This window comes from Mycobacterium stomatepiae (assembly GCF_010731715.1).
In the GTDB taxonomy this organism is placed as follows: Bacteria; Actinomycetota; Actinomycetes; order Mycobacteriales; family Mycobacteriaceae; genus Mycobacterium; species Mycobacterium stomatepiae.
Window position 1 is genome coordinate 341,309 of sequence record NZ_AP022587.1, and the last position, 922,746, is coordinate 1,264,054.

At 65.9% G+C, this 922,746-nt stretch carries 776 protein-coding genes, 2 tRNA genes, 82 pseudogenes and 3 riboswitches (1 of these 863 running past the window's edge); of the genes and pseudogenes, 386 read left to right on the forward strand and 474 right to left on the reverse strand.

Features of this window, described 5'->3' with window-relative positions; translation table 11 throughout:
• Nucleotides 1–61: 61 nt before the first annotated feature.
• Nucleotides 62–448 carry a PPOX class F420-dependent oxidoreductase gene (locus G6N54_RS01705; protein ID WP_163788322.1) on the forward strand — a complete coding sequence of 129 codons (387 nt, stop codon included), beginning with the start codon at nucleotides 62–64 and terminating at the stop codon, nucleotides 446–448.
• Nucleotides 449–454: 6 nt separating this feature from the next.
• Complete coding sequence (locus tag G6N54_RS01710) at nucleotides 455–1,312, forward strand: type 1 glutamine amidotransferase domain-containing protein (protein ID WP_163788323.1); 858 nt, start codon at nucleotides 455–457, stop codon at nucleotides 1,310–1,312.
• Here the strand turns inward: G6N54_RS01710 and G6N54_RS01715 are convergent.
• Nucleotides 1,301–1,996 (reverse strand): dienelactone hydrolase family protein, encoded by a 696-nt coding sequence (locus G6N54_RS01715; protein WP_163788324.1) that lies wholly within the window; start codon nucleotides 1,994–1,996, stop codon nucleotides 1,301–1,303. The genes G6N54_RS01710 and G6N54_RS01715 overlap by 12 nt on opposite strands.
• Nucleotides 1,997–2,069: 73 nt before the next feature.
• On the opposite strand from G6N54_RS01715, the gene G6N54_RS01720 reads away from it, so the two are divergent.
• From G6N54_RS01720 to lnt, 3 genes and pseudogenes are all read left to right on the forward strand, one after another.
• Nucleotides 2,070–2,627: an FxsA family protein gene (locus G6N54_RS01720; protein WP_163788325.1), complete on the forward strand. Its 558-nt coding sequence runs from the start codon at nucleotides 2,070–2,072 to the stop codon at nucleotides 2,625–2,627.
• Between the two features lie 34 nt (nucleotides 2,628–2,661).
• The gene (locus G6N54_RS01725; protein WP_163788326.1) at nucleotides 2,662–4,266 is read left to right on the forward strand and encodes an amidohydrolase; all 1,605 of its coding nucleotides are present in this window, start codon (nucleotides 2,662–2,664) and stop codon (nucleotides 4,264–4,266) included.
• Nucleotides 4,267–4,378: 112 nt separating this feature from the next.
• Nucleotides 4,379–7,026: pseudogene (gene lnt, locus G6N54_RS01730) on the forward strand (apolipoprotein N-acyltransferase).
• A gap of 16 nt (nucleotides 7,027–7,042) precedes the next feature.
• Here the strand turns inward: lnt and G6N54_RS01740 are convergent.
• On the reverse strand, nucleotides 7,043–7,378 hold the full coding sequence (locus tag G6N54_RS01740; protein WP_036469641.1) for an RNA polymerase-binding protein RbpA: 336 nt from the start codon (nucleotides 7,376–7,378) through the stop codon (nucleotides 7,043–7,045).
• 171 nt (nucleotides 7,379–7,549) lie between these two features.
• Between G6N54_RS01740 and G6N54_RS29645 the strand changes: the two genes are divergently transcribed.
• The 3 genes from G6N54_RS29645 to G6N54_RS01755 all read left to right on the forward strand — a co-directional run bounded on the left by G6N54_RS29645 (nucleotide 7,550) and on the right by G6N54_RS01755 (nucleotide 23,381).
• Nucleotides 7,550–7,900, forward strand: a complete 351-nt coding sequence (locus G6N54_RS29645; RefSeq protein WP_179969147.1) for a hypothetical protein — start codon at nucleotides 7,550–7,552, stop codon at nucleotides 7,898–7,900.
• 330 nt (nucleotides 7,901–8,230) lie between these two features.
• Nucleotides 8,231–20,767 carry a type I polyketide synthase gene (locus G6N54_RS01750; RefSeq protein WP_163788329.1) on the forward strand — a complete coding sequence of 4,179 codons (12,537 nt, stop codon included), beginning with the start codon at nucleotides 8,231–8,233 and terminating at the stop codon, nucleotides 20,765–20,767.
• Nucleotides 20,768–20,786: 19 nt separating this feature from the next.
• On the forward strand, nucleotides 20,787–23,381 hold the full coding sequence (locus G6N54_RS01755; RefSeq protein WP_163788330.1) for a sugar epimerase family protein: 2,595 nt from the start codon (nucleotides 20,787–20,789) through the stop codon (nucleotides 23,379–23,381).
• A gap of 79 nt (nucleotides 23,382–23,460) precedes the next feature.
• On the opposite strand, the gene G6N54_RS01760 is transcribed toward G6N54_RS01755, so the two are convergent.
• From G6N54_RS01760 to G6N54_RS01785, 6 genes and pseudogenes are all read right to left on the reverse strand, one after another.
• Nucleotides 23,461–23,892, reverse strand: a complete 432-nt coding sequence (locus G6N54_RS01760) for a hypothetical protein (RefSeq protein WP_163788331.1) — start codon at nucleotides 23,890–23,892, stop codon at nucleotides 23,461–23,463.
• 32 nt (nucleotides 23,893–23,924) lie between these two features.
• Nucleotides 23,925–24,635, reverse strand: a complete 711-nt coding sequence (locus G6N54_RS01765) for a hypothetical protein (RefSeq protein ID WP_163794417.1) — start codon at nucleotides 24,633–24,635, stop codon at nucleotides 23,925–23,927.
• A gap of 165 nt (nucleotides 24,636–24,800) precedes the next feature.
• A pseudogene (locus G6N54_RS01770) lies at nucleotides 24,801–25,564 on the reverse strand (AAA family ATPase); the annotation flags it as partial.
• A 22-nt stretch (nucleotides 25,565–25,586) separates the two neighbouring features.
• On the reverse strand, nucleotides 25,587–27,116 hold the full coding sequence (locus G6N54_RS01775) for a nitric oxide reductase activation protein NorD (RefSeq protein ID WP_163788332.1): 1,530 nt from the start codon (nucleotides 27,114–27,116) through the stop codon (nucleotides 25,587–25,589).
• Nucleotides 27,117–27,238: 122 nt separating this feature from the next.
• Entirely contained in the window at nucleotides 27,239–27,955 is a 717-nt protein-coding gene (locus G6N54_RS01780) for a hypothetical protein (RefSeq protein WP_232073711.1), read from the reverse strand.
• A 228-nt stretch (nucleotides 27,956–28,183) separates the two neighbouring features.
• Nucleotides 28,184–28,783 carry a TetR/AcrR family transcriptional regulator gene (locus G6N54_RS01785; RefSeq protein ID WP_163788334.1) on the reverse strand — a complete coding sequence of 200 codons (600 nt, stop codon included), beginning with the start codon at nucleotides 28,781–28,783 and terminating at the stop codon, nucleotides 28,184–28,186.
• A gap of 389 nt (nucleotides 28,784–29,172) precedes the next feature.
• Here G6N54_RS01785 and G6N54_RS01790 point away from each other — a divergent pair.
• Nucleotides 29,173–30,254 (forward strand): annotated as a pseudogene (locus G6N54_RS01790) (NAD(P)H-dependent amine dehydrogenase family protein).
• A gap of 196 nt (nucleotides 30,255–30,450) precedes the next feature.
• Here G6N54_RS01790 and G6N54_RS01795 read toward each other — a convergent pair.
• The gene (locus G6N54_RS01795; RefSeq protein ID WP_163788335.1) at nucleotides 30,451–31,077 is read right to left on the reverse strand and encodes a TetR/AcrR family transcriptional regulator; all 627 of its coding nucleotides are present in this window, start codon (nucleotides 31,075–31,077) and stop codon (nucleotides 30,451–30,453) included.
• A gap of 93 nt (nucleotides 31,078–31,170) precedes the next feature.
• Between G6N54_RS01795 and G6N54_RS01800 the strand changes: the two genes are divergently transcribed.
• The 4 genes and pseudogenes from G6N54_RS01800 (at nucleotide 31,171) to G6N54_RS30100 (ending at nucleotide 33,138) form a co-directional block, all read left to right on the forward strand.
• Nucleotides 31,171–31,473 carry a hypothetical protein gene (locus tag G6N54_RS01800; protein WP_179969148.1) on the forward strand — a complete coding sequence of 101 codons (303 nt, stop codon included), beginning with the start codon at nucleotides 31,171–31,173 and terminating at the stop codon, nucleotides 31,471–31,473.
• Nucleotides 31,473–32,684: pseudogene (locus tag G6N54_RS01805) on the forward strand (cytochrome P450). Before G6N54_RS01800 ends, G6N54_RS01805 begins: the two are co-directional and overlap by 1 nt.
• Nucleotides 32,681–32,983 (forward strand): Rossmann-fold NAD(P)-binding domain-containing protein, encoded by a 303-nt coding sequence (locus G6N54_RS30095; protein ID WP_232073226.1) that lies wholly within the window; start codon nucleotides 32,681–32,683, stop codon nucleotides 32,981–32,983. Before G6N54_RS01805 ends, G6N54_RS30095 begins: the two are co-directional and overlap by 4 nt.
• 29 nt (nucleotides 32,984–33,012) lie before the next feature.
• Entirely contained in the window at nucleotides 33,013–33,138 is a 126-nt protein-coding gene (locus G6N54_RS30100) for a hypothetical protein (protein WP_232073712.1), read from the forward strand.
• 224 nt (nucleotides 33,139–33,362) lie between these two features.
• Here G6N54_RS30100 and G6N54_RS01815 read toward each other — a convergent pair whose 3' ends face one another.
• Complete coding sequence (locus G6N54_RS01815) at nucleotides 33,363–34,370, reverse strand: aldo/keto reductase (protein ID WP_163788336.1); 1,008 nt, start codon at nucleotides 34,368–34,370, stop codon at nucleotides 33,363–33,365.
• 58 nt (nucleotides 34,371–34,428) lie between these two features.
• Nucleotides 34,429–35,133, reverse strand: a complete 705-nt coding sequence (locus tag G6N54_RS01820; RefSeq protein ID WP_163788337.1) for a hypothetical protein — start codon at nucleotides 35,131–35,133, stop codon at nucleotides 34,429–34,431.
• Between the two features lie 78 nt (nucleotides 35,134–35,211).
• Between G6N54_RS01820 and G6N54_RS01825 the strand changes: the two genes are divergently transcribed.
• The 3 genes and pseudogenes from G6N54_RS01825 to G6N54_RS01835 all read left to right on the forward strand — a co-directional run bounded on the left by G6N54_RS01825 (nucleotide 35,212) and on the right by G6N54_RS01835 (nucleotide 39,289).
• Nucleotides 35,212–36,717, forward strand: a complete 1,506-nt coding sequence (locus G6N54_RS01825) for a carboxylesterase/lipase family protein (RefSeq protein ID WP_163788338.1) — start codon at nucleotides 35,212–35,214, stop codon at nucleotides 36,715–36,717.
• 43 nt (nucleotides 36,718–36,760) lie between these two features.
• A pseudogene (locus G6N54_RS01830) lies at nucleotides 36,761–38,755 on the forward strand (DUF7064 domain-containing protein).
• A 36-nt stretch (nucleotides 38,756–38,791) separates the two neighbouring features.
• Nucleotides 38,792–39,289 (forward strand): gluconokinase, encoded by a 498-nt coding sequence (locus tag G6N54_RS01835; protein WP_163794419.1) that lies wholly within the window; start codon nucleotides 38,792–38,794, stop codon nucleotides 39,287–39,289.
• Here G6N54_RS01835 and G6N54_RS01840 read toward each other — a convergent pair.
• Nucleotides 39,258–40,104, reverse strand: a pseudogene (locus tag G6N54_RS01840) (DoxX family membrane protein). The gene G6N54_RS01835 and the pseudogene G6N54_RS01840 sit on opposite strands and share 32 nt — an antisense overlap.
• A gap of 78 nt (nucleotides 40,105–40,182) precedes the next feature.
• On the opposite strand from G6N54_RS01840, the gene pncA reads away from it, so the two are divergent.
• From pncA to G6N54_RS01860, 4 genes and pseudogenes are all read left to right on the forward strand, one after another.
• The gene (gene pncA, locus G6N54_RS01845) at nucleotides 40,183–40,734 is read left to right on the forward strand and encodes a pyrazinamidase PncA (protein ID WP_163788339.1); all 552 of its coding nucleotides are present in this window, start codon (nucleotides 40,183–40,185) and stop codon (nucleotides 40,732–40,734) included.
• On the forward strand, nucleotides 40,734–41,534 hold the full coding sequence (locus tag G6N54_RS01850) for a ketosteroid isomerase family protein (RefSeq protein ID WP_163788340.1): 801 nt from the start codon (nucleotides 40,734–40,736) through the stop codon (nucleotides 41,532–41,534). Before pncA ends, G6N54_RS01850 begins: the two co-directional genes overlap by 1 nt.
• Nucleotides 41,535–41,607: 73 nt before the next feature.
• Nucleotides 41,608–42,411 (forward strand): annotated as a pseudogene (locus G6N54_RS30105) (serine/threonine-protein kinase); the annotation flags it as partial.
• A 1,076-nt stretch (nucleotides 42,412–43,487) separates the two neighbouring features.
• Nucleotides 43,488–44,117 (forward strand): hypothetical protein, encoded by a 630-nt coding sequence (locus G6N54_RS01860; RefSeq protein ID WP_163788341.1) that lies wholly within the window; start codon nucleotides 43,488–43,490, stop codon nucleotides 44,115–44,117.
• On the opposite strand, the gene G6N54_RS01865 is transcribed toward G6N54_RS01860, so the two are convergent.
• Nucleotides 44,114–44,470, reverse strand: coding sequence for a DoxX family protein (locus tag G6N54_RS01865; RefSeq protein WP_163794421.1), 357 nt, complete (start codon nucleotides 44,468–44,470; stop codon nucleotides 44,114–44,116). The two genes, G6N54_RS01860 and G6N54_RS01865, sit on opposite strands and share 4 nt — an antisense overlap.
• A gap of 183 nt (nucleotides 44,471–44,653) precedes the next feature.
• On the opposite strand from G6N54_RS01865, the gene G6N54_RS01870 reads away from it, so the two are divergent.
• The 11 genes and pseudogenes from G6N54_RS01870 (at nucleotide 44,654) to G6N54_RS01920 (ending at nucleotide 56,849) form a co-directional block, all read left to right on the forward strand.
• Entirely contained in the window at nucleotides 44,654–45,649 is a 996-nt protein-coding gene (locus tag G6N54_RS01870; RefSeq protein ID WP_163788342.1) for a sigma-70 family RNA polymerase sigma factor, read from the forward strand.
• Entirely contained in the window at nucleotides 45,639–46,964 is a 1,326-nt protein-coding gene (locus tag G6N54_RS01875) for an ABC transporter substrate-binding protein (protein ID WP_163788343.1), read from the forward strand. Before G6N54_RS01870 ends, G6N54_RS01875 begins: the two co-directional genes overlap by 11 nt.
• A 95-nt stretch (nucleotides 46,965–47,059) precedes the next feature.
• A complete protein-coding gene (locus G6N54_RS01880) occupies nucleotides 47,060–47,923 on the forward strand; it encodes a carbohydrate ABC transporter permease (protein ID WP_232073713.1) in 864 nt (287 codons plus the stop codon).
• Complete coding sequence (locus tag G6N54_RS01885; RefSeq protein ID WP_163788345.1) at nucleotides 47,910–48,752, forward strand: carbohydrate ABC transporter permease; 843 nt, start codon at nucleotides 47,910–47,912, stop codon at nucleotides 48,750–48,752. The genes G6N54_RS01880 and G6N54_RS01885 overlap by 14 nt, the downstream gene beginning before the upstream one ends.
• A gap of 3 nt (nucleotides 48,753–48,755) precedes the next feature.
• Nucleotides 48,756–49,829, forward strand: a complete 1,074-nt coding sequence (locus G6N54_RS01890; protein WP_163788346.1) for an ABC transporter ATP-binding protein — start codon at nucleotides 48,756–48,758, stop codon at nucleotides 49,827–49,829.
• Nucleotides 49,830–49,950: 121 nt separating this feature from the next.
• Nucleotides 49,951–51,158 (forward strand): annotated as a pseudogene (locus tag G6N54_RS01895) (DUF6986 family protein).
• Nucleotides 51,155–52,168 carry an allantoicase gene (gene alc, locus G6N54_RS01900; protein ID WP_163788347.1) on the forward strand — a complete coding sequence of 338 codons (1,014 nt, stop codon included), beginning with the start codon at nucleotides 51,155–51,157 and terminating at the stop codon, nucleotides 52,166–52,168. The pseudogene G6N54_RS01895 and the gene alc overlap by 4 nt, the downstream one beginning before the upstream one ends.
• On the forward strand, nucleotides 52,146–53,111 hold the full coding sequence (gene puuE, locus G6N54_RS01905; protein ID WP_308207246.1) for an allantoinase PuuE: 966 nt from the start codon (nucleotides 52,146–52,148) through the stop codon (nucleotides 53,109–53,111). The genes alc and puuE overlap by 23 nt, the downstream gene beginning before the upstream one ends.
• A gap of 31 nt (nucleotides 53,112–53,142) precedes the next feature.
• Entirely contained in the window at nucleotides 53,143–54,678 is a 1,536-nt protein-coding gene (locus G6N54_RS01910) for an NCS1 family nucleobase:cation symporter-1 (RefSeq protein ID WP_163788348.1), read from the forward strand.
• Nucleotides 54,675–55,463 carry an aspartate/glutamate racemase family protein gene (locus G6N54_RS01915; protein ID WP_163788349.1) on the forward strand — a complete coding sequence of 263 codons (789 nt, stop codon included), beginning with the start codon at nucleotides 54,675–54,677 and terminating at the stop codon, nucleotides 55,461–55,463. Before G6N54_RS01910 ends, G6N54_RS01915 begins: the two co-directional genes overlap by 4 nt.
• A gap of 219 nt (nucleotides 55,464–55,682) precedes the next feature.
• Nucleotides 55,683–56,849, forward strand: coding sequence for a PPE family protein (locus G6N54_RS01920; protein WP_163788350.1), 1,167 nt, complete (start codon nucleotides 55,683–55,685; stop codon nucleotides 56,847–56,849).
• Here G6N54_RS01920 and G6N54_RS01925 read toward each other — a convergent pair.
• Nucleotides 56,800–57,087, reverse strand: a complete 288-nt coding sequence (locus G6N54_RS01925; protein ID WP_163788351.1) for a DUF3349 domain-containing protein — start codon at nucleotides 57,085–57,087, stop codon at nucleotides 56,800–56,802. The two genes, G6N54_RS01920 and G6N54_RS01925, sit on opposite strands and share 50 nt — an antisense overlap.
• A gap of 191 nt (nucleotides 57,088–57,278) precedes the next feature.
• Here G6N54_RS01925 and G6N54_RS01930 point away from each other — a divergent pair, with 191 nt between their 5' ends.
• The 10 genes and pseudogenes from G6N54_RS01930 to G6N54_RS01970 all read left to right on the forward strand — a co-directional run bounded on the left by G6N54_RS01930 (nucleotide 57,279) and on the right by G6N54_RS01970 (nucleotide 65,999).
• Nucleotides 57,279–58,109, forward strand: a complete 831-nt coding sequence (locus G6N54_RS01930; protein ID WP_163788352.1) for a DUF3097 domain-containing protein — start codon at nucleotides 57,279–57,281, stop codon at nucleotides 58,107–58,109.
• Nucleotides 58,110–58,258: 149 nt separating this feature from the next.
• Nucleotides 58,259–59,233, forward strand: a complete 975-nt coding sequence (gene efeU / locus G6N54_RS31460; RefSeq protein ID WP_232073236.1) for an iron uptake transporter permease EfeU — start codon at nucleotides 58,259–58,261, stop codon at nucleotides 59,231–59,233.
• Nucleotides 59,169–59,795, forward strand: a complete 627-nt coding sequence (locus tag G6N54_RS31465; RefSeq protein ID WP_232073244.1) for a hypothetical protein — start codon at nucleotides 59,169–59,171, stop codon at nucleotides 59,793–59,795. The genes efeU and G6N54_RS31465 overlap by 65 nt, the downstream gene beginning before the upstream one ends.
• Nucleotides 59,796–59,934: 139 nt before the next feature.
• Nucleotides 59,935–60,947, forward strand: a pseudogene (efeO, locus tag G6N54_RS01940) (iron uptake system protein EfeO).
• Nucleotides 60,948–60,949: 2 nt separating this feature from the next.
• Nucleotides 60,950–62,266, forward strand: a complete 1,317-nt coding sequence (gene efeB, locus G6N54_RS01945) for an iron uptake transporter deferrochelatase/peroxidase subunit (RefSeq protein ID WP_163788353.1) — start codon at nucleotides 60,950–60,952, stop codon at nucleotides 62,264–62,266.
• Nucleotides 62,267–62,429: 163 nt separating this feature from the next.
• Nucleotides 62,430–62,954, forward strand: a complete 525-nt coding sequence (locus G6N54_RS01950) for an OsmC family protein (RefSeq protein ID WP_163788354.1) — start codon at nucleotides 62,430–62,432, stop codon at nucleotides 62,952–62,954.
• Between the two features lie 32 nt (nucleotides 62,955–62,986).
• Nucleotides 62,987–64,054 carry an acyl-CoA dehydrogenase family protein gene (locus G6N54_RS01955; protein ID WP_163788355.1) on the forward strand — a complete coding sequence of 356 codons (1,068 nt, stop codon included), beginning with the start codon at nucleotides 62,987–62,989 and terminating at the stop codon, nucleotides 64,052–64,054.
• Between the two features lie 28 nt (nucleotides 64,055–64,082).
• Nucleotides 64,083–64,679, forward strand: a complete 597-nt coding sequence (locus tag G6N54_RS01960; RefSeq protein ID WP_163794425.1) for an RNA polymerase sigma factor — start codon at nucleotides 64,083–64,085, stop codon at nucleotides 64,677–64,679.
• Nucleotides 64,676–64,945: a hypothetical protein gene (locus tag G6N54_RS01965; protein WP_163788356.1), complete on the forward strand. Its 270-nt coding sequence runs from the start codon at nucleotides 64,676–64,678 to the stop codon at nucleotides 64,943–64,945. The genes G6N54_RS01960 and G6N54_RS01965 overlap by 4 nt, the downstream gene beginning before the upstream one ends.
• A gap of 166 nt (nucleotides 64,946–65,111) precedes the next feature.
• Complete coding sequence (locus tag G6N54_RS01970; RefSeq protein WP_163788357.1) at nucleotides 65,112–65,999, forward strand: universal stress protein; 888 nt, start codon at nucleotides 65,112–65,114, stop codon at nucleotides 65,997–65,999.
• Here G6N54_RS01970 and mhpA read toward each other — a convergent pair.
• The 3 genes from mhpA to G6N54_RS01985 are packed head-to-tail and all read right to left on the reverse strand — an operon-like array spanning nucleotide 65,980 to nucleotide 69,589.
• Nucleotides 65,980–67,530, reverse strand: coding sequence for a bifunctional 3-(3-hydroxy-phenyl)propionate/3-hydroxycinnamic acid hydroxylase MhpA (gene mhpA / locus G6N54_RS01975; protein WP_232073246.1), 1,551 nt, complete (start codon nucleotides 67,528–67,530; stop codon nucleotides 65,980–65,982). The two genes, G6N54_RS01970 and mhpA, sit on opposite strands and share 20 nt — an antisense overlap.
• Nucleotides 67,527–68,462: a fumarylacetoacetate hydrolase family protein gene (locus G6N54_RS01980; protein WP_163788358.1), complete on the reverse strand. Its 936-nt coding sequence runs from the start codon at nucleotides 68,460–68,462 to the stop codon at nucleotides 67,527–67,529. The genes mhpA and G6N54_RS01980 overlap by 4 nt, the downstream gene beginning before the upstream one ends.
• Nucleotides 68,459–69,589 (reverse strand): VOC family protein, encoded by a 1,131-nt coding sequence (locus tag G6N54_RS01985; protein WP_163788359.1) that lies wholly within the window; start codon nucleotides 69,587–69,589, stop codon nucleotides 68,459–68,461. The genes G6N54_RS01980 and G6N54_RS01985 overlap by 4 nt, the downstream gene beginning before the upstream one ends.
• A gap of 83 nt (nucleotides 69,590–69,672) precedes the next feature.
• Between G6N54_RS01985 and G6N54_RS01990 the strand changes: the two genes are divergently transcribed.
• The gene (locus G6N54_RS01990) at nucleotides 69,673–70,323 is read left to right on the forward strand and encodes a TetR/AcrR family transcriptional regulator (RefSeq protein ID WP_163788360.1); all 651 of its coding nucleotides are present in this window, start codon (nucleotides 69,673–69,675) and stop codon (nucleotides 70,321–70,323) included.
• Nucleotides 70,324–70,331: 8 nt separating this feature from the next.
• On the opposite strand, the gene G6N54_RS01995 is transcribed toward G6N54_RS01990, so the two are convergent.
• From G6N54_RS01995 to G6N54_RS02060, 14 genes are all read right to left on the reverse strand, one after another.
• Nucleotides 70,332–70,700 carry a nuclear transport factor 2 family protein gene (locus tag G6N54_RS01995; RefSeq protein WP_163788361.1) on the reverse strand — a complete coding sequence of 123 codons (369 nt, stop codon included), beginning with the start codon at nucleotides 70,698–70,700 and terminating at the stop codon, nucleotides 70,332–70,334.
• A 239-nt stretch (nucleotides 70,701–70,939) separates the two neighbouring features.
• Entirely contained in the window at nucleotides 70,940–72,271 is a 1,332-nt protein-coding gene (locus G6N54_RS02000) for an acyltransferase family protein (RefSeq protein WP_163788362.1), read from the reverse strand.
• Between the two features lie 106 nt (nucleotides 72,272–72,377).
• The gene (locus G6N54_RS02005) at nucleotides 72,378–72,869 is read right to left on the reverse strand and encodes a type II toxin-antitoxin system Phd/YefM family antitoxin (RefSeq protein ID WP_163788363.1); all 492 of its coding nucleotides are present in this window, start codon (nucleotides 72,867–72,869) and stop codon (nucleotides 72,378–72,380) included.
• Nucleotides 72,870–73,070: 201 nt separating this feature from the next.
• Entirely contained in the window at nucleotides 73,071–74,621 is a 1,551-nt protein-coding gene (locus G6N54_RS02010) for an MCE family protein (protein ID WP_163788364.1), read from the reverse strand.
• Nucleotides 74,615–75,799 carry a virulence factor Mce family protein gene (locus G6N54_RS02015; RefSeq protein ID WP_163788365.1) on the reverse strand — a complete coding sequence of 395 codons (1,185 nt, stop codon included), beginning with the start codon at nucleotides 75,797–75,799 and terminating at the stop codon, nucleotides 74,615–74,617. The genes G6N54_RS02010 and G6N54_RS02015 overlap by 7 nt, the downstream gene beginning before the upstream one ends.
• Nucleotides 75,796–77,319 carry a virulence factor Mce family protein gene (locus G6N54_RS02020; protein WP_163788366.1) on the reverse strand — a complete coding sequence of 508 codons (1,524 nt, stop codon included), beginning with the start codon at nucleotides 77,317–77,319 and terminating at the stop codon, nucleotides 75,796–75,798. Before G6N54_RS02020 ends, G6N54_RS02015 begins: the two co-directional genes overlap by 4 nt.
• Entirely contained in the window at nucleotides 77,316–78,833 is a 1,518-nt protein-coding gene (locus tag G6N54_RS02025; protein WP_163788367.1) for a virulence factor Mce family protein, read from the reverse strand. The genes G6N54_RS02020 and G6N54_RS02025 overlap by 4 nt, the downstream gene beginning before the upstream one ends.
• Nucleotides 78,830–79,870 carry a virulence factor Mce family protein gene (locus G6N54_RS02030; RefSeq protein ID WP_163788368.1) on the reverse strand — a complete coding sequence of 347 codons (1,041 nt, stop codon included), beginning with the start codon at nucleotides 79,868–79,870 and terminating at the stop codon, nucleotides 78,830–78,832. The genes G6N54_RS02025 and G6N54_RS02030 overlap by 4 nt, the downstream gene beginning before the upstream one ends.
• Nucleotides 79,867–81,171: an MCE family protein gene (locus tag G6N54_RS02035; protein WP_163788369.1), complete on the reverse strand. Its 1,305-nt coding sequence runs from the start codon at nucleotides 81,169–81,171 to the stop codon at nucleotides 79,867–79,869. Before G6N54_RS02035 ends, G6N54_RS02030 begins: the two co-directional genes overlap by 4 nt.
• A 5-nt stretch (nucleotides 81,172–81,176) precedes the next feature.
• Entirely contained in the window at nucleotides 81,177–82,049 is an 873-nt protein-coding gene (locus G6N54_RS02040; RefSeq protein WP_163788370.1) for an ABC transporter permease, read from the reverse strand.
• Nucleotide 82,050: 1 nt separating this feature from the next.
• Nucleotides 82,051–82,845, reverse strand: a complete 795-nt coding sequence (locus G6N54_RS02045; RefSeq protein WP_163788371.1) for an MlaE family ABC transporter permease — start codon at nucleotides 82,843–82,845, stop codon at nucleotides 82,051–82,053.
• Between the two features lie 372 nt (nucleotides 82,846–83,217).
• Nucleotides 83,218–83,880 carry a TetR/AcrR family transcriptional regulator gene (locus G6N54_RS02050; protein WP_163788372.1) on the reverse strand — a complete coding sequence of 221 codons (663 nt, stop codon included), beginning with the start codon at nucleotides 83,878–83,880 and terminating at the stop codon, nucleotides 83,218–83,220.
• A gap of 86 nt (nucleotides 83,881–83,966) precedes the next feature.
• Nucleotides 83,967–84,284 (reverse strand): hypothetical protein, encoded by a 318-nt coding sequence (locus G6N54_RS02055; RefSeq protein WP_163788373.1) that lies wholly within the window; start codon nucleotides 84,282–84,284, stop codon nucleotides 83,967–83,969.
• Between the two features lie 188 nt (nucleotides 84,285–84,472).
• Nucleotides 84,473–85,468, reverse strand: coding sequence for an Acg family FMN-binding oxidoreductase (locus G6N54_RS02060; RefSeq protein WP_163788374.1), 996 nt, complete (start codon nucleotides 85,466–85,468; stop codon nucleotides 84,473–84,475).
• 92 nt (nucleotides 85,469–85,560) lie between these two features.
• On the opposite strand from G6N54_RS02060, the gene G6N54_RS02065 reads away from it, so the two are divergent.
• Nucleotides 85,561–86,532, forward strand: coding sequence for an aldo/keto reductase (locus G6N54_RS02065; protein WP_163788375.1), 972 nt, complete (start codon nucleotides 85,561–85,563; stop codon nucleotides 86,530–86,532).
• Between the two features lie 7 nt (nucleotides 86,533–86,539).
• On the opposite strand, the gene G6N54_RS02070 is transcribed toward G6N54_RS02065, so the two are convergent.
• Nucleotides 86,540–87,673 (reverse strand): phosphotransferase, encoded by a 1,134-nt coding sequence (locus G6N54_RS02070; RefSeq protein WP_163788376.1) that lies wholly within the window; start codon nucleotides 87,671–87,673, stop codon nucleotides 86,540–86,542.
• A 72-nt stretch (nucleotides 87,674–87,745) separates the two neighbouring features.
• Complete coding sequence (locus G6N54_RS02075; protein WP_163788377.1) at nucleotides 87,746–88,366, reverse strand: TetR/AcrR family transcriptional regulator; 621 nt, start codon at nucleotides 88,364–88,366, stop codon at nucleotides 87,746–87,748.
• Between the two features lie 110 nt (nucleotides 88,367–88,476).
• Between G6N54_RS02075 and G6N54_RS02080 the strand changes: the two genes are divergently transcribed.
• The gene (locus G6N54_RS02080; protein WP_163794429.1) at nucleotides 88,477–89,634 is read left to right on the forward strand and encodes a DUF7064 domain-containing protein; all 1,158 of its coding nucleotides are present in this window, start codon (nucleotides 88,477–88,479) and stop codon (nucleotides 89,632–89,634) included.
• Nucleotides 89,631–90,701, forward strand: a complete 1,071-nt coding sequence (locus G6N54_RS02085) for a phosphotransferase family protein (RefSeq protein WP_163788378.1) — start codon at nucleotides 89,631–89,633, stop codon at nucleotides 90,699–90,701. The genes G6N54_RS02080 and G6N54_RS02085 overlap by 4 nt, the downstream gene beginning before the upstream one ends.
• 11 nt (nucleotides 90,702–90,712) lie before the next feature.
• On the opposite strand, the gene G6N54_RS02090 is transcribed toward G6N54_RS02085, so the two are convergent.
• Nucleotides 90,713–91,825: an NAD-dependent epimerase/dehydratase family protein gene (locus G6N54_RS02090; RefSeq protein WP_163788379.1), complete on the reverse strand. Its 1,113-nt coding sequence runs from the start codon at nucleotides 91,823–91,825 to the stop codon at nucleotides 90,713–90,715.
• A gap of 8 nt (nucleotides 91,826–91,833) precedes the next feature.
• Nucleotides 91,834–92,340, reverse strand: coding sequence for a nuclear transport factor 2 family protein (locus tag G6N54_RS02095; RefSeq protein ID WP_372513283.1), 507 nt, complete (start codon nucleotides 92,338–92,340; stop codon nucleotides 91,834–91,836).
• Nucleotides 92,341–92,537: 197 nt separating this feature from the next.
• Between G6N54_RS02095 and G6N54_RS02100 the strand changes: the two genes are divergently transcribed.
• The 5 genes from G6N54_RS02100 to G6N54_RS02120 all read left to right on the forward strand — a co-directional run bounded on the left by G6N54_RS02100 (nucleotide 92,538) and on the right by G6N54_RS02120 (nucleotide 96,585).
• Complete coding sequence (locus tag G6N54_RS02100) at nucleotides 92,538–92,936, forward strand: nuclear transport factor 2 family protein (protein ID WP_163788381.1); 399 nt, start codon at nucleotides 92,538–92,540, stop codon at nucleotides 92,934–92,936.
• A 108-nt stretch (nucleotides 92,937–93,044) separates the two neighbouring features.
• Nucleotides 93,045–94,340 carry an acyl-CoA dehydrogenase family protein gene (locus tag G6N54_RS02105; RefSeq protein WP_163788382.1) on the forward strand — a complete coding sequence of 432 codons (1,296 nt, stop codon included), beginning with the start codon at nucleotides 93,045–93,047 and terminating at the stop codon, nucleotides 94,338–94,340.
• Nucleotides 94,337–95,356: a zinc-dependent alcohol dehydrogenase family protein gene (locus tag G6N54_RS02110; protein WP_163788383.1), complete on the forward strand. Its 1,020-nt coding sequence runs from the start codon at nucleotides 94,337–94,339 to the stop codon at nucleotides 95,354–95,356. Before G6N54_RS02105 ends, G6N54_RS02110 begins: the two co-directional genes overlap by 4 nt.
• Before the next feature lie 19 nt (nucleotides 95,357–95,375).
• Nucleotides 95,376–95,960 carry a TetR/AcrR family transcriptional regulator gene (locus G6N54_RS02115; protein WP_163788384.1) on the forward strand — a complete coding sequence of 195 codons (585 nt, stop codon included), beginning with the start codon at nucleotides 95,376–95,378 and terminating at the stop codon, nucleotides 95,958–95,960.
• Between the two features lie 40 nt (nucleotides 95,961–96,000).
• Nucleotides 96,001–96,585 carry a TetR/AcrR family transcriptional regulator gene (locus G6N54_RS02120; RefSeq protein WP_163788385.1) on the forward strand — a complete coding sequence of 195 codons (585 nt, stop codon included), beginning with the start codon at nucleotides 96,001–96,003 and terminating at the stop codon, nucleotides 96,583–96,585.
• On the opposite strand, the gene G6N54_RS02125 is transcribed toward G6N54_RS02120, so the two are convergent.
• Nucleotides 96,586–97,350: an SDR family NAD(P)-dependent oxidoreductase gene (locus G6N54_RS02125; RefSeq protein ID WP_163788386.1), complete on the reverse strand. Its 765-nt coding sequence runs from the start codon at nucleotides 97,348–97,350 to the stop codon at nucleotides 96,586–96,588. It lies immediately after the preceding gene.
• Nucleotides 97,347–98,378, reverse strand: a complete 1,032-nt coding sequence (locus G6N54_RS02130) for a phosphotransferase family protein (RefSeq protein WP_163788387.1) — start codon at nucleotides 98,376–98,378, stop codon at nucleotides 97,347–97,349. Before G6N54_RS02130 ends, G6N54_RS02125 begins: the two co-directional genes overlap by 4 nt.
• 333 nt (nucleotides 98,379–98,711) lie before the next feature.
• Between G6N54_RS02130 and G6N54_RS02135 the strand changes: the two are divergent.
• The 10 genes and pseudogenes from G6N54_RS02135 to G6N54_RS02180 form a co-directional block, all read left to right on the forward strand.
• A pseudogene (locus tag G6N54_RS02135) lies at nucleotides 98,712–98,903 on the forward strand (acyl-CoA dehydrogenase family protein); the annotation flags it as partial.
• Between the two features lie 77 nt (nucleotides 98,904–98,980).
• A complete protein-coding gene (locus G6N54_RS02140) occupies nucleotides 98,981–99,847 on the forward strand; it encodes a hypothetical protein (RefSeq protein ID WP_163788388.1) in 867 nt (288 codons plus the stop codon).
• A 21-nt stretch (nucleotides 99,848–99,868) separates the two neighbouring features.
• On the forward strand, nucleotides 99,869–101,035 hold the full coding sequence (locus G6N54_RS02145; RefSeq protein ID WP_163788389.1) for a cation:proton antiporter: 1,167 nt from the start codon (nucleotides 99,869–99,871) through the stop codon (nucleotides 101,033–101,035).
• Nucleotides 101,036–101,598: 563 nt separating this feature from the next.
• Complete coding sequence (locus G6N54_RS02150) at nucleotides 101,599–102,594, forward strand: Acg family FMN-binding oxidoreductase (RefSeq protein WP_163788390.1); 996 nt, start codon at nucleotides 101,599–101,601, stop codon at nucleotides 102,592–102,594.
• A 40-nt stretch (nucleotides 102,595–102,634) separates the two neighbouring features.
• Nucleotides 102,635–103,210: an Rv1733c family protein gene (locus G6N54_RS02155; RefSeq protein ID WP_163788391.1), complete on the forward strand. Its 576-nt coding sequence runs from the start codon at nucleotides 102,635–102,637 to the stop codon at nucleotides 103,208–103,210.
• A 48-nt stretch (nucleotides 103,211–103,258) separates the two neighbouring features.
• The gene (locus G6N54_RS02160; RefSeq protein ID WP_163788392.1) at nucleotides 103,259–104,386 is read left to right on the forward strand and encodes a 4Fe-4S dicluster domain-containing protein; all 1,128 of its coding nucleotides are present in this window, start codon (nucleotides 103,259–103,261) and stop codon (nucleotides 104,384–104,386) included.
• Between the two features lie 43 nt (nucleotides 104,387–104,429).
• Nucleotides 104,430–105,245, forward strand: coding sequence for an FAD/NAD(P)-binding protein (locus G6N54_RS02165; RefSeq protein ID WP_163794431.1), 816 nt, complete (start codon nucleotides 104,430–104,432; stop codon nucleotides 105,243–105,245).
• Entirely contained in the window at nucleotides 105,246–106,004 is a 759-nt protein-coding gene (locus G6N54_RS02170) for an NADH-quinone oxidoreductase subunit B family protein (protein WP_163788393.1), read from the forward strand.
• Complete coding sequence (locus G6N54_RS02175; protein ID WP_163788394.1) at nucleotides 106,001–107,293, forward strand: Ni/Fe hydrogenase subunit alpha; 1,293 nt, start codon at nucleotides 106,001–106,003, stop codon at nucleotides 107,291–107,293. Before G6N54_RS02170 ends, G6N54_RS02175 begins: the two co-directional genes overlap by 4 nt.
• Complete coding sequence (locus G6N54_RS02180) at nucleotides 107,251–107,760, forward strand: hydrogenase maturation protease (protein ID WP_264078332.1); 510 nt, start codon at nucleotides 107,251–107,253, stop codon at nucleotides 107,758–107,760. Before G6N54_RS02175 ends, G6N54_RS02180 begins: the two co-directional genes overlap by 43 nt.
• On the opposite strand, the gene G6N54_RS02185 is transcribed toward G6N54_RS02180, so the two are convergent.
• Nucleotides 107,741–108,148 (reverse strand): DUF302 domain-containing protein, encoded by a 408-nt coding sequence (locus G6N54_RS02185; protein WP_163788395.1) that lies wholly within the window; start codon nucleotides 108,146–108,148, stop codon nucleotides 107,741–107,743. The two genes, G6N54_RS02180 and G6N54_RS02185, sit on opposite strands and share 20 nt — an antisense overlap.
• Nucleotides 108,149–108,329: 181 nt before the next feature.
• Here G6N54_RS02185 and G6N54_RS30120 point away from each other — a divergent pair.
• The 5 genes and pseudogenes from G6N54_RS30120 to G6N54_RS02210 form a co-directional block, all read left to right on the forward strand.
• Nucleotides 108,330–108,530, forward strand: a pseudogene (locus G6N54_RS30120) (DUF5709 domain-containing protein); the annotation flags it as partial.
• 196 nt (nucleotides 108,531–108,726) lie between these two features.
• Nucleotides 108,727–109,344 (forward strand): response regulator, encoded by a 618-nt coding sequence (locus G6N54_RS02195; RefSeq protein ID WP_163788396.1) that lies wholly within the window; start codon nucleotides 108,727–108,729, stop codon nucleotides 109,342–109,344.
• Between the two features lie 170 nt (nucleotides 109,345–109,514).
• Nucleotides 109,515–110,696, forward strand: coding sequence for a site-2 protease family protein (locus tag G6N54_RS02200; protein ID WP_163788397.1), 1,182 nt, complete (start codon nucleotides 109,515–109,517; stop codon nucleotides 110,694–110,696).
• A 36-nt stretch (nucleotides 110,697–110,732) separates the two neighbouring features.
• On the forward strand, nucleotides 110,733–111,527 hold the full coding sequence (locus tag G6N54_RS02205; RefSeq protein ID WP_163788398.1) for a universal stress protein: 795 nt from the start codon (nucleotides 110,733–110,735) through the stop codon (nucleotides 111,525–111,527).
• Complete coding sequence (locus G6N54_RS02210; protein ID WP_232073256.1) at nucleotides 111,524–112,900, forward strand: bifunctional lysylphosphatidylglycerol flippase/synthetase MprF; 1,377 nt, start codon at nucleotides 111,524–111,526, stop codon at nucleotides 112,898–112,900. The genes G6N54_RS02205 and G6N54_RS02210 overlap by 4 nt, the downstream gene beginning before the upstream one ends.
• Here the strand turns inward: G6N54_RS02210 and G6N54_RS02215 are convergent.
• The 7 genes and pseudogenes from G6N54_RS02215 to acsA form a co-directional block, all read right to left on the reverse strand.
• On the reverse strand, nucleotides 112,897–113,322 hold the full coding sequence (locus G6N54_RS02215) for a pyridoxamine 5'-phosphate oxidase family protein (protein WP_163788400.1): 426 nt from the start codon (nucleotides 113,320–113,322) through the stop codon (nucleotides 112,897–112,899). The genes G6N54_RS02210 and G6N54_RS02215 overlap by 4 nt on opposite strands.
• A gap of 93 nt (nucleotides 113,323–113,415) precedes the next feature.
• Entirely contained in the window at nucleotides 113,416–114,393 is a 978-nt protein-coding gene (locus G6N54_RS02220; protein WP_163788401.1) for an Acg family FMN-binding oxidoreductase, read from the reverse strand.
• Between the two features lie 69 nt (nucleotides 114,394–114,462).
• Complete coding sequence (locus G6N54_RS02225) at nucleotides 114,463–114,711, reverse strand: acyl carrier protein (RefSeq protein ID WP_163788402.1); 249 nt, start codon at nucleotides 114,709–114,711, stop codon at nucleotides 114,463–114,465.
• Nucleotides 114,712–114,717: 6 nt separating this feature from the next.
• Nucleotides 114,718–115,913, reverse strand: a pseudogene (locus G6N54_RS02230) (dihydrolipoamide acetyltransferase family protein).
• Entirely contained in the window at nucleotides 115,910–116,887 is a 978-nt protein-coding gene (locus G6N54_RS02235; protein ID WP_163788403.1) for an alpha-ketoacid dehydrogenase subunit beta, read from the reverse strand. Before G6N54_RS02235 ends, G6N54_RS02230 begins: the two are co-directional and overlap by 4 nt.
• Nucleotides 116,884–117,855: a pyruvate dehydrogenase (acetyl-transferring) E1 component subunit alpha gene (gene pdhA / locus G6N54_RS02240; RefSeq protein WP_163788404.1), complete on the reverse strand. Its 972-nt coding sequence runs from the start codon at nucleotides 117,853–117,855 to the stop codon at nucleotides 116,884–116,886. Before pdhA ends, G6N54_RS02235 begins: the two co-directional genes overlap by 4 nt.
• Nucleotides 117,852–119,657, reverse strand: coding sequence for an acetate--CoA ligase (acsA, locus tag G6N54_RS02245; protein WP_163788405.1), 1,806 nt, complete (start codon nucleotides 119,655–119,657; stop codon nucleotides 117,852–117,854). Before acsA ends, pdhA begins: the two co-directional genes overlap by 4 nt.
• A gap of 234 nt (nucleotides 119,658–119,891) precedes the next feature.
• Here acsA and G6N54_RS02250 point away from each other — a divergent pair, with 234 nt between their 5' ends.
• Nucleotides 119,892–120,878 (forward strand): Acg family FMN-binding oxidoreductase, encoded by a 987-nt coding sequence (locus G6N54_RS02250; RefSeq protein ID WP_163788406.1) that lies wholly within the window; start codon nucleotides 119,892–119,894, stop codon nucleotides 120,876–120,878.
• Here G6N54_RS02250 and G6N54_RS02255 read toward each other — a convergent pair.
• The gene (locus G6N54_RS02255) at nucleotides 120,875–121,264 is read right to left on the reverse strand and encodes a nitroreductase family deazaflavin-dependent oxidoreductase (RefSeq protein WP_308207245.1); all 390 of its coding nucleotides are present in this window, start codon (nucleotides 121,262–121,264) and stop codon (nucleotides 120,875–120,877) included. The genes G6N54_RS02250 and G6N54_RS02255 overlap by 4 nt on opposite strands.
• Nucleotides 121,265–121,510: 246 nt before the next feature.
• On the opposite strand from G6N54_RS02255, the gene G6N54_RS30125 reads away from it, so the two are divergent.
• The 10 genes from G6N54_RS30125 (at nucleotide 121,511) to fdxA (ending at nucleotide 130,934) form a co-directional block, all read left to right on the forward strand.
• The gene (locus G6N54_RS30125; protein WP_232073263.1) at nucleotides 121,511–121,681 is read left to right on the forward strand and encodes a hypothetical protein; all 171 of its coding nucleotides are present in this window, start codon (nucleotides 121,511–121,513) and stop codon (nucleotides 121,679–121,681) included.
• Complete coding sequence (locus G6N54_RS02260) at nucleotides 121,681–122,307, forward strand: universal stress protein (RefSeq protein WP_232073265.1); 627 nt, start codon at nucleotides 121,681–121,683, stop codon at nucleotides 122,305–122,307. Before G6N54_RS30125 ends, G6N54_RS02260 begins: the two co-directional genes overlap by 1 nt.
• A 294-nt stretch (nucleotides 122,308–122,601) precedes the next feature.
• Entirely contained in the window at nucleotides 122,602–123,042 is a 441-nt protein-coding gene (locus tag G6N54_RS02265) for an HSP20 family small heat-shock protein (RefSeq protein ID WP_170313082.1), read from the forward strand.
• Nucleotides 123,043–123,052: 10 nt separating this feature from the next.
• Nucleotides 123,053–125,101, forward strand: coding sequence for an erythromycin esterase family protein (locus tag G6N54_RS02270; protein ID WP_179969150.1), 2,049 nt, complete (start codon nucleotides 123,053–123,055; stop codon nucleotides 125,099–125,101).
• A 25-nt stretch (nucleotides 125,102–125,126) separates the two neighbouring features.
• Nucleotides 125,127–126,107: a 1-phosphofructokinase family hexose kinase gene (locus G6N54_RS02275; protein ID WP_179969151.1), complete on the forward strand. Its 981-nt coding sequence runs from the start codon at nucleotides 125,127–125,129 to the stop codon at nucleotides 126,105–126,107.
• 245 nt (nucleotides 126,108–126,352) lie between these two features.
• Nucleotides 126,353–127,009 (forward strand): hypoxia response regulator transcription factor DosR/DevR, encoded by a 657-nt coding sequence (dosR, locus tag G6N54_RS02280; protein ID WP_163788410.1) that lies wholly within the window; start codon nucleotides 126,353–126,355, stop codon nucleotides 127,007–127,009.
• Between the two features lie 244 nt (nucleotides 127,010–127,253).
• Nucleotides 127,254–128,903: a GAF domain-containing sensor histidine kinase gene (locus tag G6N54_RS02285; RefSeq protein ID WP_163794440.1), complete on the forward strand. Its 1,650-nt coding sequence runs from the start codon at nucleotides 127,254–127,256 to the stop codon at nucleotides 128,901–128,903.
• A 124-nt stretch (nucleotides 128,904–129,027) separates the two neighbouring features.
• A complete protein-coding gene (locus tag G6N54_RS02290) occupies nucleotides 129,028–129,585 on the forward strand; it encodes a GNAT family N-acetyltransferase (RefSeq protein ID WP_163788411.1) in 558 nt (185 codons plus the stop codon).
• Nucleotides 129,586–129,598: 13 nt separating this feature from the next.
• A complete protein-coding gene (locus tag G6N54_RS02295) occupies nucleotides 129,599–130,483 on the forward strand; it encodes a universal stress protein (protein WP_163788412.1) in 885 nt (294 codons plus the stop codon).
• 91 nt (nucleotides 130,484–130,574) lie between these two features.
• Nucleotides 130,575–130,934 (forward strand): ferredoxin, encoded by a 360-nt coding sequence (gene fdxA, locus G6N54_RS02300; protein WP_163788413.1) that lies wholly within the window; start codon nucleotides 130,575–130,577, stop codon nucleotides 130,932–130,934.
• A gap of 8 nt (nucleotides 130,935–130,942) precedes the next feature.
• On the opposite strand, the gene G6N54_RS02305 is transcribed toward fdxA, so the two are convergent.
• Both G6N54_RS02305 and otsB read right to left on the reverse strand, forming a co-directional pair.
• A complete protein-coding gene (locus G6N54_RS02305; protein WP_163788414.1) occupies nucleotides 130,943–131,761 on the reverse strand; it encodes a universal stress protein in 819 nt (272 codons plus the stop codon).
• Nucleotides 131,762–131,886: 125 nt separating this feature from the next.
• Nucleotides 131,887–135,480 carry a trehalose-phosphatase gene (gene otsB, locus G6N54_RS02310; protein ID WP_232073274.1) on the reverse strand — a complete coding sequence of 1,198 codons (3,594 nt, stop codon included), beginning with the start codon at nucleotides 135,478–135,480 and terminating at the stop codon, nucleotides 131,887–131,889.
• Between the two features lie 144 nt (nucleotides 135,481–135,624).
• On the opposite strand from otsB, the gene G6N54_RS02315 reads away from it, so the two are divergent.
• From G6N54_RS02315 to G6N54_RS02350, 8 genes are all read left to right on the forward strand, one after another.
• Entirely contained in the window at nucleotides 135,625–136,533 is a 909-nt protein-coding gene (locus tag G6N54_RS02315) for a universal stress protein (protein WP_163788416.1), read from the forward strand.
• 59 nt (nucleotides 136,534–136,592) lie between these two features.
• A complete protein-coding gene (locus G6N54_RS02320; protein WP_163788417.1) occupies nucleotides 136,593–137,480 on the forward strand; it encodes a universal stress protein in 888 nt (295 codons plus the stop codon).
• Nucleotides 137,481–137,517: 37 nt separating this feature from the next.
• Nucleotides 137,518–139,059 carry a bifunctional aminoglycoside phosphotransferase/ATP-binding protein gene (locus tag G6N54_RS02325; protein WP_179969152.1) on the forward strand — a complete coding sequence of 514 codons (1,542 nt, stop codon included), beginning with the start codon at nucleotides 137,518–137,520 and terminating at the stop codon, nucleotides 139,057–139,059.
• Nucleotides 139,060–139,075: 16 nt separating this feature from the next.
• Nucleotides 139,076–141,370 carry a phosphoenolpyruvate synthase gene (gene ppsA / locus G6N54_RS02330; protein ID WP_232073275.1) on the forward strand — a complete coding sequence of 765 codons (2,295 nt, stop codon included), beginning with the start codon at nucleotides 139,076–139,078 and terminating at the stop codon, nucleotides 141,368–141,370.
• A 28-nt stretch (nucleotides 141,371–141,398) separates the two neighbouring features.
• On the forward strand, nucleotides 141,399–142,502 hold the full coding sequence (locus G6N54_RS02335) for a 3-oxoacyl-ACP synthase III family protein (protein ID WP_179969153.1): 1,104 nt from the start codon (nucleotides 141,399–141,401) through the stop codon (nucleotides 142,500–142,502).
• The gene (locus G6N54_RS02340) at nucleotides 142,486–143,388 is read left to right on the forward strand and encodes a 3-oxoacyl-[acyl-carrier-protein] synthase III C-terminal domain-containing protein (protein ID WP_163788418.1); all 903 of its coding nucleotides are present in this window, start codon (nucleotides 142,486–142,488) and stop codon (nucleotides 143,386–143,388) included. The genes G6N54_RS02335 and G6N54_RS02340 overlap by 17 nt, the downstream gene beginning before the upstream one ends.
• Nucleotides 143,388–144,773 carry a WS/DGAT/MGAT family O-acyltransferase gene (locus G6N54_RS02345; RefSeq protein ID WP_163788419.1) on the forward strand — a complete coding sequence of 462 codons (1,386 nt, stop codon included), beginning with the start codon at nucleotides 143,388–143,390 and terminating at the stop codon, nucleotides 144,771–144,773. Before G6N54_RS02340 ends, G6N54_RS02345 begins: the two co-directional genes overlap by 1 nt.
• A gap of 414 nt (nucleotides 144,774–145,187) precedes the next feature.
• Nucleotides 145,188–145,970, forward strand: a complete 783-nt coding sequence (locus tag G6N54_RS02350) for an SDR family oxidoreductase (RefSeq protein WP_163788420.1) — start codon at nucleotides 145,188–145,190, stop codon at nucleotides 145,968–145,970.
• Here G6N54_RS02350 and G6N54_RS29655 read toward each other — a convergent pair.
• Both G6N54_RS29655 and G6N54_RS02365 read right to left on the reverse strand, forming a co-directional pair.
• Nucleotides 145,963–148,820, reverse strand: a pseudogene (locus tag G6N54_RS29655) (MMPL/RND family transporter). The gene G6N54_RS02350 and the pseudogene G6N54_RS29655 sit on opposite strands and share 8 nt — an antisense overlap.
• Nucleotides 148,817–149,233 (reverse strand): MmpS family transport accessory protein, encoded by a 417-nt coding sequence (locus G6N54_RS02365; protein ID WP_163794448.1) that lies wholly within the window; start codon nucleotides 149,231–149,233, stop codon nucleotides 148,817–148,819. Before G6N54_RS02365 ends, G6N54_RS29655 begins: the two are co-directional and overlap by 4 nt.
• Here G6N54_RS02365 and G6N54_RS02370 point away from each other — a divergent pair.
• On the forward strand, nucleotides 149,136–149,546 hold the full coding sequence (locus tag G6N54_RS02370) for a hypothetical protein (protein WP_163787987.1): 411 nt from the start codon (nucleotides 149,136–149,138) through the stop codon (nucleotides 149,544–149,546). The two genes, G6N54_RS02365 and G6N54_RS02370, sit on opposite strands and share 98 nt — an antisense overlap.
• On the opposite strand, the gene G6N54_RS02375 is transcribed toward G6N54_RS02370, so the two are convergent.
• From G6N54_RS02375 to G6N54_RS02395, 5 genes are all read right to left on the reverse strand, one after another.
• On the reverse strand, nucleotides 149,536–150,144 hold the full coding sequence (locus G6N54_RS02375) for a TetR family transcriptional regulator (RefSeq protein ID WP_163794450.1): 609 nt from the start codon (nucleotides 150,142–150,144) through the stop codon (nucleotides 149,536–149,538). The two genes, G6N54_RS02370 and G6N54_RS02375, sit on opposite strands and share 11 nt — an antisense overlap.
• 145 nt (nucleotides 150,145–150,289) lie before the next feature.
• Complete coding sequence (locus tag G6N54_RS02380; RefSeq protein ID WP_163788421.1) at nucleotides 150,290–151,231, reverse strand: alpha/beta hydrolase; 942 nt, start codon at nucleotides 151,229–151,231, stop codon at nucleotides 150,290–150,292.
• Nucleotides 151,232–151,285: 54 nt separating this feature from the next.
• Nucleotides 151,286–151,906 (reverse strand): hypothetical protein, encoded by a 621-nt coding sequence (locus G6N54_RS02385; RefSeq protein ID WP_163788422.1) that lies wholly within the window; start codon nucleotides 151,904–151,906, stop codon nucleotides 151,286–151,288.
• Nucleotides 151,903–152,505, reverse strand: coding sequence for a methylated-DNA--[protein]-cysteine S-methyltransferase (locus tag G6N54_RS02390; RefSeq protein WP_163788423.1), 603 nt, complete (start codon nucleotides 152,503–152,505; stop codon nucleotides 151,903–151,905). The genes G6N54_RS02385 and G6N54_RS02390 overlap by 4 nt, the downstream gene beginning before the upstream one ends.
• The gene (locus G6N54_RS02395) at nucleotides 152,492–153,007 is read right to left on the reverse strand and encodes an RNA polymerase sigma factor (protein ID WP_179969155.1); all 516 of its coding nucleotides are present in this window, start codon (nucleotides 153,005–153,007) and stop codon (nucleotides 152,492–152,494) included. The genes G6N54_RS02390 and G6N54_RS02395 overlap by 14 nt, the downstream gene beginning before the upstream one ends.
• Nucleotides 153,008–153,132: 125 nt before the next feature.
• On the opposite strand from G6N54_RS02395, the gene G6N54_RS02400 reads away from it, so the two are divergent.
• From G6N54_RS02400 to G6N54_RS02410, 3 genes are read left to right on the forward strand one after another with little or no spacing between them, the layout of a single operon-like run.
• Nucleotides 153,133–153,468, forward strand: a complete 336-nt coding sequence (locus G6N54_RS02400; RefSeq protein ID WP_163788424.1) for a methylated-DNA--[protein]-cysteine S-methyltransferase — start codon at nucleotides 153,133–153,135, stop codon at nucleotides 153,466–153,468.
• Nucleotides 153,468–154,181, forward strand: coding sequence for a 2OG-Fe(II) oxygenase (locus tag G6N54_RS02405; RefSeq protein ID WP_163788425.1), 714 nt, complete (start codon nucleotides 153,468–153,470; stop codon nucleotides 154,179–154,181). The genes G6N54_RS02400 and G6N54_RS02405 overlap by 1 nt, the downstream gene beginning before the upstream one ends.
• Nucleotides 154,182–154,214: 33 nt before the next feature.
• Nucleotides 154,215–154,880, forward strand: a complete 666-nt coding sequence (locus G6N54_RS02410) for a nitroreductase family protein (RefSeq protein ID WP_163794454.1) — start codon at nucleotides 154,215–154,217, stop codon at nucleotides 154,878–154,880.
• Between the two features lie 12 nt (nucleotides 154,881–154,892).
• On the opposite strand, the gene G6N54_RS02415 is transcribed toward G6N54_RS02410, so the two are convergent.
• The 7 genes and pseudogenes from G6N54_RS02415 to G6N54_RS02440 form a co-directional block, all read right to left on the reverse strand.
• Nucleotides 154,893–155,321, reverse strand: coding sequence for a cupin domain-containing protein (locus G6N54_RS02415; RefSeq protein ID WP_163788426.1), 429 nt, complete (start codon nucleotides 155,319–155,321; stop codon nucleotides 154,893–154,895).
• A gap of 38 nt (nucleotides 155,322–155,359) precedes the next feature.
• On the reverse strand, nucleotides 155,360–156,040 hold the full coding sequence (locus tag G6N54_RS02420; protein WP_232073277.1) for a sigma-70 family RNA polymerase sigma factor: 681 nt from the start codon (nucleotides 156,038–156,040) through the stop codon (nucleotides 155,360–155,362).
• A 107-nt stretch (nucleotides 156,041–156,147) separates the two neighbouring features.
• The gene (locus G6N54_RS02425) at nucleotides 156,148–157,065 is read right to left on the reverse strand and encodes a LysR family transcriptional regulator (protein WP_163788427.1); all 918 of its coding nucleotides are present in this window, start codon (nucleotides 157,063–157,065) and stop codon (nucleotides 156,148–156,150) included.
• A gap of 445 nt (nucleotides 157,066–157,510) precedes the next feature.
• Complete coding sequence (locus G6N54_RS30965) at nucleotides 157,511–158,176, reverse strand: oxidoreductase (RefSeq protein WP_264078331.1); 666 nt, start codon at nucleotides 158,174–158,176, stop codon at nucleotides 157,511–157,513.
• A 145-nt stretch (nucleotides 158,177–158,321) separates the two neighbouring features.
• Nucleotides 158,322–158,636 (reverse strand): annotated as a pseudogene (locus G6N54_RS30970) (oxidoreductase); the annotation flags it as partial.
• A gap of 139 nt (nucleotides 158,637–158,775) precedes the next feature.
• Nucleotides 158,776–159,813 carry a CobW family GTP-binding protein gene (locus tag G6N54_RS02435; protein ID WP_163788428.1) on the reverse strand — a complete coding sequence of 346 codons (1,038 nt, stop codon included), beginning with the start codon at nucleotides 159,811–159,813 and terminating at the stop codon, nucleotides 158,776–158,778.
• An 810-nt stretch (nucleotides 159,814–160,623) separates the two neighbouring features.
• On the reverse strand, nucleotides 160,624–162,156 hold the full coding sequence (locus G6N54_RS02440; RefSeq protein ID WP_163788429.1) for an FAD-dependent monooxygenase: 1,533 nt from the start codon (nucleotides 162,154–162,156) through the stop codon (nucleotides 160,624–160,626).
• Nucleotides 162,157–162,210: 54 nt separating this feature from the next.
• On the opposite strand from G6N54_RS02440, the gene G6N54_RS02445 reads away from it, so the two are divergent.
• On the forward strand, nucleotides 162,211–163,098 hold the full coding sequence (locus tag G6N54_RS02445; RefSeq protein WP_163794458.1) for a TetR/AcrR family transcriptional regulator: 888 nt from the start codon (nucleotides 162,211–162,213) through the stop codon (nucleotides 163,096–163,098).
• Between the two features lie 477 nt (nucleotides 163,099–163,575).
• Here G6N54_RS02445 and G6N54_RS29825 read toward each other — a convergent pair whose 3' ends face one another.
• Together G6N54_RS29825 and G6N54_RS29830 are read right to left on the reverse strand one after the other, a co-directional pair.
• Nucleotides 163,576–163,962, reverse strand: a complete 387-nt coding sequence (locus tag G6N54_RS29825; RefSeq protein WP_232073281.1) for a CTP synthase — start codon at nucleotides 163,960–163,962, stop codon at nucleotides 163,576–163,578.
• A gap of 23 nt (nucleotides 163,963–163,985) precedes the next feature.
• Nucleotides 163,986–164,291, reverse strand: coding sequence for a CTP synthase (locus G6N54_RS29830; protein ID WP_197939567.1), 306 nt, complete (start codon nucleotides 164,289–164,291; stop codon nucleotides 163,986–163,988).
• Nucleotides 164,292–164,388: 97 nt separating this feature from the next.
• On the opposite strand from G6N54_RS29830, the pseudogene G6N54_RS31470 reads away from it, so the two are divergent.
• Nucleotides 164,389–164,502 (forward strand): annotated as a pseudogene (locus G6N54_RS31470) (nitroreductase family protein); the annotation flags it as partial.
• 2 nt (nucleotides 164,503–164,504) lie between these two features.
• On the opposite strand, the gene lysE reads toward G6N54_RS31470, so the two are convergent.
• Nucleotides 164,505–165,104: an L-lysine exporter gene (gene lysE, locus G6N54_RS02455; protein ID WP_163788430.1), complete on the reverse strand. Its 600-nt coding sequence runs from the start codon at nucleotides 165,102–165,104 to the stop codon at nucleotides 164,505–164,507.
• Between the two features lie 76 nt (nucleotides 165,105–165,180).
• On the opposite strand from lysE, the pseudogene G6N54_RS02460 reads away from it, so the two are divergent.
• The 5 genes and pseudogenes from G6N54_RS02460 to G6N54_RS02480 all read left to right on the forward strand — a co-directional run bounded on the left by G6N54_RS02460 (nucleotide 165,181) and on the right by G6N54_RS02480 (nucleotide 170,169).
• Nucleotides 165,181–166,048, forward strand: a pseudogene (locus tag G6N54_RS02460) (LysR family transcriptional regulator ArgP).
• Between the two features lie 1,382 nt (nucleotides 166,049–167,430).
• On the forward strand, nucleotides 167,431–168,672 hold the full coding sequence (locus G6N54_RS30975) for a PPE family protein (protein ID WP_179969156.1): 1,242 nt from the start codon (nucleotides 167,431–167,433) through the stop codon (nucleotides 168,670–168,672).
• Nucleotides 168,673–169,005: 333 nt separating this feature from the next.
• Nucleotides 169,006–169,305, forward strand: coding sequence for a PE family protein (locus G6N54_RS02470; protein WP_163788431.1), 300 nt, complete (start codon nucleotides 169,006–169,008; stop codon nucleotides 169,303–169,305).
• A 234-nt stretch (nucleotides 169,306–169,539) separates the two neighbouring features.
• The gene (locus tag G6N54_RS02475; protein ID WP_025735564.1) at nucleotides 169,540–169,836 is read left to right on the forward strand and encodes a WXG100 family type VII secretion target; all 297 of its coding nucleotides are present in this window, start codon (nucleotides 169,540–169,542) and stop codon (nucleotides 169,834–169,836) included.
• Between the two features lie 48 nt (nucleotides 169,837–169,884).
• Nucleotides 169,885–170,169, forward strand: a complete 285-nt coding sequence (locus G6N54_RS02480) for a WXG100 family type VII secretion target (protein ID WP_066824871.1) — start codon at nucleotides 169,885–169,887, stop codon at nucleotides 170,167–170,169.
• Nucleotides 170,170–170,380: 211 nt separating this feature from the next.
• Here G6N54_RS02480 and G6N54_RS02485 read toward each other — a convergent pair whose 3' ends face one another.
• Together G6N54_RS02485 and G6N54_RS02490 are read right to left on the reverse strand one after the other, a co-directional pair.
• Nucleotides 170,381–170,626: a hypothetical protein gene (locus G6N54_RS02485; protein WP_163788432.1), complete on the reverse strand. Its 246-nt coding sequence runs from the start codon at nucleotides 170,624–170,626 to the stop codon at nucleotides 170,381–170,383.
• A gap of 224 nt (nucleotides 170,627–170,850) precedes the next feature.
• Nucleotides 170,851–171,446: pseudogene (locus G6N54_RS02490) on the reverse strand (dihydrofolate reductase family protein).
• A 151-nt stretch (nucleotides 171,447–171,597) separates the two neighbouring features.
• Here G6N54_RS02490 and G6N54_RS02495 point away from each other — a divergent pair.
• Together G6N54_RS02495 and G6N54_RS02500 are read left to right on the forward strand one after the other, a co-directional pair.
• A pseudogene (locus G6N54_RS02495) lies at nucleotides 171,598–173,273 on the forward strand (GMC family oxidoreductase).
• 166 nt (nucleotides 173,274–173,439) lie between these two features.
• Nucleotides 173,440–174,267: a DUF1906 domain-containing protein gene (locus tag G6N54_RS02500; protein WP_163788433.1), complete on the forward strand. Its 828-nt coding sequence runs from the start codon at nucleotides 173,440–173,442 to the stop codon at nucleotides 174,265–174,267.
• A gap of 45 nt (nucleotides 174,268–174,312) precedes the next feature.
• Here the strand turns inward: G6N54_RS02500 and G6N54_RS02505 are convergent, their stop codons facing one another.
• Both G6N54_RS02505 and G6N54_RS30135 read right to left on the reverse strand, forming a co-directional pair.
• Entirely contained in the window at nucleotides 174,313–174,855 is a 543-nt protein-coding gene (locus G6N54_RS02505) for an LGFP repeat-containing protein (RefSeq protein ID WP_163788434.1), read from the reverse strand.
• An 83-nt stretch (nucleotides 174,856–174,938) separates the two neighbouring features.
• Complete coding sequence (locus G6N54_RS30135; RefSeq protein WP_232073283.1) at nucleotides 174,939–176,372, reverse strand: putative bifunctional diguanylate cyclase/phosphodiesterase; 1,434 nt, start codon at nucleotides 176,370–176,372, stop codon at nucleotides 174,939–174,941.
• A 1,013-nt stretch (nucleotides 176,373–177,385) separates the two neighbouring features.
• On the opposite strand from G6N54_RS30135, the pseudogene G6N54_RS31245 reads away from it, so the two are divergent.
• Nucleotides 177,386–177,706: pseudogene (locus G6N54_RS31245) on the forward strand (hypothetical protein); the annotation flags it as partial.
• A gap of 133 nt (nucleotides 177,707–177,839) precedes the next feature.
• Here G6N54_RS31245 and G6N54_RS02520 read toward each other — a convergent pair.
• From G6N54_RS02520 to G6N54_RS30140, 4 genes are all read right to left on the reverse strand, one after another.
• On the reverse strand, nucleotides 177,840–179,870 hold the full coding sequence (locus G6N54_RS02520; protein WP_163788435.1) for a serine/threonine-protein kinase: 2,031 nt from the start codon (nucleotides 179,868–179,870) through the stop codon (nucleotides 177,840–177,842).
• 523 nt (nucleotides 179,871–180,393) lie between these two features.
• Entirely contained in the window at nucleotides 180,394–180,765 is a 372-nt protein-coding gene (locus tag G6N54_RS02525; RefSeq protein WP_179969157.1) for a DUF4345 domain-containing protein, read from the reverse strand.
• Between the two features lie 93 nt (nucleotides 180,766–180,858).
• Entirely contained in the window at nucleotides 180,859–181,095 is a 237-nt protein-coding gene (locus G6N54_RS02530) for a DUF167 domain-containing protein (protein ID WP_163788436.1), read from the reverse strand.
• A 292-nt stretch (nucleotides 181,096–181,387) separates the two neighbouring features.
• Nucleotides 181,388–181,753 (reverse strand): PPOX class F420-dependent oxidoreductase, encoded by a 366-nt coding sequence (locus tag G6N54_RS30140; protein WP_232073285.1) that lies wholly within the window; start codon nucleotides 181,751–181,753, stop codon nucleotides 181,388–181,390.
• Nucleotides 181,754–182,377: 624 nt separating this feature from the next.
• On the opposite strand from G6N54_RS30140, the gene G6N54_RS02540 reads away from it, so the two are divergent.
• Complete coding sequence (locus G6N54_RS02540; protein ID WP_163788437.1) at nucleotides 182,378–182,854, forward strand: SRPBCC family protein; 477 nt, start codon at nucleotides 182,378–182,380, stop codon at nucleotides 182,852–182,854.
• Between the two features lie 17 nt (nucleotides 182,855–182,871).
• On the opposite strand, the gene G6N54_RS02545 is transcribed toward G6N54_RS02540, so the two are convergent.
• Together G6N54_RS02545 and G6N54_RS02550 are read right to left on the reverse strand one after the other, a co-directional pair.
• Nucleotides 182,872–183,114 (reverse strand): hypothetical protein, encoded by a 243-nt coding sequence (locus tag G6N54_RS02545; RefSeq protein ID WP_163788438.1) that lies wholly within the window; start codon nucleotides 183,112–183,114, stop codon nucleotides 182,872–182,874.
• A 54-nt stretch (nucleotides 183,115–183,168) separates the two neighbouring features.
• Nucleotides 183,169–183,764, reverse strand: a pseudogene (locus G6N54_RS02550) (rhomboid-like protein).
• Between the two features lie 388 nt (nucleotides 183,765–184,152).
• Between G6N54_RS02550 and G6N54_RS02555 the strand changes: the two are divergent.
• The 5 genes and pseudogenes from G6N54_RS02555 (at nucleotide 184,153) to G6N54_RS02575 (ending at nucleotide 191,956) form a co-directional block, all read left to right on the forward strand.
• Complete coding sequence (locus G6N54_RS02555; RefSeq protein ID WP_163788439.1) at nucleotides 184,153–185,655, forward strand: DUF3375 family protein; 1,503 nt, start codon at nucleotides 184,153–184,155, stop codon at nucleotides 185,653–185,655.
• Nucleotides 185,652–186,374: a DUF4194 domain-containing protein gene (locus G6N54_RS02560; RefSeq protein ID WP_163788440.1), complete on the forward strand. Its 723-nt coding sequence runs from the start codon at nucleotides 185,652–185,654 to the stop codon at nucleotides 186,372–186,374. The genes G6N54_RS02555 and G6N54_RS02560 overlap by 4 nt, the downstream gene beginning before the upstream one ends.
• Nucleotides 186,367–189,730, forward strand: a pseudogene (locus tag G6N54_RS02565) (ATP-binding protein). The gene G6N54_RS02560 and the pseudogene G6N54_RS02565 overlap by 8 nt, the downstream one beginning before the upstream one ends.
• A 529-nt stretch (nucleotides 189,731–190,259) precedes the next feature.
• On the forward strand, nucleotides 190,260–190,562 hold the full coding sequence (locus G6N54_RS02570; RefSeq protein ID WP_179969158.1) for an alpha/beta hydrolase family protein: 303 nt from the start codon (nucleotides 190,260–190,262) through the stop codon (nucleotides 190,560–190,562).
• Between the two features lie 23 nt (nucleotides 190,563–190,585).
• The gene (locus tag G6N54_RS02575; RefSeq protein WP_163788441.1) at nucleotides 190,586–191,956 is read left to right on the forward strand and encodes an APC family permease; all 1,371 of its coding nucleotides are present in this window, start codon (nucleotides 190,586–190,588) and stop codon (nucleotides 191,954–191,956) included.
• An 86-nt stretch (nucleotides 191,957–192,042) separates the two neighbouring features.
• Here the strand turns inward: G6N54_RS02575 and G6N54_RS02580 are convergent, their stop codons facing one another.
• The 3 genes from G6N54_RS02580 to G6N54_RS02590 are packed head-to-tail and all read right to left on the reverse strand — an operon-like array spanning nucleotide 192,043 to nucleotide 195,259.
• Entirely contained in the window at nucleotides 192,043–193,494 is a 1,452-nt protein-coding gene (locus tag G6N54_RS02580) for a flavin-containing monooxygenase (protein WP_163788442.1), read from the reverse strand.
• Nucleotides 193,491–194,363: a patatin-like phospholipase family protein gene (locus G6N54_RS02585; protein WP_232073716.1), complete on the reverse strand. Its 873-nt coding sequence runs from the start codon at nucleotides 194,361–194,363 to the stop codon at nucleotides 193,491–193,493. The genes G6N54_RS02580 and G6N54_RS02585 overlap by 4 nt, the downstream gene beginning before the upstream one ends.
• A 50-nt stretch (nucleotides 194,364–194,413) precedes the next feature.
• Nucleotides 194,414–195,259, reverse strand: coding sequence for an SDR family oxidoreductase (locus G6N54_RS02590; RefSeq protein ID WP_163788443.1), 846 nt, complete (start codon nucleotides 195,257–195,259; stop codon nucleotides 194,414–194,416).
• 97 nt (nucleotides 195,260–195,356) lie between these two features.
• Here G6N54_RS02590 and G6N54_RS02595 point away from each other — a divergent pair, with 97 nt between their 5' ends.
• Together G6N54_RS02595 and G6N54_RS02600 are read left to right on the forward strand one after the other, a co-directional pair.
• Entirely contained in the window at nucleotides 195,357–195,995 is a 639-nt protein-coding gene (locus G6N54_RS02595; RefSeq protein ID WP_163788444.1) for a TetR/AcrR family transcriptional regulator, read from the forward strand.
• A gap of 848 nt (nucleotides 195,996–196,843) precedes the next feature.
• Nucleotides 196,844–197,329 (forward strand): NlpC/P60 family protein, encoded by a 486-nt coding sequence (locus G6N54_RS02600; RefSeq protein ID WP_163788445.1) that lies wholly within the window; start codon nucleotides 196,844–196,846, stop codon nucleotides 197,327–197,329.
• Between the two features lie 9 nt (nucleotides 197,330–197,338).
• Here the strand turns inward: G6N54_RS02600 and G6N54_RS02605 are convergent, their stop codons facing one another.
• Nucleotides 197,339–197,695, reverse strand: a complete 357-nt coding sequence (locus G6N54_RS02605) for a DUF732 domain-containing protein (RefSeq protein ID WP_163788446.1) — start codon at nucleotides 197,693–197,695, stop codon at nucleotides 197,339–197,341.
• A 400-nt stretch (nucleotides 197,696–198,095) separates the two neighbouring features.
• Between G6N54_RS02605 and G6N54_RS02610 the strand changes: the two genes are divergently transcribed.
• Nucleotides 198,096–198,662, forward strand: coding sequence for an FKBP-type peptidyl-prolyl cis-trans isomerase (locus G6N54_RS02610; RefSeq protein WP_163788447.1), 567 nt, complete (start codon nucleotides 198,096–198,098; stop codon nucleotides 198,660–198,662).
• 7 nt (nucleotides 198,663–198,669) lie between these two features.
• Here the strand turns inward: G6N54_RS02610 and G6N54_RS02615 are convergent, their stop codons facing one another.
• Nucleotides 198,670–199,398: a hypothetical protein gene (locus G6N54_RS02615; protein WP_163788448.1), complete on the reverse strand. Its 729-nt coding sequence runs from the start codon at nucleotides 199,396–199,398 to the stop codon at nucleotides 198,670–198,672.
• Between the two features lie 204 nt (nucleotides 199,399–199,602).
• Between G6N54_RS02615 and G6N54_RS02620 the strand changes: the two genes are divergently transcribed.
• The 5 genes from G6N54_RS02620 to G6N54_RS02640 all read left to right on the forward strand — a co-directional run bounded on the left by G6N54_RS02620 (nucleotide 199,603) and on the right by G6N54_RS02640 (nucleotide 205,135).
• Entirely contained in the window at nucleotides 199,603–200,472 is an 870-nt protein-coding gene (locus tag G6N54_RS02620; protein WP_163788449.1) for an alpha/beta fold hydrolase, read from the forward strand.
• Nucleotides 200,473–200,587: 115 nt separating this feature from the next.
• Nucleotides 200,588–201,655, forward strand: a complete 1,068-nt coding sequence (locus G6N54_RS02625) for an MBL fold metallo-hydrolase (RefSeq protein ID WP_163788450.1) — start codon at nucleotides 200,588–200,590, stop codon at nucleotides 201,653–201,655.
• Nucleotides 201,656–201,732: 77 nt separating this feature from the next.
• Nucleotides 201,733–202,200 (forward strand): carboxymuconolactone decarboxylase family protein, encoded by a 468-nt coding sequence (locus tag G6N54_RS02630; RefSeq protein ID WP_163788451.1) that lies wholly within the window; start codon nucleotides 201,733–201,735, stop codon nucleotides 202,198–202,200.
• A gap of 39 nt (nucleotides 202,201–202,239) precedes the next feature.
• Nucleotides 202,240–203,190, forward strand: a complete 951-nt coding sequence (locus tag G6N54_RS02635) for a GGDEF domain-containing protein (protein WP_232073287.1) — start codon at nucleotides 202,240–202,242, stop codon at nucleotides 203,188–203,190.
• Between the two features lie 310 nt (nucleotides 203,191–203,500).
• Nucleotides 203,501–205,135 carry an L-lactate permease gene (locus G6N54_RS02640; RefSeq protein ID WP_163788452.1) on the forward strand — a complete coding sequence of 545 codons (1,635 nt, stop codon included), beginning with the start codon at nucleotides 203,501–203,503 and terminating at the stop codon, nucleotides 205,133–205,135.
• Between the two features lie 7 nt (nucleotides 205,136–205,142).
• Here G6N54_RS02640 and zwf read toward each other — a convergent pair whose 3' ends face one another.
• The gene (gene zwf, locus G6N54_RS02645; RefSeq protein WP_163788453.1) at nucleotides 205,143–206,642 is read right to left on the reverse strand and encodes a glucose-6-phosphate dehydrogenase; all 1,500 of its coding nucleotides are present in this window, start codon (nucleotides 206,640–206,642) and stop codon (nucleotides 205,143–205,145) included.
• A gap of 128 nt (nucleotides 206,643–206,770) precedes the next feature.
• On the reverse strand, nucleotides 206,771–207,625 hold the full coding sequence (locus G6N54_RS02650) for an LLM class F420-dependent oxidoreductase (RefSeq protein WP_232073289.1): 855 nt from the start codon (nucleotides 207,623–207,625) through the stop codon (nucleotides 206,771–206,773).
• A 192-nt stretch (nucleotides 207,626–207,817) separates the two neighbouring features.
• On the opposite strand from G6N54_RS02650, the gene G6N54_RS02655 reads away from it, so the two are divergent.
• Both G6N54_RS02655 and G6N54_RS02660 read left to right on the forward strand, forming a co-directional pair.
• Nucleotides 207,818–208,459, forward strand: coding sequence for a cutinase family protein (locus tag G6N54_RS02655; protein WP_163788454.1), 642 nt, complete (start codon nucleotides 207,818–207,820; stop codon nucleotides 208,457–208,459).
• 79 nt (nucleotides 208,460–208,538) lie between these two features.
• Nucleotides 208,539–209,717 carry a glycosyltransferase gene (locus G6N54_RS02660; RefSeq protein WP_163788455.1) on the forward strand — a complete coding sequence of 393 codons (1,179 nt, stop codon included), beginning with the start codon at nucleotides 208,539–208,541 and terminating at the stop codon, nucleotides 209,715–209,717.
• Nucleotides 209,718–209,723: 6 nt separating this feature from the next.
• Here the strand turns inward: G6N54_RS02660 and G6N54_RS02665 are convergent, their stop codons facing one another.
• Nucleotides 209,724–210,653, reverse strand: coding sequence for a DMT family transporter (locus G6N54_RS02665; RefSeq protein WP_170313025.1), 930 nt, complete (start codon nucleotides 210,651–210,653; stop codon nucleotides 209,724–209,726).
• A gap of 115 nt (nucleotides 210,654–210,768) precedes the next feature.
• On the opposite strand from G6N54_RS02665, the gene G6N54_RS02670 reads away from it, so the two are divergent.
• Both G6N54_RS02670 and G6N54_RS02675 read left to right on the forward strand, forming a co-directional pair.
• Nucleotides 210,769–211,317 carry a thioredoxin family protein gene (locus G6N54_RS02670; RefSeq protein WP_163788456.1) on the forward strand — a complete coding sequence of 183 codons (549 nt, stop codon included), beginning with the start codon at nucleotides 210,769–210,771 and terminating at the stop codon, nucleotides 211,315–211,317.
• A gap of 186 nt (nucleotides 211,318–211,503) precedes the next feature.
• The gene (locus G6N54_RS02675) at nucleotides 211,504–212,262 is read left to right on the forward strand and encodes a cutinase family protein (RefSeq protein WP_163788457.1); all 759 of its coding nucleotides are present in this window, start codon (nucleotides 211,504–211,506) and stop codon (nucleotides 212,260–212,262) included.
• Nucleotides 212,263–212,275: 13 nt separating this feature from the next.
• Here the strand turns inward: G6N54_RS02675 and G6N54_RS02680 are convergent, their stop codons facing one another.
• Together G6N54_RS02680 and G6N54_RS02685 are read right to left on the reverse strand one after the other, a co-directional pair.
• A complete protein-coding gene (locus G6N54_RS02680; RefSeq protein WP_163788458.1) occupies nucleotides 212,276–213,079 on the reverse strand; it encodes an MOSC domain-containing protein in 804 nt (267 codons plus the stop codon).
• 19 nt (nucleotides 213,080–213,098) lie between these two features.
• Entirely contained in the window at nucleotides 213,099–213,536 is a 438-nt protein-coding gene (locus G6N54_RS02685; protein WP_163788459.1) for a PPOX class F420-dependent oxidoreductase, read from the reverse strand.
• 46 nt (nucleotides 213,537–213,582) lie between these two features.
• On the opposite strand from G6N54_RS02685, the gene G6N54_RS02690 reads away from it, so the two are divergent.
• The 5 genes from G6N54_RS02690 to katG all read left to right on the forward strand — a co-directional run bounded on the left by G6N54_RS02690 (nucleotide 213,583) and on the right by katG (nucleotide 219,313).
• A complete protein-coding gene (locus G6N54_RS02690; RefSeq protein ID WP_163788460.1) occupies nucleotides 213,583–214,626 on the forward strand; it encodes a class I SAM-dependent methyltransferase in 1,044 nt (347 codons plus the stop codon).
• 230 nt (nucleotides 214,627–214,856) lie between these two features.
• Nucleotides 214,857–215,192 carry a cupin domain-containing protein gene (locus G6N54_RS02695; RefSeq protein ID WP_163788461.1) on the forward strand — a complete coding sequence of 112 codons (336 nt, stop codon included), beginning with the start codon at nucleotides 214,857–214,859 and terminating at the stop codon, nucleotides 215,190–215,192.
• 74 nt (nucleotides 215,193–215,266) lie between these two features.
• On the forward strand, nucleotides 215,267–216,550 hold the full coding sequence (locus G6N54_RS02700; protein ID WP_163788462.1) for a L,D-transpeptidase: 1,284 nt from the start codon (nucleotides 215,267–215,269) through the stop codon (nucleotides 216,548–216,550).
• 74 nt (nucleotides 216,551–216,624) lie between these two features.
• A complete protein-coding gene (locus G6N54_RS02705; protein WP_163788463.1) occupies nucleotides 216,625–217,071 on the forward strand; it encodes a Fur family transcriptional regulator in 447 nt (148 codons plus the stop codon).
• A 10-nt stretch (nucleotides 217,072–217,081) separates the two neighbouring features.
• On the forward strand, nucleotides 217,082–219,313 hold the full coding sequence (gene katG / locus G6N54_RS02710) for a catalase/peroxidase HPI (RefSeq protein ID WP_163794466.1): 2,232 nt from the start codon (nucleotides 217,082–217,084) through the stop codon (nucleotides 219,311–219,313).
• Nucleotides 219,314–219,370: 57 nt separating this feature from the next.
• On the opposite strand, the gene G6N54_RS02715 is transcribed toward katG, so the two are convergent.
• Nucleotides 219,371–219,934 carry a carboxymuconolactone decarboxylase family protein gene (locus G6N54_RS02715; protein WP_163788464.1) on the reverse strand — a complete coding sequence of 188 codons (564 nt, stop codon included), beginning with the start codon at nucleotides 219,932–219,934 and terminating at the stop codon, nucleotides 219,371–219,373.
• A 38-nt stretch (nucleotides 219,935–219,972) separates the two neighbouring features.
• On the opposite strand from G6N54_RS02715, the gene G6N54_RS02720 reads away from it, so the two are divergent.
• Together G6N54_RS02720 and G6N54_RS02725 are read left to right on the forward strand one after the other, a co-directional pair.
• On the forward strand, nucleotides 219,973–220,308 hold the full coding sequence (locus G6N54_RS02720; protein ID WP_163788465.1) for a winged helix-turn-helix transcriptional regulator: 336 nt from the start codon (nucleotides 219,973–219,975) through the stop codon (nucleotides 220,306–220,308).
• Nucleotides 220,309–220,414: 106 nt separating this feature from the next.
• Nucleotides 220,415–221,308 (forward strand): alpha/beta fold hydrolase, encoded by an 894-nt coding sequence (locus G6N54_RS02725; protein ID WP_163788466.1) that lies wholly within the window; start codon nucleotides 220,415–220,417, stop codon nucleotides 221,306–221,308.
• On the opposite strand, the gene G6N54_RS02730 is transcribed toward G6N54_RS02725, so the two are convergent.
• The 4 genes from G6N54_RS02730 to G6N54_RS02745 form a co-directional block, all read right to left on the reverse strand.
• On the reverse strand, nucleotides 221,298–222,098 hold the full coding sequence (locus G6N54_RS02730) for a DUF1906 domain-containing protein (protein ID WP_163788467.1): 801 nt from the start codon (nucleotides 222,096–222,098) through the stop codon (nucleotides 221,298–221,300). The genes G6N54_RS02725 and G6N54_RS02730 overlap by 11 nt on opposite strands.
• A gap of 22 nt (nucleotides 222,099–222,120) precedes the next feature.
• Nucleotides 222,121–222,912, reverse strand: coding sequence for an alpha/beta hydrolase (locus tag G6N54_RS02735; RefSeq protein ID WP_163788468.1), 792 nt, complete (start codon nucleotides 222,910–222,912; stop codon nucleotides 222,121–222,123).
• Between the two features lie 94 nt (nucleotides 222,913–223,006).
• Complete coding sequence (locus tag G6N54_RS02740; RefSeq protein ID WP_163788469.1) at nucleotides 223,007–224,560, reverse strand: GMC family oxidoreductase; 1,554 nt, start codon at nucleotides 224,558–224,560, stop codon at nucleotides 223,007–223,009.
• Nucleotides 224,561–224,753: 193 nt separating this feature from the next.
• Nucleotides 224,754–225,521, reverse strand: coding sequence for an SDR family NAD(P)-dependent oxidoreductase (locus tag G6N54_RS02745; RefSeq protein ID WP_163788470.1), 768 nt, complete (start codon nucleotides 225,519–225,521; stop codon nucleotides 224,754–224,756).
• A gap of 101 nt (nucleotides 225,522–225,622) precedes the next feature.
• Here G6N54_RS02745 and G6N54_RS02750 point away from each other — a divergent pair, with 101 nt between their 5' ends.
• From G6N54_RS02750 to G6N54_RS02765, 4 genes are all read left to right on the forward strand, one after another.
• Nucleotides 225,623–226,246 carry a TetR/AcrR family transcriptional regulator gene (locus G6N54_RS02750; protein ID WP_163788471.1) on the forward strand — a complete coding sequence of 208 codons (624 nt, stop codon included), beginning with the start codon at nucleotides 225,623–225,625 and terminating at the stop codon, nucleotides 226,244–226,246.
• A 317-nt stretch (nucleotides 226,247–226,563) separates the two neighbouring features.
• Complete coding sequence (locus tag G6N54_RS02755) at nucleotides 226,564–227,820, forward strand: glycosyltransferase family 4 protein (protein WP_163788472.1); 1,257 nt, start codon at nucleotides 226,564–226,566, stop codon at nucleotides 227,818–227,820.
• The gene (locus tag G6N54_RS02760; protein ID WP_163788473.1) at nucleotides 227,814–228,572 is read left to right on the forward strand and encodes a class I SAM-dependent methyltransferase; all 759 of its coding nucleotides are present in this window, start codon (nucleotides 227,814–227,816) and stop codon (nucleotides 228,570–228,572) included. Before G6N54_RS02755 ends, G6N54_RS02760 begins: the two co-directional genes overlap by 7 nt.
• The gene (locus G6N54_RS02765) at nucleotides 228,559–229,629 is read left to right on the forward strand and encodes a prenyltransferase (RefSeq protein ID WP_163788474.1); all 1,071 of its coding nucleotides are present in this window, start codon (nucleotides 228,559–228,561) and stop codon (nucleotides 229,627–229,629) included. The genes G6N54_RS02760 and G6N54_RS02765 overlap by 14 nt, the downstream gene beginning before the upstream one ends.
• On the opposite strand, the gene G6N54_RS02770 is transcribed toward G6N54_RS02765, so the two are convergent.
• Nucleotides 229,616–230,293, reverse strand: a complete 678-nt coding sequence (locus G6N54_RS02770; RefSeq protein ID WP_163788475.1) for a class I SAM-dependent methyltransferase — start codon at nucleotides 230,291–230,293, stop codon at nucleotides 229,616–229,618. The genes G6N54_RS02765 and G6N54_RS02770 overlap by 14 nt on opposite strands.
• A 110-nt stretch (nucleotides 230,294–230,403) precedes the next feature.
• Between G6N54_RS02770 and G6N54_RS02775 the strand changes: the two genes are divergently transcribed.
• Complete coding sequence (locus G6N54_RS02775) at nucleotides 230,404–231,096, forward strand: cutinase family protein (protein ID WP_163788476.1); 693 nt, start codon at nucleotides 230,404–230,406, stop codon at nucleotides 231,094–231,096.
• Here G6N54_RS02775 and G6N54_RS02780 read toward each other — a convergent pair whose 3' ends face one another.
• From G6N54_RS02780 to G6N54_RS30145, 3 genes are all read right to left on the reverse strand, one after another.
• Nucleotides 231,097–231,825, reverse strand: a complete 729-nt coding sequence (locus G6N54_RS02780) for a glycerophosphodiester phosphodiesterase family protein (protein ID WP_163788477.1) — start codon at nucleotides 231,823–231,825, stop codon at nucleotides 231,097–231,099.
• Nucleotides 231,826–232,070: 245 nt separating this feature from the next.
• Complete coding sequence (locus tag G6N54_RS02785) at nucleotides 232,071–232,310, reverse strand: hypothetical protein (RefSeq protein ID WP_163788478.1); 240 nt, start codon at nucleotides 232,308–232,310, stop codon at nucleotides 232,071–232,073.
• On the reverse strand, nucleotides 232,298–232,756 hold the full coding sequence (locus tag G6N54_RS30145; protein ID WP_232073295.1) for a hypothetical protein: 459 nt from the start codon (nucleotides 232,754–232,756) through the stop codon (nucleotides 232,298–232,300). The genes G6N54_RS02785 and G6N54_RS30145 overlap by 13 nt, the downstream gene beginning before the upstream one ends.
• 665 nt (nucleotides 232,757–233,421) lie before the next feature.
• Here G6N54_RS30145 and G6N54_RS02795 point away from each other — a divergent pair.
• Entirely contained in the window at nucleotides 233,422–234,240 is an 819-nt protein-coding gene (locus G6N54_RS02795; protein ID WP_163788479.1) for a glycoside hydrolase family 16 protein, read from the forward strand.
• A 9-nt stretch (nucleotides 234,241–234,249) separates the two neighbouring features.
• Here the strand turns inward: G6N54_RS02795 and G6N54_RS02800 are convergent, their stop codons facing one another.
• Nucleotides 234,250–234,855, reverse strand: a complete 606-nt coding sequence (locus tag G6N54_RS02800; protein ID WP_163788480.1) for a hypothetical protein — start codon at nucleotides 234,853–234,855, stop codon at nucleotides 234,250–234,252.
• A gap of 4 nt (nucleotides 234,856–234,859) precedes the next feature.
• Nucleotides 234,860–235,759, reverse strand: coding sequence for an LLM class flavin-dependent oxidoreductase (locus G6N54_RS02805; RefSeq protein ID WP_163788481.1), 900 nt, complete (start codon nucleotides 235,757–235,759; stop codon nucleotides 234,860–234,862).
• Nucleotides 235,760–236,029: 270 nt separating this feature from the next.
• Between G6N54_RS02805 and G6N54_RS02810 the strand changes: the two genes are divergently transcribed.
• Nucleotides 236,030–237,043, forward strand: coding sequence for an NADP-dependent oxidoreductase (locus G6N54_RS02810; RefSeq protein WP_163788482.1), 1,014 nt, complete (start codon nucleotides 236,030–236,032; stop codon nucleotides 237,041–237,043).
• Between the two features lie 3 nt (nucleotides 237,044–237,046).
• On the opposite strand, the gene G6N54_RS02815 is transcribed toward G6N54_RS02810, so the two are convergent.
• The gene (locus G6N54_RS02815; RefSeq protein WP_163788483.1) at nucleotides 237,047–237,415 is read right to left on the reverse strand and encodes a hypothetical protein; all 369 of its coding nucleotides are present in this window, start codon (nucleotides 237,413–237,415) and stop codon (nucleotides 237,047–237,049) included.
• 129 nt (nucleotides 237,416–237,544) lie between these two features.
• Between G6N54_RS02815 and G6N54_RS02820 the strand changes: the two genes are divergently transcribed.
• Both G6N54_RS02820 and G6N54_RS02825 read left to right on the forward strand, forming a co-directional pair.
• Complete coding sequence (locus G6N54_RS02820; RefSeq protein ID WP_163788484.1) at nucleotides 237,545–239,011, forward strand: amino acid permease; 1,467 nt, start codon at nucleotides 237,545–237,547, stop codon at nucleotides 239,009–239,011.
• 116 nt (nucleotides 239,012–239,127) lie between these two features.
• Complete coding sequence (locus tag G6N54_RS02825; RefSeq protein ID WP_163788485.1) at nucleotides 239,128–239,382, forward strand: hypothetical protein; 255 nt, start codon at nucleotides 239,128–239,130, stop codon at nucleotides 239,380–239,382.
• A 73-nt stretch (nucleotides 239,383–239,455) separates the two neighbouring features.
• Here G6N54_RS02825 and G6N54_RS02830 read toward each other — a convergent pair whose 3' ends face one another.
• Together G6N54_RS02830 and G6N54_RS02835 are read right to left on the reverse strand one after the other, a co-directional pair.
• Nucleotides 239,456–240,910, reverse strand: a complete 1,455-nt coding sequence (locus G6N54_RS02830) for an aldehyde dehydrogenase family protein (RefSeq protein WP_163788486.1) — start codon at nucleotides 240,908–240,910, stop codon at nucleotides 239,456–239,458.
• Between the two features lie 125 nt (nucleotides 240,911–241,035).
• Complete coding sequence (locus tag G6N54_RS02835; RefSeq protein WP_163788487.1) at nucleotides 241,036–241,506, reverse strand: hypothetical protein; 471 nt, start codon at nucleotides 241,504–241,506, stop codon at nucleotides 241,036–241,038.
• 63 nt (nucleotides 241,507–241,569) lie between these two features.
• On the opposite strand from G6N54_RS02835, the gene G6N54_RS02840 reads away from it, so the two are divergent.
• The gene (locus G6N54_RS02840) at nucleotides 241,570–242,877 is read left to right on the forward strand and encodes a hydroxyacid-oxoacid transhydrogenase (RefSeq protein ID WP_163788488.1); all 1,308 of its coding nucleotides are present in this window, start codon (nucleotides 241,570–241,572) and stop codon (nucleotides 242,875–242,877) included.
• Between the two features lie 113 nt (nucleotides 242,878–242,990).
• Here the strand turns inward: G6N54_RS02840 and G6N54_RS02845 are convergent, their stop codons facing one another.
• Nucleotides 242,991–243,893, reverse strand: a complete 903-nt coding sequence (locus G6N54_RS02845; RefSeq protein ID WP_163788489.1) for an NAD-dependent epimerase/dehydratase family protein — start codon at nucleotides 243,891–243,893, stop codon at nucleotides 242,991–242,993.
• Between the two features lie 59 nt (nucleotides 243,894–243,952).
• Here G6N54_RS02845 and G6N54_RS02850 point away from each other — a divergent pair, with 59 nt between their 5' ends.
• On the forward strand, nucleotides 243,953–244,774 hold the full coding sequence (locus G6N54_RS02850) for an alpha/beta fold hydrolase (protein WP_163788490.1): 822 nt from the start codon (nucleotides 243,953–243,955) through the stop codon (nucleotides 244,772–244,774).
• Nucleotides 244,775–244,856: 82 nt separating this feature from the next.
• Entirely contained in the window at nucleotides 244,857–245,540 is a 684-nt protein-coding gene (locus G6N54_RS02855) for a PE domain-containing protein (protein ID WP_163788491.1), read from the forward strand.
• 5 nt (nucleotides 245,541–245,545) lie between these two features.
• On the opposite strand, the gene G6N54_RS02860 is transcribed toward G6N54_RS02855, so the two are convergent.
• Nucleotides 245,546–246,730, reverse strand: coding sequence for an acyl-CoA dehydrogenase family protein (locus G6N54_RS02860; RefSeq protein ID WP_163788492.1), 1,185 nt, complete (start codon nucleotides 246,728–246,730; stop codon nucleotides 245,546–245,548).
• A 113-nt stretch (nucleotides 246,731–246,843) separates the two neighbouring features.
• On the opposite strand from G6N54_RS02860, the gene G6N54_RS02865 reads away from it, so the two are divergent.
• The gene (locus tag G6N54_RS02865) at nucleotides 246,844–247,227 is read left to right on the forward strand and encodes an NYN domain-containing protein (protein WP_163788493.1); all 384 of its coding nucleotides are present in this window, start codon (nucleotides 246,844–246,846) and stop codon (nucleotides 247,225–247,227) included.
• Complete coding sequence (locus G6N54_RS02870) at nucleotides 247,224–248,171, forward strand: NAD(P)H-dependent flavin oxidoreductase (protein WP_163788494.1); 948 nt, start codon at nucleotides 247,224–247,226, stop codon at nucleotides 248,169–248,171. Before G6N54_RS02865 ends, G6N54_RS02870 begins: the two co-directional genes overlap by 4 nt.
• Here G6N54_RS02870 and G6N54_RS02875 read toward each other — a convergent pair.
• From G6N54_RS02875 to G6N54_RS02935, 13 genes and pseudogenes are all read right to left on the reverse strand, one after another.
• A complete protein-coding gene (locus G6N54_RS02875; RefSeq protein ID WP_232073306.1) occupies nucleotides 248,168–248,473 on the reverse strand; it encodes a DUF4333 domain-containing protein in 306 nt (101 codons plus the stop codon). The genes G6N54_RS02870 and G6N54_RS02875 overlap by 4 nt on opposite strands.
• Before the next feature lie 220 nt (nucleotides 248,474–248,693).
• A pseudogene (locus G6N54_RS02880) lies at nucleotides 248,694–249,347 on the reverse strand (CAP domain-containing protein).
• Nucleotides 249,348–249,373: 26 nt separating this feature from the next.
• Entirely contained in the window at nucleotides 249,374–250,834 is a 1,461-nt protein-coding gene (locus G6N54_RS02885; RefSeq protein WP_163788495.1) for an MCE family protein, read from the reverse strand.
• Entirely contained in the window at nucleotides 250,835–251,944 is a 1,110-nt protein-coding gene (locus tag G6N54_RS02890) for a virulence factor Mce family protein (RefSeq protein ID WP_163788496.1), read from the reverse strand.
• Nucleotides 251,945–251,975: 31 nt separating this feature from the next.
• Nucleotides 251,976–253,265 (reverse strand): annotated as a pseudogene (locus G6N54_RS02895) (virulence factor Mce family protein); the annotation flags it as partial.
• Nucleotides 253,262–254,533, reverse strand: a complete 1,272-nt coding sequence (locus G6N54_RS02900) for an MCE family protein (RefSeq protein WP_163788497.1) — start codon at nucleotides 254,531–254,533, stop codon at nucleotides 253,262–253,264. The gene G6N54_RS02900 and the pseudogene G6N54_RS02895, both read right to left, overlap by 4 nt.
• Nucleotides 254,533–255,543 (reverse strand): annotated as a pseudogene (locus G6N54_RS02905) (virulence factor Mce family protein); the annotation flags it as partial. The pseudogene G6N54_RS02905 and the gene G6N54_RS02900, both read right to left, overlap by 1 nt.
• Before the next feature lie 39 nt (nucleotides 255,544–255,582).
• Complete coding sequence (locus G6N54_RS02910; RefSeq protein WP_163788498.1) at nucleotides 255,583–256,944, reverse strand: MCE family protein; 1,362 nt, start codon at nucleotides 256,942–256,944, stop codon at nucleotides 255,583–255,585.
• Between the two features lie 4 nt (nucleotides 256,945–256,948).
• Nucleotides 256,949–257,800, reverse strand: a complete 852-nt coding sequence (locus G6N54_RS02915) for an ABC transporter permease (protein WP_163788499.1) — start codon at nucleotides 257,798–257,800, stop codon at nucleotides 256,949–256,951.
• Between the two features lie 9 nt (nucleotides 257,801–257,809).
• The gene (locus G6N54_RS02920; protein ID WP_163794472.1) at nucleotides 257,810–258,583 is read right to left on the reverse strand and encodes an MlaE family ABC transporter permease; all 774 of its coding nucleotides are present in this window, start codon (nucleotides 258,581–258,583) and stop codon (nucleotides 257,810–257,812) included.
• 316 nt (nucleotides 258,584–258,899) lie between these two features.
• A complete protein-coding gene (locus G6N54_RS02925) occupies nucleotides 258,900–259,103 on the reverse strand; it encodes a ferredoxin (RefSeq protein WP_163788500.1) in 204 nt (67 codons plus the stop codon).
• A complete protein-coding gene (locus G6N54_RS02930; RefSeq protein WP_163788501.1) occupies nucleotides 259,100–259,507 on the reverse strand; it encodes a nuclear transport factor 2 family protein in 408 nt (135 codons plus the stop codon). Before G6N54_RS02930 ends, G6N54_RS02925 begins: the two co-directional genes overlap by 4 nt.
• The gene (locus G6N54_RS02935) at nucleotides 259,504–260,769 is read right to left on the reverse strand and encodes a cytochrome P450 (RefSeq protein ID WP_163788502.1); all 1,266 of its coding nucleotides are present in this window, start codon (nucleotides 260,767–260,769) and stop codon (nucleotides 259,504–259,506) included. The genes G6N54_RS02930 and G6N54_RS02935 overlap by 4 nt, the downstream gene beginning before the upstream one ends.
• Before the next feature lie 160 nt (nucleotides 260,770–260,929).
• Between G6N54_RS02935 and G6N54_RS02940 the strand changes: the two are divergent.
• A pseudogene (locus tag G6N54_RS02940) lies at nucleotides 260,930–262,093 on the forward strand (LuxR C-terminal-related transcriptional regulator); the annotation flags it as partial.
• 9 nt (nucleotides 262,094–262,102) lie between these two features.
• Here G6N54_RS02940 and G6N54_RS02945 read toward each other — a convergent pair.
• Together G6N54_RS02945 and G6N54_RS02950 are read right to left on the reverse strand one after the other, a co-directional pair.
• Nucleotides 262,103–263,627: pseudogene (locus tag G6N54_RS02945) on the reverse strand (aldehyde dehydrogenase family protein).
• A 4-nt stretch (nucleotides 263,628–263,631) separates the two neighbouring features.
• Complete coding sequence (locus G6N54_RS02950; protein ID WP_170313026.1) at nucleotides 263,632–264,033, reverse strand: SCP2 sterol-binding domain-containing protein; 402 nt, start codon at nucleotides 264,031–264,033, stop codon at nucleotides 263,632–263,634.
• 264 nt (nucleotides 264,034–264,297) lie between these two features.
• On the opposite strand from G6N54_RS02950, the gene G6N54_RS02955 reads away from it, so the two are divergent.
• Both G6N54_RS02955 and G6N54_RS02960 read left to right on the forward strand, forming a co-directional pair.
• Nucleotides 264,298–264,690, forward strand: coding sequence for a limonene-1,2-epoxide hydrolase family protein (locus G6N54_RS02955; RefSeq protein ID WP_163788503.1), 393 nt, complete (start codon nucleotides 264,298–264,300; stop codon nucleotides 264,688–264,690).
• A gap of 53 nt (nucleotides 264,691–264,743) precedes the next feature.
• The gene (locus tag G6N54_RS02960) at nucleotides 264,744–265,946 is read left to right on the forward strand and encodes a TetR/AcrR family transcriptional regulator (protein WP_163788504.1); all 1,203 of its coding nucleotides are present in this window, start codon (nucleotides 264,744–264,746) and stop codon (nucleotides 265,944–265,946) included.
• 6 nt (nucleotides 265,947–265,952) lie between these two features.
• On the opposite strand, the gene G6N54_RS02965 is transcribed toward G6N54_RS02960, so the two are convergent.
• From G6N54_RS02965 to G6N54_RS02985, 5 genes and pseudogenes are all read right to left on the reverse strand, one after another.
• On the reverse strand, nucleotides 265,953–266,723 hold the full coding sequence (locus tag G6N54_RS02965) for an SDR family oxidoreductase (RefSeq protein WP_163788505.1): 771 nt from the start codon (nucleotides 266,721–266,723) through the stop codon (nucleotides 265,953–265,955).
• Nucleotides 266,720–267,790 carry a 3,4-dihydroxy-2-butanone-4-phosphate synthase gene (locus tag G6N54_RS02970; protein ID WP_163788506.1) on the reverse strand — a complete coding sequence of 357 codons (1,071 nt, stop codon included), beginning with the start codon at nucleotides 267,788–267,790 and terminating at the stop codon, nucleotides 266,720–266,722. Before G6N54_RS02970 ends, G6N54_RS02965 begins: the two co-directional genes overlap by 4 nt.
• A 19-nt stretch (nucleotides 267,791–267,809) precedes the next feature.
• A complete protein-coding gene (locus G6N54_RS02975) occupies nucleotides 267,810–268,880 on the reverse strand; it encodes an alpha/beta fold hydrolase (RefSeq protein WP_163788507.1) in 1,071 nt (356 codons plus the stop codon).
• A gap of 24 nt (nucleotides 268,881–268,904) precedes the next feature.
• Nucleotides 268,905–271,439 carry an FAD-binding oxidoreductase gene (locus G6N54_RS02980; RefSeq protein ID WP_163788508.1) on the reverse strand — a complete coding sequence of 845 codons (2,535 nt, stop codon included), beginning with the start codon at nucleotides 271,437–271,439 and terminating at the stop codon, nucleotides 268,905–268,907.
• Between the two features lie 23 nt (nucleotides 271,440–271,462).
• Nucleotides 271,463–272,573: pseudogene (locus G6N54_RS02985) on the reverse strand (LLM class flavin-dependent oxidoreductase).
• A 222-nt stretch (nucleotides 272,574–272,795) separates the two neighbouring features.
• On the opposite strand from G6N54_RS02985, the gene G6N54_RS02990 reads away from it, so the two are divergent.
• The 5 genes and pseudogenes from G6N54_RS02990 to G6N54_RS30155 all read left to right on the forward strand — a co-directional run bounded on the left by G6N54_RS02990 (nucleotide 272,796) and on the right by G6N54_RS30155 (nucleotide 279,148).
• Nucleotides 272,796–273,737: an enoyl-CoA hydratase gene (locus G6N54_RS02990; protein ID WP_163788509.1), complete on the forward strand. Its 942-nt coding sequence runs from the start codon at nucleotides 272,796–272,798 to the stop codon at nucleotides 273,735–273,737.
• A gap of 15 nt (nucleotides 273,738–273,752) precedes the next feature.
• Nucleotides 273,753–274,985, forward strand: coding sequence for an acyl-CoA dehydrogenase (locus G6N54_RS02995; protein WP_163788510.1), 1,233 nt, complete (start codon nucleotides 273,753–273,755; stop codon nucleotides 274,983–274,985).
• An 8-nt stretch (nucleotides 274,986–274,993) separates the two neighbouring features.
• Nucleotides 274,994–276,082 (forward strand): acyl-CoA dehydrogenase family protein, encoded by a 1,089-nt coding sequence (locus G6N54_RS03000; RefSeq protein WP_163788511.1) that lies wholly within the window; start codon nucleotides 274,994–274,996, stop codon nucleotides 276,080–276,082.
• A 6-nt stretch (nucleotides 276,083–276,088) separates the two neighbouring features.
• Nucleotides 276,089–277,486 (forward strand): annotated as a pseudogene (locus G6N54_RS30150) (acyl-CoA synthetase); the annotation flags it as partial.
• A 27-nt stretch (nucleotides 277,487–277,513) separates the two neighbouring features.
• Entirely contained in the window at nucleotides 277,514–279,148 is a 1,635-nt protein-coding gene (locus tag G6N54_RS30155; RefSeq protein ID WP_232073718.1) for an AMP-binding protein, read from the forward strand.
• Here G6N54_RS30155 and tpx read toward each other — a convergent pair.
• Complete coding sequence (tpx, locus tag G6N54_RS03010) at nucleotides 279,143–279,637, reverse strand: thiol peroxidase (RefSeq protein WP_163788513.1); 495 nt, start codon at nucleotides 279,635–279,637, stop codon at nucleotides 279,143–279,145. The genes G6N54_RS30155 and tpx overlap by 6 nt on opposite strands.
• A 109-nt stretch (nucleotides 279,638–279,746) precedes the next feature.
• On the opposite strand from tpx, the gene G6N54_RS03015 reads away from it, so the two are divergent.
• Nucleotides 279,747–280,697 carry a GlxA family transcriptional regulator gene (locus G6N54_RS03015; RefSeq protein ID WP_163788514.1) on the forward strand — a complete coding sequence of 317 codons (951 nt, stop codon included), beginning with the start codon at nucleotides 279,747–279,749 and terminating at the stop codon, nucleotides 280,695–280,697.
• A 16-nt stretch (nucleotides 280,698–280,713) separates the two neighbouring features.
• A complete protein-coding gene (locus G6N54_RS03020; protein WP_163788515.1) occupies nucleotides 280,714–281,469 on the forward strand; it encodes a DJ-1/PfpI family protein in 756 nt (251 codons plus the stop codon).
• Here G6N54_RS03020 and G6N54_RS03025 read toward each other — a convergent pair.
• Nucleotides 281,466–281,945, reverse strand: a complete 480-nt coding sequence (locus G6N54_RS03025) for a nuclear transport factor 2 family protein (protein WP_163788516.1) — start codon at nucleotides 281,943–281,945, stop codon at nucleotides 281,466–281,468. The two genes, G6N54_RS03020 and G6N54_RS03025, sit on opposite strands and share 4 nt — an antisense overlap.
• 58 nt (nucleotides 281,946–282,003) lie before the next feature.
• Here G6N54_RS03025 and G6N54_RS03030 point away from each other — a divergent pair, with 58 nt between their 5' ends.
• The gene (locus G6N54_RS03030) at nucleotides 282,004–282,771 is read left to right on the forward strand and encodes an SDR family oxidoreductase (RefSeq protein WP_163788517.1); all 768 of its coding nucleotides are present in this window, start codon (nucleotides 282,004–282,006) and stop codon (nucleotides 282,769–282,771) included.
• A gap of 7 nt (nucleotides 282,772–282,778) precedes the next feature.
• Here the strand turns inward: G6N54_RS03030 and G6N54_RS03035 are convergent, their stop codons facing one another.
• From G6N54_RS03035 to G6N54_RS03045, 3 genes are read right to left on the reverse strand one after another with little or no spacing between them, the layout of a single operon-like run.
• The gene (locus G6N54_RS03035) at nucleotides 282,779–283,531 is read right to left on the reverse strand and encodes a YqjF family protein (protein WP_163788518.1); all 753 of its coding nucleotides are present in this window, start codon (nucleotides 283,529–283,531) and stop codon (nucleotides 282,779–282,781) included.
• Between the two features lie 27 nt (nucleotides 283,532–283,558).
• Nucleotides 283,559–284,215, reverse strand: a complete 657-nt coding sequence (locus tag G6N54_RS03040; protein WP_163788519.1) for a hypothetical protein — start codon at nucleotides 284,213–284,215, stop codon at nucleotides 283,559–283,561.
• A 29-nt stretch (nucleotides 284,216–284,244) separates the two neighbouring features.
• Entirely contained in the window at nucleotides 284,245–286,086 is a 1,842-nt protein-coding gene (locus tag G6N54_RS03045) for a fatty acyl-AMP ligase (protein WP_163788520.1), read from the reverse strand.
• 95 nt (nucleotides 286,087–286,181) lie between these two features.
• Between G6N54_RS03045 and G6N54_RS03050 the strand changes: the two genes are divergently transcribed.
• From G6N54_RS03050 to G6N54_RS03060, 3 genes are all read left to right on the forward strand, one after another.
• A complete protein-coding gene (locus tag G6N54_RS03050) occupies nucleotides 286,182–286,559 on the forward strand; it encodes a hypothetical protein (RefSeq protein WP_163788521.1) in 378 nt (125 codons plus the stop codon).
• Between the two features lie 93 nt (nucleotides 286,560–286,652).
• Nucleotides 286,653–288,062 carry a TIGR00366 family protein gene (locus G6N54_RS03055; protein WP_163788522.1) on the forward strand — a complete coding sequence of 470 codons (1,410 nt, stop codon included), beginning with the start codon at nucleotides 286,653–286,655 and terminating at the stop codon, nucleotides 288,060–288,062.
• Between the two features lie 14 nt (nucleotides 288,063–288,076).
• Nucleotides 288,077–289,588 (forward strand): allophanate hydrolase, encoded by a 1,512-nt coding sequence (locus G6N54_RS03060; protein WP_163788523.1) that lies wholly within the window; start codon nucleotides 288,077–288,079, stop codon nucleotides 289,586–289,588.
• A 26-nt stretch (nucleotides 289,589–289,614) separates the two neighbouring features.
• Here G6N54_RS03060 and G6N54_RS03065 read toward each other — a convergent pair whose 3' ends face one another.
• Together G6N54_RS03065 and G6N54_RS03070 are read right to left on the reverse strand one after the other, a co-directional pair.
• Nucleotides 289,615–290,706, reverse strand: coding sequence for a serine hydrolase domain-containing protein (locus tag G6N54_RS03065; protein ID WP_372513248.1), 1,092 nt, complete (start codon nucleotides 290,704–290,706; stop codon nucleotides 289,615–289,617).
• Nucleotides 290,707–290,730: 24 nt separating this feature from the next.
• A complete protein-coding gene (locus G6N54_RS03070; RefSeq protein ID WP_163788525.1) occupies nucleotides 290,731–291,882 on the reverse strand; it encodes a serine hydrolase domain-containing protein in 1,152 nt (383 codons plus the stop codon).
• 183 nt (nucleotides 291,883–292,065) lie between these two features.
• Here G6N54_RS03070 and G6N54_RS03075 point away from each other — a divergent pair, with 183 nt between their 5' ends.
• Nucleotides 292,066–292,512 carry an SRPBCC family protein gene (locus G6N54_RS03075; protein ID WP_163788526.1) on the forward strand — a complete coding sequence of 149 codons (447 nt, stop codon included), beginning with the start codon at nucleotides 292,066–292,068 and terminating at the stop codon, nucleotides 292,510–292,512.
• Nucleotides 292,513–292,735: 223 nt separating this feature from the next.
• Nucleotides 292,736–294,307 carry an FAD-dependent monooxygenase gene (locus G6N54_RS03080; RefSeq protein WP_163788527.1) on the forward strand — a complete coding sequence of 524 codons (1,572 nt, stop codon included), beginning with the start codon at nucleotides 292,736–292,738 and terminating at the stop codon, nucleotides 294,305–294,307.
• Here G6N54_RS03080 and G6N54_RS03085 read toward each other — a convergent pair.
• From G6N54_RS03085 to aceA, 4 genes are all read right to left on the reverse strand, one after another.
• Complete coding sequence (locus G6N54_RS03085; protein WP_163788528.1) at nucleotides 294,294–295,457, reverse strand: LLM class flavin-dependent oxidoreductase; 1,164 nt, start codon at nucleotides 295,455–295,457, stop codon at nucleotides 294,294–294,296. The genes G6N54_RS03080 and G6N54_RS03085 overlap by 14 nt on opposite strands.
• Nucleotides 295,458–295,576: 119 nt before the next feature.
• On the reverse strand, nucleotides 295,577–295,813 hold the full coding sequence (locus G6N54_RS03090) for a hypothetical protein (protein WP_170313027.1): 237 nt from the start codon (nucleotides 295,811–295,813) through the stop codon (nucleotides 295,577–295,579).
• 156 nt (nucleotides 295,814–295,969) lie between these two features.
• A complete protein-coding gene (locus G6N54_RS03095; protein ID WP_163788530.1) occupies nucleotides 295,970–296,194 on the reverse strand; it encodes a hypothetical protein in 225 nt (74 codons plus the stop codon).
• Nucleotides 296,195–296,435: 241 nt separating this feature from the next.
• Nucleotides 296,436–298,739: an isocitrate lyase ICL2 gene (aceA, locus tag G6N54_RS03100; protein ID WP_163788531.1), complete on the reverse strand. Its 2,304-nt coding sequence runs from the start codon at nucleotides 298,737–298,739 to the stop codon at nucleotides 296,436–296,438.
• 303 nt (nucleotides 298,740–299,042) lie between these two features.
• On the opposite strand from aceA, the gene G6N54_RS03105 reads away from it, so the two are divergent.
• On the forward strand, nucleotides 299,043–299,417 hold the full coding sequence (locus G6N54_RS03105; protein WP_163788532.1) for a hypothetical protein: 375 nt from the start codon (nucleotides 299,043–299,045) through the stop codon (nucleotides 299,415–299,417).
• On the opposite strand, the gene G6N54_RS03110 is transcribed toward G6N54_RS03105, so the two are convergent.
• Nucleotides 299,414–300,124 (reverse strand): MBL fold metallo-hydrolase, encoded by a 711-nt coding sequence (locus tag G6N54_RS03110; protein WP_163788533.1) that lies wholly within the window; start codon nucleotides 300,122–300,124, stop codon nucleotides 299,414–299,416. The genes G6N54_RS03105 and G6N54_RS03110 overlap by 4 nt on opposite strands.
• Nucleotides 300,125–300,196: 72 nt before the next feature.
• On the opposite strand from G6N54_RS03110, the gene G6N54_RS03115 reads away from it, so the two are divergent.
• The 4 genes from G6N54_RS03115 to G6N54_RS03130 are packed head-to-tail and all read left to right on the forward strand — an operon-like array spanning nucleotide 300,197 to nucleotide 302,268.
• Nucleotides 300,197–300,511: an ArsR/SmtB family transcription factor gene (locus tag G6N54_RS03115; RefSeq protein ID WP_163788534.1), complete on the forward strand. Its 315-nt coding sequence runs from the start codon at nucleotides 300,197–300,199 to the stop codon at nucleotides 300,509–300,511.
• A complete protein-coding gene (locus tag G6N54_RS03120; protein ID WP_163788535.1) occupies nucleotides 300,508–300,729 on the forward strand; it encodes a hypothetical protein in 222 nt (73 codons plus the stop codon). Before G6N54_RS03115 ends, G6N54_RS03120 begins: the two co-directional genes overlap by 4 nt.
• A gap of 13 nt (nucleotides 300,730–300,742) precedes the next feature.
• Nucleotides 300,743–301,747, forward strand: a complete 1,005-nt coding sequence (locus tag G6N54_RS03125; protein ID WP_163788536.1) for a synaptic vesicle VAT-1 family membrane protein — start codon at nucleotides 300,743–300,745, stop codon at nucleotides 301,745–301,747.
• A complete protein-coding gene (locus G6N54_RS03130; RefSeq protein ID WP_163788537.1) occupies nucleotides 301,744–302,268 on the forward strand; it encodes a YbhB/YbcL family Raf kinase inhibitor-like protein in 525 nt (174 codons plus the stop codon). Before G6N54_RS03125 ends, G6N54_RS03130 begins: the two co-directional genes overlap by 4 nt.
• A gap of 3 nt (nucleotides 302,269–302,271) precedes the next feature.
• Here G6N54_RS03130 and G6N54_RS03135 read toward each other — a convergent pair whose 3' ends face one another.
• Nucleotides 302,272–303,837, reverse strand: coding sequence for a phytoene desaturase family protein (locus tag G6N54_RS03135; protein ID WP_163788538.1), 1,566 nt, complete (start codon nucleotides 303,835–303,837; stop codon nucleotides 302,272–302,274).
• A gap of 112 nt (nucleotides 303,838–303,949) precedes the next feature.
• Here G6N54_RS03135 and G6N54_RS03140 point away from each other — a divergent pair, with 112 nt between their 5' ends.
• Nucleotides 303,950–304,549 carry a TetR/AcrR family transcriptional regulator gene (locus tag G6N54_RS03140; protein WP_163788539.1) on the forward strand — a complete coding sequence of 200 codons (600 nt, stop codon included), beginning with the start codon at nucleotides 303,950–303,952 and terminating at the stop codon, nucleotides 304,547–304,549.
• A gap of 101 nt (nucleotides 304,550–304,650) precedes the next feature.
• Here G6N54_RS03140 and G6N54_RS30980 read toward each other — a convergent pair whose 3' ends face one another.
• Together G6N54_RS30980 and G6N54_RS30985 are read right to left on the reverse strand one after the other, a co-directional pair.
• Nucleotides 304,651–305,217 carry a substrate-binding domain-containing protein gene (locus G6N54_RS30980; RefSeq protein ID WP_197939568.1) on the reverse strand — a complete coding sequence of 189 codons (567 nt, stop codon included), beginning with the start codon at nucleotides 305,215–305,217 and terminating at the stop codon, nucleotides 304,651–304,653.
• A gap of 3 nt (nucleotides 305,218–305,220) precedes the next feature.
• Nucleotides 305,221–305,526 (reverse strand): LysR family transcriptional regulator, encoded by a 306-nt coding sequence (locus tag G6N54_RS30985; protein WP_197939569.1) that lies wholly within the window; start codon nucleotides 305,524–305,526, stop codon nucleotides 305,221–305,223.
• 94 nt (nucleotides 305,527–305,620) lie between these two features.
• Between G6N54_RS30985 and G6N54_RS03150 the strand changes: the two genes are divergently transcribed.
• Nucleotides 305,621–306,013: a tautomerase family protein gene (locus G6N54_RS03150; RefSeq protein ID WP_163788540.1), complete on the forward strand. Its 393-nt coding sequence runs from the start codon at nucleotides 305,621–305,623 to the stop codon at nucleotides 306,011–306,013.
• Nucleotides 306,010–306,978, forward strand: a complete 969-nt coding sequence (locus G6N54_RS03155) for an NAD(P)H-dependent flavin oxidoreductase (RefSeq protein ID WP_163788541.1) — start codon at nucleotides 306,010–306,012, stop codon at nucleotides 306,976–306,978. Before G6N54_RS03150 ends, G6N54_RS03155 begins: the two co-directional genes overlap by 4 nt.
• A 3-nt stretch (nucleotides 306,979–306,981) precedes the next feature.
• On the opposite strand, the gene G6N54_RS03160 is transcribed toward G6N54_RS03155, so the two are convergent.
• From G6N54_RS03160 to G6N54_RS03170, 3 genes are read right to left on the reverse strand one after another with little or no spacing between them, the layout of a single operon-like run.
• The gene (locus tag G6N54_RS03160; protein WP_232073310.1) at nucleotides 306,982–307,158 is read right to left on the reverse strand and encodes a hypothetical protein; all 177 of its coding nucleotides are present in this window, start codon (nucleotides 307,156–307,158) and stop codon (nucleotides 306,982–306,984) included.
• Nucleotides 307,139–307,327: a long-chain fatty acid--CoA ligase gene (locus G6N54_RS03165; RefSeq protein WP_163788542.1), complete on the reverse strand. Its 189-nt coding sequence runs from the start codon at nucleotides 307,325–307,327 to the stop codon at nucleotides 307,139–307,141. Before G6N54_RS03165 ends, G6N54_RS03160 begins: the two co-directional genes overlap by 20 nt.
• A 16-nt stretch (nucleotides 307,328–307,343) precedes the next feature.
• On the reverse strand, nucleotides 307,344–308,033 hold the full coding sequence (locus tag G6N54_RS03170; protein ID WP_232073720.1) for a hypothetical protein: 690 nt from the start codon (nucleotides 308,031–308,033) through the stop codon (nucleotides 307,344–307,346).
• 191 nt (nucleotides 308,034–308,224) lie between these two features.
• Here G6N54_RS03170 and G6N54_RS03175 point away from each other — a divergent pair, with 191 nt between their 5' ends.
• From G6N54_RS03175 to G6N54_RS03195, 5 genes are all read left to right on the forward strand, one after another.
• Nucleotides 308,225–308,707 (forward strand): carboxymuconolactone decarboxylase family protein, encoded by a 483-nt coding sequence (locus G6N54_RS03175; RefSeq protein ID WP_163788544.1) that lies wholly within the window; start codon nucleotides 308,225–308,227, stop codon nucleotides 308,705–308,707.
• Between the two features lie 29 nt (nucleotides 308,708–308,736).
• The gene (locus G6N54_RS03180; RefSeq protein WP_163788545.1) at nucleotides 308,737–309,366 is read left to right on the forward strand and encodes a nitroreductase family protein; all 630 of its coding nucleotides are present in this window, start codon (nucleotides 308,737–308,739) and stop codon (nucleotides 309,364–309,366) included.
• On the forward strand, nucleotides 309,366–309,860 hold the full coding sequence (locus G6N54_RS03185) for an SRPBCC family protein (RefSeq protein ID WP_163788546.1): 495 nt from the start codon (nucleotides 309,366–309,368) through the stop codon (nucleotides 309,858–309,860). Before G6N54_RS03180 ends, G6N54_RS03185 begins: the two co-directional genes overlap by 1 nt.
• Before the next feature lie 72 nt (nucleotides 309,861–309,932).
• On the forward strand, nucleotides 309,933–310,490 hold the full coding sequence (locus tag G6N54_RS03190; protein ID WP_163788547.1) for a hypothetical protein: 558 nt from the start codon (nucleotides 309,933–309,935) through the stop codon (nucleotides 310,488–310,490).
• A gap of 17 nt (nucleotides 310,491–310,507) precedes the next feature.
• The gene (locus G6N54_RS03195; protein ID WP_163788548.1) at nucleotides 310,508–311,473 is read left to right on the forward strand and encodes an FAD-dependent oxidoreductase; all 966 of its coding nucleotides are present in this window, start codon (nucleotides 310,508–310,510) and stop codon (nucleotides 311,471–311,473) included.
• Here the strand turns inward: G6N54_RS03195 and G6N54_RS03200 are convergent.
• Entirely contained in the window at nucleotides 311,457–311,876 is a 420-nt protein-coding gene (locus tag G6N54_RS03200; RefSeq protein WP_163788549.1) for an anti-sigma factor antagonist, read from the reverse strand. The two genes, G6N54_RS03195 and G6N54_RS03200, sit on opposite strands and share 17 nt — an antisense overlap.
• Before the next feature lie 223 nt (nucleotides 311,877–312,099).
• Here G6N54_RS03200 and G6N54_RS30165 point away from each other — a divergent pair.
• Nucleotides 312,100–312,288: pseudogene (locus tag G6N54_RS30165) on the forward strand (enoyl-CoA hydratase/isomerase family protein); the annotation flags it as partial.
• 287 nt (nucleotides 312,289–312,575) lie between these two features.
• Here G6N54_RS30165 and G6N54_RS03210 read toward each other — a convergent pair.
• Both G6N54_RS03210 and G6N54_RS03215 read right to left on the reverse strand, forming a co-directional pair.
• Nucleotides 312,576–312,977: a phage holin family protein gene (locus tag G6N54_RS03210; RefSeq protein WP_163788550.1), complete on the reverse strand. Its 402-nt coding sequence runs from the start codon at nucleotides 312,975–312,977 to the stop codon at nucleotides 312,576–312,578.
• 47 nt (nucleotides 312,978–313,024) lie between these two features.
• Nucleotides 313,025–314,092, reverse strand: coding sequence for an amidohydrolase family protein (locus G6N54_RS03215; RefSeq protein ID WP_163788551.1), 1,068 nt, complete (start codon nucleotides 314,090–314,092; stop codon nucleotides 313,025–313,027).
• Between the two features lie 50 nt (nucleotides 314,093–314,142).
• Here G6N54_RS03215 and G6N54_RS03220 point away from each other — a divergent pair.
• Nucleotides 314,143–315,433 (forward strand): annotated as a pseudogene (locus G6N54_RS03220) (MFS transporter).
• 1 nt (nucleotide 315,434) lies between these two features.
• On the opposite strand, the gene G6N54_RS03225 reads toward G6N54_RS03220, so the two are convergent.
• Together G6N54_RS03225 and G6N54_RS03230 are read right to left on the reverse strand one after the other, a co-directional pair.
• Nucleotides 315,435–316,721, reverse strand: coding sequence for a competence/damage-inducible protein A (locus G6N54_RS03225; RefSeq protein ID WP_163788552.1), 1,287 nt, complete (start codon nucleotides 316,719–316,721; stop codon nucleotides 315,435–315,437).
• Nucleotides 316,722–316,757: 36 nt separating this feature from the next.
• The gene (locus G6N54_RS03230; RefSeq protein WP_163788553.1) at nucleotides 316,758–317,063 is read right to left on the reverse strand and encodes an MTH1187 family thiamine-binding protein; all 306 of its coding nucleotides are present in this window, start codon (nucleotides 317,061–317,063) and stop codon (nucleotides 316,758–316,760) included.
• Nucleotides 317,064–317,101: 38 nt separating this feature from the next.
• Here G6N54_RS03230 and dtd point away from each other — a divergent pair, with 38 nt between their 5' ends.
• From dtd to G6N54_RS03245, 3 genes are read left to right on the forward strand one after another with little or no spacing between them, the layout of a single operon-like run.
• Nucleotides 317,102–317,533 carry a D-aminoacyl-tRNA deacylase gene (dtd, locus tag G6N54_RS03235; protein ID WP_163788554.1) on the forward strand — a complete coding sequence of 144 codons (432 nt, stop codon included), beginning with the start codon at nucleotides 317,102–317,104 and terminating at the stop codon, nucleotides 317,531–317,533.
• Nucleotides 317,534–317,587: 54 nt separating this feature from the next.
• The gene (locus G6N54_RS03240; RefSeq protein ID WP_163788555.1) at nucleotides 317,588–318,511 is read left to right on the forward strand and encodes a class I SAM-dependent methyltransferase; all 924 of its coding nucleotides are present in this window, start codon (nucleotides 317,588–317,590) and stop codon (nucleotides 318,509–318,511) included.
• Nucleotides 318,512–318,534: 23 nt separating this feature from the next.
• Nucleotides 318,535–319,314, forward strand: a complete 780-nt coding sequence (locus tag G6N54_RS03245; RefSeq protein ID WP_232073721.1) for an HAD-IB family hydrolase — start codon at nucleotides 318,535–318,537, stop codon at nucleotides 319,312–319,314.
• Here the strand turns inward: G6N54_RS03245 and G6N54_RS03250 are convergent.
• The 3 genes and pseudogenes from G6N54_RS03250 to G6N54_RS03260 form a co-directional block, all read right to left on the reverse strand.
• Nucleotides 319,311–320,266 (reverse strand): annotated as a pseudogene (locus G6N54_RS03250) (zinc-binding dehydrogenase). The gene G6N54_RS03245 and the pseudogene G6N54_RS03250 overlap by 4 nt on opposite strands.
• A 26-nt stretch (nucleotides 320,267–320,292) precedes the next feature.
• A complete protein-coding gene (locus tag G6N54_RS03255; RefSeq protein WP_163788556.1) occupies nucleotides 320,293–322,227 on the reverse strand; it encodes a flavin-containing monooxygenase in 1,935 nt (644 codons plus the stop codon).
• A gap of 93 nt (nucleotides 322,228–322,320) precedes the next feature.
• Nucleotides 322,321–323,673, reverse strand: a complete 1,353-nt coding sequence (locus tag G6N54_RS03260) for an HNH endonuclease signature motif containing protein (RefSeq protein ID WP_163788557.1) — start codon at nucleotides 323,671–323,673, stop codon at nucleotides 322,321–322,323.
• 266 nt (nucleotides 323,674–323,939) lie between these two features.
• On the opposite strand from G6N54_RS03260, the gene G6N54_RS03265 reads away from it, so the two are divergent.
• Together G6N54_RS03265 and G6N54_RS03270 are read left to right on the forward strand one after the other, a co-directional pair.
• Nucleotides 323,940–324,404: a hypothetical protein gene (locus tag G6N54_RS03265; RefSeq protein WP_163788558.1), complete on the forward strand. Its 465-nt coding sequence runs from the start codon at nucleotides 323,940–323,942 to the stop codon at nucleotides 324,402–324,404.
• Nucleotides 324,405–324,508: 104 nt separating this feature from the next.
• Nucleotides 324,509–325,639 carry a nitronate monooxygenase gene (locus G6N54_RS03270; protein ID WP_163788559.1) on the forward strand — a complete coding sequence of 377 codons (1,131 nt, stop codon included), beginning with the start codon at nucleotides 324,509–324,511 and terminating at the stop codon, nucleotides 325,637–325,639.
• 26 nt (nucleotides 325,640–325,665) lie between these two features.
• On the opposite strand, the gene G6N54_RS03275 is transcribed toward G6N54_RS03270, so the two are convergent.
• Genes G6N54_RS03275 through G6N54_RS03285 form a run of 3 tightly spaced genes read right to left on the reverse strand, consistent with a single transcriptional unit; the run spans nucleotide 325,666 to nucleotide 326,641 of the window.
• The gene (locus G6N54_RS03275) at nucleotides 325,666–325,890 is read right to left on the reverse strand and encodes an Rv1893 family protein (protein ID WP_163788560.1); all 225 of its coding nucleotides are present in this window, start codon (nucleotides 325,888–325,890) and stop codon (nucleotides 325,666–325,668) included.
• 56 nt (nucleotides 325,891–325,946) lie between these two features.
• A complete protein-coding gene (locus tag G6N54_RS03280) occupies nucleotides 325,947–326,237 on the reverse strand; it encodes a hypothetical protein (RefSeq protein WP_163788561.1) in 291 nt (96 codons plus the stop codon).
• 5 nt (nucleotides 326,238–326,242) lie between these two features.
• Nucleotides 326,243–326,641, reverse strand: coding sequence for a hypothetical protein (locus G6N54_RS03285; RefSeq protein WP_163788562.1), 399 nt, complete (start codon nucleotides 326,639–326,641; stop codon nucleotides 326,243–326,245).
• A 321-nt stretch (nucleotides 326,642–326,962) separates the two neighbouring features.
• On the opposite strand from G6N54_RS03285, the gene G6N54_RS03290 reads away from it, so the two are divergent.
• From G6N54_RS03290 to G6N54_RS03305, 4 genes are all read left to right on the forward strand, one after another.
• Nucleotides 326,963–328,249 carry a cytochrome P450 gene (locus tag G6N54_RS03290; RefSeq protein ID WP_163788563.1) on the forward strand — a complete coding sequence of 429 codons (1,287 nt, stop codon included), beginning with the start codon at nucleotides 326,963–326,965 and terminating at the stop codon, nucleotides 328,247–328,249.
• Between the two features lie 23 nt (nucleotides 328,250–328,272).
• A complete protein-coding gene (locus G6N54_RS03295; RefSeq protein ID WP_163788564.1) occupies nucleotides 328,273–329,286 on the forward strand; it encodes an alcohol dehydrogenase catalytic domain-containing protein in 1,014 nt (337 codons plus the stop codon).
• A gap of 22 nt (nucleotides 329,287–329,308) precedes the next feature.
• On the forward strand, nucleotides 329,309–329,848 hold the full coding sequence (locus G6N54_RS03300) for a YceI family protein (protein ID WP_276056626.1): 540 nt from the start codon (nucleotides 329,309–329,311) through the stop codon (nucleotides 329,846–329,848).
• 85 nt (nucleotides 329,849–329,933) lie between these two features.
• The gene (locus tag G6N54_RS03305; protein WP_163788566.1) at nucleotides 329,934–330,863 is read left to right on the forward strand and encodes an SAM-dependent methyltransferase; all 930 of its coding nucleotides are present in this window, start codon (nucleotides 329,934–329,936) and stop codon (nucleotides 330,861–330,863) included.
• Here the strand turns inward: G6N54_RS03305 and G6N54_RS03310 are convergent.
• Nucleotides 330,860–331,981: a DUF7159 family protein gene (locus tag G6N54_RS03310; protein ID WP_163788567.1), complete on the reverse strand. Its 1,122-nt coding sequence runs from the start codon at nucleotides 331,979–331,981 to the stop codon at nucleotides 330,860–330,862. The genes G6N54_RS03305 and G6N54_RS03310 overlap by 4 nt on opposite strands.
• Nucleotides 331,982–332,617: 636 nt before the next feature.
• On the opposite strand from G6N54_RS03310, the gene G6N54_RS03315 reads away from it, so the two are divergent.
• The 7 genes from G6N54_RS03315 to G6N54_RS03345 all read left to right on the forward strand — a co-directional run bounded on the left by G6N54_RS03315 (nucleotide 332,618) and on the right by G6N54_RS03345 (nucleotide 337,935).
• Nucleotides 332,618–333,607 carry an esterase family protein gene (locus G6N54_RS03315; RefSeq protein ID WP_163788568.1) on the forward strand — a complete coding sequence of 330 codons (990 nt, stop codon included), beginning with the start codon at nucleotides 332,618–332,620 and terminating at the stop codon, nucleotides 333,605–333,607.
• A gap of 15 nt (nucleotides 333,608–333,622) precedes the next feature.
• On the forward strand, nucleotides 333,623–334,210 hold the full coding sequence (locus G6N54_RS03320; RefSeq protein WP_163788569.1) for a chorismate mutase: 588 nt from the start codon (nucleotides 333,623–333,625) through the stop codon (nucleotides 334,208–334,210).
• Between the two features lie 122 nt (nucleotides 334,211–334,332).
• Complete coding sequence (gene rpfC, locus G6N54_RS03325) at nucleotides 334,333–334,743, forward strand: resuscitation-promoting factor RpfC (protein WP_197939570.1); 411 nt, start codon at nucleotides 334,333–334,335, stop codon at nucleotides 334,741–334,743.
• A gap of 36 nt (nucleotides 334,744–334,779) precedes the next feature.
• Entirely contained in the window at nucleotides 334,780–335,253 is a 474-nt protein-coding gene (locus G6N54_RS03330) for an SRPBCC family protein (protein WP_163788571.1), read from the forward strand.
• A 14-nt stretch (nucleotides 335,254–335,267) separates the two neighbouring features.
• A complete protein-coding gene (locus G6N54_RS03335) occupies nucleotides 335,268–336,113 on the forward strand; it encodes an SDR family oxidoreductase (RefSeq protein WP_163788572.1) in 846 nt (281 codons plus the stop codon).
• A gap of 12 nt (nucleotides 336,114–336,125) precedes the next feature.
• The gene (locus G6N54_RS03340; protein ID WP_163794478.1) at nucleotides 336,126–336,539 is read left to right on the forward strand and encodes a lipoprotein LpqH; all 414 of its coding nucleotides are present in this window, start codon (nucleotides 336,126–336,128) and stop codon (nucleotides 336,537–336,539) included.
• A 73-nt stretch (nucleotides 336,540–336,612) separates the two neighbouring features.
• Nucleotides 336,613–337,935, forward strand: coding sequence for a cytochrome P450 (locus G6N54_RS03345; protein WP_163788573.1), 1,323 nt, complete (start codon nucleotides 336,613–336,615; stop codon nucleotides 337,933–337,935).
• Here G6N54_RS03345 and G6N54_RS03350 read toward each other — a convergent pair.
• Nucleotides 337,932–338,846 carry a dienelactone hydrolase family protein gene (locus tag G6N54_RS03350; RefSeq protein ID WP_163794480.1) on the reverse strand — a complete coding sequence of 305 codons (915 nt, stop codon included), beginning with the start codon at nucleotides 338,844–338,846 and terminating at the stop codon, nucleotides 337,932–337,934. The two genes, G6N54_RS03345 and G6N54_RS03350, sit on opposite strands and share 4 nt — an antisense overlap.
• A gap of 80 nt (nucleotides 338,847–338,926) precedes the next feature.
• Between G6N54_RS03350 and G6N54_RS03355 the strand changes: the two genes are divergently transcribed.
• Nucleotides 338,927–339,370, forward strand: a complete 444-nt coding sequence (locus G6N54_RS03355; protein ID WP_163794482.1) for a nuclear transport factor 2 family protein — start codon at nucleotides 338,927–338,929, stop codon at nucleotides 339,368–339,370.
• 129 nt (nucleotides 339,371–339,499) lie between these two features.
• Here the strand turns inward: G6N54_RS03355 and G6N54_RS30170 are convergent.
• The 5 genes and pseudogenes from G6N54_RS30170 to bfr all read right to left on the reverse strand — a co-directional run.
• Nucleotides 339,500–339,628 (reverse strand): annotated as a pseudogene (locus tag G6N54_RS30170) (amidohydrolase family protein); the annotation flags it as partial.
• Nucleotides 339,616–340,972, reverse strand: a pseudogene (locus G6N54_RS03365) (glutamine synthetase family protein). The pseudogenes G6N54_RS03365 and G6N54_RS30170, both read right to left, overlap by 13 nt.
• 19 nt (nucleotides 340,973–340,991) lie before the next feature.
• Nucleotides 340,992–341,486, reverse strand: a complete 495-nt coding sequence (locus G6N54_RS03370; protein WP_163788574.1) for a carboxymuconolactone decarboxylase family protein — start codon at nucleotides 341,484–341,486, stop codon at nucleotides 340,992–340,994.
• A 42-nt stretch (nucleotides 341,487–341,528) separates the two neighbouring features.
• A pseudogene (locus tag G6N54_RS03375) lies at nucleotides 341,529–343,616 on the reverse strand (MDR family MFS transporter).
• A gap of 56 nt (nucleotides 343,617–343,672) precedes the next feature.
• The gene (gene bfr, locus G6N54_RS03380; RefSeq protein WP_163788575.1) at nucleotides 343,673–344,161 is read right to left on the reverse strand and encodes a bacterioferritin; all 489 of its coding nucleotides are present in this window, start codon (nucleotides 344,159–344,161) and stop codon (nucleotides 343,673–343,675) included.
• Nucleotides 344,162–344,403: 242 nt separating this feature from the next.
• On the opposite strand from bfr, the gene G6N54_RS03385 reads away from it, so the two are divergent.
• Nucleotides 344,404–344,601 (forward strand): (2Fe-2S)-binding protein, encoded by a 198-nt coding sequence (locus tag G6N54_RS03385; RefSeq protein ID WP_163788576.1) that lies wholly within the window; start codon nucleotides 344,404–344,406, stop codon nucleotides 344,599–344,601.
• A 39-nt stretch (nucleotides 344,602–344,640) separates the two neighbouring features.
• On the opposite strand, the gene G6N54_RS03390 is transcribed toward G6N54_RS03385, so the two are convergent.
• The 4 genes from G6N54_RS03390 to G6N54_RS03405 all read right to left on the reverse strand — a co-directional run bounded on the left by G6N54_RS03390 (nucleotide 344,641) and on the right by G6N54_RS03405 (nucleotide 347,687).
• Nucleotides 344,641–345,396, reverse strand: coding sequence for an enoyl-CoA hydratase/isomerase family protein (locus G6N54_RS03390; RefSeq protein ID WP_163788577.1), 756 nt, complete (start codon nucleotides 345,394–345,396; stop codon nucleotides 344,641–344,643).
• A gap of 37 nt (nucleotides 345,397–345,433) precedes the next feature.
• Nucleotides 345,434–345,877, reverse strand: coding sequence for a PPOX class F420-dependent oxidoreductase (locus G6N54_RS03395; RefSeq protein ID WP_163788578.1), 444 nt, complete (start codon nucleotides 345,875–345,877; stop codon nucleotides 345,434–345,436).
• A gap of 10 nt (nucleotides 345,878–345,887) precedes the next feature.
• Nucleotides 345,888–346,589, reverse strand: coding sequence for a hypothetical protein (locus G6N54_RS03400; RefSeq protein ID WP_163788579.1), 702 nt, complete (start codon nucleotides 346,587–346,589; stop codon nucleotides 345,888–345,890).
• A gap of 162 nt (nucleotides 346,590–346,751) precedes the next feature.
• The gene (locus G6N54_RS03405; protein ID WP_163788580.1) at nucleotides 346,752–347,687 is read right to left on the reverse strand and encodes a hydrogen peroxide-inducible genes activator; all 936 of its coding nucleotides are present in this window, start codon (nucleotides 347,685–347,687) and stop codon (nucleotides 346,752–346,754) included.
• A 102-nt stretch (nucleotides 347,688–347,789) separates the two neighbouring features.
• Here G6N54_RS03405 and G6N54_RS03410 point away from each other — a divergent pair, with 102 nt between their 5' ends.
• From G6N54_RS03410 to G6N54_RS03420, 3 genes are read left to right on the forward strand one after another with little or no spacing between them, the layout of a single operon-like run.
• A complete protein-coding gene (locus tag G6N54_RS03410) occupies nucleotides 347,790–348,377 on the forward strand; it encodes a peroxiredoxin (protein ID WP_163788581.1) in 588 nt (195 codons plus the stop codon).
• A gap of 14 nt (nucleotides 348,378–348,391) precedes the next feature.
• Nucleotides 348,392–348,928, forward strand: a complete 537-nt coding sequence (locus G6N54_RS03415; RefSeq protein ID WP_163788582.1) for an alkyl hydroperoxide reductase — start codon at nucleotides 348,392–348,394, stop codon at nucleotides 348,926–348,928.
• A 24-nt stretch (nucleotides 348,929–348,952) separates the two neighbouring features.
• A complete protein-coding gene (locus G6N54_RS03420) occupies nucleotides 348,953–350,266 on the forward strand; it encodes an alpha-amylase family glycosyl hydrolase (RefSeq protein ID WP_163788583.1) in 1,314 nt (437 codons plus the stop codon).
• Here G6N54_RS03420 and G6N54_RS03425 read toward each other — a convergent pair.
• Nucleotides 350,263–350,700, reverse strand: coding sequence for a DUF1810 domain-containing protein (locus G6N54_RS03425; protein WP_163788584.1), 438 nt, complete (start codon nucleotides 350,698–350,700; stop codon nucleotides 350,263–350,265). The genes G6N54_RS03420 and G6N54_RS03425 overlap by 4 nt on opposite strands.
• Nucleotides 350,701–350,718: 18 nt before the next feature.
• Between G6N54_RS03425 and G6N54_RS03430 the strand changes: the two genes are divergently transcribed.
• The 9 genes and pseudogenes from G6N54_RS03430 to G6N54_RS03470 all read left to right on the forward strand — a co-directional run.
• Nucleotides 350,719–351,954 (forward strand): alpha-hydroxy acid oxidase, encoded by a 1,236-nt coding sequence (locus G6N54_RS03430; RefSeq protein ID WP_163794484.1) that lies wholly within the window; start codon nucleotides 350,719–350,721, stop codon nucleotides 351,952–351,954.
• Nucleotides 351,955–352,043: 89 nt separating this feature from the next.
• Nucleotides 352,044–352,592: a CGNR zinc finger domain-containing protein gene (locus G6N54_RS03435; protein ID WP_163788585.1), complete on the forward strand. Its 549-nt coding sequence runs from the start codon at nucleotides 352,044–352,046 to the stop codon at nucleotides 352,590–352,592.
• Between the two features lie 112 nt (nucleotides 352,593–352,704).
• On the forward strand, nucleotides 352,705–355,035 hold the full coding sequence (gene lon, locus G6N54_RS03440; protein ID WP_163788586.1) for an endopeptidase La: 2,331 nt from the start codon (nucleotides 352,705–352,707) through the stop codon (nucleotides 355,033–355,035).
• 197 nt (nucleotides 355,036–355,232) lie between these two features.
• Nucleotides 355,233–355,577: a hypothetical protein gene (locus G6N54_RS03445; RefSeq protein WP_170313028.1), complete on the forward strand. Its 345-nt coding sequence runs from the start codon at nucleotides 355,233–355,235 to the stop codon at nucleotides 355,575–355,577.
• A 147-nt stretch (nucleotides 355,578–355,724) separates the two neighbouring features.
• Nucleotides 355,725–356,114 (forward strand): nitroreductase family deazaflavin-dependent oxidoreductase, encoded by a 390-nt coding sequence (locus G6N54_RS03450; RefSeq protein WP_163788587.1) that lies wholly within the window; start codon nucleotides 355,725–355,727, stop codon nucleotides 356,112–356,114.
• A 40-nt stretch (nucleotides 356,115–356,154) separates the two neighbouring features.
• Nucleotides 356,155–356,486, forward strand: a pseudogene (locus G6N54_RS03455) (TfoX/Sxy family protein).
• A 36-nt stretch (nucleotides 356,487–356,522) separates the two neighbouring features.
• Entirely contained in the window at nucleotides 356,523–357,167 is a 645-nt protein-coding gene (locus tag G6N54_RS03460) for an endonuclease (RefSeq protein ID WP_163794488.1), read from the forward strand.
• Entirely contained in the window at nucleotides 357,164–357,898 is a 735-nt protein-coding gene (locus tag G6N54_RS03465) for a DUF72 domain-containing protein (RefSeq protein ID WP_163788588.1), read from the forward strand. The genes G6N54_RS03460 and G6N54_RS03465 overlap by 4 nt, the downstream gene beginning before the upstream one ends.
• Nucleotides 357,899–357,944: 46 nt before the next feature.
• Nucleotides 357,945–358,176: pseudogene (locus tag G6N54_RS03470) on the forward strand (FAD-dependent oxidoreductase); the annotation flags it as partial.
• Nucleotides 358,177–358,313: 137 nt separating this feature from the next.
• Here G6N54_RS03470 and G6N54_RS03475 read toward each other — a convergent pair.
• From G6N54_RS03475 to G6N54_RS03485, 3 genes and pseudogenes are all read right to left on the reverse strand, one after another.
• Nucleotides 358,314–360,426: pseudogene (locus G6N54_RS03475) on the reverse strand (NAD-dependent epimerase/dehydratase family protein).
• A 109-nt stretch (nucleotides 360,427–360,535) separates the two neighbouring features.
• Nucleotides 360,536–362,020, reverse strand: coding sequence for an acetyl-CoA acetyltransferase (locus G6N54_RS03480; RefSeq protein ID WP_163788589.1), 1,485 nt, complete (start codon nucleotides 362,018–362,020; stop codon nucleotides 360,536–360,538).
• A 9-nt stretch (nucleotides 362,021–362,029) separates the two neighbouring features.
• A complete protein-coding gene (locus tag G6N54_RS03485; protein ID WP_163788590.1) occupies nucleotides 362,030–364,411 on the reverse strand; it encodes a CoA transferase in 2,382 nt (793 codons plus the stop codon).
• A 113-nt stretch (nucleotides 364,412–364,524) separates the two neighbouring features.
• Between G6N54_RS03485 and G6N54_RS03490 the strand changes: the two genes are divergently transcribed.
• Nucleotides 364,525–365,421: an undecaprenyl-diphosphate phosphatase gene (locus tag G6N54_RS03490; protein ID WP_163788591.1), complete on the forward strand. Its 897-nt coding sequence runs from the start codon at nucleotides 364,525–364,527 to the stop codon at nucleotides 365,419–365,421.
• Here the strand turns inward: G6N54_RS03490 and G6N54_RS30175 are convergent, their stop codons facing one another.
• A complete protein-coding gene (locus G6N54_RS30175; RefSeq protein ID WP_332107604.1) occupies nucleotides 365,422–365,721 on the reverse strand; it encodes a GNAT family N-acetyltransferase in 300 nt (99 codons plus the stop codon).
• Nucleotides 365,661–365,918 carry a hypothetical protein gene (locus G6N54_RS30180; RefSeq protein ID WP_232073320.1) on the reverse strand — a complete coding sequence of 86 codons (258 nt, stop codon included), beginning with the start codon at nucleotides 365,916–365,918 and terminating at the stop codon, nucleotides 365,661–365,663. The genes G6N54_RS30175 and G6N54_RS30180 overlap by 61 nt, the downstream gene beginning before the upstream one ends.
• An 81-nt stretch (nucleotides 365,919–365,999) precedes the next feature.
• On the opposite strand from G6N54_RS30180, the gene G6N54_RS03500 reads away from it, so the two are divergent.
• The 3 genes from G6N54_RS03500 to G6N54_RS03510 are packed head-to-tail and all read left to right on the forward strand — an operon-like array spanning nucleotide 366,000 to nucleotide 370,078.
• Nucleotides 366,000–366,848 (forward strand): SDR family oxidoreductase, encoded by an 849-nt coding sequence (locus G6N54_RS03500; protein WP_163788592.1) that lies wholly within the window; start codon nucleotides 366,000–366,002, stop codon nucleotides 366,846–366,848.
• 46 nt (nucleotides 366,849–366,894) lie between these two features.
• Complete coding sequence (locus G6N54_RS03505) at nucleotides 366,895–369,273, forward strand: phosphoketolase family protein (RefSeq protein ID WP_163788593.1); 2,379 nt, start codon at nucleotides 366,895–366,897, stop codon at nucleotides 369,271–369,273.
• 37 nt (nucleotides 369,274–369,310) lie between these two features.
• Nucleotides 369,311–370,078: a CPBP family intramembrane glutamic endopeptidase gene (locus tag G6N54_RS03510; protein WP_163788594.1), complete on the forward strand. Its 768-nt coding sequence runs from the start codon at nucleotides 369,311–369,313 to the stop codon at nucleotides 370,076–370,078.
• A 6-nt stretch (nucleotides 370,079–370,084) separates the two neighbouring features.
• On the opposite strand, the gene G6N54_RS03515 is transcribed toward G6N54_RS03510, so the two are convergent.
• From G6N54_RS03515 to modA, 7 genes and pseudogenes are all read right to left on the reverse strand, one after another.
• Entirely contained in the window at nucleotides 370,085–371,101 is a 1,017-nt protein-coding gene (locus G6N54_RS03515; RefSeq protein ID WP_163788595.1) for a zinc-binding alcohol dehydrogenase family protein, read from the reverse strand.
• Between the two features lie 50 nt (nucleotides 371,102–371,151).
• Nucleotides 371,152–371,430 (reverse strand): GlsB/YeaQ/YmgE family stress response membrane protein, encoded by a 279-nt coding sequence (locus tag G6N54_RS03520; protein WP_163788596.1) that lies wholly within the window; start codon nucleotides 371,428–371,430, stop codon nucleotides 371,152–371,154.
• A 71-nt stretch (nucleotides 371,431–371,501) separates the two neighbouring features.
• Nucleotides 371,502–371,744, reverse strand: coding sequence for a GlsB/YeaQ/YmgE family stress response membrane protein (locus G6N54_RS03525; RefSeq protein WP_163788597.1), 243 nt, complete (start codon nucleotides 371,742–371,744; stop codon nucleotides 371,502–371,504).
• Between the two features lie 18 nt (nucleotides 371,745–371,762).
• Nucleotides 371,763–372,761: an alanine and proline-rich secreted protein Apa gene (locus tag G6N54_RS03530; RefSeq protein ID WP_163788598.1), complete on the reverse strand. Its 999-nt coding sequence runs from the start codon at nucleotides 372,759–372,761 to the stop codon at nucleotides 371,763–371,765.
• Nucleotides 372,762–372,869: 108 nt separating this feature from the next.
• Nucleotides 372,870–374,002, reverse strand: a pseudogene (locus G6N54_RS03535) (sulfate/molybdate ABC transporter ATP-binding protein).
• A gap of 9 nt (nucleotides 374,003–374,011) precedes the next feature.
• A pseudogene (locus tag G6N54_RS03540) lies at nucleotides 374,012–374,803 on the reverse strand (ABC transporter permease); the annotation flags it as partial.
• Nucleotides 374,804–374,805: 2 nt separating this feature from the next.
• On the reverse strand, nucleotides 374,806–375,594 hold the full coding sequence (gene modA, locus G6N54_RS03545) for a molybdate ABC transporter substrate-binding protein (protein ID WP_163788599.1): 789 nt from the start codon (nucleotides 375,592–375,594) through the stop codon (nucleotides 374,806–374,808).
• A gap of 212 nt (nucleotides 375,595–375,806) precedes the next feature.
• On the opposite strand from modA, the gene G6N54_RS03550 reads away from it, so the two are divergent.
• Nucleotides 375,807–376,484, forward strand: a complete 678-nt coding sequence (locus G6N54_RS03550) for an SDR family oxidoreductase (RefSeq protein ID WP_163788600.1) — start codon at nucleotides 375,807–375,809, stop codon at nucleotides 376,482–376,484.
• 226 nt (nucleotides 376,485–376,710) lie between these two features.
• A complete protein-coding gene (locus G6N54_RS03555; RefSeq protein WP_163788601.1) occupies nucleotides 376,711–378,099 on the forward strand; it encodes an NAD(P)/FAD-dependent oxidoreductase in 1,389 nt (462 codons plus the stop codon).
• Here the strand turns inward: G6N54_RS03555 and G6N54_RS03560 are convergent.
• The 7 genes from G6N54_RS03560 to G6N54_RS03590 are packed head-to-tail and all read right to left on the reverse strand — an operon-like array spanning nucleotide 378,096 to nucleotide 382,871.
• Entirely contained in the window at nucleotides 378,096–378,737 is a 642-nt protein-coding gene (locus G6N54_RS03560) for an urease accessory protein UreD (RefSeq protein WP_179969160.1), read from the reverse strand. The genes G6N54_RS03555 and G6N54_RS03560 overlap by 4 nt on opposite strands.
• Nucleotides 378,727–379,401: an urease accessory protein UreG gene (gene ureG, locus G6N54_RS03565; RefSeq protein ID WP_163788602.1), complete on the reverse strand. Its 675-nt coding sequence runs from the start codon at nucleotides 379,399–379,401 to the stop codon at nucleotides 378,727–378,729. The genes G6N54_RS03560 and ureG overlap by 11 nt, the downstream gene beginning before the upstream one ends.
• Nucleotides 379,402–379,411: 10 nt before the next feature.
• On the reverse strand, nucleotides 379,412–380,047 hold the full coding sequence (locus G6N54_RS03570; RefSeq protein ID WP_163788603.1) for an urease accessory protein UreF: 636 nt from the start codon (nucleotides 380,045–380,047) through the stop codon (nucleotides 379,412–379,414).
• Between the two features lie 4 nt (nucleotides 380,048–380,051).
• Nucleotides 380,052–381,776, reverse strand: coding sequence for an urease subunit alpha (locus G6N54_RS03575; RefSeq protein WP_163788604.1), 1,725 nt, complete (start codon nucleotides 381,774–381,776; stop codon nucleotides 380,052–380,054).
• Nucleotides 381,776–382,087, reverse strand: coding sequence for an urease subunit beta (locus tag G6N54_RS03580; protein WP_163788605.1), 312 nt, complete (start codon nucleotides 382,085–382,087; stop codon nucleotides 381,776–381,778). The genes G6N54_RS03575 and G6N54_RS03580 overlap by 1 nt, the downstream gene beginning before the upstream one ends.
• Nucleotides 382,084–382,386 (reverse strand): urease subunit gamma, encoded by a 303-nt coding sequence (locus G6N54_RS03585; RefSeq protein ID WP_163788606.1) that lies wholly within the window; start codon nucleotides 382,384–382,386, stop codon nucleotides 382,084–382,086. Before G6N54_RS03585 ends, G6N54_RS03580 begins: the two co-directional genes overlap by 4 nt.
• Nucleotides 382,387–382,445: 59 nt before the next feature.
• Nucleotides 382,446–382,871: a PaaI family thioesterase gene (locus tag G6N54_RS03590; RefSeq protein ID WP_163788607.1), complete on the reverse strand. Its 426-nt coding sequence runs from the start codon at nucleotides 382,869–382,871 to the stop codon at nucleotides 382,446–382,448.
• A 301-nt stretch (nucleotides 382,872–383,172) separates the two neighbouring features.
• Between G6N54_RS03590 and G6N54_RS03595 the strand changes: the two genes are divergently transcribed.
• From G6N54_RS03595 to G6N54_RS03665, 15 genes and pseudogenes are all read left to right on the forward strand, one after another.
• Nucleotides 383,173–383,565, forward strand: a complete 393-nt coding sequence (locus G6N54_RS03595) for a BlaI/MecI/CopY family transcriptional regulator (protein ID WP_163788608.1) — start codon at nucleotides 383,173–383,175, stop codon at nucleotides 383,563–383,565.
• Between the two features lie 38 nt (nucleotides 383,566–383,603).
• Nucleotides 383,604–384,554: a M56 family metallopeptidase gene (locus G6N54_RS03600; protein WP_163788609.1), complete on the forward strand. Its 951-nt coding sequence runs from the start codon at nucleotides 383,604–383,606 to the stop codon at nucleotides 384,552–384,554.
• A 100-nt stretch (nucleotides 384,555–384,654) separates the two neighbouring features.
• Nucleotides 384,655–386,121 carry an NADP-dependent phosphogluconate dehydrogenase gene (gndA, locus tag G6N54_RS03605; RefSeq protein ID WP_163788610.1) on the forward strand — a complete coding sequence of 489 codons (1,467 nt, stop codon included), beginning with the start codon at nucleotides 384,655–384,657 and terminating at the stop codon, nucleotides 386,119–386,121.
• Between the two features lie 27 nt (nucleotides 386,122–386,148).
• On the forward strand, nucleotides 386,149–387,585 hold the full coding sequence (locus G6N54_RS03610; RefSeq protein ID WP_163788611.1) for a GuaB1 family IMP dehydrogenase-related protein: 1,437 nt from the start codon (nucleotides 386,149–386,151) through the stop codon (nucleotides 387,583–387,585).
• 206 nt (nucleotides 387,586–387,791) lie between these two features.
• Nucleotides 387,792–389,162: a hemolysin family protein gene (locus G6N54_RS03615; protein WP_163788612.1), complete on the forward strand. Its 1,371-nt coding sequence runs from the start codon at nucleotides 387,792–387,794 to the stop codon at nucleotides 389,160–389,162.
• Nucleotides 389,159–390,199, forward strand: coding sequence for a hemolysin family protein (locus tag G6N54_RS03620; RefSeq protein WP_163788613.1), 1,041 nt, complete (start codon nucleotides 389,159–389,161; stop codon nucleotides 390,197–390,199). Before G6N54_RS03615 ends, G6N54_RS03620 begins: the two co-directional genes overlap by 4 nt.
• A 295-nt stretch (nucleotides 390,200–390,494) precedes the next feature.
• The gene (locus G6N54_RS03625; RefSeq protein ID WP_163788614.1) at nucleotides 390,495–392,681 is read left to right on the forward strand and encodes a malate synthase G; all 2,187 of its coding nucleotides are present in this window, start codon (nucleotides 390,495–390,497) and stop codon (nucleotides 392,679–392,681) included.
• 14 nt (nucleotides 392,682–392,695) lie between these two features.
• A complete protein-coding gene (locus tag G6N54_RS03630) occupies nucleotides 392,696–394,816 on the forward strand; it encodes a substrate-binding domain-containing protein (protein ID WP_163788615.1) in 2,121 nt (706 codons plus the stop codon).
• 96 nt (nucleotides 394,817–394,912) lie between these two features.
• Nucleotides 394,913–395,389 (forward strand): MarR family winged helix-turn-helix transcriptional regulator, encoded by a 477-nt coding sequence (locus tag G6N54_RS03635; protein WP_163788616.1) that lies wholly within the window; start codon nucleotides 394,913–394,915, stop codon nucleotides 395,387–395,389.
• Between the two features lie 321 nt (nucleotides 395,390–395,710).
• Nucleotides 395,711–396,508, forward strand: coding sequence for a helix-turn-helix transcriptional regulator (locus G6N54_RS03640; protein WP_232073723.1), 798 nt, complete (start codon nucleotides 395,711–395,713; stop codon nucleotides 396,506–396,508).
• A 265-nt stretch (nucleotides 396,509–396,773) separates the two neighbouring features.
• The gene (locus G6N54_RS03645) at nucleotides 396,774–397,634 is read left to right on the forward strand and encodes an alpha/beta fold hydrolase (protein ID WP_163788618.1); all 861 of its coding nucleotides are present in this window, start codon (nucleotides 396,774–396,776) and stop codon (nucleotides 397,632–397,634) included.
• Nucleotides 397,635–397,672: 38 nt separating this feature from the next.
• A pseudogene (locus tag G6N54_RS03650) lies at nucleotides 397,673–398,494 on the forward strand (mycofactocin-coupled SDR family oxidoreductase).
• Nucleotides 398,495–398,529: 35 nt separating this feature from the next.
• On the forward strand, nucleotides 398,530–399,240 hold the full coding sequence (locus tag G6N54_RS03655) for an SDR family oxidoreductase (protein ID WP_163788619.1): 711 nt from the start codon (nucleotides 398,530–398,532) through the stop codon (nucleotides 399,238–399,240).
• A complete protein-coding gene (locus tag G6N54_RS03660) occupies nucleotides 399,233–400,744 on the forward strand; it encodes a flavin-containing monooxygenase (protein WP_163788620.1) in 1,512 nt (503 codons plus the stop codon). Before G6N54_RS03655 ends, G6N54_RS03660 begins: the two co-directional genes overlap by 8 nt.
• A gap of 69 nt (nucleotides 400,745–400,813) precedes the next feature.
• Nucleotides 400,814–401,686 (forward strand): haloalkane dehalogenase, encoded by an 873-nt coding sequence (locus G6N54_RS03665; RefSeq protein ID WP_163788621.1) that lies wholly within the window; start codon nucleotides 400,814–400,816, stop codon nucleotides 401,684–401,686.
• 13 nt (nucleotides 401,687–401,699) lie between these two features.
• On the opposite strand, the pseudogene G6N54_RS03670 reads toward G6N54_RS03665, so the two are convergent.
• The 14 genes and pseudogenes from G6N54_RS03670 to G6N54_RS03735 all read right to left on the reverse strand — a co-directional run bounded on the left by G6N54_RS03670 (nucleotide 401,700) and on the right by G6N54_RS03735 (nucleotide 416,654).
• Nucleotides 401,700–402,971 (reverse strand): annotated as a pseudogene (locus G6N54_RS03670) (HNH endonuclease).
• A gap of 39 nt (nucleotides 402,972–403,010) precedes the next feature.
• Nucleotides 403,011–403,211 carry a hypothetical protein gene (locus G6N54_RS03675; protein WP_163788622.1) on the reverse strand — a complete coding sequence of 67 codons (201 nt, stop codon included), beginning with the start codon at nucleotides 403,209–403,211 and terminating at the stop codon, nucleotides 403,011–403,013.
• Between the two features lie 50 nt (nucleotides 403,212–403,261).
• On the reverse strand, nucleotides 403,262–406,087 hold the full coding sequence (gene gcvP, locus G6N54_RS03680) for an aminomethyl-transferring glycine dehydrogenase (protein ID WP_163788623.1): 2,826 nt from the start codon (nucleotides 406,085–406,087) through the stop codon (nucleotides 403,262–403,264).
• Between the two features lie 34 nt (nucleotides 406,088–406,121).
• A riboswitch (glycine riboswitch) is annotated at nucleotides 406,122–406,245 on the reverse strand.
• Nucleotides 406,246–406,426: 181 nt separating this feature from the next.
• On the reverse strand, nucleotides 406,427–407,053 hold the full coding sequence (locus G6N54_RS03685; RefSeq protein ID WP_163788624.1) for a MerR family transcriptional regulator: 627 nt from the start codon (nucleotides 407,051–407,053) through the stop codon (nucleotides 406,427–406,429).
• Between the two features lie 305 nt (nucleotides 407,054–407,358).
• Nucleotides 407,359–407,853, reverse strand: a complete 495-nt coding sequence (locus G6N54_RS03690) for a bifunctional nuclease family protein (protein ID WP_036469133.1) — start codon at nucleotides 407,851–407,853, stop codon at nucleotides 407,359–407,361.
• Nucleotides 407,854–407,970: 117 nt separating this feature from the next.
• Nucleotides 407,971–408,717 (reverse strand): transcriptional regulator FtsR, encoded by a 747-nt coding sequence (ftsR, locus tag G6N54_RS03695; protein WP_163788625.1) that lies wholly within the window; start codon nucleotides 408,715–408,717, stop codon nucleotides 407,971–407,973.
• On the reverse strand, nucleotides 408,717–409,190 hold the full coding sequence (gene garA / locus G6N54_RS03700; protein WP_276056613.1) for a glycogen accumulation regulator GarA: 474 nt from the start codon (nucleotides 409,188–409,190) through the stop codon (nucleotides 408,717–408,719). The genes ftsR and garA overlap by 1 nt, the downstream gene beginning before the upstream one ends.
• 222 nt (nucleotides 409,191–409,412) lie before the next feature.
• Complete coding sequence (gcvH, locus tag G6N54_RS03705; protein WP_163788627.1) at nucleotides 409,413–409,811, reverse strand: glycine cleavage system protein GcvH; 399 nt, start codon at nucleotides 409,809–409,811, stop codon at nucleotides 409,413–409,415.
• 35 nt (nucleotides 409,812–409,846) lie between these two features.
• Complete coding sequence (locus tag G6N54_RS03710; protein WP_276056612.1) at nucleotides 409,847–410,611, reverse strand: DUF881 domain-containing protein; 765 nt, start codon at nucleotides 410,609–410,611, stop codon at nucleotides 409,847–409,849.
• Nucleotides 410,612–410,738: 127 nt separating this feature from the next.
• Nucleotides 410,739–411,071, reverse strand: a complete 333-nt coding sequence (locus G6N54_RS03715; RefSeq protein WP_036469126.1) for a small basic family protein — start codon at nucleotides 411,069–411,071, stop codon at nucleotides 410,739–410,741.
• A gap of 16 nt (nucleotides 411,072–411,087) precedes the next feature.
• Entirely contained in the window at nucleotides 411,088–412,008 is a 921-nt protein-coding gene (locus G6N54_RS03720) for a DUF881 domain-containing protein (RefSeq protein ID WP_163788629.1), read from the reverse strand.
• Entirely contained in the window at nucleotides 412,001–412,591 is a 591-nt protein-coding gene (locus G6N54_RS03725) for a CDP-alcohol phosphatidyltransferase family protein (protein ID WP_163788630.1), read from the reverse strand. The genes G6N54_RS03720 and G6N54_RS03725 overlap by 8 nt, the downstream gene beginning before the upstream one ends.
• A gap of 54 nt (nucleotides 412,592–412,645) precedes the next feature.
• On the reverse strand, nucleotides 412,646–414,976 hold the full coding sequence (secA2, locus tag G6N54_RS03730; RefSeq protein WP_163788631.1) for an accessory Sec system translocase SecA2: 2,331 nt from the start codon (nucleotides 414,974–414,976) through the stop codon (nucleotides 412,646–412,648).
• 34 nt (nucleotides 414,977–415,010) lie between these two features.
• Nucleotides 415,011–416,654 carry an acetolactate synthase gene (locus G6N54_RS03735; protein ID WP_163788632.1) on the reverse strand — a complete coding sequence of 548 codons (1,644 nt, stop codon included), beginning with the start codon at nucleotides 416,652–416,654 and terminating at the stop codon, nucleotides 415,011–415,013.
• Between the two features lie 94 nt (nucleotides 416,655–416,748).
• Here G6N54_RS03735 and G6N54_RS03740 point away from each other — a divergent pair, with 94 nt between their 5' ends.
• Complete coding sequence (locus G6N54_RS03740; RefSeq protein ID WP_163788633.1) at nucleotides 416,749–418,668, forward strand: ABC transporter ATP-binding protein/permease; 1,920 nt, start codon at nucleotides 416,749–416,751, stop codon at nucleotides 418,666–418,668.
• Here the strand turns inward: G6N54_RS03740 and G6N54_RS03745 are convergent.
• From G6N54_RS03745 to G6N54_RS03755, 3 genes are all read right to left on the reverse strand, one after another.
• Nucleotides 418,665–420,119 (reverse strand): FAD-binding protein, encoded by a 1,455-nt coding sequence (locus G6N54_RS03745; RefSeq protein ID WP_163788634.1) that lies wholly within the window; start codon nucleotides 420,117–420,119, stop codon nucleotides 418,665–418,667. The genes G6N54_RS03740 and G6N54_RS03745 overlap by 4 nt on opposite strands.
• Nucleotides 420,120–420,165: 46 nt before the next feature.
• Nucleotides 420,166–420,666 carry a VOC family protein gene (locus tag G6N54_RS03750; protein WP_163788635.1) on the reverse strand — a complete coding sequence of 167 codons (501 nt, stop codon included), beginning with the start codon at nucleotides 420,664–420,666 and terminating at the stop codon, nucleotides 420,166–420,168.
• Between the two features lie 126 nt (nucleotides 420,667–420,792).
• Entirely contained in the window at nucleotides 420,793–421,476 is a 684-nt protein-coding gene (locus G6N54_RS03755) for a TetR/AcrR family transcriptional regulator (RefSeq protein ID WP_197939571.1), read from the reverse strand.
• A gap of 121 nt (nucleotides 421,477–421,597) precedes the next feature.
• Here G6N54_RS03755 and G6N54_RS03760 point away from each other — a divergent pair, with 121 nt between their 5' ends.
• Nucleotides 421,598–422,041 (forward strand): nitroreductase/quinone reductase family protein, encoded by a 444-nt coding sequence (locus G6N54_RS03760; protein ID WP_163794493.1) that lies wholly within the window; start codon nucleotides 421,598–421,600, stop codon nucleotides 422,039–422,041.
• Nucleotides 422,042–422,047: 6 nt separating this feature from the next.
• Here G6N54_RS03760 and G6N54_RS03765 read toward each other — a convergent pair whose 3' ends face one another.
• Nucleotides 422,048–422,728, reverse strand: a complete 681-nt coding sequence (locus G6N54_RS03765; protein ID WP_163788636.1) for an Rv1815 family serine proteinase — start codon at nucleotides 422,726–422,728, stop codon at nucleotides 422,048–422,050.
• A gap of 95 nt (nucleotides 422,729–422,823) precedes the next feature.
• Nucleotides 422,824–423,714, reverse strand: coding sequence for a sterol desaturase family protein (locus G6N54_RS03770; RefSeq protein WP_163794494.1), 891 nt, complete (start codon nucleotides 423,712–423,714; stop codon nucleotides 422,824–422,826).
• 224 nt (nucleotides 423,715–423,938) lie between these two features.
• On the opposite strand from G6N54_RS03770, the pseudogene G6N54_RS03775 reads away from it, so the two are divergent.
• A pseudogene (locus G6N54_RS03775) lies at nucleotides 423,939–424,160 on the forward strand (NAD(P)/FAD-dependent oxidoreductase); the annotation flags it as partial.
• Nucleotides 424,161–424,175: 15 nt separating this feature from the next.
• On the opposite strand, the gene G6N54_RS03780 reads toward G6N54_RS03775, so the two are convergent.
• The 20 genes from G6N54_RS03780 to G6N54_RS03875 all read right to left on the reverse strand — a co-directional run bounded on the left by G6N54_RS03780 (nucleotide 424,176) and on the right by G6N54_RS03875 (nucleotide 445,899).
• On the reverse strand, nucleotides 424,176–424,886 hold the full coding sequence (locus G6N54_RS03780) for an MgtC/SapB family protein (protein ID WP_163788637.1): 711 nt from the start codon (nucleotides 424,884–424,886) through the stop codon (nucleotides 424,176–424,178).
• A gap of 121 nt (nucleotides 424,887–425,007) precedes the next feature.
• Nucleotides 425,008–425,340, reverse strand: a complete 333-nt coding sequence (locus G6N54_RS03785) for a DUF732 domain-containing protein (RefSeq protein ID WP_163788638.1) — start codon at nucleotides 425,338–425,340, stop codon at nucleotides 425,008–425,010.
• A 19-nt stretch (nucleotides 425,341–425,359) separates the two neighbouring features.
• The gene (locus G6N54_RS03790; protein ID WP_163788639.1) at nucleotides 425,360–425,686 is read right to left on the reverse strand and encodes a DUF732 domain-containing protein; all 327 of its coding nucleotides are present in this window, start codon (nucleotides 425,684–425,686) and stop codon (nucleotides 425,360–425,362) included.
• 45 nt (nucleotides 425,687–425,731) lie between these two features.
• Nucleotides 425,732–427,129, reverse strand: coding sequence for a PPE family protein (locus G6N54_RS03795; RefSeq protein WP_163788640.1), 1,398 nt, complete (start codon nucleotides 427,127–427,129; stop codon nucleotides 425,732–425,734).
• Nucleotides 427,130–427,198: 69 nt separating this feature from the next.
• Nucleotides 427,199–428,443: a PPE family protein gene (locus G6N54_RS03800; RefSeq protein WP_163788641.1), complete on the reverse strand. Its 1,245-nt coding sequence runs from the start codon at nucleotides 428,441–428,443 to the stop codon at nucleotides 427,199–427,201.
• Nucleotides 428,444–429,545: 1,102 nt separating this feature from the next.
• Nucleotides 429,546–429,884 carry a DUF732 domain-containing protein gene (locus G6N54_RS03805; protein WP_163788642.1) on the reverse strand — a complete coding sequence of 113 codons (339 nt, stop codon included), beginning with the start codon at nucleotides 429,882–429,884 and terminating at the stop codon, nucleotides 429,546–429,548.
• A 7-nt stretch (nucleotides 429,885–429,891) separates the two neighbouring features.
• Complete coding sequence (locus G6N54_RS03810; protein WP_163788643.1) at nucleotides 429,892–431,088, reverse strand: PPE family protein; 1,197 nt, start codon at nucleotides 431,086–431,088, stop codon at nucleotides 429,892–429,894.
• A gap of 21 nt (nucleotides 431,089–431,109) precedes the next feature.
• A complete protein-coding gene (locus G6N54_RS03815; protein ID WP_269475876.1) occupies nucleotides 431,110–432,309 on the reverse strand; it encodes a PPE family protein in 1,200 nt (399 codons plus the stop codon).
• Between the two features lie 354 nt (nucleotides 432,310–432,663).
• Nucleotides 432,664–432,837, reverse strand: a riboswitch (M-box (ykoK) riboswitch).
• 130 nt (nucleotides 432,838–432,967) lie between these two features.
• A complete protein-coding gene (gene eccA, locus G6N54_RS03820) occupies nucleotides 432,968–434,800 on the reverse strand; it encodes a type VII secretion AAA-ATPase EccA (protein WP_163788644.1) in 1,833 nt (610 codons plus the stop codon).
• Nucleotides 434,797–435,996 (reverse strand): type VII secretion protein EccE, encoded by a 1,200-nt coding sequence (eccE, locus tag G6N54_RS03825; RefSeq protein ID WP_163788645.1) that lies wholly within the window; start codon nucleotides 435,994–435,996, stop codon nucleotides 434,797–434,799. The genes eccA and eccE overlap by 4 nt, the downstream gene beginning before the upstream one ends.
• Nucleotides 435,997–436,015: 19 nt before the next feature.
• Entirely contained in the window at nucleotides 436,016–437,899 is a 1,884-nt protein-coding gene (locus tag G6N54_RS03830; protein ID WP_163794496.1) for a type VII secretion-associated serine protease mycosin, read from the reverse strand.
• A complete protein-coding gene (eccD, locus tag G6N54_RS03835) occupies nucleotides 437,877–439,388 on the reverse strand; it encodes a type VII secretion integral membrane protein EccD (RefSeq protein WP_163788646.1) in 1,512 nt (503 codons plus the stop codon). Before eccD ends, G6N54_RS03830 begins: the two co-directional genes overlap by 23 nt.
• Nucleotides 439,389–439,648: 260 nt before the next feature.
• A complete protein-coding gene (locus G6N54_RS03840; RefSeq protein ID WP_163788647.1) occupies nucleotides 439,649–440,551 on the reverse strand; it encodes an ESX secretion-associated protein EspG in 903 nt (300 codons plus the stop codon).
• Between the two features lie 91 nt (nucleotides 440,552–440,642).
• On the reverse strand, nucleotides 440,643–440,927 hold the full coding sequence (locus G6N54_RS03845; protein WP_066824871.1) for a WXG100 family type VII secretion target: 285 nt from the start codon (nucleotides 440,925–440,927) through the stop codon (nucleotides 440,643–440,645).
• A 48-nt stretch (nucleotides 440,928–440,975) separates the two neighbouring features.
• A complete protein-coding gene (locus G6N54_RS03850) occupies nucleotides 440,976–441,272 on the reverse strand; it encodes a WXG100 family type VII secretion target (RefSeq protein WP_025735564.1) in 297 nt (98 codons plus the stop codon).
• 234 nt (nucleotides 441,273–441,506) lie between these two features.
• Nucleotides 441,507–441,806, reverse strand: coding sequence for a PE family protein (locus G6N54_RS03855; protein WP_163788431.1), 300 nt, complete (start codon nucleotides 441,804–441,806; stop codon nucleotides 441,507–441,509).
• A gap of 473 nt (nucleotides 441,807–442,279) precedes the next feature.
• The gene (locus tag G6N54_RS03860) at nucleotides 442,280–443,503 is read right to left on the reverse strand and encodes a PPE family protein (protein ID WP_269475877.1); all 1,224 of its coding nucleotides are present in this window, start codon (nucleotides 443,501–443,503) and stop codon (nucleotides 442,280–442,282) included.
• 10 nt (nucleotides 443,504–443,513) lie between these two features.
• On the reverse strand, nucleotides 443,514–443,813 hold the full coding sequence (locus G6N54_RS03865) for a PE family protein (RefSeq protein WP_163788648.1): 300 nt from the start codon (nucleotides 443,811–443,813) through the stop codon (nucleotides 443,514–443,516).
• A gap of 173 nt (nucleotides 443,814–443,986) precedes the next feature.
• On the reverse strand, nucleotides 443,987–445,225 hold the full coding sequence (locus tag G6N54_RS03870; RefSeq protein ID WP_163788649.1) for a PPE family protein: 1,239 nt from the start codon (nucleotides 445,223–445,225) through the stop codon (nucleotides 443,987–443,989).
• 479 nt (nucleotides 445,226–445,704) lie between these two features.
• The gene (locus G6N54_RS03875; protein ID WP_163788650.1) at nucleotides 445,705–445,899 is read right to left on the reverse strand and encodes a ferredoxin; all 195 of its coding nucleotides are present in this window, start codon (nucleotides 445,897–445,899) and stop codon (nucleotides 445,705–445,707) included.
• A 262-nt stretch (nucleotides 445,900–446,161) separates the two neighbouring features.
• Here G6N54_RS03875 and G6N54_RS03880 point away from each other — a divergent pair, with 262 nt between their 5' ends.
• Complete coding sequence (locus tag G6N54_RS03880; RefSeq protein WP_163788651.1) at nucleotides 446,162–447,337, forward strand: cytochrome P450; 1,176 nt, start codon at nucleotides 446,162–446,164, stop codon at nucleotides 447,335–447,337.
• Between the two features lie 42 nt (nucleotides 447,338–447,379).
• Here G6N54_RS03880 and eccCa read toward each other — a convergent pair whose 3' ends face one another.
• Together eccCa and eccB are read right to left on the reverse strand one after the other, a co-directional pair.
• On the reverse strand, nucleotides 447,380–451,549 hold the full coding sequence (gene eccCa / locus G6N54_RS03885) for a type VII secretion protein EccCa (RefSeq protein ID WP_163788652.1): 4,170 nt from the start codon (nucleotides 451,547–451,549) through the stop codon (nucleotides 447,380–447,382).
• Nucleotides 451,546–453,066, reverse strand: a complete 1,521-nt coding sequence (eccB, locus tag G6N54_RS03890; protein ID WP_163788653.1) for a type VII secretion protein EccB — start codon at nucleotides 453,064–453,066, stop codon at nucleotides 451,546–451,548. Before eccB ends, eccCa begins: the two co-directional genes overlap by 4 nt.
• A gap of 406 nt (nucleotides 453,067–453,472) precedes the next feature.
• Here eccB and malQ point away from each other — a divergent pair.
• The 3 genes and pseudogenes from malQ (at nucleotide 453,473) to G6N54_RS03905 (ending at nucleotide 456,479) form a co-directional block, all read left to right on the forward strand.
• A pseudogene (gene malQ, locus G6N54_RS03895) lies at nucleotides 453,473–455,627 on the forward strand (4-alpha-glucanotransferase).
• Between the two features lie 15 nt (nucleotides 455,628–455,642).
• Nucleotides 455,643–456,113, forward strand: a complete 471-nt coding sequence (locus tag G6N54_RS03900; RefSeq protein ID WP_163788654.1) for a nuclear transport factor 2 family protein — start codon at nucleotides 455,643–455,645, stop codon at nucleotides 456,111–456,113.
• Between the two features lie 123 nt (nucleotides 456,114–456,236).
• Nucleotides 456,237–456,479, forward strand: a complete 243-nt coding sequence (locus G6N54_RS03905; protein ID WP_163788655.1) for a LapA family protein — start codon at nucleotides 456,237–456,239, stop codon at nucleotides 456,477–456,479.
• A 9-nt stretch (nucleotides 456,480–456,488) separates the two neighbouring features.
• Here the strand turns inward: G6N54_RS03905 and G6N54_RS03910 are convergent, their stop codons facing one another.
• From G6N54_RS03910 to G6N54_RS03920, 3 genes are all read right to left on the reverse strand, one after another.
• Nucleotides 456,489–456,917, reverse strand: a complete 429-nt coding sequence (locus G6N54_RS03910) for a type II toxin-antitoxin system Rv0910 family toxin (RefSeq protein WP_163788656.1) — start codon at nucleotides 456,915–456,917, stop codon at nucleotides 456,489–456,491.
• Nucleotides 456,918–457,073: 156 nt separating this feature from the next.
• Nucleotides 457,074–457,487, reverse strand: coding sequence for a hypothetical protein (locus G6N54_RS03915; protein ID WP_163788657.1), 414 nt, complete (start codon nucleotides 457,485–457,487; stop codon nucleotides 457,074–457,076).
• Nucleotides 457,488–457,745: 258 nt separating this feature from the next.
• Nucleotides 457,746–458,303, reverse strand: coding sequence for a hypothetical protein (locus tag G6N54_RS03920; protein WP_163788658.1), 558 nt, complete (start codon nucleotides 458,301–458,303; stop codon nucleotides 457,746–457,748).
• Between the two features lie 174 nt (nucleotides 458,304–458,477).
• Between G6N54_RS03920 and G6N54_RS03925 the strand changes: the two genes are divergently transcribed.
• Complete coding sequence (locus G6N54_RS03925; protein ID WP_163788659.1) at nucleotides 458,478–460,283, forward strand: DUF4407 domain-containing protein; 1,806 nt, start codon at nucleotides 458,478–458,480, stop codon at nucleotides 460,281–460,283.
• 21 nt (nucleotides 460,284–460,304) lie between these two features.
• Here G6N54_RS03925 and G6N54_RS03930 read toward each other — a convergent pair whose 3' ends face one another.
• Together G6N54_RS03930 and G6N54_RS03935 are read right to left on the reverse strand one after the other, a co-directional pair.
• Complete coding sequence (locus G6N54_RS03930; RefSeq protein ID WP_163788660.1) at nucleotides 460,305–461,126, reverse strand: DAPG hydrolase family protein; 822 nt, start codon at nucleotides 461,124–461,126, stop codon at nucleotides 460,305–460,307.
• Nucleotides 461,126–461,804: pseudogene (locus G6N54_RS03935) on the reverse strand (FAD-binding protein). Before G6N54_RS03935 ends, G6N54_RS03930 begins: the two are co-directional and overlap by 1 nt.
• 65 nt (nucleotides 461,805–461,869) lie before the next feature.
• Here G6N54_RS03935 and G6N54_RS03940 point away from each other — a divergent pair.
• On the forward strand, nucleotides 461,870–462,616 hold the full coding sequence (locus G6N54_RS03940) for an IclR family transcriptional regulator (protein ID WP_163788661.1): 747 nt from the start codon (nucleotides 461,870–461,872) through the stop codon (nucleotides 462,614–462,616).
• A gap of 57 nt (nucleotides 462,617–462,673) precedes the next feature.
• Here G6N54_RS03940 and G6N54_RS03945 read toward each other — a convergent pair whose 3' ends face one another.
• The 5 genes from G6N54_RS03945 to G6N54_RS03965 are packed head-to-tail and all read right to left on the reverse strand — an operon-like array spanning nucleotide 462,674 to nucleotide 466,086.
• Nucleotides 462,674–463,681 (reverse strand): aromatic/alkene monooxygenase hydroxylase subunit beta, encoded by a 1,008-nt coding sequence (locus G6N54_RS03945; RefSeq protein ID WP_163788662.1) that lies wholly within the window; start codon nucleotides 463,679–463,681, stop codon nucleotides 462,674–462,676.
• Between the two features lie 4 nt (nucleotides 463,682–463,685).
• Entirely contained in the window at nucleotides 463,686–463,997 is a 312-nt protein-coding gene (locus G6N54_RS03950) for an MmoB/DmpM family protein (protein ID WP_163794499.1), read from the reverse strand.
• Nucleotides 463,994–464,347, reverse strand: coding sequence for a Rieske 2Fe-2S domain-containing protein (locus G6N54_RS03955; protein WP_179969162.1), 354 nt, complete (start codon nucleotides 464,345–464,347; stop codon nucleotides 463,994–463,996). The genes G6N54_RS03950 and G6N54_RS03955 overlap by 4 nt, the downstream gene beginning before the upstream one ends.
• Nucleotides 464,340–464,588: a toluene-4-monooxygenase system B family protein gene (locus tag G6N54_RS03960; RefSeq protein WP_163788663.1), complete on the reverse strand. Its 249-nt coding sequence runs from the start codon at nucleotides 464,586–464,588 to the stop codon at nucleotides 464,340–464,342. Before G6N54_RS03960 ends, G6N54_RS03955 begins: the two co-directional genes overlap by 8 nt.
• 10 nt (nucleotides 464,589–464,598) lie before the next feature.
• Complete coding sequence (locus G6N54_RS03965; protein WP_163788664.1) at nucleotides 464,599–466,086, reverse strand: ferritin family protein; 1,488 nt, start codon at nucleotides 466,084–466,086, stop codon at nucleotides 464,599–464,601.
• A gap of 380 nt (nucleotides 466,087–466,466) precedes the next feature.
• Between G6N54_RS03965 and G6N54_RS03970 the strand changes: the two genes are divergently transcribed.
• Nucleotides 466,467–466,961 carry a MarR family winged helix-turn-helix transcriptional regulator gene (locus G6N54_RS03970; RefSeq protein ID WP_232073725.1) on the forward strand — a complete coding sequence of 165 codons (495 nt, stop codon included), beginning with the start codon at nucleotides 466,467–466,469 and terminating at the stop codon, nucleotides 466,959–466,961.
• A gap of 127 nt (nucleotides 466,962–467,088) precedes the next feature.
• Here the strand turns inward: G6N54_RS03970 and G6N54_RS03975 are convergent, their stop codons facing one another.
• Complete coding sequence (locus G6N54_RS03975) at nucleotides 467,089–467,376, reverse strand: ANTAR domain-containing protein (protein ID WP_163788665.1); 288 nt, start codon at nucleotides 467,374–467,376, stop codon at nucleotides 467,089–467,091.
• Between the two features lie 246 nt (nucleotides 467,377–467,622).
• Nucleotides 467,623–468,843 (reverse strand): annotated as a pseudogene (locus G6N54_RS03980) (CaiB/BaiF CoA transferase family protein).
• Nucleotides 468,844–468,984: 141 nt separating this feature from the next.
• On the opposite strand from G6N54_RS03980, the gene G6N54_RS03985 reads away from it, so the two are divergent.
• From G6N54_RS03985 to G6N54_RS04020, 8 genes and pseudogenes are all read left to right on the forward strand, one after another.
• Nucleotides 468,985–469,848: a mycofactocin-coupled SDR family oxidoreductase gene (locus tag G6N54_RS03985; protein ID WP_163788666.1), complete on the forward strand. Its 864-nt coding sequence runs from the start codon at nucleotides 468,985–468,987 to the stop codon at nucleotides 469,846–469,848.
• Nucleotides 469,833–470,766: pseudogene (locus tag G6N54_RS03990) on the forward strand (thiamine pyrophosphate-dependent dehydrogenase E1 component subunit alpha). Before G6N54_RS03985 ends, G6N54_RS03990 begins: the two are co-directional and overlap by 16 nt.
• 20 nt (nucleotides 470,767–470,786) lie before the next feature.
• Nucleotides 470,787–471,781: pseudogene (locus G6N54_RS03995) on the forward strand (alpha-ketoacid dehydrogenase subunit beta).
• Nucleotides 471,774–472,010: a lipoyl domain-containing protein gene (locus tag G6N54_RS04000; protein ID WP_163788667.1), complete on the forward strand. Its 237-nt coding sequence runs from the start codon at nucleotides 471,774–471,776 to the stop codon at nucleotides 472,008–472,010. The pseudogene G6N54_RS03995 and the gene G6N54_RS04000 overlap by 8 nt, the downstream one beginning before the upstream one ends.
• Nucleotides 472,011–472,027: 17 nt before the next feature.
• Nucleotides 472,028–472,900, forward strand: a complete 873-nt coding sequence (locus tag G6N54_RS04005) for an enoyl-CoA hydratase-related protein (protein WP_163788668.1) — start codon at nucleotides 472,028–472,030, stop codon at nucleotides 472,898–472,900.
• An 8-nt stretch (nucleotides 472,901–472,908) separates the two neighbouring features.
• Nucleotides 472,909–474,441: pseudogene (locus tag G6N54_RS04010) on the forward strand (acyl-CoA synthetase).
• 22 nt (nucleotides 474,442–474,463) lie between these two features.
• The gene (locus G6N54_RS04015) at nucleotides 474,464–475,831 is read left to right on the forward strand and encodes an aromatic ring-hydroxylating oxygenase subunit alpha (protein WP_232073324.1); all 1,368 of its coding nucleotides are present in this window, start codon (nucleotides 474,464–474,466) and stop codon (nucleotides 475,829–475,831) included.
• Complete coding sequence (locus G6N54_RS04020; RefSeq protein WP_163788669.1) at nucleotides 475,828–477,522, forward strand: FAD-binding protein; 1,695 nt, start codon at nucleotides 475,828–475,830, stop codon at nucleotides 477,520–477,522. Before G6N54_RS04015 ends, G6N54_RS04020 begins: the two co-directional genes overlap by 4 nt.
• Before the next feature lie 7 nt (nucleotides 477,523–477,529).
• On the opposite strand, the gene G6N54_RS04025 is transcribed toward G6N54_RS04020, so the two are convergent.
• Complete coding sequence (locus G6N54_RS04025) at nucleotides 477,530–478,378, reverse strand: enoyl-CoA hydratase-related protein (protein WP_163788670.1); 849 nt, start codon at nucleotides 478,376–478,378, stop codon at nucleotides 477,530–477,532.
• A gap of 125 nt (nucleotides 478,379–478,503) precedes the next feature.
• Between G6N54_RS04025 and G6N54_RS04030 the strand changes: the two are divergent.
• The 4 genes and pseudogenes from G6N54_RS04030 to G6N54_RS04045 all read left to right on the forward strand — a co-directional run bounded on the left by G6N54_RS04030 (nucleotide 478,504) and on the right by G6N54_RS04045 (nucleotide 482,110).
• A pseudogene (locus G6N54_RS04030) lies at nucleotides 478,504–479,354 on the forward strand (SH3-like domain-containing protein).
• A pseudogene (scnC, locus tag G6N54_RS04035) lies at nucleotides 479,351–480,050 on the forward strand (thiocyanate hydrolase subunit gamma). The pseudogenes G6N54_RS04030 and scnC overlap by 4 nt, the downstream one beginning before the upstream one ends.
• A 105-nt stretch (nucleotides 480,051–480,155) precedes the next feature.
• Nucleotides 480,156–480,437, forward strand: a complete 282-nt coding sequence (locus tag G6N54_RS04040; RefSeq protein ID WP_232073726.1) for a nitrile hydratase subunit beta — start codon at nucleotides 480,156–480,158, stop codon at nucleotides 480,435–480,437.
• Nucleotides 480,438–480,739: 302 nt separating this feature from the next.
• Nucleotides 480,740–482,110 (forward strand): DEAD/DEAH box helicase, encoded by a 1,371-nt coding sequence (locus tag G6N54_RS04045; RefSeq protein WP_163788672.1) that lies wholly within the window; start codon nucleotides 480,740–480,742, stop codon nucleotides 482,108–482,110.
• A 12-nt stretch (nucleotides 482,111–482,122) separates the two neighbouring features.
• Here the strand turns inward: G6N54_RS04045 and G6N54_RS04050 are convergent, their stop codons facing one another.
• On the reverse strand, nucleotides 482,123–482,668 hold the full coding sequence (locus G6N54_RS04050; protein WP_163788673.1) for a class I SAM-dependent methyltransferase: 546 nt from the start codon (nucleotides 482,666–482,668) through the stop codon (nucleotides 482,123–482,125).
• A 104-nt stretch (nucleotides 482,669–482,772) separates the two neighbouring features.
• Nucleotides 482,773–484,359 (reverse strand): benzoylformate decarboxylase, encoded by a 1,587-nt coding sequence (gene mdlC, locus G6N54_RS04055; RefSeq protein WP_163788674.1) that lies wholly within the window; start codon nucleotides 484,357–484,359, stop codon nucleotides 482,773–482,775.
• Between the two features lie 459 nt (nucleotides 484,360–484,818).
• Between mdlC and G6N54_RS04060 the strand changes: the two are divergent.
• From G6N54_RS04060 to G6N54_RS04075, 4 genes and pseudogenes are all read left to right on the forward strand, one after another.
• Nucleotides 484,819–485,417, forward strand: a pseudogene (locus tag G6N54_RS04060) (TetR/AcrR family transcriptional regulator).
• A gap of 68 nt (nucleotides 485,418–485,485) precedes the next feature.
• Nucleotides 485,486–487,171: an acyl-CoA synthetase gene (locus G6N54_RS04065; protein ID WP_163788675.1), complete on the forward strand. Its 1,686-nt coding sequence runs from the start codon at nucleotides 485,486–485,488 to the stop codon at nucleotides 487,169–487,171.
• Nucleotides 487,172–487,397: 226 nt separating this feature from the next.
• A complete protein-coding gene (locus G6N54_RS04070) occupies nucleotides 487,398–488,066 on the forward strand; it encodes a TetR/AcrR family transcriptional regulator (protein WP_163788676.1) in 669 nt (222 codons plus the stop codon).
• Nucleotides 488,067–488,098: 32 nt separating this feature from the next.
• Nucleotides 488,099–488,572 (forward strand): hypothetical protein, encoded by a 474-nt coding sequence (locus tag G6N54_RS04075; protein WP_163788677.1) that lies wholly within the window; start codon nucleotides 488,099–488,101, stop codon nucleotides 488,570–488,572.
• A gap of 166 nt (nucleotides 488,573–488,738) precedes the next feature.
• On the opposite strand, the gene G6N54_RS04080 is transcribed toward G6N54_RS04075, so the two are convergent.
• The 3 genes from G6N54_RS04080 to G6N54_RS04090 all read right to left on the reverse strand — a co-directional run bounded on the left by G6N54_RS04080 (nucleotide 488,739) and on the right by G6N54_RS04090 (nucleotide 491,459).
• Nucleotides 488,739–489,116: a DUF5073 family protein gene (locus tag G6N54_RS04080; RefSeq protein WP_163788678.1), complete on the reverse strand. Its 378-nt coding sequence runs from the start codon at nucleotides 489,114–489,116 to the stop codon at nucleotides 488,739–488,741.
• Nucleotides 489,116–489,901, reverse strand: coding sequence for a heavy metal-binding domain-containing protein (locus G6N54_RS04085; RefSeq protein WP_163788679.1), 786 nt, complete (start codon nucleotides 489,899–489,901; stop codon nucleotides 489,116–489,118). Before G6N54_RS04085 ends, G6N54_RS04080 begins: the two co-directional genes overlap by 1 nt.
• 142 nt (nucleotides 489,902–490,043) lie before the next feature.
• On the reverse strand, nucleotides 490,044–491,459 hold the full coding sequence (locus G6N54_RS04090; RefSeq protein WP_163788680.1) for a WS/DGAT/MGAT family O-acyltransferase: 1,416 nt from the start codon (nucleotides 491,457–491,459) through the stop codon (nucleotides 490,044–490,046).
• A gap of 307 nt (nucleotides 491,460–491,766) precedes the next feature.
• Between G6N54_RS04090 and G6N54_RS04095 the strand changes: the two genes are divergently transcribed.
• Together G6N54_RS04095 and G6N54_RS04100 are read left to right on the forward strand one after the other, a co-directional pair.
• On the forward strand, nucleotides 491,767–492,510 hold the full coding sequence (locus G6N54_RS04095; RefSeq protein ID WP_372513258.1) for an ABC transporter ATP-binding protein: 744 nt from the start codon (nucleotides 491,767–491,769) through the stop codon (nucleotides 492,508–492,510).
• Nucleotides 492,507–495,044: an ABC transporter permease gene (locus tag G6N54_RS04100; protein WP_232073328.1), complete on the forward strand. Its 2,538-nt coding sequence runs from the start codon at nucleotides 492,507–492,509 to the stop codon at nucleotides 495,042–495,044. Before G6N54_RS04095 ends, G6N54_RS04100 begins: the two co-directional genes overlap by 4 nt.
• A gap of 3 nt (nucleotides 495,045–495,047) precedes the next feature.
• On the opposite strand, the gene G6N54_RS04105 is transcribed toward G6N54_RS04100, so the two are convergent.
• The 3 genes from G6N54_RS04105 to G6N54_RS04115 are packed head-to-tail and all read right to left on the reverse strand — an operon-like array spanning nucleotide 495,048 to nucleotide 497,469.
• Complete coding sequence (locus tag G6N54_RS04105) at nucleotides 495,048–495,671, reverse strand: class I SAM-dependent methyltransferase (RefSeq protein WP_163794504.1); 624 nt, start codon at nucleotides 495,669–495,671, stop codon at nucleotides 495,048–495,050.
• On the reverse strand, nucleotides 495,668–496,237 hold the full coding sequence (locus G6N54_RS04110) for a DUF4389 domain-containing protein (protein ID WP_163794505.1): 570 nt from the start codon (nucleotides 496,235–496,237) through the stop codon (nucleotides 495,668–495,670). Before G6N54_RS04110 ends, G6N54_RS04105 begins: the two co-directional genes overlap by 4 nt.
• A 56-nt stretch (nucleotides 496,238–496,293) precedes the next feature.
• The gene (locus tag G6N54_RS04115) at nucleotides 496,294–497,469 is read right to left on the reverse strand and encodes an FAD-dependent oxidoreductase (protein WP_264078275.1); all 1,176 of its coding nucleotides are present in this window, start codon (nucleotides 497,467–497,469) and stop codon (nucleotides 496,294–496,296) included.
• A 54-nt stretch (nucleotides 497,470–497,523) separates the two neighbouring features.
• Between G6N54_RS04115 and G6N54_RS31475 the strand changes: the two are divergent.
• Nucleotides 497,524–498,036, forward strand: a pseudogene (locus tag G6N54_RS31475) (antibiotic biosynthesis monooxygenase); the annotation flags it as partial.
• 134 nt (nucleotides 498,037–498,170) lie between these two features.
• Nucleotides 498,171–498,452, forward strand: coding sequence for a hypothetical protein (locus G6N54_RS04120; protein ID WP_163788682.1), 282 nt, complete (start codon nucleotides 498,171–498,173; stop codon nucleotides 498,450–498,452).
• On the opposite strand, the gene G6N54_RS04125 is transcribed toward G6N54_RS04120, so the two are convergent.
• Nucleotides 498,449–499,342: an SDR family NAD(P)-dependent oxidoreductase gene (locus G6N54_RS04125; protein ID WP_163788683.1), complete on the reverse strand. Its 894-nt coding sequence runs from the start codon at nucleotides 499,340–499,342 to the stop codon at nucleotides 498,449–498,451. The two genes, G6N54_RS04120 and G6N54_RS04125, sit on opposite strands and share 4 nt — an antisense overlap.
• Before the next feature lie 422 nt (nucleotides 499,343–499,764).
• On the opposite strand from G6N54_RS04125, the pseudogene G6N54_RS04130 reads away from it, so the two are divergent.
• From G6N54_RS04130 to G6N54_RS04155, 6 genes and pseudogenes are all read left to right on the forward strand, one after another.
• A pseudogene (locus tag G6N54_RS04130) lies at nucleotides 499,765–500,575 on the forward strand (SigB/SigF/SigG family RNA polymerase sigma factor).
• 106 nt (nucleotides 500,576–500,681) lie between these two features.
• Entirely contained in the window at nucleotides 500,682–501,302 is a 621-nt protein-coding gene (locus tag G6N54_RS04135) for a hypothetical protein (protein ID WP_163788684.1), read from the forward strand.
• A 181-nt stretch (nucleotides 501,303–501,483) separates the two neighbouring features.
• Entirely contained in the window at nucleotides 501,484–502,161 is a 678-nt protein-coding gene (locus G6N54_RS04140) for a TetR/AcrR family transcriptional regulator (RefSeq protein WP_163788685.1), read from the forward strand.
• A gap of 22 nt (nucleotides 502,162–502,183) precedes the next feature.
• Nucleotides 502,184–503,389: a M24 family metallopeptidase gene (locus G6N54_RS04145; protein ID WP_163788686.1), complete on the forward strand. Its 1,206-nt coding sequence runs from the start codon at nucleotides 502,184–502,186 to the stop codon at nucleotides 503,387–503,389.
• Nucleotides 503,379–504,498 (forward strand): annotated as a pseudogene (locus tag G6N54_RS04150) (M24 family metallopeptidase). Before G6N54_RS04145 ends, G6N54_RS04150 begins: the two are co-directional and overlap by 11 nt.
• A gap of 207 nt (nucleotides 504,499–504,705) precedes the next feature.
• Nucleotides 504,706–506,067 carry an HNH endonuclease signature motif containing protein gene (locus G6N54_RS04155; protein WP_163788687.1) on the forward strand — a complete coding sequence of 454 codons (1,362 nt, stop codon included), beginning with the start codon at nucleotides 504,706–504,708 and terminating at the stop codon, nucleotides 506,065–506,067.
• Here G6N54_RS04155 and G6N54_RS04160 read toward each other — a convergent pair.
• From G6N54_RS04160 to G6N54_RS04185, 6 genes and pseudogenes are all read right to left on the reverse strand, one after another.
• Nucleotides 506,064–506,549 (reverse strand): annotated as a pseudogene (locus G6N54_RS04160) (hypothetical protein); the annotation flags it as partial. The gene G6N54_RS04155 and the pseudogene G6N54_RS04160 overlap by 4 nt on opposite strands.
• Before the next feature lie 97 nt (nucleotides 506,550–506,646).
• The gene (locus G6N54_RS04165; RefSeq protein ID WP_163788688.1) at nucleotides 506,647–507,411 is read right to left on the reverse strand and encodes an SDR family NAD(P)-dependent oxidoreductase; all 765 of its coding nucleotides are present in this window, start codon (nucleotides 507,409–507,411) and stop codon (nucleotides 506,647–506,649) included.
• Between the two features lie 67 nt (nucleotides 507,412–507,478).
• A pseudogene (locus tag G6N54_RS04170) lies at nucleotides 507,479–507,781 on the reverse strand (CoA transferase); the annotation flags it as partial.
• Between the two features lie 14 nt (nucleotides 507,782–507,795).
• A pseudogene (locus tag G6N54_RS04175) lies at nucleotides 507,796–508,764 on the reverse strand (enoyl-CoA hydratase/isomerase family protein).
• A 160-nt stretch (nucleotides 508,765–508,924) separates the two neighbouring features.
• On the reverse strand, nucleotides 508,925–510,127 hold the full coding sequence (locus G6N54_RS04180; protein ID WP_163788689.1) for a cytochrome P450: 1,203 nt from the start codon (nucleotides 510,125–510,127) through the stop codon (nucleotides 508,925–508,927).
• Nucleotides 510,128–510,406: 279 nt separating this feature from the next.
• Entirely contained in the window at nucleotides 510,407–511,027 is a 621-nt protein-coding gene (locus G6N54_RS04185) for a TetR/AcrR family transcriptional regulator (RefSeq protein ID WP_232073727.1), read from the reverse strand.
• Nucleotides 511,028–511,283: 256 nt separating this feature from the next.
• Between G6N54_RS04185 and G6N54_RS04190 the strand changes: the two genes are divergently transcribed.
• Together G6N54_RS04190 and G6N54_RS04195 are read left to right on the forward strand one after the other, a co-directional pair.
• Nucleotides 511,284–511,853, forward strand: coding sequence for a SecDF P1 head subdomain-containing protein (locus G6N54_RS04190; protein WP_163788691.1), 570 nt, complete (start codon nucleotides 511,284–511,286; stop codon nucleotides 511,851–511,853).
• On the forward strand, nucleotides 511,850–512,668 hold the full coding sequence (locus G6N54_RS04195) for a sugar phosphate isomerase/epimerase family protein (RefSeq protein ID WP_163788692.1): 819 nt from the start codon (nucleotides 511,850–511,852) through the stop codon (nucleotides 512,666–512,668). Before G6N54_RS04190 ends, G6N54_RS04195 begins: the two co-directional genes overlap by 4 nt.
• Before the next feature lie 4 nt (nucleotides 512,669–512,672).
• On the opposite strand, the gene G6N54_RS04200 is transcribed toward G6N54_RS04195, so the two are convergent.
• The 3 genes and pseudogenes from G6N54_RS04200 to G6N54_RS04210 all read right to left on the reverse strand — a co-directional run bounded on the left by G6N54_RS04200 (nucleotide 512,673) and on the right by G6N54_RS04210 (nucleotide 516,461).
• Nucleotides 512,673–513,680: a Gfo/Idh/MocA family protein gene (locus tag G6N54_RS04200; RefSeq protein ID WP_372513259.1), complete on the reverse strand. Its 1,008-nt coding sequence runs from the start codon at nucleotides 513,678–513,680 to the stop codon at nucleotides 512,673–512,675.
• A gap of 10 nt (nucleotides 513,681–513,690) precedes the next feature.
• Nucleotides 513,691–514,805, reverse strand: a pseudogene (locus G6N54_RS04205) (FAD-dependent oxidoreductase).
• Nucleotides 514,806–514,838: 33 nt separating this feature from the next.
• The gene (locus G6N54_RS04210) at nucleotides 514,839–516,461 is read right to left on the reverse strand and encodes an arylsulfatase (protein ID WP_163788694.1); all 1,623 of its coding nucleotides are present in this window, start codon (nucleotides 516,459–516,461) and stop codon (nucleotides 514,839–514,841) included.
• 104 nt (nucleotides 516,462–516,565) lie between these two features.
• Here G6N54_RS04210 and G6N54_RS04215 point away from each other — a divergent pair, with 104 nt between their 5' ends.
• Nucleotides 516,566–517,585, forward strand: a complete 1,020-nt coding sequence (locus tag G6N54_RS04215; RefSeq protein WP_163788695.1) for a nitronate monooxygenase — start codon at nucleotides 516,566–516,568, stop codon at nucleotides 517,583–517,585.
• 46 nt (nucleotides 517,586–517,631) lie between these two features.
• Here the strand turns inward: G6N54_RS04215 and G6N54_RS04220 are convergent, their stop codons facing one another.
• Nucleotides 517,632–518,450, reverse strand: coding sequence for a class I SAM-dependent methyltransferase (locus tag G6N54_RS04220; protein WP_163788696.1), 819 nt, complete (start codon nucleotides 518,448–518,450; stop codon nucleotides 517,632–517,634).
• Between the two features lie 182 nt (nucleotides 518,451–518,632).
• Here G6N54_RS04220 and G6N54_RS04225 point away from each other — a divergent pair, with 182 nt between their 5' ends.
• Nucleotides 518,633–518,983 (forward strand): hypothetical protein, encoded by a 351-nt coding sequence (locus G6N54_RS04225; RefSeq protein ID WP_163788697.1) that lies wholly within the window; start codon nucleotides 518,633–518,635, stop codon nucleotides 518,981–518,983.
• A 4-nt stretch (nucleotides 518,984–518,987) separates the two neighbouring features.
• Here G6N54_RS04225 and G6N54_RS04230 read toward each other — a convergent pair whose 3' ends face one another.
• The 4 genes and pseudogenes from G6N54_RS04230 to G6N54_RS04245 form a co-directional block, all read right to left on the reverse strand.
• On the reverse strand, nucleotides 518,988–520,256 hold the full coding sequence (locus tag G6N54_RS04230) for an amidohydrolase family protein (protein ID WP_163788698.1): 1,269 nt from the start codon (nucleotides 520,254–520,256) through the stop codon (nucleotides 518,988–518,990).
• Between the two features lie 21 nt (nucleotides 520,257–520,277).
• Nucleotides 520,278–521,050: pseudogene (locus tag G6N54_RS04235) on the reverse strand (class II aldolase/adducin family protein).
• A complete protein-coding gene (locus G6N54_RS04240) occupies nucleotides 521,037–522,659 on the reverse strand; it encodes a class I adenylate-forming enzyme family protein (protein ID WP_163788699.1) in 1,623 nt (540 codons plus the stop codon). The pseudogene G6N54_RS04235 and the gene G6N54_RS04240 overlap by 14 nt, the downstream one beginning before the upstream one ends.
• 60 nt (nucleotides 522,660–522,719) lie before the next feature.
• On the reverse strand, nucleotides 522,720–523,031 hold the full coding sequence (locus G6N54_RS04245) for a hypothetical protein (RefSeq protein ID WP_163788700.1): 312 nt from the start codon (nucleotides 523,029–523,031) through the stop codon (nucleotides 522,720–522,722).
• 289 nt (nucleotides 523,032–523,320) lie between these two features.
• Here G6N54_RS04245 and G6N54_RS04250 point away from each other — a divergent pair, with 289 nt between their 5' ends.
• Complete coding sequence (locus tag G6N54_RS04250; RefSeq protein WP_163788701.1) at nucleotides 523,321–523,863, forward strand: hypothetical protein; 543 nt, start codon at nucleotides 523,321–523,323, stop codon at nucleotides 523,861–523,863.
• Between the two features lie 61 nt (nucleotides 523,864–523,924).
• On the forward strand, nucleotides 523,925–524,683 hold the full coding sequence (locus tag G6N54_RS04255; protein WP_232073341.1) for an alpha/beta fold hydrolase: 759 nt from the start codon (nucleotides 523,925–523,927) through the stop codon (nucleotides 524,681–524,683).
• Between the two features lie 116 nt (nucleotides 524,684–524,799).
• Here G6N54_RS04255 and G6N54_RS04260 read toward each other — a convergent pair whose 3' ends face one another.
• On the reverse strand, nucleotides 524,800–525,540 hold the full coding sequence (locus G6N54_RS04260) for an SDR family oxidoreductase (RefSeq protein WP_163788702.1): 741 nt from the start codon (nucleotides 525,538–525,540) through the stop codon (nucleotides 524,800–524,802).
• A 134-nt stretch (nucleotides 525,541–525,674) separates the two neighbouring features.
• On the opposite strand from G6N54_RS04260, the gene G6N54_RS04265 reads away from it, so the two are divergent.
• The gene (locus tag G6N54_RS04265; RefSeq protein WP_163788703.1) at nucleotides 525,675–526,520 is read left to right on the forward strand and encodes a DMT family transporter; all 846 of its coding nucleotides are present in this window, start codon (nucleotides 525,675–525,677) and stop codon (nucleotides 526,518–526,520) included.
• Between the two features lies 1 nt (nucleotide 526,521).
• Here the strand turns inward: G6N54_RS04265 and fadD1 are convergent, their stop codons facing one another.
• The 9 genes and pseudogenes from fadD1 to G6N54_RS04310 all read right to left on the reverse strand — a co-directional run bounded on the left by fadD1 (nucleotide 526,522) and on the right by G6N54_RS04310 (nucleotide 535,574).
• Nucleotides 526,522–528,120: a fatty-acid--CoA ligase FadD1 gene (gene fadD1 / locus G6N54_RS04270; RefSeq protein WP_163788704.1), complete on the reverse strand. Its 1,599-nt coding sequence runs from the start codon at nucleotides 528,118–528,120 to the stop codon at nucleotides 526,522–526,524.
• A gap of 21 nt (nucleotides 528,121–528,141) precedes the next feature.
• On the reverse strand, nucleotides 528,142–529,737 hold the full coding sequence (locus G6N54_RS04275; protein ID WP_163788705.1) for a flavin-containing monooxygenase: 1,596 nt from the start codon (nucleotides 529,735–529,737) through the stop codon (nucleotides 528,142–528,144).
• Nucleotides 529,734–530,684: an alpha/beta hydrolase gene (locus G6N54_RS04280; RefSeq protein ID WP_163794506.1), complete on the reverse strand. Its 951-nt coding sequence runs from the start codon at nucleotides 530,682–530,684 to the stop codon at nucleotides 529,734–529,736. Before G6N54_RS04280 ends, G6N54_RS04275 begins: the two co-directional genes overlap by 4 nt.
• A gap of 20 nt (nucleotides 530,685–530,704) precedes the next feature.
• Nucleotides 530,705–531,106 carry a Zn-ribbon domain-containing OB-fold protein gene (locus tag G6N54_RS04285; protein WP_163788706.1) on the reverse strand — a complete coding sequence of 134 codons (402 nt, stop codon included), beginning with the start codon at nucleotides 531,104–531,106 and terminating at the stop codon, nucleotides 530,705–530,707.
• 4 nt (nucleotides 531,107–531,110) lie between these two features.
• Nucleotides 531,111–532,303: pseudogene (locus tag G6N54_RS04290) on the reverse strand (thiolase family protein).
• Nucleotides 532,300–532,752 carry a MaoC/PaaZ C-terminal domain-containing protein gene (locus tag G6N54_RS04295; RefSeq protein WP_163788707.1) on the reverse strand — a complete coding sequence of 151 codons (453 nt, stop codon included), beginning with the start codon at nucleotides 532,750–532,752 and terminating at the stop codon, nucleotides 532,300–532,302. The pseudogene G6N54_RS04290 and the gene G6N54_RS04295 overlap by 4 nt, the downstream one beginning before the upstream one ends.
• Before the next feature lie 4 nt (nucleotides 532,753–532,756).
• Nucleotides 532,757–533,263 (reverse strand): FAS1-like dehydratase domain-containing protein, encoded by a 507-nt coding sequence (locus G6N54_RS04300; RefSeq protein WP_163788708.1) that lies wholly within the window; start codon nucleotides 533,261–533,263, stop codon nucleotides 532,757–532,759.
• Nucleotides 533,256–534,380, reverse strand: a complete 1,125-nt coding sequence (locus tag G6N54_RS04305; RefSeq protein WP_163788709.1) for an acyl-CoA dehydrogenase family protein — start codon at nucleotides 534,378–534,380, stop codon at nucleotides 533,256–533,258. Before G6N54_RS04305 ends, G6N54_RS04300 begins: the two co-directional genes overlap by 8 nt.
• Nucleotides 534,381–534,383: 3 nt before the next feature.
• A complete protein-coding gene (locus G6N54_RS04310; RefSeq protein WP_163788710.1) occupies nucleotides 534,384–535,574 on the reverse strand; it encodes an acyl-CoA dehydrogenase family protein in 1,191 nt (396 codons plus the stop codon).
• Nucleotides 535,575–535,745: 171 nt separating this feature from the next.
• Here G6N54_RS04310 and G6N54_RS04315 point away from each other — a divergent pair, with 171 nt between their 5' ends.
• The 3 genes from G6N54_RS04315 (at nucleotide 535,746) to G6N54_RS29410 (ending at nucleotide 537,481) form a co-directional block, all read left to right on the forward strand.
• Entirely contained in the window at nucleotides 535,746–536,363 is a 618-nt protein-coding gene (locus G6N54_RS04315) for a TetR/AcrR family transcriptional regulator (protein WP_163788711.1), read from the forward strand.
• Nucleotides 536,360–537,184, forward strand: coding sequence for a hypothetical protein (locus G6N54_RS04320; protein WP_163788712.1), 825 nt, complete (start codon nucleotides 536,360–536,362; stop codon nucleotides 537,182–537,184). Before G6N54_RS04315 ends, G6N54_RS04320 begins: the two co-directional genes overlap by 4 nt.
• Before the next feature lie 132 nt (nucleotides 537,185–537,316).
• On the forward strand, nucleotides 537,317–537,481 hold the full coding sequence (locus tag G6N54_RS29410; protein WP_170313030.1) for a hypothetical protein: 165 nt from the start codon (nucleotides 537,317–537,319) through the stop codon (nucleotides 537,479–537,481).
• Between the two features lie 40 nt (nucleotides 537,482–537,521).
• Here the strand turns inward: G6N54_RS29410 and G6N54_RS04325 are convergent, their stop codons facing one another.
• Complete coding sequence (locus tag G6N54_RS04325; protein ID WP_179969163.1) at nucleotides 537,522–540,278, reverse strand: FHA domain-containing protein; 2,757 nt, start codon at nucleotides 540,276–540,278, stop codon at nucleotides 537,522–537,524.
• Nucleotides 540,279–540,408: 130 nt separating this feature from the next.
• On the opposite strand from G6N54_RS04325, the gene G6N54_RS04330 reads away from it, so the two are divergent.
• Nucleotides 540,409–540,618 carry a hypothetical protein gene (locus G6N54_RS04330; protein ID WP_163788713.1) on the forward strand — a complete coding sequence of 70 codons (210 nt, stop codon included), beginning with the start codon at nucleotides 540,409–540,411 and terminating at the stop codon, nucleotides 540,616–540,618.
• Nucleotides 540,619–540,650: 32 nt separating this feature from the next.
• Here the strand turns inward: G6N54_RS04330 and G6N54_RS04335 are convergent, their stop codons facing one another.
• Nucleotides 540,651–541,595 carry an alpha/beta hydrolase gene (locus G6N54_RS04335; RefSeq protein WP_232073345.1) on the reverse strand — a complete coding sequence of 315 codons (945 nt, stop codon included), beginning with the start codon at nucleotides 541,593–541,595 and terminating at the stop codon, nucleotides 540,651–540,653.
• A gap of 253 nt (nucleotides 541,596–541,848) precedes the next feature.
• On the opposite strand from G6N54_RS04335, the gene G6N54_RS04340 reads away from it, so the two are divergent.
• A complete protein-coding gene (locus tag G6N54_RS04340; RefSeq protein ID WP_163788714.1) occupies nucleotides 541,849–542,694 on the forward strand; it encodes an SDR family NAD(P)-dependent oxidoreductase in 846 nt (281 codons plus the stop codon).
• 4 nt (nucleotides 542,695–542,698) lie between these two features.
• On the opposite strand, the gene G6N54_RS04345 is transcribed toward G6N54_RS04340, so the two are convergent.
• From G6N54_RS04345 to G6N54_RS04355, 3 genes and pseudogenes are all read right to left on the reverse strand, one after another.
• Nucleotides 542,699–543,202, reverse strand: coding sequence for an isoprenylcysteine carboxyl methyltransferase family protein (locus G6N54_RS04345; protein WP_163788715.1), 504 nt, complete (start codon nucleotides 543,200–543,202; stop codon nucleotides 542,699–542,701).
• A gap of 185 nt (nucleotides 543,203–543,387) precedes the next feature.
• Nucleotides 543,388–545,621: pseudogene (locus G6N54_RS30990) on the reverse strand (molybdopterin-dependent oxidoreductase).
• 51 nt (nucleotides 545,622–545,672) lie between these two features.
• The gene (locus tag G6N54_RS04355) at nucleotides 545,673–546,104 is read right to left on the reverse strand and encodes a PPOX class F420-dependent oxidoreductase (protein WP_163788716.1); all 432 of its coding nucleotides are present in this window, start codon (nucleotides 546,102–546,104) and stop codon (nucleotides 545,673–545,675) included.
• A 184-nt stretch (nucleotides 546,105–546,288) separates the two neighbouring features.
• Between G6N54_RS04355 and G6N54_RS04360 the strand changes: the two genes are divergently transcribed.
• Nucleotides 546,289–546,471 (forward strand): hypothetical protein, encoded by a 183-nt coding sequence (locus tag G6N54_RS04360; protein WP_163788717.1) that lies wholly within the window; start codon nucleotides 546,289–546,291, stop codon nucleotides 546,469–546,471.
• A gap of 18 nt (nucleotides 546,472–546,489) precedes the next feature.
• Here the strand turns inward: G6N54_RS04360 and G6N54_RS29665 are convergent, their stop codons facing one another.
• The gene (locus G6N54_RS29665) at nucleotides 546,490–546,783 is read right to left on the reverse strand and encodes a hypothetical protein (RefSeq protein WP_163788718.1); all 294 of its coding nucleotides are present in this window, start codon (nucleotides 546,781–546,783) and stop codon (nucleotides 546,490–546,492) included.
• A gap of 159 nt (nucleotides 546,784–546,942) precedes the next feature.
• On the opposite strand from G6N54_RS29665, the gene G6N54_RS04370 reads away from it, so the two are divergent.
• Nucleotides 546,943–547,824, forward strand: a complete 882-nt coding sequence (locus G6N54_RS04370) for an alpha/beta fold hydrolase (protein WP_372513260.1) — start codon at nucleotides 546,943–546,945, stop codon at nucleotides 547,822–547,824.
• 72 nt (nucleotides 547,825–547,896) lie between these two features.
• Here G6N54_RS04370 and G6N54_RS30195 read toward each other — a convergent pair.
• Nucleotides 547,897–548,031 (reverse strand): annotated as a pseudogene (locus G6N54_RS30195) (SDR family NAD(P)-dependent oxidoreductase); the annotation flags it as partial.
• Nucleotides 548,028–549,635: a flavin-containing monooxygenase gene (locus tag G6N54_RS04380; protein ID WP_163794509.1), complete on the reverse strand. Its 1,608-nt coding sequence runs from the start codon at nucleotides 549,633–549,635 to the stop codon at nucleotides 548,028–548,030. The pseudogene G6N54_RS30195 and the gene G6N54_RS04380, both read right to left, overlap by 4 nt.
• A 198-nt stretch (nucleotides 549,636–549,833) precedes the next feature.
• On the opposite strand from G6N54_RS04380, the gene G6N54_RS04385 reads away from it, so the two are divergent.
• From G6N54_RS04385 to G6N54_RS04405, 5 genes and pseudogenes are all read left to right on the forward strand, one after another.
• Entirely contained in the window at nucleotides 549,834–551,018 is a 1,185-nt protein-coding gene (locus G6N54_RS04385; protein ID WP_163788720.1) for an acyl-CoA dehydrogenase family protein, read from the forward strand.
• 15 nt (nucleotides 551,019–551,033) lie between these two features.
• Nucleotides 551,034–551,942 (forward strand): biphenyl-2,3-diol 1,2-dioxygenase, encoded by a 909-nt coding sequence (bphC, locus tag G6N54_RS04390; RefSeq protein WP_163788721.1) that lies wholly within the window; start codon nucleotides 551,034–551,036, stop codon nucleotides 551,940–551,942.
• Complete coding sequence (locus tag G6N54_RS04395) at nucleotides 551,939–553,432, forward strand: FAD-dependent oxidoreductase (protein ID WP_163788722.1); 1,494 nt, start codon at nucleotides 551,939–551,941, stop codon at nucleotides 553,430–553,432. Before bphC ends, G6N54_RS04395 begins: the two co-directional genes overlap by 4 nt.
• A gap of 78 nt (nucleotides 553,433–553,510) precedes the next feature.
• A complete protein-coding gene (locus tag G6N54_RS04400) occupies nucleotides 553,511–554,353 on the forward strand; it encodes an IclR family transcriptional regulator (RefSeq protein ID WP_163788723.1) in 843 nt (280 codons plus the stop codon).
• Nucleotides 554,344–555,181: pseudogene (locus G6N54_RS04405) on the forward strand (SDR family NAD(P)-dependent oxidoreductase). Before G6N54_RS04400 ends, G6N54_RS04405 begins: the two are co-directional and overlap by 10 nt.
• On the opposite strand, the gene G6N54_RS04410 reads toward G6N54_RS04405, so the two are convergent.
• From G6N54_RS04410 to G6N54_RS04420, 3 genes are read right to left on the reverse strand one after another with little or no spacing between them, the layout of a single operon-like run.
• Nucleotides 555,093–556,676, reverse strand: coding sequence for a GMC family oxidoreductase (locus G6N54_RS04410; RefSeq protein ID WP_163788724.1), 1,584 nt, complete (start codon nucleotides 556,674–556,676; stop codon nucleotides 555,093–555,095). The pseudogene G6N54_RS04405 and the gene G6N54_RS04410 overlap by 89 nt on opposite strands.
• A 42-nt stretch (nucleotides 556,677–556,718) precedes the next feature.
• The gene (locus G6N54_RS04415; protein WP_163788725.1) at nucleotides 556,719–557,057 is read right to left on the reverse strand and encodes a ferredoxin; all 339 of its coding nucleotides are present in this window, start codon (nucleotides 557,055–557,057) and stop codon (nucleotides 556,719–556,721) included.
• Complete coding sequence (locus G6N54_RS04420) at nucleotides 557,057–558,181, reverse strand: Rieske 2Fe-2S domain-containing protein (protein WP_163788726.1); 1,125 nt, start codon at nucleotides 558,179–558,181, stop codon at nucleotides 557,057–557,059. Before G6N54_RS04420 ends, G6N54_RS04415 begins: the two co-directional genes overlap by 1 nt.
• Before the next feature lie 100 nt (nucleotides 558,182–558,281).
• Here G6N54_RS04420 and G6N54_RS04425 point away from each other — a divergent pair, with 100 nt between their 5' ends.
• Entirely contained in the window at nucleotides 558,282–559,985 is a 1,704-nt protein-coding gene (locus G6N54_RS04425; RefSeq protein ID WP_179969165.1) for a 3-ketosteroid-delta-1-dehydrogenase, read from the forward strand.
• Here the strand turns inward: G6N54_RS04425 and G6N54_RS04430 are convergent.
• Complete coding sequence (locus G6N54_RS04430; RefSeq protein ID WP_163794511.1) at nucleotides 559,982–560,593, reverse strand: PadR family transcriptional regulator; 612 nt, start codon at nucleotides 560,591–560,593, stop codon at nucleotides 559,982–559,984. The two genes, G6N54_RS04425 and G6N54_RS04430, sit on opposite strands and share 4 nt — an antisense overlap.
• Before the next feature lie 201 nt (nucleotides 560,594–560,794).
• Here G6N54_RS04430 and G6N54_RS30200 point away from each other — a divergent pair.
• The 4 genes and pseudogenes from G6N54_RS30200 to G6N54_RS04450 all read left to right on the forward strand — a co-directional run.
• Nucleotides 560,795–561,022 (forward strand): annotated as a pseudogene (locus tag G6N54_RS30200) (hypothetical protein); the annotation flags it as partial.
• Between the two features lie 210 nt (nucleotides 561,023–561,232).
• Nucleotides 561,233–562,279 (forward strand): oxidoreductase, encoded by a 1,047-nt coding sequence (locus G6N54_RS04440; protein WP_197939572.1) that lies wholly within the window; start codon nucleotides 561,233–561,235, stop codon nucleotides 562,277–562,279.
• Between the two features lie 132 nt (nucleotides 562,280–562,411).
• Nucleotides 562,412–565,921: a carboxylic acid reductase gene (gene car / locus G6N54_RS04445; RefSeq protein ID WP_232073730.1), complete on the forward strand. Its 3,510-nt coding sequence runs from the start codon at nucleotides 562,412–562,414 to the stop codon at nucleotides 565,919–565,921.
• 129 nt (nucleotides 565,922–566,050) lie between these two features.
• Nucleotides 566,051–566,880, forward strand: a pseudogene (locus tag G6N54_RS04450) (TIGR03564 family F420-dependent LLM class oxidoreductase).
• Between the two features lie 4 nt (nucleotides 566,881–566,884).
• Here the strand turns inward: G6N54_RS04450 and G6N54_RS04455 are convergent.
• A complete protein-coding gene (locus tag G6N54_RS04455; protein ID WP_179969166.1) occupies nucleotides 566,885–567,736 on the reverse strand; it encodes a hypothetical protein in 852 nt (283 codons plus the stop codon).
• Nucleotides 567,737–567,768: 32 nt separating this feature from the next.
• Nucleotides 567,769–568,263 carry a DUF1003 domain-containing protein gene (locus G6N54_RS04460; RefSeq protein WP_232073349.1) on the reverse strand — a complete coding sequence of 165 codons (495 nt, stop codon included), beginning with the start codon at nucleotides 568,261–568,263 and terminating at the stop codon, nucleotides 567,769–567,771.
• A 343-nt stretch (nucleotides 568,264–568,606) separates the two neighbouring features.
• On the opposite strand from G6N54_RS04460, the gene G6N54_RS04465 reads away from it, so the two are divergent.
• A complete protein-coding gene (locus G6N54_RS04465; protein ID WP_163788729.1) occupies nucleotides 568,607–569,734 on the forward strand; it encodes an FAD-dependent oxidoreductase in 1,128 nt (375 codons plus the stop codon).
• Between the two features lie 22 nt (nucleotides 569,735–569,756).
• Here the strand turns inward: G6N54_RS04465 and G6N54_RS30995 are convergent, their stop codons facing one another.
• Nucleotides 569,757–571,676 carry a serine/threonine-protein kinase gene (locus G6N54_RS30995; RefSeq protein WP_163788730.1) on the reverse strand — a complete coding sequence of 640 codons (1,920 nt, stop codon included), beginning with the start codon at nucleotides 571,674–571,676 and terminating at the stop codon, nucleotides 569,757–569,759.
• Nucleotides 571,677–571,761: 85 nt separating this feature from the next.
• On the opposite strand from G6N54_RS30995, the pseudogene G6N54_RS04475 reads away from it, so the two are divergent.
• From G6N54_RS04475 to G6N54_RS04485, 3 genes and pseudogenes are all read left to right on the forward strand, one after another.
• A pseudogene (locus G6N54_RS04475) lies at nucleotides 571,762–572,537 on the forward strand (putative zinc-binding metallopeptidase).
• A gap of 122 nt (nucleotides 572,538–572,659) precedes the next feature.
• Entirely contained in the window at nucleotides 572,660–573,100 is a 441-nt protein-coding gene (locus G6N54_RS04480) for a flavin reductase family protein (RefSeq protein ID WP_163794513.1), read from the forward strand.
• A gap of 35 nt (nucleotides 573,101–573,135) precedes the next feature.
• Nucleotides 573,136–573,855, forward strand: coding sequence for a pyrimidine reductase family protein (locus G6N54_RS04485; RefSeq protein ID WP_163794514.1), 720 nt, complete (start codon nucleotides 573,136–573,138; stop codon nucleotides 573,853–573,855).
• A gap of 31 nt (nucleotides 573,856–573,886) precedes the next feature.
• Here G6N54_RS04485 and G6N54_RS04490 read toward each other — a convergent pair whose 3' ends face one another.
• A complete protein-coding gene (locus G6N54_RS04490; protein WP_163788731.1) occupies nucleotides 573,887–574,372 on the reverse strand; it encodes an SRPBCC family protein in 486 nt (161 codons plus the stop codon).
• A gap of 250 nt (nucleotides 574,373–574,622) precedes the next feature.
• Here G6N54_RS04490 and G6N54_RS04495 point away from each other — a divergent pair, with 250 nt between their 5' ends.
• Nucleotides 574,623–574,964 (forward strand): hypothetical protein, encoded by a 342-nt coding sequence (locus tag G6N54_RS04495; protein ID WP_163788732.1) that lies wholly within the window; start codon nucleotides 574,623–574,625, stop codon nucleotides 574,962–574,964.
• A 144-nt stretch (nucleotides 574,965–575,108) separates the two neighbouring features.
• Nucleotides 575,109–576,902: a serine/threonine protein kinase PknE gene (locus G6N54_RS04500; RefSeq protein WP_163788733.1), complete on the forward strand. Its 1,794-nt coding sequence runs from the start codon at nucleotides 575,109–575,111 to the stop codon at nucleotides 576,900–576,902.
• 25 nt (nucleotides 576,903–576,927) lie between these two features.
• On the opposite strand, the gene G6N54_RS04505 is transcribed toward G6N54_RS04500, so the two are convergent.
• On the reverse strand, nucleotides 576,928–577,104 hold the full coding sequence (locus G6N54_RS04505; RefSeq protein WP_163788734.1) for a hypothetical protein: 177 nt from the start codon (nucleotides 577,102–577,104) through the stop codon (nucleotides 576,928–576,930).
• A 408-nt stretch (nucleotides 577,105–577,512) separates the two neighbouring features.
• Between G6N54_RS04505 and G6N54_RS04510 the strand changes: the two genes are divergently transcribed.
• Nucleotides 577,513–579,216, forward strand: a complete 1,704-nt coding sequence (locus G6N54_RS04510) for a serine/threonine-protein kinase (RefSeq protein ID WP_163788735.1) — start codon at nucleotides 577,513–577,515, stop codon at nucleotides 579,214–579,216.
• Between the two features lie 1,110 nt (nucleotides 579,217–580,326).
• Here the strand turns inward: G6N54_RS04510 and G6N54_RS04515 are convergent.
• The 4 genes from G6N54_RS04515 to G6N54_RS04530 form a co-directional block, all read right to left on the reverse strand.
• Nucleotides 580,327–582,441 carry a glutamine synthetase III family protein gene (locus tag G6N54_RS04515; RefSeq protein ID WP_163794515.1) on the reverse strand — a complete coding sequence of 705 codons (2,115 nt, stop codon included), beginning with the start codon at nucleotides 582,439–582,441 and terminating at the stop codon, nucleotides 580,327–580,329.
• A 209-nt stretch (nucleotides 582,442–582,650) separates the two neighbouring features.
• A complete protein-coding gene (gene cysW / locus G6N54_RS04520; RefSeq protein WP_232073732.1) occupies nucleotides 582,651–583,457 on the reverse strand; it encodes a sulfate ABC transporter permease subunit CysW in 807 nt (268 codons plus the stop codon).
• Between the two features lie 20 nt (nucleotides 583,458–583,477).
• On the reverse strand, nucleotides 583,478–584,371 hold the full coding sequence (gene cysT / locus G6N54_RS04525; RefSeq protein WP_163788736.1) for a sulfate ABC transporter permease subunit CysT: 894 nt from the start codon (nucleotides 584,369–584,371) through the stop codon (nucleotides 583,478–583,480).
• The gene (locus tag G6N54_RS04530) at nucleotides 584,368–585,405 is read right to left on the reverse strand and encodes a sulfate ABC transporter substrate-binding protein (RefSeq protein WP_163788737.1); all 1,038 of its coding nucleotides are present in this window, start codon (nucleotides 585,403–585,405) and stop codon (nucleotides 584,368–584,370) included. The genes cysT and G6N54_RS04530 overlap by 4 nt, the downstream gene beginning before the upstream one ends.
• A 530-nt stretch (nucleotides 585,406–585,935) precedes the next feature.
• On the opposite strand from G6N54_RS04530, the gene G6N54_RS04535 reads away from it, so the two are divergent.
• Nucleotides 585,936–586,604: a cysteine peptidase family C39 domain-containing protein gene (locus G6N54_RS04535; protein ID WP_163788738.1), complete on the forward strand. Its 669-nt coding sequence runs from the start codon at nucleotides 585,936–585,938 to the stop codon at nucleotides 586,602–586,604.
• A gap of 384 nt (nucleotides 586,605–586,988) precedes the next feature.
• Here G6N54_RS04535 and G6N54_RS04540 read toward each other — a convergent pair whose 3' ends face one another.
• Nucleotides 586,989–587,756 carry a class I SAM-dependent methyltransferase gene (locus tag G6N54_RS04540; RefSeq protein WP_163788739.1) on the reverse strand — a complete coding sequence of 256 codons (768 nt, stop codon included), beginning with the start codon at nucleotides 587,754–587,756 and terminating at the stop codon, nucleotides 586,989–586,991.
• Nucleotides 587,757–587,937: 181 nt separating this feature from the next.
• Here G6N54_RS04540 and G6N54_RS04545 point away from each other — a divergent pair, with 181 nt between their 5' ends.
• The gene (locus G6N54_RS04545) at nucleotides 587,938–588,630 is read left to right on the forward strand and encodes a DUF899 domain-containing protein (RefSeq protein WP_163788740.1); all 693 of its coding nucleotides are present in this window, start codon (nucleotides 587,938–587,940) and stop codon (nucleotides 588,628–588,630) included.
• On the opposite strand, the gene G6N54_RS04550 is transcribed toward G6N54_RS04545, so the two are convergent.
• Both G6N54_RS04550 and G6N54_RS04555 read right to left on the reverse strand, forming a co-directional pair.
• Complete coding sequence (locus tag G6N54_RS04550; RefSeq protein ID WP_163788741.1) at nucleotides 588,627–589,652, reverse strand: epoxyqueuosine reductase; 1,026 nt, start codon at nucleotides 589,650–589,652, stop codon at nucleotides 588,627–588,629. The genes G6N54_RS04545 and G6N54_RS04550 overlap by 4 nt on opposite strands.
• A gap of 67 nt (nucleotides 589,653–589,719) precedes the next feature.
• On the reverse strand, nucleotides 589,720–591,189 hold the full coding sequence (locus tag G6N54_RS04555) for an MFS transporter (protein ID WP_163788742.1): 1,470 nt from the start codon (nucleotides 591,187–591,189) through the stop codon (nucleotides 589,720–589,722).
• Nucleotides 591,190–591,595: 406 nt separating this feature from the next.
• Between G6N54_RS04555 and G6N54_RS04560 the strand changes: the two genes are divergently transcribed.
• On the forward strand, nucleotides 591,596–592,627 hold the full coding sequence (locus tag G6N54_RS04560; protein WP_232073733.1) for a GGDEF domain-containing protein: 1,032 nt from the start codon (nucleotides 591,596–591,598) through the stop codon (nucleotides 592,625–592,627).
• 31 nt (nucleotides 592,628–592,658) lie between these two features.
• Here G6N54_RS04560 and G6N54_RS04565 read toward each other — a convergent pair whose 3' ends face one another.
• The 6 genes and pseudogenes from G6N54_RS04565 to G6N54_RS04590 all read right to left on the reverse strand — a co-directional run bounded on the left by G6N54_RS04565 (nucleotide 592,659) and on the right by G6N54_RS04590 (nucleotide 598,104).
• The gene (locus tag G6N54_RS04565; protein WP_163788744.1) at nucleotides 592,659–593,399 is read right to left on the reverse strand and encodes an SDR family NAD(P)-dependent oxidoreductase; all 741 of its coding nucleotides are present in this window, start codon (nucleotides 593,397–593,399) and stop codon (nucleotides 592,659–592,661) included.
• Between the two features lie 113 nt (nucleotides 593,400–593,512).
• Nucleotides 593,513–593,764 (reverse strand): hypothetical protein, encoded by a 252-nt coding sequence (locus G6N54_RS04570; protein WP_163788745.1) that lies wholly within the window; start codon nucleotides 593,762–593,764, stop codon nucleotides 593,513–593,515.
• 89 nt (nucleotides 593,765–593,853) lie between these two features.
• Nucleotides 593,854–594,237, reverse strand: a complete 384-nt coding sequence (locus G6N54_RS31480) for an SHOCT domain-containing protein (protein WP_264078270.1) — start codon at nucleotides 594,235–594,237, stop codon at nucleotides 593,854–593,856.
• Nucleotides 594,238–594,722: 485 nt separating this feature from the next.
• Nucleotides 594,723–595,154, reverse strand: a pseudogene (locus G6N54_RS31485) (PPE family protein); the annotation flags it as partial.
• Nucleotides 595,155–595,425: 271 nt separating this feature from the next.
• The gene (locus G6N54_RS04585) at nucleotides 595,426–596,436 is read right to left on the reverse strand and encodes an alcohol dehydrogenase catalytic domain-containing protein (protein WP_232073734.1); all 1,011 of its coding nucleotides are present in this window, start codon (nucleotides 596,434–596,436) and stop codon (nucleotides 595,426–595,428) included.
• Nucleotides 596,437–596,462: 26 nt separating this feature from the next.
• Nucleotides 596,463–598,104 (reverse strand): annotated as a pseudogene (locus G6N54_RS04590) (GMC family oxidoreductase).
• A gap of 171 nt (nucleotides 598,105–598,275) precedes the next feature.
• Between G6N54_RS04590 and G6N54_RS04595 the strand changes: the two are divergent.
• Nucleotides 598,276–599,292 carry an AraC family transcriptional regulator gene (locus G6N54_RS04595; protein WP_163788748.1) on the forward strand — a complete coding sequence of 339 codons (1,017 nt, stop codon included), beginning with the start codon at nucleotides 598,276–598,278 and terminating at the stop codon, nucleotides 599,290–599,292.
• Here G6N54_RS04595 and G6N54_RS04600 read toward each other — a convergent pair.
• Nucleotides 599,269–600,468 carry a cytochrome P450 gene (locus tag G6N54_RS04600; RefSeq protein WP_163788749.1) on the reverse strand — a complete coding sequence of 400 codons (1,200 nt, stop codon included), beginning with the start codon at nucleotides 600,466–600,468 and terminating at the stop codon, nucleotides 599,269–599,271. The two genes, G6N54_RS04595 and G6N54_RS04600, sit on opposite strands and share 24 nt — an antisense overlap.
• Nucleotides 600,469–600,633: 165 nt before the next feature.
• Here G6N54_RS04600 and G6N54_RS04605 point away from each other — a divergent pair, with 165 nt between their 5' ends.
• A complete protein-coding gene (locus tag G6N54_RS04605) occupies nucleotides 600,634–601,290 on the forward strand; it encodes a biliverdin-producing heme oxygenase (RefSeq protein ID WP_163788750.1) in 657 nt (218 codons plus the stop codon).
• Between the two features lie 6 nt (nucleotides 601,291–601,296).
• Here the strand turns inward: G6N54_RS04605 and G6N54_RS04610 are convergent, their stop codons facing one another.
• Genes G6N54_RS04610 through G6N54_RS04620 form a run of 3 tightly spaced genes read right to left on the reverse strand, consistent with a single transcriptional unit; the run spans nucleotide 601,297 to nucleotide 602,816 of the window.
• A complete protein-coding gene (locus tag G6N54_RS04610; RefSeq protein ID WP_179969168.1) occupies nucleotides 601,297–601,464 on the reverse strand; it encodes a hypothetical protein in 168 nt (55 codons plus the stop codon).
• Between the two features lie 20 nt (nucleotides 601,465–601,484).
• Nucleotides 601,485–602,246: an SDR family NAD(P)-dependent oxidoreductase gene (locus tag G6N54_RS04615; RefSeq protein WP_163788751.1), complete on the reverse strand. Its 762-nt coding sequence runs from the start codon at nucleotides 602,244–602,246 to the stop codon at nucleotides 601,485–601,487.
• Nucleotides 602,247–602,816, reverse strand: coding sequence for a TetR/AcrR family transcriptional regulator (locus G6N54_RS04620; RefSeq protein WP_163788752.1), 570 nt, complete (start codon nucleotides 602,814–602,816; stop codon nucleotides 602,247–602,249). It lies immediately after the preceding gene.
• A 168-nt stretch (nucleotides 602,817–602,984) separates the two neighbouring features.
• Here G6N54_RS04620 and G6N54_RS04625 point away from each other — a divergent pair, with 168 nt between their 5' ends.
• Both G6N54_RS04625 and G6N54_RS04630 read left to right on the forward strand, forming a co-directional pair.
• The gene (locus G6N54_RS04625) at nucleotides 602,985–604,538 is read left to right on the forward strand and encodes a GMC family oxidoreductase (protein ID WP_163788753.1); all 1,554 of its coding nucleotides are present in this window, start codon (nucleotides 602,985–602,987) and stop codon (nucleotides 604,536–604,538) included.
• A gap of 29 nt (nucleotides 604,539–604,567) precedes the next feature.
• Nucleotides 604,568–605,167 (forward strand): CGNR zinc finger domain-containing protein, encoded by a 600-nt coding sequence (locus G6N54_RS04630; protein ID WP_163788754.1) that lies wholly within the window; start codon nucleotides 604,568–604,570, stop codon nucleotides 605,165–605,167.
• A 7-nt stretch (nucleotides 605,168–605,174) separates the two neighbouring features.
• Here the strand turns inward: G6N54_RS04630 and G6N54_RS04635 are convergent, their stop codons facing one another.
• The 3 genes from G6N54_RS04635 to G6N54_RS04645 form a co-directional block, all read right to left on the reverse strand.
• Entirely contained in the window at nucleotides 605,175–605,474 is a 300-nt protein-coding gene (locus tag G6N54_RS04635) for a hypothetical protein (RefSeq protein WP_163788755.1), read from the reverse strand.
• A gap of 158 nt (nucleotides 605,475–605,632) precedes the next feature.
• Nucleotides 605,633–606,814, reverse strand: coding sequence for a serine hydrolase domain-containing protein (locus G6N54_RS04640; RefSeq protein WP_163788756.1), 1,182 nt, complete (start codon nucleotides 606,812–606,814; stop codon nucleotides 605,633–605,635).
• The gene (locus tag G6N54_RS04645; protein ID WP_163788757.1) at nucleotides 606,811–608,271 is read right to left on the reverse strand and encodes a biotin carboxylase; all 1,461 of its coding nucleotides are present in this window, start codon (nucleotides 608,269–608,271) and stop codon (nucleotides 606,811–606,813) included. Before G6N54_RS04645 ends, G6N54_RS04640 begins: the two co-directional genes overlap by 4 nt.
• Before the next feature lie 700 nt (nucleotides 608,272–608,971).
• Between G6N54_RS04645 and G6N54_RS04650 the strand changes: the two genes are divergently transcribed.
• A complete protein-coding gene (locus tag G6N54_RS04650) occupies nucleotides 608,972–609,340 on the forward strand; it encodes a DUF732 domain-containing protein (RefSeq protein WP_163788758.1) in 369 nt (122 codons plus the stop codon).
• Between the two features lie 55 nt (nucleotides 609,341–609,395).
• Here the strand turns inward: G6N54_RS04650 and G6N54_RS04655 are convergent, their stop codons facing one another.
• The 5 genes from G6N54_RS04655 to G6N54_RS04675 all read right to left on the reverse strand — a co-directional run bounded on the left by G6N54_RS04655 (nucleotide 609,396) and on the right by G6N54_RS04675 (nucleotide 614,016).
• Nucleotides 609,396–610,472: a cytochrome P450 gene (locus G6N54_RS04655; protein ID WP_163788759.1), complete on the reverse strand. Its 1,077-nt coding sequence runs from the start codon at nucleotides 610,470–610,472 to the stop codon at nucleotides 609,396–609,398.
• Between the two features lie 148 nt (nucleotides 610,473–610,620).
• A complete protein-coding gene (locus G6N54_RS04660; protein ID WP_163788760.1) occupies nucleotides 610,621–611,331 on the reverse strand; it encodes a DUF2510 domain-containing protein in 711 nt (236 codons plus the stop codon).
• A 186-nt stretch (nucleotides 611,332–611,517) separates the two neighbouring features.
• Complete coding sequence (locus G6N54_RS04665; protein WP_163788761.1) at nucleotides 611,518–612,543, reverse strand: phosphotransferase; 1,026 nt, start codon at nucleotides 612,541–612,543, stop codon at nucleotides 611,518–611,520.
• Nucleotides 612,543–613,364: a hypothetical protein gene (locus G6N54_RS04670; protein WP_163788762.1), complete on the reverse strand. Its 822-nt coding sequence runs from the start codon at nucleotides 613,362–613,364 to the stop codon at nucleotides 612,543–612,545. The genes G6N54_RS04665 and G6N54_RS04670 overlap by 1 nt, the downstream gene beginning before the upstream one ends.
• Nucleotides 613,365–613,392: 28 nt before the next feature.
• On the reverse strand, nucleotides 613,393–614,016 hold the full coding sequence (locus tag G6N54_RS04675; protein WP_163788763.1) for a TetR/AcrR family transcriptional regulator: 624 nt from the start codon (nucleotides 614,014–614,016) through the stop codon (nucleotides 613,393–613,395).
• Between the two features lie 365 nt (nucleotides 614,017–614,381).
• Here G6N54_RS04675 and G6N54_RS31255 point away from each other — a divergent pair, with 365 nt between their 5' ends.
• Nucleotides 614,382–614,765: a hypothetical protein gene (locus G6N54_RS31255; protein ID WP_232073355.1), complete on the forward strand. Its 384-nt coding sequence runs from the start codon at nucleotides 614,382–614,384 to the stop codon at nucleotides 614,763–614,765.
• 10 nt (nucleotides 614,766–614,775) lie between these two features.
• Entirely contained in the window at nucleotides 614,776–615,588 is an 813-nt protein-coding gene (locus tag G6N54_RS04680; RefSeq protein WP_232073362.1) for a Fic family protein, read from the forward strand.
• A 409-nt stretch (nucleotides 615,589–615,997) separates the two neighbouring features.
• On the opposite strand, the gene G6N54_RS04685 is transcribed toward G6N54_RS04680, so the two are convergent.
• From G6N54_RS04685 to G6N54_RS04705, 5 genes are all read right to left on the reverse strand, one after another.
• Nucleotides 615,998–616,071, reverse strand: a tRNA-Pro gene (locus tag G6N54_RS04685).
• Nucleotides 616,072–616,158: 87 nt separating this feature from the next.
• Nucleotides 616,159–616,932, reverse strand: coding sequence for an IclR family transcriptional regulator (locus tag G6N54_RS04690; RefSeq protein ID WP_163788764.1), 774 nt, complete (start codon nucleotides 616,930–616,932; stop codon nucleotides 616,159–616,161).
• Between the two features lies 1 nt (nucleotide 616,933).
• Nucleotides 616,934–617,758, reverse strand: a complete 825-nt coding sequence (locus G6N54_RS04695; protein WP_163788765.1) for a cyclase family protein — start codon at nucleotides 617,756–617,758, stop codon at nucleotides 616,934–616,936.
• Between the two features lie 19 nt (nucleotides 617,759–617,777).
• Nucleotides 617,778–618,557, reverse strand: coding sequence for an SDR family NAD(P)-dependent oxidoreductase (locus G6N54_RS04700; RefSeq protein WP_163788766.1), 780 nt, complete (start codon nucleotides 618,555–618,557; stop codon nucleotides 617,778–617,780).
• Between the two features lie 71 nt (nucleotides 618,558–618,628).
• Nucleotides 618,629–619,531, reverse strand: coding sequence for a helix-turn-helix transcriptional regulator (locus tag G6N54_RS04705; RefSeq protein ID WP_163788767.1), 903 nt, complete (start codon nucleotides 619,529–619,531; stop codon nucleotides 618,629–618,631).
• Between the two features lie 112 nt (nucleotides 619,532–619,643).
• Here G6N54_RS04705 and G6N54_RS04710 point away from each other — a divergent pair, with 112 nt between their 5' ends.
• Nucleotides 619,644–620,579: an SDR family NAD(P)-dependent oxidoreductase gene (locus tag G6N54_RS04710; protein WP_163788768.1), complete on the forward strand. Its 936-nt coding sequence runs from the start codon at nucleotides 619,644–619,646 to the stop codon at nucleotides 620,577–620,579.
• A gap of 91 nt (nucleotides 620,580–620,670) precedes the next feature.
• On the opposite strand, the gene der is transcribed toward G6N54_RS04710, so the two are convergent.
• The 6 genes from der to G6N54_RS04740 are packed head-to-tail and all read right to left on the reverse strand — an operon-like array spanning nucleotide 620,671 to nucleotide 625,919.
• Nucleotides 620,671–622,071, reverse strand: coding sequence for a ribosome biogenesis GTPase Der (gene der, locus G6N54_RS04715; protein WP_163788769.1), 1,401 nt, complete (start codon nucleotides 622,069–622,071; stop codon nucleotides 620,671–620,673).
• Nucleotides 622,068–622,751, reverse strand: a complete 684-nt coding sequence (gene cmk / locus G6N54_RS04720; protein ID WP_163788770.1) for a (d)CMP kinase — start codon at nucleotides 622,749–622,751, stop codon at nucleotides 622,068–622,070. Before cmk ends, der begins: the two co-directional genes overlap by 4 nt.
• Nucleotides 622,751–623,494 carry a pseudouridine synthase gene (locus tag G6N54_RS04725; RefSeq protein ID WP_163788771.1) on the reverse strand — a complete coding sequence of 248 codons (744 nt, stop codon included), beginning with the start codon at nucleotides 623,492–623,494 and terminating at the stop codon, nucleotides 622,751–622,753. Before G6N54_RS04725 ends, cmk begins: the two co-directional genes overlap by 1 nt.
• On the reverse strand, nucleotides 623,494–624,189 hold the full coding sequence (scpB, locus tag G6N54_RS04730) for an SMC-Scp complex subunit ScpB (RefSeq protein WP_163788772.1): 696 nt from the start codon (nucleotides 624,187–624,189) through the stop codon (nucleotides 623,494–623,496). The genes G6N54_RS04725 and scpB overlap by 1 nt, the downstream gene beginning before the upstream one ends.
• A gap of 51 nt (nucleotides 624,190–624,240) precedes the next feature.
• A complete protein-coding gene (locus tag G6N54_RS04735; protein WP_163788773.1) occupies nucleotides 624,241–625,056 on the reverse strand; it encodes a segregation/condensation protein A in 816 nt (271 codons plus the stop codon).
• The gene (locus G6N54_RS04740) at nucleotides 625,053–625,919 is read right to left on the reverse strand and encodes a ParA family protein (protein WP_163788774.1); all 867 of its coding nucleotides are present in this window, start codon (nucleotides 625,917–625,919) and stop codon (nucleotides 625,053–625,055) included. Before G6N54_RS04740 ends, G6N54_RS04735 begins: the two co-directional genes overlap by 4 nt.
• A 388-nt stretch (nucleotides 625,920–626,307) precedes the next feature.
• Here G6N54_RS04740 and G6N54_RS04745 point away from each other — a divergent pair, with 388 nt between their 5' ends.
• Nucleotides 626,308–627,840, forward strand: a complete 1,533-nt coding sequence (locus G6N54_RS04745; protein ID WP_232073364.1) for a DHA2 family efflux MFS transporter permease subunit — start codon at nucleotides 626,308–626,310, stop codon at nucleotides 627,838–627,840.
• Here the strand turns inward: G6N54_RS04745 and G6N54_RS04750 are convergent.
• From G6N54_RS04750 to G6N54_RS04780, 8 genes and pseudogenes are all read right to left on the reverse strand, one after another.
• Nucleotides 627,837–629,042: a cytochrome P450 gene (locus tag G6N54_RS04750; protein ID WP_163788776.1), complete on the reverse strand. Its 1,206-nt coding sequence runs from the start codon at nucleotides 629,040–629,042 to the stop codon at nucleotides 627,837–627,839. The two genes, G6N54_RS04745 and G6N54_RS04750, sit on opposite strands and share 4 nt — an antisense overlap.
• A 10-nt stretch (nucleotides 629,043–629,052) precedes the next feature.
• Nucleotides 629,053–629,448 carry a hypothetical protein gene (locus tag G6N54_RS30225; RefSeq protein WP_232073372.1) on the reverse strand — a complete coding sequence of 132 codons (396 nt, stop codon included), beginning with the start codon at nucleotides 629,446–629,448 and terminating at the stop codon, nucleotides 629,053–629,055.
• Nucleotides 629,387–630,438: pseudogene (locus tag G6N54_RS31490) on the reverse strand (alkaline phosphatase family protein). Before G6N54_RS31490 ends, G6N54_RS30225 begins: the two are co-directional and overlap by 62 nt.
• Nucleotides 630,435–631,565 carry a metabolite traffic protein EboE gene (gene eboE, locus G6N54_RS04760; RefSeq protein ID WP_163794518.1) on the reverse strand — a complete coding sequence of 377 codons (1,131 nt, stop codon included), beginning with the start codon at nucleotides 631,563–631,565 and terminating at the stop codon, nucleotides 630,435–630,437. The pseudogene G6N54_RS31490 and the gene eboE overlap by 4 nt, the downstream one beginning before the upstream one ends.
• Entirely contained in the window at nucleotides 631,565–632,416 is an 852-nt protein-coding gene (locus tag G6N54_RS04765) for a TatD family hydrolase (RefSeq protein WP_163788777.1), read from the reverse strand. The genes eboE and G6N54_RS04765 overlap by 1 nt, the downstream gene beginning before the upstream one ends.
• A complete protein-coding gene (locus G6N54_RS04770) occupies nucleotides 632,413–633,873 on the reverse strand; it encodes an EboA domain-containing protein (RefSeq protein WP_163788778.1) in 1,461 nt (486 codons plus the stop codon). The genes G6N54_RS04765 and G6N54_RS04770 overlap by 4 nt, the downstream gene beginning before the upstream one ends.
• A complete protein-coding gene (locus G6N54_RS04775; protein WP_163788779.1) occupies nucleotides 633,873–634,739 on the reverse strand; it encodes an SCO3242 family prenyltransferase in 867 nt (288 codons plus the stop codon). Before G6N54_RS04775 ends, G6N54_RS04770 begins: the two co-directional genes overlap by 1 nt.
• Nucleotides 634,729–635,973 (reverse strand): annotated as a pseudogene (locus G6N54_RS04780) (inositol-3-phosphate synthase). The gene G6N54_RS04775 and the pseudogene G6N54_RS04780 overlap by 11 nt, the downstream one beginning before the upstream one ends.
• Before the next feature lie 152 nt (nucleotides 635,974–636,125).
• On the opposite strand from G6N54_RS04780, the gene G6N54_RS04785 reads away from it, so the two are divergent.
• On the forward strand, nucleotides 636,126–636,878 hold the full coding sequence (locus G6N54_RS04785) for an O-methyltransferase (RefSeq protein WP_163788780.1): 753 nt from the start codon (nucleotides 636,126–636,128) through the stop codon (nucleotides 636,876–636,878).
• Between the two features lies 1 nt (nucleotide 636,879).
• Here G6N54_RS04785 and xerD read toward each other — a convergent pair whose 3' ends face one another.
• From xerD to G6N54_RS04855, 14 genes are all read right to left on the reverse strand, one after another.
• Nucleotides 636,880–637,827, reverse strand: coding sequence for a site-specific tyrosine recombinase XerD (gene xerD / locus G6N54_RS04790; RefSeq protein ID WP_163788781.1), 948 nt, complete (start codon nucleotides 637,825–637,827; stop codon nucleotides 636,880–636,882).
• Complete coding sequence (locus G6N54_RS04795; RefSeq protein ID WP_163788782.1) at nucleotides 637,824–638,447, reverse strand: NUDIX domain-containing protein; 624 nt, start codon at nucleotides 638,445–638,447, stop codon at nucleotides 637,824–637,826. Before G6N54_RS04795 ends, xerD begins: the two co-directional genes overlap by 4 nt.
• Nucleotides 638,440–640,191 carry a CTP synthase gene (locus G6N54_RS04800; protein WP_163788783.1) on the reverse strand — a complete coding sequence of 584 codons (1,752 nt, stop codon included), beginning with the start codon at nucleotides 640,189–640,191 and terminating at the stop codon, nucleotides 638,440–638,442. Before G6N54_RS04800 ends, G6N54_RS04795 begins: the two co-directional genes overlap by 8 nt.
• A 149-nt stretch (nucleotides 640,192–640,340) precedes the next feature.
• Nucleotides 640,341–641,285, reverse strand: coding sequence for a copper transporter (locus tag G6N54_RS04805; protein WP_163788784.1), 945 nt, complete (start codon nucleotides 641,283–641,285; stop codon nucleotides 640,341–640,343).
• A 21-nt stretch (nucleotides 641,286–641,306) separates the two neighbouring features.
• On the reverse strand, nucleotides 641,307–642,488 hold the full coding sequence (steA, locus tag G6N54_RS04810) for a putative cytokinetic ring protein SteA (protein WP_163788785.1): 1,182 nt from the start codon (nucleotides 642,486–642,488) through the stop codon (nucleotides 641,307–641,309).
• Nucleotides 642,489–642,612: 124 nt separating this feature from the next.
• The gene (recN, locus tag G6N54_RS04815; protein WP_163788786.1) at nucleotides 642,613–644,358 is read right to left on the reverse strand and encodes a DNA repair protein RecN; all 1,746 of its coding nucleotides are present in this window, start codon (nucleotides 644,356–644,358) and stop codon (nucleotides 642,613–642,615) included.
• A 24-nt stretch (nucleotides 644,359–644,382) separates the two neighbouring features.
• Nucleotides 644,383–645,306, reverse strand: coding sequence for an NAD kinase (locus G6N54_RS04820; protein ID WP_163788787.1), 924 nt, complete (start codon nucleotides 645,304–645,306; stop codon nucleotides 644,383–644,385).
• Complete coding sequence (locus G6N54_RS04825; RefSeq protein ID WP_163788788.1) at nucleotides 645,303–646,112, reverse strand: TlyA family RNA methyltransferase; 810 nt, start codon at nucleotides 646,110–646,112, stop codon at nucleotides 645,303–645,305. Before G6N54_RS04825 ends, G6N54_RS04820 begins: the two co-directional genes overlap by 4 nt.
• A 9-nt stretch (nucleotides 646,113–646,121) precedes the next feature.
• Nucleotides 646,122–646,316, reverse strand: a complete 195-nt coding sequence (locus G6N54_RS04830) for a hypothetical protein (RefSeq protein ID WP_163788789.1) — start codon at nucleotides 646,314–646,316, stop codon at nucleotides 646,122–646,124.
• A 23-nt stretch (nucleotides 646,317–646,339) separates the two neighbouring features.
• Nucleotides 646,340–647,356, reverse strand: a complete 1,017-nt coding sequence (locus tag G6N54_RS04835; protein ID WP_163788790.1) for an HAD-IIA family hydrolase — start codon at nucleotides 647,354–647,356, stop codon at nucleotides 646,340–646,342.
• On the reverse strand, nucleotides 647,353–648,153 hold the full coding sequence (locus G6N54_RS04840; protein WP_163788791.1) for a tetratricopeptide repeat protein: 801 nt from the start codon (nucleotides 648,151–648,153) through the stop codon (nucleotides 647,353–647,355). Before G6N54_RS04840 ends, G6N54_RS04835 begins: the two co-directional genes overlap by 4 nt.
• A 35-nt stretch (nucleotides 648,154–648,188) precedes the next feature.
• Complete coding sequence (locus G6N54_RS04845) at nucleotides 648,189–648,563, reverse strand: DUF732 domain-containing protein (protein WP_372513261.1); 375 nt, start codon at nucleotides 648,561–648,563, stop codon at nucleotides 648,189–648,191.
• A gap of 458 nt (nucleotides 648,564–649,021) precedes the next feature.
• The gene (tyrS, locus tag G6N54_RS04850) at nucleotides 649,022–650,293 is read right to left on the reverse strand and encodes a tyrosine--tRNA ligase (protein ID WP_163788792.1); all 1,272 of its coding nucleotides are present in this window, start codon (nucleotides 650,291–650,293) and stop codon (nucleotides 649,022–649,024) included.
• A gap of 10 nt (nucleotides 650,294–650,303) precedes the next feature.
• Entirely contained in the window at nucleotides 650,304–650,915 is a 612-nt protein-coding gene (locus G6N54_RS04855) for a DNA-3-methyladenine glycosylase (RefSeq protein WP_163788793.1), read from the reverse strand.
• 68 nt (nucleotides 650,916–650,983) lie between these two features.
• Here G6N54_RS04855 and G6N54_RS04860 point away from each other — a divergent pair, with 68 nt between their 5' ends.
• From G6N54_RS04860 to G6N54_RS04875, 4 genes are read left to right on the forward strand one after another with little or no spacing between them, the layout of a single operon-like run.
• Nucleotides 650,984–652,255: an ammonium transporter gene (locus tag G6N54_RS04860; protein WP_163788794.1), complete on the forward strand. Its 1,272-nt coding sequence runs from the start codon at nucleotides 650,984–650,986 to the stop codon at nucleotides 652,253–652,255.
• 11 nt (nucleotides 652,256–652,266) lie between these two features.
• Nucleotides 652,267–653,040 carry an ABC transporter ATP-binding protein gene (locus G6N54_RS04865; protein WP_163794520.1) on the forward strand — a complete coding sequence of 258 codons (774 nt, stop codon included), beginning with the start codon at nucleotides 652,267–652,269 and terminating at the stop codon, nucleotides 653,038–653,040.
• The gene (locus G6N54_RS04870; protein WP_179969169.1) at nucleotides 653,037–653,792 is read left to right on the forward strand and encodes an ABC transporter permease; all 756 of its coding nucleotides are present in this window, start codon (nucleotides 653,037–653,039) and stop codon (nucleotides 653,790–653,792) included. Before G6N54_RS04865 ends, G6N54_RS04870 begins: the two co-directional genes overlap by 4 nt.
• 1 nt (nucleotide 653,793) lies before the next feature.
• On the forward strand, nucleotides 653,794–654,417 hold the full coding sequence (locus G6N54_RS04875; RefSeq protein WP_163788796.1) for a TetR/AcrR family transcriptional regulator: 624 nt from the start codon (nucleotides 653,794–653,796) through the stop codon (nucleotides 654,415–654,417).
• Here the strand turns inward: G6N54_RS04875 and G6N54_RS04880 are convergent.
• The 3 genes from G6N54_RS04880 to G6N54_RS04890 form a co-directional block, all read right to left on the reverse strand.
• The gene (locus G6N54_RS04880; RefSeq protein WP_163788797.1) at nucleotides 654,383–654,610 is read right to left on the reverse strand and encodes a Trm112 family protein; all 228 of its coding nucleotides are present in this window, start codon (nucleotides 654,608–654,610) and stop codon (nucleotides 654,383–654,385) included. The two genes, G6N54_RS04875 and G6N54_RS04880, sit on opposite strands and share 35 nt — an antisense overlap.
• A complete protein-coding gene (locus G6N54_RS04885) occupies nucleotides 654,603–657,599 on the reverse strand; it encodes an acyl-CoA synthetase (RefSeq protein ID WP_163788798.1) in 2,997 nt (998 codons plus the stop codon). Before G6N54_RS04885 ends, G6N54_RS04880 begins: the two co-directional genes overlap by 8 nt.
• Nucleotides 657,600–657,674: 75 nt before the next feature.
• The gene (locus G6N54_RS04890; RefSeq protein ID WP_163788799.1) at nucleotides 657,675–659,090 is read right to left on the reverse strand and encodes an HNH endonuclease signature motif containing protein; all 1,416 of its coding nucleotides are present in this window, start codon (nucleotides 659,088–659,090) and stop codon (nucleotides 657,675–657,677) included.
• Between the two features lie 49 nt (nucleotides 659,091–659,139).
• On the opposite strand from G6N54_RS04890, the gene G6N54_RS04895 reads away from it, so the two are divergent.
• Together G6N54_RS04895 and G6N54_RS04900 are read left to right on the forward strand one after the other, a co-directional pair.
• Nucleotides 659,140–660,912: an ABC-F family ATP-binding cassette domain-containing protein gene (locus G6N54_RS04895; RefSeq protein ID WP_163788800.1), complete on the forward strand. Its 1,773-nt coding sequence runs from the start codon at nucleotides 659,140–659,142 to the stop codon at nucleotides 660,910–660,912.
• A gap of 5 nt (nucleotides 660,913–660,917) precedes the next feature.
• Nucleotides 660,918–662,216 (forward strand): cytochrome P450, encoded by a 1,299-nt coding sequence (locus G6N54_RS04900; protein ID WP_163788801.1) that lies wholly within the window; start codon nucleotides 660,918–660,920, stop codon nucleotides 662,214–662,216.
• On the opposite strand, the gene G6N54_RS04905 is transcribed toward G6N54_RS04900, so the two are convergent.
• From G6N54_RS04905 to G6N54_RS04985, 17 genes and pseudogenes are all read right to left on the reverse strand, one after another.
• Nucleotides 662,199–663,269, reverse strand: a complete 1,071-nt coding sequence (locus tag G6N54_RS04905) for a type III polyketide synthase (protein ID WP_163788802.1) — start codon at nucleotides 663,267–663,269, stop codon at nucleotides 662,199–662,201. The genes G6N54_RS04900 and G6N54_RS04905 overlap by 18 nt on opposite strands.
• Nucleotides 663,270–663,416: 147 nt before the next feature.
• Nucleotides 663,417–666,494: a type I polyketide synthase gene (locus G6N54_RS04910; RefSeq protein WP_163788803.1), complete on the reverse strand. Its 3,078-nt coding sequence runs from the start codon at nucleotides 666,492–666,494 to the stop codon at nucleotides 663,417–663,419.
• Nucleotides 666,494–672,867 (reverse strand): annotated as a pseudogene (locus tag G6N54_RS04915) (SDR family NAD(P)-dependent oxidoreductase). Before G6N54_RS04915 ends, G6N54_RS04910 begins: the two are co-directional and overlap by 1 nt.
• Before the next feature lie 17 nt (nucleotides 672,868–672,884).
• Nucleotides 672,885–679,292 (reverse strand): type I polyketide synthase, encoded by a 6,408-nt coding sequence (locus G6N54_RS04920; RefSeq protein WP_163788804.1) that lies wholly within the window; start codon nucleotides 679,290–679,292, stop codon nucleotides 672,885–672,887.
• 138 nt (nucleotides 679,293–679,430) lie between these two features.
• Nucleotides 679,431–680,492 carry a type III polyketide synthase gene (locus tag G6N54_RS04925; RefSeq protein ID WP_163788805.1) on the reverse strand — a complete coding sequence of 354 codons (1,062 nt, stop codon included), beginning with the start codon at nucleotides 680,490–680,492 and terminating at the stop codon, nucleotides 679,431–679,433.
• A gap of 150 nt (nucleotides 680,493–680,642) precedes the next feature.
• Entirely contained in the window at nucleotides 680,643–682,067 is a 1,425-nt protein-coding gene (gene argH / locus G6N54_RS04930; protein WP_163788806.1) for an argininosuccinate lyase, read from the reverse strand.
• Nucleotides 682,064–683,308 (reverse strand): argininosuccinate synthase, encoded by a 1,245-nt coding sequence (locus tag G6N54_RS04935; protein ID WP_163788807.1) that lies wholly within the window; start codon nucleotides 683,306–683,308, stop codon nucleotides 682,064–682,066. The genes argH and G6N54_RS04935 overlap by 4 nt, the downstream gene beginning before the upstream one ends.
• A gap of 17 nt (nucleotides 683,309–683,325) precedes the next feature.
• Nucleotides 683,326–683,811 (reverse strand): arginine repressor, encoded by a 486-nt coding sequence (locus G6N54_RS04940; protein WP_163794521.1) that lies wholly within the window; start codon nucleotides 683,809–683,811, stop codon nucleotides 683,326–683,328.
• Complete coding sequence (gene argF / locus G6N54_RS04945; RefSeq protein ID WP_163788808.1) at nucleotides 683,808–684,734, reverse strand: ornithine carbamoyltransferase; 927 nt, start codon at nucleotides 684,732–684,734, stop codon at nucleotides 683,808–683,810. Before argF ends, G6N54_RS04940 begins: the two co-directional genes overlap by 4 nt.
• On the reverse strand, nucleotides 684,731–685,900 hold the full coding sequence (locus G6N54_RS04950) for an acetylornithine transaminase (protein ID WP_276057087.1): 1,170 nt from the start codon (nucleotides 685,898–685,900) through the stop codon (nucleotides 684,731–684,733). The genes argF and G6N54_RS04950 overlap by 4 nt, the downstream gene beginning before the upstream one ends.
• 17 nt (nucleotides 685,901–685,917) lie before the next feature.
• On the reverse strand, nucleotides 685,918–686,808 hold the full coding sequence (gene argB, locus G6N54_RS04955) for an acetylglutamate kinase (protein WP_163788810.1): 891 nt from the start codon (nucleotides 686,806–686,808) through the stop codon (nucleotides 685,918–685,920).
• Nucleotides 686,805–688,013 carry a bifunctional glutamate N-acetyltransferase/amino-acid acetyltransferase ArgJ gene (gene argJ, locus G6N54_RS04960; RefSeq protein WP_163788811.1) on the reverse strand — a complete coding sequence of 403 codons (1,209 nt, stop codon included), beginning with the start codon at nucleotides 688,011–688,013 and terminating at the stop codon, nucleotides 686,805–686,807. The genes argB and argJ overlap by 4 nt, the downstream gene beginning before the upstream one ends.
• Nucleotides 688,010–689,069 (reverse strand): annotated as a pseudogene (gene argC / locus G6N54_RS04965) (N-acetyl-gamma-glutamyl-phosphate reductase). The gene argJ and the pseudogene argC overlap by 4 nt, the downstream one beginning before the upstream one ends.
• 44 nt (nucleotides 689,070–689,113) lie before the next feature.
• On the reverse strand, nucleotides 689,114–691,609 hold the full coding sequence (pheT, locus tag G6N54_RS04970; protein ID WP_163788813.1) for a phenylalanine--tRNA ligase subunit beta: 2,496 nt from the start codon (nucleotides 691,607–691,609) through the stop codon (nucleotides 689,114–689,116).
• Nucleotides 691,609–692,652, reverse strand: coding sequence for a phenylalanine--tRNA ligase subunit alpha (gene pheS, locus G6N54_RS04975; protein WP_163788814.1), 1,044 nt, complete (start codon nucleotides 692,650–692,652; stop codon nucleotides 691,609–691,611). The genes pheT and pheS overlap by 1 nt, the downstream gene beginning before the upstream one ends.
• A 143-nt stretch (nucleotides 692,653–692,795) precedes the next feature.
• A complete protein-coding gene (locus G6N54_RS04980; protein WP_163788815.1) occupies nucleotides 692,796–693,617 on the reverse strand; it encodes a rhomboid-like protein in 822 nt (273 codons plus the stop codon).
• A gap of 57 nt (nucleotides 693,618–693,674) precedes the next feature.
• On the reverse strand, nucleotides 693,675–694,562 hold the full coding sequence (locus G6N54_RS04985) for an adenylate/guanylate cyclase domain-containing protein (protein WP_163788816.1): 888 nt from the start codon (nucleotides 694,560–694,562) through the stop codon (nucleotides 693,675–693,677).
• Nucleotides 694,563–694,764: 202 nt separating this feature from the next.
• On the opposite strand from G6N54_RS04985, the gene G6N54_RS04990 reads away from it, so the two are divergent.
• On the forward strand, nucleotides 694,765–695,784 hold the full coding sequence (locus G6N54_RS04990) for an oxygenase MpaB family protein (protein ID WP_163788817.1): 1,020 nt from the start codon (nucleotides 694,765–694,767) through the stop codon (nucleotides 695,782–695,784).
• Here G6N54_RS04990 and G6N54_RS04995 read toward each other — a convergent pair.
• The 4 genes from G6N54_RS04995 to infC form a co-directional block, all read right to left on the reverse strand.
• A complete protein-coding gene (locus G6N54_RS04995) occupies nucleotides 695,781–696,572 on the reverse strand; it encodes a TrmH family RNA methyltransferase (RefSeq protein ID WP_163788818.1) in 792 nt (263 codons plus the stop codon). The two genes, G6N54_RS04990 and G6N54_RS04995, sit on opposite strands and share 4 nt — an antisense overlap.
• Before the next feature lie 5 nt (nucleotides 696,573–696,577).
• On the reverse strand, nucleotides 696,578–696,967 hold the full coding sequence (rplT, locus tag G6N54_RS05000; RefSeq protein WP_036468879.1) for a 50S ribosomal protein L20: 390 nt from the start codon (nucleotides 696,965–696,967) through the stop codon (nucleotides 696,578–696,580).
• A gap of 99 nt (nucleotides 696,968–697,066) precedes the next feature.
• Entirely contained in the window at nucleotides 697,067–697,261 is a 195-nt protein-coding gene (rpmI, locus tag G6N54_RS05005; RefSeq protein ID WP_163788819.1) for a 50S ribosomal protein L35, read from the reverse strand.
• A 42-nt stretch (nucleotides 697,262–697,303) separates the two neighbouring features.
• The gene (gene infC / locus G6N54_RS05010; RefSeq protein ID WP_232073737.1) at nucleotides 697,304–697,924 is read right to left on the reverse strand and encodes a translation initiation factor IF-3; all 621 of its coding nucleotides are present in this window, start codon (nucleotides 697,922–697,924) and stop codon (nucleotides 697,304–697,306) included.
• Between the two features lie 405 nt (nucleotides 697,925–698,329).
• Here infC and lysX point away from each other — a divergent pair, with 405 nt between their 5' ends.
• The 6 genes and pseudogenes from lysX (at nucleotide 698,330) to G6N54_RS05040 (ending at nucleotide 706,743) form a co-directional block, all read left to right on the forward strand.
• A complete protein-coding gene (gene lysX, locus G6N54_RS05015) occupies nucleotides 698,330–701,725 on the forward strand; it encodes a bifunctional lysylphosphatidylglycerol synthetase/lysine--tRNA ligase LysX (RefSeq protein WP_163788820.1) in 3,396 nt (1,131 codons plus the stop codon).
• 146 nt (nucleotides 701,726–701,871) lie between these two features.
• The gene (locus G6N54_RS05020) at nucleotides 701,872–703,296 is read left to right on the forward strand and encodes an alpha/beta hydrolase (protein WP_163794522.1); all 1,425 of its coding nucleotides are present in this window, start codon (nucleotides 701,872–701,874) and stop codon (nucleotides 703,294–703,296) included.
• A gap of 108 nt (nucleotides 703,297–703,404) precedes the next feature.
• Complete coding sequence (locus G6N54_RS05025; protein WP_332107605.1) at nucleotides 703,405–703,740, forward strand: DUF6653 family protein; 336 nt, start codon at nucleotides 703,405–703,407, stop codon at nucleotides 703,738–703,740.
• Nucleotides 703,741–703,750: 10 nt separating this feature from the next.
• Nucleotides 703,751–703,999, forward strand: coding sequence for a PspA/IM30 family protein (locus G6N54_RS05030; RefSeq protein ID WP_163788821.1), 249 nt, complete (start codon nucleotides 703,751–703,753; stop codon nucleotides 703,997–703,999).
• Nucleotides 704,000–704,028: 29 nt separating this feature from the next.
• Nucleotides 704,029–705,733: pseudogene (locus G6N54_RS31260) on the forward strand (serine/threonine-protein kinase PknH/PknJ).
• A gap of 140 nt (nucleotides 705,734–705,873) precedes the next feature.
• Nucleotides 705,874–706,743 (forward strand): NYN domain-containing protein, encoded by an 870-nt coding sequence (locus G6N54_RS05040; RefSeq protein ID WP_163788823.1) that lies wholly within the window; start codon nucleotides 705,874–705,876, stop codon nucleotides 706,741–706,743.
• A 123-nt stretch (nucleotides 706,744–706,866) separates the two neighbouring features.
• Here the strand turns inward: G6N54_RS05040 and uvrA are convergent, their stop codons facing one another.
• Nucleotides 706,867–709,782, reverse strand: coding sequence for an excinuclease ABC subunit UvrA (uvrA, locus tag G6N54_RS05045; RefSeq protein ID WP_163788824.1), 2,916 nt, complete (start codon nucleotides 709,780–709,782; stop codon nucleotides 706,867–706,869).
• Nucleotides 709,783–709,973: 191 nt separating this feature from the next.
• Between uvrA and G6N54_RS05050 the strand changes: the two genes are divergently transcribed.
• Both G6N54_RS05050 and G6N54_RS05055 read left to right on the forward strand, forming a co-directional pair.
• Nucleotides 709,974–710,651, forward strand: a complete 678-nt coding sequence (locus G6N54_RS05050) for an MBL fold metallo-hydrolase (RefSeq protein WP_163788825.1) — start codon at nucleotides 709,974–709,976, stop codon at nucleotides 710,649–710,651.
• A gap of 217 nt (nucleotides 710,652–710,868) precedes the next feature.
• Nucleotides 710,869–712,281 carry a PPE family protein gene (locus G6N54_RS05055; protein ID WP_163788826.1) on the forward strand — a complete coding sequence of 471 codons (1,413 nt, stop codon included), beginning with the start codon at nucleotides 710,869–710,871 and terminating at the stop codon, nucleotides 712,279–712,281.
• 13 nt (nucleotides 712,282–712,294) lie between these two features.
• Here G6N54_RS05055 and G6N54_RS05060 read toward each other — a convergent pair whose 3' ends face one another.
• Nucleotides 712,295–712,738 carry a universal stress protein gene (locus G6N54_RS05060; protein ID WP_163788827.1) on the reverse strand — a complete coding sequence of 148 codons (444 nt, stop codon included), beginning with the start codon at nucleotides 712,736–712,738 and terminating at the stop codon, nucleotides 712,295–712,297.
• Between the two features lie 318 nt (nucleotides 712,739–713,056).
• Here G6N54_RS05060 and G6N54_RS05065 point away from each other — a divergent pair, with 318 nt between their 5' ends.
• Together G6N54_RS05065 and G6N54_RS05070 are read left to right on the forward strand one after the other, a co-directional pair.
• The gene (locus tag G6N54_RS05065) at nucleotides 713,057–714,628 is read left to right on the forward strand and encodes a mannosyltransferase (RefSeq protein WP_163788828.1); all 1,572 of its coding nucleotides are present in this window, start codon (nucleotides 713,057–713,059) and stop codon (nucleotides 714,626–714,628) included.
• 41 nt (nucleotides 714,629–714,669) lie between these two features.
• A pseudogene (locus tag G6N54_RS05070) lies at nucleotides 714,670–715,388 on the forward strand (MgtC/SapB family protein).
• On the opposite strand, the gene G6N54_RS05075 reads toward G6N54_RS05070, so the two are convergent.
• Nucleotides 715,385–716,794, reverse strand: coding sequence for an MFS transporter (locus G6N54_RS05075; protein ID WP_163788829.1), 1,410 nt, complete (start codon nucleotides 716,792–716,794; stop codon nucleotides 715,385–715,387). The pseudogene G6N54_RS05070 and the gene G6N54_RS05075 overlap by 4 nt on opposite strands.
• A gap of 26 nt (nucleotides 716,795–716,820) precedes the next feature.
• Nucleotides 716,821–718,980 carry an excinuclease ABC subunit UvrB gene (gene uvrB, locus G6N54_RS05080; protein WP_179969171.1) on the reverse strand — a complete coding sequence of 720 codons (2,160 nt, stop codon included), beginning with the start codon at nucleotides 718,978–718,980 and terminating at the stop codon, nucleotides 716,821–716,823.
• Between uvrB and G6N54_RS05085 the strand changes: the two genes are divergently transcribed.
• A complete protein-coding gene (locus G6N54_RS05085; protein WP_232073380.1) occupies nucleotides 718,945–719,412 on the forward strand; it encodes a hypothetical protein in 468 nt (155 codons plus the stop codon). The genes uvrB and G6N54_RS05085 overlap by 36 nt on opposite strands.
• A 237-nt stretch (nucleotides 719,413–719,649) precedes the next feature.
• Here G6N54_RS05085 and G6N54_RS05090 read toward each other — a convergent pair whose 3' ends face one another.
• Nucleotides 719,650–721,677, reverse strand: a complete 2,028-nt coding sequence (locus G6N54_RS05090) for a serine/threonine-protein kinase (RefSeq protein ID WP_163788830.1) — start codon at nucleotides 721,675–721,677, stop codon at nucleotides 719,650–719,652.
• A gap of 231 nt (nucleotides 721,678–721,908) precedes the next feature.
• Between G6N54_RS05090 and G6N54_RS05095 the strand changes: the two genes are divergently transcribed.
• The 7 genes from G6N54_RS05095 (at nucleotide 721,909) to G6N54_RS05125 (ending at nucleotide 728,743) form a co-directional block, all read left to right on the forward strand.
• Nucleotides 721,909–724,569: an ATP-binding cassette domain-containing protein gene (locus G6N54_RS05095; protein WP_163788831.1), complete on the forward strand. Its 2,661-nt coding sequence runs from the start codon at nucleotides 721,909–721,911 to the stop codon at nucleotides 724,567–724,569.
• A 93-nt stretch (nucleotides 724,570–724,662) separates the two neighbouring features.
• Nucleotides 724,663–725,130, forward strand: a complete 468-nt coding sequence (locus G6N54_RS05100) for a DUF402 domain-containing protein (RefSeq protein ID WP_163788832.1) — start codon at nucleotides 724,663–724,665, stop codon at nucleotides 725,128–725,130.
• A 9-nt stretch (nucleotides 725,131–725,139) separates the two neighbouring features.
• On the forward strand, nucleotides 725,140–725,655 hold the full coding sequence (locus G6N54_RS05105) for a DNA polymerase ligase N-terminal domain-containing protein (protein WP_163788833.1): 516 nt from the start codon (nucleotides 725,140–725,142) through the stop codon (nucleotides 725,653–725,655).
• On the forward strand, nucleotides 725,652–726,650 hold the full coding sequence (gene ligD, locus G6N54_RS05110) for a non-homologous end-joining DNA ligase (protein ID WP_163788834.1): 999 nt from the start codon (nucleotides 725,652–725,654) through the stop codon (nucleotides 726,648–726,650). The genes G6N54_RS05105 and ligD (G6N54_RS05110) overlap by 4 nt, the downstream gene beginning before the upstream one ends.
• Nucleotides 726,650–727,540, forward strand: a complete 891-nt coding sequence (gene ligD / locus G6N54_RS05115) for a non-homologous end-joining DNA ligase (protein ID WP_163788835.1) — start codon at nucleotides 726,650–726,652, stop codon at nucleotides 727,538–727,540. Before ligD (G6N54_RS05110) ends, ligD (G6N54_RS05115) begins: the two co-directional genes overlap by 1 nt.
• Complete coding sequence (locus G6N54_RS05120) at nucleotides 727,533–728,309, forward strand: Fpg/Nei family DNA glycosylase (protein ID WP_163788836.1); 777 nt, start codon at nucleotides 727,533–727,535, stop codon at nucleotides 728,307–728,309. Before ligD (G6N54_RS05115) ends, G6N54_RS05120 begins: the two co-directional genes overlap by 8 nt.
• Nucleotides 728,310–728,332: 23 nt before the next feature.
• Nucleotides 728,333–728,743 (forward strand): hypothetical protein, encoded by a 411-nt coding sequence (locus tag G6N54_RS05125; protein WP_163788837.1) that lies wholly within the window; start codon nucleotides 728,333–728,335, stop codon nucleotides 728,741–728,743.
• A gap of 4 nt (nucleotides 728,744–728,747) precedes the next feature.
• On the opposite strand, the gene coaE is transcribed toward G6N54_RS05125, so the two are convergent.
• From coaE to polA, 4 genes are all read right to left on the reverse strand, one after another.
• Nucleotides 728,748–729,962 (reverse strand): dephospho-CoA kinase, encoded by a 1,215-nt coding sequence (coaE, locus tag G6N54_RS05130; protein ID WP_163788838.1) that lies wholly within the window; start codon nucleotides 729,960–729,962, stop codon nucleotides 728,748–728,750.
• A 6-nt stretch (nucleotides 729,963–729,968) separates the two neighbouring features.
• Nucleotides 729,969–731,414, reverse strand: coding sequence for a 30S ribosomal protein S1 (gene rpsA, locus G6N54_RS05135; RefSeq protein WP_163788839.1), 1,446 nt, complete (start codon nucleotides 731,412–731,414; stop codon nucleotides 729,969–729,971).
• A gap of 197 nt (nucleotides 731,415–731,611) precedes the next feature.
• Complete coding sequence (locus G6N54_RS05140) at nucleotides 731,612–732,058, reverse strand: DMT family transporter (protein ID WP_163788840.1); 447 nt, start codon at nucleotides 732,056–732,058, stop codon at nucleotides 731,612–731,614.
• Between the two features lie 29 nt (nucleotides 732,059–732,087).
• The gene (gene polA, locus G6N54_RS05145) at nucleotides 732,088–734,802 is read right to left on the reverse strand and encodes a DNA polymerase I (RefSeq protein WP_163788841.1); all 2,715 of its coding nucleotides are present in this window, start codon (nucleotides 734,800–734,802) and stop codon (nucleotides 732,088–732,090) included.
• A gap of 77 nt (nucleotides 734,803–734,879) precedes the next feature.
• Here polA and G6N54_RS05150 point away from each other — a divergent pair, with 77 nt between their 5' ends.
• Both G6N54_RS05150 and G6N54_RS05155 read left to right on the forward strand, forming a co-directional pair.
• Complete coding sequence (locus G6N54_RS05150) at nucleotides 734,880–735,362, forward strand: Zn-ribbon domain-containing OB-fold protein (RefSeq protein ID WP_163788842.1); 483 nt, start codon at nucleotides 734,880–734,882, stop codon at nucleotides 735,360–735,362.
• An 8-nt stretch (nucleotides 735,363–735,370) separates the two neighbouring features.
• The gene (locus tag G6N54_RS05155; protein WP_163794525.1) at nucleotides 735,371–736,573 is read left to right on the forward strand and encodes a lipid-transfer protein; all 1,203 of its coding nucleotides are present in this window, start codon (nucleotides 735,371–735,373) and stop codon (nucleotides 736,571–736,573) included.
• A 256-nt stretch (nucleotides 736,574–736,829) separates the two neighbouring features.
• Here the strand turns inward: G6N54_RS05155 and G6N54_RS05160 are convergent, their stop codons facing one another.
• Nucleotides 736,830–737,456, reverse strand: coding sequence for an ANTAR domain-containing response regulator (locus G6N54_RS05160; RefSeq protein ID WP_163788843.1), 627 nt, complete (start codon nucleotides 737,454–737,456; stop codon nucleotides 736,830–736,832).
• Nucleotides 737,457–737,568: 112 nt separating this feature from the next.
• Here G6N54_RS05160 and G6N54_RS05165 point away from each other — a divergent pair.
• The 8 genes from G6N54_RS05165 to cydC all read left to right on the forward strand — a co-directional run bounded on the left by G6N54_RS05165 (nucleotide 737,569) and on the right by cydC (nucleotide 746,572).
• Nucleotides 737,569–737,645, forward strand: a tRNA-Leu gene (locus tag G6N54_RS05165).
• 382 nt (nucleotides 737,646–738,027) lie between these two features.
• Nucleotides 738,028–738,711, forward strand: a complete 684-nt coding sequence (locus G6N54_RS05170) for a hypothetical protein (RefSeq protein ID WP_163788844.1) — start codon at nucleotides 738,028–738,030, stop codon at nucleotides 738,709–738,711.
• 48 nt (nucleotides 738,712–738,759) lie between these two features.
• On the forward strand, nucleotides 738,760–740,100 hold the full coding sequence (locus G6N54_RS05175) for an adenylate/guanylate cyclase domain-containing protein (protein WP_163788845.1): 1,341 nt from the start codon (nucleotides 738,760–738,762) through the stop codon (nucleotides 740,098–740,100).
• A 41-nt stretch (nucleotides 740,101–740,141) separates the two neighbouring features.
• Nucleotides 740,142–740,717 carry an HdeD family acid-resistance protein gene (locus G6N54_RS05180; RefSeq protein WP_372513307.1) on the forward strand — a complete coding sequence of 192 codons (576 nt, stop codon included), beginning with the start codon at nucleotides 740,142–740,144 and terminating at the stop codon, nucleotides 740,715–740,717.
• A 46-nt stretch (nucleotides 740,718–740,763) separates the two neighbouring features.
• Nucleotides 740,764–742,218, forward strand: coding sequence for a cytochrome ubiquinol oxidase subunit I (locus G6N54_RS05185; RefSeq protein ID WP_163788847.1), 1,455 nt, complete (start codon nucleotides 740,764–740,766; stop codon nucleotides 742,216–742,218).
• 19 nt (nucleotides 742,219–742,237) lie between these two features.
• Nucleotides 742,238–743,278 (forward strand): cytochrome d ubiquinol oxidase subunit II, encoded by a 1,041-nt coding sequence (cydB, locus tag G6N54_RS05190; RefSeq protein WP_163788848.1) that lies wholly within the window; start codon nucleotides 742,238–742,240, stop codon nucleotides 743,276–743,278.
• A 56-nt stretch (nucleotides 743,279–743,334) separates the two neighbouring features.
• Nucleotides 743,335–744,948: a thiol reductant ABC exporter subunit CydD gene (gene cydD, locus G6N54_RS05195; RefSeq protein ID WP_163794526.1), complete on the forward strand. Its 1,614-nt coding sequence runs from the start codon at nucleotides 743,335–743,337 to the stop codon at nucleotides 744,946–744,948.
• Complete coding sequence (gene cydC / locus G6N54_RS05200; RefSeq protein ID WP_163788849.1) at nucleotides 744,935–746,572, forward strand: thiol reductant ABC exporter subunit CydC; 1,638 nt, start codon at nucleotides 744,935–744,937, stop codon at nucleotides 746,570–746,572. Before cydD ends, cydC begins: the two co-directional genes overlap by 14 nt.
• Before the next feature lie 8 nt (nucleotides 746,573–746,580).
• On the opposite strand, the gene G6N54_RS05205 is transcribed toward cydC, so the two are convergent.
• From G6N54_RS05205 to G6N54_RS05255, 11 genes are all read right to left on the reverse strand, one after another.
• Complete coding sequence (locus G6N54_RS05205) at nucleotides 746,581–747,978, reverse strand: bifunctional lysylphosphatidylglycerol flippase/synthetase MprF (RefSeq protein WP_163788850.1); 1,398 nt, start codon at nucleotides 747,976–747,978, stop codon at nucleotides 746,581–746,583.
• A gap of 119 nt (nucleotides 747,979–748,097) precedes the next feature.
• Nucleotides 748,098–749,009, reverse strand: coding sequence for an acyl-CoA thioesterase II (locus G6N54_RS05210; protein WP_163788851.1), 912 nt, complete (start codon nucleotides 749,007–749,009; stop codon nucleotides 748,098–748,100).
• Nucleotides 749,010–749,026: 17 nt separating this feature from the next.
• Complete coding sequence (pyk, locus tag G6N54_RS05215; RefSeq protein ID WP_163788852.1) at nucleotides 749,027–750,445, reverse strand: pyruvate kinase; 1,419 nt, start codon at nucleotides 750,443–750,445, stop codon at nucleotides 749,027–749,029.
• Nucleotides 750,446–750,553: 108 nt separating this feature from the next.
• Nucleotides 750,554–750,982, reverse strand: coding sequence for a DUF2752 domain-containing protein (locus tag G6N54_RS05220; protein ID WP_163788853.1), 429 nt, complete (start codon nucleotides 750,980–750,982; stop codon nucleotides 750,554–750,556).
• Entirely contained in the window at nucleotides 750,972–751,361 is a 390-nt protein-coding gene (locus tag G6N54_RS05225; RefSeq protein WP_163788854.1) for a TM2 domain-containing protein, read from the reverse strand. The genes G6N54_RS05220 and G6N54_RS05225 overlap by 11 nt, the downstream gene beginning before the upstream one ends.
• 48 nt (nucleotides 751,362–751,409) lie before the next feature.
• Entirely contained in the window at nucleotides 751,410–752,804 is a 1,395-nt protein-coding gene (locus G6N54_RS05230) for a prolipoprotein diacylglyceryl transferase (RefSeq protein WP_163788855.1), read from the reverse strand.
• A complete protein-coding gene (gene trpA / locus G6N54_RS05235; RefSeq protein WP_163788856.1) occupies nucleotides 752,801–753,607 on the reverse strand; it encodes a tryptophan synthase subunit alpha in 807 nt (268 codons plus the stop codon). Before trpA ends, G6N54_RS05230 begins: the two co-directional genes overlap by 4 nt.
• Nucleotides 753,604–754,869: a tryptophan synthase subunit beta gene (gene trpB, locus G6N54_RS05240; RefSeq protein ID WP_163788857.1), complete on the reverse strand. Its 1,266-nt coding sequence runs from the start codon at nucleotides 754,867–754,869 to the stop codon at nucleotides 753,604–753,606. The genes trpA and trpB overlap by 4 nt, the downstream gene beginning before the upstream one ends.
• A gap of 38 nt (nucleotides 754,870–754,907) precedes the next feature.
• Nucleotides 754,908–755,726, reverse strand: a complete 819-nt coding sequence (gene trpC / locus G6N54_RS05245) for an indole-3-glycerol phosphate synthase TrpC (protein ID WP_163788858.1) — start codon at nucleotides 755,724–755,726, stop codon at nucleotides 754,908–754,910.
• Nucleotides 755,727–755,829: 103 nt separating this feature from the next.
• Nucleotides 755,830–756,498 carry a TIGR02234 family membrane protein gene (locus G6N54_RS05250; RefSeq protein WP_163788859.1) on the reverse strand — a complete coding sequence of 223 codons (669 nt, stop codon included), beginning with the start codon at nucleotides 756,496–756,498 and terminating at the stop codon, nucleotides 755,830–755,832.
• Entirely contained in the window at nucleotides 756,491–758,029 is a 1,539-nt protein-coding gene (locus G6N54_RS05255; protein ID WP_163788860.1) for an anthranilate synthase component I, read from the reverse strand. Before G6N54_RS05255 ends, G6N54_RS05250 begins: the two co-directional genes overlap by 8 nt.
• Nucleotides 758,030–758,079: 50 nt before the next feature.
• On the opposite strand from G6N54_RS05255, the gene G6N54_RS05260 reads away from it, so the two are divergent.
• Nucleotides 758,080–758,544: a peroxiredoxin gene (locus G6N54_RS05260; RefSeq protein ID WP_163788861.1), complete on the forward strand. Its 465-nt coding sequence runs from the start codon at nucleotides 758,080–758,082 to the stop codon at nucleotides 758,542–758,544.
• A gap of 136 nt (nucleotides 758,545–758,680) precedes the next feature.
• Here G6N54_RS05260 and G6N54_RS05265 read toward each other — a convergent pair whose 3' ends face one another.
• On the reverse strand, nucleotides 758,681–759,775 hold the full coding sequence (locus G6N54_RS05265) for a calcium:proton antiporter (protein ID WP_163788862.1): 1,095 nt from the start codon (nucleotides 759,773–759,775) through the stop codon (nucleotides 758,681–758,683).
• 86 nt (nucleotides 759,776–759,861) lie between these two features.
• Between G6N54_RS05265 and G6N54_RS05270 the strand changes: the two genes are divergently transcribed.
• Together G6N54_RS05270 and G6N54_RS05275 are read left to right on the forward strand one after the other, a co-directional pair.
• On the forward strand, nucleotides 759,862–761,361 hold the full coding sequence (locus G6N54_RS05270; protein WP_163788863.1) for a serine/threonine-protein kinase: 1,500 nt from the start codon (nucleotides 759,862–759,864) through the stop codon (nucleotides 761,359–761,361).
• A 206-nt stretch (nucleotides 761,362–761,567) separates the two neighbouring features.
• Nucleotides 761,568–762,317: an FAD-dependent oxidoreductase gene (locus tag G6N54_RS05275; protein ID WP_163788864.1), complete on the forward strand. Its 750-nt coding sequence runs from the start codon at nucleotides 761,568–761,570 to the stop codon at nucleotides 762,315–762,317.
• A 237-nt stretch (nucleotides 762,318–762,554) separates the two neighbouring features.
• On the opposite strand, the gene hisI is transcribed toward G6N54_RS05275, so the two are convergent.
• The 8 genes from hisI to hisD are packed head-to-tail and all read right to left on the reverse strand — an operon-like array spanning nucleotide 762,555 to nucleotide 768,990.
• Nucleotides 762,555–762,908: a phosphoribosyl-AMP cyclohydrolase gene (gene hisI / locus G6N54_RS05280; RefSeq protein ID WP_163788865.1), complete on the reverse strand. Its 354-nt coding sequence runs from the start codon at nucleotides 762,906–762,908 to the stop codon at nucleotides 762,555–762,557.
• A complete protein-coding gene (gene hisF / locus G6N54_RS05285) occupies nucleotides 762,905–763,690 on the reverse strand; it encodes an imidazole glycerol phosphate synthase subunit HisF (protein WP_163788866.1) in 786 nt (261 codons plus the stop codon). Before hisF ends, hisI begins: the two co-directional genes overlap by 4 nt.
• Nucleotide 763,691: 1 nt before the next feature.
• Nucleotides 763,692–764,492, reverse strand: coding sequence for an inositol monophosphatase family protein (locus G6N54_RS05290; RefSeq protein WP_163788867.1), 801 nt, complete (start codon nucleotides 764,490–764,492; stop codon nucleotides 763,692–763,694).
• A gap of 4 nt (nucleotides 764,493–764,496) precedes the next feature.
• The gene (gene priA, locus G6N54_RS05295) at nucleotides 764,497–765,231 is read right to left on the reverse strand and encodes a bifunctional 1-(5-phosphoribosyl)-5-((5-phosphoribosylamino)methylideneamino)imidazole-4-carboxamide isomerase/phosphoribosylanthranilate isomerase PriA (RefSeq protein ID WP_163788868.1); all 735 of its coding nucleotides are present in this window, start codon (nucleotides 765,229–765,231) and stop codon (nucleotides 764,497–764,499) included.
• Nucleotides 765,232–765,852, reverse strand: coding sequence for an imidazole glycerol phosphate synthase subunit HisH (gene hisH / locus G6N54_RS05300; protein WP_163788869.1), 621 nt, complete (start codon nucleotides 765,850–765,852; stop codon nucleotides 765,232–765,234).
• Entirely contained in the window at nucleotides 765,849–766,469 is a 621-nt protein-coding gene (gene hisB, locus G6N54_RS05305; protein WP_163788870.1) for an imidazoleglycerol-phosphate dehydratase HisB, read from the reverse strand. The genes hisH and hisB overlap by 4 nt, the downstream gene beginning before the upstream one ends.
• On the reverse strand, nucleotides 766,466–767,665 hold the full coding sequence (locus G6N54_RS05310) for a histidinol-phosphate transaminase (protein WP_163788871.1): 1,200 nt from the start codon (nucleotides 767,663–767,665) through the stop codon (nucleotides 766,466–766,468). The genes hisB and G6N54_RS05310 overlap by 4 nt, the downstream gene beginning before the upstream one ends.
• Nucleotides 767,662–768,990, reverse strand: coding sequence for a histidinol dehydrogenase (gene hisD, locus G6N54_RS05315; protein WP_163794527.1), 1,329 nt, complete (start codon nucleotides 768,988–768,990; stop codon nucleotides 767,662–767,664). The genes G6N54_RS05310 and hisD overlap by 4 nt, the downstream gene beginning before the upstream one ends.
• A gap of 110 nt (nucleotides 768,991–769,100) precedes the next feature.
• Here hisD and G6N54_RS05320 point away from each other — a divergent pair, with 110 nt between their 5' ends.
• Complete coding sequence (locus tag G6N54_RS05320) at nucleotides 769,101–769,511, forward strand: nitroreductase family deazaflavin-dependent oxidoreductase (protein WP_163788872.1); 411 nt, start codon at nucleotides 769,101–769,103, stop codon at nucleotides 769,509–769,511.
• Nucleotides 769,512–769,572: 61 nt separating this feature from the next.
• Here G6N54_RS05320 and G6N54_RS05325 read toward each other — a convergent pair whose 3' ends face one another.
• From G6N54_RS05325 to nadA, 4 genes are read right to left on the reverse strand one after another with little or no spacing between them, the layout of a single operon-like run.
• On the reverse strand, nucleotides 769,573–770,601 hold the full coding sequence (locus G6N54_RS05325; protein WP_163788873.1) for an alcohol dehydrogenase catalytic domain-containing protein: 1,029 nt from the start codon (nucleotides 770,599–770,601) through the stop codon (nucleotides 769,573–769,575).
• Between the two features lie 11 nt (nucleotides 770,602–770,612).
• Nucleotides 770,613–771,467 (reverse strand): carboxylating nicotinate-nucleotide diphosphorylase, encoded by an 855-nt coding sequence (gene nadC / locus G6N54_RS05330; RefSeq protein WP_163788874.1) that lies wholly within the window; start codon nucleotides 771,465–771,467, stop codon nucleotides 770,613–770,615.
• Nucleotides 771,467–773,044, reverse strand: a complete 1,578-nt coding sequence (locus G6N54_RS05335) for an L-aspartate oxidase (protein WP_372513308.1) — start codon at nucleotides 773,042–773,044, stop codon at nucleotides 771,467–771,469. Before G6N54_RS05335 ends, nadC begins: the two co-directional genes overlap by 1 nt.
• A complete protein-coding gene (nadA, locus tag G6N54_RS05340) occupies nucleotides 773,044–774,093 on the reverse strand; it encodes a quinolinate synthase NadA (protein ID WP_163788876.1) in 1,050 nt (349 codons plus the stop codon). The genes G6N54_RS05335 and nadA overlap by 1 nt, the downstream gene beginning before the upstream one ends.
• Before the next feature lie 46 nt (nucleotides 774,094–774,139).
• Here nadA and G6N54_RS05345 point away from each other — a divergent pair, with 46 nt between their 5' ends.
• Both G6N54_RS05345 and G6N54_RS05350 read left to right on the forward strand, forming a co-directional pair.
• On the forward strand, nucleotides 774,140–774,862 hold the full coding sequence (locus tag G6N54_RS05345; protein WP_163788877.1) for an NUDIX hydrolase: 723 nt from the start codon (nucleotides 774,140–774,142) through the stop codon (nucleotides 774,860–774,862).
• Nucleotides 774,863–774,973: 111 nt separating this feature from the next.
• Complete coding sequence (locus tag G6N54_RS05350; RefSeq protein ID WP_163794528.1) at nucleotides 774,974–776,314, forward strand: lipase family protein; 1,341 nt, start codon at nucleotides 774,974–774,976, stop codon at nucleotides 776,312–776,314.
• Nucleotides 776,315–776,321: 7 nt separating this feature from the next.
• Here the strand turns inward: G6N54_RS05350 and G6N54_RS05355 are convergent, their stop codons facing one another.
• The 3 genes from G6N54_RS05355 to bioB are packed head-to-tail and all read right to left on the reverse strand — an operon-like array spanning nucleotide 776,322 to nucleotide 778,236.
• Nucleotides 776,322–776,957, reverse strand: a complete 636-nt coding sequence (locus G6N54_RS05355) for a DUF2567 domain-containing protein (protein ID WP_372513309.1) — start codon at nucleotides 776,955–776,957, stop codon at nucleotides 776,322–776,324.
• Nucleotides 776,954–777,181 carry a biotin synthase auxiliary protein BsaP gene (gene bsaP / locus G6N54_RS05360; protein ID WP_096291074.1) on the reverse strand — a complete coding sequence of 76 codons (228 nt, stop codon included), beginning with the start codon at nucleotides 777,179–777,181 and terminating at the stop codon, nucleotides 776,954–776,956. The genes G6N54_RS05355 and bsaP overlap by 4 nt, the downstream gene beginning before the upstream one ends.
• A gap of 17 nt (nucleotides 777,182–777,198) precedes the next feature.
• Entirely contained in the window at nucleotides 777,199–778,236 is a 1,038-nt protein-coding gene (bioB, locus tag G6N54_RS05365) for a biotin synthase BioB (protein WP_163788878.1), read from the reverse strand.
• Nucleotides 778,237–778,373: 137 nt separating this feature from the next.
• On the opposite strand from bioB, the gene G6N54_RS05370 reads away from it, so the two are divergent.
• From G6N54_RS05370 to G6N54_RS05385, 4 genes are all read left to right on the forward strand, one after another.
• Nucleotides 778,374–778,553 carry a hypothetical protein gene (locus G6N54_RS05370; RefSeq protein WP_163788879.1) on the forward strand — a complete coding sequence of 60 codons (180 nt, stop codon included), beginning with the start codon at nucleotides 778,374–778,376 and terminating at the stop codon, nucleotides 778,551–778,553.
• Nucleotides 778,554–778,677: 124 nt separating this feature from the next.
• Nucleotides 778,678–780,507 carry a hypothetical protein gene (locus G6N54_RS05375; protein WP_163794530.1) on the forward strand — a complete coding sequence of 610 codons (1,830 nt, stop codon included), beginning with the start codon at nucleotides 778,678–778,680 and terminating at the stop codon, nucleotides 780,505–780,507.
• Between the two features lie 4 nt (nucleotides 780,508–780,511).
• Nucleotides 780,512–780,874, forward strand: coding sequence for a hypothetical protein (locus G6N54_RS05380; RefSeq protein ID WP_163788880.1), 363 nt, complete (start codon nucleotides 780,512–780,514; stop codon nucleotides 780,872–780,874).
• A complete protein-coding gene (locus tag G6N54_RS05385) occupies nucleotides 780,871–782,223 on the forward strand; it encodes a hypothetical protein (RefSeq protein WP_163788881.1) in 1,353 nt (450 codons plus the stop codon). The genes G6N54_RS05380 and G6N54_RS05385 overlap by 4 nt, the downstream gene beginning before the upstream one ends.
• On the opposite strand, the gene G6N54_RS05390 is transcribed toward G6N54_RS05385, so the two are convergent.
• The 4 genes from G6N54_RS05390 to G6N54_RS05405 are packed head-to-tail and all read right to left on the reverse strand — an operon-like array spanning nucleotide 782,220 to nucleotide 785,862.
• Nucleotides 782,220–782,726 carry a 2'-5' RNA ligase family protein gene (locus G6N54_RS05390; RefSeq protein WP_163788882.1) on the reverse strand — a complete coding sequence of 169 codons (507 nt, stop codon included), beginning with the start codon at nucleotides 782,724–782,726 and terminating at the stop codon, nucleotides 782,220–782,222. The two genes, G6N54_RS05385 and G6N54_RS05390, sit on opposite strands and share 4 nt — an antisense overlap.
• Complete coding sequence (bioD, locus tag G6N54_RS05395; RefSeq protein ID WP_163788883.1) at nucleotides 782,726–783,406, reverse strand: dethiobiotin synthase; 681 nt, start codon at nucleotides 783,404–783,406, stop codon at nucleotides 782,726–782,728. Before bioD ends, G6N54_RS05390 begins: the two co-directional genes overlap by 1 nt.
• Complete coding sequence (locus G6N54_RS05400; RefSeq protein ID WP_163788884.1) at nucleotides 783,403–784,551, reverse strand: 8-amino-7-oxononanoate synthase; 1,149 nt, start codon at nucleotides 784,549–784,551, stop codon at nucleotides 783,403–783,405. The genes bioD and G6N54_RS05400 overlap by 4 nt, the downstream gene beginning before the upstream one ends.
• A 6-nt stretch (nucleotides 784,552–784,557) precedes the next feature.
• Nucleotides 784,558–785,862 (reverse strand): adenosylmethionine--8-amino-7-oxononanoate transaminase, encoded by a 1,305-nt coding sequence (locus tag G6N54_RS05405; protein ID WP_163788885.1) that lies wholly within the window; start codon nucleotides 785,860–785,862, stop codon nucleotides 784,558–784,560.
• 164 nt (nucleotides 785,863–786,026) lie between these two features.
• On the opposite strand from G6N54_RS05405, the gene G6N54_RS05410 reads away from it, so the two are divergent.
• The 7 genes from G6N54_RS05410 to G6N54_RS05440 all read left to right on the forward strand — a co-directional run bounded on the left by G6N54_RS05410 (nucleotide 786,027) and on the right by G6N54_RS05440 (nucleotide 797,340).
• On the forward strand, nucleotides 786,027–786,422 hold the full coding sequence (locus tag G6N54_RS05410; RefSeq protein WP_308207257.1) for a hypothetical protein: 396 nt from the start codon (nucleotides 786,027–786,029) through the stop codon (nucleotides 786,420–786,422).
• A gap of 342 nt (nucleotides 786,423–786,764) precedes the next feature.
• On the forward strand, nucleotides 786,765–787,505 hold the full coding sequence (ripD, locus tag G6N54_RS05415; protein WP_163788887.1) for an NlpC/P60 family peptidoglycan-binding protein RipD: 741 nt from the start codon (nucleotides 786,765–786,767) through the stop codon (nucleotides 787,503–787,505).
• Between the two features lie 100 nt (nucleotides 787,506–787,605).
• Nucleotides 787,606–789,774, forward strand: a complete 2,169-nt coding sequence (locus tag G6N54_RS05420; RefSeq protein WP_163788888.1) for an acyltransferase family protein — start codon at nucleotides 787,606–787,608, stop codon at nucleotides 789,772–789,774.
• 112 nt (nucleotides 789,775–789,886) lie between these two features.
• A complete protein-coding gene (glgX, locus tag G6N54_RS05425) occupies nucleotides 789,887–792,025 on the forward strand; it encodes a glycogen debranching protein GlgX (RefSeq protein ID WP_163794531.1) in 2,139 nt (712 codons plus the stop codon).
• 3 nt (nucleotides 792,026–792,028) lie between these two features.
• Nucleotides 792,029–794,329, forward strand: a complete 2,301-nt coding sequence (treY, locus tag G6N54_RS05430; RefSeq protein WP_163788889.1) for a malto-oligosyltrehalose synthase — start codon at nucleotides 792,029–792,031, stop codon at nucleotides 794,327–794,329.
• Nucleotides 794,322–796,043 carry a malto-oligosyltrehalose trehalohydrolase gene (gene treZ, locus G6N54_RS05435; RefSeq protein WP_163788890.1) on the forward strand — a complete coding sequence of 574 codons (1,722 nt, stop codon included), beginning with the start codon at nucleotides 794,322–794,324 and terminating at the stop codon, nucleotides 796,041–796,043. Before treY ends, treZ begins: the two co-directional genes overlap by 8 nt.
• 67 nt (nucleotides 796,044–796,110) lie before the next feature.
• The gene (locus G6N54_RS05440) at nucleotides 796,111–797,340 is read left to right on the forward strand and encodes a serine hydrolase domain-containing protein (RefSeq protein ID WP_163788891.1); all 1,230 of its coding nucleotides are present in this window, start codon (nucleotides 796,111–796,113) and stop codon (nucleotides 797,338–797,340) included.
• Between the two features lies 1 nt (nucleotide 797,341).
• On the opposite strand, the gene G6N54_RS05445 is transcribed toward G6N54_RS05440, so the two are convergent.
• On the reverse strand, nucleotides 797,342–798,664 hold the full coding sequence (locus G6N54_RS05445) for an aminotransferase class I/II-fold pyridoxal phosphate-dependent enzyme (RefSeq protein ID WP_163788892.1): 1,323 nt from the start codon (nucleotides 798,662–798,664) through the stop codon (nucleotides 797,342–797,344).
• A 40-nt stretch (nucleotides 798,665–798,704) separates the two neighbouring features.
• Between G6N54_RS05445 and G6N54_RS05450 the strand changes: the two genes are divergently transcribed.
• Entirely contained in the window at nucleotides 798,705–799,343 is a 639-nt protein-coding gene (locus G6N54_RS05450) for a pyridoxamine 5'-phosphate oxidase family protein (RefSeq protein WP_163788893.1), read from the forward strand.
• Here the strand turns inward: G6N54_RS05450 and ilvA are convergent, their stop codons facing one another.
• The 3 genes and pseudogenes from ilvA to G6N54_RS05465 all read right to left on the reverse strand — a co-directional run bounded on the left by ilvA (nucleotide 799,344) and on the right by G6N54_RS05465 (nucleotide 803,084).
• Entirely contained in the window at nucleotides 799,344–800,639 is a 1,296-nt protein-coding gene (gene ilvA, locus G6N54_RS05455) for a threonine ammonia-lyase (protein ID WP_163788894.1), read from the reverse strand.
• A 43-nt stretch (nucleotides 800,640–800,682) separates the two neighbouring features.
• Complete coding sequence (locus G6N54_RS05460; protein WP_163788895.1) at nucleotides 800,683–801,120, reverse strand: nitroreductase family deazaflavin-dependent oxidoreductase; 438 nt, start codon at nucleotides 801,118–801,120, stop codon at nucleotides 800,683–800,685.
• A gap of 71 nt (nucleotides 801,121–801,191) precedes the next feature.
• Nucleotides 801,192–803,084: pseudogene (locus G6N54_RS05465) on the reverse strand (lysophospholipid acyltransferase).
• Between the two features lie 187 nt (nucleotides 803,085–803,271).
• On the opposite strand from G6N54_RS05465, the gene G6N54_RS05470 reads away from it, so the two are divergent.
• Entirely contained in the window at nucleotides 803,272–804,117 is an 846-nt protein-coding gene (locus G6N54_RS05470) for a class I SAM-dependent methyltransferase (RefSeq protein WP_163788896.1), read from the forward strand.
• Here G6N54_RS05470 and G6N54_RS05475 read toward each other — a convergent pair.
• On the reverse strand, nucleotides 804,114–804,518 hold the full coding sequence (locus tag G6N54_RS05475) for a MerR family transcriptional regulator (RefSeq protein ID WP_163788897.1): 405 nt from the start codon (nucleotides 804,516–804,518) through the stop codon (nucleotides 804,114–804,116). The two genes, G6N54_RS05470 and G6N54_RS05475, sit on opposite strands and share 4 nt — an antisense overlap.
• Before the next feature lie 60 nt (nucleotides 804,519–804,578).
• On the opposite strand from G6N54_RS05475, the gene G6N54_RS05480 reads away from it, so the two are divergent.
• Complete coding sequence (locus G6N54_RS05480) at nucleotides 804,579–805,013, forward strand: PPOX class F420-dependent oxidoreductase (protein ID WP_163788898.1); 435 nt, start codon at nucleotides 804,579–804,581, stop codon at nucleotides 805,011–805,013.
• Between the two features lie 69 nt (nucleotides 805,014–805,082).
• Here the strand turns inward: G6N54_RS05480 and G6N54_RS05485 are convergent.
• The 6 genes and pseudogenes from G6N54_RS05485 to G6N54_RS05510 form a co-directional block, all read right to left on the reverse strand.
• A pseudogene (locus G6N54_RS05485) lies at nucleotides 805,083–806,340 on the reverse strand (IS30 family transposase).
• Between the two features lie 97 nt (nucleotides 806,341–806,437).
• Complete coding sequence (gene dnaE / locus G6N54_RS05490) at nucleotides 806,438–810,004, reverse strand: DNA polymerase III subunit alpha (protein ID WP_163788899.1); 3,567 nt, start codon at nucleotides 810,002–810,004, stop codon at nucleotides 806,438–806,440.
• Nucleotides 810,001–810,207: an SbtR family transcriptional regulator gene (locus G6N54_RS31495; RefSeq protein ID WP_372513242.1), complete on the reverse strand. Its 207-nt coding sequence runs from the start codon at nucleotides 810,205–810,207 to the stop codon at nucleotides 810,001–810,003. Before G6N54_RS31495 ends, dnaE begins: the two co-directional genes overlap by 4 nt.
• A 143-nt stretch (nucleotides 810,208–810,350) precedes the next feature.
• Nucleotides 810,351–810,782 carry a type II toxin-antitoxin system Rv0910 family toxin gene (locus tag G6N54_RS05500; protein ID WP_163788901.1) on the reverse strand — a complete coding sequence of 144 codons (432 nt, stop codon included), beginning with the start codon at nucleotides 810,780–810,782 and terminating at the stop codon, nucleotides 810,351–810,353.
• A gap of 50 nt (nucleotides 810,783–810,832) precedes the next feature.
• A complete protein-coding gene (locus tag G6N54_RS05505; RefSeq protein WP_163788902.1) occupies nucleotides 810,833–811,636 on the reverse strand; it encodes an SDR family NAD(P)-dependent oxidoreductase in 804 nt (267 codons plus the stop codon).
• Between the two features lie 4 nt (nucleotides 811,637–811,640).
• A complete protein-coding gene (locus G6N54_RS05510) occupies nucleotides 811,641–812,657 on the reverse strand; it encodes an SDR family NAD(P)-dependent oxidoreductase (protein WP_163788903.1) in 1,017 nt (338 codons plus the stop codon).
• 222 nt (nucleotides 812,658–812,879) lie between these two features.
• On the opposite strand from G6N54_RS05510, the pseudogene G6N54_RS05515 reads away from it, so the two are divergent.
• The 3 genes and pseudogenes from G6N54_RS05515 to G6N54_RS05525 all read left to right on the forward strand — a co-directional run bounded on the left by G6N54_RS05515 (nucleotide 812,880) and on the right by G6N54_RS05525 (nucleotide 814,811).
• Nucleotides 812,880–813,289, forward strand: a pseudogene (locus G6N54_RS05515) (group I truncated hemoglobin).
• A gap of 80 nt (nucleotides 813,290–813,369) precedes the next feature.
• The gene (locus G6N54_RS05520) at nucleotides 813,370–814,038 is read left to right on the forward strand and encodes an MliC family protein (RefSeq protein WP_163788904.1); all 669 of its coding nucleotides are present in this window, start codon (nucleotides 813,370–813,372) and stop codon (nucleotides 814,036–814,038) included.
• Between the two features lie 17 nt (nucleotides 814,039–814,055).
• A complete protein-coding gene (locus G6N54_RS05525) occupies nucleotides 814,056–814,811 on the forward strand; it encodes a methyltransferase domain-containing protein (protein WP_163788905.1) in 756 nt (251 codons plus the stop codon).
• Here the strand turns inward: G6N54_RS05525 and G6N54_RS05530 are convergent, their stop codons facing one another.
• Together G6N54_RS05530 and lspA are read right to left on the reverse strand one after the other, a co-directional pair.
• Complete coding sequence (locus G6N54_RS05530; RefSeq protein ID WP_163788906.1) at nucleotides 814,812–815,738, reverse strand: RluA family pseudouridine synthase; 927 nt, start codon at nucleotides 815,736–815,738, stop codon at nucleotides 814,812–814,814. It abuts the gene before it with no gap.
• Nucleotides 815,735–816,367: a signal peptidase II gene (gene lspA, locus G6N54_RS05535; protein WP_163788907.1), complete on the reverse strand. Its 633-nt coding sequence runs from the start codon at nucleotides 816,365–816,367 to the stop codon at nucleotides 815,735–815,737. Before lspA ends, G6N54_RS05530 begins: the two co-directional genes overlap by 4 nt.
• A 75-nt stretch (nucleotides 816,368–816,442) precedes the next feature.
• Between lspA and G6N54_RS05540 the strand changes: the two genes are divergently transcribed.
• Entirely contained in the window at nucleotides 816,443–817,369 is a 927-nt protein-coding gene (locus G6N54_RS05540; protein ID WP_163788908.1) for an asparaginase, read from the forward strand.
• Here G6N54_RS05540 and G6N54_RS05545 read toward each other — a convergent pair.
• Nucleotides 817,334–818,746, reverse strand: a complete 1,413-nt coding sequence (locus G6N54_RS05545) for a DNA polymerase IV (RefSeq protein ID WP_163788909.1) — start codon at nucleotides 818,744–818,746, stop codon at nucleotides 817,334–817,336. The two genes, G6N54_RS05540 and G6N54_RS05545, sit on opposite strands and share 36 nt — an antisense overlap.
• 39 nt (nucleotides 818,747–818,785) lie before the next feature.
• Between G6N54_RS05545 and G6N54_RS05550 the strand changes: the two genes are divergently transcribed.
• Both G6N54_RS05550 and G6N54_RS05555 read left to right on the forward strand, forming a co-directional pair.
• Nucleotides 818,786–819,352: a class I SAM-dependent methyltransferase gene (locus G6N54_RS05550; protein ID WP_163788910.1), complete on the forward strand. Its 567-nt coding sequence runs from the start codon at nucleotides 818,786–818,788 to the stop codon at nucleotides 819,350–819,352.
• Between the two features lie 99 nt (nucleotides 819,353–819,451).
• Entirely contained in the window at nucleotides 819,452–820,255 is an 804-nt protein-coding gene (locus tag G6N54_RS05555) for a class I SAM-dependent methyltransferase (protein ID WP_163788911.1), read from the forward strand.
• On the opposite strand, the gene ileS is transcribed toward G6N54_RS05555, so the two are convergent.
• The 8 genes from ileS to G6N54_RS05595 all read right to left on the reverse strand — a co-directional run bounded on the left by ileS (nucleotide 820,252) and on the right by G6N54_RS05595 (nucleotide 845,045).
• A complete protein-coding gene (gene ileS / locus G6N54_RS05560; RefSeq protein WP_163788912.1) occupies nucleotides 820,252–823,413 on the reverse strand; it encodes an isoleucine--tRNA ligase in 3,162 nt (1,053 codons plus the stop codon). The genes G6N54_RS05555 and ileS overlap by 4 nt on opposite strands.
• Nucleotides 823,414–823,697: 284 nt before the next feature.
• On the reverse strand, nucleotides 823,698–823,937 hold the full coding sequence (locus G6N54_RS05565; RefSeq protein WP_163788913.1) for an Rv1535 family protein: 240 nt from the start codon (nucleotides 823,935–823,937) through the stop codon (nucleotides 823,698–823,700).
• A gap of 272 nt (nucleotides 823,938–824,209) precedes the next feature.
• A riboswitch (M-box (ykoK) riboswitch) is annotated at nucleotides 824,210–824,379 on the reverse strand.
• Between the two features lie 153 nt (nucleotides 824,380–824,532).
• Entirely contained in the window at nucleotides 824,533–825,657 is a 1,125-nt protein-coding gene (locus G6N54_RS05570) for an NAD(P)H-dependent flavin oxidoreductase (protein ID WP_163788914.1), read from the reverse strand.
• Between the two features lie 35 nt (nucleotides 825,658–825,692).
• The gene (locus tag G6N54_RS05575) at nucleotides 825,693–826,262 is read right to left on the reverse strand and encodes a carboxymuconolactone decarboxylase family protein (protein WP_163788915.1); all 570 of its coding nucleotides are present in this window, start codon (nucleotides 826,260–826,262) and stop codon (nucleotides 825,693–825,695) included.
• Between the two features lie 46 nt (nucleotides 826,263–826,308).
• Complete coding sequence (locus G6N54_RS05580; protein WP_232073384.1) at nucleotides 826,309–826,821, reverse strand: NUDIX domain-containing protein; 513 nt, start codon at nucleotides 826,819–826,821, stop codon at nucleotides 826,309–826,311.
• 10 nt (nucleotides 826,822–826,831) lie between these two features.
• Nucleotides 826,832–834,502 (reverse strand): non-ribosomal peptide synthetase, encoded by a 7,671-nt coding sequence (locus G6N54_RS05585; protein WP_163788916.1) that lies wholly within the window; start codon nucleotides 834,500–834,502, stop codon nucleotides 826,832–826,834.
• Entirely contained in the window at nucleotides 834,502–844,770 is a 10,269-nt protein-coding gene (locus G6N54_RS05590) for a non-ribosomal peptide synthetase (RefSeq protein WP_163788917.1), read from the reverse strand. Before G6N54_RS05590 ends, G6N54_RS05585 begins: the two co-directional genes overlap by 1 nt.
• 44 nt (nucleotides 844,771–844,814) lie before the next feature.
• On the reverse strand, nucleotides 844,815–845,045 hold the full coding sequence (locus G6N54_RS05595; protein WP_163788918.1) for an MbtH family protein: 231 nt from the start codon (nucleotides 845,043–845,045) through the stop codon (nucleotides 844,815–844,817).
• A gap of 1,025 nt (nucleotides 845,046–846,070) precedes the next feature.
• On the opposite strand from G6N54_RS05595, the gene G6N54_RS05600 reads away from it, so the two are divergent.
• The 6 genes from G6N54_RS05600 (at nucleotide 846,071) to G6N54_RS05625 (ending at nucleotide 854,970) form a co-directional block, all read left to right on the forward strand.
• A complete protein-coding gene (locus G6N54_RS05600; RefSeq protein ID WP_163794533.1) occupies nucleotides 846,071–846,490 on the forward strand; it encodes an MmpS family protein in 420 nt (139 codons plus the stop codon).
• Nucleotides 846,487–849,381: an MMPL/RND family transporter gene (locus G6N54_RS05605; RefSeq protein WP_163788919.1), complete on the forward strand. Its 2,895-nt coding sequence runs from the start codon at nucleotides 846,487–846,489 to the stop codon at nucleotides 849,379–849,381. The genes G6N54_RS05600 and G6N54_RS05605 overlap by 4 nt, the downstream gene beginning before the upstream one ends.
• A gap of 7 nt (nucleotides 849,382–849,388) precedes the next feature.
• A complete protein-coding gene (locus G6N54_RS05610; protein WP_163788920.1) occupies nucleotides 849,389–852,325 on the forward strand; it encodes an MMPL/RND family transporter in 2,937 nt (978 codons plus the stop codon).
• A 166-nt stretch (nucleotides 852,326–852,491) separates the two neighbouring features.
• Nucleotides 852,492–853,439: an ATP-binding cassette domain-containing protein gene (locus G6N54_RS05615; RefSeq protein WP_163788921.1), complete on the forward strand. Its 948-nt coding sequence runs from the start codon at nucleotides 852,492–852,494 to the stop codon at nucleotides 853,437–853,439.
• On the forward strand, nucleotides 853,436–854,179 hold the full coding sequence (locus tag G6N54_RS05620) for an ABC transporter permease (protein ID WP_163788922.1): 744 nt from the start codon (nucleotides 853,436–853,438) through the stop codon (nucleotides 854,177–854,179). Before G6N54_RS05615 ends, G6N54_RS05620 begins: the two co-directional genes overlap by 4 nt.
• Nucleotides 854,176–854,970: an ABC transporter permease gene (locus G6N54_RS05625; protein WP_163788923.1), complete on the forward strand. Its 795-nt coding sequence runs from the start codon at nucleotides 854,176–854,178 to the stop codon at nucleotides 854,968–854,970. Before G6N54_RS05620 ends, G6N54_RS05625 begins: the two co-directional genes overlap by 4 nt.
• Here the strand turns inward: G6N54_RS05625 and G6N54_RS05630 are convergent, their stop codons facing one another.
• The 5 genes and pseudogenes from G6N54_RS05630 to G6N54_RS05650 form a co-directional block, all read right to left on the reverse strand.
• Nucleotides 854,971–855,765 carry a glycosyltransferase family 2 protein gene (locus G6N54_RS05630; protein ID WP_269475878.1) on the reverse strand — a complete coding sequence of 265 codons (795 nt, stop codon included), beginning with the start codon at nucleotides 855,763–855,765 and terminating at the stop codon, nucleotides 854,971–854,973.
• A 57-nt stretch (nucleotides 855,766–855,822) separates the two neighbouring features.
• Nucleotides 855,823–856,559: pseudogene (locus G6N54_RS05635) on the reverse strand (FkbM family methyltransferase).
• Nucleotides 856,560–856,639: 80 nt separating this feature from the next.
• The gene (locus G6N54_RS05640) at nucleotides 856,640–857,581 is read right to left on the reverse strand and encodes a GDP-L-fucose synthase family protein (RefSeq protein WP_163788925.1); all 942 of its coding nucleotides are present in this window, start codon (nucleotides 857,579–857,581) and stop codon (nucleotides 856,640–856,642) included.
• Nucleotides 857,582–857,588: 7 nt separating this feature from the next.
• Complete coding sequence (locus tag G6N54_RS05645) at nucleotides 857,589–858,578, reverse strand: NAD-dependent epimerase/dehydratase family protein (protein WP_163788926.1); 990 nt, start codon at nucleotides 858,576–858,578, stop codon at nucleotides 857,589–857,591.
• Nucleotides 858,578–859,915 (reverse strand): nucleotide sugar dehydrogenase, encoded by a 1,338-nt coding sequence (locus G6N54_RS05650; protein WP_163788927.1) that lies wholly within the window; start codon nucleotides 859,913–859,915, stop codon nucleotides 858,578–858,580. The genes G6N54_RS05645 and G6N54_RS05650 overlap by 1 nt, the downstream gene beginning before the upstream one ends.
• Before the next feature lie 221 nt (nucleotides 859,916–860,136).
• On the opposite strand from G6N54_RS05650, the gene G6N54_RS05655 reads away from it, so the two are divergent.
• On the forward strand, nucleotides 860,137–861,618 hold the full coding sequence (locus G6N54_RS05655; RefSeq protein WP_163788928.1) for a hypothetical protein: 1,482 nt from the start codon (nucleotides 860,137–860,139) through the stop codon (nucleotides 861,616–861,618).
• A gap of 12 nt (nucleotides 861,619–861,630) precedes the next feature.
• Here G6N54_RS05655 and G6N54_RS30260 read toward each other — a convergent pair whose 3' ends face one another.
• The 4 genes from G6N54_RS30260 to rfbH are packed head-to-tail and all read right to left on the reverse strand — an operon-like array spanning nucleotide 861,631 to nucleotide 864,523.
• A complete protein-coding gene (locus tag G6N54_RS30260; RefSeq protein ID WP_232073386.1) occupies nucleotides 861,631–861,798 on the reverse strand; it encodes a GtrA domain-containing protein in 168 nt (55 codons plus the stop codon).
• Nucleotides 861,799–861,837: 39 nt separating this feature from the next.
• Nucleotides 861,838–862,140: a GtrA family protein gene (locus G6N54_RS30265; RefSeq protein WP_232073388.1), complete on the reverse strand. Its 303-nt coding sequence runs from the start codon at nucleotides 862,138–862,140 to the stop codon at nucleotides 861,838–861,840.
• A complete protein-coding gene (gene rfbG / locus G6N54_RS05665) occupies nucleotides 862,137–863,153 on the reverse strand; it encodes a CDP-glucose 4,6-dehydratase (protein ID WP_163788929.1) in 1,017 nt (338 codons plus the stop codon). The genes G6N54_RS30265 and rfbG overlap by 4 nt, the downstream gene beginning before the upstream one ends.
• 2 nt (nucleotides 863,154–863,155) lie before the next feature.
• A complete protein-coding gene (gene rfbH, locus G6N54_RS05670; RefSeq protein ID WP_264078248.1) occupies nucleotides 863,156–864,523 on the reverse strand; it encodes a lipopolysaccharide biosynthesis protein RfbH in 1,368 nt (455 codons plus the stop codon).
• Between the two features lie 152 nt (nucleotides 864,524–864,675).
• Between rfbH and rfbF the strand changes: the two genes are divergently transcribed.
• The 9 genes from rfbF (at nucleotide 864,676) to G6N54_RS05710 (ending at nucleotide 873,361) form a co-directional block, all read left to right on the forward strand.
• A complete protein-coding gene (gene rfbF / locus G6N54_RS05675; RefSeq protein ID WP_163788930.1) occupies nucleotides 864,676–865,452 on the forward strand; it encodes a glucose-1-phosphate cytidylyltransferase in 777 nt (258 codons plus the stop codon).
• Nucleotides 865,443–866,393 (forward strand): glycosyltransferase family 2 protein, encoded by a 951-nt coding sequence (locus tag G6N54_RS05680; protein ID WP_163794535.1) that lies wholly within the window; start codon nucleotides 865,443–865,445, stop codon nucleotides 866,391–866,393. The genes rfbF and G6N54_RS05680 overlap by 10 nt, the downstream gene beginning before the upstream one ends.
• A complete protein-coding gene (locus tag G6N54_RS05685; protein ID WP_232073398.1) occupies nucleotides 866,390–867,985 on the forward strand; it encodes a thiamine pyrophosphate-binding protein in 1,596 nt (531 codons plus the stop codon). The genes G6N54_RS05680 and G6N54_RS05685 overlap by 4 nt, the downstream gene beginning before the upstream one ends.
• Entirely contained in the window at nucleotides 867,982–868,215 is a 234-nt protein-coding gene (locus tag G6N54_RS30270; protein WP_232073400.1) for a hypothetical protein, read from the forward strand. The genes G6N54_RS05685 and G6N54_RS30270 overlap by 4 nt, the downstream gene beginning before the upstream one ends.
• 95 nt (nucleotides 868,216–868,310) lie before the next feature.
• Entirely contained in the window at nucleotides 868,311–869,111 is an 801-nt protein-coding gene (locus tag G6N54_RS05690) for an aldolase/citrate lyase family protein (RefSeq protein WP_163788931.1), read from the forward strand.
• Nucleotides 869,112–869,244: 133 nt separating this feature from the next.
• Nucleotides 869,245–869,910: an SDR family NAD(P)-dependent oxidoreductase gene (locus G6N54_RS05695; RefSeq protein ID WP_163788932.1), complete on the forward strand. Its 666-nt coding sequence runs from the start codon at nucleotides 869,245–869,247 to the stop codon at nucleotides 869,908–869,910.
• A complete protein-coding gene (locus G6N54_RS05700; protein ID WP_163788933.1) occupies nucleotides 869,907–870,989 on the forward strand; it encodes a 3-dehydroquinate synthase in 1,083 nt (360 codons plus the stop codon). Before G6N54_RS05695 ends, G6N54_RS05700 begins: the two co-directional genes overlap by 4 nt.
• Nucleotides 870,961–872,226: an FGGY family carbohydrate kinase gene (locus tag G6N54_RS05705; protein WP_232073402.1), complete on the forward strand. Its 1,266-nt coding sequence runs from the start codon at nucleotides 870,961–870,963 to the stop codon at nucleotides 872,224–872,226. Before G6N54_RS05700 ends, G6N54_RS05705 begins: the two co-directional genes overlap by 29 nt.
• Nucleotides 872,227–872,578: 352 nt before the next feature.
• Nucleotides 872,579–873,361 (forward strand): class I SAM-dependent methyltransferase, encoded by a 783-nt coding sequence (locus G6N54_RS05710; RefSeq protein ID WP_163788934.1) that lies wholly within the window; start codon nucleotides 872,579–872,581, stop codon nucleotides 873,359–873,361.
• Nucleotides 873,362–873,383: 22 nt separating this feature from the next.
• On the opposite strand, the gene G6N54_RS05715 is transcribed toward G6N54_RS05710, so the two are convergent.
• Nucleotides 873,384–874,304, reverse strand: coding sequence for an NAD-dependent epimerase/dehydratase family protein (locus G6N54_RS05715; protein WP_232073404.1), 921 nt, complete (start codon nucleotides 874,302–874,304; stop codon nucleotides 873,384–873,386).
• A 20-nt stretch (nucleotides 874,305–874,324) separates the two neighbouring features.
• A pseudogene (locus tag G6N54_RS05720) lies at nucleotides 874,325–876,537 on the reverse strand (acyltransferase family protein).
• Nucleotides 876,538–876,748: 211 nt separating this feature from the next.
• Here G6N54_RS05720 and G6N54_RS05725 point away from each other — a divergent pair.
• Nucleotides 876,749–878,017 (forward strand): glycosyltransferase, encoded by a 1,269-nt coding sequence (locus G6N54_RS05725; RefSeq protein WP_163788936.1) that lies wholly within the window; start codon nucleotides 876,749–876,751, stop codon nucleotides 878,015–878,017.
• Nucleotides 878,018–878,022: 5 nt separating this feature from the next.
• Here G6N54_RS05725 and G6N54_RS05730 read toward each other — a convergent pair whose 3' ends face one another.
• The 12 genes from G6N54_RS05730 to mutA form a co-directional block, all read right to left on the reverse strand.
• Nucleotides 878,023–878,811, reverse strand: coding sequence for a class I SAM-dependent methyltransferase (locus tag G6N54_RS05730; protein ID WP_179969172.1), 789 nt, complete (start codon nucleotides 878,809–878,811; stop codon nucleotides 878,023–878,025).
• 186 nt (nucleotides 878,812–878,997) lie between these two features.
• Entirely contained in the window at nucleotides 878,998–879,828 is an 831-nt protein-coding gene (locus tag G6N54_RS05735; protein WP_179969173.1) for a TylF/MycF/NovP-related O-methyltransferase, read from the reverse strand.
• Between the two features lie 190 nt (nucleotides 879,829–880,018).
• A complete protein-coding gene (locus G6N54_RS05740; RefSeq protein WP_163788938.1) occupies nucleotides 880,019–881,296 on the reverse strand; it encodes a glycosyltransferase in 1,278 nt (425 codons plus the stop codon).
• A 303-nt stretch (nucleotides 881,297–881,599) separates the two neighbouring features.
• Nucleotides 881,600–882,868: a glycosyltransferase gene (locus tag G6N54_RS05745; RefSeq protein WP_163788939.1), complete on the reverse strand. Its 1,269-nt coding sequence runs from the start codon at nucleotides 882,866–882,868 to the stop codon at nucleotides 881,600–881,602.
• Nucleotides 882,869–882,890: 22 nt separating this feature from the next.
• Nucleotides 882,891–883,697: a TylF/MycF/NovP-related O-methyltransferase gene (locus tag G6N54_RS05750; RefSeq protein ID WP_163788940.1), complete on the reverse strand. Its 807-nt coding sequence runs from the start codon at nucleotides 883,695–883,697 to the stop codon at nucleotides 882,891–882,893.
• Nucleotides 883,698–883,939: 242 nt separating this feature from the next.
• Nucleotides 883,940–885,040 carry a class I SAM-dependent methyltransferase gene (locus G6N54_RS05755; RefSeq protein ID WP_232073406.1) on the reverse strand — a complete coding sequence of 367 codons (1,101 nt, stop codon included), beginning with the start codon at nucleotides 885,038–885,040 and terminating at the stop codon, nucleotides 883,940–883,942.
• A gap of 216 nt (nucleotides 885,041–885,256) precedes the next feature.
• Nucleotides 885,257–886,378, reverse strand: a complete 1,122-nt coding sequence (locus tag G6N54_RS05760) for an NAD-dependent epimerase/dehydratase family protein (protein WP_163794538.1) — start codon at nucleotides 886,376–886,378, stop codon at nucleotides 885,257–885,259.
• A 209-nt stretch (nucleotides 886,379–886,587) separates the two neighbouring features.
• Nucleotides 886,588–887,583: a sulfotransferase family protein gene (locus tag G6N54_RS05765; RefSeq protein WP_163788941.1), complete on the reverse strand. Its 996-nt coding sequence runs from the start codon at nucleotides 887,581–887,583 to the stop codon at nucleotides 886,588–886,590.
• A gap of 246 nt (nucleotides 887,584–887,829) precedes the next feature.
• Complete coding sequence (lipL, locus tag G6N54_RS05770) at nucleotides 887,830–889,116, reverse strand: esterase/beta-lactamase LipL (protein WP_163788942.1); 1,287 nt, start codon at nucleotides 889,114–889,116, stop codon at nucleotides 887,830–887,832.
• A gap of 63 nt (nucleotides 889,117–889,179) precedes the next feature.
• On the reverse strand, nucleotides 889,180–890,148 hold the full coding sequence (gene meaB, locus G6N54_RS05775; protein ID WP_163788943.1) for a methylmalonyl Co-A mutase-associated GTPase MeaB: 969 nt from the start codon (nucleotides 890,146–890,148) through the stop codon (nucleotides 889,180–889,182).
• Between the two features lie 117 nt (nucleotides 890,149–890,265).
• Nucleotides 890,266–892,527 (reverse strand): methylmalonyl-CoA mutase, encoded by a 2,262-nt coding sequence (scpA, locus tag G6N54_RS05780; RefSeq protein WP_163788944.1) that lies wholly within the window; start codon nucleotides 892,525–892,527, stop codon nucleotides 890,266–890,268.
• A gap of 4 nt (nucleotides 892,528–892,531) precedes the next feature.
• Entirely contained in the window at nucleotides 892,532–894,400 is a 1,869-nt protein-coding gene (gene mutA / locus G6N54_RS05785; protein ID WP_163788945.1) for a methylmalonyl-CoA mutase small subunit, read from the reverse strand.
• Nucleotides 894,401–894,592: 192 nt separating this feature from the next.
• Here mutA and G6N54_RS05790 point away from each other — a divergent pair, with 192 nt between their 5' ends.
• From G6N54_RS05790 to G6N54_RS05800, 3 genes are read left to right on the forward strand one after another with little or no spacing between them, the layout of a single operon-like run.
• Nucleotides 894,593–895,345, forward strand: a complete 753-nt coding sequence (locus G6N54_RS05790) for a TVP38/TMEM64 family protein (protein WP_163788946.1) — start codon at nucleotides 894,593–894,595, stop codon at nucleotides 895,343–895,345.
• Nucleotides 895,346–895,394: 49 nt separating this feature from the next.
• Nucleotides 895,395–896,393, forward strand: a complete 999-nt coding sequence (locus G6N54_RS05795; protein ID WP_163788947.1) for a chymotrypsin family serine protease — start codon at nucleotides 895,395–895,397, stop codon at nucleotides 896,391–896,393.
• Nucleotides 896,394–896,418: 25 nt separating this feature from the next.
• Entirely contained in the window at nucleotides 896,419–896,718 is a 300-nt protein-coding gene (locus G6N54_RS05800; protein WP_163788948.1) for a hypothetical protein, read from the forward strand.
• Between the two features lie 24 nt (nucleotides 896,719–896,742).
• Here G6N54_RS05800 and G6N54_RS05805 read toward each other — a convergent pair whose 3' ends face one another.
• The 3 genes from G6N54_RS05805 to G6N54_RS05815 are packed head-to-tail and all read right to left on the reverse strand — an operon-like array spanning nucleotide 896,743 to nucleotide 898,722.
• Nucleotides 896,743–897,099, reverse strand: coding sequence for a DoxX family protein (locus G6N54_RS05805; RefSeq protein ID WP_163788949.1), 357 nt, complete (start codon nucleotides 897,097–897,099; stop codon nucleotides 896,743–896,745).
• A gap of 9 nt (nucleotides 897,100–897,108) precedes the next feature.
• Entirely contained in the window at nucleotides 897,109–898,245 is a 1,137-nt protein-coding gene (locus tag G6N54_RS05810) for an SPFH domain-containing protein (protein ID WP_163788950.1), read from the reverse strand.
• Between the two features lie 48 nt (nucleotides 898,246–898,293).
• Nucleotides 898,294–898,722 carry an NfeD family protein gene (locus tag G6N54_RS05815; RefSeq protein ID WP_163788951.1) on the reverse strand — a complete coding sequence of 143 codons (429 nt, stop codon included), beginning with the start codon at nucleotides 898,720–898,722 and terminating at the stop codon, nucleotides 898,294–898,296.
• A 57-nt stretch (nucleotides 898,723–898,779) separates the two neighbouring features.
• Between G6N54_RS05815 and G6N54_RS05820 the strand changes: the two genes are divergently transcribed.
• Complete coding sequence (locus G6N54_RS05820; RefSeq protein ID WP_163788952.1) at nucleotides 898,780–899,721, forward strand: hypothetical protein; 942 nt, start codon at nucleotides 898,780–898,782, stop codon at nucleotides 899,719–899,721.
• Here the strand turns inward: G6N54_RS05820 and G6N54_RS05825 are convergent.
• The 3 genes and pseudogenes from G6N54_RS05825 to fabG1 form a co-directional block, all read right to left on the reverse strand.
• Nucleotides 899,693–900,755: pseudogene (locus tag G6N54_RS05825) on the reverse strand (ferrochelatase); the annotation flags it as partial. The gene G6N54_RS05820 and the pseudogene G6N54_RS05825 sit on opposite strands and share 29 nt — an antisense overlap.
• A gap of 6 nt (nucleotides 900,756–900,761) precedes the next feature.
• Nucleotides 900,762–901,571: an NADH-dependent enoyl-ACP reductase InhA gene (gene inhA / locus G6N54_RS05830; protein ID WP_163788954.1), complete on the reverse strand. Its 810-nt coding sequence runs from the start codon at nucleotides 901,569–901,571 to the stop codon at nucleotides 900,762–900,764.
• 26 nt (nucleotides 901,572–901,597) lie between these two features.
• Nucleotides 901,598–902,353 (reverse strand): 3-oxoacyl-ACP reductase FabG1, encoded by a 756-nt coding sequence (gene fabG1 / locus G6N54_RS05835; protein ID WP_163788955.1) that lies wholly within the window; start codon nucleotides 902,351–902,353, stop codon nucleotides 901,598–901,600.
• Between the two features lie 148 nt (nucleotides 902,354–902,501).
• Between fabG1 and G6N54_RS05840 the strand changes: the two genes are divergently transcribed.
• Nucleotides 902,502–903,341, forward strand: coding sequence for a hypothetical protein (locus G6N54_RS05840; protein WP_163794539.1), 840 nt, complete (start codon nucleotides 902,502–902,504; stop codon nucleotides 903,339–903,341).
• An 82-nt stretch (nucleotides 903,342–903,423) separates the two neighbouring features.
• On the opposite strand, the gene G6N54_RS05845 is transcribed toward G6N54_RS05840, so the two are convergent.
• From G6N54_RS05845 to G6N54_RS05870, 6 genes are all read right to left on the reverse strand, one after another.
• Nucleotides 903,424–904,431, reverse strand: coding sequence for a VWA domain-containing protein (locus tag G6N54_RS05845; protein ID WP_163788956.1), 1,008 nt, complete (start codon nucleotides 904,429–904,431; stop codon nucleotides 903,424–903,426).
• Nucleotides 904,428–905,390, reverse strand: coding sequence for a DUF58 domain-containing protein (locus G6N54_RS05850; protein WP_163788957.1), 963 nt, complete (start codon nucleotides 905,388–905,390; stop codon nucleotides 904,428–904,430). Before G6N54_RS05850 ends, G6N54_RS05845 begins: the two co-directional genes overlap by 4 nt.
• Complete coding sequence (gene moxR1 / locus G6N54_RS05855) at nucleotides 905,387–906,514, reverse strand: chaperone MoxR1 (protein WP_163788958.1); 1,128 nt, start codon at nucleotides 906,512–906,514, stop codon at nucleotides 905,387–905,389. Before moxR1 ends, G6N54_RS05850 begins: the two co-directional genes overlap by 4 nt.
• 165 nt (nucleotides 906,515–906,679) lie before the next feature.
• Nucleotides 906,680–907,405, reverse strand: coding sequence for an NlpC/P60 family peptidoglycan endopeptidase RipB (gene ripB, locus G6N54_RS05860; RefSeq protein WP_163794540.1), 726 nt, complete (start codon nucleotides 907,403–907,405; stop codon nucleotides 906,680–906,682).
• A gap of 27 nt (nucleotides 907,406–907,432) precedes the next feature.
• Nucleotides 907,433–908,872: an NlpC/P60 family peptidoglycan endopeptidase RipA gene (ripA, locus tag G6N54_RS05865; RefSeq protein ID WP_163788959.1), complete on the reverse strand. Its 1,440-nt coding sequence runs from the start codon at nucleotides 908,870–908,872 to the stop codon at nucleotides 907,433–907,435.
• A 240-nt stretch (nucleotides 908,873–909,112) separates the two neighbouring features.
• Nucleotides 909,113–909,676, reverse strand: coding sequence for an Rv1476 family membrane protein (locus tag G6N54_RS05870; RefSeq protein ID WP_163788960.1), 564 nt, complete (start codon nucleotides 909,674–909,676; stop codon nucleotides 909,113–909,115).
• A gap of 202 nt (nucleotides 909,677–909,878) precedes the next feature.
• Between G6N54_RS05870 and acnA the strand changes: the two genes are divergently transcribed.
• Both acnA and G6N54_RS05880 read left to right on the forward strand, forming a co-directional pair.
• On the forward strand, nucleotides 909,879–912,710 hold the full coding sequence (gene acnA / locus G6N54_RS05875) for an aconitate hydratase AcnA (protein ID WP_163788961.1): 2,832 nt from the start codon (nucleotides 909,879–909,881) through the stop codon (nucleotides 912,708–912,710).
• A gap of 12 nt (nucleotides 912,711–912,722) precedes the next feature.
• Entirely contained in the window at nucleotides 912,723–913,304 is a 582-nt protein-coding gene (locus G6N54_RS05880; RefSeq protein ID WP_163788962.1) for a TetR/AcrR family transcriptional regulator, read from the forward strand.
• Here G6N54_RS05880 and G6N54_RS05885 read toward each other — a convergent pair.
• From G6N54_RS05885 to trxA, 4 genes and pseudogenes are all read right to left on the reverse strand, one after another.
• On the reverse strand, nucleotides 913,301–913,492 hold the full coding sequence (locus G6N54_RS05885; RefSeq protein ID WP_163788963.1) for a helix-turn-helix domain-containing protein: 192 nt from the start codon (nucleotides 913,490–913,492) through the stop codon (nucleotides 913,301–913,303). The two genes, G6N54_RS05880 and G6N54_RS05885, sit on opposite strands and share 4 nt — an antisense overlap.
• Nucleotides 913,493–913,595: 103 nt before the next feature.
• A complete protein-coding gene (locus G6N54_RS05890) occupies nucleotides 913,596–915,218 on the reverse strand; it encodes an ABC-F family ATP-binding cassette domain-containing protein (RefSeq protein WP_163788964.1) in 1,623 nt (540 codons plus the stop codon).
• 27 nt (nucleotides 915,219–915,245) lie between these two features.
• Nucleotides 915,246–916,099: pseudogene (locus G6N54_RS05895) on the reverse strand (enoyl-CoA hydratase).
• Entirely contained in the window at nucleotides 916,092–916,442 is a 351-nt protein-coding gene (gene trxA / locus G6N54_RS05900) for a thioredoxin (protein ID WP_163788965.1), read from the reverse strand. The pseudogene G6N54_RS05895 and the gene trxA overlap by 8 nt, the downstream one beginning before the upstream one ends.
• 292 nt (nucleotides 916,443–916,734) lie before the next feature.
• On the opposite strand from trxA, the gene G6N54_RS05905 reads away from it, so the two are divergent.
• Complete coding sequence (locus tag G6N54_RS05905) at nucleotides 916,735–918,564, forward strand: acyl-CoA dehydrogenase (RefSeq protein WP_163788966.1); 1,830 nt, start codon at nucleotides 916,735–916,737, stop codon at nucleotides 918,562–918,564.
• Between the two features lie 10 nt (nucleotides 918,565–918,574).
• Here the strand turns inward: G6N54_RS05905 and G6N54_RS05910 are convergent, their stop codons facing one another.
• A complete protein-coding gene (locus G6N54_RS05910; protein ID WP_163788967.1) occupies nucleotides 918,575–919,546 on the reverse strand; it encodes a YihY/virulence factor BrkB family protein in 972 nt (323 codons plus the stop codon).
• Nucleotides 919,547–919,735: 189 nt separating this feature from the next.
• Here G6N54_RS05910 and G6N54_RS05915 point away from each other — a divergent pair, with 189 nt between their 5' ends.
• Nucleotides 919,736–920,443, forward strand: a complete 708-nt coding sequence (locus tag G6N54_RS05915; protein WP_179969174.1) for a DUF5666 domain-containing protein — start codon at nucleotides 919,736–919,738, stop codon at nucleotides 920,441–920,443.
• A 34-nt stretch (nucleotides 920,444–920,477) separates the two neighbouring features.
• Here G6N54_RS05915 and G6N54_RS05920 read toward each other — a convergent pair whose 3' ends face one another.
• The 4 genes and pseudogenes from G6N54_RS05920 to G6N54_RS05935 all read right to left on the reverse strand — a co-directional run.
• Nucleotides 920,478–921,719 carry a GNAT family N-acetyltransferase gene (locus G6N54_RS05920; RefSeq protein WP_163788968.1) on the reverse strand — a complete coding sequence of 414 codons (1,242 nt, stop codon included), beginning with the start codon at nucleotides 921,717–921,719 and terminating at the stop codon, nucleotides 920,478–920,480.
• 136 nt (nucleotides 921,720–921,855) lie between these two features.
• Complete coding sequence (locus tag G6N54_RS05925; RefSeq protein ID WP_163788969.1) at nucleotides 921,856–922,203, reverse strand: metal-sulfur cluster assembly factor; 348 nt, start codon at nucleotides 922,201–922,203, stop codon at nucleotides 921,856–921,858.
• Nucleotides 922,184–922,646 (reverse strand): annotated as a pseudogene (gene sufU, locus G6N54_RS05930) (Fe-S cluster assembly sulfur transfer protein SufU); the annotation flags it as partial. The pseudogene sufU and the gene G6N54_RS05925, both read right to left, overlap by 20 nt.
• An 18-nt stretch (nucleotides 922,647–922,664) precedes the next feature.
• Nucleotides 922,665–922,746: the 3' portion of a cysteine desulfurase gene (locus G6N54_RS05935; protein ID WP_163788971.1), read on the reverse strand. It continues 1,172 nt past the right edge of the window; only the last 82 of its 1,254 coding nucleotides appear in the window; its start codon lies beyond the right edge, outside the window; its stop codon occupies nucleotides 922,665–922,667.

The window sequence follows — 922,746 nt, forward strand, 5'->3', positions numbered from 1 at the left end:
TCACTTAACACGATGGCACTTGAGTGCTGAGAATGTCAACGTTCGCGGGTAGGTTGAGACCGTGACGCCCACCTTCGCCGACCTCGCCAAGGCGCAATACATCTTGCTGACCACCTTCACCAAGGACGGGCGCGCCAAGCCGACTCCCATCTGGACCGCGGTGGACGGCGACCGGCTGCTCGCGATCACGCAAGGAAACTCGTGGAAGGTCAAGCGGATTCGCAATGCACCCCGCGTGACGATGGCCACCTGCACGATGCGCGGCCGCCCGACGAGCGACGCGGTCGAGGGCACCGCGGCCCTGCTCGACAAGTCGGACACGGGCACCGTGTACGACGCGATCGGTAAGCGTTACGGCATCGTCGGCTCGGTCTTCAACTTCTTCAGCAAGCTGCGCGGCGGCATGGAGAACAATATCGGCCTTGAGCTCCGGGTGCCCCAGGGTTAGAGCCCGATGGGTACTGTCCTGATCCCGATCCCGGACCGTGACTTCGATCCGACCGAGGTCGCCGTGAGCTGGCGGGTCTTGACCGACAACGGTCATCGGGTGATCTTTGCGACCGAAAGCGGCACCCCCGCCGTCGCCGACGACATCATGGTGACCGGTCGGGGTCTGGATATCTGGTCCGCGCTACCGGTATTGAGCTCCTTCCCGCTCGTCGGGCTGGCGCTGCGCGCCAACACGAATGGTCGTGATGCCTATGCCGCGATGGTGCGCTCGCCGGAGTATCGGCGTCCCGGTCGCTGGAAAGATGCCACGCTGGACGGCATCGACGCGCTCGTGCTGCCCGGCGGCCATCGCGCCCGCGGCATGCGCAGCTATATCGACAGCGACATCCTGCAGCGCCTGGTGGTGGAAGCCTTTGGCCGCGAACTGATCGTCGGCGCGATTTGTCACGGGGTGTTATTGGCCGCGCGCAGTGTCGATCCCGGCTCGGGTCGTTCGGTGCTCTACGGCCGCAAGACCACGGCGCTCACCTGGGCGATGGAGGGGCTGGCCTGGCGGCTGACCCGGATCACCCGATTCTGGGATCCGGACTACTACCGGACCTACACCGAACAACCCGGCCAGGGATGCGGCTATATGTCCGTGCAGTCGGAAGTCACTCGCGCGCTTGAAGATCCGGCGGATTTTCGCGACGTCGAGCGCGGCACGCCGCACTGGCGGCGGAAGTCTTCCGGGATGGCACGGGACACGGCCACCGACCCGCGGCCCGCGTTCGTCGTCGACGACGGCAACTACATCTCGGCACGCTGGCCCGGCGATACGCACACGTTCGCGGGTGTCGTATCGGACAAGCTAAGCCTTTAGATGCTCCCCGAAGAACGAGAAGACCCGGCTCCACGCGTCCTCGGTCGCGGCGTCGTCGTAGCCGAAACCCGCGATCCGCAACAGCGGTTGGGCAGGAAGGGTGTTCGCGAAGCTGTGCCCGACACCGGGATAGACCTTGACGTCACTGGTGATCTGCTTGGCCGCAATGACTTTGCGCAACTTCTCGGGTGCGCCCTTGCCCAGCGGGTCACGCTCGCCGAAGCTCGCCACGATTGGACACGCGCCCTGCAGCGTGTCGTTCAGATGGCGCGGCAGGGGAGCGCCGTAGAACGGCGCCGAAGCGCCAAAACCCTTGGGCGACATCACGAGTGCGAACTGACCGCCCATGCAGAAGCCGGCGATGCCGACCTGTCCGGAACAGTCCGGCCGGTTTCGCAAGTGATCGCGGGCGGCAATAATGTCGTCGAGAGCGCGGCCGCGCTGGGTCATCAGCTCACGCATGACCCGGGTGATGCACCGGATGCGCCCGCCCCGCGCGTACATATTCGGCGTCAGCGCCAGATATCCGGCCTGGGCGACGCGGTCGTTGATCGACTCTTTGTCCCGGCTGTAGCCGAAGGCGTCATGGATCACCACCACACCCGGCCAGGGGCCACTTCCGGGTGGAATGCTCAGCAGCGCATCGATAGGTCCGTCCGGGGTATCGATCTCAATCGTGGTCATATCGTCATCTAACTGCAGCCGCGACACCGATCACCAGGGGAACTCAAGTGCAGCCCGCAGACGTTGGCATCACATGGTGAGCCGGTTGTTACTCCTTTACGCCGTTGTCGAGCTGGCGGCGATTTTCGCGCTGGTCTGGACGGTCGGGTGGGGCTGGACGCTGCTGGGTCTGCTGGTCACGTTCGTTCTTGGCTGGGGACTGCTGGCGCCGATCGCCGGCTCGCAGCTGATCCGCGACATCGGGCAGATGCGCTCGGGTCTGAAGGAACCGCGCACCACGCTGGGCGACGGTGCCCTGGTGACCACGGCGACGGCGCTCGTCCTCGTTCCAGGATTCGTGACCACGGTTTTGGGCATGTTGCTGCTGCTTCCGCCGATCCGTGCGGCCGCCGGGCCCGGATTGACCAGGATCGCGCTGCGGAATTTCCAGCGACACGCACCGCTGGTCAGCTATACGTCCACCTTCTCCGGGACCTTCACCGGCTACCGTCCCGACAACGCGGGTGCGCGCGGCGACTATATCGACGGCGAGGTCATCGACGTCCACGACGTCGAGCCGGCCCCATTGCCGAAGACCCGGCCCGTCGACGACCACTGGGGTGGCCCCCGATACGCGGCCGGCCCGAACTGATCGCCCTAGGCGCTGCTCCACGTAGTTTTGCGGTGTGACACCGATTCCGACGACGCTGCTGCTCAACGGGCGGGTGCACAGCCCTACCCATCCCGACGCGACCGCGATGGCGGTGCGCGGCGGGGTTGTGGCATGGCTGGGCAGCGACGACGTCGGTCGCCGGCAGTTTCCCGACGCCGAAGTTGTGGACCTCGACGGTGGCTTCGTGGCTCCCGGATTCGTGGACAGCCATATTCATGTGACCGCGACCGGCCTCACGCTCAGCGGGCTGAACCTGCGGGGGGCCACCTCGCGCGGGCAGTGCCTGCGGATGGTCGCCGCGTATGCCGCCGCACGCCCAGGCGAGCCGATCTGGGGGCACGGCTGGGACGAGTCGTCATGGCCAGAAAACGGCCCGCCGTCCACCGCCGATCTCGACGCGGTGCTCGGCGATCGGCCGGCCTACCTGGCGCGCGTTGACGTCCACTCGGCGCTGGCGTCGACGGGGCTGCGCAGGCTGGTTCCGGAGCTCACCGCGGCGCGCGGTTTCGCCCCCGACGGACCGCTGACCGGCGACGCGCACCACCTGGTCCGGGCCGTCGCCCGTGGCCTGCTGACGGCCGCACAGCTAGCAGAAGCCAGATCGGCCGCGTTGGGGGCAGCGGCCGCGTCCGGCATCGTCGCCGTCCACGAATGCGCGGGACCCGAGATCGGTGGCCTCGACGACTGGCTGCAACTGCGCGCCCTCGATCACGGCGTCGAAGTGATCGGCTGCTGGGGCGAAGCGGTAACCACCGCAGGGCAGGTCCGCGCGTTGATGGAGCAGACCGGCGCCCGCGGGCTGGCCGGCGACCTGTTCGTCGACGGGGCCCTGGGGTCGCACACCGCCTGGCTGCATGAGCCCTACACCGACGCCCCGGACCGTGTCGGCACCTGTTATCTCGACGCCGACGTCATCGAGGCACATCTGCGAGCTTGCACCGAGGCGCAGGTGACGGCAGGTTTCCACGTCATCGGCGACGCGGCGGTCTCGGCGGCCGTCGATGCCTTCGAACGAGTGGTCGCCGACCTCGGAGTGGTCGCCGTCGCCCGCTGCGGGCACCGGCTGGAGCACCTCGAGATGGTGACTGCCGACCAAGCCGCCAAACTCGGCGCGTGGGGCGTCATCGCCAGCGTGCAGCCCAACTTCGACGCGCTGTGGGGTGGTCGCGACGGGATGTACGCCGACCGTCTGGGCGCCGAACGAGGCAGCCGGCTCAACCCACTTGCGCTGTTAGCATCCCAAGGCGTGCCCCTCGCGCTAGGTTCCGACGCCCCCGTGACGGGTTTCGATCCGTGGGGAAGCGTGCGCGCGGCGGTCCATCACCGCACCGCGGGCAGCGGAGTGTCGGCGCGGGCCGCGTTCGCCGGTGCTACTCGCGGCGGTTGGCGCGCCGGTGGTGTCCGTGACGACAACATGGGCGCCCTGGTGCCGGGTGCTCCCGCCTCCTACGCGGTGTGGGACGCCGGAGACCTTGACGTCCACGCTCCCGACGACAGCGTCCAGCGATGGTCCACCGACCCGCGATCACGCGTTCCCGCGTTGCCCAGGCTGGACCCGGCCGATGACCTGCCGCGATGCCGGCGAACCGTCCACCGGGGCGCTGTGATCCATGGCTAGTGAAGACGTCGAGGCGGAAGACGTCGACGCGCCAGACGACGAGGCCGAGCCGGAACCCGAGCACGAAGCCGAGCCCGACGGTCCCGGCCTGGCCGGTCGAATGGCCGCCGCGATGGGGCACGGCATCACGCGGCTGGGCAAGGGGGCGGTCGCACGACTCCCCGGCATGGGGGCCGCGCTGCTCCCGCGGCTCACGCGGCTGTCGGCCAGCATCGGCGGCGGAGTGCTGCTCTGCACCAGCTTCCCGTCGGTGAACTGGTGGTGGGCCGCCGTCGTCGCCACCGCACTGCTGGCATGGGTGCTCAAACATCCCGCCACGACCCTGGCAGGCGGATTCGGCTACGGATTCCTGTTCGGGCTCGCCTTCTATGTGCCACTGCTGCCGTGGATCAGCCTGCTGGTAGGCGACGTGCCCTGGCTGGTGTTGGCCACGATGTGCGCGCTGTTCCCCGGGCTTTTCGGCTTCTTCGCGATCGTGGTGCGCGGACTGCCCGGCTGGCCGCTCTGGTTCGCGGTGTTGTGGACGGCCCAAGAGTGGTTGAAGTCGATCGTCCCGTTCGGCGGCTTTCCCTGGGGCGCGGTGGCCTACGGCCAGGCCGAGGGCCCACTGCTGCCGCTGGTTCAGCTCGGCGGGGTGTCGCTGCTCTCGATGGGAGTGGTCCTGCTGGGTTTCAGCGTGACTGCGATCGCGCTGGAAATCGCCAAGTGGTGGCGAGCCGGCAGTCGCCCGCGCGCCGAGGCAGCTGACGGGGACGGCGGCGAGGACATGTCGGCGCGGCCACCCGCGGTGGTGCTACCCGGTGTCTGCTTCTGTCTGGTGTTGTTCGCCGCCGTCATCGTCTGGCCGCAGGTGCGCCACTCCGGTGCCGGATCGGGCGGCGAACCGACGGTCACCGTCGCCGCCGTGCAGGGCAACGTGCCCCGGCTCGGCCTCGGCTTCAACGAGCAGCGCCGAGCGGTGCTGGACAACCACGTCGACGAGACGTTGCGGCTGGCCGAGGACGTCCGCGCCGGGTCCGCCCCGCAACCGCAGTTCGTGATCTGGCCCGAGGATTCCTCCGACATCGATCCTTTCGTCAACGCCGACGCCGCCCAGCGGATCGCGGAGGCGGCCCATGCGATCAACGCGCCGATCCTGATCGGATCGGTGCTCGCGGTGCCGCGCCACGACCCGGGACCCGAGCAGTACACCAACACCGCCGTCGTCTGGAATCCGGTCACCGGCCCCGCCGACCGCCACGACAAGGAGATCGTGCAGCCGTTCGGCGAGTACCTGCCGATGCGGTGGCTTTTCGAGCATCTGTCGAGCCAGGCCGGCTTGGCCGGCAATTTCATCCCCGGAACAAGCACCGACGTGGTGCAGATCGCGGGTGTGCCCGTCGGCGTCGCCACCTGCTGGGAAGTGATCTTCGACCGGGCGCCGCGCAAGGCCGTGCTCAACGGCGCCCAGCTGCTGGCGGTGCCCGCCAACAACGCCACCTTCAACAAGCGGATGAGCGAGCAACAGCTGGCATTCGCCAAGGTACGGGCCGTCGAGCACGACCGATACGTCGTGGTCGCGGGTACCACCGGGATCAGCGCGGTGATCGCGCCCGACGGCGCCGAGCTGGTCCGCACGGACTTCTTCCAGCCCGCCTACCTCGACATCCAGGTGCGCCTCAAGACGAAGCTGACGCCGGCGACTCAATGGGCCCCGATTGTGCAGTGGGTCCTAGTTGCGGCGGCCGGAGCGGTCATTTTGGCCGGAATACGGCACAATGGGAGCTTCCCGCGTCCGATTCGCCTGCGGTTCAGGCCTCCGGCTGAATCGGCGGACACTGGGGCAGCCCCGGACGAACCCCGGTCCGACGAGGAAGCCCCGGCGACCATGCACGACGCTCCGCCGGACGCAGGCGGCGACTACACTCCGCTCCACCAAAAGAGCGACCGACAACCGCGTTATCTCGGGCGACACAGAGGAGATAAATGACCACCGGCGAGCAGGCGACCCGGGCCCCGGGCAATCGTCCCAGCCAGCGTGTCCTGGTTATCATCCCGACCTTCAACGAGCGGGAGAACCTGCCGCTTATCCATCGGCGCCTGACGGACGCCTGCCCCGACGTGCACGTGCTGATCGTCGATGACGGCAGCCCCGACGGCACTGGCGAACTCGCCGACGAGCTGGCCGCGTCCGACGATGGCCGTACCCACGTCATGCACCGCACGGCCAAGGACGGCCTGGGTGCGGCCTACCTCGCGGGTTTCGGCTGGGGCCTGAGTCGGGACTACGCGGTGCTCGTCGAGATGGACGCCGACGGCAGCCACGCGCCCGAACAGCTGCGCCGCCTGCTGGACGCCGTCGAATCCGGAGCCGATCTGGCCATCGGTTCACGCTACGTCGACGGGGGAGCGGTTCGAAATTGGCCCAAGCGGCGCTGGGCCCTGTCCTGGACCGCCAACACCTATGCGCGACTGGCGCTCGATATCGACATCCATGACATCACCGCCGGTTACCGGGCCTACCGCCGCGAGGTGCTCGAGGCGATCGATCTCGACGGTGTGGACTCCAAGGGCTATTGCTTCCAGATCGACCTGACCCGGCGCAGCCTCGACAACGGATTCATCGTCGTCGAGGTGCCAATCACCTTCGCCGAGCGCGAACTTGGCGTCTCGAAGATGAGCGGATCCAACATTCGCGAGGCGCTGGTGAAGGTCGCGAAATGGGGCATCGAGAGCCGCCGCAACGGCACCCGCGCCGCCCGCGCGACCAATCGCAGCTAGCTCGGAATTCCTTCGGTCAGCCGCGGCGCTTCGAGCGGATCAGCTCGAGGCGCTCCTTGAGCAGCTCTTCGAGTTCTTCGACGGTGCGGCGTTCCAGCAGCATGTCCCAGTGCGTGCGCGGCGGCTTGACCTTCTTCGGCTCGGGCAGGTCGCCCTCGATCAAGGTGCCTTCCATGCCGTTGCGGCACAGCCAGGTGCCGGGAATGTCGGCGTCGTCGGCGAACGGAACCTCGAACTCCTCGCCGTTCTCGGTGCGGTACTTCGCGAGCTGACGCGGCGCCAGGTCATGGTTGCGGTCGGTCTCGTAGCTCACGGCTCCGAGGCGACTGCCCCTCAGTACACGATCAGCCATGGCTGCTACTCCTTTTTGATTCTTCTGAGCTCTCGGCTCCGGTGACGCGATTCTATTCGCATAGCAAACGTCAAGACGTTGTGCGTAGTTCCCGAGTCGACACGCGGTGTACGCGACTCGACCGTCAATGATACCGGGATCGCGGAGTGTGGCCGACTAAAGTCGTCAAGCGTGAGTCGCCGTTCCCACCCACAACCATGCCGCTGGTGCGGTCGAGACGTGACCGAGGTCGGAATGGGTCGGCGCCGTCAATACTGTCGGCAGTCCTGCCGGCAGCGGGCCTACGAGCAGCGGGCTTCGATCAGCCGGGGTGAGGTCAGCGCGCTGCCGGTCGATGCCGTGGTGCTGTCGGCTGACGACGCATCTGACCTGTCGGATCGCGTCTACCAGGTCCGATGTGCCGCGGAGGATGTCGCCACGGCGTTGGACGAAGGCGCCCACGCGACCGAACTGCGCGAGCTCTGCGAGGTGCTGATCCGCGCGGCCCAGGCCGCCGACGGCTGGCGCCGAGCGGTCGTCTGAACGCGCTGACCACGACCGATGGCTCGCCGGGTACAGTCGCGCCATGGATGGCGTGCCAGGCGTATGGCGTGGTCAGGAGGCCGCGGCCGAATCGGGTGCGCCCACTTCCCGTTCGACATGGCGTTCCGCACGCCGAATCCGATCCTCCTTTAGCAGCCGGGAGCATCGGGCGTTTTGAAATCCTGTCGGAGTTGGCCATACTCACCAGCGACATTCTTTGGTCGGAATGCAGCACGACGTCGCTTTGTGCAGCAACTGCCGTGACTCGGCATCCGGTGGTTGGCATCCCATGTCTTGGGAGTGGCCAAATGTTAGGCAAGGGGTACTGAGGTGGATCAACTCCAGCATGCGACCGAGGCGCTCCGGAAAGCGCTGGTCCAGGTTGAACGCCTGAAGCGCACCAACCGTGCACTGCTGGAGCGTTCGAGCGAGCCGATCGCGATCGTCGGCATGTCCTGTCGCTTCCCGGGCGGGGTCGACACGCCCGAGAGCCTGTGGCAAATGGTGGCCGACGGCCGCGACGTCATCTCCGAATTTCCCACCGATCGCGGCTGGGATCTGGCCGGGTTGTACGATCCCGATCCCGACGCCCGTCATAAGACATACGCCCGCACCGGCGGTTTCGTCGACGATGTCGCCGACTTCGATCCCGCGTTCTTCGGCATCGCACCCACCGAGGCGCTTGCGATGGATCCCCAGCATCGGATGCTGCTGGAGCTGTCGTGGGAGGTATTGGAGCGCGGCGGGATCGACCCCACCGGGCTGCGCGGCAGCGCCACTGGCGTGTTCGCCGGCCTCATCGTGCAGGGCTACGGCATGCTCGCCGAGGAGATCGAGGGCTATCGGCTGACCGGTATGACCTCCAGCGTCGCCTCCGGGCGGGTGTCCTACGTGCTGGGCCTGGAAGGCCCGGCGGTATCGGTGGACACCGCGTGTTCGTCGTCGCTGGTGGCATTGCACATGGCGGTCCAGTCGCTGCGTTCCGGCGAATGCGACCTGGCCCTGGCCGGTGGCGCCACCGTCAATGCCACGCCCACCGTATTCATCGAGTTCAGCCGGCACCGGGGGCTCGCGCCCGACGGCCGCTGCAAGGCTTACGCCGGGGCCGCGGACGGGGTCGGCTGGTCCGAGGGTGGCGCCATGCTGGTTGTGGAGCGGCTCTCGGATGCGCGCCGGCTGGGTCATCCGGTGCTGGCGCTGGTGCGGGGTTCGGCGGTCAATCAGGATGGTGCCTCCAACGGGCTGACCGCGCCCAACGGCCCGTCGCAGCAACGGGTGGTGCGCGCGGCATTGGCCAATGCCGGGTTGTCGGCCGCCGAGGTCGACGTCGTCGAAGGCCACGGCACGGGCACCACATTGGGCGATCCCATTGAGGCGCAAGCGTTGTTGGCGACCTACGGCCAGGATCGCAGCGAGCCGCTGTGGCTGGGCTCGATCAAATCGAACATGGGCCACACGCAGGCCGGCGCCGGGGTGGCCGGTGTGATCAAGATGGTGCAGGCGATGCACCACGAGACGCTGCCGGCGACGTTGCACGTAGACCAACCCAGCCCGCACGTGGATTGGTCGGCGGGCGCGGTGTCGTTGTTGAGCGAGGCGCGGCCCTGGCCGGCGGCGGATCACGTTCGCCGCGCGGGGATCTCGTCGTTCGGGATCAGCGGCACCAACGCGCACGTGATCGTCGAATCAGCTCCCGCCGAGGAGCCGCGGGAGCCCGCCGCGACGCCCGCCGTGGTGCCGTGGGCGCTGTCGGCGAAATCGTTGCCGGCGTTGGCATCTCAGGCAAATCGGCTGGCCGCGCATGTGGCCGCCGACGACGCGCTCGACATCGCCGACGTCGCGTGGTCGTTGGCGGGCCGGGCGACCTTCGAACATCGGGCCGTCGTCGTCGGCGGCGACCGGGACCAGCTGCTGGCCGGGCTCGCGGAATTGGCCGGCGACGACCCCGCGAGTTCGATCATCCGGGGCACGGCGCTGCCCGCGGGCAAGCACGTCTTCGTGTTCCCTGGCCAAGGCTCGCAATGGGTGGGCATGGGCATCGAATTGCTCGATACCGCACCGATATTCGCCCAGCACATCGAGGCGTGCGGGCAGGCGTTCGCCGAGTTCGTCGACTGGTCACTGATCGACGTCCTGCGTGGCGCGCCCGGCGCACCGGGCATGGACCGCGTCGACGTCGTGCAGCCGGTGCTCTTCGCGGTGATGGTGTCGCTGGCCGAACTGTGGAAGTCGGTCGGAGTCAACCCGGACGCGGTGATCGGCCACTCGCAGGGCGAGATCGCGGCGGCATACGTCGCGGGTGCGCTGTCGCTGCGCGATGCCGCGCGGGTGGTGACGTTGCGCAGCAAACTGCTGCGCTCGCTGGCCCACTCCGGTGGCATGGTGTCGATCGCGTGCAGCACCGAGCGGGCGCGGGAACTGTTGGCGCCCTACGGTAATCGGATCAGTATCGCCGCTGTCAACGGCCCGTCCGCGGTCGTGGTGTCGGGCGAGCTCGACGCGCTCGAGGAGCTCATCGGCTTCTGCGCGGACCTGGATCTGCGCACCCGCCGCATCGATGTCGACTATGCGTCGCATTCGATTGAGGTCGAGGCGATTCGCGACGAGTTGACCGCGGCGCTGGCCGGCATCGAACCGCGTATTTCGCGGGTCGCCTTCTTCTCCACGGTGTCCGGAAGCCGGTTGGATACAGCAGGTTTGGATGCCGCGTACTGGTATCGAAACATCCGGCAGACCGTGCAATTCGACCAGGCGGTGCGCACCGCGTGCGAGCATGGGTACCGGACGTTCATCGAATCCAGCCCGCATCCCGCGTTGATCGCGGGCATCGAAGCGACCTTCAACGACTCGGGCGCCGGCGGCGACGCCGAGGCCATCGTCATTCCCACCCTCGGCCGCGATGACGGCGGACTGCGGCGGTTCCTGCTGTCCGCCGCGGTGGCTTACACCGCCGGCGTGCACGTGAATTGGCGCGGGGTGTTGGGCGGCGCCGGCTTTGTCGAGCTGCCCACGTATGCCTTTGACCGGCGCCGGTTTTGGCTGTCCGGCGAGGGCATCGGGACCGACGTCGCGGGCTTGGGGCTGGGCGCCAGTGAGCATGCGTTGCTCAGCGCGGTCGTCGAGCTGCCCGCCTCGGGCGGGGTGGTGCTGACCGGCCGCCTGTCGCCAAGCCAGCAGGGTTGGCTGGCCGATCACGCCGTGTCCGGCACGGTCGTGTTCCCGGGTGCGGGCTTCGTGGAGCTGGCCATCCGCGCCGGAGACGAAGTCGGATGTTCGACGGTCGACGAGCTGACGCTGCAGGCCCCGCTGATGTTGCCGGTCGCCGATTCCGGATTCGGTTCGGTGGCACTGCAAGTCGTGGTGGGCGCGGCCGACGACTCGGGTCAGCGCAGTGTCGCGATCTTCTCGCGCGTCGACGCCGACTCGGCGTGGGTGTGCCATGCCGAGGGGGCGTTGAGCTCCGCCCCGGTCGAGCCGAGCGCCGATCTCTCGGTGTGGCCACCGGCGGGTGCGGTCGCCGTGAGCGCGGCCGACGGCTATGAGCGGCTGGCGGCTCACGGGTACGGCTACGGCCCGGCGTTCCAGGGATTGACCGCCGCCTGGATCCGCGGCGACGAGGTGTTCGCCGAGGTGCGGCTTCCGGACGCGGCCGGAGGCGTCACCGGATTCGGGGTGCACCCCGCATTGCTCGATGCGGCAATGCATTCCATGGTCATGGCGCGGGCGGCCGACGAGTCGGCTACCGACGTGGTGTTGCCCTTTGCCTGGCAAGGCATTTCGTTGCACGCTGCCGGGGCGTCGGCGGTCCGCGCGCGCATCGCGCCGGCCGGTCCTCCCCCGCAAGCGGGAGGTACCCCCACCGGGGTCTCGATCGAGCTGGCCGACGGGCTGGGCTTGCCGGTGCTCTCGGTCGCGACGATGGTCGCCCGCCCGGTCAACGAGCAGCAACTGCGCGCCGCGCTCTCGAGCTCGGGCCCGGACCGGTTGTTCGAGGTGGTGTGGTCACCGGTGCCGGAGGTCGCCGCCACCAGCCCGGCATCATCGCACCAGCTGTTTGAATCCGTTGCAGGCGAAGATGATCCGGTCGCGGCTACCTATCAGCGCACCCACCAGGCGCTGGCGGCCGTGCAGTCGTGGTTGACCGAGCGCGACTCGGGAGTCCTGGTCGTGGCCACCCGCGGCGCGATGGGGTTGCCGGGGGAGGAAGTCACCGATCTGGCGGGTGCCGCGGTGTGGGGTCTGGTGCGATCGGCGCAGACCGAGCATCCCGGCCGGATCGTGCTGGTGGATTCCGATGCGCCTCTTGACGATGAAGCGACCGCCGCCGTCGTGGCGGCCGGCGAGCCGCAGGTGCTGCTGCGCGGCGAAACCCGCTACCGCGCCAGGGTCACCGGCAGCCGCGCGGTCGACGGGATCTTGGTACCGCCCGCCGATGGGCCCTGGCGGCTGGGCATCAGCAGCGCGGGCACCTTCGAAAATCTCTGCCTGGAGCCGGTTCCCAATGCGGGCGCGCCGCTGCAGCCGGGCCAGGTTCGCGTCGCCCTGCGCGCGATCGCCACCAACTTCCGCGACGTCATGATCACGCTGGGCATGTTCACCCACGATGCGCTGCTCGGCGGCGAGGGCGCGGGCGTGGTGGTCGAGGTCGGGCCGGGTGTCACCGAGTTCGCGGTCGGCGACTCGGTGTACGGATTCTTCCCCGACGGTAGCGGCACGCTGGTTCCCGGCGATATCCGGCTGTTGCAGCCGAAGCCCGTCGACTGGTCCTACGCCGAAGCCGCCGCCATCTCCGCGGTGTTCATCACCGCCTACATGGCGTTCATCCATCTGGCCGACGTCAAGCCGGGCCAGCGGGTGTTGGTGCATGCCGCCGCCGGTGGTGTGGGCATGGCCGCCGTGCAGCTGGGCCGCCATCTCGGTCTCGAGGTATTCGGGACCGCCAGCCGTGGCAAGTGGGACACGTTGCGCGCCATGGGCTTTGACGACGACCACATCGGCGACTCGCGCACCTTGGAATTCGAGGAAAAGTTCCGCGCGGTCACCGGCGGCCGCGGCATGGACGTGGTGCTGGATTCACTGGCCGGCGAATTCGTCGACGCTTCGCTGCGCCTGGTGGCCCCGGGCGGCATGTTCTTGGAGATGGGCAAGACCGACATCCGCGACCCCGGCGTGATCGCCCGGGAGTACCCGGGGGTCCGCTACCGCGCGTTCGACCTGTTCGAGCCGGGCCGTCCGCGGATGCACGAGTGGATGCTGGAGCTCGCCGAACTGTTCGACAGCGGTGTGCTGCGGCCCTTGCCGGTGACGACTTTCGATGTGCGACGGGCCCGTACCGCGTTGCGGTACCTGAGCCAGGCCCGCCACATCGGCAAGGTCGTCATGACAGTTCCTTCTGTGCCAGCGGGCCCAGCGGCGGCCGGAACCGTGATGATCACCGGTGGCACCGGGATGGCGGGTTCGACGCTGGCGCGCCACCTGGTGGCACACCACGGTGTGCAGAACCTGCTGCTGCTGAGCCGCAGCGGGCCGGACGCTGCCGGATCCGCCGAGCTGGTCGCCGAATTGGAGGCGGCCGGGGCCCGGGTGACGGTGGCGGCCTGCGACGCGGCCGACCGGTCCGCCCTGGCCGCGGTGATCGCCGACATCCCGGCCGAGCACCCGCTCTCCGGGGTCATCCACGCCGCGGGTGTGCTCGACGACGCCGTGGTCACATCGCTGACACCCGAGCGGATGGACGCGGTGTTGCGGGCCAAGGTGGACGCAGCATGGAACCTGCACGAGCTGACCCGCGACCTGGATGTGTCCGCGTTCGTGATGTTTTCGTCGATGGCCGGCCTGGTCGGTTCCTCGGGGCAAGCCAACTACGCGGCCGGCAACACGTTCCTCGACGGGCTGGCCGCACACCGGCGGGCACACGGGCTGCCGGCGATCTCGCTGGGGTGGGGGCTGTGGGATCAGGCCAGCGCCATGACCGGCGGGCTCGACGCCGCCGACCGGGCCCGGCTGGGCCGCGACGGAATCCTGGCGTTGTCGTCGGACGAGGCGATGGAATTGTTCGACACCGCGTTGATTCTCGACGAGCCGTTCGTCGCGCCGGCCCGCATCGACTTGGCCGCGCTGCGCACGCATGCCTCCGCGGTGCCGCCGATGTTCACCGACCTGCTCAACGCGCCGGCTCGCCGTCAGGTCGACGAGTCGCTGGCCGCCGCGAAATCGAAATCCGCTCTGGCGCATCGGCTGCACGGGCTCTCCGAGCCCGAACAGCACGCCGTGCTACTGGACCTGGTCCGTTCGCACATCGCGACCGTGTTGGGCAATACGACCGTCGAGGCGATCGATCCGGACAAGGCGTTCCAGGATCTGGGCTTCGACTCGCTGACCGCGGTCGAAATGCGCAACCGGCTGAAAACCGCGACCGGACTGGCGCTTTCGCCGACGCTGATCTTCGACTACCCGACGCCGAACGGGCTGGCCGGCTATATCCGCAAGGAACTCGCCGGGGTCCCGCAGGAAATCGCGCCTACCCCGGTCGCGGCGGTTACCGGCGACGACCCGATCGTGATCGTCGGTATGTCCTGCCGCTACCCAGGCGGGGTGAGGTCTCCCGAGGACCTGTGGGAGATGCTGACCGAGGGCCGTGACGTGCTCACCGAGTTCCCGAGTGACCGCGGCTGGGACCTGGCCGGGGTGTACAACCCGGACCCCGACGTTCCGGGAACGTGCTACACCCGCACCGGCGGCTTCGTGGACGACGTCGCGGACTTCGATGCCGCCTTCTTCGGCATCGCGCCGAGCGAGGCACTGGCTATGGACCCGCAACAGCGGATGTTCCTGGAGCTGTCGTGGGAAGCCTTGGAAAGGGCGGGGATTGAGCCCGGCGCGCTGCGCGGCAGCGCCACCGGCATGTTCGCCGGAATCTACACCCAGGGGTACGGCATCGGCGCCGCACCGATCGCGGAGGGTTTCCGGTTGACCGGCCAATCCTCGAGCGTGGCGTCGGGCCGGGTGTCGTATGTGCTGGGGCTGGAGGGCCCGGCGGTGTCGGTGGACACCGCGTGCTCGTCGTCGTTGGTCGCGCTGCACATGGCCGCGCAATCGCTGCGTTCGGGCGAGTGTGATCTGGCGCTGGCCGGCGGTGTCACGGTCAACGCCACGCCCGACATCTTCGTGGAGTTCAGCCGGATGCGCGGGTTGTCGGTGGACGGTCGGTGCAAGGCCTACGCCGGAGCCGCCGACGGTACCGGATTCTCCGAAGGCTGCGGCATGCTCGTCGTCGAACGGCTTTCGGATGCGCGTCGGCTCGGTCATCCGGTGCTCGCGGTGGTCCGCGGATCGGCGATCAATCAGGATGGCGCTTCCAACGGGTTGACCGCCCCCAACGGCCCATCGCAGCAGCGGGTGGTGCGCGCGGCGCTGGCCAACGCCGGGTTGTCCACGGCCGAGGTCGACGTGGTCGAAGGCCACGGCACCGGAACCACATTGGGCGATCCGATTGAGGCCCAGGCTTTGTTGGCGACCTACGGGCAACACCGCGCCGAGCCGCTGCTGCTGGGATCGATCAAGTCGAACATGGGTCACACCCAGGCCGCCGCCGGTGTGGCCGGGGTGATCAAGATGGTGCTCGCGATGCGCCACCAGCTGCTGCCGGCGACATTGCACGTGGATCAGCCGAGCCCGCACGTGGATTGGACGGCGGGCGCGGTGTCGTTGCTCACCGAGGCGCGGCCCTGGCCGGCCGATCACCCCCGGCGCGCGGGGGTTTCGTCGTTCGGCATCAGCGGCACCAACGCCCACGTCATCATCGAGGCTGTCCCGTTTGAGGCCGCGCCGAATCCAGACCAGGCCGTCGATCACCCCACGACGCCGGTACTACCGTGGGTGGTATCGGCAAAGTCCTTGTCGGCGTTGGTCTCTCATGCGTCCCGACTGGCCGTGCACCTGCGTGCCGCCGGCGAGCTGGACGTCGCCGATGTGGCATGGTCCCTGGCCGGCCGGTCTGCCTTCGAGCATCGCGCCGTCATTGCCGGCACCGACCGCTCCCAGTTGTTGGCCGGCCTCGACGAATTGGCCACCGGCGAGGCCACCACGGTGATCAGCGGGAGCGCAATAGCAGGCAAGACCGTCTTCGTCTTCCCGGGCCAAGGCTCCCAAATTCTCGGCATGGGGCGGGGATTGCACGCCGGGTATCCGGTATTCGCCGCGGCGTTCGATGCCGTGGTGGCGGAGCTGGACCGGCATCTGCTGCGTCCCTTGCGCGACGTCATCTGGGGCGACGACGAAGACCTGTTGAACACCACCGAATTCGCCCAGCCGGCGTTGTTCGCCGTGGAAGTCGCGCTGTTCCGGCTATTCGAATCCTGGGATGTGCGACCCGACTTCGTGATGGGCCACTCGATCGGCGAGTTGGCGGCCGCACACGTCGCCGGCGTCCTGTCTCTCGAGAACGCCGCGGTGCTGGTGGCCGCCCGGGGCCGCTTCATGCAGGCGCTGCCGGCGGGCGGGGCGATGGTCGCGGTGCAGGCCACCGAAGATGAGGTGCGGCCGCTGCTGGTCCCCTCGGAATACGCCGGCGTCGGAATCGCGGCGGTCAACGCACCTGGCTCGCTGGTGATTTCGGGCGAAAAAGACAGGGTCGACGCGATCGCCGAGCGGCTTCATGCCGAGGGCCGCCGCGTGCACCGGCTGGCCGTCTCCCATGCGTTCCACTCCCCGTTGATGGAACCGATGATCGACGAATTCGGCACGGTTGCGGCCGGACTCGCGATCGGCAAGCCCACCATCCCGATTGTGTCGAACGTGACCGGGCAGCTCGCCGGCGACGACTACGCCACCGTGGCCTACTGGAAGCGGCACGTGCGCGAGGCAGTACGCTTCGCCGACAGTGTGCGCTTCGCTCACGCCGCCGGCGCGACCCGCTTCCTCGAAGTCGGGCCCGCCAGCGGACTGACGGCGTCGATCGAGGAATCGCTCCCCGACGCACCGATCGTCACGTTGTCCGTGCTGCGCAAGGATCGCCCGGAGCCGGAAACTCTGACCGCCGCGATCGCGCAGGGATATGCCGTCGGGATGGGCGTGGACTGGCGCGCGGTGATCGGCCGGGCCGATTTCGTCGAGTTGCCCACCTATACCTTTGAGCGACGGCGCTTTTGGCTCGCCGGTAACGGTGCCGCGGCCGACGCGGCCGGCCTGGGCCTGGCGGCCAGCGAACATCCGTTGGTGGGTGCGGTGGTCGAGCTGCCGGCGTCGGGCGGCGTGGTGCTGACGGGCCGGTTATCGCCTGGAGTGCAGAGCTGGCTGAACGATCACGCCGTGGGTGGTGTCGTGCTGTTCCCCGGAGCGGGATTCGTCGAGTTGGCGATCCGCGCCGGCGACGAGGTGAACTGCGGGGTCGTCGAGGAGCTGAATCTTGCGGCGCCCCTGGTGTTGCCGCCCGGTGGGTCGGTTGCGGTCCAGGTGGTGGTCGGCGGCGCTGACGAATCCGGCGCCCGGACGGTGTCGGTGTTCTCCCGGGCCGAGGCGGGATCCGGCTGGTCGTTGCACGCCGAGGGCGTGCTGCGCACGGGGTCGGCCGAACCGAGCGCGGACCTGTCGGCATGGCCGCCGATCGGTGCGGTTCCGGTCGACGTCGGCGACGGCTACGAGCGGCTGGCCGAGCGTGGCTACGGCTACGGGGCCGCGTTCCGCGGTCTGACCTCGATGTGGCGGCGCGGCGAGGAACTGTTCGCCGAGGTGACGTTGCCGGCCGATGCCGGGATGTCCGTCGCCGGTTTCGGTGTGCACCCGGCGATGCTCGACGCCGCGTTGCACGCGGTGATCCTGGCTTCGGAGGACGAGATCGCCGAAGGTTCGATGATGGTGCCGTTCTCCTGGCAGCAGGTGTCCCTGCATGCCGGGGGCGCGGCGGCGGTGCGGGCACGGATCGTACCGGTGGGCGATCAGGCGGTCTCGATCGAACTCGCGGATGGCCTTGGACTGCCCGTGCTTTCGGTGGCGTCCATGGTGGCCCGGCCGGTGACCGACCAGCAGTTGCTGGCCGCGGTGTCGAAGTCCGGCCCGGATCGCCTCTTCGAAGTCGACTGGATCGTGCAGCCGTCGTCCTCGGTGCAGGCCGTATCGGTGTCGGCCTGGGGCGCAACGGAACCCGAGGTTGTCGAGGGGCAACGGTCGGCCGTGGTGTTCGAGTCGGCGCCGGTCGCCGATGACATCCTGGCCGGGGTGTACGGCGCCACCCGCGCGGTGCTGCCGGTGCTGCAATCATGGCTGGCCCGCGAGGGGAACGGGACGCTGGTGGTGGCGACCCGGGGTGCGATGCCGTTGCCGGGGGAGAGCATCGCCGATCTGGCGGGCGCCGCCGTGTGGGGTCTGGTGCGTTCGGCGCAGACCGAGCATCCCGGGCGGATCGTGCTGGTCGATAGCGACGGACCACTCGACGACGAGGCGGTGGCCGCGGTCCTGGCCGCCGGTGAGCCGCAGGTGTTGTTGCGTGGCGCAAAGGTTTACATCGCGCGCGTCCACGGCAGCCGCGCCGCCAGCAGTCTGCTGGTGCCCCCGGGCGACGGCCCGTGGCGGCTGGGTATGAGCAGCCGCGGCACCTTCGAGAACCTGCGACTGGAACGGATCCCGGACGCCGACGCCCCGCTGGGGCCCGGGCAGGTTCGGGTTGCGCTGTCCGCCATCGCCGCCAACTTCCGCGACGTGATGATCGCGCTCGGTCTCTACCCCGACCCGGACGCCGTCATGGGTATCGAGGCATCCGGCGTCGTTGTCGAGACTTCTTCGCCGGATGACCGTTTCGCGATCGGCGACCGCGTCATGGGCCTGTTCCCCGACGGAACCGGGACGATCGCCGTCACCGACCAGCGGCTGCTGGCCAGGGTGCCGGCCGGATGGTCGCACACCGCTGCCGCGACCACCACGGTGGTCTTCGCCACCGCCTACTACGCGCTGACCGATCTGGCCGCGGCCAAACCCGGCCAGCGGGTGTTGGTGCACGCGGCGGCCGGCGGCGTCGGAATGGCCGCGGTGCAGCTGGCCCGGCACCTGGGCCTGGAGGTCTTCGCGACTGCCAGCCGTGGTAAGTGGGACACGTTGCGGGCCATGGGCTTTGACGACGACCACATTTCCGACTCGCGCAGCCTCGAATTCGAGGACAAGTTCCGCGCGGTCACCGCGAGGAACGGCATGGCCGGGATGGACATCGTGCTGGACTCGCTGGCCGGCGACTTCGTCGACGCGTCCCTGCGGCTGGTGGCCCCCGGAGGGATCTTGCTGGAGATGGGTAAGACCGACATCCGGGAGCCCGGCGAGGTCGCGCAGGAACATCCAGGTGTGCGATACCGCGCCTTCGACCTGTTCGAGGCGGGACCCGAGCGCATTCAGCAGATGCTCGATGAGCTCGCCACGCTGTTCGGCGACGACGTGCTACGCCCGTTGCCGGTGACCAGGTTTGACGTGCGGCGCGCTCCGGCGGCGTTGCGGTACTTGAGTCAGGCCCGCCACGTCGGCAAGGTCGTGATGGGCATGCCCGACGGATGGCTGGCCGGCACCGTGCTGATCACGGGCGGGACCGGGATGGCCGGCTCGGCGCTGGCCCGTCATGTGGTGTCTCGGCATGGGGCACGCAATGTTGTGTTGGTGAGCCGGCGTGGCCTGGATGCTCCCGGGGCCGCGGAGTTGATGACCGAGCTCAGCGCGACCGGCGCCCAGGTGCAAGTGGTGGCCTGCGATGTGGCCGATCGCGAGGCGCTGGCCAAGGTGATCGCCGATATCCCGGTGCAGCGACCGCTGTCCGGCGTGATTCACGCGGCCGGGATGCTTGACGATGCCGTCATTTCCTCGTTTACCCCGGAGCGGGTGGATGCGGTGTTGCGGGCCAAGGTCGATGGCGCCTGGAACCTGCACGAGTTGACCCGCGATCTGGATGTGTCTGCGTTCGTTCTGTTTTCGTCGATGGCCGGGCTGGCGGGAGCGTCGGGTCAGGCCAACTACGCGGCCGCCAACTCGTTCCTGGACGGGTTGGCCGTGCACCGGCGCAGGGACGGGCTGCCGGCGATGTCGCTGGGCTGGGGCTTGTGGGATCAGACCAGTGCGATGACGGGGGCGCTGGGCGCCGCCGATCGTGCCCGGTTCGGCCGGGACGGCATCGTTGCGATGTCGTCGGATCAGGCACTGGAACTGATGGACACCGCCCTGATTGTCGACGAGCCGTTCCTGTTGCCCGCCCATATCGACCTCGCGGCGCTGCGGGTGAAGTTCGACGGGGGAACGTTGCCGCCCATGTTCGTTGATCTGATCAACGCGCCGACCCGGCGCCAGGTCGACGATTCGCTGGCCGCGGCCAAGTCGAAATCAGCTCTGCTGCAACGCCTTGAGGGGCTGCCCGAAGACGAGCAGTACGCCGTGCTGCTGGATCTGGTGCGCTCCAACATCGCCACGGTGCTGGGCAACTCCAGCCCCGAGTCGATCGATCCGGACAGGGCGTTCCAAGAGCTCGGCTTTGACTCGCTCACCGCCGTCGAGATGCGTAATCGGTTGAAGTCCGCCACCGGCCTGGCACTTTCGCCGACGCTGATCTTCGACTACCCGAACTGCGCCGCGCTGGCCGGCTACATGCACGCCGAACTCGTCGGGACGCCGGAGGAAAGCGCTCCCGCCGCCGCGCCCGGGGAGGCCGACATTCAGCGTGTGGTGGGGTCGATTCCGGTGAAGCGGCTGCGGCAGGCCGGCGTGCTGGAGTTGTTGCTCGCCCTGGCGGCCGAGGACGGTACCGCGCAGGCGGCACCCGCGGCGGAGAGCACCGAAAAGGACATCGCGGACATGGACCTCGAGGCCCTGGTCAATGCCGCGTTGATGGACGACGACGAATAGCCATGAAAATCGGAACTCAGTGAGAATCGCGGTCACCGGCGCCAGCGGTGTGCTCGGCCGCGGTCTCACCGCCCGATTGCTCAGCCAGGGTCACGAGGTCGTAGGAATCGCCCGGCGCCGGCCGGAAAGCTGGTCGAGTGCGGCCGATTTCATCGAGGCGGACATCCGGGACGCGGGCGCGGTCACCCGCGGGATCGCCGGCGCGGATGTCGTCGCACATCTCGCGTGGGCACGCTGCCCCGGGCCCGACGAGCGTATCGGCCACGAGGTCAATGTGGGTGGCACGCGCAACGTCCTGCAGGCGATGGCCGAGACCGGTTCTCGGCGTATCGTTTTCGCGTCGTCCGCGCACGTCTATGGCCGCGCCGATACGCGGAAAACCGAACAGGAGCCGATGGTTCCGGTGTCGGCCGACGGCGTGCACCAGGCCCGCGTCGAGGGCCTGCTAGGCGCCTCGGACGCCGAATGGATCGCGATCCGCTCCGCGCTCATCGTCGGCCGCAACGTCGACAATTGGGCGCGAGCACTGCTGGCGTCGCCGGCGTTTCCCGACGGGTCGAGCGATCGCCCGATACAAGTCGTCCACCTCGACGACGCGCTGCGGGTATTCACCCGCGCCGTCGTGGACACCGACATCGCCGACGGGCCAATTAATCTCGCCGCCTCCGGTGAGCAGACGTTCCGTCAGGTCGCAACCGCGCTGAGGCGCCCGATCATCCGGCTTGGCGGACCGTTGCGGGTGTGGGGACGACACGCGGAGCTGGATCTGGTCCGAAGCGCCCCGCTGATGGATACTTCGCGGCTGCGGGAGCAGTGGGCATTCCAGCCGGCCTGGGACTGCGACGAATGTGTCGAGGACTTCGCGCTGGCGGTGCGCGGCCGCGTCGCGCTGGGCAACCGAATCGTGGCGTTGCCGTGGCGACTGGCCAACATACCGGACCTGCCCGCCGTCGACGCGGCAGCAGACGATGGTGTGCCGCCCAGATTGGCTGGCCCGCCGGGAGACAACGGCGAATTCGACACCCCGATCGACCCGCGCTTTCCCACCTTCCTGGCCACCAACCTGTCCGAGGCGCTACCGGGACCGTTCTCGCCCGCCTCGGCGTCGGCGACCGTGCGCGGGTTGCGTGCCGGCGGCGTCACGATCGCCGGGCGGCTGCGGCCGGGCGGGATGGTGCAGCGCGAAATAGCGATGCGCACCGTAGCGGTGTTCGCGCATCGGCTGTACGGGGCGATCACCTCCGCGCATTTCATGGCCGAGACCGTGCCGTTCGCCAAGCCGTCGATGATCGTCAGTAACAGCGGGTTCTTCGGCCCCAGCATGGCCTCGCTACCGATCTTCGGTGAGCAGCGGCCGGCCGAAATCGGCTGGGCGCGAAGGCAACTGCGCAATGGCCGCAATATCGGGGTGTTCGGTGTCAATCTGGTGGGCTTGAGCTCGGGCGCCCCGCGCGACACTGACGACTTCATCGCCGACGTCGACCGGCTGGAACGGCTGGCCGACGACGTGACCCAACTCGACGATCGCCGGCTTGCCAGCCTGATCGTGTTGGCGCGCGATCACGTTGTGCACGGTTGGGTGCTGGCCTCGGCCTCGTTCATGCTGTGCGCGGCGTTCAATGTGTTGCTGCGCGGCCTATGCGGGCGAGACACCTTCGGGCCGGCAGGGCCGGAACTGGTCAGTGCCCGTTCCGTCGAGGCCATGCAGCGACTGGTGATTGCGGCACAGCGGGATCCGAACGTGGCTCGGATACTGAACGAACCGGGGGAGCGGCTGGACAAGTTGGCCGTCGACGCGCCAGAGTTTCATTCCGCGGTGCTGGCCGAGCTGGCGTTGATCGGGCACCGCGGCCCGGCAGAGCTCGAGATGCTGTCAACCAGCTACGCCGACGATCCGGAGCTCTTGGTCCGCATGGTAGCCAGAGCGATGAGTGCACCTGGCTCGTCGCAGCCGCTGCACCCGCGGATTCCGTTGCGGGCCAAGCCTGTAGCGCTGATGGCCGCACGCCAACTCCGTGACCGTGAGGCCCGTCGCGACAAGGTGGTGCGGGCCAACTGGGTGCTGCGTGGTCTGCTGCGCGAGTACGGGCGCAGGCAGGTCGATGCCGGAATCTTTCGCAGCCCCGACGATGCGTTCTATCTGTTGGTCGACGAGCTCGACGCCCTGCCAGCCGACGTCGCGGCCCTGGTCACACGGCGCCGGGCCGAGCATCGCCGACTGGTCACCATCGCTCCTCCGACGGTGTTCAGCGGGGCCTGGGAACCCACCACGACGTCGTCGCCGGCTCTCACCAGCGGCGGGACCCTACGCGGTGTCGGCGTGTCCGGGGGCCGGGTGCGTGGCCGGGCTCGGATCGTGCGGCCCGAAACCATCGACGATTTGCAGCCCGGCGAGATCCTGGTCGCGGCTGTCACCGATGTCGGCTACACGGCGGCATTCTGTTATGCGGCAGCCGTCGTGACCGAGCTCGGTGGTCCGATGTCGCATGCGGCGGTGGTGGCCCGCGAATTCGGCTTCCCTTGTGTGGTGGACGTCGAGGGAGCCACCAAGGCGTTGCCGTCGGGCGCGCTGATCGAGGTCGACGGAACCACCGGTGAAATTCAGGTGCTCTGAGCCAGGATTCGCAGCGGCAGCCGCGGCAACGTGCTGGTCGTGCCGACATCACCCGTCGTCCACTGGATGACGCGATACGTCATGGATGCGGCGCCGAATGCTGTTGTGCGGCTTGACGAGCCAGTCTGTCGTTGTGGATGCGGACCAGTTCGCGAAAGCCCAGCCGGTGGTATTTCGGTATCGGCTGGATACCCCACACGTCCTGGGCGGTGGCCTTACCCTCGGCGCCCTCGGGCGGGCCGAACGGCGGGTAGGGGTACTTGCACTCCAGGGTGTCGTTGGAGTACCGAATCTTCAGCAGCTCACTACAGATCTCCGTCAGGCTCAGCGTCGGGTAGCCGTAGTACACCGCCATGAACGGCAACGTGAAGGCGCCTTCGATCACGAGCGCCACCAGGCATACCAAGACGGCCCGTTTGATCCATTTGTGCATGCGCGCGTAGTACGGCGTAGTGCCCGGCTCGAGGTCGGCGGCCCGTTCTTTTTCGTCGGTGGGTGACGTGGTGGTCATGGCTTACCTTTCTAGGCTCCGTCGAGCCAGCTTCAGTCCGAGAAGATTTCGCGGTTGACCGTGTGCAGGTACGGGATCGCGAGGAACGGAGTGATGTAGAAGATGTCGTAGAGCCACCAGCCGACGACCGGGAACACCACGCCGGCGTAGCGCACGTCGGCAAACATCGTCATGTTGAAGATGTAGGCGGACCAAATCACCACGCCCATCCAGCAGGTGATGACCATCCACTGATGACCCCACCGCTTCATTTGCAGGAAGCCGATCGCCGCGGCCACTCGCATAGCGAATACGGTGAGGATCAAGCCCGCCACATAGGCCTTTTCACCGGGCCCCGCCGCGCCGCCGACCCAGGGTTCGTTGTAGTGCCAGAAATAGCCCGCGTCGAACATGTTGCCCCAGCCGACCATCAGCACCCGGTTGATCAGCGTGTGGTTGGCGATCAGGTCCAGTGACCAGCCCAGACTGTTGAGCATGCCGTCGATCAGGGTCAGATAGCCGATCAGGGTCACGATCATCGGCCGTACCGACAGACCGGCGCGCAGTGCTTGACGTTGCAGCCATACGCCGCGCATGAAGATGGGAAATCCGATCAGGCCCGGAGCCCACATGCCCATCAAGGCGGCGCCGACGATCATCCATTTGTCGGCACTCCGCTGCGCCAGCCGGGATTCGTCGTGATGCTCCTCCAGGCCGACGGAGCCACCCGGTTCTGGATTGCTTTTGAGCAGAGGCAGATTCATAGGTCCCACCAGCCGCGCGCAACTGACATGTAGAGCTGGACCCCGAACATCACCAGCAGGTAGCCGTAGATGACTATTTGAAAGACGATCAGCGCCCTCTTGCGTTTCTGCTCCTGTTGGTTCATGACGAGTACTTCCTTTCTCAGCTTCTCGAGGTGGCCGGCGGGCCGCCGCGACTTCACGCAGCCCGTCGTTGATGGCGCCGTCGCTGCTCAGCGGTGCCAGGATGCACGCGTCGGCGGCTTCCAATTCGCTTGCGCCCGCGGCGATCAACTGTGCCGCGGTCACCAGTACCCGGGTGGACGGCGGCTCGAAGTGAAAAGCGTCGTCCGCGGTGCGGATGGCGATCGCGCATTGCACCAGTCGCACGGCCGTCGTCATTGTCACGCCGGTCTCGGCGACGATTACCTCGGCCTCGCGATTGGCGGGCAGATAGTTCATCCCCAGCGTGACGAACCGCTGGCGCAAGGATGGTTTGAGTTCCTTGAGCGAGCTGCGGTACGCGGGGTTGTACGAGCACACCAGATGAATGTCGCTGGCGCGCTGACCACTTCGTCGGCCCGGTCCAGATACAGGGCGCGACGGTGATCGGTGAGCGAATGCAGGATCGCCAGCGAGTCGTGCCGGGCCTCGACCACTTCGTCGAGGTAGCAGATCGCGCCGGCCTTCACCGCCCGGGTGAGCGGCCCGTCGGTCCACACGACGTCACCCCCGGTCACCATGAAGCGGCCGACGAGATCCGAGCTGGTGAGGTCGTCGTGGCAGCTGATCGTGACCACGGGGCGTCGCAGCAGCACGCCCATGTGCTCGACGAACCTGGTCTTGCCGCAGCCGGTCGGACCGGTGAGCATCACGGGCAGGCGCCGCTGAAATGCCAGCTCGAAAAGCTGGACTTCGTTGCCGTTCGCGAAGTATGTGTCGGTGCTCATCGGTTCCCCTGTCGGACGTGGCTCATGCGGCGACCAGCTCACGATGCACGTGGGCTAGCACTCGCGGGAGTTCTTCGATGCGTCGGATCCGCTGGGATCGACGGGGCCCGAACACTTCCGGGAGGGGATCGACCCGGGTAGCTCCGACCCCGACGTAGTACAGCGACACGCCCGCGTCGTTCGCCTCCTCGACCGCGTGCGCGGCATCGGCCCAGGCGTAGCGGCCCTCGTAACCTTCATCGGAGATCAAGCCGTCGCCGATGACGATCAGCAGCCGTCGCTCGGACGGCTGGGCGAGCAGCCTGCTGGTCAGATGCCGAAGTGGCGCACCCAGCCGGGTGTACCCGCCGGTCTGCAGCCCGAGAGCGCCCGGCCGCACGAAGCGTCGATCCTCGAAGTCCTTCAGGCAGCGAACTTCGACGCGGTGCCGGGTGTTTCCGGTGAAGACAAAGATGCCATGACGCTCGCGAGCGCGGTTCATCGCGCGGGAAAGTGCGTCGGCACACGCCAATTCCAGCCGAAAGACCCGGCCGCCGTGCACGCCCAATGACGAACTGCCGTCGAGCAGTAACGCGGTGGTGACGTCGCGGCTGCTGGGCAGCAAGTCGCGGAATACCCTCGGTTCCTTGGCCTCGCCGGTCGTCAGGTCGATGTAGTGGTTGACGTATTGGTCGACATCCAGATCGGAGCCGTCTTCGAGTCGATTCTTCATCGCACAATGCGTGTGTTCTTCGAACCATTTGCGTACGTCGACGGCTATCGGCGCCGCGCGGCGGCTGCGCCGGCCGTCGGCGTGTTCTACGACGGCAACGTGGTCGCGCATGAAACTCTTTGTCCACGAGTTCCATTCGGGATACGGAATCCCCGGCCGGTGGTCCGGTGTGATATCGAGATTGTTGTCCTGCGGGCGGCTCGGCGGTGGCAGGTTCGGATTGCGGACACCGCCGTCGCCGCCGACGGCAACCGAGTACGGTCGCGGCAGACGCTTCTGCGTGGTGGTCCAGGGCATCCGGCCGAAGCTGCGTCGCAGCTTGTCGGTCAGACCCTGCGGCGCCGTGTAGGCCATTGGTAAGTCGCCAAGCAGAGCAGGAACGGTCAACGGTCGCCCGGTGGCCGCCAGCGCAAGCGCGCGGTCGAGCATCTCCTGGCCAGGCATCTCACCGTCATGCGCATCCAGTTCCGGTAGTGCGCGCCGGATCTCGGGTACCAGCCCCGGCCACTGGGATGTGATCCAACCCAGGGCGACCTCGGCTTCGACGAGGGTGAGCGCGCTCAGTTCGCGCGCCGACAGCTCGTTCAGCCGATACTCGGTAACACGCTCTTTCGACGGCGAACATTGCAGGGCCACCCCACATGTCAGCGTTCTGCGGGTCCAGTCGGGCGGCGTGGGGTAGGGGACGTGAACGAAGGTCAGCGCCGTATTGAGCCCGAATCGGCGCCGGCCACCCGTGACCAGCCGGGCACCTTCGCGGCGTTGCCCACTGAATGCGACGGCGGTCACCGCGCAACTTCGTTCCAGTGACATGGCGCGGACATCGGGGCCGTCGGTCATCGCTCAGAACGTGCCGATGTTGGAGAACATCCAGTACCAGAACCAGATGATCAGTCCGGTACCGCCCCAGGCGGCGACATAGCGAAGGATCTCCCATTACATAATCCATGATCTGACCGCTTTCAGTCGGTGAAGAGCTCGCGGTTGACGGTGTGCAGGTACGGGATCGCGAGGAACGGAGTGATGTAGAAGATGTCGTAGAGCCACCAGCCGACCACCGGCAGCACGACGCCGGCGTAGCGCACGTCGGCGAACATCGTCATGTTGAAGATGTAGGCGGACCAAATCACCACGCCCATCCAGCAGGTGATGACCATCCACTGATGGCCCCACCGCTTCATCTGCAGGAACCCGATGGCAGCGGCGATCCGCATCGTGAAGACGGTCAGGATGAGGCCGACTTCCATGGCCTTTTCGCCGGGACCGGCCGCGCCGCCCACCCACAGCTCGTTGTAGTGCCAGAAGTAGCCCGCGTCGAACATGTTGCCCCAGCCGTTGAGCAGCACGCGGGCCAGAATCGTGTGGTTTGCCACCAGGTCGAGTGCCCATCCCACGGTGTTGATGGCGGCGTCGATGATGACCAGATAACCGAGCAAGGTGACCAGCATCGGTCGAACCGAGAGCCCATCGCGCTGCGCGCGGCGCAGCAACTGCACACCCCGCAGGAACAGCGGCAGCCCGAAGACACCCAAGGCCGCCGTGCCGATCAGCAGGCTGCCGGAGATCAGCCACTTATCGGCTCGGCGCTGCGCGAGCTCCGATCGCTCCAGATGCTGATCGAAACTCAGGTCCGCCGGGGCAGCCTCGCTTGCGGCGACGGCCGTGGCAGGGCCGCCCACATCGCGCTGGCGCGGCTTCGGCAGGTTCACGAACCCTCCGAGTCGTCGAGGCTGGTTGAGTACGCTTCCGGGCTATAGCACTGACTTAAGTCAGCAATATAGCTATCGAGCTGTATATGACTACGCCAGTCCTGACCGGACACTGGTTGCCTGCAGCTGATTAACGACGCCGTTGCGCCGGGTCAAGGATGGTAACGGTACAAGTAATCTGATTGAAGTCAGCCTGGGTCACGGCCGAAGACTGCGCAGGTTTCTCGCGACGTAATCTTCCAGCAGGCTGTGGCCGGTCGGCCAGTGGTTCGTGGTGATCAACAGCGCGTAGAGCCCGAGCAAGAAGAAAACCGCGCTGTTCATCGGATTGGCGTGCGGGTCCGCCTCGCCGCGCTCTTGGGCCAGCGCGATCTCCTGCGCCACCAAGACGACCAATGGATGATCCCCGCCGTCTTCGGTAGGCGGACGGGTTTGCGAGAAGTGCAGCGCGAGAAAGTCATTGAAGAGCAGGTAGCCCAGTCGGTGTTCCAATCCGACCACCAGGCGAACCGCCTCGTCCAAGGCGGAAGCAAGGTCGTGCTCGGACTTCAGGAATTTCGCGAACTGTTTGGCAATGCGCGCCTCTTCCCGGTGTTCAAGCTCCAGCAGTACGTGTTCTTTGGTGGGGAAGTGGAAGAAGAAGGTCCCGTGGGCCACTCCTGCGGCGGCAACGATCGCGCTGACGTCAGCCTCGGCAATCCCGGCGCGGGCGAATTCGGCGATCGAGGCGCCCATCAAGCGCTCCCGCGTCTGCAAGCGCTTGGCCTCTCGCGCAGACACCCGATCCGTGACAGCCATTTCTTTCCTCACGGTTGACCTGACTCATGTAAGAGTGTTGTGGCTAACCAGAACATTATGCCGTGCCCCTTCTAAAAAGGCTTGCTACTTGGAGATTCTCGATCTCCCCGCGATATGGCACATGACTACCCGATATATTGAGTGACTTTAGTCAGCATGGCTTTCAGAGGTTGAGCGGCGCGGACGTCACATGCGACCAGAGGAGCCCGGCATGGCGTTGGACAATTCCGGCTGGACGGCCAGGTCGCGATCGTTAGGGGAGCCGGGAAAGGTGTCGGAGCGGGCATTACCCGGGCATCGACTCGAATTCGCCGCTGCCGATACCCGATTACTGACCCTGCGCCAGACTGAAATCGATACAGTATCGGCCACGGGAAGATGAGGTAACGATGCGCAGAGTCATTCAATTCTCGACCGGAAACGTGGGCCGGCATTCGTTGCGGGCGATCATCGGGCGGCCGGACCTGGAACTGGTCGGCGTGCACGCCGCCAGGCCGGACAAGGTCGGCAGGGACGCAGCGCAGCTGTGCGGCCTCGACGCGCCGACCGGCATTGTCGCCACCGATGACGTCGACGCCCTGGTGAACCTCGGCGCCGACTGCGTGGTGTACACGTCTCAGGGTGAGACGCGGCCGACGGAAGCGATCGAGCAGATGTCCAAGTTCCTCGCTGCGGGCACCAACGTCGTGGGTACCTCGATGGTCTGGCTGGTCACGCCACACCACGCCGAAGACTGGTTGCGCAAGCCCCTGCAGCGCGCCTGTGCGGCCGGCAACACCTCGCTCTACGTCAACGGCATCGACCCCGGCTTCTCCGGCGACACACTCGTGCACGCGGCGGTCAGCCTGACCACCCGGGTGGATTCGATCACCGTGCAGGAGATCTTCGACTGCGGAAACTACGATGATGCCGAATTCACCGGCGCTGCAATGGGGTTCGGATCAACTGAAGACGACGATACGCCGATGATGTTTCTGCCCGGGGTGATCGTGTCGATGTGGGGTGGTCAGGCCCGGAGCCTTGCGGACAATCTGGACATCAAGCTCGACGAGGTGCGCCAGCGGGTCGAACCCTGGTATACGCCGGAACGAATCGACTGCACGATGATGACGGTGGAGCCGGGACAGATGGGCGCGGTGCGCTTTGCGACCGAAGGCGTGCGTGAGGGCAAGCCGGTGATCACCCTTGAGCACGTCACCAGGCTCACCACCGCCGCGGCGCCGACTGGGAGTTTCCACCGGAGGGTCACACCGGTGTGCACCGCGTCGTCGTGGAGGGGGAACCGCGGGTGGAGATCAACACCCATGTGTCCCATCCGCTCTTCGATTCCACCGATGCCGGCTGCATCTCGACGGCCGGCCGTGCCGTCAATGCGATCGACTGGGTGTGTCGCGCGCCGCAGGGCCTTGTCGCGGTGGAGGACATTCCGCTGTCCGCGACGATGCGCGGGGCGATGTGGAGTCAGCACTAGGTGCGCGTTGCCGGTGACCGCAATCTGATTACCGATGCCGCCCGAGGTATCGGGCCGGCGCAGCCAAGCGCTACGGCTGGCGCAGGAGGGAGCGGACGTTATGTCTGGTCGACATCTGCCAATCCCTGCCGCGGATCGAATGTCGGTTGGCCAGGTCGATGCCGGGCTGACGATCAACCGATGCTTACAGAGCAGGTTATAACGGCCAGCTATCCGGCTCGGACATGTGGTAGGGAGCCGCCGGGGGCAGCGGTTGCCGTTCGCCGGTCGATATCGCGTCCAACATCAGGGCGACATAGCGGCGCCAGCCGTCACTGTTCGGGTCCATGGTGGAGAGCACGCTGTAGAGCATCGCGATCAACCGCAATATGTCCTCGGCGACCAGATCGGCGCGGACGGCACCGGCGCGCTGGCCCCGGCGGACCAATTCGGTGAGCGCATCGTTGAGTGAGTCCGAGATATCGGCGGTCAGCGATCCGGCCCGCTGCGCAGCGATCAACAGGTTCTGGTTATGAGCGCCAAGCGATATCGCGGCTTCGATCAGCTGGGTAAGGCCCCGCAGGGCGTCTTTGCTGCCGCGAGCAGTTGCGATGGCCGGCGTGAGATCCTGGGCAATGCACTGATCCAGGGCGGCGCGGACGAGATCACCTTTGGTCGGGAACCTACGATACAGAGTCCGTTCACCGACACCCGCGCGGTGCGCTACCGCTTCCATGGCCGCATCTGGGCCCAATTCGCCGTAGACGTCGCGCGCGGCGCGAAGAATGCGCTCGACGTTGCGCGCCGCGTCCGCCCGCAACTGCCGATCTTCCAGCGCTGTCATCGTCACAGCCTAACTGACAGTTGACTGGCGACAACGGCGGTTCTAGGCTCGCATAATTGGCAGATAACTGCCAGGTAACGGGAAACATGGGTTATGTCAACAACTTCCGAAGTGCGCCCTGACGCCGACCTTCCCGTACTGCCCATTCCCCGGGCCGCGCGGGGCCCGCTTGCGCCACCCGCCGAGTTCGGGGACTTGCGGGAACAGCCCGGGTCGCACAAGGCGATGTTTCAGGGCAGCCCGATCTGGGTGGTCGGCCACTACCAGGACATGATGATCGAGAAGGGCGCACCGGCCGATGTGGTGCTCGAATTCGCCTTGCCGGTACCGTCATTGGTGATCGGACGTGGATCCGAACACCCGAAGGCAAGCTCAACGATCGGGAGACTCCGCTGATGTCAACATCTTCCGATCTGAATCCCGACACGGATCTTCCGGTGATACCGGTACCGCGCGCCGCGCACTGCCCGTTGCATCCGCCTGCTGAGTTCGCCGACTGGCGCCGCGAACCCGGACTGCGACGGGCCGTGTACCACGGCCAACCGGCCTGGGTGGTGAGCCGGTACCACGACATCCGGGCGGCGCTGGTCGACCCGCGTCTGTCCGCCGATACCATTCCGGAGTACCTGCGGCAGAAGAACACCGACAACACGCCGGTCATGTTCGCCCGGGTCGACGACCCCGAGCATCATCGGTTGCGGCGCATGCTGACCGGCGACTTCACCTTCCGGCGTTGCGAAGCGATGCGGCCCCAGATCCAGGAATTGGTAGACCAGCACCTTGACGAGATGATCCGCACCGGCGCGCCGGCCGACCTGGTGCGTGAATTCGCCTTGCCGGTACCGTCATTGGTAATCGCCCTACTGTTGGGGGTGCCGTCCGAAGATCTCGCGTCCTTCCAGCAATACACGGCAGTCGGGTTGGATACCAGGGCGTCCGACGACGAAAAAGCTCAAGCCGGTGCTGCGATGTTCGGGTACCTGCTGGAATTGGTGGCGCACAAGGAACAAGATCCGGCCGACGACCTCATCAGCCGCTTGGTCACCGACTACGTCGTGACCGGCTAGCTCAACCGCGAGACGGCGGCCTTCTCCGGGATGACCCTGCTGGTGGCCGGCCACGAGACCAGCGCCAACATGATTTCGCTGGGAACGGTTGCACTGCTGGAACGTCCCGAGATCTTCAAGCTACTCGGCGACACCGATGATCCCGCCGTCGTCGCCAACATCGTCGAAGAGCTGATGCGTTATCTGTCCATCGTGCACAGCCAGGTGGATCGGGTGGCGACCGAGGACTTCGAACTGGGCGGCCAGTTGATCCACGCCGGCGACATGGTCCTGATGAATCTTCCCGCCGGGAATTGGGACGCCGAGTTCACCGACAATCCGGAATTCTTCGATGTGGAACGAAATACCCGCGGTCACCTGGGCTTTGGTTACGGCGTACACCAATGCGTCGGTGCGAACCTGGCCCGCGTCGAAATGCGGACCGCATTCACCACATTGGCGAGGCGCTTGCCCGGGCTGAGATTGGCGGTATCGCCGGAGGAGCTGAAATTCAAACAGGCCGATATCTATGGCATGAAAGAACTTCCGGTGAGCTGGTGACGACGTTCGCAGGCCAATTGAGATTCGACGGTCAGGTCGCCGTCATCACGGGCGCCGGTGGCGGCTTGGGTAAGCAGTACGCGCTGCTGCTGGCCTCTCGTGGTGCGCGCATCGTCGTCAACGACATCGGCGGCTCGGTGTCCGGGGATGGATCGAGTACCGAAGCGGCGGATGCTGCCGCACAAGAGATCCGCGATCTGGGCGGTGACGCCGTCGCGGACAGCCACAGTGGGACCAGTCCGCAAGGTGGACAGGCGATTATCGACACCGCCTTGATACCGGGCGAGTCGACATTCTGATCAACAATGCCGGAATCGTTCGCGATGCACTGTTCGAGGAGATGGCCGCCGAGGGCGCGAACCACGACATCAGGGTCAACGCCGTGGCCCCGATCGCCTATACGCGGATGCTGACACACTCGATCGACGGTGCCGCGCCCCGGCCGGCGCGGTAGCGCAGGCCGTGCTCGACGACCTGACGACCCAGTACCTCAAGAAACTGGATCCGAGTCTGGTAGCTCCGGTGGCGGCGTATTTGACCCACTAGGATTGTCCGGTGTCGGGTGAAATCTATACCGTTGGCGCAGGGCATGTTTCGCGGTTCTTCGTCGGACGGACGAAGGGCTTCTACAGTCCCGAGCTGTCAATCGAGGACGGCCCAGCAAGCGAATTAGCGGCCCTACTCGCGCCCTGCCGACACCCAGCTGAGGTCCTCGAAGCGGTCGCCGGTAACCACGGACCCGGCAGAGTCCAGCGCCGCCATTTGTTCTGGTGTCAGGGTGACCGCGAGCGAGCCGGCGTTCTCGTCCACTCGCGTTGCCCGACGAGTACCGGGGATCGGGACGCTGGTGACGCCCAGCTGTTCGCCGCGCTGACGCAGCCAGGCCAGTGCTACCTGCGCGCCGGTTGCGTCTTGCTCCTCCGCGATGGACGTCACCACGTCCACGACTGCGAGATTCGCATCCAGGGCACCCTGCGCGAATCGTGGCATCCGGCTTCGGAAGTCGGCCGACGACGACAGGTCGGCGACAGAGCGGACCGTCCCGGTGAGGAAGCCGCGCCCCAGCGGCGAATACGGCACGAACCCGACGCCTAACTCGGCGGCGGCCGATACCACATTGCGCTCGACGTCGCGGCTCCGCACCGACCATTCGCTTTGCACGGCCGCGATCGGGTGTACCGCGACCGCCGCGCGCAGCTCGTCGGCGGTCACCTCGGACAATCCGAGATGCCGCACCTTGCCGGCGGCCACCAGCTCCGCCATTGCGCCGACCGTCTCCTCGATCGGGACGTCGAGGTCGCGCCGGTGCATGTAGTACAGATCGATGACGTCGGTGTTCAGTCGTTGCAGGCTTTCGTCGATGCACTCATGGACATACCCGGCGTCTCCCCGCACCGCCCGGGAACCGTCCAGCGGATTGCCGGCGATACCGAATTTCGTTGCCAGAGTTACCTCGTCGCGGCGGTTCGCCAGCAGGTTGGCGATCAGCCGTTCGTTCTCCCCGCCGCCGTAGATGTTGGCGGTGTCGATGAAGGTGACGCCCCGGTCGAGGCAATGATTCAGGGTGGCAAGTGATTCGGCGTCGTCGACCTCGCCGTAGACCGGCGTCAGCGCCATCGCGCCGAATCCGATCGCGCTGACGCTCAGCCCGTCACCAAGGTCGACGGTGGGAATTGCAATAGGCATGGCTGTCCTCCTCGCCCGGGTCCGACGTGATGAACACCGGCACTGCGTCAAAAAATCCTCAGCAGCCGAACGCGATCCCGATGCCGTCGGGTGGCGGCACCGACCGCAGGCAGCCGAACTGCTGGATCCCCGCGCCGCCGAACCGCGCGGCCGACTGGCGGGCGTAGTTCACGCAGAACAGGCCGGCCTGGTCGGCGCGGCAGCGGTAGTCGTCGTAGGACAACGTGTCCCCGCTTGCCAACTCGGCGCCATTGCCGTTGACGAACGGACCCGGATCGGCGCGGGCGGCCCCGACCTGCAGGTTCGCTCCGTCGAAGGTCACCCAGCCGCCCTTCCATTCGCCGTAGGCCGTGTCCGGCCGGGGCGGGGGATTGGCCAGGTCGACCAGACAGATCAGCGCGCCGCCGGTATGCGCGGAATCCGTCGTGCACGCGACGGGGCGGCCTGGCGGGTTGGCCGCCACGGTGAACGCGACGTCGTTGCCGAGTTGCGTGGTGACTCCGTCGCGGGTAACGGCGTGATAGCGGGCCGGATCGGTGGGATGACCTGCCTCGATCCAAGCGATGACGTCCGAGATCGGCGCGCCCGCCGCCGGTGCGGCAGCGGGCCCTGGCGGCTTGTTCCCCGGCGAGACCGTGCTGGTCGGGGAGAAACCCGACACCGCCGTCGTGTTCGGGGTCTGGCTCTGCGCGGATTGGCCCCCGCCGCCGTGCGAGCATCCGGCCACCAGTACCGAGAGTGTGACCAACGCGGCCATTCGCATCCCAACAGGCTATCCGTCACACTGCGGATTTAGTCGCTCCGCGCGCCCTACATACGTAGTGTCGGCTACCGTCGGCGTATGCACGAGCGCACTATCCGCGCACGCACCGCCAACGGCATCGTCGAAGGCTTCAGCCGAGATGGCGTCAACCGCTGGCGTTTCATTCCCTATGCCCGCCCGCCCCTCGGGCGGCTGCGCTTTCGGGCGCCGCAACCGGTGCAGCCCTGGTCGGGTGTGCGTCATTGCCACGGGTTCACCAGCTGCGCGCCCCAACAGCGGCGTTACACGATGCTCGGTGTCGGCAGATACCAGCCGATGAGCGAGGACTGCCTCACCCTCAACGTCGTCGCGCCGGAAGCAGACCACGACGGACCCCTGCCGGTCATGGTCTTCATCCACGGCGGCGGGTACATCCTGGGCAGCTCGGCCGTCCCGCTCTACGACGGTGCGGCACTGGCCCGCCGCGGTTGTGTGTACGTGTCGGTCAACTACCGGCTGGGCGCGCTGGGATGTCTTGACCTATCGTCCTTGTCCACCGCGGACACCACCATCGACAGCAACCTCTACCTGCGCGACCTGGTGATGGCGTTGCGGTGGATCCGCGAGAACATCGCGGGATTCGGCGGTGATCCCGGCAATGTCACCATCTTCGGCGAGAGCGCGGGCGCCTGCATCACCGCCACGTTGTTGGCCGTGCCGGCCGCCGAAGGCCTGTTCGCCCGGGCGATTTCCGAAAGTCCGGCGTCCGGGCTGGTGCGTTCGAAAGAGGTTTCGGCCCAGTTCGCGGCACGATTCGCCAACCTGCTCGGCGCGCGCCCCGAGGATGCCGCCAACGCGTTGATGCAGGCATCGCCGGCCCACCTCGTCGAGGCCCAGCACCGGCTGATCGACCAGGGCATGGAGAGCAGACTGGGCGCCTTCCCGATCGGCCCGGTCATCGGCGACGACTGCCTGCCCGAAGACCCGGTCGAGGCGATGGAGTCCGGTCGGGCGCATCGGGTCCCGCTCATCGTGGGCACCAACGCCGAAGAAGGTCGGCTGTTCACCCGGTTCCTCAAAATGCTGCCCACCAATCAATCGATGATCGAAGAGTTGCTCGCCGACGCGGAACCGGCTGCCCGCGAACGCATTACCGCGGCATACCCGGGGTACCCGTCGTCCTCGGCGTGCATCCAGCTGGGTGGTGACTTCGCGTTCAGCTCGGCGGCCTGGCAGCTCGCCGAGGCGCACAGCGGCCATGCGCCCACGTACTTGTATCGCTACGACTACGCACCGCGGATGCTGCGCTGGTCGGGGTTGGGCGCGACCCATGCCACCGAGCTGCTGGCCGTGTTCGATTTCTATCGAACCCGACTCGGCTCGTTGCTGACCGCGGCGGCCGATCAGCGCGCCGCACTTCGGGTTAGCAACCAGGTGCAACGCCGGTGGCGAGCGTTCAGCCGCACCGGTATTCCGGGCGACGACTGGCCCGCCTACACCGTCGACGACCGCGCGGTGATGGTCTTCGACCGTAAGAGCCGCATCGAGTTCGATCCGCACCCGCTTCGCCGGATGGCATGGGCAGGCTTCTCTTTGGCGCAGTGACCTGGCACGCTAAACCGTCAGCGAAATTCGGCAGAGGACGTCAATGCAGACCCAGCCAGTCGAACGACCCAGTGATCTCACGGCTTCGTGGCTGACCGCCGCGATCGGCGCCGGAGAGGTCGCCGCATTCGAAACCGAGCGCATCGGCACCGGCCAGATGAGCGAGTGCTACCGCGTGCGCCTGCGCTACTCCGACGGCGCCGCGGGACCCGAGTCAGTGGTGTTGAAGGTCGCGGCCAGCGATCCGGTGAGTCGGCAAACCGGGCTGGCGCTGGGCCTCTACGAGCGCGAAGTTCGCTTCTACGGCGACATCGCGCCCCGCCTGGGCGGCCCGATCGCGCCGTGCTATCACGCCGCGATCGACACCTCGACGGGAGTCTTCGATCTGCTGCTCGGCGATGCCGTTCCGGCCGTCGTCGGCAACGAAATCGCCGGTGCCACAATCGAACAGGCCACAATCGGAGTCGTCGAGCTGGGCCGGCTGCACGGCCCGCTACTCGGCGATACGTCGCTGGCCGACGCGTAGTGGCTCAACCGCGACACTCCGCTCAACCAATCCATGATCGCGCCGCTCTACGCCGGTTTCCTCGACCGCTATGGCGACCAGATCGCGCCGTCGCACCGGATGGTGTGCGAGCGCCTGGTGGGCGCGTTCGACGCCTACCAGGCCGCCGAAGCGCAGCGCAACGCGATCCAGGGCCTGGTTCACGGCGACTACCGGTTGGACAACATGTTGTTCGGCGCCGAGGGGGCCGACCGCGCGTTGACCGTCGTCGATTGGCAGACCGTCTCCTGGGGCCCGCCGTTGACCGACTTGGCCTATTTCCTGGGCTGCGCCTTGCCGGCGGAGGATCGCCGGGCGCACTACGACGCGTTGCTGCGGGCCTACCACGAGGCGCTCGGGCCGCAAGCGCCGATCACGCTCGCCGACATCGCCGAAGGTGTTCGCCGGCAGGCCTTTTTCGGCGTGATGATGGCGATCGTCTCGTCGATGCTGGTGGAACGTACCGAGCGCGGCGACCAGATGTTCATGACGATGCTGCAACGGCACTGCGATCACGTGCTCGATACCGACGCTTTGGCGACGCTGCCGAATGCCGTGGCCCCGGAGCCGCTCCGGCCGTCGGAAGACGACGAACTCGCGCATGCGCCGACGGACGAACCGTTGTGGAGTGAGAGCTGGTACGCCGACTTCGTCGATGCGGCACAGGGATTCGGCGGCTGGTTCCGAATCGGTCTGGTGGCCAACCAGCGGGCCGCCTGGGTTCAGGTGCTGCTGTGCGGACCCGACCTTCCGACCGTGGCCGTGCTGGATTACGAAGTTCCGCTGCCCGAGGATCCGTGGGTGTTGTCCACCGATGCCTTGGAAATCGCCCACTCCGCCGACGTGCCGCTGCGGACCTACCGTGTGGACGTGCGGGCGCGGGGTCAGTCCTACGCCGACCCGTCGGCGATATTGCGCGGCGAGCCGGGAACGCCCGTCGACATGACGATGAACCTGGTGTGGGCCACCGACGGCGCTCCTTACAAGTACCGGGTGACCACCCGCTACGAAATCCCTTGCACGGTAACGGGAACCGTCACCGTGAATGATAAATTCTACCGCATGGATTCCGTTGCGGGACAACGTGATCACTCGTGGGGCGTCCGCGATTGGTGGAGCATGGACTGGATGTGGAGCGCGCTGCACCTCGGCGACGGCACGCACCTGCACGGGCTGGACATCAACATCCCGAATGTTCCCCCGGTGGGCATCGGCTACATCCAGGACTCCGACCGAAACGTCACCGAACTCCACACGGTGACTAACCCACGATCCTTCGGCGCCAACGGTTTACCACTCAAGATGACGTTGGGCCTGGACCCCGGCGGGCTCACCGGTGAGGTGGATATCCGTGGTCATGCGCCGGTGCTGCTTACCGGCCCTGAAGGACAGGTGAGCGAGTTCGCCCGGGCCTGGGTCAGCATCGACACCGCGGACGGCCGCACCGGCGTCGGCTGGATGGAATGGAACCGCAATCTCGCGCGACAGACCTAGGTTGATCCCGATCCCGGCGGCGGGCCCGTGGTGGTGATGGGTGTCTCCGGATCGGGCAAGTCGACGGTAGGTTCCGCACTCGCGCAACGGTTGTGTGTGCCCTTCGTCGACGCCGACAGTTTGCATCCGCCCGCGAAGGTCGCGAAGATGACGGCCGGGCAACCACTTGACGACGAGGATCGCCGTCCGTGGCTCGAGCGAGTCGGAGAGTGGCTGGCCGATCACCGCGACGGCGGGGTAGCGAGCTGCTCAGCGCTCAGGCGCGCCTACCGCGACCAGTTGCGGGCACACTGTCCGCGTGTCGTGTTCCTTCATCTGAGGGGTTCACCGCGTCTCATCGGCGAGCGGTTGGCGTCCAGGCCGGACCATTTCATGCCGCCCGCGTTGTTGCGGTCACAATTCGACGCGCTGGAACCGCTGGGCGACGACGAGTTCGGGGTCACCGTGGATATCGGTCAAGGGGTCGGCGCGATCGTCGACACGTTTCTGACGGGCTCGGCGATTACCAGGGACGCTTGCGGCGACGAGTCTTGACCTGCCCGCCGACTCGTTCGCGCGCCGCGTCGGCCAGCTCCTCGCTACGTACCCGCGCCTCGCTGGCCAGCTTCTCGCCGCGCTTGCGCGCCTTTTCGGCCCGCTCGGCCAACTCGTCGGCCAGCTTTTCGCCTCGCTCGCGGGCCTTCTTGGCCAGCGGAGCTCCACGCTCGGCGGCGGCGCTGGCGAGTTCGCGGCCCCGGTCCAGGGCGACCTCGGCGTACGGCGCGCCCCGTTCGGCTGCCGTGCTGGCCAGTTCGCGACCGCGTTCGGCGCCGACGTGCAGTCCGGTGCGCGATCCGTTCGCCGAGCTCACTGAAATCGGCGTCATCGGATCCCGGTAGCGAAGAGGACACCCGCTCAGAGAGACGCTCGGCCGCTTGACGCCCACGCCATCCCAGCGAGGGCTTGCCCGCGGTATCGGCGGAGGCGATCATCAACCCGCCCACCAGGCTCAGGTCCTTCAAGAACCCGCGACGCAGCTCGGCTTTGCGCTCGGGGTCCGTCTCGGTCCAGAAGGAGTAAGTGCCGAGGTTCGCCGGTATCACCGTCAACGCCAGCACCGCCGAGGCGACGCGCGGCAGTTTCCCGGTGGCGAGCAACAGCCCGCCCCCGATCTGCACACCGGCGGTGATCTGGGCGAAGGTTTGCGGGTCGGTCGGCGCGTAGCGGGCCGCCTGATCCGGCAGCGCCTGTAGACCGTCGACCGCCGGCGCCGCCGCTTCCGCGGCAGCTTTGGGATTGAGCAGCGATTCAACTCCTTGGCCGATAAAGGCAACCGACAACAGGGGGCGCGCGATTCTGCGGATGACCATGGCAGGAGGGTTACCCGGGGAGTCGGCAAACAAACCGATCCGCCCGTCGCCGCTGTTAACGGCTATATGGTGGAGCGCGTGCGAGCGTTGATCATCGTCGACGTGCAAAACGACTTTTGCGAGGGTGGCTCGCTGCCCGTCGCCGACGTGGCCGGTGCCATCAACGACTATCTGTCCCGCGGGCCCGGCTACCAGCACGTCGTGGCGACCAAGGATTTCCGCATCGACCCGAAGGGCCATTTCTCCGACCAGCCGGACTATTCGTCGTCCTGGCCGCCGCACTGCGTCGCCGGAAGCCCAGGAGCGGAATTTCGTCCCGACCTCGACACCCGGCCGATTGAGGCCGTATTCCGCAAGGGTGCTCACGAGGCGGCCTACAGCGGCTTCGAGGGCACCGACGAGGACGGGACGCCGCTACTCGAATGGTTGCGGCAGCGCGATGTCGACGAGGTCGACGTCGTCGGCATCGCCACCGACCACTGCGTCCGGCGAACCGCCGAGGACGCGGCCCGCAGCGGGCTGCGCACGCGGGTGTTGGTCGACCTCACGGCGGCGGTTGCGCCCAGGTCGGCCGCGCAAGCTCTGGCCGAGATGCAAGATGCCGGAATCGAATTGGTAGAGGGCAGCTGATGGTGGTCCCACTGGATCGAGAGATTCTGCTGGCCGCGGTGGAGCGGTCGCCCCGGACGGCCGCCGCGCACGACCGCGCCGGCTGGGTGGGGTTGTTCACCGAGGACGGGCGCATCGAAGACCCGGTCGGCTCGCGACCACACCTGGGCCGGGTCCAGATCGGGAGCTTCTACGACACCTTGATCGGCCCCCGCGAGATCAAGTTCCACCGCGATCTCGACATCGTCTTCGGCACCGTCGTGCTGCGCGATCTCGAGCTCGAGGTGTCGATGGGTTCGGCCGTCACGATGTACATTCCCGTTTTCCTGCGCTACGACCTTCGAGAAGCCAACGGTGAGTGGCAGATTGCTCATCTGCGGGCGTACTGGGAGCTGCCCGCCATGATGCTGCAGTTCCTGCGCACCGGATCATCGGCAATGTGGCCGGCCGTGGCACTGTCGCGAGATCTGCTGGGCAATCAGGGATTGTCGGGGACGGCGGGCTTCATGAGCGGCTTTCGACGGCCGGGTGCACGGCACAAGAGGCTTGTGCAGACGTTCCTCGGTGCGGTTACGCGCGGCGATACCTTCGGCGCTGCACACGCGCTATCATCCTCGGCCACAATCACATTAGGTGACAACGATCCGCTCGACGTCGCCGAGTTCGCGACGGAACTCTCTGGCGCGAACTGGACCAAGATGAACGGTGCGGGGTCCACGGTTGCCGTGTCGCTCAATTCGAATCACGGCCGCGGCATCATTTTCGCCGACCTCGGCTTACGCGCCAGGGCGATCAATCAAATCCGCTATTTTCCGGCCTGAACGGACGAAGGCGGCCTGCGCCATTTGACGTGGCGATCACGCGACCGCGCGGGTAAGCCCTTATCGTCATTGCGTGGTGACGGAGGTATTCGGGCATTACGAGCTGCGTGAGTTGCTGGGCCGCGGGGTATGGGGCAGGTTTTTCGGGCTTATGACACCAGCACGGATCGGGTGGTTGCGCTCAAGGTGCTGCCCGCGCATCTGGCCGACGACGCTGAATTTCAGCAGCGGTTCCGGCGCGAGGCGCGCATCGCGGCGAGCTTGAGCGATCCGCACATGGTGCCGATCCACAGCTACGGCGAGATCGACGGGCGGCTCTATGTCGACATGCGGCTGATCGAGGGCCGCGACCTGGCCGCCTACATCGGCGAAAACGGGGGCCGGCTCAACCCCGAACGCGCCGTCGCGGTCGTCGAACAGGTTGCCGCAGCACTGGATACCGCCCACGGAGTCGGGCTGATCCACCGCGACATCAAGCCGTCCAACATCTTGGTGTCGGCCCGCGATTTCGTCTATCTGATCGACTTCGGGCTCGCGCGCACCGCCGCCGACACCGCGCTGACCCACACCGGGCACACGATGGGCACGATGGCCTAAATGGCCCCGGAGCGGTTTCGGGGGATGACGGATCACCGCGCCGATGTCTACGCGCTGGCCTGCGTGCTCTACGAGTGCCTGACCGGACGCCTGCCCTACCCCGGCGACAGCTTTGAAGAGCAGCTCAACGCGCATTTGAACACCGCCGCCGCGGGCCTCGTTCATCGCGCCCGGCGTCCCGCCCGCCCTCGACGACGTGATCGCCCGGGGCATGGCCAAGGACCTCAACCACCGCTACCAAACGGCCATCGAGTTCGCCCAAGCCGCCAAAGCCGCACTGGCAGGCCGCGAAACCGCCGCGACGCCCACCCCACCACCACCACCGCACTACCCACCGACAGCGGCCACCCCGGCGCCCCCGCAAGCCGGGCTCACGCTGAGCCAAGTGGGTGTCTCGCAGATTCAATCGTCGCCACCAAACCCGGAGTCAGGATCTCGGCGTTTGGTCCTCGGGATCGTGGGCCTGTCGGTCCTCACGCTGGTCGCCGTGATCGCCCTGGTCGTTGCCCTGGTGACGCGCAACGGCAGCGACAACCCTGCCAGTAGCACCGAGTCGCGGCCGCGACCCCACGCCAGGGTGCCCGGTAGCTCGCCATCGTCCTCGGCTTCTCCGTCGATCTCCGCTGGGCCATCGGGCGACTACACGAACTTGCTGATCCAGGCGAGCGACATCGGTGCGGATAAGACACTGGGGCCGCCGCAGCAGAATCCCGGCGCTGTGACGGGAGCGGGAGTGACCTTCAGCAACGACGACGGCACCCATACCGTTGACGACCTGCTCATCGTCTTCGCCACTCCGGGAATGGCCGCCCAGGCGGCCAAGGAGCGCCCACCCGCTTTGAGCCAATATGTCACGGGTGCTCCGCAACCATTCGCGGTCGGGACGAACGGAGTGATGGTGGTGGGTTCGTCGCCGGATAACACCAAATCGGTGACGTATGTGGTGTTCGCTGAGGGCAGGGTCGTTGTTGACCTCGAGTTCGACAGTAGGCCCAACGACATCACTCCGCAGGACGTGGTGCTTGACCTGGCTCGCAAGCAAGATGAGGCCATCAAGAATCGAATGCCTAGTTCGTAAAAGTCCGGCGGCAGCTGGGGTTCCGGGCGGACTTCGGCTATCGCTCACTGCCACAACAACTTTCGCACGATTTTGCCGGGGTGTCCCGGTGCGAGTCAGCGGCCAGTTAGCGGATTTCGAGCTTGAGCGCGCGTCCGGCCTCGACCAGCATGGCCGCCGCTGACGGCGAGCGTGCGGGTCGCCGCCGCTGGCGTGACGCCGCGTATCCCACGGTTGCATCTATTGCCGAGCAGCTGAAAGGTGCCGTAGAAATAGCTGCCATGGAACGGAAACAAGCGATGAGTGTGGTACGAACCGTCGGCGTTGGGGTGGCGATCACCGCATTGCTGACCGTCACGACAGGCTGTGGCAAAGACGAAAAGCCAGCTCCCTCATCGTCGACGTCCTCGTCGACCTCCGCCGCGTCGTCGAGTTCGGCGGCACCCTCATCCGCTTCGAGCGCGGCGCCGTCGGGCACCGCGCCGCTCGCCGACTACTCCAACCTGCTGATCACGGCCGCAGACATCGGCGCCGACACCACTTTGGGTCCCCCGGAGCAGAACCCCGGTGGCGCGGCCGGGGTGGCGGTGACCTTCAGCAACACCTCCAAGACCCACACCATCGAGGACCTGCTCATGGTCTTTACCGACCCCGCTGCGGCCGCCGAAGCGGCCAGCAACAAACAGTCGAAGCTCGGCAAATATGTCACCGGTGGTCCCCAGCCGTTCTCGGTCGGGACGAACGGGGTCATCGTCGTCGGCCCGTCGCCCGACAACACCAAATCGGTGACCTACGTAGTGTTCTCCGAAGGAAAGGTTGTCGTCGATCTGGAGTTCGACAGCGGACCCAACGATGCCGCTCCGCAGGACTTCGTGCTGGACGTGGCCAAGAAGCAGGATAACGCGGTCAAGACCCGCATGACCAGCTAGTAAGCCTGGATCACCAGCAGCGCCAGCGACGCTGCTGACAGGCACAGGAACGCGCCGGGAAAGGCGGTGTTGTACAGCACGTGTGCTCTGACGTGAGTCAGCACCGCGCCGACGAAGAAGAGGACCAGGCCGGCCGCGGCCGCGATACCTAACGCCGGCAGACCCACCAGCCCGGCAACCAACCCGACGGCCCCGGCCAGCTTGGTCACCGCCAGCGCCGGTATCCACGAACGGGGCACGCCGACCTCGGCCGAATTTGCCAGGACGAATTTCGCGGGGATCAGGTCGGCGACGGCGATCCCGCCGGTTGCGATCACGGTGATCAGGGTGACCACCAGGTATGCGGCGTGCATGCGAATCACGTTCTCCATCGTTGTATCCGTTGCGTTGCAGCTGTTTCCGCATCGGCGAGCCGCGTGGCTCGTGCGCGCGCTGCGGCGCAGAATCGGTATGGTCATGGTGCTGGTCTCTTTCGCGCAGAGAGTTCGATCGATGCGGTCACCTTCTTGACGACTCCCGTGCGGAAAAGGTGACCGATGACCGAAAACCCGGTGGACCTCGCTGATCTGGCGCAGCGGTTCGACGCCGACCGACCGCACTTGCGGGCGGTGGCCTTTCGGCTGCTCGGCTCGCTCGCGGATGCTGACGACGCGGTGCAGTCCGCCTGGCTGAAGGCCAGTCGCGCAGTCGGCATCGGGGGCATCGTCAACCTGACGGGTTGGTTCACGACGATCACCGCGCATGAGGCGTTCGACCAGCTGCGCGCACGCCGGCGCCGCGCCGAGCAGCCGATGGCCGATCCCGAGGACTTCGACCGGCTGGCCGCCACCGCACCGGCCGACGAGGAGGCGTTGCTGGCCGACTCGGTCGGCAGCGCGATGCTGGTGGTGCTTGATCGTCTCTCGCCCGCACAGCGTGTCGCGTTCGTCCTGCACGATGTTTTCGCCGTGCCGTTCGAGACGATCGGTGACGTGCTGGACCGATCGCCGACGGCCGCGAAGAAGCTGGCGAGTCGGGCGCGAGCGCGCCTGCTCGACGGCTCCCCGACCCGAGCCCGCCGCGTGACCGAGCACCTCGAGGTCACGGAGGCATTTCTGGCCGCATCCCGCGGCGGCGACATCGCCGCGTTACTCGAGCTGCTGGCCCCCGACGTGGTGCGCAGGGTCGATCGCGTGCTGATTCCCGACGACTTCGCGACCGAGGTGCGCGGGGCTCGCGAGGTCGCCGAGGAGACGCGTCACTTCGCCCGGCGCGCCCGGGCCGGCGTGGTCATGCTGATCGACGGTGTCCCCGGCATCGTGATCGCGCCGCGCGGGCGCGCGCAGATCCTGCTGCAGCTCGGCGTCGGCGCTGACCACCGTATCCATACCATCGACATCACCGCCGACGTCGACCGCGTGCGCCGGGCGGCTCTTGCGTTGCCGGGGTGGGCGTCTCAGGCAGATACCAGTCCCATCGGGTACCAAGGACAGGGAACACGGCTGGGAGGGCCGACGGAGACGGGGCGAGAACGGGAGCACGATGCTCGATAAGCCGTTCGGGCGGCGGAGCTTGATGCGGGGCGCTGGCGTGCTTACCGCGGCGGCTTTGGCGCCGTGGCCCGGCGGGTGTGCTTCCGACGACGACGCGTTGACGTTCTTCTTCGCAGCCAACCCGGACGAGGCCGCCGCGCGACTGCGTGTCGTGGCCGAATTCGAACGCCGCCATCCCGACATCAAGGTGCGGGCGGTGCGGTCCGGGCCGGGAGTGATGCAGCAGCTGTCCACGTTTTGCGCCGGCGGCAAATGTCCCGATGTGCTGCAGGCGTGGGATCTGAGCTATGTCGAGTTGGCCGCCCGGGGAGTGTTGCAAGATCTGAACGACCCCTTGGCGCGCGATCAAGGCTTCGCCACTGCATTGAAGGCGGACAGCGTTGGGCCGCTGTACGACACGTTCGCCTACGACGGGAAGCAATCGGCTTTCCCCGAACAGTGGTCCGGAAATTTCTTGTTTTACAACAAGCAGCTCTTTACCGATGCCGGCGTGGCGCCTCCGCCCACGGCCTGGGGCACGACATGGACGTTCGCCGAATTCCTGGACGCGGCCCGGGCGTTGACCAAGCGGGACGGATCGGGACGGGTCACGCAGTGGGGTTTCGTCAACACCTTCGTCTCGTACTATTCGGCGGGGTTGTTCGCCCTCAACAACGGCGTGCCGTGGTCGACACCGCGCCGGAATCCGACCCACTTCAATTTCGACAATCCGGCGTTCATGGAGGCGGTGCAGTTCTACGCCGACCTGGCCAACAAACACAAGGTGGCACCCAACGCTTCCGAGGTGCAGTCGATGTCGACGCCGGATCTGTTCGCGGCAGGTAGGGCGGCGATGGCGCTGGGGGGTCACTGGCGATACCAGACCTTTATCAGCGCCCAGGGGCTGGATTTCGACGTAGCTCCATTGCCGGTAGGGCCCGCCCTGCCCCGCGGGCACAGCGCCTGCTCCAATATCGGCACCACCGGACTTGCGATCTCGGCGAGCAGCCGCCACCAGGAGCAGGCATGGCAATTCGTCAAGTTTGCCTGCGGCCCCGTCGGCCAGGCGATCATTGCCGAATCCAGCCTTTTCGTGCCGGTGTTGCGGTCAGTGCTTGCATCGGACGGATTCGCCAAGGCACACACGAGGATTCGTAACCTCGCGGTGCTCACCGAAGGGCCGTCCTATTCCGAGGGCCTACCCATCACCCCGGCATGGGAAAAGATCGTCGCGCTGATGGACCGCAACATGGGACCCGTCTTGCGCGGATCTCAACCCGCGACGTCGCTGAAAGGGCTGTCGGACGCAGTTGACGAGGTGCTACGAAACCCATGACATCGCTGAACGAATCGTCGGTACTGTCCTCGGCCACCGCGAAAAGCCGCCCCCAGGGTCCGTATCCGTCCCGGCGACGAGCCTGGGCGGGACGCATGTTCGTCGCACCGAACCTGGCGGCGGTCGCGGTGTTCATGCTCTTCCCGCTCGGGTTTTCGCTGTACATGAGTTTTCAGCAGTGGGACGTGTTCGGGTCACCCAAGTTCGTGGGGTTGAAAAACTTCGAAGGCCTGTTCACGTCCGACCCGTTGTTCCTGATCGCCATCCGCAACACCGTGGTCTTCACCGTCGGAACGGTCGTACCCACCGTGGTGATCAGTCTCATCGTTGCTGGTGTGCTGAATCGAAAGGCCAAGGGAATAGCCATTGTTCGGACCATCGTCTTTATGCCCTTGGCGATCTCGTCGGTGGTGCTGGCGGTTGTCTGGCAGTTCGTCTTCAATACCGACAACGGGCTGCTCAACATCATGCTCGGCTGGGCGGGGATCGATCCGGTCCCGTGGCTTGTCGACCCGGATTGGGCGATGGCATCGCTCTGCGTGGTCGCCGTGTGGCGCAGCGTGCCGTTCGCGACCGTTATCCTGCTTGCCGCGATGCAAGGAGTGCCACAAACCGTATACGAGGCAGCCAAAATTGACGGCGCCGGCGAGATACGGCAGTTCTGGTCCATCACCGTGCCACTGATCCGCGGCTCGGTGTCGCTTGTCGTCGTCATTTCAATCATCCACGCGTTCCAGGCGTTTGACATGGTCTACGTTCTCAACGGTGCCAATGGCGGTCCGGAGACGTCGACCTACGTGCTGGGCATCATGTTGTTCCAGCACGCCTTCTCCTTCCTGGAATTCGGGTACGCCTCGGCGCTGGCATGGGTGATGTTCGCTACCTTGCTGGTGCTGACCGTGGTCCAGTTGCGGCTGACGCATCGGCGATCTTGGGAGGCTTCTCGTGGCCTTAGCTGAGGGAGTGTTCAAGCGCAGCGCTATTCGCGCCGTGGTGGTGTACGCAGCGTTGATCACCATCGCCTGGTGCTGGCTTTTCCCGGTCGCCTGGGCGGTGTCGGGTTCGTTGAAGAGGGAAGGCGAGATCAGCGAGCCGAAGCTGCTGCCGTCCCACCCGCGGTGGTCGAACTACGCCGAGGTTTTCCACGTAATGCCGTTCTGGCGAATGTTTTTCAACACCGTGCTGTACGCCGGATGCGTGACGGCCGGGCAGGTTTTCTTCTGCTCACTGGCCGGATATGCGTTTGCGCGACTGCGATTCCGTGGCCGCGATACGCTGTTCGTGCTGTACCTCGGGACGCTGATGGTGCCGCTGACCGTGACGGTGATTCCGCAGTTCATCCTGATGCGGACGGTGGGATGGGTCAATACACCGTGGGCGATGATCGTGCCTGGGTTGTTCGGTAGCGCGTTCGGGACCTACCTGATGCGGCAGTTCTTCCAAACGCTGCCGGGCGATCTCGAGGAGGCCGCGATTCTCGACGGTTGTTCGCCATGGCAGATCTACTGGAGGATTCTGTTGCCGCATGCCAGGCCCGCCGTAATGGTGCTAGCCGTGCTCACCTGGGTCAACGTCTGGAACGACTTTCTGTGGCCGCTGTTGATGATTCAGCGCAACAATCTGGCCACGCTGACGCTCGGGCTGGTGCGGCTGCGGGGGGAGTACGTTGCCCGCTGGCCGGTCATCATGGCGGCCTCGATCATTATCATGGTGCCGTTGGTGATCATCTACGCGGTGGCACAGCGTTCCTTCGTGAGGGGCATCGCCGTGACCGGGCTGGGTGGTTGAGGCGTGGCTTCAGTCAGCTGGGAACAAGCGACGCGACAATTCCCGGGCACGGACCGCCCGGCCCTGGACGGTCTCGACTTGGTCGTCGGTGACGGCGAATTCGTCGTTCTGGTCGGACCATCGGGATGTGGCAAGACGACCTCGCTGCGGATGGTGGCGGGCTTGGAGACGCTGGACTCCGGATGCGTGCGCATCGGTGAGCGCGACGTCACCCATGTCGATCCGAAGGATCGTGACGTGGCGATGGTGTTCCAGAACTACGCCCTGTACCCGCACATGACGGTCGCGCAGAACATGGGCTTCGCGTTGAAGATCGCGAAGACCCCGAAAGCCGAGATCTACGACCGGGTTCTCGCCGCGGCGAAACTGCTTGATCTTGAACCATATCTGGATCGCAAACCCAAAGACCTCTCCGGCGGGCAACGCCAGCGGGTGGCGATGGGACGCGCGATCGTGCGGCGCCCGCAAGTGTTCCTGATGGACGAGCCGTTGTCCAATCTCGACGCCAAACTGCGGGTGCAGACGCGCAATCAGATCGCGGCGCTGCAACGGCGGCTGGGGACGACGACCGTATACGTCACCCACGACCAGGTCGAGGCCATGACTATGGGAGACCGCGTGGCGGTCCTGCGCGACGGCGTGCTGCAGCAGTTCGCGGCGCCACGCGAGCTGTACCGCAATCCGGCGAATGTCTTCGTGGCCGGATTCATCGGGTCGCCGGCAATGAACCTGTTCACGTTGCCGATCGTCGATTCTGCCGTGTCGCTGGGGGATTGGCCGATCCAGCTACCGCGTGAGATCGCCGACACCGCCAACCAAATCGTGGTCGGGGTCCGGCCCGAGCATTTCGAGCTGGGTGGTCTCGGCGTCGAGATGGAAGTCGACGTCGTCGAGGAGCTGGGCGCCGACGCCTACCTGTACGGCCGAATCACCGGCTCCGCGAAGGCAATGGCCTCCGACGTCGTCGCCCGCGCCGACGGCCGCAATCCGCCCCAGAAGGGCAGCCGGGTGCGGCTGCACCCGGAAGTCGGGCATTTGCACTTCTTCGGGGTCGACGGGGGCCGCATCTCAGTTTGACGTCGCTTCCAACCGCCGGCCGACGTCTACCCGTCGAGTTGGGGCCATCGCTCTCACGTATAGAATACAGACGATAATATATGATCGTCGAATGACGCGACCGCAGTGCTAGTCAGTATCGATTCGCGAACGAATAGATGCGATTGTGGCCGACGTCGACGCGAATCTAACTGCCAGGTATCCGGGCGACCTTCGATGCGGATCACAGCCGATTCACACCGTTTACGTCAGCGCGGCCGAAGGGCGCGCTGATCTCGTTGAGTTGTGGGGACATCGGGCGCGGAGCCTGGCCGAGGTTCATCTGGATCTGCTGACAGAACTGGATACTCATGGCGTACTACCGAGCGTGCTCAACGTGTTGGCAGACAGGCCGATACAGGACCTGCGTCTGGACTTCGAAGACGGCTATCCCAATCGTTCCGACAGGGGCGAAGACCGTGACGCGCGTTCGGCAGGAGCCATCCTGGCAGCGTTTGCATCCGGTACCGGTGCTGTCGCGTGCGGCATTCGCATCAAAGGCATTACCTCTGCCGAGTTTCGGCGCAGCCTGCGAACGCTGGAGCTCGTCTTGGATGGCGCCGGTGGTCTACCTAAGGGTTTCGTCTTCACGATCCCTAAACTTCGTGCCGAACAACAGGTTCGGGCCGCGGTATTGCTCTGCGAAGAACTTGAGTCGGCGCATGGGCTGCCGGAAGGGTCCATGCGCTTCGAGCTGCAGATTGAAAGCCCGCAAGCGGTGATCGCCGCCGATGGCACGATACTTGTTGCAAAAGCAATCGGAATATCTGAGTCACGTTGCAGTGCACTGCATTACGGTGCATACGACTATAGTGCCGCTTGCGGTATCGCCTCGCCTTTTCAGTCATTGGATCACCCGATTGCCCATCATGCGAAAGCCGTGATGTCGGTCGCGGCCGCGCAAACCGGGGTGTGGGTATGTGACGGCTCTACCCAGGTGGTGCCTGAGGGGTCTTACCAGCACCAGCAGACCGCATTGCGACACCATTACGACCTGGTGACCCAGTCGCTGTCCCGGGGCTACTACCAGGGCTGGGACCTGCACCCTGGCCACTTGATTACCCGATGGCTGCAACATTTGGCTTCTACCGCAGCATCTTGGAAACCGCGGCGCCCCGGTTAGAGGCGTACCTGCATCGTAAGAGGGGGGCGGTGATCGACGAGCCGGCAACTGCGGCCGCATTGGCGTCCAGCGTCATACGCGGGATGGGTTGCGGGGCGTTCAGCAAAGATGACATAACCGAACTGGCGCCCAATTGCGACTCCGACACTCTGCTTCGCTTGCTGGAACGTCGGATCGAGCGGTCATGATCGCGCAGTTTGATCCCGAGTCGCTCCCGGGTTTCACGGCGCTACCCGACCTGGCGCTGCGTTCCCTGGGCGGGGCAGTGATCTGGGCTAGCGACGAGTTCTTCGCGGAAAAAGAGAAACTGATCGTTGCGGAGCCGGCGGTCTATCGAACAGCCACTTTCGGTCATAAGGGGCAAATCTATGACGGATGGGAAACGCGCAGGCGCCGCGATCACGGCTACGACCAGGCGATAGTACGTCTGGGGGTTCCTGGTGTTGTCCGGGGAGTGGTGGTCGACACCGCCTGGTTCAAGGGCAACTACCCTCCGGAGGTATCCGTGGAGGCGACGGTGGTTGATGGCTACCCCCCGGCTGCAGTTATTGCGGCACATAGCAAGTGGGAGTATCTGCTACCCCGCGTGAAGGTATCGGGTGACACTCAGAACTTTTTCGAGGTCAGTTCAGACAAGCGGTGGACCCACGTGCGGCTCAACATCTACCCGGATGGTGGGGTTGCCCGCTTCCGGGTGCACGGCGAAGGCCGCCCCGATCGGAGGTTGCTTGGCCTGGGAGCTTTTGATCTGGCTGCCTTGGAGAATGGTGGGCTGATAACCGGCTGCTCCAATCGCTTCTACAGCGCGCCCCAAAACCTGTTGTTTCCAGGTAGTGCCCGTGTGATGGGCGAGGGCTGGGAGACTGCGCGGCGCCGTGACGGCGGCAACGACTGGGTGCAGGTGCGACTCGCTGGTGAGGGTGTGGTCCGGGTCGCCGAGATCGACACGTCGCATTTCCTTGGCAACAGCCCCGCGCAGGCCGCTCTGACCGGTCGTGGTCCATCGCGCACTTGGGTGCCCTTGCTGGCTCGCACGGATCTCCTGCCCGACACCCGGCATCGATTCGAAGTAACCGGTTCTTACCCGGTCACCGAGGTGCGGCTTGATATCTACCCCGACGGCGGCCTGGCCAGGCTACGGCTGTTCGGCGAATTAACCGCAGCTGGACGCAGCAATGTCGAACGTTACTGGGGATAGTGCGGGCGCCGTGACGGAAACGGTTCGCGACATGATCGGCTATGGGCCGACGCCCCCCGACCCGCAGTGGCCGGGCAACGCCCACATCGCGGTCCAGTTCGTACTCAATTACGAAGAGGGCGCTGAGAGCAACGTGCTTGACGGGTCGGCGGGCTCGGAAACGTTTCTGTCCGAAATGGTTCCGGTCGAAGCGTTTCCGAACAGGCACATGAGTATGGAATCGCTGTACGAATACGGATCGCGGGCCGGGTTGTGGCGAGTATTGCGGGTATTCGAACGGCGAGAGCTGCCATTGACCATCTTCGCTGTCGCCCGGGCGATGCAGCGCAATGGCGAAGCGGTCGCTGCGTTCCGCGAGTTGGGTCATGAGATTGCCTGTCACGGGTTGGCATGGCAGTCCTACCAACTGATCCCACCCGAGGTCGAGCGTGAACACATGGCGCAGGCTGTCGAAATCTTGCGGGAATTGACTGGGGCGGCCCCACTTGGCTGGTACACCGGCCGTGACTCCCCGCAGACCCGGCAGTTGCTGGTCGAACACGGCGGGTTTCTCTACGACTCAGACTCATACGCCGACGACTTGCCGTATTGGATGCCGATGGTGGACCGCGGCATCCGTATCGACCACTTGGTGGTTCCGTACACGTTGGACACCAATGATATGCGGTTTGCCTCCCCGGCCGGATTTGCTAGCGGTGAACAGTTTTTTGTACATCTACGTGACGCATTCGACTGCCTCTATGCAGAAGGGCAGGCAGGCGCCGCCAAAATGCTGTCGGTCGGCCTGCACTGCAGGTTGGTGGGTCGCCCGGCACGAACAGTCGCGTTAGAACGCTTCCTCGACCACGTGCAATCGCACTCGGATGTTTGGATCACCAAACGTATTGATATCGCCAATCATTGGCGGCGTGTGCATCCGCCATGCGACGGGTCTCGGCTGTGAAACTGCCAACCACAAGGAGGTTCTCAAGCCGATGCGGGTAACTGAGACCGTCACTAAGAACGCATCGCCCGGGACCGCTGCCGGTGCCGGCGACTTGGTACACACCGCGGACGATCCGAATGCGAGAGGACCGGTTAAGCCGGGCTACGATCCGCGCCTAACCAACGGGGACTTGGTGCCGCTGCCCGAGCAAAAGTGGGGCTCATATCAGATCTTCGCGTTCTGGATGTCGGACGTGCACAGCGTGGGCGGCTACGTTACCGCGGGTAGCTTGTTCACCTTGGGCTTGTCGAGTTGGCAGGTGCTGGCTTGCCTGGTGACCGGCATCGCTATCGTCAACGTGCTGTGCAATCTCGTGGCCAAGCCCAGTCAACGGGCGGCGGTACCCTATGCAGTGATCTGCCGCAGTGTTTTTGGTGTGCGGGGCGCAAATATCCCGGCGTTCATCCGCGGGTTGGTCGCGACGGCGTGGTACGGCATACAGACCTACCTGGCATCGTCAGCGTTGAATATTGTGCTGCTGAAGCTCTTTCCAGCGCTTGCCGCGATCGATGACCTACGTGGGCACGGCTTTGTGGGGCTGCCGTTGCTGGGTTGGATCAGCTTTATGGTGTTGTGGAGCATGCAAGCTGCGGTCTTTTGGCGCGGCATGGAATCCATCCGCCGGTTCATTGACTTCTGTGGACCCGCGGTATACGTCGTGATGGTGCTGTTGTGTGCATACCTTCTCTACCGGTCGCATTGGCACGTCGGATTCGATCTGGGTGGCACGAAGAACGGAAGCACCGTTGCGGTAATGGCTGGAGCCGTCGCGCTGGTGGTGTCCTACTTCTCCGGTCCGATGCTCAATTTCGGTGACTTCTCCCGCTACGGAAGCAGTTTTTACGCGGTGCGGAAGGGCAATTTCCTGGGGTTGCCGGTGAACTTTCTAGTGTTCACGCTACTCGTGCTTTTCACCACGGCAGCCACGGTGCCGGTCTTCGGTGAACTAATCACCGACCCGGTGCAGACTGTTGCGCGCATCGATAGCACCACGGCAATCGTGTTGGGTGCGTTGACCTTCACGATCGCCACTATCGGTATCAACATCGTCGCCAACTTCATCAGTCCGGCGTTCGATTTCTCCAATATCCGCCCACAGCTGATCAGCTGGCGTGCCGGTGGCATGATCGCCGCGATCGGTTCGGTGCTCATCACGCCGTGGAACCTCTACAACAACCCGGAGGTCATCCACTACACCCTGGAGTCGTTGGGAGCGTTCATCGGTCCGCTGTTCGGCGTTCTCATCGCACACTACTACCTGGTGCACAAGCAGAAGATAGTCGTTGACGACTTATTTTCGATGAGCGCCGACGCGACGTATTGGTACCGCAAGGGGTACAACCCCGCGGCGCTGGTGGCCACTGTGCTCGGTGCGATCGCCTCTATCATTCCGGTGCTGGCCAACAACATTGGCGGAGTCCATGCGCTCGCCCAATACAGTTGGTTCGTTGGAGCTGGGCTAGCTCTCGGGGTCTACTACGTGCTGGCCACTCGCGGCAACCTGAAGGTGCCGTCCCCGTCATGAGTCGAATCTGGTTGATCAATCCGAACAGTACCCGCGAAATGACTCAGCGCATTGCGGCCTGCGCCCAGGCAGTGGCCGGCACCGATACTGAAATAACCGGCATCACATCGCAATCCGGCCCGCCTTCGATCCAGAGCTACCGCGATAGCGGGATGAGCGTCGCCGGTGTCCTGGCTGCGGTGGCCGACGGTGAGCGCAACGGTGTCGACGGCTATGTGCTGGCCTGCTTCGGTGACCCCGGCTTAGACGGCGCTCGCGAAATTGCCAGGGGGCCGGTGACTGGCATCGCTGAAGCTGCCATGCAAACAGCGAGTCACCTTGGACGCGGGTTCAGCGTCGTAACTTCCCTTGCCCGCACGATCGGGCAGTCTATTGATCTTGCGGAACGTTATGGAATGCAACGGTTCTGCCGTGGAGTCCATGCCTGTGATATCCCCGTGTTGGCCTTGGACGGTGCAGCGGATGCATGCGCAAGGGTGACCGAGGTCTGCCGAGAGGCTCTGCGATCCGATGGTTCTGATGTCATCGTCCTCGGGTGCGCAGGGATGGCGGAGATGTGTACGCCGATTGCCACGGAGCTTGGAATCCCCGTCGTCGACGGCGTCACAACTGCGACCTTGACCGTGCAATCATTGATCACTCTCGGGTTGGGCACCTCCAAGTATGGCGGGTACGCGTACCCGCCAGGTATTGCACAAGCTAGTAATAGAATGATATGTTCCGCCGGAACATATATGATCAACCAAGCTCCTGGTTGCGTGCGGAGCCTTTCTTCTGAGGTGTGAAAAGCCGTGTTAGACAAGCGGTGTTAAGGGCGAGCCGCAGCTGTGACGCGCGCTTCGCTGGGTGTGGATCCGTGGTGGTGGTGACGCGTCGCTTACCTAATTGAAACGTTGAGAAGCGGACCTGTAGCAATAGTCTCCTAGGGTTACTGTTCATATCGGTTGATATAGCGCATATTTCGTTCAATCGCGCGCTGCACCGACTGAACTGACAAGGAGATCATGGACTTCTATTTGCTACCGCCGGAGATTAACTCGGCGAGAATTGTTGCGGGCCCGGGAGCGGCGCCGATGTTCGCCGCGTCGCTGGCGTGGCGGGGGATTGCTGAGCAGTTGCGGTCTGCGGCGGCTTCTCATCGTGCGACGGTCAGGACTCTCATTGACGTTGCGTGGCAGGGGCCTTCAGCGGTTGCGATGGCTGCCGCGGCGGCGTCCCTAGTGCTGTGGATGGACACCGCTGCAACTGGTGCTGAGGAGACCGCTACAGCGGCCGCGAGTGCGGCGGCGGCGTATCAGACGGCGGTGACGGAAATGGTTCCTCCCGAAGCGATTACGGATAATCGGGTGCGGCTGGCCGCATTGGTTGCGGGCAACCTGCTGGGTCAAAACGCGGCGGCGATCGCCGCGACAAGCATTGAGTACGAAGAGATGTGGGCTCAGGATATTGTCGCGATGTCGGGCTATGCGCAAACTTCGCTGGCGGCTACGCAGCTGACTCCGTTCGAGACACCGCGCCACGTGGTTGATCCAAGCAAGTTGGCGGATCGCGCTCTGAAGGACGCCAAAGACACAGAGCCCCAAAAGCATCCGATTTGGTGGCTGATGAATACGAACTTCGTTGACGCCGCGATCGGATCCGCGGCTTATACGCCGGGGGCCACGGTGGGACCCTTTTTTGGCCTGATGGGCAGCATCGCGAGTATTGCTGGGGTGATGCAAGCCGAGGGTGCTCCGGCATTGGCTAATCCGTTGGCGGGGGTGCCGGCCCTTGGTGGGTTGGGACGTCTGGGGGTGGCGGCCGGTTTGGGGCAGGCGGGCAGGCTCGGTCGGATATCGGTGCCGCCAAGCTGGGCTAACGCCGCGGCAGTGACGCAACCGTTGGCGTCGGCATTAGGGAAGACACCACTGGTTAGCCCCGGGTCGATGACGGCTGCAGGACTGCCTCCCGCTCCCTTGAGTGGGCTCGGTGGCCACGGTTGCAAGAGTTGCAGTGCTCCGAAGTATGGATTCAGGCCGCTGGTAATGGCGCGCCCACATGACGCCGGCTCGGACGATTGGCAACCGTTACCGCGCGTTGCGACTGCCACGTCGCAACCCGGCCTCGCCGATTGGCACGGGTCTAGCTCCGGGCACAACCGATCGCATCGAGCCGATGCTCAACGCGCTTGATGTCGTCAAACGAGGGCATCGCGTTGGTGATCCGAAAGATTGCGACTCCGATATCGACGGAGCTGACCGGGGCCGGCCGCCGGTCCACGAATTCGCGTGTGATGGTCACGATTTCGTCATCGGTCACCCGGCGGCGCAGCAGCGCCACCAGCGGCAGATATCCGGTCGCCGGCATACCGGTCGGGTAGCCGGCGCGCAGAAACGCGACAGCCCTCGACGCCAGATCCGTCATCCCCATGACTCCACCTCGTTAACCGCAGCGCGTGAAGCGCTCCCAGTAAGGTAGCAGTGACCACGTCGTTTGTGCGTAAGGCAACGTATTCCTAACACAGATGATTTAGATCTTTGCGAATCATTGACGCCCGCCCGCGCCGCATCCCGGGCGCGCCGATCACGAATTTTGGCCGCCAGCGTTCCTAGTATTGCCGCGTGACGGATCGCTACGGAACCGACGTCCTGGCCACCGGACGGCGCAAACCGCGCTCGACTGAACATCCCGCTGACCTGGGTCTCGTCGTCGAGGACGCCGAGACCGGTTACGTGGGCGCGGTCGTCAGGGTCGAGTACGGACGGGTCGACCTGGAGGATCGGCACGGCCACGTCCGTGGCTTTCCGCTGGGTCCCGGTTACCTGCTAGAGGGCCGTCCGGTGATCCTCACCGAGCCGCGCCGGGCGCCGGCTGCTGCCGGCCGTACCGCCTCGGGTTCCGTTGCGGTACCGGGTGCGCGCGCCCGAGTCGCGCGCGCCAGCCGGATCTACGTCGAGGGCCGCCACGACGCGGAACTCATCGCGCAGGTCTGGGGTGATGACCTGCGCATCGAGGGTGTGGTCGTCGAGCACCTCGGTGGCGTAGACGACCTGGTGGGCATCGTGGCGGAGTTCGCTCCCGGGCCGGGGCGTCGACTCGGTGTGCTCGTCGATCACCTTGTCTCGGGATCGAAAGAGGCACGGATCGCCGAGGCCGTGCGCCGGGGGCCAGGCGGGCCCGACACCCTGGTCGTCGGACACCCCTACGTCGACATCTGGCAGGCGGTAAAGCCGCAGCGGCTCGGCCTGGCCGCCTGGCCCGAGGTGCCGCGGCACATCGAATGGAAGCACGGCGTCTGCCAGGCACTTCGCCTCCCGCACGCCAGCCAGGCCGACATCGCCCGGGCGTGGCAGCGCATCCGGTCGCGGGTGCGCGATTGGAACGACCTGGAACCCGCGCTGATCAGCAAGGTCGAAGAACTCATCGACTTCGTGACCGAGCCCGGCCGCTGACCTACTTCGGCCCGGTTGACCGGCTGGGAAGAGCCGGCGCCGCGGAGCGGAGCCGCTCCGGCCATCACCGGCGAGCAGGGCTTATTCGCGGCAGAAAGTTAGGGTAGGCTAAGTCGAACGTCGTGATCCACGGGATGGGAATCGGACGCATGCAGGGCGTATTCGGCGTTTTCCTCGGCACATTCCTCATCGGCCTGCGCGAAGGCCTGGAGGCGACGCTCATCGTGAGCATCGTGGCCGCCTTCCTCAAGCGGAATGCGCAGTCGACCCGTCCGATGCTCGCCGGCGTGGCCTTGGCGGTGCTGATCAGCGTCGCGGCCGGCATCGGCCTGGATCTCTTCTCTGCGACGTTGCCACAGGCCCAGCAGGAGATGATGGAGACCGTCATCAACGCCATCGCCGTGGTGTTTGTGACGTCGATGATCATCTGGATGAACCGCAACGCCATGCGGCTCAAGGGCGAACTCGAGCGCGAAACCCAACAGGCGCTCAACCGCGGCGGTGCGCTGGCGCTCGTGGTGATGGCGTTTCTTGCCGTCCTGAAGGAGGGCTTCGAGACCGCGGTGTTCCTGCTGGCGGCCGCGCAGACTTCGCACGGCAACCGGTGGTTCGCCGTGCTGGGCGGCGCGCTGGGGATCGGGGCGGCGATCCTGCTCGGCATCGGCCTGTACTTCGGCGGCCTGAAGCTCAATCTCGGCCGCTTCTTCCGGGTGACCGGCGTGTTTTTGGTGCTGATCGCCGCCGGATTGGTACTGGGGGCACTGCGTACCGCACACGAGGCGGGCTGGGTAACGATCGGCCAGCAGCAGGTGCTTGACTTCTCCGCCTGGATACTTAGTCAGTCCGTGCTCGGCGCGCTGCTCGCCGGGGTGTTCGGCATACCCACCGACCCCCGCCTGATCGAGGTGCTGGGCTGGTTGCTCTACGCGGTTCCGGTGCTCGTCGTCTTCCTGTGGCCCGCCCCCTTTGCCGCGACGCCGCGAACCCGCTGCCGGCACCGCACCGGCCACGCGGATTCGGACCGTCACCGACCGGGCCGACCACACCGCGCAGGTGTGGATGACGACCGGACCGCACGGACGCGAGCTGGCGGTCGCCCCGGGGGACACCTCGACCGTCCGTAGCATCCCGCTCGTCCCGGCCGGCGACCAAACCGTGGACGGCTTGCCGGTGCAGGAATGGCAGGCCTCGGAGATCGCAGCCGACGGAGCGCCGGCGGTCACGCTGGAACAGTTGCTCGGCATGACGGGCGGCCGGCTGCCGGTCGGTCTCGCCGCCGCCCGCACCCCGGGCCCCTTCCTGGGGCAGTGGACGACGACCACCGCGTATACCGTGCTCACCGAAGGCGATTCCGTGGTCAGTGCGCACGCGACGAGCAACCGGACGGCGCTGCTGACCGGCGGTGGGCTGTCCGGAGCCAAGACCGTCAGCCTGGGCGCGCTACCGACGGACTGGTCCACCTCGGATACCGAAGACCACGCGACCGCCGCGGCGATCGTCGCGAGCCACCGCAACCGTGGGGAGAGCCAGCTGTGGCGTGTCTGGCTTCCGCTGGTACTGGCCTGCTTTGCGCTGGCTGGTGCTATTAGCGCCATAATCTCGATGCGCAGCGACGCGCGAGCCGAACAGGAGAGGAATGCGAGTGATAGCGAATCGCACCGCCAGGGCAAGGTTGCGGTCTCGTGAATTCTGGCTGACCGCACCGGTTTTGGTGGCGGTCACCGCGCTGGCCGCGACCGCCTGCAGCCACTCGAATGGCTCGTCGAGCCCGTCGACATCTGGGCAGGCCGGTCAACCCGGCGCACCCAAGGCGGTCAGGGTCACGATGGCCAACAGCGGCGGAAAAGACGGTTGCGCGCTGGACACCACCAGCGTGCCGGCCGGACCGGTGACCTTCACCGTGGTCAACACCAGCGCGCCGGGCATCACCGAAGTGGAGCTGCTGCGCGACCAGCGCATCGTCGGGGAGAAGGAGAACCTCGCGCCCGGCCTGGATCCGGTGTCGTTCACCATCACCCTGGACGGCGGTGCGTACCAGCTGTATTGCCCCGGTGCGAGCGCCGAATATCAAACCCTGACGGTGACGGGCCAGGCCCCGGCCGGGCCGAACGGCACGATGGCGAGCATCCTCAGTCAGGGCACCAAGGACTACGCGACCTACATCGTCGCTCAGATCGGTCAGCTCGGCGACGGCGTCAAGGCACTCGATGCGACGATACAGTCGGGCAACCTCGACGGCGCCAAGGCGGCCTACGCCAAAGCCCGATTGTTCTACGAGCGTGCGGAATCGAGTGTCGAGGGTCCACTCCCGTCGACGCCAAGGTCGGGTGGAAGGGCTTCCACGCCATCGAGCGCGACCTCTGGCAAGGCGGCGCGATCACACCGAGCACCAAGGCCTTGAGCATCGAATTGGTCGCTAACGTCGGCAAATTGAAGGATGTGGTCGCTGGCCTGCAGTACAAGCCCGAGGATCTGGCCAACGGCGCCAGCGATTTGATCGAAGAGGTGCAGAACACCAAGATCACCGGCGAGGAAGAGGCGTTCAGTCACATTGACCTGGTCGACTTTTCGGGCAACGTCGAAGGCGCGCAACAGGCTTACGCCTCGCTGCGGCCGGGGCTGGAGAAGATCGACGCCAACCTGGTCAATCAGATCGATCAGCAGTTCCGGGCGGTGCTCACGGTGCTGGACGGCTACCGGGACCCGTCGGCACTGGGCGGGTACCGGACCTACACCCCCGCGCTACAGGCCAGCGACGCACCGAAACTGACCGCGGTGATCCAGCCGCTGCACCAGAGCCTGTCGACCGTCGCGCAAAAAGTGGTCTCGCCCAACTGACGATGGCTGACGACGAGCTGGCCGAACCCGCCGGCGGCGCTGAGACGCCGCCAGATTCCGCATCGGTATCGCGGCGGCGGATGCTCGGCGGGGCGATGCTGGCTGGTCTCACCGGGACGGCGGTCGGCGCCGTCGGCGGCGGGTTCGCCGGCTATGCGTCGGCCGCGGCGCACCACGGCAGCCCAGGCGATGGTGACGATACCGTGGACATGCGCCGTAGCTATCCCTTCTACGGACAGGTCCATCAAGGCGGAATCGCCACGCTCCCACAGCGTTACGCCGTCTTTATGTCGTTCTCGCTGGCGCCGGCCGCCGGTCGCGCCGATCTGCAGGCACTGCTGGCGCGCTGGTCGGCGGCGGTCGCGGTGCTCCAACAGGGCAAGCCCGTCGGCAACGTCCAGCCGCAGGTCGAGGTGCAGCCTCCCACCGACACCGGGGAGGCCTACGGGCTCAGCCCCGCCAGTCTCACCGTCACGATCGGGCTGGGGCCGTCCCTGTTCGCTGATCGGTTCGGACTTGCCGCGCGGCGCCCCGCGGTATTCACCGATCTGCCCGCGCTCAACGGGGACAACCTGGATCCGCGGCTGCACGGCGGCGACCTGTCGGTGCAAGCCTGCGCCGACGACCCGCAGGTCTGCTACCACGCCGTGCGAAACCTGGCCCGTCTCGGCCGCAACATCGTGTCGCCGTTCTGGGCGGTGCTGGGCTTCGGACGAGCCTCCGCCGGTCCCGGTCAGCAGACCCCACGAAACCTGTTGGGGTTCAAGGACGGTACCCGCAACGTCAGCACCGAAGCGGAGTACGGGCGGTTCGTCTGGGTCGACAACAGCGACCAACCGTGGATGAACGGCGGAACCTATCAGGTCGTCCGCAAGATCCGGATGCTGCTCGAGACGTGGGATGTCGACCGGATCGGCAATCAGCAGAAGATCTTCGGCCGCACCAAGCAAGAGGGGGCGCCGCTGAGCGGGAAGGCCGAATTCGACACGCCGAACTTCACCGCCACCGGCCCGAACGGTGAACCGCTGATCGATCCGTTGTCACATGTCGGCCTGGCTGCGCGGGAAAACAACAACGGCATCATGATCCGGCGCCGCTCGTACAACTACACCGACGGCCTGGACCCGAATGGCCAACTCAACGCGGGATTGCTGTTCATCTCCTATCAAAAAGATCCGCAAGATTTTATCCGTTTGCAGAACCGGCTCGGCGCCAATGATCTCCTCAACGAGTACATCCGTCACATCGGATCAGCAATCTTCGCGGTGCCGCCCGCGCCGGTGGAAGGCCACTACATAGCGCAAACACTGTTCGGCTGAGCAAATCTCGCCGGCGCCAGGCGGGCGCCGGAGGCCGCGGCGTTTCAGGCGTGTGATGTCTCGTGTCGCCCGGGTAAACGAATCCGGCCCGCCGTCACGCGTCGGTGCCCGCCGAGCACTAACGACATGAAGACCACTGTCAGCGAGAAAACGGAGGACCTCTATGACCGACGCGCTCGTCATCGACGCGGAAGGGCTCGACCGGCTGTCCTGTAACGCCAAGGCCGATCCCACCACCGGCAAGAAGACCCTGAAGGCCAGGACCGTGTGCGAGGCCGGCTTTCGTAATATGACCTACGTGCGCGACCTCGCGCCGCTGCTCGTCGGTGAGCCACCCGCCCTGCTCGGTGACGACTCAGCGCCCAATCCTTCCGAGACCGCCCTGGCCGCCCTGGGCTCCTGCATCTCGGTCGGCCTGTTGGCCAACGCTACTCACCGCGGCGTGACACTGACCAAAATCGAGGTGGAGATGGAAGGCGACATCGACATTTCCGCGGTGTGGGGAGTCGGCGATACCCCCGACGGCAAGGTGCTTGGCTTCACCGCGGTCCGGTGCAAGGTGGCGTTGGCCGGAGACACCGACGACGAGACGCTCAAGCAAATCCACGACAACGCCATCGCCTGGTCGCCCGTGGTGAACTCGTTCCGCCGCCCGGCCAGCGTCGACTCGACTCTCGTCGTCGACTAATCCGGGCACCACACCGAACAGGAGATCCTGCCGTGACCGCAACCGCGGATACCGCCGTCGAGCGGCTAGACCCAGAGCTACTGGCGGACATTCGAGCCCACGCCAGCGCGCTGGACCGCGGCGAGGAAACCTCGCGCCGCAGCTTCACCAGTCTGGCCGCCGCCGGCCTGCTTGGCCTCGGCGCCCCGGGAAACACCGATGGGCTACTGCCGCAGATGGCCGACATCATCGGCCTAATCTCCGGCGAGTGCATGAGCACCGGATTCTCGGTGTGGGCCCATCGGATGGCCGTGGAGTATCTGCTCAGGGCCGCAACACCATTCAGCCTCGCGACGGCCCGGCCGTTGCTCGCCGGGACCACGCTGGGAGTGACCGGAATGGCGTCGGCGTTCAAGGAGGCGGCCGGCTGCGGCAGCCTGGATCTGACCGCGGAAACGGTCGACGGCGACTACCGGCTGAGCGGCTCGATCAGGTGGGCGAGCAACCTCTACCCCGACTCGACGATGGTGACCGCGGCGCGCACCGAGGCGGGCGAAAGGTTGATCGTGGCTCTTCCGCTGGATACCCCTGGCGTCGTCCTCGGCGATCACTTCGACCTGTTGGCCCTGGGGAGCACCGCGTCGTCGTATCTGAAATTGGAGAACGCAGGTGTGGGTTCAGAACAGGTGCTGTCCACAGACTTCGAGGCGTTTCTGCAGGCGGTGCGACCGACATTTCTCGTTCTGCAGTCGGCGATGTGCCTGGGGCTGACCAGGACCACCGTCGAGCAGAGCAAGCTCGGGCTCACCGGCGTCAACTCGGTGTTCACCGCCGACGTCGACGCGATCGCGGACAAGCTCGCGGCGGCGGAGGCGAGGTTGGCCACATTGGCGAGTGCGGTCGGCGGGGCGAACTCGCCGACCAAGAAGGAGTTGCTGTCGCTGCGCCTCGAAGCCGCCGAATTATCCAGTGCCAGCGCAGATTTAGAGATCCGCACCGCCGGTGGCAAGGGGTATGCGAGCCGGACTGCGGCCAGCCGTCGCTACCGGGAGGCGGCGTTCATCCCGGTGCAGTCGCCGTCGGAGGCACAACTGCGCTGGGAACTAGGACGATGCGCTTGAGTTCGGGCCGGCGGTGAGTCCGGTGGCGATGCCACCGGAGGATACCGCGCATCTGGTCGGCGGGATTCCGCTGGCGAACCTGGTTCGCGATTTTCACCGGCCGATGGTGAATTTCGCTCGCACGATGGTGGATTCGGCGCCGGTAGCCGAAGAAGCGGTGCAGGAGGCATGGGTGCAGGTCCTGCAGTCGTCGGGTTCGTTCGAAGGCCGCTCTTCCGTGGGCACCTGGTTGTTCGGAATCGTCAAGAACACCGCCTCGCGGCACCGGCGCCACGAGTCGCGGATCCGCGACCACGAGGTGCTGTCCGCCGCCGAGGCCGACCCGCTGTCGGGCCGGATGCATCCGGCCGGGCACCCCGACGCCGGGCATTGGAGTCTCCCGCCGTCGCGGCGCTTCCTTCCCGAGGACCGCACTGTGGCCCAGGAGCTGATCGGCTATGTGCGGGCGGCGCTGGACGCGCTGCCCGAACGGCAACGCCAACTCGTCATCCTGCGAGATCTCGTTGGAACTCCGGCCGAAGGGGCCGCGGAGATTCTCGGCCTCTCCGCGGAGGGCCAGCGTGCGCTTCTGTACCGCGCCCGGGGCAACCTTCGCAATGAACTAGAGAAGTGGTACCGGCAATGACCCTCCACGACAACACAGTTCCCGCGATCGACTGCGTCGACTTCGTCCGGCTGGTCGACGACTTGGTCGACTCGGATCCGGCGCGGTGGGGCCCGATCGTGGCCAAGCATCTCGACGAATGCCCGCCGTGTCTGATGTATCTGCAACAGATGGTCGACCTCAAGGTCCTGCTCAACCACGTCTTCGAGGGGGAGAGACTCACCGACGAGCACGTCGCGGGGGTCGTCAAGGCGATCAACGACTTCAAACGACACCAACACGGATGAGAATCCAGACGCGCCATTGGGGTTTGCGCAGGATGCGTTAATTACGCCAACCTCGAACGTCTCGACGCGGCCAGCCAAGGTCCTCCGTCCCGGCGGTTGGGGACTAAAGTCTCACGACCGGCGTTTCGCCGGTCAATAGCGTTACTCCTGACGAAAGGAGTACGAAATGTCGGCACCTGTCAAACAACTCGGTATTGTCGTCGCAGTCGACGGCTCTCCCGCATCGAACGACGCCGTCGTCTGGGCGGCCCGCGCCGCGGCGCTGCGCAATATTCCGCTGACCCTGTTCCACGCGGTGGTGACTCCCACCTCGACGTGGCCGCCCGTTCCTTACCCCGACTCGCTGCTGGTGAAGTTGGAAGACGACTGCCGCCAGCAGCTTGCGCACGCGTTCAAGCTGGCCGAAGACGCGCTACCGGACAACCACAAGGTCGCCATCACGAAGGAGTTCGTGTACTCGAGTCCGGCGCTGGCCCTGATCAAGCTGTCCGACGACGCGGAGATGATCGTCGTGGGCAGCTCGGGTCGCGGATTGCTGGCTCGGGGTGTGCTGGGCTCGGTCAGTTCGACCGTCGTACGCCACGCCAACTGCCCGGTCGCGGTGATCCGCGACGAAGATGTGCCGGACCCGCAGCACGGCCCGGTCTTGGTGGGCGTCGACGGGTCACCGGCGTCCGAACTTGCCACGGCGATCGCGTTCGAACAAGCGTCTCTGCGCGGCGTGGATCTGGTGGCGTTACACGCCTGGAGTGACGTTGCGGTGCTGGGACTTCCCGCATTCGACTGGGAGGCGGTCGAGGACGAGGCCGAGCGCAGTCTCGCCGAAAACTTGGCGGGCTGGCAGGAACGCTATCCCGATGTCACCGTGCGCCGGTTGCTCGTTCGCGATCTGCCGGCCCAACAGCTCATTCAACAGTCGAAGTCCATCGAGGCGCAGCTGGTGGTCGTGGGCAGTCACGGCCGCGGTGGTCTCACCGGTCTGATCTTGGGCTCGGTCAGCAACACGGTGCTGCATTCGGTGCGCGCTCCCATCATCATCGCGCGACCGAGGTAGCGTCCCGGTCGAACGGGCCTTCGACGACGCCGGTCGCCCACGCGCACAGCGTGGAGACGTCGCGCCCGGCGCGTGCGACCGTTCGATCGGGGCGGATCACTGCGGCCGTGGCGCGCCCGTCGCGCAGCCAACGCGTGAGGGCGTCGCCCGGCCGGGCCACCAGCACGACGAAGCCGCGCCGGCGCAGAGCGGCTTCGTCGGCAGGGCCCAGCTTGCGGGTGGTGATCAGGGCGAAGCCGGTACCCAGCACGTCGTCGAGCCGGCGACCATCGCGCAGCCGCGGGTTCGGGCACAGCGTGCCGCCGAGTCGGCCGCGCGCTCTGCACACCAGCGCCGAAGACGCCAGCGCCGGCGTGGTCGAGTCGACGACCTTATCGCGCAGGCCCGGGAGCAGCCGCAGCCGGGGCAGCACCGCGCGGCGCAGCGCGTTGCCCACCCGGGCACCGCCGGTCATCGCGCGGCCGACGTTGAGCGCCAAGCGAATCAGGCTTCGGGTGTGCGGTTTCCGTTCCTGCTCATAGCTGTCCAGGACGGCCGGGGCCAGCGCGCCGTGCTGCACCCCGGCGATCTTCCAAGCGAGGTTCATCGCGTCGCGCACCCCGGCCCCCATGCCCTGCCCGATGAACGGGGGAGTCAGGTGCGCCGCGTCGCCGAGGAGGAAGACGTTTCCCCGGCGCCAGTTTTGGGCGATCTGGGCGCGAAACGTGTACTCCGCGACCCGCAGCAGCGTCAGATCGCGGTCCTCGACATCCGCGGTCCAGGGCCTGATCAGCGGCCGCAAGGCCGTCACGGAAGCGAAGTCGTCGGCACATTCGCCGGACAACAATTCGAACTCCCAGCGGTAGCGCGACGTTCCGATGCGCATGTAGGTCCCCGCGCGAGCCGGGTCGCACACCTGATGCACGCCCTCCCACTGGCCCAGGTCGGCGTCGGTGGCGACGTCGACGACCAGCCAGCGTTGGTTGAAATTCAAATCTCTTATCGCTGAGCCTATTTGGGTGCGCACCAGGCTATTGGCCCCGTCGCAACCCAACAGGTAATCGGAATCCACCTGGTGCACCGTGCCGTCGGTACGGTCGGTGAAGGTGACACGGATGTATTCTCCGGTGTCGGTCACGTCGGTGACCTCGGCGTGGCCGCGCAGCTCGGCGCGCGGGTAGCGCTTCAGGTTGGCCCGCAGCACGGCCTCCAGCTCGGGCTGGTCGAACATGTTGGCCTGTGGGAAGCCATTTCGGCTGCGGGAGGTGTCGCGGGTGAACTCGGCCAGCACGCGGAATCCATTGTCGAGCAGTCGCAAGCCCAGCGTCGGCCGCGAGATCGCCGCGAACTCGTCGGCAATGCCGAGCCGCGCGATGATGCGGTAAATCTCGTCGTCCAGGTGGACGGCACGTGGCTGTTGATACACGCTAGGCCAGCGATCCAGCACCAGGCTGTCCACGGCGTATTGCGCCAGCAGGGTGGCGGCGGTGATGCCGGTCGGCCCGGCGCCGACGATGACGACCGGAACGCGGCTAATAGCCTTAGGGCTCACGCGAATCGGACTGCATTACGCTGTGTTCCGAGGTCGATGGCTCCGTCGTCGGTGGCTACCGAGGCCTCTACGGTGTCGCCGTGCTGTAGGTAATTCGGATTGGCGGCCTGACGGCTGAAGAACACCTTCCATTTGAGGGAGGTCGGCAACAGGTTCCCGATCATGGCCAGGGGTTTGGGTGGCGCGCTGAGGGCGGTGCTGGCGGGTGTGCCGGTGAGCACCAAGTCGCCCGGCGCGAGTTCCTGGAATTGGGTGAGTGATTGGAGCGCCTGCAGCGGCCGATACAGCATGTCCCCATCGACCAGCGCGTTCTGCCGTTCTACGCCACTGACGCTCAGGCGCAGCCGCAGATCGCCGAAACGGGCGAGCTCGTCGGCGGTCAGCAGCACCAGCGCCGGCCCCACCGGAGTGAACGACGGATACGACTTGGCCTCGTAGAACTGGGTTTGCGGCAGCTGGACGTCGCGAGCCGACACATCGTTGGTCACGACCAGGCCCGCGATGTACTCGATCAAATTCGCGTCGGAGATGGTTGTGCCGATCGGAACTGCGCGCCCGATCACCAATCCGATCTCCACCTCGTAGTCGAGCAACTGGACGTGCGGGGGCTTGACGATCTCGTCGAACGGGCCGTTGATCGATGCCGAGGCCTTGCGGAAGAATGTCAGCGGAACCGACGCCGGATCCATGCCCGCGTCCCTGACGTGCGACTCAAAGTTGGTCATTTGAGCTACTACCCGGCACGGACGGGTCACGGGCGAGAGCAACGTGAGGTCCTCCACCGCGACGGTGTCCGCGGTCGCGGCGGCCTCGATCGCTGCCCGATCCGGCAGCAGCGCACCGGTCGTGGTCGCGGTCGTGTCGATCTTCGCCGCACCTGTCCCGGTTTTGAGCCACCAGGCGTCGGCAGTGCGCAGCACGGAAACGGTCATGATGTGGGTACTTTCAGTAGGCCGACGAGGCGGCTGATATCGAACTCGTTGCGGGCGCGAAGAGCGGTGATCATCGAAAACAGTTCGTGGCGAGCCGATTTCAGGTCGGTTCCGAGGAAGTCTTTGGTCGCTGCCGGCCCCCACTGGGCCAGGCCCGACGCACTGAACGGCGCCCAGCCGGGTTCGACCGTGTTGTCGAACAGGTCGCCGTCGGCGAAGTGCTCGACCAGCAAGCCGTCGGGATCGCGCCAATAGTCGAAGATCTGGCTGCCCTGGATGTGTCTGCCGATTCCCCACGACCGGAAGTAACCACGCTCGCGCAAGTATTCGCCGCCCGCCGCCAGGGCATCGAGATCGCTGACCTGATACGCCGAATGGACGTAACGGTTCGCCGGGCCGAGTGCGAGTGCCAGCGTGTGGTGGTCGGCGGGTGTCGATCCCCGATCGCAGCGGATGAAGCTCATTGTCGGCCCGCGCTCGCGCTGCCCGGGAAAAAACAGGAAGTCGCTGACGACCATCCCCAGGTTGTCCAGATACCAGCTGAGGGTTTCCAGATATTTCGTCGTCTGCAGCACCAGATGGCCCAGCCGCTGTACCCGGGCGGGGACGCGTGCCGGACGCTGGCCGGTGTTGATGCGTTGCGGGTGTTCTCCGAAGTTGAACGGGTGGGGCTGTTGGGCGGGTAGCTCCGGCAGCTGGTGCATGCCGGCGACCACGCGGACCGGCATCCCGCTCGGGTCGATCAGGTCGACCGACAGGCCGCCGAGGGTCTCCGGCAGCGGCCGCGCGCGAGTGTCGCATCTCTCGGCCAGTCGCAGCACGTCGGCTTCGTCGCCGGCCCGAAAGGCCGTGGCGCGCAAGCGCGTTCGCGACCCCTGCCGCACGATAACGCACGGTGCGCCCGCCTGGGTGCCGCGCAGCTGAACTTCGTCGGGAGTGCGCTGCGCCGCCTGAAACCCGAAGGCGCGCGCGAATGCCTCGGAGCGGGCCAGGTCCGGCTTCTCGAATTCCAGCCACGCGATGTCGACGACCCGGATCACCGGATCGCGGGACCGGCCGGTGTGCTCGCCGGGGAGCGCGCCCTGCTCACTGTGCAGGTCCCGGTGCTTGCTTGCTTGAGCAAACATAACTGACAAAATCGTCACATACGAGATAACGCTCGGTCAAGGGTTTCTGACGAATTCTTCAAAAGTGATGCATACTCTTTGGGATGAGCGTGCTGCCCGAGAAAGCCGATCCGCCCAATCGCTTGGGGCGGCGCAAGCAGCGCACCCGGGCGGCACTGATCAGGGCCGCGCAGCGGCTGATCGCCGAGGGAAAACTCAACGTCCCGGTGCTCGAGATCACCCAGGCCGCCGACGTCGGGATGGGCTCCTTCTACAACCACTTCGACAGCAAGGAGCAGTTGTTCGAGGCCGCCGTCGCCGACGTGCTCGATGCGCACGGGGCGATGCTGGACCGGGTCACCGAAGCGATCGAAGATCCGGCCGAGACCTTCGCCGCGAGCTTCCGGTTGACCGGGAGGCTATTTCGCCAGCGGCCGCAGGAGAGCGAGATCCTGCTGACGCACGGACCGGCATTGCTGTCGTCCGACCGTGGTCTGGCTCCGCGCGCGCTGCGCGACATCAAGGCCGGCGTCGATGCCGGCAGGTTCGACGTCGACGACCCGGAACTCGCCCTCGCGATGGCCGGCGGGGCGCTGTTGGGGCTCGGAAAGCTGCTGCGTGACGACCCGCGCCGCGACGACGCACATGCGGCCGACACCGTCACCGAGAATGTGCTGCGCGTGTTCGGGCTCAGTGCCGACGAGGCCCGCGAAATCTGCCGCCGTCCGCTGCCCGACGCGTTCACCGAGGCCTGAGCCGTGGATCACATGTAAATCGGTGTCACGTCGAAGAAGACGCGATAGTCGTCGATTTTTCCGTCACCGTTCGTGTGATAGATCGTCGCGACGGGAAGGCTCACCTCAGTGCCGTCCTTGCGTTGATACGTAGCTTCGACGTGAGCGATCGTGTCGTCGCCGACCTCCCAGACGCGCATCAGCGTGTGCTTGAGTCCCGCGATGGTGTCGAAGAAGTCTTTGGCACCGCGTTTGATCGCTTCCTGACCGACATATGGGGCTTGGTTGCCGAATACCACCCGGGCACCTTCGGCGAAGAGGGTGGCTAGCTTGTCGACATCCATGGTGTCGACGATGTCGAAAACCAATTGCGGCTGTGGGTGATTCAGCTCAGTCATGTCACAACGCTAATCATGGTCGTGGGACTGACGGCTCAATCGGCCGCGCTGACAACGGGCGATGTGGAGCCCGGCCTCAGCGATTACGGGTGTCGATCGACCCCAAGGTTGCACAGCCCGGGCATTCCAGGTGGACCCGCGTCGCATGATTGTCCAGCGGATACTGCCAATACGAAGGCTGCTACGGCACCCCGCACACTCGTTGCGGCCCCAGTCGCAAATGGGGCAGGCGACCGGTCTTACCTCATCGTGGCTGCGGGATCGGCGAGCCGTGGGCTTAGCTGTTTGGGCCGAAGCGCAACCAGGGCCGCCCCGACCGTGAAGACCAGCACGTTCACCCATGGCAGGCGCCCATCTGGCGCGAAACCCAGGTAGGCGAAAATGTGCAGGCTAAAGGCGGTCATCAGCACCCCGGCCCACATCATGACTTCGCCCCAGCGGACTGTCAGCGGTACACCGAACATGGGCAGTGGTGCGGCGAAAACGCGTCGCTGCCACCACAACAGCACCATTTCGATCGCCGTCACCAAACCCAGGATGACCACCCACTCCAGCCGAGCCAGCCACCACGCCGCCGTTCCCTCCGTGGGCTGGGGTAAGAGCCCGGCCGGGTAGGCGACAACCGCAACGATGACCACCGGGATCATGTGCCATAGGTAGAGCGCCATCACATTGTCATTCGCCACCGACAGCACCCGCTTGACGAAGCCGGCGCGCAGTGCGCGGTTAAGCGCCGGCGCGAGCGTCATCACCAATCCGGCTTGCGCGCACGCGAAGGCAAGCATCGCGACGGTTGGCGGAGTCGTGTTCTGCACCGCTTGGCCGGGAACGCCGATCATGCTGACCGGATACCGTGCCAGCCAGATCAACAGCGCCAGGGCGATCGCGGATCCCGCCGCGAGCAGCATTGACCTGCGGCCGGCCAGTAGCCCTGCGCGCCAGGCGATTCCGAGCTGGTAGAGCGTCCCCCAACATAGGAAGTAATTCAGCCATCCGACATAGGGCACATGACCGACGAGGGTGGCGATGTCGAGTAGCGCGACACTTACCGCCGATACGGCCGGTACCCAGAGGCCCCAGCGGGTTTGTGCCGCAATAGCAATGGGCGTCAGCGATACCACCACCACGTAGACGGCCAGGAACCACAGGTGCATCGCCACGGCCCAACCCGCGTACTCCAGAATCGAGCCGGGGACGCCGGAGGTGACCAGCACCGTCACCACGACCGATACCAGCGCGATGTACACCGAGGTGGGGCCGAGCACCCGGGCCAGTCGATGCCGAAGCCAGACTTCTCGGGAGAAGCCGCCGGCACCGCGCCGATGGGTCCATGACACAGCACCGGCGTAGCCGGCGGCCAGGAAGAACACCGGTACTGCCTGGAAGATCCAGGTCAGCCACTGCGTCCAGGGGATGTCGATGAGCGGATTCTCGCGACCGAACTGCCCGTCGTGATACGTCACGGATCCGGCCAACCAATGCCCCAGCACGATCAGCACCACGCCCGATGCGCGGTAGAAATCCACCGCGAGGTTGCGGCCCGGACGAGAGGCGGTGTTTGCGTGATCCATCAGATCGCGGGAAGTTCGACGCCGTGCACACGGTCACGGTACCCGCAGCCGTGGCATCGCATCGATTTGTGTGGTTGCGTGAAGCCAATTTTCATGGTGCCGATGATCAGGCTCCAGCCGCCGTAGTACTCGCGGCCGAGACGATGCGCGCAACCAACTCGCCGCCCCGGATGATCTCGATCGTCTGCCCGGCCGCAACCCTGTCGAAATAGCGCCCCGCACGCTTGCGAAGCTCGTCGAGTTCGATCCGCCGACCGGCGTCGGCCTGCGTCGAGGTTGTCACCGAATCACCCGCCGGGACAATGTGTGCGAGTAACCTGCCGCCCCGGACAACGCAAATCGTTTCCCCGGCCACCACTTGATCGAGGCACCGTCCGGCACGGGTCCGCAGTTCGTCCAGCCCGACCCATCCGCTGGCATCGGAGGTCAGGGCCACCGAACGCGCCGGAATCGGAGCCACCCTGTAGTCACCGACCGGCACGATTCGTGCCACCAGCTTGCCGCGACGCACGACCTCGATCGTCTCCCCGAGAGCAACCCGCTCGAGGTAGGTACAGGCATGGCTCCGGAGTTGACCCAGGCCAATCACTTTCCGCATTGAGTTCCGATCCCTGTGTTCGCCGGCCGATCGTGGGTGTCGAACTCGATCAGTATATGACTGTACGTGCGGTCAGTATCAATGAACACGTGGGAACCAAGTCGGGCGGGCGCGAAAATTGGTGTAGATCAGTCGGATTGACGCACCATAACTCGCGCCGGCGTAATCATCGCGCCGCTGAGCACGGGTCTGCGGCCATGCTCAGCCGACCGGAGCCAGCATGTCCTTCCAGCCGTCGTCGCCGGTCTTGCTCGAGTTTTGGACCAGATACCGGACACCGTCGGGCCCTACCAACTCGCCGCTCTGTGGAGCGTAAACGGCCGGGGGAAGCCCGCTGGGGCGGTAGACGCAGGGATTTGGTTGCTGTCCATTGCATTCGACCGTTCCTGATCCCGGCCGCTGTAGCACGTCGCTGATCGGCGGAGGCGTCCCGGCAACGCGGTCGGAAGGCGCCGGATTGAGACCGTTGTTGATCGATGGACCGGGTATCACGAGACCGGGTTTCACCGGCTGGTCGCAGCGCGCCGCCGGCGCCGGGCAGGTCAGGATCTGGTTCGGGTCGCCGTACCACGGGTTGGTGCCAGACGGAACATACGGTTTGGGGTCGCGGCACTCCCGCGGCGTGGCAGCGCGTTTACCGGGGACGTCGACACACGGAATGTTGCGTGCGCCGCGCACGGCGTTGGAGGGAGCGTCCTGCGGGATTTTGCAGTATGTTCCCGACGGCATCGGCGCCAGGCTGGTGTCCGCCGGAGACCGCCATTGCGACGCCGGGAGAAAGCCGGTCAGGCAGGGTGGCGGTTGGTTGATCGTCAGCGAAGTGCCAAGCGATGCGTAACCCGGGAAGGGGGTTGTAACTGCCTGGCCTTCTGACGCGCCCTGCGGATAGGCGACCAGCAGTTGTTCGACGCCCTTGTGGTAACGCTTGAGCATATCCAGCACGATCTCGAGGTTCGCCAGCGTCTGCGGCAGTGAGTCCCTGACATCGCCGAACACATCGTTGACCTGATCGGCGGTCGGCGCTGCATGGGTCAGGATGCTTTGCAACTGCTGGTCGTTTTCCGCGCTCTGCGTGGCCAGGATGTCCAGGTTGTGTGACCAGCTCAGGATCGAATCACCCGAATTGACTTGGCTTTCGATGACGGGCCCCGAGTTTTGGATGATGTCGTTGACGTCGCCGATGTTGGCCTTGAAGTCGCCGGCGATCGCCTGTGTCGCATCGACCAGTCGTTGCAGCGCGGGGCCCAAACCGCCTACCGCTTGGGCTGTTTCATCAAGCAACGAGGCGATCTTCTCCTTGGGCAGTACGGCCAAGCCGCGATTTGCGGCGTCCAGCGCCGGCCCTATCTCGGTGGGCACGGTGCCTTTGGTGATCGTCTGCCCCGGCGAGAAGTATTGGGCCGGGTTGCCTAGCGATACCAGGTCCAGATACTGCTCGCCGACCGCAGAAACCGAATGCACATTCGCCGACGCGTCAATCGGGATCTGGTAGTTATCGGCGATACTCATCGTCACCCGAGCGCCCGTCTCGGTAGGTTCGACCGCGGTGACCGTGCCGATCGTTGCACCGCGATAAGTCACGTTGGCCGTTTTGTACAGACCGCCCGAGACGGGAAGGTCCGCCTTCAGCGTGTACTGGCCAATCCCCGCAGCGGTGGGAATCTGCAAGTAGTACCACCCCAACGCAATCGCCGTGATCACGCTCAGGATGCTGAAGATGATCAGTTGGCGCCAGATGAAGCGGGTCAGCATTGCCTGTCCGCCCTTTCGACCAACGGGCCGCCCGGGGCATCGTTGGGGTTCGGCGTGTATCGGACATCGGGGATCATGGTTTCGGGGTCGCGGCCCCACGATTGCTCGAGCGCGCGCAGCGCCCCGGAGAGTCCGGTGCCGGTGAGGACCGCGTTGTCGACGGAGCTCAGCGTCAGGTCGAGCGTCAGCGACAGGTTGAAGTAGTCGCCACGAAATGCCTTCGGTACGGCGTCGACGTCGAACGGCCGCACCAGGATCAGCTTGAGGGCGCGGATCAGATACGGCGAGGCACGGCCGAGTTCGCGCAACGGGCACTGCAGCGACAGCAGGTCGGAGTGCAGGTCACCCCGCGACGCGGACAGGTACTCGGCGGCGAGCCGGCTGAGCCGTCCTGTCGCGTCGACCGCGTCGATCAACAGTTGCTGCTTGTCGGCGAAATGTTTGAGCAGTGGCGGGAATTCGGTGAGGACTCGATCCAGAACGTCGGTGCGGGAACCCACATAGGCCAATAGCCGGTTGGTGGAATCGATGGCCCGGGTGATGTCCTCGCGTTGCTCGTCGAGCCGGGCGGTGAAGGTGTCGAGCTTGCCGAGGAAGGCCCGGATCTGGTCGGCACGGCCGTTCAGGATGTTGTAGACCTCGTTCTGCAGCACTTCGAGGTTGGGGATGCCGCCCCCGCGCAGGATCAGGGCGAGACTGGCCAGCGTCTGCTCGGTCGTCGGGTATGCGGACGAGTTCTTCAGCGGGATCGTGTCACCGTCCCGCAACGACTCCGCTGACGGGTTAGGTGGTGCGGCCAGCTCAATGTGCTGAGAACCCAAAAGGCTGGTCTGCCCGATCTTGGCGGTGGCGTTCTTGGGTAACTTGACGTTCCTGTCCAGCCTTAGCGTCAGTGTGGCGACCCAGTTCTTCAGTTGGATCGCGCGCACCGTGCCGACAAAGACATCGGCCACCCGCACCCGGCTGTTGTCGTTGAGGGCCAGCGTGTCCGGCATCTGCACGTAGACGGTGTAGGAACCGGGCCCGCTGCCCGGGCCGCCGGGCATCGGGACATTCGCGATTCCGTGCCATTTCCCGCATGAGGTGAGTACGACGACAGCGCCCAGCAGGACCATCCCCTGCCAGAATCGGTGTCGAGTACGAGAACCTAACTCGCGCAACGTGTTAACGCCCTTCATGAGCCCTGCCCCGTCGTCGCCACCGCCTGCGCCGATGGCGGCGGCGGGATCGGCACCGGCGGCGGGTTCTGCCCTATGACCGGTGCGATCGGGTTCTCGTCGTACGCATTCGGCGGTCCGGGTGGGGTTTGCAGCGTGGGTGGCGGGGGAGCGGCGTCGGCGCCACCCATCAGTTCGGCCAGGGATTCGGGGGTCAACAGTCCCGCGGTGATCGGGCCTACCTGGATGCCCTGCATCCCCGGCGCGACAACCCAGCCGGGCTGGGTGTTGCGGTGCGACAGCGGGGTGTCGGGCACCCAGATCCCGGGCACCGTGGTGTCCTTGTACCCGTTCGGCGGCTGCAGCCGGGCCTCGGAGTAGGCGACTTCCTTGGGCAGCGTCTCGGCTGTGCTGAACAGGTTTAGCCCGAACGGCACGTAGTTGAACTTGATCGCATCGAGAATCGGCGCCAGGTACTGCGCGCAGAGTTCGGCGGATTCCTGATACCCAAGTCGGCTACCGGCCTGAATCATGCTGCAAACGAACTGCATTGGGTTCGCGAAGTTAGGGATCGCCGGGATGGACATGACCGCGCCGTGCGACGGGTGATAAATCTGGCTGAGGTTCGTCTCCAGCGTCGGCAAGACGTGCAGGGCGGTCTCCAAGCCATTCAACGGCTCGGGTTGGACCAGTGTGGTGGTCAGGTTGGCGAGGTTGTCGACGTCGCGCGCGAGCACCTGGCGGTTTTTCGCCAGGAACGGCCGCAGTGTGGCGATCAGGCTGTCGAACTGCTGTAGCGCATCAGCCAGGTCCCGATCGGAGCCGGTCAAACTGTCGGTGAACCGGGCCAGGTTGTTGTTCAGCGCTACGAACTGCTGGTCGTCTTTGTGCAGCGCGTTGACGAACAGCGCCAGGCTGTGCACGACCGCGAAGAAGTCGCCACGGCCCTGGTTCAGCGCGGTCAACGACCGCGACAGGCTGTCCAGCGTGGTGTTGATCTGCTTGCCCTTGCCCGCCAGGCCGTCGGCGTACGCCGCGATGAGATCACCGAAGGGGCCTTTGGGCTGTTCGGGCGTCGGGCCGAGCTCGTTGATGGTGTTGGCGACGCTCTCACGCAGCTGGTCGAATTCCGTGGGCACCTGCGTGCGCTCGATGGGGATCACCGCGTTGTCGCCCATCACCGGGCCACCTTTATAGGGTGGCTCCAATTGAATGCTCCGCGACGCCACCAGGGTGGGGTTCACGACCACGGCGGACGCGTTGGCGGGCACCTTGTATTTGTTGTCGTAGTGGAACGTCACCTTCATTTTGCCGCCGGCCGGTTCGATCTTGTCGACTGAACCCACCCGGACACCCATGATCTGGACTTTGTCCCCCGAATACAGCGCGTTCGCCGTTGGGAGATAAGCGATTACGGTGTTCGTGGTCAACTTCTGGTAGAGCTGCCAGCCCACGAACCCCGCGGCCAGCGCCAGCACCACGACCAGGGCCCCGATCACCTTTCGGGACCGCAGGTTCCGGGTGGCGAAGATGTCGTTCAATTCTGGCTACCTCCGGTGATGCCGCTGCCCCCGGTACCGCCGGGGTTGATCAATGGCGCCGGCAGTCCAGGCGGGAACGTCGACGGAGGCAAGGTGGGTCCAGCCGGTTGTAGGTTCTCGGTGCGCGCTCCCGGCGGGGCGTTAATCGGTAACGGCACCGGTGTGCCCGGGACGTCTGGAGGTGGCTCACCAGGGCGCCCGGCGATCGGGATCCCCGGTGTCGGCGGCAGGCCGTTCGCGTTCGGTGGCGACGTTTGCACGTCGATCGGTGCCGGGAAATTGCCGCCGAATGGCCCGACGTCAATACCCTTGCAGGGCAGCGGGTCCCACGGCCGTGGCGGAGTGCCCGGCCCCGGCGCATACGAACACGCCGTTCCCGGCGGGACAGCCGGGCCCGGATGATCCGGCGTGCCTTCGGACACCGGGGGTGCGGGTGGCGGCGCGCCGTTGGGGAACCGGGTGCCGTTGGGGTCGGGCCAGCGGAACTCGGGCAGGCCCGCGCTGCGCCAGAAATCCTCGGGGTCGATACCGCGCTTCTTGAAGGCGGCATCGACGGAAGGCTGCAAGACCCAGTACGGCAGCAGATTGGACAGGACTATCTTGAAGTACGGTCCGGATGCGACAGATTCGCCCAGTGATGCGGCGAATTGACTTACATACGTGAGGGTTTGCGCTAGATCATCCTTACGTGCGACCAGCACGTCGGACAGGGCGTGCAACTGCTCCAGCACGCGATTCAGGTCCGGATTGTCGTTGATGAATCCCTGCACCTGGGTCGAGAAGGCCGAAATGTTCTGCAGCAGAGCGTCGATGGCCCGTCCGCGTTCGTTGAACGCGGCCAGCAGTGTCTTGGCGTTGACCAGCAGACGGTTGACTTGTTCGCTGCGGTCGCCGAGCACGCTGGCCACCTGGTTGGCCTGAGCGAGCAGGTGCTTGACCTGTTCGTCGCGCTTGCCGATGGTGTCGGAGAATTTCGCCAAGCCGTCGAGGGCGGGGTTCAAGTGCGGGTAGGTTTGATCGATGGTCTGCGACAACACGTTCAGCGACTGCTTGACGCTGTCGATGTCCCAGCCAGCGGCGGCCTTGTTGACATCGAAGACGGCGTCATAGAGCTGATAGGGAGTGGTGCTCTGGCCCAGCGGCAACACCCCTCCGGGGCGCAACGTCCGGGTTCCCCTCGGCTCGATCTCGAGCACCTTCTTGCCCAGGATGGTATCGGTCTTGATCGCGAGCCGACTCTCGGTCCCGATGGTGTTGGGGCCGATGGAGAACTTGATCACGACGTGGTCGCCGTCGATGTCGAGCGCTTGCACGGTGCCGACATTCACCCCGGAGATGCGCACCTTGTCGTTCTTGTTGAGTTGACCGGTGTCGGCGAACTGCCCGTAGTAGCTGGGGCTGGCGAACAGCATCGGGACACTGGTGAAGCTCTGGCCGACGGCCACGACGAGCACCAGCACGCCGATGCCCATCAGGCCGACCCGGCCGCGGCTGAATTCCGTCAGAGTTCTCATTGCGGCGTGCACCTACCCGTGGGCTGCTGCCAGATCCGGACCGTGCGGACCGGGCCGCCGGGCTGCAGTCCGTTCCACTTGATCGTGAGGTCGCAGAGGTAGAAGTTCACCCAGTCGCCGTACAGGCCGATACTGCGGCCGATCAGATTGAGCGCGGTCGGCGTCTTGTGGATCAGATCGGCCAGCTGATCTTTTTGGTCGACCAGCGGCTGCTGAAGAGCCTCAAGGTAGTTGATCTCCTTGTGCAGCAAAGCGCGGTTGTCCGCCAGCAGCTCGGCCACCGTTCCCGCGGCGTTGCTGATGTCGGCCGTCCCGGTGGCCAGGGGATCGGCGTGGTTGCGCAGCCCGGTGATCAATTTCTCGAAGTTGTCTATCGCCTGGTCGAATTCCTTGCGATGGCGAACCGTGGTGTCCAGCACGATGTTCAGGTTCTTGACCACCTCGCCGATCGCCTGGTCACGTTCAGCGAGGTGCTCGGTCAGCCGCGCGGTCTGGTCGAGGATGTCGTTGATGGTGCCGCCCTGACCCTGAAACACGTTGATGATCGCCGAGGCGATGGTGTTGACCTTCTCCGGATCGAGCGCTCGGAATAGCGGCTTGAATCCACCGATCAGGGCGTCGAGATCCAGCGCAGGCGACGTTCGAGACAGCGGGATGAATCCACCCGGCGGCAGAACCCGGTCGGCGTCTTCGCCTTCGCCGCGTTTGAGTTCCAGATAGCGGTCGGCGAACAGGTTGAGATAGCGGATCTGGGCGGTTGTCGACTGATACAGCGGTATCGAGCGGTCGACGGCGAAGTCCACCCGCACCCGGGTGCCGCCCTCGACCAGCTGCACCTTTTTGACCTTGCCGATCTCCACTCCGGAGGCGCGAACGAACTGACCGTCCTTCAGCCCGGTGGCGTTGCTGAACTCCGCGGAATAGTTGTTGGTGCTGTTGAAGCGCATCTGGCCGAACACCACGACGATCGACACGGTGATCAGCAGCAGCACCGACGAGACGATGCCGAGCTTGATGGCGTTGCCGGTGGTGTTCATGGGTTGATCGTGTTGTCCCCGACCTGGCGGCCCCACACGTACTCGATCGCGTACGGAGAGCCGGTCTCCAGGTGGTTGTACGGCGCAAGACTGGCGCCGGTGTCGACCACCAAAGACGGCGCCGGCCACAGGTCGTGGGTGATCGCTTGCCAGCAACCCGGTGCGCCGCCGGGACCGCCCCTGGCGTTCACCCGCGGCAGATTGTCCGGATACACATAGGGATTCGGTGCTCCACCCACCACGCCGGCTAGCCCGAGGAGCCCCATCGTGGCCACCGTACCGGTCAGTCCAGGCAGGGTCAGCAGGCCTCCCAAGCCCGACGTCAGCTCGGTCATGGTGTGCAATGCGTAGCCGTTTCCGCCGCCCGTCGTCTCGTAGGCATGGGGCTCTTCGTCGTAGTAGTTGCGCACGGTGCAGAAGATCTCGGGGCTGTAGGTGTCGAGCAGCTGGGCGGTGGGCAGCAGATCGGCCGCGCCGCGCTGCAGGTACGGGCCGCCGCGGGCGACGATGTCAGCTCCGGTGTTGCCGAATCCGGTCGCGGCCAACAACGCGGCGTCCAGATCGGCTTCCTGCTCGTGCAGCGTGCGCGCCGTGATCACCGCGTTGTTCAGGGCGTCGAACAGGTCCGGTGCCGCGCCGGCGTAGGTGTCGCCCAGTGCCGCGAGCCGTTGAATGTCGTGTCGGATCTGCGGGATTTGTGGATTGATGTCGTCGAGGATGGCGTTGGCGTTGACGATCGACTGCCCGAATTTGTCGCCCAATCCGGTGAATGCTGCTGCCGCCGCCAGCGTCAGGTTCACCTTGACGGGGTCCACCTTCTCGGTGATCGAGTTGAGCGTCTCGAACAGCGTATTGAACTCGGTCGTCACCGACCTCGCATCAATCACCTGTTGTGGTGTGATACGTTGCGTTGTCGGGTTTTTCGGCGAGGTCAGTGACACATACTTGTTGCCGAACACCGTCGTGGCCGCGATGTTGGCGTCCACATTGGCCGGAATCAGCTTGATGTACTTCGGATTTACATCCAAGACGAACTTGGCGGCCGGTACTCCGTCACGCTGAACTTCCGAAATGCTGGCCACTCGGCCGATTTCCGCGCCGTTATAGGTGACCTTCGACCCGGGATCCATCACCAAACCGGCCCTCGGCGCGACCATCGTCAGTGTTGTGTTCGGCGTGAGCTCGCCGCGAAATTGCAACCATACGAGTGCCAATACCAGTGCAGCGATCGCGAAGAACAACGCCGCCGCGGTCTTGTACGGCGGGGTACGCGGCGGGTTCTGCTTCGGCGGGGTCGTCATGGCTGCTACACGGTGAGGTTGAAGTTCGGGCTCTTGCCGTAGACCGCCATGGCGGTCAGTACGACCACCACCACGATCGTGATCAACGACAGTCGCATCGACCGGCCGACGGCTTCACCGACGCCGACCGGCCCGCCGGTGGCGGTGTAGCCGTAGTAGCAATGGGTGGTCATCACGACGACCGCAACCAGGATCACCTCGGCAAACGACCAGCCCACGTCGGACAGGCGCAGGAAGGTATGGAAATAGTGGTTGTATGTGCCGATGGATTGCCCATAGAGCAAAACCGTGGTGAGTTGCTGGGATAGGAAAGCCATGGTCATCGCGAACCCGTAGAGCGGGACGATGACGATCAGACCGGCAACCACCCGGGTCGAAGCCAAGAAGGCGACCGACCGGATACTCATCACTTCCAGCGCGTCGATCTCCTCGCTGATGCGCATGGCGCCCAGTTCGGCGGTGGCGCCGGCGCCAACCGTGGCGGCGAGTGCCTGACCGGCGGCTACCGGAGCCACAAACCGCACGTTGACCAGTGCGGCCAGAAAACCGGTGAATGCTTCGACACCGATGTTGCCCAGCGTGGCGTATCCCTGGATCGCGACCAGCGAGCCTGCGGACAATGTGATGAAGCCGACGATGGCGGCGGTGCCGCCGACCACGGCCATCGCACCGGTTCCCATCCCCGTCTGGGCGACCATCCGCAGCAGCTCTTTGCGGTAGTGGTGCAGGGCGAAGGGGACCTGCCCGACCGTCGTGAGCGCGAACCAGACCATCTGCCCGACCTCGACCATCAGCCGCGCCGGGGCCTGCGCGTATCGAGCGAGGGCGCTCCACGGGAACCGGACGTGTGGTGCAGCAGCCGCAGTAACCCCGGTCATGTCAGCGCCCCGTTCCGAACCGGACACCGATGGTGGTCAGCGCCGCGTTGACGGCGAACAGGGCGATGAAACACAACACCACCGTCTCGTTGACGGCAGTGCCCAGGCCTTTCGATCCACCGCGGACGATCAGCCCGCGATAACAGCCGACCAGACCGGCGATCAGGCCGAACGTCGCGGCTTTGATGAACGCGATCACCACCTCGGGTAGACCGGTGAGCGCCGTCAACGTCGAGAGGTAAGCCCCACTCGAGACGTGCTGCAGGTACACGCTGAAGAGGTAGCCGCCGCCCAGGCCGACGGCGACCACGAGGCCATTGAGCAGCACCGCAACGATCGTCGAGGCGACGACGCGCGGCACGACCAGCCGGTGGATCGGATCGATGCCGAGCACCTCTAGGGCATCGATTTCCTCGCGGATGGTGCGTGCGCCGAGGTCGGCGCAGATGGCGGTGCCCCCGGCGCCGGCGACGACCAGCACCGTCACGATCGGGCCGAGCTGGGTGACCGCGCCGATCGCGGCACCGGCGCCAGAGACGTCGGCGGCGCCGATCTCGGCCAGCAGGAGGTTGAGCGTAAAGATGAGCAGCACGGTTTCCGGGATGGACACCGCGACGGTGGGCAGCAGCGAAACTCGCATCAGGAACCAGCCATTCCAGATGAACTCGCGCCATTCGAATGGTTGTCCCAGGGCTTTCGCGGTCAGCACACACATTCGGAAGAACCCGCCGGCTACTTCGGTGCCCGGTCGGATCCTGTCGAGTACTTTGCCACCGACTATGTGCGAGGCGGTCATCGGTGCTCGCGGAGTGACGAAATGAAACACGCGGCCGAGAAGATATTTGCGGAACCGAGGGGAGGGCGCAAAGGCGTGAATTCGTCGAGCCGAACTCCGGGGTCTGGGTCCCAGCCCCCCGGCTTGATGCCGCGCGCCTCTGCGTCACGCAGCAACTATGACATTAGACCGTACGGTCAGTCAATTAACCGAGGCATGGATTTGCCTGCCGGCGCATACCGACCTGCACCGATGTCCGAATGGCCGACGGGCGTGCAGTTCAAGCCCCTGGTCGGTCGCGCGCGGCGAACAATAGCCGGCTACGTTCGCAAAGTTATGCCGAAATAGCGGCAATCAACTAGCTTTTCGCGGCGAGCATGCTGTCGCCAGGGGTCAAGCTGCTACTTCGGCAAGGCATTCGCGCACCACCGAGACGACGTTTGCGCAGGGGTCCGCCCACTTGCTGAGGCCTAATCGGTCGAGCAACAGTCCGCCGAGAAACACGTCGACGAACGCGGCCCCGACTTGTTCGGGGGTGCGGGAGTCGGCGGGGTCGAACCAAACCCACATCCACTGCAGTGACCCCCACAGCTGCAGGGCCGCCAGTTCGACATCTACGGTTCGGAAAACGCCGCTGTTGATGCCATCGCGGATCGCGTCAATCGCGAGCGCTTGCAGTTGATGACGCAACGCGCGCACTTGCTGCATCGCCGGGTCGTCGGACAACTGAACCACCTCGCGCTGGCTTGCCACCGTCGCGTCGCGCGCGATTACCTGCAAGAACACAGAGGCGTAGATGATTGCCGCGATGCGTTCGTGCGGCGTGGCCAGCCGATCCCATACCATTCGCAGCGCATCGAGCTGCAGGCCAAGATGGGCTTCTTCAAGCTCGCGCAGCATCTGCGCTTTGGTCCCGAAGTGATGGACGATGGTGCCTTTGGACATACCGAGCTCGTCAGCGATGTCGCCCATATTCGTTCTGTCGTAACCACGTTCGGCGACATAACGGACAAAAGCGTCGAGAATCTCGGCGCGTCTGCCAGGCAATCGGGGCATCTCCAACCCTTCGGTTAACCGTACGAACGGTCTATCATAACCTCCGAACCGGCAAGGATCGGCCTACAGATTGCGTCGGCATGCCGTCATAGGGCCTGTAACGTCCTGGAGCCTTGTGATTCGTTCGGTGCCGTGACGACATATGTGTTCGCGCCAGGCGCAGACCGAATTTCTCCGGCGGTGTACACGGTCATGAGTTCCCTGCCATCACTGTCGGCGATGCATACGTAGGTGTCGCTCTCGGCGTCATACTCGCAGTTGTCCCAAGCCAAGACGAACGCTAAGCAATTGCCATCGCGATCCGTAACGACGAGCTTGTGTACACCCGACTCCTTGAGTAACTTGGCGTCCTGCGCGCGCTGCTGAGGGACCCGGTTGTTGTGGACCGTTACGCTGTTTGACATTTGCGTGCTCCTTTGGCGGTGTGATCTCCGTGTGGTCCGGCGCTCAAATGCATCCAATCCGCCGAACGTTACGCTCCGGATACCCCGCCGATCAGGGCATTACGGCCCCTCTAAGGAGGTCGTAAGTCGCATCGCGCACGGACGCGGAAAGTCGGGCCATGCCGACGGTAGGTGTGCGCGCTTTTCGATCAGCGAGGTGCGTCGGGGAGGAAGGTCAGAACGTCACCCAGTGGTCGCCGCGGTGTCATGGGGGGCGCGTCGTCGGCGGCGAGTGCTTCGCCGACACGGATCAAAAGTTGCGGCATAGCCGCTCGTCCGATCAGAGTCGCGATGAGATCGCGGCTGGCCCATAGCTCGGCGAGTTGGGTCAGAGTGCAGGTCGCCATCCCGGCCAACGTGCACTCCAACAACACCGCCGACAACGCCTCGCCGGTCCGCAGAGCGTCACTGGGAGTGTCGTCGTCGGTCGACAGAACGAGCACCGTGGATTGGTCTGGCCCGAGCGGGGCGGGCCGCTCGACGTGGCGGCTAACCGGGAAGGTCCTTCCGATGTCGACCTGATCATTCTCGGCCGCCGACAACAGCGAACTGCGCGGGATTCCGTCCGTGCTCTCGAAATGACCTGTCCACCAGTCTAATTCGTTGTGATACGAAGTATCGTAGAGCCGCAGAGACTCGGTGAGACGCGACGCTCGCGCTAATTGCGGCCGGACCTCGTCGGGAATCACGTCGAGGTGAATGGTGGCGGCCTCGATCGCGTTGCGCAGCGTTGGTTCCAGAACTTCCCAGTTTCTCGGTGGGGAGAAGGGCAGCCGATCGGTGCGGCGGTGCGCAATCGCGTCCGCGCGTCGGCGAAGCTGATCGGTGACGGGACGCAGCGGGCTGAGATCGAGCGACGCGAGATGATCGACGTTGCCAGGGTCGGGAAAGATGTCGACGTGGCTTGCCCACCCCGCTGCTGCCAACGCCACGCGCAGGTGGTCGAGTACGGCGCCGCAGCTAATCAGAGCTTCCCGGCCTGACTTGTCGGCGGCCGGCAGACTGCGACTGTTATCGATGTAGAGGAGCAACCGCGAGCCGGTGGCTACCCACCGCCACGGCTGACTGTTGTGCAGAGACGGGGCCCGGCAGGCTAACTGCACGGCGTCCCTGAGTACGTCGGTGTCCACCAACGCATCCGGCATGATCGACCTCCAATCTAAGGTCAATCGTGGAGCATCAGCACGGGCGGCGCCAGGGTCGTTGGTCCTCGAGTCCACGAACAGGAGAACGTGCCATGAAACAGGCTCAGCTCGGCGACCTGCAGGTCGGCCGCATCGGCTTGGGCGCAATGGGCATGTCCGCCGCCTACTCGATCGGGGGCTTCGACGACGCCGAATCCATTCGCACGGTGCACCGCGCAATCGATCTCGGCGTCACACTGATCGACACCGCCGAGGTGTACGGCCCCCTCGTCAACGAGGAGCTGCTCGCCCGCGCCCTGCGGGGCAAGCGGGACAGGGTGGTGCTGGCCACCAAGTTCGGCTTGATCTCGCACACCGGACGCGACACCCTCGACAGCAGTCCCGCGAGCATCCGAATCGCGGTCGACGGATCGTTGAAAAGGCTGGCCACCGACCACATCGACCTGTACTACCAGCACCGCCTCGATCGCGGCACCCCGATCGAGGAGACCGTCGGGGCGTTGGCCGAGTTGGTGGGTGCCGGCAAGATTCGACACATCGGACTCTCCGAAGTGGGTGTGAACACGATCCGCCGCGCACACGCGGTGCACCCCGTCGCCGCAGTGCAATCGGAATACTCCTTGTGGACCCGCGATCCCGAAGACGGCATCCTGGCGGTGCTGCGTGAGCTGGGAATCGGGTTCGTCCCGTACTCACCACTGGGCCGCGGGTTCCTCACCGGCGCAATCCGATCCAACGCGGAGCTTCCCGACACCGATTACCGTAAGACCAATCCGCGCTTCTTCGACGAGAACTTCGACCACAACCTCCGCAGCGCGGACGAGCTTCGCGAGATCAGCGCCGACATCGGTGCCACCCCGGCGCAGGTTGCACTGGCCTGGCTGCTGGCCAGGGGATCCGACATCGTGCCGATTCCCGGAACGAAAAAGGTTGCCCGCCTTGAGGAAAACGTCGCAGCCGATCGCATCGAGCTCTCGGCTGAGCAGCTGGCGCGACTGGACCAACTCACCCCGGCCGCAGGCGGACACCACGCCGAAGCGCAAATGGGATGGATCGACCGCTAGTCGTTGCTTACAGCGAACCCTTCAGCGCGGCAACGGTTTCCAGGTCTTCGAGGGCCGCGACACCGCGTCGCAAGCCCTCCATTGCGATGTCTTCGACCTGCATTCCGCCCATTCCCGCGGTGATCAGCGGTGCGACATAGGCGTACAGGGCGCCCTGCCGGTAGCGCAGCCAGAGCTCTTCGCGGTCCAGGCTGGGTCCACCCGCCGCGGCCAGCGCGCGTCGGTAGACGTCGAGCAGCTCACGCTGAACGCCCTGGCGGTCTTCCGGTGTGAGGCTGGTGACCAGCGTGTAGGCCAGTTCGCGGGAAGGATGGCCGCGCCGCACCGCCTGCCAATCCAGCAGTCCGGCCTCGCCGTCGCGGAAGTACACGTTGCCCGGATGGGCGTCGCCGTGCATCACGGTATGTGGAGGAGTGTCGATCACCGCGGCGACGGCGCGATAGTTCTCGGCGATGAACCGGCCATTTTCCACCGGGATAGCGGTGCGCTCGCTGAGTCGCTTCATCGAGGTTGTCATCAGCGAGCCGGTCAACAGGGAAGTGACGTCACCCGACGGCGTGTAGAGCCACCCCAGTGAACCGGGTCCGTTGTGGCGCATGCGGTCCCAGAAGGTTCCGTGCACGGTCGCCAGCAGCTCGACAAGCAGGCCGGCCTGGTCGGTGGACAACGGGTGCAACGTATCGGGGAAGACGCACGACTCGGGAAGGTCTTCCAGCACGAGCAGGTACCGACCGGTCCACGTGTCGAATGCCGCGCCGTGGGCGACCGGGACACCGGGCAGCTCGGGGGCGAGCTGGCTGTAGAAGCGCACCTCGGTGTTGCCCAGCCGGCCCAGCTCACCCATCAGCCGGGTCGCGGCGGACTGCGCGGTGATCTTGACGAATACCGACTCCGGTACGTCATCGCCGGTCAGCACCAGTCGTGCCCGTGACGACGTGCCGGCGTCGCTGGCCAGCACGCGGATCGACCTGACGTTGCGGCCCATCACACGGGAGAGCGCCGCGGTGTTGAGGTCGCCGACCGTGCGGGGCATTCCGGCTCGACTACCGACGACGGCGTCGGCCGTCACCCGGCCGATTCCCCGGCCGAGATGTGCGGCCAGGCCGACGACGGAAAGGGCCTGTTCAACGGCGTTTGTCATGACTGTCCATCCTGTGCGCGCCGGCGGTCAAGACAAAAATAGACTTATGCCTGGACACCAGACAAAATCAGGTTAATGTCTGACCTGTGGCACTAGGGTCCGAACCAGAAATTGCTCGACGAATACGCGCTTGTCAGCCATGGCGCGGTGCCGCCACGCCGGCGCCAGCAGGAAAAGCGTCGCCGCGGTCAGCCACTGGACGATGGAGCGGGGATCGAGGTCGGCGTGCAGCCTGCCCGCTTCCTTCCACCGCTGCAGCAGTGGCCCATAGTGCACCAGGAGCAGTTCCACCATTGGTTCGGATCCCAGTTGCAGGGCCGCGGGTACCGCGGTGCTCCCTGCGGCGAACAGCGCCTCGTTCAACGGGTTGCCCTCCACCGACTCCACCCGCGCCAGCACCATCTCCGGCAACGAGCGCACCGGGTCGTCGGGGTGACGCAGCGAGCCGACCAGTTCACGCAGCGCCGTGTCGACCCGCGCCAGCATCAAACCCAACAGCACCTCGTCACGATTGGGGAAGTACCGGTAGACGGTCGAACGGGAGACCCCGGCCTCATCGGCCACCTCGGCCATTCGGATCTGGGCGTCACCCCGGCGCACGATGCACCGGCCCGCGGCATCGAGCAACCGCCTGCGCGCCTCCTCGTCATCGAGGATCGCTCGGTCGTCGCCCCACCACCGACTCGGCTCCATGGCAGCGATAGTAGGGGGTGTGTTGTGCCATTGAGTATCTGATGCGCGAGGTTTCGTCAAAAACCTTTCATCGATGTGGGTTTCTCGCTAAAACAATTCGATGACAATGGATTTCGCTATTCGGCAGAAAGGCATTTCATGGGTTATGCGCCGCCGACGAGTCATTCACTCATCAGCTGCCGACGACCTTCGACCACGTGCACGATGCCGATCCGACCTGGTCGGATCGCTGCTACTTCTTCGCCGCCTCGCCGGACGGCTCCCTGCTGCTGGCCAGCGGCTACGGCAATAACCCGAACACCGGTACCGGCTTGGGATACGTCAAGGTCAGCCGGGCCGACGGCCGGCACTGGGATCTACTGGCCGGCCGCCCGATTGGCGGTGTCGGTCGCGGCGATCTGAGTGCCGGGCCGATGCGCTGGACCTGTGTCGAACCCCTGAAGAAGTGGCGTCTGGACGTGGAGCCCAACGATTCCCGCATCGCGTGGGAGCTCTATTACGAGCCCACCGCGCCGATGTGGGAGCTGTTGCCGATGAAGGTGCACGGCAAGGACGGCCGGGTGCTGGCCGACATGTATCACATGAAAGAGCCGGGGCGGTGGACCGGCTGGGTCGAGATCGACGGCGAGCGGGTCAGCGTCGACGGATTCCAAGGCGGCCGGGATCGCACCTTCGGGGTGCGGGTCTCCGACAAGATCGACTTCTGGCTCTGGCTCGACGCCGGCTTCGAAGACCGCGCGATCGAGGCCTGGATCATCGAATCCTCGGATGGCACAGTCAATTACGTAGACGGCGGTATCACCTACCACAACGGCGCGCTGTCGAGACGGTTTGTGAAGATCGAGCATGACGTCGAATTCGACGCCGCGTTCAAGCGGCCTGCCCGAGCGGTGCTCGTCTTCACCGACGAGGACGGCAAGGCCCACCGGGTCACCGCCGACACTCCATACCAGCACGTCAACGCGTATTACGGACTGCCGATGGCGCACTGCCAATATCAGGACCTGGGCGGTGGCGGGTACTTCATCCACTTCCAGTGGGACAGCAACGATTCCGCGCAACTAGCCGAGACCGAAGGCAAATCGATGGCGCTGGATCAGCTGATGCGCTTCAAACTCGACGGCGATACCGGTTGGGGCATCTTCGAGCTGCTGATGGGCGGTGAATGCTATGCCCGCTACCCGAACTGGACCGCGATGGACATGTCGGCCTTCACTCAGGAAAGGACGCCGGTCGAGCGGATGTCCGACGACGGACTCCGTCAATGACACGGGACGCCCATGTCGCCGAACGGTTGACCACCTGGCTGCGCACCCAACTTCCCGATCCCGATGAGGTCCGCGTCGAGGGCCTCGATCGGGTGGACTTCGGGCACTCCGCCGAGATGATGGTGCTCACCGTCGTCGCGGGGGACACCCGCCGTGATGTGGTGCTGCGGCTGCGCCCCCAACCGCCGGCGCTGTTGGAACCCTACGACCTCGCCCGGCAGTTTTCGATCCTGCGTGCGTTGCAGGACAGCGCGGTTCGTGTTCCGCGAGCGCTGTGGCTCGAGGACACCGGGGCCGTCCTCGGACGGCCGTTCTTCGTGATGGAACGGGTCGGCGGCGAGGTCTACGAAATGGAAGCCCCGCCCGACGCGGCGGCGACGGTGGCGCGGATGTGTCAAAGCCTGGCCGAACACCTTGCGGCAATCCATTCCGTCGACATCGAGCAGACCGGGCTCGACGCGCTCGACGACGGCAGCGACCACCTGCGTCGCGAACTCGACCATTGGGCAACCGAAATGGACCGGATCAGACGGGATTCATTGCCCGCGCTGGAACGGCTCCTGCAGGAGTTGCGAGACAGCCAACCGGAGCCGTACCCGAAAATCACGCTGGTGCACGGAGATGCCAAACCGGGCAACTTCGCGTTCACCGGCGGGGAAGTCAGTGCGGTCTTCGACTGGGAGATGACCACCGTCGGTGACCCTCTGACCGACATCGGTTGCCTCGAACTGCTCTGGATGCAGCCCGTCGGCATCAGCAGCCACCCTGACGCTCTGGACATCGAGGCACTGCTCGAGCATTACCAAGCGGCCAGCGGGATCACGCTGCGGAACCGTTCCTGGTACCGAGCGTTCAACGCGTACAAGATGGCCGTCATCTGCCTGATCGGCGCGATGCTGGTCGACGGCGGGCACAGCGACGATCAGAAGCTGATGCTCGCCGCGTACGGCACCTCGATGCTGACCCAACTGGGGCTGTCCGAGCTGGGCATCTCCGAGGCCATCGACGACGGTCCGGTGCTGCCGCGCGAGGAACGGATCCAGGCACTACAATCGGACGCCCTCTAGCAGGCGCTGGGCTACTCCGCTTGCCGGTCGGCGCGCGCCAGCACGCTTGGGCCGTAATGCTTTTCGATCAGGGTCCACGGGTCGGCGTAGGGTCCTCGTCCTTCGATCCGGCGTTGCAGCTTCAACAGGACTCGCAGCACCGGCCTCAGTATCGGACCGAGCACCCGCAGAATAGTCCGTCTGGGGCCCTGTGATTCGGCGAGCCAGGTGACGGTTTGGGGCCAGTCGTGCTGTTGGAAGTCAAGCAGCGCTTGTGCTTCGGTGGTGTCATACCAGCCGGTAAAACTCCAGCCGCGGTAGTCGTCGGGATCACCGGGCAGGCTGGCCGACGGGCCCAGCCGGCCCAGGCCGACCGCCGTCATGATGTCGTCCTCGAAGTCGCGGTGTGCCAACACATACGACTCGTTGCCGCCGATGAGCAGTACTTTGCCCGCGATCGTGGCCTCCCGATCCACACCGTTGGCGAACGCCAGCGCGACGTCGCGCGCGTCCACGCCGTGCATGCGGTTGTCGCCCGGCATCGAGCGCATGATCAGCAGGTGGTCGCCGCTGATGCTCGACTGGGTATCCGGGGAGATGACCCCGGCTAGTCGAAACAGGGCATAGGGCACACCGCTGGCGCGGATTGCCGCCTCGGCCATTACCTTGTCCTGACCGTAATGGTCGATGGGGCTCACCGGGGTGTCCGGCGTTATCCGCTCCGGGTGGCGGTGGGGGTTACGGGATCCGTACACGCCTGCGCTGGATGCCATCAGGAACAGTGGTGGGCGAGCCAGTCCGGCGGCGGCGGTCAGCACGTTTTCGGTTCCGCCCACATTGACCTTTCTGGCCAATGCCGGGTTGCGGTACGAATGTGTCGCCAGCATCGCCGCGAGATGAATGATCGCGTCGGGCTGGTGCCGGGTGATCAGCTCGCGCACCGCGTCGCCGTCGGTCAAATCGATGTAGGCCGGCACAAACGGCCCGGCCGGCGCGCCTGCGGACAATTCTTCTTCTGCCGCGAGGGTTTTGTCGCTGCGCAGGTCGACGGCGATGACGGTCCGGCCCCGATCGAGCAGAATCCGCACACACCGCCGGCCGACTTGCCCGAAGGCGCCGGTGACCAAGATGGTGTCGACGGTCATGAAGTCTCCTATTTCTCCAGCAGCCGATTGGCGAACCGGGCGGCCGTTTTGCGGATCCGGTCGGAAACGTAGAACGAGAAAACCGGCGTAACGACGTCCTCGCGCAGCCGAGTTAGCTTGGAGCTCTTGATAAGCCACTGCCCGGCAAGATTTTCGTAGCTCTCGTGGTAGTGGCCGTAGCCCACCAGGTGAAGCCCGGGCCCGAACCGCACGACGTCTTGCAGCGCCCAGACCCCCCGCGCCGTCGTCGCCGACGTGAGTTCGATCTCGGGAGCATGCACCTGATGCGTGGTGGCCTGCCAACGGCGTCCGATGCTCTTGCGGGTGAACGCGACGAAGTCGTCAGCGCCGGCGATCAGCTTGCCACCCGCCTTGGAGGTGTCGCTGACAAAGTCGTCGGTAAAGAGCGCACGCCACGCGGCCCAGTCCTTGGTGTCCAGGTACCGGCAGTAGCAGGCTTTGAGCTGCTTGATGGACTCGATTGCCAGCAGCGTGGCGGCGTGGCCGTCAGCGATCACATCGTTCGCACTCTCGTCATTGCGGCTCGATTCTGGTGTACCGGTGTTTCCCGATGTCACGCCCCAGCCTGACATTCCCGCGCGAACCGCACATCGGCGGGGCGGATATCGGGCCGGGTTCGAGCGATCGCACCAGGTAAAAGCGAAATCGATGTTATTTTAAGAGCCCGTTACGGGTGCCTGGGAGGGGCGGTATGACAGAGTCGTCGACGCGCGAGTTGCTCGCCGCGCTCGTGGCCGCGTTCGGTGACGCCGAGCGCGTCACCGAATTGCTGGCGCCCAAGGCGCAGTGGTGGATCACCCCGACCGTTGGTGTGCTGGGCAGCCCGACGGTGGGTCGCGAAGCGATCCGCGCCGGCATGCGCATCATCTTCGGCCAGCTGTACGCCGACGTGCAGACGACCGTGCACCGTCTGGTCTGCGAGGACGACACGGGTGCCGCCCGCTTCACGATGCGGGCCACCGCGCTATTCGCCGGCGGGCAACCCTACGAGAACGAGTACAGCGTGTGGATTCAGGTGCAGGACGGATTGATCATCCGGGTGTGGGAGTACCTCGACGTCGCCTACGCGACAGGCCAATTCAGCTCCTGATTTCGACTCTCGGGTGTTGCGCCCTCGCATGACCACGATGATTACACTGTGATCTCAGTGTGAGGAAGTGCCGATGTCGCCGGCGTGCGACCGATGGTGAGGAGCCCGATGGCCTGGGATTTCGAAACGGATCCGGAGTTCGCCGAAAAGCTCGCGTGGATGCGCGATTTCATCGATAGCGAGGTCATCCCGCTGGAACCGATCCTCGCCGAGATCACACCCGAGCAGTGGCAGCCGGTCAAGCGCTATCTGCAGGACAAGGTCAAGGCACAGGGGTTGTGGGGACTGTTCCTCGATCCCAGCCTCGGCGGCGCGGGGCAGGGGCAGCTCAGGCTCGCGCTGATGTCGGAGATAATCGGACGCTGCATGGTGTCGATGGAGTTGTTCGGCGTCCAGGCACCCGACAGCGGGAACATGGAGTTGCTCGCGCACGGCGCGACCGACGCGCAAAAGCAGCGCTGGCTGTACCCCAACCTCAACGGGGAAATATCCAGTGCGTTCGCGCTGACCGAGCCGTTCCTGGCCGGCGCCGACCCTACCGTCATCGCCACCACCGCCGTGCTCGACGGCCAGGACTGGATCATCAACGGCCACAAGTGGTTTACCACCAATGCGTCCTGCGCCGACATCATTTTGGTGGTCGCCGAGACCGACCCAGCCGGCCGCCCGCACCGGCACGCTTCGATATTCGTGGTGCCGGCCGGAACGCCGGGGCTGGAGATCGTCCGCGACATCCCGACCATGGCCCACCCCGAACCGGAGTTCGGCAGGCGGGGCAATCACGCCGAGGTGGTGTTCACCGATTGCCGGGTGCCCGCGGATCATCTGATCGGCCCGCGCGGTGGCGGCTCTGTGCTGGCACAACAGCGACTGGGCGGCGGCCGAATCCATCACTCGATGCGCTGGCTCGGGCAGGCGCAGCGCGCCCTCGACATCATGGGTGAGCGCGCGGTGTCGCGCCGTTCGCACGGCCGACTGCTGGGCGAACATCAAATGGTGCAGGACTATATCGCGCTGTCGCACACCGAGATTCAGGCCGCAAGACTACTGACGTTCCAGACGGCGTGGAAAATGGACCGCTTCGGCGCGGGAGAGATCCGTGCCGAACTGGGAATGATCAAAGCCCACGTATCGAAGGTGGTGCTCGCCGTCCTCGACCGCACCATCCAGGTGTGCGGGGCACTGGGGTATTCAGGGGACCTGCCCGTCGAATCCTGGTATCGGATGACACGATTCGGATCGATCAGCGATGGGCCCGACGAACTGCACAAGTCGGTGCTGGCCCGGCACGTGCTCAAGAAGTACCAGCCGGTACAGGGCTGGCCTACCGACCATCTGCCGTCGCGGCGGCCGGCGGCGGAACACAAGTGGAAGGAACTACGCAAGGAGGCGGGCGTCGCGTGAGCATTCCGGATCGTCAGCGAGCCATCGTCATGACCGGGCCCGGCGAGCCCGTCCAGACCGTCGAAATCCCGGTGGAGCAGCCCGCCGCCGGGCAAGCGCTGGTCAAGGTCAACGCCTCGAGCCTCAACTACCACGACAACGTCAATCTGCTGGGCCTGCTGCCCGGGCCGTGGCCGCGCGTGCCGATGACCGACGGAGCCGGGGAAGTGGTCGCGACCGGGCCGGGAGTCGACGAGCTGCGGCCGGGCGATCGCGTGATGGGGGCGTTTCACCCGGGCTGGCACGACGGGCCGCCCACTCCGAAGGTCAAGCATGAGGTGCCCGGCGACAACTGCGACGGGTGGTTGCAGCAATATCGCGTCGCCGATGTCGCGGGCCTGGTTCGCACGCCCGCGCACCTGTCCGACGTCGAAGCCGCGACGATCCCATGCGCGGGTGTGACGGCGTGGAGTGCGTTGGTGGAAGCCAACATCGGCGAAGGCGACGTCGTGGTGACCCAGGGCACCGGCGGGGTATCGCTGTTCGCCGTCCAGCTCGCCCGGGAGCGGGGCGCCACCGTGATCCTGACCTCGTCGTCCGACGAGAAGCTCAAGATCGGATCTGATTTAGGCGCAACGCATCTCGTCAACTATCGGACCACCCCGGACTGGGAGACCGAGGTGAAGCGACTGACCGACGGTCGTGGTGCCCGGCTCGTCGTCGATCTCGGCGGACCCGCGACGCTGGCGCAGTCCCTGCATTCGGCAGCCGTCGGCGGCACGATCGCGGTGATCGGTGTGCTCAGCGGATTCGACATGGCGTCCATCGCGGTCGCCGAGGTGATGCTGAACAACTTGCGCGTCATCGGAATCACGGTGGGCAGCGTGCGCGCTCACCGCGAGATGTGCGAGGTGGTGTCCAGGGCCGGCATCAAACCACACATCAGTCACGTCTTCGACTGGGAGCAGCTCGACGAGGCGCTGCGGGTGATGCGGGCCAATGAACATGTCGGCAAAATCGCCCTGACCATGCCGTAGCTTACCGAGGAGGCCAGACGTGCCCAGCGAACTGGAGCTCGACGCGGACCAGATCGTCGCTGCCGCAGTGGAAATCATGCGTGAAAGCGGACTGGACGCGATCAGCATGCGCAGCGTGGCGAGCCGCTTGGGTGTCACGCCGCCGCCGGTCTACTCCCGGATTGGCAACAAGGACGCGCTGATCGACGCGGTCGCTGAGCATATGCTCGACGACCTGGCTCCCGAGCTGGAACGCGATGAAACCTGGCCTGACTACGCGCGCCGCTGGACCCGCCAACTGCGGGCACGGCTGACCGACGCCGCGGACAGCCGGCTCTTCCTGCAGGCCAAGCGTCCGGCCTACCTGAAAGCATCGCGCCCGCTGCTGAAAAGCATGCGACGCGACGGCATGTCGACCGACATGTCGGTGCGCGCCTGCCGGATGTTGACCTGGGCGACCGTGGGTTTCGTCGCCATGGACCATCCACCGAGCACGAAGTCGACCCGCGGGCGGGGTCGGCTTGCCGGCAGCGACCCGGCGGGAGTGACCCGCGAGGAGGTCGACGAGTTGTTCGCCGTACACATCGACTACCTGATCGAAGGTATTCGCCGCGACAGTGCTTAGCCTGCGGTGTCGGCACGGCCAGGGCTTGTACGATGCAGCGATGGCCAAGCCGCTGATCCCGGCCGACGACATCCTCACGCACGCGCTGGACCTGCTGGATTCCGAAGGCGTCGAGGCTCTCAGCGTCCGTCGACTATCGGCCGCGTTGAAGATCTCACCGCGGACGCTGTATCAGCAAGTCGGCAATCGCGAGGCATTGATCAGGGCGCTGGTCGCCCGCCACTTTGCCCAGCTGAAACTCGACTTCAAGGAATACGAGACCTGGGAGTCGACGGCGCTGCACTGGTGCCAGGCCCTGCACGACGCCCTTCGTGCCCATCCGTTTCTGACCGAGCTGATGACCATCGACGACCGCAGCGCAGTTACGGATTACGTCAATGCTCTACTCGAAGCCACTCTGCAGGAAGGGATTCCGCGCCCGCTGGCCACCGAGTGCTGCCGCGGCCTGGCGCATATGACGATCAATCATTCCATTGTCGACGTGCACGGGCTGCGTGAATCGACGCGCTCCGAAGCCGAGACGGCCAAGATCGAGCAGAACTTTCCCCGGCTGGTCGAGTGGGTGATCTCCGGGGTGCGGGCAGAGGCGAGCGGCGTCGACGCCAAGGCGGGCCGGGCCCGCTGATCAGCCGGAGACGCCGCCGTCAATGGTCATCAGTGACCCGGTGGTGTAGCTCGACGCGTCGGAGAGCAAATAGACGATGGCCCCGACGATCTCGTCGGGCCGGCCGACCCGTCCGAGTGCGATGCGGCGCACCAGCTCCGGCAGGAGGTCGGGGTTGCGGACGAAGCCCGACGCCGCGTCGGTGTCGAACGTACCGCAGATAATTCCGTTGACCCGCACGCCGGCATCGGCGTATTCGAGGGCCGTGGCGGTGGTCAGCGCATTCAGGCCGGCCTTGGCCGCGGCGTAGACCGCGGTGACCGGGGTGGGCTTCACCGACGCCAGCGAACTGATGTTGACGATCGACCCGCCTCCGGTTGCGGCCATCGCCGTGGCGGCCAGCGCCGTCAACCGGCTCGGGCCTTTCAGATTGACGCCGATCACCTTGTCGAACAACATCTCTGAGGTATCCAGCAGAGAGGCGGCAAGCGGACTCATCCCGGCGTTGTTGACCAACGCGTCAAGCCGGCCCCAATGCGAAACGGCGGCCTCGATGACGCCGGGCAACGATTTCCAATCGCCGACATGGCACGCCAGCGGATGAGCCTGCCCGCCCGATTCGGCGATCGTCGCGGCCAGTGCCTCACACGAGGCGATCTTTCGGCTCGCGATCACCACCCGGGCGCCGCGCTCGGCCAGCCCGACACTCATCGCGGCGCCCAGTCCACGGCTGCCGCCCGTGACGAGGACAACCCGGTCGGCCACGTCGAACAGGTGGTCGGTCATTTCGCGAACCTGCTCGCGCGGCTGAGTAATTCATCGATGACCGGCCCGAAGAACTCGTGGACCGGATTGCGGGACTCGCCACGCAAGAACTTGGCGTAGGATGCGTCGAGGACGATCGCCAGCTTCCACGCGCTGAACACCTGATACCAGTCGAATTGCGACAGGTCGCGTCCGGTGGCCTCGGCGTACCGCGCGATCAGTTGATCCGGAGTCTGGCAGTGATCGCGGTCCATGCCGTGCGGTGCGTCCGGCGATCCCTGGGCGATCGGGTTGCCCGCCTCGGGCCAGAAAATCATCGCCCAGGCCAGGTCGATCAGAGGATCGCCCACCGTGGTCATCTCGAAATCGACGACGCAGGCGATCCGAGGTGGCGGTGCCGGCGCCCAGATGACGTTGTCCAGCTTGTAGTCCCCGTGCATCACCGTGAGGTCGCCGTCGGCGAGCAGCCTATCGCGCAGCCAGCCGGCGAGTTCGTCGACGCCGTCCAGATCGCGGGCCCGGTACCGAGCCAGCTGCGCCAGCCACCGGTCGACCTGGCGCGGCAGAAATCCCTGCGGATGAGACAGTTCGGCCAGCGCGGTGTCCGTCCATTCGACCGCGTGCAGCGCAACCAGGGTGTCGATCAGCTGTTCGCCGATCCGGCCGTGCGACGCCGGATCGCGATGCAGCACTTCGGGAAGCCCGTCGCGGCGGATCACTCCACCGTCGACGTACGACATCACGAAAAACGGGGCGCCGAGGATGGCGGGATCGTCGCTGCGCGCCAGCACGGCGGGCACCGCTATCCCTGCCGCGCCGAGCGCCTCCATGATCCGCGCCTCGCGGATCACTTGATGAGCGGTGTCGGAAACCGCGGCCAGTGGCGCCCGGCGCACCACCCAGGCCTGTCCCAGCCGGTCGAGGCGGAACATCTCGCAGCTGCCGCCCCCGCGAATCGGGGTCACCGACACGTCGGCGGGCTCACCCGTGGCCTCGGCCAGCCAATCGCGAAACCGCGCGACATCGAAACTCGTTGCGGCAACACTCATGCGCCGACCCTCCGATCGCCCGGTTAAAATAACGACGATTCCGTAAATCTAGCAGTCCGGGATACATGATCGACCTAGACAGTCAATTGCGTCGAGTCTGCGCGCGGGACGCAAATCTCGGGGTTTCTCGCCGTGGGCGCGGGCTCAAAGCCTTGAACGCGTACTCGGGCCGGTTGGCGACGCGTCCGAAGTCATCGATCTGTACAGTCCTAGACCGGTGCTGTACAGTCGCCCAGCACAAGCTCAAGGTTCGGGCACGACGACGGCGCCGGGAGGTCATCGGCGATGACGCACAGACGAATTCGGCACCGCAGGTGAGCATGGGGACCGCTGGTGACCGCTGAAACCGTCGCGGAGTTTCGCCGCCGGGCCAGGGCCTGGTTGGCCGCCAATATGCCGCGTCAGGGTCCCGCCGAAGCCGCGCTTCTCGAACGCGACGCAGAGGCGTCCTGGCACCGGGCGCGTGAACTGCAAAAAATGTTGTACGACGGCGGATTCGCCGGCATCTGTTTCCCGCGCGAGCATGCCGCCGACCGCGGCGTGCCGTTCAATCAAGCGCGGCGAAGCAGACCGTCCTGACCGGCGCAGAAAGGTAGCCGAAAATGAGCGACCAGCTACGCGACATCCGCGAGTTGGCCGGCGACGCCGACGCCTACCGCGATGAGCTGTTCCGCCGTTGGACGGGTCTGCTCAGCTATCGCTATATCGGTCGCAAACACTCCTCGATGGATATCGGCGACGTCGACGACACCGTCGTGATCCGCCGGGACATGCGCAATGAGGCAGGTGGAATCATGGTTGCGCCACTGGCCATCTCGTCGCCCGAAGGATGCCAGACCGACATGGTCGCGGTGCCCAACCCGGTCATCGCCTCGGTGCAGATCATCGACCCCGGCTACGATGTTTCCCGGGTCGAGATTGTCGGCTCCGGCGTCGTGCACCAGGGTCGGACCATGGGCTACGGGCGGTGCAAGATCGTCGACGCCGACAACCCGGACCGGTTGATCGCCTTCAACGAAGGGCAGGGTGCGATCATCGGTATCCCGCCGGAAGGCCTTGACAGGATGGATGTTTCGGGCACCGAGCTGGTTATCGAGGACTCGCCCGACCTGCCGCCGCTGTGGGCCGCCTTCGGCGCCGACAAACGCGACGACGGTCATTGGGTGCTACCGGCGTTGAGTGCCGAACTCGCCTCGCCCGACGCGGCGTTGCACATCGGACCCCAACACGTCGTGCTGGAGACCGCGGCGGTCGACCTTGCGTCCGATCTCGCCGGCACCCGGAAAGTACAGGTCGTAAGCTGGTATGTCATGTTCATGTCCCGTGGGAAGGTTGGGCCTTTCCGCGTGGAGGGCACCGCCCATGTTGGCGGGCCCGGACGCATCGGGGTGCGGATGCTGCTGCACGACGAAGGCAACGCGGACAAGGCCGTAACCTCTGCCGCGGCGATCTTCGAGGTGGTCGGCTGAACCCGCCCGGGGGCCGCTGAGATGTCGGGGTTCGGATTCGACACCTTGGCATTGCTGGTCGCGGTAGGTTTCGCAGGCCCGTTGGTGGCGTCACTGCCCAGGCTGCAGATTCCCCTCATCATCGGCGAGTTGGTCGCAGGACTCGTTCTCGGCAAGACAGGTTTCGGTGTTCTCGACGAGGCGGATCCGACGTTCCAATTGTTCGCGAACATCGGCTTCGCGTTGGTGATGTTCGTGGTGGGCACGCACGTTCCGGTGCGAAGTCCGCAGGTGCGCGCCGCGGTGCCGCGGGCGTTTGTCCGAGCGGCGCTGTGCGGGGTTGTCGCCGCTGCCCTCGGTGTGGCGCTGGCGTGGCAGTTCGGTACCGGCCACGCGACCCTGTACGCGGTATTGATGACGTCGTCGTCGGCGGCACTGGCATTGCCGATGATCGACTCGCTACACCTGCAAAGGCCGCGTGTGCTCTCGCTGACCGCACAGATCGCGATCGCCGATACGGCATGTATTGTGTTGCTGCCCCTGGTGATCGACCTGAGCAGGGCGGCGACTGCGGCGCTCGGGGCGCTGACGATCGCGGCCTGCGCCAGCCTGCTGTACTTGGTTTTACTCGTGGCAGATCGTCGAGGCTGGCGTCAACGCCTGCACGACTACTCCGAGAAGCAAAAGTTCGCGCTGGAACTGCGGACCAATCTGTTCGTACTGTTTGTGCTGGCGGCGCTGGCGCTGGGCACCCACGTGTCGATCATGCTGGCCGGCTTCGCGTTGGGTTTGGTGATCGCCGCGGTCGGGGAGCCGCGACGGTTGGCGCGTCAGCTGTTCGGGATCACCGAGGGATTCTTCAGCCCGCTGTTCTTTGTCTGGCTGGGCGCGTCCCTGCACGTGCGCGAGCTGGGTGCGCACCCGAAATTGATTCTGTTGGGCGCGGGCCTGGGGCTGGGCGCTGTGCTGGCGCACTGTGTGGGCAGGCTGTTCGGCCAGCCGCTGACCCTCGCCATGCTGTCGGCCGCACAGCTCGGTGTGCCGGTGGCCGCGGCCACGATCGGCAATCAGGAAAACCTGCTCGCCCCGGGCGAGGGGTCCGCTCTGATGCTCGGCGCCTTGTTGACGATTGCGTGCGCCTCGATCGCCGCGGCATTGGCAGGGCGCGCCCAGCTGGCTGCGGGCGGGGGCGACGCGGCCGACAGGTAAGCCCGAGTATTGCGCTCATCTAGGGCCATTGGGCCCGCGGAGCATGGTGGCCAAAGGCCTTTGCCGGTAGGACTTCGGCGTGGTGAGAAGTGCGACCGAAGCACTGCATGCCGGTTGCGTTTGCCTCTAACTCGCCGAACCGGAGAAATGGTCAGATCGACTATCTAGCCGACCGAGGGGGCTGCCATGAGGTTCACAAAGCATATGGCGCGGTTCGAGACGACGTATCGCATTACCGATCGCTTGCATGACGGCCGATCAGTTGATGTGCGTGGCGACGAGATCGCAACCATAGTCACGGGGTGGCTCGGGGAACTGGGTGCCTCCAGTCCCCTTGTCGAGGATTTGGCACGAGCGGCGTGCCTCGGCGACTGGGCTTCCGCCTACGGCGTCGGCAACCAATTGTCCGTTGAAGTGACCCTTGCGAGTGCCGCCTGGGCGTTGCCAGCGACCGCAGACAGGGCTGTGGCACAAAGTCCCTCGGACTGGGGTCGTCGTCCCCTCGTGTGACAGCTGCAAACCCGGGATGGTTTACATCAGAATTTGTGGAAGGGACCAAAGCCGTGAACGCGCATTTTCCCGATGCGGGCACAATCCGCACCGTACTGGCTCTGGCATCTCGAGCCCCCTCCGTCCATAACACCCAACCCTGGCGGTGGTTGGTGGGTTCACAAAGTCTGGACCTCCACGCCGATGCGGATCGGCAACTGCCCAACACCGACCCGGACGGGCGTGATTTGATCTTGAGTTGCGGTGCCGCGCTAAATCATTGCGTCGTCGCTTTCGCGGCGGTTGGGTGGCACGCCAAAGTGTCCCGTCTGCCGAACCCCGCTGATCCCAACCACCTTGCCGCGATCGAACTCTCGCGGCGCTCGGCTGACGCATCGGATATTGCACTCGCCGCGGCGATTCCGCGGCGGCGAACTGACCGCCGCCATTTCAGCTCCTGGCCGGTGCCGGTGGCCGACATTGCACAGATGGCGGCGCGGTCCGCGCGTTACGGGGTAACGCTTTGTCAGGTCGAGGACACCGACGAGCTGAACAGGATTGTGGCGCAGTCCGTGCTGGACCACATGAACCATGACTATCTCGCCGAGCTCACCGCGTGGAGTGGCCGTTACGGTTCGACAGCCGGCGTCCCGGCTCGCAACACACCAAAATCCGACCGCGAGGCCAAGATTCCGGGGCGGTACTTTGCCGGTCCGGTGCTCGCCGAGCCGCCTGGGTCATCTCCCGACGAAGACAATGCCGTGGTCCTCGCGCTCGGAACACGTGCCGACGACCGGTTGGCCCGGCTGCGTGCGGGCGAGGCGACCAGCGTGGTTCTGCTCACCGCCACATCGATGGGCTTGGCCAGCTGCCCGGTCACCGAGCCGCTGGAGATTCCCGAAACCCGTGCGGCGGTCCACTCCGAAATCTTCGGGGGCATGAGCTATCCGCAGATGCTGCTGCGCGTGGGGTGGGCGCCGATCAACGCGGATCCGTTGCCGTCGACACCACGGCGCGAACTCACCGATTTCGTCGCGTGGACGTCGGACCTCGGGCGCCTCGGCGATTAGATCGCCGATTCCAAATAACTTGGTGCGCAGGAGAGTTGCGATGGAGACCGTTATGCTAGACCCACGCTGCTGGCGGATCGCTCGCATCGTCGGGCGCAATCCGTTGCTTCGGCGTACCGACCGCATCGAAGCCCTGGTCACGGTGATCGCATTCGCGGTGTCGGTGCTGGCGATTCCTCTCGCGGGCGTGGCGGCCGGTGTCACCTACGGTGTACGGAATCAGGTCTATGTCCAAGAGGCGCACGAGCGGCACGCGGTCATGGCAACGGTTACGGGAGCCACCGCCGACGGCTCGGGTATCACTGTCGTGCAGGCAAAGTGGCCCGCGTTGCATGGCGAGCGCCGCGGTTCAGTCGAGGTCGCCCATGCGGCCAAGGTGGGCGATCACACCACTATCTGGGTCGACAAGGGCGGTGATCCGGTCGCACCGCCCACCTCGACTTGGCAGGCAGTGGGGGATGCGTTTGTCACTGCCCTGGCGATATTGCTTTTGATCGGTATCGCCGTTGCATCGCTCGCGATCAGCGTGCGCTCGCGGCTTGATCGGGCACGCGACGCGCAATGGGACCACGAGCTCAATTGCCTGCAGGAAGACGGCGGCCGCGCGATTCCGTGACGACAAACGCCTCTATGCAGCACCCCCGACGAGACGGATGATAGGTCGATGACCGGCGAGAATTTCAACGCTGCCTGGTTCGATATCGCGGCGCTACATCGTCTTGTCGAGGTCCTGATCGAACAGGGCTATCACGTGATCGGTCCGATGCTGCGGGACGACGCTATCGTTCTCGCAGAACTGGAGTCGGCAAGCGATCTGCCCTACGGCTGGGGTGTCGACGTGGCTCCGGGGCGCTATCGAGTGCGCCGCCGCGACGACGGCGCGGCATTCGGGCATTCGGCCGGACCACAGTCCTGGAAGCAGTTCCTTCACCCCCCACGGCAACGAATGTGGGCGGGCACTCGGGACGGGACAAGCGGCGTCGACATCGCAGATGAACCTCGGCGATACGCATTCCTCGGGGTACGCGGATGCGACCTCGCCGCCATCGCCACGCTGGACCGTGTGCTCGGCCATGCCGAGTATCCCGACGACTCCTTTGTCCGGCGCCGCCAACAGATCTTCGTCGTCGCGGTGAACTGTACGGAACCCGGCGGGCTGTGCTTCTGCGCATCGATGGGCACCGGTCCGGCCGTTCGACCGGGCTATGACCTCGCGCTCACGGAGCGCTTGGAAGACGGCGCACCGTCCTACCTCGTCGATATCGGTAGCCGGGAGGGCGCAGACGTTCTCGCGCAAGTGTCTCACCGGGTAGCCAGCGGCGAGGAGATCCGTCGCGCGCAAGCCGATGTCGAAGCGGCATCGACCCGGATGGGCCGGCAGATGCCGAACACAGATCTGCGGAACTTGCTGATCGAGTCGCGTGAGTCGCCGCAGTGGAGCGAAGTGGCAAGCCGTTGCCTGACTTGTGGAAATTGCACCATGGTGTGTCCGACCTGCTTCTGCACCAGTACCGAGGACGTCAGCGACCTCACGGGTGACCATGCCGAACGGTGGCGGCACTGGGCGTCGTGCTTCGAGTTCGATTTCACCTTCGTCCACGGTGGGGGCAGCGTTCGTCAGTCGGGCGCGTCACGCTACCGGCATTGGTTGACCCACAAGCTGGGTACTTGGCATGACCAGTTCGGCATGTCGGGTTGCGTCGGATGTGGACGGTGCATCGCCTGGTGTCCCACCGGCATCGACATCACCGCGGAGATGAACAAGATGGCCGGGACGGTCGACAGTGATTGAGCCGACGGTCAGCGCTACGCCGGTGGGATCGACTTCCAACGCAATGGCGCCGGTTCCCTATCGAGTGCACAGACGCGTTGTGGAGAGCCCCGATTCAGCGACGCTGACCCTAGTACCGGTGGGCGAGACACTGCGCACTCCGCAACCCGGCGAATTCATGATGCTGTATGCGTTCGGCGTAGGTGAAGCCGCGATTTCGATCAGCGGCGACCCCACGCTCACCGACGGATCGATCACGCACACCATCCGCGCCGTCGGCGCCGTGAGTCGTGCCCTGCACGATGCCGAGCCGGGCAGTGTCGTCGGCGTTCGAGGTCCCTTTGGCACCAGCTGGGGGTTGGACGAGGCGGTTGGTCGCGATTTGGTCATGGTCGCCGGGGGTGTGGGGTTGTGCCCGCTGCGGCCGGCAGTGCTCGGGGCGCTGGCGAACCGCTCTCGCTATGGCAGGGTGACGCTGGTCGTGGGGGCGCGTTCCAGGGCCGACTTCGTCTTCGCCGCGCAGCTCGAGAAATGGGCCCACGAACCGCGGATCGAATTGCATTTAGTCGTCGACGCGCCGACGCCGGGATGGGACGGAGAGGTCGGGTTGGTGACGGCGCCGCTAAGCCGATTGGAGTTAAACGCTGATCGCACTACCGCCTTCCTGTGCGGGCCGGAGCCGATGTTGCGCTTCGGAGCCGAAGCCCTGGTAGCGAAGGGCGTTGCTACCCATAGCATTCGCGTTTCACTGGAACGCAATATGCAATGCGGAATCGGTTGGTGCGGTCATTGTCAGTTGGGTCCGCTGCTGCTGTGCCGCGACGGGCCCGTCGTCGGCTACGACATCGCGGGCCCGCTGCTGGGTGTGAAGGAGCTTTAGATGAGCCGAGCCACCTTGGCCGTGTGGAAGTTCGCTTCTTGTGATGGTTGCCAGCTGACGCTGCTCGACTGCGAAGATGAGCTGCTGACGCTCGCCGAACAGGTGCGGATCGCCAACTTCGCCGAGGCCTCGAGTGCGATCGTCGACGGTCCGTACGACATATCGCTGGTCGAGGGTTCTATCACCACTCGACACGACAAACAACGAATCCGCGAGATCCGTGATCAGTCGAAGCTGCTGGTCACCATCGGAGCATGCGCGACGTCCGGGGGAGTACAGGCGCTGCGCAACTTTGGCGACATTGCCGAGTTCACCTCCGTCGTGTATGCCAAACCGGAATACATCGACACCCTGGCGACCTCAACTCCGGCGTCCGCGCATGTCAAGGTCGATTACCAACTGCCGGGATGTCCGATCGATCGTGGTCAATTGCTCGACACCCTGGCAGCGCTGCTGATCGGACGTAAGCCCCGGCTTCCGGCCAAGACAGTGTGTACGGAATGCAAATTGCGCGGAGTGACCTGCGTGATCGTCGCCGACGGTACCCCGTGTCTCGGACCGGTCACCCACGCCGGATGTGGAGCCCTGTGCCCCAGGCATCGTCGCGGCTGCTACGGCTGTTTCGGCCCATCCGCGGCGCCGAGGACCGCGACGCTGATCCCATTGCTGCGTCGCGACGGGATGTCTGACGATGACGTAGACCGGGTTTTCGCGACATTCAACGTCGCCGCGTTCGCCGCCGAGCGGAGCGGGGAATGACCCCAGCGATCCGCAGGCTCAGGGTCGACGCGCTGACGCGGGTGGAAGGCGAAGGCGCACTGAATATTTCGCTCAAAGAAGGTCAGCTGGACAGCGTCGAGCTGAATATCTATGAGCCACCACGCTTTTTCGAGGCATTCTTGCGGGGGCGCGCTTACACCGAGCCGCCCGACCTGACCGCACGAGTCTGCGGCATCTGCCCGGTTGCCTATCAGCTAAGCGCATGTAACGCGATCGAGGACGCGTGCGGCGTCCAAGTGAACGAGGACATCGTCGCGCTCCGGCGACTGCTGTACTGCGGCGAATGGATCAACAGCCACGCTTTGCATATCTACCTGCTACACGCACCTGACTTCCTCGGCTACTCGGACATCGTGGGTATGGCGCGCGATCATGCCGCGGCCGTAGAGCGTGGGCTGGCGCTGAAGAAGGCCGGTAACCAGCTGATGGAGTTCGTCGGCGGTCGGGCAATCCATCCTATCAATGTGCGGCTGGGCGGGTTTTATTCTGCACCAACGCGGTTGGAGTTTGCTCCGATCGCAGAACAGTTGCGCCGAGCGTTGGACGGTGCATTGGCCACCGTTGAGTGGGTTGCCGGATTCGAGTTCCCCGATTTCGAGCTCGAGCACGAATTCCTGGCGCTGACGGCATCAGGTCGATACCCGATCGAAGACGGAGTCATCGGGCGAAGTCGTGGCCCCCTTTTTCCCGTCGCTGATTTCACCGATCACATCGTCGAATCGCAGGTCCCGTACTCCACTGCCCTGCACGCGACCCTGGACGGTGGGCGCTACCTCACCGGGCCGCTGGCAAGGTACTCGCTGAACTCGTCGGTACTTTCGCCCGTGGCTGCACAGGCGGCCACGGCTGCAGGGCTATCGGCCGAATGCCGAAATCCGTTTCGCAGCATCGTTGTTCGTGCTGTCGAAGTAGTCTACGCGATCGAAGAGTCTTTGCGGATCATCGCCGATTACCAACGCCCGTCACGCCCTTTCGTCGACGTTCCGGCTCGCACCGGTGTGGGACATGGCGTCAGTGAGGCCCCCCGTGGCCTGTTGTATCACCGATGGCGGATCGACGCGGATGGATTGGTTTCCGCAGCAACTATCATTCCGCCGACTTCTCAGAATCAAGCGGCCATCGAATCCGACCTGGCCAGTACGGTGTCCGGCAATCTCTTGCTCGACGATGCCGCGTTGACCACTCTGTGTGAGAAGGTGATTCGTAGCTACGATCCGTGCATATCATGCTCAGCGCATTTCTTGACGTTGACGGTGCAGCGACAGTGACCGGGATCAGCGGGGGAGTAGTCGTGGTCGGTCTTGGCAATAGATACCGGAAGGATGACGGCGTGGGCGTCGTCGCTGCCGCCGCGTTAGGTGAGCTCGCGTTGCCGCGGGTTCGGGTGATAACCGACGTTGCGGAACCGCTTGGTCTGCTCGACGCGTGGTCGGGCGCCACGTTGGCGGTGGTGATTGACGCCGCGGTCGCGAAACCCTCGATGCCTGGCCGCGTTCGGCGATTCACTCCGGGCGAACTGACAACCGCGCGCGAGGGGCTTAGTTCGCACACGATCGATATCGACCGTACCCGGGCACTGGGTCAAGCACTCGGACGAGTACCGGATGCGCTGGTGGTGTTCAGTATCGACGTGGCCGACGTCGGTCACGGCAGCGGTTTGACCCCTCGGGTAGCGGGCGCGGTGCCGGAAGTAGTTCGGCTGGTGGTCGAGGAGATCAATCGGTGCTCGTGTTGAGCGCGGCGATCGCGGCGGCTAACTTCGAGGTGACTTCATCGGCGATTGCCTTAAGAGCTGGTTCGCCGGTGACTTCGAGCAAGATGCCCGGATCCATTGCCTGAACAATGGTCGTGCCCGGGTCGTCCGGTTCGGAGCGGACCAGCACGTTGCAGGGAAGTAGCAGCCCGATCTCTCTGTCGACCATAATCGCCTCGTGGGCTAATTGCGGATTACAGGCGCCGAGAATTAGGTAATCCTCCAGCTCGATCCCGAGCTTGGTCTTCAGGGTTTCTCTGATATTGATCTCGGTAATCACACCAAAACCTTGTTGAGCGAGTGCATCTCGAATACGGGTAACGCAGTCTTCGAACGGGGCGCCGAGTCGCGTCGATAATGCACTGCTCATGCCGATACCTCACCGAAATCCTTCCAGCGCCACGTCGGGCTGCGTGCGGGCCGTCCGTTGGCGCGTTGGCGACCTTGCGGTCGTTGTTGACAAATCCCGTGGGCCTATCCGATCGTTCGGATGTTGCGCGCGATAGGGGCGGAAGTCCTCAAAAGTGGGGTCCGTCGGCACATCATGGGACCGGTCCGACGAAGCCGAGCGCGAAGCCGACTTTCCACAGCGGCGTGAGGTCGGCGGCATGCGAGCCAGCCGACTCGTCGCGCCAGACATGGGCTTTGGCGAAGACACCGAAGCCGAGCTGATAGCCGATGACATCGGTATCGACGGAGGTGCTGCCTCCGCCGAGGAGGCCGCCATCCACATCATTGACGAAGACGGCTGAACGATTCAATCGCACCCGAAAATCTTTCGGATCCGGATGTCTTTGGGTCAAACGGCCCTATTGCTACTGTGCCGAACCGCTCTAGCTTGGACTTCGCGGTATGGACATGGCAGGACCGAGGCCAAGTCTGGGTCCGGTTTGCTGGTTGTATCGTCGGCGACTGCTCAACCTGGCGAGAAAGGGAGGTCTCGCAATCATGGGAGCGGTATTTTGTGTCTTTGTCGTTGTCGGTGACCAGATTGTGCGCCGCTCATTGCGCGAATTGGTAGAAAGCGACGCTAATTTAGAACTCGTTGGGCACGCGGCCGGCATCAATCAAGCGTTGAGCCAGATCCCGCCCTGTCGCCCGGATGTCGCGCTCGTTGACGATCGGCTGCCCGATGGCAACGGCTTCGATCTGTGCCGGGACTTGCGGTCGCGGTTACCCGAGTTGCAATGTCTGATCTTCACTTCATTCAGCTCACCGCAGCTCATGCTGAACACGGTTCGGGCCGGGGCCAGCGGCTGCATCGTCAGAAACGCCAAGGGAATTGAGATGCTCGCCGCTATCAAGGGAGCGGCAGCGGGAGAGTATTTCCTGGACACCGCCGTCGCTACCGATTGGTTGGCGGGACGGGCACGCGAGGGTTTCTTGGATGGCGCCACGGTACTGAGCGCCGAGGAAGGCCAATTGTTGCGATTGCTTGCCGCGGGGCATACCGGAAATCAGATCCTGCGCCAGATGAGTTTGGACGAGAAAGCGTTTCATGCCAGCCTATGGACACTGATCTCCAAGGCGCAATCACCGAACGACGATCACTGGAGTACTTGGTGATCCATCCCGGGGCGATCTGAGGGCACAGGCCCATTGGCCGCGCGCGTGAGGTCCAACGACCCTACTCCCGACCGGCGACCCCCCTTACTTTTGATGCCAGGCGAGAGTCACTACTGAGCGCTCGGTCGTTTGCCAAAAAGATTCTCCCGCAATAGCTACGGAGGTCAATAGTGCGAGAGGCAATTCCGCTGGGGCGATTTGCGGGATTCCCGGTGAAGGTCCACTGGAGCGTGATTGTGATCCTCTGGCTGTTCACCTGGAGTCTGGCGACCACATTGCCTCACCACGTTGCTGGGTATTCACGCCCGGTCTACTGGCTGGCCGGGGCGTGCGGGGCGGTGGTGCTGTCGGCGTCGCTGTTGGCCCACGAGCTCGCCCACGCGGTGGTGGCCCGTCGCACCGGCGTAGGCGTCGGCGACGTAACGCTATGGCTGTTCGGCGGAGTGACGTCCCTAGACGGCGAGGCGAAGACACCGAAAGCCGCGTTCGGCATCGCAATCGCTGGGCCGGCCACCAGTCTTGTGCTGTCAGCGGTGTTCGGGGGTCTGGCGACGGCGCTTTCAAGCTTGGGTGCCCCGGCAATCGTGGCCAACGTTGTCTGGTGGTTGGCGAGCATCAACCTGCTGCTGGGATTGTTCAACCTGCTGCCGGGCGCGCCGTTGGACGGCGGGCGTCTGGTGCGCGCCTACTTGTGGCGGCGCCACGGTGATAGCGTGCGCGCGGCGATCGGCGCGGCGCATGCCGGACGTGTGGTAGCAATCGTCTTGATCACGTTGGGACTGGCGGAGTTCCTGGCGGGCGGCCTCGTTGGTGGTGTTTGGTTGGCATTCATCGGCTGGTTCATCTTCGTCGCTGCCCGTGAAGAGGAAACCCAGGCGACCAATCAGCAGATATTTGGGGGTGTATGTGTCGCCGACGCGATGACCCCACAACCGCATACCGCTCCCGGATGGATAACGGTCGAGGATTTCATTCATCGCTATCTGCTTGGCGACCGTCATTCGGCCTATCCGGTCACGGATCGCGACGGGTCGATCATCGGTCTGGTGACGTTGCGGCAGTTGCGCGAACTCGCGCCCCAACGACGCACCGATACGAGCGTGGCCGACATCGCGCTACCGCTGCAAAGCGTGCCGACCGCGGCGCCGCGAGAACCGCTCAGCGCGTTGCTGCACCGGATGGCGCCCGTCGGACCCCGCAGTCGCGCTTTGGTCATGGACGGGCACAGGGTCGTCGGCATCATCACACCAACCGATCTGGCGCGGCTGATCGATGTCTACCGGCTCGCCCGACCTGTGCCGGGCGTCCTCGTCGATCACCCCAACGCGGACAGTTATTCCGGCGCTGGGTGACCCGGGCGTTGGCTGAATCGGAAAGGACTGCGGATGATGAAACCGATCGTAGTGGGTATCGACGGTTCACAAGCGGCGGTTGCGGCCGCGCTCTGGGGCCTCGATGAGGCGATCGGCCGTGGTGTGCCGCTGCGGCTGATCTCCGTCATCAAGCAGACACATCGATCGCCGGACGACTACGCTCGCGACCTCGCGCATGCCGAGAAGTCGCTCCAGGAAGCGCAGTTCGCGATCGAAGCCAGCGAAAAGCCCGTGAAAATCGAAACCGACATCCCGCGCGGGCCGGCTGGACCGGTCATGGTGGAGGCATCGCGCGACGCCGAGATGATCTGCGTCGGCTCGGTGGGCATCGGGCGCTACGCCCGCGCGATTCTGGGTTCGACCGCAACCGAACTCGCCAAAAAGGCTCATTGCCCAGTTGCGGTTTTACGCACGCATTCCGACCGGCCCCCGCCAGACATCAACTGGATCGTGGTACGGATGACCGATGCGCCGGGCAACGACTCCGTCGTCAAATACGCTGCGTGGGAAGCAAAGTTGCGCAGGGCACCCATGCTGGTTCTCGGAAGCCGACCGGAGGATCTCACCGAGACTGCCGATGGCGAGTTCGAGCGACGGGTGCAGGATTGGCGGCGGCTTCATCCCGAGGTGCGCGTTTACCCGATTACGACCAAGTACGCGATTGGCAGCTTTCTGCGCGTGAACGACGAGCGAGTTCAACTCGCGGTCATCAGCGGTGCCGAGGCCGATCAGCTGGCGGCGCTGATCGGACCGTCCGGGCACCCGCTGTTCGACCATCCCGAATGCTCTGTCCTCGTCGTTCGCGAGTGAGTAAGCCCACCGTGAAGAGCAGCCACCGAAGCGGTGGGGCAGCTGTCGCGATCGCCCGCGAACGGGTACTGGTCAAAGCGGATGTGCCGGCAGCCCGCTTCGTCAGCGTCCTGATGCTGTTGGCCGTTCTGGGCTGGCTGGCGGTGCTGGCCGTGGGGTACCAGCTCGGCTACGACCGGGGCGCTCCTGGTCGCTTCGGTTGGTCGATCGCGCTACTTGCCGCGGGCGCGATGGTGTGTGCCGGGCTGTTCGCGCACTTTTTGTCGTTCGCAACGATCGGTAACATTCTCATGGGCAGCAGTGGGCTGGCGTTGATGTGGGCAACGCGCGCGCGTCCCCAGCCGGAGCTGCTGGGGCAGGTCTGGGCCCTCGTCAACAGCACCGACGAGGATCCCTTGGCGCCGTTTGCCATGCATTCGAGCAAGAGCTACCACTTCAACGTCGGCCGTACCGCGGCGATCGCATACCGCACCCGGCTTGGGTTCGCCGTCGTCAGCGGAGACCCGATTGGTGATGTCACCCAATTCCAGTTACTGGTAGAGGATTTCGTTCGCATGTGCCGCAGCAGAGGCTGGCGGATCATCGTATTGGCTTGCAGCGACCGGCATCTGGGCCTCTGGCAGGGCAAGGCGGGTGGGCGGTCGAAGCTCGCGGTCCCGATCGGACGCGACGTCGTCATCGACGTAGGCCACTTCACCCTGAAGGGCAGACGCTTCCGCAACCTGCGTCAGGCGGTGCAGCGCAGCCGCAATTGCGGTATCACCACCGAGATCGTCGACGAGCGGGACGTCGGCGGCCGGCTACTCGGCGAACTAACCGACGTACTATATGCCGCGCACCACGCCGCGGGTACCGAGCGCGGATTTTGCATGAACCTCGACGGCGCCTTACGAGGCCGATGCCCGGGGATCAAGCTAGCGATCGCTCGTGACGATACCGGGCGGGTAGTGGCGTTTCACCGATACGCGACCGCCGGGCGGGGATCGGAAGTGACTCTCGATGCGCCGTACCGGCACCCGGATGCCCCCAACGGCGTTGATGAACGGCTCAGCATTGACATGATCGCCGCAGCGAAAAGCCAGAATGCAAGCCGGCTTTCGCTGGCGTTCGCGGCGTTTCCGGAGATCTTCGACGCCACCCACCCGAGCCGGACGCAGCGGGCCGCCTATCGGTTGATTCATCTGCTAGACCCGCTGATCCGGCTTGAATCGCTGTACCGGTATCTGCGCAAATTTCACTCACTGGGCGAGCGGCGATACGTCGTATTGCGCGTCCGACACATCCCCGCGGCTCTGATCGTTTTGCTGTCTTTGGAATTCACGCCACGCCCACATCACCAGCGGCCGATCCGGGCCGGGGGTGTACCTGATTAGCCGTTCCCTGGCAGCGAGCCGAATTGGAACCGGCGGCCCGTCACCATCTCCGGGATCACCCGGATGTAATGCGACTTCTCATAGCTCGTCCACGGCAGCACCTGGGCACGCTCGGCATCCGCGATTTCGTCGTCGCTACGAAGTGAGCGTGCGGTGCCCCTCACGATCACGCTCCAGCCCTCGGCGACATTGTGGTCGTCGACCTCGAACACCACTTGATTGTTGATCGCGGCACTGACCAACTTGGTACCTTCCGCGGTGCGGAACAGAATCGTTTGCCGCTGGACGGCGTAGTTGACAGGAAAGATCTCTGGCCGGCCGTCGACGCTGGTCACCAGCCGCCCCAGCGTCGCGCCTCCGAGCAGGTCCCAGCACTCGTGCGTCGGCAGGATGGTGACGCCGCTGTGGATTTGATTCGTCATGGAGATGACAGTATTGACCAGGCCGGGCGATTGCGTCTGCCAAAGGTCCTGGCCCCTGGGGACCAAAGTAGGTTAACCCCGTCGTTGGGCTGTTTAGCGGATCGTCAAGACGTCGTGGAGCGGACGCCGCGGCGTGGGTGGCGCGGAATGCTCCATCGCGGGTGCGATGCCGACGCGGATCAGCGCCTGGGGTTCGCCGGACCGGTCGATCAGGTCTCGCACGATGTCGCGACTTTCGTCGACCTCGATGAGATGTGTCAGCGGGCAGGTTGCCATTCCAGCGACGGTGCATTCCAGCAATACCATCGACAGCGCCTCGCCGGATCTGAGCCAATCTGCCCTGGTGTCCTCGGCGGTGGACAAGACAAGAATCTTCGACCGGTCCACCTCGATTTGTGGGCGTCTGTCCGCATGAATTCTGACCGGAAACGACCGTCCCACATCTACCCGGGAGTGTTCGATGTCTGATGCGAGCGCGCTCGGGGGTATACCTTCGTTGATTGCGAACGGCGATGTCCACCAATCCAGTTCGGCTAGATAGAGCCAGTCGTCGTTACGGATGGCTTCGGTGAGGCTCGCTGCGCTGGCCAACTGCGATCGCGTGTCGTCGGCGAGCACGTGCAATTTCACCCGGCTCTCATCGATGACGTTGTAGAGGGTGGGTTCGAAGAAATCCCAATACGCGGGCTCTTGCAGGGAAAGCCGGTCGGTTCTGCGCTGCAGGATCGCCTGAGCTCGTTCGCGCTGCGGGTCGATGACGTGTCCGGTGAAGCTGAATGAGATCGACGCGAGCTCGTCGCGGTCTTTGCGGTTGGGAAATCGTCTGATATCAGCTCGCCAACCCGCAGCCTGCATGGCGACACGGAGATGATCGAGGACCGCGCCGCAACTGATGATCGCTTCGCGCATATAGCAATCCGCGCCGGGTACTGCGCGGTCACGATCGATGAACAACCGCAGAATCGGACCTTGCGCCACCCACTTCCATGGCTGGCTGTTGTGCACGGACGGCGCCCGGCATGCCAACTGCACGGCCGTCCGCAGTACTTGGGTGTCTGGCGTCGGGCGCATGTGTTGACGCTAAGGCGACCTTCGGGTTAGCGCCTAGGGCCGTATGTCCCCGCGGGCTGGGCCGTTGGGCTAATTTTCGCGGTTCTTCTCCACGTAGCTGACCACGTCGGCCAGCGTCCGCAATGACGCGTAGTCGGCTTCCGGGATGTCGACTCGCAGCTGCTTATGGATGCCGCGCAGAAAATTCAGCCAGTCCATGGAATCGAGGTCGACCTGGTCCCGCAGCTGGACGTCATCCTGCAAGTCCTCGGGCTCGATCTCCGGGGCGATGGTTGTCAGCACGGACAAGATTGCGGCGCGGGTGTCGTCGTTAGTCATGACCCATCACTTCTCCAGGATGTCGGGTTGTTGCAGCAGGTCGTTGATTGCGGTCAGGAATAACGCGCCTCGGTGACCGTCACTGGCACGGTGGTCGGCGGCCAGGGTCGCCTGGACCGTGGAGACGACCCGGATCCCGCGGTCAATGACGCAGACTCGCTCGGCCGGCTGGCCGAAACCGACGATCGCGACCTGCGGCGGGTAGATGACGCCGAAGACCGTATCGACGCCTTGGTCGCCGAGGTTGGTGACCGTGATAGTCGGGTCCGACATCTCCGAGCTACGGAGCGAGAAGGAACGTGCCCGCGCCACCAGATCCGTGAGATCGTCCATCAGTTCGTCCAGTTTCTTTTCCGGGACATCGTGGATGGCCGGCGCAACCAGGCCGCCGCCGCGCAGCGATATCCCGACGCCGACATGAACGCCCGCTGCGGGCTCGAACCCGTCTTCACGCCAAAATCCGTTGAATTCACCGAACCGCTGTGCGGCGACTCCGACGGCCTTCAAGAGCAGGACGGCCGGCAGAACTCGTTCGTCGATCGATCGCTGCGCATTTCTCGTCGTCAGCCAGGACAGCGACTTTTCCAACATGATCTCTTCGGCCAGGTAGTAGTGCGGGATCTCCCGCTTTGACCGGCTCATTGCCGCGGCGATCGACTTTCGCATCTGTGTCGAGCGGTCGGCCGCCGTCGGCTTGGCCGCCGGCTGTGCGATTGGTTGCTTGGCCGGCTTGGACGCGGCCGCGTGCTCGACGTCGCTGATGGTGACCGCGTCCTGCGGTCCGGTGCCGCTCACCGACTCGATGTCGACGCCCAGCGATTGGGCCAACCGCCGCGCGGCTGGCGACACCCAGCGTCGCCGCCCGGGGGAGCGGTGGGCGCGGATGACACCGTCGGTGGAGCCTTCGCCGGTTTGGCCGTCGTCTTCGTCGACGGCCGTGGCCTCCGGTGTTTCTCCACCTGCTCGCCGGGCGCCGTCAGAGTGGCCAATGTCGTTCCCACTAGGACGGTTTCGCCAACGGGCACGACGAGCTCGTTGACGATACCCTCCTGCCAGCATTCGACTTCCACGGCAGCCTTGGTGGTCTCGACGATCGCGACGACCTGGCCGCGCGTCACCGTATCCCCGGGCTTGACCAGCCACTCGTTCAGGGTGCCTTCATCCATGTCCGAGCCGAGCGAGGGCATCTTGAATTCGATCACGACGGGTTCCCGAAGAGGTCTTGCACGGCGGTGACGATCTTCGCGGGTTGGGGCAGGGCGGCCTCTTCGAGATGCTTGGCATAGGGCATCGGCACTTCGGTGCTGCACACTCGAGCCACCGGGGCATCGAGTTCGTAGAACCCGCCTTCCATCACGCGTGCGGTGACTTCTGCGGCCAGGCTGCCCGTGCGCCACGCCTCGTCGACCACCACAGCCCGATGCGTCTTGCGGACGGATTCGAGGAAGGTTTCGTCGTCCAGCGGTCGCAACACCCGCAAATCGACTACCTCGCAGTCGATCCCGGCCAGCGACAGCTCGTTGGCAGCGTCGAGCGTCTTCGGCAGACTACCTCCGTAGGTGATCAACGTGACGTCGCTGCCGCTGCGACGGACCGCGGCGCGCGAGATGTCCGTAGGGGCGAGAACCTCGACATCCGTTGAGGTGTTGTACAGCTGAACGTGTTCGAAGATCACCACCGGGTCAGGGTCCGCCAGGGCGGGGCCGAGCATCCCGTAGGCATCTTCGACGGTCGCCGGCGCGACCACCTTGATGCCCGGGATGTGCGCGTACCACGGCTCCAGGCTGTGAGAGTGTTGGGCGGCAAGCTGACGCCCGGCACCTGTGGCCATCCGGACGACGATCGGCACCGAAAATTGGCCACCGGACATATGCCGAAGGGCCGCAGCGGTATTGACGATCTGGTCGAGCGCCAGCAGGCTGAAGTTGACCGTCATGACTTCCACGATCGGGCGCAGGCCGTTGAGCGCCGCACCGATCCCGATGCCAACGAAGCCCAGCTCCGAAAGAGGCGTGTCCCGCACCCGGTCCGGCCCGAAGTCGTCCAGCAGGCCTTTGGAGGCGGCGTACGTTCCTCCATAGCGTCCGACGTCCTCACCCATCAGCACCACCCGGGGGTCGTCACGCAGGGCGTCGCGCAGCGCGTCGTGCACGGCGGTCCGGTAGCTGGTCTTCATCGCGCGGCCTCCGGAGTTAGCACGTCGCGCTCGAGATCGGCCACATCCTCCCATGTTCCGGCGTCGGCGAACGCCACCGCGTCCTCGATCTCGGTGGCCGCCGCGTCTTCGATCTGACGCACGTCGGCGTCGGACAGGGTGCCGTTGCCCAGGCACCTCTCGGTGAACGCCCGGATCGGGTCGCGCTTGCGCCACCGTTCGACTTCGTCCTTGTCTCGGTACAGTTCCGGGTCGAACATCGAATGCGCCCGGAACCGGTAGGTGCGGAACTCGATGAAGAAGGGCCCGCCGGTGTCGCGGACGTGATCGACGCCCTGTTGGGCGGCCGTGTAGCAGGCCTCGACGTCCATCCCGTCGACCGCCAGGGTGGGGACGCGGTAGGCGGCCGCCTTGACGGTGAGATCGGTCTGTGACTGGGCCCTGTCCAGTGCGGTGCCCATCGCGTAAAGGTTGTTCTCGCAACAGAACAACACCGGCAGGTTCCACAGCGCGGCCATGTTCAGGGACTCATGAAACGCGCCTTCGGCCACCGCGCCGTCGCCGAAGTAGCAGGCGGTCACCCGCTTCTGCCGCAGCATGGCGTCGGCCAGTGCGATACCCACCGCGAGCGGCAGGCCGCCGGCCACGATCGCGTTACCCCCGTAGAACCGCCTGGACGCGTCGAACAGGTGCATCGATCCGCCGCGGCCCCGCGAGCAGCCCTCCTGCTTGCCGAACATCTCCGCCATGATCGAGGTCATCGGGATACCGCGCAGCAGCGCGTGGGCGTGCTCGCGGTAGGTCGCGACTACCGCGTCGTCGTCGGCCAGCGCGCGCAGCGACCCGGCGGCCACTGCTTCCTCACCGACATAAAGATGCAGGAATCCGCGAATCTTGGCCGCGCTGTAGAGTTCCGCGCATTTCTCCTCCATGCGGCGCACCCGGACCATGTCCGACAACAGCTCATGGGCGAGCTTCGTATCTGTCATGACGGCACCCCTTCGGCGTGGTGAACGGCGTGCTGCTCGATGGTGGAGGTGTCCCCTTCGGGCAAGCCGAGTTCGCGGGCCTTGAGCAGGCGCCGCATGATCTTGCCGCTGCTGGTGTGTGGCAACGATTCGACGAATTCGATCTCCTTGGGGGCCACCGTCGCCCCGAGCCGTTTGCGTGCATGGCCCAGCAGTTCCAGTCGCAGGTCCTCGTCGGCAACGACACCATTTTTCAGCGTGACAAAGGCCTTGACCATCTCGCCCACCGTCGGATCGGGTATGCCGATGACGGCCGCCTCGGCGACCGCCGGGTGATCGGTCAGCGCGCTTTCGACTTCGAACGGACCGATCAGATGTCCCGCGGACTTGATCACGTCGTCCTTGCGCCCGATGAACCAGAAGTAGCCGTCGGCATCCTTTTTCGCGAGATCGCCGCTCAGGTACAGCCCGTCCGCGAAGGCGTTTCGGTATCGCTCCTCGGCGTTGAGATAACCGCGGAACATCGACGGCCAGCCCGGCCTGAGCGCGAGCTCGCCTTCGACGCCGGGTTCGTCGATCACTTCAGTGGTGCCATTGTCGTTGTGGCGCACGATGAACGCGTCCACCCCTGGCAGGGGACGACTCATTGAGCCGGGTTTGATGTCGAACGCGGGGGTGTTGGCGATCATGATGCCGCCAGTCTCGGTCTGCCACCAATTGTCGTGAATCGGTAAGCCCAGCACCCGCTTTCCCCACCAGACCGCTTCCGGGTTGAGCGGCTCGCCGACGCTGGCGATGAAGCGTAGCCGCGAAAAGTCGTATTGTGCCGGAAGTTCCGGCCCTGCTTTGATCAACATCCGTATGGCCGTTGGTGCGGTGTACCACACCGAGACACCCTGATCCTGCAGAATTCCATACCATCGCTGGGCGTCGAAATCCGCCTCGTCGACGATGGAGGTGACACCATGCAACAGCGGACTGATGATGCCGTAGGACGTCCCGGTGACCCACCCGGGATCGGCAGTGCACCAATAGATGTCGTCGGGATGCAGATCGAGTGCATACAAGCCGGTGATGTAATGCATCGCCACGGCGCCATGTACGTGGATGGCGCCTTTGGGCGTACCGGTGGTACCGCTGGTGAAGTGGAGTAGCGCCGGATCTTCTGCCGTGGTGGGCTCGACCGGTGTGTTCTCGTCGGCGGCGTCCATCCATTGCCAGAAGTTGAGTGTTCCGGGGACCAGTTCGCCCGATCCGTCGTCGTCGACGACGAGGATGTGTCGAACCGAGGGGAGGCGATCGCGGATCTTCGCAATCTTGCGCCGGTAGATCGATTTTGTGGTCACCAACATATCGGCCTGGCCGATGTTGACTCGGGTGATGATCGGCTCCGGGCCGAACGCCGAAAACAATGGCGACACGATGCTGCCGTTGCGCAGAGCCCCGAGCATCGTGATGTAAAGCTCCGGGATCCGGCCCATGATGGTAAACACCCGATCGCCCTTGTCGATACCGAGCGCCCGCAACACACCGGAGAATCGCCTGACCAACCGGCCGAGTTCGGCGTAACTGAGATCCCGTGTAGCGATCGCGCCGTTCCTGTCCTTGTCGGTGATGAACCGCAATGCTGTGCGCCGGGAGACGGGGCCCGCCGCATGTCGGCCGACCGCGGCATAAGCGATGTTGCATCTGTCCGGCCCCATCCCTTCGCACAGGGCGGGAAATCCGGACCAGCGGAATTCCGCACGTGCCGTCTCATAGTCCTTGATGTTCGGCTCGACGAGTCGGTCGCGCGGCGTTTTGGGGATGACATCCGCTGTCATGACACGCCTCTTTCGATTGCTTCAGCGTCTTCATCGTTTTCCGCGCGCTCAATACGCAATAGAGAAAAAAGTCACCAGTCACGTCGCGCTGCTACTGGCTGACACTCCGACGAGCCGGTGTGCGCGTCGGCAGACGTCAAAGGCCCAATGACTTGGCGTGGGGGACCAAGGACTCTGGCGTCGGATATTTTCCGGGACGAAGCTCGTAGTCATATCGAAAGAAGGGTGGCGACGATGACGGAAACGATGGCCGACACCAAGGTAGTCACGGCGGCGGTCGAGTTGGCGTGTCATGCTCCCTCGCTGCACAACACCCAACCGTGGCGTTGGATCGTCGATGGCGCGGACGTCGAACTCTTTCTTGATCCGCGACACATAGTGCGGTCGGCCGACGAGTCCGGTCGCGAAGCGATCATCGGCTGCGGCGCTGCGCTTGATCACTTTCGGATCGCGATGGCCGCCGTAGGGTGGGCCACGACCGTCGAACAGTTCCCGAACCCGAATGATCTAGACCACTTGGCCAGTCTCGGCTTTACCCCGGTCGATTATGTGACACAGGCTCGCCGTGACCGCGCTGAAGCGATACTGCGTCGCCGGACCAACCGACTACCTTTCGGTGCGCCAAAACGTTGGCGCTCATTCGAGCCCGTACTGCGCAGCTCGTTCGACAGTGACTTGGTCAGCCTGGACGTATTGTCCGACAACGTGCGACCGCGGTTGGCAGAAGCGGCTCGGCTCACTGAAGCCTTACGTCGCTATGACGACCTCTACCACGCTGAATTGCGTTGGTGGACAGGGCCGATAGAGGAATCGGAAGGGATACCGCAAAGCGCGCTGGTGTCGGAGTCAGACGCCCGTCGGGTCGATGTGAACCGGCGGTTCCCGATCGACCCGACGGACGAGCGCAGCTCCGCGGGCACCTACGATCAAGCGAAAATTCTCCTGCTGTCCACCGCATCAGACACGCGCGTTGACGCCCTTAACTGCGGCGAGGCGCTTTCGGTGATCCTGTTGGAGTGCACCATGGCCGGGTTGGCGACTTGCCCCGTAACGCATGTCACGGAGCTGGACGCCAGTCGCGACTTGATTCGCGATCTGGCGACCGGTCCGGCCGCGGTACCCCAGGTACTGATTCGGGTCGGCACCGAACCAGAAGGGCAGTTGGCTTTCGAACCGACACCGCGCCGCCCCCTCGACGAGGTGTTGGAGATCCGCCGCTAGCTCGGTTCGGACTTCACTTTGAGGTAATTCTTGACCCTGAACAGGTCGTAGGTGCGGCGCCGCCGGGCCCGAAGCTGCGGGGCAGCGGTTTCGGCGGAGACGACTTCGGGTTGCGTCACTCGATAGCTTTGGCCATGAGCGCGGATGTCGGCGTGTCCGGCGGCGAGGACATTCCGCAGCCAATCGGCGTCGACGCCGTAGGGCAGCGGAATGATGAACCCGTCGGGCACCCGTTCGGTGGCCACCGGTGTCGCATAGCGCTCGCCGGAGCGGCGGCCGGTGTGCTCGATCACCGAGGCATACCAATACTTTCGTCCCGCCAGATGCAGCATCAGCGGATTGAGTAGACGCTTGTTGAACGCTCGGACGTTATCCAGAATTGCCACTGTTTCTCCTTAAGATGCTGTGGTGCAGCAACTTCCACGAATGTCGGCGTGCTTCATCTGTATGTCGCCATCCGAGCACGTCCCCTGCCGCACGGGTAGAGCCTGAAGTCCCAAGTTCGCGCCGCCGTGGGGCAACGCGGTCCAAGGGATCCAGAGCTGAGGACTAATGCCTCTGATCTGCCGGCAGCCGGATTCCGTAGCGTGCTGAATAGGTCTTCTCAATGCCGTTGGTCGCAGGGAGTTGTCATGTTCGACAGGTATCCACCCAAGTCAGTGATCGTTGGCGTGGACGGCTCGGCTGCGGCGATTCGCGCCGCCCGGTGGGCGGTCGACGAAGTCGCCGGGACCGACATTCCACTGCGCCTGCTGATGTCACCAATCCGAACCCGAACGCGCGCGCAGCTCGAGCGGCGCTGATGGCGGCGGAGAAAGTCGCACACGCCGCATGCAACGCCATTGACCGGCTGGGCAAGCCGGTGAAGGTGGAAGCCGAAATCGTCCACGGTGCGCCGGTGGCAGGCCTCATCGCGGCCTCGCGTTCGACGACCTTGCTGTGTGTCGGGGATACCGGAGCCGCGATGCATTCGGACGCCTGGTTGGGTTCGACTGCGAAAGAACTGGCACGATCCGGCCATTGCTCGGTTGCCATCGTGCGAGGCGGCCGCGATGCGGACGTGATGAGCCAGCGCCGGATTGTCGCGCTCGTCGACGAATCCCCGGACGGCATGGACGTTCTGGAGCTGGCGATCCACGAGGCTCGCCATCGTGGTGCTGCACTGCGGGTGCTCAGGGATTCAGTCAGCGGCGACGCTGCGATGAAGCGTTGCATGGACAACTACCCCGAGGTCGAAATCGACACGGTGCTGCTCGACGGCTCCCTTGTCGAGTACCTCGCTACGCACGCTGCCGCCATCGAGTTGCTGGTCGTCGGTGCCGCGCAGACCGCGGCGGTCGAGCAGCTCCTCGGCGCTGCGGGCGCTGCGGCTCTGCGCGACAGCGAGTTCTCTTTACTTGTCGTCGGTTTCAAGCGGCCTGGCCGCTGACCCACCGAAGCGGCGTGAAACGGTGTGGACGTCAGACCGGGACAGCCGGACGCGGGTTCCGGAGTCCGAGCACCATCGCAGGATTCCCGAACGCAAGCAGCTGAACCGCGATCAAGCGTTCATCATCGCCAGCTCACTGTGCCCGTTTCGATGGTGGGGTCTGCGTTGCCGCCCGCACTGGCGTTCAGGCGGCGCTGACGAATGACCCACAACCATGGGACTTCAGCCCCTTTCGGTGGTTCTGGCTGATTGGTCGGATAGACATCGCAAGTAGATCTCGAAATCTAGGAGGTAATCATGAGCACTCTTGCTGTGAGGCGTCATCACCACCCAGCATCCATCTTCCCGGAGCTGTCGGAACTGTTCGGTGGCTTCCCCTCCTTTGCCGGACTGCGGCCCGCCCTCGACACCCGAATGATGCGGCTGGAGGGCGAGATGAAGGACGGTCGCTACGTCGTGCGCGCCGAAATGCCGGGCGTCGACCCCGCGAAGGACGTCGAGATTACGGTGCGTGACGCACAACTTAGCATCAAAGCCGAGCGAACCGAGAAGAAGGACTTCGACGGGCGCTCGGAATTCTCATACGGCTCGTTCGTTCGGACCGTGTCGCTACCGACGGGCGCCGACGAAGACAACATCGCGGCGACCTACGACAAGGGCATTTTAACTGTGTCGGTGGCGATTTCGGAGCCGAAGGCGACGGAACGTCGCGTTCAGGTTCAAACCGCGAACTGACGAAGCATGCATGATGACCAGGGCAGCTGATACCACCCGGCGCTCGCCGCGGCGTGTGTTCCGCGACCGTCGCGAGGCCGGCCGGTTGCTGGCAAACCTTCTTACTGCTTACCGCGACCGACCGAATGTGATCGTTTTGGGGTTGGCAAGAGGTGGGCTCCCGGTGGCATGGGAGGTGGCGGCTGCCCTGCACGCGCCGCTGGATGCCTTCATCGTGCGAAAGCTCGGCGCTCCCGGGCATGAGGAGTTCGCCGTCGGAGCGCTGGCGAGGGGCGGCCGGGTGGTGGTCAACGACGACGTGGTGCGGGGACTTCGGATCTCGCCCGAGCAACTGCGTGCCATCGCCGAACGTGAGGGACGGGAACTGATTCGGCGTGAAGCCGTCTATCGCGGTGGGCGGCCGCCGCTCGAGGTCACGGGCAAGACCGTCATCCTCGTCGATGACGGGTTGGCAACCGGCGCAAGCATGTTCGCCGCGGTGCAAGCGCTGCGCGAGTCGGAGCCCGCACACATCGTGATTGCGGTGCCGGCGGCCCCGGAATCCACGTGCCGGGAGTTCGCCGGCCTGGTGGACGACGTCGTCTGCGCGAGTATGCCCACCCCGTTTCTAGCGGTGGGCGAGTCGTTCTGGGATTTTCGCCAGGTCACCGACGATGAAGTCCACCAACTACTCGCTACTCCTACGACGACCCAATCCTCGACGACAAAGGCGAAGGTACTTTCCCCGGCCGAAGTGGTCAGCAGCGTGGCCATCGATGCTCCCTCCGGTGTTCCGCCACGCGAGACGCTGGAAGAGTTGATAGGTGACGCCCGGGTAGTGTTGATCGGCGAGAGTTCACATGGGACGCACGAGTTCTACGAGGCTCGGGCAACCATCACGAAATGGCTGATCGAGGAAAAGGGATTCTGCGCTGTCGCCGCGGAGGCCGATTGGCCTGATGCGTACCGAGTGAATCGGTACGTTCGCGGTCTTGGTGAGGACAAGACCGCCGATGAAGCATTGAGCGGATTCGAGCGCTTCCCGGCCTGGATGTGGCGTAACACCGTTGTGCGCGATTTTGTCGATTGGTTACGGATACGCAACCGGCGGCACGAGTCAAACGGTCAGCCGCAAGCCGGCTTCTATGGACTCGATCTCTACAGCCTGCACCGTTCGATGCAGGAAGTGATTGCCTATCTGGAAAAAGTCGACCCGGAGGCGGCGGCGCGGGCGCGCAATCGGTACGCGTGCTTTGACCATGCCTCGGCCGATGACGGTCAGGCCTACGGCTATGCGGCGGCGTTCGGTGCCGGTCCGTCGTGCGAAAAAGACGCGATCGAACAACTTGTCGACATGCAGCGCAACGCATTAGCCTACGCGCGCAGGGATGGACTGCTTGCTGAAGACGAGCAGTTCTACGCCCAGCAAAATGCACAAACCGTGCGTAACGCAGAGGTGTATTACCGTGCGATGTTCAGTGGGCGAGTCACCTCGTGGAACTTGCGTGATAAGCACATGGCGGAAACTCTCGAGGCGCTGCTGAAGCATTTGGACCGCCACCATGATGTTCCCTCGGCACGAATCGTGGTGTGGGCACACAACTCTCACGTAGGAGATGCACGGGCGACCGAGGTCTGGGCCGACGGGCAGCTCACACTGGGGCAACTTGCGCGCCAGCGGTACGGTGACGAGTCACGCCTGATCGGCTTCAGCACGTACACCGGCACAGTGACGGCCGCCAGCGATTGGGGCGGTATCGCAGAACGAAAAGCCGTGCGGCCGGCACTCAACGGCAGCATCGAAGAACTGTTGCACGAGACCGGCAGAAGCGCCTTCGTGGTATCGGCAGATCTGCGCCCGGAAGCCGCCGACGCGCTGAGCATCGTTCGGTTGGGGCGCGCCATCGGCGTGATCTACCGGCCGGAGACGGAACGGCAAAGCCATTACTTCCACGTCCGGCCCGCAGACCAATTCGACGCGATGATTCATATCGACGAGACTCGAGCGCTCGAACCCCTGGAACCTACGAGTCTGTGGATCGCCGGTGAAACGCCGGAAACGTACCCATCCGGGCTGTAGCGAACAACGAGCGGAGTCAACGGATATGGACGCGCCCGACACACCGGCTCCCGGCCGACCGCAGATCGTCACGTTGACCATGAATCCGGCACTCGATATCACGACAAGTGTCGACGTGGTGCGGGCAACCGAAAAACTGCGTTGCGAGACACCGCGTTACGATCCCGGCGGCGGAGGCATCAACGTCGCTCGTGTCGCACATGTGCTGGGTGGGTCGGTCTCGGCGGTCTTTCCCGCCGGAGGGGCGAGCGGTGGTCTGCTGACATCGCTTCTCGATGACGAACGGGTGTCGTATCGTCAAATCACCATCTCGGCGGCGACCCGCGAGAGTTTGACGGTCAACGAGAACAGCACCGGTCAGCAGTACCGATTCGTGCTTCCCGGGCCGCGGCTGACGTTCACCGAACAGGCGCAATGTCTCGACGAATTGCGCCGGGCGGCCGACTCCGCTGAATTCGTCGTGGCGAGCGGCAGCCTGCCGCCGGGGGTGCCTGCCGACTACTATCAGCGGGTCGCCGACAGCTGCCAACGCCTGGGCGCCCGCTTCATTCTGGACACCTCCGGGGGCGGTTTGCAGCACGTCTCTTCCGGGGTTTACCTGCTAAAGGCGAGTGCGCGCGAGCTGCGCGAGTGTGTCGGGCGCCCGTTGGTCACCGAATCGGAGCAGTTCGCGGCTGCGCGTGAACTAATCGAAAAGGGTTGTGCGCAAAGCGTATTGGTGTCGTTAGGGTCGCACGGTGCGCTTCTTGTCACACCGTCTGTGAGCCAACGGTATTCGGCTATTCCGATGCGCAGTGGTAGCGGCGTCGGGGCCGGTGATGCAATGGTCGCGGCGATCACGATAGGATTCAGTCGCGGTTGGCCGCTTGAGAAGTCGGTTCGGCTGGGGATTGCGGCAGGTGCGGCCATGCTGATGACGCCCGGCACGGCGGTGTGCGAGCGCGCGGATGTGGAAAAACTGTTCGCGCTGGCTCAGGAGCCCTGCGACGTAATGGTCTACGACTAACGGGTCGGTCGGTCAGCCGGACGAGCCGCGATCGAAGAATAGGCCTAACGGCCCCTCCGTGAAGACTCCCGGACTCAATACCCTGGCATTTGGAGCGCTCGGCCGGGAGTGCGGGGCGTCAGGCATGTCGGATCTTCGGTTCCGCGTGGTCAATCACCGGCGGTATTTGTGAACCTGGGCGATGATCAATGATGTGCGATATTGGGGCAGGTGCGATATCGGCGCAGGGGTAGAAAGGACTTGTCATGGTTACGGTTTTCCTGGTCGACGACCACGAAGTCGTTCGTCGCGGCCTTGCCGACCTGCTGGCGGCGGATCCTGAGCTCGAGGTTATCGGTGATGCGGGCTCCGTATCCGAAGCGTTGGTCAGAATTCCCGCGCTGAAACCCGACGTCGCGGTACTTGACGTGCGCCTTCCAGATGGCAACGGCATCGAATTGTGCCGCGACCTGCTGTCCGATCTCCCGGAGCTGCGGTGCCTGATGTTGACATCGTTCACCTCTGACGAAGCGATGCTCGAGGCGATCCTGGCCGGGGCCAGCGGCTACGTCGTCAAAGACATCAGGGGTATGGAATTGGCGCAGGCGATCAAGGACGTCGGTGCCGGTAAATCGCTGCTCGACAACCGGGCCGCCGCCGCGCTGATGGCGAAGCTACGTGGCAGCGCCGAGCAGAAGGACCCGCTATCGGGGTTGACGGATCGGGAACGAACACTGCTCGGGCTGCTCAGCGAGGGATTGACCAACCGGCAGATCGCCGCGCGCATGTTCTTGGCCGAGAAAACGGTGAAAAACTACGTATCCCGATTGCTCGCCAAACTCGGCATGGAGCGGCGCACCCAAGCCGCGGTGTTCGCCTCCAAACTGGACCAGCGTCCCGCTCCGCCTACCCCCGGCAGCTAGCCTGACCAGGCACACCACACCGTTAATGCCGGTGTCTCGAATATTGCGATTGTTCGTATTGGGTTGTCGCTTAGAGCTGGCTAGACTTGCCGACGTAGCTCCGCGTTGCCCGCCGGGTCACGCTGCCCAGACGACACGGAGCCGCCCCTAAAACCTCGAGCGGCCGGAGGTATCGGTTCGGGTGGCTACTGAGGACAGCGGCTCGGCTTTTGCCGGACTGGGCCAGCGTGGCCTGGTCACGAGGATGCACGAGCAACTCGACGAGTTGCTGGCCTCCCGCGATCAAATGGAGCAATTGCTTCAGGTCATCGTCGAGATCGGCTCCGATCTCGACCTGGACGCGACCTTCCGTCGGATCGTCGGCGCTGCGCGGAAGTTGACCTCGGCAGCGTACGGCGCCCTGGCGATACGCGACCGCGACGGGATGTTGGTCTCGTTTGTTCACGAAGGCATTGATGTTGAGCACGCAAAGCGAATCGGACATCTGCCGGTTGGCAAGGGCGTTCTGAGCCTGTCACTGTTGGACACACCGGCTTTGCGTTTGGATAACCTGACGAGGCACGCGTCCGCAGTCGGGTTCCCCGAGCACCATCCTGCGATGCAGGCGTTCCTCGGTGTGCCGATCACAATCCGGGGAACGATATTCGGCAACCTCTATCTCACCCATGACGAGCCGGGCCGGCTGTTCTCCGAATCCGACGAGGTGGCCGCTCGCGCGTTGGCGTTCGCCGCCGCGGTGGCCATCGACAATGCGCAACTATTCGAGCGTGAGCGCATGGCGGTCAAATGGATGGAGGCAAGCCGCGAAATCACCACGGCCCTCTTGTCCAGTGCGGAACCCAACCGGAAGCCGCTGCAGTTGATCGCTGAACGTGCTTGTGCGCTAACCGAAGCCGAGCAGGCGATCGTGCTCGTTCCGGTCGATGACGAGCTTTCAAACGACGAAATCGACACGCTGGTCATATCCGCGGCGGTGGGGCTGAACGCCTCGGAGGTTATCGGCCAACGGGTTCCGGTCGACGCGTCCAGCAGTGGCGCTGTGTTTCGCTCCGGTGAGCCGGTGATCAGCGAGGCATTGAGTTACCCGATTCAGGCATTCACCGATGTGGGGCAGCGAAGCGCGATTCTGATGCCGTTGCAGGCCGACGATGAGGTAGCCGGGGTGATCGTCGTCGCCCGCAGCTCGGAGCAGCCACCCTTCGATGACAGTTACCTGGACCTGGTAAGCGATTTCGCGACACACGCGGCGATCGCCCTCCTGCTCGCGTCCGGACGTGAGCATGCCCGCCGGCTTACCCTGGTGGCCGAGCGAGAGCGTATCGCCCACGATTTGCATGACCATGTCATCCAGCGGCTGTTCGCCGCCGGGATGGATCTGCAAGGTACGGTCGCCCGCGTGCGTTCGCCGGAAGTTTGCGATCGACTCAATCGCACGCTCGACGATCTCCAAACGATCATCGAGGAGATTCGTACGACGATCTTCCAGCTGAAATCCCCGTCCGAAAACGATGGCGGTTTCCGGAATCGGATACAACGTGTGGTCGCTGACCTGACCGAAGGCCGCGACATCATCACCACTATTCGAATGCACGGGCCGATGACCGCCGTCGGTGGCGACCTCGCCGAGCACGCCGAAGCGGTTACCGCGGAGGGGGTGAGCAACGCCGTCCGTCACTCCGGGGCGTCACGGCTCACAATCGAGGTCAGCGTCGCCGACATGCTGACGCTCGACATTATCGACAACGGATGCGGCATGCCCGTCGATAATCCGCGCCGAAGCGGTCTGGCGAACATGTGCTACCGCGCTGACCAGGTTGGCGGTCGCTGTGAGATCAGCAATCCTCCTGAGGGCGGTACTCGGGTGCACTGGACCGCTCCGCTGACTGGTGTCTGAATCCCGGCCGGATCCCAGCCGCCCGCGGGCGGCTGGGACCAATGCCGCGGTGGCGGGAGTCTAACGGCCCTGCCGAATCGAGCGGACCGGGCATAACGTCATGTCCAAACCTCGAGGAGCGCATATGGTCAACCACCTGGCGGAATACTCCGCCACGGCTGAGCTGCTCGACGGGCGGGTTGTCGCGGTGCGCCGCCTCGGCCCCGGAGACGCCACGGCGACACTGGCGCTCCACCAGCACCTCAGCAACTTCGACCGGTATTTCCGTTTCTTCACGCTGAACCAGATTGATCTAGACGAGCTCACCAAAAAGATCACCGAGCCTGCCCATGATCGGTACGCCCTGGGGGCATTCGATGACGACCGATTGATCGGTGTGGCGCACTACGTCGTCACCCGCGATGACCCGAAAGTTGCCGAAGTCGCGGTCACGGTCGCCCACGAGGATCATTCGCTCGGCGTCGGAACAGCTTTGCTCAAACACCTCGCCCATGTCGCGAGAGGCTACGGAATCGGGCGATTCGTCGCCGACGTTCTCAGCGAGAACCATCTCATGCTCACACTGCTGTTCGATCTCGGCTGGTGGTGCAAGCCAACGAATTACGGGGCGGTTTGCCGCGTCGAGGTCGAGCTGCCAGACGTCCTCGACGATATGCGATCGAACGCGAACGCGTTTTCATAGCAAGGAGTGCGACATGTCGGAAACCACAAAGAAATACGGAACAGTCGTCTGTGTCGACGGTTCAGCGGCATCCGACGCCGCGGTGGCTTGGGGCGCCGGTGACGCGGCCATGCGCCACACACCTATCACACTGATCCATGCCGTTCCTCCCATAGTTGTCGGGTGGCCGGTGGGTCAGCTGTATGACGAAATGCCGGAGTGGCAGAAGGAGGCCGGACAGGAGGTTGTCGAACGGGCCCACAAGACGCTCAGCGCCAGGCTGGGTGAAACCGAATCACCCAAAGTGCGCATGGAGATGGTCTATTCCAACGTCGCACCGGCACTGATCGAGGCGTCCAAAGACGCCTCGATCATGGTGGTCGGTAGCCAGGGGCTTGGTGCGTTGGGGCGACTGCTGCTGGGCTCGGTTACCGCGGCGCTGCTACACCATGCCCATTGCCCGGTCGCGGTCATTCATTCCGATGGTGACGCTGCTCCTGATTCCACCGCTCCCGTGCTGTTGGGCGTTGATGGTTCACCCGCCTCCGAAGCGGCGACGGCGCTGGCTTTTGACGAAGCCTCGCGCCGAGGTGTTGCGCTGGTCGCGTTGCACGCATGGAGCGACGTCGGAGTGTTTCCGATGCTTGGAATGGACTGGCGGGACAGCGAAGCCAGAGGGCTGGAGATCCTCGCCGAACGCCTCGCCGGATGGCAAGAACAATATGCAGATGTGCACGTCAAGCGTGTGCTCTGCTGTGACCAGCCCTCTCGGTGGCTGCTGGACGAATCGCAGCGCGCGCAGCTGGTGGTGGTTGGAAGCCACGGCCGCGGCGGGTTTGTCGGTATGCTGCTGGGCTCGGTCAGCTCCCATGTCGCGCAAACGGCAACGGTTCCGGTGATCGTCGTGCGGGGTGATTAGCCGTGTGGCATCGTGCGAGGGTCTTTAGTCCTCAACGTTGAGGCCCTACGCCGAGCGCGAATCTCGGTCCTGACTGGCTACCGTGAAATCTATGACATATGTGATCGGTGCCGCCTGTGTAGATGTACTGGATAAGTCCTGTGTTCAGGAGTGCCCCGTCGACTGCATCTATGAGGGCGCCCGGGCAATGTATATCAATCCCGACGAATGCGTGGATTGCGGTGCGTGCAAGCCCGCGTGCCGCATGGATGCGATCTACTGGGAGGGCGACTTGCCTGCCGACGAATTGCAGCATTTGGCCGACAACGCCGCCTTCTTCAGCAAGCCGTTGCCGGGTCGTGTTGCACCGGTGGGCTGCCCGGGTGGTGCTGACAGCGTCGGCCCGCTCGGTGCCGACACCCCGTTGGTGGCCGCGATGCCCAAACGCGAAGGTGCGTCGGATCCACACTGACCGCGTCGTCAGCTACGTACCACGAGAACCGAACATCCCTCGTGCCCAAAATGTGAGTTGATCGGACCGACTATTCGCGCGACTTGATCGGCGTCTGAGCTGTCCACCACCGCAAGTTGGACGGATTGATCTGTCCCGGAGAGGAATTCAGCTGCTCCGCTTCGTGCGGCAGCCGGAAGGACATTCACCTCGCGGTATTCGGATACCCAACGGCGTAGCCGATCATCCAGTTGTCGGTAAGGGATTTCGCCCAGACCCCATCGCCAGACGCCCATCGCCAGGATGGGTGCGTCGCGCAGTCGCGCTTCCCGGAAACCGTGTTCGAGCACAGCGTCATTCCCGGGTGAATCATCCACGACGACAGCGACCCACCCTGAGTTGGGATCGGCGCCCTCTCGGTTGTGTCGAATGACGGCCACCGGACAATGAGCCTTCTCGGCGACGGTAGCTGCGGTCGAGCCGAGTATCCTGCGAGCGAGCTGATCGATGCCAATGGACCCGATGCAAATCATTGCCGCATAGTCGGATTCGTCGATCAACACACTTGCGGGAGATCCGTGCACCAGGTCGGTATCGATTTTGACTGGCGTTCCCATCGCATTGACTGCGGTGCAGGCAGCGCGTAGCGCTGCTTGGCCGTATTCGATATCCAGGCTGGCGTCGTTGGCGGCCCCGTCCGGCTCCCGTTGCGGGATCGCGTGGACAAGCCGCAGTGGCACATCGCGGCTAATGGCCTCGGTCACCGCCCATTTGGCCGCATTGATCGCTGCGTCGGATCCGTCGATACCGACAACGACCCGCTGCTGCGACGATTGCGGAAGACTCATTGGATTCTCCGATCAAAACCGGCTAGCGGGTAACTCCTTTCATCCGAAACGCTATGACCGTTGCCGGATTTCTGGCAGGGCCATTCGGCCCAGCTTTGGTGGCGATGGTCACCTGTCCGCATTCGTCACTCGACGTCGATCGTGCATCCGGGCAACAGCTTTCGCACGTGGCCTCGGCATTCGACATCGACCGACCCGGTGTTGCCTGCCTCAGAAGTGACGGTGGCGGTTCGTCCGCTGACTTGGAGATGAAGGCGCTGGCCGCGATACACCAGTGGGAACTCGATGGGGCCGAGTGTCTCCGGCCACTGCGGCCCGAGAATGAGTCGGTCGTCCCGTGCTTCCAGTCCGGTATAGCACCGTTGCAGCAGATCGATGCTGCCGGCCATCGCCGCCAGGTGGATACCTTCGGCCGTCGTGCCGCCCTGGATGTCAGCGACATCGGACTTCAGTACTTGCTGGAAGTACTCCATGGCCATCCGCCGGTTGCCCCGGGCGAGAACCCAGGAATGCACTATGGCGCTTAATGTCGACCCGTGCGATGTACGCGACAGATAGTAATCAACGGTTTTGGGAATTTGCTCCGGGGCAAAGTGGTATCCGAGTCGCCCGAACAAGCCCAGCAGCTCGTCGGATGACAGGAGATAGAACAGCATCAGCGCATCGGCCTGCTTGGACGCCTTGTAGTTGTTCACGCTGTCGTTTTCGGCTTCCAGGATGCGATCGAGTCGTTGAATGTTTCCGTATCGCTGCCGATAGTGATCCCAGTCCAGTTCCGCCAGCTCCGAATAGCCTTCGAACTGGCTGATCACACCGTCGTGGAAGGGGACATACATGTGCCGGCTCACGTGTTCCCACCGGTCGAGATCCTCTGTGTCCAAACCGATCTTGCTGACGAGATCGAGTCGGTCGCGCAGTAACAGCAGGTCCAGTGCGTCCAGTGCCCGAGTGATCACCCAGACCGCCATCACGTTGGTGTAGGCGTTGTTGTCGATGCCGTCGTACTCCTTGCCGGGATATCCGGAATGGAATTCGTCGGGGCCGATGACTCCCCGGATCGTGTACCGGCGACGACTCTCGTCGAACGTGGCCAACCCGACCCAGAACCGGGCGATCTCAACCAGCATCTCGGCGCCGTAGTCGACGAGATACTGCCGGTCACCGGTTACCTGGTAGTGCTGCCACGAGTTGTATGCGACGGCGAGACCGACGTGATGTGCGCGTGCACTGGGATCCGGGTTCCATCGGCCGGATCGTGGGTTGAGGTGGAGCTCCTGGCTCACCTCGCTGCCGTCGCTGCCGGACTGCCACGGATACATAGCACCCAGGTAGCCCGCCCTTCGCGCGGCGCGCCGGGCCTCGGGCAGTCGCCGATACCGATAACGCAGCAGCGAACGCGAAACGTTGGGCATCCGCAGGCTCAGAACGGGGGACACGAACAGTGCATCCCAAAAGACATGTCCGCGATAGGCTTCGCCGTGCAAACCCCGCGCCGGGACCCCGGCATCAAGTTCGGCGGAGTGCGGGGAGAGCGTTTGCAACAGCTGCACCAGATGCAGTCGCAGAATCCGCAACGCTTCCACGCCGTCGTCGAGTCCGACGTCACATTGCTCCCACAATCGGTCCCACGCCCGCCGGTGATGGCGATGAAGATCCGCGTATCGGCCGCTTTCCTCGAGGTAATGCTGCGCGGTGCTGGCCGGCTCCGAGATGGCGGCATCTCGACCGGTGAAGATCGTCGCGACCTTCTCGAGGGTGATGAATTGTCCGACGGACAAATTCACCCGGATATTGTGACCGCCTCGGCCCGCTTCCTGCGCGAAGGTGTACTGCGCGGCGACAGGCGAGTCGTCGCGCCAGAGCGAAGTGCGGGCGGCTACACCGATCGCGATGTGTGACTGTGACGTTTGAGTCCGCAACAGCACTGAATCAGGCGAGATTTCGTCCAGCGTAGCTGCGGTCAAGTGAATGCTCGACAATGAGTTATAGCGTTCCACCATCGAATTACTCACAGCACCATCCAGGTGAGACATGAACTCGACTGTGCCGGACCAATTCTCCGCGGTTATGGCGGTCTGCATCGCGACGATGTGATGCTGGTGCATCGACGCGAACCGCTGCTGAGTCAGCGCTGTCGTTCGGCCCGCGCGATCCCGAAATCGCAGAGTACGGATCAACGTCGCGTGCCGCAGGTCGAATTTTTGCTGATAGAAGAGCAATTCGACGTCGTCCACACTGAACCACGGGCCTTCGTCGATTCGGAATGTCAGCGGCAACCAGTTGGGCAGATTGACGAGGCTCTCATTCTCGATGCTGCGGCCGGCGATCTGATCGGCGAGGGTGTTGTATACGCCGGCGGCGTAGGTGCCGGGGTAGTGGGCGTCGCCCGCGGAGGCTTCCGGGGCGCAGCCGCGGGTGGCGACGTAGCCGTTGCCTACGGTGCACAACGTCTCGCGCAACCGCTCCTCTCGCGGGTCGTAGCCGTCGAAGACCAATTGCCAGGCATCCGCCGGGCTGGTCGCTTCGTCTCGAAGGTCGCGGGCCAGTTGCCGGATGAATTCGCATACCGCCGAGGGGTTTTCCAGACTGAATCGAGCCGCGGACGGTCGGTCACCAGCTTCGTCATGACGTACCACGATGCCAACGCCGTCGAAGTGGACCGCATCGAAGGCATCCTCATCGGTGAGGTCGTCACCGATGTAGATCGGCAATGCCGCGGGAGATTCAACGGTCCGATCGTCTGCCAGGATCTTTTCCAGCAGCCAGTCGGGAGTATCGCTTCTGTCCCAGGCGACGTTGGGGCCCAGTTCGACGACTTTGCGGCCCTGGGTGACACGAAGACGGCGGGAACGTCCCAGCCGGGACACCGTCGTGAGCACCTGGTCGACCAACGCAGGGTCGGCCATGCGGTAGTGGACAGTGACGGCAAAGCGTTTGTGCTCCACGACTATTCCGGGGAGGTCGCGTAACGCTCCCGTCAACTCGGTGGCGGCATCGGACAAGATGTCAATGGCGGCGACGGCGGCAGAGTTCTCGAGATGGCTGCCGTCCGGCGCGAGCAACTCGAAGCCCTGGCTGCCCGCATACCACAAGCCGTCGATGTTGACTCGCCCGAGGACATCCTTCAGGTCCCGGCCGCTTATCAGGGCGACGGGGCATAACGCGGCGAGAACGCGAAGGGCTTCGGCGGCGCCGCGGACCAGCACCGCGGCCTCGGGGTCATCGACGATGTCGGACAAAGTCCCGTCGAAATCGAGGAAGACCACGGGCCGCCGCGCAACCACCAGTTCTTTCAGTTGACCGTAAGACTGCAAGGCATCGGCGATGGTCGATATGGCACAGTCACGACGGCGCACGGAGATCTCGGCGAGATCGGCGATCACGATGTCCGCGCTGTCGGCAAGTGCATCGTCGATCCGGTTGCGGTCGAGGCCAATGACGAGTCCCACGCCGCAATCTCGGGCTGTCCGGACGCCGGATTCATGGTCTGCGATCACCACGCAGCGCGCAGGCCTGACCCCAAGAACGGTTATTGCCTCGGTCAACGCCTCGGTGCGGGTTTCGACCTCGCCCAGGGCGACGCCGATACCTCGCAGCTGTCGCAGCAGTGGGACGTCCGCGTGCTGGCGGGCTTGCTCACTGTTGGCGACCGCGCTGTCCAAGTCGAGGATCACCGCGTCGTGGTAGCGCCTGTCGATCGTGACGGGCCATTCGGTCACGCCAGCGACGATGCCACAGCACCACCAGCTCGGGTCAAGCCTTTCCGTCCGTTGAAGGTCTCTCGGCCATGCAGTTGGGGACGAAAGTCTCATGACTGATGAGTGTTTGGACCATAGCGTTCTTGATGAGCGAAGGAGAGCAAAATGACTGCGTCCCGAAAGCGTTATGGCGTTGTCGTCGGGGTCGACGGATCGCCCGCGTCGAATTTCGCCGTCTGCTGGGCCGCGCGGGACGCGGCGCTGCGTGGCATTCCACTGACGCTGACCCACATGGTGAACCCGGCGGCGCCGGTGTGGCCGCCGATGGCGCTGACCGCGGATACCGAGCTATGGCAGGAAGACTATGGTCGTCGCATCCTCGAAGAGGCGATCAAGATTGCCCAGGACGCCACCAAGGTCTACCACGAAGTCGATATCGCAACCGAGCTGAGGCTTGCACCACCGGTGACGGCGCTGGTCGAACTCTCGGAGACGGCAGAGATGGTCGTCGTGGGCAACAACGGGCGCGGAGCAGTCGCCCGGGCCTTCCTGGGTTCGGTCAGCGCCGGCGCGGTGCGCGGTGCAAAGTGCCCCGTCGCCGTCATCCGTGACGAAGATCCGTTGATGCCCAATCCTCTTGACGCTCCTGTGCTGGTGGGCATCGATGGGTCTCCGGCGTCGGAGCTAGCGACAGCCATCGCGTTCGACGAGGCGTCCTGGCGCGGCGTGGACCTGACCGCTGTGCATGCCTGGAGTGACGTCGGATTGTTCGAACTTCCAAAGCGGGAGTGGCCCGCGGTGAGGATCCAGGCCGAGGAGATCCTGGCTGAACGTCTCGCCGGTTGGCAAGAACGCTACCCCGACGTCACAGTGCGTCGACTTGTCGTGTGCGACCAGCCGGCTCGACAACTCATCGAACAGTCCGAGGCGGCTCAGCTGGTTGTCGTGGGCAGTCACGGGCGAGGTGGTTTGGCCGGCGTGTTGTTGGGCTCGGTGAGCAATGCGGTCGTCCATGGAGTCCGCATGCCGGTGATCGTCGCGCGGCCGCCTTTCGGCCATGTACATGGGGACTAAAGCCTCATGATCGACGCCCGCCCAAGCAATAGCGTTTTCGGTGACTGGAGGAGGACGGCATGACGGCACCAGAGAAGCGCAACGGGATCGTGGTCGGCGTTGATGGATCGGCCGCATCGAACGCTGCGGTTGTGTGGGCCGCGCGTGATGCCGCTCTGCGAAATGTCTCGCTGACCCTGGTGCACATGTTCGAGACATTCGTGCCAACCTTCCCGCAGGTGCCTATGCCCAGCGGCGTTGCGCTCTGGCAGCTCGACGATGGGCGCCAGGCTCTCGAACAGGCGGTGAAGATGGCCCGGGACGTCGTGCAGGCAGACCGGAAGGTCGCTATCACCAGCGAGGTGAAGCCTTCGCCCGCGGTGCCGACGCTGGTCGAAATGTCCGACGACGCTGAGATGATCGTGGTCGGTTCCACCGGCCGCGGCGCGGTGGAGCGCGTTCTGCTCGGCTCGGTGAGTTCGGCCGTGGTGCGCGGCGCCAAGTGCCCAGTCGCGGTCATTCGCCCCGACGCCCCGACGCCTCCGCTCGGCGACCACGCTCCTGTGCTGGTGGGAATCGACGGGTCGCCGGCATCTGAGGCGGCGACTGCCATTGCATTCGGTGAAACGTCCCGGCGCGGTGTCGAGCTCGTAGCCCTGCACGCGTGGAGCGATATCGAATTCTTCGAACTTCCCGGATATGACTGGACAGCGGTCGGCGCGGAAGCGGAGCGAAATCTGGCTGAGTGTCTAGCGGGCTGGCAAGAACGCTTCCCCGATGTGTCGGTGCGGCGGCGCCTCGTGAGAGACCGGCCGGCCCGGCAGCTGATCGAGCAATCGGAGGCGGCCCAACTGGTTGTCCTGGGCAGCCACGGTCGCGGTTCACTGTCGGGTGTGATGCTGGGTTCGGTGAGCAACGCGGTTGTGCATTCGATCAGCACACCGGTGATCGTGGCGCGCTCTTCCTGAGACCTCAATCAATCGACCGGAATGTAGAGCCATGAATATGACGATTGCCACAGATCGGCCCAGCAAAGTGCCGACGTCAGTTGCGTCGCCCTACATCGATGTTCGTGAAACTCACACGGGCATGGTGGTGCTTGTCGGCGACCGGGCCCTCAAGGCGAAGAAGCCGATCGGGACCCACTTCTTGGATTTCCGCACTGCCGAACAGCGCGAACGTGCCTGCCTGCGCGAGGTGGAGCTGAACAGCCGCCTCTCTCCCGAGAGCTATCACGGCCTAGCACATCTCACCGATCCCACCGGTGGACCCGATGAACCAATCGTCGTCATGCGGCGCTACCGCGACGAAGAACGTTTGACGTCCTTGATAGCTTGCGGCCCAGACGAATCCGTTCGCGAGGTATTGGACACCATCGCCACGGTGCTGGCCCACTTCCACGCACGCGCAAAGCGAAGCCCTGAGATCAACGCCCAGGCCAAGGTCTGCGCGGTCGACGGACGCTGGCACGAAAATCTCTCGGAGCTGAACAGCTATGCGGGCAAGCGCTTTCCAGAGTTGTCGTTCAAGTTGTTAGCCCGGGTACAACGCCTTGCCGGCGAATTCATTTCGGGACGAGGAGCGTTGTTCGCCCGCCGGATCGATGAGGGATGCATTGTCGACGGGCATCGCGATCTGCTCGCCGACGACATTTTCTGGGCTGACGGCCGGCCAGCGATGCTCGACTGCCTGGAGTTCGACGATGAACTGCGCTATGTCGACCGCATCGATGACGCCGCGTTCTTGGCGATGGATCTAGAGTTCTTGGGCCGCAAAGACCTTGGTGACTATTTTGTCCAACGCTACATCGCCTATTCGGGCGATACGGCGCCGTCGTCGCTGTGGGACTTCTACATCGCGTATCGCGCCGTGGTCAGGGCCAAGGTGGACTGCCTCCGGCTGTCGCAGGGTGATGTGGATGCGGCCAAAGACGCGGGCCGGCATTTGGCTATTGCGATCCGGCATCTGGAGCACGGTAGCGTTCGACTAGCACTGATCGGTGGAAACCCGGGCACAGGTAAGTCAACGATTGCGAACGCGCTCGCCGAAGCGGTTGGAGCGCAGGTAATCGCGACCGACGATGTGCGCCGGGAGCTACGAGAATCGGGAGTCATCACCGGTGACTCGGGCATTCTGAACGGGGGCTTGTACCGGCCCCGCAACGTCCGGCGAGTCTACGAGGTCGCTCTGGACCGGGCGCGCACGCTTCTCGGTGACGGCCGGTCAGTCATCGTCGACGGGACCTGGCGAGACCCATACATCCGTGCCTATGCCCATTTGCTTGCCACGGAGATGTCCTCGGCGGTAGTGGAACTCATGTGCGTGGCCAGCGCCGATACGACCACCGACAGAATACTGGCGCGACGGGCGGGGAATTCTGAGGTGACCCCGCAGATCGCCGCGGCGCTGGCCCGCCAGCAGTACGGCTGGGACACCGCGTCCGCGTTGGATACCTGCCAGCCGCGCGACGACACCATCCAGCGCGCGCATGCCGCGTGGCGCCAAGCGGTCAGCGCGCCGGGTCCGCAGACCAGCACTCAATTCTGACTCATAAGGAGTAACCGTGTCGACGAACATCATTGCAAGTCAATATGTCTCAGATATAGCCGATCTGCGGCTCGCTGACTCGGAGGAGGCGGGCGGCAAGGGCGCTAATATGGGCGAACTGGTCGACGCCGGTCTCCCGGTTCCGCCTGGGTTCGTCTTGATGCGAAGCAGTTACCTGGCTTCGATGCAGGCGGGCGGAGTCGACTTGGAGCTGGCTGCACTCCATGCCGAGGCGTTGGCGGGGGTCAGCAACACGTCCCGACTGTCCGAACTCTGTCAGCGAATGCAAAATCTCGTCCTCAAGGCTGGCATCAGCGAAGAGGTGCGTGGTCCGTTACTCGATTCCTACCGTGCGCTGGGCTCGGACTGCACTGTGGCGGTTCGGTCTTCGGCCACTGGGGAAGATGGTCGTGACGCGTCCTTCGCCGGGATGAATCAGACATTGACGAACGTGACCGGTGAACCTGCGCTATTAGATGCCGTCAAGGCATGTTGGGCATCGCTTTTCAGCCCTCGCGTGATCACCTATCGAGCCAGCCGGGGCTTCCTGGCCACACCCGCAATGGCGGTCGTCGTCCAGCAGATGATCGCTTCTGAGCGTTCGGGGGTCGCGTTCACCTCCGATCCCAGCACGGGGGAGCGGGGCCATCTCGTCATCGAAGGGGCTCTCGGGCTGGGCGAGGTCGTGGTCTCCGGAAAGGTTCAGCCCGACACCTACGTCGTCGACAAGAAGACGCTAGACGTGCTAGATGTCAAGATCGGCTACCAGGCATTCAAGATTGAGCGCGGTCCCGACGGCAGGGACGTGGTCGTGGAGTTGGATCCCGAACAGGCCGAGGCGCGTGTGCTCGACGACGCATCATTGCGGCGTATCGCCGAACTGGCCATTGCTGTTGAAACCCACTACGGATGCCCCCAAGATGTTGAGTGGGCGATCGCGGCCGGTAAGGCCTGGCTGGTGCAAGCACGACCTATTACGACACTGAACAACCACGCGTCCGATGATCAGGGAACCGACGGCGTCTTGGTTCGAGGGTTGCCCGCGGCGCCAGGCTCTGCGTCCGGCCGGGTGCGGGTTCTGCACACTCCGGACGAAGGCAACCGCTTGCTCGACAACGAGATACTGGTCGCTCCGATGACCAACCCGGATTGGCTTCCGGCGATCCGTCGTTCGACTGCGCTCGTAACCGAGACAGGCGGCATGACGTGCCATGCAGCGATCGTGGCGCGCGAGCTCGGTGTCCCCTGTGTGGTGGGAGCCCGCAATGCGACCACCATTCTGCACGACGGCCAGACGGTCACGGTCGACGGCGGACACGGAAATGTCAGTGCCGGACGCCGTGGCACGGAGAGGCGGGTGACGACGGCCGAGCCACCCGCACGGGAGACGGTCGCCAGCGAGACCACCGGCACCAAGATCTACGTCAACCTGGCCATGCCCGACACTGCCGAATCGGTCGCGGCCCTCGATGTCGACGGCGTCGGGCTGCTGCGCGCCGAATTCCTGCTCACCCAGGCGCTTTCGGGAAGACATCCACGCGATCTCATCGCGCGTGGCGAGCAGGACGATCTGGTCGACGCGATGGTTGCCTCGATCGGTCGGATAGCTGCCGCATTTGGGACTCGGCCCGTCATCTATCGTGCGACCGATTTTCGGAGCAACGAATTCCGCGGCCTACGTGGCGGCGATTCCTACGAGCCCGTCGAACACAATCCGATGATCGGGTATCGCGGGTGCTACCGATACATCAAGGAACCAGATCTGTTCGGTCTGGAGCTCCGGGCACTGGCCAGGGTGCGCGAGCAGAATCCCAACCTGCACTTGATGATCCCATTCGTGCGGACGCGCTGGGAACTGGAAACATGCCTATCCCTTGTCGATGTGAGCCCGCTGGGCTCTCAGCGCGGCTTGCATCGCTGGGTGATGGCGGAAGTGCCATCGGTGATGTACTGGCTGCCCGAGTACATCGGCCTTGGCGTGGACGGCGTGTCCATCGGTAGCAACGACTTGACCCAACTGATCTTGGGGGTCGACCGCGACTCCGACATCTGCGCCGATCTATTCGACGAATCAGACGGCGCCGTGCTCGACGCCATCGGCACCATCGTGGCGATCGCGCGCAAACACGGCATCACCTCATCGTTGTGCGGTCAGGCACCATCGACCAATCCGGCGTTTGCTGAGCATCTAGTTCGCATGGGAATCACGTCGGTTTCGGTCAACCCCGACGCGGTCGCGGCGACCCGGCGAACTGTTGCCTCCGCCGAACGACGGATATTGCTGGAATCAGCGCGTGCAGTGAGTAACTAGCACCCGCTCGCCCGTAGGGATATTGCAGATGGCTCGGCATTGGTTGGTGATGGAGGCAGCCGGCGAAGGCCTGCCGGCGCCGTTCGTGGCGCGGCTGGCAGGTGCGGGACGGCACTTGCCCGAAACTCACCTGACCACAGACGAACTGATGGCGACCACGCGCCACCGTACCCACATCGATCTGGAACGGTTGACCGGGATCCGCGAGCGCCGCGTTTCGGTGGGAGACGAGGATTCCTACACTCTCGCCACGTCGGCGGCACTGAATTGCCTTGGTACGGCGCAACAAGACCCGGCGTCGATTGACGTGGTCATCAGTTGCAGCATCACCAAACTGCGTGGTGGTCTTACCCAATGGCTCGAGCCGTCGATGAGCAGTGCAGTCGCCCGCGGGATCGTTGCGCCCCAGGCGATGACGTTCGATGTGTCGAATGCGTGCGCCGGTATGCTCACCGGCGTAACGATTTTGAACAATTGGATCCGGCAGGGAATCGTCGAGCGCGGACTGGTGGTCAGCGGCGAGTACATCTCCCAGCTTGGCCGTAACGCGGCCCGACACATTCGCAACATCATGAGCAAAGAGCTTGCGTGCCTAACCCTCGGCGATGCCGGCGCGGCACTGCTGCTCGAGCGTGCACCCGCGGGCTCAGCGGGGATCAGCCTGGCCGGATTCACCACGGTCGCCGATTACAGCAGGCTGTGCCTGGCCTACCCCAAAGGTCACGATCCGGGTGCGCGGATGTTCACCAATTCCCGTGCCATTCAGAAGGCCGCGATCGCCAACACTCCGCTGCTACTGCACGAAGTCCTTGACACCGTGGGGATCTCGATTCACGACATCGATCATGTGATCACTCACCAGACTTCGGCGCGTGCTATTCGCAAGGGTATGGCCCGAATGTCGGAGGAGTTCGGCGACAGTCCCCGGCACGACGCTGTGATCACCGTCGACCGATATGGCAACACGGCCTCGACGACTCACACGGTGGCCCTCGTCGAGGAGCTCGAGGCGGGACGGATTGAGGCCGGGGAAAGGGTTGCGCTGCTCGCCCTGGCTTCGGGACTCGAGATCGGTGTGGTCTTACTGACCCTGGATGAGGATTTGGTGAGTCGCTATGGGCATGGTCATTGAACAAGTAGACATCGCGCAAGCACGGTGGCGTGACCGGCACAGTGCGCTGCGCCTTGCGGTCAGCGCCGCCCAGGATTGCCTGCAGCACGCCGGTTGCACGCCAAATGAATTGGACCTTGTGGTCAATGCCGGCATTTACCGTGACCGCAATTTGGGGGAGCCCGCCCTTGCCGCCCTGATCCAGGACGACATCGGAGCCAATCCCGAGGATCCCCACGATGACGCGCACGGCACTTTCTCCTTCGATATCGCCAACGGCGCGTGCGGGGTGCTGACCGCGTTGCAGATCGTCGATGGATTCCTGCGAACGCGCAGCATCCGGCGTGCACTTGTGGTGGCCAGCGACGCCGATCCGGGGCACGGCATGAGCGAGCACTTCCCGTTTTCGGCCGCCGGAGCGGCGTTGCTGTGCGGATGGACGGATGACGGTTATGGTCTTAGCCACGTTTCCTGGGTGAATGCCAACGAAGCAGGAGAGGATGAGGAGATATTTTCTGCGACAGTGGGATTCGCCGACGCGCGTAACGTATTGCGGTTCAACCAGTCTGCCGCGATGGATGAGCGATTCGCCGCGGCTGCCGTAGAAGCGGTGCACGCCTGCCTGGATGAGCGGTCCGCCCGGCTTGCCGACGTCGACATGATCGTCGCCGCACCCGCGCGGCATGAATATCGCACCGCGCTGAGCGACCGGCTTGGGGTGCCGGTCGACAAGATCAGCATCGCTGACGATCAACGGATGCACACCGCCGCGCTGGCGGCAGCATTCGAACGGCAGGCTGACCGACTGCCGGGGGGCGCGCTGGTGCTGTTCGTTGCCGCCGGTGCGGGCATTACCGCCGGTGCTGCCTTGTACCGTCAGCCGCTGTCAGCCGGGACGGAGTCGTAGTGGAGCATTTAAGCGCTTTCGATGCCACTTTCCTCGAGGTCGAAGATTCCGATCCGCACGTGAGTTTGGCGATCGGCAGCGTGTCAATCATGGCAGGCCCTCCTCCCAGCTACGAGGAGTTCGTTTCGATTTTTGCCGAACGGGCGCCGCAAATTCCGCGCTGTACACAGATCCTGCGGAGGCATCCGCTGGATCTCGGCTCACCCGAGTGGGCGGATGATCCGCACTTCGACATCTCGCGGCACCTGCATCGTCTCGCCCTGCCACACCCTGGCGACGACGCCGCGTTGTTCGAGATGGTCGCCTCTGTCATGGAGCGACGGCTCGACCGCGAGCGCCCACTGTGGGAGTGCTGGATCTTCGAGGGGCTCACCGATAACCGGTGGGCCGTGCTGACCAAAGTCCATCACTGCGTCGCCGATGGGATCGCGACAACCCAGATCCTGGCAAAGTTCAGCGATAGCGGCGGCGGTGACAGCTTCGCGACCGCCATTCGCGCAGCCAGGGAACCGGCCCGGCATCGGGTAGGCCTGCCGAAGGTTAACTTGAACCCATTGAGCTGGCTGGGCGGGGTCGCGCGAAGCGCGTTTGCGGCGGCGGCCGCGGTCGAACACATGGCGATGGGTGCGGCCGAGCTGACGGCCGGTGTGCTCAGCGGGGCGCCAGAGTCGTCGCTGAACGGACCCGTCACGTCGCTGCGACGCTACAGTGCGGCCCGAGTTCGGTTGGCCGATCTGCAAGAGGTTTCTCGAGCATTCGGCGTCACACTCAACGATGTGGCGCTGGCGGCGATCACCGCCAGTTACCGCGAGATCTTGCTGGAGCGCGGAGAGCGGCCCGATCACAACTCGCTGCGCACGCTTGTTCCGGTTTCGGTCCGCGCGACCAATCACTTCAACATGGCCGACAATCAGGTCTCAGCAATGCTGCCGTTACTGCCGGTCGACGAGGCGGACCCGATGAAGCAGCTGCAGCTGGTGCACAGTCGTCTTACCCGGGCCAAAGCCAGCGGTCAACGCGAAGGAGGCACCGCGCTGACTGCGGCGGCGAAGAATGTCCCGTTCGCGTTCACGGCATGGGCCGTCCGCTTGCTATCGCTACTGCCCCAAAAGGCAGTTGTTGCGGTGGCGACGAACGTTCCCGGTCCGCGCGACGCGCAGAAACTGATGGGCCGCCAGGTGCTGGAGATCTTGCCGATCCCGCCGATAGCTCTCAATGTGCGCACCGCCGTTGCGATGCTCAGCTACGCCGACCAGTTCGTTTTCGGCATCACCGCCGACTATGACACCGCGCCCGACATCCAGGACCTGGCCAGCGGAATCGAAGATGGGGTTGAGCGGCTGGTTGCGGCAGGCCGCACGCATCGACGCAGAGGCCGCTCGTAGCGGGCTGACGGTGAATACCTTTGGCTCGCTCGCCCGAGGCTGAGCCGCCGAAAGTCCTTCGCCCTAACGACTTCAGGCCCTATCAGTGGGTGCGGCGAGTTGCTGGGATAAGAGCTGTGAACGCGGCACTTCGGCCAACCGCGCTAGAGGAGTAGCCAATAATGGCTCACGTTAACGGTGCTAAAGTCATTGTCCTGCAGTCACATCCGATGTGGATCGCGGCCCAGCAGCATGCGCGAGAGCGAAGCGATGCGCCGTCATCCGTCATTTGCTCGGCAGAAAACTTCCTAAAGGCTCCGCTTCGGGGTGATTCCCGACGCGGTATCGACTCGCGACGATTTCCGCGTCATACATGCACGCATATATGTATGGTGACGTTCGAGTCAACGACGCACCACACGACAGGAGAGTGCATTGGCAGAACGATTGGCGGGAAAGGTCGCACTGATCAGTGGGGGTGCGCGGGGGATGGGCGCCTCGCACGTGCGGATGATGGTGGCCGAGGGAGCCAACGTCGTGTTCGGCGACATCCTCGACGACGAAGGCAAGGCGGTGGCCGCAGAGGTCGGCGACGCGGCCCGCTACCTGCACCTCGACGTGACGAAGCCCGACGACTGGGATGCGGCGGTGGCCACCGCGCTCAGCGAGTTCGGCGGTGTCGACGTGCTGGTGAACAATGCGGGCATCATCAACATCGGTACCTTTGAGGACTACGCGCTCGCGGAGTGGCAGCGGATCCTCGACATCAATTTGACCGGTGTGTTTCTCGGCATTCGCGCGGTGGTGAAGCCGATGAAGGAAGCCGGACGCGGTTCGATCATCAACATCTCCTCGATCGAAGGAATGGCCGGCACCATCGCCTGCCACGGTTACACCGCAACGAAATTCGCGGTGCGGGGCCTGACCAAGTCGGCTGCGCTGGAGCTGGGTCCCAGCGGAATCCGGGTCAACTCGATCCATCCCGGCCTGATCAAGACCCCGATGACCGATTGGGTTCCCGACGACATCTTCCAGACCGCGCTGGGCCGGGCCGCCGAACCTCGGGAGGTCTCCAGCCTGGTGATCTACCTGGCCAGCGACGAGTCCAGCTATTCCACCGGGTCGGAGTTCGTCGTCGACGGCGGTTGCACCGCGGGCCTGGGCCACAAGGACTTCTCCGCCATCGAGACCAACGCGCAACCGGAGTGGGTTACGTAGCGGCGGTTACGGATTCGGGTTCCGTGGCCGGCTTCGGCCACGGTGACGGAACCGGGCGTTGCCGCACCCGCTGCGGCCACCAGAACCACTTGCCCAACAGCGCGGCGATGGATGGCGTCATCAGCGACCGCACGATCAGGGTGTCGAAGAGCAGGCCCAGGCCGATCGTGGTACCGACCTGGCCGATGACGGTCAGCTCGCTGACGCCATGGTCATCATCGTGAAGGCGAAGACCAATCCCGCCGACGTGACCACCGAGCCGGTGCCGCCCATCGACCGGATGATGCCGGTGTTCAACCCGGCGCGGATCTCCTCCTTGAACCTCGCCACCAGTAGCAAGTTGTAGTCGGCGCCGACGGCGAGCAGGATGATGACCGACATGGCTAGCACCATCCAGTGCAGCTCGATACCGATGATGTGCTGCCAGATCAGCACCGAGAGCCCGAACGACGCACCCAGTGAGAGCAGGACGGTTCCGACGATCACCGCCGAGGCCACCACGCCTCGCGTGATGATCAGCATGATGATGAAAATCAGGCAGAGCGAAGCGATCCCGGCGATCAACAGGTCGTAGGTATTGCCGTCACTGAGGTCTTTGTAAATTGCCGCAGTGCCCCCGAGATAGATCTTGGAGCCCTCCAGCGGTGTGCCCTTGAGCGCCTCATAGGCGGCCTTCTTGATGGCGGCGATGTGCGAAATGCCTTCTTGGGACATCGGATCGCCGTCGTGGCTGATGATGAAGCGCACGGCGTGGCCGTCGGGCGAGATGAAGTTCTTCATGCCCCTCTTGAACTCGGTGTTGTTGAAGATCTCCGGCGGCAGGTAAAACGAGTCGTCGTTCTTGGACGCGTCGAACGCCTTACCCATCGCGTTGCCATTCTTCTGCGCCTCGTTCTGCTGATCCTGCAGACCCTTCTGGGTCGAATACATGGTCAGCATCAGCGCCACCATCTGAGGCATCAGGGTGTCGAGATGATCCATGATCGGGAGCAGGCTCTCGATGTCATCGGTCATCGTGTCGATGCCGTCGAGGGTGTCGAAGACGGAGTGAATCGACCAGCAGACGGGGATGTCGAAGCAATGCTTTTCCCAGTAGAAGTAGCTGCGGACAGGCCGGAAGGTGTCCTCGAAATCAGCTATGTGGTCCCGTAATTCGTTGATGTCGATGGTCATGTCGTGCATCTTTTTGACCATTTTGTGCATGTCGTTGGACATCTGCACGGTGATGCTGGACATCTTTTCCATGCTGTCGATCGTCGTCTGCATCATGTCGGCCTGCTTGAGCATGTCGGCCATCTGGTCTTCTTGGTACTTCTGATTCATCTGCTGGGTGACACCCTGCATGCTGATCTGAAATGGAATCGAGGTGTGCTCAATCGGCGTGCCCTCGGGCCGCGTAATCGCTTGCACGCGACCGATTCCCGGTACACGAAAGATCGTCTTCGCGATCTTGTCGATCACCAGGAAGTCCGCGGAGTTGCGCAGGTCGTGATCGCTTTCGATCATCAGCACCTCGGGGTTCATCCGCGCGTGCGAGAAGTGGCGATCGGCGGCGGCGTATCCCTCGTTGGCGGGCAGATCCGCGGGCAAGTAGTTGCGGTCGTTGTAGTTGGTGCGGTATCCGGGCAGCGTCAGCAAGCCGATCAGCGCGATCCCGATCGTCATGACCAGGATCGGCCCGGGCCACCGCACGATCACGGCGCCGATCTTGCGCCACATGCGAATACGTTGCGTTCGCTTGGGTTCCAGCGTCTTGCCGAACCGCGTTGCCACGGTGATGACCGCGGGACCCAGCGTCAACGCCGCGGCCACGACGACCACCATGCCGATGGCCAACGGGATACCCAGCGTCTGGAAATACGGCAGGTTGGTGAAGTGCAGGCAGAACGTCGCACCGGCGATCGTCAGGCCCGAGCCGAGCACCACGTGCGCGGTGCCGTGGAACATGTCGTAGTAGGCGTCTTCGCGCGAATCGCCCTTACCCCGGGCTTCCTGATATCGGCCGATCAAGAAGATCGCGTAGTCGGTGGCGGCCGCGATCGCCAGCGTGACTAGCAGATTGGTCGCGAATGTCGAGAGCCCGATGATGTTGTAGTAGCCCAGGAATGCGACCGTGCCGCGTGCAGCCGACAGCTCGAGCACCACCATCACCATCGTCAACAACACCGTGACGATGGACCGGTAGACCAACAGCATCATCGCGATGATCACGGTGAAAGTGCACATCGTGATGAGTTGGACGCTGCGGTCACCCGCTACGTGCTGATCCGCTGAGAGCGCGGCGGGTCCGGTAACGTAGGCCTTCACGCCGTTGGGCGTGGGCATGCTTCTGACGATGTCTTGCACGGACTCGACGGATTCGTTGGCCAGCGACTCGCCCTGATTACCGGCGAGGTAGACCTGAACATAGGCGGCCTTGCCGTCGTTGCTCTGCGCACCAGCCCCGGTCAGTGGGTCGCTCCACATGTCCTGAACGTGCTCAACGTGTTTGGTGTCGGCGTCGAGCTTTTTGACGATCTGGTCGTAGTAGGCGTGCGCATCGGCGCCGAGCGGTTGTTGCCCTTCGAGAACGATCATGATCGAGCTGTTGGACTTGTATTCGTTGAACACGGCGCCCATGCGCTTGGTCGCGACCACCGATTGCGCATCGTCGGGGGCCATCGAGACCGAGCGCATCTTCCCGACGGTGTCCAAGTCCGGGACGATCGTGCTGAGCACCGCGATCAGCGCTATCCAGCCCAGGATGACGAATACCGCGTACTTCCGGATGAAACGCGGGATCTTCTCCCGCACTGGCACCTCAGCCGTCGGGATCGCATCGGTGCGGGTGTCGTTGAACGTTGTGCTCATGCGGATTTCACCAGGCAGAAGGTCAGGGCGTGCACGCCGGTGGTTATCTTCTCGTCCTTGATTTCGTCATCGATGGTGATGCGGCAACCGAGGTAGTCGCCATCGCTTTGCGCCGAGAGGTTCGGGAAGACCGACGGCGCGGTCGTTTTGAGGACCAGCGTCCAGGGCAGTGGCGCTCCGTCGATTCGCTTGGGGTCGGCGGACAGATCCAGGTAGTTCACGTTTGCGTGGCTGGCCGAGCCGAAGACTTCGTATTTGACGACCTTGGGCTTGAACGGCTTGGAGTCGTCCAGCCGCGGGCTCGTCATGACGCCGGTGTCATTGGCACCGAAGAAAGACTTGACCCGCACCACGGCAAAGCCGCCGACTACCACAACCGCCACGATCAGGAGCGGCAACCAGGCGTTCCGCACGATCTTCGATAGCAGCAACTACGTGAGTCCTTTTCTCGTCACCGTGGTCTGGCCGGCGCCCGCACAATTCGCGGGCATTCGTGTGCGCGAGCCGCATGATTCAGCATCGGATTTCGGCTCTCGCCGCGACTTGCGCGCCCGATCGTTGCTTGCGGAGGAAGCCAACGGCGTGTGCCGGCGGCCGTTTCCGGTGCCGACGCGTGCCTCGCTCTGCGGAAGCGTCCCCGAACACCGCCACCAGCGCATAGTACATGATGTGCACATCTTGCACATCATGCAACGTTCGCTGGCGGTGTTTCAGATCACTCTGTGAAGATGCTGTTCACGAGCGCGGCAGCCCGCTCGACATAGGGCATCGGCGTGTCGTCGGGATCTACCGGCTCGCTGTTTGCCCACTTTTCGAGGCCCGAACGCACCGCGGTCAGGGCTAGGGCGGAGATCAGGGCGGCCATCTCGTCGTCGGGCTTCATGTCCTGGCGGCGCACGATGATGTCGGCCAGCTGAAGCTGGAAACGCTCCAGGTCGGCGAGGAACGCGGCCAGCACCGCGGGCGACGTCTTGGCGAGTTCGAGCATGTGGGCGGCCTGCTCACGCAGCGGAGGCACGTCGCGCAGATGGTGCGCGGCCAGGGTGATCAGCTCGGCCAGCACCACCGAGTACGGAGCCGGTCCGGCCGCGACGAAGTCCGCGACCAGCTCGGGAGGGATGTCCGAGGGGCCGTAGGCGATGGCGGACTCTTTGTTCGGGAAGTAGTTGAAGAACGTGCGCGTCGAGATTCCCGCTTCGGCGCAGATTTCCTCGATCGTCACCTTGTCGAAGCCGCGCTCGAGGGCCAGCCGCACCGCGGCATCTCGGATGTCTGCGCTGGTCTCGCGGCGACGCCGCTCGCGCAGTCCCATCGGGTTGGCCATACCTTCCATAGTTGCACGTTCTGCACACTTTGCACTCAACTCGGCCGATCGGCACCCCGACTCGCTAGGCTCGCGTGTCCGTTGTCATCTGCGCATGATCGTGAAATATCAACCTACACAATCAAATTTGTGGATAGCGAAGCGTTTACCGGGACTGGTCGTCCGCCGGCGCGGCCAGGGCCGCCCAGAGATGGTCGCGCTGGCTGGCAAAGAATTTCGCCGAAATCGGCGCCTTGTCCACGATGTGGTCGAACGCGTGGAACGCGCCGGGCGCGACCTCCTCGTGAACGGGCACGCCCGCCTCTCGCAGCCGCCGCCCATAGTCCAGACACTCCTGGTGAAAAAGATCCAACGTCCCGACGCCGATCCAGGCCGGAGCCAGCCCGGACAGGTCCGGGCGGCGACCCGGGGCCGCCTCGACGGGGTCTGCTCCGTCGAGGTACCACTGCCAGGCCAATTGATTGTCCGTTTCGGTCCACATCAGGCGCTTGGGACCGTCACGGTTTGCGCCGGTGCGATCATCGAGCATCGGGTAGACCAGCATCTGATAGGAAAGCTCGATGTCGCCGCTGTCGTGCGCGCGCTGCGCCAGCGCGGCCGCGAAATTTCCGCCGGCGCTTGCCCCGCCGACCGCGATTCGGTCCGGGTCCACCGACGGTTGGCGCGCCAGCCAGAGCAGCGCGGCATAACAATCTTCGAGCGGTGCCGGGTATGGGTGCTCGGGTGCGAGTCGGTGCTCGACCGCCGCTATCGCGACACCGGTCAAGCGAGATAGCTTGCGGCAGAACTTATCGTCCTGGGCGGCGGTGCCCATGATGGTGCCGCCGCCGTGGATCCACAGCAGCGCGGGTGCGCGCTCGGGAAGGCCGGCCGGACGGTGCATGCGCACCGTGACGTGTTCGTTGACGCTGATCACGGGGACGTCGCGGAGCCGGCCGGCGTTACCGAGGACTTGCATGATGGCCCGCTGAATCTTGTAGCCGCGGTGCAGGGCGTATCCCCGGGGCAGAAGTCGGGCGACCTTGCGCAGATCGGGATCCAGCGCCTGCGGCGAGGTGAAGGCATTCTCGGGCAACGCGTTTGCCATGGGTGTTCTCTGTTCCCTCATGCCGATAGGCCAGTTTGACCATACACAGCGGGGTTATCGGGCCGAGTCGTCGATCTGAACGGGGTATCCGGCGCGCAAGATTCGCGTCGTGGATAGCGGGGTGAGCACCGTGGCCTCGCCGCTTGCCGGTCGAAGTAGCTTTCGCCGATAGGAGTTGTCATGGCCCCAGAGCGCCAGGTGGTCGCCGACGACGGTGGCTGGTCCGGAGTCAGTGGCGACGTACACCCCGTCGGGCAGATCGTCCCAGGCGGCGCGGTGGCCGGTCTTGTCCATCCGTTCGCGGTGCAGCCGAGCGTCGATGTCTTTGGCGTAAAGTGTTGTCGTGCTCTGGGTTTCACGCCACAACGATCGGTAGGTCTGGTAGTCGCGGTGGCGGCATTCGCCGCAGGGACGATGCCCGGCGGCCAACGCCACCGCTTCGTCGAGGAAGAAGAGGGGCGTGTAGCGGTTCGGTTCCCACTGCGTCACTCGGCGATCTCGGAACGACAGCACACACGTGATCCAGGTCTTGTGTTGATGATTGCGCACGACCTCACATGTGCCGCGTCCCTCGTGCAGACGGCCGCGGTTGCCCATCCAGGCGCCCCGGCCCGCTACGGCGATGATCTCGCCCAGCGGTGAGACGCGGTTGCGCGCCGGCCCCTCCGTCGTCATCCCTCCCGCTCGAGGTCGAGCAGCACCCGCTTGGCGTCGGCTCCGCCCCGGTAGGCACCGACGGCTCCGTCGGACCGGATCACCCGATGGCAGGGCACGACGATCGGGATCGGGTTGCTCGCGCACGCGCTGCCCACGGCGCGTACCGCCTTGGGGGAGCCGGCCAGTCGCGCCAGCGCCGCGTAGCTCGCCGTGGCGCCATAGCTGATCTCGTCATTGAGGTGTTCGAGGACCGTGCGCCGAAACCCGTGCGACAGTGTCCAGTCCAGCGCCACATCGAAGCTGTGCCGGCGGCCGGCAAAGTATTCGTCTAGCTGACGCGCGATCGGATCGAGCCGCGTCGGCGCCTCGAGCACCCGCGGGCTTATCCGCTCCGAGAGCGTCAGCAGCACGCCGTCCGGATCCTCGTTGGCGAAGGCCACCCGCACCAGTCCGAGCGGGGTGGCCGCCAGCAGCAGCGGCCCGACGGCGGAGTCCACCGTGCGATAGGCGATGTCGAGCAGGCCGTCGGCCTGAGCCTCTCGCTCCAGACGCGCGTGCAGGCGTTGCAGACGATCCGGGTCGACGGCGTAGTGGTGCGCGAGGTCAGTCGGGGTCATGGTCGTTCCTTGCAGTGTCGATGACGGGATAGGTGCGCCGCAGGGTGGCGATGCCATCGGCCGCGGCGCGGCGGGCAGCGGCAACGCTGCTGTCGAGGATCGTCGCGATCTGCGCGTAGGGCAGGCCCGCCAGATAGTGATAGGCGACGGCCTGCCGTTGCTTGGGTGGCAGCGCGCCCACGGCCGTTTCGAGGTCGAGGTCGTGGCGATCGGTTCGTTCCCCGGCAGGGGAGTCGGGGGCATCGGCGACCGGGATGGCCCGTCGCGCTGCCGCGCGAGCGATGTCGATGGCTTTGCGGTGGGCGATCGTGACCAGCCACGCCTCGACATTGGCGTCTGCCGGCAGTTGCGGGTAGGCCTTCAGCGCCGCGAGGAAGGTGTCCGACCAGGCGTCGTCGGCGTCGCTGTGGCCGACCACGGCGTGTACGACCCGCAAGACCGTCGCGCCGTGCTGCGCCACGACAGCCTCGAAGGGCAACTTGACGTCCTGGGCGGCCTTCACGGTGAGATTTCCTCCTGCTCCCTGATGTGAAGACGTCGGCGCATCGTGGAATGTGAGAAATCGATTCGCATCCCCATCTCACGCTTGTCGACCGTTCATCGTCTACCACTAAAGGAGGTTGAATGATGACTGCACGACACACGGTGATCGATAGCCCGTTGGGCGGGCTGACCCTGGTCGCCGACGAGGGCGTCCTGACGGGCGTGTATTTCCGGCATCATTGGCACCCGCCCACAGCGGAGGCCCTCGGCGAGTACGTCGAGCTGGCCGCCGAATTGAGCACCACCGCCTACGAAGTCGGTCAGATCGTCGGACGCAATCCGCTGAGTATCGTGATTCCGTGCCATCGGGTCGTCGGGAAAGACGGCGCGCTAACCGGCTACGCGGGTGGCCTGAAGCGCAAGCGTTTCTTGTTGGATTTGGAGGAGCCAGCTCCCGCGGTGGCTGGCAAGCTGTTCTGATGCCATCGAACTGGCGTAAGCGCGTTGATGCCGCGGACTGGGTAGCGGTCACCGCCGACATGAACGATGTCGGCGGTGCACTGCTCCCGGAGCTGATCACGCCGGCCGAATGCGCTTCGGTCATCGAGCTTTACGCGGACGACGGTCTGTTTCGTGCCGTCGTCGATATGGGCCGGCACCGCTACGGGCAAGGCGAGTACCGGTACTTCAAACAGCCTTACCCACGACCTATCGAAGACTTGAAACAGGCGTTGTACCCACGGTTATTGCCGATCGCCCGCGACTGGTGGACGAAGCTCGGCCGGGAAGCTCCCTGGCCCGACACGCTCGATGAATGGCTGGACATGTGCCATCGTGCCGGCCAAATCAAGCCGACGGCTCTGATGCTCAAGTACGGCCCGGGTGATTGGAATGCGCTGCATCGAGACCTCTACGGAGAGCTTGTCTTTCCGCTTCAGGTCGTCATCAATCTCAACGAGCCTGGGGTTTCCCACACCGGGGGCGAATTCCTGCTCGTCGAGCAGCGAGCCCGGGCCCAGTCACGCGGGACGGCGACGACGCTGCCGCAAGGCCACGGCTACGTCTTCACCACCAGAGAACGGCCCGTCCGCTCGACGCGAGGATGGTCGACAGCGTCGGTGCGCCACGGTGTGTCCGGCGTTCGCTCCGGCCAGCGCTACACGCTGGGGCTGATTTTCCACGACGCAGCCTGAACAGTCGTGGCCGGCTGCGGCACGATGGTGTTCATGGAGTTGTACGACGTCATGCGATCTACCCCGGCGGTACGCGAATTCACCAGTGATCCGCTGCCCGACGACGCTCTCGAGCGCATCCTCGATAACGCTCGCTTCTCGCCGACCGGCGGCAACCGACAGGGCGTGCGCGTCATCGTGCTGCGCGATCCGGGCACCCGGTCGGCGTTGGCGGATCTTGGGCTAACCGCAGCCCGTCGCTATACGGCGCAGTTGGCCAACGGCGAGTCGCCCTGGAATCCGTTGCAGCCGACCAACTTAGATGCTGCTACAATCGCGGCCGCGGAGCCGGCCGCGCAGATGTCGGCACCATTTCGTGAGGCGCCGGTGGTGCTGGTGATCCTGCTGAACCTTGCCGTTGTCGCCGCGACCGATCAAGATCTCGAGCGCATCGCGGTGGTACCCGGCGCGTCGGTGTACCCGTTCGTGTGGAACGTGTTGCTGGCGGCGCGCAATGAGGGCTACGGCGGAGTGTTGACCACGATGATTGCCGCCGAAGAGCCGGGGGCAAAAGACCTTCTCGGAATGCCAGACTCATTCGCCATCGCTGCGTTGGTGCCACTGGGCAAGCCAGTGCGACAGGTAACGAAATTGCGACGACGGCCGGTCTCCGAGTTCGTCACCTCGGACCGATTCGACGGGGCGCCTTTCGGCGGATAGCCGGCTGTCCTCTCAAGCGAACGGACAGCCGGGATTTGGGGCATCCTCGGCCGCTGGTTTGCCCATCGGCTGGATGTAGATGACTTCCAGGATCAGGGGCGTGCTGCCGAGGTTGCGGCCTAGATGGACGTGGTCGGGGCCGGCAGGTTCGATCACCGGATCGCCCGGGTTGTAGACGCCGTCGATCGAGCAATTGGCGGCGTAATGCGTGAGTGTGCCTTGCTTGATCGCTCCGACGAGCACGCCATCGTGCCAGTGCCAGCCGGTACTGCCGCCGGGGTCGACGGTGATGTCACGCACGATGAAGTCGCGACCCTCTTGCGACGATTCGGTCTCTTGGGCCGAATTCACTCCGCTGCCGGGCGTCGCGGCGCCGCGGGCGGGCGGTAGCGCGATTGCCAGTAAAAGCAGCAGTGAGACAAGCCCTCGGCGTGCACGCATCGCGGTGACCTCTACCCTTAGGCTGATCCTCGCTGCTATTAGGCTGCGGCTACCACATCGCCTTCGCGGATGTATCGCTGCTCGATAGCGAAGTCCAGCAGCAACTTTCGCATGTTTTTGCGGCCGCGATGGATGCGAGACATCACCGAACCCAGCGGGATGTCGAGGATCTCGCCGATTTCCTTGTATCGGAAGCCTTCAACGTCGGCGTAGTAGACGGCCAGTTGTTGCGACTCCGGCAGTTGCTGGAGTGCCTGGCGAACCTCCGGGTCGCCGATCGAATCGAGCACTTCGGCCTCGGCCGACAATCGTCCTGCGGTTGACTGTGGAGGTCCGGCCGGAATCAGGAAGTCACTGACGTCGCCGGCCAGCCACTCCGCTGGGCGACGTTTGGCGGTGCGGTAGTGGTTGATTCGCGTGTGGTTCATGATCGTGAAGAGCCATGCGCGCAGGTTCGTTCCCTCCTTGAAGGACCCAAATCCAACGTAAGCTTTGATCATCGTCTCCTGGACGAGGTCCTCGGCGTCTGCGTGGCTTTGGCAATACCTGCGTGCCGCACGGAATAGCTGATCGCGCAGCGGTATGACGTCGCGTTCGAATCGCGTTGCAAGATCATCGAGATGCGGATTCGGCTTGGAAAGCGACATGATCGTCAACCTCGTAATGTTTGCGCTCGATTGTGTCTCTTCATCAGAGCAACGAAGGATGATCGTGTCCAATGAATGGTTCTGATCCGAGCCATCAAAGTTAGAGATAGGCGTGGTGGGAGGCTATATGGTCCGCCCGGCGCAACGAGACGACGCGCAGATGCCGAAGATGTCGCCTATTACGACGATTGGCTTGTCGACCGGTTTCCGGGGCGCGGCGACGACGCGAGGATCAACTCGGCGAGCTTGGCTGCGGCCGGCGAGACCTGAGCTGGTCCGGCCATGGCGAGGTAGATCGGCCACACGATCTCCGGCTGCAACGGTATAGCGCGGAGGCCGGGAAAGCGGCTGGCGTCGCTGGCGGGCATGAACATGGTGCCCAAGCCGTGCTGCACCAAACTGGATGCGACGCCGTCGTTGACTGCCGCCTCGTACCGGGTGCGCGCCGTGATGCCGGCCGCCCTGAAGGCGTTTTCCACGATGCGGCGCAGGCCGAATTCGGCCGGGAAGCCGATCAGACTCTCGTGGGCAAGCTCGATGATGCCAAGGCGGTCGCGCTGTGCTAAATGATGATCGGGCCGGCAAACAAAGAACATCGGCTCCTCGGCCAACAGCCGCATGTCGATACCTGTCGGGAAGCGGTCCGGAGCCGAAATGAAAGCAAGGTCGAGCGAGCCGTTGGCAACCGCGGACAGGTGCGGTACCGAACCCGTCGTGCTGAGCCGCAGAATGATCTGGACAAACGGATAAGTACGGTGAAATCCACCCAATACCCTTGGGACGTCGAGCGCCCCAAAGGATATGAGTGATCCCACTTCCACGGTTCCGGAGAGTTCGCCGAGGTAGTCATTGATCGAATCCTTGGCGAGTCGAGCGCTGTGAATGATGCGCCGTGCATGGTCGCGGAACAACTCGCCGGCCGGGGTCAGTTTGATCTGCTGTTTGGATCGGTTGAATAGTTCGACGCCTAGTTCCCTCTCCAGCTTGCTGACCGACGTGGAAAGGGCGGACTGCACAACGTGCACCCGTTGCGCCGCGCGCGAAAAGTTCATTTCGTCTGCCACGGCGATGAAGTACTCGAGCTGACGTAGTTCCATCCCACACCCTGTCAATGGAGTTAAGGAACATCGCAGAAGGCATCAGCGGACTGATGCTGTGCGCATGCTCCATCGAGATGTAACACCCGTCACGCCGCATTGTGTGCGCTGGCGGCGTATACGGATTCACGTCGACGCGATCATTGCCAGTGATCGCCGGAATGGCGATACTTCACGGGCTCGGACGGGTGCTGAGAGGGGCCGATAGGTGGCACGAATCGCGCCATCCGCAGCCTTTGCCGCGGTGCCACCGATGACCTCGGTCAAGGGGATCGGATAAATCACTTCAGCGAGGACGAGCTGGTCGAGCTTGGTCCGCACTGCGCCATAGCCCTGGGAGTCGGACGGCTCTCAGCGACGTGGGATGTGAGCGACGACCTGCCCGAGTCGAACCGGTCGTCCGAGCATCCGGCGCCGTGGAGCTCCGCGTCGGTGTTGCGACGGGTTAGCTGTCCGGGGGGACGACCTCCGAGTCCTTGATGTCGGCAATCGGCGCGAACAGTTCGGCGGGCGCGTCGGGGGTGAGCGGTTGGCCGGTCTGTACTCGCCGTGGCCAATCCCGGTTGGCCAGAGCGGCTTTGGCCAGAGTCACAATATCGGCAGTCCCGGAGTTGATGACGGCCGCCGCGTCGCGCGGGTCGTCGAGGTGGCCGTTGACGATGATCGCCAGTCCGCTGTATTGCTTGGCCAGCTCCGCCAGTGTTTTGCCGGTGTCACCGAAAGCGGGTGCCACGGCACGGTATTCGGTGGTGTGAATGTAATCGATGCCGGTCTCCCCAAGGGCGCCGAAGATGACGGCCGCGTCGTCCTCGCCGCCAATCCACTTGTGCCGGTTGTCCGAGACCTTTCCCTGTGAGATGCGAATCCCGGTGGCCATGTCCGTGCCGACGGCCTCGGCGACGTCGTGGCAGACTTCTGCCGCGAACCGGGCCCGATTGGCGACGCTGCCACCGTAGTCGTCGGTACGGATGTTCAGGTAGTCGGTGAGGAATTCGTCGATGAGGTAACCGTTTGCGCCGTGGATCTCCACACCGTCGAACCCGGCGTCGCGCGCCATCCGCGCTGCGTTGACAAATCCGGCTCGGACTTGTCCGATCTGCTCGGTGGTCATCTCCTCGGGAGTCTGATACGGCCCGGAACCGCGATAGTTGGCCGCCTGCTGGCCCCGAGGCCGGACTGCGGGCGGGCCCCCAGGTGGCCGTCGTGTGCGGGTTGCCTTGTGACTGGCTGCCGGCGTGCATCAGTTGGGCGAACAACTTGGCGCCCGCGGCATGCACGCCGTCGACAACCCGCTGCCAGGCCTTGGCCTGAGCGGGACTTGCGATACCTGGTTGGAATAGATAGCCCTGGCTGGCCTGATCGTCGGTGTAGAGCCCCTCGGTGATCAGCAGACCGAACCCCCCCTCGGCGAAGATCCGGTAATAGGTGCCTATCCGGTCGGTGGCCAGACCCTCGGCGGTTGCGCTCACTCGAGTCATCGGCGATAACGCGACGCGATTGGCGAGGTCGACGCCACCGACGGTGGTCGGCATGAAAAGCGATTCAAGCGACGGATCCTGCTGGGTGGTCATAGAACCATCCTTACAAGATTTCTGCCAACTCGTGCCGAAGGGTGACTTCAGGGGCGGACCTGTCGCACCGGCCGGCGCAGGAGGTCAAACGTCACAGTGACGTAATGCCTTGGAGAGCCTGGATTTTCGGGGCTGGTAGTCAGAGACTGCGTCGCCGATACCGACGCAGACGGTGAACGTTGGCGAGAGTCGCAGGACCGGCGAATGGACGCAGTGCGGCATCAAGTCGAGCGCGTACGGCGTCGGTATCAAGACCCATACCAATCGCGACGAGACAGTTGGCGAACGCCCCGGGCGGGGCCGGCGCAATGTGGATCACCGTGCCGACCAGATTCACGGCAAAGGTGGGCGTGCCTTTCCCGTACCTGATCACCACGGCCCCCTTGAGGCGGTACACGCCTGTCGGCGGATCCTCGAGCAAGTCGATCAGTGCGCCGGGGTCGATTTCACCGTCGTCACTTGTCACCGTGACCGAATCGGCGTGTGAGTTGTCATGGTCGCGATCGTGAGCCATCGGGTCGGCCGGGGTATCGACGAGTAGTTCGCGCAAGGAGAGCTGCCCTGGCTCCTCGTCCCTTCCCGGCACGTCATAAAGCAGGGCAGGGTCGATTTGGCCGCCGATCGCGCCGACGACGGTGGCACGCGGATTGCGTTCTCGTACGCGCCGTTCCACGCGTTCGACTGTCGCAGTGCGATCGCCGCGGGGGAGTTGATCCAGTTTGTTGACGACGACGAGAGAGGCCACACCGTAGCGAGCCGGCGATGTTTGCCCGACGTCCACGGTGTCGAAGTGTGTCGCGGCGTCGACGACGTCGACCAGCCCGCCGAACCGCACGCCGGGTACCTCGCTGAAGCCGATGATCCGGGCGACCGAAACGGGCTCGGCCAGGCCGCTGGCCTCGACGATGACGGCGTCCAGATTGAGTCGCGGATCGGCGAGTTTGGTCAACGCGTCGTCGATCCCGCCATCATCGGGCAGGCAGCAGATGCAGCCACCGGCGATGGAGGCAGGCTCATCGACTTGGCCGGTCACCAGCATGGCGTCGACGTTGAGTTCACCAAAGTCGTTGATGATGACGCCGACTCGCGCGCCGGGACTGCGAAGCACATGGTTGAGCAGACTCGTCTTGCCGGCACCAAGATGGCCCGTCAAGCAGATGACAGGGATTGCTCGCACGCTTGTCCTTCGCGTCTCATCGGCTCTCGGGAGCCGGGCGGGGCGGTGACCGTAATGCTAATGATTTTCAATAAGGTGTAACGAGCTGGGCCTCAAATCCGGCCAGACGACTGGGGTCGATGTGCGACTTCGGCTCACGGCGATTATCCAAGAACCGTGCCGCACAGAGTAATTCGTCACAGTGACGTATTAAGGACGTCCGGCGGGGAAGGGTTACAACCGGTGACTATGGCGGGGGATGGGTATCGAGTCTGCCAGTCGGGGTGTTGCGAGAAGTCTCGTCAACCGTCGAAGAGCCGTTGGTCCGGGCCTGCGCTGTAGGACGTCGTGACCCGACGTTCCCAGCCGAGCCCTGCAAGTAGTTTATGCCGATAAGCGACATTATGTTAACTTAAGTACGCCGTTTTCATCTGATGAATCATGCCCATCCTGCCCCGCCGTGCGTTTGTCTTGCCGAGCGGTCACACCCATCTCAATCTCCTAGCGTTCTGCGCTCGATGGTACGACTCCTCGAGTATCAACCGCCCTCGATGTTAGAGTGAACGTGCGACAAGCTGGTACGAAGAAGCCCAGTAATAGGGGTCAACAACGGCCGAAGTGCCCAAGCCCTAGCCTTGCCGCCACTTTCATCGGATAACTGCTGAAGCAATCTGCGTCAAAAGGGCTTAGGCTGACGGCCCTGTGCATTCGATCACTACGTGCCCAGGAACGATGTAATCGCTCCCCGCCGGGCTTAGCGTTTTTGCGTGGCCGGGTCGTCGCCAACTTCATCATCACCGAGCAGATGGTGAGCGCCGGACCCGAGGGTAGTCAGCTGATTTCCAATAGATGGGCGGTGATGGCTGCGTGAAGTTGGGCATCGTCAACCGTTTTGCCCTGTAACGGAATTGATGCGGCAACAAACTGGTCGGGCCTAATCAGGTAGAGCCGGTCGCTGCGCAGTCGTCCCTGTGGGTCGACACCGAAGTCGGTCGGCCCTGCCACCCAGTTCGGCATGTCGGGGCGCGCGACCGTACCGGCGCCATATGTGTGTAGCTGCCAGTTCATCGGGCGCAGTGCGTGCTGGTTGTCGGCCACCGGGGGTACACGGCGACCTACGGCGGGGTCTTGGGCCCAGATCGGTGGGTTCTTGTCGTCGGCAAAGCGATAGTGCACGCGATATTGGCCTAGCAGGCCGCTGCCGAATGAGCCGATGTTCGCCTTGCTGATCAGCGGGAGGACGCATTTGCGGACGAGTTGGGCGGGGCGAGTGCGGCGACCAACGAAGCCGAACAATCGGTCGGTGACGTTTACCAGTTTTGTTGCGATGGGCCGACGCTCGCGTTCATACCTGTCGAGCGCGCCCGCTTTCACGCGGCCCTGCTCTACGTCGGCTAACAGCAGCGCCAGGTTGTGCGCGTCCTGCAGTCCCGTGTTCATGCCCTGTGCGCCGAAAGGAGAATGGACGTGGCCGGCGTCTCCGGCCAAGAAGATCGACCCGACCCGAAACTTGGTGGCGACCCGATGATGCACCCGGTAACAGGAAAACCAGTCAACCGCGCCGTAGGTTAGACCGAATTCGTCGTACAGCGAGCCCAAGGCCTCGTCCTGGGTGATCTCGTCCGTCGGAGCCAGTGCCGCCAACCGGGCGTGACCGCCGGGGCCCATGGGGAAGACGACGCCGAACAGTGACTTCCCCACCCGCAGATTCATCGCGCCTTCGGGAACACCTTTGAGGTCGCGGACGTCCGCGACCCAGAACGTTGCGTCGTCGGTCGATCCCTCGAACGGGAGGTTCAAGAGCCGTCGGACGGTCGACGACGCGCCGTCGGCTCCGATGCACCAGCGAGCACGGATGCGCTGCAGTGTGCCTTCGTCTTCGGATTCGAGGATTGCTTCGACCCGACCGCCGGGTTCGCGGGTCTTGTCCACAAGGTCGACCAGTCTGTGCCGCCAGCGGATGTCACCACCCTCGCCGCTCAACGTCTCAGTGAGCAGTGTCTCGTTGAGACTCTGCTCGAAGATCTGCATACCGGGGAATCGAGTGGCGCTGCCAATAGCCTCGGCGACACCGGGTCCGTCTGCGGAAGTCGGATTACCGATCTTCATGGACATCGCAGGGTAGGCGACGTCCAGCACGGCGTCGGCAAGTCCAAGTTGGTCGTAGATCTCCATCGACCGCGATTGCACTGCCAGCGCCTTCGACTCACGGGTCGGGCCAGCCTTGCGATCGATCACCACGGCGGGCACGCCGCGCCGGGAGAGCACCAACCCAGCCATCAATCCTGTCGGCCCTGCACCGACGACCAACACCTCGGTGTCGACCACCGGAAGGTCGTCAACACGAATCTCGGCAATGCTCATGGCTTCCTCTTTCACCGATTGCGTGATACTGCATTTAATATTACATTAGATGCTATGTCAGAGTACGTAAAGTCCGGTCTCGTGGAAGCTGCTCTACAAGCCGCCCGGGATCTCGGCAGGGACGTTGCCGATGTCCCCGTGGCCGCCATCGCCGCCAAAGCCGGGATCTCGCGCAGCACGTTGCTTCGTCGACTCGGCGGGTCCCGCGCCGCATTGGATGCCGCGGTACGCTCTGCGGGGGTAGATCCCGGTGGCCAGCTGCCGGTTCGGGCACGTGCGTTGGATGCTGCAGCTGCTCTGATTAGCGAATATGGACTTGCTGCAACCACTTTGGATTCCATCTCAACGCGCGCCGAGTGCTCGGTCGTTAGCCTGCACGCCGCGTTCGGCGGTCGCGACGGACTGATGCGCGCCGTCTTCGAGCAGCACACCCCGCTCCTCGACTTCGAGGAGTTCTTCGAACAACCGCACGGCGACCTGCAGTCGACTGTCCGTGCGTTCTATCAGATGATGGCCAATGCGCTCAGTCGCGAACCCCGTGTGGTCCCGGCTCTGTTCGCCGAGATGTTTGCGCGACCGGATAGTCCAGCCACTCAATCGTTGATCGGGCACGCCGGGCCTCGGATGTTGGGCGTGCTGGACCGTTGGCTCACCACGCAAGTTCAGCATGGGCGCATCCGCGACCTGCCCATACCGCTTCTGGTGCAACAACTTCTGGCGCCGATGCTGCTGAACATGTTTATCCGCCCGGTCGCCCAAAAAGGCGCTCCACTTACAGTGACGGACGTCGGGACCGCGTGTGATGTCTTCGCGGACACGTTCGTGCGTGCGGTGGGTACTCAGTCGACGCTGACCGGTGGCGCGAGACCCAACTGCGCGTTGATTTTCTCAGGCCAACCCCCAGGCCCGAACAGCTTCCGGGTCGGCGAGTGCGCCCGGTAGCACCGAATATGCTGTGCGCGAACGGTCTGTCCTGCGGGGAGATCTACGCTGGATGCCGCGGCGGGTCTTCAAGGCCGCTCCGCTTCCGGTTGGGATCGCAAGCCTCAGCAAACAAACCTCCTCGGCATTTGGTAAGGGCGGGCAAGCGAGTCGGGCAATGGCTATCACGGCGATCAGCCCCGCTCCTCGATCACATCCCGACCGACTGCACTGCTATGTATCGCGACGAATACGGCCGAGACGAATATGGCGGGTTACCAGTAAAGTTGGGAGGCCGCTGGTCGATCATCACCCTGCTGGGTTCGACCGCCACAACGTGTGCGGGCTCATAAGATCCGGCGCCCGATATTGGCGACCAGTCCCCCGTCTCTGATGGCATGGTTGATGACGTCGGCGATGCCTGGGTCAAGTCGTCGGGTCTGCGCGTAAGTGATCCCGGTTGGGCGTAACGCATCACCCAGCTCCGGTTTTGTGTTGTCATCCGGCATTATTCGCGGCTTCGCTCAGAAGGCCGATGATCAGCGGGTGTGGAGCATTGGGTGTGCTCCATGTCTGCGGGACGAACAACGTCGCCACAAAGAACCGAAGATGAGGGAGTTCGATGATGCGTGGTTCGCCGTCCTGGTCAGTGCCCGACACCACCAAGCCGGCGGCTGTCAGCGCCGGTAGGTGATCGAGGTTGAACCCGAAGTTGCAGTAATACTTCTCGACGACCGTGTGTTGCTTGTAAAAGCGGGCAGCAGTGGTGTTCTCACTTACCTTGACAGTCATCGTCTGGCCGACCAGTGAGCAGCTCAGTGCCGTGATGAAAAGGTCCGATGCGTAGGGGTCGTACTCTGCATGCGCGGCGTCGCTGAATCCCAACACGTTACGTGCATATTCGAGAACTACGTGCTGGTATCCCCCACACATGTGCCCAGAAGCGGGATGTCGTGCTCGCGGGCGTAGCGGATCACCTTCAATGCGCCGGTCATACTGCGGTACGGGCTTCCCGGAGCGATCCACCACCCGGTATCGCCGGAGAGTTCGTCGCTAGGCATGCCCTCGGCAACATCGGTGGCGATCCATTCCACTGCGACCGGCGGGTTGGAAGCTTTCACGCTCTGAGCGTGCTCGACGGCCGGCGCGATGGCGTTGTGCGGATCGAAGTTTGGCTGAAACTCGCCAACAATCCCTATCCGGGCCGGTGCCATACGAAAATGCTGCCACACCAGCGAGCACGGACTCAGCCGATTAATTGCCGTTAATCGGCGCCGTCCAGGTTTAGCTGAGACGACTGACGTCAAAAGCTTGTCGCCGGATGAGCTGCTCACCACAACGCGCGCTGTTCGCCGCCGGCTGGACTTGGACCGGCCGGTCGAACTCGACGTGATTAAAGACTGCCTACGAGTTGCTCTGCAGGCCGGTCAGGACAGGATCAGCGAGGCGGCTAGGGCGACCATGGTCACCGCGATCACGCCGTCCAGAATCCGCCACGTCAGCGGGTTGGCGAATAGGCCGGCCAGGCGCCGCGCCCCGAACCCGAGACTGACGAACCACACCACGCTCGCGGTCACCGCACCGATGCCGAATAACCATCGGCCGTCGGCGTGCTGGTTGGCCAGCGTTCCCAGGAGTACGACAGTGTCGAGGTAGACGTGCGGGTTCAAGAAGGTCAGAGCCAGGCAGGTAAGCACCACCGAGAGCAGCTGAGCTGAGCCGTCCTGGCTCGGGGCCATCGTGGAAGGCCGCAGCGCCCGGCGGGCGGCCAGTGCGCCGTAACCGAGCAGAAATGCCGCGCCGCCTAGTGTTGCGATGGCGACGGTCTGCGGATGTGCCGTGACCAGTGCGCCGACACCGGCGATGCCGGCCGTGATAAGCAGCAGATCGGAGATCGCGCACACGCTGACAACGGCCAGGACATGCTCGCGCCGGATGCCCTGCCGCAGCACGAATGCGTTCTGGGCGCCGATCGCCGCGATTAGCGTGAACGAGGAAAGGAATCCGACCAGGACGGGCGAGTTCATGCCTTCACGCTACGAAAGTGCACGAAATCAGTCCAGCTAATCATTCTTGTGTAGCATTAGAATAACTAATGTGGTCATGGACGGCGACCAGTTGGCGGCTCTCGCCGCCGTGATCGAGGCGGGCAGCTTTGACGCCGCAGCCGAGCGTTTGCGCGTCACGCCGTCGGCCATCAGCCAACGGATCAAATCGCTGGAACAGCGGGTCGGGCAGGTGCTGGTGGTCCGGCAGAAGCCGTGCACCGCGACCCTCGCGGCTGTTCCGCTGTTGCGGCTGGCAGCCCAGACGGCCGTGCTCGAGGCCGAGGCGTTGGCCGAGATGGGCGGCGGTAGCCCGTCGACGGTTCGAGTCGCCATCGCGGTGAACGCCGACTCGATGGCGACCTGGTTCGCTTCGGTCTTCGAACGACTGCCGGGTGTTTTGTTCGACATCCGCATCGAGGATCAAGACCACTCCGCGCGGCTGCTGCGGGACGGATCGGTCATGGGTGCGGTGACCACCGAACGCGCACCGATCCCAGGGTGCCGGGTGCACTCGTTGGGCCGGATGCGGTACCTGCCAGTGGCGAGTGAGTCCTACCTGCAGCGGTGGCTACCGGAAGGGTTCACGGCCGGCGCGGCCGCCGTCGCCCCGTCGCTGGCGTGGAATCGGGCGGACGCATTGCAGGATACGTTGGTACGCGGGGTATTTCGTCGTGACATCGCAAGGCCGACCCATTTCGTGCCGACGGCCGAAGGGTTCGCCGCCGCGGGCCCGCGCCGGCCTCGGCTGGGGGATGTTCCCCGAGGCGATCGTCGGCCCGGAGATCGCTGCGGGATCGTTCGTCCGGATCTGCGATGTCCACCTCGACGTCCCACTGTTCTGGCAGTGTTGGAGACTGGACAGCCACCTGGTCAACAGCATCACCTCCGCGGTCGCCGAAGCCGCTGCCGGATCACACCGTTGACCGCAACTTCCGAACGGACCGGCCCGCGACAGCCCTACTGCGCCTGGGCCCGGGTGGTTTCCACGCTGTTAGCCGAATCGAGGGCAACGTGACTCACCACGCCCGACCCGCCCACCGTCGATGACGTGCTCGACGTCATCTATCACCTAGGACGCGACCTGCCAAACCGCCGACGCGGTCTACCAGTCAGCGCTGGGGGCGCGACGGTGGCGTAGGAAAGCTGCGCAACGACGTCTATACATCGCAATTCAAGGACCGAGACATGACATGAGGTCGTGTCACTTCCTGTCGGGGGATTCGGCAGCGCCTACGCGCAGTCTGCACCTGTACCGAGTCGGTCGCGAAGTAGCCACCTATCACTCCCCCGCCGGCACCTTCGAGCAATATCCACGTATCGAATATGTAGCGTTACCAGCAGATGAATCACACCTGCACGCTATCCAAGGCGCTGCTCCGGACGCTGTGTGAATTTCCGTCACTCACCTGCGATTTGGCGCGAACGACCTCAGAAGTTGATTGCGCGCCCGGACTTGGGGACCGAGATTGTTGCCGTCGTCTCGATGCCTGACATCACCCACCAATCCGGCCGCGGCCATTGCTGCCTCGGGGCGGTTTCCGGATGGCATCAAACGTCATGCATCTCAGCACCTTTCGCCTGCGCGGCGAGGGGGTCCAAAGGACAGGCTTCACCTTCGAATACGTAATCCCCCTGCATAAGTAGTAACCGGGAGGAATATTGGCCAATTTAATCCCCATGAGTTGACTGTGGCCGGCCGATGCGGTGGCGCATCCGTCGCGGTCACACCAACCGCATCGGCCAGCACCCCGTTGCGAGCATCCCCACCGACGACCGCGCATTCCGTCCTTGAAAAAGCGACTCGAGCGCCCCTGCGCCACAAGAGTATTGGGGCCACCAACCGAGACAGTACCCAACGTGGCCAAGAACGCTGTCGCGGTCAGAATTGTCCGCGGTTCGGTCCGCGCGATCGCTTTCTCACGATCCGCGGCCAGCGCAATGCTGCACGGGTACGGACATGTAACTGTCCATCGCTTCTTGGGACGCCCACTCGAACACCTGGATCTCCAGCGGCCCGCAGTCTGCGCCGTCTGCCCGGGCTCGAGGCACGACCCTGCCGCCGTGCTCAGTTCAGCAATTTTCATTTCCCCTGATCAATTCGAAGGGTCCGGTTGGCTTCTACGAAACCGTATGTGGCCCTGCCTACTCGAACATTTTGTTATTTCCCGCAACAGGGACTTGTGGTGGTAGCGGCGGCAAATTATTCTTGCTGTCCAGGGGAGTCGTGATTCACATCACATCTACGGGCGGTGGGTGTAATCGCGTCAGCAGAGTCATTACGCCAACTCGGCGAGGGGGACGAGACGTGGATTTCGGTTTGCTGCCGCCCGAGATTAATTCAGCACTCATGTATGCCGGCCCGGGGTCCGGGCCGATGCTTGCCGCGGCGGCGGGCTGGGATGCGGTGGCTGCCCAACTGGAATCGGCGGCAGCCGGGTGCTCGTCGGAGCTCTCTGGTTTGATCGGCCGTTGGTTGGGTCCGTCCTCGATGAGGATGGCGGCTGCGGGTACGCGCCAGGTTCTGTGGTTACAAGCCAGCGCCGCCCGGGCCGCGCAGACCGCAGCGCAGGCCTACACCGCCGCAGCTGCCTACGAGGCCGCCTACGCCATGACGGTGCCCCCACCGCTGATCGCTGCCAATCGTGCGCAGCTGCTGATGCTGGTCGCCACCAACTTTTTCGGACAAAACACCCCGGCGATCGCGGCCACCGAAGCCCAATATGGGCAGATGTGGATTCAAGACGCCACTGCCATGTACGCCTACGCCGCCGACTCGGAAGCCGCCAGCACACTGGAGTCTTTTGACGAGCCTCAGCAGACCACCAATGAGAACGGCCAGGCGAACCAGGCCAACGCTGTCGCTCGCAACGCCGCCCAAAACACCACCAGCCGAACACAATCCGTGATCCAACAGCTCAGCTCGAACACCCAGCAGGTGACCTCAACCCCTGGCGGCGTCGACCCGCCGTTACCTGCCGGTAGCAGCGCCAACGTCGCACCCGGTGGCGCCACGATCGGTGATGGCGTCACGGTCACCGTCGGCAACGGTGCCGTCATCGACGTCGCAACTCCGCAGACCGGACCAATGATTTTTGCGAACACCGACCTCAGCTACGTGGCCGGCGGCACGACCTACATCATCCCTCAAGGCCAGACAGTGTTGTTGGGTCAGGTGGGCGGTGTCGGCGTTCCCGGCCAAATAACCAGCGGCACCTTCACGGTCACGGCTCAGGCGCCGTTGGACGTTCTCACCATTCCCAGCGGTTCCATCACCGGCGCCACCGGCGGCGCTATGGTCACCGAAGATGCGGCTGGACTTGTGGCCGCCATTAACAGCGGCTCCATCATTACTGCCCCGGCCGTCGCCCCGGTCGCTCCCGTCTCCTCGTCCGGCGGGTTGGCGGCCGCGGTGCCCGCGGCGGCCTCGCCGGGCCTGGCGGGTACGGCGGGCATTCAACCCCAGCTCGATGTGGATGGGCTCCGAGAATGGGCGCGCACAGTGGCTGGTGCTGACGCCGTTGCTGATCTGTCAGCGGGTCTGGATTGACGACTGGGGAGATGTCCATTGAAACCTAATAAATTGGTGGGCAAGGTAATTCATCCCTTGCATGGGAGGCTTCACGCATTTTCCGGTGTCCAGGCTGCAAGGGCGCCGGACCAGAAGCGACCCCTGCGCTCGGCTCGTTGCCCACCCGCCGAGTTGCCCGGTGGCGCCCCCGAGATCGAGGCGGCATTTCCCCGGGTCGTCGATACGCGCACTCGATTGCGAAGGCGCGGACCTCACGGCCACCCGGTAAACAAAGTCGTAAATAGGTGTGAATGTCCTTATTCGGGACGTCGATCGTTATCGCACACAACGGATTATGGAGGAGGAATCAATATGTCGTTTGTGACGACACAGCCGGAGGCTTTGGCCGCTGCAGCCGGGACCCTGCAGGGTATCGGTTCTGCTCTGAGCGCCCAGAACGCGGCTGCGGCGGCCCCGACGACCGGGGTGGTGCCGGCAGCGGCCGACGAGGTTTCGGCGCTTACTGCGGCTCAGTTTGCCGCACATGCACAGATGTATCAGGCAGTCAGCGCTCAGGCGACGGCGATTCACGAGCAGTTTGTGAACACGCTGTCGATCAGCTCGGGTTCGTACGCGGCTACGGAAGCCGCTAACGCGGCCGCTGCCGGCTAACTGGCTTTCGTCGTTTGGGGCTTAAGGACGCCCACAGCGAAGTGGGTTCCGCGCCAGTCGCTCAGTGGTCGGGCAAACTTTCTCAGTGAGTAGGTGGTCCGCGGGGTGCTGGTTAGGAGGGGGAACATCCTTAGGTATCCGGTTCGGCGGTTACATCAGTACTCGTAACCCGGTCGAATCATCGCTATCCACAACAAAATCTCGGATCGCAAGTAATGAAGGAGTAAAGGCAACATGGCAACACGTTTTATGACCGACCCGCACGCGATGCGTGCGATGGCGGGCCGTTTTGAGATGCATGCGCAGACGGTGTCGGATGAGGCTCGCAAGATGTGGGCGTCGTCGATGAACATCGCCGGTGCGGGCTGGAGCGGTCAGGCCCAGGCCACGTCGTACGACACGATGGGTCAGATGAACCAGGCGTTCAACAACATTGTCAACATGCTCCACGGCGTGCGTGACGGGCTGATCCGTGACGCGAACAATTACGAGACGCAAGAGCAGGCCTCGCAGCAGGCCCTCAGTCACTAGCCGTCATAGCTACGGCTGGGTAACTTTCAGACCTTAGGAGAAAACGCTATGAGCATTAATTACCAGTTCGGAGATGTGGACGCGCATGGCGCGTTGATTCGCGCGCAGGCCGCCTCGTTGGAGGCCGAGCACCAGGCCATCGTTCGCGATGTGTTGGCTGCCGGTGACTTCTGGGGTGGCGCCGGTTCGGTGGCGTGCCAGGAGTTCATCACCCAGTTGGGTCGCAACTTCCAGGTGATCTACGAGCAGGCCAACCAGCACGGGCAGAAGGTGCAAAGTGCCGGCAACAACATGGCCAGCACCGACAGCGCCGTCGGGTCCAGCTGGGCCTGATACCCGAAACTTCAGGCGCGGCAGCACACCATACTTTGGGTGTGCTGCCCCGCCAGTTCGCCTCTGTGGTAGTGGGCCGCGTCGGCACGCGTATCGCTTTGGTGCTGGCCGCGAAAGGTTTTACCAGACAAGGCAACTCAGCTAGTTCGCCAATGCTGGTGACCTCCGGCCAGATGGCCGTGGCCGCGTTTCCGATTGAACGGACCTGCTGCTAGCCCATGGTCAAGATCGCACCGGCGGAGACGCCCATCATCGCCAAGAGCGCCACTAAGATCACCGTGAACGACGCACGCAAGATGTCTTCTTCCGTGATTCGCCAGCCCGGCTTCCGTTCGGCGGGAACAGTCTTTCCTCGCCAACCGAAAGCGTTGATACTTGCCACCGCTAAAGCGAGATCGTTATGCGCGTCGGCCGCGAGGCTCTCAATTGGGTCGTTCGCGGCGAGTGCGGTCGTCATGTCAGCCCCCAGGCTTGCGGACGCCGATAGGCGCTATTAAAAGGCAGAAAGTTTCGGTCTGGTACCTCCGAAAATACTGGTGCGAGATCACGATTGCGGTAAAGATCCTTAACGGTCACAGCACACTTTTGTGCTGCCGCATCGCGCCTAAGGCACCGTCAACCTCGGTGGACCACTCTGTTTTTGCCTGCACGCGAGCGCATTTAGCCTCACGGCGTATTCGATCAGCCGTGTATTGCTTCGTACCTCAGCAGGACCGAAGGCCCGGGAGGGTGCGGGTTTCCAACACTGGCAGCGAGGTTCAGAACGGCAGTGTTGGGAAGAACGGGGTGCCGCCGCCCACGGCGGTGGGCGCGACGACGACCCGGTACTCGTCCACCAGTCCGGCCTGCACGATCGGTGCGGCCAGCGTCGCGCCGCCCACCTCCACCCTGCCGTCGGTGTCGGCTTTCAGCTTCGTCACCACCTCGACCGGGTCGCCGCGCTCGAGATGGGAATTCCAGTCGACGGATCCAGGGTGCGCGAGAACACGACCTTCGGCATGTCGCGCCAGATGCGGGCGAAGTCGACGATCAAAGGGGTGGCGTCCGGGGCCTTGTTGGCGGTCGGCCAGTACGCCGACATCAGTTCGTAGAGCCGCCGCCCGTAGAACGCGCACGCGGTCTCCCGCTTGAAGTCGTTCCAGTACTGCTCAGCTCCTCGCTCGGATCGCTCCAGTCCTATTGCCCTGTTCATCGGCGATGTACCCGTCTACCGACACGTTGAAGCCATAGATGAGTTTGCCCCTGCGGATAAGACTGGCCCGGAGGACGAAACTCATCTCGACAGCAACAGTTTTCAGACATCGAGGCTGGTGCGCGGTGCTTGGTCAATGGTCGACTCTGTTCAGGGCTACTCATCGTCTGATGAGATGAGCCGGCTTACGGGCACACTAGGACACGCAGCCGACGCTATGGAGGACCGATACCGGAATGAGCCCGGTCGCCGAATTCGACTTCATCATCGTGGGAGCAGGCAGTGCGGGCTGCCTGCTCGCCAATCGGCTCAGCGCCAAACCTGATCGCCGTGTGCTCCTGATCGAGGCGGGCGGCAGAGATAACTGGTTCTGGATCAAGGTGCCGGTGGGCTATCTGTACACCATCGCCAATCCCCGCACCGACTGGTGCTTCACGACCGAGGTCGACCCCGGCCTGGCCGGCCGCAGCATTCACTACGCGCGTGGTCGTGTGATCGGCGGGTGCTCGTCGATCAACGCGATGATCCACATGCGCGGTCAGGCAAGCGATTACGATCTGTGGGCGCGAGCCACCGGTGACGAGCGATGGCTTTGGGGTGGCCCGGACAGTCCAGGCGAGACACTGGCGATCTATAAGGAGTTGGAGGACTACTTCGGCGGAGCCGACGAGTGGCACGGTGCCGGTGGTGAGATCCGTGTCGAGCGGCCACGGGTGCGTTGGAAGATCTTGGACACCTGGCAGGCCGCGGCTGCCGAGGTCGGCATCTTCCCGATCGACGAGTTCAATCGGGGTGTCAACGCCGGCTCTGCGTACTTTCACGTGAACCAACGCCGTGGCCGTCGCTGGTCGATGGCCGATGCCTTCCTGCATCCCATCGCCGACCGGCCGAATCTCACCGTCTACACGCAGACCCAGGCCTTGCAGCTTCTGATGGACGACCAGGTCCACGAGGATCAGCGTCGCGGTGCCTGGACCACGGCGCAGCAACGCATCACCGGCCTGCGGCTGCTCAGGGATGGCCAGGTCGTCGACGTCCGAGCCCGCCGGGAGGTGATCCTGAGCGCCGGGGCTATCGGCTCGCCGCATCTGATGCAGGTCTCGGGTCTGGGCCCGGCTGGCCTGCTTGCCCAGCATCAAGTGCCGGTGGTCGTCGATCTGCCGGGAGTCGGCGAAAACCTCCAGGACCATCTGCAGATTCGAACGATCTACCGGATACGGGGTACCCCGACCGTCAACACGCTGTACCGGAACTGGATCAGCCGTGCGGGTATGGGACTTCAGTACCTGCTGTTGCGATCGGGGCCCATGACTATGCCGCCGTCCACGCTAGGAGCTTTCGCCAAGAGCGACCCCGCGCTGGAAAGTGCCGATCTGGAGTGGCATGCGCAGCCCTTGTCATTGCCGAAGTTCGGCGAACCGCTACACCCCTTTGGAGCGATCACTCCTTCGGTCTGCAATCTGCGACCCACCTCGCGAGGCCATGTGTGCATGGCCAGTGCCGATCCCCTGACCTACCCGAAGATCTTCTGCAACTACCTGTCGACTGACGCCGATCGTCAAATCGCCGTGCGGGGCCTCCGGATGACCCGGCAGATCATGGCGGCGCCGGCTCTTGCCGGGTACGACCCGCAAGAGTTGCTTCCCGGAACGCAACTGGTCAGCGACGAAGACCTGCAGCGGGCGGCCGGTGAACTCGGCACCACGATTTTCCACCCGGTAGGTACCTGCGCGATGGGAGCCTTCGATGCCCACGGTCGGCCGCCACGGTACTCGACACCGACTGCCGCGTGTATCGCGTCGCGGGCCTTCGAGTGGTCGATGCGTCGGCTATGCCCACCATCATTTCCGGCAACACCAACGCGCCGGTCATGCTCATCGCAGAGCGTGCAGCGCGGGCGATCGTGGGCTAAGTCGGTTAGCGCAAACCATCAATCTGCTTGCACGCCCGGTCGTTTCGCACGTGCCATCCGAGGTCATAGCCGAATGGTCACCGTTCGGTATCCATTTGGGAATGCAACTGCGTTTCGGCTAGCGCAGCTCTATCGGTAACAACAGTCACATCGTTAACATCGCGCGATGCACATTTTGCCCCCGATGGCCAGTACCGCGCGACCGCGTGTCGTTTCCCGGCGCGATGCGCTGCGCTACGCAACTGCGTTGGCCAGTCTGGGGGCCGCGGCAGTAGCCTGCGGCATGCCCACGGCGGCCGCCGCCGCTCCTCCCCAACTGATCGACTTCGCCGCGCGCCAGATTCCGGCGCAGCAGATTCGGGCTGGCGGCTATAGCGGGGTGGTCAACTACGTTTCGGAGTCGCGCCCTGGCACATCGTTTGGCGCCAAGCCGATCACTCGGTCCTACGCCGACTCCTTGAAAGCCGCGGGCCTGGTGATCGTCAGTAACTACCAATACGGCAAACCGGGTAGTTCGGCACCGTCGGACTTCACGCGGGGCTACGCCGGCGGCGTCGCGGACGCGCGCACCGCCTGGCAGCTGCACACCGCCGCGGGCGGCGGCCAGGGTGCCCCGATCTTCTTTACCATCGACGAGGACATCAATCACGACACCTGGAATCGCACTGCGCTGCAGTGGTTTCGGGGAATCAACTCGGTTCTTGGGGTTCAACGCACCGGCATCTACGGAGGCATCAGGGCGTGCCAGTGGGCTGCGGCCGATGGCGTCGTCGGGTCTTCGAGCACACCCGGCCGCCGCTGGCTCTGGCAAACCAAGGCATGGTCCGGCAGTCAGGTCCACCCCGCCGCCGTTCTCTACCAGCGTGTCGTCAGCACCGCGTCCAATCCGGGGCCGAAGGTCGGCGGACTCGAAGTCGATGTTAACGACGTCCTCGCTTCCGATTGCGGCCAGTGGAACCTCCATGCGGGTCAACCGCTTGGCGATGTGCGGTAGTGGCGAGGTCGCTGGCCGCAATTCGAGCCAAAGCCCGGACGGGAGCTAAAGGCCGGACGGGACGACCTTGCCGTCTACCGTCACCGCGACCTGGCCGGTCGCCGGGTTGTACTCGATCTTGCCGTGCTCGAAGGTCGACACCTCCAGGTCGCCGATGGTGCTCACGTCGCTGGTGGGCAGACCCAGCGGACCTGCCGAACCGTTGGTCCCGGTGACCGCGGGCGTGCCGGCCTGATCGTTCTTGGCGGTGATCGCGCCGCCCTGGAATTGCTGGAATACCACGCCGCTTTCCCGCGTGCCCGCGTTGCGGTCACCCGTCAGTGGCTTGCCAAGCGCCGTTTTCTGCTGCTCGGTTGCCGACGAGTATTTGGCGGCGATCGGGCCGGTCAAGGTCACCTCGATGCCGCTCTCCCCGGTGAGCTTCATCTCGGTCGGTTGCGCTGGGGTTGTCGACGTGGCGGTGGCTTTCGCGCTGGCTGGCGGCGGTGCCGACGCATCCACGCTCTTGCTATTGCCGCAGCCCGCAGTGATCAATGCGACGGCGGCCAAGCCGACGACTGCGATGTGGCGGTTTGCGATCGTTCTCATGGGCTTGCTCCCCCGTCTGCCTGTGGTGTGGCGATCGCCGTGTTCGTAGCTCCGAACGAACCTACAAGGGCAAGACTCGATACTTACCTGCCGGCAGAAGATATCGCGATGTCGGTCAGCCCAGCCGCCGCGCCGAAGAGATGTCCTTGCGCCAATCCGCATCCGGCCATGAAGACCGTCTCCGCCTGTTCGGCGGTTTCGATACCTTCGGCGATCACCTTGAGTCCCAGCGCTTCGCATAAGCCGATCACCGACCGATACAGCGTGAGGTTTCGTTCCGGCTCGACGCCCGCCGCGAGGCGACGGTCGAGCTTGACGATTTGCACGGGCAGCTCGTGTAGGTAGGTCAGCGAGTTGTAACCCGTGCCGAAATCGTCCAACGCCACGCCGATTCCTAGTTGGTTCAATCGTCGGATGGCGGCCGCTCCGTCGGCGAGGTCAACGATGGGGACGGTCTCGGTGATCTCCAGGACGAGTCGATGTGGCGACAGCCCATGTCGCGCGAGCGTGCGGATGACGGCTTGTTCGAAATCGACGCTGCCGAGCCGTGCGGCACCGATGTTGACGTGAAGGTCCAAATCGAGGCCTGCGGCTTGGATCTGCGCGCACGCCTGATCGAGCACCAAGGCATCGAGCAGTGCGCCCAGGCCGTTGGCTTCAGCCAGCGCGACGAAGGTTTGGGGTGGAATCTGTATCCCGCTCGGCGCCGTCCACCGGGCAAGCGCCTCGACGGCGACCGGTGTGCTTTCTGGCAGGGCCACCACGGGCTGATACTTGAGCTGAAATCCTTGCGGGACAGCACCGTTCGCTTGCCGCAGCGCGGTCGTGAAATCCTCCGACACGCTGAATGCCGGGCGGTAAACCACGGCAGTGTCTTTGCCCAGCCGCTTGCCGGTGTGCATCGAGATATCGGCCTGTCTGAGCAGGTCGTCGGAGGTCGGCGCAACGTCGGCTCTGCCGGGACTGACCAAGCCCATGCTGGCACGCATTCGCACCGAAGTCCCATGCACCGAGAACGGACTTCGCAGCGCCATCCGGAGCTGGTCGGCGACCATCTCTGGTGCATCGACAGCATGGGTGGTAAGGATGGCGAACTCGTCTCCCCCGATGCGGGCCAGCGTGTCGGGTTGGCTGAGGTAACTCCGCAGGCGTGCGCTGATCGCGCACAGCAACTCGTCGCCGGCCGCATGCCCGAAACGGTCATTGACCTCTTTGAAGTCATCGAGATCGACAAAGACTAAGACGAACGGGCCGCCGCGGATGGCTTCGTCGAGCCGTTGAGCCAACAGCAATCGATTGGGTAGGCCGGTCAGTGAATCGTGGTGCGCCTGATGGGCGAGTCGGCGCTTGGCGTCGACAAGTTGCTTGGTCAGCATCCGTTGGACCCGCATGGCCACCAGGTAACGGGTCGCGACGAGCAACGCCATCGCCAAGTAAGTACCGGCGAAGAGTGCGTCGATCCCCCGCCCGACCAGCACTTGAAACGTGAGCAGGGCCGTGCTTCCCAGGAAGCCCACATAGGGCCAGCGTCAGCTGTGCCCAGTTGGTTGGCTGTTCGTTGTCATCGTCCGGGCGGGGCCGTGGAGGGAGCACGAGCAGGCTCCACGCGATCAGCAGTGGTGGCATGACGAATCCGATGCCGACCCACAGATCCAGCGTCGTCACATCGACGCTGCGCAGGTAGGCGAGAAGCCTGTCCGAGGAGGCGAGGGTAATCACCGCTGCTGCAAGCAGCATGTAGTTCGCCCGGCCCGGCCGATACGGCGGATACCACATGGCAAGGAGCACCGCGCTCACCACCGTCACGAGCTCAACCGCGGCGATTCCGTAGACGACTGCGGTATTGGTCGAGCGCGGCAGCGCGGCGCCGCCCATCGCGCCCAAGCGTGCGATGTACACCAGGTGGCAGAACGCCAGCGTAATCACGAGTCCGTCGAGAACGGTCGTGATGACCACAGGCCCCGGTCGTATTGGCGCCCGGATGTTGTGGTCACGGCCGGCGCGCACCAGGAGAAGCATCGCCACGGTGAACAAGAGCCCGGCGACGAAGTAGCCGACGACGGCGGACGTCGGAGCGGTTCCGCCGCGGCGGGTCGCGCTGGCCAGCCACGAGAGAAATTCGGCGGTCAGAAAGGTGGCTATCGAGGCCAAGAGGAATGCTCGCCACCACCGTGACAGGCCGGCCACCCGGCCCACCACGACGAGCCCAATGAGCAATGCGCCCACACACAGCGTTGCTTCGAGGACAAACTGCACGCGTTGCGCCACCGCCACTCCCTACAAGGCGAGCGCGTTGAACGCCGCCGTGGCGACGACGACGGCAGATAGCCCAAAATGCAGGCGGCGACCCTGAAACGACAACGCGCCCCCTCCGGCGTTGAAGCTCAATATCTTTGCAGACTAGTTTGACGGTCGGACCGATATCGCATAACCAGCTATACCCCCGAGTACTTCGAGCTGGCCTCCGTGTCCCGTGGCGTAGCGGGTCGTTAGGGCCAATGTCGACCGCCATAAAGGAGATTCCGTTGGCCTATTCAGAAGGAAGAGGCAATCCAAAACAGCTCCCACTGATGCCAAGGTCTACTACTCCACCCCTTTTGGTGACACAAAGGACGGCAAACAAAAGCCGTTCTTGCTTGAACGCGAGGGTGTTTGGTACGTGCCGGTGTTTCGCAGCGTGGAATCGATGAAAGAATTCTACGAGCGTATGAACCGCGCCGCGTACATGATCCTCGAAGGTGACGTGAAGACGGTGATGGACACCAACCGTTCGATTGAGCTGATGAAACGTGTGGGGGTCGTCATTGAGCCCTTCAGTGATCATCCCGTCGAGTTCATGCCCGACTCGTGACGGATGCTGAGCGTCACAAGCCTTACGGCACAGTGCAGACCGCGTTCACCGTCAGGCGCCACGCGTGTAGCCGGGGTGCTTCTCAAGTAGCGTGAGTAGGCCGCTAGCTGATTCGGCGTTTTCGGGCGCAGCCTCAGCGTTCGATTACTGTCAACGAGCCGTGGTTGAGGTCGCTGGTGACGTAGGCGTAGTGGGTGGTTGGGTCGACGGCGATGGCGAGCGGATTGTTACCGACGGAAAGGATGCCGGTGACGACGCGCCTGCTGGTGTCAATCACCGACACGGAGGCGCCGCTGTAGTTGGCCACGTACGCGGTGTTCGTCGGCGGATCCACCGCCACACCCGCGGGACGTTGCCCGACGGGCACGCTGGCGGTGACACCGAGGCTGAGGGTGTCGACCAAGGACACCGAGGCGTCATCGCCGCTCGCGATATCGGCGGTGTGCGATGCGCTATCGACGGCGATACCGGCCGGGTGGACGCGAAGCGCGACAGAGCCGATGACCGTTCGGTTGGTGGTGTCGATAACGGTCACCACCGGATCGACAGTGGTGACAAACAAGCGGTGAGCGGTCCGATCGATGGCTACGCGGCTCGGACCTTTTCCGGTGGGCACCGTCGCCGTCACGGTGTGCGTCGCCGTGTCGATGACTGACACCGTTGCGTTATCACCGTTGGTGGCATAGGCGATTCGGGCATCGGGATCGACCACTATTCCGCCCGGATGGGTACCGACCCCTATTCTGGCGATGACCTTGCTGGCGACGATGTCGATGACTGACACCGAGGCGTCGTCGAAGTTGGTGACGTACACGGTCCGGGTCGACGGATCCACGGCAAGACCGACGGGGTGGCGTCCGACAGCGATCGTGGCGGTGACCATACGGCTGGTGGTATCGACCACCGAGACGGAGTTGGAACCGGTGTTGGCGACATAGGCGCTGTGTCCGGCGGAGTCGACCGCGACACCGAAGGCGCCATTGCCTACCCGTATTGAGGCGGCGATCGTCGGTGGACCACTCGGCACTGCCGGTACCCCCGCGCCGGGCGTGCCTCCCCCGCTCTGCGCCGATGGCGGCGGGGCGACCGCCGTGTGCGTTTGCGTAGATCCAGCCGTGGATGTGGCTGTGCGTAGCAGGTATACGCTCGCACCCCCGAATGCCACCACCACCGCAATGGCCGCGGCGGCTACCCATGATCGTTTGACGCGTTTGCGATTCCCCACCAGGTGCTGCGATGGATCGCGGTGCGTTGCCTTCTGTGCTGGCTGCGTAGGGTCATCCGGCCACGAGGCCGCTCGTGTGCGCACGGGGGCAATGACGGTGTGCGACTGGATATTCGGGCTCGGCACGGGCAGCGGCACTGTGATCGCGTCGCGGGCGGCGCGTGCGATGTCCACCGGGGTGGCGTAGCGCCGCTCGGGGTCCTTGGCCATGCCCGTCGCGATGACCGCATCGAACGCCTGCGGCGCACCGGAGTCCGATGGTCGCGGCGGTGGGGTCGACAGATGCCCTGCCACTTGTTGTTCGATGCTGTCACCCGGAAATGGGGATCCGCCCGTCAAGCATTCATAGAGCACGCAGGCCAGGGCGTAGATGTCTGAGCGTGCGTCGGCCTCACCGACTCTGAAGCGCTCCGGCGCCATGTAACGCAGCGTGCCGACCACCGCGTCCGTCCCCGTCAGACCGGTCTCGCCCACTACGCGCGCGATTCCGAAATCGATCAGATACGCAAAGTCGTGTTCATCAAGCAAGATGTTGGAGGGCTTGATATCTCGATGTACCAGTCCAATCTTGTGTGCGGCGTAAACGGCTTGTGCCACCTGCTCGACGATGTGCACCGCGCGTGAGGGCGGCATCGCGGCGGAGGCCAGCACGGTCGCCAGGTCGCGGCCCTCGATCAGCCGCATGTCAACGAATAGCCGCCCATCGATCTCGCCGTAGGTGTGAATCGGCACCGCATGCGGATTGTTTATTCGTGCCGCAGCGTGGGCCTCACGACGGAATCGCTGTTGAAATGTCCTGTCCGACGCGAAGTGTGCCGGGAGCACTTTCAGCGCGACGATCCGATCGGTGACGGTGTCGTAGGCTCGCCAGACCTCCCCCATGCCACCCCTGCCGAGCAAAGTGATCAGGCCGTACCGGCCGAACGGGGTCCCTTCCATCGAAACCTCCCGACAGCTGCAATTCAGACACCATATTCCACCGCTGGCGCAGTTTGAGAAACCCTTGCACTGGTGTTTGTCGTCCCAGCCCACATACTCGGGGCGCGCAGGGTCGGCTCGGTCACGTTTACCTATCGCAGCGCACCGGACCGATTCCCGCGGTGTAGTAGTCCATTTACGACCCGACCACGACAGCTTTGGTCACCCCGGGCATTTTCATGCACACGGCAGCCCGCCGGCCAGATGAGGTCAGCGCGATCGCATGACGCACTGACCGAGACGGCCGATCTTTGGGCGGCAGGGCACCACAAGGTGCACTGCCGATGCCAACCGGCGTCGCCCACGACAGAGCACCGACGAATACGGGGAGGCAACATCGAATTACGCAATTTTCGCATTGCAGTGCACTGCAACATATTTCGATATTGATGGCGTCTACGAGCTGCTGCATACCTCAACCGGGAAGTGATCGACGCATTCGTCGGCGCCGACCGCGGCGACGGAGAACCGCGTTCGCGGCCATTCATCCGTGGGTAGCAAGCAGCAGTGCGGCGGCGCCGAACGATTCGACGATGCAGTAAAACCAGTTGGGGTAGAACGGAGTTCGGCCATCGATGACCGCGGAGACGATACGGCCAAAAGCCATGCCCGCCAGGGCCAACCCGACCGTGATCATGATTCCAGTTCGCAACGACCCTGATTTGAAGGCGGCGAAGGCAAGCACGCCGGCGATCGCGAGCCCGAATCCGCCGTACACAGCGCGTACCTCGGAGCGGGATTCACGCCCTGGCAGCACGATGCCGAACACCCGGATCATCGCGGCCGGAGCGGCCAACGCGTAAACGCCCATACCGAGAAAGAACACGGCGGCCACTACGATCACGCCGACTGTCACATTGGCCTCCTGTCTTGATCTTCCCTACCCAAGCGACGATCTGGGCATGTGGATCAAGGCTCTCGGTGTTCGCGACATCGCATCGGGCGCTACCTATGCTCCGCGGCTCACGCGGAAACGCTTGAGCCGCGACGTCGTTCCGGATATCAATTCGACTTGGCGTCTCGGTAATTGGAGGTGGGCCGCCAACACGCGGGTGACCGCGTCGTTGGCCGCACCGTCAACCGCTCGCTCCCGGACATAGATTGTCAGCTCCCCATTGGGACCGACTTCGACAAGCGGTCCCTTGCGACTTCCGGGCTTGACCTTCACGACGACGGAGTCGGTCATGCCGCTAAAGGCTACCGTCCGGACTTGCCGATCGCGCAGTGGGCCAAAGGGCGGCGCACGCGTCAAGACGGTCGTGCCGTATCGGATTGGCAGTAGTGGGCCGCTGCTTCACCCCGGTTTTGGGTCGGCGCTTGGCCGGTTCCTTCAGCAACCGAAGCCTTATCGAGGTTCCTGCGCGAAAACCTTTGTCGCCCTTGACTAGCCCGGGGCGGTGGTCGACGCGATAGTGACAATCGCGGCGGTGACGGCGTAGCGCGTTGCGCTCGACCCCGCGCGCGGACGCCCGTTTAGGTCAAGGCGACGGAGTCAGCTCCGCGTGTACCGTGCGGCCGAACTTGGACCGCATGAGCCGGTGCGCCGACGGGACCAGCACGCCGTGCAGGCAGGGATATTTCTGCCGTAGCAGACGTCCAGCCTTGCGGTACTCAGATCCCTCCAGCAGGCGTACGCAGCCGGGCTGCGCGGGTCCAGTCGGCTTGCCCGATGCCGTTGCCGGGCCGAATTCGACGCTCGGGTCGCGCCGCATCCGGCGCACCTTGATCGCGCGCTCGAAGCTGCGGAAGTAGGCGCGCTGGCCATCCACCACGATGCTGACAGGGCTCGAGCCCCGAGTGCCGTCCTTGCGATACGTCGTGAGGTTGATTGTCTTCTGCCGCACGAACGGCCCCAGCGCCTGGTTGGCTGCGGTGGCAACGGGCCTAGCACGTATCCGAGTTGTCGTAGCCGCAGCCAAAACGCTACGAGCAGCGCGATCGACACGGCACCGAGCGCCCACGCTTGAGCGGCCGAACCGCCCTGGTCCAGGTCCGTTACGTGGTTCACCGTGTGCACGGTGTTGGCCACGATAAAGCCGGCGAGCGCGGTGGCCAATGCATCCCCCCAGATGAGGGCGAGCAGCAGCGTTACGCCAAGACCCAGCTGAAACGCGCCGGCGTCGTGCAAGAAGTGCTGGTGTTCGTGAAATTGGACGACCTCGGCGAACGAGACCGGATCGATCAGACACCAGGTCCCGAACCCGACCGTGGCTATCCCCACCAGGGCTGTCACCGCGACCAGGTATGCCCGCGCCAGGGCACTCAAGCTATTCATCATCCCGCCCTTCTGGCAATGCTTGTTTGTTCCTCAATCGCTAGACGGGATTGGGCGCCGGGATGTGACATCACCGCCACCGATGAATTCAGGGCGATCCGTGAGTCATACCTCCATGGTCGGACGAGTCTGGCCGTACTCCCCCGACCTCGCCCGCGCAAACAGAGCAGGCAAACAGAGCAAAGGACAACTCATGACTGCCGACACCGAGCGTTACGTCGTCACGCACACGATCGCCGCTAGGCCGGACGAGATTTTTGCCGTCCTCGCAGATCCCACCCGCCACCATGACACCGAGCCCGGCGACTGGGTGCGCGACGCCAAGGACGCCGCACCGATTACCGGTACCGGACAAATCTTCGCGATGAACATGTTCCTGACGCAGGCCGGTGGCGACTACATCACCTACAACCTGGTGAACGTGTTCGACAAGGACCGAGCCATCGGGTGGATGCCGGGCCAGCTTGACGACGCGGGCAACCACGCCCCCGGCGGCTGGTCCTGGCGATACGACCTCGCGCCACACGCGGACCGCACCGACGTCACGCTTACCTACGACTGGAGCGGCACGTCGCAGGACTTTCGCGAGCGGGTCGGCGCGATGCCCATATTCCCCGAGGACTACCTCGCCGCGTCGCTGGCGACGTTAGAGCGACACATCGCGAAGTAATCGTGGCCCGGTCGGGACTAGCTGGGCGGTACCACCGGCGGACGACATACATTCGCTCCGGGATCCCACCACCAGCCGTTGTCGCAGGCCAACGGTTGCGGCCCGACGCCGAGCGGCCGGCACACGTTGGCCGTCGGGTCCCACCACTGGCCATCCGCACAGTCGGCCGAACTCACCGCCGGAGTCGCGATCGTCGTTGCTGCCATGGGGACCAACGCCATCGTGACAACGGCTGCTAGTTGGCGCGCGTACATCCTCACTTCGGGTCTCCCCTCGTGGCGTATGCATAATCGAACCGCTACCGGGAATGGAGGTCAACCCCTTGCGGGGGATTGTCGTTTTCGCGCCATCGAGTAAAAGCACAGCCCGATGAAGATCGCACTGAAATGACCCACGGCCGTGAAATCCGGTTTGATGACCAACGGGACGAAGAAGATTGTGATCAGGGTGCTCAGATACCACCACCGCCATAGCGGGCCGATGCGATAGGCCAATACCGCTATGGCGCCGACCAGAAAGTAACTGACCCCGATATCGACGGCGTGCACAAACTTTTCGGGTGCGCGATGGTAACGGATAGCAAGAAGCAGCACACCTTCGCTGAGGTACGTCGCACCAACATGCGTAGTCAATCCGACGGTGAGCCAACGTTTTGTCCAAGCCAGTGCTCGACGGGCGCCAGAAATGCGGTGAACAACAATAAGTAAGGCGTCCAGGATCGGCCATCGATAAATAACAGGCTCGAGATCAGCACTTCGAGCGGATCGGTCATAAGGTGATAGATGTTGGTGGAGTCGCGAACGAGCAATGCGTGCAATTGATACCTGGTCAGGTGGCGGGCCATGACGCTGGTAATCAATAAGGTGATCAGCCATAGGTAGGTCAGTGGTGCGCCTCTGACGAACGCCATAACGCGGTCAATTTGCCAGAACTCCGTATCCGGCTGGCTACCTGGTGCATGGCACTCACTGGTAATCCTCCAGTTTGACTGCACGAGAAGGCATTTCGGCTCTGACTTCGAGTCTGACGCATCGCTGGGCTGGATGTTGTAATGATGCCGATCGGTCACGGGCTCCGCCATGACGCGTTACCTCCCAGGTACGAGGGCGTCGGCACCACCTCGGCTGAAGCGGGGGCGGGTACGGGCCGGGTCTTGCTTTCGGCGCGGATGGCTGCGACCGGTGAGGCTTGAGCGATGACAGTGGCCGCTGTGACTCACCAAACCAAACCATCCCCCGACACCCCGCCCACCGAACGCGGATTGTCCCCGCCGTGTCATATCTTGGACCGTCCGAGATATGACCGATCGACACGGAGGGCACGTGCTGGACGACGACACGACGCTGTCGCCTGCCGACCTGTTCGAGTGCAATCGCGGCCTACAGGGCTCGCCGACGATCCGCCTGCTGGCCACGCTGAACCTGAACCTTTACGCGACCCTGATGGAGCGTCAGCTCAGCGGCGGCGTCGTCCCCGAGGCCGACCTCGTCGTACGCCTCGAGCGCGACCTCGCCGAACTCGACCAGGCGGGCGAGCAGTCAGGCCTGGCGCTGATCAAGTCCTGGGCCAGTCAGGGTTGGCTGCACCGGGTCGCCGATCAGCGTTCCGGAGTCGAGCGCAACCTGTGCTATTTGACCCAGGAGGCACGTCGGGCGCTCGATTTTCTGCGGGGCATGCGCCGACAGGACACGATCGCCACCGGAGGCTCGATCAACGGCATCGCGTCGCGGCTCAAGCAGGTCGCGCTGCGGGTAGGCAATGACCCGGACCGCATCCGCGCCAGTATCGAAGCCGAAATCGCAGCACTGGCAGCCGAACTCGACGCCTTGGACCGGGGCTCCACCTCGGCTGACCCCGGCGAAGACGTCGATCTCACCGATGCCTACGACGAAGCCCACGCCATCGCCCTGCAGATGGAGCGCCTGATCACCGACATCGGCCAATACGGGATCATGATCGAACGGGCCACGGCCGCCCTCGACGAGCCGATCGACAGCAACGTCGAATACCGCGACCGGCAGCGCCGCATGTACGCCGACTACGAGGCCGCCTGGGACTCCCAGGGCCGCGACTCGCACCGCGCCTTCCTGCGCATGATCAACGACCCCGACCAGCGCGCCGAATTCGAAGCCGACGTCGCCGCGGTCGCCGCCGCCCTGCCGGCCCTCGATCCGGCGTTGCGCAAGGTGATGGCCGGCTTCTTCGAACTGGTCGGCCACCAGATCGACGAAGTCGAACGCATCCAACAGCGCTGCGCGCAGCGCGTCAAAAGGTTCACCGCATTCGGCACCCTCGAACAGAGCCGGGGCGTGGCCCGTCAGCTCAACGAAGCCATCGGCGCCGCGCGCAACCTGCTCAAGGCGTCGCTGACCGACTCCCGTCTGGATATCGAACTCCCCCTGGCCCGGCACGCGTTCAGTTCCGTTGGCGCGCTGAGCTTCCGGATCGGCGACTTGTCCAATCCGAAGCCAGCCCAGGTCGCCGAGGGTGAGGTCGATCTGACCAGCTTCGCCGCGCTGACCACCCAGGTCGACGCGCCCGCGATGTCCGAGATGATCAACACCGCGATCAGCTCCGGGACGCAACTTTCCCTCCCGGATGCGGTCGCCATGCTCGACTCGGCTTACCTCGGCCACGTCATCGTGCTGTGGTCATGGGCACTCAAACAACCGGAATCCGCACAAGGTTCCGAGTCGGTCACCGTCCGCTTTCAGTCCCTGGACGGTCGCGACCGCGAAATGGAGGTGCCGCACTTGATGTTCACCGAACCCGTCTCCACCCTGCTGGGAGCAACCGCGTGACCGTCGAAGAGACCTTTGACAAGGCCGCGGACTACAGCGGGTTCTCCGCGCTCCCCGAGGTCGACCAAGCCGCCCGCACGCCGCACCAGCGCCGGCCCCGGTTCGACGGCGACGTTTCCGAGCTGCCAGACCGGGCCTGCTGGGCGTTACAACAACTGCTGACTCGCCGCTACATCAGCGCCGAAGCCGACCGCGACATCTACACCTGGGTGCTGGAGTACCGGCCCCAGCTGTCCGTCAGGCTCTCCGAACTTGATCTCTTGCTGCGCATTGTCGACGGCGCAGACGTGGCGTTCGTCGAACAGGCCCGCTACGAATCTGCCCGGGGTGTAAAGCTTTTGCGTCGTGAACCGCTGGGCACCTACGACTCGATTCTGGCGCTGCACCTGGCGCAGATGATGCGCGCCTCGGGTGATCAAGCGGTCGTGATCAGCCGCGACGAAATGCACGGGCTGTTCTCCGGTGTCCTCAACGATGTCGACCGCGACGCGGTCACGTTCACCGCACGCATCGACGGTGCCATTGGCCGGCTTGCCTCCCTCGAGATCCTGCGTAAGACGCGCGACGACGAGGACAGCTACACCGTCAGTCCGGTCATCAACGCCGTCATGACCGCCTCGGTGATCACCGAACTTCAGCAGCAGTTCGAAGTCCTGTTGGGCGGCAGCATCGCCGGATTGCCGGACGGCGACGACGAGGAGGAACGCGAGGATGACTGAACAGTTCCACCTGTCGCGCCTACAGGTCATCAACTGGGGCGTCTTCGATGGGTACCATTCCATTCCGTTCAGCGAGGGCGGCGCGTTGATCGCCGGAGCCTCGGGCAGCGGTAAATCCTCACTACTGGATGCGATTTCGCTCGGTTTCCTGCCGTTCAACCGGCGCAACTTCAACGCCTCCGGCGACGCCACCGCGGCGGGCTCCAGCGCCGGCCGACGCACCGTCGACAAATACGTTCGCGGCGCGTGGGGCCAACGCAGTGACGCCGGTGCCAGCAAGGTGATGTACCTGCGCGGCGACGGCACCGCCTGGTCGGCGATCGCCGTCACCTACGCGAGTAACACCGGCCGCACCGTCACCGGCCTGGTGCTCAAGTGGCTCACCGGCGAATCCCGGTCGGATTCATCGAGCCGATTCGTTTTGGCCGACGGCGACCGCGATATCGAGAACGTCTGCAACCGGTGGGCCGCCGGCCGTTTCGACGCGGGCGTGTTCAAGGACGACTGGCGGTTCTCGACCAAAGTGGAATCGCAGTACCTCGCCCAGCTCTACGCCACCATCGGCATCCGTGCCTCTGACGCCGCACAGCAGCTGCTCGGCAAGGCCAAGTCACTGAAAAGCGTTGGTGGGCTTGAGCAATTCGTCCGGGAGTTCATGCTTGACGAGCCCGGCAGCCTGACCCGGCTACCCGAGGCGCTCAAGCAGATCGACCCGCTGGTCGACGCCCGCGAGCTGCTGGCCGTCGCGCAACGCAAGCGCAAGATCCTCGGCGATATCGAGAAGGTCCAGCAGCGCTACGCCTCGGAGTCCTCGGATCTGGGCATCATCGATCTGGTCGACCAGCCGATGGTCCGGGCCTACACCGATCACGTCCGGCTCGCGCAGTGCCCGGCCCAGATCGAATCGCTCGATGCCACGATCGACCAGCTCGGCAACGAATACGAGGACGTCACCCGGCAACTCAATCTCGCTAAGGCCGAAGGTGATTCGCTCAATGCGCAGATCAGCGGATCCAGCACCAGCCTGGGTCCGTTGCAGTCTCAGGTGGCCGGTGCCGAGGCGCACGCCGAGCAGGTGTCGCGTCGGCGCACCGCTTACGAATCCATACTCAGCACGCACGATCTCGACGTCCCGGAGACCGCCGACGAATTCTGGAATCTGCGTGAGGAACTCAGCACGCGCGCCACCGAGCTGTTGGCCAAACTGGACCGTGGCCGCGAAGCCTCGACCGATGCCGAATACGCGCAGAAGGTTGCTCGCATCGCCCGAGACGATGCCGCCAAAGAACTCAAACGTGTCGAGCACGTCGGCTCGGCGCTTCCGGAGTTCGCGCTGGTGATGCGCGAACACATCTGTGCCGCGGTGGGTATCAAACCGATCGAGCTGCCCTACATCGCCGAGCTGATGGATCTGCGGGCCGAGCAGAGTCGCTGGCGTGTCGCGGTCGAGAAGGTGCTGCGCGGCGTGGGTTTGCGCCTGCTGGTTCCGGACAGTCACTACGCCGCGGTGCTGCGCTTCGTCAACGAGACCAACATGGGTGGGCGCCTTCAGCTGCATCACGTCCGCGCCAGGTTCGTTGGAGCCGAGGTCACCGAGGCCGACCCGAACACATTGGCGGGCAAGCTGTTTGTGGTCGACCCGACGCACGCCTGTGCCGCCGAGGCGGCAGACGTCGTTGCTGCCGCGGGCGATCGCGTCTGTGTGGACAGCCCCGACGCATTTCCCCGGTTCCGCCGCGCCGTCACCGACACCGGCCTGTACAAGGACTCCGACCGCCTGGCCATCAAGGACGATCGCCGGCCGCTCAAGCAGGCCGACTATATATACCTAGGGTGACGTCGCCGCCAAGATCGACGCCCTGACGGTCGATTTGGCCAACGCCGACGAAGCGTTTCGCCGGGCCCGGGGCGTCGCCGACGATATCGCCGCCGAGCGCCAGCAGTGGCGGGACCGGGCCGCGGCATTCAAGGCGATCTGTGATCAGTTTGAGCAGTGGACCCACATCGACACCGAGACCGCGGACGGACACGCTGAACGGCTGCGTGAGCAGTTCGAGCTGCTGCTGGCCGACAACCCCGATATTGAGGCGCTCACCGCGCGCGCCGAGGAGTGCTGGGAACAGATCCAGGCCCTGATGACCCGTCGCGGTGCCATCCAGACCCGCCGCGACGATCTCGACGGACGCCGGACCCGGCTGCTCGAGCTGGCGGAACGGCTTGCGCCCGCCTTCGTGTCCGAGCCGCTGACCGAGCTGCTGAATCGGTATGCCGCCGACGTGCCGGTTTCGCTGGATGTGCTCAACCCCGAGCCGCATCGTGACGCGCTGTTCACCGCGATCCGGCGTGAACGTGAGCAACTGCGCGAAAGCCGCAGGCGCTCATACGATGAGCTGGCGCGCATCCTCAACACGTTCGACACCGCGTTCCCCGACGCGATCCCCAACGACAGCGAGGTATTCGACGAACGCGTCCACGATTATGTCGCCTTGTGCCGCCACATCGACGAACGGGAACTGCCCGAGGCCTACGAGCGGATGCTGCGACTGGTCACCGAGCAGGCACCCGATGCGATCCTGACCCTGCACCGGGTTGCCGAGCAGGAGGCCCGGCGAATCAGCGAGCAGATCGAACGAGTCAACACCGGCCTGGGTGCGGTCGAGTTCAACCGCGGCACCCGCCTCACCCTGCGCGCCACCTCGCGCAGCCTGACCGCGGTCGCCGAACTCACCGAGATCGTCCGGGCCATCTCACGGCGCATCGCCGAAGTCGGCCTCGGCGACAAGCAGGCCATTTTGGACCAGTACGCCGACATCCTGCGCCTGCGTAATCGATTGGCGTCAACCGCACCGGAAGACAAGGCCTGGACCCGCGACGCCCTCGATGTCCGCAACCGATTCACCTTCGACTGTGCCGAATGGGATATCAGCAGCGATGACCTGATCCGCACCCACAGCAACGCCGGCGACAACTCCGGTGGCGAGCAGGAGAAGCTGATGGCGTTCTGTCTGGCCGGGGCGTTGAGCTTCAACCTGGCGACGCCTGAAAGTGCGGACAATAAACCGGTTTTCGCTCAGCTCATGCTCGATGAGGCGTTTTCGAAGTCCGACCCACAGTTCGCTCAGCAGGCCCTGCAGGCGTTCCGTAAGTTCGGCTTCCAGCTGGTTATCGTGGCCACGGTGCAAAACGCCACCACGATCCAGCCTTACATCGACAGCGTGGTGATGGTGTCCAAACGCGAAGCCACCGGGCGTAATGCCCGCCCGGTGGCGACCGTGACCACCAAGACGATCACGGACTTCACCGCGCTGCGTCAGGAGATGCGGACGTCGGCGGCGCTGGTCCCGGCGGGGGTGTGACGCGGGCGAGCATCGGAGCGGATTCGTACCGGCAGTATCAGCAAATACCGCTGGAGGCACTGCGGGTTGCGCGGGCCTACCCTCTCGAATGCCCGGCAGTGAAGACCTCCTGAGGCGGTTGGACGTCTAGACCCTCCCGAATGCATCGACAGCAGTGACGCCATCGTCATCGAAAGGCGCACAGACGCACTCGCCGCGGTGCTCACCGAATTTCTTCCCTCAGCCGCCGCCCCGATCTCGAACTCGACGAGGTCGGAATCGCCGCAACCATCAGCGTCATCGCTGGCCATGAAACGACTGCAAACCTACGGGGCGCAGAATTGATTCACCTGCTAGCTACGGTCATTGTTCACGGACTCAAGTGAGGCCAGCACCACCAAAACGGTTGAAAGACTGCCGGATATTTCACGTGTTTGCCGACGGCTCGGTTACCGATCGGGAGTACGTCGCCGGTACCGACGAGTTTTAGCGCCGCCACGTGTGCCGCACGATGCCGCTCCCTCAGGATTTCGTCGCTAACGTGGCACAGATGGAAGCCGAACCCACGGTGTACTTCACGATGAACGGCCCCGACGAATTCCGCGTGGTGGGCACTCTGCGGGACTGGAGCATCATTGAGCGATTGCCATCGATCAATGTCCCCACGCTGGTGATCGCCGGCGAGTTCGACGAGGCGATACCGGACACTTGGCGGCCTTACTTAGAGAAGATCCCCGACGTCCGCAGCCACGTCTTCGACGGCACCAGCCACTGCACGCACCTGGAGAAGCCCGAGGCATTCCTTTCTGTCGTCGCGACGTTCCTGGCTGGCTACGACGCTGCCAGAAACTAACCCCTGGATCAGACAGGAACCCCATGAATGTTTTGAAAACTCGAACCGGAGCCAATGCGCGGGACACGCTGGAGTCGTTTGGCTACCAACAAGAGTTGCACCGCTCAGTCGCCACGGTCGACCTGGTGGTGTACGGGTTGGTTTTCATGGTGCCCATTGCTCCGTGGGCGATTTTCGGCACCGTCTACAACAGTGCGTCGGGCATGGTTCCGCTCGTCTATGTCATCGGCTTGATGGCGATGGTGTTCACGGCCTTGGCCTACGCGCAGATGGCTAAGTCCTTCCCGCTCGCTGGTTCGGTGTTTTCCTACGTGGGTCGCGGAATCTCGCCTGCAGCAGGGTTTTTCGCTGGCTGGGCAATCTTGCTCGACTACCTGCTGATTCCGACGCTGCTCTATGTCTTTGCTGCCGAGTCGATGGTCGGCCTGTTCCCCAGCACACCGCGTTCGATGTGGGCGATGCTATTCGTGGTAGTGAACACCGTTATCAATCTGCTTGGAGTCAACTCCCTCAAGCAAGCCAATCGAGTCTTCCTCGCCGTCGAATTGCTCTTCGTCGTCATCTTTGTCGTCATCGCGGTCCGGGTGATCACCGGTCGCCGATTGCCGCACGTCGGTTGGAGCACCGCACCCATCTGGAACTCTGGTGCGGTGAGCGCTCCCCTGATGGCGACCGCGCTATCGATCGCCGTGCTTAGTTTCCTGGGGTTCGACGGCATCTCCACACTGTCCGAGGAGTCAACCGGAAAGAAGAACCCGGCCGGTCGGGCCATGGTAGGCGCGCTGTTCCTCGTCACGTTTCTGTTCGTGATCCAGACGTGGCTGGCTTGTCTGTTGGCCGGCGGTCGGAAGTCATTTCCCGACGACGTGGCCGGAAACGCGTTCTTCGAATTGGTCCGGGAGGCAACCAATACCGGCTGGATGAACGCCTTCTTCGTGGTAAACGTAATCGCCATTGGATTTGCTAACGCCATGGCCGCACAGGCCGCGACCAGTCGGCTGCTGTTCTCCATGAGCAGGCATCGTCAATTGCCGCGTTATCTGTCCAAGGTCAGCTCGCGACAGGTCCCGATGGCTGCAACGCTGACGGTTAGCGCCGTCAGCTTGGTGCTGGTGCTGTTCTTTGTCGGCCAGATCGAACTCATCACCTCGATGGTTAACTTCGGCGCACTGTTCGGCTTCTGCCTGCTGCACGTCTCTGTGATCTGGTTCTACGTGGTGCGGAAGAAGTCTAGAAACTATCTGCTGCACCTGGTGGTGCCAGCCCTGGGATTCGTCATCATCGCCTATGTCTTGTTCAACGCTGGTTCATTGGCCAAGATCGGCGGGCTGGTATGGCTGGGCGTCGGTGTGGTGGTGTTCCTTGTCAATAAGGCGCGCGAGGTCAATGCGTAATCCACCCTGAGTTGACTTCTGTTGGGTGAGAACGAGCTGGATGAATTCGGCGGAATCGACGGATTTACGATCTGCTGTTTGTGAAGTTAGGTGGTCCAGTAGTGCGCCGGCTCGGGCTCGCTCAGCATCTGGGTGAGAGTGGTCCGGTCGAATGGCCACAGATCGATGGACCCGTCGTCGGTGAGATACCAGGAATTGCAGCCGGCGTTCCAAACCGTCGGACCCATGGCGTCGGCAACCGCTGCGTTGAACTCGTCGGTGGCTTGCTGGGTGACTTCGACTTCGCTGACGTCGCCGTCGCGGAACTTGTTGAGCCACTTGACGATGTAGCGAGCGGTCAATTCCGCGGAGTACTGCAGCGGAATGGACCCGGTCGGTGAGTTTGGCCCGAGCACAGTGAACAGATTCGGGAATCCGGGGATTGCGGTCATCCGGTAGGCGCGGGGACCCTTCAACCAAGCGTCGTCGAGGGTGATCCCGTCGCGGCCGACGATCGACATCGGCCGCATGTAGTTGTGTGGGTGAAAGCCGGTGGCCAGCACGATGATGTCGACGTCGTGGTGCTCGCCGTCGCAAGTGCGGACGCCGGTGGGTGTGATCTCGGTGATTGGGTCGGTGACCAAGTGCGCATTGCGCGCCATGATGGCCCGGTAGTAGGTGCCCGATACGACTTGGCGCTTGCACAAAGGTTCATAGTCGGGGGTGAGCTGTGCGCGTAACTGCGGGTCGCGGATCTGAACACGAAGACTCGCGCGCGCATAGGCTTGCGCCAGGCTGCGCCGCCACGACGGCTTCGTCACGATGTCGGCGAGGATTCCCGACGCCCACTGCAACTGGGCATACGTGAGGTCCAGCAACCGCGGCCAGCGGCGCAACGCCCTGGTCAGCGACCGAGGTTGCTGCAGCCCCATCGGCGCCCACAAGATCCACTGCGCGGAGCGGGCAAAGTGGGTGAGCGATTCGGCCGCGGGCTGCAGTGCCGAAACTACTTGTACACCAGTCGAACCGGTGCCAATGACCGCAATCCGCCGGCCCGCGGTCGGCAAGTCGGGATCCCATCGTGCGGTGTGGACCAACGGTCCGGCAAAGGAGTCGCGACCCGGGATGTCGGGAATGTTCGGATGGTGCAGCACACCGGTTGCGCACACGACGAAGTCGGCCTCGAGGTCGTCCCCGCCAGCCGTGGCCACCGTCCAAGTACCGCCGTCGTAGTGAGCGGTGACGACCTCGGCGTTCAGTTGCAGATGCGCCTCCAGCCCGAATCGGTCGACGACGTCACGGTGATATCGCTGAATGTCCGCGCCCGCGGCCCACAGGTGGCTCCAGTCCGGTTTGGGAGCAAAACCGTACTGGTAGATCTGGGACGGCACATCGCAAGTGAGTCCGGGGTAACGGTTCCAATGCCAGACCCCGCCCACGTCGGAACCCTTCTCCAAGATGGTGAAGTTGGTGAACCCGGCTTGTTTGAAGGTATACGCGGCGGCGATACCGGCCATCCCGGCGCCAATGATGACGATCCTGGGGTCTCTGGTCGTCACATGTCCTCGCTCTTGGCCAGCGCGCGTCGTATAGCAAGCGGCGCAGTGCGCATGGCAGATTCGAACGCTGCGCGCCGCCGACTACGTCGCATGAAGTGCGCGCCCAGACCCGCGAGGTCCGTGTGGTCGGGACTAATGACCACAACCTGGGTGCCGCGGCCCCGTACCGTGTCCACCTCGCGCTGCAGCCCGGCCGACATGGCGCGACGGAACAGATGGTACTCGAGAAATCCACCGACGCCGGAAGCTCGGCAACCATTCTCGGACGCCATCGGCACGATGACATAAATTACGTCGACAGCATCGGGCTCGATCAGATCGACGGACGCGGTCGAGGCCGCCCCGCCGTCCACGAAGTGCCGCCCGCCGATTGTCACGGGCGGCATCCAGCCTGGGATAGCCCACGACGCGCGTAGCGCCTGGCCGGCAGTGGCTTCCGGTGCGCTCGAAGTTCCGAACGAAACCCGTTCGCCGCGTTCGTAATCGAATGCCACCATCCAACTGTTGGGATGCAGCAGCCAGCCCGATGGCCCTGCAAAGTCATCGGCAAGCCGTTGCAACCAGCCGGTATCCCCGCGGCCCATCGGGGCGATACCGGTCGCCGCGGCCAGTCCGCGCTGCGTGCGCGGTAGGCGCCAATTGAGCGGTCTGGGTATTGGTATTGGCGGCAGGCTCGCGGGTGTTGCCGCGATGTGACGCTGAAGACGTTCGTCGCCGCTGACGCCACGCTGCATCTCGACCAAGTCGCTGATCGAGGCACCCCCGCCGAGCATGGTGACGATCTCGGCACCTGCTGAGGTGCCCTGCATAAGGTCGGCGTCGCGCGGATCGATGCCGGTCTGCTCTGCCAGCGCATGCAGCGCAGCAATGGCCTACGCGCCGCCGATCGTCCCACCGCAACCGATCACCACAGCTGTTCTCACGACTGAGGCCCTGAATGCGATTGTTCCGCATGGTCTTTGGCCTGGCGGTCCAGGCGTTGCAGATACGCCGAGCGCCTACCAGCGTCGAGTTCGGTCAGGGCGCGACGGTCGGAGATGCGGGATCGGACCGCCTGCTCGACGAACTCGGGCACAAATGCGTCGACAAAGGACCACATCGGAGCCACCCAGCCCGGCACCGAGGTGCGGTCGGCGCGGGTTCGCACCGTGCGCAGGATCGCGCGCGCGACGTCATCGGGATCGACTGTCGGCATTCCCCATCCAAGGCGAACACCCGAAGTCAATTCGGTGCGCACCGTCGATGGCAGTACCGCACACACTGTCACGCCGGTCCCGGTGTACTCCCGCCGGGCGGCCAACGACGCGCCCAGTGCGGCGAACTTGCTGGCGTTGTAGGTCACCATTCCAGGAATCGGGATCATTCCCGCCATCGAGGCAACATTGACCGCGTGTCCGGCGCCCTGATCAATCATCGCGGGGATGACTGCTTGCATACCATTGAGGATGCCTCGCACGTTGACGTCAAGCACGAGATCGGTAGTGGCTTCGGGTTCGACCTCGAAGGCACCCAACGGCATCACCCCCGCGTTGTTGACGAGGATGTCGATACGCCCAGAGGTATCCAGGACCCGTGCGACCATTCGCTTCCACGACGAGCGATCAGTCACGTCGAGGTGGGAATCGGGGGTGTCGACATCACCGATCCACACCGTTGCGCCGCGCGCGGCGAAAAGTTCCGCCGTCATGGCGCCGATACCGCGTGCCCCGCCCGTGACGATGACGACTGCCCCGTCGACCGAGCCTGATGCTCGGGATCTGCCCATGAAGCCTCCACGCGTTTAAAATTCAAATACCGACAGTATTTGAATACCATGAGTTAAATCAATACTTCGGGTACGCCCCCCGAACTATCATCGGCGCATGCCACGGCTGACCAGGGCGAAGCGCCAGGAACAGACCCGAGCCGAGCTGCTCGAGGCGGCTAAACAGCGGTTTCTGGCCCATGGTTACGCGGCCACCAGCCTCGAGGACATCGCCGATGACGCCGGCTACTCCAAGGGAGCGGTGTACTCGAATTTCGGAAGTAAGCCCAACCTATGCCGGGAAGTGCTCGAGTCGATCCACCAAGAGAAGCTCACCGAAATGTCCGATCTCGCGAAGTCGGACACCGGGATATCCGAACGGGTCGACGCGCTCAACGCATGGCTGGAACGCACCGCGGGCGACGTGGGATGGACCATGCTGGAACTGGAATTCGCCGTGCTCTCCCGCCACAATTTCGAACTCACCCAAATGATCAGCGGACTACGCAACCAAGCCGCGCAAATGGTCGTCGGTGCACTGCGGTCCATGCTCACCGGCCAAGGGCTGACCGAGGAGCAGCTGATGCTAAACGGGTCTGCCGACAGCCTCGACGATCTCGGCAATCTATTCCTCAGCGCCGGCATCGGGCTGGGCATTCAACGGGCAATCGACCCGTCACTGCCTGCCAGGCCGGTCACCGCCACCATTACGAGGATCATCAATTTGCTTGTCGCCGTGGGTAGCGGCGTCAACTGAACCGCGATAAGGATTCCAGCCCGCGACACCGACGCTGGTTTTCCCGCCCGTGTCATATCTTGGATGTCCGAGACATGATGAATCGACACGGAGGGCACCCGCTGGACGACGACGCAACGCTGTCGCCCGCGCACCCGCTCGAGTTCAATCGCGGCCTCGAGCAGCGGCAAATCCTCATTGCTGGATGCTATTTGGCTGGGTATTCTGCGTAACTTCAACGCCTCCAGCGACGCCACCGCGACGGGTTCCAATGCCGGCCGGCGTACCGTCGACAAAACCCGAGGGTTAATGGTGCTCGACGAAACGAAATAGCGCGAAGGGGATTGAGTCCCATGATAGCTGTCGAAGCTCGATTGCGTTGGATAGCAGTCATTTTCGGTCGCGACTAGTATTCCGAGCCCGATGCGGTGTTCCTCTATCGCACAGTTCTTTTCGAAACCTTTGCTCGCTCGTGCGGCCGGCCAGCCTAGTATTGCGTAGTCAGCGCAGACTATTCGACTGAGCAAAGAGCCGAGCATCGAATGAAGTTTCTTGCCCCGATTCTGTTGGCGGTCTGCGTGGCGGGTTCGTTGCTCACCGGAGGTCCAGTCGCGGTTGCGCGGGGCGACACCGGTGAGTCCTACCCGTTTTCGTGTGCCCGGACCTCATTGACGGCGGATTTCGTAAGCCGTGACGGGCTGCCGCAAAGTTCAGTTCCTCCGTCCGAGTGGTACCGCACGAATGCGGAGGGCCACTATGTGAATCAGGGTTGGGGACCAGCGGCGGACGCCCTCCCTCCGCCGGTCATCCCCCAAGACGCCGGGTGTGATGCCGGCACCTGGAGGCGGGAAAGGATCCTTGCCGCGGCCATGCGCTATATATATGCACCCGACAATGCGCTGGGCCTGCAATACCGTCACCATCACATCCCCGGCTGGGACCCGCCGGCCTCGACCCATGCCGGTGCCCCCGAGGAGAATCCAGACACCGACAGCCCGCATGGGTCGACCGCTTGGAGTTCCGGGCGGGGCCTGGATTGTTCCAATTTCACCGCGTGGGTTTACAACTACGGGCTGGGTATCAAGTTCAACGGCGATGTCCACCAGCAATACGACGGCAAGGCGGGTCCGATGGGCGATCGGATCCCCAAAGACGGTCCCTTCGCGCCCGGCGATCTGATTTATTTGCATCCCGACGGAAGCGAGAACGAAGCCTCGCATGTGGTGATCTACATCGACGATCAACACATCATCGATAGCCGCGCCCACGCACAGAATGTGGTTGGGGTCCAAATTCGCAATCGGCAGGGCTGGTACCGGTCCGCTGTCCTTGGTGCATGGCGGCCGATCGCCTGAGCGCTCTCGTTAGGTGCAAAGAGAAGGGGCGTCGCACACGTTGCCGGGGCAATAGATGTTGTGTGCGGCGTTGACCATCGTTCCGACATCCGGCAACGTCACGCTCCTCTTGTCCAAATGAGCGTGCACCTCGTCGGCAATCTGTTGAGGCGTCCAACCCCACACGAGGTCGTAGCAGATGAGGTGTGCCTCCCCGATGAGCGCCTCTTCCGTCTGCGGCGGCCAGGTGAGGCCGACGGCGCGCAGCTGCGCGAGGTATGCGTCATCCTGTGCGGTGGTGGCAGTCGCTGGCGCCGCGCTACCAACCAGCGCGGCGCCGGCCACCATGGCGATTGCGAGTCTGGCGAGCCAGCGAGGTGAGGGCATTCGATTCCCGTCTGTTCTCTTGGCGTTAGCAAGGGCGCCGGTGGCGGCAAAGCTGCACAGATAAGGAGAATAGCGAACGGCGGGCAACGCAGCGGCGCAAATGACAACGTGTCGAGTGCTCACCGCGCCAACCAGGGGCGGCCGATCCCGGGCTGCCAGGCCGACGCAGCTTGTCTTGACAACGTCGATAGCCAGCCAGGGAAATGGTCACTATGACCGGACGGCCGTACAGCGGGAGAGGTTATTCGCCCAATCCCGAATTCCTCACCCCGGTTGGTCATGACGGGGCATCGTCGCCGAGGAATACCGGCACGCCGGTCCTAGCCAACTCGGATCCACGCTTCGGGCAAACCATCCGCGAACACGGGTCCGCGACCCCGGAAAAGCACGTGGCTGTAGCGTGACGGCCGTGAACTTTCTCCGGGTGTACTCCTCGATCGTGTTCGCGGCCTGTGTCGCGGCAACCGTGCTGTTGCTCGCTGGAGCGGGCACCGCAACCGCGGCGGGCTCGTGCCCAACGGCGGCAGCGCCGGCTGGTGGAACTCCTGATTGGACGCTGGCCGGGACCACCGGCAGCATCGCAGTCATCGGGCCCACCGACACGACCGCCCCGCGCGTGACCGTGACGGCGCCGTTCAGTGTGAACCAGACCCAGGTGCACACCCTGCATGCCGGAGACGGACCGGTGGTCTCGCCCACTGCCAAGGTTTCCGTCTGCTACATGGGCGTCAACGGGCGTGACGGTTCCGTGTTCGACAGCAGCTTCGACCGGGGCGCCCCGGTCGACTTCCCGCTCACTGGAGTCGTGACCGGCTTCCAGAAGGCCATCGCCGGGCAGAAGGTCGGCTCGACCGTCGCCGTCGCGATGGTCCCGGCGGATGGCTACCCCGAGGGGCAGCCCAGCGCCGGAATCCGGCCGGGCGACTCGCTGATCTTCGCGATCAAAATCCTCAGCGCCGCGGGCTGATCCGTCGCTATCGCGGGAACAGATACGCGATCAGGCTGAGAACGAGCGCCGCGATCCCCGAAATTCCAGCGACGACGGTCCAGGTATCCCTGCGAGGGCGGCGGGCGAGGACGACCAATTTGGAAAATCCGCGCGTGGCGCGGGTGGAGCGCACGAACAGATACGAGCACAGTGCGATCAACAAGAACGCCGTGCGAAGAGACCAGTGCGCCATCGAGTGTCGGCCTGCGTGGAAAAAGAAGCCGGCAGCGAAAAACGTAGCTGCCCCGCCGAGCAGCGCAATCGGCAGCGAACGAAGCCAGTTGGCCGCAAGGTAGGTCAGCGAGCTGCGATCGGGCAAGCTGGCCCAGTACTGAACCAGCGACGATTGGCGCTGAAGCGACGTCTCCCCGACAGCCTCGACTATGTTGCGGTAGTAGCGGCTCAGCCAAATGGTCAAGGTCGAACCGTCGCCGTAGTGGAATTTTGCAAATACGGACTTAACGTCCTCGGCATCTTCGATCGGCTCGATCTCGTTGATATCGGTCGTCGACGCCTGGCTGCCGTCCGACCAAACCATCGTCACGATTCTGCAATTCGCCTCACGCGCAGCCGTCTCCAGCAAGTGTTTCAGTTCGGACGGGAGAATCGACCCGCGTGTCAGCTCGATTTCCGACGGCTTATCTTGTTTGTTCAAGCCAGTGCCTTCCCGGTGGTGACCATCTGTCCCACTGCTCGGTAGTTCAGTCGGCCACAACCTCGACGGCTCTGTGACTGATGCTCATTTTTGTTGCCGGCGTGGAATTTTCACCACGACGCGTCGTCTACCAGTTGAAAGGCTGGAGCTTCTGGAAGGCGCGACCACCGAGTGCCGGCGTAACATCTGAAAAGAAGAGTTGTCAGTACGTCGTAAAGCCCTGTCGCGCAGTGGTATACGAATTCAGCACATAGTGTTGCGGCTATGAATGCAAGCCTTATGCGGCTGCGCGACGGCCGCGAGCTGTCTTGGGCCGAAATGGGTGATCCCGCCGGCTACCCGGTTTTCGCATTCCATGGCACGCCAGGCTCCCGTCGCCAGGTCCTGGTCGACCCGGCACCCGCGCTCGCGGCGGGCGCCCGGATGATCGCTCCGGACCGACCGGGCCGCGGGGCCAGCACCTGGCAATCTCGCCGCACGTTCGCGGGGTGGGCGAGGGACGTCGCCGAACTGGCCGACCACCTGGGTATCGACCGCTTCGCCGTTCTCGGCATCTCGGGCGGAGGGCCGGACGCGGCGGTCTGCGCCCGCTTCCTGCCCGACCGCGTCAGCTCGGCCGCGCTGGTCAGCGGTGTCGGTTCGCTGGCCGAGCCCGGCTCGGAGGCAGGCATGATGACGGCCAACAGAATGTTCGCCCGGCTCGCCAGGGACGCGCCCGCGGTCAACGCCGTGATCTTCGGACTCATCTTTCTGGTTGGGCGCCGGGCCCCTGAGCGGGTCTTGCCGCTGCTCGCGAACAGCATGCCTGCGGTCGATACCGCGGTGCTGTCACGGCCCGAGGTGCGAAGCTCCTTCCTCTCCTTGCTGTCGGACGCGTCACCTACCGCAGGCCGGGCCGCGGCGCAGGATTTCCGACTCTTCGCCCGTGACTGGGGTTTCCGGCTCGAGGACATCAGCGTGCCCGTGCAGGTGTGGCAGGGCGACGTCGGCGTGAACGTCCCCGTCGCTCACGCCGAGCGTCAGGCGGCAGCGATCCCGGGTGCCGTCCTGCACATGGTTCCGGGCGAGGGCCACCTGATGTCCTTCGATCATTTCGAGGAGATCCTGCGCGAGCTGCTAGCCTCGAGGAACTGACCGTATCCCGGATACCCAGTCGCCCAAGGGATTTGACCGGGTACGAGCCGGAAAACGCGATTCTCTGTACACCTCACGGCCAACTAAGTCGGGAGATGGCGCCAGGGCTCACCCCATGCCTAGGCTGTCGACCGTGTGTGGCGGCGATGGATTGAATGCTGGCGGCGCGGCGCCCCGCGTCGTCGAGGGCGCGGCGGTCGATCCGATCGCGCTGGAGCCGGTAGACGAGTTGGCGATCACGACCCTGGTAGACAACAGCTACGACGGCCTGTTGATGGACATGGGCCCCGCGCAGCGAATGACGATGCCGCGCATCCCCGCGGTGAACGCGGCCCTCTTCGAGGGCGGCACCACCATCCCCGGAATGGTTGCCGAGCACGGGTTCTCGGCACTGGTCACGGTGCGAAGGGGCGATCGGTCCCACACGCTGCTGTTCGATACCGGCATCTCCCCAGACGGCATGGCGACCAATATGGAACGCCTGGGCGTCGACGTCGCCGACATCGAGGTGGTAGTGCTCAGCCACGGCCACTTCGATCATGCCGGCGGTTTTGCCGGGCTGTCCCGCCTGCGCGGCCGTACGGGACTGCCGTTGACCGTGCATCCGCTGGTCTGGAGCCAACGCCGAATCGCGGTACCGGGGCGGCCGGGCTGGGAACTTCCCACGCTCAGCCGAACCTCGCTGCAGAACGAGGGCTTCGAGGTGATCGAGCGGCGGCAGCCCTCGATCCTGCTTGGCGGCAGCGTGCTGATCACCGGCGAGATCGACCGCACAACCGATTTCGAGACCGGTATGCAATTCCATGAGGTATATCGCGACGGTGGGTGGGAGCCGGATCCCCAGATCCTCGACGACCAGGCGCTGGTGGTTCACGTGCGCGGGCTCGGGCTTGTCGTTTTGACCGGCTGTGGCCACGGCGGGGCGATCAACATCGCGCGACACGCGATGCGGCTCACCGGTGTCGATCGGTTGCACGGCCTGCTCGGCGGCTTCCATCTGACCGGTCCCGGCTTCGAGCCCATCATCGAACCCACCGTCGACGCGCTCGTCGAGTTGTCCCCCGGCCTCGTCGTCCCGGCGCACTGCACCGGATGGCGCGCACAGCACCGGTTCGCCGCATCGCTGCCGGACGCTTTCGTGCCCAACGCCGTGGGCACGTCGTTCGTGCTCACCGCGGCCTAGATCTCTATGTGACGGAATACTAAGTGCCACAATGATGTTTGCTTGCCGCGCTGATAGCGCGGACGTACCGTTCCCCCATGACAATTGCAAGTCGACTGAAGGCGTGGCTGGCGGCATCGGCCGTGGCGCTGATCATCGGTGGGGGTTTGACGCCCGATGCGCTGCCGCGGAGCCGGGCCGACGGGTGTGGCGATACCGCGGCGGCCGCCGCGTCACCGAGTAGCTGTGCCGACCCCGCGCCGGCTCCTCCACCGCCTGCGTGGCTTGCCGCGGTTCAGCAGCGCGACCCGCAATTCGCGGGCACTTATCAGGCCGTGCGCGAGCGGATCCTCAAAGACGGAGCCATTCCCGCCAAGTACAAGCTGCTGATGGGAATGGTCACCGACGCCATCGCCGCACATCCCGATGGTGTCAGGGCGCTCGCCGCCAACGCTCGCGCCGCGGGCGCCTCGGAGGCCGAGGTCACGGAGGCGGTCGAGGTCGGATACCTCTACGGCGGTACTGCAGCGCTCGTGATGGGGGTCAACGCCTTCCCCGGCAGCTGATCGCGGGAAAGGTATCCCCCACACCCTTATTCTGAGCACGTGCCATGGCGTGCCGAACCCCGACCGACCACGAGCGTTTGGCATGGGATCGGCCTGACGGCGTTTCTGTCGATGCTCGGCCTCTATGCCGGGGCGGGCTACTTTTACGGTGCTGGGTTTAGCCATCGGTTTCTGTGGGTCCTCGGCGGCGGCGTCGTCGTTGCGGGGATCGTTTCGTTCGTCGGCCGGTGGCGAGGCTGGCAGGAGCGGCGCGCCCTGTTGTTCGGGTGGCCGGTGGCGTCACTGCTCGGGACGGTTCTGGTCGGCGCCGTCGCGCCCGCCGCGACCCAGAACCTTCCCGGCATCATCACCGTCACGTTCGGCTACATCGGCCTCACGTGCTCGCGCTGGCGCTCGCTCGCTTTCGTCCCGCTCGCAATGGTGGCATTCGTCGTCGGTGGCAGCAAGGTCCTCCCGGATGCGTTGACCACCGTGGTGTTGGCCGCGGCCATGTGGGTGATCGTCGCGGAGGTCCCGGCGTGGCTCATCTCGCAACTCGAGGAGCAAAGCGCGCTGCTGCGCAAGATCGCGCATACCGACGCGCTGACCCAATTGTTCGATCGGAGCACGCTCGGACCTCAGTTATCGGCGCACGCCAACGGTTCGGCCGTGGTGCTCATCGACCTCGATAACTTCAAGCGCTACAACGACGGTCACGGCCACGAAGCCGGCGACGATCTGTTGATCGCCTTCGCCGACGCGATCCGATGGTCGGTCCGCAGCGAAGACGTCGCCTTCCGTATCGGCGGCGACGAGTTCCTCCTGATGCTCATCGGCGCCGACCGCGCCGAGGCCGAGCAGGTCCTCGAGCGGCTTCGTAATCGCTGGGCCGAATTCGGCGAACCGGTCGGCTTCAGCGCCGGGATCGCTTCCGGGGAGCAGGATCTGATGCGGCTCGCGGACGAGCACATGTATGCCAACAAGCGCTCCCGCGATCTGTCCGCCGACTAGGCGAGCGCGTCGAACATATGGGCCGCGTCGATGCCGATCTGCTTTGCGACGTGGCTGGTATCCCAATACTCACGCCAATGGGTGTTCGGTGTTCTTCTTTGCGGGAACATTCTGTGGCATCTTCTGTTCCTTTGCCGGTCACCGATCTGGTCGAATGCTGCCGACAGGCCGCCGGTGGGCAAATCGGTGACGACCGTACTCCTAAATAAACTGGTTGATTTAATCAACCTACAAATCTTGTGCGGACATTCGTGGTTGTCATGTGATTGATCCGAGCCGTAGCACCCTTTGTGATCCATAAGGTGCCTATATGTATCGGCAGATTCTTGATCCTCTCGCTCACTCTCTGGGTTTGAGTTCACTAATGGCGGCCGTGCCACTGGCGATGCTCTTTGTAATGCTTGGCGTATTGCGTTTGCGGGCCTGGATGGCTTCACTGCTGTCGCTGGGCGTCGCGCTCGCGATCGCAGTTGCCGTGTACCGCATGCCAATCGGTCAGGCGCTGTTGGCAGGTGGCGAGGGCGCCGTCTTCGGGTTCTTCCCGATCCTCTGGATCGTGATCAACGCGATCTGGGTCTACCAAATGACGGTTCAGACAGGACATTTCGATGTGCTGCGGCACAGTTTCGCAAGCATCAGCGACGACCACCGCGTCCAGGCGATCATCATCGCGTTTTCGTTCGGCGCGCTGCTCGAAGCGTTGGCCGGATTCGGCGCGCCGGTCGCGGTCACGTCGGTGATGCTGCTCGCCTTGGGCTTCAAACCGTTCAAGGCCGCCGTGCTCGCGCTCGTTGCCAACACCGCGCCGGTCGCCTTCGGGGCGATGGCGACACCGATCATCACGCTCGGCAAGGTATCCGGATTGTCTAGCGACGCGCTCGGCGCCATGGTCGGGCGTCAAACCCCGATCATGGCCGTCTTCGTCCCCCTGGTGCTGGTGGCCATCGCCGACGGCCGCCGTGGAATTCGGGAGACCTGGCCCGCGGCCCTGACCGCGGGTGTGGTTTTCGGCATCGGCGAGTACGCCACCTCGAACTTCGTGTCGGTGCCACTGGCCGACGTGGTGGCCTCGTTGCTGTCCGCCGGTGCGGTGGTGTTGCTGCTGCGCGCCACCAGTCCGCAAACCGCACGGCGCACCGCCGTGGTCGCGAGCGGCGCCGGCGACGCGCCGTCCCCCGAATTCGAAGCCGACCTCGAGCGCCCCGAATCACGTGCCGAGGTATCCCGCGCCTACGCTCCCTACGCGATCATCATCGCCATCTTCGTGCTCTGCCAGATCCCCGCGGTGAAGCAGTATCTCGAAAACGCGACTTTCATCGCGCACTGGCCGGGACTGCACTTGCTCACCGCCAAGGGCACGCCATCCGCGCTGCCGAACTTCACCTTCAATCTGCTGACCACGCCGGGCACCCAAATGCTGGTCGCGGGCATCGTTTCCATGGTGGTGCTGCGCCTGTCGGCGGCCGGTGCGATCAAGGCTTACGGGGCAACGCTGTATCAGCTCCGTTGGGCAATCGTCACCGTAATGGCAGTTCTGGCACTGGCTTTCGTGATGAACGCCTCCGGGCAGACCATCACGCTGGGCGCCTGGATGGCCGGGGCGGGCGGTGCCTTCGCGCTGCTCTCTCCCATTCTGGGTTGGCTCGGCGTGGCGGTGACCGGCTCCGATACCTCGTCGAATTCTCTATTCGGCGCCCTTCAGGTGACCGCGGCCGCCAAGGCGGGGCTCTCCCCGCTGCTGATGGCCGCGGGCAACAGCAGCGGCGGCGTGCTGGGCAAGATGATCTCGCCGCAGAACCTTGCGATCGCGGCCGCGGCGGTCGACGTGCACGGCAAAGAAGGCGATATATTTCGTCGTGTTTTCTTGTGGAGCCTGGTGTTTCTGGCCTTCATCTGCGTCCTGTCGGGACTGCAAACGTCGGTGCTGTCCTGGATGGTGTTCTGACGAGGGGCTAGTTTTTAGCTTCGCGCCAGCCCCGCTCGAACGGCAACCGCCACGCGTTGGGCGCGATCAACTGATGAATGGCGTTGGGACCCCAGGTGCCGGGCGGATAGGTCTTGGCCGCCGGTGGATCGGTGAGCAGTTCTTTCGAACGTTCCCATAGTGATTCGATGCCCTCGGCCGTGGTGAACAGCGTGTGATCGCCGCGCATCGCGTCGAGAATGAGCCGTTCGTAGGCCTCCAGCGTCTGGTCCGCGGTGTCGATCTCACGTGACGAGAACTGCATCGACAACTTGTCGAGCTTCATCCCGGGGCCGGGCCGCTTGCCGTAGAAGGACAGCGAAACCTTCGAGTTGTCAGCGAGATCGAATGTGAGATGGTCGGGTCCCTGGGTCCCCACCCCCGACCCTGGCGGGAACATGCTGCGCGGAGCCTCTTTGAAGGCGATCGAGATGATGCGGATCCCTTCGGCCATCTTCTTGCCGGTGCGCAGATAGATCGGCACGCCGGCCCAGCGCCAGTTGTCGATGCCGACCCGCAGCGCGATGAACGTCTCGGTGTCGGAATCGCTTGCGACTCCGGGCTCCCCGCGATACCCGCCGTATTGGCCCCGCACCACGTCCGAGCATTTCACCGGAAGCATCGAGCGGAACACCTTGTTCTTCTCTTCGCTGATGGCGTAGGGCTCCAGGGCCGTCGGAGGTTCCATCACCACGAATGCCATCACCTGGAACAGGTGGGTCACCACCATATCCTTGTAGGCGCCGGTGCTTTCGTAGAAGTTCGCCCGCTGATCCAGCCCGAGGGTCTCGGGAATGTCGATCTGGATGTGGTCGATGAAGTTGCGGTTCCAGATCGGCTCGAACAACCCGTTGGCGAAGCGGAACGCCAAGATGTTCTGGGCCGCTTCCTTGCCGAGGAAGTGGTCGATGCGGAAAATCTGGGATTCGTCGAACGTTTCGTGCAGGAAGTCGTTGAGGGCCACCGCACTTTCCAAGTTGGTGCCGAACGGCTTCTCCATCACCACCCGGGAACGCTCGACGAGATTGGCCTCGCGCAGCATCGTGATCACGTCGCGTGCGGCTTTCGGCGGAACCGACAAGTAGTGCAGGCGCCGCACTTTCGGCCCCAGGCTGGCCTCGGCTTCGGCGACCGTGGCGGCCAGTGCCGCGGGTCCGGCACCCTGCGGGACGTAGCGCACGATCTTCGAGAAGTCGGCCCACTGTTCGGGCGTCAGTTTGTGGGTGCCGTACGAATCGATCGCGTTCTTCGCGATGTCCCGGAACTCGTCATCGCTCAGTTCTTCCAATGAGGTTGCGACGATCTGGATATCCGGTGCGAGTTCGGACTGATCTAAATAGGCCAGACCGGAGATCAGCTTGCGCTTCGCCAGGTCGCCCGTAGCGCCGAACAGCACGATGACATGAGGATCGAGCGGGTCGTAGTCGTGACGGCGCGGACGTGATTCCGGCGCCGGGTAAGAGATCGTTTGCGGTTTCTTCTCGGCCACGTCCGTGATACTTCCACTGTCAGGCTGTCTGCGCAGCTGCTGCCGTCGGATCGATTGTCGCCACAATCAGATCGATCTTCATCTGCGATCGGTAGCGGCTGCCGGACGAACTCTGTGTCAGCAGCCGCTTATTGCCTGCGCCAGGCGAGCATCGCCTCGAGCTTGGAGAAGTCATACCCCTTGGCGTCGGGATGGATTTCGGTGGTGAACAGGGTGACGCCTTCCTCGACGAAGGCGTCGGCCGCCTCGGGGTCGGTCCACGCCATCGCGCGTTCAATGCACGCCTCGTCACGTCCCGCGGCGGTGGCGAGCCGCTTGAGGAGTTCGTTTTTGCGGCGGAATTCGTCGATCGGTTCGAAGCTGTGCCAGATGTGGGCGTGGCGGGCTGCGGCGGGAATGGTGCGCCGTTCACCGCCGCCCCCGATCAGGATCGGGATCTGACGCAACGGGCTGGGAGTCAAATGGTTAAGCCGATATTCGATGCGCTCCAAGCCCGCGTCGAATTGGTCCATCCTCGATCGCACCGTGCCGTATTCGTACCCGTAGGCGATGAAGTCTTGCGGATACCAGCCGGCCCCGAGACCCAGTATCAGTCGCCCGCCGCTGATGTGATCGACGGTGCGCGCCATATCCGCCACCAGGTCGGGGTTGCGATACGGCATGCCGCTGACGAGCAGTCCGATCTCGGCTCGGCTGGTGATCTCGGCCCACGACGCCAGGGCGGTCCACGCTTCGAAGTTGTTGACCTCCGGTTGCTCATCTTGGAGCTGCGGGGCGCCGTCGACGATATCGACGAAGGGCTTGTGAAAGTGGTCGTAGCCGAAGATGGCATCCGCCCCGAGCTCTTCGGCGTGCAGCACCGCCTGACGCCACGTGCGGTAGTCCGGTGTGCCGCCCGCCCACAGCTGAACGCCTATTCGCACCGGACGCGGCCGGTCTGCGGATACCCCAGCGGCCTTTGTCCCGCTCGTCGAGTCGGTCACGTTCGCTAGCCTTTGAAAACTCGAGACGCATCGTTACGGCTGCACCGGCTATCTACGCTCAAACTGAGCGAACATGCACTTCCTTCCCACCGGCGAGTACCTCATTTTGATCGGCAGCGTCTCGACTGGCCCGCACCCCGGTAAAACGAGCCGCCGGTACGACCGTCTCGGTCGGTATGTCAGCATTTGGGAATGAGTGCACTAAGGCTTGTTCGCATTGTCGGCGTCGCGGCAGCGACGATGGGGGCGCTGGTTGGCGCGCCGATCGCCCCCACCGCCCTGGCTGATCCCTGCTCCGACGTCGAGGTGGTGTTCGCTCGCGGTACCCATCAGGAGCCCGGCCTCGGCAACATCGGTCAAGCGTTCGTTGACTCGCTCACATCGCAGGTCGGCGGGAAATCGGTCGCGGTCTATCCCGTCAACTACCCCGCCAATGACGACTACCACGCCAGCGCACCGGCCGGCGCTGACGACGCGAGCGGTCACATCCAGGGCACCGTCGCCAACTGCCCCAAGACGAAGCTCGTGCTCGGTGGGTACTCCCAGGGCTCGACGGTGATCGATCTGGCGACGCAGGCGATGCCGGCGCCGGTGGCCGACCATGTCGCCGCTGTTGCCCTGTTCGGCGAACCGACCAGTCAATTCTCCAGCGCGCTGTGGGGCGGCCAGCCGCTGCCGACGATCAACCCGATTTACAGCGCCAAGACCATCAGCCTCTGCGCACAGGACGACCCGATCTGCTCCGCGGGTGGGAACATCATGGCGCACGTTTCGTATATTCAGCTAGGGATGACCAACCAGGCCGCAACCTTCGCGGCCAACCGGCTGCACTAACGGCGTCGCTGCACAGAGACGCGTGGCGACCCGCAGCCAATAGATTAAATCTGGTGCTCGGGACAGGCAGGTTCCGCCGATGAAATGCGTGCTGGTCGGCTATGGGAGTCGCGGCGATGTCGAACCTTTGGCCGCCGTCGGCCGGGAGCTGATGCGACGCGGCCATGACGTACGGATGGCCGTTGCACCCAATATGGTGGCGTTCGTGGAATCCGCGGGGCTGCCCGCGGTCGCGTACGGGCGCGACTCACGGGAACAGATGGACTTCGCCGCGGATTTCGTCGGCAAGATCTCGAACCCGGTCACCATGTGGGCCGAGATCACCGAGCATGTCAACGCGATCAAGGCCGAAAAGAGTGCGGTGCTGACATCGTTGGCAGACGGAGCCGACCTGCTGGTCGCGGCCTTCAACGAGCACGGCGTGGCCGCCAATGTTGCCGAGTATCACGACATTCCGCTGGGCACGCTGCACTACTTCCCGGGACGGATCTTGGCGTCCGGCGCGTTCGGTCCGCAGATCACCAAGGAGACCGACGACGCGCAACGTCGTACCCTCGGTTTGCCGGAGGTCGCTGGGGATTCGACCCCACGCACGGTCGAGATCCAGGCCTATGACGAGATCTGCCTGCCGGGACCGGCGACCGAATGGTTGGAATCGGATGCTTCGCCGTTGTTCGTCGGCGCGCTCACTCTGGGGCTGAGTAGCGATGCCGACGACGAGGTGTTGTCCTGGATCGCTGCCGGCGCGCCGCCGATCTATTTCGGCTTCGGGAGTACCCCGCTTGCCTCCCCGGCGGAGACGATCGCGGTGATCGGCGCAGCCTGTGCTCAGGTGGGCGAGCGGGCGCTGATCTGTACCGGCCCGAATGACGTTGCCGGTGCTCCGGATGCTGAGCACGTGAAAATCGTGGCCGAGGTGAACCATGCGGCCGTGTTTCCGGCCTGTCGGGCCGTCGTGCACCATGGCGGCGCCGGGGCTACGGCCGCGGGTCTGCGGGCTGGAGTTCCCACTTTGGCGCTGTGGTTCTGGCTTGATCAGCCGGTCTGGGCGGACGGCATCGCCGCGCTGAACGTTGGCTCCGGGCGGGCGTTTATGGAAAGCACCCTGGACTCGGTGGTCGCGGATCTGCAGAGCATCCTCACCCCGGAACGCGCGGAGCGGGCCCGCGAGGTGGCCGAGTTGATGACCAAACCTGCCGAAAGCCTTGCCCGCGCCGTCGATTTGCTGGAAGAGGCCGCCGTCAAGCAGTCCCGATAGCACGGATTACTGGAGGATCGCACCGTCTTCGTTGGGACGCGGTGTGCCAACTTCTTTCGCGGCCGGATGGCCCGCGCCGGGTGCCGTGTCGCGCGCCAGCGCGATGGTGGAGGCCACCATCGCGACGATGGCAACGATCAAGCCCAGGGCCGCCGAGCCGCGCACCGCGAGATGTTCGCCGAGCACGACGACGCCGAGTACGACCGCGACGATGGGTTCACCCACCAGCATCAGCGGCACCGAGGCCTGTAACGCGCCGGCGTGAAAGGCGGAGCTTTGCACCACGGTGACCGCCACCGCCAGCACGACGAGCAGGTACGGGGCCGGGACGGTCAGGAGTCCGTACCAGCCGCCCACGGCGTATCGGTGAGTGCAGATCTTGGTCAAGACGGCGACCATGCCGAGCAGAACCGCCACCGCGACCGCCAACAGCATGGCGCGGGTGCGGCCGTGAGTGCGCCGTGCCGCCACAAGGCACACGATGACCAGCGGCGCGGTGAGCGCCAGCGCCATCGTCCACGACGGTATCGGCGATCGGTGATGGCCCTCGCGGGGCTGACCGACGAGCACGAACGCGGCCAGCGCGACGGTTAGCACGATCGCCCACGCCCATTCGGCCGCGGTGATGCGCTGACGACAAAGCCTCGCGCTCAAGGGCAGGGCAAACAGCAGCGACGAAACCAGCAGCGGCTGCACGAGCAGCAGCGATCCGTTGGCCAGCGCCAGGGCCTGGAAAACGAAGCCGGCGACGGCAGCCAGAATCCCGGCCCACCACAACGGCTCGCGAACCACACTCGTCACCGTCGGTCCGGACAGGTCCCCCTCGGGTGGAACACTTTGGGCGACTCGTTGTCGAACGACGATGCCGACGGCCGCCCAAAACGCGGCGAGCAATCCCGAGAAGATCGCGACGGCGTGCGAGATCACCCAACCCATGTTTCGGATTGGTACCCCGGATTGCAACGCGGCTAACTCTGGCCACACGATCTGCAGCCTTCCGCACCCCCGATCGGCGGTGGCCGCAGGGTCGCCGCGGACTAGGCTGGCGGGCATGGCTATCGAGTCCACAATGCTCGCCCTCGGCACGCCCGCTCCGCCGTTCACGTTGCCGAACCCGGCAACCGGCACCCTGGTCAGCCTCAACGATCTCACCGGTCCGGCGCTGGTCGTCACCTTCATCTGCAACCACTGCCCTTATGTCAAGCACGTCGCATCCGGGCTGGCCGCGCTGGGCAGAGACCTCGCCGAGCAAGGTGTGGCGATGGTGGGCATCTCCAGCAACGACGTCGTCACGTACCCACAGGATGGCCCCGACGAGATGGTCGCCGAGGCTCGCCGCCACGGCTGGACATTTCCGTATCTGTACGACGAGACGCAAGACGTTGCCCGCGCCTTCTCCGCGGCATGCACTCCGGACACGTTTGTGTTCGATGGCGAACGCCGACTCGTGTACCGAGGCCAGCTCGACGACTCTCGTCCAAAAAACGACGTGCCGGTGACGGGCGCCGACATCCGTGCGGCGGTCGACGCGGTGCTGGCCGGGCGGCCAGTCGAGACAGACCAGCGGCCGTCCATAGGCTGCGGGATCAAGTGGCGCTGAGCCGACTTCGCGCGGGAGACACGCGATAGCTCTGGCCTAGTGCGATAACGGCCGGCTGCGTCTGTGTCGCGGCGTGAAACCGACTGTCGCCGTGCTTCGTTCGCCACGAACACGCGCCGCTCCGGTTGCGCCCGGCGCGTTCGCCGTGAACACGGGTGAATATCACGCGTTTGGTGATCGGTGGGGATGGGCACTTTATTGGGCATGATCGCCGGTTACGTCATTCGTTTCGTGGGCCCCGCGGCCGCGGTATTTTTGAGCCTCGCCACCTCCGTCCTCTTCTCCCCCGTCCCCTGGTCGTCGGCCGAACCATGTCCCGACGTCCAGGTGGTGTTCGCCCGCGGAACCGGCGAGCCGGAAGGTCTTGGCCCGACCGGGAAGGCCTTCGTGGACAATCTGCGCGGGCGCGAGGGTGGCAAGTCGGTCGACGTGTACGCGGTCAATTACCCCGCCAGCAATGAGTGGAACACCGGGCTCGACGGCATTCGGGATGCGGGTGCGCATGTCGTGTCGATGGCCGGCAGCTGCCCCAAGACCAAGATGGTGCTCGGCGGTTTTTCCCAAGGCGCGGCCGTCATGGGTTTCGTGACGTCGGACGCGGTGCCCGCGGGTGTCGATCCCGCGACGGTGCCCAAACCGCTGGCGCCCGAAATCGCCGACCACGTCGCCGCGGTGGTGCTGTTCGGCATGCCCAATGTGCGGGCCATGAACTTCCTCGGCGAGCCGCCGGTGGTGATCGGACCGACCTACCAGAGCAAGACGGTCAAGGTCTGCGCGAACGAGGACCCGGTGTGCTCGGATGGCATGAACTTCGCCGCCCATAACACCTATGCCGACGACGGCACCATGATCGACAAGGGCGTGTCCTTTGCCGCGGCCCGACTCGACGCCGGCCCGGCCGGGCCGGCAACCGTGGTGCACGCGCCGAGTGGCTTCGGCGAGTAGTCGCCTATCACGTCTAAGGGTTCGGGGTGACCCGGTCGCCAACCCGGATAACGCCCGGAGTCGTTGCCTTGAAGTAGATCCCAGCGCATGCCGCCACCCCGCAAGTGCCTGCCGCCAAACGATTTTCGGCGGCAGGCATGCGCAGCGCCTGCGGAGATTTCGGTAGTGGCCCGTGCTCGAGCGTCGGCACCACGCAGCGTGGGGTGAGTTCGAGGCCGCGCAGCCGCACCTCGCCGATGCCGAATTCCCGTTCGATCCAGTCATTTTCGACGTACGGTGGGCAGTCGCCCGGCGTCGCGATCACGAGATTCGGCCGGTAGCGCAGCGCCTCGGCACCGATGTGTTCCAAAGTTGCGGTGGTGATCGCATGCAGAGGAGCATCGTCGGTGAACGAATCTCCCGGCGTCCCCAGACCGATCTCCAAGATGCGGCCCGCGACGTCGGCGTCCAACCCAAGCTCGAGCAGCTGCTCCGGATCGGGACGCTCCACGGTCGCGCCGTCCGGACGCTTGCTGACCAGTCGGACCGAGCGCCCCAACAACCGCGAGAGCATCTCGTTGACCTCGGGGTCGTCGGCGGCGATCGTCGTACCATCGGGCAGCCCGATGCTGACGCGGCCGGTGTCGCCGTTGGCCGTGCACTTCAGTAGGTCTCGCCAGAGCCGCGCTTGTTTGGCGCTGGCCACATGCCCGGTCGCGGTGTCGACGAGTGCGAGCCGCCGGTCTCCTTCGGCGCCACGTTCGTCGACGAACAACGTCTCGACGGCTTCGCCGAGCATCGATTTCACGGGATAGCGGCGCAGACTCTCGACTCGCATGTGACCATCTTGCACTGCGTTACCCGTTGGCTGCGAGCGTGATCCGGACGACGAACCGTGGCTTTCGGCCACGGGCGGCCACTGTTTCGATAAAGGTCACCACCCGAAAACCCCAGCCATACTTGCGCTTGACGAGCGATTCGACGCGCGCGACCTCCCCCGGATCGGTGATCACCTCGGCAGTTCCCGCGAAGACGGGCTCACCGGATGACACCTTCCCGGTTCGGCCGCACGCGGCAAGCGTGACCCGGGGATCGCGCCGAACCCGCTTGACCTTCCACGAGTCGGCCGGTGTCCACACCGAGAGCCGCGCGCGGTCGCCGACAATCCACATCGGCGCGGCGACCGCATCGCCGTTGCGCTTGAAGGTCGTCAAGGACACGAACTTCTCGGCAGCCAACCGAGCGGTCGCATCGTCGGTCATCGTTCCCCTCTCGTCGACGGGCCACGCGTCCATCCGCCCCATTGTGCGGGTCGGTCGCCCGGTCGTGTACAAGGGTCTGATGGAGGATCGGGACCCCAGATCTTTCGATCGGTCGACGCTGCGCGAAGCGCTGGCCCGGCGGTTGCACCGACGAGCGATGGCCGAGGGCACGCTCCACCTACCGGCCGTTCCGGGCATGCTCGACGAATACCTCACGATGTGCACGACCATCTTCGCCGGCTTGGGCATCCGGTACACAGACGAAGAATCAGCTCAACTCAAAACCGTGCTGCAAGGCGAATTGGCGAAAGCGTTTAAGGCCTCGTCGCGTTCGAACATCGTCCTACAGTTCACTAAAACGTTCGGCACGACGTTGAATTACCGCGTCAAACCCCAGTGGGCAACCATCGGTGCCGATTACGACAACTGGGTCGACACCCGCGAGGGGTCACTGTTCGGCACCGAACCCGACGCCCGCGTATGGGCGCTGGCGAGTGAAGCCGCCGACCCCAGCACTTGCCGGGTACTCGACATCGGCGCCGGCACCGGTCGAAACGCCCTCGCCCTGGCCCGGCGTGGTCACCCGGTCGACGCGGTCGAGCTGGCCGGGAAGTTCGCCGACATCATTCGCGCCGAAGCCAAACGGAATTCGGTCGATATTCGCGTCATCCAAAGTGATGTCTTTGTGGCGATGGAAGGTGTCCGCGGCGATTATCAGCTGGTCGTGTTGGCCGAGGTGGTGCCGGACTTCCGGACACCGCAAGAGCTGCGTGGGGTGTTCGAACTCGCGGCGCAGTGTTTGGCCCCCGGCGGATGTTTGGTGTTCAACACCTTCTTGCCGCGCGGGGGCTACGCTCCCGACGACGCCGCCCGACAACTCGGCCAGCAATGCCACACCACGATCTTCACTCGCGACGAGGTCAGCGACGCGGCCGACGGATTGTCGCTTGAACTCATTTCCGACGAGTCGGCCTACGAGTACGAGAAAGCCCACTTACCCGAAGGCGCCTGGCCCCCCACGGCCTGGTTCGACGGATGGGCCAGCGGCCAAGACGTTTTCGACGTCGAGCGTGAGGATTCCCCGATCGAGTTGCGCTGGCTTGTATACCGGAAGGTGGGTTGAGTCAGGCGACGACCGGGGAGGCCCCAGATGGGTGACATGGAATCGAACCGACGAGCGCTGCTGATGGCAGCACCACTGTTGTTGGCGGCGATCGGGGCAGGTGATAAGCCGCGCGACCTCAAATTGGGGCCAGCACCGGAAACGGGCCCGGATCCTCGCGAGACTTTCGTCCAGCCATTTGATCAGATCGCTTTCCAGCTTGGGGCAACCTGCCACCACACAGTGGCGAAATGGCGATGTTCTATGGAGATTTCAATAAGCCGGGGCCATATCTGGTCCTGATGAAATGGAATCCGGGGTGGTTCAGCGCGCCCCATACCTACGCAACCGATCGGATTCAGGTCGTCGTGTTCGGCACCTGGTTTGTCAATAGTGGGAACGACTTTGCGCCCCAGGACGCGACTCCGGTGGGTCCCGGTGGCTTTGTGAAACGCGCCGCGCGCACTCCGCACTACGACGGTGTTCCGGCAAACCAACTCGACCCTGCCGTGATCGCAGTCTTCGGCGTGGGCCCGGTCGACCAAGAGCTGATCGATCCTGCGCAGCCATCCTTCCGTCAGGTGTGAGGGTCAGTTTCAGAAGCCTGGTCCCGGGTTACTAGATACACAGCAATCAACAAACCCGAGGATGCGCCGCTTAGATGACGTCCCAGAGCAGTGCCGAGTACGCCCGCCGACTGCGCGACATCAGCTGGCCACGCCGCTTCCTGCTGGTTGCATGTGTTGTGATCGCTGCTGCCGGCGCGATGCAGGTCGCATTCCCCCGCTGCCGGTACGGCCGTTGCGCGCAATGGGCAAACTCTACCAACGGGTCTGGGGCGGCTCAGGTTTCGATTACGCCCGGTCCGAATTCCCACGACGTCGACCCGGTCTCGCGCGTGGAGGTGAAAGCCGACAGCGGCACCCTCACCGATGTTCGCCTGGTCAATGACGACGGCAAATCCGTCGAGGGAGTAATGACGCCGGACAACACCGTCTGGAAACCCACCACTCCCCTGGGCTACGGCCGCACTTATACGCTGAACATCAGCAGCCGCGGCGCCAATGGAGTTGAATCCAACCAGGTTTCGTCATTTTCCACCGTCCGGCCGTCGAACCAGACCAAAGTCTCGTTTACCACCACTTCGGAGGCTGCGCTCCGCGACGGCGGCAGCTACGGTGTCGGCACAGTCGTCGTCGCCCACTTCGACGAGAAGATCGCCGACCGCGCCGCCGCCGAGCGGCAGTTGACGGTGACCACCACTCCGTCGGTGCAGGGGTCGTGGTTCTGGGTCGATGCGCAGCACGCCCACTGGCGACCGGAGCACTACTACGCACCCGGCACCACCGTCATGGCGGAAGCCAAGATCTATGGAATTGCCTTGGGCGAAGGCCTATTCGGGCAAGAAGACAACCGGGTGTCGTTCCGGATCGGCGACGCTCACATATCGATCGCCGACGATGCCACCAAGATGGTGAGTGTTTTCAGCAACGGAGCACTCGTCCGCACCATGCCCACCTCGATGGGAATGGGTGGCACCGAGACGGTCGGCGCGCAGACGATTTCGTTGTGGACTCCCCCCGGCATCTACACCGTGCTCGATAAGGGCAACCCGGTGGTGATGGACTCCTCGACGTTTGGTCTGCCCAAGAACTCCCGCCTCGGATATCGCGAGACCATCAACTATGCGACCCGAATCAGCATTGACGGGATCTATCTGCATCAGCTGGATGCGACGGTCTGGGCACAGGGGCACACGGATACCTCGCACGGCTGCCTGAACCTCAACGGCGACAACGCGAAGTGGTTCTACGACTTCTCCGTTCCCGGTGACGTGGTCGAGATCCGCAACAGCGGCGGCCCGCCGTTGAAGCTGGGCCAGAACGGCGACTGGACGCTCAGCTGGGACCAGTGGCGCGGTGGGAGTGCGTTGAAGCCGGCTTAGGGACGGCAAATTTTTACGGGGTGTTGTCCCCAGAAACTCTTGACTGATTCCAGATAAGCGGCCATATTGGCCTTGTGTCGTCAACGTCGGACTACGCGGAGCGGTTGCGTTTGGCCGATCTGCGCGTAACCCGGCCCAGGATTGCCGTCCTGGAGGCGGTGCATGCGCATCCACATGCCGATACCGAGACGATCTTTTCCTCGGTGCGGGTCGGTCTCCCCGATGTCTCCCGGCAAGCCGTGTACGACGTGCTCAGTGCCTTGACGGCCGTCGGCCTGGTCCGGCGCATCCAGCCGTCGGGGCTGGTCGCACGCTACGAGTCCCGGGTCGGCGACAACCACCATCACGTCGTATGCCGATCCTGCGGGGTGATCGCCGACATCGACTGCGCGATCGGCGATGCACCCTGCCTCACCCCGTCGGACGAGGACAACGTTCTCGACGGCTTCGTCCTCGATGAGGCCGAAGTCATCTACTGGGGCCTGTGCCCCGACTGCGGATTCCTGATCACAGTCCTGTGATCACAGCCCAATCACCCCCCCACTGGAAAGGAATGCTGTGTCATCAGACACGTCCCATAAGAGCGAGAGTGAGAATCCGGCAATCGCGTCCCCCGAGCCGAAATCGGACGCTCCCCTTACCAACCAGGACTGGTGGCCCAACCAGGTCGACGTCTCGAGGCTGCACCCGCACGTGGCGCAGTCCAACCCGCTGGGCGAGGACTTCGACTACGCCGAGGAGTTCGCCAAACTCGACGTCGAGGCGCTCAAAGCCGATTTGATCTCGGTGATGACGACCTCACAGGATTGGTGGCCGGCCGACTATGGCCACTACGGCGGCTTCTTCATCCGGATGAGCTGGCATGCGGCCGGTACCTACCGCATCTACGATGGTCGCGGCGGCGGCGGTCAGGGCATGCAGCGCTTCGCGCCGCTGAACAGCTGGCCGGACAACGCGAGCCTGGACAAGGCGCGCAGGTTGCTGTGGCCGGTCAAGAAGAAGCACGGCAACAAGATTTCCTGGGCGGATCTGCTGGTCTTCGCCGGCAACGTGGCCCTGGAGTCGATGGGGTTCAAGACCTTCGGCTTCGCCTTCGGTCGTCCCGACGTCTGGGAACCCGAAGAGATTCTCTTCGGCGAAGAGAACGAATGGCTGGGCACCAACAAGCGCTACTCCGGCAAGCGCGATCTCGCGCAGCCCTACGGTGCCACCACGATGGGCCTCATCTACGTGAATCCCGAAGGCCCCGAAGGCAAACCGGATCCTGTCGCCGCGGCAATCGACATCCGTGAGACGTTCGGCCGGATGGCGATGAACGACGAAGAGACTGCCGCACTCATCGTCGGTGGCCACAGCTTCGGTAAGACGCACGGCGCCGCCAGCGGCGACCTGGTCGGCCCCGAGCCGGAGGCCGCACCGATCGAACAACAGGGCCTGGGCTGGAAGAGCACCTACGGCAGCGGTGTTGGCGAGGACGCCATCACCAGTGGTCTCGAGGTCGTCTGGACGCCCACCCCGACGAAGTGGGACAACAGCTTCCTGGAGACCCTCTACGGCTACGAGTGGGAGCTGGTGAAGAGCCCGGGCGGAGCCTGGCAGTTCACCGCGAAGGACGGCGCCGGCGCGGGCACCATCCCCGATCCGTTCGGCGGCCCGGGTCGTGCCCCGACGATGCTGGTCACCGACGTGGCGCTGCGCGAGGACCCGATCTACCGCGGGATCACCGAGCGCTGGCTGAAGAACCCCGACGAGCTGGCCGAGGCGTTCGCCAAGGCCTGGTACAAGTTGCTGCACCGCGACTTGGGGCCGATCTCCCGCTACCTCGGCCCCTGGATCCCCGAGCCGCAACTGTGGCAGGACCCGGTTCCGGCCGTCGACCACCCGCTGGTCAACGACAAGGACGTCGCGGGTCTGAAGAAGAAGGTTCTCGAGTCCGGCCTGACCGTGCAGCAACTGGTCAAGACGGCCTGGGCCGCGGCAGCCAGCTACCGCAACACCGACAAACGCGGTGGCGCGAACGGGGCACGGATTCGCCTTGAGCCGCAACGGAATTGGGAGGTCAACGAGCCCTCCGAGCTGGACAAGGTGTTGCCCGTGCTGGAGAAGATCCAGCAGGATTTCAACGCTTCGGCCTCGGGCGGCAAGAAGATCTCGCTGGCGGACCTGATCGTGTTGGCCGGTTCTGCGGCGGTCGAGAAGGCGGCCAAGGAAGCCGGCTACGACATCGCGGTGCACTTCGCGCCGGGACGCACCGATGCCTCGCAGGAGAGCACCGATGTGGAGTCGTTCGCGGTGCTCGAGCCGCAGGCCGACGGGTTCCGCAACTACGCCCGGCCGGGCGAAAAGGCCCCGTTGGAGCAGCTCCTGGTGGAGCGGGCCTACCTCCTCGGGGTGACCGGTCCGGAGTTGACGGTTCTCGTCGGGGGCCTGCGTGCCCTCGGCGCCAACCACGGCGGCAACAAGCACGGCGTGTTCACCGACAAGCCGGGCGCGCTGACCAACGACTTCTTCGTCAACCTGCTCGACATGGGCACGGAGTGGAAGCCGTCGGAGACCGCCGAGAACGTCTACGAGGGCCGGGATCGGGCCTCGGGCGCTCTCAAGTGGACCGCCACCGCCAACGACCTCGTATTCGGGTCGAACTCGGTGCTGCGCGCTCTGGTCGAGGTCTACGCGCAGGACGACAACGCCGGCAAGTTCGTGGAGGACTTCGTCGCGGCGTGGGTCAAGGTGATGAACAATGATCGCTACGACCTGAAGTGACGGCCTGATCGTCAGCACTGAACGACACCCCGCGGGCAGCCGGTCGCGGGGTGTCATTCATTTTGTCGGGAAGGTGCGGGCGCCGTGTTCGAGCGGCAACGCGAGCGAATTCACGAGATAGCTGACCGTCCGGTAGCTACCGGCGAGCATGAGCAACTCCAAGATCGCTTCATCACTGTGGTGACCGCTCAGTTGCGCCCAGAGATCGTCGTCGACGCTGCAGCTGCGTTGCAGGCTGTCACAGAGTCGGATCAGGACGCGATCCGCGTCATCCCAGCACTGGTCGTCCGGGCCGCCGGTCGTCAGCGAGGTGATTTGGTCCGTGTCGAGTCCGGCCGCGGCCGCGAAAGTGGCGACGTGCACCCCCCATTCGTATTCGGCGCCGCACGCCGCGGTCACCCGGTCGATCACGATCTCGCGCTGGCGAATGGTCAGATGTCCCCGGTCGAGTAGGCCGGAGTTGAAGAATTTGAAGAAGAGCCGGTGGTCGCGGGCCAATGTGGTGAACAACAGCAGCGGCGGCTTGCCGCGCATGATGGTGTCGATGGCCTGCTGGATATCGGTGGGCAGGGGCGCCGGAGCGGGCTCGATGCGCGCGCTACGGTTTTTGTAGCTAGCCATGGTGGCACCCTACGCGTTTTTGCTACAAAATGTGAAGCATGACGGATCCGCGAATCGGGTCCCCGGTTCGGGGCTCGGCATCTGGACGACCAATCATGGTCGCCCTCGACGCCTTGGGTCGGCGCGGTGCACTGCGTGTCCTCTGGGAACTGCACCACGGGCCGCTGAACTTCCGCGCGCTGCAGGCGGCATCGGAGATGAATCCCGGCTCCCTCAATACCCGGCTGAAAGAACTGCGGGCGCTGGATATCGTCGGCCACTCCGGCGCTGGATATCACCTCACCGACCACGGGATATCGCTGATGGGCGCATTGAAACCGTTGCAGGCCTGGGCCGACGACTGGGCATGTCGAGCCGGCGTGCCCGCCGAGTGAGGCCTGCCACATTATTACCCATCAGTAACCTACGGAGGCGTAAGTTGGGTATCAGGGTAAAGACCGAAGCGTTCTATCTACCAAGACATGGGTAAACGGTTTCCTCATGAGCGAATTGACCTACCTCGAACTGCATGGCGATCGCATCGCCTACCGGGACGCCGGCCACGGCGACGTCCTGTTGCTGATCCACGGGATGGCCGGTAGCTCCGCGACGTGGCAGGCGATCATTCCGCTGCTGTCGAAGAAGTACCGCGTCATCGCGCCGGACCTGCTCGGCCACGGGATGTCCGCGAAGCCGCGCGGCGACTATTCGCTGGGCGCTTTCGCGGTGTTTTTACGTGATCTGCTCGACGAGCTCGGGGTGAGCCGGGCCACGGTAATCGGGCAGTCGCTCGGCGGCGGTATCGCTATGCAGTTCACCCACCAGCACCGCGACTATTGTGAGCGGCTTGTCCTGATCGGCAGTGGTGGTCTCGGGCCCGATCTCAGCCCGCTGCTGCGGTTCCTGTCCGCGCCGGGCGCCGAGTTCGTGCTGCCCATCCTCGCGCCGCAACCGGTCCTCAAGCTCGGCAACAAGCTGGGTTCCTGGCTGACCTCGGCTGGGATTCAGTCGCCGCGAGCTGGTCAGATGTGGTATTCCTACTCCTCGCTGTCGGACGCGCGAACCCGCCAGGCCTTTTTGCGGACGCTGCGCTCAGTCGTGGACTACCGCGGCCAGGCCGTCAGCGCGCTCAACAAGCTGCACGTCGCGGCCGGATTGCCCACCTTGCTGATCTGGGGTGACGAGGATGGGATCATCCCCGTCGCGCACGCTTATGCGGCTCACGATGCGGTCGAAGGCAGTCGTCTCGAGGTGCTCGAAGGTCTTGGCCACTACCCGCACGTCGAGGCGCCGGCGGCGGTGGCGGACATCCTCGAGGACTTCATCACCTCCACGGCTCCCCAGGCGACCGGAACGTCGGTGCCTCTGGGTACGCAGCGCGGGCTCAGCGACTGAGATCCCACTGCCCGTAATCGGCCGCGAGAACATCGTCCACATCCACATTGATGCCGCCCAGCAGTGGGCCGGGGTTCGACGGGGAGTTGACGATGGCCTGGTAGAGCACCGCCATCGGCTCGCGCTGGCCGTGCGACCACGATCTGGTTTGCCACGCCCAGCGGTGGCCTGCGCTGGTCGAGTTGCCGATCACCCCGTCCCGGATCGCCCAGCCACACGCGTTGTAGTGGCCATAGATACCGGTGCGACCGACGCCGAGCACCGAGTTGATTCCCCGAAACCATTCGACGGCAAGGGTATTCCAGGTGTTTTGGTCGATATCGTCGTCGACACTGAAGAAGATCGGCGCCGAGTTAGGTCCGCCTGCCGCGGCATGCAATTGCTGAGCCGTTTGCGCGTCCGCCAACCCGCCGTCATGTCCGCGGGTGAGGTCCGACGGGTTGGCCGGCCATCCGGGCTTGCCGTACTGGAAGTTGCTGACGATCTGCAGACCGGCCGCGCGTAATGAGTCGGCGTACTCGCCGGTGATGGGCTTGGCCTCGAAATGCGCCCCGGGCCGCTCCGCCGAGACGTAGTTGATCACCCCGGCGTACCCTGCCGCCTTGATCTCGTCCGGCGCGATCCGCTTCTCGGCGAAATCGATCAGCTGGATGTCGGCGGCCGACGAGGTGGGTGCGGCGACGGTTGCGGCCAGACTCAGCAGCGCTGGTGAAAGTGCGTACTTGAAGGCCTCGCGTCGAGACACAGATCGCGGTCCGCCGCGACCGCGTGGTGCAGCCGTATCGGACACCGCCAGATCGTAGCAAAAACGGCTATAGCCCCCGCTCCTGCAGCCACGACAGGATGCGCTCGGCAACTGCCTCCCACCCGGGCTCCAGCATCATCTCGTGCCCCAAGCTCGGGAAGATGCTTGCGGCTGTGTCGTAGGCCTTGGCCGTTGTGTGCACGTCGGAGGGAGGATAAATGCCGTCCTGCTCCGCCCCGAGCACCAGAAGGGGCGTCGTCACGCGGGTGGGCTTGACCAAATTGAAAGCGACCATGTCGCCGAGGATCGCCCGCGTGCCGTCCGGTCGAAGCCGCTCCATGCCTTCGACCACTACGGATTCGGGCGTCTCGGCGCTGAAGAGCATGGCGCGTGCACCCGCCAGCGTCCCGCCGTACATGTCGGCCGGCCGACCGCTGACCGGGAATTTGGTGCAGCCCCAGGGGTGTCGGCGCATTGACCGCAACAAGGTCCGTAGATGTCCACGCGGCGGCGCGGACGCCAGCAGGACTCCCGCGGGCGCCTCGTTGTCTTCCAGGTACTTCTGCACAATGAATCCACCCATTGAGTGCCCGATCGGGATCGGCTCCGGCGCAACTTTATTGGCAACCGAGGTGACGTCTTCGACGTAGTCCGAGATCGAACACATGCGAAGGGGTTTGTCGACCGGGCTCGAGCCATGACCGCGAAGACTGGGGGCCAAGACGCGAAACCCGCGCTCGGCGAAGAAATCCAGGAAGTGCACGTCCCCGCTCCAGGCGCCTTGGAAGGCGCCGTGCACGAAGAGCACCGGGTGCGGGTGCTCTTTGCTCGGCTGGCCCTTGTCGATGAGTTCCAGCATGAAGTTGAATTCCTATCGTGGCGTTGATGATTGGTCATTATGGATTCGCTGTCACACGCGTAGCAGCCGGTCCGCGGCCGGACATCCGTTGTTGTCAGAGCTGGTGCTCGGACTTGATGAAGTGCGCGGCGCGCTCCCCGATCACGACGCAGGGCGCCATGGTGTTGCCGCTGGTGATGCGCGGCATGATCGACGCATCGGCGACGCGCACATTCTCGATGCCGTAGACGTTGAGGTGTCCGTCGACCACCGACATCGGGTCGCGACCCATCTTGGCCGTCCCGGACTCGCGCCGGTAGGTGGTTACCGCGTTGCGCAGATAGGTCTCCAGCGCGTCGCCGGTCAGGACTCCCGGCATCACCTCGCGCGTCACGAACGGGCGAAGTTCGGCGGAATTGCCGATTTCACGCAGGGTTTCGATGCAGGCGATCGCGGTCTTGAGATCTTCGGGGTGTGAGAGAGCATTCGCTTCGATGCGAATCGGATCGTTGGGACCCGGCCCCGACAATCGCAACCGTCCGCGGCTTTGCGGGTGCGTGAGTGAGCCGAATAGGCTCCAGGCGTCTTGTGGCACGAAGTATTTCGCGGTGTTCTCTGGCGTGGCCATCGACAATGCCCCCAGGCACGCGAAGAGATCGGGTCCATCGACGTCGCCGAGTCCGGAGTCCCAGAACATCGCCGCTCCCGCCTGGGTACTGCTTTGCACGCCGTCGGGAAACTCCCATATGCAGCTGAACCCGTAGTGGTCTTGAAAATTGCGTCCGACACCGGGCAGTTGCTGGCGGACCCTGACTCCGGCTTCGCGCAGTTCGTCGGTATCACCGACACCTGATTGCATCAGCACCTTGGGAGTGTGAATCGCCCCGAGGGACAACACCACCCCGGTCTCCGCGGTGACGTGGTGCACGGCGCCGTCGTGGACTACCTCGACGCCGGTGGCCCGATTGCCCTGGAATGTCACCCGCGTCACCAGGGCATGCGGGAGCACGGTCAGGTTCGGCTTGTCCAGATGGGGCGCAGTGTAAGTGCGGAACAGCGAGAGGCGCTTCCCGTCGCGGTATCGCACGTCGGTGATCGCGGCACCGCGCATTTCTTCCATCAGCCGACTGTTGGGGCTCTGATAGGTCGGAATCCCCAGTGTCCTAGCGGCTTTCACGGCCGTCGCGGCGACCGGATGTACATCGGGCGTCGGCTGCACGAAGACCGGCCCTCCCGTGCCGCGATGATTCGGCTCACCCGTGCCCTGCCAGTCCTCGATCTGTCGATACAAGTCCAGGACCGGCTCGTAACCCCAGGCCGGTTCACCGGATTCGGACGCGAAAAGATCCCAGTCGCTGCGATGTCCGCGCGCCCAGACCATCACGTTGATGCTCGACCCGCCGCCCAGCACCTTGCCCATCGAAAACGGGATCGAGCGCCCGTGCAGCCTCGGGTCGGGCTCGGATGCGAAACCCCAGTCGCGCTCACTGCCCAGGTTCAGCGGCCACTGGCTCGCGTCGGTCACGGTCGGGACGTCATCGCTGCCGCCGGCCTCCAGCAGCAGGACCTTCACATCGGGGTTTTCCGCCAACCGCCCCGCGATGACCGAGCCCGACGATCCCGCGCCGCACACGATGACGTCATACCGTTGCTCTGGTACCGGACTCACGACGACTCCCTCACAGCTAGGTATAGCTATTGATATCTAGCCACGCGTTTCGCGAGTCGGCGGTTCACTGGTGCGCGAATTCCCGCGTGACTGATAGCAATTCGGAGTCGACGGAGCCAAGGATGGCCCTGTGACGTGAATTACTCGCGTTCAGCGGCTTTCACGAGACGGGTGGTGAGGAAGCCGCCGGACATCAACGCGTCGCGTGCGCCGGCGCCGCTGCGGGGCGCAGCATCCGGGCGCTGATCAACGCCGCAAGCCAACCGGGTGAGAAGCGGCCGCCGGCGGTCATGATCCGATTGCGCCACCCGGGAACGGCGACCGGACGGCCGCGGTCGAGTGCGCGCAGCCCGGCGGCCACCACCGGTTCGGGCGCGGCCAGGTGCCGGTAGATCGCGGTGTGCGAGACATCCGATCCCAAGGCGTCGACGAAACCCGTGCGGGTGGGTCCCGGGCACAGCGCGGTCACCGTGACGCCCGAGCCGCGCGTCTCGGCCCACAACGCCTGGCTGAGTGAGAGCACGAACGCTTTCGAGGCGCCATAGGTGGCCTGATAGGCCCCGGGCTGAAACGCGATGGTGGAGGCGACGTTGAGGATGCCGCCGTGACCGCGGGCGAGCATTCCGGGAAGCACCGCATGGGTCAGACGGACCAGTGCGTCGACGTTGACCGCAACCAGTTCATGCTCGCGGTGGGCGTCCAGCTCCGCAAATCGTCCGTAGGTGCCGAACCCGGCGTTGTTGACCAGCACCTCGACCGCCCGTCCGTCGAGGCGGGCCGTGAGGGCGTCGACGCCGGCTTCAGTGCCGAGGTCGCCGACGACCAGTTCGACCTCAGCGGCCGCCGTCTGACGTACCCGCTGGGCGACCGCGCCCAGGCGCGCCGCGTCCGGCGAGCAGCAATGACAAGCCCCGCTTGGCCAGCTGGTCGGCGAAGATCGCGCCGAAACCGGAGCTGGCACCCGTGATCAGCGCCCAGCCGGTTGTTGGTTGAGATGACATTTCGGCCCTTTCGAGTATGTGAATGCCATTAACATAATTCCTCCATGTTAATGTCGTCAACATGTCCGGAAAGAAGTCCCCCGTGGCAACGAAGACCCGCCGCGACAGTTACCACCACGGCGATCTCAAACGGGCGCTGACCAGCGCCGCGCTGTCGCTGGTGGCGGAGCGGGGGCCGAAGGGTTTCACGTTGACCGAGGCGGCACGCCGGGCGGGCGTGAGCGCCGCGGCGCCCTACCGCCACTTCACCGACAAGGCCCATTTGCTGGCAACCGTCGCCGAGCAGGGGTTTGTCGACCTGCACGCCGCATTGACCGCCGGCGCGGACGCCGCGTCAGGGCCGACCGACCGGCTGATCGCAATCGGTCGCGTCTACGTGCGCTGGGCCGTCGGCCATTCGGACCAGTACCGGGTCATGTTCGGCGCGGATACCGACAAGACCCAGCACCCGAGCCTGGCCGTCGCCGCAGGTCAAGCCTTCGGAAACCTGCTCGAGGCGATAGCCGGGTGCCAGGCCGCCGGGCTGCTGGGTGGCGAAGAACCGCTCAAGGTGGCCGGGCCGCTGTGGTCGCTTGTGCACGGCATCGCCTCCCTGGCCATCGAGGGCGAACTACGCAATGTCGGCATCGACCGGGACCCCGAGGACATGGTCTCCGACGCCCTCGCCGTCCTTCTCGATCGCTGAGACATCAGCGCCGGCGCCGCCGTCCAGCAAACAAACGCGCCCTCGTATCGATCACCGCTGAGGCCATTGGCTAACAACATGTTCCGACTTTTGATCGCCTCCTCGCGACCCGGAACAGTTATCCAGCTGACCACGCCGACCGACGGATGTCGCCGAAACCTACTATTGAAGGGCGTCGATGGCGCGTTGCGTCGATTAGCTGATCGAACTATAGCCTGGACACATGTCCAGTTTGCTGTCACGGAGTTCGGGAGCCCGTTGATCGCAATGGGTTCGGCGCCCCTCCGCCTTCGTTAACCAGCAAAGAAGAGTTGAGTATGCGAATTGCCTTGCTGTCCTACCGTAGTAAGACCCATTGCGGCGGACAGGGCGTCTACATACGACATCTCAGCCACGGTCTCGTGGAACTCGGTCACGATGTCGAAGTGTTTTCCGGGCAGCCCTACCCGGAATTGCTCGACCCTCGGGTGCGACTGACCGAGGTTCCGAGTCTCGATATGTATCGCGAGCCCGACCCGTGGCGGATTCCGCACCTGAGCGAGATCCGCGACTCGATCGACCTGCTGGAACTGCTGGGGGTCTGGACGGCGGGCTTTCCCGAGCCACGAACCTTCACGCTCCGCGTGGCCCGCTTGCTGGCCGACCGCGCGGGCGATTTCGACGTCATTCACGACAACCAGAGTCTGGGCACCGGGCTGCTGACGTTGGCCGACGCGGGTTGGCCGGTGGTGGCCACCGTGCATCACCCCATCACCCGGGACCGGGTCCTTGATCTCGCCGCCGCGAAGTGGTGGCGCAAACCGTCGGTGCATCGCTGGTACGGGTTCTCGAAGATGCAGGAACATGTGGCCCGCCGGATTCCGGATTTGTTGACGGTCTCGTCCTCATCGGCCGCCGATATCGTCTTCGATTTCGGGGTCTCCCCCGAGCAACTGCACGTTGTGCCGCTGGGCGTGAACACCGAGCTGTTCAAGCCGGGTTCGGGCCCACGCCATCCCGGCCGCGTGATCGCGATCGCCAGCGCCGACACCCCGCTCAAGGGCGTCAGCACCCTGTTGCACGCGGTCGCGAAGGCTCGCGTGAACCGCGACGTCGAGCTGCGGCTGGTCGCCAGGGTGGAACCCAACGGCCCCACGCACAAACTCATCGCCGAACTGGGGATCTCGGACATCGTCCACATCACCAGTGGGCTCACCGATGCCGAGTTGGCCGCATTGTTCGCCTCGGCCGAGGTCGCGTGCATACCGTCGCTCTACGAAGGATTCTCGCTGCCCGCCGTGGAGGCGATGTCGAGCGGTACCCCGATCGTCGCGAGCCGCGTTGGCGCACTGCCCGAGGTTCTCGGGACCGACGGCGCCTGCGCCGAGCTGGTGCCCCCCGCCGACGTCGACGCGCTGACCCGCGCACTCGGCGAGCTCCTCGATTCGCCGGAAAAGCGGCGCAGCCTTGGGAAGGCGGGCCGGGCGCGTGCCGTCAGCGTGTTCAGCTGGGAAGCCGTCGCGGCACAGACCGTTCGGATCTACGAGCAGGCGATCGCACGAAGGGCCGTCGTGCAGGGCGAGCGGCTATGCTGACAGTCGATTTCGATCGGCTCGGAATCGGGCCGTCCACGAAGGTGATCGACGTGGGCTGCGGCGCCGGTCGGCATGCGTTCGAGGCGTACCGCCGCGGTGCCGACGTCATCGCGTTCGACCGCGACGAAGCCGAATTGGAGTCCGTGGACACCATTCTGCGAGCGATGGCCGAAAACGGCGAGGTGCCCGCCTCGGCATCGGCGGAAGTGGTTGTCGGCGATGCATTGAAATTGCCGTACCCCGACGAGACTTTCGACTGCGTCATCGCATCCGAAATCCTGGAACATGTCACGCAGGACGACGCGGCGATCGCTGAATTGATCCGGGTTCTCAAAGTCGGTGGCACGCTGGCGGTCTCGGTGCCTCGCTGGCTCCCCGAGCAGGTGTGCTGGCTGCTGTCCGACGAATACCACGCCAATCTGGGCGGTCACATCCGCATTTACCGGGCCAGCGAATTACGAGACAAAGTCGCCGGGCATGGCCTGGAATTGACGCATTCACATCATGCGCATGCGCTGCACGCGCCATTCTGGTGGTTGAAATGTGCTGTGGGAGTTGAAAATACAGACCATCCCATGGTGACCGCCTACCACAAAATCCTGGTGTGGGATCTCATGCAGCGGCCGCTGCTCACCCGCATCGCCGAGTCGGTGCTCAATCCCTTGGTGGGCAAGAGCGTGGCGATGTACTTCACCAAACCGCGAAAGGTCGAGGCCGAGTCGACCCTGGGGTATTCAGTTGCGTCAATCTAGCCCGCCCGCAGTTCCGGGTGTCTTCAGCCCGGAGCAGTGTCGCCAGACCGCCATGTCCATCGCCACCGAGCAGGAGTCATCGGGCGCCATCCCGTGGTTTCGAGGCGGTCACACCGACCCCTGGGATCACGTGGAATCGGCGATGGCGCTCACCGCGGCCGGATTGCTGGAGCCGGCGCGGGCCGCGTACGAGTGGAGTCGCCGTACGCAGCGTTCGGACGGATCCTGGCCCCTCCAATTTCGTTCGAGCACAATCGAAGACGCCAACAGTGACAGCAATTTCTGCGCCTATATCGCCACCGGCGTCTGGCATTACGTGTTGGTCACCGGTGACGATTCCTTCGCCGCTTCGATGTGGCCGGTGGTCCACAAGGCCATCGACTTCGTCATCGACCTGCAGATCGGGTACGGCGAGATCTGTTGGGCGCGAAGTGAAACGGGGCCAGTGCGCGAAGCACTGCTAACCGGGTGTGCCAGTGTGTATCACAGCATCCGGTGTGCGCTGGCGCTGGCGGCTCTGGTGGGCGACCCGCAGCCGGAGTGGGAGCTGGCCCTGGGCCGGCTGGGTCATGCGCTGGTCGCGCATCCGGAGGCGTTCACCGAAAAAGACCGCTACTCGATGGACTGGTATTACCCCATCCTCGGCAGTGCGCTGCGGGGTCCGGCCGCGACCGCGCGCATCACGGCGCGCTGGGACGACTTTGTCGTCGAGGGCCTCGGCATCCGCTGCGTCGACGATCGGCCCTGGGTGACCGGCGCGGAAACCTGCGAGCTGGTGATGGCGCTCGAAGCCATCGGTCAACGCTGCGCCGCACGTGAGCAATTCACCGCGATGCAGCACCTGCGCGAACGAGACGGTTCATATTGGACGGGGTTGGTGTTCGCCGACGGGAAGCGGTGGCCCGAGGAGCGCACGACCTGGACGGGCGCCGCGGTGATCCTGGCCGCGGACGCGCTGTCGAACACCACCCGGGGTGCCGGGATCTTTCGCGGCCACGACCTGCCGCTGGGGCTGCAGACCGACTTCGACTGCGAGTGCGTCGTTACCGGCCGATGACGTCGATCGGCGCGCCCGCCTGACCGCTGGTGCGTTCCAGTACCCGCAGCGAACCGAGCGCGGAGATCTCCCGGAACTGACCGGAATCCAATGCGCGGCAATAGATGTAATACGGGGGCCGTCCTCCGTCGGCCGGGTCGGGAAAGACGTCATGGATGACGAGTGCCCCGCCGACACTGACCCACTTGGCCCACCCGTCGAAGTCCTCGGTGGCCGCCGCCTCGGAGTGGCCGCCGTCGATGAACAGGAACCGCAGCGGCGACCGCCATCCCCGGGCCACGACCGGTGACTTGCCCACGATTGCCACCACGTGGTCGTCCAGCCCGGCGGCGTCGAGCGTGCGACGAAACGTCGGCAGCGTGTCGAATAGGCCGGTGACCTCGTCGACCAGCGACGCGTCGTGGTATTCCCAGCCGGCCTGGTGTTCCTCGGAACCGTGGTGATGGTCCACCGTGTAGAGCACCCCGGCCGTTTGCTGCGCCGCCGCACCGAGCAGCAGGGTCGATTTGCCGCAGTAGGTACCGATCTCCACCCCGACACCGTCGCCCAGATACCGCAGCGCCGCGTCGTACAGCGCGCGCCCCTCGTCGTCGGGCATGAAGCCCGTCACCTGTTCGGCCAGCGCGAACAAGCGCTCTGGTGCACCCGCGTTGGTGTGGCTCATCAGCTGAACCTATCGGTCGGCCTGCGCCGGCCGACAGCGTGGTCAAGGTCCGTCAGGATCGGGGTTCACCCAGCCCAGCGGCGGTGGCGAGTTCGACTTAACATCGTGCTGTGCGCGCTTTACTTCTCCGAAAATCAATTGGCGTGTGCCTGACAGCGGTCGTGATCGCAGGCGCACTGACATTGGCTCCGGCGGTCTTGCCGTCGGGGACCCCGGGCGCCGTGCCGTCGGCCGCCGCCAGCTGCCCCCAGGTTCAGGTGGCGTTCGCCCGCGGCCGATACGAATCGCCCGGGCTCGGTGTGCTCGGCAACGCGTTCATCAACGCGCTTTCGTCCAAGGTCGGTAACAAGAGCTTCGGCTCGTACGCCGTCAAGTACCCCGCCGACACCCAGGTGGACATCGGGGCCAACGACATGAGTCACCACATCCAGGACATGGCCAGCAACTGCCCGGACACCCGCCTGGTACTGGGTGGCTACTCACTGGGAGCCGCCGTGACCGATGTGGTGCTCGCCGCGCCGATCGGTGCGTTCGGGTTCGACAGCCCCCTGCCGGCGGGCATGGATCAGCACATCGCCGCCGTCGCGCTGTTCGGCAACGGGAGCCAGTGGGTGGGTCCGATCACGAACTTCAACCCGATCTACAACGACCGGACCATCGAGCTGTGCCACGGCGCCGACCCGATCTGCAACCCGGCCGACCCGAACACCTGGAAAGAGAACTGGCCGCAGCATCTCGCCGGTGCCTACATCGATGCGGGCATGGCTAACCAGGCCGCCGACTTCGTGGCAAGCAAGCTGTAGTTAGAGCGGCGCCCACTCGTCGCGGGCGATCAGCACCTCGCGCAGCAGGTCGGCGCGATCGGTGATGATGCCGTCCACGCCGATGTCGAGCAGGGCGCGCATCGTTGCCGGGTCGTCGACCGTCCACGCGTGCACCTGACGTCCCGAGGCGTGAGCAGCCCGGACCAGGGAAGGTGTGATCACCGGCAGCCGGCCTAGCCGGGGCGGCAGCTGCAAGCAGTCGCTGTCGTGCAGCAACCGCCAGGCGTACGCACGGCTGGCCGGCGTTTTCGCCGCCGCGAGGGCCAGGAACGCGACCGTGCCGGCCGAACTCGCGACTGGTTTGGAGAGCAGGCCCAGCGCGCGACGCCGGCGCCGGTCGGAGAACGACGTGACCAGCACCCGGTCGTGCGCGTTCAACCGCTCGATGACCTCGACCGTCGGTTCGATGGCCGACTCGGCCTTGATATCGATATTGAGCCGCATCGTCGGCAGCGCGACCAGCAGGTCTTCCAGCGTCGGGACGGTCTCCCCCGCGCCGAGATCCGCGCAGCGGACCTCCCGCCAAGAAAATCGGTCGATCGCATCCGAGAACCCCGGGAGCCGGCGGTCGTGCAGGATCACCGCCACGCCGTCGCGGGTGGACCGAACGTCGGTCTCGATGTAGCGGAGCCCGAGCTTGGCGGCCTCGTGAAACGCGCCCATCGTGTTCATCGGAAACTTGAACGAGGTAAATCCTCTGTGCGCCATGGCAATTCGTCCGGCGCCGTGAAGATACTCGCACGCCGTCGCATCGGGCTGGGCGGCGGAAAGGGCCCGAATTTCGTCGAATCCGCGCTGTGGTGATCTGGCCAGACTCATTGCTGCGCTCGACGCCACGATCGCGGCCTTCGACGCGGGAGTCGAGCTCGGCGCGTGAGAAACTGGAGTGCACCGAATCACGGCTGCCAACAGCGCTTTTCACAAGCCGTCGCGGAGGGGGCGACGCAGCGGCCTCAGACTTCGTAGGTGACGTGGTACCAGTGCCTGACCGGCTGGTGGGTCTTGTCGGCTCGGCCGGTGTCCGTCGCGTTCATCACGTTGACGTCGGTCGTGTCCGGATGGTGGGCTTTGATGTAGCCCTCCAGTTCGTGAATCACCGCGCTATGCGGCTGATCCGGATTGGCTAGCGCTTTTGCTCGGCGCGTTTGCGGTACACCGAGAATTATGCCGACGTATTCTTCTATGTGCAGCATTCGCTATTGCCTTGTCGCGCAAGCTGTTTGGCGATTCGTTGCTGAGACCGCAAACCGAGGTAGCCGAGGGTCAATCCGGCACCGATCTCGCCGGCGGCCGTCAGCCAGGAGAACCATGTGACGTTGACGCGCGGTCCGGAGCTGAAGCTGTCTTGATAGCCGGGCAGAAATGTCGGCAGGACGTGCGCGTAGGTGAACAATGCGGCGCTGCCGAACCCGACGAAGGACGCAAAGCCCGCAGCCGAGCGGCGTTGTCGTAGGACCAGCACAAGCGCCACAACCACAAAAATGCCCTGGATAGTCCCGCCGACCATGACAACGGGTGGAGATGCCGTCATGCCCCGTCGGAAGTGGTCGACGCCGTGCAGCCCGAACGCCGCGACAAAGGCGATCATCGCCACAGTCAGGGAACGGTCCGCCGGACGCGGGTTCGAGTTGTCGGACATCGGCGTCTCCCACGCTCGTCTACTACGAAATGTAGTAGGCAAGGGCGCAGATGTAAATAGTTCCAGACACAGGCAACCGCGTTCGATTTACCCGCGCAGGCAGAAGAGCTCAACGATGTGGTCGGTAAGAACGCCGGTTATGAGTTGGTGATAAGCACCGCGGCGGCCCGATTAATTGGATATCGGTCGCGGTTAGCGGTTATGCAGGGGTGTCGCCGCTGGAATAAACCCTGAAGTGACGGCCGCCGGCGGCGACGGCGTGGTCCACCTCGGCGGTGCGCCGACGACCCCGCGATGACGGGTGACGATGCATGGATTCCGTCCGCTCGCGTTCACGTCGCTGGGCTGCAATCCAGGCCGGGTGTGACTGGAGGAAAACAACGGTCGACCCTGGTGCATTCGCCATGATTGTCAGCTCCTCTCAGAGCAACCGATTCAGCCGCGAAGCTACGGATGTGTTATGTGTTCGTGTCCAGGATGCCCAGGCAATCCTGAGACCAAACCAAGCGTGATCATGAGAATTGACCGTGAATTCATCCCAAATCCCGAGCTAGTGCGGTTTTGCCGTCCGTTTCCGGCTGACAGCGATCCAAATGCTAGCGACGACCACCGACACAATTTTCGTTTCGACCCCGTACGACCCGGGCTGCTATCGTCGTTTGCTTATGCCTGAGATGGACCGTCGCCGCATGATGCTGACGACAGGGATCGGCGTGCTGGCGGCCGCGCTCCCCATCCCTGAGGCCAAGGCCTACCCGGGGCGGACACCGCCGCCCAGCGCGCCCAGCGGGAACTACATATTCTCCGACGAGTTCGACGGTCCGGCGGGCTCGGCGCCCGATCCGTCGAAGTGGGCGATCGCGAAGGCTCGCGAGACGATCAAGGATCCGACCTATTGGGAACTCCCCGAGCACATCGGACAGTACCGCGACGATCGAAAGAACGTATTCGTCGACGGTAATTCCAACCTCGTCCTGCGCGCCGCCAAGGACGGGCCGACCTACTTCAGCGGCAAGGTCCAAAGCCTGTGGCGCGGCGGCGTCGGCCACACCTGGGAAACCCGGGTCAAGCTGAACTGCCTGACCGCGGGCGCCTGGCCCGCCTATTGGCTCGGCAACGACGACCAGGGCGAAATCGACGTGATGGAGTGGTACGGCAACGGCAGCTGGCCGTCGGCGACCACCGTTCACGCCAAAGCGAACGGCGGCGAGTGGAAGACCCACAACATCGCGGTCGACAGCGCCTGGCACACCTGGCGATGCCAGTGGGACGAGGCCGGCATCAGGTTCTGGAAGGACTATTCCGACGGCGCCCAGCCGTATTTCGATGTCCCGGCCAGCTCGCTGCCAGATTGGCCGTTCAACGGTCCCGGCTACACGGTGTATCCGGTGTTCAACCTGGCAGTCGCGGGCTCGGGGGGTGGCGATCCCGGACCGGGCAGCTACCCCGCCGACATGCTGGTCGACTGGATCCGCGTCTGGTAGTCGGGCGCGTCAGCCCGGTATCCGATCCCCGGCGAACCACGCGCTCGTGACCGCGTGGGTCTGCGGCGGCGGGAAGTGAGCGCCCGGCGCGCCCAATTGACCGACTTTGACCGTCCAGGTCGGTCCCGAGCGGTCGGCTACGCAGGTCTGCGTGGTCGGCAGGCACAAGACCACCGGGTGGGCGCCGGTGTCGCCACACCAGTAGCCCCCGACGTAGCCGTCGTCGAGAACGAGCGCATACGGTTCCGGCAGGGCCGGAGGTTGCACCGGCGGTAGCTGGCCCTGGTAGCTGACCCGATGCAATCGCTGGTCCCACGGATCGTCCACGCACAACAGCGAACCCGGTGTCGACGGCCAGCAGGTGGCGGCGCCGGCCGCGCTCGGCGAGCACGCGTAGACATCGTCGGCCACCGCCGAGGGCGACGCCGTGCAGCCCTCGACGACGACGTTGCCTTGGGTCGGGGTCTCGTGAAACCCGTTCACGGCCTGCCCCTGGGATCCGACGGCCACCGTGGTGATCTGCTGAGTCGGCGGCGGATCGGCACTGGCCGGCCAGCTGAACCCCAACATCCCCATGACGGCGATCGGCACCACAGCAACTCGCGACGCATCCACCCGGCTAACAATCCTCCACGCCGGCCGCGATGGGAATGGGCAAAGAGCTCGGCTTAGACGGTCGCGATCCGCCGGGGGCGCAATCCAGGGCGAGGCAACGTTCGAGCAGCGCATCGGTCGGCGGCTGGCGGAAAGCCAACACCATCTGCGCGCAGCCGAGCCGCTCGAACTCCGGCAACATTGCCAGCTGTTCGTCCAATTGGCCGGCTTCGGCCGGATGCAGTGACAACTGGGCCGAACGCTGGATCTCGGCCGGCGGGCGCCGCACCTCGGCGCAGGCCGCGTCGAGGTCGGCGTTGACCGCGCCCCATCGCTGCGGCCCCTCGTGTCCGGGCATGTTCCACATGTCTGCGTGACGGGCGATCACGCGCAGCATCTTCGGCTCGCTACCACCGATCACGATCGGTGGATGCGGCTGCTGAACGGGTTTGGGTTCGCACAGCGCCTCCTCGAGGGTGAAGAACCGCCCGGCGAAGGTGACGGATTCCTCCGTCCACAGCCTGCGCAGCACTGTCAGCGCCTCGTCGACCATCGCGACACGGATGCCGGGGTCGGGAAAGTCGATGCCGTACCCGCGATGTTCGTTTTCATGCCAGCCGGCGCCGATGCCAAAGTTGAGGCGTCCACCGGAAATGTGGTCGACGGTGACCGCCATCTTGGCCATGACCGCCAGGTTTCGGAACGTCACGCTGGACACGAGGCAGCCGATTCGCGCCCGCTTGGTGACGGCGGCCATCGCGGCCAGCGTCGTCCAGCCCTCGTAGGTGGGGTCGGTGCTGTCCTTCGGCCCGTAGAAATGGTCGTAATCCCACACCGTTTCGAAGCCCATGCGATCAGCGGTGCGCCACAACTGCTCCAGCGCGCCGTATTCGAAGCTCAGGTCGAATTTGACCGTGATGCGCATGTCGTGATCCTAGGATCGGCGGGCGCATTTTCGCAGACGAACAGTCCGCGACCCGATCTTGTCTACCGATCGTAAGGCGCCGCAGCCGCGGCATTGAATATCCCGGCTCAACCCGGGTAATTCGGATGTGCGGGTTGATGGTTGGGTGGTCGCGAAGCTCAATGCGTGAGGAGGGCGATCGCCCTCAGGGGTATCGGGAAACGTGAGTGATGGTGTGCTGGGCCATACGGTGCGTTACACCATTGGTGGTTGCTGGCGTAGCGTGCGCTCATGGCTGAGGTGAATCGTCGTTTCCTACTGCGGGAGCGTCCCACCGGACGCATCGGCCCCAACACGTTCGAGCTCGTCGAGGAATCGGTTCCCGAGATCGGCGATGGCGAAGCGCTGGTGCATGTCGAATGGATCTCGCTCGATCCTACTAATCGGACCTGGATCAACGACACGCCGACATACCTGCCTCCGGTCGGAATCGGCGAGGTGATGCGGGCCGGTGGGCTGGGTCGGGTCGTCGAATCAAAGAACCCCCACTATTCGGTTGGTCAGATCGTCCAGGGCCTCGTCGGCTGGCAGGAGTACCTGGTTGTCTCCGACACGGCGCCGTTGTTCGCAGTCGACGTTGCCGACGGCGTCTCCCCCAGCGCCTATATGGGCGCGCTTGGGACGACCGGGCTCACCGCGTGGGTCGGAATTCGCGACATCGGCAAGCCGCGGCCAGGCGAGACCGTCGTCGTCTCGGCCGCGGCCGGCGCGGTCGGCTCGATCGCCGGCCAGCTTGCCAAGGCCGACGGCGCCCGTGTGGTCGGGATCGCCGGCGGCCCGGACAAGTGCCGGCTGCTCACCGAGGAGCTGGGCTTCGACGCGGCCGTCGACTACCGTGCCGACGACTGGGCAGCCCAGCTCCGGGCGGCGACGCCCGACGGCATCGACGTCGACTTCGAGAACGTCGGCGGCGTGATCATGGACGCGGTGTTCGCGCGCCTCAACATCGGCGCGCGTGTCGCGCTGTGCGGCCTGATCTCCGGCTACAACGAGGCCGACCCACCGCCGGGCCCGCGCGCATTCGGCAACCTGCTGATCCAGCGCGCCAAGCTCGAAGGCTTCATCGTTCTCGACCACTTGGGCCGCGCTCCCGAGGCGGTCCGCGAGATCTCCGGCCTGATCGCGGCGGGCAAGCTCACCCCGCTCGAGACCGTGGTCGAAGGCTTCGAACAGTTGCCGACGGCGATCAACATGCTGTTCGACGGCAAGAACGTCGGCAAGCTGATGGTCAAGACGTCGAGCTAGGGTTCAGAGCGTCACGAGGACAAGGACATTCGAACGGTCCGCGGGATCGACGCGCACCGTCACCTCGGCGCCGATCGTGAGATGCGGGGCAGTCGACAGCTCGAGTGACACGCGCCGGGTGGCGTGGTAGGAGTCTTGGTCGGGCAACCGCACGTCCAACTCCACTTCGTGCCACCACCCCAGCGCCGTCGTCGCGACGTTTTCGCGGATCGCCACGATTGTCGCGACGCCCGGTAGTCCGTCGCGCATCAGCCGTTCCCGCTCGGCGCTGCGTTCGTTGAGTTCGGCGACGGCGTCGACGGCGTGCCGCTGGTCGGACCGCGTGACGCGCTGTCCGGCGCTGGCCTTCCTTGCCCGCTCGAACCAGCCCATGTCGGTGAGCGTACGGCAGTTGACAATCGGCATGGTCGGGCACGGGCGTCAAGATAGGAATTATCGTGATTGGCTACAGCGACAGTTAGCTGTAGTTGTCGGCAGCTCGGAACCGCGAGGACGTGACACATGAGCGAGGACGCCGTCGATCCCAATCCTGTTGTCGCGCAGCTCCACCGCGGCCTGGCGAACCGTCACATTCAGCTGATCGCGATCGGGGGCGCGATCGGAACGGGATTGTTCATGGGCGCCGGACGCACGATCTCCCGCGCCGGCCCGTCGGTGGTGGTGGTGTACGGAATCATCGGGTTCTTCTTGTTTTTCGTGCTGCGCGCGATGGGCGAACTGCTGTTGTCGAACCTGAATTACAAGTCGTTCGTCGACTTCGCGGGTGAACTATTGGGGCCCGCGGCAGGTTTTTTCGTCGGGTGGTCGTACTGGTTCGCGTGGATCGTGACCGGTATCGCCGAACTCGTCGCGATCGCGGGCTACCTGCAGTTCTGGTGGCCCGGTCTACCGGCCTGGGTGCCGGCGCTGGTCGCCTGCGGGCTGATCCTGCTGTTCAACTTGTTCAGCGTGCGCAACTTCGGCGAGGTCGAATTCTGGTTCGCGTTGATCAAAGTCATCGCGATCATCGGCTTGATCGTCGTCGGTGTGGTCCTGCTTGCCACCAATTTCATTTCGCCGCAAGGTGATCCGGCGACAATCGAAAACCTTTGGAACAGTGGCGGATTCTTCGCGACGGGTTTCATGGGGATGGTCGGCGGATTCCAGATCGCGTTCTTCGCGTTCGTGGGTGTGGAACTGGTCGGCACCGCGGCGGCCGAGGCTGCGAATCCACGCCGCACCCTGCCCCGCGCGATCAATGCTGTGCCGCTGCGGGTTTCGATCTTCTACATCGGCGCGCTGCTGGTTATCCTCACGGTCGTGCTATGGCGGCGGTTCACCGGCAACGAGTCCCCCTTCGTCACGATGTTCTCCCTGGCCGGACTCGCAGGCGCGGCGTCGATCGTCAACTTCGTCGTCACCACCGCCGCGGCGTCGGCGGCCAATTCGGGGATGTACTCGACCGGCCGGATGCTTTACGGTCTGGCCGACGAAGGTAGCGCTCCGGCGGTTTTTCGCCGGCTGAACCGCGGCGGCGTGCCGGCGCCCGCCCTGTTCGTCACGGCCGCGCTGCTGCTGACCGCCATCCCCGTGCTGCACGTCGGCGGTTCGGTGATACGCGCTTTCACGCTGGTGACGACGATTTCGGCGCTACGGTTCATGTTCGTCTGGGCGATGATCCTCGTCAGCTACCTCGTCTACCGCCGCCGGCACGCAGAGCGCCACGCCGCCTCGGCCTTCAAGATGCCCGGTGGCCCGGCGATGTGCTGGGCCGCCTTAGCCTTCTTCGCCTTCGTCGCGTGGACGCTCACGACGGAGAAAGACACCGCGGTCGCCCTTGCGTGGTTCCCCGTCTGGTTCGTATCGCTGGCTGTCGGCTGGCTGATCGTCCGGCGCCGACCGACTCACGCCGAGCGCTACCGCCAGTTCCTGGCGGAGATGAACCGCCCGGTCGACGACAGGGCAGCGACACCCGCACCGGCGTCCTGACCTGCGCGTGGCCCCCGGGCCTGCGACGTTGTTGGGATCGGTAGCCGCCGTCGGCGTCTGTACTTATCGCAACGACGCCGCCAAGGAGGTGGCACCCCAGGAAAGGAAGACCGTAAATGAACATCGTGCCGACTGGCATCCAGGAGCAGATCAACCGCGTCGATCGCCAACGGAGCCTCTACATCGGGATCAGCACCGGCCTGGTTGCGGTCTGGAGCTTTTTCCGGCTGATCTGGATGCTCTACATCGGAATGACGTTTGGCTGGTTCTTCGCAGCGATGGCCTTCCAACTGGTGCTGTGGGGTGTGATCGGCACCGCCGCGGCGGTCGCGTCCATCGGGTTCCTGACTCGCTACAACAAAGGTTCTTGACGCGTCTGACGGCCGTCGGAGAAGTCCCGAACCCGAGGGGGTCCGGGACTTTCCGTCTTGTGGCAGTACGGTTCTAGAGCTGGATCCAGGCCGACTTCGTCTTCAGATAGATGTCGATGCCCTCTTTGCCGAACTCGTGTCCCCAGCCGGACTGCTTGTGGCCGCCGAACGGTACGTCGTGGTCGAAGACCAACTGGCAGTTCACCTGAACGCTGCCGGCGTGCAGGCGTTTGAGCATTCGGTGGGCCCGCCCGACATTTTGCGTCCACGCGGTCGCCGCCAGGCCGTAGGTGGTGTCGTTGGCCAGGGCCACCCCTTCGTCCTCGTCGTCGAACGGCAGGATCGTGACCACCGGCCCGAAGATCTCCTGCTGGTACAGCCGCATCTTCGTGTCGACGTTGGTCAGCACCGTCGGATGCACGAAGTAGCCCTTGCGGCCCAGCCGGTAGCCGCCGGTGACCACCTCGACGCCGTCGCTCTTCCCCTCGTCGATGAAGCCCATCACGCGGGTCAGCTGCTTGTGGCTGATCAGCGGGCCGCTGACGCAGCCCTCCTCGCTGGGGGCGCCCAGCTTGAACGTGTTCGCCATCGTCGAGATGCCTGCTACGACCTGGTCGTACACGCCGCGCTGGGCGAAGATCCGAGATCCGCAGACGCAGCCCTGGCCCGAGTGCACGAAAATGCCCAGCGGCGCCATCAGCAGGGCCTTGTCCATGTCGGCGTCGTCGAAGATCAGCACCGGCGACTTACCACCGAGTTCGAGCGTGACCTTCTTCAGATTGTCGGCCGACGCGCGCACGATCTCCTTGCCGACCTCGGTCGACCCGGTGAAGGCGGCCTTCTCGACGTCGGGATGTGCGGTGATCGCCGCTCCCGCAGTGTGGCCGTAGCCGGTCAGCAGGTTGACGACCCCCTCGGGGACGCCCGCCTCGTGGATGAGCCGGTCCAGCAGCACTGCCGACAGCGGTGTCTCCTCGGCGGGCTTGACGAGCAGGCTGCTGCCCGCGGCCAGCGCCGGTGCGAGCTTCGCGCTCGCGTTGAAGATCGGGCCGTTCCACGGGAAGATCAGCCCCACCACGTCATACGGCTCCTTGAGCGTGTAGGCGTGCATGTCCACGTAGGCGTCCGACGCGATGCCGTCGGTCTTCACGTCATAGGCGACGCCGTTGAGTTTGGTACACCACCCGGCGTAGTAGCGGAAGAACTCCGACACCGTCGACATCTGCAACTGTGCCTGCATCAGGGGCATGCCGGTATTGAGCGAGTCGAGTTGGGCGAACTCCTCGGCATGCTCGTCGATCAACTGCCCGATCCGCCTAAGAACCTTGGCCCGCTCGCGTCCGGGAAGCTGCGACCAGGCACCCGACTCGAAGGAGGCCTTCGCCCGCGCCGCGGCCTCGTCTACCGCTTCCGGGCCGCAGTCGGTGAATTCGGTGATCGTCTCTTCGGTCGCGGGGTTGATGATCGGGATGACCTCGCCCGAGCCGGGGCGCTTACTGAGGTCGTCCAGTACTGCCTGCAGAGTCATCTCTTCCCTTCCCGATCAACTCTGATCGAGCCCGGCGCTCCCGTGCCCGCATGCGCTGAGCACTTGCTTAGCATTGCGGGGGTGGTGCGGTCAAGATTGCGTCGTGCCGGCCGTCTCGGCGTGGCTTAGCGCTTGGCCGCGCTGATCGTCTCGCGCACCGCCGAAACGCATCCCGCCGCATCGGGTTCGGGCCCCAGCCCGACGTAGTAACTGCCGGTGCGCTCGCCCGGGAAGCCGGTGATCATAAACCCGGCCGGATCGCCGTCGATGGCGTCCGTGGTCATCGATGCCTGCACCAATGGCGCGGAAATCACCGCGGTCCCGCGTTTTGCGCCGTAGGTGGCCACCAGCAGTTGCGTGGGATGCAGCACCACCGCGGTCCAATGCTCTTCGTCGGGATCGAGCGGGTTGGTGCGGCGCCGCAAAAGCTTGCCGAATGCCGAACTGGCGGGCGGGTTTTCGCTGTCCGTGAGCCACACCTGGACGTCGTTGAGGTCGATTTGGTGAGACGCGGCGTGTTCGGCCAACTTGCCGCAGATCTGGCGCGGCAGTTCGACGATTCGTGCCGACCGAGTGTGACGCACATAGAGCGGCATGGGTGCATCATGCCCGCGGGCCGACCGGGCTGCCATTCGCGGGCGGGGGTGTTGGATAGGAGCATGGCGTGCTGCGAATTCCCGGCTGTGGTGCAGGGCTGTGACGGAGCCTTCACCGTCGACTCTTCCCGGATCACGTTCGGGCGCGGCTGCCTCGCGGAATTGGGCGACCGGGCCGCCGCGCTGGGCCTGCGGCGGGTGGCCCTGTTCACCGATGCCAGTGTGGCGGGCCTGCCCATCTTCACGACGGCACGTGACTCGCTGGTCGCGGCCGGTGTGGACGTCGTCACCTACGCCGACGTGCATGTCGAACCGACGGACGCGTCGTTCGCCGAGGCGACGCGCTTCGCCCAAGAGGTGAAGCCCGACGGCTATGTCTCACTCGGTGGCGGTTCGGTGATCGATACCTGCAAGGCCGCCAACCTCTACGCCACCTATCCGGCGGACTTCCTGGCTTACGTCAACGCTCCGATCGGCGAGGGCGAGCCGGTGCCCGGACCGCTCAAGCCGCACATCGCCTGCCCCACCACCGCCGGCACCGGCAGCGAGGTCACCGGCATCGCGATTTTCGACCTGCTCTCCCTGACGGTGAAGACCGGAATCGCGTCGGCCGCGTTGCGGCCCACCGAGGCGCTGGTCGACCCCGATTGCACCGCCAGCCTGCCCGCCGGCGTCGTCGCCGCGGCCGGCCTCGACGTGCTGTCGCACGCGCTGGAGTCCTACACCGCGCGCCCCTACGTGCACCGGCCCGCTCCCCCGCGGCCCAGCCTGCGGCCGATGAGCCAGGGCGCCAATCCGTGGAGCGACCTGGGCTGCAGCGAGGCGCTGCGGGTGCTGGGCCGAAATTTGGAGCCGGCGGTCGCAGATGCCGCCGACAGCGACGCGCGTGAGCAGATGATGTGGGCCGCGACGCTGGCGGGGATCGCCTTCGGCAACGCCGGCGTGCACGCGCCGCACGGCATGGCTTACGCGGTCGCCGGGTTGGTGCGAGACTTCCACCCGGCGGGGTACCCGCCCGGCGAGCCGATGGTGCCGCACGGCATGTCGGTGATCGTCAACGCGCCCGCGGTTTTTCGCTTCACCGCACAGGCCAGCCCGCAGCGGCACACCGAGGCGGCCCGGCTGCTGGGCGCCGACACCCGAGGCGCCGGTCCCGACGACGCGGGCGAGGTGCTCGCGACCGAGCTCGTCCGCATCATGCGCGCGGTGGGCATGCCCAATGGCCTTAGCGGGGTGGGCTACACCGATGACGACATCGCCGCCCTCACCGCGGGCGCCTTCCCCCAGCAGCGTCTGCTGCAGAACGCGCCGCGCGAGATGAGCGAGCCGGTGCTGGCCGATTTGTTCGGCTCCGCGATGCGCTATTGGTAGGGGCTCGTCGTCTGCCAGGTCATAGCTATCGCCGAGATCGACGTTAGCGTGCGGTTCACTCGCACTTTTCCGCGCTGGTGTCGATCTCGGCGGTTTGTGCACCCGGGCGCGCGTTAGGCGCCGACGAGTTCGGGGTGGAACTTGGTCGCCATCCGCCGCATGCCGTCGTGCCAGTCGACCGTCGCGGGACCGACGAGCTCGCGCATCCGGCTGGCGTCGGTGGGGTTGCCGCGCAGCGCCCGTTCGCTCTCCTCGAACACCGGCTCCTTGCCGACCAGTGATCCCAGGAAGCTGCACCACTCCTGAATGCTGACGGTCTGCTCGCCGCACCAGTTGAGGGTGGTGGCCGGCACCGATGCCACCTCGAACAGCTTCGGGATGGTGGCGACGATGTCGTCCTCGTGGATCGGCGTGTAGCGGGCCGGACCGCCGGGCGGGACCGGAATCGGGATGCCGCCGAGCATCATCTCCATGTGGTAGAAGGGCCAGCCGCCGTTGTCGCCATAGGGGACGTTGAGGCGGGCGATGGTGGTGGGTACACCCAGGGCGCGCGCCATGGTCCGGGCGACGACCTCGCCGGCGATCTTCGAGATGGAGTAGGTGGGAAACAGCGGCTTGTGGTTGTCGCCCAGCGCGGCGTCCTCGGTCCGGACGTCGTCGTCCGGCGGATCGTAGACGGCCCCAGATGAGCAGTGCACGAACGCTTTTGCGCCACGGCAATGCGCCATCAGGAGTCCGACGGATTCGGCGTTGGCCGCCAGGTCCTTGTCCCAGTGACCACTCTTGGCCACCGCGAGATTGAGGACGTAGTCGAAGTCGTTTGGCAGACCGGCGAAGTCGCCGGCGGCCAGGTTGACCGTTTGGCACCGCACGCCCGCCTTCTCCAGGTCCTCCCGAACCGCGGGGTTGGTGAATCGGGCGATGCCCCACACTTCGTTGTCGGCTGCCAGCGCCTTGGCGACGGGGGTGGCAACTTGTCCGGTCGGACCGGTGATCAGGATTTTTGAGCCGCGCATGCGCTGATGGTAGCGAGGGCTCGCCGCGCCCCGACGATCGGCGTAACGTCCCCCACGTCATGGCAGATGCGGTGCGGTTCGTCGACGCGAATGGGCTGAGATTCGCCTACCTCGAGGAGGGTTCGGGGCCTCTTGTGCTGATGCTGCACGGGTTCCCCGACACCGCGTATTCCTGGGACTATCTGCGCGCGCGAGTGGCCGCGAAGGGCTTCCGCGCGGTCAGCCCGTTCATGCGCGGCTATAGCCCCACCGGAATCCCCGATCGCGACCCGGATCAGGAGACACTGGCTCGTGACCCGCTGGCGTTGATCGAGGCGCTCGGGGCGCCCGATGCCATCGTGATCGGCCACGACTGGGGCGCATCGGCCGCCTACGGCGCGGCCGCGCTCGGCCCCGATCGCGTGAAAAAGCTCTTCGTGATCGGCATTCCGCATCCGGCGGCGCTCAAACCGACACTGCGGAAGGTCTGGAGCGTCCGGCATTTCGCGGCCTACAAGCTACCGGGCGCGCCGAACCGCTTCGCGCGCAATGACTTCGCGGCGCTGCCCGCCATTTACCGGCGCTGGTCGCCGACCTGGAACCCCGATCCCGGCGAGTTCGACGCGGTGCGTGCAACCTTCGCGAATCCGGCGAGTCGCAATGCCGCGTTCGGCTATTACCGCAAGCTCTCCCCCATCCCGAGTGCGTCGCTGAGGGCGCGGATCACCGTGCCCACGGTTGTCTTTGCCGGACTGGATGATCCGGTCGCCGAACCGTCGGATTACCGGGGTGCCGCGCGGATGTTCGAGAACGACTACGTCGTCGAAGAGGTCCGCGGCGGGCATTTCATGCACCGAGAACATCCCGAGGAATTCACCGATCGGTTGTTGACCCACCTGTAAGCCCGGTGAGCGGATCGTCGACCACTGGGGTGGCCCAGATTTCTGCTTCTGGCAGCCGGACGCCTCGGTAGAATCAATGCCCATGACGTCCATGTCGCACGATCCCGCCGTTGCGATCATCGGCGGGCAGTTGACGGCATTGGGCGCTGCCGCCATCGCATCTGGTGCGGCGGCCGCGCCGGCGGTGACCGCGCTGGTACCGGCGGGCGCCGAGGAAGTCTCGATGCAGGCGGCGATGGCATTCGCCGCCGAGGCCGCCAAGACGCTGGCCGCCCACGCGGCCGCACACGAAGAGATTTCACGGACGGGCGCGGCGCTGGTGAACATCACCCGGATGTACGCCCAGACCGACGCGACGGCGGCAGGCGCCCTGCAGACCAACGCGGCGCGCAGCACCGCTGTCGAATTCGAAAGCGTCGGCGCGCCGATGTCGAGGTCGTTGGCGAGTCCGGCGCCGGCCACCCGGCTACTGCGCGCCGAAGCTGTGCCCGGCGCGGCCGGGACGGCCTCGATGCCCGCGGCCATGAACGCGGCGTCGACGCTGCTCAGCGCCGGCAGCGCGCCGTTGAGCACCCTCAGTTCGCTCGGCTCGTCGCTCGGTTCGGTCGGCCAGGGCGGCGCCACGGCCGGCGGAGCCTCGGCGGGCGCGAGCGGAGCGGCCGCGGGCGGTGCCGGCCCGGCGCTGGCGTCCTCGCTCACCAACGACGACGGCGGCCCCGACGCCAAGGATGCCGACGGCAAGCAGACCGGCGGGGAGCTGGTCTAGGCGGTTTACAGCCCGGGTTGGTCGTCGATGATGCCCAGCCAGATTTGCGCGGCGTCGATCGCCACCTTCTCGCTGATGAAGGCGTGTTGGGTTCCGGTGTAGATGTCGCGGAACGCCCGCTCGAGGCGGGTGCCCTCGCGGATCGAGCTGGTCCCGGCGACCAGGTGGGCCCATTCGGCGCAGCTTCGGGCAGTATCGGTGGCGTAGACGGCGGCCACCCGCATATCCGCCCGCAATCCGGGCGTCAGATCCTGGCCCGCGGCGACCGCCGACTCGGCGGTGGTGAAGGCATCGAGGACCAGCAGTCGCGCGGCGCGCCACGCCGCGCGATGGTGTGCCAGCCCCTTCTGGAAGGTGGGACGGCTGGCCAGCGCGGCCATGTCGCTCATCCGGAATTTTGTGGCCGCAAGGTCCTGCACGTCGTCGAGCATGCTCTTGGCCACGCCCAATGCCCACGACGCGTGACCGGCGGCGGTGACCGGCATCAGGCCCATCCGGGTGGCCGGCGACGTCCCGCGATGTGGCTGGCGGGCGAACAGTTCGAAAGTACGGCTCTGCGGGACGAACACGTCGGTGACGCTGTAGTCGTAGGAGCCGGTCCCCTTGAGTCCCTGGACGTGCCATCCGTCGTTGAAACTGATCTGCTCTCGCGGCAACACGGCGACATGCATCTCGGGCAGGCCTTCGCTGATCCAGCGCATCTCGCCGTTGTCCACCGGCAGAAAGCCGGCCGCGACATATTCGGAGTGGCCGATGCCGGAACCGAAACTCCAGGCGCCATTCAGCAGATAGCCTCCGTCGACAACCGTGCCCTGGCCGTTGGGAAAGAACTGGCCGCCCATCGTCACGTGATTGTCGTGAGCGGTGAACACCTCGGCGAAACCCGCGTCGGGCAGATAGGCCGCCGCGGCGAACGACGACGGCAGGTTCGCGATGCCGACCCACCCGAATGAGCCGTCCTGCCAAGCCATTTCGATCCAGGTCTCGATCATCTCGGTGAAGGTCGGTTCGAGACCACCGGCCGCCGCGGGGTTGAACGACGACATCAGCCCGCTGGCCCACATCTCGGTCACGATCGGCGCGGAAAGGGTGCGGATTCGCTCGGACTCCGCGGCTTGCTCGGCCACGACGTCGCGCATGCCGCGCGCCAGCGAGACCACACGGTCGCTCGTATCGGCTAACGACGTCATCGGCGCTCTCCTTGTCGAACCCGGGACACTTGACACGGCTGACCGTACCAATTGCTCAAAGTGTCTAGCCATCGAAATCGCGTGTCAGCGAGCGTCGGATCTACTGTGGGCTGGTGCGGTGGATCGTCGACGGGATGAACGTCATCGGCAGTCGCCCGGACGGTTGGTGGCGGGACCGCGAGCGCGCCATGGTCACTTTGGTAGACAAGTTAGACGAATGGGCTTCGGCGCAAGGAGAGACGGTGACGGTGGTGTTCGAGCGGCCGCCCAAGACCGCGATCACGTCGACCGTGATCAAGATCGCGCACGCGCCCAAGGCCGCCGCCAATTCGGGTGACGACGAGATCGTCCGGCTGGTTCGCGCCGACGCCAGCCCCGACGAAATCCGGGTGGTGACATCCGACCGGGCGCTGAGTGACCGGCTCCGAGGCCTGGGTGCCAGCGTCTTCGCGGCCGAACGGTTCCGCGACCTCGTCGACCCGCGGGATCACCGATGACCGCGGGCCGCGCCAATCGGGTCTGCGAACTCGCGCAGATCGACATCCCGATCATCCAGGCGCCGATGACCTACATCGCCGGCGCCCAGCTCGCCGCCGCGGTGTCCAACGCCGGTGGGTTGGGAATCATCGAGACCACCTCCGATCAGGGGCGGGCCGACCTTCAACGGGTGCGCACCCTCACCAGCGGGTCGATCGGCGCGAACATCGCGCTGCTGTTCAACCGCGACCTGACGGTCATAGACCTGTTGGTGGCCAACGGTGTTCGCTTCGTGACCACCTCGGCCGGGAGCCCCTCGCTGTTCACCGATCGGCTGCACGACGCGGGCATCACGGTGTTCCACGTGGTGGGCACCCTGGCCGCGGCCAAGAAAGCCGTCGACGCCGGAGTCGACGGGCTCGTCGTCGAGGGGGTCGAAGGCGGCGGGTTCAAGAACCGATACGGTGCGTCGACCATGGTGCTGCTGCCACTGGTGGCCTCCCACGTTGAAGTCCCGATCGTGGCGGCCGGCGGAATTTGCGACGCCCGGTCGATGGCCGCCGCGCTGGTGCTCGGCGCCGAGGCCGTTCAGATGGGCACGCGACTGCTTGCCTCGGCGGATTCGCCGGTGCACGGCAACCTCAAACAAGCGGTCGTCGCCGCCGACGAGACCGCAACCGTGATGCTGCCGCTGGACGGCAAGCGGATGATGCGCGTGATCCGCACCGCGGCTGCCGAAAAGCTCGATGAGTCGGCCTCTTTCGAGGAATGCGGCGCGGCGCTGCAGCGCGTGCAACGACTCTATTTCGACGGCGATATGGACGCCAGCGTCGCGAACACCGGTCAGGTCGCTGGCCGGATCGACGACCTCCCACCGGCCGCCGAGATCATCAAGCAAATGTGGACCGGCTGCCGAGAGGTGCTGGCCGCCACCGCGGATCGGCTGCGGCCCGGCCAGGCCTAGCTCGGGTGGGTGTTGACGGCGAAGTCGACCTGCTCGCCGTTGACCTTGGTGATCTTCATGTTCGCGGTGTACTCCTTGCCCTCCGGGCCGGTGAAGTGACAGTCGAACTGCACCCCGACCTTGGCCTCGACGCCGTCGGGGCAATGCACGTCGTTGGGATGAAAACCGGTCTGCTTGGCGACGACGTCGACCACCGACTGTGCCGCGCCGTCGGGCTTGACGGTCGACTTGCTGCTGCAACCGGCGGCCAGCACACCCACCAGGCCGACAGCCGCGACCGCAACCTGGGCGATACGCATCATCGCGCGTTACTCCTTTGTCTGCCGAGCCCGAGGCGAACGCGACGGGAATCCACAGGCTAACACGACCCAGCGGCGACACCACAGCTCAGAAGCGGCGGATGTCCGGCACTGCAAACGAATGTTCGCGTTGCCGGGAAACCGGCGTCGGCGCCCCCGGGTGCCCCGGCGACGGCCCGGGCGTCTACTGGCTGCCGTTCACACTGACGCCCAGCTGACTGCCTTACTGGGGCGGAATCCCGGGCGGCGGGTAGACGCCACGCAGGATCCACGGCAGCCAGTTGATGCCGTACTCGACCTCGTCGCTCGCGTCTTAGTCGGGGCTGGGATCGAGGGGGACGTTCTCCTGCAGTGCCACCGCCGGCGGCGGCACTGCCCGGGCCAGTGCCGCAGCGGGCCGATCGGATTGGCCGTACACGGCGACCACGACGGTGCGATCCCGGGCGTTCTCCGACCACACTCCGATCTGGCTGTTGGCACAGTCGGACATGATCGCGAAATATCCGGGGTTGTAATACCACTGGTTCATCAGCTCGACGCCGCTGATCGCGATGGCGGGATTGATCGCGACGGTTTCGGCGACCCGCCCGTGGAACCCGGCGGCGTTCGCCCGGTCCTGCGGGGACCCGTCAGAACCGATGTCGTCGTTGAGGTTTCGGTTGTTCAGCACATCGAGGGTGTGCCGTTGGGCGGCCAGCTGTAGCTGCGGATTGATCTTCACGTCGTTGGTGCAGCCGGCCTGGTGCTGAACGGTGAAGACGTTGGCGACTACGCCGTCGTTGAGCCGCTTGTTGTCGGCCTGTGCGGCGGGCGCACCGAATCCGGCACCGATAGCCGTGCAGAACAATGCGCCGATGGCCGAAGCTTGATACCGCATGTCGTTGTTCCCTTCGATCGGCTCCGTCAGCTCCCCGGCGGCAGCAACATCGCCTGCCACGTCTTGTCTTTCGGCGCGGTCTGAGCCAGATCCGATCGCGTGTATTGATGCCCGTCGGGCCCGGTATAGGTGCCGGTGGCCGGGTCGTATTGCGCGGCGGCGATCGGAGGCGGCGCGGGTCCGGGAGGGCTGGTGGCGCGCGGTGCTGATCCGGGCGGCAGCTGCGGGATGTCCTGACCGGACAACGTGGCGTTGGGATCGCCCTTCCAGTTGAAACGGTCGTTGAGAGGCACGTATTGTTCGTTGCTCTCGCACATCTTCACGGTGGGTGCGCGCTTGCCCGGCACCGTTTCGCACGGGATGTTGCGGGCCCCACGGACATTGAGCTGTGAGTCCTGCGGGACCCGGCAGTACAGGTCGCCGGCCGGGCGGCCCGGATAGTCCTCGGCCGTCGGCACGCGCTGCTGCTGAGCGGGCAGGAAACCCGTCGCACACGGTGGCGGCAGGTTCAGGTTGAGGTTGAAGCTCAGATACTGACCCCGGTACGCCTGCTTGGTGTTCAAGTTGGCGAGAATGCCGGCCTGCTCGGCGCCGATGGCCATCGGAAACACCACCAGCAACTGCTCGAGGTCGTTTTGGTACGTGAGCGCGGCCTGGCCGACGCTGACGAGGTTGGCCAGCAGGAGCGGCAAGGTGGGTTGCACGCGCTCGATCAGCTGGCGCACCTCCCCCAGGGCGGGCCCGCCCGCATCGATGACGTGGGTGACGGTCGGGTCATGCGTTTGCAATTCGGTGGTGACCGTGGCCAGATGGGATGCCCAGCCGGCGATCGCGTCCGAGCTGTGGTTCTGCGAATCCAGCACCGGTCGTGCTTGGTCGATCAGCGCCACCAGCGGGTCGAGATTCTTGCGCGCGTCGCCCGCCAGATCCGACGTGCCGACGATCAGCCGGGAAAGCTCAGGCCCGAGCCCGCCCACCGCGGTATACGACTCGTCGACGACGGTCTTCAAGTTGTCGCGCGGGATCGCCCCCAATGCGGTATTCGCCGCGCTGAGAAGGGCATTGATGTCCGGCGGGACCGAGGTATCGGCCAGCGGGATCACGTCGCCGTCTTTCAGCGGCCGTGAGGTGGCGTTGCGGGGCAACAATTCGACATACGATTCGCCGATCGCGGTGTGACTGTGTACCTCGGCCTTGAGGTCGGACGGAATGTCGATGCCGGACTTCAGCGACAGCACGGCTTGCACCCCGGTGTCGGTCAGCCCCACCGATTCCACCCGGCCCACCTCGAATCCGCGATAGGTGACGTTGCCGGTGCCGTACAGCCCGCCGGATTCCGGCAGCTCCATCTTCACCGTGTAGCGGCTGACGCCGAACAGCATGGCCGGCAGCTTGACGAAGTGCAGGAAGGTGATTGCCAGCACGGCCAGCGCAATCACGGTGAAGACGCTCAGCTGCAAGATGATTCGTCGCAGAAGATGTAGCATCTAGGGCCCCTGATCCCAGTGATAGGGCGCGACCAGCGGATTGCCGGGGGTGCCGCGATAGCCCGCCGTGCACGGGCTGGGGAACTGGCCGATGGTGCGGCCCCACTGCAACTCGAGCTGTGTCAGGTGGCACTCCCATCGCGTGCCGGTCAACAGGCCCTGGTCGATTCGGCTGAGTGTGAGGTCCACGATCGCGGTCAGGTTGGCGTAATCGCCGCGCTGGAAATTCTGGAATGTCTCGTTCGGAAACGGGAAGGTCGCCAGCAGGGACAGCGATCGGGTCAGGCTGGGCCCCGCGTTGGCGAGCGACTCCAGCACGGGTCCGACCTGCTGCAGCTCCTTGACCAGGTCGGCTTTGGTCTTGTTGACCGAATCAACAGTCAGGGCACCGAATTTGCTCAACTGATCCGTCGCCTCGACGAGCTTGCCCCGCTCCTCGTTCAGCACCGCGAGGGCGTCGGGAACAGTCGCCAGGGCGCGATCCAGGACCGGTTGCTGGGGGGCGAACTTCCCCACCACATGGTTCAGGCTCTCGGTGGCCGCGATGATGTCGCCGGACTGGTCGTTGAGGTTGGCCGAGAATGTGCCCAGCTGTGAGATCAGGCTGCGCACGTCGTGTTCGCGGCCGCGGAACGCGGTGCTCAAAGCCTCGGTGATGTCTTGGATCTGACCCAGTCCGCCGCCGTTGAGCACTAGTGACAGCGCCGCCAGCGTCTGCTCGGTGCTGGGGTAGGCGCCGCCACGTGCCAGCGGAATGACGGATCCTTCACGCAATTTCCCTTGGGGTGCTTCGCGTTTCGGGGGGCTCAGTTCGATGTGATAGGAGCCCAGCAGGCTGGTGGTGCCGATCTTGGCCGTCGCGTTCGCGGGCAGGGTGACGCCACGGTCGAGCTGCATGGTCACCAGCGCATGCCAGCCCTGACGCTCGATCTTCGTCACGTGGCCGATCGTCACGTCGGCAACACGCACCCGCGAGTTCGGCTGAATGTTGTTGACATCCGGCATCTGTGCCTGGACCACGAACGACCCCGGCCCCTCGCCCTGGGTTCCGGGCAGCGGCAACGAATTCAGCCCGCGCCAACCACAACCGGGTATGCCGGCCACGACCATGACCGTCAACACGCTCAGCGCCAGTCGTCTCATTGCCCCCTCCCGGTGGCGTCATCATGCCGCGCAGGCCCGCGGCCGGGTCGGTCGCGACCGTTTCGCTCACTGGCGCACCGGCGGCCGGTGGTGGCGCGTTCGGGGCGGGCGGAACGTAGTCGGGGCGCATCGAATCCTCGCTGTAGGTCACCTCATTGGGCCTGGCCTGCGCCCCGACGAAGAGGTTCTCCCCGATCGGCGGGTAGTTGTACTGACGGTTCTTCACAATCGGCGCCATGTACTGCGCACAGAGTTTCGCCGCTTGCTCGCCTCCCAACCGGGAAGCGGCTTGAATGGCGCCGCACAGGAACGAGATCTGGTTGGACATGTTGCTGCCGGCCAGTGCGCCGGTCAGTGCGCCGTTGGCCGGCTCGAAGATGTTGTTGAAGTTCTGCAACACCGTCGGGCTGATGTGCAATGTCTGCTTGATGTCGTCGAGGCTGGCGACCAGTACCTTGCTGATCGACGTGAGCTTGTCCGACGCGGTGCCGATCGCGTTGCGGTTCTCGGCGGCGAAGCTGCGCACGTCGCCGACGACCGCGTTGAGATCCTCGGCCGCCTGCGCGACTTTGTTGGGATCGTCGGCCAACAGCGAGGACACTGTGGCGAGGTTCTGGTTCAGCTGCTCGAGCAGATCCGCACTGTCGCGCAGCGCCGTCACCAGTGTCGACAGATTCTTCAGGGTGGAGAAGATGTCCTTGCTGTGGTCGCCGAGCGCCGAAACAGCTTGCGAGAGTTTGATAATGGCGTCGCGGATGGTAGGGCCCTGCCCGCGCAGGTTGTCCGCGGCGGTGTTGATCAGGGCGCCCAGTGTGCTCACGCCGCCGGGCTGCGTGGGCTTCAACAATTCGGTCAGCCGCTGAACCTGTGCGCGCAGGTCATCCCACTCGACCGGCACCACCGTGCGGTCCTGGCCGATGACGGCCCCGTCGGCTAGGACCGGACCACCGGTGTAGGGCGGCGTCAACTGGATAGCCCGGCCCGAAACCAATTGCGGCGACAGGATCGCGGGCCTGGCGCCGGCGGGGACCTTGCATCTGCGGTCGAACGAGAACGTGATCTTGGATCGCAGCGGCTCCGGCTCAATCTTGAGGATGGTTCCCACCGGCACCCCCCGGATCCGGACGTCGTCACCGGCGAACACGCCGTTGCTGTTGTCGAAGTACGCGACCACGACGTTGCGGGCGGCCTCGCCCGCGCTCCGCATCGCGACGATCACGCCGGCGACGAGCACCAAGATCAGGCTGGTCGCCAGCACGGATCGGGACCGTCGGAGTCTTGTTGTCACGGTTGACCTCCCGGGGCCGGCGCGGGCGGCCCGGGCGGTGGACCGCCGGGCGGCGGCGCCGCGGGTGGCTCCCGGTAGGGGTAGCAGCCCGGCCCGGGCAACGGCACACCGGGCGGACCGCACGGACGGTCGCCGGGGTTACCGGTGATCGCGTCGGGCAGATTCATTCGTGGCTCGCCGCCCTGGCCCGTCCGCGGATACGGGACCGGCAACGGCGGAGTTCCGGGTTGGCCGGTCGGCGGGTCGGTCAGCTGCGACGGGAGCAAGGTGGCCGGGTCCAGCCCCAGGTCGGAGAACGCTGCACTGATGAACGGCTGAACGAACTGCCCCGGCAGTAGATTCACCACGTACGCCTTGAAGAAAGGGCCGGACGACAACGACTCGCCCAGCGACATGACGTAGGAGTTGACCAGCGGAATGGCCTTCTGCACGCGTTCTTTTCGGTTCTCTACGATCGCCAGCACGCCGTTGAGCTTGTCCAGCGCCGGTCGCAGCTGCTGACGGTTTTCGGCGATGAACCCTTGCAGCTGCCGCGAGACCGCCGAGATGTTCGTCCAGATCTCATCCAGGGCGGAGCTCTGGGTCCGCAGCTGTGCCAGCACCGCGTTGGTGTCGCGCACCAGGGTGACGACTTCGTCGGTGCGTTTTGCCAGTACCCCGGTTGCCTTGGCCGCGTTGTACAGCAAGTTGCGCAGCTGCGTATCGCGGTCATCGAGCGTTTGCGCAAGGCGGGCAACCCCTTTGAGCGCGCTCCTGAAATCTGCCGGCGTATCGGCGAAGGTCTGTGCCATCGTGTCCAGCGATTCGGACAGCCGGTTGGTGTTCAGCCCGCTGATCGTGGTGGCCAAATCGCCCAGCGCGTCCGGCAATTGGTAGGGCGACGTGGTCCGCTCGATCGGGATGGGCCCCTCGAGTCGGCCCTCGCCGCGCGGCGTTACGTCGAGGAACTTGCTGCCCAGCAGGCCTTTGGTTTTGATCGCCACCTCGGTGCGGTTTCCGAGCCGAACGTCGGCGTCGACCTGGAACGTGACCAGCACGCCGGGCCCGTTGAGCTCGATACCGGACACCTTGCCCACCGGGTAGCCCGAGACCTCGACGGTGTTGTCGGTTCGCAGCCCGCCCGCGTCGGCGAAATATGCCGAGACACTATTGCCCTGATCGAGAAACGGCAGGTTCTGATATTGCAGCGCAGCCAACACGATTGCGGCGATTGCCACGATGCCGACGGCGCCGATGACCAGCCGGTTGCGTTCAGCCAGTGACGGCATTTCGGCGTACACCGCCCGCTGGCCTGACCGGCGACCTTGATGTAGACCGGCTGGCCGCCCTTGCCGTTGACCTTGAGCACGACGTCACACAGGTAGAAGGCGAAGAAGTCGCCGTACATGCCCTGGCGGACCAGTGCCTGGTATTTGTCCGGCAAGGTGTTGAGCAGGTTGTCGAGGTAGTCGTGGTCGGCGACTCGATCGGTCTCCTGGACCACCTTCGAAAACGGTGCGCCCGCCCGCGACAGCAAGTCGGTGATCGAGCCGGCCGCCGTGTTCGTGTAGGCCACCGCGTTCGAGATGTCCGCTTTGCGTTCGGCGAGACCGTGCACCAGTTGTGACAGCGATGTGACCGCCTTGTCCAACCGATCGCTTTGGCCACCAAGCGAACCCAGCACCACGTTGAGGTTGTTGACGACTTGCCCGATGAGCTGGTCGCGGTCTGCCAAGGTGTTCGTCACCGCCGCGGCCTGGTCGAGAAACGACGTGATCGTGGGGCCCTGCCCCTGGAACATCTGCAGCAACTGCTCGCTGAGCGCATTTACCTGCTCGGGGTTGAGCGCGCGAAACAGCGGCTTGAAGCCGCCGATCAGGGCATCGAGATCCAGCGCCGGCTTGGTGCGGGCCAGCGGAATCGTTTGGTGCGGGGCAAGTATGGCCAGCCCGCCGGCACCTTCTTCCAGCGCCAGGTAGCGGTCGCCGAACAGGTTGTCGTATCGGATCACCGCGAGGGTTCCCTGGGTCAGGGTGACCGAATTGTCGGCGGTGAACTCCACCCGCACCGTCGCGTCCGGGTTGATGGAGATCTTTTCGACCTTGCCGACCTCCACCCCCGCGATGCGCACCAGCTTGCCCTCCCTGAGGTTGGACACGTTGGTGAACTCGGCGTAGTACGTCTTGCCGTCACCGAAACGCACCTCGCCGAACACGGCAACGAGCAGGGACGCGGTCAGCGCGCACACCGACAGGAAGATGCCCAGGCGTACTGCGACGCCTTTCAGGTTCTCCTGCATCGTTCTTCTCCTGCATGTCGATCGTGGGCTGTCACGCTGTTAGGGACCCGGCGGCGGTGGGGCGGGCGGTGGAGCCGGCGGAATGCCAGGCCACAGCGGCACCCCGCCCGGTCCGTACAGCGCCGCCCCGTACGGCGGGGCGCCGGGGTTGGGCCCGATGGCCGGACCGGGAATGCACTGACGGATCGAGGGCGGTTGGGGCACGGCGCGGGTCACCGGGAGGTAGTCGGCCCAGCACGGATGGCCGAGGCCGGGGTTGGGCCTGATATCGATCCCGGCCCCCCACCCGGTATTGGTGACGAGTTCGCGCACCGGGAAGTTCTTGCTGGCATCCGGCAGTGACCCACACCCCGGCTTGCCGCCGGGGCCGCCCTTGGCCGCGACGAGCGGCACGTTGTCGGGAAACACGTACGGGTCGTTGCCCAACAACAGTGCGACGTCGAGTTGCAGCGTGCGACCGTCGGCGCCACCCCATGCCGAATAACCGCCGTTGTCGAGATACCACTTGGTGCCCTGCAGGAAGCAGGTGTACTCGGGGTTGTATTTGAGAAGCAGGTTCGTGGTCGGCTCGAGGATGTTGACCGACGCGACGAGATTATCTCTGCTGTAGCCCAGCAGGTTGGTGCCGGAATTGGACACGCCAATCACGTTGAGCAGCAGGTTGTCCAGTTGATTTGCGTGACTGACCACGGTGGTGCTGGTGGTGCTGGCCACGTTCAGGATCGTCAGAATGTCTTGGGCGGCAACATCGTAGGTGTCACCGAAGGTCTTCAGCGACCGCCAGTCCTGGCGGATGGTTTCGCTGCGCTCGTTGAGCGCCGCCAGCACCTGGTTGAGGTCGGTGGCGGTTTTGCCTATCCGCTCGCCTTGGCCGCGCACGGCGTCGGCCACCGCGGTCAGCACCGAGTTCAGTTTGAGCGGATCGATCATGTTGAGCAGGTCGACGACGTTCTCGAACACGGTGTTGATCTCCGTGCCGACGTTCTTCGAATGCAGGACAGCTCCGGCCGACAGCCGGGCCCGGCTCGGGTTCGGCGGCATCACCAGATCGACGAACTTGGCGCCGAACGCGGTGGTGGCGCTGATTTGGGCCTCGACATTGGCTGGGATGTAACGGATTTGGTCCGGCTCGATCTCCAGCTTCAGACTGGTTCCCTTTTTGTCATGAGTGGCCTGGTCGATCTGATTCACCCGGCCCACTTGCACGCCGCGCATCATGACCTTGGCGCCGGTGTCCATCACCAGCCCCGAGCGGTCCGCGGTCAGCGTCACCGGCACGTAGGAGCGCAGGGTGCCGGTGAAGGACATCGCCGTCACGAGGACAACCACGCCGATCGCCCCCAACAGAATCAGCGTCCACCACGCGTCGTGCAGACGGTTTCTGCCTGGCCCGCGACTCATGCCGCTAGCTCGCCAGGTGGAAGTTCGGGGACTGGCCATAGATGGCCAAAGTCATGATGACGATCGCGATCGACGCCAGCACCATCGAGGCGCGCACGGCCCGGCCGACGGCTTCGCCGACCCCCGCCGGTCCGCCGTACGCGCTGTACCCGTAATAGGTACACACCAGCATGATCATCAGCGAGACCACGACGACCTCGAACGACGACCAGAGCACGTCGGTCGGGCGCAAGAACGTGTTGAAGTAGTGGTCGTACACACCGGAGCCCTGCCCGTACACCGCGGTGGTCCCGATGCGGGCGGCCAGGTATGCCGTCATGAGCCCCACGCAAAACAGCGGGATCGCCACGACCACGCCCGCCAGCACCCGGGTGCTGGCCAGATAACTGACGCTGCGGATACCGATTACCTCGAGTGCATCGATCTCCTCGTTGATCCGCATCGCGCCCAGCTGCGCGGTGGCGCCGGCCCCGACGGTGGCGGCCAGCGCGACCATGACGGTTCCCGGCTGAATCTCGCGGGTGTTGAAGAACGCCGACGCGAAGCCGGTCAGGGCTTCCATCCCGACCGAGGCGAACTGGTTGTAACCCTGGACCGCCACGATCGCGCCGGTGGTCATCGCCAAGAACCCGACGATGACGACAGTTCCACCGATCACCGCGAGAGTCCCGACGCCCAAACCCATCTGGGCGATCACCCGCAGCAGCTCGCCGCGGTAGTGCATGACGGCGTCGGGAATCCCGGCGATGGCGCTGGCGTAGAACCGTACCTGCGAGCCCATCCGGTTCCACTCGCCCGCAACGGACTTCGTAAAGCGCTGGACCTGTCTCGGGCCGCTCGGAACGCTGACCGTCATCGGTTCACCTCACGACACCATGAACGGCATGCCGACGGCGGTGACGATGATGTTGATGACGAACAAGACGATGAAGGCGAACACCACGGTCTCGTTCACCGCCCTGCCGACGCCGGCCGGGCCCCCGCCCACCGACATGCCCTTGTAGCAGGCGATCAGGCCCGCCATCAGTCCGAACAACGTCGCCTTGATCATCGAAATGATCACGTCGATCGTGTGGGTGAGGGTGGTCAGGCCCGCCACCCACGCCCCCGCCGAGACGTGCATCAGGAACACCGAGCAGAAGAACGCGCCGATCAGACCAGTCGCGGTGACCACCGAACTCAGGGCCAAGGAGACCGTCGTGGCCGCCAGCACGCGCGGAACCGCCAGCGCCTGAATCGGATTGATACCCATCACCCGTAACGCGTCGAGCTCCTCGCGGATGGTGCGAGCACCCAGGTCGGCACACATCGCGGTGGCGCCCGCGCCTGCCACGACCAATACCGTGACGATCGGGGCGCTTTGGTCGACGGTGAAGATTGCGCAGCCGGTTCCGGAGAAATCCGCCGCGCCGATATCGGTGAGCAGGATGTTGAACAGGAAGCCCGAAATCACCGCCCACGGGATCGTCATCAACACCCCCGGCAGCGTCGACACCCGCGCCACGAACCAGCACTGCAGCAGGTATTCACGCCACGCGAACGGTGGCCGGAAGATGGCCACAAACGTCTCCGCCGACATCACGAAGAAATCGCCGATTGCGCGGACCGGCTTCGCCGCCTGATCGACCACCATCACCATCGCGCCGAGCACCGCCTGGATTCGACGCCGTGTCGTCGGGTGGAGTTGCTCACGGTGCCCCCCCCGGACAGGTCGAAGTGGACGAGTGACATCCGCGAGGGTACGCGGCGCGCCGCCACCATATCCATAGCCAATACGCACGATTTCCGACGACTGATACGTAAATAACGAAGCAAAAGAGCACTTACGTGTGATGATGTATCTTGTCACTACCGTCTCAATGTCGGTCGAGTCGCCGCGTGCGCGGCCGTCCCGGGCGTCGTTTGCAGGCCCGCCTCCGGGCCGTGCCACGTTGGCCGGCCCCAACCTCATCCGGTCACTCCGGAACCAACTGCAATGCCCCCGACGGGCAGAGTTTGACCGCGTTGCGCACCCGGCGGGCGACGTCGGTGTGGGAGTTCGGAATCTCGTCGGAGGCAAGCAGCACGACGCCGTCGTCGTCCTGGTCGAAGAACTCGTCGGCGGTCATCACGCACATTCCGGCGGACATGCAGATCTCGCGGTCCGCGGCGATTTTCACGAGAAGGCCCGCAGGGTCAGCGCCGAATTCATGAAGTCGCGGAAGTGCAACCAGCGGCCGTTGCGCAGCGTAATGATGTGCGCGAACTCGGATTCCCATTCGTAGCCGGTGGCCGGGCGCCGAAAGCGTTGGTGGCCCCAGGTGGCGAGTTCGTCGCCCTGGGCGATGAATTTCCATGCCTGCATCTCGACGATCTCGATGTGCATCCCGACCGTGGCGAAGAACGTCGTCGCTGCCTCGATGCCGCGGTAATCACCCGCGTACGGGATCGTTTCGGTGCCGTAGTAGGTGATCCGTATCTCGGGATCGAGATAATGCAGCGCGGTCTCGAGGTCGCCGGCCGGCACCGCGGCGTAGATGGCTTTGGTCGCCTCGATATTGCGCGACTCGATGGTGGTTGTCATGAAAGGTGAAGGGGCAGACGGATATAGGCGTGGGTCAGCAGGCTAGCGGTCTGCTTGGTGCCGGGATCGTCGGTCAGCGCGATGGTCCGGTAACGATCGAGTACGGCGTCCAGGACCGCCATGACCTCCAGCCGGGCCAGCGAAGCGCCGAGGCAGAAGTGCAGCCCGTGCCCCAGCGAGAGCTGCTGGCGAATGTTGGGTCGATCGAGGTCGAGTCGGTCCGGGTTCGCAAACACCGCGGGATCGCGGTTGGCCGAACCGAAGAACAACGCCACCCACTCCCCCTTGCGGATCAGCTTGCCATCGATCTCGACGTCACGGGTCGCGATGCGGAACAGGCGTTGCGGCGGCCCGTCGAGCCGAAGTGTCTCCTCGAGAAAGAGATTCAGTAGCGTTCGGTCGGCGCGCAGGCGCGCCTGGACTTCGGGCTCGCGTGCCAGCGCGTGCAGCAGATTGCCGATCAGAAAGGTCGTGGTCTCACTGCCGGCCACCACGAGGGTGACGCAGAACCGCACGATTTCCCCTGGGGTCAGCCGCTGCCCGTCCACCTCGGCGCGCAGCAGCGCCGAAATCAGGTCTTCGGCGTCTTCCACGCTTTCGCTGTCGTCACCGGTCTCCCGCTCCGCCAGCCGGGCGGTGTGCTCGGCGAGTCGAGTGGCGAACGTCGTCACCATCTCCTGGTTGCTGGCGATGCGCTCTTCGGGGGACAGCGACGACGAGAGCATGAAGGCGTTGGCCCAGCGCCGAAACCGGACGTGGTCGCCGTCGGGCAATCCCAGCAGGCGCACCATGGCCCGGGTGGGAACCTCGGCGGCGAATTCCATCACCTCCACTGTTGGATTGCCGTCGGCGTCGAGGGCAGCGAGCAGCTGCGGGATCAGTTCATTCAGCCAACCCTCGAGCTTTTTGACACGGCGTGGAGAGAATGCGTGACTGACCAACTTTCGTTCCACCTCGTGCTTGGGCGGATCGGTGTTGACCAGCATCAGGCTCGGCGCCGACGAGGCCTCTTGCAGGGGATCGCGCGACGAGAAGGTGGTGCTGTCCTTGGCGGCGTCGAAAACCTGGTCGTAGCGGAACAGTGCCCATGCGGTCACGGGCTCGTCGGCGCCCGGAATGGTTCCCGGCGGCCAATCCCGATATCCCGCAACGGGTGAGAGCTTTCTCAGCTGTTCATACAGCGGATACGGATTGGCGACGCCAACTGGGGTGGGAAGTAATTCGATGGCCGAAACCGATTCCGAAACGGATGCTGAGGACATGCGATCAGCCTGTGTCAGTTGCGGCGTCAAATCGATCCCCCGTTGGGGGGGACTCCTGCCCCCGTACGAGGTGAATTTCTTATTTCCGGCCTGCCACGGCGCTTCCCAGAGGAAAGTGAGCATCGTGATTGGTGTCAACGTTGGCGATGTCATTTCGGGCATGTCCGATCCTCCGGGGCCCAATGCGCTGGCCGACGGCAACCATCCCGGTTGGGCGTCGCGGCCGGCCAGGGAATCCGATGCCGCGCGCCGCTACCGCGAGGCATTTCGGGAGGGTGAGGTCGATCCCACCGACGATCCGTTGGCGGTGGTGGCCGAGGCCATCGACACCAAGGCGGCGATGGTGCGTAATGCGTTGGAGCCGCATGGGGATGAGGACGCGCTCAATGCGCTCGACGGGTTGTTGGACCTGTGTTCGCTCGAGCGGGAGCTGATCGAGGACGGCGCCAAGCGGCGCACCTTCGCGCTGCTGGCCGTGCAGGAGGGCCTGAGCAAGCTGCGCGCGGTCGACGATGTCGCGACGATCGTGGACCGGGCGCCGCGCGAGATGGTGGAATCGTGCGGATTCGACCGTGCGGTGCTGTTCCGCGTGCACGAGGGCCGAATGGTGATGGAGTCGGCGTATTTTGGCGAGGACACCGAGGGTGCGGAGAAGATGGTGGCCTTCGCGCAGTCGGTCGCACCCCTGCTGGATCACATGCTGATCGAAACGCAGATGATCCGTCGTCACGCGCCCGCGATCGTGCGTGACGCCCGCAACGACCCACGGGTCAATCGGCCGATCATCGACTTCTCGTTGACGCATTCCTACTGCGCGGCACCGATCATGCGGACGGGCAAGGTGATTGGGTTCCTGCACGCCGACCGGCTCTACTCGGGCCGCATGGTCGACGAGATCGACCGCGACACGGTATGGGCGTTCGCCGAGGGTTTCGGTTATGCCTACGAACGCACGGTCTTGCTGGAGCGAATGCGCCGCCAGCATGACGAGGTCCAGCGTGCGCTGGCGTCCGCGGACGAGGCGGCCCGCGCGCTGCAGGACGCGGATCTGGACTTGCGCAAGATCGAGCCGGTCGAACGCAGCCCCGCCGCACGGTCGTTGGCCGAGGTGCAGACCCGGGTGATGACGATGCTGACGCGCCGTGAGGTCGAGGTCCTTCGGCTGATGGCGGCCGGCCGCACCAATCAGCAGATCGCCGACGAGCTGGTGATCTCGGCGGGCACGGTCAAGTCTCACGTCAAGAGGGTGCTGCGCAAGCTGAGCGCGACCAACCGCGCGGAGGCGGCGTCGGCCTATGTGCGGCTGGCCAGTGTGCCCGAAGTGGGCTTATGCTCAGGCGTTGTCGGCGTTTCCGAGCAAGACGTCGTACGGCTTGGCCTCACGCCCGCCGGACAGGTCCAGGTGTACCGTCTTGACTTCTGTGTAGGCATCGAGCGCGTCGGGACCCAGTTCGCGTCCGATCTCGCTCAGCTTGTAGCCGCCGAACGGCAGCCGGCAATTGATCTGGTGCGCGTCGTTGATCCACACGCTGCCGGATCGAATCCGTTCGGCCATCGCCAATCCCCTGGCGTTGTCGGACGTCCAGATACTGGCCGCCAGACCGTAATCGCTGTCGTTGGCGATCGCGATGGCGTGTTCGTCGTCGTCATACGGGATGACCACGAGCACGGGACCAAAGACTTCTTCGCGCGCTATGGCCATGTCGTTGGAAACGCCGGTGAGAATCGTTGGCGCGACCCAGAACCCCTTGTCGAACGATCCGCCCGCGATGGCTTCGCCGCCGAGTGCGACGCTGGCGCCGGCCGCGCGCGCCTCGTCGACGTAAGTCAGGATGCGAATGCGTTGTGCCGCATCGATCACCGGGCCCAGATCGGTATTCCAGTCACGGGTCGGGCCGGCCACGATCGTTTTCGCGCGCGCGACGAGGCGTGCGACGAACTCGTCGTGTAGCGCGGCGGGAACCAGTGCGCGAGTTCCGGATTCGCAGATCTGACCCGAGTAGGCGAAGCAGCCATAGAGCACCCCGTCGACGGCCAGCTCGAGGTCGGCGTCGTCGAGCACGATCGAAGGGCCCTTGCCGCCGAGTTCGAGGGTTACCTGTTTGACCGTGGCCGACGCCAGCCGCATGATTTCGCGTCCGACCGCGGTGGAGCCGGTGAACGCGATCTTGCCCACATCGGGATGCGATGCGAGTCGGGGCCCCGGCGACATGGCCCTCGCCGGGTACGACGTTGAGCACACCCGGTGGCAAGCCGCAGCGTTGCGCGATGCGGGCGAACTCGAGAATGGACAGCGGGGTGTGTTCGTCCGGCTTGACGACGACGCTGTTGCCGGCCGCCAGTGCCGGCCCCACTTTCCAAATTGCGAGCAGCAGAGGGAAATTCCACGGTGTGATCGCGCCGACCACACCGATCGGCTCACGGTGCACGACGCTTTGGCTGAGCACGGGGAACGTCTCGACCGGTGCCGGCCGTTGCCACGCATAGCTTTCGGCGAGGTCGGCGAAATAGCTGAAATGACTCAGCGCGTAGCCGATGTGAAATCCGGTGGCCAGTCGGATGGTGGCGCCGTTGCACGCCATCTCCAATTCGATCAGCTCGTCGCTGGCCTGCAGCGCCGCGGCAGCGATCCGGCGCATCACCTCGGCGCGATCCTGCGGTGTCGCGCGCGACCAGGCGCCCCGCTCGAAGGCGGCCTTGGCGGTCGCGACGGCCGCATCGATGTGCGACGCATCGCCTTCCGCGACGGTCGCGACCAGCCGCTCGTCGCCGGGGTCGACGATCTCCATCCGTCGGTCGGAGTCGATCGACTGGCCGCCGATCAGCATCGGGTGGTGCGGGACGGTGACGGTGGTCATCGGGTCAGGCCACCCCGCGATCTTTGTCGGCGATCTTGGCCCGGTACATTCCGAACAGCGGCTTGGTCAGCGGGATGAGTCGCAGCAGCTTGCCGATTTGGCCCTTTGCTTTGACCTGGCCCTTGGCCAGGCCGACGGTGAGGTTGTAGTCACCGCGCCAGAATCGATCCGCCACGTCGGCCGGCATCGTCATGGTGATGTCGGGTTTGAGATCGGTTGGGCCGGAGATGACTTCGAAATCGTCGCGCAGCGCGATGGTGAGTTCGTAATCCGGATCGGTATAGATGACCCGCAGGACGATGTTGGCGGCCCGGAATTTGGGTCCGGATTGCGGGTGGTCTCCCGCGTCGCGAAAGACGCCGCCGATGTACCTGTCGATCTCGCTGGAATCCGTGAAGAAACTCATGATTGCCAATGCAATCACCGCGGCAACGTCACGGTCAGACCCCAAAGGGGAAGTCTTGGTGCCCCGAAGGGGGGAAAGCGTCGTCGTGGGCCGGTCGCCGCCGACGCGAATCCGCGGCGACAATTTCCGGCCAATATCCATCCGCAGTATGGCATCGATCGTCGCAGATTCGAATAAATGACTGTGTTATCGCGTATATATGTCGAGTGATGTATCTTGATAATCCGACATTTCGCGGCAACTGCTCAAGGAGGAGCCATTCGCATGACTGACACCAAGGAAGCAAGCGAGAAGCTCGTCCGAGACTTTCTGGGGTCCTGGCAGGCGCGCAGCTTGGAAACCATCTGCGGCAGCTTTGCCGACGATGCGGTCTACCACAATGTGCCGGTTGCGCCGATCGAGGGTATTGCCGGCATCCGCGCGGTGTTCCAGGCATTTCTCGACGCGTTCGCCGATGCCAAGCTGGACATCCTCAGCCTCGCCGCCGAGCCCGGTTTGGTGCTCGCCGAACGTATCGATTACTTCACGATGAACGACGGCCGGAAAGTCGTGCTCCCGGTAACCGGCGTGTTCGAGGTCAAGAACGGCAAGATCGCCCGTTTCAGCGACTACTTTGATCTGGCGGACTTCGAAGCGCAGAGCGGAATGAAGCTGTAGCCGATGCGTCTGGCAGGATTGGTAATTCGCGCGCATGAAGGGGGCTCGAGTCGATGGGGACCACCAAGGCCCTAGCTCAACCCGTTAGACGCCGCCCGAAGGACCGAAAGCAGCAGATTCTGGATCAGGCCGTCGGGCTCTTCATCGACCGGGGTTTCCACTCGGTCAAGTTGGAAGACATCGCCGAGGCGGCGGGAGTCACCGCGCGCGCGTTGTACCGCCACTACGACAACAAACAGGCGTTGCTCGCCGAATCGATCCGAACCGGCCAGGATCAGTATCAGATCGCGCGCCGCCTCACCGCCGGCGAGGCGGAGCCGACACCGCGGCCGCTGAGCGTCGAACTACCCGACCACATCGCCGCGGCCGTCGCATCGCGGTCCCTGGCGGTGTTGTGGCAGCGCGAGGCGCGTTACCTCAACGAAGCGGACCGCGCCGAGGTGCGGCGCCGCATCAACACGATCGTCGCCGGGATGCGCGACAACGTCGTCCTGGAAGTGCCGGGCCTGAGCCCGCAGCACGCGGAGCTGCGCGCGTGGGCGGTGGCCAGCACGCTGACCGGCCTGGGGCGGCACAATCTGACGCTTCCTGCCGACCAACTCAAAGAGCGCCTGTACCAAGCGTGCATGGCCGCGGCGAGGACGCCTCCCGTCGCCGAGCTGACGCCCCTGGATGCCGCGCGCGACGACGGCGATGTGCTGTTCTCCCGCTACGAAACTCTGCTGGCCGGGGGGGCGCGGCTGTTCCGCGCGCAGGGCTATCCGGCCGTCAGCACCAGTGAGATCAGCAAGGCGGCCGGCATCGCGGGTCCGGGTCTCTATCGATCCTTCTCGTCCAAGCAGGCCATCCTGGATACGCTCATCCGCCGGCTCGACGAGTGGTGGAGCCTCGAGTGCATCCGCGCGGTGCGAACCAACCCTGAAGCCGCACAACGTCTTCGGGGCCTGGTGCAGGGGCATGTCCGGATTAGCTTGGATGCCCCCGACCTTGTTGCCGTTTCGATCACCGAACTCCCGCATGCGTCGGCCGAGGTGCGGGACGGGTACTTGAGGAATCAGGCCGACCGCGAAACCGTCTGGATCGAGCAGATCACCGAGTTGGTCCCGCAGACCTCCGTCGTCGAGGGGCGACTGCTGGTCGCGGCCGCGATCAGCTTTATCGAAGACGTCGCTCGCACATGGCATCTCACCCGATTCGTCGGAGTGGCCGACGAGCTCACCGCCATTGCGTTGTCGATCCTGACCAGCCGGGCCTGACTGCACTCACCACAGTGCGGCGATGGTGCCACCGTCGGCGATCTGCGTGGTTCCGGTGATCATCGACGCATCATCGGACAACAGGAACGCCACGATGCTGGCCATCTCCTCCGGTGCGGCCATCCGGCCTTGCAGACGCGCGATCATCTGGCCGGCGCCGCCTTCTCCGAGCGTTTGGTCGAATGTCGTCATCGCGATCTGCTGCATCGGGGTGTCGACGAACGCCGGCAACAGCGCGTTGGCGCGGATGTTGGACGAACGCAGTTCCGCGGCGGTGATGCGACTGAGGTGACTGACGCCGGCCTTGGACATGCCGTATGCCCCGCTGCCGCCCACACCGATGTGGCCGGCGAGTGACGACACGCTGACGATCGCACCACCGCCTCGCTCGACCATCCTCGGCGCCGCGTGCTTGGTACACAACCATGCACCCCGGAGATTGATCGCGATGACACGATCGAAGTCCTCGACGGTGGTGTTGAGCAGCGAGGCCATATGAACGACGCCGGCGTTGGCGACGAGTTTGTCCACGCCGCCGAACGTCGCGACGCAGGCTTCGACCATGCCGATGACCTGTGTCTCGTCACTGACGTCAACCTGGTAACCGATTGCGCCACAGCCGATCTCGGCGGCGGCCGCATCGGCCGCGGCGCCGTTGATGTCCGCGCACAGCACGCCACAACCCTCGGCGGCGAGTCGCTGCGCCACCGCGAGGCCTATCCCGGCGCCGGCACCGGTGACGATCGCGGCCTTACCGGCTAGGTCTGGATGGTTCAACCCGCGGCCGCCAGGGCCTGAGTTGCTATGCCGTGCTCACGAATTGCCCCGAACATCACAAGGCCAAATCCTGGCATGTCATCGGAGAGTTTGAGGGCATACAGCCCGAGGTCGCGCAGAATCCACGCCACGGTCTCCGGCATCGGGTCACCAACCGCCTCACGCCGGGTGAACAGGCCGCAGGCTCGCGGCGGTCCGACCGGACGCAGATAGATCACCACGCCGCTGCCCTGGGCCGACATTCGGGCCAGAGCGGTGTTGAGTTCGCCGCCGCATCGGCACGCTGTCGAGCCGAACACGTCTCCGGTCAGGCACTCGACGTGGACGTGCAGCGGCACCGGCACTCCGGCATCCGCCGAGCCCACGATCATCGCCAGGTGCTCGCCACCATCGGTCCCGCGGAAGCCGATGACGCGCGAATCGCCTGCCCAGGTGGGCAGTACTGTCTCGGTCAGCCGGACCGCCTGAGGTTCGGTCCGGCGCCGGTACGCCACCAGCTCATCGATCGAGACGATGGGCAGCCCGTATTCGACGGCGAACTCGGTCAGTTCGACGCCGCGCGCCATCAGCGTGGGATGACGCCGCGAGACGATCTCGCACAGCGCGGCCGCGCGAGGCCGTCCGGCGAGGCTGGCGAGATCCACGGCCGCCTCCGCAGCGCCCTGCCGGCCCAGCACCCCCTCGTCGCCGGCCCGCAACGGGACCACGTGTCCCGGGCGATGGAAATCCGCAGCCGCAGCGCCGCCGGACGCCAGCGCGGCGATCGTGCGGGCGCGATCCGCCGCCGAGATTCCGGTGCCCGTCCCGCGAACGTCGACGGACACGCAGAGCGCGGTGTTCCGGTGGCACATCGGCGGGAGATTCAATCGCTCGCATTCGGATTCGGACAGCGCGGCGCACACGTATCCGGAGGTGTGGCGAACCATGAACGCCAGCAGGCGCGGAGTTGCGGTGTCGGCGGCGAAGACAAGATAGCCGTCGCCGTCCGAATCGCCTCTGACGACCACGGATTGGCCCGCCGCCATCGCCGTGATCGCGCGCAGGACCCGCACGTCGGTGGTTTTCATGTGCGCTCCCCCGCCGTTCTCACGAAGCCAGTCCGGCCAGGAAATCGAGCAACAACCGGTTGGTCTCCTCCGGCTCTTCCTGCTGAATCCAGTGTTCGACATCGGCAATCATGTGGTTCCCGCGGCAATCCGTCATCACCTCGCCGGCGCGCTCGACGGCCTCGGCGCCCCAGGTGGTACCGACGTCGTACTGGCCGCCGATGAACAACGCCGGCGGCGTGAGCGGCTTACCTTCCTGATCGGCCAGGTCGTGCCAGTCGTTGTCGATGTTGTGATAGAAGCTCAGCGGCCCGCCGAAGCCGGAACGCTCGAACTCGCCCGCGTAGAAGTCGACGTCGGCATCGGTGAACCAGACCGGCATCGTCTCCGGATAGATGAAGGCGTCCTTGAGCTTTGCGCCCTCGGCCATGCAGAGCGGGCCGGCGCGGATCACGTCGATCGGGTCCATCGACGCCAGGTCCACGCCCGCGTCGACAGCCGCCTTGGTGGCGGCCATCATCCCCTCGCCGGAGACCGTGTAGGTCAACCCCAGCAGCCAGCCGCGCACGTCCTCCTCGATTTCGGCGATGATCCCATCCTGCGCGGAGAAGTAGTCCTGATACCAGATCCGGCCTTCGCCCGCGAGCTCGATGTGATAGTCGTTGGGGCGGTGCTCGCCGAAGGGGCTGCCCGGCAGCCCGATCACGCCGCGACCCGCGAACGGAACGCTGATCCCGACCACCCCGGCGCACCTGTCCGGGTGCAGCCACGCAAAGGTCCACGCGACGGGTGCACCCCAGTCATGACCGATGACGATCGCCTTATCCGCACCGTAGGCGTCGAGGACACCGAGTACGTCGCCGACCAATTCCTTGATGCGGTACGCCGATTGGACCCGGTATTTCGACGACTGTCCGTAGCCGCGCTGGTCGATCGCCACCACGCGATAGCCCGCGGCGGCGATTACCGGGATCTGATGACGCCACGAGTACCAGGACTCCGGAAACCCGTGCAGCAGCACGACCAGCGGGCCTTCCGGGCTGGAGGGGCCGTCTTCGACGGCATGAATGCGCGTGCCCCGACAGTCCAAAAACCGGTGAACCTGCGACATCGTCTTCGCCTTTCTGGTCGAGTGCTAGAGAGTTCGGCCCGGCACCGAACCGCCAACGGCCACCAGCCGTTCCGCGGTATCGGCGACCGGTACCGTCCGATTTTCAAAGTTGCGGGCGATCAGCGTCTTCTGTCCCGACAGCCTGGTCCGCGCCCATTTGCCGATTACGCGGCCGGCAACCCCGGGCGTCATCAGCGCCAGGGGCGGCTTGACGAGATGGACGACCGCCAAGAACTCGCGATAGGTGTCGAGATCGTCGTGCACCAATTCCATCAGGCGATCCATGTACCAGGTGAGGATGCGGAAGTAGAAGGGACGCTTCTTGTGGACGTCTTTCATCCAGTCGAAGCGCAGATTCTGTTCGCGGATGACAAACGACGCCGTGCCGGCCATCTTTGCGATCGATTTGTAGTAGCGGCGCGGCAGGTCGTGGTGGCTCGGACCATATTTGCCCAGTAGCACCTGCATCTCCCGAACTTCCTTGAGCGCCAGGCTCATACCCAAGCCGGACACCGGGTCGGCACTGGTGTACGCGTCGCCCACGGCTAGCAGCGCGCGCGGCAGGTGGCGTTTGCGCTCGTAGTGCAACCAGAGCATGTTCGGATAGCGGAAGTTGTAAATCGGCGAGGCTGGTTCCAGCCCGTCGATGTTCTCTCCCACCACCGGCGAGGGCATCAGGCTGGCGAATTCACGGAATTCCCGGGCGGTGCGTGGCGGTGAGTAACAGTTGTACGCCACCAGGGAGGTCGACAGGATGGTGCGCGAGCTGTCGGTGTAGTACTGCGCGGCGTAGGTGTCCTCGAAGGGGCGGTACGCGTAGCAGATCACCATGACCTTGTCCTGCCACTGCCGGTCCGGTGGAACCCGGTGCTGCATCGTCGAGTAGAAGCAGTTGATGATGTCCTGCTCGACCTCGGGGGCTCCGATGCCGATGCGATCCAAGAAATCCGGCACGCGGGTGTTCTTGCCCGATGCGTCGACCACGAACTCGGCCGGTACCACCTCGAAATCGCCGTCCTTGCCGACGGACACCCCGACGATGGCGTTGTTCGCGCGGTCGTAGACGAGGTCGTCGACCTCCGACTCGTAGCGGAAGTCGATCCGGGGCTCGTCGTCGAGGCGGCGCCGTACACACCACTCGAGCAACGGCCTTCCGGCACAGATGATTTCGATATCGCTGGTGCCGGGCTTCTTCCAGCTTCCACCCAACCGGATTCGGTACTGCGCGGCCATGTCGACTTTGAACGCGCCCTCGCGGACCATGTCGTCGACGATGCCGGGGAAGAAACGTTCCAACTCGATCTGGCCGGCGGTCAGCAGGTGGTGCAGGTGCCAGCCCTGCGCGGCTCCGGGCCTGCCCTCGCGGCGACGATGCGGATCGTCCTTTTCGAGGACGATGACCCGGTCGAAAGTCTCGGTGAGCACCTTCGCCGCCGCGATGCCCGCAATGCTGCCGCCGATCACCACGGCGGTCCTGCGACCGCGCCTGCGCAACTCGGCGATGTCGATGCTCGCGGGATCGAGGTGAACCGGATTGCGCCGCCGCGCTGCCCCGCTCGGGACGAACTTCTCGTAGTAGAGTCCGACCCGATGAAACCCGTTGTTGTCCAACCATGTTCGGGTTGCTTCGACCATCGGGGCCGGACCGCACAGATACACGTCGGCGTCGCCGCCGGACAGCATTCCCTCGCTCAGGAGATCCGTGACCAGGCCGGTCGGTCCACGCCATTCGGCGTTCGGGTGTGCGACGATAACGTGCACCTCCACCGCCGTCACCCGGTCGGCCAGCGCCTTGAGTTCGTCGAGCTTGCACAGGTCTTCGCTGGAGGTCACGCCGTAGAGCAGGTAGACGCGGTGGGCGGTATCGGCGCTCAGGCTCTCGGCCATCGCCAGGATCGCCGATAAACCCGTGCCGCCCGCGACCAGGATCACCGGCCGGACCACCGGGCGCAGACCAAAGTTGCCCTTGCTGCATCGCAGGGCGATGTGGTCACCGGGCCTGGCGCGTTCGCGCAGGTAGTTCGACATCACCCCGTCCGGTAGCAGCCGGACGATGAACTCCAGGTCACCACTGCCGTCGGCGGGATGCGCGTAGGAGTAGTTGCGCCAGGTATTAGTGCCGGGCACCTGCAGCTGGGCGAACTGCCCCGCCTGGTAGTGCAGCGCACCGGTCTTCGACGAGACCTTCACCCGTAGCACCGCGGTAGTGGCCGACAACAAATCGACCCCGGTCACCACGCCGTCACAGGCAACCAGCAGTGCCGCGTTGTCGTCGGCCGGGTACTGCAGTTCGATCCGGCAATCGGAGGTGGCAAACGTCTGACAGGTGAGTATCTTTCGCGCGTCCCGCTCCACGTCGGACAGGCCTTCGGTGCGGCCCATCTCGTACTGTCCGGCGGTGCAGGTGGCCACACACGTGCCACAGATTCCGCTTTGGCATTCGCTGACGATGGCCACGCCGTGTTCCTCGGCGGCATCCAGCACGGTCTGGTCCGGCCGCACCGGCATCGTCTTGTGCGTTCCGTCCGAATACCCTACGGTGACTTCGCGATCCGCCATTGGCTCGCCCTTTCCCCGACCCGCTAGACGATCGCAGCTACGGGTTTCTTGGCAATACGCGCGCTGAGTCGGGGCATCACTTCTTCGGCCAGCAGCCGCAGTGATTCCTTCCACGGCCCTGGGTTCTCGCTGTAGTCGAACCCGAGCACCAGCAGGTGACCGAACCCGCCCACCTGGTCATAGGTGGCTTCGAGTTTGTCGACCACGGTCTCCACCGAGCCGACGACGAAGGTGTTTTCGGCCAGGTATTCCGGTGTCACGTCGTCGTCGGGCACCGAGGGGTTGTGCTTGTAGAACTTCGTCATGCCGAACATGCGGAACGTCGGCAGCACGTACTCACGCATGTTGCGACCCATCGTGCCGTCGACCGCGTAGCGGAAGGCCTGCTCGTCGGTCTCGGCGACGAGAACCTCACGCACCAACCGCCAATCGCGGCGATCGGGAGTCCGGCCACTGCGCTCCGCGCCTTCGAGCACCGCATCCCAGTGTGTCGCGACGTATTCGGTGTTGAGGTCGAGGCTCATCGGTAGGTAGCCGCGCTCCCCCGCCAGCTTGAGCGTTTCAGAGCCCGCACTGAATCCGGTCACGCCAATCGGCGGATGCGGCTTCTGGAACGGCTTGATGTGACGCTTCATCAGCCCCTCGAACATCGGCGCGATCCCGTTGGCGTTCCAGTACTTTCCGCGGTGTTCCCAGGGCTCGTCTTCGGTCCAGATGCGCAACATGATTTCGAGAGCTTCCCGAGTCATCTCGCGATGCTCGCCGTTTTTTTCCGTCCACGTCGTACAGTGCCCAGTCGCCCGGGATTCCACTGGCTCCCACGCCCAGCATGAATCGGCCTTGGGCGAGGTGGTCGAAATAGGCGACCCGATGGGCTAATTCGACCGGGTGGTGGTACGGCAGCAGATGTGCGCCGGGCGCCAGCTTGATGTTCTTGGTCCGCAGCAGTGCCTGCGCCAACAGCAGGTCGGGGGCGCAGATCGGCTCCCAGGGCACGGTGAAATGTTCCCCGACCCACGCCTCGACATACCCGAGCTGGTCGGCCAGTTCGATCATGTCGAGGTCCCACTGAGTGGCGTCGTAGAGGCTGCGCTCCGGTGGATGAGCCGGCATCAGGAACATTCCGATCTCCATGGGGCAACCCTTCCGTTTACTCGTTAGCCGCGTGCCTGCTGCTGTAGGTATACCACAGTAGTAGCAAGATACTTCGCAACACACAAGAGCCAATTTGCATGGGACGTTACCCGCGATATGACCCTGATCGCGCGTATTGGCTATGGACATCATGGCGGAGTGCCGCGTAACCTCGCACAGGTCACCCGTTCGAGCGCGCGGCGAGCGGTAAAAGGAGGCGCCATGAACGTCAACGGACTCCGTCCGGCCGATCGCCGGGAGAGTTCCGGGCCGCAATTCGACTTCATCGGATACGAGACACTCGACGAGGGTCGGATCGCGGCGATCACCCTGGATCGCCCGAAGCAACGCAATGCGCAGACGCGCGGAATGCTGGTCGAGCTGGACGCCGCCTTCGGCCTGGCCGAGGCCGATGACACGGTGCGGGTCGTGATCCTGCGCGCGGCGGGTCCCGCCTTCTCGGCGGGTCACGACCTCGGGTCCGCGGACGATGTGCGGGAACGGACACTCGGCCCGGACCAACACCCCACGTATCAGTGCAACGGAGGCACGTTCGGCGGGGTGGAGTCACGCAATCGTCAGGAGTGGCACTACTACTTCGAAAACACGAAGCGGTGGCGCAACCTGCGCAAGATCACCATCGCTTCGGTGCACGGCACGGTCCTGTCGGCCGGCCTGATGCTGGCCTGGTGCTGTGACCTGATCCTGGCGAGCGAGGACACCGTGTTCGCCGACGTGGTGGGCACGCGGCTGGGCATGTGCGGGGTGGAGTACTTCGGCCATCCGTGGGAGTTCGGCCCGCGCAAGGCGAAGGAACTGCTGCTCACCGGCGACTGCATCGGCGCGGACGAAGCGCACGCACTGGGGATGGTCAGCAAGGTGTTTCCGGCTGAGGAATTACGCTCTAGCACAATTGAATTCGCTCGACGAATCGCCAAGGTGCCCACGATGGCGGCGCTGCTCATCAAGGAGTCGGTGAACCAAACCGTCGACGCGATGGGCTTTACCACCGCGCTGGACGGTTGCTTCAAGATCCACCAGCTCAATCACGCGCACTGGGGTGAAGTCACCGGTGGCAAGTTGTCGTATGGGACGGTCGAGTACGGACTCGACGACTGGCGCGCCGCCCCCGAAATCCTGCCCGCGACCAAGCACCGACCCTGAGTCCGGACGCCATTCGTGGACATCACCTACCCGCCCGAAGCGGAAGCCTTCCGCTACCGGATCCGCGCGTTCCTCGCCGAACACCTCCCACCCGGCTGGACGGGGCCCGGAGCGCTGCCGCCGGTCGAGCGAGAGGCATTCGGCTCGCGGTGGCGGCGGGCCCTTTCGGCCAGCGGGCTGGTCGCCGTGTCGTGGCCGACGGAATACGGCGGGGGCGGTCTCTCCCCGGTCGAACAGCTGGTGCTGGCCGAGGAATTCGCCCGGGCCAATGCGCCCGAGCGGGCCGAAAACGACCTGCTGGGGATCGATCTGTTCGGCAACACGCTGATCGCCCTGGGCTCGGAGGCACAGAAGAAGCATTTTCTGCCGCGGATCCTCACCGGCGAAGATCGCTGGTGCCAGGGATTCTCCGAGCCCGAGGCCGGCTCCGACCTGGCATCGGTGCGGACCAGGGCCGTGCTCGACGGCGACGAGTGGGTGATCAACGGGCAGAAGATCTGGACGTCGGCCGGTCTGGGCGCCAACTGGATCTTCGTTCTGGTGCGCACTAATCCCGATGCACCCAAGCACCAAGGTCTGTCCATGTTGCTGGTGCCGATGGAACAACCCGGCGTCGAGGTTCGCCCGATCGTCAACGCGGCCGGGCACTCGTCGTTCTGCGAGGTCTTCTTCACCGATGCCCGCACCGGATCCGCCCACGTCGTGGGCGGGGTGGGAAACGGATGGCCGACCGCGATGACCGCACTCGGGTTCGAGCGTGCGTCGCAGCTCACCACCGCTGCCATCGAGTTCGGTCGCGACTTCGAGCGGCTGTGCGAACTCGCGCGCGAACGCGGAAAAAACACCGACCCGCACATCCGAGACGAGTTGGCGTGGTGCTTTTCCCGGATCCAGATCATGAGGTATCGAGGCTACCGTGGCCTCACCCTGTCGCTGGACGGACGGCAGCCGGGCGCCGAGGCCGCAATCACCAAAGTCATTTGGAGCGAATACTTTCGGCGCCATACCGATCTCGCCGCCGAAATCCTGGAACTGGAGGCACTTGGCCCGTCGGGGCCCGGCAACGGCGGGGCGCGCCTGATCCCGGAAGCGGGCACGCCGAACTCGCCCGCCTGCTGGATGGATGAGCTGCTCTACTCCCGGGCGGCCACGATCTACGCCGGGAGTTCGCAAATTCAGCGCACCGTGATCGGCGAACAACTACTCGGGCTCCCCAGGGAACCACGCCGGGAAGCCAGGCAAGGCTGATATCTCCAATGGACTTCCGCTACCGCATCGAACAAGACGACTTCCGCACGTCGTTGCGTGGCTTCCTGCGCGAGCATCCGTGCGCGCCGCGCACCACCGACGCGGCCCACGACAGCCGGCTCTGGAAGCGGATCTGTGCCGAGCTGGAGCTGCCGGCGCTACACACGCCACCGGAATACGGTGGCGTCGGCGCGACCCTGGCCGAGACCGCGCTCGATTTCGGCGAGCTGGGTCGCACGCTGGCCCCGGTTCCGTTCGCCGCGACGACGTTCGCTATCGAGGCGATTCTGCGGTGCGGCGATGACGAGCAGCGCGAAACCCTGCTGCCCGGCCTGCTTTCCGGTGAGCGGATCGGCGCGCTCGCGGCCAGCGGGCACCGGGTGACCGATGCGTGCGCCGCAACGGTGGGCGCGAAACGGCACGGCGGCCGGGTGGTGCTGACCGGCGAGTGCACCGCGGTGTTGCACGGCGGTAGCGCGGATCTCTTCGTGGTGCCGGCCTTGGTCGACGACGCGAGGGTGCGCCTGCATGTCGTCGCCACCGACGCGCCCGGAGTTACGGTCGTCGGGCTGCCCTCCTTCGACATCACCCGCCCGGTCGCCACGCTGCGGCTGGCGCAGGCCCCGGCCGACGCCTTGACGGCCGGCTCGCCCGACGACATCGACCGGGTGATGGACGTGGCGCGGGTGCTACTGGCCGCCGAGATGCTCGGCGGCGCCGAGGCGTGTCTCGAGCTTTCCGTCGAATATGCCCGCAGCCGAGAGCAATTCGATCGCGCAATAGGATCGTTTCAAGCGATCAAACATGCCTGCGCGGAGATGCTGATCGAGATCGACGCGACCCGCGCGGCGGTGATGTTCGCCGCGATGACCGCGGCCGGCGGCGACGAGTTGCGCATCGCGGCTCCGTTGGTCAAGGCGCAGGCCGCGGACACCTACGTGTTGTGCGCCGGCACCGCTATTCAGGTCCACGGCGGCATCGCCTTCACCTGGGAACACGACCTGCACCTGTACTTTCGCCGGGCCAAGAGTAGCAAGGCGTTGTTCGGTAGCAGTGCGCGACACCGCGCGCTGCTCGCCGACCGCGCGGGCCTGTAGGAATCCGTGGCTGACACCGGCATCACGCTCAGCGACGTCCTGGCGCGCCATGCGCGGGTGCGGCCCGACCAACTCGCGCTGGTCGATTCACGCCGGCGGTGCACCTTCGCGCAACTCGACGAACAAGTGGCGCGGCTGGCGCATGTGCTGTCCGCGAACGGAGTTCGGCCGGGCGACCGCGTCGCCGTGGCCGGCCTGAATTGCCTTGAGCTGATTGAAGTCTGGCTGGCCACCCTGCGGCTGGGGGCGGTGGCGGTGCCGGTCAACTTTCGGCTGGTCTCCGACGAGATCGCGCATGTGCTCACCGACAGTGGCGCCGTCCTGGTCGTCACCGACGGCCTGGCCGAACTCGTCGCCGCGGCAGACGCTCTCGCGCCCGACGTCACGGTCGCCGACGAGGCGCCGGCGTTCATCATGTACACCTCGGGCACCACCGGTTTTCCGAAGGGTGCGGTGATCACCCACCGCAACCTGTACCTGCACGCGGTGAGCGTGATCGCCACGCTGGGCCTCGACGGGGACGACAACTGCTGGATGGCGCATGCGCCGCTGTTTCACGTCGCGGGCGTCTCGGGGATGTTCCCGACGTTCCTGACCGGCGGCACGGTCGTCGTTTCGCCATCGGGCGGCTTCGACCCCGAGGCCACCATGCGGATGATCGCCGCCGAGGGCGTCACGTCGTGCTGGATGACGCCGGCGCAGTGGCAGCTGGTCTGCGCCCTGCCAGACCTGCGGTCGCGCGAGCTCGGCCGGCTGCGTCGGGTGTGGTGGGGCGCCGCGCCGGCGTCAACCACGTTGCTACGCACCATGTTCGACACCTTCCCGCACGCGGAGATCATCGCCGCCTTCGGGCAGACCGAGTGCAGCCCCATCACGTGCCTGCTGCGCGGTGAGGACGCGATCCGCAAAATCGGATCGGTCGGCACCCCGATGCTGGGCGTCGAGGTGCGCATCGTCGACGAGGAGATGAACGACGTCGCGCGCGGCGAGGTCGGCGAGATCGTCTATCTCGGACCGCTGGTGATGAAGGAATACTGGAACCGGCCCGCCGAGACCGCCGAGGCGTTCCGGGGCGGCTGGTTTCATTCCGGCGATCTGGTCCGCCAGGACGGCGACGGCTACATTTATGTCGTCGACCGCAGGAAAGACATGATCATCTCGGGTGGCGAGAACATCTACAGCGCCGAGGTGGAGAACGTCGTGGCAGCGCACGACAAGGTCGCCGAGGTCGCGGTCATCGGAGTTTCCGACCCGAAATGGGGCGAGATCCCGATAGCGGTCATCGTCGCGCGCGATCCCGCCAATCCGCCGACCGAGGACGACATCGAGACGCACTGCCGCGCGCACCTCGCTGCGTACAAGCGTCCCCGCCGGGTCGTGATCGTGGAAGCCTTGCCGCGCAATGCCAATGGCAAGGTGCTCAAGAACGAGCTGCGGCACCGCTACGGCGCCCCGGATTCCTACGCTGCCGGTCCGGTCGACACTCCCCTATTGGACGAGACGATCGGGGCGAACTTCGAGTGCACCGCGCTGGCGCACCCGCATGCCGAGGCGCTGGTCGACGTGGCCGGCGGCCGGCGGTGGACCTACGCCGAACTCAACGCCGACATCGATTGTGTGGCCCGCGCATTGATGGCCGCCGGGATCCAGCCCGGTGACCGGGTCGGGATCTGGTCGCCCAATTGCCCGGAATGGACCATCCTCCAATACGCCACGGCCAAGATCGGCGCGATTCTCGTCTCGGTCAATCCCGCGTATCGCACCCACGAGTTGTCGCATGTGCTGCGCGATTCGCAGACCCGGCTGTTGGTGTCGGCGACGACGTTCAAGACCTCCGACTATCGCGCCATGATCGCGCAGATCCGTGCCGAGTTGCCCGGGTTGATGGACGTCGTGTTTCTGGGCACCGACGACTGGCAGCGGTTGCGGCAGCGCGCCGATGCGGTGACCGGCGACGAACTACGCCGCCGGCTGGCCGGACTGAACCCGTCGGACCCTGTCAACATCCAATACACTTCGGGCACAACGGGTTCCCCGAAAGGCGCGGTGCTCTCGCACCGCAACATCCTCAACAACGGGTACTTCGTCACCGAATGCATCGGGCTGCGACCTGGCGACCGACTGTGCATCCCGGTGCCCTTTTATCACTGCTTCGGCATGGTGATGGGCAACCTGGGCTGCACGACGCACGCGGCCACGATGGTGATCCCGGCGCCGGGTTTCGATCCGGCCGCGACGCTGCACGCGATCGAATCCGAACGCTGCACCGGCCTCTACGGTGTGCCCACCATGTTCATCGCGATGCTCGGGCACCCGGACTTAGCGCGGCGCGACGTCTCGTCGCTGCGTACCGGGATCATGGCCGGCGCGTCGTGCCCGGTGGAGGTGATGCGGCGCTGCGTCGCCGAACTGAACCTCTCGGAGCTGTCCATGGCCTATGGCATGACGGAGACGTCGCCGGTGTCCTGCCAGACCCGCATCGACGACGACCTCGCACACCGGACCGCCACCGTCGGCCGGGCGCATCCGCACGTCGAGATCAAGGTCGTCGACCCCGGCACCGGCGAGATCGTCAAGCGGGGTCGGCCCGGCGAGCTGTGCACGCGCGGCTACTCGGTGATGCTGGGCTACTGGCACGACGACGACAGGACCCGCGAGGTGATCGATCACGACGGCTGGATGCATACCGGCGATCTCGCGGTGATGCACGACGCCGGCTACTGCGCGATCGTCGGCCGCATCAAGGACGTCGTCATCCGCGGCGGCGAGAACGTCTATCCGCGCGAGATCGAGGACTTTCTGCACACCCACCCCGACATCGACGACGTGCAGGTCGTCGGTGTACCCGACGCCAAGTACGGCGAGGAGGTGTGCGCCTGGATCAAGATGCGGCCGGGCGTCAGCCCGTTAGACGCCGACGCTGTCCGGGCGTTCTGCGCCGGACAGCTCGCGCACTACAAGATCCCCCGCTACGTCCACATCGTCGACGAGTTCCCGATGACCGTCACCGGAAAGGTGCGCAAGGTCGACATGCGGGCCGAAATGGTCCGGCTGCTCGGGTTATGACAGCGCCGCGAGCGCCGCGTCGTAGTCGGGCTCCTCGGCGATCTCGGGCACCAGCTGCGCGTACGCGACGTTGCCGTCGGCGCCGATCACCACGACGGCCCGGCCCAGCAGCCCGGCCATCGGACCGTCGGCGATCGTGATGCCGTAGTCCTCGCCGAAGCTGTCGCGGAATGCCGACGCCGTGGTGACGTTCTCGATGCCCTCCGCGCCGCAGAACCGCTTCTGCGCGAACGGCAGGTCCTTGGACACGCACACCACCGAGGCGCCGCTGGCGGCGGCACGCTCGTTGAACTTCCGCACGCTGGTCGCGCACACCGGGGTGTCGACGGACGGAAAGATGTTCAGCAGCACGGACTTACCGCTGAACTGGTCGCTGGTGACCGCGCCGAGGTCGACGCCGGTCAGGCTGAAGGCCGGGGCTTTGGATCCGACGGCGGGAAGCTCGCCGACAGTGTTGATCGCCTTTCCACGCAGGGTTATCTGTGCCATGGGCACAGTCTGCCAAGGCCGATCCGGTGGCTTGGGGTCAGGGCCGGATGTCCTGATTCGTGGGGTACCAGGCCTAGACGACACGCCCGCTTCGGCCAACACTGAATCCATGGTTCGCAACGTCGTTATCGTCGGCTTTCCGGGTGTGCAGGCACTCGACGTCGTCGGGCCCCACGACGTGTTCACCGGCGCATCGCTGCTGACCGACGGCGGCTACGACGTCGTCCTGGCCTCGGTTGACGGCCGGCCCATCACCACCGGAACCGGCCTCGCCTTCGTCGGGGCGCCGCTGCCCGACCCCGACGGCCCGATCGACACCGTCGTGCTGCCCGGCGGCGGCGGCGTCGACGCCGCTCGGCAAGACGCGGACCTGGTGGCCTGGATCAAGGGCGCGGCGGGCAGCGCGCGCCGCGTCGTCACCGTCTGCACCGGCGCCTTCCTCGCCGCCGAGGCGGGGTTGCTGGACGGCTGCCGCGCGACCACGCACTGGGCCTTCGCCGACCGGCTGGCCCGTACGTTCCCCGCCGTGGAGGTCGATCCGGATCCGATCTTCATTCGGAGCTCCGAGCGGGTGTGGACGGCCGCGGGTGTCGCGGCGGGCATCGACCTGGCGCTGTCACTGGTCGAGGCCGACCATGGAACCGAGACCGCGCAGACCGTCGCCCGCTGGATGGTGCTGTATCTGCGCCGCCCCGGCGGGCAGACCCAATTCGCGGCGCCGGTGTGGGTTCCGCGCGCCAAGCGCGCCGGCATTCGCGAGGTGCAGGAGGCCATCGAGGCACAACCCGGTGCCGTACACAGCATCGGCGAGCTGGCCCGGCGGGCGACGATGAGCCCGCGGCATTTCACCCGGGTGTTCACCGACGAGGTCGGCGAGGCGCCGGGCCACTACGTCGAACGCGTCCGCACCGAAGCCGCGCGCCGGCAGTTGGAAGAGACCGACGACACCGTTGTCGCGATCGCGGCCCGGTGCGGCTTCGGCACCGCGGAAACCATGCGGCGCAACTTCATTCGTCGTATCGGCGTTTCGCCGGACCAGTACCGCAAGACGTTCGCCTAGCTGAAGGAGCGCACCGATGACCCAAATCGCATTCGTGGCCTACCCCGGATTCACCGCGCTGGACATGATCGGCCCGTACGAGGTGCTGCGCAATCTGCCGGGCGCCGAGGTGCGCTTCGTTTGGCACGAAACCGGCCCGATCACCGCGGACTCCGGGGTGCTGGTCATTGGCGCCACGCATTCGCTGGCCGAAACCCCAACGCCTGACCTGATTCTCGTGCCCGGCGGCCCGTCGACTCCGGTTCATGCACGCGACGAGGTGTTGTTGGACTGGCTGCGCCGCGCGCACCAGAGCGCCCGCTGGACGGCGTCGGTGTGTTCGGGGTCGGTGATCCTGGCCGCGGCCGGCCTACTCGAGGGCCGGCGGGCGACGTCGCATTGGCTGGCTATCCAGTTGCTGAAGAGCTTCGGCGCCATCGGAGTCAGCGACGAGCGGGTGGTGCGCCAGGACAACGTCATCACCAGCGCGGGAGTGTCCGCGGGACTCGACCTTGCGTTCTGGCTGGCCGGTGAGATCGGCGGCGAGGGCCGCGCCAAGGCGATTCAGCTCGCGATCGAATACGACCCCCAGCCGCCGTTCGACTCCGGTCACCTGTCCAAGGCGTCGGCAACGACGAAAGCCGCTGCCGCCGCGCTGCTTTCGAGAGATAGCGCCAAGCCGGCCAACCTCATGGCAACGACGATGATCGCCTGGGACCAGGCGTTGTCGGCGGTCCGGTCCCGCCGGCGCAAGCGCCAGCCGGACCTCTCCGCCGTTTCTGCGAAGGCCTAGCTGGGATTGGGTTGCAGGAACTCGGTCGACGCGAACTTCCCGCCTGCCTGCATCCAGGCCGCGACGGCGCCCGGCGCATCCCGGTTCGGGTTGTAGATGTCTTCCTCGCTGGAGAACAGGCCGTTGCCGGCGTAGACCAGGCGGGTCCAGTTCGGGAACCAGAACGGCGCCCCGTTCGGGTCGGTCGGGTGGTCGAGCAGATTCTTGATCATGATGACGACGGCGTCGTTGTCCTCGTCGTAGGCAATCCAGTCGCTGGGAAAGCGCATGTGCGGGAACGGCGCCATCACGGCAACGATCCAGTCCCGTACCGCCTCGCGGCCGTGAAAAACGCCGTAGTGGTGTTCGATGTAGACAACGTCCTCGGTGAATAAATCCGCGAAAGGCGCCCAGTCGCCGGAAGCGCTGCATCCTTCCGCCACGGTCGTATAGTGCTCGACGGCCTGCTCGATTTCGGCCCTGCTGAAGTTGCCCATAGCGGACGCACTAGAACCTGTTCTGGTTTTTGGTGGCCCGTCGCGATAGGGATATCCAATGAGCGTGTTCGACTTGTTTGATCTGCGCGGCAGGACGGCTTTGGTGACCGGGGCGTCGACCGGTATCGGCAAAAAGGTCGCGGAGGCATACCTGCAAGCGGGTGCCCAAGTGGCCATCGCGGCACGGCATACCGAGGTCCTGGAGAAGGTCGGCGCGGAGCTGGCCGCGGCCGGTGGCAGGGTCCTGCCGATCGGGTGCGACGTCACCCAACCCGATCAGGTGAACCGAATGGTGAACCAGGTGACCGCGGAGCTGGGTGGCATCGACATCGCCGTCTGCAACGCCGGGATCATCAACCTGAAAGGCCTACTGGACATGTCGCCGGAGGAATTCCAGGCCATTCAGGACACGAATGTGAACGGGGTATTCCTCACCGCGCAGGCGGCCGCCCGGGCGATGGTCGGCCAGGGCCGCGGCGGCGCGATCATCAACACCGCCTCGATGTCCGGCCACATCATCAACGTCCCGCAGCAGGCGGGCCACTACTGCACCTCCAAGGCCGCCGTCATCCAGCTGACCAAGGCGATGGCCGTCGAGCTGGCACCGCACAACATCCGGGTCAACAGCGTCAGCCCGGGCTACATTCTCACCGAGCTCGTCGAACCGATGGCCGAGTACCACCGGTTGTGGGAGCCGAAGATTCCGCTCGGCCGCATCGGCCGGCCGGAGGAACTCACCGGCCTCTACCTCTACCTGGCCAGCGACGCATCGAGCTACATGACCGGCTCGGACGTCATCATCGACGGCGGCTACACCATCCCGTGAGATCTCGTCACCGAACCAGGCAGGGGCGGCCGAAGCGGGTCCGCACCCCGGGTGAATACAGGCCGCGCAACCGATCGCCGGCGGGCCGCACCGCACTGGCGTCGATCAGCTCGTCGCGCAGCTCGACGATTTGCGCCGCGCGCAACGGCCACGGTCCGTGCTCGTTGGGCACCCACCACGTCCGGCCGCCGCGGCGCGTGTGGGCGCCCCAGCGAGCGGTGAGCCAGACCTCCAGCGGCGTCGGCTCCACCGGGTCCCCGATCGCGACGGTCAGCCGGCTGCACAGGCCACGGCGCGGCCACCGGCGCACGCTGGCATACGTGATGTGGTCGCCGTCGCGCGTCAGCCGCATCTTCGCCCAGGTGTAGGGGACGCCGAGGCCGATCCGGGTGACGGGTACGACGGCCAGCCGAGCGGTTTCCAGCGACCGGAACAGGACACCGTGGCGGCCGGCGTCGTCGATCGAATACAGCCGGACATTGGTCTCGGCGAACCTGCCGAAGTACGGAAGCGGCATTGCGGTACCGACTTTGGTGCTCGTCATCATGAACGGGACCAGCGCCACGTAGGTCAGCCCGTCGGCGAAGACGTCGGGACGCGTCCCCGGCGGGTACAGGTGTGCGACGCTGCCGGGCTGCACCGGCCAGTGCACGAACGTCAGGTCGCTCCACTGCTGGTCGAAGGTGACCGGGCCGGGCAGCGGCGGCGGCGTGACGGGATAGCCGGCGAGCGCCCCATCGGGTTGGCCGGGTGCGGTCATCTGGTCATCGTGACATGCCGGCGCCGTCTATCCCTCGATCTCACCGGAGATCCCACGCTCGATGCTGGCCTGCGTGGTGGCCGGCAACACGATCAGGCCGTCGAGTTCTTTGCGCGCCGACTCGTACGCGTGCTGGCGCTCCTGCGGCGCGGCAGCGGAGTCCGACGCCATCCGCAGCAAGTGATGGGCGCGGGCGATCCTTTGTTGTTCGTCGCGGGAGAAGTCGTTGCGGCGTCGGCGTATTGCCTCCGCCTCGGCGACGTTGAACGCGGTCACGTAATCCTCGACGGCGGCCTGATAGCGCGCGGCGGCCTCGCGATCGTCGAGCAGATCCTCGGCCTGGACGGGCCGCAACAGGTCGGCGCGCAACTTGGCCTTGTGAAAGGCGACGGTCAGCGGATCGCGCAGATTCGTCATCAGCGGGAAGTCGAGCAGCTTGGCGAAGTCGAGCTCGTAGGACAGCCAGCGGGTGTCGGTGCGGTGGTGTTCGTCGAGGATCCGGCGCAGCGATCGCCACTGCGCGGCCGAGGTGTTCGCGGCGGGTTCGGGCGGGACGGGCGCGGGCTCCGCCGGTTCCTGGGCCCGGCGCTTATTCGCGCCGAAGGCGCGCATGGCACCGATGGCCAGGCCCACGAACGGCAGCAGCAGGATGAGCAACTCCGCCAGCCGGATGACTAGACCCATCTGGCCAGGATGCCACCGTGGACGGGGTTTTAATGCGAGCCCAGCACGCCACCGAGGTATTGGGCGCGGCAGGCCAGGCGGGCCAGCTTCCCACTGGTGGTGCGCGGAATCGCGCCGGCCGGCAGCAAGCGCACATCCGAAACGGTCAGGCCGTGGCGGTGCGATACCGCGGCCTTGATCGCCTCGATCGCCGGCCGCGGATCGTCGCGACTGGTGCCCGCAGCGCGCTCGGCAATGATCACCAGGCCGCCGCCGGACTCGGGGTCGGCCGGCACCGAGAACGCCGTCACGTACCCGCGTCGCACCATCGGCGACGCCTCGGCAGCGGTGGCCTCGATGTCCTGCGGAAAGTGGTTGCGGCCGTCGACGACGACCAGATCCGCGATGCGGCCGGCGATGTAGAGCTCGTCGTCCACATACACGGCCAAGTCGCCGGTCCGCAGCCACGAGCCGTCTACCGGTGAGCCTTCGGCGCGGCCGCCCTGGGGCAGCCGCGATTGCAGCCGCGCGTGGAAAGCGCGCTCGGTTTCCTCGGGACGCCTCCAATAGCCGCGCCCGACGTTGTCGCCCTGCAACCAGACCTCGCCGACCGTGCCGTCGGGCAGCTCCGCCGCGGAGTCGGGGTCGACGATCACGGCCCGCAGGCTGCGGGCGGGCCGGCCGCACGACACGTGCGCGATGGCATTGGGCGCGTCCGCGCCGACGCGCACCGCGCGACCCGCGCCGAGCTGTTCGTGATCGAGGTAGACGACATTCGCCTCGGCGCTCGGTTCGATCGTGGAGATCAGCAGCGTCGCCTCGGCGATGCCGTACGAGGGCTTGAATGCCGTGCGCGGCAAACCGTACGGCGCGAACGCCTTGTTGAACGTCGCGATCGCGTCGATGCTGACCGGTTCGGAACCGATGATCAGCACGACATTGCCGAGGTCGATGTCGTCGCCGGCCGCCGGTAGGCCGCGCTGCGCCGCCCACTCGTAGGCGAAGTTGGGCGCCGCAGTGACGACGTTGCCTTCCCTCGACCCCGCGGCGAGCGCCTGAATCCAGCGCAGCGGCCGGCGCACAAACGCGGTCGGCGACATCAGGGTGGAATGACCGCCGTACACCGCGGGAAAGCCGATCATCGACAGCCCCATGTCGTGGTAGAGCGGCAACCAGCTCACGCCGTGGGTGTTCCGGTTCAACAGGTCGATCGACAGGATCATCTGCGTGAGATTGGTGCCCACCGCGCGGTGCGTGATCTCCACGCCGACCGGCGGCCGGGTCGACCCGGACGTGTACTGCAAGTGAGAAACCCGGTCGATGTCCACCGCCACGGGGACGAACGACTCCCCCGCCGAGTCGGGGATTTCATCGATGACGACGATGTGCGGCTTGCGCGGCCGCGCGCAGTGGTTCAGAAAGTCGTCGACGGCGCCCTTGGCCGCCGCGGTGGTCAGCACCGCGGTCGGCTCGGAATCGCCAAGCGCCGTCTCCAACCGCTCGGCATGGCCGGGCAGCTCGGGCGCGAACAACGGCACCGCGATGGTGCCCGCCTTGATCGCGGCATAGAAGCCGGCGACGTAGTCGATGCCTTGCGGCGCGAGAATCGCCACCCGGTCACCGTCGGCCGCGAACTGCTGAACGTGCGCCGCGATGGCTTCCAACCGGACGCCCAATTGGGCCCAGGTCACCTCGAGGGCGTGCCCCTCGGTGCGCGAGTAGTCCAGATAGCGGTACGCGATGGAAGCGCCGACATTTCTGATGTTGCGCTCGATCAGAGAAATCAGGGTGGTACCGGGCGGCAGCGAGATGTTGCCGTGGGCGTCGAGGCAATCCTCTATTCGTAGCAGGCCTTTTGGAGCCACGGAGTCCTGTCGGGAACCGTCATCCATATCCGCAGTCTAGGTGCGTCGCGCTGCTGCCCTCCGGATCCGGCCGTCGGCTAGAGTCCCAGTCGCACCGCCGTGGGAGCCGAAAAGGAGCAGCCGTGGACGCCGACGACCGGCAGCCGGGGACCCGCGACGACGCCCTGGCCCGAGTGCTCGCCTACCGTGCGCGGGGGCAGGCCAGGTCGGTGCCGATTCGAATCAGCCTCGCGGCCCTGGGCGGCGGGCTGCTGCTGGCCTCGATTCCGCTGATCGCGTTGCTCCCCGAAGTCGGAATCCCAGCGCTGCTGGTCGCTTTTTGCTTGCTCGCGGTCGAGGCGCTGTGGGCCGCGCGCGCCTACGCGTGGACCGACTGGCGCTTCACCCAAATGCAGCACTGGTTCCATCGCCAGTCCCGCGCCGTTCGCGTCGTCATTATCGCGGGATTGATCCTGCTGGCCGTGGCAATCGTCGTTGTCTTTGTTTACGAGTTCATTTAAAGCCACGCGGCCGCAACCAATCTAGAGTTATCTGAGCGCTTCCACTATTCGACGAGAGCACAACGCGGGCGCTGCATCGCGGTAAGGCGGGCTATGACGACCACAAAAAGCGAACATGTCGAACGTCGCGGCGGCCTCATGCAGCGCCTCACGATGCTCTGCGTCCGGTATGTCGAACGATTAATGCCGGACCCGTATTTGTTCGCGGTCATTTTGACGCTGATCGTGGTCGCACTTGTCGCATTGCTCGTCCGCGGCGCCACACCTTCGGGAGTGCTCAAGGCGTGGTACGGCGGCGTCTGGGGAGCGCAGAACATCTTCACCTTCGCGTTCCAGATGGTGTTGATCCTGGTCACCGGTTACACGCTCGCCGAGGCGCCCGTGGTAACGCGGGCCATCATTCGACTCGCGAGCAAACCGACGAACCAGGTTCAGGGCGCCTTGCTGTGCTTCGGCGTCAGCAGTGTCTTCTCGTTGCTGAACTGGGGGCTGGGCCTGGTGGCCGGCGCGCTGGTGGCGCGTCAGGTCGCAAAACGGCTGTCCGGCGTGCATTTCGGCTACCTGATCGCGACCGGGTTTATGGGCTACCTGGTTTGGACGCAGGGCTTGTCGTCGTCGATCGCGCTGGCCAACACCGATACGACCAGCCCGATCAACGTGATTCACAAGATGACCGGACTGATCGTGCCGTTGAGGTTCACGATCTTCCAGCCCTACAGCTGGGTCGCCGTGATCGCGATGGTCGCACTGGTCGGCGTCACGATCTGGCGGATGGAGCCCGATGAAAGTCTCGAGCCCGATCCCGCGGTATTCGAGGAAGAGCCCGTTGCGGATCCGCCGCAGGGCCGGCCGACGTTCGCCGAGCGGCTGGAAAATCTCTGGATTCTCAACGTCCTGGTATTCGCCGCAGGCATAACGTATTTCGTGCTGAGCGGTTTCGCGCTGAATATCTCGTCGATGATCATGTTATTCACCGTCACCAGTGCGCTGCTGCACGGTACGCCGATCCGGTTCATTCGCGCGTTTTCGGGCGCGGCGAAAGTGTCCGGCCCGTTGCTGCTGCAATACCCGCTCTACGGCGGAATCGCCGGTCTGCTCGGTTATCTGCCGCCGGGCTCAAGCCGAGCGCTGCAGACCGTGCTCGCCGAGGCCCTGGTACGCGGCGCGGATCAGTACACGCTCCCCTTCCTGACTTTCGTTGGCTCCGTGATCATTTCGCTGTTCGTCCCGTCCGGCGGCGGACACTGGGCGGTGCAGGGGCCGATCGCGGTCGGCTCGGCGCTGGCCATCGGCCAGCATTCGCCCGCCTACCTGGGACTGATCTCGATGTCGGTGGCGGTCGGTGAGGGCGTCGCGAACATGATTCAGCCGTTCTGGTTGCTGCCGGTGCTCGCGATCGCGAAGCTCAATGTCCGCCAGGTGATGGGCTTTACGGTGATCGCGTTCCTGATCGGTTTCGCGGTCGCCGGCGCCTCGGTCCTCATCGCGCCCCACGTGCTGTGACGTCGCCCGCCGCAATGCGCCCCTCGCCCACCGCGCGGGTGGGCGCCGCCTATCGCACGATCGCCGAGGCCGACCGGCCCGAGGTGCGGATCACGCTGCGTGACCAGGCCGACGCGCTAGCTGATGCCGCTGCCGTCGAACAAGGTCTCGCCGCCGGAGAGCATCTGCCCCTGGCGGGGCTACCGACGACCGCGGGGTGCCGCGAGTTCGCCTACCGGCCGGCTACTACCGCGGTCGCCATCGAACGACTCCGCGCCGCCGGAGCCGTCGTGCTTGGCAAGACGAACCTCGATCAATTCGGGTGCGGCCTGGCCGGTACTCGGAGTCCCTATGGCGCCGTGCGTAATTCGCGCCATCCGGACTTGGTCTCGGGCGGGTCGAGTTCGGGTTCAGCCGTCGCCGTCGCGCTGGGCATCGCCGACATCGGCATCGGAACCGATACCGCCGGATCGATTCGAGTCCCCGCCGCGCTGAACGGTCTGGTCGCCATCAAACCCACCCTCGGGATCGTTCCCACCCACGGCGTCGTCCCGGCGTGCGTGAGCTACGACGCCGTCTGCGTGCTCGCGGCCGACCTCGCCCTGGCCACCACCGCGGTCGCGGTGATGGCCGGACCCGATCCGCGCGACCCCCGCGGCCGCCCCTGGCCTGCCGACGTTCGCCTCGCGGCGCCCGACGCGCCGCGCCTGGCGATCCCGGAAGCGGCGAACCTCGCCGTACTCAGCCCCGGCTACCGCGACGCGTTCGAGCAGTCCGCGCGTCTGGCCACCGATGCCGGGTGCAGTGTCAAGCCGATCGACATCTCCGTCCTGCTGGACGCGGCCCTGCTGCTCTACGACGGCGCGATCGTCGCCGAACGTTACGCGGCGGTCGGCGAATTCCTCGAAACCGCACCGGCGAGCGCCGATCCCGTTGTGGGGTCTATTATTGCCGCCGCGCGCTCGGTAACCGGTCCCGCCTTCGCCGCCGACCTGGACGCGTTGGCGCGCGCCCGTGCCGACGCCGCTGGGCTGCTCGACGGTTTCGATGCCCTGCTGCTGCCCACCACCACCGAACATCCCAGCCTGCGTGAGGTGGGCGCCGATCCCGTCGGGATCAGCCGCCGGATGGGCACCTACACCAATTTCTGCAATCTGCTCGACATGGCCGCGGTCACCGTTCCCATCGCGCCGACACCGGCGGGCACCCCGGTCGGGGTGACGATCGTGGTACCCGCCTTCGACGACCAAATCGCCGCCGACATCGGCGCTCGATTGACCGGCGCCGCGTCCACACTGTTGGCTCAAACCGGCGTCGACCTAGCGGTATTCGGTGCCCACCGACGACGACAGCCGCTGCACGGGCAACTCGAGCGGCTTGGCGCGCGGTTTGTCGCGGAGATCTCGACTGCCGACGCCCGCCCGGGCGAATTGTTCCGGATCTTCGAGGCCGGCCTGGGCGGCTTTCTGGCGGCCGCACCCGCGCCGATGGCCCTGACCGCGATCGAACTCGACGACGGCCGCTCGGTCACCGGTGTGACCGGCTGATCTTAGCGAAAACTGTTGGTGGCGAACTACATCCACAGTTTCGCTATCGAACCCGCCAGCGCTACCGGATCTTGGTCATCGGTGTTGCAGCTGATCGCCACCGACGTCGTTCGGTCCTTACTCATCCAAAACGCCGTGACGAATCCGCCCCAATCGCCGTCGTGAGCGAGTGTTCTATTGGGCTGCAAGAAGATTCCCGCACCGTACTTGTCGCCGTCGTCGGTGGGCACCGCCCCGGCCAGTTGCGCGTCGAGCAAGGCCGCGCCGCCCAGCCGGCCGGTTCGATAATTGTCGGCCCAGTGGACGAGTTGGCTGGGTGTGGTCTGGATGGCACCGTCGCCGACCTGTTCCCAGCCGGATGTGGTGACGCGGTAGTCGTCGCCGTCGGCCTCATAGGCGACGGCCTTGCCGGGAATCGGTCCGATTGGATCCATCACCATAGCCAGGCCGAGCGGGCCGAAGATCTGGTCGGTCAGGAACCGCGGCAACGGTTCGGCCGATACCCGGCGGACGATCTCGCCGAGCAGTAAGTAGTTCGAGTTCGAGTATTCGAACTGGGAGCCGGGCGGGAACGTCAGCTTCGGCATGGCGGCCACCGCCCGCATTGCCTGCTCCTGGGTGGTGCGGTCGCTGATCGCAAACCCCTGCGCCTCGAGCAGCCCGATGTAGTCCGGGATGCCGCTGGTCTGGTGCATCAGTTGTCCCACGTTGACGGTTGCGGACCACGCCGGCAGCTCGGGTACATGCCGGGATAGTGGGTCGTCCAGCGACAGCTTGCCGGCGTCGACGAGCAACAGCAGAGCGGTCGCGGTGAATTGCTTGGACACTGACGCGATATCGAACACCGTGTCGGGGGTGAGCGGGTCTTCGGTCGCCAGGTCGGCGAGGCCGCGTACCCCCGTCCAGACGACCGTGCCCTTGACCCCCACCGCGGCCGAGCAGCCCGGCGCGCCTTCGTCGATAGCGTCGTTAAGCACCTTCTGACTGCCCGCCTTCGCGGCCTCGGTGTTCGGGGGTCCGGCGGAGGTGGTTTTCGGCGACGGCTGCTGATCGGCGCCACACGCGCTGAGCAGCAGGATCGGGAGAAGAAGCACCGAGCATTTCGCCATGCCGTCAATGATGCTGACTTCCGGCGCTTTCCGCTAAAACCAGAGCTTCGCGATCGAGTCGGCCAAGGCTTCGGGGATCTGGTCGTCGGTGTTGCAGCTGACGGCGACCGACGTCTGCCGGTCCTTGCTGACGCGAAATGCGGTGACGAAGCCGGGCGAGGCGCCGTCGTGGTCGAGCGTGCCGTCGGCCTTGAGATAGATTCCGGCGCCGTAACGCACCGGGACGCCGGGGCCGATCTCCACCGCTCCGGCCAGCTGCTCCCGCAGCAGCCGGGGCCCGCCGACGCGCCCGGTTCGATAGTTGTCGCCCCACTGCACCAGCTGGCTGGGTGACGCTTGGACCGCGCCGTCGCCGACCTGCTCCCACGCCGATGCGGTCATCCGGTATCCGTCGCTGCCCCCCGCATACGCGACGGCCTTGCGTGGCACCTCGCCGACGGGGTCCATCACCATCCCCAGGCCGAGCGGGCCGAAGATCTGCGCGCTAAGGAACTGCGGCAGCGGCTGCCCCGACACCCGATGGACAATCTTGCCGAGCAGCAGATAGTTGGAGTCGGAATAGCGGAATTCGCTGCCCGGCTTGAAGGCCAGCTGCGGCACCGCCGCGACCGCCCGCACCGCCTGCTCCTGCGTGGTCCGATCGCTGATGCCGAACCCCTGCTTCACCAGCAGCCCCTCGTATTCGGGGATGCCGCTGGTTTGGTGGATCAACTGGGTGATCGAGACGGTCGACGCCCACTTGGGAAACTCCGGCATGTGCTGGGCGAGTGGGTCGTTGAGCGTCAGCTTTCCCGCGTCGGCGAGCAACAGGATCGCGGTGGCGGTGAACTGCTTGGACACCGAGCCGATGTCGAACACGGTGTCCACGGTGATCTTTTCGCCGGCCGCCGTGTCCGCGATGCCGCGCACACCGGTCCACACGACGGTGCCCTTGGATCCCACCGCGGCCGAGCAGCCGGGCGTCGCGGCGTTGACCGCGTCATCGAGCACCCGCTGGCTCTTGTCCTTGGTGAGCGAGTTGTCCTTGGTCGTGACCACGGCAACCTCACTCGACGGGGCGGGTTTCGACACGGGGTTAGCGGTATGCCGCACACAGCCGCACAGCGATAACAGGACCGCACACAGCACCAGCGCCGCTCGCCCGGCCCCGCGCCCTTCGAAGTCCGAAGGCAGGCTCGAAACCATCTGTCCGCCAGGATCTTTCATTGCACCCGGGAAATCACCCCACGATGGTCAGTCCGGGGCGCGCGATGGCCGACCGGGTTCACACGGTGAGTATGCACGCGGCCTGGCGTCCGCGTGCCCGATTTCACCGGCCTCGTGGCCGAGTCCCTGCGGCCGGAGTGGGTCGCGGTAGGGTACGCGGCTATGTCTGGTCGCAAGTTTTCGTTCGAGATCAACCGGACCAGCAGCGCTCCCGCTGCCAGGGTGTTCGCGCTGCTGGCCGACGGCGCCGCGTGGTCGAGCTGGGCCAAGCCGATGGTTCTGCAGTCGAGCTGGGCACGCCAAGGAAATCCCGCTCCGGGCGGTGTCGGCGCGATTCGTCAGATCGGTGTGCCGCCCCTCCTGGCTCGGGAGGAGATCGTCGAGTACGAGCAGGATCGCCGGCAGGTCTACAAGTTGGTCGGGCCATCGCCGGCAAAGGATTACTTCGGCGAGGTGGTTTTGACGCCGAACGCGACGGGCGGTACCGACATTAGATGGTCCGGGTCGTTCGTCGAGAGAATTCGCGGAACCGGGCCGGCCACGCGGGCGGCGCTGGGCGGTGCGGTCAAACTGCTGGCGGATCGACTCGTCAAGGCGGCCGAGCGCTAGGGGTTGTTGGCCTGCTGTTCGGCCTGCAGCGCCTCCTGCATGCCTTGTTCGAACTGCTGCTCGGCGGCTTCGTTGTGCATGATGCGTAACCTGGTCATCCTGCAGGTATGCGCGCCGTTGCTAGCGGTGAGCTGGGAATCGGCTAGCGCCGGATTATGAGTACAGGCGCTGTCAGTCGGTGCCGGCGTTGTCGGCCCGCTCACCAACTATTAAGCTGGGCTAAGTGATTGACGTCGTCATCGCGGGTGGCGGCCCCAACGGGCTGATGCTGGCCAGCGAACTGGGACTGAACGGGATCCGGCCGGTGGTGCTGGACCCGATGCCCGGCCCGAATCCGATGCGGCGCGCGAATGGCGTTATCGGCCAAGGGGTCCGGATCCTGGACCATCGCGGTCTCTACGGCACGCTGGCGGGAACCGCGGACCCGCCGCGGCTCAACCCTCGCCCGATGTTTGCGGCCTTCCCGTTGGATCTCACGTCGATCGCCGACTCGCAGGTCTTCCTGCTGCCCGTCCAGCAGCCCAGGCTCGTTCAGGTGCTGGCCGACCGGGCCGGCGAATACGACGTCGACATTCGATGGGGCCACGGGCTCACCGGTTTCGACCAGGACGCCGACGGTGTGACGGTGCAGGTCACCGGCCCCGGCGGCAGCTATGCGCTGCGGGCCAAGTATCTGATCGGCGCCGACGGCGGCACCAGCATGACGCGCAAGCTGGCCGGTATCGAGTTTCCCGGGATGTCGTCGTACGACCTCGTCGCCCGGATGGGGTTCGACATACTCCCGCCCGCGGATTGGATCGACCCGGTCAACGGCGGGCTGGACATCCCCGGGTTCGGCCGGGTGCCGCCGTTGCAGTTTCATCGGGCCGACCAGGGCGTCTTCGCCTACGGTGCGCTCGGCGGCCGGGCGGCGATCATTGTCTTCGAGCTGGACAGGGCGGCCCGCGAGGAACCACTGGACGACGACGGCGAGCAACCGCCGATGAGCCTGGCCGAGCTGGAGGCCAGCGCCAAGCGGGTGCTGGGAGCCGACGTGCCGTTGCGGCCCGCCTCGCCCGACGCACCACTGGATCTGCGCAGGTTTTGCGGGATCAATTCCAGGATCGCGTCGCGGTATCAGGTGGGCCGGGTGATTCTGGTTGGCGACGCCGCGCACGTCCACTCCCCGATGGGCGGACCGGGGCTCAACCTGGGCCTGCAGGATGCGGTGAACCTCGGGTGGAAGCTCGCCGCGGTGCTGCGCGGGCGCGTCGAGCCCACATTGCTTTCCACCTACGAAGCCGAGCGCCGGCCCGCCGCCGAGCGGGTCATCATGCACAGCCGGGCGCAGCTGGCGCTCGTGCGGCCCGGGCCCGAGGTCAGTGCGTTGCGCCAGCTGTTCTCCGAGCTGCTCACCGATTCGGATATCGCGCGTCGTCTCAGCAACCTGATATCCGGGGCCGAAAACCGTTACGGCACCGACCCCGACGCGCATCCGCTGACCGGGCACTGGGTGCCCGACTTCGGCGTGACTGACGGCGGATGGACGCGACGCGTCGCGGAGCTGGCCCGCACCGGACGGCCCGTGCTCATCGATCTCACCGACTCCGGCTGCGTGGCCGCCGCGGTGGCCGATGCCGCGGACGAACTCACCGTCGCCGTCGGACGTCCCGATGCCGAGCTGTTGGCCACCGCGCTGCTGGTGCGTCCTGACGGTTATGTGGCGTGGGCATCCTCGGCGGCCTCACCCGACGTCGTGGAACTCCGCGAGGCGCTCGCGCGGTGGTTCGGACTGGGCGCCACTACTTGGCGTTGAGCTCGTCCTGGTACTTCTTCGTCATGTGCTCGACGGCCTGATTCTGCGACTCCGCGAGGCCTTCGCGGGCATCGCTGGCACGCGCGGCCGCATCCAGGGTCGGCTGTGCCTGGCCCTGGAAATGCGGCATCACTTCGGCGGCGAACAATTCGGCGGACCGTTTGGTGGCCGCCGGATTGGCCCACTCGTGGCCCATCTGCAGCATGCAGCCGAAGCCGCCGGACTGATCCCACATCCGCTGGATCTGGGCCCGCGCGCGCTCCGGGGTACCGATCACGCCGGCGCCGTTGTCGTTGATGACGTCGATCATTTCGTCGATCTGTTCGCCCGGCATCGTCATCTGCGGGAACGCGGCCACCTTCTGGAAGTACCGGAACCAGTGCTCGAGGCCGAACTTCACGTCCTCGCGCGCCTGTTTGTCGGTTTCGGCGACGTGGAACGGCCCGACCAGGCTCCAGTTCTTACGGTCGACCGTGGTGCCGAATGCCGCCGCGCGTTCTTCGACGATGTCCCAGTGATATTGCAGCGCGTTGAAGCCCTCGACCGTCAGGGTCGCCCCAATGGAGAGCAGGCCGATGCCGTGCTTGCCGGCCAGCCGCGCGCCCGTCGGCGAGGCGACCGCGGCGACCGCCAGCGGGACTCCGCCGTCGGAGTACGGGGCCAGCTGCAGCTTGGCGTTGTGCAGCTCGTGCGTCGGGGTCTTGGCGCTGACGGTCTCCCCCGCCAGCAGTCGGACCACGATGTCGAGGTTGGTTTCCAGCAGTTCGCGGCAGTCGGCGGGGTTGAGCCCGATCATCGCCGAGTCGGTCGGCAGCGAGCCGGGTCCCACTCCGCCGATCACGCGGCCGCGGGTGAGGTGGTCCAGCATCATCAGCCGGTCGGCCACCCAGAGCGGGTTGTGATAGGCCAGCGAGATGACTCCGGTGCAGAGCTTGATCCGCTTGGTCCGCTCCGCGGTGGCGCCGATGAAGATTTCCGGCGATGCGATGAGTTCGGTGCCGGCCGAGTGATGTTCGCCGATCCATGCTTCGTCGAAGCCCAGGGCGTCGAGATGCTGGACGAACTCGAGGTCGCGCTGCAATGCCAGCGTGGGGTTGGTGCCCGCGCGGTGAAATGGCGCGATGAAATATCCAAACCTGAGCTTCGCCATTGAAGGTCTCCTTGCAGTCGCGTTGCGGAGAACCATAACTCAGCCTCGCGAGCCTCAGGGCAGCTCAGCGGCGCCGACGTCGGGGATTGTCTAAACCCCGCCGTAATGCGAGGGCGCGATCAGTTGCCGCCGCAGATGTTGCCGACGCAGCCACCGCCGCCACCGGGTCCACCGCCACCGACGCCGGGGATGCCACCGCTACCGCCGCCAGGCCCGCCACCACCGGTCGGGCCGCCGGTTTCCGGGGCCGTCGATGGCGCGACGCCGGATGTCGTGCTGGTTGTCGTGGTCGTCGTTGTGGTGCTGCTAGGTGCCTTGTTGCCGCCTCCGCCACAACCAACCGTCAAGACGAGCATGGCCGCTCCTCCGAAAACCGCGACCGCCGTCCGAGCTTGCGTCCTCATCAGACTTCCCTCCGCCACTTTGCGAACTCGTGGTTCGTACCCGCCTGTGTCTGTCGCAAACCGGGCGAATTGGGGCGGCCACCGATGGCGTGGATGCGGAGTTGCCGCCTAACCGCAGTTGAGGCCTGAGATGCAGGCGGTGAGGACGGCCTTGTGCACGGTGCCGGGAGCCTCTGCGTTCGGGGCGGCCGATGCGACGCTCGCCGAAGCGTGGGTCGGCGGGGCGGGCGCGGGCGCGACTTCGCTGGGGCTGATGCCGCCGAGTCCGACGATGAAAGCGACTGCACCAGCCGCGCCGAAGGTCGTGATCGTCATCTTGGTCTGAGACTTCATCGGAGTTCCGCCGTTCTGATAGAGCTTGCTGCACATCCGTTCAATAGATACTGTACACCTATGCAACTATTGCAGATAGGGAAAGTAGCCGATGTGATGGTTTTCATGTTTCGGCCGGGAACGGCCTTATAGTGCGCCACCTGGCACGGGTAGGGCGCTCAAGAGCAGACCGCGGCGGGGTTGAGCCGCGATCTCACGAAAGTTAAAGCCGGCCAATCAGTTTCGCGATTGGATTAGGAAACTAGTCTTCCTTGGTGATCAGCTTGCGCAGCGCCACCCGATCGGACTTGAGCAGCTCGGCGATACGCGGCTTGTTCACCTCCGCGACGATGATCTCGCCGACCTCCGGGTAGACCTCGCTGAAGATCCCGTGGGACTTCATTTTCTCGGTTTGATAGAGGTTGTCCTCGGTCGGCGTGACGTAGTAGACCGCGTCGGCCTTGAACCGGTTGACGAGCCACAGGTGAATCAGGGTCATCAGGCGCTTCTGCCGAAGCTTCTCGCCGAAGGTGTTCTGGTCGCGCACCTGCAGGATGCTGCGGCCATGCCGGTCCTTGATCGGATCGACGACGACGTTGGCCAATTGCTCGTCGTCGTTGCCGTAGATCCCGAGCTCGAGCACGTCCGAGCCGGCGCGGCGCGGCCGCAACGTCACCCGGAGTTTCTCGCCCAGCTGGTAATGCTCGCTCCACAGCGCCAGCCACTCCTCCAGCAGCTTCTTCGGCACCTCGGTCTGCACCAGGTGCTGATGCTGCGTCGAGCCCTTGCCCATCGCCTTCGTGGTCCCGGTGCGGCCCGACGAGGCGGCCAACGCGGCGTCGCTGCGCGGTCCGCCGACCAGCGTCTGCGGTGTCCGGTACGGCGACTCGACCAGGCGCATCTTGCGTTGTAGCCGGGCCAGCGCCAGCATGCCGTCCTGCCGCAGGTTGGTGGCGAACTCCTCGGCGGCGACGCCATCGATCTGGTGCCCGCCGTAGGTGATGAAGTTGAAGACGAAGCCCATCTTGCCGAGCTCGACGGGGAACTGCTTCATCTCCTCATCGCTCATCCCGGTGGTGTCCCAGTTGAACGACGGCGACAGGTTGTAGGCCAGCATCTGGTCCGGGAACTCGGCGTGGATCGCATCCGCGAACTGCTTGGCGTCGGCGAGATCCGCGGTCTTCGTCTCCATCCACAAGATGTCGGCGAACGGCGCCGCCGCCAACGACTTGGCGATTGCGTAGGGAATGCCGCCCCGCACCTGGTAATAGCCCTCGGGCGTCCGTGCCAGCTCCGGGCTCCAGTCCGGTGCGGCACCCAACTCCCGGGCCTTTTCGCGGGCCGCGTAGTGCGACGTCCGTGCGGCGAACTTACGCCAGTCGTCGGGGCTCATGGATGACAGCTCGTCGTTTTCGCTTTCGCCGAATGCCAGCACTTCCGCCACGGCGTCGCTGTAGGTCATCAGCCCGGCGTCGTCCTCCCAGGCGGCCACGAACCGCGACTCGACTTGGTCGAACATGTCGTCGATCGAGTCTTGTCCGTTCTCCCGCCACTGGTTGACTGCATCGGAGACCAGGCCCAGGATTCCCTGCCGCTCGAGCCACGCGTTGGCGATGCCGTACTCGCCGTCGGCGAGGGCGTACAACAGATGACCGTTGAGCTCCTTGACGCCCAGCTCGTAGAAGCGGCGCATCAGCGCGAGGAAACAGGCCTTGTAGGACGGAATGTCCAAATTGGTGGCCCCGAGCAGGAATGCCTGGTCGCGCTCGTCGGAGTTGCTGTCGATCAGGTTCGCCGCCTCGGCGTCGGTGCGCGCCACGATGATGCCTGGCACCCGCATCACGTCGAGCTGGAAGCGGGCGGCGTTCAGGCGCTTGATCTGCTCGTCGGACGGCACCAGAACCTTACCGCCCTGATGACCGCATTTCTTGGTACCCGGGCGCTGGTCTTCGATGTGGTAGCCGGGCACTCCGGCTTCGACGAAACGGCGGACCAGGTTGCGCACGTGCGGATCGCCGCCGTGGCCGGTGTCGGCGTCGGCGATGATGAATGGCCGGTAGTCGTACTCCTTGGCCGCGGCGCGTTGCTGCTCGCTCATGTGCAGCCGCTGGTACTGCTGGTTGCGGTCCGCGGTCAGCAGCGCGCGCACCAGCACCGCGGCATCCTCGGGCACCTGGCTCAGCGGGTAGCTCGCTAGGTCGGGTCCCGGGTCTTCGGTGGTGGACCCCTTGGCGGAGGTCGCCCAGCCGCCGAGGTAGATGCCCTCGATGCCCATCCGCTTCATGCTCACGGCCTGGCCGGGCGAGTACGGGCCGAAAGTCGTGATGCTCTTCTTCTGAGCGAAAAGCTCACGTAGCCGGGGATAGAAGGCCGTCGCCGCTTCCCGGGCCACGGTGTAGTCGGTCGGTATCGTGCCGCGTTGCTCTACTACTTGGCGGGCGGAATAGAGGCGAATTTTCCCGGCAAAGCGTTGATCGTCGAAGTATCGCTGCGTGGCGGCTATTTGTTGATCAAAGTCTTCGTCGAACGGTGCGGGGACCTCGGTGTCCGCGTCGATGATGGCCATGGCTTTACGTTCCCCTTCCAGCACGATTCCGCTGCACGTGAGTCTATCCCCGGACCCGATATTTCAATCATGAGTATTTGACCGATTGCCGAACCGAGCCAAAGCTGTTGCCACAAGGCGTACTCCGGATGCCCCGGGCGACCCCGACGCCTGCTTGGGCGCGGCTAAGAGATTGCGGTGTAATGCTTTTCGGCAGGGCTCGGGTACCCGCGGCTCGCTCGGAACCTCCGGCAGCAAACTGCGTGGACGGCTGGGTAAAGTGAAACTTGGCCGGGCCAGCAAACTGCGAGTAGTCTCGGGGCGGTGCGGACGGAATTGCGCTACGAGCGTTGGTATGTGCTGTTATCCACGCCGCTGGGACTGGGGCCCAGCACCAGCGAGGTGAGTGTCGAAGACGGGACTCTCCACGTGAAAATGGGCTGGGCATTCGATGCGCGTATCCCGGTCGCGTCGATCGTTCGTGCCGAAGCGTCCGATGAGCGCACGTTCACCGCGGGCGTGCACTATTCGAAAGGCCGCTGGCTGGTCAACGGTTCGGGCAAGGGACTGGTGGCGTTGACAATCGAGCCGCCGGTACAGGCGAAAGTCCCGCTGAGGACGGCGGCGCTGCGCTCGCTGGTACTCAGCGTGACCGATCCCGGCGCCCTGATCGCCGCGTGCACGGTCGCGAAGGCCTAGCCCGAACGTTTGAGCAACCACGCCCGTTGGCGGCGGATGAACTCCGCGTCGACGACCTTCCCGTGACCCGGGACGTAGATCGCTTCTCGCCCACCGATCGCCCGCAGCCGATCGAGCGTTGCCGGCCAGGCCGTCACATCGGAGTCGGCGTCGATGGACGGGTCGGCGGACTCTTCGATGAGGTCACCGGTGAACACCACGACGCGGTGATCGTGCTCGTCGAGCCCGGGGACCACCAGGATCAGGTCCGATGTGGTGTGGCCGCGACCCGGGTGAATGACGCGCACGTCGCGGTCACCGAGGTCGATGACGGCGTCGTAGCGGCCGCGCTGCGGCGGGCGCAAAGCCGCGATCGCCCGGTCGATCTCGGTCGCGTCGGCACCATGACTCAACGCGTCGGCGCGAATCTCGTCGTGGGCCGACGACAGGTAGTCGACCACCTCGGCCGAGCAATAGATCTCGGCGTCGGTGAAGAACGAGGAACCCAGCACATGGTCGAAATGCTTGTGCGTCAACACGACATGGGTGACGGGGCCCCCGGTGAGTTGTCGGACGTCCGCGTCGATCGCGGCCGCCTCGGTCAGCGTGGTGCCGCTATCGACGATGAGCGCACCGGCACGCCCGCGCACCAGGCCGACGGTGACGTCGCAGAACGGAAGCCGACAGCGATACACGGTGGGGGTGAGTCGTTCCCAGGCGAATCGCATAGAAAGCAACGTAGCGTGGGTTCGCATGAAGTCGCTTGACGTGTCGGGAATCTCCGACATACAGTGCCCGGCGTGGCGACCTCGGATCGCGTCTTTCTCGCTCTGGCGAATCCGGTCCGACGCGAGCTGTTGGAGATTCTGACGCGCCAGCAACTTTCCGCGGGCGAGCTCAGCGATCGGTTTGCACTCAGTCGCCCCGCGGTCGCCGAGCATCTCAAGGTGCTTCGTGACGCCGGACTGGTGGCCGACGACCCGCACGGCCGGCGCCGAATCTACCGCCTCACCGCTGAGCCACTCGCCGAACTCGGCGAGTGGCTGCACCCCTTCGAGAAGTTCTGGCGCGCGCGGCTGGCCGCGCCGGCGGACGCAGCAGAGGAGCTGGAATGAACCAAACCGACCTGATGCGGCTCTGGTGGGCCGAGGGACAGGTGGCCTGGACGCGCACCGGGTGCCTGGGACCGGTGGGCGCCGGAATCCGAGTGCTCTTGGAAAACAGTGGTTTTGATCTGAACTACAGCAGGCTGGTGGCGGCCTTCGACCCGATGGGACCCGGGTGGCGCGACGTCGTCCTCCCCCGCATCGCCGAGCCCGCCGCGCGGGCGTAGCGCAGGCATCGCGATGCGTGCGGTCGTCATCACCAAGCATGGGGACCCATCGGTCCTTCAAGTGCAGCAACGCCCGGACCCACCCGTGCCGGGGCCGGGCCAGCTGCAGGTCGCGGTCCGCGCCGCGGGGGTGAACTTCGCCGATCACCTCGCTCGCGTCGGACTGTACCCCGACGCGCCGAAACTCCCAGCGGTCGTCGGCTACGAAGTCGCCGGTGTCGTCGCGGCCGTCGGCGACGGCGTCGAACCCGGCCGTATCGGCGAACGGGTCTTGGCCGGAACGCGATTCGGCGGCTACGCCGAGACCGTCAACGTTGCCGCCTCCGATTCGGTGGTACTTCCCGACGCGCTCAGTTTCGAACAAGGTGCCGCCGTCCCGGTCAACTACGCGACCGCCTGGGCGGCGCTGCACGGTTACGGTTCGCTGCGCCACGGTGAGCGGGTGTTGATTCACGCCGCGGCGGGAGGCGTCGGGACCGCGGCCATCCAGTTCGCCAAGGCGGCCGGCGCCGAAGTCCACGGCACCGCGTCGCCGGCCAAACATCGCAAGCTCGCGGAGTTCGGCGTGGACCGCGCGATCGACTACCGTCGCGACGGGTGGTGGAAGGACGTCGGCCCGTACGACCTGATCCTCGACGCGCTGGGCGGAACATCGTTGCGGCGCTCGTACGATTTGCTGCGGCCCGGCGGAAGGCTTGTGGGCTATGGAGTTTCGTCGTTGCAGCAGGGCGAGAAGCGATCGTTGCGGCGGGCGGCGCCGCAGGTGCTGTCGATGCTGCGCGGTTTCAATCTGATGGACCAGCTCTCGGCCTCAAAAACCGTGATCGGCCTGAACATGCTGCGGCTGTGGGACGATCGCGGCACGCTGCAGCCCTGGATCGCCCCGCTGACCGAAGCGCTGCACGACGGCACCATCTCGCCGATCGTGCACGCGGTCGTCCCGTTCGACGAGGCGCCCACCGCGCACCGGATCCTGGCGGCGCGCGAGAACATCGGGAAGGTGGTTCTGGTCCCATGAGACTTCGACGAATCGGGGTCGTGCTCGGCGCGATGGCGTTGGCACTCGCGTCCGGCGCCGGCGGTGCTCACGCGGCACCGGACTCGCCGCTTACGATCAGCAGTCCGGCCTTCGCCGACGGTGCGCCGATACCGTCGCGGTACACCTGCAAAGGGATGGACATGTCCCCACCTCTGACCTGGTCGGCACCGTTGGGAGGCGCACTTGTCGTCGACGACCCCGATGCGCCCGGCGGGACATACATCCACTGGATTGTGGTCGGCCTCGCCCCGGGGACGGGCAGCGTCGTCGATGGCGGGACTCCACGCGGTGGGGTCACGCTGCCGAACTCCAACGGCCAGAGTTTGTACGGCGGACCATGTCCGCCGCCGGGTAGCGGAGTGCACCACTACCGGTTCACGCTGTACCAGCTGCCCAACGATTACCAGCTCCCCGGCGGGCTGGCCGGCGCGCAGGCCGCGCAGACCATTGCCGGCGCCGCGACCGCGCAGGCGCAGCTGACCGGAACGTTCTTCAGATGACGGCTATCGGTCGTCTAGAATCTGATAGGCCGCGTTGTAGCCGGGAGTGAACGTAATACCCGGGCCGCCATGGCATCCCGCGCCGCCCAGGTACAGGCCGTCGATCGGAATCGGCATGTCCAGGAAGCCCTTCGGGCCGGGACGGTTGGGCCCCATCAAATCCGGATGCAACAGACCGTGGCAAAAGTCGCCGGCGGGCGCGCCGAACATCGTGTTCATGTGGTACGGCGTGAAGGTGATGTGCCGGATCATGATGTCCTTGAAGTTCGGCGCGAATTTGGTGATCTTGTCGATAACACGCTGTGCCATATCATTTTTCAGGTGGCCATGCTCGGCGCGGTCGACTTCGACCGGAAAGGCGTAGGCGAACGCACTTGCCGCGTGCTTCCCAGGCGGCGCCATGGCGGGGTCGTGCACAGATGGGATCTGCATACCCATCGACGGGTTGTCCGGAATGAGGCCCTGCCGACAGATCTCCCATTGCCGCTGTTGCTCTTCGGGCGAGCCGAAGATACCGATCGACTGTTGCATACCGTCGGCGTTGAGGAACTCATACGGCGGCGCGAACTCCGGCAGCCCGTCGAGCGCGAAATGAATCTGCACGAACGAGGCGCGATGGTCGCGACCGGAGACGCGTGAAACCAGTTCGGCGGGAACGTGTTCAGGCGCAATCAGCTCGGTCAGAGTCACGTCGGGTGACAGATTCGACACCACGATCGGCGCTGAGATCGTCGAACCGTCGCGCAGCCGCACGCCGGACGTCTTCTGATTGTCGACGAGGATCTCCTCGACCTTGGTACGGAAGCGGATCTCGCCGCCATGGGAGAGGAATAGCTCGCGCAGGTGTTCGGTGAGCGCACCGATGCCGCCCTTGAGCTTGGTCATCATCGCCGTGCTCTCGTCGGGAACCGCCAGCGCGAACGCCAGACACGCGGCGCTGCCCGGCGTGTATGGGCCGCGGTAGGTGGAGTTGACGGCCAAAAACGCCAGCATGCCGCGCATCACCGCGTGCTTGCTGTGATCCGGCAGATAGCGATCGATCACATCCATGGCCGAGCCGAACAGCATTTCGTGAATCGCTCGACGTTCGGCGTCGTTGGTTGCGCAGGAATACATTTCGTCGATCGTCTTGGGCGGCTGGCACACGTCGAAGCGGCCGAGTGCGCGTGCGGGTGCCTGGCTCCAGGCGATCAGCGCGGCCATTCCCATCACCGCCTCCATGCCATGTTTCTCACCCAAGTGGGCCATCAGCTGCATCGGGTCGCGATAGAAGACCATTGGCTCTTCCCCGTTTTCGCCGATATTGACCGACATCACCTCGGGCTCGATCGCGGGCAGCGTGTCAAGTCCGAGGTCCTTGGTGAGTTGGCTGGCCATCGGGAACTGCACCGAACCCGCGATCTCGTAACGGAAGCCGTCGATCAATTCGACCGTCGCCGCCATGCCGCCCGCATAGGTGTTGGCTTCCAGGCACACGGTTCGCAGGCCGGCGCGCTGCAGGATTGCCGCTGCGGTCAGGCCGTTGTGCCCGGCGCCCACCACGATCGCGTCGTATTCCGTCTTGCTCATATTCCCGGCCCTGCCCTTCGTCGGTGGTCTGCGCGTGACAAGAATATGTCAGTACTGACATATTGGGAAGATGTCAGTTCTGACACAAGTGGTGAGATACGATCGGCCTGCCATGACCATCGGAATGAATCGCCACGAGCTGCGCCGTCGATCGACGCACGAGGCGCTGCGCCAGGCCGCGCTAAAGAGCTTCGCGGACAAGGGCTTTGCGAATGTGACGGTCACGCAGCTGGCGGCCGAAGCCGGCGTGACGGAACGCACCTTCTTCCGGCACTTCCCGACCAAGGAGTCGGTGCTGTTCCAGGACTACGAGACGCAGTTGGAATGGCTGGCCGAAGCGCTCGCGCAACGACCGGACTCCGAGTCGCTGTTCGACGCGGTGCTGGCCAGTGTCGCGGCCTTCCCACACGATCTCGAAGTGGTCCGGCAGGCCGCGACCGCGCGCACCGAATTGATCAGCGCGGAGCGCATCGCGGGTCACCTGCGGGTGGTGCAATCCTCGTTCGCCGCGGTGCTGACGGAATTCATCACCAAACGCAACCCGGGCGCGCCCGGCATCGCGCTTGGCGCCGAGGTCGCCGGCTCGGCGTTGGCCGCGGCTCTCGTTGTGGCAGTGGAGCATTGGGGCCGCCACGGCTGTGTCGAGGACCTCGGCGAGCTGGTGGCGGCCAGTCTGGATCTGGTCCGCTCGGGTCTGGCGCCGCTGGCTTAGTCCGCGGCCGGCGTTCCAGACGCGAGCCAAGCAGACCTCGGGATCGTCGAGCCGTTCCCGGAATCGGCGATCAGCCGAGTGTGTGAATAGCACAACCGATCTCAGCTGTCGCACTCGGCGGCGCTCGCCACCGCGGCCTCCACGAAGCGGCGCAACTCGGCGTTGCGGGCGCGCGGCAGGAAGGCCAGGGACACCTCGCTCTGCGGCGCTCCATTCAGCGCGATGAACCGGACGCCAGGGTGAATGTTGCGCCGGACGGCGACGTCGGGGATCACGCCGATGCCTCGATCGGCGGCGACGGATTCGATCCACTCGTCGAAATTCGATGTCTCCACGACGGTTCGTGGGCCTTCGCCCGGCGGCCACGACCATGGTCCGGTGGTGCCACTGGAGACGTTGACCACCAGCGGCCATTGCGGGACCTGGGCCCAGTCCAACTCCGACCTGCGCGCCAGCCGGGAGTGCACCGAACACACGGCCACCCGTGACTCATTGAACAGGTGCACGACCCGTACTGCGGTCGAGGTCACCTGGCCGCGCACCACCGCGATGTTGACCCGGCCCTGCTGTACCGCGGCCAGCGCATCGTCGGTGCGGATCAAACTGACCGTCGTTCCGGTGGCCCGCTCGAACCGGGCGACGGTGTCTTGGGCCCACGGATCGGGCAACAACTAGCTGAATCCCAGGCGAATACTCGTCTGGCGACGCACGGCGTCCACACCCCGTTCGAGTTCGGCGAGAACCCTTTCGACGTGGTCGAAGAAGGTCCGCCCCGCGTGCGTCATCTCCACGTGGCGGGAGCTGCGGTCGAGCAGGGTGACGCCGAGCGCGTCTTCCAACTGCTGGATAGTGCGGCTCAGGGCGGGTTGGGTGATCGCGAGCTCATCGGCCGCGCGCGTGAACGACTGCAGTCGCGCCACTGCCTCGAACGCCCGCAGGTGACGCAACTCGACGCGGCCTCCGTCCAGCACGCCCATGCCTGACAAGCATAGATGGTGCACGGCAGGCATTTCACTCACCGCTCGCCGCGGACCTAACGTCATGGATAAGGCGCACGGACGAGGAGAGAAAATGCCGCTGCTGTACTTCGACCTGATCGAGGGTCGCACGCCGTCGGAGATCCAGGCGTTGCTGGACGCCGCGCATGACGCCGTCCTCGGCGCGTTCGCGGTCCCGCCGGGCGACCGCTACCAGGTGGTGCGCACTCATCCCGCGCACGAGATCGTGGCCTGGGACACCGGTCTCGGCATCGACCGCTCGGCACGGCTGGTGATTGTGCACGTGGTCAGTCGCCAGCGCACTCGCGCCATGAAGGAACGGTTCTACGAATTGTTGGCGGCCAACCTCGCCGAGCGATGCGGCGTCGACCCGGCCGATCTGATCGTGTCGATCACCGAAAACGGGGACGAGGATTGGTCTTTCGGTCACGGTCGCGCGCAGTTCCTCACCGGAGAACTGAAATGAGCACGAAGCTGACGACCCGTCTTACGACATTCTTTGGCATCGAGCACCCGATCCTGCTGGCGCCGATGGACGTGGTTTCCGGGGGGCGGCTCGCGGCCGCGGTGACAGCAGCAGGCGGCCTGGGGCTGATCGGTGGAGGCTACGGTGACGCCGAATGGTTGCGACGCGAATTCGACTTGGCCGAGGGAGCAAGGGTCGGATGCGGATTCATTACCTGGAGCGCTGCCCGCGATCCCGAACTGCTGGACATAGCTTTGGCGCGACAGCCAGCCACGATCATGTCGTCGTTCAGCCATCCGCGCGCCTTCGCCGACCGCATTTTCGGCGCCCTTGTCCCCTTCACCTGTCAGGTCCAGACTCTCGAGCAGACACGCCAGGCCATCGATGCCGGCGCGGATGTCATAGTGGCGCAGGGCGGCGAGGCCGGCGGGCATGGAATGGCGCTGCGCTCCACCTTCACGCTGGTGCCCCAAGTGGTCGACCTCGTCGCCGAGCGTTCGCCCGAGACGCTGGTGGTGGCGGCTGGCGGTATCGCCGACGGCCGTGGCCTTGCGGCGGCGCTGGCGCTCGGCGCCGACGGTGTCTTGGTTGGAAGCAGGTTTGTTGCTTCGGCAGAGGCGCTGGTATCGCCGGGAGCTGTGCAGCGAATCGTCGAGGCCGGTGGCGACGACACTGTTCGCACACAAGTCTATGACCGTGTACGACAAGCGGATTGGCCGCCGGAATACAACGGGCGGGTGCTGAGAAATTCGTTGATCGAGACATGGCACGGCAACGAGCACGAACTCCTGACGCGCTTACCGGAGGTGCTGAACTCTTTCGCGAAAGCCGTTGCAGCAGAGGACTTTGACAGTGTCACCGTACCGATCGGTGAGGCGATCGGGCTCGTCCGCGATGTACGGCCCGCGGCCGAGATCGTGCATGGCATGGCGCGTGATGCCGCGCGAATCCTCGGCCGGGCGTGACGGTCAGTACAAGGGCGACCAGTCCGACGTGCGCAGCAACCGGCTCTCCCACTGATCGCGGTACTTGAGCGCTTCGAACATGTAACTGCCCGGCGCCCGGTACTCGGGCGGCACCTCCTTGGTCAGCAGGTGGACGAGTGCCGCGTAGTTGTTGGAGTCGTCAATCTTCTGCCACAGCATGGCTTCTCGTCGTTGATAGCTGCCATGCGCGACTTGGAAACCGGCCCGCCGCGCACTGCCGTACGGCGGTCGCCAGCTCGCCGTAGCCGACGGTGCGCCCGTCGACGATCAGCGCGGGACGGGCGGGATCGCCGCTGGCGGTGGCCTCGTGGATCGTCCTGGTGCTCATGGCGGCCGCAGTGCCCCTAGTAAAGAGGCGACCACTCGGAGGTGCGCAGCAGTCGGCTGCTCCACTGGTCGCGCAGGTCCAGCGCGTCGTACATCCAGGTGCCCGGCGCGCGGTACTCGGCGGGGATATGGCTGCGCAGCAGATCGAGCAGCGCGTCCGGTCGGCTGATGCGCTGCATCAGGATCACCTCCCGGCGCACGTGGCTGCCGAGGGCGGGCTGGAATGCGGCGTGCATGGTCAGCATCGAGGAGGGTGCCTCGAGGCTCCTGGCGTACACGTCGCCGCAGCGGACGATGTACTCCTCGAACTTGTCCTCGTAGGGCCACATGGTGTCTTCCATGTAGAGGGTCATCTCGTGCTCGCGCCCGTCGACCGGCACCTCGCCGAACTGGACGTCGACCAGCGGCGACCAGGGCAGCGGCATGAGTAGCTTCGCGACGACCTCGTGGCGAAGCTCGTCGAGACCACGCATCCACTCCTGCAGATCGCCCTTCTGCACCCGAAGGGTCAGCCGCTCCCAGGCCGCGCCGTCGCGAACCGCGGTGACCGTGACGACGGTGTACGCGGGCCCGCTGCCGTGCGCTTGGTTGGCGTACCACAGCAGCCGGGCGTCGTCGCCGTCCCCGAGCATCGGCATCCAGCCGTCCCGGAATGCCGCCTCGAAGTCGTCTTCCTTGCGGCCGCGCACCGTGTGTAGTTCGTGCATGAACAGCACGCACAGACCTCCGTTCGCGGCACCGGGCTGGAGGCCGCTCCACCGACGGTAACCCCGGCAGATTCGCGCGTCCAGGCTGGGTTAGTCATATGCGCAATTACGCCGAGTCGGTGACCTGGACAGCCGAGTTGAGAATCTGGTTTGCTCAAGTCGGTACCGTCCTTACCGGGTAGGAGTTCCTCATGGCAAGGCTTGACGTGCCGGACGGCCGGGGCGGCGAAGCCGCGATGATCTGGACGTTGCGGCCGCAGCTGGGCGCCATGGTCGAACGAATGATCCGCGGGGCCTATCGGCAGAGCACCCTGCCGGCCGACGAGCGTGAGCTGGCCAGAATGCGGATCGCGCAAATCAACGACTGCGTGGCCTGCTCCGGTTTCCGCGCCCAGTCGGTGCTGGATGCCGGCGTGGCGCCCGAGCTGTACGACAACGTCGCCGCGTACGCCGGCTATCCCGGATACACGCCGCGCCAGCACCTCGCGATCGAGTTCGCGGAGCGCTTCGCCAACGACCACGCCTCGATGGATGACGGGTTCTTCCACCGACTTCGAGAGTCGTTCTCCGACGAGGAGATTCTGGATCTCACGCTGTGCGTTGCGGTATTTCTTGGACTGGGCCGCTCGCTGACCGTGCTGGGCGTCGACCAGTCCTGTGCCATCGACCTCTAACCCCTCGGATAATCCCTCGGAAGGAACCCATGGACATCGCCACCGTCGACGAACTGCTGAGCACCACGCGATCGGTTCGTAAACGTCTCGACCTCACCCGGCCGGTCAGTCGCGAGGTGATTCTGGAGTGCATCCGGCTGGCGATGCAGGCGCCGACGGCAAGCAATACCCAGGACTGGCGCTGGCTGGTGATCACCGACGCGGACAAGCGCGAAGCCATCGCCGAGATCTACCGCAGCATCGGCTCGCAGTACCTGGCGTATGCGGCCGACAACGCGACGGACCCACAGACGCAACGGGTGTACCAGAGCGCGATGAGCCTCACCGACACGCTGGGAAAGGTTCCGGTGCACGTGATCCCGTGTCTCACCCAGCGCATAGAGACGGCTGAACCGGGCATCGCCGCGGCCGCCTGGGCGTCGATCATTCCGGCGGGCTGGAGCTTTCTGCTGGCGCTGCGCTCGCGCGGGCTGGGATCGGTGTGGACGATGATGCATCTGTTCAAGGAGAAAGAGGTGGCCGAGCTGCTCGGCATTCCTCCGACGGTCACGCAGGCCGCGCTGTTCCCCGTCGCCTACACGATCGGCACCGACTTCCGGCCGGCCACGCGGCCGCCCGCGGAAACCATCACTTACTGGGACACCTGGGAACAAAGCTGATGCAGTCCTACACCGTGCGGTTCCACGTCGACGCGCCGCCGAAGAAGGTCTGGCGAGTGCTGCATCCTCCGGTGCCACCGAACGCGCCGCGGCCCCGGGTGCTCAAGTGGCCGACCGGCAGCATGGAAATCCTGAACGAGGGCAACGAAGCCGGGGAGGGCCTGGTCCGCACCTGCATCTTCGAGGTGCCCAAATACCTGCTGACCGGCGGCAGGGCGCGTTCCTGGGAGACTGTGACCGAGGCCGAGCTCAACAAGCTGTCGCGCTACGTCGCCGTCGGCGCCCCGCTGTGGTCGCGCGCCGAGGGATATCACCAACTCGAGGAGCAGCCCGACGGCACCACCGTGCTGACGTTTCACGAGACCTATCACGCCTACAACCCGGTGCTGCGCTTCTTTCTCGAGCGCCCGGTGCACGCGAAGATCTCGCGGGACAACCTCGACACCTACGAGCACGCACTCGGCTACGCGGGCAAGGTGCGACGGCTGGCCTAGGCGCTTTTCAGCGGCTCGCGTGATTTCACAGTGATGTGAATTAGGTTCCCGGCCCCGGTACCCTCGATAGCTATGGGCGCAATACCTGCTGCGGTAAAGGTAGGGGCCGCGAGTCTGTTGGTCGCCGGCTGGGCCGCGTCCACCGTCGTTGCCAGCGCCGATCCGGACGACACCCACGGCCCGGCGCCGGGGCCGTCGCCCAGCCAGTCGGCGTCGCCCTCTCCCGCGCCCGCGGCATCTCCATCGCCATCGGCATCGCCGTCACCGCCCGGCAGCGCACCCAAGACGGTCATGGACAAGGACGGCATCTACGCGGTGGGCACCGACATTGTGCCGGGCATCTACAGCAGCGGCGGCCCGATCGGGAACGGCACCTGCTACTGGAAGCGGACGTCCAACCCCGACGGCGCCCTGATCGACAACTCGCTGACCAAGAAGCCGCAGGTCGTCAAGATCGATCCGACGGACAAGGCCTTCAAGACGGACGGCTGCCAGCCCTGGCAGCTGACACCGGACGCCGCCGCACCCGCCGACGTTCCCGGGCCGGTCGCGGGAGCCCAGCTCCAAGGCACGATGGGCACTCTCAATGGACTGCTCGGGCCTAACGGAATGCGAGTGCCCGGCACCTGACCGGATAACGTGGCGACGTGGCCAGTACCCAACAGATCGTCGTCGTCGGTGCCGGAGTCAGCGGGCTGACCTCCTCCCTGTGCCTGGCCGAAACGGGGTGGCCGGTTCGGGTGTGGACCGCCGCGATGCCCAAGCAGACGACATCGGTGGTAGCCGGTGCGGTGTGGGCCCCGCCGCGGCCGGCCGAACGAGCCACCAAAACACTGGCGTGGACCGAGTATTCGCTGGCGGTGTTTCGCGAACTGGCCGCCGACCCCGGCAGCGGGGTGCAGCTGGCACCGGCACTAAGCGTCGGCGAATTGACCGCGACCGAGGCGATGTCGTCCGCGGCGGAGCTGATCCCCGAGTTGCAACCGGCCGAGCCGAGCGACCTGCCCGACGGTTACCGGGTCGGGTTTCGCGCGACCGTGCCGATGATCGACATGCCGCACTACCTCGACTACCTCACCCGGCGACTCGCCGCGTCCGGCTGCGAGATCGAGGAACACCCCGTGCGATCCCTGGCCGAGGCCGCCGACGCGGCACCGATCGTGATCAATTGTTCCGGTCTCGGCGCGCGGACGCTGGTGGGCGACGACACCGTGCGGCCGCTGTTCGGCCAGCACGTCGTCCTTGCGAATCCTGGTCTGCGGCAACTGTTTTTAGAGATCAGCAACGGCCCGGAATGGGTCTGCTACTTCCCGCACCCGCACCGGGTGGTGTGCGGCGGGATCAGCATCCCGGATCGCTGGGACACCACTGCAGACCCCGACATCACCGAACGTATCGTCGCGCGCTGCCGGCGGATCGAGCCGAGGCTTGCCGAGGCCGAGGTGATCGAGACGATTACCGGGCTGCGGCCCGATCGTCCGTCGGTGCGGCTGGAGGCCGAGCCGCTCGGGCGGGCGCGCTGCATCCACAACTACGGGCACGGCGGCAATGGGGTGACGCTGTCCTGGGGTTGCGCCCGAGATGTAGTGAGTCTGGTCAGCGCTGATCGCTGACCGGCGAAAGCGCTGTCTCCACACTCGGGTAGGTCGGCAGTAGCGGACTCAGGCCGCACACGGCGATGGTCCGGTTCACGATGGCTTGGCGCGTGACCAGCCGCAGCGTGACGCCGCGATCGCGACATTCCGCCGCCTCGTGCGCCAGCGCGGCATAGCCGCACGAGCCCATGAAATCAAGATCGCACACGTCGATTACGAACGGACCGGGCGCGACGGTCTCGGCGGCGCCGCGGCTCAGCAGATCCTGCCAGGCGGTCTCGTTGCTGGCGTCGATGTCACCGCCGACGTGGACCACTACCGAGGAACCGCTGCGCTTCGTGACCGCGCGCAGGCCGCCTGGCGCATGACCAAAGTACGACCCGTTGTTGGGTCGCGAGATTCCAATTTCGGCAGTGTCCATCTCTGCGACATCCCGTCGTCGTGGGCTTTATCGGGCGACGCCGTCCTTGTCCCGAAAGGTCGGCAGGGTTATCGTCAAACCGATCCTCGTCGGCTTTCACGTCGTTGCTCAGCATATGTGCAATTGAGATTTACGAGGCGAAATTGCGCAAATCGGCCAGTTTTCCTGCGTCCGGTTGGGGCCGAAGGTCACTGAAACCCTTACTATTTCGGTAACGATAGGAATGACGAACCGAAACGGTGGAGCACCCGTGAGCATTGATTACGCGCTTAACGCTCGCATTGCCACCATTACGATCAATCGCCCCGAGACGCGCAACTCGCTGAATAAGGAACATTTCCGCGATTTAGCTCATGCGTGGGGCGACTTCCATTACGATGACGGCGCGTGGGTCGCCGTCGTCACCGGCGTCGGGCGCGATTTCTGCACCGGCGCGGATCTGAAGGAATTCATTCCCGAACTCAACCGGAGACCTTCCCAAACCCGAAGGCTGGGACGCCCTGGACTCCAGTCACGCGGTACTTCATCGCTTCGCCGTCTACAAGCCGATCATCGCCGCGGTCAACGGCACGTGTGTCGCGGGTGGCTTACGACAACGAGACTCGGCACAGCGACCGGGTTTTCGCGACCGAGGACGCCAAGGAAGGCCCGCACGCCTTCGCCGAGAAACGGCCACCGCGATGGCAGGCGCGTTGACGTCTACCGGTTGGTGGCGCGCCGGATGTCCCGGCTCAACAGCGACAGCAACCAACTCACGATCGACAGCACGATCGCGGCCCAGATCGCGGTCCACCAGAAGTGATCGATCTGCAGTCCCCAGTGCGTGGTGTTTTCGGTGATCCAGGCGGTGATCCACAACATCAACGCATTGACGACGACGTGGAACAGGCCCAGCGTCACGATGTAGAGCGGGATCGACAGCAACTGCACGATCGGTTTGACGAAAGCGTTCACCAAGCCGAACAGCACCGCCACCGCGAAGATGATGCCGACCCGCTGCAACTGCGTATCGCCCCCGACGAAGGTCAGGCCGTGGACCAATTTGGTCACCACCCACAGCGCTAACCCGGTCAACGCCGCGCGAATCAGGAAGGGGCCCATACCGAACATCCTCTCACCGAAGTGGCTGCGGGGCAGCCTTATTCGAGCTAATTCAGCGCGTAGAAGCGTTGGGCGTTGAGTCCGCCGATCTTTTCCCGTGCCGCTTCGCTGATGTCGGCGCGGGTGCGCAGGTGCTTGGTGCTCTCCGGCCACTCCCCGTCCCAGTGCGGGTAGTCGCTGGCGAACATGATGAAGTCGGCGCCCAGCACATCGATCACGCCGGGCAGGATCGGTTCTCCCGGCTGGCACGTCACGAAAATGTTTCCCGCGGAAAGGTATTCATGCGGATCGCGCCGCCAGCCGTGCTCTACCCAATCCCCTCGCTTCTCGTAATGCTCGTGGAGGCGGTCGATGAAGAACGGCACCCAGCCGGCGCCCGCCTCGAGAAAGGCGACCCGCAATTGGGGATGGCGCTCGAAGACGCCGCCGGAGACCATCGCGGTCATCGCCGTCATCTGGTCGAACGGGAAGCTGATGCAGTGCACTTGGATGTAATTGGTGAAGCGGTCCACACCGATTTTCGGCAGATGAATTCCGGGGGCACCATGAACGCCCAGTGGCATCCCAAGTTCAACCGCGGCGGCGTAGAACGAGTCGAGATCGGGATGGTCCAGATTGCGGGTCTTCAGCGCCGGCGGGACGAGGGTCGCCACCAGCCCGAGCTCTTTGGCCTCGGTCATGACGTCAATCGCCAGCTGCCCGTACTCGATCGGCGTCACGGCCACGCCGCGCAACCGGCCGCCCGACGAAGCGCAGTAGTCCGCGATCCACTGGTTGTAGAGCCGCGCGAATCCCGCTGCGAATTCCGGGTCTTCGAGGCTCGGGGCGCAGAGCCCGAGGCTCGGGTACAACACCATCGTGTCGATGTGGACGCGGTCGGCGTCGCCCAGCACGCCGTCGGGCGACGAGCAGTTGATGTCGGGCGACTTGCTGATCCCGTGCTCGGGTGGACAGCCGGCGCCCGGGCCGCGATCCTCGGGATAGTTGCGGCCTTCGATCATCAGCCGCAAGCGTCGATTGGTGCTCGGCTTTACGTGATCGGGCCAGCGCTTGATCGCTTCGACTGCCAGCGTGGAGTTTTCCGCGACATGTCCATCGGCGTCGATGATTCGCATGTATTGCGAACTTACTCCCGCTGTTTTCACTATGGAACGGGCTCGCGTAAATGCGCGGCGTGCGCCAGGATGCTGTTGTGACAACACAAAAGATCAGCGCCGATCAGCGAAATTCATTCATCGCCGCAATGCTCGGCTGGACGATGGACGCCTTCGACTACTTCATCGTGGTGTTCGTCTACGCCGATATCGCCAAGACTTTCCACCACAGCAAGGCCGAAGTCGCATTCATTACGACGGCGACCCTGGCGATGCGCCCCGTGGGTGCCTTGTTGTTCGGGCTCTGGGCCGATCGAGTGGGACGACGGACGCCGTTGATGGTGGACGTGATCTTTTACTCCGTCGTCGGCTTCCTGTGCGCATTCGCGCCCAACTTCACCGTCCTGGTGATCCTGCGGCTGCTGTACGGCCTTGGGATGGGCGGTGAATGGGGGCTGGGCGCCGCGCTCGCGATGGAGAAGGTTCCCGTCGAGCGGCGCGGCTTCTTCTCCGGCCTGCTGCAGGAGGGCTACGCCTTCGGTTACCTGCTGGCCAGTGTCGGATCGCTGGTGGTGATGGACTGGCTGGGGTTGTCGTGGCGCTGGTTGTTCGGCCTGTCGATCATCCCGGTACTGATCAGCCTGATCATCCGGTACCGGGTGCAGGAGTCGGAGGTGTGGGAGGCCGCCCAGGACCAGATGAAGCTCACCAACACCAAAGTCACGGACGTGCTGCGCGACGGCAAGATCGTTCGCCGGTTCTTCTACCTGGTACTGCTGATGACCGCCTTCAACTGGATGAGCCACGGCACGCAGGACGTCTACCCGACCTTCTTGGGTTCGACGGCCAACCACGGCGCCGGTCTGGACAGCGTGACCGTCAAGTGGATCGTGGTGGTCTACAACATCGGTGCCATCATCGCCGGTCTGTTCTTCGGTTCCATGTCGCAACGGTTCAGCCGCCGCTACACCGTGGTCTTCTGTGCGATCTTGGGGCTGCCCATCGTCCCGCTCTTCGCCTTTTCGCGGACCGCGGCGATGCTGTGCCTCGGTTCGTTTTTGATGCAGGTCTGCGTGCAGGGCGCCTGGGGGGGTAATACCCGCGCACCTGACCGAGTTGTCGCCGGATGCCATCCGCGGCCTGTATCCCGGGGTGACCTACCAGCTCGGGAATCTGCTCGCCGCCTTCAGCCTGCCGATCCAGGAACGACTTGCCGAGACGCACGGCTATCCGTTCGCGCTGGCCGCCACGATCGTACCGGTGTTGGTGGCGGTGGCGTTCCTGACGCTGATCGGTAAGGACGCGACCGGACTTCGCTTCGGAACCGCCGAAACTGCTTTCCTGCCAACTGAAGTGAAGTGATTTAAAGCGGCGCTTGCTCGCTCAGCGCGCGCCGCAGCATATGCATCGCGACCGTCGCCGAGCGCTCACGCACATCGGAGCGATTCCCGGGCAGCCGCAACGTCCGGGTGACTATCTGGTCCGCGGCGCCGGGGCCGCCAAGGCGAACGGTGAAGCAGACCGTTCCGACCGGCTTCTCCGGCGTTCCCCCGCCGGGCCCGGCGATGCCGGTGATCGCGACGGCGGTGTCGGCGCCGAAGCGCTGCAACGCGCCGGCCGCCATCGCCTCGGCCACCGGTTCGGACACCGCGCCGTGTGTGTCGATCAGCGCCGCATCGACGCCGAGCAGCCGCACCTTGGCTTCGTTGGAGTAGCTCACGACGCCGCCCATCACGTAGTCGGACGAGCCGGGCCGGTCGGTCAAGCGCGCGGCCACCAGCCCGGCGGTACAGGACTCCGCGGTGGCTATCCGCCGCCCGGACAGTAGCCGGGCGACCACGTCGTCCACCTGGGAGCCGTCTTCGGAGTACAGCTGCTGAGAGTGCCGGTCGCGCAGCAGCTGGGTCAGTTGGCCGTAGGCCTGCGCCGCGTCCGGCTCGTAACGGGTGACGATCTCGATCTCGCCGCGCCGAAGACAGGTCGTGATCTCCAGCGACTTGAATCCGGTGACGGAATTCTGGGCGTCACGTAGCGTCTCGGCCAGCCCCGACTCGGGCAGCCCGAACATCCGGATGGTCTCCTGGCGATAGATCGTCCGGCCGGCGATCGCCTGTTGCGCGGCGGGAGTGTCGATGGCCTTGTGCCACATCGGCTGGAGCTCACGTGGGGGCCCGGGAAGCACGATCACGGTGGGCTTTCCGGGCACCACGACGGCCGGGGCGGTGCCCACCGGATCGAGGACCTGCGCACCGGCCGGAACCATCGCCTGCTTGCGGTTAGCGGCGCGCACCGCATCGAAGCTCTCCGAATCGAAGTGCGCCATAAGCCTTTTGAGAATATTGGCGATCTTGCCTTCGACTTCCTCGTCGAGTCGCAGTTCGCGCTGACAGAAGCGGGCCACCACCTCGACGGTCATGTCGTCGGCCGTCGGACCCAGCCCACCGCTGGTGACGATCAGGTCCACGCCTTGGGCGGCCATGAAGCGCAGTTGTGCCTCGATGTCGGAGGGACGATCGCCGCAGATGGTGATGTGTGCCAGCTCCACGCCCAGTTCGAGCAGCCGGTCGGCGATCCACGGGCCGTTTCTGTCTTGGACGCGTCCGGTGAGGACTTCGGTTCCGGTGACGACGATGCCTGCGCGTGCGCTCACCGGAACGAGCCTACTGGCGCGGCCGTCGGAGTCGCGCTAACCCTCGGCGAGGTAGCGCTCGACCGTCGCGACTTTTTCGGTCATCGCATCGTGGACGCCGGCTCGCATGTCCACCTTGATCACCGTGCTGACCCTGGGGGAACGGGCCGCTACGGCCTCGACGGCGCGCTGCACAACCGCCATCACTTCCGCCCAGGTGTCGCCCTCGATCGCGGTGAACATCGAGTCCGTCTTGTTGGGTAGCCCGGACTCGCGCACCACCCGCACCGCCTCGGCGACGATCTCGCCGACGCCCTCGCCGACACCGAGCGGGGTGACGGAAAACGCGACTAGGACAGACACGTGACGAGCGTACCCATCCGGCCTGGCAGCATCGAACCATGCGGGTTCTGGTGCAACGGGTCTCGTCGGCAGCGGTGGCCATCGACGGCCAGGTGGTGGGTGCCATCCGGCCCGACAGCCAGGGGCTGCTGGCATTTGTCGGCGTCACTCACGGCGACGATGTCGACAAGGCGCACCGACTGGCCGAAAAGCTCTGGAACCTACGCATTCTCGCCGACGAACGCTCCGCGGCCGATATCGGCGCACCGATCCTGGTGGTCAGCCAGTTCACGCTCTATGCCGACACCGCGAAAGGCCGCCGGCCGTCCTGGAACGCCGCGGCTCCCGGTCCGGTCGCCGAGCCACTGGTCGCGGCGTTCGCGGAGGCGTTGCGCGGGTTGGGCGCCCGCGTCGAAACCGGCGTGTTCGGAGCGCATATGCAGGTCGAATTGGTCAACGACGGACCGGTAACGGTGTTTCTCGAGCTGTGAACCGGCCCGCGCGGGTACCTTGGATGCTGGCCGATCGAAACAGGAGGGGCGACCATGAGCACCGCGCCTGAATCCGGGCCCGCATTCGGCTCGCTCCGTTCCGATGACGACCAATGGGACATCGTCAGCAGCGTCGGTTATACCGCTCTCCTGGTGGCGGGATGGCGTGCCCTGCATGCCGTGAGCGCGCAACCGCTGGTCCGAGACGAATACGCGAAGGTGTTCATCGCGGCATCACAGGACTCGTATTTGGCCGGTGCGCTTGCCAATCCGGGCACCACCGACGATGAGACCGCGTTTCCGCGTCTCTACGGTGTGCAAACGCGGTTCTTCGACGACTTTTTCGGCTCCGCCGCCGACGCGGGTATCCGACAGGCGGTGATCGTCGCCGCTGGTTTGGACTCCCGGTCATATCGCCTCGAATGGCCGCCCGGAACAAGTGTTTTCGAAATCGACCTGCCGAAAGTCCTGGAATTCAAGGCCGCCGTGCTGGGCGAGCATGGGGCGGTGCCGAAGGCGTCGCGGATTGAGGTCGCCGCCGACTTGCGCACCGACTGGTCCAGACCGCTGGAAGCGGCGGGCTTTGACACCGAAACGCCGTGCGCCTGGTCGGTGGAGGGCATACTCCCCTACCTGACCGATGACGCCCAGAACACGCTCTTCACCCGGATCAGCGGACTCAGCGCACCCGGCAGCCGAATCGCCATCGGCGCACTGGGATCGCGACTGGACCACGACCAGCTCGAAGCGCTGGAAACCAACCATCCCGGGGTCAACAAGTCCGGCGATGTGGACTTCTCCTCGCTTACCTACGAACCCAAGGGAGACCCCGCCGAATGGCTGGCCGCACACGGCTGGAGCGTTGGGCCCGTCCGCAACACCCTTGACTTGCAGGCCGGCTACGGCATGACACCACCCGACGTCGACGTGAAAATCGACGCTTTCATGCATTCGCAGTACATAACGGCAACCCGGTAACGGATGGAGTCGACGTGGTGACCATGACGATGCTCTCGCCCCCCGACGCCATTGCCGAGATCGCGGCCAGTTCACCGGGACCGCGAGTCGGCGCATTCTTCGATCTGGACGGCACTTTGGTCGACGGCTTCACCGCGGCGGTTCACGTGGGCGACCGGATCCGGCGCCGGCAGGTCGGGCTTGGCGAGCTTGCCGGCGTGTTCGAGGCCGCGCTGCGATATCGATTCGGCCGCCTGGAATTCGAGCATCTCATCACGCGGTCGGCGGGCTACCTGCAGGGCCAATCACTGGTCGAACTCGACGAGCTGGGTGAGCGGTTGTTCGTCGAACGTGTTGTGTCACGCCTGTATTCGCACATGCGCGAAATCGTTCAAGCACACCAAGAACGCGGTCACACCGTGGTGCTGAGCTCATCGGCGCTGTCGATTCGAGCGCTGCCGGTCGCTCGTTTTCTCGGTATCTCCAACGTGCAGTGCAACCGTTTCGAGCTTGACGAGCACGGACTCCTGACCGGCGGAATCGTCCAACCGATCGTGTGGGGCACAACGAAAGCGTCCGCGGTACAACAGTTCTGCGTAGAAAACGATGTCGCGGTCCAACACAGCTACTTCTATGCCGATGGCGACGAGGATGCCGCATCAATGTCGGTGGTCGGCCACCCGCGACCGGTGAACCCCCGCTCGGGCCTGGCCGCCGCGGCCGCGGCGAACGGCTGGCCGGTGATGTGCCTCGCCTCGGTGCGACGCCGGCCGATGCGGCCCCTGCGCTATCTGCCGAACCACGTTCGCCGCGAAGGGCATTAAGGCTTCAGCAGAATTTTCACGTCGTCGCCCGATCGCGACTCGGCGGTCGCATATCCCTTGGCCGCTTCGTCCAAGGGCATCGACGTGGTAAGGATGCCGTCGACGTCGAGCCGGCCGGACTGCAGCAGCGGGATCAACTCCGGCCAGGTCCGCTGAACCGGCGCCGTGGTGAATCGCATGGTGGTGCTGCGGATCAGGCAACCCAGCGCGTTGAGCGGGAACGGATTCATGTCGTGTACGCCGACCACCGAAACGGTGCCTCCTGGCCGGACGGTGTTGATCGCGTCGGTCAGGGAGGCATCGGTGGCGACGGCATCGATCACCGCGTCGGCGCCGCGTCCGCCGGTGGCCGCCATGATCGCCTCGAGAGCCGGCGCTTTGACCGGCGTCGCACCCCACCGTGCCGCACGGTCTAGGCGACCGTCGACCATGTCGATCGCGAAAACCGTTGCAGCGCCTTGGAAACAGGCGCTACGCAGCGCGCACAGCCCCACCGCTCCCAAACCGATGACCGCGACGGTGCCGCCGAACGGAATGTCGGCGCGCTGCGCCGCCGCCCAGCCGGTGGCCAGATTGTCGGTGAGCAGCAGCGCCTGTTCGGTGCTGATGCCCTCGGGCACCTTCAGCAGCTGAAAATCGGCGGCGGGCACCGCGAGCAGATCGGCTTGCGCACCGCCGAGCAAACCCCCGCCGAAGATCTGAAAGCCCGAGTAGCACATGACCGGATCGCGGGTGGCGCATCCCGGGCAGCTGCCACAGCCCGTCACCGACGACACCATCCCAGCGCGATCGGTTCGGGCATCGGGAAATCGGCCTCGCAGAAGTGCAGGTCGGATCCACAGATGCCGGCGGCGGTGACTTCGACGATCGCTGCGTCGGGGCCGGGAAGTACGGGATCGGGACGGGTATCGACCCGGATGTTTCGGGGTCCATCGACGACTACCGTGCGCATAGTGCGGTGCTCACTTCCTGGTCGAATTACGAACTACGGTGCCGCACAACAAATTGCGACCAGTCGGGCTCGCGCACCGCGGCCCAGTACTCGTTGAGGCGCCACGGGCTGACGGTGTGGATCTCACCGTCGGCGTTCTTGAAATACGAATGTTTGACCGCGGGATGAGACCACACCATCTTCTTGATCTGGGTCTGCGTCCGTCGGTGCCAGTCGGTCGCGGCGCCGGTCTTGGGTTCCATCGAGTGCACGTCGGCGTCGGCCAGCCGCTGCAGGCACTGGTCGATGTAGCGCATCTGCAATTCGGACTGGAAGATCAGGCTGCCGCCGTGCGCGAGATGGGTGCCGGGTCCATAGATGATGAAGAAGTTGGGAAAATCCGGGACGGTGATGCCCAGGTAGGCATACGGACGGCTCCCCCACATCTCGTGCAGGTCAATTCCGTTGCGGCCGGTGACTTTCAGCGGCCACAACACGTCGGTGTGCCGGAACCCCGTGGCGTAGACGATGACGTCGACCTCGTGCTCTGCACCGTCGTCCGTGACGACCCCGCGGGGGGTGATCCGCCGGATCGTGGTGCGGACCAGTTCAACGTTGTCGCGCTGCAGGGTCTGTAGCCAGCTGCCGTTATCCTGCAGCGTGCGCTTTCCGCAGGCGGGATAGTCGGGCATCACCTTGGCCAGCAGATCGTCATCGTCGCCGACCTGGCTGGTGATCCACTGCGAGAACATCATCGCGGCGGCGGCGTTGATGTCGCTGACGGCCGCGCCCTGGTCGGCATAGTTGGGATCCCCTTCCGCGGCGTTGAGGCCCTTGTCCGAACCGGGCCACAACACCAGGAACCGATACCAGCGCCCGTAGAACGGCAGGTTGCGCATCGCCCAGCGCACTCCGTCGCCGACCTCGTCGTGGTACATCGGGTTCGGGAACATCCACTGGGCGGTCCGCTGGAACACCGTCAGATGCCCGACGTCTTCGGCGATGGCCGGCGCGATCTGGAAGCCGCTGGCGCCGGCACCGATCAAGGCGACCCGCTTACCCGTGAGGTCGACCGAGTGATCCCAGGCCGCGGAGTGAAAAGACGGTCCCGCGAAACTGTCGGCGCCCTCGAATTCGGGGATCGGCGGCCGATCGAGCTGACCGACGGCGGTGATCAGAGCGCGCACCCGAAGCGTGCTGGTCTGCCCGTCGCCGTCGCGCAGCGAAACGCTCCAGATCCCCTCGACGTCGTCCCATTCGGCCGCGAGAACCTCGGTGTTCCAACGAATGTGCTCGGCAAGGTCATGCCTGTTCATCACCTTGGTGAAGTAATGCTGCAGCTCGTCCTGCTCCGCGAAGAAGTGGGTCCAATCGCTGTTGGGTTCGAAGCTGTAGCAATAGAAGTGGTTGGCCACATCGACCCGGGCTCCGGGATAGCTGTTCTCCCACCATGTTCCGCCGGGGCCGGCGTTCTTCTCCACGATCGTGAACGGGATGTTGGCTTGTCGCAGCCGGACGCCGGCCAACAGGCCGGACTCCCCGCACCCGACGACGAGCACCGGGACGTCGGCCGCGCGCTCGGCGGGTATTGGCACCGGCCGGCGTGGGTCGGCCCCGTCGAGGTCGAGTTCTTCGCCGACCAGGGGCAAGTAGTCGTCGGGAACGTGTTCGCAGGCCGCCCAGTCCATCATTTCCCTGACCAGTTCCGGGCTCAGGGGCTCCGGCTCGGGGCAGCCGCGGTCGCGATATTCGCTGATGACGGTCAGCGCCTCGGCGCGGGCGCGGGCCTTGTCCTCCTCCGACATGAACCCCTGCACCTCGTTGAGGAAGATGCCCATCTGCTTGTAGTCGCGGATGAATCGCGGGTCGCCGGTGATGTGGACCAGCGACAGCAGCAGCGTGGGAATGCTGACGTCCTCTAAGGCCGCCGCGATTTCCGGCGTCGACGTGGTGAAAGGGCGGCCGGAGTAGGGGCTGCGCATCGAGCCGTTCCTTTCGTTGGACGGGGGATCCTATTACGCTACTCGCCGTTTCGTAATTGGCAGCACTACGCTACCCGCTGCCGACGGAGCGGATCAAGGGTCGTCGCCCAGCAACCTCTCGGGTTGGTGGAAGGTGTTGACTCGCGGTTCGCTTCGATCGAGATGCGGCGGCGGGATCCATTCGGTGTCGCCGTTGGCGCGGTGGCGGGTCTGCCAGCCGCCGGGCTTGATCAACCGATGGTGCGGCCCGCAGGCGAACGTGAGGTTGTCCATATCCGTTGACCGGCATATCGCGTAGTCGTCGATGTGGTGGACTTCGCAAAGATAACCGGGTACGTCACAGCCGGGCGCAGAGCAGCCACGGTCCTTGGCGTAGAGCATAATTCGTTGCCCCGGAGACGCCAATCGCTTGGCGTGATGAAGGGCTATCGGGCGGCCGTTGTCGAAAATCGCCAGATAGTGGTGGGCATGGCGGGCCATGCGGATGACGTCGCTCATGGGTAACAGGGTGCCGCCGCCGGTGAGAGCGGTGCCCGCCGCGGCTTCCAATTCTTGGAGCGTTGTGGTCACGATGATGGTTGCGGGTAACCCGTTGTGCTGGCCCAGTTCTCCACTTGCCAGTACCGAGCGCAGCACGGCCAGTAGTCCATCATGGTTGCGCTGGCTCGCCGAACGCGAGTCTCGCTGGATTGCTTCCTCCCCCGGCGAGCCGTCGATCACCGGGGTGGGGTCGTCGGGGTTGCACATACCGGGGGCGGCCAACTTCGCCAGCACGGCCTCCAAAGTGGCGCGCGTCTGCGCAGTCAGCCAGCCGCTGAGCCGCGACATTCCATCGATTTCCTGCTTGCCCAGCAGCAGCCCGCGCCGTCGCGCGCGATCGACGTCGCTGAAGTTGCCGTCGGGGTTGATGCAATAGGCGAGCCGGTCTGCCAGCTTGCGCACCTGCTCGGGGCGAAATTCGATGGCCCGCTGAGCCAATTGTTGTTCGGCGAGGGCTTGGGTCTCCGCGTCGAGCCAGGCCGGCAATTGGTCGAAGAACTGGCGGATGACCCTTACGTGGCCGGCCCCGATGGCGCCGTCGTGCTGTGCCGCGGCCGTGGCCGGCAAGCGGGGTTCCAGCTGCTCGCCGGTCAGTGCGCGACGTGGCCCCAGATCGTCGGCCTCGGCTACCCGTCGTGCCGACTCGGCTCGGCTGATACGTAAGCGGTCGGCCAATGCATGCGAGAGTTTTCCGCCCAGTTCGTCAGGGATTGCCTGCTCGACCAGTTGATTGATCAGCTGGTGACCGGGAACTTGGAGTCGGCGCGTCTCGCGCTCGAGTACCTCCAACAGCCCCAGGCGCTCGGGGGTGGTCAGTGAATCGTAGGAGTGGCGTTGGATGCGGGAGACGACGGCGCGCAACGCGTCGTAGTCCGCCTGCAGCTCCTCGCGACTACTCGAACTCATGTTCGAATAGTAAGGCAAGCCGCCGACAGAAAGCATCCTGTCGAAACCACTGAAACCAAAGTGGTGCAGGTGATTTCGCGGCGCGATGTCCGCGCCCAGAGCTTGTTCCGGCCGGCGTCACCCAGGAGGGTAATGCGGTTTCGCTAGCCGCAGCCCTGTGTCTATTCGGCCTGTTGGGAAACAATGAAGCAAGTCGTCGTCCGGGGATGGCGATGGGATTGACCGCGTGGGCGAACGAGCAAGCGGTGAACCGGAGGTGGATGGGCATGGCTCCCTTGCTCACGGCCTGCAGCGGATTCCTTTTCGCCGTGTTGTGGATGGATTTGATGTTCGACGTCCAGGTCCTCGCGCATCGATCCGCCGGCGAGGAATTGCCCGAGCCGGTGCTCGCCTCTATCGCGGGGTATTACCACCGCGCCACCACCGCGGCGCGCCCGATGAGCCGGCTGATCGCATTGGTGATGTTGATCTTATTGGGCGCGTTGGGGTTTCAGGCAACCCTTGGTCGAGACCTGGCTTGGTTGCTCGTGGTTTCGGCCGGGCTTGCCGGGATCCCGACGATGCTGGCGCTGACCCAGACGGTGCCCGACGCGATACGGCTCGGTCACCGCACCGACAGCGTTGCCGAGCAAAGCCACCTGGCGCGTTCGATCTGCCGCGATCACCTCGTCTGCGTCGGGTGCATGTTGACGTTCCTGCTGCTGTGGGTGGCCCGCGCCCTGGTGACCTGACGCTTCGTAGTCGTTTGGCGTTAGTCAGGGGGTGCTGGCCACGTCATGGGCACGCGCACTAAACTAGAACACGTTCCAATTCGGCCAGCATCCCAGGAGTTGTAATGCACACCCCTATTTGCGATGAACTCGGTATCGAGTTCCCGATCTTCGCCTTCACGCACTGTCGCGATGTCGTGGTGGCGGTCAGCAAGGCCGGGGGGTTCGGCGTACTCGGAGCTGTCGGCTTCACGCCCGAGCAATTGGAGATCGAGCTCAACTGGATTGACGAGAACATCGGCGACCACCCATACGGCGTCGACATCGTGATCCCGAACAAGTACGAGGGCATGGACTCGCACCTGTCGGCCGAGGAGCTTGCCGAGACGCTGCGCAAGATGGTGCCCCAGGAGCACCTGGACTTCGGCAAGAAGATCCTCGCCGATCACGGCGTGCCCGTCGAGGACAGCGACGGCGACAGCCTGCAGCTGCTTGGCTGGACCGAGGTGACGGCCACGCCGCAGGTCGAGGTGGCGCTCAAGCACCCGAAGGTCAAGATGATCGCCAACGCGCTCGGCACCCCGCCGGCGGAGATGATCAAGCACATCCACGAGGCAGGACTGAAGGTGGCCGCGCTGTGCGGCTCCCCCTCGCAGGCGCGCAAGCACGCGGACGCCGGCGTCGACATCATCATCGCCCAGGGCGGCGAGGCCGGCGGGCACTGTGGCGAGGTGGGTTCAATCGTGCTGTGGCCCCAGGTCGTCAAGGAGGTCGCCCCGGTCCCCGTCCTGGGCGCGGGCGGCATCGGCAGCGGCCAGCAGATCGCCGCGGCGTTGGCGCTGGGCTGTCAGGGCGCTTGGACCGGCTCGCAGTGGCTGATGGTCGAGGAATCCTCGAACACCCCGGTTCAGCAGCAGGCCTACGTCAAGGCCGGCAGCCGCGACACCGTGCGGAGCCGCTCGTTCACCGGCAAGCCGGCCCGCATGCTGCGCAACGACTGGACCGAGGCGTGGGAGAAGCCGGACAACCCAAAGCCGCTCGGTATGCCGTTGCAGTACATGGTTTCCGGTATGGCGGTGCGGGCCACGAACCGCTACCCCAACGAATCCGTTGACGTGGCGTTCAACCCCGTCGGTCAGGTCGTCGGCCAGTTCAGCAAGGTGGAGAAGACGTCGACCGTGATCGAGCGCTGGGTGCAGGAGTACCTGGAGGCGACGGCCAAGCTCGACGAGCTGAACGAGGCCGCCAGCGTCTAGCGGCGACTACTCGTCGTCGGCTAGTGCTAGTCCTCTTCTACGTCGTACTTGCCGCCAGTGAAGACTTCCTTGGTTCGTTCCACGGCGTGAGTGGCGATGTCGATGGAATTCTCGACGATGCCGCTGACCCCTCCCTTGAGGTCGCCGCGGATGATGTCACTGGCGTTTTCGACGATGTCCGAAGCTTTTTCGACGGCATTGGTCGCGATGTCCTTGACCGCGTCCACGGCGTCTCTGGGGTTGACCGCCACCGGAGTTTCCTAATCGTTGCGGGACTTGAACAGAACGTGGTTATGACTCTAGAGGGTCAGTAATTGACCAGGGAGCGCCAATAGTCCTCGGGGATTTCGGCACCCGAACGCAGAATCCGGGCCAACCCCACCGCCATCGCGATGCCGAGCAGCCCCAGCCACAGCCCCGCCAACCCGATCACCGCCCACAACGCGGCGGTCACGGCGGGCCACGGGGACAAGACCGCGAGCACCGGAGCAAAGAAGAAACCGGTCCCGATGTACCAGGCCGAGCCGGCCCGGTCGGTCGTCAGCACGATGCGCAGCCACCGGGGAATCGGAGTTTGCGCCGGCTGACGTTCGCCCATGATCGTTATCCGGAAGGCGGGAAGAACCCCGCGCCGGTGAACCAGCCCTCTTGCCAGCCCTGAGCTCCCAAGCAGAGCATCGGAAGTCCCCGGTCCGACTGGGCCGCGGTCTGCGGGCCCGGGCACTTGGCCCCGGCCTGCTGGACGCCGTACAGCGGATACGAGATCACCCAGTAACCGGTGGTCGCCGCCGGGAACTGGTTCGGCGGCGGAAAATGGCAGGCCTCGGCCTGGCCGCTGGGGCCTCTGCCGAAGATGAAGCGTTCGTAGTTGTCGCACGGTGCGCCTAACGAGGCCTGATAGTTCATGTTCGGCACATCGCCCTCATAGCCGGCTGCCGCACACGGCGCCACGCTGATGGCGCCGCCCGTGATCGCGGCGACGGCGAGTACTTCGCGAATCATGCGCTTCCACCCCTTCGCGTCAGCGTCAGCCGGTCCGTTAGCGCCGGTGACCTGGACAAAGCATATCGATTGTGGTCCAGGCCACAAGGCCCGGGCGAGCGAAAGGGGCCGCGGGACTCCCGAGCCGGTGGTGACGATGCATTTCGGTCGACGTCGCCGCTGGTGCGGTCCGGGCGGGCACGCCGCCCGGACCGCGTCGTCGGTGAACATGTTGCAATTTGGTCGGTCGATGTTGTGTCAATGCTTCCCAACGATGGTGTTCCAGTGGTTTATTTGGCACAAGACTTACGACTAGAAGACTTCGTATCGAGGAGTGGGGCCTTGTCAACTACTAAGACGACCACCAAGCCGATCCCAAATCTCCCGCCGGGGTTTGATTTCACCGATCCTGACATCCACGCGGAGCGACTGCCGGTGGAAGAACTGGCCGAGCTGCGACGCACCGCGCCGATCTGGTGGAACGAACAGCCCAACGGCTGCGGCGGGTTCGACGACGGCGGCTTCTGGGTCGTCTCCAAGCACAAGGACGTCAAAGAGGTTTCCCGGCGCAGCGACGTGTTCTCCAGCCTGGAGAACACCGCCCTGCCCCGCTACAAAGACGGCACGGTGCAACAGCAGCGCGAGACAGGCAAATTCGTGCTGCTCAACATGGACGCCCCGCAGCACACCCACCTGCGCAAGATCATCTCGCGAGGCTTCACGCCCCGCGCGGTCGAGCGCCTGCGCGATGACCTCAGGGCACGGGCCCGCCAGATCGTCGAGGCCGCCGCGGCCGAGGGCGCCGGAGACTTCGTCGAACAGGTGTCCTGTGAGCTTCCGCTGCAGGCGATTGCGGGTCTGCTCGGTGTGCTGCAGGAAGACCGCATGAAGCTATTCCACTGGTCGAACGAGATGGTGGGTGATCAGGATCCCGAGTTCGCCCGTAACGATGCGATGGGCGCCTCGATCGAACTGATCACTTACGCCATGCAATTGGCCGCCGACCGGGCCCAGAACCCGGGTGAAGACATCGTCACCAAACTGATCGAGGCCGACGTCGACGGCCACAAGCTCTCCGACGACGAATTCGGCTTTTTCGTGATCCTGCTGTCGGTCGCCGGGAACGAGACCACCCGCAACTCCATCACCCAGGGAATGATGGCTTTCACCGACTTCCCCGACCAGTGGGAGCTGTACAAGCGGGAGCGTCCGGTCACCACCGCCGACGAGATCGTCCGCTGGGCCACTCCGGTCACGTCCTTCCAGCGCACCGCCCTGGAGGACTACGAGCTGTCCGGGGTGCAGATCAAGAAGGGTCAGCGCGTCGTAATGGTTTATCGCTCAGCCAATTTCGACGAGGAAGTGTTCGAGGACCCGTTCTCCTTCAACATCCTGCGCGATCCCAATCCCCATGTGGGATTTGGCGGTACGGGTGCGCATTACTGCATCGGAGCCAACTTGGCGCGGATGACGATCGACCTGATGTTCAACGCCATCGCCGACGTGATGCCGGACATGAAATCGGTCGGCCAGCCCGAGCGATTGCGGTCGGGCTGGCTCAACGGAATCAAGCATTGGCAGGTGGATTACAACACCAACGCGTCCGGGGGAAGCCCGGTCACGCACTGAGACTCGATTCGACGGGGTAGACCATGCCGACACATCAAGCCATCCAAATGCATTCCCCCGGTGGGCCTTTGGAGCTGGCAGAGGTTGAGACCACACCTCCCGGTCGTGACGAGGTGCGGCTGACGGTTACCGCTTGCGGCGTGTGCGGCACCGACCGCGCGTTCGCCAACGGCGGCTTCCCGAATATGACGTGGCCGCTGACCCTCGGGCATGAAATCGCTGGAACCATCGCCGAACTCGGTGACGGCGTCGAGGGCTTCGCAGTGGGTGACCGAGTCGCCGTCGGCTGGTTCGGCGGGAACTGCAACCGCTGCGACTCCTGCCGTAGGGGCATCTTCATTCATTGCGCGAACATCAAGGTCCCAAGCTGGCAGTACCCCGGCGGCTATGCGCAATCGGCGACGGTACCGGCCAATGCCCTGGCCCGGATTCTTTCCGAGCTTTCGGACGTGGAGGCCGCGCCGATGGGCTGCGCCGGCGTCACGACCTACAACGCCCTGCGCCACACCAAGGCGTTGCCGGGTGATCGAGTCGCGGTTCTCGGTGTCGGTGGACTCGGACACCTCGGGGTGCAGTTCGCCCGGGCGATGGGCTTCGAGACCATCGCGATCGCGCGCGGCACCGGAAAGGAAGCCGACGCGCGGAAACTGGGCGCCCATCACTACATCGACTCCACTAGCGGCGACGTCGCTCAGGCGTTGCGGGCCCTGGGCGGTGTCACGGTCGCGTTGTGCACTGCCGGAAACTCGGCGGCGATGGCCGAGACGGTCGGCGGGTTGCTGCCGCAGGGCGAGTTGATCACCATCGGCGTGACCACGGAGCCGCTGCCGATCAGCCCGGTACAGCTGATCACGCCGGGGATCAGCATTGTCGGCCACCCCTCCGGCACCTCGAAAGATGTCGAAGACACAATGCAATTCGCGGTGCTGTCCGGTGTGCGGGCATGGATCGAGGAGTTGCCGCTGGCGCAGGCCGCCGAGGGTTACGCCGCGATGGAGCAGGGTCGAGCGCACTATCGCACCGTTTTGACGATGTGAATACTGTCGGTCTGTGACCGACTTGTGGACTCTCGACGCCGCTGACGGCGAACTGCTTCTTCGTACCGGCGTCAAGGGCCGGGCCGCGCGGATGGGCCATCGCCTCACGATCGCGATGACGCGCTGGCGGGCGTCCGTGCGCTGGGCGGACACCGATCCGGTCGCGGCCGAACTGACGGTCGAGGTGGACTCGCTCGGCGTGCTCGCCAGCCAGGGTGGCGTCAAGGGCCTGTCAGGTCCCGAGAAAGCGCTGGTGCGCTCGAACGCGTTGAACTCGCTGGGCGCCGCCCGCTTTCCCGAAATTCGCTTCACCGCGGACGTGATCGAGGAAACCGAGACCGGCTACCGGCTGACCGGCACCCTCGAGATCCGCGGAAAACAGCGCGAGCACGTAATCGACTTGCATACACAAGATCTCGGTGATTCCTGGCGAATGTCGGCCGAATCGACGGTTCGCCAGTCCGACTACGGCATCAAGCCATACTCGCTGTTGGTGGGCTCGGTGCAGGTCGCCGACGATGTGACGCTGTCTTTCTCCGCGGTTCACGCCAAGGACGAGTGAACGCCACGGGCAGTACTCGTCGGCGCGTGTATCCTCGGTGAAGGATTCATTACCACCGCTAAGTATCTCGCCGAAAGAGGGCAAAATGCCTCGCACAGAGAATGATTCGTGGGACCTGGCAACCAGTGTCGGAGCGACGGCCACCATGGTCGCCGCCGGCCGAGCCGTTGCCAGCAAGGGCGCTAACCCGCTGATCGACGATCCGTTTGCCGAACCGCTGGTGCGGGCCGTGGGAATCGAATTCCTCGCGCGATGGGCTAACGGGGAGATCGACGCGGCCGACATCGACGGCGCCGACGACGGCTGGGGTTTGCAGCGGATGGCCGACCTGATGGGTGTTCGGACACCCTACTTCGATGCGTTTTTCCGGGATGCGATGGACGCGGGTATCCGCCAGGCCGTCATCCTGGCGTCGGGCCTGGACGCGCGTGCCTACCGGTTGTCCTGGCCGGCCGGGGCCACGGTATTTGAGATCGACCAGCCCGAGGTGCTCGAGTTCAAGAACTCCACGCTGGCCGATCTCGATGCGCGGCCGACCGCCGAGCTCCGTGTGGTGCCGATCGACCTGCGACATGATTGGCCAACGGCATTGCGAGAAAAGGGTTTTGATCCTACCCAGCCCAGTGCGTGGATCGCCGAGGGGTTGTTGGCGTTCTTGCCTGCGGATGCCCAAGATCGCCTGCTGGACAACATCACTGCCCTGAGCACGCCCGGAAGTCGGCTTGCGGCCGAAATTTTCGGCGCCCGTCCGGACGAAAACGCTGAGCAAGCGAAGGACATGGTTGCCGTCGCCGGTGACCGGTGGCGCGAACACGGATTCGATGTGGAACTCGCCGACTTGCGCTATGACGTCGAGCGCAACGACGTTGCCGCATACCTGGATCGCCACGGCTGGCGGACGGAAGTCCGGACCCTGAATGAATTGTTCGCCGCCAACGGCCTGGCCGAAGTGCCTGCGGTCGCAGGCAATCCCGCCTCCGACGCCTACTACTGCACCGCGATCAAGCAGCCCTAGGGCTGCGGCGGTGCGGCCGGTGCTGTCGGATCACCGGTGTCGCCGGGGATATGCTCGAGCACCCTCGTCAAGTACGGTTGCGGGCCGCTGGGATCGGACTGCTGCTCAGCCGGCGCGCCCTCCTCCGGTGTGCCGGGTCGCGAAACGGGTTCACCGGTGGCGGCCCACCGCGGTGCGGGTTGCTCGGTCGCCGGCGGCGCAACCGCCGAAGCCCCGGCTTCGGCAACCTGTGGCGTCTGCGCGTGCTCGACGTGCTTGCTTGCGGCGTGTCCGGCATCGGGAGCAAGCTGCATGCCGACGGCAATCGCCAGTGACGAGACAAAGGTGACGGTGCCGGCGGCCAATGCGGTCACCGCGCCCGCATAGGACAAGTGCCCGGGCCGCCGTGGCGCGGTGGTCGGCGCGGGTTCGGCGGTCTGAGGGATCAGTTGCTCATCGGTGAACTCGGTGCTGCGCGCGGCGGCCAGTGCCGCGCCGCGCGCGACGGTCACCTGGGCCATCGTCTGCGCGAAGACCGGCACCGGCAAAGCCTTTTCGAGCCGCCAGGAAAATCCGTCGATGTCGCTGTCCGCGCCGACGACGACCACGCCGCCCGGACGCCATCCGCTGCGCTCGAACATTCCGGTCAGCCAGGATCGCAGCCCGTCGAAGCCACCGCTGATGTGCTTGACGACGGTCTGGGTGTCGCCGTCATGCGTGTCGACCATGGCGACCGTCGCCCACTCGTGTTCGAGAACGCAGACCGCCGTCTGCTCGTATCCGATGACGGGCGCGATCGCGCGCGCCAGGGTCTCGACAGCCTCGAGCAACCGGACCGGCACCACGTTGTCGAACCCGGCGTCGGTCAGCGCCTCCAACAGCAGTGCTGCCTGGGCGGCGGCCTCGTCGTTCCAGGTCACCCCGATGACGCGCAGATGGTGATCGCTGGCATTGGCCTGCGCGTCTACCCGCAGGACTTCTTGTGCCACCTGCTCTGCGGTACTGACGGCGGGTACGCCGTCCTCGGCGTAAAGCGCCGATTCCTGGTGGTCCAGGATGGTGCCGTCTGCGCCGTGTCCCTCAGCGAGGACCCACCCGAAGGCGGTCGGCGTCAGTGATAGCCCTAGTACCGTTTGCAAAATTTGCACCTCAATCGGCCCGGACTCCGAGGCCCTGCCGCACCACCACGCGCAAAAAATCCGCGGTGCGGTGATCGTGAGGGCCGGAACGGACCGGGGTTAGCGTTCGGTCTCCATCGGCTTGCTCCGACAGAGCCTACGCGGTCGTCACGGGTTCGGCTGCACCGATCTGAGATCTGGGAAAAATTGGGTAGTGCCCGACATCGGCGACGGACTCCAACTAATTGTCGACCGTGTCAAGGCGTGCGACCGCGGCTCACCGGCGGTGGTCCCGCGGCGTACCACTCATCAATGCACTAACCGTCGGGCCGATTGCTCAGCGACGCAGGCCGTGTCGAAATCGGTCGGCCGCCGCTAATTTACAACGTTTGTAGCCTATGTTGTCGCATGCCACTCCCCTGCCGCATCGATTTTGGAGCAGGCCGTCTAGCTGGTGTTTTACTCGGTGAGAGTGCCGGATGGGGGCGAGCAAGCGGGCGCGAGGTTTCCCGATCAGTTATCGCACTCGGACTACTTTTGGCGATAACCGAAACAAAACCGGGATGACAACGCGCCCCAATCGACATTTCAGCTATTCACGCGGTAAATTCTGCGGGGGCACCACGCGACGACATACGACCGACAAGGGGCGCAGGTATGACAGACGTGAGCAAGAAGATCCGGGCCTGGGGGCGCCGGCTTTTGGTCGGTGCGGCAGTGGCTGGGGCCCTGCCGGGTCTGATCGGTCTTGCCGGCGGAGCGGCCACCGCGAGTGCTTTCTCGCGGCCTGGGCTGCCCGTCGAATACCTCCAAGTGCCGTCGGCGGGGATGGGCCGCAGCATCAAGGTCCAGTTCCAGAGCGGTGGCAGCGGCTCACCCGCGGTGTATCTGCTCGACGGATTGCGGGCCCAAGACGACTACAACGGCTGGGACATCAACACCCCCGCCTTCGAGTGGTACTACAAGTCCGGCCTGTCGATCGTGATGCCGGTCGGTGGCCAGTCCAGCTTCTACACCGATTGGTACCGGCCCGCGTGCGGTAAGTCCGGCTGCTCGACGTACAAATGGGAGACGTTCCTGACCAGCGAGCTGCCCGGATACCTGTCGTCGGAGAAGGGCGTCAAGGCGAACGGTAGCGCGGCGGTCGGGATTTCGATGGCCGGTGCATCGGCGATGAACCTGGCGATCTACCACCCCGCACAGTTCGTTTACGCCGGTTCGCTGTCCGGCTACCTCAGCCCGTCCACCGGGCAGAGCTGGATAGGCCTGGCGATGGGCGACGCCGGCGGCTACAAGAAGGAAGACATGTGGGGGCCGGATAGCGACCCCGCCTGGCAGCGCAATGACCCGCTGGTCAACGTCGGTCAACTCGTCGCCAACAACACCCGGCTCTGGGTCTACTGCGGTAACGGGACCCCGAACGAACTCGGTGGTGCCAACTTGCCGGCTACCTTCCTGGAGAGCAACTTCATGATCGGCGTCAACAAGAAGTTCCAGGACGCCTACAACGCAGCGGGCGGCCACAATGCCGTGTTCAACTTCCCCAACTACGGAACCCACAGCTGGGAGTACTGGGGCGCGCAGCTCAACGCGATGAAGGGTGATCTGCAGACCACCTTGGGCGCGACCCCAGGCGGCGGCGGATAAGCCCCTTCGTTTCAGATGTGGCTCCTGCGCTTGACGACCATCGTCAGGCGCAGTAGTGCGTTGAGGGCGCTGGTGACCGCGTTGCCGGCCGCCACGCTGCTGGCGACGCCGGCACGAGCCGACGCCAGCGCGCTGACCGACCTCGTCGATGCGGCCGCACAACGCTTGCAGGTCGCCGAGGCGGTGGCCGCCTACAAGTGGATTGCGCATGCCGCGGTCGAGGATCCGGACCGCGTCCAGCAGCAACTCGCCAAGTTGAGCGACGACGCCGCCAACGAACACATCGACCCGACCTACGTCACGCGGGTGTTCGGGGACCAGATCACTGCCACTGAAGCCATCGAGCACAGCCGATTCGCGGAATGGAAACTCAACCCGTCGAGCGCGCCCGCCGGCGCGCCCGACCTATCGTTATCACGGTCGACGATCGACGGCCTCAACCAGACGATGCTGACCCAGATCGTGGTTCACTGGGACCTCCTGCACTCCCCGGCGTGTGCCCCGCAGCTCGACGCCGCGAGGGCCGCCGTGACCCATGCTCGCCTGCTAGACAGGCTCTATCAGCAGGCCCTGGCGCTGGCCACGCAGTCTTATTGCACTTAACTATCGGGCCGTCGTTGCCGTGTGACGTGCCAATTTCATTGCCATAGAAATGCCATAGGCTTCTTATCTCGCGAATCAATCAAATCGGTAACGCTTTGTACACACATGCCGAACTGCTTGACATGAGAAACTTGGGGAAGCCTCTCGTGAAGTACGCCGTGGCCGGCGTTTTCATCGCGGCGACGCTAGGTCCGGCGACCGCCGAGGCCGGCGCGGCGCCCACACCCAACTGGGACGCAATCGCGCAATGCGAATCCGGCGGCAACTGGCACGCCAACACCGGAAACGGCGCCTACGGCGGACTGCAATTCAAGCCCGCCACGTGGGCAAGTTACGGCGGTGTCGGCAATCCTGCCGCAAACTCTCGCGAGCAGCAAATCGCGGTCGCTAACCGGCTTTTCGCTGACCAGGGTGTGGAGCCCTGGCCGAAGTGTGGCGCTGCGTCCGGCCTCCCGATCGGGTGGTACTCGCACCCCGCGCAGGGCATCAAGGAGATCATCAACGGCCTGATCCAGGCGGCCGTCCCGCACTGATGACCAAATCGAGCGGGCCTAGGTTCACGCCCCGGCATGTGCTTGGATCGGCCAATGGAAGGTTCGGCGACAGTACATATCGCGGCACCCGCGGACAAGATCTGGAATCTGATTTCGGACGTCCGCAACACCGGTAAGTTTTCGCCGGAGGTCTTCGAAGCCGAGTGGCTGGGTGATTCGACGGGCCCGGCCCTCGGTGCCAAATTCCGTGGTCATGTTAAGAGAAACGAAATCGGACCGGTTTATTGGACCGTCTGCGAGGTGACCGCGTGCGAACCCGGCCGTGAATTCGGCTTTGCAGTTCTCCTCGGTGACCGGCCGGTCAACAACTGGCACTACCGATTGGCGCCGTCGGGCGCCGGCACGGATGTGACCGAGTCGTTCCGGCTCAGTCCCGCGCCGTGGCTCGGGGTCTACTGGCTGTTTGGCGGCTTCCTGCGCAAGCGCCGCAATGTCCGTGATATGACCAGGACGCTGAACCGCATCAAAGATGTGGTCGAGGCGGGCTGACCAGGAAGGCTTGTATGCCAAGCGTGGCGAAGTCGGTCTTCATCACCGGCGCGGGCAGTGGGATGGGTCGTGAAGGAGTCCGCCTCTTCCACGCCAACGGGTGGCGGGTCGGCGCCGTGGACCGCGACGCCGACGGCCTGACGGCGCTTGGCCAGGAACTTGGCGACGAACGGCTGTGGACCCGCCCCGTCGACGTGACGGTTAAGACGGATCTCGACGGAGCCCTGGCCGACTTTTGCGCCGACAATGCCGGCGGCGGGCTGGACATGATGTGGAACAACGCCGGGATCGGTGAATCCGGCTGGTTCGAGGACGTGCCCTACGAGGCCACGATGCGCGTCGTCGAGGTGAACTACAAGGCGGTGCTGACCGGCGCTTACGGCGCACTGCCCTATCTGAAGAAGACTCCCGGCAGCCTGATGTTCTCGACGTCGTCGTCGTCGGCCACCTACGGGATGCCGCGCATCGCGGTCTATTCCTCGACCAAGCATGCGGTCAAGGGACTGACCGAAGCGTTGAGCGTGGAATGGGAGCGCCACGGTGTGCGGGTCGCCGACGTGCTGCCCGGTCTGATCGACACCGCCATCCTCACCACGACGCCCAACCACTCCGCCGACGGCGGGGCGCCGATCACCGCCGATGAGCTGCGGGCCACCGCGCCGAAGAAGGGCCTGATGCGGCTGATGCCGGCGGCCAGTGTGGCCGAGGCCGCGTGGGCGGCCTACCACCACCCCAAGCGGCTGCACTGGTACGTGCCGAAGAGCATTCGCCTGATCGATCTGCTCAAGGGCCTGAGCCCCGAGTTTGTCCGAGGCCGCATCGCCAAGTCGCTGCCCGGGCTGATGCCGAAGCGGCAGTAAGGAGCCGAAGTGGTGCAGTACAGACTGGTCGCGGTCGGGTGTGTGCTGGCCGCGAGTGTGGCGGGTTGCGCGGAGCCCCAGACCACGCCGCGTGCCGCCGCGCACCTGAGCATCGGCGGTGCCACCCATGTGGCACGTCCGCCGGCGTGCAGCCAGGTGCAGTCCTACCGGACGATCGACATCCCCGACCGCGACGGCCAGGTCGAAGCGGTGGTGCTGTTCAGCGCTTCTCGGGTCATCCCGCAATGGGTGAAGATCCGCAACGTCGACGGATTCACCGGAAGCTTCTGGCAGGGCGGGGTAGGTGACGCTCGCGTCGATCTGACCAACAGCGCCTACACGATCACCGGCAGTGCCTACGGGATCAACAGCAGCAACCCCAACAAGGTCATCACCACCGACTTCAAGATCACCGCCGAGTGCTGAACACTTCCCGCTTGACGCGGGCATCCGGCATACGCTTTTCGTGACGACCACCTGTCGGCCCCAGGGAGGCCCTGTGAAACAGCGATTGCACTGGCTGGCGATGCACGGGTTCATCCGGGGCGTCGCAACCATCGGGCTCCGCCGCGGTGACATGCAGGCCAGGCTGATCGCCGATCCGAGAGTGGCGGCCGACCCGGTTTCCTTCTGCGACGAACTGCACGCGCTGGGCCCCATGGTGAAAAGCCGCGTCGGCTATCTGGCCGTCGACCATGGCCTGATCCACAACCTGCTGCGGTCCGACGACTTCCGGGTGCTGGTGCTGGGATCGAATCTGCCGGCGCCGGTGCGATGGCTGGAGCGCCGCGCCCGCGACGATCTGCTGCATCCGCTGCGCGAACCTTCGTTGCTGGCCACCGAGCCGCCCGACCACACCCGCTACCGCAAGACGGTTTCGGCCGTGTTCACGTCGCGAGCGGTCGCCGCGCTCCGCGACCGTGTGGAGGAAACCGCGGCCAACCTGCTGGACGAGCTGGCCAGCGAGCCCGGCGTGGTAGACGTCGTCGGCCGCTACTGCTCGCAGCTTCCGGTCGCCATCATCAGCGATATCTTGGGTGTGCCCGAGCGAGACCGGCCGCGCGTCTTGGAGTTCGGCGAACTGGCCGCCCCGAGTCTGGACGTCGGATTGCCGTGGCGCCAGTACCGCAGGGTGCAGCAAGGGATCGCCGGGTTCAACGCGTGGCTCGTCGACCACCTGCGGCAACTCCGGCGCTCGCCCGGTGACGATTTGATGAGTCAACTGATTCAGACTGCCGAAAGCGGTTCTGCCGACACTCATCTGGACGAAACCGAACTCACCGCAATCGCCGCGCTGGTATTGGCCGCCGGTTTCGAGACCACAGTGAACCTGTTGGGAAACGGGATCCGCATGCTGCTCGACACGCCCGAACATCTCCAGACGCTGCGCGAGCGTCCCGAGCTATGGCCTAACGCCGTCGAAGAGATCCTGCGGCTGGACTCGCCGGTACAACTCACCGTCCGGAAGGCCGTCAACGACGTCGAGCTGGTTGGCCGACAGGTCAACCGCGGCGACGTGGTGCTGCTCTACCTGGCCGCCGCCAACCGGGATCCGTCGGTGTTCGAGGATCCGCATCGCTTCGACATCGAACGTCCGAACGCGGGCAGGCATCTCGCCTTCTCCGGAGGTCGGCACTTCTGCCTCGGCGCCGCACTCGCGCGCGCCGAGGGCGAGGTCGGGCTGCGGGCCTTCTTCGACCGCTTCCCCGACGTGCGGGCGGCCGGTGCCGGCACGCGTCGGGACACCCGGGTACTGCGGGGCTGGTCTAGCCTGCCGGTCGCGCTGGGGCGGGCGCGATCGATGGCTCCGCTCGACGTCTAGGCAGACAGGTACCCGCTGAACCAGTCCAACAGTCGCCGCCAGGCATCGGCGGCAGCCGTCGCGTTGTAGCGAGGGCCGGTGTCGTTGAAGAACGCGTGGTCGGCGCCTGGTTCCACCACCAGCTCGTTGATCAGCCCAAACCGGTCGAGTGCGGCCTTGGCGGTCGCTTGCGAGCCGGTGACCCTGCTGTCCAAGGCGCCGTAGATGCCGAGCACCGCCGCCTTGGACCCGGCGAAGTCGGGGTTGGGCGGCAACGGACCGTAAAACGGCACCGCGGCCGAGACCCCGAGCGCGCCGGCGGTGAGCAGTTGCCACACCAGTCCCCCGCCGAAGCAGAAGCCGACCACCCCGACCTTCTGCCCCGGTGCGCGCAGGGTCAATTCCGCGATGCCGGAGTTGATGTCGTGGGTGAACTGGTCCGGCGCGATAGCGCCGAGCGCGGCGGTCGCCTCCGCCGGGTCGTGAAAGACGGCGGTCCCGCCTTTCTCCGAGAGCAGGTCGATGGCGAGCGCCGAAAACCCGGCCCCGGCCAGCCGGCCGGCGACCGATCGCACCCAGTCGTTGAGCCCCTTGTTCTCGTGAATCACCAACACGGCACCCTTGGCGTCGGCCGCCTGGGCCCACGCGCCTTGCAGCGGACCCGCTGACCCGTTCCACGAGATCGACTGCGTGGGCAGGACATGCGCCATACCGGGTGGTTGTGCTGGGCCAGTTGAGGTTTCGGGAACTAGCCGGGGTTGGGGCGCCTCCGACTGTTCCTGCGCCGTGGAGCAGGCGGCGAGCAGCGCGGATGCCGCCGCACTCCCCAATCCGAGCAGAGCCAGCCGCCGCATCGCTTCGCGTCTGGGCAGCAGGCCATCGATGTGGTCGATCGCGATCTCGTCGGCGATATAGCGCTGCAGGGGGTTCACCGTCGCGATATCCGCCTGCGGCGGCGTGGTTGACACCCGTGCGGCGAGCGAGTTTATTTGCCGGTATGACAGAAGTTTCTATGATCGCGGTCGAGGATGTCGTACTCGGGTTGTGGCAGGCGCTTTCGCGGCGGGATTGGGATGCGGTCAAGACGTTCTTGGCCGACGACTGCCTCTACGTCGACATGCCGGTTCCCGCGGTGTCGGCGCGTGGTCCGGAAGACATCGTGAAACGGCTCAAGATGGGACTCGAGCACCTGGCGGGATACGAGAACCATGACGGCGTGCTGCTATCCAACGGCACCGACGTGATGTACGAACATTCCGAAACTTGGACGTTCAGCTCCGGTGAACGGGGAGTGTTGCGATTCGTCACGGTACATAAGGTCGCCGACGGCAAGATCACGGTCTGGAAGGACTACTGGGACATGAACAGCCTGGTCAGCTTCGCGCCGCCGAACCACTTCGAGGCGCTGGCGTCCGCCGATACGTCCTGGGTTTTCGATGCCACAGGTCTGATCTAGCCGCGGTTTCATTCGCTCACGAATAGGTTATGCGGTTAGTCATTACTCGTGAGTATCATCTAGCGCGTTGCAGCGCATCTCGGTTATGATCTGTACCGGCCGATCGGGTCTGAATGCGGCGGTGGGCGCCAGGGCGTTCTCGAAACGTCGTCGATCCCCCGGCGCCGTCCAGCATCCGTGGACGTGGTGGTCGATCAATGCCACTTCGCCGATGTGGTGGGAGAGCGCGGACGCGGCAACCACCGCTAGAGGCTCCACGCCATCCGGAACTTGTCCGCCAGCTGTTCGGGGCCGAGGTCGCCGTAGCACTCGTGCTCCAGGCGCCGGACCGCGACAACCATGTCAACCGCGGGATCGCCCAGAATAGAACGCATCAGCTTCGAATTATCCAGTGCTGCAATTACTTCGGACTGATCAGCGGCCAGGCATACGATGCCGGCAGCGTCGCGGTCCGCGTCGGAAAGCTTGGCCGGGTCGATCGTGGTTTCGGGTGGCAGCACCGCCTCGTGAATATTGCCGTCCAGGGCCAGCCCGAGAATCGCGGCGGAGGCGAGGTAGGGGTTCGCCGACGGATCGACAACTTTAACCTCGACATTGGCGCCGTACACCGCGCCGGGACTGCCCTTGACGAATCGCACTGCGGCTTCCCGGTTCTCGGTGCCCCATCAGGCGTATGCTCCCGCCCAGTTGCCCGGGCGCATCCGCAAACCGGATACGATGGATCCGCACAGAATGCCCTGGGCTTCCGGCAATCCGCGCAACACCCCGGCGACCGCTGCCTCCCCCGCCGCGCCGTTCCCGCCGGAAAAGATCGGCTCACCGGGAATGCTCATCGAGAAGTGCTGATGGGCACCGCATCCCACGCCGTCGGCGAACGGCGTCGGCGAACGGCGCCGGGGACAGGCTGACGCGCAGCCCGTGGCGGCGAGCGGTCCGGGCGATGATGATTCGGGTCAGAACCAGCTGGTCCGCGGCGGGGACCGGTGTCAGCGGCGCCAGCGAGATCTCGAACTGGTTGGCACCGTACTCGGCGTGGAACTGCTCGATCCTGACACCGGCCGTTGTGGCGGCGACGGTCACGTCGCGAACAAATCCTTCGTACTCGAGGACCCCGGCCAGGCCATACTGCGCCCACAACGTCGACGGCAATCGGCCACCGTCGGCATCGACGAGCACGAATTCGATTTCGTGACCGACGGACGCGCTCATCTCGATGCCGGGCGAGCCGAGCAGTGTTTCGAGCCGGCTCAGTGTTCCCCGGGCGCACGCAGGAACCGGCACGCCGTCCTGCTCGTAGAACGCGGCGGGCGCCCAGGCCAGCCCGTCGCCTATGATGCGCAGCGCGGACAGGTCGACGCGGATCCGCTGGTCGCCGATTACGTTGACATCGTCGGTGAACGCGATGCCCGTTTGGTCGATGGCGAAGGCGTGCCACGACGGGCTGGCACCCAGTCCCGGATCGGCGAATGTACTGAGGTGCCGGATCGGCACCGTCTTGGCCAACATGAGGCCGGCGGGATTCACGACGGTGCCGATGACCGTGTCGACGCCCCCGGCTTCCAGTTGGGCGATCGTCGCCGCGGGCAGCGGCGCGGGTCTCATGGCGGCGTGCGCGCGGCGGTTACGCCCGGCTGGGCAGGGTCAGCATGCAGGTCTGGCCGATGTCGAGGGTCCGCAACATTCGTCCCATGCCGACCCACAGCGCGCAGGACATGGCGAGGTCGGCGAGTAACTCTTCGGAGAAGTGCTCGTTGGCCCGGCTCCAGAAGTCTTCGTCGTCGCGCAACTTGGTGTGCTCGGTGCCGAACCGGTGCGCGAACTCGGCCGCCAGCCGCTCCTGCTCACTGAATCCGGGCCAGGTGCGCCACTCCAACGCGTGCTCGTAGAGCTCTTCGTCGACGCCCGAGGCCGGCCCGTCGGCGTCGCGGGTGTTCATGCACACGGTGCATTCGTTGTCGTGGGCGATCACGGCGCGGGCGATCTCGCGGGTGCGCATCGGCAGCCGGTTCTTGGTGTACACAGCCTGGCTGAAGTTGGCGATCGCGCCGCCGAGATCCGGAGACTTGGCGGCCCAGCTGTAGATGTCGTCGTCAGCGAACGTTCCGATTCGGCTCATGGCGTGATGGTACGCCCGAGGTCCCGATTTTTGGAACACGTTCTAATGCCGGCCCGCGGCGGCGGCCTCCAGCCGGCCGATGCCGGGGGTGTCGTCGTGCCAATCGCGTTGGGCCAGAACGCGGTGGGCGATGTGCTGCAGCGCGATTTCGACTTCGCCGCGGTCCGGACGGCCCTGATAGCTGGGTGACCGGGAGAGCTTGTCGACGATCCAGCCCAGCAGCAACGAATAGACGTAGTCGACCTGCTCGGCCCCGGACGGGGTCAGCCACATCTGGTCGCCGTCGCGCCGCACATAGCCGCCCGCGACCAGGCGCCCGAAGGTGGGTTCGAGCACCTCGAACGGGATCCGCATCGAGTCGCCGATATCGCTGAGCCGGGCCGTCCCGTACATCTGCCCGAAGCGGTAGATACGCATCACGCCCCACAGCCCGGCCACGTCGAGGCGACAGTCGGGCCGCATCGCGATGCTGCGTAACCGAACCCCGGGGATCGCCGCGAAACATGCGTGCAATCGCGTTCTCCAACAGCCGTTCCGGGGTGTCGGTGGTTGGCATGCCGAATCCATCGCCGAGATCGACTGCGCTGTTGTGGATGTCGCGCAGTGGAATCTCACGCAGGAACAATGCGAGCACAAACCCGAGCAGGGCGACCGGCGCGGCCCAGAAGAGCACCTCGCTCAGCGACTCGGAATAGGCCGCCACGATCGGGGCGGCGACCTCATGTGGTTGGCGATGCAGGGCCCCCGGCGAGCTGACGGCCTCGGGCGGTGCGCCGCTGGCGGCCAGGGCCGCGGGCATCCGGCCGTCGAGGAAGTTCGAAAACAGTGAACCGAATATCGCCGCCCCGAACGAGCTGCCGATGGTGCGGAAGAACGTCACACCCGAGGTGGCGACGCCGAGATCCTCGAAATTCGACGTGTTCTGCACGATAAGGACCAGCACTTGCATCGACAATCCGATGCCGGCACCCAGGACGACCAGGTAGATGGATTGAATCAGCGCCGAGGTGGACGGTGTCATCCGTGACATCAGCAGAAACGCCACCGCCATCAGCGCGGTGCCGGTGACCGGAAAGACCTTGTAGCGGCCGGTCTTGCCGACCAGCGTGCCGCTGCCGGTCGAGGTGATCAGCATCCCGATCACCATCGGCAGCGTGCGCAGCCCCGACGTCGTCGCCGAGACGCCGTTGACGTACTGCATATAAGTGGGCAGAAACGTCATCGCGCCCAACATCGCGAAGCCGACCACGAACGACAACACACAGCAGACCGTGAACACCGGGCTGGCGAATAGCCGGGTCGGCAGGATCGGCTGCGGGACACGGCTTTCGACCCAGACAAACCCGGTCAGAGCCGCGGCGGCACCGACGAACAACCCGACGATCGTCGCCGAAGCCCACGGGTAGAGGGTGCCGCCCCAGCTGGTCGCCAGGGTCAGGCCGGCGGCACCCAGGCCGACCAACATGATTCCGCCGTAGTCGATGACGGGCTTGCTCGCCGACGCCAGCGCCGGAATCGCAGCCGCCGCAACGAAGATGACCAGCACCGAGATCGGCACATTCACCCAGAACGCCCACCGCCAGGTCAGGTAGTCGGTGAAGTAGCCGCCCAGCAGCGGGCCGACGACCGTCGTGACCCCGAAGACCGCGCCCAGGATGCCTTGGTAGCGGCCACGTTCGCGCAACGGGACAACCTCACCGATCAAGGCGCTGGCCGTGACGGTGATCCCGCCGCCACCGATGCCCTGCAGCGCTCGCGATCCGACCAGCATGGCCATCGACTGGGACAGCCCGCACGACACCGACCCGATGACGAAGAACACGATGGCGGCCTGGAAAACACTCTTGCGGCCGAATAGGTCGCCGAGCTTGCCGACCAGCACGGTCACGATCGTCGACGCCAGCAGGTAACTGGTGACGACCCAGGATTGTCGCCCAGGTCGGCGACGATGGTCGGCAGCGCGGTCGCGACGATGGTCTGGTCCAGTGCCGCGAGCAGCATTCCCAGCACGATGGCGACGAAGATCAGGTTCCGCCGTTGCGGGGTGATCAGCGCGCCGCTGGTTGCCGGATCCCCGGCAATGGGATTGAGTTGGGTGGCCGCGCCGGACGCTGCTCTCGGGCTCGTCATGCCTGCCTTTCCCGTCGGCGTTCGATGCTAACGGGTACCCAGGCTGACGGGAGGAACTACGCGATAGAGCCCGGCGGGCGCGAGACACATTGCGCCAGGTACAGCGGCTCGCCCAGCTTGTCCATCAGCTGCAGCTGCGTCTCGAGATAGTCGACGTGGTTTTCCTCGTCGGCGATGATCTTCTCGAGCAAGAACGCGCTGGTGCTGTCTTCCTTCGCGCGGCACATGATGACGCCGGGCTTCAGCCGGGCCAATACTTCGTACTCGATGGCCAGATCCGCCTCGAACTGCTCGCGCAGTGTCTGACCGATCCGCAACGAGAACAGGCGCTGATAGTTCGGCAGGCCGTCCAGCAGCAAGATGCGGTCGGTGATCGCCTCGGCGTGGCGCATCTCGTCGAAGGACTCCGAGCGGGTGTGCTCGGCCACTTCGGTGAAGCCCCAGTTCTCTTGCATTTTCGAGTGCAAGAAGTACTGGTTGATCGCGGTGAGCTCACTGGTCAATTGCTCGTTGAGTAGACGCAGAACGTCCGCATCCCCTTGCATGATCACTCCTCCGGTGTCAGGACTCTGATGTTCCAGCGCGGCAGGTGCGCTGGGCTGGCGCGCGCCATGCCGGCCGTAGCAGCACTGTGCCACGCAGATTGGAATAGTTCCAGCAAGGTATGGCTGCGCTCACTAGCCGAAATAGCGATTCGTGGCGTAGTTAGGTTCGTCTAACCTACTTAGGTTAGACTCCCTTTATGTAAGGCCCGTTCGGGCTGGTCCGACCTGCGAAGGGTGTGTTGATGTACGTCTGCCTATGCGTTGGCGTCACCAACCACGCCGTGGCCGAGTGCGTCGCACGCGGTGCATCCACCTGCAAAGAAGTGGCCTCGGCGTGCGGCGCGGGCGGTGACTGCGGGCGCTGCCGGCGCACCGTGCGCGCCATCATCGAGGCATCCCAAAAACACGAGACCGAGCTCCAGCCCGCGGCATCGCTCTAGCCGCGCCGAGCTTCGTCGATTCCGTTTGCGCTCAGGGCTTTAACTCTTCCGCTCCGCGAACGAGGCCAGGGCAGCGGCGTTGGCGTGTGCGCCCATCAGCTCGGCGAAGTGGGCATTCTCTCGCGCGGTCGCGGCCACGATGCCGGGCCGGATCGGTTCTGTCATCGTGTGTTTGACCGCCATCAGGCTCGAAACCGGCCGGGAGGCAAGGACTTCGGCATGCCGACGGGTTTCGGGCAGCAGCTCTTCCGGCTCACAGACCCGCCACACCAGACCCATCCGCAGGGCCTCCTGCGCGTCGACCCATTCCGAGGACATCAACAACCACGCGGCGCTCTGGCGACCCACCAACTGCGGCAGCAGGTAGGACGATGCCGCCTCGGGGGCCACGCCGAGGCTGGTGAACGGGCATTTCAGCCGCGCTGTCGACGACATGAATGCCAGGTCGGCATAGCCGAGGATGGTGGCACCGATTCCCACGCCGACGCCGTTCACGGCGCAGATCAGTGGTTTGGGAAACGCGCTCAGCGCATCGATCAGGCCGGGGAATCCGTGTTTGCCAGGAGTGAACTCGGGGTCCGTGATGCGCGCCTGCATCTCGGCGAGATCGGTGCCGGCGGAAAAGCCGCGCCCGGTCCCGGTCAAGACGACGACCGCGACCTCAGGATCGTCGGCGGCGGCCAACAGGGCCTCGGCGGTGGCGTCGTACAGCGCTTCGTTGAAAGCGTTGAGCGCCTCGGGCCGGTTCAGCGTCAGGGTGCGCACCCGGTTGGTGTCATCGATCAGCAGCGTCACCGCTGCAGCCTAACCTCGCGACCCTGCCGGTCCGAGTTCACCCGTTGCTATAGACACGGGTGGGTGCGATCAGCACGACGGCGCGACGTTCCAACGCCATCATCCGGTCGTACTCGTCCCAGTCCTCGTGAGTCCCGCCGGCGGCGGTGAAGACCTCGCGAAGCAGCAGCCGCAATTGGTCGGCGCCGGCAAGCCACGGCTGCGAGTCGTCGGGCCCCACCAGCTCCGCGCGTCCTTCGACGGTCGCCCACTGCCAGCCGTTGCGGTACGTTACGGCCAGTTGCGGTCGCTCGCGGAGATTGGCCAGTTTGACTTTGCCGTAGGTGGTGAAGCCGAGGACCGGTTCACCGGTCTGCGGGTGCGGTAGCAGACCGACGTTGACCAGCGACGCCTGCACGGTTCCGTCGGCGCGAACGGTCGAGATCACCGCTAATCCGCTTTCCTCCGCCGCCAGCGCCACAGCGTCTTTGAGTGTGGCCATCTCGTTCCCCTTACGTACGAAACGGTGTCCTGAACACGTAGCGACTCGTTGCCACCGAGTCGATGTTCTCGTTGGCGCCGAACGCAGCAGTGCTGGCAACCATCCGGCCCAGGCGGTCCTTCAGGTCGTCATCGTCGGTGGCACCGAAAAATGCGTGCAAATCGGCTATCGCCTCCGCGGGGAACAACTCCTCGACGATCCCCGAGATTCCCGGGGCGTCCGCAGTCAGTGCCCGCACCACCCAGTTCTGGGTGTAGCCAAACGTCGACTGGGTTTCGATCGCCACGGATGTCTGGTGTAGCTGCCATCGGTCCAGCCAGAACGCCTGCTCCATCTCGGCCGGTCTACGCAGCAATACGACGTTCGCGAACCCGATTGTGCGACAACCGGGTTCGATATCCGGACCGGGCAGCGGAGTCGATTCGGTCACCAGGTAGGCGGACAGCTGCTCACATTCCGCGGCGAGCAGCTCCAACGCGGCGGTCATTTGTTCGCCATAGCACTGCTGGGTCCACATGCTCACCACGGCGGCGACGGGCGGGTCCAGGACCGTCATCGTCATCAGCGAGTTGCGCACCGCGGCATCCCGGACGTTGACTGCCAACCCGGGCAGGCCCAGGCCTAACAGGGCGTCCGCGACCGGACCCCGCTGGCGGGCACACCATTCGTCGTTCGAGTCGGCGCGCCGCAGCACCGCGATCACCTTTTCCATAGGCAGAACCTACAGGCGGCGCCGCCGCGCGATGCAGTAGTCGCTCCCGGAACGAACTATCGTGATTTCCGTTGACGATGCCCGGCGAATGCGTTGGCCGACGAGAGCAATCCCAGCTGTCGACGCCCTGACGGACGTGCCGGCCGCCATCGCCGAGTGACGCTATTTCACCAACCGCACCTGCTGTTCGCTGCCGATCGACTCCCCGATGATCGCGGCCAGTCGCCGATAGGATTCGTCGCGGCCGCTCGACGAGCGGAACACCAGGCCGATTCGCCGGCCCGGGCGCGGGGTCGCAAACTGGGCGAGCCCGAGCCGGCTTCGCGCGGCCTCGACGGGCGCGGCGCTCTGCGGGATCAGGGTCACTCCCAGGCCGCCGGTCACGCATTGCACCGCCGTCGCCAGTGAAGCGGCTCGAGTATCGGCGAGTTCGGCTCGCACACCGGCCTTTTGGCACACGTCGAGAGCTTGATCCCGGAGGCAGTGGCCTTCGTCCAGCAGCAGCAGCGGCAAGTCGGCCAATGCCGCGGTGGGCACCCGGCGTTTGCCCGACAGGGGGTGTGCGGGCGGTACCGCGAGCAGAAAGTCCTCCTCGTAGATCGGGACCTCGGTGATCCCGCTGGTGCCGTCGGGCAGTGCGATCAGCGCCGCGTCCAGCGACCCCTCGCGCAGCGCCGCCAACAGCCGTTCGGTTTGGTCCTCGATGACCCGCAGCGTCAGCGTGGGCAAGCGACTGGCGCGACCGGCCAGCACCGTGGGCAGGACGTAGGGCGCGACCGTGGGGATCATGCCCAGCCGCAGGGTGCCCTGCAGCGGATCCGAGGTGCCCCCCGCCGCCGCGGTGAAAGCCTCCGCCGCCTCGACCACGGCTTGGGCCAACGGCAGCAGCTGCGTGCCTTCCGGTGTCAAGCGGACACGCCGCGTCGAGCGCTCGACGAGGTGGGTGCCCAGGCCCGTTTCGAGGGCGGAGAGCGACTGCGAGAGAGTCGATTGACTGACCCCGAGAGCCTTTGCGGCACTTCCGAAATGGTGCTTCTCGGCGACCGCGGCGAATGCCCGCAGCCCGGCCAGGGTCGGTTGAAAAGTCTTATCGGTCATGCCTATAAGTATAGTGTGATATATCACCTTTACTTCAGGCACCGCGTGCGGCAACATGGTGAGGGGCACTTAAACTTGACTAAATCTAGATAAGGAGCGGATATGACACTGCTAACGATCGGCGACCAGTTCCCCGCTTACGCGCTCACCGGGCTGATCGGTGGCGACCTGTCGAAGGTCGACGCTCAGCAGCCCGAGGACTACTTCAAAACCTTCTCCAGCGATGACCACGAGGGCAAGTGGCGAATCGTGTTCTTCTGGCCGAAGGACTTCACCTTCGTGTGCCCGACCGAGATCGCCGCGTTCGGCAAGCTGAACGACGAGTTCGAGGATCGCGACGCGCAGGTGCTCGGCGTCTCGGTGGACAGCGAGTTCGTGCACTTCCAGTGGCGGGCCCAGCACGAGGACCTCAAGAAGCTGCCGTTCCCGATGCTCTCGGACATCAAGCGTGAACTTGCCCTGGCTACCGGGGTGCTCAACGCCGACGGCGTCGCGGACCGCGTGACCTTCATCGTCGACCCCAACAACGAGATCCAATTCGTCTCGGCGACCGCGGGTTCCGTGGGGCGTAACGTCGACGAGGTGCTGCGGGTGCTGGATGCTCTGCAATCCGACGAGCTGTGTGCCTGCAACTGGCGCAAGGGCGACCCGACCCTGAACGCCGGCGAGCTGCTCAAGGCTTCGGCGTAGCCAGAGGAGGCGAAATGACCATCGAGAATCTGAAGGAAGCGCTGCCGGAGTACGCCAAGGATCTGAAGCTCAACCTGGGCTCGATCGCCCGCAGCACCGTGTTGAACGACGAGCAGCTCTGGGGCACGTTGTTGGCAAGTGCCGCGGCGACGCGAAACACCCAGGTGCTGGCCGAGATTGGCGCCGAAGCGGCGGACAACCTCTCTGCCGAGGCGTACCAGGCGGCGCTGGGAGCCGCGTCGATCATGGGGATGAACAACGTGTTCTACCGTGGCCGCGGCTTCCTGGAGGGCAAGTACGACGACCTGCGGGCCGGCCTGCGGATGAACATCATCGGCAACCCGGGTGTGGACAAGGCGAATTTCGAGCTGTGGTCCTTCGCCGTGTCGTCGATCAACGGGTGTTCGCACTGCGTCGTCGCGCATGAGCACACCCTGCGCGAGGCCGGTGTTGATCGCGAAGCGATCCTGGAAGCCCTGAAGGCGGCCGCGATCGTTTCCGGGGTGGCACAGGCGATCACCGCCGCCGAGACGCTGGCGAGTGTCGGCTGATCGCCGCTTGCTGACGACTCGCCTATGACGCCAACCTGGGTCTCACATGCGATCTGGTGGCAGGTCTATCCCTTGGGTTTCGTGGGAGCATTTCCCACGCCCGAGGGATCGGCCCCGCCGGGTCCGGGAGAACACCGGCTGCGGCGCCTCGCCGAATGGTTCGACCACGCTATCGAGCTGGGGGCATCCGGAATCGCGCTGGGGCCGATCTTCGCCTCGCGCACACACGGATACGACACCACCGACCATTTCCGGATCGACCCCCGCCTCGGTGACGACGACGATTTCGACTACCTGATCGCGCAGGCCCGAGCCCGCGGCCTGCGGGTCTTAGTCGACGGTGTCTTCAACCATGTCGGGACGGACTTCGGCCGCTACTGCGACGCGACACGCGACGACGGGGCCGCGCACTGGTTTCGTGGCCGTTCGGGGCGATTTCACACCTTCGAGGGGCATTCCGAACTCATTACCCTCAACCACGACAATCCGGACGTCGTCGACTACGTCGTCGATGTGATGGCGCACTGGTTGCAACGCGGCGCGGATGGCTGGCGTCTGGACGCGGCTTACGCAGTGCCGCAACAATTCTGGGCTACCGCTTTGCCAAGAGTGCGTGAACGGCATCCCGACGCCTGGTTCGTCGGCGAACTCATCCATGGCGACTACGCGGCGATCGTCGAGCAGGCTACGTTCGACTCGGCCACTCAATACGAGCTGTGGAAGGCGATCTGGAGCAGCCTCAACGACGGCAACTTCTTCGAGCTTGACTGGGCACTGCAGCGGCACAACACCTTCCTGGCCAGCTTCGCACCGTTGACGTTCATCGGCAATCACGACGTCACGCGCATCGCCAGCCGCCTGGAAAACACCGATCATCTGCCGCTCGCGCTGGTGTTGTTGCTGACGATCGGCGGGGTGCCCAGCGTCTACGGCGGCGACGAATTCGGATTTCGCGCCGTCAAAGAGGAACGGTACGGCGGCGACGACGCGGTTCGCCCGGAATTCGCCTCTCCCCCATTGTCTTTGGACGACTTCGGCGCCGAGATATGGCGACTGCACCAGTTCCTGGTTGGACTGCGTCGTCGCCATCCCTGGCTGCATGCGGCCACGACCACCGCGCTGCGGCTCACCAATCGGCACTACGTCTACGAGACGCGTAGCGGCGACGACGCACTGTTGGTCACCTTGAACGTCGACAACGAGCCGCTGCGGCTGGTGCTTTCGGAGCTGGGCGCGGCGCGCGCCGAGGTGCTCGCCGGATCCTCCGCGCCGCCCAGCGACGTCGTCGGCGAGCTGACCGTCGAGCCGCATGGCTGGCGAATCCTGCGGCCCGCCTAGTCGTGGAGCTGGGCCAGCGTCAGCTCGTCCCGCTTGCCGTCGTAGTAATTCTCGAGCAGCGTGGTGAAGTCTTGCCCGCCGTCGTCGGCGGCGAGGGCGAACAGCGTCATCGACGAACGCAGCTTGAGATCATCCGGTGAGCCGAAGATCTCCGCGATCGAGCGGCCCTGCACCCGATTGACCAGTTGAGTGCACTCGTGCAGCCGCGGCCCGAGCAGCTCATGCCGCAGATATGCGCGGGCCTCCTGCAGCGACGAGATGCCGTAGTGCACTGCCGTCGGACTGCTGCCCAGGCCTCGTAGCTGCGAGAATATGTACCACATCCAGTGACCGCGTTTTCGTCCGCCGCGCAACTCCTCGACAACGGACCCGTAGACCGGGGCCTGCGCGACAACGAAGCGTGTCAGATCGAAGGGATCGTCTGCGGAGTCCATATGACTACGGTGACATACATGGTGGTCAAACGACGCATGCCCAAAGCCCGTGACCTGGCTCCGCTGATGCAGTTCAAGCGGCCTGTGTTCGACGCGACCAGGCGCCGGCTCGACGCGGCCTTCACGATCGACGATCTGCGTCGCATCGCCAAGCGGCGGACCCCGAAGGCGGCATTCGACTACACCGACGGCGCGGCCGAGGACGAGCTGTCGCTCGAACGTGCCCGACAAGCCTTCCGCGACATCGAATTTCATCCGACGATCCTGCGCGACGTCAGCACTGTGACCACCGGGTGGGACGTGCTGGGTCTGCCCGTGGCGTTGCCGTTCGGCATCGCACCGACCGGTTTCACCCGGTTGATGCAGACCGAAGGCGAGATCGCCGGCGCCGCCGCGGCGGCCAGGGCCGGCATCCCGTTCGCGCTCTCCACGCTCGGCACCTGCGCGATCGAAGACCTGGTGACCGCGGTCCCGCAGGGCCGCAAATGGTTTCAGCTGTACATGTGGAAGGACCGCGAGCGGTCGATGGCGCTGGTCAAACGCGCCGCCGACGCGGGATTCGACACCCTGCTGGCCACCGTCGACGTGCCGGTCTCCGGAGCGCGGTTCCGGGACAACCGCAATGGCATGACGATCCCGCCGTCGTTGACGCTGCGGACCGTGCTCGACGCGGTGCCGCACCCGAAATGGTGGTTCGACCTACTGACCACCGAACCGCTGGCGTTCGCGTCGCTGGATCGCTGGCCGGGCACCGTCGGCGAATACCTCAGCACGATGTTCGACCCCAGCCTGACCTTCGACGACCTGGTCTGGATCAAGCAGCAATGGCCCGGCAAGCTCGTGGTCAAGGGCATCCAGACGCTCGAAGATGCGCGCGCCGTGGTGGAGCGCGGTGTCGACGGCATCGTGCTGTCCAATCATGGTGGGCGCCAACTAGATCGGGCCCCAGTGCCCTTTCATCTATTGCCGGTGGTGGCCCGCGAACTCGGCAAGGACACCGAGGTCGTGGTGGACACCGGCATCATGTCGGGCGCCGACATTGTCGCGGCGATCGCGCTCGGGGCGCGGTTCACGCTCGTTGGGCGGGCCTACCTGTACGGGCTGATGGCCGGCGGCGAGGCGGGGGTCAACCGCGCGATCGAAATCCTGGAGAGCGGGATACTGCGCACGATGCGGCTGCTGGGTGTGAGGAGCCTCGAGGAGCTTTCACCCGCGCACGTCACGCAGCTGCGGCGGCTCGGACCGGTCGGGTAACCGGCGGGAATCGCCGCGGATGCGAATGAGTTGGAGTACGCGCGCCGCCAGCGGTTGCGGGCCCCTGTGAAACCTGCCAAGGTGGTGACGTGAAATTCGGGTTCGTGTGCGGCCGGGCCTGCCTCAACTTCGCCGGCACGATGAAACACCGCTACACCTCGCGCGAGGAGGGGATGACCAGTCCGCAGCTCCTCTCGGAATGGGCCGTTCAGGCCGGGCTGGTGGACTCCGGTATCGAGGTCAGCGACCAGGATCTCGCCACCGCGATCGAAGTCCGCGAAGCCATCTTCCGGACCGCCACCGCGCGGCTGGACGACCGCCAGCCGGAGCCGGCCGACGTCGACCTGCTCAACCAGCGGGCGGCGCAACCTCAGCTGACGCCACGACTGCTCGTCAACGGCGGCACCTGCCGCGAGGGCACCGCGCCGCAGCTGATTGCCAGCCTGGCCGCGGATCTGCTCGACCTGCTCGCCGGGCCCGGCATCGCCAACGTCAAGCGGTGCGACCACCCGAACTGCTCGTTGCTCTACATCGACTCCTCACGGGCCAAGAATCGCCACTGGTGCGGCATGGCCACCTGCGGCAACAAAGCCAAGGTCCAGGCCTTCCGTGCCCGCCAGCGCGCTGCGGCCAATTGAAGGCCAACTGACCTAGTCGTCGACCGACGTCACACCCGAGGCCGGAGTTTGGTGGGGAACAAAAGGCACTCGGCAAAGGTTGAGCGCAGCAGACTAAACCTTTGGAGTGCAGATGTCTGAATCTAAATCAGTGCCGGTGCTGTTCGTCACCGACACGATCGTGTTGCCCGGAATGGTGGTTCCGATCGAGCTGGACGATGCCGCGCGGGCGGCCATCGACGCGGCGCGGGCCAGCGAATCGGGTGAACTGCTGATCGCCCCGCGGCTCGAGGACCGGTACCCGTCGCACGGCGTCATCGCAAAGATCCTGCAGGTTGGACGCATCGCCGGCAGTGGCGGCACCGCGGCCGTCGTGCGTGGCGAGCGCAGGGCGCAGATCGGCGCCGGAGCCACCGGCCCGGGCGCGGCGCTGTGGGTCGAGGTGACCGAGGTCGCCAACACCGAGCCCACCGACGAGGTGAAAACTCTTGCGGCGGAATACAAGAAGCTGCTGCTGGCCATGCTGCAACGGCGCGAGGCCTGGCAGATCATCGACTACGTCAACAGCCTGACCGACCCGTCGGCGCTGGCCGACACGTCGGGATACGCCTCGTATCTGACCGATGTGCAGAAGCGCCAGCTGCTGGAGACCGTGGACGTCGCCGAGCGGCTGCGGGTGCTGATCGACTGGACCAGCGATCATTTGGCCGAAGTCGAGGTCAACGACAAGATCGCCGAGGACGTCCGCGACGGCATGGAAAAGACGCAGAAGGAGTTCCTGCTGCGCCAGCAACTCGCCGCCATCCGCAAGGAGCTGGGCGAGGGCGAACCCGACGGGTCCGACGACTACCGCGCCCGAGTGGAAGCCGCCGACCTGCCCGACAACGTCCGCGAGGCCGCGCTACGCGAGGTCGGAAAGCTGGAACGCTCCAGCGACCAGAGCCCGGAGAGCGGCTGGATACGTACCTGGCTGGACACCGTGCTGGACCTGCCCTGGAGCGTGCGCACCGAGGACTCGACCGACCTCAAGGCGGCCAGGGCGATACTGGATGCCGACCACCACGGACTGGACGATGTCAAGGACCGCATCGTCGAATATCTGGCCGTGCGGTCGCGGCGGGCTCAGCGGGGTCTGCAGGTCGTCGGCGGTCGCGGCTCCGGTGCCGTGATGGTGCTGGCCGGCCCGCCCGGTGTTGGGAAGACATCGCTGGGCGAGAGCGTGGCCAGGGCGCTGGGCCGCAAGTTCGTCCGTGTCGCCCTGGGTGGCGTGCGCGACGAGGCCGAGATCCGCGGGCACCGGCGCACTTATGTGGGTGCGTTGCCCGGAAGGATCGTGCGCGCGATCGGCGAGGCGGGATCGATGAATCCCGTTGTGTTGCTGGACGAAATCGACAAGGTCGGTTCCGACTATCGCGGCGACCCGAGCGCGGCGCTGCTCGAGGTGCTGGACCCGGCGCAGAACCACACATTCCGCGACCACTACCTGGATCTGGACCTCGACCTGTCCGACGTCGTGTTCTTGGCCACCGCCAACGTGATCGAAAACATCCCGTCGGCGCTGTTGGACCGCATGGAGTTGGTGCAGATCGACGGTTACACCGAAGACGACAAGGTCGCCATCGCCCGCGAATACCTGCTGCCGCGGCAACGGGAGCGGGCGGCGCTGACCAGCGACGAGGTCACCGTCACCGACGCGGCGCTGCGCAAGATCGCCGCCGACTACACCCGCGAGCCGGGGGTTCGGCAGTTCGAGCGGCTGCTGGCGAAGGCGCTGCGCAAGGTGACCACGAAGATCGCCGAAGGCGGGCCGGAGAACGGGGTAATCGTCGACGAACCCGAGCTGGTGGATTACCTTGGCAGGCCGCGGTTTACACCGGAATCGGCGGAACGCACCGCGGTGCCCGGCGTTGCCACCGGACTGGCCGTCACCGGCTTGGGCGGCGATGTGCTCTACATCGAAGCCGGGGCAACCGACGGCGAACCCGGGCTGCAGCTGACCGGTCAACTCGGCGACGTGATGAAGGAATCCGCCCAGATCGCGCTGTCCTACGTCCGCTCGCACGCTACCGAGTTGGGCGTCGACCCGAAGGTGCTGGACCGGCGCATCCACGTGCACGTGCCCGCGGGCGCGGTGCCCAAGGATGGCCCGTCGGCCGGTGTCACGATGGTCACCGCGCTGGTGCCGATGGCCGCCGGACGTCAGGTTCGCTCCGACGTCGGCATGACCGGCGAGGTCACCCTGAACGGCCGGGTGCTGCCGATCGGCGGTGTCAAGCAGAAGCTGTTGGCGGCCCAACGTGCCGGTCTGTCAACGGTTTTCATCCCGCAGCGCAACGAGCCGGATCTGGATGACGTGCCGGCCGAAGTGCTCGAGGCGCTGACCGTCAGGCCGATGACCGATGTCGCGGAGATCGTGGCGCTGGCATTGGAACCGACGGCACCGGCTGCCACCGCTGCCGCGTAACCGAACGAGTCGCTTCCCGGGGGGATGGCCGGAAAGGTTTCGGCCTCCCCCGGGTCCGGGTACGCCTTCGGGCAGGGGAAAACCGGCCGGGGGGTATTACCTCTTCCCGTTAGTCAGTAGACGCGGGGGTGACGAACAAGAAATCACAGCTGTGACGTCGCCGAATGGTGGCGTAGCGGCTGGATAAGGAGTTCACGATGAGGTTGAACAAAATCGCTGCCAGCACTGTGATCGCGGGCGCTTTGACGTCCGGTGCACTCGGGATGGGGGCCGGGTTGGCTCAGGCCCACCCGAACGACCCCTGGGTGCCGGGTTGTAACGGGCCGGGTGTGAATTGCAACGGGCCCGGCGATCCGCTTCCGCCGGGACAGCGCGGGGCGCCACCGCCGGGGCATTGGAATGATCCGATCGGCTACGGCCTTCCTGCCGTCTGGAATCCGCCGAACGCGCCGGGCGCGTACCCGGTGGTGTGGAACCCGAATGTTTCGGCGTGGGGCGTGTACCTCACACCGAATGGCGTGTTCATTCCTTACCAGGGATAGCACGGCACTGCGGCGGCCGCCCCTAACACGGGTGCGGCCGTTCGCGTTTAGCGGCCCGACACCGCCTAACGCTCTGTCGCACTTGACAATTGAGCCCGTAACGGCCGGGGATCGCGCCGGCCTGTTCGCTGTTGCAGAATGGGCGGTATGACCGGTTTTGGGGATCGTAAACGGCAGGTAGTGCATCGCATTCAACGGCTGGTGGTCAATCCGGTGGGTCGGCAATTGCCGGTGACCATGCTCGAGACGACTGGTCGCAAGAGCGGGCAGCCACGCCACACCCCGGTCGGCGGGCGCGTGGTGGACGACAAGTTCTGGATGGTCTCCGAACACGGCGAGCACTCCGACTACGTCCGCAACATCAAGGCCAATCCCAGCGTGCGGCTGCGCCTCGGTGGTAAATGGCGCAGCGGAATCGCTCACCTGATGCCCGACGACGACGCGGTGCGGCGGCTCGGCGATCTCCCCCGGCTCAACAGCGCTGTGGTGCGCGTGATGGGCAGCGACTTGCTGACCATCCGGGTCGATTTGGACTGACTCGGCCACGGGTGTCGGCGCCGACGATTAGCGTCGACCCATGGCATACGACCGCGAACTCGCCAACCGGATCCGCGAGCTCTTGGCTCCGCAGCGCGGTGTCGACGAGAAGGCGATGTTCGGCGGCCTGGCGTTCCTGATCGCGGACACATGGCGGTAGCCGCCAGCGGCAAGGGCGGATTGATGGTGCGGGTGCCGCCCGAGGACACCGCCAAGCTGCTGGATCGCGCCCACGTCAGTCCCATGGTGATGGGCGGCCGCGAAACCCGGGGCTGGCTGCGGATCGACGCCGAGGGCGTGAAAACCAAACGCCAGCTTGAGAGTTGGGTGTCCCGCGGCGCCGGGTATGCGCGCAGCCTGCCACCGAAGTGATGTTTGTCCGCGCGCGTGGCGGGTACGCGCCGAGCTATGAGCAAGTCCGACGGGTCCAAGCAGTTGGTACGACGCGTGCTGAAGGCCGGCGGGAGGACCTACGCGGACGAAGCGGGAATTCGGATCAGCGATAAGCCGATGCCGCTATTCCAACTGCTGGTGTTGTGCATGCTTGCCAGCAAGCCTATCGACGCCGCGATCGCCATGTGCGGGGCGCGCGAACTGTTCGAGACGGGTTTGCGCACGCCCAAGGCGGTGCTGGCGGCCGAGCGGCAAACGATGATCAGCGCCTTCGGCCGCGCTCACTACGTGCGCTACGACGAAAGCTCGGCGACCCGCCTCACCGAGATGGCGCAGCGCGTCAGCGACGAGTATTTCGGCGATCTGCGTGAGATTGCCGAGCGCAGCCGGCATGACGCCGCCCTAGCGAAGCGAATGCTGAAGGATTTCAAGGGAATTGGTGATACTGGCGCCGACATCTACCTGCGCGAGGTGCAGGACGTGTGGACGTGGGTCCGTCCCTACTTCGACGACCGTGCCATCGCGGCGGCCAAGCAATTGGGCCTGCCCGCCGACCCCGTCAAGCTCGGAGCACTCGCGCCGCGGGCGAACGCGCGCCTGGCCGCCGCGCTCGTGAGGGCGTCGCTGGACGACGACCTGCGCAAGCGGATGGCCGGTTGACCGTTCGCATCGGCACCTCCGGCTGGTCCTACGACCACTGGGCCGACGTGCTCTACCCGGCCGGAACGCCGTCCGCGCGCCGGCTGGCCCGGTATGCGGAGGTTTTCGACACCGTCGAGCTCAACGCCAGCTTCTACCGCTGGCCCAAGGATTCGACGTTCGAGGGATGGCGTGACCGGCTGCCGCCCGGCTTCGCGATGTCGGTCAAGGCCCACCGCGGATTGACTCACTATCGCCGGCTGGGCTCGCCCGAGCCCTGGATCGAGCGCTTCGAACGATGTTGGCACCTACTGGGTGACCGGCACGGTGTGCTGCTCACCCAAGTGCACCCTGAATTACAGTGCGAGACAGCCTCCTTCGCCCGCCTGGATTCATTTCTGAATCGCATGCCGGCGCAGATCCGGGTCGCCGTCGAGTTGCGCCACCTGTCCTGGAATGTCCCCGCCGTGTACGAGTTGCTGGAACGCCACCGGGCCGCGTACGTGGTGATGAGCGGCGCTGGACTGGCGTGCATACCGCGCGCAACCACCGATCTGGTGTACATCCGGATGCATGGTCCAGGCTCCGATCCGATCTATACCGGCTCCTATCCGGACGACGAGTTACGGTGCTGGGCCGACCGAATTGCCGAATGGGAACGCGATGGCAGGGACGTGTGGATGTACTTCAACAACGATCTGGGCGGCCATGCCGTCCGCAACGCGCTCACGCTGCGGGATCTGGTGAGTTAACCGGACGCGAGTACGGTGGAAAACGCGATACGAACGGAGCATCATCATGGCCAGTTCGACTATCTTCGTCATCGTCGGCGGCGGACTTGCCGGAGCCAAAGCAGTAGAAGCGTTGCGCGACAGAGAATTTGGCGGACAAATCGTACTGTTCGCCGATGAGCCACAGCTGCCCTACGAGTGGCCACCGCTTTCCAAGGATTATGGCCGGCAAGAAGTCGCTGACCGACTTCACCGTGCAGAACTCGGACTGGTACATCGACCACGACGTCGACCTGCGGCGCGAGTTCGTCGCGTTCTGGCTCGATGGCGAGAATCGAGTGTTGGCCGGCATGAACGTCAACATCTGGGATGTGCTCGACGATGTCAAAGCCGTGATCCGATCCAGGTCGACCCCGGCAAGTTGGCCGACCCGCAGTCACCCCTCACTGATCTGCTGGGCTGACGGTTGGTCGACCGGCACCCATTCGTGGTCGATGACTTCCGGCGGGTGCTGCGCCTGCAAGCGCTCGCGTTCGGCACGACGGCGTTTGATCCGCAGCCGGGCATCGGCCGGCATCGTGACTAATTCGTCGCAGGTCAGGTAATGCACATCGTCGACGACATCGATGAGGTCGGCCGCGACCAGGCGGGAACCCAGCTCGCGCAAGGTCATTCGAAGCTCATGGGTGAACCGTAGCGTGGTGTCGCCACCAACGCTCGCGCGAAACGCGAGCGTTGGTGGCGATTCGCCGGACCAGCGTCGCGGGCGGGGTCGGCTCGGCGGGTCCGCCGGCCACGTTCAGCAGCATCGCCGGGTCGTCACTGAAGACCCGGCTGGCCAACTCGCCTTCACCGGGCCCGCGGTGCCCGATCTTGGCGATCGCGGTATCCAGCAGGGCGGCGGTGTCGGGCGACAGCGCGCGAATGCTGGCGAGGTTGCCCTCCTGAGCCATTGCCCGCAGCGTTGGGTCGGCGCGCAGCGCCACGACCAACTCGGCCATCTCCTCGGCGACACGATCGCTTTCCATGATCGCGCTCACGCCGGGCACCCGGGAGCCCGCCGCGGTGTGCTCCAGCGCCGCCGCCGTGACACCGGAGTCGATCAACCACAGCGCCGTGAGAATCCAGCCTTGGTGAATGCGGTCCCGCAGCAGCCGGACTCGCACCCCAAGGCCCGCGTCGGGCAACAGGGTCAACTGCGTGGCATCCCAATGTTCGATGGTCGCGGCGGTGCTGTAGGCCCGCGTGTCGGCCTTGAGGTGACGCAGCAGGCCCAGTGACCGGGTGGTGGCGACCGCCTTGGCGACCGACCCGAGCGCTCCGGCCGCCAGCCGGGGCTGCCCGAACGGCAGCACGTCGCCGACCTGCGGCTGATCGACCAGGGCCCGCCGGACCAGGGCCTTGTCGTCCCAGCCGAGCAGCTGGTGGGCGGCGACGACATTGGCCGACACCCCGACGTAAGGCCGGTGGCCGAACACCGCGATGGCCCTGCTGGCCCATTCGTCATCCACCACGCCGCCCAGCGCCAGCGCCTGACCCATCACCCGGCTGGCGGTGCGCAGCCCGCTCAACTGGACATCCAGGGTTATCGGGGTCAGCGGCCCGGGCAGCGCCTCGGCGAGGCCGTCGGTGGCGAAGACCGGGAACCGTGGATCGATGCGGTCGTCGAACTCACCCTCGATGCCGTCGGGTGCGGCGCTGAGCAACTCGTCGGAGGGCGCGGGGCGCGGCAGCACCTCCACGGGAAGCGCCATCTGCGCCCCGTGGCTGGTCGCACCGCCGGCACCGAGCCGGCGGCCTACGAGTCCACGCGCGGTGTCGGTGACCGCGTCAAACGCCGGCCAGCCGAACTCGAACATCCAATCCTCTTGCGCAGCAACGGTATCCATCGGGGGAATCAGTTCCGTCCAACCGCCGATCCGACGGCTTCGCGATCGGGGGTCGACGGCACGCAATAGCCGCCACGCCGTCACCACATTGATGGTGTCCGGGGTCGCCAGATCCACCACGCCGTTGCGGTCGGTGTTGAGCGCAAACACCAAGAAGCGCACCAGGTCGTCGAGGTGTAACACCCGCATCGGCTGCGCCGACACCTTGGTGCGCAGCAGCGAGGCCACGGTACGGCACACCATCCAGTCGAGCTGGCGGCCCACCGGCGGCGCGATCCGGACGATCAGGCTCGGCCCCAGGGCGGTGGATACCAGCTCCTCGGCCGGCTCGTACACCGCAGGGGCGCCAGCGGCCTGGGAGACGAACAGCAAGCGGGCACCGGCGCGGCCGGCCGCATGTGTCACGTACGCCACACCGTTGATGCCCGCGCTCCCTGGTGCACCGGCTTCGACCGGCGCCAGATGAATCACCGCGTCGGCTTCGTCGGCCAGTTCTTGCAGGATGGGGTCGCTCAGCGGCGCGCAGACGAACTCTACGGTCGGGTCCAGGCGAGCGTCGGGATACTCAGAGATACCGGTGACCGAGTGGCCGGCAGCAATCAGCTGCCGGGCAACCAGCCGCCCGACGGTGCCGGTGGCGTCGGTAACCAGGATGTGCACCTGGGCTCACCTCCCCCAACGTCGCCTCCGACAATATGCGCGCCTCTATCGCTGCGCGACTGTTACGCGGATTACAGTGCTCTAACCTGGGGTTTTATTTCCAGCCGGGTTACTGCAGGGTGGCGCTGCCGTCGGCTGCGACGGCGATCTTGGCGCCACCGATGTCTTCACGAACGGTGGCTTGCGCCATGCCGGGATCGGCGATGACCGCAAGTGCCCGGGACCCGTCCGGCGTGCGCACGGCAACGAAGGCCTTTTCGGGCTGCCCGTCGCGGTCGAACGGTGTCGTCCACGCTTCGACGGTGCCGACGCCTTCCCACTGCGCCAATCCGTCTCGGGTCGGTTCCTGTTCGACCACGGATTGCGCGTTCTCCCAACGGAATTTGGCTGGCGGCTCGGTGCTGTAGACGCCGAAGCTGTGCTTGGTCAGGTAGCCGCCGTTGGCGGTGATCAGGGCGCGGCGTCCGGGATTGGCCACCAGGAGCTCCGCCATGGTGGCAATCGAGTGCATCACGTAATTGCTCCACGGGCCGCCGGCGAACGTCAGCCCGCCGGTGGCCGTCAACGGGCGGGCTGGATCGTTAGTGCCCAATCCCAACTCGGCGGCCGCCACCTGAACGGCGGACGGGAAGCACGAGTACAGGTCGACGTAGTCGACATCGTCGATGCCGAGGCCGGCGAGCTCCAGGGCCCGCGCACCGGCGATCCGGATGGCTGCCGACCGGTACAGCTCGTCGCGATCGGCGATCGACGGCGTGTCGTAGGCGTCGGTGCCGGCGTGCGGGTAGATCCGGCGTTCGGCGGGGATGCGCAGGCGATTGGCCTGCTCGACCGAGGTCAGGATCAGCGCGGCGCCCTGATCGACCATGTTGTTGGAGTTCATCAGCTTGGTGTAGGGCCAGCTGATCATCCGGTTCCGCGGACCGGGCTGCGAGATCTCGGCCGCGGTCGACGGTTTGCGGATCCAGGCGTGCGGATTGCCGACGGCGACGGCGCTGAAGCGCGCCCACAGCTCGCCGATGCGGTTGCGGTGGTCTTCGATCGATTCGCCGTTCGCGATGCGAAGCGCCTGTTCGAACAGCGGGTAGACGTAGGCCGGCCGGTCCAGGCTGATCCGGATCTCGGCGTCACCGGCCATCGGCACATCCTCGCCGCTGACCGGCGCCATCGGCACGGATTCGTCCTGAGCCGTCCATTCGAGCCGGGCGCCGTGGGCCTTGAGTCCTCGCCGGGTGCGCCAGGTTTCGGCGCCGGTGAGCAGGACCACGCCGGCGCGGCCCTGCTGGATGTCGAGGCAAGCCTGGTTGAGCAGCGTCTGCGGCACGTTGCCGCCGATCGGGCTGTAGAGCGTCGTGAATTTCTGGGCGCCGATCCGTTCCCCGACCAGCAGCCCGGCGTCGCGGTAGGTCGCCGACAGGACGTTGACCACCCGGATGGAGTCCACGGCCTCGAGGACGTGGGCATCGGCGGCTTCGGCGGCGGCGGCGACCATCAGGTCGACTGGTTCGACCGAAGGTGTTTCCGGGTCGATCTCGTCACGGTGGTTGACCTGGCCATAGCCGATCAGCACCGGTGTTGTGGGGTCGACGGGCATGCGACGAATTTATACGGGCGCGAACAGCACCTGTTCGGCGATCAGCCGGTCGATCTCCTCGGTGCTCATGCCCAGCAGCGTCCGGCACAGCTCGCGGGTGTCCTGACCTGGCAGCGGCGCGGGCCGTTGCGGGGCCGGCGGGATGTGGCGGAACGGCGCGGGCCCGGTCTCCGCCGGCAGCGGCCGCTCCACCAGCGGATGCACCATGGCGCTGAGCAGCTTCCGCTCGATCAGCTGCGGGTCCTCGAGGAGGTCCGGTGGGCGATTCATCGGGCCGGCCGGAATGCCCGCCGCCTGCAGCGCCTCAGCGGCCTGCGCCGGGGTTCGCGTGCTGGTCCAGGCGGAGACCAGCTGCACCAACTCGGCACGATGGGCGGTGCGCGACTCCCCGGTCGCGAAACGCGAATCGTCAGCCAGCGGGGCCTGCTCGAAAAGCGTGGTGAGACATCTCCATTCGTTGTCCGAGCGGATGGAGATGACGCACCACTCGTCGTCTCCGGCGCACGGGTAGACGGCATGCACGCTGGTGTCGTCGCGGACTTCGGCGACGCCGGCCCCCAATGCGGCCTGTGTGACGAACAGGGTGTCCAGCTGGTTGACGACGACCTCGGCCTGCGAGATGTGCACGTGGGCCGGGGCGCCGGTCCGGTCACGCCGGATCAGGGCGGCCAGCGCGGCGATCGCGGTGACCCGCCCCACGATGTGGTCGGGGAAGATCGTCGTCGCGTCGTAGAACGCATGCCGGGCGCCGGCGGCGCGGGCCTCCTCGGAAGCCTCTTCGGAAGTCCAGAGACTGGTCACGCCGGTGGTGGCGCGGACCAGCGGGCCGTAGCCCATCCGCCTGCTCCACGGCCCGCGGTTTCCGAAGGCGCTGCTGCCCGCCAGCACGATGCGGGGGTTGATCTCGCGCAAGGTGTCGAACGAAAACCCAAGCGACGTAAGGGTTCCCGGCTTGAAGTTGGCGAACACCGCGTCGGCCTGGGTGACCAGCCGGCGAAAGATCTGCTTGCCCTGCTCGCTGCGCAGGTCGAGGCCCAGGGCCAGGTGGTTGCGGTGCGTCCAGGCGAACGACTCGCTCATCGCCACGCCGACCCGCGATTGCCGCAACCCGTCGGGATAGTTGGCGCTTTCGACCTTGACGACCTCGGCGCCCAGGTCGCCGTAGAGCCGGCTCAACTCGCCACCGGCAACGATCACGCCGAGATCGAGAATCCTCAGGTCCTGGAACGGATACTCCCCGGCCCGGCCCGACGGTGCGGCCGTCGCGGGGTCGGCCAGCCAGCGCGGTTCGTCGGCACCGGCGGCCGGCGCCGGGGTCCGGAAGCCGGCCCGTTCGTCGTCGACGACGAAGTAGCCGGTCGGGACGTCGGTGTGCACCCCGGGGACGAGCTCGGCACTGGTGATCGCGCCCACTGCCTGGAAGTGCTCGGAGGCCAGGATTCGCGACGGCGTCAGCACCGCGGAAATGGGGACGCCGTGTGACTGCCCCTCGGCCACCAGTTCCTTCATGGTCTTGTCGGCGAACAGCGCGTCCACCAGCACGCTGATCTGCGGCCATGCGGCGAATCGGGCGCCCAGCGTGTCGTAGCTGGGGTCTTGGAATTCCGCCGGCTCCCCCAGCCAGCGGCGCAGGCCGCGCCACTGCCGCGGCGCCATCACGCAGAGCCGCACATGCCCGTCGCGGCACGGGCAGATCGGATAGGGATCCTGGTTTTTCGGACGTCCCCGCCACGAGCTGGCCCGCTGTCCGGCGGTGGCCTGCCCGTGCGCGCCGAACGCCGGGTCCAGCGCCATCACGACCGCGTCGAAACGGGAGAAGTCGATGTAATCGCCTGTACCGCAACGCAATCTGTCGTAATACGCGACGAGTGCGGCCCAAGCCGCCTGCACGGCGGCCGTCGCCGTCGCGATGCCGTCGGGCGGCAGCACCGGGGCGCCGACGGTCGGTCCAGACCGCGACAGCGCGCCGGACATCGCGAACAGCACGGGGTCGGTCGCGCACCACGACGAGCGCGGGCCGGTAGCGCCGAAGTCGGTGATCGACAGCACGACCAGGTGCGGGTAGCGGTCGGCCAGCTCGGCACCCGAGGTTCCGAACGCGGCGGCTGCCCCGTCGACGACGATGTCGGCGCCCTCGACGAGTGCGAAGAAGCGGCGGCGGTCGTCGTCATCGCGCGCATCCAGGACCACGCTGCGCTTGTTGGCGTTGTGCACGGCGAACGGGATACTGGCGCCGGCCAGCGTCGGACGGTCGTCGCGCGCCGGGCTGCCGCCCGGGGGCTCGACTTTGACGACGTCGGCACCCAGGTCGGCGAGCAGTCTGGTTACCGTGTCGGTGACGCCGCCGGACAGGTCGAGGACGCGCACCGCGGCGAGCAACCTGTCAGCCATTCGCCCACCGTACCGGCCCCCACGACCAAATGCACAGCCGCTCAACCTGGTTCGGATCGACGTCCCCGACCGGCTACGCTGCCGTAGTTTGTTGTCCGACACGCAGGAGGCCCGTGAGCGCGCACTTGAGCTATCTCGAAGCCCTATTGGTCGGCGCCGCGCAGGGCGTGACCGAGTTATTCCCGGTCTCCAGCCTCGGCCACTCGATTGTGGTGCCGGCGCTACTCGGCGGCCAATGGGCGCGCGACCTGGACGTCTCCGCACCGCAATCGCCGTACCTGGCGTTCATCGTCGGCCTGCACGTCGCCACCGCCGCCGCGCTGCTGGTGTTCTTCTGGCGGGACTGGCTGCGCGTGCTGGCCGGGTTCATCTCGTCGGCGCGACACCGGCGGATCGAGACGCCCGACGAACGGTTGGCCTGGCTGATCGTGGCCGCCACCATCCCGGTGGGCCTGGCGGGACTGTTCCTGGAAAAGCTGTTTCGCACCACGCTGGGCAAACCGATTCCCGCCGCGGCCTTCCTGTTGCTCAACGGAGCTGCGCTGTACGCGGGCGAGGTGCTGCGCCGCCGCTCGGCCGCAGAGGACCCGCCGGCCCAGCATGGTGGGGAGGCCGTCGACCACCGGTTGGCCCAGCTGCCGCTCGGCCGTGGCGTGTTGATCGGCAGCGCGCAGATCCTGGCGCTGCTGCCCGGCATCAGCCGATCCGGCATTACCATCGTGGCGGGCCTGTGGCGTGGCCTCTCCCACGAAGACGCAGCCCGGTTTTCCTTTTTGCTGGCCACGCCGATCATCCTGGCCGCCGGGGTGTACAAGATCCCCGATCTGTTCGGCCCGATGGGCGACGGGATCGCCGGCCAGGTCCTGGCCGGCAGCATCGCCTCGTTCGTCTGCGCCTACCTCGCCGTGCGTTTCCTGACCCGATACTTCGAAACTCGCACGCTGATCCCGTTCGCCGTCTACTGCGCGCTGTTCGGGGCCGGAAGCCTGGTCTGGTTGATGGTGCGCTAGTCACAGCCTGCATCGATAGCGCACTTCGTCCGCGGCGGTGCCACCGTAGGTCGAGATGCGGTGTGTCCCATCGCGTCGCCAGCCATCGTGTTCGTAGAACCGACGAGCCTGGGCATTGCCGTCCAGCACCCACAGCGCAGCCGTCGTTACGCCCACACTGCGCAGCCGGGTCCGGGCCGCGGCCATCAGCAGGCGGCCGACGCCGGCGCGCTGATAGGGCGGATCGACGTATATCGCCATCAGCTCACCGAAATTCGACAGGTCGTCGTCGCGGAACAGCCGGTGGTGACCATGCCGCACACCGTCGGGCCGTCGACCGCTACCTGGGTGGACGGCTGCCCAATTCCGATGCGGCCGAACGTGTACCTGTCGACCCAGGCATCCGTTTCGAGGCCGTCGAGATATTCCTGGGCGAGCAATCCTCGGTAGGCCCGCTGCCACGACCGGACCTGCACCCGGGAGACGTCACGGGCGTCGGCGGGGACGGCTCGTCGCACGCTGATCACCGTTGCAGTATCGACGCCGCTGACATCGGCCGTGTCATTGCGTCGCCCGGAGCCGAGTGCTGTGCTGGGGAGATGGCAGACACGGCATCCATCGGCCTCAAAATCCAGGGCAAGGTCATCGTGATCACCGGCGGCGCACGGGGAATCGGGCTGGCCACCGCGACCGCGCTGCACAACCTGGGTGCCAAGGTCGCGATCGGCGACATCGACGAGGTCAGGGTCAAGGAGTCGGGCGCCGCACTCGGGCTTGACGTGTACGGCAAACTCGACGTCACCGATCCGCACTCGTTCGCGGAGTTGCTTGACGAGGTCGAGCGCCAACTCGGACCGATCGACGTGCTGGTCAACAACGCCGGAATCATGCCCGTCGGGCGCATCATCGACGAGCCGGACGCCGTCACCCGCCGCATTCTGGACATCAACGTCTACGGCGTGATGCTGGGTAGCAAGCTGGCGGTGCAGCGCATGGTCCCCCGCGGCCAGGGCCACGTGATCAACGTCGCCTCCTTGGCCGGCGAGATCTACGCCGTCGGGCTGGCGACCTACGGCGCCAGCAAGCACGCCGTGATCGGCTTCACCGACGCCGCGCGGCTGGAGTACCGCCCGGCCGGCGTCAAGTTCTCTTTGGTGTTGCCGACGTTCGTGAATACCGAGCTCGTCGCGGGCACCGCGGGAATGAAGGGATTCCGCAACGCCGAACCGTCCGACATCGCCGACGCGATCGTCGGGCTCATCGCCCACCCCAAGCCGCGGGTGCGGGTCACCAAGGCGGCCGGCGCGCTGATCGCGTCGCAGAAGTTTCTGCCGCGGGTGGTCTCCGAGGGGCTGAACCGCGTCATGGGTGGTGAGCACGTCTTCACCGACGACATCGACGTCGACAAACGCAAAGCCTACGAGTCCCGCGCCCGCGGTGAGGAGTGACTTTCGCTCCTAGCGGCGCTGCGCGGGGGCGCGGAGAATCGGGCAAGTGAGCCTGCAAACCCCGACAACCGCGCCCGAAGCACTCTCCGACGACGAACTCACGCTGATCGACAAGTATTGGCGCGCCGCCAACTACCTGTCGGTCGGGCAGATCTATCTGCTGGACAACCCCCTGCTCGCCGAGCCGCTGGCGGCCGGGCATGTCAAACCCCGGCTGCTGGGGCACTGGGGCACCACGCCGGGGCTCAACCTCATCTGCGCGCACCTGAACCGGATCATCCGCAATCGCGACGCCAGCGTCATCTACGTCACCGGACCGGGCCACGGCGGTCCGGGCCTGGTGGCCAACGCCTACCTCGAAGGCACCTACACCGAGGTGTACAGCGGTATCGGCGAGGACACCGAGGGCCTGCGCAAATTATTCCGCCAGTTCTCCTTCCCCGGCGGCATCCCGAGCCACGTTGCCGCCCAGACCCCGGGATCCATCCACGAAGGCGGCGAACTCGGCTACGCCCTGGTGCACGCGTACGGCGCGGCGTTCGACAACCCCGACCTGGTGGTCGCCTGCGTGATCGGCGACGGCGAGGCAGAGACCGGACCGCTGGCGGCCGGCTGGCACTCGAACAAGTTCCTCAACCCGGCCGTCGACGGCGCGGTACTGCCGATCCTGCACCTCAACGGCTACAAGATCGCCAACCCGACCGTGCTGGCCCGTATCCCGGAAGCCGAACTCGAATCACTGTTGCGCGGCTACGGCTACCGGCCGATCACGGTCGCCGGTGACGACCCGGCGACCGTGCACCGCGAGCTGGCCGCCGCCCTCGACGACGCGTTCGACGACATTGCCGGCATCCAGCGTGCCGCGCGCCACGGTCAGCAGACCGATCGCCCGGTGTGGCCGATGATCGTGCTGCGCACGCCGAAGGGCTGGACCGGGCCCAAGGAAGTCGACGGCAAACACGTCGAGGGCACCTGGCGCTCCCATCAGGTACCGCTGGCCGAGACCCACGAGAACCCCGCGCACCGAGCACAACTGGAAGAGTGGCTGCGCGGCTATCGGCCCGACGAATTGTTCGACGAGCACGGCGCGCTGCGCCCGGAGCTGCGCGAGCTGGCGCCGAGGGGCCGGCGGCGGATGAGCGCCAACCCGCACGCCAACGGCGGCCTGCTGCTGCGCGACCTGGATCTGCCGGACTTCCGCGACTACGCCGTGCCGGTCGAGAAGCCGGGCGGATCCACCCACGAAGCCACCCGGGTGCTGGGAACCTTCCTGCGCGACGTCATCATCCGCAACCCCGACCGCTTCCGGCTGATGGGCCCCGACGAAACCGCCTCCAACCGGTTGTCGGCCGTCTTCGAGTCCACCGACAAGGTGTGGCTGTCGCGGACCGAACCCGACGACGATCACCTGGCGCCGGACGGACGCGTGATGGAGGTGCTCTCCGAGCACCTGTGCCAGGGCTGGCTGGAGGGCTACCTGCTGACCGGCCGGCACGGGCTGTTCAACTGCTACGAGGCGTTCGTACACATCGTCGACTCGATGCTCAACCAGCACGCCAAATGGTTGGCCACCAGCCGCGAGCTGCCCTGGCGGCGGCCGATCGCCTCGCTGAACTACCTGCTGAGCTCGCACGTCTGGCGCCAGGACCACAACGGCGCCTCGCACCAGGACCCCGGGTTCATCGACCTGGTCGCCAACAAGCGCGCCGAGATCGTGCGGGTCTACCTGCCGCCGGACGGCAACACGCTGCTGTCGGTGGCCGACCATTGCCTGCGCAGCCGCGACTACATCAACGTGATCGTCGCCGGCAAGCAACCCGCCCTGGCCTACCTCGACATGGACGACGCGATCGCACACTGCACCCGCGGGCTGGGGATCTGGGAGTGGGCGAGCACCGCGACCGGTGAGCCCGACGTGGTGCTGGCGTGCGCCGGCGACATTCCGACGCTGGAGACGTTGGCCGCCGCCGATATCCTGCGCCGCGAGCTGCCCGACCTGGCAGTGCGGGTGGTCAACGTCGTCGACCTGATGCGCCTGCAGCCGGACTCCGAGCATCCACATGGGTTGCCGGACAATGAATTCGACGCGTTGTTCACCCGCGACAAGCCGGTCGTCTTCGCCTACCACGGGTATCCGTGGCTGATCCATCGGCTCGCCTACCGCCGCAATAATCACGCGCACTTTCACGTCCGCGGTTTCAAGGAGCGCGGCACCACGACGACACCGTTCGACATGGTGATGCTCAACGATCTGGACCGCTTCCATTTGGTCATCGACGTCATCGACCGGGTGGATGGCCTGGCCGGCCGCGCGGCACTGCTGCGACAGCGCATGGTCGACGCGCGGCTCAATGCCCGCCGCTACACGCGCGAGCACGGGGAGGACGACCCGCAGATTGCGTACTGGACGTGGGAATCGATCTGACCTGGGCCGCACTGGCGCGCAGGTAAACTCGGCGGCAATGTCTGAGCACGCCGCCTTCGAAACTGTCGACCTCCACCCGGTGGTCTCACAGCTGTCGGCGCTGCACCGGCTGCGGCTGTACTCCGACATCGCCGTGGTGGTCACCGTACTGGTGCTGACGAACCTGATCGCACACTTCACCACGCCGTGGGCGAGCGTCGCTACGGTGCCGGTGGCCGCCGTCGGGTTGGTGGTGTTGATGCGCGCCACCGGTCTGGACTGGGTCGACCTGGGCCTGGGCCGTGAGCATTGGCGATCCGGGCTGGGCTATGCGCTCGCCGCAGTGGCCGTCGTGGCGTCGGTGATCACGGTCGGCGTGCTGCTGCCGATGACGCGGCCGATGTTCCTGAACAACCACTACGCGACGGTATCGGGCGCGCTGATCGCCTCGATGGTGATCATTCCGCTGCAAACGGTGATCCCCGAGGAGCTGGCCTTCCGGGGCGTGCTGCACGGCGCGCTGCATCGGGCCTGGGGGTTTCGCGGGGTCGCGCTCGTCGGCTCGCTGCTGTTCGGTCTGTGGCACGTCGCCACCTCGCTGGGGCTGACCAGCAGCAACGTCGGCTTCACCCGGCTGTTCGGCGGCGGGTTCCTCGGGATGGCCGCCGGGGTGATCGTGGCGGTGCTGGCGACGGGCAGCGCGGGCTTCGTGTTCAGCTGGCTTCGCCGGCGCAGCGGCAGCCTGATCGCGCCGATCGCGCTGCACTGGTCGCTGAACGGACTGGGCGCGCTGGCCGCTGCGCTGGTCTGGCACCTGTCGGCCTGAGCCGCACTACACCAGCAGCACCGCAGCCCCCGCGATGCGGCCGGCGGCCAGATCGGCCAGCGCCCGATCCGCCCCATCGAGTGGATACTGCGGCGTCGTCACCTCGATGCGATGGCGACCCGCGAAGTCGAGAAACTCCCGCGCGTCGGCCCGGGTGTTCGACGTGACCGAGCGAATCTGGCGCTCCTGGAAGAGATGTCGCTGGTAGTTCAGCACCGGGATATCCGACAGATGAATCCCGGCGATGGCCAGGGTGCCGCCGCGGTCCAGCGCCTCGCACGCCGGCAGCACCAGATCGCCGACCGGGGCGAACAGGATCGCGGCGTCCAGCGGCACCGGCGGCTGATCCGCGGCCCCCTGAGCCGAGGCCGCGCCCAGCTGCAGCGCCAGCTCGCGGGCCTGCGCGCCGCGGGTCATCACGTGCAATTCGGCGCCCTGCGCCAGAGCGACCTGCGCGGTGATGTGCGCACTGCCGCCGAAGCCGTAGATGCCCAGCCGGCCGCCCGGCGGTAGCTGCGCCCGCAGCAGCGAGCGGTAACCGATGATGCCGGCGCACAACAGCGGTGCCAGCTCGCTGTCGCTGTAGCCGCTCGGCAGATGGTGTGCGAAAGCCGCTGGGACGGTGGCAAATTCGGCGTATCCGCCGTCGGCGTCCCAGCCGGTGTAGCGCGATTGGGGGCAGAGGTTTTCGTCACCGCGCAGGCAGTACTTGCACACTCCGCAGGTGTGGCGTAGCCAGGCGATGCCGACCCGGTCCCCCACGCTGAACCCGTCGCCGGCCTCTGAGCCGACCTCGATGACTTCGCCGACGACCTCGTGGCCGGGGGTGACGTGCTCGCGGTGCACCGGCAGGTCGCCCTCGGTGACATGCAGGTCGGTGCGGCACACACCGCAGGCGCGCACGGCCACCAGCAGCTCGGACGGCTCCGGCCGCGGCACCTCGGCGGTGACCCGCTGCAGCGGATCGGTGTCCATCGGACCGGGCCGACGCACCCGCCACACGTTCATGGTCACCGACGCCATCGCCCAATCATGCCGCTACTGGCCGGCGATCCGCGCGGGTACAAAGACCCCTACAAGGTCTTGGTGCGGGAGGCGGCGAACTTGTAGATCAACAACAGGATCACCGCGCCAACCAACGCACCGAGGAACGAGTGCTGAATCGGCGGGGTGACCGTGAACTGGTGCGGTGGGAAAACCACGCTTCCGAGCGTGCCACCGACATACGAGCCGACGATGCCGAGCAGCGCGGTCGCGACCCAGCCCATCGGCTGCTTGCCCGGCACCAACAGACGCGCAACCAGGCCGACGATCAGACCCAAGACAATTAGCCAGATGATGTGCAGAATCACGACCGGCTCCTTCGATTTAGCCGACAGAGGGGACCTGGGACGTATACCCCGCGGAGGCCGGCTAAACCCGCTCAGCGCTTGCGGACCATGCCCACGATCCAGAGCAGGATCACCGACCCCAACAGCGCGGTGAAGAAGGTGAACCATTTACGGCCGTGTTCGACGTCGACGTGCAGCAAGATGCCGGCGCCGCCGCCTTTCACGATCTTTCCCGCGATCCAACCGGCGAATCCGCCGATGACCAGGTAGGCGAGCCAACTCACGGCCGTCGGCGGGGAAAGGGCCAGGTACTGCGAAGCTGCTATGACGCGCATGCGGTCTCGCGTTGCCGGTCAGGCGGGGAGTGTCTGCTGCGGCGTGGGGCTCGGGGTCGGGGTGACCTCGCTCGCGGGTGCCTGGCTCGGCGCTGCCGGCGCGGGTGCGCCCGGTGCCGGAGCCGGAGTGGCCGGAGCTCCCGGAGCCGGCGCCACTGCACCCGGCGCGGCGAACGGCAGAATCGACTCGGCCAGCGCCTTGGCTCCGACCTTGTCTACCGGGTTGTTGCCGGTGCCCAGCCAGACCACAAACCAGCGCTGCGGCGGCCCGGCCGCGGCGGCATTGGGGGCACTGACGACACCGGTCCAGATCTGCCCGTTCGGCTTGCTCGGGTCGCTGAACTTGACCTCGTAGAACGACGAACTTCCGGTGATGCCGTTCGCGCCGGTGAGCGGGCCGGATTCCTGATTGATCCGGGTGCCCGGATACGGCATGAAGAACTCACCCATGTCCGAGCCCAGCCGTACGGCGGCCTTGCCGTCGTTGGCTTCGGCACTGGCATAGAGCTTTTGGTCCAGGCGACCCATCACGATGCGGGTGTCATTGGCGACCGGCGCCGGCTGTCCGGGCGCCGGCGGCGGACCGATCATCTTGCTGAGCAACGCCGAGCCGTAGTCGAGATGCGAGGCATCCGACTCGGCCCAGCCGCCGGGAAGCAGGTAGCTGAATCCGCCCACCACATTAGTGATCCGCGCCAAGTTCGGGTCGACGGGCGGTGGCGGGGCAGGCGCGTTCGGGTCGACCGGCGGTGGCGGCGGCGGTACCGGCGCGTTCGGGTCGCCCGCCGCCGGTTGTCCGGCGGGTGCCGGAGCGGCCGGCGCCGCGGTCGTCGGAGCGGGTGCGCCGGCCGGAACCGGCGCGGTGGTCGTTGCCGGAACCGGAGTCGGGACCTCGGGATCGGCATTCGCGGGGGCCGGCAACCCGAAGGTGATGGCACTGGCACTGGTCACCGTGGCGATCGCCAGCGTTGTCCACAAACCCTTGCGACGTTGCGAGTTTGAGTCCACCTGATCCATGGCGACGAACCTACCGTGTTACCGCTGTGACGCAAGGGTGCCGTGCTGGCGATGCGAGGCGGTTTTCGCGATGTTGCCGGAGCGCAACCTGCTCCAAGTCTGCGCAGATCACCGCCGGTTGGCGCGTCGCGACGCGGCCGGATACAGCGCCACCTCAAGCGCCTTGACCGAAAACCAGACCCGGTCTCCGGGTGTCAGCCGCAACTCGGCGGCGGCGTCGACGGTGATCTCGGCGGCCAGTCCAGGAGCGCCGTCGGGCTGCTCCTGGCCGCGCACCACGACCGCGGGTCCGCGAATGTCCAACTCCGACACGGTGAGTTCGGCGCAGTTGCGGGGACTGCCGTGCGGCAGGTCGCGGTACACGGCCACCGCGGTCGGCGGGAACACTGCGATCGCGTCCTGCCCATCGGCCAGCACGGCGCCCAGCCGCTCGGCGGGCAGCCCGTACCAGTGGGCCCCGGTGCTGGTGTGCAACGAGCCGTCCGGCGCGATCGTCCCGTTGACCAGGTTGACGCCGGCGATGCGGGCACCGAAATGGCTGCGCGGTGCGGTGAGTACTTCGGGCACCCGGCCGACCTCGGAGATCGTGCCGCCCTCGAGCACCAGCGCCCGATCGGCCAGGGTGAAGACGTCGAGCAGATCGTGGGTGATCAGGACGACCGCGCAGCCGCTGCGGGCGACCGCGGCGCGTAACACGGCCCGGATGGCCGCGGCGGCCCCGACGTCGAGGCCGGTCAGCGGTTCGTCGAGCAGCAGTACATCTGGTTCGGCGGCGAGCGCCCGCGCGATTGCCACCCGCTGGGCCTGGCCGCCGGACAGTTGAGCGGTTTGCGGTCGGCGAGCTGCTCGGCGTCCACCTCGCGCAGCCAGCGCAGGGCGGTCTGCTTCTCCTTGCCGCGCGCCGAGCCGAAAGGGCCCGGCCTTTTCTGACGGCTGCGCGGCCCGAACGCCACATTGGCGGCGACACTCAGGTGCGGGAACAGCAGCGGGTCCTGTAACAGCCGCCCGACCCGGCGGTCATGCGTCGGCACGTCGACCCCGGCGGACGTGTCGGTCAACACCCGATCCCCCAACCGCACCACTCCCTCGTCGGGTCGCACCAGCCCCGCGATCACGTGCAAGGCGGTCGACTTACCCGCGCCGTTGGGCCCTATCATGGCCAGCACCTCGCCGGGAGCCACCGAAAACTCGACATCTACCTGGCGGTCGGCGACGACCGCGCAAAGCTGCAGCTCGCTCACTTGCCGGTACCTCGCGTCCGTTGCGGTCAGCCGGCCAGCACCCAGCCCGAGCACCACCACGGCGGCCACCGCCACGAGCAGAACCGACAGCGCCACGGCCGCATTCGCGTCGGTGACCCGTTGCAGGTAGATCTCCAGCGGCAGGGTGCGGGTGACCCCTTCCCTCGAGCCCGCGAAGGTCAGTGTCGCGCCGAACTCCCCCAACGAACGGGCGAAGGCCAGCACCGCGCCCGACATCAAACCCGGCAGCAGCAGCGGCAGGGTGACCCGCCACCACACCGTGCTCGGCCGAGCCCCGAGCGTCGCGGCGACCACCTCATAGTCGGATCGCGCCGTGCGGGCCGCGCCCTCTAGCGAGATCACCAGAAACGGCAGCGACACAAACGTCTGCGCCAGCACCACGGCGGTGGTGCTGAAGGCGATGCTGATCCCCGCCGCCTCCAGGTAATGGCCGATCAATCCGAGCCGGCCGAATGCGTAGAGCAACGCGATGCCGCCCACCACCGGCGGCAGCACCAGCGGCAGCAGGATCAGCGGCCGCAGCAGTCGGACCGGTCGCGCCGTGCTGCGGGCCAGCACCAGCGCCATCGGCACGCCCAGTAGCACGCACAGGGCCGTGCTCGCCGCAGCGGTCTTGAGGCTGAGCAACAGCGCCGTCTTGGACGACGAACTGGTGATCAACGACCAGAAATTCGGCCAGTCGACCTTGATCGCGATCGCCAGCAGCGGTAACAGCACGAACGCGGCCCCGACGGAAGCAGGGACGTACACCCATCGGGGCAGGGTCGTGGGCGGACGCACGGTCAGGGTTTTGCGAAGCCCGACTGGGCCAGGATCTTCTGGCCTGTATCGGAGGTCACCAGGGTCACGAACTTCTGCGCCGTCGCCGCCTGGGGCGCCTTCTTCAATACGCCGATGGGGTAGACGTTGACCGCGCCGGCGGCCTCGGGAAAGTTGACCGATGCCACCTTGCCTTTGGCGTACTTCGCGTCTGTCACGTAGACGAGCGCGGCATCGGCCTGGCCGGTGGCGACCTTGTTGAGGACGTCGCTGACGCTGGGTTCCTCACTGACCGGGTTGAGGTGCACCCCGGCGCTGTTCTCGATGCGCTGGGTCGCCGCCCCGCACGGCACCGGCTTCTGGCAGATGACCACGCTGACGCCCGGCTTGGCCAGATCGGCGAAGGAGGCGACGTTGCGCGGATTGCCCGGCGCCGTGACGATGACCAGCGTGTTAGCGGCGAAATTGGTTGGTTCCCCGGCCAGCAGCCCGGCCTTGACGACGGTATCCATCTGCGCGGTGTCCGCCGACGCGAAGACGTCGGCACTCGCCCCCTGGGTCAACTGCGTCGCGAGTTCGGAGGAACCCGCGAAGTCGAACTCGACACCGCTGCCGGGGTTGTCGGCCTTGAACTGCTGACTGAGCTGGGTGAACGCCGGCTTGAGCGAGGCCGCGGCGAACACCACGATCGAGCCCGACGGCGCCGACGACTGACCGGGTGATGACGACGGCGGCGGATTCGAGCCGCACGCCACGAGACCCGCGACGAGCATCGTGGACGCCAATCCGGTCAGAACCACGATCCGACGCATGGTCAGACCCTAGCTTGCGCACGGTTAAGCAGTGACGTCCAAAGAGTTATCGAAAATTGTCTGCGCGTCGCGGCGTCCTTAGTTTCCCCTTAGAGCTACTGTCCAGTAACATCGACGGCGATCGATGCCATACGCGTTGAGATCCCAGGCAACGGTTCGGTGGCGTGCCGCTATCGGAAGCACCTGGGTTCAACGTTGAACACGAGGAGGTCATGGCAGTGGAGGTGCTGGTCACCGGCGGCGACACGGATCTGGGGCGGACAGTAGCCGAGGGATTTCGCGATGACGGTCACAAGGTGACCCTCGTGGGTGCCCGACGCAGTGACCTCGAGGTCGCCGCCAAAGAGCTGGACGTCGACGCCATCATCTGCGATACTGCCGATCCCGCCAGCCTCGAAGAGGCTCGTGGGTTGTTCCCCCACCACCTCGACACCATCGTCAACGTGCCCGACAGCGGCTGGGACGACGGCGACCCGCGCACCTATTCGCTGTCCGACACCGCCGCGGTGTGGCGCAGCTCCCTCGAGGCGACCGTGCTATCGGCAGTGCTGACGGTGCAAACCGTCGGCGACCACCTGCGCTCCGGCGGCTCGATCATCAGCGTCGTGCCGGAGAACCCGCCCGCGGCCAGCGTCGACGCCGCCATCAAGGCCACGCTGTCGAGCTGGATCACCGGACAGGCCGGCATTTTCGGCACCCGCGGGATCACGGTCAACGCCGTGGCGGCCGGGCGCAGCGCCCAGGCGGGGTACGAAGGTCTTTCGCGCACAATGCCTTCCATCGCCGACGAGGTCGCCCGGTTGGCGTTGTTCCTGACCACTCCGGCGGCCCGCCACATCACCGGCCAGACACTGCACGTCAGCCACGGCGCCCTGGCGCGTTTCGCCTAGAGCGTGGCGCGCACCGCCGCCGAGGCATTGCGGTCTCAGCTCGCCATGTAACCGTGGTCGCATTCGGCGTCGGACATGACGCGAATCACGTTGGCACGACCAACGACAACAGGCCGGTGTGGTTGATTGCACAGGCTTACTATCTGGGTTTCGACGCGGCGGGGTGACTACCGTTATAGCTAACTGTCACCGCGCAAACGAAGCCCCATCAGGAGCATCCGAAGTAATGAGCCCCCAGCAAGAACGCACAGCTGAACCGAAGCCACGGCACCGAGTTGTCATCATCGGATCCGGATTCGGCGGACTCAACGCGGCAAAGAAACTCAAACGGGCCGACGTCGACATCAAGTTGATCGCCCGCACCACGCACCACTTGTTCCAGCCATTGCTGTACCAAGTCGCCACCGGGATCATCTCCGAGGGTGAGATCGCTCCGCCGACCCGGGTTGTACTGCGCAATCAGCGCAATGTCCAGGTGCTGCTCGGCAATGTCAGCCACATCGATCTGGCCAACCAGACCGTCGTCTCGGAGTTGCTCGGCCACACCTACGAAACTCCCTATGACAGCTTGATCGTCGCCGCCGGTGCCGGCCAGTCGTATTTCGGCAACGACCACTTCGCCGAGTTCGCACCTGGGATGAAGTCGATCGACGACGCGCTCGAGCTTCGCGGTCGCATCCTGAGCGCCTTCGAACAGGCCGAGCGATCAAACGATCCCGAACGTCGCAAGAAGCTGCTGACCTTCACCGTTGTCGGGGCCGGGCCCACCGGCGTCGAAATGGCCGGGCAGATAGCCGAATTGGCCGAGTACACCTTGAAAGGCGCTTTCCGGCATATCGATTCGACGAAGGCCCGGGTGATCCTGCTCGACGCGGCCCCCGCGGTGTTGCCGCCAATGGGCGAAAAGCTCGGTGAGCGGGCCAAAGCGCGGCTGGAGAAGATGGGCGTCGAGATCCAGCTGGGCGCCATGGTCACCGACGTCGACCGCAACGGCCTCACGGTCAAGGATTCCGACGGCACCATTCGGCGCATCGAATCCGCGTGCAAGGTCTGGTCCGCCGGCGTGCAAGCCAGCCGGTTGGGGCGCGATATCGCCGAACAGTCACCCGCCGAACTCGACCGGGCCGGACGCGTCAAGGTGCTGCCCGACCTGTCGGTCCCCGGCTACCCGAACGTGTTCGTCGTCGGCGACATGGCCGCCGTCGAGGGCGTGCCGGGAGTCGCGCAGGGCGCGATCCAGGGTGCCAAGTACGTGGCCAGCGCCATCAAAGCCGAACTCGCCGGGGCCGACCCCACCCAGCGTGAGCCGTTCCAGTACTTCGACAAGGGATCGATGGCCACGGTGTCACGCTTCTCTGCGGTGGCCAAGATCGGCCCCTTGGAGTTCAGCGGCTTCATCGCCTGGCTGATCTGGCTGGTGCTGCACCTGGTGTATCTGATCGGCTTCAAGACCAAGATCACCACGCTGCTGTCGTGGACCGTGACGTTCCTCAGCACGCGCCGCGGTCAGCTGACGATCACCGATCAGCAGGCCTTTGCCCGAACTCGGATTGAACAGCTCGCCGAACTGGCCGCCGAGGCCCGCGAGGACGCGATCACCCGGGCGGCTAGTTAGCCGACCAGCCGGTCGGCCTGCCAGGTACTGAGCGTCCCCCCAGCCGCTAACGCCAGCACGGTGGACGCACTCGGCATATCGGTGAATTGTGTTGTCGGATAGCATAATTCGCTGATTATTGCCCGCGGGGCGGCGATGCTGTCGTCGGCCACCGACCCCGCGCCCAACTCCACCCGGTGGCGCAACAGCGGCCGATCGTGCCGGTTGGCCCGCAGCGATCCGGACCAGAAGCCGTCGCGCTCATTGCACCTGCCGATCTGCACTCGCTCGCGGAAGCGAACGCGACCGTCGTCGCGCAGCACCAGAGCCACCGTCGACACATGCCGCGCGTCGGCGGCCACAACCGTCGGCTCCAAATCGACATCCAGAGTTCCGCTCACGTCGATGGCCCAGTCGGCATGCGACGTCGGTGTTTTCGCCCCGGGTAGGACCACGGTGGCGGCGGCACTGCGCAGCTTCAAGACCGCGCCGGCCTCGACGACGACGCGGATGCTGATGGTGTCGCCGCCCAGCGGGGTGGCTGCCGCCGACACCAGGTGCACCGTGTCGGGTGCGGTGCAGCGGGCCTGGATAGCGCCGCTGCACTGGATGCGCGGCAACCGGTCACGCAGCGCGACCAGCAAAACCTCAGAATGCATCCGCGGCCAGCTGGGCGTGCACCCACGCCAGCACCTCGGTTGCGGCCGGGTCCTTGGTCAGTGACTGCAGCACGGTGGGCCGGCCGTCGCGCACGGCGTCGGCGTCGCGGGCCATCACGTCGAGGTCGGCGCGCACCAACGGCGCGAGATCGATCTTGTTGATTACCAATAGGTCCGAGAAGGTAACTCCCGGCCCGCCCTTGCGCGGCACCTTGTCGCCGCCGGCCACGTCGATGACGAAGATCTGGACGTCCACCAAGCCCGACGAGAAGGTCGCGGTCAGGTTGTCGCCGCCCGACTCGACCAGGATCAGGTCCAGCGCGTCGTGCGCGGCGATCAGGTCATCGATCGCGTCGAGGTTGGCGGTGATGTCGTCACGGATCGCGGTGTGCGGGCACCCGCCGGTCTGCACGGCCGCGATTCGGTCGTTCGGCAGCACCGCATGTTTGCGCAAGAAGTCGGCGTCCTCGGTGGTGTAGATGTCGTTGGTCAGCACCGCCACCGACAGTTCATCGCGCAACTGCCGGCACAACGCTGCGACCAGTGCGGTCTTCCCGGAACCGACCGGGCCGCCGACGCCGATGCGCAGCGGCTCCCCCGGTTGCCGGATGCGTTTGGGTCGGTCGGTGTGCGGATGCGGGTGGCTGTGGGAATGTGCTGGCATGGCGCTCCTTTCAGGACACGAATAGTGGCCGCTCGCGTTCGGTGTGGCGCTGGGCCAAGGTATCGAGCAGGGGGTCCGACAGATCCGCCAATCCGGCGGCCGCCTCGGCGGCGGTGCGCTCGCACACCGCCGCCAGCCGGAACGTCAGCGCGGCCACGTCGGCCGGATCCAGCGCCAGCAGCCGCTGCGCCGCAGTCGCCGAGCCCGTCATCGTGGTGTAGACGATCGCCAGCGCGCCCTGCTCGGGACTCATGCCGCTCACCGCGCCGATCCGTCCGGCCGCGACCGCGAGATGTGGCCGGGGGCCGAGGTCGTCCCAGCGTTCCTCCGGCCAGACCCGTCGCGCCAGCCGCGCCAACCCGCGGCCCTGGCTGCGCGACGCCTGCCGGGCAGCCGGCGCCGGTGTGCGGGCATCCGTCTCGAGGTCGGCCTGCTCGGGGTGAAGTTCGTCGCGATGAACCGCGGCCGCGATCGATGCCGTGACCAGTCCGTGGCAGCGAATCCTGCGGCGCAAGAAGGCTTCCAAGGTCTCGACGTTGACCACCAGGCCGCTGACGACGGCCTCCTCCACGCCGCCCGAGTGCACATGGGAGCCGGCCGGCAGTCGGGAATCGGCCAGGGTGAGCAGGGTCGCCAGTGCGGACATGGGCTCAGAACAGGAAATAGCGTTGCGCCATCGGCAGTTCGGCGACCGGCTGCTCCTGCCAGACCTCACCGTCGATGCGCACGGTGAACGTATCCGGATCCACTTCGATGTCGGGCAGGGTGTCGTTGAGCGGCAAGTCGCTCTTGCCGATGCCGCTGGTATTTCGAACCGGCACCAATCGCCGGTTGACCGAGAGCTCTTCGGCCAGGCCGGCCTCGATGGCCTGCGGCGCAACGAAATGCACCGACGTGGCCGCGGCGGCTACCGGCGCGGCGCCGAACATCGGACGCGGCAGCGCGGGCTGCGGAGTCGGGATCGACGCGTTGGCGTCACCCATTGCCGCCCAGGCGATCATGCCGCCCTTGAGCACCGCGTGCGGGCGGACCCCGAAGAACGCCGGCTCCCACAGCACCAGATCGGCCAGCTTGCCCACTTCCACCGAGCCGATCTCGGCGTCGAGCCCATGCGCGACAGCCGGGCAGATGGTGTATTTGGCGATGTAGCGCCGCACCCTCAGGTTGTCGCACCCGGAGTTGTCGCCGGGCAGCGCACCGCGCCGGCGCTTCATCACGTGCGCGGTCTGCCAGGTGCGCAGTACCACTTCCCCGATGCGGCCCATAGCCTGTGAGTCGCTGCCGATCATCGAGATTGCGCCGATATCGTGCAGCAGGTCTTCGGCCGCCATCGTCGACGGCCGAATCCGGCTCTCGGCGAAGGCCAGATCCTCGGGCACCTGAGGGTTGAGGTGATGGCACACCATCAACATGTCCAGATGCTCGTCGAGGGTGTTCACCGTGTGCGGTCGGGTCGGATTCGTGGAACTGGGAAGCACATTCGGCTGGCCGGCAACCCGGATGATGTCGGGAGCGTGACCGCCACCGGCGCCCTCGGTGTGATACGTGTGGATCGACCGGCCGGCGATCGCGGCCAGCGTGTCTTCGACGAACCCCGTTTCGTTGAGCGTGTCGGTGTGCAACGCCACCTGCACCCCGGCTGCGGAGGCAACCTCCAGGCAGGCATCGATGGCCGCAGGCGTGGATCCCCAGTCCTCATGCAGCTTGAAACCCGAAGCGCCGCCCCGCAATTGCTCCCACAGAGCCTCGCTGCTGACGGTGTTCCCCTTGCCCAGCAGCGCGAAGTTCAACGGCCAGCCGTCGAGCGCCTCGAGCATCCGGGCCAGGTGCCACGAGCCCGGTGTCACGGTGGTGGCTTTACTGCCCTCGGCGGGGCCCGTGCCGCCGCCCAGGATCGTCGTGATTCCGGCCCCGAGCGCCTCGGGCATCAGCTGCGGGCAGATCAGGTGCACATGGCAGTCGACAGCACCCGCGGTGACGATGCGACCGTTGCCCGCGATGACTTCGGTACCGGGCCCGACCACCAGGTCCGGATGCACACCCGTCATCGTGTCGGGGTTGCCGGCCTTGCCGAGCGCGACGATTCTTCCATCGCGAATACCTATATCGGCCTTGATGATTCCCCAATGATCGACGATCACGGCACCGGTGATCACGGTGTCGGGCGCCCCGTCGGCGCGGGTCGCGCGACCCTGGCCCATCGACTCGCGCAGCACCTTGCCCCCGCCGAACACCGCCTCGTCGCCGGCCAGTCCCGGTCCCCCGCTACGGTCTTCGGTGATTTCGATCAGTAAATCGGTATCCGCCAGCCGAATCCGATCGCCGGTGGTCGGCCCGTAGAGCTGGGCGTACCGCTCGCGGGACAGGTATGCCATCAGTCGTCCAGCCGTCCAGGCGAATTCAGGTTCAATCTATGTACTTCGCGGCTTCCGCGCAGCGGAACCAACTGAACATATTGGGGCACACCGGGTTCGAAGCGCACGGCGGTGGCTGCCGGTACGTCCAGCCGGTAGCCGTGCGCGGCGTCGCGATCAAACGAGAGCGCCGAGTTGGCTTGCGGCAGGTGGACGTGGCTACCCACCTGAACCGGGCGGTCGCCCACGTTGAGGATCTGCATGCCGATGCGTTCGGCGCCGGCATTGATCTCGATATCACCTGCGCCGTAGAGGATTTCGCCGGGAATCATAGGATCGGGTGGTGGACGGTGACCAGCTTGGTGCCGTCCGGGAACGTCGCTTCGACCTGGACGTCGGCGAGCATTTCCGGCACTCCGTCCATGACGTCGTCGCGGCCGAGCACCTCGCAACCGCTGCTCATCAGCTCGGTGACGGAGCGGCCGTCGCGGGCGCCCTCGAGAATGTGGTCGCTGATGACCGCTACGGCCTCCGGATGGTTCAGCCGCAAGCCCCGGGCGCGGCGACGGCGAGCCAGTTCGGCGGCATACGACAGCAGCAATCGCTCCTGTTCGTGGGGCGTCAGGCGCATGGATGCCGATCCTGCCATGCCACTGCGTCGGTTGCCTCTCGTGGACCTGGTGGTGACGCTCAGGCGCCGGTGCGCTGAGCCTCGAGATTCTGTAACCGCACTTGTCCGCGGGCGACGACGCGATCCTGGTCGTCGGTGATGGTGACCAACCACAACTGCTGGCGCCGGCCGCGATGAATCGGCTCGGTTGCGCCGTAGACGGTTCCCGAGCGGATCGAACGCAGGAAATCAGTGTTGTTGTTCACACCCACGACTTCGCCGCCGCCTTGTGTGGTGAGCCAGGTATGGGCGGACACGCTGGCCATGCTTTCCACGATCGCGCAGTAGACACCGCCGTGCACCAGGCCCGTCGGCTGCAGCAGCTTCGGCGTGGCCTCGAGCTGGGCGCGAGCGCCATCGGGGCTGAGCTCGGTGAATCGCAGGCCGAGCTCGGCATCGAAGGGTGCGGTGAAACCGGCTGGGATCGCATCTGGCGGCTTTGACACGCTCTGTTGTCTACACCATCAGGCGACAAAGAACAGGCGAGCCCCGTGCGTTAAGGCACGGGGCTCGCCGATCGAGTAGACCGGGGGTCACAGCAGCCCTCTGGACACTCCGGCGGTCTGTTGCGCTCGACCTCCTTGAGTATAGGCAAGGCTGTCCTAACTTCGCAAGGGGTAGTCTGTAGGCAGACCGACGGGGTTCAGGCATACCGATGGTCGGACACCGATTAGCCCGGCTGTCTTTACGACCGCCGGTAGTAAGCCGGAGTACGCTTACTTCAACGCTGATGGAGATGAACGAACTATGGCCAAGCTGACACGGCTGGGGGACCTGGAACGCGCAGTGATGGATCACCTATGGTCCACGCCCGAACCGCAGACGGTCCGTCAGGTACACGAAGCCTTGTCGGCGCGCCGCGACCTCGCGTACACGACGGTGATGACCGTGCTGCAGCGGCTGGCCAAGAAGAACCTCGTATCCCAGATCCGCGACGACCGCGCGCACCGCTACGCACCCGTGCACGGCCGCGACGAGCTGGTCGCCGGTCTGATGGTGGATGCGCTGTCCCAGGCCGAGGACTCCGGCGACCGGCAGGCCGCGCTGGTGCATTTTGTCGAGCGTGTCGGCGCTGACGAGGCTGAGGCGCTGCGGCGGGCGCTTGCCGAACTGGAAGCAAATCACCGCAATACGCCATGAGCTGGCGCTAGACCGGCGCTCTGAGGGACACTAGTGATGTGTCCGCGTTGGCCTTTACCTTCCTCGCGGTGCTGCTGATTGGCCCAACGCCAGCCCTGTTAGCCCGAGCGTCTTGGCCACTGCGTGCCCCACGAGCAGCGATGGTGCTGTGGCAAGCCATTGCCGTGGCCGCCGTGCTATCGGCGTTCAGCGCCGGTATCGCGATCGCTACCCGCATTCTGATGCCCGGCCCCGACGGGCGGCCCACGGCCAGCGTCGTCGGGGCGGCCGGGCGGCTGGGGTGGCCGTTATGGACTGTCTACATCGCCGCCTTCGCGCTGACCGTGCTGGTGGGTGTGCGCTTGATGGTCGCGGTCTTGCGGGTCGCCATCGCCAATCGGCGCCGGCGGGCGCACCACCGGATGGTGGTCGACCTGGTCGGGGTCGGACACGATGCGGCCCTAGCGCAGCCCTGTGCTCGCACCCGTGACCTGCGCGTCTTGGATGTGGCCGAACCGCTGGCCTACTGCTTGCCCGGAGTGCGCAGCCGGGTAGTGGTCAGCGAAGGGACGCTGAGCACGCTCAACGACGACGAGGTCTCGGCCATCCTGACCCACGAGCGTGCCCACCTGCGCGCCCGGCACGACCTGGTCCTGGAAGCGTTCACCGCCGTGCACGCCGCATTCCCGCGGTTGGTCCGCAGCTCCAATGCGTTGGGCGCGGTGCAGCTGCTGGTGGAGCTGCTGGCCGACGACGCCGCGGTGCGTGCGGCTGGGCGCACTCCCCTGGCCCGCGCGCTGGTCGCCTGTGCAGCAGGGCGGGCGCCGTCGGGAGCGCTGGCCGCGGGCGGTCCCAGCACCGTGGTGCGGGTGCGCCGGCTGTCCGGACGCGGCAACAGCGCGATGCTGTCCGCGGCCGCCTACCTAGCCGCGGCCGCCGTTCTGGTAGTGCCCACCATCGCGCTGGCGGTGCCGTGGCTCACCGAGCTCAAGCGACTGTTCAACCTGTAGCGCGGCCCCCGGCGAATCCCTTTGGCGGACCCGAACTCCGCTGTGCCACAGTGTGACGGAAACCGTGTGCCAAAAGTTCTCCAACCTGAGAGGCGAAGACATGAGTGCCCCGGACTCCAAGGATTCGAAGACTGGTACCGCGCAGATCGGCGTCACCGGGCTGGCAGTCATGGGCTCGAATCTCGCCCGCAACTTCGCCCACCACGGCTACACGGTCGCGCTGCACAACCGGTCGATCGCCAAGACGGACGCACTGCTCAAGGAGCACGGCGATGAGGGCAACTTCGTCCGCTCCGAGACCATCGCGGAGTTCCTGGACGCATTGGAGAAGCCCCGCCGGGTCATCATCATGGTCAAGGCCGGCGACCCCACCGACGCGGTGATCAACGAGCTCGCCGACGCCATGGAACCCGGCGACATCATCATCGACGGCGGCAACGCCCTCTACACCGACACCATCCGCCGCGAAAAGGCGATACGCGAGCGCGGGCTGCATTTCGTCGGCGCCGGCATCTCCGGCGGCGAGGAGGGCGCGCTGAACGGGCCGTCGATCATGCCGGGCGGCCCCGCCGAGTCGTACAAATCGCTGGGCCCGCTGCTCGAGGAGATCTCCGCGCATGTCGACGGCGTGCCGTGCTGCACCCACATCGGTCCCGACGGCGCGGGCCACTTCGTCAAGATGGTGCACAACGGCATCGAGTACTCCGATATGCAACTGATCGGCGAGGCTTACCAGCTGCTGCGCGACGGACTGGGCAAGTCCGCACCCGAGATCGCCGACGTCTTCGCCGAGTGGAACAAGGGCGACCTGGACAGCTACCTGATCGAGATCACCGCCGAGGTGCTCAAACAGACAGACGCCAAGACGGGCAAACCGCTGGTGGACCTCATCCTCGACGAGGCCGAGCAGAAGGGCACCGGCCGCTGGACGGTGAAGTCCGCTCTCGACCTGGGCGTGCCGGTCACCGGTATCGCCGAGGCGGTGTTCGCCCGGGCGCTGTCGGGTTCGGTGGCCCAGCGCAAGGCCACCACCGGGCTCGCCTCCGGCAAGCTGGGCGCCCGACCCGCCGATGCCACCCAGTTCACCGAGGATGTGCGGCGCGCGCTGTACGCGTCGAAGATCATCGCCTACGCCCAGGGCTTCAACCAGATCCAGGCCGGCAGCATCGAATACGACTGGAACATCACCCCCGGCGATATGGCCACCATCTGGCGCGGTGGCTGCATCATCCGGGCGAAATTCCTCAACCGCATCAAAGAGGCCTTCGACGAGAACGCCGACCTGCCGACGCTGATCGTCGCGCCGTACTTCCGCGAGGCCATCGAGGCCTCGATCGACAGCTGGCGCCGGGTGGTGGTGACCGCCACGCGGCTGGGCATTCCGATCCCCGGGTTCGCCTCGGCGCTGTCGTACTACGACGCCCTGCGCACCGAGCGGCTGCCCGCGGCGCTGACCCAGGGCCTGCGCGACTTCTTCGGAGCCCACACCTACGGGCGCATCGACGACGACCCGGACAAACGCTTCCACACGCTGTGGAGCGCAGACCGCACCGAAGTGCCGGCCTAGCGCCGATATACCAAGGGGGCGAGTGCGATGAAGTTTCTGAACGGAGACCGGCCCGGCTACGACCTGACCTATAACGACGTGTTCATTGTGCCGAACCGGTCCGATATCGCGTCGCGGTTCGACGTCGACCTGCGGACCGGCGACGGTTCCGGTGCGACGATTCCCGTCGTCGTCGCCAACATGACGGCGGTGGCCGGGCGACGGATGGCGGAGACGATCGCGCGGCGCGGGGGCATCGTGATCTTGCCGCAGGACCTCCCGATCACCGCGGTCCAGCAGACCGTGGAATTCGTCAAGAGCCGGGATCTGGTCCTCGACACCCCGGTCACGCTGTCTCCGGACGATTCGGTGTCCGACGCGATCGCACTGATCCACAAGCGGGCGCACGGCGCCGCGGTGGTGGTCTTCGAGGGCCGCCCCATCGGCCTGGTCACCGAATCGGCCTGCGTCGGCGTCGACCGCTTCACCCGGGTTCGCGATGTGGCCGTGTCCGAGTTCGTCAGCGCACCGTTGGGTACCGAGCCGCGCAAGATCTTCGACCTGCTCGACCACGCCCCGATCGACGTCGCCGCCGTCACCACCACGGACGGCAAGCTGGCCGGTGTCCTGACCCGGACGGGCGCGGTGCGCGCCGGTCTCTACACCCCGGCCACCGATGCCGCGGGCCGGCTGCGCGTCGGCGCGGCCGTCGGCATCAGCGGCGATGCGGGCGCCAAGGCCCGGTCGCTGGCCGAGGCCGGCGTCGACCTGCTCGTCATCGACACCGCGCAAGGGCATCAGCAACGGATGCTGGACGCGATCAAGACGGTGGCGGAGCTCGAGTTGGGTGTGCCCGTGGCGGCGGGCAATGTCGTGTCGGCCGAGGGCACTCGGGACCTGCTGAGCGCCGGGGCCAACATCGTGAAGGTCGGTGTCGGGCCGGGTGCGATGTGTACCACCCGGATGATGACCGGCGTCGGCCGTCCCCAATTCTCTGCCGTGCTCGAATGTTCGGCTGCTGCAAGAGAACTCGGTGGGCATGTGTGGGCCGACGGCGGTATCCGCCACCCGCGGGACGTGGCGTTGGCACTGGTCGCCGGGGCGTCGAACGTGATGATCGGGTCGTGGTTCGCCGGCACCTACGAGTCGCCCGGCGACCTGATGCGCGACCGCGACGACCGGCCGTACAAGGAGAGCTACGGCATGGCGTCCAAGCGGGCCGTGGTGGCCCGCACCGCCGCGGACAGCACGTTCGACCGCGCCCGCAAGGCGTTGTTCGAGGAGGGCATTTCGAAGTCGAGGATGGCGCTGGACCCCGACCGGGGCGGCGTCGAGGACCTGCTCGATCACATCACCTCGGGCCTGCGCAGCACCTGCGCCTACGTCGGTGCCTCGACCCTGGCCGAACTGCACGAGCAAGCCGTTGTGGGTGTGCAGTCGGCCGCCGGCTTCGCCGAGGGGCATCCACTTCCACTGGGCTGGTGACGGGAAGGCGCCGTCACGGCTGAACGGGCCAGATGTCTTCGCTACCATATGTGCTTCTAGTTCTTTCCGCCGGCGGCAACGCGCTGCGCGGCATCAAGCGAAAGGGATGACGTGCCGCAGGCACCCGTCGAGCCCGTCGGTCTCCGGGCAAAGCGGATGCCGGCTCGACCGTCGTCTCCTGGGCCATCGCGATAATCCCGTCCGCCATGAACCTCACCGCCACTCTCGTCAGCGTCCTCGCTATCGCGGTGCTCATCTTCGGCAACGCGGTATTCGTGGCGGCCGAGTTCTCGCTCACCGCGCTGGACCGCAGCACCGTCGAGGCCAACGCCCGTAAGGGTGGTCGGAGCGACCGCTACATCCAGCGCGCCCAGGACCGGCTGTCGTTCCAGCTGTCGGGCGCGCAGCTGGGCATCTCGATCACCACGCTGGTGACGGGTTATCTGACCGAGCCGATGGTCGCCGATCTGCCGCACCCGTGGCTGGATGCCCTCGGCATCTCCGACCCGGTTGGCGACGGCATAACCGCGTTCATGGTGATGGTGATCGTGACGTCGGTGTCGATGGTCTTCGGCGAGCTGGTCCCGAAGTATCTGGCCGTGGCGCGGCCGCTGTCGACCGGGCGCGCCGTCGCCGGTTTCCAGCTGATGTTCTCGCTGGTGTTCACTCCAGTGATCCGGCTGACCAACGGGGCGGCGAACTGGATCGTGCGCAAGATGGGTATCGAGCCGGCCGAAGAGCTGCGGTCGGCTCGATCACCGCAGGAGCTGCTCTCGCTGGTGCGGAGCTCGGCCCGCGCTGGCGCCCTGGATCCCGCCACCGCCGCGCTGGTCCGGCGCTCGCTACAGTTCGGCGCGCGCACGGCCGAGGAGCTGATGACCCCGAGGTCGAAAATCGTGGCGCTGGAAACCGACGACACCGTTCCCGACCTGATCGCCACGGCCGCCGAATCCGGGTTCTCCCGCTTCCCCATCGTTGACGGTGATCTCGACGAAACGGTTGGCATCGTGCACGTCAAGCAGGTCTTCAACGTTCCGCGTGCCGAGCGCGCGTCGACGCTGCTGACCACGCTGGTGCAGTCGGTGCCGCTGGTGCCGTCGACCCTGGACGGCGACGCGGTGATGGCCGAGATCCGGGCCAACCCGCTGCAGACCGTGATGGTCGTCGACGAATACGGCGGCACCGCCGGGATCGTGACGGTCGAGGACTTGATCGAGGAGATCGTCGGCGACGTCCGCGACGAGCACGACGACGCCACGCCGGATGTGGTGGCCGCCGGCGACGGCTGGCGGGTTTCGGGACTGCTGCGCATCGACGAGGTGGCCGCCGCCACCGGTTATCGCGCCCCGGAAGGACCCTATGAAACGATCGGCGGCTTGGTGCTGCGCCAGCTCGGTCACATCCCGGTGGCCGGCGAAACCGTCGAGCTGACCGCGCTCGACGGAGATGGGTTGTTGGACAACTCAATTCGCTGGCAGGCGACGGTGATTCGGATGGACGGCCGGCGGATCGATCTAGTGGAGCTGACCGAACTGAGCGCGCGCACCGAGCCGCACGCAGAGCACGGCCAACGATGAACGACACGCTTGGAGTGCTACTGGCGATCCTGCTGATCGCGACGAACGCCTTCTTCGTCGGCGCGGAGTTCTCGCTGATTTCGGCCCGCCGCGATCGGCTCGAAGCGCTGGCCGAACAGGGCAAGAAGCGAGCGGTCACCGTGATCCGCGCCGGTGAGCAGCTGGCCTGGATGTTGGCCGGCTCGCAGCTCGGCGTCACGGTCGCCTCGCTGCTGCTCGGGCGCATCGGTGAATCGGCGGTCGCCAACCTGCTGCAATCGGCGTTCGGGCTGACCGGGATGCCGCTGGCGCTGCGGCACACGTTGTCCTTCGTGATCGCGCTCGCCCTGGTGGTGACGCTGCACGTGTTGCTGGGCGAGATGGTGCCCAAGAACATCGCGCTGGCCGGCCCGGAGCGCACGGCGATGCTGCTGGTGCCCCCCTACCTGGCCTACGTGCGGGTAGCCCGGCCGTTCATCGTCTTCTACAACAAGTGCGCCAACGCGATCCTGCACTTGCTGCGGGTGGAGCCCAAGGACGAGCTCGACATCACGGTCTCCCCCGACGAGCTCAGCGCGATGATCGCCGAATCGGTGTCCGAGGGGCTGCTGGACCCCGAGGAACACACCCGGCTGACCCGGGCGCTGCAGATCGGCAGCCGGGTGGTCGGGGACGTGGCCGTCTCGCTCGCCGACGTGCGGGCGGTGCCGGTGGCCGCGGCGGGATCCGGGCCGACGATCGGCGACGTCGAAAGCGCCCTGGCGCAGACCGGCTACTCTCGCTTCCCGGTCGCCGCCGCCGACGGGAGATTCATCGGATACCTGCACATCAAAGACATGTTGATGCTCGGCGACGACCCGCAGACGGTCATCGACCTGGCGCTGGTGCGCCCGCTGCCGCGGGTGAGCAGTACCTTGCCGCTGGCCGACGCCCTGTCCCGGATGCGTCGCACCAACAGCCACCTGGCATTGGTGACCGACGGGCGCGGCGTCGTGGCGATGGTGGCGATGGAGGACCTGATGGAGGATCTGGTTGGCAGCATGCGCGACGCACAGTGAATCAGTCCGCTGGGCCGCCCACCAAAGAGGCCTCCGTCCAGCCCGTATGATTGAACGGCGCTGGTCCACGGTGGGGCGAAGGACAGGGTGCGGCGGCGGAAGTACGCGTTGCCGGAAGGCGCTCCCCAGGGCCCGTCGGGAAGCCCACGGCGAAGCCCGTCACCCGCGCCATGACCTGCTGTTGCGGGATGGACGCATGCGATCGTTCGGGCCGTCGGCCGGTAGGCTGACGGCGTAGCTAGTTGGGGCCAGTCGAGAGCGAGTGGGACCAATGAGGCAATTATGGAGGAGAAAGATGACTGACCGCGTGTCGGCGGGGAATTTGCGTGTTGCCCGAGTGCTCTACGACTTCGTGAACAACGAGGCCCTGCCCGGCACGGATATCGACCCGGACAGCTTCTGGGCCGGAGTCGACAAGGTCGTCACCGATCTCACCCCGCAGAACCAGAGTCTGCTGAACACCCGCGACGAGCTGCAGGCGCAGATCGACAAGTGGCACCGGCAACGGGTCATCGAACCACTCGACGCCGAGGCCTACCGTCAGTTCCTCACCGACATCGGGTATCTGCTTCCCGAACCCGACGACTTCACGATCACCACTTCCGGGGTGGACGACGAGATCACCACGACCGCCGGCCCGCAGCTGGTGGTGCCGGTGCTCAATGCGCGCTTCGCGCTGAACGCGGCCAACGCCCGCTGGGGTTCGCTGTACGACGCCTTATACGGCACCGACGTGATCCCCGAAGACGATGGCGCCGAAAAAGGCAGCAGCTACAACAGGATTCGCGGCGACAAGGTGATCGCCTACGCCCGCAAGTTCCTCGACCAGGCCGTGCCACTGGCGTCGGGCTCGTGGGCGGATGCCACGGGTCTGAGCATCGAAGACGGCCAGCTGCGGATCGCCCTCGGGGATCAGTCCACCGAGTTGGCCAGCCCGGAGAAGTTCGTCGGCTACAGCGGCGAGCTCGGCTCCCCCAACTGGTCGGTGCTGCTGGTCAACCACGGGCTGCACATCGAGATCCTGATCGACCCGCAGTCGCCGATCGGCAAGACCGACGCGGCCGGCATCAAGGACGTCGTCCTGGAATCCGCGATCACCACGATCATGGACTTCGAGGACTCGGTTGCCGCCGTCGACGCCGACGACAAGGTGCTGGGCTACCGCAACTGGCTGGGCCTGAACAGGGGTGACCTGTCGGAAGAGGTCGACAAGGGCGGCAAGACCATCCATCGCGTGCTCAACCAGGATCGCACCTACGCCACGCCGGACGGCGGCGAGCTGACCCTGCCGGGGCGCAGCCTGCTGTTCGTCCGCAACGTCGGGCACCTGATGACCAACGACGCGATCGTGGACGCCGACGGCAACGAGGTGTTCGAGGGCATTCTGGACGCGCTGTTTACCGGTCTGAGCGCGATTCATGGCCTGCGGACCGGCGGCGGCAACGGGCCGCTGACCAACAGCCGCACCGGCTCGATCTACATCGTCAAGCCGAAGATGCACGGCCCGGCCGAAGCGGCGTTCACCTGCGAGCTGTTCAGCCGCGTCGAGGACGTGCTGGGGCTGCCGCAGGGCACGATGAAGGTCGGCATCATGGACGAAGAGCGGCGCACCACGCTGAACCTCAAGGCCTGTATCAAGGCCGCCGCCGATCGGGTGGTGTTCATCAACACCGGCTTCCTGGACCGCACCGGCGACGAGATTCACACCTCGATGGAGGCCGGTCCGATGATCCGCAAGGGTGCGATGAAGAGCACCACCTGGATCAAGGCCTACGAGGACGCCAACGTCGACATCGGCCTGGCCGCCGGGTTCAAGGGCAAGGCCCAGATCGGCAAGGGCATGTGGGCGATGACCGAGCTGATGGCCGACATGATGGAACAGAAGATCGGCCAGCCGAAGGCCGGCGCCACCACCGCGTGGGTGCCGTCCCCGACTGCGGCGACCCTGCACGCCATGCATTACCACTATGTCGACGTTGCCGCCGTCCAAGCCGAGCTGGAAGGCAAGAAGCGCACGACGATCGACGAGTTGCTGACCATCCCGCTGGCCAAGGAGCTGGCGTGGGCTCCGGAGGAGATCCGCGAGGAGGTCGACAACAACTGCCAGTCCATCCTGGGCTACGTGGTGCGCTGGATCGACCAGGGCGTCGGCTGTTCGAAGGTGCCCGATATCCACAACGTGGCCCTGATGGAGGACCGCGCCACGCTGCGGATCTCCAGCCAGCTGCTGGCCAACTGGCTGCGCCACGGCATCATCACGGAAGAGGACGTGCGAGCCAGCCTGGAGCGGATGGCGCCGGTGGTGGATCAGCAGAACGCCGGCGACGCGTCGTATCACGCGATGGCGCCCAACTTCGACGACAGCATCGCGTTCCTGGCCGCCCAGGAACTGATCCTGTCCGGTGCGCAGCAGCCCAGCGGCTATACCGAGCCGATTCTGCATCGACGACGGCGTGAGCTCAAAGCCCGCGCTGGTGCCTGATACCGGGCGCCGGTATGGGTAGGCACAGCATGCCCGGGAAGTCGCCCGACGACCCATCCGACGAAACGACGCTCAAGTTCACCGCCCGCGACCTCGTCTCCCGTTACCAGGAGGAGCGGGGCACGCCGCGCGAGGACGACTACGGCGACTATCCCTTTGGTGACGACGCCGACGAGGAGCAGGACGCCGTCACGCCCGTCGAACAGGACGAGGATTTCTACGACGACTACGTCGACGACGACTACGTCGATGAGAACTTCCCCGCCGCGGAGGACCACTACGCCGTCGACGCGCGCCTCGTGGAGGACGACGACTACCCCGACTTTCCGGCCCGGCCGGAAGCTCCCGGGCCGGCGGACCCCAAGCCGGGTCTTTTCGAGTCCGGCCACCGTGTACTCGGCGATTGGCGGGGCGGGCACCGCAGCGCGGGCGGGCGGCGTGGAGTCAGCATCGGCGTGATCGTGGCCCTGGTCGCGGTCATCGTGGTGGTCGGCACCGTCATCCTGTGGAGTTTCTTCGGCGACGTGTTATTCCATCGTTCGCACACGGCCGCCGCCCGCTGCGTCGGCGGTAAGGAAACCGTTGCCGTCGTTGTCGACCCCTCGATCGTCGACCAAGTACGGCCGTTCGCCGAAAGCTACAACTCCTCGGCCGGCCCGGTTGGGGACCACTGCATGGTGGTGGACGTCAAACCCGCCGGCGCCGACGCCGTCATCGCCGGCTTCATCGGCAAGTGGCCGGCGGAACTCGGTTCCCAGCCGGCGCTGTGGATCCCGGGCAGCTCGGTGTCGGCCGCGCGGCTGTCGGCGGCCGCGGGCCAGAAGACGATCAGCGACAGCCGTTCGCTGGTGAAGTCACCGGTGCTGCTCGCCGTTCGGCCAGAACTGCAGCAGGCGCTGTCCAATCAGACCTGGGGCGCGCTGCCCGGCCTGCAGACCAGCCCGAACTCCTTGGCGGGGTTGAAGTTACCGGCGTGGGGATCGCTGCGGCTGGCGGTGCCGACGAGCGGGAACAGCGACGCGTCCTATCTGGCGGGCGAGGCGGTGGCGGCCGCGTCGGCCCCGCCCGGTGCGCCGGCCACGCAGGGCACCGCCGCACTGCGCTCATTGACAAACGCCCAACCCAAACTGGCGGACAACACGCTGACCGAGGCGATGAACACGCTGCTGAAGCCTGGTGATCCAGCAACCGCAGCGGTGCATGCGGTGATCACCACCGAGCAGCAGGTGTTCGAGCGCGGCCAATCCGCGCCGGACGCCAAGAACACGCTGGCCACCTGGCTTCCGCAAGGACCGGCGCCGGTCGCCGACTACCCGACGGTGATGCTCAGTGGCTCGTGGCTGACGAAGGAACAGACCTCGGCGGCAAGCGAATTCGCCCACTTCATGCGCAAGCCCGAACAACTCGCGAAGCTGGCCAAAGCCGGCTTCCGGGTGAACGGCGTCAAACCTCCGAGCAGCCCGGTGACGAGTTTCGCGGACCTGCCTTCGACGCTTTCGGTGGGCGACGACGCCATGCGTGCCACGCTGGCCGATGCCATGTCCGCGCCGTCCAGCGGATTGGCCGCGACGATCATGCTGGACCAGTCGATGCCCGGCGACGAAGGCGGGAAAACCCGGCTGGCCAACGTGATCACGGCGCTGCAGGACAGGATCAAGGCCCTGCCGCCTTCCGCGATCCTGGGACTGTGGACTTTCGACGGCCATGAGGGCCGCTCGGAGGTCGCGACGGGCCCGCTGGCCGATCCGGTCAACGGCCAGCCTCGCCCCGCGGCCCTGGCCGCGGCGCTGGATAAGCAATATTCGTCGGCCGGCGGGGCGGTGTCGTTCACCACGCTGCGCATGATCTACCAGGACATGCAGACGAATTACCGTGCTGGGCAATCAAATTCGATTCTGCTGATCACGGCTGGGCCGCACACGGACCAATCGCTGGACGGGCCGGGGCTGCAAAACTTCATCCGGACCAGCGCCGACCCGGCCAAGCCGATCGCCGTCAACGTCATCGACTTCGGCGCCGATCCGGATCGGGTCACCTGGGAAGCGGTCGCCCAGCTCTCGGGCGGTAGCTACCAGAACCTGGCGACCTCGGCGTCGCCCGACCTGGCCTCCGCAATCGGTACATTCTTGAGCTGAAGCAGCGAGCTTGCCAGCCGCAGCAGCGCCGCTTGCATCACGCTGACCGACATGGTGCGGCTCGCGCGCCCGATGGGCTGACGGTGGAGGGCGGTAATGAACGGCGAGGGCGGTCGAGGCAACGATCTCGGGGTGCTGGCCGGCCGCCTGCTGGTGGCGGTGCAAGACGAACTCTTCGACCGGCTGCGCGACGAGGGTTTCGACGACATCGTCCCCCGCCACGGCGCGGTGCTGGCGTACCTGTGTCCCGAGGGTGTTCGGGCGACTGACCTGGCACGACTCTCCGGTCAAGTGAAACAGGTGATCGGCGTGATGATCGACGACCTCGAAACCCTGGGCTATGTGGTTCGTAAGCCGGATCCGCTCGACCGCCGAGCCAAGCTGGTGGTGCCCACCGCTCGTGGACGCCGGCAGATGGATGCCGCCGACGCGATCATGGCCGACATCATGAAGCGTCATTCACGCAATCTCGGCACCGCGAACTTCCGTCGTTTCCTGACCGACTTTCGGGCGGTCATCGATCACCAGCGCGCGGCGGTGACGGACGGCGCGTCCCAAAAGCCGCAGCGCTAACACCGATCCGCGCAAACATCCGGTCCCCGGCCGCGTTTTTCTGGACAGCTGGTAATTCACAAATATAGTCAGCAATAGTTACTAATAACCCTGGCGTTCGACTAATGGAGATGCTCGGGTGGGGGCATCGGAACGCAAGGGGGACGACATGCTGGGGACGAGATTCACTCGCTACAACAACGAAGCGGGCCTTGCGCGGCTGGCTGCGCTAATGGGCCAAGTAGCAACGGCCCTGGTCCGATGAACGAGACCGCGGCGATCGAACGCCGATTCGAGGTCATCGATGGCGGTGGCGGTGGTGCTACGCCCAGGGTCGGGCGGGTGCCACAAGCCCCGACATTGGCCCAATTTCTCCGTAACCGTCGTGAACAACTGCAACCGACCGACGTAGGACTTCCCAGCGGGGGTCGGCGCCGGGTTGTCGGACTGCGCCGCGAGGAGGTTGCGGCGCTGGCCGGCGTCAGCGTGGACTACTACCTGCGCATCGAGCAGGGGCGCGAGAAGAGTCCTTCGGATCAGGTCCTAGACGGTATTGCGCTGGCGTTGAAGCTCGAAGACGATGACGCCGCCTACTTGCGGGACCTGGTGCGGCAGCCGCGATCCGGAAAACGCTGCCTGAAGGATATTGAGCCGGAGATTCATTCGCTGATCACCAGTTGGCCGCTTACGCCCGTGCATATTCACGATTGCGCACTGAATTTGGTGGCAGCCAATCCCATTGCGCGCGCTGTCTTTCCGCATATGGAAATCGGCGACAATGCGATGCTGTCGCTGTTTCTCGACCCCGAGGTGCAGAAGTTCTATCGGAACTGGGACAAACTGACGACCCGCGCGGTGTGTTGGCTGCGCGTTTACGCGGTGCGCAAACCGAACCCGGGTTTGACGGCGGGAATCGAGGAACTCCTCAAACGCAGGGAACGCTTCCGGATGCTGTGGTCTCGCCCCGATGTGACGCACGACAACAGCGGCAAGAAGAAACTGATGCATCCCGAGGTCGGGCCGATAACGCTGCACTTCCAACATATGACGCTCGAGCCGAGCGGGCATGTATTCGTTCCCTTCTGGGCGCAACCGGGATCGCCTTCCGAGTGCGCCTTGCGGCGGCTCAGCACGGCGTAACCGCGAATCGCCCGGGAGGGTGTGAGGCACCCAGGAACATTTCGGCCTGTGCCGGCATGCTCTGGCGGGCGACGATGTAGTGACAACGTCGAAAGTCATCCCCGATCCGTTTGCCGGGGCCGCCTTTTGGCGGTCTCGTTGCCACGTATCGTCGGGTCTGTGGGGGAATATTGCGCGCTGACAACCGCGTTCGAATTCCGTTGCGGGACAAATTGATCCTCGGCGCCGAGCCAGATCAGAAACGTTAATTTCGAGGAGTACTCGCATGCAATCGATCAAGTCCATCGATGTCAAGGGCCGGCGTACCCGCGTCCTCGTCGACGACGACGCAGACCGGCCCCCAATCCTGTTGCTGCACGGTGTCAGTCGCAGCTTGGAAGATTGGGAGACGCAGTTTCTGCCGCTGCGACAGGGCGGTTATCGGGTCATCGCTTTTGACATGCCGGGTTCCGGTTTGTCCGATCGCCTGCCCGTCTCGACCACGTTGCCAGGACTCGCGCAGGGGGTCATCGACACTCTGGATGCGATCGGCGAGACCAGGCCCGTGCACGTCATCGGCCATTCACTGGGCGGCGCGGTCACGCTGCAACTGTTGGCCTGCGCCCCCGACCGGGTCGCCTCGCTGAATCTGGTCAGCAGCGCGGGATTCGGTTCCCCGTTGCATCCAATGCTGCGATTGATGTCCGTGCCGGTCATCGGCCCCGCCACCGCCCGTCACACCAACCGCGCCACCGTACGGACGATGGAACGACAAATCTACGTCGATCGATCGTTGGCGACCGACGAGCGCATCGATCGCGCTTTGAGGTTCGCGCGGCAGCCCGACAACGGCGTGGTCGTGCACGAGACCGCCCGCGCGCTGGCCACCATCCGGGGCGTGCGACCGGAATGGCGAGCCGAATTGCTGTCCGAGGTGTCCAAACACCCTCGCCCGACCCTGGCCGTCTGGGGCGATCGCGATCGCATCCTGCCCGGGCGACAGATGGACGCGACGCGGCGGTTGCTGCCACACGCCCGGGTGCATCTCTTCCGCGCGGTCGGCCACGCGCCGCACGTCGAAGCTGCCGACGCATTCGCCGATTTGACCATTGATTTCCTTCGTTCGCAGCCCGCGGTGTCCGCCTGAAACTCGATCACCGAATAACAACCGAGATGGGAAGAACTATGGGCATGCTGGACGGCAAGGTTGCCTTCATCACCGGCGCCGCACGGGGACAGGGACGAAGCCATGCTGTTCGATTGACCGAGGAGGGCGCGGATATCGTCGCCATCGACCTCTGCGGCCAGATCGATTCGGTCCCTTACCCATTGAGCACCGAAGAGGATCTCGATCAGACGGTGAAATCCGTCGAAGCGGAGGGCCGGCGGATCGTGGCCCGGACGGCCGACGTTCGCGACGCATCTCGACTGCGCCAGGTTGTCGAGGAAGCCACCGAGCTGCTCGGGCCGATCGACATCATCGTGGCCAACGCGGGAATCGCGGCCCCTGGCCCGATAGCGGCCGATCCCGCGGTGGTCTTCCGCGACATCGCGGATGTGAACCTGATCGGCGTGTGGAACACGGTCAGCGCCGCCGTGCCCAGTATGCGGGCAGCGGGCAAGGGTGGCGCGATCGTCTTGATCAGTTCCACCCAGGGGCTCAAGGGCGTCGGCGGCGCCGGGTCGGCAGGTGGCAGCGCATACGCCGCCACCAAACACGGTGTCGTCGGCCTGATGCGGTCCTTCACACATTGGCGGGCGCAGGACAACATCCGGGTCAACACGCTGCATCCGACCGGTGTCGAAACGCCGATGATCATGAGCGAGGCGATGGATGCCTAGGTTTCCGAAAACCCGGAAGTGGTGGCCGCGGTGACGAACCTGATGCCGGTATCCATGATCCAACCCGAAGATGTCAGCGACGCGGTCCTGTGGCTGGTGAGCGACCAGGCCAAATATGTCACCGGCGTCGCTCTTCCGGTCGACGCCGGATTCGCTGTCAAATAAGCGGAGGCACATGCGTATTGGCTGAGGAGGGCGATGTGACGAAGCGGACCGCGCTGGTGACCGGCGCCAACGGGGGTATCGGAGCGGCGGTATGTGCTCAGTTGCGCACCATCGGCGTGACGGTTCGCACGATGGACATGGCGGACCCCGCCGACGTGATTGTCGACTTGTCCGCCGGCCCGATTCCGGACGAGGCCACCGACGACGTCGACATCTGCGTGACCGTCGCCGGCGTTGTCGACACCTTCGCCCCGGCGCATTCGATGTCGGCGAAGAAGTGGTCCCGCGATATCGACGCTAACCTCACCGGATCGTTCCGCGTGATCCAGGCCTGCCTGCCGGGGATGCGGGAACGGCGCTTCGGGCGCATCATCGCGATCTCCAGCATGGCGGCTCAACTCGGGTCCCCCGGCAAGGTCGCCTACGCGGCGTCGAAAGCCGGCCTCTATGGAATGATCCGCACCATCGCGATCGAGAACTGCGCGCTGGGCATCACCGCCAACTGCGTGCTGCCCGGCATGATCGCCACTCCGCCGGTGCTGGCGCTGCCCGAGGCCGACCAGGAGCGGCTCAGGTCGGCGGTGCTCAGTGGGCGCTTCGGCCGTCCGGACGAGGTGGCCGATCTGGTGACCTTCCTCGCGCGCGATGCCTCCGGCTACATCACGGCCCAGGAGATCGGCATCGACGGCGGACTGCAGTTGTACTCGCTGTTCGTCGGCCCCACCCAAACGGGCGCCGATGGTTGACCGCGGCGTGGCGCCGCTGGACGTCGTGATCATCGGCGCCGGTATCAGTGGGCTGTGCGTGGCCCATCAGCTGCAGCGGGCCGGGTTTTCCTACCGGGTTCTCGAGCAGGCACGCGACATCGGCGGAACGTGGCGCGACAACACGTATCCCGGATGCGGATGCGACATCCCCGCACCGTTGTACTCGTTTTCGTTTGCCCAGCGGGCCGACTGGTCACGCTTGTTCGCATCCCAGCCCGAAATCTTGGAGTACCTGCACGAGTTCGCCGCACAGCGCGGCGTGATCCGGCACATCGATTTCGCCACCCGGGTGATCTCGGCGCGCTGGGAAGAATCCCGGCAATCCTGGACGGTGGAGACCTCGTCGGGGACCGTGCTGGAATGCCGATATCTGGTCTCGGCGACGGGATTGCTGCGTCGTCCCCGCTATCCCGACGTCGCCGGGCGCACGACTTTCGCCGGCAACGCGTTTCACTCCGCACGGTGGGACGATTCCGTCCCGCTACGGGGCAAGCGGGTCGCGGTGATCGGAAGTGGCGCCAGCGCAATCCAATTCGTCCCCCGCATCGCGCCGGAGGTCAAGCAGCTCACGCTGTTTCAACGCACCCCGGGCTGGATCGTGCCGAAAGCCGACCGGACGTTCACGCGTCGCCAGCACCGGCTGCGGAAATTCGGGCCCTACCGGTGGTACACCAGGGCGCGGCTGTTCTGGATTCACGAACGACGGGTCGACGGTTTCGTCGACACGTCCGCCGCGATGGCGGATGCCGAACGCCTGGCGCGAACGATGTTGCAGCGCAAGATCGCTGATCCACAGTTGCGGGCAGCGCTGACGCCGGACTATGCGATCGGCTGCAAGCGCCTGCTGATTTCGAACGATTACTACCCGGCGCTGAGCCGCGATAACGTCACCGTGGTGATCTCGCCGATCGCCGAGATCACCGCCGACCAGGTGAAGACCGCCGACGGCCAATCACACGACGCTGACGTCGTCATCTATGCGACCGGGTTCGACACCCAGTTCGCCTTCTCCGACATCGAGATCGTCGGCCGCGACAGCGAACGGCTCTCCGATCGCTGGCGGCAGGGTTCCTCGGCCTACCTCGGCACGACGGTGTCGGGATTCCCGAACTACTTCGTCATGCTGGGCCCCAATTCCGCGCTCGGACACAATTCGCAGATCTTCATGATCGAGGCCCAGACGCGATACGTGCTGAGCTGCCTGAAAAACGCCCGGCGCCGAAAGCTTGGCGCACTCACCGTTCGGCCGACTGTCGAGCAGACGTTCAACGACTGGCTGCAGGGCCGCCTCGCCCACTCGGTGTGGCAGGCGGGCGGATGCCGCAGCTGGTACCAGCATCCCGCCACCGGTAAAAACACCGCGCTCTGGCCCTCCTCGGCAATTGCGTTCTGGCGCAAGACACATCACGTTCGGCTGTCCGACTATCACACCAGGCCCCGCATCGATTCCCGCCCTGCCGGCCCATTCGCCCCTACCAGGTGAAGCCCTCGCCTATCGCGGCCGACCCACCGGGGGCCTACCATCATGAGCATTGGCGCAGGAGGGTCGGTCATGGGTCAGGAGTTCAAACCGGATTTCACCCCGGATCCACGGTTGTATCCGTTTCAATCACGCTGGTTCGACAGCTCACGGGGACGCATCCATTACGTCGACGAAGGAACCGGCCCGCCGCTGCTGCTGTGCCACGGCAACCCGACGTGGAGCTTCCTGTATCGCAACATCATTACTACCTTGCGCGGTCAATTCCGTTGCATCGCACCGGATCATCTGGGCTTCGGGCTGTCGGATCGACCGGCCGGATTCGGGTACAAGGTCGACCAGCATGCCCAGGTGATCGGCGAGTTCGTCGATCACCTGGGACTCGACGGCTACCTGACAATGGGCCAGGACTGGGGCGGGCCGATCAGCATGGCGGTCGCGGTCGAACGTGCCGAACGGGTCCGGGGCGTCGTGTTGGGCAACACGTGGTTCTGGCCGGTCGATGTACTGACGACCAAGATCTTCTCTCGCGTGATGTCCAGTCCCCCAATGCAAAAGGCGATCCTGCAGCGCAATTTCTTCGTGGAGCGACTCATCCCCGCGGGCACCGCACGCCGGCCCGGAGCCGCGGTGATGAACCACTACCGCGGTGTTCAGCCCAGCCCGGCCGCACGCCTGGGAGTGGCCGAGATGCCCAAGCAGCTCTTGGCCGCTCGTCCGCTGCTGGAGCGGTTGAGTCGCGAAGTGCCGGGCAAACTCGGTGCGAAGCCGACGCTGCTGGTGTGGGGCATGAAGGACTTCGCGTTTAGGCCGGGCCCAAGCATCCCGCGCATGCGGGCCCCCTTCCCCGATCACGTCCTGGTCGAGCTCCCAGCGGCCAAGCACTTCATCCAGGAGGATGCACCCGACGAGATCGCCACCGCGATCATCAAGTGCTTCGGTTGAGAAGCCTGGAAGCCTAGGCGGCATGCTTGGCCAGCGCGATGCCGACTCGCACCTCGATGTCGCTGTACGTGATCGTAGGTGCTCGCGGTGGGGCCGCTGACCGGTAGGTCTGTCCGGTCGGTGCGGCGAATTCGGCTGTGTGGGTGTGATTTTCGTCGATGCCGGTGGTTACCCGCCAGCCGTCGGCCTCCTTGGCGTAGTTGCATTGCTCGCACGAGCCGAGACCGTTGGCTGCGGTGGTAGGTCCGGCTTGGGCCCAGGGTCGCGCGTGGTCGCGATGCCGGATCGGCGCATCGCAGTAGGGCGTGCGACAACGTTGGTCACGCAGCTCGATAAAACTCGCCAAACCACGCGGGAACAGTCGCGCCCGTGACTCCATCGCCACCAGCGCCCCGGAACGGGGATGGGCATAGAGCCTCCGCAGCGTCGCTCGGGACCGCCGGTCGGCGACGGCGTCTGCGACCATTGCGCGGGCCACTGCGGCCGGGATGGGACCGTACCCGCAGACGTCGGCCGCCGTGATGCCCTCGCCCAGCAGCGTTTCATCCGAGAGGACAAGGTTGACCACTATCGGTATGGGGACCGCCGCATCGCGCCCGGTGACCCGTTCGACGAGGGTGTCGGCCATCACTTGCCCGCGCGAGCGTCCGTCGCCGCGACTGTCGGCCTCGCGGCGCAGCGCCGCGTACACCGAAACTCCTTGGGCCACTGGCTATAGTGCGGTCAGGTAGGTCATGGTGTCGGGGGCCGGCCGGATCGTGACGGTGCGCTCATTCTCGGCTCTGGCAGCTCGTTCGACGATGGCATGTGGATCCAGCCGGTACGCGATCACCTTGGCCGTGGCGGCCACCCGCGCATCGCCCATTCCGTTCAGGCCGGCCGGGTAGGCACACAACTCGGCATCCAATGTGCGACGGTCCTCGACGTTCAAGCACGCGCTCTCCCGCACGATCAGCGTAGCCCGCCACTCGGAGAGCACGCCGGATTCGAGTGCCGCCAGAGTGTGTGGCATCTCGTGCACCAGGGCTTTGGCGAAGCCGAGATGTCGAGCGCCGCGGGCGGGCGAGTCCCGACGCGCCAGCGCGATCTCGCTGGCCACCCCGCGCCCGCGCTTTGCCGCGGGCATCCCGGCGGCCGCCTCGGCGGTTCGGCGTGCCGCGTCCAGGGCGGCCGCCGCTCGAGCCTGTCCCGCCGCGGCAGCCGATTTGATTCGCTCCAGCTCGGCGATGCGCTCGATCAGCGCCGATTGGTCGGTCAGTGAAGCACCCAGCTCAGTATCGAACATGTGTTCGACAATAGCGCGAGCCACCGACACAAAGTCTGTTCAGGCGACCGGAGGGCTCGCGCCGGCCTGCCAAGGGGGCCCGAATGGGCTGTTCAACTCGTACTCGAGCGTCGCCCGCTCACGCAAAAAACGCCGGTAGTTGTCCAGCAGCTCCATCAGCTCCGGAAATGTCGCGCCACGGTCAATCGCCGGGTCGAGGTAGTCGAAGACTGTCTCGGGGCGGGGATCAATTGACTGCATGCCCGGACAGTAAGGCCGCACACCGACATGACCGCGCGGTAAGCGTCAGATCAGGCGTACGACTCGATCGGCGGGCACGAGCACATCAGGTTGCGGTCCCCGTAGGCCCCGTCGATCCGACGCACCGGCGGCCACACCTTGGGCCGGAAGCCCTTGCCGAGCGGGTAGGCGGCCTGTTCCCGCGTGTACGGATGATCCCAGTCCGCGACCAGCAGGCACTCGGCGGTGTGTGGTGCGCCCCGCAGCGGATTGTCGTCGGCGGGCCACTCCCCCGCGCCCACGCGATCGATCTCGCCGCGGATCGCGATCATCGCATCGCAGAACGCGTCGATCTCGTTGAGATCCTCGCTCTCGGTGGGTTCCACCATCAGCGTGCCGGCGACCGGGAAGCTCATCGTCGGTGCGTGAAAACCGTAGTCTGCCAACCGCTTTGCGACATCGTCGACGGTCACGCCAGTCGACTTGGTGATGCCGCGCAGGTCCAGGATGCATTCGTGGGCGACCATGCCGTTCTCGCCGGTGTACAGCACCGGGAAGTACTCGTCGAGCTGACGGGCGATGTAGTTCGCCGACGCGATCGCGGTCAGCGACGCCGCCCGCAGTCCGTCCGCGCCCATCATCCGGATGTAGGCCCAGCTGATCGGCAGGATCGAGGCAGATCCGTAGGGCGCCGACGACACCGGGTGCCCCTCGGGCAGTTCGGGCGCATGCGGATGACCCGGCAGGAACGGCGCCAGGTGTGCACGCGCGGCGACCGGACCCACGCCCGGGCCGCCGCCGCCGTGCGGGATGCAGAACGTCTTGTGCAGGTTCAGATGGCTCACGTCGCCGCCGAACTTGCCCGGCCGGGCCAGACCCACCAGCGCGTTGAGGTTGGCGCCGTCGACGTACACCTGGCCACCGGCGTCATGCACGGCCGCGCAGATTTCGGCGATGTCGTGTTCGTACACCCCGTGCGTGGACGGGTAGGTGATCATCAGCGCCGACAACCGGTCGGCATGCGCGCCGATCTTGGCGCGCAGATCGTCGAGATTGACGTCGCCGTTTTCCTGGCAGCCCACCACGACCACCCGCATCCCGGCCAGCGCCGCCGATGCCGCGTTGGTGCCGTGCGCGCTGGATGGAATCAGGCAGACATCGCGCTGCGGTTCGCCGCGGCTGGCGTGATAGTCGTGGATCGCCAACAGGCCGGCGTACTCACCCTGCGATCCGGCGTTCGGCTGCAGTGAAACCGCGTCGTAGCCGGTGATCTGCACCAGCCACGACTCCAGGTCGCTGATCAGCCGGCGCATCCCCGGGGTGTCCGCCGCCGGAGCGAAGGGGTGCAGCCTGGAGAACTCCGGCCAGGTGATCGCCTCCATCTCGGCGGCGGCGTTCAGCTTCATCGTGCACGAGCCGAGCGGAATCATGCTGCGGTCCAGGGCGATGTCCTTGTCGGCCAGTGTTCGCAGGTAACGCATCATCGCGGTTTCGGTCCGGTACTGGGTGAAGGCCGGGTGGGTGAGGAATTCCGATGTGCGCGTGGCGATTTCGACGCCCGACGGGTCAGCGGGCGACACTCCGAACGCCTCCAGCACCGTGGCCACGTGAGCCTCGGTGGTGGCCTCATCGCAGGACACCGACACATGGTCGGTGTCGACGCGCCAGAGGTTGACCCCCCTGGCCTTGGCCTTGGCCAGCACTTCGTCCGCCCGTCCCGGCACCCGGGCCAGCACGGTGTCGAAGTACGTGTCGTGCACCAACGCCTCGCCCAGTGCGGCGGCGATGGATTGCGCGCGGCCATGTACCCGGCGGGCGATGGCGGTCAGTCCGTCGGCGCCGTGGTAGCTGGCGTACATCGCGGCCATCACGGCCAGCAGCACCTGCGCGGTGCAGATGTTACTGGTCGCCTTGTCGCGGCGGATGTGCTGCTCACGGGTCTGCAACGCCAGGCGATAGGCCGGTGAGCCGTCGGTGTCGACCGAGACGCCGACCAATCGGCCCGGCAGCTGACGCGCCTGCGCGGTGCGCACCGCCAGATACCCGGCATGCGGGCCACCGAACCCCATTGGCACACCGAGCCTTTGGGTGCTGCCGAAGGCGACGTCGGCGCCGATCTCGCCCGGCGGGGTGATCAACGTACACGCCAACAGATCGGCACCGATCGCGACCAGCGCGCCCCGCTCGTGAGCCTCGGCCACCAGTGCCGACCAATCCGTGATCCGGCCGCTGGCTCCGGGCAGTTGGGTGATGACACCGAAGAAGTCGCCGTCCGGCAGGCCGTCACGCAGATCGGCGGTGACGATTTCGATGCCCAACGGCTGGGCGCGGGTGGCCAGGATGGCGGCGGTCTGCGCGAATATGTCGGCATCGACGGCCAGCCGGTTGGCCGATCCGCGTGCCGCCCGGTGCATCAGCGTCATCGCCTCGGCGGCCGCGGTGCCCTCGTCGAGCATCGAGGCGTTGGCGATCTCGAGCCCGGTCAAATCGGTGACCATGGTCTGGAAGTTCAGCAGCGCTTCCAGCCGGCCCTGGCTGATCTCCGGCTGGTACGGGGTGTATGCCGTGTACCAGGCCGGGTTCTCCATGATGTTGCGCAGCAGAACCGGCGGCGTGAGGGTGTCGTAGTAACCCTGTCCGATCATCGACGCCGCCACCGTGTTGGTGTCGGCCAGCGCCCGGAGTTCGGTGATCGCTTCGGCCTCGCTGGCGGCCAGCGGCAGTGCGCTCAGACCCGGCGCGAGGCCGCCGTCCGAAAGTTTGTCGAGAATGCCGGCGGGCACGGCCTTGGCGGCCAGCTCGTCGAGCGAGCCGACACCGATCACGTCGAGCATGGCCTCGATGGCCTGGCTGTCCGGACCAATATGACGGGCTGCAAAAGTTGGTTGATCGACCATCGGGCACTCCTGACATCGGCAGAGGGACTATCGGCCCTCTCCCTCTGTCCTTACCCAGTCACGGGCGCCTGAGAGATTCGGCGCGTAGTCCCCCCAAGCGCCTTTCCCCATCGGCGGGTGAACCGCTGCGAGCGGCACCGCTTTCCAGAGGCATCGTAACCTTGACGCGGTCCTGGTACCTGAGAGGTTGACGGAGAGGTGTTGCTCCTTCGGCGTCCATGGCTGGCTGCCACAGAACTCTCCCGCGCGGGCGTGATGCAACCCTTATGTTACCCGTGAGTGAAGCCCGGTACATGAAATACACCAACTACGCGTGGCGAGTCGGCGAACAATGTGTTATTAGCCGATCTTGCGGTCGCGATGCTTGCGCCGCGAAGCCAGCTCATCCTCGGGTGCCGCGATCGACTCGCCGCCGTCCGCGCGCTCACCGGGGAAGTCGGCGATGACGCCGGTCAGCTCCCGCATGGCGCCGGACACGGCGATGCCGAACACGCCCTGACCGCCCTGCAGCAGGTCAACGACCTCTTCGGCCGATGTGCATTCGTAAACGGTGGTGCCGTCCGAGAACAGGGTGATGTTGGCCAGATCCTCGACGCCGCGCTGACGCAGGTGGTCGACGGCGACGCGGATGTTGTGCAACGAGATACCGGTGTCCAGCAGTCGCTTGACGATCTTGAGAACCAAGATGTCCTTGAAGGAGTACAGCCGCTGGCTGCCGGATCCGGCAGCGCTACGAATCGAGGGCACTACCAACGACGTGCGTGCCCAGTAGTCCAGTTGCCGGTAGGTAATCCCGGCGATCTGACAGGCGCTCGGCCCGCGGTAGCCGACTAGCTCGTCCGGCACCGAATCGTCAGGAAACAGTCCGGGCTGCACGGGTCCGCTGGCCACGGTGACGCTCGATTCACCATGAGTCGCGGCATCGTCAGCAAGGTCCAGCTGTTCTTGACGTGGCTGGTCGCTCACAGTGGTTCCCTCTCGCCGATCGCGCTCTGTCACTAGCTGCGTCCACTGGCTGTCTTCACAGCCACGTTGGCTAAGGCCCGAGTGCTTGAGAGCTTACGCTGTTCGACCACTGTCGTGCCTTAACTCGTCCTCAAAGTATGGCCGCCATAAGGGCAAGGGGCGTGCTATCCATCTGGCGTGTCGAGATCACAGTGTCAGATGAGACGGATCCGCGATATCGACGCATCAGCTTAACTCCGCGACGGCAATACTTCCGACCCGCGGTTTCGTGAATGCGCGTGTTGCCCGGCCCCGGAGTCTGGAGCCTAGGTCGCCTTGAAGTCGTCGGGTGACACGCTGTCGAGAAATTCCTTGAATTTCTCGACCTCGTCTTCGCGAACGGCGGTGTTGGATTCCTCGTCGCTCTCGTCGGGGATCAACAGACCCGCCTGTGCGAGAACGGCCTCCTCGACGTAGATCGGGACACCGACCCGAAGCGCGATCGCCACCGAATCCGAGGGCCGGGCCGACACGGTGATGTTGCGGTCGAAGACAAGGTCGGCGTAGAAAGTGCCTTCCTGCAGATCGACGATCCGGACCTCTTTGAGCGAATGCCCAAGTGCGGCAATGAGATCGCGAATCAGATCATGAGTCAGCGGGCGGGGCGGCTCGACGCCTTGTTGTTCGAGCGCGATCGCGGCGGCTTCGGACTGTCCGATCCAAATCGGCAGGTAGCGGTCACCGTTGGCCTCGCGCAGCAACAGCACCGGCTGGTTCTGCGGCTGCTCGACGCGAATGCCGACAACACGAACTTCACCCATTTGTGTCTGCCCTCCGCGCATGCCGCCGTGTCCGACTTTCACTCGGCGCGACGACCCGGTGGAGCACCATTCCTCTCCGTGTCGCCGAACACCAAGCTGTTGAGGGAAGTCTAGTCCTCAGCGTCGAAGAACGTCGCGAACGGCGGACTTGATCAGCGATGTGTGCAAAGTAATTGCGAGTGCGGCAACCTCGCGCGCCAGGTCGTCGGCGCGATCGCGGGCGCCGGCCTTGTCGGCCTTGATCATCGGCCCGGCGATTTGGGCGATCAGGTCGGACTGTCGGTCCGCGGCGGAGCGGAAGGCACGCAGATGCCGTGGCTCGACGCCGTAGTCGGACAGCGCTCGCGCGCACTGCAAGATCACGACGGTGTGCTCGTCGAAGAAGCCGCCCGGACCGGTGGTGATCACCCCGGCTTTGAGCAGCGCGGTGAGCAGGTCTTCGTCCACGCCGGCGCGGTCCAGAAGGTCTTCTCGGCTCAAGCGGACGCGGGTGGGTGCCACCGCGGCAGCATCAGATCCGGTATCGAGGGCGCCGTCGCCGTCGGTCACCGAAACCAATCGCGGTACGGCATAAGGCGATCCGAACGGCGGCAGTTCGCCGTCGGGCTGAGCATCCAGTTGCGCCCTGATCACCTTCAGCGGCAGATAATGATCGCGCTGTGCGGTGAGGATGAAGCGCAGTCGCGCGCAGTCGTACGCGGTGAATCTGCGGTATCCAGACGCGGCGCGCTGCGGCGTCACCAGTCCCTCTGCTTCCAAGAAGCGAATCTTGGAGATCGTGACATCGGGGAAATCCGGCCTCAACAGGTCCAGAACCGCCCCAATCGACATCCCGGCCAGGGCCGAGCTATCGGGTGCGCTCACTAGCCTCCGGATCCTCCGTCGTCGTCACCTTTGGGTCCGGTCAGGAACACCAAGCGGAACTTGCCGATCTGCACTTCGTCACCGTTCGCCAGCACTGCCGAGTCCACCGGCTCGCGATTGACGTAGGTGCCGTTCAGGCTACCCACATCTACGACGTGGAATTCGTTGTTTTCCAACCTGAATTCGGCGTGGCGGCGGCTCACCGTGACGTCATCGAGGAATATGTCGCTGTCGGGGTGGCGGCCGGCCGAGGTGATGGCCTGGTCGAGCAGGAAGCGCGATCCGGCGTTGGGTCCCCGTTTGACGACCAGCAATGCCGAACCCGCAGGCAGTCCTTCGACCCCGGACACCGTGCTCTCTGAGCCAGACTGCGCGGGCGCGTCCAGTTCGTTGAGGAAGTCGGCGCGGAAGACCGAAGTCGTTTCCACGGTGACTTCGTCGGAAGTCTGGTCTTGCGAACTTCCTGAGTCCATATCCGTCACGCGCTGCTCCTCACTGGCCGCTGTGGCGTTGTCTGACCGGGCCGTTCGGCCGGCTTCCCACTAGGTTTCTTGAACCCTGTATTGCCGATTACTTGCCTTCTAACGCTGTTGTGTTGACCGTACCGCGCGGTGGTTCCGATTGCGCTAGCCACCGGCAGCATCGACCGGCCCCCTCTCCCCGGCACGCAGGGCTGGCAGGGACATTAGCAACCGTCACTCGGTGAGTGTGCCGCGGTAGGCCTCGGCGTCGAGCAACCCGGAAATGGCGGACTCCAATTCCGAGCCGTCCGAGACCTGGATATCCACCAGCCAGCCGGCGTCGTAGGGATCGGAGTTGACCAGCTGGGGGCTGCCTTCCAGATCGCCGTTGACGGCAGTCACCGTGCCGGACAGCGGTGCGTACAGGTCCGACACGGATTTCGTCGATTCCACTTCACCGAACGATTCGCCCGCGGTCACCTCGGTGCCGACGTCGGGCAGCTGGACGAAAACGACGTCGCCCAGCGCCGATTGCGCGAAGTCGGTGATTCCGACCCGCACGGTGTCGTCACCGCTCCGGCGAACCCACTCGTGTTCGGCGGTGTAGTGCAGATCGGGTGGGATTTCGCTCACGGTAATCCTGTTCTGGTCTTCCGATGGGGACGTGCTCACTTGACGGGCTGAGCGTATTGGTGCGGTTTTGGTTGTCGCAAGGTGGTGACGTCGATGCGGTCGCTCTGCTGCACGGATATCTTTCCGCCGACTCGCTTGATGCTGTCCTCGGCGCCGCCGGGAATGTTCATCGCCGCGGCCAGGGTCGGCGGATCGCCAATCGCCAGAATCGAATACGGCGGCGACAACGCCTTGGTATCGATGGTCAGCGCGCCGGGCGTGCCGACCACCCAGGTGTCGACACCGACCCGCACGGATTGGTGTCCGCCGGTGACCTGGATCGCCTCGGCGCCGGCGGCCCGCAACTCGTTGATCACGTCGAGCATGACCTCCGGCGATATCCCCGGACCCGGGTCGTCGATGGTGATGGTGACGCCGGGCCCGGTCGCGCCGACCGCCCCGACCAGGATGGACAGCGCGGCCAACCGGGCCTGCGCACTTTGGATGGCGGCCTGATCGGTGTTGCCGGACGCCTGCAACGAATTCAGGGTGTTCTGCAGGTCGTTGACTTCGCCGTTCAGCGTGCCCTCGCGCTGTCGCAACGAGTCCAGCAGCACCAGCAGGTCCGCGGGGCGCGCGGTGTCCAGCGAATCACCCGACCGGGTCTGCCGGACCTGGGTGACGATCGCGATGCCGAGGACCAGACAGAGCAGGATCGCCAGCGTTCCGAACATCAGCCGGGACCGCCCGCCGCGCAACATCGAGGCCAACCCGGTCCGGCCCACCGCGCCGATCTCGGGGCGCGGACTCTTGGCGGGCAATTCGTGACGGCCGCGCGGTGCGGCGTCGTCGGATTCGGATTTGGATTTGGTGTCGTCGTGCCGGGTTGGGGCGTCACGACTTTCGTCGTCGGGCGGTCCCACTGGCTGGTCCTGGCTCACGCTGGCCTCACGCCCCGAAGAGCCTGCGCCGCAGCGCGGCGGCGTTGCCGAAGATCCGGATACCCAACACGACGATGATGGCTGTCGACAACTGCGTCCCGACACCCAACTGGTCACCGACGTAGACGATCAGCGCCGCCACGAAGACGTTGAACACGAACGAGATCACGAAGACTTTGGGGTCGAAGATCCGCTCCAGGTAGGCACGCAGTCCGCCGAACACCGCGTCGAGTGCGGCGACGACCGCGATGGGCAGATAAGGCTGGACGACCTCGGGCACCGCCGGGTGGAAGACCAAACCCAGCACGATGCCGACCACGAGAGCCGCGATACCGATCATGCGCGATCTTTTCTCACTAGGGCCCAATCTGTTTGGCGAACTTGACTTCCCGGACCGATCCGGCCGGCAGCGAGAGACCGTCGGAGACGTTCACCGCGATGCCGACACCGTAGGAGAGTTCCAGCAGCCTCAGGCGTTGCATTCCGGGACTGCTCTCGAAAGCGTCGCGCATCGCGTTCGGCGGCCCGACCGCGAGGATCGTGTACGGGCTGCTGGTGGGGTTGTTGTCGACCAGGATCGCTCCCCCGGCCTGACGGATCGTCACGTTCGGCCCGATCCGTACCCCGCCGACCGAGATCGCTTCGGCGCCACTGGCCCACAGCGAATTGACGACGAGCTGCAAGTCCCGGTCCAGGATGATCTGCCGGCTCCCGGTCACCCGCTGCTTGGACACGTCGGAAAGATTCGGGCTGGCACCGGGATCGGTCACTTTCACGGTCAATCCGGGACCGATGATCGCGGTGCTGGCCGCGGCAAGGCCGAGACCGTCCAGGCGGCTCAGCAGCCGCTGGCCCTCGGCGTCGTCCGCCAGCGCGAGTCGCTGGACGTCGTCGACCTGGCGTGACAACTTGCTGCGCTGCTGGGCCAATTTCGTGTCGGATTCCTCCGTCGACCGCACGCTGCGCGCCAGCAGGCCTTGAGCCGTGCGCACCCCGGGTTCCACCGAACGGGCTTGGGCGACCGCGGCGGCGAAGACGGTGGCGACCAGGGTCGCGGCCAGGGCCTGCCACAGCCAGCCGAAGACGCGGGTCCGACCGCTGGCCGGTGCGGTCTCGGTGGCGCGCCGTTCGGCGGCCGCGGCGTAGCCGGGGTCCAGATGCTCCGACAGCAGCGCGCGCAGCAGCGACGGTACCGGAATCAGCGTCGGGCCCGCGGCATGCGCGCTGCGGCCCGCGTTGGGGTCATACCCGCCCAGCAGGCGATCCGGTTCAGGCATGCTCACCCACCCTGGGCATCCGGCGCATCACCAAGGCCATCTGGACCGCGTACAGGACGAATGACCACAGGTAGGCGTACATACCCCAGATCAGGAAGCCCCAACCGCAGGCGCCGATCACGCGGCTCCACAACGCATCCCACGTTCCGAGCAAGACGAGCGGAAAGCCCGACATCAGGGCGAAGGTCGCGGCTTTGCCGACATAGGTCACCGGCAACGCCGACAATCCTCGACTGCGCAGCAGCGGCAGCGTGGCGGCCAGCAGCCCGTCGCGCACCAGCAGGGTGATGACGAACCACCACGGCACGATCCCGCTCAGCGCCAGCACGACGGGCACGGTCACCATGTAAAGCCGATCGACCGCCGGATCCAGCAGAACGCCCAGCCGCGACGATTGGTTCAGGGTGCGCGCGATCTTGCCGTCGGCCCAGTCGGAGGCGCCGCTGAACATCAGGATCGCGACCGCGAGGGCGTTGGCGTGCGCGAATACCAGCACATAGATGAAGACCGGGATGAGCACCAGGCGAAGGGCGCTCAACAGGTTGGGCACTGTCAGCACCCGGTCTGGCGGAACCGGCTCCATGAGCCGTGACATTAGCCCGGTGCCGATCCAGTCCGCATCGCGGGACGAACCGGTCTAGCGGAATACCCCGGGCAGGCTCAGCGTGGACAACGTGTCGTCGGACAACGGGTTGTCGTTGACCATGTATGTCCACGTCGACGTCGGTCGTGCCAGTTTGGACAGATCCAGGCCCGGTTCCTCTTCGAGAATGTTCGCCGTCTCGAAGGTCTGCTGCGCCGCCTCGATCGCGTCGGCGGCCAGCGACGCGAACGCGTCGACGGCCATCCGGTGAAATTCGTCGAGCGGGTTCTGCCGGCCCAGCGCACGCAGATGGATGCTCTCGCGAATGTCGGCCAGGTAGGCCAAGTGATCGGCCCAGCCGCGGTCGAGGTGATACAGCATGATCTGCCGGCAGATCGTCTCGAGCCGTTCTTCGGAGATGCCGTCGGTCCCGGCCAGCTCCTCGTAGCGCTTTGGCGCCAGCTCTTCCAGCTCTTCACGCGCGGTTGCGGTGCGCAGCAACGTGTTTCGGCGGTCCACGATGATGGCACGCTGCTGGGCGATCAGCTGGTTGTAGCGCCAGGTGTTCGCGTGCACGTCCAGCAGCCGGCCCTCGGCGACGCGCTGGGCGTGATCGAGCAGGCCGTTGGTCTTCGGGCTGACGATCCTGCCGTCCTCGTCGGTCTGCTCGGGCAGCTTGTTGCGGTCGAGGTTGGCCGCAACGACGTCGTCCTCCCAGCTGGAGAAGAACACCGACGAGCCGGGGTCGCCCTGGCGTCCGGCGCGGCCGCGCAACTGGTTGTCCAGCCGCTCGGTGTGATGGCGGCCGGTGCCGACGACGTGCAGCCCGCCCAGCTCGGCGACCCGGTCGTGATCGGCCTCGTCGGAGCCGCCGAGCCGGATATCGGTGCCCCGCCCGGCCATTTGGGTGGACACCGTGACCACGCCGTACTTGCCGGCCTCGGCGATCACCTGCGCTTCCTCGGCGTCGTTCTTGGCGTTGAGCACGACGGCCTTCACACCGCGGCGCACCAGGCGCTCGTGCAGCTCCTCGGACTCGGCCACGTCGCGGGTACCCACCAGCACGGGCTGGCCGGTTTCGTGCACCTCGGCGATGTGAGCGACGATCGCGTCGTTCTTGGCCGCGGCGGTGACGTACACCCGGTCGGACTCGTCTTCGCGAATGTTGGGCTCGTTCGGCGGAATTGGCGAGACACCCAGCTTGTAGAACTGGCGCAACTGCTCACCGGCGGCCAGCGCGGTGCCGGTCATGCCGCACACCGTCTTGTACCGGTTGATCAGCGCCTGCACCGTGATGGTGTCGAGTACCTCGCCGGTCTCGGTGGTCTCGATGCCTTCCTTGGCCTCGACGGCGGCCTGCAGACCGTCCGGCCAGCGCTGCAACTGCGCGATGCGGCCGCGAGAGGAGTTGATCAGGTGCACGGCGCCGTCGCGGACGATGTAATGCACGTCGCGGTGCAACAGCACATGGGCGTGCAGCGCGACGTTCACCTCGGTCAGCGTGGTGACGACGTGTTCCTCGGAGTACAGATCGATACCGCCGAGCGCCTTCTCGACCTTGCGCGCGCCGGCATCGGTGAGATGCACGTTGCGGCTGTCGGAGTCGGTGTCGTAGTCGGTGTCGGGGGCTAGCTCGCCCACCAGCTTGATGATCTCGAGCCGCGGCGTTTCCCGGTGTGTGGTGCCGGCCAGCACCAGCGGCACCAACGCCTCGTCGACCAGCACGGAGTCGGCTTCATCGATAAGGGCCACATCGGGATTGGGCGATACCAGGTCGTCGACATCGGTGACCAGCTGATCCCGCAGCACGTCGAAACCGATCTCGTTGACCGAGGCGTAGGTGACGTCGCAGTCGTAGGCCGCGCGGCGCTCCGCGCTCGTCGACTCCGCGGTGATCCAGCCGACCGTCAGCCCCATAGCCTCGATCAGCGGGCCCACCCATTCCGCGTCGCGGCGGGCCAGGTAGTCGTTGATGGTGACCACGTGGACGTGCCGGCCGGCGATCGCGTATCCGGCCGCCGCGATCGCGCCGGCCAGGGTTTTGCCCTCACCGGTCGCCATTTCGATCACGTCCCCGTCGAGCATGCGCAGCGCGCCCAGCAGCTGAACGTCGAACGGCCGCAACCCCGCTGACCGCTCCGCGGCTTCCCGGGCGATCGCCAGGAACTGCGAGATGTCCTCGGAGTCCGCCAGATCGTCGAGGTTGAGCAACCCGGTCGCCTTGCGCAGCTGCTCGTCGGACAGGCCGGCGGCCTTCTCGTCGTATTCGGACGAGTCGCTGACCTGGGAGAGGGAGCGCGAGCGGTTCTTTTCCGTACTAGCGCCGAGCAGCTTCCAAAATCTGCTGCTCAGGCGGCCCGGCTGGGTGCGGGTGGTCTTTGGCACAGGTCAACGGTACGCGGTGAGCTGCGCCGACCCATCAGGCGAGGTTCGATCGGCGCGGATAGGCGATCGTCGGATCGGTGAGCACATTGACGACCGCGGGCAGGCCGCTGGCAAAGGAGCGTTCCAGCGCGGGCCGCAGCTCGACGGGGGCCGACACCAGCTCGCCGTGGCCGCCCAGGGCCCGGACCACCTCGTCGTAGCGAGTCCCGGGACGCAGCTCCGCCACCACCGAGTAGCCGTAGATCGCCTCCATCAGATGCTTCTCCAGCGCCCAGATTCCGTTGTTGCCAATCACCGACACGACCGGCACCTGGTGACGCACCAGCGTGTCCCATTCCATGCCACTGAAGCCGAAGGCGCCGTCGCCCTGCAGCAGCACGACCTGTCGCTGCGGGTGGGCCAGTTTGGCCGCCAGCGCGTAGCCGGGACCGGAGCCCAAACAGCCGAACGGGCCACTGTCCAGCCAGCAGCCCGGCTGATAGCTGTCGATCATCCGGCCCGCGTAGGAACCGAAATCACCGGCGTCGATCACCACGATGGCGTCGCGGTCCAGCATCGGCTTCAGCGCGGCGTACACCCGCATCGGGTGCAGCGGGATTCGGTCGTCAGCGAGATCCGCGGCTTCCTGATCGCGCGCGGCGGTCTCCGCGGTTCGCAGCGCATCGATCCAGTCGCCGTGGTCGGTGCCGCTCGGCCCGGATAGTGCCGAGAGAATGCCGGTCAGGTCGCCGTAGGGGGCCGCGGCGATCGGCCGGGGATGTTCCCGGTCGGGTTCGGCCCGATCCGCGACGATGAGTTGGGTCTGCGGCCCGAAGACCTTGCCAAAGCCCAGCCGAAAATCCATCGGCACCCCGACGACGAGTGCGACGTCGGCCTCGCCCAGCGCTTTCGCCCGCGCCCGTGAGAAAGCCAACGGGTGATCGGCGGGCACGACGCCGCGGGCCATGCCGTTCATCAGCACGGGGATCCGCCGCTCCTCGGCCAGCCGGAGCAGCGCGGCCTCGGCGTGTCCCCACCACACGTTGGTGCCGGCCATGATCACCGGGCGCCGCGCGGACGCCAGCAGGCTGGCGGCGCGGTCCAGGGCGTCGCCGTCGGGGGCCTGCGGTGGTGGCGGCTCGGTCAGCGCGCCGGGACGGCCGTCGTCCTCGGAGACGGCGAACACGTGATCCATCGGAAAGTCGACGAAGCCCACACCCGAGGGCGCGCCTACGGCGGCGCGCAGTGCCTCGTCGACAAGGCGGCCCGTGTCGGCGGCGGACTGCGCGGTGGCCGAAAAGCGCGCCAGCGGTGCCACGAACGGCACGTGGTCGATCTCCTGCAGCGATCCCTGGCCCCAGCGCCCGGCGGGCGCCCGCCCACCGAGCACCACCAGCGGTGAGTGGTTTTGCTGCGCGGCCGCCATAGCACTCATGCCGTTGGTGACACCGGGTCCTGCGGTGAGCGCGGCGACGCCGGGCACCCTCGTCACCTTCGACCAGCCCTCGGCGGCGAACGCCGCGGTCTGCTCGTGGCGGGTGTCGATCAGTCGAATGTCCTCGTCACGGCAGCCGTCGTACAGGGAGAATAGGTGGCCGCCGGACAGCGTGAAAAGGGTGTCGATGCCGCTCGCCCGCAGGCGCCGGGCGATCAGCCGGCCGGCATGGACGATCTGGCTGGACGGAGCGTCGATGCTCATCCTGGCAGCCTAACCGCCGGTCTCGGGTACCTTCGCGGGGAAGCATTCGCCACGAGGCTCCTCAGGATGCCTCGATAGCAAGGAGACGTCGAAGTTGGGTCCCACGCTATTCAAGCCATCCATCGACTGGTCGTCGGCACTTGCGGACTCGCTGCAGTGGGTCGCCATCGCCTGGACGATCGCCGCGGTCGTTGTGGTCGTCGTGCTGGTCGCGTTCAGATATTTCACGCCGTGGGGCCGCCAGTTCTGGCGGATCACCCGCGGTTACTTCGTCGGTCCGGCCAGCCTCAAGGTGTGGGGCCTCCTCGGGGTGCTGCTGCTGTCGGTGTTACTTGCCGTGCGGCTCACCGTGCTGCTCAGCTACCAGGGCAACGACCTGTACACGTCGGTGCAGATCGCGGTCCAGGGGTTGGCCGCCGGCGATGACACCGTCAAACAGTCTGGTATCCATGGCTTTTACATGTCGCTGTGGATTTTCACCGTACTGGCCACGCTCTACGTCGTCCGATTCATGGTCGACATCTACATCACCCAGCGGTTCATCATCTCCTGGCGCATGTGGCTGACCGCCCACCTCACCGACGACTGGTTGGACGACAGGGCCTATTACCGGGATCTGTTCATAGACAACACGATTGACAACCCCGACCAGCGTATCCAGCAGGACATCGACATCTTCACCGCCAACGCCGGTGGAACCCCGAACAACCCGGCCAACGGAACGGGCAGCACGTTGCTGTTCGGAGCCGTCAACGCGGTCGCTTCGGTGATCTCGTTCGCCGCGATCCTGTGGAACCTGTCCGGGGACCTGACCCTGTTCGGCATCACGCTGCCGCGGGCCATGTTCTGGACTGTGCTGGTCTACGTGCTGATCGCGACAGTCGTGGCGATTTGGCTTGGGCGCCCGCTGATTTGGTTGAGCTTCAATAACGAGAAGCTCAACGCCGCGTTCCGTTATGCCCTGGTGCGGTTGCGCGACGCCGCGGAAGCGGTCGGCTTCTACCGAGGCGAGCGAGTCGAGCGGGCGCAGCTGTGGCGCCGCTTCACGCCGATCATCGAAAACTACCGCAAGTTCGTCCGCCGGACGATCATCTTCAACGGCTGGAACTGGTCGGTGTCGCAGGCAATTGTCCCGCTGCCGTGGATCATTCAGGCACCGCGGTTGTTCGCCGGCAAGATCAACTTCGGCGACGTCGGCCAGACCGCGACGGCGTTCGGCAACATTCACGACTCGCTGTCGTTCTTCCGGAACAACTACGACGCGTTCGCGTCGTTCCGGGCCGCCATCATCCGCCTGCACGGATTGGTCGACGCCAACGCCCAGGGGCGCGCGCTGCCCGCGGTGCTGGTCAAGCCGAGCCAGGACAAGACGGTCGAGCTGGCCGGCATCGAAGTCCGTACGCCGGCCGGAGATCAGCTGATCGACTCGCTCGATATCGAGCTCGACAGCGGCGACTCGCTGGTGATCACCGGGCGCTCGGGTGCCGGCAAGACCACCTTGCTGCGCAGCCTCGCCGAACTGTGGCCGTATGCCTCCGGAACCCTGTGCCGTCCCGACGGCGACAACGCGACGATGTTCCTGTCGCAGTTGCCCTACGTGCCGCTGGGCAGCCTGCGCGGCGTGGTGTGCTATCCGAATTCGCCGGACGACATCACCGACGGTGAACTGCATGACGTGCTGACCAAGGTGGCGCTGGCCCCGCTGATCCACCGGCTGGACGAAGAGCACGACTGGGCCAAGGTGCTCTCGCCGGGTGAGCAGCAGCGCGTGGCGTTCGCCCGGATTCTGCTCACCAAGCCGCGGGCCGTCTTCCTCGACGAGTCGACTTCGGCACTCGACGAGGGACTCGAGTTCGCGCTGTATCAGCTGCTGCGCACTGAGCTACCTGAGTGCGTCGTGGTCAGCGTCAGTCATCGCCACACCGTCGAGCAACATCACGAGCAGGAGTTGCAACTACTCGGCGGCGGCCGTTGGCAGCTGGGTCCGATCGGCCAGGAGCCCGCGACGGTTTAGCGGTGTGCGGCCGCATGCGTTCCGGCGCGGCGGCCGAAGAACGAGCCCTCACCCAACTGAGTGCCGCTGGCATAGCCCTTGCCGTCCTGCGCGATGTTGGACGCGCACGCCCCGACCGCGTACAGGCCGGGTACCACCGTGCCGTCTTCGCGCAGCACCTCACCGTCCAGGGACGTCGCCAGCCCGCCGACGGTGAATCCGGCGTACATCGCCTTGCCCAGCGACATGTCGAACGCGCCCCAGGGGCCTTTATCTTGCGCCGCAAGGAATTCCGGCTGCTTGTGAAAGTCGGGATCTTCACCCTTGGCCGCGAATTCGTTGTAGCGGTCCAACGTCGCTACCAGGTTCCCCTCGGGAATGCCAAGCGCCGCTTCCATTTCGGGGACGGTCTCCCAGCCGTCGATGAGCGGCACCAGCGGCATCGTCGGGTGCTCCAAGTGCGCTTCGTCGACGATCAAGTACGCCGCGCTGTCCCGCTGATCCATGATGAAGCCGGACGTACGGGAGTGATAGCAGTCCTCGGCGACGAAGCGCTGCCCCTGCTTGTTGACGATTATCCCGGTCAGCAGGATCGACGGCGGGTAGGGCGGAGCGGTGATGAAGATCTGATCCATGTGCTGGGTGGCGCCGCCGGCCGAGACCCCCATCCGGATACCAAGGCCATCGTCATAGGTATTGCCGAGCACGAACGGCTTCTCCGCCAGTTTTGGGGTGTACCTGGCTACCATCTCCGGATTCATCACGAATCCCCCGGCAGCAATGATGACCGACTTTGCTTTGATCGCACCGGTTTCGGTGAACTGCTTCCAGGTCGCGCCGGTCACCGCACCCGAATCGTCCACGATGAGTTCGGCGGCGCCGGTCTCGTAACGGATCTGCACGCCAAGGCTGGCGGCCCGTTTGAGCAACAGGTCGATCACCATACTGGCGCCGCCGGTGTCACCGGGCACCGGCACCTTGTGGCCGCGCGGCGCCGGCACGGCCTGCTCCAGGAAGGGCCATACCTTTTCGTTGCCGGTGAACATCAAGCCCTCGGTGTTGGGCTGAATCACCGCCTTGCCCGGGAAGTAGCTCCGCTCGAACTGGAAACCCAGATCCTCGAGCCAGTTGAAATGCTCGACGCTGCCGTCGGCATAGGCGCGAATCTTGGCCTGGTCAGGCTCGCGAGAGACCGCGACCAAATACTTGTACATCTCCTCGGGCGAGTCTGGGTGGCCGGTGGCCTGCTGGACCGCGGTCCCGCCACCCAGGTAGAAATGGCCGCCGGCAAGCGACGTCGTCCCGCCTGCCACGGCGGCGCGCTCCAGGACCAGCGCCCGCGCCCCGGCGGCCGCCGCGCTGACTGCCGCGCAGCCGCCGCCGATGCCGAAGCCGATCACCAGCACATCGACGTCGTCCGACCAGGACGTCACTGTGTCCGCGTTGACCGTCGCCGGGATCTCGGTGCTCATTGGCGCCACTCCTCCTGTTCGCTGCGCTCTGCGTCGCAGGCGCGGCTCACCGTTGCTCTCGTTTGATGTAGTCGTAAAACGCCCGCATCTCGGGCGAGATGTAGGCGATCTCCACAAACGGTACCGCCGCATGTGGTGCCGCGAGGTAAGCGAATTGGATTCCGCCGGGCATCACGCCCTGCTGCACCACCTCGGCGCCGTGGTTGGCGGCGTCGGCCAGCGCCGCATCGAATTGCTCGGGGCTTTCGACCTCCATGCAGATGTGGTGCAAACCCGGTGTGGAGTCACGAAGAAATTCACTATAGACGTTCTCCCCGCTGACCGGTTCGATCAGCTCCAGCTGCATGTCGCCGAGATAGCTCAGGGAGATGCTGGCGACGAAGTCGGCCGGTTTGCCACGGTAGCTACAGCTGTCTGGAGCAAAGTGCACGTCGGGTATCCGCACCCACTTCCGGGCGCCTAACAAGCCGGTGAGAGCCATTTCGGTGGCGTCCAGACTCCGAGTGACCCAGGCGATCTGTGTCGGCGATTGAACTTCAAGCGTCATCGATTGGCAGGATAGCCCAGTCGGTCGGCCCCCAGAAAGGGCCAAGAATTCTTTGCCGCAATCCGATGCCAGGCGTCCGGAAACACCGGGTGAACACATTCTAATTCGGGGCCCCGGCCCGCTGCGTCAATGCCGGGCGAGCACATCGACCAGCAGCCCAACCTGGGAATCGAAGACGGCTCCCGGGTCGGTCACGGTGTCGGCGCCGTACTGTCCGAACACCTCGAGGTTGATCGCGCCCAGCACCCCGGCCCAGAACAAGAAGCACTTGGTGATGACGGCGTCGTCGCCGGGAAAGCCGAACTCCTGTCGAATCCGATCGAAGTCCGATGACATCGGTTGCGGGACCACAGTATTGGTCAGCCTGATATCTCCCGTGGTGATTCCGGCGGCGATCGCGTCGAAGATGGCTCCTACCACGCGGGTGCCCACTCCGACGGTGCGTTCGGCAGGGGCGTGATATCCGGGGACCGGGCTGCCGTATAGCAGCGCCCATTGCGCGGGATGCTCTACTGCCCACTGCCGCGTGGCCCGGGCGATCGCGATGACGTCGTGACTCCACAGCTCGTCCGCGCTGTCGCGGGCCCGGTCCACGGCATTGGCCAGGTCCGAATAGGCGTCCACCAGCAACAGGGTGAGCAGTTCGTCGCGACTGGACACGTACCGGTACACCGCCGAGGAGACCATGCCCAGGTCGCGCGCTATCGCGCGCAGCGATAGCCCGGCCGCGCCGCGATCGGCCAGATGGCGCCGACCCAGCTCGACGATGCGCTTCTCGATCTGTTCGCGCGACTCCTGGCGTTTGCCCACGTAGTCAGTTTGGCACAAACCGAGATCACCGCTCTTGCTTTTCGTCGGCCGTTGTGCCATTGTGACCTCCTGAGAGAGCACTGCTCTCGAGATGTTCGAGACTCCGCCGAGAGGATCCACGATTTCCACGCGCTACGAAGAACCCAACCGCGTCGCCCGCGCCGGAAGCGCCGTCATCCGCTGGCTAGCCGACCTCGGGATCAGCATCGCCGGGACGCGGTCACTGCATGTACGCGGGCGCAAGACGGGCAAGCAGCGCGCCGTGGTGATCAATCTGTTGACCGTCGACGGCGTGGACTACCTCGTTTCGCCGAGAGGCAACACGCAGTGGGCACGCAACGTCAGGGCGGCGGGAGTCGTCGACGTGGGGCCGCGCTGGCGGCGGCGAAGCCTCGCGGCCACGGAGGTCGACGACGCGGCCAAACCCGATTTGTTGAAGCGCTACCTCGATAGGTGGTACTGGCAGGTCAAGGGCTATGTCGCGGGCCTGACGCCGGATTCCAGGGCCGACGAGTTCCGGGCCGGCGCTCCGTCGATACCGGTGTTCGTGCTCGGGCCGCGGTGACGCGCGCTAGCTGGGGTTGACCTGCCCGGCCATGTCCTGGTGAACCTGTTCAGAGGTGGATCGCCAGGAGACCGCCGCGGGAAAGTCGCCCCACATGCTGTTGAAGATCCCGACGATCTGCCCCGGGCCCGCCGCAGGGGCCAGATAGACCGGGCCGCCCGAGTCGCCGGGATGGCTCTGGACACCGTGCGACATGGTGAACCAGCCGTTGTTGACGGCTTCGACGGTCCCGCAGGTTTCACCGGTGGAGACGCCGAAGTGGCAGACCGCCTGGCCCGGCTGCAGCGCCACGTTCGGGCTCGAGACCAGCGGCCGCCCGCCCGGCAGAATGTTGTTCAGCGGAATATTGGGATCCAGCGCGATCACCTCGTAGTCGCTGATCGCCTGGTCGACGGCGACGGTCGAGCCGCTGGGCGTGTCGTCGCGGAAGGTCGCGAGATGGCCGATCGGGTTGCGATTCTTGTCGGTGACGATGTTTCCGGTGCTGCGGCAGTGCCCCGCGGTGTACGCGATTCTCGCGGCCTGATCGACGTAGCCCAGCGTGCACAAGCGGTTGTCCTGAAGGATCTCCATGCCCGGCGACACCACTATTGGATCTGCGTGCGCGGTGGCGGCCGGCAAACCAGGTGCGCAGGCCGCGGCGGCGATACCCACGGCCAGCACGCGAAGTGCCCTGCGATACACCATGGACGGACTCCGTTCCGTCAAGGTCGGGACGTGCTCCGACCACAAGTTGAGATTGCGCCGTTACTGTTTCGACATCGACCGATTCGCGGTCGGCGTTACATCGACGAGGCCACCCGAACGGAGTCGCCGGTCACGGCAGCGGGCCGCGGAGTCCAGCCCGGCGGTCCGAATACGTAGCCCAGCCGGTCGCGAAGCCGCCGCGCCGAGCGCCAATCGCGCGCGATCGCGACGTATTCGCGCGTCTGCAGGTTCCAGATGTTGAAGGTGTCCACCTGCTTGGTGAGGCCGTAATGGGGGCGGAAGGTCTCGGCCTGGAAACTGCCGAACAAGCGGTCCCAGACGATGAAGATCCCGCCGTAATTCTTGTCCAGGTACTCCTGATCCATCCCGTGGTGCACCCGGTGGTGCGACGGTGTGTTCAAGACGAATTCAACGGGCCGCGGCAGCTTGCCGACCCGCTCGGTGTGCACCCAGAACTGATAGATCAGGTTCAGCGACCAACTGAAGAACACCATCCAGGGCGGAAGACCCAACAGCGGCAACGGAATCCACAGCAGGATCTCGCCGCTGTTGTTCCACTTCTGGCGCAGCGCGGTCGCGAAGTTGAAGTACTGGCTGGAGTGATGGGCCTGGTGGGTGGCCCAGATCAGCCGCACCCGGTGCGCGATCCGGTGGTAGGCGTAGTAGAGCAGGTCGACACCCAGGATCGCGATGACCCAGGTGTACCACTGACCGACCCAGAGATGCCACGGTGCCAGATAGGCGTAGATGGCCGCGTAACCGAGCAACGCCAGGGTCTTCCAGGCGGCCGTGGTGGCCACCGAGACCAGCCCCATCGAGATGCTGGTCATCGAGTCGCGGGCGAGATAGGCCCCGGACGCCGGCCGGTCGGCCGCCTCGAGGCGCTCTAATTTGCGAGCCGCCGTCCACTCGAGCGTCAGCAGCAGCAGGAAGAACGGGATCGCGAACAGCACCGGGTCCCGCATCTGCGGAGGCAACGCGAGCCAGAACCCGGTGACGGCATGCACACCGATAGATTACGGCCATCGGTCCTGGATGCCGGCATCCCTGTCTGCTCAGGCTTTGGAGAGTTGTCCCCCGGCGCCCGCAGCCGCGACGGTCGTGGTCGTCGGGGCCGGGCCGACCGGGATCGAAATTGGCTGCGAGCTGCCGAGCCGGTTGCGCGCGTTATTCGCCGGAGTCCAGCGAGCCGATGCTGACCCTTCGAATCCCTTGGTATGTAACTGTTCTCGATCTGAGAGCGGCCGGCGCGGTCTACACCGAAGGATGGAATCGGGTGGTGGTCTCCACGGGCGCGCAAGCCAAGTCCACCAAGCAGACCATCAACTGCCGGCGGATCTATCCCCCACTGACCGGCGCTCGCGCCGTCCTGCTGGCCGCGGCAGCACCCGAGCTCCAGGCTCGCCCGTAGCCGACCGAGTCCCCGTCAGTCGGACTGCGCGTCGTCACCGGCGTACCACTGCACCGCGCGAACTCCGGGCTGCAGGGACAGCTCGGCGACCAATCGCTCGAGCTTGGCCGGCGTGTGGCCATCCACGAGAAGGTGGGCGGTCAAAGTGATTTCGTCCTCGGCGGCCTGCCCGGTGTGGATGCCGCGCAGCGTGAGGTCGTTGCTGCTGGCGTGCTGGACCAGTTGGGCGCGGGCGTACTTCTCGGATTTCGGGCGACAGATCGCCTGTACCAGAAAGGGGCGACGGCCTTCGTCTTCCTCCGCGTCGTTGTCGTGGTCGATCGCCCGCCCCAACGGGCGGCCCACCAGGTGGATGGTGATAACGGCGCCGGTGGCGATCAACGTGAAGAGTAGGTTCCCCGAGGCGGCCAGCACACCTATCGCCGCCGAGCACCACAGGGTGGCGGCGGTATTGAGGCCCCGCACGTTGACACCCTCGCGCAGGATCACCCCACCACCGAGGAATCCGATACCGGACACCACATAGGACGCGACCCGGGTGGGGCTGCTGTCCTGGGTGGCAACCGCGTACAGCACGAACAACGTCGCACCCGCGGCGACCAGCGCGTTGGTCCGCAGCCCGGCCCGGCGCGCTCGCCATTGCCGTTCCATACCGACCAGGGCGCCGCAGCCGACCCCGACGCCCAGCCGGAGCGCGAAATCGGCGACGCTCAGTGTCTGCGCCATACCCAACTCCTTCCCCCGACGGCGGACCCCCGGCCCCGCGGCGATACCGGCAGCGACCAGCCAACCATCGTCAGGTGAACAGCAGATGGATACTTCCGCGCGGCGGCATCGCCGGCCGTCGCTACTGCGCAGCCGGCCGATTGTTGGTGAGCTGTTGCGGGCAGTAGTACTTCGCCGCGATCCCGACGAACAGGGTGGCGTGATCGGTGGTCAATCCGGGGTTTTTGCGTTGCAGGTCCCCAATCAGCTCCGAGCCGGATTTGCCCGCGCTGATCAAGCCGCAGACCGCCCTTCCGAATGCGACGGCCTGACCCGAGTCGGTGTAGGTGATGCCCGCGCTGCGCACGGTCGCGAGGAAGCCGGCGTCGTCCGGACTGCCGTCCGGATCGGCGTGGGCGGGAGCGCTCAAGACGATCGTCGCGGAGACGCCAAGCAGCGCTAGGAGCGGTCGCATCAGCTCAGCCGACCCTCGATCAGGCCTTCGAAAGTTGGTGCGGGCAATAGAATTTCGCCGAGATCAAAGCGAAGTCCGATGCCATCTCCATACTCATTCCGGGGTTGTGGTTCTTCACGTCGTGCACCAGCTCCAGGCCCGATTCGCCGTTGTTCAAACACGAGCACACCGCCCGCGCCGCCGTGACGGCTGAACCCTCGCTCGAGAAGCTGAAGCCGGCTTGGCGCAGGGCAGCCACGAAGGCCCCGTCGTCACCGTCCGGCTCGGGCACTGGTTCGGCGTACGCCGGCGCCGCCAGGCCGATCATCGCGAAGACACCGAGTACCGCGAATAGCCGTTTCATCAATTACCTCCTTTCGTGCTGAACCAAATCCCTGAATTAGGTTGTTCCTCAACCTAATTGCGCATCTTCGGACGGGATGACCTTGGACTTGCCCTTCTTCAGATGCACCGCGTGGATACCCGGCTTCTTGGCCAGCTGCTCGAGCAGTGCGTCGAGGCCTTTCTCATCGACGTTGTGATGCTGCACGGTTTCGGGCTTCTCCGAAATCTGTGCCACCAAACGTTTCAGGTGTTCCGGCGAGTTCTTGTCTTTGAGGTCTTTGAGCGGTTTCATCCGGTTGCGGACGCTAGCGTTTACCACGGTGGGACCTCCGGCGCCCATCGCGCTTCCCAGCATTCCCGCCATGCCCATCGAGCTGAACAGGCTGCCCTCGCCTAACGCCGTCGCCGGGATGGCCTCCGGCCCGGCGGCCGTCAAGGCGGCCGCCACCGTTCTGATCGCCGGCGTCGACGAGGCCCAGCTGGGCGGAACCGTCAGCGATCCGACCAGCGTGCCCCGAGCGAAACCCGCCGTAGGCGAGATCGCGTCGAACAGGGTGCCCCGGGTGAAGCCCAACGCGCCCAGACCAGCTCCCAGCGCGTCTTTGGGGAGTGCGCCGTACGCCACCGGCGGGGCGAACTTGAGCCACTGCGACACCGGGAAGTTGATCAGCAATCCGATGTCGTTGAACTGCGTGGTGAGGCCCAGGGGCACTTTGACGGCGTTGTACATGGCCGTGTAGAAGCTCGCTCCGCCCGGAATGGTGTTCAGCAGATTCGTCCAGAAGTTTTGGTAGGCCGTGGCGATGTCGGCAAGACCCGCCAGCGGCCCGGTAGCGCCGCTCGTCGCGGCGGCCGCGGCCACCGCATTCGCCGCGTTGCCGGTCGCGGAGCTGGACGACGCGCTGACCGCGGCCGCCTGCATCGCCGGCCCCTGCTCGTTCGTGGTCTGGGGTGCCGGACTGAACTCGACCAGCCCGTTGGACGCCGTCGCCGAGGAGGCGAAATAGGTGTCCATCGCCTCGCCGTCCTGCGCCCACATTTCGCCGTATTGCGCCTCGGCGGCCGCGATCGCCGCGGTGTTCTGCCCGAGCAGGTTGGTCGCCATCAGCTCCGCGAGCAGTTCGCGGTTGGCCGCGATGATCGGCGGCGGCACGTGCGCGGCGAATGCCGTTTCGTAGGCAGTGGCTGCCTGCGTCGCTTGGGCCGCGGTTTGGGCCGCCTGCGTCGCGGTTTGTTGCATCCATTCCACGTAGGGAGTGACCGCGGCCGCCATGGCGAGCGACGACGGGCCCACCCAAGGTCCGGTGGTCAGATTCGCGACCACCGACGAGTAGGAGGTCGCGATCGACTGCAATTCGGCGGCCAGGTTCTCCCAGGCCGTCGCGGCCGTCACCAACGACTCCGCACCCGGACCGGCGTATATGCGGCCCGAGTTGAACTCCGGTGGAAAGGCTCCGTAAAACATGTCGTACCCCTTACCTGGTGGCGAGCGCTTGGCGGGACGGTGCCGGGCTGCTGTGCGTGCTCATCGCGATCAGTCCTCCAGGTCCGGTATGACGATGATGGTGGCGGCGGCGGGGTCGGCTTCGGCGACCAGACTGCCCAGTGCGGCTGCCGTCGCGGCATTGCCGTTCACCGTGTGGGTCGAGGCGGCAGCGACGGCGCGACCGGCCAGGCTGGACAACGCCATCTGGCTGAACACGCCTTCCTCGCCGATCAGCGAGGCGGCCGGGGCGGCCGCCAGGTTGGCGGGCAACGACTGCGCGAGCATTCTGATGTTCGGGGCCGCCTCGGTCCAGCCCTGTGGCACCGATATGCCTCCGACCAACGCCGACCTGCCCATCGACCCGGTGACCGGAGCTTCACTGACGGCAGAGCTGAGCATGGGGTGAACCGCGCTGGGCACCCTGGTCAGTGGTTCCAACGCGCCCTTGATGAATTTTGGCCCGGATAGGTACGCCGCGGCGCTCTGTCCGTTCTGGCCCCAGGCGTACGCCTGACCGAACGACAGGAATGGACCACCGGGAATCGTGGTCCATGACTGCGGCGAGAACACACCGGTGATGGCGCTCCAGATGGTGTTCCAGTTGGTGATGGCGGGCGGCACGGTCAACCCTGTCGACGGGGCGGCGGCGGCGGGTGCCGCGGCGACATTTGTCGTCACGGCCTGGGAGAGTTGCAGGGCGGCGTGGGTACCCGACGTGGTACTCGACTGGGCTACCGCGGCCGCTTGTGCCTGTGATCCGGAATTGTTGATGGTCTGCGGTGGTTCGGTGAACGGCGCCAGCTGCGACGCCGTCGCCGATGAACCGGCATATCCATACATCGCGGCGGCGTCCTGCGCCCACATCTCCATGTACTGGGCTTCGGTGGCCGCGATCGCCGGGGTGTTCTGGCCCAGGATGTTGGTGGCGATCAATGTCGCGAGCAGCGAACGGTTGGACGCGATGATCGGCGGTGGGACCGTCGCCGCGAACGCCGCTTCGTAGGCGACCACCGCGAGTTTGGCCTGAGTGGCGGCAAACTCGGCATGGGCACCGGTCGCGCTCATCCATTGCACATACGGTGCCGCTGCCGCCGCCATCGCGATCGAGGAAGGTCCGGTCCAGGGGCCCACGGACAGGCTTTGAATTGTCGAGCCGTACAAGGCCGCGGCCGAGTGAAGCTCCCCCGCTAACTCGTCCCAGGCCGCCGCGGCGGCCAACATCGGCCCCGATCCCGCGCCGACATACATCCGACCGGAGTTGATCTCCGGTGGTAGGGCCCCGAAGTCCAACATTTTTTTACCTCGCCTCCCTCATTTGGCCGCCATGGTAGGCGCGGTTCCATGACCCTCGCCGCAAACGCGCCGAGCTCTAATGAAATCCATCGAATCCGCATTGTATAACACGTGTTTAATGACTACACCCTCGTGCTCTGTCGACTGAGAATTTCTCAGGATCACTATCGGTCCTCGATACATGTTCGCAGCCTCGATATGACGATTAGTTTGACCATTAATTATTCGCGACGCGTTCCCTTTGGGTAATCGCGGTGTAAAAAAGAGATCTCATCGTGTTGAGCACCCGTGTGAGATCGTGCGCGTGACGCAGCTAATACTGCTAGTATCAAACTAGCAGTATAACGCCTATGAATCCAATATCCAGCGACGAGCTGCAAGAGGGGCTGCACGGTTTGCAAGTGACAAATCCACGCTGGCCCGGTAGCGAACTCGATGATATTAACTTCAATTGAAGACGATTGCTAAGTCGTTGACTCAGCCTTCTTTCGGCCGCCAATCATATTGGGTAATCTTTTTGATAATGAGAGCGTGAAAGTGCCGCAATCAAAGCCGCGTGCAGATAGATCGATGGTCGCCTATCGCGCGATGCGCGTTTACTATCTAAAGACAAGCGGCGCTGACAATTTGGTTGCCAAATTTCCTCCATCATACAATTTTTTTGCCCGCAAAAATTTGCGAGTCTATATGTCACCGGGAAATTCCGAGCTACCCCGGGCAATGAGGGTCTGGCGTGCCGATGCCTCAACATCGGACCAAAAGTCAGGTGCGGCAAGCGCATCGCGGGTGCTGGGTCGTTGCCCGGCTCGGGGCCAGGCGAGCCGCACCCGGATCGGATCGTTACGGGCGTCGACAGCGCCGAATTGACAGTCAATAATTCATATCGCGCTCCCCTAAATTTCACCTAACGAAAACAGGTAGAACTGCTATAAAGCTTATTGACTTCTGAGTGTTTGCTGTGAGGGCGGCGATCCTCGGGTAAGTGCCATTGCTCTTGCGCTAAGGTTGCGCGCCGCAGACCGCAGTCACCACGCGGGCACCGGCTAAACCAGCTGCCGGCACCCGCGGGAAGCGCCGGCCGTCAGCCGGCGCTCGTGCTTAGCTAGCCGCCACCGGGAACCGGAGCGTCGCCACCACTGTCGGTCGCCAACAGGTTGGGGCAGTAGGCGCTTGCGGCCGCTTTGGCGAACTTAGCGGCGCTGGCCATCGTGAATGCGGGGTTGAGATCGCGGATGTCTCTGATGATGTCGAGTTGTGAGGTCCCCGAGCTGGCCAGGTCGCACACCTTTTGGCCTGCCTTAATAGCGCGGTCCGGGTCGCGGTAGGTGATGCCCGCCTGATTGAGCGCGGCCAGGAAGGCATCATCGCCAGGATCGGCGTGAGCCGGTGCGGCCAGGCCGGCCAAGGCGAGCGCGCTGGCCAGGAATGGTAGGGCTTTCATAGGTCGATTAGCCGGCGGCGGGTGGGCGTCCGATGACGCGGGGGCGGAATCCGTAGATCGGGTCAGCGAATTCATCCTCATGCGGAGTCGGAACGCCCGCCAGCGGAACCCCGGGCATACCCACTGCCCCGGCCTCTTCCATCACCATCGGGGTGGCGGCGCCGAAGCTGTGATATGCCCCGGCTCCGACCTGAGTCGTTGCCGCCACCGTGGACACCGTTGCCCCCGAAGCGGCCCAGGCGGGCGGGACGGAGAGCGCCCCGACCAGGCTCGCCTGTCCCACCGCCGCCGTTGTTGCCGCGCCCGGCAGGCTCGTCACCGATGACACAGCAGCGGCACTAAGGCCGGCGGACAGATCCTCCAGGCCCGAAGTGGTCGCTCCTATGGCGCTCAGCGAGTTGACCGTCATCTGCGAGTCGACGAAGGTCGTCGGGTTCAGAATGCCGTTGGTGGTAAAGGCGTTCGACAGACCCGACACCGAGGCGTTGTTCAGGAAAGCCCCGAGCAGATTCTGCTTGGAATTGCTGAAAATGTTCATGATCCCGGCAAGTCCGGTCGTGGACGTATTCGAGTTGGGCGACAAGCCAAGCCAGTCCCAGATGCTGGTCGCCTGAGTCGCGGCGGGGGCCGCCAGGGCGTTGTTGACCGCGTCGGCCTGCAACGCCGTGGCGTCGGTGGCTGTGTCGGACTGCGGCTCGCTAAACATCGTCATGGTGCTGGCCGCGCGCGAGGCCGTGGCGTAGCTAGTCATCGCCGAGGCGTCTTGGGCCCACATCTCGCCGTACTGAGCCTCGGTGGCCGCGATCGCCCCGGTGTTCTGACCGAAGATGTTGGACGCCACCAGGTTTGCCTGCAGCGTGCGATTAGCCGCCACCACCGGCGGAGGCACCGTCGCGGCAAACGCCGCCTCATAAGCCGCCGCGGCCGCATTGGCCTGCGCGCCGGCCTGTTCGGCCTGGGCCGCGGTGGTGTCCAACCACGCGATATACGGCCGCACCGTCGCCGCCATCTTCGCCGACGTCGGACCCAGCCACCCCTCACTGATCAGTGAATTGATCACCGCCTCGTAATTGGTTGCCGCCGAACGCAACTCAGCGGCCATCGCGTTCCATGCGGCCGCGGCCGCCAGCATCGATCCCGACCCGGCGCCGGCATACATCTTGGCCGAGTTGACTTCAGGCGGTAACGCCCCGAAATTCAGCATGACATCTCCTCCTGAAGTCTCTTAGCCGGCGGCCGGTGGACGTGGCATGACGACGGGCCTAAACCCGTACCTGGGAATCGCGCGACGCAACCGGCGCCCGGTACCGCCCAACGGACCCGCGACACCGCCGGGCCCGCCGGCAGCCGGGGTCCCGGACGACCCGATGTCGCTGAGGCCGGTGACCGGAGCCGGGCCTTGACCCGCGGTGATATTGGCCGTCGAGGCCCAGCTTTGCGGCACCGACATCGAACCGATCAAGTGCGCATTGCCGACCCCGGCGGATGCACCGGTGAGCCCCGGCGAAGGCACCGTGCTCGAGGACAGGGCGGCGGTCCCGGCACCTTCGGCGCCGAAGGCGAAGTCGTCCAGACCGGACATGACCGTGGCCTTCGTCCCCATCGCACCCACCGCCGTTGCCAGGATGGTCTGCGGGTTGAACGGGCCACCCGCAATCGAGCCGTTCAGCAGTGTGTTGCTGAAGAAGTTGCTGCCCAAGAAGCTTCCCAGCGCCGTGTTGTTCGATCCGTCCAGCAAGCCGGTCAGGTAGTCAATGACCGGCCCCTGCTGCACGGCGGCAGGATCCGCCACGTCCAGGGCGGACACGTCGTTGCTCGACAACAACGACTGTGTGTTCCCGGCCGCCGTGTTGAGTGCTTGCGAGACGGCCTGGTTTTGGCCCTGCACCGCGTCGGGGGCGGTGTTGGTCTGCGGCGAGGTGAACGACTCCATTCGTGCCGCGGAGTTCGACGCCACGGAATAGCCGTTCATCGCCCCGGCGTCCTGCGCCCACATCTCCATGTACTGGGCCTCGGTGACCGCGATCGCCGGGCTGTTCTGGCCAATGATGTTGGTCGCCACCAGGTTAGCCAAGAGTGTGCGATTGGCCGTCACGACCGGCGGCGGCACCGTCATCGCGAACGCGGCCTCGAACGCCATCGCCGCCGCATTGGCTTGCATACCCGTCTGCTCGGCCTGAGTGGCGGTGGTATTCAGCCACGCCAGATATTGCGCGGCAGCGGCCAACATCGACGTCGACGACGGGCCTGTCCAGCCGACGCTGATCAGTTCCCGAATCACCGAATGGTAATCAGTTGCCGCCGAACGCATTTCGGCTGCTAGTGCATTCCAGGCGGCTGCGGCGGCCAGCAACGGCCCCGATCCGGGACCGGCATACATTCTGGTCGAGTTGACTTCCGGCGGTAATGCCGAAAAATCCAGCATGATTCCCCCTCGGCGCTTAACAGGTGGCCGTTACGTCGGGAGCCTCGGTGGCCGCACCCAAACCGGCTGCGGTCGGCACGTTGACAAAGCTCATCGGTGTTCTCCTCAGCAATAAGGGTGAGCTGGGGGCGCGATCCTTGCCAGGACATACACCGATTGCGCAACGTAGGTGGGCGACTCGGTGGAAGCCGAAGGGCATGAGCAACGCCATAGTGGGCTCGAACGAAACGTCATCGATCGAGAATTGGGACTATCAGCAGGATTAATTTCGTTCTCACCTCCTTACGGCCTGGGCACACCGAGATGCCTTTATTCTGCACGAAGGGGTGGATGCATCCGGCGCAATCGCCGGATCCGGCACCCCTCTCATCAGAGCTTCGGCACCACACTGCGTATCCGGCGAAACGCCAGAAGCCACTTGGGCTCAACCCTTAAGCCGGGAAGAGCTGTCCTGACCCTGGGCGTCTTTCGACGTTTGGGGTCAGTGGCCTATATCCGTAATGGAAGCCTCACCTAACGAGGTGATTGCAGACGCCATCGTGGCATTCGAGACCGAGCGAGTCAAGCTTTCTGCGAGGCATTTGCAACAATTCACGGTGATGCCACACAGATGCCATTCGGGATCTGGCGGCCGTGTTGGCAATTAGAGGAGAGTCGGCTAACTCGACTTCTTCTCGGCGACTGCCGCACTGAGGCCCTCGAGCAGGTCCTCGCCGGTGAGTTCCTTGAACCGGAGCAGCTGAAGTTCGGTGAATTCGGTGGTGTCGGCGGCCAGTACCGCGTCGAGGTCCTCGTCGTCGAGACGGAAGCTCCGGTGGTCGCGGGCCTTCTCCACCACATTGCGCACGAAGCCGGCGTTACCGAGTGTGTCGATGCCGCGAATCAGATCCCCGTCTTCGGAGTAGCTTTCGTCGAGATAGAACCTGGTGTACGACGGCAGCAGGTCTTGGGCGGATTCCTCGGTGATGACGTCTTCGTTCTCCTGGCCCATCAACCGGGTCAGCGCGACCAACTCGTCGGGCGTGTAGCTGAAGAACTCGATGACTGTCGAAAAGCGCCGTCGCAGACCCTGGTTCACCTCGAGCATCTTGTCCATCGCCTTGGCATACCCCGCGCCGAACACCACCAGATCGTCGCGGTGGTTCTCCATGTAGAGCAGCAGGGTGTTGATGATCGCGTTGCCGTACGGGTCGCCCTGTTGGTAGCCCTTCTCGTGCAACGTATGCATCTCGTCGAAGAAGACGGCTCCGCCCAACGCTTCCTCGAGCATCTCTTCGGTGTTCTTCTCCGCGTCGGCCATGTAGCGGCCCAACAGCTTCGTTCGGCTGGTCTCCACCACCACGGGCTTGCGCAGCACCGTCAACCCGCACAGCTGCTTGCTGAAAGCGCGCGCCACCGAGGTCTTTCCGGTCCCGGGTGGGCCGAGCAACAAGGTATGGCGCGAGGTCACGGGCACCGGAAGGCCCATCTTCGCGCGAGCCAGATTCACCCTGGTCGTGGACTTGATGAGTTTGATCTCCCGCTTCGCCCGTTCCATGCCCAGCATGGCGTTGAGCTCCTCGTCGCCCTCTTCGAGGTACTTGGCTGCCGTCTCAGCTTGACGGGCCGCCTCGTTCTCTTCCCGGGTCGGGGCGCTGTCCGGGTCCCACGGGTCGGTGCGGGCTTCAATGGTTTCCGGATCGGTGAGCACCAACTGGTAGTTGGGGTTGTCCAGGGCTTCGCGGGCCGGGCCGAACTTGGGGTCCCGGGAGTACACCCGGCGCAGCACCTCAACGGCTTCTTCCTCGCGTCCGAGGTGCCGCAGGCACATGCCTTGGGTGTACAGGGCGACATTGGCTGCGCCCGGTACCCGATCCGCCTCGATGGCGTCCTTGCTGCGCCGGACCGCTTCCTCGAAGACCCCGAGCGATGCCAGCGCCGTGGTCGCCATCGCCGCGCCGGCGGCCTTCAATTCGGGATTACGCCAGATCTTTCCCTCGGGGAATTGCACCAGCACGTCCGGCCATCGGCCGGCGCGGAAGTAGAGGATGCCGCGCACGTAGGCGATCAGCTCTTCGTCGATCGGTTGGCGCGGTTCGATGCCATCGAGCAGCTTGACGGCTTCCTCGTAGCGCTTGGCCTCTGCGAGCGCCGCGGCGTACACGCACGCAAGCGACTCCACGCTCAGCACCGCCAGTCGCAGAAACAACCCGTCGGAGACGTCGGGATGAAACTGAATTTCCGTCACGCCGAGCCGACGGGTTTCCCAACCGAACGTGCCGGCTGCCGCCCAGGCGCCGGAAATCACCTCGATGCTCTGGTCGCCCGCCAGCAGCCGGGCCAGCCAGGCGTCACACATCGCCGGGTCGAGCGTGGTGGCTGTGGTGAACATTCGTAGCGCCACTTGCGGGTTATGGCTGGGCTGTAGGCCGTTGACGGAGATTCCCGACGCCAACAGGCCGGCGACCATGGCGTTACGGGCGTCCTCCGCCGCCGATTGGGGGCGGCTCATTGCTCGGCAAGCAAGCGCTCAGCGCCCTCCCGCACCTGGCCTACCTGAAGCACTAAATCGTCGTCGGCAAGCAGCCCGCGGGTGGGCACCACCAGCAGGGGGCGAGTCGTCGGAGCAGGCAGGCTGGCGCGTACCGCGGCCAGCTGGCGGCCGGTGAGCCGGTTGAGTCCGGAGGACACTCCGCGGGGCAGCCGGCTGTCGCTGTGGTAGCGCACCCAGCCCGAGACCTGGGGTTGGCCCTCGTCAGCGGTGACCTGAATGGTCACCACGGTTGCCTCGGCGTCCGGCAGCCACAGCTCCTCTAGCGTCTCGGTGGTGATGTCCGACGGCGTCAACCAGAAGCTCGTCGCGAACCCGTTGAAGTGCTTGAGGTAACGCCAGCCGGGGCGGCTCCAGGTTGGTTCCAGGTCCGCCAGCACGGCGCTGTCGACCTCGGCGATCTCCTCGGAGGTCAATGGCCGGGGCGCGCAGCCCGGGGCGTCGAGATCCTGGACCAGCCGCTCGGTCGCCGCGACCAGCGTGGAAGCCAGCGAATCGCGGGCCGCGACCGCGGCGACGTTGGACTGCGGGTTCATCCGCAGCACCAGCCAGGTGCGGCGCACGTACGAGGCGGGCTGATCACTGACCACCCCCCACTCTTCCGGACCCAACTTGTCGAGCTTGGACAACTCGGCGGCGTTGCCGCCACGGCGCATTTGCACCGAAACGATGTCGATGCCGTCGAGGTTGACGTCGAACTGGCGCAGTCCGGTGGCCACGGAACGCACCAGCAGGCTGGCCGGCGGGGCGCTCTTCTGGCGGTGGTGGCGCGAGGCCGTGTCGTCGTCGCCGTCCAGCGCGATCACGGTCACCAGGCGGCCGTCGTACTCACGCACCCCGACCTTGTCGCGTCCGAATCGGCGCTGGTAGTCAAGCGCGGGCGTGCACCCCGCGGCGAGCGTGGTGCCCGGGTCGGCCGACCAGTCCCAGAGCCATCCGGCCAAGCCGGACGTCACGGTGAGCCCGTGATGGGTGACCAGGGACAGCAGCACGATGATCGCCGAGATGCCGACCCCCACCCACCACGCGATGTGATACTGCCCCTGCCACGAGTCGGGGCAGTGACTGGCTATCAGCAAGATCCCGACGACGACCAAGAACACGACCGTGACTCGCGCCCACGACAAAGACAACCCAAACCTGCGCTGAGCCTTCATTGCTTTTACTGCTCCGCCCTTATTGTTGCTGCCTGCGGCGCTTCATCAACGTCGCGATACCGAACACTGCGCCGCCTATCAGTAGTGCTGCGGTCAATCCCCCGGCCGCGACCCACACCGGCAACATGTCGCGGTGCGGGGGCGGTTTCGGCACGTTCAACGGTATCGACAGTTGCTGTGGCGGCTTCAGCGGGCCGTCGGGAATGTCCCAGGTCAGCGCCGCGACCGGGTCGACGACGCCGTAACCGAGCTGGTTGTCGACCCCGCGGGAGGGTGCCCGCGCGGAGCGCTCCAGCCGGTTGATCACTTGATATGCGGACAACTGGGGGTACTTGGCGCGGACCAGCGCGGCTACCCCGGACACGATCGCGGCCGAGAAGCTGGTGCCGCTGGGAACCAGCAGCGAGTTGTCCGGCCCGTCGATCGCGTTGATCAGGCCGTCATCCCGCGGCGAGAGCCCGATGACGTCGCTTCCGGGTGCGGCGATTCCGACCCACGGACCGGCGACGCTCGACGGCCCCTGCCCCTGGCTGCCCTGGGTCTGTGGATGACCTTCCGAGTCCACCGCCCCGACGGTCAAGACGTAGTCGCTGAACCAGGACGGCGTCACCACGGTGGTCACGGCGCTCCAGTCGCGCGGGTCCTTGGGCTTGAGCGGGTCGAAGATCGGGTTCTGCTTGCAGTCCTTTTTGCTGGTATCGCCGGCGGCGGCCACGATGACGGCGTTGCGGTCGACCGCCGCGTAACGGACTGCCGCTCCCAGTGCGCGCTGATCGATGATGTTGCGCGCACTCATGCAGGTCACATCGGAGATGTTGATCACCGAGGCACCCATGTTGGCGGCGTGCACGATTGCGCGTGCCATCGTCTCGACGCCGGAGATCTTCGCCGACGTCTGCGGGTCCTCGTCGCCGGTGTAGGCGTCCTTGAGGCCGAAGGCCTGGCTGGACTGGCGGATCGAGATGATGTCGACGTCGGGGGCAATACCGCTGTAGGCGTCGGGCCCGGCGGACGGTGCCGGCGGTGGTGCGGGCGGCGGCGGCGCCAACGGGTGCGGATTGCCGACGTGAATCGTTTGCCCGCCACCGGAGTAGTTCGGGATCGTCACGGTGCCGCCGCCGTGGTCAGCGGCTCCCGGGTTGGCCGGGCCGGGCGGCGGACCGACCGGAGCAGCAGGAGCCGCGGGCGGAGCCACCGGGGCCTGCTGAGGTGGTGACGCGGGACCCGCGGGTCCGGCCGGGGGCTCCTGCGACGGCGGGGCCGCGGGTGGCTGCGGCATCCACGGTGGCACGTTCTCTGGCGGCGGCGCGGGAACCATCGTCACCGTCTGCGGCAACGGCGAGAGCGTCACGGTCTGCGGCGGCGGAGCTTTCGGCGGCGCTTCCGTGGTCGGAATGGTGACCGGTTTGCGCGGTCCCGCCGCTGGCGGTGGTGGTGCGCCGTTTGCCGGCGCGGCGCCTATCATCGACGCCACAATCGTGCCGTGGGCATCGCAGTCGGACAGCCCGTCGCCGCCCATGATGTAGTCCCCGCCGGGAATCAGATGCGGAAACCGCGGGTGCGGCGTCACACCCGTATCGATGACGGCGACCTTGACCCCCGCGCCACGGCCGAACTGCCATGCCTCCTGCATGTTCAGCATGTCCATGTACTTAGGCTGCAGCTTGAAATCGGTGCCCGGCAACACCCCGACCTCGGTGCAGTACGAGTTCTGATTCATCGGCGCCGGTGGCCCCGGCGGACCGCCCGGCGGCACTGCCGCCGGGTCGATCGTCGGCGGCGATATCGCGTACGCGGGTGGTAAGCCGGCTAGCGAACCGGACGTGAGCAAGAGTGCGGCGATCGCCGCACGGAATACGCGCCTACGCCACACCTTGCCGTTACCGGTACCGGATGGCCGCATAGACATTCATCAACCACAACGCCAGCGGGAAGATCGGCATCAGGCAGACGTATTCAATCCATTCCACAAACTTGCGGAACAGGGGGCTGTAGATGCTGTTCGGCACGACCGCCGCCGACACCAGGCCCGCCGCGGGAAGCAGCACCAGGATCCCCGCACAGACCGACACCGAAAGCGGCGACTGCAGCTCGAGGGCGTAGCGCACCACGACCGTCGCGACGATCGCCACGGACGTCCCGGCCAGGGTGATCGCCTGCAAGCGGTCCACGTAGGAGCGGCCGCGGAGCATCAGAAAGCCAGCGCTGAAGCCGGCTAGCAGCAGCGGCAGCCACCGTTGCCCGGTGTGCGGGTCCGACAGCCCCGCCAGCGAGACCACCATCACCACGCCGAAGCCGATCAGCAGGCCCGACAGGAAGGACCGGGCACGCTCTGCTTGCAACAGCACATCGCGCACCGACGCGGGTCCCTCGAGCACCGGCGGGCCACCGCCGGTGCGGGTCACGGTGGTGGGCAGGTCGGGCCGCGCCTCGAAGACCCAGCGGCTAGTGGCCGACGGGAACACCGGCAACCGGATCCCGGACAGTCGCCGAGACATGGCCGGCGCGCACTGGTAGCCGATCACGCAGACCAGCACGATGGTCGTCAACATGGTGACGGCGCTGGTCATCGCGACCATCCGCGCCAGGGCCGCAATCGTGGTCAACGAACCGACGGTGACGATCGCAGTGTACAACCCGAGCCGTCGTCCGGTGAACCGGAGGGCCAGGATCGCGGCGATGGTGAGGACACCGAAGCCCAACACGGCGTGCGGCGATCCGACACCGCCGGGTGGGGCCCCGGCCGCGGCGATCGCCAGCGGCCCCAGGCTGCTTAGCAGCATGATGTCGGCGACGCGCCGATCGGCCTGCGTTTGAGCGCGCATCAGCAGCATCATCGATACGCCCAGCGCGACCGCGGCGATGACCGCGGCGTAGATGGTGGTCAGCCACGAGTTGTGGTGCCAGCGCCACCAGCCCAGCAGCACCGAGGCGAGGAGCACGCCGCCGGCCACCATCGTGGCTCCGACCTGCACGGCAACGACCGGGTCTATCGCCGCGAACCGCTTACTCAGGTTCTGCGAGACCGCGGTGGAGATGTGCTCGATGACCTGCGAGCGCTTTTCGGTGTCGGCGACGAACCGGATCCACAGGCGGTCCCCGTCGAGAACGTCCTGCTCGCTCAGCGATTGAGTGGCCCGCAGCGGCGAGCCGTCGACCAGGCACAACGCCCACTTGCCGCGACCGGTCGCCTCCAGTGGGGTCTCACCGAGTTCGCGCAGGCGGCTGTTGACCACCTTGAGTAGCGGTTCGGTCATCACCGAGACCGGGGCGTTGGCGTCCAACAGCACGCCGATCTGGACGCCCTCGCCGGCCATGATGCCGACTACGACAGCCCGCGGCTGTGAGATTCCCTCAATATCAGTCTGTGGCGCATCAGCTACCGCAGTCATCGGGCTGCACCCCCTGTCGTGGTGAACGTGTGGCTCCGGGTCGCCAATCGCGCGGAGGGTTCTGTCGACCTACTCACCGAGGCTCTGGAAAGTAGCAGTTCGACGTTTTTCAATTTCATTTACCCTGCCTCGCGATTGCTGAATCCGGTGACACTGAGTTTCACATTTGCTGCCTATTATCTGTGAAGTATGGCGCCTTCGAGGCTTTGCCGCACCCTGAGTTCAAAAGCGTTACAAGCCTTAACAATTGATACTTCTCGTTACACCCTGCTGTGGGTCTTCCACTCGCCGTACGGAAGTGTATCCAGTACGGTTTTGACGCCAACTTGCACCAGCTGGGGGGTTGCCGGGCAGATGGCGAGCCAGGCCTCCCCCGAACCGGCGGTCCGCGCCTGTTGGTAAAGCGCGATACGGCCGCCCGAACCATCCTTTAGCGAAAGCACCGAAGCGCTGGGGCCTTTGGCGTCGTCTCGGTATTGGCGCGCATACACAGCAACCTCGGCTGCCGGATCCGAAAGCGCCTGGCCCAGCGCGGCAACGGTGGCGGCGCTGATGCCCATCCGGCGCAGATCGCCGCCGGAGAACACGTTGAAGCCGGACTCTTGCCACGACTTGGTGGCTTCGAGCATGTCGTCTAGCGGCACGTTGACCGCGTTGATCGCGGCGGGCTCTGCGTGGTGGATCGATTCCAGGCCGTCCAGCACCAGGGCTGCGATCGACGCGCTGTCCGCGACCGCGACGTCGTCGACGGTGATATCGGCACCAACGCGGACCGCCGAGACCCAATGCTGGCCGCGTCGGGCCAGGACCACCCGGAACTCGTTGTCCGGGATATCGCGAGAGCCCGGGGGCTGAGTCTCGTCGTCCACGACGCCGTAGAGCAGCTTGCCTCGCGACAGCAGAGCGATGACCTCTAGATCCGGCGCGGCGAGTACCCGCATCCGCGCCGCTACTTCCTCGTTGACCGCGTCGTCGACGACAATGCGCTGCTCACGCATCACCTTCATGCCTGGGTGGTCGTTGAGCCAGTCGCTGCTGTCGGTGGATACGTAAGGACGGCAGCGAAGTTCCGGAGCGACGTGCCGGATGTCCAGTAATGCTTGGAGCATCCAGAAGCCGTCGACGTTGACGGTGATGTCGGTGCGAGTGCTCTGTTGGTCCATTAGTACCCCAGACGGTTGTTGTGCACGGTAACCGCAGGACGCGGCAGCACACCCAAAGTATGGTGTGCTGCCGCGCCTGAAGTTTCGGGTATCAGGCCCAGCTGGACCCGACGGCGCTGTCGGTGCTGGCCATGTTGTTGCCGGCACTTTGCACCTTCTGCCCGTGCTGGTTGGCCTGCTCGTAGATCACCTGGAAGTTGCGACCCAACTGGGTGATGAACTCCTGGCACGCCACCGAACCGGCGCCACCCCAGAAGTCACCGGCAGCCAACACATCGCGAACGATGGCCTGGTGCTCGGCCTCCAACGAGGCGGCCTGCGCGCGAATCAACGCGCCATGCGCGTCCACATCTCCGAACTGGTAATTAATGCTCATAGCGTTTTCTCCTAAGGTCTGAAAGTTACCCAGCCGTAGCTATGACGGCTAGTGACTGAGGGCCTGCTGCGAGGCCTGCTCTTGCGTCTCGTAATTGTTCGCGTCACGGATCAGCCCGTCACGCACGCCGTGGAGCATGTTGACAATGTTGTTGAACGCCTGGTTCATCTGACCCATCGTGTCGTACGACGTGGCCTGGGCCTGACCGCTCCAGCCCGCACCGGCGATGTTCATCGACGACGCCCACATCTTGCGAGCCTCATCCGACACCGTCTGCGCATGCATCTCAAAACGGCCCGCCATCGCACGCATCGCGTGCGGGTCGGTCATAAAACGTGTTGCCATGTTGCCTTTACTCCTTCATTACTTGCGATCCGAGATTTTGTTGTGGATAGCGATGATTCGACCGGGTTACGAGTACTGATGTAACCGCCGAACCGGATACCTAAGGATGTTCCCCCTCCTAACCAGCACCCCGCGGACCACCTACTCACTGAGAAAGTTTGCCCGACCACTGAGCGACTGGCGCGGAACCCACTTCGCTGTGGGCGTCCTTAAGCCCCAAACGACGAAAGCCAGTTAGCCGGCAGCGGCCGCGTTAGCGGCTTCCGTAGCCGCGTACGAACCCGAGCTGATCGACAGCGTGTTCACAAACTGCTCGTGAATCGCCGTCGCCTGAGCGCTGACTGCCTGATACATCTGTGCATGTGCGGCAAACTGAGCCGCAGTAAGCGCCGAAACCTCGTCGGCCGCTGCCGGCACCACCCCGGTCGTCGGGGCCGCCGCAGCCGCGTTCTGGGCGCTCAGAGCAGAACCGATACCCTGCAGGGTCCCGGCTGCAGCGGCCAAAGCCTCCGGCTGTGTCGTCACAAACGACATATTGATTCCTCCTCCATAATCCCCAAACTCTCCGATGAGAGTAGATAACAGTGTTGAGTAAAGCCTGGTACGTGGACCGCCCGTTCGCAATTGTTCACCGAACGGTACGGTGAATTCACTTTTAGTAACGACACAGTAACAGCGTCAGGCCGCTTTTGGGGGCCCTGAGCAGCGAAATCGCCACACTGGCAGAGTCTGACCTCCATGGTTGTCAAGAGTCTGCTGGCAGGGGCGTTGACGAGCGCCGAGGTGGCGGCCGCCGGGATAAAATCTCGTCGCCGGGAACTCGCGCGGGCGGTGCCGACGCAGCTAACGGCTTCTTGCATTCCGGACTGCCGCGTGTACGGACTTTCCACCATGTCAGCGCCCAAGAACCTGCCGGTAGGCGTCGTTGTGGCTGTCGGCCAGCAATTGCCGGCACCTGGGCCTGCGTCAGGGCGAACACTCTGCCGGCGCAGGCGTCATCAAGTGGGTCAGCCCGCGAAGGGTGGGCGGGCCATGACGGTGGGGCGGAAGCCGTACCGGGGGCCCGAGGCGCCGAAGCCGCCCTGGCCGCCCATGCCCGCTAGTGGCATGCCGCCGAGCAGGTTGCCCGAGCCGGCGGCCTCCGGGGCCGCGCTGATCGCACTGACGGGAACGGCCGCGGCGTGGCTGACCGCCGGAGCGGCACCCGACCAGACCGCCGGAACCGACAACCGGCCGACCGAGGCCGCGTTGCCCAAACCGGCCGCCACCGCCGGCGCCGCGTGGGCACCGCCACCGAGCATCCCACCCAGACCCGCGAGGCCTTTGGGCGCGGCGGCAGCCGCGCTGGCGGCCGCGCCCCCGAGGGCCCCGGTACTTTTGGCGATCTGCACACCACTGTTGCCCATACCGACGGAGAAGTACGGCAGACCCTCGGTGTTGTAGGCGAAACCGGCGAACGGGCTCAGACCGTTGATGAACGTGGCGAAGCTGCTGGGCAGGATCGTCTGCCCGGTCAACAGGAACCACAGTTCGGTGAAGGGGTCCGTGGGCGTAGCTGCCGCTGCTTGGGCCGCCGGTGTCGCCGCGGCCTGCAGGGTTTTGGGCGTCTGCTGGATCGCATCCGCGGTCGTCTGCGCGGCATTGCCCGTCCCGGTCGCCGACGCCGCCGACGTCGCCGCATCCTGCTTGGCCTGAGCGTCCTGGGTGGTCACCTCGGGGGCCGCTTCGAACGGAGTCACCTTCGTCGCACTCGAGGACTGCGCCGCGTAGCTGTACATCGTGGTCGCGTCTTGCGCCCAGAACTGGCTGTACTGCGCCTCGAGCTGAGCGATGACGCCGGTGTTTTGGCCCAGCACGTTGCTCTGCATCGCCTGGGTCAGCAGCGCGCGGTTCTGGGCGATCAGCGGCGGCGGCACCACCGACGCGAACGCCGTCTCAAACGCCGCCGACGCCGAGTCGAGCTGCTGGGCGGCCTCTTCGGCCTGGGTGGCGGTGGTCTTCATCCACGCCACGTACGGGGTCAAGGCCTGCACCGCCGCCGCCGAGGCCGCCCCGAGCCACTCCTCGCTGGACAGCTGAGTGATCACGTTGTCGTAGCCCGTCGCGGCCGAATTCAGCTCGGCGGCAAGTGACCGCCAGGCCGAGGCAGCCGTCGTCATCGACGTCGAACCCGCACCCGAATACATCCGGGCGGAGTTCACATCGGGAGGGAGAGCCCCAAAATCGATCATCGTGGTCCCCTTAGCCCGCCGCGGCCGCGTTGGCCACCTCTGTGAGCGCGTATGACCCCGAGCTGGTGCTCAAGGTGTTCACGAACTGCTCGTGTATCGCGGTGGCCTGGGCACTGACCGCCTGATACATCTGCGCGTGTGCAGCAAACTGTCCTGCCGTCAGCGCCGACACCTCGTCGGCAGCGGCCGGTACCACACCCGTTGTCGGGGCTGCGGCTGCAGCATTCTGGGCGGTCAGCGCCGAACCGATCCCCTGCAACGTGCCCGCCGCCGCCGCCAACGATTCTGGCTGCGTTGTCACAAACGACATGTGATTCCCTCCTCAGTAGCCGTCCGGCGCAAACGCCGGCGGGTTTTGTTGGTGATGACGTTAGTTCGCTCGCAGTTGGACTTGACGCCTCGCTGCGAACTGTTCAGACCCGGACAACCGCTGTTCATCTGGCAGACACTTTTGTTCGTCGAGATCCAATTGCTCATGGTCGTTTATCCGGCCGGCGGTGGCCGGACAAGCACGTTGCGCTTGAAGCCGTATTTGTGGGTGAAGCCGGCGGCGGCGCGTCGTCCACCACCGGTCATCGGCATGCCTTGCAGGATGCCGTTGTTCGCGGGCCCGGCGGCGCTGGTGGCGTAGTTGACCATGGTGGCCTGAACGGCCTGTTCCTCGACCGCCGCGGGTGCGACGCCGCCCCAGGTGGAAGGCACCGACAATCCGCCGACCTTGGCCGACGAGGCCAGGTGCGCGGTCGCCGCGACGCCGCCCGGATGGCCACCGCCGAGGGCGGACAGACCCGCGAACTGCGGCGTCGGATACCACGCACCACTACCACCGGCCGTGGTACCGATACCGAACGTCAACTGCTGTTGCATCTGGTAACCAAAGGCGCCAAGTCCGACACCGAAGTAGGCCTGCAGGCCCTGCCGGAGCGTATTGAAAAAGCTCGGGTTCAACCCCATGGGATTGTCCGGGGTGGGGATGGTCAGCCAACCGGACCACCACGGCGGATCCTGCGCGGCGGCCGCGCCCTGCTGCGGCGCCGCTGCCGCGTTGACCGAAACCTGTTGCAGCATTTGGGGCACCGTGCTGTTCGAAGACGCCAGCTGAGTCGTGGCATTCGCCGCCGTCTGGCCCGTTTGGCTTGCCGGCTGGGAGGCGGCTTGGGAGACCGCTTGGGCCTGGTTCGTCACTCCGTCGGGAGTGGTCGTCTGCGGCGACGAGGTGATCGGCGGCACTTCGGTCTCGATCGCGGATGCGGCCGCGTAGTTGTACATGGTGACCGCGTCTTGGGCCCACATCTCCATGTACTGGGCTTCGGTGACCGCGATCGCCGCGCTGTTCTGCCCGAAGAAATTGGTCGCCACCAATGCCGCCAACAACGTGCGGTTGGCCGCGATCACCGGCGGGGGCACGGTCATCATGAACGCCGCCTCGAATGCGGCGGCGGCCCCACGGGCCTGCATCGCGGTCTGCTCGGTATTGACGGCCATTGCGCTGAGCCAGGTTATGTACGGCACCACCGCGGCCAACATCCGCTGCGACGCCGCTCCGATCCACGGCCCACTGGTGAGCTCGCTAATCACCGAGTTGTAGCCGCTGGCCGCCATACCCAGTTCTGCCGAAAGCGCGTCCCATCCTGCGGCCGCGGCCATCATTGGCCCCGATCCCGGGCCCGCGTACATGCGACCGGAATTGATTTCGGGCGGTAACGCTCCGAAGTCCAACACCGTGTCCTCCCTCAATTGGCCGCGATTGCGGTGGCAATCTCGGCTATCGCGTAAGAACCTTTACGAACTATTGGTGGCTGCCTCAGCACCTGCTAACCCCGGACCACTGGCCCCTTGGAAGCCAGTCGCATCCATAGGTCAGCAAACCCCTTGAGCAGGTAATCCGGTAGGTTCTGATGCACCCGTTCGCTGGCCCCGGAATAGTGTTTCACCACTACGTTTTCCGGACGCTTGGCCAGGAACGTCATGCCCATCCTGCCTCGATTACCCCCGCTGTCAGCAACCGAGCGACAGCTCACTTGGGCTGAACTGCCGCTCGAGGAAAACATTAATGGCTTATACCCGTGCCACCGACCGGCGATGCCAACTATTCACACCAGGCCAACCATTGTTCACTCCCGGCCAACCGGCGTTCATTTAAAGCGACTAAGTGTTCACCTTTGATTCGCTTATCCGTCTAGCGAGCGCTGCCAACGCCGTCAGTCTTCGTCGATGACGAGCGCCATTTCCGGGCAGGAGGCGACACCGTCGCGAGTCAGCTCCACCTCGTCGGGCGGCACCTCTCGTTCCTCGAGAATCGAATAACCGGACTCGTCGATGGGGAACAGATCCGGATCGACGGCGTAGCACTGGGCGTGGCCCACGCATTTCGACTTCTCGAGACGAACCCTCACGAGGTTCCCTCCCCCGCCGCGTCTTCGCGCCAGATCGGATCTTAACGAATCGATAGGTAATCGGTCGTTGTTGAATTCTAGAAGATTGTCCGACGTTCGCGGTCGGCCAGTTCCACCGTCCACCAGCCGGATTGGAGCATGGGTGAACCACGTGCGATATTGATGTGCCACCGAAAACCCGGTGGCGGCATAGTTCCGAGTGCGGCCTGGCTGAGTCGGGGACTAAGAACGAAATACCAGACAACAAGCGGAGATCGGGCGCATGAGCATCTCTGGCGAATACCAGCCAGGCGAGTTCTACCTACCGCGGCTTGAATACGCCAAACTGCCCATGGCGGACGACCGTGGCGTCGGGTGGAAGGTGTTGAGAGACGCCGGCCCGGTCGTGTTCATGAACGGCTTCTACTACATAACGCGGCGCGAGGACGTGCTGGCGGCGCTGCGGAATCCGAAGGTCTTCTCGTCGCGACTGGCGCTTCAGCCCCCCGGCTACCCGCTGCCGGTGGTGCCGCTGGCGTTCGACCCGCCGGAGCACACCCGCTACCGCAAGATCCTGCAGCCGTACTTCAGCCCGCACGCGTTGAGCAAGTCGCGCCCGGTGCTCGAGCGTCACGCCGCCGAGATGATCGGCGCGTTCGCCGGCCGCGGCAGTTGCGAAGTGATGTCGGATTTCGCGAACCTCTACCCATTTCAGGTGTTCCTGGACCTCTATGGCCTGCCGCTGGAAGACCGCGACATGCTGATCGGCTGGAAGGACGCTCTGATCGCGGACAATCCCTATCTCAGCCAAGAGGACCTCAACAAAGGGCACCTGCTGTTGAACTACCTGACCGACGCGATCGCGCAGCGTCGGCGGAACCCGGGATCCGACATGCTGTCTCAGGTCATGATCGGCGACGGGGAGTTCAGCGATCTCGAACTGCTGGGGATGAGCCACCTGTTGATCCTGGCCGGATTGGACACCGTGACGGCCGCGATCGGATACGCCGTATACGAATTGGCGCGCCGACCGCAGCTACGCGACATACTCCGCGACAACCCAAGGCAGGCCAGGGTTTTCATAGAGGAGATCGTCAGGCTCGAACCGTCGGCACCGGTGGCCCCCCGGGTCACCACCGAGTTCGTCGAAATCGGTGGCATGACGCTCCCCCCCGGCACCCCGGTCCGGCTGTGCATGGCGGCGATCAATCGTGACGGCACCGACTCGGTGTCCACCGACGACATCGTGATGGACGGAAAGGTGCACCGGCATTGGGGATTCGGCGGCGGTCCGCACCGTTGCCTGGGTTCTCATCTGGCACGTATCGAGCTGACCGTGATCGTGACGGAGTGGCTCGACCAGATCCCCGACTTCGAGGTGCCGCCGGACTACAAACCCGAAATCAGGTTTCCGTCGAAGACATTCGCGCTCAAAGCATTGCCGCTGAGTTGGAATTAACCGCGGTTGACCCGCGGCAATCCCAACTCAGCGGCTGGTCTCCTACTTGCTGACCTCGGTTGCGGCCACCTGGACGAACACACCGGTGTCCTCGGCCATCAGCAGGCCTCGACCACGGGGCAGCGGACCACCCTTCATCTTGCCGCGGATGAAGCCCTCGTCGGGGTCGGCGTCCATTACCAGCAGCGGCGTGTTCGCCTGGTGCAGGGCCCGCAGGATCGGGTCGCTGCCTGCCGACGACCAACCACCGAACGTGCGGGTGACCAGGACATGCAAGCCGACGTCGGCGGCCCGGGTCACCCACGGCGCGATCTGGTGCAGCGGCGAATCGAAGCCCGGCGGCAGCTGCTGGACGTCGTCGACGATCAGGAAGATCTCCGGACCGCTCCACCACGACCGCGACAGCAACTCCTGCGCGGACAGACCCGGCGGTGGCTGGCGAGCGGCCAGCACCGCTGCCAGCTCGCCCACCAGCGCCTGCACGCCGTCGAGGTTGTAGGCGAACTTCTCCACATACTCGGTGCCCAGGACGGTCAGCAGCTGACGACGCGGGTCGATCAGCCAGACCTGCGCCGAGGGCTTTCCGGCCGGTGGCGTCGGCGCGGTGGTCGAACCGGGTGCATACAGCCGGCCGATCTCGGACATGATCGTGGCCAGCGTCGTGGTACGCCCGCATTCGCGTCGGCCCGTGACCATCAGGTGCGCATTCTCGTTGAAGTTCAGGTAGACCGGGGCCAAGTCCAATTCCGATATGGCCCAAGCGATTCCGCCGGCACCAACACCTTGACGATGGTCTCGGGCGGCCAGCTCGCGCACCTGCTCGACACCGAACCGTGCCGGCAGACGACGGACCGGAGGAGCTTGCCCGCTCGCCAACCGGCTGACGGACGCCACCACGCTGTCGGACTCGAAGATGTTGTCGGGGGTGTTGGCCAGTGCGGGCCGGGCCACCAACGTGTGCAGGCCCGCTTGCGGGTCGCTGTCGAGTCGGACGTAGTTGACGGCGACCATGCCGCGCCCAGGCTTGACCGGAACATCCTTAGCGAACCGGGACCGCACCAGCTTGGCGTCTTCGACCGCGGCCAGACGCAGCTCGATCCGGGACCCGAACCCGCTACGCACCGGCGGTCGCAGCTCGGATTCGCGATCTGCGGTGACCACAACGTGCACCCCGAACGAGGGGCCCTGGTTGATGATCTGGTTCACCTGCTCGATCAGCACCTCGTTTTCCTCGGCCAGCGCCCGGTAGTTGTCGATCACCAGGTAGACGTCGCCGAAGCCATCATTGGGCACCGGACCGGCCTCGCCGGCGAACTTGCGGCGCCGGAACAGGTCCATCGAGGCGATGCCGTATTCGAGGAAGCTGCGTTTGCGCTCGCGCACCAGCGCCAGCAGTTCGGCAACCGTCCGGCGGACACCGTACGGATCGGTCGGACCAGCGACCTCACCCACGTGTGGCAGACGCGCGATCGTGGTCAACGCGGTACCGCTGTAGGCCAGGCAGTAGAACTGGATCTGCTCGGGCGTGTGGGTCAGCGCGGCCGAGCAGATCAGCGTCTGCAGGGCCGTGGTCTTGCCGGCACCACCGGCGCCGAGGATCAAGACGTTGGCGCCCGGCCCCGAGGTATCCACCGTCCACGGCGGCTGGTCGTGCTTGAACGGCCGGTCGATGATCCCGATCGGGAACTGCAGATTCCGCGCAGAGCCGTAGTCCTGATCCCAGGGACGACCGAGGAACCGGTTGACCAACTCGTCGATCGCGACGGGCTGCGTCAACGGCGGCTGCCACAGGCGGTAGGGCTCGAAGTCGATCTTGCGCAGCTGGTTGATGATCTCGGTGCCGACCTTCGGCGTCCTGATGCCTTCGTCGTCGTCTTCGCTCTCGACGCTTTCGGCCTCGAGCAATTCGCCGTTGCCGAGGATCGGCGGCGGCTCGATCTCCGGCCCACCGACACTGACCTCGAGCGGGGTGAACGAGTTGGTAAACAGTTGCGGGCGAATGTAATCGATGCTGTGCACCAGCACCGGCGCTTCCTCGCCGTCGATGGTGATGCCGCGCGAGTAGTAGTCCCGCCACAGGAATTCGGCCTGGAACCGGACGATGTCCTCGAGGCTGCGACGGAAGTAACCCAGACCCGCTTGAGCGGGCAGGTTCACGGCGTTGGGCACACCCGCTGCCTGCGCCGCGCCCGCGGTGCGGGCTTTCAGCACCAGCCGGTAACCCATGTTCTCCATCAGTTTTTCGGCGCGACTCTCGATGGTCTGCGACGCCATCATCAGGTGGATCCAGTAAGCGCGGCCCTGGCGGCCGATGGAGTCGAGCACGTCGACCGCGGTCGGCATGATGCGGAACCACTCGTAGAACTCGTCGATCACCACCACCAGCATCGGCAGCGGCGGCATGTCCTGGCCGCGGGCGCGCATCCTGGAACGCACCGAGTTGTATTCCTTGGCGTCGTCGACGCCGGCGTTGTCGCAGACCGCCTTGCGGCGGGCGATCTCGCCCCACAGCGCGTCGAGGAAGCGCTCCATCAGCGCCTGGTCCTCCTCGAGGTCGGTGATGATTCGCGAGACGTGCGGCACCCCGTTGAAGGGCTTGACCGCCGATCCACCCTTGAGGTCGGCGAGGACGAACTGCAGCTCCTCGGGCGGGTGAGCGAGCATCAGCGACTCGATCACGGTGCGCACCAGCGTCGATTTACCGGAACCAGTCGTTCCGGACATGACGCCGTGCGGGCCGTCGCCGCCTTCGTCCAGCGACTTCATGTCCAGGAACAGCAGCTCGCCGTTGTCGGAGCGGTTGCCGAACGGCACCCGCAGCCGCGAGCGGCCCATCGTGTCGGTGCGGGCACCCCACAGCGCGTCGAAATCGATCTCGCCCGGCTCGTCGACGCCGTAGTAGGACAAGATGTCCCGCGCGCCGATGTGCGCGACGCGCTGGCCGATCTCCTCGTAGGCCTCCGCGAGGCGCCAGTGCGCCAGCTTCTGCCCGAATTCCTCCGCCTCGGCGGCGCTGAGCTGGTCGGTGAGGGCGAAGAACCACGGCTTGTCGTCGATCACCATCCAGGTGTCGCGGTCGCGGGGCAGTGCCTCGATCACGCCCTTGTCATCGAACCGCAAGGTCCGTTCCGGGACCGAGGTCCACATCGACGAACCGGTCAGGTCGAAGAAGGTCACGCCGTCCACGCCTTCGGCGCTGATCACGTACTCCCATTGGGGATCAACGACATCGGCGATGATCACCGTGTGCGGGGTCGGCGTCTGGGCCGACGAACTCGCGTGGCGAGGTGTGAACGATCCACGGCCGGCGAACAATTCGGCTTGCTCCGCGGCGAACTCCCGCACCGAGCTGTAGACCATCCGCGCGTTGCCCGCCGCGTCCTGACGCCGGGAATCACCGAAGTGCGGCAGCCACTTGACCCAATCCCATTCGTCCAGATCGGAACTGACCACGACCATCTGCACGTGGTCGGGACCGTGGGAGAACGCCAGCTGGCAAATGATCGCCCGCATCAACCCCAGCGCCTGCGGACGCTCGCCGATCAGCGCATACCAAGGCTCCACCAGGAGCGAGACCATCTTGGGCAGGTTGTAGACGACGCTCTGATAGCGACCGAACTCCTGCAGCGCCTTACCGGTCACCGGCTCCAGCTCGATGTCGGTCGGCATGTTCTGGGGCTCACCCCAGGTCACCTCCGGACGCGTCATTCCCACGCCGACGCGAACGACACCAAAGTTGAGGTCCTTGCCGTCGGGCTTGCGTTCCCACATCCGCGGCGATCCCACGGCAGCGCTGAGCGTGTCGGGCGCCGGGTGGAACCACCGGTAGTTGGCGTCCATGCTGTCGGCCGACTCGTGGGCGGTCTCGCGCAGCATGTCCAGCATCAGCATGAACTGGGCGCGCATCGAGTCGAGCTTCGGGCGGCTCATCTGCTGCTGGCCACCGAACCGGCCGCCGAACATCATCATCGCGACACCACCGATCATGAAGATCGGGAAGATCGCGCCGGCTCCGCCGAACACGTGGGAACCGCTGGCGAAGGTCATGGCGATCATGCCGATCAACAGGCCGACCACCAGCACGCCGACCACTACCATCCACCAGGGCTTGCCCTCGGGCGGCGGAATGCTCAGCGGCGTCGGTAGGACGATGTTTTCCGGCTTGATTACCGGAGGCTTCTCCGGTGTCGGCCGGGCGAATCCACGCTTCACTTCGGTACCACCAACTCTGCAGGGGACATATCCATTGGAAGGGTGTCGTGCTCCACCAGCGCATCAGCCCGCGACAGCGTCGGGCCTTGCGGAAGGAGCCGGAGCGCGACCCACGGCGCAAGGCTCGGATTGGTCTGCAAACCCAGCGCCTCGCGGACTTCGCGCGTGTCGTCCACGCCGAACCGGGCGCCGGCATCCGTTACCCACCATAGCGATTCGGTGGTTTTCGCCCCGGGGTCGTTACCGGTGACGGCCACGAAGTTGGTGAAGTTAGGACCGAAGTAGACCTGGTCGGCGGTCCGGCCGGTGACGTCCGACTTCACCAGCGACACAATCTTTTTCGACTCGGACTGCGACACCGGTATGGTCGGTCCGGACACGACCTGGATACGGGCCCGGTTCTCGCCGCCGGTCTTCTCCCACCACCAGCAGGTGGCCGGGTTCTCCCGCAGATCGGTGACGTTCAACGGGTTGTCCGGATACGACGACAGGTCCAGCTTGTTGACCACCGGCATCTTGGCCAGCGCCGCGGGTTCCACGGTCACCGGCTTGCTGTTGTTGGCGCCGCCCGCGTTCTGCATGATCTGCGCGACCAATGGCGGAAGGGTCTGTACCCCTTCGGGCAACACCAGCGAATACTGTTGCGGCCCACTGATTTGCGGCGTCACGAGGATCGTACCGACCGGGCCTGGTGCGCCGGGGAAGGTCGCCGCGCTGCCCGCGTTCTGCACCTCGGGCACCGTCAGTTCGGGGCCCACGGGCAACGCGTCAAACAAGGCGCGACTCATCGGCTTCGCCATGCTGATCTGCTCCGGCGTCAACCCGAGCGGCAACAGAACGGAGCGGTTCGCCGCGTCGATCCGCGATCGGCGTCCTTCCCGGATCACCCACGTGTCTCCGCTGTAGCTCAGCACCACGGCGTCCGAACCGTTCAGTACGTGTCGGCGGCTGCTGAGGTCGGGCGTGCCGTCGATCACCGTCACGGTCACCCCCGACGGCGCGCTGACACCGGTCGAACCGGCCACGGTGTCGCAGATCAGCCACGACGACGAGGACGGCGTCTTCGGTCCGAAGGTCGACGGTGCGCCGGGGATGCCGACCATCGGGCCGCGCGGGATGTTGGCGATTTGGGTGGACCGCACCAGGTGCGGGTTGTCGGGGCGTCCCGTGATCAATCGCGCCGAGGCGAGGTTCAGCGCCGGGTACAGCTTGTCACCGACGCGGACATACAGCGCACCGGAGTCGCGGTCGGCGATGATCGGCGAATCCCCCACCTGACCGGCGGGGCTGATGAACGAGTACAGCAACGCACCCAGGCAGATCACCACCGCCGCGGAGACCGAAGCCACGATGGCCAAGGTCTGGCGCCGTCCCGGCTCGACCTCCATCCGGACCCGCCAGCGGGTCAGTGCCATCGACGTCCGTCGCGCAAGGAACTGATAGCCGGTCACCTGCGTGCGCGTCGAAAGCCCGAGGCCGTACCCCGAGCCGCGCTGCCCGCGACTCTCTTCCGCCACTAATTCACCATCCGGTTTGTTGGGACGTCTGGACACCGTCCAGCACGCGAATCACATCGATAACCGTAAGCCACCCGCAATGACCTCGCCATGTAGCGCAACATGGCGTTCACTTCTCAGCCCCGTCACGTCCACCAATCTTGCCGGCGTCATACGCCGGCAACGGCCGACCCAGCGCTGGCGCACGCCGCTGAGCTGGCAGTTTCCAAGTTCCCCACTGGATCCCCCGGCCGGACTGTTGCTTTCTCCAATGGGATCGTAGCCGTGCCACGCCAACGCGTCCTGTCGAATGGGAACGACCGCGCAACTTCGCTGACCTGCCACGGAATCGTCGTCGGCAAACTCGGTGGCGGCCCTCGGGCGGCCCGCGTCGTGCCGGGCGGCGTTTGGCAGCAAGATGGGCGGCATGACTGAGCTCGCACCGTCGCTGGTCGAACTTGCCGGCCGATTCGGCATTGCCACTTGGTATCAAGACTGGACGGGCCGCCAGGTTCAGGTTTCGGAGAGCACGCTGGTGACCGTGCTCGCGGCGCTTGGTGTCGAGGCAGCCACCGAGCAGGACCGCAACGAGGCCCTGACCAACCAGCTGCGCAGGTACTGGTCGCGTCAGTTGCCGGCGACCATCGTCGCGCGCACCGGCGCCCCGACACGGTTCTGGGTTCACGTCACGCACGGCGATCCCGCCGAAGTGCTGTTGCGACTCGAGGACGGCACCGTGCACGGCGGCGTGCAGCAGGTCGACAACTTCACCCCCCCGTTCAACCTGGACGGGCGCTGGGTCGGCGAGGCGAGCTTTGTGCTGCCACCGGATCTGCCGCTGGGATATCACCGCCTGCACCTGCGCTCGCGGGGCATCGAAACCAGCGCCGCGCTGATCGTGACGCCCGACTGGCTCGGACTCCCCGAGCAGCTCGGCGCGCGCCGCGCGTGGGGCCTGGCCGCCCAGCTGTACAGCGTGCGGTCCGAACAGTCGTGGGGCATCGGCGACCTCACCGACCTCACCGACCTTTCCGTTTGGTCCGCGTCCCGGCACGGCGCCGACTATCTGTTGGTGAACCCGCTGCACGCGGCCACCCCGACGGTCCCGATGGAGCCGTCTCCGTATCTTCCGACGTCGCGGCGCTTCTTCAATCCGCTCTATCTTCGCGTCGAGTCCATCCCCGAATACGCCGACCTGCCCAAACGGGGCCGGCTGCGGAGGCTTCGCGACGACGTCCAGCAGCAGGCCGCGAAGCTCGATGCCATCGACCGTGACAGCGCCTGGACGGCCAAGCGCGAGGCACTCAAGCTGCTCTACCGGGTGCCGCGATCGGCCGGCCGGGAGCTCGCGTACGCCGCGTTCCGCGAGCGTGAGGGAACCCCGCTCGACGACTTCGCCGTCTGGTGCGCCCTGGCCGAGAAATACGGTGGCGACTGGCATTGCTGGCCGAGCTTTCTGCAGCATCCAACCGCGATCGGGGTCGCCCGGTTCGCCGAAAAACACGCCGAGGCGGTCGACTTCCACCGCTGGCTGAAATGGCAGCTCGACGAGCAGCTTGCCGCGGCCCAGTCGCAGGCGGTCCGGGCCGGCATGTCGCTGGGCATCATGCACGACCTGGCGGTCGGCGTGCACCCGAACGGGGCGGACGCCTGGGCCCTGCAGGACGTGCTGGCGCTGGGGGTGACCGCGGGAGCGCCGCCCGACGAGTTCAACCAGCTCGGCCAGGACTGGTCGCAGCCGCCTTGGCGGCCGGACCGACTCGACGAGCAGGAATACCGACCGTTCCGCGCGCTGATCCGGGCCGTGCTGCGGCATGCCGGCGGTGTTCGGATCGACCACATCATCGGGTTGTTCCGGCTCTGGTGGATCCCCGCGGGCGCACGGCCCACCGAAGGCACCTAATGTGCGCTACGACCACGAGGCGATGATCGGCATCGTCGCGCTCGAAGCGCACCGCGCCGGAGCGCTGGTGGTCGGTGAGGACCTCGGCACGGTCGAACCGTGGGTCCGCGATTACTCTTTATTAAGAGGGCTGCTGGGCACCTCGATCCTGTGGTTCGAGCTGGACCGCGACGGAACTGGCGGCCCGCTGCCCGCCGAACGCTGGCGCGAGTACTGCCTGTCGTCGGTGACCACCCACGACCTGCCGCCGACCGCCGGCTACCTGGCCGGCGACCATGTCCGGCTGCGTGAATCGCTCGGATTGCTCACCCGGCCGGTGGCCGAGGAGCTCGAGTCCGACCGGGCGGAGCTGGCAGCCTGGATGTCTGAGCTTCGACGGGTGGGGCTGCTCGGTGAGCACGACCCCGACCGCGACCCTGACCCCGAGCAGATCGTCCTTGCCCTCTACCGCTACCTGGGCCGCACGCCGTCGCGGTTGTTGGGCGTGGCGCTGACGGACGCGGTCGGTGATCGCCGAACCCAGAATCAGCCCGGTACCACCGACGAATATCCCAACTGGCGGGTTCCGCTGACCGGGCCCGACGGCCGGCCGGTGACGCTCGAGGACGTGTTCACCAATCGCCGCGCCGCCGCGCTGGCCGAAGCCGTGCGGGCCACGCTCGCACCGCCGACCATCTAGGTAGCTTCGAATCCCATGCCCCTCTCGGCGAACGACCGATCCGCACTCAGCGACGTGGTCCACCGTTATGCCGCCGGCGTGGACGACCGTCAATTCGACGCTGTGGCAGCACTTTTCACGACAGAAGCCGAGCTGACGGTGCCCGAGCCGCCGACGACCCTGACGCCGATTCATTCGCATCGCGGCCGGCCGGCCATCGCGACGGCGGTCGCAGCGGTGGCCGCGGTCGCACGCACCGAGCACGCGATCGTTGGTGAGGTGTACGACGACGGGCCGCGGCCGGGCACCGCGCGCGGGCGCATCGCGTGCGTCGCGCATCACTGGACGCCGCGTGACGATGAAGTGCTCGACGCAGTTTGGCATCTGCGCTACGACGACGAGTACGAATCGACGGACGTCGGGTGGCGGATCACGCGCCGATCGTTGACCGTCAATGCCATCGAAACGCGGCCGGCACGTCGGTTGTTGTCGTGGGATCCGGACTGAGTGCGTTCATCTCGGAAATGCGGGTCTGCGCACCGAAGTCGTTTGGCCACGCGGCGTTTCGGGTAGGTACCCAGAAAGCTCAGCTGACGCGGTCGGACGGTGATGACAGCAGTGGAGGTGCTGATGAGGCACAACAGCGATGAACGCCCGCAGGATTCGGTGCGAACACCTGGATTGCTTGTTGTCGGGGCAGCCGTGCTCGCGCTGGTGGTGTGTGTCACCAATTTCGCGCTGGGGCAGGCAGGTGCCGGCGTCACCGCCGCGATCGTCGGGTTGATGGCTCTCGGGGCGGGTCTGGACTGGCTTGCCATGGACCGCAGGCGAATCCGCCAGGCCGAGCGGGAGTGGTTCATCCGCCACCGGTAATCGGGCGGCTTATTGCATGGCGGCGAGGTTTTCCACCGACTTGCGTACGTCAGCACGCAGCACTCTGGCCACGACATGGCCGACCGGTCCGCTGAGCACTCCCCCGCTGAGCATGGCGGTCAGATCGAACGTCGATCCCGGGTGCATGTCGGTCACCGCCATTGCCACCGTGATCCGGATACCACCGCGGCCGCGGCCTTGCAGCTCAATCGAATTGGGTTCGTCGTAACGGGTCACCGTCCAGTGCACGACGTTACGAAAGCCCTTCACCTTGATGCACGACGAGACCTGGGTGCCCTTGTCGATCGTGGCCGGGAGCTCGCCGCGCCAACCGGCGAAGATCGTCATCCATTCGTGGAAACGAGCCAGATCGGAGGCCAGTTTCCAGGCGGCGCCCGGGTCGAGATCCGATGTCGTCGAAACATCCACTTGTGCCAAGGTTTGTCGCTCCTCACGAGGCCGTGCCGTTTGGGCTACATACCCGCACCCGGTGGACCGTAAAACTCGCGGGCTGCGGCTGCTGTCACCGGCACGCCTCCGGGAGCCGCTATCGACCCTGGAAGCAATTTGCCACTGATGGACTGACGCCAATAATTATGTCGGGCAGACGCCTTTCACCCAGTCGCTGACGAGTTTGTTGTTTTTGGTGTAGTCCGGGTCGTCGAAGTGCGCACCGCCAGTGGTGACGAAGTGTTCGATTGCATCCTTGACCTTGCTCGGCGGGTCGTACTTCTCGAGGGTGTCGGCGGCTTTGCGAGCGGCAGCATTGTCCGATGCGGTCAACAGGTCGGCGTTCGCGCCGGTGACGTCGACGCATTGGCTGATATCCAGCGTGGTAGTGGGTGCCGCCTCGGTGGTTTCACTCGACGAGGACGTCGACGCGGCGGACGCGGAGGAGGAGCTCTTTGTGCTGGAGCCGGACGGAGTCGTCGTTTTGCTGCCGGATGAACAGCCCGATATCGCCAGTCCCGCGATCAGCGTTGCCGCGAGTAACCACCGATGGGTCATGTGAACCTCCTATGTAATCGAACCAATGGGCTGAAACGGGTATCGCACGGCCGTAGACTAGCCCACCACTCTTGGCGGTGTGACTAATTCGCCGGTCTGCTTTTGGCGGATAATTTCGTTTGCCTGTGCTGTGGTTCAGCCATTACCGGACAGCCGGATCGGGACGCCCAGCAGCCGCGCGGCGGGAGAGCAACTCCAGCCGCCGCTGCGAGCTTGTCGTTCAACGCATTTCGGCCCACTAAGGCCAAAGGCCGTCGACTACGGCCAGGCCTCGTTCAGTTTCTCCGCCACATCGACGATTTGCGCGGCCTGCGCTTGGGGCGCGTCGATTTCGTCGGCGACGTATTGGGCTATGAATCGGCGAATCTCACCGTCGACACCGGCCAGGATTCGTAGGATCTCGCCACGGAACGACTTCGACGACACGTTGACGGTGATATCGGAGGGCCGGGGTTTCGCGACGTCGACAATCAGGACCAGCGGCTCGGCGGCGCGGGCCGTTGCGCGCAAAGCGATATCTCCGGAGACGACAAACCGCTGCTTGTCGAGCCGTAAATCCAGCAGCAGATCAATCGACAGCGGAATGTGAATGATGAACGTGATGCTGTCCCCCAAACGTCGTGTGACGCGGGGGTCTTCGATTTTGACGTTCGCGCTGACCTTGGCAATCCCGCCGGGTCCTTGAGCAATCGGCTCCATTGCGAATTCGTTGCCGGCGATATCGGCGAATGCGGCGGCGACCCGCTCGGGAGTGACGGCGACCTCGAAGAATCTGCGTCCAAATTCTTCGTAGGTGACGTAGTCGTGGCTTTGCATAGGTTTATACCGTCTCACGTCACTTGTCCGAAGCTTCGCTGATCTGCCCGCGTCGCAGGAATTTCACCTCCGCCCTTACCGTGGGGCGTTGTGAACAACGCCACACGTCGGCGCTTCGATTCGGTGTGTCGCCCGACGGCCTGGGACGCTGGACGGCGGAGGTGTTTGAGTCTGATGGGCGCCCACGAACCAATTGAGCCGCGCTCAGCCGTCTCCCGGGTCGCGGGGATACTCGCCTGGCTTGGCGGGGGACACTGGCGCGAACTAGGGGAACGTCACGAGCGGTCCACCCACGCCGTCGCGGGCGCAGTGGTGCTGCTCGGAGCGGCGCTGGCCTGGCTGGTAGCGGCGTTGGCGGTCAACGCGTCGGCCCGCTGGCCGCTGATCGCCGTCCTCGCGGTGACGCTGGCCTTCGGTCTGCTGGTCGGGGCGGTGACGCGCGGCATCGCGAGCGGCCCCCACCGGGGTTGGCCCGGCATCGCGGGGCGCGTCGTCGTCGCGGTGGCAGTCGGCGTCGTCGTCGGCGAACTCGCCGCTCTCGTCGTGTTTGCCCACTCGATCGATCACGGTCTCGAGGATCGCGCGCTGGCGACGGCCGATTCAGCGCCCGCGGTCGCACAGGCGTCGGCGACACTGCGTCAGACGCGTACCGCGCGCGGCGGGCTCGACGACGCGGTCACCCAGGCCCGCAACGACCAGGACAACGCCCTGGTCGTTGCCCGTTGCGAATACCACCCCAGCCCGGCGTGCCCACAGACCCGCATCACCGGCGATCCCGGTACCGGGCCCGAAACCCGAACCGCCAACCAGCTTCTCGCCGATGCGCAGCGAGAGCTCGACGGTGCGTTGGCGGCTCGCGACCGCCAGGCACCCGAATTGGACGCGACGATTTCCCGCGAAGAGCGGGCCGTCAGCGCTGCCCGCCAGCGCGTGCTCGCCGATGCCGGACCGGGCGGCCTCGGTGCCCGCTGGATGGCGATGAACGACCTCACCCTCGCCAGCGTCGGCGCGCTGACGTTGCGGCTGCTGACGATCGCGTTCTTCGTGTTGGTCTACTTGCTTCCCTTGATCCTGCGGCTGTGGCGGGGCGAGACCACCCACGATCGCCACGCGAGCGCACGCGCCGAGCGTGAGCGCGCCGAACTCGAAGCGGACACCGCGATCGCGATCAAGCGGGCCGAAGTTCGCCGCGAAGCCGAAATCCTATGGGCCGAGCACCAACTCACCCAGGCCCGACTTGCCATCGAGGCCCAAACCGAAATCGACCGTGAGCAGCAACGCCGTCGCGTTACCGCAGCCATCGAGGGTACGCAGCCTGCGGCGTCGGTGCGGACCTTCGAGCCGGTGCAGGAAGATGTCTACCTGCCGATCGCTGCCGCGGCCGAGGCAGCCAGTCGGGCTATCGCCGAATTGCCTTCCGGTGCACCGGATTCCGAGACACCGCAGGAGGCGCAGAATCTCCCGGCGCCGGTCGAACCGGCCGGTGGCGGTGAACCGCACGACGAGCGCGCCGCGCCGTCGATCCCGTCGCTGCCCGATGCGACCAGGGCCGCCGCCCGCTGGATTCGCCCTCTGGTGCCGCCATTCGTCGCGCGGGCCATCGATAACACGACCGCACCACTGCGCACCGCGCGCCACGTGTTCGAAGAGGTCGAGGAGATCACGTTCGCACTCAGGCGCACGCGCAAGGTCACGTTCGACGCCGAGAGTTCCGAGGCCGGCGAGCAATCGTCGCGGTCGTCGACGCCCACTGAGGCGCGCAGCGGGCGGATCACCTCCTCGCGCGAGCAGCACGAGACCGACGAGCACCCCGCGCAGCGACTGGAACGGCGCTCCTCGTTGCGACTCTCGGTCAAAGACGCCGACGACCTACCGCTCGGGCCGGCGGACAGCGATCGCACGCAGGAGTTGACGGGACGCGAGGGCCCGCGCCAGCTTCGCCCGCCCGACGGTCCCCGCCAGCTTCCGCCCGGGAAATAGCCTGCGGGTTCAGCCATGCCGTCACTCGTCGCCGAAGGCGGCGTAGAGCTCCGGTAGGAAGCTGGCCAGGTGGTTCATCTCCTGCGCGCAGTGCACGAGCAGATTCCGGGCGTTGGCCTCAGGGTTGCCGAGGATGCGAGACGCGATGGGGCGCACGGCCATCGAGGCGACACCGGGAGCGTTGCGAACGGCGATGTGTGGGCCGCCCATCCAAAAGCGGGACCGCATTTCGGATCCGTTCGGCGTCGAGCGGACGTGATGGATGAACCATCCGACGTCTACCGGGGCGTCACTGGCGCCAAGCCGGGCGCAGATCGCTACCGCATCCGCGCTGTCGGGTGGACAGTTCATCGTCGCCGGGTCGACGAATTGGATTGCACCATTGAGCATGGTCGAGCCGATGTATTCGCTGATCAGCGACCAGCGGCCGATGTAGCGCTGGGCGCCTCGGCGGCCGGTGTCTTGATCGTCGTGCAAGCCGTCCTTCCACGCCGCGGACAGGTGCGCCCGCGGGTGCCACAGCTTGTAGCGGCGGGTGTCGCTGCCATGCCAGCCGAACCACCAGGACCACATCGTCGGCGTCACGCCGGGCATGTCGGTGCGCACCGACACCTGATAGCTGCCGTCGTCGAGAACTCCGTAGCCGTTCTCGGTCTGCTGATAGCCTGCCTCGGCGACGGTCGCGGCGGCTTCGAACGCCACCAGCGCCATCCCACCTTGCGGGCCATGCTGCAGCGCTTGGACGACATGTGTTGGCAACGCGGCCATTTCGGGATTAAAGAATTTACCGAACGGCGTGTTGACGTCGTCGCTGCGATATCCGAGGTACAGATCGTCGGCCATCAGAGTCGTCCCATCCACGCGTTGAACAGACCATCCGGGTCATAGTCGGCCCGCACCTTATCGAGGCGGGCCATGGCTTTGTCGCTGGCGAATCGAGCCGGGCGCCGGCCGAGGTTTTCGTCGGCCAGCTGAATTCCGGACGCCAGGTGTGACATCGCCGCCATGTTGGACTGCGCCCAGTCGCCGTACTTCGCTTCGTCGGCCGGGTCTTTCCACGAGCCGTAGAGCGCCAGGTAGATGTCGTCTTCGACGCTGTACGCCATGTCCTGACGAGGGGGTACCGGCCCCCAGTTCAGCCAGAGGAAGTGCGCTGGATGGGGAGGCATGGTGTCGAGAATGTTCCGAATGCCCGGAAGTAGGGCGTCGGCCGGCGCCGACGACGGCAAGGCTCTTCTCGGTGTCGATGGTGGCGTGGTTGAGGCGGCTGACGTCGAGTAGCACGGCACCATCGCGGAGATGACTGGCGGCGAAGCTGTGCCCACCCGAGACGATGCTGACCTTGTGGCCATTGGCCTTGGCATAGCGGAGGCCCGCGACGATGTCGTCGGCGTCCACGGCCTGCACGATCACCTCGGGGTAGCGCTCGGGCACCCGTGCATGCCACACGGTTCCGCTCCTGGCGGCCTCGTATCCCTCGTGGCCGCGAAAGAAGTGCCGCCCGGTAGGTAGCGCACTCATCTGAGCTCCTCTGATCCATAGTGCGGTTCTTATTAATCCGGAATGCGGAACACTATAGTGGAGGAGTGCCGCCCACGGAACCCACAGCGCCCACGAATCGCGACGAAGGAATCCAGGTGCTGCGGCGTGCCGCCGCCGCATTGGACGAGATCGCCGCCGAGCCGGGCCAGCTTCGACTGGTCGACCTGGGAGAGCGACTCGGACTGGCCAAATCAACGGCGCGACGCCTGCTGGTCGGCTTGGTGGAGGTCGGGCTGGCCGGTGTGGATGCGCAGGGCCATTTCTCGCTCGGCGAGCGCTTGCTGGGTTTTGGCAGTGCCGCCGGAGCACACGTCTCGGCGATCTTCCGTCCGACGATCGAACGGGTGGCGCGCGCGACCGACGGCGAAACGGTCGACTTGTCCGTGTTGCGTGGCCAGCGAATGTGGTTTGTCGACCAGATCGAATCGTCGCACCGGCTCCGCGCGGTGTCCGCAGTCGGTGTCCGATTCCCGCTGGAGGTGACCGCCAACGGCAAGGCGGCGCTGGCAGCACTGAACGAGGCGGACGCCGAGGCCGTAATTTCCCGGTTCGGTCCCCCGGTGACCGACCGGTTGCGCCGCGAGACCGCCGAGATCCGGCGCACCGGGATCGCTTTCGACCGCGGGGAACACACCCCCGGGATTTCGGCAGCCGCGATCGCGCGACGGACCGCGGGCGACAACGTCGTCGCCATCTCGGTGCCGGCACCGACCGAGCGCTTCCTGGAGAAAGAGGAGCGCATCATCGCAGCATTGCGCACGGCGACCGATTCACCGGCGTGGACTCGTTGACGAATCGTGAAGCAGCGGTGAAAGTTCGCTACGCGCCGATGCGCACGCCCTCGGCGTTTATCGCTGCAAGGAGGACTGGAACCTCGACACCGACGCCGTGACCTGCGCACGGATGGCGACGGGGTCGCTCGGATGTGGTGCCGCGGCAAAGATTGCGGCGAGCCCGTCGGCCGCGCGGTCGGCCAGCGGTTGCCATTTGGCCTGCCAGCCGGCCAGGACATCGTGGTTGGCGGCATTGACGGTGACGCTGTAGCGGGCCAGCTCGGCAGACCAGGCTTGACTGCGCACGCTGTCCACCCGAGATTCCTGCAACAGCGCCGCCGTCAGCCCGTCACCGTGCTCCGCCGCCAACTCGGCCAGCGACTCCTTGAACAGGGCGTCAAGGGTCGGCTTGATCACCAGGTTCAATGCGGTGAACGCCTCACCCCAGTCGTAGGCCAGCAGCAACCGTTCCAACGCTTCCCGTGCCGGCTGCCAGGCCTCATCGAGTTCCCAAATGCGCCGTGTCGCTTCGGAATTGGCCAGCTGTGCGCCATGAGTCAACGATAATGACTTGGCCCGATAGGCGATCCACTGCAACGCACGCAACTCGTGGGCGGCCTGAAAGAACGCCGCATTGGTGATATCGGCGCTAGGCGCGAGCTGGCCGAGATAAAGGCCGGTTATCTGCAGAACGTGAAAGGCGAACCGGGCGGGAACATAGAGACGCTCGAGCACCGCGACCCATTCGGGCTCGAGGTGTTGGTCGTGATCGAGCGCTTCGTAGTGGTCGACCAGTCCCTCGGCGTAGATCTCGCGGTCGTGCTGTAGTGCGATGTATCGCCGGTAGTTCAGTGCGGCCGGGTCACGAAAACCTTCCCAGTCATCGGCCTGCAGCGCGGACCCTTCACGGTGTTCGAGGTACCAGCGGTTGATCGCCGTATTGGGATCCAGATCGAACGGCGCGGGCTTGCGGTTGAAGTGATAGTGAAAGCCGCCCGTGACGACTTCATATTCGGTGGGCCTGCGCCGGGCGTCTCCGGCAATGCTCCAGGTCTTGAGTCGTCGCGGTGCCGCGGTGGTCATATGCTCAGTCCTTCCGTTCCAGGTACCAATGCAGTTCGTCATCGCCGACATATCGCATCCGCCCGGCAAATCCTGCGATGGCGGGCTCTAGTGATGCCAGTGGAATTGGTTGTCCAGCAACCGATTCCAAACTTGCACGGGTGACTTTGAGAAACCACGCGGCGTGGATACGCACGTAGCCGGCATGGTCTTCGATGACAATCTCGGCTCCGGGGTTGTCGAGCTCGATCGCCTCCGTTAGAGCCACGACGATGTCGGGGTCGAAACCTCGCACAATGGGTCCGACAAGCTTGCGCTCTTCGATCGACGATGTTATGTTTTTACTCCGTTCTGAGGTACCGCCACCGCGATGAGGTCGCCATCGCGGCGAACCTGGTAGCGCATCAGCTGGCAGTTGTCCGGATTGAGCCCCGCGCCGGTGTCGAGGTCGAATTCCCAGCTGTGCGCCGAGCAAGTCAGCACTCCGCCGTCGACGTCGCCGTCGGCCAGCGGGAACCCCGCATGCGGGCAGGCACCGGCGAATGCGCGTATTTCACCGCTGCGCAAGTGCACCAAGAGGATTGGCAGACCGTCGGCGTAGAACTCGCCGACATCCCCCTCCCAGAGGTCGTCGATGGTCGCCACGACTTTCCAGTCGGCTGCCCGGCCAGGCGCGCCGTCAGTCACCGTAGAAGACCTCGAGATGGTCCAGCGGCTGCACACCCGAGGCGCCAATGATGGCTTCCGGGGCCAGGATCCGTCCGTCGTGGCGGACCCGAATGGGAGCGTCGCGTCGAGCGACGCGGCGCCCCACCACATGGTGGGCGACTTGTTTGCCGACCTGTTCGACTGTGTCGCCGTCGTCCACCGGGATCAACAGCTCGAGTACGTCGCCCGCGAATAGCGCGGTCAAAGGAAGTAGCGACACCTCTGCCTCCTCAGCGTTCCTGCGCCCAGGCGTAGTTGTCGGCGTCGTGGCCCTGTTCTTCGGGTGACAGACCCATGTACTGCAGCACCGTGGCGAGGTCGGGTGGGCTGATCTCGCCGGAGAGCACGCGATCGATCAGCGACTGGTGCCCGGCGAACCGGTCGGGCCGTTGCACGAAGATCCACCGGCACGGCTCGGAGCAGAACAGGTACTTGCGCCCGTTATGGACGTGCGTCAGTGGCGCGGCGTCGGCATGCGCGCCACGGGTGACTCCCGCCGAACGAACCACCGGCAATTGGCACAGGTTGCAGGTGATCGGCAACGTCTCGGGCAGCGTCGCCGCGATGTCTCCGTTGCGGACATTCTCGGTGATGACGTCCCAGTTCCGGCCGAAATCGCGGTTCCAGCCGGGGTATTTCTCCTCCAGCCAGAGTCGTTCGGCCTCCGAGACACCGGCGTCCGGGTTCCACCACACCGTCGGGCGGTAGTACCACACCCCCAGGTGAATGGCGTGGTGGTACCAGGTCAGCTCGTTAATGAACTCCTCCCAGTACCAGGGGTAGTCCAGGCCGAAATCGCGGAATTGGTCCGCGAACTGCTTGACCACCCAGTCTTCGATGAATTCCTTGAACGACATCCGGCGGCTTTCCAGCGGCGTGTAGTAATCCATCGACAATCCGGTGAGCAGCGCAAAGATTCGCCATGAGCGCCAGAACATGTGGTCGATCAGGAACTGACCCCATTCCTTTTCGCCGTTCTCGATGAGAACTTTGATCGTGGGCTCGCCCTGTTGGGCGTGTCTGGCTTCATCGGTTTGGATCGACGAGATCAGGGCGCCGAACTCCAGGTCGCCCACGTCGATCGCATCGGCGGCCATGCCGAGGAATTGCAGGTTGGTGAACCCGGTTTCGAGGGTGAAGGTCAACTGCAGCGCGATCGACGCGGCGTCGTTGGCGACGAACATGTCGTCGAACAGGTAGCGCACAGCCAGGATGATCCAGTCGTTGGTGTGAAAGGCCTTGAGCGCCCAGTCTCCGCGCGGCTCCTTATCCAGTAATCCGTAGGGAAAGAACGCCTGAATCTGGCCGTGCCGGACCTCGTCAAGGGTGCCGAACGTGGCGGTATTGCGCCAAGCCGCGGCGCGGCCGAACCGTCCCATTCGGGCCTCGGCGATCGAGGCGAGATATTCGGGCATAGTGATCGCGCCGTAGTGGGCAACGAACACCGATTTCCATCCGGGATCGAGCGTGTCGAACAGCTTGGAACGGCTGACGGTGTTTTTCAGCGAATATGTGGTGGTGTCTTTCGTGACCTGGTTGTGCACGTACTCGCGATAACTGATCTTGTAGGGCTCGTCCCATTTCAGCCAACCCTCCGCGGGCACCCGGTGGGTTCCCGAGAGGCCTTCGGGAAACACCTCCTGCTCGGTCACGTAGCGGAAGGTCCAGTTGGTGTCTCGCGCCAGGTCATACCAGTCGTTGCGCAATAGTTTGGGCATCGGCAAGTCCTTGTTTGGGGGTAGGCCGGTGCGGCAGTGCGTCGGGCTGTCGATACCTGGTAAATCGTAGCTACGATGCAAAGGAGTCCTACATATCTGCTCACCCTGATTCGTACCGGTGATGTTTGGCGGCCCGACCGGCAACCATGTGCCATAAGTACTCAGCAACGAACTCAAGGAGGAACCGGCCGCATGCATGATCCGGTGCACCGCGTCGATCCCCTCACCGAGACAGCGCCGGCCGGCGCTCGGGCCGGGGCCGTCTCCTGAAGCACGACGGGGAACGCCACCCCAGTCTCGATTCCAAGGTCATTGCCGCGCTCGACCGCGTCGGCGATGCACTGCATGTCCTGGCGAGACGGGCCGCGGAGCGGCACGACCTGTCCACCACGCAGCTACGAGTACTCGGATGGCTTTATGTTGGGCCGCCACCGACGCCACGTGGCACCGCGCTGGCCCGCGAACTCAACGTCGCTGATCCCACCGTGAGCGATGCCGTCGCCGCACTGCTGCGCAAGAAATTGGTGGAGCGCCGCCGTGATCCCCGCGACGGTCGCAGTCAGCAGCTGGTCCTGACACCGTTGGGCCGCCGGACTGCCGCGACGGTGGCCCGGTGGACGGCGCCGGCCGAGGTCGCAGCGTCGCGACTCGAACGCGCCGACGTCGAAGCACTATTGGACACACTGATAAAGCTGCTCGGGAAACTGCACGACGCCGACCTGGTTCCGGTCAGCCGGGCCTGCAGCACGTGCGTCCAGCTGGAAATCCTGGACGCACAACACCGCAACTACTGGTGCAAGTTCTACGACACTCCCCTGCCGGTCAACGAGCTGTGCGTCGACTGTGTCGACCACGTCGCTATCCCGAGCCGTTAAGGCCGGCAGATGTATCGCCGGCTCTCGAGCGGCAATCCAGCGGGTTTAGTCGGTGGCTTGTTGCTGTGGTTGGCACGGCCGGTGTACCCCCCAGGGACCCCGGCCGCGCCAAGTTCGTGACCACTTCTCAGCAGCTCAGTGCTGCCGCTCCCCGGAACAGTTGGCCCCACTCGTGGCGTGCAGCCGACTGTGCCTCGATGAAACTGGATGTCTTTTCGCCCTCGCCTGCGAGGTGTACCAGCGCCCATGCCATCGCGAATACCGGAACCTTGTGCCGCAATCCCGCCGTGTGCAGTTCGTCGAAGGCCGTCTCCGAGCGGCACCGGCGAAGCCCGATGATGATCCCCCGCGCAGTGTCGAGAATGCGGCTGGAGTTCGGACCGCCCGAAGTCTGTGCGGGAACCCAGTTCGCCATGCTCTGCATACCTCCTGTTGCGCCCCAACGAAATCCGCTACTCCGCATAACGAACGAGAATCCGTGCGAGAACGCATGACTCGCCATCGTGATTCTCAAAAGCGCACTGTGCCATGATTTGTGGAACGGCGTCGTTATGCCATAGCGCGGTAGACATCGATACGTGCTTGTGACCGTGTCGATACCAAATTCGGCGCGAATCGGGCTGGCGTGTAACGCAGCTCATATTTTAGCGGCGACACCTGCCTACAGGATCGAGTTGAGGTCCTTGGCCTTGGCGATGTCGTCCCACTCGACGCCGAGCTCGAGCAAAATCTCCTCGGTGTGTTGTCCATGTTCTGGAGCGCGCGCCGGAAGTGGCGGAGTCTCGTTGAATTGAACCGGCGCGACCACGATTCGGTATTCCTCACCGTAATCGTCGACGTTCTTGACGACGTAGCCGTTGGGTTCGACTTGCGGATCGTTGAGCGTCTCCCGGGGCGTGGCCAGTGCGCCCCACACTCCCGGTTCACTTTCGAGCACCTTCCGCCAGTGCGCGAGGTCTTGGCCGGCAAACGTTTTCGCGAAGATCTCGGTCGCGGCGGCCGCGTTCGCGATCAGGTTGCTCGACGGCACGAAGCGCTCGTCGGTGGCTAACTCCGGCATGCCCATCCGCTCACAGAAGCCGGCCCAGAATTTGTCGGGTTGCAGGAAGACCAGCTGGATCCACCTGCCGTCCATGGTTTTGTAGCGATTCACCAGCGGATTGATGGCCAATCCGGGCGGCGCCCCCGGAATGCCGTCGATATCAAAGAAGTCGGCGGCGCAGATCGACGGCGCGATCGACCACATCGCCTGGGCCAGCAGAGAGGAGTCGACGATCGTCGGCTCGCCGGTCCGTTCCCGGTGGAACAGCGCCGCGCACACACCCCCGGCCAGCGTGGCCCCGCCCTACAGGTCGCCGAAACCGGGCCCCTGCACCGCGGGCGTGTCGGTGCCGAACGGGGTCAGCGTGTAGGCAACCCCGCCGCGAGCCAGGTAGGTGGCCGCGTCGAAGCCGCCTCGATCGCGGTCCGGGCCGCGCACCCCCAGACCGGTGCCGCGAGCGATGATGATCCTCGGGTTGAACGCGCGAATGTCGTCGACGGTCAGCCGGGCCCGCTGCAGCGCGCCGGGCAGCCAGTTCGTCAGGAACACGTCCGCGGTGGCCAACAGGCGGCCGAACAATTCCCGACCCGTTTCGGATTTGATGTCGATCGCGATGCTGCGCTTGCCACGGTTGCCCAGCTCCAGGAGGAAGTCGGCGTCCGGTCGGGCCGCCTCGCGGGTGAAGCCGCCGACGACCAGGGCCCGGCCCGGATCACCGAACGCCACGCCCTCCACCTTGATGACGTCCGCGCCCCAATCCGCCAGCGCGGCGCCGGCCGACGGGACGTATGTCCATGACGCCAATTCGACGACCCGCACGCCGTCAAGAACACCTGACATCGTCAACCCCCTCGGTCCGGGCCTGTCCTTACTATTTTAGATATTCTAGTTACTCTAAGGGATATTGATAGCCCGGCTACAGCCACGCGAGTGGCCCCCTGACACACCGATGGCGACAAGCACCGGGACGAAGGGTGAGCGATGGGCAGAGTAGCGGGCAAGGTAGCCGTGATCAGCGGCGCCGCACGGGGTCAGGGGCGGTCGCACGCGCGGATGCTGGCCGCCGAGGGAGCCGACATCATCGCGGTCGATCTCTGCGCGGACATCGACACCAATGAATACCCGCTGGCCCGCCCGGAGGACCTGGACGAAACCGCGCGGCTGGTCGAAAAGGAAGGGCAGCGCGCCGTCACCGCCATCGCCGATGTACGCGATCGGATAGCGCTATCGGCCGCGATCGACGAGGGTGTCGCCGAACTCGGGCACCTCGATATCGTGGTCGCCAACGCGGGTATCTGCCCGCTCACCGCGGGTCTGCCGCCGAAGGCGTTCGCCGACGCCGTGGACGTGGATCTGGTCGGCGTGCTCAACCTCGTGCACGCCAGCCTCAAACACCTGCAAGCCGGCGCGTCGATCATCGTGATCGGTTCCAACGCGGCATTCATGTCGTCGATGAACACCACCGGCATCGACGGCGGCCCCGGCGGGGCCGGGTATGCCTTCGCGAAACTTGCCGCAGGACACTATGTTAACGACTTCGCCCGGACGCTGGCCCCGTTTTCCATCCGGATGAACGCGGTGCATCCGACCAACGTCAACACCGACATGTTGCACAGCCCACCGATGTACCGGGCGTTCCGGCCCGACTTGAAGGAGCCGACCCGCGAGGATGCCGAGCCGATCTTCCCGTTCGTCCAGGCGATGCCGATCCCCTACGTCGAACCCGAGGACATCAGCGAGGCGGTGCTGTTCCTCGCCTCCGACGCCGCGCGCTACATCACCGGACAGCAGCTGCGCGTCGACGGCGGCGGCTTCCTCAAGGTCAAGCCATGGTCGGGCGCGTGATGCCAACCGCCGCAGCAGATGTCGAGCGCAAGCTCTATGCGCTGATGGTGTTGATGAAGGCGGCCGACGACCGGCTGTCCAAGGGCATCGGCACCGGCGAGTTCATGTGTGTGTACTGGCCGTCGCGCGGACAGGAGGCGATCGCCGCGGCAATGGGTGTGGCGCCGCGACCCGACGACCAGCTGGTGACCACCTACCGCGGGCTACACGATCTGATCGGCAAGGGTGGCACCATGCACATCGCCAAACCCGAGGTGGGCGTGATGCTTTCGACCGGAATCGTCGGCGCCGGGCCACCGGTGGCGGTGGGACTGGCGATGGCCGCCAAGCGCAAGGGACTCGATCGCGTCACGGTGGTCAGCTTCGGCGACGGCGCCACCAACACCGGCTCCTTCCACGAGGCAGCGAACATGGCCGCGCTCTGGGACTTGCCTATGGTATTCGTCTGCCAGAACAACCTCTACGCCGAGATGACGCCGACCCACGACACGATGAAGCTCGAACGGGTTGCCGACCGGGCCGCCGGATACGGGATGCCGGGCGTCCGGGTCGACGGCAACGACCCGCTGCCGGTGAAAGCCGCGCTCGACGAGGCACTTCGGCGGGCCCGCGACGGCGCGGGCCCCACCTTCGTCGAGTGCGTGACGTTCCGTTTCCGCGGCCACTATTTTCGGCGACCGGATGCCCTACATCCCCTCCGAACAACTCGAAGCCGCACTGGCCGCCGACCCGCTGCCGCGCTTCCGCCGACATCTTGCCGACGCCGGCATCTGCGACGAACGCGAACTCGCGCGCATCGATCACGACGCGGCGGCCGCGGTGGAATTCGCCCTGCGGACCGTGATCGCCGCGGAATCACCGTCGGCGGCCGAACTCGACCAGGACGTGTACGCCACCCCGATCAAATTCCCGGTGTAACGACATGGATCGAAAAAGAAATGACGATGCGCGAGGCGCTGAACCTCGCGCTGGATCAGGCACTGCAGTCCGACGACCGAGTCTTCCTCCTGGGCGAGGACATCGCCGATCCGGGCGCATCGGGACCGACGGCGGGTTGTCGACGAAGTACGGCCACGACCGGGTGCTGGACACGCCGATCTCGGAGGCCGCGATCGTCGGTGCGGCGATCGGCGCGGCGATCGACGGTCTGCTGCCGGTGGCAGAGATCATGATCATGGACTTCATCGGCATCGCCGCCGACCAGCTGATCAACAACGCCGCCAAGCTGCGATTCATGACCGCCGGCCGGACAACCGCGCCGATCACGATCCGCACTCAGGTGTACGCCGGGCTGGCCACCGGGGCCACGCATTCGCAGAGCCTGGAGGCGTGGTTCATGCACATCCCTGGGATGAAGGTGATCGTGCCGTCCACCCCGCGCGACGGCAAAGGCCTACTGACAGCGGCGATCTTCGACGAAGACCCGTGCCTGTTCGTCGAGACGATCCGGCTGCAAAGCAAGAAGGGCCCGGTTCCCGTCGACCCCGGATTCTCGATTCCCCTCGGCCAGGCCGATATCAAGCGTCCCGGCACCGACGTGAGCCTGATCAGCTACGGACGCAGTGTGCACGACGCCCTCGCGGCGGCGGCCACCCTGGCCGAACAGAGGATCAGCGCCGAAGTCGTCGACCTGCGCACCCTGGTGCCGCTGGACGTCGAGACCATCGTCGCGTCCGTACGGCGTACTCGCCGAGCCGTAATCGTACATGACGCAGTGCAATTCGCCGGACCCGGTGCAGAGATCGCCGCGATCGCGGGATCGGAGTTGTTCGGCGAACTCGCCGCGCCGGTCGAGCGGGTGGGCGCCCGGTTCGTGCCCAACCCGGCTGCCGCCGCGCTCGAGGCGCAGGTGTACCCGTCACCTGCCCGCGTCGCCTATGCCGCGCTTCGCACCTTGGGACGCACCTTGGCAAAGGCGAATGTGCATGGCTGACTTCGTTATTCGCATCCCCCGGGTGTCGGACGCGGTGGCCGAAGCAGAGCTCACCGGGTTGCTCGTCGACGCCGGCGAGCACGTCGAGGCGGGCACCCCGATCTACGTGATCGCCACCGAGAAGGTGGAACAGGAAATCGAAGCCGGAGCATCCGGCACCGTGCGGTGGACGGGCCAGGTCGGAACCATCTATGAAATCGGCGCCGAAATCGGCTTCATCACTTCATAACTGGCGAAAGGGCAAAAGTGGACCTCAACGAGACTCGCGAGCGCATCATCTACCAGAAAGACGGTCCGATCGCGAAGATCACCCTGAACTGGCCAGAGAAGGCCAACGCCCAAGACCAGAAACTGGCCGAGGAAGTCGATGCCGCGCTGGCCGACGCCGACCGCGACTACGACATCAAGGTTTTGGTGCTCAAGGCCAACGGCAAGGGCTTCTGCTCCGGGCACGCGATCGGCAACAACGCCGTCGACTATCCGTCCTTCGTGGAGAACGCGATGGTGACGGGCCACCCGTGGAAGGCGCAGTCGGATCTGTTCGTCAAGCCGACCCTGAACCTATGGGAGTTCTCCAAGCCCACCATCGCCCAGGTACACGGCTACTGCGTGGGCGGGGGCACCCACATGGGCCTGACCACCGACATCGTCATCGCGGCCGACGACGCCTACTTCTCCTATCCGCCCCTGCAGGGATTCGGGATGCCCTCGGGTGAATGTTCGATCGAGCCTTGGGTGTTCATGAACTGGCGCCGCGCCGCGTACTACCTGTTCACCGCCGAGGTGATCGACGCCAAGAAGGCGCTGGAGGTCGGCCTCGTCAACGAGGTCGTCAAGCGGGATGACCTGGACGCCCGCGTGGACGCGATCGCCCGCCACATCGCCCAGGCACCGTTGACCACCCTGATGCTCACCAAGGCCAACCTCAAGCGGGCCTGGGAGCTAATGGGCATGCGGGTGCACTGGCAGAGCTCCAACGATCTCGTCGCCCTGGCCTCGATCAGCAAGGACGTGCAGCAGCTGATTCAGACCGTGTTCAAGGACAAGGTGCTGCCGTCCGAGCACGCCCGGCGCCAAGCCGCGGCCGCCGCCCAAACCGACGGCGCCGCAGCGACGTAGGTCCGCTGGTGAACATCGCCGATCACGCGATCGCGATCGCACAGTCACCGGCGCTGATCGCCGATGGCAGCGCGATCTCGTTCGGCGAGCTGTATGAGCGGAGCCAACGCGTCGCCGCGGCGCTGCACGATGCGGGTCTGCGCCGCGGCGACGGTGTCGCCCTGGTGTTGGCGAACCGTCCGGAATTCTTCGAAATCACCTGGGGCTGCCAGCTTTCCGGTCTGTTCTACACCGCGGTCAACACCCATTTCACCCCCGACGAGGTCGCCTACGTGATCGGCGACTCCGATGCCAAGGCGGTGTTCGTCGACGCGTCGATGCCCGATATCGCCGCTCAGGTGCGCGAAGTGAACACGGCCGTCGGCGTCCACATCGGCGTGGGCGGGCTGCTGCCCGGTTTTGCCCGATACGAGGACACCCTGGCCGCGGCGGGCGACGCGCCGCCGGCCTCGGATGGATCCGAGATGCTCTACTCCTCGGGCACCACCGGACGACCCAAGGCGGTCCGCCGGCCGCTGCCCATCGACGGCAACGGCTCCTGGGCCCAGTCGGTGCTCGAAATGGCGCTGACCCGCCGCTACGGCATGAGCTCGTCGAGCGTGTACTTGTCCCCCGCACCGCGGTATCACGCGGCCGGGGTGAACTACACGATGGCGGTCAACCGCGTCGGCGCCGCGTCGATCATGATGCGCAAGTTCGACACCGAGACCGTGCTGAGGCTGATCGACACTCACCGCGTGACGCACGCCCAATTCGTTCCGACGATGTTCGTGCGCATGCTGAAGCTGCCCGAGGCGGTGCGGCGCAGCTACGACGTCTCCAGCCTGCGCTGTGTGATCCACGCGGCCGCCCCCTGCCCGGTCGACGTCAAGCACCAGATGATGGACTGGTTCGGGCCTATCATCCACGAATACTACGGCGGCACAGAGGGATTCGCCGGTACGGTGATCGGCCCCGAAGAGTGGCTCGCCCACCCCGGCTCGGTGGGCATACCGATGGCCCCGGTTCACGTGGTCGGCGACGACGGACAGGAGCTTCCCATCGGCCGGGCCGGAGAGCTTTACTTCGAGGGTGGACCCGATTTCGAGTATTTCAAGGATCCCGCCAAGACCGCGTCGGTGTACAACGACCGCGGTTGGCGCTCCCTGGGGGACATGGGATACGTCGACGAGGACGGCTACCTGTACCTCACCGATCGGTCGACGTTCATGATCGTTTCCGGCGGGGTGAACATCTATCCGCAGTAGGCGGAGAACCTCCTGGTCATGCATCCCAAACTGGTCGATGCCGCGGTCTTCGGCGTGCCCAACGACGAGTTCGGCGAGGAGGTCAAGGCGGTCGTGCAACCGGTCGCGGGCATCTCGGCCGGGCCCGACCTCGAGGCCGAGCTGATCGCCTACTGCCGGGCCCACCTGGCCGGCTACAAGTGCCCGCGCACAGTCGAATTCGACCCGCAATTGCCTCGCGATCCAAACGGGAAGCTGTACAAGAGGCGTATTCGCGAGCGGTACTGGCAGGGGCGGGCATCACGGATCATGTGACGCTGACACAAGGGATGACGAGATGGCTGTAGAGATGGGCTCGAGACGAGCCGACGTGGAGTGGACGGCGTTGCCGGTGCCATGGGCTGTGCAGGCTGCCGACCGAATTCCCAAGCAGCGCTACTACGACCCGGATTTCTACGCACTCGAGGCCGAGATGCTGTGGCCGCGGGTGTGGCAGATGGCGTGTCGGCTCGAGGAGATACCCAAGCCCGGCGACTACGTGGAGTACGAGATTCTCGACGAGTCGATGATCGTGGTGCGGGTTGACAGCGAGAATGTCCGGGCCTACCACAACGCCTGCCGCCATCGCGGAGTAAAGCTGGTGGAAGGCAACGGGAATCGGCGTACCTTCGTGTGCCCATTCCACGGCTGGTGCTGGGGCATCGACGGCCGCAACACGTTCGTGTTGCGGCCCGAGGCCTTCGCCGCGGAGAACCTGCGCCCTGATGACCTTGAACTCGTGTCGGTCCGCTGTGAGCTCTGGGGTGGCTGCGCGTGGATCAACCTCGACGACGCGGCCCCGCCGCTGCGCGACTGCATGGAACCGTTCGCGTCGGTCTACGACGCCTGGCACGTGGAGACGCTACGCACCGAGTGGTGGCAGTCCTGCCGGCTCCCGGTGAACTGGAAGCTGGCGACGGCGGCGTTCATGGAGGGCTACCACGTTCCGCAGACGCACCCCCAGCTGCTGCCGTCGAGCATGCCCACCACATCCGCGAAACCTGGGCTGGCGCAGACCAGCGTGTATTTCATGCGCACGCTCGGCGAAGGCATGGCGGGCATGACGCATGAGAACGACGTCCGCATTGCCGAGGGCTTGCAGAACATCGAGCTGCCGGCCGATCCGGCCGAGGCCATGGCCACCTGGCGCAGGACGCTCAACGACGCCATCGTCGGCTGGCATCGCGCCCGGGGCTGCGACATGCCCGATCTCAACGAATTGGCGAGCCGCGGCATCACCGAGGCGATCAATTTCGCTTTCCCGCATTACTTTTTGCTGCCCCAATACAGCAGCGCTTCGTCGTACCGCATCCGGCCGCTGGGGCCCGAGGAGACCCTGTTCGAGATCTGGTCGCTGACGCGGATCCCGCCGGACCAGGTCACCGGCAAGCCCACCCCGCCCGAACCCATGGCACCCGACGACGCGCGCTGGCCGCCGATTCCGGCGCAGGACTTCTCCAACCTGCCACGCCAACAAAAAGGGTTGCACTCCAAAGGATTTGAATTCATGCGACTCTCCGACCAGATCGAGGGACTGATCTCGAACTTCGAGCGGGTCGTCGACGGCTTCCTCGCCGGCCTGCCCTACGACACGCTGGTTCCCGCGATTCAAAAGACCAATACCACCATCGACGTGCCGATCGCCGACCTCGGGTTCGGCTCATGAGTAGGGCATGGGATCGCTCCGTCGACCTGTTGATCGCGGGCAGCGGTGGGGGCGGCATGGTGGCGGGGTTGGCGGCGCTGGACAGTGGGCTGGAACCCCTGATCGTCGAGAAGCAGGCGCTGGTCGGCGGATCGACCGGGCTTTCCGGCGGTATCGTCTGGCTGCCGAACAATCCGTTGATGCGCGCCGACGGCATCGCCGACTCGCACGAAGACGGTCTGGCGTATCTGGCCGACGTGGTCGGCGATATCGGTGCGGCTTCCTCGCCGCAGCGGCGGGAGATGTTCCTCACCGCGGGCTACGAGATGCTCAACTTCCTCATTCGCAAGGGTGTCCGGCTCATCCGTTGCGCCGGCTGGAGCGACTACTATCCGAATCACAAGGGCGGCAACGAGTCCGGCCGGGCCGTGGAGGGAATCCCGTTCGACGCTGCCGCGCTGGGCAGCTGGCACGACAAGGTGCAGCCGCCGCTGGCCAAGAACTACGGGTACGTGGTGCTGACCAACGAGCTGCGCTCGGTCCAGTACTTCAACCGGGCGCCACGCGCATTCGCGGTGGCCAGCAAGGTGTTCCTGCGTACCGCCGCGGCGCGAGCACGCCGGGCCCAGATTCTCACCAACGGCGCCTCGCTGATCGCGCAGATGCTCAAGGCGCTCATCGAACTCGGTGGAAATCAACCCCCGCTGTGGACGAACACCGCGATGGAAGACCTGATCGTCGAGGACGGCCGCGTCGTCGGCGCGCGGGTCAACCGGGACGGCATCGCGCTGAACGTCGAGGCGCGCAGGGGCGTTCTGCTCGCCGCCGGCGGGTTCGGCCACAACAAGGAGATGCGCCGCCGCTACAGCGGCGACCAGCCGAACGACGGCCAGTGGTCGATCGCCAACGCGGGCGACACCGGCGAGGTGCTCGAAACGGCGATGCGGCTGGGCGCCCAGACCGATCTCCTGGACGAAGCATGGTGGCTGCCTTCGGTTTTCATCGCCAGCGGGGGCGCCGTCGCCGCATCCCTAGGTTCCGGGCGCCAGCGGCCCGGCACCATCTACGTCGACTCCACCGGGCGGCGGTTCTGCAACGAGTCGAACTCTTACGTCGAGGTCGGCAAGGCGATGTACGCCAACAAGGCGGTGCCGTGCTGGATGATCTTCGACGACGGATACGTGCGCCGCTACGTCACCAGCGCCAATCCGCTGAAGCGCAACCAGCACCTGCCCCCCGAGCTGATCGACAAGGGCGCGGTCATCCGCGGCATCACGATCCTTGACCTGGCCCGCCAGATCGACCTGCCCGCCGACGAGTTGTCACGCACCATCGAACGATTCAACCGGTTTTCGGCCAAGGGCCTGGATCCCGACTTCGGACGCGGCCAATCGGCCTACAACGACTGCCTCGGCGATCCGGGGTACCGACCCAACGCCGCGATCGGCCCGCTGGACCGCGCGCCGTACTACGCGACCAGGGTGCTCCCCGCCGACGTCGGGACGTGCGGGGGCGTGATCACCAACGAACACGCTCAGGTGCTCGATCAGCGGAACCAGGTGATCGACGGTCTTTACGCGACGGGCAACACCACCGCGACGGTGATGGGACGCAGCTATCCGGGCGCCGGAGCCAGCATCGCCAGCTCGATGGTTTTCGGTTACGTCGCCGCACGGCATGCTGCCGGACACAAAATCGCCGGCGAGCACTGAATCCCTGTCACGTTGGCGGCGAACCCTTTTCGTCGCGGTCGACGAAATCGCGCGGCTTCATGCCCGATTGCATGAGTTCGGCGCGCCGCGCCTGGACGTCGGTCGCCGCGCCGACCATGTTGGTCAGGATGTGGCTGACCTGAAGGTGCACGCGCATTCCCATCAATTCCCAGGCGCGCTTGACGTTGTTCTTGACCGCCATCAGTGTGGTCAACGGGATTTGGGCGATCTTGCGGGCCATCTCCTCGACCGTGTCCTCGAGCTCTTCGCGCGGCACCACCCTATTGAGCAGCCCCCAGTCGAGCGCTTGCTGGGCGGACAGAGTCGGCGCCAACAGCAACCAGTCCATGGTGCGATGCCAATTCATCAGCAACCACGGCTCAATCATGGTGTGCCCACCCGGCTCTCCGAGGCTTTGGGCAAGCGGCATCTGGAAATACGCGTCGTCGGACGCCACACAGAAGTCGGTCAGCAGGCCGAGATAAATCCCGCCCCCCATGCAATAGCCGTGGATCGCCGAGATCGTCGGCTTGGGGAATTCCCACAGATACAGCGTGGGCCACAGAAACAGGTCGGCGGTGCCTTTGTACAGGTCCTCAAACGTGTTTCCGAAATCCGGATAGGGGTTTTCGTCGGGCCCCCAGCGCGCCACATGGCCGCCGCAGAAACCCTTGCCGTTTGCCTTGAGAATGACGACCTTGATCTCTTTGTCGCGGTCGGCCTCGTGCAGGCAATTGTCGACTTCCGTGACGAGAACAGCATCCTTGGTATTGGCTTTGTCGACCCGATTCAAAATGATCCGCGCAATCGGCGGTTCGCGTTCATAGATGACCGCTTCGAGCTCGCGCCGCTCCATTATCGGGACCTTACCCGCCTCCCCGTTCATCTAGCGGTTGCATGATCACGACACGAGGAGTGAGCTGTATTGAGTGCGCACCGGGCTGCGCCACGGCCGACATTTCGACGACGAATGGAGCTTGTATGCCGACTCCTTTGGATCGCGCGGCCCAGTTGGACCTGGTGGCCAGGCTCCAGTCCTCCTATCCCGAACTCCCCGACGCGCCCACGCCGGATCTCATCGACCACGACAAATTCGCCGCCTACACCAAAACCCCGCACGACGTCGGTGGCGAGCCGGACGCCCCCATCGCGTGGGAGAACAAGCAATACGAGATCTGGGAAGAGAACACCTACATCATGTGTGAGGTGCTCGGCTGGCGCGGCATCTGGCTGTCCGAGGAACGCCGCCGGATGGGCAACGTGGACCTGGGTCGCGCCATCTATCTGGGGCTGCCCTATTACGTGCGGTGGTTGCTCGCGGTCGTGCGAGTCCTGGTCGAGAAGCACCACATCGGGGCCAGCGAGCTGGCCGAGCGCATGGTCGAGGTGAAGGCCCGGTATGAGGACGGGTTGCAAGGCAAGCCACTGGAGGCCAAGCCGAAATTCGAAGGCGACCCGGCGTCGGTCAAACGCAACGAACACCACATCCACGCCGTCGGTATCGGCGACCCGCAGATCTTTGCCGGGCAGGCCGGCGAACCGAAATTCCGGGTCGGTGAGAAGGTCGTCGTGAAGGACCTGCCCATCCTGCTCTACACCCGCACCCAGGAATACGTGCGGGGTGCGACGGGTGAGATCGCCGTCGTCTCGTACGAAAGCCCCGCGGCCGAGGACGAGTCCTGGGCCGGGCCCGATCAAAAACCCGAGTGGTTCTACATCGTCCGGTTCAACCTCGCGGAGCTGTGGCATGGGTACACCGGTCCCCCAATGACACGCTGCAGACCGAGATCCCCGAGCGTTGGCTCGTAGCGGCTGAAGGGACGCCCGCATGACCGACCACGACCACGACCGCACCGCCGCGCCGATGGTGGACGAGATCACCGACTTCGAGGTGCTCGAGATCGCCCTTCGCGAATTGTGCATCGAGAAGGGGATTTTCAGCGCCGAGGAGCACCGGCGGATGACGGAATACGCCGAACAGATCGGGCCGACCCCGGCGGCACATCTGGTGGCCCGGGCCTGGCTCGATCCCGAGTTCAAGAAGCTGGTGGTTTCGGATCCCCTTACCGCCAGTTAAGGAAGTCGGGGTCGACTGGCTGCACCCCACGGGTTTCGGCACTCCGAGTGACTTCACGGCCTTCCACGTTTTGGTCGACACGCCCGATCTGCACCACGTCATAGTGTGCACACTGTGTTCGTGCTATCCCCGTCCGATTCTGGGTAATTCGCCCGAGTGGTATCGCACGCCGAACTTCCGTCGCCGCATTGTGCGCTGGCCGCGCCAGGTGCTCGCCGAGTTCGGACTCTATCTACCCGAAGAGGTCGAGATTCGGGTCGAGGATTCGAATCAGAAGCACCGGTTCATGGTGATGCCCGTTCGCCCCGACGGAACCGATGGCTGGACCGAGGACCAGCTGGCCGAAATCGTCACCCGCGATTGCCTGATCGGTGTCGCCCTGCCCAAGGCCGGCGTCACGACGAACGCGATCACCGAGACCCGGCCCGCAATCCATCCGGTCGGCGACTGATTCGAAGGCCAATAGGGGAGCGCTTCCGAAGGCGTGGACTCGGCCAAGGCCGTTTCGATTGCGTCATTGACGAAAATCGTCGAACGAAACCAGGTCTGGAGCCGGATGGCGGCCAAATACGGGGTCGACAACCCGGTGCCGCCGTGGCAGACCAGCCTGGACGGAATCTGCGACGCTCTGGACCAAAGCGCCTGCGGCCCAACAGCACTCGGCTTCCTCGACCGGCGTAACGAAGAAGATGTCCTGTCGGCGACCGTGTATTCCGGCCTGCCCTACCCGGAAAACCGGTTGGTTGCGCTGGCGCATTCGCTGCTGGCGCAAGGTGTGATCGACGAGGCCGAACTCGAAGAGCGCATGGCGGCGGTGCGGGCCAGGCTCGAATCCTGAACGGGCGCGGCGACGCACATCACAGGCGGCGTTTTCGTCGTTGCGCATCGGATGCGCTAGGCTGGTGCCAACGTTGGCTTCACACCTAGATGTCAACTATGTCGTGGAACGCTTCTTCATCCCACTGGTGTCGCCCCGAAATTCGGGTTAGCGAATCACGTTCAGATGATCTGTGCAGCCCGCACCAGCTTGTCTCGCGGCGATCGATATTGCCGACCGGCAATCTCGCCACCTCGTGCCGATGGCCGCGCGACTCATCCGTCGCCTGCCCGGCACCACCGATGCCGGAAAGGCACCGAAAAGTGAACACCGACAGAACCTTTACCGATCTCGGCGTGCGCAGAACCATCATCAGCGCGCTCGCCAAGCGCGGCATCGAACATCCATTTCCGATCCAGATCGAAACCCTCCCCGATACCCTCGCCGGCCGCGACGTGCTGGGCCGTGGGAAGACGGGCAGCGGTAAGACTCTTGCCTTCTCGATCCCCCTCGTCAGCCGGCTCGCCGGGGCAAACCGGCGCCCTTCGCGGCCATCGGGTTTGGTGCTGGCGCCGACCCGTGAGCTGGCGAGCCAGATCACCGCGACGCTGGAACCGCTGGCGGCGGCCTGCGATCTGCGTGTCACCACGATCTTCGGTGGCGTTTCGCAGCACCGCCAGGTAACCGCGCTGAGGTCCGGCGTCGACATCGTGGTGGCCTGCCCTGGTCGCCTGGAGGATCTGATGAAGCAGCGGCTGATCAGCCTTGAAGCGGTCGAGATCACCGTGATCGACGAAGCCGATCACATGGCCGATCTCGGCTTTCTGCCAGGTGTTACCCGGATCCTGGCCGCGACGCCCAATGGCGGCCAGCGGCTGCTGTTCTCGGCGACCCTGGACAACGGCGTCGACAAGCTCGTCAAGCGATTCCTCCGCGACGAGGTCTCGCACTCCGTCGATAGTGCCGACTCCCCCGTCTCCGAGATGACGCATCACGTCTTCCACGTCGCCAACGCCGAGGCCAAAAAAGAAGTCGTGCACCGGCTCGCTTCCGGCACCGGGCGCCGGATTCTGTTCATGCGCACCAAGCATCAAGCCCGCAAGCTCGCCAAACAGCTCACCGAATCGGGAGTTCCGTCGGTCGACCTGCACGGCAATCTGTCTCAGCCCGCCCGCGAGCGCAACCTGGCGATGTTCGCCTCCGGTGGCGCCCGGGTGTTGGTGGCAACCGACATCGCGGCGCGCGGCGTGCACGTCGACGAAGTCGAACTTGTCGTGCACATCGACCCGCCCGCCGAGCACAAGTCCTACCTGCACCGTTCCGGGCGCACGGCGCGGGCCGGCAGTGCCGGTGATGTCGTCACCGTGGTCCTGCCCGAGCAGCGCCAAGACACCCAGGCATTGATGCGCAAAGCCGGTATCAAGGTCGCTCCTCAGCAGGTCACTGCCACATCGGACGCAGTCCAGGCGCTGGTCGGTGAGGTGGCGCCGTACCAGGCTCCGGCACCCGTCGAAGCGCCCCCGCGTTCGCCCCGGCAGCATCGGCCGAAGGCCGGCGGGCAACGGCGCCGGCAGGGCGGCGCCCGGTCGTCGAAGACCGGTACCACCCGCGCCGAAGCAGGGACGTCGCATCGCACCGCCACATCGACGCGTCGGGTCGAACATCGTCGTCGATCCAGCCGCGCGCAAGGCTAGTTTCGTGGGGGCTCACGCCCGCGCCAGCAGCCATGCCTGCCCGTCGCCTTCCCCGGCGGCGATGACGTCGAGTTCGCCGAAGGCCGCGACGAGTTCGCCGGGCGCCGCCCGAAACGGCCCCGGTTCGGCCCCGACTTCGCTTCGCGCCGCGGTGGCCAGCAACCCGTCCGGCGCCAGGCGATCGATCAAGGCCCGGTCGAGACGGCGGTCGCGGAACTTGTGGCAGACGATGACGTCGACGAGTAGGCCGTCCGGCAGACCGTCGTCGAGGTCGACGACGTCAAACAGGCAGCTCTCGTCGACGCCGCTGTGCCGGGCCAGTTCTCGTGCTTGGCCGATGGCCACCGCGGAGACGTCCAGCCCGACCACCTGCAGGCCTCGCTGGGCCAGCCAGATGCCGGCGAATCCCCGGCCACAGGCGATGTCGAGCGCGCGCCCGGTGGTCGGGAAGAGATCCGCGTAGGCGGCGAACGCGCCGGGCGGCCCGACGGCTCCCCCGGACGCCGGTCCCTTGCCGGTGTACCGCTCGTCCCAACGGCGCTGATCCTTCCGGGTCACAGCCGTCACCTTACGACGCGAGGAGGAATCTACAATTGACGTTGCCGCGTCCTCGTGGTTTCGGCATACGCCGTGCCACCGGAAAAAGGGTTTTGCGGGCGAGGCTAATCCGAGTATGTGGTGGCGACCTCGATCAGCGCAGGTCTGTCTGCGGCAAGCGCGGTCACGAATGCGCGTGTGAAATCGTCTGGTGTGCTTACCGATACTGCGCTGACGCCGTACTCTTCGGCGATGCGGACGAAGTCGATGCCGCCCAACTTCAGGCCAGCGGTTTCCCCCGTTCCGAGCAGCGCGGCGAAATCGTGCAGGGCTCCGTAGACGCCGTTGTTGAGAATAATGATCACGACCGGAATCTGATAGCGCGCAGCGGTCCACAGTGCGACGATGCCGTAGTTAGCGGAGCCATCTCCGATGAGCCCGATGACCTGACGTCGTGGTGCCGCCAACTGCGCTCCGACCGCGGCAGGCAAGCCGAACCCGAGACCGCCCGCCGCACAGGAGTAATAGCTGCCCTGCTGGCGCAGGTTCATTTGCGACCAGAATGCCTCGCTTGTCGAGGTCGATTCGTTGACGTAGATGGCGTCACGAGGCGCGCTGGCACGGATCAAAGCGAACAGTTGCTCGGGGTGGATGGCGTTGTCGCAGGACCTCTGCTCGGGGTAGTCGGGCCGTGCTGGTAACGGGCTCCGGGACGAATCGCTTACGAGTTCGGCGAGCTCGCAAAGAGTTTGGCCCACGGGAGCGACCACCGCTTCCCCTACCGGAGCCCGGGCCGCTTCTCGCGGGTCATCAGTCACCTGGACCAGCCGAGCGTTCTTTGGCAGGTAGTCGCCCGGATCGTATTGGTGGTAGCGAAAGGCCGGTGCACCGACGACAAAGATCACGTCGTGGTCAGCCAACGCAGTGGATATCGCAGCTATCCCGGCCGGCAATAATCCGCGGAACGCCGGATGGCGGGTTGGGAAGGGGCATCGGGGTGCCGAGGGCGCGATCCACACCGGTAGTTGTAGCTTGTCGGCAAGCCGAACGGCGTCCTGGTTGGCATGGTCGGCGTCCACCGCGGCGCCGAGTACGAGGACAGGGTTCGACGCGGACTCTAGGAGGTTGGCGAGCTCCCGCAATTGGGCGTTCGATGCTGCCGAAGCACCCTGCACCGTACGGCCGAGCAAACGTTTGGTCGGACCGACTGCAGGTAGTGCCCAGTCGTCATACGGAATCGACAGATATACCGGCCCTTTCGGGGCAAGCATGGCAGTGTGAATGGCTTGATCGATCGTCCGCGGCACGTCTTCTGCGCTGGCCGGCTCGACCGACAGCTTAACCAGAGGCTTCGCCAAGGCCGTCGCGTCGACATTGGCCAACATGACCTCCTGGCCAATCATCGGCCGAACTTGCTGACCCGCCATCACCACGATCGGGGTATGCGAGTACACGGTATTCGTCAACGCGCCCATCGCATTTCCCGATCCCGCTGCGGAATGCAGATTCACCAACACAGCGTCTCCACTAGCCATTGAATAGCCGTCCGCCATCGACAGGGCGACATCTTCGTGCAGGCCAAGCACGTAGCGGAAATCGTCAGGCATACCCGCGAGGAACGGCAGCTCGTTGGATCCCGGATTACCAAAGATCGTGGTCAATCCGCGGGCGCGGAGCAATTCGTACGTGACGTCACGGACGGTCGTGGACACTTGTCACCTTACCGTTGTCAGCAGGGCAGGCCGACCGTCGGGCAACTCATATTGCTCGACCAACGTGGCGTGGCGGTGCAGCGTCGACGGCAGAAGGCCGCTTGCACGGCCGGGTAATCCAGCAAATGTCATCTGTTGACGCTCCGTAGTTTCAGGGCTTCTAGCCGAGCTGACGATAGTAGAACGATGGCGCGTATAGCGCACCGCTGCGCCGGATGCCGGTCCCTTACAGCTGTACCACTCGTCCCGTCCGCTGCTGGTCCGCCCGCGTCGCATCCGTTACCTTGCGGCGCGTGTTATCGAGGAGCTCCGACGACTATTCTGGACGCCCGTCTGAATTTGGCGAGAAGCCCGCTCACTCTGCGCCCGCGAGCTGACGGCTTCGGTACAGCACCAGACGATTCAGCCACTTTTCGGCGGGTTGTCGAGCGTCTCTATTCCGTTTCCTACACTGGACGAGTGTCTAGAGAAGTGGCGCCTCCGGCCAGGACAGTGGACGGTGCCGCGGGTGCTCGCCGCTCGGATCGGCGACCCGGTCAAACGATCCGCAAGGTCCTCGACGCCGGCCTGGAGGAACTGCGCGCCTCGTCGTACGCCAACCTGACGATGCGGGCCGTCGCCGCCCGCGCCGGGGTATCGCCGGCCAGCGCCTACACTTACTTTCCGTCGAAGAGCGCCTTGGTGGCCGCGGTCTATCTGCGCTTTCTGCACGAGCTGCCGCTGCACACCGATGTCAACGACACGACCAAGACCCGGGTGAGCGCGACGCTGCGCGACATGGCCGTGGCCGTGGCCGACGAGCCCGAGCTCAGCGCCGCGTGTGGAGCGGCCTTGATTCCGACGATCCGGCCGTCCAGCCGCTGCGCGAACAGATCGGCGACGAAGTGTCCAAGCGGATCGCCGCCGCGCTGGGCCCGGGCTGGCCGCGCGCCGTGAAATCGACGTTGCAAATGACCTTCGCCGGCGCCCTGATGACGGCGCGTTTCGTGAGCTACGAGGAGATCGCCGGGCAACTCGACGAGGCGGTCAACCTCATCCTGGGAGCCTCGGTTGCCTGATTGGCCGAGCACACAAGCGATTTGGACCAACCTACCCGCCGGACGCCGGCGAAACTTCGAGGAGACTCATGGCTGAAAACGGATTCAACCTCTCGACGGTGTTTTCCACGCTGGCACGGACACTGCCCGAGCAACGCGCGATGTACTGGCGCGGCCGCGAGTGGACGTACGCCGAGATGGACACCCGCGTCGACGGCGTCGCCCACTACCTGTCGTCACTAGGACTGGGATGTCACACCGAACGGGATCGCTTGCCGGGCCACGAATCCGGCCAGGATCACATCGGGCTGTACCTGCGCAACGGCAACCAGTACCTGGAGGCGATGATCGGCGCCTACCGATCGCGAACCGCACCGTTCAACGTCAACTACCGTTACGTCGACACCGAGCTGGTCTATCTGCTCGACAACGCGCAAGCCCGGGCCCTGGTCTACCACGGCGAATTCGCCCCGCGGGTCGCGGCGATACGCGATCGACTCCCCCACCTGGAATTCCTGATCCAGGTGGCCGACGATTCCGGGCAGCCACTGCTACCCGGTGCGGTGGACTACGAATCGATCATCGAGACACCGCCGCCGCCCGGCGGAATGCCCACTCCCAGCGGGGACGACCTGTACATGCTCTACACCGGCGGCACCACCGGGATGCCCAAGGGTGTGCTGTGGCGGCAGCACGACGTGTTCGTATCCTCCATGGGCGGGCGGCCTTTCGGCTCCGACGAGGCGATGACGACCTACGAGGAACTGGCCGAGCGCGCCTCGGCGGCGCCCGGTTTCGCGTCCGTGCTGCTGATCCCACCCCTGATGCACGGCGCCGCGCAGTGGGGTGCCTTCCAGATCATGACGATGGGCGGGTGGGTCACCTTCCCCGACGACGTCCACCGCATACGGGCCGACGAGATTCTGCGATTGGTCGAACGCGAACGGGTGATGAGCATTCCGGTCGTCGGCGACGCGATCGCCCGTCCGCTGATCGACGAGATCGAACGCGGCGACTACGACCTGTCGGGGCTGATCAACATCAGCAACGGCGGGGCCGCGTTGACGCCCAGCGTGCGCAAGCGCTTTGTCACCGCGCTGCCGAACCTGCTGGTGATCGACGCCGTCGGGGCCTCGGAAACGGGTCTGCAGATGAGTGCGCTGCCGACGCAGTCGGAGCCCACCGCGGTGGCGACGTTCATACCGGGATCCGAAACCGGGGTTCTGGCAATCGATTTCAGTCGTCAGATCGGCCCCGGTGGCGGTGAAGGATGGTTGGCCCGGCGCAACATGATCCCGCTCGGCTATCTCGGCGACGCGGAGAAGACGGCACGCACCTTCCCCGTCGTCGGCGGAGTGCGCTGGTCGATTCCCGGTGACCGGGCCCGGTTCCTCGCCGACGGGCGCATCGAACTGCTCGGGCGTGATGCCGTGACGATCAACTCCGGCGGCGAGAAGATCTTCGCCGAGGAGGTGGAGGCCGCGATGGCCGAGCACCCCGGCATCTACGACGTGGTCGTGACCGGCCGGCCGTCGGAGCGCTGGGGCAATGAGGTCGTCGCGATCGTTCAGCTCGTCGAGGGCAGCGACCCCTCCGACGACGAACTGCTGGAAACCTGCCAGCAACACATCGCCCGTTACAGGCTGCCGAAGGCCATCATCCGCACGGCCAAGGTCCAGCGCTCGCCGGCCGGCAAAGCCGACTACCGGTGGGCCAAGCAGGTCGCCGCCGAAAACCTACCCACCACAGCAGGATCGGTGAAACCGCCGGTGTGAGCGTCCGGACCCGCTGGCCAGCGCCGAGCTCGGCGGTGAGCCGGTGCACTGCCGGGCCTCCTGGTTTGCAGTGATCATACACACGTCAGATAGTGTCTGGTCACTGGTTAGCGTTCATCGATCGCCGATTCCGGGCCGGCCACGCGCATCAGCAACGATTCGTTTAGCTGCGACGATATGATCTAGCGGTGACGATGACCGACGACACGTTCGCCGCCCGCTAACGATGCGCAGTCACGGTTGGGCAGGAAACACGCCCTCCTCCGACGAAGAGGCAATCGAGCGGATCCTGGATGCGGCGGACAAGATCATCGACGAACGCGGCTCGGCCATGCGGATCGCCGATGTCGCCCGCGCCCTGGGGGTGACCCGGCAGACCGTGTACCGGTACTTTCCGGGCACCCAGGCATTACTGGTGGCAAGCGTGATGCGCTCGGCCGACGGCTTCCTCGATCACCTGGCGGCCCACCTCGAGGGAATCACCGACCCCGTCCTGGCGGTGACCGAAAGTTTCGCGCTCGCCGTCGAACAGCTGGCGTCCGACAACCAGCTCGAGTTGGTACTCAACCGGCGCCACCGCGGCGGCCAAACGATCTCGATTGTGTCGGATACCGCGCTGGCATTCGGGCGATCGATGCTGCACCGCTTCGATATCGATTGGGAGCAGCACGGTTTCGACGACGCGGGCCTGGACGAATTGAACGAATTCACCCTCCGGTTGCTGCACTCGTTCCTGGCCGACCCGGGCCGGCCCGCGCGCACCGGCACGGACCTTCGGCGCTACCTGATCCGCTGGATCGGACCGGCGATCGCCTACCCGCAAATCGCCCAGGCGATGGACCCGCTGCGGACTCCCGAACCGCGAGCCCGGCGAAGGCCGTCGGCGGCGTCCTGATCGCGGGGCCCGCTGCCCAAGGAGGAGTAGCCATGGTCGGACTTGGACAGCTCGCGCTGGACAGCGCCCCCGCTTTGGGTGCCGTGTTGCTCGCGATTGCGGCCATACAATTCCGGGGCCCCGACTATCGGCAATTGATCCAGCAGGACATGGACCTGCTCGAGCGCCTCCCCCCGGAGGCCACCGAACGCCGAGACGCGCTGCGGAACTCGATCGATGCCCGCATCGACGACCTCGTCGAATCGGCGAACCGGAGCCGCGCCTGGCGCCGGGCCGCGATGTCGTACCAGGGCGACTGGCGCGATGTGGTGGTCATGCTGTGCGCGGTGCTCTTCACGATCGTCTGGTGGGGCGTCGACCACAGCCGAGGCAACTGGATGCCGATGTTCATCCTTTTGATCCTGCTGTGCGTGGTAGCCGCGGCCTACGCCTTCCGCGGCGTGCTGCGGGCGGCCAGTGCGTTCGTGCACAAGCGGCACACCGGTGAGCAAGACGCGCGAAAGTAGCTGCGCTACAGCGACTTATTGAGCGGCCGCCGGTCGGGGCGGCAATTCGGCTGGCATGAGAACGATATGCATAACGGGCGCTCGTAGTGGAAATGTGACAAACTTCAGCGCTCCCGGGACCGGCAGCGTAAGTCCTTTGAAAGCGTTGTCACACTGAGTAGTTCGCTCAGTAGCGGGGCGCGGCCTCAAGAACCTCGACGGCCGCGTCGATGTTGGGAAGGATCGTCGGGCCATAGTGGCTCACCAGCTGCCCGAGCGCGCGGGCGATGTGCGGACCGACAGCACCGGCAGCCAGCACCTCCTCGGCCAAGACGATGCCGTTGACGAAGTGGCCGGCACTCAGGCGCCCATCCGGGGTGAGTTCGTAACGCCAGTCGCCGATTTGGACCCGCTCCGGCGTGGACCGGAAGAGGCCGCGCCGAGCCGGGGTCAGAATGACGCCGGGAACGCCGCAGAACACCCTGACCACTTGTCCGACGCCCCCGGGCCCGGCCAGGGCCGATCCGATCGCGCGGCTGGCCCGCTCATGGTCGTACGTCGTCATCAATCACTCATCGGAAGCACGAACGACGGGGTGATGGTTTGCGGCTCGCTGGTGCGGCGCACTGCGGTGCCGGCCACGTAGAACTCGACGGTGTGATGGCCCCAGGCGTAGTTCGAGATGGCGAAATGCACGCCCACGACGCCGTTTGCACCGTCGCGCTCGGCCTCGCTCTGCATGCGCGACATGGCCAGCTCGCGGGCCTGGTAGCTGCCCTGCGTCCACTGCGGCATCTCGGCGTTGCGCCCCACCTGGCTGAGTGTGCGCAGAAAGCCTTGCAGGGCAATGTGAAACACGCAGTTGCCCATCACGAACGCGACCGGCGCGAACCCCGAGCGCAGCAGCGTGGTCAGATCCTGGCCGGACAGGTGGCTGCTGAATGCCTGCCCGTTGGGCCGCCGGAATGCTCCCGGCTTGGCGACGTATTTCACGGCGGTTCCGACCGCGATGAATTCCAGATGTTCGCCCTCGCCTTGGTGACGCCAGTCCAGCCGGACCCCGACGACTCCGTCGGCGCCCAGCGCATCGGCCTCGGCCTGCATCCGCGACATCGCATTCCAGCGCGCCCGGTAGGTCGCGTCGGTCAGCACGGGCAACTCCGATTGCTGCCTGATTCCGGTGAACTGGTAGCCGACGTGATAGACGGAAACCCCCATCACCAGTTCCATCGGCTCGAATCCGGCGCCATGCAGCAGGGCGAATTCGTTGATCGAGAGATCAGACGTCCATAGCTTGCCGGCGTGCGAGAGACGTTCGCTGGCGACGGGATCGAGCTGGTTCGGTTCCATGGTCAAAGGCCCTCCTGCGGTTCGCAGCCAGCGTAGGCCGCGGTGCCCTCGAACACACACATAACATGCGACATTGTTGAGCGAACCGAGGCGACGAGACCCGGCATACCGGTTGCCGGTCGCGAGTGACGCGGTCGCGTCCTCACGCATCCGGTGGGTAGCTGTCGTCAGGCGGCGTGTCTGGGTTGGCGTCGGGGCACTCCAGGAGCTCTTTGAGCGCATCGGGAAACGCGTCGGCCATACCCCACAGGTCGGGCAACAGATCCTGGCAGCCGATAAGGCCGATGCCCAGTTCGCCGTTGAGCGACATCACGGTGATGTTGAGTCCGGCGTCACCGATGATCGGCCCGAGCGGGTACATCGCGTCGACACGGCAACCCAGAAAGTACAGCTGATCCCGCGGGCCTTGAACATTCGACAGGATCAGGTTGTAGGCGCTGCGGTTGATCGGAATGCGCGGTAGCAGGCGCATCGCCGCACCGAACATCGTCGGACTGCCAAACTGCGTCCAGTCGTGGAGCAGGGTGGGACCCAACGCCGCAGTGTGCTCCTCGGCGGCCCTGTTTCCCGCGGCGATCGCGCGAATACGTTCGGCGGGATCGCTGATTTGGCTTTCCACCCGGCAGAACATCCAGGTGGTCTGATTGCGCCCCGGACGGTCGGACTTGCCGTGCACCGATACCGGCACGGTTGCCACCAGCGGATTGTCGGGCAGCTCACCGCGTTCCAGCAGGAATCGCCGCAACACTCCGGCACACAACGCCACGACCACGTCGTTGACGGTCACCCCGAAGCGTTCCTTCACTCTCTTGACATCGCGCATATCCAGCTGGGTGTAGGCGATGCTGCGGTACCGCGTGACGGAGCCGTTCAGCGGCGACGGCGGGGCCGAGAACGGCGCGGCCATCGTGCGGCCCTCGCGCGCCCGCAGCACGGTCTGCGCCAGCGTCAGGATCGTCGCGGGCACCACCGTCGCCAACCGCAACGGACGGCGGGCAACGCCCATCAGTCCCTTCACCGCGATCTCCAGCGGTTTACCACCACCCGCGCCACTGACGGCCTGCGGTGCCGGCGCATCGGGTTCCGAGCTGCACAGGTGGGCCAGCAGGTTGGCACCCGCGACGCCGTCGACGAGCGCGTGGTGAACCTTGAGCATCATCACGACGGAGTCGCTGTTGGCACCGCCCCGCAGGACCCACATCTCCCAGAGCGGTCGATCCCGGTCGAGCGGCAGCCCGGCGATGTAACCACAGATCTCGGCCAGCTCGCGGCGACCCCCGGACGCCGGCACACCGATGTGTTGTAGGTGGTGTTCCAACTGGAAATTCGCGTCGTCCACCCACACTGGGTGATCCAGATTGAGCTGGTTGTCGGCCAGCTTCATCCGGAATTCCGCCACCCCCGCCACGCTCTTGGTCAGTGCCGAGCGAAGTTTGCCGTAGGTATAGCCCCCCGGCATTGTCGACGTGTCCAGCTCCAGCACACAGCACACGTTCAGTGGTTGTGTCGGCGTCTCCAAGTAGAGAAAAAACGCATCCAGCCCGCTCAGTCGTTCCATAGCCGCCCGCTCGACCAGTGACCTTCGTAAACCCCCCCGGCGCCTAGGAGTCTAGGTAGCTGACCAGTGGTCAGCTACTCCGAGAGAAGGCGTACTCGGTTAAATCTTGAAGACATACCGTCACGGTATCCACCGACGTGCGGGCGACCGGGGCCGGCGGACCGCACGCGGGCACCGCCTCGTGGGCCGCGCCGAACCCTGAATGAACCGATCACGGTTGGGTCTCGTTAACCGGGTACCAGCGCCTTGGGCGCCGTGCGGATAGCGGCAGACACGCGCTGATCAGATGCGGACTCGCAGGAGGATCATGTTCAGACGAGTCGGCGCCAGCAACGGCCCCAAGCACAAGCTGCTGACCATCGAATTTCGTGATGTGGTGCGCGAATACCAGATTGGCGGACAAAACGTCCGCGCGCTCGACGACGTCAGCCTGCGCCTCGAGGGCGGGCAGTTCGTCTCGATGGTCGGGCCGTCCGGTGCTGGCAAAAGCACCCTGCTGCATTTGCTCGGCGCGCTGGACTCCCCGGATTCCGGGTCGATCGAATTCGACGGGGACGAGATCGGCCGTCTCAACGACCAGCAACAGTCGCAGTTTCGCCATCACCGCGTCGGTTTCATCTTCCAGTTTTTCAATCTCCTACCGACCCTGTCCGCGTGGGAGAACGTTGCGGTGCCGAAGCTCCTCGACGGCGTACGGCTGGGCAAGGCCAAACCTGACGCGGTCCGGCTGCTGGAGCGGGTGGGTCTGGGACACCGCACCGAGCACCGGCCGGCCGAACTCTCCGGCGGCCAGATGCAGCGCGTCGCGGTGGCGCGAGCGTTGATGATGGACCCACCGCTGATTTTGGCCGACGAACCCACCGGAAACCTCGACTCTAGCACGGGCGCTTCGATATTGACGCTGCTCGGCGATGTCGCGCACGAAGCCGGACGCGGCCGGCTGGTGGTGATGGTGACCCACAACCCCGAAGCCGCGGAGGCAACCGATCGGGTGATCATGCTGCAGGACGGGCGGATCGTTTCCAACGAACGATCGGCGGTCCTGGTGTGAGGCCGGGTTCCGCGATCGGCGCCACCGCGAGCCGCCTGCGGGTGTTCAGCCTTCGCGAACTCGCCGTGCACCGCCGACGAACTGTCGCGTCGATCGCCGTAATGGCGGTCTCTGCAATTTATTTGGTGGCGGTATTCGGCATCTTCGGATCGATCACCGGGTCGGTCAATCGACTCAGCGACGGGATCGCCGGCATCGCCTCGCTGGAGGTCTCCGGGATCACCGACGCGGGCTTTCCCGACGCGATCGCCGCCGACGTCGCCGCGATTCCCGGGGTGGCGACCGCCGCACCGATGATCCGTACATCGGTGTCCACCTCGTCGGGGCCGGTGCTGCTGTTCGGTGCCGACGATCGACTCGCGGCCTTGGGGGGTGCACTCAAGGACTCGTTGAAAAGCGCTGCACCAGAACAGAAAAACGGCGCGCCAGAACAACCGGAGAATCCGCCCGGGCCCGCTAACGGAGTCCGCGTCGGGCCGGGAGTCGGTCGTATCAAGGGAGAGACGTTCCAGCTCGGTTCGGATTCGGTGACGGTGACCGAGGTGCTCACCGGCAAAGAGGTGGCGGCCCTCAACGGCGGCCACTATGTCCTTGCGCCACTTGCGTTGGCGCAGAACATCACCGGCCGCCAGGGTCAGCTCGACTCGATCCTGATCACGATCACGCCCGGCGCCGATCTGGGACAGGTTCGCTCCGCGGTAGCTGCAGCGGTCAATGGCCGCGCCATCGTCGCCGACCCGAGCATGAGGGCGACTCGGGCCGGCGACGGTGTCAAGCTGATGAACTATATGGCCCTGATGGGTGCGATGGTGGCGTTGGTGGTCGGCGCCTTCTTGATCTACACCACGATGACGATGGCGATCACCCAGCGCCGGCCGGTCATCTCGATGCTGCGCGCGATCGGCGGCCGACGCGCCGTGATCGTCCGCGACATGCTCGCGGAGTCGGCGATTCTCGGGGTGATCGGCGGCGGGATCGGGTCGGCCATCGGAATCCTGATGGGCCGCCTCGCGATTGGCCGCTTGCCACCGGCCATGACGCAAGGCCTCGAAGCCCGCATCGTTTACTGGCTACCCGGCTACGCGATACCGATCGCCATCGCGACGACCGCGCTGACCAGCGTGGTGGCCTCGGCAATGGCCGCCCGGCAGGTATACAAGGTCGCACCGATCGAGGCGCTGGCACCCGTCGGTGTGTCGGCCGCCGACCGCGTCCCGCGCTGGCTGCGGGTGGTATGCGGTGTTGGGGCGGTCGTGGCCTTCGCGGCGTCGATCGCGGTCGTCATCACCCAGCGCGGCGTCTTGGCGTTCATCGCGATGTCGGCCGTGTTCTCCGCCGAGATCGCACTTGGCTTCGCGCTCACCGTGCCGATCGTCAACGCCGCGGCCGCAACCGCGCGAGTATTCGGTACCGTCGGCGCCCTGGCCGCGGCGACGATCCAGCGCGCACCGCGACGGGTCTGGGCGACGGTCATGACGGTGGTGATCGCGGTCGTCACCACCGTCACGATCACCGGCACCAACAACTACATGATCCGGTCCGCGCGGGGCATCTTCGCCTCGGTGGTGGACACCCCGGTCTGGGTGAGCGCGAATTCTCCGGACACCTACCCCACTGACGCTCTGCCGCAAGGACTTTCCGACAAACTGGCCACCGTGCCGGGCGTCGCGCATGTCACCGAGGGCGCGTACGGATTCGCCGAAGTCGGGGGCGCCCGGGTGATGCTCGACGGGTTCTCGGCCGGGTCCGCCGACCCGCTGTACCGGGCGCTTGCCCGACAGGTGCGCGACGACGTGCTGGCCGGTCGGGGGGTCGTGCTTTCCCAGAATCTGGGCAAGACCCTGCGCGTTCGGGTCGGCGACCAGCTTCGCATCCAAACCCCGCACGGCGTGCGGCAGGCGCCGGTGCTGGCCCTGGTGCCGTATTTCTCGACGGTTATCGGCACCCTCGGCCTGGGCTTGGATCAAATGCGGTCGTGGTTCGACCGGCCGGTCTCGACGACGCTGCAGATCGCCGCGGCCCCGGGCGTCGACGCGCATCGGTTACTGACCGACGTCCGCGCGGCGGTGCCGGCACCGAACTACGTCTACGACGGCAACGCCGAGCTGGCGGGGCTCGAAGCGCCGATGCATCAGAGCATGTTCATCGCCAATGCCGTGTGGATCATCGTCGTGCTGGTGGCCGCGGTGGCATTGCTCAACACGTTGACCCTCTCGGTGCTGGAACGGCGCCGCGAAATCGGGGTGCTGCGGGCGATGGGGTCCAGCCGTCGGTTCACCCTGCGAATGGTGCTGGCCGAGGCGGCCGGAATCGGCTTCGTGGGCGGTGTTTTGGGGCTGATGTTCGGCTGCGCGGACCAGTGGCTGTTCAGTCTGGTCAGCGGCGACATGATGAATTTCCACGTCACGTTCCACCCCAGCTGGATGGCCCTTGCCTTTACCCTGGGCGCGCTGGCGATCAGCCTGCTCGGCTCGGTGCCCCCCGCCCGCCGCGCGGCCCGACTGAACATCATCGAAGCGGTCGGCATCGAGTAAGAGCTACTCGATCAGCGTCGCGAATCCCTGCAGGTGGGGTTTGCACGGAAACGGCACCGGAGTGCGCGGGATGGCGCGCAATCCCGTCGTGTCGAATCCGGCCGCCGCGATGGAGTCGACGGTGCGCCGGTTCGGTTCGCAACCCGCGGCCAACCACGACCACGGCTTGCTGACCAGGTCCTGCAATCGGCCCATCAGGCCCTCGCCGCGCACGTGCTCGAGCACGACCAGCCGGCCGTCCGGCACCAGCACCCGCCGGATCTCCGCCAGCGTCGCGGTGACGTCTTCGACCGAGCACAACACCAACCCGATGTGCACCGAGTCGAAGCTGTTGTCACCGAACGGTATTGACTCGCCCGTCCCCTCGACGATGTCGGCGGTGATCCCGTGGCGAGACGCCAGACGAGACGCCATCTCACGGAACGCGGCCACCGGCTCCACCGCCGAGATCGAGGTCACCGCGGGCGGGACGAACTTCATGTCGGTCCCCGGTCCCAGGCCGACCATCAGCAGCCGGCCTGTCGCGTGCGCGATCGCGTCTCGGCGGTACCGGTTGTAGAAGAGGCGGTCGAAGACCGGCTGACCGAACCGATATATGTAGGGAAACAACGGATTAGCGGACGCTATCGGCTACCTAGGTCCATTCGAAATGGCGGATACTCGTCACGCATCAACGATACATACACAGCCACCCGGTAGCGCCACCGAACGATGCCCATCAGCAGATCGAACATGCCCCGCGGGGTCGTCCCGGTGCACAACAGCGCCACCGCGGCGATCACGCACAGGACCTGCAGCAGTGGCTCCAGCGCCCAGCACAGAAGTACCTGCGGAGCCCCCAATAGCCACGTCTTCACCAGGACAGCCCAATTCGTCAGGTGTTCGGGATATTCGACGTCGAGCTCGCCGGGATAGTCGGGCCGGGCCGCCAACGTGAAGGGCGGGTATCTGTCGGTGCTGTTCATCGGGAACCGATAGTTCATCACGCGCCAGGACCAGCGCAGCACGCCGACGTTGAAGTCGAAGATCGGGCGTGGGTAGCGTCCGGTGAACAGGATCGCGACGCCGGCCACGACGGTCAGAATCGGATACACCAGATAAAGAAGAATCAGGATGGGATAGTGCGGCACGGCCAGCACACACCACTTGACGAGCCAGAGCCAGCGTGACGGGGAATCGAAATCGCCACGCACGCGGACGATCTCTACCGGCGCATGGGCCGATTCGATCTCGATGACCCTGGTTCCGGTCATCGCGTCGCAGGGGTTAGTGCCGCGAGATCGCGATCGATCTGCGCGGCGATCCGCGGGTGGCTGGTCATCCGGACGAACTCGGTCAGTATCCAGGTGTGTAGTCGATCCGGTATCAATGCCGCCGGCCGCAACACGGACTCGCTATGCGAGACCTGCAGCGACGCGACCCGAGACACGGCGCTGACCTGACCTCGCCGAGTCTTCTCGTACGAGCGCAGCGCAGCCGAAAGCTCGGCCCGGCTGCTGCCGGAGTCGAGGCCCGCGATCGTCTTGCACAACACCATCGTGTCGAGCAGAGCCTGATTCGTTCCTTGCGCGAACGTGGGCGGCATCGTGTGCGCGGCGTCGCCGAGCAAGGTCACCGGCCCGGCGCTCAACGGTGCGGGTACCGGATGCTGGAAATGGGGGTAGGGCGATTGCGCCAAATCTTCGTCGGTCAGTTTCGCGAGCAACAGGTCGACCGACTCGGACCAGCCGGCGAAGGTGCGTCGGATCGCTTCGATCGGGCGACGTGGCCGAATGAATTCGTGGGACCACGGCAAGTCGAACCACCATTGCACGCATCCGCCGCCGGCCGGCCAGAGGCCGGTATTTCCGTGCGCGCCAATGACGATGTAAGCCGTCTCCCGGTCGACGATCTCGGGAAGGCTCACCAGACCCTGCCAGCTGCACCAGCCGGTCGGTTCGGCGGCCGGCGCGCCGACCACCTCCCGGATCACCGAATGCAGACCGTCGGCGCCGATCAGCAGGTCGCCTTCGACCACGCTGCCGTCCTCGAACCCGACCGCGACGCCGTCGGGCATCATGATGACCTGAGCGGCACGCGTGTTGCAGCGGATGCGATCGGCCGGGAAGTCTGTCAGCAGGCGTTCCAGCACAACCCGGCGGGGAACCATCCGAACGGGCGCGCCCATTCGCTTCACCATTGCGTCCACATCGACCGTGGCGACCCGGTGTCCCTTCGACGTCCGCAGGCGCACGGTGGACAGCAGTTGGCCCGCGCCAGCCATGTCGACGCCCAGCTGACGCAGAACCGTCTCGCCGTTGGACCAGATGGTCACGGCACCCCCACCCGCGCGCGTATCGGCGCGCTGATCGAAGACGGTGACGTCGTGCCCGTCCCGCAGCAAACCGCGGGCGACCGATATGCCGCTCACTCCCGCGCCGATCACCAAGACCCGCAGTGGCCGCCCCGATCGCGACGACGAGGATGGTAAACAGCTGATATGACTGCTGGCGCTCGTGCGATCACGCTGTTCCATCCGCCCTCTGATCCGGCGCGATTCGGCCAGTGGGTGGTGGGCTATCTTGCTTCGGCGCGTCACTCTCCTGGACACGTAAGTGCGCGCGAATCGGTTCAAGGCAACAGGCCGCTGGATTGGGCTGTCGAGGTCACCTTCCGCGATGCCGATGTACTCGACGCTTGGCTGGACAGCGCTGAGCGCCAAGCCGTTCTGCGTGAAGGCGAGGCGCAAGGCTGGTGGCAGCGCGCATCCGATCTGGTCCTGACGCAGGGTGAGCCGCCGCCCGCTAACGTCGGTATCTTTCTGCACAGCGTCGCTCCCGCCAAGGAAGCCGAATTCATCGCCACGCAAAGCGAACTCACACGCAGCATCTTCGCATTTCCCGGATACGAAGGCACAGCGGTATTTCCGGCCGATGCGGCCGGACAACAATGGATGTCGGTGCTCCGATTCCGCCGCGCCGATCAGCTGACGAACTGGATGCGCTCGCGCGAGCGCCAAGATGCGCTGCCGCGGCTGCGCGGCGGATTGACCGACGACTTCGCCGAATTGACCCGAGCGCACCGTTCGGGTCGACGATTCGAGTTGCCGACGGGCAGACCCGGATTACCCCGGCCTGGAAGACGGCGATGCTGGTGCTGCTCTGCCTGTACCCCACCGTCATGCTGCTGTCGAAATCGCTCTCGCCCGCGCTGGGCAAGCTGGGGGCGAGCCCGTCGGTGTCGATCTTCGCCGGCAATATCGTCAGCATCGTTGCGCTGCAATGGGTCTTGGTTCCCACCGTGTCGCGCCCGTTCCGGCGCTGGCTCGACCCGATCGACGGGGCGTCGACCCGGATCACCGCCGCGGGCGCGGCCGCGGTAGTGGCGGCCTACGTCGTACTTCTAGCGCTTTTCACGCTGACGGGCTAGCCGCGCGCACCAAACATCTTGTGCAGGTCCTCGATTCCCCACGGCGCCGCGTCGTGATGGTCGCGGTACCCCAGCAGGGACGGCGTCGGCCGGTCGAAGCGTCCGACGAAACCGCCTGCGGCAACCAGGATCTGGCCCGTGATGTCGCGCGCCAGATCGCTGGCGAGATAGGCATAGAGCGGGGCGACGAACGCGGGCGGTGCACTATCCAGCGATGCCTGCTTGGTCACGTCGTCCAGCAATCCGCGGCGGTGCAAATCCGCGATGTGCTTTTCGTCCTCGGATCCGGTGGAAAGCCGAGTCCGCGCCCCCGAGCATACCACGTTGGCCCGCACGCCTTTGGACTTCAGCTCCGCGGCGATGGCCACCGTCAAGCCGTTGACGGCACCCTTGCCCGCGGGGTAGCCGGTGCCACCGTAATCACCCAGAAAAGCCACCGAACTTGTGTTGACGATCGTTCCGTGCCCCTGCGCGGCCATCGCACGTGCGGCGACCCGGCAGGTGTGAAACACCGTGCCGGCATGGGCGCCGATCAGCCGATCGAATTCTTCGGGCGTTATGTCCAGGATCGACGAGCCGGGCGGTTCGGCAATCCCGGCGCAGTTGATCAGGATGTCGAAGCGCCCGAAGCTGTCGCGGCAGGTGTCCACCAGCGCGATGGCGACGGTCTCGTCATCCGCGGCCCCGACCACCGCGGTGGCTCGGCCCCCCGCCGCCGTGACCGCCGCGACGGTGTCCGTCACGGCATCTCCATCACGACCGTTGACCTCGACGCCGGCGCCGAGTTCTGCCAGCAGTTCGACGACCGCGCGGCCGATGCCGCGGCTTCCCCCGGACACCACTGCCGCGCGCCCGGCCAGTAGGTTTTCACTGCTCGTCGGGATCGACATTTGCCGAACAGTACGCGTTTGTCGTTGACCAGCGTTTTCCGGGTCGAGAACGCCGGAGCGCCTATTGCCCGGGCGGCCGACGATTGCCAACAAGCACCGATTCATCCCCAAAGCGACCCAAGGGGGTAGTATCGGAATCGAGTCCGTCTGGACACGTCACCGTTTAGCTAAAAGCGGTCAGTCAGCCGTACGGCTGCTGGACTGTCGCTCCGGTGATCGACAACCCCCGGGTCGCCCTCCTGTGGTGGCGCACGCGCTGTGAACAACAACTGATCCGTCCGACGGACTGAGTTAATGGGGTCCCGCGCGCACGCCCGCGATGGCTGCTGCGCGCGACTCCCAGGGGAGTGTGTCGTAATGCAAATTCATTGGTGCACAGACTGTTTCGCCAGACGCCCGATCGCAGCCGGGGGGTCTCACAGATGACCGAAGTCCTGGCTCCGCCCCGGCCCACCCGGCCGGCTACCACGCGCAAGGACGATTCCTACGACGACGTCGTCGAGATGTTCCTGGCGCTGAGCGCCATGCCCGCCGAATCACACGAGTATCGCCGTCAGCGCGAATGCATTGTGAACCGGTGCCTTCCGCTGGCCGACCACGTGGCGCGCCATTTCGCGCGACGCGGTGAGGGCTTGGACGACCTGACCCAGGTCGCGCGCCCTGGGGCTGATGAATGCCATCAACCGGTTCGACCCCGCAAAAGGGCCTAGTTTCATCGGGTTCGCGATTCCCACCATGATGGGCGAGGTTCGGCGCCATTTCCGCGACTACAGCTGGGGCATGCGGGTGCCTCGCCGGCTGCGTGAGTTGCACGTCCAAATTACAAGGGCGACAGGGGATTTAGTGCAGACGCTGGGCCGGGCTCCGACCGCCCGCGAGCTGTCGAAGGAGCTGGGAGTCACCCACGACGAGATCGTCGAATGCCTGGTAGCCGGCGATGCCTACCAGTTGGAATCTCTGGACGCGCCGGTGGGCGCCGACAACTCCGGGCGGACCCGCCTGGTGGCGGACGCGGTCGGTGCCGTCGATCCTCAGATCGACCACATCACCAACCGCGAAGCGGTGCGCTCCCTGATAGCCAACCTTCCGGAGCGCGATCGGGAGGTTCTGCATATGCGGTTCTTCGAATCGATGACACAGAGTGAGATCGCGAAGCGAATCGGGGTTTCCCAGATGCAGGTGTCGCGCATCCTGGCGAATACCTTGACCTCCCTGCGTGACCAGCTGGAATAGCTCTCGCGCCTTGGTGCCCGGCCGTCCGGCGACACGCGCACTGTACTGTGCGTTTGGGGTGAAATCGACTCCGTTGCCAGATCGAGCCTGGAAGGAGCACGACGCGATGAGGCTTTCACGACCGGTAGTCACGGCGGTGGCTGCGGCGACAGCGCTGGCGTTGGCCGTGGCCGGCTGCGGCGGCAATCAAAAGCCATCGCCGACAACCTCAGGGTCGGCCACCTCATCGAGCAAGACCAGTGCCCCACCGACCTCTTCGGCTTCCACCGCGCCGGCGGCCGACTACACCGGCTGGTTGATCCAGGTGACCGATATCGATGCTCCGGTTCCCTTCACGGGCACGCCGCCGACCAGCAACCCCAACGGCCAGCCCGGCGCGGCGATCACCTTCAACACCCAGGACAACAGCCACACCATCAAAGACACCATCCAGGTGTTGGCGGACCCCGGTGCCGCGACGGGCGCATTGAACGCCGCGAAATCGGCACAAAGTGGCGCGATCAAGCATCCGTCCACCGAAGCGGTGAAGATCGGTACGGACGGAGCGGTGGTGTCCGGCAACTCGCCCGACGGCTCCAAGGGCATTGCGGTGTTGGTGTTCACCGAGGGCAAGACTTTCGTCACGATCGAATTCGACGGCCCGCCTGACACGTTGCCTCCGCCGGACTTCATCAACGACATCGGCCAAAAGCAGGACGCCGCCGTGAAGAAGGGGCTCGGCGGCTGAATCGCGGTCGTACTACGTCGGGCTGCTGAGCAACGCCAGCGATATCGACTCACCCGAAACTTCACGGCACCAACGCCAATCAACAACTCTAAGGCCGACCGGGCAGGTAGGCGCCGATGCGGTGGCGCTATTGCCCGCGCGACACTGATTAAATAAATGGGTTGATTCAACCTCTGCCGCAGTGTTCACTGGGGCGGTGAAAGCCGAGCGGACTGCGCGCTCCGAGAGGTCGACGGGTACCCGAGAAGCGATCCTGTCCGCCGCCGAGTGGCTAATTGCCGAACGCGGAATGTACGCCGTGTCCAACCGGCAGATCAGCGAGGCAGCCGGGCAGGGTAACAACGCCGCGGCGTGCTACCACTTCGGTACCCGGACCGAATTGTTGCGCGCGATCGAGAGCAAGCATCGGGAGCCGATCGAAGAACTCCGGGCGCAGATGTTGGACGACATCGGCGATTCGACCGAGCTGCGAGACTGGGTGAGCACCCTGGTGCGGCCCCTCACCGATCATCTGGCCGCACTGGGCACGCCCAGCTGGTACGCCCGATTCGCGGCCCAGGCGATGGCCGACCCCACCTATCACCACGTCGTCACCAAGGACGCCCTGATGTCACCGCGGCTGGTACAGACGATCGAGGGCATCACCCGATGCCTGCCCGACCTGCCCAAGCGAGTGCGCTCCGAGCGGATCGTGATGGTCCGAAATCTGCTGATGCATACCTGCGCCGAGCACGAGGGCGCGCTGGCCGAGCACGGGCCACGATCGCGTTCCAGTTGGCTGGTCGCCGGCGAGGGATTGATCGACGCGATCGTCGGATTGTGGTGCGCGCCGGTTCATGTGAGTGCGGCGGGCGACTGACCGCCCCACAACGAGGAGCGCGATGATCGACATCCCCGACGAGTCGGACTGGGCCCGGATGCGCGCCGAGGTCGGGACCCGGATCCGCTCGGCGATGGCCGAACACGGCGTCGATGCGCTGCTCCTGCTGATGAACGGTTACGTCGGTTACGCGACCGGAGCGAGCTGGCCGCTGCTGGATGCCGGCCTCTCGCACGTCGAGCGTCCGGTCGCGGTGTTACTCGCGAACGATGAGCATCCACACCTGTTCATGCCGTTGCGCAGCGGATCGTCCGCCGAGTCGCCGGTGCCCGACGACCATCTGCGCGGCCCTGCCTACCTCGAATTCGACTACGGGGTACAGGATTTCGCGCGGCAGCTGGCCGCACTGATCCCGGCGGGAGCAAGCATCGCCGTCGACGAGCTCGCCGGGGCGATGCGCCGGGCAGCACCCCAACTCTTCCCGGCGGGTCCGCCGACGGATGCGGCCATCGTCCTCGGCGCCGCGCAGTTGGTGAAGACCCGCGACGAGCTGTCTTGTCTGCGCAGGGCAGCCCGCATCACCGAGGAAGCGATTGTCGACGTGCAGAAGGCCCTGGCGCCGGGCGTGCGGCAGATCGATCTTTCGGCCACCTTCGTTCGTGGTGCGTTCGAACTCGGGGCCACCACCAACATGCTGGAGGCGATCTGGCAGGTGATGCCGAGCTCCCGAGAGGCCGGAGTGTGGACGACGCACGGCGATCTCGCGCTGCCGCTGCTCCCGACCGAGCGCGAACTGGTCGCCGGCGACGTGCTGTGGACCGACATCAGCATCACCTACCACGGCTACTGTTCCGATTTCGGCCGGACCTGGATCGTCGGCGAGAAACCGACCGCACAGCAGGACGCCCAGTTCCGTCAGTGGCGCACGGTGCTGGACGCCGTGCTCGCGGTGACCAAAGCCGGTGTCACATCCGGGGATTTGGCACGCGCCGCGATCGCCGCCAACGGGGGCCGCAAACCCTGGCTGCCGCACTTCTATCTCGGTCACGGCATCGGCACCTATCCCGCCGAAGCGCCGCTGATCGGCACGGATCTCGGCGAGGAGTTCGACGACACGTTCGTCTTTCCGCCCGGCATGGTTCTGGTGCTGGAACCCGTGATGTGGGAGGACGGCACAGTAGGCTACCGCAGCGAGGAGATCGTGGTGATCACCGAAGACGGCTACGCGCCGATTACCGACTACCCCTATGCGCCCTATGGCGACTGAAATTCTGCCCGACACCCGGGCACTACGCTCCGGGCGCCGGGAACGCGCACTGGCCCAAATGGACGAACACGGCCTCGACATCTTGGTGCTCGGCCGCCAAGCCAACATTCGCTACGTGACCGGCGCACCGCAGCTTTGGATTGCCGGGACGCGGCCGTTCGGTCCGATGTGTGTGCTGGTGCGCGCGACCGGAGACATCTACCTCAACAGCACCGACGACGAGGGAGTCCCCGAGGAGATCGATCACGACCACCTCTACGGGCTGGCCTGGAACCCGATGACGCTGATCGACGCGCTCAAGAGGTCGCCGGCGCCGGGGCGGCCGGCGCGTCGGAACCGACGCGATCACACCGACTTTCGCGGCATTGCTGCCCGACGCGTTCCCGAATGCCGAACTCGTCGATGCCGAGCCGGCGATGCGCGCGGCCCGGCGCATCAAGACACCCCACGAGATCACGGCGATGGACAGCGCGCTGCGTATCGCCGAGCACGGACTCGCTACTGCCGCGGCCGAATTGGCGCCAGGCGTATCCGAGCGGACGCTGGCCGGCGCCATGATGGAGGCGATGGCCGCCGGTGGGGTCAGCACGCCGGCCACACAGGACGCCGCCTGGGTGACCTCGCGGGAACGGCCGTGGCATCGGGGTCAGGCCGAGGTCCGGCCGGGCGACCTCGTCGCCTTCGGCGCCGGGGCGCTGGCCAATGGGTATGTCGCGGAGGTCGGCCGGACCTGGCCGGTCGGCGACGTTAGTGAGGCATTGACTCTCTTTGAACGGTCAAACATGCTGTACGACAGAATGCTTGCCGCCTGTCGGGATGGTGCGCCGACTGGCGAACTACTGACAGCGTACGAGGCGGTTGGTGAGCCGATACCGCCGATGCCGATCGCGCACGGGCTAGGATTGGGTTTCGATCCGCCGGTGGTGTCCGAAACACTGCTCGCCGCAGGCGAACACGAACAGCTCGACGCCGGTATGGTGCTGGCGATCACCGGCTACGTCTGGGAGCAGGGCATCGGCGCGGTGTTCCGCCGGGACACCGTCCTTATCACCGATAGCGGTGTCGAGGTGCTGACCGGCAGCCCGTCATGGGCCGACGGACACCTATAGTTCGGTCGTCCCCACGCACTGATGTCGTGGCAGTCGCGCAGAAGTTGGTAGTCACCTTTGTCGGTCGAACGAGCAATCGGCAGTAGACTGGCATCCGCGTCCCGCTCGCCCTCGGCGCCTGCCGAATGCTGAATTCCCTTGTGTCACTTTAGTTTCTGCTGTCACATAGCAGGCATTTTTGTCGGTGGGCGTCGATAAATTTGGGGTGTGAGTACGGATCGCGAAGCATTATCGGCGGCTTTCGACACCATTCACGCTGCCTTCGATGAACTCCTGGAGCACGACTGCGACGCGCTCGCGACCCGCGAGCTGATGGCGATGCTGCAGCACTGCGAGAAAGTGCGCCGCCGACTGCCGGCGGTTGAACACACTTTCATCAATAATCTGGTCCGGCAGGCCACGCCCCAAGAGATCGGCGGCAAGCTGTCGCATGCGATTGCCGAAGCGACGTTGATCAGTCGCTCCGAAGCGTCGCGGCGCATTCGGGAAGCCACCGACCTGGGGCCGCGGCGCGGGTTGACCGGCGAACCGCTCGCACCGATGTTGGCGGCCACCGCCGCCAAGCAGCGGCAGGGCACGCTGGGACCCGGTCAAGTGGCGGCGATCCGCAAGTTCTACCACCAGTTACCCGGCTGGATTGATGGGACTACGCGCGAGCAAGCCGAGATCAAACTGGCCACAGAGGGCGCCAATTTCCGGCCCGAACAAGTCGCGGAGCTAGCCGCGATTATGGCCGATTGCCTCAATCCTGATGGCAGCTATACCGATGAGGATCGTGCGCGGCGCCGCGGACTGAGCCTGGGCAACCAAGGCAGCGATGGGATGTCGGAGTTGCGGGGCTGGCTGACCCCCGAGGCCCGCGCCACCGTGGAAGCGGTGTGGGCGAAATTGGGTGCTCCGGGAATGTGCAATCCCGACGACGAAAGCCCTTGCGTGGAAGGGAGTCCCAGCGAGCAGTCGATTGAGCGGGATTTCCGCAGCGCGGGGCAACGCCAGCACGACGCGCTGAATGCGGCACTCAGAGCATTGCTCGCTTCGGGCGAACTCGGGCAGCACAACGGGCTGCCGGCTTCGATCGTCGTCACCACCAGCCTGGCCGAGCTGGAGGCCGCCGCCGGTCGCGGCCTCACCGGCGGCGGCACGCTCCTGCCGATGAGCGACGCTATCCGGTTGGCTCGCCACGCCCGCCACTATTTGGCGATCTTCGACAAGGGCAAAGCCCTGGCGCTGTACAGCACGAAACGGCTAGCGTCACCCGCGCAACGAATTGTCCTGTACGCCAAGGACCGTGGCTGCTCGGCCCCGGGCTGCACCGTACCCGGGTACTACTGCGAAGTGCACCACGTCACCGATTGGGCCACGTGTCACACCACCGATGTCGACGACTTGACCTTCGCCTGTGGGGCCCAACACCGTCTGCTGCGCCCCGGCGGTTGGACCACCCGCAAGAACGGCAGGGGCGAGACCGAATGGCTTCCGCCCCCGCACTTGGATCGCGGCCAACCACGCGTCAACACCTTTCATCACCCCGAAAAGCTGCTCCAAGACCGAGACGACGACGCACCCTAGGCGACGCGCCCTTCCTCGGCCAGGGCGGCATCGAGTAAATCCCCCATGCCATAACGCTCCCACACGCTCAGCAGGTTGCACAGCATCTGCAGTGGCGCGCGGACACTTTCGTCGGCTCTGATGCGTGGGTCCGTACGAGTGCTGGGCCCCTCAGCTCCAAACTTCTTGCGTATCAGGGCCGGCACATCCAATAGCCACGCGACTCCCATCGCAGCGGCATAGAGCAGGGTGTGCCGGCGCAACCGCGCCGCTTCGAGCCGCGGGCCGCCGTGGCGACGGACCTCCGAGACGAACAGCTGCAGCAGATCATCGAGATGTAGGTCCCACAAGTCGGTTTCGGCGCCGGACATGGCGCCCCAGATGGCCATACCCAGATTCATCTGGCTGACGCAGCCCCAGTCCATCAGGCCGCAGTGCAGCACCCGGTCGGCGTCCCGCCAAAACCACGCGTTGTCTATATTGGCGTTCCAATGGCACAGCGCGGTGAGGAAGCGGGCCCCGCCCTCGCGCAGCGACGCGGGGTCGGCCGGAAACGTCAGCTCGGATTCGTCACCGACGACCCACCGCGAAGTCACCTGATTACCAGGTCTGTTCGGCGGCGCGCACCAGCATGTGGTTGACTGCCACCCGTCGGTCGCGGGTCACCATGAACAGCTCCGCGTCGGCGATGTCCTCGGGCCGCAGCATGACCATCCCGGCGGTCTGCCTTTCGATTGCCTCCCGCGAGGTGTCGGCCAGGTGGCTGAAGATTTCGGTGTCGACGGTGCCGGGCCCCACCACGCCGACCCGCACCCGCTTGCCCAGCACCTCTTGGCGCAGCCCCTCGCTGAATGCATTGACACCGAACTTGGTCAGCGAATAAACCGCGGTGTTGGGGCGGGCCACCCAGCCGGCGGTCGAGCTGATCGTGACCAGGTCGGCCACGCCGCGGCCGGCGTCGGCGGCGGCCTCGATCAGGTGCGGCAGCGCCGCCCGGGTGGCGTAGAGCACGCCCTGCACGTTGACGGAGACCATCTGATCCCAGTCCTGCAGTGGCTCCTGGTCGGCGGGTCCGGACTGCATCCGGCCGGCATTGTTCACCAGGATGTCGAGACGTCCAAATTCCGCGACCGTTCGCCGTACCGCGGACGCCACTTGCTCGGGGTCGGTGACGTCTGCGGGCACCACCAGCGCCGTGCCGCCGCCGGATTCGATATCTGCTTTCAGCTCGGCCAGCCGTTCGGCCCGCCGTGCCAGCAAGGCGATCGCCGCGCCGTCGGCGGCCAGGGCTTTAGCCGTCGCCGCGCCGATCCCACTGCTGGCACCGGTCACCAGTGCCACGGTCTGTGCCAGTTTTGCCGTCATAACTCGCCCAACGTTGCTGATGCAGCCAGAATTTCGCGGAGAACATAATCGGTGTCCTCGCCCAGGTCGGGTGCGCCCCGCTCGATGCGCCGTCCGCAATGACCGCATCTGCGGTACCGATCAGCTCCCGCAGCCATGGCTCGGTGATGTCGAGCTCGACGGACTGCTTGTTGGTGTTGAGGTAGGCGAACAGCGCACTGCCGTCGCACCCGTCAGCGAGGACGGGCGCCATAGCCCGCGTTGGGCTACCACGCCCAGGCGCCTCGACCTTGATGACCTCGGCACCGAAGTCGGCCAGCAGTTTTCCGCAGTACTCCCCTGCAACCGACCCCGCCGGCTCGACGACTCGGAACCCCGTCAGCGCCGACATGCGAGCTCAGACGGTCAAGGCTTCGCGCGTCCCGAGCGGCTCAGGCGCCACTCCGGCGGGAAGTTCATGTCGTTGTCCTTCACCGCGTTGTTCAGGCCCTTCTCGAACGTCCCGCCGGTCAGGTCGACTTCTTCCGCGTCGTTCTTGATCATCGGCAGCATGCCCTCGACCATGCCGGTCAGCAGACTGCCGAAGTATTCACCCTTGTGCTGTTTGTAGAGCTCCAGGAATGTCTTCTGTACGGCGACCGTGTCGGTCGGACGCGACCGCGAGCACGCCAGCGCGTATTTCAGGGTCTCCTCTTCCAGCTTTTCGCGCGGCACCACGCTGTTGACGAAGCCGCAGTCGTACATCTCCTTGGCACTGAACGGCCGTCCGGTGAAAAGCATTTCGGAGAACTTTCGCAGCCCCATCGTCTCGGCCCACCACCACAACCGGGGTCCCCACCCCACATAGCGGAACGCTGGGCGCCCGAACAGAGCATCGTCGGAGGAGATCACCAGGTCGGCATCGCCGGCCTGGTAGAAGTGCCAGCCGTAGCAGTAGACCTTCGCCTCGATGATGCTGATCTTGCGCAGCTCCTGCAGGGGACGGTTACCGGCACGCGCCTTGGCGTAGAAGTCGGTGACGGTGGACAGCTACCGGTAGGACCCACCCGGCGGGTACTTGACGTCGTCGTCGTTGATCGCGAGCTCGTGATGCAGTGGCAAGCCGGGGTTCTCCAGCATCGGGCGCTGCTCGGGCAAGTCCCCACCGCTACCGAAATCCTCTCCCTCGCCCCGGATTACGACGACCTTGACGTCGTCGTCCACATTGCACTTGTGGATCAAATCGGCGTAGTTCTGCCGCATGCCCAAGCTGGTGGCGTTCTGCGCCTCGGGACGGTCGAAGGTGATGTAGGCGATCCGGTTCTTCTTATCCTTCTCGAACTTGATGTACTGCTCGGCTTCTTTTTTCAGCTTTTCGTAGTCGAATTCGGGCATTGGATTTCTTCACTTTCTCTATTTGAGCCCGCGCCAACGGGAAGCAAAACGCCAGTGACATAACGCGATCCGTCAGAGCGCCAGGCACACCGCGTGGCTGCGGCCCTGCCCCGAGCGGCACCGCCACTGAAGACGACTTTGACTTCGACGCGGCCGGTCATCAGGGCACCACGGTGGGCAGGGTTTCCCAGCCCCGCACCGACGACGTCGGGCTGAGCGTGGCATTGGTCAGATCGGGCTCCCACTCCGGAAAGCGCTTGAGGATTTCCTCAAGCGCGACACGGCCTTCCAGCCGGGCCAGCGCCGAGCCCAGGCAGAAGTGCGCTCCCACGCTGAAGGTGAGATGCGGCCGGGAGGGGCGGTGGATGTTGAATTCGCCGGCGTCCGGACCGAACTGACGCTCGTCGCGGCAGGCTGCGCCGATCAGCATCATCATCACGCTGCCTTCCGGCACCGTCTGGTCGTAGAGGCTGACGTCGCGCGTCACGTAGCGTGCCATGTGCGGCGCGGGCGGCTCGAAGCGCAGCAGTTCCTCGATCGCCTGCGGGATGAGCGAGGGATTTTCGACGAGTTCGCGCCGCTGGTCGGGGTGCTCGGCGAGAACCTTGCCCGCCCAACCGATCAAGCGGGTTGTCGTTTCGTTGCCCGCTCCGGCCACCACGTTGAGGTAGACGAGAATCTCCTCGCGCCGCAGCCGCCGGGTGGTCCCGGCGTCGTCGACGAACTCGACGTTGAGCAGCTCGGTCATGATGTCGTCGGACGGATTGTCGGCGCGCCAGTCGATGTAGGCCTCGAACTGCTCGCCCACCGACAAGCCATGCTCGGCGGCGCTCATCGGCTTGCCGGGCTCGGTGCGCAGTTGGGCGTTGCCGCGGTCGCGGATGTATTCCTGATCCTCTTCCGGAATCCCGAGCAGGGCGCTGATGACCTTCATCGGCATGATCGCGCCCAGGTCGGTGACGAAGTCGAACCGGCCGGAGCCCACCAACGGATCCAGCGATTGCGCGCAGAAGTCGCGGATCATCGGCTCCAGCGCGGCGATCTTGCGAGGGGTGAACATCCGCGACAGCAGCTTGCGGTGAATGTCGTGAATCGGCGGATCCTCGAAGATCAGCATGCCCGACGGAATCTCGAGATTGGCCTTGATCAGCTCCATGATCACGCCCCGCGCGGAGCTGTACGTTTGGTGGTCGATGATGCCCTTGTTGACATCGGCGAATCGGCTCACCGCGTAAAAATCGTATTCCGCGTTGTAATACAGCGGCGCCTCGTCGCGAAGGCGCGCAAACATCGGATACGGGTCGGCGATGAGCTCGACGTCGTACGGATCGAAACGAACATGGCTTTCGGTGCTGGCCGTCACGAAATCCCTCCTAGCACTACCGATTCCGGATGCGGGCGCGACCGAAATACGGCTGAGGTCGCCAGTGGATGAGCGCCGGACCCGGTTCGGGCAATTTGTACACTCCGCTTAAATGCGCTTGCTTCGACAAACGCACGGGCTCGGCTGACACAAGGCTCGCCGACGGCCCGTGAACATCGGCTCACTCTATTCTCGTAGAGAATCATATAGTCGATGGTGTGGCAAGACCCAAAAGCACGAAACCCGGCGCGTCGTCCGGCCAGCCGGCAGTTTCCGCGGTCAGCCCGAGGCGGCGGCACGGCGGCCGCCCGCCGGGGGCACATCACCACCCGCGGTGAGGCGGCCACGGTCCGGACTCTTCAGGATGCCGGTGGCGATGGCCGTCAGGATCGCGTCGAGTTGCTCCGGGGTGTCGACAACCCGGTCGCCGTGGGCGGCGCGCATCAACAGCCCGTTGATGAACGTCAGAGTGACGTTGCTGAGATCCTCGACCACCGCAGATTCCAACTCGGCCCCGTGCGGCATCAGTTGCACCAGGATCTCGCGGTGCAACTTGGTGAAGGCGTCCGTGGCTTGCTGCAGAATCGCGGCCATCGCGGGATCCCGCGCCGCTTGCATCGTCAGCTCGTAGCGAGCCTTGGTCCAGGACAACTGTGGCTCGGTGCCGGCTTGGATCACCACCTGCGACAACAGCGACGGCGTGGGGTTGTCTCCGGTGCCGGCGGCGCTGTCGGCGATCGACTGCAACCGTTCCAGATCCAGCTCGGCGAGCCGTTCGGCGACCGCACGCAGCAGCGCGGAACGGGTCCGGAAGTAGAACGAGGTGGTGCCGTCGGGAACGACGGCCTTGCGATCCACCTTCAGATGACTCAATCCCTTGGCCCCGTCGGCGGCCAACAGCTCGATCGCCGCATCGCACAGATCGCGGCGGCGCTCCGCAGGGTTGGGCTTTCGCCTTTTCGCAGACACGGACGGGTATTGAGCCATGAACACGAGCTTTCGTGGCGAGGATCTAAAGTGAATATTCGCTGGCGTGCAGCACGACCCTACTCTATGTTCGTAGTGTCCGTAAAGCAGGCGTCGCTGGTGCAACGGTGTCATCACGATTCGCGCTATTGGACGACAATCGGCGGTCGACCTACTTTGCTTGAGTTCGATGCCCGCTACGACGACCGTCCGGCTGATCAGCGCTATTCTGCTCGGCGCGCTGGGTTGCGGCTGTCACACGACCCAACATCCGGCCGTCACTTCGACCATTACCGCCGCGCCCACCACTCCGCCGCCGGCGCCGGCCGTAAGGATCGCGCCACTGCCGGTTCGCCCGGTCGTGAAGTCACAGCCCACCTCACCCGACAAATGCCCCGCGACGAATCCCGCCGCCCCGGTACCGCCGGGCGACGTGCTGGTGACCTGCGACCTGGCCCGGACTACCCGGTACACCCTGGGACCGGAGACGATGCGGCTCGAGCTGACCCACGTGGACCCGCCGAAGCCGCTGACGGCGGATTTCTACCAGGTGATTCTGACGGTGGACGCCGCATCGGAAACCGCGTGGGCGGCATTCACCGCCGCGCACCTGCATGCCCATGTCGCCTTCATCCGCGACGATCTGGTGCTGGAGGCGCCGATGATCGAAGAGCAAGTCACGTCCGGCCGGATCGCGCTCACGACGCAAACGGCTCAGGCCGCCGCGCAGCTGGCCCAATTGGCGGGCCGACCGGCATGACCGAACTCGCCATCGGCTTTCTCAACGGATTCGGCCTTCCACCGATCGAGTTCGTCGAACTGGCCGCCGATCTCGGCTGTCGCTACATCTCCACCGTGGTGCGAGGCGTCCCCTTGGTGCCGCTCGGCTATGCGCCGTTTTCCCTCAAGGACGATGCCGCGTTGCGATCCGACGTGTTCGCCGCGATGCACCACCATGGTGTCGCGGCGTCGCTGGGAGACGGATTCCTGGTCCTGCCCGACACCGAAATCAGTTCATTCGGTGCGGATCTCGACGTCCTGGCTGAGCTGGGCGTACCGCGGATCAACGTCGTCAGTCTCGATCCCGATCTCGGCCGCACCTTCGACCAGTTCGCCGCGCTGACCGAACTGGCCGCCCAGCGCAACATCGCGACCGTCGTCGAACCGGTACCCGGGCTGACGGTGGGTGACCTTCGCACCGCACTGGCCGCACGAGAACACGTCGGACGAAACGACTTTCGATTGCTGATCGACACCATGCATTTGGTGCGCTCGGGGTCCGACGCGGCCGATCTGGCGGCCGTCGACCCCGAACACATCGGCTATGTCCAACTCAACGACACGACGCTGCGGCCGCGCTTGGAGAACTACATGGAGGAAGCCATGTTCGAGCGGATGGTTCCCGGTGAAGGCGAACTTCCGCTCATCGACATCCTGTCCGTGCTTCCCGCCGACATCGTGCTCGAAATCGAAGTGCCCAGAAGGTCATTGGCGTTGGCCGGGGTCAGCCCGATCGATCGGGTTCGCCCGTGTGTCGAGGCCGTGCGCCGCTTGTTGGCCGAGATCGATCGCTAGCTGTTCAGCTCGGTTCGCGAAGCGGCAGGCCCGTGGCGCGATAGATCCCGTCGATGACGGTCATGTTCTCGACCGCGTCCTGCGCGGTGGTTTTCACCGGCGCGCCGCGCAGCACCGCGGCGGCGAACGCGTCAAGCTGGTAGGCGTAGGAGGCCCGGCGCGGAAAGCTTTCCACACGATTGTCGTCCGCGGTCCGAATCGAGAGCCGATGGAACATCTGCGGCATCGCCGGATTGAGCACATGCAGCTGTCCGCGTTCGCCGACCACCTTGGCGCTGATGTCGAAAAGACGCCGCGACCACATCGAGCAGCGGACACGGCCGGTGTGTCCCTCGGCGAAGCGCAACTCGGCCGTCATCGCCCGGTCGATCCGCGGATCATGCAGTTTCGCTTGCGCCGAAACGACTGCCGGGGTCGAGCCGCCGAAGGTGCGGACCATGTGGACCGTGTAGCAGCCGGCGTCCATCCTCGCGCCGCCGGCCAGCGCGTAGTTGTACCGGATGTCGGAAAATTTCGGTAGCGGGAAGCACAGCGTGGCTTCCACATGCTTGAGCTTGCCCAGCTCCCCCGACGCGATGATCTCCTCGGCCCGCAGAGTCTGCGGATGGTAGCGATAGTGGAAGGCTTCCATCACCACACGATCGGACGCCGCGGCCAGGTCCGCGATCTCGCGGGCTTCGGCGGCATTGGCGGTGAACGGCTTTTCACACAGCACGTGCTTGCCGGCCGCCAGCGCTGCTCGGGTCCACTTGCCGTGCAAGCCGTTTGGCAGCGGATTGTAGATCGCGTCGAGGTCCGGGTCGCCGATCAGGCTGTCGTAGTCATCGTGTACCCGGGCGATGCCGTGTTTCGCGGCGAAGGCTCGGGCACGCGCGCCCTCGCGGGCGGCCACCGCGGCCACCACCACCTCGGCGTTGTCCCTGGCGGGTCTGATCAGCGCCATCGGCGCGATCGCGGCGGCTCCCAGGATGCCGATCCGCAGCGGGGCTTCGTTTCCAAACACGGAAGGCACGCTACTCGGGTCAGCGGCGGGCGAATGCCGGGGCGCGCTCGGGCCGGACGCCGACACCGATGAAATACGCGGGCAGGAACGACAGCCACGCCAGTCGCTGCATCACCGTCAGGAAGGCCGCCGGCGGGGTTGGGTTGGCGCCGCGCAACAGCGGCCCCAACCCCCGCTGCAGAAATCGCTGCACGCCCTGGGTTACCGCGGTCGGGAACAGCCGACGGCGCCGGACGGCCGCCAGGTCGCGATCGGTGACGCGGTGCTGGCGCAGCGGCTCGGCCAAGATGGTCGCGGCCGCCACGGCATCCTGGACCGCCAGGTTGATGCCCATGCCGCCCAGCGGGGACATCGCGTGCGCGGCGTCGCCGATGCACAGCAGGCCGTCGGTGTGCCAGCGCCGCAGCCGATCGACCCGGACATCGAGGTGCTTGATCTCGTCCATCGACTTCAGCGTCGCGACGGCCGCGGCGGATTCCGGAATGAGCGCTGCGACGTCGTCGCGAAACGCCTCGATGCCTTTCGCCCGCAGCTGCGCGTCGGTGCCCTTGGCCCCGATGTAGGCGATTTGGTTATAGCCCTCGCGCGGGATCACCCCCAGGGCCTTGCCGGGACCCACCCTCGGCAAGAACGAGAACTCTTGATCGCCGTCGCGCGGCAGGCTGAACCACCACACGTCGAAGTTGGCCGGGAATTCGACGCTCTGCAGGCCGGCCGAACGGCGCACCGTCGACCAACGACCGTCGCACCCGACGGTCAACTCGGCCTTCAGCTCGCCCGGCCCATCGGGTCCTTGGTAGCGCACCCCGGTGACCCGGCCGCCCTCGCGCAGCAGCCCCGTCGCCTCCGTCTTCATCCGCAACGTGAAGGTCGGTTCCTCACTCGCGGCGTCGGCGAGCAGGTTGAGCAGATCCCATTGCGGCAGTGCGGCAGCGCCGCGAACCGCTCCCACAGGCCCAGCTCGTCGAGCAGGCGCAGCGTGGTGGGATGCACCGTGTCACCGCGAAAATCGCGGAGAAAGTCACCGTGCTTCTCCAGCAGGGTGACCTCGACACCCGCCCGGGCCAGCAGCAGCCCGAGCACCATCCCGGCCGGCCCGCCGCCAACCACCACACAGGTTGTCTTGTCGGTCATGAATCCCCCGAAATCCATTGCCGCATCACGTGATTAGCCGAGTAGTTGTGGGTCCACGTCGTATACCGAAATCGGTTCGGTGAGCACCCCGTTCTCCTGGACGTATCGATCCCACAATTCGAGAAGCTCGGCCAGCTTGTCGGGATGGGTGGCCGCGAGGTCGTGGATCTCGCCCCGGTCGACCGAAAGGTCGTAGAGCTGCCACTCGCCGGGTCCGTAGGGCGGCGGCAGGTAAAGGGCCTTCCAGTCGCCCTGGCGGATGGCGCGGCGGCCGAACAACTCCCAGCCGGTGCCGGTCTCGCCCGGGTGGACGGCCTCGGTCTGGCCCGACAGATACGGCACCAGCGAGCGGCCGAGCATCGGTTCGACGTCCCGGTCGCGGTAAGAAGTCCCGGGATGTTCGACGCCGGCCAGCTCCAGCACGGTGGGAGTGATGTCCATGACGGTCGCGAACGCCGTCCCGATCGTCTCCTGGCGCGCGAAACCCGGCCAGGTGACGAAGCCGACTACCCGGATCCCGCCCTCGGTGGTGAAGGCCTTGTGCAGGCGCGACGGCGCGGTGGCCGCCTGGGCCCAGCGGGGGCCGTACCAAATGAACGACGTCGGCCGGCCCAGGTTCTCCAGGCTGTTGTCGCAGTTCTTTTCGATCTGCGCGACGATCTGTGGGCCGCGCAGCGGCATCGCCTCGACGATCGCGCCCTCGGCGCCGTTGTCGGACATGAACATCACGACTGTGTTGTCCAACTCGCCGGTCTCGGCCAAGTAATCGATCACCCGGCCGATGTTCTGATCCATGCGGTCCACCATGCCGGCGTAGACCTCCATGGCCCGGGCCGAGATCGCGCGCTGTTCGTCCGTCATGTCGGCCCACTCCGGGGCGCCATCGGCCACGACCGGATGCGGCTCGACATCGGGCGCACACAGGCCAAGGCGCTTGAGTGCCGCCAATCGCTCCTCGCGCAACACATCCGGGCCCGCGTCGTAGCGGCCGCGGTATTTGGCAACGCATTCGTCGGGCGCCTGCAGCGGCCAGTGTGGCGCCTGAAACGGCAGGTACGCGAAGAACGGGCGGTCCTGATTTTCCGGGTCGGCGGCGCGGTCGCGGAGATAGCCGAGCAACGTGTCGGTGTAGGAGTCCGACGAGTAGAAGTCTTCGCCCACCGTGACGAACTGGTCGTCCTCGGTGTAAAGCGTTGGCACCGGCGAGAATCCGCGGCCCGCGGCGCCGCCGTAGTGGCTGGCCCCCGCCGGTAGCAGCGCAAACGAACGCTCGAATCCGCGTGCCCACGGCGATCTTTCGATCGAGTGGCCCAGATGCCATTTGCCCGACATCACCGTGAAATAACCCGCGCCACGCAACAGCTCGGACAGCGCGACGACCCGGTCGTTGAGATAGCCCTCGTAGCCGGGCGCGCCCTGAAATCCCGGGACCGCGACCTCCTGCATCGTGCCGATACCGGCGACGTGGTGGTCGGTCCCGGTCAACAGCATCGCCCGGGTGGGCGAGCACGCCGGCGCCGAATGGAAGTCGGTGAGCCTGATACCCGCGTGGGCGAGCCGGTCCAGATTGGGCGTTTCGATTTCGCTGCCGAAGGCGCCGATATCGGAAAAGCCGAGGTCGTCTGCCAGGATCACCAAAAAATTAGGCCGCTTCACGCTGAAGCATCCTGTCAGGTCCGGCACCCGAATGGAACGCCGGATGACTGGCTAGGCTCGATTCGGAAGAACACCGAGCCCGGACAGCGACGAAGGGGCGCCCCATGCTGGCACAGTTCGAGATGTCCATTCCTCTGGTCGCCGCGCCGATGTCGGGCGGCCCGACCACCCCGGCGATGGTGTCGGCGGCGACCGCAGCCGGCGGCCTGGGCATGCTGGCCGCGGGTTACAAGACCACCGAAGCCGTCGAAGCCGAGCTCAAGGCGGTGCGCGCCGAGGGAATCCCGTTCGGTATCAACCTGTTTGCCCCCAACCCGTTGCCGGTCGACCCGGACAGCTACCGCGCGTACGCCGCGCAGATCCAGCGGGAGGCCGATCAGTTCGGCCTCGCGCTGCCGGCCGAGCCTATCGAGGACACCGACCGATTCGACGAGAAGATCGCGCTGTTGCTCGACGACCCGGTGCCGATGGTGTCGTTCACGTTCGGCATCCCGCCGCGCGGCGTGATCGCCGCGCTGCGACAGGCCAAGACCGTGGTGGTCCAGACCGTGACGACAGCCGACGAGGCGGCACAGGCCCATGCTGCCGGCGTCGACGTGCTGGCGCTGCAGGCAGCGGTGGCTGGCGGGCATTCCGGCACGCTCTCGCCGCTGCGGCCGCTGCAGTCGGTTCCACTCGTGGACCTGGTCAAACAGGTCACGGCGCGGGTTCCGCTGCCGGTGCTGGCGGCCGGTGGGCTGGCCACACCCGACGCGGTGGCCGGTGTGATTCGTGCGGGGGCCGCGGCGGCCGTCGTCGGCACCGTGCTGCTGCGCGCCACCGAGAGCGGCGCGTCGGCAACTCACCAGGCCGCCCTGACCGATCCAGCCCGGACCGAGACGGTGCTCACTCATGCGTTCACCGGGCGCCCCGCCCGCGGATTGCGCAACACGTTCATCGACGACCACGAGGCCGGGGCACCGTTCGGCTATCCCGCGATTCACCACCTGACCAGCCCACTGCGCAAAGCCGCCGCGGCGGCGGGGAAACCGGACTACGTCCACCTGTGGGCGGGGACGGGATACCGGCACGCCACCGCCGAACCCGCCGCGGACATTCTGCGGCGGCTTGCTTCCAATCTGTGATTGTTTGCGGCTGAACAATTCAGTTGCTCAAATAGAGATCGGACCCTTAGAACTCGAAGCGGTTGAGCATGTCGTACGGGCCGAACGGCGACGCATTGAAGAATCGGTAGATCCACCGCACCACGGTGCTGTCGATCTTCTCGTAGCCGGCCTGCGCCGGTGTCTGTTCGACCAACCGCAGCTTGGGATTCCACGCTTCGATGTCGCGCGCGTCGCCGATGCCCCACTTGATGATGCCCCTGGTGAGCACTTTCGACAGCACCGGCGCCAGCGCGGACAGGGTGTCGAATTGCAGTTCGCCGCAATTGAATCGGTCCAGCAGTCGCGCGAATAGCTGGCGGACCCCGCTCTCGTCGACATACATCAGCAGACCCTCGGCGACGACGAGTGTCGGTTGGCCAGTGGGGATCTGGTCGAGCCAGCCGGGATCGGTCACCGACGAGCCGATCATCCGATAGCGATCGGTTTCGTCGTACAGTCGCCGGCGGAGCTCGATGACGCCGGGCTGGTCGAGGTCGAACCACTGCACCGCCGGCGGTACGTCGAGGCGGAAGACACGACCGTCGAAGCCACAGCCTAGGTGCAGAACGACCGCCTCGGGATGGGACGCAAGGAAATCAGCGCACCAAACGTCGAGCTGTTTGGCGCGCAACGCCACCAGGTACTGATTCGACGCCGGCAATGAGCTGCGGTGGATGCGTTTGAAGTCGTAGTCAATGCGGTCGACGGCGTCCGCGGCAGCATGGTCACCCAGAATCGGATGGCGGGTGCGGCTTTCGTAGGCGCGCAGGTACAGCGTCACCAGGTTCGTCCACTCCACCGAGCCCCAACGGACCGAACTGAAATCAACCTTGGCCGACGTCACTGTCCCCTCCTGGATGAGCGGTCACTCGCTAGAGACAGCGAAGCGCATCCAAAAGAGCTGGTCAAGCCGGGTGGAGCCAGACCAAATCGAAATGTGCCCGTCCGAGCGGCCCCGTGCTCCGAAGAACTATCGAGCGAGGGTTGTGGCGGGTGACACCGCTAGGTCAAGAGAGGGGCCTCTCGATGCGACAGGTGACGTTCAAAATGGTTGCGGCCGGTGACGGTTCACCGGAAACTCCAACCGGCTATTGCTACTACCTGCTGGCCCACGCGATCGCGACGGTGTTGCTGCTGATCACACTGGTTGCCGCGGTATGGCAATTCATGGACTGGGTCGTCACACCGTCCTGCCCGGAAGCCATGTCGGCTTCGTCGTCAGCGGTCGCGGCGGCTGCGGGGACCACCGCGCCGCTGGCGGCGCAGCCCGCACACTCCGCCGCGCCGGCCTCGTACCGCAATACCGCGCGCACCGAAGCCTTGGGCAGCTTCATGACCGACTCCGGTGACTGCTCCTGCCCGAAGTCCGGCAAGTGACTCCTCAGAACGCCTCGGGATCCTGCTGTACGGCTTCCGGCACCGGGTGTTGGTACAAGCGCGAAGCGTTCTCCCAAGTGAACTTGCGGATCGCGTCCGGTGGCAGATCGCCGATCTCTTCGTGGATCGTTTGTTGAGTGTGCGGCCAGGTGGAGTCGCAGTGCGGATAGTCGGCTTCCAGCATGATGTTGTCCATGCCGATTCGGTCACGCTGCACGAACGACGACTTGTCCTCCACCGCACAAAACCAGAAGTTGCGGGTGAAAACCTCTGCGGGAGTGAGCTTCTCCCTCAGCGCCTGCCAGGTGCCGTACATCTCGTGATAGCTGAGCATGTGGTCGAGCCGATCGAGCAAGCCTGCCACCCAACCGATTCCGCCTTCGGACAGACAGATCTTGAGATCCGGGAATCTGCTGGGCAATCCGGAGTACAGCCAGTCGACGGCCGCCGAGATGGCGTAGGCGAAGAACAGCACTCCCTGGACGTCCGGCGGCGCGCCCTCGGTGGTCGACGGCGACGAACCCGACGATCCGATGTGCAGATTCACCACCGTCGCGGTCTCGGCACACGCAGCCATGATCGGATCCCAGTGTCCCGAGTGGATACTCGGCAATCCAAGCATCGCGGGGTTCTCACTGAACGTCACGGCGCGAAATCCGCGCTCGGCGTTCTCGCGGATCATCTCCGCACCCAGTTCGGGGTCCAGCAGCCAGGGCAGCTGGCAGGGAATGATCCGGTCGGGATACGACCCGGCCCACACCTCGAGGTGCCAGTCATTCCAGGCTCGAACCGAGGCCAGCGCCAACGCGCGATCCGTGGTCACCTGCTGCAGCCGCTGCCCGGCGAATCCCGGTAGGAACGAAGGGAAGTTCAGCGACGCGTAGATGCCGTTGAGGTCCATGTCCCTGACGCGTTCGTGGATATCCCATGCACCCCTGCGCATTTCGTCGAACCGCACCGGCTCGAAGCCGTACTCCGCGACCGGCCGACCGACCACGGCGTTGAACCCGACGTTGGGCAATTCCTGATTGTCGTAGACCCACGTCTGTCCGCCGCTGTCGGTGTCGACGACCCGCGGCGCGCGGTCGGCGAACTTTCGGGGCAGTCGACCGGTGAAGGTGTCCGGAGGCTCGACGATGTGATCGTCGACCGAGATCACCGTGTAGCGGCGCGGCGCCCGGGGCGGGTCCGGCAGAAACGTGACGGAGCGATCCTCGCCGGTCTTTGCCGTGGTGAAGTTCAGGTTCGAGGCAAGCTCGTCGATCGATTTCATCAGCGGCGATCACCTTCCACTTCAGCTGAGTACATCGGGATCCGCCTTGATGGTCATCCGCGCCGCCCTGCCCAATACACATCGGCGGCGCGCTCGATCAGCGATCGCTGCATGCCCACCATGTCGGACCAGTTCATCGCGACCGGCTCCTTGCCGGTGAGCATCACATCGTAGGCCAGCTTGCATACCCGTTCGATCGACGCGGCCCGGTACACCGCCTCGGCGAGGTTGCGACCGGTCGCGATGACGCCGTGGTTGGCCAGAATCGTGAGGTTGGCGCCGCCGATGCGGGCCGCGAGATCGGCTGCGCGCCCGGGGCTGTCGATCTCGCCGTCGTAGGCGCCGACGAGGCACAGGTCGTCCAGGAACAGCGAGCCGGTCTGATGCACCAGCTCGGGCAGTCTGCCCAGCGCCGCGAGCACACAGACGTAATACGGATGATTGTGGATGACCACCCGGGCGTCCTCGCGGACTCGGTGCAGCTCGGTATGAATGTGGATCGCCGGAGTGACGTCCCACCGACCGCGGATGACTCGAGCGTCGCTGTCCACCAGGCAAATATCGGACGCGGTGAGCTCCTGCCACCACAGGCCCCAGGGATTGACCAGCAGGTCGGATTGTCCGTCCAGCTGCCAGGTGATGTGTCCGGCCATGTTCTCGGAGAAACCGATGCCGGCCAGGTGGCGGAAGGCTACCGCGAGCGCCTGCTCGTTGGACAGCTCGACACCGATCGGGGGCACCACGGACGGCGCCCACACCTCCAGCCCGCCTCGTCGCGGATTAGGCGTGGTCATGGTCGGCCTCCATTCTTGCTCGAATATCTTGGCGGAGTTCGCTTTTGGCAACTTTCCCGCCGGACGACCGGGGTATTTCGTCGACGACGATGAGACGCTCTGGCAGCAGTTCCTTCGAAACCCCGAGCGCCAACAGGTGGTCGACGAGTGCGGGCAGGTCGACGGCCGCGGAGTCGGCGAGTTCGGCGTAGAGGCACACCCTCTCCCCGAACACCGGATCGGGCATAGCCACCGCGGCCGCCAAGGCGATCGCCGGATGCGTCATCACCGCGTCCTCGGCCTGCGAGGCGCTGATGTTCTTGCCGGCACGCAGGATGAAGTCGGAGGTCCGCCCGGTGATGGTCAGGCAGCCGTCGGCGTCGAGCTCGCAGATGTCGCCCATCAGCATCCATCCGTCACGGGTGAACAGCTTGTCGTGGTCGGTACCCCCGAGATAGCCGAGGCTGGTCGCCGGACCGCGGCAGGCCGGCTGACCCCGCCCCGTCGCGGTGACGTCTCGATCGCCGTCGAAGAGCCGCACGGCCATTTCGGGAACGATCCGGCCGCCGGTGCGCAGCCGACGTTCCAGCGGGTCGTCCACGGTTGTCGCACTGAGCAACCCGGTTTCGTTCGAACCATAGAACTGCAGGATCTTCGCGCCGGTGAGCTCCTCGAATTCGGCCGCGGGCCGGTATGGAATCGCCTCACCGCCGGTGAAAACGACACGCAGCGAGCTCAGGTCGTAATCCCGGGACGCGCGGTCGGCCATCAGCATCGTCAATTGCGAACTGACACAACATAATACGGTTACGTTGTGGCGGGCTATCGCCTCACACGCCGCATGCGCGGTGAAACGTTGCAGGATCACCGAGTTGGCACCCAAGTAGATCGGGGTGGTGTGGCTGGTCCATATTCCGAAGCCGAAAGGCATCGGGATGACCGGCAAGAACACGTCGTGCGATGTCAACACCCCGTTGGCGACGGCCTTCTGGTGAAAGTAATGCCAGCGATTTTGGGTGTGCACGACGCATTTGGGCAGCCCCGTGGTCCCCGACGTGGAGTTGATCAGGAAAACGTCATCGGGACCGAGTTGGGATCGGGCGGCGACGGCTCTGCCGGGCACATCGCTGTTCAGCCGCGGCCGGCCCGCCTGCTGCCCCAGAATCAGCAGCGAAACCGATGATTCGGCCGCGGCCTTGGCGGCGGCTTCGCCGCGCTTGGAGTCGCTGATCAGGATCGCCGGCTGTGCATTGCGTAGTAGCGCGCCCACCTCGCGGGTACCGGCGCGGGCGCCGATGCCGACGACGACCGCGCCGCACCGTTCGATCGCAACGAACAGCGCATGGATCGCGGCGGAGTCGCCGTGCCACACCGCGACTCGATCACCGCGCACGATGCCGAGGCCGGCCAGCTGACCCGCCAAACTGGTTGCCACAGCGTCGAATTCGCGCCACGTCAGAGCCGCACCGGGCTCGTCGCAATACGCGGAGCGTTCCGGTGACTGTTGGGCGTTGCGGCGCACCGCATCCGACAGTGTCGAGTCGGACCACCATCCGGCCGCGCGAAACCGGGCCGGGTCCTCGTCGGTGAATGCCGGCGAGCCCACGGTGTCCAGCTCACCGGCGCTCATTACCAAATGATAGGAAAACCGCTCGTGCTGCCGTTGGCGGCCCAGCGGCGAGCTGTCCGACTACGGATTCTGCGGCGCCTGAACGCCCTGCTGCTGGCCGTGCGGAAGACGCGGCTGGCGCTTCGGTGGCGGCGGCCTGTCGGGATTGACCGGCCCACAATTCAGGCCGGAGATACAGCCACCGCCGCCTCCGGCGGGTTTGACCGGTAGGGCGCCGCCGCCATCCCCGGGGGGTGCGGGAACCACATACGACGGAGGGGCCATCGCATCGATCTGGGGCTCGGTAACCGCCCCGATACCGCCGAGCGCCAAGGCGAGCACGGCCACACTGCCGCAGAGTGCGGCCACCGTTGCGTCCTTGCGGTTCATCATGGTTTCGATTCTACTGACGGGTTGGATGCACCCAGCCGAAACACGAGGTGCCATCCGCAGCTCACAGACGCTTACTACCAAGTGATGAGGAGAATCGCAGATCCGCCGCGGTCCGACTACAGTTCCGTCGGCGGGCCGGCACCCCGAAACGTGGGGGCGGCCTGTGACTGCGGAAGGCGTGGAGGGTTGGTCGCGGGCGGGGGCCGGGTTGGGTTGATACGACCGCAGTTCAGGCCGATGATGCAGCTACCACCACCGCCGTCGGCATTGACCGGAGGAGACGGTCGTTATGGAACTCGGGCGATCCACCATCTGGTCCGGACTGCGAGGCAAACGGCTCTGGCCGCGTGTGTTGAGCGGCGCGGCCGCGGGTGCCGCAGGGACCACCACGCTGAACGTCATCACCTACCTCGACATCGCGGTGCGGGGCCGTCCGATCAGCAGCACCCCGGAACGGACCGTCGATGCCATGGCGCGGTTGTTCGGCCTCACGATTCCCGGCAGCGGCGATGTGCTCGCGAACCGAGTCTCGGGCCTCGGCGCACTCACCGGATATGCCGCGGGCATTGGGATGGGCATCATTCTCGGGTTGGCGTACACGCTGGGCTGGCGGCCCGACCTACTGGTCGCCACGCTGGTCGCATCGGCCATCGCCCTGGTCGGCACGAACGGGCCGATGACCGTTCTCGGCGTCACCGATCCGCTCACCTGGAGCCTCGTCGACTGGGTCAGCGACCTGATGCCGCATCTCGGCTACGGCATTGTCACCGCACTGCTGCTGCACTACCTCGCACCACTGTGCCGACCGCCGGACGACGCACGAGCGAGCTGACGCGGCGGACCGCAGTGCGTGTGGAAGCTTTACTCGCAGTGCGGTGTTCTGGATACACATGGTGAGCGCAGCGGTGAACCGGTTACTCGAGCGGTATAGGTCGTCGGGCAGTTTCTTCACCGCCGGAGGGATCAAGTCATTCGTCCTTGACGACGGCCCGTCCGACGCGCCCGCAGTCGTCTGTGTGCACGGCGTTCCGTCCTCTGCCTATTTGTATCGCAAGGTGGTCCCGGCATTGGCGGGCAGCGGATTACGCGGCATCGCGATCGACTTGCCAGGGCTCGGGCTTGCTGAGCGCCCGCCGGATGCGGACTACACCTGGACCGGCCTCGGCCGATGGCTGCTGTCAGCGATCGACGAATTGCGACTCGACAGCTTCCACCTGCTGCTGCACGACATCGGCCGGCCGATCGGCTTCGAGGTCGCCACCGCGGTCCCCGAGCGGGTGCGGTCGATGACGCTGCTGAACACCATCATCGAAGTCCAGTCGTTCCATCGCCCATGGCCGATGGAACCGTTCGCGCACCGGGGCATCGGCGAGGCATGGCTGGCGTCCCTGCGGGTGCCGGGCGCGTTTCTGTCGCTGATGCGACTCGTCGCGGTGAGCCCCCACGTTCCGGCCACGGAGATCGCCTGCTGGATTCCCCTGCTGTTCGGCGACGACGGCGGACGGGGATTCCTGAAGATCATGCGCGGCTTCGAGCTGACCAGCGCGAAAGAACAGCTCTACCTCGACGCTGTCCGCCAACCGCACTATCCGGTGCAAGTTGTCTGGGGCGCACAGAACAGGATGCTCCCATGGCGGCGTTGGGGGCTGTAGGCGCAACGGGCGGCCGGCGCGGCGCAGCCGATCCTGTTGCCCGCCAAGCACTTCCTACAAGAAGACAAGCCACAAGAGATCGCCGAGGCGGTCGAGCGCTTCGTCAGGAAGCACGGCTAACCCTGGATCGTGGGACGGATGGTGATGTCTCCGATCTCCACCTCGTCGGGCTGCTCGATGGCGAACGCGATGGCCCGGGCGACCGCATCCGGTGGAATACCGAAGTCGTTCATCGTGCGCCGGATCTGTTGGCGCAACGCCACATCGTCGATGGAGCTGTCGAGTTCAGTGTCGACAAAGCCCGGGGATATCGACGTCGTGCGCACCACGCCGTCGGTGGATTCTTGACGCAGACCTTCCATCACCGTGCGCACGGCGTTCTTGGTTGCCGCGTACACCGCCATCGTGGGCACTATCTTCAACCCGGCCGTCGACACCGTCGTCACGAAATGCCCCCGGCCTTGCCGGTGAAACACCGGTAGTGCCGCGGCGAATCCGTGCAACACCCCGCGCAGGTTGACGTCGATCATCGCCGCCCAGCCGTCGACGTCCAGCTCCGAGACCGGTCCGATCTTGCTGATCCCGGCGTTGCTCACCAACACGTCGAGTCGATCGAACTGATCGATCGCGGTACCGACGAGCCGCTCGAGGTCTTCGCGGTGGGCGACGTCGACCCGGCAGGTGGCGGCCTGTCCCCCGTGCCCGCGTATCTCCTGTGCGACCTCGTCGAGGCGTTCGACGCGTCGCGCGCCGAGGATCAATCGTGCGCCGCGCTCGGCGGGCAGACGCGCGGTCGCCGCACCGATCCCACTGCTCGCCCCGGTGACGGCCACCACCTTGCCGTCGATACCCGTCATCGCCATACCCTTCGCCGCGCCGGATTTCCCACCGCGCCATTGTCGCCCCCAACGTCCCTCGCACACGGCCCGCATACCCGTGCTCGAAGTTCAGCTCGACAGCTAGCCGGGGTCGCCTCGGCTACTGTCTGTCTGTGCTGATCGGATTCCTACTCGCTCTGGGCTGTTCGGTGTGCTACGGCACCGCCTCAGTGCTGCAGGCCGTCGCGGCGCGGTCGGTGGAATCGGGTGGCAAGTCGGGCGTCGACGCGATGCTGCTGTTGCGGGCGCTTCGGCAGTGGCGCTACGTCGTGGGCATCGGCCTCGACGGCCTCGGTTTCCTGCTGCAGGTCGCGGCGCTGCGCCTGGTTCCGATCTACGTCGTCGCCGCGGCGCTGGCCGCATCGATCGCGGTCACCGGGATGGTGTCCGCCTGGGTGCTCTCGGCTCGGCTGTCGAAGGCCGAGTGGACGGCCGTGGGTGTGGTCTGCGTGAGCCTTGCCGCGCTCGCGTGTGCCGCCGGGCCCGGCCATTTCCGCCATGGCCCACCCGGACTCGGCTGGGCGCTGATCGTCGTCGTGGTCGCGATCTTCCTCGACGGTGCCGTTGCCGGCCGGTTGCCGGACCGCCAGCGCGCGCTCGCGCTGGGGCTCGCCGCCGGAACCGGGTTCGGCGTGGTCGAGATCGGTGTGCGGCTGCTCGACGAGATCGATCCCACCAAGGCCGCGTTCTACACCAACCCCGCGCTGTACGCGGCGGCCGGCGGCGGTGCCGCGGGATTTCTGCTGTTCACCTCCGCGCTGCAGCGCGGATCGGTGACCACCACGGTGGCCGCCATGGTCGTCGGCGAGACGATCGCACCCGCGCTTGTCGGAGTGGTGTGGCTGGGTGACACCGCGCGGCCCGGCTGGGGCTGGCTGGTCGTCACGGGATTCGTCGTCGCGGTGGCCGGCACTCTGGTGCTGGCCCGATTCGGCGAGGCGCCCACCACGGCGGAGTGAGCTACGAGGGCGCCGAAACCGGTTGTGTAGCGTCCGTATACGTCCTGCTGCGCGCCGCTCGGGTCAGCAGCACTCCGCCGCCGGCGCTGACGCCGGCCGCGATCAGCTCGCGTTTGAGGATCTTATTCGTGGCCGTCGCCGGAAGATCGTCGTTGATGCGCACGTAGCGTGGCCACGCCTTCGGTGAGAGGTCGCTTTGTGCGGCCAGGAAACCCTCGAGATCGGTTGGCCGCAAATCCATTCCGCGACGAAGCACCAGGGCGGCCATCACCTGGTCGCCGACCCGATCGTCCGGCACGGCATACACCGCGACCTGGCTGACCTGCGGCAGCCGTTCCAGGATCCGCTCGATCGGTGCGGCCGCGAGGTTCTCGCCGTCCACCCGCATCCAGTCGGCGGTTCGCCCGGCCAGGTAGATCCAGCCGTCGGCGTCTCGGTAGGCCAGATCGCCCGCCCAGTACATGCCGTGGCGCATCCGCTCGGCGGTGGCGTCCGGATCGTTGTAGTACCCGACGAACGGACCGGCTCCCTGAGTGTTGACCAGCTCGCCGACGGCCTCGTCGAAGTTGGCCAGCGCGCCGTGCTCGTCGAATTTTGCGACGGCGCACTCCGTCAGCGTGGACGGGTTGTAGGTCGCGACTCCGGGATACGGCTTGCCGATGGAGCCGGGCGGGGTGCCTTCCTCGCGCACCACGATCACCGCGAATTCGCTGGAGCCGAAGCTGTCGATGACCCGGCACCCGAAACGTCTTGCGAATTCCGTGATGTCGCGGTCGGTCGCCTCGTTGCCGAACGCCACCCGCAGCGTGTTGTCGGCGTCGTCGGGCCGCTCGGGAGTGGACAGGATCAGGGCAAGCGGCTTGCCGACGTAGTTCAGGTAGGTAACCCGGTAGCGGCGGACATCGTCGATGAAGCGTGACGGCGAAAACTTGGCCGGGACCATCAGGGCGCCGCTGCCGATCGCGACGGCCCAGCCGGCGGCGACACCGTTGGAGTGAAACAGCGGCATCGCCAGGTAGCAGACGTCGTCCGCGGTGACGTCGTACTGGAAGATCAGGCTGGCGCCGCACATGATCGCCATCGCGTGCGCGAACCGAACCGCCTTCGGATTGCCGCTGGTTCCGGAGGTGAAGATCATCATGAACGTGTCGGTACCGACGACCTCGCGGTGCGGAGTCAGCGGCGGCGCCGCGGCAACCGCGTCGGCGTAGTGCGTTCCGCCGACGTCGAGAACCTGAAACCCGTTGAGATCCATGCCTTCCAACAAAGCCCGGTGTTCGTCGTCGACGAGCAGGATTTGACAGTCGGACCGCTGGATGTCGGAGAGCAGCGCGGGCCCGCGTCGGGTCGTGTTGAGTCCGCACAGTACGTAGCCGCCCAGTGCGGCCGCAGCCATTGCACGCAGCATCGCCGGTGAATTACCCAGTGCCGCAACGACATGCAGCGGGCGAGCCGGGTCGGCGAGGCTGATCAGCGCCGCCGCCTCGGCTTCGGCTTCGGCGAGGTGCTCGCGCCAGGTCCAGATCCGCTCGCCGTGGGCGATCGCAGGGGTGTCGTCATGTCTGCGCTGCCGTAGCAGCTGTTGAACCGTCTCCGGCACCGTCTCACTTCCTCGTCGGCGTCATCGAGTTGTCAATACCAACCCGGTGTAATTGTGCTGGGCCACATCCTCGCAGTGGCGCCGGTAGGTGCCGAACCCGCCGATGTAGGGCATGAAGGTGCGCTTCTTGCCCTCGATGTTGGCGCCCAGATACCACGACGACGCCGCCCTGGGGAACAGGGTCCGCTCGGCGGCCCGGGCCACCTGATCGGTCCAGGCGACGGCGGCGTCGCGGCGTGGTTCGACCTCGCTGACGCCCAGCGCTCGCGCGGCTCGCACCAGGTCGATCACCCAGTCGACCTGAACCTCGGCGTGCAGCACCATGTTTGCCAGCACCGAGGGGCTGCCCGGCCCGCTGATCGTGAACAGGTTCGGCAGGCCCGGCACCATCAGGCCGAGGAAGGTCAGCGGGCCGTCGGCCCAGATGTCCCGCAATCGCTCTCCTCGGGGGCCGCTCGGGTTGATGCGGGTCAGCGCGCCGGTCATGGCGTCGAAGCCGGTAGCGAAGATCAGCACGTCGAGCGGATACGTCGCTTCCGTGGTTCGCACCCCATGCGCGGTGATCTCCGCGATGGGCTCGCGGCGCAGGTTCACCAGCCGAACGTTATCGGGGTTGAAGCTCGCGTAGTACCCGTTGTCGGTGCAGATCCGTTTGGTTCCGATCGGGTGATCGACCGGGATGAGATCGGTTGCGACTGCGGGATCGGTGACGATTTCCCGGATCCGCTCCTCGGCGAAGTGCCGGGCGATGTCGTTGGCGGCCAGGTCGCTGGTCTGGTCGGGGAAGGTCTTGGCGAACAGGACGCCACCCTCGCGCCAGCGCTTCCACAGCGCGTCAGCTTGTTCCCGCGGTTCGGCGTCGACGGCGTTCTTGTGGTAGGTGCCGTGCGGTGTGCCGGCCGCTGCGTAGGCGGCGAGCCGGCGACGCTGCGGGTACTGCTCTTGGATCTCTCGCTGTTCCTCGTCCGACCACGGCCGATTGGGCATCGGGATGGTGTAGTTCGCGGAGCGCTGGAATACCACGAGGTTCTGCGCTTGGGCGGCGATGATCGGTGCCACCTGTATCCCGGACGATCCGGTGCCGATCAGGCCGACCAGCTTGTCGCGCAGATCGGGATCTTCGCGCGGCCACGCGGCCGTGAAATACACTTCGCCCGAAAAGTCGTCAACTCCTGGGATATTGGGCCGGTTCACCGCCGACAGGCAGCCGGTCGCGCAGAGCAGAAACTGCGCCGCATAGGTTTGTCCGGTGGCGGTCTCGACATGCCAGCGGCCTTCGTCGAAGCCGGCGCCGACGACGTCGACACCGAATCGGTAATGGCGGCGCAGGTCGAAGCGCTCGGCGACGTGGCGCAGGTAGGCCAGAATCTCCGGCTGGGCGGCGAAGCGTTCGCTCCACCGCCAGCTCTTCTGCAGGTCGTCGTCGAAAGAGTAGGAATAGTCCACACTTTCGACGTCACACCGCGCTCCCGGATAGCGGTTCCAGTACCAGGTGCCGCCCACCTCGGGGGCCGCCTCGAGCGCGATCACCGAAAGGTCGGCGGAGGCCAGCCGGTGTACGGCGTACAGCCCGGCGAACCCGGCGCCGATCACGATGACGTCGCTGACCGCGGTCATGTCGGGGCAGCTACCGAGCGGAACAGCTGGCGCAGATCTGCGCAGACCAGCTGCTGCGCCGAGGCGGCCGGCCCGAAGGATTGGATCGTCATGAATCCGTGGAACAGTCCGGGAAAGTCCCGGTGTACGACCGGCACTCCCGCGTTGCGCAGCCGGCGGGCGTACTCGCACCCCTCGCTGTGCAGCGGATCCAGCCCGGCCGTGACGACCACCGCGGGCGCCAGGCGGGCATGCGAATCCGCGCGGGCGGGGGCCACCAGATACGGCGGGTCGAAATCCCGTTCGTCACCGAGGTATTGGCTCCAGTACCACTGCATCGAGGCGCGGGTGTTGAAGTATCCGGTGCCGTAGCGGTGGTAACTGTCGGTGTCGAAACTCGGATCGATGGCGGGGTAGATCAGCACCTGTGCGGCGGGTTGAGTGACTTCCCGGTCGCGGCAGAGGATCGCGGTGACAGCAGCCAGATTCCCGCCGGCGCTGTCGCCGGCGACGGCGGCGCGCGCGGGCTCGATGCCGAGCTCGGCGGCGTGCTCGACCACCCAGCAGAACACCGCAAACGCGTCGAGCACCGCGGCGGGAGCGGGATGTTCGGGAGCGAGGCGGTAGCCGACCGACACCACCACGGCTTGGCTGCCGCGAGCCAGTGCCCGGCAGAAGCCATCGTGGGATTCGATGTCGCAGAAGACGAATCCGCCTCCGTGGAAGAACACGATCGCGGGGCGGCCCTGGGTCGGCTCGCCGTGCGGAGAGTAGACGCGCACCGGGATGGCGCCGTCGGGCCCCGGCACCGAATCATCGATGGCGCTCGCGACGTCGTCAACGTTGGTGACCGGTGCGCGCCGCGCGGCCACCGCCGCGCGGGCCTGCGGGCCGGTCATGGACTCGACGCGCGGGAATCCGGCGTTCAACTGGTCGAGCATGGCTTGCACGCCATCGTCCATCTGCACCTCCGACCTCACCGTTGAGGTCATACCGGCCGGTATCTCAAAAGGGTGATGCCGGCTTCCGGCAGATCGTAGAACACCGGCTGCACCCGCATCCCGATCCGGATGTCACTCGGGTCGATATCGACCAGTTCGGTGCTGATCCGCGGCCCGGCGTCCCACTGCACCACCGCGAGCAGCTGCGGTAACGCGTCGGCCCAGGGCGGGCCGGTGGGCCGGCGGGCGACGGTGAAGGTGTACAGGGTTCCCGCACCATCGATTTCGCGCCATTCCAGGTCATCGGCAAGCGTTCCCGGGGCAAGCGTGCGGGGATAGAAGATGTAGCGCTGCAGCGACGGCGAGTACTGCACCACGATCCGGTGCTCAGCCAGGCCATCCCAGAAAGGCCTCGAGACCGGGGTGGGTTCTGGAAGCGGCAGGTTCATCGCGTCAGTCCCCCCGCATGATCAGGGCGACCTGCTCGCTCATGATCCCGCCGTTGCCGGTGACGAACGCGGTATTGCAGTCCGGCACCTGGGGGTCGCCGGCGCGCCCCATCAGCTGTCGCGCACCGTCGGCGACGTGATGCATGCCGCCGGCCATGCCGGCCTGACCAAACGACAGCTGGCCGCCGGCGGTGTTGAGCGGGAAGTCGCCGCGGTAGGTCAGATCGTGCTCCGCAACCCAGGACATGCCTTGGCCTTTGGCGCAGAAGCCGGCATCTTCCAGACTCATCAGCACCGTGATCGTGTAGCAGTCGTAGATCGACGCGATATCGACATCGGACGGGTCCAGCCCCGACATCGCGAACGCCTTGTCGGCGGCACGCGCTATCGGCGTGTGCAGCAAGTCGTCGGCGTAGGTCGGGGTCTTGAAGGCGATGTGCTCGCCAAAACCCTTGATCCACACCGGGCGATGTCGGCGTTGGCGAGCAGCACACCGACTCCCCCGTGCACCCGCATCACCGTTTCGAGCATGTGGATCGGGTCGGCGATCATCGGGCTGGCCAGCACGTCGTCGACGGTGATCGGGGTGCCGTGGAAAACCGCACCGGGATGCGCGCAGGCATTGGTGCGCTGGTCGACCGCGATCTTGGCGACCGCGGCGGGTTCGTAGCCGAATTCCGCGGCGTAGCGCTGCGCGATCTGCGCGTACGGCGCATTCTGACCCAGGTTGCCGTACGGGATTTCGAACTCGGCCTGCGGCGAACCGTAGTTGTTCGACGACGCCCCATACCAATTCGGGGCGCGCGCCGGGCCTGAAGATTTCCGTTCGGATTGCGGCACCGATGCCGATCCGGGCACGACGGCGAGCACCGCGTCACAGATGCCGAGTTCGATCGCGGCCGCCGCCCGCCAGATCGTTCCCGCGGACGTGGCCCCGCCCAGATCGACGCGCTCGCCGAAATCCAGGGCCAAGCCCAGGTATTCGCACAAGGTCGCCGGGGCGAACATCGCCGATTCGGCCACCCCATGGGTGAGCAGGCCGTTGATGCGCGCCGGGTCGACACCAGCGTCCTCGATGGCCAGCTTGGCCAGCAGGGCGTACTGGTCGAGGGTGAACATTGGCGGCCCGGTGGGGCGGCGCTGCGCCGGCAATTCGGCGATGCCGACGATGGCCGCTTCGCCACGCAACCCCGTCACGAGGGCCCGCCGCTGATGGTTTTCCGAAGGGGCAGCTCAACCGTCGCGGTTCCGGGCATCAGCACGGTGTCGTCGCGGCGACCCGCGATCTCGAGATCCACCAGCCCGGCGCTTTCGGTCACGCGCTTGCCGGTGACCACCCCGCCGAAGCTCAGTGTCTGGCCAGGCAAGGCGGTCGCGCGGTTCTGCACCGAGAAGGACACCAGGCGACCGCGACCGCCGATCCAGTCGCCGAGCGCCCGGGCCAGCAGCGCCGCCTGCAGCGGTCCATGCACCAGCACGTTGTCGTAGCCTTCGACATCGCTCGCCCACTGCTTGTCGTAGTGGATGCGGTGACCGTTGTAGGTGGCGGCGCTGAAAAAGAACAGCTGGGTTTCATCGGGGGTGACGGTCAGCGCGGGAATCTGCGCGCCGACCTCGACGTCGTCGAAAAACACCTGCTGGCTCATGGAATTAGGGTCGGGCGATCATCGACGTCGCGGCTTCGGCGATCAGCTCGCGATCCTGGTTGCGGTACACCGTGTGCCAGGAGACCAGGACGAATTTGCCCGAGCGTCCTTGCTTTTCGACGATGGACTCGATGGTGCGCACCATTTCGATCTCGTCGCGATGGTAGGCCGGCAGATGAAAGGTGAAGCTTTCGCCGCCGGCCATCCGTTTCGGCGCACGCGGAAACGCGAGGCTGCCCGAAATCGCACCCGAGGAACCATCCGGCCGCAGCGAATCGAGATGCGCGACGCCGAGCACGGCGTACTGCAGATACAACGGCGGGCAGACGATGTCGCGAAAGCCGTTGGCGCGAGCGTATTCCGGGTCGAAGTACAGCGGATTGCGGTCGCCGACCGCCGCCGCCCAGCGCTGCCAATCACGACGGTTCACCTCGCCGGTCGCGGTCGCGGTCGCGGCGACGGTACCCACTCGCGACGCCGACTCGGCGTCGATCAGGGTGTCCTCAGTCACGGTTGTCCTCCAGGGTTTCTTCCAACCAGGCCGCGGCGACGTCGGCCCCACCGCCGAGAGTGGAACCGAGCCGTGCGCGCTCGGTCCATAGGTGCAGATCCGTTTCGGTGACATAGCCGATGCCGCCGTGCAATTGGTGGGCGTCCAGCGTGACCAGCCGGGTCGCCGTGCCGGCATGCATGCGCGCAATGGCCGTCTGCCTGGTCGCCGTCTGACCCCGCGCGATCCAGAAGACCGCGCACTGGGCCGCCAATCGTGCCGCGGCCAAGGCGATGTGCATGTTGGCGATCAGATGCTGCGCCGCCTGGAAGGAGGCGATCGGACGGCCGAACTGCTGACGCAGTTTGGTGTATTCGACGGTACGGTCCAACACCGCCCGTCCGACGCCGACCAGGTCGAGCGATCCTAGCGACACCGACGCATTCGCCAAGCGGCGCAACGCCGTTCGGGAGTCACCGTCCGGGTCGTTGAGCAGCGCTTCGGCGCCGACGGGCACATTGTCGAACCGCAGCGCGAAAGCCCGGTAGCCGCCTGCCATGGCCAGCGGCTCCATGCTCACTCCGGCCGTACGGGCATCGACGGCGAAGGTCAGCGTCCGCCCGCCCGCCGCGGCCGAGACCACGATGAGATCGGCGACGTCGGCATCGGCGACGTAGTCCGCCACTCCGCCAAGCCGCCAGGTTCCCGACTCGAAAGAGGCGTGCAGCACGGGCGAAACATCGCCGGCGTCACGGACATTCCACAACGCGGTGGTCGCGCGGACGGTCCCGCCCGTCAGCGGGGGCAGCAGCGCGGCCTTGACGTCCGGCGAGCCGAGCTGGTCGATCGCCAGCGCGGCCGCGATGGTGCCGAGTACCGGCGTCGGACACAGCCCGCGGCCGGCTTCGGTGCAGAAGACGGCGAGATCGTCGAGCGAGCCGCCCGAGCCGCCGTACTCCTCGGCGACGGCGAGGCCGAACACACCGGCGTCGGCCAACGCCTTCCACAGCGTCGGGGTGGTTCGATCGGCGCCCGGTTCGGCGAGCCCACGCACCAGGCTGACCGGGCACTCCGCGGACAGCAGCGCGCGCACCGACGCGGCGAAGTCGCGCTGTTCGGCGGTGGGGATCGCTTTCATGCCTCACCGCCCGTAGGAAGGCATTCCGTGGCCACGCTGGGCGATCACGTCATGCAGCACCTCGTTCGTGCCGCCACCGAAGCGCATCAGCGGGGCGGCGCGGTATAGCCTCTCGAATTTGCCTGCCAGAGGCGCGGTTTCGCTGTGATGTGCCAGCAGGCCGTCGGGACCGAGCAGATCGAGTGCCAGATCGGCAATGCGCTGCCGCAGTTCACTGGTGAACACCTTCTCGACGCTGACCTCCACTGTCGGGATCGCGCCGCTGTCCAGGATCGAGGCGGCCTCGTAACCCATCAACGTCGCGACTTCGACATCGGCTTCGGCCTGGGCGAGCCGGCGCCGAAGGGTGGCATCGTCAGCCGGCACCGAACCGTCGCGGCGCGGGCGGCGGGCGAGTTCGCGCAACTCGTCCACGGTGCGACGCAGGTCGCCGGCGTTGGTCAGCGCACCGCGTTCCAGATCGAGCGCCCCGGTGATGTAGGTCCAGCCCCGGTTTACCTCGCCGATCAGATTCGTGGCAGGGACCCGCACGTCGTCGAAATGAACTTCGTTGGTGCGGTAGCCCGACCAGGCGTACAGCGGCCGGATCGCGACGCCCGGGCTGTCGATCGGCACGATGATGACCGAAATCCCACGATGGCGCGCAGCATTCGGGTCGGTGCGCACGCAGAGCCATTCGTGGGTAGCGCGCTGCGCCCCGCTGTTCCAGATCTTGCTGCCGTTGATCACCCACTGGTCGCCAACGCGTGTCGCCCGGGTGCGCAGGCTGGCCAGGTCGGTTCCGGCGTCGGCCTCGGAATAGCCGACAGCGCAGATCATTTCACCCGCCGCGATTGGCGGGAGCCACTCGGCCTTGTTCTGCTCGGTGCCGTGCCGCATGATCATCGGCGCCACCGAGGTGACCGTGAGATCGGGTCCGGGTACGCCCCAGTATTCGAACTCGCTCATCAGCAGGTGTTGATGCACCGCGCCGAGGCCACCTTTTCCTGCAAGCCCGCCATACTCACGCGGCCAGTTCAGGCCGAACCAGCCCTTCTCACCGATCTTGCGGCGAAACCTGGCCACCTCGCCGCCCCGGAATTCGAGATCGTGCGCGGCCAGCTCGGCGCGCAGCTCAGGGGTGACGTTTTCGGAAAGGAACTCGCGAACCTCGGCCAGCCACGCGCGTTGCCCGATGTCGAGCTCGAAATCCATTCCGGCCCCTTTGCCATTACGTCCAGCCGCGTCAGCCTAACGCCGCTGCGAGATTTCGCCCTGACGTTACGCCCGGCCGGGCGGGACTCGGGGCAACCCGCGGACACCGTCTCAAATATTCACTGACACCCGTCATTGATAGGTGCCAGTGAAACCCCATACGGTCCTTGCATGTCGTCGATGACGCCGGCCTGCGAGACTTCACCGGTGGTGAACGCTCGAGAGGCGCAGCGACTCCACACGCGCGCACGTCTTTTCGACGCCGCGGTGGCCGAGATCGGGCGATCCGGATTGGCCGGCGCGGATGTTGCGGCGATCGCTTCCGCCACCGGAGTCGCGCGTGGAACCTTCTCTTTCCACTTCCCGACGAAGGAGCACATCCTCGTCGAGCTAGAGCGCGCCGAGGAAGCCAAGATCGTCGCGAAACTCGCGACCAAGGCGACCGGCGATCTGCCATCGCTGCTCAGGCTGCTGGTGCGCCAGGTACTCGCCGCCGAAGACCGGCTCGGCCCGGTGGTCTTCCGGGACATGCTGGGATTGCACTTCTCCGCGACTCGCCCCATCGAAGACGAGACCGCCGAACACCCGCTGGCCGAATTCCTCATCGCCACAATCGGCGAAGCCCAGACCATGGGGCAGGTGTCGCCGGACGCCGACGCGGGCGAGCTCGGCGTGATCTTCCTGACCGGCTTGTTCGCCTTGCTGGTCACCGGCCCAGCGTCGAAAACGCGAGCCGCGCTGTTGGACCGATACGTGAAAACCATCGTGGGAGGAATGGAGAAGACATGACCGGCACAGGCATCGAAGGCTACCGGGATTATCTCGCCCATCGGGACGGCGAAGCCGACCTGATGCATCGCCGGCTCGCCAACCGAGAGGACTTCTTCACGTCGTTGCAGGCCGATCCGGTTCGCTCCGCCCGGCCCATCGATCGGGATGTGTTCCTGCGCAACCTGCGCCGCCGCCGTCCCGAGGCGGGGTTGCCCCCCGAGATGCTCTTCCTGCTGGCTACCGCGAAGCTGAACCAGGCGGAGCGCTTCGGCGTGGATTTGGGCGACACCTACGGACGCATCGGCGGCCCCGACGAGCCACCCGAGCGCGTCTATCTCGCGCTCGAGGAGCACTACCACACCCGCCTGTTGGCTTACGTGCTCGACATTTTCGACCTGCCGTTCCACGTCGTGGTGCCGCCGTTCGTGATGCGTCAATTCGTGAAGATGGAAGTGTTTCTCCCCGAACGATTCGGCTTCGCGTTCGTCGGCGCCGCGGAAATGGCCGGCTGCATCATGTTCGACGAGTTGCGCCGCATCGGCGTCGAGTTGTTCGCCGACGAACCGGATGTCGCCTCGCGCATCGACCGCCTCTACACCGAGATCCTGACCGACGAGCTGGGGCATGTGGGCTATTGCGCGGCGCGCTGCAGCAACGCGGAGCGGGCCGTAATGCGTTGGCTCTACCCGACTTTCGCACGTCTCTTCGCCCGTCAGACCGCGGAGATCAGCCTGCTCATCGACCGGGACAGCCTGCATGCCCGGCTGGCTGCACCATTCGATGCCGACGGACTCGCCGCGAGTGTTCCCAACCAGACATTTGTTGCCGCGCACCCCTGATCGCTCACTGCCCGAGATGCGTGTTCTGTAAATATGTTGTCAACCTCCCGTTAAAACCCGCTGCGCGTATCGCAGAAATCGCGCCGGTCTGCGATGATCTTGAAATTGGCTGATCGAAAATCGGGAGAAGTCATGCCAACAGTCGAGTCGCGTCTCCGCCAGGAGCCGCGCAACTATGCCGTCGAATTGCGTCAGCTGGCGTACACCCTGCCCGATGGGGTGGGCGAACATTCGCTGCTTGCGCTGTCCGCTCGGATGCACGCCGCCGCCGAACAGGTAGTCCGCAAGGGCGCCTAGCCGCTCACCCGGGACTGCCCTCCCGCCGTCGTCGAGCGGATCAGCGCCCGCCCTTGAGGCGAATCTTCCAGCGCACGAAACCCAGATAGAAAACGCTGATTGCGATCAGCATTCCGAAGTTGAACCACCAGGTGCCGGCGTTGTGATGCCAGAGCGCGTCCTTCGGAACCTGCGGGCCGGGTTCCAATTTGGTCAGGTCGATCGTGGACGCCGATGCCGCGAAACCCCATCGCGCCGGGGTGGCCCAGGACATCTGGTCGAGCCCGATGCGGCCGGTGACCGGGATCATCCCGCCGGAGAACACCAGCTGCGACATGACCGCCACTACCAGCAGGGGCATGATCTGGTCGTTGGACTTCGCGATGGACGACAACAACAATCCGAGCATCGCCGAGGCGACGGTGGTGGCCGCGACGTCGATGAACAGCTCCAGCGGAGCCTTGCCCAACGCCGCGGCGCCCTGCGTCGGTCCGCCCTTGCCCAGCAGCGTGATGACGGTGACGATGCCGGACTGCACGACCGCGAACACGGTATAGACACAGACTTTCGCCAACAAGTACGCGGACGTGGACAGCCCGACCGCCTGCTCGCGCAGGAAGATGGCGCGCTCGCCGATAAGATCTCGGATCGTCAACGCCGTTCCCATGAACACCGAACCGACGTTGAGCAGCACCAGGATCTGGCCCGGCTCGGTCGGGGCGTTGCCCACCGGGTTCGGTACACCGAAGCCGACGTCGCCCGGCACCGACATCGACAGCGAACCCATGATGAACGGCAGCAGCGCGAGGAATACGAAATAACCCCGGTCGGAGACGATCAACCGGATCTGGCGTCGCGCGATCGTCGAGAACTGCCGCAGCAGACTGGTGTGCGACGGATCGCCGATCTCGGCCGGTTTCTCCGGCGGCGGTGGTGGTGGAGGCGGACCGGTCCGCGCCAAGTATTTCGCCTTGGCCGCGTCGGGATCGCCCGCGACCGAACTGAAGATGTCGGCCCAGTTCGTCGTCCCCATGGCCGGACCGATCTGGGCGGGCGGCCCGCAGAACGCAGTCTTGCCGCCGGGAGCTAGCAGCAGCACCTGATCGCAGACGTCCAGGTAGGTCAGCGAGTGCGTGACCACCAGTACCACGCGGCCGGCGTCGGCCAACTGCCGCAGCATCGTCATGACCTGCCGGTCCAGCGCCGGGTCCAGACCCGACGTCGGCTCGTCGAGGATCAGCAGCGACGGCCCGGTAAGCAACTCCAGCGCGACCGAGGCGCGCTTGCGCTGACCGCCGGACAGCTTGTCGACCCGGGTGTGCAGGTGCTGGGTCATCTCCAGCTCCTCGAGCACCCGGGCGACCACCTGCTCACGGTCGGCCTTGGTGGTGTCGGGCGGCAGCCGCAGTTCGGCGGCGTACCCGAGCGCCTGCTCGACGGTCAGCTGACCGTGCACCACGTCGTCCTGGGGCACCATCCCGATCCTGCTGCGCAGCGAGGCGTATTCGGCGTGGACGTTATGGCCCTCGAACGCCACCGTGCCGTTGGTGGGATGGGTGTAGCCGGCGACCAGCCGGGCGAACGTCGACTTGCCCGCACCGGACGGGCCGATCACCGCGGTCAGGGTTCCGGGACTGGCGCCCAGCGAGATGTCGTCGAGCAGTGTCTTGTTGTTTTCAATAGTCCAGGTCACCCCGCGGACGTCCAGACCGCCGAGGCGGGTCTGCGCCGCGGTGTCGACATCCCGGCGAGCCAGTGCGCCGCCGGCGAACACCAGGTCGATGTTGCCGATCGTGACGACGTCGCCGTCCTTCAGCACCGCGGAGTCGACGCGCTGACCGTTGACGAAGGTGCCGTTGATGCTGCGGTTGTCGTGGATCTCGGTGCCACTCGGCGTCGGGATCAGAGTCGCGTGGTGACGCGATGCCAGCACCTCGGGAATGACGATGTCGTTGTCGTTGGCCCGCCCGATCTTGATCGCGCCCGGCGCATCCAACCCGGCCTTGCCCGGCCGCAGGATCTTCATCATCGACGTGGCGAGGTTCGCGCCGTCGCCGCCGCCGACGCGGCCCGTCAGGGCGGTCGGAGGATCGACCGGCGCCGCCGGCGGGACCTGCGCGGGCTCGGCCCGGTAAATATGCGGCGACGCCATCGGACTGCCGGCCGGTCCGGCCGGTTGGGTGCCCGTCGGATTGGATGACAACGGCCCCGACGGATGGCTCGGCTGCGAGCCGGTCGGATGGGTCGGGAGCGACCCCGATGGCGCCCCGGGCTGCTGGCCGGTGGGCGGATATGTCGGTACCGGCCCCGACGGCGGACCGGAGTGGTGCCCACCGGGTGGATACGTCGGCATCGGCCGCGACGGGCTCGCCGGCGGCTGCGGGGGCAGGCCCTGTGCCACCGAGCCGGCCGGTGGACGTCCCTGCGCCGGCCGCGGATCGTACGAACCGGTGGAGATCGGAATCGACGTCGTCAGGGGCGGCGTCCCGGCGGAACCTTGGTGGCGGCCGACCTCGAAGCTCACGGTCGGTCCGTCCGGGTTACCGATATTGACGCGCTGGCCGTCCTGGATGTCGACGGCCGGGACCCGGCGATTGTTGACATACAGGCCGTTGAGGCTGCCGTTGTCGATGGCGATCCACCGGCCCTGATCGAAGCGCAATACCAGGTGGATCCGGGAAATCAGCGGATGCGCGACCCGGACGTCCGCCCGCAAGTCGCGCCCGACGACCACATCGTTGCCGGGTGCAAAGGTCCGTTCGGATCCCTCATACCGCACGGTCAGCACAGGTGGGGCTGCTCGGCTCACGAGGCCCACTGTATCGGCGTCGGGACCGATTCGGGGACTCGCGGCGCAAACGCGTTTCCGCCGCGAGTTATTTCAGAGCCGGCGCCGGCCCGTGGCTTCAACCGGTTTTGATCGTGCCGTCGCGGGTAACCGGCCACGCATGCACGAGAACGCCGACTCGTTCCCGGACGACGTGCCCATCGCCGACGCCGTTGAACAACAGCGCACGGCTAGCGAGTCCGCGCCGAACGACGACAACGCGGCGTCTTGGCCGGAGGAGTCCGAGGTGCCCTTGGAGGCAACGGATTCCGACTGGCGCGAGCAGCAGGAGGCGCTGATTGTCGAGCCGGAATTCGAGGAACCCGAATAGGCTTGCCGCGCAGCCTGTTTCGGGCCGTTTCACTATCCTGCTTCGGCAGTCACCCGGTGGCTCCCACGCCGTGCAGACTCGGCCGTGACTTCCTTGACGAAATCGCCGAGGTATCGGATAGCGCGCCTGCCCTCGGGCAAAACATCCGCGGCCAATGGGAAGTCGTGAATCTGGCCTTCCCAGACATGCAAATCGCAACGAATCCCGTTGGCTACCAGTCTCTCCGCCATCAGTTCGGCATCCGGGAACAGTAACTCGTCGGCACCTGCGTGAATCGCCACCGGCGGCAGTGCCGACAAATCGGCGTCGACAGGTGAGACGACGCGACCCAAGGAGCGCCCCTGACCGTCCGGCAGCTGAACTTCGCCGAGATATCGCGCAAATATCGACAACGCTCCGGCCGTGAACATCGAGCACTTGCGCGCGTTGCGGTGCTTGAGCTTTCGAGCCGGATCCGCATCGGTGAAGGGCGAGACGGTCGCGACCCCGGCCGGTGCCGCGACCCGCGTGCGGATCGCGGCCAGTGTCGTCATGAACGCGAGATACCCGCCTGCCGAGTCGCCGGCGACGACTATCCGGTCGGGATGGTAGCCGCGCCGCTGCAGCCAACGCAGCCCGCACAGGCTGTCGTCGATCGCATCGGCGATCTGATGCGACGGCAGTTTGCGGTAACCAACAATCAGTACCCCGGCATCGGCCGCCTCCGACAAGCGACTCACTAGCGCCCGATGAGTGTTGACGCCACACGTGAGAAACGCGCCGCCGTGCAGGTACAGAATGGCCCGGGTCGGGGATACACCGGGCGCGCGAACCCATTCGGCGTCGCAGTGTTCGAGACGCACTGATGCCAGCTCCACGACGGACCGCAAATGGGGTAGCAAACCCACTATTCCGTCGACATACCCCAATGGCCAACGCAGGTTTGGCTGCAATGCCCAGGCACGCACTATGTTCTTCACGATTAACCGACTGGCCAATTACACGGTAATCGATTGGGCACTGCGGCGATGGTGAATACGACGCTTAATCAGCTTGGTAACCATTTGTTCAAAACACTCCTAGGCAACGGAGAATACCCAGCTCGAAAAGCAATAACCGCAGCTAAACCGCGGTGAAGTGCCGCATTCGTCACCGTTTGCAAGCGCCCCCCACGGGTATTCGTCACTTAAGTTGTGCCCCGGTGCCGGCCTCGATGTCAGTCGACCAGCGCGAGGGGCCGAAGATGTGAGCATGGAACAGTCAACTCACGCCGGTGCGATGCTGGCCGACCGGGTCGCGGTGGTGACCGGCGGCGGTGGCGGTATCGGCGCGGCAACCGCACAGCTGTTCGCTCAACACGGCGCCCGGGTCGTGATCGCCGATATCGACGCCGAACTGGCAGAGCAGACCGCCGACGGGATCTCGGCATCCGGCGGATCGGCATCGGCGATCATCACCGACGTGCGAGACGCCGATCAGGTTGGCGCCCTGGCGCGATCGGTGCTGGACCGGTTCGGCCGAATCGATGTGTTGGTCAACAATGTCGGGCATTGGCTGCGCCACCCCGGCAATTTCGTCGACACCGACCCGCAGCTGTGGGACGAGCTCTACCGGATCAACCTGCACCACGTCTTTTTAGTGACCCACGCGTTCCTGCCGGCGATGGTCGGTCAGGGCCGCGGCTCGATCGTCAGCGTCTCCTCTGTCGAGGGATTGCGTGGCTGTCCCGAAGATCCGGTCTACGCCGCGTTCAAGGCGGCCGTCATTCATTTCACCCGCAGCCTCGCCGTTCAGGTCGGCCGTGACGGTGTGCGGGTCAACGCAATCGGCCCCGACGTCACCGAATCGCTGCAGGTGCCCTACTCGCTGTGGCTGTCCGAGGCGGAGCAAGCGCAGTGGCCGCAGTGGGTTCCGGCGGGACGGATGGGGCTGCCCGAGGATCAGGCCCGGGTGATCTTGTTTTTGGCCTCCGACCTGTCGGCCTTCGTGACGGGCCATACGATCCCCACCGACGGTGGCACCGGCGCAGCCGGCGGATGGTTCCGCTCGTCGCGACGGCCCGACCGGGAGTGGACGAACCGACCAATAGCGCCCTGAGGGCTCAGACGTACGTTAAAGCGGCGTTTTCCAGCCGGATTCGCACATTGAGCAGCAGCGCGTTGGCGATGCTGAACGCGATCGCGGTCAGCCATGCCGAATGGATCAGCGGCAGCGCCGCGACCTCCGCGACCACCGCGATGTAATCGGGGTGGCGCACCCATCGATACGGACCACGCCGCACCAGCGGCGCGCCCGGGATCACGATCAGCCGCGGATTCCAGAGCCGGCCCAGGGCAGCCGCGCACCGCCAGCGGACGAGACAGCTGAGCACCACCACGGCGAGCATCGGCCAGCCCAGCCACGGCGCAAACGGACGTCCCAGGGACCAGACCTCCACCAGACACGAAACCAGCAACAGCGAATGCAGGCTGACCATCGCCGGGAAGTGATCGAGCCCGAATTCCTTGCCCCCGTGGGCGATTGACCATCGAGCGTTGCGCTGCGCGACGACGAGCCCGGCCACGCGCTCAACGCCGATCATGGCGATGAGGATGAAGTAATACATGGCGTCTCCCCCAATCCCCGGTGCGGTGCCGCTGTGTTCTTGCCTATGGGTACGAGGGTCCGCCCCGAACGGTTCAGCAAACTGTGCGAGCGTGAACGATCCCACACCGCGCGGCGCCGGGACTATGTCTCAGTGACCGCCGGGCCTACCGCCACAATCGTTGGCGGGGTTGCGTTTTCCGCGAGTCAGACGCTCTGCGCGGACTCGAATCGAGCTTGATCCTCGAGGACCGTCACCGGTATCCCGTTAAGGGCACCGTTACCCGATGGCTCGTCGATGAACGTCGGCACCGAGAGCGCATTGGTGTTGACGCCCGGTGAGCCGTTGGCGACCGACATGCGCGTGCCCGGCATACCGTGTCCCCAGCCGTGCGGCATCGACACCACCCCCGGTTTGATCGCGTCGGTGACCTCGACGGGCACTTTGATCTCGCCGGCTTCGGATTTCACTGTGACGACGTCGTTGTCGGAGACACCGCAACGCGCCGCGTCGTCGGGGTGGATCAGCAGCGTGCAGCGGTCTTTGCCCTTCATCAACGCGGGCACGTTGTGCAGCCAGGTGTTGTTCGACCGCAGGTGGCGGCGGCTGACCAGAACCAACGGTTCGGCGGGCCGCCGCAACCGCGCGGCCAGCCGCGGCAAGTCGTCCAGCAGGTACTGCGGAGCCAGCCGGATCTTCTTGTCCGGGGTGCCCAGAATCTCCGGCAACTGCGACACCATCGGTCCGAAATCGATGCCGTTCGGATTCGCCTTGAGCAGGTCCAGCGTCAGCCCGCCGGGATTCTTGCCGTACTGATCCCCGAACGGCCCGGTGCGCAGCGTGAGGTCCAGCATCCGCTCGGGACCGCCATGCTCGTACAGCTTGCGGATCTCGGCGCCGTCGACGCCGGCAGTGAAGGCCAGGTAGTCGAAGAAACCGTCGTCGATCGCGGCGACATCGACGTCTTCGGTCGGTGTACCGGTGCACAGGCCGGTCAGCCGGATCAGAATCTCCCATTCGTGCGGGCGATCGCCCGGGTCGAACACCGGCGCGGAGTAGTTCGCGATGCTGTGGATAGCGAACAGCAAGATCAGGTCGTCGTGGTGGGGCTGCTCGAGCGGTGACAGACCGGGCAGGATCACGTCGGCGTGCCGCGTCGTCTCGTTCAGCCACAGGTCGACGGAGATCATCGCCTCGAGCATCGGCAGCACTTCGTCGAGCTTGTCGCCGCCGGGCGTGGACAACACCGGGTTGCCCGCGACCGTGATCAGCGCCTTGAGTTGCCCCTCGCCCGGGGTGGCGATCTCTTCGGTCATGCACGACGCCGGGGCCTGCCCAAGCACCTCCTTGGCGCCGCGCACCCGGGTATGCCAGCGACCGAATTCCGCGAGACCGCCCTCGAGGCCGGGTAGCGGCTGCGTGGTGATCGACCAGGCCGCCGGCTTGGGGAACATCGCGCCGCCGGGGGTGTCGAAATGTCCGGTCAAGATATTGATCACGTCGACAAGCCAGCTGGCCAGACTGCCAAACTCCTGGTTACACAAGACAATTCGGCCGTACACCACCGATTTCTCGGCTCCGGCGAGTTCGCGCGCCAACCGCCGGATGGTGTCAACGTCGATGCCGGTGACCTCGCTGACCCGCTCGGGCGGCCAGTCCGCGGCGACTTTGCCCATCGTCTCGACACCGTCGACATGCGGCCCGGGCTTCACCAGGTCCTCGTCAAAGAGCGTGTGCGCGACGGCCAGCAGCAACGCCGCGTCGGTGCCCGGCACGATCGGCAGCCACTCGTCGGCCTGGGCCGCGGTCTGCGTGCGCACCGGGTCGATCACGATCACCTTGCCGCGTTTGCGAATTCCCTCGATCAGGCCCATCACATCGGGCGCGGCCAAGAGCGATCCCTGTGACGCGGCGGGTTGGCCCCCATGATGACCAACAGGTCGGTGCGCTCGATGTCGGGCACCGGAAAATTCCACCACAGCCCGTACATCAGGTGCGACGACAGGTTTTTCGGCCACTGATCAACAGTCCCAGGTGAATACGTGACAGGCATCCCGGACATGCCCATCAGCACACCGGCATAGCGGGCCAGCGAAAACGAGTGCGCCAGCGGGTTGCCGGTGTAGGCCGTGACCGCACCGATCCCGTATTTCTCGATCACCGGCGTCAGCAACTCGGTGCAGCGCCGAAACGCGGCGTCCCAGCTGACTTCCTGCCAGGCGCCGTCGACCTTGATCATCGGGCTGCGGACGCGGTCCGGATCGTGATGGATCGCGCCCAGCGACACGCCCTTCGGGCAGAGATGCCCGCGACTCCACACGTCGTCGCGGTTGCCGCGAATGCCGGTGACCGCGCCCGCTTTGACGTGAATCTCCAAGCCGCACATGGCTTCACACAGCGGACAGGTCCGGATATGGATGCCGTCTGCTCCGGGTTTCATCCACTCACTGTATTGCGCTACTCCGAGTAGCGGAAGCGGCAAATACGGACGTTAGGCGACCCAGGGTCCGAAGCCGCCGACCTTGTCGATGCGGATCCGGTTGAGGTATCCCGGCGGCGCGCCGTCCGGCGGGAACTGCACACCCGGCTGCCCGAGGACCGCATTGAGCTCCGTCAACAGCTCGGGGGCGCCGCCCTCGACGACCCGTGCGGTCCCGTTGATGGACAGATACGGGCGTGGTTTCGTATCCGCGTGCGGTGGGTCCGTCGCCACGATCGTGACCGCGACCCGCGCGTCGTTGCGGACGTTGCGGAGTTTCTTGTAATCGGCCAGGTGCGCGCTGACCAGCTCGTCCCCGTCCGGCGTCGACTCCCACGCGACCCAAACCACGCTCACCTGGGGACTGCCGTCGGGATTGATCGTGACCAGGGTGGCGTCCGCACCCTTGCCGATGAAGTTACGTGCGGCGTCGCTGAGTTCCATGCGTTGTTCTACGGCTGGACCCGGCGATTCATTCCCGCTCAACGTGCCGGCGAGTAACCGACGGCGCTATTTCTTGAGAGACATTTGAATCCGACAAGTTACCTGTACATCAGCGCGGGGTCGGCCCTAGCGTCGAGGACGACCGAAAGACCAGCCCCAGGAGCTAGGAGCCGGAGGCGCGGCGATGACTGATCAGCAGCTCCCGATGAACATCGAGTACCTCCGTCGTGAAGTACTCGCCCGAATAGAAGCGCACCCGCTCGATGATTGGTCCCCCGCCATGTTACGAGCGATGATTGCCGTCTTCGACCTGAACGGCGTTATACCTGTTCCGGTACAGCGCTTCCAGCCGCGCATCGTGCGGTAACGCGCGCTTGCCGCCTGACTAAGGTGCTACCGAAGTACCTGCGGTCGGCTGAGAAGTCACGGCGATGAAGATGTGGCCCGTGAGCATATCCGTGACACGCTCGCCCGATACAACTGGTCCGGTGACTCCGGCCGCGTTGACGGGCTTGCCGAGACATTCTGCGTAGACGACATTCTCGAGATTCGCGGTGCCGAGCCGCTGCGCGGCCGCGCCGAGATCACGGCGTTCCTGGGCGGTGTCACCGCACTGGCTCCCGACGAGGCGCAGGTCTCGAGCTACTTCACCGTCGTCACTCATATTGGGCTGGACCATTTCGGCCGTTATCGCGACATCTTGGCGACGCCTGCCGATCAAGCACCGTGTCGACGGATTGGGCGGCCGCCATGGCCCGGCCCGCGATTTGAGTGTGCATCCCGATCCGGCGTCCGATCAGCGGAACACCGCTCACGCTCGCCTAGGCGGCATGGCAGGGTGACAGGCGTGGCAACTACCCCGGCAGCGGCCGTCGAGCATGACCTGCGTGAAATCACCACCCCGAAGGGCGCTTTGCGCTACTACGACACCGGCCCGGATTCCGCTCCGGTGCTGCTGTTCCTGCACGGTTCCGGCCCCGGGGTCACCGGCTGGCGCAATTTCCGCGGCATTCTGCCGACGTTTGCCGCGCATTTCCGCTGCCTGATCCTGGAATTTCCCGGCTTCGGGGTCAGCGACGACTTCGGCGGCCACCCGATGGTCACCGCGTTCGGAACGGTTTCGCCGTTCCTGGACGCGCTCGGCGTCGAGAAGGCCCACATCGTCGGTAACTCGATGGGCGGCGGGGTCGGCATCAACTTCGCCATCGGCAACCCGAACCGCATCGACCGCCTGGTGACGATCGGCGGCATCGGCACCAATATCTTCAGTCCCAGCCCCAGCGAGGGCATCCGGCTGTTGCAGGAGTTCGTCGAGGATCCGACCCGGCAGCGCCTCGTCGACTGGCTCAAGTCGATGGTCTACGACCAGGCGCTGGTGACCGACGAACTCGTCGAGGAACGTTGGCAGTTGGCCACCGATCCGGCCACGCTGGAAGCCGCGCGCCGGATGTACGGCAAGGCGGCGTTCGCGGCCATGAACTCCGCGATGGCGGCGTCCGACCGTCCGTTCCCCTGGGCGATGATGCACAAGGTGGCCGCGCCCACGCTGCTGACGTGGGGCCGCGACGATCGGGTCAGCCCGCCCGACATGGCGCTGATCCCGATGCGCACCATCCCCAACGCCGAGTTGCACGTCTTCCCGAACTCCGGGCACTGGGCCATGATCGAAGCCAAGGCGGCCTTCGAAAGCACGGTCCTGAGCTTTCTGTCGCGCAGTTAACGCTCTCCCGCAAGGCCTTTCAGCAGCAGGGCATGCGCGGAGGGATTGCCGTCCAGCGGCCCTGACAGTGCCCAACTCGTCGGCGAGTTCGGCAACATCGAGGGCGATCACGTCTGCGCCCTCGTCGGCGAAGCGCTGGCAGTGCACCCGCCCGGTGCCTTTGGCGGCGCCGGTGACCACGACGACCTTGTCGAGTAACCCGGTCATGGGTCGATGAGAGCGAAGCCGCGGTAGCCGTCGTCGGCGACCTCGGCGCAGATGTCGTTGTAGGTGGCGAAGCCGCCGACGAACAGCATGAAGCCCCTGGGCTTTCCCGGCACGTTGGCGCCCATGTACCACGAGTTCGCCTTGGTGAACAAGGTCGTCTCGGCACGCCGGGCGCATTCGGCACCCCAACCGTCCACGCTGTCCATGGTCGCCTCGATCGCCATACGCCCGTGGTCGTCGAGGTAGTCGATCGTCCGGGCGATCCAGTCCACCTGCGCCTCGGCGTGCAGCACCATGTTTGCGAGCACCGCGGGGGCTCCCGGGCCCGAGATCAGGAACAGATTGGGGAAGCCGTCGACGCCCAGTCCGAGATAGGTGCGCGGCCCGTGAGCCCAGTCCTCGCGCAGCGTGGCACCGCCACGCCCGACGATGTCGATGCTGCCCAGTGCCCCGGTCATCGCGTCGAATCCCGTTGCCAGCACGATCATGTCGAGGTCGTAGTGCGTATCCCCCGCGTTGATGCCCGTCGCGTCGATCGAGTCGATCGGCGTGTCTCGGACGCTGACCAGCGTGACGTTGGGCCGGTTGAACGTCTGAAAGTAGTTGCTGTCGGTGCAGATTCGCTTGGTCCCGATCGGATGGTCGGCGGGGATCAGCAGGTCGGCGACCGCGGGATCGTCGATGACCGCGCGGACCTTCTCCTCGTAGAACCTGCGGGCCTCCTCGTTGGCTTCCAGATCGGTCATCTGGTCCGGGAACGTCTTCGAAAACAGCACCCCGCCCAGCTGCCATCTTCTTTCGAAAGCCGCGCGCCGCTGTTCGCTGGTGAACGCAAACGTGGGCTTGTCCGCGGTGAGGTGCGGCGAGCCGCCAGCGCTGCGCCACGACAGCCGGCGCCGCTGGTGGTAGCCGGCCTTGATCTCGTCAAGCTCGGCGGCCGACAACGGCGTGTTGCGGGCCGGAACGCTGTAGTTGGCGCTGCGCTGGAATACGTACAGGTGCGCGGCCTGTTCGGCGATGATCGGAATCGATTGAATGCCAGACGATCCCGTGCCGATGACGGCCACCCGTTTCCCGGTGAAGTCGACGCGATGATGCGGCCAGTGCGCGGTGTGATGGGTCTCGCCCGAAAACGTACCCAGGCCAGGGAAATTCGGCGTCATCGCGGCCGACAACGGGCCGGTCGCCATTACACAGAACCGCGCCGAGACCACCAGCCCGGTGTCTGTCTGCAGCGTCCAGCGCAATGTCGTCTCGTCGAGCACGGCGGCCACGACACGGTTATCGAACACGATGTCGCGGCGCAGGTCGAGTTTGTCGGCGACCCAGTTCAGGTAGTCGAGGATCTCGGATTGGGTGGCGTATTTCTCCGTCCAGTTCCACTCCTGCTGGAGTTCGTCGGAGAACGAGTAACAATAGTCGACGCTCTCGACGTCGCAGCGTGCGCCCGGATACCGGTTGTAGTACCAGGTCCCGCCGATCTCGGGCGCGGCCTCGAGTACCCGCACCGAAAGCCCCTGCGCGCGCAGCTTGTGCAACGCATGCAGGCCGGCGAAACCGGCGCCCACCACGATCACGTCGAGAGCATCATCCACCGGCAGCACGCTATCGGCCGGCACGGCTCTGGGCGCCCGCGTTCCCGGTCACCGGACGCTCGAGTCGGGTTTTCCCGGCCATCGGGCCCGAGCGGGGGCGACGTCGTCAGGTCGGCACGCATTTCCGCCCGCTCATCGGGATTTCCTTTGGGACGGGCGAGGACTGCGGTAGACCATTACTTAGCCCACACACGTAAGGACAACGACATGAGCGACCGGGTACTCGACCGGGTAGTGGCGATGGCCGACCAATTGCGCGACCAGGCCGCCGAGGCCGAACAGATTGGCCGGCTCACCGACGACACCGTCAAGCTGATGAAGGGCGCCGGTCTGATCCGGCTGCTGCAGACCAAGCAATATCAGGGCTTCGAGGTCCACCCCCGCGAGTTCGCCGAGACGACGATGGCCACCGCGGCACTGGATCCGGCCGCCGGCTGGATCGTCGGCGTGGTGGGTGTGCACCCCTATCAGCTGGCGTACGCGGATCCCAAGGTCGCGGCCGAGATCTGGGCCAACGACGTCGACACCTGGATGGCATCGCCGTACGCGCCGCAGGGGGTGGCCAAACCCGTCGACGGCGGCTTCATCTTCAACGGCCGCTGGCAGTTCAGCTCGGGCACCGACCATTGCGACTGGATCATCCTGGGCGCGATGCGCGGCGACGAAAAAGGCGTTCCCCTGATGCCGCCGCAGATGCTGCACATGATCCTGCCGCGTGAGGACTACGAGATCGTCGAGGACTCGTGGAATGTGGTGGGGCTGCGCGGAACCGGCTCCAAGGACGTGATCGTGAAGGACGCGTTCGTGCCGAGCTACCGGACGATGGACGCCACCAAGGTGATGGACGGCACCGCCCAGCGCGAGGCCGGCATGACCGAGCCGCTGTATCTGATGCCGTGGTCGACGATGTTCCCGCTGGGCATCTCCGCGGCCACGATCGGCATCGCCGAGGGCGCGCTCGCCGCACACCTGGACTATCAACGCGAGCGCGTCGGCGCCACCGGGACCGCGATCAAGGACGACCCATACGTCATGCACGCGATCGGCGAGGCCGCCGCCGACATCAACGCTGCCCGCCAGGAACTGCTGGCCAACGCCGACCGGATCTACGACATGGTCGCGGCGGGCAAGGAGGTGTCGTTCGCCGACCGCGCGGCCGGACGCCGGACACAGGTGCGCGCGGTGTGGCGCGCGGTGGCGGCCGTCGATGAGATCTTCGCCCGCTCGGGCGGCAATGCGGCGCGGATGGACAAGCCACTGCAGCGGTACTGGCGAGACGTGCACGTCGGCCAGATGCACGCCATCCATGTCCCCGGCACCACTTACCACGCGGCGGCACTGAGCTCTCTCGGCGTCGAACCGCCCGAGGGTCCGCTGCGGGCCTTGATCTGACCGGGAGATGCCGACGTGACCGACCTGAAAAGTCTCGGCTATATTACGATTTGGTCCAATGACATCGAACGATGGCGCCGATTCGCGTTCGGCGTCCTGGGCTTCGCCGAGGGGCAAGGCCCCGACGATTCCGCGTTGTATCTGCGGATGGACGAGCGCGCGGCGCGGTTGATCGTGGTGCCGGGTGAGACCGATCGGGTGCTCACCATCGGCTGGGAAGTCCGCGACCACCCCGCGCTGCAGCGGGTCAAGACCACGCTCGACGGGGCCGGGGTGCCGTTCAAACAGCTGTCGGTCGAGGAGGCCGAGGCGCGCCGGGTCGAAGAGGTGATCACCTTCGACGACCCGGCCGGCACCACCCTCGAGGTGTTCCACGGTGCGGTGCTCGATCACAGCCCGGTCGTCACCCCGTTCGGCGCACGATTCGTCACCGGTGATCAGGGCATGGGCCATGTGGTGGTGCCCGCGATGGATCCCAATGCGGTGTTCGACTTCTACACCGAGGTGCTGGGTTTCCGCTCGCGCGGTGCGTTCCGGGTGCCGTTGCCGAAAGAGTTCGGCCCGGTGCGGGTTCGCTTCCTCGGGATCAACGAACGCCACCACAGCATGGCGATCGTGCCGGCCGCGCACATGCGCGACCCACGCCTGGTGCACATCATGGTCGAGGTCGACACCCTCGACGCGGTAGGCCAGGCGCTGGACCGGGTCACCGCCGAGGGCTTCCAGTTGTCATCGACGCTGGGCCGACACACCAACGACAAGATGATCTCCTTCTACGTCCGGGCGCCCGGTGATTGGGATATCGAGTTCGGCACCGAAGGCATGCGGGTCGACGAAAACCATTACACGGCAGAGGAAATCACCGCCGACAGCTACTGGGGTCATCAGTGGGTCGGCGAGATGCCCGCGGCGATGCGGCTATGACACCTGACATGGACGTCACGCCGATTGCGGCGTCGTCGATCACCGCATGGGATCACGAGGCCGACGTCGTCATCGCCGGCTACGGCGTCGCGGGCGCCGCGGCGGCGGTCGAAGCGGCCCGGTCCGGCGCTGACGTCCTGGTCCTGGAGCGCACCGGCTCCTGGGGTGGCGCGGCGGCGATGGCCGGCGGGTTCATCTACCTCGGCGGCGGCACACCCCTGCAAAAGTCCTGTGGCTTCGAGGATTCCGTTGACAACATGGCGGCGTTCCTCAACGTGGCCATGGGGCCCGGCGCCGACGAGAACCGGATCGCCGATTACTGCGCGGGCAGCGTCGCGCATTTCGAGTGGCTGGTCGGGTGCGGCGTGCCGTTCAAGGCGGAGTTCTTCTCCGAGCCCGGCTGGGAGCCGATGGGCGATCAGGGCCTGATGTACAGCGGCGGCGAAAACTCGTACCCGTTCAACACGATCGCGACCCCGGCCCCGCGTGGTCACGTCCCGCAGATGCAGAACAAGAAGCAGGGCGAAGCCAGCGCCGGCTACATGCTGATGAAGCCGCTCGTCGAAACCGCGACCGCGGCAGGCGCTCGCGCGCTCTACGACGTGCGGGTGCGGTGTCTGATCGTCGAGTCCGACGGCAGGGTGGTCGGCATCCGGGCCCGCCAGTACGGCACCGAGATGACGATCCGGGCGCGCACCGGGGTCGTGCTCGCGACGGGAAGCTTCGCCTACAACGACGCGATGGTGGCGCGTTACGCGCCGCGGATCGCCGGACGCCCGGCCGCGTCGATCGAGCAGCACGATGGGCAGGCGATTCGGATGGCGCAGGCGCTGGGCGCCGATCTCGCCCACATGGACGCGACCGAGGTCGCGATCTTCATCGATCCCCAGCAGCTGGTGCGCGGCATCCTGGTCAATGCCCGCGGCCAGCGGTATGTCGCCGAGGACACCTACCCGGGACGCGTCGGACAACTCACGCTCTACCACCAGGACAACACCGCCTACCTGATCATCGACAGCGACGCGAACGACGAGGCGATGGCGTCATGGTCGCCGAAATTCATGCTGCGCGAGGCGACCTGGGTGGCCGACAACGTCGCGGACTTGGAGCGCGACATCGGCCTGGCACCCGGTTCGCTGCAGTCGACCGTCGCCGCCTACAACGAGGGCGCCGCGCGCGGTGAGGATCCGCTGCTGCACAAGAAGCCGCAATGGATCAAGCCGATCGGCACCCCGGTCGGCGCGATCGACCTGCGCGAGAACACCGGCGGCTTCACCCTGGGCGGGCTGGCCACCACCCTGGACGCCGCGGTGCTGCACGTCAGCGGCGAACCCATCCCGGGGCTGTTCGCCGCGGGCCGTTCGACCGCCGGGCTGGCCGCCTGGGGGTATGCCAGCGGGGTCTCGCTCGGCGACGGCAGCTTCTACGGCCGCCGCGCCGGACGCTCGGCCGCCAAGGGCTTACCTTCGCGGTTTTCGTGTCACGTGTGACAGCGACCACACCCCTGTGGTAAGATCTATTCCTAATAGGAATATGGCAGCCAGATACACACAGTCCATGGAGGACCGATGTCAGGGACCGCGCGCACCGTTGCGACCGCAGAACCCAGCACTCCCACGGCCGTCATCGACCGCATTTCGCTGGTCCTCGACGCGTTCGACGGGCCGGGCCGGCTGACGCTGGCACAGATCGTGCGGCGCACCGGCCTGCCCCGCTCCTCGGCGCACCGGATGCTCGAACGCCTGGTGCAGCTGCGCTGGCTGCGCCGCAGCGGTCGCGACTACGAACTCGGGATGCGCCTGGTCGAACTCGGGTCGCTGGCCGTTCATCAGGACCGCCTGGTCCGTGCGGCCGGTCCGCTGCTGGGTGAACTGCATCGCGCCACCGGGCTGGTCGCACACCTGGCGGTGCTGGACGGGCCGGATGTGGTCTATCTCGACAAGGTCGGCGACCGCATGGCCGACGCGATCCCGACCCGTGTCGGCAGCCGGCAGCCCGCGCATTGCACCGCCGTCGGCAAGGCGATCCTCGCCTACCGCGACGACGACGTCCAAGTCGATCTGCAGGCGCGCAAGACCAAGTACTCGGTTGCCACCAGCTCGCAGCTGGAGGCGGAACTAGCCAAGGTGCGTGCCCACGGCGTCGCGTTCGAACGCGAGGAGTCGTTGCTCGGATTCGGTTGTGTCGCAGCGCCCGTCGGCGGACCGGGAGAAGCTGTTGCCGCGGTGTCGGTCTGCGGCCCGATGCACCGGATGATGTTCGATCAGCGACTGACCGCACCGGTGCGCATGACGGCGATGGGCATCTGGCGCAACGCGGAGGACGGCCCGCTTGGGCACCAACGGGTGGCACCGACCCTCCAGCCGCTGCGTCCGATCCGGCCGGTACGTCCCGCGTTGCAATACGCGTGAATCCGTTCGCCGGCGGCGTCGCGGTCATCACCGGAGCCGGCTCCGGCATCGGCGCGGGCCTGGCTCGTCACGCGATCACACTCGGAATGACGGTGGTGCTCGCCGACATCGACGCCCATTCCGCGGCCGCGGTGCGCGAGGAGCTCTGCGCCGCGAGCGGATCGGCGATCGACGTGGTGTGCGACGTGCGCGACCCGGAGGCGGTCCCAGCTCGCCGAGCGCACCTACCGCGATATTGGCCCGGTGCGGCTGCTCGTCAACAACGCGGGGGTCGAGCAGTTCGGCTATCTGTGGGACACTCCCGTCGCCAACTGGCAGCGGGTCATCGACGTCAACGTCAGCGGCGTGTTCCACGGCGTGCGCGCTTTTCTGCCGATGATGATGGCCACCGATGCGCCCGCCTGGGTGTGGAATCTGTCTTCGGTCGGCGGCGTGGTGGCAATTCCATTGCAGGCACCCTACATTGCGAGCAAACACGCGGTGCTGGCATTGACCGAGTGTCTGTATCTCGACGTGCAGTCCGCCGGCCACGGGCATCACATTCACGTGCAGGCGGTGTTGCCCGGGGCGGTGAAATCCAACATCTTCGAATCGGCCGGGGGTGTCGACGCCAGCGGTGACGCCGTGGTGGCCGAGGCGCACCGCACGGCGATGCTGCACGTCAAGGCAGCGGCCATAGACGCGCGGGCGGCCGCCGCGACGATCTTCGAACAGGCCGCCGAGGGTCGCTTCTATTTGCTCACCGAACCGGAGTATGTCGGGACGGCCATGGCGCAGCGAGCGAATGTGCTTGCCGCACAGCTACCTCCGTCTCACCAGCGGCGATGAGGTCGACGGCCCGTTCGGCGATCCCGAGCACTGCAGCATTCGTCGGCGCCGATGCCACCGACGGCATCACCGACGCGTCGACAACCCGCAGACCGTCGACCCCGCGCACGCGGAGTTCCGGATCCACCACCGCGAGGTCGTCGGTGCCGATTCGGCACGTATCGACCAGATGGAAAAACGAATCCGTGCTACGCCGCAGGAACGCGCGGCAATCCTCGTCGCTCTGCACGTGTGCGCCGGGAAAAAGTTCCGTACCCCGCCAGGGTGACAACGCGGCACCCTGTGCGATTTCGCGTGCCAGCCGCAACGCCACGACCATCCGATCGATATCGGTCCGCTCGGTGAGATAGCCGGGATCGATCAACGGCGGGTCCCCCGCGTCCGGACCGCCCAAGCGCACCGATCCCCGGCTCATCGGGCGCACCACCGAAAACGTCACGGAGAAACCGGGACTCGCGCCCCGCCAGCGCGGCTCGATGGCCGCTTCGGCGAACAGCATCAGCACGTCGGGGTCCTCGTGCTTGTGACTGCGGGTCAGCAGCTGCAGCCGGCGAAACGGGGATTCCTCGACACTCCGCTTGGCGTCGTAGGACACCCACGCGATGGGATGGTCCTGAAGATTCTCCCCGACGCCGGGAAGATCAACCACCACCGGCACATCGTGTTCGCGAAGCTGGGCGGCAGGCCCGATACCCGAGCGCATCAGCGTGTTCGGCGATACAATCGCGCCCGCACACAAGATGACTTCGCGTTCGACGTAGATATCTTGAAGCTGGCTATCTTTCGAGTACCGGGCACCGAGGCAGCGCGGCCCGTCCAGGATCAGTTGGCGCACGTGGGCCTCGGTCACGACGGTCAGATTGGGATGCGAGCGCACCGGCCCCAGGTAGGCATCGGCCGCGCTCTGCCGCTTGTCGCCGACGACGTTTTGTTCCAGCCACGAAACCCCCTCGGCCTCGGTGCCGTTCGCGTCGGGTGTTTCCGGGTAGCCGGCTTCGAGTACCGCTTGATACGCCGCCCGCGCAAGGGAATTCGCCGCGGACAGCTCTCCCGCCCGCATCGGACCGGCCATCCCCCGGACCTCGGGATCGCGTCCGTCCGCGTGCTCACTGCGTTTGAGATACGGCAGCATCGTCCGGTAATTCCAGCCGGTGGCCCCTTGCGTTTCCCACGCGTCGTAACTCGAGGAATGTCCGCGAAGGTGGACGAGTCCGTTGATGCTGCTGGATCCGCCCAAGACCTTCCCGCGCGGGCAGCCGATCACCGCGCCGTCCAGTCCGGCCTGAGGCGTGGTGCTCAGCGCCCAATCCACCGGGGATCGCCACAGACTCATCGCGTCCAGCGGGATCCCGCTGTACATCGCTTCCGGCCCGGTGTCGGGTCCGGCTTCCAGTAGCGCAACCCGCAGCCCGGTGCGCTCGAGCAGGCGGGCTGCCACCACGCATCCCGCCGATCCGCCACCGATGACGAGGTAGTCGACTTTGTTGTCAGCCATTGAGCCGACACTAGGCGCGTGCAGCCGAGTTCACTGGCCGCGTCACGCGCCACTCTGGACGAATCGCGCAGTCGGGGTGCGATTTACGTGTGTCGGCGACTCGTCGACGATGGCCAGCTCCCCGCGGCGCACCGCTTCGACGATCGACTCACGCAGCGCTGAACACGCCAGGAACACCCCACGGCCGGCGTGCGCCGACACCTTCCGGGCTTCGGCCCGCTCGGCACACCGATCGGTTGCCTCCGCATTCCACTGCACACTGGTCTGATTCCAGGTGCTCTTGCGGACCAGCACCTGCGCGCCGCAGCTGCCGCACGCCACGGGCAGCATCGGCATCTCGTCGAGCCGATTATCCGTCCGCACCGGCGAATCGAGCGCCATCACAGCGAGCCTTGCGCCGCCATGTTCGCTTCGGCCTCTTTCATCCACGCCTCGTACGGCCGCGTCGTGTCGAGTTCGAACTCGAAGCGGTCCACCATGTCCGGCTGCACGTCGGCGACGTCGACGTAGAACTGCTCATACCAGCGACGCAGCTGATACACCGGGCCGTCCTCCTCAACCAGGAGCGGGTTGTCGATGCGTGCCTTGTGCCGCCAGATCTCGACGTCCTGCTCGAAACCGAGCTTGACGTAGTCGCCGAGCTGGATCGCGGTTTGCATGGCGTCGTCGCCGGGCAGTGCCTCGGACTTCTTGACGATGATGCCATATTGCAGCACAAAGGAATTGGAGTCGATCGGATAATGGCAGTTGATCAGAATCGATTGCGCGTCACCGTATTCGTAGTGGTAGGTCAGGTCGTCGATCATGAAGGACGGCCCGTAGTAGGACGCTACCGAGGTGTTGCCCAGCATCCGTGAGCCTTCGGTGCCACCCATGTCGGGACGGCCCTCGCCGTTCATGTACTGCGTCGCGACGTGTCCTTCGAAGATGTTCTTGAAGTAGGTCGGCAACGCGCCGTGGATGTAGTAGAAGTACGCCATATCCACGACGTTCTCGATGATTTCGCGACAGTTGCTGGTTCCGACGACCGTGGTGTACCAGTGCCAGTCGGTCCATTCGTCGCTGGTGGCCCCCTCGATGCGCGGGATCGTCACCTCCGGCGGCGGCGGTTTGCGCTCGGGGTCGTTCCAGACGAACAACATGCCGTCCTGCTCCAGCGTCGTCCAGGTCGCCGTGCGGGCCAGTTTGGGTGCGCGCCGGGCGTAGGGCACCTGCTTGCAGCGCCCGTCGCCGCCCCAGCGCCAGTCGTGGAACGGGCAGGCGATCTCGTCGCCCTTCACCTCGCCCTGGGACAGGTCGCCGCCCATATGCCGGCAGTAGCTGTCGAGAACGTTGAGGTTGCCGTTCCCGCTGCGGAAGACGACGAGCTTCTGACCGAATGCCTTGATCGCGTGCGGCTTGCCGTCACCGAAATCTCTGATCAACCCCAGGCAATGCCAGCCGCGGGCAAACCGCGTCGGTGCGGCTTGGGCTTCGATGAGCCGAATTTCGTCGGTGTCCTGCATGGGGATGATTCAACTCCGCAAAACGCACCGGTGGGGCTGCCGTTCCACTCATCAGGACGACTATTCCGACGGCGCGGCGCCGGGACATACCGTACTCGGCGTGACAGCACTCAGCGCGACGATCCCCGCCGGGCTGCCCATCGCCGACACGACTGTCGACCTGCTGGTCGTGGGCTCGGGAACCGGGTTGGCCGCGGCGCTGGCCGCCCACGAACTGGGGCTGTCGGTGCTGGTCGTGGAGAAGGCGTCGCACGTGGGGGGCTCGACCGCCCGGTCTGGCGGCGCCCTGTGGCTGCCGGCCAGACCGGTGCTGGCCGAGGCCGCCGCAGGCGATACGCAGGAGCACGCCGCCACCTACCTGGACTCGGTGGTGGCGGGTTCGGCGCCGCGGCAGCGTTCGACGGGATTCTTGACACACGTGTCCGCGACGGTCGACATGCTGCGGCGGACCACTGCGCTGCGATTCTTCTGGGCGCGTGACTATTCCGATTACCACCCCGAGCAACCTGGTGGCAGCGCGGCGGGCCGCACCTGCGAGTGCCACCCGTTCGACACGTCGCTGCTCGGCGCGTACCGCACGCGGTTGGAGCCGGGGTTGATGGAGGCGAGCATCCCGGTGCCGACGACGGGTGCCGACTACCGCTGGATGAATCTGGTGGCGCGGGTGCCGCGCAAGGGAATTCCGACGTTCGCCAAGCGGATCGCGCAGGGGGTGGGCGGCCTGATGTTGGGTCGCCGTTACGCGGCGGGCGGTCAGGGCCTGGCGGCCGGCCTGTTCGCGGGTGTGTTGCACGCCGGCATCCCGGTGTGGACAGACACCCGCCTGCTGCGCCTCGACGTCGACGGTGATCGGGTACGCGGGGCGGTTGTCTTGCACGGCGGCCGCGAGGTGCTGATCACCGCGCGGCGCGGGGTCGTGCTGGCCACCGGCGGTTTCGACCACAGCATGGACATGCGGTGGAAATTCCAGTCCGAGTCGCTGGGCGCCAACCTGAGTCTGGGCGCGGCGGCCAACACCGGCGACGGAATTCGCGCCGGACAAGAACTCGGCGCCGGCATCGACCTGATGGATCAGGCGTGGTGGTTCCCCGCCGTCGCCCCGTTGCCCGGCCAGGCGCCGGCGGTGATGCTGGCCGAACGATCGTTGCCGGGCAGCCTGATCGTGAACCAGCACGGCCGCCGCTTCGCCAACGAGTCGTCGGACTACATGTCCTTCGGCCAGCGGCTGCTCGAGCTGCAGCGATCGGGCAACCCGGTCGAATCGATGTGGATCATCTTCGACCAGCAATACCGCAATAGCTATGTCTTTGGCGCCCAACTATTTCCGCGGATGCGAATCCCGCAGACCTGGTACGACGCCGGCATCGCGGTACGCGCCGACGACTTCGCCGGACTGGCCACGCGGATCGGCGTGCCGGTTGCGAATTTCACGGCGACGGTCACCGCTTTCAACCAAAACGCCGCTGCGGGTGCCGATCCCGACTTCGGCCGGGGACACAGCGCCTACGACCACTACTACGGCGACCCGACGATCTCGCCCAATCCCAACCTGCGCGTGCTGACCAAGGGGCCGTTCTACGCCGTCAAGATGGTGCTCAGCGACCTGGGCACCTGCGGCGGATTGAAAGCCGACCACCGGGCGCGGGTTTTGCGCGAGGACGGTGCGGTGATCAACGGGCTCTACGCAATCGGCAATACCGCCGCCAACGCGTTCGGCACGACGTATCCGGGCGCGGGCGCGACGATCGCGCAGGGACTCGTGTACGGCTACATCGCCGCGCTCGACGCGGCCGGGTACAACTAGTCGGCTTCGCGCTTGGCCTCGACCTGCTTTTCGACCTCGCGCCAGTAGCCCGGCGTGGTGCGCGCCCTCCCCGACGAACCCTTCGGCGCCGTCTGCAATATGCGGTCGGCCTCGTCGATGTCCTTCATCATCTCCAGGGCGAACTCGCGCTCGGCGGCGTAGTACTTGGCCGCCCAGCGCAACGCGAGCACCGAGTACGCCCACGCGGGTTCAGCTTCGGCCCCCTCGGCATCCTCGACCGCCTTGCGGTGCCGGGCCTCGGTGTAGGCCGCATACTCCTGCAACAGTTCCTTGAGCCGCGCCGGATTACTCAGATGTCCCAACGTCATCCGCATCAACACGCTGTGTTTGAGCACCGGCGGATCCACCGGCGAGTCAGTCGCCCACTCGGTGACCGCGGCCAACCCGGCATCGGTGATTTTGTAGAGGCGGCGGGTGCGGGTGCCCTCGTCACGCTCGACGCGAGACGTCGCCAGCCCCAGTCCCTCGAGCTTCTTCAACTCGGTGTAGATCTGGCTGAACGACGGACTCCAGTAGTAAAGGTCGACGCTCCAGTCGATCCACTTCTTCAGGTCGTAGCCGGAGACTTCCTCTTCGTAAGACAACATGCCGAGCAGCGCCCAGCTGGTCGCCGCCAGCCCGGCTTTACTCGGCTTTCCGCTGGTCTCCGCCACGTCGCCAGGTTAACAACACAGGTTGCGGGCGGGGCCGGCACTGACCGCTGGCCGGGATACCGCAACATGACCGCTTTTGGGTCGCCTTTCCTGAGCATCTCGTCGTTCGGCCGAGCATGTCGAATCGTCGGGGTCATCCGCGACCGGCCGGGGATGAGCGCAGAGCAGATCATCGACAGGTTGGACCGGTTCGCTGAGCAGGGCGTGACGGTGAGCGCCGTTCCCATTCCGGCGGTGCGCGGCGTCGACGAATATCTCGACTACGCGCAGCAGGTGATGGGGAGATCACGCCGACCGTCCATTAGCTGGAGCCGGCCAGCCATGGGAGGACGCGCCTCCCATGCGTTAGGACACGTGTCCTAGCGGTGGCGGTATCGCACGGACGCGATGGAGTTGTCCGCACGGTCAACGGGCACTTCGCACGTCCGGTGTCGTGTCGGTCAACTCCCCGGACGAAAGGTGCGGACAACCGTGGCCCGAAGATTCGCTGTTGCCGGTCGAACGCAAGGCCTCTATGCGCCGCACCCGGCCGGAAGCACACTACCGCGGCGGCTTTTGGGCCCCGACCATCCTTTGCTGGCCCCAATCCAGCTGGGCGCGTTGTACGCGCCGAACCGGATCCTGATGGCGCCCATGACCCGCACCCGCGCCGCCGACGATGGGGTGCCCACCCAGTTGATGGCCGATTACTACGCACAGCGGGCGAACTCGGGGTTGATCATCACCGAAGGCACGTTCCCCTCCCCACGGGGTCGCGCGTACCCGCGCCAGCCCGGTTTGCACACCGACGCCCAACAAGCCCGATGGGCACGGGTCGCCGAGGCGGTACACGCGGCCGGTGGCCGAATTATGCTGCGGCTCATGCACTCTGGCCGTATCTCACATCCGGACATCCTGGACGGTCAACTGCCCGTAGGCCCCTCGGAAATCAGGCCGTCCGGCACCGCCCACACCGACGCCTGCAAGAAGGCTTTCGTCGTTCCGCACGAACTCTCCGATCGCCAAATCGGCTGCGTTATTTCCGATTTCGTCGCTGCGGCGTGTCGGGCGCGCGCCGCCGGCGCGGACGGCGTCGAGATCGACGCAGCGAACGGATACCTGTTGAGTCAATTCCTGACGTACGACGCGAACTATCGGCGCGACGCCTACGGCGGCTCCGCCCAGGATCGTGCGCGGCTTCCAACCGAGGTCATCAATGCGGTCGCGAACGCGATCGGTCCCGACCGGCTGGGGCTGCGCATCTCTCCGGGCAATCCGGAGAACGACATTCACGAACCGGACCTCGAGGCGCACCTGATCCTCGCCAAGAACGCCCGCGAACTTGGGTTGGCCTATCTGCACGCACGGGTACCACCGGAACGGCCGATCTACTCGTGGTTGCGGCGCCGCTGGCCCGACCGCCTTTTGCTCAACCGCAGGTTCCAGACCACGACGACCCGGGAGCGCGCCGTCGACGTCGTTACGAGCGGCACGGCGGACGCCGTGACGATCGACCATGCATACCTGGCGAATCCGGATCTGGTGCGGCGATGGACTTACGGCGCGCAACTCAACGAGCCCAGGATGGAATTCCTCTACACCGGTGGCGCGTTGGGGTACACCGATTACCCGCCCATGTGACGAGTAACCAAGGTCACACTCGCTCGGCGCGGTGCCCCCACCGTCCGGATGGTGTTCGGCCTCGAAGAAGAAATAAAGACGGAAGGACACACCATGACAAGCGGATCACTGCACGACACGCGCTTGGCCGACATGAGCGACGACCGAGACGACCGGCAGGCCCAGCGGGTCGCCGAATTGTTCGACAATGATCCGCAATTCCGCGCGGCGGCTCCTCTTCCCGAGGTGATCGAGGGGGCCTGCGCACCCGGCCTGCGGCTCACCGAGGTCTTCGAGAAGATCGTCGAGGGCTACGCCGATCGTCCCGCCCTCGGCGAGCGGGTTCGCGAATTGGTCACCGACGCCGATGGCCGCACCGCGGTGAAACTCCAGCCGCGGTTCCATACCATCAGCTACCGCGAAGTGTGGGACCGGGTGCGCGCAATCGCGAGCGCCTGGGCCAACGACCCCGAAAATCCGTTGGTGGCAGGCGATGTCGTGGCGACGGTCGGGTTCTCCAGCGCCGACTATCTAGTCATCGACATGGTCTGCGCCTATCTGGGATTGGTGACCGTACCCCTGCAGCACAACGCACCGGTGGCAAGGCTGCGACCGATCATCGAGGAATGCGAACCGAAGATCGTCGCGGTCAGCGCCGAATATCTCGATCTGGCAGCCGAATCCGTGCTGACCAGCTCCTCGTTGCGGCAACTTATGGTGTTCGACTACCAACCCGACGTCGACGAGCAACGAGAGAACTTCGAACAGACCCGCGTCCGATTGCAGGGCTTGGGTGCTGCGGTGGGGATCACCACGGTGGACGACGTCGTCGAACGCGGGCGCCGGCTGCCCACCGTTGCACCCTTTGTCGAGGGCGGCGACGAGCGCCTGGCAATGATCATGTACACCTCCGGCAGCACCGGAACGCCCAAGGGCGCCATGTACACCGAACGCACGATCACCACGCTGTGGACATCGATGCTCTTCCTTACGCCTGGCCTGCCGGTGATCAACGTGAATTTCATGCCGCTCAATCACCTTGGCGGCCGGTTGCCGCTGGCGTCGGCTTTCCTCGCTGGAGGTACCAGCTATTTCGTCCCGGAATCCGATCTGTCCACCCTGTTCGAGGACTGGGCGCTGGTGCGGCCCACCGAAGTCGGGGTGGTGCCGCGGGTGGTCGAGATGCTGTATCAGCACTTCCGCGGACTCGTCGACCGCGGGATCGCCGAGGGGGCAGATCCCGCAACTGCGGAACAGGATGCGGCGACCGAGGTGCGCGAGCACGTACTGGGCGGCCGGGTTTTCGGCGGCTTCGTCGGCAGCGCGCCGTTGGCGACAGAAATGAAGGTATTCCTGGATTCGATGCTGGACGCACACATCACCGACGGCTACGGGCTGACCGAGACCGGAATGCTGACCCGAGATGGGATGATCAGCCGCAAACGGGTCATCGACTACAAGCTGATCGACGTCCCCGAGCTCGGCTACTTCCTCACCGACCGGCCTTATCCCCGTGGGGAATTGCTCGTCAAGACCGACACGATGACACCGGGTTACTACAAGCGCCCGGAAATCACCGCACAGGTCTTCGACGAGGACGGCTTCTACCGGACCGGCGACGTGATGGCCGAGATCGAACCCGACCATCTCGTCTACGTCGACCGCCGCAACAACGTTCTCAAGCTCGCTCAGGGCGGGTTCGTCGCGGTGACGAACCTGGAATCGATCTACGCCGGGGCGCCACTGGTGCGACAGATCTTCGTGTACGGCAACAGCGAACGGCCCAGCCTGCTGGCCGTCATCGTGCCCACCCCCGAAGCCCTCGCCGAATACGGCAACAGCCCCGCGCTCAAAACGGCCATCCACCAATCGCTTCGGCAGACCGCATCGGCCGCACGGTTGCAGTCTTATGAGCTGCCCGTCGACTTCATCCTGGAAACCAAACCATTCACCGACGAGAACGGTCTGCTCTCCGGATTGGGCAAGCAGCTACGCCCCCGGCTCAAGGAGCGCTACGGCGAACGACTCGAGCAGCTGTACACCGAGATCGCGGCCGCCCAGGTCGACGAGATCAGGGTGTTGCGTGAGTCCGCGGCCGACCGGCCGGTGGTGGAGACACTCGCCGGTGCCTGCCGCACGCTGCTCGGCACATCGGGCGCCGACGCCGAGGATCACTTCACCGATCTCGGCGGGGATTCGTTGTCCGCGTTGAGCTTCTCCCGGCTGCTGGAAGAGATCTTCCGCGTGGAGGTCCCGGTCGCGGTGATCACCAGCCCGGCCAACAACATCGCGAAGATCGCCGACTACATCGACAGCCAGCGCGGTGCCGGTGTCCAGCGTCCGACGTTCAGCACCGTTCACGGGCAAGGCGCAACCACCATTGCTGCCGGCGAGCTGACGTTGGACAAGTTCATCGACGTCCAAACATTTTCCACTGCACCGTCTTTGCCGCATGCCACCGGAGCACCGCACACCGTGCTGCTGACCGGTGCGAACGGATGGTTAGGACGATTCCTCGCCCTAGAGTGGCTGGAACGGCTCGCCGAGCGCGGCGGCAAACTGGTTACGATCGTGCGTGGCCGCGACGCCGACGAGGCCAGGGCGCGGCTGGAAAATGCCTTCGACAGTGGCGATCCCGAGCTGCTGAGCAGGTTCCGCGATCTCGCCGCCGTCCACCTCGAGGTGCTGCCGGGCGATATCGGCGACCAGGATCTAGGCCTGGACCCGGCGACCTGGCAGCGGCTGGCCGACACCGTGGACCTGATCGTGCACCCGGCCGCGCTGGTCAACCATGTGCTCCCCTACGACCAGCTGTTCGGGCCCAATGTCGTTGGAACCGCGGAGATTATCCGGCTAGCGATCACAACCCATATCAAGCCCGTCACCTATTTGTCCACCATCGCGGTGGCGATGACGGTGCCGACGGGCCAGTTCCAGGAGGACGAGGACATCCGGCGGGTCAGTCCCACCCGTCCGCTCAACGACGAGTACGCCAGCGGATACGCAAACAGCAAGTGGGCCGGCGAGGTACTGCTCAGGGAAGCCCACGAGCTGTGCGGTCTTCCGGTCGCGGTCTTCCGGTCGGACATGATCCTCGCGCACACCCGATACCGCGGCCAGCTCAACGTGCCCGACATGTTCACCCGGCTGATATTCAGCCTGCTGGTGACGGGCATTGCCCCGCATTCGTTTTACGAACGCGACGGGGTCGGCAGCCGGGCGCGGGCACACTACGACGGTCTGCCGGTGGACTTCATCACCGAGGCGATCACCACGATCGGTGCCCGCGTCACCGAGGGCTACCGTTCATTCGACGTGATGAATCCGTACGACGACGGTGTCTCGCTGGATGTGTTCGTGGACTGGCTGATCCGGGCCGGCAACAAGATCCAGCGCATCGCCGACTACGACGAGTGGCTGGCCCGATTCCAAACCGCGCTGACGGGCTTGCCTGAGCGGCAACGTCAGCAGTCAGTGCTGCCGCTGCTGCACGCATTCCGCAAGCCCGAGAAGGCAATTCGTGGTGCGGCCGCACCGGCGGAGGCGTTCCAGGCCGCGGTGGGCGCCCACAAAATCGGACCCGCCGAGGACATACCGCATATCTCGGCGGAATTGATCGACAAGTACGCCGACGACTTGCGACAGTTGTCCTTGCTCGGCTGAGGCTTCTTCAGAAAGGGTTGCGCTGTGGAGATCACCACATTCACTTTCGTCGGCGACGGCGCGGGAGGATCGATCGTCGACGGGTACGTCGAACGGATTGCACGACTGGCCGCGGAGGGCTTCACGCGAATGTGGTCGGCGCAATTGCCCTGGGAGCCCGACGTGATGAGCATGCTGGCCATCGCGTTACGCGAGGTACCCGAGATCGAGCTGGGCACCGCGGTGCTGCCCATCCAGGTCGCTCATCCGATGCTGACCGCGCAACGGGCGTTGACCCTCAACTCGATCTCCGGTGGCCGGTTCAAGCTGGGCCTCGGGGTCAACCATTCGACCTTCACCGAGGAATTGTGGGGAATTCCGTGGGACAAACCGGTACGACGAATGAAGGAGTACCTGGACGGCCTGTTACCGCTGCTCGACGGCAAGGAAGCTGATGCGGTGGGGGAAACAGTCACGACCCGCGGCACGCTGCAAATTCCCGGGGTGCCCGCCCCCGAGGTCTACCTCGCCGCGCTGGGCCCGCAAATGCTGCGTCTCGCGGGTCGGCGCAGTGGGGAACGATCACCTGGATGACCGGGCCCAAGACACTGGCCGACCACATCGGCCCTACCCTGCGCGACGCCGCGGCCGCGGCTGGCCGCCCCGAGGGCGCGGTCAAGGTGATCGCGGCCCTGCCCATCCGGGTCACCGAGGACGTAGACGGTGCCAGGAAGCTGGCCGCCGAGGAGTACTCGATCTACGGCACATTGCCGTCCTATCGTGCGATGCTGGACCGGGAGGGCTTCGCCGGCCCCGAGGAGATCGCCCTGATCGGCGACGAAGCCACCGTCACCGACCGTATCGACGAGCTCCGCGCCGCCGGTGTCGACGAGTTCATCGGCTCTCCGTTCGGCGACGACGAGGAGACCATCGCGCGTTCGCGGGGACTGCTGCGCAAGATCGCCGGCCCCGCCGACTAGCGGGTCACCGGATCCGCAGGCCGCGCTTGCGCACCCAGAGCACGGCCGCGATGGTTCCCGCGGCCCACACCGTCAGCGCGATGCCAAGGTGAACAAAGCTTTTCGTGTCGCGGCCGAACACCGGCCAGATCAGCGCGGGGAGCTGCGTCCAGAGCACCTGATGCTCGACGCCGTTCATCGGGTCGGCGAAGTAGTACAGCGCATACGGGAGCGTCAGCGCGACGATCCAGCCGCGGGTGCGGCTAAGGTCGCCCCGTTGGCGCCATCGCCGCGTCAGCGGCGCGACGCCGACCGGATGCAGTACCGAGAAGAAGTTGCCCACCCCGAGCCAGCTCACGATGGGCACCGCCACCATAGGGATCGTGATGGCCAGGCGCTCCGGCGTTTCCAGCCATAGCGTCAGCACCACCGCGGTCACCAACGTCGGCAGCCCGACGATCACGAGCAGGGCCACGTTCTTGATTAGCAGGACCCGCCAGAACGGGACGCCTTCGGACACGGCCTGGGTGACGCGGTAGTGATCCGCGCCGAGCAGGTTCGTGGTGGTGACATCGGCCAGGATCCACGACGAGAAGTAGGTGCCCACCAGGACTACCCAGTCCTGGTGTTGTCCAAGGGTCAGCGGCTGCACCGCCAACCACCCCACGGCGAAAGCCAGGTTGGCCACCACGCCCATCAGCCAGGTGCGGGGCGCGGTGAATGCCCAGCGGATTTCTCCCGCGACGGCCGGCCACAGACTGCGGTGCAAATCCTTTGCCGCCCGTTTGGCCGCGGTGGGCCGGGGTGCCGACGCCCGCACCACGCGTCGCAAGACGGCTCGCACCCGTGGGTGCGTCGTCTCTTGCAACTCCACCATGTCAACCCCCACGAGAGCGACCGACCGTGCGATCACTCACTGTGCCAGTGCTTTTCGCATCGTTGAACCGGCTTGACCCTCAGGCGCTGCCCCCGATGACCCGTCGGTGCAGTTCCTCGGTGAGCACATGGATCTGGCGGGTGAGCTCGGTGTTGGTCTTGAGCTCCAGCTCCTGAGTCTGAAAATCGTGGTCGGCCCTGGCCTGCTGGAAGGCCGCCTGGACGGTTCTGGCCGATCATCACGAACGTCGACAGGAAAATCGCCTCGAGGGACACGACCAGGGTCAGCGTCGGCCATGGACTGGGTTCGACAAACAGCATCCACACGCCAAACAGGGCCGCGTGCAGCCAGACGAAATTCATCGATCCGGCAAATGCTGTGATCCGATCCGCCAGCCGCAGCTGAAAGTTGTCGCTGCGCCGCTTGGCTTCCTCTAGCACCGCGGGGTGATGGATCTGTCCACTGCGCAGCAGCCGGCGCGGAATCAATTGCGGGTTGTGTCGATGGCCGTCGGCTTGGATCGCCATGAGCCGTTCCTTTCTGCCACGGTGATACGGGCGCTAATGCTAGTGGCCGACCGGGCGTGCAACAGCGGCCACCGCCACCGCGCGCATGGTGGTGGCGATCCGACAGCAGGAGATGGGGCCGATCGGCTCAACGAAGCACCAATTCGCATGGCGCGCCGGGGTTCCCCGCGACCGGCAACGTCACCCCGGCCGGCTCGTTAGAACGTGTTACAGTTTGTCGATTCCGGCCGGTGATCGCAGTGGCCGGGCGTTCAGGCGAGGAGGCCCGGATGGATTCCAGCTCCGGTGGCCGCGCGCATCCGACGTCATGCAAAAGCCGGTCAGCAGAAATGAATTCGGCATAATGGCACCGCGCAAACGCGTCGTGGTGGCGGGGCTGGGCGACGTCGGACTATTGACCGCGATCCGGCTGGCCAAGCACGCCGAGGTCGTCGGAATCTCGGCCAAGTCCGCGTTGGTGAGCGGCCAGGAGCTCGGGGTACGGATCTCCCGCCCCGGCGATTGGGCACGCGACTACTGGATTCCATTCGACCGATTCCGCGGCCTGGATCGGGTCCGCACCGTGCAGGCCACGCTGACGGGAGTGGACCTGGCTTCCCGAACCGTATTCGGCCGCGGCGGCGACGGTGCGACGATCGCCGAGGAGTTCGATGCGCTGGTGATCTCCACCGGTGTGACGAACGGCTTCTGGCGCCAACCGACCATGCAATCGGCCGACGAGATCGGCGCCGGCCTGCACGCCGCGCACAACCGGCTGGCCGCCGCCGACTCGGTGATCGTCGTCGGTGGCGGCGCGGCGGCGGTCAGCAGTGCGGTGAACATGGCAACAACGTGGCCGGACAAGCGGATTGACCTGTACTTCCCCGGTGACGCGGCACTGGCCGGGTATCACCCCCGGACCTGGAAGCGGATTCAGGGCAAGCTCGCCGAACTGGGTGTGGGCGTTCATCCCGGGCACCGCGCGGTGATCTCGAACGGCTCCGCCGGCCAGGAGATCACCAGCGAACCCGTCAGCTGGAGCACCGGGCAGCCGCCATCCAGCGCACACGCCGTGCTCTGGGCGGTCGGGCGGGTACAACCCAACACCGACTGGTTGCCGCCCGAGCTGCTCGACGAACACGGCTTCGTTCGGGTGTCGCCGGAGTTGGAGGTACCCGGCCATCGTGGGATCTTCGCGGTCGGAGACGTGGCCGCGAGTGATCCGCTGCGCAGTTCGGCGCGCAACCGTGGGGATTCCCTGGTCGCCCACAACATCCGCGCCGAATTCGCCGGTCGACGGTTACGGACCTATCGAACGCCGGGCCGACGATGGGGTTCATTGGTTGGGATCCAGGCCGACGGGCTAGAGGTTTTCCTGCCGACCGGACACGCGTTCCGGCTGCCCGCCTGGTCGGTGCAGCGGGTGGTGATGCCGGGGCTGGTCCGCTGGGGCATGTACCGCGGAGTGCGGGAAAACATTCCCTTTCGGTAGCCTTGGTGCGTGCGATCACTCCTCAATCGCCTGTGCGCGTGAATGTTTCGTCGAAATCCATACTGACCGCGCAGGCCCCGCTCTGCTCCCAGTGACCGTGTCCGGCGAGCACCGGTATCGGATTCTGGGCAGGCTGTGGGAGTGGATACTGCCCAGTCGCGTGCAGGTGCGCCGGGCCGCCGTTGGGGCACTTGCCGTCCGAGCTCTCGTCCCAGGTCCAGCTACCGCCGCCGTATACCAGCGGCACGTCCCCCATCTTCGCGTGGAAATAGCTCATGCAGCGGTCGCCGTTGCGCAGACAGTCGGTGGCTAAAGCGCTGTCCCCCAACAACTGTGGCTGACCGTTCGCAAACGTTCGCCTGAGTTGGTAGTGACCGCGAAGTCCCTCGGCCGGTGATATCACCCTGGCTGGCAGTGCGGCCGGGTCCGGGAGACTGCGGAGGTCGACGTCTCCGGTACGGGTGAATGCCACCGTTCGCGTCTCCTGGCAGTTGTTCCTAGCGCTCCTGGTGTGCACGCCGGTCAGAGTGCCGTCGGGCCGTGGTTGCAGCGTGAACACCTCCCAGATTTCGGCGGCAACGCCGCGGCACAGGTTCGCGGAGAGCGCCACCGCGACCCAGCGACCATCGATGCCGTCGAAAACCATGCTCGTAGCGAACGGAGCGTCACCGCTCAATCGCGCGGCCGTGGCCAGGCAACCGGCGCCGCCGCACAGCGAGTGCAGGCCATAGGTGCCCGTCGTCGGCACCCTACCCATGGCGGGATTTCCGTCGAGATCGGTAGCCGGACCGAAGTCAGCCCGATAAGTGCCGGTGAAGTCGGCGAGCGGAGCCGGGCCAGCAGGTGCTGCGGCCGCCGAAGTCGGGAATGTGGTACCGCTACCCGGCTGTGCGGTAACGCTTTTGGTGGACCCAGCCCGCTGGTGCGCGTGGGTGAACTTGGTGAGCACAAAGACGCCGGCAACGATCAGCGCTGCGATACCAATCAGCGCGGCAATGACGACGCCGGGACGCCGCGTCAGCCCTTTGCGGGTCACAGCGATCGCGGGCTGGGTGTCCTCGTGATAGCCGGGAACCGGCGCGACGCCCGCAATCGCGAAACCCGGGTCTTGCCGCAGCCCCAGTTGCCGTGCGAATTCCCCGCAACTGCCATAGCGCGCCGAGGGCTTTTTTGCCATCGCGGTGGCGAAAACCGGGTCCAGAGCGGCTAATTCCGGTCGGCACGCGCCCAGCGACGGCGGCGGAGTGTTGACGTGGTGAGTGATCACCACGGCCGGGTTGGCGTGGACGTACGGCGGCTGGCCAGTCAGCAGCTGAAATGCGGTGCAGGCCAACGAATACTGGTCGGCGCGGCCGTCGATCGGCTCACCCTTCAACTGCTCGGGCGAGACGTAGGCGACCGTACCTACCGTCGTGTTATCCGCGGTCAGCCTCGACGAGTCGTTGATGTGCCGGGCGATCCCGAAATCGGCCAGGAACGCGCGTTGCGCCTGGCCGTCGGGATGAGTCAACAGGATGTTGGCCGGCTTGACGTCACGATGTAGCAACCCGCGATGATGCGCGTAGTCCAGCGCCGAGGCGACGGCGGCAACGATAGGCACCACTTCGGCGAGCGGCATCCCGCTCGGGTAGTTCTCGCGCAACAGGTGGGACGCATCGGTGCCGGCCACATAGTCCATCGAGATCCAGAATCGGCCGTCGTCTTCACCACGATCGTGGATACCGACGATGTGCGGGTGGGACAGTCCGGCCGCCAAATCCGCCTCGCGCAGGAACCGCCGCCGATACTCGGAGTCGCCGGTCAATTCCTCGGGCAGCACCTTCAGCGCCTCCTCGCGGGGCAGCCGCGGATGCGCGGCCAGATACACCGTGCCCATCCCGCCGGCACCTAGCACTCGCCGGATCGTGTATCCGGCGAACACCTGGCCGACCTCAAGCGACATGGCCAAATCGTAGATCCTGTCGGTGGCTGGCGACCCGGTCTGCGATCCCCGGCTCGGTGGCCCGGTTGTGTGCCACGATGATTGCGTGCGCGCGTTCGACTGCCCGGTATGCCACGGGTTCGTGACGTTCGAATCGCACCGCTGCCCGAATTGCCAGGCCGCGTTGGGATTTCACGCACCGTCGATGGCGATGGTTGCGACCACGGCCGGTACCGCAGTCGTCGACGGTCGTCGCTGGATCGGATGCACCAAAACCACCGACCTGGGCTGCAATTGGCTGGTGCCCGAGGAGCAGCCGGATCATGCCAGCCGGGGTCGTTGCCTGCCCGATTCCCTGATCCGACGGGAGCCGGCGGCCGACGACACGATCGCGCGCGAGAAGCTGGTGTCCACCGCGGTGGATCTGCGCCGACTCGCCTTTCAGCTGTTGGACCTCGGACTTCCGGTGGAACCGTTCTGGCGAGCCGACGGCGGGCTGGCCTTCGACCTGCTGTCCAGCTACAGCGCCGGAGAGAAAGTCGTGAGCGGCCACGAGAGGACTTCGCGGAATGCTTTGCGCACTATCTGCACATCACCGACACGATCAATACCGTGCGCGAGGCTGGGTTGATCCTGGTCGCCGATCGGGCCAGTGTCGCCGTTCCCCGCGACATCGTTCCGCTGGCGTCCTACGCCGACGTCCCGATCGAGCAACTGCTCTATGACTGGAACTGGCTGGCACTGTTTTTCAACCGCATCAACACCGCGATGGGCAAGCCCCCGCTCTACCCCTTCGAAATCCCTCCCCCGGTGATCCACAAATTGGGCTTCGTGCACAAGGTGATTCGTCGGGCGTCTCTCAACGCGAACGCGGGACGCTAAATCCCGCCTGGTGGCTATTGGGGTCGGGGTGATTCCAAACGGCGCCGAATGGGAATAGAGAGCGGGTGGGCGAGCCGGGGGTGAGTGCGTTCGAGAAGTTGGTGGCCTTGCTCAACTACCCAATGTTCGTCGTGACCACGCAGGCAGGCGGCAGTTCGGCCGGCTGTCTGGTGGGTTTCGCCTGTCAGGCCAGCATCCGGCCGCCTCGTTTCCTGGTCGGCTTGTCCCCGCAGAATCACACCTTCCGCGTGGCCGCCGACGCCACCCATCTAGCCGTACATGTGTTCGATATCGAACACATCGACGTCGTCGAACTGTTCGGCAGCCAAATCGGAGACGTGACCAACAAATTCGACCGATGCCGGTGGCATCGCGGTCCGGCAGATCTCCCCATCCTCGATGACGCGGCCGCCTGGTTCGTGGGCAAGATCCTCGATCGCTTCTCGCTCGGCGATCACGTCGGGCACCTGCTGGAACCGCTGGGTGGTGACCCGCCAACCGAAGAGGAGGAATGGGTGTCCTTTGACGATGTCCGCTCGCTGGATCCGGGCCACGAGGCATGACGGCACCCGACCATCACCGCAAGCAGGCGGACACCGTGCAGGATTCCCCCCGAATGGGCACCGTCAGCGATATCGCCGAACTCGCGGCGCTGTATGCCGAGCCCCCCGACGGGGTGCGCGTCAACATGATCTTCAGCGCCGACGGCGCCGCCGTGTTCGGCGGTCGGGCGGGGCCGTTGTCGGGTGAAGCCGACCAGCAGCTGCTGAAGATCCTGCGGGGGTTCGCCGACGTGGTGCTCGTCGGCGCTGCCACCGCGCGTGCCGAGAACTACGGCCCCGTGCAGCTCAGCGACGCCCAACGAGCCCAACGGCAGCGCGACGGCAGGAGCAAGCCGCCCCCGATCGCCGTCATCAGCCGGTCCGGCGTGCTGCCGCACCGGCTGGTCAGCGACCCGGGCCAGCCGCCGCTGTTGGTGACCTGCGCGGACTCCGCCGCACGGCACAACCGAAATAGCGATCAACGATGCGGCGTCTTGGTGGCCGGCGAGGACACCGTGGATGTCGCACGGGCGGTCGCGCTGCTACGCGCGCACGGGCTGTCCCGAATCCTCTGTGAGGGCGGACCGAGCCTGCTCGACGAACTCGTGGACGCCGACGTCATTGCGGAGGTCTGCGTCACGCTGGCCCCCAAGCTCGCCGCGAGCCAGCCGGCGGGTCACCGACACCGGCCGTCGCGACTTCCGCTGCCGGCCGCGTTGCGACTCCAGCACGCACTGGCCCGCGACGACTATCTGTTCTTGAAGTATCGCCGCTGATCACGGCCTGCTTCCGCGGTCGCCGAGACCGTCAACCCTGCGAGTATCCCCGGCGCACGGTGCGGTCCAGAATGCCGAGCGTGGCCCGCAGCGCGCCCTCGGAGATCACCGGGAAAATCGCGGCTTCGCGCCACTTCGGGTCGATCTTCGACCAGTCGTAGAACGAGGTGACCACGGTGCTTGCGGCGTCGTCGGTCGGCTCGAGCTGAAAGCCGTAGATGTGGCCGATCTGGGGTCGGAGCTGGCCGAGAACCGTCCACGAGATCAGGCGATCTCGGTCGAACTCCGTGATCTCGACGGTGACGTCGTACTTGCCGAGTTGCGGGTAGTCGTTGAGGGCCTCGCGGTCCATGTGCACGACGAAACTCTCGCCCGCCGCTGCGACGGGATTGCCGTCGGCGTCTTGCAGCATTCCCGTCGAGTCGATCGCAACATGGCCCTGCGGGTCGCACAGCAGCCGGAAGATATCGGACGCGGGTGCCGCGATGGTGCGCTGAATCTCGATGCGTTCGGTCATGCGTCCTCCCAGTCAACGTTGATGGGTCGCGGGTAACTTTACGACGCTTAGCGCCGGTCGATGCCCGAAACCGGATGCCCCGCAACGGTTGCTCGGCCGGTCCCGAAGCGACCGCGCTGTTCTGCTCAGATGGCGCCGGGCACGGGGCTGTGTCACGGTTGATTGATGTGGCGGTGCATCCCTGTGCGACATCGCCTTGCGCCGATCGCCACCCGCTTTCGCGCGCTCGCAGAGGAGGACCATCGGCCAAGTGAGCAATTCAGACGACGATGACGGCTACCGCAAAATCGCGGTGAACGGATTGCGGCCCAACGAACTTCGCTGGGCGCTCAACCACGATTCGGTTCATGGCATTGCGTACGCGTTCAAAAACCCCGTCGCGGTCGCCGACTCCAGCGACGATCCCGACGACGATCGACTGACCTACCTGGTGCGGATCAGGCGCGACGACTTAGCCACGGCGTTGGGAAACATCAACGTATGGATCGTCAAAAATCCCGGTAAAGCCGGGATGGACGCGTACGGGTTCCTCCGGGCGCTGTCGAGAGAGGGCCTGTCCGAACGCCGGACCGGCGACGAGGAGCGCCGCTGATCGCCGCACTGTTCGACGGCCGTGTTCGACCGCGTTAAGCGGCTCTTGCGCCCGGTTCTCGAATTAGCTGGCATTCTCACTATTCACCGTGCCTTCGGTTGGCCCAAACTATTAGCCTTATGCCTGGCGTAGAGGAGTCGGCGAATGGGTGACACCGCGGGTTCGCGGGAGGGCTCGCAATTCGGGCCCTATCTGCTGCGACGGCTGGTGGGTCGCGGCGGGATGGGCGGCGTCTACGAGGCCGAGGACACCAGGCGCGAACGCACCGTTGCGCTGAAGCTGATGTCGCAGGCACTGTCCAGCGACCCGGTGTTCCGCACGCGCATGCAGCGCGAGGCCCGCACCGCGGGACGGCTGCAAGAGCCGCACGTGGTGCCGATTCACGACTTCGGCGAGATCGACGGCCAGCTCTACGTGGACATGCGGCTGATCGACGGCCTGGATGCCGCCACCATCTTGAGCCGGTACGGCCCGCTCAAACCGCCACGGGCCGTCGCCATCGTGCGCCAGATCGGCTCCGCGCTCGACGCCGCGCACGCGGCCGGCATCACCCATCGCGACGTCAAACCGGAGAACATTCTGGTCAGCGGCGACGACTTCGCCTATCTCGTCGATTTCGGCATCGCCAGCGCCACCTCCGACGAGAAGCTGACGCAATTCGGCACCACGGTCGGCACCTTCAAATACATGGCCCCGGAACGGTTCAGCGACACCGAAGTCACCTACCGAGCCGACATCTACGCGCTGGCCTGCGTCCTGTACGAGTGCCTGACCGGATCGCCCCCGTTCCAGGGCGATCAGGTGAGCGTGATGAGCGCGCACTTGCACCAGTCGATCCCGCGGCCCAGCGCCACCCGGCCGGGCATTCCGGCCGCCTTCGACCAGGTGATCGCGCGCGGCATGGCCAAAGACCCGCTGGACCGCTATCCCACCTGCGGCGACCTGTCGGCGGCCGCGTATTCCGCCCTTGCCACCCCCGACCAGGATCGGGCGACCGACATTCTGCAGCGCAGCCAGGCCGAGTTACCGCCCGCGTATGCGGGCCAAGCGCCCCTCGGATTCGCGCCCACGCCCCCGTCCATGGCCAACCAGGCCGTGGGTTGGCCCGCGTCGGCAACCGGGATTCCCGCTCCGCCGAGCGGACCGATGCCACAGCCGACGGGATGGCCCGGCAGCCCCGGCTGGAGCACCGGCGATGCCGCCAGCATGGGCATGCCGTCGTGGAACCAACCGACGCCCAAGCGTCGGAGTAATGCGTGGTTATGGGTGGGCCTGGCGGCATTCGTCGTCGTCGCGCTCGTGAGCGCGGTACTCATCGTCGCCCAGCCGTGGCGGTCGTCGGGTCCTGCGTCGAAACCGCCCGCCGCAGCCGACGCGGTCGAGCTTCGCGTCCTCGACGACGGTGTGCTGGTCGGCAGCTCCGCGGCGCCGGTCACCATCGACGTCTTCAACGAACCCATGTGCCCACCCTGTGGGAGCTTCATCCGGTCCAACGCGGGCGACATCGAAACCGCGGTCAACAACAAGAAACTCGCGGTGCGCTATCACCTGCTGGCCTTCCTCGATGACAAGTCGCACAGCAAGAACTACTCGACTCGCGCGGTGGCGGCCACGTACTGCGTCGCCGCCCAGAACGAGCCCAAGCTCTACATGAGCTTCTACTCGGGGATATTCGCCAGCTCCTTCCAACCCCAGGAAGGCGCGCCCGAAGACCGAACCGACGGCGAACTAGCCCAATTGGCCAAAACGGTCGGCGTCGACGGCGACGTGATCAACTGCATCAAAGCGGGCGACGACATGGCGACCGCCAAGGCCAAGGCCGACGCCGGCGACACGACGCTGGCCGGGTTCAATGCCTCAGGCACGCCGTTCGTCTGGGACGGCAGCAAGTCGATCAACTACCAAGACGCGACCTGGCTGACCAAGCTGCTGGGTTAGTCGGCTCCGACTGTTCGGCGTTGCATCAGATCATGTTCGCGACTTGAGGGTCGGCGGTCACCCCGAGCAGGTGTGGCTGCGCTTCCAGCATGGCCTGCGTCGCGAGCCGTCCGGCTTCCACGGCGGCGTCGATCTTCTTGAAGTCCAGCGGACCGATCGTCGCGGTCGAGGCCGCCAGGTCGACGGTGCGCCTGCCCGGCATCTTCGCGCCTCGTCGCTGGCGAGTAGCGAGGGCCCCTGGTGGGCATCGACGACTGAATTCACCGGTCCCCCAAGTGTTCCCGGGATCGGCGAGACACTGATCCACACGATGATAATGGGCAGCGGGTTGACCGCCGTCCCAGATTCTCGCACTCACCCACCGCTGAGCGCCGCGCGCCGAACACAGTGCAGGACGAAGCATCTCATACATTCGCGTTGGCTGGAATTCGCCAACCGTTGGCACCAGCCCGGCCCCAGGCACCGCGAATATCGGCAGTCCGCGCGAAAACACCGGCCCTCGTGGAGTTGACACAAACGCACATGTGCCATCGCGATGTTGTAGTTTTCGAGCGACGATATTGGCCGGGGCTTACCGTCATGGTTGCCAGACCGTGAATAGGAGTCAGCGATGAGCGGCGCGCAGGGCTCGCGGTTGGGGACGATGTTCGGTCCCTACTACCTCAAACGGCTGCTGGGCCGCGGCGGCATGGGCGAGGTCTACGAGGCCGAGCACACCGTCAAGGAGTGGACGGTCGCGCTCAAGCTGATGTCGCAGGCGTACAGCCAAGATCCGGTCTTTCGCAAGCGGATGGAGCGCGAGGCCCGCATCACCGGCCGGTTGCTGGAACCCCACGTGGTTCCCATTCACGACTACGGCGAAATCGACGGGCAGCTGTATTTGGAGATGCGCCTGATCGAGGGCGTCGACCTGGGCAGCCTGCTCGAGCAGGAGGGCGCGTTGGCCCCGCCCCGCGCGGTGGCCATCATCCTTCAGGTCGCCGCCGCGCTGGACGCCGCGCACGCCGCCGGGGTCACGCACCGCGACGTCAAGCCGCAGAACATCCTGATCACCCGCAACGACTTCGCCTATCTGGTTGACTTCGGGATCGCCAGCGCGAAAACCGACGAGAAACTCACCCAACTGGGCACCGCAGTGGGGACCTGGAAATACATGGCCCCCGAACGGTTTTCGAGTGACGAGGTGACTCCGCGCGCCGACGTGTACGCGCTGGCCTGTGTGCTGTTCGAATGCCTCACCGGAGCGCCGCCCTATCCCGCCGACAGCACCGGCGTGCTGATCACGTCGCACATGATGGAACCGATCCCGCTGCCCAGCACACTAGGTTTCGGCGTGGACCCGGCATTCGACACCGTGATCGCGGGCGGCATGGCCAAGAAGCCGATCGAGCGTTATGCCATCGCCGGCGATCTGGCCGAGGCCGCGCACCACGCCCTGTCCCGGCCGGAGCGCGACCGTGCCGCAACGATCCTGCGGCGCAGCGAGACCTCGGCAAAACAACGAGACACCCAGCCGGAAAGCGCCGCGACCCCGCCCGGAACCACGCAGGCGGGTCAGTCCGAAACGGCACGCCAGCGCAGCCGCTGGCCGATCCTGGCCGCGTCCGGTGTCGCCGTCGTCATCGCCATTGCCGGAGTTGGCATCTGGCTGACGATGAAACCCGCTGTCCAGCAACAGCAGCCGAAGCCGACTGCCGGGAAAACTCCGACGCCGACGAGCCAAGGCCCCAGCAGTGACCAGGCCCGACTGATCAGCCTGCTACCGCCCGGCTATCTGGCCGGCACCTGCACGCCGGCCACACCCGAATCCGGGAGCATCTGGACCAACGCGGTGGCCATGGTGTCCTGCGGTCAGAACACTCAGCCCGGCGGCCCGAGTAAGGCCACCTACGGCCTGTTCCCGACTCCGGACCGGCTCAAGAGGTCCTTCACCGACGACATCGCGAACGTCAGCCTGGTGAACTGCCCCGGGGAGGGAGCGTCCCCGGTGAGCTGGCACTACGACCAAACCCCCAACGAGATGGCCGGATTGATCGCGTGCGGCACCTACAACGGCCATCCGAACGTGATCTGGAGAAACTCATGCTTAGCGACGTGGCGGGCGACCCCGCCACCGTCGAGGACTTGCACACCTGGTGGGACGCCTACGGCTGATCACTGCACCGGCGGCACCGCGACGAACCCCGTGGGGTTCGGCGACACCAGTGCCGACACCCTTTTGAGGCAGACGGACGGATCGACGTCGTCAAGCTCGATCCCGGCGAAGGTGTCCGCGTCGACCCGCGCGCTGATCAAGCACGGCCGAATCCGTTGACCCGTGCCCGGATCCGTTGTCTCCACGACACCGTTGAAGATCACCATCTCGAATCGGCGCTCGCCGTCGAGCGCGAAGACGGTCGCCATAGTTAGCAGCGTCAGCTGCGCAATGGTGCTGGCGTACAACGCTTTTACCTGACCCGCCGGCCGCGCCGTCTCGACAACCGTCTCGCGGCTCTTGACATAGCGGTACGCCTTGGCTGTGGGCACGACATCCGCGGTGGGCAGCTCGTATTCGACCGCCAACTGGCGCAGACCGGGCGCGTAGTCGACGGAGACCTTGGGGGTGATGCCGGACGGCAACGGCATTGCGGTCAGGGCGGATTCGACGTCGTGCGCCAACTCGGCCGGAGCCGACGGCGACGCGTCCGGCAGCTGCCGCAACCCGGCCCGAAGCAGGCCGGTCAGCGCGGCCACCTGGGCTTCGATTTTCACGTTCTGCCGCTCCACCTGAACGGCCAGGCCATCGAGGTTATAGATTTCGCTTTCCAGCACAACGCCTTTGGGCCAGCAGCTGCGCTGCCATTCGCGCCGGCGCGAGAGTTCGGCTCTCGCTTCGGCGGCCCGCACCGCCGCGTAGAGAGCCCTGGTGGTCTCGAGCTCTTTCAATCGCTGTTGTTCACGCACCGGGTGCCGGCGGCGGGCCAGCTGGTATTGGTACCGGGCCTGGCCCAGCAGCCGCTCGGCATCCGGCAGCCTGTCGTAGGCCGGCGGCTGCACGAAGTCCGCCAGCCGAGGCAACGGTTCAGCGATCTCCAGGTAGTGGAGCCGCATTTCGCAGGCTTCGGCGTTTTCGCGGGCCTTGCCGACGGTGTAGTAGCGCTCCAGCATCCGGCACGCCGACTCCCAATTCTCGATGCTCGATCGCTGCGAGGAGCGCCACAGGTTCCAGAGCGCGTGGTACGCCTCCAGTTCGGCGGCGCGACGCTGGCCGTCGTCGAATGGCCCCATGCTCTCCCCTGACCGACTTCCGTCCCTTCAGAACTTAACGCGTCAGGTGCGACAGGTGCAGCGGGGCGTTGTCCCGGACGTCCGGAGTCGCCGGGCATGGGGGCCACGGATTACCAAGCTCCGCGAGCGCGGTCGGCCCCCACGCCCGGCGACGGACTCAGAGGATGTAGAGCATCTCCTGGTAGGTGGGTAGCGGCCACAAGTCGTCGGCGACAACGCCTTCCAGCGTGTCGGCCGCGGTACGCACCGCTTCCATCGCCGGCAGTAGCGCCTCCTGGGCATGGGTGGCCTCGGCGAGTGCGGAATCCGCCGAGTGATCCGACAGGGCCGTCCGCAAACTCGTCAGCGCCGCGGTCAGGTCGGCCAGCGGGGCCGAAACCGCTTCCAGCGCCGCCGTGCTGGGCTCGACGCCCGCCTTCTTCAATGTGGCGACGTTCTGGGCGAGTTCGGTCTGGTACCGCGTTGCGGCGGGCAGGATGATGGTCGTCCCGATCTCCAGCGCCAGCTTCGCCTCGACCCCGATCGTCAACGCGTACTGCTCCAACCGGACCTCGTAGCGGCTGTGCAGCTCGCGTTCGTTGAACACCCCGTATTTCGCGAACAGTTCGATCGCGTCCGGCTTGATCAGCTCCGGGATCGCGTCCAGGGTCGTCTTCAGGTTGGGCAGGCCGCGCTCGGCCGATTCGACCTGCCAGTTCTCCGAGTAACCGTCCCCGTTGAAGACCACCGCCCCGTGCTCGGTGATGACCTCGGTGAGCAGCTTCTGCACCGCCTGATCGAAGTCCTCGTCGTCGGCGACGGCCTGCTCCAGGACACCGGCCATGTAGTCCAGCGAGTCCGCCATGATCGTGTTGAGCACGATCAGCGGCACGGCCACCGTCTGGCCGGAGCCGGGTGCGCGGAACTCGAACCGGTTGCCGGTGAAGGCGAACGGGCTGGTCCGGTTGCGGTCACCGGCATCGGTCGGCAGGTGGGGCAGGGTATCGACGCCAATAATCATGGTGCCCTTGCCCTTTGATGAGGTGGCGGCGCCCTTGGCGATCTGGTCGAACACGTCGGCGAGCTGTTCGCCCAGGAAGATCGAGATGATCGCCGGCGGTGCCTCGTTGGCGCCGAGGCGGTGGTCGTTGGTGGCCGACGCGACCGACACCCGAAGCAGCCCGGCGAACTTGTGCACGGCCCGGATCACCGCGGCGCAGAACACCAGGAATTGAGCGTTCTCGTGCGGGGTGTCGCCCGGGACCAGCAGCGAGCCCAGCTCGGAGTTGCCCATCGAGAAGTTGACGTGCTTGCCCGATCCGTTGACACCGGCAAACGGCTTCTCGTGGAACAGGCATTCCATGCCGTGCTTCTTGGCGATCGTCTTGAAGATCGTCATCAGCAGCTGCTGGTGGTCGGAGGCGATGTTGGCGCGCTCGAACATCGGAGCGATCTCGAACTGGCCCGGGGCCACCTCGTTGTGCCGGGTCTTGGCCGGGATGCCTAGTTTGAACAGCTCGCGCTCGGTGTCCATCATGAAGCCCAGGACACGCTCGGGCACCGCACCGAAATAGTGGTCGTCGAACTCCTGGCCCTTGGGCGGCTTCGCACCGAACACCGTGCGACCGGCGTTGAGCAGGTCCGGCCGCGCCAGGAAGAAGTGCCGATCGACCAGGAAGTACTCCTGCTCCGGGCCGCAGAACGACACGACCTTGTTCAGGTCCTTGTGGCCGAACAGCCTCAGGATTCGCTCGGCGTGGATCCCCATCGCCTGCTGACTGCGCAACAGCGGCGTCTTGTAGTCCAGCGCCTCCCCGGTCATCGACACGAAAACCGTTGGGATACAAAGGGTGTTGCCGTTCGGGTTCTCCAGGACATAAGCCGGACTCGTCACATCCCAGCCGGTGTAACCGCGCGCCTCGAACGTGCTGCGCAATCCGCCGGACGGGAAACTCGACGCGTCGGGCTCGCCCTGGATCAGGGTCTTGCCGGCGAACTCGGCGAGCGTCTGCCCATCGGAGACGGGTTCCAGGAAGCTGTCGTGCTTTTCGGCGGTCAGACCGGTCATCGGATAGAAGACGTGGGCGTAGTGGGTGGCACCCTTCTCCAGCGCCCAGTCCTTCATCGCGACCGCGACCGTGTCGGCAACCGCCGGGTCCAGTTTGGCTCCCTTTTCGATGGTCGCCACCACGGACTTGTACACCGACTTGGGCAGCCGTGCCTGCATCTCGGCCTTGGTGAAGACATTGGAGCCGAAGACTTCGCCGGGAACCTCACCGGCAACGAAGCTGATGGCCGGGGGAAGTTATGCCTCGACGTTGTTGATCGCCTGCAGGCGTACTGCGTTTCCGCTCAATGGAGTTCCTATCGCTGAGGGGGGTCAACGACCTTCCCCTGCGGGAAGGTGGACCGCCCCACCTTAGGAACCTTCGATTCCGAACTTGTTACGCGCGCGTCAACGGCGCGCTTCAAGCATTGCGGAAGTGAGACGACCTGTTTACGTCAGGCCACCGCGTTGACCCGCTTCCGGCGCACCAGCAGCGTCGTTTTGACGAGCAGAAACACCACCGCAACCCCCATGAGCAGCGTGGATAGTGCATAAGCGCCGTACTCGGCGCCGCGGGCGTAGCGATCGTTCACCAGCAGCGTCAGGGTTTGCGACTCCCCCGGCAGGTTCGACGACACCATGATGACCCCGCCGAATTCGCCGAGCGTGCGCGCGGTGGTCAGGACCGTGCCATAGATCAGGCCCCACCGGATGGTCGGCAGGGTGATCCGCCAAAACGTCGGCCACGGGCCCGAACCGAGCGTCGCCGCCGCCTGCTCCTGTTCGGTCCCCACCTCCTGCAGCACCGGTTGGACCTCGCGCACGACGAACGGCAGGGTGACAAAGATGCTGACGAGGATCAGACCCGGTAGGCCGAAGATGACCTTGATTCCGAGATCGTTCTCCACGAAGCCCAGCGCGCCCGCCGAACCCCACAGCAGGATCAGTGCGACTCCGACGATGATCGGCGAAACCGCAAAGGGCAGGTCGACTATCGCTTGCAGCGCGGCCCGCCCCCGAAACCGGCTGCGCGCGAGCAACAACGAGGTGAGCACACCGAAGACCACGTTCAGCGGCACCACAATGGCGACCACCAACAGCGACAGCTGCAGCGCCGAGATCGCCGCCGGCGTGGTGATCCATGCGTAGAACTGACCCAACCCGGGCTTGAACGTGCGCCACAGGATGATCGACACCGGAACGATCAGCATCACACCGATATAGATCAGTGTCACGGACCGGGTCAGGTAGCGGGCCCACAATGACCCCCCAGATAACGGGGTCACGCCGCCTTTTCCTCACGTTTGGCGGTGCGCCCGCCCAGGATTCGTAACAGCACCAGCACGGTGAACGAGATCGACAGCAACACAATGGATATTGCGGCCGCTCCGGTACGGTCGTCGTTCTCGATCAAGGAGCGTATCCACTGCGACGAGACCTCGGTCCTGCCCGGAACCGCACCGCCGATGGTCACCACCGAGCCGAACTCGGCGATACAGCGGGAGAAGGCCAACCCGGCGCCGGTCAGCAACGAGGGCAGCAGCGAGGGCAGCACAATCGTGGTGAACACCTTGACACCGCTGGCGCCCAGGGACGCCGCCGCCTCCTCGACGTCGCGATCGATCTCCAGCAGCACAGGCTGGACGGCGCGCACCACCAGCGGCAGGGTCACGAACGCCAGCGCCATCCCCACCCCGGGGGGCGTGTGCTGCAGATGAATATGTACCGGGCTGTTCTTGCCGTAGAGGGCCAGCATCACCAGGCTGGTCACGATCGTCGGTAACGCGAACGGCAGATCGATCACCGCGTCGATCAGCCCCTTTCCGAAGAAGTCGTCGCGCACCAACACCCACGCGGTCGCCAGCCCGAATACCACGTCGAGGATCGTCACCACGACGGAAATCCCGAACGTCACCTGAAACGACTGCACCGCGGCGTGCGAGGTGACCGCCAGCCAGAACGCCTGCCAGCCGCCGCCGGCGGCCTGCCACGCAATGGCCGCCAGCGGCAACAGCACGATCACCGAGAGCCACAGCGTCGTCACCCCGACGCGAAGTGACGTGAGACCGGACCGAGTGGTTGGCCGTAGCCCTTCTGGAGGCTCCGGAGGTTGGCTACCGGGTTGCGCCAAGTCGGGGCGGATGGCCTCAGGGTTGGGAACGATCGCGGTCGTCATCCGGTGGCCTGCACGTAGACCTTGGTGATGCTGCCCGTGTTCTTGTCGAAGAGCTGCTGGTCCGCATTGCCCCAGCCGCCGAGGTCGTCGATCGTCCACAGTTTTATCGGGACGGGATACCGATCCCGGAAGGTGCTGGCGACGGCCGGATCGATCGGGCGGAATCCGGTCTGCGCCCATAGCTTCTGGGCCGCGGCGGTGTATTGAAAGTTCTTGAAGGCCGTGGCGACGTCGAGGTGCGCGCTGGTGCTCGCCACCGCGACCGGGTTCTCGATCTTGAAGGTCTGCGACGGGATGAGGTGTTCGACGGGTTTGCCTTGTCGTTCGGCAGCAATGGCTTCGTTTTCGTAGCTGATCAAGACATCGCCGCTGCCCTCGGCAAAGACAGCGGTGGCAATCCGCCCCGAACCGGGACGCAGCTTGACGTGTTCGTGCACCAACTTACTGATGAAGTCGATACCGGCCTGGGCATCCGCGCCACCACGACTCTTGGCGGCATACGGCGCCAACAGGTTCCACTTCGCCGAACCCGAACTCAGCGGGCTGGGCGTGATGATCTCGACCCCGGGCCGGAGCAGGTCGTCCCAGTCCCGAATGTTCTTCGGATTGCCCTTGCGCACAACCAATGTCACGACCGACCCGAACGGATTGCCGTGACCCGCTTGCCGGTCCCAATCCGCGGAGACCTTGCCGGCCTTGACCAATCGGGTGATGTCGGGCCCGACCGAGAAGTTCACGACGTCGGCGGGTTTCCCCTCGACGACCCCGCGTGACTGGTCGGCAGACGCGGCGTAGGACGTGATCACCTGCACGCCCTTGCCTTCCTGGGTTTCGTTGAATGCCGGAATCACCGCGCTCCAACCGGGTTCGGGCACCGAATAGGCGACAAGGGTGATCTTGATGTTCGCATTGCTCAGTGTGCCGCCACCCACGACATCGCTGGCGCCGCCGGCACATGCCGCCACCAGACCGACGACCGACAGGAGCGCGGCGAGGTGACGCCACCGCTGTGCGATACGAATGTCGTCGTACATGAGCCGGCCTTCCGGTGCGGGACTTGGGTGCGTCGATCCCGTTGCTGCGGAAGGGCACTAGGGCATTCGAGGAATTCGCCAACTCACGACCGGACCGCGCACGGACAGGAGAGTCAGCGACAACAGCACACGACGACAGAGGGCTCCAGAGAACGGGCTCCCTCGTGCATGGCGCGAGCGGAGCAAAGCGCAGGTACTCGCACCGCGATGCCGCAACGCGGTATCCGTCGTTGCCAGGGCATCGACGCCGGCCGAACACCGGCTTAGCCGTGCGTGACGTCGCCGTCGCGCATCCGACGAGCGGCGGGCCCGCCGACAGCGCCGGGGGCGGCGTAAAAAGTCACGTTGATGAAAAGAGCCGGACACCGTCGGGTACCTGGTCGAGCAGTGCGATCTCAGGCCGGCAACATATCGGCGCGTTCGTCCACGATATCGCCGAGTTCGGAGTTCAATGCTCCGGAGAGGGCGACGAGTAGCCCTTTTCTCAATACCGTTACGCGCCGCGACCGCGGCTCGAGAAAAGGACGCCGATGGCTCGTACCCCGACGACAAAGGTCGCCGCGGCCCTGCAGGTTGCCACCCTGATCTGTGCAACCGCCGCGACGTCATCGATCACCTGGGCAGCGGCGGCCCGCGCCACCCCGGGCCCACCCGCACCGGACGCCGATCACGAGGTGGGCATGTACGGCGATCCGGCGGCCGCCGCGCCCTATTGGCGCCGTCAGCACGCATCGGACTGCGGCGAGATCGCAGCCGCCGATGTCGTCGGCGAGCTCACCGGCCGCCAGCCCACCGAGCGACAGATCACCGCCGTGGCCGAAAATACCGCAGGGGCAACGGGTTCCAGACCGATATGGACTCCCCCCGGCAACACCGACATCAGAGACTTACCGTTACTGCTCTGGCACTACTGGGTCAGGGCCGACAACATCCAGACCAATATCGTTGCCCTACAACAGGACCTGGCCGAGAAGCGCAAGGTGATCGCCTTGGTGAACGCCGAGACCATCTGGAACCGTCCCGGCAACCGTGACGTCGCGAACCACTTCGTCGTCGTCACCGGTATCGATACCAAGGCCGGTGTGGTGCATCTCAACGACAGCGGCATCGATACGGGCCGCGACGAGCAGATTCCGATCGCCACCTTCGAGCGGGCGTGGGCACCCAACCGCAACTCCGCGGTCGTGACCCGGGCCTGAAAAGGGAGGTTAAATCAGTTTCAGGTAAGGCTTTTCATCGGACCCGACGCGATCTCTGCGGATCCACGACCGTTGGCGAGGCTGCACGACTCGGCCAGCTCGGGCCCGTAGGTGGCCGCACCGCACTCACATTCCCAGCAGATGTGCCGGCCGCAGGAACACGGAATGGTGGCCACGATCATGTGTCCCGGCAGAAGCCAGTGACCACGTGCACACCGTTGTGGTGGTCTGTCCATCCATTGCGTTCGCGAGCCATGCGCCAGATCGTTGACATGAACACTCACGGGCACCACCCTCGCATCGGCCTCGACGCCATGCCAGGGTGATGTACGAATCGTTATCGTCTTGTTGACCGTGTCGTTGCCTGCGAATTCGGGCGGGCAATCAGTTCTTTTCGAGAGTTACCTGGTTGACGCCGATGTGACCGGCGCGAAACGCGTTGGCCCGGCCGGTCAGGTAGTTCAGGTATCGCTCGTAGACCGCTTCGGACTGCATCTCGATCGCCTCGTGCTTGCGCGCCTCCAGCGCGGCCGCCCAGAGTTCGAGGGTCTTGACGTAATGCGGCTGCAGCGGCTCACGCAGTGTCAGGGTGAAACCCGCCCCTTCCGCGTGTTGTTCGACCGGGTCGAGCGACGGCAGGCCGGTAATCGTGTGCAAGAACATGACGCCGTCGTCGGGCAGGACGGTGTAGGCCATTTCGAAAAAGTCGTCGTAGCGGTCGTGAGAACCCTGCTCGAACGCCCCGATGGACACAATCCGGTCGACCGGCTCGGTGAACTCCTCCCAGCCCTGCAGCAGCACCCACTTGCTGCGCTCGGTGTCCATCTCGTCGAACATTTTCTGCACGTGGGCCGCCTGATCGCTGGACGTGGTCAGGCCGACGACATTGACGTCGTACTGCTCGATGGCCCGGCGCATCGTGGTGCCCCAGCCGCAGGCGATGTCTAGCAGTGTCATGCCGGGTCGTAGATCCAGCTCGGCCAGTGCCAAATCGATCTTGGCGATTTGCGCCTCTTCCAGCGTCATGTCGTCGCGCTCGAAATACGCGCAACTGTAGGTCTGGGTCCGATCCAGGAACAGCCGGAAAAAGTCGTCGGATAAGTCGTAGCGCGCCTGCGCCTCGTCGACGTTCGGGATCAGTCCCTGAGTCATCATTCCGTCGCCTTTCCGGACCCAAGGGTCCCCCCGCGTGACATCTCAAGTTTGCACACAGGTACCCCGCTGCGCGCGCCACAAACCAAATTCAAAGCAGGTTCTCAGCTGTGAGCAGCGCTTTTTACGAGTGATGGGCGCCCGGCGATGAATTCCGGGGAGACCGCCAGTCAGATCTTCCATGTCCCTGAATAACCGTGCCCTGCCGCCCGTCGTCGATGACCGGACCTGGCGCGCCCAGCTCGACGAACTGCGCCAGCGGGAAAAGGCCGCCACTCGCGAACTGGATGCGATCGCCGCGCAGCGGCGCCGGCTGCCGATGGTCGAGTTGCCCGACTACCGCCTGATCGGCGCCGACGGGCCCGTCCGGCTCGCCGACGTGTTCGATGGGAGGGCGCAGCTCATCACCTACCACCACATGTGGTCGGACGGGGCGCAGTGGCAGTGCGGCGGGTGCACGGGTTTCACGTCGCAGTTCACCCGGCTCGAATTCCTCGACAATTACGACGCCCAATTCGTCATCGTCACCAATGGCCCGATCGAGGAGGCGCTCGCCTACAAAGAGAGGGTCGGCAATCGGATGCGTTGGTACTCGTCGTCGCAGAGCCCGTTCGGAGCGGACATGGACGCACCCCCGGGCGGAGGCTTTGCGGTCAACGTGTTTCTCCGCGACGGTGACACGGTCTATCGCACCTGGCACACCAATGGGCGCGGCACCGAACAACTCAGCCATTCGTTCGCGCTGATCGACCTGTTGCCCTTTGGCCGTCAGGAGGAATGGCTCGATTCGCCCGCAGGCTGGCCGTCGCGGCCCACCTACTCCGGTTGGCTGGACTCCCCCGACATCGCCCGCGCGTACGGAACGCCGGGCTAACGCCGGCCACCGTCGACCACCTTCACCTGCTTGTGCGGATACCGGCGTTCGGCGAATTCCTTGGCCTTGGAGTTCGGCAGCACGTAGAGCGTTTCCTTCTTGTCCTGCAACGGTTTTAGTACCAGGTCCATAAAGCTCTTGCGGTTGTCCAGGTAGGGTTCGATGACGTCCTCGCCGGCCGGGCACACCGCCAGGCAGTAGGCCGCCTTGTAGTTGGGCTTGAACGACAGGCTCTGCCACATCGACGCGTTCTCCGAATCGGTCACCCGCGAACGGAAATCGGCCGCGTCCGTACTGTCGGCGACGGTCTGTGCCCAATCGGTGAAGCCGCCCATGAACTCGCGGTAATTGTGCGTCGAGCATGCCAGCCAGTCGAAACTGCCATCCTTGCCGATCGCGCCGACCGGACAGGCCGCCACGCACAGCTTGCATTCCAGGCACGGGCTGTAATCCAGCGGTTCGCCGTAGCTGCTGATCGGCGTGTCCACCAGGATCGTGCCCAGCAGGATGAAGTTGCCGAACTTGGGGTGAATCACGTTGCGGTGGATGCCCATGACACCGAGGCCCGCCGCGACGGCGACGGGTTTGTGCGCCACCACCCAGATCCGGCCGGGGTAGTTGTCCATCTCCATCGGAAAGGTCGCCGACGGGTTCAGCACCCGATATCCGGCGTCCTCCAGCCGGCGGACGATGCGGTAGGCCGCCTCGTTGAGCAACTCACCGCTGCGGTGAAACTCCTGGTTGGCGACGCTACGCGCGGTCGACCGGATGTTGTCGCGGTTCATCTTGACCACCAGCGAGATGTAGCTCTTGGTGCCCGGCAACGCGGCCTCGACGTGCTCGATCTCCGAGGCCAGGTCGGGGTTGTCGACGCTGGCGAACGCCACGTCGTCGACGCCGGCGTCCAGACACATCTCTCGCAGCCAATCCGCGTCGAGCACACCGGGTTTCCGCGCCGCACGGGAGCGCACCTTGCGTACGGTGGGATGCTGCGCCAGCCGGGCCGGAAGTTTCTCGGTCATGCTGAGTATGGTACATACTACTCAGCTGGTCCGCTTTCCGGGGAGACCCTGCGGAATCGACTCGGCCTCAAGCCTGTTCGTCGTTCTCCGCATCGGCGACGGTCAAGGGCAAGGCCAGGTCTTCCAGCGCGCGCTGCTCGGCCGCGATGCCGAGCCACAGCTCGACCAGGCCCGCGACGGCCATCACGATCGCCCCGATCAGGAACGACCACAGCACCTGACCCCGATCGCCCGAATTGATCAGCTCCCCGAACAGCACCGGGCCGGTGATGCCGCCGATCGCGGTGCCCACCGCGTAGAAGAACGCGATCGCCAACGCCCGCGTCTCCATCGGGAAGATCTCGCTGACGGTCAGGTAGGCCGCGCTCGCACCCGCCGAGGCCAGGAAGAACGCCGCCGCGAGCACGACGATGAAGGTCCAGACACCGCCGGCCTGATCCACGAAGAGCACACCGAGGAGAACCGCGATGACGGCCGAGCCGATATAGGTCGCGGTGATCATCGGTTTGCGGCCGATGGTGTCGAACAGCCGCCCGAGGATCAACGGGCCGAGGAAGTTGCTCATCGCCCAGAAGATGAAGAACACCGGCACCTTCCCGGAGGGAATGCCGTAGAACCCACTCAACAGCGTGCCCAGATTGAACGTCACGCCGTTGTACAGAAACGCTTGGCCGACGAACAACGCCAGCCCGAGGACCGCGCGTTTGGGATAGAGCTTGAACGCCACCCGGGCGATCTCCATGAACGAAATCGCCTTGCGCTGACGGATTCTCAGTGGCTTGCCGGCCGGCTCGGGCAGCGGCTGTCCGGTTTCTCGCTCCACGTCGTGTTCGATCTCGCCGACGATCCGCTCGGCTTCCTCGTCACGTCCGTGAATGAACAACCAGCGCGGGCTTTCCGGGACGTTGCGCCGGACCAGCAGGACGAAGATGCCGAAGATGGCTCCGATGCCGAAGGCGAGCCGCCAGCCGATGTTCGCCGGGAAGTTCGACGTGTCCAGCAGGACCAGCGCACCCGCAGCGCCGGCCGCCGAACCCAGCCAGTAGGTGCCGTTGATGATCAGGTCCACACGGCCGCGCACCCGTGCCGGAATCAACTCGTCGATCGCCGAGTTGATCGCGGCGTATTCACCGCCTATGCCGGCGCCCGTGAAAAAGCGGGCGATGAAGAAATACCAAGGCGCGAACGCGAATGCGGTCGCGACCGTGGCGACCAGGTAGACGGCCAGGGTCAGGATGAATAGATTCCGCCGTCCGAACCGGTCGGTCAGGTGGCCGAAGAACAACGCGCCCAGGCATGCCCCGGTGATGTAGATCGCCGCCGCATAACCGATCTGCGCCGGGTTGAGCTCGATGCCGCTGCCCTTCTCGGTGAGCCGGGCCGACACGTTGCCGACCATCGTGACCTCGAGCCCATCGAGAACCCACACCCCCCCGAGACCCACCACGACGCGCCAGTGAAATCGCGACCACGGCAGCCGGTCCAGTCGCGCGGGAACATGCGTCGTGATGGTCTTCGTTTGCGCGGCTGGGCTCATGCTGTCTCCGTTCTCGGTGGATAGAGAGATACCCACGACCGCGCGCCGCACGCCGCACAAAAGCCGGCTCGCGTCTCAGTTGCGCCTCGCGTGAGCGATGCCGAAATGGAAGGTCCCGCGCATCCTGGCGGACCCTACCAGCGCGCGCCCTCGCCCCCGGTCGGCGCATTTTCGCCATCAAAGTGACTCGTCTCATACCTTCGCGGTTGGGCGACGCGTGTCATTATCGGCGCGATTGGGCGGCCGAGGCGACTGGCGAATGTTAAATTAGGCCAGTTTGGGTGGCCGTCTGCGCAGATGAGGACAGTTTCGGTCGGAGGTGCGGATGGACTCGCCGCTGCCGCCGGGGCAAGCGCCGGCCGCCTCGCCGACCCCGCTACCCGACGCTGCCGGCTATGTCGAAGGCATGGAGCGGCTGCTGCAGGCCGTCCAGGACCTCTCGCTGGCCCGCAGCCAGGCCGACATCCAGCGTGTTGTCTCATCGTCGGCGCGCGCGCTGACCGGTTGCGACGGCGCCACGTTGGTGCTGCGCGACAACGGCAAGTGCTTTTACGCCGAAGAGAACGCGGTCGGCCCACTGTGGAAGGGCAGCCGGTTCCCGATGACGTCCTGCATCAGCGGGTGGGCGATGCTCAACCGTGACGCGGCCATCATCCCGGATATCTACCTCGACGCGCGTATCCCGCACGACCTTTACCGGCCCACCTTCGTCAAGAGCCTGGTGATGGTTCCGATCCGCCGGTTCGACCCGATCGGGGCGATCGGCAATTACTGGGCCGACCAACATCAGCCGACCGAACAAGAGGTCCGCTTACTGCAGGCCCTGGCGGATTCGACCTCGATCGCCATGGAGAACATCGAGGTTTACTCCCAGCTGGAGCAGCGGGTTCGCGACCGCACCGCCGCGCTGGAGCAGGCCAACGAGGAGATTCGCAAGCTCTCCGTGACCGACGAAATGACCGGACTCACCAACCGTCGCGGCTTCTATCTACTGGCCGAACAAAAGCTCCGCGGTACCCACTACCTGGGCCGCAGCTGCGTACTCGCCTTCCTCGACGTCGACGGGCTCAAACTAGTCAACGACGAACACGGCCACGAGGTCGGCGACCTGCTGATCAAGGATGTCGCCTACGTGCTGGGCGAGACGCTGTCCGAATCCGACATCTTCGCCCGGCTGGGTGGTGACGAATTCTGTGTGATGGTCACCGAAAGCCCCAGTGACGCCACGACGTTACGGGAGCGAATCGGCGAAGCATTTCGGCGCTTCAACGAGACGAGCGAACGGCCCTACCGCCTTTCGGCCAGCATCGGCCTCGCACACACGACTGCTAACGGGCCCACCACCACCGTGGATGAGCTGCTCGCGCAGGCCGACGAATTGATGTACCAGGAAAAGAAGCACAACGCGCATTCGCGCGGGTGGGACGGCCAGGTCTGACTTTCCTTGGCCGCGAGCCGCATTCGGCGTTCTAGCCGGCACCCTTGCCGTTATCGACCCGGTAGACGGCACCGTGAACGGCCGCCGCGGCATCGCTGGCCAGGAACGCGACCACATTCGCGACATCGAGAGGCGCCATCATCCCGCGCGGCGAGGCCGTCCGCATGATCAGGTCGTAGTTGGGATCCTCCGGCGCGCTGAACTGTTCGATTTGTGGCGTGAGCATGCCGCCGGGACAGACCGCGTTGACCCGCAGGCGATCCGCGGTGTACTCCACCGCCAACGCCCTGGTCAGCCCGATCAGCCCGTGCTTGGCAGCGCAGTAGCCAGCCGAGTAGGCCTGCCCCTCGACGCCGGCGATCGAGGCGACGTTGACAATGTTTCCGCCCCGTTCCAGCAGCTGAGGCAGCGCGGCCCGGCACAGATAGAACGGGCCGTTGAGATTGACCGCGAGATCCTCCGTCCAGTCGTCGTCGGTCATCGACTCCGTTCGGCGCATCTGGTGCTTTCCGGCGATGTTGACCAGGACGTCGAGCCCGCCGAACTCCCGGACACACTGCGCGATCGCATCCTGGCAGGCCCGTGCCGAACCGACGTCCACCGACGCGTAGGAACCATGCTTCACGTCGGCGAATACCTCGGCCAAGCGGGCGGTATCGCGGGCTATGCCGAAAACCGTTGCGCCCTGCCGGGCAAACAACTTGGCCGTTTCGGCACCCAGGCCCGACGACGCGCCGGTCACGAAGGCGACCTTGCCTTTCAGTGCTGTCATCCCAGTTCTCGTCCTCTCAAGCCGCGATGGTCGGTGCGCCTCGCCCCGGCGAGTCGTGCGACTAGCAAATCAACTCATCCGACAGCGCGTCCCACCAGGGGCACCGGGCCACCTCACACCAGGCTGGCGCGCCTCAATACGAAGCCGACGCCGACACGCAGAAGTTCCAGCGGCTCAACTGATCCCAAAGTCCGCCGGAGGCGTCGCGCGGCCACCGCCATGACAAAGCTCATCGCGAGCCTGCCTATCGCGACCCGACTCGTGCGCTTTCGCCAGGTCGACGGCGTCGAGCTCGCGTGCCGCCCGACGCAATAGCCGACGCATGTCGAGGCCGCGAGCGCGCAGATCAGCACCAGAAGCGTCATCTGACGAGCGTCCATTGCCCCTGTCGCGGGGAGGTCACGCGCGAGCTACACCTCGGCCAACAAATGCGGCACCCAGCGACTCCAGCCGGCTACCGGGTGGCGAGAAGTCGTTGCTTCTGTTGGCTGAACTCCGCGTCGGTCAATGCCCCGCTGTCGCGAAGTTGGGCGAGTTTGCCCAGTAAATCCGTGATTTCGCGCAACTCGGCGGTATTCGCGCGCGCTGGCGCGGAATCGCGTGGTGCCGCGCCAGCGGGGACCAATACGCCGGGCGCGTCAGTCGTGCCGCCGGCTCGACGATCTCGGGAGTTTGAGGCGCCACGGCCGGGTAATTGCGTCAGCGGCGCCCCACCGAAAACGGGCATTCCGCTGAACAGACCGGGACTCGAACCGGTCGACGGGGCGGCGCTGGGGATCGGTGACGCCTGAGCGACCAGCCGCACCTCCGGGGCCGCCGACGCCCAACCCTGCGGCACCGACAACCGGCCGAGGGACGACGCACGACCGGTTTCCGCCGATACCGTCGTCGCCTGCCCAGGGAGGCGTTCCGGCGGTGGCGCCTCTTCCCGCGGTGCCGATACGGTCTCATCGCCGAAGATTTTGTGTTCGGCATCGGAGATGAATCCCCCGGCCCCGCCAACCCGATCAGGCCGAGGCCGTTGCCGAGAAATCCGGAGCCAAGAGACGCCAGGTCATACGGGTTGGAGAACTCCGAAAAGCCCGACAGCCCCGACGACGAGGTCAGCGCTTGCAGCGCGTTCGGCACTGCGGACATCGAATTGGTGCTGGACAGCACGCTTTGCGCCTGCCCCGCCGAAGTACCGACGGCCTGCGCGACCGCCGCGCTTTGCGCGCTCAGCCCATCCGCGTTCGTGGCTGTCTCCGGCGCAGCGAACGGCGTCACCTCGGTGGCCGCCTGTGCCTGGCCCGCATAGCCGTACATCGCCGCGACGTCCTGGGCCCACATTTCGCCGTACTCGACTTCGGTCGCGGCGATCGCGGCGGCGTTCTGGCCGACAAGATTAGTCGCCAGCAGCGACGTCAACTCGGCACGGTTGGCTGCGATCACGGGCGGCGGCACGGTCATCGCGTACGCGGACTCGTGCGCGGTCGCGGCGGCCTCGGCCTGCGCGCTGGCCTGAGTCGCCTGCGCGGCGGTGGTGTTCAGCCACGCCAGCTGTGGTGCGGCCGCGGCTGCCATCGCCTCCGACGCTGAGCCCAGCCAGGGTTCGCTGGTCAGCCCGGAGATCACGGATTCGAGGTCGGCCGCCGTGGCGTGCAACTCGTTCCCCAGCTCATCCCAGGCCGCCGCGGCTGCCAGCATCGAGCCCGCTCCCGGGCCGGCGTACATGCGCCCGGAGTTGACCTCCGGTGGCAATGCCGCGAAATGCATCGAATGTTCCCCTGAAGTCGTTCGGTCCTGCCGCCTTACGCTTTTAGGTTCTCTTTGTTACCACGCGATTCTGCAATGTTCGAGTAACGGCCGGCGCATAGTGCGGGCGGCGTCGACGACGACGTCGCCAATTTGGTTGCTAGCGCGGGCTTTTGCGGCCGCGTTGCAAAAGGTGTTACTTTGGGCACAGTTTCGGCCTTGGCGGCGGCCAATTGGGTTACCCGACGGTCGCGCCAATGTCGTTGCAATTAAACGCTATTACGGCGCTGTATCAGGTGTTGTCCAACACCGCTCTCGAACGGAGTTTCCCGTCGGCCAGCAGCCCCAGCACCGCGGTAGCCTGCGCCATCGGGAAGCGGTCCACCACCGTGCGAATCGTGCCGGCCGCGGCCAGTTCCAGGACGGCGCGCATCTGCTCCCGGCTGCCCAGCAGGGACGTCTTGATGACCTGTTCCTTGTTGAACGGCAGGCCCTCCACCGACAGCGGAATGCCGGCCACCAGCGTGCCGCCCCGCTTGAGCATCTCGAGAGCGTGGCCGGTCACCGCATCCGACGGGGCGAAGGTGACGGCGGCATCGACCGAGTCCGCGGCACCTGCCAGTGCGTCGCGATCCGACGAGTTGATCGTCCTCGCTGCTCCGAGATCGCTGGCCACCCGTAGGTGGTCGGCGCCGCGTCCGACGGCCACCACCTCGGCACCGGTGAGCGCGGCGAATTGAACGGCCATATGGCCGACCCCGCCAAGACCGAATATCGCCACCGTGTCCCCCGGGCCGACGTCAAGCTTGTCCACCGCCCCGAACGCGGTAATCCCCGGGCAAAACAACGGCGCCGCCTCGGCAAGATCGAGTCCGTCGGGCACGTGATAGGTGTGCGCGGCGTTGGCGACCATGGCTTGGCCATATCCGCCGTTGACGTCCTCGCCGGTGATCTTTCGCTGGTGACACAATTGCTCGCGACCGCTCGTGCAGTAGTCGCATTCCTCGCAAGTCCACCACAACGGCTGGACGCCCACGCGGTCCCCGACAGCGAATCCGTTAACCGAATCACCCAGGGCAGCAACAGTTCCAGTGACTTCGTGGCCGGGAATAATCGGGCTGATCGCCGGCACGCCCCCATCGACCCAGTCGCCCTCGATCATGTGCAAGTTCGACCGGCACACGCCGCAGGCACTGACATCGATCAGGATCTGACCCGGCCCCGGCACGGGTACCGTGACCTGCCGCCAGTGCAGAGGCGACTCAGATAGCGGTGCAGGATCTTCGAGTTCGTTCGCATACATCGTGGTCACAATTTCGACCCTAGTCCTCAGATCGCATGGTGATCACGCAGGATCTGGCCGGCTCGTTCGCCGATGATGACGCACGGAGCCATGGTGTTGCCAGTCGTGACGCGCGGCATGATGGATGCGTCGGCTATCCGAAGATTGTGCACCCCATATGTTTTCAGGGAGGCGTCGACCACCGACATGCTGTCGGTCCCCATTTTCGCGGTACACGTTTGATGGTGGTAGGTGGTGACCTCGTCGCGGATGAACGCCTCCAGCGCGGCAGCATCGAGCTTGCCCGGCATTACTTCTCGCTTGCTAAACGGTCGCAACGCGGCCGAATTTCCCATCTCGCGGCACAGCTCCACGCAGGTCACCGCCGCTCTCATATCGTCGGGATGCGACATCAGGTTGGCTTCGATCCGCAGCGGATCCTGCGGATCGGGTCCCGTCAGGCAAACACGGCCGCGGCTCTTCGGGCGCGCGACAGCCCCCAGCATCGCCCAACCCAACTCCGGTAGGCCGAATTTGGCCGCGTTTTCCCGGCTCGAGTAGGGAAACTCAAGTTGATACGCCTGCAGGTCGGGGGTGTCCAGGCTTGGATCGCTCTTGGCGAAGACGGTCACCTCACCGCCGCTGTTGCGCCACGGGATGGATTCTTGACATTCCCAGACGCACGCAAATGCGGGGTGATCCTGCAGGTTTTGCCCCACACCGGACAGATCCTGCACGACGGGAATCCCATGTCGTCGCAGCTCAGCCTGATCGCCGATGCCCGATTGCAGCAGCACTTTGGGCGTCTGGATCGCGCCCAGCGACAGCACCACTTCGGATCCCGCGCGCACGCGGTGCAGGTTGCCATTGTGGACGAATTCCACCCCGGTGGCGGATCGCTCGCCTGTCCCCTCGTCGAACGTCACCCGCGTGACCAGCGCGCCGCTCAACACGGTCACGTTGGGCCGATCCATCAGCGGGAAAAGGTAAGAGCGAAAGACGGATTGACGAAGTCCGTCGCGGACGCGCAGGTCGACGATCGACGCGCCGCCGTCGCTCTCCATCAAGCGACCGTTTTGCTGGTCGAAGATCGGGATGCCGAGCGAGTCGGCGCCCGCAAGACCGGCCGTGGCGATTGGGCTTGGGTCCGTTGCTGATTCGACATGGATCAGTCCCCCGGTGCCGCGACGCGTGGGATCAGGAGCGCCGTGCCAGTCCTCGATGCCACGGTAGATGGCGAGCACCGAGTCGTAGTTCCATCGCTCGTCCTTGGCTTCGGAGGCGAAATAGTCCCAGTCGTTCTTGTGACCACGCGCCCATACCATGACGTTGATGCTCGACCCCCCCGCCCAGGACCTTCCCCATGGAGTATGGGATCGCCGGCCCGTTGAGGTGGCTGCTGGCATCGGCGGTGAAGTTCCAGTCGCGCTCACTGCCCAGGTTGGCTAACCACATGTCTGGTCTGGTCGTCTCGGGCGACTCGTCGGAGCCGCCCGCTTCGAGCACCAGCACATTCACGTCCGGGTTCTCGGCCAGACGGCACGCGACGACCGATCCCGACGAGCCGGATCCGCACACGATGAAGTCGTACTGTGCCTTGATATCCGCGCCGAGCCGTTGCTGATTGTGCCGCACTCGCTCGGCGAATTCGTCGGTGGTGATCCCCGTCTCGAAGGATGGTGAGCTCATGCTTCATGACTACCGCGCCGGTTGAGTGCTTAGCGACAATCGGACCGGCATGACGCGTTTGCTGGACAGAAACCCGCGCTAGGCGGATAACCCGCATCACCGACGGGTCCGACGGTGTTATCGCGAATGAGACGATAACGACTTGCGCGATTGGGTGGGAGCACGATAGCGATGAACACAGCGAATATCGGACGTTGCGATGCGCCGGGCTGGTTTCGCACGCGGTCACTTGAGCAGGCGGTTCACCTCTGCGAAACCGCCTTTCACCCGCATAAACTGGGACTTCTCGGCCGCGCGGATGAGTTCGAGTTCAGGCAACGCCGTACCCAGGCAGGACCCATCACACTGGCAGATCTCAGCTACGGCACCGATGTTTCGCTCGGTTTCGGTGAGGGCCGGGACTGCTACTACATCCACATTCCGCTGAGCGGTCACCTCGAATGGCGATATTGCGGGCGGGAACTGGTTTCGACTCCTGCTTTGGCGTCGATCTTCGGACCCGCCGCCGACATGACGGTGACCCGGTGGCCCGGTGGTACTCGCCACCTGGGGGTCAAGATCGACCAGCTCGCGGTCGACACGGCACTCGAGAGAATGCTGGGTCACCCGCTGGATGCGCCCATCGAGTTCAGCGCGGCACTACCGATACACGCCGGCGGGGTTCAGAGCTGGGTACGTCAAATGCAGTGGATGAGCGGCGAATTGGCGTACCCGGACAATCCGATGCGGCACGCGGCGGTGTTGGATCCGTTGTTGGAGAGCGTGATCCACGGCTTTCTATTGATGGCCGAGCACCCATACCGCGAACTGCTTGTCTCGCCCGCCAAGCCCGCTCGACCGCTGGCTGTCCGCGAGGCGATCGACATCATCGAGTCCTCTCCGCAGGCGTCGCTGACGACCACCTTGCTGGCGAGTCGCTGCCACGTCAGTGTCCGTGCCCTGCAAGAGGGCTTCCGCCGGCACGTGGGCATGACACCGATGCACTACGTTCAGCGAGTTCGACTGCGCCGCGCGCACCACGATCTGCGGGCCGCACATCCCGCCCAGTCCACCGTCGCCTCCATAGCGCACCGTTGGCGGTTCGGCCACCTCGGCCGGTTCGCCGCCGCTTACAAGGCGATGTACGGCGAGACACCGCTGCAAACGCTGCGCGCGACGCGCTGCCTAACCCTCGGCACTCACCAGTAGTCGTTGCGGGCTGCGGCCCAAGACTCGCCGCCACGGAATGCTTGCCGGGTCCTCGATCAGATCCAACGAGGGGAACTCCGAAACAACCGCTCGCACCGACTGTTCCACCGCGAGCTTGGCGAGGGAGGTACCCACGCAGTAGTGCGTGCCGGCACCGAAGTTCAGCAGGCGGGGCGCGTCCGGGTGCGCGAAGCGGTCGGGTTCGAACTGATCTGGATTGTCCCACACCGATTCGTCACGGCACGCTGCGGCGATGCACAGAAATACCATTGCCCCCGCGGGGATGGTCGTGTCATGCAACTCGATCGGCTCAACCGCGGTGCGGGGAATGAGCGGGATGCTTGGTTCCAGCCGCATGGTCTCCGCGGCCACCCGCGCCAGGCTCGCTTGGTCCAGATCGATACCGGCGAGCTCGTCGCGGTGCTGCAAGGCCACAAGCATGCTGCAGGGAATCTGGCTTCCGGTCGTATCATGTCCCGCAACAAGAAGATTTGCGATCATGACGATGGTCTCGTCATGGGTGAGGTGTTCCCCATCCTCCTCGGCGACCAGCAGGTTGGTGATCAGGTCCGATCCGGGGTCTCGACGACGGCGCCGCGTCAATTCGTCGACATAGCCTTGTAATTCGGCAATGGCGATGGTTGCGGCGTTGACCTGATCGGGGGTCATCACGTAAAACACCGGACTCAAGGCATCGGCCCACCGGGCGAACGACGCTACGTCGCTGTCCGGCACCCCGAGAAGGCGGCAGGTCAATCGGGCGGCCAACGTCGCACACGCCGCCACCAGATCCCCGCGCTGCCCGATTGAAGCGGCGGCCTCGCGGGCCATCTCGCCGGCGGTCGCCTGCAATGCGGCGACAGACCGGGGCGTAAATGCCTTCGACACCAGCGATCGCATCCGTCGGTGATAGGCGCCCTCGGTGGTGAACATGAGTCGCCCATACCAATCGCGCAGCGGCCCATCGGTTATGCCCATCATGTCGAACAGCGTCAGGCCTATTCCGTGCAGCCGCGGGTCGTGCACCAGCAGTTCGACGTCACGTTGACGCAAAACAACGAAGGCACCCGTCATTTCGTCGTCGGCCAATGGCCCGCGCCGCGAAGCCTCGCGAAGCACCCCGTGCAGGTCGTTGGCGAACACCCCGCTCAGATCGACCGACGGCAGTAAGTTCATAACCTCATCTCCCGCTCGACATGGTGAAACCCCAGCTACGCGCTGCCGGACCGGCGCAAACATCAAGTTTCCCGGCGGTGGTGATGGCGATGCCAGGACGAATTGGCTCCGTGCTGGAAGAACCAACCTCCCACCGCCGGTCGCGGGCCGGTAGCATCCAAACCAATGAAGGCACGTGACCGGAGCGCAGGGACCAGCCAGCCGCTTTCCGTCGCGATGAGAGAGGGCTCGGCCGAAGAGCACGCCCGCGCGGAGCAGTCGCCGTTCGTGACGGAATTGCTCGCGGGACGAGTCAACAATCGCGGATACGCCGACTATCTGCTGCGGCTGCGGGTGGTTTACGCCACGTTGGAGGACGCGGTTCGCGCCCGTCGCGACGATCCGATGGTGGCCGCGGTGTACGACCCGCTGCTCGAGCGCCTGCCGTCGATCGAGGCCGACCTCGAACATTGGAAACCACAGGGCGGCAACGATATACAGGCGCCCGCGGCCGACGCCTACCGCGAGCGCATCACCGGGTCCGCCTGGGGTGGCGCGCTGGTGGCCCACCATTACACCCGATATCTCGGGGACCTCTCCGGCGGCCAAGCCATCGGCAAGATTCTCGACCGCAGGTTCTCGCTCGGCGGCACCGGGCTGGCGATGTACCGATTCCCGTTGCGGCCCAAGCCCTTCAAGGACCGCTATCGGACCCGGCTCGATGCGTTGCGCCTCGGCGCCGACGGGGTTCGACGCGTGGTCGACGAGGTCAAGGTCGCGTTCGGCCTCAACCAGGCCGTGTTCGACGAGCTTTCAGCCAACTTGCCGGCCTATCGGCACTAACCGAATTCAGGGTCTCCACAGCGCCACGATGGTGACGTCGTCGTCGATATTGCCCGAGTCCATCGCCTTCCAGATGCGCGACGCGGGCGCGTCACCCGCGCGGCCGAGTGTCTCGGCCAACCTATCCAGGCCCTCGTCGATCACTTCGCCGCGGCGTTCCGCCGACCACGCCAAATAGCCGCTAAAACCCCGCGTCAGACCTGGTTGAATCCGCCGTCGGCGGTGAGCGTCGATCCGGTGGTAAAGCTGGACAGATCGCTGGCGAGAAAGACCGCCGCGTGGGCGATTTCGACGGGTTCGGCGAAACGTCCCAACGGAATGGTGGCGACGCGACCAGCGCGGAATTCTTGAACCGACGCATTGGGATTGGTCTGAGCGGCCAGTGCGTCGCTTCCGGGGGTGGCCGTCGATCCCGCGACGACGACGTTGACCCGAATGTTGCGGTCGGCGAGTTCGCTGGCCCAAGTGCGGGCAAACGACCGCACGGCGGCCTTGGTGGCGGCGTAGACGCTGAGCCCGGGACGGCCGCGGTCGGCGGTGGTGGATCCGGTCAAAATGATCGATGCGTTGTCGTTGAGTAGCGGCAGTGCTTTTTGGACCGTGAAAACAACGCCTTTGACGTTGGTCGTCAACAGCGAGTCGAGGTCGTCGTCGCTGATCTCCCCCAGGCGCGAAACCCTGGTGACCCCGGCGTTGGCCATCACGATGTCCAGACCCCTGCCGGCTTCTTCGACCTTGGCATAGAGCCGATCGAGGTCCTCCGGTTTTCCGACGTCGCCACACACGGCGGTCGCGCGCGATCCCAATTGCTTTGCCGCGGAATCTAGTTCGGCTTGGCGCCGGCCCGTGATGAACACCTCGTCGATGCCTTCGGCGATGAAGCGTTCGGCGGTGGCTAAGCCGATGCCGGAGTTGGCGCCGGTGACGACAGCGGTCTTGTGGTCGAGCAGTCCCATCTAGCTCTCCTGAAGTCTGGTCGCATCGGCGGCATTGCGCGCGCTGACGGTAAGCAATGCGATGGCCGAATCGAACGGTTGCGGGTCTCGCAAGGCTCGACTGACGATCAGCGCACCCTCCATGCTCGTGACGATCCCCCTGGCCAACTCCCGCGCGCGCTCGCGCTCGATCGCTTTTTCTTCCAAGCGTGCGGCGACGGTCGAGATGACGTCACCGAACCCGCGGCGAGTGACGTCGCTCAGTGGCTTTGATGCGGGAGTGGTTTCCAGGACGATGGGCGCGACCGCGCAGCCTCGCCGGTAATCGCTGGCGACGATCTCATCGCGGAAGTGCCCGATGAAGTTGTCAACGAACTCCGCTGCGGTCTCGGTAGCGCCGGCGGCGCGATTGACCGAGGCGACGATCTCGGCGGCATGTTGCAGGGCCACCTCGGTGGCGAGTTCTTCCTTTCCACCGGGGAAGTGAAAGTACAGCGAGCCGCGCGGGCCGCCGCTCTCTGCGATGACGTCGGACAAGGCTGTGCCCAGGTATCCGTGCTCGCGGAAGAGCCGGCGGGCCGCGGAAATCATCCGCTCGCGGCTGTCAGTTCTTCACGCCATGTCTCTCATCCTACATATTTTGTCCTTTTGAACGATCTACCTAACTAAAGGCGTTATTACGTAAGTATGCCGCTTGACATAGTGATGTGCTCACGGTGTTCGGCGGCACGCTGAACTTGATGGGACGGGAGAGCTGTCATGGATGCTGCGCTAGGGGAACGGTATGACTTCGTCGTGTGCGGGGCCGGGACGTCGGGGTCGGTAATCGCTCGACGACTGGCGGAAGACCCGGACGTGACGGTCTTGCTGCTGGAGGCCGGCGGCACCGATGACGTTCCCAGCGTCACCGAGGCCGAGCAGTGGCCGCTGAATCTGGGCAGCGAACGCGACTGGGGCTTTGTCTCCGAGCCGGAGGAACTCCTTCGTGGACGATCGATCCCCTTCTCGATGGGCAAGGTGCTTGGCGGCGGGTCCAGCATCAACGTGATGATCTGGGCGCGCGGACACCGCAGCGACTGGGACCTCTTCGCTGCCGAATCCGGCGAACCCGCCTGGGGCTACGCACCGGTCCTGGATCTCTATCGGCAGATCGAGGACTGGCACGGCGTCGGCGAGCCGAATTATCGCGGCACCGGCGGACTGCTATTCGTCCAACCGGCGCCCGCACGGCATCCGGTGACGCACGCGACCCTGGACGCGGCGCGCGGGTTCGGGATTCCGACCTATCAAAGTCCCAATGGCCGGCTGATGGAAGAGGCTCGTGGCGCCGCCGTCATCGACCTGCGCAGCCGCGGCGGGAAACGCCAGTCGATCTTCCGCACCTACATCGCGCCGTATTGGGACCAACCGAACCTGACCGTGGTTCCGAATGCATTGGTGACCAACGTGACGTTCCTAGGCAACCGGGCCACCGGCGTCGAGGTACTCCACGACGGCGTCGTCCATCGCGTGACGGCAGCGGCCGAGGTTGTGCTCTCCCTCGGCGCGATCCAAACACCGAAGGTGCTGATGCAGTCCGGCATCGGAGATGAGGACGAGCTGCGCGACGCCGGAATCACTGTGCGCCAACACCTGCCCGGCGTGGGCCAGAACTTGCAAGACCACTACGGATTCGACTGTGTATGGGAGTTCCCGGAAAGGATGCAAGCCAAGGTTCAGGCCGAGGCGGCATTGTTCTGGGACTCCGGGCTCGACGATTCCAATGAACCGGACCTCTTTGCCTGCACCGGACCGTTCCCCAAGGCGACGCCCGAGTGTGTCGCGAAATACGGCTTGCCGCCCAACAGTTGGGTCCTATTCGGCGCGCCGACGCACCCGAATAGCCGCGGTCGGGTACGTCTGTCGGGCCCATCCCCCTCGGATCCGCCCCGGATCGAGGCCAACGCGTTGTCGCACCCCGACGATCTCAAGGCCACCATCTCCTGCCTCGAAACACTGCGGGAGATAGGCAATTCCGCGGAGCTGCGCCCGTTTGTCGCCCGCGAGGTGATGCCGGGCGACCTGGCCGGAGACGAGCTGGATACCTACTTGCGCAACGCGCTATGCACCTACTGGCACGAATCCGGGACAGCCAAGATGGGCCGCGACCCGATGTCGGTCGTCGACGGACACCTCAACGTCTACGGCATCGAGAACCTGCGCATCGCCGACGCATCGATCATGCCGCGCATCACCACCGCTAACACCATGGCGCCCTGTGTCGTGATCGGCGAGCGCGCCGCACAGTTCATCAAATCCAGCCACCGGCTCTAGGGCCACGGCGAATCAACGAAAGGACGATCATGTCAACAGGTGCCGATATCGGCTGGGCAGCCGATGCCCATCTCCCCAAAGGTCACTGGCTGGCGACCACACGCTTCGGACTTCGCCCCGCACCGCACGGCTTGGCGCTGGTCGAGGACTTCCTCAACACCGGCGCCGAGGCGACTCGAGATCTGCTCGCCGACGTCACGCGGGCCCAGGCCTGGTCGACGCACGCCTGCCGGGCCTGGTCGCTGGAACGAGGCACTGAAACGTCGCCGGCTCCCGTGCTGATAAACGGAGACGACGCCCGACTGCGCGAATTGCGGGACAGTATCAGCGGTTTGGTATCGGGCGCGGGCGCGGTGGCGCGCATCGGTCTTGGCGTCACTGAATTCGTACTCTCGGCCGCCGGCGAATTGCATTGGCAACCAACCGGTAACGGTTGGCAATGGTGGGCAGCTGCCATCTGCACCGAGGTGATGCTGAGTCAGCACTCGGGAACGTGGCAGCGACTGAAGTTGTGCGGCAACGACTCTTGTCGCGTGGTGTTCTACGACCGCTCGTGGAACAACAGCGCGGAGCTGCACGCGGGACACGCATGCGCGACCGAGCAACTCTCCGGAGCGGCGATCGGCTAGGCGGCCGTTATTCGCCGTCGGCGGCGGCATCCAGGTATTGGCCCACCCGGGCCAGCGCCTCGTCGAAGATCTCCACCTTTTCGCCGCGCTTTTCGTTCGCCGGCTGCGCGGCTCCGCGGGCACCTTCGGCCTCCACCCGTACCGCACCCTGACGCCGCAACAGGCTGAAGTTCTTTTCACGCGCTTGGCGCAGCCGGCTCTGCAAGTCCTTCAGCGATTTCTCGTCCATGCGCGCGAGGGCCTCGGGATGACTCTCGCCGATCAACGAGCTTTCCTGCTGGGTCAGGTTCACGTGGTGGGTGCTCACCGTAGATTCATAGCCTGCGCCGGGCGCCTCGGAGTACCGAATCGCCCGAGGTCGTGGCGAACCGTCACCCCCGGGCCACTTCGCGTTCACGTCGCCGGACGCGCTCGGGCCGGAACGACGACGACGCCACCGCCACCTGCCAACCGAATCAGTCAATGCTATTCGGTTGTGATGCCGGCCAATTCGCGTGCCACCGCGTCGAATGCGCGCAGCGTGTCCCACAGCATTTGTGGATCCCCGGCGTCCGGCTGGGTGGATAGCTTGGCCGCGACCAGCTCGGCTGCCCGGTTGACGTAGATCATCTGGCCGCACATGCCCTGGCACAGCACGACGTTGCTGCCCGGGTAGGGAAACCACACCTGGTTGCGGTACATCCCGCCGGGCATTTGGGTGTCGTCGGGGCTCGCGGCAAACGCGGCACGCGAGTCCGGGCCGCCGTCGAGGGTATCGACGATCCACGCCGCCGGCACCACCTGCTGTCCGGTCAAGGATACGCCGTCGCGCAGGAACAGCGAGCCGAACCGGAGAATGTCGGTCAGACAGGCGCTGATGCCCCCGTCGAACAGTCCGGTGCCGTCGGCGTCCACGCCGATGCTCGCATCGCATTGCGCACCGATGCGGCTCCACAGCAGTTCCGACATCAGTTCGGGCATCCGCTGACCGCCCGCCTCCTCGCAGATCCAGCCAAGGACGTCGGTTTCACACGAGCGGTATTGGAACGGACCGCCGTGTGCCGCCTTCTGCCGCAGGGTGAGCAGGAAATCACGCAGCGTTGCGGGGGCTTCGGGATTGCTCGCGGGTGCCCATCCCATCGCCTGGTCCAGGAGGTGTATCTCGGCGGTGGGGTGAAGGTAGTCGTCCGAGAATGCGATGCCCGACCTCATATCCAGCAGGTTGCGCACCGTCGCACCGCTATAGCCCGAGTTCCCCAGGGCGGGGACATATTTCGTGACCGGTGCGTCAGGCTCGATCAGACCCGCCCAGTGCAGTGCGCCTGCCACCGCCGCCACCAGCGACTTGCTCACCGAGAACAGCAGGTGTCGGGTCTCGGCGCCCATGCCGCCGAGGTATTCCTCGGCCACCAGCGAACCACGGTGGGCGACGGCCCATCCGTCGGTCGCGGTGCCGGCCATCACCGCCCCCACCGTGGTCGGTGCGCCGTCGCTGTCGGTCACCGGGATTTGGGCGATCGGGGCACTCGCCGTGGGCAACACCGCGACCGGGCCGATTCCCCGCGAGATCACCGCGGTCGGCACGAAGTCTTCGACGTGCTGGAACGACCAGTGCGCGTAGGGCGGCGCGAGCCAGTTGTCCAGTGAGATACCGGCCGGGCTGTTCACGCTCGTGCGACGAGCCGCGACACGATCGGGGCGGCCGGCGACAGGGGCGTCGAGACGAATTTCGCCTTCATGCCCCTGACCCAGCGCTGGCAGCGCTCGCTGAGCTTGTAGTCGTCGGTCTGCAGGTGTGAACGGGTGACGAGCACGCCGAGTTGGGCGCCCTCGGAACGTAAGTCGCCGGGCGCTGCGACCCGCATGTAAAAGGCCTCGGACCCGTCGAGCAGCGTGGCCCAGTCGTTGGCGGACCGGTTGAAGGAGACGCGCCCCTCGTCGTCGATGCGCCAGACCCCGGTGCGTGGCGTCGCGGTGAAGATCTCGAGATCCGGTGACGTCTCCGTGATGATCACCTGGCCCCAGACCTCGTCCTCGCCGTAGCCGCGTTCCCAGCGGTCGTTGATCTCCCTGATGTCGAGTTCGTAGTCCACATCCATGTACTCGAGCAGATGGAAGAGAAACAGCGGCATGTCCGCGTAGGCCTCGGTGGTCAGGTTCGTCATCGGGCTGGCACCACTCAGGCGCGGATTCACCTCGCCGAGGTAGAGCTCGTCGGAGTCCAGGTCGTGCAGCAGGTCCACCTCGAAGTAGCCGCGGTAACCCTCGCGGCGCATGACGTCGCCGAGCTTCGTCACCATCTCTCGCGCCGCGTGCGTCTGGGCGGGCGGCAGCACCTCGTGCCAGATGTCGTTGCCGCACCAGCTGCCCCGGCTCGGCGTGAGCTCTGAGTACCCGACGAGGCTCGTCATCGCGGGGCCGACCACCGTCCCGTGGCGGGTCACGGCCCCCTCGAGGCACACCTCCACGTTGCGAATCCGCTTCATCACCTTGAGGTCCTGCCCGACCAGGTCGCCGGCATGCTCGTCCCAGTCGCGCTGACCGTGCACGAAGAACGTCCCGCTGCCGGCGTTGCCGTAGGCGATCGAGATGACCAGGTCGTCGCCCAAGCCGGCGCCTTCCGCGAGCGCCAGGAGTTCGTCGTAGGAGCCGGCCCGCCCGATCGTGTTGGGCACGCTGGGCACCCCCGCCTCGTCGGCCAGGCGCGTCATCACGATCTTGGAGCCGAGGCGCTCGCGCAGCTGCACCGGCGGATGCATGACCTCGAGACCCGCCTGGCGCGCGAGGGTCTGGATTTCCTCGTTCATCATCACAAAGCAGCACTTGCCACCGGGCCCTTTGCCCGCGATGAACTCGAGCGTCTCGGGATCGGACAGCAGGTGGCTGCACACCTCGTCCATCGAATCGAAATCGCGCCGGTCGCGTCGCCGGGGCACGAACACGCGCGAGTGGGTGCCCTCGAAAGAGTCAAAGTAGGTCAGGTAGAAGAAGTTTCGTATCCAGCGATCGACACCCAGCAAGTTGAACGGGGTCGGCGAGATGAAGTACAGCGGCACCTTGTTCGTGTGAAAAAACGCCCGTATGTCCGAGAGGCCGTTCAGCGTGCGACGTGGCTCTGGCTGCATGCCCACAAGTGTGCCCCTGCCTGTGGCCGTGCGCAGGGTTTCATGCGCCGCTTGCTACCTCACGGCGAGAGCTGGACGTGGCCCCCCGGCGGACGCGGAGGCTGGGGCGGTGGTGGCGGCGGGGGTGGAGGGGGCGGCGCTTGAGGTGGGGGTTCCTGTGGTGGTTGCGGTCCGGGTCCCTCCGGTTGTGGTGCCGGCCCCTGCTGTTGCGGCGGCGGCGACACCGGCCGTTGTGGTCGAGGAGGCGGTGCCGCAACGGGTGGCTCGAGTGGCCGTATCGTCGGCGCCGGCAGCGGCGGCGGCGGATCGGGTGTGAGTTCACCCAGAGGAGCCGGCTTGATCAGCCCGGCGAGCAGCATGCCGTGCTCAGTAGCTGACGCCACCGGTAATTCCGCGGCAACGACCACGCTCGCGCCGCCTAGCAAAGCCAGGATCACCGCGCACCAAGCATGTATTCGTCGCCCGTGTATTGCCATCGTCTTAGACAGCGCTGTCGCGCTACCGTTCGATGCGGTCATACGCTCCCGCAGCCTGTCGCGCCCACCCCCATCTGCGGGTTGGCACGAAGTCCAGTGGTGATTCACGGTTCCAGCCAGTTACGATGTGCATCATTGCAGGCACAGTTGCCTCCATTGTTACCACGTGGTGTCGATTCAATGAGGCGCCGAGCGGGTGACACCGACGAAACGGAAAGCTTGCCGTGCGCATCCGCATCAGACGCCTTGCAGACGTTCTGGCTAACGCCGCGGTGCTGCTGACCGTCGCGGTTGCCTGCGCCGGAGCAGCGGGCGCCGACAGCCAGGAAGACCAATTTGTGGCGTTGCTGGCACAACTTCAGATTCCCGTCATCGACAACGTGCCCGGACTGGTCTACCGGGCCCACGAAATCTGCGGCGAGCTCGACCAAGGCGCCTCGGTGCAGTCCGTGATCGACGAGGAGACGAACACGACGTACTCGGGCAGTCCGCAGTTGCGCCTGTACCCCGATCGCGTGACCCGCACCGCGACTAAATTCGTCACCGCATCCGTGACCGTCTACTGCCCAAGTCATAAAGGCCAGCTTCCGTAGCGTATATTGTTGCAGTGTAACGATTTTCATCGGTTATGTTGCACCCCACGAAGATTCACCACCTCAGCGGCACACACTGCGGAATCCACCCGTCGAACAGCGGGGCCGACAATGGGCCGAAGGGCTTCGGATGCCAGGCCTTGGGGACCTCGCCGCCTTTCCAGTCGAACCAGAAAAACGGGATCTCGGCAAGCCACACCTCGAAGAAGATGGCCAGCAGATCCCGGGTCAGATGCGACGCCGGACACCGATGCGGACCTCCCCCAAAGCTCCAATGCCGATGCGGACCATCCAGTTTCATGTCCTGACCTGACATGGGGTCGGCCTCGTCGCGGTGCACCAGACCGACACACAACTCGACCGGGGACCCGGCTGGGATCGTCGTTTCGCCGATCGTCACATCGCGAGTGGTAATTCGTGAAACGGTGTTCGCCCCGCCGTCCAAGCGCAGTAGCTCCTCGATGAAAATGGCGAGCCGGCCCGGATTTTCGCGCAACTCCTGCTGAAGCATCGGCTTCCGCGCCAGCATCGCCAGGCCCGCCGCGATCGGTAACGACGCGAACATGAAACCGCGGACTACCGACCCCATCAGTCCCATGACCTCTTCGTTGCTGAGCGGTTCGTCGGCGAGGCGGCTGATCACATCCTGGCCACCCAGCGGGGCTTGGCGGATCAGGCCAACCACCTCGGCGTTGACCGCATCGATACCAACGTGGCGCGGCAGCCCGCATGCCAACGCGGCTGCTGCGTGACACAGGACCACGGCGATAAGCACTCCATTGCAGCGATCCTGTTTCGCAACGACGCCGATGGTTTGTTCGATGAGCCCACGTATGGGCTTCAACATCTCCCGCGAACTGGCGGGGTTGAGCAGCTCGACCAAGATTGAGTGATACGGGCCGAACGGCGGATTGCCGGGCATCATTTCGCCCTGGCGGCTGGCGAAAACTTCGCCGTCGCGTACACCCGCAAGCACATCGTCGCGGCGCCAGAGCAGGTACGTGCCGTCCGGCCTCTGCAGCACTCTTTGACCGGCTCGTTCTGCGGCAGCATGCCACTCCCGAAAACCCGCGGCTGCATCTTCGTCGGAGCGCATGACTTCCCGCGTGGCGTCGCCCCCGGACCCTGTCACCACGCAACCCCGACTTTCCCGATCGGCGGCCGCCGCGAAGCCCGCACCAGCCGCGCCACCTGCAACTTCAACGCCGCCACTCTATCCGCAATGTCGGCCGACGGCGCCGCGACGGCCGTGATGCCACCCGCTGCGGAGGCTAGAGTCACTAGGGTTCGAAAGCCGGTAGAACAGAGCCGGAGTCGCGAATCTCCCAGATGCTTTTCTTGCTCACGCCATCGAAGTTGATCTTGTTCAACGTTTCTCGCGAATACGTAAGGTCGATGGCAACTTGCGTCGAGGTGTTGCCATACGGGTCGGTCATCGGGAAGGTGCCCTGGACGTTCACCGCGGAAGCGTCAGGATAGGTCGCTTTCGCGTACCTGAGGATGTCGATGGTGTCGTGCCGCGCACCGTCTTTGATCATCGTCTCGGTGTAGTTGTCGCGGATGGCAAATCGGGCGTTGATGACTTCACCGTTCGGGCCCGGAACGGAGGCGAAGGTCATGCCGTCGGGCATCTTGGGGCCGGTCGTTCTCGAAGGCGCCGCCTCGGTCGCTGCTGACGGTGTCGTGGCGCCCGGGGCCGTGGACGGGCTGTCGTGTGTTTTGTCGAGAACCCAGCTTCGGCCGACGACGATGACGAGAACAAGCGCGGTGAGTGCCGCCAGGGCCAGCGCCGTCACGTTTGCACGGAGATCATTCTTCGGCCGCTCTCTAGAGACCGGCCGCGCCGCTGCCGGCCGCTCGGTATTGAAAGCCCACTCGCTGGTCCATTTGCTGCCGTCGAAATACCGCTGCAGCCCGTGTCCGACCCCCGCGGGGTCTGGGTACCAGCCCGGCGCCGGTTGCGGCGGCGGGGGCGGATGTTCAGACAGCATCCCTGCACCTTCGTCCAGCCGGTGCCCTTTCGGCTACCCGCCGCGCTGGTCGCCCAAAACGATGCCTGACGTCGAATGGCTTCGAGTCGGATTTCGTTCTCGGCGGCGGGGCAAACTGCACCTAAAATTCAACGCCTGAACCGACGCAAGATTCCGCGATAGCCGCGCCTTCGGATCGGGCTCGACTCAGACACCGAGCAGCGAGAGCACGTCGTGGTCGTGCACCGCGTGGGCAAAGCGGACGCTCATCGCATCGCGGATCTCGGCCGGCTGCATCGCCTCGGGCGTCAGGGCATAGATGATTCCGTACAGGGCGTGGCGCCGATAGGCGTCCCAGGCGACGTCGAACGTCTCCGCTTCGGCCCCACGCGCCACGAGGTAGCAGCGGAGCAGGCGCTCCTCGGCGTTGCGACGGTCCTCGCTGCTGAGCGCGCCAATCAGGAAGAAGGCGACGTCGTGGTAGGCGTCACCGCGTCCGGCGAACTGCCAGTCGACAAAGCGTAGCTCCCCGTACGCGCCGAGGTAGACATTCGTCAGGTTCGCGTCGCCGTGGATGAAACGCCGCGGCCTGCGATCCTCGTCGGCCCACATGGCCTGGAATCCGGCGAGGAGGCGCTCGCGGCTCGTCAGCACTCGGCCGACCGGGCCTTCCATCTCGTTGGTGTGTTCGTCGCATCGCTCCGCGACCAATGCGTACGCCATCGGCCGGTAGTGGGGTGGCGCGTCGAGCCAGTCCACCTCGAGATCCGTCCGCGCGTGCCAGCGGGCGAGCAACTCAAGGGCCGGGCCCGCCTGGTCGACCGAAAGCGACTGGCGCGCATCGCAAAAGGCCGCTCCCTGGGTGGCGAGGTCGTCGAGGATCACGATCCCCTGACCTGAATCTTCGTCGATCCCGGCGAAGTGACAACGGCTCAGGCCCTCGCCCAGCAGCGGCGCGACGTCGCGGTAGAAGCGCGCCTCGGCCTGATACCCGGGCGCCATGAACTCGAGCATCTCCGGCACAAATCCACCTTTGACGCACAGACGCGACGGCAGCTCGTCGCCACCGGACGCGTAGCCGACGTCGAGCATCACCTTTGTCGCGGTGCCCCACACGACGCCCGTCACCGAAGCGGCCCGGACCCGTACCTCACGGCGTGGCGTCGAGAGAGCCGCCCCCAGCCATTCCGGCGTGATCTGTTCGACCTTCAGCGGCAGTGCGGTGCTCGGCATCAGGCGTCGATTGCCTCGCGGGCTCCGGGATCGCGGGCCGCGATATCGGCGCGCAACCGAGCGAACTCGGCGATCACCGCCGGGTCCGTGATCTGCTCGGCCGGGGGTTGGGCGGCCTCCCGGTCGATCGCCTTCCAGGTCAGCGGTGTCATCACGATCACCCAGGAGAAGAAGGTCACCGTCGGGATCCACCAAGGGATCAGGCCGTTGTACGAGATCGGTCCATGCTTGGCGAAGAACGCCAGGACGCCCGGCAAAAAGGAGCACCCGACGAACACGCTGAAATAGCCGGCCCACCGCGGGAACACGGGATTCGCACCCTTGTCGGTCAGGATCGCCGCCGCGGCGGCGAAGCACCGCACCTCGAAGCTGGTGCCCGGGATAGTCCAGAGCAGCCAGAACAGGTCGTTGAGCAGCCGAATACTCTCGCCCGACAACGTGTCTGGACGGAACGCGGCGAGGCCGCCCGCCAGGCAGAGCATCACACCGTTGATGCACGCCGTCACCGCGCACGCGATCTGGATGTGGAACAGGATCGGGTAATCCGGTGCGCCCCGACGCGTCTGCGTCGCCACCGCGGCACCCCAGGTGATCATCAAGGCGGCGCCGAAAACCACCATCGCCATGCCGACGCGGATGCCGGTGGCGTGCGCCTGATACGACGCGACGACGGCGGCGATGCTCATGTCAGGACTGTTCACCGGGATCATGCGCGCGAAGAGGATCACACCCACGCCGTAGAGCGCGGCCAAGGCCGGCCCGGTTGCCAGGCACACCAGTTGAATTCTGCGTCGCATCGCAACCGTCGCGTTCGAGCTCACACGACGAGACTATAGAAAATTATGCGTCTTATGTCGAATCTGCGTCATGTGTCGCATTTCTTCCGAAGCCGGCTGCCGCCAGAAAGTCGAACCCTTTGTCGATCGTCTCGCGGACCGTCAGGCCGCTGGCGCGTCGCATGAGCAGCGCGGAACGCGTCACCCCGATCATCGCCGTCGCGATCACGTAGCAGCGGATGTCGGACTCCGGATCAAGGCCCCAAGCCTCGGCAAAGAAACGCGCGATCTCGTGCTCCCAGTCGAGCATCATCGCCGTGAACCGAGACTGCAGCGCGGGGTCGCTGGTCCAGACCTGCACGTGCGCGGCCACGAGTTCGTCGTCCGATTCCTCGAAGCTGGCCATCGTGTCGGTCAGCACGTCCCGCGCGACCGAGAACGGATCGTCCGTCGGGAGCGCCTCGCGGAGTCGCTCACGCGCCAGAGCGAACAGGTCGAGGATGTCGCCCATAGCGACGTCTTCTTTGCTGGCGAAGATGCGGTGGAACGTCGCCCGGTGGAAATCCGCGGCTTCCGCGATCTCCTCGACGGTAGTGGCTTCGAACCCCCGCTCCAGGAACAAGTCGAGGGCGGCCTTGGTCAGCGCACGGCGCGTCTGCGCCTTCTTGCGCTCCCGGCGGCTGATCGGCTCGACCATCACAGCAACATACGGCGTCTAGCGGCGTCGTTGACGTATCGGGGCTCTCGAAATCCTCGCTCTGCCGACGCGACACACAACCACGGCTGACGAATCCTGTTGCGGCGAGTCAGCAATCGGCGCCGTTGTTGACCGCAACCTCAGTCAAATGCCCACACCGCATCCCCGTATCCAGCCAAACCGAGCATCCCCGCCCCGGCCGGGCCTTGGTCGGGCGAACATTAGCCGGTCGGCCCTTCAAGGGTCATCGTCCCCTTGCCGGAACCAACAGCAAAGAGAGCTTTCCTTGTCACTTGTGCACCTATCCGATAGCAGCAGCGCTGCTCATTATCAGTTAACTTCCTAAGTGATGATAAGATGAACACGTGTCATCAGTTAACTCGGGTACGGCCATCGGGCACGAGACCCTTACCTGGGGCATGCCAACCGAGGGGGGCTGCGGGCGCTCCGACCTGCGAGCCGCACTGCGCCAGTCCGGTGAGTATCAAGCCGCCGTTCCCGCAGAGATTGCCAACCTTGACGTCAGTCTTCCTTCTGGCATTCTGGCGGACGCCGAGGAAGCTAGCCAGGCGATCGCGCGCTTCGATACAGAACTCGGGGGCGAGATAGCACCATTTGCATCCGTGCTGCTGCGCACGGAATCAGCAGCAAGCTCCAAAATCAAGAGCCTAACCGCCACCGCGCGCGATCGCCGAAGCCGAAACGTTGGGAACCACCAAGCGCCGCAACGCTTCAATGATCGTCGCTAACACCAAGGCGATGCACGCAGCCATCGACCTGGCGGACGAGATCAGCGGCGATGCCATTCTGGCCATGCATGCCGCGCTGATGCACGACAGTGAACCGAAGATCGCCGGCAAGTGGCGCACAGAGCAGGTGTGGATCGGCGGAGGCAATTTCGGCCCGCGAGGCGCTGATTTCATCGCACCGCATCAGGATCGGGTGCCTGGTGCCATTGATGACCTAGTCCGCTTCGCCAAACGCGACGACATAGCTCTCCTCCCCCAAATCGCCTATGCCCATGCCCAATTCGAAACGATTCACCCGTTCCCCGACGGCAACGGACGCACGGGACGGGCCCTGATTCAATCGATGTTGCGCAACAAGCGGTTAACTCGTCAAATCACGGTGCCTGTCTCAGCCGGCCTGCTCACGGATACGGGTTCCTACTTCACTGCCTTAACTGCCTATCGCGAAGGCGACGCCGCCCCGATAGTCGCCAGATTGTCGGAGGCCGCGATACTGGCCGTCGTCAACGGTCGACAGCTAGTCGCCGATCTGCAAGCGACACGAGCGCAGTGGGACTCGAAGATCAAGGCCCGTCGCGACTCGGCTGTCTACCGTGTCGCGGACTTGTTGATCAAACGCCCAGTGGTCAATGCTCGACTAATCCAGGATCAACTAAACATCCCAATTACCAACGTCTACCGATACCTGGCTCCCCTTGTCGCGGCCGACATCATCGTCGAGTTCACCGACCAGGCCCGCAACCGGGCTTGGCGCGCACCGGAAGTCCTACACGCGCTGGATGCTTTCGCCGAGCGCGCGGGCCGGCGAGCGCTACCCGCGTGACGAAGTAGATTATGCATCCGAAATCGTTGAAGCCGTTCTCCCCAAAGGTCTAACCTCAGGCCCTGCGGGTATGGGGAGGCCCCGAGTCGGGATAGTCCCACTCGTCGCTCGGCCTACAAATCTGTTCTCCAAGGGCCGCAATGGAAGTGGCAGTAAACGCGATCATCGACTCGTTGCCACTGCGAACCCACATCTCGTTCCCTACCGCATCGCGCCACCCCAGCAGTCCTAGCCCACGACCTCAACATCAAAATCATCAACGCCGCCACCGGAGAACTACTGCGCGACTTCACCCTCGACCCCACCGGGGACTACCAACCCACCGGCACTCCCAAAAGCCCCACAAAGAAAAAGGTCCGAACCTAACGCAGGTTCGGAGCTATTCCGATGCCCTGAGACATCACACTTGTCGGGCTGACAGGATTTGAACCTGCGACCACTTGACCCCCAGTCAAGTGCGCTACCAAACTGCGCCACAGCCCGCGCGCCGGTGAGTCCACCGGCAGCAGCTCCAAAGCCTACCGTAGGCGCGCCCGCAACCCGATATTGCCTGGTTGACCTGCGCGTCTCCTAGTCGCCGGCCTTTGCGAACCAAGCCTCGACCTTCGCGACCCAGGACAGCAGCGCCTTGGCAAGCTCGGCTTCGCGGCGGTAGAACCGCTGCGACGGCACCGGCACGCTGACGGCGACCTTCTCGCCGCTCACCCCCCTGAGCACCGCGCCGACCGCGCAGATACCTTCGCTCTGCTCTTCGCGGTCATAGGCGATGCCCTCGACTCGGACGCGCTCGAGTTCCTTGCGCAACGCCGCCGGCGTCGTGATGGTGTTCGCGGTCAGCCGGGCTAGTCGACTCGGCACAGCAGCGGCCTGCTCCTGGGCCGACAGGCTGGCCAGCAGCGCCTTGCCGTTGGCGCAGCAGTGCAGCGGAAACGACTCCCCCACCGCGCTGATCGCCCGCAGCCGGTGCGGCGACACGACCTGATCGACGAACGTCGCGCGGTCCCCGTCCAGAATCGAAAGGTCGACGGTCTCCTCCAGCTCGCGGGACAGCTCCTCGATGAACGGGTGCAGATCGACCACGACGCTGCGGCGCACGGTGGTGGCCATGCGGGCGATCTCGGGGCCCAGCCGATAGCGACCCCGCGCCGCACGCGAGGCCACCAAACCTTCGTCGTCCAACGCATTGAGGATCCGGCTCACGGTCGAGCGCGCCATCCCCAGCCGCTCGCCGATCTCGGCCTGGTTCAACCCGCCGGGATGCGCCTGCAGCAGCCGCAACATCTCGGCTGCGCGGGCGATGACCTGAATTCCGCTGCCGCGGGCCTCTTCTGAGTCGACGCTCACGTCAGGCTCCAGTCTCGAGACGGTACGTGCCGGTGGGGTCGATGATCGCCACCAGCCGCACGATACAACCGTCGCCGCCGACCCAGCGCCATGGGAACGCCGCGAAGGTGACGCGCTTGCCGGTGACCTTGTCCAGGTCACCGCCGACGTTCTCGAAGCCGTAGATGCCCTTGGACAGAATCGCGCGGTGGCACGGCTCCCACTCCGGGAAGTCGTCGAGTACCTTGCGGCCGGCGTGCTCCTCGTATTCCTTTACCGCCCACGGCAATAGACCGCCCGTGTGCTCGGCGGGTCCGTGCGGGGCGATCGCCGTGGCCATCGGATGGTCGAGCGCCTGGATATCGGTCCCGACGGCTTTTACGCCTTTGGACGCAAACCACTCCCCGGCTTCCTTGTAGAAGCCCGGCGAGTAGGCGTAGGACTGGGCGCTGTCGGCGTAGGTGTGGTGCCACCCGGTGTTGACGATCACGATGTCGCCGGGCCGAATCTCGGGCGTGGCCTTCTCCAGATCCTCGGCGGTGACGACCTCCCACTTCTTCTTTGGGATCGACACGACCACCCCGGTGCCGAAGAACGCGCTGAGCGGGATCTCGTCGAGCAGCGGCGTGCCCTCGATGACGTGGCCCGGCGCATCGATGTGCGTGCCGGAATGCATTACCGTGGTGATCTTTTGGGTGAGCACGCGGCTTCTCGCCATGTTGTGCAACCGCTCGATCTTGACGTCCTCGAAGTACGGCCAGGCCGGTACGCCGTGGCCCCACGGATGGGACAGGTCGTAAAACTCCAGCGTGGACTCAGCTTGGCCGAGCGGCCAGGTGAACGTCACGACACTTCCTTTCGATTCGTCAGCACGCGGTGTAGCCGCCGTCCAGATACATCACCTGACCGGTGTAGAAGCTCGACGCGTCGCTGAGGAGATAGATCAGGGCGCCGACGAAGTCCTCCGGTTCTGCGAAGCGGCGCAACGGGATTCGGGCGAACATCGCCTCGCGGGTTTCCCGTCCCCTCTCGTCGTCGGCGTACATCCACTCGGTCAGTTCCGATCGGAAAACCGTTGGCGCCAGCGCATTTACCCGAATTCCCTGTGGACCCCACTCGGCGGCCAGCGACTTGGCCAGCAGGTCGGTCGCCGCTTTCGACGGGCAGCAGGCGCTGTAACCCGCGGGGTGTCCGAGGCTGCCGCGCACCGACGAAACCAGCACGACGCTGCCGCCCTCGCCCTGCCGCAGCAGCACCCGTCCGGCCGCCTGGCACACCAGCCACGCGCCGCGCGCGTTGGCCTTCATCACGTCGTCGAAGTCGTCGACGCCCATCTCGGTGATCGGCTGAACGTGATTCATGCCCGAGGCGACCAGGACTCCGTCGAGTCGGCCGTGCCGGGCGACGGCCGACTCGACCATGGCCTGGGCGCCGTCCGGCGTGTCGGGCCGCCGAACCACTACGGCCGCGTCACGGAGACCCACCTCGTCAACGAGCTTGGCCAGGCGGTCGGTATTACCTCCGGTCAGCGTGAGCCGTGCCCCGGCATCGGCCAATGCCAGCGTCGCCGCACTGCCCAAAGCACCGGTTGCGCCGGTGATGAGTATCGACTTGTCCCGCACGCTGAACCGCGCCGCGCTTACCATCTCACATCAACTCCTGCGATACAGGATTATTAACCCGTTGTACGAGAGATTACGGACGTTGTCGAGCGAAGTCAACTCAGAGCTCCCAAGATAAAGATCACATCGACCGCATTGCGGGAATAGATGACTTGCTCCGCGAAGGTCTGCGTGCCCAGCACGATCGCCAAACCGAGGCGCTCGGCGTCCTCGGTATCGGGTTCCGCGGTGAAGATCATGATGCGCAGGTTGTCTCCGGCGACGACGAGCGTGTCGCAGTCCAGGGCGATGCGCCCGACATCCGGGTGGTCGATGACTTTTCGACGACCGACGTCGTGATGGAGTTCCGGGGATCCCGCGTCCCAGAGCTCCACGAACCGGGGGCTTTGGGCGGACAGCTCGCGAATCAACTGCTTCAACCGTTGATCGGCGGGATAGCGCGACGCCGTCACACGGAGGTCGGCGACCAGCCCGGCCTGCAGTGCGGCACGCTCCTCAGACGTCTGCACAGCGCGGGTTCCGGGGCCAATCAAGTTGCGCCACACACCATTGCGCTCGATCCCCCGCCAATTGGTTGTCGGGCCCATCAGCGCGTCATACGGCGCGTTGGCGATCAGCAGGGTCCAGGTGGCGTCGTAGACGGCCACCGGATTGTTCGCCAACCGGTCGAGCATGCGTTGGACACTCGGGGAAATGCGCGACGAGACGACGCCGTGTCCTGGGGCGACATGCCCAGCCAGCCGGAACAGCAGATCACGCTCGGCGTCCGAGACGCGCAACGCACGGACGAGTGCCTCGACGACCTGGACCGAGGGCGAGGTTGCCCGACCCTGTTCCAGCCTGGTCAAGTAGTCGACGGAGATTCCGGCAAGCCCGGCGAGCTCTTCGCGACGCAGTCCCGCGGCGCGACGGCGCCCTCCGACAGGCACACCGACGGCCGCGGGCGTGACACGGTCGCGCCACTGGCGCACCCTGCGGCCGAATTCCCACGACTCCACCCCTCTACTGTGCGCGACAGGGGCCGCCGGGGAAAGGTCTTGTGGTGGCACTGGCAGTCCTACGACAACCAGACGACTCCCTAAGACTCCGACATCGACCCACACTCGGGCCATGACTTCGATCGCCTCCGGAACCGTATTGCTGACCGGGCCGACCGGCGGACTGGGCAGGTCCACGACGCTGGCGCTCGCGAATCGGCCCGCATCCCAACGCCCCGACCTGCTGCTGCTCGGCAGGCTGGGCCAGGCCTTGGCCGAGGTGGCCGACGAGGCCCGAGCGGCGGGCGCGACGGTGTACGAAATCGGCTGCGACCTCTCGTGTTTGGCCGAGGTGCGCGGCGCGGGTCAGCAGGCCAAGGAACTGCTGGACGCCGTCGCGGTGCGCCCGCTGCACGCACTGGTCGCCAACGCGGGCCTCAGCGTCGCCGACACACATACCGCTTCGGCGGATGGCTACGAGCTCACCTTCGCGGTGAATTATCTCGCACACGCACAACTGATCGGCGATCTGCTCGGCTCATTGACAGCTCCGGCCCGCATCGTGCTCCTGGGCTCGAACACCTACCACCAGAACATCTTTCGCCGGATCTTGCACGTGCCCCCGGCGCGTTGGCGTGATCCGATCGAGCTGGCGCAGCCCACCGCCAGGAGCGCGGCGGCGACGTCCGAGCTGTCTTGGACCGCCTACTCCGATTCCAAGCTGGCGTTGATGTACTACGCACACGAATTGCAGCGCCACGCCCCGCATGGCGTCAACGTGATTGTCTTCGAACCGGGATTCATGCCGGGCACCGGTCTGAGCAGAGCGAACGGCCCTACCCTGCAACGAGTAGGGCGTCTGGTGGAGAAGATTCCCGGTGTCTCGTCACCGGTCCGCTCCGGGCCGTTGCTCGCGTCGATCGTCCTCGATCAACGCTGGGCGCATCTGCGCGACGGCGCCTTCGTCCTCAAAGACGAAGAGCGAGAGGTAAAGCCGATCGCGATTGATCCTCGTCGCGAGGCACGGCTTTGGGAGGCGACGGCCGAACTCCTCGATGCGGCCCGGTGAGTGCGCGCTCAGGGCGTTCAGTGCGCGCTCAGGGCGGCGAGTGTGCGCTCAGGGCGCCCTCGACGCGCATTCGACGTCGACGAGGCGAAAGCTAGCGGCGCTTGGCGGATCGCTTTTCGCGTACCCGCACGTTGATGCGAATCGGGCTGCCGGCGAAGCCGAAGGTCTCGCGCAGCCGCCGCTCCAGGAAGCGCCGGTAGCCGGCCTCGAGAAAGCCGGTGGTGAACAGGACGAACGTCGGCGGGCGGGCGGCGGCCTGGGTCGCGAACAGGATACGGGGCTGCTTGCCGCCGCGCACCGGAGGCGGCGTGGCCGCCACGACTTCCTTGAGCCAGGTGTTCAGCGGCCCGGTCGGAATCCGGGCGTCCCACGACGCCAGCGCGGTCTCCATCGCCGGCACCAGCTTCTGGACCGCGCGGCCCGTCTTGGCGGAGATGTTGACCCGCTCCGCCCACTGCAGCTGCGCCAGCTCGCGGTCGATCTCGCAGTCCAGCAGCTCGCGCCGGTCCTCGTCGACCAGATCCCATTTGTTGAACGCCAGCACCAGCGCCCGACCCGCCTCGATCACCATCGAGAGCACCCGCTGGTCCTGCTCGGTCAGCGTCTGCGACGCGTCGATCAAGACCAGCACCACCTCGGCGGAATCGATGGCCGAGTGCGTGCGAACCGAGGCATAGAACTCGTGGCCGCTGGCCTGCCCGACCTTGCGGCGCAGGCCTGCGGTATCGACGAAACGCCAGACCTTGCCGCCCAATTCGATCAGCGAGTCGACCGGATCCACGGTGGTTCCGGCGACGTCGTGCACGACGGATCGCTCGTCGCCGGCCAGCTTGTTCAACAGCGAGCTCTTGCCGACATTGGGCTTGCCGACCAGCGCCACCCGCCGCGGACCGCCGGCCGCCGGGGCCGCCTCGGAAACCTCTGGCAACACGGCCAGCACCTCGTCGAGCAGATCGGCCACACCGCGACCGTGGATCGCGCTGACTGCGTGTGGCTCTCCCAGACCCAGCGACCACAGCTCGGAAGCGTCCGATTCAACCTTCTCGCTGTCAACTTTGTTGGCGGCCAAGAAGACTGGCTTTCCGGAGCGCAGCAGAATGCGGGCGGCGGCCTCGTCCGCGCTGGTGGCCCCGACCGTGGCGTCGACCACCAGGATGATCGCGTCGGCGGTACGCATCGCGACCGACGCCTGCTCGGCCACCAGCTTTTGCAGGCCCTTGGCGTCGGGCTCCCATCCCCCGGTGTCCTGTACGACGAACCGGCGACCGGTCCACAGCGCGTCGTAGAAGACCCGGTCGCGCGTCACTCCGGGAACATCCTGCACCACTGCTTCGCGACGCCCCAGGATCCGATTGACCAGTGTCGACTTGCCGACGTTGGGCCGCCCAACGATCGCCACCACCGGCGCGGGGCCGGGCTCGTCGAAGTCTGCCGAGTCGGGATCGACTACTTCCCAATCACTTTCGTCGGACCAGGTGCCGTCCTGAGTCATCGCAGTGCCTCGCTTCGCTGCTTGACCAACTCCAGCAGCTGATCTATCACCTGCTGCTCGGTCAGGTCGCTGGTGTCGACGGTCACCGCGTCGGACGCCGGTCGCAGCGGCGACAGCGTGCGGGTGGAATCGAGGTGGTCGCGTCGGCGCACGTCGGCCAGCACGCCGTCGTAGTCGTCGGGCAGGCCGGCGGCGACGTTCTGGTCGTTGCGGCGCCGGGCCCGGGTTTCGGCTGAGGCGGTCAAGAAGATCTTCAGCGGCGCGTCGGGCAATACCACGGTCCCGATGTCGCGGCCCTCGACGACGACATTGCCCGGAGTCTGGGCCATTTCACGCTGCAGCGCGACCAGCCGGGTCCGGACGGCCGCGACCGACGACACCGCCGACACTGCTCCGGTGACCTGGTCGCCGCGAATCTCGGCCGAGACATCCTCTCCGGCAAGGAAATAACGATCTCCGTCGGGGTGGTAGTCGACCGACATCCGCACCGACTGGGCGACCCGCGCGACCGCATCGGCGTCGGCCGGGTCGACGCCGGCACGCAACACGGCCAGTGTCACCATCCGGTACATGCCTCCCGTATCCAGGTAGCGCGCACCCAAAGCCTGCGCCAATCTCTTTGATACCGAGGATTTTCCGGTTCCCGCCGGGCCATCGATCGCCACCGCAACGCCGCTCATCACAAGCCCACCGCTTCATACAGCTGGCCGATCTCGCCCTGACTCAACGCCCTGATATTGCCGGGCCGCTGCTCACCCAGCGACACCCCGCCGATGTCCGTCCGCACCAGCGCCTCCACCGGGAAACCCACCGCCGCCAGCATCCGGCGCACAATGCGATTGCGTCCCTCGTGCAAGGTCAAGCGCACCAACGTCTTTCCTGGAATGGCGTCCACCACCGCGAAATCGTCCACACGCGCCGGGCCGTCCTCCAATTCGACGCCGGCCCGCAGCTGCTTGCCCAGCCCGCGCGGCACCTTGCCGGCGACCGTTGCCAGATACGTCTTGGGAACCTCGTGGGAGGGGTGCATCAGCCGGTGTGCCAGCTCCCCGTCGTTGGTCAGCAGGATCAGGCCCTCGGTGTCGGCGTCCAACCGACCGACGTGAAAGAGCTTCTTGTTGCCCCGCACTCGCCGCTCGATCAGGTCGCCGATGCACGGCCGGCCCCGATCGTCGGACATCGTCGAGTGCATGCCGCGCGGCTTGTTCAGCGCCAGATACACCTGCTCTTCGTCGACGGCGATGCGGGCGCCATCCACCCTTATCACCGAGGCGTCGGGGTCGACTCGGGTGCCCAGCTCCGTCACCACCTGCCCGTCCACCTCGACCCGGCCGTCGATGATCAGCTTCTCGGCAGCCCGGCGCGACGCAATTCCGGCCTGGGACAACACCTTTTGCAGCCGGATCCCTTGGTCTTCGGCCATCAATCCTGGTCCACGTCGAACGACAGCGACTGTTCGGACGTCTGGCCGCCCGACAGTTTGATGAAACGTGGCTCGCTGTCCAGGGATTCGGTCAGGTCCTCGATCGTGTCGACGTCGGGGAGCAAGGGCGCGATGTCGGGCAGATCGGTCAGCGACTCCAGCCCCAACCGCTCCAGGAACATCTCGGTGGTGGCGAAGGTGACGGCTCCGGTGTCCTCGTCGACGCCGGCCTCGGTGATCAGGCCGCGTGCCAGCAGGGTCCGAATCACGGCATCCACGTTGACGCCGCGCACCGCGCTGACCCGCGCGCGGGTGACGGGCTGGCGGTAAGCCACCACGGCCAGGGTCTCCAGCGCGGCCCGGGTGAGTTTGGAGCGTGCGCCGTCCAGCAGCAGCTTCTCCACGTAGGGCGCGAACCGGGCGCGGGTGCACATCCGCCATCCCTCGCCGGTCTTGCGCAAGTCGATGCCGCTGTCGCGCGCGGTGAGTTCCTCGGCCATCAGCTGCAGTTTGGCGGTGATCCGATAGACGGGTTGCCCGGTGGCCGAGCCCAGCGCCTCCTCGGTGACCGGGGTGTCCACCACCAGCAGCAGCGCCTCGAGCACGGACCGAAGCTCGTCGTCGTCCAGCGGCGCCGCCTCGGCGATGTCCGGGATGCCGACTTCGAGATCCAGGTCAGGCAGGTCTTCGGTCACGAGCGCCCCACCTCCTCATCGCTGCGCTCTGCATCGTCACGGCGCGAGTCATTATTCGTCCCGCACTTCGGTGGTCGGACGCTCCCCGGTCCATGAAATCTGGAGCACACCAAGCGGCTCCGACTGGTCGAATGCTACCGCCCGTGAACGATACAGCTCGAGCAGCGCCAGGAAGCGTCCCACGACCTCCATCGGTATCTCGCAATCGGCGACCAGCTCGGAAAACGTGGCCCATTGACCGGTGCCCCGCGCTTCGAGCATCGACAGCAATTTCTGGGCCTGCTCGGGCACCGAGACCTTGAGTTCGTGCAGGTGACCGATGGCCACAGTCGGCACCGGCCGCGGACTGAACGCCACCGCGGCGATCTCGGCAAAGCGTGTGGCATCGACACCGATCATCACTTCGGGAAGCAGCTCGGTGAACCGGTTCTCCAGCGACACCGAGCGCGGATAGCTGCGCAGCGCGGTGGCTTCCAGCTCGGCGAACATCTCCGCCACGTGCTTGAACGCGCGGTACTGCAGCAGCCGGGCGAACAGCAGGTCGCGCACCTCGAGCAGCGCGAGGTCTTCCTCGTCGTCGATCTGTCCAGCCGGCAGCAGCCGCGCCGCCTTGAGATCCAGCAAGGTCGCCGCGACCACGAGGAACGCGGTGGTCTCCTCCAGATCCAGCTGGGCGCCGATCTCGCGGGTGTAGGCGATGAAGTCGTCGGTGACCTGATGCAGCGCCACCTCGGTCACGTCGAGACGATGCGCAAAGATCAGCTGCAGCAGCAGATCGAACGGCCCCTCGAAGTTGGTGAGTCGGACTTGGAAACCAGCCGCGGAGCCGTTGTGCGGTGGCGCCTCACCATTGACTGTGTCGTTCACGCGCCAAATCGGTCGATGAACTCGCGGGCCAAGGCGCGATAGGCGATGGCGCCGGTCGACTTTGGCGCCCAGGTGGTGATGGGTTCGCCCGCCACGCTGGTCTCCGGGAAGCGCACGGTTCGGGTGATCACGGTGTCGAACACTAGATCACCGAAGCGCTCGACGACACGGGCCATCACCTCGCGGGCGTTGACGGTGCGCGGGTCGTAGCGGGTCAGCAGGATGCCGCTGATCTCGAGCTTCGGGTTGAGCCGGTCGCGCACCTTGTCGACGGTATCGGTGAGCAGTGCCAGGCCGCGCAGCGAGAAGAACTCGCACTCGGTCGGGATGACCACGCCGTCGGAGCAGGCCAGCCCGTTGACGGTGAGCAAGCCCAGCGACGGCTGGCAGTCGATCAGGACGTAGTCGTAGCGGTCCAGCACCGGGTGCAGCGCCCGGCCCAGCGTCTGCTCCCGGCCCACCTCGTTGACCAGCTGGATCTCGGCGGCCGACAGGTCGATGTTGCTGGGCACCAGGTCCAGATTGCGGACCCGGGTGGACATCAAGACGTCGCCGATCGACACCCGCGGCTCAACCAGCACGTTGTGGATGGTCTTTTCCAGCTCGTAGTGCGGGACGCCGAGGCCCGCGGACAACGCGCCCTGCGGATCCATGTCCACCAGCAGCACTCGCCGGCCGTACTCGGCGAGCGCGGCGCCCAGGTTGATCGTCGACGTGGTTTTCCCGACGCCACCCTTCTGGTTGCACATCGCAATCACCTTGGCCGGACCGTGCGACGTGCGTGGCTGCGGTTCCGGGATTGCCCGCGGCGGACGCCCCGTCAAGCCGATCTCGACGGCGCCGTCCGGGTGCTCGGTCGTCATGCCCGGGGTGTTGCGGAGGTGAACATCGCTGCAAAGTCTAACGGCTCAGCGCACCTACACCCGGCGACCCGCAGGCAATCCCACCAGCGAATACATCGGATTTTCGGCGCAGGCGAGCAGACCGTTACCTTGGGTAACACCCGCCCCAGGAGTATCAATCAAGCAGGGCTCTCGGCGACCTTTCTGGTTGTCGTCCCCAAGCGGTCGATCTGACGCATGTCCGAGCACCCGGGGATGGCCGAGACCAGGACATCGGCAACGAGACCAGTTTCGTCGAGATCTGACTCTCGCCTCGGCGCGCATCTCGACCGATCCCGCGCTGGATGTGACATGCTTTTCGGATGCAAGAGCGGCGGCCCAGTAGAGGCTAATGGCCCTAGGCTCGGGCGTGGGCCCACCAAACGATTCCGAGCAGCTCGACCCCAGGCTGCTGCGGATCGCTGGGGTCTGTGTCCTGGGCTCGATGATGGCGATCATCGACACGACCGTCGTCACGGTCGCACAACGCACGCTCGTCGCCGCCTTCCAATCCACCCAAGCCGTCATCGCGTGGACAATGACCGGCTACACGCTGGCCCTGGCCACCGTGATCCCGCTGGCCGGCTGGGCCGCCAACCGGTTCGGCACTAAACGCCTCTTCATGGGCTCGATCGCAGCCTTTACATTCGGGTCACTGCTGTGTGCGATGGCACCAAATATCCACCTGCTCATCATATTTCGAGTTTTACAAGGCCTGGGTGGCGGCATGCTGATGCCGTTGGTCTTAACTATCTTGACCCGTGAAGCCGGTCCCAGGCGGCTCGGCCGCGTCATGGCCATACTCGGTATCCCGATGTTGCTCGGCCCGATCTTTGGGCCGGTGTTGGGCGGCTGGCTCATCGACAGCTACAGCTGGCCGTGGATCTTCTGGATCAACCTGCCGATCGGTGCCATCGGATTCGTCTTGGCGGGGATCGTCTTTCCCAGAGATCACCCGTCGCCGTCGGAAGCCTTCGATGTCGTCGGCGTGTTCCTGCTGTCGTCGGGCCTGGCACTGTTCCTCTACGGAATGTCGGTAAGCCCGACCCGCGGCACGCTTGCCGATCGTCACATTTTGATCCCAGCCGCCGTCGGTCTGGCATTAATAGCCGGTTTCGTCTTTTATGCCCTTTACCGAACCGATCACCCGGTGATCGATTTGCGCCTCCTTAACAATCGTTCCGTCTCCCTCGCCAACGCTACGATGTTTTTGTTTGCCGCTTCATTTTTCGGCGCCGGGTTACTCTTCCCTAGCTACTTTCAGGAACTGCTGCACCAAACCCCTTTGCAGGCCGGAATGAGCATGGTCCCCCGCGGAATTGCTGCGATGGTGACAATGCCACTGGCCGGTTCTATCATGGATAGACGCGGACCGGGCACGATCGTTTTGGTCGGCATAACGCTAATCACTTTAGGCATGGGCGTTTTCGCCTACGGAGTCGCCAAGCACGCCAATTATTCACCGACTCTGGTTATCGGCCTGACGATCATGGGGTTGGGCATGGGCGCCACGATGATGCCGTTGTCCGCGGCCGCAGTACGGAGCCTGGCTCCGCAACAAATCGCGCGGGGTGCCACGTTGGTCAACGTGAACCAGCAGGTGGCCGCGTCGGTGGGAACCGCACTGATGTCGGTGGTCTTGACCAGCCAGTTCAATCGAAGTGAAAATATTGCTGCCTCCCGCAAACTCACTGCGCTACAAGAGGATTCTAGGCGACGCGCAGTGCCGATTGATCCTACGAAACTGCCGCCCCGAGCACTCAGTCCCGATTTCGCCGGGAATCTGCTCCGCGACCTGTCACAGGCCTACGCCGTAGTGTTCGCGCTGGCGGTCATCCTGGTGGCGTTGACGCTGATCCCCGCGGCGCTGCTGCCCAAGAAGCCGACAGCACCGTCTGGCTAGTGCTCGAATACCAAGGGGAGCGGCTTCACCGCCCGCACCATGCCACCCGGATACCCTGCCGACGCACCCGGTTTAATCCGATATTCACCAACCCTGCGGTGGAATTCGTCGAGGGCACAGCGCATTTCGAGCCGGGCAAGATGCGACCCCAAACAGCGGTGCGCGCCACTTCCAAATGCGATGTGCCGGCATTGTTTTCGATCCAACCTAAGATTCATGGGGTCCGGACACGTGTCGGCGTCGAGATTTGCCGCCGCCCAGAGGACTTGCACATAATCGCCGGCCTTGAGCTGGTAGCTCGATGGCAACGTCATGTCCTCGGTGGCCAGTCGCAGCCCCCATTGCACCGGGCTCTCCCACCGCAACAATTCTTCAACCGCGGAGTCCACCAAGGAGGGGTCCTCGCGCACCTGTCGTTGCGCGTCCGGGTGGCAGGCAAACCAGCCGAACATGCTGGACAGCGCACCGACGACGGTGTCCAAACCGGCGATCACTAGGAGTAAGAAGATGTTTAGCAGCTCTTCCCAGGTGAGCCGTTCGCCGTCGATTTCGGTGTGCAACAGCCCGGTCAGCAGGCCCGGGTGTTGGTCTGGTTGCTGCTCCCGCACGTCCAACTGCTCGCCCAAATAACCAAACATCCTCTGCAACGCCGCCATTCGCCGTTTGGCGTTGGCTTCCGGGGTGTCCTCGTTGGCACGCAAAATGTCTTCCTTGAACTGGATGAAAAACTGTCGGTCTTGCTGAGGCAACCCGAGCAGATCCACGAAGATGATGGACGGCAACGGCTCACAGAAGGAGCTGAACAATTCGACTTCATCGGCGTCGACGAAGTTATCGATGAGCGAGTTCGCCAGCCGGCGCACCACTGGCTCCAGGTTGGCGATCTGTGAGGTTTTGGCTTTGGGAGCGAACAGCGGGTCAAGCAGCCGGCGATACTTGGTGTGCTCGGCACCATCGATGTCGAGTGGAATCAGCCGCCGGCCGGCTGCCATCGGCATGCCGGCGTCGCCATTGCCCAGAACAGCGGGGTGCTGGGTGATGAAGACGATGTCCTCTCGCCGCGAGATGACCAAAGGGGAATCGTCGCCGCGATCGAGGATCGGGCACGCGTCGAGATATTTCGCAAAGATCTCGTGCTGCGGATCCTCGATTGCCGACTCACGCATCAGCGGATCACCGGGAGCGCTGTAGCGATTCCGCATGGTGTGAGCCCTAACTCCGCCGTCCATGGGCGGCCAAGACAAGCGAGCGAATCTCGGTCGCCGACACGGGCGATCGCGAGTCGGCCAGCAGGTCGGCGTCCGACGTGATCACGATGGGTGTATCGGCCGCCGAGTCGGGCAGCCGCCCGAGTGTCCCGCCGACGCCCGCGCCGTTGAGAGCAATCACCCCCATCGTGTACCGCAGCCCCACGGCTTTCTTCACCAACGCCGCGGCGGCCTTGGCTTTGACAGCTCGATCGTCAGGGTTCATCAGTAATTCGGCAGGGTCATAGCCGGGCTTACGGTGGATGTCCACGCACGGCGCGAACTCCGGAGCCCGATCGTCATCGAGCCAGCAGTAGTAGGTGAACCAAGCCCCCCGGTTCGGCGATGGACACCAATTCACCCGATCGAGGATGATCGATCGCCAATCTCTGCTGCTGAGTCCGGTCAAGCACCTGATCGACGCCGTCAAGATCATTGACCAAGCTGGCGACCCGACTCAAGTCGGCGTCGTCGCGGACATAGATATGCGCTACCTGATGGTCGGCGACCGCGAAAGCGCGAGATTGCCCCGGGTCCAGGTATTCCCGGCCTTGTTGGGTGTACACCGATAGGTAGCCCTGGCGACGCAGCTCACGGTTGATGTTGACCGGACGATGTGCCCCGGCGATCCCGTACTCCGAGACAGCGATGACGGTGACGCCGTCTTGGGCCGCGGCGTCGAGCAGCGGCCCCAGAGCGTGGTCGACGTCCCTCGCGGCGCTGATCGACTGCGGTGCCTGGGGCCGTAACGCTGAAAGTCGTAGTCCAGGTGTGGGATATAAGCGGTGAGCAAGGTTGGTGAGTACCGTCGCAGAATGTCGATCGACGCGTCGATGAGCCAGCATGACGACGTGAGGTTGGCCGTCGGCCCCCAGTACTGGAACAGCGGGAAGGTGCCCAGCTTCGCGGTCAAGGTGTCATGCAGATCCGGCGGAACGACGTAGCAGTCGGGCGATTTGCGCCCGTCTTGGTGGTAGACCGGCCTGGGCGTGACGATCACATCGTTCGTCGCATTCATCGCGTACCACCACCCGACGTTGGCCGACGTATAGCCGTCGAATCGGCCAGCCGCCGTCTCCCACACCTTCTCCCCCGCCACCAGCTTGTTACTTTGCCTCCACAGCAGCACTTCCCCGAGATCGCGGAAATACCAACCGTTTCCGACGATGCCGTGCTGATTCGGCATCAGGCCGGTCAGCATGGACGATTGCACCGAACACGTGACCGCCGGGAAGACCGGCGCCAGCGGGGCACTAGCGCCACGCGCTGCCAAGCCCGAAAGGTTCGGCATGTGCGCTAACAGCGGCTGTGTCAGTCCGACGACGTCGAGGAGCAGAACCCGTTGTGTCATGCTGGTCCCCGAGCACAGACAACATCGTTGAGCCAACGAATCTCGCTGGCAATATTTTCAGCCAGACTTGTCGTGCGCAGCGACGGCGGAAGGACATTCCACGTGTACGTCTCGATCTCGATATCAACCTGGTCCGGTAGTGCGCCATCGCGCCAGAGCGTAATCACTTCGCCGAGAACGGGTGCGGTGTTGTTCAACGGAGGGGGCGGAGGCGCGTGCAGCGGCACGTGATAGTGGATGCGTGCGCTGCCCGACCTCGGCATCGATGCATCGGCTAGAGAGAGGTCGTCACGAAACCACGGCTGCCCGTGCGCGTCGACTCCATTGATTTGGTGAAGATAGGGCGAGTCCACGAAGTCGCTCAGCGCCTCGACGACGCCGTCGGCGGCAAAGTCGTCGACCTGAATGGCGTTGGAAGCCTGGATCTTTACCACCTCGATTCCCACCTCGGCCAATCCGGCCAGAATCTCGACTGGATTCTCGTGCATCACCGCCAGATGACAGGTATCCAGGCAGAGGCCGAGATAGCGCGGGTCTACTGCGCCGGCTTCAATCGCCCGGGCAAACCAACCGATCGCGTCACCGCAGGAACCGATAACGCAGCCCGGCTCCGGTTCAATCGCCAATCTGATCCAGCGTCCGGATTCGTCTTCGATGCGGCGAAGGCACTCGCCGAGACTGGACAAGTTGTGACGAGCCTGGATCTCCGCCTCGTCGTCCCAGGGATCGGCCCAGCCCAACGGCAACGTTGAAATGCTGCCGTGTGCTGTATCGGTCAACAGCTCAGCAAGTACCTGCGCACTGCCCCGCGTGTAATCCAGTCGTTTTGATGTGGTCCAATCTGGCTGATAAACAGCATATTTCACCGTATCTCCGTGAAATCCCCCGTAGGGAAACGCATTCATGGTCACTACCGTCAGCCCGTTGTCTGCCGGCATGGCGGCCAGTCGGCTGCGAGCCCGGCGGTCCCTGCCCAGCTGAGCCATGGTGCGAGCGGGCAACCACAGCCCGATGCCTAGTCGTTCGAGCCCGGCACGCTCTCGCGCCGGGGCGAACACCGAAAAGATTTGCCGTTCGAGTGCGATCAGGGTATCGGCAGCCACGACGTTGCTGCAGTAGGACAACATCACGGCTTCTCCCCCCGGTTGATCGTGTTGCCCGCGAAGACCTCTTCATGGTCGTCGCAGAGTAGCCGCAGTTGCCCACTTTGGCCATAGAACTCTATTGGGTTGCGCCACATCACCCGATCGACGTCGTCGTCGCTGAACCCTGCTGCCTGCATGGCTTGAGCTGTCTTGGCCGTCTTGAGCGGGTCTGATCGGCCCCAGTCAGCAGCCGAGTTGACGATGATCCGTTCCAGACCGTAGCGCCGCATCAGCGCGACCATCCTGAACTCGTCCATCTTCGTGTCTGGATAGATCGAAAAGCCCATCCAGCAACCGCTTTCCCGCGCCGGCTCGATGGTCACTTCGTTCAGATGATCGAGCACCACCAAACCCGGGTCAATTCCCACCCGTTTGACCATCTCGATGCTGGCCAGGGTGCCGCCAAGCTTGTCCCGATGCGGTGTGTGTACCAGGGCGGGCAGCTGGCGCTCGGCTGCCATCTCCAACTGAATTTGGAAAACCGCGGACTCGTCCGCCGTCATCGAGTCGTAGCCGATCTCTCCTACGGCCACGACACCGCTCTTGGCGAGATAGCGGGGTATCTGTTCGAGCACTGAACGGCACCGACTATCGTTGGCTTCCTTCGGATTCAGCGCGATCGTACAGTTGTGGGAGATCTTGAACTGCGATGCGCGATAGCGTTCCCAGCCAATCAAACTGTCGAAGTAGTCCACAAAGGATGCGGCGTCGGTGCGGGGCTGTCCAAGCCAAAATGCCGGCTCGACGAGCGCCCGAACACCGGCTTCGTACATTCGCTCATAGTCGTCGGTGGTACGCGAGGTCATGTGAATATGGGAATCAAACAGCCTCACTCCACAACCTCCTTGATCTTGGCGGCACGGGTGCCATCCAGCAGCTCGATGTCGTCGGGCACAGTGCGTCCCGCAGCTCGTCGTTCGTTGACGTAATCTGTTGCCATTCTGGCGAGCTCGTCGTCAACTCGGGTATGCAGACCGGGCACCCGCGACAACGGCACCCCCATGAACACCAGCTTCATCACGCCGTGGCGCCAGGCGTGCTGGCTCAGAAAGCCGGTACCGAAGTCACCCAATGCAGCGGCCACGAGCCCAGGGTCGTTGCACCGCAGCGCATCCTCCGCCAGCTCGATGCCAGTGGCCACCGCCAACGCGCCGAGGTGGCCGTACAAGACGGCGACATCCAGGCCGCGCAGTACCGCTAAACGCTCGTCGCTGTCGCCCCATCGATAGAGCTTCTCGATGAGCGGAGCGACAACGTCATCGCCACACTCGGCTACCAAGCTGCTCAGCAGCCTTTCTCGGACCAATAGCGCGGCGCCCTCAGGTGACGATGCGTCTGCGACGACGCGCGTAACGCCGGGAAAGAGTTCGAGTATCTGCTCGGGCGAACGTTGAATGTGCCTCCTGGAGGCGGTAATCCACGATCGGGCCGACGACGGCAACCGGGCACTGTCGATCGCCCACCGACTTCTGCGCATCACATTCGGCGCGTCGTGCGACTGACGTGGCAGCTCGACGGAGGCGATCCCATCGAACCGAATTTCGCCCAAAGCGTCCATGACAGCACCCAAATCGAGCTCACCGTGGCCGAACTCGAGATGGTCATGATTGTCGGGCTTCATGTCGTCGAGATGAACATTGACCAGCTTGTCGCCCAATTCGACTATTAAGGCGTGTGCACTGCTCGGCTCGGTCATCACGCAGTGACCGACATCGAGCGTCACGCCGAGGCTTGGAGGATCGCCAAGCGCCCGACACACCGCGAGCGCATCGCGCACGGTCTCGACGAACATCCCGGGCTCCGGCTCGAATCCGAGTGTCATCGCCTTGCGGTCGGCATAGTCCACCACCCTGGCAAGTCGGCTCAACAGCCGGTCTCGGGTGACGTTGTCGTCGCTGTGCCTGACTGCGTAGCCCGACCACAACGAAACACAGCTGGCTCCGATGTCGGCGCCGATATCAATTGCCCGCAAAAGGAATTCGACTCGCGGTTCACCATCAATGTCGACCAGCGATGGTTTGTGTTTGTGCCGGGGATCAAGCAGATAACGTGCTCCCGTTTCGATGTTCGCCCGCAGCCCATAAGCGTCCATCAGCGCCCGCACGGCATTCAACTGGGCACCGAGATCAGCATCGAACGGCCGTATGTGGGGAAAGCCGATGGTCAGCGCGACGGCGCTGTAACCCTCGGCTGCGATCAACGCCAGGGCGTCGTCGAGCCGATGATCAGCCAAACTATTGGTGTTGTAGCCAATGTCGAACGTCTCGCTACTAGCCACGGAGCTCGTCATCATGTCACCTCGGTGGGTGTGGGAGCAGAAACCCCGAGCCGCACCCTAATTGCTAGAACGCACAACGCGTACATGGCAACCGAACGCTGGGACCGGGCCGCCAACATCGCCTGTACCGCGATCGTCGATGCAATACCGGCTCGGACCGAAGCTCGAATCCGTTCGGCGCTGGGCCGTTGCCACGCTGCCCACAGGCTGGGGCCGAATGACCACGCGTATACGCCGGCAGCCGGGGCCGCGCGGTGCCACGGTAGGGCAGCCGGTCGAGCGGTGGCCATCGCGGCAGCAGCGACTCCGCCCGCCATGATCGCCACTGCAACAGGAAGGCTGGGTTGCGAACCGCTCACCTCACTTTGTGAGAGCACCGTGATCGCGGTGGTGTGTAAACCCATCACCGACGCGGGAATCAGCGCACTGCGATAGTGCGGGGTGGCGCCCAGCATGACGTCGAGAAACCGGCAGCCCGCCATCACCAACGGTCCTGCCGGCGTGTCCTTGGCGACGAAGTCGTAGACGACAACGCATCCCGCGATTCGACCTGCGGCCGCTAAGCCGTGTCGCCCACCGGCGGCGGTCGCGGTCGCGAATCCCGCTGCGGCCAAGCCTGTCCCTAGGGCTAGCGCCGATTCCGCTGATACTCGACCCGACGGGATGGGCCGCTCTGGGCGCTCAATGGCGTCTCGTTTTCGGTCGGCAAAGTCGTTGAACACCATGCCGCTCCAATACAGCAAGACGGAAGCCAGCGGCAACGCGAGACGGCGACGAGACACCGACCGATTCGACCAAATGGCACCCACGACAGTGTCACCGAGAACCGTGAGCGCCGCCGGCGCCCTCATCAAGTCAAGGTAGTCGTTAACCCGCACAGGCTGCCCGAAACGACCTGGCCCACTGCAGTAACGAATCGTATTGCGCGAATAACGAATGCGTGGCTGAACCCCACGGTTCCTTGAAGAAAAAGCCCATTTCTCCAACAACGCCGTGCGCACTGCGCAGGCGGGCCATCGCCATTAGCCGGGCCGCGTCGAGGACTAACGGCGCCGCCAACGCGGAATCCGGTGCGGACCAGGTGGTTTGCAAGGTGATCTGCCCGCCCAGAAAGCCGGTGGCCTTGATGTGGTCCCAGGCGACCTTGGTCTCGCCAAGGTCGGGCACATAGTCGATGTGCAGCGGCGCAGTCACGTTGTCGCCAAGTAACTCTTGGATTCCCCGCTTCTTGCTGGCCAGCTTGGACTACACCGCGACCGGGTCGGCGAGCGTCGCGCCGTCACCACCGCCCAGCAGGTTCGTCCCGGCCCACGACTGAACGCTCATCGCGCGTGCGACAAACATGGGTGCCAGCACGGTGCGCAGTAGCGTTTGACCGGTCTTGGCGTCTTGGCCGGCGTAGAGAATGCCCGCGTCGTCGGCCAAACTACGCAGTGCCGGGATACCCAGCGTGGGAGACGGAGTGAAGCAGCAGTATGCGGCGCCGGCGCGCACCGCGGCGAGCGCGGTCAGACCGCTAGCCGGTAGCACCACGCGGTGGTTCTGGCCGATCAGTTCCAGTAGTAGGTCTGGGTCGTTAAATTCCGGCAAGTCCGCGACCGATGGTTGCGTCGACGCCACGTCAATGACGATCAGCACATCGAGCGAATGCCGGGATACGAAGGAGGCCATCGCCTCGCTCAGCCTATCCACCAGCTCGGCTTGGGTAGCGGCTCCGGCTGTCGACGGGTCTGCCGTGGCCATGCAGTCTGGGCCGAGGATCTCTTCGCCAGTAGCCGCAAGCCGATCCGACACCGCGTCAACTACGTTTTGCGGTAGAAGTCCCGCTTCGACAAGGGTCTCGGCACGTTTGACCACCGGAATAGTCGAAACATCGCGTCCCGCCACCACGAAATCAGCAAACCTCGGCAGCGGGATGTCGATAAAGTCCGCGGTTGCCGTCACGCAGCCAGTGGCTGGTATCAGTCCGGCGCTCAACCCATACAGGCCCACGATCGACGTCGTTGCCACCGATCCGCGCGCCCCGGTAAGCCACAGCCCGCAGCGCGGCGATGCCGGTTGACCTCGTTGCGGCCGCACGGATTCCCCAGGCGAGGCGTCCTCTTGCCGCATCGGGTGACCCCAATCCGAGGGTGCCGCTGCACCGACGCAGCAGCCGTAGAGAAGCTCTACCACGCAAAACTTGCAAACACCTGCGGAATGCGCAGTCCTGCGATACTCGTTGGGCGACTGCTCAGATAGCTAGATGATCTAAACTATTCGCTATGCAACTCAAACAATTGCTTTCCCCGATGCGGTGGTCCGTCGTGCGGATGGGCATCGGCATGCGTTCGTACAACAGCACCGGGCAATTCGGGGACGGGCGCGAAGCGGCCACTGTCGACTACGTGCTCAACCACGCGCGTGCCGGCGACGTGGACGACGTACTGACAGCCATCGACAAGTTCGCATACGAGAAGTCGATGTTGATCAACGTCGGTGACGAGAAAGGCGAACTCCTTGATGCCGCCGTGCGCCGCGCCAACCCGGCGGTGGTACTCGAGTTGGGTACTTACGTCGGGTACAGCGCCATGCGGATCGCCCGGGTCGCCCCTAACGCCAAGGTGTACTCGGTCGAGTTCTCTGAAGCCAACGCCGCCAACGCCCGGCGGATCTGGGCGCACGCCGGTCTCGCCGATCAGCTGACCTGTGTAGTCGGGACGCTCGGCGACGGTGGACGCACCCTTGACCGTTTAGCAAATGAATATGAATTCGTCTCAGGCACCGTCGATTTCGTCTTTGTCGACCACGATAAGACGGCCTACCTGACCGACCTGCTGAGCATTCTCGACCGGGGTTGGCTACATCCCGGCTCGATCGTGGTCGCCGACAATGTCGGGACACCGGGAGCCCCGAAGTACCGCGAGTACATGCAGCAGCAGGAGGGCAAGCTGTGGAAGACCATCGAGCACAAGGCCCACATCGAGTATCAGTCGCTGTTGACTGATCTCGTGCTGGAATCCGACTACTTGGGCTGACCTACTGCGCGCGGGGGTGGGCCCCGGCCCACACCTCGCGCAACGCATGCACGGTGACCAGCGTGTAGATCTGGGTGGTCGTCACCGACGCATGGCCCAGCAACTCCTGCACGACGCGTACGTCGGCACCGCCCTCCAGCAGATGAGTGGCGAACGAGTGCCTAAGCATGTGCGGCGACACCCCCGCCTTGATCCCGGCGCGCTCGGCGGCGTCCTGCAGCACCTGCCATGCGCTTTGCCGCGACAACCGGCCGCCGCGGGCGTTGAGGAAGATCGCCGCCGTACCGCGGCCACGGCGAGCCAGCTCCGAGCGACCGCGCACCAGGTAGGCGTCCAGCGCGTGCACGGCGGGACGCCCGATCGGGACCAGTCGCTGCTTGCCGCCCTTGCCGCGCAGCAGCACCGACCGGGCCTGCGTGTCGACGTCGTCGACGTCGAGGCCGACGGCTTCGGAGATCCGAGAGCCGGTGGAGTACAACAGCTCCAGCAGCGCGCGGTTGCGCAGCGTCAGCGGGCCGTCGGACGGGCTCTCCCCGCCCGCGCCTTCCAGCAGCGCCAGCACCTCGTCGATGGTCAGGCTTTTCGGCAGCCGGCGACCCGGGGTCGGCGGGCGAACCGCGCGCGCCACGTCCACTTCGGCCAGCCCCTCGGCGGCGGCGAAGCGATGCAATCCGCGCACCGCGATCAGCGCCCGCGCCGCCGATACCGCCGACAAGCCCACCGCCCCGGATTCGGGATCGCCGCGGCGCAGCGCCACCAGGAACTCGCTGACATCGTCCTCGCCCACCTTGGCCAGATCGTGAATTCCGCGGTCTTCCAAGTGCTTTGAATAGCGGCGCAGGTCGCGCCGATACGAGCTGAGCGTGTTGGCCGCTACTCCCCGCTCGATAGTCAGGTGGTCGAGATAACCCTGCAGCTGGGTGTCCAGCAGCGTCAGCGTGGCCGTCATTGCGCCGCTTTTCGCGCGGCGAAATCCTTGGGCTTGTCCGGCCATGGCAGGTCCACCGGACGCGGCTGCGCCAACCCCGTCGTCACGGCGTGCGCGGCCAGAATCCCGGATACCGCAATCGAATTGATGATCTCACCGCTGAAGACGAGGCGGATCGCCTCCTCGATCGGGACCCAGCGCATCGTCAGGTCGGCTTCTTCGTCGTGCGCCTCGGGCCGGCCGATCTCGGTCAGCCCGGTGGCCAGGTAGACCCGCACCGATTCATCGCTGTATCCGGGCGCCGTGTCGATGTCGACGAGTACGTGCCAGGTGTCGGCCTTGAGGCCGACCTCCTCTTCCAGTTCGCGCGCCGCCGTGAGGTGAGGCGCCTCGCCCGCGGCGTCGAGCAGGCCCGCCGGCAGTTCCCACAAGCGCCGGCCGGAGATGTGCCGGTATTGGTAGACCATCGCGATGCTGCGATCGTCGTTCATCGGCACGATGGCCACGGCACCGTAGTGCTCGACGACTTCTCGCGCGGCGGTGTTGCCGCCGGGCATCCGCACCTCGTCGCGGCGCAGCGCGAAAATCTTTCCGGTGTAAACCGTTTCGCTCGCTGCCGTCTCGAAAACGTGCTCAGCCACGAGTGGCGGGTTCAGGTATCGACCGCTCGGCGCTGTCTCGGTGCTGGTTGCCGTTGGACATGTGCTCGGGGATTTCCACCGGAAGCTGCTCACCCTTCTTGTACTCGATCGCCGCGCCGACGAATGCGACGAACAGCGGGTGCGGTCGAGTGGGCCGACTCTTCAGTTCGGGGTGGGCCTGGGTGCCGACGACGAACGGGTGCACGTCGGACGGGTATTCGACAAACTCCACCAGGTGGCCGTCCGGCGAGGTCCCGGAGAACCGCAGGCCGCTTTCGGCGATCCGATCGCGGTAGGCGTTGTTGACCTCGTAGCGGTGCCGGTGCCGCTCGGACACCTGGGTGGTTCCATATGCTTGCGCCACAATCGAATCCGGCTCGAGCACCGCGGGGTAGGCCCCCAGCCGCATGGTGCCGCCGAGGTCGGCTTCACCGGCCACGATGTGCTCCTGCTCGGCCATCGTCGAGATGACCGGATCCGGTGTGGACGGTTCGAATTCGGCCGAGTTGGCCTGGGCCAGACCGACCGAGCGGGCGGCCTCGATCACGATGCACTGCAGCCCGAGGCACAGCCCGAATATCGGTAACCCGCGCGCCCGGGCATGTCGGATGGCGCCGATCTTGCCCTCGATGCCGCGGATGCCGAATCCACCGGGAATCAGCACACCGTGTACATCGCCCAGCGCCGACGCGGCACCGGCAGCGCTCTCGCAGTCGTCCGAGGGCACCCACACCATCTCCACCTTGGCGTAGTGCCGAAAGCCGCCGGCGCGCAAGGCCTCGGTCACCGAGAGGTAGGCGTCGGACAGGTCAACGTATTTGCCTACCAAGGCAATTCGCACGGTCTCGTGCGGCTCGTGCACCCGCTGCAGCAGGTCGTTCCATTGGGTCCAGTCGACATCGCGGAACGGCAGGTTGAGCCGGCGCACCACGAACGCGTCGAGCTCCTCGCGGTGCAGCACCTTGGGAATGTCGTAGATCGACGACGCGTCCGGGGTGGATATGACGCCGTCGATGTCGACGTCACACATCAGCGCAATCTTGTTCTTCAGTGGTTCGGGAACGGGGCGATCGCAGCGCAGGATCAACGCGTCCGGCGTGATACCGATGCTGCGCAGCGCCGCCACCGAGTGCTGGGTCGGCTTGGTTTTGAGCTCACCGGACGGCGCCAGGTAGGGCACCAGCGACACATGCAGGAAGAAGACGTTCTCCCGTCCGACGTCGTGGCGAACCTGGCGCGCGGCCTCCAGAAAGGGCTGCGACTCGATATCGCCCACCGTCCCGCCGATCTCAGTGATCACGACGTCCGGGCGGCGTCCGTCGGCGTCGGGTTCGGCCATCGCCAGGATGCGGCTCTTGATCTCGTCGGTGATGTGCGGGATCACCTGGACGGTGTCGCCGAGGTATTCGCCGCGGCGCTCCTTGGCGATGACCGTTGAATACACTTGCCCGGTAGTGACATTCGCCGAGCCGGACAGGTTGCGATCCAGGAACCGCTCGTAGTGGCCGACGTCGAGGTCGGTCTCGGCGCCGTCCTCGGTGACGAAGACCTCGCCGTGCTGGAACGGATTCATCGTGCCCGGGTCCACGTTGAGGTACGGGTCGAGCTTTTGCATCGTGACATGTAGTCCGCGCGCGGTCAGTAGCTGTCCGAGGCTACTGGCGGTCAGACCCTTACCGAGTGAGGATGCGACACCACCGCTGACGAAGAGGTGCTTCGTGGTGGTTTGCGGATGCCTACGCACTAAAGCGACCTCCGTGAAGACGGGCAGGGCGTCGTTATCGTCGAACTTTGACTAGCTGGGCCTGCCGACCCACGGAAATCCACCCTAACACCAGCAACCCCAGGGCGCGGCTAACACGCCCGGCAACCAGAGAGCCGGCCCGCGATTCGCTACTGCGCAACGGTGATCGACGTGGCGCCGTGACCGGTGCCGTATTGCCCGACATGGCCGCCATTGAGCAGGTCATGCAGGCCGAGGATCGCGGTGATCCGCCCGGGTGCGGCGTCGACGTCGTCGACGGTGCTGATCGCGGAGTTGATGACGGCGTCGGCGCGCGCGACCGCGACCGCGGCACCGCCCGTCGACGAGCCGTCCCGCCCGGCCAGCAGCGTGCCTGAGCCGTGCGGCGCCAGTGCCGCGGAGAAGCGGGCCACGCTGACGCCCTGATTGCCGGCGTCTTGCGGCAGCGCGCCGCCGGTGACGATCAGGGCGGCGTTGGCCGCCGGCATGTGGTCGCCGGCCTGATACATGACGAACCCGCTCTCGCGCAGCGCCGCCAGCACGGTGTCGCGCTGGGTGTCGTCGACGGGCGGGATCGCGGGGTTCGCGTTGATCAGCAGGGCGATGCCCAACAGATCACCGGCCTGCGACCCCTGGTCAACGAGTTTGGTGCTGAGCTGCTGACCGGCCGGCAGCACCGACGAGTTCACCACGGTCCGCAGCTTCTCCGCGGAGTTGGCGTCGACGAACTCCTGGGTCAGCGACACCGTCCCGGTGACACTCCCGCCGGCCTGGCCGACGATCTTCGAGACCGCCGCGACGTCGTCGTCCTTGGCGTCCGGGGTGCGGAACACGACGATCGATTTGCCTGCCAACCCGTCGTGCACGATCCGGCCCATCAACTGGTTGTCGAAATTGTTTGCCGCGCTGAGCTTCTCGTTAAGAACGTTCTTCTGGTCGTTGAGCCCGTTGATCTGCGTGTAGAGGTCGCGCTTTTCGTCACGCAGGCTGGACAGCAGGGTGTCGGACAAGAACCCCGAACCCAGCACGACGCCGACCGCCAGCGCGAGAAAGACCGCGGCCAGCGAGAAGGCATGTTGGCGTAACGAGATCATGAGCACACGTCCTTAGGCCGACTACGTGATCAGGTGCTGAACCCACAGGGAGAAGTGATTCCAGTAGTCGGTGGCCCAGTGCAGCACCACGCCGTCGGTGCGGGACACCCACAGGGCGACGATGACGGCGATCAGCATCGTCAGCGCCAGCAGTGCGATGGCTCCACCCGAGATGTGGTTGCGGTACAGCGTGGCGACCGCCTTGGCGTCGACCACCTTCTCCCCGACCCGAAGCCTGGTCAGGAATGTCGACGGGTTGCTCTGGGTGCGAGTCCGATCGAAAAACGTCTCGATGTTGGCGGTGTGACCTGCCGTGACCAGCAGGGCCGCGCCGTGGTGGTCGGCCAGCAGCAGGGCCAGGTCGACGGCCGAACCCGCCGCGGGGAAGGTCATCGCCCCCACACCAAGATCCTGAATCCGCTCTAGTCCGGGCGCATGGCCGTCGGCGTCGGCCGGCAGCACGACGTGTGCGCCGCACTTGAGGGCTTCGGTGCTGATCTGCTCGGGGTCGCCGACGATGAGCTGCGGACGGTAGCCCGCCTTGCGCAGCACGTCGGCTCCGGTGCCGACGCCGATCAGCACCGGCTGGTACTCCTTGATGAACGGCTTCAGCGAGCGCAGATCGTCGGCGGCACTGTCCTCGTCGGCGACAATCACCACGTGGCGGCGACGCATGTCGAGATCGACGTCCGGAATCCCGATACCGTCGATCAGCAGCGGGCTCTCGCTCTTGATGAACTCAATCGTGTTGCCGGCGAACGCCTCCAGGTGGGCGGCCAGGCCGCTCTTCGCCTCGCGCATCAGGTCGGCGATGTCATGATCGGTACGCTCGGTGCCGCGGCTCAGCCGCCGTTCGCCTGCGTACACCCCGCCTTCATAAAGGCGAATCTTGGCGCCGTCCTTGACCTTCTTGAAGATGTCGGGTCCGGTCTCGTCGATCAGCGTGACGCCATTGTTGACCAATACCTCCGGGCCCATGTTCGGGTAGCGGCCGGAGACCGACGGCGAGGCGTTGACGACGGCGGCGATGTCGGCCTCCACCAGCGCCTCGGCGGTGATGCGGTCCAGGTCCAGGACGTCGAGCACGACAATGTCCCCCGGGCAGACCCGGCGCAGCAGGCGGTCGATATTGCGGTCCACCCGTGCGGTGCCGGTCAGACCCGGCCGGGAAGCATTACGTGTGAGCAGCCCTGACATCTTCATGGGGGGATTCTGTCCGTGATGCACGGCCGAGGGGTGGAGGCGCGCCGTAACATCAGCCCCAGAAGTTATCTAGAGTCACATCTGTAACAGGCTGATAAAGGTGCGGTCTCGGCGGGAGATCCGGCTAGATCTCGTCGTTCTGGGCTCCGTCGAGGAGCTCACGGGCGTGGGCGCGGCCGCTGTCGGATTCGCCCAGGCCGGCCAGCATCCGCGCCAGCTCGGCGACCCGCTCGTCGTCGGTCACCCGGCGCACCACACTGGTCCCCCGCGGCCCGGCGGGATGCACCACCAGGTGTACCTCGGCGTACGCCGCGACCTGAGGCAAATGGGTCACCACGATGACCTGGTGGGTGCGCGCCAACCGCGCCAATCGCCGCCCGATCTGGACGGCGGCGCGACCGCCAACGCCGGCGTCGATCTCGTCGAACACCATCGTGGTGCCCGCCGCCGACGCGGCCAGCACCACTTCCAGGGCCAGCATCACCCGGGACAGCTCGCCGCCCGACGCACTCTTGGCCAGCGGCAGCACCGTCATGCCGCGGTGCGCGGCGAAGCCGAACTCGACCTGGTCGACGCCGTCGGCGCCGGCGCGGGCCGTCTCACCGGAGGGCAGCGTCAGCACGGCCGGGTCGTCCTTCTCGGCGGTCACGTCGGTGCTCACCTCGATGGTGAATTCGGCGTCGGCCATCGCCAGCCCGGCCAGCTCGGTCGTTACCTCTTTCGCCAGCTTTTTCGCGGCCTTGCGGCGGCACTTGCTGAGATCGACTGCGGCCACGCTCAATTCACCGGCGAGCTCGTCGGCGCGGCGCTGCAGCGCCGCCAGCCCCTCCTCCGAGACGTCGAGTTGCGCGAGCCGCTCGCGCGATTCTGCCGCCCAGGCCAGCACCCCGTCGACATCCGCGGCGTACTTGCGGGTCAGGGTCCGCAGCTCTGCTTGCCGGGCCAGCTTGGACTCCAGCGCGCTGGCATCCACGGGCAACTCCTCCAAATAGCTGCCCAGTTCCTGTGCCGCATCGTCGACGACGGTCTGTGCCTCGCGGATCTGCCGGGCCAGCGCCTGCAGCTTCGCGTCGTCGGTGGATTCCAGTGCGGCCCTTGCCTTCCCAAGGGTTTCGGCGGCGCTGCCGTCGGACAGGTCCTCGGCCGACAGCGCCGCCCGGGCGGTCGCCGCGGCCTCGCGCAACGTGTCCAGCTCCGAGAGCCGCACGATGTCGGCGACCAGGGCGTCGTCCTCGCCGGGCTGCGGGTCCACGGCATCGATCTCGTTGAGCCCGAAGCTCAACCGGTCGGCTTCCAGGGCGAGTTCGCGCATGCGGTTGCGGCGGTCGAGCAGGTCGCGGCGCGCCGAGAGCCAGGAGTCGCGCAGTTTGCGGTAGCGCTCGAGCGCGGGCCCGGCCTTCGCGAACCGGTCCAGCGCACCACGTTGCTCCTCGGGCCGCATCAGCCGCAACTGGTCGTTCTGGCCGTGCAAGGTCAGCAGCCCGGTCGTAAAGTCGCCCAAGGACTTTGCGGGCACGCTGCGGCCGCCGAGGTAGGCCCGCGACGGCCCGTCGCGGCTGACGGAGCGCAACGCGATCACGCTGCCGTCCTCGTCGCGCTCGCCGCCCGACGCGTCCAGCATCTCGTCGAGTTGCGCGATCGAGGCGTCGTCGAGATCGGTTGTGGTGAAACGGCCTTCGACGACCGCTCGTTCGGCTCCGGAACGCACCCGGTTGGCGTCGGCGCGGGCACCGCCGAGCAGATGCAGCCCCGTCACCACCATGGTCTTGCCGGTGCCGGTCTCTCCGGTCAGTACGGTCAGGCCGCGGTCGAACTCCCCGACCGCGGAGCTGATCGCACCCAGTGACTCGATGCGGATTTCGGTCAGCATTGCGTCAGCACCGTTGCGGCGCCGTTACTTTCCGCGCCAACCGGTCACGGGCAGCCGGAACTTGCGCACCAGCCGGTCGGTGAACGGCGCGCTGTCCAGCCGTGCCCACTTCACCGCTGTACCGCAGCGTTTCACCTCGAGCCGCCCTCCCGCGGGGACCACCATTTCGCGGCGGCCGTCGCAGAACACCAGGGCGTCGTTGCCGTCCGCCTCGATCTCGATCGCGATCGTGGCATCGGGGCTGGTGACCATCGGCCGGCCGAACAGCGCGTGAGCGTTGTTGGGCACCACCAGGATTGCCTCGAGATCCGGCCAGAGCATCGGACCGCCGGCGGAGAACGCGTAGGCGGTGGATCCGGTCGGTGTCGACACCAAGATTCCGTCGCAACCGAAGGTCGACACCGGTCGTCCCTCGATTTCGACGACCACGCCCAGCACACCGAGCCGCGGACCCTTTTCCAGGCTGGCCTCGTTGAGCGCCCACCCCTGATCGATCACCTGTCCGCGCTGGCGCACCAAGACGTCGAGCGTCAGGCGCTCCTCCACCCGATAGTCCTGGGCCACCACGTGTTCCAGCACCCTGTCGATGGCCTCCGCCTCGGCCTCGGCGAGAAAGCCGATGCGGCCCAGGTTGACGCCCAGCACCGGAATGCCGGCGTTGCGGGCAAGTTCGGCCGCGCGCAGGAAGGTGCCGTCGCCGCCGAGCACCAGCACCAGCTCGCAGCCTTCCGCGGCATCCGGCTCGGCGTCGACCACCTCGATCTCGACGCCCATCGCCCGCACGTCGTCGGGTGACAACGGCAGCGGTCCCCGGTCGACCGCCTCGGCGGACAACACACGAAGCGCAATACCGTTGTCGCTCACCACTTTCTGGACGCGGCGGGCAGTCTCGGTCGCTTCCTCGCGCCCGGTGTGCACGACCAGCAGGATGGTGCGTTCGACGGTCATTGCGGGCCCTCGCCCACCGCGCGCCGCACCGCATCGACCAACCCGTCGCCCGTCAGCGCCCGATCGGTATCGGCGCGCAGCCACAGGAAGTACTCGACATTGCCCGACGGTCCCGGCAGCGGACTGGCCGTGACGTCCACGGTGTGCCAGCCCAGCTCCCCGGCGCGTCCCGCGACGGCCAGCACCGAGTCGGCACGCAACCCGGGGTCGCGAACCACCCCGCCGGCACCGACCTGGCCCTTCCCCACCTCAAACTGCGGCTTCACCATGGGAACGATATCGGCGCCGGGGTTGGCGCAACCAGCCAGCGCGGGCAACACGGTGGACAGCGAGATAAACGACAGGTCGGCCACCACCAGGTCGACGCGCCCGCCGGTCGCTTCGGGCGACAGGTCGCGGACGTTGGTCCGCTCGACGACGATCACCCGCGGATCAGAGCGCAGCGACCAGGCCAACTGGCCGTAGCCCACATCGGCGGCCACCACCTCGGCGGCGCCGCGATCCAGCAGGACCTCGGTGAACCCGCCGGTCGACGCGCCGGCGTCCAGGCAGCGACGGCCTGCCACCGGGATGTCGAAGGCGTCGAGTGCACCGATCAGCTTGTGCGCCCCACGCGACACACAGCGGCGTTCGCCGTCGTCGACGACGGTCAGCGCCGCGCTGGCCGTGATGGCGGTACCGGGCTTGACCGCGGGCATACCGTCGATGCTGACCTTGCCGGCGCCGATCAACTCGGCGGCCTGCTGACGGGATCGGGCCAGGCCGCGCCGCACCAGCTCCGCGTCAACGCGGGCGCGTCGTGCCATGCCGGCACCTCAGCCCTTCTCCGCCGACTCCAGCGCGGCCAGCAGGACGTCATGCGCTTCGGAAAGCCGGCGTGCGATGTCTTCGAGCTCGGCCAGCTCGAATTTCCGGGACCCGGTTTCCGGGTTCTCCGGATCGGCCAGGTCGGGCAACTGCGCCAACAGGTTGTCGATGTCGGCGCGAATCTGTGCAGGATCGATATTCATTGCGGTTCTACGGTAGCCATCCGCTATTCGGCATGCACGAGAGACCAGCGCTCGAGCGCGTCGCGGGCCCGGTCGTCGGCGGCGCGGATGCGCGCCGGCTGCCCGTCGAAGTCGGCGGCCCACACCGCGCTGGCGACCGCGCGCACGATCGACAACCCATCCCCGTCTGCATCGACGGCGCCGTTGCCGCGGACCGTGACGGCGTCGTCTTCGACGTCGATCGCCCAGCCGGGCTGCGGCCGGACCGCGAGTGCGTCGCTGTCCTGGTGCAGCGCGCGCAGGTCGTGGCCGATGTAGGTGGGCCGCTGCGCGGGTATGGCGTACACCGCGTCCCGCGCGCTGCTGACCCCGGTCAGCACCATCAGGCTGGGAAACTTCGCGGCGTTGGCGCCCTCGATGTCGGTGTCGAGGCGATCGCCGATCACCAGCGGCGCACGGTATTCGCCGCGCGCGACCGCGTCGTTGAGCAGTGTCGGAGCGGGCTTTCCGGCCACCTTGGGTTCGGCGCCGGTCGCGGCCCGCAGCGCGGCCACCAGGGATCCGTTGCCCGGCAGCAGACCCTGCTCGGTGGGCAGCGTGGGGTCGACGTTGGCCGCCACCCACAGCGCACCGGCCCGGATGGCCAGTGCGGCCTCGGCGAGATCGGGCCAACCGATCGTCATCGAGAGGCCCTGGACGACCGCGACGGGGTTGTCCTCGGAGCGGCGCACCGGACGCAATCCGACGGCGGAGATTTCGTTGGCCAGCGAGTCGGTGCCGACGATCAGCACGGGTGAATTCGGCGGTAGTTCACCGGATAGCAGGTGCGCGGCGCTTTGGGCGCTGGTGACGACGTCGTCGCCGGTGGCGGTGAAGCCGAGATCGCGCAGGTGGGTCGCGACTTCGTCGGCGCTGCGGGAGGCGTTGTTGGTGACGAATAGCTTGCGGCTGCTTACTTCGTCGAGCGTCTGCACCGCGCCATCAGTGGCCTGGCGGCCCCGGAACACCGTGCCATCCAGATCGATGAGCAGGCAATCGTATTCCCGCGCAATGCCTTTCACGCGTCGTCTTCCGAACCCAGTTCGCCGACCCGGTCCTCGGCGTCGGTGATGCCGTCGATGTCGGCGGCCGCGGAGTGCAAAAACCATTGCAGCGCTTCGTCGTTGCGGCCGAGCGCCAGCAGGGTGTCGGCGTAGGCGTAGAACAACCGGGCGGCCATCGAGCCGCTGCGCGTCGGGTCCAGTTGCGGCGTGGACAACAGGGTCAGCGCCTGCTCGAGCTGCCCGAGGTCGGAGCGGGCGCCGGCGGCCACGATGCGCAGCTCGTCGGCGGCGTCGCCGCTGAGCTGGGCCGCCTCCTCGCCGCGTGCCAGTTCGATCGCCCGCTCCGGGCGGCCAAGGCCGCGTTCGCAATCCGCGATCAACGGCAGCAGCGGGGACCTGCTGCCCATCCGGCGGGCGGCGCGCAATTCGGACAGCGCCTGGGCCCAATCGCCGTAGCGGTAGGCGGCGATTCCGACGGCTTCGCGAATGGCGGCGATCCTGCTGGACCTCGCGCGCGCGGCACGGGCGTGGTTAAGGGCGGCTTCGGGGTCTTCGTCCATCAGCTCACCCGCGGCGACCAGGTGGCGCGCCACCGCCTCGGCGGTCGCGCGGTCCAAGGTGCTCAGTTCGCCGCGGATCTCGGGAGCCAGCTGTTTGGCGTCCACATCGGGCGGGATTGGGGGCCCGTTGTCCGCGGGGCGATCACCGCCGGTCGAGCTCTGTGGCTGAGCTGAGCGCGCCCGGCCCGGTCCCGACCATTTGGACGCCGAGCGCGGCCGCCGCTCTCCGTTATGACGCTGCCTGTCGTCGCCCACTCCGAAAGAATACGGGCACCCGAGTGGCGGTCTCGCTACGCCTTGAACCGGTCCGGAATCAACGGCGCGATCATCGCGGGACAGAACGTGCCGATCGCGATGATCGTGAAGATGCCGGCATTTTTCTCGGTCATCCCGCTGCCGGTGGCCACGTCCGAGACGACCGAGTCGAACGACCCGCCCGGCCGGATGAGCATCGGGCACACCGATTGGCCCTGGGCCAGCGCGGTGGACGGCTGAGTGACGGCAATACCGGCGTTGGTCAGGGCAGACAGGAAGGTGTTGCCCGCCATGTCGGCCCGGATGGGGGCCGCCATCGTCGCGGCCGCGCCAACCAAAGCCGTCGTCAGCCCCATGAACCCGAAGGCCCTCGCCTGTGCGCCGACCCGTAAGGTCCAGTGGTACGCCATTGATTGCGCCGTCATCTCTCGCTCTCGTCGATGGTTCGGTGGCTGCGCAAAATCACTGTGACTACAGCGGCCAACGCGTGTCACGTTCAGGGCACGGCCAGGTAAAGGTTTGGACACCACCGCGTTTTGCTCCGACCTTCTTGACAACCTCGCATGCACTATGTTCCGCTCCCGACGGCCCACCGGGGCGGCCGGGCGGTTCTAAGAAGTCAATCCTGTTGTCGCATAGCCGTTTTCGTTTTCTTGACGTCGCCACGCCACTCGGCGTTGTCCCCCGAATGGGGGACAACGAATGTCCACCCGTAATTCAACCGGTTGTGGGATACCGGCGAGCCGGGAATCCGGGAAAACTAGTTGTCACAGCGGGGATCTCGTCGCTCCTTCCAACAACGAGGCTCCCCTCCTCTAATATCGGCTTCCCCTCCGATTTGGCGAGGTCCCCGCTGAATAGAACTTCTCTAGACCTTCTCTATGCCGGCGATGTTGCGCTTGCCACGCCGCAGCACCAGCCACTTGCCGTAGAGGAAATCCGCATCCCGCGGGGACCATTCCTCGCTCTCGACCCGAATGTTGTTGACCGAGACACCGCCCTCGCCGATCGTGCGTCGCGCGGCGCCCTTGCTGGCCGACAGTCCGCTGGCCACCAACAGGTCGACAATCCCGTCCGGGCCACCGGGTTTGAGCTCGGCGACCGAGGCCTCGCGCAACGCGGCCGCGAGCGTCGCCTCGTCCAGACGATCCAGCTCGCCCTGGCCGAACAGGGCCTTGCTGGCGTGCTCGACGGCCGCGGTGGCTTCCTCGCCGTGCACCAGGACGGTGAGTTCGGTGGCCAGGCGGCGCTGGGCGGCGCGTTGTTGCGGACGCTCGGCGGTGGCCTGTTCCAGTTCGGCCAGCTCGTCGGCGGACAAGAAGGTGAACCACCTCAGGTAGCGGATCACGTCGGCGTCGGCGGTGTTGACGAAGTATTGGTACCAGGCATACGGGCTGGTCAGCTGCGGGTCCAGCCACAGGTTGCCGCCACCGGTGGATTTGCCGAATTTGGTGCCGTCGGCCGCCGTCACCAGCGGGACCGTCAGCGCGTGCACGGTCGCGCCCAGCTTCTGACGCACCAGCCGGACCCCGGCGATGATGTTGCCCCATTGATCCGAGCCGCCGATCTGCAGCGCGCAGCCGTGCCGCTGGTGCAGCTCGACGTAGTCGTTGGCCTGCAGAAGCATGTAGCTGAACTCGGTGTAGGAGATCCCGTCTCCGTCCAGCCGGCGCCGGATGGTGTCGCGATCCAGCATGACGTTGACCGAGAAGTGCTTACCGAGATCCCGCAGGAACTCGATCGCCGACATCGGGCCCGTCCAGTCGAGATTGTTGGCGACGATCGCGCCGGTGGGTGAGTCCCCAGAATCCGAGAAGTCGACGAAGCGTTCCAGCTGTCCGCGAATCCGTTCGGTCCACTCGGCGACCGTGTTGGCCTCGTGCAGGCTGCGCTCGCCGACCTCGCGCGGGTCCCCGATCATGCCGGTGGCGCCGCCGGCGAGCACGATCGGACGGTGCCCGGCCCGCTGAAAGCGCCGCAGCGCCAGCAGCGGCACCAGATGCCCCGCATGCAGGCTCGGCGCGGTGGGGTCGAAGCCGGCGTACACCGTCAGCGGCCCGCGCTGCACTTCGGCGGCCAGGGCGTCGAGGTCGGTGGACTGGGCGATCAGTCCACGCCAGCCCAGCTCGTCGAGGATCATGGGCAAGAGGCTAGTCGCTGGCGCCGGGGGCGGGTGCTCGCGGACTTCGCCGATACGCCGATACCTCAGGCCGACCGGCAAGCCACAGTCGCCACGGCCGGTCGGCGGCCTGGCTGACGCCCACCCGGGGGCCGGCGACCGCGCCGTCGACCGCATTCAACGTCAGCGTCACCGGGCTGTTCGGATCGAACAGGTCAATCCCGTTGTCGGACATTGTGATTCCGAGCGCCGAGCAGAGATTTGCGGGACCACGGGCCAATGCGGCGGTGCGGATGGCGGGACCGCGACGGGCCTGGGCAATATCGGCGCCGTCCTCGATCACCGCGGCGCGCAGCAGCACCGCGGCCGCCGTACCGTCGGGTCCGCACGAGACGTTGGCGCAGGTGTGGATGCCGTGGCTGAGGTAGGTGTACAGCCGGCCCGGGGGCCCGAACATCACGCCATTGCGGCCGCTGCGACCCCGGTAGGAGTGCGCCGCCGCGTCCGGCCAGGGTCCGTCGGGAACCCCTCCGTAGGCCTCCACCTCGACGACGATCGCGCGCACGTCCCGTGCGGTGAGAGTCGCCCCGAGTAGCCGGTGCGCAGCCGCGACCGGGTCGACTACCAGCTCGCCTGCACCCACCCACCGAACCTACCGAGAGCCCGAACATGGCAAACTCCCGGTTGCCGTGAGGCAAAGGAGCCCAGAAAATGCATGCAATCGACCCCGCCGCCACCGCGTGGCTGCTGGCCAGTACCGCACTGGTCCTGCTGATGACCCCCGGCCTGGCGATCTTCTATGGCGGCATGGTCCGCACCACCGGGGTGCTCAACATGATCATGATGAGCTTCGTCTCGATCCCGCTCGTCACGGTGGCGTGGCTGCTGGTCGGCTACACGCTCGCCTTCTCCGACGACGGGGCGGGCGGGTTCATCGGCAACCTCAGCCACGTCGGGATGCTCGGCATCACGCCGGACACCGTGCACGGCACTGTCCCCGAACTGCTCTATGCCACCTTCCAATTGACCTTTGCGATCATCACCGCGGCGCTGGTCAGCGGCGCGATCGCCGACCGGGCCCGCTTCGCCGCCTGGGTCGTGTTCGTTCCGGTCTGGGCGATCGTCGTGTATTCGGTTGTCGCGCATTGGGTGTGGGGGCCCGGCGGCTGGCTGGCCAAGCTCGGCGTGCTCGACTACGCCGGCGGCCTGGTCGTCGAGATCGTCTCCGGTTCCTCGGCGCTGGCCCTGGCGCTGGTGCTCGGGCCCCGCATCGGCTTCAAGAAAGACGCGATGCGCCCGCACAATCTGCCGCTGCTCTTCGTCGGGGTCGGGCTGCTGTGGTTCGGCTGGTTCGGGTTCAACGCCGGTTCGGCCTTGGCGGCCAACGGAACTGCCGCGGCCATCTTCCTCAACACGCTGGTGGCGGGCTGCCTGGGCATGCTGGGCTGGCTGACGGTCGAGCAGCTCCGCGACGGCACGCCGACGACGTTCGGGGCGGCATCCGGAGTGGTCGCGGGCCTCGTCGCGATCACGCCGTCGTGCGGGACCGTCAATACGCTCGGCGCGGCCGCGGTCGGCCTTGCCGCGGGTGTCGTGTGCGCGTTCGCGGTGACCGCGAAATTGCGCTTCAACTATGACGATTCGCTCGACGTCGTCGGCGTGCACTTCGTCGGCGGGGTGGTCGGGGTCTTCCTGATCGGACTGCTCGCCACGGCCGTCATGACGTCGGGCCCGCGGGGTCTTTTCTTTGGGGGCGGCTTCGGCCAGCTCGGCAAGCAGTCCTTCGCGATCGTCGTCGTCGCGGCGTACGCGTTCGCGGTGACGTTCGTGCTGGCGAAGGTGATCGAGCGGGTGATCGGTTTCCGGCTCAGCCCCGAGGACGAAACCACCGGCGTCGACTTCACGCAGCACGCCGAAACGGCCTACGCCGAGGGCGTGCACGGCCACCTGCCCCTGCGCCGCCCCGGCTCCCCGACGCCCTAACCCCTTGACACATCCGCGCCGCGGGCGGATATTCATCTCATGATGAATATCCGCCCGCGGCTGTAAACATCGAACATCTGCGGGTCATCCGGGGCAAACGCCCCGCGCTGCAAGACTTCTCGGTGCAGGTCGCCAAAGGCAGCATCACCGGCCTGCTAGGCCCGTCCGGCTGCGGCAAGACCACGCTGATCCGTTGCATCGTCGGCACCCAGATCGTCACGTCTGGAACGGTGACTGTGCTCGGTCGACCCGCCGGCTCCCCCGACCTGCGCCGTCGCGTCGGCTACCTGCCGCAAGACCCGACCATCTACAACGACCTGCGGATCGTCGACAACGTTCGCTACTTCGCTTCGCTGTACGGCTTCGACGGCCAGGCCGCCGACGACGCGATCGAGCGGGTCGGGCTGGCCGATCACCGGACCGAGCTGGCCGCTAACCTGTCCGGCGGCCAGCGCACCAGGGTGTCACTGGCGTGCGCCCTGGTCTGCCAGCCGGAACTGCTGGTGCTCGACGAACCCACGGTCGGGCTGGACCCGGTGCTGCGGGCCGACCTCTGGGAGCAGTTCAACGACCTCGCCCGCGCGGGAACCACGCTGCTGGTTTCGAGCCACGTGATGGACGAAGCCGAGCACTGCGGAGACCTGCTGCTGATGCGCGACGGGAACCTGGTCGCCCACACCACGCCGACCCAGCTACGAAAGGACACCGGATGCACGTCACTGGAGGACGCGTTTCTGTCCATCATCAAGCGCACCATGCAGCCAGCCGGCCCCAAAGCAGGATGAGCCTGCGGGGCTACACCGCCACCACGACGCGGATTCTGCGCCAGCTGGCCGCCGATCACCGCAGTGTCGCGATGATCCTCGTGGTGCCGGTTCTGGTTATCACGTTGATGTACTTCATGTTTCACAATGCGCGGCACCTACCCGGAACACCGTCGCCGTTCAACAATGCCTGCTTGATTCTGCTGGGCCTATTCCCGCTGTTCGTGATGTTCATCATCACGGCGATCACCATGCAACGGGAACGGGCCTCGGGGACGCTGGAGCGCATCCTGGCCACTCCCCTGCGCCGGCTCGACCTGCTGATCGCCTACGGCACCGCTTTCTCGATCGCCGCGGCGGCGCAGGCGACGGTGGCGTGTGCAGTGTCGTTCTGGTTCCTCGGCTTTGACACGGCGGGCGCCTGGTACTGGGTGTTCGTGATCGCGATCGTCAACGCCGTGCTCGGTGTCGGTCTGGGTCTGCTGTGTAGTGCGTTCGCCCGCACCGAGTTTCAGGCCGTGCAATTCATCCCGCTGGTGATGGTGCCGCAGCTGCTGCTGGCCGGCGTCATCGTCCCTCGCGCGCTGATGCCAGACTGGTTGCAATGGATCAGCAACGTGCTGCCGGCCAGCTACGCGCTGGAGGCTCTGCAACAGGTGAGTTCGCATACCGAGCTGACCGGGACCGCGGTGCGCGACATCGTCGTCGTGGCGGGTTCCGCGTTCGCCGCGCTGTGCCTGGCCGCGGCGACATTGCGGCGCCGGACGCCATAACGTGACGGCCGCCAACGCCGAGCGCCGGCGGCCGGGCCGGCCCGCCGGAAACTCCGACACGCGCGAGCGTATCTTGACTTGTGCGCGAGAGCTGTTCGCCCGCAATGGAATTGGTCACACGTCGATTCGCGCCGTGGCGACCGCGGCCGGCGTCGACTCGGCGTTGGTGCATCACTATTTCGGCACCAAGGAGAAGCTGTTCGCCGCGGCGGTGCGCATCCCGATCGACCCGATGGACATCATCGGCCCGCTGCGCGAAATCCCCGTCGAGGAGATCGGCTACAAACTGCCGTCAATGTTGTTGCCGCTGTGGGATTCCGAACTGGGCACCGGGTTCATCGCCGCGCTACGGTCCATCGTGGCCGGGTCCGAGGTCAACCTGTTCCGGTCTTTCATCCAAGAGGTGATCGCGGTGGAGGTCGGGACCCGCGTCGACAACCCGCCGGGCACCGGGATCATCCGCATTCAATTCGTCGCGTCGCAGATGGTGGGCGTGGTGATGGCTCGCTACATCCTGCAGCTGGAGCCGTTCGCGTCGCTGCCGCCCGAGCAGGTCGCGGCGACCATCGCACCGAACCTGCAGCGCTACCTCACCGGGGAGTTGCCGGACGGCCTCGTTCCATGAGACGAGCGTGCTCGTCGTCGTCGACATCGCGCGCCTCGTCGATCAGCAGCACCGGAATCCCCTCCTCGATGCGGTAGGCGCGGCGCAGTCGCGGGTTGTACAGCAGTTCGTCGCCGTCTTCTTGGGACACCAGCAGCAGCGGGCCGCGGTCCTGCGGGCAGACGAGAATGCTCAGCAGCGTGTCGTCAACCATCGGTGCCCTTGTAGGTAGCGCTGAGCTCGGCCCGAACCGCCGGCGTCAGCTTGCGGTAGTGCTCGCTGGCGGTGTCGAAATACCAGGCGTGCCGGCCGGATTTGGGAATTCCGGCCGCCCGCAGCGCGCTAACCGTCGGACGATAGGTGGCGCTGAGCGCCATCTCCGGCACCACGTGCACGATGTCGGGCCCGAGCCCGACGGGCATGTCGGCGAACGCGTCGGTGAGGTCGGCCGCCGTGATGCTGGCCCCGGGCAGCAGCGTCACCGCGGAGACCGCTACCTCGTGGTTGCCGAACGGCACGTTGTAGGTCACCGCGAGGTCCACGCCGTTGATCAGGCCCAGCGCATCGGTGACCGCATCGGAATAGACCAGCCCGCGTTCGGTGTGCACGACCGAGCCGCGGCGGCCCAGCAGCCAGTAGTCGCCGTCCTCGTCGCGGCGGAACAGGTTCTCGGTGGAGATCCAGGTGTCGCCGGGCGCGAAGACCCCGCGCTTGACCGAGGCGGTCGGATCGATCGGTCCTCGGGATGCCGCGAGCAACACCCCGACCTGGTTGGTGTCGGCGACCTGCACAAAACCCCGCTCGTCTTCCAGGATGAGGTCGTGTTCGGTGTCGTAGGCCCCGAGCTCGATTCGCCCGGCGCCGGGCAGCGGGCGGCCCTTGCTGCCGATCTTGGCACCGGACACGTTGGCCAGCACCGCCTGTCCGTCCGTGGTGGCGAAGAACTCGACGACGTTCGCCGGCGTGAACGCGTCGACCACCCGCTCCCACAATCCGGTCGGCATGCCCGAGCCGATGAACAGCCGAACCGGATGGTTGCCGTGCAGCACAAAGGCCGGATCGTCGACGACGTCGCGCAGCATCGCCCAGGTGTAGGACACCACGGTGACGCCGTACTGCCGTATCTCGCTGACGAAGCGGTCCGCGCGCAGGCCGCGTGATAGGGCAATGCGGGTTCCGCCGACGACCGCGCCGCCCAGGGCGACCAGCAGCGCGGACTCGTGATGCAGCGGCGTCAGGCAGTACACGGTGTCGCGGCCCCCCAAGCCGGCCGCCGAGGCGGTCCCGAATGCCGACACCGCCCACCGGTAGTTGGTGATCTGCTTGGCCACCAGCTCGCCGCCGACCGTGTTGAACGCGATGAACGCCAGATCCCGCGCCAGTCCAGGGTTGGGCCGATACCAGGCGGGGAGCTCGACCGCGTCGGGGTCGATCTGCTCCATGTCGATGACTTGCGCCAGTCCCGAGCCGTCCTCGGGCAGGTGCAGGTTGCGTGCCTCACCACCACCGAGCACCAGCACCTGGCCCGGCCATTGCCGGGCGGCCTCGAGGTTGGTGGGGTCGGTCAGGATCTCGGTGACCCGCCCGAGGCGGACCGAGGCCGGCAGATCGGCCTCCGGGTGCATCACGACCGCGACGGCGCCGAGCCGAGACAGCGCGGCGATCGCGACCAGGGCGCTGGGCCGCGTCTCCATCAGCACGCCCACCCGGTCGCCCTGGCGCACGCCGACCTGAATCAGGCCCCGAACGACGTTGTTGATGCGCCGATCGACGGCCTCGTACGTGTGCACGCGACCGTCGAACAGCAAGAATTCACCGCGTGGCGCGCTGCCGGCCTGCTCGGCGATGATGCGGCCCAACGAGATTCGAGTGTGGTCGTTGATCTGTCCGAGCCGGGCCAGCCGCGGCAGCGTGCGCGCGGTCTCCACGGCCAGGGTCCGCATGGATTTGTTGGCCGCGACCACCGCGCCGGTGGCACCGCGCACCAGCTCCAACGCCGCCTCCGACGCCTCACCGAGGCCGTGGGTGATCCGCGAACTCAGCGCGACGCCGCTGTCGGTGTGCTCTTCGGGCTGATCGGCCATCAGGTCGATGCTCGACGGCTTGTCCCCGCCGGAGGACAGCCATTCGATCCACGCGGCGACGGTCGGCCAACCCTGCTCCGCCGCCTTGGATCCGACCACCAGGCCGAAATGGCCGGTGCGGATGCGGGCCTCGTAGACCTCGGCGTCGGGCGCCGCGCGCCGGATGCCGCGCACCGACGCCGGCTGGCCGATGTCGTCGACCTCGCCGACGAAGGCCAGCACCGGGCAGGTGATGTCGGTGAGCGTGACCATCTGCCCGTTGACCGCGAAACCGCCGGTCATCATCCGGTTGTGCGCGATGAACTGCTTGAGCAGCTCGGAGATCGCCGGGCCGGACCAGGCGATCCACCCCTCGCGTTCGAGGAATCTGCGCTGTTGTTCACGGGGCAGCAGCGCCTCGCGGTCGTGCAGCTGACGCACGAAGTCGACCCGGGCCTTGGCGGTCTTGAGCGGGTCGAGCATCTGGAAGCCGGCCCGCGCCATCCAGCCCGGGATGGCCAGCCGGCTGAAGACGTGATCGGCCATGAAGTTGGCGACGGGCGGGGCGAAGTTTGCCGGGATGCCCATCGGCAGGGCGGCCAGGGTGTCCACCGGCGAACCGAAAGTCACGATGCTGGCCAGCGCTTTCGAACGCCGGTAGGCGGCGACCTGGTAGCACCACATCCCGCCCTGCGAATACCCGACCAGATGGACGTCCGCGCCGGTGGCGTCCCGCACCGTGTCGATGGCCTGACTGAGCGCGACGATGTGGTCGGCCAGGTTGCGGCGCATGCCGCCCTCGACCTTGTCGGGGGAACCGAAGTCGATGACCCAGCAATCCAGCCCGTGCGAGTGCAGGATGCCGACCGCGCCGTCTTCGCGGGTGACATCCCACATATCCGCCGACATCATCATCGGGTGCACCATCAGCACCGGCGGTCCAACGGGTTGCTGTCCGGGTCGGTTGTCGGGCGGAAAGTAGCGCCGAAGCTTGTACATCGGCACGCTTTCGACAATCTGCGACGGCGATGGAACGGTACCGGTCTCCAGGCCCCCCAGCCGTAAGACCTCCAGGCCGTTCTGGGCCGTCGCGACCAGTCGTTCCACCGGCCGCGTGATCATCGACAAGTTCAGATCCATCGCGGCTCCCCACTCTCGACAGCTGACACATCATGGCATATCGGCGCGCCCAGCGGTTCTGGTCAGGCGGTTCGCTCAAAAGGGTGGCGGCTCATCGTCGCTTTGGCCGGGTGGGGCCGGGCCCACGTAGGCGTGCCGGGCCAGGCGGTTGCTTCGGCGCTCGGCGGCGATGCGGGTGGCCCGGTCCTGTGCGCGAGTGCTCGTGCGCAGCGGCATCATTGCGGATCTCTCCCGACAGCTATCGATGCGAGTCCGGTCGCCGCGGGGCAACTCGCCAGTGGGTGCGCACAAGTTGGGGAAGAGCAGCGCGCTCCCGGGTGTGGTGACATGCCTGCGGCCGTCGGGCAGTGTCCAGATCACCGTCCCGTTGGGCAGCTGCTCGTCGGACCAGCCCCAGAACGTCTTGAGCAGATGATGTTTCCGGCACAGGCACTTCAGGTTCGACGGATGGGTGGCTCCGCCATCGTCGTACGGGATGGTGTGGTCGAGGTCGCTTTCCGAGGCGGGTCGATCGCATCCCGGCGCCCGGCAGGTCAGATCGCGCGCCCGCACGTAGGCGGCAAGCTTGGCCGACGCAACGTACTGGGCTTCGCCACTGATCGGCACGAGCAACGGCCGTAGCACCGACGACTTCGCCAGCTCGGCCACCACCGCCGCCGGAATCAGCCCATCCGCCGCAAGCGACGACGCGGGCGCCACGCCACTGCCCGCGACCGCGGCTTGATCGGCGATGACATGAATGACCACCGGTCCGGCCCGTCTCCCGCCGGCGACGCAGCCGGCGGTGCCGCACCGGCAGCCCAACTGATCTCCCCCGCCGGCCAGCACGCCCAACGCATCGGCCCGGCGCTGGTCTCGGCTGCGTGGATCGGCGGGGCACACGGTGGCGGCAAGTGCATCCAGCCGCCTATCCAGCGCCGTGGCGTCGGTGACGAATAGCCGGCCATGCACCTCGGCGATGCCGCCCTCCGATTCCCAGATCGATACCTCGCGACCACGCTTGAGCGCCTCGTGCCGACGCACCGCATCGACATCCGCGAAAGCAACGACGCGGTCGATCTGGCCGGCCAACCGTCCGCGGGTCATCGACGGCCAGCGCGTCACCCGCAGCGCCAGCTGCGCATCCACCTTGGCCAGGATTGCGGCATCCGTGATCAAGTCGGTGCGGTATACGACCGTTTGAAACAGCCGGTAATCGATGTCGCCGGCCCGAAACGCCGCGGCCACCGCCGGTAGCCGCTCCCGCATCGCCAAGGCGTACCGCAGATAGCTGCCGGCCATCGCCAGGCTTATCCGAAACTCCGCCGCGACCTCGGCTGCCACCGCCGCCCAGGTGTCGACCGCCCAATCCCGATGCTCGCCGTTTTCGGCCCGGCGCAGCTCGAACAGTTCTCCGATCGCATCCAACCGATCGGCCGCTGCCCTGGCCTCCAATCGCGAGGCAGCAGACATCCGGTCGATCAGCTCCCGCGATCGCTCTGCATCGAACATACTTTCGATAGTAGGCGGACGGTCCGACAACCTTGCTAGCGTCGTCCCAGTGGCGCACTTGATCGGGGCCGAGGCCGTTCACCTGGAATACCCGACTCAAGTGGTATTCGACTCGATCTCACTCGGGGTCAACGACGGCGCGCGGATCGGCATCGTCGGGCGCAACGGGGACGGCAAGTCGAGCCTGCTGCGTTTGCTGAGCGGTGAGCTGCGGCCCAACTCCGGCCGGGTCACCCGGCGCAGCGGATTGCGCGTCGGCGCGCTCAGCCAGGCCGACACCCTGGATCCGGTACACACGGTCGGCTGGACGCTGGTCGGCGACCAGCCCGAGCATCAGTGGGCCGGCGACCCGCGCATCCGCGATGTGGTCGGCGGATTGGTATCCGACATCGCTTGGGATGCAACGACGTCCACGCTCAGCGGGGATCAGCGTCGACGGGTGCAGCTGGCCCAGCTGCTGATCGGCGAATGGGACGTCGTCGCCCTCGACGAGCCCACCAACCACCTCGATATCGAGGGGATCACCTGGCTGGCCGGCCACCTGCAGCAGCGCTGGGCCCGCAACACCGGCGGGCTGTTGGTGGTAACGCACGACCGCTGGTTTCTCGACGAAGTCGCCACCACGACATGGGAGGTGCACGACGGGATCGTCGAACCGTTCGAGGGCGGCTACGCCGCCTATATCCTTCAGCGCGTCGAGCGGGACCGGCAGGCCGCCGCGGTGGAGTCCAAGCGGCAGAACCTGATGCGCAAGGAGCTGGCCTGGCTGCGCCGGGGCCCGCCGGCGCGGACCTCCAAACCGAAGTTCCGCATCGACGCCGCCAACCAGCTGATCGCCGACGTTCCGCCGCTGCGCAACACCGTCGAGCTGGCCAAGCTGGCGACGGCCCGACTCGGCAAAGACGTGATCGATCTGCTCGACGTGTCGGTCTCCTTCGACGGGCGTCCGGTACTGCGCGACATCGAGTGGCGGATCGGCCCGGGCGAACGCACCGGCATCCTCGGGGCCAACGGCGCGGGCAAGTCGACGCTGCTGGGCTTGATCGCGGGCACTGTCGCGCCGGACACCGGGCGGGTCAAGCGCGGCAAGACCGTTCAGTTGTCGGTGCTCGATCAGCAGGGCGACCTGCTTACCCCGTTCACCGCCGACCGGATCGCCGACGTACTGGCCGGCCTGCGCGGCGGCTACCAGGTCGAGGGGCGCGAGGTCACCCCGACCCAACTGCTGGAGCGGCTCGGGTTCGGGCGCGGCCAGCTGTCGGCGCGGGTCGGCGAGCTGTCCGGCGGCCAACGGCGGCGGCTGCAGCTGATGCTCACCTTGCTGTCCGAGCCGAATGTGCTGCTACTCGACGAGCCCACCAACGACGTCGACACCGACATGCTGACGGCCACCGAGGATTTGCTCGACTCCTGGCCGGGCACGCTGATCGTCGTCTCGCACGACCGCTATCTGCTGGAGCGGATTACCGATCAGCAGTACGCGATTCTCGACGGCCGGCTGCGCCACCTGCCCGGCGGCGTCGACGAGTACCTGCGGCTGGCCGCCCGGTCACCGAGTATCGCGGAACCGCTGCGGGCCGCTCCCGAGCCCGCGGGGATGTCCGGCGCGCAGCGTCGCGCGGCCGAGAAGGAGCTGGCGTCGGTCGATCGTCAGCTCGCCCGGTTGGCCGACCGGATCGCGGCCAAGCACGTCGAACTCGCCGACCACGACCAGTCCGACCACGTCGGCATCACCCGGCTGACGGGCGAATTGCGGACGCTGGAAGACGAGGTCGGCACGCTGGAAAGCCGCTGGCTGGAGCTCTCGGAAATGGTCGAATAGTCACCATGAGGACGCAACCGGTTCGCTATCTGCCCGGCGAAGGGTTGCTCGCGATGTACCGGCTGCGGGGCCCGGTGGTCAATTCCGGCGTCGGCCGGCACGGCTACACGTATCTGCTGGGACCCGAGGCGAACAAGTTCGTGTTCGCCAATGCCGACGCGTTCAGCTGGGCGCAGACGTTCGAGAGCCTGGCGATCGTCGACGGGCCCACCGCGCTGATCGTCAGCGACGGCGACGACCACCGCCGTCGCCGCAGCGTGGTTGCCCCCGGGCTGCGGCACCGGCAGATCCAGGACTATATGCAGACCATGGTGTCCAATATCGACACCGTCATCGACGGGTGGCGGCCGGGACAGCGGCTGGACATCTACCGGCGGTGCCGAGCCGCGGTCCGGCGCAGCACCGCGGAGAGCCTGTTCGGCTCCCGCCTGGCCGAGCACTCCGACTTCCTCGGTGAGCAGCTCCAGCCGTTGCTGGATCTGACCCACCAGCTGCCGCAGGTGGCGGCGCTGCAGCAGCGGATCAACACCCGCGGATGGCGACGAGCGATGGCCGCCCGCGAGCGCCTCAACGACTTCGTCGACGCCCTGATCGCCGACGCCCGCACCGCGCCCAGACCCGACGACCATTTGATGACCATGCTGATCGAGGGCCGCGGCGACGAGGGATATGCATTGAACGACAACGAGATTCGCGACTCGATCATTTCGCTGATCACCGCCGGCTACGAGACCACCAGCGGTGCACTGGCGTGGGCGATCTACACCCTGCTGACGCTGCCGGGCGCGTGGGACACCGCGGCCGACGAAGTGCGCCGGGTGCTGGGCGACGAACCGCCGGAAGCGGACAACCTCGATGCGCTGACCTACCTCAACGGCGTCGTCCACGAGACGCTGCGGCCGTACTCCCCCGGCGTGATCTCGGCCCGCCGGGTGACGCGCGAACTCAAATTCGACGGGCATCGCATTCCCGCCGGCCGATTGTTGATCTTCAGCGCCTACGTCACCCACCGGCTGCCCGAGGTGTGGCCGGACCCACGCGAGTTCCGGCCGGCCAGGTGGGACCCGAACACGCCCGGCTACCGCAAGCCGGCTCCGCACGAGTTCATTCCGTTCAGCGGCGGGTTGCGCCGGTGCATCGGGGCGGTGATGGCCACGACCGAGATGACAGTCATGTTGGCCCGGCTGGTGGCCCGAACGACGTTACGGCTGCCCGCTCAGCGGATCCGCGCCGCCAACCTCGCGGCGCTGCGCCCCACACCGGGCCTGGTCGTCGAACTCGCCGACTCAGTGCCAGCGCAGTAGGACGAGCTCGGAAGAGAAACCGGGACCCATCGCGACGATCAGGCCCGGGCTGCCGGCGGCCGGCGGTTTGGCGATGGTGTCGCGCAGCACGTGCAGCACCGACGCCGACGACAGGTTGGCGATCTCACCCAGCGAGCGCCAGGTCAGCTCGAGGGCTTCCGGTGGTAGCTGCAGGCTCTTGCCGATGGCATCGATCACCTTCGGACCGCCCGGATGGGCCACCCACGCTTCGATGTCGTCCCTGGTCAGCCCGTGTCGGCCAAGGAATCGGTCGACGTCGTCGGCCAGGTGAGATTCGATGACCGTCGCGAGCTCCGGGGAGAACACCGGCTGCATGCCGGCGGGGCCGACATTCCAAGCCATGATGTGCAGCGATTCCGGGTAGAGGCGGCTGCGGGAATCGACGATGTCGGGGCCGCTGGGCCGTAGCTGCCGGTCTTGTTCGGCGCGACGATCGCCGACGGCGACGACCGCGGCCGCCCCGTCGCCGAACATCGCGGTCGAGACCAGCCCCGATACGGTCGGCTTGACCGTCGGGAAGGTCAGTGAGCACAGCTCGACGGAGATCAGCACGGCGACGCCGTCTGGCGCTCCGCGCAGGTAGTTGTGCAGGGAGGCGACGCCCGCCGCACCGGCCGCGCAGCCCAGTCCGAACAGCGGTACCCGGCGCACGTCGGGCCGCAGGCCGATCCGCCCGGCGATGCGGGCATCCAACGACGGCACCGCGACGCCGGTGACGGTCGTGGTGGCGATCATGTCGACGTCGTGGGGCTGCAGCCCTGCCTCGTCCAGCGCCCCCAGCAACGCCTCGCAGCCGAGGTCGACGGCCTTTTCGATAAAGATTTCGTTGGTCTCGGTGAAGTCGGTCAGCGACAGGTACTGCTCGAGAGGAAGCACGAGGTGGCGGCTGTTGACCTTCGCGCCGCCGTGCAGACGCCGGACGATCGCTTCGTGTTCCTTCAGAACCGGGAACTCGACGAGTTGGTCGGTAATTTCGCCCTGGCTGTACCGGTGCGGTGGCAGTGCACCGAAGACACCTGCGATGACGCTCATACTTGACCTCTACTTACAGCGATTCCCCCCCATTGCTACAAAAGTTTATGCGGTCTGGTTCAGGGCCGCAAAGATACGGCTATTCAACATGTGTCGGATCCACCAGGAAAGAGCGGAGCGTAATCAGGTCCGCCAGCACGGATTTCGTCATTCAGCATCATCCGCCTTGTCGGCCTCCAGCGCCAGAGCGATGAGCGCATCGGGGCTCAACGAGTCGATGACGTCATCGTCGATCGCGGGATCGGCCGGCGGCGCGTCGGACTCGCCGGCCAGCAGCAGGAGTTTGTCGAGCAGACCGGTTCGCCGAAGTTCGCGCAGCGGGATTTTTCTTAATGTCTGCCACGTCTTCTCGTCGTCGGATTCGTCGCGATCGTCGTGCAGCAGTTGACGACGCAGTTGTTCGGCCAGCGCCGACGGCGTCGGGAAGTCGAAGATCAGCGTGCGCGACAAGGCCAACCCGGTGGCGGCCTTGAGGCGGTTACGAAGTTCGACGCCGGTCAGCGATTCAAAGCCGATATCGGAAAAGGCGCGCTCGACGTCGATATCGCGACTGCTCGAGTGCCCCAACACCGTTGCCGCATGCGTGCACACCAGTTCCAGCAGCTGCCGCTGCTGGTCCTCGGGGGCCAGCGCGTGCAGCCGCTCGGCCAGATCCGCGGCCCGGTCGATTAGCGGAGCCGGCGAGTCCGCGCGTTTGCCCAGCCAAAACCGTTGCCGGGCAAAGCCGTACGTCGGTAGCTCGACCCGGCGACCGCCCAGGCCGCTCAGAACCGACGGCCAGTCGATCGTGGAACCGTGGGCGAATAGCTGCCCGGCCGCGGTCAAAAGCGCGTCGATTTCCGGCCGCTCGTCGACCAGCGTCGGCACCGCGGTGGCGTGCTCGCGGGTCAGCGACTGCTCCACCGCCGCGCTCAGACCGGCCGCCGGGCCCACCTCGGCAAAGATGTTGGCGCCCAGGGCTTCCGCTAGCCGAACCCCGTCGACAAAGCGCACCGGCCGGCGCACATGCTCGGCCCAATACTGCGCCGATCCATAGTCGCGACCAGCTAACTGACCAGTCACGTTGGATATCAAGCCAATCCGCGGCTCGTCGGCTTTGATCTCGGCTACCAGGTTGGCGAACTCGTCAATCATGGGCTCTACCAACCCCGAATGAAAAGCGTGCGACACCGCCAGCCGATGCACCCGCGCGCCCTGGCGCGACAACCGCTCGGCCACCGCCCGCACCGGGGCCTTGGCACCCGAAAGCACCACGGAATTCGGCGCATTGACCGCCGCGATCGCCACCCCGTCGGTGAGCAACGGCAGCACGTCGTTCTCGCCGGCCGCCACCGCGATCATCGCGCCACCGGCCGGCAGGCCCGCCATCAAGCGGCCCCGAACCGCCACCAGCCGCGCCGCGTCGTCCAGCGTGAGTACGCGCGCAATGTGCGCCGCGGTGATCTCCCCCACCGAATGGCCCATCACCAGATCGGGTTCGGTTCCCCAGCTTTGCAGCAACGTCGCCAAGGCCACCTCGAGGGCGAACAAGGCCGGCTGGGCGAATTCGGTGTTCGCCAGCAGTCCCGCGTCGAGGCCCCAGATCACCTCGCGCAAACCCGACCGCAGCTCGGCGTCCAGCGCGTCGACGGCCTCGTCGAACGCCCGGGCGAATACCGGAAAGCGCTCGTGGAGTTGGCGGCCCATCCCCAGCCACTGCGAGCCCTGGCCGGGAAACACGAACACGGTCTTGCCGGCTGTCCGGGCCCGGCCGGTGACCAGCCCGGGCTCGCCGGCGGCCAGCCGGCTCAAACCCGCTGTGAGGTCTTGGCGTTCGCTGCCGACCAGCACCGCGCGGTGTTCGAAAGTCGAGCGCGTGGTCGCCAGCGACCACGCCACATCCATGACGGTCAACCCTTCGCCGGAGGCGACGTGGGTAGCCAACCGCGCGGCCTGGTTCGTCAACGCCCGCTCCGAGCGCGCCGACAGCACCCAGGGCACCGAGGCGACGCGTTGCGGCTGGGCCAGCACGCTTTCCGGCCGTGCGGGCGTCTCCTCGACGATCACGTGCGCATTCGTTCCGCCCATTCCGAACGACGACACCCCGGCCCGTCGCGGCCGTCCCTCGTCTGGCCAGGCTGTCAGTGCGGTGTTGACCTGGAGTCCCAAGCTTTTCAGCTCATTGCCGGGAGCCGTGCTGTCGTAATTGAGGCTCGGTGGGATCGTTGCATTTTCGAGGGCCAGTACCGCTTTCAGCAGGCCGGCGATGCCGGCGGCGCTGCCGGTGTGGCCGATATTGGTTTTCACCGATCCCACCCGCACCTGGTGCTGTTGGCGGGTGGCGAAGACCTGGCCTAGTGCGCGCGCTTCGACCGGGTCGCCGACTTCGGTTCCGGTCCCGTGCGCCTCGACGTAATCGATGTCGTCGGCGCCGAGCCCGGCGCGGTCCAGCGCCCGGCGGATCACGTCGGCTTGTGCCGGGACCGACGGCACGGTCTGACCGGCGGAGCTGTGTCCGGCATTGCCGACCGCGCTGCCGCGGATGACCGCGCGGATCCGGTCTCCGTCGCTGATGGCGGCGGTCAGTGGCTTCAGTAGGACCATCGCGGCGCCCTCGGCTCGCACGTAACCGTCGGCGCGCCCGTCGAATGTGTAGGTATGCCCGGACGTCGACACCGCACCGAATTCCGTTTCCAGCATTGCGGTTTCGTCGGCGAGGTTGAGGTGGATCCCGCCGGCGATTGCCAGCGCCGACTCGCCCGCACCCAGGTTTTCGCAGGCAAGGTGCACCGCGACCAGCGACGACGATTGACCGGAATCGATGATCATGCTGGAGCCCTGCAAGCCCAGGGCATAGGAAATCCTGTTGGCGATCATCGCGCGGCTGACCCCGCCGAACGAGTGATGATCCAGGTCGTCGGCGCCGTCGCGCAGGGTCAGCACGGCGTAGTCGTCGGTCATCGCTCCGAGGAAGATCGAAACCCGTTCGTCCCGCAGGGTTTCCGGCACCAGAAACGCGTCTTCGAAAAGCTCCCAGGACAATTCGAGTGCGATCCGCTGACGCGGGTCCATCGCAGTGGCCTCGCGGGGGGACAGGTTGAAGAAGTCGGCGTCGAACTCGGCGCTGTCAACGGGCAGCCGGGTCTCCTCCCGTCCGTCCCGAACGAGACGCCAGAAGTCACGCGGGCCGGCGGCGCCGGGCAACCGGCAGGCCAGGCCGATGATCGCGATGTCGGTCGATGACATCAGGGGCCGAGGTCGTCATCGAGGATCGCGAACAGTTCGCGTTCGGTGGCGGTGGCGATGTCGTCGTCGAGGGTGTGTGCCTCGCCGGACGTCAGCGGTGGTGGAGTTTCCAGCTCGCTCACGATGGTCTGGATGCGGGCGGCCAGGCGGGTTCTCTCCTCCGGCGTCCAATTGGGTTGGTTGACCAGCGTTTGCAGCTCTCGGGCGATGTCATTGAAACGTGCGAAGCGCGCCAGCGGGTCCGGTCCGTCCGCGGGCGCACTGGGGTTCACGGAGCCGAGCTGTTCGTCGATGTGTTCGGCCAGCGCGGCGGGCGTGGGGAAGTCGAAGATCAGGCTCGGTGAAAGGGTAAGCCCGGTAGCCATTTTGATGCGGTTGCGCAGCTCCACCGCGGTCAACGAGTCGAACCCGAGGTCCTGGAACGGCAGTTCAGCCTCGATGTCGGCGTTGGACCTGCCGAGAACGGTTGCGGCATTGGTGCATACCAATTCGACCAGCTGGTGGTGTCGCTGCTCGGGGCTGAGCCCCTGCAGCCGGGCGGCCAATCCCGATGTCGACACCGCGGCGTCGGCATCGCTGATCAGTCGCCGCCCCGGCCGGGCGACCAGGTCCCGCAGCACCGGCGGGACGGCGCCGCCGGCGCCCAGCCCCGCCGAGTCGATGCGGGCGGCCACCAGCGCGGCACGTTCGGCGAGCATCGCCTCGTCGAACAGCTGCAGTGCCTGCGGGGTGGACAGCGGCGCCAGCCCGCCGCGGCTCATGCGGGCCTTGTCGCGCTCGTCGAGGTGTTGGGTCATGCCGCTGGCCTGTTCCCAAAGTCCCCAGGCCACCGACAATCCCGCTAATCCCTGGGCACGCCGATAGCCGGCCAGCCCGTCGAGGAAGCTGTTGGCCGCGGCGTAGTTGCCCTGACCCGGGGAGCCAACGATGCCGGCCATCGACGAGAACATCACGAACGCCGACAGGTCCGCATCCCGGGTCAGCTCATGCAGATTCCAGGCGCCGTCCACCTTGCCGCGCAACACCGTGTCGACTCGGTCCGGCGTCAACGACGCGATCAACCCGTCGTCGATCACCCCGGCGGTGTGGATCACTCCCTTGAGCGGATACCGGGCGGGTAGCCGACTAAGCAGCTCCGCCAACGCATCCCGGTCGGCCACATCGCAGGCCGCCACCGTCACCTGCGCCCCGGCGCCGGTGAGCCGGTCGGTCAGTTCGGCCACGCCCTCGCCGGCGGCACCGCTGCGGCTGACCAACACCACATGCGCCACGCCGTAGCGCGCCACCAGATGCTCTGCCACCGCCGAGCCGGCCATGCCGGTGCCGCCGGTGATCAGCACGCTGCCGCCGGCCAGCCCACCCCCCGAACTCGCCAGCACCGGATCGTCCGGGCCGTCCGGCAAAGTCAGCACCACCTTGCCGATCTGACGTGCCTGACTGACGAACCGATACGCCGCCGACGCGCACCGCACATCAAATGCTTTGACCGGCAACGGCTTCAACACGCCGGCGTCGAAGAGTTCGAGCAGGTCGGACAGCATCGTTGCGATGTGGTCTGGCCCGGCCTCCATCAGGTCGAACGCCCGGTACATGACGCCCGGTGCCATCGATGCGGGGTCGCGCAGGTCGGTCTTGCCCATCTCGATGAAACGCCCACCGCGCACCAGCAACCGCAGCGAGGCGTCCAAGAACTCCCCGGCCAGCGAGTTGAGCACCACGTCGACCCCGGCCCCGCCGGTGGTGGCCAGAAACTTCTCCTCGAAATCCACCGTCCGGGTATCACCGATGTGATCATCGTCAAAACCCATCGCGCGCAACGTGTCCCACTTGCCACGACTGGCGGTGACGAATACTTCCGCACCCCAATGCCGGGCCAGCTGCACCGCCGCCATCCCCACCCACCGGTCGCCGCGTGCACCAGCACCCGCTCGCCGGCTTTAACCCCGGCCAGCACCGACAACCCGTACAGCGCGGTCAAGAACACCACCGGCACGCTCGCGGCTTGCGGCAGCGTCCAGCCGGCCGGCACCGCCGTCACCAGCCGCGCGTCCACCACGGCCTCGGAACCGACGACGCCCAGCAGGCCCAGCACCGCGTCGCCGACGCAAAGCCCCGCCACGCCGGGACCGACCTCGAGCACAATCCCGGCGCCCTCGACGCCGAGTTCGCCGCCGCCCGGATACATTCCCAACGCCACCAACACATCCCGGAAATTCACCCCGACCGCGGCCACCGCCACCCGCACCTGCCCGGCGGCCAGCTCGGTCGGTACGGCCGGGGCAACGACCACGTCTTCCAGGGTGCCGCCGCCACCGGCGACCAACCGCCAGCCGCCGGGCGGCAACTCCAGCACCGCGCCGGCACCGACGGCACCCAGCCGCGCCGCGTGCGCGACGCCGGAGCGCACCACCAATTGCGGTTCGCCACAGGCGATGACGTCTTCGATCTCCAGTGAGCCGTCGGAGTCGGCCAGCACCACCCGACCGGGCTGCTCGGCCTGCGCCGCGCGCACCAAACCCCACACCGCCGCACCCGCCAAATCGGTGACAGCCTCGCCCGCCAGGCCCACCGCGCCGTGGGTCAACACGACGAACGGCCCCGAGTCGCTACCGGCCAGCCAGGACTGCAGCACGCCCAACGCTTCATGCGTGCCCGCGTACACCGACCCGACCCCGTCGGGGGTCCCGGAGTTCGGCTCCCACACCGTCAGGCCCTCGGCGCGAACCGCGTCGGGCTCCAACGACACCGAGGACCATGCGATTTCGTAGAGTCCGCCGCCACCACCGGCTGCCGCCGCGAGCGCGGCCGCGAGGGCACCGATCGAGATCGGCCGAACCACCAACTCCCGCACGGATAAAACCGGCAGGCCCGTGGAGTCGGCCAGGTCCACCGCCACCGCCCCGGTGCCGGCCGGCGCTATTCGGACGCGAACCCGGGATGCTCCGGCGGCATGCAGGCAGACTCCCTGCCAGGAGAACGGCAGCATCGTCGAATCGCCGCCCTCGGCTATCCCCCAGGCGTGCAGCGCGGCATCCAGGACGACGGGATGAATCCCGAAGCCGCCCATCGTCGCACCCTCGCCGGCGCTCACCTCGGCGAAGACCTCTTGCCCGCACCGCCATAGGGTACGGAGGCCGCGGAAGGCCGGCCCGTAGTCGTAGCCCCGCGCCGAAAGCACCTCGTACGCGTCGCCGACTTCAATCGGCGAAGCCCCGACCGGCGGCCATACCGACAAGTCGGCCGGGGGTTCGGGGGCGGCGGCACTCAACGCGCCCTGCGCGTGCAGTACCCAGACCGAATCGGTGGCCGCACCACGCGAATACACCCACACGGCCCACGAACCCGACTCCCCCGCGGCGTCCACGACGACCTGCACCCGCGCGGCGCCGCCCGGCGGCAGCACCAACGGCGCCAACAACGTCAACTCGTCGACCAGCGAACAACCGACCTCATCGCCGGCCCGCAGCGCCAGCTCGACGAAACCCGCGCCGGGGAACAACACCACGCCGTCGACGACGTGATCGGCGAGCCATGGCGATCCGCCCACGGACAGCGAACCCGTCAGCACCACGCCGCCGGAGTCGGGCCGCTCCACCACCGCGCCCAGCAACGGGTGCGTGGCGCGGGCCAGGCCGACGCTGCTCACATTGCCCGATCCGACCGCTCCGAGGGGTAGCCAGAATCGTTGCCGCACAAAGCCGTACGTGGGTAGGTCGACCCGATGGCCGTCGCCGACCGCCGCGGGCCAATCCACCGGGACGCCGATCGTGAACAACTGGCCGAGCGCGGACAGCGCCGACTCCGCTTCGGGACGGTCTTTGGCGAGCGCGATCACCGATGTCGCCTGCTCGCTGGTCACCGACTGCTCCACGGCCGCGGTGAGACCGCGTCCCGGACCCACCTCCACGAATACCCGGGCGCCCAGCGACTCGGCGGCCCGCACCCCGTCGGCGAAACGTACCGGCCGGCGCACGTGCTCGACCCAATATTGGGGCGATCCGTAACCGGGACCGGCCAATTGTCCTGTCAGGTTGGACACCAAGGCTATTCGCGGCGGCGAGGCCGAGATGCCGGCCATCAGCTGCGCGAATTCCTCGAGCATCGGGTCCATCAACGCGGAATGGAACGCATGCGATACCGCCAGCCGGTGTACCCGCCGGCCCTGGCGCGCGAGCTCGTCGGACACCGCGGTGACGGCGGCGTCGGGACCCGAAATCACCACGGCATTCGGTCCGTTGACCGCCGCGAGGTTCACGTCCGCGGTCAGCAGCGGCGATACTTCGGCTTGGCCGGCGGCCACGGCGACCATCGCGCCCCCGGGCGGCAACGCCGCCATCAGCCGGCCACGCCCCGCGACCACCTTGGCGGCATCGGCAAGCGAGAGCACGCCCGCCACATAGGCCGCGGTGATCTCGCCCACGGAATGGCCGGTCACGACGTCGGGTAGCACACCCCAGTGCCGCAGCAGCGCCGCCAACGCGACCTCGACGGCGAACAGCGCCGATTGGGCGAACTCCGTGCTCTGCAGCAGCTCGGCGTCCTCGCCCCAGATCACCTGTCTCAGCGGTAATCGCAGATGCGGATCCAGCGCGGCGAGCGCCTCGTCGAATGCGTGCGCGAACTCCGGGAAACCTTCGTAGAGCTGCCGGCCCATACCCAGCCACTGCGATCCCTGGCCGGGAAACACGAACACGGTCTTGCCCGCCGAGCGGACCCGGCCCGCCGTCACACCCACGCCCGGCTCTCCGTCGGCGAGCTCGCTCAAGCCGGCGATCAGGCGGTCGCGGTCCGCGCCCACCACGACGGCCCGGTGGTCGAGCACCGCGCGCGTCGTCACCAGGGACCACGCGACGTCCGCCGGGCTCAGCTTCGCGTCACCGGAGACCCGCGCCAGCAACCGCTTGGCCTGATTAGCCAGCGCCTGCTCGGAGCGCGCGGACAGCACCCACGCCGTCTGGACCGAATCCGGTTCGGCGACAAGATCTTCGGACTCCGCAGCCGGCGGCTGTTCGATGATCACGTGGGCGTTGGTCCCGCTGATCCCGAACGACGACACCCCGGCGCGGCGCGGCCCGTCTCCGCTGGGCCACGGCCGGGACTCCGTCAACACCGACACCGCTCCCGCCGACCAATCCACGTGCGGGGACGGCACATCGACGTGCAAGCTCTGCGGCAGCACCCCGTGCTGGATCGCCTCGATCATCTTGATGACGCCGGCCACACCCGCGGCGGCCGAGGTGTGACCGATATTGGATTTGATCGACCCCAACCACAGCGGACGGTCTGCCGGGCGATCCTGCCCGTAGGTCGCCAACAACGCTTGCGCCTCAATCGGATCGCCGAGCACGGTTCCGGTGCCGTGTCCTTCGACCACGTCGACGTCCGCCGCGGTGAGGCCCGCGCTGGCCAGCGCCGTGCGGATGACGCGTTGCTGCGAGGGCCCGTTCGGTGCGGTCAGCCCGTTGGAGGCGCCGTCCTGATTGACGGCGGTGCCGCGCACGATCGCCAGCACCGGATGCCCGGCTCGGCGCGCGTCGGCCAGTCGCTCCGCCACCAGGACTCCGGCACCTTCCGACCAGGCGGTGCCGTCGGCCGCTCCGGCGTACACCTTGCAGCGGCCATCAGGGGCCAGCGCCCGCTGCCGGCTGAATTCGACGAAGGCGGCGGGCGTGGCCATCACCGTGACGCCGCCGACCAGGGCCAGGTCGCATTCGCCCGACCGCAGCGACTGCGCCGCCAAATGCAATGCCACCAACGACGACGAGCACGCCGTGTCCACCGACACGGCCGGGCCTTCCAGGCCAAGCACATACGACACCCGACCCGAGGTCACGCTCAACGTCGAGCCGGTGAGCCCGTAGCCCTCCAGCTCGCCTTCGACCTGCCCGCCGTAGCCGGCGTGGATCACGCCGGCGAACACGCCCGTCGCCGAACCCCGCAATCCCAGCGGGTCAACTCCCGCGCGCTCCAAGGCTTCCCAGGACAATTCCAGCATCAACCGCTGCTGGGGATCCATCGCGAGCGCTTCGCTGGGACCGACGCCGAAGAAGCCGGCATCGAAATCACCCGCTTCGGAGAGAAACGATCCCTGCCGCACGTACATCTTGCCGGGGGCATCGGGATCGGGATCGAACAGCCCGGCCACGTCCCAGCCCCGGTCCGGGGGAAAATCCGAGACGGCGTCACGGCCCTCAACCACCATGTCCCACAGTGCTTCCGGCGAATCCACGCCGCCCGGATACCGGCATGCCATCCCGACCACCGCCACCGGCTCGGACAGCTTGCCTTCCAGCTCGGCCACCCGCCGCCGCGTGCGCCGCAGATCCGCGGTGAGCCGCTTCAGGTAGTCAAGATGTTTGTCGGTGTCCGACACGGGTGCTCCTTGGCGTCCTACGAGCCGAGTTCTTCGTCGAGGATGGCGAACAGTTCGCTTTCGCTGGCACTGTGGATGTCCTCGTCGTCGGCTTCCTGCTGGTCGTGTGGATCCAGGTGGGCGCTGAGCGTGGTCAGCAGCGTCTGGATGCGGGTGGTCAGGTGCGGCCTGTCTTCGGGCTGCCAATCAGCCTGGCTCAGCAGTGCTTGCAGCTCGCGGGTGATGTCGTTGAAGCGGGCCATCAGATTCGCCTGCTGGGCCGGCTCCGAGTCGGTCGGAACCACCAGCCGGCTGTCGAGGTGTTCGGCCAGCACGATCGGTGTCGGGTAGTCGAAGATCAGTGTCGGCGAAAGGGTCAGTCCGGTCGCGGTTTTCAGCCGGTTGCGCAGTTCGACGGCGGTCAGGGAGTCGAACCCGAGGTCCTGGAACACGCATCCCGCGTCGATGTCTCCGGCGTTGGGGCGGCCCAGCACCGTGGCGGCGTTGCGGCAGACCAGGTCCACCAGCTCGCAGTGCCGCTGCTCGGCCGACAGGCCCTGCAGGCGGGCGACCAGGCTGGTCATGTAGGCCGAGGTGGTGTCGGATTCGTCGATGACACGCCGGATGGGCCGCGCGACCAGCTGACTCAGCAGCGGCGGCAGCGTGGCGCCGTTGTCGGCCAGCGCGCCGGAGTCGATGCGCGCGGCGACCAGCGCGGCACGTTCGGCCAGCATCGCGGCGTCGAACAGTCGCAGTGCGTGCGGGGTGGACAGCGGCGCCAGCCCGCCGCGGCTCATGCGGGCCTTGTCGCGCTCGTCGAGGTGTTGGGTCATGCCGCTGGCCTGTTCCCAAAGTCCCCAGGCCACCGACAATCCCGCTAATCCCTGGGCACGCCGATAGCCGGCCAGCCCGTCGAGGAAGCTGTTGGCCGCGGCGTAGTTGCCCTGACCCGGGGAGCCAACGATGCCGGCCATCGACGAGAACATCACGAACGCCGACAGGTCCGCATCCCGGGTCAGCTCATGCAGATTCCAGGCGCCGTCCACCTTCGCCCGCAGCACGGTGTCCATACGTTGCGGTGTCAAGGACTCGATCAGCCCGTCGTCGATCACCCCGGCGGTGTGGATCACTCCCTTGAGCGGATACCGGGCGGGCAACTCAGCGATCAACGCCGCCAAGGCATGCCGATCGGCCACATCGCAGGCCGCCACCGTCACCTGCGCCCCGGCGCCGGTGAGCCGGTCGGTCAGTTCGGCCACGCCCTCGCCGGCGGCACCGCTGCGGCTGACCAACACCACATGCGCCACGCCGTAGCGCGCCACCAGATGCTCTGCCACCGCCGAGCCGGCCATGCCGGTGCCGCCGGTGATCAGCACGCTGCCGCCGGCCAGCCCACCCCCGGAACCAGTGAGCATCGCGTCTCCGGGGCCGTCCGGGATCGTGAGCACCACCTTGCCGGTGTGTCGGGCCTGGCTGACGAATCGGTACGCCGACGAGGCGGACCGTACGTCGAATGTCTTGACCGGCAATGGTTCCAGCACGCCGGTGTCGAACATCGCGATCAGGTCCGAGAGCATGGTGGAGGTAAGATCGGGGCCGGCCTCGATCAGGTCGAACGCCCGGTACATGACGCCCGGTGCCATCGATGCGGGGTCGCGCAGGTCGGTCTTGCCCATCTCGATGAAACGCCCACCGCGCACCAGCAACCGCAGCGAGGCGTCCAAGAACTCCCCGGCCAGCGAGTTGAGCACCACGTCGACCCCGGCCCCGCCGGTGGTGGCCAGAAACTTCTCCTCGAAATCCACCGTCCGGGTATCACCGATGTGATCATCGTCAAAACCCATCGCGCGCAACGTGTCCCACTTGCCACGACTGGCGGTGACGAATACTTCCGCACCCCAATGCCGGGCCAGCTGCACCGCCGCCATCCCCACCCCACCGGTCGCCGCGTGCACCAGCACCCGCTCGCCGGCTTTAACCCCGGCCAGCACCGACAACCCGTACAGCGCGGTCAAGAACACCACCGGCACGCTCGCGGCTTGCGGCAGCGTCCAGCCGGCCGGCACCGCCGTCACCAGCCGCGCGTCCACCACGGCCTCGGAACCGACGACGCCCAGCAGGCCCAGCACCGCGTCGCCGACGCAAAGCCCCGCCACGCCGGGACCGACCTCGAGCACAATCCCGGCGCCCTCGACGCCGAGTTCGCCGCCGCCCGGATACATTCCCAACGCCACCAACACATCCCGGAAATTCACCCCGACCGCGGCCACCGCCACCCGCACCTGCCCGGGATCCAGCTCGGTCGGTACGGCCGGGGCAACGACCACGTCTTCCAGGGTGCCGCCGCCACCGGCGACCAACCGCCAGCCGCCGGGCGGCAACTCCAGCACCGCGCCGGCACCGACGGCACCCAGCCGCGCCGCGTGCGCGACGCCGGAGCGCACCACCAATTGCGGTTCGCCACAGGCGATGACGTCTTCGATCTCCAGTGAGCCGTCGGAGTCGGCCAGCACCACCCGACCGGGCTGCTCGGCCTGCGCCGCGCGCACCAAACCCCACACCGCCGCACCCGCCAAATCGGTGACAGCCTCGCCCGCCAGGCCCACCGCGCCGTGGGTCAACACAACGAGCAGCCGTGCGTCATCGCCCGCCAGCCACGACTGCAGCACACCCAGCGCCGCGTGCGTGGCCGCATACACCGACCCGACCGAAGCGCCGGAACTCGGCTTCCAGACCGTCACACCCGCATCGCGAATCGTAGTGGCCTGCAACGTAACCGGCGACCACACTACCTCCAGCAGCCCGCCGCCCGCGCGCCGGGCGGCGGCCACCGCCGTCAGCTGGGCCGCCGACACGGGCCGCACCACCAACTCGCGCACCGACAGAATCGGCAGGCCGGCCCCGTCGGCCAGGTCCACCGACACCGCGCTCACCCCCACCGGCGCGATCCGCACCCGGGCGCGCGACGCCCCGGCCGCGTGCAAGCACACGCCCTGCCAGGAGAACGGCAGCATGGTCTCGGCCTGGTCGCCGACCACCCCCATCGCGTGCAGCGCGGCATCCACCAGCACCGGATGGATGCCGAAGCTGTCGACCTTCATTCCGGCGACCTCGGGCACGGCGACTTCGGCGAAGACCTCCTTACCGAGGCGCCACATGGCCTGCAGACCCTGGAACGCCGGACCATACTCGTAGCCCCGCTGCGTCAGTTGCTGGTACGCGTCGCCGATGTCCACCGCGGTCGCCCCGACCGGCGGCCACACCGACAAGTCCGCGACCGGATTGTCCGCGCCTACGCTCAATGCGCCCGTGGCGTGCAGTGCCCATTCTGAATCGGGCTGCACGCCAAGTGAATACACCGAGAACGTCCGGCGACCCGAACTAGCCAAAGCCCCGACGACCACCTGCACCTGGACCCCGTCGGCGGCCGGCAACAGCAGCGGAGCCGACAGAGTCAACTCGTCGACCACCGAACAACCGACCTCATCGCCGGCCCGCAAGGCCAACTCCACGAACCCGGCGCCGGGGAACAACACCACCCCGGCCACCGCGTGATCGGCCAGCCACGGCTGCGCCGCCAGCGACAGCCGGCCGGTCAGCACCACCGCGCCGGAATCGGGCCGCTGCACCACCGCGCCCAGCAGGCCGTGCTCGGCCCCGGCCAAGCCCAGGCCACCCAGATCACCACCACTAATGTCCAACGGCGGCAACCAGAATCGACGACCCTGGAACGCATACGTGGGGAGCTCCACCTGGCGGGCGCCGGAGAACACCGCGCGCCAATCCACCGCCACACCCGCGGCGTGGGCCTGACCCGCGGACAACCAGAACCGGTCCAGCCCGCCGTCGTCGCGGCCCAACGAGGGAATGACGACGGCACCGGCGGGGTCCCGAACGGCGACCGTGTCCTCGATGCCGGCGACCAGCACCGGATGCGGGCTCGACTCGATGAATACCCGATAACCGGCGTCGCAGGCGGTGCGCACCGCCTGCTCGAATTGCACAGTTTGGCGGATGCTGCGGAACCAGTAGTCCGCGTTCAAACCAGCGGTATCGAGGGGTTCGCCGGTCACGGTGGAGAAGAAAGTGACCGACGACGATCGGGGTTCGATACCGTTCAGGGTCTCGACGAGCGGCTCACGAATCGCGTCGACCTGCGCCGAGTGCGAGGCGTAGTCCACGTCGATCCTGCGGGCTCGCACGCCGGCGCCCTCACACCGACGCATCAGCTCCTCGAGGGCGTCCACCTCGCCGGAGACCACGATTGCTGAAACACCGTTAACCGCGGCAATATTCAGGCGCTCACCCGCTGGCGCCAGCAGGTCGCGCGCCTGCTCCAAGCCGCACGCCAGCGAGACCATGCCCCCGGCCCCCGACAGCTGCACCAGCAGCCGGCTGCGCAGCGCCACCACTCGAGCGCCGTCTTCCAGCGACAGCGCGCCGGCCACGCAGGCCGCCGCGATCTCGCCCTGCGAGTGACCGATGACCGCATCGGGTTGCACACCCAGCGAGCGCCATAATTCGGCCAGCGACACCATGATCGCCCAGAGCGCCGGTTGCACCACGTCCACCCGGTCGAGCCCCGGGTCGCCCGCCGCGCCTCGGATGACGTCGATCAGGGACCACTGCACGTACTCGCCGAGCGCTTTCTCGCACCGGTTCAGCTGCTCGGCGAATACCGGTGCGGTGTTCAGCAATTGGGCCCCCATGCCGATCCATTGCGAGCCCTGGCCGGGAAACACGAACACCGTCTTGCCGACCGCCTGGGCGCGCCCCACCACGACATTGGCGCCCACCTCCCCCGCGGCCAGCCCGGCCAGCCCCGCGATCAGCTCGTCGCGGGTGCCGACGACCACCGCGCGATGCTCGAACACCGAGCGGACCGACACCAGCGACCACCCCACGTCGGCCACCGCGAGTTGCGGGTCGTCCTGCACGCGTGCCAGCAGCCGCTGAGCTTGGCCCGCCAGCGCCTCGGCGGAGCGGGCGGACAACACCCACGGCGCCACCGGCATATCGTTAACACCAGGCCCGCCAATGGTTTCCAACGGCGCAGCCTGCTCCAAGATCACGTGCGCATTGGTCCCGCTGATGCCGAACGACGACACCCCGGCCCGGCGCGGCCGATCCACGGGCGGCCACGCCCGCTGATCGGTCAGCAGCGACACCGCGCCCGCCGACCAATCCACATGAGGCGTAGGCACATCCACGTGCAGCGTCTTGGGCATCACGCCGTGCCGCATGGCCTGCACCATCTTGATCACACCGGCGACGCCCGCCGCCGCCGACGTGTGGCCCATGTTCGACTTGATCGAACCCAGCCACAGCGGCTGATCGGCCGGGCGATCCTGCCCGTAGGTCGCCAGGATCGCCTGGGCTTCAATGGGATCGCCCAGGGTGGTGCCGGTGCCGTGGCCCTCCACCAGATCCACGTCCGCCGTCCCGAGCCGGGCGCTGGCCAGCGCCGCCCGGATCACCCGCTGCTGCGCGGGCCCGTTGGGCGTCGCCAGCCCGTTGGAGGCGCCGTCCTGATTGACCGCGGACCCTCGCACCACCGCCAGCACCCGATGCCCCAGCCGCCGCGCGTCGGCCAGGCGCTCGACCACCAGCACGCCGACCCCCTCGGAGAAGCCGGTCCCGTCGGCGGCACCGGCGTACGCCTTGCACCGGCCGTCGGCCGACAACGCCCGCTGCCGGCAGAACTCCACGAACATCGCCGGGGTGGCCATCACGGTCACACCACCGACCAGTGCCACATCGCACTCGCTCGAGCGCAGCGACCGCGCGGCCAGGTGCAAGGCCACCAGCGACGAGGAGCACGCCGTGTCCACCGATACCGCCGGGCCCTCCAGCCCGAGCGAGTACGCGACCCGGCCCGACGCGACGCTCAGCGTCGAACCGCGCAATCCGTATCGCTCCAGGTCGCCGGGGACGCGGCCCTGGCCGCCGTAGGAGCCGTGGAAGATTCCGACGAACACACCGGTGGCTGAGCCGCGCAGCGTGACCGGGTCAATCCCGGCCCGCTCCAACGCTTCCCACGACACTTCGAGCAGCAACCGTTGCTGAGGATCCATCGCCAGCGCCTCGCTGGGCGCGATTCCGAAGAACGCGGCATCGAAATCGGCGACGTCCGAGAGGAATCCGCCGCACCGGTTGTACGACTTGCCGGCCGCGTCGGGATCGGGATCGAACAGCTCTGCCAGCTCCCAGCCGCGGTCGGCCGGAAAGTCGGACACGACGTCGCGGCCCTCAACCACCATCTCCCACAACGCCTCCGGGGAGTTCACGCCGCCCGGATACCGGCACGCCATCCCCACCACGGCCACCGGCTCTGTTGCTTCCCTGGTTGCCAAGGCGAGATACTCGCGGTTCTCCCGCTTCAGCCGCTCGTTTTCCTTGAGCGACGCGCGGAGGGCCTTGATCAGCTCTTCAGGAGTGCTATTCATGCAACCCGGCCTTCCGTGCTGCCCAACGAAGCGGGCAAAGCTGCGTAATCGCGCCTACCTGCAAGATATCTGCATCCAGGAAACGAGGATTCAACGGCTCGGATGCCTAGCAGAGGCGGCGAAGTCCACACGCCGGCATCAGTGCCAGCGCAGCAGTACGAGCTCCGAGCAGAAGCCGGGGCCCATCGCGAGCATCAGACCCGGGCTGCCGCCGGGCGGCTTCTTGGCGATGGTGTCGCGCAGCACGTGCAGCACCGACGCCGACGAGAGGTTGCCGATCTCGCCGAGCGATCGCCAGGTCAGCTCCAGGGCGTCCGGCGGCAGGCTCAGGGCCGCGGTGATCGCCTCGATGACCTTGGGACCGCCTGGGTGGCTGACAAAGGCGCCGATGCCGGCCGCGGTCAGGCCGTGCGCCCCGAGGAATCCGGTGACGTCGTCCTCGATGTATTGCTCGACGACCGCCGCGACGTCCTTGGAGAGCACCAGCTCAAATCCTTCGGTGCCGACGTCGTAGCCCATGGTCCGCAGCGAATCCGGGTAGAGGTGACTGCGCGAATCCAGGACGTCGGGGCCGGCGGCGCCGATCTGCGCGGCCCGGTTCTCTCCGACGGCAACCACGGATGCGGCGCCGTCAGCAAACAACGCGCTGCCGACCAGGCCGGCCAGCGACGGCTTGTAGCCCGGGTAGGTCAGTGAGCAGAGCTCGACGGAGATCAGCGCGGCCACGCCGTCCGGGTCGCCGCGCAGGTAGTCGTTCAGCCGGGCCACCCCGGCCGCCCCGGCCACGCAGCCCAGGCCGAACAGCGGCACCCGCCGCACGTCGTCGCGCAGCCCGAGCCGCCCGGCGATCCGGGCGTCGATGGACGGGACTGCCAGCCCGGTGACGGTCGTCGTGAACAGCACGTCGAGGTCGCTCGGTTTGAGGCCCGCGTCGTCGAGCGCGCCGGACAGCGCCTCGCAGCCCAGCTCAACGGCGTTGTCGATGTAGATCTGGTTGGCCACGCCGAAGTCGGTGAGCCGGGGATAGCGCTCCAGCGGGATGACCAGGTGGCGGCTGTTAACCTTGGCGCTGCTGTGCAGCTGCCGAACGATGTCTTCGTAATCCTCAAAGCCCGGAATGCTGAGGAAAAAGTCAGTGAGTTCTCGCTGGGAATAGCGATACGGCGGCAGTGCGCCGGATACGCCTGCGATGACGCTCATTGGTCCCACCCCTTGATGACGAACATGCAGGTCGACGGGTTCAACCCTGAAGCTACGAGCTGCAAGTTTAATCCTCGATGGCAGCCCGCGTCGCAATACGACGCTGACCTGAGAAAATGGCCACAGCAAAGCGCGGTTCCGCGGCGCGCATCAGCCGCCGAATTGTTCGGCCAGCCGCAACCGCAGCTGTTCGGAACTGGCCAGGACACCGCGCAATTGGTCGGCGACCTGGCCGGGCGCGGTGCCCCCGCGGGCGTCGCGGGACGACACCGAGCCCTCGATGGTCAGCACCTCACGTACCTGAGGCGTCAACTCCGGGCTGATAGCCGCCAGCTCATCGTCGGTCAGCTCCTCGAGCCCGACGCCGCGGCCCTCGGCCGTGCGTACCGCCGCACCCGCGGCCTCGTGCGCCGACCGGAACGGCACTCCCTGCCGGACCAGCCATTCCGCGATGTCGGTGGCCAGCGTGTAGCCGGCCGGGGCCAGCTCCGCCATCCGCTCGACGTCGAACGTCAGGCTGCCCACCAGCCCGGCCATCGCCGGCAACAGCAGCTCCAGCTGGGCCACCGAATCGAACACCGGCTCCTTGTCTTCCTGCAGGTCACGGTTGTAGGCCAGCGGCTGCGCCTTCAGCGTCGCCAGCAGCCCGGCCAGGTTCCCGATCAGCCGCCCCGACTTGCCGCGGGCCAGCTCGGCGATGTCCGGGTTCTTCTTCTGCGGCATGATCGAGCTGCCGGTGGACCAGGAATCGTGCAGCGTGACGTAGCCGAACTCGGTCGAGCTCCAGATGATGATGTCCTCGGCCAGCCGGGACAGGTCCACGCCGATCATGGCCAGGACGAACGCCGCCTCGGCAGCAAAGTCGCGGGCGGCGGTGGCGTCGACCGAGTTGGGGGCGGCGGCCGCAAAACCCAGGTCCGCGGCGATCGCGTCGGGATCCAGGCCCAGCGACGACCCGGCCAGCGCCCCCGAGCCGTACGGCGAGATCGCCGCGCGTCTGTCGAAGTCGGCGATGCGATCAACATCGCGCAGCAACGGATGGGCGTGCGCGAGCAGGTGGTGGGCCAGCAGGATCGGCTGCGCGGACTGCAGGTGCGTCTTGCCGGGCATGACGGCCGTCGGGTGGGCCTGGGCCTGCGCGGCCAGCGCCGCGACGACGTCCAGCGCCGCGGCGGCGACCCGGCGTACCGCGTCACGCAGCCACATCCGGAACAGGGTGGCCACCTGGTCGTTGCGCGACCGCCCGGCCCGCAGCCGTCCGCCCAGATCGGGCCCGACCCGGTCGATCAGTCCTCGCTCCAGCGCGCCGTGCACGTCCTCGTCGGTGACCAGCGGACCGAAACTGCCGTCGGCGATGTCCTCGGCGAGGCTGTCCAGGCCGGCCAGCAGCCCGTCGCGCTGTTCCTCGGTGAGCAGGCCGGCCCGGAACAGCACGATGGTGTGCGCCCGCGACGCGATGACGTCATAGGGCGCCAGCACCCAGTCGAAGTGAGTGGACTTGCTCAACGCGACGAGCGCTTCCGAGGGCCCGTCGGCGAACCGGCCGCCCCACAGTGAGCCTTCCCGCGTGCTCACTGGTCTTCTGGGCCGTTTTCGTAGGCTTCTTTGGCCGCTTCTTTGGACGCAAGGTCGCGGCGAGCCGCGAGCTTTGAGGACAGGCCGTGCACGTAGACGAAGCCCTTCGCGTTCGACTGGTCGAAGGTGTCGCCCTCGTCGTAGGTGGCCAGGTTGAAGTCGTAGAGGGATTCGGCGCTGCGCCGACCGTTGACGGCAATATGCCCGCCGTGCAACACCATTCGGATCTCCCCGGACACGTGCTCCTGCGTCGTGGCGACGAACGACTCCAGCGCGGTCTTCAGCGGCGAGTACCACAGCCCGTCGTAGACCAGCTCGCCCCAGCGCTGGTCGGTCTGACGCTTGAACCGGGCCAGGTCACGTTCCAGCGTCACGTGTTCGAGCTCGGTGTGTGCGGTGATCAGCACCATCGCGCCGGGCGCCTCGTAGATCTCGCGGCTCTTGATGCCCACCAGCCGGTCCTCGACGACATCGAGACGCCCGACGCCCTGCGCGCCGGCACGCGCGTTGAGCTCCTCGATGGCCTGCAGCACCGTCACCGGGTGGCCGTCGATCGACACCGGGACACCCTTGTCGAAACCGACGATCACCTCGTCGGGCGTGCTCCAGTTGAGGGTGGGGTCTTCGGTGTAGTCGTAGACGTCCTTCGTCGGCGCGTTCCAAAGGTGTTCCAGGAAGCCGGTTTCCACCGCGCGGCCCCACACATTCTGGTCGATGGAGAACGGCGAACGCTTGGTCACGTTGATCGGGATGGCGTTCTCCTCGGCGAACGCGATCGCCTTCTCCCGCGTCCACGCGTAGTCGCGGACCGGCGCCAGAACCTCCAAATCCGGTGCCAGCGAAGCGAATCCGACCTCGAACCGAACCTGGTCGTTGCCCTTGCCGGTGCAGCCGTGCGCGACGATGCCGCCGCCGTGCTCGCGGGCGGCGGCGACCAGATGCTTGACGATCAGCGGCCGGCTGATCGCCGAGACCAGCGGGTAGCGATCCATGTACAACGCGTTGTTCAGGATCGTGGGCAGGCAGTAGCCGTCGGCGAACTCGTCGCGGGCATCGACGACGACCGCCTCGACGGCGCCGCAGTCCAGGGCGCGCTGCCGGACGACGTCCATGTCCTCGCCGCCCTGGCCAAGGTCGATCGCGACCGCCACCACCTCACGGCCGGTCTCCTTGCCTATCCAGCTGATCGCCACCGAGGTGTCCAGACCGCCGGAATACGCCAGGATGACGCGCTCTGACATGAATCAATCTCCTCGGTTTACTTGAGCTCTTCAAAGGTTCGGGCCAGCTCGGCACCGGTCATCGGCTCCCGGGCGGCCACGAAGAGTGTGTCATCGCCGGCGATGGTGCCGACGACGTACGGTAACGCCGCACGATCGATCGCGCTGGCCAAATAGTCGGCCGCACCCGGCGGAGTTCGCAGCACCGCGAGGTTCGCGCTGGCGTCGGTGGACACCAGCAGCTCGCTGAGCAGCCGCGACAGCCGGGCCGTTCCCCCCGCCACGCCGCGCACCGGGCTGCCGTCCTCCGGGACCACGTAGACACCGACGCCGCCGTCGGCGCCGCGCAGCTTCACCGCGCCTAGCTCCTCGAGGTCGCGCGACAGCGTGGCCTGGGTGACGTCGATGCCCTCGTCGGCCAACCGTGCCGCCAGCTCGCTTTGGCTGCTGATCGCCGACGACGACAGGATCGCCACGATGCGGGCCTGCCGGCCGGCCCGGGTGGTTTCGGCGGTGCGGGTCATCGGGACCGCTCCAGCAGCCACACCAGCAGCGCCTTCTGGGCATGCAGCCGGTTTTCGGCCTCGTCCCACACCACGCTGGCCGGTCCGTCCATCACCTCGTCGGTGATCTCGTCGCCGCGATGGGCCGGAAGGCAATGCAGCACAATCGCTTTCGCATCGGCCAGGCTGAGCAGCCGGGCGTTGACCTGGAACGGCCGAAACGGTTCGACCCGGTCCAGCCCGTCGGTTTCCTGTCCCATCGAGGTCCAGGTGTCGGTGACCAACACGTCGGCACCCGCGGCGGCCGCGTCGGCGTCGGCGGTCACGGTGACCGAGGCGCCGGTGTCCGCAGCGCGCCGCTCGGCGGCGGCCAGCACGGCCGGGTCCGGCATGAAACCGTCCGGTGCAGCGATCGTCACGTGCATGCCGGCGGTGACCGCGCCGAGCATCAGCGAATGCGCCATGTTGTTGGCGCCGTCGCCGAAGTAGGACAGCGACAAGCCGCGCAGCGATCCCTTGTGCTCGGCGATGGTCTGCAGATCGGCCAGCACCTGGCAGGGGTGGAACTCGTTGGACAGCGCGTTGATCACCGGCACCGTCGCGATCGACGCCATGTCCTCGAGCCGGTCTTGGCCGAAGGTCCGCCACACGATCGCGTCGACGTAGCGCGACAGCACCTGCGCGGTGTCCTGCAGCGTCTCGTCGCGGCCCAGCTGAGTGCTGCCGCTGTCGACGACGACGGGATGCCCGCCCAGCTGTGCGATGCCCACCTCGAAGGAGAACCGGGTGCGGGTGGAGTTCTTGTCGAACAGCACGGCGACGCCACGCGGCCCGTCGAGCGGGCGACGGCTGAACGGGTTCCTCTTCAGCTCCGCGGCCAGCTCCAGCACCTCGGCCTGTTCGGCCGGCGACAGGTCGTCGTCGCGCAGGAAATGCCGGGTCATGCGGGGATCCCGTCCAGGATGCCCGGCAGCGCGGTGAGGAAGCTGTCGATCTGGGCTTCGGTGATCACCAGCGGTGGCGCCAACCGGATGACGTCGGGGCCGGCGGCGTTGACCAGGAATCCCGCGTCGCGCGCGGCGGCCTCGAGGTCCTTGGCCCGCGGCGCGGTCAGCACCACACCACACAACAGGCCGCGGCCGCGGGTGTGGTCGACCAGCGGGTGCCCGAGCGATTCGATGCCCTGGCGCAGCGACTTGCCCAACACGTCGGCGCGCCGGATCAGGTCGTCGTCGACCAGCACCCGCAGCACCGCGCGGGCGGCCGCGGTGCACACCGGGTTGCCGCCGAAAGTGCTGCCGTGCAGACCGGGCGTCAACAGCCGGGCCGCGGGCCCGACGGCCAGCACCGCGCCGATCGGCAGCCCGCCGCCGAGACCCTTGGCCAGGGTCACCACATCGGGGGTGATGCCGTCGTGCTGGTGGGCGAAAAAGGCTCCGGTGCGCCCGATTCCGGTCTGCACCTCATCGAGCACCAGCAGGGCGCCGTGGCGTGCGGTGATCTGGCGAGCCGCGGCCAGGTAGCCGGCGGGCGGGACGACGACGCCGCTCTCCCCCATGATGGGCTCCAGGAATACCGCCGCGGTGGCGTCGTCGACGGCGGCGGCCAACGCGTCGGCGTCGCCGTAGGGCACGTGCGTGATGTCGCCCGGCAGCGGCTCGAACGGCGCCTGCTTGGCCGGCTGCCCGGTCAGCGCCAGCGAGCCCATCGTGCGGCCGTGGAAACCCTCTTGCGCGGCAACCAATTTGGTGCGGCCGGTGAGCCGGGACAGCTTGAACGCCATCTCGTTGGCCTCGGTGCCCGAGTTGCAGAAGAAGACCCGGGTTTCGAGTTCGGCGCCGAGCGCGGCGACCAGTTCCTCGGCCAGCGCGACACCGGGTTCGGTGGCATACAGGTTCGAGGTGTGGCCCAGCGTCGACATCTGTTGTGTGACGGCCTCGATCAGGGCGGGGTGGCCGTGGCCGAGCACGTTGACCGCGATGCCGGCGAGCAGGTCGAGGTAGCTCTTGCCGTCCACATCGGTGACCACCGCGCCCGCACCACTGGCCAGCACCACCGGCGGGGTGCCGTAGTTGTTCATCATCACGGCTTCCCACCGCTGCCGCATCATGTCGGTGTTACGCCCAGTCACGCCGGCACCACCTTGGTGCCGGTGCCGGCGTCGGTGAACAGCTCGACCAGCACGCAGTGCTTGACCCTGCCGTCGATGACGTGTGCGCTGGGCACCCCCGCGGTGACCGCCCGCAGACATGCCTCTACCTTCGGGATCATGCCCGCCTCCAAAGTGGGTAGCAGTTGGGCCAGTGTGGCGGTGTCGATTTCGCTGACCAGCGAATCGCGGTTCGGCCAGCTGGTGTAGAGGCCCTCGACATCGGTGAGCATCAACAGCTTTTCGGCACCCAGCGCCTCGGCTAGCGCGGACGCCGCGGTGTCGGCGTTGATGTTGTGCACCTGACCTTCAGCGTCGGGCGCGAGCGTGGACACCACCGGAATACGGCGTGCTGCAATAAGATCCAGCACCGCGGCGGTGTTGACGGTGTCGACGTCGCCGACCAGGCCGATGTCGGTTTCCACGCCGTCGACGGTGACACTGCGCCGCACGGCGGTGAACAGCTGGGCGTCCTCGCCGGTGATGCCGACCGCGTACGGCCCGTAGGCGTTGATCAGGTTGACCAGTTCGCGGCCCACCTGCCCGAACAGCACCATCCGTGCGACGTCGAGCACTTCCGGTGTGGTGACCCGGAATCCGCCCTTGAAGTCGCCCTTGTCGATGCCCAGCCGGCGCAGCATCGCGGTGATCTGCGGTCCGCCGCCGTGCACGACGACGGGGTGGATTCCGCAGTTGCGCAGGAACGCCATATCGGCGGCGAAGGCTCGGCGCAGCGACTCATCGGTCATCGCGTTGCCGCCGTATTTGACCACGACGATCTTGCCGTGCAGCTGTTGCAGCCACGGCAGCGCCTCGGCCAGCACCTGCGCCTTGACCTGGGTGGGTAATTCATCGGTGTTGATCGTCATGTGCTGTAGGCCGAATTCTCTTCGACGTAGGCGTGGGACAGGTCGGTGGTCCGGATCGAGGCGTAGCCCTCGCCCAGGCCGAGATCGACCGTGACGTCGATGTCCGCCCCGGACAGGTCGACCTCGCGCGAGCCCGGGGTCCCGGTGCCCTCGGTGAAGACGACAAAGCCGTTGAACGACACGATGATTCGATCGGGCTCGATGATGACTCCCGGCGCCAGGCCAACGGCCGCCACCACCCGGCCCCAGTTGGGATCCGAGCCGAACATCGCGGTCTTGACCAGACTGTCGCGGGCGACCGCGCGGGCGGCCAGAAACGCGTCATCCTCGGAACGGGCCCCGGTCACCGTGACCGTGACGCGCTTGGTCACGCCCTCGGCATCGGCTTGCAGCTGCGCGCACAGATCGTCGCAGACCCGCAGTACCGCGTCGTCGAGCTCGGCCTGCGAGGGCGCGATGCCGCTGGCGCCGGAGGCCAGCAGCAGCACGGTGTCGTTAGTGGAACAGCAGCCGTCGATGTCTAGCCGGTCGAACGTGCGAAGGCTCGCCCGGCGCAGCGCCTGGTCGAGCGCCTGGCTGTCGGCGACGGCGTCGGTGGTCAGCACACACAGCATGGTGGCCAGCGACGGCGCCATCATGCCCGCACCCTTGGCCATCCCGCCGACCATCCAGTTGTTCTGATGATGCAGCGCAACCATTTTCGGCACCGTGTCGGTGGTCATGATCGCCTGTGCCGCCTCGTCGCCGCCGGACAGCCCGCCGTGCATGTCGTGCACGATGTGCGTGACACCGGCGAGCACCTTGTCCATCGGCAGCCGCTCGCCGATCAGGCCGGTCGAACAGACCGCGACCTCGATGGCCCCGGTCTCGGTGCCCCAGTCCGACAACGCGGCCGCGACGGCCTCCGCGGTGGCATGGGCGTCCTGGAAGCCACCCGGCCCGGTGCAGGCATTGGCACCGCCGGAGTTCAGGATCACCGCACGCAGCGCGCCGGCGCCGAGCACTTGTTGGCTCCACAGCACCGGCGCGGCCTTGACCTGGTTGCGGGTGAACACCCCGGCGGCCGCATAGTCGGGTCCTTCGTTGAAGACCAGCGCGAGGTCGCGTGCCCCGGACTTCTTGATCCCGGCGGCGATGCCGGCGGCGCGAAAGCCGGCGGCCGCGGTGACGCCCTGGGTGCGCACCAGCCGGGCGTCCTCGGTCACGGCGCCACCCCGACCACCGAAAGTCCTGCTGTCTCAGGCCAACCCAGCGCCAGGTTCATCGACTGCACCGCGGCACCACCGGTTCCCTTGACCAGGTTGTCGATCGCGGCGATCGCGACGAACGTCTCGGCGTCCTCGTCGACCGCGACGGCGACGTGCGCGGCGTTGCTGCCGATCACCGAGCCGGTGCGGGGCAGCTGACCATCGGGCATCAGGTAGATGAAAGGTTCCGCGTCGTAAGCCTTTTCGTATGCCGCCCGCAGCTGCGACAGCGGCGCCCGGGCGCGCGCCGTGCAGGTAGCCAGGATGCCCCGGGAGGTCGGGATCAGCACCGGGGTGAACGACACCGTGACGTCGCGGCTCGTGACCGCCCGCAGCCCCTGCGCGATCTCGGGCGTATGCCGGTGCGCGCCGGCGATGTTGTAGGCCCGTGCCGATCCGATCACCTCGGAGCCGAGCAGCTCGGCCTTGGCGGTGCGGCCCGCTCCGGAGGTGCCGCTGACGGCGACCACAGTGACGGCCGGTTCGACCAGGTCCTCGGCCACCGCGGGCAGCAAGGCCAGCAGCGCCGCGGTCGGATAGCAGCCCGGCACCGCGATCCGGCGGGCACCGCGCAACCGCTCCCGGGCGCCGGGCAGCTCCGGCAGGCCGTAGGGCCAGCTGCCGGCGTGCGGGGATCCGTAGAACCGTTCCCACGCAGCGGGATCGGTGAGCCGGAAGTCCGCGCCGCAGTCGATGACCAGCGTCTCGGGGCCGAGCTGCTCGGCCAGCGCCGCCGAATGTCCGTGCGGCAGGCCAAGAAAGACGACGTCGTGACCGCGCAGCACGCCCAGCTCGGTGGGCTCGACCACGCGCTGGGCCAGCGGCGTGAGATGCGGATGGTGCTCGCCGAGCGTGCTGCCGGCACTCGCCGCGGCAGTCACCGAGCCGATCGTGAGCCGCCCGTCGGCGTAGGCAGGGTGCCCGAGCAGCAGGCGCAGAATCTCCCCACCCGCGTAGCCGCTGGCACCGGCAACCGCCACCCTTATCACGTCGGCCATTTCGCCGATTCTGCATGGTTATGCGATTGATTGCAAATTCATGCTGACGCGAACGCGCTCCTAGGCGCGCATTTCGGCGCCGACCACCTCGGCGGCTCGGCGCACCGCGGCATCGCGGGCCGCGCTGGCGTCGTCTTCGGTCAGCGTGCGATCCGGCGCGCGGAATCGCAGCGCGAAGGTCAGCGACTTGCGGTTCTCGCCGATCTGCGGGCCGGTGAACACGTCGAACAGCTGCATGTCTTCCAGCAACTCGCCGGCTCCCTCGCGTACCGCTTCGGCCACCGCCTGGGCCGGCACGTCGGCGGGCACCACCAGGCTGACGTCCTGAAAGACGGCGGGGAACGGGGACACCCTCGGCGCCGGCAATGCCAGGGGAATGGGAATTGCGTCGAGGTTGAGTTCGAGCGCGCAGGTCCCCTTCGGCAGGCCGGACCGCTCGATCACGGCCGGGTGTAGTTGACCGGCATGGCCGACGACGGTGTCCGCGACGAGCACTTCGGCGCAGCGGCCGGGATGCCAGGGCAAGTGCTGGGCCGCCCGGAGTGTGAAGTCGATTCCACTGGCACGACCGATGATTCGCACCGCCTCGAGAGCGTCGGCCGCGTCGACGGCACGGCCAGGCCCCCACGGGCCACGCGGTTCGCGCAGTCCGGCCAACACCGCGGCGACGTGCTGTGGCTGGCGCGGCAGCGACGCGTCGAGCGTCGCGATCTCGGCGTCGGTCGGCCGGCGGTCGACGGGGATCAGCTCGACGCGGCGGGTCTGCTCGGTCGGCTGCACCACCTGCGCGATGGCGTACAGCGCGGCGTCGACCAGTCCACGGGAAACGTTGCGCCCCAAGGCTTCCAGCAATCCGGGCAGCAGCGTGGTGGCCAGCTCCGGTCGGTCCGCGTCCAGCGGGTTGAGCACCCGGGTCGCGGCGCGGCGTGGGTCGTCGGCCGGCAGGCCCCACAGATCGAACACGCCGGCCGGCAGGAACGGGGTCGGCAGGATCTCGACGTACCCGGACTGCGCGAGCGACTTCCCGATCGCGCGACGGCGTTTTTGCACCGGCGTCAGCCCCCGACCGGCCCGCGCCGGCGGCAGTATCGACGGAATGACTTCCAGCCCCTCCAGCCGCAGCACCTCCTCGACGAGGTCGGCGGGCTGCAGCAGGTCGGGTCGCCAGCTCGGCGGTGTCACGCTCAGCGTGGCACCGTTGTCGGCCACCGCAGCTCCGATTTGGGTCAGTCGCTGAACGGTGGTGCCCGCGGCGTATGCCACGCCGGCGACACGGTCCGGCAGATCGGCGGCGATGGTGATCGGGGGAAGCGACCAGTCGTCGCGCGGCGGGTCGCCCCGCCAATCGGTCATGGTCGGCGATACCGCTCCCCCGGTGATATCGGCCAGCAGCGCCGCGCAGCGGTCCAGCGCGGCCACCGAAATGGCCGGGTCGACGGCGCGCTCGTAACGGCGGGCGGCCTCGCTGGGCAGGTGCAGCCGCCGTTGGGTGCGCGAGATGGCGGCCGGGTCCCACACCGCGGCCTCCAGCAGCACGTCGGTGGAGTCGGCGCGCACCTCGGTGCTGGCCGCACCCATCACGCCGCCGATCGCCGTCGTCGCGACGTCGTCGACGATCAGTACGTCGGCCGGATCGAGTTTGCGCGCAATGTCATCCAGCGTGACGACCGTCTCGCCGGGCTCGGCGAAGCGGACCTTGAAGCCGCCGGTGATGCGGTTGCGGTCGTGGGCGTGCATCGGGTGACCCAGTTCCAGCATCACGTAGTTGGTCACGTCCACGGCCGGAGAGGTCGCCCGGATTCCGGACAGCAGCAGCCGGCGCTGCAGCCACCACGGCGACACCGCGGCCGGATCGATCCCGGTGACCGGGCGCAGCGCGAACCTCCGCACCCCGGTTCCGGCCTGCACGGTCAGCGGCCATGCCTCGCCGTCGGCCGGCAACGGCTTGACCACGGCATCGGAGGCCGGGTCGACGAAGTTCAGGTCGTAGGCGCAGGCGATCTCGCGGGCCAATCCGCGCACCGACATGCAGTAGCCGCGGTCGGGAGTGATGGCGAGGTTGAAGACCACGTCGTCGAGTCCGAGCACGTCGGCCCCGCTGGCGCCCGGTTCGGCGGTGCCCGGGGGCAGCACCAGAATCCCCGAATGGTCGGTGCCCAAGCCGAGTTCGGCCGCCGAGCAGATCATTCCGTCGGACTCACGGCTGTAGGTCTTGCGGGCGGTGATCGCGAAGCCGCCGGGCAGCGTCGTGCCCGGCAGCGCCACCACCACCAGATCGCCAACAGTGAAGTTCGTTGCACCGCAGACGATTCCGCGATCTCTGCCCTCGCCCACGTCGACCAGACAGGCGCGGATCGGCTTCTTGAATTCGGTGAGCTCCTCGATGGCCGACACCCGGCCCACGGTCAGCGGGCCGTCGACCGGGCCGAGCGTGACGACTTCCTCGACCTCGTGGCCGATGCGGACCAGCGTCCGCTCCAGGTCGCCGGGACCGGCATCCCACCCGGGGGCACCGGCGGTGACGACCTCACGCAGCCAGCTGTACGGAATGCGCATTACAGCCCCACCCCGAACGGCAGCGATAACCGGATGTCACCCTCGACCATGTCGCGCATGTCGGGGATGCCGTTGCGGAACTGCAGGGTGCGTTCCAGGCCCATCCCGAACGCGAAGCCCGAATACACCCCGGGATCAATTCCGGCGGCGCGCAACACGTTGGGATGAACCATGCCGCAGCCACCCCACTCCACCCAGCCGGCGCCGCCCTTCTTGCCGACGAACCACACGTCGACCTCCGCGGACGGCTCGGTGAAGGGGAAGAAGTGCGGCCGGATCCGGGTGCGCGCCTCGGGGCCGAACTCCGCGCGCGCAAGTGCGTCCAGCGTGCCCCGCAGGTGCGCCATGGTCAGGCCGCGGTCTACGGCCAGGCCCTCGACCTGATGGAAGACCGGGGTGTGGGTGGAGTCGAGTTCGTCGGTGCGAAACGTGCGGCCGATCGACACGATGTAGACCGGCAGCTCGCGGCCCAGCAGGGTGCGTACCTGCACCGGCGAGGTGTGGGTGCGCAGCAGCTGCCGGGAATCGTCCGGGGCGACGTAGAAGGTGTCCTGCTCGCTGCGGGCGGGATGGTCGGGCGGGAAGTTGAGGGCGTCGAAATTGAACTGTTCGGTCTCGACCTCGGGCCCCTCTGCCAGCTCCCATCCCATCGCGATGAAGGTGTCGGCGATGTGTTCGGCCAGGATCGTGATCGGGTGCCGGGCACCGGACGGCCGCCGCGTCGACGGCAGTGTGACGTCGATGCTTTCGGCGACCAGCACGGCCGCGTCGCGCTCGGCGCGCAACACCGCCAGCCGTTCGTCGTATGCGGTTTGCACCTCGCCGCGCGCGGTGTTGACGCGCTTGCCCGCGTCCGAGCGCTCCTCCTTGGGCAAGGTGCCCAGTGCTTGGCGCGCCAGCGCGATCGGCGAGCGGTCGCCGAGGTGCTCGGTCTTGATGTGTGCCAGCGCTTCCAGGGTGCCGGCCCCGGCCAATGCCCCGCGGGCCGCGTCGACGGCCTCGGCCAACGCTTCCGGCGACAGGTCGACGGGTTGATCACCCACGCGGCGACACTCTCCTTGCTAACGAGGCTGTTCCGGCCCGGATCGTCGCCGAACGGGGCGGGCTTGAGCGCGGCACGGGTCGAGTGCCGATCATATGTGACCGCAATCGGTGAACTGAACGCGCTTGGGTGGCCGGCGCCGAGTTAGCCGACCAGAACGGGCTGCAGGCCGCTGCGCTCTTCGTCGTCGTCCGCGATGGGAGCCGGCGGCGTGCTGCGCGCACCCCTGAGCTGGGCGATCTTGTACGCGGCCAACGCGCCGAGCGCCCCGACGACCGGAGCCGCGATCATCGTGCCCCAATGGTGAGCCAGGACCAGGAACCCGAAGCCCGCGGACGCGACCAGCATCGCGCCGCGCACCGGCGTCCACCGGATCGGTTGACGGAACCGGGCGGACACCAGCACACCCAGGATCACGGCGACGGTGTGCCCGGCATCGGTGAAGTCGGCGCCGATGATCGCCGAGGCCAGGCCCGCCGAGATCCACCACCCGACCCACGCCGGCCGCCACCGCTGAGGTATCGCCGCCGTCATCGCGCCGAGCACCGCGAGCGCGCCGTAGCTCATCCCGACGTCACTGGCCCGGGCGACGGAGATCGGCAGCCAGCCGAATTCGACCGCCGAAGCCAGCGCGGCGGCCACCACCAGCGTCGCGCCGATGTGGCCGACCAGGAACGCGATCACCAGCCGAACGGTCTGCAGATGCAGCTCCGCCAGGACCAGCAGGCAGGTGAGGAACGGCAGCCAGAAGTACAGCGGACCGGCGTCGACGACCAGCGCGCTGCCCAGCAACGTGCCGATATGTCCGTGCGCCAGGTTGTGCAGGTTGGTGCTGGCGCGCTCGACAATCACGTCGTGCGCGTGCTGGCCAAGCACCAGGATGGCGCAACTGACCGCAAGCAGAACCGCTACATACCCCACGGTAAAACGGACCCGGCCGAGCCGGGAAAGGATTCCCCCAAGCATTGAATCCATTCTGACGGCTAAATTGTTTCGTCCTCGTGATGGTGCGCTGTCAACTTGCTAAGAGTATTCGAGGCGATAAATCGCCAAGTCCGGCGGGATGCCCGGAGTTTTGGGCGTAAACATGGATTTACGTGCGCGTTTAGCGACGACACCCAACGCGTCCAGCTCGCTTTGCGGGATCAGATCCAGCGCCGAACTGAAAATCATGATCCCGCCTTTGCTCGCCCGATCCATCACCCGAGCGGCGATATTGACATCGACCCCGAGCCAGTCGGCGGCCAGCCGCTGCGGTCGCCCGGTGTGGATTCCGACCCGCATCTTGGGCCGATAGCCCGCCACCTCGACCTGCTTCAGCGCCTCGTCGGCCGCCACCACGGCGCGCACGGCGACGTCAGGGCGGCGGAACACCGCCATGATGCCGTCGCCCATCCGTTTGACGATGTGACCGCCCTCGTCCAGCAGCGGCGGCTCCACGGCGCGGGCCAGCTGGCGCAGCAGCGTGAGCGCCGCGTCGTCACCGGCTTGCAGCGACCACGTCGAGAAGCCGACCAGGTCGGTGAAGACCAGCGTCACCTCCGGATTAGCCGGCCGTCGCGACACCGCCTCGGTGAGCGCCTGCCAGACCTGCAGCACGCTCAAGCTGATCTCGCGCGAGGCCGCGTCGCGATCCCCCAGCAGCCGGTCGGCGGCGCGGGCCGCCGCCCGCGGGCCGCCGTCACCCGCCGTCGAGAGCGGGTCGCCGAATTCCGGATCGCCGGGCAGCATCCGTCGGGCCCGGCGGACGAATGCCACCACGCCGGGGTTGCGGTTGGCGCTGTGCCACCACTGCGTCGCGGTGTGTTTCGACACCGCAGAACGTGAGCCGGGGCGAGTCTCCGTCGTCACCGATTCGGAGTCCTCTTCTAACGACTCGCCCGGATCCGGATCGCGCGGCGCGAGTTCCACCTGGCAAGGGTAAGTAGTTTCACCGAAGCCCGGCAATGACGCCCGTCCGGTCTGTGTCGGACGTCGCACCGAACCGACTGATCACGACGTTGCCACACCCCTGCGGAAACTCGGTAACAGCTTCGCGTGGCGCGCGCCGAAAACGTAGACAACGTGTGTTGTCAAAGTTATCGTGAGCTCAGTCAGCAAGTAGGAGGTCGTGATGACTACCGCATCGACCACATCGGCTGATCCGCTCGGCCCAGATTCGCCGACCTGGAAGTACTTTGGCGACCTGCGCACCGGAATGATGGGCGTCTGGATCGGGGCGATCCAGAACATGTACCCACAGCTCGGCGCGGGCGTCGAGGAGCATTCGATCCTGCTGCGCGAACCGCTGCAGCGGGTCGCCCGATCGGTGTACCCGATCATGGGCGTGGTTTACGACGGCGAGCGCGCGGCGCTGACCGGCGAGCAGATCAAGCACTATCACGGCACCATCAAGGGAATTGATGCCGACGGGCGCCGCTACCACGCCCTGAACCCCGAGACCTTCTACTGGGCGCACGCCACCTTCTTCATGCTCATCGTCAAGGTCGCCGAATACTTCTGCGGTGGTCTGACCGAAGCCGAAAAACGCCAGCTGTTCGACGAACATGTGCAGTGGTACCGGATGTACGGCATGAGCATGCGGCCGGTGCCCAAATCCTGGGAGGAGTTCCAGGAGTACTGGGACCGGGTCTGCCGCGACGAGCTGGAGATCAACCAGGCGACGCTGGACATCTTCAGGATTCGCATCCCGAAGCCGAAGTTCGTCCTGATGCCCACGCCCATCTGGGACCAGATCTTCAAGCCGCTGGTGGCCGGTCAACGCTGGATTGCGGCCGGCCTCTTCGAGCCCGCGGTGCGGGAAAAGGCGGGCATGCGCTGGACGCCGGGCGACGAGATCTTGCTGCGGGTTTTCGGCAAGTTGATCGCGCTGGCGTTCCTGGCGGTGCCCGACGAAATTCGCCTGCACCCGCGGGCGCTGGCCGCCTACCGGCGCGCCGAGGGCCGGGTCCCGATCGACGCGCCGCTGGTCGAGGCGCCCGAGTTCATGGCGCCGCCGCGCGATCGCCGCGGGCTGCCGATGCACTACTTTCCCCCGCACAAATCGTTGATCGAGCGGGCCGGATCGCTAGTGCACACCACGCTCTCGCTGGCCGGGCTGCGACCCGCCGGGGGCCGTAAAAGAGCAGCCTAGAAACGCTGCAGCACACCGAGCGCCTGCGCGCTCTGGTACAGGCAGATCGCTGCGGCGGCAGCAACATTCAGGCTCTCCGCGCCGCCCGACATCGGGATGCGCACGCGATGGTCGGCCTGGTCGGTGATCTCTTCGGGCAGACCATGCGATTCCGGACCGAACAGCCACGCGGTCGGGTTGCTCAACAGCGCGTCGGCCTCGTCCAGGCGGGTGCCGCCATCGACGGTGGTGGCCAGCGCCTGCAGCCCGGCGGCACGCAGCGCGCCCAGCACCGCGTCGATGTCAGGTTCGGCGATGACCGGAAGCGAGAAGATGCTGCCGGCCGACGCGCGCAGGCACTTGCCGTTGTACGGGTCGACGCTGTGCCCGGCGAGAATCACCGCTGCGGCGCCCATCGCGTCGGCGAGCCGGATCAGCGTGCCCGCGTTGCCCGGCTCGCTGATCTCGACGGCCACCGCGACCAGCCGTGGCGACCCGGCCAGCGCCTGGCTCAGTCCGGTCGCAGGCATGTCGCACACGGCCACCAGCCCCGCTGGAGTAACGGTGTCGGACAAGGCTTTTGCCGCACGGTCGGTGACGACGTGGACCGGACCCTGCTGGCCGGCCAGCAGGGGCGCGTGCCGCTGCGCCGCGAGTTCGGTGGCGAATACCTCGCGGACCAATCCGCGCGCCGAGGCGGCCTCCACCAGGTTCTGGCCCTCGGCCAGGAACTGGTTGGACCGCCGTCGCACGACATGGCGATGCAACTTGACCGCCGCGGCCACCCGGGCCGAGCGCTCGGTCAGCACCGGGGTTAAGCAGCTTCTCCGGAGGGCGCGTTGACGTCCTTGGGCAGTGCCGCCCGGGCGACATCGACCAGCGCGGTGAACGCTGCCGGATCGGTGATCGCAATGTCGGCAAGGTTCTTGCGGTCGACCTCCACACCGGCGGCCTTCAGGCCCTGGATCAGCCGGTTGTAGGTGATGTCGTTGGCGCGGGCCGCCGCGTTGATCCGCGAGATCCACAACTTGCGGAACTCGCCCTTGCGCGCACGGCGGTCCCGGTAGGCGTACTGCAACGAATGCAGCTGCTGCTCTTTAGCTTTGCGGTAGAGCCGAGACCGCTGGCCGCGATAGCCCTTCGAGGCCGTCAAGACGCTGCGCCTCTTCTTGTGGGCGTTGACCGCCCGCTTCACGCGTGCCATGGATATTCCTACTTTCGTTCAGGCAGTAAATGGTCCGTAAAAGGAGTGAGCCGGTGCCGGGTCGTTGTCTGCCGTGGCCGGCGCTCGGTTTGTCGAAGGTCAGCCGTTCAGCATCGCGTTAACACGCTTGGTGTCGTTGGCGGCAACCTCGGTGCGGCCGTCGAGCCGCCGGGTGCGCTTGCTCGGCTTGTGCTCGAGCAGGTGTCGACGATTGGCTTTCTGGCGGACGATCTTTCCGGTTCCGGTACGCCGGAACCGCTTGCTCGCCCCGCTGTGGGACTTGGCCTTGGGCATGTTTCCTCTAGTTCTAGCGGTTTTCGCTGTTTCGCTGTCAGGTCAGTTCGGTGAAGCTGCGGTGTCGCCGGTTTCGTCCGCTTCGTGGGCGTCGTCGTGCGCCGGCTCGACCCCCGGCGCTTCGGGGTGCCGCGCCCTAGCGCGTGTCTTCGCGCCGCGGTGCGGTGCCAGCACCATCGTCATGTTGCGGCCGTCCTGCTTGGCCGACGTTTCGACGAATCCGTATTCGGCGACGTCGGCGCCCAGACGCTGGAGCAATCGGTAGCCCAGCTCGGGCCGCGACTGCTCGCGTCCGCGGAACATGATGGTGACCTTTACCTTCGATCCCGCCTCCAGGAAGCGGATTACGTGGCCCTTCTTGGTCTCGTAATCGTGATCGTCGATCTTGGGTCGCAGCTTTTGTTCTTTGACCACGGTCTGCTGCTGGTTTCGGCGGGATTCGCGCGCCTTCTGCGCCGCCTCGTACTTGAACTTGCCGTAGTCCATGATCTTGCAGACCGGAGGTCTGGCGTTCGGGGCAACTTCGACGAGGTCGAGATCGGCGTCCGCGGCGACGCGCAATGCGTCTTCGATGCGCACGATGCCTACCTGCTCTCCCCCTGGACCGATCAGTCGGACTTCAGGTACACGGATGCGCTCGTTGACGCGGGTCTCAGTGCTGATGGGGCCTCCCTTGTTGGGCTTCTGTCGTCGTCTCACCACGACCGGTGACTCGGGCCCATGGGATTCAGCGATGAAACGCCACACCATCAGCAAAAAAGCCCTGCAAAAGCAGGGCCCAATGCCGACCGATCGCGGCCTGAAACACATTCAGGCCGTCCGCGCCAAGCGCGAAACAGGCACCTCGCGGTGCCGTGACCGGACCGCTGCGCCTTGAAATATTTCGCGGCTAGCGGTGGGAGCGGGACTCCACTTAACTGTCCCAGGCCGTAGCCGGGATGGTCGCGGAGCCAAGTCTAGCAGTCACCAGGCATCCTCTCGCATTTCAGCTGCCTGGGGACGCCGGGGCCGAACGCCGCGGCCGAGCCGATATCGCCTCGGCTGGACGGACAATCAGTCTCGCCGACTATGGGCGCTTCGCGAGGCATTGGACGGGTTAAAGCCTTATCCTCGCGGTCTGTGACTCTCGCTTCTGCTGCTTCGGGGCCTCGTTCGAGCAGCCGGTCGAGTTCCCGGTATCGGTGGGTACCGGCGGCGGCCGGCTGGACCGTTGGCGTCATCGCCACCCTGTCTTTGATCGGCAGCGTGTCACCCCTGATCCGCTGGTTGATCAAGGGGCCGCGGGAGTTCATCAACGACTATCTGTTCAACTTCCCGGACACCAGCATCGCGTGGTCCTTCGTGCTGGCGCTGCTGGCGGCGGCCCTGACCGCCCGCAAACGCATCGCCTGGTGGGTGCTGCTCGGCCAAATGGTTCTGGCCGCATTCTGGAACGCCGCCGACATCGCTGCCGGCGACAACACCGCGGCCGAGACGTTCGGCGAAAACCTCGGGTTCGCGATGCACATCGTCGTGATCGTCCTGCTGGTGCTCAGCTATCGGGAGTTTTGGGCCAAGGTCCGCCGGGCCGCGTTGCTCAAGGCGGCCGCCGTCCTCGTCGTCGGCGACGTGATCGGAATCCTGTTGTCGTGGGGCCTGGTCGAGCTGTTCCCCGGATCGCTGGCCCGCCAGGATCGGCTGGGGTACGTGGCCAACCGGGTGGTGGGATTCGCCCTGGCCGACCCCGACCTGTTCACCGGCAAACCGCACGTTCTGCTCAACGCGATCTTCGGATTGTTCGGCGCGCTCGCCCTGATCGCCGCGGCGATCGTGCTGTTCCAATCCCAGCGCGCGGACAACGCGCTGACCGGTGAGGACGAGTCCGCGATCCGCGGGTTGCTCGAGCTGTACGGCAAGAACGACTCCCTGGGCTACTTCGCCACCCGCCGCGACAAATCGGTGGTCTTCGCGCACACCGGCCGCGCCGCGATCACCTATCGGGTCGAGGTGGGCGTCTGCCTGGCCAGCGGCGACCCGGTCGGCGATCCCCGGGCGTGGTCGCAGGCCGTCGAGGCGTGGCTGGCGTTGTGCAAGACCTACGGCTGGGCGCCCGGTGTGATGGGTGCCAGCTCGCTGGGAGCCCAGTCTTATCGCGAGCGCGGCCTCAACGCTCTCGAGCTTGGCGACGAGGCCATACTGCGAACCTCCGATTTCCGGCTGTCCGGCCCGGACATGCGCGGGGTGCGCCAGGCTGTGACGCGGGCGCGACGTGCCGGGCTGACGGTCCGGATCCGTCGGCACCGCGACATCGCTGCCGACGAGATGGCCGAGACGATTTCACGCGCCAACGCCTGGCGCGATACCCAGTCCGAGCGCGGTTTTTCGATGGCGCTGGGGCGCCTCGGCGATCCCGCCGACGGGGAGTGTCTGCTGGTCGAGGCGCTGGATCGCGACGAGCAGGTGGTCGCGATGCTGTCGCTGGTGCCGTGGGGAAGCACCGGTGTTTCGCTGGATTTAATGCGCCGCTCTCCCCAATCCCCCAACGGCACCAACGAATTCATGGTCAGCGAACTTGCCCTGAACGCGGAAAGCCTCGGTATCAACCGCGTTTCGCTGAACTTTGCGATGTTCCGGTCGGCGTTCGAGCAGGGCGCCCAACTCGGCGCCGGCCCGATCGCGCGGCTGTGGCGGGGGCTGCTCCTGTTCTTCTCCCGGTGGTGGCAGCTGGAGACGCTGTACCGCTCCAACATGAAATACCAACCCGAATGGGTGCCGCGCTACGCCTGCTACGAGGACGCCCGGCTGATCCCGCGAGTCGGCGTCGCCTCGGCGATGGCCGAAGGCTTCCTGGTATTGCCGTTCAGCCGGCGCGACAAGGTGCACACCGGGCATCACTCCGCCGTGCCGGCCAGGCTGGCCGAATCCGGGTTGCTGCACGAAGACGGTTCGGCTCCGGACGTCAGCGGCCTCAAACGCGGCGACGAAGTCGACTCCGAGGAGTACCGGCGGCGGCTGCCCGAGCAGGTGCGGGTTCGGCTGGCCAAGCTGAGAGCGTTGCAGCACAACGGAATTGACGCCTACCCGGTGGGGTCCCCGCCCAGCCACACGGTCGCCCAAGCTCTCGACAGCGACGACCAGGACACGGTCTCGGTAGCGGGCCGGATCCTGCGGATCCGCGACTTCGGCGGCGTGCTATTCGCCGAGCTGCGCGACTGGTCGGGCGAAATGCAAGTGCTGCTGGATAATTCGCGACTGGAGGCGGGCCGGACCGCCGATTTCACCGCGGCCATCGATCTCGGTGATCTGGTCGAGATGACCGGGCACATGGGATTCAGCAAGCGCGGAACCCGCTCGCTGATCGTGAGCGATTGGCGGATGGTCGGAAAGTGCTTGCGGCCGTTGCCCAATAAGTGGAAAGGTCTGACCGACCCGGAAGCGCGAGTACGCACCCGCTATGTCGACCTGGCGGTCAATGCCGAGTCACGCAATCTGGTGGTGGCACGCAGCAGCGTGCTGCGCTCGGTCCGGGAAACGTTGTTCGCCAAGGGTTTCATCGAGGTGGAAACTCCGATCCTGCAGCCGATCCACGGTGGGGCCGCCGCCCGCCCGTTCGTCACCCACATCAACACCTACGACATGGACCTGTTCCTGCGCATCGCGCCCGAGCTCTACCTGAAGCGGTTGTGTGTCGGCGGCGTGGAGCGGGTGTTCGAGCTGGGCCGGGCGTTCCGCAACGAAGGTGTCGACTTCAGCCACAACCCGGAGTTCACCCTGCTGGAGGCCTACCAGGCGCACGCCGACTATCGGGTGTGGATCGACGGCTGCCGCGAACTGATCCAGAACGCCGCCGAGGCGGCCAACGGCACGCAAACGGTGTTGCGACCACACCCCGATTCCGGCTCGAATGGTGACGCCCGCCTGGAACCGGTCGACATCTCCGGGGTGTGGCCGGTGAAGACCGTGCACGACGCGGTCTCCGACGCACTCGGCGAACGCATCAACCCAAACACGTCGCTGAGCGCGCTGCGCAAGCTGTCCGACCGCGCCCGCATCCCCTACCGCGACCATTGGGACGCCGGCGCGATCGTGCTGGAGCTCTACGAGCACCTCGTCGAGGACCGGACCGAGGAGCCCACGTTTTATATCGACTTCCCGACGTCCGTGTCCCCGCTGACCCGTCCGCACCGCAGTCAACCCGGCGTCGCCGAGCGGTGGGACTTGGTGGCGTGGGGTGTCGAGCTGGGCACCGCCTACAGCGAGCTCACCGATCCGGTGGAACAACGGCGCCGACTGCTGGCACAGTCGCTGCTGGCCGCCGGCGGCGATCCGGAGGCGATGGAACTCGACGAAGACTTCCTGCAGGCCATGGAATACGCGATGCCGCCGACCGGCGGGCTCGGGATGGGGATCGATCGGCTCGTGATGCTCATAGCTGGCCGCAGCATCCGCGAGACGCTGCCATTTCCGCTGGCCAAACCGCATTAGCCGAGAGACCGGGTCTCAGCGAGTCCACAGGGAACATCGGGGTAAATATGTTCCGGGATGGTTAACAATCGATCACAATGGACCGCGTGACACCGCCGGCGCCCGAGGCCACCGGGGAGTTGTTGGCAAGCAGTCATACCTCGCTGATGCATGGCTGGGTACCGATCACGGTCCAGGTCATCACGGCGATCGTGCTGTCGCTGGCCGTCGGCTGGCGACCACGGCGCTGGCGGATGGCGTGCCTGCCGGTTGCCGCTGCGATCGGTACGGCCGCGGCGTACGGAACACATTGGTATGTGGTCGATCAGGGTCTGTCCGACGAGCCCGCGCCTGCCGCGCTGTGGCTGTGGACCGCGCTGACCGCCGCTGCCGCGGTGGTGCTGTTGCTGGGCTGGCGCGGCGCGCGCGGCTGGCAGCGCAGTGCCGCGCTGGTGTCGGTGCCGCTGTGCCTGTTGTGCGCCACGTTGATGCTCAATCTGTGGGTCGGGTACTTCCCCACCGTGGAGTCGGCCTGGGGCCAGTTCACCTCCGGCCCGCTGCCCGACCAGACCGATCGTGCGACCGTGACGGCGATGGCGGCCAAGGGAAGTCGGCCGGCGCACGGCAGCGTGGTGCCGGTGGTGATCCCGTCGTCCGCGTCGCACTTCAAGCACCGCGGTGAGCTGGTGTACCTGCCGCCGGAGTGGTTCGACACCAGCCCGCCGCCGGCCCTGCCGACGATCATGATGATCGGCGGGCAGTTCAACACGCCCGCGGACTGGACGCGCGCGGGTAACGCGATCAAGACGATCGACGACTTCGCCTCGGCGCACCACGGCGAGGCCCCGGTGCTGGTGTTCGTGGATTCCGGCGGAGCTTTCAACAACGACACCGAATGCGTCAACGGTGTTCGCGGCAACGCCGCCGACCACCTCACCAAAGATGTTGTCCCCTACATGATTTCGAGTTTCGGCGTCAGCGGAGACCGCGCCCACTGGGGTGTGACGGGCTGGTCCATGGGCGGAACCTGCGCGGTGGACCTGACCGTCATGCACCCGGACATGTTCAGCGCGTTCGTCGACGTCGCCGGAGACTTCTTTCCCAACGCCGGCAACAAGGCACAGACCATCAGTCGGCTGTTCGGCGGAAACGCTGACGCGTGGGCGTCATTCGACCCCAGCACCGTGATCAACCGGCACGGCCGGTACCGCGATGTCGCCGGCTGGTTCGCGATCTCGTCGGACGGCCCGCCCGCGGCGCACCGGAACATCTCGATCGCAGACACCGCCGCGATGCGGCTAGCGGGCCGCGACGCCGCGGCCAACCCGAGCAACCAGACCGCGGCCGCGTATTCGCTGTGCGCGCTCGGTCGCTCCAACGGCATCGACTGCGCGGTGCTGGCCCAGCCGGGTAAGCACGACTGGCCCTTCGCCGACCGGGTGTTCGCGGCCGCGCTTCCGTGGCTGGCCGGCCAGCTGGGCACGCCCGGTGTGCCACGGGCGCCGTTGCCCGACGAATCGCCCGCCGACGCGCCGTCGTCGTCCGCGACGGTGGTGGTCCCGGCACAGCATTCCAACAACGCGCCGAGGTAACCGCCGATGCCGTCCATCGCGCGGCTGCGTCGGGCACTCTTCGCCCGGCACTGCAACCCGTGGAGCGCGTGGACCCGCTAGGCCAGCACGCCGCTGATCCTGGTGCCGGTGTGGACGCGGCGCCGCGGCCACGCGGTCTGGCTCGCGGTGTGGCTGGCGGTCAATCCGTTCGTCTTCGGCAAGCCCACGCAACTGCGCGCCTGGTCGACCCGGGCGATGCTGGGCGAGGAGCTGTGGATCAGCCGTCGCCCCCACGACCGGGCCGCCGTGGTCAGCGGGCTCACCTCGGCGACGGCGTTGGTCGCCATCGTGGCCGCGCGCCGCCATCTTCTGCTGCCCGCGGCGATTGCCATCGTGCTGCAGATGTCGCTCACCCTGCTCTATTGGGAGCAAATGGTGCGCTATCTCGACGGGGAGCGACGGGACGCAGCCACGCGGCAGTAGCGTGGCATCCATGCCCGACGAACCAGCAAACCCCGTCACCAGTGCACCCGACCCCGGGTACGACAACGCGGGTGTCCCGACCTTCGACGCGGTGCGTGAGAAAATCGAAACCCGCTACGCGACGTCACTGGGCGACGCGGAACTCGACGCCCAATCCCCGGAGGGCCGCTCCGTCGACGAGCAATACGACGAGCGCCAGCGCGCCGCGGCCGAACGGCTGGCGCAGATCCGCGAGTCGATGCGCGGGAACCAGGGCTAGGGCGAACGACTTGACGCCGGGGGATATTGATGAGTGAAACGCGGGTCGGGAGTCGATTCGGGCACTACCAGCTGCGCCGCCTGCTGGGCCGCGGCGGAATGGGCGAGGTGTACGAGGCCTACGACTCCGTCAAGGACCGCGTGGTGGCGCTCAAGCTGGTATCCGAACAAGTCGGTTCCGACGACGTCTTTCGCCGCCGCATGCAACGCGAAGCCCAGACCGCGGGCCGGCTGGCCGAACCACACATCGTGCCCATCCACGATTACGGTGAGATCGACGGCCAGCTCTACATCGATATGCGGTTCATCGAAGGCCAGGACGTCGGGTCGGTGCTCAGCCGCACCGGGCCGCTGCCGGCACCGCGCGCGGTCGCCATCGTCGAGCAGGTCGCGTCCGCCCTGGACGCCGCCCACCGCGCCGGGGTGATCCATCGCGACATCAAGCCCGAGAACATCCTGCTCACCGAGGGCGACTTCGCCTACCTGGTCGACTTCGGCATCGCCGCTGCTGCCACCGACCAGCGGGTGACCAAAACGGGTGCCGCCGTGGGTAGTTGGAGCTACATGGCGCCGGAGCGATTCGGCAAGGAGGACCTCACCTACCGCGTCGACATCTACGCCCTCGCCTGTCTGCTATACGAATGCCTCACGGGCGCAACACCTTTCCAGACCGATAGCCTCAGCAGCCTGATGGCCGCACACATGATGGAGCCGATCCCGCGGCCCAGTCGGCGAAATCCCGCCATTCCGGTCGCGTTCGACGAGGTCATCGCCCGCGGCATGGCCAAAAACCCCTACGACCGCTACGTCACCGCCGGCGATCTGGCGCAGGCCGCCCTGCACGCGCTCAGCGCGCCCGACCAAGACCGGGCGACCGACCTGATCCAGCACAGCCAGCACTTCGCTCCACCGCCACCGCAGCCCTGGACCCAGCCGGCACCCGTCGCACCGGCCTGGGTCACCGGCCCGCCACCGTGGGCGCCGACCCCACCGCCCCGGCGCCGACTGGGGCTGATCATCGGAGCTATCGCGATCGTCGTCGCGGCAGTCGCGGGCACCGGGATCTGGGCGGCCGCGCGCAAACCCAGCGCGTCCCAACCCGACACTGCCGTCACCAGCACCGTCGCGGCCTCTACTCCTCCCCGCCGCTGCCGCGCCGATAGTTACTCCGGCGCAACTGAATTCGTTGCTGGCACCGGTGGATCTGGTCAACACCCTGCTCAGCACCACCGGCATCGTCGTCGACCGCACCACCGCCGAGATGAGCGAACCCGCGCCCGGCAACACGTTGTCGGACGACGGGTGCCTTGGAGCGTTGATCGGATTCCAAGGCCCGACGTACAAGAACAGCGGTTACACCGCGATGCTCGCCGAGCTGATGGAGAAGCCGCAGAGCAAGCCCGGCTACGTCGTGGTCCAGGGCGCGGTGATCTTCGCGTCCGCGGACCAGGCCCGGGCGTTTGTGACGGCCCAGGCCGAGCAATGGCGAACGTGCGCCGGAAGAACCGTGACTCAGGTCAACAAGGGGGCCACATCCACGTGGACATTCCGGGAGATCAGCGGCAACCCGCCCGACATCGCCCTGCAGCACACATTGGCCAACAGCCCGGTGGTGTGCCAGCACGTCATTCACGCGGTCTCCAATGTGGTCATCGACGTGAACGCCTGCGCACCCGGAATCATCAACCAAGCCAGGCAGATCGCCAACCAGATGGCAACCCGGATCCCCGCCTAAGCGTGGCGGCACCGACGACAGTCGAGGTCTGCCCCGGGGAACAAAAAGCACGGACTTGATGGGTTGGATTCAGTGGCGCACCATAACCGGATGGCTCCTCCCGAAACGTTGGACCCGGTAGTGCAGGGGGTGAACGCAAGATGACCGAATCCGGCGCCACCCGCGTCGCGGTATACCTCGACTTCGACAACATCGTGATCTCCCGCTATGACCAAGTACACGGGCGCAGCTCGTTTCAGAAAGACAAGACCAAGGGCCTCGAGAAGGACCGGCTGCAGTCGGCGACCGTCGATGTCGGCGCCATCATCGATTTCGCGTCGTCGTTCGGCACGCTGGTCCTCACCCGCGCCTACGCAGACTGGTCCGCCGACGTCAACGCCTCCTACCACGGCCAGCTAGTCGGTCGCGCAGTCGATCTCGTTCAACTGTTTCCGGCTGCCGCGTATGGCAAGAACGGCGCCGATATCCGGTTGGCCGTCGACGCGGTGGAGGACATGTTCCGGTTGCCCGATCTGACACATGTGGTGATCGTGGCCGGCGATTCCGACTACATCGCGTTGGCTCAGCGGTGCAAGCGGCTCGGTCGCTACGTCGTGGGTATTGGTGTCGCCGGTGCCAGCAGCCGGTCCTTGGCCGCAGCCTGCGACGAGTTCGTCACCTACGATGCGCTGCCCGGTATTCCGGCTGCCGCAGTGCAATCCACCGATTCCAAGAAGCGCGGCCGCAGCCCGAGCACGCCCGAATCCGACGACGCACCGGCCGACTCCCAGGACGCCGCCACCGGGTTGCTCGAGCGCGCGCTGCGCATCGGTCAGGAGAAGGACGACGCCGAGTGGCTGCACAACTCGGCCGTCAAAGCCCAAATGAAACGAATGGATCCGTCGTTCAGCGAGAAGTCCTTGGGATTCCGGTCATTCAGCGATTTCCTGAGGTCGCGGTCCGATCTCGTCGAGCTCGACGAGACCAGCACCACGCGCTTGGTGCGGCTGCGAAGCGAAGCGGTTACGTAGTCCGAAGCGCGAGGATTGCCGTCGCCAGTCCGCGTCGCTCCGCACCCGGGAGGTACGGGCGTTGTGACGTGTTCCGAAACCTGTTCTCGGACCCAGTTTCTGGCGCGTCGTCGGAGGTAGCGGTCAGGCGCTGACTTTACGCCGCCGGCTGGTCCGTGACTTGGCCGCCGGTGCGGGGCTGCGCCCGACCACCTCGGCAAGGAACTTTCCGGTGTAGCTTTCGGGCACCGCGGCGACGTCCTCCGGAGTGCCTTGGGCGACCACGGTTCCGCCTTCGGCCCCACCCTCGGGACCCATGTCGACGATCCAGTCCGCCGTCTTGATGACGTCCAGGTTGTGCTCGATCACGATGACCGTATTGCCTTTGTCCACAAGGCCGTTGATCACGCTCAGCAGCTTGCGGATATCGTCGAAATGCAGCCCGGTGGTGGGCTCGTCGAGGATGTAGACCGTGCGTCCGGTCGAACGCTTCTGCAGTTCGGACGCCAGCTTGACCCGCTGCGCCTCACCCCCGGACAGGGTCGGCGCGGACTGCCCCAGCCGCACGTAGCCGAGGCCGACGTCGACCAGCGTGCGCAGGTAGCGGTGAATGCCGCTGATCGGTTCGAAGAACTCGCACGCCTCCTCGATCGACATGTCCAGCACCTCGGAAATGGTCTTGCCCTTGTAATGCACCTCGAGGGTTTCGCGGTTGTAGCGCGCGCCCTGACACACCTCGCACGGCACATACACGTCGGGCAGGAAGTTCATCTCGATCTTGATGGTTCCGTCGCCGGTGCACGCCTCGCAGCGACCGCCCTTGACATTGAACGAGAACCGACCCGGTTGGTAGCCACGGACTTTCGCCTCGGTGGTGGCGGCGAACAAGGTGCGGATCTTGTCGAACACCCCGGTGTAGGTGGCCGGGTTGGAGCGCGGTGTGCGCCCGATCGGCGACTGGTCCACCCGCACCAGCTTGTCCAGCTGGTCGATCCCGTTGACCCGGGTGTGCCGGCCTGGCACCTGCCTGGCGCCGTTGAGCCGGTTGGCCAGCACCGCGGCCAGAATGTCGTTGACCAGCGTCGACTTGCCCGAGCCCGAAACACCGGTCACCGACGTCAGCACGCCCAGCGGGAACGACACGTCGATGTCGCGCAGGTTGTGCTCGCGGGCCCCGACGACGGTGAGCTGACGCTTGCGGTCGACGACGCGCCGATGTGTGGGCGTGGCAATGCTTTCCCGGCCCGACAGGTAAGCGCCGGTGATCGACTCCTTGTTGGCCAGCAGCTCCTGATAGGTGCCGCTGTGCACGATTTGACCGCCGTGCTCGCCTGCGCCCGGTCCGATGTCGACGATCCAGTCGGCGTGCGCGATGGTGTCCTCGTCGTGTTCGACGACGATCAGAGTATTTCCCAAAGCCCTTAGCCGCGTGAGGGTTTCGATGAGGCGACGGTTGTCGCGCTGGTGCAGCCCGATCGACGGCTCGTCGAGCACATACAGCACGCCGACAAGCCCAGAGCCGATCTGGGTGGCCAGCCGAATCCGTTGTGCCTCACCGCCGGACAGCGTCGCGGCTGCCCGGGACAGCGACAGGTATTCCAGCCCGACGTCGAGCAGGAAGCCCAGCCGCGACTGGATTTCCTTGAGCACCTGCCCCGCGATCGCCTGCTCGCGCGCGCCGAGGGTGAGCGCGTTGAGGAAGTCGGCACAGTCGGAGATGGACAGCTCGCAGACCTCGGCGATGGACTTCGCGCCCCGGTCCCCCGCCGCCAGCGACACCGCGAGGATCTCTGGCTTAAGCCGCGTCCCCTCGCACACCGGGCAGGGAATGTCACGCATAAAGCCCTCGTAGCGTTCCTTCATCTGCTCGGACTCGGTCTGTTCCATCTTGCGCTGCAGGAACGCCAGCACGCCTTCGAAATCGGCGTAGTACGAACGGGTTCGGCCGTACCGGTTGCGGTACCGCACATGCACCTGATGGTCGGAGCCTTCGAGAATCGCCTTGCGGGCCTTGGCGGGAAGTTTGCGCCACGGCGTGTCGACATCGAAGCCCAGCTCCTCGCCGAGGCCGGCCATCATCCGGGTGAAGTACTCCGCGGTGTGGCCCGCCGACCACGGCGCCACCGCGCCCTCGGCCAGGGTGCGCTCCGGATCGGGAACCACCAGATCCGGGTCCACCTCCTTGCGGATTCCCAGGCCCACACATTCCGGGCAGGCGCCGTAGGGCGAGTTGAACGAGAACGAGCGCGGCTCGAGATCGTCGACGGCCAGCGGGTGCCCGTTGGGGCAGGCCAGCTTCTCCGAGAAGCGCTGCTCGCGCGGGTGGTCGTGTTCGTCGCGGTCGTCGGCAAATTCCAGCACCACTATGCCGTCGGCCAGGTTCAGCGCGGTTTCCACCGAGTCGGTGAGCCGCTGCTTGGCTGCGGTCTTGACGGTGAGGCGGTCCACCACCACCTCGATGTCGTGCTTCTCCTGCTTCTTCAGCTTCGGCGGGTCGGACAGCGGGTGCACCACCCCGTCGACCCGCACCCGGCTGTAGCCCTGCGCGTTGAGCTTGTCGAACAGGTCGGCGAACTCACCCTTACGGGTGCGCACGACCGGCGCGAGGACCAGGAACCGAATGCCCTCCTCCATCGCCAGCACCTGATCGACGATTTGCTGCGGGGTCTGACGGGCGATCTTCTCGCCACAGACCGGGCAGTGCGGCGTCCCGGCGCGCGCATACAGCAGCCGCAGGTAGTCGTACACCTCGGTGATCGTGCCGACGGTCGACCGGGGGTTGCGGTTCGTCGACTTCTGGTCGATGGACACCGCCGGCGACAGACCCTCGATGAAGTCGACGTCCGGCTTGTCCATCTGCCCCAGGAATTGGCGCGCGTAAGCCGACAGGGACTCCACGTAGCGGCGCTGGCCCTCGGCGAAGATGGTGTCGAAAGCCAGCGATGACTTGCCCGATCCGGACAACCCGGTGAAGACGATCAACGAGTCGCGCGGCAGGTCGAGGTCGACGCCGCGCAGGTTGTGCTCACGGGCACCCTTGACGATCAGGCGGTCAGCCAACGCTGGCCCCTCTCTACAACTATCTGGCAACTTTTGCTCGCCTAGCGGCGATTACTGCGCACGGCGCATTCCATGCTAGGTGCCCCCACCGACAAGACACCCACACCGGCCCGGGGAGCAGTAACGTGGCCGCTATGACTCGCGCCGGCGACGATGATTCCGGCGCACGCCGGAATTGAGGAGTGGCGCGCATGACCATGGTGGACGACACCTACACCGGACACGTCGACCCTGGCAACGCAGCCCGTCGCACCCTGCCCGGGGCCACAATCATCAAGGCGTCGGTCGGCCCTATGGACAACAACGCTTACTTGGTGACATGTTCCGCGACCGGGGAAACGCTTCTGATCGACGCCGCCAACGACGCGGACGCTCTGATCGACCTGGTGCGACGATACGCCCCGAAGCTGTCGCTGATCGTCACCAGCCATCAGCACTTCGACCACTGGCAGGCGCTGGAGGCCGTCGCCGCCGCCACCGGTGCGCCGACCGCCTCCCACGAGATCGACGCCGAACCGCTGCCCGTCAAACCGGATCGCTTGCTGGCCAACGGTGACACCGTGCAGATCGGCGAGCTGACGTTCGACGTCATCCACCTGCGCGGGCACACCCCCGGATCGGTCGCACTGGCCCTCGACGGGCCCGCGACCGGCGGCGTCACGCAGTTGTTCACCGGCGACTGCCTCTTCCCCGGCGGGGTGGGCAAGACGTGGCAGAAGGGCGACTTCGCCCAGCTGCTCGACGACGTCACCAGCCGGGTGTTCGACGTGTACGCGGATTCCACCGTGATCTATCCCGGCCACGGCGACGACACGGTGCTGGGCACCGAACGCCCCCACCTCAGCGAATGGCGCCAGCGAGGCTGGTAATCGTCCCGCTTGGATTGCCTTGCCGCAGAACGTGATTCGCAGTGCGCGGCGCCGGCGTTCACAACGCCCGAAAAAAGCCGTGTGAGCTGCGCCGAAACACCCTCCGCAGCACATCGTGCTCGGTAGCATGCGAGCCGATCACCACTCGTTTCCCAATGCCCAACCCCACGCCAGCCGCACAGGCCGTCGTGACCAATTCAATGATTGGCGAACGGAAATGGATTATGCAGCGCTACCGCCGGAGGTCAACTCCGGCCGCATGTGCGCGGGCGCGGGGTCCGTGCCGATGTGGGCGGCCGCGGCGGCCTGGGACGGGCTGGGCGCGGAACTGAACTCGGCGGCTACCGGCTACCGATCGGTGGTGTCCGGGCTGACGCGCGAAGCGTGGTTGGGTCCGGCGTCGATGTCGATGCGGGCCGCGGCCAATCAATTCGCGTCGTGGCTGAGTACCACCGCCGAGCAGGTCAAGCTGGCCGCCCGACAGGCCCGCGCGGCGGCGATGGCGTACGAGACGGCCTTTGCGGCGACGGTGCCGCCGCCCGTGATCGCCGAGAACCGCGCGCTGCTACTGGCGTTGGTCGCTTCGAACCTCTTCGGTCAGAACACCCCGGCGATCTCGGCCACCGAGACCCAGTACAGCGAGATGTGGGCGCAAGACGCGACGACCATGCACACCTACGCGAGCGGGTCCGCGGCCGCGTCGAGGTTGACACCGTTCAGCGATCCGCCGCAGACCACCGACCCGGCCGGGGCCAGCGCCCAGGACGCCGCCGTCGGCAAGGCCAGCACCTCGGCCGCCGCCAGCCCCAAAGCCCTGACGCAGGTGATGCAGACGGTGCCCGAGGTGCTGGACACGCTCGCGGGCGCACCAGGCGATCCGACCCTGTCGGACATCTTCAACGTCACCGCCAGCGGCACCTACGTCGCCAGTGGGGTGCTGTTCATCCTCGGCCCGTTGTTCACCGGCCCGATCAACGCGGTGCTGCCGCCCACCATCCTGGGTGCCGCGGCGCCGGCGCTGGGCGCGGTGGGTGCGGCGGCGGGCCTGATCAGCGACACCACGCCGGCCGCGGCACCGCTGGGCGGCACGGGTGTGCTGGCGGGCATGGGGCGGTCTCTCCCGGTTGGCGGGCTGTCGGTGCCGCCGGCGTGGGCCGGGGCGGCACCCGTACTCGCCAGCGCGGCCCGGGCGTTGCCGGAGGCCGCCCTGGCCGGGCTGCCCGAAGCCGCGATCGACGGGTTCGGGCCCGGCGCCGGCGCGTTGCTGCCGGGCAGCCTGATGGCCGCCGCAGCGGGCGGCGGCGGCGCGGCGGGCGGTGGTTTTGCGGCCACCCGCGCCGGCGCGGCGTCCCAACGCGGTGCGACCCCGCCGCCCGAGCGCGGGACGCCCGCCCGATACGGCACCTCTCCCGGGGTGATTCCGCAGGTGGCCCGCGCGGCGGGCCCGAACGACGGGCTGCGTGGCCCGGCGATGTTGACCGATCGGCGGACGGCGGCGGCCGAGGGCGTGATCGGCGAAACGCTCCGCGACGAAATCAACGACCTGCGCAAACAGATCTCCGACCTGGCGCTGGAGCGCGATGTGTTGATGCGGTCCCTAGCCTTGTGGGCCAGAGGGTCCGCGGAGTAGCGAAACCCGTCCGTCAGGACGTGGTGTGCACGATCAAAACGTCGACCTTGGCCCGGCGTGACACGTTGGCCGGCACCGAACCCAGCAAGCGGCCGGCGATCGTGCTCAGGCCGACGTTGCCGACGACCAGCAGGTCGGCCTTCACGTCTTCGGCCAGACTGACCAGGGCGTCTACGGGCGCACCGACGATCGGGCGCTCCTCGATGTTCTTCGCGCCGGCCTTGTGCGCCCGCTCCTTTGCGTCCTGCAGGATCGCGTATATCGGGGCGGTGCCCGACACTTTGTAGCTTTCATCCTTCAGGACATCAGCGGCCCGGCCGTCCTGATGTTGGGGCAGATAGGCCGACGCGACGATCAGCTTGGCGTCCGACCCGGCGATGGTGGCCGCCCGCTCGACAGCGCGAAACGATGAGTCCGAGCCGTCAGTGCCGACCACCACAGTCCGATAAGCGGACATTAACCCTCCCAGTGTCGTTTGCCAGGCCAACCCAAGACAGTAGCGCGTTGTCCGATCTAGATGGGTCAGATTACCCACACCGAAGTGGTCTGGCGCAAGCCTCCATTTACCTCGCCACGCTGCGGCAACGGCCCCAATTCCCGATAATGGGGCCATGACTCGCCCTCGCCCCGGTTGGAAGGCCTTGCGGGGCGGCGCTTTCCAGGAACGACGGACACAGTCAGCGAGACCATCGAGCCGTGTCGGGGGGGCCGCCGGCGGGCCGGCCGGACAGCTGATGACCAGGTCGATCGGGTGCGTCTTACAGTGACAGGCATCATGGCTACGTCCGCCCTCGAGCAGCGCTCCCAGGATGTGATTGCCGAGTCCGAGGCCGCCCGCGCGCGCGGCAGGTTGCTCGACCCGTGGGCCGTCGCCGTCCTGGCCGCCTTCATCAGCGGCGCCTGGGTCTGCCGGCCTTCGCTGTGGTTCGACGAGGGAGCCACGATCTCGGCCGCGGCGAGCCGGACTCTTCCCGAACTATGGAAGCTGCTGGGCCACATCGACGCGGTACACGGCCTGTACTACCTGGTGATGCACGGGTGGTTCGCGATTTTCCCGCCGACCGAGTTCTGGTCGCGGATTCCCAGCGCCCTCGCGATCGGGGTCGCTGCCGCCGGCGTGGTCGTGTTCACCAGGCAATTCACCCCGGGACGTGGCACCGCGATATGCGCGGGCGTCGTCTTCGCGATCCTGCCGCGCACTACGTGGGCGGGTATCGAGGCCCGCTCTTATGCCTTCTCGGTGGCCGCCGCGATCTGGCTGACCGTCCTGCTGGTCACCGCGGTGCGACGAAATCGGCCCCGGCTGTGGGTGGGTTACGCCGCGGGGCTGATGGTGTCGATCCTGCTCAGCCTCAACCTGGTCCTGCTGGTCCTGGTGTACGCGGTGATGCTGACGCAGCTGACGCCCAAGGGATCCCGGAAATCCCCGGTGATCTGGTGGGCGGCCAGCACGGCCGTCGCGCTGGGTGTCATGACGCCGTTCATCCTGTTCGCGCATGGTCAGGCATTTCAGGTCAACTGGCTTTTCCCGGTCAGCTGGCACTACGCCTTCGACATCACCCAGCGACAGTATTTCGACCACAGCGTGCCGTTCGCGGTGCTCAGCGGGGTGATCATGGTGGCCGCGGTCGTTGCCCGGCGGTTCGGCGCGCCGGCACCGGCGGGCGACATGCGCGGCCTGCTGACCATCTGCATCGGCTGGATCGTGCTGCCCACCACCGCCGTCGTGGTCTATTCGGCGTTCGGCGAGCCGATGTACTTTCCGCGCTATCTGATCCTGACCACGCCGGCGATGGCCGTGCTGCTGGCCGTCTGCGTCATCACCGTGGCGCGGCGGCCGTGGCCGATAGTCGGTGTCGTGCTGCTGTTTGCGGTTGCGGCGGTGCCGGATTACCTGTTCGTCCAGCGCTGGCCGTACGCCAAGGAGGGCTGGGACTACAGCCAGGTGGCCGACGTGATCAGCTCGCACGCGGCTCCCGGGGATTGCCTGCTGGCGGACAACACCGTGCCGTGGCGGCCCGGCCCGATCCGGGCGCTGCTGGCGACCCGGCCGGCGGCGTTTCGGTCGCTGATCGACGTCGAGCGCGGCGTGTACGGGCCCAAGGTCGGCTCGCTGTGGGACGGCCACGTCGCGGTGTGGTTGACAACGGCCAAAATCAACAGGTGCACAACGCTGTGGACCATCACCAACTACGACAAGTCGTTCCCCGAACATCAAGTGGGACAAGCGTTGTCGCCGGGCGCATTCGGCCGCACTCCGGCGTATCGGTTCCCCGGCTACCTCGGCTTCCACATCGTTGAGCGTTGGCAATTCCACTACTCTCAAGTCATCAAATCGACACGATGACGAGCGAGATAAAGGCGGGGGCTCCCGGGCAGGCGAGGGACGTGCAGAACGGGCTAGTGGGCGATCTATTGGGCGGCGATGTGCAGAATGCCCGACATCTCGTCGAGCTGTTTGGCGCCTTCGGCTTGACGGCCCTGATCGGCCTGGAACGGACCATCCAGGGCAAGAGCGCGGGGCTGCGGACCCAGACCATCGTCGGTACCTCGTCGGCGTTGGTGATGTTGATCAGCAAGTACGGCTTCAACAACGTCTTGTCCGCCGGCAGTGTTGTGCTCGATCCGTCCCGTGTGGCAGCCCAAATCGTGTCCGGCATAGGGTTTTGGGCGCCGGAATCATCATCACGCGGCGCGGCGCGGTGCACGGCCTCACCACCGCGGCGGCGGTCTGGGAGTCCGCCGCGGTCGGAATGGCGGCGGCCGCCGGCCTGATGCTGCTCGCGATTGCCGTCGTGGTCCTGCACTTCGTCAGCGCGTTGGCGTTCAGCGCGGTGGAGCGCCAGCTCGGAGCCCGGCTGCGCGGCACCACCCGGCTGCACATCATCTATGAGAACGGGCGAGGCGTATTGCGCGAGGTCTTGCGCATGTGCGGGCAGCGCAAGTGGCAACTCACCGAGCTCGACGCCGACGCGCACGACATCGACGACGGTGAAGTCCGGGTGACGATGACGCTGTCCGGCGCACAAATGGGCAAGGCGGCGGAGACTTTCGCCGCCATCAACGGGGTGATCGCCGTTCTTAGCGCCGAGGACGACGCGGATTAGGTCGCCGGCGGGGCGCGGCGATCGCGGCGGCTGGCCAGTGTGGACGCGACGACGGCCGATCCCGCCAGCGCCGCGATGATGGCGTACACGCACCGGGCCGCCGCCAGATCCCCGCCCGCGGTGTTGTTGACCACCACGCCCGCCAGCCCGGCCCCGAAGGCCGCCGAGATCAGTTGGACGGTATTGATCGCCGCGGCCGCCGCGCCGCCCTCGGACGGGTCGTCGACGGTGGCCATTGCGCGCATCGACAGATGCGGCCAGGTCATCCCCATCCCGATTCCGGCGATCAGGAAGCCCACCGCCCAGACCAGGACGACCCCGGTCGACGCGTCAGCACGCTGGGTCGCCGCGGCCAGCGCCAGACCAGACGCCATCACCAGCGGAGCGATCGCAATCACCCGGCCGACGACTCGAGGGGTACTGAGCGAGGCGCTGGACAGTTCGGAGATCGTCCAGCCCATGGCCAGGGCAGCACCCAAGAATCCGGCCGCGGCCGGCGTCAGATGCGCCAACCGCTGACCGAACAACGGCACGTAGATGTCGACCATGACGGCGGCCATCTGCACCGCCATCGTCAGATAGATCCATTTCAACGGACCGCGTCCAAATATGCTGGGCGGCAATACTTTTGCCCGCATCCGCCAGTCGACGAAGATGAATATTGCGACCAGCACCCCGCCGGCGACCAGCAGCCCGACCGTCGCGAAGACATTGCGCGGCAACTCCGCAACGCTGACCGCCAATGCGGCGGCACCCATCAGCAGTAGCGACAACACCGGCACCTTGGTGATCGCGGTCGCGTCGCCGGGGCCGCCGTCGGCGTTGCTCAGTGCCCGCGGCACCAAGATCGCCATCAGTGCGGCCAGAATCGCCATCGCACCGAATGCCCACCGCCACAACCCGAATTGCGCGAACAGGCCGGCCGCGGGTCCGGCCAGGGTCGCGACGCCCCACATTGCCGACGCCAGTGCCGACCCGCGGGTCCACAGCGAACGTGGCAGGGCGGTATTGATCAGCGAGTAGCCCAAGCCGGCCAACAGACCGCCGGCCACCTCCTGCAGGGCACGGCCGGCTATCAGCACCTCCATGGTCGGCGCCAGCGCGCACACGATGCTCGCGATGCCGAAGACGACCAGGCCCCAGAGGAACGAGGGGCGCGCGCCGACGCGCAGTCGCAGCGTGTTCACCGTGGCCGCCGCGACGACGGACCCGACCAGATACAGGGTGATCACCCACGCGTACAGCCGGCTGCCACCGATTTCGGCGACCGTGCTCGGAAGCAGGCTGGTGGTCAGAAACTCGGTGGTGGCGTAGAGCAGCAAACCACCGGACAGGACGGTAGACGTGCCCAGGTAGCCGCCCAGCAGCTCCCGCCAGCTGCCGGTGTCGCTGGCCGTATTCGTCACCACTACACCGTATGAGGGGTCGCGGGTCACTTCAGACCGGCGGCATCCATTCCGCGCAGTTCCTTTTTGAGGTCCGCGATCTCGTCGCGGAAGCGGGCGGCGAGTTCGAATTGCAGGTCGCGGGCGGCGGCCATCATCTGCGCGGTGAGGTCTTTGATCAGGTCTGCCAGCTCGGCGCGGGGCATGCTGGCGGTGTCGCGGCCCTCGATGATGCCGGCGCTGACGGCGCGGCCCGGCTCGCCCTGGGCGCGCCGGCCGCGCGACGCGTTGCGTCCCGACCCGCCGATCTGGACGTTTTCGGAGTCGTCGGCTTCCCGATAGACCTGGTCGAGAATGTCGGCGATCTTCTTGCGCAGCGGCTGCGGGTCGATGCCGTTGGCCTCGTTGTAGGCGATCTGCTTGGCGCGCCGACGTTCGGTCTCGTCGATGGCCTCGGTCATCGAGTCGGTCATCTTGTCGGCGTACATGTGCACCTCGCCCGAGACATTGCGGGCGGCACGGCCGATGGTCTGGATCAGGCTGCGCGCCGACCGCAGGAAGCCTTCCTTGTCGGCGTCGAGGATCGACACCAGCGACACCTCGGGCAGATCCAGGCCCTCGCGCAGCAGGTTGATGCCGACCAGCACGTCGTAGTCGCCAAGCCGCAGCTGGCGCAGCAGTTCGACCCGGCGCAGCGTGTCGACCTCGGAATGCAGGTAGCGCACCCGGATGCCCATTTCGAGCAGGTAGTCGGTGAGGTCTTCGGCCATCTTCTTGGTCAACGTCGTCACCAGCACCCGCTCGTCGGCCTCGGCCCGCTTGCGGATCTCGCCGATCAGATCGTCGATCTGTCCCTTCGTCGGCTTGACCACGACCTTCGGGTCGACCAGGCCGGTGGGGCGAATCACCTGCTCGACGAACTCCCCGGCGGCTTGGCTCAGCTCGTAGGGGCCCGGGGTGGCCGACAGGTACACCGTCTGTCCGATCCGGTCGGCGAACTCCTCCCAGGTCAGTGGGCGGTTGTCGCACGCCGACGGCAACCGGAATCCGTAGTCGACCAGGTTGCGTTTGCGCGACATGTCGCCCTCGTACATGCCGCCGATCTGCGGCACGGTCACGTGCGACTCGTCAATGACCAGCAGAAAGTCTTCGGGGAAGTAGTCCAGCAGCGTCGCCGGCGGCGTGCCGGCTCCCCGGCCGTCGATGTGGCGCGAGTAGTTCTCGATGCCGGAGCAAAAGCCGACCTGCCGCATCATCTCGATGTCGTAGTTGGTCCGCATCCGCAGCCGCTGGGCCTCGAGCAGCTTGCCCTGACCCTCGAATTCGGCGAGCCGCTCGGCGAGTTCCTCCTCGATCGTCGAGATCGCCTGCGCCATCCGCTCCGGGCCGGCCACATAGTGGGTGGCCGGAAAGATCCGCAGCGAGTCGACCTGACGAACCACGTCGCCGGTCAACGGGTGCAGGTAGTACAGCGCCTCGATCTCGTCGCCGAAGAACTCGATGCGCACCGCGAGCTCTTCATATGACGGGATGATTTCGACGGTGTCGCCGCGCACCCGGAACGAGCCGCGGGTGAAGGACAGATCGTTGCGGGTGTACTGCACGTCGACCAGCAACCGCAGCAACCCGTCGCGCGGCACCTCGGTGCCGACCCGCAGTTCGACGGACCGGTCCAGGTAGGACTGCGGCGTGCCCAGGCCGTAGATGCACGACACCGAGGCCACCACCACCACATCGCGGCGGGACAGTAGCGACGACGTCGCGGAGTGCCTCAAACGCTCCACGTCGTCGTTGATCGAGCTGTCCTTTTCGATGTAGGTGTCGGTCTGCGCGATGTACGCCTCCGGCTGGTAGTAGTCGTAGTACGACACGAAGTACTCGACTGCGTTGTGCGGCAACATCTCTCGCAGCTCGTTGGCGAGCTGAGCGGCCAGCGTCTTGTTCGGGGCCATGACCAGGGTGGGCCGCTGCAGCCGCTCGATCAGCCACGCGGTGGTGGCCGATTTTCCGGTGCCGGTGGCGCCCAGCAGCACCACGTCGCGCTCCCCCGCCTGGATCCGCCGCTCCAGCTCGTCGATGGCAGCCGGCTGATCACCCGCGGGATCATGCGGGCTGACCACCTCGAACTGGCCGCCGGCGCGCACGACCTGATCGACCGCGCGGTATTCCGAATGCGCGACGACTGGGTGCTCGGTGGCGAAAGCCATGTCCCCAGGGTAGAGGCGCGCACCGACAAGTGTGGCGATGCTGGTCTTAGGATCGACTCGATGACGAGTTCTTCTGAGTTGGTGGCGGTCGATCTGACCGAAAGAGAACGCGAGTTTATCCAGCAGGCGCTGGAGCAATGGGCATTGTCAGCCGCCGACGCGCCGTTTCCGGTCCAAATACTCGGCTTGTCGACGTGGGATGAGTTCGGCGACCTCACTGTCCGTCTCAAGCGCGCCGTCACCGATGGCGAGTCGCTCACGGACCTCGACTGGGCGCGAGCGCTGTTTTTGACCGAAATCACTTGGGCTAGTGACCTGGTAGGCGCAGGTTTGGACTTCGCGACCGTCACCGGGTTCTCCGACACCGAAGCGGTGAGCTTGTTGCGCGGCCTGCAACGCCGCCGCAAAATCGGTGGCCGCACGCGCGCGTAGTTGCTGTTTCCGAATGGGGGGAGGACCCGTTCCGCCGCGGAGATTGAGGAAGAGAGACTGTGGGCGGAAAACGTGCGCCGCGAACAGGAGGGGCGGCATTACCCCTCCGGACTTTAAATAGCTCGGGAGCGTTGAGGGGCTGGCCCGCCCAGAAGTGGTGCGGTGATCGTCCGGCTTCGAAGAACCGCACGGCACTCTGGGGCGCAAATTTCGACTGCTCCGTCGCAAACGCCAGAATCAGTGCCGGGTCCACATCCGGGTGACCGGATCGCACTGCAGTAGGTAGCCGTCGTTCGAGGTGGACATCGCGAAAACCGGGACGTCGGGCAGGTCGCACGAGCTGCCCGACGCGTGCACGCCCGTCTCGATCGGCGCCTTGTCCCAGGTGTTCCCCTCGCACACCACCTGCTGATTGCTGGTCGGGTCGTAGGCGAGTTTGTCGACGTCGGTGCACAACCCGCCGAGGACGGCGGGCGCCGGGTGCGCCGGTGTGGTCGAGGTGCAGATCACCTGGTTGGGGTCGGCCAACGCGACCCCCGCCGGCGCGTCACCGACGCGGGCAGCCACGACGGGGACCCGCACCACCGCCCCCTGCGCGCCGCACTCGTTGCTCAGCACGGTCTCGGTCTCGGTGCCCCGCAGCGTGCCGTCCGGTTGCGGCGCCAGCGACCAGGCGACCGTCTCCTGCTGGGTCGCCAGGACCTGCCCGTTCGGCTGGCGGCAGCCGATCCGTTCCTGCTGCGGCGCCCCCTGCCAATAACCGCCTACGTAACGCAGGGTGTCGGTCTCCCCGCCGTCAGCGCTGCTGGCTACTTTGTGGTTGGCGCTGTCCAGCTTGGTGCCGCTGGCCGCGCACCCGTTGGTAGTGCACGCGGAACGGAACGCCCACCAGTCCGTGCCGGGGCTGTCGTGGCGGATCGCGACGCCATTGGTGGTCCGCTTGGTGCGGTCATAAGTCAGTTGGTAGGTGCCGCCCAGGACCGGTCCCCCGGGCCTCGGCGCGGCGCTGGGCGCGGGTGCGGACGGCCGCGACGCCAGCGCGGGGTTGGGTTGCGGACTTTCCGGCTGGAAGGAGTACAGCGTCGACCAGGTCGCCGCCACGGCGATCAGCACCGCGCACACCAGTGCAGCAGACCACCGTACTCTCGACGAAAATCTATGGTAGGCAGCTGAAACCAACCCTCGGCGCCGGTGTGCGACGACCGTGTCGCCACCGGCCTTCTCGACGCCGTCGACCTGCTCGCCGACCGCGGCGGCGAATGCGCGACACCGCTCGAAGCGCTCCGCGGGTTGTTTGCCAAGCGCCTTGAAGAACACGTCGTCCAGGTAGGCCAACTCCGGCCGGTGATCGCTGAGCCGCGGCGGATCCTCGTGCAGATGCTGGCTGATCACCGCGATCGGATTGGAGTGCTGAAACGGCGGAGCGCCGGTGAGTAGATGAAATGCCGTGGCGGCCAACGCATATTGATCCGCACGCCCGTCAATGTTGGATCCGGTCAGCTGCTCGGGTGCCGCGTAAGCGACCGTCCCGACGGCCACATTGGTCTCCGTGATCCCGCTGATGCTACCCAGGTGTCGCGCTACCCCGAAGTCCTCCAACAGGATTCGCTGATCATCGTCGCCCGGATGAGTGAGCAGGATGTTGGCGGGTTTGACGTCGCGGTGCAGCAAGCCGCGGTCGTGCGCGTAATCGAGGGCACCCGCGACGGCCTCAAGAATCGCGCACACCTCACCGATCGGCATCCCCTCCGGGTGGCGCTCTTTCACCAGCCGCGACGCATCGGTGCCCTCGACGTAGTCCATCGAGATCCACAGCTGGCCGTCGAATTCACCGCGATCATGCACGCCGACAATGTGTGGGTGCCACAGCGTGGCGGCGAGATCGGCTTCGCGGTTGAACCTTTCGCGAAACTCGCTGTCCGCGGTGACGGCCTCGGCTAGGACTTTGATCACTTCGCGACGCGGCAGCCGCGGATGTAGGGCCAGATAGACCTCGGCCATCCCGCCGGCGCCCAGCGGCCGCAGGATGGTGTAGCCCGCGAAGGACGCACCGTTGGCCATCGCCGGGCGCGAACCACTGACCTGTTCGCCGGCGAGCGCGAGTCCCGCATTCGGAGTCGGGATGGCCGGCGGGACGCGGCGAAACAGGTGTGCGACGGTGGCCGAATGAAATCCCGCGCGCAGCGCCTCACCGGCCAATCGCGGGTTGGTCAGCAGCCGCCGGCCGCTGCCGAGGCGCCGGGTTGGGCGCTTCAGCTCGTCCATAGTGTGATTGCCCCCTCGTGATTTCGGCATTCCTGCGCACGCCAAAACCAGACCGTTTCGGCAGTCCGGAAAGCCCCCTGCGACTCCTCCGGTTCGAATCATGCCCGACGCGGATAGGCGAAAGGCCGCCGGACGCTATGAACCAGCTATGAAGCCGCCGAACCGAAAACAAAGCTAAGTCACAGGCGCGTCCGATGGGAGGCACTGACTCGGCGCACCGATACTTGAGTCGTGAGTCGACCCGCCCCGCCTGTCCTGACAGTTCGGCACAACGGGTCTCAACGAACCTTCGCCGCAGGTGACGAGGCGATCATCGGACGCGATCAGCAGGCGGACCTCCGTATCGCCGACCCGCGGATATCGCGCGCGCACCTGATCGTGCGTTTCGATCGTGGGCGTTGGCTGGCCATCGATAACGGCTCGCTGAACGGAACCTACGTCAACGGCTACCGGATGCCGGTCATAGACATCCACGACGGCCAGAGCATCAACATCGGAAATCCTCAGGGCCCGCGGCTGATCTTCGCGATCGGACCGCAGCAGGGTCGGATCAGCGGACCGCCCCCGATCAGGGCGACGCCGGATTCGGGGCCTCCCACCGTTGTCTGGTCCGCGCTTCCGGTCCTACCGACGACGACCGCGCAGCCGCTCCCGCCTCCGCCGCGGCAGGCTGCAAACCCGCCACCCCGCGCGCCAGCCCGGCGGCAGCAACCTCAAATGCCAGGGCCGCCAAGGCATCCCGGCACACCGCCGCGTAAGGCACCACCACCGATGCCGCCGCCGCCCGAGGAACTGACCGTCGTCAACGCCGAGTCGCCGGCCATGCCGTCGGCCCGGCCGGACGAGACGCCGCCGGCCGAGTCCACCGTGATCGACGCGAAGACCGCCGACGTCTCCAACCTCGCGACGCGTTTTGTGAAGTTACTTTCACCGCGGTCGTCGTCGGCCGCGGGCACCGCCGGCGCCAAGACGATCGGACGCGCCCCAGAGAACGACGTCGTCGTCTCCGACGTGCTGGCCTCGCGCCAGCACGCGACCTTGATCCCCACATCGCTGGGCCTGGAAATCCGGGACACCAGCATCAACGGGACGTTCGTCAACGGCACCCGGGTGGGGTCGGCGATTTTGAGCGACGACGACGTGGTCACCATCGGCAACGTCGACCTGGTCGTGCGCGACGGCAGCCTGGTCAAGCTCAGCGAGGCCGCCACCCGCGCCGGCGGTCTCGAGGTGCGCGACGTCAAGTACGTCGTCGACAGCGGCAAACAACTGCTGGACAACATCTCACTGACCGCGCGCCCCGGGACGTTGACCGCCGTCATCGGTGGATCCGGCGCAGGGAAGAGCACCCTGGCCCGGCTGATCGCCGGCTACACCACGCCCAGCTCTGGCTCGGTCACCTTCGAGGGCCACAACATTCACTCGGAGTACGCGTCGTTACGCAGCCGGATCGGCATGGTCCCGCAGGACGACGTCGTACACCGCCAGCTGACCGTCAACCAGGCCCTGGGGTACGCGGCCGAGCTGCGACTGCCACCCGATACCAGCAAATCCGACCGGGCCAAGGTCGTCGCGCAGGTGCTCGAGGAACTCGACCTGACCAAGCACGCGGAGACCCGGGTCGACAAGCTCTCCGGCGGACAGCGCAAGCGCGCCTCGGTGGCCCTGGAACTGCTGACCGGCCCCTCCCTGCTGATCCTGGACGAGCCGACGTCGGGCCTGGACCCCGCGCTGGACCTGCAGGTCATGACGATGCTGCGTCAGCTCGCCGACGCCGGCCGTGTCGTGTTGGTCGTGACGCACTCGCTGTCGTACCTGGAGCTGTGCGACCAGGTGCTGCTGATGGCGCCCGGCGGCAAGACGGCCTACTGCGGCCGGCCGGACCAGATCGGCACGGCGATGGGCACCAGTAACTGGGCCAAGATCTTCGCCAAGGTGGGCGCCGACCCCGAGGAAGCCAACCGGCGCTTCCTGGAACGAAAGGAGGCCGAACGGCGACCGCAGAAACCGCTGGCGGCCGACGACGATGAGCCCGACGAACTGGGCAAGCCGGTCCACACCAGCCTGCGGCGCCAGATCTCGACGATCGCCCGCCGGCAGATCCGTCTGGTCGTGGCCGACCGCGCGTATTTCATCTTCCTGGCGGTGTTGCCATTCATTCTGGGGTCGCTGTCGCTGACGGTGCCCGGCTCGAACGGATTCCATCTGCCCGGTCAAAACGCCGGCACACCCGACGAATCCGCCCAGATACTGGCGCTGTTGATGCCCGCCGCAGCATTCATGGGCACCGCGCTGACGATCCGCGACCTGGTCGGCGAACGCGCCATCTTCCAGCGCGAGCAAGCGGTCGGCCTGTCCACGACCTCCTATCTGCTGGCCAAGACGGCGGTCTTCTGCGGATTCGCGATCGTGCAGTCGGCGATCGTCACCGCGATCGTGGTGATCGGCAAGAGCGCCCCGACACGCGGCGGCCTGCTGCTGGGCCACGGCACGGTCGCCGCCACCGTCGAACTCTTCGCGACCGTCGCGGCAACGTGTGTCGCGTCGGCCGTTCTCGGCCTGGCCATTTCGTCGCTGGTGCGCTCCAGCGAGCAGATCATGCCGCTGTTCGTGGTGACGGTGATGGCGCAGTTGGTGTTGTGCGGCGGCATGGTCCCGGTGACCGGCCGGCTCGGGCTCGATCAGCTGTCGTTCGCGATGCCGGCACGCTGGGGGTATGCCGCGGCGGCCGCGACGATCGACCTGCGCCACCTGGTACCGGATTCGCTGCTCGCCAAGGACCGGTTCTGGCAGCACACCCTGAAGACCTGGCTGCTCGACGTCGGCATGCTGGGCGGCCTGTCGTTTCTCTATCTCGGCTTCGTCCGGTGGAAGATCCGGCTGCGCCGCTGACCCTCGCGATCCCGGTAAGGTGACGCCATCCATCCACCGAAGCACGAAACATTCGACCTGCTCGCCCGCACCAACACCGATCCCAAAGGCATTGTGCGGGCGGTCGATGAGTACGCGGTGCACCCGTGGGGGCTCTACGTCGCCCGGCCGACTCCCGGCCGGGCCCAGTTCCACTACCTGGAATCGTGGCTGCTGCCGTCGCTGGGATTGCGCGCCACCGTATTCCACTTCAACCCGGGCCACGAGCGCGACCACGACTACTACCTCGATATCGGCGAATACACGCGCGGCCCCGACGTGTGGACCTCCGAGGACCACTACCTCGATATCGAGGTGCGTACCGGCTCGGGAGCGGTGCTGGCCGATGTCGACGAGCTGCTGGATGCCGTGCGGCACGGGCTGCTGGCGCCCGAGGTCGCTGAGCAGGCGGTGTGTCGCGCCGTGCACACCGTGGAAGGGCTGGCTCGAAACGGCCACGACCTGCACCGCTGGCTGTCCGGAGCCGGCGTCGAGCTCACCTGGCGCAGCCGGTCACAGTTTTCGCAACGGACGGGCGGGTAACTCTGCGATATGCCCTTGAGTAAACGGCGCTCGGCGCTGCGCGGCCGACTGGGACGCAGACGGCGCACCACCAACAGCGAGCCCAGCTTCGTCATCCAGCAGCGTGCGGCCGGCAGCGACTACTACGACTTCCGCCTCGAGATCGACGGCGTGCTGGTCTCGTGGGCGATGGCCGGGCCGTCGATGAATCCGAAGGACAGGCGGATGGCGCGCCGCATCGAGGACCACCCGCTGCAGCTCCCCGAAGCCGGCGACGCGGTCGTCTGGGACCGCGGCAGCTACATCAACGCGACCGGACGGGACATGGGCGAATGCCTGAACCGCGGCCACCTTTCGTTCTGGCTGCAAGGCGAGAAGCTGTGCAGCGGCTTCACCCTCACCAGGATTCGGGCGGGCAAAGACGAGACCTGGCTGCTGATCAAACGCAAAGACGACGGCGCCGACCCGCGACGCACACTGGTTAAGAGCCAACCCGAACCACCGATGTACTCCGACGCGCTCGACGATCTCGCCGAATCGTCATGACCGATCTCGCCGGCCTGCCCGACTCGGTGCGCGCACTGCTGCACGACGAGGCGGTGCCGGATTGGCGGGCACCCACGTTGGCCACGCTGACCGACCGGCGGTTCAGCGACCCTAAGTGGATCTTCGAGCGCAAGTTCGACGGCATGCGCTGCCTGACGTTTCGCGACGGCGATCAAATCCGACTGCTGTCACGAAACCGCCAACCACTCAACGGAACCTACCCCGAGCTGGTCGACGCACTGGCCGCGCAGCGCACGACGCGATTCGTGGTGGACGGTGAGGTCGTCGCATTCGAGGGCCGCCACACCAGCTTCTCCCGGCTACAGGGGCGCCTGGGGATCACCGATCCCGACGTCGCCCGGGCATCGGGAATCCCGGTGTATTACTACCTTTTCGACCTGCTGCACCTGGACGGCAAGTGCACCACCGAGGTACCGCTGAGGTGGCGCAAGCGACTGCTACGGGATGCGATCAGCTTCGCTGACCCGTTGCGCAACACCGCGCATCGCGTCGAGGACGGCCTCGCCGCCTACCGGGCCGCATGCCGGCGGGGTGACGAAGGAGTGATCGCCAAACTCGCCGATTCCACGTACGCAAGCGGCCGCTCGAGGAATTGGCTGAAGTTCAAATGCGTCCGCGACCAGGAGTTCGTCGTCGGCGGCTACACCAGCCCGAAGGGCAGCCGAATCGAGTTGGGCGCGCTGCTGCTCGGCTATCACGACGGTCGCGACTTCGTGTATGCCGGCAAGGTCGGCACCGGCTTCGACGAAGCCACGCTGCACAACCTCCACGGACGACTCTCCCCGATCGAGCAGGACACATCGCCGTTCACCCGAGGGCTGGTGCGCGAGAACGGCGCTCGCTGGGTACGTCCGGAGTTGGTGGCCCAGATCGGGTTTAGCGAGTGGACGCGCGACGGCAAGCTCCGGCATCCACGCTACCTAGGCCTCCGGACCGACAAGGACCCCGGCGACGTCGTCCGGGAGATGCCGTGATGTCCCGCATTGCCGTCGAGATCACCCACCCGGATCGAGTCCTGTTCCCGAAGGACGGGATCACCAAGCGGGATCTGGCTGATTACTACGGCGGCGTGGCCGACACCATGCTGCCGCACCTCAAGGGCAGACCGCTGACCGTGCAACGTTTCCCACGCGGCATCGGCGAAAAAGGATTTGTGCAACAGGATTTCGCCGAGACACTGCCGGGCTGGATGGGCGGGGTCGAAGTCGAGAAGGAAGGCGGCACGCTGGTCCATCCGCTGGCCGAATCCCCGGCGGCCCTGTGCTGGCTGGCCAATCAGAGCTGTATCACCCTGCATGTGTGGCAGTCGCGGCAAACTCGCCTGCACAACCCCGACCGCTTGGTATTCGACATCGATCCGTCCGGCACCGATTTCGCGGTGGTGCGTGCGACCGCCCGCGCCTTTGCCGGCGTGCTGGATGACCTCGGACTGGCGCGCTACGTGCAAACCACCGGATCACGCGGGCTGCATGTCGTGGTGCCGTTACGCCCCGACGCCGACTTCGACACCGTTCGGCAATTCGCCCGCGACGTCGCCGAAGTCGTCGTGGCCGACGACGATGCGCACCGCACCGTGGAGGCCCGCAAGGACAAACGCGGCGACCGGGTGTACCTGGACATCATGCGAAACGCGTACGCGCAGACCGCTGTTGCACCGTATTCGGTCCGGGCCCGCGCTGGCGCGCCGGTAGCCACCCCACTGGAGTGGGACGAGCTGGATACTCGCGGTCTGCGGGCGGACCGGTTCAGCATTCGCGACCTTCCCAAACGGCTCGCCGCACAGGGCGATCCATGGGCCGACATGCCCCGGCATGCCCGCTCGCTGAGCGGACCGCTGAAGCGATTGGCGAAACTGCATGCCTGAACTGCCCGACGTCGAAGGGTTTCGGCGCGAGCTGGCTAACGGCTTGCCGCGCCGCCGAATTCAGCGGGTAGAGGTCCACGATCCCGGCGTCCTGCGCAACACCTCCGCCGCGGCGCTGGGCCAGCGCTTGATCGGGCACCGCTTCCGCACCCCGCGTCGGCATGGTAAGTGGCTAATTCTGCCCACCGACGGTCCGGCACTGCTGATTCACAGCGGCATGACCGGCCATCCGTACTTCGCCGCCGACAGCGCCGAGCCGGAAAAATACGAGCGGCTGGTGGTCTCGCTCGACAAAGGTGCACTGCGTTACTCCGACCTGCGCAAGCTGCGCGGGCTGTGGTTGGCCGAAGGCGACGACGACATCGCGGATGTGATGGGTCCGCAAGGTCCCGACGCGCTGAGCATCGGCCTGCGCGAGTTCCGCGAAGTACTGGCCGCAAGACACGGGCGGTTGAAGCCGACGCTGATGGACCAGGCGGTGATCGCCGGCCTGGGCAACCTGCTGACCGACGAAATCTGCTGGCGGGCCAGGGTGCTGCCCACGCGTCCTGTTGGCGATCTCGCCGACGAGGAGGTGAAACGTCTGCACTCCGCGATGATCCAGGCGCTGCGCACCTCGGTACGACACGGCCGGGTGCCCGGCCTGCCCTCGTGGCTGACCGGCGTACGTGACGAGCCGGATCCGAGCTGTCCGCGCTGCCGGACACGACTACGATACGGTCGAATCAACGGCCGGATGTCGGTGTGGTGCCCGCACTGCCAGCACTAGGGGCTGGCGTAATCTCTGCAGCTATGAAACCTCGTACGCGCAGGTGGATACCGGTATTCGCGGTCACCGTGCTCGGCTCGCAGCTGGTTCCCGCGACGGCGCACGCGGAGCTGCACAACATCACCTACCGGGCCAGGATCGACGCCCTGACGACGGGCAGTCAGGCCACCTTCGTCACCAACGGCGGCCAGACCAACACCACCAACCTTCCGTCGATGCCGGGCAACGCGTTCGAGGCCAACACCGTGTTGGCTGATCCGGGCCAAGCCGGCCTGCGGATCGTGCTGCACTTCCCGTACTCGGCGAACGTGCACTGCGAGATCGACGTCGACGACAACGTTTTCACCCAGGCCGACCAGATGGTACGCCCGGTGGCGGGTAATGCAGATCCCAATAACGGTGCGCTGCAATGCGGAGCACCCTTACCCGCCTAGCGAGCTAAGGCTTCCAGCCGGTGAAATCCGCCCACTCCCAGGCCCGGCGATAAGCGTCGGCGAACCACGGCTCCTTGGCCTCGACATAAAGCGCCATGTCGCCGTTCGCGGGCTTTTCGGCCTCGTGCTTGACGGCCAGGTAGTTCACCCGCTCTTCCGGGTTGGCGGCCAGCCAGTCGACGAACAGCAGGGCGAACTGCTGGTTGGGCCAGCCCGCCACCCTGATGTGCACGTTGGTGGGGCGCCCGGGATCGGCCGAGGCATGAATTCGCTTCTGCCACAACGACGGATCGTCTTGGTGGTCGTACTCGACCACCGTGCTGCGCGCGTCCGTCTTGGCTTCGTCTTGCTCGATGTGTTCGATGCGCGGGTAACCGGCCGACAACAACGCCTCACCGAGTTCGTCTGCCACGGCCAGTGATTCGACGGTGACCTGGATGTCGATGACGTCCTTGGCGTCGAACTCCGGCACCGCGGTCGACCCGATGTGGTCGACCCGCAACGCCTTATGGCCGCACGACGTCGCCAGCCGGTTGACAATGCGCCGCGCCTGGTCCGGCCAGGTCGGATCCGCGGGTACCACTCGCGCCGGTGCGCGCACGAACCGCCCCTCGGCCAGGTTGTGCGCGAACGGCACGATCCGGTCGGTCCACACCTCGCGGGCGCGTGTGACCAAATCCTCTTGGCTACCCGAGTTATCCAGCCAGATGTCGGCGACGGCACGACGTTGCTCGTCGTTGGCCTGCAGCGCGATCCTGGCGCGGGCGTCGTCCTCGGGCATGCCGCGCAGCTCGACCAGTCGCCGCACCCGCAGTTCCACATCGGCGTACACGATGATCACCAACGGGAACATCGGCGCCATACCCGATTCGACCAGCAGCGGAATATCTTCGACCACAACCGAGTCCGGGGGCACCGACGCGATGATCTCCTCGCGCCGCTTGCCCACCAGCGGGTGAACGATCGAGTTCAGCTTCTGGCGTGCCTCGTCGTCGGCAAAAGCCTTGGCAGCCAAGGCCGGACGATCCAGTGAACCGTCCGGCTGCAGGATGTCCTCACCGAACGCCTCGACGAGCGACGCCAAACCTTCGGTGCCCGGTTGGACGACCTCCCGGGCGATGACGTCGCCGTCGACGATGATCCCGCCGCATTCCGCGAACGTGGCGGACAGCGCCGATTTCCCGGCGCCGATGCCACCGGTCAAGCCGATGCGCAGCATCGAGGGTTAGGCGTTGCCGGCGAGCTTTTCGCGCAGCGCGGCGAGTTGTGCGTCGCTGGCCAGCGAGCCGCCCGCCTCCTTCGGCGAGGACGAGCCGTTGCCCGGTGCGTGGTCGCTGTCGGCGTGCCCGGCGGCTTCGGCAGCGGCGAACTTCTCCATCTGCGCGGTGTGCATCTTGTGCCGGCGCTCGGCCTCGGCGTAGCGGGCCTCCCACTCGTTGCGCTGAGTGTCGAAGCCTTCTATCCACTCGTTGGTCTCGGAGTCGAAACCCTCGGGGAAGATGTAGTTGCCCTGCTCGTCGTAGCTGTCGGCCATGCCGTACTTCGCCGGGTCGAACTCGTCGGTGTAGTCCTCGTTGGCCTGCTTGAGCGACAACGAGATGCGGCGACGCTCCAGGTCGATGTCGATGACCTTGACCATCGCGTCGTCGCCGACCGCGACCACCTGGTCGGGCACCTCGACGTGGCGCTCGGCCAGCTCCGAGATGTGCACCAGGCCCTCGATGCCCTCCTCGACACGCACGAACGCGCCGAACGGCACCAGCTTGGTGACCTTGCCGGGAACGATCTGGCCGATCGCGTGGGTGCGAGCGAAGTGGCGCCACGGGTCTTCCTGAGTCGCCTTGAGCGACAGCGAAACCCGTTCGCGGTCCATGTCGACGTCGAGCACCTCGACGGTGACCTCGTCGCCCACCTGGACGACCTCGGACGGGTGGTCGATGTGCTTCCACGACAACTCGGAGACGTGCACCAGACCGTCGACACCGCCGAGATCGACGAACGCGCCGAAGTTGACGATCGACGAGACCACACCCTTGCGGATGGTGCCCTTCTGCAGCTGGTTGAGGAACTCGCTGCGCACCTCGGACTGGGTCTGCTCGAGCCAGGCACGGCGGCTCAGCACCACGTTGTTGCGGTTCTTATCCAGCTCGATGATCTTGGCTTCGATCTCCTTGCCGATGTACGGCTGCAGATCACGAACCCGGCGCATCTCGACCAGCGAGGCGGGCAGGAAGCCGCGCAAGCCGATGTCGAGGATCAGGCCGCCCTTGACGACCTCGATGACGGTGCCCTTGACGGCCTCGTCCTTCTCCTTGAGCGCCTCGATGGTCCCCCAGGCGCGTTCGTACTGGGCGCGCTTCTTGGACAGGATCAGACGGCCTTCTTTGTCCTCCTTGGTGAGAACAAGGGCCTCGACCTCATCACCGACGGTAACGACCTCGTTGGGGTCGACATCGTGCTTGATGGAGAGTTCGCGGGCGGGGATAACCCCTTCGGTCTTGTAGCCGATATCGAGGAGCACCTCGTCCCGGTCCACTTTGACGATCGTGCCTTCGACGATGTCGCCATCGTTGAAGTACTTGATCGTTTTGTCTATTGCGGCGAGAAAATCCTCGCTCGAGCCAATGTCGTTGACGGCTACTTGCGGCGAGGTGACGGTGGGACTCGGCATATTGTTGGGGTGCTCCGGACAGGTTGGGTCGTAGGGATAAAACTAGGATTTAACTGCTAAGGCTACTCGACGGGGCACACGCTGGACAAACTCGCCCTCCGCACACCGCTCGCATGTCTGGAGTGGAAGTTACGGCTCGGCAAATTCCAGGCCTGATTTCCCGCCGATGCGCGGCGTTGTCCCAGCTGCCGACCTCGTCAAAACTTAGCGACGAGTACGACTCCGCAGACCATCAAAACCCCGCCGAGTGCCCTGGACGGCGTGATCGGGTGCGGGTCCACCCGTAACCATCCGAAATGGTCGATTACCAGCGACATGATGAGTGCTGACGTGACGGTGAAGCCCATGAATGTGCCGGCGCCGACCCGGTTGACCAGCGTGAGGCCGGCATACACCTGGACGGCGCCCACCATGCCGCCGACCACGGCCCACCAGGGCATCGACGCGATGTCACTTGCGGTCGGCAGCGGTTTGGGCCGCACCAGGAACGCCGCGACGAAGAACACGGTGATCACCGCGAAGGAAACCGCCGATGCCAGCCACGGGTTGATCATGTGCTTGTACAGCTGGCCGTTCATCGCGGCGCCGCAGGTCTGTAGCGCGCCGCCCAGGACGATAAACGGGATGATCCAGCCTGCGTTCATGACACTCCCCCTGGGTTAGACGATTCCCGCTAGTGCGCGGCGGCATCCCAGCTGCGGCCGTAGCCGACGGAGACCTCCAGCGGCACGTCCAACTGGTAGGCGCTGCCCATCTTGTCGCGCGCCAGTGCTTCGACCTGTTCGCGCTCGCCGGGGGCGATTTCGAACAGCAATTCGTCGTGGACCTGCAACAACATCCGCGACGTGAGCCCGGCCTCCTTAATGGCCTTGTCGACCTCGATCATCGCCACCTTGATGATGTCGGCCGCGCTGCCCTGGATGGGCGCGTTGAGCGCCGCCCGCTCCGCGGCCTCGCGCACATTGCGGTTGCTGCTGTCCAGCTCGGGCAGGTAGCGCCGGCGGCCGAACACCGTGGAGGTGTAGCCGTCCTTGCGGGCCTGCTCGACGACGTCGTGCAAGTAGTCCCGGATGCCGCCGAACCGGGCGAAGTACTGGTCCATCTGCTCTTTGGCTTCCTCGGTGGAGATCTTGAGCTGGGCGGACAACCCGTAGGCGCTCAACCCGTAGGCGAGACCGTAGGACATCGCCTTGACCCGGCGGCGCAGCTCGGCGGTGACCTCTTCGATCGGCACCCCGAAAGCCCGGGATGCGACGAACGAGTGCAGGTCTTCACCGGTGTTGAACGCCTCGATCAGGCCTTCGTCCTTGGACAGGTGCGCCATGATCCGCATCTCGATCTGGCTGTAGTCGGCGGTCATCAGCTCGGCGTAGCCGTCACCGACCACGAACGCGTCGCGGATGCGCCGGCCCGCCTCGGTGCGAATCGGAATGTTCTGCAGGTTCGGCTCGGTCGACGACAACCGTCCCGTCGCGGCGATGGTCTGGTTGAACGTGGTGTGGATGCGCCCGTCGGAGGCCACCGAATTCAGCAGTCCGTCGACGGTGACCTTGAGCCGGGTGGCGTCGCGGTGGGCGAGCAGATGCTGCAGGAAAGGGTGGCCCGTCTTGTCGAACAGCGACTGCAGGGCGTCCGCGTCGGTGGTGTAGCCGGTCTTGGTGCGCTTGGTCTTCGGCATGCCGAGCTCGTCGAACAGCACCGTCTGCAACTGCTTGGGCGAGCCCAGGTTGATCTGCTTGCCGATCACCTCGTAGGCCGCCTCGGCGGCGTCGCGGATCTGTGCGGCGAAATCGCTTTGCAACTCAGACAGTTGCGCGATGTCCACCGCGATGCCGACGTGTTCCAGCCCCGCCAGCACCCGTTGCACCGGCAGCTCCATGCCGCCCAGCAGCGACGTGGAGTTGATCCTGGCCAGCTCCTCGTCGAGCGCGCCGGCCAGGTCCAGCACCGCCACGGCGCGCAGGATCAGCGTCTGCACCGCCTGGTCGTCGACGCCGTCGGAATCGTCGAGAAGCGAAAGCTGTTGCTGCTCAGGCGTTTCGGCGCGCAACTCGCGGCGCAGGTAACGCAGCGAGAGGTCGTCGAGGGAGAAGCTGCGCTGCCCGGGCCGCACCAGGTATGCGGCCAGCGCGGTATCGGAGGTGACGCCGGCCAGCGTCCAGCCCCGCCCGGCGAGGTCGTGCATCGCCAGCTTCGCCTCGTGCAGCGCCTTGGGCGGGCCGGGGTCGGCGAGCCAGGAGGCCAGCGCCGCCTCGTCGTCGGGATCCAGCGCCGTGGTGTCGATGTAGCGGCCCTCACCGTTGGCCGACACGATGGCCAGCGCGGTGGCGTCGGCGTCATAGGCCAGGTGGGTGCCGACGGCCAGGCCGAACCGTTTGCCCGAGCTGTGCTCGGCCAGCCACACGGCCAGCTGCCCGGCCTCGAGGGCGCCGCCGCGCACGTCGAATCCCTCGTCCACCTCGGGATCGACGGACGCCAGCGTGTCGAACAGCCGGTCGCGCAGCACCCGAAATTCCAGGTCGTCGAAGAGCCGGTGGATGTGGTCGCGATCCCACGGCAGCAGCCGCAGCGTGTCCGGGGTTTGCGCCAGCGGCACGTCCTTGACCAGGTCGGTGAGCTCCCGGTTGCGGATGACATTGGCCAGATGGGCCCGCAGCGCGTCGCCGACCTTGCCGCGCACCGAGTCGGCGTTGTCGACCAGGCCCTGCAGCGACCCGTACTCGACGATCCACTTCGACGCGGTCTTCTCCCCCACACCGGGAATGCCGGGCAGGTTGTCGCTCGGGTCGCCGCGCAGCGCCGCGAAGTCGGGGTACTGCGTGGGCGTCAGACCGTATTTCTCGACGACGGCATCCGGGGTGAAGCGGGTGAGCTCGCTGACACCCTTGCGCGGGTACAACACCGTGACGTCGTCGCTGACCAGCTGCAGGGAGTCGCGATCGCCGGTGACCACCAGCACCCGATAGCCCTCGTTCTCGGCCTGGGTGGCCAGCGTCGCGATCAGGTCGTCGGCTTCGAATCCGGGCTCGGCGAGCACCGTGATGCCCAGCGCATTCAGCACTTCCTTGGTGATGTCGATCTGCCCGCGGAATTCGTCGGGCGTCTCCGAGCGACCGGCCTTGTACTCCGGATAGCGCTCCAGCCGGAAGGTCTGGCGCGAGACGTCGAACGCGGCGGCGACGTGCGTCGGGGACTCGTCGCGCAGCAGGTTGATCAGCATCGCGGTGAAGCCGTACACCGCGTTGGTGGTCAGCCCGCCGCGGGTCTTGAAGTTCTCCGCGGGCAGCGCGTAGAACGCCCGAAAGGCCAGCGAATTGCCGTCCAGCAACATCAGTGTCGGCTTGGTCTGTTCCTCTGTGGCGGCGCGCACGGCTCTCACTCTAGGCATCCAGTGTGACGAACCACCCGCCCCGGCAGAACTGCAACACGTTTCAGTTTTGTGTTTGAGCTGGGTAGTCTGGTCGAGTGCCAGAGGTCACCAGTACACAAGCCGCGATCGACGGGTGGTTCGCCACCGATGACGCCGGAAATCCCCACCTGATCGGGAGCAAGTGCCCCGAGTGCGGAACGTATGTTTTCCCGCCGCGCGAGAACAACTGCCCCAACCCGGCCTGCGCCAGCGACGCCTTGGAGTCCGTCGCGCTGTCGACGCGGGGAACGCTGTGGAGCTACACCGAGAACCGGTACCCCCCGCCCGCGCCCTACCCCGCGGCCGACCCGTTCGAGCCGTTCGCCATCGCCGCGGTGGAGCTGGCCGACGAGGGAATCATCGTGCTGGGCAAGGTGGTCGAGGGCACGCTGGCCGCCGACCTGAAGGTCGGCATGGAGATGGAGCTGACCACGATGCCGCTGTTCGTCGACGACGACCGTGTGGAACGCATCGTGCACGCCTGGAGGCGCGCCAGCGACGATGCAGAGCGAAGCGATGAGGAGGAGCGGCGCAAATGACGAGCGAAATGAGCACACCCGAACCGCTGTACATCCTCGGCGCCGGGATGCACCCCTGGGGCAAATGGGGCCGCGACTTCACCGAATACGGTGTGGTCGCCGCGCGCGCAGCGCTGGCCGAGGCCGGGCTGGACTGGCGGCAGATCCAACTTGTCGCCGGCGCCGACACGATCCGCAACGGCTACCCGGGCTTCATCGCCGGGTCGACATTCGCGCAGAAGCTGGGTTGGAACGGCGTGCCGGTCAGCTCGAGCTATGCCGCGTGTGCCAGCGGTTCGCAGGCGCTGCAGAGCGCGCGGGCCCACATCCTGGCCGGGTTCTGCGACGTCGCGTTGGTGATCGGCGCCGACACCACGCCGAAGGGGGCGTTCGCCCCGGTCGGCGGGGAACGCAAGAACGACCCCGACTGGCAGCGGTTCCACCTGATCGGCGCGATGAACCCGGTGTACTTCGCGCTGCTGGCGCGGCGGCGGATGGACCTCTATGGCGCGACGTCGGAGGACTTCGCGCAGGTGAAGGTCAAGAACTCCCAACACGGCCTGCAGAACCCGAATGCCCGCTACCGCAAGGAATCGTCGGTCGAGGATGTGCTGGCCAGCCCGGTGGTCTCCGACCCGCTGCGGCAGCTCGACATCTGCGCCACTTCAGACGGTGCCGCGGCGCTGATCGTGGCCAGCGCCGAGTTCGCGCGCAAGCACCTCGGCTCGCTCGACGGGGTGCCCTCGGTGCGTGCGGTCAGCACGGTGACGCCGCAGTATCCCCAGCATCTGCCCGAATTGCCGGACATCGCAACGGATTCCACCGCCGTGGTGCCCGGGCCGGAGCGGGTGTTCAAGGATCAGATCCTGGACGCGGCCTACGCCGAAGCGGGTATCGGTCCCGAGGACGTGAGCCTGGCCGAGGTCTACGACCTGTCCACCGCGCTGGAACTCGACTGGTACGAGCATCTGGGGCTGTGCCCGAAGGGCGAGGCCGAGCAGCTGCTGCGCAGCGGCGCCACAGCGATCGGCGGCAAGGTCCCGGTGAACCCGTCCGGCGGGCTGGCCTGCTTCGGTGAGGCCATCCCGGCCCAGGCGATCGCGCAGGTCTGCGAGCTGACCTGGCAGCTGCGTGGCCAGGCCACCGGCAGGCAGGTGGAGAACGCCAAGGTCGGCGTCACCGCGAATCAGGGCCTGTTCGGCCACGGCTCGTCGGTGATCGTCGCCCGCTAGGCCTCGTTAGCCCCCGCACCCGTCGAGTCTCGTGCCGAGTGTGAGTTGAGTGCGCGTCCAGGGCGCGATTTCGGCGGCGGATTTCACGCCCTCAGCGCCCACTCGACGCCGGGGAGTCACACTCGATGGCCGCTAGGCCTCGTGACACCCGTCGAGTCTGCGCCCACGGCGGGCCGCCGACGCGTATCGGCGACCTGAACGCTAACTCGCCGCCATCACCGCAGACTCGACGGCGAAGGACGCCGACGGTGAACAACTAGCCGGACTCTCCGTCGGACTCGCCGCCGAGGGTCTCCAACACAACTTCGGCCACCCGCTTCATCGTCGTCCGTCGATCCATCGCGGCCCGCTGAATCCACTTGAACGCCTCGGGCTCGGTCATGCCCTGCTTGGACTGCAGCAGACCCTTGGCGCGTTCGACGACCTTGCGGGTCTCCAGGCGGTCGAACAGCGTCGCGACCTCGCGTTCCAGCGCGGTGATCTCGCCGAACCGGCTGACGGCCAACTCAATGGCCGGAATCAGGTCGCTGATCGTGAACGGCTTCACCAGGTAAGCCATCGCCCCGGCATCACGCGCCCGCTCGACGAGGTCGCGTTGGCTGAACGCGGTCAGCACCACGATCGGCGCGATGCGTTTGCTCGCTATCTCCGAGGCTGCGTCGATGCCGTCACGGCGCGGCATCTTCACATCCATGATCACGAGGTCGGGTTTGTGTTGCTCGGCGAGTTCGACGGCTTCCTGGCCATCCCCCGCCTCGCCGACGATGTCGTACCCCTCCTCTCGGAGCATCTCGGCCAAGTCCATACGGATCAGCGCTTCGTCTTCCGCGATCAGTACCCGGCGCGCCACAGCAGCGTCGGTGTCGGTCGTGGGGCCTGTCATGACGCACATTCTCTCGTGGATCGCGACGACCAGCGACATCGGGGGCGGTGAGAACACATGACCTCACCGATCCTCTATGGTGGGAGGCCGCTTAAGTTAATACGCCGGACACGCCCTCGTATCCCAACTGGCAGAGGAAACGGATTCAAAACCCGTCCAGTGTGAGTTCGAATCTCACCGAGGGCACCACGCCCGGCCCGCCGCAAACCGGGCCGAGGACCGCGCTTGGCAACTTCCGAATAACGTCACCATCCCGAAGGCAACACGGTTGCTTCGAGACACGTTTTTGGCTTGTTATACAGACATACAGTAAGCACGTGCTGGCCCCGCTCACCACTTCGGGATGCGGAAGCTTCTGCCTTCCCGGCGGGTCCTGCGTCACTATCTAAGTGGCTCCGCGCTATCCACCCCTCTACGGAGGGGTGGATAGCTACCTCCACAGCCCTTAAGCGATCAATGAGATCACTTGCACGCCAATGTATTCAGTGAATCTACCGGCCACGCACGCGAACCTCAGTAATATGCGGGGATGCCGTGAGAAGCGGCGCCTTCTGGTGCGGGAGGTTGTGGCGTGAACCTGCTACGGGATCGACAGGAACCGTTGGCGGACATCGTCATTGAATTGGACGACCCCACCGACCTGTACGTCGTCGATCAACGGGCCGTGCTAGCCGGCGCGCACCGAATCGACAGCGGCATCGACGAACTCGTCAAAATACTACTTGCCCAAAAGAGACACTCCAGCATTCAGCGCATCGTTTTGGATATCGGCGGCGACTGCTCCGAAGAAGTGGTGTCGAACCTGGAGGCGTCGGTGCGCCGCTACTGCGCGTTGGCGGTTCGCCGGGCCGACCGGCAGCATGACCTGATTTGGCGCCAGGGCATGCGGTCGCTGATCAGCGGCTCGCTGCTGTTCGTTACCGGCATCGGGCTGTCGTACCTCTTCACTCGCCCGTGGGTGGGTGAACTCGCGGGCGAACTGCTCGGCAACGGCGTGTTCCTCGTGGTGGCATGGGTCGGCCTTTGGTACCCCCTGGATGTGCTGTTCATCGCTCGAGAGCAGGCAAAGCGCGAGTCACGGGTGTTCGCCATGATGCTGGCCATGCCGGTCGTGGTCCGGACCCGTGCCGGCACGGTGACCATCGAGCACCTGCCCGGGTTCACCCCATACGGAGGACGGCGGACCACTCGCCTGCGCGACACGCACATCCATTTGCGCGGCGCACCGCCCACCGGAAGCCCCGGCCCGAGCTAACCAATCGCAACGCTTGGGAATCATCTGGCAAACGGTTACGCTTTTAACGTGGTGCCTAGGAAATGCGGGGCCCCGCCAAATTCGCCAGATGGCTCGGCCCGCCCGGACTGCAAAGCGGCGGTGCGTGCCAAAAACCGCGCCCGCAACGAGCACTACGCCGATAGCCACGACCGCCGGGCCAGGGTGCTCAACATCAACTCGATGATGGCGGTGGTCATCAGCCTGCTCTTCGGGATCCTCGGCATCTGGGCCGGGACCTTCGCACAGCGAACCCAGGTGATCACCCTCGTCGCCGCGATGATCTTTCTGATGGTCCCGTGGTTGCACCGCTTCGGCGAACTGGTTGCGCCGCTTACCTACATCGTCTCGGCATATCTCGTCATCTTCTTCATCTGCTGGGAGGTCGGCACCGGCTCCGGCGTCCAGTACTACTACATCGCCAACGCGAGCCTGGTGGTGTTGCAGCTCGGCATTGAGCGCGTCGGCCTGGCAGCGCTGCTGGCGGGCGTCGGCGCCGGGCTGGTGATCGCCCTGCAGTTCCTGGTCCCCCGCTCGACCGGGCTCGAACAGCCCTGGGCCGAGCGGACGAGCTTCATCATCACGATGATCTCGGCCTGCACGATGGCGGTGGTGACGGTGTCGTTCGCGCTGCGTGACACAAAACGCGCCGAAGACGTCATGGAATCCGAATACGAGCGCTCGGAAGCTTTGCTGGCCAACATGTTGCCCGCCAGCGTCGCCGACCGGCTCAAAGAACCCGAGCGCGACGTCATCGCCGACCGATACGAGGAAGCCTCGGTGCTGTTCGCCGACATGGTCGGCTTCACCGAGCGCGCCAGCTCAACCGCGCCATGCGACCTCGTCAAGTTCCTCGACCGCCTCTACAGCGCATTCGACGAACTCGTGGACAAGCACGGGCTGGAGAAAATCAAAGTCAGCGGCGACTCCTACATGGTTGTCAGTGGCGTCCCGCGGCCCAGGCCCGATCACGTGCAGGCCCTGGCCGACTTCGCCCTCGACATGGTCGCTACCGCCGCGAAAATCCAAGATGCACAAGGTGACTCGGTCCCGATGCGAGTCGGATTCGCGACGGGCACCGTGGTCGCGGGCGTCGTTGGATCGCGGCGTTTCTTCTACGACGTATGGGGCGACGCGGTCAATGTCGCGGCCCGGATGGAATCGACCGACTCCGTCGGACAGATTCAAGTGCCCGAGGACGTTTACCACCGCCTGAAGGACGAGTTCGTGCTGCGTGAGCGTGGCCGGATCGAGGTCAAAGGCAAAGGCGTCATGCACACCTGGTACCTGATCGGCCGCAGGCCGACAGCGGCCCAAGCCGGCGAGCTGACCGCCGAGGAACCCCGAACGACCCACGGCGCCACGGTCTAAAGCCCCTATTCTCGGCCGTCCGGTTGTGTCACAGTGAGGCTATGCAGCCCACCGAAGTTCCAAGCATGTTGCCGCATTTGTGGAAATCCACGTTGGCATCAGGAGTCCTGACGGCGATCGTCGGTGCCCTGGTTCTGGCGTGGCCCGGTATATCGGTCCTGGCCGCCGCGATCGCCTTCGGTGTCTATCTGCTGATTACCGGTGTGGCGCAAGTCGTGTTCGCCTTCAGCCTGCATGTTTCAGCGGGCAGTCGCATTCTGCTGTTCATCAGCGGCGCGGCGTCTTTGATCCTGGCCGTACTGGCATTTCGCCATTTCGGCCAGGGATACGCGGTGCTGTTGCTGGCCATCTGGATTGGCATCGGATTCGTCTTTCGTGGGGTTGCCACAACGGTTTCCGCGATCAGCGATCCGACGCTACCCGGGCGCGGCTGGTCGATTATCATCGGCGCTATCACGTTGATCGCCGGCATTGTCGTGCTGGCGTCGCCGCTCGCGTCGATCATCACCCTGGCGATCGTCGTCGGCATTTGGCTGGCCGTCATCGGCGTCTTCGAGGTGATCGCGTCGTTCGGGATCCGCAAGGCCTCGAAGGAACTTGGCGCCGGGTCCGCTTAACTACTACACTGTGTCGTAGACACGCTGCACTCATGGGAGATGACAGATGAATGTCGTCGACATTTCGCGGTGGCAGTTCGGAATTACCACCGTCTACCACTTCATCTTTGTGCCGCTCACGATCGGCCTGGCCCCCTTGGTCGCCGTCATGCAGACCGTGTGGGTGACCACCGGAAACACCGCCTGGTATCGCCTGACCAAGTTCTTCGGCAAGCTGTTCCTGATCAACTTCGCGATCGGAGTGGCCACCGGGATCGTGCAGGAATTCCAGTTCGGCATGAACTGGAGCGAGTACTCCCGGTTCGTCGGCGACATCTTCGGCGCCCCGCTCGCGATGGAAGGCTTGGCCGCCTTCTTCTTCGAATCCACCTTCCTCGGCCTGTGGATCTTCGGCTGGAGCCGGCTACCGAAGCTAGTGCACCTGGCCTGCATTTGGATCGTCGCGATCGCGGTGAATGTGTCCGCTTTCTTTATCATTTCGGCGAATTCGTTCATGCAGCACCCGGTCGGCGCGCATTACAACCCGGTGACGCGGCGCGCAGAGTTGGACAGCATCGGGGCATTGCTCAGCAATAACACTGCGCGAGCGGCATTTTCACATGCGGTCAACGGCTCGCTGCTGACCGCGGCCACCTTCGTCGCCGCCGTGAGCGCCTGGTGGCTGATCCGCGCGAAAAAGACCGCCAATACCGAGCTCGGCAAGGTGTTTCGCCCGGCGGCGATCCTGGGCTGCTGGGTCGCGCTGTTCGCCACCGTGGGACTGTTCTTCAGCGGCGACCAGCAGGGCAAGCTGATGTTCCAGCAGCAGCCGATGAAAATGGCGTCGGCGGAATCGCTGTGCAACACCGAGACCGATCCGGACTTCTCCATCCTGACGGTAGGCACCCACAACAACTGCGACAGCATCACCCGCGCCATCCAGGTGCCCTACGTCCTGCCGTTCCTCGCCGAGAGCAAGTTCACCGGCGTGACATTGCAGGGCGTGCGCAATATCCAGCAGGACTATGAACACCGATTCGGGCCAAATGACTACCGGCCCAACCTATTCGTCACGTACTGGTCGTTCCGCATGATGATCGGCTTGATGGCGATCCCGGTGTTGTTCGCGCTGGCCACGCTGTGGCTCACGCGTCGCGGCCGAACCCCGACCCAACCGTGGCTCTCCTGGTTCGCGCTATTGACCATTCCCACGCCGTTCCTGGCGAACAGCGCCGGTTGGGTGTTCACGGAGATGGGGCGCCAGCCTTGGATTGTCGCGCCGAACCCGACCGGCGACCAGCAAGTGCGGCTGACCGTCAGCCAAGGGGTGTCGGATCACGCGTCAGCGATCGTCGTCATCTCACTGGTGACGTTCACCCTGGTCTACGCGGTGCTCGCGGTCATCTGGTTCTGGCTGCTGAAGCGTTACGTTGTCGAGGGACCGTTGGAGCACGACGCGGAGCCCGCACCGCCGAAAACACCGGACGATGACGAAGTGGCCCCGCTGTCGTTCGCCTACTGACCCAGGAAGGAGTTAACCAATGGCGCTGCAAGAGTTGTGGTTCGGCCTCATCGCCGTGCTATTCCTGGGCTTCTTCGTCCTGGAGGGCTTCGACTTCGGCGTGGGCATGCTGATGGAACCGTTCGGCCGTGTCGGCAGCGGCGATCCGGAGAACCATCGGCGCGCCGCGCTGAACACCATCGGCCCGGTGTGGGACGGCAATGAAGTGTGGTTGCTCACCGCCGGCGCCGGTATGTTCGCCGCGTTCCCCGGCTGGTATGCGAGCGTGTTCTCCACGCTCTACCTACCGCTGTTGGCGATCCTGTTCGGCATGATCGTGCGCGCCGTGGCCATCGAATGGCGCGGCAAGGTCGACGATCCGAAGTGGCGCGCCCTGGCCGATTTCGGCATCGCGGCCGGGTCCTGGCTGCCCGCGGTGCTGTGGGGCGTCGCGTTCGCCATCCTGGTGCGTGGCCTGCCGGTCAACGCAAACGGTCACATTCACCTCTCCATCGGCGACGTGCTCAACGCCTACACACTGCTGGGCGGTTTGGCCACGGCCGGGTTGTTCTTGTTCTACGGCGCGGTGTTCGTCGCGTTGAAAACGTCGGGCGGAATCCGCGACGACGCACATCGATTCGCCAAGCAGTTATCGCTGCCGGTCACGGGACTGGTTGGTATCTTTGGTCTTTGGACGCAGCTGGCGCACGGCAAGAACTGGACCTGGCTGGTGCTCGGGGTGGCTGTCGTCGCGCTCCTTGCCGCGGTCGCGTTGGTATGGCGCCGCGGCTCCGACGGTTGGGCGTTCGCGAGCACGGCACTCGTCGTTGCGGCGGTGGTGATTCTGTTGTTCGGAGTGCTGTATCCCGATTTGGTGCCCTCGACGCTGAACAAGCAGTGGAGCCTGACGATCTACAACGCGTCGTCGACGCCCTACACGCTGAAGATCATGACGTGGGTCACCGCCTTCTTTGCCCCACTGACGGTCGTGTACCAGGCGTGGACGTACTGGGTTTTCCGCCAACGAATCTCGGCCGACGGGATACCACCCTCGATCGGGCTGACCAGGCGTCCATCCTGAGCACACGCAATTCCCGGGCGCCCCTGGACCCCCGATTATGGGGGGCGTCGACCGCGTTGCGTCGCTACCTGGCCGCCACCGTGAGCTGCGGAGTGGTGATCTCCGCCTGCGCGATCGGCTCGGCAATCGTGCTGGCAAGCATCGTCGCGCGAATCATCACCGATCCCTCGGCCCGCGGTCTACGAAGCTGGCTGGGACCGCTATCAATCCTGTTGGCGCTGTGGACCGTTCGCACAGTTGCGCACTGGCTGCAGGCGCGGTTGGGCCAGCGGGGCGCCAACGCGGTGATCGCCGATCTCAACGGCCAGGTACTGGCGGCGGTGACCGCCCGGCAACCCAACGAGCTGGCCGCGCAGCGGGATGCCGCCGCGATGGTGGTGACTCGCGGTCTCGACGGCTTACGCCCCTATTTCACCGGCTATCTGCCCACCCTGCTGCTGGCCGCGATCCTCACTCCGGCGTCCGTGGCCGTGATCGCGCTCTATGACCTGAAATCGACGTTGATAGTCGTGATCACGCTGCCGCTGATCCCGATCTTCATGGTCCTGATCGGGCTCGCCACGGCCGAGCGGTCAGCGGCCGCGCTGGCGGCCATGACGACACTGCAAGGCCGGCTGCTGGACCTGATCGCCGGTATCCCGACGCTGCGGGCGCTGGGCCGCGCTTCGGGTCCCGAGCATCGGATCGCCGAACTTGCTGCCGCCCACCGCCGTTCGGCGATGGCGACGCTGCGCATCGCATTCCTGTCCGCGCTGGTGCTCGAACTGCTGGCCACCCTGGGCGTCGCGCTGATCGCGGTCGGTATCGGTCTGCGACTGGTGTTCGGTGAGATGAGCCTGGTTACCGGATTGACGGTGCTGCTGCTGGCACCCGACGTGTACTGGCCGCTGCGCCGCATCGGGGTGGAATTCCACGCGGCTCAAGACGGCCGAGCCGCGGCCGACGAGGCGTTCGCGCTCATCGGCGAGCCGACGACGGCGTCGGCGCGCGCCCGAACGGTGGACGCACGCGGTGCGGAACTCCGCCTGGAGACGCTCAGCGTGGCCGGGCGAGAAGGCAATTCGCCATGTGAGTTGACCGCGGTGATTCCGCCAGGCCGGGTGACGGTGCTGACCGGCCGCAACGGGGCCGGCAAGAGCACCACCTTGCAGGCGATCGCCGGGCTCGCCACGCCGTCATCGGGCCGGGTCCTCGTCGACGGGATCGACGTGACCGAACTGGAGCAGACCGCGTGGTGGCGACAACTGTCCTGGCTGCCGCAACGCCCGGTGCTCGTCCCCGGCACGGTCCGGGACAACCTGGCCTTGCTCGGCGAGTTGGACGACGCGGAACGTGCCTGCGCGGCAGCGGGATTCGATGCGGTGCTGGCCGAGCTGCCCGACGGGCCGGACACCGCGCTGGGGCGCGACGGCGCCGGGCTGTCACTGGGACAGCGACAGCGGCTCGGCCTGGCCCGAGCGTTCGGGTCGCCGGCCCCGGTGCTGCTGCTCGACGAACCCACCGCCCACCTGGACGCCGACACCGAACAGCGGGTGCTGCGGGCCATTACCGAGCGGGCACGCGCGGGGTCGACCGTCGTGGTCGTCGGGCATCGGGAGCAAGTCCTGGCAATCGCAGACCAGGTCGTCGGGGTGGTCTCGGAGGGCGAGGTGCGTTGTGCGCGCGTATGATCCGCTGCTGGCGGCGTCGAGCCTGTTGCGCCCCCGGCTACCGCGCGTCCTGGCAGCCATCGCGCTGGGAGTGCTGTCGCTCGGCAGCGCGCTGGCGCTGGCCGGGGTCTCGGCGTGGCTGATCACCCGGGCCTGGCAGATGCCGCCCATCCTCGACCTGTCCATCGCCGTCGTCGCGGTGCGCCTGTTCGCGATCGCGCGGGGCGTGCTGCACTACTGCGAGCGACTGGCCACACACAACACCGCGCTGCGCGCGGCCGGCGTTGCGCGAGCAGACATCTATCGCCGGCTGGCCGACGGGCCGGCCGCGGTGGCCGTCCGGTTGCACAGCGGTGAGCTGGTGGCGCGCGTCGGCGCGGGCGTCGACGAACTGGCAAACGTGCTGGTGCGCGCCCTGATCCCGATCAGCGTGGCGGCGGTGTTGGCGGTGGCGGCAACGGTCACGGTCGCGGTTATTTCGCCGGCGGCCGGCGCGGTGCTGGCGATCTGTCTGCTGATTACCGGCGTGGTGGCGCCGCTGCTGGCCGGCAGGGCCGCGGCCACTGCGGAAGAGCTTGCCCGCCAGCATCATTCCGAGCGGGACACGTTGGCGATGATCGCGCTCGAACACGCACCCGAGCTTCGGGTCGCGGGCGCCCTGCCCGGCATCATCGCCGAATCGCACCGCCGCCAGCTCCGTTGGAGCGATGCGCTGGATCGGGCCGTCAAACCTGCCGCGCTGGCCGAGGCCATGCCGACCGCCGCGATCGGGGCCAGTGTGCTCGGCGCGGTGGTGGCCGGTATCGGGATTGCGTCCGCGGTCGCCCCGACCACGCTGGCGGTCCTGATGTTGTTGCCGCTGTCCGCCTTCGAGGCGATGACTCCCCTGCCGGCGGCCGCGATCCAGTTGACGCGCTCGCGCATCGCCGCACGCCGCCTGCTCGATCTGGCTCCGGAGGCCCGCCCCGCCGAGTCCCGCATGTCGACACCACTGCCCAGCGGCACGGCCCGGCTATCGGCCGACGTGCGCTCCGGCCACACTCAGACGTTCTCACACCCGGTGACGGTCGACCTAGACCCGGGCGCACGGCTGGCCATCACCGGCGCCAGCGGTTCCGGCAAGACGACGCTGCTGATGACCCTAGCCGGACTGCTACCACCGTTGCGCGGCCACGTGACCTTGAACGGAACCGATCTGAGCCGGTTCGATGGGCATGAATTGCCGAGCGCTGTCAGCTTTTTCGCCGAAGACGCACACATCTTCGCCACCACGGTCCGAGACAATCTTCTGGTCGCCCGCGGCGACTGCGCAGACGACGAACTCGTCACGGCAATGGACGCGGTGGGTCTAGGTGAATGGCTCGCGAGCCTGCCCGAGGGCCTGTCGACGGTGCTGACCGGTGGCGCGCAGGCGATCTCGGCGGGTCAGCGCCGGCGGCTACTGCTGGCCCGGGCGATGCTTTCGCCGGCCCGCATCGTACTGCTCGACGAACCCACCGAGCACCTCGACGCGGTGGACGCCGAAGGGATTCTGACGGATCTGCTGACCCCGGCCTCCGGGCTGATCGGGGCCGAGCGGACCGTTGTGGTGGCCACGCACCACATGCCCGGCGCCGTTCGCTGCCCGGAACTGCACATAGGTTAGCCGCGCACTCAGAGGTGGCGTCGGCGTGGCATGAATTCCAGTGTCAGCAAAACGAATACCAGCGGCACCAGCTGTGTCAGCGAAATCAGCGCATAGCGCCGGGCGTCGAGCGCATGAAACTTGTGCACGTAGCGGTACAACGACTCGAGAGCGATCAACGGGTCGAGCAGATGGATCAACCGGTAGCACACCCGCTGCGGCCGGCCAGGATTCTTGTCGTCGAAGATCTCGGGAAACGCCGCGAATGAGAGCGAAACACGTTGCGCCCCAGCGGCTTTTCCGGCCTCGATCATGTCTACGCTGAGCCGTTCGTCGATTCCGTTGGGTGCACCGCGGCGACGCCACGGCACGTCGAGAGTGATGTCGCTGCCACCCCCGGCGGTCGCGTATCGATGAAAGCCCTGGACCCGGCCATCGGCGTCCCGCGCGATAATCAGGAGCACACCGGGGAATCGCCCCTCCAGTACTCCGTCGAGGTTCATGTAGAAGCCCCGATCGGTGTGCGCTCCGCTGGGCGATGCGCGCACCACATCCACCAGCTCAGCGACCACGCTCTCGTTGAGTTCTTGCTCCGCTACGATTTCCGTGGTGATGCCGGCGTTGTGGGTGCGGTGCACCGCCTGCCGCAAATTGCGAAACTTGCGGCCCACCATGTCGAAACCGGCGACGTCGACAACGACATCGCGGCCGATCGGCACGGCTCGCAGCGATTGCCTGATCACCGCTCGGTCGTTCCACAGCGCGAGCCGTCGCTCGCTGCACCCCACCACCGCGATGCGCCAGCCGTGTGCGTGACACATGGCGGCGAAATCAGCGACCAATTGCGGGAATTGGGCCTCATCGCCGATCGGATCCCCGCCGACGACGGCGAACCCCAGCCGCGTCCGATAGGCCAGCGCCGCGCCGCCCGCGGTGGTGAAGTGGTAGCTCTTACCCGTCTGCATCGCAAACGGCGCCAACGGGTCATCTGTGGTGGCGTCGATCAAAGCCCATGCTCGGAGCAGATTTTCGGGTTGCGGATGCGACGACGTCGGCCACATCAACACCAATCCCGATCCGGCAACCAGCACGTCGCCAAACAGGCTGAACCCCAGCACATGCGAACCCAGGCCCGCCAATACCAAGAGCAAGGCCAGCCCCGCGTGCAGGGTCGTCACGGGGCGGCCCAGGAAGATGCCGCGGGCAATGAACACCACCGCAGCCAGCACCGCCAAGGACCAGCCCAGCCGACCCGCGTAATGCCATTGGGGCGCAGAACGATGATGGGCGACAATCGCGACCAGCCAGCACCCGGCGCACAGCAGCGCGACGGCGCCAATGCAACGCGCCGCGAAAGAATCGACGTGCACCACCACGCGTTCACCCGCGCGCGGTTTGGGGAGGAGTTCCGTTGACGGGCTTTTCATGCTTCACCTCCCGATGGGCTGACGCTTGTCCCATCGAATACCCGGCTCATTCGAAGTTACGCTCCCGCGGCTCCGCAGAACCGACATCCGACCGATGGCCGGTAACTATTCGATAACCGTTACGGGCCCGAGGGCGGAAAGTATTTCAGCACGCCTTCTTGCACCACGGTCGCCACGATTTGGCCGGTGCCATCGAAGAAATGGCCGGTGCCCAGCCCGCGGGAATCCGCGGCCACCGGCGACGATGTCGAATACAACACCCAGTCGTTGAAGTCGACCTGCCGGTGAAACCACACCGAATGGTTGGCCGACGCGGCGAAAATGCGGTCGAAGCCCCACGACAAGCCGTGCCTGGTGATCACCGAATCCAACACCGTGGTGTCCGAGGAGTACACCATCGTCGCGGTGTGCAGCACCGGATCGTCCGGCACTTTGCCGAGCGCCTTGAGCCACACCCGATTGTGCGGCAGCCGCTCCCCCTTGTCTCGCATCACCCATGCCGGATCGTTGGTGTAGCGCCATTCGATCGGCTGCAGCGCGTTGACGAAGTGCGGGACGGTTTCCTCGTAGCCGCGCAACAGCTCGCGCAGCGGCGGCTGGGCGAGAGCCTCGCCCACCTGGGGCGGCTCGACGGCGTGCTCCAGGCCGCGGCCGCCGGACATGTAGGCGATCATCGCCGAGGACAACAGCGTGCCGTCCTGCACGGCGTCGACGCGCCGGTTGGCGAAGCGGCGCTCGTCGCGCAACCGGGACACGTGGAATTCGATGTCCTTGGTCGTGTCGCCGCCGTTGACGAAATGCACCGAAAGCGCGCTGGGCGGCAGATCGTCCCGAATCAGGCTGCGGCTGCTCGCGACGAAGGACTGCGCCATCAGCTGCCCGCCGAAGGTCCGCATCGGGTTCTTGCTGGGATGAGACCCGAGGAACCGGTCGTCGCCAACGCGATTGAGGTCCAGGACCGCCAGCAGTTCTTCAAAATCGGGCGAGAAGTCGGTGTTCGGCTCTCCGTCAGACTCCAAGCCGGCCGGCACGGGCTCTCCTTACGCGTTTAGAGGTCGTCCTCCCCGATCCGGTGGACGTGGATCAGGTTGGTTGACCCTACTGTGCCAGGCGGAGCGCCCGCGACGATCACCACCATGTCGCCCCGCTTGTATCGGCCCAGCTCCAGCAGCGATTTGTCGGCCTGCCGGATCATCTCGTCGGTGGAATCCATGATCGGGACAATGAATGTCTCGGTGCCCCACGTCAGGGCCAGCTGGCTGCGCACCTCGGGCCAGGCCGTGAAGGCGAGCAGCGGCAACGGGGTGTGCAGCCGTGCCAGTCGCTTCACGGTGTCGCCGGACTGCGTGAAGGCGACCAAGGCCTTGGCGTCGAGCCGCTCGCCGATGTCGCGGGCAGCGTAGGAGATCACTCCCCGCTTGGTGCGCGGCACGTGGGTCAGCGGCGGCGCGGCGGTGGAGTTGTCCTCGACCGCGGTCACGATGCGCGCCATGGTGCGCACCGCGGCCAACGGGTATTTCCCGACGGAGGTTTCCCCGGACAACATCACCGCGTCGGCACCGTCCAGCACGGCGTTGGCGACGTCGGAGGCCTCGGCGCGGGTCGGCCGCGAGCTTTCGATCATCGACTCGAGCATCTGCGTCGCGACGATCACGGGCTTGGCGTTCTCGCGGGCCATCTGAATGGCGCGCTTCTGCACCAGCGGAACCTCTTCCAGTGGCAGCTCGACGCCGAGGTCGCCGCGCGCCACCATGATGCCGTCGAAGGCCAGCACGATCGCTTCGAGATTGTCGACGGCTTCCGGCTTCTCCAGCTTGGCGATCACCGGGACCCGCCGGCCGATCCGGTCCATCACCTCGTGAACCAGTTCGACGTCCGATGGCGAGCGCACGAAGGACAGCGCGACCAGGTCGACGCCCAGGTCCAGCGCGAAGGTGAGATCGTCGATGTCCTTGTCCGACAAGGCCGGTGCGGACACGTTCATTCCGGGCAACGACATGCCCTTGTTGTTGCTGACCGGGCCGCCCTCGACCACGGTGCAGACGACGTCGTCGCCGTCGATGGCCTCGACGATCAGCCCGACCTTGCCGTCGTCGACCAGGACCCGGTCACCGGTCGTGGCGTCCTTGGACAACGTCTTGTAGGTGGTCGAAACCCGGTCGTGGGTTCCTTCGCAGTTTTCGACCGTGATCCGGATCGTTTCGCCCTCGGCCCAGTAGGTCGAGCCCGTGGCGAAACGCCCCAGTCTGATCTTGGGCCCTTGCAGGTCGGCGAGTATGCCGACGGCGCGCCCGGTGGCATCCGAGGCGGCACGTACCCGCTCGTATGCGGCCTTGTGGTCCGCGTAGTCGCCGTGGCTGAAGTTCATTCGGGCGACGTCCATTCCGGCCTCGACCAGCGCCAGCGTCAGCTCGTCCGTTTGGGTCGCCGGGCCGAGGGTGCAGACGATCTTCCCGCGTCTAGTCACGCCGAACAGCTTAGTCGTGCCGCCGGACCTGGGGGTGACTCCGTGGTGGACGCGCAGTGAGCCGTCGACAAATCACGACGATGGGCGGCCACGCGATTTCGTGGCCGACTATCCACCGAGCATTGTCGGCACCAGCGGAAACCCGGGCATATTGCGCAGCACCGTCCACACGATCGCCACAGCGGCGATCGTGATCACCGCCGGAATCGGCACCGGCCGGCGGCCCTGCCGCCACCGCACCAGCAGAAACACAGCCAAGGCCGGGAGACCGACCAGCAGGAAGATGTTGTCGTAGATGCTGGCCACCAGGTGCCCGTGCAGCAGGTCGTGTGTCATGCGGAGCCCGCCACAGAAGGGGCAATTCCAGCCGGTGAGCCATTTGAACGGACAGAGCGGGTAGGCCGAATTCGCATTGTGCGGGTCGACGGATCCGACGTAGCCGAGCGCTCCCGCCAGCAGCACGCCGGTGCCGGCGGCGATGTAGCGGCCGTGACGGTGATGCTGCTCTCCCGTACGGGAGGCCGGGTCAGGTTCCATCGCGCAGTGGGCGACCCTGCGGGTCGCTAACCTTGTCGGTCAGGATCAGCACGGCGTCGATGATGCTCCAGATCAAACCGATTCCGCAGGTGAGCAGTCCGACGAGCAGCTGGGCAACGCCGATTCCGATGTCACCGATGTAGAAGCGGCCGACGCCGCCGATGCCGACCAGGCTGAGAAGTTGCAAAAGCCCGGCGATGGTCTTCGACTTGTCCGAGTACGGCAGACCCGTCACCGGGTGACGGCCATAGGGTGCTGAGGGGTCGTAGCCGGGGGCGCCCGGGTACGGCTGATATTGCGGGTGCGGCGGTGGATATCCCGACGGCGGCGGTGGTGGTGCGCCTGGGTTTGAGGCATCGTTCCACGACGGTTCGGTCACCGTCTCAGCATGCCAGACGGACCGGGCGTACCCCAGTCTCAACGATCGTCAGCTAGCTGCCCGAAGACCGGGTGCGCCGCCGCAACGGCCAGCGTCGCCGAGTTTCCTTCTCGCCCCCGAGGCCGCGGTTTCGACTGCGGCCTCTTCCGTTTCGGGCTCCTCGGTTTCGGGCTCTTCGGCTGCTGCTTCTTCGATTTCGGATTCGTCGGCTACTGCCTCCGCCTCCGGCACCGCGGGCTCCTCAGCCTCCGGTGCGTCAGCCTCGGCTTCAGGCTCACCCTCATCGACCGCGGGCTCCCCGACTTCCGCTTCCTCAACCTCGGCTTCCGGCTCTGCGGCCGTCGCTTCAGGCTCCTCGGCTTCGGGTTTCTCGGCTTCGGGTTCCTCGGCCGCCGTGGCCTCAGGCTCAGCGGCCTCCTCAACGTTCGACGCTTCGACAGACTCCGCCGAACCCGCCGAGCCGGCGTCGTCGTCCGCACCGGCCGCGGTCGCGGCGGTCGCCGCCGAAGCCGCAGCGACACTGGCGAGTTCCTCGGTCGGCTCGACTTCGGGCTCGGATTCCGCGTCAGCCACGTCGCTCTTGCCGCGCAGACTCTCAGGATCCTCGCGGCCCTTCGGCGCCAGAACGATGTAGACGATCGCACCGATGAACACGAAAGTCGATGTGAACGAGTTGATCCGGATACCGGCGATGTGAGTGGCGGTGTCGTCGCGCATCAGCTCAACCCAGAAGCGCCCAACGCAGTAGAGCGCGACGTACGCCCCAAAGAGCCGCCCATGACCAATCGCGTATCTCCGATCGATGTAGATCAGGACCACGAAAACCAGGATGTTCCAGAGCAATTCGTAGAGAAACGTCGGTTGCACGACGACCGCGAGTTGCCCGGTCGACACACCGTCGAGCGAATGCGGGTCGATGTATCCCGAAGGATCACGCCGATAGAAGATTTCCAGGCCCCAGGGCAGCGTGGTCTCCCGGCCGTAGAGTTCCTGGTTGAAGTAGTTCCCGAGCCGACCGATGGCCTGCGCCAGGATGATTCCCGGCGCAACCGAATCAAGGAAGGCCGGCAACGGAATGCCGCGCCGGCGGCAACCGATCCACGCTCCGAGCACACCGAGAGCCACGGCGCCCCAGATTCCCAGCCCGCCGTCCCAGATTCGGAACGCCGCGCCGAACCCGGCACCGCCAGGGCCCCAATACGTCCGCCAATCAGTGGCCAGGTGATAGAGCCTGCCGCCGATCAAACCGAACGGCACCACCCACAGCGCGATGTCGTAAATCACCCCGCGCTGCCCGCCGCGAGCCGCCCAGCGCCGATCGCCGATCATCAGCGCGACCACGATGCCGGTGATGATGAATAGCGCGTACGCGCGAATCGGCAACGGCCCGAGATGCCAGACACCTTGCGGTGGGCTGGGGAAATACGTGGGCAACATCGTCATGATGTCGAGACTCGCACACCTTCGGCCAATTCCTGGGTCAAGGCACGCAAGCTCGGCAGGCCGTCGGCGAGTGCCGAAACCAGGGCCGAACCGACAATCACGCCGTCGGCGTAGCCGCCGATCTGCGCGGCCTGCTCGCGCGATCGCACACCGAGGCCAACGCCGACCGGGATATCGGACACCGCTTTGACCCTGCTGACCAATTCGGGGGCGGCGTTCGACACCGCGTCGCGCGCCCCAGTGACGCCCATCGTCGAGGCCGCGTAGACGAACCCGCGCGACGCCTCGATCGTGGTCACCAGACGCTGCGGCGTCGACGAGGGCGCCACCAGAAAGATGCGATCCAGCCGATGCGCGTCGGAGGCGGCCATCCACTCATCGGCTTCCTCCGGGATCAGGTCCGGGGTGATCAGCCCGTGTCCGCCCGCCGCTGCCAGGTCACGCGCAAACGCGTCAACCCCGTAGCGCAGCACCGGATTCCAATACGTCATGACCACCGCACGACCACCGGCCAGGCTGATCGCTTCGACGGCGGCCAACGTGTCACGGACGCGCACGCCCCCGCGCAACGCGGCCTCGGTGGCCCTGGCGATCGTCGGGCCGTCCATGCCGGGATCGGAATACGGCACCCCGACTTCGATGAGGTCACAACCCGATTCGACCAGAGCGGTCATCGCGTCCAGCGAAGTTTGCACGTCGGGATAACCCGTGGGCAGATAGCCGATCAGCGCGGTACGGTTTTCGGCCCGGCACGCGTCGAAAAGCGGCGCCAGCCCGCTGGCGTGGCTCTGCTCCACCGTCATTGCTTGTCCTGGGGGTCCATCAGGCCGAACCATTTCGCGGCCGTCTCGACGTCCTTGTCACCGCGGCCCGACAGGTTCACCACAATGACTGCGCCGCTGCCCAATTCGTTGCCCAACTTCAGCGCACCGGCGACGGCGTGCGCGGATTCGATGGCGGGGATGATGCCTTCGGTGCGGCACAGCAGACGAAACGCATCCATCGCCTCGGCGTCGGTGATCGGCCGGTATTCGGCGCGCCCGGTTTCGCGCAGCCACGCGTGCTCGGGGCCCACTCCGGGGTAATCCAAACCCGCTGAGATCGAATGAGATTCGATCGTCTGACCGTCCTCGTCCTGCAGCAGATAGGAGAACGAACCCTGAAAAGCCCCGGGCGAACCGCCGGTGAATGTCGCCGCATGCCTGCCGGTCTCGACGCCGTCACCCGCCGCCTCGTAGCCCACCAACCGCACGCCGGGGTCGTCGATGAACGCGTGGAAGATTCCGATGGCGTTGGAGCCGCCGCCGATGCACGCCGTCACCGCGTCGGGCAGCCGGCCCGCCTGCGTCTGGATCTGCGCGCGGGCCTCCAGCCCGATGACGCGCTGGAAATCGCGGACCATCGTCGGGAAGGGGTGCGGTCCCGCCGCGGTGCCGAAGCAGTAATACGTGTTGTCGGCGTTGGTGACCCAATCGCGGAACGCCTCGTTGATGGCGTCCTTCAACGTTTGCGAACCCGTGTCGACCGAGACGACCTCGGCGCCCAACAGCCGCATCCGTGCCACATTGAGCGCCTGGCGCGCCGTGTCGACCGCGCCCATGTAGATCAAGCAATCCAGGCCGAGCAACGCGCAGGCAGTGGCCGTGGCCACGCCGTGCTGGCCGGCGCCGGTCTCGGCGATCACCCGGGTCTTACCCATCCTGTTGGCCAGCAACGCCTGACCCAGCACGTTGTTGATCTTGTGAGAACCGGTGTGGTTCAGGTCTTCTCGCTTGAGGAAGAGGCGTGCCGAGCCGGCGTGTTCGCTTAGCCGAGTGGCCTCATACAGCGGCGACGGCCGGCCCGCGTAGTTGGCCTGTAAATCGTCCAGCAGATCCAGGAACTCGGGATTGACGCGTTCCTTTTCGTAGGCGGCAGTGACTTCTTCGATCACCGCCATCAACGCTTCGGCGACGTAGCGCCCGCCGTACACACCGAAATGCCCACGCGAGTCGGGGTCATGTCGGGTGGGTTCGGATATGGCCGCACTCGAAAGTGGCAAGGCGGGGCGTGTTAAATCCACCATCACCATTGCTCAACGCGGGGATGGTTCATCAGGTTCAACTAGCGAGCCGGTTTCGGACACGACGGATGAGTGCCCGCGGTCACCAGATCTGCGACTGCGGCACGTGGGTCGCCACTTTTGACCAGGCCCTCACCGACGAGGACGGCGTCCGCGCCGGCACCGGCATAGGCCAGCAGGTCCGCGGTCCCCCGCACCCCGGACTCGGCGATCCTGATCACGTTACTGGGCAGTCCCGGCGCGATCCGCGAAAAGCTATCCCGGTCCACATTCAGCGTCTTCAGATCGCGGGCATTGACCCCGATCACGTTCGCCCCGGCCTTCAACGCCCGGTCGGCCTCTTCTTCGGTGTGGACCTCGACGAGCGCTGTCATACCGAGTGATTCGGTGCGGTCGAGCATCGCCGCCAGCGCCGACTGCTCCAAAGCGGCCACGATCAGCAACAACATGTCGGCGCCGTGCGCACGCGCCTCGTGAATCTGATAGGGCTGCACCACAAAGTCTTTGCGCAAGACCGGAATCGACACGGCGGCCCGAACTGCATCCAGGTCGTCGAGGGAGCCTTGAAAACGCCGCTCCTCGGTCAAGACGCTGATGATCCGGGCACCGCCGTCTTCGTAAGCCTGAGCCAATTTGGCCGGATCGCTAATGGGCGCCAACGAACCCGCCGACGGACTGGCACGTTTGACCTCCGCGATGACGCCGATCCCGGGCTCGCGCAGGGCAGCCATCACGTCGAGCGGAGGCGGGGCCGCCGCGGCGGCCGCTTTGATCTCGGGAAGCGAGATACGGGCTTCGCGCGCGGCAACATCGGCCCGGACCCCCTCGAGGATGGAGTCAAGGACTGTCGCCGGACTCATACCTGTCGTTTCCCTTCCCACATGCCACTCACGGTCACCTAACCGGTTTCGAGCCGATTTCGACGACGTCAATGAAGGGTAGCGACCGTCGGCTCGCGACCCGTCACCGACCCTCGGTGTCAGACTCGCGGGGCCGATCGGTCGGGTCGTGCCCCTCATCGAGTGCGTCCCAGATCATCCGCTCCGACATCTCTGGGGCCCCCGGCTCCTCCAGCATCGCCCCATCGGCGGTTTCGCGCCGCGCAATTGAGCGGCGGGTCGCCGGTGCGGCGTATTTTTTTGCCCCGGCGCGTGCCGACATCGCGGACCGCATCAACAGGACGGCGGCGATCAACGTGCACACCGCGGCGGCCACCGCGAACCCCGCGCCGGCGCAGCGCCGCTCGCTGCCGACCAGCGTCACCAGCGAAATATGGGCAAGCTCGGTTCCCCGCACCGCCACGTCAGGCAACACCCACAGGCTGACACCCAGATAGCCGATCGCCAGGCTGATCAGGGCCATCAGTCCTGCCAGCACCCGCAGCGCCCAGCCGCGCACCGCGAGCGCCGCGACGGCCGTGGCCAGCATCAGCAGCGCCAACGGCAGCAAGACCGTCGACCAGGACGCGCCGGCCAGGATCACTTCCTTGGGCGGTCCCAGCCCGTCGAACGACCGGATGACGACCCACGGCAGCCGCGAGGCCGTCCACAGCAGGCCCGCGGCGATGACCAGCAGCAGCTGGGCGATGCCGATCGTCAGCCGGGCTCGCCGGTCCGGCCGGGCATCAGCCATTGCGGGGTGCGTCCGGGGCGCTGAGCGTCTCGGCGGCGGCGATGGCGTTCAACACCGCGCGCGCCTTGTTGCTCGCCTCGGTGTACTCGTAAGGCCCGTTGGAGTCGGCGACCACCCCCCCGCCCGCCTGGACGTATGCGGTGCCGTTGCGCATCAGCGCGGTGCGGATGGCGATCGCGAAGTCGGCGTTGCCGGCGAAATCGAGGTATCCGAGCACCCCGCCGTAGACGCCCCGGCGCGTCTTCTCCACCTCTTCGATCAGCTCCATGGCCCGCACCTTGGGCGCTCCCGACAGCGTGCCGGCCGGGAAACACGCCGTGACCGCGTCCAGCGCGGTGCGGCCCTCGCCGAGCAGGCCGGTCACCGTGGAGACCAGGTGCATCACGTGGCTGTAGCGCTCGATGTGGCTGTAGTCCTCGACGCGCACCGTGCCGGGCATGCAGACCCGGCCGAGGTCGTTGCGGCCGAGGTCGACCAGCATCAGGTGCTCGGCGCGTTCCTTGTCGTCGGACAGCAGCTCCTTTTCTAGCAGCTGATCTTCTTCCTCGTTCTGTCCCCGCCACCGGGTGCCGGCGATCGGATGCGTGGTGGCGCGGCCGTCAACCACGGTGACGAGTGCCTCCGGGCTGGAACCGACGATCGAAAAGTCCGTCACACCAGCACTATTCGGCACATGCAGCAGGTACATATACGGGCTCGGGTTGGTCACCCGCAGGATTCGATAGACCTCGAGCGGGTCGACATCGGTGTCCATTTCGAAGCGTTGGGAGGGCACCACCTGGAAGGCTTCGCCGGCCGCGATCTGCTCGACGAGATAGTCGACGATCTTCCCGTATTCCCCGACCGTGCGTTGCGCCCGATATTCGGGCTGGGGCTTGCTGAAGGTGGCCACCGTCGACGGCAGCGGCTGCCCGAGCGCCTCGGTCATTACGTCCAGGCGCGCGACCGCGTCGTCATAGGCCTCGTCGACCCGTTCGTCGGTGCCGTTCCAGTTCACGGCATTGGCGACCAGGGTGATGGTGCCCTCGTGGTGGTCGACCGCCGCCACATCGGTGGCCAGCAGCATCAGCATGTCCGGCAGCCCAAGGTCGTCGACGGCCATTTCCGGTAGGCGCTCCAGGCGTCGCACCATGTCGTAGGCGAAGAATCCCACCAGACCGCCCGACAGCGGCGGCAGGCCCGGCACCGCGGCGGTGGCCAGCAGTTCGAGGGTGGCCTGCAGCGCCTCGAGCGGGTCGCCGCCGGTGGGCGCATCCTGCGGAACCGCACCCAGCCACACCGCTTCGCCGTCGCGCACGGTCAACGCCGAGGGCGCCCCCGCCCCGATGAACGACCATCGCGACCACGACCGGCCGTTCTCGGCGGACTCCAGCAGGAAAGTGCCGGGGCGATTGGCGGCCAGCTTGCGGTAGGCGGACAGCGGCGTCTCGCTGTCGGCCAAGACCTTCCGGGTCACCGGAACAAAGCGGTGCCCGGCCGCGAGCAGGCGAAATTCCTCCCGTGAGGTGGTGTCGGCGAGGTGGGGATGCACCAAACCATCCTCGCAGATCCGTTTGCCCGGATCGGCGTAGCCTGACGCCCATGAAAACTGGTAACACAGTGGCCGACTTCGAACTTCCCGATCAGACCGGAATGCCACGCAAGCTCAGCGCCCTGCTCGCCGACGGCCCCGTGGTGCTGTTCTTCTACCCCGCGGCCATGACTCCTGGGTGCACCAAGGAAGCCTGCCATTTCCGGGACCTGGCGGCCGAGTTCGCGGCGGTCGGCGCGAGTCGCGTCGGCATCAGTACCGATGCCGTGCAAAAGCAGGCGAAGTTCGCCGACAAGGAAAGCTTCGACTACCCACTGCTGTCGGACAGCGACGGCACGGTCGCCACGCAGTTCGGCGTCAAGCGTGGTCTGCTAGGCAAGCTGATGCCGGTCAAGCGCACGACGTTCGTGATCGACACCGATCGCAGGGTGCTCAACGTGATCGCCAGCGAGTTCAGCATGGACGCCCACGCCGACCAGGCGCTGCAGACGTTGCGGGCCCGTTCGACGGCTTAACTCCTCGACAGTTGCGCGAGATCTACTGCAGGATAGGTGGATTTGTGACCAAGGTGCTCGCCGAACGGTAGATGGCAGTTGCGGAGCATGCAACATGCGCCAACGCCAAGGCCTGTGTCACGCAACATATTTAGCGCTACGGGATGATCGCCAAGAACAAGAACGCGGCCAACAGCACCAGGTGCACCTCGCCCTGTAGCCGAGTGGCCCGGCCCGGGACCACGGTCAGCACGCTGATCACCACGGTCAGCGCGAAGAGCGCCAACTGAGTGGGGCCCAGGCCGAGGATCAGCGGCCCCTTCAGCCAGATCGACGCCAGCGCGATGCCGGGAATGGTGAGCCCGATGCTGGCCATCGCCGAGCCGTAGGCGAGGTTGAGGCTGGTCTGAATGCGGCCCTGCCGCGCCGCTCGCCCGGCCGCCAGCGTCTCCGGCAGCAGCACCAGCAACGCGATCACGACGCCGACGAAGGAGTGCGGGAAGCCCGCCGCCGACACCAGTTTCTCGACGGCCGGCGATTCTTGTTCGGCCAGGCCTACCACCGCGAGCAGCGCCACCAGCAGCAGCCCCAGGCTGCGCAGCGCTGCGGCGTTGTCCGGCGGCTCGGCGTGGCTTTCCTCGTCGAAGATGCTCTGCTGACCCTTCTGCGAGATCGGCAGGAAGAAGTCGCGGTGCCGCACCGTCTGAGTGAAGACGAACAGCAGGTAGAGCAGCAACGAGGCGACGGCAGCGAATGCCAGCTGACCGGGCGAGAATTCCTGGCCCGCGCGGGTGGTGGTGAAGGTAGGCAGCGCCAGGCTCAGCGTCGCCAGTGTGGTGAGCGTGGCCAGCGCCGCACCGCTGCCGTGCGGGTTGAACAACGTCACGCCGTAGCGACGCGAACCCAGCAGCAGCGACAACCCGGCGATGCCGTTCGTGGTGATCATCAGGGCCGCGAACGCGGTGTCTCTAGCCAGCGTCGCCGCGTCGTTGCCGCCCGAGGCCATCAGTTCGATGATCAGGGCCAGCTCGATCACCGTCACCGCGGTGGCGAGCACCAGCGACCCGAACGGCTCGCCGACCCGGTGCGCGACGACCTCGGCGTGGTGCACCGCGGCCAACACGGCACCGATCAGCAGGATCGCCTCGATCGCCGAGAGTATCGGACCGGGGTGCCCGCCTCCCCAGGTCGATGCGAGCGTGACGAGGGCGGTCAGCGGCACCAGGACGTTCCAGGAGATCCGTTCGCGCATCGTCGCCCATTCTCACCGAAATCGTCGGCCCGTGCCGAGTCGCGATTAGCCGGCCGCGGCAATCACCTCCTCAGTAGCATGCTCACATGCGGCAAAGCGATGGGTTGCCCGAAGGCGCGGTGTTCGCTGGATACACGATCGTTCGGCGGCTGGGGGCCGGGGGGATGGGCGAGGTATATCTCGCACAGCACCCGCGGCTGCCCCGCCGTGACGCGCTGAAGATCCTGCCCGGCGAGCTCACGGACAACCTCGAATTTCGCGAGCGGTTCCACCGGGAAGCCGACCACGCCGCAAGCCTGTACAACGAACACATCGTCGGCATCCACGACCGCGGCGAATACGAAGGGCAACTGTGGATTTCGATGGATTACGTCGAAGGCACCGACGCCGCACAGCTGCTGCGCCAGTACCCGTCGGGAATGCCGAAGGCCGATGTCGTCGAGATCATCACGGCGGTGGCCGACGCGCTCGATTACGCACATTCACGTGGCCTGCTGCACCGCGACGTCAAGCCCGCCAACATCCTGCTCACCGACGCGACGCCGCGCCGGCGGATCCTGCTGGCCGATTTCGGCATTGCCCGTGAGCTGGGTGAAATCAGCGGCCTGACAGCGACAAACATGATGATGGGAACCACCGCTTATTGCGCACCCGAGCAGTTGCAGGGTTTGGACCTCGACGGGCGGGCCGACCAATACGCGCTGGGATGCACCGCGTTCAACCTCTTGACCGGGTCCGCCCCCTTTCACGGTACGAATCCGGCGGTGGTCATCACACAGCATTTGTCCGCGCCGCCACCGCCGGTCAGTGAGCGCCGGCCCGAGTTGGCCGACCTCGACGGCGCGCTCGATAAGGCGCTTGCGAAGGATCCGGCCGACCGCTATGCGACGTGCGCGGATTTCGCGGCCGCGCTGGGCGCGCAGCTCAGCACCTCGGCGGCGGCCGAGGCGGTGGCTCCGACCCAAGCCGCCGCAATGGCGACGGATGTGGTCGCCGCGCCGCAAATCACCTCGGGCGCAACGCCGCCCGTGCGCAGTAACCGGCGCACGGCGCTCGCGGTCTCGGCGATCGTCGGCGTCGCGCTGATCGGGCTTGCGGTACTCGTCAGCGTCCGCCTGCTGGGCGACTCCCCCGGCAACGGCGGAGCCACCTCGCAACCGATGGCACCGCCAACTAGCCAACCTTCGGCCAAGCCGGCGTTCAAGCTGTCCGGCCAAATCACCGACAACGCGAATGCGCTCGGTCCCCTCGAGTACGACGCGGTGAACCGAGCGCTTCGCAAGCTCTACGACACGCACGGCACCCGGCTGTGGGTGGTGTACGTCAAGAACTTCGACGGCCTCAAGCCGCTGCGCTGGGCCGAGGACACCATGCGCGCCAACAACTTCACCGATAAGGACGCCATCCTGGCCGTGGCCACCGACGAGCCGGCCTACTCGTTCCGGGTGCCGAACGCGGTGATCGACGGGAGGGCGATCGATCTCGAAGTCATTCGCCGCGAACGCATCTCACCGGCGGTGTTCCGGCACGAGTGGCCCCGTGCGGCGATCGCAGCGGCCAATAGTTTGGACGCGGGTCGGGCTTGATTCTCGGGCGCCAATAGCCACCTCGCCGCCTTGCCTGCGGACTGATCGCATATCCCGAGTATGATCATATATTGTTATCGGTGTCGCCGTTCGTGCCCGGCTAGGAGATGCGCGTGGATCGTCTCGGTTTCCCAATGAAGGCCGCAGCAGCAGTCTCGACCATCCTGTCGCTACCGGGTGGTAGGCAGATGCCCGGCGACACGTGCATGCCTACAGTTGAGGTCACCCCGCAGCGAGTAATCCACACCACGCCAGGCCTGCGGCCTTACCGTCCCGGGGGGTTCGTCGTACGCGCCGAATCCGTTGGCGCTCAGCGATTAGTGCATAACTACAGCCACGGCGGCGCTGGGATCACGCTGTCCTGGGGTACCTCCAAACTCGCCGTCGATCTCGGCCTGCCTGGCCATCGCGGGCCCGTCGCGGTGATCGGGGCCGGGGTCATGGGACTAAGCACCGCCCGCCTCGTGCAGGAAGCCGGCTTTGACGTGACGGTCTACACCAAGACACTGCCACCGAACACCACCTCCGATATCGCTGGCGGAAAGTGGGAACCGGTGAACCACTTCGACGAAAAGATGGTCACCGCGGAATGGCGCCAGCGATTCCTCACCGCCGCCGCCTACAGCTGGCGCCGATTCCAGACCCTGGTAGGTGACGACTACTGCGTTCGCTGGCTCGCCAGCTACGAAGACAGCAATGCTGTATCGGAACTTCTTCCCACATTTCCACCCACCGCCGCGTGTTGTCACGCGATGAACATCCATTCCCCATCGACGAAGTCACATATTTCGAGACCCTGTATGTCGAAACTGGCCGCTACTTGCGTCAGATGCTCCGCGATCTGCAAATCGCGGGCGGGGCAATCCAAATCCGTGAGTTCGCGTCTATCGGGGATATCACAGGGCTACCAGAGCAGCTCGTCTTCAACTGCACCGGATTTGGCGCAGCCGCGCTGATCGCCGACAGCGAATTGATTCCAGTACGTGGGCAACTAGCAATCCTATTGCCACAGCCCGAAATCCGTTACTCCTACCACTTCCAGGACATTGGCTACATGATTCCCCGGACGGACGGAATCATATTGGTGGCACCTAAGAACATCACGTTCAAGATGCCACCGCACAACCGGCAGACATCGACCGAATCCTCGATGCCCACCGGAACCTTTTCGAGGAGTTCCGCTGCTAGTCGGGTCAGAGCCTATCGTCCGGCTCTAGCAGCACGTCGGCGTCAAAGCAGCTGTGGTCTCCGGTGTGGCACGCGCCGCCGACCTGATCGACCGTCAACAGCACGGTGTCGCCGTCGCAGTCCAACCGCACCGAGTGCACGCGCTGGGTGTGGCCCGACGTCGCGCCCTTGATCCACTGCTCGCCACGGGACCGCGAAAAGTAGGTGGCCTCACGGGTTTCCAGGGTGCGGGCCAACGCCTCGTCGTCCATCCAAGCGACCATCAACACGTCGCCGCTGCCCCGCTCCTGCACGACGGCGGTGAACAGCCCGTCGGCGCTGCGCTTGAGACGCGCCGCGATGTTCTCCTCCAGCATCATCGCACCGTGATCCCTTCCGCGGCCATCGCGGCCTTCACCTGCCCGATCGTCAGCTCGCGAAAGTGAAAGACGCTTGCCGCCAACACCGCATCAGCACCGGCTTGGACCGCGGGGGCGAAGTGGTCCACCGCACCGGCACCGCCGCTGGCGATCACCGGAACCGTGACCGCGGCGCGCACCGCGCGCAGCATCGACAAATCGAAACCGGCCTTGGTGCCGTCGGCGTCCATCGAGTTGAGCAGAATCTCACCCACGCCGAGGTCAGCACCGCGGGTCGCCCACTCGACGGCGTCGATGCCCGTGCCGCGACGGCCGCCGTGTGTGGTGACCTCCCAGCCCGACGGCGTGGGCGCCGAACCGGGCGGCACGGTGCGGGCATCGACGGATAACACGATGCATTGTGAGCCGAATTGCCTTGACATCTCCGCCAACACGTCGGGGCGGGCGATCGCGGCGGTGTTCACCGAAACCTTGTCCGCCCCGGCCCGCAACAGCACGTCAACGTCGGCCACGGCGCGCACGCCGCCGCCGACCGTCAGCGGGATGAACACCTGTTCGGCGGTGTGGCGCACCACGTCGAGCATCGTGGCGCGGCCGGACGAGGACGCGGTCACGTCGAGGAAGGTCAGCTCGTCGGCGCCTTCGGCGTCGTACGCCGCGGCGAGTTCGACGGGATCACCCGCGTCGCGCAGGTTCTCGAAATTGACCCCTTTGACGACCCGTCCGTCGTCGACGTCCAGGCACGGAATCACCCGCACGGCAAGGTCGGTTCCCGACTGCATCTCAGTAGTCCTCCGGTCGGCCGGCGCTGCGCACGATCTCGAGTATCTGCCCGTAGGCGCCGGGGGCCGCGGCCAGCACCAACCGCGATTCGGGTGTCCAGGGTTGGCCGTCCAAGTCGGTGACGGTGCCTCCTGCCGCCCGCACCAACGCGACTCCCGCTGCATGATCCCACACATGGCCACCGAAATGGACTGCGCCGGCAAGTATCCCGTCGGCGACATAGGCGAGGTCGATACCGGTCGACCCGTGCATGCGCAATCGTGAGCACACCGTGCTGAGTCTCTCTAGCACCGCGATCCGATAACGCCCCGGGAATCGCCCCCGGGAATCGGCATCGAACGTGCCGACCCCCATCAGACAGTCGGCCGGCGCGGTGTCGGTCAACGGCGGCTGGGCGACATCGTTTTTCACCAACGGACCACCGGCGACCGCCGTGTAGCGAGTGTCGGTAAACGGCGCCCAGGTCAGCCCGGCCACCGGCTCACCGTCGTGCAGCAGGCCGAGCAGTATCGCGGCCATCGGTGATCCGGCGGCGTAGTTAAGGGTGCCGTCGATGGGGTCCAGCACCCATACCCACGACGAATCGACCGGTGTGCCGCCGAATTCCTCGCCGTGCACCCCGATTCCGGTGACCGCTTCCAGCGCGGCTACGACCTGCCGTTCGATCGCCAGGTCGACCTGGGTGGCGAAGTCGTTGCCTTTCTTGCGAACTGCCGAGTCGGCGCGATGGCCGGCCACGAACGGCTCCACTGCTGCGTCGAGGATTGTCGACGCCTCGGCCAGCAGCGCGTGCAGATCCATTTGTCTACTGCCGTACCGCGTCCAGTGCCTGCGGCAACGTGAACCGCCCGGCGTAGAGCGCCTTGCCCACGATGGCGCCCTCGACGCCGCGGTCGGTGAGAGTCGCGATGGCGCGCAAGTCGTCCAGGCTGGATACGCCGCCCGAGGCGATCACCGGGGCGTCAGTGCGCTCGGCGACGCGGGCGAGCAGGTCGAGATTGGGACCGCCCAACGTGCCGTCCTTGGTGACGTCGGTGACGACGAACCGCGAACATCCTTCGCCGTCAAGGCGTTCCAGCACCTCCCACAGGTCGCCGCCATCGGTTTCCCAGCCGCGTCCGCGCAGCCGGTGCTGGCCGTCGATGATCTGCACGTCCAGGCCGACGGCGACCTTGTCGCCGTGCTCGGTGATCGCGCGCGCGCACCACTGCGGATCCTCCAGTGCCGCGGTGCCCAGGTTGACCCGGGCACAGCCGGTGGCCAGCGCGGCGGCCAGCGAATCGTCATCGCGGATCCCGCCGGACAGCTCCACGTTCACGTCGAGTTTGCCCACCACCTCGGCGAGCAGCTCGCGGTTGGACCCGCGGCCGAACGCGGCGTCCAGGTCCACCAGGTGGATCCAGTCGGTGCCGTCGCGCTGCCAGTTCAGCGCCGCGTCCAACGCCGAGCCGTACTCCGTTTCGCTGCCGGCCTTGCCCTGCACCAAACGCACGGCCCGACCCTCGACGACGTCGACAGCGGGTAACAAAATCAGTGGCATTTACAGTCCCTCAACCCAGTTGCTCAATACGGCCGCGCCGGCATCCCCACTCTTCTCCGGGTGGAATTGCGTGGCGGCCAGCGGCCCGTCCTCGACCGCCGCCAAAAACGGCACCTGATGGGTGGCCCACGTCAGCACGGCCTCCGGCGAGCCCTCCCACCGCTGCGCGGCGTAGGAATGCACGAAGTAAAACCGGGCGGACGCGTCCAGACCCTTGAAAAGTCCACTACCCAAGCCGGATTGGACGACGTTCCAGCCCATGTGCGGAATCACCGGGGCGTCCAGCCGGGTCACGGCGCCCGGCCACTGCCCGCAGCCCACCGTCTCCACCCCGAATTCCACGCCGCGGGCGAACAGGATCTGCATGCCGACACAAACCCCCAGCACCGGGCGCCCGGCGGCCACCCGCTCGGCGATGATCCGCTCCCCCGCGATCTTGCGCAAACCAGTCATGCACGCCTCGAAGGCACCGACACCGGGTACCACCAGCCCGTCGGCCGCTGCCGCCGCGCGCGCGTCGGCGGTGACCTCCACCGTCGCGCCGACCCGCTGCAGCGCACGCTGGGCAGACCGAAGATTTCCTGAGCCGTAGTCCAGCACCACGACCGATCGTGTTGTCACAAAACACCTTTGGTGGATGGCACACCCGATACGCGCGGGTCGGGTTCGACGGCCTGGCGTAACGCCCGCGCCACGGCCTTGTACTGCGCTTCGGTGATGTGGTGCGGGTCGCGCCCGTACAGCACCCGCACGTGCAGCGCGATGCGGCCGTTCATCGCCAGCGATTCGAATACGTGCCGGTTGATCACGGTGTGATAGGGCACCGAGTTCCCGGCGATCGTGGTGTGTTGCAGGTGATCCGGCTCGCCGCTGTGCACACAGTACGGCCGGCCCGACACGTCGACGGCGGCGTGGGCCAGCGTCTCGTCCATCGGAATGAAGGAGTCCCCGAACCGTCGGATGCCCTTCTTGTCGCCGAGTGCCTGCCCGAGCGCCTGCCCAAGGGCGATCGCGGTGTCTTCGATGGTGTGGTGTCCTTCGATCTCGACGTCACCCTTGGTCCGCACGGTCAGGTCGAAGCTGGCGTGACTGCCCAGTGCGTGCAGCATGTGATCGTAGAACGGCACGCCGGTGTCGACGTGCACCTGACCGGTGCCGTCAAGGTCCAGCTCGACGACGATGTCGGATTCCTTGGTGCGGCGCTCAATTCGCGCGCGACGAGTCGCAATCGTGGTCACGGGGCTCCTAACACATGGTCGCGACCCGCTTCACGCGGCTTCGCCGCGCTTGCGATCGCTCCTGCGGGGCTGGAATTGGCTGGGCCCAGCTCGGTGGCGGCGATCGGGGCGCTCGCCGCGAGAAACGCGTCGTTCTCGTCGCCAAGTCCGATGGTGGTGCGCAGGTAGCCGGGGATGCCGACGTCGCGGATCAAGACGCCGGCGTCCAGGTAACGCCGCCAGGCCGCGAGTGCGTCGGCGAACTCGCCGAACAGCACGAAGTTCGCGTCGCTGGGGATTACCCGGAAGCCCAAGCACGCCAAGGCCGTCATGACCCGTTCGCGTTCGGCGATCAGGGTGGCCACGCTGCCGAGGGTGTCGTCCGCGTGGCGCAGCGCGGCCCGGGCGGCGGCCTGGGTGATCGACGACAGGTGGTAGGGCAAGCGCACCAACAGCATCGCGTCGATCAGCGCCGGCGTGGCGACCAGATAGCCCAGCCTGCCGCCGGCGAACGCGAACGCCTTGCTCATGGTGCGGCTGACCACTAGCCGGGTCGGGTACTGCTCGATCAGCTCGACCGCGCTGGGCTGCGATGAGAACTCGCCGTACGCCTCGTCGACGATCAGGATGCCCGGCGTCACGTCGAGCAGTCGGCGCAGATCGCCCAGCGGAATGCTTTGTCCGGTCGGGTTATTCGGGCTGGTTACGAACACCACGTCGGGTTTGTGTTGGACGACTGCCGCGACGGCGGCGTCGACGTCGAGGCTGAAGTCGTCGGCGCGCGCAGCCGTCAACCATTCGGTGCGGGTGCAGTCGGAGATCAGCGGGTGCATCGAGTAGGACGGGACGAACCCGAGCGCGCTGCGCCCCGGCCCACCGAACGCCTGCAGCAACTGTTGCAAGATCTCGTTGGAACCATTGGCCGCCCAAACGTTTTCAACACCGAGCAAGGTGCCGGTTTGCGCGGTGAGATAACTCGCCAGATCGGTTCGCAAGGCCACCGCGTCGCGGTCGGGGTAGCGGTGCAGATCCCTGGCGGCCTCCCCTACCGACCGGACGACATCGTCGACCAGCGCCGCACTCGGGGGGTGCGGGTTCTCGTTGGTGTTCAGCCGCACCGGAACGACCAATTGCGGTGCGCCGTAAGGTGATTTGCCGCGCAGGTCGTCGCGCAGCGGCAGGTCGTCGAGGTTGACCTGTCGTTCGGATGCGGTCATCGTTCGAACCTCCGCCGTACCGCCTCGCCATGTGCGGGCAGGTCTTCGGCTTTCGCGAGTGTGACCACGTGTCCGGAGACATCTTTGAGTGCCGCCTCGGTGTAGTCGACGACGTGGATGCCGCGCAGGAATGTCTGTACCGACAGGCCGCTGGAGTGCCGGGCGCTGCCCGCGGTCGGCAGCACGTGGTTGGATCCGGCGCAGTAGTCGCCGAGGCTTACCGGCGACCAGGGGCCGACGAAAATGGCTCCGGCCGAACGTATTCGGCTGGCGACCTGGGGCGCGTCGGCGGTCTGGACCTCGAGGTGTTCGGCAGCATAGGCGTTGACGACTTTGACGCCGGCGTCGAGATCGTCAACCAGGATGATCGCCGATTGCGGACCACTGAGCGCCGCCGTCACCCGTTCGCGGTGAACCGTGGTCTGCAGCTGTGCCTCGACTTCGGCGTCGGTGGCCGCGGCCAGGTCCTCGCTCGCGGTCACCAGCACGCTGCCGGCCATCTCGTCGTGTTCGGCTTGGCTGATCAGGTCGGCGGCCACGTGCGCCGGGTCGGCGGTGTGGTCGGCGAGGATGGCGATCTCGGTCGGCCCGGCCTCGGCGTCGATGCCCACCAGCGAGCGGCACAACCGCTTGGCCGCCGTGACGTACACGTTGCCGGGTCCGGTGATCAGGTCGACCGGCGCAAGCTCCGCGCCGTCGGTGTCGACGCCGCCGTAGGCCAGCAATGCGACGGCCTGCGCGCCGCCGACAGCCCAGACCTCGTCGACTCCGAGCAGCCGGGCCGCCGCCAGGATCGTCGGATGCGGCAGCCCTTCGAGTTGGCCCTGGCAGCGGGCCTGCGGCGGGCTGGTCACCACCAGCGACTCCACCCCCGCGGCCTGCGCGGGCACGACATTCATCACGACGCTGGACGGATACACCGCGTTGCCGCCGGGCACGTAGAGGCCGACCCGCTCGACAGGCACCCACCGCTCGGTGACCGTCGCACCCGGCCCGAGCACCGTGGTGGTGTCGGTGCGGCGCTGATCGGCGTGCACCGCGCGGGTGCGCTCGATCATCACCTGCAGCGCGTCACGGACGTCGGCGTCCAGATCGTCCAGCGCGGCCTGCAAAGCCGCCTCGGGTACGCGGACGGCTGCGGGACGTACGCCGTCGAACGACGCTCCGTACTCCAGCGCCGCCTCGGCCCCGCGCTCGGCGACGGCCTGGACGATCGGGCGCACGTTTGACAACACCGTCTCCACATCGGCCCCGCCGCGCGGCAACGTCGCCCGCAGCCGAGCAGCCGTCAGCTCCGCGCCCCGCAGGTCGATGCGGGCCAGCACTGATGGGGATGTGGCAGTCACAACGTCCATTGTCCCACAGGAACTCAAATCAATATCCGACCGGTACAGTGCGCGTAATCAGACAACAGACGTTCCGCAAAGGGAGCCGCATGTCCACGAAGGATCACCCGAACAACGCCCCGGGCATCCCGATGGTGTATCCGACGTGGTTTGAGAACTTCCAGGTCAAATACGTCAACCCGGCGCTGAAGCCGATCGCGCGCTTCCTGCCCGGCACCGCCACGATCGAGCATCGCGGCCGCACGTCGGGCAAGCCGTACAAAACCATCGTGACCGCTTACCGCGACGGCAACGTGTTGGCGATCGCGCTGGGCCACGGCAAGACCGACTGGGTGAAGAACGTGCTGGCCGCCGGGCAGGCTGACCTGCACTTTGCCCGCAAGACCGTGCACATCACCAATCCCCGCATCCTGCCCGCCGGGTCCGACGGCACGGGCCTGCCGCGGCTGGTCCGCCTGCAGTTACGCCGCATGGCGGTGTTGGTCAGCGACATCGCCTGAGCTGGGGTGCCCGCCTCGCGGCGCTGAGTGCGCGCTCGCGGCGTTGAGCGCAGCAAGGGCGCTACACGCGGGTGAAGACGGTCTTGCCGGTCATCGTCGGCCACACCGTCGGCGCTTCCGCCCAGGGCACCACCTGGTCGACGGCGGGTGCCAGGTCGCATCCGCCGGCCAGCAAGTCCAGCACCTGCGGAATGGCAGACCGCGCGTTGACCCGCCCGGTGACGAACCTTACCCCGCGGGTGTACATCGGCAGTAGCGGCATCTCGACGACCGGCTGGTAGTAGATCCCGGTGTCGGTGCATACCCCGTCCGGCCAGGTCGCCCGCAGCGTGGCGGCCAGCAGCGCAGGATCGGCGGAGGTGTGCACGGTGAGCGGATACGGTTCCCACGACTTGTCGGGCTTGACCCGATCGTGGACCACCGCGCCGAGCTTTTCGGCGGCCGCCAGCCGGCGCACATCGTGGTCGACATAGTCGACGCGAGCCCCCAGCGCGGCCGCAAACGCCGCGGCATACAGCCCGATCGACAGCTTGCCGATCACCAGCACGCGGCGGTCGGCCGGATCGAGGGCGGCCAGCTCGGCCGCGTACGGCCCGACCGCCCGCCAGCCGTCGGGAATGTTGTCCGACAGTGAGGCAATCGCGTTGGGCGCCACGCCATCCGGGACGGCGACCAGCATCGCGTCGGCGTAGGGCACCAGCACCTCGTCCGACATGAAGCCCCCGCCGTTCAGCCCGGCCAGCGGGCCGAGACCGTACATCGCCATCAACGGCACCGAGCCACACGAGCCGGTCACGCCGCGGCGGCAGTGCGCGCAGCGACCGCAGCTGATCTGGAACGGCACTACCACCCAATCGCCGGGGCGGACGGTGTCGACGGCGTCGCCGACGGCCACGACCTCCGCCAACCCCTCATGCCCGACGGCATATCTCGGCGGCAGCGGGGCCTGACCCGCCGCGACCGCGATGTCGAGATCGCAACAGGCCACCATCAGCGGCCTGACCACGGCTTGTTCCGGTGCGGTGATTTCGGGCTCGGGGACATCGCGCCACGCGTAGCGCCCGGCTTCCTCGAAGCTCAGCTGCCGCATCTCGGGCAGCCCTACATATCCAGGCCGATATCGAGCACGCGCACCGAGTGAGTCAGCGCGCCGACGGCCAGGTAGTCGACTCCGGCGCCGGCATAATCCGCCGCGGTGTCCAGGCTGAGCCCGCCCGACGACTCCAGTAGTACGGCCGGCGCGCGGGAATCACGACGCTGCACGGCGATCTGGGTCTGCCACACGGGAAAATTGTCCAACAGGATCAACTCGGGCTTCTCCGGGAGTACCTCGTCGAGCTGCTCGAGGGAGTCGACCTCGACCTCGCACGCAAGATTGGGCGCGGCCTCGCGCACCGCCCGCAGCGCCTCGACGACCGAACCCGCGGCCGCGACGTGGTTGTCCTTGATCAACGCGGCATCACCCAGGCCGAGGCGGTGGTTGACGCCGCCGCCGACCCGCACCGCGTACTTCTGCAGGGCCCGCAGTCCGGGCAGCGTCTTGCGGGTGTCGCGAACCTGGGCCTTGGTGCCGCTGACGGCGTCCACCCAGGCCGCCGTCGCGGTGGCGATCCCCGACAGGTGGCAGATCAGGTTCAGCATCGTCCGCTCGGCGGTCAGCAGCCCACGGTTCTCCGCCCGCACGGTCAACACCGCCTGGCCCGCCTGGACGCGAGCACCGTCCTCGACGCGGTCGAGCACCTGGTAGCCGTCGGTGCCGAGCACCTCGTCGAGCACCAGCAGCCCGACATCCAACCCGGCGATCACGCCCGCCTCCCGGGGCACCAGCGCCGCTGTCGCCACACCGGCGGGCACGGTCGCGAGCGTGGTGACGTCGGGCCCGTAGCGCAGATCTTCGTCCAGACCCCGGCGGACGACGTCTTGAGCGACGGCGAGTTCGGCGGCGGACAACGTCATCAGGACACCGCCGCCAAGTCTTCGGCGTATATCGTGTCGGCCGAGCGGACCATGATGCTGCGCGCCTTTTCCGGCGCAGCGGCCGGGTAGTCCGCCCGGTGATGGCAGCCCCGGCTTTCATCGCGGGCCAACGCCGCGGCCACCACGGCGCGGGCGGTCAGCGTCAACGCCACGTCCTCGAAATCGCGACGACCCTCGACGGTGCGAATTCGCGCCCGCGACAGCGTCTCTGACAGCCGCTGCAACCCGGCGGCATCGCGTACCACCGACGCATCCCGAGTCATTGCGGTCTGCAGTTCGCGGCGCTTCGACGCGGTGTGGGCGATCGGCTCGGGCGCGGCCGCGAGCACCCGGCCCGCCGCCAGCGCATGCGTCGCCGCGGCCTTGCCGGCGCGGCCACCTACCACCAGGCCTTCCAGCAAGCTGTTGGACGCCAAGCGATTCGCGCCGTGCATACCGGTGCGGGCCACCTCGCCCGCGGCGAACAGCCCGGGCAACTCGGTCTGACCGTGCACGTCGGTGACCACGCCGCCGCAGCTGTAATGGGCGCCCGGAACGACCGGGATGGGTTGGCGCACCGGGTCGACGCCGGCGGCCCGGCACGCGTCGGTGACGTTGGGGAATCGGGCCTCAAAGCCGTCGATGCCGCGCGCGTCGAGGAAGACGCATTCGTCGCCGGTAGCCCTCAGTCGCGCGTCGATGGCCCCCGCCACGACATCGCGGGGCGCCAGGTCACCCATCGGGTGAACGCCTGCGGTGACCGAATTGCCTTGCCGGTCAATCAATACCGCGCCCTCGCCGCGGATCGCCTCGGTGATCAGCGGCCGGCGATTCCCGGCCCGCGGGCCGGGACTGGCACTGTACAACATGGTGGGGTGGAACTGGATGAACTCGAGATCGCACACCGCGACGCCGGCCCACAACGCCAAGGCGATTCCGTCGCCGGTGGATCCGTCGGGGTTGGTGGTCGCGCTGTAGAGATGCCCGAGGCCGCCGGACGCCAGGATCACCGCAGGCGCGCTGACGACCCCGATACCGTCGGGATTGCCCACAGCCACCCCGGTCACCGCCGTACCGTCGTGCAGCACGCGCAGCGCCACGTGGCTACCGCGGATGTCGAGCGTCCGGGCGGCGTGGTCGAGCGCTCGCTGGACCTCGGCCCCCGTCGCGTCACCACCGGCGTGCACGATCCGCCGTCGCGAGTGCCCGCCCTCGCGGGTCAGCGCCCACTGGCCCGGCACCGATTCGTCGAATCGCGCTCCGTCGCCGACCAATTCGCTGACCGCGCGGTAACCGTCGGCGACGATCGAGTACACCGCATCGGGGTCACACATGCCCGCGCCCGCGGCCAGGGTGTCGGCGACGTGAGCCTCGACGGAGTCGTCGTTGTCCGGCAGCACGACCGCGATCCCGCCCTGCGCGTAATGCGTCGCGGTGACCGCGTAAGTTTCGTCGGCCTTGCTGAGAACCACGACCTTGCGCCCGGCACGATGGGCAGCCAGCGCGGCGGCCAATCCCCCGACACCCGTGCCGATCACGACGACGTCGGCGCTATCGGTCCATGTGGGACGGGTCATCATTCGCCGCCGCCCGGCTGGCCGATTTCGATCATGCGCTGCACGCTGCGCCGGCCCGCGGCCGCGACTTCCGGATCGACGTGCACCTCGTCGGCGCCATCGACCAGGCAGCGCAGCAGCGCGGCGGGGGTGATCATCTTCATGTATTTGCAGGAGGCGCGGTCGTTGACCGCGCGGAAATCGACTTCCGGTGCGGCCCGGCGCAATTGGTGCAGCATGCCGACCTCGGTGGCGACCAGGACCTTGCGCGCCCGCGTCTCATGTGCCGCGTCGAGCATGCCGCCGGTGGACAGGATCTTCACCCGCTCGGCCGGGAACGCTCCCTCACCGGCGAGGTACAACGCCGAAGTGGCACAACCACACTCGGGGTGCACATACAGGTCGGCGTCGGGGTTGGCGCGTGCCTGCTCGGTGAGCTCGTCGCCGTTGATCCCGGCGTGCACGTGGCATTCACCGGCCCACACGTGGATGTTCTTGCGGCCGGTCACCCGGCGGACGTGGGCGCCAAGGAATTGGTCCGGGCAGAACAGCACCTCGCGATCGGGGTCGATCGACTCGACCACCTCGACCGCGTTGGACGAGGTGCAGCAGATGTCGGTGAGCGCCTTGACGGCCGCGGTGGTGTTGACGTAGGAGACGACGACTGCGCCGGGGTGCTCGTCCTTCCAGGCGCGCAGCTCGTCGGGTGTGATCGAATCGGCCAGCGAGCAACCGGCCCGCTGATCCGGGATCAGCACCGTCTTCGAGGGGCTCAGAATCTTGGCCGTCTCGGCCATGAAGTGCACGGCGCAGAACACGATGGTGTCCTCCGCCGCTTCGGCGGCGATCCGCGACAGCGCGAGCGAGTCCCCGACGTGGTCGGCGGCGTCCTGGATGGCTGGCAGCTGGTAGTTGTGCGCGAGCACGGTGGCGCCGCGCAACTTCGCCAGACGGCGAATCTCGTTGGCCCACTGCTCATCACCTTCGACGCCGCCGTACCCGGTCGGGGAATTGGCGATTCTGGCAATCAGGTCTTCGGTGAGCGTGTCCATGCGATTCATGACCGTCACGGCGACTCCATTCGACTCAGGAGGTTTTCGACTTATAATCGAAAACATGCCCAATGGTAGCACCGCCCATGAAGTGCTCGCGGTCGTGTTCCAGGTTCGGCAGGCCACCGAGCAGGTTAAGGGAGCCTCCCGAAAGGGAAAACCGCAGCTTAACGTGCTGTTATGGCAGCGTGCGCGCGATCCGCAACGCGGCTCGTGGTCGCTGCCCGGTGGGCGACTGCGCAGCGACGAGGACATGACCACGTCGGTGCGCCGACAGCTGGCCGAGAAGGTGGATTTGCGCGAGTTGGCCCACCTGGAACAACTGGCAGTTTTCTCCGATCCAGGCCGCGTGCCGGGGGCGCGGGTGATCGCCTCGACGTTCCTGGGCCTGGTGCCCTCCCCCGCCACCCCGGAGCTGCCGCTGGACACCCGCTGGCACCCGGTGAGTGATCTGCCTCCGATGGCGTTCGATCACGGCCCGATGGTGACGCACGCGCATACCCGGCTGATCGCCAAGATGTCCTACACGAATATCGGATTCGCCTTGGCACCAAAGGAATTCGCACTGTCCACGCTGCGCGACATCTATAGCGCGACGCTGGGTCATCAAGTGGATGCGACGAATCTGCAGCGGGTATTGGCCCGACGGGGCGTGATCACGCAAACCGGTACCATCGCGCAGTCGGGTCGCAGCGGCGGGCGACCGGCGGCTTTGTACCACTTCACCGACGCCGCGCTGCGGGTAACCGACGAGTTCGCCGCGCTTCGGCCGCCGGGCCAGCCTTGACCGCATCACCGCGCCGGTGGAGCGAGAAGTAACGCATATCCTGGCCATTACGTTTTGGTTACCGCCAGTTCATGCGGGAAAATGCTCGGTGGCCTAGAAGGGATCGGCGAATTGGTTGAACTCGGCAATTTGGCAGGCACCGACGGTGCGGAATGGATCGGTCGGCCGCCACACGAGGAGTTGCGGCCCAAAGCGCGCCCGCTGCTGCCCTCAGACGACCCGTTCTACCAGCCGCCTCCCGGCTTCCAGCACGCCGAGCCCGGCACGGTGCTGCGTTCTCGCGACGTCGAATTGGCGTTCCTCGGCCTGGTTCCGCAATCGGTTTCGGCGATCCAGCTGCTCTACCGGACTACGGACATGAACGGCGCCCCGGAGGCCTGCGTCACCACGGTGCTCATCCCCACGGAACGTGTCGTCGGGCAGAACTGTCCGCTGCTGTCTTATCAGTGCGCGATCGACGCCATGTCGTCGCGCTGCTTTCCGTCCTATGCGCTGCGCAGGAGGGCTAAGGCCCTCGGCTCAATCGCCCAGCTGGAGCTCTTCCTGGTGGCCGCCGCCCTCGCCGAAGGCTGGGCGGTCTCGGTTCCCGACCATGAAGGCCTGCTGGGCATGTGGGGTGCACCTTACGAGCCCGGCTACCGCATCCTCGACGGCATACGGGCCGCCCTCAGCTCGACACGCGTCGCGTTGTCGCCGTCGGCGCCGGTCGGGCTGTGGGGTTACTCGGGGGGCGGGCTGGCCAGCGCCTGGGCCGCCGAAATGTGCGCCGACTACGCGCCAGAGCTGGACATCGTCGGGGCGGTGCTGGGTTCCCCCGTCGGCGACCTCGGTCACACCTTCCGACGGCTCAACGGTGGCTTCCTGGCGGGCTTACCCGCGATGGTGGTCGCCGCTCTCGCCCACGTCTATCCCGACCTGAACCGGGTGATCACCGAGCACACCAACGACGAGGGACGCACCCTGCTGGACCGGCTCGAAGACATGACGACGGTCGAGGCCGTGGTGCGGATGGCCGGTAAGAACATGGGCGACTACCTCGACGAACCGCTCGAGGACATCTTGTCGTCACCCGAGGTGACACACGTCTTCGACAGCATCAAGCTCGGTGTCGCGACACCGGCACCACCGGTCCTGATCGTGCAGGCCGTGCACGACTACCTGATCGACGTCCACGACATCGATGCGCTGGCCGACGCCTATTCGGCCGGCGGCGCCAGCGTCACCTACCACCGCGACGCGTTCAACGAGCACATGCTCCTGCACCCACTGTCCGCGCCGATGACGCTGCGCTGGCTCACCGACCGCTTTGCGCGCCGGCCGCTCAACGACCACCTGATCCGGACCGTCTGGCCCACCATGTTCAACCCGATGACCTATGCCGGCATGATGCGGCTGGGCGTCATCGCGGCCAGGGTGCTGACCGGCCGCAGGTTTCGCCGCCGTCCGCTGTGAGACGCCGCTACGAGACGGACGCTTCCGGCTCCATCGGGAACGCGTGCGACGGCCGATCGGTAAGCCCCGAACTGCCCAGGTCGTCATGGGCGCTTCCGGCGGCCAGCAGGGCATAGACCAGGGCGGCGATCGCGGCGGGCCACAACAGCGTCGTGGCGATCTGCAGCGGCCCGGGCCCGAAGAACACCGGCGGCGCCTGCACGACGTAGGACACCGCGGGGCTGCCGAGCACCGGCACCTTGTCGACGTCCAGCGCGCCGTAGCGCAGCACGGCCAGCGCGGCACCGACTCCGGAGGCCACGCCGGCGGCGCCCACCATGCCGATCGTCAGCCCGACGACCATGCCCGGGCCCCGCAGCCGGGGCCATTGCCAAACCAGCACCGGCGCCACGACCGCCAGCACCGTCAGCAGGCCCAGCATCAGGCTCGGCACGTCGAAGAAATGCTGGGACTCGGTGCCCAGGTATTCGTGCACCCGCTCGCCGGAACGAGTCATCGCCACCACCAGATGAATCGGCGGGGCCATCCACGCCCACAGGCCGCCGACCAGCACTCCGGTCGCCGAGAGTCCCAGTGCGGCAAGGAGAATCGCGCGCGGCCGGGATAGGGCGACGCGAGCGGCGGGCACCCAGGGCTCGGTCACCGCTGCGTCTCCAGATCCGCCGAGTCCACCTCACCGTGCCGCGAACAGCGCGCCCGCCAGCCGTCGGGGCGAACCTGAACGATCATCCGGCGTCCGCATTCGGCGCAGAAGCGCGGGGGTTCAAGACCGAGCTGAGCCGCGGTGGGCACCGTCGTACCCCCCAATTCCCCGGTGTAGACGTTGTAGACGCCCGCGCTGACCGGAGCGCCCAGATCGCCAACCACAAGACCCAATCTAGCCACTACAAGGTGGCGTTCAGCGCCTTGATCGGCATCTGCAGATCGTCGAGCAGTTCCAGATCGGACTCGGCGGGACGGCCGAGGGTGGTCAGGTAGTTCCCGACGATCACGGCGTTGATGCCGCCCAGGATGCCCTGCTTGGCGCCGAGGTCGCCTAGGGTGATCTCGCGGCCACCGGCGAAGCGCAGCATCGTGCGTGGCAACGCCAGCCGGAACGCGGCCACCGACTTCAGCGCTTCGCTGACGGGCATCACCTCGAGGTCGCCGAACGGCGTGCCGGGCCGCGGGTTGAGGAAATTCAGCGGCACCTCGTCGGGGTCGAGCTCGGCGAGGTCGGCGGCGAATTCCGCCCGCTGCTCCAGCGTCTCTCCCATGCCGAGGATGCCGCCGCAGCACACCTCCATACCCGCGTCGCGCACCATCGTCAGCGTCTGCCAGCGCTCTTCCCACGTGTGCGTGGTGACGACGTTGGTGAAGAACGACCGCGCGGTCTCCAGATTGTGGTTGTAGCGGTGCACGCCCATCGCGGCGAGCTCGGAGACCTGCCCGGCGCTCAGCATGCCCAGCGAGCAGGCGACGTTGATCTCGACCTCGTTACGGATCGCCTCAATACCGGCCGCGACCTGGGACATCAGCCGCTTGTCCGGACCACGCACCGCGGCCACGATGCAGAACTCGGTGGCACCCGACTTCGCGGTCTGCTTGGCGGCCTCGACCAGGCTCGGAATGTCCAGCCAGGCGCTGCGCACCGGCGAGGCGAACAGCCCGGACTGCGAACAAAAGTGGCAGTCCTCGGGGCAGCCGCCAGTCTTGAGGCTGATGATGCCCTCGACCTCGACCTCGGGGCCACACCAGCGCATCCGCACCTCGTGGGCCAGCGCCAGCAGCTCCTCGAGCCGCTCGTCGGGCAGCTGCAGCACCGCGAGGACCTGGTCCCGGCTCAATCCCTCGCCGCCGTCGAGCACCTGCTGGCGGGCTATCGCCAGGATGTCTGCGCCATCGCCGGCTTCGGTGGTGGGTCGAGTTGCCGCTTGAGTCACCAAGTACTCCCCTGCATCTTTATCGCGTCCGCGTCTGCGGTCACATCCGCCACTTCGTCGTGGCAGGCTGAACGAAACGGTGTTCAAAGTAGGGTAACGGCCCTAGTAGACCGAGACCGCCGGGGTATACGACCACCATGACGACTCCGCATGTCGAGTACGTGGCACACCACTGGATTGTGTTGGCCGCGCCGGCGTTCCTACCTGCCGTGATCGTCGTCGCCGTGATCCTCTACGTCGCTTTGCGCGACCGCCGCGCCGGCCCGACAGACGATGCCCACCAGCAAAGTGACACACCGGACAAATCGGGTGATTGACCGCCCAGCAATCGCGGCATTACCCCTTGGATCGAGTGAACTTACCTGCCGGTAACAAGTGATCTCTCCCGGGACGTCCCGGCGTAGTAGGGAGGACATGACACTCATGACAACGGTGTCGGACATGCCCACGGGGCTACCGCTACTCGCAGAGCCGTCGGCCCACGGCGCCGGACTCAATCAGATGATCGGGCTCTCGGTTGCCGCAATGGTCATCACGCTGGTCATGTTGTGGGTGGGCTATTCGCACCGCACGCGTCGCATCACGTGGCTGACCCGCGTCGCCGACAAACTCGGCGAGAAATTCCATCGCCCCAATTGGGTGGCGCTGCCGGTGATTGTCTTCACGACGTCGATCATCTGCGCCCTGTTCGGCTTCATCTGGGACGTCAGTTGGCACATCGATAACGGCCGCGATCCCGGGCCGTTGGCCAACCCGGCGCACTACTTCATCATCATCGGCCTGTTCGGCGTGCTCCTGGCCGGCGTGATCGCGATGGTCATCCCGCACGATAAGCCCGGCCCAGCGGCGGTCCGCATCACCCGCACCTGGTACGCGCCGGTCGGCGGCGTGCTGATGGCAGGCTGTGGGCTCTACGCGATGATCGGCTTCCCGCTCGACGACATCTGGCACCGGATCTTCGGGCAAGACGTCACCCTTTGGGGTCCAACGCATTTGATGATGATCGGCGGCGCCTGCTTTTCGCTGTTCGCGGTGCTGATGCTGGAGCGCGAAGGTGAGGTACAGCAGGCGGCCGAGGCCGCGCACGGCGCGTTCATCACCTTCCTGCGCTACCTGTCCTTCGGCGGAATGTTCATCGGCCTGTCCGTCTACCAGATCGAATACGACTTCGGCGTCGAGCAATTCCGCCTGGTGTTGCAGCCGATGATGATCGCCTTCGCGTCCGCACTGGCGGCCGTCGCCGCCCGCGTCACGATGGGCCGCGGCGCGGCCATCATCGCGTCGTTGTTCGCGATCGCGCTGCGCGGTGGGGTCGCGGTGCTGGTAGGGCCCATCCTGGGCGCACCGATCAACTGGTTCCCGCTGTACCTGGGCCCGGCCGTGGTGGTCGAACTGGTCGCGCTCACGCAAGTATTCAAGCGCCCCATCGTTTTTGGTGCCGTCGCCGGACTTGGCGTGGCGACGGTCGGGCTGTGGCTGGAGTCGCTGTGGATCGGGACGGTCTACCACTACCCGTGGCCGGTCAGCATGTGGGGCGAGGCCCTGGCCATGTCGGTGCCGGTGGGGGTGCTCGCCGGAATGTGCGGCGCACTGTTCGGCATGGTGCTGACCGGGCAGCGGCTGCCGCGGCGCGTGATCAGCATCTCGGTGGTCGTAGCGACCGTCGTGGTGATCGGCGGCGCGGTGGCCAACGGCCTGCACATCGTGGTGCCGCAGCAGGGCAAGGCGGCGATCACGCTGACCGAGCTGCCCAGTGCGCCCGGCCAGCGGATGGTGTCCGCCGATGTGCAGCTGACGCCGGCCGACGCGGTTGGCGCGCAGCCGGATTGGCTGACGATTCTGTCCTGGCAGGGCCGGATGGAAAACCAGCGCGGCCTGGTGATCGACCGGCTGGAGAAGGTCGGGCCCGGCCACTACCGGTCCACCCAGCCGGTTCCGGTCTGGGGATCGTGGAAGACGCTGCTGCGGATTCAGGACGGCTACACGATGACGGGCGTGCCGATCTGCGAACCGGCCGACGACGCCATTCCCGCGGCCGAGGTGCCCGCCCTGTCATCGATCGATCGGCCGTTCGTGCACGAGATCACCATCCTGCAGCGCGAACGCGACCAGAACGCTCCCGGCTGGCTCTACAACGCCGGGTCGGTCGTCGTGCTGATCCTGACGCTGATGGTCATCGCCGGCCTGGCGTGGGGCGCGGGCCGCATCAACAACGCGCTGTCCGAGCCGGAGCCGGTTGCCGAAAAGCAGCCACTACCGCGGGCGGCGTGAGCCGATGACGTTGCGCGGCACGCTTATTGCGGCGTGGGTGACGGTGCCGATGTGCGGCTTGATGGGGTGCGCCGGCCCGTCGGGCCAGGCTCCCCCCGGGGCCCTGAACATCGAAGTCACCATTGCTCACGGCCAGGTCACCCCGTCGAACGCGGTGCTGCAGGCGAAGGTCAAGCAGGATATCGTCTTGCAAGTCGCCAGCGACGCGACCGATGAGCTGCACGTGCACTCTGTGCCCGACCACAAGTTCCCGGTCGCGGCTCAACCCAACCAGGCATTCCGCTTCAACGTCGAGGTCCCGGGCAACGTCGAAGTGGAACTCCACCATCTGGACCGGACGATAGCGACGATTCAAGTCGAGCCGTGACGGTGCTGCTGGCGCATGGCCTGGGCGGATCGAGCGATCTTCCGGTTCCGTACGCATTCGCGATGGTAGGTGCCGCGTGGGCGTTGACATTCACGTTCGCGTTGGTGGCCTTCGCCTGGCGGCGGCCGCGGTTCGACCCGGACGCGCCCGGCCACCCGTTGCCGGCCTGGGTGACGACGCTGGTCGACGCGCGGGCGACGCGCTGGACGGTCGCCGGCGTTGCCCTGGCGTTCGCGGTGTGGGTGGTGCTGGCCGGGGTGTTCGGCCCGCAAACGCAGGTCAACGGTCTGTTGGGGACGTTCTACGTGCTGCTGTGGGTCGGGCCGGTCGCGCTGTCGCTGGCCTTCGGGCCGGTGTGGCGCGTGATCTCCCCGATCCGAACGGTGTACCTGCTGCTGCGGCGCGTGGTGCCGGAGCGGCTGAGCCGGGCGCGGCTGCGCTACCCGCAAAGCTGGGGATACCGTCCGGGCGCGGTGGGACTATTCGCGTTCGTGTGGCTGGAACTGGCCAGCCCCAATTCGGCCTCGCTGCCCTGGGTGCGGGGCTGGTTGCTGGTGTACACGGTGGTGCTGCTGGGCGGGGCGTGGCTGTGCGGGCAGGGCTGGCTGGCCAGGGCCTACCCGTTCGGGGTGTACAGCATGGCGGTGTCGCGGCTGTCCCCGTTTCGGCGTTCGACGGCGACCGGGCAGATCGTGATCGGCAACCCGTTCGACCATCTGCCTTCGCTGCCGGTGCGACCCGGGGTGGTCGTGATGCTGGCGGTGCTGCTCGGGTCGACGGCGTTCGACAGCTACTCGTCGTCGCCGACCTGGCGCAATTTCGCCGACGAGGTCTCCAGGTCCGCCCACAATGTGCCGTCGACGCTGACGTCGTCGGTGCTGCGGACGGCCGGGCTGGTGGTCTTCATTACTGTTGTCGCACTGAGCTTTTCGCTTGCGGCCCGGGCGACCGGCGGGGTGGATCGCGAGCAGCGGCGCGCCCTGCCCGGCCAGCTGGCACACTCGCTGATCCCGATCGTGGTGGGCTACATCTTCGCCCACTACCTGTCCTACCTGGTGGAGCGTGGACAGCAGGCCGTGATCGCGCTGGCCGATCCGTTCGGGCGGGGCTGGAATCTGCTGGGACTGGCGCATTTTCACGTGGCCTACGTGTTGTCTCAGCATCCGCCGGTGCTGGCCGGAATCAAGGTGGCGTGCGTGGTGATCGGGCACACCGTCGCGGTGATCGCGGCGCATGACCGCGCGCTGCGGCTGTTGCCCGCCGGTCATCAGCTCACCGGGCAGCTCACCATGATGCTGGTGATGGTCGGTTACACGTTCACCGGGCTCTACCTGCTCTTCGGCGGCTAGAGCGGGTGCTCGACCCGCTTGTTGCCGTCCCAGCGGCGCAGACCCGCGAAGCGGCCCTCGATCTGCGATGGCCGGCCCGCGATGCGCAGCGCCCGGCCCAGCTGCGCGCCGCTGACCCGGCGCGCCAGCGTGACGTGCGCGGTCCACTGGCCGGGCAGGCTGTTGGCCATCGGCGCGGGTGCCAGGTGCGGGCCGCACAACCGGTGCACCTCGGCGTGCAGGTCGAGCAGCTCGGCGCTCGGAACCAGCAGCCGGGCGAACACGGCGCTGGTGCGCCCGAACAGCACGGGCGCGCCGATCAGGGCGCTCAGCGGAAGCCGCGCGGCCACCGGACGCAGCAGCTCGTCGACATCGGCCGAAATCCTCTCCGCGACCGCCAGTGTGACGTGCGGACGGCTGGCCGGGGCCTGGCTGGGGATCCCCCCGCCGGCCAGTTCCTCCCAGATTCGGCGGACCGCGGCCTCGGTGTCGCGGTCGAAGACCAGCTCGAGCGAATGGACCATCAGCGCACCAGCGCGGTCACCCAGTCACGGTCGAACGCCGCAGCGCTCATCGTCGCGAAGTCGTCGACGGCCATCGCGCCGGCCCCGGCGGGCAGCGCGGCCCGCACCGGCGCCAGCCGGCCCAGGGCGGACCGGTTCGACGTCTCCACCGCTCCGGGCTGGGACGGCCAGCTGCCGATCACCACGCCGGCGCACAAAAGCCCGTGTCCAGCAAGTGATTCCAGAGTCAGCGCAGTGTGGTTCAAGGTGCCCAGTTCGGCGGTGACGGTGATCAGCACCGGCGCGCCCAGGTCGACGGCGAGGTCGCGCAGCGTGACGCCGGCGGCGCCGAGCTCGACCAGCAGTCCGCCGGCGCCCTCGACCAGGGTGAGCCGGCCCGGGCGGTCCAGGTCCCGGATGAGCGCCAGCATCTGCTCGCGGGTGGGCAGCGGCATGCCGGCCTGCTCGGCCGCCGCGACGGGCGCCAGCGGTTGCGGATAGCGGGCCAGCCCGGCGGTTTCGGTCACGCCGGACAACCGGGTGACCTCGGCGAGGTCGTCGTCGCCGGAGTCGGTGCCGGTCTGCGCGGGCTTGCACACCGCGACCTCGATCCCGGCCTGACGGGCGTGACACGCCAACGCCGCGACGGTGACCGTCTTGCCCACCCCCGTACCGGTACCGGTGACGGCCAGGACGGTCAACGGCGCGCCGCGGCAAGAACATCGGTGAGCACCCGGCGCGCGACCTGAAGCTCGGCGGCATCGAGCGACGCGCGCGCGGTCAGCCGCAGTCGCGACGTACCGGCGGGCACGGTCGGTGGCCGGAAGCACCCGACCCGCACACCGGCGTCCAGGCAGGCCGTCGCGGCGGCCACCGCCACCTCCGGGTCGCCCAGGATCACCGACACCACCGCCGACTGCGGCTCCTCAGGCACGCCGCAGATGTCGGCCAGCTCGCTGGCGTACCGCAGCACCGCCTCGGGCCGCCACGCCTCGGTACGCAGCACCTGCAGCGCGGCCATCGCGGCACCGACAGCGGCCGGGGCCAGGCCGGTGTCGAAGATGAACGGGCGGGCCGCGTCGATCAGGTGGGCGCGCACCTCGGGAGGCCCCAGCACCATGCCGCCCTGGCTGCCCAGCGCCTTGGACAGGGTGGTGGTCATCACGATGTCGGGCGCACCGGCGAGCCCGAGTTCGTACATCAGTCCGCGCCCGCCACCGCGCACCCCGAGCCCGTGTGCCTCGTCGACGATCAGCAGCGCCCGGTGGCGCCGGCACACGTCGTGCAGCTCGCGCAGCGGGGCCAGCACGCCGTCGGCGCTGAAGACCGATTCGGTGATGACGACCGCCCGCTCCTCGTCGCGGGCGCTCAGGGCCGCGTCGACCGCGTCGACGTCCAGGTGCGGCGTCACCACCACCCGCGCGCGCGACAGTCGGCAGGCGTCCACCAGCGACGCGTGCGAACGCTCCTCCGAAACCAGCAGCGAGCCCGGGCCGGACAAGCCGACGACGCTGCCGAGATTGGCGGTGTATCCGGAGGAGAACAGCAACCCGGCGGCAGCACCGACATAATCGGCGAGCTCGGTCTCGAACTGCTCGTGCAGTTCGGTGTTGCCGGTGACCAGGCGCGAACCGGTGGCACCCGCACCCCAGACCCGCAGCGCCGCGACACCGCCGTCGATCACGTCGGGATGCTGCGACAGACCGAGGTAGTCGTTGGATGCCAGGTCCAGCTCGGTGGCCACGGCCGCGCGCGGGCGCAGCGAACGGCGCAGCCCGGCCGCGCGGCGCTGCTGTTCCACCGCCTCCAGCCAGGCCAGCGGGGAAACCTCGATCGGTGCCTTCATCGCCGTTCAGCCTACGAGCCTGGCGACCTCGACCATCGCCGAGGTGATCTGCACGATCTCGTCGGGCCCGCAGATGTAGGGCGGCATCGCGTAGACGAGGTTGCGGAACGGGCGTAGCCAGATGCCGTGGTCCAGCGCCGCCGGGGTGGCCACGGCCAGATCGACCGGCGCGGCGCATTCGATCACACCGATGGCGCCGCGCACCCGCACGTCGGCCACGCCGGGCAGGGCGCGCGCCGGCTCTAGTCCCCGGGTCAGCCCGGCGGCGATCTCGGCGACCCGCGACCGCCAGTCCTGGCCCAGCAGCACCTCCACGCTGGCCATTGACACCGCGCAGGCCAGCGGGTTGGCCATGAAGGTGGGGCCGTGCATCAGCGCACCGGCCTCACCGGAGCTGATGGTGTGCGCGATGTCGGTGGTGCACAACGTCGCGGCGAGGCTGAGATATCCGCCGGTCAGCGCCTTGCCGACGCACATGATGTCCGGGCTGACGCCGGCGTGGTCGGCGGCGAACAACTCGCCGGTGCGGCCGAACCCGGTGGCGATCTCGTCGAAGATCAACAGCACGTCGTGGCGGCGGCAGATGTCACGCAGGTCGCGCAGGTAGCGGGGGTCGTGGAAGCGCATGCCGCCGGCGCCCTGGACGACGGGCTCGACGACGACGGCCGCGAGCTCGGCCGCGTGTTCGGCCAGTTGCTCCTCGAACACCGCGCTGTAGGCGGCGTCGTAGTCGCGGGGCACCTGAGAGGCGAACACCTGCCGGGCCAGGATGTCGGTCCACAGCGAATGCATGCCGCCGTCGGGGTCGCAGACGCTCATCGGTGTGAAGGTGTCGCCGTGGTAGCCGCCGCGCCACGTCATCAGTCGGTGCTTGGCGGGCCGCCCGCGGCTGCGCCAGTACTGCAGCGCCATTTTGACCGCGACCTCCACCGATACCGACCCGGAATCGCTGAAGAACACCGTTTCCAGGCCGGCCGGGGTGATCTCCACCAGCAGCTGGGCCAGCCGGGCGGCCGGTTCGTGGGTCAGCCCGCCGAACATCACATGGTTCATCGATCTCAGCTGCGCCGCCAGCGCTTCGTCCAGCACGGGGTGGCCGTGCCCGTGGATCGCGGTCCACCACGAACTCATCGCGTCCAGCACATCGATCGGCTTGCCGTCTCTGACCAGCGTCAACCAGGCGCCGCGGGCCCCGACGGCGACCACGGGCAGGACGGCTTCGCTGCCGATCGTGCTGTAGGGATGCCAAAGATGCGCGGCGTCGATCGCGCTGATTTGCTCGGGCGTCAACCCCGATCTCGCCGCAGGCATAGAGACCGAGCGTAAAGCAGCCGGCTCGCACAAAAGCCGGCCATCGGGGAGCATCTATCGGCATGGCGTTGCCGTACCCGTTCGAGGACCCGCACCGTAGCGACCGAGCAGTCTCCCCGCCGCCACCGCTGCAGGAGCCCGCAGAGCCGACCGATTTCCGGCCAATGAACTACGGCGACAACGATTCTGACGGACAAAAGCCACACGTGATCCGGCTTCGGGTGGCCCCCTGGGACCTGGTCGCCACGCTCACACTGGTGGCGCTGTTGGTCATCCTGGCCACGGCGACAACGTGGCCAACCAAGCTCTACGGCTTCCTCGGCGAGGTGTGCTCGGACGAGTCGTGTGGCCTGGTCCCCTTCCAGATCGACGTGTACATCTACCCGGTGGTGTGGGGCGGAATCGGTGCGGCGATCGCCGCCGCGGGGATCGGGCCGTTCGTCTCGCTGTTGAAGGGCTGGTACATGTCCTTCTGGCCGGTGCTATCGCTGGCGATCATCATGGTGAGCTCCGTGATCGGCGACGCGCTGACCGTCTTCAGCGCCCGTTACTGGCACTGATTCCCCGGCTGCCCCGTCCGGGCTGCAAAGCGTTGCGGCCGGCAGCGTTGTGAGACCGAAATCACAGCTGCCGATAAAGATTTGGGATCGGCAGTCACCGTCCGGTCACGGTCCTACACCAAATCTTTCGTGGACCTCACCAGCTATTTTCCGGGTGCAATTTGTGTTGTAAAAGTTTGTGTAGTGACTGGTGTGACTCCACGGGCCTACCGAGATTCACGTCCCCGCAAGGAGGCGGCGTTCGACCCCGAACTTGGGGTCGTCGCGAGTCATCGAACGGCGGCCCAGGCGCCCCAGCGCCCGGGCCTTGACCCGACAGGGTTCAGGAAGGTTGGAACTCCAATGAAGCGCATCTATTCGTTTGCTATCGGCCTCGCCATCCTGGGGGCCCCGATGGCCGCCGCCCCGGAGATCGCGGCCGCCGACCCCGGCGTGCGGTCGACGGACTACCAGCAAGCCACCGACGTGGTTGTCATGCGCGGTCTCTCGCAGCGCGGCGTGCCGTTCTCGTGGGCCGGCGGCGGTATCAACGGCCCCTCCCGCGGCACCGGGACCGGCATCAACACCATCGGCTACGACGCCTCGGGCCTGATGCAGTACGCCTACGCCGGCGCCGGCATCAGGCTGCCGCGTTCGTCCGGCGCGATCTACCGGGCCGGACAGAAGGTCCTGCCGCAGCAGGCCCAGAAGGGCGACATGCTCTTCTACGGTCCCGAAGGCACCCAAAGCGTCGCGATGTACCTCGGCAACAACCAAATGCTCGAGGTCGGCGACGTCGTGCAGGTCTCGCCGGTGCGCACCAACGGCATGACGCCGTACCTGGTCCGGGTGATCGGCGCGCAGACGCCGCTGCAGCAGGCACCGGTGCAGCAGATGCCGGGCCAGCAGGCCCCGCTTCAGCAGCCGCCGACCCAGCAGGTGCCGGGCCAGCAAGCACCGCTGCAGCAGCCACCGGTGCAGCCGCTCCCGGCGCAGCAGGCGCTGCCGCAGCAGCCGGCACCGCTGCAGCAGCCGGCGTTGCCGGCGCTGCCGCAGCTGCCGAACCTGCAGACGCTGCTGCAGCCGGCGGGCGCCACGCGATAGGTTTCGCGACCGCTACAAAACGCCACTTGCTCCACTGAGCAGCTTCGCCGGGAGGCAAGCGCACGGGAGCAGGTGGCGTTTTAGGTAAATTAGCGTGGTCATGCAGATCACGTCAGTGCCCCCGCCGCCGGCCGTCCCGGGGAATCCGGGCAGGTCAGGGCTGCGCGTGCCGGGATCTGCGGGGTTTTATCGCTACGACCTGGACGGCTTGCGCGGCATCGCGATCGCGCTGGTCGCCGCGTTCCACATCTGGTTTGGCCGCGTCTCCGGCGGTGTCGACGTCTTCCTGGCCCTGTCCGGATTCTTCTTTGGCAGCAAGATCCTGCGCGCCGCGCTCAACCCGGCCGTCACGTTGTCGCCCGTCGCCGAAGTGATCCGGCTGATCCGCCGGCTGGTGCCCGCCCTGGTCGTGGTCCTTGCTGCGAGTGCAGTGCTCACCATTCTGGTGCAGCCGCAGACCCGCTGGGAGACCTTCGCCGACCAGAGCCTGGCCAGCCTCGGCTATTACCAGAACTGGGAACTGGCCAACACCGCGTCGGACTACCTGCGGGCGGGCGAATCCGTCAGCCCGTTGCAACACATCTGGTCCATGTCGGTGCAGGGGCAGTTCTATGTCGCCTTCCTGTTGCTGGTCGCCGGCTGCACCTTCTTGTTCCGGCGAACGCTCAAGGCGCACCTGCGCACGCTGTTCGTGGTGCTGCTCAGCGCGCTGACGGTGGCCTCGTTCGTCTACGCGATCGTCGCTCACTCTGACGACCAGTCGACCGCCTACTACAACAGCTTCGTGCGCGGGTGGGAGTTGCTGCTGGGCGCGCTCGTCGGTGCCGTGGTGGCCAACGTCCGGTGGCCGATGTGGCTGCGCACCGCCGCGGCGTCCGTCGCGCTGGCGGCGGTGGTGTCCTGTGGGGCCCTGGTCGACGGCGTCGACGAATTTCCGGGCCCCTGGGCCCTGATACCGGTCGGCGCCACGGTGCTGATGATCCTCGCCGGAGCCAACCTGCCGGGCGACCCGGGGACCGGCGGCCGGATGCCGCTGCCGAATCGGCTGCTGGCCACCCGGCCGCTGGTGGAGCTGGGCGCCATCGCGTACTCGCTGTACCTGTGGCACTGGCCCCTGCTCATCTTCTGGCTGTCCTACAGCGGCCACAAGCACGCCGACTTCGTCGAGGGCGCGGCGGTGCTGCTGATCTCCGGGGTGCTGGCGTATCTGACCACCCAGCTCGTCGAGGACCCGCTGCGCTACCGGGCGCCGCAGGAAACCGGCGCGGCACCCGTGCTGCCGTGGTGGTCGCGGCTGCGCCGGCCGACGATGGCGCTGGGGGCGGCGGTCGTGCTACTGGGCGTCACACTGACCGCGACCTCGTTCACCTGGCGTCAGCATGTGACGCTGCTGCGGGCCGCGGGCAAAGAGCTGTCCGTACTCAACCCGCAGGACTATCCCGGCGCCCGCGCCCTGACCGAGCACGTGCGGGTGCCGACGCTGCCGATGCGGCCCAGCGTGCTCGAGGTCAAGAACGACCTGCCGGCCTCGACGGCGGACGGCTGCATCAGCGACTTCGTCAACCCGGCGGTGGTCAACTGCGTCTACGGCGACCTCGATGCGACCCGGACCATCGCACTGGCCGGCGGGTCACACGCCGAGCACTGGTTGCCGGCCCTGGATGCGCTCGGACACGCCCATCACTTCAAAGTTGTGACATATCTCAAAATGGGCTGCCCGTTGTCCACCGAGCAGGTCCCGCTGATCATGGGCAACAACGCCCCCTACCCGCAGTGCCGCGACTGGGTACAACGCACGATGGACAAGCTGGTCTCCGACCATCCCGATTACGTGTTCACCACCACAACCCGCCCCTGGAATATCAAGTCCGGTGACGTAATGCCCGCGACCTACATCGGGATCTGGCAGACGTTGTCCGACAACAACATTCCGATCCTCGGCATGCGCGACACGCCGTGGCTGGTCAAGAATGGCCAGCCGTTCGACCCGGCGGACTGCCTGGCGAAGAAGGGCGGCAACGCCACGTCGTGCGCGATCAAACGCTCCGACGTTTTGTCCGATCGCAACCAAACCCTGGATTTCGTCGAGCAATTCCCGCTGCTCAAGGTACTCGACATGTCAGATGCCATCTGCCGCACCGATATTTGCCGTCCGGTCGAGGGAAACGTGCTGATCTACCACGGCGCGCACCACCTGACCCCCACCTACATGCGGACCATGGCCCATGAGCTCGGCGTCCAGATCGCGGCTGCCACGGGCTGGTGGTAGCCCGGACAGGACAGTCCGCCGCGGATAAGGTCGTGTGGTGCCGTCAACCAACCCGGCTTCCGGACCGGCCGCAGCATCGGGTGCTGTAACCCCGGACGAAGCCACGCCTACGTTGCCCACCGTTTGGCCAGGGGGTGCCTATCCCCTCGGGGCCACTTACGACGGGGCCGGCACTAACTTTTCGCTGTTCTCCGAGATCGCCGAACAGGTCGACCTGTGCCTGATCGACGAGCGCGGCGACGAATCGCGGATCCCGCTCGACGAGGTCGACGGCTACGTGTGGCACGCCTATCTGCCGAACATCACGCCCGATCAGCGCTACGGATTCCGGGTACACGGCCCGTTCGATCCGGCCGCCGGCCACCGCTGCGATCCGAGCAAGCTGCTGCTCGATCCCTACGGGAAGTCGTTCGACGGTGATTTCACATGGGGTCAGGCGTTGTTCTCCTACGACTTGGCGGGCATCGACCCGAACGGCGACACCACGATCACCGGCACTCCCCCGATGATCGATTCACTGGGCCACACGATGACCAGCGTGGTGATCAACCCGTTCTTCGACTGGGCCTTCGATCGCGCGCCGCTGACCCCGTACCACGAGACGGTGATCTACGAGGCCCACGTCAAAGGGCTGACCAAAACCCATCCGGGCATCCCCGAGGGACTGCGCGGCACCTACGCCGCGCTCGCTCATCCCGTGATCATCGAACACCTCAAGTCGCTCAACGTCACCGCGTTGGAACTGATGCCGGTTCACCAGTTCATGCATGACGAACGCCTACTCGATCTAGGGCTGCGAAACTACTGGGGCTACAACACATTCGGGTTCTTCGCCCCGCACTACCAGTACGCGTCGAATCGGCAGGCGGGCGGCGCGGTCGCCGAATTCAAGATGATGGTGCGCAGCCTGCACGAGGCCGGCATCGAGGTCATCCTCGACGTCGTCTACAACCACACCGCCGAAGGCAACCACTTGGGCCCGACGATCAACTTCCGCGGCATCGACAACAGCGCCTACTACCGGCTGCTCGACGAGGACCCGCGGTTGTACAAGGACTACACCGGCACCGGCAACAGCCTCAACGCCCGCCACCCGCACGTGCTGCAGCTGATCATGGACTCGCTGCGCTACTGGGTGACCGAGATGCATGTCGACGGATTCCGCTTTGACCTGGCCGCCACGCTGGCCCGCGAGTTGCACGACGTGGACCGCCTGAGCGCGTTCTTCGATCTGGTGCAACAGGATCCGATCGTCAGCCAGGTCAAATTGATCGCCGAACCGTGGGACGTCGGTGAGGGCGGTTATCAAGTCGGCAACTTCCCGGGTTTGTGGACCGAGTGGAATGGGAAGTACCGCGATACTGTGCGTGACTACTGGCGGGGTGAGCCCGCAACCCTGGGCGAGTTCGCTTCCCGGCTGACCGGGTCGTCGGACCTGTACGCGGCGAGCAGCCGGCGGCCCAGCGCCAGCATCAACTTCGTCACCGCACACGACGGGTTCACCCTCAACGACCTGGTCTCCTACAACGAGAAACACAACGAGGCCAACGGCGAGGACAACCGCGACGGGGAAAGCCACAACCGCTCGTGGAACTGCGGTGTCGAGGGTCCGACCGACGATCCCGAGATCACCGAGTTGCGCTGCCGGCAGATGCGCAATTTCTGGGCCACCTTGATGGCGAGCCAGGGCACCCCGATGATCGCGCACGGCGACGAGCTGGGACGCACCCAGAACGGCAACAACAACGCCTACTGTCAGGACTCCGAATTGGCGTGGATCGACTGGTCTTTGGTGGACAAGAACGCCGATCTGCTGACCTTCGCCCGCAAGGTGACCAAACTGCGCAGGAAGCATCCGGTGTTTCGCCGACGCCGATTCTTCGACGGCGAGCCGATCCGCAGCGGCGACGAGGTCCGCGATATCGCCTGGCTGACGGCGACGGGCCGGGAGATGACGCACGACGACTGGAACCAGGGCCTGGACAAATGTGTCGCAGTGTTCCTCAACGGCGAGGCCATCACCGCGCCCAATGCCCGCGGCGAACGGGTGGTCGACGATTCATTCCTGTTGTGCTTCAACGCCCACAAGCGCGCAGTGGAGTTCGTCACACCGCACGACGACTATGCGCGGGAGTGGACCGTCGAGATCGATACCAATAATCCTGCCGGCGACGCGGACCTCGTGGTCGCCGCCGAAGAAAAGGTCGCGATACCCGGGTGCTCGGTGCTGATCATGCGGAAGACCGCCTGACATATGGCTTTTCCGATCCGCTCCACCTATCGGTTACAGTTGCGCGGATCCGCCAGTGGCAGCGCCTTCACCTTCGCCGACGCGGAGAATCTGCTGGACTATCTCGACGAGCTCGGGGTGTCGCACCTCTACCTGTCCCCGATCCTGACCGCGGTCACCGGGTCGAGTCACGGATACGACGTCACCGACCCGACCACAGTGTCGCCGGAGCTCGGTGGCGCCGAGGGGCTGGCGCGGCTGTCGGCGGCGGCGCGGGCACGCGGCATGGGGCTGATCGTCGACATCGTGCCCAACCACGTCGGAGTCGACCAGCCCCGGCAGAACCCGTGGTGGTGGGATGTGCTGCGGCACGGCCGATCATCGGACTACGCAACATATTTCGACATCGACTGGGACCTCGACGAGCGGGGCCGCATCGTGCTGCCGGTGCTGGGTTCCGACGACGACGTCGCCGATCTGACGGTCGACGGCGACCTGCTGCGGTTGGGCGATCTGGCGCTGCCGATCGCGCCCGGCACCGGCGAGGGCACCGGCCCCGAGGTGCACGAGCGCCAGCACTACCGGTTGGTGGGCTGGCGCAGCGGCGTCGTCGGCTATCGGCGTTTCTTCTCGATCACCTCGCTGGCCGGCCTGCGCCAGGAGGATCGCACGGTGTTCGAGGCCAGCCACGCGGAGATCGCGCGCTGGTTTCGCGAGGGATTGGTCGACGGTGTGCGCATCGACCACCCCGACGGATTGGCCGACCCCAGTGGGTATTTGGCGTGGCTGCGCGAGCTGCTCGGCGCGGACGCCTGGATTGTCATCGAGAAGATCTTGGCCGTCGACGAGGCGCTGGAGCCGACGCTGCCGATCCAGGGCACCACCGGCTACGACGCATTGCGGGAGCTGGGTGGGGTTTTCGTCGACCCGGCCGGAGCGCCGGCGCTGACCGCGCTGGTGGAATCCGCGGGTGTGGACTATCAGAGCACTCCGCGGGTGTTGGCTGGGTTGAAGGTTCAGGTGGCCACCGAGACACTCTCCAGCGAGCTGGCCCGGCTGCGGCGGGCGATCGTGGCGGCCGCCGGAAGCGATCACGCACTGCTGCCGGACGCGGTGGCCGCACTGCTCAGCCACATCGACGTCTACCGCACCGACTACCTCGGGCTGGCGGCCGTCCTGCCTAGTGCGCTCGCCAAAACCCAAGCTGCACAACCGGAACTGGGTCCGGCTTTGCAGGTGCTCGCCGCGGCGCTGGCACACGGCGGCGAGCCCGCCGCGCGCCTGCAACAACTGTGCGGCGCGGTGACCGCCAAGGCCGTCGAGGACTGCCTGTTCTACCGCGACGCCCGGCTGATCTCGCTCAACGAGGTCGGCGGCGAACCGCACCGGTTCGGTGTCGGCGCAGCGGAGTTTCAGCACAGCGCCGCCATCCGCGCCCGGCTGTGGCCCCAGGCGATGACCACGTTGACCACCCACGACACCAAGCGCGGCGAGGATGTGCGGGCCCGCATCGGGGTGCTGTCCCAGGTGCCCTCGCTGTGGACGGAGTTCGTCACCAGGTGGGAGATTGAGACACCCTCCCCCGACGCCGCGACCGGACAGTTCTTGTGGCAGAACATCTTCGGGGCATGGCCGCTGGACGGCAAGGTCACCGACCAGCTGCGCGTCCGGCTGCACGGATACGCCGAGAAAGCCATCCGAGAAGCGGCGCTGCACACCTCGTGGAACGACCCGGATACCGCGTTCGAGGACTCTTTACACGGGTGGTTGGACAGCGTCTTGGACGGGCCGGTGGCCGGACAGCTGACCGAGCTTGTCGCCCAGCTCAATCCGCATGCTGCCAGCGATGCGCTGGGCCAGAAGCTACTCGCGCTGACCGTGCCCGGCGTTCCGGACATCTATCAGGGCACCGAGCTCTGGGACGACAGCCTGGTCGATCCGGACAACCGCCGGGCGATCGACTATGCCACGCGCAGAACCGCTCTCGCGGAATTGCAGCACCCGAAGCTGCGCGTCGTCGCCACGGCGCTGCGGCTGCGGCGCTCGCGCCCGGACAGCTTCCGGCGCGGCGATTACGTGCCGGTGCTGGCCAGCGGCGAGGCCGGTGATCACGTCGTGGCATTCCGGCGTGGCGACGACATTCTGGTCGCGGTTACCCGCTGGACGGTGCGGCTGGCCGAAACAGGTTGGGGTAACACCGTATTGCCGTTGCCCGACGGCTCCTGGACCGACACACTCACCGGCGCGATGGCGAGCGGGCCGACGTCGACCGCCGAACTGTTCGCCAACCTCCCCGTCGTGCTACTGGAGCGAAACAATGGCTGAATTCCGGGTGTGGGCTCCCAAACCCACACTGGTCCGCCTCGACGTCGACGGCGTGGTACACCCGATGACACGCTCGGATGACGGCTGGTGGCACACGGTGGTCGACGCGCCGGCGGGTGCCCGCTACGGCTACCTGCTCGACGACGACCCCAAGGTGCTGCCCGACCCGCGGTCGCCACGCCAACCCGACGGGGTGCACGACCGCTCCCAATTGTGGAATCCCAGCGACACCTGGACGGACGGCGAGTGGGCCGGCCGATCGGTCGAGGGTGCGGTGATCTACGAGCTGCACGTGGGCACCTTCACCGCCGCGGGAACCTTCGACGCTGCGATCGAAAAGCTGGACTACCTGGTCGATCTCGGGGTCGACTTCGTCGAGCTGATGCCGGTCAACTCCTTCGCCGGAACCCATGGCTGGGGATACGACGGCGTGCTGTGGTACAGCGTGCACGAACCCTACGGCGGACCCGACGGCCTGGTCCGGCTCGTCGACGCTTGCCACGTACGGGGTTTGGGTGTCCTGATCGACGCGGTGTTCAACCACTTCGGCCCGTCGGGGAATTACCTGCCACGGTTTGGCCCGTACCTGTCGTCGGGCAGCAACCCGTGGGGCGAGGGCGTCAACATCGCCGACGCCGACTCCGACGAGGTCCGCCGCTACATCATCGGTTGCGCGTTGCGCTGGATGCGCGACTTTCATGCCGACGGGCTGCGGCTGGACGCCGTCCATGCACTGGTGGACACCACGGCGGTTCACATTCTCGAGGAGATGGCGACCGAAACCGATTGGCTGTCACAAGAAGTGGGTCGGCCGCTGTCGCTGGTCGCCGAGAGCGACCTCAACGACCCGCGGCTGATCACCCCGCGCGATCACTACGGCTACGGGATCACCGCGCAGTGGGACGACGATATCCACCACGCCATCCACACGGCGGTGTCCGGCGAGCGCCAAGGCTACTACGCCGACTTCGGTTCGCTGGCTACACTGGCGGATACGCTGCGCCGCGGCTTCTTTCACGCCGGCACCTATTCGTCGTTCCGCCGGCGCCGGCACGGCCGACCGCTGGACACCAAGGCCATCCCGGCCGGGCGGCTGTTGGCCTACACCTGCACGCACGACCAGGTCGGCAACCGCGCGCTCGGCGACCGGCCGTCCCAGCACCTGACCGGCGGCCAGTTGGCGATCAAGGCGGCCCTGGCTCTCGGATCACCCTACACGGCAATGCTTTTCATGGGTGAGGAATGGGGGGCGTCGACGCCGTTCCAGTTCTTCAGCTCGCATCCCGAACCGGAGCTCGCCAAGGCCACCGTCGAAGGGCGTAAGGCCGAATTCGCCGGGCACGGATGGGACGCCCACGACATCCCCGACCCGCAGGATCCGCAGACGTTCCAGCGATCCAAGCTGAACTGGGATGAGGTCGACGCCGGGGACCATGCGCTGCTGCTGGGTTTTTATCGGGACCTGATCGCCTTACGGCGCAAAGACCCCGACCTGGCCGACCCGTGGCTCGACCACCTGACTGTCGACTACGACGAGGAACTGCGCTGGATCATGCTGTCACGCGGGCAATTACGGATTGCGTGCAACCTCGGCGGCGAGCCGGTGACCGTGCCGGTCGCGGGCGATGTCGTGCTCGCCTGGGGTGAGCCCAGCGGGAGCGTCGACGGCACTGTGCTGGAAGGGCATTCGGTCGCGATCCTGCGCCACCGGTGACTCGAGCTACCGCCTCCCGCTCCGCTAGCGCTACCATCACCGCACCGACGACTGCAATGGAGCAGAGATGGCCCAAAAGGTGCGGATTCCACCCGATCTGATCGGCGGCGACGTCGACGAGGGATACGGCAAGGTCGCCGACGCTTTTCGTCGCAACCTGAGCAGCGGCCGGGAGGTCGGCGCGGCGATCGCGGTGTATCGCGACGGGCGTAAGGTCGTCGACCTGTGGGGCGGGTACCGCAACGAGACCACCCGGGCGCCGTGGCAAGAGGACACCGTCGTCAATGTCTTCTCGACTACCAAAGGCATTGCTTCGGTTGCCGTTGCGCTGGCCGTCTCTCGCGGCTACCTGTCGTATGACGCCAGAGTCGCCGATTACTGGCCCGAGTTCGCACAGGCCGGCAAGGAGGCGGTGACGGTACGTCAGCTGCTGGCCCACCAGGCCGGGCTGCCCGTCATCAAGCCGCCGCTGACACTGCGGGAACTGTCCGACCCGCCGACGATGTCGGCCAAGCTCGCCGCCCAGACGCCGGCGTGGACGCCCGGCACACGGCACGGCTACCACGGCATCACGCTCGGCTGGTACGAAGGCGAACTGATCCGCCGGACCGACCCCGCCGGGCGGACCCTGGGCCGATTCTTTGCCGAGGAGATCGCCAGGCCGCTGGGACTGGACTTCTACATCGGGCTGCCCGATTCGGTGGACCGCGATCGCGTCGCGTATTTGGACGCCTGGTCGTTGCCCCAGCTGCTTTTTCATCTGAACACGATGCCGCGCGGCCTGGCGCTGGCATTGTTCAATCCGTTCGACCTGGCGGCGCCCTCGCTCAGCGTCGCCAAGGGCATCAACGACCTGGGCGACTTCAACCGCGACGAGCTGCGCGTGGTCGAGATGCCCGCGGTCAACGGCACCGGCACCGCGCGCTCGATCGCAAAGCTGTACGGCAGCGCCGCCACCGGCAGTACCGAGCTCGGCCTGAGCGCCGGCACCCTGGCTGCCCTGAAAAGCCCCGCGCAACCACCGACAAAGGGGTTGCGCGACAAGGTGCTACACGTCGATTCCAATTTCACCCTGGGCTTCAACAAGCCCAGTCCCCTGTCCATCTTCGGATCGTCCGGGACTGCCTTTGGAACGCCGGGAGCGGGTGGTTCGTTCGGATTCGCCGATCCGGACACCGGGATCGGCTACGGCTACGTGATGAACAAGCTGGGTTTCCATCTGGTCAGTGACCCGCGGGAACTCGCGCTGCGGCACGCGCTATTCCACGAGGCACTGGGAACCAGGCCGCAAACCTGACCTACACGCTGGATCGGCCGGCGGTGCGGATCGCCTCAGCGATCGCGTCGGCGAGCGGATCGATCTCGGCGTCGGCCAAATCGGCGATAGTGACCCGAATTCCGGCCGGCGTGCCGATCCGGAATCGTGAACCGGGCGCGGCGGCCCACCCCAAATTGATCAGCCGCGTGATGGCCACCGTCTCGTCGGGCACCGGGATCCAGACGTTGAGCCCGGAACGGCCGTGCGCGGCGATCCCGCGGTCGGCCAGCGCCGCGCGTAGCCGGGTTCTGTTGTCCGCGTAGCGCCGCTCGGCTTGTCCGACGAGACGCGACGCCGCCTCGTCGGACCACAACCGCACCGCAAGATCCTGCAGCAGATGGCTCACCCACCCGGGTCCCAGCCGCAGTCGTCCGTGTACCCGCTCGACGGTGCGCTGATCTCCGGCGAGGACGGCCAGCCGCAGGTCGGGACCGTAGGCCTTCGACGCCGACCGCACGAATGCCCAATGAACGCTCGATCCGGCCAGCGAGTGCAACGGAACACCGGAGATGCCGGCGCAGTGATCGTCCTCCACGACCAGAACGTCTCGGTCCGCCAACACCGCGCGTAGTTCGCCGGCGCGCGCCGCGGATAGCGCCGCACCGGACGGGTTCTGCGCGCGCGTGGTGACGACCAGCGCACGCGCCCCGCCACCCAGCGCCCGTGCGACCTCGGCGACCAGCGGGCCGTCGTCGTCCACGCGCACCGTATCGACCGAAAGGCCCAGCGCGGCAAGCAAATCCAGTAGGTTGGCCCAGCCCGGATCCTCGACGGCAACCCGGTCGCCGGGGCGCAGGTGCGCGGTGAGTGCCCGTTCAATGCCGTCGAGCGCCCCGCTAGTCACCGCGAGGTGCTCGGCGGGAACGCCGTCGGCACTCAAAGCCGCACCGGCGCACTCGACCAGTGCCGCCGACATGGCCGGCTCCCCATAGAGCACCGGGCGTCGAGGATGCGAATCACATTGCGGTACAGCAGCAATAGGTAGCAGGGCCGGATTCGGGTTTCCGGTCGACAGGTCGCGAACACCCGCGGGGATGTCCAGCCCGAGCAGCGAGCGCGGCGTTGTCGCCGGGCGGTGTCGCACCCGGGTACCGCGGCGCCCCGAGGTTTCGACGGTCCCGCGATCGCGCAGCAGGCGATAGGCCGCGGCGGCGGTGTTGGCGTTCACGCCGAGTCGTGCGGCCAGTTCGCGCACCGGGGGCAGCGCGTCACCGGGCGTCAGGGCGCCGCTGGAGATTCCTTCTTCGATGTTGGCGGCGATGGACTCCGCGCCCGTCCCCGCTATGCTGTATTGCACTGGCACATTCAATATTATGTACTATTACAATAATGAAGGCAATCCGATGGACTACGAACCGACGTCGCACACCACGCCCACCCGCTACCGGGAGCGCGCCCGCTACGACCGCGATACCGTCCATCGCATCCTGGACGAGGCCCTGATCTGTCACCTGGGGTATCTGGGTGACGGCCGGCCGGTGGTCTTGCCGACCACGCACGCGCGCGTCGGCGAGACCCCGTACATCCACGGCTCGACCGGCAGCGGTCCGATGCTCGCCGCGAAGCTGGCCGGCCTGCCCGTCTGCGTCACCACCACCCTGGTCGACGGGCTGGTGCTGGCCCGCTCGGCGATGCACCACTCACTGAACTACCGCTCGGTCGTCGTGATGGGCACGGCACGCCTGGTCGACGACCCCGACGAGAAGCGGCGGGCATTCGACGCGCTGCTCGACCACGTGCGCCCTGGGCGCGCCGCCGACTGCCGGCCGCCGAACGCGCGGGAACTCGCCGCGACGGCAGTGCTGGCCCTCGACCTCGTCGAAGTGTCGGCGAAGGTGCGCGACGGCCGCGTGGCCGACGATCCGGAGGACATCGCGCTACCGCACTGGGCCGGAGTGGTCCCACTGCGACTGGTCGCCGAACCACCGCAACGCGCGCCCGACCTGGACCCCGCTACCCCGCTGCCGGACTATCTGGCCTGATTACAGCAGCAGGTAGCGATAGGCCGGCGAGCCCGGCTGCAGCGTCTCGAAGTGAATCTCGGTGTCGCGCATCCGATCCAGCAGGTCGTCCAGCTCGGCCGAGGAACCCAGTTGAATACCGACCAGCGCCTCACCGGTCTCGCGGTTGTTGCGCTTGACGTACTCGAACAGGGTGATGTCGTCGTTGGGTCCGAGCACGTCGTCGAGGAATCGGCGCAACGCACCGGGCTCCTGCGGGAAGTCCACCAGAAAATAATGCTTGAGCCCGAGGTGGACCAGTGAGCGCTCGAGTACCTCGCCGTAGCGCGACACGTCGTTGTTGCCGCCCGAGATCAGGCAGACGACGGTGGACCCGGGCTCGATGTCGGCTTCCAGCACGCCGGTGACGGACAGCGCGCCCGCGGGCTCGGCGATGATGCCCTCGTTCTGATAGAGGTCGAGCATCGCGGTGCAGACCGCGCCCTCGTCGACGGTCGTGATCGACACCATGTCGCCCGCGGCGGCCAGGGCGGCATGCGTCAGCGTCCCCGCCCGCTTTACCGCGGCGCCGTCGACGAACTGGTCGACGTGATCCAGCGTCACCGGCTCCCCGGCGGCCAGCGCGGCCATCATGGCCGCGGCCCCGGCCGGTTCGACACCCAGCACCGATGTGTTGGTCGTCCGCTCGGACAGATAGGACGTGATGCCCGCGATGCAGCCACCGCCGCCGACCGGAACCACCACCAGGTCGGGTTCGCCGCCGAGCTGCTCGAGCATTTCGACGGCGATGGTGCCCTGGCCGGCCATGGTGCGCACGTCATCGTATGGCGGCACCAGCGTCGCGCCGGTGCGCTTCACGTCGTCGAGCGCCGCCTCGGCGGCAAGGTCGTACGTCGATCCGCCCACGATCAGGTCGATGAAGTTGCCCCCGTGGTAGCGGATCCGGTCGCGCTTCTGTTTGGGCGTCTTGGCCGGCACGTAGACGCGGCCGTGCACGCCCAGGGTCCGGCAGGCGTAGGCGAACCCCTGCGCGTGGTTGCCGGCCGAGGAGCAGACCACGCCGGCGCCGATCTCCGCGTCGGACAACTGCACCAGCAGGTTGTAGGCGCCGCGCAGCTTGTAGGACCGCACGATCTGCAGGTCCTCGCGCTTGAGGTAGACCTGCGCGCCGGTGATCGCCGACAGCCGATCGCTGTACTGCAGCGGGGTGGGTGTGACTACCGCGGCAATCCGCTGCGCAGCGCTGTCAATGTCGGCAGCCGAAAGCACATGCGGCGTCGTTGACATGCTGGGGGGACGGCTCGGTTCAGCGGACACCGAATAATGGTGCCACGCACCCCCGGCCACCTGCCTAATCGGCTCAGTTCACCGGGGTCAGCACGAACACCGGAATCTGGCGTTCGGTCTTCTTCTGGTAGTCCGCGTAGGGCGGGTAGGCCGCGACGGCGCGCTCCCACCAGACGGCCTTTTCGTCGCCGGTCAGCTCGCGGGCGTCGTAGTCGCGGGTGACGGTGCCGTCCTGCAACTCGACGCGGGGATTCTTCACGATGTTGTAGTACCAGACCGGGTGCTTCGGCGCGCCGCCGAGCGAGGCGACGACGGCGTACTCGCCGTCGTGCTCGACCCGCATCAGCGGCGTCTTGCGCAGCTTGCCGGACTTGGCTCCGACGGTCGTCAGTAGGATCACGGGCATCCCCTGCATGTCCGTCCCGTCCGTCCCGCCGGACTCCATGTACTTCTCGGCTTGCTCACGGGCCCAATCGGACGTCGAAGGTTCGTACTCTCCGGTAAGCGGCATGTCCACCACTCTAGGCCCGCGCGCGGCGATTTCGCCCCGAGCAGACTCAGCCGCCTAGGCCGAGAAGCGGATCATTGCGCCCGGGCGAGTTCGGCGATCGCATTGACGCGTCGCGTCGCCGTCGCGATCTCGTCCGCGAATTCCTGGCGACGCTTGGCGAGTTGCTCGGAATCCGAACCGTCGACCAGCTCCCGGTGCCGCGCCAGCCGCAGTGCGGTCTTGAAGAGCTCCATCGACCTCGACTCGGCGCTGGCGATCCGGCGCTGTAGCTCCCACTGCTTGCCCAGCTCGAGACATTCGTTGAGGAACGCGTTTTCGTCGAGGGACTCGTCCCCGAGCGCGGCCAGCCGGTCGGCGACGATGTGGTACGCGTCCAGGAACGGCCGTAACACCAGGTGCGCCAACAACAAGTCTGCCGATTCGAGCAGCCCGCGCACGTCGACGGCGGCAGCGGCCTTGCTGGTGTCCTCCACCGGCCCGATCAACCGCACCTCGTCGGCCAACTCCTTTTCGAACTGGGTACGGCCGGAGAACAGGAACTCGAACTTCAGCAACTCCCGCAAACTCAACGCCTCGTCACGCACGGTCACCGGTGACACCATGCCGTCCGCGGAGTTCTCAGCGTTTTCCACCGCGGCGAGCAGCGCGGTTTCGGCGATCGCGCGATCGACCAGGATGTGGATCGCGGATTGCGGTAGAACGCGGCGACCAGATGCTGGTCCTCGCCGATCCCCCACACCGCTTCGGTGCCGGCTTCGTACACGCTGACCACCCCGGACGCGACGAGCTGGTGCAGGGTCCATCGGATCGTGGAGCGATTCGTCAGGTCCGCGGCCCCGGCGACGGCCCAGTTGCGCGCCGTGATGTAGCTGGCCAGCGGGCGCACCGTGGCCAGCACCTCGCTGATCGACAACGACCGGTCCGCGCCCAGCAACGCCAGGTTCACCACGGCGGTGGGAGTCACCGGTGTCGCGCGGTTGATCCGGTGCTCGACGTCCAGCGCGATCCGCTCTATTTCGGTCCCGGTTCCCGCCTCTTCGCCGCGCATCTCCTCGAGGCGTTTGCGCAACGGCAGCGGTTCGCCGAAGTCCAGGTACGCGCGACCGAGCCGCTTGCCCTGCTGGCGGGCCAGGCCGACCAGGAAGCGAAGATCCTCGGGACGTTTCGCCGCCCCATAGGCCTTGGTGGTCATCGCCTCAACTTCGTGCAGCTGGTCGTACACGATCGATGTCGGCACCAAATACACTTCGGGACCGTCGATTTCGTCGACGGCGTCGGTGAGGTAGCGCAGGATGCCGAAGACCGGGGGCCGCAACTTGCCGGTGCGGGTGCGCCCGCCCTCGATCGACCAGGTGAGATTGGTGTGGTCTTGCACCAGCTGCGCGGTGTAGGCGCGCAGCACGAATCGGTAGACGGGAATGTCCTTGGTCTGGCGCCGGATGAAGATCGTTCCGGTGCGCTTGGCGAAGCCGCCCATCGGGAAGAAGTTCAGGTTGGCCCCGCCGAACGTGAAGGTCGCCGAGAGCCGATTGGCCACGATCATTTCCGGCAGCAGCATGCCGTCCAGGTACGACCGGTGCGAAAAGGCAAACGCCAGCGTCCCTTTGCGATCCAGTTTGCGCAGCTGCGCGATCTGGTCCTCGTCGACCAGCACGTCGTAGGCCCGCATCAGCCAGCGGCTGAATCCGCGCCAGCCCTGCACCGCCCGCTCGTCGAGCGAGGCCGCCATCTCGCGCAGGTAGCCAGCCGCCTCGGCGCGGACGTCGCCGGGATTGCGGCCGAGTTCGTCGGCCAGCGTGGCCAGTTTCTCGTCGTACCACGGCGCGCCGAGCAATTGGGCCACCGCGGGCGGGTCGGTCGATACGGGGATCACCGGTTCATCGATAACATCCAGTGCGCTGCAACACCTTTCGCGCTCTAACGCGCCCGATTTCACGCGCTGTCGCGAGCCGCCCGCCGGTCATGCCGCTCGCACCGTTCTCGTCATTCCCGTTCTCCTTCAGGTGTCGCCGGGTGCGGGACCGGCCAGCTGCGCGTTGTCCACATCCCCTCGGTGAGCGTACGTCCGCCCTCGGGTGGCATGGAACACAATTCGCGATTTGGCGCCTCGATCCGGCGTGCCCGTCGACGGGAGCCGAGTACGTTCGGATCATGCGGCCCCAACCCGATACTGGCGCGAGCGACCTCACGCCACTCGAGGAGACCGCGTTGCTGACCCAGTACGCGCGAGCGCTGGACGGCCAGTGGCCGCGGCCCATTCTCGGAGATTCGCTCGCCGCCGAGATCGTCGACCAGATCGACTACGACTTCGCGGGGCTCGGCATCCCGGCGAGCGTGGTCTGCCAGACGGCGCTGCGCGCCAAGATGCTCGACGAACGGGTACGGGCCTTCACCGCCGAGTATCCGCATGCCATCGTGATCGATCTGGGCGCCGGGCTGGACTCGGGCCCGTTTCGGGTGCGCCCGCCGGCAGGCGTCGACTGGTACCGCGTCGACCTGCCCGGGGTCAGCGCGCTGCGCCGCCAGCTGCTGCCGACCAGCAGGCGAGCCCACGTGCTGACCGCCTCGGTGGCCGATCAGAGCTGGCCCAACTCCATCCCGTCCGATCGGCCCGTCATCGTGATGGCCGACGGCCTGTTCGCGTTCCTGTCCGAGCCGGTGCTGATCGCCCTCTTCCGGCGCATCACCACCTATTTCAGCTCCGGAGAATTGGCGTTCAACGACTACGGCCGCATCGGCTGGTTTAGCCGGCTCGCGGTGAAGCTGGCCCCGCAGCGGATGTTCAGCAGCGTCGGCGCGCAGTGGGGTTATCCGGGGTTCGAAGACCCGCTGGTGCCCGAACAATGGAACCCGTCGCTCAAGCTCGTCGAAGAGGCAAGCCTGGCGCACGCGCCCGAGGTCGAGCTGTTTCCGGGTTGGATTCGATTCGCTACCAAGCTTTCCGGGATGTTCGAGGTGTCGGCCCGCAAGGCCAGAATCCTGCGCTACCAGTTCTAGGCCGGATGGACGCCGCAAGTGCAGGCATCGATCGACGGACAGGTGCAGCTCATCCCCCACTCGATGACGGCGCCCGCCCGCGCCAACGACGCCATCTGGTCGTCGATCTCGGCGAGTTTGGCCTCGGCCAGCGCGCGACTGGCCGGACGCCCGGACGCATCGTCGGCGAATAGCAGCTGGATTTCGTCCAGCGCGAAGCCGGCGGATTTGCACAGCCCGATGACCTCGAGGCGGGCCAGGATCGAGTCGTCGTAGCGGCGCCGTCCGCCCAGCCGCGGCGGCGCCGGCAGCAGCCCGATCTGCTCGTAATAGCGCAGCGTGGTCGCGGCCACCCCGGATTCGCGCGCGACGTCACCGATCGTGAGTGTCGCCCGCTCCCGGGTGGTTGCCGCGGCAGCCATCGAACCTCCCTGCAGCGTCGTACTTGACTTCGAGCCAACTCTAAGTCGTTGACTAAGACCATGCACAACAGCGCACTCGGCGATGCCCGCTACGCCCTGCTCCGATCGTTTAGGCCCGACGGCACACCCCGCGACACCCCGATCTGGTTCGCGATGGATGGCGACGCATTGGTGTTCCGGACCAAGGTCGGCCCGAAGACCAAACGCCTGACCGCCCATCCCGACATCGAGCTGCGCGCGTGCGACCACCGCGGCCGGGTTCGCGACGGGGCGGCGACGCTGGCCGGGCGCGCCGCGCTGTTGTCGGGCGCCGAGGCCGAACGCGCCAATCGGATCCTGCACCGGCGCTACGGCTGGCAGTGGAATATCGTCCCGCTGATCAAGGTGCCCGGCGTGACCAACGTGCACCGGAATCTGGGGATCCGCGAGAAGCTGCGCCGGGCCCGCGCCCGCGGGGTCTGGCCCGACAGCGTCATCGTCCGGGTGCAGCTGTAGGGATGCGGCGCATTGAGTGTGTGCCTACGGCTTTGCGTGTGCGCTGGCGGCGCAAAATCTGCGGTGGATTCAAGGTTTGGTTGCAACAGTTGTGTCTGTCGGGGTGGACAGTAGCTTGTTGAGGCGGTTGGTGGGGTTGTCCCAGTTGAAGCGTTTTCGGGGTCGTCCGTTGAGTTCGTCGGCGACGTAGGCGAGGTGTTCGGCGTCGTGCACCGAAAGGTCGGTGCCCTTTGGAAAGTATTGCCGTAGTAGGCCGTTGGTGTTCTCATTGCTACCGCGCTGCCAGGGTGAGTGGGGATCGCAGAAGTAAACCTCGATGCCGGTGTCGATGCTGATGCGGGCGTGGTGGGCCATTTCGTGGCCTTGGTCCCAGGTCACGGTGCGGCGCAAGGTGGCGGGCAGGTCTTTGACCGCGGCGATCATGGCCTCGGCGACGGCCTCGGCGCTACGGGTATGGGGTAGGTGCAGCAGTCGGACATATCCGGTGGAACGTTCAACCAGCGTGCCGATTTGAGAGGCCTGGTCCTTGCCGATGATCAGGTCTCCTTCCCAATGGCCTGGCACGGCGCGGTCGTTAGCTTCGGCGGGCCGCTCACTGATGTTGACCATGCCTTGGATACGGCCGCGGCCGTCACCGGCGCGGCCCGTCGGCGCGGTTTACGCAACGCGCGCCCGGTGCGCAGGCATGTCCTCAGTTCCCGGCGCAGTTCTCCGCGCCCTTGCACGTAAAGCGCCTGGTAGATGGTTTCGTGGGACACCTGCATCTCCGGGCGGTCAGGATAGGTCGCGGTCAATACCCCGGCGATCTGTTCGGGGCTGTACTTGTTGACCAACAACGCTTGCACCTCGGCCCGCAATTGCTCACAGCGGCCCAACTTGCCGGTCTTGGGTCGACGCGCCCGTTGCTCGCTGCGCCGCTGAGCGATGCGCGCCGAGTAGCCCGACTTCGCGTCCCAACCGGCCCGGCGGGCCCGAACCGATACCGGGCGCGATAACGGCCCACATGCCCTCGCATGACACCGTTGTGGGCAATCTCGCGCATGATCGTCGACGGCGCCCGGCCCAACCGGCGCGCCATCGAACGGATCGACTCACCGTGCGCGGTGCCGATCATGATCTGTTCACGCTCATCCGCCGACAGCCGCGGCCGTCGCTGTCCTTGAGGCTTTGACCATCGTGGATTCACACCACCAAACCTGCGAAACCACTTGCTACCGCACGTCGCCGACACGCCGACCGCCACCCCGGCATCCTCCGAGGACCATCCCGCAGCGATCAAATCCCAATACCGCCGCTGCACCACCAACAACTGAGGCTGACCCGTCATCAACACCCCTAACTACGAAGTGTTGCAACCACCCCTTGAACTCAAGGGCCGAAATCCCGCCCTGGCCGCGCACTCGCGGCGGCGAGCGCTTCGCTGCCTAACTGCCCAGGCAGCCCGGGCCGAGGAGTTCCTTCAGGTCGCCCATCAGCGCCGGTGACGGCGTCACCCGCAGCGACTGATCGAGCTCCAGCCTGGTGATCCGGTCGCCGCTGATCAGCCGCAGATGCACCTGCGAGGTGCCCGGATGCCGCGCCAGCACCTGCTTGAGCGCGCTCACCTTGTCGATGGTGCACTGCCGGGTGGGCAGGCTGACCGCGATCGGCCGGTTCGGCTGGGCATTGGAAAAGTCCGGCACCACAAGCTCATTGGCGATCAGCGAGATCCGGTCGTCGCGGATCGCGACCTTGGCGTTGACCAGCACCACCGCGTCGTCGACGATGTCGGCGCCGTAGGCGGAGTATGCGTGCGGGAAGAACATCACCTCGATGCCACCGGTGAGGTCTTCCAATTGGGCTGATGCCCAAGGCATTCCGTTCTTGTTGACTCGACGGTTCACCGAGGCCAGGATGCCACCCACCCGCACCTGGGTCTCGTTGTTGACGTCGCCGTCGAGGATCGCCGGGATCTGGGTGTCGACCTGGGTGGCCAGCAGGTGCGCCACCCCGTTGAGCGGATGCCCGGAGACGTAGAGCCCCAGCATTTCCCGCTCCAGGGCGAGCTTGTGCTTGTCTTCCCACTCGTCCTCGGGCACCCGGATGGTGAACACCGCGTCCCCGCCCGCGTCGCCGCCGCCGAACAGGTCGTACTGGCCCATCGCCTCGGCCTTCTTGGTGCCCAGCACCGAGTCGACGGCGTCGGTATGCACCAGGAACAGCCCCTTGCGGGGGTGCCCCAGCGAATCGAAGGCGCCGGCCTTGATCAGCGATTCAGTGACCTTTTTGTTGCACGCGGAGATGTCGATCTTGTTCAGGTAGTCCGAGAAATCCGTGAATTTGCTTTTCTCGCTTCGGGTTTTGATCAGCGAGCCCACCACGTTGGCACCGACGTTGCGCACCGCGCCGAGGCCGAAGCGGATGTCCTTGCCGACCGACGCGAAGTTGACCAGGGACTCGTTGACGTCCGGTGGCAGCACCGTGATGCCCAGCTTGCGGCAGTCGGCCAGGTAGACGGCGGCCTTGTCCTTGTCGTCGCCCACCGATGTCAACAGCCCGGCCATGTACTCGGCCGGGTAGTTGGCCTTCAGATAGGCGGTCCAGTAGGAGACCAGGCCGTAGCCCGCCGCGTGCGACTTGTTGAAGGCGTATCCGGCGAACGGAAGAATGGTGTCCCACAACGCCTTCACCGCCTTTTCGGAGAAACCGTTGGCGGTCATCCCCTCTTTGAAACCCTGATACTCGGCTTCGAGCACCTCGAGCTTCTTCTTGCCCATCGCCTTGCGCAGCGCATCGGCCTTACCCATCGAGTAGGAGGCGACCTTCTGGGCGATGAACATGATCTGCTCTTGGTAGACGATCAAACCGTATGTTTCGGAAAGGATCTCGCGCAGCGGTTCCTCGAGCTCCGGGTGAATCGGCTTGATCGCCTGGCGGGCGTTCTTGCGGTCGGCGTAGTCGTTGTGGGCGTTCATGCCCATCGGGCCCGGCCGATACAGCGCCAGCACGGCGACGATGTCGTTGAATTCGGTCGGTTGCATCCGGCGCAGCAGGTCGCGCATCGGCCCGCCGTCGAGCTGGAACACACCCAGGGTGTCACCGCGGCCGAGCAGCTCATAGGTCGGCTTGTCGTCGAGCGGCACCGATTCCAGGTCGAGGTCAATTCCCCGGTTGGCCTTGATGTTGTCCAGCGCGTCGCCGATGATCGTCAGGTTGCGCAGGCCGAGGAAGTCCATCTTCAGCAGGCCGATGGCCTCACACGACGGGTAGTCCCAGCCGGTGATGATGGCGCCGTCCTGCGGCCGCTTCCACACCGGGATGGCCTCGGTCAGCGGCTCACTGCTCATGATCACCGCGCACGCGTGCACGCCGGCGTTACGGATCAGGCCCTCGAGGCCGCGCGCCGTCTGGTAGATGGTGCGCACGTCCGGGTCGGTCTCGATCAGGCTGCGCACCTCGGACGCTTCCTTGAACCGCTCGTGGGACGGGTCGGTGATGCCCGACAGCGGGATGTCCTTGGCCATGATTGGCGGCGGCAGCGCCTTGGTGATCCGGTCGGCGATCGCGAACCCCGGCTGCCCATAGTGGATGCGCGCCGAATCCTTCAGCGCCGCTTTGGTTTTAATCGTGCCGAAGGTGATGACCTGCGCTACGCGGTCGGAGCCCCACTTGTCGGCGGCGTAGCGCACCATCTCACCGCGACGGCGGTCGTCGAAGTCGATATCGATATCGGGCGCCGACGGCCGTTCCGGGTTGAGGAACCGCTCGAACAGCAGGCCGTGCGGAATCGGGTCGATGTTGGTGATGCCCAGCGCCCAGGCCACCAGCGATCCCGCCGCCGAACCACGCCCCGGCCCGACCCGGATGTCGATGGACTTGGCGTGGTTGATCAGGTCGGCGACGATCAGGAAGTAGGCCGGAAAGCCCTTGTCGCAGATGACCTTGATCTCGTACTCGGCCCGCTCGATGTAATCCTGACCCACCCCGGACGGAAATCGCCGCTGCAGTCCCGCCATCACCTCGTGGTGCAGCCAGGTCGCCTGGTCGTGCCCCTCGGGCACCGGGTAGACCGGCATCCGGTCGCGTGGCGCCCACACGTCTGCGTAGGACTGCACCCGCTCGGCGATCAGCAGGGTGGAATCGCAAGCGCCCGGCACCTGACCGTCCCAGAGCTCGCGCATCTCGGCGGCCGACTTGAGGTAGTAGCCGTCCCCGTCGAACTTGAACCGGTTGGGGTCCGAGAGCGTCTTGCCGGTCTGCACGCACAGCAACGCCTCGTGATTGTGCGAGTGGTCGCGGGTCACGTAGTGGCAGTCGTTGGTGGCCAGTGGCGGGATGCCGAGCTTGCGGCCGATCTCGAGCAGGCCGTCGCGGACCCGCGTCTCGATGGACAGCCCGTGGTCCATCAGCTCCAGGAAGAAGTTGTCGGCACCGAAGATCTCGCGCCACTTGGCGGCCGCCTCCAGCGCCTCGCGCTCATGCCCCAGCCGAAGCCGGGTCTGCACCTCACCCGACGGGCACCCGGTGGTGGCGATGATGCCCTCGGCGTGTTCGGCGATCAGCTCGGCGTCCATCCGCGACCACTTGCCGAGCTGACCCTCGAAGGAGGCCAACGACGACAGCTTGAACAGGTTGCGCAACCCGCTGGCGTTTTCGGCCACCATCGTCATGTGGGTGTAGGCGCCACTGCCGGAGACGTCGTCGGACTTCTGGCCCGGGTCGCCCCACAGAATGCGCTTGGTGTCGAAGCGCGAGGCCGGCGCGATGTAGGCCTCGACGCCGATGATCGGCTTGATCCCGACCTTGGTCGCCGCGTTGTAGAACTCGCTGGCGCCGAACATGTTTCCGTGGTCGGTCATGCCCACCGCGGGCATCTCGAGCCGCTGGACCTCGGCCAGCATCGGCGTGATCTTCGCGGCACCGTCGAGCATCGAGTACTCGGTGTGGTTGTGCAGGTGCACGAAGGACGACCCGCGAGGTGCGCTCGCGCTCGGAGCAGACGAACCGGTCATAGGGACGCCAGTCTATGACCCACTACCGACGCATTCTCGGCGTGTCGCGCAAGTGTGTCTCGGGACTTTTCTTGAGGCTTCGCGATGCCGGTGAGGACGATCGCCAACATCCGGTCCGCCTCGCCGTCGCCGGCGGTTTCGGTGGCCATCGCTATGGCGTTGACGAGGGTGATGACGTCGCCGAGGGTGACATCGCTCCGCACGACGCCGTCGACCTGGGCACGGTGCGGTGACCGCAGGGGCAATGGCGATCACCTTGCGGCCGACGAGGCCCGGTTTCTGGACCGGTCCCGGACGCGAACCCGCCTGGTGTCGGACTACGTCACCACGGGCCAGCGTCGGGCGGTTAGCCGTACAGCTCGACGAAATTCTTCAGCGACTTCTCGACGTCGCCCTTGACCGCGCGGGCCGCCGCCGATCCGACCGGGCCGAACAACGCCCGACCCCCCAGCTCAAGCCGCAAACCGAGGGTCGCCCCTGCACCGGTGGGCCGCACGGTCAGGGTGACGCCGTACTTCGCTCCGCCCTTGCCCGCGCCGGACATCGCGACCTCATGCGGCGGGTCCCACTTGGTCACCGTCCAGGTCACCCGGTTGCGCATGCCCTTGGCCCGCGCCACGCCAATGACCTGGGTGCCTTCGGCGATCTCGTCGGGCAGCTCGCTGCGCCACCCCTCGTGCAGCGTCAGCCAGTCGCCCAGGTCCGACAGATCCGAGACGTGATCCCACATGTCCTGCGGGCTCATCGGTACGTCGGCGGTCAGCTCCACAGCGGCCATCTCGCCAACCTAGCCCCGCGGCGGGTGTGCGCCCCGGGTTTTGCCGAGCGTCAGCGGCTGGGGCCGCCACGAAACCTGTTCCCGATGCGGATCGCCGGCAGCAGCAGGCTGCGCGGCGTGTACCTGCCGCCGTTGCTGACGACCTTGGGGACGACGCCGGGGACGACGGTGCGCTTGCCGGACAGCATCCCCTCGATCGCGGCTTCGGCGACGTCGGCCGGCGAAACCTGCGCCAGGGGCACGCTGAAGCGCGTGGCGTTGGCGATCTCGGCCCACTCGGTGGGCACCGGGCCCGGGCACAGCGCCGTCACCGACACCCCCGTCCCATGCAGCTCCTCGTGCACGGCTTCGGAGAAGGTCTGCACAAAGGCCTTGGTCGCGGAGTACACCGCCATGTAGGGAAGCGGCTGAAACGCGGCGATCGACGCGATGTTCATCACCGCTCCGGCGCCGCGCTCGACCATGCCGGGCAGCGCCGCATGCGTGAGTTCCATCAACACCAGCGCGTTGAGCGTGACCTCTTCACTCTCGCGTTCGACCGGCAACTCGTGAAAGACCCCGCTGGTGCCGAAGCCGGCGCTGTTGCACAGGCCCGCGATCGGTTCGGCGCGCAGCCGGTCGGCCAATTTCGCCCGCCCCTTGACGTCGCTGAGGTCCAACGGCATGACCTCGACCGCGACCGAGTATTCGGTCCCCAGTTCGTCGGCGATCTCGTCGAGACGCTCGCGCCGCCGCGCGACGAGCACCAGCGGGAAGCCGCGACGGGCCAGACCGCGAGCCAGTTCGGCGCCGATCCCGGAGGAGGCACCGGTGATGACGACGGTCGACTGACTGCCGGATTTCGGAAGGCTCATCGCGTCACCAGTGAATTCCGCGAGTCGCCTGCACGAACGTCTCGCTTCGTCTATCGAATGCCGATGTACCGGAAGCGGATTCGTCACCCTTGGCGGCGTGAGAGTCGTCGAACATGGCGAACGCCCGGTTGCGCACCCGATCCATCACCGCCGGGTTGACGGCGTCGGCGACGGCGGCGAACTGCCCGAACGGCGAACTGGCCCGCCGCGGCCGGTGCACGATCGCGTCGGTGATCACCCCGGCCGCCTGATCCGGCGTCAGCGCCGGGAATTTGTCGTACATCTTGGTCGGGCTGATCATCGGCGTACGCACCAGCGCCATGTGCACCGTGGTGAACTTGACGTCGTCGTTCACCACTTCGGCTTGCAGCGCGTCACAGAGACTGTCCAGCGCGGACTTGCTGGCAATGTAGGCGCCGAAACGCGGTGCGCGGGTCTGCACGCCGACGGACGAGACATTGACGATGTGCCCGAAACCACGCTCGCGCATGCCTGGGATGAACTTGAGGATGAGCTGGACCGCGCCCAGATAGTTCAGCTGCATCGTGCGCTGGTAGTCGTGAATCCGGTCGTAGGACAGTGCCAACGAGCGCCGGATGGACCGGCCCGCGTTGTTGATCAGGATGTCTACTCCCCCAAGCTCGCTGAGCACCTTGTCGGCCATCGCCGCGATGGCGTCCATGTCCGAGAGGTCGCACGGGTAGACGTGGGCGACGCCGCCGTCGCGGCGGATCTCGTCTGCGACCCTCTCGAGGTTCTCCGGTGTGCGGGCGACCAGCACCACCTGGCCGCCGGCTTCGGCGATCTTCTTCGCCGCGGCCTCCCCGATGCCCGACGATCCGCCGGTGATCAGGACGGTCTTGCCGTCGACGGCCTCGTTGAGGCTGTGGCCCTGGACGGCGTCAAGCAGATTCCTCAGATAGAAGGGGCGATATCGCCCGGCCGAGTTGGGGGTATTGATGATGTTGGAGACCACCGCGAATGGCTTTTCCACCAAGTTCGTCAAGTCACCAAGGTTCATCGGTTGTCGCTCCTTACGGCGGATGGTGTGACGTGGGTCATAGAGCCAACCTAGGGCATTGCGCGACGGCGACGAATGATGGCCGTCTCCTGAACGAGCCGAATCCTCTCACCGAGCAATCGAAGATGCCGGTATCAGGCGGCAATCGGCTTGTTACGTCGGGCAATCCGAGCGTGATCACGGACTAACTGAGGGGCAACGACGAGGTGGTCCGCTGGTTACATGAAACTCTCGGCATCGTTCCGCAAGTTGGAGCCGACAACCATCTACCACCGCATCGGCGGGCACGAGGCGCTCGAAGTCGTCGTCGAGGACTTCTACGTGCGGGTGCTCGCCGACGATCAACTGTCCGGCTTCTTTACCGGAACGAATATGAACCGCCTCAAGGGCAAGCAGGTGGAGTTCTTCGCGGCCGCGCTCGCGGCCCGGAGCCCTACCTCGGCGCCCCGATGAAACAAGTGCACCAGGGTCGCGGCATCACGATGCACCACTTCAGTTTGGTGGCCGGGCATTTGGCCGACGCCCTGGCCGCGGCGGGAGTACCGCCGAAAACGGTGACGGACATTCTGAACGCCATCGCACCCCTTGCCCCCGAGATCGCATCCGGCGAGGCCGGCACCGCCGCCCTCTAAGCCAGGCAGCGCCTATGAATTTTGGCGGCGCACGGGCGTGTCGCGCACGATGAACTCGTCGCAGCCGGTAGTCAGCACGTATGAGGCCGATCGCAGTCATCGCCGCCGTGCTGGTGGTGTTAGTGGGCGCGTGCACCTCCGCGACCAACAACAATGCAGCCCCCAGCTCCCCGCCCAGCCACCCGGCATCCGGCTCGCCATCCGCGGCGCCCACCAGCGGCAGTCCCCCTCCGATACCCGCAGCCGTCGACTGCACCAAACCGGCGAACGCCGCGCAACAGCCTATCTGCACCGACTCGCATCTGTTCGACCTCGAGCGCCAACTAGGCGACGCCTACCGGCGGGCGTTGGCCCGCCCCGGCACGGACCAATCCGCCGTAGCGGCCGCGCAGACCAGCTGGGCGTCGGGCCGTGACGACTGCGCCCGCAATGCCGATGTGCATACCTGTGTGCTGCAGGCCTATCAGACGCGGCTGGTGCAGTTGGCCATCGCCGACCCCGCCACGGCAGCCCCGCCGGTCGTCACCTACCGCTGCCCCGCCACATCCGGCCCGCTGACCGCCCAGTTCTACAACCAGTTCGACCCGCAAACGGCGGTGCTCGATTGGAAAGGCACCCAGCTGATCCTGTTCATCCTGCCGTCGGGCAGCGGCGCGAGATACGGCCGGCAGGGCTCCGAGTACTGGGAGCACCAGGGCCAGGTAACACTGGACTTCAACGGCACCAAGTTTGTCTGTTCGACGTCTTGAGCCCGACAATTTCTAGCATGGGCCGCACATTCGAAGACCTGGTCGCAGAAGCCAATACGGTATCCGTTGACGGCTGGGACTTCTCCTGGCTGGACGGGCGCGCTACCGAGGAACGGCCGTCGTGGGGTTACCAGCGACTGATCGGCAGCGAGTACGGCACCGTGTCGGCCGCGGTGGATCTGCAGACCGGCGGCGAAGTGCTGGCCGGTGCCGGACCCTTCCCGCCCACCATGGCCGCCGTCGAGTCGTGGCCGCCGAACGTGGCCCTGGCCACCGAGCGGCTGCATCCGCACGGTGTCGTGGTGGTGGCCACGCCGGACGAGTCGCTGCTGCCGTTCGGCGACGACGCCTTCGACCTGGTTACCAGCCGCCATCCGCACACGCTGTTCTGGCCCGAGATCGCCCGGGTGTTACGACCCGGGGGCACCTACCTGGCTCAGCACATCGGACCCGGGACGGTGTCCGAGCTGATCGAGTTCTTCCTTGGGACACAGCCCGAAGCGCGGGATCCGCGACACCCGGACAACGAAAGCGCGGCGGCGCGGGCAGCCGGGCTCGAGATCGTCGACATGCGTCCGGAACGGCTGCGCCAGGAGTACTTCGATATCGGCGCGGTGGTCTACGTCCTGCGCAAGGTGATCTGGTGGGTGCCGGATTTCACGGTCGAGCGCTACCTCGATCGGCTGCGGGAGCTGCATGACCGCATCGAATCCGACGGGCCCTTCGTCGCGCACGCGACGCGGGTTCTGGTGCGGGCCCGCAAGCCCGGCTGATCAGCCCTCGTCGCGCAGCACGCTCAACGCGTGCTGCAAGTCGGCCGGATACGGGCTGACGAATTCCACCCACCGCCCGTCGGCCGGATGCGCGAACCCCAGCGACCGCGCGTGCAGCCATTGACGTTGCAGCCCAAGTGATTTCGCAAGCTTCGGGTCCGCGCCGTAGACGAGGTCACCGCAGCAGGGATGATGCAACGCGGCGAAGTGCACCCGAATCTGGTGGGTGCGCCCGGTTTCCAGCTGTACGTCGAGCAGGCTGGCGGCGACGAACGCTTCCACGGTGTCGTAATGGGTGACGCTGTGCCGGCCGTTCTGGGTGACCGCGAACTTCCATTCGCCACCGCGGTGGCGCCCGATCGGCGCGTCGATGGTTCCGCTGGACGGGTCCGGATGTCCTTGCACCAGAGCGTGATAGCGCTTGTCGACAGTGCGCTGCTTGAATGCGCGCTTGAGCAGCGTGTAGGCCCGCTCGGAGATCGCCACCACCATCACCCCGGAGGTGCCCACGTCGAGGCGATGCACGATGCCCTGCCGCTCGTGCACGCCCGAGGTGGTGATCCGGAAACCCGCGGCGGCCAGGCCACCCAGCACGGTGGGCCCGCTCCAGCCCACCGAGGCGTGCGCGGCGACCGCGGCCGGCTTGTCGACGACGACGATGTCGTCGTCGGAATACAGGATCGTCATGCCCTCGATGTCGACCGGGGTGTTCTCCAGCGGCGCCGGCGCCTCGGGCAGCCGCACCTGAAGCCAGACGCCGGGCGTCAGGCGGTCGGACTTGCCCGCCTGCACCCCGTCGAGTTCGACGCCGCCGTCCTCGGCGATGGCGGCCACGGCGCTGCGCGACAACCCCAGCAGGCGCGACAAGCCGGCGTCAACACGCATGCCCGCCAAGCCCTCGGGAACGGGCATCGAGCGCTCGGTCATTGGGCCTGGTCGGCCTGATCCCGGCCTTCGGTGTTCTCGCCGGGCTTACGCCGTCCGACGGTGTCGAAATCGAAGCCGAACACCGACAGCACGACGAGCAGGATCGCGCCGCCCACCACGGCGGGATCCGCGACGTTGAACACCGGCCACCACCCGATCGATAGAAAATCCACGACGTGCCCGCGCAGCGGGCCCGGCGCGCGGAAGAAGCGATCGACCAGGTTGCCCGTGGCGCCGCCGAGGATCATGCCGAGGCCGACCGCCCACCATGGCGACACCAGCCGCCGGCCCATCCAGAAGATCCCGGCCACCACACCGGTCGCGATCAGCGTCAACACCCACGTGTACCCGGTCGCCATCGAGAACGCGGCCCCCGAATTGCGCACCAAGGTCCAGGTCACCGTGTCGCCGATGATCGAGACCGGCTGTCCGGGTGGCAGCAGCCTGACCGCGAGCACCTTGGTGATGACGTCGAGCGCCAGGACGACGGCCGCAACCGACACCAGTAGCCGCAGCCGCCGTGGAGCGGACTGCGGCGCAGGGGTTTCGGGTGCTGCCACTTCGCCGGACGTTTCAGCCTCCTCCGCTGACGTCACCGGCTCGGCCGATCCTGTTGGTTCTTCGGGCACGCCCCCATCATCCCCTAGTACCCGGCCCGGTTGGGTGCGGCCTCGCCGCCCCGGCACGTGCGGGATGATTCGACTATGGGTCGGCTCACCGTTATCACCACCGGCGGCACGATTTCGACGAGCACCGGCGCCGACGGTGTGCGCCGGCCCAGCCGAAGCGGATCCGACCTGACCGCCGGCCTCGATGTCGACGTCGTCGACCTGATGGCGGTGGACAGCTCGGAGCTGACGAGGGCCGACTGGGACCGGATAGGCGACGCCGTGCGGGCCGCGGTCGACGGCGGCGCCGAGGGTGTGGTCGTCGCGCACGGCACCGACACCATGGAGGAAAGCGCGCTGTGGTTCGACCTCACCTATGGGGGTGACCCGCCGGTCGTCCTGACCGGGGCGGTGCGCAGCGCCGACGCCCCCGACTCGGACGGCGCCGCCAATCTGCGCGACGCGATGGCGGTGGCGGCCAGCCCGGCCACGCGTGGCCTCGGGGTGCTGGTGTCGTTCGCCGGCCGGGTGCTGCAACCGCTGGGCTTGCACAAGATGGCCACCCAGGATCTGAGCGGCTTCGCCGGCGAGCTGGTCGGCACGACGCCGGGTGGCGTGACGCTGACCGGCGCCAAGACCCGCACTTACCTGGGTGAACTGCGGGCCGCCGACGCGCCTCGGGTCGACATCGTCGCGGCCTACCTGGGCAGTGATTCGGTGGCGCTGGACGCGTTCGTGGCCGCCGGAGCGCACGCCGTCGTGCTGGAAGCGCTGGGCTCGGGCAACGCCGGGGCCGCGGTGGTCGACGGGGTGCGCCGGCACTGTGCCGACGGGATCGTCGTCGCGGTGTCCACCCGGGTACCCGGGGGCGGGGTCAGCGCGGGCTACGGCCCCGGCCACGACCTGGTCGAAGCCGGCGCCGTGATGGTGCCCACGTTGCGGCCGCCGCAGGCCCGCGTGCTGGTGATGGCCGCGCTGGCCGCGGGGCTACCCGTCGCCGACGTCGTCGCCCGCTGGGGCTGACGCGTCGGCGGTGAGCGCGCCCAGGTAGTCACTCCAGTCCAGGGAGTCCACCGGGTTGGCTTTCGCCAGGTCGGCGCTGCCGATGGGGAACGTTCGGGCCAGGCCCGGCCCGGAACCCCGGGTTTCGAACCGCACGGTGACGACGCCATGGCCGGCGCCCTGCACCCAGCCGTGCCCGAGGTCGCGGTGCGCTACGTCATCTCCCACCCGCCACGGTGAGGCCTCCGCGGCCGGCGCGAACATCGCGTCAGTCGCGGTTTCTGTTGCTGTCTGGAAGGAGTGGTGTGCGTCCGACTCCGGCGCCGCGAGCTCGAGGTCGGGAAACAGCGACTCCTGGCGCACGTCGCTCAAACCCGAAAACCCAACGCCGAGTAGGCGAATCGGCCCGATCTCGCGCGGATCCAGCAGCAGCCGCCGGGCCAGCGCAACCAGCGCGCCGGGCTCGGTGGTCGCGTACGGCAAGGTCGCCGAGCGGGTCAGCGTGCTCATGTCGGACTTCTTCAGCTTCACCGTGACGGTGCGCGCGCCGCGGCCGTCGCGCAGCAGGCGTTGATGCGCGTGCTCGGCGATCGGCTCGATCGCGTCGTGCAGCTGCTCGAGGCTGGTCAGGTCGACGGCGAAGGTGGATTCGGCGCTGATCTGCTTGGCTTCGGCGCGTTCGGCGACGGGGCGGTCGTCGATGCCGCGGGCCAGCCGGTGCAGCGCCGGCCCGACCGTCGCGCCGAGAATGTTGGCGACCTCGGCGTCGGTCAACGCGGCCAGCTGGCCGATCGTCTCGATGCCGAGCCGGTTCAGCTTCTCCTCGGCGACCGGGCCGATTCCCCAGAGCCGCCGCACCGGCAACCGGTCGAGCAGCAACCGCTCCTCGGCGCGCCCGACCACCCGGATGCCGTCGGGTTTGGCCAGGCCGGAGGCGATCTTGGCGATCTGCTTTCCCGAGCCCGCGCCGACCGACGCGATCAGCCCGGTCTCGTCGCGCACCCGTCGCCGCAACCCCTCGCAGAACTCCTCGACGTCCTCGGCGGACGCCCCGGCGAGCTGCGGCGGTTCCCCGAACGCCTCGTCGAACGACAGCTGCTCGACGACCGGCACCAGGGCGCGCACGGCGTCGAACACCCGCCGGCTGGCGACCCCGTAGACCACCCCGCGCGGCGGCAGCACCACCGCCGCCACACCGATCATGCGGCGGGCCTGGTGCATCGGCATGGCCGAGCGCGCCCCGAACACCCGTGCCTCGTAGCTCGCGCCGGCCACCACTCCGCGGCCGCCCAGCCCACCGACCAGCACCGGCCGGCCGCGCAGGGTCGGCCGGGTGAGCTGCTCGACGGAGGCGAAGAACGCGTCCATGTCCAGGTGCAGGACCCAACGCGACTCCATCCGATAAATGCTATTGCGCTACTGAGCTACCGTTTTCCCATGGCCATGAACCTCGCGCACCGGCGGATCTGCAGCTCGGAGAGGTGGGCCGCAGCGGTCAAGGACGACCTGCTGCCCTGGGTGCTGGCCGACGTAGACCTCGGCGACAACGCCCTGGAAATCGGGCCCGGCTACGGCGCCATCCTTCGGGTGCTGGTCGACAGGGCGCCGACGTACACCGCGGTGGAGATCGACACCCCGATGGCACAACGACTGCAGCGGCTCCACGGCGACCGGGCGCGAATCATCAACGGCGACGCCACCAAGACCGGGCTGCCGGCCGACGAGTTCAGCTCGGTGGTGTCTTTCACGATGCTGCACCACGTTCCAACCGTGGAGCTGCAGGACCGGTTATTCGCCGAGGCTTTCCGGGTGTTACGGCCCGGCGGCGTGTTCGCCGGCAGCGACAGCGTGAATTCGCTGCGGTTTCGGATCCTGCATTTCCGCGACATCTGCAACACCGTCTCGCCCGACACCCTGCCGGATCGGTTGCGCGCGGCGGGATTTGGCTATGTCGAGGTCGAGGCCCGCGGCGGCAGGCTGCGCTGGCGCGCGGTCAAAATCTAGTTTCCGCTCGGCTATCGGACGCAACCCGAATCGCTTGCTGAAAACGAGCTTTCGTCGTAGCGAGTTCGACCGCACAGCATCGAGGGGTACAACGAAGTCATGCCTCCTGTCTCGACCGAACCCTCGCCCTCCGACCGCCAGCCACACCTGCTCCGTGACGTCGCGGAGTCCTTCGGGGTGGACGCCGAGCGCTACAACCGGGCCCGGCCCCGCTACCCCGACGCACTGATACAGCGCGTCGTCGCCACCAGCCCGGGCGCCGAATTCCTGGACGTCGGCTGCGGCACCGGTATCGGCGCGCGGCAGTACCGGCAGGCCGGTGTCACCGTGCTCGGTGTCGACCCGGACCCGCGGATGGCCGAGGTGGCCAGGCGCAGCGGCATCGAGGTCGAGATCGGCAACTTCGAGACCTGGGACCCGGCCGGCCGGACTTTCGACGCGGTCGTCGCCGGGCAGGCCTGGCATTGGGTGGATCCCGTGTTGGGCGCCGCCAAGGCCGCACGGGTACTGCGGCCCCACGGGCTGCTGGCCACGTACTGGCATGTCTTCGACCCGCCGAGCGAAATCGCCCAGGCCTTCGAGGATGTGCTGGAGCGGGTGGCTCCCGACGCGCCGTTGCGAACACCCGGCATCCAACTGCAAGAGGAAAATCTCGCCAGGGCACTGGAGGGCATCAGGACAGCGGGCGGCTTCGCCGAACCCGAGCAGTGGCGGTTCGAATGGCAGCGGCGCTATACGCGCGACGAGTGGCTGGACCATCTGGCCACCACCGGCCAACTCACCCTGCTCGGGCCGGCTGAGGTGGCAACCGTGGGCGAAGCCGTGGGAGCCGTCATCGACTCGGTCGGCGGCGACTTCACCATGCAATACGTCACCCTGGCGGCCGCCGCGACGCTCGCCTAGGCCTTGGCGATCTCGACCCGCACGCCGTCGCCGATCTCCGCCGCGTCGCCGGGATCGCCGAACTCGAAGCTGGTGGCCAGGATTTCACCGGCGATCAGGTCGCGATGCGTCTTGGCCCAGTCGGCCCGTTCGGCGGGCACCGACATCACCACGCGGATGCGGTCGGAGACGTCCAGCCCGGTCGACTTGCGCAGCTCCTGCAGCTCGCGGATCCGGTCCTTGGCCCAGCCTTCGGCCTCCAGCTCCGGGGTCACCGTGCCGTCCAGCACGACCAGACCGGCTCCTCCGGGCAGCGCCGCGGTGAACTCCGGATCGGCGGCCACCAGTCGCGAGCTGTACTCCTCGGGCTGCAGCACCGCGGGGCCGGCCGTCAGCGTGCCGTCGGGATTGACGACGCCGTCGCCGGCCTTGACCGCTTTGATGGCGGCTTGCACGTCCTTGCCCAGCCGCGGCCCGGCGACCCGCGCGTTGACGGTGAGCTCGAAGCGGCCGTAGGTGTCGATCGCGTCGGTCAGCTCCACGCTCTTGACGTTGAGCTCGTCGGCGATCAAGTCGGTGAACGGCACCAGCAGCTGTGGATCCTCCACTGCGACAGTCAGTTTCGGCAGGGGCAGCCGCACCCGTAGCTTCTTGGCTTTCCGCAATGACGACGCGGCCGAACACACCTCGCGAACCTGGTCCATCGCGGCGACCAGACCGGCGTCCGCCGGCAGCCCGTCGGCTCGCGGCCAGTCGGTCAGGTGCACCGAACGTCCGCCGGTAAGACCGCGCCAGATGATCTCGGTGTCCAAAGGAAGCAGCGGGGCGGCCAGTCGCGAAACGACCTCCAGCACGGTGTGCAGCGTGTCGATGGCGTCGGGGTCTTCCGCCCAGAATCGCGAACGTGACCGTCGCACATACCAATTCGTCAGCGCCTCGGTGAACTGACGTAGCTGTTCGCAGGCCCCGGAGATGTCACAGACGTCCAGCGAGCCGGTCAGCTCGTCGCGCAGCACCGCCAGCTTGGCCAGGATGTAGCGGTCCAGCACGTTAGCCGAATTAGTGCGCCAGGTACCGACTTTCGGCGCGTAGAGGGCCAGGAAGCTATAGGCATTCCACAGCGGCAGCAGCACCTGACGCACGCCGTCGCGGATGCCCTGCTCGGTGACGATCAGGTTGCCGCCGCGCAGGATCGGCGAGGCCATCAGGAACCAGCGCATCGCGTCGGAACCGTCGCGGTCGAAAACCTCGCTGACGTCCGGGTAGTTGCGCAGCGACTTGCTCATCTTCTGACCGTCGGAACCCAGCACGATCCCGTGTGCCACACAGGTTTTGAACGCGGGCCGGTCGAACAGAGCGGTGGCAAGCACATGCAGCGTGTAGAACCAGCCCCGGGTCTGCCCGATGTATTCCACGATGAAGTCGCCCGGATAGTGGGTGTCGAACCAGTCCGCATTCTCGAATGGATAGTGCACCTGGGCATACGGCATCGAGCCCGAGTCGAACCACACGTCGAGCACGTCGGGGATGCGCCGCATCGTGCTGGCGCCGGTGGGGTCGTCCGGGTTGGGCCGGGTGAGCTCGTCGATGTAGGGCCGGTGCAAATTGGTGGGCCGCACCCCGAAATCGCGCTCCAGCTCGTCGAGGCTGCCGTAGACGTCGATCCGCGGGTACGCCGGGTCGTCGGATTTCCACACCGGAATCGGGCTGCCCCAGTAGCGATTTCGCGAGATCGACCAGTCTCGGGCGCCCTGCAGCCACTTACCGAATTGGCCGTGCTTGACGTGTTCGGGGTACCAGGTGATCTGCTGGTTCAATTCGACCATGCGATCCCGAAATTCGGTGACCGTGACGAACCATGACGAAACCGCCCGATAGATCAGCGGATTGCGGCATCGCCAGCAATGCGGGTAGGGGTGCTCGTAGGTTTCGTGGCGGATCAGTACCGCTCCGTTGCCAGCTGCGGGCCCACTGCCATTCTTCAGGTCGCGGATGATATGCGGGTTGGCGTCGAAGACGTGCTGACCCTTATAGTCCGGGACGGTGGCGTCGAAGCGGCCCTTGGAGTCGACCGGGGTGACCGGCACGATGCCCACCTTGTCGGTGGTCGCCATGTCGTCCTCACCGTAGGCCGGCGCCATGTGCACGATCCCGGTGCCGTCCTCGGTGGTGACGAAGTCACCCGGCAACACCTGGAACGCATTGGCTCGCCCCGGTTCTGGGTCCATGAAGTACGGGAACGGCGGCAGGTAGCGGGTCCCCAACAGGTCCGTGCCCGCATAGCTGCCGAGCACCTCGGGCGCCTGGCCATCCTGGAGGCCGAGTTCTTTTGCGTAGGCGCCCAGCCGCGCCTCGGCGAGCACGAAGCGCCGATCTCCGACCTCGACCTCGACCTCGACCTCGACGTAGGTCACGTCCGGGTTGACGGCAACGGCCAGGTTGGACGGCAGGGTCCACGGCGTCGTCGTCCACACCAGCAGATAGGCGCCGTCCAGCTCGCCCCCGACGACCTTGAAGCCGACCGTCAAGGCCGGGTCCTGCCGACTCTGATAGACGTCGTCGTCCATCCGCAATTCGTGGTTGGACAACGGGGTTTCGTCGCGCCAGCAGTACGGCAACACCCGGTAGCCTTCGTAGGCCAGGCCCTTGTCCCACAGCCGTTTGAACGCCCAGATCACCGACTCCATGTAGGGCAGGTCCAACGTCTTGTAGTCATTGTCGAAATCGACCCAGCGGGCCTGGCGGGTGACATAGGCCTGCCACTCGTCGGTGTAGCGCAGCACCGATTCTCGGCAGGCCTCGTTGAACGCCGCGATGCCCATGTCGTCGATCTGGGACTTGTCGGTGATGCCGAGTTGGCGTTCGACTTCGAGCTCGGCGGGCAGCCCGTGGGTGTCCCAGCCGAATCGGCGGTCCACCTTGTACCCGCGCATCGTGCGATACCGCGGGACAATATCTTTCACGTAGCCGGTGAGCAGGTGCCCGTAGTGCGGCAGCCCATTGGCGAAGGGTGGCCCGTCGTAGAACACGTACTCTTCGGCGCCGTCGCGGTGCGCGATGCTGGCCCGGAAGGTGTCGTCACGAGTCCAGTAGTCGAGGACCTCGAGTTCCAGCGCCGGGAAGTCGGGGGCTCCCCCGGCCAGCTTCGGATAAGCCCTGGCGTCAACGTTTTCGGTCACGGTGCGCGTCGCCTCCTGCGTGCCTACGGTCAGGCCGGGGACGAGGTCGCGCAACCTGCGCGAGCACCGCGGTACCACCCCGCTTGCCGCGCTTACGCGTGGCCGCTCGATTCGGGCTATGACGGGCCTAACCGTTCGGGTCTACTGGGCCGTGCGGGCTGTTCTTCCGAAGGCTCCCCGGTGATTGCCGGATCGACGCCGCTCGACTCTACCGCGAGACTGCAACTGCCTGCCCAAACACCGAGTGAGAACCCCGGCAGATGCAGTTTCGCGGTAGGCCAACCTCATGCCCGAACTTCGAGCACACCAACGCGCCACAGCGCGGCGTAGACGTGCCGGACCGGGATGCTCAGCAGCCGGGCCGCGCCGTCCACCAGCGGGTCGCCGGCGCCGAAGTGCCGGGCCTGGACCTGACGGGTCACCTTCTTGGCAGCGGGCGCCTGCGCCGGGGTGGTGTCGCGCACGACGCGCAGGTTGCGGACGGGCGCTACGGCAACTACTTCGTCGAAGAGTACTGCGGTCATGATCGTCTCCTAACGGAATTGCAAACGGGTGCTGACTGGACTGATGTGTCCCGACCCATCACGGTTCCGATCCGAGAACGCTTGAGCGGTAAGTTGATTCGTTAGCTCAAGGCGACGGACCGAGGGTCGGATCGGGACGGAACGTGTCCGGGATATCCATCCGGACTGCCACTGGAACTCATGCGTCCCTCACCTCCTCTACGGCCACGGCGCGTGCGGCTACCCGCGCCTGTTTGCGCGCACAGAGCTCAGAATCCGGCGACCGCCGGAAATCCGCACCCCGCTCGTCAGAGCTTTGGCACCGCACGACCTGTCCGGAACTCCGGAAGCCACTTTGGCTCAACCCTTAAGCCGGGAGGAGCTGTCCTGACCCGGGGCGTCTTTCGACGTTCGGGGTCAGTGGCCTGTGTTCGTGCAGCCGCCTCACCTAACGAGGTGCTTCGATAATACTCCACGACTGCCCCAACCCGGTCAATGCCATCTGGCCCGTGCTGCCAAAGTTCTGGGCGTCCTCACAGCTTTTTGTCAGGTCGTGCGCCGCTGAGCTGCACCAATACGGAGCCTGAGTGGCGCGGCTCACCCGCGGCCCCGTGGCTCAGTCGTCGGTCAAGCTCTCCAGCCGTCCGATGGTTTCGGCGAACTCCTCGATCATGTCGAGCATCACCGAACGGGTCGGCCGGACCTTGTCGAGCGAACCGACCACCTGGCCGACGAAATAGGTTGCCAGTTCGCGCGCTTTGGCCCCAGGATGGGCGGCCGCCTGGTTGATGCGCACCTGCGGTTCGGTGACCAGGGTGGTTTGCAGCGGCATGCCGAGCGGGGCCGGGTTTTCCGGCCGCTCCCATTCCTCGGTCCAGGCCGTCCGAAGCATCCGCGCGGGCTTGCCCGTCATCGACCGCGATCGCACGGTGTCCGACGAACTGGCGGCCAGGAACTTCTCCTTGACCACCGGGTCGGTCTCGGCCTCCTCGGTGGTCAGCCAGACCGAGCCGCACCACACGCCCTCGGCGCCCAGGGCCAGGGCGGCCGCGATCTGGCGGCCGCGGGCGATCCCACCCGCCGCCAGCACCGGGACCGGCGCGACGGCATCGACGACTTCGGGAACCAGCACCATGGTCGCCACCTCGCCGGTGTGGCCGCCCGCTTCGGTGCCTTGCGCGACGATCAGGTCGACGCCGGCCGCGGCGTGCCGGCGTGCGTGCGCGGTGGTGCCGGCCAGTGCGGCGACCAGCACGTCGTGGCCGTGTGCGCGTTCGACGAGGTCGGCCGGCGGCGGGCCGAGCGCGCTGGCGATCAGCCGAATGTCATGTGCGAAGGCCACTTCCAAGAGTGGCTCGTAACCCTTTGGCGAGATGTTGAGGCCGCCGCCGGACGCGCGCGGCGGTTCGGCAGGCGCCGTGATGCCGTAGCGGCCCAGCAGCTCTTCGACGAACGCGCGGTGCTCCTCGGGAAGTAACTCCCTGACTTGCTTCGCCTCGATTCCGCCTTGCTCGGCGCCGACGTATTTGGGCGGCAGGAGCAAGTCGACCCCGTAAGGCTTGCCGCCGGTCTGCTCCTCGATCCAGGTCAGCTCGCTCTGTAGCCGTTGCGGGCTGTGTGCGACCGCACCCAGGACGCCGAAACCGCCCGCGTTGGTGACCGCGGCGACGACGTCGCGACAGTGGCTGAACGCGCATATCGGGAACTCCACACCGAGCAGCTCGGCGACTCTGGTTCGCATTCCTCGACGCTAGGAGTTATTGCCGGGCATGGCAATCAACTCGCGGGTGAGCGCCCGTCGGGCGGCCAGCCGCCCACGCCCTCCTCCAGCGGGACGTCCAGGCTTTTCAGTATCGACGAGACCATCAGCCACGCGCTGATCGCGGCGACAAGCTCCACGAGAGTCGTTTTGTCGCCGCGTAATTCGCGCTCGCATGCCGCCCAGCTCTCGGCACTGACCGTACCGTCGCGCACCACGTCGTCGGTGGCCGCCAGCACCGCGCGCTCGGTAGGCCCGAATGCGTCGTACCCTTGCCAATCGCGCACACCGAGCAGGTCGTCGGTCGTCACGCCCAACCGGGTGGCGACGCGCCAGTGTTGCGTCCACTCGTATTCGCACGCGGTGAGCCAACCGACCCGCATGATCACCAGCTCTCGTAGCCGGGCGTCGAGCGAACCGTGCCACAGCATGGTCGCCAGCAGGTCGTTGACCGCGCGCGCCAGCTGCGGATGGTTCAGCAACACCTGGAAGATGCTGAGCTCGGCCATGTAGTCGGGGACGGCGGCCTCGTCGGCGGCGGCCTTGGCCTCGCCGAGCGGCAGTCCGGGGACGCGGGCTGTTGTCATCGTCTGAGCACTCCGGTATACTGGCGCCACGTCTTCGTGTTCATGGCTAATCGTAGTCAGCCGTCGACTTTTCCAAGGTATCGCGCGCAATCTGAATCACCGCGGCCGCGACCGGCGCGATCCGGGTGTCCTCGACCCGCAGAAAAGCCGCACCCGCCAAGTCGTCACCATTGCCATCAGTGCGGACGCTGCCACAGACGCCGATCACATAGAAATGCCGCCGCGATCGCCACGCCTCGCCCCGGGTGCGCTCGAAGAAGTGCTCTTCGAATTGACAGATGGGCCGGGGCGCGGATGTCAGCGACAACCCGGTCTCTTCGCACAGTTCGCGCTCCAGCGCCGCGACGAACGACTCCCCCTCGTCCACGCCTCCGCCCGGCAAGTCCCAAAACCCATCGCCTGCTTGCTCTTTGGTAAGCAGGACCTCGTTGTCACGAAATGCGACCCCGTATGCCGAGGTGCGGTCGATGAGCTCGGCCGCGGGCGCCAGATGCACCGCGCCCGCCAGGTCACGACATAAAACGCGTTCGGTTCCCGGACGGGAAGGAAACTGCGTCACGAGCGCACGACTAGAGCAGTCCCACCAGCTGCAGGTCGGTGACGTACTTGATGATCACCGATGCCGAGATCTGCGGGATGTCGTTGTCAGCACCGATCTTCGCTTCCTGCACCGCAGCACGGAAACGGTCGGTCGGCGCGAACGACCCGCGCGTCGGCTCGAGCGGCTGGATCTGCTCGGGGTTGTGCAGCATCAGCTGCAGCATCTGCAGCACGGAGTGCTGCCGCTGCCGATCCGGCAGAGCGCGCAGGCCGATCTCGAATTGCCGCACCCACTCCGCGAAGTCGTCGATGCGCTGGATCGGATAGCCGGCCTCGATCAACCAGTCGACACAGGTGTCGACTCCGATGCCGTCGTCGTGCGGGTTCATCACGTGGTAGGTCTCGAACCCGTCGACCACTTGGGCCCCGAGGGTGGCGATCGCCTCGGCGACGAACTCGACTGGCAGCGCGTCGTAATGCGTCCGCTGCCGATTGCCGTTCTCGTCGCGCTTGTAGAACGAAGCGGGCGCGACGCCGGTGGCCACCAGGCTCAGGATCATCCGGGTGACGACGTCGGTCATGTTGAACTGGCCCGCGTAGCTGACGTCGGACAGGATCATGCCGCTCCGGAACACCGAAACCGGAAGGCCGAACTGCTCATTGGCCTCCCGCAGCAGCACCTCACCGGCCCACTTGCTGTTGCCGTAGCCGTTGGCGAAGCTGCCGTCCAGGACGCGGGTGGGACTGATCACCCGGATGTCGGCGTCCTCGGTGAACAGCGCGGGCTCGACCTGGCGGCCGAGGTCGGAGGTCGACACGTAGGCGTAGGGCTTCATCCGCGAGGTCAGCGCGAACTTGATCAGTTCGCCGGTGCCAACGACGTTGGGCCCGAACAGCTCTCGGTAGGGCAGCACTTGGTTGACCACGGCGGCCGAGTCGACGATGAGATCGACGGTGTCGGCCAGTCGTTGGTAGGTCTGCTCGTCGAGACCCAGGTTGGCTTCGCCCTTGTCGCCGGCGATGACCTCGAGATGGTCGGCGGCCAGCTGGTGGAAGTGGTCCATCAGCCGCGGGTCGCCGCTGTCGAATGTCTTCTCCAGACGACGCCATGCCTCCTGATCGGAGCCGGCTCGCACCAGGCAAATCAGCTTGCCGTCAACACGTTTCAGTTGCTTGAGCCACTCCAGGGCCAGGTAGCGTCCCAGGAAGCCGGTTGCCCCGGTCAACAACACCGTGCGCGCCTCGGCGCTCGGGCCCGGCAGCGTCGGAGCGTTGAGCAGCGTCGTCTCGTCGATGAACTTGTCCAGCGTGAGGTCGCTGGCACGAAGCTCTTCGGTGTCGCGACCGTGCACCACAACGTAACTCGGGCCGTTGGCATCGGTCTCGTCCGAGTCGTCGTCACTGTCCAGGCGCTGGCTCATGGTGCGAACCGACGGCGCCTCGAACAGCGTGCGCACCGAGAGGCTGGAATCGAACGCGGTGTTGATCGCGGCGACGACTCGCATCGCCGACAGCGAATCGCCGCCCAGGTCGAAGAAGGAGTTCTCGACGCCGACCCGCTCAATGCCGAGCACCTGGCCGTAGATCCCGGCCACGATCTCCTCGGTGGGTGTCGCGGGCGGGGTGTATCGGACCGCACTCTGGTATTCCGGTGCCGGCAGTGCGCGTTTGTCGAGCTTGCCGTTGACCGTCCGAGGCAACGTGTCGAGCACGACCACCGCGGTCGGAACCATGTAGCCCGGCAGCCGCTCGCCCAGCGCGCTGCGCAGCTGCGCGGTGTCCACATCGCCGGTGACCGTGACGTACCCGACCAGCCGCTTGTCACCCGGACGGTCTTCGCGCGCGATCACCGCCGCGGCCTGCACCCCGTCGAGGGCGGCCAGCGCGGCCTGAACCTCGCCGAGTTCGATGCGGAAACCGCGGATCTTAACCTGCTCGTCGGCCCGCCCCAGGTACTGCAACTGCCCATCGGCGCCCCAGCGCACCAGGTCGCCGGTGCGATACATGCGCTGTCCGGGCGCATCCGCGCCGGCGAACGGGCACGCGACGAACCGCGACGCGGTCAGACCGGCCCGGCGCAGATAACCGACGGCCACCCCGCGGCCGGCGATGTACAACTCACCGACCACGCCCTCGGGGGCCGGTCGTAGCCACTTGTCCAGCACGAACAACGCCGCACCCGGCACCGGCACACCGATCGGGGCGCCCTCGCCGGCCTTCATCGGCGCGCTGATCGCGGCGTAGATAGTGGCTTCGGTCGGGCCGTAGGCGTTGATCATCACCCGTCCGGGCGCCCACTTGTCCACGATTTCGTTCGGGGATGCCTCCCCCGCCATCACCAACGTCGCGGACTCCAGCCCTTCGCCCGGCATCATCGCCAGCGCCGACGGAGTCTGACCCACCACGGTCACCTGTTCGGCGACCAGCAGGTCACGCAGCTCGTGGGCCGACGCCGCCGCTGAATCGGACACCACGACCAGCCGGGCACCGTGCAGCAGGGCATTGAAGATCTCCCACACCGAGACGTCGAAGCTGTAGGAGTGCCACTGCGACCACACCTGCCCCGGTCCCGTCGGCGCGCCGGGATTTGGTGCCTCCAGCAACGACGTCGCGTTGTGGTGGGTGATCGCCACGCCCTTGGGTACCCCGGTCGTGCCCGAGGTGTAGATCGTGTACGCCAGATCCTCGGGCGCCACTTCCGGCAAGGTGACGTCCGAAGGGATCGACAGGTCCGGGTCGTCGACGTCGATGACCGCCAGATCCGCCCCGTCGAAGCGCGACCGCATGGTCGCGTTGGTGACCGCAGCGACCGGCGTGGCGTCGCCGAGCATGAACTCGAGCCGTGCGTCGGGCATGACCGGGTCGATCGGCAGGTAGGCCGCCCCGGACTTGAGCACCGCCACCATCGCGATGATCGTCTCGGCCGACCGGTTGAACAGCAGCGCCACGCATTCGCCCGGGCGCGCGCCCTTGCCGACCAGCACCCGCGCCAACCGTTCGGCTGCCTCGTCGAGCTCGCGGTAGGTCCATGACCGCTCGCCATCCACCAGCGCCACCCCGTCCGGGGTGCGCGCCACCTGCGCGGCGAACATCTTCGGGATCGTGGTGCCCTCGTCCGGCTGGATCAGCACGGCGCGGTTGCCCCACTCATCCAGGCGAGCATGCTCACCGGCATCCAGCACGTCCATCGACGACAGCCGCTGGGTCGGGTCGGCGGTCATGGCCACCAGCACCCGCTGGAACCGCTCCACCAGCGTTTCGATGCTGGCCGGGTCGAACACGTCGGTGTCGTACTCGACGCGGATGCCCAGCTCGTGGCCCGGTAAGGCCATCACGGAAAGCGGGTAGTGGTTGTATTCGCGGTTGGTGACGTCGGCGATAGCCAGCTCGTGCACGCCCACCGGCACATTGGTGTCGATCGGGTAGTTCTCGTACAGGAACAGCGTGTCGAACAACTGGTCGTGGCCGGTGGCGCGATGGATGTCGGACAGGCCCAGGTGCTCGTGCTCGAGCCGGTTGTTGTGCGCGGTCTGCAGCTGGTCGAGTAGGTCGGCGATCGTGGTGGCCACGGTGGTGTTGGCCCGCACCGCAACGGTGTTGATCAACAGGCCGACAATCGATTCCGAGCCGAGCACCTCGGGGGGCCGCCCCGAGACCGCGGTACCGAAGGCGACGTCGCGCTGGCCGGTCAGCCACATCAGCAGCTGTGCCCACCCGGCCTGCAGCACCGTGTTGACGGTGGTGTGGCAGGAGCGGGCCAACGTGCTCAATTTGCGGGTGGTCTCCGCGGACACCCGGTACGAGTCGACGCGTCGCCGCCCCAACCCCATCCGGGTGGCGGGGCCGACCAGGGTCGGAGTGTCGAAGCCTTCGAACATCTCGCGCCACGCCGCCTGAGCCGCGGGGCGGTCCTGCTCGGCGAGCCAGGTGAGGATGCTGCGGTACGACGCGGGCGCGGGTAGCCGCTCCCCGTAGTAACTGGCGAAGATTTCGCGCAGCAGGATCGGCAGCGACCACCCGTCCATCACGATGTGGTGGTTGGTCAGCACGAACCGGTGCTTGTTCTCCGTGGTGCGGATCAACGCCGCGCGGAACGCGGGCTTTCCGAGCAGATCGCTGACCGCGTCGCGTTCGTCGGCGCACAGCCGCTCGATCTGCTCGTCGTGGCCGGCTTCGTCGCTGTCGAGCTGGATGTAGCGCCAAGCCATGACGGGCTCGGCCGGAATGACCTGGACCGGCTCCTCGAACTGCGCGCAGAACCGGGCCGCCAGGTTGGGGTGCCGGTTGACCACCGCCTGCACGGCCTCGCGCAACCGCTGTGGCTCGATGTCTCCGGCGATGGTGATCCCCAGCTGCACCGCGTAGACGTCGTCGCCGTTGTCGCCGCCCTGGGCGACGCTGGCGTGAAACAGCAGGCCCTGCTGCACGGGCGTCAGCGGCAGGACGTCGACCAGATGGTACTGCTGCTCGAGCTGGTTGAGCTGCTCCTGGGTCAGCCGTGTCGGCGCCAGGTCGGACGGCGTCAGGCCGCCCCCGCCATTGCGCACGTGAGCGCAGATGCCGCTGAGCGCCTCGAACCATAGCGCGCTGAGCCGGCTGATCTGCTCGCCATCCAGCGCCGAGGGCGCCCAGGTCCAGCTGGCGTGCAGGTGCGGGCCCGCTTCGGTGTCCATCGTGCCCGCGTTGAGGTCGACGGTGTGCATGAGTGGCAGCGGCACCGCGGTGGCCGCGCCGGCGACCGACAACCCGTCTTCGGAGATCCGCCACAAATCCCCGGAGAGCTCGGCCGCCGTGCCGGCACCCAGCCGGCCCAGGTAGTTGAAACCGATCGCCGGGTCGCCGCCGTGCAGGTCGACATCGGGGTTCAGGTAGCGCAGCAGACCGTAGGTGAGCGGATCGGGCAGGCCGCGCAGCTGCTCCTTGGCGTCCTTGATCACCGGGCCCAGCGCCGCGTCACCGGCGGCCACCTTGGACCAGTCCAGGCCGCCGACGGCCAGCGACACCGGGTACTTGGTGGTGAACCAGCCGACCGTGCGCGACAGGTCGACGCCCCGAGCCAATTCCTCGTGGCGGCCGTGGCCCTCGACGCCGATGCCAATCGGTGCGCCGGTGCCCAGGAACTCCGCCCAGGCCAACCCGAACGCGATCAACAGGATGTCTTGCACCCCAGCGTGAAACGCCGCCGGCACCTCACCCAACAGCTGGCGGGTCGTCTCGATGTCGAGCTCGGCCGACAGCTGTTCTGCGCTGACATAGGTGTCCACCTCCGGGCGCACGGCCGGCAGCGCGGCCGGCACCGAGGCCACTCGGCGCCACGCCTCGGCCTGCTCCACGACCGCGGGGCGCTGCGCGTACTCCTCGAGCAGCGACGACCAGCGGGCGAACGACGTCCCGCCCGGGGGCAACGCCAGCGGCTGTCCGCTGTGATGCTGCGCCCAAGCAATATTCAAGTCTTCCAACAGGATTCGCCACGACACACCGTCGACGGCCAGGTGATGAATGATCAGCACCAACTGCGAGGTGGAACCAACCCACAACGCGCTCAACATGATTCCGGCGGCCGGGTTCAAACGCGACCGCGCCTCGACGAGCGCCTCGTCGGACAACACGTCCACCGACCGCAGCAGACCCGCGGCATCCACGGCCCCGACTTCGGGCACCTGAAGCGACCATTCGCCGGCGTCATCGTCCTCGACCCGCAACCGCAGGGTGGCATGCCGATCGACCAACGCCTGCAGCACCGGCGCCACGTCGGCCTCGGTCACTCCGGACGGGGCCTGCACCACCATCGTCTGGTTGAACTGCTCGACGGGGCCCACCACGCCTTGCAGCCAGCGGATGATCGGGGTGGCGACCACGTCGCCGATGCCCTCGTCGACGACACCGTCCGCGCCGTCGGTCATCGTCGCCACCCGGGCCAGCCGCGCTACCGTCTGCTCGACGAAAATGTCTCGGGGACGGCACAATACGCCGGCCGCGCGGGCGCGCACTGAGACCTGCATCGACAGGATGCTGTCGCCACCGAGGTCGAAGAAGGAGTCGTCGACGCCGACGCGTTCGACGCCGAGCACCTGGGCGTAGATCCCGGCCAGGAGTTCCTCGATCGCGTCAGACGGCGCGCGATACTCCCCACCGCTGGCGTATTCGGGTGCCGGCAGGGCACGTTTGTCGAGCTTGCCGCTCACGTTCAGCGGCAGCGTGTCGAGCACGACGATCGCCGACGGAACCATGTAGGCCGGCAACCGCTCGGCCAGCTCGGTGCGCATCTGCGCGGTGTCGACATCGCCGGTGACCGTGACGTGCCCGACCAGCCGCTTGTCGCCGGGACGATCCTCGCGAGCGATCACCACCGCGGCCTGCACCCCGTCCAGGCCGGCCAAAGCCGCTTGTACCTCGCCCAATTCGATGCGATAGCCGCGGATCTTGACCTGCTCGTCGGCCCGCCCCAGGTACTGCAACTGCCCGTCGGCGCCCCAGCGCACCAGGTCGCCGGTGCGATACATCCGCGCGCCGGGACCACCGAACGGGCACGCGACAAAGCGCGACGCGGTCAGACCGGCCCGGCGCAGATAACCGACGGCCACCCCGCGACCGGCGATGTACAACTCACCGGTCACGCCCTCGAGAGCGGGCCGCAGGAACTTGTCCAACACGAACAACGCCGCGCCCGGCACCGGCACTCCGATCGGCGCCGGCGCACCTGGCGTCAGCGGCGTACTCATCGCCGCATAGATCGTGCCCTCGGTCGGCCCGTAGGCATTGATCAACACCTGACCAGGCGCCCACCGATCTACCACCTCGGACGGGAGCGCCTCGCCGGCCACGAACACCGCCGCCGACTCCAAGCCCTGCGACGACAACATCGCTGCCGCAGAAGGGGTTTGGCAGAGGACGTTGACGTTTTCGGCCAGCAGCAGGGCGTGTAGGTCCTCCGGCGAACTGGCCACCGTTTCGGGAACGATCACCAATCGCCCGCCGTGGAGCAGCGCGCCGAAGATCTCCCAGACCGAGACGTCGAAACTGTACGAATGCCATTGCGACCAAATCTGTCCCGGGCCGGCCGGTACGGCCGAGTGCAGCTTCTCCAGTAGCGACGTCGCGTTCTGGTGAGTGATCGCCACACCCTTGGGGACCCCGGTGGTGCCCGAGGTGTAGATCATGTACGCCAGATCGTCGGGCGCCGGTGCCGACAATTCGGTGCCGGGGTCGTCTCCCGGGTTGTCGAAGTCGACGACGACCAGATTGGCCCCGTCCAACCGCGACCGCAGGGCCGCCGTCGTGATCGCCGCTACCGGGGTGGCATCGCCGAGCATGAACTCCATGCGCGCGTCGGGCAGCGCGGGGTCGATCGGCAGGTAGGCGGCTCCGGCTTTGTGCACCGCGAGCATCGACACGATCGCCTCGGCAGAACGCGAAAACAACAGCGCCACAAACTGACCCGGACCGGCACCATGACCGGTCAGCACCCGCGCCAGCCGCTGGGCGGTCTCGTCGACTTCACCGTAGGTCCATGACCGGCCCCCGCATACCAGCGCGACGGCCTCCGGAGCGCTGGCGACCTGCGCGGCGAACAGCTCCGCCATCGTCACCGCCGTCGCCGGCCGGGTCAACACCGCACGGTTGCCCCACTCGTCTAACCGCGCGGTCTCACTCTCGTCCGCAAGGTCAATCGATAACAGCCGCCGTTTTCCATCGGCCATTACTCGTCCCCTGCATCGTCAGTCATGGCCACCAGCACTCGCCGTAACCGCTCGACCAACGTTTCGATACTGGCCTTGTCGAAGACATCGGTGTCATATTCGATGCGAAGGCCCAATTCGTGGCCCGGCACGGCTTGCACTGACAGCGGGTAGTGGTTGTACTCGCGGTTCGTGAACTTGGTGATCGTTAGATCCTGAACGCCCGACAACGCTGCGGTGTCGATCGGGTAGTTCTCGTAGACGAACATAGTGTCAAACAGCTGGTCGTGCCCGGTGATTCGGTGAATTTCGTTCAACCCCAAGTACTGGTGTTCGAGTGTGTCGGTGTAAGAGCTTTGCAGTTGGTCGAGCAAATCGCCGATGGTTTCGGCCGAGTTGAGGTTGGCCCGGATCGGCACCGTGTTGATCATCAGGCCCACAATGTTTTCCGCTCCGGGCAGGTCGGTCGGCCGCCCGGAGACGGCGGTGCCGAACGCGACGTCCGGCTGACCGGTCATCCGCATCAGCAACTGGGCCCAGGCCGCCTGCAGCACCGTGCTGACGGTGGTGCGGCAGGACCGGGCCAGCTCGCCCAGCGCCTGGGTGGTCTCCGCGGACACCTGGAACTCTTCGACGGCTCGCGCCCCGAGTCCTGTCCGTTGCGGCGGGCCGACCAGGGTCGGGGTGTCGAAGCCGTCGAACACCTCGCGCCACGCCGCCCGGGCCGCACTGCGATCCTGATCGGCCAGCCAGGTGACAAACCTGCGGTACGACACGGCCGCGGGAAGCTTGGCACCGTAGTAACTGGCGAAAATCTCTTGCAGCAGAAGCGGTTTCGACCAACCGTCGAGCACGATGTGGTGATTGGTCAGCACGAACCGGTACTGGTCTGCCGCGGTGCGCAGCAGGGCTGCCCGGAAGGCCGACGAGGCGGCGAGATCGCAGACCGCGCCGCGTTCGGCCGCGGAAATCCGGTCAATCTGGTCGTCGATGTCACTCTCGTCCAATTCGAGGTACTGCCAAGTCAATTCAGGTTCGGCCGGCAGAATCTGTAACGGCTCGTAGAAGTCACCGCTGAAGCGTGCCACCAGGTGGGGGTGCCGGGTGACGACGGTGTGCACCGCGTCGCGCAACCGGTCCGGGTCGACGGAACCGCTGATGCTGATGTCGAGCTGCACCGCGTACAGATCGTCGCCGCCGACGCCGAGGTCCTCGGCGGTGCTGGCGTGGAAGAACAGACCCTGCTGCAGCGGGGTCAGCGGCAACACGTCGGCGATCCGGTCGGTTTGCTGCAGTTCGTCGATCTGCTGCTGGCTCATCCGCGCCGGCGCCACATCGGACGGCGTCAGGCCGCCGCCACCGGCGCGCACGTGTGCGCAGATGCCCGACAGCGCGTCAAACCACAACTGGCTCAACCGATCGATCTGCGCCTGGTCCAGCGCCGAGGATGCCCACGTCCAGTTGGCCTGCAGCTGTGGGCCACCCTCGGTGTCCATGGTGGCGGCGTTGAGTTCGACGGTGTGCGCCAGCGGCATCGCGACGGCCGTCGCCGCGGCCACGGCGGGCAGGTCGTCGGCCGAGACCTGCCACAGGTCACCGGAGAGGTCGGTGGCACCCGCGCCGAGACGGCCCAGGTAGTTGAAGCCGATCGCCGGGTCGGATCCATCCAGTTCGACGTCGGGGTTCAGGTACCGCAGCAGACCGTAGGTCAGCGGATCGGGCAGGCCGCGCAGCTGCTCCTTGACGTCCTTGACCACCCGACCTAGGGCCGCGTCACCGGCGACGACCTCGCTCCAGCCCAGCTCACCGACCGACAGCGACACCGGGTACTTGGTGGTGAACCAGCCGACCGTCCGCGACAGATCCACATCGGCGGCCAATTCCTCGTGGCGGCCGTGGCCCTCGACATCGATACCGATCGGTGCGCCGGTGCCCAGGAACTCGCCCCAGGCGAGACCGAACGCGATCAACAGAATGTCTTGCACCCCAGCGTGAAACGCCGCCGGCACCTCACCCAACAGCTGGCGGGTGGTCTCGACATCCAGCCCGACCGACAGCTGTCCGGCGGTGGCGAACGTGTCGGTCTCGGGCTGCGCCGCCGGCAACGCGGCCGGCACCGAGGCCACCTGCTGCCACGCCTCGGCTTGGGCGACGACTTCGGGGTCGCGCGCATGCTTGTCCAGCAGCGACGACCAGCGGGCGAACGACGTCCCCGGGACCGGCAACGCCACCTCTTGGCCGCTGTGATGCTGCGCCCAGCCAATGTTGAGGTCTTCCAGCAGGATTCGCCACGACACCCCGTCGACGACCAGGTGGTAAAGGATCAGCACCAACTGCGAGGTGGAACCAACCCACAACGCGCTCAGCATCACCCCGGCGCCCGGGTTCAACAGCGACCGCGCCTGGACGAGCGCCTCGTCGGACAACACGTCCACCGACCGCAGCAGCGCCGCGGCATCCACCGAGCCCGCCTCGGGCACCCACAACGACCAACCGCCGGCGCCGTCGTCGTCGACCCGCAGGCGCAACATCGCGTGCCGATCCACCAGCGCCTGCAACACCACGGTCGCGTCGGCTTCGGTCACTCCGTCGGGAGCCTGCACCACCATCGTCTGGTTGAACTGCTCGACCGGACCGTCGATGTCGTGCAGCCACCGAATGATCGGGGTGGAAATGACCTCACCCAGACCCTCGTCGGCCGCGCCATCGCCGTCGCCTCCCATTCGGGCCACCCGGGCCAGCCGCGCCACGGTCTGCTCGACGAATATGTCACGGGGACGGCAGATCACACCCGCCGCCCGGGCCCGGGCGACCACCTGCATCGACAGGATGCTGTCGCCGCCGAGGTCGAAGAAGGAGTCGTCGACGCCGACGCGTTCGACGCCGAGCACCTGGGCGTAGATCCCGGCCAGGATCTCCTCGATCGCGTCGCTGGGGGCACGGTAACTGTCCACGTCGGAGTATTCCGGCGAGGGTAGGGCGCGGGTGTCGAGCTTGCCGTTGACCGTCAATGGCAGCGCGTCCAGCACCACCACCGCGACCGGCACCATGTACGACGGCAGCCGCTCGGCCAGCTGAGCGCGGATCTCGGTCGGATCCGCGGTTCCGGTGACATAGCCGACCAGGCGCTTGTCGCCGGGACGGTCCTCGCGCGCGATCACCGCGGCCTGCGAGACCCCGTCCACGGTGGCCAGCGCGGCCTGGATCTCGCCGAGTTCGATGCGGTAGCCGCGGATCTTGACCTGTTTGTCGGCGCGGCCCATGTACCGCAGCTGTCCATCGGTGCCCCAGGACACCAGGTCCCCGGTGCGGTACATCCGCGAGCCGGGTCCCCCGAACGGGCAGGCGACGAATCGCGTCGTCGTCAGGTCCGGACGTCCGACGTATCCGCTCGCCACGCCGGCGCCCGCCACGTACAGCTCGCCGACCACCCCGGGCGCGACGGGCCGCAGCCAGCCGTCCAGCACGAAGAAGGCCAGATGCGCCAGCGGCACGCCGATGGGGCTGTTGTTGCTGTCGACGTCGGCATCCACGATTTCCCGGAACGAGGCGTGCACGGTCGTCTCGGTGATGCCGTACATGTTGATCATCCGCGGCAGCCCGGGGTGGTTGTGCAGCCACGTCTGAAGACGTTGCGGCTCAAGCGCTTCCCCACCGAAGACCACGGTCTGCAGCTTCAGCTGCTGCCCCAGCTCGGGTGCCAGCGCGTCGGCCGCTTGTAGCGCGTAGAACGCCGACGGCGTCTGGCTCAGGACGCTGACTTGTTCGCTGACCAGCAAGGCGTGCAGGTCTTCCGGGGAGCGGACTATCGAGTCGGGCACCACGACGACGCGACCACCGTGCAGCAGCGCGCCCCAGATCTCCCACACCGAGTAGTCGAATGCCAGCGAATGGCATTGCGTCCAAACCTGTCCCAGCTCCATCTCGGCGTCCAGCGACTCCAGCAACTGGGTCACGTTGCGGTGCGTGACCGCCACACCCTTGGACTTACCAGTGGTGCCCGAGGTGTAGATGATGTAGGCGACGTGATCGGCGGCGGGTGTCGCCGGCGCCGTGTTGGGCGCGGCACCGATCGCCGGGTCGTCGACGTCGATCACCTGCAGGTCGGCATTCTCCAGCCGCGGGCGCAGGTCCGCGGAGGTCACGGCGGCGATCGGCGCGGAATCCGACAGCATGAACTCCATCCGCGCGGTCGGGTGCGCGGGATCCATCGGCAGATACGCCGCACCCGTCTTCAGCACCGCCAGCAGCGTCACGATCGCCTCGGCAGATCGGTTGAGCAGCACCGCAACTCGCTCACCCGGTCCGGCGCCGCGGTCGGATAGCACGTGCGCCAACCGGTTTGCGGCCTCGTCGAGTTCGCGGTAGGTCCACGACCCGTCCCCGCTGTTGACAGCCACGGCCTCCGGGGCGCGGGCCACCTGGGCGGCGAACAGTTCGGGAATCGACACCGGCGCGCTTGTCGGCTGCGTCAGCACCTCCCGGTTGCCCCACTCCTCGAGCCGGGCATGCTCGTCGCCGTCGAGTAGATCGATCGACGACAGCCGGCGGGTGGGATCGGTGGTCATCGTGCCCAACGCCCGGCGCAACCGCTCGATCAACGAGTCGACGGTGGCGACATCGAAGACGTGGCTGTCGAATTCGACGCGCAGGCTCAGTTCGTGGCCCGGCGTCACCACCACCGACAGCGGGTAGTGGTTGAATTCGCGGCTGCTGAAATCGGTGATGGCCAGCTCGTGGACACCGAGCAGCGCGCCGGCGTCGACCGGGTAGTTCTCGTAGAGGAACAGCGTGTCGAACAGCTGGTCGTGACCGGTCACCCGGTGGATATCGCGCAGTGCCAGGTGGTCGTACTCGATGGTGTCGCTGTGTGACCGCTGTAGCTGGGCCATCAGGTCGGCGATCGTGGTGGTCGCGGTGGCGCTGGCCCGCACCGGCACCGTGTTGATCAGCAGACCCACCAGCGCTTCGGCGCCGGGCAACTCGGTCGGCCGGCCGGAGACGGCGGTGCCGAACGCAACATCGTGGTGACCGGTCAGCCACATCAGAACCTGCGCCCACGCCGCCTGCAGCACATTGCTGACGGTGGTGTGGTTCGAGCGCGCGAGCTCGGTGAGCGCCTGCGTGGTGTCGGCTGGCACCCGATACGACTCCACGCCGCGCTCGGCAGCCTGCCCGGGCGGACTCACCAGGGTGGGCGTGTCGAAGCCGGCCAGCACGCCGGCCCACGCGGCCTGTGCCGCCTCCCGATCCTGCTCGGCCAGCCAGGTGACAAAGCTGCGATACGACGGGGGCGCGGGCAACCGCTGCCCGTAGTAAAGAGTGAAGATCTCCTGCAGCAGGATCGGCAGCGACCAACCATCGATCACGATGTGGTGGATGGTCACCACCAACCGGTGCCGGTTGTCCCCGGTGCGGATCAAGGCCACCCGGAAGGCCGGCTGGTCGGCGATGTCACACACCGCGGCGCGTTCGTCGGCGCACAGCCCCCCGACCCGCTCGTCGACCTCGGCTTCGTCGCCGGTGATTTCGGCGTGCTGCCAGGCCATCACGGGCTCGGCCGGGATGATCTGGATCGGCTCGTCGAACTGCTGGCAGAACCGCGCCGCCAGGTTGGGGTGCCGGTTGACCACCGTCTGCACCGCCTCGCGCAGCCGCTTCTGGTCGAGCGGGCCGGTCACCGTGATGCCCAATTGCACCGCGTACAGATCATCACCGGAGCCCTCCGCGAGCGCGGTGTGGAACAACAGCCCCTGCTGCACGGGGGTCAACGGGAGCACATCGGCGATGCGCAACTGCCGGGACAGCTCGTCGATCTGCTGCTGGGTCAGCCGCGCCGGCGCCACATCGGACGGTGTCAGGCCGCCGCCGCCGCGGCGGACGTGTGCGCAGATGCCGGTCAGCGCCTCGAACCACAGTTGGCTGAGCCGGTTGATCTGAGTGTCGTCCAGTGCAGACGGCGCCCAGGTCCAGTTGGCGTGCAGATGCGGTCCGGCTTCGCTGTCGACGGTGCCGGCGTTGAGTTCGACGGTGTGCGCCAACGGCATGGGGATCGCCGCGGCCGCACCGGCCAGGGCGAGGCTTTCCTGGCTGACTCGCCACAGATCCTCGGAGAGCTCGGCGGCCGAGGCTCCCATGCGGCCCAGGTAGTTGAAGCCGATCGCCGGATCGGTTCCGGCGAGGTCCACCTCGGGGTTCAGATACCGCAGCAGACCGTAGGTCAGCCCGTCGGGCAGGGCGCGCAGCTGCTCCTTGACGTCTTTGATCACCGCGCCGAGGGCCGCGTCGCCGTCGACCACCCGCGACCAGTCCAGCCGACCCACGGTCAGCGACACGGGGTACTTCGTGGTGAACCAGCCGACCGTCCGCGACAGGTCCACGTAGGGACTCAGCTCTTCGTGGCGTCCGTGACCCTCGACATCGATGCCGAGCGGCTTGCCAGCCGACCCCAGGAATTCCGTCCAGGCCAACCCGAACGCGATCAACAGAATGTCTTGCACCCCAGCGTGAAACGCGGTCGGCACCTCAGCCAGGAGCTGACGGGTCGTCTCGACATCCAGGTCCACCGACAACCGTCCGGCGTTGGCGTGGGTATCCACCGCGGGCTGTATCGCCGGTAGCACGGCCGGGGTCGACGCCACCTGCCGCCAGGCGTCCGCGTGCTGCACGACGGCCTCGTCGCGGGCGTGCTCTTCGAGCAGTGCCGCCCAGCGGGCAAACGATGTTCCCGGCGCGGGCAACTCCACCTCTTGCCCGCTGTGATGCTGGGCCCACGCGATGTTCAAGTCTTCCAACAGGATTCGCCACGAGACGCCGTCGACGGCCAGGTGGTGAATGATCAACGCCAACTGCGACGTCGAGGTGACCCAGAGCGCGCTGAGCATCGTCCCGGTGGCCGGGTTCAGCCGCGAACGCGCTTCGACCAGCGCCTTGTCGGTCAACACGTCGACCGATTGCAGGTGGGCGGCGGCATCGACGGACCCGACATCGGGCACCCACAGCGACCAGCCGCCGGCGCCGTCGTCGTCGGCCCGCAGCCGCAGGGTGGCATGGCGATCCACCAGCGCTTGCAACACCACCGCCACGTCGGGCTCGGTCACCCCGGCCGGCGCCTGCACCACCATCGACTGGTTGAACTGCTCGACCGGACCGTCGATGTCTTGCAACCAGCGGATGATCGGGGTGGACACCACCTCGCCGAGACCTGCGTCGGCCACGCCGATCTCGCCGCCGGCCACACTCGCCACCTGGGCCAGCCTGGCCACCGACTGCTCGACGAAAATGTCACGCGGCCGCAGCAGCACACCGGCCGCCCGCGCTCTGGCCACGACCTGCATCGACAGGATGCTGTCGCCACCCAGGTCGAAGAACGAGTCGTCGATCCCGACCCGCTCGAGGCCCAGGATTTCGGAGTAGATGCCGGCGAGCACCTCTTCGACCGCGGTGGTCGGAGCACGGTAAGCGCCGCCGACGTTGTGATATTCGGGCGCCGGCAGGGCGCGGGTGTCGAGTTTGCCATTGGGCGTCAGCGGCAGCGTCTCGAGGACGATCACCGCGGCGGGAACCATATAGCCGGGCAGCCGGTCGGCTAGCTTGGCGCGAGCCGCGGCGGGGTCGACGCAGCCGGTGACATAGCCGACCAGGCGCTTGTCGCCGGGGCGGTCCTCGCGGGCGATAACCGCGGCCTGCTTGACGTCGTCCAGTGCAGCCAGGGCGGCTTGCACCTCACCCAGCTCGATCCGATACCCGCGGATCTTGACCTGCTCGTCAGCGCGTCCTAAATAAAGAAGTTGGCCGTCGTCGCCCCACGAGACCAGGTCTCCGGTGCGGTACATCCGCTCCCCCGGCTGCCCGAACGGGCATGCCACGAAACGCGACGAGGTCAAACCCGCCCGCCGCACATAGCCACACGCCACACCGGCGCCGGCGACGTACAACTCACCGACTACGCCGGGCGGCACCGGCTTCAACCACCGGTCCAGGACGAATAGGGCGGCACCCGGAACCGGCGAACCGATCGGCACCACACCGGATCCCGGCACCAGCGGGGCGCTGATCGCCACACACACCGTCGTCTCGGTGGGGCCGTAGCCGTTGATCATCACCCGCCCGGGTGCCCACTGATCCATCACCTCGGGCGGGCAGGCCTCGCCCGCGACCACCAACGCTGCGGTCTCCAGCCCTTCGGGCGGCAGCATCCCGACCGCCGAGGGCGTCTGGGTGAGCACGCTGACATGTTCGCCAACCAGCAAGGCGTGGAAGTCTTCTGGCGACCGGGTCACCGACTCCGGCACCACCACCAGTCGCCTGCCTCCGAGCAGCGCGGCCCAGATCTCCCACACCGAGAAGTCGAAGGCCAGCGAGTGGCACTGCGACCACACCCCGGTCCGCGGCAGGCCGGCATCGAAGCTGGCGAACAGCTGCGTGACGTTGTGGTGGGTAACCGCAACACCTTTGGGCGTGCCGGTGGTCCCGGACGTGTAGATGACATGGGCGATGTTGTCGGGATCCGGCGCCGGCAGGGCCGTACTGGGCTGCTCAGCGATGCGGGGATCGGCGACGTCGATGACCACCAGATCCTGTCCGTCCAGCCGCGCCCGCAGGTCCGCGGTGGTCACCGCCACCGCCGGCGCGGCGTCGGCAAGCATGAACTCGGTGCGCGCTGACGGCAGTGCCGGGTCGATCGGCAGATAGGCCGCACCGGTCTTCAAAACCGCCAGGATCGAGATGATCGCGTCGGCGGACCGGGAAAACTGAAGTGCCACAACCTGACCCGGGCCGATGCCCTCGCTGACCAACAGGTGCGCCAACCGGTTGGCGGCCTCGTCGAGTTCCCGGTAAGTGGTGGATCGGCCCTCGAAGGTCACCGCGACTGCCTCGGGGGTGCGCTCCACGTGTTTGGCGAATGTCGCCGGAATCGACACCTTCGCCGGCGTGAGCTCGGTCAGGACGGCCCGGTTGCCGATCTCGTCCAGGCGGAGCGTGTCGTCGGCGTCGAGCGCCTCGATCGACGACAGCGTCGCCGTCGGGTCCTCGACCATCGCCAGCAGCACGTGCTGCAGTTTCGCCGCCAGATCGGCGACGTCGAAGTTCGCGAGCGGCTGCCCGGGGCCGGCCGTGCTCAGGTGCAGCTGGTCGCCGGCGCCGAGGAAGAAAAAGCCGAAGTGACCCACCGGGCCGTGGTTCGTGTACCCCGCGTGTGCCGGCGCACCGGCCAGGTTCAGGGTCAGGCGGGATGGGATGAAGTTGACGCCCACGCGATTGGCGCCCTGCCGGGCGCCGCCTTCACCTTCCAGCGCGTGCACCGGGAAACGCTGATGTTGCAACAGTTCCCGAATTCGAATGTCGACATGGGCGACAAAATCGGCGACCGTCGAATCCGGCGACGTCGACAGCACCAGTGGGACAACGCCGGCGAGCATCGCGGGCAGAGTCTTCGAGACCTCGGACACCCGGCGGCTGACCGGGAAGTCGAGTGTCACCTCGGAAGCGTTTCCGGACCATCCACGCACCAACAGCGCACACGCGGCGGTAATGGCCGAATATCGGCGCACCCGCAGCTGTTTCGTCAACTGTTGCATTCGGCCCACAACCGCCGGATCCAGCTGCACCGAGGCCGACGTCAGATACGGGTCACGCTCGGTGGTGAGTTGCGGCAGCCGGTAATGGAATCCGCTTTCGGTCGGCAGGTGTTCCTGCCAATAGGCCTGGTCATCCTGGTAGTCGGTGGAGGCCTCGTACCCGGATTCGCAGTCGATCAGGTCCTGCAAGGAGCCGAAATAGGCGTCCGGCACCGGCTCGCCCTTGACCAGGGCCGTATAGACGGTGGCGACGCGGCGGCTCACCAGGGCCATGCCTATGCCGTCTACCGCGATGTGGTGGCAGCATGCGAACAAATAGAATTCGTTGTCTTGCGTTTGGAATAACGTGAATATGAATAGCGGACCCGAGAATGGCATTGGCGTACGCTGAATTGACGACGCCATTTCGCGGACTTTTCGCACCGGGTCATCCGAGCCACGGAAATCATAGAAGCCCAGCTCTGTATCCGGGTAATCGACCGCCTTTTGCAAAACGTGGCCATCGGCTTCGAAGAACGCGACGCGGCCGGGCTCGGCCTCGGCGACCACTTGCCGGATCGCCTGCTGCAGCAAATCGCGATGGACGGCACCTTCGATCAACACCAAAAGGCCAAGCTGCCACTCGGTACCCGCGAAACCGGTTTCCTGCGAGAGCCAAATATCAAGCTGCCCGCGCGTCAGCGGATGTGCCCGCTCACCACGTTCCATGTGAGCCCCCCAAAGGTCCACCCGAGTCCCCGTACCCAGGCGGTTTACTTATCAAAACTCCGACCCGCTGCCAGCCGGTCGCGCAGACTCTTCGGCCGGATATCGGGCCAGTTCTGCTCGATGTAGTCGAGACACGCCGCCCGATCGGCCTCCCCGTATACCACCCGCCATCCAGCGGGAACATCGGCGAACGTCGGCCATAGGCTGTGCCGCTCCTCGTCATTGACCAAGACGAAAAAACTGCCATTATCGTCGTCGAACGGATTGGTGCTCACAGTTCTCCAGGCGTTCTCTCGATATAAGTGGGGTCGTTCCAAACCATACTGGAGGCCTACAGGCTCGGTCGGAGGTTTCGACAAAGTTCCTGATGTGATCTGTTAAGCACTCGTGACACCTCTGGGCAATTCGTTGCGCGGCGCAACGCCGGGGCGTTGGCGCCCCCGAGTGCAGTGACCTGCAGCGACGGTATGGACTGTCTGCCGCCCGCCAAGAGTACGGTACCTACGGCCAGAAAACGACCGAGTTACGCTCTCGTGCCCGTTAGTAGCCGCGGTGAATACCGCCTAACCGGCCGGGGCGTGGACGCGTAGATCCGGCCGGAAACGCCGGCAAGACGCCCACAGCAAATGCGTGCGCGGCGGGGTAGCTACCGGTGTGCGGGGGCCGATGTCATCGCGCGACGGCGCCGTTCCCCTTTGCCGCTCGGCCGAATCACTGGACCTTGATGGGTGGGCGACAAATCGTGCTTTCAGCCACCTCAGCGAACCGCTCGCACTTCGTTAGCCGACGGACGCCGGATGACGCCTTCCGCACGGGATCGCGGTGCAATGTAATATGTGTCACCATCCCTCGGGACAATGACGCATACAACACCCGCCCGGTGGGGCGGATTCCGCGTGTTGCTAGCCTGCCCTACGCACACCAGACGAGTAACGATCCCGTACCGGGTTACGAAAGATCTGATGTCGGCGCTAATCGCGTGGTTTACTCATCAAGATCTGGTTGCACTCGCCGAACGCCGCTCGTTCGAGCTGACCGCCGCAGGTCTGGCGTGGTGCGATTGAGGGTTGGGTACTGTTCGGGCGGTTGACATGAGCGAGTCTGTTAACGGGTTGAAGGGGGTGCGGTGGTCGAACACGACGTTCGAGCCCGGTCCGACGTCGCCGCAGAAGGCGGCCAGGGCGTGAGCAAGTCTGCTGGGCGCCTGCGGAGGTTCGGTCGTCAGTCCGCACCTGGGCCGCAAAAGCTCAATGGCGCCCGAAAGGGCGGACGGAATTCCCGGGGCGGGGCGATCAAACTCCTGGGAAAGCTGTGGATCCCGCTGCTGATCATCGCGGTCCTCACCGCGGGCGGATTCACGGTGTCGCGGTTGCACGGGATATTCGGCTCCGAGAAGCGCCAGTCCTATGCCGACTCCAGAGTCAAAGACAGCAAGCCGTTTAACCCCAAGCATCTGAAGTACGAGGTCTTCGGCGCACCGGGGACCGTGGCCGACATCAGCTATTTCGACGTCAACGCCGACCCACAGCACATCAACGGCGTCACTCTGCCGTGGTCGATGGATCTCTCGACCACGCTGCCATCGATCGTGGGAAACGTAGTGGCACAAGGTGATAGCGATACGATCGGCTGCCGCATCATCGTCGATGGCACCGTTAAGTCCGAGAAGGTCTCCCACGAGGTGAACGCCTTCACGTACTGCGTGCTGACGGCGGCATGAGCGACGAAAACACCGGCACCGAGCGGCCCACGCGAGGTTTCATCGCGCGGTCGATCCACGCATTTTCGATTCTGATCATCCTGGCGTGGCTGGGTCTTGCCGTCTTCTTCACCATCGGCGTCCCTCCGCTCGAGGTTGTCGAGCAAGGACATTCGGTATCGCTGAACCCGACCGACGCCCCGTCCTTCAAGGCGATGGTGCGCCTCGGCCAGGACTTCAAAGAATCCAATTCCGGGGCGCTGGCGATGATCGTGCTGGAGGGGGACCAACCGCTCGGCCACGACGCCCACCAGTACTACGACGAGCTGGTGCGTCGGCTCGACGCTGATACCAAGCATGTTCAGCACGTCCAGAACTTCTGGGGAGATCCGGTCACCGCGGCCGCCGCGCAGAGTATCGACGGTAAGGCCGCCTATGTGCAGTTGAACCTCGGCGGTCTCCAAGGTGCTTCCGCGGGAGACGAATCGGTAGCGGCAGTCCGGGGCATCGTGGCCGGGCTGCCCGCGCCGCCCGGGCTCAAGGTGTATGTCACCGGCCCCGCTGCCACCGTCGCGGATATGAACAAGGCCGGTCAGGAGACGGTCACCACCATCACGCTGGCGAGCCTTTCCGTGATCTTCATTATGTTGCTGCTCGTCTATCGTTCGATCTTTACCGTCATTCTGTTGTTGTTGATGGTCGGGCTGCAGTTGACCGTATCCCGTGGAATGGTGGCATTTCTCGCCTATCACGGCTTCATCGGCCTCACCACCTTCGCCGTTAACCTGCTGGTGGCCGCCGTCATTGCCACCGGTACCGACTATGGAATTTTCTTCGTCGGGCGGTATCAGGAGGCGCGACAAGCGGGGGAAGATAAGGAAACGGCCTTCTATACCACTTTCAGCAGTGTCGCCAAGGTGGTTTTGGCGTCCGGCCTGACAATCGCGGGGGCCGTTCTCTGCCTGAGCTTTACCCGGCTCCCCTATTTCCAGCCGCTGGGCCTTCCCAACGCGGTGGGTATCGCCGTTGCCGTCCTGGTCGCCCTCACGCTGACACCGGCACTGATCGCAGTGGGGTCACGTTTCGGGCTGTTCGAGCCCAAACGGAAGATCCAGGTGCGCGGGTGGCGGCGAATCGGCACGGCGATCGTTCGCTGGCCTGCGCCCATCTTTATCTCCACATTGGCGATTGCGCTGATCGGGCTGTTGACCCTTCCCGGATACAACCCGAGTTACGACGACCAAAAGTTCATTCCCGACGACATCCCCGCCAGCATCGGCAATGCGGCCGCGGCGCGACATTTTCCCGAGTCGCGAATGATGATGCCGGAAATCCTTTTGGTAGAGGCCGATCACGACCTGCGCAATCCCACGGATATGTTGGTATTGAATCAACTAGCCAAGGGGATCCTCGCGGTCCCGGGCGTCTCTACCGTTCAGAGCGTGACTCGACCCGAGGGAACACCGCTCGCGCACACCAGCATTCCGTACATCATGAGCATGTCGCAATCGTCTCAGTTGACGAACATGGCGTTCCAAAAGGACCGCATGAACGACATGATGAAACAGGCCGAAGAAATGGCCAAAATGATTGCGTTGATGCAGCACATGCTGGGCCTGATGAAAGAGCTCGCCGCCACAACGCATGACATGGTGGGCCGGACGCATGAAATTCAGAAAGCCAACGCGGAATTGCGGGACCGCGTTTCGGACTTCGAAGACTTCTTCAGGCCATTCCGCAGTTATTTCTATTGGGAAAAGCATTGCTACGACGTTCCCGTCTGCTATGCAATCAGGTCTGTTTTCGATGCAATCGACGGCGTCGACGAGGTCAATGACAAGTTCAGCGAACTGGTCGCAGACCTTGACAAACTAGACTTTGTCTTGCCCCAGATACTCGTACAGATCCCGCAAATGATCGAAACGATGCAGAGCATGCGGACCATGATGCTGACAATGCACAGCACCATGGAAGGAACCATCGGTCAGATGGAGGTGAACGGCGGCCAAAACCCAAATGCGATGGGCCAGGCGTTCGACACCTCCAAGAATGACGACAGTTTCTACATCCCGCCGAGCATTATCGAAGGCTCGGACACCTTCAAGCGGGTCATGAAAATCTTCCTGTCGCCAGACGGAAAGAACGCCCGCATGCTGATTGCCCAAAAGGGCGACCCGGCGACGCCCGAGGGGCTTTCCCGCGTCGAACCGATCAGGACGGCCGCCGAGGAGGCGCTCAAGGGCACGCCATTAGAGGACGCCAAGGTTTACCTCACCGGAACCGCGGCGGTGGTAAAGGACTTGGTCGAAGGCGCTAAATTCGACCTTTTGATCGCGGGAGTCGCGGCCCTCTGTCTGATCTTCATCATCATGTTGATCATGACGCGCAGTTTTCTCGCCGCGCTGGTCATCGTGGGTACGGTATTGTTTTCACTGGGCGCCTCGTTCGGGATGTCCATCCTGGTTTGGCAGTATTTGCTTGGGCTGCAAATTCACTGGACTGTTCTGTCGATGTCGGTGATCGTGCTGCTGGCGGTGGGATCCGACTACAACTTGCTGCTGGTTTCCCGGATGAAAGAAGAATTGGCCGCCGGCATTCACACCGGCATCATCCGCGCGATGGCGGGTACCGGAAAGGTCGTGACCAATGCCGGCCTGGTGTTCGCGTTCACCATGGCGTCCATGGCAGTCAGCGACCTGCGCAGTATCGCCCAGCTGGGCACCACGATCGGGTTGGGCCTGATGTTCGACACCCTGGTGGTGCGCGCCTTCATGACACCCGCGGTCGCGGCGCTGCTGGGGCGCTGGTTCTGGTGGCCGCAACGGGTGCGCACCCGCCCCGCAAGCCAGATGCTGCGGCCGTTGGGGCCCCGCCCGTTGGTGCGCTCGTTGCTGCTGAAAGAAACGAGGTGAGGCGCGCATGACTACGGAACCGATAGCCAGTCAGCATGCCGCGCCCCCCGTGGAGAAGCCGTTCGTGGCACGGACGATCCGCAATCTTTCGGTGGTCTTCCTGCTGGGGTGGGTGGCGCTAACCCTGCTGGTCACTTTCGCGGTCCCGTCACTGGAGCGGGTCGGCCGGGAGCACTCCGTGCCATTGGCGCCGCAAGATGCGCCGGCGGTGCAGGCCATGATGCGCATGGGCAAGGTCTTCAAAGAGTCCGACTCGGACAGCTTCGTGATGCTCGTGATCGAGGGGCAACAGGAGCTCGGGGACAGCGCGCACAAGTACTACGACAAGTTGATGCGGCTGTTGAAGGCCGACACGAAACATGTTGAGCACGTTCAGGATTTGTGGGGCGACCGACTCACCGCGGCGGGCGCGCAAAGCCCCGACAGTAAGGCCGTCTACGTCCAGATGAACCTGGCCGGTAACCAGGGCACCACGCAGGGCCAAGATTCCATTGCTTCAGTGCGCAACATCATCGCGAAGAATCCGCCGCCCCAGGGCATCAAGGCTTACGTCACCGGTCCGTCAGCGCTGTTCTCGGACATGCAGGAGGCCGGTGACAGATCGATTCTGAAGATGACCGCGGTCGGCGCGGCGATCATTTTCGTGGTGCTGCTGTTCGTCTATCGGTCGATCATCACGGTGATTCTGTTGCTGATCACGGTCGGCGTCGAGGTACTCGCGGCCCGGGGGATCGTCGCGTTTCTGGGTGATCACAGCCTGGTCCAGCTGTCGACGTTCGCCGTCAACCTGCTGGTGGCCCTGACGATGGCGGCCGGCACCGACTACGGGATCTTCTTCTTCGGCCGATATCAAGAGGCACGACAGGCCGGCGAGGATCGAGAAACCGCCTACTACAACACCTTCCGCGGGGTCGTCCCCGTCGTGTTGGGTTCCGGCTTGACGATCGCCGGCGCCATGTTGTGCCTGAGCTTCACCCGGATGCCCATCTTCCAGACCATGGGTGTGCCGTGTGCGATCGGCTTGGTCATTTCCGTCGTGATCGCACTGACGTTGGTTCCCGCGGTATTGACCATCGGTGGCCGCTTCGGGTTGCTCGATCCCACCCGGGCGATCCGCTTCGGTCGGTGGCGCCGAATCGGTACGGCGATCGTCCGCTGGCCGGTGCCCATCCTCGTCGCGACCATCGCGGTCGCGCTGGTCGGTTTGGTCACGCTGCCGGGCTACCAGACGAGTTACAACAACCGGCTCTACATGCCCGACGACATTCCGGCCAACATCGGCTACGCCGCCGCCGACCGGCACTTCTCCCAGGCGCGGATGCTGCCCGAGATCCTGATGATCGAGTCCGACCACGACATGCGCAATCCGGCCGATTTCATCGTCCTGCACAGGCTGGCCAGAGCCATCTTCAAGGTGCCCGGAATCGCCCGGGTTCAAGGCATCACCCGGCCCGAGGGCACGCCGATCGAGCACACCTCGATCCCCTTCATGCTTGCCATGCAGAACTCGGCCCAAACGCAGAACATCAAATACATGAAGGCTCGCATGGACGACATGCTCGAGCAGGTCCACATGATGGACATCCAAATCGCTTCGATGACACGGCTTTACGAGTTCCAGAAGGAACTGACCGCTCTTACCCACGAGTCGATCAGCAAGACCTATGAGATGACCCAGCTTTTGTACGAGTTGAGAAATCACTTCGCGGACTTCGAGGATTTCCTCCGGCCGATCAAGAGCTACTTCTACTGGGAGAAGCACTGCTTCGACATCCCCATCTGCTGGTCGTTGCGGTCGATTTTTGACACGCTCGACGGGGTCGACGAGCTGAGCGACAAACTCGGCGACCTGCTGGTCGATCTCCACAAGATGGATCTGCTGCTGCCGCAACTGCTCGAGCAGTACCCGCAGTTGATCGCGTCCATGAAGTTCTTCAAGACGACGACGCTGACGATGCACAGCACCATGAGCGGGATCATCGGCCAGGTCGACGTCGACAACAAGGACGCCACCACGATGGGTCAAGCGTTCGACAATTCGAGGAATGACGATTCCTTCTATCTGCCTCCGGAGATTTTCAAGAACGCGGACTTCCAGAAGGCGATGAATCAATTCCTGTCGCCCGACGGGAAAGCGGCGCGGTTCATCATTTGCCACAAGGGCGACCCAGCATCCCCCGAAAGCGTGGACCGGGTCGACAGGATCAAGACGGCGGCCGAAGAGGCACTCAAGACAACACCGCTGGAAGACGCCAAGATCTACCTCGCCGGCACCGCCTCGACATTCAAGGACTTCAAAGACGGCTCGAAATTCGACCTCTTGATCGCCGGAATTGGCGCGCTCTGCCTGATTTTCACGATCATGCTGATCATCACCCGAAGTTTCGTGGCCGCAATGGTGATCGTCGGCACGGTTGCCCTTTCGCTGGGCTCGTCGTTCGGGCTTTCGGTGCTGATCTGGCAGTACATTCTCGGCATCAAGCTGTACTGGATGGTGCTGCCGATGTCGGTGATCGTCCTACTGGCGGTCGGGTCCGACTACAACTTGTTGTTGGTATCGCGCATGAAAGAGGAAATAGGCGCGGGTATCAATACCGGCATCATTCGCGCGATGGGTGGTACCGGAAAAGTCGTGACCAACGCGGGGCTGGTGTTCGCGTTCACGATGGCGTCGATGGCGTCCAGCGATTTGCGGATCATCGGCCAGGTCGGTACGACGATCGGCCTGGGCCTGCTCTTCGACACCCTGATCGTGCGCTCGTTCATGACGCCCTCCATCGCCACCCTGCTCGGACGATGGTTCTGGTGGCCGCAGGTCGTCCGACCGCGTCCGTCCAGTCAGATGCTGCGAACCGAAGGACCTCGTCCGGTGGTGCGTGCTTTGCTGGGTCAGGAGCATCCCGACGACGCGCCCACCGCCGAAATCCCAAGGCAATCGGTCTAGTTTGCCTCACCGATTTGCCGACAAACGCCGATCGCTTTGTTGAGAATTTGTCGATGTTTGCGCGCCTGACCAATTGGAGTTGCGATTGAATAGGCATCGACGGGGCAAACACCATCTACCGCGAATTCGACCAAGTGGCCGGGGCCATCATGAGATACTCCCTACTGTGTCTCCACTGGCAATCGAGGTCGCAGATCTCACAAAGACTTTCGGGGGAAACACGTCTGCGCTGTCCGGCGTGAGTTTCTCGGTTCCGGCCGGAACGGTGTGCGGCCTGCTCGGCCACAATGGCGCCGGAAAGACCACCACGATCAACATCCTGTCGACCCTGCTGCGCCCCACTTCCGGCCGCGCCACCGTTGCCGGATACGACGTCGTCCGCCAGCCCGCAAAAGTGCGGTCCAGCATCTCGATGACCGGACAATTCGTCGCGCTGGATTCGTTGCTCACCGCCCGGGAGAACCTGGTGCTGTTCGGCCGGATGCGCGGCCTGCATCGCCGTGAGGCCAAGGCCCGCGCCGACGAGCTGATCGAACGGTTCGACCTCGTCGCGGCCGCCGACCGCCACGTATCCACCTACTCAGGAGGCATGCAGCGGCGCGTCGACCTCGCCGGTGCCTTGATGGTGCTGCCGAAGGTGCTGTTCCTCGACGAGCCGACCGCCGGCCTTGATCCGCGCAGCCGCCGCGACGTCTGGGCGCTGGTGAGTTCGTTGGCCCAGCAAGGGATCACCGTGCTGCTGACCACGCAATATCTCGACGAGGCCGACATCCTCAGCGACTCGATCGTCGTCATCGACCAAGGCAAGGTGATCGCCAGTGGCACCGCCGAGGACCTCAAGCGCCGCGCCGGTACCGGCTATTGCCAAGTGAGTCCGGCGAATCCGGCCGACCTGCCCCAGGTGGCCACGGCGCTGACCGGACTCAACGGGATCGATGTCGACGGCGACACCAATTCGGTGTCGGTTCTTGCCCCCGACGGGGTGGCCACGCTGGCCGAGGTGTTTCGCCGGGTCGACGCGCTCGGCGTCGAACTCGCCGACATCTCACTGCGCAAACCCTCACTGGATGAGGCATTCCTGCACATCACCGAGCGGACCGCCGCCCGATCATGAGCGCTTTGGCCGCGCTGACCGAACGGTCGCTGGTGTCAGCGACGCGGGACGGCGAGATGATTTTCGAGGTGCTGTCACCGATCGCGTACCTGGCCGGCTTCAGCGTCGCCCTGCACGGCCTGATCGACACCGGCCCGGTGACCTACTCGCAGTATCTGGTGCCCGCGGTGGTCGTCCAGTCGATGATCTTCGTCGGACTGCTCACCGCGGACCGCGCGATCCGCGACCACCTCAGCGGCCTGGGCCTGCGGTTGCGGACGCAGCCGATCTCCGCGGCAACCCCCGTGACCGCCCGCATGGCCGCCACCCTCATCCGGGCGGTACTAGCACTTTTAGTGGCGCTGATCGCCGGCTATGCCTTCGGGTTCCGGATGACCGGCGGGCCGGCGTATGCGACGGCGTTCGTGCTGATCGCGTTGCTGCTGTGCCTGGCGGTCGGGCTGGGCGCCGACGCCCTGGGATCGAGTTCCAACAGCTTGCAGGGAGCCAGCTACATGCTGTTCGTCCCCCAGCTGCTGCTGTTCCTGCTGTCCACCGGAATCGCCCCCGAGAAGACATTCCCCGGCTGGCTGCGCCCGTGGGTGCGCAATCAGCCGGTTTCGCAGGTCGCCGAGACGCTGCGCGGCCTCGGCAGCGGGCACCTGGTGGCCAACAATCTGGTCATCAGCCTCGCCTGGTGTTTCGGTATAGTGCTGGTCTTCGGCGCCATCACGATGCGGATGCAGAGGCGCAGCGCATGACGTCGCATGCCGCGGACCAAGGCTCGTTGCTGAATCAGAGCTGGTTGCAAGCGATTCGACTGCTGATCCGGTGGCGGCGCGACCGTGCGGTGCTGATGGGTTCACTGCTCTTACCGGTCTTTCTGCTGCTGTTGTACCAAGTGGTGCTGGGTGAGCAGGTGCGCAAGGTCACCGGCGTCGACAGCCTCTATGGGCTGGTCCCGTTCTGCGCGGTGCTGTCCGCGCTGTTCGGCGCGTTGGGCAACGCGGTCGGCATCACGATGGACCGTCAGTCCGGATTGCTCAGCCGAATGTGGGTGCTCCCGGTACACCGGGCCAGCGCGCTGACCGGACGGCTCACCGCCGAGGCCGCCCGCACGCTCGTCGGCACGGTCCTGATCACCGCTCTCGGCGTGATGATGGGACTGCGCTTCAAGCACGGCGTGGCCGGGGCGCTGCTGTACATCCTGACTCCGTCGATCATGGTGGTCGGCTTCACGGCGCTGGTGATCGCGCTGGTCCTTCGCACCACCAGCCCCGCCGTGCTGACCTGGATCATGGGCGGCACCGTCACGCTGGCGTTCGTGAATCCGGGAACCACGCCGATCGGGATGTTCCCGGAGTGGCTTCGGCCGTTCGTCCGTTACCAGCCGATATCGCCGCCCATCGAGACGATGAGGTCACTGGCGTACGACGGTCCCATCGTGTGGCCGCTGGCGATGACCGTCCTCTGGACGGTGGCGATGCTCGTGGCGTTCGTCCCAGTGGGGTTGCGCGGTTACCGGATCTGCGCCGAGACCAGCAACCTGTAACTACGCCCCGGCATTGTCCGCCCGCGCCTTGGACGCGGCCTTGAATCGGGTGCGCCATGCCCGCACCGCTAACTGGCGGTTCTCCTTTTGCTTGAAGAACGACAGCATCCTGCCGCCGGTCTCCATCGCCCCCACCCAGAAGTACATCGGCAGCCGTTTTCTGAACTCCTTGTCCGTGCCCGTCCGCATGCTCAGGCCGGTCATGTCGTTGTAGTCGGCGACGACGATGTCCATGTACCGGATCGCGAGCGCCGGGTTGGAGAAGCAACGGATGTTGAAGTCCCAGTCGGCCCAGATCGGATAACGCAGGTTGTACGGGCCGATCCCGGCGAAAAGCGCGCGGCGATAGAAGATCGACTGGTGGCAGATGTTGGTCTCGAACTGCAGCCGGTCCAGGTCGAATGCCCCCGCATGTCGCGCGCCGGTCGAGCCCATGATCACGTCGCCGTACACCAGGTCGCAGGGTTCGTTGTCGCCGATGAACGCGGCCACGCTGGCCAGCGTATCCGCGTCGTGCAGTCTGTCGTCGGACCCGAAAAACAGTAACCAGGCCCCTGACGCCAGGCCGACCCCGCGGTTCATCGCGTCGTAGATGCCTTGATCTGGCTCGCTGTGGACGACCAAGCGTGAGCCGAAATCGGCGGCGAAGCCGTTCACGACGTCGAGTGTCCCGTCCGTCGAGGCCCCGTCCACCACGACCAGCTCGAAATCGGTGAACGTCTGCCGCAGCAGGCTCTCGGCACAGCCACCGACGTGCGCCGCCGCCTTCCAGGTGGGGACGATGATCGAGAACATCGGCCCGCTCATCCGAGACTCACGATCTTCGACATAAGGGCTCCCGGTGCAGCGTTGCTAGGCAATGTGATCCTCGCGGAAAAAGATGCCGTCGGCCTGCAGCATTCGGCCGTTACGAATATCGGTGAAGCAGGGCAACATCCCGGTCAGGGTGAAGCCCAGCGAATATGCCAAGTCCAGCGCCTCGCGGATCAGCATCCCACCTTCATACAACGGTAGGAACGAAAGTTCGAGTTGCATGCCGATACAGCGATCGGTCACCGTCGCCGTGCTCCCGGCGAGCACCTGTTTCTCGAACCCCTGCACGTCGATCTTGAGAAATATCCGATCCGTCGGGCGCAGAATCTCGGGCACCACGGTATCGAGCCGGTGAATCGGAACCTCTTCGGCACCAACATAATTTGCTGCCGGAAAGACATCCTGATGACTTTTCAGCATCGGCAGGACGGAGCTGCTTTCACCGGAGTTGCCCGCGACATTGATCGAGATCGTCCCATCGACATCGCCGAGTGATGCCGGCGGCACTCCCACAGCGGGTCCTTCGCTGCGTTGCTCTGCAAATCGGAGAATGGGCCCGCCAACGGTTCGAACGAGACCAGACGCCCCTGGTAGCCCCGCTTGCGCAGGCCCATGGCGTACTGACCGGAGTTGGCGCCCACATCGAGAACGACGTCTACCTGACGTGATTTGAGCTGGTTGACGAACTGGCGCTTCCAGGCCCGCTCAGAAAAGTAGCGTGGCACTTCGAGGGAGACGCCACGCGCGATCAAGCGGGCATTGTCCAACAAAGGCACTGCCTCACACTAACATGCCGACACCCGCGGGCGGCCCGGATTTGCCAAAGCTATCCGGCCGGCGTTTGTCACCTTGCTAATCAGTTCAGGCGCAACGCATCTGATTCGAGGAACCAGGCATACATCTTTTTCAGACCGGCTTCGATGCTCACCGAAGGCCGCCATCCGAGCGCCGTGAGGTTGGTGTTGTCCATGATCTTGCGTGGCGTGCCATCCGGGCGGGAGTGGTCGAACTCGACGCGCCCCTCGAACTCGACGATCGATTTCATCAACAGTGCCAGGTCTCGAATTGAAATCTCTTCGCCCGAGCCAACATTGATCATCCCGCCATCGTCATAAGAACGCAGCAGCAGGACGCACGCATCGCCGAGGTCGTCGGCGTCGATCAGCTCCCGCAACGGCGAGCCACTCCCCCAGACCACAACCTCGTCGGCGCCGGCCAGTTTCGCCTCGTGGAACCGGCGCATCATGCCGGCCACCACGTGGGAGTGCTCCGGATGGAAATTGTCGCCGACGCCATAGACATTTGACGGCATCACCGTAAATGCGTTGAAGCCGTACTGCTTTCGATAAGCGTCGCACATCGTCTTGCCCGCGATTTTTGCGATCGCATAGGGCAGGTTGGTCTCCTCCAACGGACCCGTCAGCAGCGCATCCTCACGAATCGGTTGCACGGCATCTCTCGGGTAGATGCAACTCGAACCCAGGAAGAGCAGCTTCTGCGCGCCATGCCGATACGCGGCGTCGATGACATTCGTCTGGATCTTCAGGTTCTCCCGGATGAAGTCCGCGCCGTAGGTCGCATTCGCAACGATTCCACCGACCTTCGCCGCCGCGAGGACGACGTACTGAGGACGCTGCGCGGCAAAGAAATCCTCGACCGCCGCAGGGTCGTCGAGTGGCAATTCGCCGTGGGTGCGGGTCACGACGTCGGTGAAGCCTTCGCTGACCAGCCGGCGCGTGATCGCGGAGCCCACCATCCCGCGGTGACCAGCGACATATACCCGCGAACCTAGATCCATTGGCACCTCACAACAGTTCGTTGGTCACGGCGTCGCTACCGTATCGAAGGTACCAAGCGGCGGTGCGCTTCAGCCCCTCGTCCAGGCCGACGACCGGCTGATAGCCGAGTCCCCGCATCTTCGAAATGTCGGGGCATCGGCGCGGGGTACCGCCCTCGGCATCCTCGGTCGGACTGATCTCCACCTCGATCCCCACCGCCTTCGCCACCCGGCCGGCCAGATCCCGGATGGACACCTCTTCGTCATTGCCGATGTGGAAAACTTCGCGGTGGCCCCCGTTCTCGTACATGGTGAGCACGCCATCGACGATGTCGTCGACGTAGCAGAACGCCCGCGTCTGGGTGCCGTCACCCTGGATCTCGAACCGCGCCGGTCCTTGCGATGTCTCGTCACGGGCCGTGCGGGCCCTGGCGATGAATTGCGGGATCACGTGCTTGTAGCCCATGTCGGGGCCGTACACGTTGTGCGGGCGAAACACCTGAACCTTGCGGTAGTGGTCTTGCGCGTAGTCGAATGCGATCAACTCGCTGACGATCTTGGACCCGCCGTACGAGTACCTCGGATTCAGGCTATCCGGCAGCATCAGTGGAATCGTCTCCGGTGTAGGCACCACCGAGGGCGTCTGATACACCTCCGCGCTGGACGCCACCACCAGATCCGGCACGCCGGCGTTGCGCCCGGCGTTGACGACGGCCAAGGCACCGCGTAATCCCACGTCCAGCACCAACTCTGGGCGCTTGTAGAAGTTTTCGGTGCCATTGATCGCCGCGAGATGCATGACCACCTCGGCGCCGGAGAACGCCCGCTCAAGCGCGTCCTGGTCGCGGACGTCGCAGCTGAAGAGCTCGATATCGCCGGCCACTTCGGCCAGGCGGCCGGCCTCGCCGCGCACCATCGTGTCGACGACGGCGACGTCCCAGCCGTCACGCACCAAACGCCTGACCAGATAGGCGCCGATGAACCCGCCGCCACCTGTCACCACGACGCGAGTACTCATCACACCTCCAGCCTGCTGTTGCCGACCGCGAAGTACGAGTTGCCCAGCTCCGATGCTGGCAAGTGGCTGAAGTGATTCCAGTAGTCGAACACGAAGCCGTCGGGAGCGATGAACTCGCTGATCGTGCGCGGCGAAATTCTGCCAAGCTCAGGATGATTGTTGGCGATGATCACCACCGACGCTCCGCTCACGGCGTCGCCGAGTCGATCGAATGCATGCTCGTCGGGGAAGGCCGCCTCCAGGTGCTCGGTCGTGATGACCGGGTCGAACAACCGGATTTCGGCGTCCGGATGAGCCTTCTTCACTTCGTCGAGCACCTTGATGGACATCGACCCCCGGAGGTCATCGGTAGCGGGAATGCCCTTAAAGGCCATGCCCAGCAACGCTATTCGTAACGGCGCGGCAAGATTGCGCCGGGCGACCTCGTCGCTGATGAAGTTGACTGTTTCGGCCGGCTGTCGCTCGTTGACGAGCCGGCCCGCGACGGTGATCTCCAGTTCGATTCCGCGGGTACGCGCGCTCTGCAGCAGGATGTGCGGATCCTTCTCCAGGCACGGCCCGCCCACCAGGCCCGGCAGCGGGACGTTGGTCCGCTGGTATCCCAACTTCCCGGACGAGATCACCTCGTGCGCATTGACCGCGAACGCATCGCACAACCGCGCCACTTCGTTTGCGAACGCGAAATGCACGTCACGGTAAGTATTGTCGACGAGCTTGATGATTTCGGCGGCCTCCGGCGTCGACACCTGGACGATGGAGTTGGTCAGCCGGCGGAAGATGGCCGCGGCACGGTCGCTGACGGCGGGCTCGTCGGCGCCCACGATCTGCGGCAATTCGCGAAGTTCTTGCAGTGCTCGACCTTCCAGTGTTCGCTCCGGGCACATGGCGATGTCGAAGTTCTTGCCGGACTGCGCGAGAATGGGCGAAACCACATCGCGCGTGGTTCCGACTTTCACCGTGGACCGCAGGATCACCAGTGCGCCATCGCTCATGTTCGCGGTGACCTCGCGGCTGGCCGCCTCGATCATGTCGGTACGGACGAGTCCTTCGCTGGACAGCGGCGTCCCGACCGTGATGATGTACGCGTCGCACACCGCATCTGGACTGAGTTGCCCGACGGCCACCAGGCTGCCCGACCCGACGACTCGGGACAGGGCTTCCTGCAGTCCGGTCTCGGAAAAATGTGGGATACCGGCATTGGTCTGTTCGACCACCTCTGGCCGCTTCTCCACGCCGATCACTTTGTTGCCAGCCTCGGCCAGCACCGTCGCGAGCGTTAGCCCAACGTAGCCAAGGCCGATGACGCCCACGTCATAATGCGAAACTGGCTGACCCATGGTCCCTCCCGACAGTCGATATGCCAATCATTGCCGACCCGGCCGGATCTGCGGCGCGAAATGCTCTGCAAGCACGGCGTCGACATGCAATACACATCTCCTTCGTCCTTGCCCTGCAACCCACCGCACCCGGTAGTGTGCCACCCAATGGGTCTGGGCTGTCCGGCGGCAGTTGAAGTCCCTGCTTTGCTTCGTTTCGCGCAGAACCGAGGAGATTGCAGATGAATCGACCCGAGAAATCGCGACGCGGTCCGGTCACCGCGGTCCGGGAAGGGTTTGGGGCCGTCACCGGACAATCCCCGCGTACCATCGTCCTCGGCACGATCCTGCTGGCGACGGCGGTTTCGGTGTTCACGGGTTTTGTTCTCACGCAATACTTCGCGATCGATGTCATTTCTTCTTTGCTCGCTTTCCCTTACGCCGATTGCTACCTCGACTGGGGCACGAACATCGGCCGGCACTGCTTCAGCGACTACGCATTCGAAGTGATGTACGGCATGCGGGCCAATCCGTGGGAGCCCTTCGACATATTCGTCCAACCGGACTACCACCAACTGGCGGTCAATAACTACCCGGCGGCCGGCATGCTTCCGCAGGTGGCTTTTGGGCTGGTGGGCAAATTATTGGGCGCGCCTGTCCTGGGGCTGTTGGGCTACCTGCTCGCCCTGACTGTCGCGGTGCTTTCGCCCGCGGTATGGGCGGCCCGGGGCGCTCAGGGCCTCGAGCGGATTGTGGTTTTCGTGGCCTGTGGCGCCGCGGCGATCCCGGTGTGGTCCGTGATCGACCGGGCAAACTCGGTGGGTTTCATCGCTCCGATCGGCCTGGTGTTCCTGATCGCCCTGGTTCGGCAACGCTGGGGACTCGTCGCGGCAATGGTCATCCTCGCCGCGCTGCTCAAGCCGCAATTCGTGATACTGGCCATCGTGCTGTTGGCTGCCCGGCAGTGGCGGTGGGGCGGCATCGCGCTGGGCGGCGCGGTCGTTTTGAATGTCGCCGCATATTTGTTCTGGCCGCAACACTTTCCGCACAACATCGTGCAATCGGCGGCCGGCGTTCTCGGCTACGGCGCGGGCAGCCTCAGCGCCGTCGCGACCACGAACGTCTCGTTCAGCCGATCACTGCTGTTGGCACCCGACATTCTGATGTTCTTGCAAACCGGCGGCAAAATGCCCGACGGCTACCTGGCCGGTCCGCGCTCGATGATCGGATACGTCATCCTCGTCCTGGTCGTCGTCGCCGTGCTGGCGCTGGGACGACGCATCCCGCCCGTCCTGGCGGGCATCGTGCTGCTGGTGACCGCGGCCCTGTTCCCGATGGTCAGCATCAGCTACTACTTCGTGTTCGCCCTGCCGATCGCGGCGCTGCTGGTGCGGGATCCGGCCGGGCCGCCGGGCACCGGGATCCTGGACCGGCTCGCAACCGTCGCCGGCCACCATCGCACGGTCGGCATCTGGCTGAGCCTGGCCACGGCGCTCACCCTCGCGACGATCGCGCTGCCGAGCCCGCCGATGCAGGTCCTGCTGTACCGCAAGGACGGCCCGCCGATCCAGGAGCTCACGGTGCTCACCACGGCGACGCTGGTGCCGATGCTGTGGCTGGTGACACTGGTGATCATCCTCGTCACCTACGCTCGCAAGCCGGACGCGGCCACAGACGCCGACGCGGCATCCGAGTCACCGGTGGCGGCCACCACCACGTCCTGAACCTCCCCGGCGCTAGGTGGTGCGGGTCGTCTCGTCCCGCGCATCCGCACTGTCGGTGTCGCCGCCGCTTCGCCGGAACGAGAAGTAGCGGTGGCCGAAGTAGCTCAGCAGTGTGGTCGACGCCAAGATGATCGCCTGTGCCGGAATGCGATTCAGACCGAGCTCGACCAACACGGGCAAGGCGACGACATTGATGCCCAGCGCGGTGAGGTAGACACTTCAGAAGCGCACCAGGTCGCGCAGCACGTGGCCGCGGACCCGAAACACGAAGCGTCGATGCATGACGAAGGCGAACAGCACGCCCAGCACGTGGGAAATCCCGACTGTCGCGAGCGCGCCAGCGACCTTGCCCAACCGATGGTCGACGAAGTGGCCGATGCTCTCCGAGACGGCGATGAAAAGGCCGAAACCGACGACCGTGTTGATGCCACCGACCAGCACGAACGCCACGCGCTGATCCCGCACCAGCCGGATCAGCGGTCCCGGAGGCGCCGATTCGGGTGGCAGGTCGAATTCGGTCACGCGAGGCTTTCGAAGCCGGCGATCTGCTCCTGCGTCGCCACCATCACGTCGGCACCCTGACGCACGCGGCGCTCCCAGTCGACCGTCCAGGCCAGAGCCTCGTGGAAACCCAGCCGGTTGCGCCAACCGAGCTCGCGGTGCGCCTTGCTGGCGTCCAGGGCCAGCAAGTTGGCCTCGTGCGGTTGCGCACCGTCCACGAGCACCCAATGCGCGCCACCGCCCCACATCTCCGCCGCCAGCGTGGCCACGCGCCCGACCTCGACGAAGCTGTCGCGACCCGGGCCGAAGTTCCACTCGCCCAGTCCGGAGCCAGCTAACAGGGCGTCGACGAGGGTGAGATAGCCGTTCAGGCAGTCGAGCACGTGTTGCCATGGCCGCACCGCGTGCGGGAAACGCAGCTTGGGTGCCTGGCCGCTCGCGTAAGCGGCCATCAGGTCCGGTAGCAGCCGATCCCGGCTGATGTCCCCGCCGCCGATGACGTTGCCCGCGCGCGCGATCGCGGTGGGGGTGCCCGGAAAGCTGCGAATCCAGGACTGGGCCAGCAGATCCGCCATCGCCTTCGACGCGCTGTACGGATCGTCGCCGCCGAGCGGATCGGTTTCGACGTAGCCGGCCTGCTGGCCGACGTTGCGGTAGACCTTGTCGGTGGTCACGACGACGTGCGCGCGCACCGATTCGGCGGCCGCGACGGCCTCGATCACGTTGAGCGTGCCGATCGCGTTGGTCTCGTAGGTGTACCGCGGGTCGCGATAGGACTCGCGGACCAGCGCCTGCGCCGCCATGTGCACCACGACGTCGGGAGCGGCGGCGGACACCGCAGCCTTGGTGGCTTCGGCGTCGCGGATGTCGACCCGGAAGTCACAGTCGAGGTGCTCGGCCAGCCCCAACCGTTTGAACAGGCTGCCCTCGTCGGGGTCGAGGGCCAGACCCGACACGCGGTGCCCACGGCCGAAAAGGAGCAGTGCGAGCCAAGCGCCCTTGAACCCGGTGTGCCCAGTGACCAGATAGTGCACGGCTATCGGGCAGCCTCGGCCATGTACTCGCGGATCGAATCCGCCACGAAGTCGAGCATCGGCGTCGTCAGCGCCGGGTAGGTGCCGACCCAGAAAGTCCGGTTCATCACGATGTCGGTGTTGGTCAGGTCCCCCACGATCCGGAAGTCGACATCGCGGTACGCGGGCTGTTTGACGAGGTTGCCGGCGAACAGTTGCCGGAACCCGATCTTGCGCTCGTCGAGGAACTGCATGAACTTCGTTCGGTCGACCGGGTGCTCGGGATCGAGCGTGATCGGGTAACCGAACCACGACGGGTCCGAGTTCGGCGTGGGCACCGGCAGGATGAGCCCCTCGACACCGGTCAGTCGCGAGGTCAGGTACTTGAAATTGTCCTTGCGCGCCTGGACGAACCCGTCGAGCTTGGCCATCTGGGACAGCCCCACCGCGGCCTGCATGTCGGTGGCCTTGAGGTTGTAACCGATGTGGCTGTAGATGTACTTGTGGTCGTAGCCCCTGGGCAGGTCACCGAGTTGCCACTCGAACCGTTTCTCGCAGGTGTTGTCGTTGCCCGGCGCGCAGTAGCAGTCCCGGCCCCAGTCGCGGAACGACTCCGCCTGCTTGCGCACCAGCGCCGACTTGACGAACACGGCGCCGCCCTCGCCGGTCGTAATGTGGTGTGCGGGATAGAAACTTACCGTCGCGGTGTCGCCGAAACTGCCGGTGCGTTTCCCGTCGTAGGTCGACCCGAGGGCATCGCAGGAGTCCTCGACCAGCCATAGGCCGTGCTTGTCGCACAACTCCTGGACGGTGTCGAGGTCGAACGGATTGCCCAGGGTGTGGGCCATCATGATGGCCCGTGTCTTGGGACTGACGGCCTCGCGGAGGCGATCGGGTATGGCGTCGTAGGTGCCCAGCTCGATGTCGACGACCACCGGACGCATTCCATTCTGGATGATCGGGTTGACGGTCGTGGGAAATCCCGACGCAACCGTCAGCACCTCGTCGCCGGGTTCCAGCGGACGCTTGCCGAACCGCTTCTTGTACTGGCCGAGCTTCGGGCTGGTCAGGGCGCTGAGCGCAACCAGGTTGGCGCTCGACCCGCTGTTGACGAAGATGGCTCCCCGGGCGCCGACGTAGCGGGCCAGGGCCCGCTCGAAGAGCGGATGGAACCGGCCCGCGGTCAGCCAGCCGTCCAGCGAAGCGTCGACCAGCGCGGCGAAGTCTTCCGGGTCCAGGACCTTGCCCGACACGGGGACCGGCGTGACGCCGGGGACGAACTCGGAAGTCGTGAGCTTGTGCTTCGCGTATTCGCGGACCGCGGACAGCATATCCTCGCGATACTCCTCAAGCCCGCCCCCCGTAAGCCCATCGGTATCGAGTCTTGAAATGAGATCTCCTCGTGCGTGTGTGGTCTGTACTGCGCCCGGCAGGCCTGGGAAACCCCGCCACCGCGTTTCGACATTGCTAGTGTGTCACCTGCGCGTCGCCGCGTCAGCAAAACCGGTCGGGGAACGATCGCCTTGAGATTGGACCAATCCTCATGAAAGCCGTGCTTCTCGCTGGTGGTCTGGGTACCCGCATGCGGGAGGAAACCGAGTTCCGGCCCAAGCCCATGGTGGAGGTCGGGGGACGGCCGGTGCTGTGGCACATCATGAAGATTCTTGGACATCACGGCATCTCGGAATTCGTCGTCTGCACGGGCTACAAGAGCGAGTACATCAAGGGCTACTTCTCGAACTATGGGGTGTCGAACCTCGACTTCACCATCACCCTCGGTGACCAGTCGAGCATCAAGTATCACGGTTCGCACGACGAATTCAATTGGCGGGTCACGGTCGCCGACACCGGCTTGAACACGATGACAGGCGGCCGCATCAAGCGCATCCAGAAGTATGTGGGCGAGGAAACCTTCCTCTGCACGTACGGCGACGGCATCGCCGATGTCGACATTCCCGCCCTGCTGGAGTTTCACAAGTCGCACGGCAAACTCGCCACGGTGACGGCCACTCAGCCGATGAGCCGGTTCGGGGTCATCGACCTGGAGCAGGACGGTGCGGTCGCCAAGTTCCGGGAGAAGCCCAAGACCGAAGACTGGATCAACATCGGCTACTTCGTCTTCGAGCCGGGGGTGCTCAACTACCTCGACGGTGACGAGACGGTGTTGGAGGACAAGCCGTTGCTACGTTTGGCCGAAGACCGCCAGATCGCCGCGTTCGGACACCGAGGGTTCTGGCAGCCGATGGATACCTTCCGGGAATCCCAGCTGCTGAACAACCTCTGGAACAGCGGGAACCCCCCGTGGAAAGTATGGGAGTAGGCGTGGGAGTGAAGAAGAAGATCGCCGTAATCGCCCCTGCCTACAACGAAAGTGAATGCGTCGAGGAGCTAGCTCGCCAGCTGGCGGCGGTCTTCGACTCCGAGCCGGGGTACGACTTCGAGGCCATCATCGTCGAAAACGGTTCCAGCGACGACACGATGGACAAGCTGCTCACCATCCACAAGGCGGACCCGCGATTCAAGATCGTGCAGCTGGCCCGCAACTTCCGGATGGATGGCGGCCTGACCGCCGGCCTCAATGTCGCCGACGCCGACGCCGTCGTGCTGATGACGGCCGACCTGCAGGACCCGCCCGAGTTCATCCCGCAAATGATCCGGGCATGGGAGCAGGGCTACGAAAACGTCTACGGGGTGGTCACCGAGCGTGGCGGCACCGGCCCGATTCGCAAGATGAACTCCCAACTGTTCTATTGGCTGGCGGGCAAGCTCACAGACGATCGAATTACCAGCAATGCCAGCGACTTTCGTTTGGTCGACCGTAAGGTGTACGAGGCCGTGCGTTCGATGGACGAACGCAACCGGTTCGTCCGGGGCCTGTTCTCGTGGGTGGGTTTCAAGTCGATCGGACTGCCGATGAAGCGGGCGCCCCGCTTCGCCGGTGAATCCAAGGCCTACACCCTCAAGGTGATGGACCTCGCCGGCAAGGGAATTCTCACCCACTCGTATGTACCGCTGCGGCTCATCACGATGACCGGGTTTTTCTTGAGCGCCATGGCGGCCGTCGCCGTGCTCATCCTCGCAGCGCGGTTCGTCTTCTACGGGGTGCCGTTCCCGGGATTCGGGTCGCTCATCTGCGTGATGCTGATCGGGTTCGGCGTGATCACACTGCTACTCGGGGTCGTCGGCGAGTACCTTGCGCTCATCTACGAAGAGGTCAAGCAGCGCCCCAACTTCGTTGTCAGCCAGAAAGTTGGCTTATGACCTCTCTGCCCCTGAAGTACTCGGATCAACTGACCGACTGGCTGGTCGACGCCGGGTACACGCACTGCTTCTTCGTCGCGGGTGGCAACAACATGCACCTGCTGAACTCGGTGCGGTCAAGGATGGTGTGCGTGCCGTTCGTGCACGAGGTCGCCGCCGCGATTGCGGTGGAATATTTCAACGCCGCCCGCGACGAAAACACCGGACGCGCACTCGCGTTGGTAACAGCCGGTCCCGGAATCACCAACGCCATCACCGGAATCGCGGGTGCGTGGCAAGAAAGTCGCGAACTGCTCATCATCGGCGGGCAGGTCAAAAGCAGCGACCTGAGCCGCGGCGCGCTGCGGCAGCGCGGCATCCAGGAGATCGACGGCGTGGAGCTGCTGCGCAGCGTCACCAAACGCGCGATCCGTATCGAGCAACCGGTCGAGCGCCATGTCATCCTCGACGCAGTACTGGACGGCCGCACACCCCGCCAAGGACCCGTCTTCCTGGAGATCTGCCTCGACGCACAGGGCGCACCCGGGCTGGCCGGCCAGGACGGCGTCGCGATTCCCGCATCCGCCGCCCTCCCCCAGGTGTCCGCGACGGACCTGGAACAAGTGGTGGACTGGACGCGCAAGTCGGAGCGTCCCGTCGTGCTGATCGGCGGCGGGGTCAGCCGCGCGGCCGTGCGAGCCCTGGGCCAGCGCGCCGCGGCCGCAGGCGTCCCGTTGATGACCACCTGGCACGGAGCCGACCGCGTTCCGGCCGAGCACCCGATGTACGCGGGCCGCCCGAACACCTGGGGACAGCGGTCAGCCAACATCCTCATTCAGCAGGCCGATCTGGTGATCGCCATCGGCAGCCGGCTGGGGCTGCAGCAGACGGGTTTCGCCTGGGAAGAGTTCGTCCCCGTCGGGCGGTTGATCCAGGTCGACATCGACGCCGCCGAACTCGAAAAGGGGCATCCGCGCGTCGACCTCGCACTACGCGGCGACGCCGACGCCTTCCTGGCCGCGTTTTACGGGGCCGACCTCGGCGACGCCGCGCGGTGGCAGCCGTGGCGGGAATTCATCGCCGCCGTGCGGGCCGAGCTGCCGCTGAACGATCCGGAGAACGTCACGGCCGCGGGATACGTGAAGCCGTATGAGTTCGCGATGCGGTTGGCCGAGGTCGCCCAGCCCGATGCGATCGTGGTGCCCTGCAGCAGTGGCGGCGCCTTCACCGTCGCCATGCAGGCCATGCAATTGCGAGCGGACCAGAAAATCGTCTCGAACAAGGCGCTCGCAAGCATGGGGTACGGGCTCTCCGGGGCCATCGGCGCGGCGCTGGCCAACCCCCGCCACCAGGTGTTCCTCACCGAGGGAGACGGCGGATTCGCGCAAAACCTCCAGGAACTCGGCACGCTGGCTGCGACAGCGGCCAATGTCAAAGTCTTCGTACTCAACAACAATGGGTATGCGTCGATTCGGATGACACAGCGCAACTACTTCCGGGGGGGGCATGGATCGGTTGCGACGCGCAGACTGGCCTGGGTCTGCCGAGCTGGGAGGAGCTGGCCCGGGCATACCGGATTCCGTTCGCCCGGCTCGACGCCGAGGCCGGTTTGAACGCTCCTTCCGTCGTTTCCCTGCTGGAAGCGGACGGTCCGGCGCTGATCGAAGTGCCCATCGACCCGGATCAGACCTACTACCCGAAAATAACTTCGGCGGTCCAGGCCGACGGCTCCATGAAGTCCAACCCGCTGCACCGGATGAGTCCCGACCTTCCTCCCGATGTGGAGAAGCGGGTGTCCGTACACCTCGGCGCCACAATGTCCCAAGCCGCAGGCGCGAATTGAGCGCGTCAGGTGTTTTGCCCAAAATCGCCCGTCGTGTCGGATGACGCGGAATCATTCTCTGCAGATTGATTGGGGCCCAAACAGGGGAAGGCGAGATGAACAAGACCGAACGGCAGATGGTCGAGATCCTGCGTGTTGGCAAGGAAAAGCACGGCGTCGTGAGTGTGAAGGCCGAGTTCGAGGCTGAAGGCACCCGAATCGATGAGTTGCTGCGCCTTGTCGACATCGCGCGCTCCGCGGGTTTGCCGCTCACGGTCAAGGTCGGTGGCTGCGAGGCGATGCGAGATCTTCTCGAAGCCAAGCAGATCGGGGTGCGCTACATCGTCGCACCGATGGTGGAGACCGCCTACGCCCTCTCGAAGTACATCGCCGCCAAGAACACCGTGTACGACGAGGACGAGGAGCTCGACACCGATTTCCTGTTCAACCTGGAAACGATCACGGGTTTCAACAACCTCGATGAGATGCTCGAACTGGCCCACAAGAACCGCGGTGTGCACGGCATCGTCTTCGGCCGGGTCGACTTCACCGGGTCGCTCGGGCAGACCCGCGAAACCATCAACAGCCCGGAGATCACCCGCTATGTGACGACCGCCGCCGAGAAGGCGAAGCAGGCCGGTCTCGATCTGGTGCTGGGCGGCGCGATATCCAGCGACACTCTCGACACGATCCGCGAAGTCGCGAAGGTGCACCTGACCCGTTTCGAGACCCGCAAGGTCGTGCTCGACGGCTCGGCCGGCACGCTCGACTCGATCGAAGACGGGCTGCTCAACGCCGTGCACTTCGAATTGCTCTGGCTGCTGAACAAGCGCGACTACTACGGCCACATCACCGACGGGGACCCTAAGCGCATCGAGATGCTGGACAAACGCTGGAAGGTGCTCAACCACCACTGAGCACCACGTCGGCACCGCCCCACATCTCCGCCGTCGCAGTGCCGCGGATAGCGTATGGGCACGTGCAACAAGAAGGGACGAGCGTGACCGGGTCCGGCCAGCGGCGCGTCCGCGATCGCGGGGTTGAACACACGTGAGTTCCACCGCCCTTGTCACCGGCGCCGCGCGCGGCATCGGCCGCAGCGTCGCCGAGACCTTGGAGTCGAAGGGAATTCGAGTGCTGCGGCCCAGCCGCCACGAACTCGATCTCGCGGAGCCCGAATCCGTCGCCGCCTATCTCGGCGAACTTGACGAGACCGTCGACATCCTCGTGCTCAACGCCGGCATCAACAATCCCGAACCCCTGCAAGAGATTTCGTCGGAGAATTGGTCGGCCACGCAGCAGGTGAACGTCAGCGCGAATCTGCAACTCCTGCAGGAACTGCTGCCAAGGATGGCCGCCGCCGGCTACGGCAGGGTGGTCGCGGTATCGAGCGTCTACGCACACCGGGCTCGTGCCGGACGGGTGGCCTACAGTTCGTCGAAGGCCGCGATCGAGGAAGTGGTGCGCTCGGTCGCCGTGGAGTACGGCCCCTTCGGTGTCATCGCCAACTGTGTTGCCCCGGGATTCGTCCTCACCGATCTGACGTACCAGAACAACGATGCGGAGCAGCTCGAAGCGCTGGCCGCGCGCGTCCCGCTCGGCCGTCTGGCCGAGCCGGTGGAGATTGCCCGCTTTATTTCTTGGCTGGTGTCGGCCGAGAACTCCTATATCACTGGACAGTCCATAACGATCGACGGAGGTTTTCTGTGCCTGTGACCCAGGATCGAATGATCATCAAGTCCGAACAGGGTGACTATCCGGTGGATTTCGTCGGTGACGTCGCGCAGGTGCCCGCGCTGGTCGATGCCGGCCCGGAGACGTTCGTCATCATCGACGAATTGCTGGTCGAGATCTACGGCGAAGCGCTAGGCGAGCTGCTGAAGTACCCGACCTATCGAGCGACGGCCGACGAAGAGACCAAAACCCTTGCCGGCGTGAGCATTTTCATCGACTGGCTGCTGGAGAACAAGGCAACGCGCTCGGCGCGCATCGGGGCGATCGGCGGTGGCGTCATCCAGGACGTCGCGACCTTCGCGGCGCACGTCTACTACCGCGGCGTGAGTTGGACCAACGTTCCGACCAACCTGCTCAGTCAGGCGGACAGTTGCATCGGGGCGAAATCCAGCATCAACGTGTTGCCGCTGAAGAATCAGCTCGGCGTCTTCCACTCACCCAGCCACGTGGTGATCTGCTCCGAGTTTCTGACCAGCCTGCCCCAGGTCGAGCTGGACTCGGGCTATGGCGAGATCTACAAGCTTGCGCTCACCAATGACGGCGCGTTCTTCGACGACCTCGTCGACGCCCTGCGCGATGGGGGCCACCGCAATCCGCGTCTGCTGGAGATGATCCGCAACTCCCTGGAGAGCAAGCGGCTGGTCATCGAGCAGGACGAACACGAGTCGGATCTGCGGCGCGTGCTGAACTACGGCCATAGCTTCGGCCATGCGCTGGAAGCGCTGACCCACAACGAAGTTCCGCACGGAATTGCCGTGATGTGGGGCATGGACCTGATTAACTTTCTCGGCGTGAAGTGGGGCCTGACCAACCCGCAAACGGCCGCACGGGTACGCGCCGCGCTGACCGCCAACACCGACTACACGATCCAGAACATCCCGTCGGCGCGAGAGCTGGTGGATACGCTCAAGCGCGACAAGAAGGTTCGCAAGGGCGTCATGCACTTCTCGGTCCTGCACGACGAGGGCGACCTGAGGATTGTGCCGAAAGAACTAGACGAGGCACTGGTAGCCGAGGTCTCGGAATACTTGGATGACGAGCCGCTCTTCGCTGCTCGTTGACGTCGGCGCGACCTACATCAAGGTCGCGGTGCTGCGCGACGACGAAAACATCGTCGCAGAAAACAAATTCGACTTTCCCCCGTTCTCATCGCTCGACGGACCGTATCGGACGGTCGACCCCACGGTAACGCTCGCCGCGGTCGAAGCGGCCATCGCGTCGGTCCTGCCCGGGGCCGACAACCCGGAGCGGATCCTGCTGAGCGGACAAATGCACGGCTGGACGCTGACCGACGAGCACAACGTGCCACAGCTGCCTTTGGCCACCTTCCAGGACAACCGCGCGCTCTCTCCCCGCAACGGCAGCTCCTACCTCGACGAACTGCGCAACGCACAACCGTCGGAGACCTGGCTCGCGGCCGGAAACGAGCTGCGCTCGGGTCTGCCGGTCGCGGGCATCTATGCGACCGACCTCACGGCCTTCGACGGCCCCCTTCGGGTGCACAGCCTGCTGTCGTGGGTGGCCGCGGCACTGACCGGCGCACCGGCCTTCGTGCAGCACCTCACCGATGCAGCTGCCTCCGGCATGTTCGACCTGAAAGCCGGATCCTGGTCCGAGCCGATCGCCGCCCTGGTCGGCGGCCGCACCCGACTGCGACTGCCGCGGGTCTCGTCGGCCCTGGAGGTGGTCGGCATCCACCCCGCTTCGGGCGCGGCCGTTTTCACTCCGGTGGGCGATCAACAGGCGGCGCTGCTCGGTGCCGGTCTGCGACACGGCGTTACCGCATTCAACATCTCCACCGGGGGTCAAGTTGCCCGGCTCGCCGACACCCACGCCGAAGACCGTTGCCAGACCCGCCATATTTCGACGGACTGCTGCTGCACACCAGGACGCACCTGCCGGCCGGACGCACACTCACGCACGGCGTTGAGTTGCTCTCACGCGGTGACGCCGACGACCGCGCATGGGAGTGGGCCGTGCGCGCCGCCGCCACGCCCACGAATCGTCCGCTCCCCCACGCGCACCCGACGTTCTACCACGCTAACGGCGGTGGGTGGTCACAGATCACGGATGCGCACACCGCCGAAGACCTGCTACGCGCGCTCGTTATCGCGGTCGCCGCGCCCTACGTCCACTCGGCACCGGAAGTCGGATACCTCCCGTCGGATGAATTGCTGTTCTGCGGTGGCGTGGCCCAGCGTTTCGCCCCGCTGCGCGCCGCTATCCAGTCGGGCCTGGGCGGGCCCGCGACGGTGGCACCCGACGGAGATATGGCGCTGCGCGGGCTCGCCGTGGTGACGCGATAGCCGCCGAGCAATCCGAATTTGCCGAGATGCCGGTTCGGCAAACATTCGTACCGCTTGGGCATCAAGCTGGGGCCCAGTTATCGCAGCGCAAGGCAACTGTCGCCAGGCGTCGCTCAAAATAGCTTGCGGGATAACCGATTACGAATGTGCCGCGGAGTGGAATAGAGTCGTGAAAAAGGGGTTCTAGGGGGTTTCAAAACGCCATGGGTCAAGCGTGTCCGATCTGCGGAGATCCGGGGGCCATTGAGGCATATGGGCGAATCGCACCCTTCATTCGCGAGCTCAGCAGCGATCCGCGAAGCGCACCCCATGACACTGCCCTCCGCCACTGCGACAACTGCGATTTGGCGTACTTCTCCCATCGCTTCGACGCCGACACTCTCGATGCGATGTATTCGGGGTATCGAGACGACCGCTACCTTTCGATCCGGCGAAGCTGGGAGCCCTGGTACTCGCGGAAGACGAATTCCGCAACAAAGCCCGGCTCCGACGCCGCCGCCGAGCGGACCGGCTTCATGACCGAAGTTGTTGCCGCCCATGCGGATATCGAAGACTTTCGCAATATCGTCGATTATGGAGGCGACGAGGGTCAGTTCTTCCGCACCGGCTATGCGGGTCGCAAGTACGTCATCGAAGTCTCGGGAAAGAACTTGGTCGAAGGCGTGAAGGCGGCGTCGACGCTCGATGAGCTACCCGACAGACCGCACCTGGTGATCGCGGCTCACCTCCTCGAACACCTCGTCGACCCCCTGGCTTTGGTCTCTGAGATCCGGGCCGCGGTAGCCGACGACGGGTTGTTCTACGTCGAGGTGCCCCTGGACCGGCCGAAGGTGCGCCCATGGCATTCCGGGCCGCAATACCGCCGTTTCCTGAAATGGGTTTCGGTCTCCCGTTTCAGCTGGGTCGCTGCGGATTTCGCCACCGGCGTCGCTCGCAACTTCGGCCGAACGGTGCCACGCTACGGGACCGTCAAGCAAAGCGAGCACATCAACTACTTCTCGACACGATCTTTGCGAACGTTGCTGACCCGTGGTGGTTTTCGGATAGTCGGCACCGCATCCGATCCGACCGCGAGTGTCGGGGGTTTGCGGATGGGCCGGCTGGGAGCCCTGGCGGTTCCGGCGTGATTTAGCCTGCCGGGTTGGTTGGTCAAGTCCGGCCGAGCACCCCGCGGGCGGTGATCTCGACTTGACCGTCCAGCGGTACGGTGTCGAATTGCCATTTCTGGCAACGACTTTCCCAATCCTGTCCGTCGCTGTGGTACCGATCCGGATTACCGGCATCGACCGTGTCACGGCTGATTGGCGCGTCCGGGCGCACGACTCGGGCGACCCGACTTGCCAGTTCCGCCATCTCTACCAGCTCACCCCCGCTGTCGATCGTGCAGGGCCCGACGCCGCCCTCGGCGATGCCCAGTGCGAGTAGCTCCTCGGCAAGGACGTAGCGGCGAAACACCGGACGGCGCGCGGTGATTCGTATCGCCCCGGAGTTCGCAGCCTGGATCATCGATCCCAACGCATAGTTCTGCGGATTCTGCACGTGGGCACCCGAGATGCTCCACGCTCGGGCGACCACTGACGTCACCCCGCTGTCGCCCGCCGCCTGCGCCAGCCGGTGCTCGGCCTCGCGCTTGAGATAGCCGTACGGGTTGTCCTCGACTTGCCCGTCGAGAGCGTCGCGGGGGTAGACGGCCGCCCCGCTGGAGACGGTGAGTGCCAGGCGCACCCCCGGCAGGCGCGTCGCGTACACCAATTGGTCGGTCAGGCCGCGGTTGACGGCAACGTACTCGTTCAGCGGCATCCCTGCGACCCGGTCCCGGGTAAGAAACGCGCAGTCCAGCACGACGGTCGGCGCGAAGGATGCAACCTGCACGGGATCCCATGCGTAGCAGTCGATTTCGCGATCCGCGACGCGGATGCGTCGGGTCCGACTGGCCAGAGCCAGGGTCGGCAGACCCAACGGTGCCAGCAGGTCGAGAGCGGTTCGCCCGAGCCAGCCGGACGCGCCGGTGATCAGTATCCGGTCGTCGCCGAGTGATCGCGCTGCGAACTTCCGCGCGCTCGTGCTCACCAACCCCGTCATGCGACAGGTCAGTTGCGGGCGAGGGTGCGGTCGGCCAGCAGACCGATGACGGGCGCCAACTGCCGCGCGTATTCGTAACTGAGGTGTACCTCATCGAGGTACACCAGGGTGTTGCCCACAATGACCGGGCAGCGGTCGGCAGTGCAGAACAGTGTGGTGAGGTCGGCGTACTGGCCCCCGCGGCCTTGGTGGCGGTGGCCTCGGCCGCGATACCGACGTCGTTGACCGCGTACGACCGTGACCGTCCGCACGCCGTCGCATCGTCGAGGTGAGCCGAGAGGCAGACCGGCACCTTCGACTGCGGGTCCGGGATCGGCCCGAGCACCAACACCTCCGCACCGGTGCCGCGCAACTCCTGAACCAGGCGGGTCAGACCGCCGATCCACGCCGCGTCGTACGCCGTGAAACCCTGGTCACGGTAGGTGCGCGAGATGCTCAGCGCGATCAGGCGCGGGTGTTCGGCCTGTAATCGGCTGATGACCGGCCCGCGCCACTGTTCGCACTCGGTGTACTCGCGTCGCAGGTGCGGGGTGGTCAGCGGCAAGTCGAACAGCGGGCAGCCGACCTTATCCAGGCTCTCCAGCCGCCAGTGCCGCTGCACGGCGACTTCCTCGAACGCGGGGGTCCACATCGCCGCATTCGAGTCGCCGACGAGGGCAACCGTCGTGTGCGACGCGGTGTCCCCCGACGCACATACGGGCTGATCGGCCTGGAAAAAGTCGCGCATGCAGGCCCTGCCGAACATGGCCGACTGTTCAGCGGTCGCGCCGCCGAGCGACGGTTGCAGGTTCGACGGCACGGCCTTGACGTTTGCCGACGCCGCGACCGCGGCCTGTACTTGCGCGAACGCCCGTCGCACGGCGCCGTCGTACGGCTCGGCGCCCCGACCGGTGGGAGGTGTCACCGTCACCGCGAGCGTGGGCGCCGCGGGGCCTCGCCCGATCGGCAGCGGCACCAGCACCAGCAGCACCACGCTCACGCACACCGCGACCGCGGTGGCCGCGCCGCCGACCGCGAGACTGCGGCCGGCCGACAGGTTCACGGCGGCCGAGAATCGGACGGGATTCTCGATGAAACGCAGGGTGAGCAGGGCCAGGCCTGCGGAGATGACGACGGTCACCAACCTGCCCGTCAGCCCCAGCGGGTGGCCGAGCAACGGCGCGGCCAGCAGCAGTACCGGCCAGTGCCACAGATACCACGAGTAGGAGATGCGCCCGATTGCCCGCATCGGCGTCAACGACAGCAGCTGCCCAGCTCCCCGGGTCGGCGTGGCACAACCCGCCCCGATGACCAGCGCCGTACCCAGCACCGGGACAAGCGTGGCGATACCCGGATACTGCGTGGTTGAGTTCAAGAAAACACAGGTCAGCACGACTGCAACCAGGCCAACCCAGCCGGCGGCCGCGGTGACCAGTGGCGACAGGCGGCTCCACCGGCCGGCCGTGAGAGCCACCACCCCGCCGGCGGCCAACTCCCAGGCCCGGGTGGGCATCAAGAAGAACCCGGCGGGCGGCCACGCGCGCGTGACCAACAGCGCCGCCACGAGGGACGTCGCTCCAATCAGCACAAGGACAACGAGGTATGTCTTCGGCGTAATGGCATTGGCACCGTCCCGCCGACGCCGGCGGATTACCCAGGCCACACCGAGCATGATGGCCGGCCACACGAAATAGACCTGCTCCTCCACGCCCAGCGACCAATAGTGCAGGAATGGCGACGCGTTGGCGCTATCGGAGAAGTAGTCCGTGGCCTCGAGAAAGAACCAGCAGTTACCCACATAGAGCGCACTGGTAATGCCGTCCAGCAACACGGGCGGGACTAATAGCGGCGGCAATAACAGGAACGACGCGATCGCGGTGACGACGCCCACCGTCGCCGACGCCGGCAGCAACCGACGGGCGCGCGCGCCATAGAAGCGGCGAAGCCGGATAGTTCCCGCGCTGCTCACCTCGCGCCAAAGCAACCCAGTGATAAGGAAACCCGAGATGACAAAGAAGACATCCACGCCGATGAACCCACCACCGACTCCGGGCACGCCGGCATGAAACAGGACAACACCCAACACGGCGACGGCGCGCAAACCCTCGATATCGGGGCGAAACTTGGTGTGCCCCGGGCGCGGACCTGCGCTGTCACCATTCGGGCGCGGTGACGCAGCGCTTTGGAATTGAGTGAAACTCTGACTCTGCTGGGATGAATTCGTGGCCGACGGCTCCGTCAAGGAGTTATTCCCTTCTTGCTCCCCCGTCTTAATGTGTACTCCCTAACAAGATTCCGGGCCGCCACCCCAATGGCGAACTGCAGAACATCAACACCCTACTCGACTTCAACCGGTGGGTAACGCATTACGAACCGAGCCTCCATCCGATCCGCTGCCCGTCACCGATACCCGGACAGCGCCGCCGCACGGCATCTGAGAGGCTGGGCTCCTGATGAAATTCGTCCTGGCAAGCTACGGAACGCGCGGCGATATCGAGCCTTCGGCCGCCGTCGGCCGCGAACTGCAGAGCAGAGGGCACGACGTGGCGCTGGCGGTCCCGCCCGGGCTGCTGGACTTCACCGAGGCCGCCGGGCTTGCGGCCGTGTCCTACGGGCCGCCGATCGAGGAGTTCCTGGACGAGGACTTCCTGCGCAACATGTGGACGGATTTCTTCCGCAGCGCCTGGACGATCACCGGCCCGATCAAACTGGTGCGCAAGATCTGGGAGCCCATCATCGTGCACTGGGCCCAGGTTAATACGACGCTGATGTCGCTGGCAGACGGGGCCGACTTGCTGTCCACCGGCATCAATTTCGAACAGCCCGCAGCCAATGTGGCTGAACACTACGACATTCCGTTGGCCACGCTGCATCACTTCCCGATGCGGGCGAACGGCCAGCTGGCGCCGACCATGCCGGCACCGCTGGTCCGTTCCTCGATGATCGCGATCGAATGGCTGTTTTGGCTCTCGACGAAGAAGGTCGACAACGAACAGCGCCGCGAACTCGGCCTGCCGACCGCGACAGCTCGCTCACAGCGACGCATCGCCGACCGGGGTTCCCTGGAAATCCAGGGCTACGACGACGTGTGCTTTCCCGGGCTGACCGCCGAGTGGGCGAAATGGGGCGACCGCAGGCCCTTTGTCGGTGCGCTGACAATGGAATTGACCACCGACGCCGACGAGGGCGTCACGTCGTGGATCGCCGCGGGAACACCCCCGATCTGCTTCGGCTCGGGCAGCATCCCGGTCGAATCCCCGACGGAATTGGTGGAGATGATCGGCGCGACGTGCGCGGAATTGGGTGAGCGAGCACTGGTGTGCTTCGGCGGGACGGACTTCACCGACGTGCCGCATCCCGAGCACGTCAAACTGGTGGGTCCGGTGAACTACGCAACGGTCTTCCCCGCCTGCCGCGCGGTGGTTCACCATGGCGGCTCGGGCACCACAGCCGCCAGCATGCGCGCGGGGATCCCCACGCTGATCCTGTGGAGCTCGGCCGACCAGCCGTACTGGGGAGCTCAGGTGAAACGGTTGAAGGTCGGCGCAGCGCGGCGCTTTTCGACGGCCACGCAGGAGACGTTGGTCACGGATCTACGCGAGATCCTGGCCCCCCAGTACGCCGGTCGCGCCCGCGAACTCGCGACGCGGATGACCAAACCCGCCGAAAGCATCGGCCGCGCCGCCGATCTCCTCGAAGAGGCCGCCCGCGGCAAAGGCTGAGCGGGTCACTGTACCGGCTTGATCAGCAGGCCCTGCCCGGTGGGCAGCGCGCAGATCGCCACGCCGAATTCGGCTGCCAAGGCGTCCATGGCGGCACGCTGCTCGTCGCGCCCCCGATTCGCGTAATCGTCGAGGAGCACAAAGGCGCCCGGCGTGAGTCGCGGCCAGAAATGGCGCAGCGCGGCGATTTCGGGTGGCGCACAGTTCATGTCGATGTGCAGGTAAGCCACCGACTGCGACTCGACCTGGTCGAGGGTTTCGGGAACCGCACCGACGATGATGCGCACGTTTTTCCACTCTGCGAAATTCGCGCGGACACCCTCGACTCCGCTGACGTACATCCCGTTGCGCAGCTTGGTCTGGCTTCGCTCAAACTCCCCGGATTCGCGTTCGTGGTCTGTGACGAAGCGCGAATCGATGCCTGCGAAGGTGTCGAGCAAATAGAACGTCTTGCCCAGCCGATCCCAGTCGAGGTGCTCCATGATGGCGCTGCTCAAGAACCCATAACTGACGCCGCACTCCACGAAATCGCCGTCCAGTCGGCTGGCGCTCTTTGCCGCCCACAGCCCGACGTGCACCCGCCACTGCCACTGGTACCAGTCCTGGTCGGGCAGCGCCTGCGCACCGCGTTTGTAGGCCCGCTGGAACGCGGGGTCGTCCAGGAATGCGTCGTTGTGAAAGCTGATCAGGCCATCGCTTGCGTAGACATCGGGCAGCACGGTGCGGGCGAGCCAATACTCACCGCGCACCCACCACATCAGCAGGCGTGTCTTGACGTGTAGACCGTTTGCCACGGCGGCAACCATAACATTGGCGCCCACCGTGCCTCCGGTGAATGGGATGGGTCCACGGCCAACGTGGTTGACCGAACGCGCGACACCCGGTGCGGCAAACATGTTCGGAGGCATGGGTTTACAGCGAACGACGTTCGCCGTCCGTGCTTTTGGGAACCGGCTCCAGATGCTACGGCCGTGTGGTGGTCATGGCTTGCGCCACAGCACGCCGGTGCCGTCGATTTCCTCGATCTCGGCGGTTATTCCGTGCTTCTCGCGGTAGTCAGCCACCGCCTGCTCACACGCTTTCAGGGCGTGATAGTCGTCGATAATGCAATAGCCGCCCGACGACAACCGTGGGTAGAGCGCATCGAGGGCCTGGATCGTCGATTCGTAGAGGTCGCCGTCAAGGCGTAGCACCGCGATCTGCCCGATCGGGGCGTCGGCCAATGTGTCCTTGAACCAGCCCGGTACAAAATCTACCTGGTCATCGAGTAACCCGTAACGCTCGAAATTCGCCTTGACCTGCTCTTGCGAGACCCCAAGAATGCTCGCGTGGCGGTGCAGCTTAATCCCTTTATCCGCTTTGTAATTCGCGGCGTCCGGCGGAGGTACGCCGGCAAACGAATCGGCGAGCCACACCTTGCGCGTCCGATCTCCGTAGGCCGAAAGGACCGCACGCATCAAAATCGAGGCGCCGCCGCGCCACACGCCACACTCGACCAGGTCACCGGGAACGTCATCGGCCAGCACCGTCTCCACACACTGTTGCAGGCTGGTCAGCCGCTGCATCCCGATCATGGTCAACGCGTCCGCCGGCCAATCCAGGCCCCGGTCCCGCGCGTACGCGTTGAACGGGTACTTGCGCACGAGCATGAAATTCCGGGCGTTGAAAATGGGCCGCCCCAGCCGATACCACCCGACCGGCACCAGCTCGTCTTGACCGTATCGAGTGAGGTCACGTCGGAGCAGATCGAGATACGCGGACCGCGCGTCGAGATCAGTCACGGTCAAAACGGCCTTCTCCTCGCATGCCATTACATCCAATCCTGGAGCCTAAGCGCCCCAACTCCCCGCTCGATCAGTCATCCCGATCCCGCATTACCAATCCAGGGCTCGAGATGCCGTCCATACCAACCCCCAAAGCATGTTAGCTGAGTGCCCGACGCATGACTCCCGAATCGAGGTGCTGAAGGGCGAATCGGCGGCGCCTAGCCTCGCCCGCCGATCACGCAAAACGTCCGTTATGCGCGAAACTTTCCAGCAGGTCGGCAGCGCGGCTGACGCTGTCGTTGGCCTGCGTCATCTGAGTGGCCAGTGCGCGCGCTTTGGCAGCGCATTCCGGAGTGAGGATCTGCCGCAGATCCTCGATCAACGTCTCCTTGGTGGTGAGCGAAAACTTGCGGGCTGCACCGACTTTCAGTCGTTTGAGATGACCTCCCCAGAATGGCTGATCGCCTGCCGTCCAGAGAATCAGGGTGGGGATACCGGCGCGCAGGCCCGCGGCGGTGGTGCCCGAACCGCCGTGGTGCACCACCGCGCGGCAGTGTGGGAAGACCTTCGCGTAATTCACTGCACCGACCACCCTGACGTGATCGAAATGCGGCACCTCGCTGAAGTCGGCCCAACCGGCGCAGACCAATGCCCGCTCGCCCAATTGCTCGCAGGCCGACGCGATCATCTCGACCGTATCGGTCGGGGTTTCGCTGACCGGCATGCTGCCAAAGCCAAAGACGATCGGCGGTGTTCCGGCGTCCGCCCATGCCGCGACCTCGTCGTCGATGTCCGTCGTCAAGCCCATCGTCAGCGCGCCGACAAAGGGCCGTCGCTCGCCCCATTTCGCCCATTCGCGCGCCAGGCCCGGGAAACACACCGCGTCGTAGGCCTGTAGCTCCAACGATCCGCGTTTGGCGATCCGTTGCGGGGAGGCACACGTGGTCTTGGGCAGGCCGAGCTTGCGGCGCTGGGCATCCTCGGCCTTCTTGTTCATCCGCCAGACCATCCAGTCGTACGCCGCCATGCCGGTGCGGACCAGCGGCGCCGGCAGATTCGGGATGAGCTGCCCGTTGGGCCGCATCGGGATGTAGTGCAGTACAGCCATCGGGATGTCGTAGTACTCCGCGACGTTCGTCGCGAGGTCCTGGTACAGCTGGCCGGTAAAGAGTACGTCGGCCCCGGCGGTCAGCGCGGTCAGGGTCTCGCTCATGTCCGTCCAGGACCGCAACACGGGCTCCCAGGCTTCGCGCACCAGCTCGATCGGGCCGCGGATGGACCAGAATGTGCGACGGAACCTCGACCAGAAGTTGCGCAGGAACTCGTCGTCCCAGAACGCCTGCATATCCGGTCCATACGCAACCGCGTCAAGGCCGGCCGTCTCGGCGAGGCCAAGCAGGTTAGGCGGGATGGCCATCCGAACTTCGTGGCCTCGACGCAGCAGTTCGCGCCCCGCGGCGAGAGAGGGCTCGACATCCCCCCGGGTTCCATAACATGCCAGAACAAATTTCATCGCGAGGCAAGACCTATCACTTCCCGTCGGCCTAAGCAAGCCCGCTCTGGCGCATTTATCATCGCTTCACACCCTTCTTTCAGCATCCGGGGCCGAACCGAAATTCGCTATCGCCGCGGACACATCGGTGTTCGTAGGCAGCGAGCAACTCTCGACCATCAGAGCATGTGATCGGAAGACCAAAGGTGGTCTGCCGATTTAATATTCGACAACGCAAACGCCTGGCAAATCTTCGGATATAGCGAACTCGAGACATGTTTGCCGACGGTCGCTGCACAATTGGCGGCGAGCCACGTTCGCCGGTTAAGCAAAATGCTTCGCACGAGCGAACTCTTCGACCAGATCGGCCGCGGTACTGACACTCTCGGCGGGCTTGGTCATCCGGATGGCGAGCTCACGGGCCCTCGTCGCGTATTCCGGGACCAGGATCTGGCGCAGGTCAGTGAGCAGCGACGCGCGGGTGGTGTTCGAAAAGCGCCGGGTGGTGCCCACTTTCAGCCGTTTGAGCTGCGCCCCCCAGATCGTCTGGTTCGGGTCCATCGAGAGGATCAACGTGGGAACGCCCGCGCGCATGCTGGCGGCCGTCGTTCCCGAGCCGCCGTGGTGCACGACGGCACGGCAGGCGGGAAAGACCTTCGCGTAGTTCACGGCCCCTACCACCTTGACATGGTCGAGGTGCGAGACGCCGCTGAAATCGCTCCAGCCGGCGCACACCAATGCCCGCTCACCCAGCTCCGCGCAGGCCGCGCTGATCATCTCGATGGTCTCGGCCGGCGATTCCACCGGCATGCTGCCGAAACCAAAGCAAATGGGCGGTGTGCCCGCGGCAATCCATGCTGCCACGTCGTCATCGACGTCGGTGGTCAGCTCCATCGTCAGCGTGCCGACAAACGGGCGTTGGCCGTCCCATTTCGCCCATTCGGCCGCCAGCCCGGGAAAGCACGCTTCGTCGTAACCCTGGATCTCCAGGGATTGCCGTTTCGCGATCCGGCCCGGGGACGGGCCGGATGCCTTCGGCAGGCCGAGTTCACTGCGCTGCGTGTCCTCGACCTTCTTGTTCAGCCGCCAGCAGAACCAGTCGAACAAGACCATTGAGTAGCGCGCCAGCGGTGGTGGCAGGAACGACACGACTTGGCCGTTGGGCCGCATCGGGACGTGATGCAGCGTGGCCAGCGGAAGGTCGTAATACTCCGCGACATTGGCGGCGGGTTCCTGGTAGCTCAGCCCCGCGAACAACAGGTCGGCGTCTTCGGCCAGCGACACCAGTGTCGTGTTCATCTGCGACCAGCACTCGTCGCTAAGGTCCCACATCTCGCGCCACAACCGTCTTAGCTGCCGGACCCGCCAGAACCTGCTGAAGAAAGTCGTCCAGAGGTTGCGGTAGACGTCCAGCCAGGTCCGCGTGTCCAGTCCGTAGGAGACCGCCGGAAGGCCCGCCGCCTCGACGAATTCCATCAGGTCGGGCGCGACGGCCATCCGCACGTCGTGGCCCCTGCGCTGCAGTTCGCGCGCCACCACGAGGGAGGGCTCGACATCGCCTCGAGTTCCGTAGTTAGCCAGCACGAATTTCATTGCGAACTCAGGCCTTAGGTCGTTATGGCTTGCGCCAGAGCACGCCGGTGCCGTCGATTTCCTCGATCTCGGCGGTTATTCCGTGCTTCTCGCGGTAGTCAGCCACCGCCTGCTCACACGCCTTCAGGGCGTGATAGTCGTCGATAATGCAATAGCCACCCGACGACAATCGCGGATAAAGGGCGTCCAGTGCCTGGATCGTCGATTCGTACAGATCGCCATCGAGCCGCAACACCGCAATTTGCTGGACCGGAGCGTCAGCTAACGTGTGCTTGAACCAGCCGGGGATAAAGCGAACCTGGTCATCAAGCAGACTGTAGCGCTCGAAATTCGCCCTGACTTCCGCCTCCGGCACGCCCAATATTTTCGCGTGACGGTGCAGCTTAATCCCTTTATCCGCTTTGTAATTCACAGTATCGGGCGGTGGCACTCCGGCAAACGAATCAGCCAGCCACACGGTTCGCGTGTGGTCTCCGTAAACCGAAAGGACCGCACGCATCAAAATCGAAGCGCCGCCGCGCCACACGCCACACTCGACCAGGTCGCCCGGCACGCCGTCGGTCAGCACCGTCTCGACGCAATTCTGCAGGCTGGTCAGCCGCTGCATGCCTATCATTGTCAGGGCGTCAGTCGGCCAATCCAGGCCCAAATCCCGCGCATGCTGGTCAAAGGGATATTTACGCACCAGCATAAAATTGCGGGTATTGAAAACGGGCCGCCCCAGGCGATACCACCCGACGGGCACCAGCTGATCCTGGCCGTATCGGGTGAGGTCACGACGGAGCAGGTCGAGATACGCCGAACGCGAATCAGTTTCAGTCGCGGTCAAAACTGCCCCCTACTTGCCATGCCTCTACTCCCATGTGTCAACCGGTTGTTCAGCCTAGACGTCCACCGACGCCGCCAATGCATTTCGCGGTTTTCCCTCGAGCCTCCGGCGCCACCTGACCTCAGCACGACGCGTGACTTCACGGGATCGGCGCCCCAGAACGTTCCTGCGCCGACGCCACGGCCAGTCGAACCTGCCGGGCCCCGACGGCGTGTGGCACTCTACCGCCAATTGCGGTCAAGCTAACGCATCCGGTCGAGCTTACCCAGTCCGGTGATCTCGAGACTCACCGACTTCCGCGACCCGGCCACCCCCAGCAGGAAAAGCACGTCTCCTATCGGGGCGCCCAGCCAAAATCGCCAGAACGGCTTTCGCAAGAACTTCACGGCGAAGCTACCCTCCCCAATCAGCCAATACACCGGGACCGCGACCATGCGGTAGAAGATGCGCTTCCATCGCGCGGAAACCATCTCGAGATTCATCTCCATCATCTCGAGGCCCCAAGCGCGGTACTGCCATTCCAATTCGTAGCGTGACTGAAACTGGAAGAAGGCCCGCATTTCACCATTGGTGACGAGATACTCGTCGAAGACGAGGATCGAACCCGGAACGAACCGTTCCTTGCACGTTTCCAACGCGTGCAGGCAACTCTCGTAGGTGTCCAGATCCATATGAAACAACCTGATCGGCGCATTCGGCCGCTCGGCGAGAAACGGGGCCAGCGTGTCGTAGGTGCTTCCCTTGATGAACTGGACTTTACGACCGAGGGCGTCGGGCAGCCCCTCGTGGAAATTCACGCCGGTATCGTGCATAAAGCGCTGCGCGAACGGATCTGACAAAGAAAACGTTCCGCGTTTGACGACATGGTCCTCGAGTTTCCAGTCCTCCACGAGACCCTCGAAGCTGTCGAAACCGTAAACCATCCGGCCGCTCGCATCCGATATCAGCCTTGTCGACCATCCGATCCAGACACCGAGGTCGAGGATTAATTCGTCGGAGTCCCCCAGAGATGGCCCGGCCAAACCCGAGGCCTCCGACAACAACGTGTGGTCTCGGATTCGGCGCAGACGCAAATCCTCCATGGTCTTATGAATGAACTCGCGATAGGCGTCGTCATAGATCTTGGTGTCACGGGCATACAGGTTGGGAATGAAGCGATCCCGCCCCGGATAAACGATGCGTGCGCCTAGGAGCAACACCAGGATTGCGCCGATTGCGATGAGCAGGGCCGGCTCGAAGTAGCATGCCGCAGCCACGACGAGCGCAATCCCGATGAGGACCGCTTTCCACAGACGATGAACTGCCGTCCGCTCCACTGCCCGCCTGTCCACCACAACGCCCACCGGTTCACCTCCCTGTCCTGGCTACATTAGGGCGAATCACCCAAAGTTAATGAATGAATCACACGATTGCCTAATAAGTCACCCTGGGCTGTACAGCGAACTCGACTTCACGGCGGCGCGCCCCCGGCCCGGCGGACCTTTCCCACGTGGTCACAAGTGACGGCGTGACGCGTGCCCAGTCGTTGCACGCCAAGCTGTTCGACGTGCGGCCATCGGCTAGTTCCGACCGGCATGTTCTGCTATCGAACGGTTCGATTCGCGCCCGTGATCGGTTGCCGCGGAAGCGGATTCCCGCTGCCGTTCGATCCATTCCAGCAGTTTTCGCAAACCGTCGTCGAGCGTCCACTTCGGGCGCCAGTCCAGCACTTCTTGGGCAGGCTCGATATCGCAACTCGCCGCCCGCACGTCGCCATCGCGGAATTTCGATACCACGACCGGTTCGGGGGCCCGGCAAACGGCGCTGATCGTTTGTGCCAGCTGATGAATCGTGGTCGGGGTGCCCGATCCGATGTCGAGACAGCGTTGTTCGATCGCGGGTTGCTGCACCGAGGCGAACAGCGCGTCGACCACTTCGTCGATATACACGAAATCGCGCACGATCCGGCCGTCCTCGTAAACTTCCAGCGAATGCTGCTCGCGGGCCAGCCGGGCGAAGAGTGCCACGATTCCGGTGTACGAATTGGTCAGCGACTGGCCCGGCCCATACACGTTCTGCAGGCGCAGCACACTCACATTCGTGTCGTGCGCGGCGGTCCAGGCTGCCAAGGTGTGCTCCTGGGCAAGCTTTGTCGCCGCGTAGACGTTGGTGGGCCGGGGCTCGGTTCGGCCCGCGCGGCTCGGCAGGGGCACCGCGGGTTCACCCGTGGGGCCCTGCGGATCCCAGTTGCCCGCCACCAGCTGAGCGTGGCTGCGCGGCCGCGGGTAGAAGACCTGCCCGCCGCATTCCCAGGCGCCCTCGCCGTAGACGGCCCTCGACGACGCCAGCACCAGCTGATCGGGGACGATTCCCGCGCGGCTCAACGCATCGAGAAGCTGGGTGGTGCCGACAACGTTGACCGAGCCGTGCCGCGTCGCCTCCGAGAGCGATTGCGCCGTTCCCGTCTCGGCGGCCAAATGCACGATCTGCGAAGGACGGAACAACCGAAGCACCGCATCCCAGTCGGGTGCGTGGGTGACGTCGCCGGTGAACAATCGCACGGACGACGGCAGATCGATCGCCTGCCCTGCGGCGTGCACCTGGGGGTGCAGAACATCCATCACAGCGACGTCGTAACCGGCTTTGACCAGGCGGCGCGACAGCGCCGACCCGATGAATCCAGCTCCACCGGTGATAAGCACGGATTTTGACAAGAGCTGACGTCTCCCGTTCGTCAATGGGTCAGGTCGATCATATAGAGGACCGTCCGCGCACTAGCCGCATTCGGTATATAGGTTCCCAGCCGTCGACCCGGTTGGTTGATAGCCGGATGCTGTACCGCGGTTATCGATAGCGAAGAATATTCGTTATGACGTTGCGGCGCAAATGTTTTCGGCAAACCGGCATATCGCTAGGCCCAAGTTCCCCGGCGCCGGTGCGCCATCGCGACCAGCTCCATCATCGGCATCGCGATCGAAGGCTTCAGAAACCGGTAGAGGGCTTTCTTGGAGTGGGCGTGGAAATCCTCGAAGGCCGAGCGTAACTCGTGTTCGCTGGCGCTATACGACTCGAAAATGCCATCCAGAGCAGCATTGTCTACTGGCTCGTCATGCGCGGCCGCGCAGAGCGCGGTGTGCACGGTGGAAATCCAGTCCGCGCCACCGAGCCCTTGCACGCATCCAGAGTGCCGCTGACGCCAGAGATCGGGTGACAGGAACTCCTCGATTGCGGCCTCTTGCGGAGCTTTCAGGTCGACCTCCAGCGTCGTGGAGATCCGCTTCACTTCCCGGCGCCAGTCGTCCAGGAAGTCGGCGTAATCGACGAAAACGCGCGGCAGGCCGCGCGTGTATCGCTCCGCGAGCAGGCTGTATTTCAGCCACAGCGCCGCCGAGAGGTCCCGCGAAACTCGCCAGGTCGCGGCGACCGAGGAGATGACCTCCATCGGATGGCGTACCGCGATCACGGCCGCAACCTCGAAGCCGGCCCGTCGCGCGGCTTCGAACCAGAGGGGAGACAGTGTGGTGATCCGGGGCTCCTTGATCACCAGCAGCGGCGCGACGGGCAGCCCGGTGAGATAGTCCTCGATCTGACCGATGCAAGCGGCCTTCTCCTTGGCGTCCAGAGCGCCGTCGTCCATCGAGCGCAGCGACGGGTCGAACCACGCGCTCTGGTGGCGATGCAGGATGGTTTCGTTGATGGCGATGGCTTTACGCGGTTCCCAGTAGCCGCGCGGATTGCCGGCGTCGGCGCCCAGCATCCCGGTCGGCAGGGCGCCTCCGGAGAGGGACAGAACGCGAGTAATCGCCGACGTTCCCGATCGTTGCGGCCCGAGCACGAACAGGACGACCCTGCGATGTGCGCTCTTGACCTGGCGCGCGTTCTTGGCCCGACCGACCGTCGCCGTCACGGTCACGACTCCGTGCGGGGTACGGCGCGGAAGGCACCGCTACATCGACTTTTACTCACTGCCCGACGTAATTGACGGAACGGTAGAAAAATAAACGCGGGCGCGTCGGTTGCGTACGTGTCTTGGCACAACGGAAACTCTTTCGCTCGGCCCCCTACCTCGTGGTTCTTTGGTGGTAACCGGGCGTTCACCATCGAGGGTTGCCTGATTTTACCGCTTAACCCGAGGTTGCGACGCCTAACGGAGTCAGCCGGCGACCGCCCCCTGCTCGCCGAACGGCGACCCGAACTCGGTAACGGGCCGAAAACTCCGCTTGCGGGCCTTGCCGACACCCACCTTGAGCAGGTTGCCCAGCGTGGCCACCCCGGAGTGATCCAGCACCAGGAAGGGCGACAGCAGCCGGTTGTGCACGAACGCGAACGCCAGCCCCGACGCGGGGTCGGCCCAGCCGAACGACCCGCCCATCCCCACGTGACCAAAGCCCGGCATCACATTGCCGAACGGCACGCTGTGATAGCCGAGGTGGAATGACAAGGGCATCATGATGTTTCGGTCCCGTTTCAGGCTGCGCCGTCCGGTCAGTCCGGCGACGATCTCGGGCGACAAGAACCGGGTGCCGTCGATCTCACCGTCGTTGGCGATGGCGCCGTACATCCGAGCCAGCCCGCGGGCCGTCGCCACCCCGTTCGCCGCCGGCATCTCGGCGTCCAGCAGTGGAATATCGCCCTGCACGGCGGCCATCACGCCGCGGAAGTACAGCGAGCGGAATCCACCGGACAGCTCCGTAGCCACTTTGCGTGCCGCGTAGCCGATGATCGGATTGCCGATGACGTTCTGCGGCATGATGATCTCCGCGACCCGGGTGGGCGCGCCGGCGGGTGGCCGGCCGAGGTGCATACCATCGGTGCCCAGCGGCTCGGCCAGTTCTTCGCGAATCAGCGCGCGCATGCCCTTGCCGGTGACGGCCCGGGCCAGGCCGGACATCAGCCAGCCGAAGGTCAACGCGTGGTAAGCGGGTTTCCCCAGCAAGCGTCCGGGCGACGCGGCGGCCAGCCGCTCCTCCATCACCAGGTGATCGAGCAAGTCTTCCTGCGTGGCCCCGCGCAGGCCCGACAACCCGCCCCGGTGCCGCATCACCTCGCGGACGGTGAGCGTGGATTTCCCGTTGGCCCCGAACTCTCGCCAGTACTCGGCAACCGGGGCTTCGTAGTCGATCAGCCCCCGATCGGCGAGCCGGTGGATCACCGTCGCGGCCATGCCCTTGGTCGCGGAGAACACCATCGGCGCCCGGTCGGCCGTCCACGGCACCCGGCCCGCCCGGTCCGACCAGCCCGTCCACACGTCGACAACGGGTTGACCATCGAGATAGACCGCCAGCGCCCCACCGCCGAAGCGGCGACCGGGGAACATGCTCGAAAAGCCCCGGACGACGCACGAGAAGTTTGGGTCCGCCGCACCGAACGCACGATGACCTGCGTCAGGGGCATCGTGGGAGGGGTTCGTACGGCGATCGACCCCGTTGTCTACCGTCACAATTTTAAATTTACTTCGGATCCGCCCGCCGGAGGCACAAACACGGATTAATTTACCTTTCCGTTAGCGCGACGCGGCGTCTAAAATTTGCTGTGCCGCCATTGCCGGTGTCAGCTCGCCCGCTTTGACTTGCCGCTCCACATCGGCGCGCATCTTGCGCACCGCCGGGTTGGTCATCACCCGGTCCAGGACCGTGTCGCGGACCATCTGCCACGTCCAGTCGACCTGCTGCGCGCGTCGCCGGGTTTCGAATTCGCCGGCCTCGGTGAGCACCTGACGGTGCCGCTCGACGGTGTCCCACATCTCGGCCAGGCCGCTGCCGTCTATCGCGCTCATCGTGAGAACCGATGGTCGCCAAAGGGTTTCGCGCGGATAGATCATCCGGATCGCCGACGACAGCTCCCGGGCGGCTTTGCGCGCCTCGGGCAGGTGCTCGCCGTCGGCCTTGTTGACGACGACGATGTCGGCAAGTTCGAGCACGCCCTTTTTGATGCCCTGCAGCTGGTCACCGGTGCGGGCCAGGGTCAGCAGCAGGAAGGTGTCGACCATGTTGGCCACGGCCACCTCGGACTGCCCGACGCCGACGGTTTCGATCAGGATCACGTCGAAACCGGCCGCCTCCAGCAGGACGATGGTCTCCCGAGTGGCCTTTGCTACACCGCCCAGCGTTCCCGACGTCGGCGAGGGTCGGATGTAGGCGCCGGGTTGGGCCGCCAATCGCGACATCCGAGTCTTATCGCCGAGGATCGAGCCGCCGGTCCGCGTCGAGGAGGGGTCGACCGCCAGCACCGCCACCCGGCGGCCGCGGTCGATCAGATGCATGCCCAGCGACTCGATGGTGGTGGACTTTCCGACCCCGGGGACCCCGGTGATGCCCACCCGGTGCGCCTTTCCGGAGTCCGGCAGCAGATCCAGCAGCAACTGCTGCGCCCGCTCCCGATGGTCGGCACGGGTGGACTCCAGCATCGTGATGGCTCGCGGCAGCGCCGCGTGATCGCCGTCGCGAATGGCCTGGGCTAGATCTGAGCTCATTTCCCGCCCCCGGGGACCGCGAGCTGGGGGCACCTCCCGCTCGCGGGGGAAAGCACACTGCGAAAAACCCCGGCCAAATTCGCAGTGTGCTTACGCTCGCGGTTAGGAATAGGCACGCTAGTCCAGGTCGTAACCCAGCCGCTCGGCGAGCTTGTGCAGCAAGCCGATTGCGGCGTCGGCGATCACCGTTCCGGGCGGGAAGATGGCGGCGGCGCCCGCGTCGTAGAGCTCGTCGAAGTCGCCGGGCGGGATGACGCCACCGACCACGACCATGATGTCGGACCGGCCCACCTCGGCCAGCGCGTCGCGCAGCGCTGGCACCAGGGTCAGATGTCCCGCGGCCAGCGAGGACACCCCGACCACGTGCACGTCGTTGTCGGCGGCCTGGCGGGCTACCTCCTCGGGCGTGGAGAACAGCGATCCGACGTCGACGTCGAACCCGATGTCGGCGAACGCCGTCGCGATCACCTTCTGACCGCGGTCGTGGCCGTCCTGGCCCATCTTGGCCACCAGGATCCTGGGCCGGCGGCCGTCGGCCTCGGCGAACTTCTCGACTAGTTCGGTGGCGTCAGAGAACGAAGTCATGTTTCCGCCTCCCGATGCTTCGTCGCGGTAGACGCCGGCGATCGTGCGGATCTCCGCCTGGTGACGGCCGTACACCTTCTCCAGCGCATCCGAGATCTCTCCGACCGTGGCCTTGGCCCGGGCGGCGTTGATGGCCAGCGCCAGCAGGTTGTTGCCCAGCCCATCCTCGCCCGCCCGGCCGTGCGCCGCAGCGGCCCGGGACAATTCGGCCAGGGCCGCCTCGACTGCCTGCGAAACCCGGCCCGCCCGCAGGTCTTTCAGCTTGGCCAGCTGCTCGGCGCGCACCCGGCTGTTTTCGACTTTGAGGACCTCGACCTCCTGGTCCTCCTCGACCTGATACTTGTTGATCCCCACCACCGGCTGGATCCCGGAGTCGATCCGCGCCTGGGTGCGCGCGGCGGCCTCCTCGATGCGCAGCTTGGAAATGCCGTCGTCGATGGCCTGGGCCATACCGCCGTGCTCGGCGACTTCGGCGATGTGGGCACGCGCCCGCTGCGCGAGCTGATGCGTCAGCCACTCCACGTAATAGGAGCCGCCCCAGGGGTCGATCGGCCGCGTGGTGCCCGACTCCTGCTGCAACACCAGCTGGGTGTTGCGGGCGATCCGGGCGGAGAAGTCGGTGGGCAGCGCCAGCGCCTCGTCCAGCGCGTTGGTATGCAGCGACTGGGTGTGACCCTGGGTCGCGGCCATCGCCTCGATGCAGGTCCGGGCGACGTTGTTGAACGCATCCTGCGCGGTCAGCGACCAACCCGAGGTCTGCGAATGGGTGCGCAGCGACAGTGATTTCGCGCTCTTGGGGTTGAACTGGCTGACCAGTTCGCTCCACAGCAACCGGCCCGCCCGCAGCTTGGCGACTTCCATGAAGAAGTTCATTCCGATGCCCCAGAAGAAGGACAGCCGCGGCGCGAACTTGTCGATGTCCAGGTCGGCATCCAGCCCGGCCTTGATGTAGTCGACGCCGTCGGCCAGCGTGTAGGCGAGCTCCAAATCGGCTGTGGCGCCGGCTTCTTGGATGTGGTAGCCGGAGATCGAGATGGAGTTGAACTTCGGCATCTTGGCGCTGGTGTAGCCGAAGATGTCGGAGATGATGCGCATCGATGGCTTCGGCGGATAGATGTAGGTGTTGCGGACCATGAACTCTTTGAGGATGTCGTTCTGGATGGTGCCCGCCAGCTTCTCCGGCGGCACTCCCTGCTCCTCGGCGGCCACCACGTACAACGCCAGAATCGGCAGCACGGCGCCGTTCATCGTCATCGATACCGACACCGACGACAGGTCGATCCCGTCGAACAGCTGCCGCATGTCCAGAATGGAATCGATTGCCACGCCGGCCATTCCGACGTCACCCTGCACCCGAGGATGGTCGGAGTCGTAGCCGCGGTGAGTGGCCAGGTCGAACGCCACCGATAGACCCTTCTGCCCGGCGGCCAGGTTGCGGCGGTAGAACGCGTTCGACTCCGCGGCGGTGGAGAAACCGGCGTATTGCCGGATCGTCCACGGCTGGTTGACATACATCGTCGGGTACGGGCCGCGCACGAACGGCGGCTCACCCGGAAAGCTGTTCAACGGGTAGCCGTCGGCCTCGACGGCGGCGCGGTCGGCGGCGATGTAAACCGGTTTGACCGCAATGTCTTCCGGCGTATGCCAGATCAGCTGATCGGGCGTGTACCAGTGCGCCTTGGCGGCCGCGGCGACGTGCTCGGCCACGGCGGCTTCGGTAGGCGGACGCCCCTCGCGATCGCCATGCAGTGGGATGTCGGCGAAACTGCCGATCACAGGAGTAGACGTCGTCATCGTGTTACGCCCCCAACCGAGTGAGCAGATCCGAAAGGGCTTCGATCGCATTGATTTTGGCAGTCAGGTATGCATCAGGGCGGTGCTCGGGATCGATGTCGGCGACCGCCTTTTCCGGCCCGGCCAAGTAGATCCGCGATACGCCGGCCGTACGCGCCGCGTCGACGATCGCGGCCGCTTCGGTTGCGTACCGCTTGTCGGTGCCGCAGATCACCGCCGCAGGCGATCCCGCCTCGGACACCACCGCGGCGACGCCATCGGCGTCGAGCGTTCCCGGGTTGACCGCCTCGATGCCACCCGACGCCAGCAGATTCGTCGCGAACGTGGTGCGGATGTTGTGCTCGGCCAGCGGGCCCAGCGGAAGCAGCAGCGCCTTGGGCCGGGACTCGGTACGAGCCAGGAAGGCATCCGAGCGATCGCGCAGCGCCTCGAATCCCGCGGCGTAGCGCCGCAAGTTCCCGACATCGGGCTGACCGATCGAATCGCTTTGCGGCAGTGCGGGTTCGGTGAGGTTAGGAAATTCGTTGACGCCCGTGATCGCGGTGCGGCGATGCGCGATGTCATCGGCGCGCCGCGCGGCAATCTCGGCGATAACCTCGGCGATGTAGTCGCGAGCGTCGACGAATCCACCGCGGCCCTCGATGGCCTGGAAATGTTCCCAGGCACCTTCGGCAATCCGTTTGGTGAGGTCTTCGACGAACCACGATCCCCCGCCGGGGTCCAGCACCCGGCCGACGTGCGATTCCTCCAGCAACAGCAGCTGGGTATTGCGCGCGATGCGCCGCGCGAAGCTTCGCGCCGTGCCGGGAAAACCGCCCGGGATCGCGATGTCGAACGGGAACACCAGCACGGTGTCGACGCCGCCGACGCCGGCTCCGAACGCGGCCAGCGTGCAGCGCAGCATGTTCACCCACGGATCGCGCTGGGTCATCATCGGCAGCGACGTCTGGGCGTGCACGATCGCCCAGCCTGCGTCGGGTTCGCCGACGACGTCGGCGACCCGCGCCCAGAGTTGCCGCGCGGCACGCATTTTGGCGATCGTTAGGAACTGGTCATCGTCGGCGGCCAGCCGGAAACTAATCTGGCCCAAGGCTTGTCCGACCGGAATCCCCGACTCGGTCAGCACCCGCAGATAGGCCACCGCGGCCGCGATGCTGGCGGCCAGCTCCCACGTCGCGTTGGCGCCGAGGTTGTGGAAGGCGGGCCCGTCGACGGTGATCGCCCGCACCCCGTGATCGCCGGCCGCCCGCGAGGCGACCGCGACCACGTCGTCGATCGCCGGCGCGGGACGTTCGCTCAGTGCCGCGGTCAGCGGGTCGGCGCCCAGGTCTATCGACAGGGTGGCGCGCTGGTCGGATTCGACCTCGGCCACCAGGGCCAGCGCCGCTTCGGCGGCCGCCGCGTAGTCGGCGCCGGCCTCGAGGATGATCGGCGCCATGCTCAGGTGCACGCCCGCGAGCAGCCCTTCGAGATCCTGTGGTGCGACACCGTCCGCACCCACCCGCAGTAGCAGCGCGCTGACCCCGTCACCGAGCGCACCCAGCACGGCCGCGTTGGTTTCGGCGGCGGTGGCCCCGGCGCTCGGAAACGCCTCGACGACCTTCCAGCCGGACTTGACGTCGCGAAACGGGTCTGCGCCGCGCAGATAGGGCCACTCGCCGGGCAGCGACGGCTCGGGCAGCTCGTCGAAGGCGGTGTAAAGCGGGCGGACGGCGAACCCGTCGTAGGTCGGGGTGTCCAGCAGCTGCTCGGGTTGCTCCCCCAACTCGGCGGGTTCCTTGCGCGTGCTTTTGGCAAGCACACCGGCGACCGCGGCGCGCCAACGCTCGCGGACCTCTTCCAGGTCGGCGAGCTCGGGTACATCAATGGACACCGACTGCTCCTGTTTTCGCAGCTATTGGCAACGTTGCTTGAGGTTGGTGAGCAACACTCAACTTGCTAATCAGGCTAAATGATCGGCCCCGCCGCAAAAAACCGTGGGGTGACGAGGTCTGGGCCGGGACAAGAGCGAAACACCAGGCTCGGGATACAAGTTATTCATTTCCGGCCCGTAACGTTGAGTGACGTGACGGGCCCCGCCACCTCAAAAACCACCAGCACGCTGCGTAGTCTCTCGCGCGCGCTGGGGACGGGCGTGCGCCAGCTGTCCCGGCCGCGCGCCGCCACCGCAGTGGTCGTAATCACAGTCTTGGTCGCCGTGGCGCTGTGGGTTCCGCTGCCCGGCGCGGTGCAGCTACGCGATTGGGCTCAATCGCTGGGCCCGTGGTTCCCGCTGGCGTTTCTGGTCGCGCACATCCTCGTCACGGTGGTGCCCGTCCCCCGCACGGCGTTCACCCTGGCCGCGGGCCTGCTGTTCGGCCCGGCCCTGGGGGTCGTGATCGCGGTGGTCGCCAGCACCGCGAGCGCGGTGCTGGCGCTGCTGCTGGTCCGCGCCGCGGGATGGCGGTTGAACCGGCTGGTTCGCTATCGCGCGATCCACCGCGCCGACGAGCGGCTGCGCGAGCGGGGCTGGGTGTCGGTGCTGTCGCTGCGGTTGATTCCGGTGCTGCCGTTTTCGGTGGTGAACTATGCGGCCGCCGCGTCCGCCGTCGGCATCCTGCCCTACACGCTGGCCACGCTGGCCGGCCTGCTGCCCGGCACCGCCGCGGTTGTTTTTCTCGGCGACGCGCTGGCCGGTCACCCCAGCCCGTTGCTTTTCCTGGTGTCGTTGGTCACCAGCGCGATGGGGCTCGCGGGGCTGTTCCTCGAAATACGGCACTACCGCCGGCGTCACCACGCGCCGGACGAGGCCGCCCCCGAGCCCGCGATTTTCGGCTAACTCAGCCATTTTGTTGAGCGGGCCGCCCGTTGCCTGAAAGATCTACTCAATGGAGCGGGTTTACGCGCAGCAGCTTGCGAGTTTCGGCCTGCAGCCGTCGCGCGCCGGTCTCCTGATGCTTTTGCTCTGTGCCCTCGCGTCGGTGGCCGTCGCGGTCGTGTCCTTTCTGCTCGATCGGATCAAGCTGCTTCGCGTCCCGGCCGGCGGCGCCCTCACCACGGCAGCGGTCGGCTACCCGCCGGCACCGCGAGCGCGTACGCACGCCTCGGTACTGACGATCGCCGCGGCGGTAGCCGCCGTCGTGTGCATCGCGGCCATCTGGCTGGTACCCAAGAACGTCGCACACGTGCCGGACCTCGCAGAGCCAAACCTGACGCCTATCGCGTTGCCCGCGTCCGCGGTCGCCGGACCGGGTACGGGCATTTACGTCGATTACACCGATGGTTCCGGTGGAATGGGTTGCACGGCTGGATTTTTGGTGCGCACCAGCATGGGTGAGTCCGGTCTTCTCACCGCCGGACACTGCAATCGGCCGCAGAGACCGAGCGTCGTGATGATGAATCTCGGCGGAACCCTGCCCTACGCGAAGCTGGGCACGTTCATTCGGACCGTCAGCGAGGGCGTTCACAACGAGCAGCACGACATCGGCCTGATCGTGCTCAACGGCGACAATGTCCCGCAGAGCCCGGCCATCGCAGCCACGTTGCCGATCACCGGGGTCGCCAGCGATCTCTCGCTTGGACAGGAGCTCTGCAAGTTCGGCATGAGCAGCGGCGAGGCCGAGTGCGGAGCGATAATCGACATCACCGAGAGCAAGGTCACCTTCTCGGCCGGCGGCCAATGCGGTGATTCCGGCGGCCCGGTCTATCTCATCCGAAGCGACGGCACCGCCACCGCCGTCGGCATCGACATCCGGGGCAGCAACCCCGCCAATCCCAACGCGGGGTGTCTGGCCCCGGCTAGGTTCTCGGTTGCCGAGCTTGTGCAGCCGTGGTTGGACAAGTGGCATCTGACCGCCGTGACCGCACAACAATCCGGACCGCGCTGATACGACGAGCAACGTGGGGAGCCACATGACCTCCGACACCGCCCACACCGGCGCGCCGGGACGGCGCTTTTCCACCGCCGCACTGGTCGTCGCCGGCCTGGTTGGCCTGATCGTCGGCGCGATCGCCGCATTCGCGGTCACCGGATTGGTCTTCACCGTCCGGCTCCAGCTACCCCCGCCGCCCTATCCGCCGCCGTTCTCGTCGACGCCGGCGCCGGTGTATCCCGCTCCGCCCGTCAGCGTCGCCCCCGCGCCTTCCGCCGGCATCGCACCGGCGCCCGCGCCGAGCGTCGTGCCCGCGCCACCGTTGCCCCCGAGTCCCTAAGCGGCACAACGGTATTCGCTGCGACTAGCTCTGGTCCGGCCCCTTCAGCGTCATCGCGGCGACCAGGGCCAAGAACAGCGCGGCCGGAAGGCCGTTGACGACCTTGTCGCGCACCCGCACGTGCGCCCCCACCGCCAGGACGAAGTACAGCGTCAACATCGCCGTCGTCAGCCGCGCGAGGGCCGGGAAACGGGTGACCGAGAGCAGGCCGACCGCGGCGGCCGCCTTCACCACCGGCAGCACCGGGCGGACGTTCTCCGGAAGCCCGACGTCATCGAGAACTTTCTTGATGGGCGCCACCTGGATCCCGCACAACACCGCGTCGACGGCGTGGAACGCGCCCAGCGCCGTATAGGTCTTCGGGGAAGTCAAAACACTCATCCGACAATCCTATTGGGTCAGTTCCGGCGGCCGGCCGTCGATCGGCTGGCGCGCTATCGCCTCGGCGTTCGCGACCGCCTGGGCGATCTTGGGATCGGTCTCGGTGGAGAACCAGTCGGCCACCTCGGCGTCGTCCGCGTCGGCCGCGTGCCTGGACACGTCCTCGACAGGAGACGGCTGGAAGCGGAACACCCCATCCTCGCCCGGGGTGCCCAGCAGCTTGGTGAAACCCTGCAACGCCGCGCTGAAGTCGCTGGGCACCACCCACACCTTGTTCGCGTCGCCGCGGGCCATCTCCGGCAGCGTCTGCAGGTACTGGTAGGCGAGCATCTCCGGGGTAGGCCGGCCGGCCTTGATCGCGGCGAACGTCTTCTCGATGGCCTTGGCCTGACCTTGCGCCTGCAGGTAGGCCGCGGCGCGCTCACCCTGTGCACGCAGCATCCGCGATTGCCGGTCCGCCTCGGCTGCCAGGATCGCGGCCTGCTTGGCGCCCTCGGCGGCCAGGATCTGCGCCTGCTTGGCACCCTCGGCTTGTTTGATCGCCGCCTCCCGGGTGCCCTCGGCAGTCAGGATCATGGCTCGCTTCTCGCGGTCGGCCTTCATCTGCTTTTCCATCGAGGCCTGGATCGACGGCGGCGGATCGATGCTGCGTAGCTCGACCCGCGCGACCCGCAGGCCCCAGCGTCCGGTCGCCTCGTCGAGCACACCCCGCAGCTGGCCGTTGATCTGGTCGCGGGAGGTCAGGGTCTGCTCGAGCGTCATGCCGCCGACAACATTGCGCAGCGTGGTCGTGGTGAGCTGCTCGACGCCAACGATGTAGTTGCTGATCTCGTAGACGGCCGCCTGCGGAACGGTGACCTGGAAATACACCACGGTGTCGATGTTGAGCGTCAGGTTGTCCTCGGTGATCACCGGCTGCGGCGGGAACGACACCACCCGCTCACGCAGGTCGATCCGGGCGCGGACGCGATCGATGAACGGGATCAGCAGCGTGAGCTGCCCGCTGACCGTGCGACTGTACCGACCTAGCCGCTCGATCACCGCCGCCTCGGCCTGCGGGATCAAAGCAACAGACTTGGCCACAACGATGATCGCGAAGATCACCAGGACGGCCAGCAACACTAAACCTGCAACCGCACCTTCCACCGGAGTTCCTTTCTCTCGCAGCGTCTTCGCAGCGTCTGGGCCGACTAGCTAGTGCTTGAAGACCACCGCCGTCGCGCCGTCGATGTGCACGACGGTGACCGATTCCCCGGGCTCGTAGACGTCGCCTTCGTTGAACGGACGCGCCGTCCACACCTGGCCGTCCAGTTTCACCTGGCCCGCGTCGCGGTCGACCCGATTGAGTACCACCGCGCGCTTGCCCTCCAGCGCCTTGATGCCCGTCGGCAGCGACTTCGGGGTCATTCGCTGCCGCAAAGCGGGCCGGACCAGCACGACCAACAGCACCGAAACAACCAGGAACACCGCCCCGTCGGCCAGGATGGGCCAGTCCGTGAGCCATGCGGTGCCCGAGGCGGCCAGCGCGCCGCCGCCCAGCATCAGCAGGAACATATCGCCCGTCAGCGCCTCGGCCCCGGCAAGAGCCAGCGCGAAGATCAGCCAGCTCAGCGCGATCGCCATGCCTTCAGAATACGCGTGATCCGCCTTTGCCGGACCGAACAACTACACTGCGAGTTCATGTGGTGTCCGAGTGTTTCGCTGTCCGTGTGGGCCAACGCCTGGCTCGCGGGAAGGGCTGCGCCCGACGATGTGTTGGACGCGTTATCTCTTTGGGCACCAAAGCAATCCGTCACCGCGTATGATGCCGTCGCTGCCGGCCACACCGGACTGCCGTGGCCCGACGTCCACGACGCCGGGACCGTCTCGTTGTTGCAGACGCTGCGCGCGGCAGTTGGCCGGGTGACGCCGGCGGGGGCCGCCGGGTTTCCGGGTCCATTGCCCGGGACGATCAACGTGGTGTTGCCGGTTCCCGGCGACGTGCGCGGCCTGGCACCCGGCACGCAGTTCGAGCGCGACGCCCTGGCCGCGGGCGAGGCGGTGATCATCGTCCATCCCGACGATCCCACCACCGCGGTCGGTCTGGTCCCCGAGTTCTCCTATGCCGATCTCGACGAGCCCGACGACGACCCGGATGCGCCGGAACTGTGTGCGTTGGCCTGGACGGTGTATTCGCTGCCGAGGGCGCCCGTATTCGATCACCACGAGCTGGGCGATGCCGAATACTCGCTGCGGTCGGCAGTGCGTTCGGCCGCCGATGCGCTCGGCGCGATCGGACTGGGATCGGCAAGCGACATCGACGATCCACGCGGACTCGTCGAACAGTTGCTGGAATCCACACGGCAACACCGCATTCCCGACCACGCGCCGAACCGGGCCTTGCGGGTGCTGGAGAACGCCGCGCATGTCGACGCGATCATCACCGTCGGCGCCGGCCTGAGCCGGGCCGACTCGCCCGACCGTTCCACCGCGCACATCGCCGCCGGGCTGGAGCAACTTGGAACGCAATCGTCTTCCGAAGCCCGCATCGCCGGCGACGCGCTGCGGCCGCTGCACGCGGTGGTGCGTTCCGCGCGAATGGCCGCGGTGAATGCGATCCTGTATTCGGCCTGGACGGACTAACTCTCTTCTCGCGCAACACAATGCGGCGGACAGCAGGCCGCGCCGTTGACGACGGCCAGACAGCCCGCGACCGGGTGGGGGCCGCTCACCCGTTCGGGCGCACGGCCATAGCGCAGCTCGTCGATCAGATCGGCGGCGAGGTTCGCGAAACGTGGGTGGGCATTGGGCGTTGAAGCGCGCACCAGCGCCACGCCGGCCGCGTCGGCCTGGGATGCCAACTCGTGGTCGAGATCCCACACCACCTCGATGTGGTCGGCCACAAACCCGATCGGGCAGATGATGACCGCCTTGGTGCCCGCGGCGGCCAGCGCCGTGAGGTGGTCGGCGATATCGGGTTCCAGCCACGGCACCTGCGGGGGTCCCGAACGGGACTGCCAGGCCAGGTCGTACTCGGTGTATCCGGCGGCTGGCGCGACAAGGCTTGCGGCGTAGGCGACTTGGCGGCTGTACAGCCGCGGCCCGAGGCGCTCGTCGGCGGCCACCGGAATCGAATGCGCGGTGAACACCAGGCGCGCGCCCGCCTGTTGCTCGGCGGTCAGCGCGCCGGAGGCCGCACCGATGGTGTCGGCGAAGATCTGCACGAACCTTGGGTGGTCGAAATAGGGTCGCAGCTTGACCAATTCGGGCGCATCGGGCCCCGCTGCCGCCCGCGCGCGAGCGATGTCTTCGCCGTACTGCGTGCAGCTGGAATACCCGCTCCACGCCGACGTCGTGAACACAGCCGCGCGACGGACGCCGTTGTCGCGCATCGCCGCTACCGCGTCTTCGACGTACGGCTCCCAGTTGCGGTTGCCGAAATACACCGGCAGATCCAGACCGCGCTCGGCCAGCGCGGCTTCCAGCTGCATGATCAACGCGCGGTTGATGGCATTGATCGGCGAGACGCCACCGAAATGCAGGTAGTGCTCGGCGACGTCGTCGAGTCGTTCCGGCGGCACATTGCGACCCCGGGTGACGTTCTCCAGGAACGGCCGAACCTGCTCGGGACCCTCCGGCCCGCCGAAGGACAGCAGCAGGACAGCGTCGAAGTCCATTGCGGTCTAGAGCAACTGGGTGCTGGCGCCGCCGTCGGCGTAGATGATGGTGCCGGTGGTCGCCGGCAGCCAGTCCGACAGCAGCGCACATACCGTCTTGGCGACGGGCGTCGGGTCCTTCATGTTCCAGCCGATCGGAGCGCGCTGGTCCCAGCCCTCTTCGAGCAGCTGCATCTGGGCACCGGCCTCCTCGCCGAGCGCACCGCCGACGATCGCGCTCATCGCGAGCGTCCGGATCGGGCCGGCGGCAACGAGATTCGAGCGCACACCGGCCTTACCGGCCTCACGGGCGACGAAGCGGTTGACCGACTCCAGTGCGCTCTTGGCGACTGTCATCCAGTTGTAGGCCGGCATCGCACGGGTCGGGTCGAAATCCATCCCGACGATGGAGCCGCCGGAATTCATAATCGGCAGCGCGGCTTTGGCCAGCGACGCGTAGGAGTACGCCGAGATGTGGATGCCCTTGGAAACGTCCTCGTAGGGCGCATCGAAGAACGGGTTGATGCCCATCCCCGTCTGCGGCATGAACCCGATCGAGTGCACCACCCCGTCGAGCTTGTTGTCCGCACCGATCTCGGCGGTTACCCGGTCGGCGAGGGAGGCGAGGTGTTCCTCGTTCTGCACATCGAGCTCGATCAGCGGGGCCTTCTCCGGCAACCGGTCGGCGATGCGCTGGATCAGCCGCAACCGGTCGAACCCGGTCAGCACGAGCTGCGCGCCCGCCTCCTGCGCCGCCTTGGCGATGTGAAAGGCGATCGACGAGTCGGTGATGATCCCGGTGACCAGGATCCGCTTGCCTTCGAGTAGTCCTGACATGTCTTTTCTCGTCCGTCCTTCTGTACTCAGTGGCCCATGCCCATGCCGCCGTCAACCGGTATGACCGCACCGGCGATGTAACTCGCATCTTCGGAAGCCAGGAAGCTGACCACCCCGGCAACCTCCTCGGCGGTGCCGACTCGCTTCGCCGGGATGAACTCGAGGGCGCCCTCTTGGATCCGCTCGTCGAGTGAGCGGGTCATCTCGGTGTCGATGTAGCCCGGGGCTACCACATTCGCGGTCACACCGGCCTTGGAGAGCTCGCGGGAGATCGAGCGGGCCATGCCGATCAGACCGGCCTTGGCGGCGGCGTAATTGGATTGGTTGCCGATGCCCCAGCTGCCGGAGACCGAGCCGATGTAGATGATCCGGCCGAACCGCTTTTTCTGCATGCTGCGCGCCGCGCGCTGGGTCACCCGGAACGCCCCGGTGAGGTTGGCGTTGATCACCTCGGAGAACCGCTCCTCGGTCATCCGGATGAGGAACGCATCCTTGGAGATACCGGCGTTGGATACCAGCACCTCGACCGGACCCTGGTGCTCCTCGACCTCTTTGAAGGCGCGATCGACGGCGTCGTTGTCGGTGACGTCACACACGACGCCGAACAGTCCCTCGGGCGCCCCGGACCCGCGGTGGGTGACGGCGACCTTGTGGCCGTCGGCGGCCAGCCGCTGCGCGATCGCCAGACCGATCCCCCGGTTTCCGCCCGTCACCAGGACTGAGCGGGATACGAATGGGGGTTTGCCGCCGGCGGTGGCGGTCTCGGTGGCTACTTCAGTCACCCGGTCAACTTATCGTCTCGGTGCGGCGGGGCTGAAATCTGCCCCTTTTTACCCCGCGAACCTAACCTGGCTGCGGTTTCCGGGGCGGATTTTCGCAGTGCGGTTCGATTCGCGCAGTGATGTCGGTGTGACGCAGCAGACTTCGGCCATGACAGACCCTTTCCTGGGCAGCGAGGCCCTATCCGCCGGGGTGCTGACGCCCTACCAGTTGCGCAGTCGGTACATCGCACTGCATAAAGACGTGTACGTGCCACGCGACGCGAAGTTGACAGCGCAATTGCGTGCGAAAGCGCTTTGGCTGCGCTCGCGCCGCCGTGGCGTGCTGGCCGGCCATTCAGCTTCCGTCCTCCACGGCGCCAGGTGGGTCGACCCTGGTCTTCCCGCCGCGATCATCGACAGCAACGCCCGCCACGAGCCCGGAATACAAGTCTGGGAAGACCGCATCGAGGCCGACGAAGTTTGCGTCGTTGACGGCGTGCGCGTGACTACCCCGGAGCGGACGGCACTCGATCTGGCCAGTCGTTTCCCGATGGACCCCGCCGTCGCCGCGGTCGATGCCCTCATCCAGGCGACCCACCTGAAAATCGCCGATGCCGAGCAATTGGTCGAGCGTTATCGGGGCCGCCGTGGCATCAAAGCCGCCCGAGCCGCACTCGAACTCGTCGACGGCGGTGCGCAGTCGCCGAAGGAAACCTGGCTCCGCCTGCTATTGATTCGCGCCGGGTTCCCGCGTCCGCAAACACAGATCGCAGTCCGCAACGAATGGGGTTGGGCGGAGGCATATTTGGACATCGGCTGGGAGGACATCAAGGTGGCCGTCGAGTATGACGGGGACCATCATCTATCCGACCGCAGGCAGTACGTGAAGGACATCCGCCGGCTCGAAAAGCTGGAGCGCATGGGCTGGATCGTGGTTCGGGTCGTTGCTGAGGACCACCCCGACGACATCATCCGACGCGTGACCGAGGCGCGTGCGTCGCGAGACTAACCACACGGCGAACTTCGCGGCGCGAAATCGCAGCCAGGTTAGGCTCGCGGGGAAACGGCCCCGGCTCGCGGACGTTGGGACGTCAGGTCGGGAGGCGGCGGTTGATCAGCAGGGCCGCCAGCGCCGCCAGCGCCAACACCACCGAGCCCGACCGCAGCCAACCCACGCTCGCATCGCCCTTGATCGTCTCGTAGCCGATCTGCTGTTGCAGTGACGCGTAGACCGCCTTGAGCTCCTGCAGGGTCGCGGCGTTGTAGAAGCTTCCACCCGAGAGCTGCGCGACCTTGCGCATCGTCTCGTCGTCGACCGGCACCGGCTGGCGCTGGTCGTTGATCTCGACGAAGCCGTAGGGGGTACCGAACGAGATCGTCGAGATCGGCACGCCCTGGTCCTTGGCGGTGCGCGCGGCGGTATCGGCACCCTTGGGGTTGTCCGGGTTGGTCGGCATCGTCTCCTTGCCGTCGGAGAACAGCACGACGCGGGCCGGCGGCGGTTTGTCGCCGCCACCGATCACCGCACCGACCGTGGCGATTGCCTGCAGTGCGGTGAAGATGCCCTCGCCGGTGGCGGTGCGGTCGGCGAATTGCAGTTTGTCCAGCGCGATTTTGGTCGCCTCACGATTGGTGGTCGGCGACACCAGCACCGTCGCGGTTCCCGCGTAGGCGATCAGCCCGAGGTTGATCCCCGGCGTCAGCTCGTCGGCGAACTGCTTCGCCGCTTCCTGCGCGGCGGCCATCCGGTTGGGTTCGACGTCAGTCGCGCGCATCGACTGCGACACGTCGATGACCAGCATCACCACCGCGCGGTTGCGGGGAATCCGCACGTCGTTGGTTGGGCCGGCCATCGCGATGGTGAACAGCACCAGCGAGGCCACCAGCAGCATCGCCGGCACATGCCGCCATTTGGCGGGTCGTTTGGGCGCAACGCTTTCCAGCAGCTCCATGTTGGCGAGCCGCAGCATCCGCCGCTGCCGGGCCAGCTGCATCAGCACGTACAGCACGCCCAACGCGACGACGACGAGCAGGAAGAGGAACCACCACGCGTGGGCGAACCCGGACAGCGACATCGCGCCCAGCAACGGCAACGTCACTGGCGCCCCGCCATAGCCCCGCGCCGGCGGGACTCCACGAAGCGGACGATGTCGGCGATCCAGTCGCGGTCGGTGCGCAGCGTCAAAACCGGTGCGTCACAACCACGAATCGTTCGGGCCACCTCGGCACGATGCGCCGCGGCCGCCTTGGCGAAGTCGTCGCGCAGTTGCGCGTCGACGGTGAATTCACGGGTCACCCCGGTTTCGGCGTCCTGCAGCACGACATCGCCCACGTCGGGCAGTTCGATATCGCGCGGGTCGAGCACCTCGATGGCCAGCACCTCGTGGCGGGCCGCGATCGCGCGCAGGGGGCGCATCCAGTTGATCGGCCCGAGGAAGTCACTGATGATCACGGCCATCCCGCGGCGGCGCTCCGGCCGGCGCAGCGCGTCGATGGCAACCGCCAGGTCGCCGCGCACCCCGACCGGGGCCTTGGGCATGGTCGCGATCGTGCGCAACAGCGTCTGCTCGTGCTGGCGCCCCGACCGGGCCGGCACCCGCACCGTCGTGGCCCCGTTGCTGATCAGCGCGCCGAGCCGGTTACCGCCCCCGCTGTTGAGGAACGTGATCGCGGCCGCGGCGGCCACCGCCAGGTCGCGCTTTTCGCAGACGGTGGTGCCGAAGTCGAGGCTGGCCGACATGTCGACCACCATCCACGTTTCCAGCTCGCGGTCGGCGATCATCTGCCGGACGTGCGGGTGGGTGGTGCGCGCGGTGACCGCCCAGTCCATCCGCCGGACGTCGTCGCCGGGCTGATACTCGCGCGACTCCCCCGGCTCCGAACCCGGCCCGGGGATCAGGCCGAGGTGGTCACCGTGCAAGACGCCGTCGAGCTTGCGCCGGACGGTGAGCTCGAGCGTGCGCAGCGCCGCCGACAATTTCGGGTCGTCGATCTGCCCGCGCTGAAACGACGGCGGATGCAGAACCGCCGGCTTGGTGGCCGGGTTTGGATCGGTCACCGATTGCTAGCCGCGCCCGCAGCCTGCATCACCGGCGGTACCGAATGACCTTGTTGCGGAACGGCATTCACTTGCGGGAGGGAAACCGTCTGCAGGATACGGTTGATCACGATCTCGGGCGAGATCTCGTCGGCGAGCGCGTCGTAGGTCAGCACCAAACGGTGGCGCAGCACGTCGGGAATGACCTCGACGACGTCTTGCGGGATCACGTAATCGCGACCGCGCACCAGCGCCAGTGAACGGGACGCCGCGATGATGCCCAGCGAGGCACGCGGGGATGCGCCGAACGAGATCCAGGTCTTGACGTCGTTCATGCCGAGCTGTTCGGGATGGCGGGTGGCGGTGACGATGCGCACCACATAGTCGACCAGCGCGTGGTGCACGAAGTTGTTGGCCGCGACGTCCTGCAGCCGCACCAGGTCGCCGGTGTCCAGGATCTGCTTGGGTTGCGGCGGCTTGACGCCCATCCGGTAGATGATCTCGCGTTCTTCCTCGGGTGAGGGGTAGCCGACGTTGATCTTGAACAGAAAGCGGTCGCGCTGGGCCTCGGGCAGCTGGTACACACCCTCGTGCTCGATCGGGTTCTGCGTCGCCATCACCAGGAACGGGTTGGGCAGCGGGAATCGCTTACCGCCGATCGACACCTGACGCTCGGCCATGACCTCCAGCAGCGCCGACTGAACCTTGGCGGGCGCACGGTTGATCTCGTCGGCGAGCAGGAAGTTGACGTGGACCGGGCCGAGCTCGGTGTCGAACTCTTCCTTACCCTGCCGGTAGATCCGGGTACCGATGATGTCGGTGGGCACCAGGTCGGGCGTGAACTGGATACGGGCGAATGTGCCGCCGACGACCTTCGCGAACGTTTCGACGGCCAGCGTCTTGGCGACGCCGGGCACACCTTCGAGCAGCACGTGACCCTTGGACAACAGCCCGACCAGCATGCGCTCGACAAGCTGGTCCTGGCCCACGATGATCCGCTTGACCTCGAAGATGGCCCGTTCCAGGGTGTGTACTTCGGCAGCCAATCCGTCGGTCCCACCTGACGGCGCCGCATGGGCTCCGGGACCAGGCTGTCCGGCCGGGTAACCACTGGCGCCCGGGGGCGGCCCACCTGCTGCTGTCATCTACATCCTCTTCCCGGTTCAACCGACACAGCTCAATCGACACAACTGCCGTCACGACAAATGTCGTGGGGCGGCGACGTGCCCTTGTCCAACTATTCCAGGCCCCTGGGATTCCGTCGACGTCACGCTTCGCTGACGAGCAAACGTCCCGACGGCATTCCGGGGTCAGTACTCGATGATCCTAGTCAGGTACGGCGTCATGCCGGGCTTGCGCACGGGGCTCACGGTTACCTTGCCCGCGCTTCCGGACGCCTCCAGCATCTGACCGTTGCCCAAATACATCGTGACGTGCTGGCCCCCACCCGGGCCGTAGAAAATCAGGTCGCCGCGCCGCGCCTCGCTGGGCGGAATGTGGCGCCCGGCGTTGTACTGGTCGCCCGAGAACCGCGGGATCAGCACGCCCACCCCGGCGAACCCGTAGCGCATCAAACCCGAGCAGTCGAACCCGGTGATGTTGGCGCCGTCGTCGATGCCCTTGCTCGGCCCCTGCAACGAGCCGCCACCCCACGAGTACGGCACACCGATCTGGGAGCCCATTCGCTTGATCACGTACTCGATCGCCTGCCGCCCGTAGACCCGGGGGATCTTGCCCCCCGGGTTGGTCGGGGCCGCCGCGGCGGGTGCGGGATCACCCAGGATGTTGATCCCGAGACCGCCGAGGAACTGCCTGCCCAGGTCCATCGTGGTCTGGGTGGCCTGCGCGGTGGCCTGCAACGAGGCGTTGGCGACGGCCAGCGGGTCGCCCGGAGCGCCGGCACTGATCGTGGCCGGCAGCGTCGGATCCCAGGCACCGGGGTCGGCGTTGGACGGGGCGGCGACAGACAACATCAGCCCGCTCACCATGGTGGTGACCCAGGCCACGTTGATCAGGCGAAAACGCTTCTGCCGCATAGCCCCTCGATTGGTAGTCATCCTCGTTTAATAGTCGATGTAGCGGATCACATACGGCGTCATACCGCTGGTGCGCACGGGCGCAACGCGCACCTTCAAGCCGATGTCGGGAGCCTCGAGCATCTGGCCCTGACCGAGATAGATCGTCACGTGCTGGCTACCGCCCGGGCCGTAGAAGATCACGTCGCCGCGGCGCATCTGGGACGACGGGATCTTGCGCCCCAGGCTGTACTGCGACCCCGAGTAGTGCGGCAATTTGATGCCCACCCCGGCGAACGAGTACAGGACCAGGCCCGAGCAGTCGAAGCCGGTGATGCCGGCGCCGGAGTCGATTCCCTTGCTCGGGCCGGCCGCGTTGCCGCCGCCCCAGGAGTAGGGCACGCCGATCTGCGACATGCCGCGGCGGATCACGTATTCGGAGGCCTGCCGCCCGTAGACCCGCGGAATGCGGCCGCCCACCCCGCCCGGTGTGGCGTTCGTGATCCCGGTGTCGTCGGGCTTGAGGATGCCGATCGACTGCAGGAAGCCCTTGCCCATCTGCGCGGTCACCTGCGTGGAGGTGGCCGAGATGCCCAGCACCTGGTTGATCACCGCGACCGGGTCACCCGGCACGTTGGCGCTCGGCACCATCGGAAGCGTGGGATCCCAACCGTCCCAGTGCCTTCCGCCGGATGGCGGCGCTGCGGCCGGCGCTCCCGGATCCCACCGGTCGCCCGCCGTCGGCACACCGGGGTCGCCCGCGCCGGTCGACCAATGCGCGGACGCGAGTTGCGCCTGCTGCAGCTTGGCCTGGGCCGCGTCACGCTCGGCGGCCAGCCGAGCGATCTGCTCGCGCTGCGCCTCGAACTTGTGCTTCGAATTGGTCAGCGCGTCGACCGCGGCATCCTGGCTGGATTTCGCGTCGGCAGCGGCCTTTTCGGCTTTCTGCTTGGCGAGTCGGGCGGCGGACTCCTTGTTCACCTGTTCGGTGCGCGCCCGCTGCAAGTTGTCCATCACAGTCTGGGAACTGGCCGCCAGGGTCCGCGACGCGCTCTCGGTGGCGATGATGTCCTCGGGACTGCGCGCGGCCAGGTAGCTGCCCGACGGACCATTCATGTAGGTCGCCGCCGCGAAGGTGTCGAAACGCCGTTGGGCCGCGGCGATTGCCGCGTTGGCATCCTTGACCGATTGCTGGCTGACCTCGAGATCGTGCTGCGCCGCGGTCACGTTGTCCCGTGCGGTCTCCACGTCGACCAGGGCCTTGTTGACGGCCTCTTGCTCGCCCTGAATCTCGGCGCTCAGGTCGTCCAAGCGCTGGTTGGCCTTGGCGACGTTGGCGATCAGCGCGCCGAGGTTGTCGGCGTTCGGATCCGCCTGCGCCAGACCCGCAGTGGTGACGAGCACGGCCACACTCAGGATCGTCGGAATGACCGGACGAACCAGCCTGGCGAAGGGTCGCGCAGCGGAGCCCCGGCGTGTGAGTCTCATTCGACTTAGCTCCCCTTGGGCTTAGCGCGGACGGCGGCGCCAGCCCCATATTTCTCAACAAGCGCCAAAGAAAACACGAGCATCATTTGCACCGTACGTCACACCGGTCGCCGGGGAAATGCTCGTCACAAATCGCAACCCTCTACGTGCGTTTAATGTGACCGAACGGTGACCTACGCGATTTGCCCTGCGGTGTCGCGACTTCGCCCCGGCGTCAACGGCCGAGTCGGACATCCATGCTTAGACGCCCTGGGCGGATCCTTCGGCGTGGGCTTCTGCCACATCCGCCGAGGTTGCTGATCGCCTAGCGCGCAACTGCAGGAACCGGGCGCCGACGGCCGCGGCGAGTACGCCGATAAGCAAGAAAATGGTCAGACCGGTCCAGGGAAATTCCGGGGTTTCCAGCTCGTGCAAAAAGTGCTGTGCCGAGACCACCGGGTTGCCCGTCTTGGCGATGTCTTCGCCGGCCTCGAGAGTGACGCGTGGGAACTGCGTGCTGTAGGTACCGACAAAGTTCGGGCTCAGCGTCAAGACCGTGGCGTCGTGATAGTCGGCGCCGACCACCGTGGAGATATCGCGCAGTGGCGTGTCGTTCGGCGGGTTGTGTTCGAGCAAAACGATTTTCAGGTTGATCCCCGCGGCATGAGCCTGGTTGACCACGTCGAGCAGGGCCGGCATGGCCTCGGGCGGCGCGCTGACCCCGGACGCGGCGACCTGTGCCTTGACCGCCGTCATGTCGACGTCTTGCGGAATGTAAACGGGCAACACCGGGATCGTCTGGACGAATGCGTCGTGCCCGGTCATCGTGTCCTTCCCGCCCTCGAAACAGCCCTGGTGCTACAGGCACCGTACGCGAACAGTAGGGAAAAGGGGTTTCAACCCGGCGTCGACCCGACAAGACTGGGAATTGGTGTCCCGGTTTATTATAGGACAAGCGTACTGTTAGAGTTGCTTTGCACCGCCGACACGGCCCGTCGGTGGCAGAACTTAATCCCAGGGAGTTGATGTGACCAGTCAAGAATCAGTGAACTCGTTCGGAGCTCGCGACACCCTGACGGTCGGCGACCAGAGTTACCAGATCTATCGCCTCGATGCCGTCCCCAACACGGAGAAGCTTCCCTACAGCCTCAAGGTTCTCGCCGAGAACCTGCTGCGCAACGAGGACGGCGCCAACATCACCAAGGATCACATCGAAGCCATCGCGAACTGGGATCCCAACGCGGAGCCCAGCATTGAGATCCAGTACACGCCGGCCCGGGTGGTCATGCAGGACTTCACCGGCGTGCCGTGCATCGTCGACCTGGCCACGATGCGCGAGGCCGTCGGCGACCTGGGCGGGAATCCGGAGAAGGTGAACCCGCTGGCACCGGCCGACCTGGTGATCGACCACTCGGTGATCGCCGACTTGTTCGGCACCGCGGACGCGTTCGAGCGCAACGTCGAGATCGAGTACCAGCGCAACGGCGAGCGTTACCAATTCCTGCGCTGGGGCCAGGGCGCCTTCGACGACTTCAAGGTGGTGCCGCCGGGCACCGGCATCGTGCATCAGGTCAACATCGAATACCTGGCGCACGTTGTGATGGAACGCGACGGGGTGGCCTACCCCGACACCTGTGTGGGCACCGACTCGCACACCACGATGGTCAACGGCCTTGGCGTGCTGGGCTGGGGTGTGGGTGGCATCGAGGCCGAGGCCGCGATGCTGGGCCAGCCGGTGTCGATGCTGATCCCCCGCGTCGTCGGCTTCAAGCTGACCGGCGAGATTCAGCCGGGCGTGACGGCCACCGATGTCGTGCTGACGGTCACCGAGATGCTGCGTAAGCACGGTGTGGTCGGCAAATTCGTCGAGTTCTACGGCAAGGGCGTTTCGGAGGTGCCGCTGGCCAACCGCGCCACGCTGGGCAACATGAGCCCCGAATTCGGCTCCACCGCAGCCATTTTCCCGATCGACGAGGAGACCATCTCCTACCTGAAGTTCACCGGCCGCACCGACCAGCAGCTGGCGCTCGTCGAGGCCTACGCCAAGGAGCAGGGCCTGTGGCACGACCCCCAGCACGAGCCGGCGTTCTCCGAGTATCTCGAGCTCGACCTGTCCACCGTGGTGCCGTCGATCGCCGGACCTAAGCGCCCGCAGGATCGAATTGTGTTGTCGGAAGCCAAGTCCACCTTCCGCAAGACCATTCCCAGCTATGTCGGCGACGATCCCGACAAGCAGGAGTATTCGAAGCTTGACGAGGAGCTCGACGAGACGTTCCCGGCCAGCGACCCCGGCCAAGTGGCCAACGGCCACGCCGACGACCGCGCGCCGGTGCAGTCGGCCGCCGCGCACTCGAAGGGCCGGGTGAGCAACCCGGTACGGGTGAAGTCGCAGGAGTACGGCGACTTCGTGCTCGACCACGGCGCCGTGGTGATCGCCGCGATCACGTCGTGCACCAACACTTCCAACCCCGAAGTGATGCTGGGCGCCGCGCTCCTGGCGCGCAACGCCGTCGAAAAAGGGCTGGCATCCAAGCCGTGGGTGAAGACCACGATGGCGCCGGGCTCTCAGGTGGTCAACGACTACTACGAGAAGGCCGGCCTCTGGCCGTACCTGGAGAAGCTCGGGTTCTACCTCGTCGGCTATGGGTGCACCACGTGCATCGGCAACTCGGGTCCGCTGCCCGAAGAGATCTCAAAGGCGATCAACGACAACGATCTTTCGGTGTCGGCGGTCCTGTCCGGCAACCGCAATTTCGAGGGCCGCATCAACCCCGACGTCAAGATGAACTACCTGGCGTCGCCGCCCCTGGTCGTCGCTTACGCGCTGGCCGGGTCGATGGACTTCGATTTCGACTCGCAGCCGCTAGGCAAGGACAAGGAAGGTAACGACGTCTTCCTCAAGGACATCTGGCCGTCGCAGAAAGACGTCTCCGACACCATCGCCTCGGCCATCAGCCAGGAGATGTTCGTCAAGAACTATGCCGACGTGTTCAAGGGCGATCAGCGCTGGCAGAACCTGCCGACCCCGAGCGGCAACACCTTCGACTGGGACGACTCCTCGACGTATGTGCGCAAGCCACCGTACTTCGACGGGATGTCCGCCGAACCGGAGCCGGTCAAGGACATCCGCGGGGCGCGGGTGCTGGCACTGCTCGGCGATTCGGTTACCACCGACCACATCTCGCCGGCGAGCAGCATCAAGCCCGGCACCCCGGCCGCGCAGTACCTCGACGAACACGGTGTGGACCGCAAGGATTACAACTCATTCGGATCGCGGCGCGGCAATCACGAGGTGATGATTCGCGGCACGTTCGCCAACATCCGGCTGCGCAACCAGCTGCTGGACGACGTTTCCGGTGGGTACACCCGCGACTTCACTCAAGACCCTGTAGATGGGAAAGCTCCGCAGGCCTTCATCTACGACGCGGCGCAAAACTATGCGGCAGAGAACATTCCGCTGGTGGTGCTGGGCGGCAAGGAGTACGGCTCGGGTTCGTCTCGGGACTGGGCGGCCAAGGGCACGGCGCTGCTGGGAGTCCGCGCGGTGATCACCGAGTCGTTCGAGCGCATCCACCGCTCCAACCTGATCGGCATGGGCGTGATCCCGTTGCAGTTCCCCGAGGGGGAATCTGCGGGATCGCTGGGCCTGGACGGCACCGAGGTGTTCGACATCACCGGCATCGAAGCGCTCAACGACGGGAAGACGCCAAAGACGGTGCGCGTCAAGGCCGCCAAGGACGGTAGCGACCCGATCGAGTTCGACGCGGTGGTGCGCATCGATACCCCCGGGGAGGCCGACTACTACCGCAACGGCGGCATCTTGCAGTACGTGCTGCGCAACATGCTCAAGTCCGGCTAACACGGGCCGCCGGTGCCAAAAGTCAGCGAGGACCATCTGGCGGCTCGCCGTCGCCAGATCCTCGACGGTGCGCGCCGTTGCTTCGCCGAACACGGCTACGACAGGGCCACGGTTCGGCGGCTGGAGCAGTCGATCGGGATGTCGCGTGGCGCGATCTTCCACCACTTCCGGGACAAGGACGCACTGTTTTTCGCGCTCGCTCACGAGGACGCCGAGCGGATGGCGGACGTCGCGTCGCGCGAGGGCCTCATCCAGGTGATGCGCGACATGCTGGCCGCGCCCGAGCAGTTCGACTGGTTGGCCACCCGGTTGGAGATCGCGCGCAAGCTGCGCAACGACCCCGCGTTCAGCCGCGGATGGTCGGAGCGTTCCGCGGAACTGGCGGCAGCGACCCACGATCGACTGCAACGGCAGAAGGAAGCACACCGGGTGCGCGACGATGTACCCGGTGACGTGTTGCAGTGCTATCTGGAATTGGTCCTGGACGGATTGGTGGCCCGGCTGGCCTCCGGCGAAGATCCGCAGCGGCTGGCCGCCGTCCTCGACCTAGTCGAGAAGTCGGTGCGCCGCAACGATTCCGGGGCTACCGGTTAGCGGTGCCGGGCCGTATGGTTGGGGCCGCCGCGGCTGCGCATCGTGGTGCCCGACTCTCGCAGCATGCTGTGAATCGACCCGTACGATCTGCCGGTGTTGGCAACGAGCGTCCGAATGCTCGCTCCGCCCTCGTAGGCATTGCGCAACTCATGCAACAACTCGGCGCGCATCTCTTTCGACTTTGGCACTGGTCCCTCCACGCTGGAAACACAAACCCAAGCACCAAGAGTAAGAACCGGTCGTCTCGCGCGTGTCGATTTCGCCGAATTCGGGTGCGGTGACTTAGGGGGCTCAGGCGAGCTCGATCAGATCCCGATATTCGTCGGACCAATAGTCCTCGGTGCCGTCGGGCAGCAGGACGACGCGTTGCGGGTCGAGAGCTTCGGCCGCGCCGGGATCGTGGGTGACCAATACCACCGCGCCCTGATAGCTCCGCAGCGCGTCGAGCACCTGTTCGCGCGACGCGGGATCGAGGTTGTTGGTCGGTTCGTCGAGCAGCAAGACGTTCGCCGTGGATGCGACCAGGCCGGCCAGCGCGAGCCGCGTCTTCTCGCCGCCGGACAGGGTGCCGGCGGGTTGGTCGAGCTGCGGGCCGCTGAACATGAACGCTCCCAGCAGGCCGCGCAGGTCCTGCTCGCCCGAGGAAGGCGCGGCGTGCCGGGTGTTCTCCCACACAGTCGCGTCGTTGTCGATGGTGTCGTGCTCCTGCGCGAAATAGCCCATGCGCAAACCGTGTCCGGGCTCCAGCCCTCCGGTGTCGGGAGTCTCGGCGCCGGCCAACAGCCGCAGCAGCGTCGTCTTGCCCGCGCCGTTGAGCCCCAGCACCACCACCCGGGAGCCCCGGTCGATCGCCAGGTCGACCCCGGTGAACACCTCGAGCGATCCGTAGGACTTGCTCAAGCCCTTGGCCACCAGCGGGGTTCGTCCGCAGGGCGCCGGCGTGGGGAACTTGATCCGGGCGACCTTGTCGGAGACGCGTTCCTCGTCGAGCGCGGCCATCATGCGATCGGCGCGTCGCAACATGTTCTGCGCCGCAACGGCTTTGGTGGCCTTGGCGCCCATCTTGGCGGCCTGGGTGCGCAGCGCACTCGCCTTCTTCTCGGCGTTGGCGCGTTCGCGCCGGCGGCGCTGCTCGTCCGTGGCCCGGGCATCGAGATACTTCTGCCAGCCCATGTTGTAGACGTCGGCCTCGCCGCGCACCGCGTCCAGGAACCACACCCGGTTGACGACGTCGGCGAGCAACTCGACGTTGTGGCTGATGACCACCAGGCCGCCGGTGTGCGATCGCAGGAAATCCCGCAGCCAGCCAACCGAATCCGCGTCGAGGTGGTTGGTCGGCTCGTCGAGCAGCAGCGTGGTCGACGAACCGGCGTCGGAGGCGGCGAACAGGATTCGCGCCAGCTCGACTCGGCGGCGCTGACCGCCGGACAGGGTGCGCAGTTGTTGTGTCATGACCCGTTCCGGCAGGCCGAGACTCGCGCAGATCCGGCCGGCTTCGCTTTCGGCGCCGTAGCCGCCCAGGGCGACGAACCGCTCCTCCAGTTGGCCGTATCGACGGATCGCGCGGTCGCGCGCTTCGTCGTCGGCGACCTCGGCCATCAACGCTTGCTGCTTCTCCAGATCGGTGAGCAGGACATCCAAACCGCGCGCCGACAGCACCCGGTCGCGGGCCAGCACGTCGAGATCGCCCTCTTTGGGATCCTGTGGCAGGTAACCGGTTTCGCCGGTACGGGTCACCGATCCGGCGTACGGTTCGCTCTCCCCGGCCAGGATGCGCAGGGTCGTCGTCTTGCCCGCACCGTTGCGCCCGACCAGCCCGATGCGGTCACCGGGCTGAATCCGAAGGTCGGGGCCGTCGGGTGAGAGCAGGATGCGCGCACCAGCGCGGACCTCAAGGCCCGTAGCCGTGATCACGATCGCTCTCCTCGGTCAGTGCAGTGGTTATTTGTCGTCGGTGAACACCGGGGCCGCCGCTCTGCACGCGCAGCAACCGCTTCTTCGAAGTTCGCGGTGAGCAGACGGGCGAAAAGCTGTCCCAAGCCTTCGGCTTGCATGTGCCCTTCCAGGCTACCGGCGTCCAGTCCACTCCGCAGTGTGCGCTTGGTCAACTCGATTCCGGGCCGGGAGAACGCGGCGATCGCGTAGCAGGTGTCCAGCAGCTGCCCCTCGGGCACCTGGCAGGACACCAGCCCGATGCGCTCGGCCTCCTCGGCGGGGACGTCGCGGCCGGTCAGCATGATCTCGAACGCCCGCGACGCGCCGATCGCCCTGGGCAGCAGGTAGGACAGGCCCAGTTCGCTGGCGGTCAACCCGTTGTTGATGCCCGCGGCCCGGAAATAGACGTTGGTCGAGGCCACCCGGATGTCGGCGGCCAGGGCCAGACACAGCCCACCGCCGATGGCGGCGCCGTTGACCGCGGCGATGACCGGCTGATGCAGGCGCCGCAGCGCCAAAATGACGTCGTCGAGGAGCTCCATGGAGCGCAGCGCATACGTCGGGCGGGTCTACCCGTCCACATTCGGCACCGTGCCCGCGGACTTGTGGTCGGCTCCCGACGAAAACCCCCGACCCGCCCCGGTCAGCACCACGACCCGCACCGAGTTGTCGTACGTCACCTTTTCCAAGGCCGCCTTCAGCGGCACCATGACGTCGAACGCCATGGAATTCATCCGTTCGGGCCGATTGAGGGTGATCAAGGCCACGCCGGGCCGCGGGTGTTCAACGAGTACCAAACTCACCCGTGAACGGTATCGCGGCCGACGCCGGCGACCTATTCGGCGACGTGCCTCAGGCATGATCCGCCTGAACCGCCTCGACGTCGAAGTCCCTGATTTGCTGCACCAGATCCTCCAGCGCCGACGGTGGGAGCGCACCCGGCTGGTTGAACAGCAGTTTGCCCTTCTTGAAGGCCATCAACGTCGGGATGGACCGAATCTGGGCCGCGGCGGCGAGCTCTTGCTGGGCTTCGGTGTCGACCTTGGCGTGCACGATGTCGGGGTGCTTCTCCGACGACGCCTGAAAGGTCGGCCCGAACTGACGGCATGGCCCGCACCAGGACGCCCAGAAGTCGACCAGCACGATGTCGTTGTTTTCGATGGTCGCGTTGAACTGCTCCGCGGTGAGGTCCTGTGTAGTCACATTTCGCCTAACGCCGGGTACTGCTCGGATGTTCCCGCGCGAATGTCGACCATTGGCGCACCCTCATACTGCTCCCGCCAGCAACGATTCGCCAGCGCGCCGGTGTGTGCCCCCAGCTGACCTCCGAGGCCGCGGGGATAACGCGGATCGATCTTCCCAATGAGCAGTTGGGTTTTGGTTTGCGGGCCGACAACGGCCGGTGCCCGCAGGTTACGGTTGCGGAGGGTTTCGGTGCTCGGAGACACTGAGGGCTGATGATCCGTCGCCGGACGGACCAGTTGAGGGAGATGTCTTGGGCCACTACATCGCTAACGTCCGTGATCTCGAGTTCAACATCTTCGAAGTCCTCGAGGTGGGCGCGATTCTCGGCGCCGGGCAGTACAGCGAGCTGGACGCCGACACGGTGCGGACCATCCTGTCCGAGGCCGCTCGCCTGGCAGAAGGCCCGGTCGCCGAGACCTTCGCGTTCGCCGACCGCAACCCGCCGGTGTTCGATCCCAACGAGCACACCATCAGCGTCGCACCCGAGTTGGCCAAGACCGTGCAAGCGATCAAGGACGCCGAGTGGTGGCGCCTCGGCCTGGCCGAGGACATCGGTGGCATGCCCGCACCGCCGCCGTTGGCGTGGGCGGTCAATGAAATGATCTTCTGCGCCAATCCGTCCGCAAGCTTCTTCTGCCTGGGACCTTTTATGGCGCAAGCGCTTTGGGCCGAGAGCGACGAGGAGCAGAAGCGCTGGGCGGCCGAGGGCGTCGAGCGCGGCTGGGCCGCCACGATGGTGCTCACCGAACCCGACGCGGGCTCCGACGTCGGCGCCGGCCGCAGCAAGGCCATCGCGCAGCCGGACGGCACCTGGCACATCGAGGGCGTCAAGCGGTTCATCTCCGGTGGCGACGTCGGCGACACCGCCGACAACGTCTTCCACCTCGTGTTGGCCCGCCCGGAGGGCGCCGGCCCCGGCACCAAGGGACTGAGCCTGTTCTACGTCCCGAACTACCTGTTCGACCCCGACACATTCGAACTCGGCGCCCGCAACGGGGTTTTCGTCACCGGGCTGGAACACAAGATGGGCATCAAGTCCTCCCCCACCTGCGAGCTGACCTTCGGCGCGACGGATGTGCCCGCCGTGGGCTATCTGGTCGGCGGCGTGCACAACGGGATCGCGCAGATGTTCACCGTGATCGAGCACGCCCGCATGACGATCGGAGTCAAGGCCGCCGGCACGCTTTCCACCGGCTACCTCAACGCGCTTGCCTACGCCAAGGAGCGGGTGCAGGGTGCCGACCTGACCCAGATGACCGACAAGACCGCACCGCGGGTCACGATCATGCACCACCCCGACGTGCGCCGCAGCCTGATGACCCAGAAGGCGTACGCCGAAGGGCTGCGGGCGCTCTACATATATGCCGCGGCACATCAGGATGATGCTCTCGCACAACAAGTTTCCGGCGCTGACCACGACATGGCACACCGCGTCGACGATCTGCTGCTGCCCATCGTCAAGGGGGTCAGTTCGGAGCGGGCGTACGAGATCCTGACGGAATCGTTGCAGACGCTGGGCGGCTCGGGCTTCCTGCAGGATTATCCGCTGGAGCAGTACATCCGCGATTCCAAGATCGATTCGCTCTACGAGGGCACCACCGCGATTCAGGCCCTGGACTTCTTCTTCCGCAAGATCGTTCGCGACCACGGCGCTGCCCTGCAGTTCGTGACGGCTCAGATCAGCCGGACCATCGACGACTGCGACGACGCGCTGAAATCGCAGGCGCAGGCGGTGCAATCCGCCCTCGACGAGGTGACCTCGATGACGGCCGCGTTGACCGGCTACCTGATGGCGGCTACCGCGCACCCGACGGAGATCTACAAGGTGGGGCTCGGTTCGGTGCGGTATCTGCTCGCGGTCGGCGACCTGCTGATCGGCTGGCGGTTGCTGGCGCAGGCCCTGGTTGCGCACGCCGCCCTGGCCGACAATCCCAGCGAGAAGGACCGGGCGTTCTACCAGGGCAAGATCGCGACGTCGGCGTTCTTCGCCAAGAACATGCTGCCGAAACTGACCTCGCTGCGCCGCGTCATCGAATCCATCGACGACGACGTGATGCGTATTTCCGAGGACGCGTTCTGAGCGATCGGCGCTACGGTGTCACGGGCCTATTCACGTCGTTGAAACGGACGATCACGCGCTCGAGCTGTTTGACGCGTTCGGCTTTCGCCCGCTTGGCGTAGATCCGCCGGTCGGCCGGCGTGAGTTCGGCGTCGTCGCTGAAGGCGCTCAGCAATGCGCGCGGGCAGAGGTGCTCCACCAGTACGACGTTCATTTCGGCGCAGAGCACCAGCGCCGTCGACACCAGATACAGGAAGGCGAGCAATCCCAGCACCAACGCGAAGATGCTGTTGGTGGCGCTGGCCGTCTTGACGGTGTGCTGGATATAGCCGGCACCGAACCACTGCAATATCTGCCAAATAACCGCTGCCGCAACGGCCCCCGGCAGCACCTGCCGGTAGGTGAGTACCCTTGCGGTCGTCACACGGAAAGCCACCAGGCAGATCATCGCGTTGATCGCCACGGTGGTCAGCGCGACACCGATCCTGCCGAAGATGCCCAGCTCCCCTGTCGTCTGCGCGATCCCGGACAAGACGGTGGCCGCGAGCACCGCCGAACCCAGCACGAAAAGCAATCCGCAGCTGCGCACGCGTGATCGAATCGGGTTGGGGCGCTTGTGCTTCGGCACGGCCCATACCGAATCCATCGCGTTCTGCACGGCTTGGCCGACACCCAGGCCGCCGTAGAGCGCACCCAGGATTCCGACGACGACGGCGACCGTGCCGCCGCTGAGCCCCTCGGGCTGTTGCAGCTGGCTGCCGATCACCGGGAATTGACTCAGGGCGCTGTGCAGCACCTGCTCTTGCAGATCGGGGCGACCGGCGAGCACCACACCCAGCCCGGTGGTCAACAACAGCAGCATCGGGAACAGCGACACGAAGCCGTAGTACGTGATCAGCGCGGGCAGATAGCCGCCTTGATCATCGAGGTATTTGTAGATGACAGCCACGGTCACACTCACACCGCGGTTGCGTCGCTGCAAATCGTCCAGCCAGCCCACCATTGCCGATCACTCATCCCCCCAGAAACCGACACCCGATCCAACCGGGTTGGGCCGGGCATACCCCGATTCGCCGGCAGCCAACCGTGTCGGCAGGTGCGGTTGGCCACCGACGTCGCATCTCATAGCTCGGCCACAGCTGGATTCGGTAGACCCGTTCGTGGGGATCACCCCACGATTGGAGAAACGTCGATGTCTGCCAGCTCTCACCTGTGCACCCGATTCGCGATGCTCGCGGTCTCCGGGATCACCGCGGTATCCGTCGTGGCCTGTGGTTCGTCGCACCCGGCCAGCCCCACTTCCTCAAGTCCTGCCGCGTCGCCGGCGGCGCCGTCCAGCTCGCCCCCAGCCACCGGTCAGGCTCGGGTACGTGGCCTGATCGCATCGGTGTCGGGAAACACCGCGCAGATCACGGAGGAAAAGGGCGATGCCGCTGTGGCTTTCAGCGCCACGACCAAAATCACCGAACTCACCCCGGCCACGCTGAGTGACGTCACCACCGGCAGTTGCGTCACCGTGCGGCCCGCTCACCGGGGATCAGAACCCGGCCAGCCGATCGCCGCGGCGGGCGTGCGGGTGACCCCCGCCGTCGACGGGAAATGCCCAACGGCGCCTGCCAAACGAGCGCCCGTGCAAGGCGCCGTGGCCTCCGTCGCTGGCAACACGATCACCGTGACGCGTATCGACCCCAGCGGCGCGGGCTCGCAGGCGACGGTGACGGTCACCGATCAGACGCGATACACCAGGCAGGCCGGTGCCGGCATTCAAGCGATCACGCCGGGCAAATGCATAACGGCACAAGGCAATCGGGACGGCAGCGGCACGCTACAGGCGAACACCATCGACCTGCGGCCGGCCCACGACGGCAAATGCGGGGGCCAGCATCGGCTCGGCAGGTAACGCCGCGAAGACTTCCCGAGGTGAGAGACCGCGCTTAGAAGTTGTCGGGCATGCCGGGGGCGGCGGGCCAGTCGAAGGCGACCGCGGTCCGGTGTAGCGAACCGGGGGTGAGTTCTGTGACGAATCCCGCGCTGGCCAGCGCCTGCAGATTTACCCCGCCCAAGTAGATCGCGCCGAGGTCGCGCGCGGTGACGGCGATGTCGGCTGGTGCCGTGGTGGTTTCGCATGCGGCACCGTCGGGTCCGCCACATAGGTGCAACCGGCCGGTGTTCCACGGGCAGAACTCGTCGGTCGCCTCGAGTACCACGTCGACGCAGGTTGTGTACCGGCGCAACGTCAGTGCGCGGGACACGTCGACCAGTCGTACATAGATGGCGTCCTTCACTTCACACCGCAGTGCCCGCTGGTCTGTGACCAGGTAGCGCAGCTGCTCGTCGGTCGCGGCCCACTCGTACTTGACAGTCCTGACCAGGTCCATGTCGAGTAGGTGGCGCCAAATGCGTGCGTACGCGCGGTGATTGGTGGCTCGCACCTCCTGGATATGAAGTTCTCCGTTGGGCTGGCCGGAGTCCGTCCAGCCGGCCTTGGGGCGGTAGATGGCGAATGCGCTGGCGGTGCCATCGGCCTCGCGGTGCAGGGCAAAGCGAATCTTGCCGGTGCCCTCGCGCCTCTCTTCGCTGTCGTGGATCACGGTGTCCCACCACGGCCGCGGTCTGGCCATCAGTCCGGGGCGTTGCGCCATGGCCCGGTCGTAGATTGCGGGTGCGTTGGCCATGAGTGTGTCGGTATCGGTGTCGGTCACCGTGCCGTCGCCGAGCTCGACCTCGGGGCGGAAGCCGAGCTCGCGCAGCTGCCCGGATAACCCCGCGATCGAAGTGGCCGTTCCGTACCCGAATCGCCCATAGATCGAGGCTTCCGAGGCGAACAGCATGGCCAGCGCCTCGGTTCCGCGCGACCTGATGTCGTCGAGCTGGTGGCGCATCATCGCCGTCAGCAGGCCGCGGCGCCGATGGCTCGGTGACACCGTGACCGCGGTGACGGCGGCCACCGGGGCGGTCACACCGCCGGGCAGTACCACCTGCTTGCCGAAGGCGCCCGCGGTGGACGCCCAGCGAGTGCCGTCGTGAAATCCGACCATGCGGTCAAACTCGGTGACCTTGCGCATCAGGTCGATCTCGTCCTTCTGTATGTCCTCGAAGAACACCGCGTACGACGCGGACATGAATGACTCATAGTCATCGTCATCGCTGATGGCGCGCAGGGTCAGCTCAGTCACATATCTAGACCTACCGCAGCGCACCCCGGCAAGTCATCCGATTTTGGGCCACGCGCACCGATTCCCGCTGTGTCGTGGTTCATTTCGAGCCCGACCAGGAAGCCCGGACTGCCAACAGTCTCAGTCAGTCTTAGAGCTAGACGGTGAAGCCGAGGGCGCGCAATTGTTCGCGCCCGTCCTCGGTGATCTTGTCCGGACCCCACGGTGGGTTCCACACCCAGTTGATCCGCAGATCGTTGACCAAACCGCTGCCGACCAGCGCGCTGCGCGACTGGTCTTCGATCACATCGGTCAGCGGGCAGGCCGCCGACGTCAGCGTCATGTCGATGGTCGCGACCTTTCCTTCGTCGCCCTTCTCGACGTTGAGGCCGTAGACAAGCCCCAGATCGACGACGTTGATCCCCAGCTCGGGGTCGACGACGTCGCGCATCGCCTCTTCGAGGTCGGCGAGAAACTCCTCGTCGGGTGCGGTGGTTTCGCTCATCGTTGGTCCTCCTCGAAAGCATGGCTGGCCTGGGCCAGTGCGTCTTTGCACGCCATCCACCCCAGCAGGGCACATTTCACCCGGGCCGGGTACTTGGCGACGCCGGCGAAGGCGATGCCGTCGCCCAACACATCCTCGTCGCCCTCGACCGTTCCCCGCGACGACACCATTTCGGTGAACGCCGTGATGGTCTTGAGGGCTTCGCCCACGCTCTGCCCGATCACCTGCTGGGTCAGCACCGAGGTGGCCGCCTGGCTGATCGCACAGCCTTGCCCATCATAGGAAACGTCCGCGACGGTTTGACCGTCGCCGGACAACGTCACGCGCAGCGTGACCTCGTCGCCGCAGATCGGGTTCACGTGGTAGACCTGCGCGCCGAACGGCTCGCGCAGTCCGCGGTGCTGCGGGTGTTTGTAGTGATCCAGGATCACGTCCTGATACATCTGCTCCAGACGCACGGCTCACGCTCCGCCGAAGAATTCCACCGAACGGCGCACACCGGCCACCAGCCGGTCGACCTCGTCGGCGGTGTTGTACACCGCG

What these genes read in the sequence shown, in the direction of transcription:
- G6N54_RS01710 (WP_163788323.1), top strand. Translation starts at nt 455, where the DNA reads ATGGGTACTGTCCTGATCCCGATCCCGGACCGTGACTTCGATCCGACC.
- G6N54_RS01715 (WP_163788324.1), bottom strand. Translation starts at nt 1,996, where the DNA reads ATGACCACGATTGAGATCGATACCCCGGACGGACCTATCGATGCGCTG.
- G6N54_RS01720 (WP_163788325.1), top strand. Translation starts at nt 2,070, where the DNA reads ATGGTGAGCCGGTTGTTACTCCTTTACGCCGTTGTCGAGCTGGCGGCG.
- G6N54_RS01740 (WP_036469641.1), bottom strand. Translation starts at nt 7,378, where the DNA reads ATGGCTGATCGTGTACTGAGGGGCAGTCGCCTCGGAGCCGTGAGCTAC.
- G6N54_RS01760 (WP_163788331.1), bottom strand. Translation starts at nt 23,892, where the DNA reads ATGACCACCACGTCACCCACCGACGAAAAAGAACGGGCCGCCGACCTC.
- G6N54_RS01765 (WP_163794417.1), bottom strand. Translation starts at nt 24,635, where the DNA reads ATGAATCTGCCTCTGCTCAAAAGCAATCCAGAACCGGGTGGCTCCGTC.
- G6N54_RS01775 (WP_163788332.1), bottom strand. Translation starts at nt 27,116, where the DNA reads ATGACCGACGGCCCCGATGTCCGCGCCATGTCACTGGAACGAAGTTGC.
- G6N54_RS01785 (WP_163788334.1), bottom strand. Translation starts at nt 28,783, where the DNA reads ATGGCTGTCACGGATCGGGTGTCTGCGCGAGAGGCCAAGCGCTTGCAG.
- G6N54_RS01795 (WP_163788335.1), bottom strand. Translation starts at nt 31,077, where the DNA reads ATGACAGCGCTGGAAGATCGGCAGTTGCGGGCGGACGCGGCGCGCAAC.
- G6N54_RS01800 (WP_179969148.1), top strand. Translation starts at nt 31,171, where the DNA reads ATGTCAACAACTTCCGAAGTGCGCCCTGACGCCGACCTTCCCGTACTG.
- G6N54_RS01815 (WP_163788336.1), bottom strand. Translation starts at nt 34,370, where the DNA reads ATGCCTATTGCAATTCCCACCGTCGACCTTGGTGACGGGCTGAGCGTC.
- G6N54_RS01820 (WP_163788337.1), bottom strand. Translation starts at nt 35,133, where the DNA reads ATGCGAATGGCCGCGTTGGTCACACTCTCGGTACTGGTGGCCGGATGC.
- G6N54_RS01825 (WP_163788338.1), top strand. Translation starts at nt 35,212, where the DNA reads ATGCACGAGCGCACTATCCGCGCACGCACCGCCAACGGCATCGTCGAA.
- G6N54_RS01835 (WP_163794419.1), top strand. Translation starts at nt 38,792, where the DNA reads ATGGGTGTCTCCGGATCGGGCAAGTCGACGGTAGGTTCCGCACTCGCG.
- G6N54_RS01850 (WP_163788340.1), top strand. Translation starts at nt 40,734, where the DNA reads ATGGTGGTCCCACTGGATCGAGAGATTCTGCTGGCCGCGGTGGAGCGG.
- G6N54_RS01860 (WP_163788341.1), top strand. Translation starts at nt 43,488, where the DNA reads ATGAGTGTGGTACGAACCGTCGGCGTTGGGGTGGCGATCACCGCATTG.
- G6N54_RS01865 (WP_163794421.1), bottom strand. Translation starts at nt 44,470, where the DNA reads ATGCACGCCGCATACCTGGTGGTCACCCTGATCACCGTGATCGCAACC.
- G6N54_RS01870 (WP_163788342.1), top strand. Translation starts at nt 44,654, where the DNA reads ATGACCGAAAACCCGGTGGACCTCGCTGATCTGGCGCAGCGGTTCGAC.
- G6N54_RS01875 (WP_163788343.1), top strand. Translation starts at nt 45,639, where the DNA reads ATGCTCGATAAGCCGTTCGGGCGGCGGAGCTTGATGCGGGGCGCTGGC.
- G6N54_RS01880 (WP_232073713.1), top strand. Translation starts at nt 47,060, where the DNA reads ATGTTCGTCGCACCGAACCTGGCGGCGGTCGCGGTGTTCATGCTCTTC.
- alc (WP_163788347.1), top strand. Translation starts at nt 51,155, where the DNA reads ATGATCGCGCAGTTTGATCCCGAGTCGCTCCCGGGTTTCACGGCGCTA.
- puuE (WP_308207246.1), top strand. Translation starts at nt 52,146, where the DNA reads ATGTCGAACGTTACTGGGGATAGTGCGGGCGCCGTGACGGAAACGGTT.
- G6N54_RS01910 (WP_163788348.1), top strand. Translation starts at nt 53,143, where the DNA reads ATGCGGGTAACTGAGACCGTCACTAAGAACGCATCGCCCGGGACCGCT.
- G6N54_RS01915 (WP_163788349.1), top strand. Translation starts at nt 54,675, where the DNA reads ATGAGTCGAATCTGGTTGATCAATCCGAACAGTACCCGCGAAATGACT.
- G6N54_RS01920 (WP_163788350.1), top strand. Translation starts at nt 55,683, where the DNA reads ATGGACTTCTATTTGCTACCGCCGGAGATTAACTCGGCGAGAATTGTT.
- G6N54_RS01925 (WP_163788351.1), bottom strand. Translation starts at nt 57,087, where the DNA reads ATGGGGATGACGGATCTGGCGTCGAGGGCTGTCGCGTTTCTGCGCGCC.
- efeU (WP_232073236.1), top strand. Translation starts at nt 58,259, where the DNA reads ATGCAGGGCGTATTCGGCGTTTTCCTCGGCACATTCCTCATCGGCCTG.
- G6N54_RS31465 (WP_232073244.1), top strand. Translation starts at nt 59,169, where the DNA reads ATGACGACCGGACCGCACGGACGCGAGCTGGCGGTCGCCCCGGGGGAC.
- efeB (WP_163788353.1), top strand. Translation starts at nt 60,950, where the DNA reads ATGGCTGACGACGAGCTGGCCGAACCCGCCGGCGGCGCTGAGACGCCG.
- G6N54_RS01950 (WP_163788354.1), top strand. Translation starts at nt 62,430, where the DNA reads ATGACCGACGCGCTCGTCATCGACGCGGAAGGGCTCGACCGGCTGTCC.
- G6N54_RS01960 (WP_163794425.1), top strand. Translation starts at nt 64,083, where the DNA reads ATGCCACCGGAGGATACCGCGCATCTGGTCGGCGGGATTCCGCTGGCG.
- G6N54_RS01965 (WP_163788356.1), top strand. Translation starts at nt 64,676, where the DNA reads ATGACCCTCCACGACAACACAGTTCCCGCGATCGACTGCGTCGACTTC.
- G6N54_RS01970 (WP_163788357.1), top strand. Translation starts at nt 65,112, where the DNA reads ATGTCGGCACCTGTCAAACAACTCGGTATTGTCGTCGCAGTCGACGGC.
- G6N54_RS01980 (WP_163788358.1), bottom strand. Translation starts at nt 68,462, where the DNA reads ATGACCGTTTCCGTGCTGCGCACTGCCGACGCCTGGTGGCTCAAAACC.
- G6N54_RS01985 (WP_163788359.1), bottom strand. Translation starts at nt 69,589, where the DNA reads ATGTTTGCTCAAGCAAGCAAGCACCGGGACCTGCACAGTGAGCAGGGC.
- G6N54_RS01990 (WP_163788360.1), top strand. Translation starts at nt 69,673, where the DNA reads ATGAGCGTGCTGCCCGAGAAAGCCGATCCGCCCAATCGCTTGGGGCGG.
- G6N54_RS01995 (WP_163788361.1), bottom strand. Translation starts at nt 70,700, where the DNA reads ATGACTGAGCTGAATCACCCACAGCCGCAATTGGTTTTCGACATCGTC.
- G6N54_RS02000 (WP_163788362.1), bottom strand. Translation starts at nt 72,271, where the DNA reads ATGGATCACGCAAACACCGCCTCTCGTCCGGGCCGCAACCTCGCGGTG.
- G6N54_RS02005 (WP_163788363.1), bottom strand. Translation starts at nt 72,869, where the DNA reads ATGCGGAAAGTGATTGGCCTGGGTCAACTCCGGAGCCATGCCTGTACC.
- G6N54_RS02010 (WP_163788364.1), bottom strand. Translation starts at nt 74,621, where the DNA reads ATGCTGACCCGCTTCATCTGGCGCCAACTGATCATCTTCAGCATCCTG.
- G6N54_RS02015 (WP_163788365.1), bottom strand. Translation starts at nt 75,799, where the DNA reads ATGAAGGGCGTTAACACGTTGCGCGAGTTAGGTTCTCGTACTCGACAC.
- G6N54_RS02025 (WP_163788367.1), bottom strand. Translation starts at nt 78,833, where the DNA reads ATGAGAACTCTGACGGAATTCAGCCGCGGCCGGGTCGGCCTGATGGGC.
- G6N54_RS02030 (WP_163788368.1), bottom strand. Translation starts at nt 79,870, where the DNA reads ATGAACACCACCGGCAACGCCATCAAGCTCGGCATCGTCTCGTCGGTG.
- G6N54_RS02035 (WP_163788369.1), bottom strand. Translation starts at nt 81,171, where the DNA reads ATGACGACCCCGCCGAAGCAGAACCCGCCGCGTACCCCGCCGTACAAG.
- G6N54_RS02040 (WP_163788370.1), bottom strand. Translation starts at nt 82,049, where the DNA reads ATGACCGGGGTTACTGCGGCTGCTGCACCACACGTCCGGTTCCCGTGG.
- G6N54_RS02045 (WP_163788371.1), bottom strand. Translation starts at nt 82,845, where the DNA reads ATGACCGCCTCGCACATAGTCGGTGGCAAAGTACTCGACAGGATCCGA.
- G6N54_RS02050 (WP_163788372.1), bottom strand. Translation starts at nt 83,880, where the DNA reads ATGCCCCGATTGCCTGGCAGACGCGCCGAGATTCTCGACGCTTTTGTC.
- G6N54_RS02055 (WP_163788373.1), bottom strand. Translation starts at nt 84,284, where the DNA reads ATGTCAAACAGCGTAACGGTCCACAACAACCGGGTCCCTCAGCAGCGC.
- G6N54_RS02060 (WP_163788374.1), bottom strand. Translation starts at nt 85,468, where the DNA reads ATGCCGGATGCGTTGGTGGACACCGACGTACTCAGGGACGCCGTGCAG.
- G6N54_RS02065 (WP_163788375.1), top strand. Translation starts at nt 85,561, where the DNA reads ATGAAACAGGCTCAGCTCGGCGACCTGCAGGTCGGCCGCATCGGCTTG.
- G6N54_RS02070 (WP_163788376.1), bottom strand. Translation starts at nt 87,673, where the DNA reads ATGACAAACGCCGTTGAACAGGCCCTTTCCGTCGTCGGCCTGGCCGCA.
- G6N54_RS02075 (WP_163788377.1), bottom strand. Translation starts at nt 88,366, where the DNA reads ATGGAGCCGAGTCGGTGGTGGGGCGACGACCGAGCGATCCTCGATGAC.
- G6N54_RS02085 (WP_163788378.1), top strand. Translation starts at nt 89,631, where the DNA reads ATGACACGGGACGCCCATGTCGCCGAACGGTTGACCACCTGGCTGCGC.
- G6N54_RS02090 (WP_163788379.1), bottom strand. Translation starts at nt 91,825, where the DNA reads ATGACCGTCGACACCATCTTGGTCACCGGCGCCTTCGGGCAAGTCGGC.
- G6N54_RS02100 (WP_163788381.1), top strand. Translation starts at nt 92,538, where the DNA reads ATGACAGAGTCGTCGACGCGCGAGTTGCTCGCCGCGCTCGTGGCCGCG.
- G6N54_RS02105 (WP_163788382.1), top strand. Translation starts at nt 93,045, where the DNA reads ATGGCCTGGGATTTCGAAACGGATCCGGAGTTCGCCGAAAAGCTCGCG.
- G6N54_RS02120 (WP_163788385.1), top strand. Translation starts at nt 96,001, where the DNA reads ATGGCCAAGCCGCTGATCCCGGCCGACGACATCCTCACGCACGCGCTG.
- G6N54_RS02125 (WP_163788386.1), bottom strand. Translation starts at nt 97,350, where the DNA reads ATGACCGACCACCTGTTCGACGTGGCCGACCGGGTTGTCCTCGTCACG.
- G6N54_RS02130 (WP_163788387.1), bottom strand. Translation starts at nt 98,378, where the DNA reads ATGAGTGTTGCCGCAACGAGTTTCGATGTCGCGCGGTTTCGCGATTGG.
- G6N54_RS02140 (WP_163788388.1), top strand. Translation starts at nt 98,981, where the DNA reads ATGAGCGACCAGCTACGCGACATCCGCGAGTTGGCCGGCGACGCCGAC.
- G6N54_RS02145 (WP_163788389.1), top strand. Translation starts at nt 99,869, where the DNA reads ATGTCGGGGTTCGGATTCGACACCTTGGCATTGCTGGTCGCGGTAGGT.
- G6N54_RS02155 (WP_163788391.1), top strand. Translation starts at nt 102,635, where the DNA reads ATGGAGACCGTTATGCTAGACCCACGCTGCTGGCGGATCGCTCGCATC.
- G6N54_RS02160 (WP_163788392.1), top strand. Translation starts at nt 103,259, where the DNA reads ATGACCGGCGAGAATTTCAACGCTGCCTGGTTCGATATCGCGGCGCTA.
- G6N54_RS02165 (WP_163794431.1), top strand. Translation starts at nt 104,430, where the DNA reads ATGGCGCCGGTTCCCTATCGAGTGCACAGACGCGTTGTGGAGAGCCCC.
- G6N54_RS02170 (WP_163788393.1), top strand. Translation starts at nt 105,246, where the DNA reads ATGAGCCGAGCCACCTTGGCCGTGTGGAAGTTCGCTTCTTGTGATGGT.
- G6N54_RS02175 (WP_163788394.1), top strand. Translation starts at nt 106,001, where the DNA reads ATGACCCCAGCGATCCGCAGGCTCAGGGTCGACGCGCTGACGCGGGTG.
- G6N54_RS02180 (WP_264078332.1), top strand. Translation starts at nt 107,251, where the DNA reads ATGCTCAGCGCATTTCTTGACGTTGACGGTGCAGCGACAGTGACCGGG.
- G6N54_RS02185 (WP_163788395.1), bottom strand. Translation starts at nt 108,148, where the DNA reads ATGAGCAGTGCATTATCGACGCGACTCGGCGCCCCGTTCGAAGACTGC.
- G6N54_RS02195 (WP_163788396.1), top strand. Translation starts at nt 108,727, where the DNA reads ATGGGAGCGGTATTTTGTGTCTTTGTCGTTGTCGGTGACCAGATTGTG.
- G6N54_RS02205 (WP_163788398.1), top strand. Translation starts at nt 110,733, where the DNA reads ATGAAACCGATCGTAGTGGGTATCGACGGTTCACAAGCGGCGGTTGCG.
- G6N54_RS02215 (WP_163788400.1), bottom strand. Translation starts at nt 113,322, where the DNA reads ATGACGAATCAAATCCACAGCGGCGTCACCATCCTGCCGACGCACGAG.
- G6N54_RS02220 (WP_163788401.1), bottom strand. Translation starts at nt 114,393, where the DNA reads ATGCGCCCGACGCCAGACACCCAAGTACTGCGGACGGCCGTGCAGTTG.
- G6N54_RS02225 (WP_163788402.1), bottom strand. Translation starts at nt 114,711, where the DNA reads ATGACTAACGACGACACCCGCGCCGCAATCTTGTCCGTGCTGACAACC.
- G6N54_RS02235 (WP_163788403.1), bottom strand. Translation starts at nt 116,887, where the DNA reads ATGAAGACCAGCTACCGGACCGCCGTGCACGACGCGCTGCGCGACGCC.
- pdhA (WP_163788404.1), bottom strand. Translation starts at nt 117,855, where the DNA reads ATGACAGATACGAAGCTCGCCCATGAGCTGTTGTCGGACATGGTCCGG.
- acsA (WP_163788405.1), bottom strand. Translation starts at nt 119,657, where the DNA reads ATGACAGCGGATGTCATCCCCAAAACGCCGCGCGACCGACTCGTCGAG.
- G6N54_RS02250 (WP_163788406.1), top strand. Translation starts at nt 119,892, where the DNA reads ATGACGGAAACGATGGCCGACACCAAGGTAGTCACGGCGGCGGTCGAG.
- G6N54_RS30125 (WP_232073263.1), top strand. Translation starts at nt 121,511, where the DNA reads ATGTTCGACAGGTATCCACCCAAGTCAGTGATCGTTGGCGTGGACGGC.
- G6N54_RS02260 (WP_232073265.1), top strand. Translation starts at nt 121,681, where the DNA reads ATGGCGGCGGAGAAAGTCGCACACGCCGCATGCAACGCCATTGACCGG.
- G6N54_RS02270 (WP_179969150.1), top strand. Translation starts at nt 123,053, where the DNA reads ATGATGACCAGGGCAGCTGATACCACCCGGCGCTCGCCGCGGCGTGTG.
- G6N54_RS02275 (WP_179969151.1), top strand. Translation starts at nt 125,127, where the DNA reads ATGGACGCGCCCGACACACCGGCTCCCGGCCGACCGCAGATCGTCACG.
- dosR (WP_163788410.1), top strand. Translation starts at nt 126,353, where the DNA reads ATGGTTACGGTTTTCCTGGTCGACGACCACGAAGTCGTTCGTCGCGGC.
- G6N54_RS02285 (WP_163794440.1), top strand. Translation starts at nt 127,254, where the DNA reads ATGCACGAGCAACTCGACGAGTTGCTGGCCTCCCGCGATCAAATGGAG.
- G6N54_RS02290 (WP_163788411.1), top strand. Translation starts at nt 129,028, where the DNA reads ATGGTCAACCACCTGGCGGAATACTCCGCCACGGCTGAGCTGCTCGAC.
- G6N54_RS02295 (WP_163788412.1), top strand. Translation starts at nt 129,599, where the DNA reads ATGTCGGAAACCACAAAGAAATACGGAACAGTCGTCTGTGTCGACGGT.
- fdxA (WP_163788413.1), top strand. Translation starts at nt 130,575, where the DNA reads ATGACATATGTGATCGGTGCCGCCTGTGTAGATGTACTGGATAAGTCC.
- G6N54_RS02305 (WP_163788414.1), bottom strand. Translation starts at nt 131,761, where the DNA reads ATGAGTCTTCCGCAATCGTCGCAGCAGCGGGTCGTTGTCGGTATCGAC.
- G6N54_RS02315 (WP_163788416.1), top strand. Translation starts at nt 135,625, where the DNA reads ATGACTGCGTCCCGAAAGCGTTATGGCGTTGTCGTCGGGGTCGACGGA.
- G6N54_RS02320 (WP_163788417.1), top strand. Translation starts at nt 136,593, where the DNA reads ATGACGGCACCAGAGAAGCGCAACGGGATCGTGGTCGGCGTTGATGGA.
- G6N54_RS02325 (WP_179969152.1), top strand. Translation starts at nt 137,518, where the DNA reads ATGACGATTGCCACAGATCGGCCCAGCAAAGTGCCGACGTCAGTTGCG.
- G6N54_RS02335 (WP_179969153.1), top strand. Translation starts at nt 141,399, where the DNA reads ATGGCTCGGCATTGGTTGGTGATGGAGGCAGCCGGCGAAGGCCTGCCG.
- G6N54_RS02340 (WP_163788418.1), top strand. Translation starts at nt 142,486, where the DNA reads ATGGGCATGGTCATTGAACAAGTAGACATCGCGCAAGCACGGTGGCGT.
- G6N54_RS02375 (WP_163794450.1), bottom strand. Translation starts at nt 150,144, where the DNA reads ATGGCCAACCCGATGGGACTGCGCGAGCGGCGTCGCCGCGAGACCAGC.
- G6N54_RS02380 (WP_163788421.1), bottom strand. Translation starts at nt 151,231, where the DNA reads ATGGCAAACGCGTTGCCCGAGAATGCCTTCACCTCGCCGCAGGCGCTG.
- G6N54_RS02385 (WP_163788422.1), bottom strand. Translation starts at nt 151,906, where the DNA reads ATGACGACGGAGGGGCCGGCGCGCAACCGCGTCTCACCGCTGGGCGAG.
- G6N54_RS02390 (WP_163788423.1), bottom strand. Translation starts at nt 152,505, where the DNA reads ATGACCCCGACTGACCTCGCGCACCACTACGCCGTCGACCCGGATCGT.
- G6N54_RS02400 (WP_163788424.1), top strand. Translation starts at nt 153,133, where the DNA reads ATGACTGCACGACACACGGTGATCGATAGCCCGTTGGGCGGGCTGACC.
- G6N54_RS02405 (WP_163788425.1), top strand. Translation starts at nt 153,468, where the DNA reads ATGCCATCGAACTGGCGTAAGCGCGTTGATGCCGCGGACTGGGTAGCG.
- G6N54_RS02410 (WP_163794454.1), top strand. Translation starts at nt 154,215, where the DNA reads ATGGAGTTGTACGACGTCATGCGATCTACCCCGGCGGTACGCGAATTC.
- G6N54_RS02415 (WP_163788426.1), bottom strand. Translation starts at nt 155,321, where the DNA reads ATGCGTGCACGCCGAGGGCTTGTCTCACTGCTGCTTTTACTGGCAATC.
- G6N54_RS02425 (WP_163788427.1), bottom strand. Translation starts at nt 157,065, where the DNA reads ATGGAACTACGTCAGCTCGAGTACTTCATCGCCGTGGCAGACGAAATG.
- G6N54_RS30965 (WP_264078331.1), bottom strand. Translation starts at nt 158,176, where the DNA reads ATGACCACCGAGCAGATCGGACAAGTCCGAGCCGGATTTGTCAACGCA.
- G6N54_RS02440 (WP_163788429.1), bottom strand. Translation starts at nt 162,156, where the DNA reads ATGAGCATTGCCGAGATTCGTGTTGACGACCTTCCGGTGGTCGACACC.
- G6N54_RS02445 (WP_163794458.1), top strand. Translation starts at nt 162,211, where the DNA reads ATGTCAGAGTACGTAAAGTCCGGTCTCGTGGAAGCTGCTCTACAAGCC.
- G6N54_RS29830 (WP_197939567.1), bottom strand. Translation starts at nt 164,291, where the DNA reads ATGGCACCGGCCCGGATAGGGATTGTTGGCGAGTTTCAGCCAAACTTC.
- lysE (WP_163788430.1), bottom strand. Translation starts at nt 165,104, where the DNA reads ATGAACTCGCCCGTCCTGGTCGGATTCCTTTCCTCGTTCACGCTAATC.
- G6N54_RS02470 (WP_163788431.1), top strand. Translation starts at nt 169,006, where the DNA reads ATGTCGTTTGTGACGACACAGCCGGAGGCTTTGGCCGCTGCAGCCGGG.
- G6N54_RS02475 (WP_025735564.1), top strand. Translation starts at nt 169,540, where the DNA reads ATGGCAACACGTTTTATGACCGACCCGCACGCGATGCGTGCGATGGCG.
- G6N54_RS02480 (WP_066824871.1), top strand. Translation starts at nt 169,885, where the DNA reads ATGAGCATTAATTACCAGTTCGGAGATGTGGACGCGCATGGCGCGTTG.
- G6N54_RS02485 (WP_163788432.1), bottom strand. Translation starts at nt 170,626, where the DNA reads ATGACGACCGCACTCGCCGCGAACGACCCAATTGAGAGCCTCGCGGCC.
- G6N54_RS02500 (WP_163788433.1), top strand. Translation starts at nt 173,440, where the DNA reads ATGCACATTTTGCCCCCGATGGCCAGTACCGCGCGACCGCGTGTCGTT.
- G6N54_RS02505 (WP_163788434.1), bottom strand. Translation starts at nt 174,855, where the DNA reads ATGAGAACGATCGCAAACCGCCACATCGCAGTCGTCGGCTTGGCCGCC.
- G6N54_RS02520 (WP_163788435.1), bottom strand. Translation starts at nt 179,870, where the DNA reads ATGGAAGGGACCCCGTTCGGCCGGTACGGCCTGATCACTTTGCTCGGC.
- G6N54_RS02530 (WP_163788436.1), bottom strand. Translation starts at nt 181,095, where the DNA reads ATGACCGACTCCGTCGTCGTGAAGGTCAAGCCCGGAAGTCGCAAGGGA.
- G6N54_RS02540 (WP_163788437.1), top strand. Translation starts at nt 182,378, where the DNA reads ATGACTGCCGACACCGAGCGTTACGTCGTCACGCACACGATCGCCGCT.
- G6N54_RS02555 (WP_163788439.1), top strand. Translation starts at nt 184,153, where the DNA reads ATGACCGATCGACACGGAGGGCACGTGCTGGACGACGACACGACGCTG.
- G6N54_RS02570 (WP_179969158.1), top strand. Translation starts at nt 190,260, where the DNA reads ATGGAAGCCGAACCCACGGTGTACTTCACGATGAACGGCCCCGACGAA.
- G6N54_RS02575 (WP_163788441.1), top strand. Translation starts at nt 190,586, where the DNA reads ATGAATGTTTTGAAAACTCGAACCGGAGCCAATGCGCGGGACACGCTG.
- G6N54_RS02590 (WP_163788443.1), bottom strand. Translation starts at nt 195,259, where the DNA reads ATGGGCAGATCCCGAGCATCAGGCTCGGTCGACGGGGCAGTCGTCATC.
- G6N54_RS02595 (WP_163788444.1), top strand. Translation starts at nt 195,357, where the DNA reads ATGCCACGGCTGACCAGGGCGAAGCGCCAGGAACAGACCCGAGCCGAG.
- G6N54_RS02600 (WP_163788445.1), top strand. Translation starts at nt 196,844, where the DNA reads ATGCGCTATATATATGCACCCGACAATGCGCTGGGCCTGCAATACCGT.
- G6N54_RS02605 (WP_163788446.1), bottom strand. Translation starts at nt 197,695, where the DNA reads ATGCCCTCACCTCGCTGGCTCGCCAGACTCGCAATCGCCATGGTGGCC.
- G6N54_RS02620 (WP_163788449.1), top strand. Translation starts at nt 199,603, where the DNA reads ATGAATGCAAGCCTTATGCGGCTGCGCGACGGCCGCGAGCTGTCTTGG.
- G6N54_RS02625 (WP_163788450.1), top strand. Translation starts at nt 200,588, where the DNA reads ATGCCTAGGCTGTCGACCGTGTGTGGCGGCGATGGATTGAATGCTGGC.
- G6N54_RS02630 (WP_163788451.1), top strand. Translation starts at nt 201,733, where the DNA reads ATGACAATTGCAAGTCGACTGAAGGCGTGGCTGGCGGCATCGGCCGTG.
- G6N54_RS02640 (WP_163788452.1), top strand. Translation starts at nt 203,501, where the DNA reads ATGTATCGGCAGATTCTTGATCCTCTCGCTCACTCTCTGGGTTTGAGT.
- G6N54_RS02655 (WP_163788454.1), top strand. Translation starts at nt 207,818, where the DNA reads ATGAGTGCACTAAGGCTTGTTCGCATTGTCGGCGTCGCGGCAGCGACG.
- G6N54_RS02660 (WP_163788455.1), top strand. Translation starts at nt 208,539, where the DNA reads ATGAAATGCGTGCTGGTCGGCTATGGGAGTCGCGGCGATGTCGAACCT.
- G6N54_RS02665 (WP_170313025.1), bottom strand. Translation starts at nt 210,653, where the DNA reads ATGGGTTGGGTGATCTCGCACGCCGTCGCGATCTTCTCGGGATTGCTC.
- G6N54_RS02670 (WP_163788456.1), top strand. Translation starts at nt 210,769, where the DNA reads ATGGCTATCGAGTCCACAATGCTCGCCCTCGGCACGCCCGCTCCGCCG.
- G6N54_RS02675 (WP_163788457.1), top strand. Translation starts at nt 211,504, where the DNA reads ATGGGCACTTTATTGGGCATGATCGCCGGTTACGTCATTCGTTTCGTG.
- G6N54_RS02680 (WP_163788458.1), bottom strand. Translation starts at nt 213,079, where the DNA reads ATGCGAGTCGAGAGTCTGCGCCGCTATCCCGTGAAATCGATGCTCGGC.
- G6N54_RS02685 (WP_163788459.1), bottom strand. Translation starts at nt 213,536, where the DNA reads ATGGACGCGTGGCCCGTCGACGAGAGGGGAACGATGACCGACGATGCG.
- G6N54_RS02690 (WP_163788460.1), top strand. Translation starts at nt 213,583, where the DNA reads ATGGAGGATCGGGACCCCAGATCTTTCGATCGGTCGACGCTGCGCGAA.
- G6N54_RS02695 (WP_163788461.1), top strand. Translation starts at nt 214,857, where the DNA reads ATGGCGATGTTCTATGGAGATTTCAATAAGCCGGGGCCATATCTGGTC.
- G6N54_RS02700 (WP_163788462.1), top strand. Translation starts at nt 215,267, where the DNA reads ATGACGTCCCAGAGCAGTGCCGAGTACGCCCGCCGACTGCGCGACATC.
- G6N54_RS02715 (WP_163788464.1), bottom strand. Translation starts at nt 219,934, where the DNA reads ATGGCTAGCTACAAAAACCGTAGCGCGCGCATCGAGCCCGCTCCGGCG.
- G6N54_RS02720 (WP_163788465.1), top strand. Translation starts at nt 219,973, where the DNA reads ATGACGGATCCGCGAATCGGGTCCCCGGTTCGGGGCTCGGCATCTGGA.
- G6N54_RS02725 (WP_163788466.1), top strand. Translation starts at nt 220,415, where the DNA reads ATGAGCGAATTGACCTACCTCGAACTGCATGGCGATCGCATCGCCTAC.
- G6N54_RS02735 (WP_163788468.1), bottom strand. Translation starts at nt 222,912, where the DNA reads ATGCTGGAACTCATCGACAAGGGCCAGCCGAGCAAAGAGCACCCGCAC.
- G6N54_RS02750 (WP_163788471.1), top strand. Translation starts at nt 225,623, where the DNA reads ATGTCCGGAAAGAAGTCCCCCGTGGCAACGAAGACCCGCCGCGACAGT.
- G6N54_RS02755 (WP_163788472.1), top strand. Translation starts at nt 226,564, where the DNA reads ATGCGAATTGCCTTGCTGTCCTACCGTAGTAAGACCCATTGCGGCGGA.
- G6N54_RS02760 (WP_163788473.1), top strand. Translation starts at nt 227,814, where the DNA reads ATGCTGACAGTCGATTTCGATCGGCTCGGAATCGGGCCGTCCACGAAG.
- G6N54_RS02770 (WP_163788475.1), bottom strand. Translation starts at nt 230,293, where the DNA reads ATGAGCCACACCAACGCGGGTGCACCAGAGCGCTTGTTCGCGCTGGCC.
- G6N54_RS02780 (WP_163788477.1), bottom strand. Translation starts at nt 231,825, where the DNA reads ATGGCGCACAGAGGATTTACCTCGTTCAAGTTTCCGATGAACACGATG.
- G6N54_RS02785 (WP_163788478.1), bottom strand. Translation starts at nt 232,310, where the DNA reads ATGCTGCACATAGAAGAATACGTCGGCATAATTCTCGGTGTACCGCAA.
- G6N54_RS30145 (WP_232073295.1), bottom strand. Translation starts at nt 232,756, where the DNA reads ATGTCCGACAACTCGAACCCGCGTCCGGCGGACCGTTCCCTGACTGTG.
- G6N54_RS02795 (WP_163788479.1), top strand. Translation starts at nt 233,422, where the DNA reads ATGCCTGAGATGGACCGTCGCCGCATGATGCTGACGACAGGGATCGGC.
- G6N54_RS02805 (WP_163788481.1), bottom strand. Translation starts at nt 235,759, where the DNA reads ATGCGCATCACGGTCAAATTCGACCTGAGCTTCGAATACGGCGCGCTG.
- G6N54_RS02810 (WP_163788482.1), top strand. Translation starts at nt 236,030, where the DNA reads ATGGCTGAGGTGAATCGTCGTTTCCTACTGCGGGAGCGTCCCACCGGA.
- G6N54_RS02815 (WP_163788483.1), bottom strand. Translation starts at nt 237,415, where the DNA reads ATGGGCTGGTTCGAGCGGGCAAGGAAGGCCAGCGCCGGACAGCGCGTC.
- G6N54_RS02820 (WP_163788484.1), top strand. Translation starts at nt 237,545, where the DNA reads ATGAGCGAGGACGCCGTCGATCCCAATCCTGTTGTCGCGCAGCTCCAC.
- G6N54_RS02825 (WP_163788485.1), top strand. Translation starts at nt 239,128, where the DNA reads ATGAACATCGTGCCGACTGGCATCCAGGAGCAGATCAACCGCGTCGAT.
- G6N54_RS02830 (WP_163788486.1), bottom strand. Translation starts at nt 240,910, where the DNA reads ATGACTCTGCAGGCAGTACTGGACGACCTCAGTAAGCGCCCCGGCTCG.
- G6N54_RS02835 (WP_163788487.1), bottom strand. Translation starts at nt 241,506, where the DNA reads ATGCCGCTCTATGTGCGTCACACTCGGTCGGCACGAATCGTCGAACTG.
- G6N54_RS02840 (WP_163788488.1), top strand. Translation starts at nt 241,570, where the DNA reads ATGGCGTGCTGCGAATTCCCGGCTGTGGTGCAGGGCTGTGACGGAGCC.
- G6N54_RS02845 (WP_163788489.1), bottom strand. Translation starts at nt 243,893, where the DNA reads ATGCGCGGCTCAAAAATCCTGATCACCGGTCCGACCGGACAAGTTGCC.
- G6N54_RS02850 (WP_163788490.1), top strand. Translation starts at nt 243,953, where the DNA reads ATGGCAGATGCGGTGCGGTTCGTCGACGCGAATGGGCTGAGATTCGCC.
- G6N54_RS02855 (WP_163788491.1), top strand. Translation starts at nt 244,857, where the DNA reads ATGACGTCCATGTCGCACGATCCCGCCGTTGCGATCATCGGCGGGCAG.
- G6N54_RS02860 (WP_163788492.1), bottom strand. Translation starts at nt 246,730, where the DNA reads ATGACGTCGTTAGCCGATACGAGCGACCGTGTGGTCTCGCTGGCGCGC.
- G6N54_RS02870 (WP_163788494.1), top strand. Translation starts at nt 247,224, where the DNA reads ATGACCGCGGGCCGCGCCAATCGGGTCTGCGAACTCGCGCAGATCGAC.
- G6N54_RS02875 (WP_232073306.1), bottom strand. Translation starts at nt 248,473, where the DNA reads ATGATGCGTATCGCCCAGGTTGCGGTCGCGGCTGTCGGCCTGGTGGGT.
- G6N54_RS02885 (WP_163788495.1), bottom strand. Translation starts at nt 250,834, where the DNA reads ATGCTACATCTTCTGCGACGAATCATCTTGCAGCTGAGCGTCTTCACC.
- G6N54_RS02890 (WP_163788496.1), bottom strand. Translation starts at nt 251,944, where the DNA reads ATGGTCGTGGCCGGCATACCCGGTTGTGGTTGGCGCGGGCTGAATTCG.
- G6N54_RS02900 (WP_163788497.1), bottom strand. Translation starts at nt 254,533, where the DNA reads ATGCCGTCACTGGCTGAACGCAACCGGCTGGTCATCGGCGCCGTCGGC.
- G6N54_RS02910 (WP_163788498.1), bottom strand. Translation starts at nt 256,944, where the DNA reads ATGAGTCGCGGGCCAGGCAGAAACCGTCTGCACGACGCGTGGTGGACG.
- G6N54_RS02915 (WP_163788499.1), bottom strand. Translation starts at nt 257,800, where the DNA reads ATGACGGTCAGCGTTCCGAGCGGCCCGAGACAGGTCCAGCGCTTTACG.
- G6N54_RS02920 (WP_163794472.1), bottom strand. Translation starts at nt 258,583, where the DNA reads ATGGTGATGGTGGTCGATCAGGCGGCGAAGCCGGTCCGCGCAATCGGC.
- G6N54_RS02930 (WP_163788501.1), bottom strand. Translation starts at nt 259,507, where the DNA reads ATGACAACCACCATCGAGTCGCGCAATATCGAGGCGACCAAAGCCATC.
- G6N54_RS02935 (WP_163788502.1), bottom strand. Translation starts at nt 260,769, where the DNA reads ATGTCCTCAGCATCCGTTTCGGAATCGGTTTCGGCCATCGAATTACTT.
- G6N54_RS02950 (WP_170313026.1), bottom strand. Translation starts at nt 264,033, where the DNA reads ATGAGTTTCTTCACGGATTCCAGCGAGATCGACAGGTACATCGGCGGC.
- G6N54_RS02955 (WP_163788503.1), top strand. Translation starts at nt 264,298, where the DNA reads ATGACTGACACCAAGGAAGCAAGCGAGAAGCTCGTCCGAGACTTTCTG.
- G6N54_RS02960 (WP_163788504.1), top strand. Translation starts at nt 264,744, where the DNA reads ATGGGGACCACCAAGGCCCTAGCTCAACCCGTTAGACGCCGCCCGAAG.
- G6N54_RS02970 (WP_163788506.1), bottom strand. Translation starts at nt 267,790, where the DNA reads ATGAAAACCACCGACGTGCGGGTCCTGCGCGCGATCACGGCGATGGCG.
- G6N54_RS02975 (WP_163788507.1), bottom strand. Translation starts at nt 268,880, where the DNA reads ATGTCGCAGGTTCACCGGTTTTTGGACTGTCGGGGCACGCGCATTCAT.
- G6N54_RS02980 (WP_163788508.1), bottom strand. Translation starts at nt 271,439, where the DNA reads ATGGCGGATCGCGAAGTCACCGTAGGGTATTCGGACGGAACGCACAAG.
- G6N54_RS02990 (WP_163788509.1), top strand. Translation starts at nt 272,796, where the DNA reads ATGAACGTCAACGGACTCCGTCCGGCCGATCGCCGGGAGAGTTCCGGG.
- G6N54_RS03000 (WP_163788511.1), top strand. Translation starts at nt 274,994, where the DNA reads ATGGACTTCCGCTACCGCATCGAACAAGACGACTTCCGCACGTCGTTG.
- tpx (WP_163788513.1), bottom strand. Translation starts at nt 279,637, where the DNA reads ATGGCACAGATAACCCTGCGTGGAAAGGCGATCAACACTGTCGGCGAG.
- G6N54_RS03015 (WP_163788514.1), top strand. Translation starts at nt 279,747, where the DNA reads ATGGTTCGCAACGTCGTTATCGTCGGCTTTCCGGGTGTGCAGGCACTC.
- G6N54_RS03020 (WP_163788515.1), top strand. Translation starts at nt 280,714, where the DNA reads ATGACCCAAATCGCATTCGTGGCCTACCCCGGATTCACCGCGCTGGAC.
- G6N54_RS03025 (WP_163788516.1), bottom strand. Translation starts at nt 281,945, where the DNA reads ATGGGCAACTTCAGCAGGGCCGAAATCGAGCAGGCCGTCGAGCACTAT.
- G6N54_RS03030 (WP_163788517.1), top strand. Translation starts at nt 282,004, where the DNA reads ATGAGCGTGTTCGACTTGTTTGATCTGCGCGGCAGGACGGCTTTGGTG.
- G6N54_RS03035 (WP_163788518.1), bottom strand. Translation starts at nt 283,531, where the DNA reads ATGACCGCACCCGGCCAACCCGATGGGGCGCTCGCCGGCTATCCCGTC.
- G6N54_RS03040 (WP_163788519.1), bottom strand. Translation starts at nt 284,215, where the DNA reads ATGGGTCTAGTCATCCGGCTGGCGGAGTTGCTCATCCTGCTGCTGCCG.
- G6N54_RS03045 (WP_163788520.1), bottom strand. Translation starts at nt 286,086, where the DNA reads ATGGATGACGGTTCCCGACAGGACTCCGTGGCTCCAAAAGGCCTGCTA.
- G6N54_RS03055 (WP_163788522.1), top strand. Translation starts at nt 286,653, where the DNA reads ATGACGACCACAAAAAGCGAACATGTCGAACGTCGCGGCGGCCTCATG.
- G6N54_RS03060 (WP_163788523.1), top strand. Translation starts at nt 288,077, where the DNA reads ATGCGCCCCTCGCCCACCGCGCGGGTGGGCGCCGCCTATCGCACGATC.
- G6N54_RS03070 (WP_163788525.1), bottom strand. Translation starts at nt 291,882, where the DNA reads ATGGTTTCGAGCCTGCCTTCGGACTTCGAAGGGCGCGGGGCCGGGCGA.
- G6N54_RS03075 (WP_163788526.1), top strand. Translation starts at nt 292,066, where the DNA reads ATGTCTGGTCGCAAGTTTTCGTTCGAGATCAACCGGACCAGCAGCGCT.
- G6N54_RS03085 (WP_163788528.1), bottom strand. Translation starts at nt 295,457, where the DNA reads ATGGCGAAGCTCAGGTTTGGATATTTCATCGCGCCATTTCACCGCGCG.
- G6N54_RS03090 (WP_170313027.1), bottom strand. Translation starts at nt 295,813, where the DNA reads ATGCTCGTCTTGACGGTTGGTTGTGGCGGAGGCGGCAACAAGGCACCT.
- G6N54_RS03095 (WP_163788530.1), bottom strand. Translation starts at nt 296,194, where the DNA reads ATGAAGTCTCAGACCAAGATGACGATCACGACCTTCGGCGCGGCTGGT.
- aceA (WP_163788531.1), bottom strand. Translation starts at nt 298,739, where the DNA reads ATGGCCATCATCGACGCGGACACCGAGGTCCCCGCACCGTTCGACGAA.
- G6N54_RS03110 (WP_163788533.1), bottom strand. Translation starts at nt 300,124, where the DNA reads ATGCGATTCGCCTGGGAACGACTCACCCCCACCGTGTATCGCTGTCGG.
- G6N54_RS03120 (WP_163788535.1), top strand. Translation starts at nt 300,508, where the DNA reads ATGAACCAAACCGACCTGATGCGGCTCTGGTGGGCCGAGGGACAGGTG.
- G6N54_RS03125 (WP_163788536.1), top strand. Translation starts at nt 300,743, where the DNA reads ATGCGTGCGGTCGTCATCACCAAGCATGGGGACCCATCGGTCCTTCAA.
- G6N54_RS03130 (WP_163788537.1), top strand. Translation starts at nt 301,744, where the DNA reads ATGAGACTTCGACGAATCGGGGTCGTGCTCGGCGCGATGGCGTTGGCA.
- G6N54_RS03135 (WP_163788538.1), bottom strand. Translation starts at nt 303,837, where the DNA reads ATGAGCAAGACGGAATACGACGCGATCGTGGTGGGCGCCGGGCACAAC.
- G6N54_RS03140 (WP_163788539.1), top strand. Translation starts at nt 303,950, where the DNA reads ATGACCATCGGAATGAATCGCCACGAGCTGCGCCGTCGATCGACGCAC.
- G6N54_RS30985 (WP_197939569.1), bottom strand. Translation starts at nt 305,526, where the DNA reads ATGGGCGTGCTGGACGGAGGCCGCGTCGAGTTGCGTCACCTGCGGGCG.
- G6N54_RS03150 (WP_163788540.1), top strand. Translation starts at nt 305,621, where the DNA reads ATGCCGCTGCTGTACTTCGACCTGATCGAGGGTCGCACGCCGTCGGAG.
- G6N54_RS03155 (WP_163788541.1), top strand. Translation starts at nt 306,010, where the DNA reads ATGAGCACGAAGCTGACGACCCGTCTTACGACATTCTTTGGCATCGAG.
- G6N54_RS03160 (WP_232073310.1), bottom strand. Translation starts at nt 307,158, where the DNA reads ATGCTGTGGCAGAAGATTGACGACTCCAACAACTACGCGGCACTCGTC.
- G6N54_RS03165 (WP_163788542.1), bottom strand. Translation starts at nt 307,327, where the DNA reads ATGAGCACCAGGACGATCCACGAGGCCACCGCCAGCGGCGATCCCGCC.
- G6N54_RS03170 (WP_232073720.1), bottom strand. Translation starts at nt 308,033, where the DNA reads ATGCACGAACTACACACGGTGCGCGGCCGCAAGGAAGACGACTTCGAG.
- G6N54_RS03175 (WP_163788544.1), top strand. Translation starts at nt 308,225, where the DNA reads ATGGCAAGGCTTGACGTGCCGGACGGCCGGGGCGGCGAAGCCGCGATG.
- G6N54_RS03180 (WP_163788545.1), top strand. Translation starts at nt 308,737, where the DNA reads ATGGACATCGCCACCGTCGACGAACTGCTGAGCACCACGCGATCGGTT.
- G6N54_RS03185 (WP_163788546.1), top strand. Translation starts at nt 309,366, where the DNA reads ATGCAGTCCTACACCGTGCGGTTCCACGTCGACGCGCCGCCGAAGAAG.
- G6N54_RS03190 (WP_163788547.1), top strand. Translation starts at nt 309,933, where the DNA reads ATGGGCGCAATACCTGCTGCGGTAAAGGTAGGGGCCGCGAGTCTGTTG.
- G6N54_RS03200 (WP_163788549.1), bottom strand. Translation starts at nt 311,876, where the DNA reads ATGGACACTGCCGAAATTGGAATCTCGCGACCCAACAACGGGTCGTAC.
- G6N54_RS03210 (WP_163788550.1), bottom strand. Translation starts at nt 312,977, where the DNA reads ATGGGCCCCTTCCTGATTCGCGCGGCGTTGACCGGGTTAGCGCTGTGG.
- G6N54_RS03215 (WP_163788551.1), bottom strand. Translation starts at nt 314,092, where the DNA reads ATGCGAATCATCGACGCCGATGGACATGTCGCGGAAAACTCCACGCTG.
- dtd (WP_163788554.1), top strand. Translation starts at nt 317,102, where the DNA reads ATGCGGGTTCTGGTGCAACGGGTCTCGTCGGCAGCGGTGGCCATCGAC.
- G6N54_RS03240 (WP_163788555.1), top strand. Translation starts at nt 317,588, where the DNA reads ATGAGCACCGCGCCTGAATCCGGGCCCGCATTCGGCTCGCTCCGTTCC.
- G6N54_RS03245 (WP_232073721.1), top strand. Translation starts at nt 318,535, where the DNA reads ATGACGATGCTCTCGCCCCCCGACGCCATTGCCGAGATCGCGGCCAGT.
- G6N54_RS03255 (WP_163788556.1), bottom strand. Translation starts at nt 322,227, where the DNA reads ATGCGCAGCCCCTACTCCGGCCGCCCTTTCACCACGTCGACGCCGGAA.
- G6N54_RS03260 (WP_163788557.1), bottom strand. Translation starts at nt 323,673, where the DNA reads ATGAGTTCGAGTAGTCGCGAGGAGCTGCAGGCGGACTACGACGCGTTG.
- G6N54_RS03265 (WP_163788558.1), top strand. Translation starts at nt 323,940, where the DNA reads ATGGCTCCCTTGCTCACGGCCTGCAGCGGATTCCTTTTCGCCGTGTTG.
- G6N54_RS03270 (WP_163788559.1), top strand. Translation starts at nt 324,509, where the DNA reads ATGCACACCCCTATTTGCGATGAACTCGGTATCGAGTTCCCGATCTTC.
- G6N54_RS03280 (WP_163788561.1), bottom strand. Translation starts at nt 326,237, where the DNA reads ATGGGCGAACGTCAGCCGGCGCAAACTCCGATTCCCCGGTGGCTGCGC.
- G6N54_RS03285 (WP_163788562.1), bottom strand. Translation starts at nt 326,641, where the DNA reads ATGATTCGCGAAGTACTCGCCGTCGCCGCGATCACGGGCGGCGCCATC.
- G6N54_RS03295 (WP_163788564.1), top strand. Translation starts at nt 328,273, where the DNA reads ATGCCGACACATCAAGCCATCCAAATGCATTCCCCCGGTGGGCCTTTG.
- G6N54_RS03305 (WP_163788566.1), top strand. Translation starts at nt 329,934, where the DNA reads ATGCCTCGCACAGAGAATGATTCGTGGGACCTGGCAACCAGTGTCGGA.
- G6N54_RS03315 (WP_163788568.1), top strand. Translation starts at nt 332,618, where the DNA reads ATGACAGACGTGAGCAAGAAGATCCGGGCCTGGGGGCGCCGGCTTTTG.
- G6N54_RS03320 (WP_163788569.1), top strand. Translation starts at nt 333,623, where the DNA reads ATGTGGCTCCTGCGCTTGACGACCATCGTCAGGCGCAGTAGTGCGTTG.
- rpfC (WP_197939570.1), top strand. Translation starts at nt 334,333, where the DNA reads ATGAGAAACTTGGGGAAGCCTCTCGTGAAGTACGCCGTGGCCGGCGTT.
- G6N54_RS03330 (WP_163788571.1), top strand. Translation starts at nt 334,780, where the DNA reads ATGTGCTTGGATCGGCCAATGGAAGGTTCGGCGACAGTACATATCGCG.
- G6N54_RS03335 (WP_163788572.1), top strand. Translation starts at nt 335,268, where the DNA reads ATGCCAAGCGTGGCGAAGTCGGTCTTCATCACCGGCGCGGGCAGTGGG.
- G6N54_RS03355 (WP_163794482.1), top strand. Translation starts at nt 338,927, where the DNA reads ATGATCGCGGTCGAGGATGTCGTACTCGGGTTGTGGCAGGCGCTTTCG.
- G6N54_RS03370 (WP_163788574.1), bottom strand. Translation starts at nt 341,486, where the DNA reads ATGAGCCGAATCGGAACGTTCGCTGACGACGACATCTACAGCTGGGCC.
- bfr (WP_163788575.1), bottom strand. Translation starts at nt 344,161, where the DNA reads ATGCAAGGGGATGCGGACGTTCTGCGTCTACTCAACGAGCAATTGACC.
- G6N54_RS03385 (WP_163788576.1), top strand. Translation starts at nt 344,404, where the DNA reads ATGTACGTCTGCCTATGCGTTGGCGTCACCAACCACGCCGTGGCCGAG.
- G6N54_RS03395 (WP_163788578.1), bottom strand. Translation starts at nt 345,877, where the DNA reads ATGGCCACACTCAAAGACGCTGTGGCGCTGGCGGCGGAGGAAAGCGGA.
- G6N54_RS03400 (WP_163788579.1), bottom strand. Translation starts at nt 346,589, where the DNA reads ATGGAAAAGGTGATCGCGGTGCTGCGGCGCGCCGACTCGAACGACGAA.
- G6N54_RS03405 (WP_163788580.1), bottom strand. Translation starts at nt 347,687, where the DNA reads ATGACCGATAAGACTTTTCAACCGACCCTGGCCGGGCTGCGGGCATTC.
- G6N54_RS03410 (WP_163788581.1), top strand. Translation starts at nt 347,790, where the DNA reads ATGACACTGCTAACGATCGGCGACCAGTTCCCCGCTTACGCGCTCACC.
- G6N54_RS03415 (WP_163788582.1), top strand. Translation starts at nt 348,392, where the DNA reads ATGACCATCGAGAATCTGAAGGAAGCGCTGCCGGAGTACGCCAAGGAT.
- G6N54_RS03420 (WP_163788583.1), top strand. Translation starts at nt 348,953, where the DNA reads ATGACGCCAACCTGGGTCTCACATGCGATCTGGTGGCAGGTCTATCCC.
- G6N54_RS03425 (WP_163788584.1), bottom strand. Translation starts at nt 350,700, where the DNA reads ATGGACTCCGCAGACGATCCCTTCGATCTGACACGCTTCGTTGTCGCG.
- G6N54_RS03430 (WP_163794484.1), top strand. Translation starts at nt 350,719, where the DNA reads ATGGTGGTCAAACGACGCATGCCCAAAGCCCGTGACCTGGCTCCGCTG.
- lon (WP_163788586.1), top strand. Translation starts at nt 352,705, where the DNA reads ATGTCTGAATCTAAATCAGTGCCGGTGCTGTTCGTCACCGACACGATC.
- G6N54_RS03445 (WP_170313028.1), top strand. Translation starts at nt 355,233, where the DNA reads ATGAGGTTGAACAAAATCGCTGCCAGCACTGTGATCGCGGGCGCTTTG.
- G6N54_RS03450 (WP_163788587.1), top strand. Translation starts at nt 355,725, where the DNA reads ATGACCGGTTTTGGGGATCGTAAACGGCAGGTAGTGCATCGCATTCAA.
- G6N54_RS03460 (WP_163794488.1), top strand. Translation starts at nt 356,523, where the DNA reads ATGAGCAAGTCCGACGGGTCCAAGCAGTTGGTACGACGCGTGCTGAAG.
- G6N54_RS03480 (WP_163788589.1), bottom strand. Translation starts at nt 362,020, where the DNA reads ATGCCCGTCGACCCCACAACACCGGTGCTGATCGGCTATGGCCAGGTC.
- G6N54_RS03485 (WP_163788590.1), bottom strand. Translation starts at nt 364,411, where the DNA reads ATGGCTGACAGGTTGCTCGCCGCGGTGCGCGTCCTCGACCTGTCCGGC.
- G6N54_RS03500 (WP_163788592.1), top strand. Translation starts at nt 366,000, where the DNA reads ATGGCAGACACGGCATCCATCGGCCTCAAAATCCAGGGCAAGGTCATC.
- G6N54_RS03510 (WP_163788594.1), top strand. Translation starts at nt 369,311, where the DNA reads ATGTCTGAGCACGCCGCCTTCGAAACTGTCGACCTCCACCCGGTGGTC.
- G6N54_RS03515 (WP_163788595.1), bottom strand. Translation starts at nt 371,101, where the DNA reads ATGGCGTCGGTGACCATGAACGTGTGGCGGGTGCGTCGGCCCGGTCCG.
- G6N54_RS03525 (WP_163788597.1), bottom strand. Translation starts at nt 371,744, where the DNA reads ATGCGCGTCATAGCAGCTTCGCAGTACCTGGCCCTTTCCCCGCCGACG.
- G6N54_RS03530 (WP_163788598.1), bottom strand. Translation starts at nt 372,761, where the DNA reads ATGGATCAGGTGGACTCAAACTCGCAACGTCGCAAGGGTTTGTGGACA.
- modA (WP_163788599.1), bottom strand. Translation starts at nt 375,594, where the DNA reads ATGCGTCGGATCGTGGTTCTGACCGGATTGGCGTCCACGATGCTCGTC.
- G6N54_RS03550 (WP_163788600.1), top strand. Translation starts at nt 375,807, where the DNA reads ATGGCAGTGGAGGTGCTGGTCACCGGCGGCGACACGGATCTGGGGCGG.
- G6N54_RS03555 (WP_163788601.1), top strand. Translation starts at nt 376,711, where the DNA reads ATGAGCCCCCAGCAAGAACGCACAGCTGAACCGAAGCCACGGCACCGA.
- G6N54_RS03560 (WP_179969160.1), bottom strand. Translation starts at nt 378,737, where the DNA reads ATGCATTCTGAGGTTTTGCTGGTCGCGCTGCGTGACCGGTTGCCGCGC.
- ureG (WP_163788602.1), bottom strand. Translation starts at nt 379,401, where the DNA reads ATGCCAGCACATTCCCACAGCCACCCGCATCCGCACACCGACCGACCC.
- G6N54_RS03570 (WP_163788603.1), bottom strand. Translation starts at nt 380,047, where the DNA reads ATGTCCGCACTGGCGACCCTGCTCACCCTGGCCGATTCCCGACTGCCG.
- G6N54_RS03575 (WP_163788604.1), bottom strand. Translation starts at nt 381,776, where the DNA reads ATGGCATACCTGTCCCGCGAGCGGTACGCCCAGCTCTACGGGCCGACC.
- G6N54_RS03580 (WP_163788605.1), bottom strand. Translation starts at nt 382,087, where the DNA reads ATGATTCCCGGCGAAATCCTCTACGGCGCAGGTGATATCGAGATCAAT.
- G6N54_RS03585 (WP_163788606.1), bottom strand. Translation starts at nt 382,386, where the DNA reads ATGCGCCTGACGCCCCACGAACAGGAGCGATTGCTGCTGTCGTATGCC.
- G6N54_RS03595 (WP_163788608.1), top strand. Translation starts at nt 383,173, where the DNA reads ATGGCCAAGCTGACACGGCTGGGGGACCTGGAACGCGCAGTGATGGAT.
- gndA (WP_163788610.1), top strand. Translation starts at nt 384,655, where the DNA reads ATGAGTGCCCCGGACTCCAAGGATTCGAAGACTGGTACCGCGCAGATC.
- G6N54_RS03610 (WP_163788611.1), top strand. Translation starts at nt 386,149, where the DNA reads ATGAAGTTTCTGAACGGAGACCGGCCCGGCTACGACCTGACCTATAAC.
- G6N54_RS03615 (WP_163788612.1), top strand. Translation starts at nt 387,792, where the DNA reads ATGAACCTCACCGCCACTCTCGTCAGCGTCCTCGCTATCGCGGTGCTC.
- G6N54_RS03620 (WP_163788613.1), top strand. Translation starts at nt 389,159, where the DNA reads ATGAACGACACGCTTGGAGTGCTACTGGCGATCCTGCTGATCGCGACG.
- G6N54_RS03625 (WP_163788614.1), top strand. Translation starts at nt 390,495, where the DNA reads ATGACTGACCGCGTGTCGGCGGGGAATTTGCGTGTTGCCCGAGTGCTC.
- G6N54_RS03630 (WP_163788615.1), top strand. Translation starts at nt 392,696, where the DNA reads ATGGGTAGGCACAGCATGCCCGGGAAGTCGCCCGACGACCCATCCGAC.
- G6N54_RS03635 (WP_163788616.1), top strand. Translation starts at nt 394,913, where the DNA reads ATGAACGGCGAGGGCGGTCGAGGCAACGATCTCGGGGTGCTGGCCGGC.
- G6N54_RS03645 (WP_163788618.1), top strand. Translation starts at nt 396,774, where the DNA reads ATGCAATCGATCAAGTCCATCGATGTCAAGGGCCGGCGTACCCGCGTC.
- G6N54_RS03660 (WP_163788620.1), top strand. Translation starts at nt 399,233, where the DNA reads ATGGTTGACCGCGGCGTGGCGCCGCTGGACGTCGTGATCATCGGCGCC.
- G6N54_RS03665 (WP_163788621.1), top strand. Translation starts at nt 400,814, where the DNA reads ATGGGTCAGGAGTTCAAACCGGATTTCACCCCGGATCCACGGTTGTAT.
- G6N54_RS03675 (WP_163788622.1), bottom strand. Translation starts at nt 403,211, where the DNA reads ATGCAGTCAATTGATCCCCGCCCCGAGACAGTCTTCGACTACCTCGAC.
- gcvP (WP_163788623.1), bottom strand. Translation starts at nt 406,087, where the DNA reads ATGGTCGATCAACCAACTTTTGCAGCCCGTCATATTGGTCCGGACAGC.
- G6N54_RS03690 (WP_036469133.1), bottom strand. Translation starts at nt 407,853, where the DNA reads ATGGGTGAAGTTCGTGTTGTCGGCATTCGCGTCGAGCAGCCGCAGAAC.
- garA (WP_276056613.1), bottom strand. Translation starts at nt 409,190, where the DNA reads ATGGACTCAGGAAGTTCGCAAGACCAGACTTCCGACGAAGTCACCGTG.
- G6N54_RS03715 (WP_036469126.1), bottom strand. Translation starts at nt 411,071, where the DNA reads ATGATCGGTATCGCGGCTCTCGTGGTCGGCATCGTGCTGGGTTTGGTC.
- G6N54_RS03720 (WP_163788629.1), bottom strand. Translation starts at nt 412,008, where the DNA reads ATGCCTGAACCGGATCGCCTGCTGGGCGGGTATGACCCCAACGCGGGC.
- G6N54_RS03725 (WP_163788630.1), bottom strand. Translation starts at nt 412,591, where the DNA reads ATGGAGCCGGTTCCGCCAGACCGGGTGCTGACAGTGCCCAACCTGTTG.
- G6N54_RS03735 (WP_163788632.1), bottom strand. Translation starts at nt 416,654, where the DNA reads ATGAGCATCGACGCTCCGTCCAGCCAGATCGTCCATGCCGGCCGGCTG.
- G6N54_RS03745 (WP_163788634.1), bottom strand. Translation starts at nt 420,119, where the DNA reads ATGAGCACCGAGATCCCGGCGACGGTCAACGCGGACACAGTGACGTCC.
- G6N54_RS03750 (WP_163788635.1), bottom strand. Translation starts at nt 420,666, where the DNA reads ATGACGCTTGAAGTTCAATCGCCGACACAGATCGCCTGGGTCACTCGG.
- G6N54_RS03765 (WP_163788636.1), bottom strand. Translation starts at nt 422,728, where the DNA reads ATGGTGTATCGCAGGGCACTTCGCGTGCTGGCCGTGGGTATCGCCGCC.
- G6N54_RS03770 (WP_163794494.1), bottom strand. Translation starts at nt 423,714, where the DNA reads ATGCGGGACCCGGTGCTGTTCGCGATCCCGTTCTTCCTGCTGCTGCTG.
- G6N54_RS03780 (WP_163788637.1), bottom strand. Translation starts at nt 424,886, where the DNA reads ATGGCGCAGACACTGAGCGTCGCCGATTTCGCGCTCCGGCTGGGCGTC.
- G6N54_RS03785 (WP_163788638.1), bottom strand. Translation starts at nt 425,340, where the DNA reads ATGCGACCGCTCCTAGCGCTGCTTGGCGTCTCCGCGACGATCGTCTTG.
- G6N54_RS03795 (WP_163788640.1), bottom strand. Translation starts at nt 427,129, where the DNA reads ATGTTTTACGGAGCCTTTCCACCGGAGTTCAACTCGGGCCGCATATAC.
- G6N54_RS03800 (WP_163788641.1), bottom strand. Translation starts at nt 428,443, where the DNA reads ATGTTGGACTTCGGGGCCCTACCACCGGAGATCAACTCCGGTCGGATG.
- G6N54_RS03805 (WP_163788642.1), bottom strand. Translation starts at nt 429,884, where the DNA reads ATGAAAGCCCTACCATTCCTGGCCAGCGCGCTCGCCTTGGCCGGCCTG.
- G6N54_RS03810 (WP_163788643.1), bottom strand. Translation starts at nt 431,088, where the DNA reads ATGCTGAATTTCGGGGCGTTACCGCCTGAAGTCAACTCGGCCAAGATG.
- G6N54_RS03815 (WP_269475876.1), bottom strand. Translation starts at nt 432,309, where the DNA reads ATGCTGGATTTTTCGGCATTACCGCCGGAAGTCAACTCGACCAGAATG.
- eccA (WP_163788644.1), bottom strand. Translation starts at nt 434,800, where the DNA reads ATGAGCCGCCCCCAATCGGCGGCGGAGGACGCCCGTAACGCCATGGTC.
- eccE (WP_163788645.1), bottom strand. Translation starts at nt 435,996, where the DNA reads ATGAAGGCTCAGCGCAGGTTTGGGTTGTCTTTGTCGTGGGCGCGAGTC.
- G6N54_RS03830 (WP_163794496.1), bottom strand. Translation starts at nt 437,899, where the DNA reads ATGCGGCCATCCGGTACCGGTAACGGCAAGGTGTGGCGTAGGCGCGTA.
- eccD (WP_163788646.1), bottom strand. Translation starts at nt 439,388, where the DNA reads ATGACTGCGGTAGCTGATGCGCCACAGACTGATATTGAGGGAATCTCA.
- G6N54_RS03840 (WP_163788647.1), bottom strand. Translation starts at nt 440,551, where the DNA reads ATGGACCAACAGAGCACTCGCACCGACATCACCGTCAACGTCGACGGC.
- G6N54_RS03845 (WP_066824871.1), bottom strand. Translation starts at nt 440,927, where the DNA reads ATGAGCATTAATTACCAGTTCGGAGATGTGGACGCGCATGGCGCGTTG.
- G6N54_RS03850 (WP_025735564.1), bottom strand. Translation starts at nt 441,272, where the DNA reads ATGGCAACACGTTTTATGACCGACCCGCACGCGATGCGTGCGATGGCG.
- G6N54_RS03855 (WP_163788431.1), bottom strand. Translation starts at nt 441,806, where the DNA reads ATGTCGTTTGTGACGACACAGCCGGAGGCTTTGGCCGCTGCAGCCGGG.
- G6N54_RS03860 (WP_269475877.1), bottom strand. Translation starts at nt 443,503, where the DNA reads ATGATCGATTTTGGGGCTCTCCCTCCCGATGTGAACTCCGCCCGGATG.
- G6N54_RS03865 (WP_163788648.1), bottom strand. Translation starts at nt 443,813, where the DNA reads ATGTCGTTTGTGACAACGCAGCCAGAATCGTTGGCGGCGGCGGCGGGC.
- G6N54_RS03880 (WP_163788651.1), top strand. Translation starts at nt 446,162, where the DNA reads ATGAGCATCTCTGGCGAATACCAGCCAGGCGAGTTCTACCTACCGCGG.
- G6N54_RS03900 (WP_163788654.1), top strand. Translation starts at nt 455,643, where the DNA reads ATGCCCCTCTCGGCGAACGACCGATCCGCACTCAGCGACGTGGTCCAC.
- G6N54_RS03905 (WP_163788655.1), top strand. Translation starts at nt 456,237, where the DNA reads ATGAGGCACAACAGCGATGAACGCCCGCAGGATTCGGTGCGAACACCT.
- G6N54_RS03915 (WP_163788657.1), bottom strand. Translation starts at nt 457,487, where the DNA reads ATGACCCATCGGTGGTTACTCGCGGCAACGCTGATCGCGGGACTGGCG.
- G6N54_RS03920 (WP_163788658.1), bottom strand. Translation starts at nt 458,303, where the DNA reads ATGCAAAGCCACGACTACGTCACCTACGAAGAATTTGGACGCAGATTC.
- G6N54_RS03925 (WP_163788659.1), top strand. Translation starts at nt 458,478, where the DNA reads ATGGGCGCCCACGAACCAATTGAGCCGCGCTCAGCCGTCTCCCGGGTC.
- G6N54_RS03930 (WP_163788660.1), bottom strand. Translation starts at nt 461,126, where the DNA reads ATGGCCGACGATCTGTACCTCGGATATCGCAGCGACGACGTCAACACG.
- G6N54_RS03945 (WP_163788662.1), bottom strand. Translation starts at nt 463,681, where the DNA reads ATGACCACCGCGGCACCGCGACGACTCAAGACCTGGAGCATTGCCGGA.
- G6N54_RS03965 (WP_163788664.1), bottom strand. Translation starts at nt 466,086, where the DNA reads ATGCCCAAACTATTGCGCAACGACTGGTATGACCTGGCGCGAGACACC.
- G6N54_RS03975 (WP_163788665.1), bottom strand. Translation starts at nt 467,376, where the DNA reads ATGGCGAACTGGGTTCCCGCACAGACTTCGGGCGGTCCGAACTCCAGC.
- G6N54_RS03985 (WP_163788666.1), top strand. Translation starts at nt 468,985, where the DNA reads ATGGGCAGAGTAGCGGGCAAGGTAGCCGTGATCAGCGGCGCCGCACGG.
- G6N54_RS04000 (WP_163788667.1), top strand. Translation starts at nt 471,774, where the DNA reads ATGGCTGACTTCGTTATTCGCATCCCCCGGGTGTCGGACGCGGTGGCC.
- G6N54_RS04015 (WP_232073324.1), top strand. Translation starts at nt 474,464, where the DNA reads ATGGCTGTAGAGATGGGCTCGAGACGAGCCGACGTGGAGTGGACGGCG.
- G6N54_RS04020 (WP_163788669.1), top strand. Translation starts at nt 475,828, where the DNA reads ATGAGTAGGGCATGGGATCGCTCCGTCGACCTGTTGATCGCGGGCAGC.
- G6N54_RS04025 (WP_163788670.1), bottom strand. Translation starts at nt 478,378, where the DNA reads ATGGAGCGGCGCGAGCTCGAAGCGGTCATCTATGAACGCGAACCGCCG.
- G6N54_RS04040 (WP_232073726.1), top strand. Translation starts at nt 480,156, where the DNA reads ATGGCGGCCAAATACGGGGTCGACAACCCGGTGCCGCCGTGGCAGACC.
- G6N54_RS04065 (WP_163788675.1), top strand. Translation starts at nt 485,486, where the DNA reads ATGGCTGAAAACGGATTCAACCTCTCGACGGTGTTTTCCACGCTGGCA.
- G6N54_RS04070 (WP_163788676.1), top strand. Translation starts at nt 487,398, where the DNA reads ATGCGCAGTCACGGTTGGGCAGGAAACACGCCCTCCTCCGACGAAGAG.
- G6N54_RS04075 (WP_163788677.1), top strand. Translation starts at nt 488,099, where the DNA reads ATGGTCGGACTTGGACAGCTCGCGCTGGACAGCGCCCCCGCTTTGGGT.
- G6N54_RS04080 (WP_163788678.1), bottom strand. Translation starts at nt 489,116, where the DNA reads ATGACGACGTACGACCATGAGCGGGCCAGCCGCGCGATCGGATCGGCC.
- G6N54_RS04085 (WP_163788679.1), bottom strand. Translation starts at nt 489,901, where the DNA reads ATGGAACCGAACCAGCTCGATCCCGTCGCCAGCGAACGTCTCTCGCAC.
- G6N54_RS04090 (WP_163788680.1), bottom strand. Translation starts at nt 491,459, where the DNA reads ATGGAACGACTGAGCGGGCTGGATGCGTTTTTTCTCTACTTGGAGACG.
- G6N54_RS04095 (WP_372513258.1), top strand. Translation starts at nt 491,767, where the DNA reads ATGTTCAGACGAGTCGGCGCCAGCAACGGCCCCAAGCACAAGCTGCTG.
- G6N54_RS04120 (WP_163788682.1), top strand. Translation starts at nt 498,171, where the DNA reads ATGCTGGTGCTGCTCTGCCTGTACCCCACCGTCATGCTGCTGTCGAAA.
- G6N54_RS04125 (WP_163788683.1), bottom strand. Translation starts at nt 499,342, where the DNA reads ATGTCGATCCCGACGAGCAGTGAAAACCTACTGGCCGGGCGCGCGGCA.
- G6N54_RS04135 (WP_163788684.1), top strand. Translation starts at nt 500,682, where the DNA reads ATGAGGCTTTCACGACCGGTAGTCACGGCGGTGGCTGCGGCGACAGCG.
- G6N54_RS04145 (WP_163788686.1), top strand. Translation starts at nt 502,184, where the DNA reads ATGATCGACATCCCCGACGAGTCGGACTGGGCCCGGATGCGCGCCGAG.
- G6N54_RS04165 (WP_163788688.1), bottom strand. Translation starts at nt 507,411, where the DNA reads ATGACGGCAAAACTGGCACAGACCGTGGCACTGGTGACCGGTGCCAGC.
- G6N54_RS04190 (WP_163788691.1), top strand. Translation starts at nt 511,284, where the DNA reads ATGCCCGCTACGACGACCGTCCGGCTGATCAGCGCTATTCTGCTCGGC.
- G6N54_RS04195 (WP_163788692.1), top strand. Translation starts at nt 511,850, where the DNA reads ATGACCGAACTCGCCATCGGCTTTCTCAACGGATTCGGCCTTCCACCG.
- G6N54_RS04215 (WP_163788695.1), top strand. Translation starts at nt 516,566, where the DNA reads ATGCTGGCACAGTTCGAGATGTCCATTCCTCTGGTCGCCGCGCCGATG.
- G6N54_RS04225 (WP_163788697.1), top strand. Translation starts at nt 518,633, where the DNA reads ATGCGACAGGTGACGTTCAAAATGGTTGCGGCCGGTGACGGTTCACCG.
- G6N54_RS04230 (WP_163788698.1), bottom strand. Translation starts at nt 520,256, where the DNA reads ATGAAATCGATCGACGAGCTTGCCTCGAACCTGAACTTCACCACGGCA.
- G6N54_RS04240 (WP_163788699.1), bottom strand. Translation starts at nt 522,659, where the DNA reads ATGAGCGCCGGTGAGCTGGACACCGTGGGCTCGCCGGCATTCACCGAC.
- G6N54_RS04245 (WP_163788700.1), bottom strand. Translation starts at nt 523,031, where the DNA reads ATGATGAACCGCAAGGACGCAACGGTGGCCGCACTCTGCGGCAGTGTG.
- G6N54_RS04250 (WP_163788701.1), top strand. Translation starts at nt 523,321, where the DNA reads ATGGAACTCGGGCGATCCACCATCTGGTCCGGACTGCGAGGCAAACGG.
- G6N54_RS04260 (WP_163788702.1), bottom strand. Translation starts at nt 525,540, where the DNA reads ATGACGGGTATCGACGGCAAGGTGGTGGCCGTCACCGGGGCGAGCAGT.
- G6N54_RS04275 (WP_163788705.1), bottom strand. Translation starts at nt 529,737, where the DNA reads ATGACCGCGGTCAGCGACGTCATCGTGATCGGCGCCGGGTTCGCCGGG.
- G6N54_RS04285 (WP_163788706.1), bottom strand. Translation starts at nt 531,106, where the DNA reads ATGAACCTGCCGCTTCCAGAACCCACCCCGGTCTCGAGGCCTTTCTGG.
- G6N54_RS04295 (WP_163788707.1), bottom strand. Translation starts at nt 532,752, where the DNA reads ATGAGCCAGCAGGTGTTTTTCGACGACGTCGAGGTCGGCGCGCAGATT.
- G6N54_RS04305 (WP_163788709.1), bottom strand. Translation starts at nt 534,380, where the DNA reads ATGAAAGCGATCCCCACCGCCGAACAGCGCGACTTCGCCGCGTCGGTG.
- G6N54_RS04310 (WP_163788710.1), bottom strand. Translation starts at nt 535,574, where the DNA reads ATGGATTTCGAGCTCGACATCGGGCAACGCGCGTGGCTGGCCGAGGTT.
- G6N54_RS04315 (WP_163788711.1), top strand. Translation starts at nt 535,746, where the DNA reads ATGTCGTCGATGACGCCGGCCTGCGAGACTTCACCGGTGGTGAACGCT.
- G6N54_RS04320 (WP_163788712.1), top strand. Translation starts at nt 536,360, where the DNA reads ATGACCGGCACAGGCATCGAAGGCTACCGGGATTATCTCGCCCATCGG.
- G6N54_RS29410 (WP_170313030.1), top strand. Translation starts at nt 537,317, where the DNA reads ATGCCAACAGTCGAGTCGCGTCTCCGCCAGGAGCCGCGCAACTATGCC.
- G6N54_RS04330 (WP_163788713.1), top strand. Translation starts at nt 540,409, where the DNA reads ATGCACGAGAACGCCGACTCGTTCCCGGACGACGTGCCCATCGCCGAC.
- G6N54_RS04340 (WP_163788714.1), top strand. Translation starts at nt 541,849, where the DNA reads ATGGAACAGTCAACTCACGCCGGTGCGATGCTGGCCGACCGGGTCGCG.
- G6N54_RS04345 (WP_163788715.1), bottom strand. Translation starts at nt 543,202, where the DNA reads ATGTATTACTTCATCCTCATCGCCATGATCGGCGTTGAGCGCGTGGCC.
- G6N54_RS04355 (WP_163788716.1), bottom strand. Translation starts at nt 546,104, where the DNA reads ATGGAACTCAGCGACGCCGCACGTAACTTCATCGGCAAGGGTGCGGAC.
- G6N54_RS04360 (WP_163788717.1), top strand. Translation starts at nt 546,289, where the DNA reads ATGACTGATCAGCAGCTCCCGATGAACATCGAGTACCTCCGTCGTGAA.
- G6N54_RS29665 (WP_163788718.1), bottom strand. Translation starts at nt 546,783, where the DNA reads ATGGTCCAGCCCAATATGAGTGACGACGGTGAAGTAGCTCGAGACCTG.
- G6N54_RS04385 (WP_163788720.1), top strand. Translation starts at nt 549,834, where the DNA reads ATGAGCGACCGGGTACTCGACCGGGTAGTGGCGATGGCCGACCAATTG.
- G6N54_RS04395 (WP_163788722.1), top strand. Translation starts at nt 551,939, where the DNA reads ATGACACCTGACATGGACGTCACGCCGATTGCGGCGTCGTCGATCACC.
- G6N54_RS04400 (WP_163788723.1), top strand. Translation starts at nt 553,511, where the DNA reads ATGTCAGGGACCGCGCGCACCGTTGCGACCGCAGAACCCAGCACTCCC.
- G6N54_RS04410 (WP_163788724.1), bottom strand. Translation starts at nt 556,676, where the DNA reads ATGGCTGACAACAAAGTCGACTACCTCGTCATCGGTGGCGGATCGGCG.
- G6N54_RS04415 (WP_163788725.1), bottom strand. Translation starts at nt 557,057, where the DNA reads ATGGCGCTCGATTCGCCGGTGCGGACGGATAATCGGCTCGACGAGATG.
- G6N54_RS04420 (WP_163788726.1), bottom strand. Translation starts at nt 558,181, where the DNA reads ATGCAGGACACCGACGAAATTCGGCTCATCGAAGCCCAAGCCGCACCG.
- G6N54_RS04430 (WP_163794511.1), bottom strand. Translation starts at nt 560,593, where the DNA reads ATGTTGTCTTACGAAGAGGAAGTCTCCGGCTACGACCTGAAGAAGTGG.
- car (WP_232073730.1), top strand. Translation starts at nt 562,412, where the DNA reads ATGAGCGACGACCGAGACGACCGGCAGGCCCAGCGGGTCGCCGAATTG.
- G6N54_RS04455 (WP_179969166.1), bottom strand. Translation starts at nt 567,736, where the DNA reads ATGGTGGAGTTGCAAGAGACGACGCACCCACGGGTGCGAGCCGTCTTG.
- G6N54_RS04460 (WP_232073349.1), bottom strand. Translation starts at nt 568,263, where the DNA reads ATGGCGATCCAAGCCGACGGCCATCGACACAACCCGCAATTGATTCCG.
- G6N54_RS04465 (WP_163788729.1), top strand. Translation starts at nt 568,607, where the DNA reads ATGGCACCGCGCAAACGCGTCGTGGTGGCGGGGCTGGGCGACGTCGGA.
- G6N54_RS30995 (WP_163788730.1), bottom strand. Translation starts at nt 571,676, where the DNA reads ATGTCGCTTGAGGTCGGCCAGGTGTTCGCCGGATACACGATCCGGCGA.
- G6N54_RS04480 (WP_163794513.1), top strand. Translation starts at nt 572,660, where the DNA reads ATGTTCGTCGTGACCACGCAGGCAGGCGGCAGTTCGGCCGGCTGTCTG.
- G6N54_RS04490 (WP_163788731.1), bottom strand. Translation starts at nt 574,372, where the DNA reads ATGACCGAACGCATCGAGATTCAGCGCACCATCGCGGCACCCGCGTCC.
- G6N54_RS04500 (WP_163788733.1), top strand. Translation starts at nt 575,109, where the DNA reads ATGGGTGACACCGCGGGTTCGCGGGAGGGCTCGCAATTCGGGCCCTAT.
- G6N54_RS04505 (WP_163788734.1), bottom strand. Translation starts at nt 577,104, where the DNA reads ATGCCGGGCAGGCGCACCGTCGACCTGGCGGCCTCGACCGCGACGATC.
- G6N54_RS04510 (WP_163788735.1), top strand. Translation starts at nt 577,513, where the DNA reads ATGAGCGGCGCGCAGGGCTCGCGGTTGGGGACGATGTTCGGTCCCTAC.
- cysT (WP_163788736.1), bottom strand. Translation starts at nt 584,371, where the DNA reads ATGACGACCGCGATCGTTCCCAACCCTGAGGCCATCCGCCCCGACTTG.
- G6N54_RS04530 (WP_163788737.1), bottom strand. Translation starts at nt 585,405, where the DNA reads ATGTACGACGACATTCGTATCGCACAGCGGTGGCGTCACCTCGCCGCG.
- G6N54_RS04535 (WP_163788738.1), top strand. Translation starts at nt 585,936, where the DNA reads ATGGCTCGTACCCCGACGACAAAGGTCGCCGCGGCCCTGCAGGTTGCC.
- G6N54_RS04540 (WP_163788739.1), bottom strand. Translation starts at nt 587,756, where the DNA reads ATGACTCAGGGACTGATCCCGAACGTCGACGAGGCGCAGGCGCGCTAC.
- G6N54_RS04545 (WP_163788740.1), top strand. Translation starts at nt 587,938, where the DNA reads ATGTCCCTGAATAACCGTGCCCTGCCGCCCGTCGTCGATGACCGGACC.
- G6N54_RS04550 (WP_163788741.1), bottom strand. Translation starts at nt 589,652, where the DNA reads ATGACCGAGAAACTTCCGGCCCGGCTGGCGCAGCATCCCACCGTACGC.
- G6N54_RS04555 (WP_163788742.1), bottom strand. Translation starts at nt 591,189, where the DNA reads ATGAGCCCAGCCGCGCAAACGAAGACCATCACGACGCATGTTCCCGCG.
- G6N54_RS04560 (WP_232073733.1), top strand. Translation starts at nt 591,596, where the DNA reads ATGGAGCGGCTGCTGCAGGCCGTCCAGGACCTCTCGCTGGCCCGCAGC.
- G6N54_RS04565 (WP_163788744.1), bottom strand. Translation starts at nt 593,399, where the DNA reads ATGACAGCACTGAAAGGCAAGGTCGCCTTCGTGACCGGCGCGTCGTCG.
- G6N54_RS04570 (WP_163788745.1), bottom strand. Translation starts at nt 593,764, where the DNA reads ATGACGCTTCTGGTGCTGATCTGCGCGCTCGCGGCCTCGACATGCGTC.
- G6N54_RS04585 (WP_232073734.1), bottom strand. Translation starts at nt 596,436, where the DNA reads ATGTATGCGAACGAACTCGAAGATCCTGCACCGCTATCTGAGTCGCCT.
- G6N54_RS04595 (WP_163788748.1), top strand. Translation starts at nt 598,276, where the DNA reads ATGAACACAGCGAATATCGGACGTTGCGATGCGCCGGGCTGGTTTCGC.
- G6N54_RS04600 (WP_163788749.1), bottom strand. Translation starts at nt 600,468, where the DNA reads ATGAACTTACTGCCGTCGGTCGATCTGAGCGGGGTGTTCGCCAACGAC.
- G6N54_RS04605 (WP_163788750.1), top strand. Translation starts at nt 600,634, where the DNA reads ATGAAGGCACGTGACCGGAGCGCAGGGACCAGCCAGCCGCTTTCCGTC.
- G6N54_RS04615 (WP_163788751.1), bottom strand. Translation starts at nt 602,246, where the DNA reads ATGGGACTGCTCGACCACAAGACCGCTGTCGTCACCGGCGCCAACTCC.
- G6N54_RS04620 (WP_163788752.1), bottom strand. Translation starts at nt 602,816, where the DNA reads ATGATTTCCGCGGCCCGCCGGCTCTTCCGCGAGCACGGATACCTGGGC.
- G6N54_RS04625 (WP_163788753.1), top strand. Translation starts at nt 602,985, where the DNA reads ATGGATGCTGCGCTAGGGGAACGGTATGACTTCGTCGTGTGCGGGGCC.
- G6N54_RS04630 (WP_163788754.1), top strand. Translation starts at nt 604,568, where the DNA reads ATGTCAACAGGTGCCGATATCGGCTGGGCAGCCGATGCCCATCTCCCC.
- G6N54_RS04645 (WP_163788757.1), bottom strand. Translation starts at nt 608,271, where the DNA reads ATGCAGCCAGAGCCACGTCGCACGCTGAACGGCCTCTCGGACATACGG.
- G6N54_RS04660 (WP_163788760.1), bottom strand. Translation starts at nt 611,331, where the DNA reads ATGCTGTCTGAACATCCGCCCCCGCCGCCGCAACCGGCGCCGGGCTGG.
- G6N54_RS04665 (WP_163788761.1), bottom strand. Translation starts at nt 612,543, where the DNA reads ATGCCGAGCACCGCACTGCCGCTGAAGGTCGAACAGATCACGCCGGAA.
- G6N54_RS04675 (WP_163788763.1), bottom strand. Translation starts at nt 614,016, where the DNA reads ATGGTCGAGCCGATCAGCCGCCGGGAGCGCAAGAAGGCGCAGACGCGC.
- G6N54_RS04680 (WP_232073362.1), top strand. Translation starts at nt 614,776, where the DNA reads ATGCACGCAGCCATCGACCTGGCGGACGAGATCAGCGGCGATGCCATT.
- G6N54_RS04700 (WP_163788766.1), bottom strand. Translation starts at nt 618,557, where the DNA reads ATGGTAAGCGCGGCGCGGTTCAGCGTGCGGGACAAGTCGATACTCATC.
- G6N54_RS04710 (WP_163788768.1), top strand. Translation starts at nt 619,644, where the DNA reads ATGACTTCGATCGCCTCCGGAACCGTATTGCTGACCGGGCCGACCGGC.
- der (WP_163788769.1), bottom strand. Translation starts at nt 622,071, where the DNA reads ATGACTCAGGACGGCACCTGGTCCGACGAAAGTGATTGGGAAGTAGTC.
- cmk (WP_163788770.1), bottom strand. Translation starts at nt 622,751, where the DNA reads ATGAGCGGCGTTGCGGTGGCGATCGATGGCCCGGCGGGAACCGGAAAA.
- G6N54_RS04725 (WP_163788771.1), bottom strand. Translation starts at nt 623,494, where the DNA reads ATGGCCGAAGACCAAGGGATCCGGCTGCAAAAGGTGTTGTCCCAGGCC.
- G6N54_RS04740 (WP_163788774.1), bottom strand. Translation starts at nt 625,919, where the DNA reads ATGACGACCGAGCACCCGGACGGCGCCGTCGAGATCGGCTTGACGGGG.
- G6N54_RS04750 (WP_163788776.1), bottom strand. Translation starts at nt 629,042, where the DNA reads ATGCGGAATCGCTACAGCGCTCCCGGTGATCCGCTGATGCGTGAGTCG.
- eboE (WP_163794518.1), bottom strand. Translation starts at nt 631,565, where the DNA reads ATGTTGTCCTACTGCAGCAACGTCGTGGCTGCCGATACCCTGATCGCA.
- G6N54_RS04770 (WP_163788778.1), bottom strand. Translation starts at nt 633,873, where the DNA reads ATGACGAGCTCCGTGGCTAGTAGCGAGACGTTCGACATTGGCTACAAC.
- G6N54_RS04785 (WP_163788780.1), top strand. Translation starts at nt 636,126, where the DNA reads ATGCAACTCAAACAATTGCTTTCCCCGATGCGGTGGTCCGTCGTGCGG.
- xerD (WP_163788781.1), bottom strand. Translation starts at nt 637,827, where the DNA reads ATGACGGCCACGCTGACGCTGCTGGACACCCAGCTGCAGGGTTATCTC.
- G6N54_RS04805 (WP_163788784.1), bottom strand. Translation starts at nt 641,285, where the DNA reads ATGATCTCGTTACGCCAACATGCCTTCTCGCTGGCCGCGGTCTTTCTC.
- steA (WP_163788785.1), bottom strand. Translation starts at nt 642,488, where the DNA reads ATGAAGATGTCAGGGCTGCTCACACGTAATGCTTCCCGGCCGGGTCTG.
- recN (WP_163788786.1), bottom strand. Translation starts at nt 644,358, where the DNA reads ATGCTGACCGAAATCCGCATCGAGTCACTGGGTGCGATCAGCTCCGCG.
- G6N54_RS04820 (WP_163788787.1), bottom strand. Translation starts at nt 645,306, where the DNA reads ATGACCGTCGAACGCACCATCCTGCTGGTCGTGCACACCGGGCGCGAG.
- G6N54_RS04825 (WP_163788788.1), bottom strand. Translation starts at nt 646,112, where the DNA reads ATGGCACGACGCGCCCGCGTTGACGCGGAGCTGGTGCGGCGCGGCCTG.
- G6N54_RS04830 (WP_163788789.1), bottom strand. Translation starts at nt 646,316, where the DNA reads ATGAATATCGATCCTGCACAGATTCGCGCCGACATCGACAACCTGTTG.
- G6N54_RS04845 (WP_372513261.1), bottom strand. Translation starts at nt 648,563, where the DNA reads ATGGCGTACCACTGGACCTTACGGGTCGGCGCACAGGCGAGGGCCTTC.
- tyrS (WP_163788792.1), bottom strand. Translation starts at nt 650,293, where the DNA reads ATGATCCTCGACGAGCTGGGCTGGCGTGGACTGATCGCCCAGTCCACC.
- G6N54_RS04860 (WP_163788794.1), top strand. Translation starts at nt 650,984, where the DNA reads ATGCATGCAATCGACCCCGCCGCCACCGCGTGGCTGCTGGCCAGTACC.
- G6N54_RS04870 (WP_179969169.1), top strand. Translation starts at nt 653,037, where the DNA reads ATGAGCCTGCGGGGCTACACCGCCACCACGACGCGGATTCTGCGCCAG.
- G6N54_RS04880 (WP_163788797.1), bottom strand. Translation starts at nt 654,610, where the DNA reads ATGGTTGACGACACGCTGCTGAGCATTCTCGTCTGCCCGCAGGACCGC.
- G6N54_RS04885 (WP_163788798.1), bottom strand. Translation starts at nt 657,599, where the DNA reads ATGGATCTGAACTTGTCGATGATCACGCGGCCGGTGGAACGACTGGTC.
- G6N54_RS04890 (WP_163788799.1), bottom strand. Translation starts at nt 659,090, where the DNA reads ATGTTCGATGCAGAGCGATCGCGGGAGCTGATCGACCGGATGTCTGCT.
- G6N54_RS04900 (WP_163788801.1), top strand. Translation starts at nt 660,918, where the DNA reads ATGAGGACGCAACCGGTTCGCTATCTGCCCGGCGAAGGGTTGCTCGCG.
- G6N54_RS04905 (WP_163788802.1), bottom strand. Translation starts at nt 663,269, where the DNA reads ATGAGCGTCATCGCAGGTGTCTTCGGTGCACTGCCACCGCACCGGTAC.
- G6N54_RS04910 (WP_163788803.1), bottom strand. Translation starts at nt 666,494, where the DNA reads ATGTCATCGACCGACATCGCGATCATCGGCCTGGCCTGCCGGTTGCCC.
- G6N54_RS04920 (WP_163788804.1), bottom strand. Translation starts at nt 679,292, where the DNA reads ATGAATAGCACTCCTGAAGAGCTGATCAAGGCCCTCCGCGCGTCGCTC.
- G6N54_RS04925 (WP_163788805.1), bottom strand. Translation starts at nt 680,492, where the DNA reads ATGAGCGTCATCGCAGGCGTATCCGGCGCACTGCCGCCGTATCGCTAT.
- G6N54_RS04935 (WP_163788807.1), bottom strand. Translation starts at nt 683,308, where the DNA reads ATGTCAGAGCGCGTCATCCTGGCGTATTCCGGCGGTCTGGACACCTCG.
- G6N54_RS04940 (WP_163794521.1), bottom strand. Translation starts at nt 683,811, where the DNA reads ATGACCCGCACCGCCGAAACCACCCGGGCCGGCCGGCAGGCCCGCATC.
- argF (WP_163788808.1), bottom strand. Translation starts at nt 684,734, where the DNA reads ATGACCCGGCATTTCCTGCGCGACGACGACCTGTCGCCGGCCGAACAG.
- G6N54_RS04950 (WP_276057087.1), bottom strand. Translation starts at nt 685,900, where the DNA reads ATGATGCGGCAGCGGTGGGAAGCCGTGATGATGAACAACTACGGCACC.
- argB (WP_163788810.1), bottom strand. Translation starts at nt 686,808, where the DNA reads ATGACGATCAACACCGATGAATTACCCACCCAGGTCAAGGCGCAGGTG.
- pheT (WP_163788813.1), bottom strand. Translation starts at nt 691,609, where the DNA reads ATGCGCATTCCGTACAGCTGGCTGCGTGAGGTCGTCACCGCCGGTGCC.
- G6N54_RS04980 (WP_163788815.1), bottom strand. Translation starts at nt 693,617, where the DNA reads ATGCTTGGGGGAATCCTTTCCCGGCTCGGCCGGGTCCGTTTTACCGTG.
- G6N54_RS04990 (WP_163788817.1), top strand. Translation starts at nt 694,765, where the DNA reads ATGACTACCGCATCGACCACATCGGCTGATCCGCTCGGCCCAGATTCG.
- rplT (WP_036468879.1), bottom strand. Translation starts at nt 696,967, where the DNA reads ATGGCACGCGTGAAGCGGGCGGTCAACGCCCACAAGAAGAGGCGCAGC.
- rpmI (WP_163788819.1), bottom strand. Translation starts at nt 697,261, where the DNA reads ATGCCCAAGGCCAAGTCCCACAGCGGGGCGAGCAAGCGGTTCCGGCGT.
- lysX (WP_163788820.1), top strand. Translation starts at nt 698,330, where the DNA reads ATGGGCGCTTCGCGAGGCATTGGACGGGTTAAAGCCTTATCCTCGCGG.
- G6N54_RS05020 (WP_163794522.1), top strand. Translation starts at nt 701,872, where the DNA reads ATGCATGGCTGGGTACCGATCACGGTCCAGGTCATCACGGCGATCGTG.
- G6N54_RS05030 (WP_163788821.1), top strand. Translation starts at nt 703,751, where the DNA reads ATGCCCGACGAACCAGCAAACCCCGTCACCAGTGCACCCGACCCCGGG.
- G6N54_RS05040 (WP_163788823.1), top strand. Translation starts at nt 705,874, where the DNA reads ATGACCGAATCCGGCGCCACCCGCGTCGCGGTATACCTCGACTTCGAC.
- G6N54_RS05050 (WP_163788825.1), top strand. Translation starts at nt 709,974, where the DNA reads ATGACCATGGTGGACGACACCTACACCGGACACGTCGACCCTGGCAAC.
- G6N54_RS05055 (WP_163788826.1), top strand. Translation starts at nt 710,869, where the DNA reads ATGGATTATGCAGCGCTACCGCCGGAGGTCAACTCCGGCCGCATGTGC.
- G6N54_RS05060 (WP_163788827.1), bottom strand. Translation starts at nt 712,738, where the DNA reads ATGTCCGCTTATCGGACTGTGGTGGTCGGCACTGACGGCTCGGACTCA.
- G6N54_RS05065 (WP_163788828.1), top strand. Translation starts at nt 713,057, where the DNA reads ATGGCTACGTCCGCCCTCGAGCAGCGCTCCCAGGATGTGATTGCCGAG.
- G6N54_RS05085 (WP_232073380.1), top strand. Translation starts at nt 718,945, where the DNA reads ATGCGCGACGACTGGGTGCTCGGTGGCGAAAGCCATGTCCCCAGGGTA.
- uvrB (WP_179969171.1), bottom strand. Translation starts at nt 718,980, where the DNA reads ATGGCTTTCGCCACCGAGCACCCAGTCGTCGCGCATTCGGAATACCGC.
- G6N54_RS05090 (WP_163788830.1), bottom strand. Translation starts at nt 721,677, where the DNA reads ATGGACGAGCTGAAGCGCCCAACCCGGCGCCTCGGCAGCGGCCGGCGG.
- G6N54_RS05105 (WP_163788833.1), top strand. Translation starts at nt 725,140, where the DNA reads ATGCCCTTGAGTAAACGGCGCTCGGCGCTGCGCGGCCGACTGGGACGC.
- ligD (WP_163788834.1), top strand. Translation starts at nt 725,652, where the DNA reads ATGACCGATCTCGCCGGCCTGCCCGACTCGGTGCGCGCACTGCTGCAC.
- ligD (WP_163788835.1), top strand. Translation starts at nt 726,650, where the DNA reads ATGTCCCGCATTGCCGTCGAGATCACCCACCCGGATCGAGTCCTGTTC.
- G6N54_RS05120 (WP_163788836.1), top strand. Translation starts at nt 727,533, where the DNA reads ATGCCTGAACTGCCCGACGTCGAAGGGTTTCGGCGCGAGCTGGCTAAC.
- G6N54_RS05125 (WP_163788837.1), top strand. Translation starts at nt 728,333, where the DNA reads ATGAAACCTCGTACGCGCAGGTGGATACCGGTATTCGCGGTCACCGTG.
- coaE (WP_163788838.1), bottom strand. Translation starts at nt 729,962, where the DNA reads ATGCTGCGCATCGGCTTGACCGGTGGCATCGGCGCCGGGAAATCGGCG.
- rpsA (WP_163788839.1), bottom strand. Translation starts at nt 731,414, where the DNA reads ATGCCGAGTCCCACCGTCACCTCGCCGCAAGTAGCCGTCAACGACATT.
- G6N54_RS05140 (WP_163788840.1), bottom strand. Translation starts at nt 732,058, where the DNA reads ATGAACGCAGGCTGGATCATCCCGTTTATCGTCCTGGGCGGCGCGCTA.
- polA (WP_163788841.1), bottom strand. Translation starts at nt 734,802, where the DNA reads ATGCCTAGAGTGAGAGCCGTGCGCGCCGCCACAGAGGAACAGACCAAG.
- G6N54_RS05155 (WP_163794525.1), top strand. Translation starts at nt 735,371, where the DNA reads ATGAGCACACCCGAACCGCTGTACATCCTCGGCGCCGGGATGCACCCC.
- G6N54_RS05160 (WP_163788843.1), bottom strand. Translation starts at nt 737,456, where the DNA reads ATGACAGGCCCCACGACCGACACCGACGCTGCTGTGGCGCGCCGGGTA.
- G6N54_RS05180 (WP_372513307.1), top strand. Translation starts at nt 740,142, where the DNA reads ATGCAGCCCACCGAAGTTCCAAGCATGTTGCCGCATTTGTGGAAATCC.
- G6N54_RS05185 (WP_163788847.1), top strand. Translation starts at nt 740,764, where the DNA reads ATGAATGTCGTCGACATTTCGCGGTGGCAGTTCGGAATTACCACCGTC.
- cydB (WP_163788848.1), top strand. Translation starts at nt 742,238, where the DNA reads ATGGCGCTGCAAGAGTTGTGGTTCGGCCTCATCGCCGTGCTATTCCTG.
- G6N54_RS05205 (WP_163788850.1), bottom strand. Translation starts at nt 747,978, where the DNA reads ATGAAAAGCCCGTCAACGGAACTCCTCCCCAAACCGCGCGCGGGTGAA.
- G6N54_RS05220 (WP_163788853.1), bottom strand. Translation starts at nt 750,982, where the DNA reads ATGGAACCTGACCCGGCCTCCCGTACGGGAGAGCAGCATCACCGTCAC.
- G6N54_RS05230 (WP_163788855.1), bottom strand. Translation starts at nt 752,804, where the DNA reads ATGACGATGTTGCCCACGTATTTCCCCAGCCCACCGCAAGGTGTCTGG.
- trpA (WP_163788856.1), bottom strand. Translation starts at nt 753,607, where the DNA reads ATGACGGTGGAGCAGAGCCACGCCAGCGGGCTGGCGCCGCTTTTCGAC.
- trpB (WP_163788857.1), bottom strand. Translation starts at nt 754,869, where the DNA reads ATGGTGGATTTAACACGCCCCGCCTTGCCACTTTCGAGTGCGGCCATA.
- trpC (WP_163788858.1), bottom strand. Translation starts at nt 755,726, where the DNA reads ATGAGTCCGGCGACAGTCCTTGACTCCATCCTCGAGGGGGTCCGGGCC.
- G6N54_RS05250 (WP_163788859.1), bottom strand. Translation starts at nt 756,498, where the DNA reads ATGGCTGATGCCCGGCCGGACCGGCGAGCCCGGCTGACGATCGGCATC.
- G6N54_RS05260 (WP_163788861.1), top strand. Translation starts at nt 758,080, where the DNA reads ATGAAAACTGGTAACACAGTGGCCGACTTCGAACTTCCCGATCAGACC.
- G6N54_RS05265 (WP_163788862.1), bottom strand. Translation starts at nt 759,775, where the DNA reads ATGCGCGAACGGATCTCCTGGAACGTCCTGGTGCCGCTGACCGCCCTC.
- G6N54_RS05270 (WP_163788863.1), top strand. Translation starts at nt 759,862, where the DNA reads ATGCGGCAAAGCGATGGGTTGCCCGAAGGCGCGGTGTTCGCTGGATAC.
- G6N54_RS05275 (WP_163788864.1), top strand. Translation starts at nt 761,568, where the DNA reads ATGCCTACAGTTGAGGTCACCCCGCAGCGAGTAATCCACACCACGCCA.
- hisI (WP_163788865.1), bottom strand. Translation starts at nt 762,908, where the DNA reads ATGATGCTGGAGGAGAACATCGCGGCGCGTCTCAAGCGCAGCGCCGAC.
- hisF (WP_163788866.1), bottom strand. Translation starts at nt 763,690, where the DNA reads ATGCAGTCGGGAACCGACCTTGCCGTGCGGGTGATTCCGTGCCTGGAC.
- G6N54_RS05290 (WP_163788867.1), bottom strand. Translation starts at nt 764,492, where the DNA reads ATGGATCTGCACGCGCTGCTGGCCGAGGCGTCGACAATCCTCGACGCA.
- priA (WP_163788868.1), bottom strand. Translation starts at nt 765,231, where the DNA reads ATGCCACTGATTTTGTTACCCGCTGTCGACGTCGTCGAGGGTCGGGCC.
- G6N54_RS05310 (WP_163788871.1), bottom strand. Translation starts at nt 767,665, where the DNA reads ATGACCGCATCCGAACGACAGGTCAACCTCGACGACCTGCCGCTGCGC.
- G6N54_RS05320 (WP_163788872.1), top strand. Translation starts at nt 769,101, where the DNA reads ATGTCCACGAAGGATCACCCGAACAACGCCCCGGGCATCCCGATGGTG.
- G6N54_RS05325 (WP_163788873.1), bottom strand. Translation starts at nt 770,601, where the DNA reads ATGCGGCAGCTGAGCTTCGAGGAAGCCGGGCGCTACGCGTGGCGCGAT.
- nadC (WP_163788874.1), bottom strand. Translation starts at nt 771,467, where the DNA reads ATGACGTTGTCCGCCGCCGAACTCGCCGTCGCTCAAGACGTCGTCCGC.
- G6N54_RS05335 (WP_372513308.1), bottom strand. Translation starts at nt 773,044, where the DNA reads ATGACCCGTCCCACATGGACCGATAGCGCCGACGTCGTCGTGATCGGC.
- G6N54_RS05345 (WP_163788877.1), top strand. Translation starts at nt 774,140, where the DNA reads ATGCCCAATGGTAGCACCGCCCATGAAGTGCTCGCGGTCGTGTTCCAG.
- G6N54_RS05370 (WP_163788879.1), top strand. Translation starts at nt 778,374, where the DNA reads ATGACGACTCCGCATGTCGAGTACGTGGCACACCACTGGATTGTGTTG.
- G6N54_RS05375 (WP_163794530.1), top strand. Translation starts at nt 778,678, where the DNA reads ATGCCCACGGGGCTACCGCTACTCGCAGAGCCGTCGGCCCACGGCGCC.
- G6N54_RS05380 (WP_163788880.1), top strand. Translation starts at nt 780,512, where the DNA reads ATGACGTTGCGCGGCACGCTTATTGCGGCGTGGGTGACGGTGCCGATG.
- G6N54_RS05390 (WP_163788882.1), bottom strand. Translation starts at nt 782,726, where the DNA reads ATGGTCCATTCGCTCGAGCTGGTCTTCGACCGCGACACCGAGGCCGCG.
- G6N54_RS05400 (WP_163788884.1), bottom strand. Translation starts at nt 784,551, where the DNA reads ATGAAGGCACCGATCGAGGTTTCCCCGCTGGCCTGGCTGGAGGCGGTG.
- G6N54_RS05405 (WP_163788885.1), bottom strand. Translation starts at nt 785,862, where the DNA reads ATGCCTGCGGCGAGATCGGGGTTGACGCCCGAGCAAATCAGCGCGATC.
- G6N54_RS05410 (WP_308207257.1), top strand. Translation starts at nt 786,027, where the DNA reads ATGAACTACGGCGACAACGATTCTGACGGACAAAAGCCACACGTGATC.
- ripD (WP_163788887.1), top strand. Translation starts at nt 786,765, where the DNA reads ATGAAGCGCATCTATTCGTTTGCTATCGGCCTCGCCATCCTGGGGGCC.
- G6N54_RS05420 (WP_163788888.1), top strand. Translation starts at nt 787,606, where the DNA reads ATGCAGATCACGTCAGTGCCCCCGCCGCCGGCCGTCCCGGGGAATCCG.
- treY (WP_163788889.1), top strand. Translation starts at nt 792,029, where the DNA reads ATGGCTTTTCCGATCCGCTCCACCTATCGGTTACAGTTGCGCGGATCC.
- treZ (WP_163788890.1), top strand. Translation starts at nt 794,322, where the DNA reads ATGGCTGAATTCCGGGTGTGGGCTCCCAAACCCACACTGGTCCGCCTC.
- G6N54_RS05440 (WP_163788891.1), top strand. Translation starts at nt 796,111, where the DNA reads ATGGCCCAAAAGGTGCGGATTCCACCCGATCTGATCGGCGGCGACGTC.
- G6N54_RS05450 (WP_163788893.1), top strand. Translation starts at nt 798,705, where the DNA reads ATGGACTACGAACCGACGTCGCACACCACGCCCACCCGCTACCGGGAG.
- G6N54_RS05460 (WP_163788895.1), bottom strand. Translation starts at nt 801,120, where the DNA reads ATGCCGCTTACCGGAGAGTACGAACCTTCGACGTCCGATTGGGCCCGT.
- G6N54_RS05470 (WP_163788896.1), top strand. Translation starts at nt 803,272, where the DNA reads ATGCGGCCCCAACCCGATACTGGCGCGAGCGACCTCACGCCACTCGAG.
- G6N54_RS05475 (WP_163788897.1), bottom strand. Translation starts at nt 804,518, where the DNA reads ATGGCTGCCGCGGCAACCACCCGGGAGCGGGCGACACTCACGATCGGT.
- G6N54_RS05480 (WP_163788898.1), top strand. Translation starts at nt 804,579, where the DNA reads ATGCACAACAGCGCACTCGGCGATGCCCGCTACGCCCTGCTCCGATCG.
- dnaE (WP_163788899.1), bottom strand. Translation starts at nt 810,004, where the DNA reads ATGACCGGTTCGTCTGCTCCGAGCGCGAGCGCACCTCGCGGGTCGTCC.
- G6N54_RS05500 (WP_163788901.1), bottom strand. Translation starts at nt 810,782, where the DNA reads ATGGCCGCTGTGGAGCTGACCGCCGACGTACCGATGAGCCCGCAGGAC.
- G6N54_RS05505 (WP_163788902.1), bottom strand. Translation starts at nt 811,636, where the DNA reads ATGAGCCTTCCGAAATCCGGCAGTCAGTCGACCGTCGTCATCACCGGT.
- G6N54_RS05510 (WP_163788903.1), bottom strand. Translation starts at nt 812,657, where the DNA reads ATGAACCTTGGTGACTTGACGAACTTGGTGGAAAAGCCATTCGCGGTG.
- G6N54_RS05520 (WP_163788904.1), top strand. Translation starts at nt 813,370, where the DNA reads ATGAGGCCGATCGCAGTCATCGCCGCCGTGCTGGTGGTGTTAGTGGGC.
- G6N54_RS05525 (WP_163788905.1), top strand. Translation starts at nt 814,056, where the DNA reads ATGGGCCGCACATTCGAAGACCTGGTCGCAGAAGCCAATACGGTATCC.
- G6N54_RS05530 (WP_163788906.1), bottom strand. Translation starts at nt 815,738, where the DNA reads ATGACCGAGCGCTCGATGCCCGTTCCCGAGGGCTTGGCGGGCATGCGT.
- G6N54_RS05540 (WP_163788908.1), top strand. Translation starts at nt 816,443, where the DNA reads ATGGGTCGGCTCACCGTTATCACCACCGGCGGCACGATTTCGACGAGC.
- G6N54_RS05545 (WP_163788909.1), bottom strand. Translation starts at nt 818,746, where the DNA reads ATGGAGTCGCGTTGGGTCCTGCACCTGGACATGGACGCGTTCTTCGCC.
- G6N54_RS05550 (WP_163788910.1), top strand. Translation starts at nt 818,786, where the DNA reads ATGGCCATGAACCTCGCGCACCGGCGGATCTGCAGCTCGGAGAGGTGG.
- G6N54_RS05555 (WP_163788911.1), top strand. Translation starts at nt 819,452, where the DNA reads ATGCCTCCTGTCTCGACCGAACCCTCGCCCTCCGACCGCCAGCCACAC.
- G6N54_RS05565 (WP_163788913.1), bottom strand. Translation starts at nt 823,937, where the DNA reads ATGACCGCAGTACTCTTCGACGAAGTAGTTGCCGTAGCGCCCGTCCGC.
- G6N54_RS05570 (WP_163788914.1), bottom strand. Translation starts at nt 825,657, where the DNA reads ATGCGAACCAGAGTCGCCGAGCTGCTCGGTGTGGAGTTCCCGATATGC.
- G6N54_RS05575 (WP_163788915.1), bottom strand. Translation starts at nt 826,262, where the DNA reads ATGACAACAGCCCGCGTCCCCGGACTGCCGCTCGGCGAGGCCAAGGCC.
- G6N54_RS05585 (WP_163788916.1), bottom strand. Translation starts at nt 834,502, where the DNA reads ATGGCCGATGGAAAACGGCGGCTGTTATCGATTGACCTTGCGGACGAG.
- G6N54_RS05590 (WP_163788917.1), bottom strand. Translation starts at nt 844,770, where the DNA reads ATGGAACGTGGTGAGCGGGCACATCCGCTGACGCGCGGGCAGCTTGAT.
- G6N54_RS05605 (WP_163788919.1), top strand. Translation starts at nt 846,487, where the DNA reads ATGAGCGACGAAAACACCGGCACCGAGCGGCCCACGCGAGGTTTCATC.
- G6N54_RS05610 (WP_163788920.1), top strand. Translation starts at nt 849,389, where the DNA reads ATGACTACGGAACCGATAGCCAGTCAGCATGCCGCGCCCCCCGTGGAG.
- G6N54_RS05620 (WP_163788922.1), top strand. Translation starts at nt 853,436, where the DNA reads ATGAGCGCTTTGGCCGCGCTGACCGAACGGTCGCTGGTGTCAGCGACG.
- G6N54_RS05625 (WP_163788923.1), top strand. Translation starts at nt 854,176, where the DNA reads ATGACGTCGCATGCCGCGGACCAAGGCTCGTTGCTGAATCAGAGCTGG.
- G6N54_RS05630 (WP_269475878.1), bottom strand. Translation starts at nt 855,765, where the DNA reads ATGTTCTCGATCATCGTCCCCACCTGGAAGGCGGCGGCGCACGTCGGT.
- G6N54_RS05640 (WP_163788925.1), bottom strand. Translation starts at nt 857,581, where the DNA reads ATGGATCTAGGTTCGCGGGTATATGTCGCTGGTCACCGCGGGATGGTG.
- G6N54_RS05645 (WP_163788926.1), bottom strand. Translation starts at nt 858,578, where the DNA reads ATGAGTACTCGCGTCGTGGTGACAGGTGGCGGCGGGTTCATCGGCGCC.
- G6N54_RS05650 (WP_163788927.1), bottom strand. Translation starts at nt 859,915, where the DNA reads ATGGGTCAGCCAGTTTCGCATTATGACGTGGGCGTCATCGGCCTTGGC.
- G6N54_RS05655 (WP_163788928.1), top strand. Translation starts at nt 860,137, where the DNA reads ATGAATCGACCCGAGAAATCGCGACGCGGTCCGGTCACCGCGGTCCGG.
- rfbF (WP_163788930.1), top strand. Translation starts at nt 864,676, where the DNA reads ATGAAAGCCGTGCTTCTCGCTGGTGGTCTGGGTACCCGCATGCGGGAG.
- G6N54_RS05680 (WP_163794535.1), top strand. Translation starts at nt 865,443, where the DNA reads ATGGGAGTAGGCGTGGGAGTGAAGAAGAAGATCGCCGTAATCGCCCCT.
- G6N54_RS05685 (WP_232073398.1), top strand. Translation starts at nt 866,390, where the DNA reads ATGACCTCTCTGCCCCTGAAGTACTCGGATCAACTGACCGACTGGCTG.
- G6N54_RS05690 (WP_163788931.1), top strand. Translation starts at nt 868,311, where the DNA reads ATGAACAAGACCGAACGGCAGATGGTCGAGATCCTGCGTGTTGGCAAG.
- G6N54_RS05705 (WP_232073402.1), top strand. Translation starts at nt 870,961, where the DNA reads ATGACGAGCCGCTCTTCGCTGCTCGTTGACGTCGGCGCGACCTACATC.
- G6N54_RS05725 (WP_163788936.1), top strand. Translation starts at nt 876,749, where the DNA reads ATGAAATTCGTCCTGGCAAGCTACGGAACGCGCGGCGATATCGAGCCT.
- G6N54_RS05735 (WP_179969173.1), bottom strand. Translation starts at nt 879,828, where the DNA reads ATGGCATGCGAGGAGAAGGCCGTTTTGACCGTGACTGATCTCGACGCG.
- G6N54_RS05740 (WP_163788938.1), bottom strand. Translation starts at nt 881,296, where the DNA reads ATGAAATTTGTTCTGGCATGTTATGGAACCCGGGGGGATGTCGAGCCC.
- G6N54_RS05745 (WP_163788939.1), bottom strand. Translation starts at nt 882,868, where the DNA reads ATGAAATTCGTGCTGGCTAACTACGGAACTCGAGGCGATGTCGAGCCC.
- meaB (WP_163788943.1), bottom strand. Translation starts at nt 890,148, where the DNA reads ATGAGCTCAGATCTAGCCCAGGCCATTCGCGACGGCGATCACGCGGCG.
- scpA (WP_163788944.1), bottom strand. Translation starts at nt 892,527, where the DNA reads ATGACGACGTCTACTCCTGTGATCGGCAGTTTCGCCGACATCCCACTG.
- G6N54_RS05795 (WP_163788947.1), top strand. Translation starts at nt 895,395, where the DNA reads ATGGAGCGGGTTTACGCGCAGCAGCTTGCGAGTTTCGGCCTGCAGCCG.
- G6N54_RS05800 (WP_163788948.1), top strand. Translation starts at nt 896,419, where the DNA reads ATGACCTCCGACACCGCCCACACCGGCGCGCCGGGACGGCGCTTTTCC.
- G6N54_RS05805 (WP_163788949.1), bottom strand. Translation starts at nt 897,099, where the DNA reads ATGAGTGTTTTGACTTCCCCGAAGACCTATACGGCGCTGGGCGCGTTC.
- G6N54_RS05815 (WP_163788951.1), bottom strand. Translation starts at nt 898,722, where the DNA reads ATGGCGATCGCGCTGAGCTGGCTGATCTTCGCGCTGGCTCTTGCCGGG.
- G6N54_RS05820 (WP_163788952.1), top strand. Translation starts at nt 898,780, where the DNA reads ATGTGGTGTCCGAGTGTTTCGCTGTCCGTGTGGGCCAACGCCTGGCTC.
- inhA (WP_163788954.1), bottom strand. Translation starts at nt 901,571, where the DNA reads ATGTCAGGACTACTCGAAGGCAAGCGGATCCTGGTCACCGGGATCATC.
- G6N54_RS05840 (WP_163794539.1), top strand. Translation starts at nt 902,502, where the DNA reads ATGACAGACCCTTTCCTGGGCAGCGAGGCCCTATCCGCCGGGGTGCTG.
- moxR1 (WP_163788958.1), bottom strand. Translation starts at nt 906,514, where the DNA reads ATGACAGCAGCAGGTGGGCCGCCCCCGGGCGCCAGTGGTTACCCGGCC.
- ripB (WP_163794540.1), bottom strand. Translation starts at nt 907,405, where the DNA reads ATGCGGCAGAAGCGTTTTCGCCTGATCAACGTGGCCTGGGTCACCACC.
- ripA (WP_163788959.1), bottom strand. Translation starts at nt 908,872, where the DNA reads ATGAGACTCACACGCCGGGGCTCCGCTGCGCGACCCTTCGCCAGGCTG.
- G6N54_RS05870 (WP_163788960.1), bottom strand. Translation starts at nt 909,676, where the DNA reads ATGACCGGGCACGACGCATTCGTCCAGACGATCCCGGTGTTGCCCGTT.
- G6N54_RS05910 (WP_163788967.1), bottom strand. Translation starts at nt 919,546, where the DNA reads ATGGTGGGCTGGCTGGACGATTTGCAGCGACGCAACCGCGGTGTGAGT.
- G6N54_RS05915 (WP_179969174.1), top strand. Translation starts at nt 919,736, where the DNA reads ATGTCTGCCAGCTCTCACCTGTGCACCCGATTCGCGATGCTCGCGGTC.
- G6N54_RS05925 (WP_163788969.1), bottom strand. Translation starts at nt 922,203, where the DNA reads ATGAGCGAAACCACCGCACCCGACGAGGAGTTTCTCGCCGACCTCGAA.